The sequence below is a fragment of the Mesorhizobium sp. AR02 genome, from assembly GCF_024746835.1.
Classification (GTDB): Bacteria; Pseudomonadota; Alphaproteobacteria; order Rhizobiales; family Rhizobiaceae; genus Mesorhizobium.
Genome location: NZ_CP080531.1, coordinates 4,581,834 through 5,472,687 on the forward strand (window position 1 = coordinate 4,581,834; position 890,854 = coordinate 5,472,687).

850 protein-coding genes, 2 tRNA genes and 22 pseudogenes (1 of these 874 running past the window's edge) are annotated in these 890,854 nt (G+C 63.3%); 464 read left to right on the plus strand and 410 right to left on the minus strand.

Translation table 11 applies throughout. The features are described from left to right. Positions 1-39 precede the first annotated feature (39 nt). The gene (locus DBIPINDM_RS26290; RefSeq protein ID WP_258581928.1) at positions 40-915 is read left to right on the plus strand and encodes an AraC family transcriptional regulator; all 876 of its coding nucleotides are present in this window, start codon (positions 40-42) and stop codon (positions 913-915) included. A 70-nt stretch (positions 916-985) separates the two neighbouring features. Here the strand turns inward: DBIPINDM_RS26290 and DBIPINDM_RS26295 are convergent, their stop codons facing one another. From DBIPINDM_RS26295 to DBIPINDM_RS26325, 7 genes are all read right to left on the minus strand, one after another. Then, a complete protein-coding gene (locus tag DBIPINDM_RS26295) occupies positions 986-1,921 on the minus strand; it encodes a ribose-phosphate pyrophosphokinase (RefSeq protein WP_019860650.1) in 936 nt (311 codons plus the stop codon). A gap of 168 nt (positions 1,922-2,089) precedes the next feature. Beyond that, entirely contained in the window at positions 2,090-2,713 is a 624-nt protein-coding gene (locus DBIPINDM_RS26300; RefSeq protein ID WP_258581929.1) for a hypothetical protein, read from the minus strand. Between the two features lie 43 nt (positions 2,714-2,756). After that, positions 2,757-3,908, minus strand: coding sequence for a M24 family metallopeptidase (locus DBIPINDM_RS26305; protein WP_258581930.1), 1,152 nt, complete (start codon positions 3,906-3,908; stop codon positions 2,757-2,759). Beyond that, positions 3,908-4,702: a peptidoglycan editing factor PgeF gene (gene pgeF, locus DBIPINDM_RS26310; RefSeq protein ID WP_258581931.1), complete on the minus strand. Its 795-nt coding sequence runs from the start codon at positions 4,700-4,702 to the stop codon at positions 3,908-3,910. Before pgeF ends, DBIPINDM_RS26305 begins: the two co-directional genes overlap by 1 nt. Before the next feature lie 103 nt (positions 4,703-4,805). After that, a complete protein-coding gene (locus tag DBIPINDM_RS26315) occupies positions 4,806-5,894 on the minus strand; it encodes a class I SAM-dependent methyltransferase (RefSeq protein ID WP_258581932.1) in 1,089 nt (362 codons plus the stop codon). Next, positions 5,891-6,751, minus strand: coding sequence for a prolipoprotein diacylglyceryl transferase (lgt, locus tag DBIPINDM_RS26320; protein ID WP_258581933.1), 861 nt, complete (start codon positions 6,749-6,751; stop codon positions 5,891-5,893). Before lgt ends, DBIPINDM_RS26315 begins: the two co-directional genes overlap by 4 nt. Before the next feature lie 134 nt (positions 6,752-6,885). Beyond that, positions 6,886-7,119 carry a BrnA antitoxin family protein gene (locus DBIPINDM_RS26325; RefSeq protein WP_258581934.1) on the minus strand — a complete coding sequence of 78 codons (234 nt, stop codon included), beginning with the start codon at positions 7,117-7,119 and terminating at the stop codon, positions 6,886-6,888. Positions 7,120-7,333: 214 nt separating this feature from the next. Between DBIPINDM_RS26325 and DBIPINDM_RS26330 the strand changes: the two genes are divergently transcribed. From DBIPINDM_RS26330 to DBIPINDM_RS26340, 3 genes are all read left to right on the plus strand, one after another. Further along, positions 7,334-7,636 carry an accessory factor UbiK family protein gene (locus DBIPINDM_RS26330; protein ID WP_027055368.1) on the plus strand — a complete coding sequence of 101 codons (303 nt, stop codon included), beginning with the start codon at positions 7,334-7,336 and terminating at the stop codon, positions 7,634-7,636. Positions 7,637-7,957: 321 nt separating this feature from the next. Beyond that, the gene (locus DBIPINDM_RS26335) at positions 7,958-8,458 is read left to right on the plus strand and encodes a YbjN domain-containing protein (RefSeq protein WP_027030631.1); all 501 of its coding nucleotides are present in this window, start codon (positions 7,958-7,960) and stop codon (positions 8,456-8,458) included. A gap of 11 nt (positions 8,459-8,469) precedes the next feature. Further along, positions 8,470-8,829, plus strand: a complete 360-nt coding sequence (locus tag DBIPINDM_RS26340; protein ID WP_258581935.1) for a tRNA-binding protein — start codon at positions 8,470-8,472, stop codon at positions 8,827-8,829. A 273-nt stretch (positions 8,830-9,102) separates the two neighbouring features. Here the strand turns inward: DBIPINDM_RS26340 and DBIPINDM_RS26345 are convergent, their stop codons facing one another. From DBIPINDM_RS26345 to DBIPINDM_RS26360, 4 genes are all read right to left on the minus strand, one after another. Beyond that, the gene (locus tag DBIPINDM_RS26345; RefSeq protein WP_258581936.1) at positions 9,103-10,125 is read right to left on the minus strand and encodes a glycosyltransferase family 4 protein; all 1,023 of its coding nucleotides are present in this window, start codon (positions 10,123-10,125) and stop codon (positions 9,103-9,105) included. A 234-nt stretch (positions 10,126-10,359) separates the two neighbouring features. Then, positions 10,360-11,775 (minus strand): ATP-binding protein, encoded by a 1,416-nt coding sequence (locus DBIPINDM_RS26350; RefSeq protein ID WP_258581937.1) that lies wholly within the window; start codon positions 11,773-11,775, stop codon positions 10,360-10,362. 47 nt (positions 11,776-11,822) lie between these two features. Next, positions 11,823-12,542, minus strand: coding sequence for a response regulator (locus tag DBIPINDM_RS26355; protein ID WP_183462427.1), 720 nt, complete (start codon positions 12,540-12,542; stop codon positions 11,823-11,825). Continuing rightward, positions 12,529-13,062: a MarR family winged helix-turn-helix transcriptional regulator gene (locus DBIPINDM_RS26360; protein ID WP_202358236.1), complete on the minus strand. Its 534-nt coding sequence runs from the start codon at positions 13,060-13,062 to the stop codon at positions 12,529-12,531. Before DBIPINDM_RS26360 ends, DBIPINDM_RS26355 begins: the two co-directional genes overlap by 14 nt. Positions 13,063-13,322: 260 nt before the next feature. Between DBIPINDM_RS26360 and DBIPINDM_RS26365 the strand changes: the two genes are divergently transcribed. From DBIPINDM_RS26365 to DBIPINDM_RS26375, 3 genes are all read left to right on the plus strand, one after another. Next, the gene (locus DBIPINDM_RS26365; protein WP_258581938.1) at positions 13,323-14,216 is read left to right on the plus strand and encodes a branched-chain amino acid aminotransferase; all 894 of its coding nucleotides are present in this window, start codon (positions 13,323-13,325) and stop codon (positions 14,214-14,216) included. Between the two features lie 145 nt (positions 14,217-14,361). After that, positions 14,362-14,679: a hypothetical protein gene (locus DBIPINDM_RS26370; protein WP_258581939.1), complete on the plus strand. Its 318-nt coding sequence runs from the start codon at positions 14,362-14,364 to the stop codon at positions 14,677-14,679. Between the two features lie 142 nt (positions 14,680-14,821). Further along, complete coding sequence (locus DBIPINDM_RS26375) at positions 14,822-15,460, plus strand: MBL fold metallo-hydrolase (protein WP_258581940.1); 639 nt, start codon at positions 14,822-14,824, stop codon at positions 15,458-15,460. A gap of 184 nt (positions 15,461-15,644) precedes the next feature. On the opposite strand, the gene DBIPINDM_RS26380 is transcribed toward DBIPINDM_RS26375, so the two are convergent. The 3 genes from DBIPINDM_RS26380 to DBIPINDM_RS26390 form a co-directional block, all read right to left on the minus strand. Beyond that, positions 15,645-16,073: a BA14K family protein gene (locus tag DBIPINDM_RS26380; protein ID WP_258581941.1), complete on the minus strand. Its 429-nt coding sequence runs from the start codon at positions 16,071-16,073 to the stop codon at positions 15,645-15,647. Between the two features lie 188 nt (positions 16,074-16,261). Further along, positions 16,262-16,474 carry a cold-shock protein gene (locus DBIPINDM_RS26385; protein WP_008877668.1) on the minus strand — a complete coding sequence of 71 codons (213 nt, stop codon included), beginning with the start codon at positions 16,472-16,474 and terminating at the stop codon, positions 16,262-16,264. 326 nt (positions 16,475-16,800) lie between these two features. Next, positions 16,801-17,013: a cold-shock protein gene (locus DBIPINDM_RS26390; protein ID WP_006202520.1), complete on the minus strand. Its 213-nt coding sequence runs from the start codon at positions 17,011-17,013 to the stop codon at positions 16,801-16,803. Positions 17,014-17,516: 503 nt separating this feature from the next. Here DBIPINDM_RS26390 and DBIPINDM_RS26395 point away from each other — a divergent pair. Continuing rightward, a complete protein-coding gene (locus DBIPINDM_RS26395) occupies positions 17,517-17,945 on the plus strand; it encodes a Kazal-type serine protease inhibitor domain-containing protein (RefSeq protein WP_258581942.1) in 429 nt (142 codons plus the stop codon). A 7-nt stretch (positions 17,946-17,952) separates the two neighbouring features. On the opposite strand, the gene DBIPINDM_RS26400 is transcribed toward DBIPINDM_RS26395, so the two are convergent. From DBIPINDM_RS26400 to DBIPINDM_RS26425, 6 genes are all read right to left on the minus strand, one after another. After that, positions 17,953-18,570 (minus strand): flavodoxin family protein, encoded by a 618-nt coding sequence (locus DBIPINDM_RS26400; RefSeq protein WP_258581943.1) that lies wholly within the window; start codon positions 18,568-18,570, stop codon positions 17,953-17,955. Between the two features lie 86 nt (positions 18,571-18,656). Next, entirely contained in the window at positions 18,657-18,875 is a 219-nt protein-coding gene (locus DBIPINDM_RS26405; protein ID WP_172225382.1) for a hypothetical protein, read from the minus strand. A 101-nt stretch (positions 18,876-18,976) separates the two neighbouring features. Next, complete coding sequence (locus DBIPINDM_RS26410) at positions 18,977-19,114, minus strand: hypothetical protein (protein WP_179298059.1); 138 nt, start codon at positions 19,112-19,114, stop codon at positions 18,977-18,979. A gap of 40 nt (positions 19,115-19,154) precedes the next feature. Beyond that, positions 19,155-19,421, minus strand: coding sequence for a hypothetical protein (locus DBIPINDM_RS26415; protein ID WP_258581944.1), 267 nt, complete (start codon positions 19,419-19,421; stop codon positions 19,155-19,157). Next, entirely contained in the window at positions 19,418-19,687 is a 270-nt protein-coding gene (locus DBIPINDM_RS26420) for a hypothetical protein (RefSeq protein WP_027044083.1), read from the minus strand. Before DBIPINDM_RS26420 ends, DBIPINDM_RS26415 begins: the two co-directional genes overlap by 4 nt. Before the next feature lie 170 nt (positions 19,688-19,857). Next, entirely contained in the window at positions 19,858-20,064 is a 207-nt protein-coding gene (locus DBIPINDM_RS26425) for a cold-shock protein (RefSeq protein ID WP_096449281.1), read from the minus strand. A 327-nt stretch (positions 20,065-20,391) separates the two neighbouring features. Between DBIPINDM_RS26425 and DBIPINDM_RS26430 the strand changes: the two genes are divergently transcribed. The 4 genes from DBIPINDM_RS26430 (at position 20,392) to DBIPINDM_RS26445 (ending at position 23,798) form a co-directional block, all read left to right on the plus strand. Further along, positions 20,392-20,616 carry a hypothetical protein gene (locus DBIPINDM_RS26430; protein WP_258581945.1) on the plus strand — a complete coding sequence of 75 codons (225 nt, stop codon included), beginning with the start codon at positions 20,392-20,394 and terminating at the stop codon, positions 20,614-20,616. 187 nt (positions 20,617-20,803) lie between these two features. Then, a complete protein-coding gene (locus DBIPINDM_RS26435; protein WP_258581946.1) occupies positions 20,804-22,438 on the plus strand; it encodes a tetratricopeptide repeat-containing sulfotransferase family protein in 1,635 nt (544 codons plus the stop codon). Between the two features lie 417 nt (positions 22,439-22,855). Continuing rightward, a complete protein-coding gene (locus DBIPINDM_RS26440; RefSeq protein WP_258581947.1) occupies positions 22,856-23,413 on the plus strand; it encodes an IS110 family transposase in 558 nt (185 codons plus the stop codon). After that, complete coding sequence (locus DBIPINDM_RS26445; protein WP_258581948.1) at positions 23,391-23,798, plus strand: transposase; 408 nt, start codon at positions 23,391-23,393, stop codon at positions 23,796-23,798. Before DBIPINDM_RS26440 ends, DBIPINDM_RS26445 begins: the two co-directional genes overlap by 23 nt. A gap of 26 nt (positions 23,799-23,824) precedes the next feature. On the opposite strand, the gene DBIPINDM_RS26450 is transcribed toward DBIPINDM_RS26445, so the two are convergent. Together DBIPINDM_RS26450 and DBIPINDM_RS26455 are read right to left on the minus strand one after the other, a co-directional pair. Beyond that, positions 23,825-24,178 carry a DUF1428 domain-containing protein gene (locus tag DBIPINDM_RS26450; RefSeq protein WP_258581949.1) on the minus strand — a complete coding sequence of 118 codons (354 nt, stop codon included), beginning with the start codon at positions 24,176-24,178 and terminating at the stop codon, positions 23,825-23,827. A 98-nt stretch (positions 24,179-24,276) separates the two neighbouring features. After that, complete coding sequence (locus tag DBIPINDM_RS26455) at positions 24,277-24,699, minus strand: VOC family protein (protein ID WP_258581950.1); 423 nt, start codon at positions 24,697-24,699, stop codon at positions 24,277-24,279. Between the two features lie 254 nt (positions 24,700-24,953). Here DBIPINDM_RS26455 and DBIPINDM_RS26460 point away from each other — a divergent pair, with 254 nt between their 5' ends. After that, on the plus strand, positions 24,954-25,568 hold the full coding sequence (locus DBIPINDM_RS26460; RefSeq protein ID WP_258581951.1) for a glutathione S-transferase family protein: 615 nt from the start codon (positions 24,954-24,956) through the stop codon (positions 25,566-25,568). Positions 25,569-25,593: 25 nt separating this feature from the next. Here the strand turns inward: DBIPINDM_RS26460 and DBIPINDM_RS26465 are convergent, their stop codons facing one another. The 7 genes from DBIPINDM_RS26465 to DBIPINDM_RS26495 form a co-directional block, all read right to left on the minus strand. After that, on the minus strand, positions 25,594-25,752 hold the full coding sequence (locus tag DBIPINDM_RS26465; protein WP_258581952.1) for a hypothetical protein: 159 nt from the start codon (positions 25,750-25,752) through the stop codon (positions 25,594-25,596). Between the two features lie 128 nt (positions 25,753-25,880). Further along, positions 25,881-26,180 carry a HigA family addiction module antitoxin gene (locus DBIPINDM_RS26470; RefSeq protein WP_258581953.1) on the minus strand — a complete coding sequence of 100 codons (300 nt, stop codon included), beginning with the start codon at positions 26,178-26,180 and terminating at the stop codon, positions 25,881-25,883. 103 nt (positions 26,181-26,283) lie between these two features. Further along, on the minus strand, positions 26,284-27,810 hold the full coding sequence (locus tag DBIPINDM_RS26475; RefSeq protein ID WP_258581954.1) for an ABC-F family ATP-binding cassette domain-containing protein: 1,527 nt from the start codon (positions 27,808-27,810) through the stop codon (positions 26,284-26,286). A 302-nt stretch (positions 27,811-28,112) separates the two neighbouring features. Then, entirely contained in the window at positions 28,113-28,448 is a 336-nt protein-coding gene (locus DBIPINDM_RS26480; protein ID WP_258581955.1) for a hypothetical protein, read from the minus strand. A 111-nt stretch (positions 28,449-28,559) separates the two neighbouring features. Further along, the gene (gene uvrB, locus DBIPINDM_RS26485; protein WP_258581956.1) at positions 28,560-31,730 is read right to left on the minus strand and encodes an excinuclease ABC subunit UvrB; all 3,171 of its coding nucleotides are present in this window, start codon (positions 31,728-31,730) and stop codon (positions 28,560-28,562) included. A 128-nt stretch (positions 31,731-31,858) separates the two neighbouring features. Continuing rightward, positions 31,859-33,490 (minus strand): DUF2778 domain-containing protein, encoded by a 1,632-nt coding sequence (locus DBIPINDM_RS26490; RefSeq protein ID WP_258581957.1) that lies wholly within the window; start codon positions 33,488-33,490, stop codon positions 31,859-31,861. A gap of 212 nt (positions 33,491-33,702) precedes the next feature. Next, on the minus strand, positions 33,703-33,990 hold the full coding sequence (locus DBIPINDM_RS26495) for a hypothetical protein (RefSeq protein ID WP_258581958.1): 288 nt from the start codon (positions 33,988-33,990) through the stop codon (positions 33,703-33,705). A 17-nt stretch (positions 33,991-34,007) separates the two neighbouring features. Here DBIPINDM_RS26495 and DBIPINDM_RS26500 point away from each other — a divergent pair, with 17 nt between their 5' ends. The 3 genes from DBIPINDM_RS26500 to DBIPINDM_RS26510 are packed head-to-tail and all read left to right on the plus strand — an operon-like array spanning position 34,008 to position 38,540. Continuing rightward, complete coding sequence (locus tag DBIPINDM_RS26500; protein ID WP_258581959.1) at positions 34,008-34,877, plus strand: protein-L-isoaspartate O-methyltransferase family protein; 870 nt, start codon at positions 34,008-34,010, stop codon at positions 34,875-34,877. Positions 34,878-34,899: 22 nt separating this feature from the next. Beyond that, positions 34,900-37,605 (plus strand): hypothetical protein, encoded by a 2,706-nt coding sequence (locus DBIPINDM_RS26505; protein ID WP_258581960.1) that lies wholly within the window; start codon positions 34,900-34,902, stop codon positions 37,603-37,605. Further along, positions 37,605-38,540 carry a hypothetical protein gene (locus DBIPINDM_RS26510; RefSeq protein ID WP_258581961.1) on the plus strand — a complete coding sequence of 312 codons (936 nt, stop codon included), beginning with the start codon at positions 37,605-37,607 and terminating at the stop codon, positions 38,538-38,540. The genes DBIPINDM_RS26505 and DBIPINDM_RS26510 overlap by 1 nt, the downstream gene beginning before the upstream one ends. A 14-nt stretch (positions 38,541-38,554) precedes the next feature. Here DBIPINDM_RS26510 and DBIPINDM_RS26515 read toward each other — a convergent pair whose 3' ends face one another. Next, the gene (locus DBIPINDM_RS26515; RefSeq protein ID WP_258581962.1) at positions 38,555-39,484 is read right to left on the minus strand and encodes a LysR substrate-binding domain-containing protein; all 930 of its coding nucleotides are present in this window, start codon (positions 39,482-39,484) and stop codon (positions 38,555-38,557) included. 99 nt (positions 39,485-39,583) lie between these two features. Between DBIPINDM_RS26515 and DBIPINDM_RS26520 the strand changes: the two genes are divergently transcribed. Beyond that, complete coding sequence (locus tag DBIPINDM_RS26520) at positions 39,584-40,798, plus strand: clavaminate synthase family protein (protein WP_258581963.1); 1,215 nt, start codon at positions 39,584-39,586, stop codon at positions 40,796-40,798. Positions 40,799-41,026: 228 nt separating this feature from the next. Here DBIPINDM_RS26520 and DBIPINDM_RS26525 read toward each other — a convergent pair whose 3' ends face one another. Continuing rightward, complete coding sequence (locus DBIPINDM_RS26525; protein ID WP_258581964.1) at positions 41,027-42,283, minus strand: hypothetical protein; 1,257 nt, start codon at positions 42,281-42,283, stop codon at positions 41,027-41,029. Between the two features lie 156 nt (positions 42,284-42,439). On the opposite strand from DBIPINDM_RS26525, the gene DBIPINDM_RS26530 reads away from it, so the two are divergent. After that, positions 42,440-43,465 carry a CapA family protein gene (locus DBIPINDM_RS26530; RefSeq protein ID WP_258581965.1) on the plus strand — a complete coding sequence of 342 codons (1,026 nt, stop codon included), beginning with the start codon at positions 42,440-42,442 and terminating at the stop codon, positions 43,463-43,465. A 368-nt stretch (positions 43,466-43,833) separates the two neighbouring features. Beyond that, positions 43,834-44,787, plus strand: a complete 954-nt coding sequence (locus tag DBIPINDM_RS26535) for a hypothetical protein (RefSeq protein ID WP_258581966.1) — start codon at positions 43,834-43,836, stop codon at positions 44,785-44,787. A gap of 15 nt (positions 44,788-44,802) precedes the next feature. On the opposite strand, the gene DBIPINDM_RS26540 is transcribed toward DBIPINDM_RS26535, so the two are convergent. Further along, entirely contained in the window at positions 44,803-45,297 is a 495-nt protein-coding gene (locus tag DBIPINDM_RS26540) for a YegJ family protein (RefSeq protein ID WP_258581967.1), read from the minus strand. A 432-nt stretch (positions 45,298-45,729) separates the two neighbouring features. On the opposite strand from DBIPINDM_RS26540, the gene DBIPINDM_RS26545 reads away from it, so the two are divergent. The 3 genes from DBIPINDM_RS26545 to DBIPINDM_RS26555 all read left to right on the plus strand — a co-directional run bounded on the left by DBIPINDM_RS26545 (position 45,730) and on the right by DBIPINDM_RS26555 (position 48,434). Beyond that, the gene (locus DBIPINDM_RS26545; protein WP_258581968.1) at positions 45,730-45,972 is read left to right on the plus strand and encodes a DUF1344 domain-containing protein; all 243 of its coding nucleotides are present in this window, start codon (positions 45,730-45,732) and stop codon (positions 45,970-45,972) included. A gap of 197 nt (positions 45,973-46,169) precedes the next feature. Further along, complete coding sequence (locus DBIPINDM_RS26550; RefSeq protein WP_258581969.1) at positions 46,170-47,792, plus strand: FAD-binding oxidoreductase; 1,623 nt, start codon at positions 46,170-46,172, stop codon at positions 47,790-47,792. Between the two features lie 18 nt (positions 47,793-47,810). Next, positions 47,811-48,434: a hypothetical protein gene (locus DBIPINDM_RS26555; RefSeq protein ID WP_258581970.1), complete on the plus strand. Its 624-nt coding sequence runs from the start codon at positions 47,811-47,813 to the stop codon at positions 48,432-48,434. A gap of 62 nt (positions 48,435-48,496) precedes the next feature. On the opposite strand, the gene DBIPINDM_RS26560 is transcribed toward DBIPINDM_RS26555, so the two are convergent. The 4 genes from DBIPINDM_RS26560 to DBIPINDM_RS26575 form a co-directional block, all read right to left on the minus strand. Continuing rightward, the gene (locus DBIPINDM_RS26560) at positions 48,497-49,018 is read right to left on the minus strand and encodes a hypothetical protein (protein ID WP_258581971.1); all 522 of its coding nucleotides are present in this window, start codon (positions 49,016-49,018) and stop codon (positions 48,497-48,499) included. A gap of 135 nt (positions 49,019-49,153) precedes the next feature. Further along, positions 49,154-50,152, minus strand: a complete 999-nt coding sequence (locus tag DBIPINDM_RS26565; protein ID WP_258581972.1) for an alpha/beta fold hydrolase — start codon at positions 50,150-50,152, stop codon at positions 49,154-49,156. A 16-nt stretch (positions 50,153-50,168) separates the two neighbouring features. Continuing rightward, on the minus strand, positions 50,169-51,299 hold the full coding sequence (locus tag DBIPINDM_RS26570; RefSeq protein ID WP_258581973.1) for a hypothetical protein: 1,131 nt from the start codon (positions 51,297-51,299) through the stop codon (positions 50,169-50,171). A 6-nt stretch (positions 51,300-51,305) separates the two neighbouring features. Then, the gene (locus tag DBIPINDM_RS26575) at positions 51,306-51,740 is read right to left on the minus strand and encodes a hypothetical protein (RefSeq protein ID WP_258581974.1); all 435 of its coding nucleotides are present in this window, start codon (positions 51,738-51,740) and stop codon (positions 51,306-51,308) included. A gap of 852 nt (positions 51,741-52,592) precedes the next feature. Here DBIPINDM_RS26575 and DBIPINDM_RS26580 point away from each other — a divergent pair. After that, on the plus strand, positions 52,593-53,531 hold the full coding sequence (locus DBIPINDM_RS26580) for a diacylglycerol/lipid kinase family protein (RefSeq protein WP_258581975.1): 939 nt from the start codon (positions 52,593-52,595) through the stop codon (positions 53,529-53,531). 93 nt (positions 53,532-53,624) lie between these two features. Here the strand turns inward: DBIPINDM_RS26580 and DBIPINDM_RS26585 are convergent, their stop codons facing one another. From DBIPINDM_RS26585 to DBIPINDM_RS26595, 3 genes are read right to left on the minus strand one after another with little or no spacing between them, the layout of a single operon-like run. After that, positions 53,625-54,542: an NAD(P)-dependent oxidoreductase gene (locus DBIPINDM_RS26585; RefSeq protein ID WP_258581976.1), complete on the minus strand. Its 918-nt coding sequence runs from the start codon at positions 54,540-54,542 to the stop codon at positions 53,625-53,627. Further along, the gene (locus tag DBIPINDM_RS26590) at positions 54,539-55,753 is read right to left on the minus strand and encodes a mandelate racemase/muconate lactonizing enzyme family protein (RefSeq protein ID WP_258581977.1); all 1,215 of its coding nucleotides are present in this window, start codon (positions 55,751-55,753) and stop codon (positions 54,539-54,541) included. The genes DBIPINDM_RS26585 and DBIPINDM_RS26590 overlap by 4 nt, the downstream gene beginning before the upstream one ends. Next, positions 55,750-57,366: a GMC family oxidoreductase gene (locus DBIPINDM_RS26595; RefSeq protein WP_258581978.1), complete on the minus strand. Its 1,617-nt coding sequence runs from the start codon at positions 57,364-57,366 to the stop codon at positions 55,750-55,752. Before DBIPINDM_RS26595 ends, DBIPINDM_RS26590 begins: the two co-directional genes overlap by 4 nt. A 259-nt stretch (positions 57,367-57,625) precedes the next feature. On the opposite strand from DBIPINDM_RS26595, the gene DBIPINDM_RS26600 reads away from it, so the two are divergent. From DBIPINDM_RS26600 to DBIPINDM_RS26610, 3 genes are all read left to right on the plus strand, one after another. After that, positions 57,626-58,567 (plus strand): phosphoribosylaminoimidazolesuccinocarboxamide synthase, encoded by a 942-nt coding sequence (locus DBIPINDM_RS26600; RefSeq protein WP_258581979.1) that lies wholly within the window; start codon positions 57,626-57,628, stop codon positions 58,565-58,567. A gap of 99 nt (positions 58,568-58,666) precedes the next feature. After that, positions 58,667-59,062, plus strand: a complete 396-nt coding sequence (locus DBIPINDM_RS26605; RefSeq protein WP_095201826.1) for an acyl-CoA thioesterase — start codon at positions 58,667-58,669, stop codon at positions 59,060-59,062. A gap of 131 nt (positions 59,063-59,193) precedes the next feature. Next, a complete protein-coding gene (locus tag DBIPINDM_RS26610; protein ID WP_258581980.1) occupies positions 59,194-59,397 on the plus strand; it encodes a hypothetical protein in 204 nt (67 codons plus the stop codon). Positions 59,398-59,567: 170 nt separating this feature from the next. On the opposite strand, the gene DBIPINDM_RS26615 is transcribed toward DBIPINDM_RS26610, so the two are convergent. Beyond that, entirely contained in the window at positions 59,568-59,936 is a 369-nt protein-coding gene (locus DBIPINDM_RS26615; protein ID WP_179298057.1) for a winged helix-turn-helix transcriptional regulator, read from the minus strand. A gap of 92 nt (positions 59,937-60,028) precedes the next feature. Here DBIPINDM_RS26615 and DBIPINDM_RS26620 point away from each other — a divergent pair, with 92 nt between their 5' ends. Further along, complete coding sequence (locus DBIPINDM_RS26620) at positions 60,029-60,634, plus strand: NADPH-dependent FMN reductase (protein ID WP_258581981.1); 606 nt, start codon at positions 60,029-60,031, stop codon at positions 60,632-60,634. A 118-nt stretch (positions 60,635-60,752) separates the two neighbouring features. Here DBIPINDM_RS26620 and DBIPINDM_RS26625 read toward each other — a convergent pair whose 3' ends face one another. Together DBIPINDM_RS26625 and DBIPINDM_RS26630 are read right to left on the minus strand one after the other, a co-directional pair. Beyond that, on the minus strand, positions 60,753-61,562 hold the full coding sequence (locus tag DBIPINDM_RS26625) for an MBL fold metallo-hydrolase (RefSeq protein ID WP_318036902.1): 810 nt from the start codon (positions 61,560-61,562) through the stop codon (positions 60,753-60,755). Between the two features lie 68 nt (positions 61,563-61,630). Continuing rightward, the gene (locus tag DBIPINDM_RS26630; RefSeq protein ID WP_258581982.1) at positions 61,631-62,038 is read right to left on the minus strand and encodes a winged helix-turn-helix transcriptional regulator; all 408 of its coding nucleotides are present in this window, start codon (positions 62,036-62,038) and stop codon (positions 61,631-61,633) included. Between the two features lie 97 nt (positions 62,039-62,135). Here DBIPINDM_RS26630 and DBIPINDM_RS26635 point away from each other — a divergent pair, with 97 nt between their 5' ends. From DBIPINDM_RS26635 to DBIPINDM_RS26650, 4 genes are all read left to right on the plus strand, one after another. Then, positions 62,136-63,116, plus strand: a complete 981-nt coding sequence (locus DBIPINDM_RS26635; RefSeq protein WP_258581983.1) for a quinone oxidoreductase family protein — start codon at positions 62,136-62,138, stop codon at positions 63,114-63,116. A 223-nt stretch (positions 63,117-63,339) separates the two neighbouring features. Beyond that, positions 63,340-63,894, plus strand: coding sequence for a winged helix-turn-helix transcriptional regulator (locus DBIPINDM_RS26640; protein ID WP_258581984.1), 555 nt, complete (start codon positions 63,340-63,342; stop codon positions 63,892-63,894). Next, complete coding sequence (locus tag DBIPINDM_RS26645) at positions 63,891-64,994, plus strand: HlyD family secretion protein (RefSeq protein WP_258581985.1); 1,104 nt, start codon at positions 63,891-63,893, stop codon at positions 64,992-64,994. The genes DBIPINDM_RS26640 and DBIPINDM_RS26645 overlap by 4 nt, the downstream gene beginning before the upstream one ends. A gap of 7 nt (positions 64,995-65,001) precedes the next feature. Beyond that, positions 65,002-66,558, plus strand: coding sequence for a DHA2 family efflux MFS transporter permease subunit (locus DBIPINDM_RS26650; protein WP_258581986.1), 1,557 nt, complete (start codon positions 65,002-65,004; stop codon positions 66,556-66,558). A gap of 18 nt (positions 66,559-66,576) precedes the next feature. Here DBIPINDM_RS26650 and DBIPINDM_RS26655 read toward each other — a convergent pair whose 3' ends face one another. From DBIPINDM_RS26655 to DBIPINDM_RS26665, 3 genes are all read right to left on the minus strand, one after another. Beyond that, positions 66,577-67,323, minus strand: coding sequence for a hypothetical protein (locus tag DBIPINDM_RS26655; RefSeq protein WP_258581987.1), 747 nt, complete (start codon positions 67,321-67,323; stop codon positions 66,577-66,579). Between the two features lie 190 nt (positions 67,324-67,513). Then, positions 67,514-68,755, minus strand: a complete 1,242-nt coding sequence (locus DBIPINDM_RS26660; protein WP_258581988.1) for an RNA polymerase sigma factor — start codon at positions 68,753-68,755, stop codon at positions 67,514-67,516. Next, complete coding sequence (locus tag DBIPINDM_RS26665; RefSeq protein WP_258581989.1) at positions 68,752-69,156, minus strand: YciI family protein; 405 nt, start codon at positions 69,154-69,156, stop codon at positions 68,752-68,754. The genes DBIPINDM_RS26660 and DBIPINDM_RS26665 overlap by 4 nt, the downstream gene beginning before the upstream one ends. Positions 69,157-69,355: 199 nt before the next feature. Between DBIPINDM_RS26665 and DBIPINDM_RS26670 the strand changes: the two genes are divergently transcribed. After that, entirely contained in the window at positions 69,356-70,270 is a 915-nt protein-coding gene (locus DBIPINDM_RS26670) for a DMT family transporter (RefSeq protein WP_258581990.1), read from the plus strand. 29 nt (positions 70,271-70,299) lie between these two features. Here the strand turns inward: DBIPINDM_RS26670 and DBIPINDM_RS26675 are convergent, their stop codons facing one another. Beyond that, complete coding sequence (locus tag DBIPINDM_RS26675; RefSeq protein WP_258581991.1) at positions 70,300-71,190, minus strand: LysR family transcriptional regulator; 891 nt, start codon at positions 71,188-71,190, stop codon at positions 70,300-70,302. A gap of 136 nt (positions 71,191-71,326) precedes the next feature. Between DBIPINDM_RS26675 and DBIPINDM_RS26680 the strand changes: the two genes are divergently transcribed. The 7 genes from DBIPINDM_RS26680 to DBIPINDM_RS26710 all read left to right on the plus strand — a co-directional run bounded on the left by DBIPINDM_RS26680 (position 71,327) and on the right by DBIPINDM_RS26710 (position 79,164). Then, on the plus strand, positions 71,327-72,481 hold the full coding sequence (locus tag DBIPINDM_RS26680) for an aldo/keto reductase (protein ID WP_258581992.1): 1,155 nt from the start codon (positions 71,327-71,329) through the stop codon (positions 72,479-72,481). Positions 72,482-72,519: 38 nt separating this feature from the next. Continuing rightward, a complete protein-coding gene (locus DBIPINDM_RS26685) occupies positions 72,520-73,509 on the plus strand; it encodes an aldo/keto reductase (RefSeq protein ID WP_258581993.1) in 990 nt (329 codons plus the stop codon). Between the two features lie 14 nt (positions 73,510-73,523). Next, positions 73,524-74,117: a flavodoxin gene (locus DBIPINDM_RS26690; protein ID WP_318036903.1), complete on the plus strand. Its 594-nt coding sequence runs from the start codon at positions 73,524-73,526 to the stop codon at positions 74,115-74,117. Positions 74,118-74,156: 39 nt separating this feature from the next. Then, on the plus strand, positions 74,157-74,321 hold the full coding sequence (locus DBIPINDM_RS26695; RefSeq protein WP_258581994.1) for a hypothetical protein: 165 nt from the start codon (positions 74,157-74,159) through the stop codon (positions 74,319-74,321). A 251-nt stretch (positions 74,322-74,572) separates the two neighbouring features. Further along, complete coding sequence (locus DBIPINDM_RS26700; protein ID WP_258581995.1) at positions 74,573-76,057, plus strand: family 16 glycosylhydrolase; 1,485 nt, start codon at positions 74,573-74,575, stop codon at positions 76,055-76,057. 35 nt (positions 76,058-76,092) lie between these two features. Beyond that, positions 76,093-77,838, plus strand: a complete 1,746-nt coding sequence (locus DBIPINDM_RS26705) for a type I secretion system permease/ATPase (protein WP_258581996.1) — start codon at positions 76,093-76,095, stop codon at positions 77,836-77,838. 3 nt (positions 77,839-77,841) lie between these two features. Then, positions 77,842-79,164 carry an HlyD family type I secretion periplasmic adaptor subunit gene (locus DBIPINDM_RS26710; protein ID WP_416361793.1) on the plus strand — a complete coding sequence of 441 codons (1,323 nt, stop codon included), beginning with the start codon at positions 77,842-77,844 and terminating at the stop codon, positions 79,162-79,164. A 71-nt stretch (positions 79,165-79,235) separates the two neighbouring features. Here DBIPINDM_RS26710 and DBIPINDM_RS26715 read toward each other — a convergent pair whose 3' ends face one another. Beyond that, positions 79,236-80,546, minus strand: coding sequence for a hemolysin family protein (locus DBIPINDM_RS26715; RefSeq protein ID WP_258581998.1), 1,311 nt, complete (start codon positions 80,544-80,546; stop codon positions 79,236-79,238). 104 nt (positions 80,547-80,650) lie between these two features. Between DBIPINDM_RS26715 and DBIPINDM_RS26720 the strand changes: the two genes are divergently transcribed. Then, on the plus strand, positions 80,651-81,589 hold the full coding sequence (locus DBIPINDM_RS26720; RefSeq protein WP_258581999.1) for a zinc-dependent alcohol dehydrogenase family protein: 939 nt from the start codon (positions 80,651-80,653) through the stop codon (positions 81,587-81,589). A gap of 12 nt (positions 81,590-81,601) precedes the next feature. Here the strand turns inward: DBIPINDM_RS26720 and DBIPINDM_RS26725 are convergent, their stop codons facing one another. Next, entirely contained in the window at positions 81,602-82,309 is a 708-nt protein-coding gene (locus DBIPINDM_RS26725) for an LssY C-terminal domain-containing protein (RefSeq protein ID WP_258582000.1), read from the minus strand. Between the two features lie 110 nt (positions 82,310-82,419). Here DBIPINDM_RS26725 and DBIPINDM_RS26730 point away from each other — a divergent pair, with 110 nt between their 5' ends. Next, the gene (locus DBIPINDM_RS26730) at positions 82,420-83,139 is read left to right on the plus strand and encodes a gamma-glutamylcyclotransferase (protein WP_258582001.1); all 720 of its coding nucleotides are present in this window, start codon (positions 82,420-82,422) and stop codon (positions 83,137-83,139) included. A gap of 7 nt (positions 83,140-83,146) precedes the next feature. Here the strand turns inward: DBIPINDM_RS26730 and DBIPINDM_RS26735 are convergent, their stop codons facing one another. From DBIPINDM_RS26735 to DBIPINDM_RS26745, 3 genes are all read right to left on the minus strand, one after another. Further along, positions 83,147-83,953, minus strand: coding sequence for an extensin family protein (locus tag DBIPINDM_RS26735; protein WP_258582002.1), 807 nt, complete (start codon positions 83,951-83,953; stop codon positions 83,147-83,149). Between the two features lie 127 nt (positions 83,954-84,080). Further along, complete coding sequence (locus DBIPINDM_RS26740) at positions 84,081-85,124, minus strand: extensin family protein (RefSeq protein ID WP_258589349.1); 1,044 nt, start codon at positions 85,122-85,124, stop codon at positions 84,081-84,083. A gap of 199 nt (positions 85,125-85,323) precedes the next feature. Beyond that, entirely contained in the window at positions 85,324-85,749 is a 426-nt protein-coding gene (locus tag DBIPINDM_RS26745) for a DUF3775 domain-containing protein (protein ID WP_258582003.1), read from the minus strand. A gap of 143 nt (positions 85,750-85,892) precedes the next feature. Between DBIPINDM_RS26745 and DBIPINDM_RS26750 the strand changes: the two genes are divergently transcribed. Both DBIPINDM_RS26750 and greA read left to right on the plus strand, forming a co-directional pair. Further along, complete coding sequence (locus DBIPINDM_RS26750; protein WP_258582004.1) at positions 85,893-86,429, plus strand: tetratricopeptide repeat protein; 537 nt, start codon at positions 85,893-85,895, stop codon at positions 86,427-86,429. A 253-nt stretch (positions 86,430-86,682) separates the two neighbouring features. Continuing rightward, complete coding sequence (gene greA, locus DBIPINDM_RS26755) at positions 86,683-87,156, plus strand: transcription elongation factor GreA (protein ID WP_008877613.1); 474 nt, start codon at positions 86,683-86,685, stop codon at positions 87,154-87,156. Between the two features lie 233 nt (positions 87,157-87,389). On the opposite strand, the gene waaC is transcribed toward greA, so the two are convergent. The 3 genes from waaC to rfaD are packed head-to-tail and all read right to left on the minus strand — an operon-like array spanning position 87,390 to position 90,306. Then, positions 87,390-88,379 carry a lipopolysaccharide heptosyltransferase I gene (gene waaC, locus DBIPINDM_RS26760; RefSeq protein WP_258582006.1) on the minus strand — a complete coding sequence of 330 codons (990 nt, stop codon included), beginning with the start codon at positions 88,377-88,379 and terminating at the stop codon, positions 87,390-87,392. After that, on the minus strand, positions 88,376-89,383 hold the full coding sequence (waaF, locus tag DBIPINDM_RS26765; protein ID WP_258582007.1) for a lipopolysaccharide heptosyltransferase II: 1,008 nt from the start codon (positions 89,381-89,383) through the stop codon (positions 88,376-88,378). Before waaF ends, waaC begins: the two co-directional genes overlap by 4 nt. After that, on the minus strand, positions 89,356-90,306 hold the full coding sequence (gene rfaD / locus DBIPINDM_RS26770; protein WP_258582008.1) for an ADP-glyceromanno-heptose 6-epimerase: 951 nt from the start codon (positions 90,304-90,306) through the stop codon (positions 89,356-89,358). The genes waaF and rfaD overlap by 28 nt, the downstream gene beginning before the upstream one ends. Before the next feature lie 414 nt (positions 90,307-90,720). On the opposite strand from rfaD, the gene DBIPINDM_RS26775 reads away from it, so the two are divergent. The 4 genes from DBIPINDM_RS26775 (at position 90,721) to gmhB (ending at position 94,204) form a co-directional block, all read left to right on the plus strand. Next, positions 90,721-91,353 (plus strand): LysE family translocator, encoded by a 633-nt coding sequence (locus DBIPINDM_RS26775; RefSeq protein ID WP_258582009.1) that lies wholly within the window; start codon positions 90,721-90,723, stop codon positions 91,351-91,353. Between the two features lie 140 nt (positions 91,354-91,493). After that, positions 91,494-92,984: a D-glycero-beta-D-manno-heptose-7-phosphate kinase gene (gene rfaE1 / locus DBIPINDM_RS26780; protein ID WP_258582010.1), complete on the plus strand. Its 1,491-nt coding sequence runs from the start codon at positions 91,494-91,496 to the stop codon at positions 92,982-92,984. A 7-nt stretch (positions 92,985-92,991) separates the two neighbouring features. Beyond that, complete coding sequence (locus DBIPINDM_RS26785) at positions 92,992-93,564, plus strand: D-sedoheptulose-7-phosphate isomerase (protein ID WP_258582011.1); 573 nt, start codon at positions 92,992-92,994, stop codon at positions 93,562-93,564. Then, complete coding sequence (gene gmhB / locus DBIPINDM_RS26790) at positions 93,557-94,204, plus strand: D-glycero-beta-D-manno-heptose 1,7-bisphosphate 7-phosphatase (RefSeq protein WP_258582012.1); 648 nt, start codon at positions 93,557-93,559, stop codon at positions 94,202-94,204. Before DBIPINDM_RS26785 ends, gmhB begins: the two co-directional genes overlap by 8 nt. 15 nt (positions 94,205-94,219) lie before the next feature. Here the strand turns inward: gmhB and DBIPINDM_RS26795 are convergent, their stop codons facing one another. Together DBIPINDM_RS26795 and DBIPINDM_RS26800 are read right to left on the minus strand one after the other, a co-directional pair. Further along, positions 94,220-95,014 carry a glycosyltransferase family 2 protein gene (locus DBIPINDM_RS26795; RefSeq protein WP_258582013.1) on the minus strand — a complete coding sequence of 265 codons (795 nt, stop codon included), beginning with the start codon at positions 95,012-95,014 and terminating at the stop codon, positions 94,220-94,222. Between the two features lie 245 nt (positions 95,015-95,259). Beyond that, positions 95,260-95,739: an Lrp/AsnC family transcriptional regulator gene (locus tag DBIPINDM_RS26800; RefSeq protein ID WP_258582014.1), complete on the minus strand. Its 480-nt coding sequence runs from the start codon at positions 95,737-95,739 to the stop codon at positions 95,260-95,262. Between the two features lie 253 nt (positions 95,740-95,992). Between DBIPINDM_RS26800 and trxB the strand changes: the two genes are divergently transcribed. Both trxB and DBIPINDM_RS26810 read left to right on the plus strand, forming a co-directional pair. Further along, positions 95,993-96,967 (plus strand): thioredoxin-disulfide reductase, encoded by a 975-nt coding sequence (gene trxB / locus DBIPINDM_RS26805; RefSeq protein ID WP_258582015.1) that lies wholly within the window; start codon positions 95,993-95,995, stop codon positions 96,965-96,967. A gap of 92 nt (positions 96,968-97,059) precedes the next feature. After that, positions 97,060-97,956 carry a LysR family transcriptional regulator gene (locus DBIPINDM_RS26810; RefSeq protein WP_258582016.1) on the plus strand — a complete coding sequence of 299 codons (897 nt, stop codon included), beginning with the start codon at positions 97,060-97,062 and terminating at the stop codon, positions 97,954-97,956. 160 nt (positions 97,957-98,116) lie between these two features. Here the strand turns inward: DBIPINDM_RS26810 and DBIPINDM_RS26815 are convergent, their stop codons facing one another. The 3 genes from DBIPINDM_RS26815 to DBIPINDM_RS26825 form a co-directional block, all read right to left on the minus strand. Further along, complete coding sequence (locus DBIPINDM_RS26815; RefSeq protein WP_258582017.1) at positions 98,117-98,614, minus strand: methyltransferase family protein; 498 nt, start codon at positions 98,612-98,614, stop codon at positions 98,117-98,119. Positions 98,615-99,485: 871 nt separating this feature from the next. Further along, positions 99,486-101,537 carry an elongation factor G gene (locus DBIPINDM_RS26820; RefSeq protein ID WP_258582018.1) on the minus strand — a complete coding sequence of 684 codons (2,052 nt, stop codon included), beginning with the start codon at positions 101,535-101,537 and terminating at the stop codon, positions 99,486-99,488. Between the two features lie 196 nt (positions 101,538-101,733). Next, positions 101,734-103,263: a putative bifunctional diguanylate cyclase/phosphodiesterase gene (locus DBIPINDM_RS26825; RefSeq protein WP_258582019.1), complete on the minus strand. Its 1,530-nt coding sequence runs from the start codon at positions 103,261-103,263 to the stop codon at positions 101,734-101,736. A gap of 248 nt (positions 103,264-103,511) precedes the next feature. On the opposite strand from DBIPINDM_RS26825, the gene DBIPINDM_RS26830 reads away from it, so the two are divergent. Next, entirely contained in the window at positions 103,512-103,907 is a 396-nt protein-coding gene (locus DBIPINDM_RS26830; protein WP_258582020.1) for a cupin domain-containing protein, read from the plus strand. 3 nt (positions 103,908-103,910) lie between these two features. Here DBIPINDM_RS26830 and DBIPINDM_RS26835 read toward each other — a convergent pair whose 3' ends face one another. Further along, positions 103,911-104,570 carry a TetR/AcrR family transcriptional regulator gene (locus DBIPINDM_RS26835; RefSeq protein WP_258582021.1) on the minus strand — a complete coding sequence of 220 codons (660 nt, stop codon included), beginning with the start codon at positions 104,568-104,570 and terminating at the stop codon, positions 103,911-103,913. 118 nt (positions 104,571-104,688) lie between these two features. Between DBIPINDM_RS26835 and DBIPINDM_RS26840 the strand changes: the two genes are divergently transcribed. Together DBIPINDM_RS26840 and DBIPINDM_RS26845 are read left to right on the plus strand one after the other, a co-directional pair. Then, positions 104,689-106,017 (plus strand): MFS transporter, encoded by a 1,329-nt coding sequence (locus DBIPINDM_RS26840; RefSeq protein WP_258582022.1) that lies wholly within the window; start codon positions 104,689-104,691, stop codon positions 106,015-106,017. Positions 106,018-106,051: 34 nt separating this feature from the next. Continuing rightward, positions 106,052-106,204 (plus strand): hypothetical protein, encoded by a 153-nt coding sequence (locus tag DBIPINDM_RS26845; protein WP_258582023.1) that lies wholly within the window; start codon positions 106,052-106,054, stop codon positions 106,202-106,204. Positions 106,205-106,273: 69 nt separating this feature from the next. Here DBIPINDM_RS26845 and DBIPINDM_RS26850 read toward each other — a convergent pair whose 3' ends face one another. Further along, positions 106,274-107,476: a pyridoxal phosphate-dependent aminotransferase gene (locus DBIPINDM_RS26850; RefSeq protein WP_258589350.1), complete on the minus strand. Its 1,203-nt coding sequence runs from the start codon at positions 107,474-107,476 to the stop codon at positions 106,274-106,276. Positions 107,477-107,693: 217 nt separating this feature from the next. Here DBIPINDM_RS26850 and DBIPINDM_RS26855 point away from each other — a divergent pair, with 217 nt between their 5' ends. The 3 genes from DBIPINDM_RS26855 (at position 107,694) to DBIPINDM_RS26865 (ending at position 110,130) form a co-directional block, all read left to right on the plus strand. After that, on the plus strand, positions 107,694-108,572 hold the full coding sequence (locus DBIPINDM_RS26855) for an EAL domain-containing protein (RefSeq protein ID WP_258582024.1): 879 nt from the start codon (positions 107,694-107,696) through the stop codon (positions 108,570-108,572). Further along, positions 108,569-109,438, plus strand: coding sequence for an EAL domain-containing protein (locus DBIPINDM_RS26860; protein ID WP_258582025.1), 870 nt, complete (start codon positions 108,569-108,571; stop codon positions 109,436-109,438). The genes DBIPINDM_RS26855 and DBIPINDM_RS26860 overlap by 4 nt, the downstream gene beginning before the upstream one ends. Before the next feature lie 83 nt (positions 109,439-109,521). Next, on the plus strand, positions 109,522-110,130 hold the full coding sequence (locus DBIPINDM_RS26865) for a glutathione S-transferase family protein (RefSeq protein ID WP_258582026.1): 609 nt from the start codon (positions 109,522-109,524) through the stop codon (positions 110,128-110,130). 402 nt (positions 110,131-110,532) lie between these two features. On the opposite strand, the gene DBIPINDM_RS26870 is transcribed toward DBIPINDM_RS26865, so the two are convergent. Beyond that, positions 110,533-110,745, minus strand: a complete 213-nt coding sequence (locus DBIPINDM_RS26870) for a cold-shock protein (RefSeq protein WP_010910991.1) — start codon at positions 110,743-110,745, stop codon at positions 110,533-110,535. Positions 110,746-111,021: 276 nt separating this feature from the next. On the opposite strand from DBIPINDM_RS26870, the gene DBIPINDM_RS26875 reads away from it, so the two are divergent. Beyond that, positions 111,022-111,351 carry a hypothetical protein gene (locus DBIPINDM_RS26875; protein ID WP_258582027.1) on the plus strand — a complete coding sequence of 110 codons (330 nt, stop codon included), beginning with the start codon at positions 111,022-111,024 and terminating at the stop codon, positions 111,349-111,351. Between the two features lie 75 nt (positions 111,352-111,426). On the opposite strand, the gene DBIPINDM_RS26880 is transcribed toward DBIPINDM_RS26875, so the two are convergent. Continuing rightward, positions 111,427-112,317: a LysR family transcriptional regulator gene (locus DBIPINDM_RS26880; RefSeq protein WP_258589351.1), complete on the minus strand. Its 891-nt coding sequence runs from the start codon at positions 112,315-112,317 to the stop codon at positions 111,427-111,429. A 195-nt stretch (positions 112,318-112,512) separates the two neighbouring features. Here DBIPINDM_RS26880 and DBIPINDM_RS26885 point away from each other — a divergent pair, with 195 nt between their 5' ends. Then, the gene (locus DBIPINDM_RS26885) at positions 112,513-113,415 is read left to right on the plus strand and encodes an MBL fold metallo-hydrolase (protein ID WP_258582028.1); all 903 of its coding nucleotides are present in this window, start codon (positions 112,513-112,515) and stop codon (positions 113,413-113,415) included. A gap of 376 nt (positions 113,416-113,791) precedes the next feature. Then, the gene (locus DBIPINDM_RS26890) at positions 113,792-114,097 is read left to right on the plus strand and encodes a nuclear transport factor 2 family protein (protein ID WP_258589352.1); all 306 of its coding nucleotides are present in this window, start codon (positions 113,792-113,794) and stop codon (positions 114,095-114,097) included. A gap of 34 nt (positions 114,098-114,131) precedes the next feature. On the opposite strand, the gene DBIPINDM_RS26895 is transcribed toward DBIPINDM_RS26890, so the two are convergent. After that, complete coding sequence (locus tag DBIPINDM_RS26895) at positions 114,132-114,701, minus strand: methylated-DNA--[protein]-cysteine S-methyltransferase (protein WP_258582029.1); 570 nt, start codon at positions 114,699-114,701, stop codon at positions 114,132-114,134. Between the two features lie 180 nt (positions 114,702-114,881). On the opposite strand from DBIPINDM_RS26895, the gene DBIPINDM_RS26900 reads away from it, so the two are divergent. Then, entirely contained in the window at positions 114,882-115,823 is a 942-nt protein-coding gene (locus DBIPINDM_RS26900) for a lytic transglycosylase domain-containing protein (protein WP_258589353.1), read from the plus strand. 5 nt (positions 115,824-115,828) lie between these two features. Beyond that, a complete protein-coding gene (locus tag DBIPINDM_RS26905) occupies positions 115,829-116,317 on the plus strand; it encodes a GNAT family N-acetyltransferase (RefSeq protein ID WP_258582030.1) in 489 nt (162 codons plus the stop codon). Between the two features lie 42 nt (positions 116,318-116,359). On the opposite strand, the gene DBIPINDM_RS26910 is transcribed toward DBIPINDM_RS26905, so the two are convergent. After that, complete coding sequence (locus tag DBIPINDM_RS26910; protein ID WP_258582031.1) at positions 116,360-116,695, minus strand: hypothetical protein; 336 nt, start codon at positions 116,693-116,695, stop codon at positions 116,360-116,362. A 182-nt stretch (positions 116,696-116,877) separates the two neighbouring features. On the opposite strand from DBIPINDM_RS26910, the gene DBIPINDM_RS26915 reads away from it, so the two are divergent. The 5 genes and pseudogenes from DBIPINDM_RS26915 to DBIPINDM_RS26935 all read left to right on the plus strand — a co-directional run bounded on the left by DBIPINDM_RS26915 (position 116,878) and on the right by DBIPINDM_RS26935 (position 120,911). Continuing rightward, on the plus strand, positions 116,878-117,621 hold the full coding sequence (locus tag DBIPINDM_RS26915; RefSeq protein WP_258582032.1) for a DUF899 family protein: 744 nt from the start codon (positions 116,878-116,880) through the stop codon (positions 117,619-117,621). 375 nt (positions 117,622-117,996) lie between these two features. Next, positions 117,997-118,459 (plus strand): annotated as a pseudogene (locus tag DBIPINDM_RS26920) (cupin domain-containing protein). Positions 118,460-118,700: 241 nt separating this feature from the next. After that, positions 118,701-119,093: a Rid family hydrolase gene (locus DBIPINDM_RS26925; protein ID WP_258582033.1), complete on the plus strand. Its 393-nt coding sequence runs from the start codon at positions 118,701-118,703 to the stop codon at positions 119,091-119,093. Between the two features lie 110 nt (positions 119,094-119,203). After that, positions 119,204-120,361, plus strand: a complete 1,158-nt coding sequence (locus DBIPINDM_RS26930; protein ID WP_258582034.1) for a branched-chain amino acid ABC transporter substrate-binding protein — start codon at positions 119,204-119,206, stop codon at positions 120,359-120,361. Between the two features lie 157 nt (positions 120,362-120,518). Continuing rightward, positions 120,519-120,911: a RidA family protein gene (locus DBIPINDM_RS26935; RefSeq protein ID WP_258582035.1), complete on the plus strand. Its 393-nt coding sequence runs from the start codon at positions 120,519-120,521 to the stop codon at positions 120,909-120,911. An 86-nt stretch (positions 120,912-120,997) separates the two neighbouring features. Here DBIPINDM_RS26935 and DBIPINDM_RS26940 read toward each other — a convergent pair whose 3' ends face one another. Beyond that, entirely contained in the window at positions 120,998-122,764 is a 1,767-nt protein-coding gene (locus DBIPINDM_RS26940; protein WP_258582036.1) for a hypothetical protein, read from the minus strand. A gap of 200 nt (positions 122,765-122,964) precedes the next feature. Here DBIPINDM_RS26940 and DBIPINDM_RS26945 point away from each other — a divergent pair, with 200 nt between their 5' ends. After that, entirely contained in the window at positions 122,965-123,891 is a 927-nt protein-coding gene (locus tag DBIPINDM_RS26945; protein ID WP_258582037.1) for a DUF4238 domain-containing protein, read from the plus strand. Positions 123,892-123,955: 64 nt separating this feature from the next. On the opposite strand, the gene carB is transcribed toward DBIPINDM_RS26945, so the two are convergent. The 4 genes from carB to DBIPINDM_RS26965 all read right to left on the minus strand — a co-directional run bounded on the left by carB (position 123,956) and on the right by DBIPINDM_RS26965 (position 130,260). Further along, positions 123,956-127,459, minus strand: coding sequence for a carbamoyl-phosphate synthase large subunit (gene carB, locus DBIPINDM_RS26950; RefSeq protein ID WP_258582038.1), 3,504 nt, complete (start codon positions 127,457-127,459; stop codon positions 123,956-123,958). A 281-nt stretch (positions 127,460-127,740) separates the two neighbouring features. Next, positions 127,741-128,766 (minus strand): SH3 domain-containing protein, encoded by a 1,026-nt coding sequence (locus tag DBIPINDM_RS26955; RefSeq protein ID WP_258582039.1) that lies wholly within the window; start codon positions 128,764-128,766, stop codon positions 127,741-127,743. A 147-nt stretch (positions 128,767-128,913) separates the two neighbouring features. Then, positions 128,914-129,672: a metallophosphoesterase family protein gene (locus DBIPINDM_RS26960; RefSeq protein ID WP_258582040.1), complete on the minus strand. Its 759-nt coding sequence runs from the start codon at positions 129,670-129,672 to the stop codon at positions 128,914-128,916. A gap of 231 nt (positions 129,673-129,903) precedes the next feature. After that, positions 129,904-130,260 (minus strand): ArsR/SmtB family transcription factor, encoded by a 357-nt coding sequence (locus tag DBIPINDM_RS26965; RefSeq protein ID WP_258582041.1) that lies wholly within the window; start codon positions 130,258-130,260, stop codon positions 129,904-129,906. Between the two features lie 207 nt (positions 130,261-130,467). Here DBIPINDM_RS26965 and DBIPINDM_RS26970 point away from each other — a divergent pair, with 207 nt between their 5' ends. Continuing rightward, complete coding sequence (locus DBIPINDM_RS26970; RefSeq protein WP_258582042.1) at positions 130,468-131,646, plus strand: MFS transporter; 1,179 nt, start codon at positions 130,468-130,470, stop codon at positions 131,644-131,646. Between the two features lie 24 nt (positions 131,647-131,670). Here DBIPINDM_RS26970 and DBIPINDM_RS26975 read toward each other — a convergent pair whose 3' ends face one another. Beyond that, the gene (locus tag DBIPINDM_RS26975; protein ID WP_258582043.1) at positions 131,671-132,126 is read right to left on the minus strand and encodes a MarR family winged helix-turn-helix transcriptional regulator; all 456 of its coding nucleotides are present in this window, start codon (positions 132,124-132,126) and stop codon (positions 131,671-131,673) included. Between the two features lie 205 nt (positions 132,127-132,331). On the opposite strand from DBIPINDM_RS26975, the gene DBIPINDM_RS26980 reads away from it, so the two are divergent. Continuing rightward, positions 132,332-133,126 carry an SDR family NAD(P)-dependent oxidoreductase gene (locus DBIPINDM_RS26980; RefSeq protein ID WP_258582044.1) on the plus strand — a complete coding sequence of 265 codons (795 nt, stop codon included), beginning with the start codon at positions 132,332-132,334 and terminating at the stop codon, positions 133,124-133,126. A 231-nt stretch (positions 133,127-133,357) separates the two neighbouring features. On the opposite strand, the gene DBIPINDM_RS26985 is transcribed toward DBIPINDM_RS26980, so the two are convergent. Next, complete coding sequence (locus DBIPINDM_RS26985) at positions 133,358-133,957, minus strand: LysE family translocator (protein WP_258582045.1); 600 nt, start codon at positions 133,955-133,957, stop codon at positions 133,358-133,360. A gap of 95 nt (positions 133,958-134,052) precedes the next feature. On the opposite strand from DBIPINDM_RS26985, the gene DBIPINDM_RS26990 reads away from it, so the two are divergent. Next, the gene (locus tag DBIPINDM_RS26990; protein ID WP_258582046.1) at positions 134,053-134,922 is read left to right on the plus strand and encodes a LysR family transcriptional regulator; all 870 of its coding nucleotides are present in this window, start codon (positions 134,053-134,055) and stop codon (positions 134,920-134,922) included. A 41-nt stretch (positions 134,923-134,963) separates the two neighbouring features. Here DBIPINDM_RS26990 and DBIPINDM_RS26995 read toward each other — a convergent pair whose 3' ends face one another. The 4 genes from DBIPINDM_RS26995 to DBIPINDM_RS27010 form a co-directional block, all read right to left on the minus strand. Continuing rightward, the gene (locus DBIPINDM_RS26995) at positions 134,964-136,271 is read right to left on the minus strand and encodes an IS4 family transposase (protein ID WP_258582047.1); all 1,308 of its coding nucleotides are present in this window, start codon (positions 136,269-136,271) and stop codon (positions 134,964-134,966) included. A 351-nt stretch (positions 136,272-136,622) separates the two neighbouring features. Continuing rightward, the gene (locus tag DBIPINDM_RS27000; RefSeq protein WP_258582048.1) at positions 136,623-137,273 is read right to left on the minus strand and encodes a dihydrofolate reductase family protein; all 651 of its coding nucleotides are present in this window, start codon (positions 137,271-137,273) and stop codon (positions 136,623-136,625) included. Positions 137,274-137,390: 117 nt separating this feature from the next. Continuing rightward, on the minus strand, positions 137,391-138,233 hold the full coding sequence (locus tag DBIPINDM_RS27005; RefSeq protein WP_258582049.1) for a protein-L-isoaspartate O-methyltransferase family protein: 843 nt from the start codon (positions 138,231-138,233) through the stop codon (positions 137,391-137,393). A 54-nt stretch (positions 138,234-138,287) separates the two neighbouring features. Next, positions 138,288-139,652, minus strand: coding sequence for an Nramp family divalent metal transporter (locus DBIPINDM_RS27010; RefSeq protein WP_258582050.1), 1,365 nt, complete (start codon positions 139,650-139,652; stop codon positions 138,288-138,290). A gap of 232 nt (positions 139,653-139,884) precedes the next feature. Between DBIPINDM_RS27010 and mntR the strand changes: the two genes are divergently transcribed. Continuing rightward, complete coding sequence (gene mntR, locus DBIPINDM_RS27015; RefSeq protein WP_258582051.1) at positions 139,885-140,337, plus strand: manganese-binding transcriptional regulator MntR; 453 nt, start codon at positions 139,885-139,887, stop codon at positions 140,335-140,337. A 96-nt stretch (positions 140,338-140,433) separates the two neighbouring features. Here the strand turns inward: mntR and DBIPINDM_RS27020 are convergent, their stop codons facing one another. Continuing rightward, complete coding sequence (locus DBIPINDM_RS27020) at positions 140,434-140,733, minus strand: GlsB/YeaQ/YmgE family stress response membrane protein (RefSeq protein WP_258582052.1); 300 nt, start codon at positions 140,731-140,733, stop codon at positions 140,434-140,436. A gap of 313 nt (positions 140,734-141,046) precedes the next feature. Here DBIPINDM_RS27020 and DBIPINDM_RS27025 point away from each other — a divergent pair, with 313 nt between their 5' ends. From DBIPINDM_RS27025 to DBIPINDM_RS27035, 3 genes are all read left to right on the plus strand, one after another. Beyond that, complete coding sequence (locus DBIPINDM_RS27025; RefSeq protein WP_258582053.1) at positions 141,047-141,433, plus strand: DoxX family protein; 387 nt, start codon at positions 141,047-141,049, stop codon at positions 141,431-141,433. 1,534 nt (positions 141,434-142,967) lie between these two features. Further along, entirely contained in the window at positions 142,968-143,198 is a 231-nt protein-coding gene (locus tag DBIPINDM_RS27030; protein WP_258582054.1) for a hypothetical protein, read from the plus strand. A 188-nt stretch (positions 143,199-143,386) separates the two neighbouring features. Next, positions 143,387-143,575, plus strand: coding sequence for a hypothetical protein (locus tag DBIPINDM_RS27035; RefSeq protein ID WP_019860505.1), 189 nt, complete (start codon positions 143,387-143,389; stop codon positions 143,573-143,575). A 175-nt stretch (positions 143,576-143,750) separates the two neighbouring features. On the opposite strand, the gene DBIPINDM_RS27040 is transcribed toward DBIPINDM_RS27035, so the two are convergent. Then, complete coding sequence (locus tag DBIPINDM_RS27040) at positions 143,751-145,820, minus strand: hypothetical protein (RefSeq protein WP_258582055.1); 2,070 nt, start codon at positions 145,818-145,820, stop codon at positions 143,751-143,753. 203 nt (positions 145,821-146,023) lie between these two features. Here DBIPINDM_RS27040 and DBIPINDM_RS27045 point away from each other — a divergent pair, with 203 nt between their 5' ends. The 3 genes and pseudogenes from DBIPINDM_RS27045 (at position 146,024) to DBIPINDM_RS27055 (ending at position 149,287) form a co-directional block, all read left to right on the plus strand. Further along, complete coding sequence (locus tag DBIPINDM_RS27045) at positions 146,024-146,953, plus strand: neutral zinc metallopeptidase (protein ID WP_258582056.1); 930 nt, start codon at positions 146,024-146,026, stop codon at positions 146,951-146,953. 152 nt (positions 146,954-147,105) lie between these two features. After that, positions 147,106-148,370: pseudogene (locus DBIPINDM_RS27050) on the plus strand (TCR/Tet family MFS transporter). Beyond that, a complete protein-coding gene (locus tag DBIPINDM_RS27055; protein WP_258582057.1) occupies positions 148,367-149,287 on the plus strand; it encodes an aldo/keto reductase in 921 nt (306 codons plus the stop codon). Before DBIPINDM_RS27050 ends, DBIPINDM_RS27055 begins: the two are co-directional and overlap by 4 nt. Positions 149,288-149,289: 2 nt before the next feature. On the opposite strand, the gene carA is transcribed toward DBIPINDM_RS27055, so the two are convergent. Then, positions 149,290-150,507: a glutamine-hydrolyzing carbamoyl-phosphate synthase small subunit gene (gene carA, locus DBIPINDM_RS27060; RefSeq protein ID WP_258582058.1), complete on the minus strand. Its 1,218-nt coding sequence runs from the start codon at positions 150,505-150,507 to the stop codon at positions 149,290-149,292. Positions 150,508-150,785: 278 nt separating this feature from the next. Between carA and DBIPINDM_RS27065 the strand changes: the two genes are divergently transcribed. Next, positions 150,786-151,235, plus strand: coding sequence for a GatB/YqeY domain-containing protein (locus DBIPINDM_RS27065; protein ID WP_258582059.1), 450 nt, complete (start codon positions 150,786-150,788; stop codon positions 151,233-151,235). A 37-nt stretch (positions 151,236-151,272) separates the two neighbouring features. Here the strand turns inward: DBIPINDM_RS27065 and DBIPINDM_RS27070 are convergent. Continuing rightward, positions 151,273-151,836 (minus strand): annotated as a pseudogene (locus DBIPINDM_RS27070) (LysR substrate-binding domain-containing protein); the annotation flags it as partial. A gap of 46 nt (positions 151,837-151,882) precedes the next feature. Between DBIPINDM_RS27070 and DBIPINDM_RS27075 the strand changes: the two are divergent. Beyond that, positions 151,883-152,674 (plus strand): alpha/beta fold hydrolase, encoded by a 792-nt coding sequence (locus DBIPINDM_RS27075; RefSeq protein ID WP_258582060.1) that lies wholly within the window; start codon positions 151,883-151,885, stop codon positions 152,672-152,674. A gap of 58 nt (positions 152,675-152,732) precedes the next feature. Here DBIPINDM_RS27075 and DBIPINDM_RS27080 read toward each other — a convergent pair whose 3' ends face one another. Beyond that, complete coding sequence (locus DBIPINDM_RS27080) at positions 152,733-153,725, minus strand: murein L,D-transpeptidase catalytic domain family protein (protein ID WP_258582061.1); 993 nt, start codon at positions 153,723-153,725, stop codon at positions 152,733-152,735. 371 nt (positions 153,726-154,096) lie between these two features. Between DBIPINDM_RS27080 and DBIPINDM_RS27085 the strand changes: the two genes are divergently transcribed. After that, positions 154,097-154,807 (plus strand): DNA helicase, encoded by a 711-nt coding sequence (locus DBIPINDM_RS27085; protein WP_258582062.1) that lies wholly within the window; start codon positions 154,097-154,099, stop codon positions 154,805-154,807. Between the two features lie 52 nt (positions 154,808-154,859). Further along, positions 154,860-155,418: pseudogene (locus tag DBIPINDM_RS27090) on the plus strand (GNAT family N-acetyltransferase). Between the two features lie 67 nt (positions 155,419-155,485). Here DBIPINDM_RS27090 and DBIPINDM_RS27095 read toward each other — a convergent pair. Further along, positions 155,486-155,902, minus strand: a complete 417-nt coding sequence (locus DBIPINDM_RS27095; protein WP_258582063.1) for a MerR family transcriptional regulator — start codon at positions 155,900-155,902, stop codon at positions 155,486-155,488. Between the two features lie 112 nt (positions 155,903-156,014). Between DBIPINDM_RS27095 and DBIPINDM_RS27100 the strand changes: the two genes are divergently transcribed. Next, positions 156,015-158,264 (plus strand): heavy metal translocating P-type ATPase, encoded by a 2,250-nt coding sequence (locus DBIPINDM_RS27100; RefSeq protein ID WP_258582064.1) that lies wholly within the window; start codon positions 156,015-156,017, stop codon positions 158,262-158,264. A 15-nt stretch (positions 158,265-158,279) separates the two neighbouring features. On the opposite strand, the gene DBIPINDM_RS27105 is transcribed toward DBIPINDM_RS27100, so the two are convergent. The 3 genes from DBIPINDM_RS27105 to DBIPINDM_RS27115 form a co-directional block, all read right to left on the minus strand. After that, positions 158,280-159,464, minus strand: a complete 1,185-nt coding sequence (locus DBIPINDM_RS27105; RefSeq protein WP_258582065.1) for an MFS transporter — start codon at positions 159,462-159,464, stop codon at positions 158,280-158,282. Positions 159,465-159,562: 98 nt separating this feature from the next. Then, positions 159,563-159,799 carry a DUF2061 domain-containing protein gene (locus DBIPINDM_RS27110; RefSeq protein ID WP_258582066.1) on the minus strand — a complete coding sequence of 79 codons (237 nt, stop codon included), beginning with the start codon at positions 159,797-159,799 and terminating at the stop codon, positions 159,563-159,565. A 73-nt stretch (positions 159,800-159,872) separates the two neighbouring features. Then, the gene (locus tag DBIPINDM_RS27115; protein WP_258582067.1) at positions 159,873-161,537 is read right to left on the minus strand and encodes a Na/Pi cotransporter family protein; all 1,665 of its coding nucleotides are present in this window, start codon (positions 161,535-161,537) and stop codon (positions 159,873-159,875) included. Positions 161,538-161,925: 388 nt separating this feature from the next. Here DBIPINDM_RS27115 and DBIPINDM_RS27120 point away from each other — a divergent pair, with 388 nt between their 5' ends. From DBIPINDM_RS27120 to rpoD, 5 genes are all read left to right on the plus strand, one after another. Continuing rightward, positions 161,926-162,294 carry an RcnB family protein gene (locus DBIPINDM_RS27120; RefSeq protein WP_258582068.1) on the plus strand — a complete coding sequence of 123 codons (369 nt, stop codon included), beginning with the start codon at positions 161,926-161,928 and terminating at the stop codon, positions 162,292-162,294. 134 nt (positions 162,295-162,428) lie between these two features. Next, entirely contained in the window at positions 162,429-162,677 is a 249-nt protein-coding gene (locus DBIPINDM_RS27125) for a type II toxin-antitoxin system RelE family toxin (RefSeq protein WP_258582069.1), read from the plus strand. A 12-nt stretch (positions 162,678-162,689) separates the two neighbouring features. Beyond that, the gene (locus tag DBIPINDM_RS27130; protein WP_258582070.1) at positions 162,690-163,055 is read left to right on the plus strand and encodes a helix-turn-helix transcriptional regulator; all 366 of its coding nucleotides are present in this window, start codon (positions 162,690-162,692) and stop codon (positions 163,053-163,055) included. Positions 163,056-163,170: 115 nt separating this feature from the next. Beyond that, positions 163,171-165,123: a DNA primase gene (gene dnaG, locus DBIPINDM_RS27135; protein WP_258582071.1), complete on the plus strand. Its 1,953-nt coding sequence runs from the start codon at positions 163,171-163,173 to the stop codon at positions 165,121-165,123. Between the two features lie 423 nt (positions 165,124-165,546). Continuing rightward, the gene (rpoD, locus tag DBIPINDM_RS27140; RefSeq protein ID WP_258582072.1) at positions 165,547-167,571 is read left to right on the plus strand and encodes an RNA polymerase sigma factor RpoD; all 2,025 of its coding nucleotides are present in this window, start codon (positions 165,547-165,549) and stop codon (positions 167,569-167,571) included. Positions 167,572-167,646: 75 nt separating this feature from the next. On the opposite strand, the gene DBIPINDM_RS27145 is transcribed toward rpoD, so the two are convergent. Beyond that, complete coding sequence (locus tag DBIPINDM_RS27145; protein WP_258582073.1) at positions 167,647-168,702, minus strand: TauD/TfdA family dioxygenase; 1,056 nt, start codon at positions 168,700-168,702, stop codon at positions 167,647-167,649. A 320-nt stretch (positions 168,703-169,022) separates the two neighbouring features. Between DBIPINDM_RS27145 and DBIPINDM_RS27150 the strand changes: the two genes are divergently transcribed. From DBIPINDM_RS27150 to DBIPINDM_RS27175, 6 genes are all read left to right on the plus strand, one after another. Next, entirely contained in the window at positions 169,023-169,316 is a 294-nt protein-coding gene (locus DBIPINDM_RS27150; RefSeq protein ID WP_258582074.1) for a GYD domain-containing protein, read from the plus strand. 141 nt (positions 169,317-169,457) lie between these two features. After that, positions 169,458-169,727 (plus strand): DUF333 domain-containing protein, encoded by a 270-nt coding sequence (locus tag DBIPINDM_RS27155; RefSeq protein WP_258582075.1) that lies wholly within the window; start codon positions 169,458-169,460, stop codon positions 169,725-169,727. A gap of 23 nt (positions 169,728-169,750) precedes the next feature. Further along, positions 169,751-170,809: a DMT family transporter gene (locus DBIPINDM_RS27160; RefSeq protein WP_258582076.1), complete on the plus strand. Its 1,059-nt coding sequence runs from the start codon at positions 169,751-169,753 to the stop codon at positions 170,807-170,809. Between the two features lie 13 nt (positions 170,810-170,822). Continuing rightward, positions 170,823-171,215 (plus strand): thiol-disulfide oxidoreductase DCC family protein, encoded by a 393-nt coding sequence (locus tag DBIPINDM_RS27165; RefSeq protein WP_258582077.1) that lies wholly within the window; start codon positions 170,823-170,825, stop codon positions 171,213-171,215. Positions 171,216-171,365: 150 nt separating this feature from the next. After that, entirely contained in the window at positions 171,366-172,040 is a 675-nt protein-coding gene (locus tag DBIPINDM_RS27170) for a PadR family transcriptional regulator (protein WP_258582078.1), read from the plus strand. A gap of 302 nt (positions 172,041-172,342) precedes the next feature. Further along, complete coding sequence (locus DBIPINDM_RS27175; RefSeq protein ID WP_258581702.1) at positions 172,343-173,710, plus strand: IS1182 family transposase; 1,368 nt, start codon at positions 172,343-172,345, stop codon at positions 173,708-173,710. A 151-nt stretch (positions 173,711-173,861) separates the two neighbouring features. On the opposite strand, the gene DBIPINDM_RS27180 is transcribed toward DBIPINDM_RS27175, so the two are convergent. Together DBIPINDM_RS27180 and DBIPINDM_RS27185 are read right to left on the minus strand one after the other, a co-directional pair. Then, positions 173,862-174,122 (minus strand): YiaA/YiaB family inner membrane protein, encoded by a 261-nt coding sequence (locus DBIPINDM_RS27180; RefSeq protein WP_023779112.1) that lies wholly within the window; start codon positions 174,120-174,122, stop codon positions 173,862-173,864. Positions 174,123-174,186: 64 nt separating this feature from the next. Further along, on the minus strand, positions 174,187-174,864 hold the full coding sequence (locus DBIPINDM_RS27185; RefSeq protein WP_258582079.1) for a PspA/IM30 family protein: 678 nt from the start codon (positions 174,862-174,864) through the stop codon (positions 174,187-174,189). 176 nt (positions 174,865-175,040) lie between these two features. On the opposite strand from DBIPINDM_RS27185, the gene DBIPINDM_RS27190 reads away from it, so the two are divergent. Both DBIPINDM_RS27190 and DBIPINDM_RS27195 read left to right on the plus strand, forming a co-directional pair. Then, positions 175,041-175,682, plus strand: a complete 642-nt coding sequence (locus tag DBIPINDM_RS27190) for a TetR/AcrR family transcriptional regulator (RefSeq protein ID WP_258582080.1) — start codon at positions 175,041-175,043, stop codon at positions 175,680-175,682. Between the two features lie 47 nt (positions 175,683-175,729). After that, complete coding sequence (locus DBIPINDM_RS27195) at positions 175,730-176,023, plus strand: HlyU family transcriptional regulator (RefSeq protein ID WP_258582081.1); 294 nt, start codon at positions 175,730-175,732, stop codon at positions 176,021-176,023. Positions 176,024-176,074: 51 nt separating this feature from the next. On the opposite strand, the gene DBIPINDM_RS27200 is transcribed toward DBIPINDM_RS27195, so the two are convergent. Further along, the gene (locus DBIPINDM_RS27200; protein ID WP_258582082.1) at positions 176,075-176,866 is read right to left on the minus strand and encodes an SDR family NAD(P)-dependent oxidoreductase; all 792 of its coding nucleotides are present in this window, start codon (positions 176,864-176,866) and stop codon (positions 176,075-176,077) included. Positions 176,867-176,948: 82 nt separating this feature from the next. Further along, on the minus strand, positions 176,949-178,133 hold the full coding sequence (locus DBIPINDM_RS27205) for a serine hydrolase domain-containing protein (protein WP_258582083.1): 1,185 nt from the start codon (positions 178,131-178,133) through the stop codon (positions 176,949-176,951). On the opposite strand from DBIPINDM_RS27205, the gene DBIPINDM_RS27210 reads away from it, so the two are divergent. The 4 genes from DBIPINDM_RS27210 to DBIPINDM_RS27225 all read left to right on the plus strand — a co-directional run bounded on the left by DBIPINDM_RS27210 (position 178,118) and on the right by DBIPINDM_RS27225 (position 183,353). After that, positions 178,118-179,161, plus strand: a complete 1,044-nt coding sequence (locus DBIPINDM_RS27210) for a LysR family transcriptional regulator (protein WP_258582084.1) — start codon at positions 178,118-178,120, stop codon at positions 179,159-179,161. The genes DBIPINDM_RS27205 and DBIPINDM_RS27210 overlap by 16 nt on opposite strands. Before the next feature lie 252 nt (positions 179,162-179,413). Then, positions 179,414-181,852, plus strand: coding sequence for a GcvT family protein (locus DBIPINDM_RS27215; RefSeq protein WP_258582085.1), 2,439 nt, complete (start codon positions 179,414-179,416; stop codon positions 181,850-181,852). 123 nt (positions 181,853-181,975) lie between these two features. Next, the gene (locus DBIPINDM_RS27220) at positions 181,976-182,725 is read left to right on the plus strand and encodes a DUF4142 domain-containing protein (protein WP_258582086.1); all 750 of its coding nucleotides are present in this window, start codon (positions 181,976-181,978) and stop codon (positions 182,723-182,725) included. A 25-nt stretch (positions 182,726-182,750) separates the two neighbouring features. Next, positions 182,751-183,353 (plus strand): general stress protein, encoded by a 603-nt coding sequence (locus tag DBIPINDM_RS27225; protein ID WP_258582087.1) that lies wholly within the window; start codon positions 182,751-182,753, stop codon positions 183,351-183,353. A gap of 56 nt (positions 183,354-183,409) precedes the next feature. Here the strand turns inward: DBIPINDM_RS27225 and DBIPINDM_RS27230 are convergent, their stop codons facing one another. From DBIPINDM_RS27230 to DBIPINDM_RS27260, 7 genes are all read right to left on the minus strand, one after another. After that, the gene (locus DBIPINDM_RS27230) at positions 183,410-184,576 is read right to left on the minus strand and encodes an alpha/beta hydrolase family esterase (protein ID WP_258589354.1); all 1,167 of its coding nucleotides are present in this window, start codon (positions 184,574-184,576) and stop codon (positions 183,410-183,412) included. Positions 184,577-184,844: 268 nt separating this feature from the next. Then, positions 184,845-185,075, minus strand: coding sequence for a hypothetical protein (locus DBIPINDM_RS27235; protein ID WP_258582088.1), 231 nt, complete (start codon positions 185,073-185,075; stop codon positions 184,845-184,847). 116 nt (positions 185,076-185,191) lie between these two features. Next, complete coding sequence (locus DBIPINDM_RS27240) at positions 185,192-185,986, minus strand: ATP-binding cassette domain-containing protein (protein WP_258582089.1); 795 nt, start codon at positions 185,984-185,986, stop codon at positions 185,192-185,194. Continuing rightward, entirely contained in the window at positions 185,986-187,083 is a 1,098-nt protein-coding gene (locus DBIPINDM_RS27245) for an ABC transporter permease (protein WP_258582090.1), read from the minus strand. The genes DBIPINDM_RS27240 and DBIPINDM_RS27245 overlap by 1 nt, the downstream gene beginning before the upstream one ends. Positions 187,084-187,234: 151 nt before the next feature. Next, a complete protein-coding gene (locus DBIPINDM_RS27250; RefSeq protein ID WP_258582091.1) occupies positions 187,235-188,191 on the minus strand; it encodes a sugar ABC transporter substrate-binding protein in 957 nt (318 codons plus the stop codon). Between the two features lie 113 nt (positions 188,192-188,304). Next, positions 188,305-189,204: a myo-inosose-2 dehydratase gene (gene iolE, locus DBIPINDM_RS27255; RefSeq protein WP_258582092.1), complete on the minus strand. Its 900-nt coding sequence runs from the start codon at positions 189,202-189,204 to the stop codon at positions 188,305-188,307. Continuing rightward, positions 189,201-190,319 carry a Gfo/Idh/MocA family protein gene (locus tag DBIPINDM_RS27260; protein ID WP_258582093.1) on the minus strand — a complete coding sequence of 373 codons (1,119 nt, stop codon included), beginning with the start codon at positions 190,317-190,319 and terminating at the stop codon, positions 189,201-189,203. The genes iolE and DBIPINDM_RS27260 overlap by 4 nt, the downstream gene beginning before the upstream one ends. 97 nt (positions 190,320-190,416) lie before the next feature. Here DBIPINDM_RS27260 and DBIPINDM_RS27265 point away from each other — a divergent pair, with 97 nt between their 5' ends. Further along, complete coding sequence (locus tag DBIPINDM_RS27265) at positions 190,417-191,871, plus strand: PLP-dependent aminotransferase family protein (RefSeq protein ID WP_258582094.1); 1,455 nt, start codon at positions 190,417-190,419, stop codon at positions 191,869-191,871. A 65-nt stretch (positions 191,872-191,936) separates the two neighbouring features. On the opposite strand, the gene DBIPINDM_RS27270 is transcribed toward DBIPINDM_RS27265, so the two are convergent. Further along, positions 191,937-193,643, minus strand: coding sequence for a BTAD domain-containing putative transcriptional regulator (locus DBIPINDM_RS27270; protein ID WP_258582095.1), 1,707 nt, complete (start codon positions 193,641-193,643; stop codon positions 191,937-191,939). Positions 193,644-193,790: 147 nt separating this feature from the next. Between DBIPINDM_RS27270 and DBIPINDM_RS27275 the strand changes: the two genes are divergently transcribed. After that, positions 193,791-194,459 carry a peroxiredoxin gene (locus tag DBIPINDM_RS27275; RefSeq protein WP_258582096.1) on the plus strand — a complete coding sequence of 223 codons (669 nt, stop codon included), beginning with the start codon at positions 193,791-193,793 and terminating at the stop codon, positions 194,457-194,459. Positions 194,460-194,496: 37 nt separating this feature from the next. Then, positions 194,497-195,630: an NAD(P)/FAD-dependent oxidoreductase gene (locus tag DBIPINDM_RS27280; RefSeq protein WP_258582097.1), complete on the plus strand. Its 1,134-nt coding sequence runs from the start codon at positions 194,497-194,499 to the stop codon at positions 195,628-195,630. A gap of 53 nt (positions 195,631-195,683) precedes the next feature. Here DBIPINDM_RS27280 and DBIPINDM_RS27285 read toward each other — a convergent pair whose 3' ends face one another. Further along, the gene (locus DBIPINDM_RS27285) at positions 195,684-196,886 is read right to left on the minus strand and encodes an MFS transporter (RefSeq protein ID WP_258582098.1); all 1,203 of its coding nucleotides are present in this window, start codon (positions 196,884-196,886) and stop codon (positions 195,684-195,686) included. 236 nt (positions 196,887-197,122) lie between these two features. Here DBIPINDM_RS27285 and DBIPINDM_RS27290 point away from each other — a divergent pair, with 236 nt between their 5' ends. Further along, positions 197,123-197,965, plus strand: coding sequence for a hypothetical protein (locus DBIPINDM_RS27290; RefSeq protein WP_258582099.1), 843 nt, complete (start codon positions 197,123-197,125; stop codon positions 197,963-197,965). A 38-nt stretch (positions 197,966-198,003) separates the two neighbouring features. Here DBIPINDM_RS27290 and DBIPINDM_RS27295 read toward each other — a convergent pair whose 3' ends face one another. After that, complete coding sequence (locus tag DBIPINDM_RS27295; RefSeq protein WP_258589355.1) at positions 198,004-198,462, minus strand: Lrp/AsnC family transcriptional regulator; 459 nt, start codon at positions 198,460-198,462, stop codon at positions 198,004-198,006. 170 nt (positions 198,463-198,632) lie between these two features. Between DBIPINDM_RS27295 and DBIPINDM_RS27300 the strand changes: the two genes are divergently transcribed. Together DBIPINDM_RS27300 and DBIPINDM_RS27305 are read left to right on the plus strand one after the other, a co-directional pair. Continuing rightward, positions 198,633-199,367 carry an AzlC family ABC transporter permease gene (locus DBIPINDM_RS27300; RefSeq protein ID WP_258582100.1) on the plus strand — a complete coding sequence of 245 codons (735 nt, stop codon included), beginning with the start codon at positions 198,633-198,635 and terminating at the stop codon, positions 199,365-199,367. Beyond that, positions 199,364-199,663 (plus strand): AzlD family protein, encoded by a 300-nt coding sequence (locus DBIPINDM_RS27305; RefSeq protein ID WP_258582101.1) that lies wholly within the window; start codon positions 199,364-199,366, stop codon positions 199,661-199,663. Before DBIPINDM_RS27300 ends, DBIPINDM_RS27305 begins: the two co-directional genes overlap by 4 nt. Positions 199,664-199,696: 33 nt before the next feature. Here DBIPINDM_RS27305 and DBIPINDM_RS27310 read toward each other — a convergent pair whose 3' ends face one another. The 5 genes from DBIPINDM_RS27310 to DBIPINDM_RS27330 are packed head-to-tail and all read right to left on the minus strand — an operon-like array spanning position 199,697 to position 204,776. Next, complete coding sequence (locus DBIPINDM_RS27310) at positions 199,697-200,755, minus strand: ABC transporter ATP-binding protein (protein ID WP_258582102.1); 1,059 nt, start codon at positions 200,753-200,755, stop codon at positions 199,697-199,699. A gap of 11 nt (positions 200,756-200,766) precedes the next feature. Further along, positions 200,767-201,699, minus strand: coding sequence for a 3-keto-5-aminohexanoate cleavage protein (locus tag DBIPINDM_RS27315; RefSeq protein ID WP_258582103.1), 933 nt, complete (start codon positions 201,697-201,699; stop codon positions 200,767-200,769). Between the two features lie 44 nt (positions 201,700-201,743). Continuing rightward, a complete protein-coding gene (locus DBIPINDM_RS27320; protein WP_258582104.1) occupies positions 201,744-202,592 on the minus strand; it encodes a carbohydrate ABC transporter permease in 849 nt (282 codons plus the stop codon). Next, positions 202,589-203,524, minus strand: coding sequence for a carbohydrate ABC transporter permease (locus DBIPINDM_RS27325; RefSeq protein WP_258582105.1), 936 nt, complete (start codon positions 203,522-203,524; stop codon positions 202,589-202,591). The genes DBIPINDM_RS27320 and DBIPINDM_RS27325 overlap by 4 nt, the downstream gene beginning before the upstream one ends. Before the next feature lies 1 nt (position 203,525). Continuing rightward, positions 203,526-204,776 (minus strand): extracellular solute-binding protein, encoded by a 1,251-nt coding sequence (locus DBIPINDM_RS27330; protein ID WP_258582106.1) that lies wholly within the window; start codon positions 204,774-204,776, stop codon positions 203,526-203,528. Positions 204,777-204,922: 146 nt separating this feature from the next. Between DBIPINDM_RS27330 and DBIPINDM_RS27335 the strand changes: the two genes are divergently transcribed. The 4 genes and pseudogenes from DBIPINDM_RS27335 to DBIPINDM_RS27350 all read left to right on the plus strand — a co-directional run. Next, positions 204,923-205,852, plus strand: coding sequence for a BadF/BadG/BcrA/BcrD ATPase family protein (locus DBIPINDM_RS27335; RefSeq protein ID WP_258582107.1), 930 nt, complete (start codon positions 204,923-204,925; stop codon positions 205,850-205,852). Beyond that, on the plus strand, positions 205,853-206,875 hold the full coding sequence (locus DBIPINDM_RS27340; RefSeq protein ID WP_258582108.1) for an SIS domain-containing protein: 1,023 nt from the start codon (positions 205,853-205,855) through the stop codon (positions 206,873-206,875). Positions 206,876-207,015: 140 nt separating this feature from the next. After that, complete coding sequence (locus DBIPINDM_RS27345) at positions 207,016-208,224, plus strand: ROK family transcriptional regulator (protein WP_258582109.1); 1,209 nt, start codon at positions 207,016-207,018, stop codon at positions 208,222-208,224. A gap of 3 nt (positions 208,225-208,227) precedes the next feature. After that, a pseudogene (locus DBIPINDM_RS27350) lies at positions 208,228-208,346 on the plus strand (HlyU family transcriptional regulator); the annotation flags it as partial. 4 nt (positions 208,347-208,350) lie between these two features. Here DBIPINDM_RS27350 and DBIPINDM_RS27355 read toward each other — a convergent pair. The 5 genes from DBIPINDM_RS27355 to DBIPINDM_RS27375 all read right to left on the minus strand — a co-directional run bounded on the left by DBIPINDM_RS27355 (position 208,351) and on the right by DBIPINDM_RS27375 (position 214,656). Further along, positions 208,351-210,930 (minus strand): polynucleotide kinase-phosphatase, encoded by a 2,580-nt coding sequence (locus DBIPINDM_RS27355; protein ID WP_258582110.1) that lies wholly within the window; start codon positions 210,928-210,930, stop codon positions 208,351-208,353. Beyond that, positions 210,927-211,238 (minus strand): hypothetical protein, encoded by a 312-nt coding sequence (locus DBIPINDM_RS27360; protein WP_258582111.1) that lies wholly within the window; start codon positions 211,236-211,238, stop codon positions 210,927-210,929. Before DBIPINDM_RS27360 ends, DBIPINDM_RS27355 begins: the two co-directional genes overlap by 4 nt. Before the next feature lie 92 nt (positions 211,239-211,330). Further along, on the minus strand, positions 211,331-212,359 hold the full coding sequence (locus tag DBIPINDM_RS27365) for a 3' terminal RNA ribose 2'-O-methyltransferase Hen1 (protein ID WP_258582112.1): 1,029 nt from the start codon (positions 212,357-212,359) through the stop codon (positions 211,331-211,333). A gap of 187 nt (positions 212,360-212,546) precedes the next feature. Further along, positions 212,547-213,914 (minus strand): IS1182 family transposase, encoded by a 1,368-nt coding sequence (locus DBIPINDM_RS27370; RefSeq protein WP_258581702.1) that lies wholly within the window; start codon positions 213,912-213,914, stop codon positions 212,547-212,549. Positions 213,915-214,023: 109 nt separating this feature from the next. Beyond that, entirely contained in the window at positions 214,024-214,656 is a 633-nt protein-coding gene (locus tag DBIPINDM_RS27375; protein WP_258582113.1) for an FMN-dependent NADH-azoreductase, read from the minus strand. A gap of 110 nt (positions 214,657-214,766) precedes the next feature. Between DBIPINDM_RS27375 and DBIPINDM_RS27380 the strand changes: the two genes are divergently transcribed. Then, positions 214,767-215,726, plus strand: a complete 960-nt coding sequence (locus tag DBIPINDM_RS27380; protein ID WP_258582114.1) for a LysR family transcriptional regulator — start codon at positions 214,767-214,769, stop codon at positions 215,724-215,726. On the opposite strand, the gene DBIPINDM_RS27385 is transcribed toward DBIPINDM_RS27380, so the two are convergent. After that, positions 215,659-216,285 (minus strand): TetR/AcrR family transcriptional regulator, encoded by a 627-nt coding sequence (locus DBIPINDM_RS27385; RefSeq protein ID WP_258582115.1) that lies wholly within the window; start codon positions 216,283-216,285, stop codon positions 215,659-215,661. The genes DBIPINDM_RS27380 and DBIPINDM_RS27385 overlap by 68 nt on opposite strands. A gap of 66 nt (positions 216,286-216,351) precedes the next feature. On the opposite strand from DBIPINDM_RS27385, the gene DBIPINDM_RS27390 reads away from it, so the two are divergent. Continuing rightward, complete coding sequence (locus DBIPINDM_RS27390) at positions 216,352-216,777, plus strand: VOC family protein (RefSeq protein WP_258582116.1); 426 nt, start codon at positions 216,352-216,354, stop codon at positions 216,775-216,777. 389 nt (positions 216,778-217,166) lie between these two features. On the opposite strand, the gene DBIPINDM_RS27395 is transcribed toward DBIPINDM_RS27390, so the two are convergent. Further along, the gene (locus DBIPINDM_RS27395) at positions 217,167-218,114 is read right to left on the minus strand and encodes a S1C family serine protease (RefSeq protein ID WP_258582117.1); all 948 of its coding nucleotides are present in this window, start codon (positions 218,112-218,114) and stop codon (positions 217,167-217,169) included. 226 nt (positions 218,115-218,340) lie between these two features. On the opposite strand from DBIPINDM_RS27395, the gene DBIPINDM_RS27400 reads away from it, so the two are divergent. Together DBIPINDM_RS27400 and DBIPINDM_RS27405 are read left to right on the plus strand one after the other, a co-directional pair. Continuing rightward, positions 218,341-219,213, plus strand: a complete 873-nt coding sequence (locus DBIPINDM_RS27400; protein ID WP_258582118.1) for a S1C family serine protease — start codon at positions 218,341-218,343, stop codon at positions 219,211-219,213. 6 nt (positions 219,214-219,219) lie between these two features. After that, positions 219,220-219,855, plus strand: coding sequence for a helix-turn-helix transcriptional regulator (locus DBIPINDM_RS27405; protein ID WP_258582119.1), 636 nt, complete (start codon positions 219,220-219,222; stop codon positions 219,853-219,855). A 31-nt stretch (positions 219,856-219,886) separates the two neighbouring features. On the opposite strand, the gene DBIPINDM_RS27410 is transcribed toward DBIPINDM_RS27405, so the two are convergent. Then, positions 219,887-221,194 (minus strand): IS4 family transposase, encoded by a 1,308-nt coding sequence (locus tag DBIPINDM_RS27410; protein WP_258582047.1) that lies wholly within the window; start codon positions 221,192-221,194, stop codon positions 219,887-219,889. A 471-nt stretch (positions 221,195-221,665) separates the two neighbouring features. Here DBIPINDM_RS27410 and DBIPINDM_RS27415 point away from each other — a divergent pair, with 471 nt between their 5' ends. Further along, the gene (locus tag DBIPINDM_RS27415; protein ID WP_258582120.1) at positions 221,666-222,532 is read left to right on the plus strand and encodes an SDR family oxidoreductase; all 867 of its coding nucleotides are present in this window, start codon (positions 221,666-221,668) and stop codon (positions 222,530-222,532) included. A gap of 42 nt (positions 222,533-222,574) precedes the next feature. On the opposite strand, the gene DBIPINDM_RS27420 is transcribed toward DBIPINDM_RS27415, so the two are convergent. Both DBIPINDM_RS27420 and DBIPINDM_RS27425 read right to left on the minus strand, forming a co-directional pair. Continuing rightward, a complete protein-coding gene (locus tag DBIPINDM_RS27420; protein WP_258582121.1) occupies positions 222,575-223,036 on the minus strand; it encodes a class I SAM-dependent methyltransferase in 462 nt (153 codons plus the stop codon). 254 nt (positions 223,037-223,290) lie between these two features. Continuing rightward, positions 223,291-225,531 carry an OmpA family protein gene (locus tag DBIPINDM_RS27425; RefSeq protein WP_258582122.1) on the minus strand — a complete coding sequence of 747 codons (2,241 nt, stop codon included), beginning with the start codon at positions 225,529-225,531 and terminating at the stop codon, positions 223,291-223,293. A gap of 197 nt (positions 225,532-225,728) precedes the next feature. Between DBIPINDM_RS27425 and DBIPINDM_RS27430 the strand changes: the two genes are divergently transcribed. Both DBIPINDM_RS27430 and DBIPINDM_RS27435 read left to right on the plus strand, forming a co-directional pair. Beyond that, positions 225,729-226,175 carry a YcgN family cysteine cluster protein gene (locus tag DBIPINDM_RS27430; RefSeq protein WP_258582123.1) on the plus strand — a complete coding sequence of 149 codons (447 nt, stop codon included), beginning with the start codon at positions 225,729-225,731 and terminating at the stop codon, positions 226,173-226,175. A 205-nt stretch (positions 226,176-226,380) separates the two neighbouring features. Then, on the plus strand, positions 226,381-226,761 hold the full coding sequence (locus DBIPINDM_RS27435) for a hypothetical protein (protein ID WP_258582124.1): 381 nt from the start codon (positions 226,381-226,383) through the stop codon (positions 226,759-226,761). Positions 226,762-227,031: 270 nt separating this feature from the next. Here DBIPINDM_RS27435 and DBIPINDM_RS27440 read toward each other — a convergent pair whose 3' ends face one another. Next, the gene (locus DBIPINDM_RS27440; protein WP_258582125.1) at positions 227,032-227,745 is read right to left on the minus strand and encodes an SIMPL domain-containing protein; all 714 of its coding nucleotides are present in this window, start codon (positions 227,743-227,745) and stop codon (positions 227,032-227,034) included. A gap of 134 nt (positions 227,746-227,879) precedes the next feature. Here DBIPINDM_RS27440 and DBIPINDM_RS27445 point away from each other — a divergent pair. The 3 genes from DBIPINDM_RS27445 to DBIPINDM_RS27455 all read left to right on the plus strand — a co-directional run bounded on the left by DBIPINDM_RS27445 (position 227,880) and on the right by DBIPINDM_RS27455 (position 230,205). Continuing rightward, positions 227,880-227,955, plus strand: a tRNA-Ile gene (locus tag DBIPINDM_RS27445). Between the two features lie 101 nt (positions 227,956-228,056). Then, the gene (locus DBIPINDM_RS27450) at positions 228,057-229,727 is read left to right on the plus strand and encodes a DUF6538 domain-containing protein (RefSeq protein ID WP_258582126.1); all 1,671 of its coding nucleotides are present in this window, start codon (positions 228,057-228,059) and stop codon (positions 229,725-229,727) included. A 73-nt stretch (positions 229,728-229,800) separates the two neighbouring features. Next, positions 229,801-230,205 (plus strand): hypothetical protein, encoded by a 405-nt coding sequence (locus tag DBIPINDM_RS27455; RefSeq protein ID WP_258582127.1) that lies wholly within the window; start codon positions 229,801-229,803, stop codon positions 230,203-230,205. Positions 230,206-230,313: 108 nt separating this feature from the next. Here the strand turns inward: DBIPINDM_RS27455 and DBIPINDM_RS27460 are convergent, their stop codons facing one another. Continuing rightward, positions 230,314-230,556 (minus strand): helix-turn-helix domain-containing protein, encoded by a 243-nt coding sequence (locus DBIPINDM_RS27460; protein WP_258582128.1) that lies wholly within the window; start codon positions 230,554-230,556, stop codon positions 230,314-230,316. A gap of 113 nt (positions 230,557-230,669) precedes the next feature. On the opposite strand from DBIPINDM_RS27460, the gene DBIPINDM_RS27465 reads away from it, so the two are divergent. After that, the gene (locus DBIPINDM_RS27465; protein ID WP_258582129.1) at positions 230,670-230,945 is read left to right on the plus strand and encodes a hypothetical protein; all 276 of its coding nucleotides are present in this window, start codon (positions 230,670-230,672) and stop codon (positions 230,943-230,945) included. A gap of 61 nt (positions 230,946-231,006) precedes the next feature. Here the strand turns inward: DBIPINDM_RS27465 and DBIPINDM_RS27470 are convergent, their stop codons facing one another. From DBIPINDM_RS27470 to DBIPINDM_RS27530, 13 genes and pseudogenes are all read right to left on the minus strand, one after another. After that, entirely contained in the window at positions 231,007-231,870 is an 864-nt protein-coding gene (locus tag DBIPINDM_RS27470; RefSeq protein ID WP_258582130.1) for a phospholipase D-like domain-containing protein, read from the minus strand. Next, the gene (locus DBIPINDM_RS27475) at positions 231,851-234,088 is read right to left on the minus strand and encodes a hypothetical protein (protein ID WP_258582131.1); all 2,238 of its coding nucleotides are present in this window, start codon (positions 234,086-234,088) and stop codon (positions 231,851-231,853) included. The genes DBIPINDM_RS27470 and DBIPINDM_RS27475 overlap by 20 nt, the downstream gene beginning before the upstream one ends. 6 nt (positions 234,089-234,094) lie before the next feature. Next, entirely contained in the window at positions 234,095-236,425 is a 2,331-nt protein-coding gene (locus DBIPINDM_RS27480; protein WP_258582132.1) for a helicase-related protein, read from the minus strand. A 20-nt stretch (positions 236,426-236,445) separates the two neighbouring features. Then, positions 236,446-238,533 (minus strand): hypothetical protein, encoded by a 2,088-nt coding sequence (locus tag DBIPINDM_RS27485; protein ID WP_258582133.1) that lies wholly within the window; start codon positions 238,531-238,533, stop codon positions 236,446-236,448. Next, entirely contained in the window at positions 238,530-239,846 is a 1,317-nt protein-coding gene (locus DBIPINDM_RS27490) for a hypothetical protein (RefSeq protein ID WP_258582134.1), read from the minus strand. Before DBIPINDM_RS27490 ends, DBIPINDM_RS27485 begins: the two co-directional genes overlap by 4 nt. Positions 239,847-240,547: 701 nt before the next feature. Next, entirely contained in the window at positions 240,548-241,030 is a 483-nt protein-coding gene (locus DBIPINDM_RS27495) for a shikimate dehydrogenase family protein (protein ID WP_258582135.1), read from the minus strand. Next, positions 241,008-241,097, minus strand: a pseudogene (locus DBIPINDM_RS43670) (patatin-like phospholipase family protein); the annotation flags it as partial. The pseudogene DBIPINDM_RS43670 and the gene DBIPINDM_RS27495, both read right to left, overlap by 23 nt. Positions 241,098-241,189: 92 nt before the next feature. Next, the gene (locus DBIPINDM_RS27505; protein WP_258582136.1) at positions 241,190-241,588 is read right to left on the minus strand and encodes a TOBE domain-containing protein; all 399 of its coding nucleotides are present in this window, start codon (positions 241,586-241,588) and stop codon (positions 241,190-241,192) included. A gap of 201 nt (positions 241,589-241,789) precedes the next feature. After that, positions 241,790-242,860: an adenylate/guanylate cyclase domain-containing protein gene (locus DBIPINDM_RS27510; RefSeq protein WP_258582137.1), complete on the minus strand. Its 1,071-nt coding sequence runs from the start codon at positions 242,858-242,860 to the stop codon at positions 241,790-241,792. A 3-nt stretch (positions 242,861-242,863) separates the two neighbouring features. Further along, positions 242,864-243,358, minus strand: a complete 495-nt coding sequence (locus DBIPINDM_RS27515) for a Rab family GTPase (RefSeq protein ID WP_258582138.1) — start codon at positions 243,356-243,358, stop codon at positions 242,864-242,866. An 11-nt stretch (positions 243,359-243,369) separates the two neighbouring features. Continuing rightward, on the minus strand, positions 243,370-246,435 hold the full coding sequence (locus DBIPINDM_RS27520) for an OmpA family protein (RefSeq protein WP_258582139.1): 3,066 nt from the start codon (positions 246,433-246,435) through the stop codon (positions 243,370-243,372). Between the two features lie 7 nt (positions 246,436-246,442). Continuing rightward, the gene (locus DBIPINDM_RS27525) at positions 246,443-247,108 is read right to left on the minus strand and encodes a hypothetical protein (RefSeq protein ID WP_258582140.1); all 666 of its coding nucleotides are present in this window, start codon (positions 247,106-247,108) and stop codon (positions 246,443-246,445) included. Positions 247,109-247,572: 464 nt separating this feature from the next. Continuing rightward, positions 247,573-248,664 (minus strand): cyclic nucleotide-gated potassium channel, encoded by a 1,092-nt coding sequence (locus tag DBIPINDM_RS27530; RefSeq protein WP_258582141.1) that lies wholly within the window; start codon positions 248,662-248,664, stop codon positions 247,573-247,575. Between the two features lie 280 nt (positions 248,665-248,944). Between DBIPINDM_RS27530 and DBIPINDM_RS27535 the strand changes: the two are divergent. Beyond that, positions 248,945-249,202 (plus strand): annotated as a pseudogene (locus DBIPINDM_RS27535) (porin); the annotation flags it as partial. A gap of 630 nt (positions 249,203-249,832) precedes the next feature. Next, positions 249,833-250,435: a histidine phosphatase family protein gene (locus DBIPINDM_RS27545; protein ID WP_258582142.1), complete on the plus strand. Its 603-nt coding sequence runs from the start codon at positions 249,833-249,835 to the stop codon at positions 250,433-250,435. Here the strand turns inward: DBIPINDM_RS27545 and DBIPINDM_RS27550 are convergent. Further along, positions 250,422-250,586 (minus strand): hypothetical protein, encoded by a 165-nt coding sequence (locus tag DBIPINDM_RS27550; protein ID WP_258582143.1) that lies wholly within the window; start codon positions 250,584-250,586, stop codon positions 250,422-250,424. The two genes, DBIPINDM_RS27545 and DBIPINDM_RS27550, sit on opposite strands and share 14 nt — an antisense overlap. Before the next feature lie 430 nt (positions 250,587-251,016). Here DBIPINDM_RS27550 and DBIPINDM_RS27555 point away from each other — a divergent pair, with 430 nt between their 5' ends. From DBIPINDM_RS27555 to DBIPINDM_RS27565, 3 genes are read left to right on the plus strand one after another with little or no spacing between them, the layout of a single operon-like run. Further along, positions 251,017-252,231 (plus strand): glycosyltransferase family protein, encoded by a 1,215-nt coding sequence (locus DBIPINDM_RS27555; RefSeq protein ID WP_258582144.1) that lies wholly within the window; start codon positions 251,017-251,019, stop codon positions 252,229-252,231. A gap of 1 nt (position 252,232) precedes the next feature. Beyond that, the gene (locus DBIPINDM_RS27560; protein WP_258582145.1) at positions 252,233-253,477 is read left to right on the plus strand and encodes a glycosyltransferase; all 1,245 of its coding nucleotides are present in this window, start codon (positions 252,233-252,235) and stop codon (positions 253,475-253,477) included. Continuing rightward, positions 253,474-254,625, plus strand: a complete 1,152-nt coding sequence (locus DBIPINDM_RS27565) for a glycosyltransferase family protein (protein WP_258582146.1) — start codon at positions 253,474-253,476, stop codon at positions 254,623-254,625. The genes DBIPINDM_RS27560 and DBIPINDM_RS27565 overlap by 4 nt, the downstream gene beginning before the upstream one ends. 37 nt (positions 254,626-254,662) lie before the next feature. Here the strand turns inward: DBIPINDM_RS27565 and DBIPINDM_RS27570 are convergent, their stop codons facing one another. After that, positions 254,663-255,334 carry a class I SAM-dependent methyltransferase gene (locus tag DBIPINDM_RS27570; protein ID WP_258589356.1) on the minus strand — a complete coding sequence of 224 codons (672 nt, stop codon included), beginning with the start codon at positions 255,332-255,334 and terminating at the stop codon, positions 254,663-254,665. 265 nt (positions 255,335-255,599) lie between these two features. On the opposite strand from DBIPINDM_RS27570, the gene DBIPINDM_RS27575 reads away from it, so the two are divergent. From DBIPINDM_RS27575 to DBIPINDM_RS27585, 3 genes are read left to right on the plus strand one after another with little or no spacing between them, the layout of a single operon-like run. Beyond that, a complete protein-coding gene (locus tag DBIPINDM_RS27575; RefSeq protein WP_258582147.1) occupies positions 255,600-258,314 on the plus strand; it encodes an ABC transporter transmembrane domain-containing protein in 2,715 nt (904 codons plus the stop codon). Between the two features lie 34 nt (positions 258,315-258,348). After that, the gene (locus DBIPINDM_RS27580; RefSeq protein ID WP_258582148.1) at positions 258,349-258,798 is read left to right on the plus strand and encodes a cyclic nucleotide-binding domain-containing protein; all 450 of its coding nucleotides are present in this window, start codon (positions 258,349-258,351) and stop codon (positions 258,796-258,798) included. A gap of 23 nt (positions 258,799-258,821) precedes the next feature. Beyond that, positions 258,822-259,676 carry an MBL fold metallo-hydrolase gene (locus tag DBIPINDM_RS27585; protein ID WP_258582149.1) on the plus strand — a complete coding sequence of 285 codons (855 nt, stop codon included), beginning with the start codon at positions 258,822-258,824 and terminating at the stop codon, positions 259,674-259,676. 63 nt (positions 259,677-259,739) lie between these two features. Here the strand turns inward: DBIPINDM_RS27585 and DBIPINDM_RS27590 are convergent, their stop codons facing one another. Both DBIPINDM_RS27590 and DBIPINDM_RS27595 read right to left on the minus strand, forming a co-directional pair. Beyond that, the gene (locus DBIPINDM_RS27590) at positions 259,740-260,501 is read right to left on the minus strand and encodes a polysaccharide deacetylase family protein (RefSeq protein WP_258582150.1); all 762 of its coding nucleotides are present in this window, start codon (positions 260,499-260,501) and stop codon (positions 259,740-259,742) included. Then, complete coding sequence (locus tag DBIPINDM_RS27595; RefSeq protein ID WP_258582151.1) at positions 260,498-261,586, minus strand: glycosyltransferase family 4 protein; 1,089 nt, start codon at positions 261,584-261,586, stop codon at positions 260,498-260,500. The genes DBIPINDM_RS27590 and DBIPINDM_RS27595 overlap by 4 nt, the downstream gene beginning before the upstream one ends. 74 nt (positions 261,587-261,660) lie before the next feature. Here DBIPINDM_RS27595 and DBIPINDM_RS27600 point away from each other — a divergent pair, with 74 nt between their 5' ends. From DBIPINDM_RS27600 to DBIPINDM_RS27635, 8 genes are all read left to right on the plus strand, one after another. Then, positions 261,661-262,842, plus strand: a complete 1,182-nt coding sequence (locus DBIPINDM_RS27600) for a DUF3095 domain-containing protein (protein ID WP_258582152.1) — start codon at positions 261,661-261,663, stop codon at positions 262,840-262,842. Positions 262,843-262,954: 112 nt separating this feature from the next. After that, entirely contained in the window at positions 262,955-264,298 is a 1,344-nt protein-coding gene (locus DBIPINDM_RS27605; RefSeq protein ID WP_258582153.1) for a nucleotide sugar dehydrogenase, read from the plus strand. A 224-nt stretch (positions 264,299-264,522) separates the two neighbouring features. Continuing rightward, positions 264,523-265,863, plus strand: a complete 1,341-nt coding sequence (locus DBIPINDM_RS27610; RefSeq protein ID WP_258589357.1) for an adenylate/guanylate cyclase domain-containing protein — start codon at positions 264,523-264,525, stop codon at positions 265,861-265,863. 144 nt (positions 265,864-266,007) lie between these two features. After that, the gene (locus DBIPINDM_RS27615) at positions 266,008-267,903 is read left to right on the plus strand and encodes an ABC transporter ATP-binding protein (protein WP_258582154.1); all 1,896 of its coding nucleotides are present in this window, start codon (positions 266,008-266,010) and stop codon (positions 267,901-267,903) included. 26 nt (positions 267,904-267,929) lie between these two features. Continuing rightward, a complete protein-coding gene (locus DBIPINDM_RS27620) occupies positions 267,930-269,798 on the plus strand; it encodes an ABC transporter substrate-binding protein (RefSeq protein WP_416361711.1) in 1,869 nt (622 codons plus the stop codon). A gap of 2 nt (positions 269,799-269,800) precedes the next feature. After that, the gene (locus DBIPINDM_RS27625; RefSeq protein ID WP_258582156.1) at positions 269,801-270,799 is read left to right on the plus strand and encodes an ABC transporter permease; all 999 of its coding nucleotides are present in this window, start codon (positions 269,801-269,803) and stop codon (positions 270,797-270,799) included. Beyond that, positions 270,796-271,977: an ABC transporter permease gene (locus DBIPINDM_RS27630; RefSeq protein WP_258582157.1), complete on the plus strand. Its 1,182-nt coding sequence runs from the start codon at positions 270,796-270,798 to the stop codon at positions 271,975-271,977. Before DBIPINDM_RS27625 ends, DBIPINDM_RS27630 begins: the two co-directional genes overlap by 4 nt. 211 nt (positions 271,978-272,188) lie before the next feature. Next, positions 272,189-272,668: a class I SAM-dependent methyltransferase gene (locus DBIPINDM_RS27635; protein ID WP_258582158.1), complete on the plus strand. Its 480-nt coding sequence runs from the start codon at positions 272,189-272,191 to the stop codon at positions 272,666-272,668. Between the two features lie 31 nt (positions 272,669-272,699). Here DBIPINDM_RS27635 and DBIPINDM_RS27640 read toward each other — a convergent pair whose 3' ends face one another. After that, entirely contained in the window at positions 272,700-274,115 is a 1,416-nt protein-coding gene (locus tag DBIPINDM_RS27640) for an adenylate/guanylate cyclase domain-containing protein (RefSeq protein ID WP_258582159.1), read from the minus strand. Positions 274,116-274,306: 191 nt separating this feature from the next. On the opposite strand from DBIPINDM_RS27640, the gene DBIPINDM_RS27645 reads away from it, so the two are divergent. From DBIPINDM_RS27645 to DBIPINDM_RS27655, 3 genes are all read left to right on the plus strand, one after another. Then, positions 274,307-275,128: a hypothetical protein gene (locus tag DBIPINDM_RS27645; protein WP_258582160.1), complete on the plus strand. Its 822-nt coding sequence runs from the start codon at positions 274,307-274,309 to the stop codon at positions 275,126-275,128. Positions 275,129-275,205: 77 nt separating this feature from the next. Further along, positions 275,206-275,724 (plus strand): GNAT family N-acetyltransferase, encoded by a 519-nt coding sequence (locus DBIPINDM_RS27650; protein ID WP_258582161.1) that lies wholly within the window; start codon positions 275,206-275,208, stop codon positions 275,722-275,724. A 275-nt stretch (positions 275,725-275,999) separates the two neighbouring features. Then, positions 276,000-277,160: a hypothetical protein gene (locus tag DBIPINDM_RS27655; RefSeq protein ID WP_258582162.1), complete on the plus strand. Its 1,161-nt coding sequence runs from the start codon at positions 276,000-276,002 to the stop codon at positions 277,158-277,160. 52 nt (positions 277,161-277,212) lie between these two features. Here DBIPINDM_RS27655 and DBIPINDM_RS27660 read toward each other — a convergent pair whose 3' ends face one another. After that, complete coding sequence (locus tag DBIPINDM_RS27660; protein ID WP_258582163.1) at positions 277,213-278,985, minus strand: adenylate/guanylate cyclase domain-containing protein; 1,773 nt, start codon at positions 278,983-278,985, stop codon at positions 277,213-277,215. Positions 278,986-279,198: 213 nt separating this feature from the next. On the opposite strand from DBIPINDM_RS27660, the gene DBIPINDM_RS27665 reads away from it, so the two are divergent. Continuing rightward, complete coding sequence (locus tag DBIPINDM_RS27665; protein WP_258582164.1) at positions 279,199-282,498, plus strand: adenylate/guanylate cyclase domain-containing protein; 3,300 nt, start codon at positions 279,199-279,201, stop codon at positions 282,496-282,498. Between the two features lie 19 nt (positions 282,499-282,517). Further along, positions 282,518-283,198 (plus strand): redoxin domain-containing protein, encoded by a 681-nt coding sequence (locus tag DBIPINDM_RS27670; protein ID WP_258582165.1) that lies wholly within the window; start codon positions 282,518-282,520, stop codon positions 283,196-283,198. Between the two features lie 13 nt (positions 283,199-283,211). Here DBIPINDM_RS27670 and DBIPINDM_RS27675 read toward each other — a convergent pair whose 3' ends face one another. Continuing rightward, complete coding sequence (locus DBIPINDM_RS27675) at positions 283,212-285,437, minus strand: SAM-dependent methyltransferase (protein ID WP_258582166.1); 2,226 nt, start codon at positions 285,435-285,437, stop codon at positions 283,212-283,214. Between the two features lie 478 nt (positions 285,438-285,915). Between DBIPINDM_RS27675 and DBIPINDM_RS27680 the strand changes: the two genes are divergently transcribed. After that, the gene (locus tag DBIPINDM_RS27680; RefSeq protein ID WP_258582167.1) at positions 285,916-288,141 is read left to right on the plus strand and encodes a mechanosensitive ion channel family protein; all 2,226 of its coding nucleotides are present in this window, start codon (positions 285,916-285,918) and stop codon (positions 288,139-288,141) included. A gap of 258 nt (positions 288,142-288,399) precedes the next feature. Here DBIPINDM_RS27680 and DBIPINDM_RS27685 read toward each other — a convergent pair whose 3' ends face one another. Together DBIPINDM_RS27685 and DBIPINDM_RS27690 are read right to left on the minus strand one after the other, a co-directional pair. After that, a complete protein-coding gene (locus DBIPINDM_RS27685) occupies positions 288,400-288,528 on the minus strand; it encodes a hypothetical protein (RefSeq protein ID WP_258582168.1) in 129 nt (42 codons plus the stop codon). Between the two features lie 1,440 nt (positions 288,529-289,968). Next, positions 289,969-290,430: a hypothetical protein gene (locus tag DBIPINDM_RS27690; protein ID WP_258582169.1), complete on the minus strand. Its 462-nt coding sequence runs from the start codon at positions 290,428-290,430 to the stop codon at positions 289,969-289,971. Positions 290,431-290,633: 203 nt separating this feature from the next. On the opposite strand from DBIPINDM_RS27690, the gene DBIPINDM_RS27695 reads away from it, so the two are divergent. The 3 genes from DBIPINDM_RS27695 (at position 290,634) to DBIPINDM_RS27705 (ending at position 292,432) form a co-directional block, all read left to right on the plus strand. Next, complete coding sequence (locus DBIPINDM_RS27695) at positions 290,634-291,188, plus strand: aldo/keto reductase (RefSeq protein WP_258582170.1); 555 nt, start codon at positions 290,634-290,636, stop codon at positions 291,186-291,188. Between the two features lie 7 nt (positions 291,189-291,195). Next, complete coding sequence (locus tag DBIPINDM_RS27700) at positions 291,196-291,585, plus strand: hypothetical protein (protein ID WP_258582171.1); 390 nt, start codon at positions 291,196-291,198, stop codon at positions 291,583-291,585. A 154-nt stretch (positions 291,586-291,739) separates the two neighbouring features. After that, a complete protein-coding gene (locus DBIPINDM_RS27705) occupies positions 291,740-292,432 on the plus strand; it encodes a N5-glutamine methyltransferase family protein (RefSeq protein WP_258582172.1) in 693 nt (230 codons plus the stop codon). A 54-nt stretch (positions 292,433-292,486) separates the two neighbouring features. On the opposite strand, the gene DBIPINDM_RS27710 is transcribed toward DBIPINDM_RS27705, so the two are convergent. From DBIPINDM_RS27710 to DBIPINDM_RS27730, 5 genes are all read right to left on the minus strand, one after another. Next, positions 292,487-292,747: an acyl carrier protein gene (locus DBIPINDM_RS27710; RefSeq protein ID WP_258582173.1), complete on the minus strand. Its 261-nt coding sequence runs from the start codon at positions 292,745-292,747 to the stop codon at positions 292,487-292,489. A 156-nt stretch (positions 292,748-292,903) separates the two neighbouring features. After that, positions 292,904-294,460 carry a class I adenylate-forming enzyme family protein gene (locus DBIPINDM_RS27715; RefSeq protein WP_258582174.1) on the minus strand — a complete coding sequence of 519 codons (1,557 nt, stop codon included), beginning with the start codon at positions 294,458-294,460 and terminating at the stop codon, positions 292,904-292,906. Further along, positions 294,450-296,477: an asparagine synthase (glutamine-hydrolyzing) gene (asnB, locus tag DBIPINDM_RS27720; RefSeq protein ID WP_258582175.1), complete on the minus strand. Its 2,028-nt coding sequence runs from the start codon at positions 296,475-296,477 to the stop codon at positions 294,450-294,452. The genes DBIPINDM_RS27715 and asnB (DBIPINDM_RS27720) overlap by 11 nt, the downstream gene beginning before the upstream one ends. Positions 296,478-296,483: 6 nt before the next feature. Further along, positions 296,484-297,443: an NAD(+) synthase gene (nadE, locus tag DBIPINDM_RS27725; RefSeq protein ID WP_258582176.1), complete on the minus strand. Its 960-nt coding sequence runs from the start codon at positions 297,441-297,443 to the stop codon at positions 296,484-296,486. Positions 297,444-297,463: 20 nt separating this feature from the next. Continuing rightward, entirely contained in the window at positions 297,464-300,220 is a 2,757-nt protein-coding gene (locus tag DBIPINDM_RS27730; RefSeq protein ID WP_258582177.1) for a non-ribosomal peptide synthetase, read from the minus strand. 358 nt (positions 300,221-300,578) lie between these two features. Here DBIPINDM_RS27730 and DBIPINDM_RS27735 point away from each other — a divergent pair, with 358 nt between their 5' ends. Continuing rightward, positions 300,579-301,316: an AAA family ATPase gene (locus DBIPINDM_RS27735; protein ID WP_258582178.1), complete on the plus strand. Its 738-nt coding sequence runs from the start codon at positions 300,579-300,581 to the stop codon at positions 301,314-301,316. Between the two features lie 113 nt (positions 301,317-301,429). Here the strand turns inward: DBIPINDM_RS27735 and DBIPINDM_RS27740 are convergent, their stop codons facing one another. From DBIPINDM_RS27740 to DBIPINDM_RS27750, 3 genes are all read right to left on the minus strand, one after another. Then, a complete protein-coding gene (locus tag DBIPINDM_RS27740; RefSeq protein WP_258582179.1) occupies positions 301,430-301,642 on the minus strand; it encodes a DUF768 domain-containing protein in 213 nt (70 codons plus the stop codon). Positions 301,643-301,737: 95 nt separating this feature from the next. Further along, complete coding sequence (locus DBIPINDM_RS27745) at positions 301,738-303,291, minus strand: calcium-binding protein (protein ID WP_258582180.1); 1,554 nt, start codon at positions 303,289-303,291, stop codon at positions 301,738-301,740. A 224-nt stretch (positions 303,292-303,515) separates the two neighbouring features. After that, the gene (locus DBIPINDM_RS27750; RefSeq protein WP_258582181.1) at positions 303,516-306,284 is read right to left on the minus strand and encodes an AMP-binding protein; all 2,769 of its coding nucleotides are present in this window, start codon (positions 306,282-306,284) and stop codon (positions 303,516-303,518) included. Positions 306,285-306,577: 293 nt separating this feature from the next. Here DBIPINDM_RS27750 and DBIPINDM_RS27755 point away from each other — a divergent pair, with 293 nt between their 5' ends. The 6 genes from DBIPINDM_RS27755 to DBIPINDM_RS27780 all read left to right on the plus strand — a co-directional run bounded on the left by DBIPINDM_RS27755 (position 306,578) and on the right by DBIPINDM_RS27780 (position 317,037). After that, positions 306,578-307,801: a glycosyltransferase gene (locus DBIPINDM_RS27755; protein ID WP_258582182.1), complete on the plus strand. Its 1,224-nt coding sequence runs from the start codon at positions 306,578-306,580 to the stop codon at positions 307,799-307,801. Continuing rightward, positions 307,798-309,057 carry an O-antigen ligase family protein gene (locus tag DBIPINDM_RS27760; protein WP_258582183.1) on the plus strand — a complete coding sequence of 420 codons (1,260 nt, stop codon included), beginning with the start codon at positions 307,798-307,800 and terminating at the stop codon, positions 309,055-309,057. Before DBIPINDM_RS27755 ends, DBIPINDM_RS27760 begins: the two co-directional genes overlap by 4 nt. Position 309,058: 1 nt before the next feature. Then, on the plus strand, positions 309,059-311,056 hold the full coding sequence (asnB, locus tag DBIPINDM_RS27765; RefSeq protein WP_258582184.1) for an asparagine synthase (glutamine-hydrolyzing): 1,998 nt from the start codon (positions 309,059-309,061) through the stop codon (positions 311,054-311,056). A gap of 1 nt (position 311,057) precedes the next feature. After that, positions 311,058-313,256 carry a GumC family protein gene (locus DBIPINDM_RS27770; RefSeq protein ID WP_258582185.1) on the plus strand — a complete coding sequence of 733 codons (2,199 nt, stop codon included), beginning with the start codon at positions 311,058-311,060 and terminating at the stop codon, positions 313,254-313,256. A gap of 75 nt (positions 313,257-313,331) precedes the next feature. Beyond that, entirely contained in the window at positions 313,332-315,500 is a 2,169-nt protein-coding gene (locus DBIPINDM_RS27775; protein WP_258582186.1) for a polysaccharide biosynthesis C-terminal domain-containing protein, read from the plus strand. 277 nt (positions 315,501-315,777) lie between these two features. Next, positions 315,778-317,037 (plus strand): acyltransferase family protein, encoded by a 1,260-nt coding sequence (locus tag DBIPINDM_RS27780; protein ID WP_258582187.1) that lies wholly within the window; start codon positions 315,778-315,780, stop codon positions 317,035-317,037. A 73-nt stretch (positions 317,038-317,110) separates the two neighbouring features. On the opposite strand, the gene DBIPINDM_RS27785 is transcribed toward DBIPINDM_RS27780, so the two are convergent. Together DBIPINDM_RS27785 and DBIPINDM_RS27790 are read right to left on the minus strand one after the other, a co-directional pair. Continuing rightward, complete coding sequence (locus tag DBIPINDM_RS27785) at positions 317,111-318,172, minus strand: NAD-dependent epimerase (protein WP_258589358.1); 1,062 nt, start codon at positions 318,170-318,172, stop codon at positions 317,111-317,113. A 257-nt stretch (positions 318,173-318,429) separates the two neighbouring features. Beyond that, the gene (locus tag DBIPINDM_RS27790) at positions 318,430-319,107 is read right to left on the minus strand and encodes a helix-turn-helix transcriptional regulator (protein WP_258582188.1); all 678 of its coding nucleotides are present in this window, start codon (positions 319,105-319,107) and stop codon (positions 318,430-318,432) included. Positions 319,108-319,396: 289 nt separating this feature from the next. Here DBIPINDM_RS27790 and DBIPINDM_RS27795 point away from each other — a divergent pair, with 289 nt between their 5' ends. Beyond that, a complete protein-coding gene (locus DBIPINDM_RS27795) occupies positions 319,397-321,139 on the plus strand; it encodes a sensor histidine kinase (protein WP_258589359.1) in 1,743 nt (580 codons plus the stop codon). A 157-nt stretch (positions 321,140-321,296) separates the two neighbouring features. Here DBIPINDM_RS27795 and DBIPINDM_RS27800 read toward each other — a convergent pair whose 3' ends face one another. Continuing rightward, on the minus strand, positions 321,297-321,974 hold the full coding sequence (locus DBIPINDM_RS27800; RefSeq protein WP_258582189.1) for a LuxR C-terminal-related transcriptional regulator: 678 nt from the start codon (positions 321,972-321,974) through the stop codon (positions 321,297-321,299). Between the two features lie 630 nt (positions 321,975-322,604). On the opposite strand from DBIPINDM_RS27800, the gene DBIPINDM_RS27805 reads away from it, so the two are divergent. The 9 genes and pseudogenes from DBIPINDM_RS27805 (at position 322,605) to DBIPINDM_RS27845 (ending at position 333,238) form a co-directional block, all read left to right on the plus strand. Beyond that, complete coding sequence (locus DBIPINDM_RS27805) at positions 322,605-323,327, plus strand: nucleotidyltransferase family protein (protein WP_318036904.1); 723 nt, start codon at positions 322,605-322,607, stop codon at positions 323,325-323,327. A gap of 52 nt (positions 323,328-323,379) precedes the next feature. Further along, positions 323,380-324,517, plus strand: a pseudogene (locus DBIPINDM_RS27810) (DegT/DnrJ/EryC1/StrS family aminotransferase). A gap of 119 nt (positions 324,518-324,636) precedes the next feature. Next, a pseudogene (locus tag DBIPINDM_RS27815) lies at positions 324,637-325,188 on the plus strand (sugar transferase); the annotation flags it as partial. 45 nt (positions 325,189-325,233) lie between these two features. Continuing rightward, positions 325,234-326,238, plus strand: a complete 1,005-nt coding sequence (locus DBIPINDM_RS27820; RefSeq protein WP_258582191.1) for an NAD-dependent epimerase/dehydratase family protein — start codon at positions 325,234-325,236, stop codon at positions 326,236-326,238. Further along, positions 326,235-327,512, plus strand: a complete 1,278-nt coding sequence (locus DBIPINDM_RS27825; protein WP_258582192.1) for a hypothetical protein — start codon at positions 326,235-326,237, stop codon at positions 327,510-327,512. The genes DBIPINDM_RS27820 and DBIPINDM_RS27825 overlap by 4 nt, the downstream gene beginning before the upstream one ends. Next, positions 327,499-328,758, plus strand: coding sequence for a polysaccharide biosynthesis/export family protein (locus DBIPINDM_RS27830; protein WP_258582193.1), 1,260 nt, complete (start codon positions 327,499-327,501; stop codon positions 328,756-328,758). Before DBIPINDM_RS27825 ends, DBIPINDM_RS27830 begins: the two co-directional genes overlap by 14 nt. A gap of 84 nt (positions 328,759-328,842) precedes the next feature. Next, positions 328,843-329,760: a class I SAM-dependent methyltransferase gene (locus DBIPINDM_RS27835; protein WP_258582194.1), complete on the plus strand. Its 918-nt coding sequence runs from the start codon at positions 328,843-328,845 to the stop codon at positions 329,758-329,760. Positions 329,761-330,113: 353 nt separating this feature from the next. Continuing rightward, positions 330,114-331,868 (plus strand): type I secretion system permease/ATPase, encoded by a 1,755-nt coding sequence (locus DBIPINDM_RS27840; protein WP_416361712.1) that lies wholly within the window; start codon positions 330,114-330,116, stop codon positions 331,866-331,868. 26 nt (positions 331,869-331,894) lie between these two features. Then, positions 331,895-333,238, plus strand: coding sequence for an HlyD family type I secretion periplasmic adaptor subunit (locus DBIPINDM_RS27845; RefSeq protein WP_318036954.1), 1,344 nt, complete (start codon positions 331,895-331,897; stop codon positions 333,236-333,238). Between the two features lie 48 nt (positions 333,239-333,286). On the opposite strand, the gene DBIPINDM_RS27850 is transcribed toward DBIPINDM_RS27845, so the two are convergent. Next, positions 333,287-334,741 carry a hypothetical protein gene (locus tag DBIPINDM_RS27850; protein WP_258582197.1) on the minus strand — a complete coding sequence of 485 codons (1,455 nt, stop codon included), beginning with the start codon at positions 334,739-334,741 and terminating at the stop codon, positions 333,287-333,289. Positions 334,742-335,410: 669 nt separating this feature from the next. Between DBIPINDM_RS27850 and glmS the strand changes: the two genes are divergently transcribed. After that, entirely contained in the window at positions 335,411-337,234 is a 1,824-nt protein-coding gene (gene glmS / locus DBIPINDM_RS27855) for a glutamine--fructose-6-phosphate transaminase (isomerizing) (RefSeq protein WP_258582198.1), read from the plus strand. Positions 337,235-337,503: 269 nt separating this feature from the next. Here glmS and DBIPINDM_RS27860 read toward each other — a convergent pair whose 3' ends face one another. From DBIPINDM_RS27860 to DBIPINDM_RS27875, 4 genes are all read right to left on the minus strand, one after another. Further along, complete coding sequence (locus DBIPINDM_RS27860) at positions 337,504-338,508, minus strand: LacI family DNA-binding transcriptional regulator (RefSeq protein ID WP_258589361.1); 1,005 nt, start codon at positions 338,506-338,508, stop codon at positions 337,504-337,506. A 148-nt stretch (positions 338,509-338,656) separates the two neighbouring features. Next, a complete protein-coding gene (locus DBIPINDM_RS27865) occupies positions 338,657-339,670 on the minus strand; it encodes a zinc-dependent alcohol dehydrogenase family protein (protein ID WP_258582199.1) in 1,014 nt (337 codons plus the stop codon). 40 nt (positions 339,671-339,710) lie between these two features. Then, positions 339,711-340,481, minus strand: coding sequence for an L-iditol 2-dehydrogenase (locus DBIPINDM_RS27870; protein ID WP_258582200.1), 771 nt, complete (start codon positions 340,479-340,481; stop codon positions 339,711-339,713). Positions 340,482-340,793: 312 nt separating this feature from the next. Then, a complete protein-coding gene (locus DBIPINDM_RS27875) occupies positions 340,794-342,113 on the minus strand; it encodes an ABC transporter substrate-binding protein (protein ID WP_258582201.1) in 1,320 nt (439 codons plus the stop codon). A gap of 308 nt (positions 342,114-342,421) precedes the next feature. On the opposite strand from DBIPINDM_RS27875, the gene DBIPINDM_RS27880 reads away from it, so the two are divergent. The 9 genes from DBIPINDM_RS27880 to DBIPINDM_RS27920 all read left to right on the plus strand — a co-directional run bounded on the left by DBIPINDM_RS27880 (position 342,422) and on the right by DBIPINDM_RS27920 (position 353,062). Then, complete coding sequence (locus DBIPINDM_RS27880) at positions 342,422-343,402, plus strand: sugar kinase (RefSeq protein WP_258582202.1); 981 nt, start codon at positions 342,422-342,424, stop codon at positions 343,400-343,402. Next, positions 343,399-344,676, plus strand: coding sequence for a D-tagatose-bisphosphate aldolase, class II, non-catalytic subunit (locus DBIPINDM_RS27885; protein WP_258582203.1), 1,278 nt, complete (start codon positions 343,399-343,401; stop codon positions 344,674-344,676). Before DBIPINDM_RS27880 ends, DBIPINDM_RS27885 begins: the two co-directional genes overlap by 4 nt. Before the next feature lie 258 nt (positions 344,677-344,934). Beyond that, positions 344,935-346,944 (plus strand): CocE/NonD family hydrolase, encoded by a 2,010-nt coding sequence (locus DBIPINDM_RS27890; RefSeq protein ID WP_258582204.1) that lies wholly within the window; start codon positions 344,935-344,937, stop codon positions 346,942-346,944. A gap of 18 nt (positions 346,945-346,962) precedes the next feature. Beyond that, on the plus strand, positions 346,963-347,913 hold the full coding sequence (locus tag DBIPINDM_RS27895) for an ABC transporter permease (RefSeq protein WP_258582205.1): 951 nt from the start codon (positions 346,963-346,965) through the stop codon (positions 347,911-347,913). Next, positions 347,897-348,784, plus strand: a complete 888-nt coding sequence (locus DBIPINDM_RS27900; protein ID WP_258582206.1) for an ABC transporter permease — start codon at positions 347,897-347,899, stop codon at positions 348,782-348,784. Before DBIPINDM_RS27895 ends, DBIPINDM_RS27900 begins: the two co-directional genes overlap by 17 nt. Then, positions 348,781-349,746 carry an ABC transporter ATP-binding protein gene (locus DBIPINDM_RS27905; RefSeq protein WP_258582207.1) on the plus strand — a complete coding sequence of 322 codons (966 nt, stop codon included), beginning with the start codon at positions 348,781-348,783 and terminating at the stop codon, positions 349,744-349,746. Before DBIPINDM_RS27900 ends, DBIPINDM_RS27905 begins: the two co-directional genes overlap by 4 nt. Continuing rightward, on the plus strand, positions 349,743-350,771 hold the full coding sequence (locus tag DBIPINDM_RS27910; RefSeq protein ID WP_258582208.1) for an oligopeptide/dipeptide ABC transporter ATP-binding protein: 1,029 nt from the start codon (positions 349,743-349,745) through the stop codon (positions 350,769-350,771). Before DBIPINDM_RS27905 ends, DBIPINDM_RS27910 begins: the two co-directional genes overlap by 4 nt. Before the next feature lies 1 nt (position 350,772). Beyond that, entirely contained in the window at positions 350,773-352,335 is a 1,563-nt protein-coding gene (locus DBIPINDM_RS27915) for an ABC transporter substrate-binding protein (protein ID WP_258582209.1), read from the plus strand. Between the two features lie 46 nt (positions 352,336-352,381). Then, positions 352,382-353,062: a TetR/AcrR family transcriptional regulator gene (locus DBIPINDM_RS27920; RefSeq protein ID WP_258582210.1), complete on the plus strand. Its 681-nt coding sequence runs from the start codon at positions 352,382-352,384 to the stop codon at positions 353,060-353,062. Between the two features lie 205 nt (positions 353,063-353,267). Here the strand turns inward: DBIPINDM_RS27920 and DBIPINDM_RS27925 are convergent, their stop codons facing one another. Further along, positions 353,268-354,806: a trimethylamine methyltransferase family protein gene (locus DBIPINDM_RS27925; protein WP_258582211.1), complete on the minus strand. Its 1,539-nt coding sequence runs from the start codon at positions 354,804-354,806 to the stop codon at positions 353,268-353,270. A gap of 9 nt (positions 354,807-354,815) precedes the next feature. Then, on the minus strand, positions 354,816-356,918 hold the full coding sequence (locus DBIPINDM_RS27930) for an FAD-dependent oxidoreductase (protein ID WP_258582212.1): 2,103 nt from the start codon (positions 356,916-356,918) through the stop codon (positions 354,816-354,818). A 329-nt stretch (positions 356,919-357,247) separates the two neighbouring features. Between DBIPINDM_RS27930 and DBIPINDM_RS27935 the strand changes: the two genes are divergently transcribed. The 15 genes and pseudogenes from DBIPINDM_RS27935 to DBIPINDM_RS28005 all read left to right on the plus strand — a co-directional run bounded on the left by DBIPINDM_RS27935 (position 357,248) and on the right by DBIPINDM_RS28005 (position 370,677). After that, positions 357,248-357,538, plus strand: coding sequence for a YciI family protein (locus DBIPINDM_RS27935; protein WP_258582213.1), 291 nt, complete (start codon positions 357,248-357,250; stop codon positions 357,536-357,538). Between the two features lie 117 nt (positions 357,539-357,655). Further along, positions 357,656-358,717 carry a maleylacetate reductase gene (locus DBIPINDM_RS27940; RefSeq protein ID WP_258582214.1) on the plus strand — a complete coding sequence of 354 codons (1,062 nt, stop codon included), beginning with the start codon at positions 357,656-357,658 and terminating at the stop codon, positions 358,715-358,717. 29 nt (positions 358,718-358,746) lie between these two features. After that, positions 358,747-359,664: an intradiol ring-cleavage dioxygenase gene (locus tag DBIPINDM_RS27945; RefSeq protein ID WP_258582215.1), complete on the plus strand. Its 918-nt coding sequence runs from the start codon at positions 358,747-358,749 to the stop codon at positions 359,662-359,664. A gap of 19 nt (positions 359,665-359,683) precedes the next feature. Continuing rightward, entirely contained in the window at positions 359,684-361,180 is a 1,497-nt protein-coding gene (locus DBIPINDM_RS27950) for an aldehyde dehydrogenase family protein (protein ID WP_258582216.1), read from the plus strand. A gap of 119 nt (positions 361,181-361,299) precedes the next feature. Then, positions 361,300-361,575: a hypothetical protein gene (locus tag DBIPINDM_RS27955; RefSeq protein ID WP_258582217.1), complete on the plus strand. Its 276-nt coding sequence runs from the start codon at positions 361,300-361,302 to the stop codon at positions 361,573-361,575. Between the two features lie 142 nt (positions 361,576-361,717). Then, positions 361,718-362,407 (plus strand): GNAT family N-acetyltransferase, encoded by a 690-nt coding sequence (locus DBIPINDM_RS27960; RefSeq protein WP_258582218.1) that lies wholly within the window; start codon positions 361,718-361,720, stop codon positions 362,405-362,407. Beyond that, positions 362,319-362,861 (plus strand): sterol carrier protein domain-containing protein, encoded by a 543-nt coding sequence (locus tag DBIPINDM_RS27965; RefSeq protein ID WP_258589362.1) that lies wholly within the window; start codon positions 362,319-362,321, stop codon positions 362,859-362,861. Before DBIPINDM_RS27960 ends, DBIPINDM_RS27965 begins: the two co-directional genes overlap by 89 nt. A gap of 14 nt (positions 362,862-362,875) precedes the next feature. Next, a complete protein-coding gene (locus DBIPINDM_RS27970; RefSeq protein ID WP_140710033.1) occupies positions 362,876-363,703 on the plus strand; it encodes a MurR/RpiR family transcriptional regulator in 828 nt (275 codons plus the stop codon). Further along, positions 363,687-364,583, plus strand: a complete 897-nt coding sequence (locus tag DBIPINDM_RS27975; protein ID WP_258582219.1) for an N-acetylmannosamine kinase — start codon at positions 363,687-363,689, stop codon at positions 364,581-364,583. The genes DBIPINDM_RS27970 and DBIPINDM_RS27975 overlap by 17 nt, the downstream gene beginning before the upstream one ends. A 64-nt stretch (positions 364,584-364,647) precedes the next feature. Then, positions 364,648-365,355 carry an N-acetylmannosamine-6-phosphate 2-epimerase gene (locus tag DBIPINDM_RS27980; protein ID WP_258582220.1) on the plus strand — a complete coding sequence of 236 codons (708 nt, stop codon included), beginning with the start codon at positions 364,648-364,650 and terminating at the stop codon, positions 365,353-365,355. Then, positions 365,352-366,368: a Gfo/Idh/MocA family protein gene (locus tag DBIPINDM_RS27985; RefSeq protein ID WP_258582221.1), complete on the plus strand. Its 1,017-nt coding sequence runs from the start codon at positions 365,352-365,354 to the stop codon at positions 366,366-366,368. The genes DBIPINDM_RS27980 and DBIPINDM_RS27985 overlap by 4 nt, the downstream gene beginning before the upstream one ends. Positions 366,369-366,437: 69 nt before the next feature. Continuing rightward, a complete protein-coding gene (locus DBIPINDM_RS27990) occupies positions 366,438-367,730 on the plus strand; it encodes an ABC transporter substrate-binding protein (protein WP_258582222.1) in 1,293 nt (430 codons plus the stop codon). A 188-nt stretch (positions 367,731-367,918) separates the two neighbouring features. Further along, positions 367,919-368,794: a carbohydrate ABC transporter permease gene (locus tag DBIPINDM_RS27995; RefSeq protein WP_258582223.1), complete on the plus strand. Its 876-nt coding sequence runs from the start codon at positions 367,919-367,921 to the stop codon at positions 368,792-368,794. After that, complete coding sequence (locus DBIPINDM_RS28000; protein WP_258582224.1) at positions 368,794-369,606, plus strand: carbohydrate ABC transporter permease; 813 nt, start codon at positions 368,794-368,796, stop codon at positions 369,604-369,606. Before DBIPINDM_RS27995 ends, DBIPINDM_RS28000 begins: the two co-directional genes overlap by 1 nt. A 9-nt stretch (positions 369,607-369,615) precedes the next feature. Then, positions 369,616-370,677, plus strand: a pseudogene (locus DBIPINDM_RS28005) (ABC transporter ATP-binding protein). Between the two features lie 13 nt (positions 370,678-370,690). Here DBIPINDM_RS28005 and DBIPINDM_RS28010 read toward each other — a convergent pair. Together DBIPINDM_RS28010 and DBIPINDM_RS28015 are read right to left on the minus strand one after the other, a co-directional pair. After that, complete coding sequence (locus DBIPINDM_RS28010; protein WP_258582225.1) at positions 370,691-371,917, minus strand: NAD(P)/FAD-dependent oxidoreductase; 1,227 nt, start codon at positions 371,915-371,917, stop codon at positions 370,691-370,693. A 198-nt stretch (positions 371,918-372,115) separates the two neighbouring features. Further along, positions 372,116-373,213, minus strand: a complete 1,098-nt coding sequence (locus DBIPINDM_RS28015; protein WP_258582226.1) for a CaiB/BaiF CoA transferase family protein — start codon at positions 373,211-373,213, stop codon at positions 372,116-372,118. Between the two features lie 105 nt (positions 373,214-373,318). Between DBIPINDM_RS28015 and DBIPINDM_RS28020 the strand changes: the two genes are divergently transcribed. From DBIPINDM_RS28020 to DBIPINDM_RS28030, 3 genes are all read left to right on the plus strand, one after another. Continuing rightward, complete coding sequence (locus DBIPINDM_RS28020; protein ID WP_258582227.1) at positions 373,319-374,341, plus strand: LLM class flavin-dependent oxidoreductase; 1,023 nt, start codon at positions 373,319-373,321, stop codon at positions 374,339-374,341. Between the two features lie 53 nt (positions 374,342-374,394). Next, the gene (locus DBIPINDM_RS28025) at positions 374,395-375,042 is read left to right on the plus strand and encodes a ThuA domain-containing protein (RefSeq protein ID WP_258582228.1); all 648 of its coding nucleotides are present in this window, start codon (positions 374,395-374,397) and stop codon (positions 375,040-375,042) included. A gap of 62 nt (positions 375,043-375,104) precedes the next feature. After that, entirely contained in the window at positions 375,105-375,449 is a 345-nt protein-coding gene (locus tag DBIPINDM_RS28030; protein WP_258582229.1) for a hypothetical protein, read from the plus strand. 125 nt (positions 375,450-375,574) lie between these two features. Here the strand turns inward: DBIPINDM_RS28030 and DBIPINDM_RS28035 are convergent, their stop codons facing one another. The 5 genes from DBIPINDM_RS28035 to DBIPINDM_RS28055 all read right to left on the minus strand — a co-directional run bounded on the left by DBIPINDM_RS28035 (position 375,575) and on the right by DBIPINDM_RS28055 (position 381,638). After that, the gene (locus DBIPINDM_RS28035; RefSeq protein ID WP_258582230.1) at positions 375,575-377,599 is read right to left on the minus strand and encodes an amidase; all 2,025 of its coding nucleotides are present in this window, start codon (positions 377,597-377,599) and stop codon (positions 375,575-375,577) included. Between the two features lie 119 nt (positions 377,600-377,718). After that, entirely contained in the window at positions 377,719-378,807 is a 1,089-nt protein-coding gene (locus DBIPINDM_RS28040; protein WP_258582231.1) for a Gfo/Idh/MocA family protein, read from the minus strand. 70 nt (positions 378,808-378,877) lie between these two features. Further along, positions 378,878-379,642, minus strand: a complete 765-nt coding sequence (locus DBIPINDM_RS28045) for an ATP-binding cassette domain-containing protein (RefSeq protein ID WP_258582232.1) — start codon at positions 379,640-379,642, stop codon at positions 378,878-378,880. Continuing rightward, on the minus strand, positions 379,639-380,643 hold the full coding sequence (locus DBIPINDM_RS28050) for an ABC transporter permease (protein ID WP_258582233.1): 1,005 nt from the start codon (positions 380,641-380,643) through the stop codon (positions 379,639-379,641). The genes DBIPINDM_RS28045 and DBIPINDM_RS28050 overlap by 4 nt, the downstream gene beginning before the upstream one ends. Further along, a complete protein-coding gene (locus DBIPINDM_RS28055) occupies positions 380,640-381,638 on the minus strand; it encodes a substrate-binding domain-containing protein (RefSeq protein ID WP_258582234.1) in 999 nt (332 codons plus the stop codon). Before DBIPINDM_RS28055 ends, DBIPINDM_RS28050 begins: the two co-directional genes overlap by 4 nt. A 426-nt stretch (positions 381,639-382,064) precedes the next feature. Here DBIPINDM_RS28055 and DBIPINDM_RS28060 point away from each other — a divergent pair, with 426 nt between their 5' ends. Then, complete coding sequence (locus DBIPINDM_RS28060; RefSeq protein WP_258582235.1) at positions 382,065-382,304, plus strand: hypothetical protein; 240 nt, start codon at positions 382,065-382,067, stop codon at positions 382,302-382,304. Positions 382,305-382,384: 80 nt separating this feature from the next. Next, entirely contained in the window at positions 382,385-382,585 is a 201-nt protein-coding gene (locus DBIPINDM_RS28065; RefSeq protein ID WP_258582236.1) for a hypothetical protein, read from the plus strand. Positions 382,586-382,715: 130 nt separating this feature from the next. Here the strand turns inward: DBIPINDM_RS28065 and DBIPINDM_RS28070 are convergent, their stop codons facing one another. After that, a complete protein-coding gene (locus tag DBIPINDM_RS28070; RefSeq protein WP_258589363.1) occupies positions 382,716-384,719 on the minus strand; it encodes a DNA/RNA non-specific endonuclease in 2,004 nt (667 codons plus the stop codon). Between the two features lie 486 nt (positions 384,720-385,205). Between DBIPINDM_RS28070 and DBIPINDM_RS28075 the strand changes: the two genes are divergently transcribed. Continuing rightward, positions 385,206-385,784, plus strand: a complete 579-nt coding sequence (locus DBIPINDM_RS28075) for a hypothetical protein (RefSeq protein WP_258582237.1) — start codon at positions 385,206-385,208, stop codon at positions 385,782-385,784. An 85-nt stretch (positions 385,785-385,869) separates the two neighbouring features. Next, positions 385,870-386,910: a phospholipase D-like domain-containing protein gene (locus DBIPINDM_RS28080; protein WP_416361794.1), complete on the plus strand. Its 1,041-nt coding sequence runs from the start codon at positions 385,870-385,872 to the stop codon at positions 386,908-386,910. A gap of 14 nt (positions 386,911-386,924) precedes the next feature. Here the strand turns inward: DBIPINDM_RS28080 and DBIPINDM_RS28085 are convergent, their stop codons facing one another. Then, entirely contained in the window at positions 386,925-388,127 is a 1,203-nt protein-coding gene (locus DBIPINDM_RS28085; RefSeq protein ID WP_258582239.1) for an alpha-D-ribose 1-methylphosphonate 5-triphosphate diphosphatase, read from the minus strand. Between the two features lie 32 nt (positions 388,128-388,159). Between DBIPINDM_RS28085 and DBIPINDM_RS28090 the strand changes: the two genes are divergently transcribed. Beyond that, positions 388,160-388,375, plus strand: a complete 216-nt coding sequence (locus DBIPINDM_RS28090) for a hypothetical protein (RefSeq protein WP_258582240.1) — start codon at positions 388,160-388,162, stop codon at positions 388,373-388,375. Here DBIPINDM_RS28090 and DBIPINDM_RS28095 read toward each other — a convergent pair. The 3 genes from DBIPINDM_RS28095 to DBIPINDM_RS28105 form a co-directional block, all read right to left on the minus strand. Further along, a complete protein-coding gene (locus tag DBIPINDM_RS28095; protein ID WP_258582241.1) occupies positions 388,361-389,173 on the minus strand; it encodes a PfkB family carbohydrate kinase in 813 nt (270 codons plus the stop codon). The genes DBIPINDM_RS28090 and DBIPINDM_RS28095 overlap by 15 nt on opposite strands. Positions 389,174-389,386: 213 nt before the next feature. Further along, positions 389,387-390,973 (minus strand): GMC family oxidoreductase, encoded by a 1,587-nt coding sequence (locus DBIPINDM_RS28100; protein ID WP_258582242.1) that lies wholly within the window; start codon positions 390,971-390,973, stop codon positions 389,387-389,389. Position 390,974: 1 nt separating this feature from the next. Further along, on the minus strand, positions 390,975-392,477 hold the full coding sequence (locus DBIPINDM_RS28105) for an aldehyde dehydrogenase family protein (protein WP_258582243.1): 1,503 nt from the start codon (positions 392,475-392,477) through the stop codon (positions 390,975-390,977). Between the two features lie 332 nt (positions 392,478-392,809). Here DBIPINDM_RS28105 and DBIPINDM_RS28110 point away from each other — a divergent pair, with 332 nt between their 5' ends. The 10 genes from DBIPINDM_RS28110 (at position 392,810) to DBIPINDM_RS28155 (ending at position 401,421) form a co-directional block, all read left to right on the plus strand. Beyond that, positions 392,810-393,709: a hypothetical protein gene (locus tag DBIPINDM_RS28110; protein WP_258582244.1), complete on the plus strand. Its 900-nt coding sequence runs from the start codon at positions 392,810-392,812 to the stop codon at positions 393,707-393,709. A 41-nt stretch (positions 393,710-393,750) separates the two neighbouring features. Continuing rightward, on the plus strand, positions 393,751-394,332 hold the full coding sequence (locus DBIPINDM_RS28115) for a YceI family protein (protein ID WP_258589364.1): 582 nt from the start codon (positions 393,751-393,753) through the stop codon (positions 394,330-394,332). A 182-nt stretch (positions 394,333-394,514) separates the two neighbouring features. Beyond that, positions 394,515-395,303 (plus strand): SDR family NAD(P)-dependent oxidoreductase, encoded by a 789-nt coding sequence (locus DBIPINDM_RS28120; RefSeq protein ID WP_258582245.1) that lies wholly within the window; start codon positions 394,515-394,517, stop codon positions 395,301-395,303. A 33-nt stretch (positions 395,304-395,336) separates the two neighbouring features. Further along, entirely contained in the window at positions 395,337-396,131 is a 795-nt protein-coding gene (locus DBIPINDM_RS28125; RefSeq protein ID WP_258582246.1) for a molybdenum cofactor biosynthesis F family protein, read from the plus strand. Positions 396,132-396,148: 17 nt separating this feature from the next. Next, positions 396,149-396,538 (plus strand): nuclear transport factor 2 family protein, encoded by a 390-nt coding sequence (locus tag DBIPINDM_RS28130; RefSeq protein WP_258582247.1) that lies wholly within the window; start codon positions 396,149-396,151, stop codon positions 396,536-396,538. Positions 396,539-396,594: 56 nt separating this feature from the next. After that, positions 396,595-397,803: an amino acid ABC transporter substrate-binding protein gene (locus DBIPINDM_RS28135; protein WP_258582248.1), complete on the plus strand. Its 1,209-nt coding sequence runs from the start codon at positions 396,595-396,597 to the stop codon at positions 397,801-397,803. A 271-nt stretch (positions 397,804-398,074) separates the two neighbouring features. Beyond that, positions 398,075-398,812 carry an ABC transporter ATP-binding protein gene (locus DBIPINDM_RS28140; RefSeq protein WP_258582249.1) on the plus strand — a complete coding sequence of 246 codons (738 nt, stop codon included), beginning with the start codon at positions 398,075-398,077 and terminating at the stop codon, positions 398,810-398,812. Further along, positions 398,805-399,521, plus strand: a complete 717-nt coding sequence (locus tag DBIPINDM_RS28145; protein WP_323806064.1) for an ABC transporter ATP-binding protein — start codon at positions 398,805-398,807, stop codon at positions 399,519-399,521. Before DBIPINDM_RS28140 ends, DBIPINDM_RS28145 begins: the two co-directional genes overlap by 8 nt. After that, the gene (locus DBIPINDM_RS28150; protein ID WP_258582251.1) at positions 399,521-400,414 is read left to right on the plus strand and encodes a branched-chain amino acid ABC transporter permease; all 894 of its coding nucleotides are present in this window, start codon (positions 399,521-399,523) and stop codon (positions 400,412-400,414) included. Before DBIPINDM_RS28145 ends, DBIPINDM_RS28150 begins: the two co-directional genes overlap by 1 nt. Before the next feature lie 5 nt (positions 400,415-400,419). Then, positions 400,420-401,421: a branched-chain amino acid ABC transporter permease gene (locus DBIPINDM_RS28155; RefSeq protein ID WP_258582252.1), complete on the plus strand. Its 1,002-nt coding sequence runs from the start codon at positions 400,420-400,422 to the stop codon at positions 401,419-401,421. 94 nt (positions 401,422-401,515) lie between these two features. On the opposite strand, the gene DBIPINDM_RS28160 is transcribed toward DBIPINDM_RS28155, so the two are convergent. After that, entirely contained in the window at positions 401,516-402,721 is a 1,206-nt protein-coding gene (locus DBIPINDM_RS28160) for a YcaO-like family protein (protein ID WP_258582253.1), read from the minus strand. Between the two features lie 87 nt (positions 402,722-402,808). On the opposite strand from DBIPINDM_RS28160, the gene DBIPINDM_RS28165 reads away from it, so the two are divergent. Continuing rightward, on the plus strand, positions 402,809-403,147 hold the full coding sequence (locus DBIPINDM_RS28165) for a hypothetical protein (protein WP_258582254.1): 339 nt from the start codon (positions 402,809-402,811) through the stop codon (positions 403,145-403,147). On the opposite strand, the gene DBIPINDM_RS28170 is transcribed toward DBIPINDM_RS28165, so the two are convergent. After that, complete coding sequence (locus DBIPINDM_RS28170) at positions 403,094-405,064, minus strand: BTAD domain-containing putative transcriptional regulator (protein ID WP_258582255.1); 1,971 nt, start codon at positions 405,062-405,064, stop codon at positions 403,094-403,096. The two genes, DBIPINDM_RS28165 and DBIPINDM_RS28170, sit on opposite strands and share 54 nt — an antisense overlap. 277 nt (positions 405,065-405,341) lie before the next feature. Here DBIPINDM_RS28170 and DBIPINDM_RS28175 point away from each other — a divergent pair, with 277 nt between their 5' ends. Then, positions 405,342-405,665 (plus strand): hypothetical protein, encoded by a 324-nt coding sequence (locus DBIPINDM_RS28175; RefSeq protein WP_258582256.1) that lies wholly within the window; start codon positions 405,342-405,344, stop codon positions 405,663-405,665. Positions 405,666-406,103: 438 nt separating this feature from the next. Here DBIPINDM_RS28175 and DBIPINDM_RS28180 read toward each other — a convergent pair whose 3' ends face one another. Next, entirely contained in the window at positions 406,104-407,138 is a 1,035-nt protein-coding gene (locus DBIPINDM_RS28180) for a class I SAM-dependent methyltransferase (protein ID WP_258582257.1), read from the minus strand. Between the two features lie 294 nt (positions 407,139-407,432). Between DBIPINDM_RS28180 and DBIPINDM_RS28185 the strand changes: the two genes are divergently transcribed. Continuing rightward, the gene (locus DBIPINDM_RS28185) at positions 407,433-409,421 is read left to right on the plus strand and encodes a putative bifunctional diguanylate cyclase/phosphodiesterase (RefSeq protein WP_258582258.1); all 1,989 of its coding nucleotides are present in this window, start codon (positions 407,433-407,435) and stop codon (positions 409,419-409,421) included. Between the two features lie 58 nt (positions 409,422-409,479). Here DBIPINDM_RS28185 and DBIPINDM_RS28190 read toward each other — a convergent pair whose 3' ends face one another. Further along, positions 409,480-410,628: an amidohydrolase gene (locus DBIPINDM_RS28190; protein WP_258582259.1), complete on the minus strand. Its 1,149-nt coding sequence runs from the start codon at positions 410,626-410,628 to the stop codon at positions 409,480-409,482. Between the two features lie 365 nt (positions 410,629-410,993). Then, the gene (locus DBIPINDM_RS28195; RefSeq protein WP_258582260.1) at positions 410,994-411,437 is read right to left on the minus strand and encodes an SRPBCC family protein; all 444 of its coding nucleotides are present in this window, start codon (positions 411,435-411,437) and stop codon (positions 410,994-410,996) included. A 299-nt stretch (positions 411,438-411,736) separates the two neighbouring features. Here DBIPINDM_RS28195 and DBIPINDM_RS28200 point away from each other — a divergent pair, with 299 nt between their 5' ends. From DBIPINDM_RS28200 to DBIPINDM_RS28215, 4 genes are all read left to right on the plus strand, one after another. Then, positions 411,737-412,597 (plus strand): FAD binding domain-containing protein, encoded by an 861-nt coding sequence (locus DBIPINDM_RS28200; protein WP_258582261.1) that lies wholly within the window; start codon positions 411,737-411,739, stop codon positions 412,595-412,597. Continuing rightward, positions 412,597-413,079 carry a (2Fe-2S)-binding protein gene (locus DBIPINDM_RS28205; RefSeq protein ID WP_258582262.1) on the plus strand — a complete coding sequence of 161 codons (483 nt, stop codon included), beginning with the start codon at positions 412,597-412,599 and terminating at the stop codon, positions 413,077-413,079. Before DBIPINDM_RS28200 ends, DBIPINDM_RS28205 begins: the two co-directional genes overlap by 1 nt. Beyond that, positions 413,076-415,340 carry a xanthine dehydrogenase family protein molybdopterin-binding subunit gene (locus DBIPINDM_RS28210; RefSeq protein WP_258582263.1) on the plus strand — a complete coding sequence of 755 codons (2,265 nt, stop codon included), beginning with the start codon at positions 413,076-413,078 and terminating at the stop codon, positions 415,338-415,340. The genes DBIPINDM_RS28205 and DBIPINDM_RS28210 overlap by 4 nt, the downstream gene beginning before the upstream one ends. A gap of 169 nt (positions 415,341-415,509) precedes the next feature. Beyond that, positions 415,510-415,755 carry a MoaD/ThiS family protein gene (locus DBIPINDM_RS28215; RefSeq protein WP_095200421.1) on the plus strand — a complete coding sequence of 82 codons (246 nt, stop codon included), beginning with the start codon at positions 415,510-415,512 and terminating at the stop codon, positions 415,753-415,755. A gap of 471 nt (positions 415,756-416,226) precedes the next feature. Here DBIPINDM_RS28215 and DBIPINDM_RS28220 read toward each other — a convergent pair whose 3' ends face one another. The 12 genes and pseudogenes from DBIPINDM_RS28220 to DBIPINDM_RS28275 form a co-directional block, all read right to left on the minus strand. Next, positions 416,227-417,447: a glycosyltransferase gene (locus DBIPINDM_RS28220; RefSeq protein WP_258582264.1), complete on the minus strand. Its 1,221-nt coding sequence runs from the start codon at positions 417,445-417,447 to the stop codon at positions 416,227-416,229. Between the two features lie 15 nt (positions 417,448-417,462). Then, positions 417,463-418,197, minus strand: a complete 735-nt coding sequence (locus DBIPINDM_RS28225) for an SDR family NAD(P)-dependent oxidoreductase (RefSeq protein ID WP_258582265.1) — start codon at positions 418,195-418,197, stop codon at positions 417,463-417,465. Then, a complete protein-coding gene (locus DBIPINDM_RS28230; RefSeq protein ID WP_258582266.1) occupies positions 418,194-418,988 on the minus strand; it encodes a 2OG-Fe(II) oxygenase in 795 nt (264 codons plus the stop codon). The genes DBIPINDM_RS28225 and DBIPINDM_RS28230 overlap by 4 nt, the downstream gene beginning before the upstream one ends. A 54-nt stretch (positions 418,989-419,042) precedes the next feature. Beyond that, positions 419,043-419,834: a Stf0 sulfotransferase family protein gene (locus DBIPINDM_RS28235; RefSeq protein ID WP_258582267.1), complete on the minus strand. Its 792-nt coding sequence runs from the start codon at positions 419,832-419,834 to the stop codon at positions 419,043-419,045. A gap of 15 nt (positions 419,835-419,849) precedes the next feature. Next, entirely contained in the window at positions 419,850-420,428 is a 579-nt protein-coding gene (locus DBIPINDM_RS28240) for a class I SAM-dependent methyltransferase (protein ID WP_258582268.1), read from the minus strand. Positions 420,429-420,660: 232 nt separating this feature from the next. Then, a complete protein-coding gene (locus DBIPINDM_RS28245) occupies positions 420,661-421,743 on the minus strand; it encodes a cupin-like domain-containing protein (RefSeq protein ID WP_258582269.1) in 1,083 nt (360 codons plus the stop codon). A gap of 50 nt (positions 421,744-421,793) precedes the next feature. Beyond that, positions 421,794-422,489, minus strand: a complete 696-nt coding sequence (locus DBIPINDM_RS28250; protein ID WP_258582270.1) for a hypothetical protein — start codon at positions 422,487-422,489, stop codon at positions 421,794-421,796. A gap of 200 nt (positions 422,490-422,689) precedes the next feature. Continuing rightward, positions 422,690-424,003 (minus strand): annotated as a pseudogene (locus DBIPINDM_RS43450) (S53 family peptidase); the annotation flags it as partial. A gap of 518 nt (positions 424,004-424,521) precedes the next feature. Beyond that, positions 424,522-425,058, minus strand: coding sequence for a hypothetical protein (locus tag DBIPINDM_RS28260; protein WP_258582272.1), 537 nt, complete (start codon positions 425,056-425,058; stop codon positions 424,522-424,524). Continuing rightward, entirely contained in the window at positions 425,055-425,888 is an 834-nt protein-coding gene (locus DBIPINDM_RS28265) for an SPFH domain-containing protein (RefSeq protein ID WP_027059738.1), read from the minus strand. Before DBIPINDM_RS28265 ends, DBIPINDM_RS28260 begins: the two co-directional genes overlap by 4 nt. A gap of 88 nt (positions 425,889-425,976) precedes the next feature. Beyond that, entirely contained in the window at positions 425,977-426,456 is a 480-nt protein-coding gene (locus tag DBIPINDM_RS28270; RefSeq protein ID WP_258582273.1) for a hypothetical protein, read from the minus strand. Positions 426,457-426,902: 446 nt separating this feature from the next. Then, positions 426,903-427,864, minus strand: a protein-coding gene (locus DBIPINDM_RS28275) for an IS630 family transposase (RefSeq protein ID WP_416361713.1) whose coding sequence is annotated in 2 segments (ribosomal slippage) — positions 426,903-427,523 and positions 427,526-427,864 — 960 coding nt in all. Because the reading frame shifts where the segments join, the coding sequence is not laid out codon by codon here. Positions 427,865-428,119: 255 nt separating this feature from the next. Between DBIPINDM_RS28275 and DBIPINDM_RS28280 the strand changes: the two genes are divergently transcribed. From DBIPINDM_RS28280 to DBIPINDM_RS28290, 3 genes are all read left to right on the plus strand, one after another. After that, positions 428,120-429,427, plus strand: a complete 1,308-nt coding sequence (locus tag DBIPINDM_RS28280; protein WP_258582275.1) for an IS4 family transposase — start codon at positions 428,120-428,122, stop codon at positions 429,425-429,427. A 242-nt stretch (positions 429,428-429,669) separates the two neighbouring features. Beyond that, positions 429,670-430,083: a DOPA 4,5-dioxygenase family protein gene (locus DBIPINDM_RS28285; protein WP_258582276.1), complete on the plus strand. Its 414-nt coding sequence runs from the start codon at positions 429,670-429,672 to the stop codon at positions 430,081-430,083. A gap of 92 nt (positions 430,084-430,175) precedes the next feature. Next, entirely contained in the window at positions 430,176-431,009 is an 834-nt protein-coding gene (locus tag DBIPINDM_RS28290) for a class I SAM-dependent methyltransferase (RefSeq protein ID WP_258582277.1), read from the plus strand. 63 nt (positions 431,010-431,072) lie between these two features. On the opposite strand, the gene DBIPINDM_RS28295 is transcribed toward DBIPINDM_RS28290, so the two are convergent. Further along, positions 431,073-432,026, minus strand: a complete 954-nt coding sequence (locus DBIPINDM_RS28295; protein WP_258582278.1) for a helix-turn-helix domain-containing protein — start codon at positions 432,024-432,026, stop codon at positions 431,073-431,075. Positions 432,027-432,119: 93 nt separating this feature from the next. Then, positions 432,120-432,896 (minus strand): IclR family transcriptional regulator, encoded by a 777-nt coding sequence (locus DBIPINDM_RS28300; protein WP_258582279.1) that lies wholly within the window; start codon positions 432,894-432,896, stop codon positions 432,120-432,122. Positions 432,897-433,134: 238 nt separating this feature from the next. Here DBIPINDM_RS28300 and DBIPINDM_RS28305 point away from each other — a divergent pair, with 238 nt between their 5' ends. The 6 genes from DBIPINDM_RS28305 to DBIPINDM_RS28330 all read left to right on the plus strand — a co-directional run bounded on the left by DBIPINDM_RS28305 (position 433,135) and on the right by DBIPINDM_RS28330 (position 440,462). Next, complete coding sequence (locus tag DBIPINDM_RS28305) at positions 433,135-434,799, plus strand: amidohydrolase (protein WP_258582280.1); 1,665 nt, start codon at positions 433,135-433,137, stop codon at positions 434,797-434,799. Continuing rightward, the gene (locus DBIPINDM_RS28310; RefSeq protein WP_258582281.1) at positions 434,786-435,856 is read left to right on the plus strand and encodes a CobW family GTP-binding protein; all 1,071 of its coding nucleotides are present in this window, start codon (positions 434,786-434,788) and stop codon (positions 435,854-435,856) included. Before DBIPINDM_RS28305 ends, DBIPINDM_RS28310 begins: the two co-directional genes overlap by 14 nt. Positions 435,857-435,895: 39 nt before the next feature. Continuing rightward, complete coding sequence (locus DBIPINDM_RS28315) at positions 435,896-437,080, plus strand: ABC transporter substrate-binding protein (RefSeq protein WP_318036905.1); 1,185 nt, start codon at positions 435,896-435,898, stop codon at positions 437,078-437,080. A gap of 118 nt (positions 437,081-437,198) precedes the next feature. Then, entirely contained in the window at positions 437,199-438,068 is an 870-nt protein-coding gene (locus DBIPINDM_RS28320) for a branched-chain amino acid ABC transporter permease (protein WP_258582282.1), read from the plus strand. After that, on the plus strand, positions 438,055-439,773 hold the full coding sequence (locus tag DBIPINDM_RS28325) for an ABC transporter permease subunit (RefSeq protein WP_258582283.1): 1,719 nt from the start codon (positions 438,055-438,057) through the stop codon (positions 439,771-439,773). Before DBIPINDM_RS28320 ends, DBIPINDM_RS28325 begins: the two co-directional genes overlap by 14 nt. Continuing rightward, a complete protein-coding gene (locus DBIPINDM_RS28330; RefSeq protein ID WP_258582284.1) occupies positions 439,770-440,462 on the plus strand; it encodes an ABC transporter ATP-binding protein in 693 nt (230 codons plus the stop codon). Before DBIPINDM_RS28325 ends, DBIPINDM_RS28330 begins: the two co-directional genes overlap by 4 nt. Positions 440,463-440,468: 6 nt before the next feature. Here DBIPINDM_RS28330 and DBIPINDM_RS28335 read toward each other — a convergent pair whose 3' ends face one another. Continuing rightward, positions 440,469-442,274 (minus strand): ABC transporter ATP-binding protein, encoded by a 1,806-nt coding sequence (locus DBIPINDM_RS28335; protein WP_258582285.1) that lies wholly within the window; start codon positions 442,272-442,274, stop codon positions 440,469-440,471. A gap of 194 nt (positions 442,275-442,468) precedes the next feature. Between DBIPINDM_RS28335 and DBIPINDM_RS28340 the strand changes: the two genes are divergently transcribed. From DBIPINDM_RS28340 to DBIPINDM_RS28370, 7 genes are all read left to right on the plus strand, one after another. Then, entirely contained in the window at positions 442,469-443,821 is a 1,353-nt protein-coding gene (locus DBIPINDM_RS28340) for an LLM class flavin-dependent oxidoreductase (protein WP_258582286.1), read from the plus strand. Between the two features lie 10 nt (positions 443,822-443,831). Then, entirely contained in the window at positions 443,832-444,605 is a 774-nt protein-coding gene (locus DBIPINDM_RS28345; RefSeq protein ID WP_258582287.1) for a DUF427 domain-containing protein, read from the plus strand. Between the two features lie 50 nt (positions 444,606-444,655). After that, a complete protein-coding gene (locus tag DBIPINDM_RS28350; protein WP_258582288.1) occupies positions 444,656-446,320 on the plus strand; it encodes an ABC transporter substrate-binding protein in 1,665 nt (554 codons plus the stop codon). Between the two features lie 14 nt (positions 446,321-446,334). Next, on the plus strand, positions 446,335-447,288 hold the full coding sequence (locus DBIPINDM_RS28355) for an ABC transporter permease (RefSeq protein WP_416361795.1): 954 nt from the start codon (positions 446,335-446,337) through the stop codon (positions 447,286-447,288). Beyond that, entirely contained in the window at positions 447,285-448,166 is an 882-nt protein-coding gene (locus DBIPINDM_RS28360) for an ABC transporter permease (protein WP_258582290.1), read from the plus strand. The genes DBIPINDM_RS28355 and DBIPINDM_RS28360 overlap by 4 nt, the downstream gene beginning before the upstream one ends. Before the next feature lie 90 nt (positions 448,167-448,256). After that, positions 448,257-449,015 (plus strand): SDR family NAD(P)-dependent oxidoreductase, encoded by a 759-nt coding sequence (locus DBIPINDM_RS28365; RefSeq protein WP_258582291.1) that lies wholly within the window; start codon positions 448,257-448,259, stop codon positions 449,013-449,015. After that, positions 449,012-449,947, plus strand: coding sequence for a sigma-70 family RNA polymerase sigma factor (locus DBIPINDM_RS28370; RefSeq protein ID WP_258582292.1), 936 nt, complete (start codon positions 449,012-449,014; stop codon positions 449,945-449,947). Before DBIPINDM_RS28365 ends, DBIPINDM_RS28370 begins: the two co-directional genes overlap by 4 nt. A 66-nt stretch (positions 449,948-450,013) precedes the next feature. Here the strand turns inward: DBIPINDM_RS28370 and DBIPINDM_RS28375 are convergent, their stop codons facing one another. The 4 genes and pseudogenes from DBIPINDM_RS28375 to DBIPINDM_RS28385 all read right to left on the minus strand — a co-directional run. Next, positions 450,014-450,382: a response regulator gene (locus tag DBIPINDM_RS28375; RefSeq protein WP_258582293.1), complete on the minus strand. Its 369-nt coding sequence runs from the start codon at positions 450,380-450,382 to the stop codon at positions 450,014-450,016. 16 nt (positions 450,383-450,398) lie between these two features. After that, on the minus strand, positions 450,399-451,040 hold the full coding sequence (locus DBIPINDM_RS28380) for a sensor histidine kinase (protein WP_258582294.1): 642 nt from the start codon (positions 451,038-451,040) through the stop codon (positions 450,399-450,401). A 24-nt stretch (positions 451,041-451,064) separates the two neighbouring features. Continuing rightward, positions 451,065-451,394: pseudogene (locus DBIPINDM_RS43675) on the minus strand (histidine kinase); the annotation flags it as partial. A 128-nt stretch (positions 451,395-451,522) separates the two neighbouring features. Further along, positions 451,523-452,875: pseudogene (locus tag DBIPINDM_RS28385) on the minus strand (PAS domain-containing protein); the annotation flags it as partial. Positions 452,876-453,078: 203 nt separating this feature from the next. Between DBIPINDM_RS28385 and DBIPINDM_RS28390 the strand changes: the two are divergent. Then, positions 453,079-453,222: a hypothetical protein gene (locus DBIPINDM_RS28390; RefSeq protein WP_258582296.1), complete on the plus strand. Its 144-nt coding sequence runs from the start codon at positions 453,079-453,081 to the stop codon at positions 453,220-453,222. Positions 453,223-453,246: 24 nt separating this feature from the next. On the opposite strand, the gene DBIPINDM_RS28395 is transcribed toward DBIPINDM_RS28390, so the two are convergent. Then, positions 453,247-455,457, minus strand: coding sequence for a cation:proton antiporter (locus DBIPINDM_RS28395; RefSeq protein ID WP_416361796.1), 2,211 nt, complete (start codon positions 455,455-455,457; stop codon positions 453,247-453,249). Between the two features lie 219 nt (positions 455,458-455,676). Next, on the minus strand, positions 455,677-456,369 hold the full coding sequence (locus DBIPINDM_RS28400) for a DUF2270 domain-containing protein (protein WP_258582298.1): 693 nt from the start codon (positions 456,367-456,369) through the stop codon (positions 455,677-455,679). 170 nt (positions 456,370-456,539) lie between these two features. Between DBIPINDM_RS28400 and DBIPINDM_RS28405 the strand changes: the two genes are divergently transcribed. Continuing rightward, positions 456,540-456,725, plus strand: a complete 186-nt coding sequence (locus DBIPINDM_RS28405; RefSeq protein WP_258582299.1) for a hypothetical protein — start codon at positions 456,540-456,542, stop codon at positions 456,723-456,725. Positions 456,726-457,231: 506 nt separating this feature from the next. Beyond that, positions 457,232-459,817 (plus strand): DUF2235 domain-containing protein, encoded by a 2,586-nt coding sequence (locus tag DBIPINDM_RS28410; protein WP_258582300.1) that lies wholly within the window; start codon positions 457,232-457,234, stop codon positions 459,815-459,817. 12 nt (positions 459,818-459,829) lie between these two features. Here the strand turns inward: DBIPINDM_RS28410 and DBIPINDM_RS28415 are convergent, their stop codons facing one another. Next, entirely contained in the window at positions 459,830-461,053 is a 1,224-nt protein-coding gene (locus DBIPINDM_RS28415) for an MFS transporter (protein ID WP_258582301.1), read from the minus strand. Positions 461,054-461,150: 97 nt separating this feature from the next. Here DBIPINDM_RS28415 and DBIPINDM_RS28420 point away from each other — a divergent pair, with 97 nt between their 5' ends. From DBIPINDM_RS28420 to DBIPINDM_RS28450, 7 genes are all read left to right on the plus strand, one after another. After that, a complete protein-coding gene (locus DBIPINDM_RS28420; protein ID WP_258582302.1) occupies positions 461,151-462,059 on the plus strand; it encodes a LysR family transcriptional regulator in 909 nt (302 codons plus the stop codon). Between the two features lie 317 nt (positions 462,060-462,376). Then, positions 462,377-462,529, plus strand: a complete 153-nt coding sequence (locus tag DBIPINDM_RS28425) for a hypothetical protein (protein WP_258582303.1) — start codon at positions 462,377-462,379, stop codon at positions 462,527-462,529. A 116-nt stretch (positions 462,530-462,645) separates the two neighbouring features. Beyond that, complete coding sequence (locus tag DBIPINDM_RS28430) at positions 462,646-463,626, plus strand: hypothetical protein (protein ID WP_258582304.1); 981 nt, start codon at positions 462,646-462,648, stop codon at positions 463,624-463,626. After that, positions 463,626-464,660 (plus strand): hypothetical protein, encoded by a 1,035-nt coding sequence (locus tag DBIPINDM_RS28435; RefSeq protein WP_258582305.1) that lies wholly within the window; start codon positions 463,626-463,628, stop codon positions 464,658-464,660. Before DBIPINDM_RS28430 ends, DBIPINDM_RS28435 begins: the two co-directional genes overlap by 1 nt. 49 nt (positions 464,661-464,709) lie before the next feature. Continuing rightward, positions 464,710-464,844, plus strand: a complete 135-nt coding sequence (locus tag DBIPINDM_RS28440) for a hypothetical protein (RefSeq protein WP_258582306.1) — start codon at positions 464,710-464,712, stop codon at positions 464,842-464,844. 35 nt (positions 464,845-464,879) lie between these two features. Then, positions 464,880-465,026: a helix-turn-helix domain-containing protein gene (locus DBIPINDM_RS28445; protein WP_258582307.1), complete on the plus strand. Its 147-nt coding sequence runs from the start codon at positions 464,880-464,882 to the stop codon at positions 465,024-465,026. A 409-nt stretch (positions 465,027-465,435) separates the two neighbouring features. Continuing rightward, the gene (locus DBIPINDM_RS28450) at positions 465,436-466,155 is read left to right on the plus strand and encodes a gamma-glutamylcyclotransferase (RefSeq protein ID WP_258582308.1); all 720 of its coding nucleotides are present in this window, start codon (positions 465,436-465,438) and stop codon (positions 466,153-466,155) included. Here the strand turns inward: DBIPINDM_RS28450 and DBIPINDM_RS28455 are convergent. After that, positions 466,152-466,505, minus strand: coding sequence for a hypothetical protein (locus DBIPINDM_RS28455; RefSeq protein WP_258582309.1), 354 nt, complete (start codon positions 466,503-466,505; stop codon positions 466,152-466,154). The two genes, DBIPINDM_RS28450 and DBIPINDM_RS28455, sit on opposite strands and share 4 nt — an antisense overlap. Beyond that, positions 466,495-466,998 carry an NAD(P)H-binding protein gene (locus DBIPINDM_RS28460; protein ID WP_258582310.1) on the minus strand — a complete coding sequence of 168 codons (504 nt, stop codon included), beginning with the start codon at positions 466,996-466,998 and terminating at the stop codon, positions 466,495-466,497. Before DBIPINDM_RS28460 ends, DBIPINDM_RS28455 begins: the two co-directional genes overlap by 11 nt. A 100-nt stretch (positions 466,999-467,098) precedes the next feature. Here DBIPINDM_RS28460 and DBIPINDM_RS28465 point away from each other — a divergent pair, with 100 nt between their 5' ends. The 7 genes from DBIPINDM_RS28465 to DBIPINDM_RS28495 all read left to right on the plus strand — a co-directional run bounded on the left by DBIPINDM_RS28465 (position 467,099) and on the right by DBIPINDM_RS28495 (position 471,031). Then, positions 467,099-467,422, plus strand: a complete 324-nt coding sequence (locus DBIPINDM_RS28465; RefSeq protein WP_258582311.1) for an ArsR/SmtB family transcription factor — start codon at positions 467,099-467,101, stop codon at positions 467,420-467,422. Further along, positions 467,419-467,850, plus strand: coding sequence for an SRPBCC family protein (locus DBIPINDM_RS28470; protein ID WP_258582312.1), 432 nt, complete (start codon positions 467,419-467,421; stop codon positions 467,848-467,850). The genes DBIPINDM_RS28465 and DBIPINDM_RS28470 overlap by 4 nt, the downstream gene beginning before the upstream one ends. A gap of 178 nt (positions 467,851-468,028) precedes the next feature. Beyond that, the gene (locus DBIPINDM_RS28475) at positions 468,029-468,421 is read left to right on the plus strand and encodes a VOC family protein (protein ID WP_258582313.1); all 393 of its coding nucleotides are present in this window, start codon (positions 468,029-468,031) and stop codon (positions 468,419-468,421) included. A gap of 38 nt (positions 468,422-468,459) precedes the next feature. Then, on the plus strand, positions 468,460-468,681 hold the full coding sequence (locus DBIPINDM_RS28480) for a hypothetical protein (protein ID WP_258582314.1): 222 nt from the start codon (positions 468,460-468,462) through the stop codon (positions 468,679-468,681). A gap of 11 nt (positions 468,682-468,692) precedes the next feature. Next, positions 468,693-469,121 (plus strand): DUF1801 domain-containing protein, encoded by a 429-nt coding sequence (locus DBIPINDM_RS28485; RefSeq protein ID WP_258582315.1) that lies wholly within the window; start codon positions 468,693-468,695, stop codon positions 469,119-469,121. A gap of 34 nt (positions 469,122-469,155) precedes the next feature. Continuing rightward, positions 469,156-469,548 carry a DUF1801 domain-containing protein gene (locus tag DBIPINDM_RS28490; RefSeq protein WP_258582316.1) on the plus strand — a complete coding sequence of 131 codons (393 nt, stop codon included), beginning with the start codon at positions 469,156-469,158 and terminating at the stop codon, positions 469,546-469,548. Between the two features lie 388 nt (positions 469,549-469,936). After that, positions 469,937-471,031: an acyltransferase family protein gene (locus DBIPINDM_RS28495; RefSeq protein WP_258582317.1), complete on the plus strand. Its 1,095-nt coding sequence runs from the start codon at positions 469,937-469,939 to the stop codon at positions 471,029-471,031. A 93-nt stretch (positions 471,032-471,124) separates the two neighbouring features. Here the strand turns inward: DBIPINDM_RS28495 and DBIPINDM_RS28500 are convergent, their stop codons facing one another. The 5 genes from DBIPINDM_RS28500 to DBIPINDM_RS28520 form a co-directional block, all read right to left on the minus strand. Then, entirely contained in the window at positions 471,125-473,113 is a 1,989-nt protein-coding gene (locus DBIPINDM_RS28500; RefSeq protein WP_258582319.1) for a glycoside hydrolase family 127 protein, read from the minus strand. 52 nt (positions 473,114-473,165) lie between these two features. Then, positions 473,166-474,023, minus strand: a complete 858-nt coding sequence (locus tag DBIPINDM_RS28505) for a carbohydrate ABC transporter permease (RefSeq protein ID WP_258582320.1) — start codon at positions 474,021-474,023, stop codon at positions 473,166-473,168. Continuing rightward, positions 474,023-474,952: a carbohydrate ABC transporter permease gene (locus tag DBIPINDM_RS28510; RefSeq protein ID WP_258582321.1), complete on the minus strand. Its 930-nt coding sequence runs from the start codon at positions 474,950-474,952 to the stop codon at positions 474,023-474,025. Before DBIPINDM_RS28510 ends, DBIPINDM_RS28505 begins: the two co-directional genes overlap by 1 nt. A 195-nt stretch (positions 474,953-475,147) precedes the next feature. Then, positions 475,148-476,395 carry an ABC transporter substrate-binding protein gene (locus DBIPINDM_RS28515; protein ID WP_258582322.1) on the minus strand — a complete coding sequence of 416 codons (1,248 nt, stop codon included), beginning with the start codon at positions 476,393-476,395 and terminating at the stop codon, positions 475,148-475,150. Between the two features lie 63 nt (positions 476,396-476,458). After that, entirely contained in the window at positions 476,459-477,496 is a 1,038-nt protein-coding gene (locus DBIPINDM_RS28520; protein ID WP_258582323.1) for a LacI family DNA-binding transcriptional regulator, read from the minus strand. A gap of 632 nt (positions 477,497-478,128) precedes the next feature. Here DBIPINDM_RS28520 and DBIPINDM_RS28525 point away from each other — a divergent pair. Beyond that, complete coding sequence (locus tag DBIPINDM_RS28525; protein WP_416361714.1) at positions 478,129-479,187, plus strand: diguanylate cyclase domain-containing protein; 1,059 nt, start codon at positions 478,129-478,131, stop codon at positions 479,185-479,187. Positions 479,188-479,190: 3 nt separating this feature from the next. Here DBIPINDM_RS28525 and DBIPINDM_RS28530 read toward each other — a convergent pair whose 3' ends face one another. Beyond that, positions 479,191-480,111 carry a LysR family transcriptional regulator gene (locus DBIPINDM_RS28530; protein ID WP_258582324.1) on the minus strand — a complete coding sequence of 307 codons (921 nt, stop codon included), beginning with the start codon at positions 480,109-480,111 and terminating at the stop codon, positions 479,191-479,193. Between the two features lie 163 nt (positions 480,112-480,274). Here DBIPINDM_RS28530 and DBIPINDM_RS28535 point away from each other — a divergent pair, with 163 nt between their 5' ends. From DBIPINDM_RS28535 to DBIPINDM_RS28565, 7 genes are all read left to right on the plus strand, one after another. Then, complete coding sequence (locus DBIPINDM_RS28535; protein ID WP_416361715.1) at positions 480,275-481,048, plus strand: sulfite exporter TauE/SafE family protein; 774 nt, start codon at positions 480,275-480,277, stop codon at positions 481,046-481,048. A 121-nt stretch (positions 481,049-481,169) separates the two neighbouring features. Continuing rightward, positions 481,170-481,245 (plus strand) — tRNA-Cys (locus DBIPINDM_RS28540). A 158-nt stretch (positions 481,246-481,403) separates the two neighbouring features. Next, complete coding sequence (locus DBIPINDM_RS28545; RefSeq protein WP_258582326.1) at positions 481,404-481,682, plus strand: metal/formaldehyde-sensitive transcriptional repressor; 279 nt, start codon at positions 481,404-481,406, stop codon at positions 481,680-481,682. A 7-nt stretch (positions 481,683-481,689) separates the two neighbouring features. Continuing rightward, positions 481,690-482,928 carry a CDF family Co(II)/Ni(II) efflux transporter DmeF gene (dmeF, locus tag DBIPINDM_RS28550; protein ID WP_258582327.1) on the plus strand — a complete coding sequence of 413 codons (1,239 nt, stop codon included), beginning with the start codon at positions 481,690-481,692 and terminating at the stop codon, positions 482,926-482,928. A 110-nt stretch (positions 482,929-483,038) separates the two neighbouring features. Then, positions 483,039-483,245, plus strand: a complete 207-nt coding sequence (locus tag DBIPINDM_RS28555; protein WP_258582328.1) for a hypothetical protein — start codon at positions 483,039-483,041, stop codon at positions 483,243-483,245. Positions 483,246-483,256: 11 nt separating this feature from the next. Further along, the gene (locus DBIPINDM_RS28560) at positions 483,257-483,448 is read left to right on the plus strand and encodes a hypothetical protein (protein ID WP_258582329.1); all 192 of its coding nucleotides are present in this window, start codon (positions 483,257-483,259) and stop codon (positions 483,446-483,448) included. 64 nt (positions 483,449-483,512) lie between these two features. After that, on the plus strand, positions 483,513-483,737 hold the full coding sequence (locus DBIPINDM_RS28565) for a DUF6500 family protein (protein ID WP_258582330.1): 225 nt from the start codon (positions 483,513-483,515) through the stop codon (positions 483,735-483,737). Here the strand turns inward: DBIPINDM_RS28565 and DBIPINDM_RS28570 are convergent, their stop codons facing one another. Then, on the minus strand, positions 483,738-484,004 hold the full coding sequence (locus tag DBIPINDM_RS28570) for a DUF1488 domain-containing protein (RefSeq protein ID WP_258582331.1): 267 nt from the start codon (positions 484,002-484,004) through the stop codon (positions 483,738-483,740). Then, the gene (locus tag DBIPINDM_RS28575; RefSeq protein ID WP_258582332.1) at positions 484,001-484,255 is read right to left on the minus strand and encodes a hypothetical protein; all 255 of its coding nucleotides are present in this window, start codon (positions 484,253-484,255) and stop codon (positions 484,001-484,003) included. Before DBIPINDM_RS28575 ends, DBIPINDM_RS28570 begins: the two co-directional genes overlap by 4 nt. Positions 484,256-484,502: 247 nt before the next feature. Between DBIPINDM_RS28575 and DBIPINDM_RS28580 the strand changes: the two genes are divergently transcribed. The 3 genes from DBIPINDM_RS28580 to DBIPINDM_RS28590 all read left to right on the plus strand — a co-directional run bounded on the left by DBIPINDM_RS28580 (position 484,503) and on the right by DBIPINDM_RS28590 (position 486,900). After that, complete coding sequence (locus tag DBIPINDM_RS28580; RefSeq protein ID WP_258582333.1) at positions 484,503-484,868, plus strand: co-chaperone GroES; 366 nt, start codon at positions 484,503-484,505, stop codon at positions 484,866-484,868. 91 nt (positions 484,869-484,959) lie between these two features. Beyond that, entirely contained in the window at positions 484,960-486,591 is a 1,632-nt protein-coding gene (gene groL, locus DBIPINDM_RS28585) for a chaperonin GroEL (protein ID WP_258582334.1), read from the plus strand. Between the two features lie 150 nt (positions 486,592-486,741). After that, the gene (locus tag DBIPINDM_RS28590) at positions 486,742-486,900 is read left to right on the plus strand and encodes a hypothetical protein (RefSeq protein ID WP_258582335.1); all 159 of its coding nucleotides are present in this window, start codon (positions 486,742-486,744) and stop codon (positions 486,898-486,900) included. Positions 486,901-486,918: 18 nt separating this feature from the next. On the opposite strand, the gene DBIPINDM_RS28595 is transcribed toward DBIPINDM_RS28590, so the two are convergent. The 3 genes from DBIPINDM_RS28595 to DBIPINDM_RS28605 are packed head-to-tail and all read right to left on the minus strand — an operon-like array spanning position 486,919 to position 488,554. Continuing rightward, positions 486,919-487,488, minus strand: coding sequence for a DNA-3-methyladenine glycosylase I (locus DBIPINDM_RS28595; RefSeq protein WP_258582336.1), 570 nt, complete (start codon positions 487,486-487,488; stop codon positions 486,919-486,921). A 12-nt stretch (positions 487,489-487,500) separates the two neighbouring features. Then, positions 487,501-487,800 (minus strand): hypothetical protein, encoded by a 300-nt coding sequence (locus tag DBIPINDM_RS28600; RefSeq protein ID WP_258582337.1) that lies wholly within the window; start codon positions 487,798-487,800, stop codon positions 487,501-487,503. Positions 487,801-487,819: 19 nt separating this feature from the next. After that, the gene (locus tag DBIPINDM_RS28605) at positions 487,820-488,554 is read right to left on the minus strand and encodes an SDR family oxidoreductase (RefSeq protein ID WP_258582338.1); all 735 of its coding nucleotides are present in this window, start codon (positions 488,552-488,554) and stop codon (positions 487,820-487,822) included. Positions 488,555-488,745: 191 nt separating this feature from the next. On the opposite strand from DBIPINDM_RS28605, the gene DBIPINDM_RS28610 reads away from it, so the two are divergent. Together DBIPINDM_RS28610 and DBIPINDM_RS28615 are read left to right on the plus strand one after the other, a co-directional pair. Beyond that, complete coding sequence (locus tag DBIPINDM_RS28610) at positions 488,746-489,630, plus strand: AraC family transcriptional regulator N-terminal domain-containing protein (RefSeq protein ID WP_416361716.1); 885 nt, start codon at positions 488,746-488,748, stop codon at positions 489,628-489,630. 132 nt (positions 489,631-489,762) lie between these two features. Continuing rightward, positions 489,763-490,647, plus strand: a complete 885-nt coding sequence (locus DBIPINDM_RS28615) for an AraC family transcriptional regulator (RefSeq protein WP_258582339.1) — start codon at positions 489,763-489,765, stop codon at positions 490,645-490,647. On the opposite strand, the gene DBIPINDM_RS28620 is transcribed toward DBIPINDM_RS28615, so the two are convergent. Beyond that, positions 490,606-491,046, minus strand: a complete 441-nt coding sequence (locus DBIPINDM_RS28620; RefSeq protein WP_258582340.1) for an NUDIX hydrolase — start codon at positions 491,044-491,046, stop codon at positions 490,606-490,608. The two genes, DBIPINDM_RS28615 and DBIPINDM_RS28620, sit on opposite strands and share 42 nt — an antisense overlap. A gap of 66 nt (positions 491,047-491,112) precedes the next feature. On the opposite strand from DBIPINDM_RS28620, the gene DBIPINDM_RS28625 reads away from it, so the two are divergent. After that, on the plus strand, positions 491,113-491,610 hold the full coding sequence (locus tag DBIPINDM_RS28625) for a GAF domain-containing protein (protein WP_258582341.1): 498 nt from the start codon (positions 491,113-491,115) through the stop codon (positions 491,608-491,610). Between the two features lie 260 nt (positions 491,611-491,870). Here DBIPINDM_RS28625 and DBIPINDM_RS28630 read toward each other — a convergent pair whose 3' ends face one another. The 5 genes from DBIPINDM_RS28630 to DBIPINDM_RS28650 all read right to left on the minus strand — a co-directional run bounded on the left by DBIPINDM_RS28630 (position 491,871) and on the right by DBIPINDM_RS28650 (position 497,254). Continuing rightward, positions 491,871-492,920, minus strand: a complete 1,050-nt coding sequence (locus tag DBIPINDM_RS28630) for an alpha/beta hydrolase family protein (RefSeq protein ID WP_258582342.1) — start codon at positions 492,918-492,920, stop codon at positions 491,871-491,873. 189 nt (positions 492,921-493,109) lie between these two features. Then, the gene (locus tag DBIPINDM_RS28635; protein ID WP_258582343.1) at positions 493,110-494,174 is read right to left on the minus strand and encodes a YeiH family protein; all 1,065 of its coding nucleotides are present in this window, start codon (positions 494,172-494,174) and stop codon (positions 493,110-493,112) included. A gap of 112 nt (positions 494,175-494,286) precedes the next feature. After that, entirely contained in the window at positions 494,287-494,787 is a 501-nt protein-coding gene (locus DBIPINDM_RS28640) for a helix-turn-helix domain-containing protein (RefSeq protein WP_258582344.1), read from the minus strand. Positions 494,788-495,287: 500 nt separating this feature from the next. Continuing rightward, positions 495,288-495,665 carry an ester cyclase gene (locus tag DBIPINDM_RS28645; protein ID WP_258582345.1) on the minus strand — a complete coding sequence of 126 codons (378 nt, stop codon included), beginning with the start codon at positions 495,663-495,665 and terminating at the stop codon, positions 495,288-495,290. 692 nt (positions 495,666-496,357) lie between these two features. Next, positions 496,358-497,254, minus strand: coding sequence for a LysR family transcriptional regulator (locus DBIPINDM_RS28650; RefSeq protein WP_258582346.1), 897 nt, complete (start codon positions 497,252-497,254; stop codon positions 496,358-496,360). A 153-nt stretch (positions 497,255-497,407) separates the two neighbouring features. On the opposite strand from DBIPINDM_RS28650, the gene DBIPINDM_RS28655 reads away from it, so the two are divergent. From DBIPINDM_RS28655 to DBIPINDM_RS28745, 19 genes are all read left to right on the plus strand, one after another. Next, entirely contained in the window at positions 497,408-497,803 is a 396-nt protein-coding gene (locus tag DBIPINDM_RS28655) for a cupin domain-containing protein (protein ID WP_202327308.1), read from the plus strand. A gap of 16 nt (positions 497,804-497,819) precedes the next feature. After that, entirely contained in the window at positions 497,820-499,238 is a 1,419-nt protein-coding gene (locus tag DBIPINDM_RS28660; RefSeq protein ID WP_258582347.1) for an MFS transporter, read from the plus strand. 52 nt (positions 499,239-499,290) lie between these two features. Continuing rightward, positions 499,291-500,280: an aldo/keto reductase gene (locus DBIPINDM_RS28665; protein ID WP_258582348.1), complete on the plus strand. Its 990-nt coding sequence runs from the start codon at positions 499,291-499,293 to the stop codon at positions 500,278-500,280. A gap of 7 nt (positions 500,281-500,287) precedes the next feature. Continuing rightward, a complete protein-coding gene (locus DBIPINDM_RS28670) occupies positions 500,288-500,872 on the plus strand; it encodes an NAD(P)H-binding protein (protein ID WP_258582349.1) in 585 nt (194 codons plus the stop codon). 34 nt (positions 500,873-500,906) lie between these two features. Then, a complete protein-coding gene (locus DBIPINDM_RS28675; RefSeq protein WP_258582350.1) occupies positions 500,907-501,647 on the plus strand; it encodes an SDR family oxidoreductase in 741 nt (246 codons plus the stop codon). Between the two features lie 486 nt (positions 501,648-502,133). Then, positions 502,134-502,601 (plus strand): GNAT family N-acetyltransferase, encoded by a 468-nt coding sequence (locus DBIPINDM_RS28680; protein WP_258582351.1) that lies wholly within the window; start codon positions 502,134-502,136, stop codon positions 502,599-502,601. 26 nt (positions 502,602-502,627) lie between these two features. Next, positions 502,628-503,011 carry an ACT domain-containing protein gene (locus DBIPINDM_RS28685; protein WP_258582352.1) on the plus strand — a complete coding sequence of 128 codons (384 nt, stop codon included), beginning with the start codon at positions 502,628-502,630 and terminating at the stop codon, positions 503,009-503,011. A gap of 176 nt (positions 503,012-503,187) precedes the next feature. After that, complete coding sequence (locus DBIPINDM_RS28690; protein WP_258582353.1) at positions 503,188-504,621, plus strand: aldehyde dehydrogenase family protein; 1,434 nt, start codon at positions 503,188-503,190, stop codon at positions 504,619-504,621. A gap of 150 nt (positions 504,622-504,771) precedes the next feature. Further along, positions 504,772-505,107, plus strand: coding sequence for a hypothetical protein (locus tag DBIPINDM_RS28695; RefSeq protein WP_258582354.1), 336 nt, complete (start codon positions 504,772-504,774; stop codon positions 505,105-505,107). 66 nt (positions 505,108-505,173) lie between these two features. Then, entirely contained in the window at positions 505,174-505,584 is a 411-nt protein-coding gene (locus DBIPINDM_RS28700; RefSeq protein WP_027030275.1) for an MbcA/ParS/Xre antitoxin family protein, read from the plus strand. Next, entirely contained in the window at positions 505,578-506,276 is a 699-nt protein-coding gene (locus tag DBIPINDM_RS28705) for an RES family NAD+ phosphorylase (RefSeq protein WP_258582355.1), read from the plus strand. The genes DBIPINDM_RS28700 and DBIPINDM_RS28705 overlap by 7 nt, the downstream gene beginning before the upstream one ends. A 168-nt stretch (positions 506,277-506,444) precedes the next feature. Continuing rightward, entirely contained in the window at positions 506,445-506,735 is a 291-nt protein-coding gene (locus DBIPINDM_RS28710; RefSeq protein ID WP_013894257.1) for an ArsR/SmtB family transcription factor, read from the plus strand. Between the two features lie 42 nt (positions 506,736-506,777). Beyond that, positions 506,778-507,893 (plus strand): alkene reductase, encoded by a 1,116-nt coding sequence (locus DBIPINDM_RS28715; RefSeq protein ID WP_258582356.1) that lies wholly within the window; start codon positions 506,778-506,780, stop codon positions 507,891-507,893. Positions 507,894-508,086: 193 nt separating this feature from the next. After that, positions 508,087-508,851, plus strand: coding sequence for a substrate-binding domain-containing protein (locus DBIPINDM_RS28720; RefSeq protein ID WP_258582357.1), 765 nt, complete (start codon positions 508,087-508,089; stop codon positions 508,849-508,851). Positions 508,852-509,110: 259 nt separating this feature from the next. Continuing rightward, complete coding sequence (locus DBIPINDM_RS28725; protein ID WP_258582358.1) at positions 509,111-510,160, plus strand: ABC transporter substrate-binding protein; 1,050 nt, start codon at positions 509,111-509,113, stop codon at positions 510,158-510,160. A 263-nt stretch (positions 510,161-510,423) separates the two neighbouring features. After that, a complete protein-coding gene (locus DBIPINDM_RS28730; RefSeq protein WP_258582359.1) occupies positions 510,424-511,458 on the plus strand; it encodes a FecCD family ABC transporter permease in 1,035 nt (344 codons plus the stop codon). A 10-nt stretch (positions 511,459-511,468) separates the two neighbouring features. After that, positions 511,469-512,248 (plus strand): ABC transporter ATP-binding protein, encoded by a 780-nt coding sequence (locus DBIPINDM_RS28735; RefSeq protein ID WP_258582360.1) that lies wholly within the window; start codon positions 511,469-511,471, stop codon positions 512,246-512,248. A 100-nt stretch (positions 512,249-512,348) separates the two neighbouring features. Next, positions 512,349-514,331 carry a tetratricopeptide repeat protein gene (locus DBIPINDM_RS28740; RefSeq protein WP_258582361.1) on the plus strand — a complete coding sequence of 661 codons (1,983 nt, stop codon included), beginning with the start codon at positions 512,349-512,351 and terminating at the stop codon, positions 514,329-514,331. An 80-nt stretch (positions 514,332-514,411) separates the two neighbouring features. Next, positions 514,412-514,948, plus strand: a complete 537-nt coding sequence (locus DBIPINDM_RS28745; RefSeq protein WP_258582362.1) for a type II toxin-antitoxin system ParD family antitoxin — start codon at positions 514,412-514,414, stop codon at positions 514,946-514,948. A gap of 6 nt (positions 514,949-514,954) precedes the next feature. Here DBIPINDM_RS28745 and DBIPINDM_RS28750 read toward each other — a convergent pair. The 8 genes from DBIPINDM_RS28750 to DBIPINDM_RS28785 all read right to left on the minus strand — a co-directional run bounded on the left by DBIPINDM_RS28750 (position 514,955) and on the right by DBIPINDM_RS28785 (position 522,025). After that, positions 514,955-515,916, minus strand: a protein-coding gene (locus tag DBIPINDM_RS28750; RefSeq protein ID WP_416361717.1) for an IS630 family transposase whose coding sequence is annotated in 2 segments (ribosomal slippage) — positions 514,955-515,575 and positions 515,578-515,916 — 960 coding nt in all. Because the reading frame shifts where the segments join, the coding sequence is not laid out codon by codon here. 240 nt (positions 515,917-516,156) lie between these two features. Continuing rightward, positions 516,157-516,885 (minus strand): amino acid ABC transporter ATP-binding protein, encoded by a 729-nt coding sequence (locus DBIPINDM_RS28755; protein WP_258589367.1) that lies wholly within the window; start codon positions 516,883-516,885, stop codon positions 516,157-516,159. Positions 516,886-516,941: 56 nt separating this feature from the next. Continuing rightward, positions 516,942-517,616: an amino acid ABC transporter permease gene (locus DBIPINDM_RS28760; protein WP_258582364.1), complete on the minus strand. Its 675-nt coding sequence runs from the start codon at positions 517,614-517,616 to the stop codon at positions 516,942-516,944. Beyond that, positions 517,613-518,284, minus strand: coding sequence for an amino acid ABC transporter permease (locus DBIPINDM_RS28765; RefSeq protein ID WP_258582365.1), 672 nt, complete (start codon positions 518,282-518,284; stop codon positions 517,613-517,615). Before DBIPINDM_RS28765 ends, DBIPINDM_RS28760 begins: the two co-directional genes overlap by 4 nt. Before the next feature lie 152 nt (positions 518,285-518,436). Next, entirely contained in the window at positions 518,437-519,225 is a 789-nt protein-coding gene (locus DBIPINDM_RS28770; RefSeq protein WP_258582366.1) for an ABC transporter substrate-binding protein, read from the minus strand. Between the two features lie 102 nt (positions 519,226-519,327). Then, positions 519,328-520,488, minus strand: coding sequence for a saccharopine dehydrogenase family protein (locus tag DBIPINDM_RS28775; RefSeq protein WP_258582367.1), 1,161 nt, complete (start codon positions 520,486-520,488; stop codon positions 519,328-519,330). After that, complete coding sequence (locus DBIPINDM_RS28780) at positions 520,485-520,985, minus strand: Lrp/AsnC family transcriptional regulator (RefSeq protein WP_258582368.1); 501 nt, start codon at positions 520,983-520,985, stop codon at positions 520,485-520,487. Before DBIPINDM_RS28780 ends, DBIPINDM_RS28775 begins: the two co-directional genes overlap by 4 nt. A gap of 167 nt (positions 520,986-521,152) precedes the next feature. Next, a complete protein-coding gene (locus tag DBIPINDM_RS28785; protein WP_258582369.1) occupies positions 521,153-522,025 on the minus strand; it encodes a LysR substrate-binding domain-containing protein in 873 nt (290 codons plus the stop codon). Between the two features lie 122 nt (positions 522,026-522,147). On the opposite strand from DBIPINDM_RS28785, the gene DBIPINDM_RS28790 reads away from it, so the two are divergent. Together DBIPINDM_RS28790 and DBIPINDM_RS28795 are read left to right on the plus strand one after the other, a co-directional pair. Continuing rightward, positions 522,148-522,351, plus strand: a complete 204-nt coding sequence (locus DBIPINDM_RS28790) for a hypothetical protein (protein ID WP_258582370.1) — start codon at positions 522,148-522,150, stop codon at positions 522,349-522,351. Positions 522,352-522,372: 21 nt separating this feature from the next. Further along, on the plus strand, positions 522,373-523,122 hold the full coding sequence (locus DBIPINDM_RS28795; protein ID WP_258582371.1) for a sulfite exporter TauE/SafE family protein: 750 nt from the start codon (positions 522,373-522,375) through the stop codon (positions 523,120-523,122). 7 nt (positions 523,123-523,129) lie between these two features. Here the strand turns inward: DBIPINDM_RS28795 and DBIPINDM_RS28800 are convergent, their stop codons facing one another. From DBIPINDM_RS28800 to DBIPINDM_RS28810, 3 genes are all read right to left on the minus strand, one after another. Beyond that, the gene (locus tag DBIPINDM_RS28800) at positions 523,130-523,687 is read right to left on the minus strand and encodes a sugar O-acetyltransferase (protein WP_258582372.1); all 558 of its coding nucleotides are present in this window, start codon (positions 523,685-523,687) and stop codon (positions 523,130-523,132) included. A 93-nt stretch (positions 523,688-523,780) separates the two neighbouring features. After that, positions 523,781-524,056 (minus strand): DUF1778 domain-containing protein, encoded by a 276-nt coding sequence (locus DBIPINDM_RS28805; RefSeq protein ID WP_258582373.1) that lies wholly within the window; start codon positions 524,054-524,056, stop codon positions 523,781-523,783. Positions 524,057-524,161: 105 nt separating this feature from the next. Next, complete coding sequence (locus DBIPINDM_RS28810) at positions 524,162-524,611, minus strand: universal stress protein (protein ID WP_258582374.1); 450 nt, start codon at positions 524,609-524,611, stop codon at positions 524,162-524,164. Positions 524,612-525,071: 460 nt separating this feature from the next. Here DBIPINDM_RS28810 and DBIPINDM_RS28815 point away from each other — a divergent pair, with 460 nt between their 5' ends. Beyond that, positions 525,072-525,923 carry a VirK/YbjX family protein gene (locus DBIPINDM_RS28815; protein WP_258582375.1) on the plus strand — a complete coding sequence of 284 codons (852 nt, stop codon included), beginning with the start codon at positions 525,072-525,074 and terminating at the stop codon, positions 525,921-525,923. A 211-nt stretch (positions 525,924-526,134) separates the two neighbouring features. On the opposite strand, the gene DBIPINDM_RS28820 is transcribed toward DBIPINDM_RS28815, so the two are convergent. Then, the gene (locus DBIPINDM_RS28820; RefSeq protein ID WP_258582376.1) at positions 526,135-527,667 is read right to left on the minus strand and encodes an alkaline phosphatase family protein; all 1,533 of its coding nucleotides are present in this window, start codon (positions 527,665-527,667) and stop codon (positions 526,135-526,137) included. A gap of 231 nt (positions 527,668-527,898) precedes the next feature. Between DBIPINDM_RS28820 and DBIPINDM_RS28825 the strand changes: the two genes are divergently transcribed. From DBIPINDM_RS28825 to DBIPINDM_RS28840, 4 genes are all read left to right on the plus strand, one after another. Beyond that, a complete protein-coding gene (locus tag DBIPINDM_RS28825) occupies positions 527,899-529,029 on the plus strand; it encodes an efflux RND transporter periplasmic adaptor subunit (protein ID WP_258582377.1) in 1,131 nt (376 codons plus the stop codon). A gap of 4 nt (positions 529,030-529,033) precedes the next feature. Further along, on the plus strand, positions 529,034-532,231 hold the full coding sequence (locus DBIPINDM_RS28830) for an efflux RND transporter permease subunit (RefSeq protein ID WP_318036907.1): 3,198 nt from the start codon (positions 529,034-529,036) through the stop codon (positions 532,229-532,231). A gap of 86 nt (positions 532,232-532,317) precedes the next feature. Continuing rightward, positions 532,318-532,899 carry a histidine phosphatase family protein gene (locus DBIPINDM_RS28835; RefSeq protein ID WP_258582378.1) on the plus strand — a complete coding sequence of 194 codons (582 nt, stop codon included), beginning with the start codon at positions 532,318-532,320 and terminating at the stop codon, positions 532,897-532,899. Positions 532,900-533,004: 105 nt separating this feature from the next. Then, a complete protein-coding gene (locus tag DBIPINDM_RS28840) occupies positions 533,005-533,436 on the plus strand; it encodes a nuclear transport factor 2 family protein (protein WP_258582379.1) in 432 nt (143 codons plus the stop codon). 19 nt (positions 533,437-533,455) lie between these two features. On the opposite strand, the gene DBIPINDM_RS28845 is transcribed toward DBIPINDM_RS28840, so the two are convergent. The 3 genes from DBIPINDM_RS28845 to DBIPINDM_RS28855 form a co-directional block, all read right to left on the minus strand. Next, on the minus strand, positions 533,456-533,857 hold the full coding sequence (locus DBIPINDM_RS28845) for a VOC family protein (protein WP_258582380.1): 402 nt from the start codon (positions 533,855-533,857) through the stop codon (positions 533,456-533,458). A 98-nt stretch (positions 533,858-533,955) separates the two neighbouring features. Continuing rightward, positions 533,956-535,020 carry a sigma-70 family RNA polymerase sigma factor gene (locus DBIPINDM_RS28850; protein WP_258582381.1) on the minus strand — a complete coding sequence of 355 codons (1,065 nt, stop codon included), beginning with the start codon at positions 535,018-535,020 and terminating at the stop codon, positions 533,956-533,958. Positions 535,021-535,062: 42 nt separating this feature from the next. Continuing rightward, positions 535,063-535,809 carry an SDR family oxidoreductase gene (locus DBIPINDM_RS28855; protein WP_258582382.1) on the minus strand — a complete coding sequence of 249 codons (747 nt, stop codon included), beginning with the start codon at positions 535,807-535,809 and terminating at the stop codon, positions 535,063-535,065. A 289-nt stretch (positions 535,810-536,098) separates the two neighbouring features. Here DBIPINDM_RS28855 and DBIPINDM_RS28860 point away from each other — a divergent pair, with 289 nt between their 5' ends. After that, positions 536,099-536,698: a cadmium resistance transporter gene (locus DBIPINDM_RS28860; protein WP_258582383.1), complete on the plus strand. Its 600-nt coding sequence runs from the start codon at positions 536,099-536,101 to the stop codon at positions 536,696-536,698. Between the two features lie 58 nt (positions 536,699-536,756). Here DBIPINDM_RS28860 and DBIPINDM_RS28865 read toward each other — a convergent pair whose 3' ends face one another. The 5 genes from DBIPINDM_RS28865 to DBIPINDM_RS28885 form a co-directional block, all read right to left on the minus strand. Beyond that, positions 536,757-537,506 (minus strand): pseudouridine synthase, encoded by a 750-nt coding sequence (locus DBIPINDM_RS28865; RefSeq protein WP_258582384.1) that lies wholly within the window; start codon positions 537,504-537,506, stop codon positions 536,757-536,759. 88 nt (positions 537,507-537,594) lie between these two features. After that, positions 537,595-538,419, minus strand: a complete 825-nt coding sequence (locus tag DBIPINDM_RS28870) for an alpha/beta fold hydrolase (RefSeq protein ID WP_258582385.1) — start codon at positions 538,417-538,419, stop codon at positions 537,595-537,597. Further along, the gene (locus DBIPINDM_RS28875) at positions 538,409-538,903 is read right to left on the minus strand and encodes an SRPBCC family protein (RefSeq protein WP_258582386.1); all 495 of its coding nucleotides are present in this window, start codon (positions 538,901-538,903) and stop codon (positions 538,409-538,411) included. Before DBIPINDM_RS28875 ends, DBIPINDM_RS28870 begins: the two co-directional genes overlap by 11 nt. Next, complete coding sequence (locus DBIPINDM_RS28880) at positions 538,900-539,235, minus strand: ArsR/SmtB family transcription factor (protein ID WP_258582387.1); 336 nt, start codon at positions 539,233-539,235, stop codon at positions 538,900-538,902. The genes DBIPINDM_RS28875 and DBIPINDM_RS28880 overlap by 4 nt, the downstream gene beginning before the upstream one ends. A gap of 146 nt (positions 539,236-539,381) precedes the next feature. Then, positions 539,382-540,263 carry an aldo/keto reductase family oxidoreductase gene (locus tag DBIPINDM_RS28885; RefSeq protein ID WP_258582388.1) on the minus strand — a complete coding sequence of 294 codons (882 nt, stop codon included), beginning with the start codon at positions 540,261-540,263 and terminating at the stop codon, positions 539,382-539,384. A gap of 93 nt (positions 540,264-540,356) precedes the next feature. On the opposite strand from DBIPINDM_RS28885, the gene DBIPINDM_RS28890 reads away from it, so the two are divergent. Continuing rightward, complete coding sequence (locus DBIPINDM_RS28890) at positions 540,357-541,262, plus strand: LysR family transcriptional regulator (protein WP_258582389.1); 906 nt, start codon at positions 540,357-540,359, stop codon at positions 541,260-541,262. 212 nt (positions 541,263-541,474) lie between these two features. On the opposite strand, the gene DBIPINDM_RS28895 is transcribed toward DBIPINDM_RS28890, so the two are convergent. Next, a complete protein-coding gene (locus DBIPINDM_RS28895; protein WP_258582390.1) occupies positions 541,475-541,630 on the minus strand; it encodes a hypothetical protein in 156 nt (51 codons plus the stop codon). 414 nt (positions 541,631-542,044) lie between these two features. Between DBIPINDM_RS28895 and mprF the strand changes: the two genes are divergently transcribed. The 3 genes and pseudogenes from mprF to DBIPINDM_RS28910 all read left to right on the plus strand — a co-directional run. Further along, positions 542,045-544,633 (plus strand): bifunctional lysylphosphatidylglycerol flippase/synthetase MprF, encoded by a 2,589-nt coding sequence (mprF, locus tag DBIPINDM_RS28900; RefSeq protein WP_258582391.1) that lies wholly within the window; start codon positions 542,045-542,047, stop codon positions 544,631-544,633. 269 nt (positions 544,634-544,902) lie between these two features. Further along, a complete protein-coding gene (locus tag DBIPINDM_RS28905; RefSeq protein ID WP_258589368.1) occupies positions 544,903-546,012 on the plus strand; it encodes a virulence factor family protein in 1,110 nt (369 codons plus the stop codon). Between the two features lie 18 nt (positions 546,013-546,030). After that, positions 546,031-546,353 (plus strand): annotated as a pseudogene (locus tag DBIPINDM_RS28910) (LysR family transcriptional regulator); the annotation flags it as partial. 11 nt (positions 546,354-546,364) lie between these two features. Here the strand turns inward: DBIPINDM_RS28910 and DBIPINDM_RS28915 are convergent. Further along, positions 546,365-547,249: pseudogene (locus DBIPINDM_RS28915) on the minus strand (LysR family transcriptional regulator); the annotation flags it as partial. A gap of 96 nt (positions 547,250-547,345) precedes the next feature. On the opposite strand from DBIPINDM_RS28915, the gene DBIPINDM_RS28920 reads away from it, so the two are divergent. From DBIPINDM_RS28920 to DBIPINDM_RS28960, 9 genes are all read left to right on the plus strand, one after another. Continuing rightward, positions 547,346-548,179 (plus strand): SDR family oxidoreductase, encoded by an 834-nt coding sequence (locus tag DBIPINDM_RS28920; RefSeq protein WP_258582392.1) that lies wholly within the window; start codon positions 547,346-547,348, stop codon positions 548,177-548,179. A 273-nt stretch (positions 548,180-548,452) separates the two neighbouring features. After that, entirely contained in the window at positions 548,453-550,366 is a 1,914-nt protein-coding gene (locus DBIPINDM_RS28925; protein WP_258582393.1) for a diguanylate cyclase, read from the plus strand. A 66-nt stretch (positions 550,367-550,432) separates the two neighbouring features. Further along, positions 550,433-550,765, plus strand: a complete 333-nt coding sequence (locus tag DBIPINDM_RS28930) for an ArsR/SmtB family transcription factor (RefSeq protein WP_258582394.1) — start codon at positions 550,433-550,435, stop codon at positions 550,763-550,765. A gap of 7 nt (positions 550,766-550,772) precedes the next feature. Next, positions 550,773-551,474 (plus strand): MIP/aquaporin family protein, encoded by a 702-nt coding sequence (locus DBIPINDM_RS28935; RefSeq protein WP_318036908.1) that lies wholly within the window; start codon positions 550,773-550,775, stop codon positions 551,472-551,474. Then, positions 551,471-551,893 (plus strand): arsenate reductase (glutaredoxin), encoded by a 423-nt coding sequence (gene arsC / locus DBIPINDM_RS28940; protein WP_258582396.1) that lies wholly within the window; start codon positions 551,471-551,473, stop codon positions 551,891-551,893. The genes DBIPINDM_RS28935 and arsC overlap by 4 nt, the downstream gene beginning before the upstream one ends. Before the next feature lie 65 nt (positions 551,894-551,958). After that, positions 551,959-552,279 carry an ArsR/SmtB family transcription factor gene (locus DBIPINDM_RS28945; RefSeq protein ID WP_258582397.1) on the plus strand — a complete coding sequence of 107 codons (321 nt, stop codon included), beginning with the start codon at positions 551,959-551,961 and terminating at the stop codon, positions 552,277-552,279. A 42-nt stretch (positions 552,280-552,321) separates the two neighbouring features. After that, the gene (locus DBIPINDM_RS28950; RefSeq protein ID WP_258582398.1) at positions 552,322-553,713 is read left to right on the plus strand and encodes a flavoprotein; all 1,392 of its coding nucleotides are present in this window, start codon (positions 552,322-552,324) and stop codon (positions 553,711-553,713) included. Next, positions 553,710-554,951, plus strand: a complete 1,242-nt coding sequence (arsK, locus tag DBIPINDM_RS28955) for an arsenite efflux MFS transporter ArsK (RefSeq protein ID WP_258582399.1) — start codon at positions 553,710-553,712, stop codon at positions 554,949-554,951. Before DBIPINDM_RS28950 ends, arsK begins: the two co-directional genes overlap by 4 nt. A gap of 152 nt (positions 554,952-555,103) precedes the next feature. Beyond that, on the plus strand, positions 555,104-555,673 hold the full coding sequence (locus DBIPINDM_RS28960) for a class I SAM-dependent methyltransferase (protein ID WP_258582400.1): 570 nt from the start codon (positions 555,104-555,106) through the stop codon (positions 555,671-555,673). 59 nt (positions 555,674-555,732) lie between these two features. On the opposite strand, the gene DBIPINDM_RS28965 is transcribed toward DBIPINDM_RS28960, so the two are convergent. From DBIPINDM_RS28965 to DBIPINDM_RS28990, 6 genes are all read right to left on the minus strand, one after another. Next, positions 555,733-556,515 (minus strand): sulfite exporter TauE/SafE family protein, encoded by a 783-nt coding sequence (locus tag DBIPINDM_RS28965; protein ID WP_258582401.1) that lies wholly within the window; start codon positions 556,513-556,515, stop codon positions 555,733-555,735. Beyond that, positions 556,512-556,946 carry a YeeE/YedE family protein gene (locus DBIPINDM_RS28970; protein ID WP_258582402.1) on the minus strand — a complete coding sequence of 145 codons (435 nt, stop codon included), beginning with the start codon at positions 556,944-556,946 and terminating at the stop codon, positions 556,512-556,514. Before DBIPINDM_RS28970 ends, DBIPINDM_RS28965 begins: the two co-directional genes overlap by 4 nt. Beyond that, positions 556,943-557,353, minus strand: a complete 411-nt coding sequence (locus DBIPINDM_RS28975; protein ID WP_258582403.1) for a YeeE/YedE family protein — start codon at positions 557,351-557,353, stop codon at positions 556,943-556,945. The genes DBIPINDM_RS28970 and DBIPINDM_RS28975 overlap by 4 nt, the downstream gene beginning before the upstream one ends. Continuing rightward, positions 557,350-557,655, minus strand: a complete 306-nt coding sequence (bigR, locus tag DBIPINDM_RS28980; RefSeq protein WP_258589369.1) for a sulfite-sensing transcriptional repressor BigR — start codon at positions 557,653-557,655, stop codon at positions 557,350-557,352. Before bigR ends, DBIPINDM_RS28975 begins: the two co-directional genes overlap by 4 nt. A gap of 26 nt (positions 557,656-557,681) precedes the next feature. After that, on the minus strand, positions 557,682-558,977 hold the full coding sequence (gene blh / locus DBIPINDM_RS28985; protein ID WP_258589370.1) for a bifunctional sulfur transferase/dioxygenase Blh: 1,296 nt from the start codon (positions 558,975-558,977) through the stop codon (positions 557,682-557,684). Between the two features lie 158 nt (positions 558,978-559,135). Beyond that, the gene (locus DBIPINDM_RS28990; RefSeq protein WP_416361718.1) at positions 559,136-559,975 is read right to left on the minus strand and encodes a helix-turn-helix transcriptional regulator; all 840 of its coding nucleotides are present in this window, start codon (positions 559,973-559,975) and stop codon (positions 559,136-559,138) included. A gap of 88 nt (positions 559,976-560,063) precedes the next feature. Between DBIPINDM_RS28990 and DBIPINDM_RS28995 the strand changes: the two genes are divergently transcribed. Beyond that, positions 560,064-560,948 (plus strand): SDR family oxidoreductase, encoded by an 885-nt coding sequence (locus tag DBIPINDM_RS28995; protein WP_258582405.1) that lies wholly within the window; start codon positions 560,064-560,066, stop codon positions 560,946-560,948. Positions 560,949-560,966: 18 nt separating this feature from the next. On the opposite strand, the gene DBIPINDM_RS29000 is transcribed toward DBIPINDM_RS28995, so the two are convergent. The 3 genes from DBIPINDM_RS29000 to DBIPINDM_RS29010 are packed head-to-tail and all read right to left on the minus strand — an operon-like array spanning position 560,967 to position 562,297. Beyond that, entirely contained in the window at positions 560,967-561,665 is a 699-nt protein-coding gene (locus DBIPINDM_RS29000; RefSeq protein ID WP_258582406.1) for a RibD family protein, read from the minus strand. 36 nt (positions 561,666-561,701) lie between these two features. Then, complete coding sequence (locus DBIPINDM_RS29005; protein ID WP_258582407.1) at positions 561,702-562,103, minus strand: type II toxin-antitoxin system HicB family antitoxin; 402 nt, start codon at positions 562,101-562,103, stop codon at positions 561,702-561,704. Positions 562,104-562,108: 5 nt separating this feature from the next. Further along, positions 562,109-562,297 (minus strand): type II toxin-antitoxin system HicA family toxin, encoded by a 189-nt coding sequence (locus tag DBIPINDM_RS29010; protein ID WP_183461718.1) that lies wholly within the window; start codon positions 562,295-562,297, stop codon positions 562,109-562,111. Positions 562,298-562,665: 368 nt separating this feature from the next. Here DBIPINDM_RS29010 and DBIPINDM_RS29015 point away from each other — a divergent pair, with 368 nt between their 5' ends. The 4 genes and pseudogenes from DBIPINDM_RS29015 (at position 562,666) to DBIPINDM_RS29025 (ending at position 566,437) form a co-directional block, all read left to right on the plus strand. Next, entirely contained in the window at positions 562,666-563,613 is a 948-nt protein-coding gene (locus tag DBIPINDM_RS29015) for a substrate-binding domain-containing protein (protein WP_096448447.1), read from the plus strand. 326 nt (positions 563,614-563,939) lie between these two features. Next, a pseudogene (locus DBIPINDM_RS43680) lies at positions 563,940-564,320 on the plus strand (ATP-binding cassette domain-containing protein); the annotation flags it as partial. Positions 564,321-564,362: 42 nt separating this feature from the next. Continuing rightward, positions 564,363-565,427 (plus strand): sugar ABC transporter ATP-binding protein, encoded by a 1,065-nt coding sequence (locus tag DBIPINDM_RS29020; protein WP_416361797.1) that lies wholly within the window; start codon positions 564,363-564,365, stop codon positions 565,425-565,427. Beyond that, positions 565,424-566,437 carry an ABC transporter permease gene (locus DBIPINDM_RS29025; protein WP_258582409.1) on the plus strand — a complete coding sequence of 338 codons (1,014 nt, stop codon included), beginning with the start codon at positions 565,424-565,426 and terminating at the stop codon, positions 566,435-566,437. The genes DBIPINDM_RS29020 and DBIPINDM_RS29025 overlap by 4 nt, the downstream gene beginning before the upstream one ends. Positions 566,438-566,636: 199 nt before the next feature. Here the strand turns inward: DBIPINDM_RS29025 and DBIPINDM_RS29030 are convergent, their stop codons facing one another. Further along, on the minus strand, positions 566,637-567,215 hold the full coding sequence (locus DBIPINDM_RS29030; protein ID WP_258582410.1) for a flagellar basal body-associated protein FliL: 579 nt from the start codon (positions 567,213-567,215) through the stop codon (positions 566,637-566,639). A gap of 250 nt (positions 567,216-567,465) precedes the next feature. Between DBIPINDM_RS29030 and DBIPINDM_RS29035 the strand changes: the two genes are divergently transcribed. Next, positions 567,466-568,290, plus strand: a complete 825-nt coding sequence (locus tag DBIPINDM_RS29035) for an IS5 family transposase (protein ID WP_258582411.1) — start codon at positions 567,466-567,468, stop codon at positions 568,288-568,290. Here the strand turns inward: DBIPINDM_RS29035 and DBIPINDM_RS29040 are convergent. Further along, entirely contained in the window at positions 568,281-568,592 is a 312-nt protein-coding gene (locus DBIPINDM_RS29040; protein ID WP_258582412.1) for a hypothetical protein, read from the minus strand. The two genes, DBIPINDM_RS29035 and DBIPINDM_RS29040, sit on opposite strands and share 10 nt — an antisense overlap. A 173-nt stretch (positions 568,593-568,765) precedes the next feature. Here DBIPINDM_RS29040 and DBIPINDM_RS29045 point away from each other — a divergent pair, with 173 nt between their 5' ends. Both DBIPINDM_RS29045 and DBIPINDM_RS29050 read left to right on the plus strand, forming a co-directional pair. Further along, complete coding sequence (locus DBIPINDM_RS29045; protein WP_258582413.1) at positions 568,766-569,068, plus strand: hypothetical protein; 303 nt, start codon at positions 568,766-568,768, stop codon at positions 569,066-569,068. A gap of 308 nt (positions 569,069-569,376) precedes the next feature. Further along, positions 569,377-570,507 (plus strand): IS481 family transposase, encoded by a 1,131-nt coding sequence (locus DBIPINDM_RS29050; protein ID WP_258582414.1) that lies wholly within the window; start codon positions 569,377-569,379, stop codon positions 570,505-570,507. 79 nt (positions 570,508-570,586) lie between these two features. Here DBIPINDM_RS29050 and DBIPINDM_RS29055 read toward each other — a convergent pair whose 3' ends face one another. Next, on the minus strand, positions 570,587-571,291 hold the full coding sequence (locus DBIPINDM_RS29055; RefSeq protein ID WP_258582415.1) for an XRE family transcriptional regulator: 705 nt from the start codon (positions 571,289-571,291) through the stop codon (positions 570,587-570,589). A 587-nt stretch (positions 571,292-571,878) separates the two neighbouring features. On the opposite strand from DBIPINDM_RS29055, the gene DBIPINDM_RS29060 reads away from it, so the two are divergent. Further along, entirely contained in the window at positions 571,879-572,565 is a 687-nt protein-coding gene (locus DBIPINDM_RS29060; protein WP_258582416.1) for a GcrA cell cycle regulator, read from the plus strand. A gap of 236 nt (positions 572,566-572,801) precedes the next feature. On the opposite strand, the gene DBIPINDM_RS29065 is transcribed toward DBIPINDM_RS29060, so the two are convergent. Then, positions 572,802-573,110, minus strand: coding sequence for a DUF982 domain-containing protein (locus DBIPINDM_RS29065; RefSeq protein ID WP_258589371.1), 309 nt, complete (start codon positions 573,108-573,110; stop codon positions 572,802-572,804). A gap of 99 nt (positions 573,111-573,209) precedes the next feature. Continuing rightward, complete coding sequence (locus tag DBIPINDM_RS29070) at positions 573,210-573,491, minus strand: DUF982 domain-containing protein (RefSeq protein ID WP_258582417.1); 282 nt, start codon at positions 573,489-573,491, stop codon at positions 573,210-573,212. Between the two features lie 86 nt (positions 573,492-573,577). On the opposite strand from DBIPINDM_RS29070, the gene DBIPINDM_RS29075 reads away from it, so the two are divergent. The 4 genes from DBIPINDM_RS29075 (at position 573,578) to DBIPINDM_RS29090 (ending at position 576,398) form a co-directional block, all read left to right on the plus strand. Next, on the plus strand, positions 573,578-574,276 hold the full coding sequence (locus tag DBIPINDM_RS29075) for a YdaU family protein (RefSeq protein WP_258582418.1): 699 nt from the start codon (positions 573,578-573,580) through the stop codon (positions 574,274-574,276). Beyond that, positions 574,197-574,562, plus strand: coding sequence for a hypothetical protein (locus DBIPINDM_RS29080; protein WP_258582419.1), 366 nt, complete (start codon positions 574,197-574,199; stop codon positions 574,560-574,562). The genes DBIPINDM_RS29075 and DBIPINDM_RS29080 overlap by 80 nt, the downstream gene beginning before the upstream one ends. Positions 574,563-574,739: 177 nt before the next feature. Next, positions 574,740-575,333 (plus strand): DUF6456 domain-containing protein, encoded by a 594-nt coding sequence (locus DBIPINDM_RS29085; protein ID WP_258582420.1) that lies wholly within the window; start codon positions 574,740-574,742, stop codon positions 575,331-575,333. A 72-nt stretch (positions 575,334-575,405) separates the two neighbouring features. After that, positions 575,406-576,398: an HNH endonuclease gene (locus tag DBIPINDM_RS29090; RefSeq protein WP_258582421.1), complete on the plus strand. Its 993-nt coding sequence runs from the start codon at positions 575,406-575,408 to the stop codon at positions 576,396-576,398. Between the two features lie 19 nt (positions 576,399-576,417). Here the strand turns inward: DBIPINDM_RS29090 and DBIPINDM_RS29095 are convergent, their stop codons facing one another. After that, positions 576,418-578,394, minus strand: a complete 1,977-nt coding sequence (locus DBIPINDM_RS29095) for an acyltransferase family protein (RefSeq protein WP_258582422.1) — start codon at positions 578,392-578,394, stop codon at positions 576,418-576,420. 192 nt (positions 578,395-578,586) lie between these two features. Here DBIPINDM_RS29095 and DBIPINDM_RS29100 point away from each other — a divergent pair, with 192 nt between their 5' ends. Next, a complete protein-coding gene (locus DBIPINDM_RS29100; RefSeq protein WP_258582423.1) occupies positions 578,587-578,736 on the plus strand; it encodes a hypothetical protein in 150 nt (49 codons plus the stop codon). A gap of 279 nt (positions 578,737-579,015) precedes the next feature. Here DBIPINDM_RS29100 and DBIPINDM_RS29105 read toward each other — a convergent pair whose 3' ends face one another. Further along, the gene (locus DBIPINDM_RS29105; RefSeq protein WP_258582424.1) at positions 579,016-579,513 is read right to left on the minus strand and encodes a DUF2306 domain-containing protein; all 498 of its coding nucleotides are present in this window, start codon (positions 579,511-579,513) and stop codon (positions 579,016-579,018) included. Positions 579,514-579,549: 36 nt separating this feature from the next. On the opposite strand from DBIPINDM_RS29105, the gene DBIPINDM_RS29110 reads away from it, so the two are divergent. Further along, positions 579,550-579,735 (plus strand): hypothetical protein, encoded by a 186-nt coding sequence (locus DBIPINDM_RS29110; RefSeq protein ID WP_258582425.1) that lies wholly within the window; start codon positions 579,550-579,552, stop codon positions 579,733-579,735. Between the two features lie 8 nt (positions 579,736-579,743). On the opposite strand, the gene DBIPINDM_RS29115 is transcribed toward DBIPINDM_RS29110, so the two are convergent. The 5 genes from DBIPINDM_RS29115 to DBIPINDM_RS29135 all read right to left on the minus strand — a co-directional run bounded on the left by DBIPINDM_RS29115 (position 579,744) and on the right by DBIPINDM_RS29135 (position 585,531). Continuing rightward, positions 579,744-580,532 (minus strand): glycosyltransferase family 25 protein, encoded by a 789-nt coding sequence (locus tag DBIPINDM_RS29115; RefSeq protein ID WP_258582426.1) that lies wholly within the window; start codon positions 580,530-580,532, stop codon positions 579,744-579,746. 657 nt (positions 580,533-581,189) lie between these two features. Further along, complete coding sequence (locus tag DBIPINDM_RS29120; RefSeq protein ID WP_258582427.1) at positions 581,190-582,017, minus strand: ABC transporter permease; 828 nt, start codon at positions 582,015-582,017, stop codon at positions 581,190-581,192. Between the two features lie 2 nt (positions 582,018-582,019). Next, positions 582,020-583,300 (minus strand): ABC transporter permease, encoded by a 1,281-nt coding sequence (locus DBIPINDM_RS29125; RefSeq protein WP_258582428.1) that lies wholly within the window; start codon positions 583,298-583,300, stop codon positions 582,020-582,022. Between the two features lie 2 nt (positions 583,301-583,302). Next, positions 583,303-584,352 (minus strand): ABC transporter substrate-binding protein, encoded by a 1,050-nt coding sequence (locus tag DBIPINDM_RS29130; RefSeq protein ID WP_258582429.1) that lies wholly within the window; start codon positions 584,350-584,352, stop codon positions 583,303-583,305. A 48-nt stretch (positions 584,353-584,400) separates the two neighbouring features. Continuing rightward, a complete protein-coding gene (locus DBIPINDM_RS29135; protein ID WP_258582430.1) occupies positions 584,401-585,531 on the minus strand; it encodes an ABC transporter ATP-binding protein in 1,131 nt (376 codons plus the stop codon). Positions 585,532-585,832: 301 nt separating this feature from the next. Here DBIPINDM_RS29135 and DBIPINDM_RS29140 point away from each other — a divergent pair, with 301 nt between their 5' ends. Both DBIPINDM_RS29140 and DBIPINDM_RS29145 read left to right on the plus strand, forming a co-directional pair. After that, positions 585,833-587,221 carry a PLP-dependent aminotransferase family protein gene (locus tag DBIPINDM_RS29140; RefSeq protein ID WP_258582431.1) on the plus strand — a complete coding sequence of 463 codons (1,389 nt, stop codon included), beginning with the start codon at positions 585,833-585,835 and terminating at the stop codon, positions 587,219-587,221. A 17-nt stretch (positions 587,222-587,238) separates the two neighbouring features. Beyond that, entirely contained in the window at positions 587,239-588,483 is a 1,245-nt protein-coding gene (locus DBIPINDM_RS29145) for an NAD(P)/FAD-dependent oxidoreductase (RefSeq protein WP_258582432.1), read from the plus strand. Between the two features lie 51 nt (positions 588,484-588,534). On the opposite strand, the gene DBIPINDM_RS29150 is transcribed toward DBIPINDM_RS29145, so the two are convergent. Then, the gene (locus DBIPINDM_RS29150) at positions 588,535-589,122 is read right to left on the minus strand and encodes a TetR/AcrR family transcriptional regulator (protein ID WP_258582433.1); all 588 of its coding nucleotides are present in this window, start codon (positions 589,120-589,122) and stop codon (positions 588,535-588,537) included. A 107-nt stretch (positions 589,123-589,229) separates the two neighbouring features. Here DBIPINDM_RS29150 and DBIPINDM_RS29155 point away from each other — a divergent pair, with 107 nt between their 5' ends. Next, positions 589,230-590,045, plus strand: a complete 816-nt coding sequence (locus DBIPINDM_RS29155; RefSeq protein ID WP_258582434.1) for an oxidoreductase — start codon at positions 589,230-589,232, stop codon at positions 590,043-590,045. 32 nt (positions 590,046-590,077) lie between these two features. Continuing rightward, entirely contained in the window at positions 590,078-591,079 is a 1,002-nt protein-coding gene (locus tag DBIPINDM_RS29160) for an NADP-dependent oxidoreductase (RefSeq protein ID WP_258589372.1), read from the plus strand. A 28-nt stretch (positions 591,080-591,107) separates the two neighbouring features. Here DBIPINDM_RS29160 and DBIPINDM_RS29165 read toward each other — a convergent pair whose 3' ends face one another. Together DBIPINDM_RS29165 and DBIPINDM_RS29170 are read right to left on the minus strand one after the other, a co-directional pair. After that, complete coding sequence (locus DBIPINDM_RS29165) at positions 591,108-591,773, minus strand: GntR family transcriptional regulator (protein WP_258582435.1); 666 nt, start codon at positions 591,771-591,773, stop codon at positions 591,108-591,110. A gap of 64 nt (positions 591,774-591,837) precedes the next feature. Then, complete coding sequence (locus DBIPINDM_RS29170) at positions 591,838-592,581, minus strand: helix-turn-helix domain-containing protein (RefSeq protein ID WP_258582436.1); 744 nt, start codon at positions 592,579-592,581, stop codon at positions 591,838-591,840. Positions 592,582-592,858: 277 nt separating this feature from the next. On the opposite strand from DBIPINDM_RS29170, the gene DBIPINDM_RS43275 reads away from it, so the two are divergent. Beyond that, positions 592,859-593,221 (plus strand): hypothetical protein, encoded by a 363-nt coding sequence (locus tag DBIPINDM_RS43275; RefSeq protein ID WP_263013270.1) that lies wholly within the window; start codon positions 592,859-592,861, stop codon positions 593,219-593,221. A gap of 142 nt (positions 593,222-593,363) precedes the next feature. On the opposite strand, the pseudogene DBIPINDM_RS29180 reads toward DBIPINDM_RS43275, so the two are convergent. The 8 genes and pseudogenes from DBIPINDM_RS29180 to DBIPINDM_RS29215 all read right to left on the minus strand — a co-directional run bounded on the left by DBIPINDM_RS29180 (position 593,364) and on the right by DBIPINDM_RS29215 (position 598,047). Then, positions 593,364-594,095: pseudogene (locus DBIPINDM_RS29180) on the minus strand (Crp/Fnr family transcriptional regulator). A 211-nt stretch (positions 594,096-594,306) separates the two neighbouring features. Next, positions 594,307-594,510: a hypothetical protein gene (locus DBIPINDM_RS29185; RefSeq protein WP_258582437.1), complete on the minus strand. Its 204-nt coding sequence runs from the start codon at positions 594,508-594,510 to the stop codon at positions 594,307-594,309. 393 nt (positions 594,511-594,903) lie between these two features. Beyond that, a complete protein-coding gene (locus DBIPINDM_RS29190; RefSeq protein WP_258582438.1) occupies positions 594,904-595,113 on the minus strand; it encodes a hypothetical protein in 210 nt (69 codons plus the stop codon). Next, positions 595,079-595,327 carry a hypothetical protein gene (locus DBIPINDM_RS29195; RefSeq protein WP_258582439.1) on the minus strand — a complete coding sequence of 83 codons (249 nt, stop codon included), beginning with the start codon at positions 595,325-595,327 and terminating at the stop codon, positions 595,079-595,081. The genes DBIPINDM_RS29190 and DBIPINDM_RS29195 overlap by 35 nt, the downstream gene beginning before the upstream one ends. A 66-nt stretch (positions 595,328-595,393) precedes the next feature. Beyond that, positions 595,394-595,867: a hypothetical protein gene (locus DBIPINDM_RS29200; RefSeq protein ID WP_258582440.1), complete on the minus strand. Its 474-nt coding sequence runs from the start codon at positions 595,865-595,867 to the stop codon at positions 595,394-595,396. Positions 595,868-596,379: 512 nt separating this feature from the next. Next, positions 596,380-596,589 (minus strand): hypothetical protein, encoded by a 210-nt coding sequence (locus tag DBIPINDM_RS29205; RefSeq protein ID WP_258582441.1) that lies wholly within the window; start codon positions 596,587-596,589, stop codon positions 596,380-596,382. A gap of 101 nt (positions 596,590-596,690) precedes the next feature. After that, positions 596,691-597,380 (minus strand): Crp/Fnr family transcriptional regulator, encoded by a 690-nt coding sequence (locus tag DBIPINDM_RS29210; protein WP_258589373.1) that lies wholly within the window; start codon positions 597,378-597,380, stop codon positions 596,691-596,693. A gap of 160 nt (positions 597,381-597,540) precedes the next feature. After that, a complete protein-coding gene (locus DBIPINDM_RS29215) occupies positions 597,541-598,047 on the minus strand; it encodes a hypothetical protein (RefSeq protein WP_258582442.1) in 507 nt (168 codons plus the stop codon). Between the two features lie 361 nt (positions 598,048-598,408). Here DBIPINDM_RS29215 and DBIPINDM_RS29220 point away from each other — a divergent pair, with 361 nt between their 5' ends. Further along, positions 598,409-598,588, plus strand: a complete 180-nt coding sequence (locus tag DBIPINDM_RS29220) for a hypothetical protein (protein WP_258582443.1) — start codon at positions 598,409-598,411, stop codon at positions 598,586-598,588. 235 nt (positions 598,589-598,823) lie between these two features. Here DBIPINDM_RS29220 and DBIPINDM_RS29225 read toward each other — a convergent pair whose 3' ends face one another. From DBIPINDM_RS29225 to DBIPINDM_RS29280, 12 genes are all read right to left on the minus strand, one after another. Further along, the gene (locus DBIPINDM_RS29225) at positions 598,824-599,204 is read right to left on the minus strand and encodes a YkvA family protein (protein ID WP_258582444.1); all 381 of its coding nucleotides are present in this window, start codon (positions 599,202-599,204) and stop codon (positions 598,824-598,826) included. A gap of 96 nt (positions 599,205-599,300) precedes the next feature. Then, positions 599,301-601,409, minus strand: coding sequence for a catalase (locus DBIPINDM_RS29230; protein WP_258582445.1), 2,109 nt, complete (start codon positions 601,407-601,409; stop codon positions 599,301-599,303). 150 nt (positions 601,410-601,559) lie between these two features. Further along, positions 601,560-601,775, minus strand: coding sequence for a CsbD family protein (locus tag DBIPINDM_RS29235; RefSeq protein ID WP_258582446.1), 216 nt, complete (start codon positions 601,773-601,775; stop codon positions 601,560-601,562). 316 nt (positions 601,776-602,091) lie between these two features. Further along, on the minus strand, positions 602,092-602,181 hold the full coding sequence (locus DBIPINDM_RS29240) for a putative RiPP precursor (RefSeq protein ID WP_258582447.1): 90 nt from the start codon (positions 602,179-602,181) through the stop codon (positions 602,092-602,094). A gap of 229 nt (positions 602,182-602,410) precedes the next feature. Further along, entirely contained in the window at positions 602,411-602,506 is a 96-nt protein-coding gene (locus DBIPINDM_RS29245) for a putative RiPP precursor (RefSeq protein WP_258582448.1), read from the minus strand. A gap of 186 nt (positions 602,507-602,692) precedes the next feature. Then, a complete protein-coding gene (locus tag DBIPINDM_RS29250) occupies positions 602,693-603,436 on the minus strand; it encodes an ATP-binding cassette domain-containing protein (protein ID WP_258582449.1) in 744 nt (247 codons plus the stop codon). Between the two features lie 74 nt (positions 603,437-603,510). Next, on the minus strand, positions 603,511-604,710 hold the full coding sequence (locus DBIPINDM_RS29255) for an alanine racemase (protein WP_258582450.1): 1,200 nt from the start codon (positions 604,708-604,710) through the stop codon (positions 603,511-603,513). Positions 604,711-604,722: 12 nt separating this feature from the next. After that, positions 604,723-605,691 carry an ABC transporter permease gene (locus DBIPINDM_RS29260; protein WP_258582451.1) on the minus strand — a complete coding sequence of 323 codons (969 nt, stop codon included), beginning with the start codon at positions 605,689-605,691 and terminating at the stop codon, positions 604,723-604,725. A 197-nt stretch (positions 605,692-605,888) separates the two neighbouring features. Further along, on the minus strand, positions 605,889-606,950 hold the full coding sequence (locus DBIPINDM_RS29265) for a substrate-binding domain-containing protein (RefSeq protein WP_258582452.1): 1,062 nt from the start codon (positions 606,948-606,950) through the stop codon (positions 605,889-605,891). Positions 606,951-607,016: 66 nt separating this feature from the next. Beyond that, positions 607,017-608,078: a substrate-binding domain-containing protein gene (locus tag DBIPINDM_RS29270; protein ID WP_258582453.1), complete on the minus strand. Its 1,062-nt coding sequence runs from the start codon at positions 608,076-608,078 to the stop codon at positions 607,017-607,019. A gap of 32 nt (positions 608,079-608,110) precedes the next feature. Then, positions 608,111-609,364, minus strand: a complete 1,254-nt coding sequence (locus DBIPINDM_RS29275; RefSeq protein ID WP_258582454.1) for a M20 family metallopeptidase — start codon at positions 609,362-609,364, stop codon at positions 608,111-608,113. Continuing rightward, positions 609,361-610,575, minus strand: coding sequence for an ROK family transcriptional regulator (locus DBIPINDM_RS29280; protein ID WP_258582455.1), 1,215 nt, complete (start codon positions 610,573-610,575; stop codon positions 609,361-609,363). The genes DBIPINDM_RS29275 and DBIPINDM_RS29280 overlap by 4 nt, the downstream gene beginning before the upstream one ends. A 256-nt stretch (positions 610,576-610,831) precedes the next feature. Here DBIPINDM_RS29280 and DBIPINDM_RS29285 point away from each other — a divergent pair, with 256 nt between their 5' ends. Both DBIPINDM_RS29285 and DBIPINDM_RS29290 read left to right on the plus strand, forming a co-directional pair. Continuing rightward, the gene (locus DBIPINDM_RS29285) at positions 610,832-611,938 is read left to right on the plus strand and encodes an IS5 family transposase (protein ID WP_258582456.1); all 1,107 of its coding nucleotides are present in this window, start codon (positions 610,832-610,834) and stop codon (positions 611,936-611,938) included. Next, the gene (locus DBIPINDM_RS29290) at positions 611,935-612,261 is read left to right on the plus strand and encodes a hypothetical protein (protein WP_258582457.1); all 327 of its coding nucleotides are present in this window, start codon (positions 611,935-611,937) and stop codon (positions 612,259-612,261) included. Before DBIPINDM_RS29285 ends, DBIPINDM_RS29290 begins: the two co-directional genes overlap by 4 nt. 97 nt (positions 612,262-612,358) lie before the next feature. On the opposite strand, the gene DBIPINDM_RS29295 is transcribed toward DBIPINDM_RS29290, so the two are convergent. Next, a complete protein-coding gene (locus DBIPINDM_RS29295) occupies positions 612,359-613,390 on the minus strand; it encodes a hydroxyacid dehydrogenase (RefSeq protein ID WP_258582458.1) in 1,032 nt (343 codons plus the stop codon). A gap of 204 nt (positions 613,391-613,594) precedes the next feature. Between DBIPINDM_RS29295 and DBIPINDM_RS29300 the strand changes: the two genes are divergently transcribed. The 5 genes from DBIPINDM_RS29300 to DBIPINDM_RS29320 all read left to right on the plus strand — a co-directional run bounded on the left by DBIPINDM_RS29300 (position 613,595) and on the right by DBIPINDM_RS29320 (position 618,500). Then, positions 613,595-614,686, plus strand: coding sequence for a LacI family DNA-binding transcriptional regulator (locus DBIPINDM_RS29300; protein ID WP_258582459.1), 1,092 nt, complete (start codon positions 613,595-613,597; stop codon positions 614,684-614,686). Between the two features lie 74 nt (positions 614,687-614,760). Continuing rightward, on the plus strand, positions 614,761-615,750 hold the full coding sequence (locus tag DBIPINDM_RS29305) for a substrate-binding domain-containing protein (protein WP_258582460.1): 990 nt from the start codon (positions 614,761-614,763) through the stop codon (positions 615,748-615,750). 147 nt (positions 615,751-615,897) lie between these two features. Continuing rightward, positions 615,898-616,869: an ABC transporter permease gene (locus DBIPINDM_RS29310; RefSeq protein WP_258582461.1), complete on the plus strand. Its 972-nt coding sequence runs from the start codon at positions 615,898-615,900 to the stop codon at positions 616,867-616,869. Then, on the plus strand, positions 616,866-617,642 hold the full coding sequence (locus DBIPINDM_RS29315; protein ID WP_258582462.1) for an ATP-binding cassette domain-containing protein: 777 nt from the start codon (positions 616,866-616,868) through the stop codon (positions 617,640-617,642). Before DBIPINDM_RS29310 ends, DBIPINDM_RS29315 begins: the two co-directional genes overlap by 4 nt. A gap of 3 nt (positions 617,643-617,645) precedes the next feature. Then, positions 617,646-618,500 carry a sugar phosphate isomerase/epimerase family protein gene (locus tag DBIPINDM_RS29320; protein WP_258582463.1) on the plus strand — a complete coding sequence of 285 codons (855 nt, stop codon included), beginning with the start codon at positions 617,646-617,648 and terminating at the stop codon, positions 618,498-618,500. Positions 618,501-618,791: 291 nt separating this feature from the next. On the opposite strand, the gene DBIPINDM_RS29325 is transcribed toward DBIPINDM_RS29320, so the two are convergent. The 3 genes from DBIPINDM_RS29325 to DBIPINDM_RS29335 all read right to left on the minus strand — a co-directional run bounded on the left by DBIPINDM_RS29325 (position 618,792) and on the right by DBIPINDM_RS29335 (position 621,891). After that, a complete protein-coding gene (locus tag DBIPINDM_RS29325) occupies positions 618,792-618,980 on the minus strand; it encodes a hypothetical protein (protein WP_258582464.1) in 189 nt (62 codons plus the stop codon). Positions 618,981-619,087: 107 nt separating this feature from the next. Next, positions 619,088-620,272, minus strand: coding sequence for an FAD-dependent oxidoreductase (locus DBIPINDM_RS29330; protein WP_258582465.1), 1,185 nt, complete (start codon positions 620,270-620,272; stop codon positions 619,088-619,090). A 119-nt stretch (positions 620,273-620,391) separates the two neighbouring features. Beyond that, entirely contained in the window at positions 620,392-621,891 is a 1,500-nt protein-coding gene (locus DBIPINDM_RS29335) for a formyl transferase (RefSeq protein ID WP_258582466.1), read from the minus strand. 333 nt (positions 621,892-622,224) lie between these two features. Between DBIPINDM_RS29335 and DBIPINDM_RS29340 the strand changes: the two genes are divergently transcribed. Further along, positions 622,225-624,303, plus strand: coding sequence for a GumC family protein (locus DBIPINDM_RS29340; protein WP_258582467.1), 2,079 nt, complete (start codon positions 622,225-622,227; stop codon positions 624,301-624,303). A 1-nt stretch (position 624,304) separates the two neighbouring features. Beyond that, positions 624,305-625,705 (plus strand): VpsF family polysaccharide biosynthesis protein, encoded by a 1,401-nt coding sequence (locus DBIPINDM_RS29345; RefSeq protein ID WP_258582468.1) that lies wholly within the window; start codon positions 624,305-624,307, stop codon positions 625,703-625,705. A gap of 173 nt (positions 625,706-625,878) precedes the next feature. On the opposite strand, the gene DBIPINDM_RS29350 is transcribed toward DBIPINDM_RS29345, so the two are convergent. From DBIPINDM_RS29350 to DBIPINDM_RS29365, 4 genes are read right to left on the minus strand one after another with little or no spacing between them, the layout of a single operon-like run. Next, on the minus strand, positions 625,879-626,586 hold the full coding sequence (locus tag DBIPINDM_RS29350; RefSeq protein ID WP_258582469.1) for a cytochrome c biogenesis CcdA family protein: 708 nt from the start codon (positions 626,584-626,586) through the stop codon (positions 625,879-625,881). A 1-nt stretch (position 626,587) separates the two neighbouring features. Beyond that, positions 626,588-626,977, minus strand: coding sequence for a thioredoxin family protein (locus tag DBIPINDM_RS29355; RefSeq protein ID WP_258582470.1), 390 nt, complete (start codon positions 626,975-626,977; stop codon positions 626,588-626,590). Between the two features lies 1 nt (position 626,978). Beyond that, positions 626,979-627,578, minus strand: a complete 600-nt coding sequence (locus tag DBIPINDM_RS29360; protein WP_258582471.1) for a hypothetical protein — start codon at positions 627,576-627,578, stop codon at positions 626,979-626,981. Beyond that, positions 627,568-628,134: a hypothetical protein gene (locus DBIPINDM_RS29365; RefSeq protein WP_258582473.1), complete on the minus strand. Its 567-nt coding sequence runs from the start codon at positions 628,132-628,134 to the stop codon at positions 627,568-627,570. Before DBIPINDM_RS29365 ends, DBIPINDM_RS29360 begins: the two co-directional genes overlap by 11 nt. Positions 628,135-628,212: 78 nt before the next feature. Here DBIPINDM_RS29365 and DBIPINDM_RS29370 point away from each other — a divergent pair, with 78 nt between their 5' ends. After that, positions 628,213-628,650, plus strand: a complete 438-nt coding sequence (locus DBIPINDM_RS29370) for a MerR family transcriptional regulator (RefSeq protein ID WP_258582474.1) — start codon at positions 628,213-628,215, stop codon at positions 628,648-628,650. Positions 628,651-628,862: 212 nt separating this feature from the next. Here DBIPINDM_RS29370 and DBIPINDM_RS29375 read toward each other — a convergent pair whose 3' ends face one another. Next, on the minus strand, positions 628,863-630,134 hold the full coding sequence (locus DBIPINDM_RS29375; protein ID WP_258582475.1) for a glycoside hydrolase family 5 protein: 1,272 nt from the start codon (positions 630,132-630,134) through the stop codon (positions 628,863-628,865). Next, the gene (locus DBIPINDM_RS29380) at positions 630,131-631,300 is read right to left on the minus strand and encodes a DUF1972 domain-containing protein (protein ID WP_258582476.1); all 1,170 of its coding nucleotides are present in this window, start codon (positions 631,298-631,300) and stop codon (positions 630,131-630,133) included. Before DBIPINDM_RS29380 ends, DBIPINDM_RS29375 begins: the two co-directional genes overlap by 4 nt. A gap of 433 nt (positions 631,301-631,733) precedes the next feature. Between DBIPINDM_RS29380 and DBIPINDM_RS29385 the strand changes: the two genes are divergently transcribed. From DBIPINDM_RS29385 to DBIPINDM_RS29410, 6 genes are all read left to right on the plus strand, one after another. Continuing rightward, positions 631,734-632,903, plus strand: coding sequence for a glycosyltransferase (locus DBIPINDM_RS29385; RefSeq protein ID WP_258589374.1), 1,170 nt, complete (start codon positions 631,734-631,736; stop codon positions 632,901-632,903). Beyond that, entirely contained in the window at positions 632,900-634,204 is a 1,305-nt protein-coding gene (locus tag DBIPINDM_RS29390) for a hypothetical protein (RefSeq protein ID WP_258582477.1), read from the plus strand. The genes DBIPINDM_RS29385 and DBIPINDM_RS29390 overlap by 4 nt, the downstream gene beginning before the upstream one ends. Positions 634,205-634,213: 9 nt before the next feature. Next, positions 634,214-635,440 carry a GNAT family N-acetyltransferase gene (locus DBIPINDM_RS29395; protein ID WP_258582478.1) on the plus strand — a complete coding sequence of 409 codons (1,227 nt, stop codon included), beginning with the start codon at positions 634,214-634,216 and terminating at the stop codon, positions 635,438-635,440. 28 nt (positions 635,441-635,468) lie between these two features. Beyond that, positions 635,469-636,692: a GNAT family N-acetyltransferase gene (locus DBIPINDM_RS29400; RefSeq protein ID WP_258582479.1), complete on the plus strand. Its 1,224-nt coding sequence runs from the start codon at positions 635,469-635,471 to the stop codon at positions 636,690-636,692. A gap of 7 nt (positions 636,693-636,699) precedes the next feature. Continuing rightward, positions 636,700-637,056: a hypothetical protein gene (locus tag DBIPINDM_RS29405; protein ID WP_258582480.1), complete on the plus strand. Its 357-nt coding sequence runs from the start codon at positions 636,700-636,702 to the stop codon at positions 637,054-637,056. Positions 637,057-637,160: 104 nt separating this feature from the next. Next, positions 637,161-637,469: an EthD family reductase gene (locus tag DBIPINDM_RS29410; protein WP_258582481.1), complete on the plus strand. Its 309-nt coding sequence runs from the start codon at positions 637,161-637,163 to the stop codon at positions 637,467-637,469. Positions 637,470-637,862: 393 nt separating this feature from the next. Here DBIPINDM_RS29410 and DBIPINDM_RS29415 read toward each other — a convergent pair whose 3' ends face one another. Next, positions 637,863-638,174, minus strand: a complete 312-nt coding sequence (locus DBIPINDM_RS29415; protein WP_258582482.1) for an EthD family reductase — start codon at positions 638,172-638,174, stop codon at positions 637,863-637,865. Positions 638,175-638,377: 203 nt separating this feature from the next. Between DBIPINDM_RS29415 and DBIPINDM_RS29420 the strand changes: the two genes are divergently transcribed. From DBIPINDM_RS29420 to DBIPINDM_RS29450, 7 genes are all read left to right on the plus strand, one after another. After that, positions 638,378-638,602, plus strand: a complete 225-nt coding sequence (locus DBIPINDM_RS29420; protein WP_258582483.1) for a hypothetical protein — start codon at positions 638,378-638,380, stop codon at positions 638,600-638,602. Between the two features lie 271 nt (positions 638,603-638,873). Beyond that, complete coding sequence (ligD, locus tag DBIPINDM_RS29425; protein ID WP_258582484.1) at positions 638,874-641,384, plus strand: DNA ligase D; 2,511 nt, start codon at positions 638,874-638,876, stop codon at positions 641,382-641,384. 403 nt (positions 641,385-641,787) lie between these two features. Then, complete coding sequence (locus tag DBIPINDM_RS29430) at positions 641,788-642,693, plus strand: Ku protein (protein ID WP_258582485.1); 906 nt, start codon at positions 641,788-641,790, stop codon at positions 642,691-642,693. Continuing rightward, the gene (locus DBIPINDM_RS29435; protein ID WP_258582486.1) at positions 642,690-643,814 is read left to right on the plus strand and encodes a tetratricopeptide repeat protein; all 1,125 of its coding nucleotides are present in this window, start codon (positions 642,690-642,692) and stop codon (positions 643,812-643,814) included. Before DBIPINDM_RS29430 ends, DBIPINDM_RS29435 begins: the two co-directional genes overlap by 4 nt. After that, entirely contained in the window at positions 643,811-644,506 is a 696-nt protein-coding gene (locus tag DBIPINDM_RS29440; RefSeq protein WP_258582487.1) for a hypothetical protein, read from the plus strand. The genes DBIPINDM_RS29435 and DBIPINDM_RS29440 overlap by 4 nt, the downstream gene beginning before the upstream one ends. A 230-nt stretch (positions 644,507-644,736) precedes the next feature. Then, the gene (locus DBIPINDM_RS29445; protein WP_258582488.1) at positions 644,737-645,375 is read left to right on the plus strand and encodes an alpha/beta fold hydrolase; all 639 of its coding nucleotides are present in this window, start codon (positions 644,737-644,739) and stop codon (positions 645,373-645,375) included. A 358-nt stretch (positions 645,376-645,733) separates the two neighbouring features. Next, entirely contained in the window at positions 645,734-646,504 is a 771-nt protein-coding gene (locus tag DBIPINDM_RS29450; protein WP_258582489.1) for an exodeoxyribonuclease III, read from the plus strand. Between the two features lie 108 nt (positions 646,505-646,612). Here DBIPINDM_RS29450 and DBIPINDM_RS29455 read toward each other — a convergent pair whose 3' ends face one another. The 3 genes from DBIPINDM_RS29455 to DBIPINDM_RS29465 are packed head-to-tail and all read right to left on the minus strand — an operon-like array spanning position 646,613 to position 650,820. After that, on the minus strand, positions 646,613-647,287 hold the full coding sequence (locus DBIPINDM_RS29455; protein ID WP_258582490.1) for a hypothetical protein: 675 nt from the start codon (positions 647,285-647,287) through the stop codon (positions 646,613-646,615). An 8-nt stretch (positions 647,288-647,295) separates the two neighbouring features. Beyond that, entirely contained in the window at positions 647,296-648,066 is a 771-nt protein-coding gene (locus DBIPINDM_RS29460) for a hypothetical protein (RefSeq protein WP_258582491.1), read from the minus strand. 27 nt (positions 648,067-648,093) lie between these two features. Further along, positions 648,094-650,820 (minus strand): patatin-like phospholipase family protein, encoded by a 2,727-nt coding sequence (locus tag DBIPINDM_RS29465; RefSeq protein ID WP_258582492.1) that lies wholly within the window; start codon positions 650,818-650,820, stop codon positions 648,094-648,096. Positions 650,821-651,293: 473 nt separating this feature from the next. Between DBIPINDM_RS29465 and DBIPINDM_RS29470 the strand changes: the two genes are divergently transcribed. Continuing rightward, complete coding sequence (locus DBIPINDM_RS29470) at positions 651,294-652,487, plus strand: hypothetical protein (RefSeq protein ID WP_258582493.1); 1,194 nt, start codon at positions 651,294-651,296, stop codon at positions 652,485-652,487. A gap of 1 nt (position 652,488) precedes the next feature. Here DBIPINDM_RS29470 and DBIPINDM_RS29475 read toward each other — a convergent pair whose 3' ends face one another. After that, complete coding sequence (locus tag DBIPINDM_RS29475) at positions 652,489-652,596, minus strand: putative RiPP precursor (protein ID WP_258582494.1); 108 nt, start codon at positions 652,594-652,596, stop codon at positions 652,489-652,491. A 322-nt stretch (positions 652,597-652,918) separates the two neighbouring features. On the opposite strand from DBIPINDM_RS29475, the gene DBIPINDM_RS29480 reads away from it, so the two are divergent. The 4 genes from DBIPINDM_RS29480 to DBIPINDM_RS29495 all read left to right on the plus strand — a co-directional run bounded on the left by DBIPINDM_RS29480 (position 652,919) and on the right by DBIPINDM_RS29495 (position 657,298). Next, the gene (locus tag DBIPINDM_RS29480) at positions 652,919-654,532 is read left to right on the plus strand and encodes a WD40 repeat domain-containing protein (protein ID WP_258582495.1); all 1,614 of its coding nucleotides are present in this window, start codon (positions 652,919-652,921) and stop codon (positions 654,530-654,532) included. A gap of 112 nt (positions 654,533-654,644) precedes the next feature. Further along, positions 654,645-655,088 carry a hypothetical protein gene (locus tag DBIPINDM_RS29485; protein ID WP_258582496.1) on the plus strand — a complete coding sequence of 148 codons (444 nt, stop codon included), beginning with the start codon at positions 654,645-654,647 and terminating at the stop codon, positions 655,086-655,088. Positions 655,089-655,360: 272 nt separating this feature from the next. After that, positions 655,361-655,714, plus strand: a complete 354-nt coding sequence (locus DBIPINDM_RS29490) for an isochorismatase family protein (protein WP_318036909.1) — start codon at positions 655,361-655,363, stop codon at positions 655,712-655,714. Between the two features lie 339 nt (positions 655,715-656,053). Continuing rightward, on the plus strand, positions 656,054-657,298 hold the full coding sequence (locus DBIPINDM_RS29495) for an amidohydrolase family protein (protein ID WP_258582497.1): 1,245 nt from the start codon (positions 656,054-656,056) through the stop codon (positions 657,296-657,298). Positions 657,299-657,350: 52 nt separating this feature from the next. Here DBIPINDM_RS29495 and DBIPINDM_RS29500 read toward each other — a convergent pair whose 3' ends face one another. Next, the gene (locus tag DBIPINDM_RS29500) at positions 657,351-657,563 is read right to left on the minus strand and encodes a hypothetical protein (protein ID WP_258582498.1); all 213 of its coding nucleotides are present in this window, start codon (positions 657,561-657,563) and stop codon (positions 657,351-657,353) included. Between the two features lie 146 nt (positions 657,564-657,709). Next, positions 657,710-657,937 carry a hypothetical protein gene (locus DBIPINDM_RS29505; protein WP_258582499.1) on the minus strand — a complete coding sequence of 76 codons (228 nt, stop codon included), beginning with the start codon at positions 657,935-657,937 and terminating at the stop codon, positions 657,710-657,712. A 204-nt stretch (positions 657,938-658,141) separates the two neighbouring features. Here DBIPINDM_RS29505 and DBIPINDM_RS43685 point away from each other — a divergent pair, with 204 nt between their 5' ends. After that, entirely contained in the window at positions 658,142-658,288 is a 147-nt protein-coding gene (locus tag DBIPINDM_RS43685; RefSeq protein WP_416361719.1) for a hypothetical protein, read from the plus strand. A gap of 14 nt (positions 658,289-658,302) precedes the next feature. On the opposite strand, the gene DBIPINDM_RS29515 is transcribed toward DBIPINDM_RS43685, so the two are convergent. The 3 genes from DBIPINDM_RS29515 to DBIPINDM_RS29525 form a co-directional block, all read right to left on the minus strand. Further along, positions 658,303-658,509: a hypothetical protein gene (locus DBIPINDM_RS29515; protein WP_258582500.1), complete on the minus strand. Its 207-nt coding sequence runs from the start codon at positions 658,507-658,509 to the stop codon at positions 658,303-658,305. A 300-nt stretch (positions 658,510-658,809) separates the two neighbouring features. Next, the gene (locus tag DBIPINDM_RS29520; protein ID WP_258582501.1) at positions 658,810-659,802 is read right to left on the minus strand and encodes a VirK/YbjX family protein; all 993 of its coding nucleotides are present in this window, start codon (positions 659,800-659,802) and stop codon (positions 658,810-658,812) included. Positions 659,803-659,915: 113 nt separating this feature from the next. Continuing rightward, complete coding sequence (locus DBIPINDM_RS29525) at positions 659,916-660,200, minus strand: hypothetical protein (protein ID WP_258582502.1); 285 nt, start codon at positions 660,198-660,200, stop codon at positions 659,916-659,918. An 890-nt stretch (positions 660,201-661,090) separates the two neighbouring features. Here DBIPINDM_RS29525 and DBIPINDM_RS29530 point away from each other — a divergent pair. Next, on the plus strand, positions 661,091-661,417 hold the full coding sequence (locus DBIPINDM_RS29530) for a DUF1236 domain-containing protein (protein ID WP_258582503.1): 327 nt from the start codon (positions 661,091-661,093) through the stop codon (positions 661,415-661,417). Between the two features lie 86 nt (positions 661,418-661,503). On the opposite strand, the gene yghU is transcribed toward DBIPINDM_RS29530, so the two are convergent. Next, positions 661,504-662,376: a glutathione-dependent disulfide-bond oxidoreductase gene (yghU, locus tag DBIPINDM_RS29535; RefSeq protein WP_258582504.1), complete on the minus strand. Its 873-nt coding sequence runs from the start codon at positions 662,374-662,376 to the stop codon at positions 661,504-661,506. A gap of 286 nt (positions 662,377-662,662) precedes the next feature. Here yghU and DBIPINDM_RS29540 point away from each other — a divergent pair, with 286 nt between their 5' ends. Further along, positions 662,663-663,568, plus strand: coding sequence for a S1C family serine protease (locus tag DBIPINDM_RS29540; protein WP_258582505.1), 906 nt, complete (start codon positions 662,663-662,665; stop codon positions 663,566-663,568). Positions 663,569-663,587: 19 nt separating this feature from the next. After that, positions 663,588-664,541, plus strand: coding sequence for a LysR family transcriptional regulator (locus DBIPINDM_RS29545; RefSeq protein ID WP_258582506.1), 954 nt, complete (start codon positions 663,588-663,590; stop codon positions 664,539-664,541). Positions 664,542-664,566: 25 nt separating this feature from the next. Here DBIPINDM_RS29545 and DBIPINDM_RS29550 read toward each other — a convergent pair whose 3' ends face one another. Both DBIPINDM_RS29550 and DBIPINDM_RS29555 read right to left on the minus strand, forming a co-directional pair. Continuing rightward, positions 664,567-665,295, minus strand: coding sequence for an SDR family oxidoreductase (locus DBIPINDM_RS29550; protein ID WP_258582507.1), 729 nt, complete (start codon positions 665,293-665,295; stop codon positions 664,567-664,569). 125 nt (positions 665,296-665,420) lie between these two features. After that, positions 665,421-665,876: a MarR family winged helix-turn-helix transcriptional regulator gene (locus DBIPINDM_RS29555; protein ID WP_258582508.1), complete on the minus strand. Its 456-nt coding sequence runs from the start codon at positions 665,874-665,876 to the stop codon at positions 665,421-665,423. Positions 665,877-665,940: 64 nt separating this feature from the next. Between DBIPINDM_RS29555 and DBIPINDM_RS29560 the strand changes: the two genes are divergently transcribed. Then, positions 665,941-666,414, plus strand: coding sequence for a cupin domain-containing protein (locus DBIPINDM_RS29560; protein ID WP_258582509.1), 474 nt, complete (start codon positions 665,941-665,943; stop codon positions 666,412-666,414). A gap of 28 nt (positions 666,415-666,442) precedes the next feature. On the opposite strand, the gene DBIPINDM_RS29565 is transcribed toward DBIPINDM_RS29560, so the two are convergent. Both DBIPINDM_RS29565 and DBIPINDM_RS29570 read right to left on the minus strand, forming a co-directional pair. Beyond that, positions 666,443-666,580 carry a hypothetical protein gene (locus DBIPINDM_RS29565; protein ID WP_258582510.1) on the minus strand — a complete coding sequence of 46 codons (138 nt, stop codon included), beginning with the start codon at positions 666,578-666,580 and terminating at the stop codon, positions 666,443-666,445. After that, positions 666,574-667,053: a hypothetical protein gene (locus DBIPINDM_RS29570; RefSeq protein ID WP_258582511.1), complete on the minus strand. Its 480-nt coding sequence runs from the start codon at positions 667,051-667,053 to the stop codon at positions 666,574-666,576. Before DBIPINDM_RS29570 ends, DBIPINDM_RS29565 begins: the two co-directional genes overlap by 7 nt. 249 nt (positions 667,054-667,302) lie before the next feature. On the opposite strand from DBIPINDM_RS29570, the gene DBIPINDM_RS29575 reads away from it, so the two are divergent. Next, the gene (locus DBIPINDM_RS29575) at positions 667,303-667,902 is read left to right on the plus strand and encodes a YdeI/OmpD-associated family protein (RefSeq protein WP_258582512.1); all 600 of its coding nucleotides are present in this window, start codon (positions 667,303-667,305) and stop codon (positions 667,900-667,902) included. Here DBIPINDM_RS29575 and DBIPINDM_RS29580 read toward each other — a convergent pair. Then, the gene (locus DBIPINDM_RS29580; RefSeq protein WP_258582513.1) at positions 667,881-668,855 is read right to left on the minus strand and encodes a LysR family transcriptional regulator; all 975 of its coding nucleotides are present in this window, start codon (positions 668,853-668,855) and stop codon (positions 667,881-667,883) included. The two genes, DBIPINDM_RS29575 and DBIPINDM_RS29580, sit on opposite strands and share 22 nt — an antisense overlap. Positions 668,856-668,982: 127 nt before the next feature. Here DBIPINDM_RS29580 and DBIPINDM_RS29585 point away from each other — a divergent pair, with 127 nt between their 5' ends. The 3 genes from DBIPINDM_RS29585 to DBIPINDM_RS29595 are packed head-to-tail and all read left to right on the plus strand — an operon-like array spanning position 668,983 to position 670,755. Then, on the plus strand, positions 668,983-669,462 hold the full coding sequence (locus DBIPINDM_RS29585; RefSeq protein WP_258582514.1) for a carboxymuconolactone decarboxylase family protein: 480 nt from the start codon (positions 668,983-668,985) through the stop codon (positions 669,460-669,462). 60 nt (positions 669,463-669,522) lie between these two features. After that, positions 669,523-670,275, plus strand: a complete 753-nt coding sequence (locus DBIPINDM_RS29590) for an SDR family oxidoreductase (protein WP_258582515.1) — start codon at positions 669,523-669,525, stop codon at positions 670,273-670,275. A 60-nt stretch (positions 670,276-670,335) separates the two neighbouring features. Continuing rightward, positions 670,336-670,755: a cupin domain-containing protein gene (locus tag DBIPINDM_RS29595; protein WP_258582516.1), complete on the plus strand. Its 420-nt coding sequence runs from the start codon at positions 670,336-670,338 to the stop codon at positions 670,753-670,755. A 102-nt stretch (positions 670,756-670,857) separates the two neighbouring features. Here DBIPINDM_RS29595 and DBIPINDM_RS29600 read toward each other — a convergent pair whose 3' ends face one another. Together DBIPINDM_RS29600 and DBIPINDM_RS29605 are read right to left on the minus strand one after the other, a co-directional pair. After that, positions 670,858-671,346: an RrF2 family transcriptional regulator gene (locus DBIPINDM_RS29600; RefSeq protein ID WP_258582517.1), complete on the minus strand. Its 489-nt coding sequence runs from the start codon at positions 671,344-671,346 to the stop codon at positions 670,858-670,860. A gap of 100 nt (positions 671,347-671,446) precedes the next feature. After that, positions 671,447-672,075 (minus strand): annotated as a pseudogene (locus tag DBIPINDM_RS29605) (glutathione S-transferase family protein). Positions 672,076-672,477: 402 nt separating this feature from the next. Here DBIPINDM_RS29605 and DBIPINDM_RS29610 point away from each other — a divergent pair. Together DBIPINDM_RS29610 and DBIPINDM_RS29615 are read left to right on the plus strand one after the other, a co-directional pair. Further along, entirely contained in the window at positions 672,478-673,170 is a 693-nt protein-coding gene (locus DBIPINDM_RS29610; protein ID WP_258582518.1) for an SDR family NAD(P)-dependent oxidoreductase, read from the plus strand. A gap of 23 nt (positions 673,171-673,193) precedes the next feature. Next, positions 673,194-673,823, plus strand: coding sequence for an NADPH-dependent F420 reductase (locus tag DBIPINDM_RS29615; RefSeq protein ID WP_258582519.1), 630 nt, complete (start codon positions 673,194-673,196; stop codon positions 673,821-673,823). 159 nt (positions 673,824-673,982) lie between these two features. On the opposite strand, the gene DBIPINDM_RS29620 is transcribed toward DBIPINDM_RS29615, so the two are convergent. From DBIPINDM_RS29620 to DBIPINDM_RS29635, 4 genes are all read right to left on the minus strand, one after another. After that, complete coding sequence (locus DBIPINDM_RS29620; RefSeq protein WP_258582520.1) at positions 673,983-674,330, minus strand: hypothetical protein; 348 nt, start codon at positions 674,328-674,330, stop codon at positions 673,983-673,985. Positions 674,331-674,362: 32 nt separating this feature from the next. Then, the gene (locus DBIPINDM_RS29625) at positions 674,363-674,674 is read right to left on the minus strand and encodes a hypothetical protein (protein WP_258582521.1); all 312 of its coding nucleotides are present in this window, start codon (positions 674,672-674,674) and stop codon (positions 674,363-674,365) included. A gap of 237 nt (positions 674,675-674,911) precedes the next feature. Continuing rightward, positions 674,912-675,553, minus strand: a complete 642-nt coding sequence (locus DBIPINDM_RS29630) for a glutathione S-transferase family protein (RefSeq protein ID WP_258582522.1) — start codon at positions 675,551-675,553, stop codon at positions 674,912-674,914. A 34-nt stretch (positions 675,554-675,587) separates the two neighbouring features. After that, entirely contained in the window at positions 675,588-676,334 is a 747-nt protein-coding gene (locus tag DBIPINDM_RS29635) for an SDR family NAD(P)-dependent oxidoreductase (RefSeq protein WP_258582523.1), read from the minus strand. Positions 676,335-676,457: 123 nt separating this feature from the next. Here DBIPINDM_RS29635 and DBIPINDM_RS29640 point away from each other — a divergent pair, with 123 nt between their 5' ends. Together DBIPINDM_RS29640 and DBIPINDM_RS29645 are read left to right on the plus strand one after the other, a co-directional pair. Continuing rightward, a complete protein-coding gene (locus DBIPINDM_RS29640) occupies positions 676,458-677,357 on the plus strand; it encodes a LysR family transcriptional regulator (protein WP_258582524.1) in 900 nt (299 codons plus the stop codon). A gap of 125 nt (positions 677,358-677,482) precedes the next feature. After that, positions 677,483-679,105, plus strand: a complete 1,623-nt coding sequence (locus tag DBIPINDM_RS29645; protein ID WP_258582525.1) for an ABC-F family ATP-binding cassette domain-containing protein — start codon at positions 677,483-677,485, stop codon at positions 679,103-679,105. A gap of 51 nt (positions 679,106-679,156) precedes the next feature. Here the strand turns inward: DBIPINDM_RS29645 and DBIPINDM_RS29650 are convergent, their stop codons facing one another. Next, a complete protein-coding gene (locus DBIPINDM_RS29650; protein WP_258582526.1) occupies positions 679,157-680,656 on the minus strand; it encodes a hypothetical protein in 1,500 nt (499 codons plus the stop codon). 91 nt (positions 680,657-680,747) lie between these two features. Between DBIPINDM_RS29650 and DBIPINDM_RS29655 the strand changes: the two are divergent. After that, positions 680,748-680,936 (plus strand): annotated as a pseudogene (locus tag DBIPINDM_RS29655) (ABC transporter ATP-binding protein); the annotation flags it as partial. 42 nt (positions 680,937-680,978) lie between these two features. Here the strand turns inward: DBIPINDM_RS29655 and DBIPINDM_RS29660 are convergent. Further along, complete coding sequence (locus tag DBIPINDM_RS29660; protein ID WP_258582527.1) at positions 680,979-681,416, minus strand: VOC family protein; 438 nt, start codon at positions 681,414-681,416, stop codon at positions 680,979-680,981. A gap of 206 nt (positions 681,417-681,622) precedes the next feature. Beyond that, complete coding sequence (locus DBIPINDM_RS29665; RefSeq protein WP_258582528.1) at positions 681,623-682,063, minus strand: hypothetical protein; 441 nt, start codon at positions 682,061-682,063, stop codon at positions 681,623-681,625. Between the two features lie 317 nt (positions 682,064-682,380). Here DBIPINDM_RS29665 and DBIPINDM_RS29670 point away from each other — a divergent pair, with 317 nt between their 5' ends. Together DBIPINDM_RS29670 and fusA are read left to right on the plus strand one after the other, a co-directional pair. Then, positions 682,381-682,743: a hypothetical protein gene (locus DBIPINDM_RS29670; RefSeq protein ID WP_258582529.1), complete on the plus strand. Its 363-nt coding sequence runs from the start codon at positions 682,381-682,383 to the stop codon at positions 682,741-682,743. Between the two features lie 118 nt (positions 682,744-682,861). Beyond that, positions 682,862-683,833: pseudogene (fusA, locus tag DBIPINDM_RS29675) on the plus strand (elongation factor G); the annotation flags it as partial. A gap of 58 nt (positions 683,834-683,891) precedes the next feature. Here the strand turns inward: fusA and DBIPINDM_RS29680 are convergent. Next, the gene (locus tag DBIPINDM_RS29680) at positions 683,892-684,533 is read right to left on the minus strand and encodes a glutathione S-transferase family protein (RefSeq protein WP_258582530.1); all 642 of its coding nucleotides are present in this window, start codon (positions 684,531-684,533) and stop codon (positions 683,892-683,894) included. Between the two features lie 296 nt (positions 684,534-684,829). Beyond that, entirely contained in the window at positions 684,830-686,368 is a 1,539-nt protein-coding gene (locus DBIPINDM_RS29685; protein WP_258582531.1) for an FAD-dependent monooxygenase, read from the minus strand. A 251-nt stretch (positions 686,369-686,619) separates the two neighbouring features. Between DBIPINDM_RS29685 and plsY the strand changes: the two genes are divergently transcribed. Then, positions 686,620-687,294, plus strand: coding sequence for a glycerol-3-phosphate 1-O-acyltransferase PlsY (gene plsY / locus DBIPINDM_RS29690; protein WP_258582532.1), 675 nt, complete (start codon positions 686,620-686,622; stop codon positions 687,292-687,294). A 9-nt stretch (positions 687,295-687,303) separates the two neighbouring features. On the opposite strand, the gene DBIPINDM_RS29695 is transcribed toward plsY, so the two are convergent. Continuing rightward, entirely contained in the window at positions 687,304-687,753 is a 450-nt protein-coding gene (locus DBIPINDM_RS29695; protein ID WP_258582533.1) for a hypothetical protein, read from the minus strand. A 71-nt stretch (positions 687,754-687,824) separates the two neighbouring features. Between DBIPINDM_RS29695 and DBIPINDM_RS29700 the strand changes: the two genes are divergently transcribed. Next, the gene (locus DBIPINDM_RS29700; protein WP_258582534.1) at positions 687,825-688,385 is read left to right on the plus strand and encodes a hypothetical protein; all 561 of its coding nucleotides are present in this window, start codon (positions 687,825-687,827) and stop codon (positions 688,383-688,385) included. A gap of 42 nt (positions 688,386-688,427) precedes the next feature. Here the strand turns inward: DBIPINDM_RS29700 and DBIPINDM_RS29705 are convergent, their stop codons facing one another. Next, a complete protein-coding gene (locus DBIPINDM_RS29705) occupies positions 688,428-689,978 on the minus strand; it encodes a winged helix-turn-helix domain-containing tetratricopeptide repeat protein (RefSeq protein ID WP_258582535.1) in 1,551 nt (516 codons plus the stop codon). A gap of 186 nt (positions 689,979-690,164) precedes the next feature. Here DBIPINDM_RS29705 and DBIPINDM_RS29710 point away from each other — a divergent pair, with 186 nt between their 5' ends. Then, positions 690,165-690,866: an alpha/beta hydrolase gene (locus tag DBIPINDM_RS29710; protein WP_258582536.1), complete on the plus strand. Its 702-nt coding sequence runs from the start codon at positions 690,165-690,167 to the stop codon at positions 690,864-690,866. Between the two features lie 225 nt (positions 690,867-691,091). Continuing rightward, a complete protein-coding gene (locus DBIPINDM_RS29715) occupies positions 691,092-692,072 on the plus strand; it encodes a GlxA family transcriptional regulator (protein ID WP_258582537.1) in 981 nt (326 codons plus the stop codon). 78 nt (positions 692,073-692,150) lie between these two features. Here DBIPINDM_RS29715 and DBIPINDM_RS29720 read toward each other — a convergent pair whose 3' ends face one another. The 6 genes from DBIPINDM_RS29720 to DBIPINDM_RS29745 form a co-directional block, all read right to left on the minus strand. Continuing rightward, entirely contained in the window at positions 692,151-693,329 is a 1,179-nt protein-coding gene (locus DBIPINDM_RS29720; protein WP_258582538.1) for an ABC transporter ATP-binding protein, read from the minus strand. After that, positions 693,322-694,464 carry an ABC transporter substrate-binding protein gene (locus DBIPINDM_RS29725; RefSeq protein WP_258582539.1) on the minus strand — a complete coding sequence of 381 codons (1,143 nt, stop codon included), beginning with the start codon at positions 694,462-694,464 and terminating at the stop codon, positions 693,322-693,324. Before DBIPINDM_RS29725 ends, DBIPINDM_RS29720 begins: the two co-directional genes overlap by 8 nt. Beyond that, positions 694,461-695,300: an ABC transporter permease gene (locus DBIPINDM_RS29730; RefSeq protein WP_258582540.1), complete on the minus strand. Its 840-nt coding sequence runs from the start codon at positions 695,298-695,300 to the stop codon at positions 694,461-694,463. The genes DBIPINDM_RS29725 and DBIPINDM_RS29730 overlap by 4 nt, the downstream gene beginning before the upstream one ends. A 13-nt stretch (positions 695,301-695,313) precedes the next feature. Further along, on the minus strand, positions 695,314-696,192 hold the full coding sequence (locus DBIPINDM_RS29735; RefSeq protein ID WP_258582541.1) for an ABC transporter permease: 879 nt from the start codon (positions 696,190-696,192) through the stop codon (positions 695,314-695,316). Between the two features lie 129 nt (positions 696,193-696,321). Continuing rightward, positions 696,322-698,208, minus strand: a complete 1,887-nt coding sequence (gene htpG, locus DBIPINDM_RS29740; RefSeq protein ID WP_258582542.1) for a molecular chaperone HtpG — start codon at positions 698,206-698,208, stop codon at positions 696,322-696,324. 195 nt (positions 698,209-698,403) lie between these two features. Continuing rightward, positions 698,404-699,699 (minus strand): ISAs1 family transposase, encoded by a 1,296-nt coding sequence (locus DBIPINDM_RS29745; protein WP_258582543.1) that lies wholly within the window; start codon positions 699,697-699,699, stop codon positions 698,404-698,406. Positions 699,700-699,917: 218 nt separating this feature from the next. Here DBIPINDM_RS29745 and DBIPINDM_RS29750 point away from each other — a divergent pair, with 218 nt between their 5' ends. Then, positions 699,918-701,189, plus strand: coding sequence for an IS4 family transposase (locus tag DBIPINDM_RS29750; protein ID WP_258582544.1), 1,272 nt, complete (start codon positions 699,918-699,920; stop codon positions 701,187-701,189). Positions 701,190-701,227: 38 nt separating this feature from the next. Here the strand turns inward: DBIPINDM_RS29750 and DBIPINDM_RS29755 are convergent, their stop codons facing one another. After that, positions 701,228-702,091 (minus strand): hypothetical protein, encoded by an 864-nt coding sequence (locus DBIPINDM_RS29755; protein WP_258582545.1) that lies wholly within the window; start codon positions 702,089-702,091, stop codon positions 701,228-701,230. Here DBIPINDM_RS29755 and DBIPINDM_RS29760 point away from each other — a divergent pair. The 5 genes from DBIPINDM_RS29760 to DBIPINDM_RS29780 all read left to right on the plus strand — a co-directional run bounded on the left by DBIPINDM_RS29760 (position 702,090) and on the right by DBIPINDM_RS29780 (position 707,793). Beyond that, positions 702,090-702,251, plus strand: a complete 162-nt coding sequence (locus tag DBIPINDM_RS29760) for a hypothetical protein (RefSeq protein ID WP_258582546.1) — start codon at positions 702,090-702,092, stop codon at positions 702,249-702,251. The genes DBIPINDM_RS29755 and DBIPINDM_RS29760 overlap by 2 nt on opposite strands. Positions 702,252-702,457: 206 nt before the next feature. Further along, on the plus strand, positions 702,458-702,739 hold the full coding sequence (locus DBIPINDM_RS29765; protein ID WP_258582547.1) for a hypothetical protein: 282 nt from the start codon (positions 702,458-702,460) through the stop codon (positions 702,737-702,739). A 1,504-nt stretch (positions 702,740-704,243) separates the two neighbouring features. Continuing rightward, positions 704,244-704,441, plus strand: a complete 198-nt coding sequence (locus DBIPINDM_RS29770; RefSeq protein ID WP_258582548.1) for a hypothetical protein — start codon at positions 704,244-704,246, stop codon at positions 704,439-704,441. 559 nt (positions 704,442-705,000) lie between these two features. After that, positions 705,001-706,764 carry a retron Ec67 family RNA-directed DNA polymerase/endonuclease gene (locus tag DBIPINDM_RS29775; protein ID WP_258582549.1) on the plus strand — a complete coding sequence of 588 codons (1,764 nt, stop codon included), beginning with the start codon at positions 705,001-705,003 and terminating at the stop codon, positions 706,762-706,764. A gap of 83 nt (positions 706,765-706,847) precedes the next feature. After that, positions 706,848-707,793, plus strand: a protein-coding gene (locus DBIPINDM_RS29780) for an IS630 family transposase (RefSeq protein WP_258582550.1) whose coding sequence is annotated in 2 segments (ribosomal slippage) — positions 706,848-707,186 and positions 707,188-707,793 — 945 coding nt in all. Because the reading frame shifts where the segments join, the coding sequence is not laid out codon by codon here. 135 nt (positions 707,794-707,928) lie between these two features. Here the strand turns inward: DBIPINDM_RS29780 and DBIPINDM_RS29785 are convergent. Next, positions 707,929-708,903, minus strand: coding sequence for a nucleoside hydrolase (locus tag DBIPINDM_RS29785; RefSeq protein ID WP_258582551.1), 975 nt, complete (start codon positions 708,901-708,903; stop codon positions 707,929-707,931). 322 nt (positions 708,904-709,225) lie between these two features. On the opposite strand from DBIPINDM_RS29785, the gene DBIPINDM_RS29790 reads away from it, so the two are divergent. The 3 genes from DBIPINDM_RS29790 (at position 709,226) to DBIPINDM_RS29800 (ending at position 712,388) form a co-directional block, all read left to right on the plus strand. Further along, positions 709,226-710,701, plus strand: a complete 1,476-nt coding sequence (locus tag DBIPINDM_RS29790; protein WP_258582552.1) for a hypothetical protein — start codon at positions 709,226-709,228, stop codon at positions 710,699-710,701. Between the two features lie 40 nt (positions 710,702-710,741). Continuing rightward, the gene (locus tag DBIPINDM_RS29795; protein WP_258582553.1) at positions 710,742-711,524 is read left to right on the plus strand and encodes a hypothetical protein; all 783 of its coding nucleotides are present in this window, start codon (positions 710,742-710,744) and stop codon (positions 711,522-711,524) included. 315 nt (positions 711,525-711,839) lie between these two features. After that, the gene (locus DBIPINDM_RS29800; protein WP_258582554.1) at positions 711,840-712,388 is read left to right on the plus strand and encodes a DUF1036 domain-containing protein; all 549 of its coding nucleotides are present in this window, start codon (positions 711,840-711,842) and stop codon (positions 712,386-712,388) included. Between the two features lie 91 nt (positions 712,389-712,479). On the opposite strand, the gene DBIPINDM_RS29805 is transcribed toward DBIPINDM_RS29800, so the two are convergent. Continuing rightward, on the minus strand, positions 712,480-714,138 hold the full coding sequence (locus DBIPINDM_RS29805) for an acyl-CoA synthetase (RefSeq protein ID WP_258582555.1): 1,659 nt from the start codon (positions 714,136-714,138) through the stop codon (positions 712,480-712,482). 172 nt (positions 714,139-714,310) lie between these two features. Here DBIPINDM_RS29805 and DBIPINDM_RS29810 point away from each other — a divergent pair, with 172 nt between their 5' ends. From DBIPINDM_RS29810 to DBIPINDM_RS29830, 5 genes are all read left to right on the plus strand, one after another. Continuing rightward, positions 714,311-715,867 carry a serine hydrolase gene (locus DBIPINDM_RS29810; protein WP_258582556.1) on the plus strand — a complete coding sequence of 519 codons (1,557 nt, stop codon included), beginning with the start codon at positions 714,311-714,313 and terminating at the stop codon, positions 715,865-715,867. A 379-nt stretch (positions 715,868-716,246) separates the two neighbouring features. After that, positions 716,247-717,152, plus strand: a complete 906-nt coding sequence (locus DBIPINDM_RS29815) for a tyrosine-type recombinase/integrase (RefSeq protein WP_258582557.1) — start codon at positions 716,247-716,249, stop codon at positions 717,150-717,152. 3 nt (positions 717,153-717,155) lie between these two features. Further along, positions 717,156-718,349 (plus strand): IS91 family transposase, encoded by a 1,194-nt coding sequence (locus tag DBIPINDM_RS29820; RefSeq protein ID WP_258582558.1) that lies wholly within the window; start codon positions 717,156-717,158, stop codon positions 718,347-718,349. Positions 718,350-718,767: 418 nt separating this feature from the next. Then, positions 718,768-719,673: a tyrosine-type recombinase/integrase gene (locus DBIPINDM_RS29825; protein ID WP_258582557.1), complete on the plus strand. Its 906-nt coding sequence runs from the start codon at positions 718,768-718,770 to the stop codon at positions 719,671-719,673. Between the two features lie 3 nt (positions 719,674-719,676). After that, positions 719,677-720,870 (plus strand): IS91 family transposase, encoded by a 1,194-nt coding sequence (locus tag DBIPINDM_RS29830; protein ID WP_258582559.1) that lies wholly within the window; start codon positions 719,677-719,679, stop codon positions 720,868-720,870. 549 nt (positions 720,871-721,419) lie between these two features. Here the strand turns inward: DBIPINDM_RS29830 and DBIPINDM_RS29835 are convergent. From DBIPINDM_RS29835 to DBIPINDM_RS29850, 4 genes are all read right to left on the minus strand, one after another. After that, positions 721,420-722,865, minus strand: coding sequence for an adenylate/guanylate cyclase domain-containing protein (locus DBIPINDM_RS29835; protein ID WP_258582560.1), 1,446 nt, complete (start codon positions 722,863-722,865; stop codon positions 721,420-721,422). Between the two features lie 168 nt (positions 722,866-723,033). Continuing rightward, positions 723,034-723,414, minus strand: coding sequence for a cupin domain-containing protein (locus DBIPINDM_RS29840; protein ID WP_258582561.1), 381 nt, complete (start codon positions 723,412-723,414; stop codon positions 723,034-723,036). A gap of 112 nt (positions 723,415-723,526) precedes the next feature. Further along, positions 723,527-723,832, minus strand: a complete 306-nt coding sequence (locus DBIPINDM_RS29845; RefSeq protein ID WP_258582562.1) for a putative quinol monooxygenase — start codon at positions 723,830-723,832, stop codon at positions 723,527-723,529. A gap of 44 nt (positions 723,833-723,876) precedes the next feature. Beyond that, a complete protein-coding gene (locus DBIPINDM_RS29850) occupies positions 723,877-724,890 on the minus strand; it encodes a class I SAM-dependent methyltransferase (RefSeq protein ID WP_258589375.1) in 1,014 nt (337 codons plus the stop codon). A gap of 168 nt (positions 724,891-725,058) precedes the next feature. Between DBIPINDM_RS29850 and DBIPINDM_RS29855 the strand changes: the two genes are divergently transcribed. Further along, entirely contained in the window at positions 725,059-725,391 is a 333-nt protein-coding gene (locus DBIPINDM_RS29855; RefSeq protein ID WP_258582563.1) for a hypothetical protein, read from the plus strand. A gap of 185 nt (positions 725,392-725,576) precedes the next feature. Here DBIPINDM_RS29855 and DBIPINDM_RS29860 read toward each other — a convergent pair whose 3' ends face one another. Both DBIPINDM_RS29860 and DBIPINDM_RS29865 read right to left on the minus strand, forming a co-directional pair. Continuing rightward, positions 725,577-726,512 carry a hypothetical protein gene (locus DBIPINDM_RS29860; RefSeq protein ID WP_258582564.1) on the minus strand — a complete coding sequence of 312 codons (936 nt, stop codon included), beginning with the start codon at positions 726,510-726,512 and terminating at the stop codon, positions 725,577-725,579. A 124-nt stretch (positions 726,513-726,636) separates the two neighbouring features. Then, positions 726,637-727,530: a LysR family transcriptional regulator gene (locus tag DBIPINDM_RS29865; RefSeq protein WP_258589376.1), complete on the minus strand. Its 894-nt coding sequence runs from the start codon at positions 727,528-727,530 to the stop codon at positions 726,637-726,639. A gap of 103 nt (positions 727,531-727,633) precedes the next feature. Between DBIPINDM_RS29865 and DBIPINDM_RS29870 the strand changes: the two genes are divergently transcribed. From DBIPINDM_RS29870 to DBIPINDM_RS29880, 3 genes are read left to right on the plus strand one after another with little or no spacing between them, the layout of a single operon-like run. Next, complete coding sequence (locus tag DBIPINDM_RS29870) at positions 727,634-728,371, plus strand: SDR family oxidoreductase (protein ID WP_258582565.1); 738 nt, start codon at positions 727,634-727,636, stop codon at positions 728,369-728,371. 11 nt (positions 728,372-728,382) lie between these two features. Further along, positions 728,383-729,273: an SDR family oxidoreductase gene (locus tag DBIPINDM_RS29875; RefSeq protein ID WP_258582566.1), complete on the plus strand. Its 891-nt coding sequence runs from the start codon at positions 728,383-728,385 to the stop codon at positions 729,271-729,273. Positions 729,274-729,303: 30 nt separating this feature from the next. Then, positions 729,304-729,516: a tautomerase family protein gene (locus DBIPINDM_RS29880; RefSeq protein ID WP_258582567.1), complete on the plus strand. Its 213-nt coding sequence runs from the start codon at positions 729,304-729,306 to the stop codon at positions 729,514-729,516. Positions 729,517-729,725: 209 nt separating this feature from the next. On the opposite strand, the gene DBIPINDM_RS43690 is transcribed toward DBIPINDM_RS29880, so the two are convergent. Both DBIPINDM_RS43690 and DBIPINDM_RS43695 read right to left on the minus strand, forming a co-directional pair. Continuing rightward, positions 729,726-730,190, minus strand: a complete 465-nt coding sequence (locus DBIPINDM_RS43690) for an ISAs1 family transposase (protein WP_416361720.1) — start codon at positions 730,188-730,190, stop codon at positions 729,726-729,728. Between the two features lie 113 nt (positions 730,191-730,303). Next, a pseudogene (locus DBIPINDM_RS43695) lies at positions 730,304-730,810 on the minus strand (ISAs1 family transposase); the annotation flags it as partial. Positions 730,811-731,091: 281 nt separating this feature from the next. Between DBIPINDM_RS43695 and DBIPINDM_RS29890 the strand changes: the two are divergent. Then, positions 731,092-732,216 (plus strand): KamA family radical SAM protein, encoded by a 1,125-nt coding sequence (locus tag DBIPINDM_RS29890; RefSeq protein ID WP_258582568.1) that lies wholly within the window; start codon positions 731,092-731,094, stop codon positions 732,214-732,216. 24 nt (positions 732,217-732,240) lie between these two features. On the opposite strand, the gene DBIPINDM_RS29895 is transcribed toward DBIPINDM_RS29890, so the two are convergent. From DBIPINDM_RS29895 to DBIPINDM_RS29910, 4 genes are all read right to left on the minus strand, one after another. Beyond that, positions 732,241-732,843 (minus strand): 4'-phosphopantetheinyl transferase family protein, encoded by a 603-nt coding sequence (locus tag DBIPINDM_RS29895; RefSeq protein ID WP_258582569.1) that lies wholly within the window; start codon positions 732,841-732,843, stop codon positions 732,241-732,243. Positions 732,844-732,881: 38 nt separating this feature from the next. After that, positions 732,882-733,334 (minus strand): GNAT family N-acetyltransferase, encoded by a 453-nt coding sequence (locus tag DBIPINDM_RS29900; protein WP_258582570.1) that lies wholly within the window; start codon positions 733,332-733,334, stop codon positions 732,882-732,884. A 47-nt stretch (positions 733,335-733,381) separates the two neighbouring features. Continuing rightward, positions 733,382-737,518, minus strand: coding sequence for a Pls/PosA family non-ribosomal peptide synthetase (locus DBIPINDM_RS29905; RefSeq protein WP_258582571.1), 4,137 nt, complete (start codon positions 737,516-737,518; stop codon positions 733,382-733,384). Between the two features lie 477 nt (positions 737,519-737,995). Then, on the minus strand, positions 737,996-739,303 hold the full coding sequence (locus tag DBIPINDM_RS29910) for an IS4 family transposase (protein ID WP_258582047.1): 1,308 nt from the start codon (positions 739,301-739,303) through the stop codon (positions 737,996-737,998). A gap of 358 nt (positions 739,304-739,661) precedes the next feature. Between DBIPINDM_RS29910 and DBIPINDM_RS29915 the strand changes: the two genes are divergently transcribed. The 9 genes from DBIPINDM_RS29915 to DBIPINDM_RS29955 all read left to right on the plus strand — a co-directional run bounded on the left by DBIPINDM_RS29915 (position 739,662) and on the right by DBIPINDM_RS29955 (position 744,513). After that, entirely contained in the window at positions 739,662-739,907 is a 246-nt protein-coding gene (locus DBIPINDM_RS29915; RefSeq protein ID WP_258582572.1) for a DUF680 domain-containing protein, read from the plus strand. A 41-nt stretch (positions 739,908-739,948) separates the two neighbouring features. Beyond that, positions 739,949-740,167, plus strand: coding sequence for a DUF680 domain-containing protein (locus DBIPINDM_RS29920; protein ID WP_258582573.1), 219 nt, complete (start codon positions 739,949-739,951; stop codon positions 740,165-740,167). 114 nt (positions 740,168-740,281) lie between these two features. Next, complete coding sequence (locus DBIPINDM_RS29925; RefSeq protein WP_258582574.1) at positions 740,282-741,253, plus strand: MBL fold metallo-hydrolase; 972 nt, start codon at positions 740,282-740,284, stop codon at positions 741,251-741,253. A 31-nt stretch (positions 741,254-741,284) separates the two neighbouring features. After that, positions 741,285-741,764: a tetratricopeptide repeat protein gene (locus DBIPINDM_RS29930; RefSeq protein ID WP_258582575.1), complete on the plus strand. Its 480-nt coding sequence runs from the start codon at positions 741,285-741,287 to the stop codon at positions 741,762-741,764. Positions 741,765-742,103: 339 nt separating this feature from the next. After that, positions 742,104-742,625, plus strand: coding sequence for a DoxX family protein (locus DBIPINDM_RS29935; protein WP_258582576.1), 522 nt, complete (start codon positions 742,104-742,106; stop codon positions 742,623-742,625). Positions 742,626-742,909: 284 nt separating this feature from the next. Next, complete coding sequence (locus DBIPINDM_RS29940; RefSeq protein ID WP_258582577.1) at positions 742,910-743,173, plus strand: DUF680 domain-containing protein; 264 nt, start codon at positions 742,910-742,912, stop codon at positions 743,171-743,173. A 190-nt stretch (positions 743,174-743,363) separates the two neighbouring features. Then, entirely contained in the window at positions 743,364-743,687 is a 324-nt protein-coding gene (locus DBIPINDM_RS29945; RefSeq protein WP_258582578.1) for a DUF2934 domain-containing protein, read from the plus strand. Positions 743,688-743,718: 31 nt separating this feature from the next. Then, the gene (locus tag DBIPINDM_RS29950; protein WP_013894378.1) at positions 743,719-743,868 is read left to right on the plus strand and encodes a hypothetical protein; all 150 of its coding nucleotides are present in this window, start codon (positions 743,719-743,721) and stop codon (positions 743,866-743,868) included. A gap of 252 nt (positions 743,869-744,120) precedes the next feature. Then, the gene (locus DBIPINDM_RS29955; RefSeq protein WP_258582579.1) at positions 744,121-744,513 is read left to right on the plus strand and encodes a hypothetical protein; all 393 of its coding nucleotides are present in this window, start codon (positions 744,121-744,123) and stop codon (positions 744,511-744,513) included. Positions 744,514-745,044: 531 nt separating this feature from the next. Here the strand turns inward: DBIPINDM_RS29955 and DBIPINDM_RS29960 are convergent. Next, positions 745,045-745,479 carry a hypothetical protein gene (locus tag DBIPINDM_RS29960; RefSeq protein WP_258582580.1) on the minus strand — a complete coding sequence of 145 codons (435 nt, stop codon included), beginning with the start codon at positions 745,477-745,479 and terminating at the stop codon, positions 745,045-745,047. 296 nt (positions 745,480-745,775) lie between these two features. On the opposite strand from DBIPINDM_RS29960, the gene DBIPINDM_RS29965 reads away from it, so the two are divergent. Continuing rightward, on the plus strand, positions 745,776-745,925 hold the full coding sequence (locus tag DBIPINDM_RS29965; RefSeq protein ID WP_013894378.1) for a hypothetical protein: 150 nt from the start codon (positions 745,776-745,778) through the stop codon (positions 745,923-745,925). A gap of 137 nt (positions 745,926-746,062) precedes the next feature. On the opposite strand, the gene DBIPINDM_RS29970 is transcribed toward DBIPINDM_RS29965, so the two are convergent. Next, positions 746,063-746,608 (minus strand): hypothetical protein, encoded by a 546-nt coding sequence (locus tag DBIPINDM_RS29970; RefSeq protein WP_258582581.1) that lies wholly within the window; start codon positions 746,606-746,608, stop codon positions 746,063-746,065. A gap of 691 nt (positions 746,609-747,299) precedes the next feature. On the opposite strand from DBIPINDM_RS29970, the gene DBIPINDM_RS29975 reads away from it, so the two are divergent. Beyond that, positions 747,300-748,142, plus strand: coding sequence for a hypothetical protein (locus DBIPINDM_RS29975; RefSeq protein ID WP_258582582.1), 843 nt, complete (start codon positions 747,300-747,302; stop codon positions 748,140-748,142). Between the two features lie 35 nt (positions 748,143-748,177). Here the strand turns inward: DBIPINDM_RS29975 and DBIPINDM_RS29980 are convergent, their stop codons facing one another. Then, positions 748,178-749,131 (minus strand): hypothetical protein, encoded by a 954-nt coding sequence (locus DBIPINDM_RS29980; protein ID WP_258582583.1) that lies wholly within the window; start codon positions 749,129-749,131, stop codon positions 748,178-748,180. A gap of 187 nt (positions 749,132-749,318) precedes the next feature. On the opposite strand from DBIPINDM_RS29980, the gene minC reads away from it, so the two are divergent. The 3 genes from minC to minE all read left to right on the plus strand — a co-directional run bounded on the left by minC (position 749,319) and on the right by minE (position 751,338). Further along, positions 749,319-750,146, plus strand: a complete 828-nt coding sequence (minC, locus tag DBIPINDM_RS29985) for a septum site-determining protein MinC (RefSeq protein ID WP_258582584.1) — start codon at positions 749,319-749,321, stop codon at positions 750,144-750,146. Between the two features lie 107 nt (positions 750,147-750,253). Beyond that, positions 750,254-751,069 carry a septum site-determining protein MinD gene (gene minD / locus DBIPINDM_RS29990; protein WP_095200673.1) on the plus strand — a complete coding sequence of 272 codons (816 nt, stop codon included), beginning with the start codon at positions 750,254-750,256 and terminating at the stop codon, positions 751,067-751,069. After that, positions 751,066-751,338: a cell division topological specificity factor MinE gene (gene minE, locus DBIPINDM_RS29995; RefSeq protein ID WP_258582585.1), complete on the plus strand. Its 273-nt coding sequence runs from the start codon at positions 751,066-751,068 to the stop codon at positions 751,336-751,338. Before minD ends, minE begins: the two co-directional genes overlap by 4 nt. 294 nt (positions 751,339-751,632) lie before the next feature. Here minE and DBIPINDM_RS30000 read toward each other — a convergent pair whose 3' ends face one another. Continuing rightward, positions 751,633-752,874, minus strand: coding sequence for an ATP-binding protein (locus DBIPINDM_RS30000; protein ID WP_258582586.1), 1,242 nt, complete (start codon positions 752,872-752,874; stop codon positions 751,633-751,635). Then, a complete protein-coding gene (locus tag DBIPINDM_RS30005; protein ID WP_258582587.1) occupies positions 752,871-753,596 on the minus strand; it encodes a response regulator in 726 nt (241 codons plus the stop codon). The genes DBIPINDM_RS30000 and DBIPINDM_RS30005 overlap by 4 nt, the downstream gene beginning before the upstream one ends. 207 nt (positions 753,597-753,803) lie before the next feature. Between DBIPINDM_RS30005 and DBIPINDM_RS30010 the strand changes: the two genes are divergently transcribed. The 9 genes from DBIPINDM_RS30010 to DBIPINDM_RS30050 all read left to right on the plus strand — a co-directional run bounded on the left by DBIPINDM_RS30010 (position 753,804) and on the right by DBIPINDM_RS30050 (position 766,826). Beyond that, the gene (locus DBIPINDM_RS30010) at positions 753,804-754,502 is read left to right on the plus strand and encodes a hypothetical protein (protein WP_258582588.1); all 699 of its coding nucleotides are present in this window, start codon (positions 753,804-753,806) and stop codon (positions 754,500-754,502) included. 126 nt (positions 754,503-754,628) lie between these two features. Further along, positions 754,629-754,841 (plus strand): hypothetical protein, encoded by a 213-nt coding sequence (locus DBIPINDM_RS30015; RefSeq protein ID WP_258582589.1) that lies wholly within the window; start codon positions 754,629-754,631, stop codon positions 754,839-754,841. After that, a complete protein-coding gene (locus DBIPINDM_RS30020; RefSeq protein WP_258582590.1) occupies positions 754,822-755,976 on the plus strand; it encodes an efflux RND transporter periplasmic adaptor subunit in 1,155 nt (384 codons plus the stop codon). Before DBIPINDM_RS30015 ends, DBIPINDM_RS30020 begins: the two co-directional genes overlap by 20 nt. Next, positions 755,973-759,122, plus strand: coding sequence for an efflux RND transporter permease subunit (locus DBIPINDM_RS30025; protein WP_258582591.1), 3,150 nt, complete (start codon positions 755,973-755,975; stop codon positions 759,120-759,122). Before DBIPINDM_RS30020 ends, DBIPINDM_RS30025 begins: the two co-directional genes overlap by 4 nt. Continuing rightward, positions 759,106-760,371: an efflux RND transporter periplasmic adaptor subunit gene (locus tag DBIPINDM_RS30030; protein WP_258582592.1), complete on the plus strand. Its 1,266-nt coding sequence runs from the start codon at positions 759,106-759,108 to the stop codon at positions 760,369-760,371. Before DBIPINDM_RS30025 ends, DBIPINDM_RS30030 begins: the two co-directional genes overlap by 17 nt. A 4-nt stretch (positions 760,372-760,375) precedes the next feature. Beyond that, positions 760,376-763,543, plus strand: coding sequence for an efflux RND transporter permease subunit (locus tag DBIPINDM_RS30035; RefSeq protein WP_258582593.1), 3,168 nt, complete (start codon positions 760,376-760,378; stop codon positions 763,541-763,543). Positions 763,544-763,554: 11 nt separating this feature from the next. Continuing rightward, positions 763,555-765,048, plus strand: coding sequence for an efflux transporter outer membrane subunit (locus DBIPINDM_RS30040; protein ID WP_258582594.1), 1,494 nt, complete (start codon positions 763,555-763,557; stop codon positions 765,046-765,048). A gap of 58 nt (positions 765,049-765,106) precedes the next feature. After that, the gene (locus DBIPINDM_RS30045; RefSeq protein ID WP_258582595.1) at positions 765,107-765,793 is read left to right on the plus strand and encodes an aspartyl/asparaginyl beta-hydroxylase domain-containing protein; all 687 of its coding nucleotides are present in this window, start codon (positions 765,107-765,109) and stop codon (positions 765,791-765,793) included. Positions 765,794-765,944: 151 nt separating this feature from the next. Then, positions 765,945-766,826, plus strand: coding sequence for an EamA family transporter (locus tag DBIPINDM_RS30050; protein WP_258582596.1), 882 nt, complete (start codon positions 765,945-765,947; stop codon positions 766,824-766,826). A 100-nt stretch (positions 766,827-766,926) separates the two neighbouring features. Here DBIPINDM_RS30050 and DBIPINDM_RS30055 read toward each other — a convergent pair whose 3' ends face one another. Next, positions 766,927-767,163 (minus strand): hypothetical protein, encoded by a 237-nt coding sequence (locus DBIPINDM_RS30055; RefSeq protein WP_258582597.1) that lies wholly within the window; start codon positions 767,161-767,163, stop codon positions 766,927-766,929. Between the two features lie 122 nt (positions 767,164-767,285). On the opposite strand from DBIPINDM_RS30055, the gene DBIPINDM_RS30060 reads away from it, so the two are divergent. Beyond that, positions 767,286-767,633, plus strand: coding sequence for a hypothetical protein (locus DBIPINDM_RS30060; RefSeq protein WP_258582598.1), 348 nt, complete (start codon positions 767,286-767,288; stop codon positions 767,631-767,633). Positions 767,634-767,967: 334 nt separating this feature from the next. On the opposite strand, the gene DBIPINDM_RS30065 is transcribed toward DBIPINDM_RS30060, so the two are convergent. The 3 genes from DBIPINDM_RS30065 to DBIPINDM_RS30075 all read right to left on the minus strand — a co-directional run bounded on the left by DBIPINDM_RS30065 (position 767,968) and on the right by DBIPINDM_RS30075 (position 772,811). Continuing rightward, on the minus strand, positions 767,968-769,218 hold the full coding sequence (locus DBIPINDM_RS30065) for an autotransporter outer membrane beta-barrel domain-containing protein (RefSeq protein WP_258582599.1): 1,251 nt from the start codon (positions 769,216-769,218) through the stop codon (positions 767,968-767,970). Positions 769,219-769,516: 298 nt separating this feature from the next. Further along, entirely contained in the window at positions 769,517-771,628 is a 2,112-nt protein-coding gene (locus DBIPINDM_RS30070; RefSeq protein WP_258582600.1) for a hypothetical protein, read from the minus strand. 220 nt (positions 771,629-771,848) lie between these two features. Next, positions 771,849-772,811 carry an AraC family transcriptional regulator gene (locus DBIPINDM_RS30075; protein WP_258582601.1) on the minus strand — a complete coding sequence of 321 codons (963 nt, stop codon included), beginning with the start codon at positions 772,809-772,811 and terminating at the stop codon, positions 771,849-771,851. Between the two features lie 455 nt (positions 772,812-773,266). On the opposite strand from DBIPINDM_RS30075, the gene DBIPINDM_RS30080 reads away from it, so the two are divergent. From DBIPINDM_RS30080 to DBIPINDM_RS30095, 4 genes are all read left to right on the plus strand, one after another. Then, a complete protein-coding gene (locus DBIPINDM_RS30080; RefSeq protein ID WP_258582602.1) occupies positions 773,267-774,325 on the plus strand; it encodes a helix-turn-helix transcriptional regulator in 1,059 nt (352 codons plus the stop codon). A 237-nt stretch (positions 774,326-774,562) separates the two neighbouring features. After that, positions 774,563-775,252 carry an outer membrane protein gene (locus tag DBIPINDM_RS30085; protein WP_258582603.1) on the plus strand — a complete coding sequence of 230 codons (690 nt, stop codon included), beginning with the start codon at positions 774,563-774,565 and terminating at the stop codon, positions 775,250-775,252. A 147-nt stretch (positions 775,253-775,399) separates the two neighbouring features. Continuing rightward, a complete protein-coding gene (locus tag DBIPINDM_RS30090) occupies positions 775,400-776,785 on the plus strand; it encodes an NfeD family protein (protein ID WP_258582604.1) in 1,386 nt (461 codons plus the stop codon). Further along, on the plus strand, positions 776,782-777,540 hold the full coding sequence (locus DBIPINDM_RS30095) for a slipin family protein (protein WP_258582605.1): 759 nt from the start codon (positions 776,782-776,784) through the stop codon (positions 777,538-777,540). Before DBIPINDM_RS30090 ends, DBIPINDM_RS30095 begins: the two co-directional genes overlap by 4 nt. A 51-nt stretch (positions 777,541-777,591) precedes the next feature. Here DBIPINDM_RS30095 and DBIPINDM_RS30100 read toward each other — a convergent pair whose 3' ends face one another. The 6 genes from DBIPINDM_RS30100 to DBIPINDM_RS30125 form a co-directional block, all read right to left on the minus strand. Next, the gene (locus tag DBIPINDM_RS30100) at positions 777,592-779,889 is read right to left on the minus strand and encodes a xanthine dehydrogenase family protein molybdopterin-binding subunit (RefSeq protein WP_258582606.1); all 2,298 of its coding nucleotides are present in this window, start codon (positions 779,887-779,889) and stop codon (positions 777,592-777,594) included. Next, positions 779,886-780,869, minus strand: a complete 984-nt coding sequence (locus tag DBIPINDM_RS30105) for an FAD binding domain-containing protein (protein ID WP_258582607.1) — start codon at positions 780,867-780,869, stop codon at positions 779,886-779,888. The genes DBIPINDM_RS30100 and DBIPINDM_RS30105 overlap by 4 nt, the downstream gene beginning before the upstream one ends. Further along, positions 780,866-781,339, minus strand: a complete 474-nt coding sequence (locus DBIPINDM_RS30110; RefSeq protein ID WP_258582608.1) for a (2Fe-2S)-binding protein — start codon at positions 781,337-781,339, stop codon at positions 780,866-780,868. Before DBIPINDM_RS30110 ends, DBIPINDM_RS30105 begins: the two co-directional genes overlap by 4 nt. Positions 781,340-781,488: 149 nt before the next feature. Continuing rightward, positions 781,489-783,747 carry a xanthine dehydrogenase family protein molybdopterin-binding subunit gene (locus DBIPINDM_RS30115; RefSeq protein WP_258582609.1) on the minus strand — a complete coding sequence of 753 codons (2,259 nt, stop codon included), beginning with the start codon at positions 783,745-783,747 and terminating at the stop codon, positions 781,489-781,491. Then, entirely contained in the window at positions 783,737-784,795 is a 1,059-nt protein-coding gene (locus tag DBIPINDM_RS30120) for an FAD binding domain-containing protein (RefSeq protein ID WP_258582610.1), read from the minus strand. The genes DBIPINDM_RS30115 and DBIPINDM_RS30120 overlap by 11 nt, the downstream gene beginning before the upstream one ends. After that, a complete protein-coding gene (locus DBIPINDM_RS30125) occupies positions 784,792-785,289 on the minus strand; it encodes a (2Fe-2S)-binding protein (RefSeq protein ID WP_258582611.1) in 498 nt (165 codons plus the stop codon). Before DBIPINDM_RS30125 ends, DBIPINDM_RS30120 begins: the two co-directional genes overlap by 4 nt. 279 nt (positions 785,290-785,568) lie before the next feature. Between DBIPINDM_RS30125 and DBIPINDM_RS30130 the strand changes: the two genes are divergently transcribed. The 5 genes from DBIPINDM_RS30130 to DBIPINDM_RS30150 all read left to right on the plus strand — a co-directional run bounded on the left by DBIPINDM_RS30130 (position 785,569) and on the right by DBIPINDM_RS30150 (position 791,006). Further along, complete coding sequence (locus DBIPINDM_RS30130) at positions 785,569-786,195, plus strand: TetR/AcrR family transcriptional regulator (RefSeq protein WP_416361721.1); 627 nt, start codon at positions 785,569-785,571, stop codon at positions 786,193-786,195. Between the two features lie 151 nt (positions 786,196-786,346). Next, on the plus strand, positions 786,347-787,090 hold the full coding sequence (locus DBIPINDM_RS30135) for a DeoR/GlpR family DNA-binding transcription regulator (RefSeq protein WP_258582613.1): 744 nt from the start codon (positions 786,347-786,349) through the stop codon (positions 787,088-787,090). A gap of 117 nt (positions 787,091-787,207) precedes the next feature. Continuing rightward, positions 787,208-788,776: a sugar ABC transporter ATP-binding protein gene (locus tag DBIPINDM_RS30140; protein WP_258582614.1), complete on the plus strand. Its 1,569-nt coding sequence runs from the start codon at positions 787,208-787,210 to the stop codon at positions 788,774-788,776. After that, positions 788,773-789,774 carry an ABC transporter permease gene (locus DBIPINDM_RS30145; protein WP_258582615.1) on the plus strand — a complete coding sequence of 334 codons (1,002 nt, stop codon included), beginning with the start codon at positions 788,773-788,775 and terminating at the stop codon, positions 789,772-789,774. Before DBIPINDM_RS30140 ends, DBIPINDM_RS30145 begins: the two co-directional genes overlap by 4 nt. A gap of 77 nt (positions 789,775-789,851) precedes the next feature. Continuing rightward, complete coding sequence (locus tag DBIPINDM_RS30150) at positions 789,852-791,006, plus strand: substrate-binding domain-containing protein (RefSeq protein WP_258582616.1); 1,155 nt, start codon at positions 789,852-789,854, stop codon at positions 791,004-791,006. A gap of 91 nt (positions 791,007-791,097) precedes the next feature. Here the strand turns inward: DBIPINDM_RS30150 and DBIPINDM_RS30155 are convergent, their stop codons facing one another. Further along, positions 791,098-791,370, minus strand: a complete 273-nt coding sequence (locus tag DBIPINDM_RS30155) for a hypothetical protein (protein ID WP_258582617.1) — start codon at positions 791,368-791,370, stop codon at positions 791,098-791,100. Between the two features lie 420 nt (positions 791,371-791,790). Here DBIPINDM_RS30155 and DBIPINDM_RS30160 point away from each other — a divergent pair, with 420 nt between their 5' ends. The 3 genes from DBIPINDM_RS30160 to DBIPINDM_RS30170 are packed head-to-tail and all read left to right on the plus strand — an operon-like array spanning position 791,791 to position 796,515. Further along, a complete protein-coding gene (locus DBIPINDM_RS30160) occupies positions 791,791-793,449 on the plus strand; it encodes an ATP-grasp domain-containing protein (protein ID WP_258582618.1) in 1,659 nt (552 codons plus the stop codon). Positions 793,450-793,486: 37 nt separating this feature from the next. Then, positions 793,487-795,028, plus strand: a complete 1,542-nt coding sequence (locus tag DBIPINDM_RS30165; protein WP_258582619.1) for a hypothetical protein — start codon at positions 793,487-793,489, stop codon at positions 795,026-795,028. After that, positions 795,028-796,515: a pyridoxal phosphate-dependent decarboxylase family protein gene (locus tag DBIPINDM_RS30170; RefSeq protein ID WP_258582620.1), complete on the plus strand. Its 1,488-nt coding sequence runs from the start codon at positions 795,028-795,030 to the stop codon at positions 796,513-796,515. The genes DBIPINDM_RS30165 and DBIPINDM_RS30170 overlap by 1 nt, the downstream gene beginning before the upstream one ends. Here DBIPINDM_RS30170 and DBIPINDM_RS30175 read toward each other — a convergent pair. The 3 genes from DBIPINDM_RS30175 to DBIPINDM_RS30185 form a co-directional block, all read right to left on the minus strand. Then, positions 796,512-797,516: a zinc-dependent alcohol dehydrogenase family protein gene (locus tag DBIPINDM_RS30175; RefSeq protein WP_258582621.1), complete on the minus strand. Its 1,005-nt coding sequence runs from the start codon at positions 797,514-797,516 to the stop codon at positions 796,512-796,514. The genes DBIPINDM_RS30170 and DBIPINDM_RS30175 overlap by 4 nt on opposite strands. A 53-nt stretch (positions 797,517-797,569) precedes the next feature. Then, positions 797,570-797,857 (minus strand): hypothetical protein, encoded by a 288-nt coding sequence (locus DBIPINDM_RS30180; protein WP_258582622.1) that lies wholly within the window; start codon positions 797,855-797,857, stop codon positions 797,570-797,572. A gap of 211 nt (positions 797,858-798,068) precedes the next feature. Beyond that, positions 798,069-798,818 carry a DUF899 domain-containing protein gene (locus DBIPINDM_RS30185; protein WP_258582623.1) on the minus strand — a complete coding sequence of 250 codons (750 nt, stop codon included), beginning with the start codon at positions 798,816-798,818 and terminating at the stop codon, positions 798,069-798,071. Positions 798,819-799,150: 332 nt separating this feature from the next. Here DBIPINDM_RS30185 and DBIPINDM_RS30190 point away from each other — a divergent pair, with 332 nt between their 5' ends. The 3 genes from DBIPINDM_RS30190 (at position 799,151) to DBIPINDM_RS30200 (ending at position 802,015) form a co-directional block, all read left to right on the plus strand. Continuing rightward, on the plus strand, positions 799,151-800,371 hold the full coding sequence (locus tag DBIPINDM_RS30190; RefSeq protein WP_258582624.1) for a helix-turn-helix domain-containing protein: 1,221 nt from the start codon (positions 799,151-799,153) through the stop codon (positions 800,369-800,371). 37 nt (positions 800,372-800,408) lie between these two features. Further along, positions 800,409-801,041, plus strand: a complete 633-nt coding sequence (locus tag DBIPINDM_RS30195; RefSeq protein ID WP_258582625.1) for a PQQ-binding-like beta-propeller repeat protein — start codon at positions 800,409-800,411, stop codon at positions 801,039-801,041. Between the two features lie 143 nt (positions 801,042-801,184). After that, entirely contained in the window at positions 801,185-802,015 is an 831-nt protein-coding gene (locus DBIPINDM_RS30200; protein ID WP_258582626.1) for an aldo/keto reductase, read from the plus strand. An 80-nt stretch (positions 802,016-802,095) separates the two neighbouring features. On the opposite strand, the gene DBIPINDM_RS30205 is transcribed toward DBIPINDM_RS30200, so the two are convergent. Further along, positions 802,096-802,404, minus strand: coding sequence for a hypothetical protein (locus tag DBIPINDM_RS30205; protein ID WP_258582627.1), 309 nt, complete (start codon positions 802,402-802,404; stop codon positions 802,096-802,098). Between the two features lie 238 nt (positions 802,405-802,642). Here DBIPINDM_RS30205 and DBIPINDM_RS30210 point away from each other — a divergent pair, with 238 nt between their 5' ends. Next, positions 802,643-803,284 (plus strand): glutathione S-transferase family protein, encoded by a 642-nt coding sequence (locus DBIPINDM_RS30210; RefSeq protein ID WP_258589377.1) that lies wholly within the window; start codon positions 802,643-802,645, stop codon positions 803,282-803,284. A 54-nt stretch (positions 803,285-803,338) separates the two neighbouring features. Here DBIPINDM_RS30210 and DBIPINDM_RS30215 read toward each other — a convergent pair whose 3' ends face one another. Both DBIPINDM_RS30215 and DBIPINDM_RS30220 read right to left on the minus strand, forming a co-directional pair. Continuing rightward, positions 803,339-803,713, minus strand: a complete 375-nt coding sequence (locus tag DBIPINDM_RS30215; RefSeq protein WP_258582628.1) for a hypothetical protein — start codon at positions 803,711-803,713, stop codon at positions 803,339-803,341. Then, complete coding sequence (locus DBIPINDM_RS30220) at positions 803,710-805,914, minus strand: caspase family protein (protein WP_258582629.1); 2,205 nt, start codon at positions 805,912-805,914, stop codon at positions 803,710-803,712. Before DBIPINDM_RS30220 ends, DBIPINDM_RS30215 begins: the two co-directional genes overlap by 4 nt. 389 nt (positions 805,915-806,303) lie before the next feature. Here DBIPINDM_RS30220 and DBIPINDM_RS30225 point away from each other — a divergent pair, with 389 nt between their 5' ends. From DBIPINDM_RS30225 to DBIPINDM_RS30235, 3 genes are all read left to right on the plus strand, one after another. Then, a complete protein-coding gene (locus DBIPINDM_RS30225) occupies positions 806,304-807,806 on the plus strand; it encodes an ATP-binding protein (RefSeq protein WP_202358781.1) in 1,503 nt (500 codons plus the stop codon). Positions 807,807-807,900: 94 nt separating this feature from the next. Then, positions 807,901-808,515: a HupE/UreJ family protein gene (locus tag DBIPINDM_RS30230; protein WP_258582630.1), complete on the plus strand. Its 615-nt coding sequence runs from the start codon at positions 807,901-807,903 to the stop codon at positions 808,513-808,515. Between the two features lie 52 nt (positions 808,516-808,567). Beyond that, complete coding sequence (locus DBIPINDM_RS30235) at positions 808,568-809,299, plus strand: hypothetical protein (RefSeq protein ID WP_258582631.1); 732 nt, start codon at positions 808,568-808,570, stop codon at positions 809,297-809,299. Between the two features lie 245 nt (positions 809,300-809,544). Here DBIPINDM_RS30235 and DBIPINDM_RS30240 read toward each other — a convergent pair whose 3' ends face one another. After that, complete coding sequence (locus DBIPINDM_RS30240; protein WP_258589378.1) at positions 809,545-809,934, minus strand: MucR family transcriptional regulator; 390 nt, start codon at positions 809,932-809,934, stop codon at positions 809,545-809,547. A gap of 399 nt (positions 809,935-810,333) precedes the next feature. Between DBIPINDM_RS30240 and DBIPINDM_RS30245 the strand changes: the two genes are divergently transcribed. The 4 genes from DBIPINDM_RS30245 to DBIPINDM_RS30260 all read left to right on the plus strand — a co-directional run bounded on the left by DBIPINDM_RS30245 (position 810,334) and on the right by DBIPINDM_RS30260 (position 815,250). After that, positions 810,334-811,203, plus strand: a complete 870-nt coding sequence (locus DBIPINDM_RS30245; RefSeq protein WP_258582632.1) for a DUF6502 family protein — start codon at positions 810,334-810,336, stop codon at positions 811,201-811,203. Further along, a complete protein-coding gene (locus DBIPINDM_RS30250) occupies positions 811,200-812,261 on the plus strand; it encodes a DUF5666 domain-containing protein (RefSeq protein WP_258582633.1) in 1,062 nt (353 codons plus the stop codon). Before DBIPINDM_RS30245 ends, DBIPINDM_RS30250 begins: the two co-directional genes overlap by 4 nt. 653 nt (positions 812,262-812,914) lie before the next feature. Further along, positions 812,915-814,429 (plus strand): glycosyltransferase, encoded by a 1,515-nt coding sequence (locus DBIPINDM_RS30255; RefSeq protein ID WP_258582634.1) that lies wholly within the window; start codon positions 812,915-812,917, stop codon positions 814,427-814,429. Beyond that, positions 814,429-815,250 (plus strand): sulfotransferase, encoded by an 822-nt coding sequence (locus DBIPINDM_RS30260; RefSeq protein ID WP_258582635.1) that lies wholly within the window; start codon positions 814,429-814,431, stop codon positions 815,248-815,250. Before DBIPINDM_RS30255 ends, DBIPINDM_RS30260 begins: the two co-directional genes overlap by 1 nt. 20 nt (positions 815,251-815,270) lie before the next feature. On the opposite strand, the gene DBIPINDM_RS30265 is transcribed toward DBIPINDM_RS30260, so the two are convergent. Beyond that, positions 815,271-815,906 carry a class I SAM-dependent methyltransferase gene (locus tag DBIPINDM_RS30265; RefSeq protein WP_258582636.1) on the minus strand — a complete coding sequence of 212 codons (636 nt, stop codon included), beginning with the start codon at positions 815,904-815,906 and terminating at the stop codon, positions 815,271-815,273. Between the two features lie 190 nt (positions 815,907-816,096). Between DBIPINDM_RS30265 and DBIPINDM_RS30270 the strand changes: the two genes are divergently transcribed. Beyond that, complete coding sequence (locus tag DBIPINDM_RS30270) at positions 816,097-817,629, plus strand: alpha/beta hydrolase (protein ID WP_258582637.1); 1,533 nt, start codon at positions 816,097-816,099, stop codon at positions 817,627-817,629. Between the two features lie 275 nt (positions 817,630-817,904). On the opposite strand, the gene DBIPINDM_RS30275 is transcribed toward DBIPINDM_RS30270, so the two are convergent. The 4 genes and pseudogenes from DBIPINDM_RS30275 to DBIPINDM_RS30290 all read right to left on the minus strand — a co-directional run bounded on the left by DBIPINDM_RS30275 (position 817,905) and on the right by DBIPINDM_RS30290 (position 821,366). Further along, the gene (locus DBIPINDM_RS30275; protein WP_258582638.1) at positions 817,905-818,795 is read right to left on the minus strand and encodes a hypothetical protein; all 891 of its coding nucleotides are present in this window, start codon (positions 818,793-818,795) and stop codon (positions 817,905-817,907) included. A gap of 308 nt (positions 818,796-819,103) precedes the next feature. Next, complete coding sequence (locus tag DBIPINDM_RS30280) at positions 819,104-820,279, minus strand: calcium-binding protein (protein WP_258582639.1); 1,176 nt, start codon at positions 820,277-820,279, stop codon at positions 819,104-819,106. A 275-nt stretch (positions 820,280-820,554) separates the two neighbouring features. Then, a pseudogene (locus DBIPINDM_RS30285) lies at positions 820,555-820,812 on the minus strand (ABC transporter permease); the annotation flags it as partial. 188 nt (positions 820,813-821,000) lie between these two features. Further along, positions 821,001-821,366 (minus strand): Ig-like domain-containing protein, encoded by a 366-nt coding sequence (locus DBIPINDM_RS30290; protein WP_258582640.1) that lies wholly within the window; start codon positions 821,364-821,366, stop codon positions 821,001-821,003. A gap of 14 nt (positions 821,367-821,380) precedes the next feature. Here DBIPINDM_RS30290 and DBIPINDM_RS30295 point away from each other — a divergent pair, with 14 nt between their 5' ends. Next, positions 821,381-821,620, plus strand: a complete 240-nt coding sequence (locus DBIPINDM_RS30295; RefSeq protein WP_258582641.1) for a hypothetical protein — start codon at positions 821,381-821,383, stop codon at positions 821,618-821,620. 162 nt (positions 821,621-821,782) lie between these two features. Here DBIPINDM_RS30295 and DBIPINDM_RS30300 read toward each other — a convergent pair whose 3' ends face one another. The 9 genes from DBIPINDM_RS30300 to DBIPINDM_RS30340 form a co-directional block, all read right to left on the minus strand. Beyond that, the gene (locus DBIPINDM_RS30300) at positions 821,783-822,763 is read right to left on the minus strand and encodes an ABC transporter permease (RefSeq protein WP_258582642.1); all 981 of its coding nucleotides are present in this window, start codon (positions 822,761-822,763) and stop codon (positions 821,783-821,785) included. Between the two features lie 253 nt (positions 822,764-823,016). Then, positions 823,017-823,988, minus strand: a complete 972-nt coding sequence (locus DBIPINDM_RS30305; RefSeq protein WP_258582643.1) for an ABC transporter permease — start codon at positions 823,986-823,988, stop codon at positions 823,017-823,019. Further along, complete coding sequence (locus tag DBIPINDM_RS30310; protein WP_258582644.1) at positions 823,985-825,535, minus strand: sugar ABC transporter ATP-binding protein; 1,551 nt, start codon at positions 825,533-825,535, stop codon at positions 823,985-823,987. Before DBIPINDM_RS30310 ends, DBIPINDM_RS30305 begins: the two co-directional genes overlap by 4 nt. A gap of 243 nt (positions 825,536-825,778) precedes the next feature. Then, entirely contained in the window at positions 825,779-826,813 is a 1,035-nt protein-coding gene (locus DBIPINDM_RS30315) for an ABC transporter substrate-binding protein (RefSeq protein ID WP_258582645.1), read from the minus strand. 124 nt (positions 826,814-826,937) lie between these two features. Continuing rightward, positions 826,938-827,852: a sugar phosphate isomerase/epimerase family protein gene (locus DBIPINDM_RS30320; RefSeq protein WP_258582646.1), complete on the minus strand. Its 915-nt coding sequence runs from the start codon at positions 827,850-827,852 to the stop codon at positions 826,938-826,940. 35 nt (positions 827,853-827,887) lie between these two features. Continuing rightward, positions 827,888-829,432 (minus strand): mannitol dehydrogenase family protein, encoded by a 1,545-nt coding sequence (locus DBIPINDM_RS30325; protein ID WP_258582647.1) that lies wholly within the window; start codon positions 829,430-829,432, stop codon positions 827,888-827,890. Then, the gene (locus DBIPINDM_RS30330) at positions 829,429-830,211 is read right to left on the minus strand and encodes an SDR family oxidoreductase (protein ID WP_258582649.1); all 783 of its coding nucleotides are present in this window, start codon (positions 830,209-830,211) and stop codon (positions 829,429-829,431) included. Before DBIPINDM_RS30330 ends, DBIPINDM_RS30325 begins: the two co-directional genes overlap by 4 nt. Before the next feature lie 78 nt (positions 830,212-830,289). Beyond that, on the minus strand, positions 830,290-831,183 hold the full coding sequence (locus DBIPINDM_RS30335; RefSeq protein ID WP_258582650.1) for a MurR/RpiR family transcriptional regulator: 894 nt from the start codon (positions 831,181-831,183) through the stop codon (positions 830,290-830,292). Between the two features lie 84 nt (positions 831,184-831,267). Next, the gene (locus DBIPINDM_RS30340; protein WP_258582651.1) at positions 831,268-832,209 is read right to left on the minus strand and encodes an IS110 family transposase; all 942 of its coding nucleotides are present in this window, start codon (positions 832,207-832,209) and stop codon (positions 831,268-831,270) included. Between the two features lie 404 nt (positions 832,210-832,613). Here DBIPINDM_RS30340 and DBIPINDM_RS30345 point away from each other — a divergent pair, with 404 nt between their 5' ends. Continuing rightward, entirely contained in the window at positions 832,614-833,798 is a 1,185-nt protein-coding gene (locus tag DBIPINDM_RS30345) for a Gfo/Idh/MocA family protein (protein ID WP_258582652.1), read from the plus strand. 262 nt (positions 833,799-834,060) lie between these two features. On the opposite strand, the gene DBIPINDM_RS30350 is transcribed toward DBIPINDM_RS30345, so the two are convergent. Next, entirely contained in the window at positions 834,061-835,494 is a 1,434-nt protein-coding gene (locus DBIPINDM_RS30350; RefSeq protein WP_258582653.1) for an amidase, read from the minus strand. Positions 835,495-835,625: 131 nt separating this feature from the next. Between DBIPINDM_RS30350 and DBIPINDM_RS30355 the strand changes: the two genes are divergently transcribed. After that, complete coding sequence (locus DBIPINDM_RS30355; protein WP_258582654.1) at positions 835,626-836,402, plus strand: helix-turn-helix transcriptional regulator; 777 nt, start codon at positions 835,626-835,628, stop codon at positions 836,400-836,402. A gap of 335 nt (positions 836,403-836,737) precedes the next feature. Here the strand turns inward: DBIPINDM_RS30355 and DBIPINDM_RS30360 are convergent, their stop codons facing one another. The 6 genes from DBIPINDM_RS30360 to DBIPINDM_RS30385 form a co-directional block, all read right to left on the minus strand. After that, positions 836,738-838,069 carry an APC family permease gene (locus tag DBIPINDM_RS30360; protein ID WP_258582655.1) on the minus strand — a complete coding sequence of 444 codons (1,332 nt, stop codon included), beginning with the start codon at positions 838,067-838,069 and terminating at the stop codon, positions 836,738-836,740. A gap of 452 nt (positions 838,070-838,521) precedes the next feature. Beyond that, a complete protein-coding gene (locus tag DBIPINDM_RS30365; RefSeq protein WP_258582656.1) occupies positions 838,522-839,436 on the minus strand; it encodes a nucleoside hydrolase in 915 nt (304 codons plus the stop codon). Between the two features lie 82 nt (positions 839,437-839,518). Beyond that, on the minus strand, positions 839,519-840,508 hold the full coding sequence (locus tag DBIPINDM_RS30370) for an ABC transporter substrate-binding protein (protein ID WP_258582657.1): 990 nt from the start codon (positions 840,506-840,508) through the stop codon (positions 839,519-839,521). A 49-nt stretch (positions 840,509-840,557) separates the two neighbouring features. After that, positions 840,558-841,250: an ABC transporter permease gene (locus DBIPINDM_RS30375; RefSeq protein ID WP_258582658.1), complete on the minus strand. Its 693-nt coding sequence runs from the start codon at positions 841,248-841,250 to the stop codon at positions 840,558-840,560. Continuing rightward, a complete protein-coding gene (locus DBIPINDM_RS30380) occupies positions 841,180-841,362 on the minus strand; it encodes a hypothetical protein (protein ID WP_258582659.1) in 183 nt (60 codons plus the stop codon). Before DBIPINDM_RS30380 ends, DBIPINDM_RS30375 begins: the two co-directional genes overlap by 71 nt. 70 nt (positions 841,363-841,432) lie before the next feature. After that, entirely contained in the window at positions 841,433-842,095 is a 663-nt protein-coding gene (locus DBIPINDM_RS30385) for an ABC transporter ATP-binding protein (RefSeq protein ID WP_318036955.1), read from the minus strand. On the opposite strand from DBIPINDM_RS30385, the gene DBIPINDM_RS30390 reads away from it, so the two are divergent. Beyond that, the gene (locus DBIPINDM_RS30390) at positions 842,013-842,747 is read left to right on the plus strand and encodes a substrate-binding domain-containing protein (protein WP_258582660.1); all 735 of its coding nucleotides are present in this window, start codon (positions 842,013-842,015) and stop codon (positions 842,745-842,747) included. The two genes, DBIPINDM_RS30385 and DBIPINDM_RS30390, sit on opposite strands and share 83 nt — an antisense overlap. Before the next feature lie 23 nt (positions 842,748-842,770). Here DBIPINDM_RS30390 and DBIPINDM_RS30395 read toward each other — a convergent pair whose 3' ends face one another. Next, the gene (locus DBIPINDM_RS30395) at positions 842,771-843,241 is read right to left on the minus strand and encodes an NUDIX domain-containing protein (protein ID WP_258582661.1); all 471 of its coding nucleotides are present in this window, start codon (positions 843,239-843,241) and stop codon (positions 842,771-842,773) included. Between the two features lie 187 nt (positions 843,242-843,428). Between DBIPINDM_RS30395 and DBIPINDM_RS30400 the strand changes: the two genes are divergently transcribed. Beyond that, entirely contained in the window at positions 843,429-843,959 is a 531-nt protein-coding gene (locus tag DBIPINDM_RS30400; RefSeq protein ID WP_258582662.1) for a sterol desaturase family protein, read from the plus strand. A gap of 122 nt (positions 843,960-844,081) precedes the next feature. Here DBIPINDM_RS30400 and rsgA read toward each other — a convergent pair whose 3' ends face one another. After that, entirely contained in the window at positions 844,082-845,158 is a 1,077-nt protein-coding gene (gene rsgA / locus DBIPINDM_RS30405) for a ribosome small subunit-dependent GTPase A (protein ID WP_416361798.1), read from the minus strand. 517 nt (positions 845,159-845,675) lie between these two features. On the opposite strand from rsgA, the gene DBIPINDM_RS30410 reads away from it, so the two are divergent. Next, on the plus strand, positions 845,676-846,008 hold the full coding sequence (locus DBIPINDM_RS30410) for an excalibur calcium-binding domain-containing protein (RefSeq protein WP_258582663.1): 333 nt from the start codon (positions 845,676-845,678) through the stop codon (positions 846,006-846,008). A 3-nt stretch (positions 846,009-846,011) separates the two neighbouring features. On the opposite strand, the gene dinB is transcribed toward DBIPINDM_RS30410, so the two are convergent. Continuing rightward, positions 846,012-847,259 (minus strand): DNA polymerase IV, encoded by a 1,248-nt coding sequence (dinB, locus tag DBIPINDM_RS30415; RefSeq protein WP_258582664.1) that lies wholly within the window; start codon positions 847,257-847,259, stop codon positions 846,012-846,014. 360 nt (positions 847,260-847,619) lie between these two features. Here dinB and DBIPINDM_RS30420 point away from each other — a divergent pair, with 360 nt between their 5' ends. After that, complete coding sequence (locus DBIPINDM_RS30420) at positions 847,620-848,927, plus strand: IS4 family transposase (RefSeq protein WP_258582665.1); 1,308 nt, start codon at positions 847,620-847,622, stop codon at positions 848,925-848,927. 194 nt (positions 848,928-849,121) lie between these two features. Here the strand turns inward: DBIPINDM_RS30420 and DBIPINDM_RS30425 are convergent, their stop codons facing one another. Then, complete coding sequence (locus tag DBIPINDM_RS30425; RefSeq protein WP_258582666.1) at positions 849,122-849,538, minus strand: winged helix-turn-helix transcriptional regulator; 417 nt, start codon at positions 849,536-849,538, stop codon at positions 849,122-849,124. Positions 849,539-849,648: 110 nt separating this feature from the next. Here DBIPINDM_RS30425 and DBIPINDM_RS30430 point away from each other — a divergent pair, with 110 nt between their 5' ends. From DBIPINDM_RS30430 to DBIPINDM_RS30445, 4 genes are all read left to right on the plus strand, one after another. Next, on the plus strand, positions 849,649-850,236 hold the full coding sequence (locus DBIPINDM_RS30430; RefSeq protein ID WP_258582667.1) for a dihydrofolate reductase family protein: 588 nt from the start codon (positions 849,649-849,651) through the stop codon (positions 850,234-850,236). 347 nt (positions 850,237-850,583) lie between these two features. Next, complete coding sequence (locus tag DBIPINDM_RS30435; protein ID WP_258582668.1) at positions 850,584-851,543, plus strand: alpha/beta hydrolase; 960 nt, start codon at positions 850,584-850,586, stop codon at positions 851,541-851,543. Between the two features lie 88 nt (positions 851,544-851,631). Then, entirely contained in the window at positions 851,632-852,564 is a 933-nt protein-coding gene (locus DBIPINDM_RS30440; RefSeq protein WP_258582669.1) for a sigma-70 family RNA polymerase sigma factor, read from the plus strand. 3 nt (positions 852,565-852,567) lie between these two features. Beyond that, positions 852,568-853,074 carry a hypothetical protein gene (locus tag DBIPINDM_RS30445; protein ID WP_258582670.1) on the plus strand — a complete coding sequence of 169 codons (507 nt, stop codon included), beginning with the start codon at positions 852,568-852,570 and terminating at the stop codon, positions 853,072-853,074. Positions 853,075-853,212: 138 nt separating this feature from the next. On the opposite strand, the gene DBIPINDM_RS30450 is transcribed toward DBIPINDM_RS30445, so the two are convergent. Then, a complete protein-coding gene (locus DBIPINDM_RS30450; RefSeq protein WP_258582671.1) occupies positions 853,213-854,127 on the minus strand; it encodes an alpha/beta fold hydrolase in 915 nt (304 codons plus the stop codon). A gap of 119 nt (positions 854,128-854,246) precedes the next feature. Here DBIPINDM_RS30450 and DBIPINDM_RS30455 point away from each other — a divergent pair, with 119 nt between their 5' ends. Next, positions 854,247-855,149 carry a LysR family transcriptional regulator gene (locus DBIPINDM_RS30455; RefSeq protein ID WP_258582673.1) on the plus strand — a complete coding sequence of 301 codons (903 nt, stop codon included), beginning with the start codon at positions 854,247-854,249 and terminating at the stop codon, positions 855,147-855,149. A gap of 8 nt (positions 855,150-855,157) precedes the next feature. On the opposite strand, the gene DBIPINDM_RS30460 is transcribed toward DBIPINDM_RS30455, so the two are convergent. From DBIPINDM_RS30460 to DBIPINDM_RS30480, 5 genes are all read right to left on the minus strand, one after another. Next, complete coding sequence (locus DBIPINDM_RS30460; protein ID WP_258582674.1) at positions 855,158-855,901, minus strand: 2OG-Fe(II) oxygenase; 744 nt, start codon at positions 855,899-855,901, stop codon at positions 855,158-855,160. Then, complete coding sequence (locus DBIPINDM_RS30465; RefSeq protein WP_258582675.1) at positions 855,898-856,443, minus strand: methylated-DNA--[protein]-cysteine S-methyltransferase; 546 nt, start codon at positions 856,441-856,443, stop codon at positions 855,898-855,900. Before DBIPINDM_RS30465 ends, DBIPINDM_RS30460 begins: the two co-directional genes overlap by 4 nt. 178 nt (positions 856,444-856,621) lie before the next feature. Continuing rightward, complete coding sequence (locus DBIPINDM_RS30470; RefSeq protein ID WP_258582676.1) at positions 856,622-856,840, minus strand: hypothetical protein; 219 nt, start codon at positions 856,838-856,840, stop codon at positions 856,622-856,624. Between the two features lie 13 nt (positions 856,841-856,853). Further along, positions 856,854-857,981: a bifunctional DNA-binding transcriptional regulator/O6-methylguanine-DNA methyltransferase Ada gene (ada, locus tag DBIPINDM_RS30475; RefSeq protein ID WP_258589381.1), complete on the minus strand. Its 1,128-nt coding sequence runs from the start codon at positions 857,979-857,981 to the stop codon at positions 856,854-856,856. Positions 857,982-858,072: 91 nt separating this feature from the next. Then, positions 858,073-858,765: a winged helix-turn-helix transcriptional regulator gene (locus DBIPINDM_RS30480; RefSeq protein WP_258582677.1), complete on the minus strand. Its 693-nt coding sequence runs from the start codon at positions 858,763-858,765 to the stop codon at positions 858,073-858,075. A gap of 176 nt (positions 858,766-858,941) precedes the next feature. Here DBIPINDM_RS30480 and DBIPINDM_RS30485 point away from each other — a divergent pair, with 176 nt between their 5' ends. Further along, positions 858,942-859,268, plus strand: a complete 327-nt coding sequence (locus DBIPINDM_RS30485; RefSeq protein WP_258582678.1) for a DUF1330 domain-containing protein — start codon at positions 858,942-858,944, stop codon at positions 859,266-859,268. A 151-nt stretch (positions 859,269-859,419) separates the two neighbouring features. Then, positions 859,420-859,920, plus strand: a complete 501-nt coding sequence (locus tag DBIPINDM_RS30490; protein ID WP_416361799.1) for a hypothetical protein — start codon at positions 859,420-859,422, stop codon at positions 859,918-859,920. Between the two features lie 86 nt (positions 859,921-860,006). Here DBIPINDM_RS30490 and DBIPINDM_RS30495 read toward each other — a convergent pair whose 3' ends face one another. Together DBIPINDM_RS30495 and DBIPINDM_RS30500 are read right to left on the minus strand one after the other, a co-directional pair. Beyond that, the gene (locus DBIPINDM_RS30495; protein ID WP_258582680.1) at positions 860,007-861,077 is read right to left on the minus strand and encodes a phosphatase PAP2 family protein; all 1,071 of its coding nucleotides are present in this window, start codon (positions 861,075-861,077) and stop codon (positions 860,007-860,009) included. 265 nt (positions 861,078-861,342) lie between these two features. Next, positions 861,343-861,792 carry an ester cyclase gene (locus DBIPINDM_RS30500; protein WP_258582681.1) on the minus strand — a complete coding sequence of 150 codons (450 nt, stop codon included), beginning with the start codon at positions 861,790-861,792 and terminating at the stop codon, positions 861,343-861,345. A 274-nt stretch (positions 861,793-862,066) separates the two neighbouring features. On the opposite strand from DBIPINDM_RS30500, the gene DBIPINDM_RS30505 reads away from it, so the two are divergent. From DBIPINDM_RS30505 to DBIPINDM_RS30520, 4 genes are all read left to right on the plus strand, one after another. Then, entirely contained in the window at positions 862,067-862,675 is a 609-nt protein-coding gene (locus DBIPINDM_RS30505; protein ID WP_258582682.1) for a TetR/AcrR family transcriptional regulator, read from the plus strand. 64 nt (positions 862,676-862,739) lie between these two features. Continuing rightward, positions 862,740-863,258 carry a hypothetical protein gene (locus DBIPINDM_RS30510; protein WP_258582683.1) on the plus strand — a complete coding sequence of 173 codons (519 nt, stop codon included), beginning with the start codon at positions 862,740-862,742 and terminating at the stop codon, positions 863,256-863,258. Between the two features lie 2 nt (positions 863,259-863,260). Further along, positions 863,261-863,920 (plus strand): DUF3313 domain-containing protein, encoded by a 660-nt coding sequence (locus tag DBIPINDM_RS30515; RefSeq protein WP_258582684.1) that lies wholly within the window; start codon positions 863,261-863,263, stop codon positions 863,918-863,920. 71 nt (positions 863,921-863,991) lie between these two features. Beyond that, positions 863,992-864,201 (plus strand): hypothetical protein, encoded by a 210-nt coding sequence (locus DBIPINDM_RS30520; protein WP_258582685.1) that lies wholly within the window; start codon positions 863,992-863,994, stop codon positions 864,199-864,201. Positions 864,202-864,204: 3 nt separating this feature from the next. On the opposite strand, the gene DBIPINDM_RS30525 is transcribed toward DBIPINDM_RS30520, so the two are convergent. Continuing rightward, positions 864,205-865,098, minus strand: coding sequence for a LysR family transcriptional regulator (locus DBIPINDM_RS30525; RefSeq protein WP_258582686.1), 894 nt, complete (start codon positions 865,096-865,098; stop codon positions 864,205-864,207). Positions 865,099-865,284: 186 nt separating this feature from the next. On the opposite strand from DBIPINDM_RS30525, the gene DBIPINDM_RS30530 reads away from it, so the two are divergent. The 3 genes from DBIPINDM_RS30530 (at position 865,285) to DBIPINDM_RS30540 (ending at position 870,409) form a co-directional block, all read left to right on the plus strand. Further along, entirely contained in the window at positions 865,285-866,517 is a 1,233-nt protein-coding gene (locus DBIPINDM_RS30530; RefSeq protein WP_258582687.1) for a M24 family metallopeptidase, read from the plus strand. Positions 866,518-866,558: 41 nt separating this feature from the next. Continuing rightward, positions 866,559-868,208, plus strand: coding sequence for an ABC transporter substrate-binding protein (locus DBIPINDM_RS30535; RefSeq protein WP_258582688.1), 1,650 nt, complete (start codon positions 866,559-866,561; stop codon positions 868,206-868,208). Positions 868,209-868,309: 101 nt separating this feature from the next. Beyond that, positions 868,310-870,409, plus strand: a complete 2,100-nt coding sequence (locus tag DBIPINDM_RS30540) for an EAL domain-containing protein (protein ID WP_258582689.1) — start codon at positions 868,310-868,312, stop codon at positions 870,407-870,409. Here DBIPINDM_RS30540 and DBIPINDM_RS30545 read toward each other — a convergent pair whose 3' ends face one another. After that, entirely contained in the window at positions 870,410-870,604 is a 195-nt protein-coding gene (locus tag DBIPINDM_RS30545) for a hypothetical protein (RefSeq protein ID WP_258582690.1), read from the minus strand. 189 nt (positions 870,605-870,793) lie between these two features. Between DBIPINDM_RS30545 and DBIPINDM_RS30550 the strand changes: the two genes are divergently transcribed. Next, positions 870,794-871,513 (plus strand): 3-keto-5-aminohexanoate cleavage protein, encoded by a 720-nt coding sequence (locus tag DBIPINDM_RS30550; protein WP_258582691.1) that lies wholly within the window; start codon positions 870,794-870,796, stop codon positions 871,511-871,513. Between the two features lie 5 nt (positions 871,514-871,518). On the opposite strand, the gene DBIPINDM_RS30555 is transcribed toward DBIPINDM_RS30550, so the two are convergent. Both DBIPINDM_RS30555 and DBIPINDM_RS30560 read right to left on the minus strand, forming a co-directional pair. Further along, positions 871,519-873,039 (minus strand): AMP-binding protein, encoded by a 1,521-nt coding sequence (locus DBIPINDM_RS30555; RefSeq protein ID WP_258582692.1) that lies wholly within the window; start codon positions 873,037-873,039, stop codon positions 871,519-871,521. Positions 873,040-873,071: 32 nt separating this feature from the next. Then, positions 873,072-873,887 carry a p-hydroxycinnamoyl CoA hydratase/lyase gene (locus DBIPINDM_RS30560; protein WP_258582693.1) on the minus strand — a complete coding sequence of 272 codons (816 nt, stop codon included), beginning with the start codon at positions 873,885-873,887 and terminating at the stop codon, positions 873,072-873,074. A 168-nt stretch (positions 873,888-874,055) separates the two neighbouring features. Between DBIPINDM_RS30560 and DBIPINDM_RS30565 the strand changes: the two genes are divergently transcribed. Then, positions 874,056-874,484 carry a MarR family winged helix-turn-helix transcriptional regulator gene (locus tag DBIPINDM_RS30565; RefSeq protein WP_258582694.1) on the plus strand — a complete coding sequence of 143 codons (429 nt, stop codon included), beginning with the start codon at positions 874,056-874,058 and terminating at the stop codon, positions 874,482-874,484. A gap of 7 nt (positions 874,485-874,491) precedes the next feature. On the opposite strand, the gene DBIPINDM_RS30570 is transcribed toward DBIPINDM_RS30565, so the two are convergent. From DBIPINDM_RS30570 to DBIPINDM_RS30580, 3 genes are all read right to left on the minus strand, one after another. Further along, positions 874,492-875,175 (minus strand): YoaK family protein, encoded by a 684-nt coding sequence (locus DBIPINDM_RS30570; protein WP_258582695.1) that lies wholly within the window; start codon positions 875,173-875,175, stop codon positions 874,492-874,494. Positions 875,176-875,297: 122 nt separating this feature from the next. Further along, positions 875,298-876,428, minus strand: coding sequence for an NAD(P)/FAD-dependent oxidoreductase (locus DBIPINDM_RS30575; RefSeq protein WP_258582696.1), 1,131 nt, complete (start codon positions 876,426-876,428; stop codon positions 875,298-875,300). A gap of 70 nt (positions 876,429-876,498) precedes the next feature. Then, positions 876,499-877,494: an ornithine cyclodeaminase family protein gene (locus DBIPINDM_RS30580; protein ID WP_258582697.1), complete on the minus strand. Its 996-nt coding sequence runs from the start codon at positions 877,492-877,494 to the stop codon at positions 876,499-876,501. A gap of 131 nt (positions 877,495-877,625) precedes the next feature. On the opposite strand from DBIPINDM_RS30580, the gene DBIPINDM_RS30585 reads away from it, so the two are divergent. Beyond that, entirely contained in the window at positions 877,626-878,087 is a 462-nt protein-coding gene (locus tag DBIPINDM_RS30585) for an Lrp/AsnC ligand binding domain-containing protein (RefSeq protein ID WP_258582698.1), read from the plus strand. Between the two features lie 3 nt (positions 878,088-878,090). On the opposite strand, the gene gcvA is transcribed toward DBIPINDM_RS30585, so the two are convergent. Next, on the minus strand, positions 878,091-878,990 hold the full coding sequence (gene gcvA / locus DBIPINDM_RS30590; protein ID WP_258582699.1) for a transcriptional regulator GcvA: 900 nt from the start codon (positions 878,988-878,990) through the stop codon (positions 878,091-878,093). A 127-nt stretch (positions 878,991-879,117) separates the two neighbouring features. Between gcvA and DBIPINDM_RS30595 the strand changes: the two genes are divergently transcribed. After that, positions 879,118-879,822 (plus strand): SDR family oxidoreductase, encoded by a 705-nt coding sequence (locus tag DBIPINDM_RS30595; protein WP_258582700.1) that lies wholly within the window; start codon positions 879,118-879,120, stop codon positions 879,820-879,822. A 122-nt stretch (positions 879,823-879,944) separates the two neighbouring features. Continuing rightward, positions 879,945-880,937: an adenosine deaminase gene (gene add / locus DBIPINDM_RS30600; RefSeq protein ID WP_258582701.1), complete on the plus strand. Its 993-nt coding sequence runs from the start codon at positions 879,945-879,947 to the stop codon at positions 880,935-880,937. Between the two features lie 82 nt (positions 880,938-881,019). On the opposite strand, the gene DBIPINDM_RS30605 is transcribed toward add, so the two are convergent. Together DBIPINDM_RS30605 and DBIPINDM_RS30610 are read right to left on the minus strand one after the other, a co-directional pair. Then, the gene (locus tag DBIPINDM_RS30605; RefSeq protein WP_258582702.1) at positions 881,020-883,455 is read right to left on the minus strand and encodes a putative bifunctional diguanylate cyclase/phosphodiesterase; all 2,436 of its coding nucleotides are present in this window, start codon (positions 883,453-883,455) and stop codon (positions 881,020-881,022) included. Positions 883,456-883,616: 161 nt separating this feature from the next. After that, positions 883,617-884,834, minus strand: a complete 1,218-nt coding sequence (locus tag DBIPINDM_RS30610; RefSeq protein ID WP_258589382.1) for a cytochrome-c peroxidase — start codon at positions 884,832-884,834, stop codon at positions 883,617-883,619. Between the two features lie 250 nt (positions 884,835-885,084). On the opposite strand from DBIPINDM_RS30610, the gene DBIPINDM_RS30615 reads away from it, so the two are divergent. Next, positions 885,085-886,617, plus strand: a complete 1,533-nt coding sequence (locus tag DBIPINDM_RS30615; protein WP_258582703.1) for an acid phosphatase — start codon at positions 885,085-885,087, stop codon at positions 886,615-886,617. A gap of 10 nt (positions 886,618-886,627) precedes the next feature. Here the strand turns inward: DBIPINDM_RS30615 and DBIPINDM_RS30620 are convergent, their stop codons facing one another. After that, positions 886,628-887,107 carry an Lrp/AsnC family transcriptional regulator gene (locus DBIPINDM_RS30620; RefSeq protein ID WP_258582704.1) on the minus strand — a complete coding sequence of 160 codons (480 nt, stop codon included), beginning with the start codon at positions 887,105-887,107 and terminating at the stop codon, positions 886,628-886,630. Positions 887,108-887,215: 108 nt separating this feature from the next. Between DBIPINDM_RS30620 and DBIPINDM_RS30625 the strand changes: the two genes are divergently transcribed. Further along, on the plus strand, positions 887,216-887,749 hold the full coding sequence (locus DBIPINDM_RS30625) for an RBBP9/YdeN family alpha/beta hydrolase (protein WP_258582705.1): 534 nt from the start codon (positions 887,216-887,218) through the stop codon (positions 887,747-887,749). A gap of 6 nt (positions 887,750-887,755) precedes the next feature. Here DBIPINDM_RS30625 and DBIPINDM_RS30630 read toward each other — a convergent pair whose 3' ends face one another. After that, positions 887,756-888,352, minus strand: coding sequence for a DUF922 domain-containing Zn-dependent protease (locus DBIPINDM_RS30630; RefSeq protein ID WP_258589383.1), 597 nt, complete (start codon positions 888,350-888,352; stop codon positions 887,756-887,758). A 109-nt stretch (positions 888,353-888,461) separates the two neighbouring features. On the opposite strand from DBIPINDM_RS30630, the gene DBIPINDM_RS30635 reads away from it, so the two are divergent. Further along, positions 888,462-888,956 (plus strand): hypothetical protein, encoded by a 495-nt coding sequence (locus tag DBIPINDM_RS30635; protein WP_258582706.1) that lies wholly within the window; start codon positions 888,462-888,464, stop codon positions 888,954-888,956. Between the two features lie 153 nt (positions 888,957-889,109). Here the strand turns inward: DBIPINDM_RS30635 and DBIPINDM_RS30640 are convergent, their stop codons facing one another. Continuing rightward, positions 889,110-889,364 (minus strand): DUF1127 domain-containing protein, encoded by a 255-nt coding sequence (locus tag DBIPINDM_RS30640; RefSeq protein WP_258582707.1) that lies wholly within the window; start codon positions 889,362-889,364, stop codon positions 889,110-889,112. Between the two features lie 166 nt (positions 889,365-889,530). Here DBIPINDM_RS30640 and DBIPINDM_RS30645 point away from each other — a divergent pair, with 166 nt between their 5' ends. Beyond that, positions 889,531-890,854: the 5' portion of a LuxR C-terminal-related transcriptional regulator gene (locus tag DBIPINDM_RS30645; protein ID WP_258582708.1), read on the plus strand. 104 nt of this gene lie beyond the right edge of the window; the window shows 1,324 of its 1,428 coding nt (coding positions 1-1,324); its start codon is at positions 889,531-889,533; its stop codon lies off the right edge, out of view.

Genomic DNA, 890,854 nt, shown 5'->3' on the forward strand with positions numbered 1-890,854 from the left:
GTGGTTTGGTCCAATAGTTTCGCAAGTGGGCCATAGCCGATGCCACATGGCAGGGAAATCTTTCGCGCCGGCAATGCCGATCTCGGCCAATTGCACCAGAGCCGCTGGCAATGGCTGGAGGAGGTCGCCGGGCCGGCGGTGGCGTTGCCGACCGAATATCCCGATGGCTACCATGTGCCGCAGCACCGCCACAGCCGCAGCCAGTTGCTGCACGCGCTGGTCGGCGTCGTGCTGGTGACGACGCGGCACGGGCGCTGGATGGTGCCGCCAGACCACGCGATGTGGATTCCGGCCGGCACGGAGCATTCCGTCGAGATGCTGGGCGATGTCTCGATGCGCTCGGTCTATGTCATGCCGGGCGCGATCCCGGGGCTGCCGGAAGGCTTGCGCGTCGTCGGCGTCACCGAGTTGATGCACAGCCTGATCGTGGAATCGGAGAAACTGCCGCAAGGCGGCGAGTTGGAAGGGCGCGGCGGGTTAATCATGAACCTGTTGCTGCATGAAATCCCGACCTTGCCGGAACGGCCGCTCGGCCTGCCATTCCCATCCGATCCGAGGCTGGCGGCGCTGTGCCGGCGCTTTGTCGCGGCACCTTCGCCGCATGCGACGATCGATGAATGGGCTGATGCCGCCGGCATGAGCCGGCGCTCCTTCACGCGCGCCTTCCAGCGCCAGACCGGCCTGTCGCTGTCGACATGGCGCCAGCAGGCCTGCCTGTTCGCGGCGCTGCCACGGCTCGCCGATGGCGAGCCGATCACCCGGGTGGCGCTCGATCTCGGCTATGACAGCGTGCCGGCCTTCATCACCATGTTCAAGCGCATGCTGGGCTCCTCGCCGCGCGGCTATATGCGCGGCGCGCGAGATGGCGAAGCCATGCGGCGAACCCCGCCTCGACTTGAGGCCCCGGCGCCGTGACGCAATTCCCAAGGGAAAGCGCTGCGCGCTTTTCCCGGGAAAACCGCGTCACACTTTTCCTGGAATTGCTCTAGTCGAACAGGCTCGACACCGATTCCTCGGTCGCCGTGCGCGATATCGCTTCGCCCATCAGGTCGGCGATCGAGATGACGCGGATGTTGGGTGCGTCGAGCACGCCTTGCGTCGGCTGGATGGAATCGGTGATCACCAGCTCCTGCAGCTTCGAGCCGCTGATGCGGGCGACAGCGCCGCCCGACAGCACACCATGGGTGATATAGGCGGTGACACTGGTGGCGCCGTTGGCCAAGAGCGCATCGGCGGCGTTGCACAGCGTGCCGCCGGAATCGACGATGTCGTCGATCAGCAGGCAATCCTTGCCGGCGACCGCGCCGATGATGTTCATGACTTCCGATTCGCCTGGGCGCTCACGGCGCTTGTCGACGATGGCGAGTTGCGCATCGAAGCGCTTGGCCAGCGCACGCGCCCGCACCACGCCGCCAATGTCGGGCGAGACCACCACGACATTGCCGAGCTGCTTGTATTTCGCCTTCACGTCGCGGGCCATCACCGGCACCGAAAACAGATTGTCGGTCGGGATGTCGAAGAAACCCTGGATCTGGCCGGCATGGAGGTCGAGCGTCAGAACCCGGTCGACGCCGGCGCGGGTGATCATGTTGGCGACCAGCTTGGCCGAGATCGGCGTGCGGCCCGACGCCCGGCGATCCTGCCTTGCATAGCCGAAATAGGGAATCACCGCCGTGATGCGCTTGGCCGAGGAGCGCATGAAAGCGTCGATCATGATGAGCAGTTCCATCAGGTGATCGTTGGTCGGGAATGAGGTCGACTGGAGGATGAAGACATCCTCGCCGCGAACGTTTTCCTGGATTTCGACGAAGATTTCCTGGTCGGCGAAGCGCCTGACACTGGCCTTGCCCAGCGGGATGTTGAGATAGCGGGCGACCGCTTCGGCCAGCACCCTGTTGGAATTGCCCGCGAAGAGTTTCATGCACCGTTCCTGGTGGAGGATGGGAAGGCCTGACAGACTCTCCCGCACCTTTTAACCGGGCTTTTAGCGGCCCGCGCCGGTATTGCAAGCGCCGAGATCGGGAATCCGCCGGCTAAACTCAAGAAAGGTTCGTGCCATCGCCGAGAGGCAACACTTCAGCACGCCTTGCTAGCCCGCCTTGCCGCCAAGAAACGCCGCGAACTGGTCGATGGTCTGGTCGGCGATCGCCTGCATGGTGGCCGGCGAGACCGCCTTCCAGCTGTCGGCGCCGGAATTGGTGGAAGCTGCCTTCATCTGGCCGTTGATGCGGTGCAGGCGATTGCCGGCCGGGTCGTAGACATCCCAGACATAGATGACGGTGGTGTCCTTGCCTTCCGAAATCGCCGAGAAATAGCCCTTCAGCACATGGGTCGCGGTCTGGTCGGCGCTGCCGGCAAGCGTAATTCCACGCTGTTTGGCGCGCGTCTGCAATTCCGCCGTCAGCGGTGTGGCGGCCTCCACCGAAGCGCCGACGATCGGCGCGATCTGCAGCCGGGTCTTCGACAGGATGGCAGCAGCCTGGGCTGAAGTGAGCGGCGGGGTGGTGGTTGCGGCCGCGCCGGTGGTCGTTGCAGGAACGCCCGTGGCGGTGGCAGGCGCGGCTGGTGACGTGGCGGCAGCGGTGGCCGCAGTGCTGCCTTGCGCTGCCGGCGGCGTGATGGCGGAAGGTTCGAGAACGTCCTTTGCGTTGGTGCAGGAGGCAAGAGCCAATGCCACAAGCAATGACACGGTCGTCATATGCGATCGTCTCATTTGCCTTCTAACTCCTTGGCGAAGAACGCCTCCCATTATGGATTCACTGTACGATCAAGTCGAGATCATGGCGGGAGAGCGGCTTCGGCTGGGATTCGGTGGTCAGGTAGGTGCGGCCAAGCGTCATTGCCGTCTCGGTCTCGGAATCCATGATGATCATGTGGGCGAACAGCGTCATATGCGGCGCGATCGGCTCGGGGTTGCCCTGGTAGAACATCGGCATATCCATCCAGGACGGCGTGAAGCGGGCGCCGACCGAATAGCCGCAGGCGTTCAGCCGGTGCTTGGTCAGGCCGTGCGCCTCCATGGTGCGGGCATGCGCATCGAAGACATCGCCGAAGCTGTTGCCCGGCGTCATCGCCTTTTCCACCGCGAGAAGGGCGGCACGCGCGGCGTCGAACAGTTCCTGATGGCGCTTCGACACCTTGCCGGTCAGCACGGTGCGCATCATCGGCGCGTGGTAATGATGGAAGACACCGGCCCATTCGAGCGTCAGCTGGTCGTTCTTGGTGAGCTTGCGGCGCCCGGCCTTGTAGCGGCAGAGCAGGGCGTCGACGCCGGAGCCGATGATGAACTCATTGGCCGGATAGTCGCCGCCGCCGGCAAAGACAGCGCCCTGCATGGCGGCCAGGATCAGCGCTTCGTCGCCGCCCTGCTTGATCAGCGGCAGTGCCGCGTCCAGTGCATCGTCGGAGAGGTTCGCGGCCTTCTCGGCTTTGGCGATCTCGGCCGGGCTCTTGAACAGGCGCAGCCGGCCGACGATGCCGGACGCGTCGGCGATCTGGCCGAAGGTCTGCAACTGCTCGTCCAGCCGGCGGCCATTATAGGCGGTCAGGCCGTGCGTGTCGTATTCGACGCCGATGCGGGCGCCGAGCAGGTTGAGATCGTTGAGCAGATTGCGCAGGTCGACCGCCGGGTTGGCGCCGTTGCGATCAGTCCACAGCACGATGTCGTCGATGATCGAGGTGTGACGAGCCTGGCGCAGGTCGGCCGAGCGGGTCAAAAGCACCATCGAGCCGTCGGCCTTCACCACCAGGCACTGGAAGAAGCAGAAGCCGAACGTGTCGTAGCCGGTCAGCCAGTACATGCTTTCCTGCGCGAACAGCAGGATGGCGTCGAGCTTCTTCTCGGCCATCTCGATCATCAGCCGGTCACGCCGCGCGTCAAATTCCGATCGTTCAAAATGCAGCGCCATTATTCATTCTCCAAAACGATGGCCGAAACCTGCCGGCCGTAATCGGATTCCCCACGGTGCGTGGTGCGCCGGTAGGAGTAAAACAGATCTTCCTCGGCATAGGTGCAGCGGCCGAGGCCCTCGGCGGTCACCCCGGCCCTGGCCAGCCGGTCGACCGTGTAGCTGGCGAGGTCGAACATGGCATGACCTGATGTGGCGGAGGGCGCGAAGTAGCCGATATTTTCGGCATCGGCCTCGACGAAGCGGGCGACGAATTCAGGCCCGACCTCGTAATTGTCGGGTCCGATCGAAGGGCCGAGCACGGCAACGATGTTTTCGCGCCGGGCACCCAGGCTTTCCATGGCGGCAATGGTGTTTTCCAGCACGCCCGTAAAAGCGCCTTTCCAGCCGGCGTGCGCCGCGCCGATGATGCGCGCCCCGGCATCCGCGAACAGCACCGGGCCGCAGTCGGCGGTCGAGGCGCCGATGGCGATCCCCGGCCGGTCGGTGACGATGGCATCGGCCTTCGGGCGTTCGCCGGCAAAGGGTTCCCTGGCGACAATGACGTCGGGGGAATGGATCTGCCAGGCGGTCAACAGATGGCTCGCCGGCACGCCCATCCAGGCGGCGACACGGGCGCGGTTCTCGGCCACCAGCGCCTTGTCGTCATCCGATCCGGCGCCGATGTTGAGGCCCTGGTAGATGCCGGTCGAGACGCCGCCGGTGCGGGTGAAATAGCCGTGGCGGATGCCTTGTGCCTGCGCCTTGTCCAGCAGCGGCGACCGAACGGGATCCGGTTTGGTCTGATTCAGCATGCGGGCGTTGTTGTCCGTGTGGGCGGTTTCGTCAAGAAAAAGCGGCCGGCGGCCGGGCCGCTCTTTTACCGGACGGGAGATTGGGAGGGGCAGCGGTGAAAAGTCAATCCGCCGTGGCAAACGGCCGGATGGTCACACCGCGCGGCAGGACGGCAAGCGCCTTGAACAGTTCGCCCATGGCCTGCGGGCCGGCTAGACGCTCGACATCGCCGGTGATCTTGTCGCGGGCCGCCTGGCCGGCATCGGCGCCAAGCCTGCCGGCGCGCTCGAGAATGCCCATGCCGAGCAGGAAATCGCCTTGCGTCGACAGATGGGCGTCGAGACCATGCGCGCGCACGGTTGCGGCAAGGGCGGCGAAATCGACATGCGAGGTGAGGTCAGCTTCGCCGGGATTGGCCAGCACATCTTCGTGATTGTGCCGGCGCAAGGCCTGCAGAGTGTCGCCGACACCCGGTTGCAGATGGCCATAGTCGAGGAACAGGCCGGCGCCGCCATGGCGGGCCATACGCTCGGCAATGGCCGCCATCAGGGCGGTGCGGGCGGGCGCGACCTCGACGATCGCGCCTTGCGGCGCTTCAGCCGCGTTAACGGGCAATAGCGTCGGGTCGACCGAGCCGGCGCCGGCGAAGAAAGACAGGGCGTCCTCGTCGTCGAGGCCGACCATGCGCTCGCGCCAGCCTGTGCCGGCGCGGACGAACTGGCGGATCGGCACGGCGTCGAACAATTCGTTGCCGACGATGAGCAGTGGCTGACCCTGCAGGGTCTCGATGGTCTCGTGCCAGCGAACCGCGAAAGGTGTCGCGCCAAGAGTCTGTTTTTGGACCTCGGTCAGGCGCGGACTGGTCTCGATCATGGCGAAGGCAGCGCCGTTGGTCAGATCAGGATCGAGCCGCGACAGCGTGCGCAGCATGTCCTTCATCAGCGTGCCACGGCCCGGGCCGATCTCGGCGATGGTGACCGGCATCGGTTTGCCCGTCGCCAGCCACGCCTGGTAGAGCCAGACGGCGACGAGTTCGCCGAACATCTGGCTGATCTCCGGCGCGGTGACGAAATCGCCGGCGGCGCCGAACGGCTCGCGCGTCGTGTAGTAGCCGTCCGCGGGGTCGAACAGGCACATCGCCATGTATTCGTTGACGGGAAGGGGGCCGAGCGCCTCGATCAGGTCGACGATGCGGGTCTTCAGCCGCGTCATGTCGCCTGCGGCTGCGCTTGCGTCACCGGCTTGGCGGTCACCATCGCCCAGATGCCGGCCAGCACCATCGGCGTCGACAGGATCATGCCCATGGTCAGCCAGTTGGTGCCGAGGAGGTAGCCGAGTTGCTGGTCGGGCTCGCGGAAGAACTCGACAAAGATGCGCGACAGGCCGTAGCCGCAGATGAAGGCGCCGCCGACGAAGCGCGGCGTCTTCAGCTTGAGACGCGAATGGGTGAGGATGCGCAGCACGATAAACAGCACGATGCCTTCGAGGAATGCTTCGTAAAGTTGGCTGGGATGGCGGGTGAACGGTCCGCCATTGGGGAATTCTATTCCCCACGGCACGTCGGTCGGCCGGCCCCAGAGCTCGGAATTGATGAAGTTGGCGACGCGCACCAGGCCTAGCCCAACCGGCACGCCGGCGGCCACGACATCGAACAGCGACCAGGTGCGGATGCCGCGCTTGATGGAAAACAGCGTCATGGCCAGGATGACGCCGAGCAGGCCGCCATGAAACGACATGCCGCCTTGCCAGACCGCGAAGATGTCGAGCGGATGGGCGATGTAGCGTGCCAAATCGTAGAACAGCACATAGCCGGTGCGGCCGCCGAGCACGACGCCGATCGCCGCCCAGACGATGAAATCGTCGAGGTCCTCCGGTTTCATCGGCAAGATGCCGTCGGGCCACAGTTTCGGGTTGGCGGCGAGACGCTTGGCATACCACCAGGCAAACAGGATACCGACGATATAGCCGACGCCGTACCAGTGCACCGCCAGCGGCCCGATCTGGATGAGGATCGGGTTGATGTTGGGGAAGGGCAACGAGGCCAGCGGCAGCAGGAAATATTCGTTCAACGGGGAGCTCTCGGTTGCGGTCGCGTTCGGGCGCGGACCATGCGGCAGGGTTTTGGCAGGGTCAAGGCAACGTGGTCGCCGTCAAGTGCCGGGACGAATTCTCACTGCGAACCATCGCGTCGTGCGTGTTGAACTCAACCCTTGGCGGCCACCAACTGCCGCAACGCGTCGTTGATCCTGTCCTGCCAGCCGGGGCCATCCTCCTGGAAATGGTCTAGCACGGCCCGGTCGATCCGGATCGAGACAAGCTCGCGGACATTCGGGGCGGTCGAGGCTTCGCGAATGGGCGCTGCAGGCTTCTTGATCGGCTTGAAGGCCGCTTCGGCGGCTGCCATCGGATTTGTCGGTCGGCGCGGGGGCGTTGCCATTGGTTGACCCTGACTGGAGCGTGCTGAAGCACTACGTGGTGACGACACAGTAGGCGATTTGGCGTCCTTAAGTACAGCTTGGGACGATTTGAAGGCTTCGCATAAGCATGGCATCCCCATGCGCCATAGCAACGCAGAGCCCGCACCAGGCCTCAACGTTCTTGCATTCCGCGCTCTGCGCCACTACGTCATTTCAAGCAAGCGAGGATTTGCCATGTCGACCGGACCGAACCGCATTCTCGATGAATTCGCCAAGCTGATGACCGATGCCGCGGGTGCCGCGCAAGGCGTTCGCCGCGAGGTGGAGACTGCCTTCAAGGGGCAGGCGGAGCGCATCCTCAATTCGATGGACGTGGTGCAGCGCGAGGAATTCGAGGCCGCGCGCGAGATGGCCGCCAAGGCCCGGGACGAGAATGCCAGGCTTGCCGCCCGCATCGAAGCGCTCGAGGCGAAGCTCGCCGAACTGGCCGGTGATGCCGCACCAGCGGCGGCGGCGAAGCCCCGCGCAAAAAAATAATCGTTAAACTTTTCCACATAGTCCGATCCTGAAAATCGCTTTGCCGTGAATCGCTTAACGGCATTGCATGAATCTTTGTGACAGCGCCTTTCCACATGCGAATGCCGCAGTGCGAAAAATTGGGCTGTTCACGCGACTCCCGATCAATAGACTGAATTTGTTGCATGATTCGGAGCAGGGTCATGCGGCCGGGCGGTGGGGTCCGGTCTGGGGTCTTTGCGTCGAGAAGTCCTGGCCGTCCGAGTTCTAGATCAGATTGTTCGTTGTGTGCCCTCCCGCGGAGCGTGTGGCGGCGCTCCTCAGAACGACAGGAAGCATTCCATGGAACTTCTCGAACTCGAATACTCCCGCGAAATCCATCCGGTGGATGTTATCGAGCAGGTGGCGCACAACAATGACTGGTCCTTTGAACGGGCCGGCGATGATGAAATTTCGATTTCGGTCGCCGGCAGCTGGACCGACTATCACGTCTCCTTCTCTTGGATGGAGGATTTCGAGGCGCTGCACCTGGCCTGCGCCTTCGACATCAAGGTGCCGGAGACCCGCGCGCTGGAAGTGATGCGGCTGTTGTCGCTGATCAACGAGCAGATGCTGTTCGGCCATTTCGACCTCTGGGAGCAGGAGGGCGCGATCATGTTTCGCCAGTCGCTGCTTTTGGCCGGCGGGGTCGAGCCGTCGAGCCAGCAGGTCGAGGTGCTTCTGTCCTCGGCGCTGGAAGCCTGCGAATGCTATTTCCAGGCGTTCCAGTTCGTCGTCTGGTCGGGAACCTCGGCCAAGGACGCGCTGGCCGGCGTGCTGTTCGAGACCTACGGCAACGCCTGAGCAGTACGTGAATGAGTGCAAGCAAAGAGCGCAAGCCCGAGATCAGTTTTGCCGATTTCGATCGTGTCGACATCCGCGCCGGCACGATTATCGAGGCCGAACCTTTTCCCGAGGCGCGCAAGCCTGCCTTCAAGCTGAAGATCGATTTCGGACCTGACATCGGCATCAAGAAATCGTCGGCGCAGATCACCAAATACTATACGCCCGAAACGCTGGTCGGCCGGCAGGTGTTCGCGGTGGTCAATTTCCCGCCCCGCCAGATCGGGCCGTTCATGTCCGAAGTGCTGACGCTGGGCTTTCCCGACGAGGAGGGCGCCGTGGTGCTCGGCGCGATCGAGCGCAGGGTGCCGGACGGCGGGCGGCTGTTCTGACTTTCGTCATCCACGGGCGGAGCGGGCGCGGAGCGACCGCGCAGACCCGAGGATCCATGCCGCGACAGTGGCCGAAGAGCGGAGCGGTCCAGAAAGTCGTCTTGCCTCTGATCCAGCATAAATGGCTTCGCGGCTATTCATGGTCCGCAGACTCTTCACCGCAGCGGATGCTTCTAGCTCACGGAATGGATCCTCGGGTCTGCGCGCCGGCTTTGCCGACGCTCCGCCCGTGGATGACGAAGGAGGGAGGCTCGCCATCCTGCGCGCCAGGCCTTAGGCCGCCAGCTTGCGCGTCCTGCCGAGCGCTTCCTCGACCGTGTCGAGAAACATTTCTGCACAGGCTTTCCAGCTGTAGCGCATGGCGCGTTCGCGCGCCTCGGCGCGGTCGACCTTGAGGGCGGCGAGGGAGGCCTCGCGTAGGTCGTTCGAGACCGCGCCGCCAAAACCGTCGCCGACAATGTCGATCGGTCCGGTCACCGGATAGGCGGCGACCGGCGTGCCGCTGGCCAGCGCTTCGATGATGACGTTGCCGAAGGTGTCGGTGCGACTGGGGAAAACGAAGACGTCGGCCGAGGCATAGATCTCCGCCAGTTCGTCATTGGGGCGGTGGCCAAGGAAATGCGCCTGCGGATACTTCGCCTTCAATTTGGCAAGCTCGGGTCCTTCGCCGACGATCACCTTGCTGCCGGGCAGGTCGAGGTCGAGGAAGGCGGAGAGGTTCTTTTCGATGGCGACGCGGCCGACGCAGAGGAAGACCGGGCCGGGGAAGCCGAGGTCCTTGCGCTTATCCGGCCGGAAATGGTCGATGTCGACGCCGCGCGTCCATGGCCTCAGCTTGTTGAAGCCGCGCGCCGAAAGGTCATCGGCGAGCGACTGGGTGGCAACCAGCGTGCCCTGGCCGGAATTGTGGAAATCGCGCAGCCAGCGATAGGCCCAGCTTTCCGGCACCGGCAGGCGGGCGCTGAGATATTCGGGAAAGCGCGTGTGATAGCTGGTGGTGAACGGCCGGCCGGCATTGCGGCAATAGCGCCGCGCCATGATGCCGAGCGGTCCCTCGGTGACGATGTGGACGTGGTCCGTCTTGTAGGCATCGATCAGGCGCGCGACATGGCCGGGCGTGGTCAGCGCCAGGCGGATGTCGGGATAGGTCGGCAGGGGCAGTGTGCGAAAGATGTTGGGCGTCAGGAAATCCACCGCCACGTCGAAGGATTTCAGCGTTTCGGTGAGCCGCTCCAGCGTGTGGACGACGCCGTTGACCTGCGGGCGCCAGGCGTCGGTGACCATCAATATGCGCATGGCGGCCCTTTGCTGGAAAGGTCGACGGTTGCCTTGAGACGATGCCGGAACGGCGACCAGCCGGCTGCCCTCGCTTCGCTCCAGCGCACCCGGGTGGGCACGGGGTCGAAATGGTGCGGCAGGGCCGAATCAAGTGATGTCGCGCGTTTCATGCGCGCTCTTCACCATGATTTCATGACGAGCGGATGAAGCTTGATACTTGGCTTGGTATTTGGGCTTGATACTTGGGCTTGCCTAAGCCGGAACCTTGATCACCGCGCGCAGGCCGCCGAGCGGGCTGTCGTCGAGGGTGATGTCGCCGCCATGGCTGCGGGCGATGTCGCGGGCAATCGACAGGCCGAGTCCGGTGCCGCTGGCATCGAGGTTGCGGGCCTCGTCGAGCCGCACGAAGGGCTTGAACACGTCCTCGCGCCTGTCGACCGGGATGCCGGGACCGTTATCGTCGACGGTGACCACAAGCGAGCCACGGCCGTGGTTGGCGCTGACCTCCACCGTCTTGGCATAACGGAAGGCGTTGCCGATGACATTGGACAACAGTCGGGCGAAGGCGTTCGGCCTGACATGCACGGTCGGATCGCCGGAAAGCGTCGTCGACAGCTTGCATTTGCGCAAGGCGGCTTCGTCGCCGAGCTTCTGGAAATAGGCTTCGAGATCGAAGCGTCCCGGGTCCTCCGAGGCTTCGCCACGGGCGAAGGCGAGATAGCCTTCCAGCATCGATTGCATGTCATCGATATCCTGGTTGAGGGCCGCCTTGGTCTCGGCCTTGCCGCCGGCCAGCGCCAGCTGCAGCTTGAAGCGGGTGAGGATGGTCCTGAGGTCATGGCTGACGCCGGTCAGCATGGCGGTACGCTGGTCGATCTGGCGCTCGATGCGCTCGCGCATCTGGATGAAGGCAAAGCCGGCGCGGCGAACCTCCTCGGCGCCGCGCGGGCGAAAATCGCGCGGCATCGGCCGGCCCTTGCCGAAGCTTTCGGCGGCCTCGGCGAGCGTCAGGATCGGCCGGATCTGGTTGCGCAGGAAGGGGATGGCGATCATCAGGAGCACCAGCGAGGTGCCGACCATCCAGATCAGGAAGATGTGGGTGTTCGAGGCATAGGCCTGGCTGCGGCGCACGAAGACGCGCAGCACCTTGTTCTCGAGCTGGACGCGCACCTCGACGATGTTGGAATTGCCGACCGTGTCGATCCAGAACGGCCGGTTGATCTGGCGGGTGATCTCGGCCGAGAGAACGTCGTCGAGGATCGAGAAGAACGGTTTTGGACCGGGCGGCGGCAGGGGATCCGGCGGCAGCAGATCGACCTTCAGCTGCATGCGGTCCTGGGCGATGCGGATGATGTTGGCGTAGTCGGCGTCGTGCGGGTAGGTCTCGATCAGGTCGATGATGGCGGCGATGTCGCGCACGGTGGCCTGCGACAGGCGCTGCGTGACCGTTGCCCAATGGCGCTCCATGAACACGAAGGCGACGACCGATTGCAAAAGGATCATCGGTGCGATGACGATGATTAGCGAGCGCGCATAAAGGCGCTTGGGCATGTAAAGCGAAACGAGGCGCCAGAACCGGTTCCAGATGCGCGGCACCGCCTTGAGCGTTCGCATGGCGCGTGCGCTCAAGCCGTCAGGTCCCGGCCCTTCCAGTTCCGTCGTCGCCATTGGCTCTTTTCATTTCGCCCACGGCCAATCGAGCCGCGGCCGGTATTCTATTCTACACTGAGCCGATACCCAATACCGCGCACGGTCTGCAGCCAGACCGGGTTGGACGGATCGCGCTCGATCTTGCGGCGCAGCCGGTTGATCTGGACGTCGATGGTGCGCTCGCCGACCTCCGAATCGTCGCCGACCAGTTCGTGGCGCGGGATGGTCTCGCCGGCGCGTGCGGCAAAGATCGCCAGGATTTCCTGCTCGCGGTCGGTCAGCTTCAGTGCCTCGCCGCCGCGCTTCAATTCGCGCCTGGCGATCTGGAACGTGTAGGGGCCGAAGACCAGCTGTTCGACCTTTGGCGTCGTCGCCGGGCCGCCACGGCGCAGGATGTTGTTGATGCGCAGGATCAGTTCGCGCGGGTCGAAGGGTTTTGGCAAATAGTCGTCGGCGCCAGCCTCGAGCCCGGAGATGCGGCTGTCGGTTTCCGAAAGTGCTGTCAGCATCAGGATCGGCACGTTCTTTTCGGCCCGCAGTGATTTGGTAAGGTCGACGCCAGTTTCGCCCGGCATCATCACGTCGAGCACAAGCAGGTCGAAATCGAGGCCGGCAAGCTTGCGCCTGGCTTCGCCGGCATTGCCGGCGACGGTGACGCGAAAGCCGTTCTCGGTCAGATACTGCTTGAGAAGATTGCGGATGCGGGTGTCGTCGTCGACCACAAGCAGATGCGGCGCGTCGTCGTCCGGTGCGACCGCCTGATCGACCCTCTCAGTGCTCTCCATGGCTTTTCCCTGACATTTTTGCGGACCCAACGTCGATCTGAGCTCTCAGTTCCGGATTGACCATCGCTTCGAGGAAGCGTTCCACCAAGGTCCGTTCGGTGGCGCCGGAATCTTCCAATGCAGCACGGATGCGGCGCGACTGTGGCCGCGCCAGGGCCAGCGCCAGCGCACGGCCCTTCGCCGTCGGATAGAGTTCGCGCTGGCGGCGGTCACGCGGGCCTTGCAATTGCACGACATGATCGGTGTCGATCAGCTGCTTGAGCACGCGCGCCAGGCTTTGCTTGGTGATCTTCAGCACGTCCAGCAGTTCGGCAACCGTCAGGCCGGGCCGGCGGTTGACGAAATGCAGCACCCGGTGGTGGGCGCGGCCGAAACCGTAGTCGGCCAGGATCTGATCGGGATCGGAGGTGAAGTCGCGATAGGCGAAGAAGAACAGTTCGATGATGGCAAAGTCGATGCCGTCCTCGACTGACATCGCGGTCCTGATCGGTTTTCCGGCAGCTGGGCTTCGATCCGTCATCATTTCTCCATGGGAACGGGAGATTATGTCAGTACTATTGACGTAATTTCCCTGCAATGGTAATTTTTGACAAGCTTTTGGGCGGATTGCGAACGAAAAGGCAAGGCAGGCCGGTTTTTCCGGAACTTCCTGAGTTTGCCAGAGCGCGATTCTCCGCCTACGCTTCGAGACATCGGCCGGCGTCTCCAATCGCATGACGCGGCCAAAAAGAACACGCAACGACACTAAGATATGCGGGCGGCTGCCCGCGGGAGGTTACCATGGCATCCGTTCCCTTCGATCAGCTGGACGGTTTCATCTGGATGAATGGCGAGTTCGTTCCGTGGGGCGACGCCAAGATCCATGTGCTGACCCACGGTCTGCACTACGCCAGCGCGGTCTTCGAGGGCGAGCGCGCCTATGGCGGCGAGATCTTCAAGCTCAACGAGCACACCGAGCGCCTGCATGAATCGGCGCGCCTGCTCGGCTTCAAGATTCCCTATTCGGTCGCCGAGCTCAACGACGCCTCGACCACGCTGTTGAAGAAGCAGGGCTTCCAGGATGCCTATGTCAGGCCGATCGCCTGGCGCGGCAGCGAGCAGATGGGCGTTTCGGCGCAGAACAACCGCATCAACTGCGCCATCGCCATCTGGCAGTGGCCAAGCTATTTCGATCCGGCGCAGAAGCTGAAGGGCATTCGCCTCGACATGGCGGAATGGCGCCGGCCCGACCCGCGCACGGCGCCCTCCAAATCGAAGGCGGCGGGCCTCTACATGATCTGCACCATGTCCAAGCATGCCGCCGAAGCCAAAGGCTATGCCGACGCCATGATGCTCGACTGGCGCGGCCAGGTCGCCGAAGCAACCGGCGCCAACATCTTCTTCGTCAAGGACGGCAAGATCCATACGCCCAAGCCCGACTGCTTCCTCGATGGCATCACCCGCCGCACGGTCATTGGGCTGGCCAGGGATCGCGGCCTGGAAGTCATCGAACGGGCCATCCTGCCGGAAGAACTCGAAGGCTTCGAACAATGCTTCCTGACCGGGACGGCGGCGGAAGTAACGCCGGTTTCGGAGATCGGTCCTTACCGATTCGAGGTCGGCGAAATCGCCAAGAACCTTATGAACGACTATTCTGCCGCGGTTCAGCCGAAGCACGCGATCGCCGCAGAATAACGATAGTCACAGCTTTTCGCGCAAGCAGGGGCGGTTTTCGAGCCGCCCCTTTTATTTCAGCGTTTCTGCATTTGACTTTCCTCCAATTCGGCGTCTCATGATGGTGTCGGCCCGGGAGGCTGGCAGCTATGGAGGGACTAATCATATGGACATGAACACGCTTCTTCCGATCATCATTCAGATCATTACAGGCATCATCGGTGGTCAGGCGGTCGGTGCAGCGATCAAGACGGCGGCACTGGGGCAGCTTCCCAAAATCCTGGGCGGCGCCATTGGCGGCGTCGGCGGCGCGGCGATCCTCGGCAGCCTGCTCGGCCACGGTACGATCGATCCGGCAGCGGCAGCGGCGGCGACGAGCGGTCTCGGCAGCGCGCTCAACCTCAACAACATCGTCGGCGGCGCCGGCGGTGGCGCGATCCTGACCGGCATTATCGGCGCGGTCCTGGGCGCCATGAAGAAGTAGGCTTGACGGTCTCAGGTTTGTTCAAATGGGCGGCTTCGGCCGCCCATTTCCGTTTCTGGGATGACTGACTGTTCGCCTTTCGAGGGGTGGACGCCTTTCTCTGACGCCTCTACATCACCGCGTAAACACCGAAAGGACAATCATGGGTCAGCTCAATGCCGGCATCGTGCCGGTCACACCGTTCCAGCAGAACTGCACCATCCTGTTCGACATGGACGACAAGCACGGCGTCGTCGTCGATCCGGGCGGCGACATCGACAAGGTGCTGGCGGTGCTGAAGGACAATGCGATCACGGCCGAAGCAATCTGGATCACGCATGGCCATATCGACCATGCCGGCGGCGCCATGGAACTGAAGGAGGCGCTGGGCATCGAGATCATCGGCCCGCATGCAGCCGACAAGTCCCTGCTCGACAATCTGGAGAACCAGGGCACGCGCTACGGCATTGCCGGCTCGCGCAATTGCCTGCCCGACCGGTTCCTCACCGAGGGCGAGACGGTGTCGTTCGGCGGCCACGTGTTCGAGGTGCTGCATTGCCCCGGTCACGCGCCGGGCCACGTCGTCTACTACAACCGCGCGGCGAAGTTCGCCCATGTCGGCGACGTGCTGTTCCGCGGCTCGGTCGGCCGCACCGACCTGCCGGGCGGCGACCATGCAACGCTGATCGCTTCGATCAAGGACAAGCTGTTGCCGCTGGGCGACGACATCGGCTTCATCTGCGGCCATGGTCCTGGCGGCCGTTTTGGCGAGGAGCGCAGGACCAATCCGTTTCTGGTCTAAATTCCTGGCTTGGTGTAGCGCGATCCTTCGAAACGGTCGAAGAAGAACAACAAAAAGCGCTGGCCATGCGGTCAGCGCTTTTTTGTCTGGGGCAGGGAAGCCCTAAAGCGCTTTCGCGCTTTGGAATTTTGTTTGGTGCAAGCCGTTATCCCAAAACCGCTGCGCACTTTTGGGCGACATGCACTCAGTTTGCGGTGCAGAAATGCTGTTCGCCGTCATTGCCGGTGAACGTGCCGGTGCGGGAGTTGAAGGTGCGGTAGCGGTCCGAGCAATACTCGTACCAGCCACGCGTCCACGGTTCGGCGTAGCGATCGGCGTAGACCACCTGCGGCTCCGCATAGTAGCGGCGGACCGGGGCCGGGCGGACCCGCACGTCACGATCGTAGTAACCGTCATCGTAGTAGCTGTAAGAGTCAGGCGGTGGCTGGTCATTGGCCAGCGCGCCACCGATCAGGGCGCCAGCGGCAAGGCCAAGCACGCCGGCGGCAATGGCATCGCCGTTGCCGTGGTGGCGGTGATGGCGCCATTCATCGGCGTTGGCCGCGGGCAAGGCCACCAGCATGGTGGCCGCCACGGCGGCGGACAGCACGGCTGTCTTGAAAATTCTGTTCATCTTGGTCTCCTTCGTACCGGGCCGTGCAGTTTTGCAGGGGATGCGGTCCGGCTTTACCCAAGACTAATATGCGACCGTGTCTGAACGGAGGCTGAACGGATTTCGACCTGCCGATCCAAGAGAGGCGACAAAAACCAGGCTCGAAATGAGCTGGGCTGCCCTGCTCGGGCCGGCAGCATGAAGCCGGCTCAGCCGACAGACAGGTTGACGGCCTTGGGTCCCTTGCCGCGCTTGTCCGGCTCGGTGTCGAATGTCACTTTCTGCCCATCTTCGAGACCGGGAAGACCCGACGCCTGCACGGCCGAAATATGGACGAAGACATCCTTCGCGCCATCGTCCGGCGTGATGAAGCCGAAGCCTTTGGCATGGTTGAAGAATTTGACGGTGCCGGTCTGCGGCATGGGAAGCTCCTTTGATCCCATAAACTCCAGTCTCGGGCCGGCAAATGCCCGAGAGGAAATTTGTCCTTTATTTTAGCGCCATCGGCAAGAGAAAGTTTTACGGGCACTTAAAGCACGTCACGCCATAAGCCCTTGTTATGATGCATGTCGTTGACCCAAAACCGGATCCACTTCCGGGCGACATGCATTTCTGCTTTGCAGAGGACATGAAAAAGGCGCGACGAAAATCGCCGCGCCTTTTGAAAAATCTGTCAGCGTGCCCAGAGGCTGGGCAAGCTCCGGACTCTCGTTCGCCTGCCGTCTGGGACGGGCGGCGCGCCGATGGTTCAGGCGGCGCGGAGGTTGACCGCCTTCGGGCCCTTGCCCATGCGGTCCGGCTCGACGTCGAAGGTGACCTTCTGGCCGTCGACGAGCGTGCGCAGGCCCGATGCCTCGATCGCGGAAATATGGACGAACACATCCTTGGCGCCGCCGTCGGGCGTGATGAAACCGAAGCCTTTGGTCGCGTTGAAGAATTTAACGGTGCCGGTCTGGGCCATTGGGGAAACTCCTTCACCCGTTCAGTCTTTGGTGGTCCTGCCCGCCACCTGGCGTCGAGGGCAGTTCCCGGTGGTTGCTTCGGCAGTCATGCATTGGCGCATGGTCAAACCCCCCGCCGAAAACGGGGCCGTCAGAGATTCACAGTATCGGGGAAAGGTCGTCCAAAACGTTCCGCTCTCCGGGTCGCAAATGCCCGAACACGGAATTTATCGCACGGAAACGTGAAGGTTGCAAGATAGCGCCGCGGGCCGCCGCACTGGGCGCATCCCGACGCAAGAATCGACCGATCTGAGCGTCGACCGGCCGCAAATAGGCTCGGTTGTGGATCGGGTCATCGGCCCACAGCCACGGTCACGGATGGGCCAGAGGCGGCTAATGACAGCCGCTGCCGATCGCCCCGGTTCCAGACGCTGCCCCCGGCGTGAGGTTGCAAACAGGGGTTGCATTTGACAGGGGAATGGCGAGGATCGCGATCAGGGATGGGATCGAGGGAAAGATCAGCATGAAATTCCTGGCGTCAATTTTTTCGCGGCAAGGTTTTGGCTTCTCGCGGCAAGGGTTTGCCGTGCTGTGCCTGTCGGCGCTTCTGGCCGCCTGCACTGTCGTCGTCGATGACGGGCCGGGACAGCGCCCGCGTCCGCCGCGTCCCGAATTCTGCACCAAGCAATACGAGCCGGTCTGTGCCCGGCGCGGCGGCGACCGCCAGACCTTCGCCAATGCCTGCCTTGCCGACCGCGCAGGCTACCGCATCGTGCGCGACGGCCCCTGCCGCGGTGACGGCGGTGGTGGCGGTAGCGGCGAAGAGCAGACGTTCTGCACCCGCGAATACGCGCCCGTCTGCGGCCGCCGCCATGGCGAGATGCGCAGCTTCCCCAACGCCTGCGAAGCCCGCGCCGCGGACTACCGCATCGTCGGCGATGGGCCGTGCTGAGAGGGCGCTACTTGGCCACGCCAGTATAGGCCTTGGCCTTCAGCAGGGCGGCCAGATGGGCGGCATTTGACGCGGCCATCTCGATCATGCCGGCGACCTTTTCGGGGGTCTTCGGCAGATCGACATAGTTGACGTCGCCCATCGCCTCGCCGACCCAGTAGACGCCGCCATTGGCCGGAATTGTGAAGCCGACATCGTTGAGCGCTTGAAAGCATTCGGCATGGCAGTGATGCGCGCCATCCTCGTTACCGACGATCGCCACCAGTGCCACTTTGCCGGCGGCCGGCATGCGGCCCCTGTTATCGGTTTCCTCGAGAAAGGCGTCCATGCGTTCCATGACGCGCTTGGCAACGCTGGAGGGCTGCCCCATCCAGATCGGCAGACCGAGGATGAAGATATCGGCGGCGACGATCTTTTCGCGCAGCTTCGGCCAGCCGTCGCCCTTGCCCATGTCGGAGAGCACGCCGGGCTTGATGTCGTGATCAAGCGCGCGCACGACCTCGCCCTTCACGCCATGCGGTTTGAGCGCGGAGAGCAGATCGGTGATGATCTTGTCGGTGGAGGATTTTGCCTTGTCGCCGGAAGCTTTGAGCGAACAGTTGATGGCAAAGGCAGTGAGGGACATCGGGCGGGCTCCTGCGTGCGAGTGTGCAGGGCCAACGTTGCGAGACGCTTGCGGTTGCGCCGGAATGATATCCGACTACGGTTTGCTTAAGCGGGATAAGCCCCATCGGCAGGCCCGGCATAAAGCTCGCTGCCATGCTCATCGGAGATGCGCAGGCGGTCGGGGATTTGCGGCATTGCGAGCGTATGCAAGAGTGCGGTGGCGCCCTGCAGGGCGGCGCGCAGGGTCGGCGCTTCCAGCGACACCTTGTCGAGTGTTGCTTCCTCGGCGTCGCGCGACCGATAGAATTCGATGACGAAATTCAAGCAAGCCTCCGTAGCAGAGCATTGCGTGGACCTGTTGCGTCAGTTCAACGCCTGCTCACAGCGGGGCCGATGGGGCGCATGCGAAGCGCCCCCAAGGGCTGTCAGCCCTTGGACTTTGGCTTCAGGCCGCTTTCCGCCTGCTTGACCGATGAGCCGAACGGAGAGGCGGGCTTGGCCACGACCTTGTCCTTCTTCGGCTTGCGTGCTTCGCGATTGCTTCGCTGTTGACCCTTGGACATGGACTGCTCCTTGTGCGTGTTGGCTGGCTTTTCGGGGATCTCAGACGACCGGCTTGTCGGTGACAACCGGATTGTCGGCCGGTTCGAGATTGTCTTCCGTGGTGACCCGTTCGTAGGTCTCCTGCGCACTGCGGATGCGGTATTGCGGCGAACCGTCCTTGACCGGCAGCCTGCTCTTGATCTCGAACAGTTCCGCCGTCTTCTGGACGAGGCCGGTGCGGCTCTTCATGCGCACCGTCTGGCCAATGGCGAAAAGGTGCGAGGGCGTGTCGGTGCGCGGACGCGCATTCTGTTGGAAACGGATCATGCTGCATTCTCCCGGTCGCGCTTCAGCGCGGTTTCGAGTTCGAGGTGGTCGATGGCGACAAGCTGGCTGGTGGTCGGGTTCTTCACCGCCCTTGCCGGCAGGTGAATGAAGGTGGCGACGCGGCGCCAGGCAATACGCGACATGCCCTCGATCAGCTCTTCGTCATGATCGATGTCGTAGTCGCCGGCCGGCAACGGTCCCTCCAGCCCACCGAGCGCGAAAGCTGCGGTGAAGTGGGCAATGGAATGGGTGGTGCGGTCCGGCATCGTCCTGGCCTTCGATTGGTTCACGCCTTGGGCGTTATGTGAAACAGCGGCCTGAAAGCAAAAAAAGCGGGGACGAGCCCCGCTTTCCTATTTCCGGCTATCGCTGGAAATAAGCCGCCTTCGAGAGCTGCCAGTACATCCGTGGTCAGCGTTCATCGAATTCGGCCGGATCAGATCAGTTGCAGATTGGCGGCCGATTCGCGGCCCTTGCCGTCGCGCTCCAGTTCGAACTGCAGCTTCTGGCCTTCGGCCAAGCCGGGAAAACCGGCGCGCTCCAACGCGCTGACATGGACGAAAACGTCCTTGCCGCCGTCGGCTGGTTGAATGAAGCCAAAACCCTTCTGGCCATTGTAGAACTTCACGGTTCCGGTGGTCATATCAGTCTTTCGCCAATTGAAAAATCGTCGCACGGCGAATGTGCCGCGCGTCCGGTATCGACGATTTGGAATGAGATTGGCGGGTCGAGAACCTCTGACGCCGCGAGATGCCAATTCTGGCCAAAACGATCTTCCTCATGTAGATCGATCGGGCCGCCGATTCAAGATGATTCAGAAAATAAACCCGCTGCGGCTAAAAAATAGATCGCTATAGATATTCAGATCATTCTGCTATGGTTCGGCATATTTCTAAAAAATTCTTGAGAATGCGCTGGGACATTTCCCCGGTTCGATATTTTTTATTTACTCCAGAATAAGGACAGAACCATGGTTTCCACAAGAAGCTCAAGGGCGAAGACCGTCGCGGTCAATCCGGTCATCAAGCCAATCGCCATACATGCCATTGCCGTTGGCCCCACCGGCCAGCCGATGATCGTCAAGTCGGCACGGCTGACCATCAGAAGCGACGAGGCGGCAAGGCGAACGATCTCCGATACCGATGGCACGGTGAGGCGGGCCAGGCAGGTTGCCGAGACCAACCGTCTGATCTGATCGCCTTGGCGGCTACGGAAAAGCCGCAGAACCACGCCGAGACTTGAACCTGACGCGCCAATGGCCTAGATCGCGGCAGGCGGACAAACACGGCAGGTTTCCCATTAACAGAGATCAGAGACGAGCGGCGGGTGCGGGAGCCAGGTCTGGCGCGGGCGGACAGCCGCCACTGGGCCTCGACCAGTATGTGCAGCAGGCCCTGCAACTGCACCAGGCTGGGCGCCGGCAAGAGGCTGAGGCAATCTACCGGCAGGTGCTGGCGCGTCAGCCCAAACATGCGGCGGCGGCGCATTTCCTGGGGCTGCTGCTGCACCAGACCGGGCGCAGCGAAGAAGGGCTGGATCTCATCGAACAGTCGGTGAGCCTGCAGCCGACGAATGCCGATTTCCTCAACAATTTCGGCACGGTGATGCGCGACCTCGGCCGCGTCGCTGCGGCAATCGACTTCTTCCGTGGCGCGGTGGATCTGCGGCCGGAGCAACTCGCCGCGCGCGACAATCTTGGCTCGTCGCTGAAGCAGATCGGCCAGTTCGAGGAGGCCGAAGAGATCTATCGCGGCACGGTCGCACGCAATCCATTTCATGTGCGTGCCCGCATCGGGCTTGCCGAAACCCTGCAGGAAGCCGGACGGCTGGACGAGGCGCTGGCGGCTTTTCGCGAAGCGCTGACCATCCGCCCCAAGGATGCCGATCTTCTGCACGGGCTCGGTGTCGGGCTGATGGAAAAGGGCAAGCTCGACGAGGCGGCCGATCTGTTCCGGCAGGCGCTGGCGGTGAACCCCGGCATGGCCACGGCCTGGCTGATGCTGACGCAGGTCAAGCGCCAGAAGGAGCGCGATGCCGAATTGGCCGGCATGGAAGCCCAGCATGCCAAGGCGCCGCAGGACAGCCTGGCACGCATGCAGCTGTCCTTCGGCCTCGGCAAGGCCAATGACGATTTGAAGGATTATAATAGGGCCTTCGACTATTTCACAGAAGGCAATGCCATTCGCCGCAAGGGGATCAACTATGATCCCGTCAGGACGCGCGCGGAATTCGAGGCGATGAAGACGGTGTTCGATACCAGCTTCTTCGAAAGGCACGGGCCGAGCTCGATCACCGATGACGCGCCGATCTTCGTCGTCGGCATGCCGCGTTCGGGCACGACGCTGGTCGAGCAGATCATCGCCAGCCATCCCAAGGTCTATGGCGCGGGCGAGCTCAGCATCCTGAAGAAAGCGGTCGGCAAGCAGTTTCCGGCGACCATGCCGGGCGGCTTCCCCTGGGGCGTGTCTGATGTAGACGACGCGGATTTTGCCGAGGCAGGCCAGGCCTATCTCGACATGCTGCATGCCCGCTATCCGCATATTGGCCACGTCACCGACAAGATGCCGGGCAACTTCATGCTTGTCGGCTTCATCCACATGATGATGCCGAAGGCCAGGATCATCCACTGCGCCCGCGATGCCGCGGCAACCTGCCTGTCGATCTACAAGGTGCATTTCCGCGGCGACAGCCACCGCTACGGCTATGACCTCGGCGAACTCGCGGACTTCCATAATCTCTACACCGACATCATGGCGCATTGGCACAAGGTGCTGCCCGGCGTCGTGCATGATGTGCGCTACGAGGATTTCGTCGCCGATCAGGAAGGGCAGAGCCGGGCGCTCATCGACTATCTCGGACTGCCGTGGGACGATGCCGTGCTGTCTTTCCACGAGACCGACCGACCGGTGCGCACGGCGTCCGCCGCGCAGGTGCGCCAGCCAATGTATCAAGGCTCGGTCGATCTGTGGAAACGCTATGGGGACAGGCTGAAGCCGCTGCTGGATAGGCTGGATTAGCACGCTGGTCAGCCGATGCCGAAGCCTACCAGCTTCGTCATCCACGGGCGGAGCAGCCGCGAAGCGGCGTCGCGAAGACCCATGCCGCGACATCGATCGAAGGATGCAACGGAGCAGAATTCTGCACCGTTTTCAAAGCGTTAACGTCACGGCATGGATCCTATGGTCTGCGCCGCGTCGCTTCGCTCCTTGCTTCGCCATAGGATTGTTTGAGCAGGATTGGGTAGTGTGGCGGCCGGGACTGCGGCCCATCACAACCGGCAGTCCCGGCGGCAGGCGACCGTCCCTGGGATCGGGCAACACCCGACGTCATCATGGTCCCTGCCGTCTTTGTCCGCCATCGCTTGGAGAGTTGATTGGCCGCTGGCTTGCGCCACGCCCGCAAACAATCCGAAGCCTTAGAAGGATACCACCAGCATGGCCTTCTTGCATCAACAACCGAGCCTGTGCCTCGGCCTCGATATCGCCAAGGACACCATCACCGCCGCCGACGGCACCACCACCCAAGTCATCGACAACCAGCGACGCACGATCCGCGCCTTCCTCAAGAGCCACAAACAGGCCGATCTCGTGGTCTGCGAACCGACCGGTGGCCATGAGAGCCTGCTGCTCGAAGAGTGCCTGCGCGCCGGCATCGCCTGCCATCGCGCCGACACGCTCAAGGTCAAGAGCTTCATCCGCTCCTACGGCACGCACGGTAAGAGCGATGCCATCGATGCCGCCATGTTGAGAGCCTACGGTCGCGAACGCTGGGAAAAGCTGACCCTTTGGCAAGCCCCGGACCCCGACGAGACCCGCTTGCGCGCCCTGGTGCGCCGCCGTCCAGGAACTCATCGCCATCAAGATCGCAGAGAAGAACCGCGCCAAGGCACCTGGTGGCCGCGAGCTCGCTGCCTCCTTCGAGGCCGTGATCAAAGTCGTCGAGCGTCAGATCCAAGCCATCGATGCAGCCATGCGCGAGCTGATCGCCGGTAGCAGCGCCCTCAAGCATCGAGCCGCCATCTGCACGGCCATGGACAGTCTCGGCCCGATCGTGACCGCCAAGCTGCTGGCCATCTTGCCCGAGCTCGGCACCATGACACGCCGAAAGGCTGCAGCCCTTGCAGGGCTCGCGCCTCATCCAAACGACAGCGGACAAAAGCAAGGCTACCGCAAAATCCGCGGCGGACGACCGGAAATCAGGAGCATCCTCTACATGCCCGCATTGCACGCCGCTGCCGGAAGGGGCGAGTTCGCCACCTTCTACAAACGCCTCATCACCAACGGCAAAAAGCCAATGGTGGCCATCGCTGCAGTCATGCGAAAAATCGTCGTCACCCTAAACGCCAGGCTCAGAGACGCCACCATTCCTCAGAGTTGATGACGAAGCGGTGGGGGCTCAGTTGCTCAAAGCTCGATGAACGGCTGGAAACCGCCGAAGATCATGCGCTTCATATCGAAGGGCATGGGGCCCCAGTCGGGTGTCAAACGCGGGTCGGCCATCACCTTGGGCATCACCGCGTCGCGGCTCTGCCTGGATTCATAGACCACCCAGGCGAAGACGACGATCTCGTCGTCAGTTGCCTGAACGGCACGCGGAAACGAGGTCAGCTCGCCATAGGGTACGTCGTCGCCGATGCATTCGACATAGGCGAGCGCGCCGTGTTCCATCCATATGGGGCCTGCGAGGTTGGCGAGCTTCTTGTAGTCGTCGAGTTTGGCCTTTGGCACGGCAAGTACGAAACCATCGACATAGGACATGGTGAACTCCTTTGCTGAAACGAGCGCCGGGTCGGCGGGGATACGACCCGGCGCGGTGAGCGCGCAGCCCTGGCGGGCGACGCCTGCTCGCTAGGAAACTACTTCACCGGCGCGTTCATCGCCCAGGCAACGCCGAACGGATCGTTCAGCTGGCCCCAGCGGTCGCCCCAGAACATCACCTGCAACGGTGTGACCACTTCGCAGCCGGCATCGACAGCGCGCTGCCACCAGGTGTCGATGTCGCCATCGTCGAGATGGAGCTGCAGCGTGTAGCCCTGCGCCGCCTTATGCGGATGGCCGTGCTCGGGATAGGCGTCGCCCAGCATCAGCGTCGAGCCGTTGACATGGAGATGGATGTGCATGGTGCGGCCCTGCTCATCCGCCGGATAGGCAAAAACCTGCTCCGCGCCGAAGGCCTTCTTGTAGAAGTCGGCAGCCTTGAAGGCGCCATCCACCTGCAGGTAGGGGGTCAATCCGCCGAGCACTTCTGCCCTGGGTTGAACGGGGGTCTGGTCAGCCATGTCTTGCTCCTCTTTGCGTCTGGTTGGGCGTTTGGCTTGGCCTTGCGAACCCTAGGACGCACGAGGTGACGGCAATCCTACATGGCGGCGAAATTTTTTGGCGGGCCGGGCGCCGACAGGCCGTGCAAGCGGCGGTTTGAACGGAAGGCGTGAAACGAACTTGCGTCGGCGGCCGCCAATCAGAGCGCAATTCTCGCAGCGCGCAGGCTAGAACGGGTGGATCGCGCGCCGCTTCCTCAATCCCTGGGACGACAATGATCCTCTATTATCAGACCCACTTACCTTTCGCGCGCAAGGCGCTCGTCTTCGCGCATGAGATCGGCATTGCCGATCGGCTCGAGGTCATTCATCACGAGACCAGTCCGACCTTGCGAAACGCTCGTGTCTACGCCGAAAACCCGCTCGGCAAAGTGCCGGTGCTGCTGCGGCCCGGCGCATCGGCGCTCTTCGATTCCGATGTCATCTGCGCCTATCTCGACACGCTGCATGACGGCCGCAAGCTCTTGCCGCAAGACGGCGAGGCGCGCTGGCAGGCATTGCGTCTGCAATCAGTCGCTCAAGGGTTGGCGCAAACGGGCATCGCCCTGCGCTGGGAGACGGAAAGGAGACCCGAACCACTGCGCTATGGCGCTCTTGCTGATGGTTACCGCGACAAGATCGAGGCGAGCTACGACTGGATAGAAAGCACGCTGGACGACGAAGCGCCGCTCCATGTCGGCCATATAGCGCTCGCCACCACGCTGTCCTGGATGGCGTTCCGCAACCTGCCGCCTTTTCGCGCGCGGGCGCGGCTCACGCGCTGGTTCGAGGCTTTCGAAAAGCGCGCGTCGATGCAGGCGACGCCGCTTTCGGGCGATACGCATGATTGACTGGCGATCACCTTGGCGGCCTGCATCACCGGCGACGGCTGTTCTGCTCGTCGAAGATTTCCGGAAAGCCGATATCCTTGCGCAGTGCGGCCGGCAGTGAAAGCAGGATGCGTTCGCTGCGGTGGCGGGCGCGTGCCGCCGCGTACCGGGTTGCGATGCGACCGATGGATGACAGGACCGACATGATAGTTCTCCCTGGGTTGGCGCCGGCATCATCGTGTCGGCATCCCAAGGACGAGGCAGGTTCAGGCGAGCCGACAGGTCGTCGAAATTTTTTGTAGCCGTTTCTGCGGGAGGTTTGACGTACTTACTTCAGGCAGCAGTCTCCAAACGTTCGATCGTATCAAGCTCGGCTTTCTTGGCTTCTCCCTCGACGGCAAGGTCATAGCTCGACTGCATGTTCATCCAGAACTGCGGCGTGGTCCCAAAAAACCTTGCAAGGCGTAGCGCGGTATCAGGCGTCACGGGTGTCGCTTCGCTGGACAGGCGCTCGATGCGCGTTCGCGGCACATGCAGCTTTTTGGCCAGCGTGTAAGGCTTCAGCCCGAGCGGTATGAGATATTCCTCGCGGAGAATTTCTCCGGGATGAATAGGCGGGTTGATGTTCAGCATTGAAACCTGTCCTTCAATGTAACGTCTCACGCAATGATACGAAGTTTCGACCTGTCGCAAACAGGTCGAAACTTCATGTCAGCGCGATATTGGCCTTCTCCGTTCAGCCGGCGCCCTCAGCCACCTCACGGAAAAAACCCTCGGGGTCCTCGACCTCGGTCAGCTTCCGCTTCTCGATCAGCCAGAAGCGGTTGCCGATGGCGCGGATGAAGGAGCGGTCGTGCGAGGCGAGCACGCAGCTTGCCTGATGCTTCAGCAATTCCTCCTCCAGCGCTTCCTGGCCGTCGATGTCGAGATGGTTGGTCGGCTCGTCGAGCAGGTAGAAATTGGGGTTGGCGAGCCTCAGCGCCAGCATCATCAGCCGCGCCTTTTGGCCGCCGGACAGCACGCCGATCTTTTTCTCCTGCATCTCGATGACCACGCCGGCGCCGGCGAGCAGCGAGCGGGCGCGCTGCTCGCCGACATCATAGCGGCGCGATACCATCGCCAGCGGCGTGTCGCCGCCGCTGATGCCAGACAGCGCCTGGTCGCTGTAGCCGAGCACCGTCGACGGCGTCACCTTCACGTTCTGGACCGTGTCGGGTTCGGCGATGGCGTTGCGGATCAGGGTGACGAAGCGCGACTTGCCGACGCCGTTGCGGCCAAGCAGCACGATGCGGTCACCCTGGCAGATGTGGCGCTTTCCGGTCCTGAACAGCAGCGTGCCGTCGGGCGTTTCGACCGCCGCATCGTCGAGCGTGATCAGCACCTTGGCATGCGTGCCGCGATTGGCGAGCTTGATCGCGCCCGCCGATTTCTCGCGATGCGCCGGGTTCGCCGCGTCTTCCAGTTTTTCCGCGCGTTCCCTGAGCTGCTTGGTCTTCACGGTGAGCAGGTCGCTGCCGGAGTTGATGCCGATGTTGTTGAGCTTGGCGGCTTGCTTTCGCAACTGCTGGGCGACCTTCATGTCGCGCTCGAACTTGCGCGCCGTCGAGGCGTCGACCTCATCGAGCGCCTGCCTGGCGCGGGAGTAGGGCAGCGCGAACACCGGCGATTGTTCCGGGCGCAGGAACAGCGTCCGGTTGGTGATGGCGTCGAGGAAGGCGCGGTCGTGGCTGGCGATGATGACGGGCACCTCGCGCGGCAGCGCGTTCAGCCAGCTTTCCAGCTGGCTGATGCGGGCAAGATCGAGATGGTTGGTCGGCTCGTCGAGCAGCAGCACGTCAGGGTCGGTGACCCAGACGCGGGCGATCAGGGCCAGCCTCTGCCAGCCGCCGCTCAGCGCCTGCATTTCTCGCTCGCGCATCGCTTCGGGCACGTCGAGCGAATCCAGCACCACGTCGACGCGCCACATCTCGCTGTCGGCCTGCTCGGGTGGCAAGGCATCGGCCACGACCTGATAAAAGGTGCGGCCGAGCAGGGCAGGGGCAACGGATTGTTCGACATGGCCGACACGCAGGCCGCGCGTGCGGGTGATGTCGCCGGAGGTCGGCTCCATCTCGCCGGTCAGGCATTTGAGCAAGGTCGACTTGCCGCGGCCGTTGGCGGCGACGATGCCGAGCCGGTCGCCGCTGCCGATGGTGAGGTCGAGATTGGAAAAAAGCGGCGCACTCATGGTGACGCCGAGGGATTTGAGGCTGATCAGGGCCATTGGATTTCTCTGGTCTTGCCGGAGACAACTCCGGATGCACTTTGACGGTGCGCGTGCTGGCCATCAGGCTCGGCGTTGCGGCACCACGAAGGGCAGACCAAAAAATCGAAGCGGGAAAAACCCGGACCGTCCCTGGTCAGCCCTGCAAGCTGGCTCGCAGGGCAGAAATCGGGCCACGCTGACGATGGTGACGATGAAACGTGAACACGTGAGCCCTCCTTTCAATACAAGACGTTGAGTGTGGGGAGCGATTACACCAAAGGCGGGGGTGGAAGCAAGAGGCCGACCCAGGCAGACGAGACTCAGACAGGCCTCAAGTGACCGCCTGTCGATCCATACTCTTCGTTCAGGTCGAGCAGGAAATGCCCGAACACCGTTCTTCGGCCAAGGTCAACAACGATTACAAGAAGGGCGTTGAATCTGCCGGTGCCAATCAAAACTTGGTCAAACCGGTTTTGAGCGTCCCGGTAAACATGGTGTACGTCGTTCAGATAGGGCAGCCCGATCTCATCCAGATCCAGCGCGTCGACATACGACCATATGTCCACTGCAGCCTCCGCGGTCGCGGTGACGTTCGTCATAGGCTCTGCAAAGCAAGCCTTGAACTCGTCTTCCTGAAGTCTGCGAGTGACGGTCATCGCGCATTCTAGTGGCTGGCGCCGAAAGTTCGCAACTGTGCGGCACCCCTCAACCGTCTCGGCGCTGCGCGCCGATCCACCTTCTCCCACAAGGGGAGAAGGGAAAAAGCGCTACTTCCCCGGCCGCCCGGTCTTGCCAGGCCGACGCTTTTCGCGGCGGGCATCGCCTGGATCCTCGTAGGAGCCGATGCCGGCGCGCTGGCGAACGACTGGCTTGCCGTCGCGTTCCTTCGCGCCCCCCTCTGTCCTGCCGGACATCTCCCCCACTTGGGGGGAGATCGGCTGTGGCTTCGCCGGAACTTTTCCTTCGACCGGCTTTTCGGTCCGCCGCACCGTCATCTCGTCCAGCGAATTCTTCTTGAACAGCGGTTTGACCGGCTCTCCGGGAATACCAAAGTCGGAACCATGCGCTTCGGACGCCGACTGCTTCTTGAACAGCGAGCGCGACACTGCACCTGCCGGCGTCGGCATGTCGGTGCCGGGGCCCATATCGTCGATCGAGGGTTTGGAAAACAGCGGCTTCTTCACCGGCACCGCGCCGTCGGCGCCCATTTCGTCAAGCGCCGGCTTGCGGAAGAGGTTGGGCCGGGCAGCCTTGGCCGCTTCTTCGGCGGCACGTGCTTCGTCGAGCTTGCGGAAACGCTCCTGTTCCTCTGCCGTACGGTGTTTGGCCACGCCCTTGTTGTGCTTGCCCTTTTCACGGCCCGAGACCGGGCTTTCCATGTCGGCATATTTGGCCAGCGGGTCTTCGGAGATCGACAGTTCCATCTCGCGCAGCCGCTTGATCTCGTCGCGGATGCGGGCTGCCTTCTCGAAGTCGAGATTGGCGGCGGCGTCGCGCATCTGTTTCTCCATCGCGTCGAGATGGGCCTTGAGGTTGTTGCCCATCATGGCGCCGGCGCTGTCGGTGAACTGCGAGATGTCGGCGCGGACGTGGTCCTTCTCGTAGACCGAGTCCAGAATGTCCGAGATGCGCGACTTGACCGATTCCGGCGTGATGCCGTTGGCGGCGTTCCACTCCATCTGCTTTTCGCGGCGGCGGCTGGTCTCGGCCATCGCCCGTTCCATCGAGCCGGTGACCTGGTCGGCGTAAAGGATGACCTTGCCGTCGACGTTGCGGGCGGCGCGGCCGATGGTCTGGATCAGCGAGGTTTCCGAACGCAGGAAACCTTCCTTGTCGGCGTCGAGAATGGCGACGAAGCCGCATTCGGGAATGTCGAGGCCCTCGCGCAACAGGTTGATGCCGACCAGCACGTCGAAGGCGCCGAGACGCAAATCGCGCAGGATCTCGATGCGCTCCAGCGTGTCGATGTCGGAGTGCATGTAGCGCACGCGCACGCCCTGCTCGTGCAGATATTCGGTCAGGTCCTCGGCCATGCGCTTGGTCAGCACGGTGACCAGCGTGCGGTAGCCGGCCTTGGTGGTCTCGCGGATCTCGCCGACGACATCATCGACTTGGCTCTTGGCGGGGCGCACTTCGACCGGCGGATCGATCAGCCCGGTCGGGCGGATGACTTGCTCGGCGAAGACGCCGCCGGCCTGTTCCATCTCCCAGCCGCCCGGGGTCGCCGAAACGGCGACCGAGAGCGGCCGCATGGCGTCCCATTCCTCGAAGCGCAGCGGCCGGTTGTCCATGCAGGAGGGCAGACGGAAGCCATACTCGGCCAGCGTTGCCTTGCGCCGAAAGTCGCCGCGATACATGCCACCGATCTGCGGTACGGTGACATGGCTTTCGTCGATGAAGACCAGCGCATTGTCGGGAATGTACTCGAACAAGGTCGGCGGCGGATCGCCCGGCTGACGGCCGGTCAGATAACGCGAATAGTTCTCGATGCCGGCGCAGGAGCCGGTGGCCTCGAGCATTTCGAGGTCGAAACGGGTGCGCTGCTCCAGCCGCTGCGCCTCCAGCAGGCGGCCGGCGCGCTCCAGCTCCACCAGACGCTGCTTGAGCTCTTCCTTGATCGACTTGATCGCCTGATTGAGTGTCGGGCGCGGCGTCACATAGTGCGAGTTGGCGTAGATCTTGACGCTTTTCAGCTCGCCGGTCTTCTGGCCGGTCAGCGGGTCGAACTCGGTGATCTGCTCGATCTCGTCGCCGAACATCGAGATGCGCCAGGCGCGGTCTTCCAAGTGGGCAGGAAAGATCTCGATCGTGTCGCCGCGCACGCGGAACGAGCCGCGCACGAAATTGATGTCCTGGCGCTTGTACTGCTGGGCAACGAGGTCGGCGAGCAGCGCGCGCTGGTCGAGCCGGTCGCCGATCTGCATCTGGAAGGTCATCGCCGTATAGGTCTCGACCGAGCCGATACCGTAGATGCAGGACACCGAGGCGACGATGATGACGTCGTCGCGCTCGAGCAGCGAGCGCGTCGCCGAATGGCGCATGCGGTCAATCTGCTCGTTGATCGAGGATTCCTTCTCGATGAAGGTGTCGGTGCGCGGAACATAGGCTTCCGGCTGGTAGTAGTCGTAGTAGGAGACGAAATACTCCACCGCATTGTCGGGGAAGAATTTCTTGAACTCGGAATAGAGCTGCGCCGCCAGCGTCTTGTTGGGCGCCAGGATCAGGGCAGGGCGCTGCGTCTCCTCGATCACCTTGGCCATGGTGAAGGTTTTGCCCGAGCCGGTGACGCCGAGCAGCACCTGGGTGCGGTCGCTGTTGTCGACACCTTCGACCAGGTCCTTGATGGCGGTCGGCTGGTCGCCGGCCGGTTCGAAGTCCGACACCATCTTGATGGCGATGCCGCCTTCGGATTTCTCCGGGCGGGCAGGGCGGTGCGGTGTCCACAGCACGCCATCCTTGTGCAGCGGATTGCCGGATTCGATCAGCGCCGACAGCGCTGCGACCGTGGCGGTGACGCTGCTCGAGGCCATTGTCTCGGCGTCTTCCAGCGAGATATCGAGACCTGCGACCGGATTGAGGCCGGCCGCGGTCCGCTCCCTGGCCGTTGCCGCGCCACCCATCGAAGTGCCGCGCGAGCTGCGACCCGGGGCGGCGGAGCGCTCGGGGATCTTCTTCGACGGCTTTGGCGATTTGCCGCCGTCGCCCTTGCCGGTCTGGCGCCCTTCCTTTTCGGCCTCCTGCTCGATCTGCTCGGCCCAGTCGGCGATCGAACCGGCGAGTGGTGTGCCCGACAGTTCGGGTTGCGGCATCTCGGCAAAGCCGCCTCTGTGCAGCGGTTCCGAGGCGTCGAGGAAATCGGTCAGCGGGCTGCGCCGCTTCGGCGCGGCGCGGTCGTCATCCGCCGTCGGCGGCGTTCTCTTGTCGGGGGATTTGGCCATGTCCCGAATATGGGAGGTCTTGGCGAAAATGGAAAGAGCGCGATGAGGCGAGGCGCATGCCTGGATGCGGCTCCTGACAGAAGGCTGTCAGGAGGAGGCAGGTGCCGAGGGATGCCTGCCTGTCGCGGTCAGGCGCCGCGAGCGTTGTCCGTCGCCACGCGGGTCGGCGATCCGTTCAGGCGCGGCACCACGACGAGGCGCGTGACCTTGCCCTTCTTGAAGGCGGCGAGGAAGCGGGAATAGTCCCTGAAGACGACGCAGCCATTGGACTCGGCGCGGCCGCCGCGCAGCATGTAGGTGTGGGCGAGCAGGCCGTTGCGGTTGTATTTGTTGCCGCCGTTCACTGGCGTCAGGCGGATGGCCTCGACGCCATGGAAACGCGATTCGCGCAGCGACAGATTGTAGGTGTTGGGCGGCGTCGGGCCACGATCCTTGACGTCGACATAGCGCGGCTGGTCGACCATGGCGCCGAGACCGGAATGCGCCTCGAGCCGCTGGCCATCCGGCATGTAGACGGTCTTGGCGCTGATGTCGTAGACGGCGACGCCATGACCGGCTCCGCTGCCGCCGCTTGGCCCGTTGAACAGGTTCCTGAACGCCTGGCCAAGGCCGCCCGAGGGCGTGTCCGGCTTGGCATAGGCCAGCACGTCGCCGCTCTCGCCCGACCGGCCGGCCCGGGCCGGCCTTGCCGGCTGGGCTTGCTGGACCGGCTTTGCCTGCGGCGCCGGCTTCTGCTGCGCCATCTTGGGCTGAGCAATCTTGGGCTGCGGCGCGGGCTTGTCCTGCTCCACGGCCTTGGGTTGCGGCGTGTCATATTGCGGGCGTCGGGTCGGCAGCGGCACGTCGTCGGTGAGCGCATCCGGCAGCGCGGCGGCATCGCCGGGCTGTTGCTGCTGGGTCTCGACAGGCGCAACTGCAACATCGGCCGAGGATTCGGTCATCGGCAGCGGCGAGGCGAATGCCTCGTCCTCGACCGGCATCGACTCCACGAGAGCCAGCGCCAGTTGCGCGTTGTCAGGCGTCTCCGACTGGGCAAAGCCCGCCGGCGCCGGTGCGGTCTGCACGACAACGGAGCCGGTGTCGGCACGGGCGAAGCGTTCCGCCGCTGGAGCCGGCATGTCGTTCGACAGGCTGGCCATCACCTGGGCGGACGGCACCAGCGAGGCCTCCGCGATTTGCGGAGCGGTGCCGGAAATCACCGGGCGGGCGTTGGCCGTGGCAAGGGACTTGCCGGCATCAGCAAAGGCGGCAGCGAGCTTGGTCGGCGACAGCGATGCTTCCATGCGTTCGAAGCGCTCCTGCGCCTTCGACTTCAAGATTGGCTGTTCCGGCTTCGCATGCGCCACGAGGCGCGCGGATTTTTCCGCAAGCGGGCTCACACTGGCCAGCTTGAAGCAACTGGCGCCGCATTGCACGGCGTGCTCGTGCAGCGCCTGGGCGCCGCCATGGGCATTGGCCAGCACGAACGGTGCCGAGGATCTGAGGAAATGCTGCTTCAGCGGATCGGCCATCGCCAGCGAGCCCGGCATGGCCAGCGTCTGCGGCAGGCCGCCGCCCGACGTCGCCGACAGCGAGGCGCCAACGGAGCTGAGGCCAGCCATTGTGCCGATCAGCCAGAGGCCGACGGCCGCGCTGACGCCGGGCACCGCGACCCAGCGGACGATCCGTTTCGGGTTGAAGGAAGGGGCGCGCTGCGCATCGACGAACTCGCCGCCATCGCGCTGGTCCCAGATTATTTTGTGTTTACTCGACAACGCCATGCAACCAATCTTGCTCCAATCGGTTTTCCCCGTACGTGGCCTTGTCAGCCGCGACGACCATTCTGTGAGTGATCCCAGGTGGTCCCCGACGCGTTTGCCGCGCCTGTTGTTGGTTGCCGATTGCTTCAAAATATGGACAAAGTTGGTTAATCAATCCCTCTCAAAACCAACCGAGAGACGTGAACTTTGTGCCAAAAAAGGCTCGTCCACGATCATGCACGCGGTATTACAGCCCTTCCGAGGCAGGTTTGCTGCCTGTTTTTGACGGCCGAGTCAAGCAAAACAGCCCTTGCTAATTTAAGACAAAGGCGCTTCAGCGAGCCCTGCGGCAATGCGGCGCGCCATTCCACGGTGCTGAAAAAGCCGATGGCGTCGGCAAAACTGTTGCCCGCTTGCAACAAAATCACCGCCCGGACGGCCGCTTCCTGACGGCCATTGACTCGTTTTGGGAGGCGGTGCAATCGGGTTGAAGTGCTTGGTTTTGGGGTGGCAAAGGCCACTTTTGGAGGCTTTTTCCATGAAGCGTCGAGACTTCTTGGCGCTGTCGGCGGGTGCTGCGGCGTTTTCCATTCTTCCGGCCACCGTCAGGGCTGCCTTGCCGGTGCCCTACGACCGCAACGCCGAAGTGCCGTTCAAGGACAAAAAGTCGTTCATCGACTGGATGGTGGCCAATCGCGGCGAGGATCCGAAGTTGCTGGCCGAGCGATTCGATCGCTTCCAGATCATGGTCTACAACAAGGATGTGCTGGACGACCGCAACAAGCGCGCCTTCCTTTCGACGCCGCGTGAGGAATTCGTGCTGCCGCAGAATCTGGGGCGCGCCTACGACCATGCCTTCCTCGACATCGGCTATGGCGTGACCATCTCCGGCCCGCATCTGGTCGGACGCATGACGACGGCCATTGACGTGCAGTTCGGCGAGGCCGTGCTCGAGGTCGGCACCGGTTCGGGCTACCAGTCGGCGTATCTCGCCAACCTCACCGACAAGGTGCACACGATCGAGATCATCAATCCGCTGGCGCAGCGCACGCGCCGCACCTATGACGCGCTGATCGATCGCGGCTACAGTGTGTTCGGCTCGGTCACCAGCCGCAATGCCGATGGCTATTATGGCTGGGAAAGCGTCGGCCCGTTCGACAAGATCATCGTCACCTGCGGCATCGACCATATCCCGCCCTCGCTGCTGCAGCAGTTGAAGCCCAATGGCGTCATGGTCATTCCGGTCGGCCCACCGGGCGCGCAGCACGTGCTCAAGGTGATCAAGCAGCAGCTTGCCGACGGCACGTTCAACATCGTCCGCTCGGACATCTACAATGGCAAGGTGGTGCCGTTCGTGCCGTTCACCAAGCTGGAAGGTGACCAGATCGTCGGCACGCACAACGGTTGAGTTGCCGCATCAAGGGGCCTGAATGACGGCTGTCGTATCGACCTCTCGACCAAGCATCGCCTCGCTGGAGGCGCCGCGGCTCGCGCACTATCTCGCGGTCGGGCTGATCGCCGGCGCCATTATTGCGCTGCAGATCGCTGTGATGCGAGTGTTCGCCGTCGGCAGCTGGTCGCATTTCGGCTCGCTGGTGGTCAGCCTCGCTATGCTCGGCTTCTCGCTGTCCAGCGTCGTCATATTCGCCGGCAAAAACTGGTTCGACCGCCACTGGCAAGGCGCCGCCACCGCGGCCCTGCTGCTGATCGGGCCGCTTGCCGTCGGCGCCAACCTCGTTGCCCAGACGGTGCCGTTCAACGCCATCTTCCTGGTTTCGGACCCCGCGCAGAAATGGCGGCTGCTCGCCAATTTCCTGCTCTATCTCCTGCCGTTCCTGGCCGGCGCGTTCTTCCTCGGTATCGTCTTCCTGAAAAGCCGCACCGCCTTCGGCCGCGTCTATTTCGCCGATCTCACCGGCTCGGGGCTGGCCGGCCTCGTCGTGCTGGTGTCGCTCTATCTGTTCGCGCCGGAAACCATCATCGTCGTGCCGCTGCTGCTCTGGGCCGCCGGTTCGCTGCTGTGGTTCTTCGCGTTCGGCGCGTGGAAGAGCGTAGTCGCCGGCGTGGCCGTCGCGGCGCTGTCGATCGCCGGCTACCTCATGCTGCCCGGCCTGCTCGGCATCCCCGACATTGCCGTGTCGCAGTACAAGGGCGTCGCCTACGCCCGCAATTTTCCGGACGGCAAGCGCATCTACCGCAGCGTTTCGCCGTTTGGCGATCTGCAGGTCTATGCCAGCTCATACATGCATTTCGCGCCGGGCCTGAGCGACAACGCCGCCTTCGGCATGCCCGAGGTGCCGGCCAACACCTATGTCGGCATGTATCGCGACGGTGATGGGCCGGAAGGCATCATGCGCAACCTGGCGCCGGCCGAGCAGGTCTATTTCCGCTATTTGCCGATGCACTATCCCTATGTCATCAAGGACAAGCCCAAAACCTTCGTCGTGCAGTTTGGCGGCGGCATCTCCACGCAAGCCGCGCTCAATGCCGGTTCGACCTCGGTGACCGTCGCCGAGAGCAACCCGATGACGCTGCGGGCATTTCGCGATCCGATCCTCAGGGATGTCACCGGCGACATCCTGGCCGAGCCGCGGCTCAAGGTGATCGACTATGACGGGCGGCTGTTCCTGGCCAACACGACGGAACGCTACGACGTCATCGACCTCAGCCTCGCCGACAGCGTCGGCCTGTCCAATCCCGGCGGCTTCGCCATTTCGGAAAAATATGCCTACACGCGTGAGGCGATGCTGAGCTACATGCATGCGCTCGCCGATGGCGGCGTGCTGTCGGTCACCCTGTGGAACAAGGAAGAGCCACCGAAATCGGTGCTGAAGCTCTATTCGACCATCGCCGAGGCGGCGAGGACGTTCGACAGCCAAGGTGCCGCCAACGACATCTTCGCCGTCTCGAGCTATCTCTCGACCACGACCGTGCTGTTCAAGCGCGGCGGCTTCACCGAGGCCGAAATCAAGACGTTGCGCGACTACACCAAGTCGATGTCCTGGGAAGAGGTCTATTATCCAGGAATGGTTTATGACGGTTCGGGCGCGCAAAAGGTACTCGATGATTACCGCGCGTCGATCTTCGGCAGCGGACAGGATGCGACGCTGACCCACCCCGCCGCCGATGCGACCGCACCCGCCGATCCGACCGCGCCCGCGAACCCTGATTGCGATCCGACGGCGCCGGCCGATCCGACGCTCGATGCCTGTGCGGGTGCCGGCGGCGATGCCGGCCCGCAGGTGTTGCCGGCGACGGAACTGCAGCGCATGACCTGGCACGCGCTGTTGACCGGCGGCTGGGAAAAACTCGCCGGTGACTATGTCTTCGACGCGCGGGCGCTGAGCAACGACCAGCCCTATTTCGCCGCCTATGTGAAGGTCCCAGACCTGCCGCGCACGCTCGACCGGCTCGATTTGTTCCAGGACGATTGGGGCTATCTCTTGATCTGGGCGACGCTCGGCATTGCCTGCATCACGGCGGCATCGCTGGTGCTGTTGCCGGTCCTCTTCGGCTGGCGCATCGTGTTCTCGCGTTCGCGCGGCAAGCTCGGCACCATCCTCTATTTCGCCTGTCTCGGCCTCGGCTACATCATGGTCGAGGTCGGGCTGATCAGCCGCTTCACCGTCGCGCTCGCCAATCCGACCGTGTCGGCCTCGGTGCTGATTTCGTCGATGCTGGTGTTTTCCGGCCTCGGCAGCCTGTTTGCCGAACGCATCTTCGACCGTGCCAGGACCCTGCTGCCTATAGTGCTGCTGGCGGTCTGCGTGCTGTTGCTCGCCTATGGCTTCTATCTGTCGCCGGTGCTCGACTGGATCGGCGCCTATCCCTATGCGGTCCGCCTGCTGCTCTGCTTCCTGCTGGTGTCGCCGCCGGCCTTCCTGATGGGCATGCCGATGGCCACCGCCATGACCTGGCTGGCGCGGCTCGGCAAGGAGCATCTGTTCGTCTGGGCCTGGGGTATCAATGGCTGCTTTTCGGTGATCGGTTCGGCCGCGGTGCCGATCGTCGCCACCAGCTTTGGCTTGAGCGCCGTGCTGCAATGGTCGGCGATCGCCTATCTCATCGCCATTCCGGCCTTCTTCGCGGTGCTGTTGCCGTCGAAGGCACCGGCCATCCGGCTGGTCGCGGTCTGATGCCGGACCGGCGCGCCATCGTCGCCGGACTGCTGGCCACGGCGGTGTTTCCGGTGGCGAGCCAGGGGGCGCGCTTGCACAAGGCCATCTCGACCATCGTGCCGTTCAAGGCATCGCCCTTTCCCTACCGGGGTAAGCTGCCCGACGGCACCGCGCCGTTTCTCGACGTGACGGGGGCGGATGGAAGGCGCGGCCACACCTCGCCGCGCGGCGGCATCTATTGGGAAGACGAGACCTATTCCGACCGCTCGACGCTGCTGGCGGTGCCGAAAGGGTTCGATCCGGCCAGGCCGGCGGTCATCGTCGTGTTCTTCCACGGCAATGGCGCGACCTTGCAGCGCGATGTGGTTGGCCGCCAGCGGGTCGTCGCCCAGGTCGAGGCGTCGGGCCTCAACGCCGTTGTGGTGGCGCCGCAATTCGCCAGCAATGCGCAGGATTCCAGCGCCGGCAATTTCTGGACGCCGGGCTATTTTGCCAGGTTTATGGCCGAGGCCGCGCAAGGCCTGGCCAGGCTGACCGGTGCCAAGGCGGCAAAATTCGACGCCATGCCGGTGGTGTTGGTCGCCTATAGCGGCGGCTACAATCCGGCCGCCTTCATTCTCAGGAACGGTGACATCATCGGACGCCTGCTCGGCGTCATCCTGCTCGACGCGGTCTTCGACGAAGCCGACATCTTCGCCAGCTGGATCGCGCAGCACCGGAAGAGTTTCTTCGTCAGCGCCTATGGCAAGTCCTCAGCTTCCGGCAATGCCGAGATCAGGCAGTTGCTGACGAGCCAGGGGATAGACGCCAGTTCCGATCCGCCGCGCCGCCTCGAAGCCGGCACCATCGCCTTCCTCGCCTCGGATGCCGCCCACGACACGTTCGTCACCCGCGCCTTCGTCGGCAATCCGCTGCAATGGTTTCTCAGCCGCTTGCACGGCTTCGCGCGCTAGACCTGGGCAGCATTTCAAGCGGGCAGGGCGCCATCGATGCCAGTACCCGCGGCTGCCCTGAGTGCCGCCGCCACCGCTGCGGCGCGGCGCGCTTTCGAGCCGTGTTCGGGCCAGACAATGCGGCGCTTGATGGTCAGTGCCGGTACCTCGCGCGCGATCTCGACGAGATGGCCCGCGTCGAGATGGCGGCGCAACACCAGTTCACTGGCCAGCAACGCACCCATGCCGGCGATCGCTGCTTGCGCGGCGACAATGGTCAATCCGAAGCGTGGACCTTGGTCGATATCTTTCCTTTGCCGCGTTGCCGCAGTGAACCAGTCCCGCCAGGTGGGGTAGACATCGTCACCCATCATCGGGTCGATGTGCAGCAGCGGCATCCTGTCCAGCGCCTCCGCCGCGTCCGGCCCGACATGACCCTCGACCAGCGCCGGCGCGCAGGCCGGGATGACCCGTTCGGTAAAGAGGTCAAGTGCCGCGATGTCCGGTGCCGATCCCTTGCGGTAGCTGATGGCGAGGTCGACGCTTTCCTCCGCCATGGCATCGAGCCCGATGGAAGCGACAATGCGGACCTCGAGCCGTCCCAGGGCCGGCCGCACCATGGCAAGGCGCGGCGCGAGCCACAGCGAGGCGAAGGACGGATCGGCCGAGATGGTGAAGGTCTCGGCCCGCCGTTCGAAGCGCAGCCGGCGCATGCCGGAGGCGAGCGCATCGAAGCCGCGGTCGATGTCGGGCAAGGCGGCCTCGGCGGCGCGGGTCAGCACAATGCCATTGCCTTCGCGCCGGACCAGCTTGACGCCGAGCCGCTCTTCCAACTGCCGGATCTGGTGGCCGATGGCGCCGGGGGTGACGCCCAGTTCCTCGGCGGCGCGTGTCAGGCTGCCGGCCCTGGCGGCGGCCACCAGCGCCCTAAGACCGGAAAGCGGCAAATCCCTCAACGCCGTCATGTTTTGAGTTTATCTCAAAACTTGCAGAAGGGAACTCGTTTGAAGGGGGATTTTCCCTGCCTAGGCTTGTCGAAGAAATTCAACCGCAGGGGATGCCAGATGCTCGACACGCCAAAACATGCAAGCCAGCCAAGACACGCAGCCTTACAAGCGGCGCCGATCCGTGCCATGCGGGCCGAAGGCGCACATGTCACTGTCGAACTGGCGGACGGGCGCTCGGCAAAACTCTCGACGCGCTGGCTGCGGCTGGCCTGCGAATGCGAGCAATGCGGCGATACCGCCTCGGGCAAGAGGTGGCTGACGCCGGCCGATATCGACAAGGCCATCCATGCCGAAAGCTTCGACGTCTCCACGCCCGGGCAGATCACCGCCATCTGGCAGGATGGGCATGTGTCACATTACGACGCGGCTTTCCTCGCCGGTCATGCCGGTGGCTCAGGCCCGGTGCGTTTCCAGCCGCAATTGTGGAACAACGATCTCGCTACACGGCTCGGGCGCTTCGCTTTCGACGCGGTGGTCGCGGATGATGAGGCACTGTTCCAGTCGCTGCGGGCGTTGCGCGACCACGGCATCGCCATGCTGACCGGCGTTCCGGCCGAGACGGAAGCAACAGTGCGGGTTGCCGGCCGCTACGGGCCGATCCGCGAGACCAGCTACGGCAAGGTGTTCGACCTGATCTCGCGGCCGGATGCGCGGGTGGCGGGCGAGACAGCACGGGCGCAGATCCCGCACACCGACGAACCGTTCCGCTATGCGCCGCCGGGCTTCATCTTCTTCCACGCCATCCGTACGGGGGCGGGCACCGGCGGCACCTCGCTGATGGTCGACGGCTTTCATGTCGCCGAACGGATGCGGAGGCACACGCCCGAACTGTTCGACCTGTTGACGCGGCATGGCGTCACCTTCCACCGCGAGCATGAAGGCGAGGTGTTCTTCAGCGCCGAGGCGCATGTCATCGGCCTCGACGCGACAGGCGCGGTCACCGGCATCCGCTACAATGACCGCTGCCTGGCACCGCAATGGGCGCCTCTGGACCGGATCGACAGCCTGATCGAGGCGCTGGCCGAACTGACACGGCTGATCTGCGATCCGCAGAACCAGTTCCAGCACCTGCTGCAGCCGGGCGAAGTGCTGGTCTTCGACAACCAGCGCGTCCTGCATGGCCGCAGCGCCTTCGATCCGACGCTGGCGGTGCGCCATCTCAGAAGCTGCAACATCGACCGCGATGGCGTGCACAGCGCGTTTCGCTCGCTGGCGCGCCGGTTCGCGCCGGGGGAGGCGGAAGCGGTGCTGTACCAGGGTGCGATTTTCTAAGGGCTCACAGCGCGGGTTCCTCGCCCCCACGTCAGTGGGGGAGAGGTGGCTCGGCGAAGCCGAGACGGAGAGGGGGCGGCGCGGCGTTGAATGTTCAGAGCAAACTTGCCAGCGCCGCAGCCCCTCTCCGACCGCTTCGCGGCCACCCAGCCGGGGCGAGCCACGGGTCTCGCCCGTCCTTCGGACCCCCCGCTTTGCGGGGGCGAGGAACCCAAGTTCTGCCGGGCCTCAGTTGAACCACAGCGCAAACGTCAGGAAACCACCGCCGCCGAACTCGCGCTGGATCTGGTCGAAATCCTCGCTGGTCAGAATCTTGCCGCTTTCGAGGTAGGGCGCGATGCCCGGGCCGGTGATCGACAGCACCAGGTCGAAAGGCTTCGGCTCGTCGAAGAAGCGCTTCATGTTGATGCCCTTGCCTGTGATGCGGAAATGCGGCAGCAGGGCGCGGCCTTCGAGGAGGTCCTCGGCCATGGTCAGAGTGGCGAGCCAGGCCTGGACCTGCTCCTCGCCGACTTCGAGGCCGGTGAGCGGGTTCTCGCCCTTCTGCTGCGGGCCGGGCAGCCATTCGCGGTCATTGTCGGTCTCGGCGCGGATCGCTTTCCAGTCCTCGCGCGACAACCGGATCATTTCGAGCAATTCCTGGCGCGCCGCCTTGCGGCGTTCCGGCTCGACCACCGGCCAGTTGATGAGATGCACCATCGAGATGAAATCGGCGATGCGCCATTCCGAGGAGAAGATGTTCGAGCCCATCTCGCTCGGCGGGGGCACAAGAATGTCCTGCAATGGCAGTTTGGCGCGCGGGAACAGCATGTGGAACGAACCGTCGAAAGTGTTTTTGAAATCATGCGCCAGCCAGAAATCCGCCTGCGCCATCAGGAACTCGGCATAGCCCTGCAGCCAGTAACCATCGGCGCGGTCGAAGCGGAAGGTCAGCGCCGGTGCGGTGTCGCCCTGCGAAATGCTGCCGCGCGACAGCGCGGCCATGATCGCCGCCATGCTTTCGTCCGGGGCGATCGTGCCGTCCTCGTTGAGGTCGATGCCGACATGGGTGAGATCGATGACCATGCCGATATCGGCATCGGCGGGCACCGAACCCAGCGTGGCGGCGGATTTTGCCAGCCGGTCGCGGAAGGCGACCAGTATGGCGCGGAACTCTTCGTAGGTCAGCGGCTCGGGGTTGGGATTGGGCGGCACCGGCAGCTGCATCAGCGGCAGCATGAAGGATTGCGGGCTTTCGAAACCATGGCGGTGCAGACCGCTCGCCAGCAATTCCAGCGCCGTGAAGAACTCGCCGGCGCCGGCCGCATAGGCCGACGCTGGATCTTTCGGCGCGGCAGCCTCCAGCGTCGACAGGGCGCTGTCGCGCGCGGCCACGGTTTTTGCCTCGAACAGAGCGGTTGCCGCTTCGGGCATGGCAGCACTGGCGGAAGACCAGGGCAAAAGCACAACGAAGACGGATGCCAGCAGGCTTGCTATTCGTGTCATCTTTCTCTCCCAAGCGGTGTCGGGCGACCATACACAGATTTGCGGCGGCGCGCCTGTCAGCGCAGATGCGCTGTCCAAATCGTTGCATGATTGTCGACGGTTACGCTTCAACCAGCCCGGCGGACGGTCTACAGAAGGCAAACGATTGGGCATCGCGTGTCGAACTATCCGCTTTCCTACAAACTGTCCTGGCTGCCGCGTTTCCTGAAGCCGTCGCTTGGCGGTGACGGCAACGGCTTTGCGCCGATGGCGGGGACGTTGATGGAGCCACCGCCAAGAAAGACGGTGCGGCTTGCCTTCATCGGCGACATCTCGGCGGTGGCCAACCGCAGCGCGCCGGACTGTGATCCAGTGATAAAAGAACTGCTTGGCGCTGCCGATCTGGTGATCGGCAATTGCGAAAGCCCTGTCGTGGACGGGCCGAGCGCCGTGCTCGGCACAAAGCTCGGCACGCACCATGCGATGAGCGAGCGGTTTCTGGCCGAGGCGCTCGCCGCGGTCGGTCTTGCGCGGGAAAGACTGGTGCTTTCGCTGGCCAACAACCATGCGCTCGACCAGGGCGTCACCGGTTTCGACGAGACGGTGGCGGCGCTGAAGCGGCTTGGCATCCGCACCATTGGCCTGGCCGCCGACGGCCCGGTGCAGCCGGTCAAAGTCGGGCCGCTGGATGTCGGCTTGGCGGCCTTCACGCTGTGGCGCAATGCGGATGAAGATCTGTTTGCCGGGCGTGTTTCCATGGCCAGCGATGCAGAGCGCTGGCCGCGCGGTCTCGACCTCCTCTGCGCGGTGCCGCATTGGGACTGGGAGTTCCGGCACTTTCCGCGCGCCGGGACGCGGGCGCTGGCGAGGCGCCTGGCCGGGCAGGGCGTCGGGCTGATCGCCGGCCATCATTCGCATGTGGTGCAGCCGATGGAGCGAATTGGTGAGACCGTCGTCGCCTATGGGCTCGGTGATTTCCTCGGCACCGCCCTTGCCCGCCAGCCTTGGCCGGGGCGCATTGGCGGGATTTTCGTTGTCGATGTCAGCACCGATGCAGGGACGCGTGGTGTGGTTGCGTCTTACCGGCTGTATCCGTTCGTGCGGCTGCGGGACCGGGACCATGAACGGCTGGTGCCGGTGGCAGGGTTGGAGAGGGCGATCAGGGGAAAGGTCGAGGGGCGGTTGAGCGCGATCTTTCCTTAGTGCGGCAAGCGACGAGACTTTGCCTATCCTACAAGCGTCGCGCTGCCCCTCATCCGCCTGCCGGCACCTTCTCCCCGTAAACGGGGAGAAGACCGCTAGTCGCATCGTCGGCGCTTTTCCCCCGGCGTTGATGATTGGCGAAATCACTTGATAAGGCGTCCTTCGCCCCGTTTACGGGGGTGAGGCGTGGTCCGCGCAGCGGATGAAAAGCCAATTGCTTGGCTTTTCAAACAACGAACGCCCGGCAGGGCGATGAGGGGCTGCGCGAACATTTGTCGAAGAGGCACCGCAGTCGATACATCGGACAAAACCAGCTATCATGAACTCGTCGAGGCTTGCGGGGGGCAGCGGTGGAAACAGCGGATTTCATGCCTGATGAGACTGACATCGCAGCCATCCGGAAGGGCATCGAAGCTTACGAAGCGGCGAGGGCTTCGACGCTGCGGCAGGTGCGTTGGCGGACGCCGCTTTTCGTTGGCTTGGTGCTGGTCGCCGTGGCGCTGATCGCCTGGCTGTTCAACAAGGTCGCCGACCCCAACGAGCAATGGTTCTCGACGCCGCATGTGTTTCTCTACATCATCGGTTTCGTGACGGCGATCCTGCTCTATTTCCGGGCGATCCGGCCGGCGACGCGGCTGCAGCAATCGTTTCGCGAGACGCTGATGCCGATCATCTTCGGCTTCATCGGGGATATGCGCTACCAGCACGACGTGACGCCGAATTCCTTCGACCGGTTGCCGCGCGAGACGGTCGGCGGCGCCAGCATGAGCCGCTTCGACGATATCATATCGGGACGCTACGACGGGTTTGCGTTCGAACTCTACGAGGCTGACCTTTGGGATGGGGCGTCGACCAAGACCAAGGCGACAACCTTCAAGGGCGTCATCGTCGCTTTCGAGGCCATCGAGCCGTTCCCGGGAATATTGGTGGCGACGCGGCGCACCAATGCGGTCATGGGCTTCTTCCGCGGCATGTTCGCCAGCAAAATGCAGGACCTGTCGTCCGGCGTGCCCGAACTTGATGCAGCCTATGAATTCCGTACCGACAATGTCGAGGCGGCGCGGCCGCTGGTGATGGGACGGCTGGCCCAGGCGTTGAAATGGCTGGGCGAGACCTGGCCGGACGATCCCGCCCGCGTCGCGCTCAATGGCGGCGATGGTTTCCTGCTGCTGCCGCAGGCGAAGAATTTCTTCGAACTGCCCGAAATATCGGTGCCGCTCGACTACACCAGGCATGTCGCGCCGATGATCTCGGACATGGGCGCCATGCTGGCGACCGCGGCGCTGGTGCGCAAGATCGGCGGGAGGGACGCGGCAGGTTGATCTGCCGACGCGACGTCAGCAGTCGAAGCCGTAATTCTGGCGATAATAGTCGACGTCTTCCTTCGCCATTGTCTTGAACAACACACAGACGGTGAAGCTGCCGACTTGACGGCCGTTTTTGGTATAGCCCCAGTCGGAAATATCGTTGCGGGTGAATTCGAGTTCCTGGCCGGCCACGACGTTGTGCACGGCCTGCGGTTCATTCGCCAATGTTCCGGCAAACCCGGTTGCGGTCTTGTGGAAGGGGATGATCCAGAAATGTTCGGTGGCGTCTCCGTCCCTGACCTCGACCTTCAATTTGAAGTCTGATGTTCCGGCCGGGGGAGCGTCCGACAATGTCAGGAATTCATTGAGGCTGGCGCGCGCTTGCGCAATGGCTGCGGCCATATCCGGGTCGTCCGCGGCGACGCCAACGACCTTGTCGCCGCCCTGACCGGAACTTTGCGCTTCGGCGGATATCGGGGCCAACGCCAGCAGCACGGACAGCGCGGTGCGAACTGCGAGGTTCATGAAATGGGCTTCCCTTTCCACAATCGTCGATACCATCGTGCATCGGTCTCGGGTTTTCAACCGATGGGGATGTTCGTCCGGCGTATCACCGATCCATGAAACAAAATTTGTGCCGATGGAATCTCAGCGGGCTGTTTCGTGATGCCGGACGATACGGATTGCGGCGGTGGCGTGATGGCTGGAGACCACCTGCCGCAATCCAGTTAAAGGACTCATTTCATGGAATGAAGTGCGCTCATCGGGGAAACCGAAACGCCTGGATGTCACACCGGCCGCAAGCAATGTGTCAGAATTAAGCCTATGATTTCGTTGCGAAAATTTATCCAACGTGATTTGCGGCCAGCAGGCTTTCCGGCCCAGTGTCAGCTCGTTCGGTGCTGTCGTTACCCAACGCGACGGCCCGGAAAACCGAAACAGCACGGAGTACATCCGATGAAAAGAACCCTCGTAACCACCGCCGCTCTGCTCGCCTTCCTCGGCACGGCCTATGCCGCGACCGTTCAGGGCACCATCCAGGCGGTCGACCCGACGACCAAGTCGATCACGCTCGACGACGGCAAGATCTACCAGCTGTCACCGGAAGCGGCGGTCGGCAAACTGAAGGTTGGCGCCAAGGTGGCGGTGACCGTCGATGACAAGACCGGCATGGTGACGTCGATCAAGAAGGCTTCGTAGAGGTCGCCAGCGTTGGAGCTTCTCCCTTCTCCCCGTTTACGGGGAGAAGGTGCCGGCAGGCGGATGAGGGGCAGCACTAACATCTGAGATATTCAACTCACATCATTTCGGCCCGGTATGCCGATGTCGAGCCGCATGCCGCCGGCTATGGTTTTTGCCAAATAGCCGCGCTATCCCTTGGCCAACGGGGGATCTGCATGGCTGACGAACAGAAAGGGTTCCGCCTGTCGCGCCGGCTGGTGCTCGGCGCGGCCGTGGTCGGCGGCGCGGTGCTGTGGGGCGGTACCACCATGGCGCGGCTGGCGCGCGGGCCTTCAGGGCCGAAGAACGCCGGGCGCATCGCCGATATTGACGGCATCGCCCTGCCGCTGAGGCCGCTGGAGAACGTCCCCGCCTTCGATCCTTCGCTGCCCTGGTTGGCCAAGGGCGGCGACATCAACGATGCCAGCGGCCTGTCACGGACGCCGGTCTATGGAGTGGTCGAGGTCAGCGAGGAAGACCATATCGCCAGGGCGCTGGCCTTCGCCCGCGCCAACGGGCTCAAAGTGTCGCTGGCCGCCATCCGCCATTCGATGGGCGGCCATGCCTTCGACGACAATGCGCTGGTGCTCGACCTCAAAAAATTCAACAAGGTCAGCGTCGATGCGGCGGCCAAGACCATGACGCTGCAGCCCGGTGCGCGCTGGCACGACATCCAGAACATGCTGCATCCGCGCTTCGCGGTGAAGGCGATGCAATCGACCGACATCTTTTCGGTCGGCGGCTCGCTGTCGGTCAATGCGCATGGCATGGACCATCAGGCGGGTTCTGTGGCCGGCTCGATCCGTTCGATGCGGGTGATGCTGGCCGATGGGTCGGTGACGACCTGCTCGCCTACCGAAAACAGCGACCTTTTCCGCCATGTCGTCGGCGGCTACGGCCTGTTCGGCGTGGTGCTGGAGGCGACGCTCGATATCGTCGACAACGCCGTCTACCGGACCTCGCGCGAAATCATCAAATCCGACGATTTTCCAAAGTTCTTCGCCGAGGTGCTGGAGCCGAACAAGGATATCGGGCTGTTCTACGGCCATCTGTCGACGGCGCCGGGCAATTTCCTTGAGGACATGATCGTCTACCGCTACGACAAGGTGGCCGAGCAGCCGCCGGCAGACCAGCCGGCGATCGGCGAACCGGGCTCGGTCGGGCTGAAGCGGGTGATCATCAATCTGGCGAAATGGGGCAGCCTGTTCCAGGAGCTGAAGTGGTTCACCGAAAAGACGCTGGAGCCGAAATTCGAGAACTGCACGGTGGCACGCACCTCGGCGATGGCGCAAGGCGAGGCGTGTCTCGTCACCCGCAACAACCCGATGCACGATTCAGTGCCATATCTGTTCAACGATTTGACTGAAGAGACCGACATACTGCACGAATATTTTATTCCACGTGCGGCCTATGTCGAATTCATCACGGAAGCGCGCGAGATCCTGCGCAACCAGTCGCTGCCGGTGCTCAATGCCTCGGTGCGCATCGTCCACAAGGAGGACGTGGCGCTGACCTATGCGCCGGAGCCGGCCTATTCGCTGGTGCTCTACATCAACCAGCCCACCGATGCCGACGGCAATGCGAAGATGCGGGCGCTGACGCGGGCGCTGATCGACGTGACGATCAAGCATGGTGGGCGGTTCTTCCTGCCCTACCAGCTGCATTATACGGGCAAGGAGTTGCTGGCCTCCTATCCCGAGCTGCCGGCCTTCCTGGCGACGAAACGGCACTATGACCCGACGGAACTGTTTTCCTCGACCTTCTACCGTGCCATCAAGGCGCTGAGTGGGGTGGCGTAAGAAGCAGGAGAATAGTCAATGCGGATGGTATCAGCGGCAGTCCTCACTCTCGTTGTGCTGTGCGCAGGACCGGCCGGAGCCGAGGACCTCAAGGCGTTCAAGCTGACCATCGATGGCGTGACGGTCGACATCGATCCCGGTGAGAGCACTGATATTACGCTGCCCGGCGGCAAGCAGAGCAAGGTGACGCTCGAGCGCAACGAATTCGCCACCTTTTCCGGCGACAGTTTCTCCTTCGTCCATCCGAGCACCATTTCGGTGACCAAGACCGATCTCGGCGAAAACATCACGCAATATCTGATGGCCTCGGCGCTCGGCACGATCGTCGTGGTGCAGGAATATGGCAAGATGAACCCGGTGTCGCTCAACCAGCTGATGCTGCAGGAGATGACCAGGGAATCGGTGCAGGCCGGTGCCGAACTGACGCAGCAGCCGACGACGCGCAAGCTCGCCGACGGCAAGGAATTGACCGGCATCCGTGCCGAGGTGAAGACGCGCACCGACACTGCGTATTTCGAGATCGTCGGCTACGGCCTTGCCGATCAGGGGCTGTTGTTCATCACGCGCGTCGGCAGCGAGGACCTGGCCACCGAACAGCCGCTGATCGACAAGTTCTGGGAAAACCTGAGGCTGAAGATGTAGGGGCTATTTGTCTTGACGCTATTCCGGACGGAAAACCGTTTCACACTTTTCCTGGAATTGCTCTAAAGCCCCGTCGGCACCAGGCCAGCCAGCCAGTTCACGGAGCGTTTTGCCGCGTCGGCGGTTGCGGAAGCCGCGCGGCCGAGATCGGTCTTGACCACGGCATAGCCGTTCTTCGTGCGATAGAGCACGCCGGTGCCGCCATCGACCACCTGTTCATAGGCGACAGGCCTGGCAGCGTCTGCTTCCACGGCCGTCGTCGGCGTGCCGACCGGGACGCTCGGCCGATGGCTCAGTTCCGGCGGCAGCGGGCTTTCCGTCCGAACGATCCTGCTGGCAGGCTTCAGTTCCGGGCCGGATGCGGTGGCGGCCAGCTGCGAGGAGGACGAGGAACCCTTGGTGCGGCAGATGCCGGAGACGAGCGGATAATTGAAATTGCGCTGGTGCAGGATCTGGCTCTTCATCGCGGCTTCGCACTCGGCGATGGTCGACCACTTGGCCGGCGTCTCGCCGATATATTCGCACAGCTTGGCGTCGCAGTCGCAGCCGACAATGGTCATGGCGACAAGGGCGGTCTTGATCACGGTCTTGTCCCTTCGAGATGCCCCCCGGCAGCCCATTCAGGTGCATGTCGCGCTTTTGGGCAACATGCACACTCCATCGCGCGCGAACAAGGCGGGATTTTGCCGCTATTGTGGAATGAGCGTGGCGGCACACACCTATCGAACGGCCGGCAAGGTCCGTTTGAGGAAATTCGCGATCAGCCGCACCACGTCCTGCGGGCGCTCGACCTGCGGGATGTGGTTGACGCCATCGAGAACGGCCAGTTCGGCATGCGGAAACAGCGAAGCGATCTCTTCACCCTGTGGGAGGGGCGTGGTTGAGTCCTCTCGTCCCCAGATGACAAGAACCGGTGGCGTGAAGGCGCGATAATTCGTCTTGTTGGCGGCAAGCGATTTCCGCTCGTCATTGTAGAGGCCGCTGAACAGCCAGTGGCCGACGGCATTGGTCGTGCCCTTGACGTTCAGCGGGCGCGTGTAGATCGCAATGCGCTCCGCCGTGACGAGATCGTCGTTCTCAATGAATTTGCGCAGACCAGGGCCGGTCATCAACGGATTGGTGAAGGTCGAGGCGGTCAGCAGCTGGCGCGGCCAGTCCCTGTTGAGCAGGGACGTGAATGGCAAGGCTGGCACATCGCTCCGGCCGAGGCCAAGCGCCACGTCGAGCAGGATCAGCGCGTCGATGCGATCCGGGGCCGAAAAGGCGGCCTCGATCACGCCACCGCCACCATAGGAGTGGACACCGACGCTGAAATGGCGAAGGCCGAGCGCGTCGGCAAAACCGAGCACGCGCCTTGCGTGGGCGGCGCGCGAATAGTCCTGATCGGCCGGTCTTTCCGAATATCCGAAGGGCGGCATGTCGACGGCGATGACGCGAAAGCCCTGTTCGCCCAGCGGCGCGGCGATATCGCGGTAGGTTTCGGCCCATGAGGCCGTGCCATGGAACAGAAGCAGCGACGGTCCGTCCGGCGGACCCCAGACCTGATAGTGCATCTTCAGCCCGTTGACCGTCGCGAACAGGGCTCCCGCCGGAACCGCCTCCTGCGGCGACAGCGTCTCGCGCAAAGCCGCCGCGCCGCGGAAGCCGACGAGCACCACCATGATCAGCACGACCAGGGTGAGCGCGAGCCAGCCGACAATCCGGATCAGTCGACGCATGGCTTTGGCTGCCGTCTCAGTAGTCGTAGATGTGTTCGAGCTTTGCCCCTGCCTTCATCAGCGATGGCAGCACCAGATGCAGCTTGCGCACGGCGACGACCATGCCGGTGCGGCGCGTCGAGGGGTCGGCCGGAAGCGGATAGCTGAACAGGATGCGCATGCCTTCGGGAACGGCGATCGCGTCGGTCGACAGCACCGTGACCATGATCTCGTCATTGCCGCCGATCTCGACGAAGGAGACGCCCTTGTCGATCAGCCGCGGGATCATGTCGGTGAACACCTGATAGCGCTTGGTGACGAAGATGGTGCCATCGGCACCGTAATCGCGCTCCAGCAAGGTGTCCGGCTCGTTGCGGGTGGCTTCGCCGACCGGGCCCCTGGCCCAGACATGGATGTCGAGGAAGGCCGGGTCGGAGGTGGCGGCAAGCGCCTTTTTGATCAGGTCGGCATAGCCCTGCTTGATGGTATCGGCGAGACCGAAGGCGAGCTTGCGTTCGCTGGTGCGGACAGAACTGTCACCCGGCGCCGGCTGCACGGCAAACAGGCCGGCGCGCTTCTCGGCATAGGGGAACTGGTACCACGGCACCTGGTCGAGGAAGGCGGCGTAGTCGGCCGCCACCTTGGCCTGGTAGATGTCGGCGGCGGTGCGCTTGGCCGATGTCGCCTCGGTGATGCGGCCGACCGTGTTCTCATAGGCCCATTGCAGGATGTGCTCGATCGAGTGGCTGGTGCCGATGATGACCAGCATCTGGTGGTTGGCATAGTTGAACTTGTAGGGCGAACTGGCGCGGATCACCGTGGCGTAATCCTGCCAGAAGCGGCCGACATAGGACCAGTAGGGAAAGCCGCTCGGCTGGTCCTTGGCGACGAAGCCGGCATATTCGCGCGCGGCATAGACGATCGCCCATTCCGGATAAGTGAGGAAGGTCGATTCCTCCGGGCGCTGGTAGCCGGGGATTTCGGCGCGGACCTTGTCGGCCAGCGCCTTGGGCGGCGCGCCGTCGGCGATGCCGGGCAGCGGCGTCTTGTCAAGCGACGGCGTGGTCAGGAAGCCGTAGCTCAGCCCGACCACCGGGATGAGGATGATGATGACGATCAGCCAGACGATCGTCTTGATGATGCGCTTCAGCCAGCGGAACAGGAACATGGCCGGTCAGGCCGTGGCGAAGTGGTCGTGTACGCGCTTCGACAGCCAGAAACCGACATAGACGGCGAAACCGCCAATGACGATGTGCGGCAGGTTGGCGAAGAAGCGGGCGGGGAATTCGATGTCGTTGAGGGAGCGGAAGCCGTTGATGAAGATGCCGGCATCGAGACAGCCGGAGCCGGTGATCAGCCCGAGCACGCCATCGAACAGATAGATCGAGCCGAACAGCTTGAAATAGAAAACCGCCAGGCGGTGCGAGATGAAGGCAGCGGCCAACGCCCAGACGCCGGAGAAGGCGTGCAGCAGGTCGTCATACCATTGCAATGAGAACAGGCCGAACAGATTGCCGTTGGCATCGTTGAACGCTGGTATGTAGCCGATGGCGACGACGCCGAAGAACAGGAAAGCATAGGCAACGGCAAGCTTCTGGATCAACGTCATGAAGTGTCCCCCTTCAAGAAGTCCATTCGCTAACGCTACTCTGCCGGTCACCTGACGCGGTTTTCTGCGCTTCCGATGCTCACGGACCCAATGTCCGCTGCGCTTCGGTTCTCGAAACCCACGCCATGCACCTCGGCAGAGCGCGTTATCAAACGGACTCCGACGCCGAACGTTAGCCGATTTTGGCTCCGGTTGCAGCCCCAACCGAAAATGCCGTAAAAATTGTGTGGAATAGAAGAAAGACAGTCGGCGCCGGGATTTCTCCCAGCGCCTCCCTGTCAGATCAGGACACGGTCGCGGCAGCAACTTCCGTAAAGTCGTCGCGCCATGCCGGCCTTGATTTTGACGGTCCTGCCAGTCCGCCACCCGAGAGCAGCGTCCGTTCGGGACCTCGCCGGTCTCCACCCTTGCGGGCTTTGCCCTGCGGCCATCGAAGGTTTTTGCCGTCCTTCATGGCAGCATCGGTCCGCCGTCGGCGTTGGCACGCTTTCCGCGGCCCCGTAGGTCTCGGCTACCGTCCCTCGAAACAGGCAAGCCTGCTCTCGCTTCGGGCCGTACGGGCCTCAGGAAATCCGCCTTTCACTTTCGCCTTTCGGCTTGGCGATCAGTGGCCGCCTGAGATGGGTTCAACGTACGCCGGGTAAGGGTCTTGGGGAATGGCCCTGGGCCTGTGGATAGCGGGATTATCGGGGACCGTTTGCCAAGAGCCCGGAATTTCGACGCCGGCTGCCTTAGACAGCCTGCCCCCCGCTTTTTGGCACTCCGACCGACACGCCCCTTGCTCCTCCGGCTGGCAGGGGTTTCAATGCCGGCAAAGGATCGAGCATAGCTCGGCGCCGGGGAGGGTGCGTTTTGAAAGTCGGGGTGGTTCTCAATCCGATAGCCGGTGGCGGCCGGCTGAAACGGCATTGGCCTGAGGTCAGCGCCTCGCTGAAAAAGCACTTCGGCGATTTCGAGCTGCGCGAGACGCAAGCCGAGGGCGATGCCGAACGGCTGGCAATCGACCTTGCGGCCAGCGGTTTCGAACTGGTGATCGCCGCCGGCGGCGACGGCACGGCGAGCGAGGTGGCCGACGGGCTGCTGCAGGCGTCCGAGGAGAGCGGCAAGACGACCGAGCTTGGCCTGCTTCCTTGCGGCACCGGCATCGATTTCGCGCGCGGGCTCGGCCTGCCGAAGGCGGTGGACGCGACCTTGAAGCGGATCGCCGAGGCGAAGGGGCGCAAGGTCGATGCCGGCCGCATCTGCTACATCGACGACCATGGCGCGCTGGCCAGCCGCCACTTCATCAACATCGCCAGCCTTGGCCTATCGGGCGCCACCGACCGCGCCGTCAATGCCGACAAGCGCAAGGGCAAGATGTCGGCCAAGGCGCTGTTCCTGTGGCGCACCGTGGTCGAGTTCATCCGCTACCGCTTTCAGGACGTCCGGATCACCGTCGATGACGGCGCCCCGGTCGAGGCGCGCATGGCGCTGGTGGCGGTCGCCAACGGCAAATTCTTCGGCGGCGGCATGATGATCGCGCCGGATGCCGAGCTCACCGACGGCCAGTTCGACATCGTCATCCTGCGTGCCGCGGGCAAGCTGAAGCTGATCTGGGACATCCGCCTGCTCTATGGCGGCCGGCACCGCAACCATCCGGCGATCACCATCCTGCGCGGCAAGAAAGTGGTTGTCGAACCGCTGGGTGATGTGGAAAGAAACGGCGCGCTGGTCGACATAGACGGCGAGTCGCCCGGGCGCATACCGGCGACCTTCGAGATCCTGCCCGGCGCGCTGACGCTCAGATATTGAATCAAGGCGTTGCCAGATTGATTCAAGTCCTTTTGAGGCTGAATCCGGCTATCGATTCAAGTTCATGAAATTGCTTTGGTTTTGGCCTTCCGGTCAAGGCTCTAGCTTGGCCGGAAAACCGGATGCGCGCAGATCGGTGCCGACGGCATCCTCGAGCAATTTGACGATCTGGGTCGACCAGGCGCCGCCGCCATAGGCTTCTTTGCCTTGCTGAAAGATCGCGTTGACGCGCGTGGCGAGGTCGAGTGGCACGCCGAAATCCTTGCCCATGCCCAGCGCGAAGCCGAGGTCCTTCAGCGCCAGGTCCATGGTGAAGCCGATATCGTAGGAGCCGTTGAGGACGAGCTGGCTTTCGGTCTCGTGCACGAAGCTGTTGCCGGAAGAGGCAACGATGGCGTGGTAGGATTGGGCGAGGTCGAGCCCGCCCTGCTTGGCCAGCATCAATGCCTCGCCGGCGGCGACGAGATGGATGAAGGCCAGCATGTTGGTGATCACCTTGATCACCGCCGCCGAGCCGATCGGGCCCATCAGGAAGGAGCGTGCGCACATCGCTTCGATCGCCGTGCGATGGCGTTCGTAGAGGGCGGCATCGCCGCCGACCAGCGCGGTGATTTTTCCCGCCGCCGCCAGATGCACGCCGCCGGTGACCGGGCATTCCAATGTCTCGACGCCGCTGGCCGAGGCGAGGTTCGCCAGGCGAAGAATCTCGTCGCGGCCGTTGGTCGACATCTCGATCCAGGTGCCGCCGTGGGCCAGGCCTTCGAGCAATCCGCCAGGGCCAGCCAGCACCGCTTCACTGACCTTGGGCGAGGGCAGGCAAGAGATGGCATTGCCGGCGCGAGCAGCGGCCTCGGCGGGGCTGTTCGCAGCGGTGGCGCCGAGCGTCACGAGGCGCGCGACGGCGGTAGGGTCGCGGTCGAAGACCGTGACGGCAAAGCCGTTGCGGACCAGGCTGGCGGCAAGGTTGCCGCCGAGATGGCCGAGGCCGATGAAGGCGTAGCTTTCGCTCACGGCATCAACGGTGTCTGCATCATCTGCAGGTGCAAATCCTTGCCGGTGTAGGGATGCGCATCGCAGACCGCTTCGTTGAGCTCGACGCCCAGCCCCGGCTCCTTCGACGGGATGACATTGCCGTCCTGCCACTCGATCTTCTTCTTCAGCAATGTGGCGTGGAAACCATCCCACTGCTTCAGCGATTCCAGGATGAGGAAGTTGGGCAGCGTCACTGCCAGCTGGATGTTGGCCGCGCCGACGATCGGCCCGCAATAGCAGTGCGGCGCAATCTGGATGTGATAGGCCTCGGCCATCGCGGCGATCTTCTTGGTCTCGAGGATGCCGCCGGAGCGGCCGAGATCCGGCTGCAGGATGGTCGCCGCGCGGTTCTCGATGACGCGGGCGAATTCGAACTTGGTCGTCAGCCGCTCGCCGGTGGCGATCGGGATCGAGGTGCCCCGCGCCACCTGCGCCATCACTTCGGGCATGTCGGGCGGCACCGGCTCCTCGAACCACAGGGGATCATAAGGCTCGATGGCGCGCGCCATGCGCAGCGCACCGGAGGCTGTGAACTGGCCATGCGTGCCGAACAGTATGTCGGCTCGGGTGCCGACCGCCTCGCGGATCGCCCTGACCATGCGGGTAGCGACATCGATGTCGAGCAGGCGCGGCTGGTGGCCGTCAAAGGCGGTGTAGGGACCGGCCGGGTCGAGCTTGACGGCATTGAACCCCTGCTCGACATATTCGAGCGCGCAGGCCGCCGCCATTTCGGGGTCATTGTAGACATTCCTGCCGTCCGGCGCGTCCTCGGAATGGACACTGCCGGTGTGCGGATAGAGGTAGGTGTAGGAGCGCAGCGTCTCGTGCACCTGGCCGCCAAGCAATTTGTAGACCGGCTTATTGGCCTCCTTGCCGATAATGTCCCAGCAGGCCATTTCAAGCGCCGAGAAGCAGCCCATCCCGGTCACGTCAGGCCGCTGGGTGAAGCCGGAGGAATAGGCGCGGCGGAAGAAGTTCTCGATGTCGTGCGGATCGTGGCCGATGAGATAACGCTCGGCCATGTCCTCGACCAGCTTGGCCGTGATGTGGGCGGAGAAGGTGGCGTTGTAGGCTTCGCCATAACCGACCACGCCGCCATCGGTGGTCAGCTTGACGAAGATGAAATACTTGCCGCCGATGCCGGGCGGCGGGTTGCCGACAACCCAGGTCTTGACGTCGGTGATCTTCATTTTTGGTCCTCCAGAACCAGTTCGGCGCCCTTCCACCCGGTCATGATCGAGGCGGCGTTGGTGTTGCCGGTGATGTTGTCGGGAAAGATCGAGGCGTCGATGACGCGCAAACCTTCAAGCCCGTGCACCTTGAGGCGCGGATCGACGACGGAGCGCGCGGGATCCGGCCCCATGCGGCAGGTCGAGACCGGGTGATAGACGGTGCCGGAGCGTTTCCTGAAATCCGTGATCAGGTCGGCGTCCGACTGGATCGATGGGCCGGGCAGGACCTCTTCGGCGATGATCTCGGCCATGGCAGGCATCGAGGCGATCTTGCGCACGAACTTCACCGCCGCCAGCATCTCCTCGACATCGGCATTGGTGGAATAGGCATTGGCGACGATTTTCGGATACTCCAGCGGATTGCTGGAGCGGATCATGATCTCGCCCCGGCTCGACGGGCGGCAGTTGGACAGGCCGATGGAGAAGCCGGGCCAGGGGTCGGGCGTCAGGATCGGCCGCTCGCCGCTCTTCGGAATGACGGTCGAGAAGGCCTGGAAATAAAGCTGCATGTTGGGGCGCGTTGCCGCTGGGTCGGTGCGGAAGAAGCCACCGGCATTGTTCATCGACAGCGAGAGCGGGCCCGAACGGGTCAGGATGTATTGCATGCCGACCAGCAGCTTGCCCCACCAGGGACGCAGGGTCTGGTTGAGCGTCGGCAGCTTGCCCTTGAACGTGTAATTGATGCCGACATGGTCCTGCAGATTGGCGCCGACATTCTCGTTGGCCTGGACGACCGCGATGCCGAGCTCGCCGAGGAGTGCGGATGGGCCGACGCCGGACAGCTGCAGCAATTGCGGCGAGTTGATCGAACCGCTGGAAAGGATGACCTCGCGCCCTGCGCGCGCCGTCTTGGTCTCGCCGTTCTGCAAATATTCGACACCGACGGCGCGTTTGCCTTCGAACACCACCCGGGTTGCCAGCGCATTCGTCTCGACGCGGACGTTGGCGCGTTTCATCGCCGGGCGCAGGAAGGCGCGTGCCGCCGACATGCGGCGGCCGTTTTTGGTCGAAATCTGGTAAATGCCGACGCCTTCCTGGGCAGCACCGTTGAAATCCGGATTGAGCGGCAGGCCCGCCTGCTGGCCGGCCGCGAGATAGCGCTTGGTCAGCGGATGGACGGCGTGCGAACAATCGGTGACATGCAGCGGGCCGCCGACACCGCGCCATTTGTCGGCACCGGCCTGATTGTCCTCGAGCGCCTTGAAGGCGGGCAACAAATCGTCATAGCCCCAGCCGGGATTGCCGGCGGCGCGCCAGTCGTCGAAATCCTCGCGCGCGCCCCTGATCCAGACCATGGCGTTGATCGAGCTCGAACCACCAAGCAGCTTGCCGCGCGGCCAGTGGTCGGCATTGCCGCCGAGGCCGGGATCCGGCTCGGCCTTGTAGTTCCAGTTGACGGCCGGATCGAAGAAGGTCTTGCCGTAGCCGAGCGGCATCTGCACGTAGAAGCGGCGGTCGGTGCCGCCGGCCTCCAGCACCAGCACCGAAAAGCGGCCCGAAGCCGACAGTTTGTCGGCGAGCACCGAGCCGGCCGAGCCGGAGCCGACGATGATGAAGTCATAAGTTTGCATGATTGAAATGAGCGGCTCCGGAAATCTGGCCGCAGCCTAGACGCGACGGGTTCGCCGAGTCGCCGCGCCTTCCGGCATGCGTTGTGAAAAAAGCGACTGGGATGCCAGGTCGAGTTGCGGGGAATACCGACAATCGCGCTTGATATGCATGGGGTCGACAGCTTATGCGAGGATATTATTTGGGCGCATGATTTTTTCCGAAAAGTCTGCAACTTTTCGGAATCATGCTCTGGCCACTCTGCGGAAGGCAGGAAATCATATGCGGACCCTGTCGGATGCCTTCATTCCCGAACTGCCGGGCCACTACAAGGGCAAGGTCCGCGAAAACTACGACCTGGCCGACGGGCGGCGCATCATCATCGCCACCGACCGTCTCAGTGCCTTCGACATCATCCTGACCTCGATCCCGTTCAAGGGCGAGATCCTGACCCAGACGGCCCGGTACTGGTTCGAGGAAACCGCCGATATCTGCCCGAACCATGTGCTCGAATATCCCGATCCCAATGTCGTCGTCGGCACAAGGCTCGACATCCTGCCGGTCGAGATCGTCGTGCGCGGTTATCTGGCGGGGACCACCAGCACCTCGATCCTGACCCGCTATCGTCGCGGCGAACGCGACATGTATGGCATGCGGCTGCCGGACGGGCTGCGCGACAATGAGAAACTGGCCGAGCCTGTCATCACGCCGACGAGCAAGGCAGCGGATGGCGCCCATGACGAGCCGCTGTCCAAGGCAGAGATCCTCGAACAGGGACTGCTCACGTCGGCACAATGGGACACCGTTTCGAGCTACGCCTTGAAGCTGTTTGCCCGCGGCCAGGCGCGCGCCGCCGAGCGGGGCCTGATCCTCGCCGACACGAAATACGAATTCGGCACCGACAAGAACGGGACGATCATCCTGGCCGACGAAATCCATACGCCGGACAGCAGCCGGTACTGGATCGCGGCGAGCTACGAACAGGCCCTCACAAGCGGCACGCGGCCGGAGAGTTTCGACAAGGATTTCATCCGCTCGTGGGTGGCGGCGCGCTGCGATCCCTACAAGGATCCTATTCCGACGATCCCCGACGAGATCGTCGAACAGGCCTCTCGCATCTATGCGCAGGCTTACGAAGCGATCACGGGCAAGGCATTCGTCCCTGACGTTTCCGGAAAGACCGTTTTGGATCGCATCCGCTCGAACCTCGCGCGCTACTTCTAACGGTCACGCGAAGCTTTGCCGCGTTGACGCGTCCGCACGGTGACGCTACGGGATCGAGGGCAATCGATCTCAAGCCATCGACCTCGGGGGATTTCTCGCATGGTGCAATACGCGGACGGACGGCCGATCGGAGACCTGACGCTGCGCACGCTGGCCATGCCTTCGGACGCCAATGCCGCCGGCGACATTTTTGGCGGCTGGGTGATGGCGCAGATGGACCTTGCCTGCGGCATCCGCGCCGCCGAGCGCGCCAGGGGCCGCGTGGTGACGGCGGCGGTCAAGGAGATGTCCTTCGCCAAGCCGATGAAGATCGGCGACACGCTGTGCATCTACACCCATGTCGAACGCGTCGGCCGCACCTCGATGACGCTGAAGGTCGAGGCCTGGGCGCAGCGCTATCTCTCCGACCTGATGGAAAAGGTCACCCACGCCGATTTCGTCATGGTGGCGCTGGACGGCGAGGGCAAGCCGAAAGCCGTTCCGGCCGAGGGTTGACGAAAGCCCGGTTTCCGCAATCCCCGGTGCCCCAACCAGGGCAATTGTAACACCGCTGATGCGAGCGATGCGTTTCGCGACATTCAGTGGTTGCCTTCACGCCCGATTGTGCCGGCGTTGGAGGGGAGACAATGCGTCAACACATGCTGAACAGCTGGCTCGTGGCAGCCCTTGTCGCCCTAGTCTGCCTGCTCGGCGTAACCGCCTATGCCGAAGTCAAGAACGACCTTCCGCACACGACTTGCCTGCAAGGCGGCAAGGGTGACCGCAAGCCGGCCGCGACATGCACACCCTGCAGCCCAGCGCCTTGCGAGGGCCTGTCGCCGAGAGCCTGAAGGGCTGCCTTTGGCCCGCGATTGTCGTCGTCAAAGAAGCCTGTGTGCTGGTCTGCCCCGAGCGCCATGAGACAAAGCTGCCCGGGTCGCGTTCAGAGGATTGCGATTTCGCTTGCCGTCAGGCGGTTTCGCTTGCCGCGAAACGCTGGAGTCCTTGCGACGCAATGGTTTCAGCCATGCATGCCATCGAATTTTTCGCGTGCCGCCTGGACGCGCTGGGTGTTCCTGCGCGCCCATTCGCCAAGCGCGCTGACCGGGATCAACAGTTCGTGACCGAGTTCGGTCAGTTCATAATCGACACGCGGCGGGATGGTCGGAAACACGGTGCGGGTGACGAAACCGTCGCGTTCCAATCCACGCAAGGTGGTGGTCAGCATCTTCTGCGAGATGCCGCCGACAGCGGCGCGCAACTCATTGAAACGCAACGGTCCGCCGCCCAGCTTGCCGACCACCAGCACGGTCCATTTGTCGCCGACGCGCTGCAGGATTTCCGAAATCGCGCGGCAGTCTTCAGTGTTGTGCGGGTGCCTCAGTAACAAAACGGTGCCTCCTTGCGTCGGCAGTTGACAGTATCTCATATAGCGCCGGTATCTAAACGATACCAGCTTTTTACTGGAATGGAGAGCCCCCCATGTCAAAGCCGAAAATCGCCATCATCGTCGGTTCGACGCGCGCCGCGCGCTTCGCCGACGTCCCCACCCAATGGATCGCCAAGATAGCCAAGTCGCATGCCGACATCGAGGTCGAGGTCGTCGACCTGCGTGACTTCCCGCTGCCCTTCTTCGACGAAGTCGCGTCCTCCGCCTGGGTGCCGTCGACCAACGAAGTAGCGCAGCGCTGGCAGAAGAAGGTCGCCGAATATGACGGCTTCATCTTCACCGCCGCCGAATACAATCACGGCCCGACGGCCGTGCTGAAGAACGCCATCGACTACGCCGCCAACGAATGGAACAAGAAGCCGGCCGGTTTCGTCGGCTATGGCAGCGTGGGCGGTGCTCGTGCCGTCGAGCAGCTCCGCCTCCATGCCGTCGAGCTGCAAATGGCGCCGGTCAAGTCGGCCGTCCACATCGCCTGGGGCGACTTCCTCGCTGTCCGCCAGGGTGAGAAGAAGCTTGAGGACCTCGAGCACCTGAACCAGGCGGCCACCGCGCTGGTCAACGACGTCGCCTGGTGGGCAAAGGCGCTGAAGAAGGCCCGCGATGCCGACGTGCTTGCCGAGGAAGTCAAGGCAGCCTGATCGCCTTTTGAGATTATCCTCCCAAGGGATATGGGGCGGCGCTTGCGCCGCCCTAACTCTTTGTTTTGACGCAATTCCAGACGGAAAACCGCTCACACTTTTCCTGGAATTGCTCTAGTTATAGCGGCTCAAATCGAAAGCTGCCGCCGGACCGGACGACACGGCCAATGCCGGGCGAGTCCAGATGCGCGCCGGCAACGAAACAGTGATCGTCCGCCGCAAGCGCCAGCAGCCGCATCCGGCTCTCTCGCGCCTGGTCTTGATCCGCGTCGAATTCCCACGTCACCTCAGGGCGATCGAACTGAAGCGATGGGACGTGAACGGTGTCGCCCCAGATCAAAATGTGTTCGCCGCCGCTCGAAACGCGAAAGCAGCTGTGACCCACTTCATGGCCGTGAGCGTCGATAACGTCCACATGCGTCCCGAGACGGTCTCCGGCTTCGAATGGTTCCGCCATGTCGTGAAATCGTTCGAGCCGCTCTTCGGCGCGGAAGAGGCCGAGTTCTTCCCTGGGAACGAACAGGCGCGCCAGGCGCGGGAAAGCGTCTCGGCCATCAGCAAGCACAAGACCATGGATGTGGTCGAGATGGGTATGGGTGAAGCAGACGGCGCGGACTCGTCCCGCATCGATGCCGGCTTCGTCCAGCGCCTGGGGAAGCCGGCCCATGGTCGGGTGCCAGGCATTCGCGGCGCCGGTATCGATCAAGATGATCTCGTTTCCGTCGTCAATCGCGAAGGCGTTGACGGAGAGCCTGAGTTGACCGCCAAACAATGGGACCTGTTCCGGCAAGTCATCGCCAAATGGCTGGTCGCCGTTTTGCCGAAGCCGCCTGATCGGCATGTCGACATACCCATCCCGCAAGGACGTGATGCGTAGGTCACCGAGAGTGTAGGTCTGATAAAGTTCGCCCGAAGCTATGCGGTGCATTTGCCGATCCGTCCTGTCAACAGTCTGAGACGGGCAGCCGGCGTCGGCAACCCATCATGCCATTCGATTTAGGCCATCTGTGCGTGCTGCGCCTGCCGTGGCCGGATGATGCAGTCGGCGAGGCGATACTTTTCGTCCAGCTCGTCCGCGTGGTGCTGGCCCCACTGGCAAAGGGCCAGCAGGATCGGCTCGAGGCTGAGGCCGAGGCTGGTCGCCGAATATTCGACGCGGGCGGGGACTTCGGCGAAGATCTCGCGGCTGACGAGGCCGTGCTCCTCCATTTCGCGCAGCTGCTGGATCAGCACTTTCTGGGTGATGCCAGGCATCATCGTCTTGAGCGCCGACAGCCGCCGGGGACCATCGAAGAGGTGGTAGAGGATCACCGCCTTCCAGCGCCCGGCGATCACTTTCAGCGCGCGCTCCGCCGGCAGTAGCGGCAGTCTCTTGATCGGCATTTTTTTGACCGGACCGGCCATGGTCACCTCCTGGTCAGCAGCGGACAAATGAGTGTGTAGTCGAGGCCCCGCAGATAGTGGCAAACCACGGCCGATGCCAGTGCGATCGGAGTTTGCCATGAAAGCCGTCCAATTCAGCCGCTTCGGGGGCCCCGAGGTACTGGAACTTGTCGATGTGCCGACGCCTGAGCCACAGGCCGGCGAGGTGCTGATCCGGGTGCAGGCTGCCGGCATCAACTTCTTCGAGGTGCTGATGCGCGCGGACCGTTACGCGGTGACGCCGCAACTGCCTATGTTTCCCGGCGTGGAAGTGGCTGGTGTCGTCGAGGCCGTTGGCCAAGGGGTGGATGCGGCGCTGCTGGGAAGCCGTGTCGCGGCGCCGCTGTTTGCCTCGCAGCGTCCTCATGGTGGTTATGCGGAGCAGGTGACGATATCAGCCGATCTCGCCGTGCCGTTGCCGGATGAAGTCTCGTTCGAAGCGGCGACAGCGCTGATGGTGCAGGGGCTGACGGCGCTGCATCTGCTGCGGCAGAGCCCGCCGGACGGTCGAACGATATTGGTGCCGGCCGCTGCCGGTGGCGTTGGATCGCTGCTTGTCCAGCTTGCCAGACAGAAGGGGGCAAGCCGCGTGATCGCTGCCGCCAGCGACAGGGCCAAACTCGATCTTGCATTGTCGCTCGGTGCCGACGTCGCAATTGACTACGCCAATCCGGATTGGCCCACACATGTCCGCGACGCCACGGACGGACACGGGGTCGACATCATTTACGACACGGTTGGCGGCGCGCTGACGGCTCTGTCGCTGAAGGCTTTGGCGCCTGGCGGCGAGCTGGTCTTTGCGGCACTCGGCCGCTACGGGCTCGCGGCTTCCGACCTGGAAGCCATGATCGGCCGCAACCAGTCGCTCAGGGGTTTCGCGCTGCTGCCGCTGCTGCCACCAGAGGTGCTGCGGATGAGCCTGTCGGAGCTGTTCCAACTGGCCGCGAGCGGCCAGCTGCGGGTTGCGATCGGCGGCCGTTTCCCGCTCGACCAGGCCGGCGAAGCGCACCGGCTGCTGGACGAGCGCCGCTCGACCGGCAAGGTCGTGCTGGTGCCTTAGCGGACTCCGCGACCAGGGCATCCACCGCTTGTGGCCGCATGACGGCACGCCGCAGGGCGTTTTTCCTGCCGACGACGCCATACCTTGGCTGCGCCGCCACTGCCCCTTGGGGCTTATCTCATTTCCCCAAACATGCACTCGCTTCCATGATCACACCTGAGTTACTTGCATAATGCAACTAACTCGGCTATAAGTGACTTTCATTTTGAAAGAGACCCAGATCATGGTTGCCAAAACAAGCTTCGAAACCCGCCCGTGTCCCATCGCGCGCAGCCTCGACGATGTCGGCGAGTGGTGGAGCATCCTGCTGCTGCGGGACGCGCTCCAGGGGCTGACGCGCTTCGATCAGTTTCAAAAGAGCCTGGAGATCGCGCCCAACATCCTGACGCGCCGGCTGAACAGCCTGGTCGAGCGCGGCCTGTTCGAAAAACGCGTCTACTGCGAGCGGCCGCTTCGCCATGAATATGTGCTGACCGCCAAGGCGCGAGATTTCCGCCCGGTGCTGCTTTCCTTGCTCACCTGGGGCAACAGGCATCTGGCGCCCGAAGGTCCGAGCCTGGTGGTGGTGGACAAGGCTGACGGGCGCTGGGCCGAGCCGGTTCTGGTCGACCGCCAGACCGGTAGGGAAATCGACAGCGAGGGCTTCACCATGGCGACGGCACCCAAGGCCACCGATCGCATGCGGCAGCGCTATCGCTTCAGCAGCGAAGGCTCAGGCTTGCCGCTCACCGACAACACGGTGATTGAACACAGATCGGATGAGGCACGCCGCCAATGAACAAGGTTCTCTCCGCTGCCGAGTTGCAGCCCGCGCAGCCATCGACTGTTCAAATTCCTGTTCCCGCCAAAAAGCGGCGCAAGCCGTTTGTCATGGTAGGCGCCGCGATCGCGATCGGCGTTGCCGGCTGGTATGGCTTTCAGTGGTGGCAGGCCGGCCGTTTCCTGATGTCGACCGACGATGCCTATGTCGGCGGCAACGTCACGCCGCTGGCACCGCGTGTCGCCGGGCATATCGATCAGATCCTCGTCGAGGACAACCAGCATGTCGATGCAGGCCAGCTCATCATCCGCATCGACGACCGGCCTTTCAAGGCGGCGGTGGAGCGTGCGCAGGCTTCCGTCCAGCAGCAGCAATCGGCGCTCGACAATCTGCGCGCCCAGGTCTCGCTGCAGAATTCGCTGATCGAACAGGCTGAAGCTGATCTCGAGGCCAAGAGTGCCGCCGCTACTTTCACCGCGCAGGATGCCAAACGCTATGAGGCGCTTGCCAGCACCAAGGCCGGCTCGCAGCAGGATGCGCAGAGAAGTCTTGCGGCCGACGGCCAGGCCAAAGCGTCGGTCGCCGCCTCCCGCGCGGGGCTCGCCGCCGCCAGGCAACAGCTCGATGTGCTCAACACGCAGATCTCGGAAGCCACCGCCGCGGTTTTAGCCGCCAAGGCCGATCTCGACACGGCTGAACTCGATCTCGGCTTCACGCAGATCCGCGCTCCCATCGACGGCCTCGTCGGCAACCGGCTGGCGCAGGTCGGCACCTATGTCTCGCCGGGCAGTTATCTGCTGACGATCGTTCCGGAGACAGGGCTGTGGGTCGACGCCAATTTCAAGGAAGACCAGTTGCGCAGCATGGCCGACGGACAGGCGGCGACGGTCTATACCGACATTGCGCCCGATCAGCCGCTCAAGGGCCATGTCACCAGCCTGGGGCCGGCGACCGGCGCGATCTTCAGCGTCATTCCGGCGCAGAACGCCACCGGCAATTTCACAAAGATCGTCCAGCGCGTTCCCGTCCGCATCACCATCGACCCGGACCAGGCGCGGAAGGTCGCGCTGCGGCCAGGCCTGTCCACCGTAGTCACGGTCGATACCGGCGCGCACTGAGGACGCCATGCCAGAGCGCCCGCAATCCTTCTTCGCCAGCATCCTGCCATTCATGGTGATGTGCGTGGGGATGTTCATCGCGCTGCTCGACATCCAGATCGTCGCCTCCTCGCTGCAGGATATTGGCGGCGGCCTGTCGGCGGCACAGGATCAGATCGGCTGGGTACAGACGTCCTATCTGGTGGCCGAAATCATCGTCATTCCGCTGTCGGGCTGGCTGACGCGGGTGTTCTCGACACGCTGGCTGTTCACCATCTCGGCGGCCGGTTTCACGCTGGCCAGCATGCTGTGCGGCTTCGCCTGGAGCATCGAAAGCATGATCGTGTTCCGTGCGCTGCAGGGGCTGCTCGGGGCGTCGATGATCCCGACGGTCTTCACCTCGTCGTTCCACTATTTCCAGGGGCCGAGGCGGGTCTACGCAGCCGCGGTGGTCGGCAGCATAGCCTCGATCGCGCCGACGCTCGGCCCCGTTATCGGCGGCTGGATCACCGACACGCTGAACTGGCACTGGCTGTTCTATGTCAACGTCATTCCAGGCACCATCATCACCGTCCTCGTCGCGGCTCTGGTCAAGATCGACAAGGCCGATCCGTCGCTGCTGAAGGGGGCAGACTATATCGGCATCGTGCTGATGGCGGTCAGCCTGGGTACCGCGGAATACGTCCTGGAAGAGGGCTCGCGCTGGAACTGGTTCGACGATGCGACGATCCGCAATGGCGCTTTCGTCGCCGGCATCACCATGGTTCTGTTCGTCATCCGTAGCCTGACCTATGCGCAGCCGGTGGTCGACTTCCGCGCCTTCGGCAACCGCAATTTCGCCATTGGCTGCTTCCTGTCCTTCATCACCGGCATCGGCATCTTCGCCACGATCTATCTGACGCCGCTGTTCCTCGGCTATGTCCGGGGCTACGGCGCCTTGCAGACAGGGCTCGCGGTGTTTTCCACCGGTGTCGCCTCGATGGTCGGCGTTCCTGTCTACATCTTCCTTGCCAAGCGCTTCGACACGCGCTGGCTGATGATGTTCGGGCTGGCCTCCTTCGGCGCGTCGATGTGGAGTTTTAGCGCCATCACCAGCCAGTGGGGTGCTGCCGAGCTTCTGATCCCGCAACTGTTCCGTGGCTTCCCGCAGGTCTTCGCCGTCGCGCCGAGCGTCAATCTCGGCCTCGGCAGCCTGCCGCCCGAACGGCTGAAATATGCCAGCGGCCTGTTCAACACGATGCGCAATCTCGGCGGTGCCGTCGGCATCGCCATTTGCGGCGCCATCCTGAACGACCGCACCAACTTCCATTTCCTGACGATCACCTCGCACCTGACGCCGCAGAACGAGGCCGCGATGCGGCTCGTCGACAATGTCGCGCAGCGCTATGGCCAGTTACCTGGCGCTGTCGCCGATGGTCATACCGCGTCGTTGAAGCAGCTGTGGGCGCTCGCCTATCGCGAGGCATCGACCATGGCCTATGCCGATGCGTTCCTGGTGATCATGGCCGCCTTCGTCATCGCCACGGCGCTGGTTCCGTTCCTGCGCAATGTCACACCGAAGGCGCCGCCTCCGGACGCGCACTGAGGCGACCAAGGCGACTGGCTAGCCCGTAGCCGTCTTTTCGCCGAAGGCATGCCAACGGGCCTCGATTTCGGCGCGAAGCCGATCGCGACTGACGGAGAGCACGCTGTGCGGCAGTGTGACGAACCGCTTGCCATCCTGCGTGGGGAAAATGTTGCTCAGTCGCGAGGCCGTGGCGTTCTGGGCGGGCATGAAGGTCGCCATACCGATGCCGAACCGCTTTAACCCCCTGCTGTTTCGGTTGACAGCCCTCCATAGAGGCAAGACCGTTTTATCCGCGAACGGCTCGGAGACCTGCAGCGCGGTGACATCCCGGTACTGGTCTTTCCCCAACGAGTAGCCCGGCCTGTCCCCCGAGAAGTCATACCATCGCTTCTTCAACACCTCGAAGGCAAGGTCGAGTGAGGAAATGCCCTCCACTTCCCGCCAGGGGATGTCGAGAAAGACATAGCCGTCGAGATTGAGACGCAATCCGGCCGGCGATAGCAGCAACAGTGGCTCGGCGGTCAGCAATCCGTTGATGTGCCAGACAATCATGACGGCCGCCACAGCCGCCAGGGGAACACCCAACAGCCAGTTATTCCTGCCGAAGGCGACAACGAGCCCGACAACGAGAACAAGCGCCGAGAAGGCGATGTATTTCAATGCGGTCTTGCCGCTGCCATAGGCAATGATCTGCTTGACGTCTTGTGCCTGGACTGAACTCAAGGTTCGCCTCCCCATGGCCGGCACGACTTTACAGGCGAGAACCGCCGCCAAGACAGTCATGGACGATACAGGCTGGCCATCGGCCCAACAAGCCCAGCGCTAAACCCGCACAGCGTCGATGGTGGCGTCCGCGTCACCGCACCGGCTCGCGGTGGGGGCCGGGGCAAGCGGTGCCTAGAGCAGTGCTCTAACTCTTTGTTTTGACGCAATTCCGGACGGAAAACCGTTTCACACTTTTCCAGGAATTGCTCTAGTCACCCGCGCGCGCCAGCAATAGCGCACGCTCCCTGTCATTGCTGGTCAATTGGGCGGCCTGGCGGAACGCGGCGCGGGCTTCCGCCGGACGTCCGAGTTTCTCCAGGAGATCGCCGCGCACCGTCGGCAAGAGATGCGAGTCCTTCAGGCGCGGTTCGTCCTTCAGCGCTTCGACGATGGCGAGGCCTTGCGCCGGTCCGAACGCCATGCCGACGGCCACCGCCCGGTTGATTTCGACGATGGGCGAGGGGGCCGCCAAGGCCAGGGCTTGATAGTATGCCGATATCGCGATCCAGTCGGTGTCGGCGGCGGTCACCGCGCGGGCATGGCAGGCGGCGATCATCGCCTGCAGGAGATAGGGGCCGGGGGTGGTCGTCAGGGTCATGGCGCGGTTCAGGCCGTCGAGGCCGCGTTGGATGAGCGACCAGTTCCATCGGCTGCGGTCCTGGGCGAGCAGCAGGATCGGTTCGCCGGCTCTGCCGGTACGGGCAGGGAAGCGCGAGGCGTTGAGTTCCATCAGCGACACCAGCCCCTGCACCTCGGGCTCATCAGGCATCAGCGCCGCCAGCGAACGGCCGAGGCGCAGCGCTTCGCCGCAGAGATCGGCGCGCAGCCAGTCCGGCCCCGTCGTCGCCACATAGCCCTCGTTGAAGGTGAGATAGACCACCTCCAGCACGGCGGCGAGGCGTTCGCGACGCTCCTGCCCGCGCGGTGTCTCGAACGGGATGGCGGCGTCACGAAGGGTCCGCTTGGCGCGCACGATGCGCTGGGCGACCGTGGCTTCGGGCACCAGGAAAGCGCGGGCGATCTCCGGCGTCGACAACCCGCCCAGCAGCCGCAAGGCGAGTGCGGCGCGCTGCTCGGCCGGCAATAGGGGATGGCAAGCGGTGAAGATCAGCCGCAAAAGATCGTCGTCAATATCCTCGTCGAGCGCCGCCTCGATGTCGGGCATCTCGCGCTCCAGCTCGGCGAGGTCGATGGCAAGTTCGCGATGCTTGCCGTCGATCATGGTGGTGCGGCGCAGCCGGTCGAGCGCCCGATTCCTGGCGACCTCAGTCAGCCAGGCGGCCGGATTGCGCGGGATGCCGTCCCGGGGCCAGCGCTCCAGCGCCAGCAGGAAGGCATCGCCTGCGATCTCCTCGGCCAGCCCGACATCCCTGAGATAGCGGGCGAGCCTGGCGGTGAGCTTCGGCTGCTCGATCCGCCAGACCGCTTCGATGGTGGCTGTGGCCGTCAACCCTTCAGCTCGCCAAAACCTTCCGCCACCTTCTGGACGTCCTCGGGGAACTCGCTGATCTCAAAGACGCGGCGAACCTCGATCACGTCATTCTCCCCAGCGGGGCAGCGGCGGGCCCATTCGATGGCCTCCTCGCGCGAGCGCACGTCGATCACCCAATAGCCGCCCAGCACTTCCTTGACCTCGGCGAACGGCCCGTCGGTGACAACGGGCTTGCCGCCTTTGAAGCTGACCCGCGCGCCCGATGACGGCGGATGCAGCCCGTCGAGCGCCAGCAACACGCCGGCCTTCTTCAGCTCCTCATTATACTTCATCATCCCCTCTACCGCCTTGGCATCGGGCATGACATCGGGCGCCGCCTCCGCGTAGCCGCCGGGGATCATCAGCATCATGAACCGCATGGTCTTTCTCCTTGGTTAGGGTTGGTTCGATGATACGACGAACGGGCAATGGCGAAATCGACACGATTGGCAAAAAAGTTCAAATTCCCGGTCGCGCCAAAGACCGAGGGTGTTGGACCGCCATATGGGCGAGGCTGCCATCTGGCCCTGCCAGATTGCCCTGATATGTCAGGCTGCAATCCCTCACTCGAGCAAATCCGTGAAATCATCCAGCCTGGCCGGCGCAATCTCCCCCACGATCCCGGTGCTCGTCTGCGTGTTCGGCATCTTCCTGCTCTCCGGCATGGATGCGGCGATGAAGGTGCTGGTCATCGCGGTCGGCGTTTACAACACAGTGCTTTGGCGCAGCATGCTGGCGACCGTGGTCGCGGGCGCGGGCTGGTTGGCAGGGCCGCGCTCGCTTCCTTTACCCTCGGTGCTGAAGCTGCATGCGCTGCGCGCCGCGATTGTCGGCATTGTCCTGCTGTGCTTCTTCTGGGGGCTTGCCAGGCTGCCGCTGGCGGAGGCGATCGGGCTTAGTTTCGTGGCGCCGCTGTTTGCGCTCCTGCTGGCCGCGCTGCTTTTAGGCGAAAGGATACAACGCAAGGCGATCTGGGCCTCGCTGGCCGGCATCACGGGCGTTGTCATCATCGTGGCCGGACAGTTCGGCCACACGAGCTACGCCAGGGATGCCCTGCTCGGCACCGCGGCGGTGCTCGCGTCGACGGTTTTCTACGCCTACAATCTGATCCTCGCCCGGCAACAGGCGCTGTTGGCCAAGCCAATCGAGATCATGCTGTTCCAGAACCTTGGCGTTGCGGTCATGCTTGGTCTTGCGGCACCCTGGCTCGCCATTGCCTTGCCCAGCAATCTCTGGCTTCCGCTCGCAGGCGTAACGGCACTGTCGCTCGCCGGCCAATTCCTGATGAGCTGGGCCTATGCGCGTGCCGAAGCGCAATATCTGATCCCGACGGAATATTCGGCCTTCATCTGGGCGATCGCGCTCGGGTGGTTCTTCTTCGACGAGGCGGTGACCTGGACCACGCTTGCGGGCGCCGGCCTCATCGTGGCCAGCTGCCTGATCGCCGCACGCTCGAACCCCAGACTTGCCGAGCCGATCGAAGCCACGGTTTGAGGGGCCGAACGCATAAGCGCGGCACCCGGTCAAATATTCCGGTGCCGCAGAACGTCCACCAGCAGGGATAGGGCCGGTGACGTGTGCCGTCGGCTTGGATAGTAGAGGTGGTAACCAGGGAAATAGGGGCACCAGTCTTCCAGAACCCGGACGAGCCGCCCGGCGGAGACGTAGGGGAGGACCTGGTCCTCCGGCATGTAAGCAAGCCCCAGGCCATCCAGAGCGGAACTCAGGCGCATGCCCAGATTGTTGAACACAAGCTGACCGTCGCCGCGTACCTTGACCTCCCGGCCGTCCTTCTCCAGCCCCCATGGAAACAATCCACCGTGGGTCGGCAGCCGCATGTTGATGCATTTGTGTGCGGCGAGGTCGTGCGCCGTTTCCGGCACGGGAAACCGCGCGAAGTAGGCCGGTGAACCGACCACCGCCATGCGGATGTCGGGGCCGATGCGGACCGCCACCATGTCCTTCGCCACCTGCTCGCCCATGCGCACGCCGGCGTCGTAGCCCTCGGCGACAATGTCGGTCAGGCCGTAGTCAACGATGATCTCCACCTGGACGTCCGGATAGTCCGGCAAGAACCGCTTGAGCGCCGGCTGCAGCACGGAAATCGCCGGGTGCTCGCCGGCGGTGATGCGCACGGTTCCAGCCGGTTTCTCGCGCAGCTCGTTCAAGGTCGCCAGTTCGGCCTCGATCTCCTCGAAGCGGGGCGCCAGGGTGCGCAACAGGCGCTCACCGGCCTCGGTCGGCGCAACACTGCGCGTGGTCCGCGTCAGCAGCCGCAGCCCGACACGCTCCTCGAGATTGCGGATGGTCTGGCTGAGCGCCGAGGGTGACACACCGAGCTTTGCTGCGGCACGCGTGAAGCTCCGTTCCCGGGCCACGGCTGCAAAAGCGGCAAGGTCGTTGAAGTTCTGCATGGGGTATTTATTAGCTCAGCTAACAATGACATACGGATTATAGCACATTATCGTAAGGTCAGACATCCCCTATCTTATGCGCATGCCGTGGTCTGCAGCAGGGTCCGGACGCAATTTCAGAGAAGGACGAGGAAAGATGGCAAGCGAACATATGAGAATGGCGCGCCGTGGCTTTCTGAGCGCGGCGGGAAGCCTGGCGGCGGCGCCGCTTCTCGCCGCCACCGGTTCGCAGGCTCAAGCGACCGCTCAGGTGACAGGCATCAACGGCACACAATCGCTGAGCGGACGGCGCAAGCTCGGCTCGCTGGAGGTCTCCGCCATCGGCCTCGGTGTCCAGAACATGAGCCGGACCTATCAGACAATCATTCCGCCGCGGCCAGAGATGATAAACATCATCCGCACGGCTTTCGACCGGGGCGTCACCTTCTTCGACGCCGCCGAGGCTTACGGTCCCCACGAGGTGGAGCGCATCCTCGGTGAAGGCGTCGCGCCGTTCCGCGACCGCGTGGTGATCACATCGAAGTTCGGCTGGAACATCGACCTGGAAACGGGCAAGCGGCTCCCGGGCCTCAACAGCCGGCCGGATCACATCAAACCAGCGGTCGAGGGCATGCTGAAGCGACTTCGCACCGACCGCATAGATCTGCTTTATCAGCATCGGGTCGATCCGCAGGTTCCGATCGAGGATGTCGCCGGCGCGGTCAAGGACCTGATGGCGCAGGGCAAGGTCTTGCACTGGGGCCTGTCCGAAATGGGACTGAAGACACTGCGCCGGGCGCATGCCGCGCTGCCGGTCACGGCCGTCCAGAGCGAATATTCGATGCTATGGCGCGGACCGGAACCCGAAGTCCTTCCAATTTGCCAGGAACTCGGCATTGGTTTCGTGCCGTGGAGCCCGCTTGGGGTGGGATTCCTGAGCGGCGCCATCGACGCCAACACGCGGTTCGCCGAAGGTGACATCCGCAGGGTGGAGACCCGCTTCGCGGCGGACAACCTGCCGCACAATCTGGCGCTGGTGGACCTGCTTAAGAGCTGGGCCGAGCGGAAGCAGGCCACGCCCGCGCGGATCGCGCTCGCCTGGCTGATGGCTCAGAAACCGTGGATCGTGCCCATTCCCGGCACGACGCAGATGCCGCACCTTCTCGACAATATCGGCGCCGGCTCGGTCCAGTTCACATCGGACGAACTGGCGGAACTCGATGCCGCGGTCGCGGCAATTCAAATCCAGGGTGCACGCCTTCCCGATAGCGTCCTGGTGTTCTCCGGCGTGGAAGCGCCGGAGAAGGCCTGAGCCGCGCTTGCTCCCGAACAATCACAAGGAAGATCACCATGAAAACCAGAAAAATCGGGGACCTCGAGGTTTCCGCCCTCGGCCTCGGCTGCATGAGCATGAGCTCCGCGTATGGGCCACCTGCCGACAAGGCCGAGATGATCAAATTGATCCGCGCCGCCCATGATCGCGGTGTCACCCTGTTCGATACGGCCGAAGCCTATGGACCCTTTGCCAATGAGGAACTCGTGGGCGAGGCTCTAGTCCCCATTCGCGACCAGGTGGCCATAGCCACCAAGTTCGGCTTCGACATCGATCTCGTGACAGGTGCCCGCAGCGGCGGCACCAACAGCCGGCCTGAGCACATCAGGCAGGTGGCGGAGGCCAGCCTCAAGCGGCTGAAAACCGACCGCATCGACATCTTCTACCAGCATCGTGTCGACCCCGATGTGCCGATCGAGGATGTGGCGGGTGCCCTCAAGGACCTCATCGCCCAAGGCAAGGTCAAGCATTGGGGGCTGTCGGAAGCGGGTACCCAGACCATTCGCCGCGCATATGCGGTGCAGCCGCTCGCGGCCATCCAGAGTGAATATTCCCTGTTCTATCGCGGCGCGGAAGCTGAGATCCTGCCGTTATGCGAGGAACTCGGCATCGGCTTTGTCCCGTTCAGCCCGCTGGGTGCGGGATTCCTGACCGGCAAGATCGACGAGAACACCAAGTTCGACGCTACGGATTTCCGCAACCTTGTGCCTCGCTTCTCGCCGGAGGCGCGCAAGGCCAACATGGCGCTGGTCGAGGTCGTGAAATCCGTCGCCGGGCGCATAGGAGCCACGCCCGCCCAGGTCGCGCTCGCCTGGCTGCTCGCGCAGAAGCCCTGGATCGTTCCGATCCCCGGCACCACCAAACTGCACCGTCTGGAGGAGAACCTCGGCGCGGTCGACGTCACGCTCACGGTGCAGGACCTGCGGGAACTCGCCGACGCTCTGGCGAAGATCGAGGTTCGGGGCGAACGTTTGCCCGAAGCGGGACTGAAGATGACCGGCCTGTGAGTGGGATCTGAACCGTGACCGATACTGACAAGCCGACCCGACGGGACATCCTCATGTCATCGCTGCTACTGCCACTCACGGCCGGGGTCGCGGCATCGACCGAAGAGGCCGAAGCCGCATCGTCGGCCGACGGCAAGTCGCTGGTGGCGTTCTTCACGCGGAGCGGGAATACAAGTGTCATCGCCGGGCAGCTCAGCCGTGCCTTGCCGGCCGAACTGTTCGAGATCGCGCCGGCCACGCCTTACCCGGCCGACTATTTCGAGACCGTCGAGCAAGCGCGGCGGGAGCGCGATCGTGGCTACCGACCGCCGCTCCGGTCGCAGCTTCCGAGCATGGCGGCTTATGCCACCGTGTTTCTGGGGTTCCCGATTTGGGGCGAGACCGCCCCGCCTGTCATACGCTCTTTCCTCGCGTTGCACGACCTGGCGGGAAAAACCATCGTCCCGTTCATCACGCATGGCGGCTTTGGCCCGGGTGACAGCCTGGACGTTGTGGCCAGCCACGCCCCACAATCCCGCCTGGTCAAGGGCTTCACCATGCAAGGGCCGCAGGAACGCCAGACCATCGAGCGCGTCGCCCAGTGGCTGAACACGTTGGATGTTGATTAGTCGGCAGTCGCGATATTGGAGTGTACGCACCGCCTCGCGATGGGTACCGAGCAGGCGGGTGGCCATCAGCTTGTCGATGCGGCCATCGAGGTCGACCACGTCGAAGCGCTATCCCGGCGCGTCGACGCATTGTTGCCAGAGCGGCAATTGCACGACCCCATCAAAAAACAGGGAGAGCTTCTGCGTGACCTGAACCAAACATAGCGGTAAGTAGATCGGTGCCTTCTGTAAAATTTTATTAAATATTTCGTCCGTCGAATTACGGTCTGTAGACCATTCGTCGGGTTGTTGTGCTTCCAGTCCGGAAAACGTCACTGAATGGTCGATGCAATGGGGAACTATGTGCCAAGTTCCTGGAACGGTATCGTGCATGGCAATTTTGGTCCGGATGCGACCGCCTGGAACTCGTATCGAACGATCCAGGCAGGCGAGGCATCAGGAGAAGGATTTATCCGATGAGCTTCTTCGTCAACGCCTTAGGCGTTCCTCTTCCCTACAGCGGCGCTTCCAACCATTGGTTCTCGGCAGCAGGGTCCGGGCCGGACTTGTACGGCAGCTCCGGAAACGACTCGTTCTACGGAGCATCCGGTGTCACCATGCACGGTGGCGCAGGCGATGACATCTATTACCTCTATGCGGCGAGCAACAAAGTGGCCGAGGCCGCCGGGGCAGGCATAGACACGATCAGCACATGGATGAGCTATAAGCTCCCCGACAATGTCGAGAACCTCGTCGTCACAAACGCCAACAACTATGCTTTCGGAAATGGGTTGGACAACATCATCACCGCCAAGGCCGGGCACCAGACGCTGGACGGCGGCGCGGGAAACGATGTGCTGATCGATGGCGGCGGCGGTTACGACACTTTCATCGTCTCGAAAGGCAATGGAAGCGACCTGATAGCGAATTTTGCCGCCACCGACACCGTTCGCCTGAATGGCTATGGGTTCACGTCGTTCGACGCCATCCACTCCAGCATGATCCAGGCGGGATCGAACGTGCTGTTGAACCTCGGGTCCGGCGAGATCCTCGAGTTCAAGGACACGACCATCGACAAGCTGCAACCCAGCCAGTTCGAGTTGCCGATCGACAAGTCCGGAATGAGCCTGTCCTTCAGCGACGATTTCAACACGCTGAATCTTCACAATGGCCAGGGCGGCACGTGGGACACCAACTTCTCGTGGGGAGCGCCGAACGGCAGCACCTTGAGCAGCAATGGCGAACTGCAGTGGTACATCGACGCCAATTTCGCACCGACGAGCTCCGTCCACCCGTTCAGCCTGAACAACGGCGTGCTGACCATCACCGCGGCGCAGGCGCCGGCGGAGATCAAGCCGCTGATCAACAATTACGAATACACCTCCGGCATCCTGACGACCCACGATTCCTTCTCGCAAACCTATGGCTATTTCGAAATCCGGGCCGACCTGCCCGAGAACGCTGGTGCCTGGCCGGCCTTCTGGCTGCTTCCTGAAGACGGTTCGTGGCCGCCGGAACTCGACGTCGTGGAAACGGTCGGCCAAGCCCCGAACTCGTTGATCATGACAGCGCACTCGAATGAGACCGGAACGCACACCAAGGTCACGTCGACAGTGAGTGTCTCGGACCCCGCCGGTTTCCACACCTATGGCCTGCTCTGGACGCCGGACAAGCTTGTCTGGACCTATGACGGTGTGCAGGTCGCAGAAGCGGCGACGCCGTCCGACATGAACAAGCCCATGTACATGCTGGTCGATCTCGCGGTCGGCGGCTTGGCCGGCACCCCTCCGGATCATTTGGCCACGCCAGCCGAGATGAAGATCGACTACATCCGCGCCTATACGCTGGACAGCGCGCCCGCGAACGCCCTGAACATCACCAGCAGCACCACCACGCACAGTATCGCCACGCACAGCAGCAGCACGCTGCACGGCGGTTCCGAGTTTGGGGGCCACGCGTAAGGTTTCGGGATCATGCAGCGTCGGGGAATGCCGAAATGACTGGACCGTCTAGCCTGCGTCCGGTCTTCATGCGCGCCATCGCCGATGTCGGCGTCTTCTCGCTGTTGATCAACCTCCTGCTGTTGGTGATTCCACTCTACCTGCTGCAGGTCTATGACCGCGTGCTGCCGTCCTCCAGCGTCGAGACGCTTGTCTATCTTTCGGTCATCGCGGTTCTCGCGCTCGCTTTCCTCGGGCTGCTGGACGCGATCCGCGCCGTCTACACGCAGCGCGTTGCGGCGACCCTCGACCGGAAGCTTGGTGCCAGCACATTCGCCGTTTCGCTTGGCGCAAAATATGCCGGCGGCCTGTCGCCGCTGCGCGACCTCGCCTCTGTCTGCGCCTTCATCAGGTCGCGCGGCGTGGCGGTGTTGTTCGACCTGCCCTTAGCCCCTGTCTTCCTCGCCCTGCTCTATCTCATCCATCCGGTGCTGTTCTGGGTGACGGTCGCCGGCGCGACGCTTCTGCTGTTCCTGATCGTGGCCAACCAGCTTGCCATCGGCAGGAACGACGCCTTGTCCGCGGAGCGTTCGGCCTTGGCCAGCCAGGCGGAACAGGCTTTTGCCCGCAATGCGGAGACGCTGCGCGCCATGGGCATGGTGGAGAACGCCGCGCGGGTCTGGCGACGGCACGTGGCGGCAGCGCTGACCTTCCATGACCGTTCCTCGAGTGCCAATGCGATCTTCAGCGGTGCCTCGCGGGCGCTGCGCATGATGCTGCAACTGGCGATCCTCGGCGCCGGCGCATGGCTGGTGCTCAACGGGCAGATGACGGCAGGCATGATCTTCGCCTCCTCGCTGGTGTCGTCGCGCGCGCTGCAGCCGCTCGACCAGTTGATCGGCGCCTGGCGGCAAATCGCCGACGCCCAGCGAGCGTGGAAACGGCTGGAGACGGCGCTTGCGGCGCGTCCGGTCGAAGCGCGGAAACTGATCCTGCCCGATCCGGCAGGCGCGATTTCCGTGCAGGACGTTTTCTTCATGGCGCCGAATGCCCAGCCCGGCACCGAACCCATCCTCAAGCGGCTGAACTTCCAAATTGGCGCCGGCGAAGCGTTGGCCATCGTCGGCCCGAGCGGCGCCGGCAAATCGACGCTGGCGCGGTTGCTTGTGGGCGCCGCCCGGCCGACCGGCGGCGCCGTCAGGATCGACGGCGCCGACCTCAGGAGCTGGGACGAAAACCAGCTCGGAAAGCATGTCGGCTACCTCGCGCAGGAGGTGGAGCTCTTTCCAGGATCGATCGCGCAAAACGTCGCCCGCTTCGACCCTGATGTAGATGACGCCTCGATCATCGAGGCAGCAAGGCGGGCTGAGGCGCATGAGCTGATCCTGGCGCAGCGGGACGGCTACCAGACATTGATAGGTCCGTCGGACAGAACGCTGTCGGGCGGCGAACGCCAGAGGATCGGTCTGGCGCGCGCCTTCTACGGCAATCCCAGAATTCTCGTCCTGGATGAACCCAGCACCCATCTCGACGGCACGGGCGAAGTGGCGCTCGAGGCGGTACTCGCCGCCGCGAAGGCGGCCGGCGTCACGATGATCGTGATCACGCATCGCCCTTCGATTGCCGCGTCCTGCGACCGCGTGATGCTTCTGCGCGGCGGCGCGATCGAAGCCTTCGGCCCAAGCAGCGAGGTGCTACGGCATTCGGTCGTTGGCAAGGGCCTTCCCGCGCAGCCGAATACGGTGATGACAGGGTCATTCGCCACGACGATCCGTACGCATAACATGCGTTTTGGATCGTAGATGATGGCGGCGCAGAGCCTCGCCTGGGAGGAGAGCAACCCGCGTACCGACATAAGGCGCGTGGCATTTGCCGGATACGCGGCAACAGCGCTATTGGTGGGTTGCTTTGGCTATTGGGCCGTCAGCGCGCCCTTGTCTGGAGCGGTGATCACGCAAGGCACGATCTCGGCGACCGGCGGAAACATCCTGATCCAGCATCCCGAGGGCGGCATCATCGAGGAATTGCTGGTCCATGACGGCGATCGCGTGCAACAGGCCCAGGATCTGATCGTGCTGGATCCGACAGCCGCGCAGGCCGAGCTCAACCGGCTGACGAGACAGTCGATCGCGCTCAGGGCGAGTGCGGCGCGGCTGGAGGCGGAACGCGACGGGTTGGATAGGCTCGCGCCAATCACCAAAGCGGCGCCAGCACCATTCCAGCCCGATTTCGAAGCCCTGATTCGAGAGCAGCAAAAGGAATTCGATGCCAGACTCGCCCGGTTTCGATCGGAACAATCGATCCTCGCCCAACGCGTCGCCATGCATCGGCAGTCGGTCGTGGGATTGCAGGCCCAGAAAGAGGCCATTCAGCAACAGGCTGAAATCGTGAAGAAGGAGCTCGGCATCAAGATCAGCCTGCTGGACAAGGGCCTCACCAATCGTAGCGAATACTCGCAGCTTTTGCGCAGCGAGGCCGATCTCGTCGGGCAGGCCGGGGCGCTGGAGGCCAATCTGGCAGCGGCCAACACCCAGATCATCGAGGCCCAGGAGCAGACCGAGCACCTCACCACGCAGCGCGTGGAGGAGGCACTGACGAAGTTGGACGAGGTTCGCGCTAACCTGGCCGACATCGAGGAACAAATGAGGGCGGCCGAGGCGGTGCTGCGGCGGACGACGATCAAGGCACCAGCCGCGGGCATCGTGGTGTCTTCGACCTATAATGCCAAGGGCAGCGTGATTGCGCGCGGTGAAAAAATCATGGAGATCCTGCCTACGGCACCGGGTCTGATTGTCGATGCAAGGCTGCGGCCGAAAGACGTCGATCAGGTCCGTGTCGGCCAACCGGCGAAACTGCGATTGTCCGCCTTGAACATGCGGCTCACCCCCGAGGTTTCAGCCACCGTGGCGCAAATTTCTGCGGACCGGCTCATCGACGAGGCTACACATGAGCCCTATTTCCGCGTCAAACTGAAGATTGCCGCCGACCTGCCGCCCGGCGTGAAGCCCGAGCAGCTTTACCCCGGAACGCCGGTCGAGGCGTTCATCAACACCGGCGACCGGACTTTCTTCGAGTATCTGGCACGGCCGATGCTCGATTCCTTCGCTCGCACGTTCACGGAGCGGTAGAGGTCGCCGGCCACGCAATCCACCGGCCTACCGTCGATGACCGCCAAGGCCTAAAGCCGACATTCAAACAATCACCGCACCGCCTCGCGGTGGGTGCCGGGTAGACGGGTGGCGATCAGCTTGTCGATGCGGCGGCCGTCGAGGTCGACCACCTCGAAGCGCCACCCTTGCGCGTCGACGCATTCGCCGGTCGCCGGCAGATGGTGCATGTGTGACAGGACGTAGCCGGCAACCGTCTCGTAGTCGCGGTTTTCGGGCAGGTCGATGCCCAGGATCTCGGCCATCTCGTCGGCCTGCATATAGCCGGCGAGCAGCCATGAGCCGTCCTCGCGCTTGACGGCGTTTTCCTCGTCGCCTGCATCGAGGTCGGCGCGGAACACGCCGGTGATGGCTTCGAGAATATCGGCGGGCGTGACGATGCCTTCGAAATGGCCGTATTCGTCATGCACCAGCGCCATCGGCACGTCGGATTCCTTGAGTTTATGCAGCACGTCGAGCGCGTCGGCCTGGTCGTAGACAATGGGCGCGGCACGCACATGCCTGCGCGGGTCGAGCGTGCGGCCGGCAAGGATCGCGGCCAGCACGTCGCGCGTCTGGACGACGCCGACCATGACGTCGACGCCGCCGTCGCCGGCCGGCAGGCGCGAATGCTGGGTTTCCATGAGGAGCTTGCGGATCGTCGTGTCGTCGGACTGCAGATTGATCCAGTCGACCTCGGTGCGCGGCGTCATCACCGCGCGCACGGCGCGGTCGCCGAGCCGCATGACGCCGGCGATCATGCGCCGCTCGTCGGACTCGATGGTGCCGTGATGCTCGGCCTCGGCGACCAGCATCTTGATCTCCTCGTCGGTGACCTTCTCCTCGCTTTCGCCGCGCTGGCCAAGCAGCCACAGTATGGCGCGGCCGGAAATGTCGAGCAGGAACACAAGGGGCGCCGAGACGGTGGCGAGGATGGTCATCGCCGGAGCCGCGCGGGCAGCGACGCGCTCGGGGTCGCGCAGCGCGATCTGCTTGGGCACCAGTTCGCCGACGATCAGCGAGAAATAGGTGATGATGGCAACGACAATGCCGACGCCGAGCGGGTCGGCGACGCTTTCGCGCATGCCGGTCGTGGCTAGGTACACCGACAGCCGGTCACCCAGCGTCGCGCCGGAGAAGGCGCCGGAAAGCACGCCGACCAGGGTGATGCCGATCTGCACCGAGGACAGGAACTTGCCGGGATTCGAACCAAGATCCAGCGCACGGCCGGCGCCATTGACGCCACGGTCGATCATCGCCTTGAGCCGTGCCGGGCGCGATGAAACGATAGCGAGTTCGGACATCGACAAAAGGCCGTTCACGCAGATGAGGACGACCACGATAGCAATTTCAACGTATAGCATGAGGGCTCAATAGCATTGCGGCGGGCCGCTCGAAAATAGTCCGCCAGCATTTTTAGAAGATGACAGCCAGGTCTTCAGGCGATGTCCCATGCTGGCGCCGAAAAATGTTGGACAAGAGCGTCGACGACAACCCGTACCTTTGGCGTAAGCGCGCGCGTCACCGGCCAGACGGCGTGCACGACAATGTTTTCCACCAGACAGTCCCTTTCGTGCCGACATCGGATGCGGTGGGCGAGGTGGTGGCTGTCGGCGGCGCGGTCAGCCGCTTCAAGGTAGGGCAGCGTGTGCTTGGCCAGGTGATCGCCGATTGGCCGGATGGCGATGCGCCGCCCGTGCTGCACAAGCATACGCTCGGTTCCTCGCTGCCGGGTATGCTTTCAGACCATGTTGTCTTTGGCGAGGATGCTGCCGTGCTGGCGCCGCCATCGCTCAGCGATATCGAGGCGGCAACACTGCCGATCGCGGCGCTGACGGCCTGGTTTGCAATGGCCGAGGCGACAAGGCCGGTGGCGGGCCAGACCATCCTCATCCAGGGCACCGGTGGCGTGTCGCTGTTTGCGCTGCAGTTCGCCAAGGCTTTTGGTTTGCGCGCCATCGTCACCTCGAGCAGCGACGAGAAGCTTGAGCGAGCAAAAGAACTCGGCGCCTGGCAGGTGATCAACTATCGCACCCAGCCGGCATGGGACGAGGCCGCGCGTGAGCTGACCGATGGGCTGGGCGTCAACCACATTCTGGAAATGGTCGGCGGCGACAATGCGCGGCGATCGCTCAATGCGCTTCGTGCCGATGGCCGGCTCTCGATCATTGGCCTCCTGGGTTCGCTGGAACTCAGTTTCCCGATCCTGCCGTTCATGCGCAACCGTATCGTCGTGCAGGGCCTGTCGATCGGCCATCGCCGGTCCTTCGAGCGGATGAACCAGGCGATCGAGACGCTCGGCATCAAGCCGGTCATAGACAAGGTCTTTGGCTTTGACGAGGTGCCGCAGGCCCTACAGCATCTGGAGAAGGGGCCGTTCGGCAAAATCGTGATCACCACGACCTGACCTTGCCGTGGGTCACTGCAACTGCTTCAGCACGCCGATGATCGCCTTGCCGTCGGTGAAATAGGGGTCACCGCCGCCATTGCGGCCGGTTTTGGTGGCGCCGATGCCGGCCAGGTCGCTGGTCGATGCCAGCAGTCCGGCTGCGTTCAGGTCACCGATCTCGAAGTCGCGTTCGGCATCGATGTCGGGACCGATGTGATGCGTGATCGCGCCGGTATCGTGGCTGAGGCCGACGCCGCGATCGAAGCTGGCGGCACCCAGCCAGAGCGGGCGGCCGTCGTCGCCGACCGTATCCGTCTGCCAGAAACGGACGTGGTGGCGCCGGTCGGCACTGTCGCCCACCGGTTTTTCGAAAGCGAGATCCTGGGCGCGGCCCTCGAACAGCAGGCGGCTCATCGGCGCATCGGGATAGGGGCGGGAAAACAGGACGCTTTCGCCGATATCGATGGCGGTTCTCAGGGTGACGGCATCGGCGGTGTCCCAACCGGCGACGGCAAAGGCATGGACCACTTCCTTTTCCGTACCGACAAGGCCGACATTGATCGGGTCGCCCGGAATGCCTTGCGGCGTGTGCGTCACCATTTCGAAGCGCTGGTCGCGAAAGCCGCGCTCCCGGAATGTCCAGAATTCCGGCGCGGCGAGATAGGCAAGCGCCAGCCAGGCGCCCAGCAGGGCCGCCAGCCAGATTGTCACGCGTCGCCGAAGGCTTCGTTGGCTCATGAAGGAGGCTCGATTCGTGCGGTATCTGTTGCCTGACGGTCCCTGGAAATCAATGGCCAGCGATGCGCAGCCGGTTTATCGTCGGCCATCGTTTTTGCGCGGGGGCAGGAATGAAGGGGAAATCGGCAGGCCGCGGACCGATGGCGTTGACCGCCGACCTTGTCGCGAGGGTCGAGCGCATCGAACCGGATCCCGGTCCCGAGTCTGGAACAGCCGAGCATACGGACGCGGAGTTCGACGGCCTTGTCGAGCAACTCTTGTCGCAATACCGGCCTGAAGCGCTGTGGATATTTGCTTACGGCTCGCTGATCTGGAATCCCGAATTCGTTCCTGTCGAGCAGCGCCCGGCCACGGCGCCAGGGTGGCACCGCTCATTCTGCCTGAAACTGACCCGCTGGCGTGGGACCCGCGATTTGCCGGCCCTGATGCTGGCTCTCGACCGCGGCGGCAGTTGCAACGGCATTGTTTACCGGCTGCCAGTGGAAGACCATTTCGGGCAACTCGGCCAGTTGATGCGCCGCGAGATCGATGCCAACCCGCCAACCAATGTGCCGCGCTGGATCAAGGTCCTGACCAGGGACGGTCCGCTGCGCGCCCTGGCCTTCGTCGCCGCGCCAGACGGCCGGGCCTATGCCGGGCGGTTGCCGCCGGAGCAGGTTGCGGACACGCTGGCGCGGGCTGCCGGACATTGGGGCTCGTCGGCGCAGTATCTGTTCCGGACTGTCAGCAAGCTGGAGGAAAGCGGTATCCACGACAGGAACCTCTGGCGCATCCAGGATCTGGTGGCACGACACATCGTCGCTTCCACCGCTGGCACCGGGCCGGCCTGATCATTTGCTAGCGGCAGGCGCGATAACCGTTCTTGCGGTTCTTGATGTCGAAGTGGAAATGGTTGCGGTGGTCGTAGTTATAGCCGGGGCCGAGCACGGTGGTAAAATACTGGCAGCCATCGGCGCGCACATTGTTGAGGAAGCCACGGGTGCGGAAGGCAAACAGGCCGGGCTTGCGCACGTCGATGTCGTCGCCATTGTTGAGTTCGATGCTCATGACGTCGAGCGCGTTGCCCTTGCCGTGCTCGGAAAGCACGCCTTCGCCGGCGATGTTGCGGCAGGAATAGCTCGAGCCTTGGTGGATGGTCTTGACGCCGGAGAAGTAGCGCCAGCGGGCTGAAGGAACGAGTTCGTTCTTCGTCCAGGCGGCGAAGGTGGCGGCCATGTCGCAGGTCAGCGTCGCGGCGGGCTTCATCTCGACACTGCCGATGGCCGTGACCTTGACCGGATAGTCGATGCCGCACTGGCCTTCATGGATCGGCGCCAGGTCGGTGTAGGCGACATCGAGGCGTTTCAGCTGCTGGCGGCAGTCGATTTCGCTGGCCGGTATCTGCTCGACGGGCGACATCGGGGTATCCATGCGCGGATAGGCGGCCTGCGTCATATAGGGATTGGAGGGGACAAGCCTCTGCATGCCCGTATATTGCGGCACGGCCGAGGTTTGCGCGCCGACATCGACGGCCGGCTGCAGCGACAATACGCTGCCGGTGTTGCAGGCCGAAACCGCGGCGAGGGTGAGGCCGGCGGCCAGCAGCGCTGCTGGTTTCGATCGGCGCGCGGTGGCGAAAAACACGGCGCGAAATTTGCCGGCCATTGGCGGAATCCTAATTCTGGATATCCGGCATTTTAACGATCAAGGGTAAAGGAAAACTCAGCGCCCGCGTTCACGCCTGCGGCTGAATTGCGGCACGCTCCCTGTGAGCCTATGGCTGCCTGTGAGCCTATTGGCAAAACGTGCCGCCATGCCTGCGCGGTTCGAGATCAAGATGAAAGTGCAAGGCGTGGTCCGCATCGGCGCCAGGCCCGAGCACGGTCTTGAAGGGCCCGCAGGCGGCCTTGCGGACGGCGTTGAGGAATTTGCCGTCCTTCTCGGGCGGCGTTGGACCGACCTCGACCTTCCTGCCGTCCGACAAGGTGAAGCTGGCGATGTCGAGCGCGTTGCCGAAGGCGTGCTCCGACAGTTTCCGGGTGCCGTGGCGCGGCCGGCAGACAAAGGCCGAGGCCTGGTTGATCGACTTGAGGTCGACGCCGAATTCGGCTTTCGCCGCCGGCTGGATGACGTCGGCGGCAAACCGCGCCGCTGCCTCGGCCATCGGGCAGTTGAGCTCGGTGCCGGGGGCAATCGCGATCGACTTGCCAAGGGACTTCAGAATGATGGGGTAGGGGATTGCGCAGCCGATTTCGGGACTGCTTTCCGCCTTGTGCTCCTCGAATTCGACGCCGAGCGCCTTCAGCCGCGCGCGGCAGGCGACTTCCTCTGCAGGCATCTTTTCGCCGGGCCGGTCGGCCGAGCGCGGGTCAGGAAGCATCTTCTCGTCGCCGGCATCCGCCGGTTTTTCAGGCGGCTGCGGCGCGACAGCCGGTGGCTGGGCCTCAGGTTCGGCGGTGTCGGGCCTTTGTGTCGGGATCGGCACCTCGGCCGGCGGCTCCGGCTCGTTTTCGGTTTCGATTGACGGCTCTCGGGCTGAAGATTCGGGGGCTGACGGCTCGGGGCGCGCCTGCTTTGCTTGACGAGACTTCTCTTCATTGAGCCGGTCGGAGGCGTCCGGGGCCTTTGAGCCTTCCGTCTTTTGCTCTTCAGCCGGTGCGGCGTCGGCCTTTGGCGCGTCCGTGGGACGCGGCTCGGGCACCGGAACATCGGCGGGCGAGGTTTGCTGCTCTTGCGCTTCCTGTGGCGTCTGCTTTGGCGGCTGCTTACCCCGCGCTCTCACGCGCTGTTTGACCCTCACCGGCTGGTCCAGACGTTGCGTCAACGGCTGCTCCATCCGAGGGGACAGCGGCTGGTGATGCCTGTGGCGGTGTCTGGCGTCGGCCGGCGTCGCCAGCAGAACCGCGGCCGCCAGAGGCAGCGCCAAGGTGCAAACTCGGGAAAAGCTCAGCGTTGCCATCGCTCGGAAACGGCGCCAGCACGCCGAAGTTGCCTGGACGGGCGCTTTCCCCCGATCACAATCGGTTACCGCTGCGTTACGCGCCGATCGCTTCGAGGCCTTCCTCCAGCCAATCGGCAAGCAGCGGCATGCCAAGCAGATATTTCGCCGTGCGCTTGTTGGCGCGTTCGCGCGCCGCCGTCACGGCATCGGACCATTCCGAGGCGTCGTAGTCGCCACGCCCGACCCAGGCGAGCGCGATCAGTTCGGCCGCCTCATCGACATTGAGGTCGTTGATCAGTTCGCGCAATTCCTCTTCGGTCAGGTTCTCCGAACTTTCCTCGGCAAGGCCGTCATGATGGTGATTGTCGTGCGTATCGCCATCGAACTCGATCTCGTGTTCGGCGCCGTCGGCATAATCCTCGTTGACGGCGGCACTCAGCGCCTTGGCCTTGAGGATGAACAGGCGCACGGTGTCGGGGCCGATCGTAAGGTCCCAGTCCTTTTCAAGCCGCCGCTGCACGGGCCGTCTCCGTCCGTCGTTTGCCGGATGATAGCGGATTTGCGGCATCCGTCACCTGATGTTCTCCACCCCTGCTTTTTTCCGGGATGAAACGCGGAGCGCTTGGCGTTAGTGTTCTATTCTCACCCCTCAAGGAGGCTTCGATGCATAAAAGAATGCTGATCCAGGCGGCGACTGCTCTTGTCGCGCTGCAGTTCTTCTCCGTCCCGGTGTTCGCGGCGGGCAGTGGCGGTGGCAGCGACCAGACCACCACTCAGTGCAAAAAAGGCGAAGTCTGGGACAAGAAGAAGCAGAAATGCGTGCCGCCCAAGGAAGGCATGCTGGACGACGACAGCATCTATGATGCCGGTCATGCGCTGGCGATGGCCGGGCGCTATGACGAGGCGATCGCCGTGCTCAGCCTGGCCGCCAACAAGCAGGATCCGCGCATCCTCAACTATCTCGGCTATTCGCACCGCCATTCCGGCCGTGTCACCGTGGGCCTCGGCTATTACGAGGAAGCGCTGCGCATCGACCCGAATTACACGCTGGTACGCGAATATCTCGGTGAGGCGCATCTGCAGATCGGCGATCTGGCCGGCGCCCAGCAGCAACTGATGGAAATCGAGAAGCGCACCGGCAAGGGATCGCGCGAATACGGTATGCTGTCCGAGCAGATCGACCATTTCATGCGGAGCTGATCAGGCCGCAGGGCTTATCGAAGCGGCCGCGAGCGATCGCGGCCGCTTTTTGCTGCCCCTGTCTCGGTGAAAGCGGGGATGATTTTTGCAAAACCGATTTTTGGGCGTGAAAAACCCGGGAAGATTGCTATATTGGGGCAAATTGCGGTGAAACGGTTCCGTTAGCCCGAGGCTGCCGGACCGTTTTCTTTTTGTACCCAACGACAAGGCTTCCCCCGAAACGCGGGGGTGGCGGCAGGAAAGGTCAGGCATCATGAACAAGGTCCCGATGACAGGCGAGGGGTTCGCGTCATTGAAGGAAGAACTGCGTTGGCGCCAGCAGGAAGAGCGGCCGCGCATCATCGAGGCGATCTCAGAGGCGCGCTCGCATGGCGATCTGTCAGAAAATGCCGAATATCATGCCGCCAAGGAGGCGCAGAGCCTCAATGAGGGCCGTGTCAACGAGCTCGAGGATCTGATCGCGCGCGCCGAGGTGATCGACGTCACCAAGCTCAGCGGCGACAAGGTCAAGTTCGGCGCCACCGTCGTGCTGGTCGACGAGGACACCGAGGAAAAGAAGACCTACCAGATCGTCGGCGACCAGGAGGCGGACGTGAAGTCCGGCCGCATCTCGATCTCCTCGCCGATTGCACGGGCGCTGATCGGCAAGGAAGTCGGCGACGCCATCGAGGTCAATGCGCCCGGCGGTGCAAGGGGTTATGAGATCGTCCAGGTGCAGTTTATCTAGGCGTCAAAGGCGAGGGGCACTCGGCCTCTTTTTGCTCAATTCCAAACGCCGCGCTGCCCCTCATCTGGCTGCCGCCATCTTCTCCCCGTGAACGGGGAGAAGGACGCCTCATCGATGGTTTCGCCAATCGCCAGCGTTGCGGGCCAGCTTCTTTCGCCCCGTTTACGGGGAGAAATGCCCGCCAGGGCAATGAGGGGCGGCGCTGACCTTTCCAATTGAATTGATTGAGAAAATCAACTCTTGGCAGCGTTGGCCCGACCAAGTGTCTGGCGCTCCAACAGCCTGTCCGCTTCCGCCACCACCTCTGCCGGCGCCAAACGCGCCCCAGGCACGGCCAGCAGCGTCGCCGCATAGGGCCCGCGTGGACCGGTCAAACCCGGCTCGGTGGCCAAAAACACCGCGACCGTCGGCAGGCCGAAGGCGCTGGCGAGGTGGGTCAGGCCGGTGTCGGCTCCGATGATTATCGTCGAGCGGCCGAGGATGGCGGCAATGTCGGCCAGTGGCGACTTTGGCACCACGACAGTGGATGGCACGGCTTTGGCGATCCCTTCAGCAACCGTCTTCTCACGCTCGTTCGACCAGGTGGTGACCGGCGTCATGCCGCGCTCGACCAGCAGACGGGCTGTTACGATCCAGTCTTCGACAGGCCATTTCTTGTCCTCGCGGCTGGTGCCGTGCAGCAGGAAGGCGGTTTTTCCAGTGATGCCGGCGAGACCGCCGGGTGGTGGCACGATGCCGGAGTTGAGCGTCGACAGATCGGGCTTGTAGCCGAGCGCCAGCCCGAACAGCCGGCGCGTCCGTTCGATGGCGTGCAGGTCGCGCGGCACGCCGTAGGTGACGTCATAAAACAGCGTCGCCGAGGGTTCGCGCGCGCTCGACCGGTCGAAGCCGGCAATTGGTGCGCCGGCCTGCCTTGCCACCAGGGCCGACTTCAGCAGGCCCTGCGCATCGATGACCAGGTCGTAGCGGCATTCGCGCAAGGTGCGGCGCAGCGCGGCCGCCTCACGCCAGGTGCCGCCGCTGAACAGCGCCTTGCGCCAGCGCCGGATGGCGACGGTGTGAATCCTGCCGATCGCCGGATGCAAAGCGACGATGCCGGCGAACGCCTCCTCGACGCACCAGTCGAAGGACACGTCCGGCCTGACCAGGCTGGCATCCTCGACGGCCGGAAAGGTGTGGATGACATCGCCCATCGACGATGTCTTGACGATGAGGACCTTCATGCCGCGGCCGGGAGTTCCAGCAGCCGATCCGCCGCCGCCGCGACCTGCCCGACTTGCAATGTCTTCAGGCAGTTGAGATGGCCGAGCGGGCAGACCTTCTGGTGGCAGGGCGAGCAGGACAGGCCGAGCCAAACCAGTTCGCGGCGCTCCGCCAGCGGCGGCGTGTTCTCAGGCGAGGTCGAGCCATAGACGGCGACGATCGGTGTGCCGACGCCCGCCGCCACATGCATCAGCCCGCTGTCGTTGGACACCGCCAGCCTTGCCGCCGCGATCAGGTCGATGGCGTCCTCCAGCCGCGTCTGGCCGGCGAGGTCGACGACGCCGGGGGCAAGGGCTGCGATCTCCGCAGTCACGTCTCGGTCGTTCTTGGAACCGAACAGGGCGACCTTCAGGCCCTTGCCCATGAACTCGCGGGCAAGACCGGCATAGCTTTCGCTCGGCCAGCGCTTGGCCGGGCCGAATTCGGCGCCAGGCATCAGGGCCACGAACTTTCGCGGCGCCAGCCCGAAACGGTCGAGCAGGGTGGCCTGGTTGCCGGCATCCACGGTCAGGTGAGGCGCGCGGAAACTGCCGCCCTTGGCGAGGCTGAAATAGGCCTGCGCGGTGCGCCGTTTCACGGCATCCGGCAGCGGCACGATATCGGTCAGCAGGCCATAGCGCATCTCGCGCAGATGGCCGAAACGGCGCGGAATGCGAGCAAAGAACGGGATCAGCGCCGATTTCCAGCTGCCCGGCAGGATATAGGCCATGTCATAGCGGCCGCGCAGCAGGCGGCCGAAACGGCGACGATGGGTGAATTCGAGCGCACCGGGTTTCAGCGGAAAGTCGATCTGCTGGCGGATCTCGGGCATGCGCTTGACCAGCGGCGCCGCCCAGGCTGGCGCCAGCACATCGATGGCGGCGTTGGGATGCAGCTCCTTCAGCGCCGAAAACAGGCACTGCGCCATCACCATATCGCCCACCCAGCGTGGGCCGATCACGAGGATCGTTGGGCTTTCAGCCATTCGACATAGTCTCTGACACCGGTTTCCACTGTCCGGAACTGGCCGTTATAACCGGCCGCGCGCAAACGGGACATATCAGCTTGCGTAAAGCTCTGGTAGCTGCCCTTGAGGTGATCGGGGAAGGGGATGAATTCGATCTCGCCCTTGCCCAGCGTGTCGATGACCGTTTCGGCGATAGCCCGGAAGGGCTGGGCGCGGCCGGTGCCGCAGTTGAAGATGCCGCTCGAGCCGCGCTTCCACAGCCACAGATTGACGTCGGCGACGTCGCCGACATGAATGAAGTCGCGGCTCTGTTCGCCGGGGCCGAAGCCATCGTAAGCGCCGAACAATTTCGGGTTTTCGCCACGCTCGACCTGGTTGAACAGATGGAAGGCGACCGAGGCCATGGCGCCCTTATGCGCCTCGCGCGGGCCATAGACGTTGAAATAGCGCAGGCCCGCGACCTGCGAATGGTCGGTATCGAAGACGGTGCGCCTGACATAGCCGTCGAACAGTTTCTTCGAATAGGCGTAGACGTTGAGCGGCCGCTCGAGCGCCGGCTCCTCGCGAAACTCCGAACCGCCGCCATAGACGGAGGCAGAAGAGGCGTAGAGGAAGGGTACGCGCAGCGCCTGGCAGGCATGCAGCAGCCGCTTGGAGAAGGCGTAGTTCACCTCCATCATGAACTTGCCGTTCCACTCGGTGGTGGTCGAGCAGGCGCCCTGGTGGAACACCGCCTCGATGCGGCCGAGCGATCCGGCCTCGATGCGCGGCAAAAAATCGTCCTTGTCGAGATAGTCGGCAATGCTGAGATCGGCGAGATTGGCGATCTTGTGGCCGTCGGTGAGATCGTCGACGACCAGGATGTCGTCATGGCCTTCGGCATTGAGCGCGGCGACGATGTTGGAGCCGATCATGCCGGCGCCGCCCGTGACAATGATCATGAAGGCCTCTGGTCGCTTGCGATTCCGGTCCTTATAAGGGAGGCTAGCCGGGCTGTCGACAAAGCAGGTACAGCAGGGCAATCGTTTTGGATGACCATAATTCTACGTGTGACGCTGACCGGCAATGGTCGAAGTGGGCGCCGCCCCTCATTGCCCTGCCGGGCATTTCTCCCCGTATAGTGACGGGGAGAAAGAGGCTGGCCGCGGCGCCGGCGCGCTTTCTTCAATGCATACAATTGGCGCAACCATCGGACAGAGCGTCCCTCTCCCTGTCTCTATACGGGGAGAGGATGCCGGCAGGCAGGTGAGGGGCAGCGCAAACACCTCGAAAGGGTGCTAGGACGAATTCGAAGATACCCATATCTGTGCTATCGCCAACAGCCTGTCAGAAACGCCATTACTGAGGGACAAAAAATGCCGTCGACCGAACTGCTCATCGCGTTTTTCGCCACCACGGCGATCTTCGCCTATATCCCCGGTCCGGCCATGCTTTATGCCGCGGCGCAGACGATGGCGCGCGGGCGCTGGTCGGGACTGACGGCGGCACTTGGCATCCATCTCGGCGGTTATGTGCATGTCTTTGCCGCCGCCGCCGGCCTGTCGGTGCTGTTCCATGCCGTGCCGCCGCTCTACATGGCGGTCAAACTGATTGGTGCGCTGTACCTGATCTGGCTCGGCGTCTCGCTGTTTCGCAAGCGTGTCGATGGCGACGTAGCGTTGCCCGTCATCGAGCGCAAATCGGCCCGCCGCGCTTTTTTCGAGAGCATCACCGTCGAAGTGCTCAATCCCAAGACGGCGATCTTCTTCATGGCCTTCCTGCCGCAGTTCATCGACGCCTCGGCGGCGCTTCCGGTGTGGCTGCAATTCGTCGTGCTGGGAACCATCGTCAACCTGATGTTCTCCTCGGCCGACATCGTCTGCGTCTTCCTCGCCGGAATGGTGATCGGCCGGTTGCGGCGTTCGAGCCGTGCGCAGCGGCTGATGCAGAGGGCCGGCGGCGCGGTGCTGGTCGGGCTTGGCGTCCACGTTGCCTTGCAGAAGAGCTGACGCTTCGGACAGTCGCGGGTCATGTCCTGACGTTGCGCTGCGTGGATTTGCGGTATATCGGCAGGCATGAACGATCCGGCCCGTAAATTGACAATTTTCAGCACGATTGAGATTTGCCTTACCCTCGCGTTGCCAGTGACATGATCAAGCACAATCCGCCTTCTCCCGAACCCCTGCACCGCGCCATTGCGCGCTTTGGCGATGTTGCCGTGCTGGTGGTCGGCGACCTCATCCTCGACCGCTTCGTCAACGGCGTTATCGAGCGGATTTCGCCGGAGGCGCCGATCCCGGTGCTGCATGGGCGCGGCGAAAGCTCGGCCATGGGCGGCGCCGGCAATGTCGTGGCCAACATCGTCTCGCTCGGCGCGCGTGCCATTCCGGTGTCGGTGATCGGTACTGACACAGCCGGCGACAGCCTGGTGCGGATGCTTGGCGAGCTTGGCGCCGAGACAGCGGGCCTTTCGCAGCAGCGCGGCCGCATGACGTCGTCGAAGAGCCGCTTCAGCGCTCTCAACCAGCAGGTGCTGCGTTTCGACGAGGAAGAAATCAAGCCGCTCGGCGAGGCGGAGCGGGCGGGACTGATCTGGCATTTCCGTGCCGCACTCTCGGGGGCCGACATCGTCATCCTGTCCGATTACGGCAAGGGCATCCTGCTCGACGGCGTCGCCGCCGAACTGATCGCCATCTGCCGCGAGGCGGGCAAGCCGGTGCTGGTCGATCCCAAGGGCCGTGACTATGCCCGCTATGCCGGCGCGACCGCCATCACCCCCAACCGCAAGGAGCTTGGCGAGGCCGTCGGCCATGCGGTGTTTACCGATGACGAGATCGTCGAGGCCGCTCGCGAACTGGTTGCGGCGCATGGCTTCGACTTCGTCGTCGCCACCCGCAGCGAAAAGGGCATGAGCGTCGTCGGCCCCGATGAGGCACGCCACATCGCCACCCAGGCGCGCGAAGTGTTCGACGTTTCGGGCGCCGGCGACACGGTGATCGCGACATTCGCGCTGGCGCTGGCGTCGGGTGCCGATCCGGTCGCTGCGGCCTCGATCGCCAATGCCGCCGGCGGCGTCGTGGTGGGCAAGCGCGGCACCGCGCGGCTGACGGTCGAAGAGCTTACCGGCGCGCTGTTTCGCTCGCACGGACCAACCGCTCACAAGGACGCCATCCTCGATGCCGCATCGGCCGCGCGCATGGTGGCGGCCTGGAAGGAAGAAGGTCTCAGCGTCGGCTTCACCAATGGCTGCTTCGATATCCTGCATGCCGGCCATGTCAGCCTGCTGCACGCGGCGCGCAGCCAGTGCGACCGGCTGGTGCTCGGCCTCAACAGCGATGCCTCGGTGCGGCGGCTGAAAGGGCCGGGCCGCCCGGTCAACGACCAGCATGACCGCGCCTGCGTGCTCGCGGCCCTGGCCTCGGTCGACGCCGTCGTCGTCTTCGAGGAGGACACGCCGCTGGCGCTGATAGAGGCGCTTCTGCCCGACATACTGGTCAAGGGCGCGGATTATACGATCGACACCGTGGTCGGCGCCGATGTCGTGCAGAAGGCCGGCGGGCGCGTCGTGCTGGTCGATCTCGTTGCCGGCAAGAGCACCACCGGCACCATCGGCAAATTGCGCGCCGGCTCTACAAACTGAGGGTTTCATGTCTGAACTGAACGACTATCTTGTCCGCTCGGCGGCCGCGATCACGGCGATGGTCGAACGTGACCTGACCGGCGAGATGGAGCGGGCGGTGGGTGCCGTGGTGACGGCGCTTTCGTCGGGCAAGGCCCTCCTGATCGCCGGTAATGGCGGCTCGGCCAGCGACGCCATCCATATCGCCGGCGAACTGGTCGGCCGCTTCCTCAAGGAGCGCAAGGCCTACAATGTCATCGCGCTGCCGGCCAATGCCGCCGTGCTGACCGCATGGGGCAACGACTACGGCTTCGACACGGTGTTCTCGCGCCAGGTCGAGGCGCATGGCTCGGCCGGCGGTGTGCTTCTGGCGATTTCGACCAGCGGCAATTCGCCGAGCATCCTCGCCGCCGCCGAACAGGCGCGGATGATGGACATGACGGTGATCGGCCTGACCGGCGACACCGGCGGCAAGCTGAAGCCCTTGTGCGATATCCTGCTCAACGTGCCCTCGACCTCGACGCCGATCATCCAGCAGGGGCATCTGTGCCTCTATCATCATCTCTGCGAAGTGGTCGAAACGCGCCTCAGCAATGGCTGACAAGGTGGTGACGCCGCTGACCGAGCCGGGTGTGTGGGTCGAGCGGATCGGCGACCGGGTTTTCCCCGAGCGCCTGCCGGCGCTGTTCCTCGACCGCGACGGCACCATCAACGTCGATACCGACTATCCCAGCGACCCGGCCGAGATCGAGCTCAGGCCACAGATGCTGCCGGCGATCGCGGCCGCCAACCACGCCGGAATCCCCGTCGTCGTGGTCACCAACCAGTCCGGCATTGCGCGCGGTTATTTCGACTGGAGCGTCTTTGCGGCGGTGAACGGCCGCGTGTTGGAGCTGTTGAACGATCAGGGCGTGTTCGTCGACATGGTGCTTGCCTGCGCCTACCACGAGGCCGGTGTCGGGCCGCTCGCTGTTGCCGATCATCCGATGCGCAAGCCCAATCCGGGCATGCTGATCGAGGCGGGCAAACGCCTTGCTCTCGATCTCCGGCACTCCCTGATCGTCGGCGACAAGCTCGCCGACATGCATGCGGGACGGCGCGCCGGTCTGGCACAGGGCTGGCTGGTCGACGGCGAGGCGGCGATTCAACGCGGCTTCGCCATCAGGCGCTTGCAAGACGACGATGACCTTGCCGGGCTCATCACAGCCATTGAAGCGCTCGGCCGGGACAACAGGTCCTGATCCAGGCCTGACGGCTCACAAGGGATCGTTGCGTTCCGAGGCTTCGTAGAGTTTGGCCTCGGTGGCGAAGGAATAGATCATCACCGACATCGAGTAGACGAAGCCATGTCGGCCGCACAGGAAGTAGCGCTTGGCCAGGTAGAATTTCAGGAAGTTGCCGAACGGCGACAGCACTAGGCGCACCAGGCCGGGGTTCTTGCCCTTCTCGACCAGCGTGACGGCCTTGAGGCCGGAATAGGCGTTGGCCCGGGCAAGATCCTCCTCGACCGATATTTCGCGGCGATGCAGCAGGACGCCCTCTTCGATCGTGCCGGTCTCGCCCGGCACGTGGAAAGCTTCGTGCACCCGCGCGGTGAGATCCATGGTGGCGCCTTCCCGGCGGAAAAGCCGCATCAGCCTGTTGTGCAGCACCCAGCGGTGCGCATAGCCATAGCCCTTCAGCCAATCGCGGCGGCGGATGTACCAGCCGCTGATCTTGTCGTCGTCCGCCTGCGTGATGGCGACGATCGACTGCCGCAGTTGGTCGTCGACGCGCTCGTCCGGGTCGATCGAAAGACACCAGGGCTGGGTGGCGTGGTCGAGCGAGAATTGCCGCTGACGCGGAAACCCCGGCCAGTCATTGTGCAGCAGCGTTATCGGGTAGCCCTTGGCGATATAGCCTTGCACGCATTCGATGGTGCCGTCGGTCGAGCCTGAATCGACGACGATGATCTCGGCGCAGAAGTCGATGCTTTCCAGGCACGGGCCGATCATATCGGCCTCGTTCACGCAGATGATAAGCGCCGAGACCGGGCTTGCAAATCGAGTCATGGTCCCCTTCCCATGGCGGGCCGCCCCCGGAATTCACGCTGCCTACGCTATCTATTCTCAAGCAATTCCGGGCGGAAAACCGTTACACATTTTTCCTGGAATTGCTTGAGAAACCAATCAAGCGGTCAGTCGAGCGACCAAGTCCGGTAGAGCCGTCCAGCCTTGTACATCAGCGTCTGTCGAATACCAACGCGGCGCCGGTGTGGCGAAGGCCAGGAATTCGCCACGCGTAGGCGTTCGCGGCCTCAGGGGCGCTCGAACGAGACCAGGCCTTCATCCTTGACCCGGCGGATGGTGAGCGCGGTACGCACCGTGTCGACATTCGGCGTCGAGGTCAGTTCCTCGATGACGAAGGTCTGGAAGGCGCCGAGGTCGCTTGTCACGCAGTGCAGCAGGAAATCGGATTCGCCCGAAACCATCCAGGCATCGCGCACGATCGGCCAGCCGCGCGTGCGTTCGGCGAAGGTGCGCAGCTCGGCATCGGCCTGATGATGCAGGCCGACCAGGCAGAAGGCGACGACATCGAGGCCGAGCGCAGGCGCGTTGAGCAGCGCGCGGTAGCCGCGGATGATGCCGGCCTCCTCCAGCCGCTTGACCCGGCGCAGGCAGGGCGGCGCCGAAATGCCGACGCGGTTCGACAGTTCGACATTGGTCATGCGCCCGTCCGCCTGCAGCTCGCGCAGGATCTTCCAGTCGATGGCGTCGAGGTCGGCTTTCAGGGGCATGGCGGTCTCAGCTCGGCGCAAGAATCTTTCGCGATTTTGTAATTAAACGACTTTTGTGTTGGCGCCAGCCCTCATCAACGCGATTTTTGAACGGTAACGAAAGCGGCGATCGTGCGAATAACCGCTTGGGCCGAAGCTTTCCGGGGACGACGGCCCGTTCGTCTTGCTGGCGTGGTTGGCAACCCTTACATTAAGCGCGAATTCCACGTCTTTCTCCAAGACACACTCCTTGTCTGCCCCGCAGAGGCTTTAAATGATCACCAAGCACGCGCCTGTTCTCATCATCGGTTCCGGCCCGGCCGGCTATACAGCGGCGGTCTATGCCGCACGCGCCATGCTGAAGCCGATGCTGGTCGCCGGCCTGCAGCAGGGCGGCCAGCTGATGATCACCACCGATGTCGAAAACTATCCCGGCTTCGCCGACCCTATCCAGGGACCGTGGCTGATGGAACAGATGCTCAAGCAGGCCGAGCATGTCGGCACCGACATCATCAACGACATCATCACCGAGGTCGACCTCAACGTGCGGCCGTTCCGCGCCAAGGGCGATTCCGGCACCACCTACACGGCCGACGCGCTGATCATCGCCACCGGCGCGCAGGCGAAGTGGCTGGGCATTCCGACCGAGCAGGATTTCATGGGCTTCGGTGTCTCGGCCTGCGCCACCTGTGACGGCTTCTTCTATCGCGGCAAGGATGTCGCGGTGGTCGGCGGCGGCAATTCGGCGGTGGAGGAGGCACTCTATCTGTCGAACCTCGCCAAGAGCGTGACGGTCATCCACAGGCGCAGCGACTTTCGTGCCGAGCGTATCCTGCGCGAGCGGCTGTTGAAGAAGGACAATGTCCGCGTCATCTGGGACACGATCGTCGACGAGATCACCGGCCGCCCCGGCAAGGCGCCGCTGCCGCCGTCGGTCGAAGGGCTGAAGCTCAAGCACGCGGTGACCGGCGCCGAAACGCACCTCAAGGTCGACGGCGTGTTCGTAGCGATCGGCCATGCACCGGCGGTCGAGCTGTTCGCCGGCAAGCTGAAGCAGAAGCCGAATGGCTACCTCTGGACGGCGCCGGATTCGACGCGCACCGACGTGCCCGGTGTGTTCGCCGCGGGCGACGTGACCGACGATATCTATCGCCAGGCGGTGACGGCGGCGGGGCTCGGCTGCATGGCAGCACTGGAAGCGGAAAAGTATCTGGCCGGTATCGAGGTGCATCGCGAAGCGGCGGAATAGGGGCCGCTTGCAAAACTGTTAAAAAAACGGCTTAGAAACGCCGTGTAAAAGCCTGATTTTTCATTCAGACGCCAAACAGAACGAGGGGTATCATGGCGTTGGACTGGGACAAGCTACGCGTGTTTCACGCTGCGGCGGAAGCGGGGTCGTTTACACACGCGGCCGAGACATTGCATCTGTCGCAATCGGCGATATCGCGGCAGGTCAGCGCGCTCGAGCACGATGTCGGCGTGCCGCTGTTCAATCGCCATGCGCGCGGCCTGGTGCTGACCGAACAGGGCGAGATGCTGTTCCGCACGGCGCATGACGTGCTGATGAAACTCGAGACCATCAAGTCGCGCCTGACCGAGACCAAGGACCGGCCCTCCGGCGTGCTTCGTGTGACGACGACCGTCGGTCTCGGCGCCGGCTGGCTGACTGAGCGGGTGCAGGAGTTCATCGAGCTCTATCCCGAGATCAGCCTGCAGCTGATCCTCGCCAACGAGGAACTCGACCTCACCATGCGCCAGGCCGACTGCGCCATCCGGCTGCGCCAGCCGCAGCAGCCGGACCTGATCCAGCGCCGCCTGTTCACCGTGCATTTCCATCTCTACGCGGCACCCTCCTATGTCGCCAAGCATGGCAAGCCGGCCTCCGTCGCCGAGCTCAGGAACCATCGCATCGTCACCTTCGGCCTGCCGGTGCCGTCGCATCTGTCGGAGTTGAACTGGCTGGAGACGGTCGGCGATTTCGAGGGTGGCCAGCGCGTGCCGTCGCTGCAGATCAACGACATATTGTCGATCAAGCGCGCCGTGCAGGGCGGCGCCGGCGTCGCCATGCTGCCCGACTATGTGATCAGCAAGGACTCCGGCCTGGTGCAGCTTTTGCCGGAGACCGAGGTGCCGTCCTTCGACACCTATTTCGCCTATCCCGACGCGATGAAGAACCAGGCCAAGCTGCACGTGTTTCGCGACTTCATCATTGCCAAGGCCAGAAGCTGGTCATTTTAAGGGCATGCCGATATTCAGGTGAGGCCGGCCTGCGAATGGCGCCCTCCTGCGCTTCCGGTGCTCACGTACAAAAAGTACGCTCCGCTCCGGTTCTCGGAAGCCACCATTCTCGACTCGGCCTGACCTGAATCTCAACATGCCCTGGGCGGTGCTGCTTGGTTCACTCTCGCCAGGGCGTCAGGCGCGGCACCCAGCCAGGGACGTTGCGGCGGTAGATTTCATATTCGGCGCCGTAGCGGCGGGCGAGCGTCGGCTCTTCGTAGAGCCTGACGAAGGAGCTCATGACAACAGCGCCGATGACGGCATAGACGACAAGCGTCCAGCTCGAGAACAGCAGCGCCTGGCCGATGATGATCGACAGCACGGCGACATACATTGGGTTGCGGACATGACGGTAGATGCCGCCGATCACGAGCTTCTCTGTAGGCGCGACGGGGGCAGGGGTGCCCAATCCCTCCAGCGCGAAGCGGGCGAAGGCATGCAGCAGCATGGCGGCCGCGGCGACGATGAGGACGCCGCCGGCAAAGACGAAGCCCGGCACTGTGGACCACGGCAAGCCCCAGTGATCGCTGAGCAGCCAGGGAACAAGTCCGGCAACCACACCCGGCGCTGCGATCAGGAAAATGCCGCTGCCGGCGATCGCTGAAAAAGGACGCATTGGCTGTTCCTTGCCTGGCTGCCTCAGAATTGAACGGTCACTGCCTGTTTCCAGGTCATCAGGTGTTTCTCGGCATTTTGGAACAAAATCGGCCGGAAATGACGTTTTCATGACGACAATGACCCAGCCGCGCGCTCGATTTCGGCAATTTTTCTGGTCCTATTCGCCCCAGGAATGGGTTAGACCACAGCCTGCATCTTTTTGCATGCGTGTGTTGCAAAATAGATGCTTGTTTCTTGGGCATGATGAGCAGATATATAGATCATCTCCTGGGCGCGTTCTCCTCCCATTAGCGCCCTCGAGTGTTCCCCTCTGGAGGTTAGCCTTAACAGGCACTTCCAATCAAACTCAGCCGGATCTTCGTTGATCCGGCTTTTTTGTTGCCCGGACCCTGCCGGGATGGCTGAGCATTTCACCAGGATTGCCGCGTAACAGTGTCATGTAACCTCTGGTAACATGACAACGATGCCTTCCGCTGCTATGTAGAGCATAGGACGCGGTGTGGTTCGGACGGGGGATGGGGGCATCACTCGTACGGCCCGGGCTCAGGCGGCTACCGCGTCCGAACCTATTTCCGCCGAAAGCGCGGCCACGGAACATGCGGCGGACCTGGCGTTTCCCCTCCCAAGAAAACGGTCCGCAAAAACGACGTCCGGCCCCCGGGCGTCGTTTTTGGTTTTTGTGCACGTTGCCGTCGCAAAGCCGCGGCTCACCTTTGGGCGACTGGCATAGTCCTGCTGCGTCATGGACTTTGACAATCCTCAACGTTGGCGCTGCCCTCGCTGTCCTGCCCGTCCTCCGCAGCAGCTGCGGAGGGTGGACCGGACATCTCTCCCCATAAACGGGGAGAGAGTGGCTGATCGCGACGAAATCAGGCAGCCTTGCCGTTGGTGTTCATCGCTTCGTCGGCGAGGCGGCCGGTGAGTTCGGCCATATGGTCGAAGGCGGCGCGATAGCTGGCGACACCCGCGGTCGCCGAGCGCAGTTCGATGATCAGGTCGCCGATCTCGGCCTGCGGCATCGTCGCCTCGACGACATCCCATCCCGGCCAGTCGGGCCGCGCGTCATAGCCGAGGATCTGGCCGCGCCGCTGCGGGATCAGCGCAATGATCTTCGAGGTCGCGTCGGACGGCGTGACGATCTCGACCTTCATTACCGGCTCCAGCAGCACCGGCGAGCAGGCGGCCATGCCTTCCTTCATCGCCAGCTTCGCCGCCATCTGGAAGGCCATGTCGGAGGAATCGACCGCATGGTAGGAGCCGTCCGACAGGTTGACGGCGACGTCGACGACGGGGAAGCCGAGCGGACCTGTCTTCAGGTAATCGCGCACGCCGGTCTCGACCGACTGGATATAGGTCTTCGGCACGACGCCGCCGGTGATGGTGTCGGTGAACTGGAAGCCGGAGCCGCGCGGCAGCGGCTTGATCTCGATCACCACATCGCCGAACTGGCCATGGCCGCCCGACTGCTTCTTGTGGCGACCGCGCTGCTGCGCCGGTTTGCGGATCGTCTCGCGATAGGGCACCGCCGGCGCGTGGCCTTCGACCGGGATCTGGTTCTTGCCCTCCAGCCGCTCGCGCACGACACGCAGATGCATCTCGCCATGGCCTGACAGCACCGTCTCGGCCGAATCCTGGTTGTGGCGCAGGCTGAGCGAGGGATCTTCCTCGGCCAGCCGCTGGATGGCGGCCGACATCTTGACCTCGTCCTTGCGCTCCTTTGGCCTGAGCGCAAAGGCGAAGACCGGCTGCGGCGGCTCGAACGTGAACAGCTGCTTTGTGCCGCCCTTGGCCGAGGTCAGCGTCTGGCCGGTCTTGACCTCGTCCAGCTTGCCGAGCGCCACGGTGTCGCCGGCCTTGGCGGCGGTGAGCTTGAACTGGTCCTTGCCGAGCATCTTGTAGATGCCGGAAACCTTGGCCGTGTCGCCGCCGGGCAGCCAGAGTTCCGAGCCGTCGGCGACCTGGCCGGACAGGATACGCGACACCGACAGCTTGCCGCCATGCGGCGTGTGGATGGTCTTCATCACCTGGACCACGGTGGCACCGCCGTCCAGAGCGCCAAGCCGCTTGCGGGTCGCCTCGATGTCGGGTGCGTCGTGGCGGATCGCCTTCAAGAGGCGCAGCACGCCATTGCCTCTTTCCGCCGTGCCGATCAGCACCGGCGTTATCGCGCCATCGCGCAGATCGGCGGCGAGGTCGTCGAAGATCGCATCCTTCGGCGGCTCGATCTCCTCGAGCAGCTGTTCCATCAGTTGGTCGTCATGGTCGGCCAGGGTTTCCAGCATGGAGAAGCGCGCCTCCAATTCGCGCGCCTTGTCGTCGCCCGGTATCTGAGCAACCTCGCTTTCGGCATATTCGCGGTAGATGTAGGCGCGCTCCAGCGCCAGATCGATGGAGCCGATGACGACGCCGTCCTTGCGCAGCGGAATCTGGCGCAGCAGGAGCGGCACGGAGCTTGCCGGCTGCAGCATCTTCAGCGTGTCGCGCACGCCTGCTATCGCCTTGTCGACCTTGTTGAGGAACAGGATGCGCGGCACGCCGAGGTCGTCGAGCTTGCGCATGATGAGTTGCAAGGCAGGGATCTTCTTTTCGTCGGCCTCGGCCACGACCACTGCTAGGTCGCAGGCGGCCAGCACCGGCTCGGCCTCGAAGGAGAATTCGATCGAGCCGGGACAATCGACGAAGGTGATCTGCTCGCCCATGAACTCGGTGGTGGCGACCGTCGCCTCGACGCTCATGGCGTGGGCGCGCGCTTCCGGCGAATGATCCGAGACGGTGTTGCCTGATGAAACGGGATTTTGTCGGGGGATGGCGCCCGTACGGGCCAGTATGGCTTCGAGAAGTGTCGTCTTACCGCTTGCAAAGGGACCGACTATGGCAATGCATTTCGGTCCCGTGCGTCGTCCTCCGGCGCGAGTACCCATGGCTGACCTCCACTCAGGCGTTTCCCTAGGGACCGACTGGCATGCATGGTTCAGGCGTGGTCAATCGGTCCTGAGCGGCGGCCGGCCTGTTCGACCGTCGCGGGCGGGGTTCTTTTCATGTCGCCACCTGCCCAAAAGCATCGTCCCACTTGTTTGCCGGCAGGGCAAGGGAAATAGAAATCCGGTCCCTTGCGCCTCAGGCGCTCAGCGCCATGGGTTCGGCATTGATGGCGCGCAAGGGGATCACCTTGTCGCGCGGCGCCGGCTTGCCGAAGAAATAGCCCTGGAAACGGTTGCAGCCGGCGGCCTTGGCCAGCGCGAACTCTTCCTGTGTCTCGACGCCTTCCGCCACGATGGTGACGTCCTGGATGCGCGCGATCTGCGCCAGCGCCGAAACGAAGATCTGCGCCACCTGGTCGTGGGCAAGGCTGCGGATGTAGGAGCGGTCGATCTTGATGCTGTCGATGGGCAAGGTTTTCAGATAGTTGAAGCCGCAATGGCCGGTGCCGAAATCGTCGAGCGCGATGTGGAAGCCGAGGCCGCGCAACGCTTCGAGGCGCCGCAGGATTTCCGGCGTGGCGGCGGTCGCCACCGTCTCGGTGATCTCGATGATGAATTGCGCCGCCGAACGGCCGGTTTCCTTCAGCACGCGGTCGCACATGGTGACGATCTCGTCGCGCTTCAGCTGCTCGCCGGAGACGTTGATCGAGATGCGGCGCCCGGGGAAATGGCCGACATCGGCGCAAGCCCGCTTGAACACCCATTCGCCCAGCATGTCGATCAGCGTCGAGCGTTCGGCGATGGGAATGAACTCGGCCGGCGAAATCAGCCCGCGAACCGGATGGCGCCAGCGGATCAGGCCTTCGAAAGCACAAGTGGACCCGTCCGGATTGACGATCGGCTGATAGTGCAGCTCGAGCTCGCCGAGATAGACCGCGGCGCGCAATTCCCGCTCGACCAGGCGCCGGTAGCGCTTGTCGGACAGCATCTCCTCGTCGAACACGGTGACGCGGCCACGGCCCGCCGCCTTGCTTTCATAGAGCGCCAGGTCGGCAACCAGCATCAGTTCCGCCGTGTTGGAGGCATGGGCCGGCGCCAGCGCCACGCCGACCGAAATGGAGAGTGGAATGGTCTTGCCTTCATGCGATTTGCCGGCCCGCATCGTATCGAGCAATTGCCTGATATCCTTGTTGATGGCGGCGAGGTCGCTATGCGGAATGACGACGCCGAATTCGTCGCCGCCCAGCCGCCCGACCATGCCGCCTGCAAAGATGCGTTCTGAAGTCTTGACCAGGTGCACCAGAGCGAGGTCGCCGAACTGATGTCCGAACGTGTCGTTGAGCTGCTTGAAGTGATCGACGTCGATCAAAAGCAGGGTCGCCTCGCGCCGGTCGCGCATGGTGCCCAGACTGTCGCGCAGCGCTTCGAGGAAATAGCGCCTGGTCATCGCCCCGGTCATGGCGTCCCTGGTCAGGAAATGATGTTTTTCCGCCTCGGCGGCCGCCGCCGAGCGCAGGCGGTGGACGACGCTGCTGCGCATATACATCAGCGCCAGCAAGGCAAGGCTGGTGGCCAGGATCGAAACGGCGAAGGCGCCGTCCGAGGGCAGGTTCCGTGAAATGTCGAAAGCGCCGAGTGCGGCCGCGCCGATGCTGAGCAGAAGCAGGGCCTGGATGCCACGATAGATCCGGCCGCTATGGTCCTTGATCGTCGCCAGTATGCTCATCCGCCAGCCCCCGCAATGCAGGCTCACGGCTAGTGGTGAGCCGTTAAGAAGACATTGAATTCGCCGTCGTTTCGCGCCGTGTCGCCATGCGGAAAAGGTTCATGGTTAAGGAGAGAGAACCCGGTCTTTCTCCAGGCCGCCGAAACAGCCGGTTGCGCCCCGGATGATATCGGTCGAGAATGCTTTCTGTCTCGATAAAGGGCGGCGTTTGCCGCCGGTCGCTTCACCTCCAGTTTCAGGATCAGACCATGAAGATCATTGCTTGCGGCAGCGTGCCGACCGTCATAGCGCCGGAGAAGTATTTCACCGGCCGGGTTCTGCAGACGCCGATCATCGAGAGCGAGGCGCCGGCGCGGCTGAGAGCGACACTGGTCAGCTTCGAGCCGGGCGCGCGCACCCACTGGCACACGCATCCATTCGGCCAGACACTTTATGTCACCTCCGGTGCCGGGCTTGCCCAGACATTGGGTGGCCCGGTCCAGCAGATCAGGGCCGGCGACGTGGTCTCGTTCGCGCCCGGCGAGAAGCACTGGCATGGTGCGGCGCCGAAATCGGCGATGACGCATATCGCCATGCAGGAAGCGCTGGACGGTGTCTATGTCGACTGGCTGGAAGCGGTTTCCGGCGAGCAATACGCCAGCTGAGTCCTATTCGGGCCGCAACATGCTGAGGAACAGCGCCGAGAGGTTTTCGGCGAGTTCGCTGCCCTCGCGCACGCCGCGTTCGATTGCATGATCGACCGCGCCGTGCAGCCCGTTGAACAGGACGATCGCGGCAAGGTCCGGATGGCCGACCGACCAGGCGCCGGCTTTCGCGCCGGCCGCCAGCAGGGCGGAGAGATCGCCCAGTAGCGGATTGTCGCCTTTCATCTGCCGCTGGTCGGGGCGATGGTCGTGGAAGACGACGTCGTGCAACTGATGGTCGTCGAGATAGGCCGCGATGCCGGCGCTGACGAAACTCTTCAGGCGACCGGTCCAGTCATCGGGCGAGCAGGCGTCGATCGCGTTCAACATGCGGGCGCGAAATCCGCTGACGAAGCGTTCGCGCAGGGCGGCGACAACATCCTCCTTGGATGTGAAATAGAGATAGAAGGTGCCCTTGGCCACTTCGGCCCGGCTGGCGATCTCGTCGATCGTCGTGGTGCCAACGCCCTTGGCAACGAACAGGGACGTGGCGGCCCGCAGGATGTCTTCGCGACGCACCTCGGCCGGCTTGGTGCGTGGTTTCAGTGCCTTCCTGGCAATGACAGGCATAGGGTTCGGCTCACCGTTCGGGTCTTTCCGCAGCGCTGGCTTATTGACTTCCATTAACCTGCTTCTAACGGCCGAGACAAGCCTTTTATAATGATTCCAAAGTGACTTATCTATATTGACTGACCGTCGGTCAGTGGCGTAGATGGCTGCAAGTTTCATGTTTGGATAGACCATGCCGAAGAACCGCCTGCCGCTCGTTGCCGCCGTCTATCTCGGCTCGTTCGTCGCTTTGCTCGATGTCAGCATCGTCAATGTCGCGCTGCCGACCATCCAGCAGGCGCTGCACACCGATTTCGGCGGCCTGCAATGGGTGGTCGATGCCTACACGCTCTGCCTGTCGGCCTTCATGCTGTCGTCGGGACTGATCGGCGACCGCTACGGCCGCAAGCGCTCGTGGCTCGCCGGCGTCGGCATCTTCGTCGCCGGTTCGCTGATCTGCGCCGTCGCGCCCAACCTGCCGGCGCTGCTGGCCGGCCGGGTGGTGCAAGGCATTGCCGGATCGCTGCTCATTCCCGGCGCGCTGTCGATCCTGACGCAAGCCTTCCCGGATCCGCGCGAACGGGCGGGCGTCATCGGCGGCTGGGCCTCATTCGCCGCCGTTTCGCTGGTCGTCGGCCCGGTGCTGGGCGGCATACTTGTGCAGACCGTCGGCTGGCAGAGCATTTTTCTGATCAACCTGCCGCTCGGCCTTTTCACCATTGCGCTCGGTGCTGCTTCGATCGAGGAGACGGCGCATCCCGAACATGCCCATCTCGACCTTGTCGGCCTGGCGCTGTCGATCCTGTGGCTCGGCGCGTTGACCTTCGGCCTGATCTCGGCCGGCGAGAGCGGCTGGAGCGATCCCACGACCATCACGGCCATCATTACCGGTGTGGTTGGCCTGGCGGTCTTCCTTGGCTTCGAGGCGCGCACGGCGCGGCCGATGCTGCCGCTCGGCCTGTTCCGCGACGTGCGCTTTGCCGTCGCCAATGTCGCCTCGTTCGCGCTCGGCTTCACCTCCTACACCAGCGTCTTCTTCTTCTCGATGTTCCTGCAGCAGGTGCAGGGCTGGTCGCCAACGCAGACCGGCCTGCGCATGGCGCCGGCCTTCCTTGTCCAGATCGTGGTGTCGCCCTGGATCGGCCGGCTGAGCGCCCGCTATGGACATTCGCTTTTGATGACGGTGGGCTATGTGCTGATCGGCCTTTCGATGCTCGGCATGTGCTGGGCCGGGCCATCGACGCCCTATACGGTGCTGTGCGCTCTGTTCGCCATCAACGGCCTCGGCAACTCGCTGGCGATCCCGACCGGCAGTGCGGCCGCCATGTCCTACGCGCCGCGCGAGCGCTCGGGCATGGTGTCGGCGGTCATCAATGCCACCCGCCAGAGCGGGCTGGCCATCGGCATCGCCCTGCTTGGCGCCCTGATGAGCATGCGGGCGACGAAGCTGCTCGCCGGATATCAGCGATGCGGATGTGCCCAATGCCGAAGCGGTGGCCCGGGCCGCCATATCACGGCATGATTTCGCAACCGACGCGGCGATGGGCGCGGGTGGCGTGCACGAACTGTTCGCGACAGCCTATGCCGGCGGCTTCCACGCCGCCATGCTGACGGCGGCGATTGCCGCGTTTCTCACCGCGGCACTGTTGATCGCTGTGCTCGCGCCGGCCGAGGCGCGCTTGGCTCGGGAAGCAAAGCAGCAGGCGTGAGCTGCTTCGCCTCCAACAAAAAACCCGGCGATGGCGCGCCGGGTTCTCGTTGTCTTCAGATCGATCCGATCAGGTCAGCGATGCCGTAAAACGCTGGATGCGCGTGCAGGCTTCCTCCAGCAGTGTCTCCGAGGTCGCGTAGGAGATGCGGAAGTTGGGGCCAAGGCCGAAGGCCGAGCCGAACACCACCGCCACACCTTCGGCCTCGAGCAGTTCCGCGCAGAAGGCCTCGTCGGTGTCGATCGCCTTGCCGGCCTTGGTCTTCTTGCCGATCAGCTGGGCGCAGGACGGATAGACATAGAAGGCGCCTTCCGGCGACGGGCAAGAGATGCCGCGTGCCTGGTTGAGCATCGAGACGACCAGATCGCGCCGCCCTTGAAAGATCGCCTTGTTCTTGGCGATGAAGTCCTGCGGGCCGTTGAGCGCCTCGACGGAAGCCCATTGCGCGATAGTGCAGGCGCCCGAGGTCTGCTGGCCCTGGATCATGTCCATCGCCTTGATCAGCTGGACGGGACCGGCGGCATAGCCGATGCGCCAGCCGGTCATGGCATAGGCTTTCGAGACGCCGTTCATGGTCAGCGTGCGCTCGTAGAGCTTCGGCTCGACCTCGGCGATGGTCTTGAAGACGAAGTCGCCATAGGTCAGGTGCTCGTACATGTCGTCAGTCAGCGTCCAGACATGCGGATGCTTGAGCAACACATCAGCCAGCGCGCGCAGCTCCGCTTCCGTGTAGGCGGCGCCCGACGGGTTCGACGGCGAGTTCATCAGCAGCCATTTGGTCTTCGGCGTGATCGCCTTTTCCAGCACCGCGGCCGTCAGCTTGAAACCATTCTCGATCGAGGTATCGGCGAACACCGACGTGCCGCCGCAGATCGCCACCATTTCGGGGTAGCTGACCCAGTAGGGGCGGGGGATGATGACCTCGTCGCCGGGGTTCAGCGTCGCCATGAAGGCATTGAACAGGATCTGCTTGCCGCCGGTGCCGACAATGGTCTGCTCTGGCCTGTAGTCGAGATTGTTCTCGCGCTTGAATTTCTTCGCGATTGCTTCGCGCAGCGGCACGATGCCCGAAACCGGCGGGTACTTGGTCTCGCCACGGCGGATCGCCTCGATCGCCGCATTCTTGATGTTGTCGGGCGTGTCGAAATCCGGCTCGCCGGCGCCGAGGCCGATAATGTCACGGCCGGCATTTTTCAGCTCGCGCGCTTTCTGCGTCACCGCGATGGTGGCGGAAGGCTTTACGCGGGAAAGGGTGTCGGCAAGAAAGGCCATGACCAGATATCTCTCCTTGAGAAGATCGGCGCGGCCAGGAGCGGCCGCGGCGCTTCTCATGTCGCATCATTCCCCTCAGTGCAAGCCTTCTCGGCTGGGCCAGGTGGGGCGCCGCGGTCAATGCGGCGTGATCGGCAACACTAAATTCATTAACGGGCGGTAGAGGCTTGCATGGCAGGATCGCAATCCATTCCGCCAATCCGCGGAGCGAGGAACCGTGTCGCGCAGCATCGGGCTTGCCCATATCATCCGTCATGACGACGGCACCTCTACCGGTGTCTGGGGTATCTACACGCTGCAAAGTGCCTTCCAGCCGATCTTCGCCTTCAAGGAGGGTAAGCTGTCGGTTGCCGCCTTCGAAGGGCTGATCCGGCCGTTCCGCGATGGCGAGCCGCAATCGCCGATGACCTTCTTCTCGACCTGTCCGGCCGCCGACCGCCTGCATGTCGAGGCGCTGACCAGGACGCTGCATCTGCTCAATGCCGGCGCCTGCCTGCCGCAGGAGGCGTCGATCTTCGTCAATTTCGACCCGTCGGTGTTCACCGAGCGGTCGATCGCCGACAATGCCTTGCGCGAAATGCGGCTGGTGCTGCACGAGGCCGGCATCGATCCCGGCCGCGTCGTGTGCGAGGTGACCGAGCAGCGGTCGGCATCGCAGGAGGCCCTGCATGGCTTCGTCGCCGCACTCAGGGCCAACGGCTTCCGCATCGCCGTCGATGACTATGGCGCCGACGATTCCGACATCAACCGCATCAAGGAATTGAAGCCCGACATCGTCAAGTTCGACGCCTACTGGATCACGCAGCTGATGGAATCAGGCGCCGGCTTCGCGCTCTTGACCACCATGGTGAAAAGCTTCGAGGAACAGGGCATCCGCACCGTGTTCGAGGGCATCGAGGAGGGATGGCAACTGGAGCTCGCCGAGAAGTCCGGCGCTTCGATGATCCAGGGCTTTGTGCTGGCGCGGCCGGAACTGGCGCCGACGAGTTTCCGTGTTTTCGGCAAAACCACGCCGGAGGCCGTCACCGCGACTGCCGCACCGGCGGCGCCGGCCTCACGGCCGGCAAAAGCCTTCGGACGCCGGGTCGCGCCATGAGGCTCGAGCGGCGGCGCAATGTCGGCGACGCGATCTTCGCCGACGAGATCGGCATCGAATACGGCGTCTGTGGCGACTTCCGCTTGCGCAGCGCCTACCAGCCGATCTTCGCGCCGCTTGGGCGTTCGCTGCACGCGGTGGCAGTCGAGGGCCTGATCGAGCCGCATCGTGCCGGCCGCGCAGGCTCGCCGCGGGCGTTCTTTGAAAGCATCGCCGCGCCGGACCGGCTGTTTGTCGAGACCATGTGCCGGGTGCTGCACTTAAGGAATTTCCACAACATCGGCGTCGACGGGCTCGATCTGTTCTTCAACTACAATCCGATGATCAACGACCATCCCGGGCGGGCGCTGGCCGAAATCCGGCTGATGAGCCGGCATCTCGGCGAGCTCGGCCTCGCCCCCGGCATGCTGGTTTGCGAAATCACCGAACAGGCGGCGGACGACGCGCTTCTCGCCCGGCTGGTGCGCGAAATGCGGCGCGACGGCATCCGCATCGCCATCGATGATTTCGGCACCGGTCATTCGACCGAGGAGCGGGTGAGCCTGCTCAAGCCTGATATCGTCAAGATCGATGGCGGCTGGTTCGCGGAGTTCTGCCGCCACACCGCCGCCGAACGCTTCTTCCGCCCGCTGGTGTCAAGCCTGCACGACCGCGGCGCCAGGGTGCTGGTCGAAGGCATTGAGCAACCCGTCCATCTGCGCGTCGCGCTCGAAGCCGGCGTCGACCTGCTGCAGGGCTTTCTTCTGGCCCGGCCGGCGCTGGCCGGCACCATCTTCAACGAGGAGCCGCTGTCAGTAGATGCGCTGCTGGGCTTCGACAACAAGGTCGTGCCCCTCTTTGCCAGGACTTTGCATCAGCGGCGCTGATGGTCGCGCCAAAACAAATCATTGGTTGAGAGCACGGCCGCTGCGATAATCGCCTTTACGAGGCAGCGCTCCGGGGACCGTCCATGATACTTTACAGCATGATCGACAGCGGCAATTGCTACAAGCCGCGCCTGCTGATGGCCAAGCTTGGCCTCGCCTTCACCACGATCGAGGTGAGTTCGCATACCGGCGACACGCGGAAGGCCGACTTTGTCGCCAAGAATCCGAACGCCATGGTGCCGCTGCTCGAACTCGACGATGGCCGGCGGCTGGCCGAGTCCAACGCCATCCTGCTCTACCTCGCCGAAGGGACGCGCTTCCTGCCGGCGGACAAGTATGAGCGCGGGCTCGCCTATCAGTGGCTGTTCTTCGAGCAGTACAGCCATGAGCCCTATATCGCCGTGCGCAAGGCGCTGCTGACCTTTCCCGAACGCGCAGGCGATGCGACGCCCGAGCGGCTGGCCGTGACGCTGGAGCGCGGCAACAAGGCGCTCGGCGTGATGAACAAGTATTTGGAACACAACGCTTTCTTCGCCGGAGCCGCCTTCAGCGTCGCCGACATCGCGCTCTATGCCTACACGCATACGGCGGAGCAGGGCGGCTTCCAGCTCGATGCCTATCCTGCGGTCGCGGCCTGGCTTGGCCGCGTGGAGGCGGATCCGGGGCATGTGCCGATCGGGTGGGTGGGGTAAGGAACGCCGGCGATTGGCGAAAGCAGCGACATAGCGTCCTTCGCCCCGTTTACGGGGAGAAGATGGCGGCAGCCAGATGAGGGGCGGCGCCAGCCTTTGTCGCAATTGGCTCTACGATCGTTGCTCTTGAGAGGCCAGCGCTGCCCCTCATCGCCCTGCCGGGCACTTCTCCCCGTAAACGGGGAGAAGGACGCTGTGGTCTAGACAAACAAAAAGGCGGGATAAATCCCGCCTTCCCATTCTTGGTAGCCTGATCGGGAGCGTCCGGTCCGGGCTGGCAGCTATCTGCTGATCCAGCGTGTCGGGCCTTTCCGCTCCGGGCGCGCTTCTCGCGCGACCGTCAGTACATCCGTGACTTGCCGCGCGCCCCGGGCTCTCACCCGGCGCGCGCCATTCGCAAAATCAGGCTGCCTTGCTCAGAGATCCAGCGGACGACTTGCCAGTGCGGCGGTCCTGCTCGATCTCGAAGTTGATCTTCTGGCCTTCGACCAGGGTCGACAGTCCAGCGCGCTCGACTGCGGAGATGTGAACGAAAACGTCCGCGCCGCCCGCGTCAGGCTGGATGAAGCCGAAGCCCTTGGTGGCGTTGAACCACTTGACCGTTCCAGTTGCCATTTTAGATAGTCCTTCAACATTTGCTTTAGTTTGACCAGACCAATGTCCAGCCGGTGTGCATCGAGATTTTGGAGATAGACGTCAGCAAACGCGAAGATCGCGAGGCCCGGATCGATCGGCCGAAATATCAATGGGGCTGATATAGGCTGGTTTCGCAGCAAAAACAAGACTGCGTGAGAAAGCCGTGACGGGGAGACCGCCCAACGGCCGCCCCAATCTGGTGAAACCGTTGCGGCAGATCGCTGTCCCTGGGGCGGCGGATCAGGGGAGGAGACCATGAAAACCACAGTGCTTGCCGCCTGCCTGACGCTGGTGGCCGCCGAGGCGCAGGCGATCTCGCGCTACGACCCGACGCATATGAGCTGCGGCAAGGTTCAGTCGACGATCGCGCGCCAGGGCGCGGTCATCCTGCGCTACCAGTCGACGCGCGTGCCGGGGCTGCCGCTCTATGACCGCTATGTGCAGAGCCAGCAATTCTGCACCATGGGCGAGGTGAGGGCGCGCGCCTATGTGCCGAGCGCCGACACCAAATCCTGCCCGGTCTACAACTGCAAGCGGCCGGACAACGACCGGCATTTCCGCCGGCGGTTCTTCCACAACAACTAGCAGAGCAGGGCTCATCAACCGGAGCCGGAAGCCTTCGCTCAGTCGAACAACTGCGCCTGTCGGGAAAAATTGCTTTCAATCTTGGATGTGTTCCATGAGCATGGACACGAACCGCGTCACTTTTTGCGGGCGAAAGCGCGCCGCCGGATAGACGACGTGAATGCCGCCGGAGGGCAGCGTCCAGTTCGGGAGCATATGAACGAGGCGGCCCTGCGATAGATAATCGATGACCAGATAGTCCGGCAGAACTGCGAGACCGCCGCCGGCGAGCGTCGCTTCCAGGACGGCCGGGGTCGAGTTGATGGAGAACGTCTCGCGCATGGTGATGGTGCGCCGCTCGAAATCGCCTCGGCTGAAGCTCCAGGTGAACGGCTTGCGAAGGACGGAATTGGCAATGAGCGGCAAGGAAGAAAGGTCTTCCGGTTCGTCTACCTTGACCCCGGCGGCGAAATCCCGCGATGCGACCAGGATTTGCCGGAAGGTGCCGATGCGTCGCGCCTGCTGGCTGGAGTCTTCCAGCCAGCCGACCCGGATGGACAGATCTATCTTGTTGCCGATCAAGTCAATTATAGCATCGGAAATGAACAGTTCGACGCCGCAGGCCGGAAATTTCTGCCGAAAGCGGGCGGCGATTGGGGCCAGCACGATCGCGCCATAGTCATTGGACGCAGAAACGCGCAGCACGCCGGCCACTTCGGTGTTGCCCTCGCCAACCTCGGCGACGGCCTCTTCAACGTCCCGCAGGATCAGAACGCAACGTGCATGCAAAAGACGGCCTGCTTCGGTCGGCTCGAGCCTCCGCGTCGTGCGCACGAGAAGCGTGGTCTGCAGTTCGGCTTCAAGGCGGGCGACCTGTTGGCTGACGACGGCTTTCGTGATGCCAAGTCGCTCGGCTGCCCGGGTAAACGAGCCTGCGTCGATGACCGTAGCAAAATAGGCGAGGCGGTTGAGGTTGATTGATTCCACGGGACGCCGTCGTTTGATTGTAAGTTTACAGCATACAGTCTGTATTATTATAGGATATTTATCAATTAATCCAGGGGACTTACCTTTCGCGCTGTTCTCTCCATCGGGGGCGCAACCGTGGCTTGCGCTCTTCCCTCTCGGGCAGCTGGCCGCGCCACGCGGCCTGACCCCCATTTCAGTCAAAGGAGCTATTCCATGTTCACGAGGAGACAGATCATGAAGACCTCATTGGCCCTCGGCGCAACCGCCGTATTCGCCCCCGCCGAGCGCGGCCAAGCCGCCGGCACCACGCTTGGCTGGAAACATTTCCCGGCGGGTCCGAACGGCTTCTTCCGCGCGCCTGTGCTGGTGTCCGGGCCAAGCGAGGCCCTGCTGATAGATGGCGGCTTCACCTATCCGGACGGCAAGGCGCTCGCCGAGGCCATCAAGGCCACCGGCAAGAAGCTGACCACCATCTATGTCAGCCAGTCCGATCCCGATTACTACTTCAGCCTGAAGCCGGTGCGGGAAGCCTTCCCGGAGGCAAAAGTGATTGCTGCCTCCGCCACGCTCGAAGCCATCAAAGGCAGTGTGGAGAAAAAGCTCGCGGTCTGGGGCCCGCAATTGAAGGAAAACGGCCCGCAGGCGCTGTCCGACATCGTTGTGCCCGAAGCATTCGACGGCCCAACGCTTAGTGTCGACGGCGAGACGATCGAGATCGTCAATGCGGAAGAAGGACTCGACAACCGCCGATACCTGTTCGTGCCGTCGCTCAATGCCGTTTTCGGTGGTGTGATGATCTTCGCTGGTGTTCATGTCTGGACCGCAGACACGCAGACGAGGGAAAGCCGCGCCGCCTGGGTCAAGACGCTGGAGGCGATTGCCGCCCGCAAGCCCGCCGTGGTGGTGCCTGGCCATATGGCCCCCGATGCCGCAACCGGTCCTTCGGCGGTGGAATTCACCAAGTCCTATCTTCTCACCTTCGAGGAAGAACTGAGCAAGGCGGCCGACAGTGCCGCGCTAAAGGCCGCCATGGAGGCCCGCTTCCCCGGCCTCGGTATGGGCGTCGCCCTCGATATCGGATCCAAGGTCGCCAAGGGCGAGATGAAGTGGGGCTGACATGGCGACGAATCTCGACTTGATCCGCAGGACCTACGAGGGAACCTCCGAGAAGAACGGCCGTAATCTTCTGGCCGTTCTTCCCCAGACGTCGAATGGACCGAGGCGGAAGGATTCCCCTACGCCGGCACCTATGTCGGAATCGAGGTCGCGCGCGCCCTGATCTGAAATCCACACAGCCCGAGGAGCAAAATATGTTGCACCTTAAGTCTTTCGCGGCGGCCATTTTTGCCGTCGCGGCACTCACCGCCGCCGCATATGCTGGAAACGCCAAGCCGGTCAAGGAGGCGGTTCGACAACATCAACTAACCAAAGAAAACAAGGCGCTTGTCCTGAGGCCTATCAGGCTCTGTTCGGCGACCATGACCTCACGGCGCTGGACCGTTATTGGGCCGAGGCGTACATTCAGCATAACCCGACGATGACGGATGGCCGAGACTCGGTCAAAAAGCTTCTCGAAAGCATGGGTGTTGCCAATTGGCCAAAACAAAAGGTCGACTTCAAGCGGGTAATCGCCGAAGGCGACCTCGTCATGACCCAGGTCGTTCAACCGAAGGCAGGCAACATGCCGGAGACCGTCATCGTGGATGTTTTCCGCGTTGAAAATGGTAAGATCGCCGAGCATTGGGACGTGATGCAGCCAGTGCCAGCCAACCCGGCCAACAAGCGACCAATGTACTGATCCAGGCCCCTATGGCAGCGTCGGCGCCGGCGGTTCAGAATCCGAAGGACACCTGCGCCGGCGGCGGTGGGCCGACGCGCACGCCTTCCATGGCCAGCATCTTTTCCTTGGTGACGGAGCCGCCGGGTGCCGAGAAGCCGCCGATCTTGCCGCCGGCGGCGAGGATGCGGTGGCACGGGATGACCAGCGGCACCGGATTGGCGCCAAGGGCAGCGCCGGTTTCGCGCGGCAGGCCGGGTTGGCCGGCGCGCTTGGCCAGTTCGCCATAGGTGGTGGTTTCGCCATAGCCGAGTTTGCGTGCCGCGTCGTAGATGGCGAGGCGGAAATCATCGACACCGTCGAGATCGACCGGTACGCCGGTGAAGTCGACGTCCTCGCCGGCGGCATAAGCCTTGATCGAAGCGATGAGGTCGACCACCCATGGCGGCTGCGCCGTGGACTCGGAAACGCCGGCATGGCGCATCAGCCGCCGCTCGATCGCTTCGCGGCTGCGTTCGGGCAGGCAGAGCCGGATCAGGCCCTTTTCGCTCCAGGCGATGCCCATGAAACCGATCACTGTTTCTAACACTGCGTGGCCGGCTGTGATCGAAGATGTCGTTTCCATGATGCGCTCCTTTCCGCAAAGCGGCGAAATCCGGGATTCCATCCGGTACATATCAGGAACAATATGGCAGTTCGGCCTGAGTCCCGCCACCCGAAAACCGCCTGATGGCCCCGATTGCCCGCCCTGAATCGCTGGTGTAAGGGATTTCTTAACACCCGACGAACCGGACCCGTGCGCGGCTTGCCAGCAAAACATACCCTTATCGCGATCGGCGTGATCATGGCGGCGGCCGGCATCAGCGGCTGTACCTCGACCTCGCAGATGAAAGCCGCGCCGTCCCTGACCGAAACCGCGACCGTTGCCGGCAGCGATGCCGGCTTCACCATACCGCTGCCGGAGACGGTTTCGGTGCTGCCGCAATCCTCGGGCATTGCCCCCGTCCAGACGGCTGAGTTGACACCTGGCCCGACCACCGCGCCAGCGCTTGATCCCGCCGCCCAGCCGGCTGCCGCGACCGCGGCCTTTGCCGGCTCGACGCCGGCGGCCCCGGCCATACCCGCTGTGATGACCGCCAATGCCTGGCAGGCACCGCCGCCGGCCAAGGCAGGTCAGCCCGTCAAGACGGCGCAGACATACACCACCGCAGGGCTCATCGTCCCGGCAGTCGCCGGTAGCGGCCAGAAACTGCCTGGCGTGCAGCAGGTGGCCTATGTCGTGCCGCAGAACCCGGCTGCCCTGGTGCAGTTCCCGTCCGCGCCGCTCAGCCCTGCCGCTCCGGAAGAGCACACAGGCGTGCGCGGTGACGTCGACCGGCTGATTGTCAAATACGCCGCCCTCTACCAGGTGCCGGTCGATCTGGTGCGCCATGTCGTCAACCGCGAAAGTACCTTCAATCCCAAGGCCTACAACAATGGCCATTGGGGGCTGATGCAGATCAAGCACGCGACCGCGCGCGGCATGGGTTATGACGGGCCGGCCAAGGGCCTGTTCGACGCCGAGACCAACCTCAAATACGCGGTCAAATATCTGCGTGGCGCCTGGCTGGTGGCCGACGGCAACGCCAAAAAGGCCGACTGGCTCTACCAGACCGGCTATTATTTCGACGCCAAGCGCAAGGGCTTGCTCGAGGCGACCGGCCTCGGTGTCGACCGTAAGCGGCACCGCCTGCAGCCCGACGCCTGAGCGCGATGCCCGAACCGCGCCCGCCGGCCCTGAACGACATCCGGCTGCGCAAGATCCTCGACGATACGCTGGTTGCACCGCACTGGCCGGATGGCTTCGTCATGCGATCTCTCGCGCCCGGCGATGCGTCGGCGCTGCATGCGTTGCTGAGCGAGGTATACGACGATGGAGCCGAAGGCCCGTTTGAAAAATGGTGGCCGCATGTTGCGGACGACCCCGAATTCGACCCGATGCTGTGCTTCCTGGTGATTGACGCCAAGGGCCGGCTGGCGGCGGCGGCACTTTGCTGGACTTCGGCCTTCGTCAAGGATCTTGTCGTTCATGCGGAGGCGCGCGGCAGGGGCATTGGCGAGGCGTTGATGTGGCACGCCTTCGCCACCTTCCGCGATCGCGGCGCTGCTCATGTCGACCTGAAGACCAACACGGTGGAGAGCGCCGCCGCCGTGCGGCTCTATGACCGGCTCGGCATGTTCGAGGTGGACTGGCTCGGGTGAAGGACTTGAACACCCGAAGCCATAGTGAAGGGCCGGTTGGCGTTAGATATCCGGCGCGTTGCCGATCTTCTGCTTGAGCTCCAGCGCCCAGGCGCGGCCTTCGTCGCCGCCCCACAACAGCCAGGCGATATAGCCGGCCGAGGGGTTGTCCTCATTGCCGTAGTTTTTCCCGCGCTTGTCGACCTCGTGGCGGGCGAAGTAGCTGACCATGCGGCGGATGGTCGACGGTGCGAGCTTCTCGCGGTTCTTCAGTTCCGTTGCCCGCGCCACGCCGATCTCGGTGCCGCCACGGCCGAACTCTCTGCGCAGCCTCAAGCCCTTGGCGGCATTGTCGGCCACCCCTTGCGGGCAGCGCAGGTCGATCTCGTCGTCGCGCATTCCTGTCCCCCCATGGCTCGCTTTACCCTGCGCTGAGAATGCTGGGAAGCCGCGGAGGTTCCCCCCGCAACCAATCGCTGCGCGCCATCCGCAAAAAATGTCGGGGTCGATCTCAGCCAAACGTCCTTGGGTCGCAGAGCAACCGCGCCGGGACGCCGGCGCGCGGACCCAAGGAGCCGATCATGATCACCTTTCCTAACGAATCCGCCAGATACCGCACCGCCCGCGAAAAGCTCTTAAACAAGGAAATCGAGCTGCGCCGCGCCATGGAGGCGGTGGCCGAGGCGCGCCGCGCGCTGCCGCCGGGTGGGCTGATCCGCCAGGATTATGTCTTCGATGCGCTCGATGCCGACGGCAAGCCGGCGAAGACAAAACTGTCGGAGCTGTTCGCGCCGGGCAAGGATTCGCTCATCCTCTACCAGATGATGTTTCCACGCCATCCGCAGGAGACGCGCGACGTGGCGATGAGCGGCGGTACGGCCACGCTCGCCCGGCCGGACCAGCCATGCCCGTCCTGCACGGCGCTGCTCGATCAGCTCGATGGCGCTGTCGGCCATCTCGAAGCGGCCGGCTTCAATTTTGCGGTGATGGCGAAGACCGGGCTGGAAAACCTGCTCACACTCAGCCGCGACCGGGGTTGGCGCAACATGCGGCTGGTGTCGTCGGCCGCCAACAGCTTCAAGCGCGATTACAATGCCGAGGATACCGACGGCGCGCAGATCCCGCTGCTGTCGGTGTTCCACCGCGATGGTGACGCTATCCGCCATTTCTGGTCGTCCGAGCTCGGCTTCGCGCCGACCGATCCCGGCCAGGACCCGCGCGCCATCGGCACCTGCGAGATCCTGTGGAACCTGATGGATTTTACCCCGGAAGGAAGGCCGGACTGGCGCGAGCAGCTGCAGTATGGGGCGGGGTGTTGCCATTAGAGGGCGGTGCGGCAATCGCACCTTACGGGCGCCCGGCGCCGCCCCTCGCTTCGTCATCCACGGGCGGAGCAAGGAGCGAAGCGACGCAGCGCAGAGCCGAGGAGCTGCTCCGCAGCCCAAGGGATCCATGCCGGGACTCTGGAGCGTCGCAACGGTGCAGAATTCTGCGCCGCTGTGCCTCTCGTTGATGTCGCGGCATGGATCCCAGGGTCTCCGCGACGCTGCTTCGCGGCTGCTTCGCCCTAGGATGACGAAGTCGGGGGCGCTTCCGCCACCTCCGACGCATCAGCCCCTGGCAAACCCGCTGCCGCAAGGTGGCTCTGTGCCTGCGCCCGCCGAGCATTAGACTGCCACCATCAAATCGAGGGAGCACCCATGCCCAAGATCGACCTATCCGCCGTGCCCGTCCGCAAAGGCTCCGGCTATCCCGCGCCTTTCGACGCCCCTTGCGCCGCCCGCACGCGCCGCCGCTTGGGTGACGCCGGCGGCCTCACCGATTTCGGCGTCAACCTGATGACCTTGCCGCCCGGCGGCTGGTCGAGCCAGCGCCACTGGCACAGCCATGAGGACGAGCTCGTCTATGTGCTGGAGGGCGAGTTGACGCTGGTCGAGGATGGCGGCGAGACGCTGCTCAGGGCGGGCGACTGCGCCACCTTCGCCAAGAACAGCGGCAATGGCCATCACATGATCAACCGGTCGTCGGTTACAGCGCTACCTGGAAGTCGGCTCGCGCAATCCGGACGATGTCATCACCTGCTCCGACATCGACATGATGAGCCCGAGTTCGGATGGGCGGTTTTTGCATAGGGATGGCACGCCTTATCCGGGGCAGGGGTGAGCGCTGGCCCATGCATCCGCGCTGGCGTTCTGCCAGCGTCGGGATAAGCTCGCGGTAATTACAGGTTGGCGCCAAGGCCCCCTCATCCGACCGCTTCGCGGCCACCTTCTCCCCGAGGGGAGAAGAGGGAAGCGCCGGCGCTCGTAGCCTCCTCTCCCCTCGGGGAGAGGTCAGCCGAGCGAAGCGGAGGCTGGGTGAGGGGGCCTTGGCGCCAACCCTGCCAACCAAAGGGAGGACCACCATGAAGAAAGAAGTCATCGAAGTGCCCGTCATGTCGGACAAGGTGCGCTCACTCGGGCTGCCGTGTTCGACGGCGGTGAAGGCCAATGGCTTCGTGTTCATCTCGGCGACGCCGCCGGTGGACATGGTAACCGGCGAGATGGTGCGCGGCGACATCGAAACGCAGACCGAGGCATCGCTGAAGGCGCTGAAACATTGCCTGGAAGCGGCCGGCACCTCGCTGGAAAACGTGGTGATGGTGCGCATCTACGCCGTCAATTCCGGCTTCTACAACGCCATCAACCGGGTCTATGCGAGGTACTTCAGCGTCAACCCGCCTGCGCGGAGCTTCGTGCCGGTGGCGTCCTGGCCGATGGAGTTCGATATCGAGATCGAATGTGTGGCCGTGGCGTGAGCGCGCATCGCCAAGGGTCTGACCATTCCAGCGGACGCTTTCAATTTACAGAAGGCGCATGCTAGCCTCTTTCCCGGGAGATTACTTTTTAAATACTTTATGGGGCGGGGATGAGCGAATTGCGGACTGCATTGTCGCGGCTTTTCACAATATTGGGCTTTGGACTGCTGGCCGTGATGTCGTCAGCGACTCACCAGTCCGTTGCTGCGGAATGTGCCGATATTCCCGTCGCCGTGGTCGGCCCCATGACAGGAGATTGGGCGGTTTACGGCGACGAAATACGCCGTGGTGCCCAACTCGCAACGGACGACATCAATGCCAAGGGTGGCATAGGAGGATGCAAGCTGGCGCTCACCGTGCTTGATGATCAGGGCAACCCCGATGCCGCCATCGCCATGGCCAAGACATTGGCGAAAGACAGAATTCGTTTCGTTGTCGGCCACTACAATTCAGGGGCGTCGATCCCGGCTGCGCAAATCTATGCCAAGAACAACACGCTGATGGTCAGCCCGGCATCGACAAATCCCACGCTCACCGAATTCAAACTTTGGAACGTTGCCCGGACAGCAGGGCGCGACGATGTTCAGGGGACGTTTGCCGGTGAGTATATGGCGGGTCATTTTCCAGCGCGGAATCTGGCTGTTGTCAGCGACGGCACGCCCTATGGCGACGGTCTGGCGGACAAAGCCAGGAAGGCACTGCGCGCAAAGCGGCACCCTGAAAAGCTGGCCACCAAAATCCCATACGACCAAGCCGACTTTGCCGACCTCATCCGCAAAATGAGGGCCGCGAAGATCGAGATTGTCTTCTTTGCCGGGTTGGCGGGCCAGTTGGGGCCTCTCATTCGGCAAACCGACGAGGCTGGTCTGCACGTGCAGTTCATCTCGGGCGACGGAGCCATGGTCAAGGATCTGACCGTCCTGGCCGGGCCGGCCATCGAAAACACCCTGATCGCGTTTTCACCCGAGGACCGGTCCAATCCTGCGGCTGCGAACGTCGTCGCACGTTTCCGCTCCCAGGGCTTCGAGCCGGAGGCCTATACGCTGAAGTCCTATGCCGCCGTCCAGGTGATCGCCGGGGGTATCGGGATGGCAGGTGTCCAGGCGCCGAGACTTGTCGCCGCCGCCATACGGTCAGGCAAGCCGATTTCGACCGTCCTAGGCGATCTGACGTTCGATGCCAAAGGTGACCGGCGTGAGCCTGATGTAGCGATGTATGTATGGACGAGGCAGGCGAACGGTGGTTTTTCGCTGAAGCCGATGAAATAGAGGCAACCTCGAAGTTGGAGCTGCCTTGGGCGTCGCTGAAGGCCGGCGTGCAGCTTCGTGCCAGTGGCGTCTTGGCCGATGGAGTTCGATATCGAGATCGAGTGTGTGGCGGTGGCGTGAGTTTTCCTTCTCTCGCCGCAACCACAGGGAGATTGTCATGACCAAGGAAATCGTCGAAGTGCCGGTGCTGTCGGCGGCTGTGCGCACGCTGGGCTTGCCGTTGTCGCTGGTGACCAAGGCTGCCGGCCTAGTCTTCGTCTCCGGCACGCCACCGCTCGATCTTACGACCGGCAAGCTGGTCAAGGGCGATATCGAGGTACAGACCGAGGCGTCGCTGAAGGCGCTGAAGCACTGCCTGGAAGCGGCCGGCACCTCTCTGGACAATGTGGTGATGGTGCGCATCTACGCCGTCAATTCCGGCTTCTACAACGCCATCAACCGGGTCTATGCGAAGTACTTCAGCGTCAACCCGCCTGCGCGGAGTTTTGTGCCAGTGGCGTCCTGGCCGATGGAGTTTGATATCGAGATCGAGTGCGTGGCGGTGGCGTGAGGACCGCGACTCCCCCTCCTATATTCTCGGAGAACTGTGTGCCCCTTGTCGCCAATGGATGCACTTCGCCATAGGCGTCCGACCAATCAAGCGGCAGGCGCAGCCTCTTCCGAGGCTTCCGTCGCCTTTGGAATAACAGGGAGCTCTGCATCTGGCAGCCGTCCAAACTTTTTCTGCCATTGTATTAACTGCCAAGTGTGGGCTCTGGCACTGTCCAGTGGGCTTCGTGCTGCTATGATTTGGAGCGCATCGGCTGCACGGGACATGATTTCAATAGCGATATTGGTCGGGTTTGAGACATTGAGATAGTCCGTGAGGCCTTCGCGTATTTTCCTAAGCTCTTCGTTGCGATGGCTCGTGAGCACTCGCACGTATTCCTCTACCGGTAGTTTTGCCAATTGCGCCGCAATATCCGAACCGAATCCGGCCTCTTTCAAACCCAAGAAAAGCGCATCACTGGAGAGATCAGGCTTCACGCCCTCTCTAGCTTTCATCACCCTTGCAAGAATGTCCTTAGGCAGTTCCATGCCAAAGCGGAAAAGACGCTCAACGTCAAAAGCGCTCACATCGCCATCGTGCGCGATTTCATAAAGGTCAAAAACCTTTTTCGCCTCTTCCTGGTGCCCAATCCTGCCAAACAAGTCGATGAGTTGCGATGTTGTGCCCAGGGAATAAAACTGCGCGTTGGCCTCAAAGCACTCCATAAGCTCAGCGACTAATTCCTGTCCATTGTCATCGAACGAGTTGCGATATGAATCCCATGCCTTTTCCAGCTTGGCGTTCGCCTCGGCGGACTGCTCAATTTTGTTGAGTTCGGTCGCGTAAACGGCCACCACGTTTGGATCGAAATACCCATTGATAATACCGTCCATTAGGACAAGGTCGAAATCGTCAGTATGGGTGAAGCCATATTGCCTTAATTTCGGCTCCCATTTTTCCCGCAGCTTGGCAACCTCTTCGTTCGGGGGCTGCGTTGCGAAGGAATACTCCCCAATCGCCTTTAAAAAATTCAGGGTCGGTGCTATCTCAGGCTGGTAGTTACACCATCCAAATAGCACCAGTGATTTCGTCACCGCCCTCAACACGCCAGGCTTATAGTCTTTGAGCATCGGAGCTATGTCGCTTACGATGCTGTAAATCTTCTGAATGACGCGGATATTGTCGATTCCGAGCAGGATGGTTTGCTCGCGAACTTCATCTGTTGGAATTGGAGCAGCTTTCAGGTTATCGAGAGCGGTCGCAGCAGATTCACTTGCGGAGGGTATGAAGCGCAGGTTGAGGTCGACGACCTTTTCAAGGAATCCTTCGAACTGTGGGCGATCATCCAGTCGCTCGTCATTCAACAGAAGGGCTACTTTGCAATGACGCTCCTCCGTCAACTGCGAAATTAACCCAAGAACGTCCCCGCTCCGCAGGTGCTCTCCCTTGCGTTCAAGGTCGTCTATGCAAATGAGGCGATTGCGAATAAGCAGTGTCATTAGCGATGCAGCGGCACCATAGTAGCCATCGCCTAAGAAACCGCCGAACCGGCCAGCTAACTTCTTTACAAGCGTCACACCGTCTTCGTAGGCAGCGGTAAGGTTGGTCGCATCGAAAGGCTGGCCTATCCGTTCTCGCTTGATCGTCTGGGTCGCAATTTGGCGCTGCACTTCCTCGATGCTGTTCAGCCCAAAGAGAGACACATAGGCATATTTTTCTAAACCTATACCGCCCTTGACCTTTGCAGCTTTCTCCAGCTCATCGTTCCAAGTGTAGGTCTTGCCTGTGCCCCAATTTCCTCGGATGCAGAGCACTCCAGGATCGTCTGTTTTCAGGAATTCTGCAACCTTCTGGCGCACCAGTTTCGTTGACATGTGCCCACCCAAAGACTCAAAGCATCACCGTAACTTGAATCTTGGCTGTGTCACTTCCTCGTTTTAATTTAGTGCAGCTGTTCAAACGCTCGTAGACGTCGCGGCAACGTGAGGACATGTTACAGGTTGATCCTTTTTTGATGTATAGATTTCCAGAGTTGACGTGAATGCGAGCGGGCCAACCGATCAAGCACCATTTCTTGCCGATCTTCTACTTGAAACGCTGGGCTCAAACTGATGGTCGGCTGATCGAATTCAGTAAGCCTTTCGGCAATCAGGTGAAGCCTAAGCGAGTTCACCCAGAGGGCACTGGTTACATATCGAGGCTTTACGCCATTCAGGGTCTGCCTGACGAGGTCGCGCATGAGATGGAGCGCGAGTTTCTCTCCCCAATCGATAGCAAGGCTGCCGATGCGCTTAAGACCATGCTTAACGGTGGAGAATTCTCGGTTGCACAACGCCTCGCTTGGTCGGGTTTTATCGCCACGCTTTTGTCGCGAATGCCCTCGGATATTAGAATGCTGCGCGAAAACATCACAGAGCTGTCTTCGACGATCGCTCCGGGTTTTGAGAATATCTTTCAGGCACTAAAACCCGAAAATGAGGCTCGAACTTTCGAGCAAATGACTGACGAATTCCTAGCGAAAGCTGCGCCTCGTACTATCAGGCACGCAAAAAATTTGATGTCGAACGAAAGATTGATATCTGGATTGGCAGCGATGGAGTGGTCAGTGTTGACAGTGGATAGAGCTATCCACGAGCTCCTGACTTCGGATCGACCGGTAATCTATACTAACGTACTCGGGAGTGCAGAATCACACGTCATCGTGCCAATTGGGCCGCGAAAGCTATTCGTTGGGGTCAACGACCGAGCTCTTATTGAAAAGATTAAGCGTATTGGGGAAGACAAGCTGGTTAGCACCACAAACGCTGCTGTTGTCGGTGCCGCCGACAAGTTCGTCTACGGCAGGTCCGATAGCCAAATCCGTTTCGTCCAAAATCGTATGGGAGAGGCTCAAGTTCCTTCACTCATCGAACGGATGAGGGTTTTGCAAAGGTCGCGTTACGATGACGTCTTAAGACTTTTACGCGAATTGCCAATTCCAGTTCAAAATGAGCCTGAGTAACCGCTGCCCCTCATCCGCCTGCCGGCACCTTCTCCCCGTTGAACGGGGAGAAGGAAGCTAATTCTCAGGCAAAATACTCCTGCAGCGGCCTGACCTCCAGGCTCCCTGCCTTCAGCGCCGCAATCGCCTCGGCCACCGCGGCCGCACCCGACAGCGTCGTATAATACGGCACCTTCTGCATCAGCGTCGCGCGGCGCAGCGACTTGGAGTCCGACACCGCCTTCTGGCCGTCCGTGGTGTTGAAGACGATCTGCACCTGGCGGTTGCGGATGGCGTCTTCGATGTGGGGGCGGCCTTCGAGCACCTTGTTGATCTTTTCTGCCACCACGCCGTTTTCGGCGAGGAAGCGCTGCGTGCCTGACGTGGCCAGCACCTTGAAGCCGAGGCCGGCCAGGCGCTTCACCGCCGGCAGGATGCCTTTCTTGTCCTCGTCGCGCACCGAGACGAATAGCGTGCCGGAGCGTGGCAGGTCGACGCCGGCGCCGAGCTGGCTCTTGGCGAAGGCGAGCGCGAAATCGCGGTCGAGGCCCATGACCTCGCCGGTCGAGCGCATTTCCGGGCCGAGCAATATGTCGACGCCGGGGAAGCGGGCGAAGGGGAAGACGGCTTCCTTGACCGCGATGTGGCCAGGATTGCGGGGGTCGGGCATGGCGCCGTAATGGGCGAAGGCATCTTCCAGCGTCTCGCCGGCCATGATGCGGGCGGCGATTTTCGCAATGGGACGGCCGATGGTCTTGGCGACGAAGGGCACGGTGCGGGACGCCCGTGGGTTGACCTCCAGCACATAGACCGTGCCGTCCTTGATCGCATACTGCACGTTCATCAAGCCGCCGACATTGAGCGCGCGGGCAAGGGCCGCCGTCTGGCGCTCCAGCTCGTCGACCAGTTCGGAAGGCAGAGAGTGCACCGGCAGCGAGCAGGCGCTGTCGCCCGAATGGATGCCGGCCTCCTCGATGTGCTCCAGAATGCCGGAGACGAAGGTCGCCTTGCCGTCGCAGAGGCAGTCGACGTCGACCTCGATGGCGCCGGAGAGATAGGTGTCGAACAGCAGCGGGTTCTTGCCCAACAGCGTGTTGATCTGGCCGGTCTTGTCGTTGGGGTATTTCTGCTTGATGTCCTCCGGCACCAGGCCGGGCACGGTGTCGAGCAAATAGGATTGCAGCATGCCCTCGTCATGGATGATCTGCATGGCGCGGCCGCCCAGCACATAGGAGGGGCGCACCACCAGCGGGAAGCCGAGCTCGCCGGCGACGAGGCGGGCCTGCTCGACCGAATAGGCGATGCCGTTCTTCGGCTGGCTGAGGTTGAGCTTGTGCAAGAGCTTCTGGAAGCGGTCGCGGTCTTCGGCGAGATCGATCATGTCGGGCGAGGTGCCGAGGATCGGGATGCCGGCTTTTTCCAGCGCGTCGGCCAGCTTCAGCGGTGTCTGGCCGCCGAACTGGACGATGACGCCGACCAGTTCGCCCGAGGCCTGTTCGGCGCGCAGGATCTCCAGCACGTCCTCCGCCGTCAGCGGCTCGAAATAGAGCCGGTCCGAGGTGTCGTAGTCGGTCGAGACCGTCTCCGGGTTGCAGTTGATCATGATCGCTTCATAGCCGGCGTCGCGCAGCGCGAAGGCGGCATGGCAGCAGCAATAGTCGAACTCGATGCCCTGGCCGATGCGGTTCGGCCCGCCGCCGAGGATGACGACTTTTTTCCGCGACGAGACCTGCGCCTCGTTGGCGAGCGCGCCGGCGAACGGCACCTCATAGGTCGAGTACATATAGGCGGTCGGCGAGGCGAACTCGGCAGCGCAGGTGTCGATGCGCTTGTAAACGGGATGAACGTCGAGTTTTTCGCGGATTTTCGCGATCACTTCGGCGTCGGTCTTGGTCAGCGAGGCGAGGCGGGCATCCGAGAAACCCATAGCCTTCAGCATGCGCAGATTGACGGCGTCCTGCGGAATGCCGTGCTCGCGGATGCGGGCTTCCATGGCCAGGATGCCGGCGATCTGTTCGAGGAACCACGGGTCGATCTTGCACATGGCGTGCACGTCTTCCAGCGAGGTGCCCATGCGGATCGCCTGCGCCACCATGCGCAGCCGGTCTGGGGTCGGCGTGCCGAGTGCGGCGCGGATGGCGTTGCGGTCGTCGGCATGGTTGGCCGCCACGGTGCCGTGGCCGAGGCCGGGGATCTCGATCTCGTCGAGGCCGGTGAGGCCGGTTTCGAGGCCACGCAGCGCCTTCTGCAGCGATTCCTGGAAGGTGCGGCCGATGGCCATGACTTCGCCGACCGATTTCATGGCTGTGGTCAGCACCGGCTCGGCGCCGGGGAATTTCTCGAAAGCAAAGCGCGGGATCTTGGTGACGACGTAATCGATGCTTGGCTCGAAGGAAGCGGGCGTGGCGCCGCCGGTGATGTCATTCTCCAGTTCGTCCAGCGTGTAGCCGACGGCAAGCTTGGCCGCGATCTTGGCGATGGGGAAGCCGGTCGCCTTTGAAGCCAAAGCGGAGGAGCGCGAGACGCGCGGGTTCATCTCGATGACGACGAGGCGGCCATCGGCCGGGTTGACGGCGAACTGTACGTTGGAACCGCCGGTCTCGACGCCGATCTCGCGCAGCACCGCGATCGAGGCGTTGCGCATCATCTGGTATTCTTTGTCGGTGAGGGTCAGGGCAGGGGCGACGGTGATCGAGTCACCGGTGTGGACGCCCATCGGGTCGATGTTTTCGATCGAGCAGACGATGATGCAATTGTCCGCCTTGTCGCGGACGACCTCCATCTCATACTCCTTCCAGCCGAGCACGCTTTCCTCGATCAGCACTTCGGTGGTCGGCGAGGCGTCGAGGCCGGACTGGACGATGTCGTAGAATTCGGCCCTGTTATAGGCGATGCCGCCGCCGGTGCCGCCCATGGTGAAGGACGGGCGGATGATGGCGGGCAGGCCGACATGGTCGAGCGCCTGGGCGGCGATCGCCATGCCATGGCTGATGTAGCGCTGCTTGCGGTCGCCTTCGCCGAGGTTCCAGCGGGTTTCCAGCGCGTCGAGCGCGGCGTCGAGATCGGCCGGCTTCTCGGCCTTGAGTGCCGCGCGCTCCGCCTCATGCGTCTTGCGGTCGGTGTTCTTGACGTCGGTGGCGTTGGCCAGCATCGACTTCGGCGTTTCCAGGCCGATCTTCTTCATCGCCTCGCGGAACAGCGCGCGATCCTCGGCCTTGTCGATGGCGTGTGCATCGGCGCCGATCATCTCGACATTGTAACGCTCGAGCACGCCCATCCGGCGCAGCGACAGTGCGGTGTTGAGCGCGGTCTGGCCGCCCATGGTCGGCAGCAGCGCGTCGGGCCGCTCCTTGGCGATGATCTTGGCGACGACTTCGGGCGTGATCGGCTCGATATAGGTGGCGTCGGCCAGTTCCGGGTCGGTCATGATGGTGGCCGGGTTGGAATTGACCAGGATAACCCGGAAACCCTCTTCCTTCAGCGCCTTGCAGGCCTGGGTGCCGGAATAATCGAACTCACAGGCCTGACCGATGACGATGGGGCCGGCCCCGATGATCAGGATCGACTTGATGTCAGTGCGTCTTGGCATGTCATAGGTCCGTTCGGCGGGCGGCTTGCACAAAAAACCGGGACGGGAAGACCCGGCCGGTTGTGCTCGCGATTCTGGTATCAGGCTAGGTGGGCCTTATAGGGAAGAGTTTTGGCGGATGTAACCCCGAAAATGAGGGATTAGGCAGTAGGGTAGTAGGGCAGTAGGGCAGTAGGGCAGTAGGGCAGTAGGGCAGTAGGGCAGTAGGGCAGTAGGGGGGAGGGCTCGAGCGCCCTTAAAACATATTGCCCTATTGCCGTACTGTCTTACTCCCCTGCCTCCTAGTTCCCAAACGCCACCGTATCGGTGATCTCGAAGCGTTCGGAGACGCCGATGCGGATCATGCTCAGGCTGCCCTCGCGGGTGAAGCGGAAATCGCTCTTGGCGTTCGAGCCGGCCGGCAGGCCGGCATAGAAGGAGATGACGCGGCTGCCGCCATCGGGCCAGGTCACCGTGATGTCGGCCTTGTCGGCGCCCTTGTGCGCGACGGTCGCCGCGCAGAGCTCCATCGGCTGGCCGACATAGCGGGCGCAGGGAATCTGGACCGTACCGCCAGAGGCAAGGGCGGTCGGCTGCGGCGGCAGTTCGGCGACGGTCTGCGTGTCGACGGCGGGCGCGGCACCATCAGGACGCGGCGTGGGAACGGGAACGGATCCCGCCGCCGAGCCACTGTCCGCGGCCGTGCCGGCATCGCTGTCGGGTGCTGCGGCCGCATCCTGCACGGGGGGCTGCGGGATTTCTCCGGTCGACGGGGTTTCATTCGCCGCCAGGGCCAGGCCGTAGGCATCCTGCATGGCGATCTCGGCGGCTGACTTAACCGGGGCTTCTGATGTGACGGGATGGACCACGCCGCCGAGCCGTGCCGTCAAATCGGGCGGTGGTGACACTGGCGGCGACATCGCCGCATCGGGCGCCGCGCCTGCATCCGCCGCCTGGTCGAGGGGAACCGTCGCCGGATTGACGGGGACAAGGTAGCGCGCCGGGGCCCAGCCGGTGGCTTTGGGATTGTCAGACTCAACCTTGCACCAGGGGTGCCCGTCAATCTCGTTGCAGCCGAGGTTCCTGACGCTGGCGCCGGCAGCCAGGCGCGCCTCGGTCTTGCCGATCGCCGATGGTCTGGCGCGGACATTGAGCAGGTCGTCCGGAGCGAGCCCGGTGACGATGGAGATGAAGGGCGTGTCTTCGGCATGGGCCGGGACAACGGCTGCAAGCGCCGTCAGCAGCGACGGAGCGGCCATCAGCGCCAAAAGCGTTGTCCGCAGCGTAATTCGGCGCCTCATCACTTGGCTGTCGGCGATCAATTGCATTATCAAAGGCACCGCCAGAACCCAAAAACGCTGCCGCACGCGAAGCCGGTTTTATAAGCGACCGCGCGCCGCCGTGTCTACAAGCGAGATGTTCACGCCTTTTTCAGCCCGAATGTGAAGTGCTCAGCCTCGAGGCATCAGCTTCGCTCAGCCTGGCATGAATCCAGTTCTCAGTGCATAGGCCCATTCCGGGCGTCCCGCCTGTTCGGCCTGTCGCGCCGCCGCCTCGTGGTCGTAGTCGACGGCGATGGCCTCGAAGCGATCGGGCCGGCCTTCACCACCCAATGTGACGATGCCGTAGCGCGCATGCGGCGAGCCCTGTTCGGAAACATGCGCCGGCGGGGTGGAATCGTCATAGGCAGGGCAGCCGATGCTGCCCGGATTGAAGACGACGGGACCGTCGGGGATGCGGACCAGCTCCGCGCGGTGGCTGTGGCCGCACAGCGCAATGCGGCAGGCCGGGTCGAGCGCTTTCAGCCGCCGCCGGATCGCCGCCAGCGGCGCGCGCACCAATTGCCCATCGACGACCGCGTCGGCAAGATATTTCTCGTCGTGGTCGGGGCGCGCATGGAAGGCGACGACGCCGGGCGCGATCTCCAGCGTCAGCGGCTGGGCGAAGAGGACTTCGCGCTGTGCCTGCGTCAGCCGTTCCTGGGCGTAGACGTCCGAAGCCCACATGGTCTCATCGGCTGGGTCGGCCGCGACGCGGCGGTCGTGGTTGCCGCGCACCGTCGGCAGGTTCAGCGCCTCCAGCCGCTCAAACGTCTCGCGCGGCCACAGCGGCCCGGAAACGCTGTCGCCGAGATTGACGGTGAGGTCGGCACCGCCACGACGCGCCAAGTCCTCCAGCACGGCATCCAGCGCCAGGAGGTTGCCGTGGATATCGGCGAGGACGGCAATACGCATGCGGGGAGCTCCGTGGGTTGGCGAATGGCTGGTCGGAAGAGCGACCCTGGCAGGACTTGGGTTCCTCGCCCCCACGTAAGTGGGGGAGAGGTGGCTCGGCGAAGCCGAGACGGAGAGGGGGCCTTGGCGCTGCCTCTCGGGATTTAGAAGAAGACCGCAGCATCGTGCAGCCCCCCACTCCGGCCGCTACGCGGCCACCTCTCCCCCGCTTCGCGAGGGAGAGGAAAAGGTTCAGGCCGACACCTCAATATCGTGCCCACCGACCGCCGGCAAAGCGGGATCGTCGCCGGCCGCCGCGATAACACTGTCGAGCAGGCCGGGGAAGCGGGCGTCGAGGTCGGCGCGGCGCAGCGTGATCATGCGGTTGGTGCCGACCACTTCGGCGCGGGTGACGCCGGCTTCGCGCAGCTTGGCCAGATGATAGCTCAGATTGGTCTTCGAGCCGAGGTCGAGGAACTGGCTGCAGTTCAGCGGCACGCCTTCCTTGCTGGCAAGATAGCGCACGATGGCGAGCCGCGTCGGGTCACCGAGCACGCCGAGCACGATGGGCAGGCTGATCTGGTCCGTGTTGGGATGAGGTAGCGTCATGGCTGGAACCTAAGCGCAGTTCGGGCCGATTTCAACGCATCCGTCCTCGCCTGCCCGTACACACTGTTTCTCCCGTTTCGATCCGTACCGAACGACCGTGCTGACACAGGGCTGTCAGGAAGGTTCAGCTATTTTGCCCTGGCTTCATTGACATCATGCCTTGTTATGTCCAATTGTTCAATAACTTTTGAACTAAGGACACCTGCCATGGACAAGCGGCTCTTCTGGCTTGCGCTCGGATCGTTCACGATCTCGACCGAAGGCTTCGTCATCTCCAGCCTTCTGCCCGATATCGCCCGGGATGCCGGCATTTCCATTCCGCTCGCCGGCACGCTGATCACCGCCTTTGCGCTCGCCTATGCGGTCGGCACGCCGATCCTGGCGACGCTGACCGGCGAATGGGACCGGCGCCGCGTCATCCTGTGGACGCTGGTGTTCTTCGTCATCGGCAACATCGCCGCCGCCTTGAGTTCTTCCTTCGAAGTGCTTCTGATCGCGCGCATCATCATGGCGCTGTCTTCGGGCCTGTTCGCGGCGACCGCGCAGGGCACGGCGGTGGCGCTGGTCGATGACCATCACCGTGCGCGTGCCATCGCCGTCGTTGTCGGCGGCACCACGGTGGCCGTCGCCGTCGGCGCGCCGCTCGGCGCGCTGGTCGCGGCCTTTGCCGGCTGGCGCGGCACCTTCTATGCCATTGCCGGGCTCGGCGCACTCGCCGGCGCCATCCTGTGGTACCGGCTGCCGCGCGGCATCGTTGGCACCAGGCTGCCGTTGAAGCGGCGGCTCGCGGCCGCCATGCGGCCCGGCGTGATGCCGATCCTGGTGACGACATTGCTGGCGCTGACCGGCGCCTTCACCGTCTTTGCCTATGTCGCGCCGCTGGCCATCGAGGGCGGCGGGCTCAGCCAGATCGCGCTGCCCGGCATGCTGCTCGCCTTCGGCGTCGGTGCGGTCATCGGCAACATTGCCGGCGGCCAGGCGGCCGACCGTTTCGGCGCCACCCGCACCGTCGGCTGGTCGCTGACGCTGAGCGCGGCCATGCTGGTGATGCTGTCCGTCATCCCGACCTTCCTGCCACAGCACATTGCAGGCCCGGCGCTGATGGCGATGATGGTGCCGTGGGGCATCGTTGGCTGGGCGTTCCCGCCGGCGCAGGCCAGCCGCATCATCAAGCTGGCGCCCGATGCCGCGCCGATCGTGCTGTCGCTCAACGGCTCGGCGCTCTATCTCGGCGTGGCGCTGGGCGCGGTGGTCGGCGGCGGCGTGCTGCGCTACGGCGCGCCGGCCGATCTCGGCCTGGTCGCGGCTGCCTTCCCGTTGATCGGGCTGGGCATCGTGCTGGCCGGCCGCTGGGCGGCACGGCCGGTCGCGATGCCGGCTGAATAGTCTCTTCGAAAGCCGTCGGCCGCCTTAGGCGGCCGGCGGCAGATCGAAATCCATCGCGCCGATGTCATCCAGCACCGCGCGCAGGCGTTCCGCCTTCTCCTTGCCCACCACGTCCTCGAAGCGCTGCTGGGCGATTTGCCAGAGCTTCATCGCCTCATCGAGCTTGACCAGGCCTAGCGCGGTTAGCCGCACCCGCTTGATGCGGCGGTCGTCCGGATCGGCGAAGGTCTCGACATAGCCGTCACGGATCAGCGGCTTCAGCGTGTGGCCGAGCGCCGACAGGTCCATGACCAGGGCAGCGGCAATGGCGCCCATCGCCGGTTCGTCGCCGATGTGGATCTGGTAGAGCAAGCCCTGCTGCGTGGCCTTGAGGCCGGACGGCGCCTGCACATCGTCATAGAACTGGCCGAGCTTGCGCGTCGCGCGCCGCAGCATGGCGTAGTTGCAGGCTGTCAGTCCGGGCAGAGCGTCTTTCGACATGATGGTTTCCCTGGGCGACGGCCGCGCGCCCCACAAATAATCTTGGATGCGATCATTGAAAAGATAGTGGCATATGCCCACTTCATCAACAGTGGCATATGCCACTAAATCAATCAGGCGGCTTGCCGGCAAGGTGAGGGCGAATGTCCACGGTGCCGGCGGCCAGGTCGAAGCAAACAATTCGAGAGATAGAAGGAACAGGACAATGAGTGGACAGGCAAACAAGGGCACGGCGGTCGTCACCGGCGCGTCGTCGGGTATCGGCGCGGTCTATGCGGACCGGTTGGCGGGGCAGGGCTATGACCTCGTGCTAGTGGCGCGGCGCGCCGACCGGCTCGAGGAACTGGCCGAGAAGCTGCGTTACGCCTACGATCGCAAGGTCAGCTTCATCGCAGCCGATCTGTCCGACGACGACGATGTGCGCCGTGTCGAGCGGGTGATATCGGCCGATGACAGCGTGACGCTGCTGGTCAACAATGCCGGCCTTGGCGGCCAGCAGGTGGTGGCAACGGCCGACGCCGACGCGGCCGAGCGCATGATCAAGGTCAATGTCATCGCCTTGACGCGCCTGACCCGTGCCGTGCTGCCGGGGCTTTTGGCGCGCAACCGCGGCGCCATCGTCAACATCGCCTCGGTGCTCGCCTATGACACCTCGTTCGGCGGCATCTACAGCGGCACCAAGGCCTATGTCGTCAACTTCACCGAAGCCCTGCACCGCGAGGTCGCGGGCACCGGCGTGAAGGTGCAGGTGGTGCTGCCGGGTGCGACCCGGACCGATTTCTGGGAGCTTGCCGGCAGTGATATCGACCAGCTTCCGAAGGAAATCATCATGACGGCCGACGACATGGTCGATGCGGCCCTTGTCGGCCTGGCCAGGGGCGAAGCCGTCACTGTGCCGGCGCTTGTCGACGCGGCCAAGCTGGACACATTCCTCGGCGCCCGGCAGGCTTTCTACGGCAGCCTGCACGCCGACAAGCCGGCGGCGCGTTACGCGGCTTGAGGGTAGGTGGCGTCGGCCTCGCAGGACTGGGTTCCTCGCCCCCGCCAGAGCGGGGGAGAGGTGGCCGCGAAGCGGTCGGAGAGGGGGCTGGCGCCAGCGGCTGGAAGGGATTTCTTGAAACCCGCTCACGGACAGGATTGCGCCAGTCCCCCTCTCCGTCTCGGCTTCGCCGAGCCACCTCTCCCCCACATTCGTGGGGGCGAGGAACCCAGGTTCTGCAAGGCTGAGCCCCTAAGCGGACCGCCACATCGGAATGATCGACGCGGCCAGCACCAGCGCCAGCACGACGTTGAGCGCGCGCCATTGCCATTCGGTCTTCAGCAGCCGTGCCAGCACCATGCCGGCGACACACCAGATGGACAGCGAGATGGCGGCGGTGAGGCCGAAGGTCGAGCCGAGCAGCAAGGCGAGTTGCCCCGGCCCGTCGGCCAATGCGGCGAACGAAGCCGCCGCGCCCAGCCCCATCGCCCAGCCCTTGGGGTTCATCCATTGGATGCCTGCGCCGCCAAGGAAGCTGTTCGGTCTGGCCATCGTCACGTCGAGATTGGGCGGCCCGGCGCGGCCGATCTTGAGCGCCAGCCACAGGAGATAGAGCGAGCCGATCAGCTTCATCGCCAGTTGCAGCGAAGGCACGGCAAGCAGCAGGCCAGCGAGCCCGGCGGCGGCGGCCGCCGTCACGGTAGCGAGGCCGGCGGCACTGCCGATCATCAGCGGCACCGACCGACGAAAGCCGAATTGCGCGCCCGAGGCGGTCGACAAGGTCGTGGCGATGCCGGGCGTGGCGGTGGCCACGAAGGCAAACAGGATGAGCGGCAGGATGCGCTGGAGCATGGGACGTCCTTTGTCGGAGGCTCCATGGTAGGCTTGAGCTGGCATCAGTAAATGCAATGTTTGTGATATCAGGCATTAGCATCTATAATGCTGACATGATCCGCAATCTCGATACGGCGCTGGTGCGCACCTTCGTCACCGTCGCCGACAAGGCCAGCATGACAGCGGCGGCCAACGCGCTGCATCTGACGCAAGGCGCGGTCAGCCAGCAGGTCAAGCGGCTGGAGGAGACGCTCGGCTGCAGCCTGTTCGAACGCGACCGGCGCGGCTTGCGGCTGACGCGTTCGGGCGAGCGGCTGTTCGACAAGGCAAAACGCCTGCTCAGCCTCAATGACGAGATCTGGGCGGAGATGGCGGGCAGTGCAGTCGCCGGCCAGGTGCGGCTCGGCGTACCTTACGATCTGGTCGGCACCTTGCTGGCGCCGGTGCTGAAGGCCTATGCCGAGACCTATCCGCAGGTCGAGATCTCGCTGGTCTGCGCCTCGTCGCCGGAACTGGTGTCAGCACTTGCGGCCGGAACCATCGACCTTGCGGTGATCGAGGAGCGGGTCGGGCCGACATCAGGCGAATGCCTGGCCATTGACCGGCTGGTCTGGGTCGGTGCCAAAGGCGGGGTTGCCCGTGCCAAGCGGCCGCTGCCGGTATCGATCGTCGCCGACACTTGCGCCTTTCGCCCTGTGGTGCTGTCAGCGCTCAACGAGCATGGGCTGGAATGGCGCACCGTGTTCGAAAACGGCAACATCGACGCGACGACGGCGACGGTGCGCTCCGACCTCGCCGTCACCACCTGGCTCGCCTCCACCGTGCCGGCTGATCTCGACATCTTGCCGTTCGATGTCGGCCTGCCGCCGCTGCCGAATTTTGCCATCAATCTGCATCTGCCGCGGCATGGCGTCGGGCCGGCGGCGCAGGAGTTTGCACGGCATATCCGCGATGGGCTGGCGCGGCGGCCGGTGGCGGCGTGAGGACGTCTCAGAACTTGGGTTCCTCGCCCCCACGAATGTGGCTACGGAATGCACACATCTCTGAGTTCCCAGCCTTTTGCGATGGCACGGAAGTATTCGAGGCCGTGTCGGAAGGTGATGGGACCAGGTGGTTTGGAGGAGGGATAGCCATTCCAGCCGCCAAGGCGGGCAATGATCCAGGCGGCCCATGCGAGACTGTGCCTTGGGTGCGGGTTGTTTTGCAAGGCAGTGCGACCTTGATAGCTGGCATCGAGGCTGTCGAGCACGGCGATGTCGGAAGTGCTGAAGGCATTGGCGGCGTGTTCGCCACCAATGCCTTCGCGGGCCTGGACGAGTTGCAGGATAACCGCCGCAGCCTTGGTGGCGATGGCGGCGAGCTTGACCAACACCTCGGCGCTGGCGAGTTGGCTGTCCTCGAGGCGCAGGCCATGCGTCTTCATCAGACGGAACAACTGCTCGATGGTCCAGCGCCGCCTGTACCAGTCGACGATCTGCCAGGCGGCGGCGACGTCGCTGATCTCATGGGTGGTGAGCAGACGCCAGTGCACTGGCTCGGCCGCGGCTGGAGGACCAAGTTCGACGACTTCGACAAGGTTCAGCGTCACGGTCTTCGGCAAATCCCTGGCGCCGGGATTGTCGGGACGGCACACCTCGACCTTGCTGAAGCGCAGGCTCACCTGGGTGCTGCGTGCCGCCCGCTTGTGCGTGGCCAACAACTCAAGCCTGCGCGCGGCCACGAACGGCAGCGCTGCCGTCACGCTCGACAAAGTACCGCCGCCCGCTACGGCACGATCGTGCATCACACGCGTCAAAAGGTGGACATTGCCGCCGGGCAGTGTCGCCCATTCGGCATAGATGTCGCTCTCGCGGTCGGCCACGATCGTAACAGTGGCGGCTTTGGCCAGCACGCTTCTGGCCTGAAGGGCCGTGTCGATCCAGCGGCGCGATTCCTTGTCCTTGAGCGAGCGCTTGGCGTGCGGTGTCTCGACCCGGCCCTTGCGCGTGTAGACGCTGCCGGCCACCAGCCCCAGACAACCGCCGCTCACCGCATCGATGGCCACCATCGCATGCACCAGCACGCCGCGCCCACCACCTTTGCCGATCTCACCCAGGCCGCGTCGCCGCTCGGGCGTGGTGGCAAAGGTGATCTCGCTGGTGTCCTGGATCGCCAACACATGCCGCTCGGCGGCCGCAGACACCGTCTGTTCGCTCCAGCCTTGGATCAACCGCTCGATCGTCACCTTGTCATTGGCCAGCAGGCGATGGAACCCGACCTCCTGCGCCCGCCGGCCCTCGCCAAGCCGGCGCAGGCAGATATCTTGGCGCGCAACCATGCGGTCGAGCAGCATCGCCCCCTTTTGTCGAGGCGCAAATCCCCGAAACGGCCCAGCGACGGTTGCTCAACAAGCATGCGACACCTCGAATCAAGCAAAGTGCCTGATACAGAATCACGCCGAAAGCCGAGACCGCCAGCCCTCCTCAAGCCGAGAGTCAATCCGCCGCACCCCACTCCTAGATGTGTGCATTCCGTAGACGAATGTGGGGGAGAGGTGGCTCGGCGAAGCCGAGACGGAGAGGGGGATTGGCACCGCGATGCCAAGTTTTCGTAAGGCATTCGCCCTACGAAGCCCCCGCTCCGGCCGCTTCGCGGCCACCTCTCCCCCGCTCTGGCGGGGGCGAGGAACCCAGGTCCTGCAAAGCTACTTCCAGTTCTTCCGCCGCTCGAGTTCCGCATCCGACGGCGTCTCCTGCGCGAACGACCCGGTCTTGATCTCGCCGCCGCGCTCATAGGTCGCCATGATCACGCCGGTGCTGGAGGTCTGCGATTTCACAAGCTTGAAGGCGGCCGGCATCGCGTCATCGCCGAACAGCCGCTTGCCCTTGCCCAGCACCAGCGGGAAGATCATCAGCCGGATCTCGTCGATCAGCCCGTTGGCGAGCAGGGTCTGGATCAGGTTGCCCGATCCCTGGATGAGCAGGTCGGGTCCATCCTCTTGGCTGAGGCGGCGTACCGTCGCGACGATGTCAGGCCCAAGCGATTGCGTGTTCTGCCAGGTGAGGGTGTCAGGCCGATGCGTCGCCACATATTTGGTCGCAGGGTTGAAGGCATCGGCGATCGGATCTTTCTGATACGGCCAGTACGCGGCGAAGATGTCGTAGGTTCTGCGACCGAGCAGCAGGGCGAAGGGTTTGGAGAACAGTTCCTCCATTGCAGCGCCTCCCACCTCGTCAAAGTAATGGAAGGTCCAGCCGCCGAATTTGAAGCCGCCGACCGGATCCTCTTCCGGCCCGCCCGGCGCCTGCATGACGCCATCAAGGCTGACGAAGGTGGCGGCGATGATCTTTCTCACTGTACTCTCCCTGGTTCCATCCACGCCGTCGCGGCCGGACTATGGCCCAAGGACGGCCGGCCCGCATCCGTCCCGACAGGGCCTGCGAAATTTTGGGCAGGCCCGCCCATCGATGCGTCAGTTGCCGGATTTGGCGCGGAGGTTTTTCGATGAGAACCAGACGTCGCCGAAGATGGCGGTGGCGGTGCGATCCGGCGCTTTGTCCTGCGTCAGCCAGATCGAGCGGCTGCGCGCGGCCTGCTCGCGGGTCGGGATCTTCGCCGCAAGATCAGCAACCGAGGCACCGAAGCATGGGATGAACCAGGAGCGCATGAAGGGATCGCAGGCAAAGCCCTTTTCGGTGCGGGTCACCAGCACCGCCAGCGGGACGCGCTCGGCCGGGCGCCAGGGGAAGATCATGCGGCCGCCGGGGCGCAACGCCTTCAGCCATCCGGCCGGAGGGGCGACGACGCCGGCGTTGACATAGATGATGTCCGATGGCGGCAAAGGCCTGGTCACCGCGTCGCCATGGACGACGGTCGCATTGCCGTAAGCCTCGAGATTCTTGCGCGCCAGCTCGGCCAGTCTGCCGTCGAGCTCGAAGGCGGTGACGGTGCCATCAGGCGAAACCAGCCTGGCCAGCAAAGCGGTGTAGTAGCCGGTGCCGGCGCCGATATGCGTGACGGTCTCGCCGGGGCTCAGTGCCAGTTTTCCGATCCACATGGCGTGCAGGAACGGCTCGCCATTGTTGATGCCCTTGTCGGCATCGAGCGCCACCAGCACGTTCTGGTAGATATGGGCCGGGTCTGCGCTCGGCGTCGTGACCTTGCCGTTACCGGCGACGATCGTCCAAGGCCCGGGACCGAGAAAGGCTTCGCGCGGCACGCTGGCGAACACCTCTTCGAGGCGTGGATCGCCCGAGGCGGCCTTGGCCGCCATCAGCCGCGCGTAGAATCTCCTGATATCTTCGATCTTGCTCATGGCGCCAGGAAAGATAGCGCGATTTGACGGTTTGTCTCGGGATTCGCGCCAGGCTCAACCGACCCCGAACAGCGTATCGTAAAGCAGCTTGAAGTTGAGCACGAGGATGATCGCCGCGACCACCCAGGCCAGGGCTGCGACGCCGCGCGGAATGGCGAGGTTGCCCATCTTCTTCTTGTCGGACACGAACTGCACCAGCGGCACCACCGCGAAGGGCAACTGCATCGACAGGATCACCTGGCTGAACACCAGCAGCTGGCCGGTGCCCTTCTCGCCGTAGAGCGCGGTGACGACCACCACCGGGATGATGGCGAGGCCGCGCGTCAGCAGCCGGCGCGCCCAGTTGGGAATGCGCAGGCGCAGGAACCCTTCCATGATGATCTGGCCGGCGAGCGTCGCGGTCACCGTCGAGTTCAGGCCGGAGGCAAGCAGCGCCACGGCGAACAGGATGGAGGCGATGCTAAGGCCCAGCAGCGGCGACAGAAGCTTGAAGGCGTCGTCGATCTCGGCGACGTCCTGGTGGCCAGTGTTGTGGAAGGCGACGGCTGACACGATCAGGATGGCGGCGTTGACGAACAGCGCCAGCATGAGGGCAATGGTGGAGTCGGCCGTTGCCCATTTGATGGCATCGCGCTTGCCCTTTTCGGTGCGCTCATAGGCACGGGTCTGCACGATCGAGGAGTGCAGATAGAGATTGTGCGGCATGACCGTGGCGCCGATGATGCCGATGGCGATGTAGAGCATTGCCGGGTTGGTGACGATTTCGGACGACGGCACGAACATGGCATGCAGGATCGTGCCGGCCGGCGGGGCGGCGACGAAGATCTGGATGGCAAAGCAGCTGAAGATGATGATCAAAAGCGCGATGACGAAGGCCTCGAGATAGCGGAACCCCTTGTTCATCAAGAGCAGCACGAGGAAGGCGTCGAGCGCGGTGAGCACGGCGCCGCCGATCAGCGGAATGCCGAACAGAAGCTGCAATGCGATCGCCGTGCCGATGACTTCGGCGAGGTCACAGGCGATGATGGCGAGTTCGCAAGCGATCCACAGCACGAAATTGACGGGACGGGGGTAATAGGCGCGGCAGGCCTGGGCGAGGTCGCGGCCAGTGGCGATGCCAAGCCTGGCGGCCAGCGCCTGCAAGAGGATCGCCATCAGGTTGGACAGCATGATGATGAACAAAAGCGTGTAGCCGAACTGGGCGCCGCCGGCGAGGTCGGTCGCCCAGTTGCCGGGGTCCATATAGCCGACCGAAACCATGTAGCCCGGCCCCATGAAGGCGAACAGCCGACGGAACCAGACGCCCGAACTCGGCACCGCGATGGTGGAATTGACTTCGCGCAGGCTGGGCTGATCGTCCTCGTCCCGTCTGGCGAACCGCCATGAGGAACGGGGGGCTGTGGCTTCTGCTTCTGACATGGAAAGGCTTTCCGCGACTTCTGGGGGATGGTGCTAAGCTATGCCATGGCTCAACATTATGCAATAGGCTATATTTCATTGTCGGTGCTTTTTGTCGGACACTCAGCCGGGTTTGCGAAGCGGCGATCGGAAACGCCGGTTGCGCCTGTGGGGGAATGCAAATAAACGGCCTGAAGAATCAGAGCCCGTGCTATAAAGCAGCAACGGCTAAACTCCCGAGGAGGAGCGCGCATTGGCGCTGAAGAACAGACCGGTCCCGCGTGAGCCACTGCCCGACGCCGATGTCCATTCGGAAGGATTCCGGCAGCAGCGCCAAGCGCGCCGCAGCGCGCTGGTCGAGGATTATGTCGAGCTGATCGCCGACCTGATCGAGGACGGCAACGAGGCGCGCCAGGTCGACATCGCCGCTCGGCTCGGTGTCGCCCAGCCGACGGTGGCCAAGATGCTGACGCGGCTGTGCGCCGATGGGCTGGTCTTGAGAAAACCCTATCGCGGCGTGTTCCTGACCGAGGCCGGCCGCAAGGTCGCTGAGGAAAGCCGCATCCGCCACCAGACGGTGGAAGCCTTCTTGCGCTCGCTCGGCGTCAGCGCCGAAACGGCGCGCATCGATGCCGAGGGCATCGAGCACCATGTCAGCGCCGAGACGCTGGAAGCGTTCCGCAAGGCGATGACGGCACCGCGCTAAGGTCAGACCCGATCGTTCTGATGACCGAGTTCGACCGAGGTTGTGCGAAAACGCGATTGCGCCCGTCGTTCGAGACGATGGGTTCGCAACCCCGGGCTAGCGCCACCGACGACCACTCCATCCGCCGCCGAAGCGACCGCCACCGGCAACCAACCGGATGATGAGGAGAAGTACGATCGCACCGACAGTGGCGTTGACGATCAAGCTGATCGTTCCGCTCCCAAGATGAATGCCTAAGCGAGGCAGTAGCCAGTCACCGATGAACGCGCCGATGATCCCGATTGCTATGTCCCCAATTAGGCCAAAGCCAGCCCCCCGCACGATCTTCCCGGCCAACCATCCGGCAACAAGGCCGACTACCAATATGACAATGATGCTCTCGTTCGACAGATGCATGGTGATCCTCCCGGGCTCCCTTTCTTTGCTGTGCGATTGGTGCCCGTAAATTAGCGCACTAACTCCATAACCGATCCTCCATCCCCACGAAAGTCAAAGCGCGTCGGCGACGCGACCGTCGGGCAGCGCCCAACTGCGACCATGAAGCCAGCATCTGTGAGCGCAAGCTCCAAATCCATGGCGATCAAAACCTCATCGTCAAGCACGAGTACAAGGGGTTCTCTCATGGTTGGCGAGTTCTCTTGGATGCCACCGGAACCTTCGCGGAGCGTCGCGGTTAAACTCGATAGAAATCAGCACGACGGAGTTTCCGATGCTCCAAGGTCTTTCCAGATATTCGCCTCAGGCGTTGGGAGTGCTCAGGATCGTTGTCGGGCTTCTGTTCCTTGAACACGGCAGCCAAAAGCTTTTCAACTTTCCACCATCGACGATGCCGGCACAGCCCGGCATGGAAACGCTGATGATTGTAACGGGCACTCTTGAATTGCTCGGCGGCTTGCTGATCCTGGTCGGCTTTTTAACCCGGCCCGTCTCGTTCGTTCTCTGCGGAATGATGGCGATCGCCTATTTCATGGTTCACGCCCAAAAGGGCTTTTTCCCCGCGAACAATATGGGCGATGCGGCGATCCTGTTCTGCTTTGCCTTCTTCTACCTGTTTTTCGCGGGGCCTGGAGCCTGGAGTGTCGACAACCGGGGCTGAGCGAGATGACGAGCGCCATGCCTTGCAAAATCATGGGCCTCCGCCACCAAACGTAAATGCATCCCGCCAGGACACTGCTCCACTCGCCAATCTTTCAGCGGATAGCCAACGCGTTCTAGCCATTCGCTTCTGGCGTAGCGCGTCGGGATTCTGGAGAGGTCCCAATTCCTCGAGGGCGTGGGGGTTCCTATCGTGCTGGCGCTTGATCAGCTGGATGGTGTACCCACCGGGGGACGCGCCGGGAGCTGAGAGCGAACGTCGGACGTTCTTGGCGCGAGGAAGGGCTTGGCTTACAGGAGCCTTGATGGTGTGTGGGTCTCGCTCAAACGATCGAGCCGAGGACGTCGTTTTTTGTCTTGTTTGGGACCGCGAGGATTGCCTGACCGATCCGACCTCGTTCACCATGGAGCACGAGCGCCGTCCACGGGTTGATTCAGGCAAGAACGAAGCCCGCCAAAAGGACGGTAATGATAAGCAAAAGGGGTACGGCAAGAAGCCAACGAGCCTCCGAAACGCTATTGCGCCGAGTGTTCAATGGCTCATGCCTCCAGGTATCTATTTCTCGGCACTATGTCGGAAAGCGGGACCAAGAGGCTCCGATTGACTCTATGACGATCCTCACAGTTTAGTACCAGCGCCCGCGGCCGTAGAAACCGCCGCCGCCTAGCAGCAAAACAATAAGAACGATGACCAGAATCGTGGTGATATCCATAATGCGCCTCCAATGAGCGCTCCCGGCCATGTTCGCCGTTCGCCGCTCTTGCCCTGGGCAGGGCCTAATGCCTGTGACTTGATGCAGATAAACGTTCTGCGGAGCATTCCTGTTCCAGCGGACCTATCTGAAATGCGGATATCTTTCGCAGTTGGGGCAAGTGGTTCAAGCGACGACGTTCTGAAAAAATCTCGAGGGATGCTCAACCAGGTGCAGCACATAGCTCACGGCGACCTGCCGGACGTCGAATCGTCCTCGCCCATTGCGATCGGAGGATCTTATTTCTTGGCCCTTGCAGCCACTGCTACGAACGCGACGGCGGCATCACACATCCTCTTGGACGGCCCGTCAACGGTGAAGATGATCTCTCAGCTGCTTTCAGGCTGATCCCGTGTTTCTCAGCGAAATACGCGCTTTCATAAGAAGCGTCGGTGGCTGGACTTCAAGATTTTGTATCACTGTCTTATTCCGGTCGACGATTTGCGCCTCCCGCCCTGAATAGTTGCAGAAAGGCGCCAAGCGCGATGCCGGGAAAAGCCGCCGATCGTGCCTTCCCGGCTGAGCTGCCCTGCAGACCACGGCTTGAATCCTTCGGAGGGCCGGCTTGTATCGTTGCGTTCAAACGCTTGGATGGCGAGCCTTTCGGCCCGCCACAGGTCACCACTGCCAGGGGCGCTTCAAAGAAAGGGAAGCCGGTTCCACCAACAAGAAACAGGCACAGGGAATACGGATGCTAGCGAATGCGTTGAAGCTGTCAGGAGCGACACCGATCAATCCGGTTCAGTGACGCTCAAAACCGACTGCAAAAAAGGAAATGAAACCATGAAGAGGTCCCTTCTCACCGCCCTCGGTCTTGCGTTCGCGCTCGCTGTCTCGATGCCGGTCCTCGGCGCCAGAAACGCCAACGCCGCTATGAGCCAGGCCCCCGCAGCGACGACCGCAACGACCACTTCGTCAGGCTCGGATGCTATGGCGACGAAGCACGTCAAGAAACACGTCAAGAAGCATAAGAAGCACGCCAAAAAGCACACGATGGCCAAGAAGGCCTATTAAGGCGCTCTCAGAACTTCCTGTTTATGAGCGGCCGCTCCGGCTTAGATTTGGTTGGAGCGGCGTTTTTCACACTTTTCCTGGGATCGCTCTAAAGGCGCTCAGCCGTTTCCGGAGAGGCCGCCGGAACCGCCGCACCTTACACACGTTGCTCCTGACATCGCGCGATTATCGCGCCAAGGGAGGAAGCAATGGGCGTCGAACAGGCACCGACCGCAAAGGGCAAGCAGGCGGCCAAGGGATTGAAGCAGGCCGCGGCGAAGGACGAGCGCAAGACCGAGGCCGAGACCGGTCATCCCCTGAAGAAAGGCGCCGCGCGTTTCGAGGAACGCTCGAAAAGCTCCGACGGCAAGAGCGCCGGCGCCAAGCAGAAAAGCTGAGGAGGCGGGCCGACGTCAGCGGTTGTCGGCTAGAGCGTTTCACTGTTTCATGGAAACGGCGAACCGCTCTAACTCTTTGTTTTGACGCAATCCGGACGGAAAACCGTTCACACTGTTTCCGGAATTGCTCTAGTCGTTTGTCGGAATGCGCCTGGACGCAACAATCAAGGCGTGTTCACTCACGGACATCCTGCACCCAGCTTCTGGGGTGGCCGTCGACGCGGAACTGGAAGATGAAATAGGGCGGGATGCAGGTGCCCTTGCCAGGCTTGGCCTGGGGTAAGTCATCGTAGCCGGCAGTACAGATATAGTCTTCGCGGCAGGGATGCGCCTTGTCGCAGGCGCGCAGGCCGGCGGTCTTGGTGAATTCACTGGTGCAGAATTTGTGGTCCTTGCCCGACGCGATACAGTCGTTGAAGCCGGTCTTGGCCAGACGGCCGCACGTCGCTTCGTCGGGAAGCTTGTCGCAGGTCGCCTTGCGCAGCATGCCACCGGGAAAGCCGCCGGTCTTCTGTTCGGGGTTGTCGTAACGCTGACGCGCGGCGCCATAGCCGGCGAGCTTGACCAATGGTTTCTTGTCGCGCGCCGGGTCGATGGCGCAGGCCTTGGCGGTGGCCGGCGACAGGCGGCAATACTGGTCGTTGCCCCATGTCGACATCTTGACCTCGCCGAACTCGACAGGGTCGCCGACCGCGGTGCCCTTCTCGCTGACGCAGGTGCCGAAGCCCGGATGGATGGCGCTTTCGTGGACACCGGCGCAGCGCAGGCCGGCACCACAGGTCCAGTCCTTGAAGCTTGCATCGTCACCGCGATAACAGATCGAGCCCCAGCCATTGTAGAGGTCGGTGTCCTTCAGCGCTTCGGCATATTTCTGGTCCGGACGGGCGGCGAAGCCTCTGGTGAAATCCGGATGGCCGCCGGCGGCGAACTGCTCGACGATGGCGCGGCGGCGCGGCAGGTCGGCGAAGAAGACGGCCGAGCCCGGCACGAAGACGGCATTGCGGCGCGGTTCGCTGGCCGGATCGGCGCCGGTGTAGTGGAAGCCGGCAATGCCGTGGGTCTGGTGGCAGCCGGTGCAGCACATTTCGTTCAGCCGCAAATTGAAGCCGGCGACCGACTTGATGGTGGCGAGCGTATTGCCCCTGGCGACATAATCCTTCAGCGCCTTGTCGATATCGGCGTCGTCGACCAACCCATAGGCGATGTTGTTCTGCGACCGGCTCAGGCCACCGGGTGCGACCGAAACGGCGCTCTTGGTCAGGAATTTTTCGTCGATAACCAGCCGGCCATGGTCGAGGTCGTAGATGTTGCGGTCGGTGAGCAGCCATTTGGCGAAGGACGGCTTATCGGCCAGCACCGTCGCCCGGTCGATCTGGTTCTCCATCTTCGATTCGTAGAAGCTCGAAGTGGCCGGGTTCCATTTGAAGATCTTGAGGAGATATTCGGCATGGCCGCCGAAATCGCGCCGCGTCGAGGCCGACAGGCGCAGCACCTGCATGTTGAGTTCGAGCCGCATGATCTGCGAGGAATTGAGCATGGCGCCCGACAGCGGCCCTTCGTCGGAGCGCAGCCAGGCGGCCAACTGCTCGGGCGGCAGGTCCTTCTGGCCGGCGGCCAGCCAGCGCTGGGCAATGTCGGCGCAGGACACGTCGGTTGCGCTCGGCAGATCCTTCGAAGCGCGCGCCTGCGCCCGCCCGGGCTTGGCGTTGAACACCAGGCTCATGGTCAGCGGCAGGCGCGAGGAGATGCGCTGCGCCACCTTGCCCTTGGCCGGCGTTTCGGCGACCGAATAGTGGAAGCGGTAGATCAGCCTGATCTCACCGCATTCGGTATGGCCGAGATAACCGCGATCCATGCGGTTGACGACGCCGGTCAGGTCCAGCGTCGAGCCGTCGTCGTCAATGTATTTCGGATTGAATTTCTGGCTAGTGTCGCTCGATCTGGCCATGGCCGCGACATAGGGGTCGGGGCTGGTCTTCGGCTCGTCTGATATCTCCTGCTTGACCGTGTCGCGCACCGTGGCCAGCGCCGGCACGGAAAACAGGCCGTGATTGTCGACGTCACGGGTGAGGCCGAGTGCCGGGCCGAGCAGCCGGCTGATCGACAGGCCGCCGCGCTCCAGCGCCTGCAAGGTCGCCGGATCGGTGACGGCGACGCTGGAATCGAGCGTCACCGCGCCGGCCGGCCCGATACCTAGGCAGGTCAATGCCATCAGCAACAGCAGGAATTGGCCGATGATCCGCAAGCGCCCCTCGCTTCCACAGAAAACCGGACACTAGCGGTCTTCCCGATCTTCGGCCATGGGGGCGACAGTCGCGGTAACTGCCAGTTCGCGCGCCCTGAGGTCGCCGAAAAATGCTGTGACTTGGCGCAACCATTGGGATAATTGTTTGTTTGGTTGAGCCGGCCTTGCCGGAGCAACGAGGAAGTTTATCACGGGGAGTTGCCATGCTCTGGAGAGGCCGTCGTCAGAGTGACAATATCGAGGACGACCGCAGCGACAGCGGCGGCGGCGGGATCGGTGGCGGTGGCGGCCAGTTCCAACTCCCCATTGGCGGCCGCACCGGTGGCGGCGGCAGCATCATCCTCGTCATCCTGGTGGTGCTGGCCGGATGGTATTTCGGCTTCGATCCCTCGGCGATCCTGGGTGGTGGCGACGGCGGTCTGCTGCCCGGCGGCGGTGGCCAGATCACCGACAACAGCGGCGGCGGCCAGGACAGCGGCGCGGGTACGCCTGCCAATGACGAGATGAAGCAGTTCGTCGCGACCGTGCTGGCCGAGACGGAAGACACCTGGACCGGCATCTTCAAGTCGCAAGGCCTGACCTATGAGGACCCGAAGCTGGTGCTGTTTTCCGGCCAGGTCCGTTCGGCCTGCGGCTTCGCTTCGGCGGCTGCCGGGCCGTTCTACTGTCCGGGCGACCACAAGGTCTATCTCGACATGACCTTCTTCCAGCAGCTCGACCAGCAGTTCGGTGCGTCGGGTGAATTCGCGCGGGCCTATGTCATCGCGCATGAGGTCGGCCACCACGTGCAGAACCTCACCGGCATCATGGGCAAATTCAACCAGATGCGGCAAGGCATGAGCGAAGCCGATGCCAACCAGCTGTCGGTGCGCATCGAGCTGCAGGCCGACTGCTTCGCCGGCGTGTGGGCGCATTTCACCGCGCAGAAGGGCATATTGGAGCAGGGCGACATCGAAAGCGCGCTGAACGCCGCCAAGCAGATCGGCGACGACACGCTGCAGAAGAAGATGCAGGGCTATGTCGTGCCGGAAAGCTTCAACCACGGCACCTCGCAGCAGCGGCAGACCTGGCTGGCGCGCGGCTACAAGAGCGGCAAGCTGTCGGATTGCAACACGATGAGTGGTCCGCTCTAAGCACTCGTTTCGCTGCATTGCCCTGACGTCGAAGACGCCGTCAGGGAGTGTCAGGATCAAACATTCCTGCTTGTTCTCGCATTGTTCCTTTTTGCGGGTTCGCCTATAAGGTGCGCCCGTGCCCAGGGCGGCCGGAGGAGCTTGGACCCGTCATGATCGACCCCAAAACCGCCAGGCGGGGCCTCGCGCTGGTCTTCACCACGCTGCTGCTCGACATTATCGGCTTCGGCATGATCATGCCGGTGCTGCCGGCCTATTTGCAGGAATTGTCCGGTGTCAGCATCAGCGGAGCGGCGATCGAAGGCGGCTGGCTGTTCTTCGTCTATGCGGCCATGCAGTTCTTTTTCGCGCCCATCATGGGCGGGCTGAGCGACCGTTTCGGGCGGCGGCCGATCCTGCTTGCCTCGGTGCTGACCTTCTCCATCGACAACCTGATCTGCGCGATCGCCTGGTCCTATCCGATGCTGTTCATCGGCCGTGTGCTGGCCGGCATTTCGGGCGCCAGCTATTCGACGACGTCGGCCTTCATCGCCGACATCTCGAATGACGAGAACCGGGCGAAGAATTTCGGCCTGCTCGGCATTGCCTTCGGCGTCGGCTTCGTCATCGGGCCGGTGCTGGGCGGATTGCTCGGCACGTTCGGACCGCGCGTGCCATTCTTTTTCGCCGCCGGGCTCGCCTTCGTGAACTTCCTGATCGCGACGTTCTTGCTGCCGGAAACGCTCGATGAAAAGCATCGCCGCCGCTTCGAGTGGAAACGCGCCAACCCGGTCGGCACGCTGCTGCAGATGCGCCAATATCATGGCATCGGCTGGATCGGCTCGTCTTCTTCCTGATGACGCTCGGCCACATGATGTATCCGGCGGTGTGGTCGTTTGTCTCAAACTACCGCTATGGCTGGAGCCAGCAGCAGATCGGTTTTTCGCTTGGTGCCTTCGGCCTGTGTGGCGCGATCATCATGGGCACGGTGCTGCCGCGTGTGATCCCCAGGCTCGGCGAGTGGAGGACGGCGGTCATCGGCCTGACCTTCACCGCGGCCAGCGCCTTCGGCTACGCCTTCGCTTCGCAGGGATGGATGGTCTATGCGGTGATCGTCGTCGGATGCCTGGAAGCGCTGGCCGATCCGCCGCTGAGAAGCTTAGCCGCCGCCAAGGTGCCGCCTTCGGCACAGGGCGAACTGCAGGGCGCGATGACCTCGATCTTCTCGATCACCTCGATCATCACGCCGCTGCTCTACACCGCGATCTTTTCCTGGTTCACCGGACCAAGCGCGCCCGTGACCTTCGGCGGCGCGCCCTATCTGGTCGGTGCGTGCTTCCTGCTGCTGGCGGTTATCGTCTTCGTCACCAAGGTGGCGAGGCCGGCGACGATCACAAATGTCACGACCGATGTCGCGGAAGATGGAGCGCAGATATGAGCCATGACAGCCGCATCACGCTGACCAAGGACGGGGTGTCGCTGTCGCGGCTGGTCTTCGGTGCCTGGCGCCTGCTCGACGGCGGCGCCCGCCCGGATGCCGATCAGGTCGCGCGGCTGATCGGCAGCGCCGTCGATCTCGGCCTGACCAGTTTCGACCATGCCGACATCTACGGGAATTACGAGGTGGAGGCGGCGTTCGGCGCCGGGCTGTTGCGCTGGAAAGGCAAGCGCGAGGGGATCGAGCTGATCTCGAAATGCGACATCATGCTGGCCTCGGCCAACTGGCCGCAAAACCGGCTGAAGCACTACGACACCAGCGCCGCCCACATCACCGCCTCGGTCGACCGTTCGCTGACCAATCTCCACACCGACTATCTCGACCTGTTGCTGCTGCACCGGCCGGATTCGCTGATGGACGCCGACGAGACGGCGGCGGCGCTGGCTGGACTGGTCAAGGCGGGCAAGGTGAGGGCGGTCGGCGTTTCCAATTTCACGCCGTCGCAATTCGATCTCTTGGCCTCGCGGCTGCCGTTTCCCTTGGCCACCAACCAGATCGAGATGTCGGTGCTCAAGACATCGGCGCTGACCGACGGCAGCCTCGACCACGCGCAGCGTCTGGCCTACGCGCCGATGATCTGGTCGCCGCTCGGCGGCGGTACGCTGTTCACCGGCACGGAAAGCCGGGAAGCACGGGTGCGGGCAGCGCTCGCGGCGGTGGCCGCCGAAGTCGGTGCCGGCGATCTCGCCACTGTTGCCATTGCCTGGCTGCTGCGGCATCCGGCCCGGCTGGTGCCGGTGCTCGGTTCGATGAAGCCGGAACGGCTGGCGGCCATGGTCAAGGCGCTCGACATCGTGCTCGACCGCCAGCAATGGTTCGCCATACTGGAGGCCAGCGAAGGGCGGCCGGTGGCGTGAGGTCAGGCCCGCTCCGCCAGCAACTCCTCGCCGCGCTTTTCGCGGATCAAATTGACGAAGCGGCGGAACAGATAGTGCGAGTCCTGCGGGCCGGGCGAGGCTTCGGGGTGATGCTGGACCGAGAACACCGGGCGGCCGGTGAGCGCAATGCCGCAGTTCGAGCCGTCGAACAGCGAGACATGGGTTTCCTCGACGCCTTCGGGCAGCGAGTCGGCATCGACGGCGAAGCCGTGATTCATCGAGACGATCTCGACCTTGCCGGTGGTATGGTCCTTGACCGGATGGTTGGCGCCGTGATGGCCCTGGTGCATCTTGGCGGTCCTGCCGCCGAGCGCCAGCGCCAGCATCTGGTGGCCGAGGCAGATGCCGAACACCGGGATATCGGTCTTCAGCAAATCGCGGATGACAGGCACAGCATAGTCGCCGGTGGCCTCCGGGTCGCCGGGGCCGTTGGAGAGAAAGATGCCGTCGGGCTGCATGGCGAGGATCTCTTCCGAGCCGGTGCTGGCCGGAACCACGGTCACCTTGGCGCCAAGGCCGGCGAGCAGGCGCAATATGTTGCGCTTGACGCCGTAGTCGATGGCGACGACGTGCATGGACGGCTCGGCCTGTTCGCCAAAGCCTTCGTTCCACACCCAGGGCGTCTCGCGCCAGACCGACGACTGGCCCGAGGTGACTTCCTTGGCAAGGTCGAGCCCGATCAGGCCGGACCAGGCTGCGGCGCGCTGCTTCAAATCGTCGAGGTCGAAGACGCCATCGGGCGCATGGGCGATGACGGCGTTGGGCATGCCCTTTTCGCGGATCAGCGCGGTGAGCGCGCGGGTGTCGATGCCCGACAGGGCAACGATGCCGCGCTTCTTCAGCCACTGGTCGAGACCACCCGCGGCGCGGTAGTTGGACGGGTTGGTGACATCGGCCTTGAACACGGCGCCGACGGCGCCGGCGCGGGCAGCCGGGTTGAGGTCTTCGATGTCCTCGCCATTGGTGCCGATATTGCCGATATGCGGGAAGGTGAAGGTGACGATCTGGCCGGCATAGGAGGGGTCGGTGAGGATTTCCTGGTAGCCGGTGAGTGCCGTGTTGAAGCAGACCTCGGCAACAGCGGAGCCGGTGGCGCCGAGGCCGCGGCCCTCGATGACGGTGCCATCGGCCAGCACCAGAAGGGCAGTCGGCTTTTCGGTGGCCCAAGGTGGGGTCAGCGTGGGCGTCATCTCGGCCATGGCGGCACTCCTATCGGGCCGCGCGCTAGTAACCGGCCCGGCGGGCGATCTGCGCGGCAAACGGCGCGAAGCGGCGAATTCGCGGCTCCCACGCAGTCAAGCTTCAGTTCATGCAAGGCCCAGTACATAGGGGAAGGGGGCAGGTCGGTCAATGATCATGCGAAATGCGGCCGCGATTTATTTCATCCAGCAATATCATGGGCTTGCCCTGGCATATCAGGGTTTGCGTCGGCTCGCCCCCGGCGCTATTGTCCGCGCCGACCGAAGGAGAAAGTACAATGCGCGCGAAAATCGCCGAATCCCTGAAGAGCGCGATGAAGGCGCAGGACAAGCACCGGCTGCCGACATTGCGGCTGATCCAGGCCGCCATTCATGATCGCGACATCGCCAATCGCGGTTCGGCCAAGGACCCCGCCAGCGACGAGGAGATCTTGCAGATCCTGGCCAAGATGGTGAAGCAGCGCGAGGAATCGGCCAAGGCATTCGAAGACGGCAAGCGGCCGGAACTGGCGGCGCAGGAGCGCGGCGAGATGGAGATCATCCGCGGCTTCCTGCCGACCCAGCTTGACGACGCAGCCATTGCGACCGCCGCACGCGAAGCGATCGCGGCGACGGGTGCTGCCAGCCAGAAGGACATGGGCAAGGTGATCGCCGCGCTGAAGCAGAAATATGCCGGCCAGATGGATTTCGGCAAGGCAAGCGGCATCGTCAAGGGCCTGCTGCAGTAGGGGGGTGTTAAGGGCAACCGTCAAGTCTGACCTTGCCCTACGACGCGGTTTTTGGCGGCTCCAATGCGAGGCGCAATGCCGGTGCTTCCTGCCGGACATAGTCCCATAACCGGCTGGCGACCGGTCCGTGCGGCCGGTCGCGGCGGCGCGCCACCACCAGCTCGTCGATGCGGCCAGGCATATGCCGGCCGGCAATGGAGCGCAGGCGGCCGTCGCCGAGCTCCTCCTCGATCAGGAAGCGGGGCAGGTGGCCCCAGCCGAGGCCCTGCAGGATGATCTCCTTCTTCATGCCCTGGTCGGCCACCAGGCATTGCGGCGCGCCTTCGATCAGCGAATAGTCTTGTTGTGGCGAATGGCGGGCGCTGTCGCGCATGACGCATTGGGTCAGCGCCTGCATCTGATCGGGCGTGATCGGCTCTCTGATGCGTTCCGGCAGAAAGCCTGGTGCCACCACGGGAATGAAGGGCACCTTGCACAAATCGACCCATTCCACCCGCGCATCGCCCTTGTCGACCCAGTGCAGGATCAGGTCGGCCTCGTCATCGAAAAGGCGCTCCCACGGACCGCCAACGGCCTCGAAATGCAGATGCAGGCGCGTGCCGCGACTACGCTCTGCCTCATTCAACGTTCCAGAAGGAATTTTCACCATGAGTGAGCTGAATTTCGTGACCATCGGCGACGGCACGCGCATCGCCTATCGCTTCGACGGCGATGCCGGAAAGCCGGTGCTGGTGCTGTCGAACTCCATCGGCACCACGCTGCATATGTGGGACGGGCAGGTCGGCGAACTGTCCAGGCATTTCCGCGTTCTACGCTACGATTTTCGCGGTCATGGCGGGTCAAGCGCGCCAGTCGGCGCCTATTCGCTCGACCGGCTTGGGCGCGACGTGATCGAGCTGCTCGATGCGCTCGGGCTTGGACGTGTGCATTTCCTCGGCCTGTCGCTCGGCGGCTTCGTCGGGCAGTGGCTCGGCATCCACGCGCCCGAGCGGATCGACCGGCTGATCCTGAGCAACACCTCGTCCCATCTCGGGCCGGCAAGCTATTTCGACGAGCGGATTGTCGTTGTCCGGCAGGCGCCGGACATGTCAGAAACCGCCGAAATGTTCCTCAACAACTGGTTCCCCGCGCAGATGGTGGCGGCCAACGTACCGGCCATTGAGGAATTCCGAACCATGCTGCTGGCGATCGACCGGCTGGGCCTGGCCGGGCTGTTCGCGGCGGTGCGCGATGCCGACCTTCGCCGCACGGTGGCGCTGATCAACCGGCCGACGCTGGTGATTGCCGGCGAGCATGACACGGTGACGGCGGCCAGCCATAGCGAACTGATCGCGGCAGCCGTGCCCGGTGCGAAGCTGGTTGTGCTGCCCGCGGTTCACCTGTCGAACGTCGAATATCCGGCCGAATTCATAAAGGCCGTGCTCGATTTTCTGCGATGAACAGAAGCACGAAACTCAACGCGGTGAGTGAGGTTCGCGGCCTGTCCAGAGCGGGACCTCACGGCTCCTTGCACATCGGCGCCGGCTGCGGTGGCGGTGCCGGGTGGTCCTTCTTGTACTGGGCGATGATCGGCTCGAGGGTTTTCTTCGGCCAGAATTTCGGTGCGCCGATTTCCTTCAGGCAGGACGCGTTCCAATAGAGGTCGGTGCCGGCTAGCGAATGGCCTTTTGCCGCCTGCGCGACGGCGGCGATGTCGCGCGATTCCGGGTAGATGTAGAGCGTCGTCGGGTTGTCCTTGACCATTGCGATGATCTGCTGGGCATCGGCCGGCGACCAGCTGGTGCAGCCATTGCTGCGGCCGCCGGCATAGTCCACCAGCTTGCCGAACGGCACCAGACCATCATGATCGGCGTAGGAGCTGTTTGGGCTTTTGCGCATGCACATGCCACGCAGCACCTGCGCCGCATGGCCGCCGATCACGCGCTGCCTGGCGTTGGCGGCTTCGCCTTCGCCGTCGAATTGTATGAAGGTGCGCAGGAAGGCGGCATCCTGTTTCGCGCCGGTGCGATAAAAACCCTTGAAGGAGGTTTTTGCCTCGCGGGTCATGTAGGCGCCGCCGGCGGTCAACTCGGAATCCATGGCATTGCCGAAATTCTTGGAGCACCGCCTGCCGTTTGAGAAATCGACCGTGCCTTTCAGATTCTTGCCGCCGCCGTGACCCGACGAGATGGCGCGAAACGACTGGCTGGCTTCGCAGACGACGTAGTACCGGCGGCCGAGCACGCCATTGCCGAGATCGCCGGGACGCGTTGCATCCATGGCGAAATAGCAGGGGTTCCTGACGGCGCCTTGCGCCACCTTCTTCAGGTAGAGCGCGCGCGCCCGCTCCAGCACCACCTGAGAGATTTGGCCATCGCTGTCGCCGACATGGGCCTGCAGCCAGGCCGGGATGCCGGATGGCGCGGCAAAGGACCGGACCGTCGCCGTCAGGGCAATGACGAGAAGGCTCAGGATGATGACGACACCCAATGGGACAGATCTCAACCGCACCGGTTCAATTCTCCTGCCGAAGGCATGCGAATCCTTGTTGCCACACGCAGCCAATCATAAAATGTCTCGCGGCAATCGGCGAAACACATCTTTGTTTAGCGCGCCCGCAAGTTCAGGCGAACCGGCCCGGCGCGCAAACCGCCCATAGACCGGGATGCTGGTCCAAGGCTTGCGGCTAATGCCTCCGTGGACACGCGAGATTTTCGATCCGTTCTGATTGCGCTATGATCTGATTCTGGCGTGGCCCGCGCCTCCTCCCTCCCGTCGGGAAAGCATCAGTTCATGCGGGGCACTCTCATCATCGGACCGACTGTTCGAGCACAAGGCATAAGGAGGGGTTGCGAAGACTGCTCGCACCAGGAGGTTTTGCGATGAAGCTGTCCCAGCCCATCTATCATCTGAAGCGTCAAGCCAGGCTGTTGTCGCGCGAGGCAAAAATCCCGCTCCACCAGGCGCTTGACCGTATTGCAGTGCAGCAAGGTTTTGCCAGCTGGAGCTTGCTGGCGGCGAAGCTTTCCGAGACGGTGCCCGCCAGCAAATTGTTCGCGCAGCTGGCGCCGGGTGATCTGGTTCTTGTCGGCGCGCGGCCGGGCCACGGCAAGACACTGATGAGCCTCGAACTGGCGATCGAAGCGATGAAATCAGGCCATCGCAGCGTGTTCTTCACGCTGGAATATACGCAACGGGGCGTACTGGAGCGGTTTCATGCCATCGGGGCCGAGCCGGCCCGGTTCGACCAGCTGTTCGAGTTCGACACTTCCGATGCCATCTGCGCCGACTACATCGTCAGAAGGTTGGGATCGGCGCCGCGCGGTACGTTGGCGGTCATCGACTATTTGCAATTGCTCGACCAAAGGCGGGAAAACCCGGGCCTGATGGAACAGGTCCGCACGCTGAAGGCTTTTGCACGCGACAGCGGCGTGATCCTGGTGTTCATCTCGCAGATCGACCGGTCCTACGATCCCAGGACCAAGCCGGTGCCCGATATCAGCGATGTCCGCCTGCCGAACCCCCTGGATTTGTCGCTGTTCAACAAGGCCTGTTTTCTTAACAAGGGCGAGATCCGTTTCCAGGCAGCTTGAGCGTTCTCCCGGCCACGGCTATGCCGGCTTCGCTTTCCAGGGAGCATGGATCATGGTCGAGATCGTCAAACCAGCGCTTGAACATCTGCCGTCCTACAAGGCGGCGCTCGAGCGCGGCTGGTCGCCGGACAATGTGCGGCTGGACGTGGCAAGGCGCGCGGAGCTCGCGGCGATAGAGCAGGATCCGACGGCCTTTCTCGCCAGCCTTGATGATCCAGAAGCCAGGGGTGACCTGATCACCTCGCCCGACGGCACGCAAGTGCCGCGGCTGCCGGGATTCCGCCGCTGGATCTGGGATGGCGAGGCGTCGGGCTCGATCGGCTTCCGCTGGCAGAAGGGCACGGCGGAACTGCCCTCGCCATGTGCTTGGCCATATCGGCTATGCGGTGGTGCCGTGGAAGCGGCGGCGCGGCTACGCCACGCAGGCGCTGCGGCTGATGCTCGACGAGGCGAGGGCGGTCGGCCTGCCCTATGTCGAGATCACCGCCAAGCCGGGCAATCCGGCATCGCATAAGGTGATCCTGAGCAATGGCGGCAGACTGGTCGAGCGCTTCTTCGAGGATGCCGCCTATGGCGGGGTGGAGAGTTTACGGTTCAGGATCGAGCTGTAGGGTTGCAGGTTGGGCAGCCGGCAGCCTGCTCTCATTTCGAGCGTCGGCTTCGCCAATAGGGGACATCTCACCCGTGCTCGTCGGTACACAGCGCGTGGTCGGACAGCGCGCGGATGACATAGCAGTCGCCGACCGTCTTGCCGTCGCAGCAGGAGGCGATGCGCTCCAGTTCGGTTTCCAGCCGCTTCAGCTGGGCGATCTTTTCGCGCACGGCAATCAACTGCTCCTGCGCGATCTTGTCGGCATGGCCGCAGGGCTGCTCGGGATGGCCGCTGAGATCGATCAGGGCGCGGATATCCTCGACGGCGAAGCCGAGGTCGCGGGCGTGGCGGATGAAGGCCAGCCGCTCCAGCTCCTGCCTGGAGTAGCGGCGCTGGTTGCCTTCCGAGCGTTCGGGCACGGCGACCAGGCCCATCTGCTCGTAGTAGCGGATGGTCGGCACCTTGACGCCGGTGCGGCGGGAGAGATCACCGATCGAAAACATGCATTTTGCCCCTTGAAGCTCTAGTGACTAGAGCAATTACAGTGCCTGGCATCAGGGTTCAAGACCCATGCGGCGGCACGCCGCGCGGGTGAAGACGCAGACAGGTGATGTGATGACGGCTCCTCTAAGGCAGACACGGTTCAAGATCGGCGGCATGGATTGCGCTTCCTGCGCGGCCAAGGTCGACACGGCGGTGCGCCGCCTCGACGGCGTCGCCGACGTCTCGGTTTCGGTGACCGGGGCCAGCATGACCGTCAGCCATGGTGGCCCGCTCAATGACGACAAGGTGCTGCGGCAGGTGGCGCGGCTGGGTTATGGCATCGTCAGGGCGGAGGCCAGGACAGATGGGCCGGCGGCCAAGGCGCATGACCATGCCGATCATGACCACGAAGGCCATGATTACGAGGGGCACGACCACGCGGGCCATGATCATGGCGGCGGCCAACAGATCACCAACGGGGCTGCCGGGCCATCGCATCTCCACAGCCACGCCGAGCCGGGGCAGGCGTGGTGGCGCACCCGCCGCGCGGCATTGACGCTGGCTTGTGCTGCAGCGCTTCTGGCCGCCTATGGCATCGGTAATCTGTACCCGGTGGCCGAGCGCTGGGTTTTCCTGGCCGCACTGCTGGTCGGCCTGGTGCCGATCGCGCGGCGCGCGCTGATGGCGGCGCTGGCCGGCACGCCGTTCTCGATCGAGATGCTGATGACCATCGCCGCCGCTGGCGCCGTGATGATCGGCGCCACGGAGGAAGCTGCGGCCGTGGTGGTGCTGTTCCTGATCGGCGAACTTCTGGAAGGTGTCGCCGCCGGCCGTGCGCGAGCCAGCATCCAAGGGCTGGCCGATTTGGTGCCGAAGACAGCGCTGGTCGAGCGGGGAGGCGGCACGGTTGAAGTTCCCGCCGAACAGCTCGGCGTAGGCGACGTCATCGTGGTGCGGCCGGGTGACCGCATCCCGGCCGACGGCGAGATTGTGGAAGGGTCGAGCGATATCGACGAGGCGCCGGTGACCGGCGAAAGCACGCCGAAGCGCAAGGGCGTCGCGGAAGCGGTCTTCGCCGGCACGATCAACAGCGACGGCGTGCTGAAAGTGCGGGTGACGGCGGCCGCTTCCGACAACACCATCGCCCGCGTCGTGCGGCTGGTGGAGGAGGCGCAGGAGGCCAAGGCGCCGACCGAGCGCTTCATCGATCGCTTTTCGCGCTACTATACGCCTGGTGTGCTGGCGGTCGGCGCGCTGGTGGCGCTGCTGCCGCCGCTCTTCGCCGGCGGCGACTGGAGCGAATGGATCTACAAGGGGTTGGCGATCCTGTTGATCGGCTGTCCCTGCGCGCTGGTCATCTCGACGCCCGCCGCGATCGCCGCAGGCCTGGCGACCGGCGCAAGGCGCGGCTTGTTGATGAAGGGTGGCGCGGTGCTGGAAGGCTTTCGCCGGATCACCGCAGTGGCCTTCGACAAGACCGGCACGCTGACCGCGGGCAAACCAGTCGTCACCGACATTGTCGTCTATGGCCGCGATGAACGCAACGTGCTGGCGCTGGCGGCGGCGCTTGAGCAAGGCTCGAGCCATCCGCTGGCGCTGGCGATCCTGGACAGGGCCAAGGCCGACAAGGCGCCCGTCCCGCCCGCGCTCTCGGCAAAGGCGATCTCCGGCAAGGGTGTCGAGGGCTGCGTCGGCGGCGTCGCCGTCTTCCTGGGCTCCGGCCCGGCGGCAGGCGAACGCGCGGACATGACGCAAGCGCAGCGCCTTGCCATCGACAGCCTCAACGGCCAGGGCAAAACTGTGTCCGTGCTGGTGGCCGATGGCGTGGTGGCCGGGCTGATCGCCATGCGCGACGAGCCGCGGCCGGATGCCGCGGCCGGCGTCACGGCACTCAAGGCAGAGGGCATCCGCACGGTGATGCTGACCGGCGACAACCGCCGCACGGCGGAAGCCATTGCCGCTTCGCTCGGCATCGAGGCGCGGGCGGAATTGTTGCCGCAGGACAAGCAGCGGATGATCGGCGAATTGCAGCGCGAGGGGCTGAAGGTGGCCAAGGTCGGCGACGGCATCAACGATGCGCCGGCGCTCGCCGCCGCCGACATCGGTATCGCCATGGGTGGCGGCACCGATGTGGCGCTGGAGACGGCGGATGCGGCGATCCTGCATGGCCGTGTCATGGATGTCGCCCGCATGGTGCGGCTGTCGCGGGCGGTGATGGCCAATATCGGCCAGAACATCATCGTGGCGCTGGGGCTGAAGGCGGTGTTCCTGGTCACCACCATTTTAGGCATCACCGGCCTGTGGCCGGCGATCCTGGCCGACACCGGCGCCACCGTATTGGTCACCGCCAACGCCATGCGTCTCTTGCGCTGGCGCGGGTGAGGGCTTTGTCGTGGGCTACTCGGCGGGTGCCGTCAGCGGCGGCGTGGCGTTGCTGCGCCCTTCCCAGACCTGGGAGACGACTGCGACGACCACGGCGACCAGCATCGCCAAAGCGCCGGCCACCGGCAGGCTGCGGTAGCCGTAGCCGGCATTGAGCATGGCGGCGCCCAGCGACGCCGCCAGCGCGATGCCGACATTGAAGCCGGACGGGATCAGCGAGGAAGCAAGGTTCGACGCGTCGGCCGTCCAGGCCAGGATGCGGGTCTGGATCGGCGTGCCGATGGCGAAGTTGAGGCCGCCCCAGACGACGATCGCGACAACCATCGGCACGGGGTAGGGGCTGACGGCGTAGATGACCGCCAGCGTCACCGCCTGCAAGGCGAGCATGGTGATCAGCGATGGCATCAGCTTCCAGTCCGACAATTTGCCGCCGAGGAAGACGCCAAGGGTGGCGCCGACGCCGTTGAGCAGCAGCACCCAGGGCACCAGGTTCTCGTCGAGCCCGGTGACCTCCAGCAAAGTCGGCGTGATGTAGGTGAACAGGCAGAACTGGCCGAGCATCAACATCAGCATCAGGATCAGCGAGGTCCAGACCTGCTGGCGCGCCAGCACGCGGATTTCGCGCGCAAGGCCGACATGCCTCGCGGATGATCCAGTGGTGCGCGGCAGGAGTGCCGCCATGGCGAGCGTTGCAGCCACGCCCAGCGCGCACATCACCCAGAAGGTGGCGCGCCAGCCCCAGATGTTGCCGATTGCGGTGCCGGCCGGCACGCCGATGACGTTGGACACGGTGAGGCCGGACAGGATGACCGCCACTGCCATGCCGCGTTTGTCCTCGGGAACGAGGCCGACGGCGACCACCATGGCGACGCCGAAATAGGCGCCATGCGCGACCGCAACGGCAATGCGCAAAAGCAGCATCGAGGTGAAGTCGGGCGCCAGCGCACAGGCCGCCTGGCCGATGGTGAAGGCGACGGCCAAGCCGAGCAGCAAGGTCTTGCGCGGCAGCGACTTTGTGGCGAGCGCCAGCAGCGGGCCGCCAATGGCAATGCCGCAGGCATAGCCGGAGACGAGATAGCCGGCGGAGGGAACCGAGACACCAAGCCCTTCCGCCACCTGCGGCAGCACGCCGGCAATGACGAATTCGGTGGTGCCGAAGGCGAATGCAGCGATGAACAGGGCAATGAGCGGAAGCGACATGGGGAAAGCCTTGGCTGGAACGGCCTCAAACCACGGATGGACGGCGGGGGCAATCCAGAAATTTTTGTCGCGACTTTAGGTTTTCTTGACCGGCAGCTTTAGGCTGGAGTCTTGCGGCCATAGGGAATCTTCAACCACGCCCGCTCGTGGAAATAGTAGAGCAGGGACTTGGTGAAGACCTCGGTTATGCCGATGGCTGCGGCGAGCTTGACGCTTCCTGTCACGACCAGGGAAATGATCAGTGTGTCGATGGTGCCGGTCACGCGCCAGGACAGCGCGCCTTGGCGAAACTGCGCGAATGGGTGTCCATCGATTCCTCCGAAAGCCTGGGCCAATCGATCCTTATCCTGACTGGCGGAAGCGGAGCAAAGGTATTTTGCCGTCGAAGTGAGGCGCAGTGAGGCGACTTCAGCTCGCCTTCAGCCTCGACCCCGTCAGCAGGCCGCGCTCTTCCAGCACCGGATAGGCCATCGAGGCCAGCAGCGAGTTGATCTGCTTCAGGTCGCGGATGGTGTCGAGGTGGATCGAGCTGGTTTCGACGCTCTTGGCGGTGCCTTCGCGCAGCCGCAGGAAATGGCTGGCGCTGGTTTCCTTCTCGCGGTCGCGCAACTGGTCCTTCTCCAGCACCAGCTGGCGGGCCGTTTCGGGATCGCGCGAGACCAGGACGTTGAAGGCAAGCCGGGCATTGGCCAGCACCGAGCTGTGGAAGGCGCACAATTCGCTCCAGCCCTCGTCGGTGAATTCCAGCCCGCGGTCGACCTTCTTCTTCACATGCACCAGCATGTTGCGCACGATGATGTCGCCGACTTGCTCGAGCTTGATGCAAGCGCCAATCAGTTCCTGGCAGCGCAGGGCCTCGTCCTCGGTCAGCTGGTTCTTGGTGAGCTTGGCGAGATAAAGTTTGATCGCCGCGTGCTTGCGGTCGACACGGTCGTCGAGGGCCGCCAGCGCCTTGATCTTGTCGGCGTCGGCGCTCTCGTAGAGTTCCATGATGCGCTTCAGCATGATCTCGACGGTTTCACAGACCCGCACCACCTCGCGCGTTGCATTGCCCAGCGCCTGGCTCGGCACATCAAGTGCGCTCTCATTAAGGGCCGAAAGCTCGATGATATCGAGCGAGGCGGCCGGGGCCGGCTTGGTGCCGAGCGCCACGATCTTTTCCGAGGCGCGGTAGACGAAGCCGGCCAGCGGCAGGCCGGCAAGCAGGATGATGACGTTGAACAGGATGTGGGCGTTGACGATCTGGTCCGCCGCCGTCGTGCCGAGGAAGCCGACATGCGGGCGGACGATCATGAACAGGATCAGCATGACCAGCGAGCCCAGCCCGCGCATCAGGAGATTGCCGATCGGCACGACGCGCACGGCGGGTCCGGCCGAGCGGGTCAGCATCGGCGCGATGATCGAGGAGCCGAGATTGACGCCGAGGATGAGGACGACGCCGAGTTCCGGGCTGATCAGGCCGCGGCCGGCCAGCGTCGCCATCAAGAGAACCGCCGCGATGCTCGACTGGAACAGCCAGGTGATCAGCGCCGCCAAGAGATAGGCGGTGATGGAATCGCTGGAGAAGTAATTGATGATGACCGGCATCAGCTGGCTGTTGCGCAGCGGCTCCGACGCCTGGCCGATCATTTCCAGCGACAGGATCAGAAGGCCGATGCCGACCAGGATGCGGCCGGTCTGGCGCCAGTCGCGCCGCTCCGTGGCCATGAACATCACCGTGCCGGTGATCAGGCAGAGCGGCACCAGCAGCGTGAGATCGAAGGTCAGCAGTTTGACCACGAGCGCCGAGCCGATCTCGGCGCCGCGCACCGCCAACTGGCCGGCCGCACCCGAGACGATGCCGGAACCGGCGAAGGAGCCGACCAAAAGCGTCACGGCGGTCGAGCTTTGCAGGGCGATGGCAAGGCCGGTGCCGGCCAGCACCGCCATGATCGGATTGCGCATGGTGGCGCGCAGTCTGTGGCGCAGCACGTCGCCATAGGCGCGCTCGACGCCGGTCTTCACCATGCGGGTGGCAAACAGCATCAGCGCGACCGCGCCGGCCAGATGCAGAAGGACGACGGACCCGCTCATTTCGGCGCCTGCATGCGGACAGGGCGCGCGGTGCGGACGGCACGGCGAACAGGAGGGAAAGCAAGGGTACGAATCATGGTCATGGCAACCGTGGATAATAGCCGGAATATTTTAGCCGGATAATAAAATTTTGTCGATTTCAAGGGGCCGTCGCGGCGCGACAGGGCGTGTCGGAAAAGGGACGGATGCGCAAATGGTTGCATCGCTGGTCCACGGCACCATCGCGGATCGGCAGCGTTTGCCCCGCGGCTCGCTGTCAACTTTGCGATGATGTTCAAATCTCCGGAATAAGCAGAGGATTTCATTACACAATTGTAATGCCGCTGTTCAGTTTCGGTTCATCCCCTGGCCGCTATTCCTCGGGCATCGACAACCAAGGAGACTTCTCATGAAACGCATTGTTCTTTCTGTCCTCGCCGTCGCGATGCTCGCCGCCACGTCGCTCACCGGCCAGGCCGCGCCGATGAACGCGCCGGTCGCGCCGCAGTCGAATTACACCAAGGTCGACTGGCAGAAGCCCGGCCACCACAAGGATGTGAAGAAGCGCGTCTTCAAGAAGAAGGTCGTCGTGAAGCGCAACAACTGGCGCAATGGCCAGAAATATTCGGGCTGGAGGCAGCACCAGCCGATCCGCGACTATGGCCGCTACGGCCTGCATCGTCCCGGCCGCGGCCAGGAATGGATCCGCGTCGGCAACGACTATGTGCTGGTCGGCATCCTGTCGGGCGTCATCTTCGGCGCGCTCGCCGCGCAGTAAGTCTCCGCAGCTGGACTGAGAAGGAAGGGCGGCCCGCAACGGCCGCCTTTCTTTTTGCCGTTTGCGCCCAGGCCTTTGCATGACGAAGGCTGAACTGGCTTGTCTCAAATATCGCAATATGCGATATTCTGAGGGTGAAACGGGTTATCCTTCTCCCCCTGGCTGCCAAGGCACTGCGAAAGCATCGGGCGGATGCGGAGAGAATCCTGTCGAAGATAGAAGCTTACGCCGATGACCCGAGCAGCCTTGCCAACATGGTCAAGGCCTTGCAAGGGTCGACCGCTCTGCGTTTGCGGGTCGGCGACTATCGCGTGGTGTTCGAGGAAACGGATCGGGAGATCATTGTCACCAAGATCGGACCGCGCGGATCGGTCTATGATTGAAGGAATGCCGAGATGAACAACATAGCCTATGTCACGACCCCGGGCGGCGAGGAGCTGGCTATCCTGCCGCGCCGCGAACTGGATGCCTTGCGTGAATCATTGGAGCATGCGCAGGCGCTTGGTGGGTTTCGCGCGGGCCAGCTTCCCGGCCTTACGCCGGATGAGGCACGGGCGCTTGTGGTTGCGACCTCTCCGCTCGCCTTCTGGCGCAGATACCGCAAGCAGACCCAGGCCGTCCTTGCCGCCTCCGTTGGCGTGACCCAGAATTATCTTTCGGAAATCGAGAATGGAAAGCGTGGCGGAGACGTCGCGCTTTGGTTGCGGCTGGCTCGCGCACTCGAACTGCCGGTCGAGAGTCTGGTCGAAGAAGGCGATTGATCGACAGAATATTGACGGCGCCGCCTTTTGCCCTGTGGAAACCGGGTATGGCCCGTATTGGGGGTCGTCGGATTTCGCGCGCATGCTTATATGGTGGGGAAACGAGTTCCCTCAAATGCGCTTTCCGCCCGCCTTTCTCGACGAGATCCGCGACCGCGTGCCGATTTCACAGGTCATCGGCCAGCGCGTCGCGTGGGATCGCAAGAAGACCAATACGTCGCGAGGCGACTATTGGGCCTGTTGCCCGTTCCATGGCGAGAAGAGCCCGTCTTTCCACTGCGAGGACAAGAAGGGACGCTACCACTGTTTCGGCTGCTCGGTCTCGGGCGACCATTTCAAATTCCTCACCGAACTTGAAGGATTGAGTTTTCCCGAGGCGGTCGAGAAGATCGCCGACATGGCCGGCGTGCCGATGCCGGTGCGCGACGAGCGGGAGGAGCGGCGCGAGCAGGAACGCGCCAGCCTGACCGACGTCATGGAAATGGCGACCGCCTTCTTCCAGGAGCGGCTGCAGGGGCCGGAGGGAGCCAAAGCCCGCGCCTATCTGCGCGACCGCGGGCTGACGCCGGCCACCCAGCAGTCATTCCGGCTCGGCTTCGCGCCCGATAGCCGCAATGCCTTGAAAGAGCATCTCGCGGCAAAAGGCGTGCCGAAAGCCGATATCGAAGCGTGCGGGCTGGTGCGGCACGGCGACGACATCCCGGTCTCCTATGACTGGTTCCGCGACCGCATCATGTTCCCGATCCCGGATTCGCGCGGCAAGATCATCGCCTTTGGCGGACGCGCGCTGGCGCCCGATGCGCTGGCCAAATACATGAACTCGCCCGACACCGAGCTCTTCCACAAGGGCAATGTGCTCTACAATTTCGCCCGCGCCCGCAAGGCGCTCGCCAAGGGCGGCACGGTCATTGCCGTCGAAGGCTATATGGACGTGATCGCGCTGGCGCAGGCCGGCTTCGAGAATGCCGTGGCGCCGCTCGGCACCGCGCTCACCGAAAACCAGCTCGAACTGTTGTGGCGCATGGCGCCCGAGCCGATGCTGTGCTTCGATGGCGACAAGGCCGGACTGAAGGCGGCGTGGCGGGCCGCCGACATGGTGCTGCCGTTGGTGCAGGCCAGGAGCTCAGCGCAGGCCGGGCGCTCGGCGCGCTTCGCACTGTTGCCGGAAGGCAAGGATCCCGACGATCTGGTCAAGGCCGAGGGGCCGGACGCGTTCCGCACAGTGCTCGCCGAGGCGCGGCCGCTGGTGGATTTGTTGTGGATGCGCGAGACGTCGGGCGGTGTCTTTGACACGCCGGAGCGGCGGGCGGAACTGCAGACGCGGCTGCGCGAACTGGCCAGCCGCATCCGCGACGAAAGCCTGCGCTATCACTACCAACAGGAGATGCATGAGCGGGTGCTGAGTTTCTTCGGCTCGCAGCGCACTGCGCGGCAAGGCCGTCAGGACTGGAAACCAGGGCAGGGCAAGACGCCCGCACCCGGCGGACAATTCGCCAAGCCTGGTGGCGGCCGCATGGCGATCACCGAAAGCCTCGGCCAATCCGCGCTGGTCAAGCGCGGCAGCGAGGGAATGTCGGTGCGCGAGGCGACGATCATCGTGGCCCTGGTCAACCATCCACCGCTGATCGATGAGAATTTCGCCCATGTCGAATTTCTCGACCTCGCCAATTCCGATCTGCAGCGGCTGCACGCCGCCATCCTCGACGCGATGGCGCATGACATGGCCAATGACCGCCACGCCGTGGTGACGACGATCGAGCGCGCCGGCTGCGCCGAGATCTGGGGGCGCGCCGTCGAACTGATCAAGCGGGCGCGGCAATGGCCAGCGCTGGAGACGGCAGCGCTCGACGATGCCCGCGACGCTCTCAACCAGGCCCTGCACTTGCAGCGCAGCGCGCGCACCTTACATAAGGAGCTGAAACAGGCGGAAGCAGCGCTCGAAGCGGATCCTTCGGACGAAAACTTCCGCCATCTGATCGAAATTCAGGCGCAATTTCAGGATGTACAGGCGACGGAAGCGCTGATCGAAGGATTCGGTGTTTCGTCGGGCAGGGCTGGGCGAGCCTAAGTGCAGCTGAATACAGGAATGAGGGCGTGGCCAGGCTTCCCTACGGGGCAGGGCGCGCTAAGTCGGGTAATTGATTCGCTTTTTTCATGCGAATCATGCCAGAGGCGCTTGACCTTCCGACAGAATGGCGGAATCAGGACGATTCGAAACGTTAACCCGCACCCGCGCCGACGGGAAATGAGCGATGTGAGGTACTGGTCACTGGACAGGCAGGCCGCCTGCCACAGATATCAGGGTTAATCTGGACTTAATGCATGTCGCCCAAAAGTGGAAACCGGTTTTGGGGCAACGACATGCACCAAACGAAGAGATGATGCGGTTACTGGCCCGGTGAAGCGCGTTTCATAAGCGAGCACATCCGGTTTCGACTGGTCCGACAGCTTACGCGGCTTCGATGGCAGCCGCTTGGAGAAGATAAAAATTATGGCGACTAAGGAAAAGGAAGAGGTCGAGACCGAACGCGAAGGCGCCACCGATGGCCCTCTGCTCGACCTTTCCGATGATGCTGTCAAGAAGATGATCAAGGCCGCCAAGAAGCGCGGCTATGTCACGATGGACGAGCTGAATTCGGTGCTGCCGTCGGAGGAAGTGACCTCCGAGCAGATCGAGGACACGATGGCAATGCTGTCCGATATGGGCATCAATGTCGTCGAGGATGACGAGCAAGGCGAAGAGGCCGAGGCCGGCGACACTGCGGCCGACGCCGAGGAAGACGCCAACGAGCTGGCCGAGCAGACCGGCACGGCGGTCGCCGCCACCACCACCAAGAAAGAGCCGACCGATCGCACCGACGATCCGGTGCGCATGTATCTGCGCGAGATGGGCTCGGTGGAGCTTCTGTCGCGCGAAGGCGAAATCGCCATTGCCAAGCGCATCGAAGCCGGCCGCGAGACCATGATCGCGGGCCTGTGCGAAAGCCCGCTGACCTTCCAGGCCATCATCATCTGGCGCGACGAGCTCAACGAATCCAAGATCCTGCTGCGCGAGATCATCGACCTCGAAGCCACCTATGCCGGCCCCGAAGCCAAGCAGGCACCGGTGGTCGAGCGTATCGAGGAGGCGCCCAAGGTCGAGGAAAAGCCGCGCCGCGGCCGCGACGAGGAAGAAGACATCACCAATGTCGGCGCCGACACGCGCGGCATCGGGGACGACGACGAGGAAGACGAGGACGAGGCCAGCCTGTCGCTGGCGGCGATGGAAGCCGAACTGCGTCCGCAGGTGATGGAGACGCTCGACGTCATCGCCGACACCTACAAGAAGCTGCGCAAGCTGCAGGACCAGCAGGTCGAGAACCGTCTGGCCGCCGCCGGCACGCTGTCGCCCAGCCAGGACCGCCGGCTGAAGGAGCTGAAGGACCAGCTGATCAAGGCGGTGAAATCGCTGTCGCTCAACACCGCGCGCATCGAGGCGCTGGTCGAGCAGCTCTACGACATCAACAAGCGCCTGGTGCAGAACGAGGGCAAGCTTTTGCGCCTCGCCGAAAGCTATGGCGTGCGCCGCGAGGAGTTCCTGAAGGAATATCAAGGCTCCGAGCTCGACCCCAACTGGACGCGCGCGATCGGCAATCTGACGTCGCGCGGCTGGAAGGAATTCACCAAGAACGAGAAGGATGCGATCAAGGACCTGCGTGCCGAGATCCAGCATCTGGCCACCGAAACGGCGATCTCGATCCTGGAATTCCGCAAGATCGTCAACCAGGTGCAGAAGGGCGAGCGCGAAGCCGCGATCGCCAAGAAGGAAATGGTCGAGGCCAATCTGCGCCTCGTCATCTCCATCGCCAAGAAATACACCAATCGCGGCCTGCAGTTCCTCGACCTGATCCAGGAAGGCAATATCGGCCTGATGAAGGCGGTCGACAAATTCGAATACCGCCGCGGCTACAAGTTCTCGACCTACGCGACATGGTGGATCCGGCAGGCGATCACGCGTTCGATCGCCGATCAGGCGCGCACCATCCGCATTCCGGTGCACATGATCGAAACGATCAACAAGATCGTGCGCACCTCGCGCCAGATGCTGCACGAGATCGGCCGCGAGCCGACGCCGGAGGAACTGGCCGAAAAGCTCGCCATGCCGCTCGAAAAAGTGCGCAAGGTCTTGAAGATCGCCAAGGAGCCGATCTCGCTCGAAACCCCGGTCGGCGACGAGGAGGATTCGCATCTGGGCGATTTCATCGAGGACAAGATGGCGATCCTGCCGATCGACGCGGCGATCCAGGCCAATCTGCGCGAGACCACCACGCGCGTTCTGGCCTCGCTGACGCCGCGCGAGGAGCGCGTGCTGCGCATGCGCTTCGGCATCGGCATGAACACCGACCACACGCTGGAAGAGGTCGGCCAGCAGTTCTCGGTCACCCGTGAGCGTATCCGCCAGATCGAAGCCAAGGCGCTGCGCAAGCTCAAGCATCCGAGCCGGTCGCGCAAGCTGCGCAGCTTCCTCGACAGCTGACACTTACCGATTGCAAAGAGATCAAGGGCGCCCATTGAGGCGCCCTTTTCATTTCAGGTGGTTCATCGAATTGCTCTACAACGGCACATTGAGCCGTGTCCCCTTGACGATGATGCCGCCCCGGTCGCCGATCTCTATCGAGCCATAACGCTGCCTGAAACACGCAGGCAGCGGACGGTCGCCGGGAACCGACAGCCACAGGCGCAGCATATGGCGCCGCTTGTCGGGGTCTGGCCAATCGCGAAAACCCATGCGGTCGTGAAGCAGCGAATGATTGTAGACGAACTGCATGTCGCCCGACCGAAGCCGCATCGACAGGTTCAGCTGGGGATCATTGGCGAGGCTGTCGAAGAGATCCAGCGCTTCGACATGGGCGGCACTCAGCCGCATGGCATCCGGGAAGCGCTGGGCGCTGTCGATGTACTGGCGCTGGTAGATGCCGGTCAGCAATCCCGCATGCCAGTTGAGGACCAGGATTTCGAAATAGGGCTTTTCACCCTCCGGTATCTCGCCGCGCCGGTCGGTGGCAATCGGATCAAACAGCAGGCGGACCAGATCGGGCCGTCTTTTGCGCATCTCGTTGTAGATCGTCACCGTGCTGACCAGCAGCGACTCGCCGCCTTGCATGGCATCCCTTAGGCAGAGCAGGCCGACGACATCGGCGGAATCGGTGTGAAACGTCTGGCGCTCGGCCGTCTGATAGATGCGTGTCGTGGCGTTCCTGGCGTCGGCGCCGATGTCGCGGACATGGCCGAGAATGTGGCCCTGGGCATTCTGCGACCGCGCGCTTCCCAGATGCGCGCCAACTCCGCAGAAGATCGTTGCCGCCATTTCAGCGGAATATCCCGCGACCGGGAGACCGCGCAGCACCTCGAAGCCTATGCCTTCGATCAGTTTTTGGCGAAGGGCGGCAAGATGGCCGGCGAGCCGGGGCAAGGGGAAATCGGCCTTGGTCAGGCTGCCGATATCCTGTGAGCGGGCGAGAAAGCGGGTTGCCGCCAATTCCAGCTCGGCGACGTCCCGCGGATCCAATTCCACCAGCCAATTCTTGGGATGCTTCGCCATGTCCTCGCCGGTCCATGCGGCAGGAATGTCGATCCGTTCCGGCGGTAGGCCTGTTGTCTCGCGCACGAAGCTCTCCTACTGGCCGGATCGGTCTCGGACATTAGCCGGGGATTTCCCCGCGATGGAGATTGCCGCAATCAGGCGGGGTTTTAAACCGGCTTTCCCTGGTCGGCGCCGACTGTTTTGCTGTCATCGCCATGCTGCCGCCTTCGCGGCGTTTGGCGCGAGGCTCGCCTTCACTCGGCAACAGGGTACAGGCGCAGTAGTCCTTGCGGGACGTTCGCCGCGGGAGGATAATTTCGCGTCGGATGCATTTTCTGGGCGACAACCCGGATGCCCGCCCCGGCGAAGCCGCCGTGCTCCGTGGCTCCGGAAGGAGGCGTACCATGACGACCTACATCATGCTGATGAACTGGACCGAGCAGGGCGCGAAGAACGTGCGCGATTCGCCCAAGCGCCTCGACGCCGCCAGGAAGCAGCTGGGAGACATGGGCGGATCGTTCAAGGCGTTCTACCTGACCATGGGTGAATACGACATGGTGGCGGTGGTCGAAGCGCCCGACGATGCGGTGCTGGCGCGTTTCGCGCTGATGCTGGCCGCGAACGGAAACCTCAAGTCACGGACGCTGAAGGCCTTCCCGGAATTCGCCTACCGCGAGATCATCACTTCGCTGGGATAGTGGGGTTTCGGACAGCGGTGATCAGGTGCCTGCTTGACGGCACCTGATCTGGCGATCTTGTCCACGCGTTCTGACATATTTGACAGTTGCCCCGGGACGGGACGCCTCGCCGTGGTAGACATGTGGCCAGGAGGGATCGTGATGAACAATTTTTCGATACTGGCCATCGCTCTTGCCTTGATATCGCTGATGCCGGTCGCCGCCGGCGCTGCCGCGCAAAAACCGGTCGGCATGGCCAACCCGGCATCCGTCCATTGCAGCGAGATCGGCGGGCGCCTGGTGATCAGGAAGGACAAGGCCGGCAACGAATACGGGTTTTGCCGGCTGCCCAAAGGGCGCCTTTGCGAGGAGTGGGCGCTGTTTCGCGACAACAAATGCGTCGGGCCGAAGGCGGCCATGCGCCGCAAGTGACGTGCGCCTTATAGGGTGAGATCATGTCCGAAACACATTCGCATCTTTGGCCCGGTGTGCCGCTTGCCCTTGGCTCGGCAGTCCTGTTCGGCGCGACGCCGCCACTTTCCAAGCTGCTGCTTGATGCCGTGAACCCCTTCATGCTGGCCGGCCTGCTCTATCTCGGCGCCGGTGTCGGCCTCGCCCTCTATCGCCTGCTTCGCGGCAAGCAGGTGGCGGCCGGCGAGGCGCAATTGGCTGCTAGGGATATTCCATGGCTGGCGCTGGCGATCGGCATGGGCGGCATCGTCGCGCCGGTGCTGTTGATGTTCGGCCTTGCGTTGAACACCGCGTCCAGCTCGGCGCTGCTGCTCAATCTCGAAGGGCTGGCGACAATGGCGATCGCCTGGCTCGTCTACCGCGAGAATGTCGACCGGCGTCTGCTTCTGGGCGCCTTCGCCATCTTTGCCGGCGCCGTTCTGCTGTCGTGGCAAGGCGACGGCGTCGCTTTCAACCTTGGCGCCATGCTGGTCGCCGGGGCTTGCCTGGCCTGGGGGCTGGACAACAATTTCACCCGCAAGATCTCGGCCACCGATCCGGTGGTGATCGCCATGCTCAAGGGGTTGGTGGCGGGTGTCGTCAATGTCGGGCTGGCGCTTGCCGCCGGGGCTTCGTTTCCTTCAGCGTCAATCGTGGCGGCAACGGCCGCCGTCGGCTTCTTCGGCATCGGCGTCAGCCTGGCGATGTTCATCGTGGCGTTGCGCCATCTCGGCACCGCGCGGACCGGCGCCTATTATTCGCTCGCCCCGTTCATCGGTGCGCTGCTGGCCATCGTCATGCTGGGCGATGCCGTCACGCTCAAGCTGGCGATCGCGGGGCTTTTGATGGGCGTCGGCCTGTGGCTGCATTTGTCGGAGCGCCATGAGCATGAGCACGATCATGAAGCGCTGGAACACGAGCACAGCCATGTGCATGACGAACACCACCAGCACCATCATGACGGGCCGGTGAGCGAGCCGCATTCGCACTGGCACCGGCATGCGCCGATGCGCCATCGGCATCCGCACTATCCGGACCTGCATCACCGGCACGGCCACGGCTGAGCATGCCAAGATCATGCTCAAGCAAACACCCAAGCCTGAACTGACCGTTTGGTACAACACGCGTTGCCCTGTCTGCGATGCGGGCATCCGCTGGCAGAAGCGGCGGCTGATCGAAGCGGTCAAGGCCGGGCGGGTCGAGTTTCGCGACATCAATCTGGAGCCGGCGGCACTTGGCCGTTTTGGCGCCTCGCTGGAAGATATACGCCGTTGGCTGCACGCCACCGATGCAAATGGCCGCTTGCTGGTCGGCGCCGATGTTGCCATCGCCATATGGCAGGCGACACCCGGCGAGAGCTGGCTGGCCACGCTTTTCGGCAATCCGGTTGCCTTGCCACTGACGCGTTTTGCCTATGGTCGCTTCGCCGATCTGCTCTACGCCTGGAACCGCCGCAAGGGCCGCTGGTAGCCGAACTCATCCCGTCGAACGGAACGCCGCAAGACCGGGAAGTTGATCCGGCTGGCGCGGCATTCAGATACATCGTAAGATATATCTTGACTCCACGAGAGCGCGGGCCTAATTAAGATATATCGTAAGATAGAACTCAAGGAGCAATCAATGCACAGACATAACCATTTCGGCGAGCGCATGTTCATGCACATGGCCGGCAAATTTGGTGGCAGAGGGGGCGGCGGCTTCGGCCCGTTCGGCCATGGCGGTCGCGGTGGCGGACGTGGTGGGCCGGGCGATATGTTCCGCGCCGGCCGCATGCTGGCCGACGGCGACCTCAAGCTGATCACGCTGTCGCTGCTGGCCGAGGCGCCGCGCCATGGCTACGACATCATCAAGGCGCTGGAAGAGCGCACCAGCGGCATCTACAGCCCGAGCCCGGGCGTGGTCTACCCGACGCTGACCTTCCTGGAAGAGGCCGGCTATGCCGCCTCCGCCGCGGACGGCAACAAGAAGGTATTTTCGATCACCGAGGCCGGGCAGGCGCATCTGGCTGAGAATCGCGAGATGATCGACGGCGTGCTCGAACACCTCGAACGCTTCGGCCGCAAGATGGCCAAGGCGCGCGACTGGTTTGGCTGGAACGATGATGGCGACGACCGTCGCGGTGGCCGCGGTGGCCGTGGCGAGCGTTCGGAAACGCGCGACGAATTCCGTGCCATCCGTCACCGGCTGCGTGCGGCGCTGGGCGAGATCGTCGATGCGCCGGCTGAAAAGCAGGCCGAGGCGATCGCCATCCTCGAAGCCGCGGCGGAAGCGCTGGAAGCGCTGACGCACCGCTGAGACTTAGAGCAGGGTGCTGGCGCCGACCTCGCAAGACCTAGGTTCCTCGCCCCCGCAAAGCGGGGGAGAGGTGGCCGCGAAGCGGTCGGAGAGGGGGCTGCGGCGCTGGCAGGTTTTCTCAGACCTCATTCAAGGTCGAGCCATTCCCCCTCTCCGTCTCGGCTTCGCCGAGCCACCTCTCCCCCATTTCATGGGGGCGAGGAACCCAAGTTCCGAAAGGCACAAAAAAGCCCGGGGAGACCCGGGCCTCAGACTGCTGACAAACCCCTGGCATTTGCCGGGGGTTTTTGATTCACTGGGTCATGTTGAAGCGACCCGCCCCTGAACAGACCGCGCTTGAGATGGTAACGCTGGATCAGCTGGTTCCGGCTGATCACCTGTTGCGCAAGATCGACCGTGTGATCGATTTCTCCTTCATCCACGATCTGACGGCGCCACTCTATTGCCCGGACAATGGCCGGCCGCCGCTCGATCCGACCTTGATGTTCAAGGCGCTGTTCATCGGCTACCTGTTTGGAGTTCGCTCGGAACGGCAGTTGGTGCGCGAGATCGAGGTCAATGTCGCCTATCGTTGGTTTTTGCGGCTGAAACTGACGGACAAGGTGTTCGACGCCTCGACGCTGTCGCAGAACCGGCGTCGACGCTACGACGACACCAGCGTGTCGCAGGCGATCTTCGACCGTATCGTCGAGCAGGCGATCCGAGCGGGCCTTGTCGATGGCACGGTGCTTTACACCGACTCCACCCATCTGAAGGCCAACGCCAACAAGGGCAAATACGATCTTGCCATGATCGCCAAGTCGCGGGCCGACTATTGGGCCGACCTCGATCGTGCGATCGACGCCGAACGAGGGCTGCACGGCCAGAAGCCGCTGAAGGAGAAGCAACGCCAGCCCGCGGTGAAGGAGACGAAGGTATCGCGCACCGATCCCGACAGCGGCTACATGGTGCGCGAGGGCAAACCGAAGGGCTTCTTCTATCTCGACCACCGCACGGTGGATGCGGCCCACGCCATCATCACCGACACGCACACGACAGCGATCGTCCACGATTCTACGGTCTACCTGTCGCGGCTCGACCGCCAGGTGGAGCGCTTCGGCTTTGATGTCGGCGCTGTCGGGCTGGACGCCGGCTATGCCACGGCCGGCATCGCCAAAGGGCTGGAGGATCGCGCAATACGCGGCGTCACCGGCTATCGCCGCCCAACACCGCCCAAGCCTGGCATGATGGGACCGTCATCCTTCACCCATGAGCCCGAGACCGATGGCTATCGCTGCCCACAGGGCCAGTTGTTGGCCTACGCGACCACCGACCGCAATGGCTACCGCCATTACAAGAGCGCCCCCGCTATCTGCCGCGACTGTCCACTGCTCGCTTCCTGCACCACCAATGCCAAGGCCCAGCGCACCATCATCCGCCACGTCTGGGCCGATGCCAAGGAACGCACCGACGCCAACCGGCTGACGGCGTGGGGCAAGGCCGTCTACCGCCGCCGCAAGGAAACTGTCGAGCGCTCCTTCGCCGACGCCAAGCAACTGCACGGCCACCGCTATGCCCGGTTCCGAAGTCTCACCAGGGTAGCCTGCCAGTGTCTGATCGCCGCCGCAGCCCAGAACATGAAGAAGATCGCCCTGGCCCTCAGCCCAAGGCCAAAACCCCGCCTCGCATGAGGCAGGCAACCCTGACAAACGCTGCTGACGGCCGAAAATCCTGACCCACCCAACCCCATAAGAAAAACCCCGCCGAAAATCGACGGGGTTTGTCAGCGGTCTGAAGCCCGGGGAGACCCGGGCCTTTTTTTTGGTGGTGATGCGGATGGCATCATTCCTTGCCTACATACTCGCTGATCAGCTTTTCGTTGCGGGCCTTCTCGATCTTGGCGGTCATCTCGGCCGACAGGCGCTCGTCGGTGCGGTACTTGACCAGGTTCACCAGGCTGCCGGTGAGCAGCAAAATGCCCATGGCCCAGTAACCCTTGGTCGCCAGGTCGACCGGCGCCAGCCACAGCGACAGGCCGAGCATGAAATAGGCGGCACCGACCGAGGCGGTGTTGAACATGATGTAGGTCTGATTGGCGTTCATTGGTGTTCTCCGTTGGTTTGATGATGTTGGATTTGATGGAAGTCAGGTCTGCAAAGACTGGTTTTCAGTTGATGGTCTTCAGGCGCTCGAGCACGTCCTTGGCGCGCACTTTCACCGTCGCGCCGTGACCGGCGTCCGCAAGGCGGTCGCGGATTGCCTCGTGACGCAGCTCGCCGTCGATCTCGTCGAGAATGCCGGCCTCTTCGAACGGGTCGCTGGCTCCCTTGATGCGCGCCAAAAGCTCCTCGGCTTCGTTGAGGCTTCCAGAATTGCCGATCGACCTGACGAGGCGTGACTGTGCCTTGCGCTCGGCATCGATGGCCCGGGCCGAGATCATGCCCTGGTTCAAGTCGATGATGCGGCGATGCGCCCGCTCCACCGAAACGCGCATCCGCAACGTCTTTTCGCTAAGGCTCTGCACGGTGGTGCGGCGGACTTCGCGTTCATTCTCCAGCTCGGCGACGGCTGCGGCACCGCTTTCGGCAAGCCCGTTATTGCCGGCGGCCAGCGCGCTGATGGTGCGGGTTTCCAAATCGGCGTGGCGGCGCTCGAGCTGGTCGAGACCGGCCTGCTCGGCACGCTGACGGACAATCAGCGAGGCAAGCGTCTGCTTGGCGGCTGCAAGACCCGCCTCGGCGTCGCGGATGCGCTGCGCCAGAAGGTCGATGGCGAAGCGATCCTTGAGGCCGTCCTCGGCCCGCGCGCTGGCGCCGTCGAGCAGTGTTCTGATCAGGCTAAGCATGGTTCTTCTCCCTTCGAATTGTTGCGTGAACAATGTTCACGAAGCCAACATAACAGGAAATGAACATTGTTCAAGAGGTTTTTGAACACTGTTCACGAAATCCCTTATATGGTAAACAAGGGGAAATCGCGGTTCGAACTGGCGTGCCGCAAGGCATGCGCACCACAAGGATTGATATGGCACTGGACAAGGAAGAGACGGGCGAGCGGGTGTTGGCGATTGCCGAGGTGCTGCTCAACGAGGGCGGCATGGACAATCTGAAGGCCAGGACCATCGCCGAGCAGGCAGGCATCTCGGTCGGCTCGGTCTACAATCTGTTTTCCGATCTCGACGGGGTGCATCGTGCCGTCAACATGCGGCTGCTCGACCGGCTGGGGGCGGCAGGGGCGGCGGCGATGGTCGATCTCGGCAAACGCGGCATCACCGATGTGCGCCAGCGGCTGCTGGCGCTGGCCGGCGCCTATGTGCGCTTTGTCGAAGCGCATCCGGGCAGCTGGCCGGCGCTGCTCGCCTTCAACAGGCGCCGTCCGACGCTGACGGAGCCGGATGCCTATGAAGCGCGGCTCGACCAGCTGTTCGAGATCATCGCCCAGGTGCTCGCCGGCGGCGATTTCGACCTCGACGACGATACGCGCCGCATCGCCGCGCGCACGCTGTGGTCAAGCGTGCATGGCATCGTCACCAGCGGCTACGCGGCCAGATCCGTGCGCCGGCAGGCCGACGAGATCGACCAGCAGATCGAGCTCCTGGTCGCCGTCTTCATCAGGGGGCTGGAACGCGGCGGCACATTCGCGCATGCTGGGACGAAAACGTCGTGAATCGCGAACGGACCGCGGTCTGCAAGGCGAACAAGGAGATTTGAGCCATGTCTTTTCTGAAGCGTCTTTTCGGCGGTGGCGGCGGTGAAGCGGCCGAGCCCAAAAGTGCGGCACCGGCCAAGCAGGTCGAGCACAAGGGTTTCCTGATCAGCGCCACGCCCTACAAGGCCGATGGCCAGTACCAGACCTGCGGCGTCGTCTCCAAGGAGATCGACGGCGTGATGAAGGAACACAAATTCATCCGCGCCGACCGCTTCGCCGGACTCGACGACGCCGTCGACATCTCGATCAAGAAGGGCATCCAGCTGGTCGATGAACAGGGCGAGCGGATTTTCGGGTAGGGTGGTGTCGGCAGTCGGCCATCCAGGACCGTAAGGTCGATGGGCGCGGCGTCACGCGTCGCGCCTGAAGTTCGATTTGATGACACGACCAGAAAGCTGTCCTCCGTCCAGGGGGAGGACTGCTCCGGTTATGAACCCGGACGATGGCGATGAAAGCCACAGGACGGCGTCGGCGACATCCGTTACGGCTCCCAGCCGGCCCATCGGAACGGCCATTGCGGCCATGCGCTGCGCTTCCTGTCCGGCAGCCTCCAAATGGTGGGTCAGGATGGGGCCGGGCGCGATGACATTCACGCGGATGTTCCTGTCGGCATAATCGAGGGCTGCAACGCGGCTCAATCCAATTATGCCGGCCTTGCCCGCCACATAGGCGGAAAGCCCAGAGACGCCCTTGACCCCGGCCGTCGAAGCCATGTTGACGATGGTGCCGCCGCCGTTTTCCAGCATGGCAGCGATCTGGAACTTCATGCCATGAAACGTGCCGTGAATGTTGGTGCGGATGCCTCTGTCGAACGCTTCCGGATCGATCTCCGCCAGCGGCGCGGGCCTCGGCCCATCGGTCGCGTTGTTGAACGCTGCATCCAGACGACCGAACGCGGCAATCGTTCTTGAGACGAGGGTTTCCATGCTGCCGGGATCGGTGACGTCGGCCCGGACGGCAAGCGCCCGGCCTCCTGCCGCCTGGATTTGCCGCGCCACCTCGTCGATTGCCGACTGGTTCCGCGCCGCAAGCACGACCGCGGCTCCGGCGCGGCCGAACGCCTTGGCCGTCTCGGCGCCAATTCCCTTGCTGGCGCCGACGACGAGCGCGACCCTGTCGGAAAGATCAATGATTGCCGTCATGTCTCACTCCTGAATTTGCACGTATGGGGCAAGTGTAAGCGCCCGGCAGAACAGTTCTCCTGGCTCGAAGGCGCGAGCCGCATCAACTGCCGAGTGCCTTGGCGATCGCCTGGGGCAAGAGCCCGAGCATTCCCTCGTAGGCGGTGTTGGTAAGCAGCAGGCCGACGCGTCCACGCAGATGGTCGATGCACCACCAGTGCCCGTAGACGCCGCCCCACGATACGGTTCCAGGGGAGAGCGTCGAATTCGCCGCGGCGGGATCGACAAGCACTGCCCCCGTCCAGGAAAAACCCCATCCTGGCCCTTGCGCCATGGCTTCGGCACCGACCCTGATGCGGCTGGCGTCCTGCCTGCGTGGCGCGGACAGGAAATCTCCCTCGCGAAAGGCCTCGAGCAGCCGCAACACATCGTGCGCTGTACCCGCCATGCCCGCGCCACCGGACGGGAAAGCACTGCCGCGACCAATCCGCGACGGATCGAACCGCACGGCCGAACCCAGATATTCGGGCAGCGACACCTCTGTTACGTCAGTCATTCGTATCGGCGCCGTCTCGCCGTCATGGTAGGGCGTCGCGAGTTCGCCCGGCCTGGCATGGAAGGACGCGGTCAGGCCGAGCGGAGCCGTGACCAGATCGGCCATCGCCCGTGGCAGTGTTTTGCCGGTGACGGCTTCGACGACACCGCCCAAAACGTCGGTGGCGACCGAGTAGCGCCACGCCGAGCCGGGCCTGCAATTGAGAGGGATCGAGGCGATGCGGACAAGATTCTCGGCCAGCGAGATATCGGCGTCATCGAGCCCGTCGGACACGCCGGCTTGTGCGTAGGCGCCATTGCTGTCCTGCTGGAAGCGGTAGTCGAGCCCTGCGGTGTGCGACATCAGCCGCGCCACATTTATCTGCCCGGGCGTTCCATCCATAGTTTTGGGGGCGAAGTCCGGCAGCCATTTTTCAACCGGATCCTCGGCCGAGAGCGCCCCGGCCTCGATCAGCTTCAACGCCGCCATGGTTGTGATGGGCTTGGTGACTGAGGCATAGCGGAACGGCGTGTCGGTTCTCATCGGCCTGCCCGCTTCACGGTCGGCCAGGCCGGCGGCACGCTCGAATACGATCTGGCCGTGGTCTGAAACCAGCAGAACACATCCGACGATGCGTGCGTCCGACAGTGCGCTGTCGATAGCCTCATCGAGGGCGCCCACCATTGCGCCAGAGGGCCGGACGGGCGCAGCGATCGCCCGTGCTGCGGACGGAAAGGTTGTTTCTCGCGACATGTTCAATCTCCGTTTCGGCACCGAACGGAGAAATAGGCTCGACAACCCTCAATAAAAACGGTCACATCGCTGCAAGCATCATGAAGGCAGACTTAACGATGGAAAGCAGTATCCTGGCCGGGCTGCCCGTCTTCCGCATGGTGGCACGGGCTGGTGGGTTCACCGCGGCTTCCGGCCGGCTCGGCATCTCGGTTTCGGCAGTCTCCCAGTCGATCCGACAGATTGAACTTCGCCTGGGAATACGTCTGTTCGATCGGACAAGTCGCAACGTCAGGCTTACCGAGCGCGGGCGCCAGTTGCTGGAGACGATCGAAGGGCCGATTGGTCTTCTTGCTGGAGCCATTGAAACGGCCAGGGAGGTGGATGGCGAGCCGTCCGGACATTTGAGGATTACACTGTCGAGGCTTGCAGCCGAGATCTGCATCCTGCCCACGCTGGTCGGTTTCGTCAGGCGCTACCCGGCAATCCGGCTGGAGTTGTCGACGGATGACCGCCTGACCGACATCGTCAGTGGCGGCTTCGATGCGGGCATACGCTTCAGAGGCACGCTGGAACTGGACATGATCTCCGTCCCGCTCGGGCCGCCGCTGCGGCGGTCGATGCTCGCCAGCAAGGACTATCTGGCGCGGGCCGGCGAGCCCCAAACGCCCGAAGACCTGTCGCGGCATGCGGTCATCCGCTATCGCTTTCCCGGGAGCGGCCGGCTGGAGCCGCTCACGCTGCGTCGTGGCGAAGAAACCATCCTGCTGGATCCGCCGGCAGTCCTCATCCTGGACGATAACGGACATTTCGCACTGGCTTCGCGCGCCGGACTGGGATTGGCCCAGCGGTTCCGAGTTACCGAGGAGGCGGCCATAGAATCCGGCGAATTGGTCAGCGTGCTGGACGCCTATGAGCCAGAACTGCAACAGCTTCACATCTATTTCCCGTCGCGTGACCTCCAGCCGGCGAAACTGCGGGCATTTATCGACTGGTTCAAAACGGGTCGTGCCGGGACCGACACGACCGTCGGGCAAGATGCTCCCTGAGATCGGAAGGCCTGAGGGAAAAAGGGGACTTGAAGCGATATCGGCTTTCTGGCCAAGCCGCCGGTTCAGTCGCCTCTACGCCACCTGCAACTCCCGGCGCGGCGCCTGATGGCGCGATCGGAACGCGCGGCCAGGTACCGGCTGCATAAATCCAGCTTATCATCATCCCCAGTTTTTGAAGACGTTACACGGCCTTTCGCCGCCTGTAGCTTCGGCGGTACACATTGGAAATGCTTGGGATTTGGTGGGTCGATGCAGACATATGCGCGGGTGGTGATTGTTGGTGGCGGGTGTGTCGGCGCGGGCATCCTTTACGGCCTGGCCAAGCGTGGCTGGACCGATGTTGCACTGCTCGAACGCACGCAACTGACGGCCGGCTCGACCTGGCATGCGGCCGGCCTCGTCCCATCCTATGCCCGCAACATCAATATCGGCCGGATGATCAACAAGACCATCGAGATCTATGAAGGGCTCGAGGCCGAGACCGGGCAGCCTGTCGGATGGCACAAATGCGGCCAGTTGCGAATTGCCAATTCCAGGGACCGGCTCGACGAATACAAGAGCTATATGAGCGTGGCCGACGTTCAGGGCATGCGGGCGCAGTTACTGTCGCCGGCGGAGGCGAGGGCGCTGTGCCCGCTTCTCGACAACAAGCATATGCTGGGCGCCCTCTATCATCCAGATGACGGCCATATCGCGCCGGCCGACGTGACCCATGCCATGGCCAAAGGCGCGCGGGATCTGGGCGCCAAGATCTATCTCAACACGGAGGTCACCGGCTTTCAGCGGACTGCCGGCGGCGAATGGCGGATCCAGACCAACAAGGGCGACATCATTTGCGAGCATGTGGTCTGCGCGACCGGCAATTACGCGCGCCAGACCGGCGCGCTGCTCGGCCTCGACATTCCCGCCATTCCGATCCTGCACCAGTACTGGATCACCGAGCCGGTGCCGGAGGTCGTGGAGCGCAAGAAGCAGGGACGCGCGGAAATGCCGATCCTGCGCGACGAGGGTTTTGAAGGCTATCTGCGCGAGGAGGGCGACGGCTTCATGTTCGGGCCCTACGAGCGCACCGAACACCTCAAACTGTTCGCCGAGGATGGCGTTCCCGCCTGGTTCGGCGCCGATCTCGTCGAAGAAGATTTCGAGGCGGTGTCATGGAACTGGGAGCAGGCAACGCAACTCGTGCCGGCGCTGGGACGCGCCGGGATCAAGGCCAATGTCCGCGGCCCCTTCCAGATGACGGCGGACGAGCTGCCCCTGATGGGACCGGCCTGGGGCCTGCCCAATGTTTGGCTGGCCGAGGGCGTGCCGGGCGGCATCCTGTGGGGCGGCACGATCGGCTACTATCTGTCGGAGCGGATCGTCGAGGGCGGCAACAGTCTCGACACCTCCGATCTCGACCCGCGCCGCTTCGGCGACTACGCCAACAAGGCGTGGACGCGCGAGAAAGTCCGCGAGGCCTGGGGCACGCATGCGGAGCAGAAATATCCCGGGCAGGACATGCCCGCCGCCCGGCCGCAGAAGACCGCGCCGTCCTATGAGCGGCTGACCGAGCTGGGCGCGGTCTGGGGCGTGCTCAACGGCTGGGAAATGCCCAACTGGTTCGCCCCCAAGGGCGTCGAGGCCAAGGATCAGTATAGCTGGCGCTGGACCGCCAAGGGCGTGTTCGTCGGCGAGGAGGTGCAGGTCGTGCGCAACGCCGTCGGCCTGGTCGAGATGACGCCGATGACCAAGTTCGAGGTGTCGGGGCCGAACGCGGCGGCCTGGCTCGACAGGATCCTCGCCAACCGCCTGCCGGCGGTCGGCCGCGCGACGCTGGCGCATCACCTCACGGCGGGAGGCGGCGTGCAGGCGGAATACATGGTGGCGCGCCTTGGCGAAGACAGCTTCTACCTCATTTCGACGCCGCGCGCCGAGCGCTGGAATTTCGACGATCTCTCAAAACTACTTCCCGCCGACGGCAGCGTCAGCCTGAAGAATGTCACCAACGAGCGCGGCTGCTTTACGGTCGTGGGGCCGAAGGCGCGAGACGTGCTGCAGCCGCTGACCGAGATCGATCTGTCGAATGCGGGCTTTCCCTGGTTCGGCGTGAAGACCGGCAGCGTGGCGCTTGCCAGCGACGTGCGGCTGCTACGCGTCAACTATGAAGGCGAGCTCGGATGGGAACTCTACCATCCCATGGCCTACCAGCGGCAATTGCTCGACGCGATCCTGAAAGAGGGCGAGAAGCACGGCATGCGGCTCGTCGGGTTGCATGCGCTGGAATCGCTGCGGCTGGAGAAATCCTATCGCGCCATGTACCGCGACATGAATCCCGAACTCAACGCACTGGAGAGCGGGCTCGAGCGCTTCATCCGCCTCGACAAGGGCGATTTCGTCGGGCGCGATGCGGTCCTGAATTACAAGGACAAGAACGACCAGCGCCGGTCGGTGACGCTCAGAATAGAGACCGACGGCGCCAGCACGCTTGCTTCCGAAGGTCTATACATCGATGGTGAGCTGGTCGGGCGCATCACGTCGGGCGGCTATGGCTACACGCTCGGACATGATCTGGCGCTGGCGCTGCTGCCCGAGCGTCTCAGCAAGCCCGGCACGAAGCTCGACGTCGCCATACTGGGGGAGTGGAAGACCGCTGAAGTCATCGCGGATTCGCCCTATGACCCTACCTCGGCAAGGGCGCGGATGTAGCGCGCCATCCGGCGCGCACCGTGCGCCGCAGGTCACTGCCAGATTATCTCCGACCGTCCGGAACAAAGCCGACTGGCGCAGGTTAGGTCCCCAGCACATGTGTGCATAAAAAGGACCTTCCCCATGAAAACGCGCCTATTCCTGGCCTCACTGGCCACAGCCACAGCCATGGCTTTCGCCATGCCCGCCCTCGCCGCCGACAGCGCTCAGGACTTCGTCAACAAGGCCGCTGCTGGCGGCATGTTCGAGGTCGATTCGAGCAAGGTTGTCGAAGGCAAGGTGCAGGATCAGAGCATCAAGGATTTCGCCCACAAGATGATCGACGATCACGGTGCGGCCAACGCCAAGCTGGAGACGATCGCCGGCGAACAGAAGCTGACGGTTCCCAAGGAATTGGACGCCAAGCATAAGGGTGATGTCGACACTTTGCAGAACGGCAAGGATCCGATCGACGGCCCCTACGTCCAGATGCAGCGCGACGCGCACACCGATGCCGTGAAGCTGTTCGAGAGCTACGCCAAGGACGGCGACAACGCCGAGCTGAAGACGTTCGCCCAGCAGACGGTGCCGACGCTCAAGATGCACCAGGAGATGATCGAAAAGATCGCGGCGACCATGGGCACCCAGTCGTCAAGTTCGCAGACGCCCAAGGTCACTGTCGGTGACAAGCCCGACCAGACACCTCCGCTTTCCGGCGCCAACAGCTTCACCGAAGACCAGGCAAAGGGCCGCATCCAGGATGCCGGCTTCGCCGATGTGTCGAAGCTGACCAAGGACGACCAGGGCATCTGGCGTGGCCAGGCCAACAAGGACGGCAAGAACACCACCGTGGCGCTGGACTACAAGGGCAACGTCGTTGCCGGCACCAACTGAAACTGAAATCCAGGAGATCAAAACCATGAAAACCGTAACCGGCCTATTCGACAATTACGATGATGCCTCCGACGCCGTCGGCGAATTGGAAGCCAGCGGTGTTGCGCGTGACGATATCAGCATCGTTTCCAGCAATTCGGACAATCAGCACGACAACAACGGGTCCAAGGCCGCCGACGACGCTGCCGGCGGCGCCGGACTGGGAGCCGCGATCGGTGGCGCCGGTGGATTGCTCGCCGGACTTGGCCTGATGGCCATTCCGGGCGTTGGTCCGGTGGTGGCTGCCGGGTGGCTGGCTGCCACTGCCGTCGGTGCCGTTGGCGGTGCCGTGGTTGGCGGTGCCGCTGGTGGCATCGTCGGGGCGCTTACCGATTCCGGTGTCCCTGAGAATGATGCCCATGTCTACGCCGAGGGCGTGCGTCGCGGCGGCACGCTGGTCACCGCCAAGGTCGACGACCAGCTGGTGCCGGAGGCCGAAAGGATTCTGGGGCAGGCTACGTCTGTTAACCTGGAAGCACGGCGCGGCGAATACCAGGCCGACGGTTGGACCGGCTTTGACGCCGACGCGGAAAACTACCGCTCGAACGAAATCGGCCGGGACGGCGCTCGCGACGTGAATCGAGTTTGATCGACAGGGCCTCGCTGCCGAAAGGCGGCGGGGCCATTCTGCCGAACAGCCTTTGGCTAGCGCATCAAGCCGGCTGCACGAAGCGCATCTTCAATCACCTTGCCAATGCCCGTAGCAGAATCGGTTGAACCACCCGGACGCGTTTGTTCGGCAGGTTCGACCCGCGCAGGCCTTGGCTTTTCGGGCGCTATATATGGGCGCAAGTCCGTACCTGCAGTGGGGTTCGCTGCGGCCGCCTCAAACTTCGCCTCTCTTCGTGCATCCCGGCTTGCAATATCCCAGAAGGCCGCCATACGTCTCGTCGACGATATTCCAACATCCAGCATGAACGGTGCGGCATGGCCCAAGCCGTCCTCGCCACCCGTCTTCAAGGGGGTGCCATGGTCCATGCCGGCAATGGTGTATTTTTCGATCACCTCATGGCCATCGGCGTCGCACCAAACCTGCCGCGTTTGTCCATCGACCGTCTCTTTTCGAACAGGGCTTGCCTCTACGCGATGAACGCTCTGCCATTGGGCGACAAGGGAGTCAGCGTTGGACGGCGCTACCGTGTGGTCGGCCGTGCCCTGCCAGATCGAAATCTTCGGCCATCTCCCTTTGTGTGGCGAAGCCTGCGCCAGGCGTCGCTGGAGCTCCGCTGGGGTTGGGCCGCCATGGCCACGCATGCGATCGAACGCCTCCGGGATCGTCGATGCGCTGCCATAGGCAAGGCCGGCAATGACTGCGCCGCCGGCGAACACCTCCGGATATGTTGCCAGCATTGCCGCCGCCATGGCGCCGCCGGCGGAAAGACCGGTGACGAAAACGCGCCGGCGGTCCAGGCCATGCTTCGTTACCATGGCTTCGATCATCTGGCGGATGGAGCGCGCTTCACCGCGATCGCGGGTGACATCTTCGGGCACGAACCAGTTGAAGCAGAGATTGGCATTGTTGGCGCGCTGTTGTTCCGGGAACAACACGGCAAACCCTTCCTCGGCTGCCAGGCGCGACCAGCCGGACCCGTGATCGTAGCCGGCCGCCGTCTGCGTGCAGCCGTGCAGGACGACGACCAGTGCGGCTTCGCGCGGTAAGTTCTCAGGAACGTAGAAGCGTGCCCGCAAGGCGCCTGGATTGGACCCGAACGCGGCCAGGTCGGCCAGACTGTCGAGGTCGCTTTGTTGGGAAAATGCCGTCCGGCCTCGCATGGCCGAAAGGCGGGCGATCGTATCTGAGATGTTCCGCAAATCGAGATCCTGGACCGCCGGAATGGCGGAAGCCCGAGCACAATGCACATGCAGCAACATCGTTGCTGCACTGCACAATAGCAAGCTTACGCTGGGGTAGACGAGAGGCGAATGCTCCGTTCCAGGCCGTCCCGGCTCCCGGTCGGCAAACCGCCGGACCGGCCGAGCGCTCCCAACGGCGCGCTCAAAATCGACTGCGCGCGGTTCTAACTCTTTGTTTTGACGCAATTCCGGACGGAAAACCGTTCACACTTTTCCTGGAATTGCTCTAGTCCGAGAACCTCACGCTCACGCCGCGCTGGCGAAAATAAGCCTGCATCAACTTGCGGCCCGAGCGGTTGTTCTGCGCCAGCTTGGTCGGATCGAACACCGCCTGTTTTATCCCCTCCCGTGCCAGGGCTGCCTTAAGCGTCGCAATATGTGCGTCGATGTCGGCATTGTCTGCCCGAAGCGAAGCATAGATGTTCTCGGTCGCCTCGGCCACGGTCAGTTCGCTCACAGCTGTCGTCCTCTGGTTGGTTGCGCGGCGGCTTAGCACAGATTCGCGGCTCCGCCGATACCGATGCGCACCATTCAGGCTGGTCAGCTACAAGGGCTTCCCACCAGCGCCGTACCTCAAGCCGGGCTGCTCTTGGCCGACTTTGCCAGTTCCTGTTCCAGATCCACCAGTTCCTTGCCGCCCGCCATCAGGTTGAGCAGCTGGTCGCGGTCGATTTCGCCCTTGGCGTAGGTGCCGGTGCTTCTGCCGCGCTTCAAGAGCGTGAAGCGGTCGCCGACGACATAGGCGTGGTGAACGTTGTGGGAGATGAAGATGACGCCGATGCCGCGCGCCTTGGATTGCACGATGAGCTTCAGAACCACGGATGCCTGATGGACCCCGAGCGCCGATGTCGGCTCGTCCAGGATCAGCACCTTGGCGCCGAAATAGACGGCACGGGCAATGGCCAGGCATTGCCGTTCGCCACCAGACAGCGTGCCGACCGGCTGTTCGGGATCGCGCAGCTGGATGCCCATCGCCGACATCTCGTCATAGGCGGTGCGGTTGGCGAACTCGGCGTCGAACTGGCTGATCGGCCCGAACTTGCGCATCGGCTCGCGCCCGAGGAAGAAGTTGCGCGCCACGCTCATCAGCGGCACCAGCGCCAGGTCCTGGTAAACGGTCGCGATGCCGCTGTCGCGCGTATCGGCGGGCGAGGCAAACCGTGTCGGTTTGCCCTGGACGCGGATTTCGCCCTCATCGGGCGTGTAGACGCCGGACAGCGTCTTGATCAGTGTCGACTTGCCTGCGCCATTGTCGCCGAGCAGGCAATGCACCTCGCCGGGGCAGACATCGAAAGACACATCCTTCAGCGCGACCACCGAGCCGAAATATTTGCTGACCGATTTCAGTTCGACATAGGGCTCGGCCATCACCGGCTCCTCATGGCGCGGTTGCGTACATAGCTGTTGAACAGCACCGCGATGACCATCATGGCGCCCATGAACAGCTTGAACCAGTCGGTGTCGATGCCGGTGTAGAAGATGCCCATCTGCACGACGCCGAAGATCAGGGCGCCGAACATGGCGCCGACCGCCGATCCGTAGCCGCCGGTGAGCAGCGTGCCGCCGATGACGACGGCAATGATTGCCTCGAATTCCTTCTGCGTGCCGCGCAGCGTGTCGGCCGAGCCGGTGACAAGCACCTGGATCGCCGCGAACAGGGCAGCCGCAAGTGCCGTCATGACGAACAGCGTGATCTTGGTGCGCGCCACCGGCACGCCGAGATTGCGGGCGGCATTGGCTTCGCCGCCGGCGGCGAAGATCCAGTTGCCGAAGCGGCTGCGCGTCAGCAGCCAGGTGCAGGCCAGGGTCAGCGCGATCCACCACACGATCGACACCGGAATGCCCGAAATCGACGGCAGGCCGTCCGCCCGCTTGCCGATCAGGCCGATGTCGGCAAGCCAGGCGATCAGGCCGGAAAACACCTGTCCCGAAAACAGGCTGTTGAGCGGATCGTGCAACGCCAGTTCATGCACGCCCGACACCTGGGTCCGCCCTGATATGCCGCGTGTGAGACCCAGGGTCAGGCCGCGCAGCATGAACAGGCTGCCGAGCGTCACGATGAAGGAGGGCAGTCCGGTCCTGACGACGGCGAGCCCGTTGAGCGCGCCGATGCCGCCGCAGACGGCGAAGGTGAACAGCAGCGAAAGCCAGATCGGCCAACCCCAGAAAACGGCAGGGATGGCGATGAGGATGCCGGCAAAGCCGATCATCGAGCCGACCGACAGATCGAACTCGCCGGCGATCATCAGCAGAGCCACGGGTGCGGCGAGAATGCCAAGCTGGGCCGAGACTTCGAGGAAGTTGACGATGCCCTTGGCACTGAAAAGTCCCGTGCTTCCCGCCGTGATGGCGAAGAACACGAAGACCAGCACGGTGCCGGCGGCCGCGCCAAGCTCCGGCCTGCTCAACAGGCGGCTGAGGCGTGAGACGGACCGGACCCGCTCGTCGCGAATCTCTGAAACCATGACTGCGTTGCCCTTCACATAGAGCCGTTCATCGTTTCACGCTGAACAGCTCTATCTCCTTGCCTTGACGCAATTCCGGACGGAAAACCGCTCACACTTTTCCTGGAATTGCTCTGATGGTGCGGCCGGAGCGAAGCCCCGGCCGCCAGTGTCAGCGCTTGCCGAGTTTCGACAGCTCGATAACCGAGGCGGCGGTGTCCTTGGTGACGAAGCCGGGGCCGGTCGGATAGTCGGCGATCGGCATGATCTTGTACTTCTTCCAGAGATCGAACATCGCGATCGGGATGTAGCCCATGGCATATTGCTGGGCGTCGATGCCCCACTCCATCTTGCCAGCGACGACGGCCTGCAGGATCGTGGGGGAGAGATCGAACGTGCCGGTCTTCACTTTGCCCGACAGGCCCAATTCATCAAGCGCGGCCAGCGTCGGTTCGGCACCGCTGGCGCCGACGGCGAGAATGAACTGTGTATCGGCATGAGCGGTCATGTAGGCGATCACGCGGTTCTTCATCTCGGTCGGGTCGATGACGCCGTTCATCACCGGCACATCGACGCCCAGACCCTTGGCAAAGCCGGCGCAACGGTCGTCAAGGCTCGAATTGCCGACCTCATGGTTGGCGCAGACCGCCTTGGTGAGGCCGAGCGCCTTGATGCGCTCGCCGGCCATGACGCCCGCCTGGAACTCATCCTGCCCCATGAACAGCAGGCCGCCAAGGTCATGGGTGAGTTTCGAGCCGCCGGAATCGATGATGATGACCGGAATGCCGGCGGCGACGGCATTCTTGACCGGAGCCGAAAGGGCCGCCGCATCGGGGATCGAAACAACCATGCCGTCCGGCTTCGAGGCCGTGATGGCGTCGATCATCTGCGCCATCTTGGCCATGTCGAAGGTTTCAGGCGCCAGATATTCGGCCTTGACGCCCAAGGTCTTGGCGGCATCGTCCATGCCGTTCTTGACGACCGACCAGTAGGGGTCGCCGCTCTGGCCGTGGGTGACGAACACCACGCGCGTCTCATCGGCGGCCGCAAAGGTCGTGGCCGCCATCATCATCGTGAAGCCGGCCAGCAGGCCGAGCGCAGGCTTTATTAATTTCGCAAGCGAAAACATAGAACCTCCTGTTTGTTTTCCGCCGCCGCAATTACGGTCGGCAGTCCAGTTGCCCCTTCATTCCAGTTTCATTCCTCAGCACTGGTTCCCTGGAGGCCGCATGGCGGCCTCGATCACTCAATGACGTCAAATCCAGCTTGCCTCGCCATGCGCGACAGGTTCAGGAATCCCATTGTCGCATAGGTCAGCGGATTGGCCTTGTTGGGATCCTGCTCGGCCTCGACGACCAGCCAGCCGCTGTAACCATTGTCGGCCAGCACGCGCAAAATGGCGGGGTAGTCGATGGAGCCGTCGCCGGGGACGGTGAAGATCCCTTCCATGACCGCACCCATGAAACTCATGTCCCCGGCGCGGGCACGCTCAAGCACGGCTTTGCGTGCGTCCTTGCAGTGCACATGCACGACGCGTTTGACGTGCGCCTTGACGAGGGCCAGCGGGTCGCCGCCCGAAAATGTCGAATGGCCGGTGTCGTAGAGCAGGCCGACCGCTTCGCCGGTGTGCCGCATCAGGAGGCCGACCTCGGCGTCGGTTTCGACGATGGTCCCCATATGGTGGTGAAAGGCCATGCGCACACCGAAATCCGCCATCCGTTCGGCGAGTTCGGTCAGCTTGCGGCCATAGGCCGGCCACTCTTCAGGGCTGAGGGCCGGGCGCTGCGAGATCGGCCCCCAGATGGCGTTGTGGCGACCGCGCGAGGTGTCGGCATAGACGACATGGGTCGAGCCCATATCCTTCAAGAGCTGGAGATGCGGCGCGATCGCATCCATTTCCGCACTGAGGTCCTTCTCGTCGCAACGGCCGTCATACCAGCCGGAAATCACGGCAAGGTCATAGCGCTGCATGATCGGCTTCAGTTCAGCCGAGCGGCGCGGAAACTTGCCGCCAAGTTCGGTGCCGGAATAACCGGCCTGCCTGGTTTCGCTGAGACAGACCTCAAGCGGTGTATCGCCGCCGAGTTCCGGCACGTCATCGTTGGTCCAGGTGATCGGATTGATGCCGATGCGAACCTTCACGGGCGAACTCCTGATTGCTTCAACTGGGCAAGGTGATGGCGGGCGAGTCTGGCCAGCAGCGTCATGTCGCGGCGGGCATGCTCGGCGGTGTTGCGCTCCGGCGTGCCTTCGACGATCGCCGACCAGAAGCCTTTCAACTCCTCGACGAACGCTTCTTCGTAGCCGCTGCTTATGTCGCGGCTGGAAAGCGTGTGGCCGTCGCCGGTGCGGATGGTCAGCCGCGTCGGCTGGTGGTTGAGATAGGGCGAGGGGAATTCCAGTTCGAGAGAGGCATCGTCGAAATAGAGCGTGATGCGCTCGCGATAATCGGGCAACCTGGGAATGGCGATATGGACCATGTTCCACATTGCCTGGCCGTCGAGCAGCCGCACGGCGCCCTGACCACCTTCGCCCTTGGCGAAGAGCGAGGCGCCGACGATTTCTCCGTCGGCGATACCCAGCGCGTCAAGCAAGCCATGGACGGCGTTGACGTCGTGCACGATCGACGAACAATAGGCGCCGACAAAGCCGCGAAAGGCGTCGGGATCGTCCAGCCCCGGCACGGCGCGCGCCACCTGCTCGCGCTGCCTGGCTTCGGTCGAGGCAATCAATTCCGCCGCGACGTCGTCACCCCGGCAAGTGGAGGCGTGCCGGATGAAGGGCCAGGCGTCGGGATCGTTGACCTCGACCGAAATATAGCGAAGCGTCCGCGCCGTGCCGGGCAGCATTTTCAATGCCGCCTCGTAGCTCGGGTCGAAACGCTTCATGTAGCCGACCTGGAGCACCTTTCCGGCGCGATCCCTGGCCGCGATCAATTCGTCGATATCCCCCGCACTGTAGCAAAGCGGCTTTTCACAGAAGACATGCAGCCCCCTGGCAAAGGCGGCGAGGCTCTGTTCGCGGTGCAGCGCATCCGGCGAGGCGATGATCACGGCGTCAAGCGGCATCGCGCGCAGCGCGTCGAGATCGGCGAATGTTTCGAGGCCGAATTCCTCGCCGACAAAGGCGCGGACTTTGCGCGAAGGGTCGTAGACACCGACGATCTTGAACTGCCGGTGCAGTTTGAGCAGGTTCGGAATGTGCTCGACCTGGGCGACGCCGCCCGCACCGATCACTCCCACCCTTATGCACTGCATCGGCCAGCCCCATCTGAACCCGAACGCTTTTTGCTTGAGCCTAAGGCTGCTTTGGTTCCATTGTGAGAGCCAGATTCCATTGATTTTTCGGAACCAGATGAAGACCAGCTTTCCCATCGACGGCATCGCCCTCGATCGCGACAGTCCCGCCAATTTGCACCGGCAGCTCTATGTCCAGTTGCGCGGCCTGATCGAACGGCGCGTGCTGCCGAGCGGCCACGCATTGCCCTCGACACGGGTGATGGCGCGGGACCTGAATGTCGGGCGCAACACGGTGATTGCCGCTTGCGACCAGCTGGCGCTGGAGGGGTATCTGGCGATACGGCCGCGCAGGCCCTCGGTGGTGATGGACCTGCCGACCCGTTCGGTGGCGGCGGAACTTGTCTCGGTCGAGGACGCCAACCCGATATCGCGGCGCGGGCAGACCATGCTTGCGCAACCCTACCATCATGGCCGGCCAGGCATGCTTGCCTTTCATCCCGGCATGCCGGACCCGGACAATTTTCCGTTCAACACCTGGTCGAAACTGCTCAGCCGCCGCGCCAAATTCGCGCATATCGATCTTTTCGGCACCTATCACGTCAAAGGCTATCCACCGCTTTGCGAGGCCATAGCGCGCTATCTCACCGCCTCGCGCGGCGTGAAGTGCACCGCCGAGCAGATCGTCGTCACCAACGGTGCGCAGTCGGCGTTCGACCTGCTGGCCCGGCTGCTGATCGATGACGGTGATACGGTGTGGATGGAGGAGCCAGGCTATTACGGCGCCGGTTCGGCCTTTGTCTCGGCCGGCGCGAAACTGGTGCCGCTGCGCGTCGGCAACGCCGGCTGGAACCTTGATCCGCCGCCTGTCATTCCGCGCATGATTTTCGTGACGCCCTCCTGCCATCACCCGCTCGGCATAACCATGCCGATGGAGCAGCGGCTCAATCTCTTGCATATGGCCGAGACCTGGCGCTCCTGGATCATCGAGGACGACTATGACGGCGAATACCGTTTTCAGGGCCAGCCCATTCCGGCATTGCAAGGCATCGGCGCGTCAGACCGCGTGGTCTATGTCGGGACCTTCGCCAAGATCCTTTTCCCGGCCATGCGCCTCGGCTTTATGGTGGCGCCCAAGGCGATAGACCATACGATCGTCTCGGCGCTGAGCGTGAGCGGCCAGTTCGCTCCCTTGCTCACCCAGGCCGCGCTCGCGGACTTCATGAATGAGGGGCATTTCACCCGCCATCTCAGGCGCATGCGGCGTCTCTATGCGGAGAGGCGGCAGTTCTTCCTGGAAAGCGCGCAAAGGCATCTCGGGGAATGGCTGGATTTCCATACGACCGAATCCGGCATCCAGGTCGTTGGCATTTTCCGCGAGAGATGCAGCGACAGGGCGGTTGCCGAGGCGGCGCTCCAGCAGGGCATCAACGTCTCGGCGCTGTCGATCCAGTACCGTCACGGCACGGAGCAGAACGGCCTCGTCATGGGCTTTGCGGCGGCCGATGCACAGACGACCGAAAAGACGATGCAAAAGTTTCGTGCCGTGCTAAGAGCCCATTTTTCGCGATGAACAGTCCCGAGTAAGCACCTGGGATTATTCACTTTTTTTAGCTGGACTCGTGCCGCTGGGCGGTACTAGCCCGGATCTGCCATCCGTTCCCGACAACGCACCTCGTCAATGGGCCTGCCAAGCGCAGCAAAGCGCGTGGCTGCTTCCTCGAACGCCGCCAGGGCCCGGGTTTCGTTACGCTCGGCCCGGCGCTGCACGCCGCGCGCTTCCCACACGGCCGCCACCCAGGGGCCGCCGTTCCACATGCCGGCGACCCGCTCAGCCTCGTCGAGCCGGCGGCTGACCTGCTCGATCTCGCCCGCCTCGGCCTGTGCGACGGCAGCCGCGGTACGGAAGGTCATCGAGCAAGGCTGGCAATTGCAGCCCGATGACAGCATGCGGTCACCTTCGCGAATGGTCTCGGCGATCCTCTCGGGGGTGGCGGCGGCGCGCACCTCGAGCCCTTTCAGGCTGATCAGCAGGTGCGGCGCAAGCCAGGAAGACTGGGCAAGGGTGGTGGCGCGGTGGATCAACCGTCCTGCCTGCCATTTCTGGCGGCGGGCAAGCGCGAGTTCCGTCAGGCGCTGGAGCGCCAGCACACGGCCGGCCACGGCTCCCACCCGCGCGTGGAGTCTTTCGGCTTCCATCAGCATGCGTTCGGCCTCGGCCAACTGGCCCGAGAAGAGCGCTGCTTCGCCCAGCACCAGCGAGGCCAGGCCGCGCCCGGCGACCGAGCCGGCGCCCTCGGCCACCGACAGGAGCTCTCGTGCCGAGGCGGCGATGTCGTGGTGGCCCTTGGCGCTGCAGAGGCAGAATTCGGCCAGGCACAGATGCCCGTCAAAAACGTTGGAGACGAAGGCCGGCTTGGAGCGGACCCATTCGATGAACTCAGCCCTGAATAGTTCGCGCCACTGGCCCTGCATGTGGGCCACCAGGCCGATCAAGGCGCTGGCCTCGCCAACCTCGCGGGCCAACCCCGCGCCCATGGCCAGTTCGCGGGTTTCCCGGCCGACCTGGCCGGCTCTGGCGAAGTCGCCGCTTTGCAGGTGCAGCAGGCCCCAGGCCAGCGAGGCGCGGATGCGGTCGCTCAAGCCGACGGGGTCGATGGAGGGCACGGCCAGCGCCTTTTCGTACAGCTTCACGGTTTCCGCGCCGGGACCGACCCCGAGATCGATCCGCAGGCAGTCGCTCAACTGATTGAACAGCCGGATCGCCTCGGCCCGGTTGCCGGCGTCGAGCGCCGATTGCATCAGGGCACACTGCGCCTGCTCGTCGGCCGGGTCCATCGCAATCAGGCGCTGCCACAGCTTGCCGGCCCGTAGCACGGCGGCATAGCGCTGCCGCAGGGCCTGGCGGGGTGTTTCGAACCAGTCGACATAGGGATCGTCCGGCAGCAGGTCTCCCGTGTAGAGATCGGCGGCCGCTTCAAGGGCGGCGATTTCCTCGCCGCGCAAGGCAAGCCTGGCGGCGGTCTCGAACGTCTCGACGTCGATCTCGAGGTCGGCGGCCGGGGCGAGTGCGATAATTTCAGCCGCTTGTTCGATGAGGTCATGGGCGCCCAGCGCGCGGCGGGCAAAGTGGATGGCCTTGCGCAGGTTGGCGCCGGCGGCCTCCGGATCGAGATCGGGCCAAAAGGCCTCCATCACCTGTTCGCGGTGAATGCGGTGCGAACGAGTGACGGCCAGCAGCTTCACCAGTGCGGCGCCACGATCCCGGCGCCACGCCGCGACCGGGATGACCTGATCGTCCAGACTGACGCTGAAGCCGCCAAGCAATTGAATTCGAACGCGCAACCGGAAGACCCTTTCAGGACGCGAGGCGCCGCGCGTGCCCGAAATCCGGCCGTCACAAGCACCTGCGCGGCGGGGAACGCTGGCGGAACATAGGTTGCCTAGTCTGCACCCGTAGTCAATTCCAACCGTCTCTCACAGGAGGATGAAATGTCTCTTCGTATCGCCGACACCGCGCCTGACTTCACCGCCGAAACCACCCACGGCCCAATCAGCTTCCACGATTGGCTGGGCAATTCATGGGGCATCCTGTTTTCCCATCCCAAGGATTTTACCCCGGTCTGCACCACCGAACTCGGTTACATGGCCAAGCTGAAGCCCGAGTTCGACAAGCGCGGCGTCAAGATCATCGGGCTCTCCGTCGATCCGGTCGAACGTCATGCCGGGTGGGCTGATGACATTGCCGAGACCCAGGGTCATGCACCGAACTTCCCGATGATCGGCGACCCGATGCTGGCCATTGCCAAGTTCTACGATATGCTGCCCGCCACGGCCGGCGACAGCGCCGAGGGGCGCACGGCGGCCGACAACCAGACGGTGCGCCATGTCTACGTCATCGGGCCCGACAAGAAGATCAAGCTGATGATCGCCTATCCGATGACCACCGGGCGAAACTTCGACGAGATCCTGCGCGTGGTGGACTCCATGCAACTGACCGCCAAGCACCGCGTCGCTACTCCAGTGAACTGGCGGCATGGCGACGACGTGATCATTGCGGGTTCGGTTTCGAACGATGAAGCCAAGGTGCTCTATCCCGACGGCTGGAAGCAGCCCAAGCCTTATATTCGTATCGTCCCGCAGCCTCGCAGCAACGCCTGAGCCTTCCCAAAGACACCCGGCAACAGGAGGTGACAGTATGAAAACCCGTATCCTTATTCTTGGCGCCGGTTTCGGCGGGCTCGAGCTCAGCACGTCCTTGTCCGAAGCTTTGGGTGACAGCATTGCTGTCACCCTGATCGACAAGTCGGATTTCTTCGTGTTCGGCTTTGCCAAGCTTGATCTGATGTTCGGCCGCGCAACCGAAACGGCTGTGCGGCTGCCCTACGCCGACTATGCCAAGGCTGGCGTCAAGATGAAGCGCGAGACTGTCACCGTCATCGACCCGGAACGGCGGCGCGTGACGACGGACAAAGGTGTGCACGAGGCGGACATACTGGTGATCGCTCTCGGCGCCGACTATGACGTCTCGACCACACCTGGCATCACGCTCGGCCGCAACGAATTCTACTCGGTTGCGGGCGCGGCCCACATGGCCAAGGTGCTGCCCGGCTTCACCCACGGCCATGCCGTGATCGGCGTCTGCGGCGCGCCCTACAAATGCCCGCCCGCGCCCAGCGAATGTGCCTTGATGCTGCATGACTACCTGACCGAGAGGGGCGTCCGGGGCGATTGCCAGATCACCTATGTGAACTCGATGTCCAGCCCGGTGCCGCCTTCTCCCGAAACATCGAAGGCGCTGCTCGCGGCCTTCGCCGAGTGCGACATCACCTTCATCCCCAGCACCCGCGTGGTTTCCGTGGACGAGGGTCGCAAGGTTGTGACGCTCGACAATGGCGGCGAACTGCCCTGCGATCTGTTCCTGGGCGTGCCCAGGAACCGCGCGCCCGATGTCGTCGTCGAGGCCGGCATTACCGAAGGCGGCTGGGTCACCATCGATCCGCGCACACTGGAAACCCGCTTTTCCGGCGTCTACGCGCTGGGGGATCTGGCCAATACGGGCGCGCCGAAGGCGGGCGTCTTTGCCGAGGGCGCCGCACGCACCGTTGCTGCTAACCTGATCGCCAGGCTCCGCCATGAGGAACCGACGGCCAGGAACCCGGGGGCGGGATCCTGCTACATCGAATTCGGGGCCAACCGGATCGCCAGGGTGGATGTGGATTTCTTCTCTGGTCCAAAACCCACCGGTACTTTCTACGAACCATCGGAGGCCTTGCGAGTCGACAAGGTGAATTTCGGCTCCAGCCGCAAGGCCCGCTGGTTCGGGCATTGACCTTCGACAAAGGCGGGCGCCGATGAATTATCACCACCGCCCGTCCAGTTGCTTTAGGCCATCTGCAATTCCCTTCGCGGCAGCGGCGGGAAGGCGATCGCTATGCCCGCGGCCCCCAGGCCGATCAGGGCCGAGCCGATGAACAGCCAGTGGTAGCTGGCATAGGCGTCGAAGACCATGCCGCCGGCGAGCGGTCCCAACGCCATGCCGAGGCTGGACAGCATGGTGGCGGCGCCGAATACGGTGCCGAGGATGCGCTGGCCGAAATATTCGCGCGCCAGCACCGCGTAGAGCGGCATGACGCCGCCATAGGTGGCGCCGAAGATGACGGCCAGCATATAGAACTGGTCGAGCTGGCTGACCGAGAGATAGGTGGCAATGACGATCGCCTGGATCGCGAGGCCCGCGACCAGCACCGGCTTGACGCCGAGCCGGTCGGCCAGCACGCCGTAGAGAAGCCTGCCGCCCAAGCCGGCGAGACCCTCGACGCTGTAGATCGTGACCGCCGCCATGGGGGCGACGCCACACAGCATGGCGTAGCTGACCATATGGAAGATCGGCCCGGAATGGGCAGCACAGCAGGCGAAAAAGGTCAGCCCGAGCACGATGAACTGCGGCGAGCGCAGCGCCTGGCCGACACTCATGCCGGTACCCTCAGTGACCGGCGCGGAGGCCGCATCCGCCATAGCGGGCTTTGGCGGCTGGCGGACCAAAAGCACCGCCGGCAACAACAGCACCCAGGCCATGATGCCGATGTCGAACATGGCGGCGCGCCATTCATAGGCCGAGATCAGCCAGCGGGCGAACGGCGAGATCGTCATCGGGGCGACGCCCATGCCAGCCGAGACCAGCGACACGGCAAGGCCGCGGTGGGTGTCAAACCAGGCCGTGGTCAGCGCGATCATCGGCGCGAAGAAGGCGCTGGCGGCAAGCCCGACGAGCACGCCATAGCTGATCTGGAAGGTCATGAGCGAGCCGGCGCGGCTCGCCACCACCAGCGCCAGGCCGAGCAGCACGGCACCGATCGCCACGACAATGCGGGCGCCGAAGCGGTCGGAGAGGGCGCCCCAGGCGAAGCCGCCAAGGCCCATGACCAGGAAGTTGAGCGTCATGGCGCTCGAAATGCCGGCCCGCGACCACTGCGTGTCGAGCGCCATCGGTTCAAGGAAAATCGCCAGCGAGAACATCGTGCCGATGGCGACACAGGACATCAGCGCGCCTGCCGCGACGATGACCCAACGATAGGAAAGGTTCATGCAAATCTCCCATGCCAGAGGGCAGCGCTCAGCGCTGCTTGCGTCCGAAGGACGCTGGCATGGAGGCCCGTCCTACAATCCGGTTGCATTTTTTATCCAGTCTGGGCTGGTGCCCTTTTGCCGGTCGCTTTTCGTGGGCGATTGTCGTGATCGGTATGGCATCGGCTGACTTGCTGGGGTATTCGATCGGCTGATCCTTCTTCAAGGCGGCCGGACAAGGCCAAGACATCCGCTTCATGATCCTGGTCTTCAAGCTTTTCAGCACGCCGCTCCTTATCCTCTGTCTCACATTGCTGAGCCGGCGTTTCGGGCCGGCGGTGGGTGGGCTGCTGATGGGGATACCCTTGGTGACCGGCCCCGTTTCGGTCTTCACCGCACTGGAAAATGGCGCGGCGTTCGCCCGGCACGCGGCGGTGGGCAATCTAGTCGGCCAGGTCTCGACCTGCATCTTCTGCTTCGTCTACGCCCGCGCGGCAAGGCGCTTCAACTGCTGGATCAGCATGCTCGCCGGAGTCGGCGCCTTCTTTCTCGCCACCTTTGTCTGGAACCTGGCCAGCTGGACATTCGCGCAGGCCATTGGGCTGCTTCTGGTGACGTTGTTCTTTCTGTCCTTCCTCACCAAAGCGGTGAATATGGAAGCGCTTGCCGGGATAGCGCCGAGATGGGACCTTCCCGCGCGGATGGTCGTCTCGACGGGCTTCGTCTTCCTGATCACCTTGTCGACCAGGTACCTTGGGCCGCAGCTCAGTGGGCTTGTGGCCCCGTTTCCCGTGTTTGTCCTTGTCCTGGCGATGTTCACGCATCATCAGCGAGGAGCGCCGGCAGCCGCCAATCTGTTGCGTGGCGTTATCGTCGGGTCGTTCTCATTTGCGTCCTTCTTCACGGTCGTGGCTTTGGCGCTGTCCGACAGCTGGCTGCCGTTTGCCTATGGGCTCGCTACGCTCGCGAGCGTGGCAACCACGAGTGCGATTTATCTCTGCACACGCGCCACCCCGTTTGTCGGGACCACTCCGTTGATTGGTTCTGTTGCTGTCGCCCCGCTTAAGCCGAACATCTTGCGCGATGGCGGCTCACTCTGACAGCAGACAGGCTGACGCCAAAGCGCCGGTGACAGGCCTCAGATCGGCAGTTCCGACGTGTATTTGATCGTCTGGCTGGGGACGTCGGTCTTGACGTTCTGGACGCCTTTGATGCGGCTGAGATGCTCCGACTGGAAGCGGCGGTAGTCGTCGATGCTGGCCGCCACAATGCGCACCATGGCGTCGCAATCGCCAAGCATCAGGTAGCATTCCATGACCTGGGGCAGCTTGGCTACTTCGGTGGCGAAGTGCCCGATCGTCTCCTCGTCCTGCGTCTTCAGCCAGATGCGGGTGAAGAAGGTGAGGCCCTTGCCGATGCTGGCCGGGTTGAGCACGGCGACATAGCGGTCGATGACGCCGGCTTCCTCCAACAGTTTCACGCGCCGCAGGCAAGGCGAGGGCGACAGGCCGACCTCATTGGCCAGATCGTTGTTGGCCATGCGGCCGTCGCGCTGCAGCGCCCGCAGGATGCGCCTGTCGATGTCGTCAAGTTTCATGGTGTTGAATTCCATTTTCTTGGGCATCTGTGACATTCAGTGCCAAAAATAGGTGAAATGCAACAATCTTTGCAACCAAATTGCGGCGAGCTGTGGGTATGTTTGCCCCCGGTATCACGAGAGTTCAAACGCAGGGAAGCGGCGGCCGCGAGGCCGGCCGATGGCAGAGCATGAGCATTTCACAGGCAGTCGAAGCGGCGGGCGATGGCTCGGGATCCGAGTTCCGCCGGGGCGTGGCATCCTGCGCGCCGGTGCTGTTCGGCACCATCCCGTATGCGCTGGTGCTCGGCGCCCAGGCCACGCAGAAAGGGCTGAGCACGCTCGAACTGTCGATGATGACGGGGCTGAATTTCGCCGGTGGTTCGGAATTCGCGGCGATCCAGTTGTGGACGTCGCCGCCGCATGTCCTGCTCATCGTCGCCATCACCTTCCTGGTCAACAGCCGTCATCTTTTGATGGGAGCGGCGCTCGCGCCATTCCTGCGCGACCTGCCACGGCGCAAGGCGTTTCCGGCGCTGTTCTTCCTATGCGACGAAAGCTGGGCGCTGGGTCTGGCCGATGCCAAACAGCGCGCCGCCGCCGGGATCACGCCGGCCTTCAGCCCGCGCTATTATATGGGCGCGGCACTGGCGATGTATCTGACCTGGGTGGCCTTCACCACGCTCGGCGCCTTGCTCGGCCCGATGCTTGGCCATGTCGAGACCTACGGGTTCGACATGGCGTTTCCGGCCGTCTTCCTGGTGCTGATGCGCGGCATGTGGAAGGGCGTGGCGGCGGCGCGGCCCTGGCTGGTCAGCCTTGTGGTTGCCGCGCTTGTCTATCTCTTCATTCCCGGCGCCTGGTATGTCGCGGCAGGGGCGGTGTCGGGGCTGCTTGCCGCCTGGCTGATGGCAGGTGACGCATGATCGACATGGCAACCCTTCTCACCATCGTGCTGATGGCCGGCGTCACCTATCTCACGCGGATCGGCGGTTATGTCGTGCTGCGCAACCGCACGCTCAGTGCGCGTGCCACGGCGGTGATGGAGGCAGCGCCGGGCTGCGTGCTGATCTCGGTCATCGCGCCAGCCTTCGTGTCGAGGAATCCGGCCGATCTGCTGGCGCTGGCCATTACTTTCGTCGCCGCGACACGGCTTTCCATGCTGCCGACCGTGCTGATCGGCGTTGGCGCCGCGGGCCTGCTTCGACATCTATTGGGCTAGCCCTCCAACAAAAAGCCGGGCGGGCGCCTGCGTTTACCGGACCGCAGACGTGATGCGCTGACCCTTGGCGTTGAACAGATGCAACTGGGTCAGGTCCGGCGCCAGGAAAACGCGCTGACCCGGCATCACGGAAATCCGCTCGCGCAGCAGCGCGCTCAGCGTGTTGTTGCCGGCCTTGGCCATGACAAGGGTTTCCGCGCCCGTCGGCTCCACCACCTGGACCACGGCCGGCACGCCGCTGTCGGAGAGCCTGAGATGTTCGGGCCGGATGCCCCAGGCCAGTGCGCTTTCGCCCTGTTCCAACACCGGCAAAGGAAACACCGTGCCGTCGCTGGCGGCAAAACCGTCCGCCGTGGTGCGGCCCTGCAGGATGTTCATCGACGGCGAGCCGATGAACTGGGCGACGAACAGATTGGCCGGGCGGTCGTAGAGGTCGAGTGGCGCGCCGACCTGTTCGACGATGCCGCCATTCATGACGACGATCTTGTCGGCCATGGTCATGGCTTCAACCTGGTCGTGAGTGACATAGACGATGGTGGTTCCCAGGCGCTGGTGCAGCGCCTTGATCTCGGTGCGCATCTGCACGCGCAATTTGGCGTCGAGGTTGGAGAGCGGCTCGTCGAACAGGAAGACCTTGGGATCGCGCACGATGGCGCGGCCCATGGCGACACGCTGGCGCTGGCCGCCGGACAGCTGGCGCGGGTAGCGCTCGAGCAGGTCTTGCAGTCCGAGGATCGTCGCTGCACGCATGATCTTGGCGTCGATCTCGCTTTTGTCGGTCTTCTTCAGCGTCAGCGCGAAGGCCATGTTCTCACGCACCGTCATATGCGGGTAGAGTGCATAGTTCTGGAACACCATGGCGATGTCGCGCGACTTCGGCGCAACGTCATTGATGACCTTGCCTTCGAGCGCGATCTCGCCGGCGCTGATGTCTTCCAGCCCGGCGATCATCCTCAGCAAAGTCGACTTGCCGCAGCCGGACGGGCCGACGAGGATGACGAATTCACCTGACGCGATGTCGACCGACACGCCGTGGATAACCCGGGCCTTGCCATAGGCTTTCTCGACATCAGATATGGTGACCGCACTCATTCGTGTTTTCCTTAGAAAGAGACCTTGTCGCCGCCCTTGAGCTGCAAGATCTGCCGTGCCTCGTCAGGGGTGGCCACCGAGGCGCCGAGCCCTTCGATGATCTGGCGCACCTTCTTCACCTGCTCGGCGTTGGATTTCGCCAGCTGGCCCTTGCCGATCCACAGCGAGTCCTCCAGCCCGACGCGCACATTGCCGCCGAGTGCAATCGCCTGGGTGGCGATCGGCAGCTGGCTGCGGCCGGCGCCCAGCACCGACCAGTGGTAGTCCTGTCCGAACAGGCGGTCGGCGGTGCGCTTCATATGCGCGACATCTTCCGGATGGGTGCCGATGCCGCCCAGTATGCCGAACACGCTCTGGACGAAGAATGGCGCCTTGACCAGGCCGCGCTCGACGAAATGGGCGAGCGTGTAGAGATGGCCGATGTCGTAGCACTCGATTTCGAAACGCGTGCCGTTTTGCGCGCAGGTGCGCAGGATGTGCTCGATGTCGCCGAAGGTGTTGCGGAAGATGCGGTCGCGCGAGCCTTCGAGATAGGGCCGTTCCCAGTCATGCTCGAAGGTCTTGAAACGCTCCAGCATCGGATAGAGGCCGAAATTCATCGAGCCCATGTTGAGCGAGGCAACTTCCGGCGCAAAGGTCGCCGCCGGCTTGACCCGCTCCTCGACGCTCATCGTCGCGGCACCGCCGGTGGTGATGTTGATGACGCAGTCCGAGCGCTGCTTGATCACCTTCAGGAAGGGCGCAAAGGCCTCGGTCGACTGGTCGGGCCGGCCATCGGCGGGATTGCGCGCATGCAGATGGACGATGGCAGCGCCGGCCTCGGCCGCGCCGATCGCGGCATCGGCGATCTCTTGCGCGCTGACCGGCAGATGCGGCGACATTGACGGCGTGTGGATCGAGCCGGTGACGGCGCAGGTGATGATGATCTTGTTCTGGTTCGCCACTTGAAAGAATCCTTGTCTATTTAACCGTGCTATTTGACCGCGCCTTATTTCACCGCGCCTTGGGTGATGCCCGAGATGAACTGCTTCGACAGCACGATGTAGAGCAGGGTGATCGGCAGTGCCGCCAGCGTCAGCCCGGTGAACAGCACGCCCCAGTCGGTGGTGAATTCACCGACGAAGACGGTGAGGCCCTGCGGCAGCGTCTTGAGATTGTCCGAGGTGATCAGCACCAGCGGAAAGAAAAAGTCGTTCCAGATCGGCACGGCGTTCTGGATGGCGACGATGACCAGCGCCGGGCGCGCCAGCGGCAGCATGATCGAGCGCATGATGCAGAATTCGCTGGCGCCGTCCATGCGCGCCGACTCTTCCAGTTCGCGCGGCAAGGTCCGGAGGAAGCCGGTCATGATGAACACCGCCGAGGGAATGCCCATGGCGACATAGACCAGCACCAGGCCGGCATAGCTGTCGACCAGGCCAAGCGAGTCGAGTTGGATGAACAGCGGAATGATCGCCAGCTTCAGCGGCACGGTCATGCCGCTGAGGAAAAACATCAGCACCAGCGCGCTCAGCCTGAACTGGTAGCGGGCAATGGCATAGGCGGCCATGGTGCTGAACAGCAGGATCAGGGCGAGCGCGGCCATGGTGATGCCGACGGAATTGGCGAGGTAGCGGACGAAATTGGTTTCGTTCCACACCCGTTCGGCATTGGCCAGCGAGAAGTGCGCCGGCAAGGCGAAGGGCGAGCTGAAGATCTCGGCGTTGGTCTTGAAGGACGACATCACCATGACGAACAGCGGATAGATCATGATGACGGCGTTGATCGCCAGCATCAGCTGGATGGCGCCGTTCTTCAGCAACTCGGCGGGTTGTCCGGTGCGGGTTGTCGCGCTCACAGTTCGATCTCACGGCGGCGCAGGTAGCGGAGCGCGATTGCGGTGACGCCGGCAACGATGATGAACATCATCACGGCCAGCGCGCTGCCCTGGCCGAAATCCTGGATGCCCGTCGTCGTCGAGCCGAAGGCGGTGCGGTAGAAATAGAGGCCGAGCACGTCCGTCGCGCCGCCGGGTGAGCCGGTGAGGCCAGCCATTACATAGGGGATTTCGAACCAGTTGAAGCTGCCGATGAAGGTCAGGATGGTGACGATGGTGACGCTCGGCGCAATCAGCGGCCAGATGATCTTCGTCATCAGCACATAGTCGCCGGCGCCGTCGAGACGGGCGGCTTCGATCACTTCCTTGCTGACACGCTGCATGCCGGCCAAAAGCACCAGGGTCGGGAAGCCGAGCCAGTGCCAGACATTGGCGAACAGGATGCTGCCGAGTGCTGTGTGTTCATTGCCGAGCCACGGAATGGCGCCGATGCCGACAAGCGCCAGCGTCTGGTTCACCAGTCCGAACAGCGGATGCAGGAACAGTTTCCACAGGAAGCCGACGATGACCGCCGACAGCACGACGGGTAGAAAGACGATGACCTGGTGGATGCGGTGGCCGGGCAGCGCCTTCAGCAAGGCATAGGCGAGCAGGAAGGCGGTGCCGTTCTCGAACACCATCAGCGCCACGAAGGCGATGATGTTGTGCTTCAGTGCATTGTAAGTCCAGTCGCTATAAGGCTGTTCAAACAGCACCTTGCGGAAGTTTTCGAAGCCGATGAATCCGGTCGGCTGCAAGCCGTTGAACTCATAGAAGGCAAGGCGGAAGGCCGAGAGCAGCGGCCAGAGCACGAACAGCACCATGACTACCAGGGCCGGTGTCAGCAGGGACGCGATCCAGAGTGACCGGCGCCACGGAAAGGCTTTTGTGGTGTGGCGCCGGCCGATGTTCATGTCACTTGCCCTGGAAAGGCTTGTACCATTTGGCGAGGCCGCTGGTCAGGTCGGCCGCCAGCTGGTCCGGGGTGATCGAACCCGACATCATCTTGGTGATGTCGCCCTGCAGCAGCTCCGATCCCGTCGGCTTCTCGAAACGGAAGTAGACGACATTGATATGCGGCATGGCGGTTTCGTTCAACTTGGCGACGTGGGCGAGAAGCTCGTCCTTGATGACGACGCCCTTGATGGGCGAGATGTTGCCGAGCAATGCCGAGAACTTGTCGCCGAACTCCTTGGTGCCCATCCAGTTGACCAGCTTGAGCGCCGCCTCCTTGTTGGCCGACTTGGCGTTGACGGCATAACCGCCGTCGAAGAACTTGGTCACCTGCGGCACATCGCCGGCCTTGGCCATTGGCGGGGCGACGAAGTCCATGTTGATGGCCGGGTTCTGGGTGCGGTAGCTGGCGATATCAAAGCTGCCACCGGCCAGCATCGCCGCCTTGCCGCTGATGAACAGCTGGCCCGCAGTGTCGTAGTCGATGCCTTCGAAACCGGGAGGCATGTAGTCGCGCAGTTCGAGCAGCTTGCCGAGTGCCACGACATAGCGCGGATCCTTGAAGGTGGTCTTGCCCGATGTCAGGTCGCTGACAAAGTCCTGGCCGAGGAACGGGTTGGTGAAGATGGCCACGAACATCTCGTTGAACCAGCTGGTGCCCATGCCGTTGGCGAGGGGATAAATGCCCTTGTCCTTCAGCGCCTTGCTGACGGTGATGAACTCATCCCATGTGGTCGGCGGCGTCAGCCCGGCTTTTGCAAAGACGTCCTTGTTGATGAACAGCCCGAGCGTCTGCGAAGCGAAGGGCAGGGAATAGACCTTCTTGTCGGCGCGGTAGGTGCCGGCCACCAGCGCATCGGCGGGCTGGTTGGCGAGCGAAGGCACCGTGGTCAGATCCTGCGGCTCGAAATAGCCCGCCTTCACGAACTGCTCGAGCCAGCCATAGGCGTGGGTGTGGATGACGTCGCCGCCCTTGCCGGCGGCTAGCGCCGTCGAGACGATGGTCGGATAGTTCTCGTCCGGGAACGACTCGAACTTCACATGGATGTCCGGGTTGGCCTTGGTGAAATCGGCGAAAAGTTCGTTGTAGGCGGCCTTGTCTTCCTGGCGCCAGGTCCAGAACGAGATGTCGGTGGCGTGCGCCACGCTGGCTGCCAATCCCCATGCGAAAGACGCGGCCACGAGGGCCAGCCCAATCCTTCTCCTGCTCATGTTGCAATCTCCCAATCGCGCTTGATGCGCTTTTTACGACGATTATCAAATCATAGTTCTTGCCGTCTGGGAAGATAGTTTGTAAAGTTTCCTAACTAATGTGGATTGGACGCGGCAACCCGGCTTCGTCCTGGCTTGCGCGGTGGATGTCGGTGACCCAGAAAATCATTGCAGGCGTGGATATAGGCGGCACCAAGACGCGTATCGTTGCGTGCCAGGGCGAGCACACGATCGCCGACGAGGTGCTGGTGACGGAGAGCTGGCGCATTCGCCAGATGGAGACCGATGCCGAGACGCTGGCCGGGATCGTCGCCGGATTGTGCGGTGGCGTCGCGCCCGCTGCGCTCGCGGTCGGCGCGCATGGCTGCGACACGGACGAACAGTGCCAGCGGTTCCAGGCGCTGCTCTCCGCCCGGACCGGCGGTGCGGTGCAGGTGGTCAACGATGCCGAACTGATGGTGCCTGCCGCCGGCCATGTCGATGGCATCGGTGTCGTCGCCGGCACCGGCTCCATCGCGGTGGCGCGCACGGCCGATGGCAAGATGCTGGCAGCCGGCGGCTGGGGCTGGATCCTCGGCGACGAGGGCAGCGCGCCGGCATTGGTGCGCGAGGCCGCCAAGGCGATCCGCCACAGCCTCGACCGGGGCCACGATGGCGATCCGCTGATTGCCGCGCTGATGCGCGAACTCGATACCGACGACCAGACCAAGCTTGGCATCCTGCTCAACGAAACGCGTGGTGCCGCGGTCTGGGGCCGCTATGCCAATGCCGTGTTCGACGCGGCGATCGCCGGCTCGGCCCTCGCCATCCGCGTCATCAGGGAAGGCGGGGCAGGGTTGGCCGCGCTGGTCGAACTCCTGATCGAACGCGGCGCCAATCCCGCCCTTGTCGTGGCCGGGGGCGGTGTCATCTCGGAGCAGCCGATGCTGATGACGGCATTTGTCGAGGCCATGGCAAAGGTGTCGCCGTCGAGCCAGGTGCTGCTGCTGCGCGAACCGCCGGTGCTGGGTGCGGTCGCCTTGGCCAGACGGCTGCTGGTCGGTCAAGGGCAGTCGTCAGAAATTGGAGCCATTTGAATGATGAAGCGTATCGGCTATCGCCCGGCGGTGGCGCGCCAGACGGAAAGCCTCGAAATCGGCAGGCGCTCGGTGGCCGCGGCGCTCGACGGTCTGGATCTTAGAGCTTTTGCCGGCAAGACGATCGGGCTTGCCGGCATCGGCGCCAGCTACCAGGTGGCGCTGGCCGGCGCGCTTTATCTACGTGCCTCCGGCATCGGGGCCTTCGCCTATACGCCGACCGATCTCTATGGCCGGACCGATGCCGCCGCCGATGCCTTCATCGCGCTGTCGGCTTCGGGGCAGAGCCGCGAGATTTCCGATGTCATGCGCGAGGCGTCGGGCTCGCCACGCCTGGCGGTCTGCCGTGGCAGTGACAATCCGCTGGCTGATCTGACCGGCGCGGTGCTTGCCACGGATTCGGGCGCCGACAATGGCGCCAGTTCGACCGGCTATACCGGGACCTTGCTGGCGCTTGGCATGCTGATCGACAGGCTTGCCGGCAACAGTTTCGACTGGGCGCGTTTGCCCAGCGCTGTCGCGACCGTTCTCTCTGGTGCGCAACAGGCTGCCGGCCAAGCGGCCCGGCTGCTGCAAGGCAGAACATCCATCGATATTGTCGGCGCCGGTGTCGGTTTCGCCAATGCCGGCGAGGCGGCGATGCTGATCCGCGAGGCCGTTCGGGTGCCGGCATCGGGATGGGACACGCTGAACTATCTGCACGGACCGATGGAATCGCAGGATGCGGCAAACGGATTGATCGCTATCGGTGACGGCCGCGAGGTCAAGATCGCGCAAGATGTTGCCGCCCTCGGCTGTCCCTCGGTGCTGGTGACGCGGCGCGGCGATGTCGCTGCAGCCGACAGGCTGGTGGTGATCTCCATTCCGGCGCTCGGCAACATCATCGCCGATGCCATACTGGAGATCATCGCCATCCAGCTCATTGTCGGCGACATGCAGGACGCGGCCGGCCTCACCGACATCGTGTTCCGCTACCGCCAGACCGATATCAAGCTGAAGCCGTGGTCGCCGACCGAAGTCTGACGTCCTTGTCCGGACATCGTGAAAATTGCCAAACCGGTCAGCAATGGGGCATTGAGGACAGGATGCGGCTTTGAGTCGTGGCGGCGCTTGCGCTTCACCGACCGGAGACAGGATTTCAGGGCAAAGGTCGAACGGCTGAGATGGCGGCTGCGGAAATCCCCAATCTGACCGACAGCGCCCGGGCCGTGCTGCGCGTGCTCGCCGCGCAGGGGCCGGTGACGCGGCCGAAGCTCGGCGCCATGCTTGACCTGTCGAAGCCGACCATGTCGGCGGCGGTGTCGGAGCTGAGCGCGCTCGGCCTCGTCGCTTCGCGTGGGATTGAGCGCGGCGCCATTGGCCGCACGGCGACGATCTACGGCATCGGCCCGGGCGCCGGCTACGCGATCGGCATCGATGTCGGCGCCGCCCAGGTGCGCGCGGTCGCCTATTCGATGGATGCTGAGAAGCTGGCGTCGGCGGAAGAACCGATTGCGGAAACGATAGTCGGCGATGCCGATGAGGTCGGTGCTGTCGTGCTGTCGGTGGCGCGTGCCACCATGGGTCGGGTGGCCAAGAGTTTTCGCGCGCTGCGCGCCATTGCGGTGGCTGTGCCGCGCATCGTCTCCAACGATCGCTTCGACCGGCCCGGTGGGCCGTCCGCCGTGCTTGGCCTGCTGCGCCGCAGTATCGAGGTGCCGATCATCCTGGAAAACAACGTCAACTGCGCGGCTATCGGCGAGATGCACTTTGGCGCCGCGCAAGGCCACCAGACCTTCGCCTTTCTGCAGGTTGGCGTGCGGGTCGGCCTCGGCTTCATCACCGAGGGACGCCTGTTTCGCGGCGCCGGCGGTGCGGCCGGCGAAATCGGCCGTATGCCGTTTCCATGGTCGGCCAGCGAGACGCCCTATCGTGAAGGGCTCGAACATTATCTCGGCTCGCGGGCGCTGATCGAGCGCTGCCGTGTCGACTGGCCGGCGGGGGAAGGCGCGCCGCCCGACTCGGCCAAGGATCTTTTTGCGCGCGCGCTTGAGGGCTCACCGCCGGCGGTAGCGGCCGTCGCGCGGCATGCTGCCGATATCGGCAGGCTGGCGGCCGGCTGCATCGGCATGCTCGACCCCGGCCTGATCGTGCTTGGCGGCGGTGTCGGCAGAAACCCGCTGATGACGGAAAACGTCGAGCACGTCGCGGCGGAACTTGCATGGCCGACACGGATCGCCGTCAGTTCGCTGGAAGACAGCGGCACGGCGCTTGGTGCGATGAAGCTGGCCGTCGACTACAGTCTCGGACTGATGCTGCGCGAAGGCCGCCATCCGGCCGTCGTGCTGCCGCCGCTATCGGAGCTGCAGCGGGACGACGCAAAGGACGCTTGATGTGGCAGCGTGAAGGAGCGCCGCTTCATCCGCGCCGACCGTTTCGCCGGGCTCGACGACGCTGTCGACATCTCAATCAAGAGGGGCATACAAGCGACGAGCAGGTCGAGAAGATTTTCGGATGGATTACAGCCTTGGATCGATTGGCTCGCTCTCCAGCGCGAGGACACCGAAAACACACTCGTGAACATGCCGTAGCGGCTGCCTGGCGACAAACCGCTTAAGCGCCTCGTGACCGAGCGCGAACTCCCTGAGCGCCAGACTGCGCTTGCCACCCAAGCCTCGTTCCCGCAGGCGCACGAGATTGTCCGGTGCGTCATATTCGGGGCCATAGATGATGCGCAGATACTCCCGGCCGCGCACCTTCAGCGCCGGTTGGATGAGCCCCTTCTTGTTCCGGCTGACGAAGTCGCGCGGCTTCACCACCATGCCTTCGCCGCCCGAGCCGGTCAGCGTCTCCCACCAGGCGACAGCCTCCGCACAAGCGCTGGCGTCGGCCAGATCAACCACCCGCCACTGTGTTCGCGTTACCACGCCGTCGCCGGCAGCCAGACGCTCTGCAAGCGTCATGTGCCAGACGTGGTCCTGATCGAACCAGACACGTCCCTCACTGGCGAGCAGGTGGAACGGCGCGACCTTCAGGTCGTCGATGCCCGAGACCGGCCACACATAAGGCGCCCAGGTGGTGGCGTATCTGGCCGCCCGCGCGGCGCGGTCCTCAAGGCGAGCGTCGAGCGCGGCCGCATCGACGCCTCGCGCCGCCGCGCGGGCCAGCGCATCGCGGCTGGCTTGGAAGCCGGCGGTAGCAGACGTCGCCACCGGGGCGTACTGGCTTTCAATCAGGCTGCCGGCCTTGGCCGACCAAGGCATGATCTCGGCGTCCAGCAGCAGCCAGTCGCTGTTCAATTCCTTCCATAGATCCGCAGCGTCGACGCTGGCGCGCAGGCGGGCGAGCAGGCCCTCCGTCATGCCGGTATCGTTGAAAAAGGCGCGTCCGGTCCGGGTCCAGATCGCGCCCGTATCGTCGCCCGGGACCCCGAACCGGTCGCGCGCCGTTTGCGTGTTTCGGCACAGCGCGATGACTGCCCGCGAACCCATGTGCTTCTCCTCGCACACGATCTGGGCGACGCCACGCTCTCGGAAATGGGCGAAGGCTTCCTCGGGGCGCTCCAGCCAGCCGCTTTGGCTGCTGGTCTCGGATGGCGACATCGTCGGCGGCAGATACATCAGCCACTGCGGCGACAACGCGAAGCGGCTCATCACCTCAAGTGCCGCCGACGCGTTCTCCTCGGCCACGACGACCCGGCCCCTCAGTTCGGTCTCGATCCAGCGCCGCCCGGAGACATCCTGATAATCGAGCACGCCGTCGGCGTCGGCCTGTGCCGATTTGCCCAGACCGGAGGACCCACCGAGCGGACGCATCGGTTCGGACCAGGTCTGGATTGCCGGGACGTCGACCAGTTCGCGTTCCGGCCAGCGCAAAGCCGTCAGCTTGCCGCCGAATACGCAGCCTGTGTCGATACACAGGGTGTTGTTGACCCACTCGGCCGACAGAACCGGCGTGTGCCCGTAGATCACCGCCGTCTTGCCGCGATAGGCTGCTGCCCAATCGGCACGGACGGGCAGGCCGAATTCGTCGATTTCGCCCGTGGTTTCGCCATAGAGGGCGAACTCGCGCACAGCGCCGGAGCCGCGTCCGATCATCTCTTCCTTGAGGCCGGCATGCGCGACGGCGAGGCGTCCGCCGTCCAACCAGACGTGGCTGCGCAGGCTGTCAAGGAAGGTCGGCAGCGCCTCTCGCAGGCCGCGGTCCTGAGCGCCCAGCTGATCGATGGTTTGCTGCAGGCCGTGGGCGATCGTCACCTTGCGGCCTTCCAGCCAGCGGCTGAGTTTGCGTTCGTGATTGCCCTGGACACAGTAGGCGGTTCCGGCCGCGACCATGCTCATGGCGATGCGCAAGGCGTCGGGCACGTTGGGACCGCGATCGACAAGGTCGCCGACAAAGACGATCTTGCGGCCTTCCGGCGGCGTCACGGTGACGGCTCGTTCGCCCTGATCTTGGGACCAGGCGACGCTGTAACCGAGTTGAGCGAGCAAGGCCTGAAGTTCGTCGGCGCAGCCGTGGATGTCGCCTATGATGTCGAACGGACCGTGGTCGTCGCGCTTGTCGGTCCACAATGGCTGGCGCGGGACCCTGGCCGCGTCGATACTGGCCTCGCTGGTAAGCTTCCAGACCTGACGGAAACCTTCGCGTTGCAGGCCGCCGAGGCCCTTGCGGATTTCGGTCGTCATGCGCTGGACCACGCCGGCACCGAATGGCCGGTCGGGTCGCAACGCGTTGCGAGCGACGCAAACGTCGACACCGGGATCGATGACCACGGCGACCGGCAAGGCGTGCCACTTGCGCGCCAGTTCGATCCAGGCCTTGCGGTCAGCGGCTCGCACGTTGGTGGCGTCGATGACGGCCAGCTTGCGGTGCTTGAGTCGTTTGCCGGCAATCTCGCGCGCCAGATCGAAGGCGTCGGCGGAGACATCCTGATCAGTCTCGTTGTCGCTGACGAGCGCGCGGCAGCGATCCGAGGAGATGATTTCGGTCGGCAGGAAGTGCCTGGCGGCGAAAGTCGATTTGCCTGATCCGGTCGAGCCGATCAGCATGACGAGGGCGAAGTCAGGGATGGTGAGGTCGGTCTTGTCGGGTTCTCTCATCGCGTGAACACCGCCATTTGCGTGGGCGCACCCAGCGCGGAGTCCTCGGCTCCGATGCCGCTGAAGGTGGCGCCATAGCCATAGGTCTCGCCGATCTCGGTCGCCCAGGCTTCAAAGCGAACACGGCTCCATTCGAAACGGTGATCGGGATGGCGGAAAGCGCCGGGGGCCAGATTGGGGAACAAAGCGTTGTAGTCAGCGTTCGGAGTGGTCACGATTACGAACTTGGGCGCCGTCTCACCGAAGACCACACGTTCGATCAAGGGCAGCCTGTCTTCGTCGAGATGTTCGATGACCTCGACCAACACGGCAACGTCAGCTTCTGCCCAGCGACTGTCGCGATATGTCAGCGATCCATGCAGCAGCGTGACCCGACCCTCGGGCGGTCCGCCGAACTCGTTCAGCTTGAGAGCTTGGCAGCCCATTCCAGTTCACGAACTGCGGGGTCGAGTCCGAACAGCTTGTGAACCCATCGCTCGCGCACGAGCCGATAGAGCAGCTTGCCCTCGCCGCATCCCAAATCTGCAACACTGGTCCCGCCGGTCGTACGAATGGCCTTCACCACAGCGTCCATGCGAAGGTCATTCAGCCGGATGGGCGCCTCCAGCGCTTCCTCGGGCGCAACCCGGGCTTCGGGAGGCAGGGCCTCACCGGCCGTCTCGGGGGCCAGTCGCTCCAGGGCGATGCGGGCCAACGCGCCCCGGTTGCGCAGATAACGGCGCACGATCAGGTCTTTGGCCGGGTGGTTTTCCAGCCAGCCTTCGCCTTTGGACAGCAGCTTGTCGATCTCGGCCTCGCCAACCCAGTAGTGCTTGGCGTCGTCCATCACCGGGATCAGGACATAGAGATGGTTGAGCAGGCTGCTCAGCTGGCCGGTGCCAGTCAGCCTCAGGCGACCGTATCGGGGGGCGCCTGCGCCAGATCCAATAGTTTCGATCGGCGTCAGGTCGACGGTCCATCCCAGGGGTTCGAACAGACCTCGCACCAGAGCCTCGCCGCCGCGCATCGGCAGCGGGGTCACCACGGCTTCGAGCGGCAGGTCGCTGTCGGCCAGTTGCTGGCGCTCCTTTGATATGCCAGTCATCGCGGTCCGCAGTGCCTTGTTCAATGCCACCGACAGGAAGGACGATGCCGCATACGGGCGGTCGTTTACATACTGGTCCAGCAAGCCTTCTGCCTGACCCTTGCCCCGCACGAGCCCTATCGGGTCGACGTCTAGCAGAAGCACAGCCTCGCAACGCTCGTCGGTCGCTTCCGGATAGAACAGCCAAGCCTTGCCGAAGGATAGGTCAGTCTCGTGCAGACGTTCGGGGTGCTTGTGCAGCAAGAAGCCGAGATCTGTGGCCGGACGATGCGTTGTGGCGACGGAAAGGAACATCTGCGACCGATAACGCAGACAAGCAGAATAACCAATGGCGTTGCGCGGCAATCTATCCAACGCAATACACCCATTTTCCATACGCAACCTGTCGCGCCGCTTGCCGAGCAAAAGGCAGGCGCTGACGCGCCTGCCTCAGACCGCTGACAAACCCCGTCGATTTTCGGCGGGGTTTTTCTTATGGGGTTGGTGGGTCAGGATTTTCGGCCGTCAGCAGCGTTTGTCAGGGTTGCCTGCCTCATGCGAGGCGGGGTTTTGGCCTTGGGCTGAGGGCCAGGGCGATCTTCTTCATGTTCTGGGCTGCGGCGGCGATCAGACACTGGCAGGCTACCCTGGTGAGACTTCGGAACCGGGCATAGCGGTGGCCGTGCAGTTGCTTGGCGTCGGCGAAGGAGCGCTCGACAGTTTCCTTGCGGCGGCGGTAGACGGCCTTGCCCCACGCCGTCAGCCGGTTGGCGTCGGTGCGTTCCTTGGCATCGGCCCAGACGTGGCGGATGATGGTGCGCTGGGCCTTGGCATTGGTGGTGCAGGAAGCGAGCAGTGGACAGTCGCGGCAGATAGCGGGGGCGCTCTTGTAATGGCGGTAGCCATTGCGGTCGGTGGTCGCGTAGGCCAACAACTGGCCCTGTGGGCAGCGATAGCCATCGGTCTCGGGCTCATGGGTGAAGGATGACGGTCCCATCATGCCAGGCTTGGGCGGTGTTGGGCGGCGATAGCCGGTGACGCCGCGTATTGCGCGATCCTCCAGCCCTTTGGCGATGCCGGCCGTGGCATAGCCGGCGTCCAGCCCGACAGCGCCGACATCAAAGCCGAAGCGCTCCACCTGGCGGTCGAGCCGCGACAGGTAGACCGTAGAATCGTGGACGATCGCTGTCGTGTGCGTGTCGGTGATGATGGCGTGGGCCGCATCCACCGTGCGGTGGTCGAGATAGAAGAAGCCCTTCGGTTTGCCCTCGCGCACCATGTAGCCGCTGTCGGGATCGGTGCGCGATACCTTCGTCTCCTTCACCGCGGGCTGGCGTTGCTTCTCCTTCAGCGGCTTCTGGCCGTGCAGCCCTCGTTCGGCGTCGATCGCACGATCGAGGTCGGCCCAATAGTCGGCCCGCGACTTGGCGATCATGGCAAGATCGTATTTGCCCTTGTTGGCGTTGGCCTTCAGATGGGTGGAGTCGGTGTAAAGCACCGTGCCATCGACAAGGCCCGCTCGGATCGCCTGCTCGACGATACGGTCGAAGATCGCCTGCGACACGCTGGTGTCGTCGTAGCGTCGACGCCGGTTCTGCGACAGCGTCGAGGCGTCGAACACCTTGTCCGTCAGTTTCAGCCGCAAAAACCAACGATAGGCGACATTGACCTCGATCTCGCGCACCAACTGCCGTTCCGAGCGAACTCCAAACAGGTAGCCGATGAACAGCGCCTTGAACATCAAGGTCGGATCGAGCGGCGGCCGGCCATTGTCCGGGCAATAGAGTGGCGCCGTCAGATCGTGGATGAAGGAGAAATCGATCACACGGTCGATCTTGCGCAACAGGTGATCAGCCGGAACCAGCTGATCCAGCGTTACCATCTCAAGCGCGGTCTGTTCAGGGGCGGGTCGCTTCAACATGACCCAGTGAATCAAAAACCCCCGGCAAATGCCAGGGGTTTGTCAGCAGTCTGAGGCAGGCGCTGACGCGCCTGCCTTTTTCAATTCAGGTGGGGTGAGCGCGGCAGCCTCACGCGGCAGCAGCGACCTGCTGGCTGGCCACCACGGCGTCGACCTTGGCGGTCGCCTTGGCGAGTGCGGCGGTCACCGCGTCAGGGCCCATGCCCACGCCTTCGATGCGGATGACGTCGACATCGGTCATGCCGAGGAAGCCGAGCACGCCGCGCAGATAGGGAATGGCGTGATCGAACTGCACGGCCGCACCTTCGGAATAGATGCCGCCCGAAGCCAGCACGATATAGACCTTCTTGCCGGTAACGAGGCCCTTGGGGCCGCTTTCGCCATAGGCAAAGCTCTTGCCGGAGCGGGCGACGTGATCGACCCACGACTTCAGCGTCGAGGAGATGTTGAAGTTGATGAAGCCGGTGGCGAGGATCACCGTGTCGGCGGCGAAGAGCTCGTCGAGCACGACGTCGGAGACGCCGACGACTTCAGCCTGGCGCGGGGTGCGGGCTTCGGCCGGCGTGTAGATGCCGGTCGAATAGTCGGCATCGATATGCGGCAGCGGGTTGGCGACGAGGTCACGCACGACGAGCGTGTTCGACGGATCGGCGGCGACGAGCTTTTCGGCGAATTCGGTGGCGATGCGGGTCGAGTGCGAGGCAGCGCCGCGCGGGCTCGAAGTTACAAGAAGAATGGACATAGCGGGTCTCTCCAGTGGGATTTGAATTGTCCCGCCAGATATGGGGCTATCGACCCATTCGAAAAACTGGCATATTTTCTATACGATCCATCTATAATCTGGATAAGGTTATGCAGCCCAATCCGACACTCGACCAACTTCAGATATTCGTGACGGTTGCCGAAACCGGCAGCTTCTCGGCCGCCGGCCGCAAGCTCAACCGGGCGCAATCCGTCATCAGCTATGGCATCGCCAATCTCGAGGCGCAGCTTGGCCTAAAACTGTTCGAACGCGAAGGCACGCGCGAGCCGCAGCTGACCGAGATCGGTCGGGCGATGCTGGAGGACGCGCGGCGCATGATCGGCGTGCTGCAGCGCATCCGCTCGCGCGTCGACGGCCACCATCAGGGGCTGGAGGCCGAGGTCGCGCTGTCGGTCGACGCAGCGTTGCCCTCGCCGGTGCTGGTGCGGGTGCTGAAGGCGTTCGAGGCGCAGTTCCCCACCGTGATGCTGCGCCTGCATATCGGCACGCTCGGGCTAATCCCCGATCATGTCGTCAGCGGGCAGGCCGATCTCGGCATTGGCGGCTTGCTGGGCGAGGTCCACGACGTTCACCTTGTGCGCATCGGCTTCATGTCGATCGTGCTGGCCGCCGCGCCCACCCACCCGCTGGCGTTGCTGCCGAAGCCGGTGGCGATCGAGGATGCGCGCGAGCACACCCAGCTTGTCGTCACCGACCAGTCCGAACGCACCAAGGGACGCGACTTCGGTGTCTTCGCCTACCGAACCTGGCGGCTGACGGATGTGCGAACCAAGCATATTTTGATGCGCGAGGGGCTGGGCTGGGGCGGCTTGCCGCGCTGGCTGATCGCCGACGACCTGGCCAGCGGCCGGCTGGTGGAACTCGACCTCGAACCTTTTCGCGAGGTGAAGTCGCCGATGTTTGCCATGTATCGCAACGACAGCAGCCCGAAGCCGGCGGCGGCCTGGCTGATCGAACGGTTCAAGCGCGGGCTCGGCTGCTTCAACGAGTTCGAGCCGGGCGAGGTGCCTGAGGACGACCCGGAGACAATCCGTCAATCAGCGCCATGAGAACGGCACGGTAATCCTCGGCCGGCGCGCCGGCCTCGATGGCGAGTGCGGCGCGGTCGAAGGCGGAGGCAAGCAGCGCGGTCAGTGCCTCCGCCGGCAATCTCGTCATCCTATTGGCCCGCATCGCCGCGACCAAGCCCTCGCGCAGTGACCGGTTGCCGTGGCGGTTGTCGATCGCATCCATGGCGGCGCGGCCAAGCACGGCCGGCCCGTCGAGCAGCAACAGCCGGGTGCGGCCGGGCACGCGCATGGCGGCGAGATAGGCGTCGGAGCCGGCGATGAGCGCATCGCGGGCTTCGAGCGAGGGTGGCGAAGCGCGGTCGATCTCTTGCGCCACCGCCTGGGCCTCCTGCTCGACCACGGCGGCAAACAGCGCCTGCTTGTCGGCAAAATGGTGATAGAGCGCGCCGCGCGTGACGCCGGCCGCAGTGACGATCTCCGGCGTGCCGGTCTCGGCATAGGATTTTTCGGTGAACAGTTTTCGCGCCGCCGCGATCAGGTCGGCGCGCGTCGCCTCGGTGCGGTCGCGGTTGGAGCGGCGCGCGGATTCCTGTTGCATACATGCAGCCTGTATGTTAATTCGATTTACATACAGACTGTATGTTATGTCCAGGGAGAAAGAAAGATGAAGACCACGAGCTATTACCCGGTGCTGATGACCGGCGACGTCGCCGGCACTGCGGCCTTCTACGTCAAGCATTTCGGCTTCCAGCCGCTGTTTGAAAGCGACTGGTACGTGCATCTGCAATCGGTGGACAACAAACGCGTCAACCTCGGCATCGTCCAGGGCGACCACGAGACGATCCCGGAAGAGGGGCGGGGGCGCACGTCAGGCCTGCTGATCAATTTCGAGGTCCGCGATCCCGACGCGGTCTATGAGCGGATACTTGCCGACGGCCTGCCGGTGCTGCGCACGCTGCGCGACGAACCCTTCGGCCAGCGCCATTTCATCACCAGGGATCCGAATGGCGTGCTGATCGATGTCATCAAGCCGATCCCGCCCGGCGAGGCGTTTCTGGCGCAGTATGCCGAGGGGGGTGCGGTGGCTTGAGGTCAATATTCGAAGCTGCGATGGCCGACGCGCCTCCCAAACCTGTCATGTCACCAAACCGTGTATATTAGCAATGTCTTGCTCATGGATAAGGTGATTGTCTGCCTTGTCTAAAGGGAGGGAAAGCCATGTTTAGAACAGTTTCTGTTGCAGGCCTTGCCGCCGTCGTCGGTCTCTTCGCCATCGGACCGGCGGATGCGAAAGGCGGTCACTCGATGCATACCGCGTCGCCTTGCGCATCCGACTATAAACGGCTGTGCTCAACGACACCTGTAGGCAAGGCTGCATCGTGCCTAAAGAAGCACATCAGCGAGTTGAGCCCTGCCTGCAAGGCAAAATACAAGAAGTAACCCGTCAACCAGAAGCAGGGTATTCCGCCGCTTCGAGCCTCAGCTTCGCGCCACCGGCGTCACCGTCACCTGGCTGACGCCGGTGCGCCGCACCACCGTGCAAAGCGTCTCGCGGCCGATGCGTTCGGCGTCGAGCATGCGCACGAGGTCGTCGACGCCGGTGACTGGGCGGCCGTCGATGGCCGCGATGATGTCGCCTTCCCTGAGACCGGCCTTGGCCGCCGGGCCATCCTTCTCGACGCTGCGCAGTCGCACGGCCGTGCTGGTCGATACTTGCGACAGGAGTGCGGCCCGGCGCGGCAGATTGGTGGTGTCGGCCGACACACCGATGAAGGCGCGGCGGACGCGGCCGAAGCGGATGATTTCCGAAATGACGAAATTGGCGGTGTTGGAGGCGACCGCGAAGGCAATGCCTTGCGCGCCATGGATCATGGCGGTGTTGACGCCGATGACCTCGCCGGCCGACGACACCAGCGGACCGCCGGAATTGCCGGGGTTGAGTGCCGCATCGGTCTGGATGACGTCGTCGATCAGCCGGCCGGTCGAGGCGCGCATGGAGCGGCCGAGCGCGGAGACAACACCTGATGTGACCGTCCATTCGAAGCCGAGCGGGTTGCCGATGGCGATGGCGATCTGGCCACGCCGCAGCCGCTTGGAATCGCCCAGCGGCGCGACATCGGCAAAGCTGCCGTCGGCGCGCACCAGCGCGATGTCGGTGTCGGGATCGCGGCCGAGCACGCGGCCCTCGCTGGAAGCACCGTCCGGCATCGAGACGCGCACCGTCCTGGCGTCGCCGACGACATGGAAATTGGTGACGACCAGCCCGTCCGGGGCGATGACGAAGCCGGAACCATGGCCGCCCTGGCCGCCAATGCGCTCGATGCGGCAGACGGCCGGGCCGATGCGGTCGACCGCGTCCGCCACCGTCGTCGAATAGGCATCGAGCAACGTCTCGTCAGATTGGAACTTTTGGGCGGCAAGGGCCATGGTCGGGCTCCGTGTTTTCAGGCGTAACGATGACTTTTCTCTTGTGCGTGTCGTTATCCCAAAACCGCTGAGCACTTTTGGGCAACACGCACTATATGTGCGGAGCGGCTGGAACCGCCGCGACCTGACCAGATGGCCAGTCAAACCAGCAACTAGCCGTCAGGCGAGTACCTCCGGGCACGCTGCCGAGCGATATCTGGGGCATGAGAAAACCCAGGAGATATTCATGAGCGACTTCAATCTGAATGCATTTTCGCAGGCGATCGCCGATCTCGCCGCCAAGGCGGCGCCGGCAACGGCAAGCTTCGCCACGCATCACCATCGCACGGCAAGCGCCTTCCATTGGGGTGACGGCTATTTCGTCACCGCCGAGGAGGCTGTCGAGGCCGGCGAGGAGATCGAACTGACGCTGGCTTCGGGCGAGACGGCAAAGGCCGAACTGGTCGGCCGCGATCCGTCGACGGGTGTTGCGCTGCTGAAGCCCGCGGATGCGGCTACCGTGCCTGTCCTTGCCAAGGCCGATGCCGTTCGGCCGGGCAACATCGCCATTGCCATCGGCAACAGCCAGGGCTCGGCGCTGGCGGTGTCGGGCTCGGTCGGCGAAGTCGGCCCGGCCTGGCGCTCGATGCGCGGTGGCACCATCGACCGGCGAATCAATCTGGCCGTCGGCGCGGGCGGCCGCTTCGAGGGTGGCCCGGTGCTGGACGCCAAGGGCGCGCTGATCGGCATGCTGTTGTTCGGGCCGCGTGGCCGTGCGCTGGTCATGCCTTACGAGACGATCGAGCGGGCGGTGGCGACACTGCGCGAAAAGGGCCATGTCGCGCGCGGCTATCTCGGCGCCGGCCTGCATCCGGTGCGTGACCGCGACGCACGTGGCGCGATGGTGATGAGCCTCGACGACAATGGCCCGGCCAAGGCTGCCGGCCTGTCGCTGGGCGACATCATCGTGGCGTGGAACGGCGAGGCCGTGCACGGCCCGCGCGACCTGATCCGCCGGCTCGGGCCTGACAGCGCCGGGGTTTCTGTAACCCTTGGCGTGGTGCGTGGCGGCGAACAGCGCGACGTGACATTGACCATCGGCGAAAAGCCGCTGAGCTGAGGATTGATGGAAACGCTCGCCGGCGATCGGATCATGAGCAACAGTGCCGCCTCGCGGCGGCTGGTGGTGCTGATTGCGCTTGGCGATGCCGCGCGCGCCGAGCGCCTGGCAGCCACGCTTGCCGCCAGTGATGACCTGTTGCCGGTGGTGGCCGGCGGCGGCAGGGCCGACGTCGCCATTATCGACGACAGGAGCGGCGATGCCGTGCCGGCCTCCGTGCCGCGGGTGCTGCTGTCGGGACGCGCCGGCGGCGAGCGGCCGGTCGGCGAGGTGTTTGCCATAATGCCCGCGAGCGCGGACGATCTGCTGATCGCCGCGGCGGCGAGGCTGGCGGCGGCCGGCTATCGCGTCACGGGCGAGGGCAGAAGCGGGCGCCACGAGGATTTCCATGCCGGCGAAAGCGAGCCGTTCGAGGACGAAGTCTTGGACGAGCATGCCGTGCGCCCAATGCTGTCGCCGCGCGAGGCGGAAGTGCTGGCACTGCTGGCCGAAGGCGCGCCCAACAAGGTGATCGCACGGCGGCTGAACATTTCCGTCCATACGGCGAAGTTCCATGTCGCCGCGATCCTGATCAAGCTGGGCGCCGCCAATCGCACGGACGCCATTGCGATCGCGATGCGGCAGGGGCTGGTGCTGGTTTAGGAAAGCTTGGGTTCTCGCCCCCGCAAAGCGGCTACGGAATGCACACATCTCTGAGTTCCCAGCCTTTTGCGATGGCACGGAAGTATTCGAGGCCGTGTCGGAAGGTGATGGGACCAGGTGGTTTGGAGGAGGGATAGCCATTCCAGCCGCCAAGGCGGGCAATGATCCAGGCGGCCCATGCGAGACTGTGCCTTGGGTGCGGGTTGTTTTGCAAGGCAGTGCGACCTTGATAGCTGGCATCGAGGCTGTCGAGCACGGCGATGTCGGAAGTGCTGAAGGCATTGGCGGCGTGTTCGCCACCAATGCCTTCGCGGGCCTGGACGAGTTGCAGGATAACCGCCGCAGCCTTGGTGGCGATGGCGGCGAGCTTGACCAACACCTCGGCGCTGGCGAGTTGGCTGTCCTCGAGGCGCAGGCCATGCGTCTTCATCAGACGGAACAACTGCTCGATGGTCCAGCGCCGCCTGTACCAGTCGACGATCTGCCAGGCGGCGGCGACGTCGCTGATCTCATGGGTGGTGAGCAGACGCCAGTGCACTGGCTCGGCCGCGGCTGGAGGACCAAGTTCGACGACTTCGACAAGGTTCAGCGTCACGGTCTTCGGCAAATCCCTGGCGCCGGGATTGTCGGGACGGCACACCTCGACCTTGCTGAAGCGCAGGCTCACCTGGGTGCTGCGTGCCGCCCGCTTGTGCGTGGCCAACAACTCAAGCCTGCGCGCGGCCACGAACGGCAGCGCTGCCGTCACGCTCGACAAAGTACCGCCGCCCGCTACGGCACGATCGTGCATCACACGCGTCAAAAGGTGGACATTGCCGCCGGGCAGTGTCGCCCATTCGGCATAGATGTCGCTCTCGCGGTCGGCCACGATCGTAACAGTGGCGGCTTTGGCCAGCACGCTTCTGGCCTGAAGGGCCGTGTCGATCCAGCGGCGCGATTCCTTGTCCTTGAGCGAGCGCTTGGCGTGCGGTGTCTCGACCCGGCCCTTGCGCGTGTAGACGCTGCCGGCCACCAGCCCCAGACAACCGCCGCTCACCGCATCGATGGCCACCATCGCATGCACCAGCACGCCGCGCCCACCACCTTTGCCGATCTCACCCAGGCCGCGTCGCCGCTCGGGCGTGGTGGCAAAGGTGATCTCGCTGGTGTCCTGGATCGCCAACACATGCCGCTCGGCGGCCGCAGACACCGTCTGTTCGCTCCAGCCTTGGATCAACCGCTCGATCGTCACCTTGTCATTGGCCAGCAGGCGATGGAACCCGACCTCCTGCGCCCGCCGGCCCTCGCCAAGCCGGCGCAGGCAGATATCTTGGCGCGCAACCATGCGGTCGAGCAGCATCGCCCCCTTTTGTCGAGGCGCAAATCCCCGAAACGGCCCAGCGACGGTTGCTCAACAAGCATGCGACACCTCGAATCAAGCAAAGTGCCTGATACAGAATCACGCCGAAAGCCGAGACCGCCAGCCCTCCTCAAGCCGAGAGTCAATCCGCCGCACCCCACTCCTAGATGTGTGCATTCCGTAGCGCAAAGCGGGGGAGAGGTGGCCGCGCAGCGGACGGAGAGGGGGCAGCGCCAGCGAGCGAAATTGGCTGCCTTCAGAGTACATTGAAAAAGTAGCGCAGGGTCGCGTGTAATCCCCCTCTCCGTCTCGGCTTCGCCGAGCCACCTCTCCCCCACATCCGTGGGGGCGAGGAACCCAAGTTCTGCCAGACCCTCCCCAACGTCACTATGGTTTCCTGGCGCAAGCTCTTGTATCCGGCAGCGGCGCGGGCAAGGATTGCGTTAAAGAGACAATTTACGCGGAGGAAAAATGTCGCTCAAGGGAAAGACGCTGTTCATCTCCGGCGGGTCGCGCGGCATTGGGCTGGCGATCGCGCTGCGCGCTGCGCGTGACGGCGCCAATGTGACGATCGCCGCCAAGACCGCCGAGCCGCATCCGAAGCTGCCGGGCACGATCTACACCGCCGCTGAAGAGATCGAGCAGGCGGGCGGCAAGGCCTTGCCTGTGCTGTGCGACATCCGTGAGGAGGCGCAGGTCGCCGAGGCGGTCGCTAGAACCGTCGAGAAATTCGGCGGCATCGATATCTGCGTCAACAATGCCAGCGCCATCCAGCTCACGGGCACGCTGGAGACCGACATGAAGCGCTATGACCTGATGCACCAGATCAACACGCGCGGCACCTTCCTGGTGTCCAAAATGTGCATTCCGCACCTGAAGTTAGCCGACAATCCTCACATCCTGAATCTGGCGCCGCCGCTCGACATGAAGGCCAAATGGTTCAAGAACCATGTCGCCTACACCATGGCCAAGTTCGGCATGTCGATGTGCACGCTGGGGATGAGCGCCGAGTTCGCCAAGGATGGTATCGCGGTCAATTCGCTGTGGCCGATCTCGACCATCGACACGGCGGCGGTGCGCAACCTTCTGGGCGGTGCGACGGTGGCGGCGATGAGCCGGTCGCCCGACATCATGGCCGATGCCGCGCATGCCATCTTCATGCGGCCCTCGCGCGAGACATCAGGCAATTTCTACATCGACGAGGAGGTGCTGCGTGCCGAGGGCGTCAGAGACTTTTCGGTCTACTCGCCAGGTGCGACAGGGCCTCTAGCCGGCGACTTCTTTGTGCCGGACGAGGTGTTTGCCAATTCCGATACGAAGATCAGGCAAACGTTCTAGCGTTTCGGGAAGGCCCGCATATTGGCCGCGTTGTCGACTGCATCATTTGCGAAATGCAATCCAGGCGCCCCAGAACAGGCTTGAGAAAAAGCGCTGCGGCCTAGTGGAGCCTGCCGCCGAAAGCAAGTCGAACACGGCGTCTTCCGATTGCGGCGGATCGGCGCCTTGCAGGATCTTGCCGAGTTTTGCCTCGATGTCGGCTGGGGTTGCCCCATTCATGCGCCAGCGCTGAGCCCAGGCCGCCATCATCAGCGGTTGCGACGCATAGGCATAGTGATTGCCGGCAAGGATCAGCGGCGCATTCTTCTTCAAACGCGCGGCAATGTCGCCAAGGATGGCCTGCTTGGCTTCATGACCAGGCAAATGGTGCAGCACACCGATCAGTGTTGCGGCATCGAATGGCTGGTCTGACGCAATTCCTGTGGGAAAACCGCACACACTTTTCCTGGAATTTCTCTGGTCGGTGATCAGGCCGTATTTCAGCCACGCCGACGCTTTTGGCAAGATAGCAAAAAAGCCCCGCCGGAGAGGGCCGGCGGGGCTCAATGCATCCCGCTGGAGTCGGGATGGGGCAGGGAACGCCCAGACCAGAATCTGGGGTGTGTGCGCCCGCGATTCAATGAGCCGGCTCTAATGCCGGTACAAATCTTGTTGACCCGGGGCATGTGGTCCGCACTCCGTCCCATCCCGGTTGACCGGGATGGGCTTTGCTTGCCGACTTGATTCCAGAAGCCACTTCAAGCCTCTGGAAAGCCAAGTCAATTGTTGCTGGCGACGGGCGCCACCAGCGACGTGATGCGGCGGATGGCGACACGCCGGTTCTCGCGGTTGGGTGCCTGCGTGTTGATCTTCAGATACTCTTCGCCATAGCCCTGCGTCGTCAGGTTTTCCGGCGGGATGCCGAAGGCATTGGTCAGCGCTTCGGCAACCGCTTCGGCGCGACGGTCCGACAAAGCCAGATTGGCCTCCGGCTTGCCGACGGCATCGGTATGGCCTTCGATCAGGAAGGTCTCGGCCGGGTTCTTCTTCAGCAGTTTCTCCATGGCATTGGCGACGCCCTCGAGCTTCTGCACCTCGGTGTCGGAGATCGATGATGAGCCGAATTCGAAGTTCAGCGTGTCGAGGTCGACGCGGCGTGCGATGTCGCGTACGCGGGCCGAACGCTTGACCTCGTCGATCGAATAGAGGCGCTGGACCCTCTCCACCGGCGGCTGGTCGAGGAAGGTGTAGTAGTCGTCGGGACTCTGCACATCCTCCGAATTCAGGATGTAGTCGCGGCGTGGGATGGTCAGCCGCATCGGCGGCAGGTCGTCGCCGGGATCGCGCCAGTCGCCCTCATCCTGATAGTTCCGCTCGTCGACATAGCTCAGCACATATTCGCGCCCGTCCGGCGTGATGCGCGAACGCTGGATGACATCGCCGTAGCGGTTGCGGATGGTGACGATCTGCACGCCATTGTCGCGCTCGACCGTCTCGCGTGTACGGCCTTGTGGGAGGTCCTCGTAGTAGACGTCCTTGGCACCGCGATTCATGCGCGAGCCCTCATTGCTCTGGACGATCGTCTGGCCGCCGAGCTGAATGATGACGCGGTCGCCGATCTCCTTGAGGACGTCGACACCCTTGGGGCGACGGCGGTCACGGATGTTCTCGTCGGGCGCACGGTCGAGGCGCTTGCCCTTTTCCTCTGTCACCGGGACGATCTTTTCGGGCTTGATTTGCTGCTGCGCGGCCTTGTCGTCGGTGGGCGGCGGACCCTGGTCGACCGGAGCGACCACCGGCTTCTGGCCCTGGTCGCCGCCTTGCTGGGCGTTCTGGCCACCATTCTGCTGCTCGCCGTTCTGGCCGGCCTTGTCGCCATGCTTGCGGCCGCCAGCCTTGCGCTCGGCGTCCTTCTGGCTGTCAAGGAGAGGGGCAGCGTTCTTATCGGCGGGTGCTTCGCCCTGTACGGGATTTTCGCCTTGGACAGGCGCGGCCTTGCCGCCATTGGCCGGCTGTTCGCCGGTTGCAGGTTTCTCGCCATTGGCCGGTTGCTCGCCCGTCACGGGTTGCTTGCCGGTCTGCGGCTGCTCACCATTGACCGGTTGCTTGCCGGTGGCAGGTTGCTCGCCGTTCGCGGGCTGTTCGGCCACCGGTTTCTTGCCATGCTTCTTTGTCTTGTCCTGGGGCTGCTCGCCCTGGATCGCCGGCTGTTCGCCGGCAGGTGCCGGTTCAACCTTCGGCGTCGTTGCTTCGCCGGCCGGAGCTTCCTTCGGCGTGGGGGCGGCTTCCGGCGTCACCGCCGGGGCAGCAGGCGCCTCCTTCTGCTGGTCCTGCTTGTGTTTCTTGCCCGGCTTGACTGGTTGGTTGTCGTTGGCGGGCTGTGTCTCACCAGCGGGAGCCTGCTCGGTGGGGGTTTCGGTCTGCTGCTGCTGGTCGCGCTTCTTCTTGCGCGGCTGCTGCTGGTCGGCCGCGGGAGCGGCCTCGCCGGCCGGTGCCTGCTCGGTCTGCAGCTGCTGGTCGCGCTTCTTCTTGCGCGGCTGCTGCTGGTCGGTTGCGGGGGCGGCCTCGCCGGCGGGTGCCTGCTCGATCTGCTGCTGCTGATCGCGCTTCTTCTTGCGCGGTTGCTGTTCCGGCTGCGCCTGCTGGTCGGCGGGGGCTTGTTCGGTCTGCTGTTGCTGATCACGCTTCTTGCGTGGCTTCTGCTCGCCCTGCGCAGGTTGCTCGGCTGGCGCCTGTTCGGTCTGCTGCTGCTGGTCACGCTTCTTGCGCGGCTGCTGCTCACCTTGCGCCGGCTGCTCCGCCTGGGCGGGCTGCTCCTGCTTTTTCTTCCCTTGCTTCTGCGCGCAGGCTTCGGCCGATTCGCCCTCGGCGCAAGCGGCTTGCGCCAAAGTGAACGGGGCTGACGTGCGCTGGGCCGGGCCGAATGCGGCATTGCCTTGCAGCGGGTACGCGCCCAACGGCGCGGATGCCATCAACAGGCCAAGTGCGGTGCCTGCCAGAATCCGTGGTTGGCGTTTCATCGAAAACTCTCCTTGTGGGGTCCCATCCTTGCCGAAACCGTTCTTAGCCCGATTGGTTCCAGTTTGGTTGGGATAGATGCCGTACGGGGCGATTGGTCGGCCTTTTGAAGGCAACTTCGTGTCATTCGGCCGGCCTAAGGTCCCATTCAGTCACTGCCGCGCTTGACCTCGGCGGCAGCCAGGGCCACATCCCCAGGATGGAAACGCCATTCTGGAAAACAAAGACGCTGGAAGCAATGAGCCCGGCCGAATGGGAATCGCTTTGCGACGGCTGCGGCAAATGCTGTCTGTCGAAGCTCGAGGACGAGGATACCGGCGAGATCTACTGGACCAGCGTCGGCTGCCGGTTGTTCGACGCACAAACCTGCCGCTGCTCCGACTACGCCAACCGGCTGGCGCGCGTCCCCGATTGCGTCGGGCTGACGCCGCAGAATGTGCGTACCATCAGCTGGCTGCCCAGCACCTGCGCCTACCGGCTGGTGGCCGAGGGCCGCGACCTCTATTGGTGGCATCGGCTGGTGTCGGGCAGCGCCGAGACCGTGCATGAGGCCGGCATCTCGATGCGCGGCCGGGTCAAGGCGAGCGAGACCGAGCTGGCCGAGCCTGAGGACTATTTTGACTATATGCTGGACGACGAGCCGTAAGGCTCGTGCCCGCACAGTTCCGGAACAAGGAACCGGGGCAAGATTTTTGGGGACGCATTGCTCGAAACCTGGCGAAGATTTCCTTTTCCCGCCACATGAACCGCAGATGAACGGCGAGTTCGTAAATAGTTCAGACAGGCTGATGCATTCTCCCATCATCGGTTTCACGAGGACGGGCGCAAGCCCGCAACAAGGAGAGAGAACCATGTACAACACGATCAAGACGGCGACCCTCTCGGCCCTGGTCGGCCTCGGCACGCTGGCGGCCATTCCTGCCCATGCCGACAGCCTCTATCTCGGCTTCGGCAACAACCAGGATCCGCGCTTCGGCGTCTATGCTGGTGATGACGGCTATCGCCACCGCCGCGACGAACGCCGCGACGACTGGCGAGACGGGCGTGGTGATGGTTGGCGCCGCGGCTGCTCGCCGGACCGCGCCCTCGACAAGGCCGAGCGCATGGGGCTGTATCGCGCCCGCATTGTCGACGTTAGCCGCCGCACGGTGAAGGTCATGGGCCGCCAGGACGGCGACCGCGTCGTTATCGTGTTCGCCAACGAGCGCGGTTGCCCGGTCATCTATCGCTGAGGCTGAAGATCAGTAGCGGCATCATCTTCAACGAAGATGAACCTGGAGACATGACCCCTAGGAGGGTCAGTCTGGAGACACGACCTCCTTCGAAGGTCGGCAGCGGCATGATCCTCTGCGAGGATCAGCCGGGACTAGCGGAGCCCCTGTCCCATCGGATGGGTGCGGCTCGAAAAAACCCCGCGGGAGCGATCCCGCGGGGTTTTTCATGCGCGGCATTTGCCGTTGGCGTGGCCGAGCGATGCTCGACCACGCGTCATCCGAGCTTGCTTACTTCAGCTCAAACGTAACGGTGACCTGGACGTTGTAGGCGTTCTCGCCGGCTTGCGTCGGCACGGCCGCACCCGCGGCGGCGTCGAAGGCCTTGGCGTTGATCGCCATCGGCGGCGGGGCGATGTTCTGGTCGGAGATCTCCAGCACCCGGCCGATGCTGACGCCGGCAGCTTCAGCAAGCGTCTTGGCCTTGGCGATCGCATTGGCCACCGCTTTCTTGCGCGCCGCGTCGATGGTTGCCGCTGGGTTGTCATTGGTGAAGGAGATGCCGCCACCCTGGTTGACACCGAGCGACACGGCCTTGTCGAGGATCTCGCCGGTCTTGTCGATGTCGCGCACGCGCACCGCAAGCGTGTTGGTCACCTGGTAGGCGACAAGCTCGGCCTCCTGGCTGCCATCAGGCTTGTTGGTGTAGTTGTAACGCGGGTTGATCTGGATGCCCGCGGTCTGCAGGTCGCGATCCTTGATGCCGGCCGCCTTCATCGCCGCGATCACGGCGGCCATGGCGTCGTTGTTGGCGTCGAGTGCCGCACGCGCCGTCTTGGCTTCGCGCATCACGCTCAGCGACAGCAATGCCAGGTCGGGAGGGGTGGTCGCTTCGCCTTCACCCGAAACAATGATGCGGGCGGGCGTCGGCGAATCGGCGGCTCCAGCCATCGCCGGAAAAGCGATTGCAGCGGCGAGCGCGAGAGGCAAAAGGTATCTGGTCATGAAAATCTCCTTGGTCTGCGATCCAGTCGCAAAGGTCGCGTAGAGCGCGATTATGGGTTGATTTGGGCGATCCGCGAAAGCCTGTCGGGAAAGCCTTGTGCCGCGATGCGAAAAACATTAATCCAGCCCGCGTGGGGCCTGTAGCTCAATGGTTAGAGCCGGCGGCTCATAACCGCTTGGTTGGGGGTTCGAGTCCCTCCGGGCCCACCATCGTCGTCTAGACCCCTTGAAAATCCTACAAACTGCTGTTTCCAAAGCGCTTTCTGCCCTGTATGGTTCCAACATCGGCTCCAACATTTGGGTGGTTTTGGGTGGCAAAAGTCGCTGGTCTGATACGAAAGAAGAGCGCCTATTTTTACGTGCGCAGAATACCCGAAGAGGTCCGTTCGCTCTTGGGCGGCAAGCAACAGATAACCCGCAGCCTGAACACCACGGACTTTCGTGTCGCTTCCGACAGGGCGAGGAGGATGGCAGCGGAAACGGACAAGATTTTCGCGGATGCGCGTCTAGGCAAAGCGCCAAGCGCGGCGGCAAGCCGTGGCGTCACGCGCGAACAGCTTTTCGATGCCGCCCGGCTGCACCTCTACAATCTTGAGCGCCGGACAACGGATTGGGGACACACCAGCCCGGAAGCCGCGAAGGAAATCATCCAAGCGGATTTGGCGAACATCGGTTCGCCGCACGAAGAGGTCTGGGCAAGCGCTGTCCAGCCGGTAACCGCAAAGGTGATCAAAGAGCTTGGCTTAGAGCTTGATCGTGGTGACCGCCTATGGTTCGAGTTCGCGTCCCTCATCCGCCGTGCGGAGCAAGAGCACCTGGAACGGGAGCTAAGCCGCATCAACGGGACCATAGGAGCCACGGCGACGGACGCGCTATTCTCCAACACATTCGCGCACAATCCCCCACCGAAATTGTCCCTGCCATCCGGGCTGTCACTCGGCCAAGTCATCACCCGATTTGAGAAGGACCCGACGCGGGGTCACCTTACCGAAAGCGCGGGCAAGAAATACATTCTGCCGTTTGCTGTCCTTCGTGAGGTCGTTGGCGAAGACAAGTCGATTGGCGAGATTGCTCGCACGGATTGTGCAGCCTGCCATGAACTCTTAGCCTCGCTGCCTCGCAACTATAACAAGCTGACTGAATTTCGGGGGAAGGGGCTTAGGGAACTGGCCGAACTGGCGAAATCGAGTGGTACCACGCTCCTCTCGCAAGGCACGGTGCAGGTCTACGCTCATCATCTGTCGGCGTTTTTCAACTACGCCGTTCAGAAAGGCATCATCGAACATAATCCGGCCTCCCGGTTGATGTCCGGACAGCCGAAAGAGGGATCGTCCCGGCTGACCTTCAACAACAATGAACTGAAAGGCTTACTGGCGGAGTTGCCCGGCTGGGCCGGCAATCGACGTGGTGGGAGGTTCTGGGCACCGTTGGTCGGACTGTTTTCTGGGATGCGCCTTGGCGAAGTCTTGTGGCTTCACACTGACGACTTCCAAACGGTTGATGGCATTGAAGCTATCGTCCTGCGCCGGACGGATGACCGAAGCCTGAAAACCCGTGGTGCGGCTCGTGTCGTTCCTATTCATGCCGAGCTAAAGCGGCTCGGGTTCATGAAGTTGGTTGAAGATCGAAAGCGTACCGGCGGAAGGCTGTTCATCGATCTGCCGGGAGACGATCAACAGCATTGCGTCGATATGTTTCAGAAGCGGTTCAGCTATATGCTGAAACAGAAAGTAGGGGTGCGGGCGGGCGTTTCCTATCACTCCCTCCGGCACAATTTCTGCGACGGACTACGCAACGCGGGTAGTCCAATTGACGTGACGCGAGCACTCGGTGGCTGGGCACGAAGCGGCGGCATCGAAGAGCGCTACGGGCAGGGCTCGCGGCCTGCGGTTCTCAGCCAATGGATGGACAAGGTGACGTATCCAGACCTTGATCTCAGCCACTTTCACGTGGCGAGACCGGATCAGCCGGAAGTATCTTGAAACTTTGCAACCGGGTGCAAACTCTGTGAGCCTCTTTGAACCAACCGGCCTACCAGATTGGAAGTGGCCTTGCATGGCTGTCTACAACGGCTTCACTCACGAAGAGCGAGTTCGCGGCTGGCAACTCATCCACTTCGGCATCGATAACGGCTGGCTGGCAAAGCCCGAGCGATGCTCGATCACGGGTTCCTCGGAAAACCTGCAGATGCACTGCGAGGACTATTACTCCCCATGGTCGCCCTATCCGGTCAGCCGGCCAATCCACATGGCCTTGCATCGCCGGTTCCGTGAACCCGGTCCTTGGAGCCGGATCGTGGAAAGGTGCGCTGTGACAGGTGACGAGTGGTTTTGTACCCTCGCCCTGAAGCAAATTGACTTAGCCGCAACGCTACGCGCCCAGTACGGGGCTCACATCGTCGACGTTTTCAGGAGGGTCCCCTTTCCTCCGAACAATATTGCCGCCGTCCAGCGTGCCTAGCACAGCCCGCCACGACCCTGTCGCCAGCCGTGGGGTCGGTAGGCAAATAGTTTGTGCCTGCTAAAAGTCACAAGGGTCGAGGAAATTTATGTCGTGCCGCTGGCAGCATCAATCCGGGCTGTCTTGGAGATCGCGCACCAGCGCAACCACATCCAAATCAATGATTTTGGCGATGGCCATGAGTTCAACGAGATCAACTCGGCGCTCGCCACTTTCGATATTTGCAACGAACGGCTGATGCCTGCCAAGAACTTTGGCGACCTCGGCCTGCGATAGCCCTTTTGTCCGCCGCTGACTTGCCAGCGCCGCTGCAATCATTCTGTGGCGTTCGGAGTGAACCGACTTCGGCATTGAACAATTGACCAGTGATCAACTCGCCGGTAATCCGATATCTGGATTATCCAAAAATTAGATATTTCTGAGCGGCGCTACCGCTGTCGCGGCAAGCAATTGTAGGGGGAGAAATGAACCGAGCACTCGTCAGCACACTGTCTGCCATCAATGCCATCTTGGCGGTCGCCATCATTCTTATTTTCGGCATCCTCGGGAATGCCTTCCTCGGGCAGGGCGGAGGCGTCGAGCTAGGCCTTATCATCGGCTTTGTGGTAGCCGCGATACTATGCGGCGGTCTGGCTGCGCTCTGTCTGATCGAGAAGCATCTGCGGGTGCTGGCCGACGATCTACGTCAGCAACGCAAGAAAATCACCAGTCCTGTTCGCACGGAGCCATCAATTAGGTAAAATCCGTCAACTGGACCGAACCTAGCCATGAACTTATGAGGGTAGGACGCCACAGAAGAACTCAGTAGCCGCCTACCGGCCTCGCAATTGAGCGAACAGCCTTCAGAATGGACGAGAGTTCCTTCGCTGCTCCGCCCTTCACGATAACACCGCATTCAAACGACCGGTCCAGTGCCGATGCCATGAAGTTGCTCGAGCCGATATAAAATAGCTCCTCGTCGGCGAGAACGACCTTCGCGTGAAATGTCTCCCGCCCGGACGGCAGTGTTGACGGCAGTGCGTACTCGTAAACCAAGACGCCTATCCGTCTGAAGTCGTCTGCGCGCCGGAGAAAGGCCGCGCCACACTGTGGTTCGCTGAGGGGGCGGCACACCAAATGACGGCGAACGCCAGGCCCGCAGATCGAGAATAGCTCCACTAGGAGGTCGGCGCCCTGGTTGTCGATGAAGGGGGCAAGGACGACGAAATCACGCTTCGCTGCACGCGCAAGGCGGAAGAAGGCGTCGCTTGTCTGGAACATGACCGGCGACAGTGCGTGTAAATTATCAATGGCTTTGCGAAGGTGGCTCTTTTCACCGGGCTCGGTAAGAACCAGTTCGACAACGTTGCGATCCTGGTGAGTGCGCAAATACGCCGCGATACCCTTCAGATTAGCGGCCAGATTTCGCAAAGTCTGTGGAGCTGCGGTGAGCTTCGTGGAAAAGTGTACCTGCGTAGCAAGGCCCCCCTCCAAAAGAGAACGACGTGCGATAGCCACATGTTCAGCGGAGACTTCGCCGACGCGTGACGAAAGCGCGACATCGGAACCGCCTAGTCCATCAGGGACCTCAGCCAGATATGCCAGAATCCGCGAGGCTTGGCGGGCCAACGGCGCAAGACCGTAAAGAAGCGCATTGATATCAGCTTCATTGTCTTGATCTGGCATGGTCTAACGCGAGCTGAAGGTAGCCTCTGATCTGCTCTTCCCCGACGATGAAATCCGGCCTGCCGCGTCCGATCAGTGTCGAACGGCTCAGATATTTATTGGCTGTGAGGCAGATAACTTCGGGGATCATAATGCAATCCGGGCAAGCGCCGCCCTTCGTCATACAAAGATTTCCGAGGTTGCATCCCAAGGATGTCGGATAATTCCTGAGGTAGGATAGAAACGCCTCGTGGTGATTGCGCCACAACGCTGACAAGTCGCCAAGGTCGAGCGTCATTCCGTTACGGTAGACCACGAAACCCAGATCGCACGGGAACAGATACTCACCAATCGACCCCAGATCGAGACCTGAAAACTGCTGGATGCCCTGCATGATGTAGTGAGAATAGGAATGCAGCAGTGCGTAAGTCATTGTGTAAATCGTGGCATCCGACTGGCGGTCATGCTCCTCTAGATAGCCACTCATTACCTGAGCTGAGCCCAGCATGGCAGCGGCAAAGTTATCCGGGTGCTCCGTAAGAAGCCCAATATCAACACACCCCAACGAGGCTTGGGAAAGCCATGCTCGAACCAAAGCTTCGTCCAGCTTAAAATAGAAAGCTTCGTTCGATTGCTCCAAAACGTAAACCGGATGCCGCGCTTCCTGTGCTACCCGAACTCTCGGAAACAGGTTCAGGCGCACCGGCATCATTCTGCCGTGCTTATGGATTTTGGGACCGTTTCCGACACGTGAGAATCCATAGCTAAACTTGCAGAGATCGAACTTGCTTATTAGCCCGGCGCGTTCAACGCCCAGAAATCTCTTGGCCTCCTCGGCTGTCGATATCATCGTCGTACGTTGCGGTGAATTGGGTGTCGCAAGCCATTCGTCGGGGTTGGTGAAGTCGACATAGCTTGCACGGCCCCCGATGATCCTGCCGCGCAGTTTGGTTCTGGAGAGCGCCTCGTGCTCGACGAGGAGTCTGAAGGGATCATATTTGCCCGTCCATTCGTGCCTCTCCTGAAGCTTTGCCAGGATGTGCGCCGGCAAAGCGCTATTGCGCTTAAGCCAACCAGCTTTTTGCCAATTGGAAAGCCGCTCGGCTTTCATTTTGGTCATTAAATTGGCGACGACCGTGTTTTGATTGTCGGTGGCGAGTTGCAGCCCCTGCAATATTTCATCAAACTCTCTTGCCTCGACCGCCCGGTCCTTGGACAACAGTTGCGCTACGACCTCCGCATCGCTGAGCGGCGGTCCCTCCAGCCCAACAATTTGTTCGATTACGCCGGCAAGAAGGTGAGCTTGTCCGGGTTCCAGAGCTTCGATCCCAGAATTCTCCGGAAAGGTAATGAAGGTGTCGGATTTGACGAAATAGGCCGATGATGCGGCGTAGTTGATTTTCTCCATCGACGCTTCGCCCACGATATTTCCACCCGGTCCAATCGTGGCTGCGATCCGGCTAAGCGTCTCGTCGCATTTCTCAATCCAGGGGTCAGGGTGCTTCGTTCCACAATTCGCGCAGGAGAAGGACCAATTCGAAAGGGCGACCTGGTCCTTGTTGAGCACGAACTGGCGAGTTCCGCATTTTCCGCAAAGCGCATATCTTTTGATTGGCCGCCGCGAGGCCTGATCATAGACCGTCATGTTCGGGCTGGCGGCCTTCCACGATCCCGACCAGTGAGCAAAAATCACATCGAGCTGACCCCATGAGCAGCGCGTCGGATCGTTCGGCCGCTTGGGGTGTGCGCAAGCCTGACTGAGGTCCGAGAGGCGCTTTCCCATCTGATTGGGATTATCCGTCGCTTCAATCAACCCGCACTCACTGCATATCAATGTCGTTGGGCGCGGCAGATATCCCATCCGGTCCGGACGGAAATAGGCAAACACCTCCGGCCGGAAGCCGTATTGTGTTCGAGATGTATCCAGCAACGACACATCAATGCAGAAATCGGCAAAAGGAGGTGGGATGTTGGTTTCGTTTTGGCGGCACGCGATGGCCTTATCGAACCATGCGCGCGCCGCTTCATCGATACGCATTTCAATCTGAACCCGCGTCGTCGGATCAAGCCGGGCCGGCGTGGCATTGGGCGACGGCATTGCCTGGCACGCGCCCGCAGCGCCTTCGAAGGTGAAGTGCTGCCCTGGTGCGTAGCTCATGGCAATCTGAGCTTGCGAACGAGTCATGGACGGGCCTTTGGCGTCCACCTCGTCGTTCGGCTGGCTAGGTTGTCTTGCCATAAACGCCTACTCCCCGGCTTCTCCGGCCGTCCAACTGTTGTTTCCCCGCATGAGCGCGGACATCACACGGCCAAGATCGCTTAGACGGATGCGGTCTGAACCCGTTCCAAAGCCGCCTTCAATCAAGCCAGCCTCGCTGACATCTCGCAGGCTCGTCATTGGTCGTGATAACGGCGCCCCGGGCTGCCTGAAGAACATATCGAGCGTCTCGGTCTTCCAGTTGGACTGTTCCATTGCCGTCGTGGCCCGATCAAAGAGATCGTGGATACGCTGCTTGTAGAAGTCCTTATTAACGGGAGATGTCGCGTGATAGAGGCCGATGCCATCAACCACAAAATCGCGGAGCTCGTTCAGAAGGTTGATATGATCCGTCCTCGATCGTTCGCCGATTTCTCCCACGTTGTCGGGCTCAGCGAGCGCTGCCTTATCCGCCGCCGACCCCGCATGGTTCATGTTCCGGATATAGTCTACGCCGCACAGCTTGAGCTGTAGGAACGATGCAAGTGTTCGCATGATCGCGTTCTCGGCCCAACGCTCGACCGGGGCTGCGTCGATCATGCGCTCGAGAAAGCGGTGGAATATGTCGTGTATCTCAACGATGTACCGGTCGCGACGTTGCTGCGGCGTCGGTATCAGAATGCTCGTGCCGACATGTGCGCGTCCGACACGCGACGACGCCTGAATATACTCAGCGATGTCTGGCGGCTGTCCGGCAAAAAACATCATGTTGAATTCGTCGACGTCGACACCGTGCGAGATCGCTGACGTCGCAATTACGCCACGGAGAGCGTTCTGCAAGGCACCGACACTGAAAGGCGTTCCAACAGGGGGCTTGTACGCTGCCTCTGTAACGATTGAGCCGATCAAACCCGCATCGATTGCACCGGTAATCAAAGCCGTGCGAACACCTGGGATATCATCGATGCCGGAGAGCCGGTGGTCCCGTCGAATTACGTCCTGGAGCGCAGCCTTGACGTTGTCGCCGCCTTTCTTGTTGGTGACATAAAGCAGAGCGATGCGGTTAAGGTCGACCACATATGCGATGTGAGCGTGATCAATGTTCTTGTCGAGCAGACAGTCGCGATGGCCTTGCCAAAAAATGTCTGAAGGAAGGGCATCTGCCAGTGCGCTACGCACGGCCCAACGTGCGTGCTCATCACCGTCGATGAATGTCTTTAGAAGCTGAGTGATTGTCAGATGAAATGCTGACAGGACCGCAACGGTTGCGGCCGTGTGTGTCCGCCCATTCGTCATTAGCGATACGTAGCGCCGTCGTGTCGGTGTTCGGTGCTCTACATTAGCGCTGCCATCACGTGCTGAATCACCACTTTGCGGGCGCTGCAACCTTGCATAAAAGCTCTCGTACAAATCCGGTCCCGGCTGGGGGAACAGGCGAACCTGCCGCTGATAGATTTGATCGATTTGGCGAGCCGGTTCCGAGACAGTAGCCGAGGCTGCGATGATCCTCGGTGGGCGGGCCGTACCATGTTCGGTGACCACTTGGTCGCCAAGGAGTGGCGCCAACATTCGAAGTGCGTGATGGAACGTCGTTTCAAACAGACCCGAGAATGTGCCCAGGGACTCGTCCAGTAAGTGGGCCTCGTCTTGGATTTCTAAAAGCGGGTAGGGATCAAAGAGGAGCTTCTTGCCGTTCGAATAGAACGGAAAGACCGCCTCACAGCCATGGAGCTCAGGCCCTTTTCGAAATTGTTCGCGAGTGTAGGGAGAAACGAACCGGCCTGACTCAACATGGTGCCACGCAGGATAGCCAAACATGCCAAGAACCCGAACAAGGGTACGAGCACTCTGTCCGATCAATGCAAGCTTATCGACCGTCCCCAGGAGAATGGCAGGTGCATGCGCGTAAATATCCGAATCCATAATGTGGATTGGCAGAGGTGACGGCTTGCCGTCATTGGGGTTTCGGAGGTTCCACTCGCACTCCTTGTTGAAGCAACAATGTGCTAGGCGCTCTTCTTGCGCGGGCCCTTCGTGAAAACGTCGAAGGCCAATCGTCGAGAAACGCTTACCCTCCACGCCGACGAAACTTCCGGTGCAATATGGGCAGGTTGCCAGCCGACGCCATTTCTTTAAATAGACGGCATAGTCCCCGTGGCGGACCGCCATTTCGTCCCAGTCTTTGCTCAGTGACGGTATTTCCGAGACGCCACGGGCATTTCGGTTATTGGGCGTGTTGCCACCTCCGACCCAAAAGCCGATCTCGAAGCCATTGCCCTTGAAATTCAAGCCCTTCTTTTTCCAGGTCCATCTGACCTGATACGCAGCCGCCAATACCTGCGCGAGGCGCTGCGCTTGTTGGCTCGTAAGAAGGCGCAAGGGATATCGAACAAGCGCACTTATCCCGCGCTCCTTCCCCCGCAGCCTGTCAAACGCGAGGCAAAAACCAACAACCCAAAGAAGCTTTCCGATTTTCCGCCGCCAGTCGAGAAATAGAGGAGCGTCGCCTCGCGGTCGTCGGCGGACGTTTGGGCTGGCGAACCCTTCCATGTATCGACGCGCGAAACCACGGCAGCAATTTGGGAAAGGATGAATGCCACCTGGAACAGGCGCCATCCCGTGACACTCTTGCTTTTTCTTCCCCAGAACTCGCCGAAGGTCTGGTTTGTGAAACGCCACGCAGTGAGTGGCATTACCTCGGGATCATCGTAGGCTTTTCCGCTCGATTGCGCCTGAAAGGCTTTCTCAAGGATAGCCAGTCCACGCGCGATGGCTTCGCGTTCCGCTCGCCATCCGCGCAAATCGACTTCTTCGAACTGCTGCTTCTCACGGGCATAGTCTTGGGCATCGGCGACGGGATCGAGGGACTGTGCGTAAGGTCGCGATGCCACGACAGAAGCGAGCCAATCGTCAAAGGCTTTCAGCAGGCTCCTGAGGACATCAAGGCCACCGTCGTCTGAACCGAGAGCGGTAAAGTCGGGCCCCGGCGTGATGTCAAATTGCCGAACAAGGGGCTGGCAGTAGACCGGCAGCGATGTGGTCTCGAGGATACGCGCATTCACCAGTCCCCGCCGACGAACGCCGCAGTTGATCCCAAGGGCATCATAGGAGAGAAACTGGTTGTAACGGTATGACGCTGCAATCCGCTCAAGACGGATGGGACGGTGCAAATCGGGATCGAATTCGGCCGATATTTCGACCTGGAACAGCGTCGCATCAGACTCGCGCGCCGCTGCCTGCTTTGCATCAATGAGATCAGATTCGTTCGCCAGAATGATCCGGACCGTCCGTTCATCCGGATGAAGGGGATCTTCCAGATTTTCATATTCCAGTACGGGTAGAATATGCGGCCTAGCAATTCGACGATTGGTCCGCAGCATGGCCAATGTTTGGTCCCACGCGACAACCTCTGCCGGGACGATGGTTCGGCTGTGCATAGCTCTGCCAGCAGGAAACCCCCAAAGCAGCCCGCCGGTCTCGGCGTTGTCGTCAGCCTCCCACGCATCAATTGCGCTCTCCACGCGCCGCTGCATCTGGGCGTTGAATTCCGCAATGGATCGCTCGACGGCTTCGCGACTTAATGAGAGGTCGATACGGAAGGAACCGAGCTCGAGCGGAAGACGCAGCCACTTTTGTGGAATGTGCTCTCGCTCAATTAGCACATCTGGAGGTGCATCGGTTGCCCCGGGTCCAACCTTGAACTCAAAGGCTTTCAGTGTGTCGCTATCTGCCGTAGCCGGGCCTCGCGCTTCGGCATTGATCGCGTCGATTGCAGCATCAGGCGCGGTATCGGAATGCTCATCGGATGAGTTCGCCCCACCCGACTCAGGATCGTCGTTGACAGCAGGATCGTCTGTGCCGGGTGCCTCATCCTCTTCCGAGAGGATAGAAACGAGCACGTCTTCGCGTCCCGGTGAATCTAGGACCGCAGGCGCAATTCCAAGTTCGAGTAGCGCGGCATTTTCCGCGTCCTTCGTCACGCGATTTTTGATGTCCAGCCATACAGGGCTGTTGCGACCATCAGCGCCTAGTATGGCTTTGTTATCTTCCTCTGCCCGGCGGAGCGCTTCACGCCGATGCCTGAGAATGATAGAGCGGGCATTTTTGGCTAACCTGAAAACCACGTTCGATGAGGTCAGGTCCTGCGACGTCGGCAGCATGCGAAGATAGATACACGCGCGCAAGGCAACTGTTATGGCCTTGTCCTTCCGGTCTGCTATCTGAAACGTCAATCCCGCTGTGCCAATGTGGGCCGGAGACGTCACGTCATCTTTCTCTTCATAGGTTGCGGCAGTCTCCGAAGGACGCCTACGTGGCAACAAATGCTGCGTGTGGATGACTTTTGAGGGTTTGTCGCGATAAATTATGCGGCCGGTAGGGCCTGCGCCTCGCAAGCGATCGTAGACGGTATGCAAGATTGCGGAGGCCACCGCCTCTTTTGTCGTGTGGGATATGTCGTTGCTGTTTGGGTAGAGAAGCTGCGTCATCGGGCGACCGCCTCAAGGCGAATGGCGTTGGCACTGGTGGTGGATGCAGGCTCGAGGTCTTTGAAGAGTACCGGATAGACACTGGCGATAGCCTCACGACGCACGGCCCGTAATTTCTCGAATGAAGTATTGGGGCCTCTCATCAAGCTATCGGCATCGAGAAGGAGCCTATCGAAGAGTCCACGATTGGTATGTCCGTCGCGACGAAGATCACTGCGTACGATGCGGAGAGCATCAGCAAGCGGCCGAGCCAAAATCCCGGCGCCCATAAGGCGTAAAAACGCTTCAATATGGATGGGATCAATCGCCGCGTGTGGCGTGTCGACCTCTGACCGTTCAGCCGCTTGCAACCAGTATTCAACCGCCGCTTTGCTGATGGGAGGCAAGCCGGGGTTTTGCGCAAACAGCATCCCATGAATACGCTGTCCAAGCATTTTGGACCCATACTGCTTGGATAGGTCTTCAATGCCCTTTTTCACGGTTGCTTTGTACTGATCGACCAGCGCTTGTTCGAGCGTCCGGCCTTTCTCGTTCTTTTCGCGCAATGCCGCTTCGATCTCTTCACGGATGATGTCCGACATCACGAACACGGCGTCGTCGATATCAATGGCGCGGGCCTCGCGAGGAGCCAGTTGATGAGTGACCGGATCAAGGACGTAGAACTGCGATCTTGGCCCTGCGGGAATTTTGCCGTAGCCATCGAGAAGCAGGTAGCCTTGGCCGACGAAGGGCAGGGCCGCACGGGACCGATCCGCGTCCAAGCCAAGGGCGGCTGACAGCCGGCCCATATCCTTGGCGACCCAAGGCAATGCCTTCAGAAGCAGCTCGGTTCGGTCGCTGTAAGCTGCGTATTCCGGACCCTGAAGTGCCGCGCTAAGCGTACGGTTCAGGGTCAGCGCGTCATGCCCGGCAACGACAAGCCGGAATTCGGCTGGACAGTAGCTATCGCCAACATACGCGCGGGCGCCGAGGATCGCCGAGGCTGCCCAGACCACTGTTGTCGGCAGTCGACGCTCGAGTTCAGCGGGATAATTACCAGGCGTCGTCACGCGTAATTCAGGGACGCCCGCCTTGAACGTGCCGGGCTCCGTCAGAAAATCCACCAGGAGGTCGTTGGCCAGTTGCGCGTCCTCGGGATGGCGCAGCACGACAAGCACGTCATTGCTCTGGCTAATCTCCGTCAAGGCGCGCTTGAGATAGCGCATCAGCGGGGTGTCAACGCGAAGCGTTGCCGCCAGCGCCAATCCCTCGGCGAGATCCGATTGAATGGCGTCGCGCCGTGGTCCCGCATGTCCCTCACCAATCAGCGCCATAGCCTTATTGTGGTGAGGATCAAAGGAATGACGCTCGCGCTTTATGCGGTGGTAAGCATCGCGCGTGTCAGTGTAGGGAGCCAGAATGGCATCCGCTCCGGAAGCCAGCGAGCCTCAACATTTTTTTGCAACCGGATGCAAAACACAAGGTAGGCGGTTCCAACATCGGCTCCAACATAGCTATTTATGTTGTTGAAATTACTGGATAAAATTAGTGATGGTTCGTTTCCCTCCGGGCCCACCAACTTGTTACAAATCAGCGGCTTACGCTTAGTTCTTTGAGTTTGAATTGAGCGTTATCGGGTAAGTCTCTGCCTTTTGAGTGAACTGGTTTTGGGCCTGTTCGTCAATTTTCTCCGTTTTTTTATGGCACCCGTCACACGTAGCTCAACACTCCTCGCTTCGAAAGACCCTTCAGCGCTGCGTGCGGTAATCGGCGGCAACGACGTGCAATTGGGCGGGTTCTGATCGTCTTCCACTCGCTCCAGTTGCTGATTTGGATCACGAGGGCGTCGGCTGCGGGATAGACATGGACGAACTGCCCGTAGATTTCCGACCGCCGTAAAATCGGTCCTGGGCCGCCAGCGCAACCACCATTGGCATTGATAGTCGAGCGGACAGCCTGGATTGAATGATGGGATCTGCTCTGGTGCTCTCGTCCTCGTTGGGGAAGCGGCTGGGGCACTATTGTCAAGCGTCGGTTACTTCTCCTGGTTCGAGCGAAGGCCGAAAAACTCAGCGGCTAGGCGTGGCTGCGGCTTGAGCATCTCAATACCGGAAACGATGGCACAGTCACGTCCGGCAGCTGCTGCGAGCAGTGGCGTGATTGCCGGATTGACGATCACTTCCGCGACGGTTGCGGTTGGCTCGAGAGCCGCGATGTTGAGGGGCAGAGTCCCGCCTTCCTGCATTCCGAGCGTGGTCGCGTTTACAATCAGGTCCACTCCGGCTGCGACGTCTGGCGCTTCAGCCTCGCAGACTTGCGTTTTGCAGGACAGAATGGAGGCCTGAATGTCTGCGGCGAGAGCCACCGCTCGATCGGCACTTCGGTTCGCAAGGATCAACTCGCCCAATCCAGCATCAGCCAAGAGAAGGCGATGGCCGCGTGCCACGCCGCCGGCGCCGATGACGAGCGATCCGACGCCCTCAACCACCACGCCGTTGCAGCGGCGTGTTCGAGACAAGGCCGCCGTCCCAGTAGAATTCGCCGTCGATCTCGACGGCGGGGAAGCCAGGCGGAAGCGATCCGCTGCGGTCGCCATCATCGCCAGCAAGTCGCAGGGTGTCGACGAACAGCGACATTGGCGAAAGTGTAGAATTTCGGGCGAGCAGGAATCCGAACCTCAATGCCAGCCTCCTATTCCCCCGGGCAGGATGTGGCTCGCTTCAACGCGCCAGGAGACCCAGATTGTGGCGCCGGGAGTCAGGTTCAGCTGCACCAGTTCGTCGTGGCTTTTCTGCGCCTTGAGTTCCAGGCCTTTGTCGCCTTCGAGATGGATGACGGCGGTGGCGCCAACAAATTCCTCGCCAACCACGGAGGCTCGCATCGTGTTGCTGGTGCTCGGCTGGCTATTGCTCAGCTGCACCCGGTCGCCCGAGACAACGAAGGTCGCCTTGTCGCCCTGCGCAAGCACCTTGGCCGGGTTCGGCGCGACGTCAAACTGTCCAGCCGACGTGGCGATCCCGACGGCATTGATGGTGATCTCAGACACCTTGCCGGCGAAGACGTTCGAAGAGCCCAAGAATTCCGCGACGAAGCGCGGCTATCTCCCGAAAGGTCTCAGATGGCAATTACCGCAGTCGAAGCGAATCGCTGATCGCATTCTCCAACTATCATTATCACCGCAACCGTCTGATCACGTTCCCCTCGCTGGCCATCGACGATCACGCGGTACGCCTGCACCGGGTGATGCGCTCCAGGGTCGGCACCGCCAAGCGGCAAATCAAGCCGGGAGGCGCCACATTCGCACTCTACCTGTACCACGCAGTTCCGTTTCCGCGAGTGGGTCACAAGCAAAATTTGGCCCAAGCAGTCTGCGGGTTGCATCCGAAATACGGATCTCATCGGGCTCCGCGGACGTTTGAATACGTGCGGCGAGATTAACGGTCTCGCCCCACAGGTCGTAGGCAAACCGCCTTTTGCCTATGACGCCCGCGACGATTGGTCCTGAGTGAATTCCAATTCTGAGCCTTAGCCGTTCTCCTGCGAAGCGTTCGTGCTGAACCGCCTCCCGCAGTTCAAGTGCATAGCGCGCGAGGGCTTCTGCATGATCGGATCGCGCGGCGGGCAGGCCAGCGACCACCATCACACAGTCGCCGATTGTCTTGATCTTTTCGCAGCCGTATTGGTCCGACAGCCGATCCGCCGCCTTGAAGAAGTAATTTAGAATAGCGAGCGTCGTCACGGCTCCGACGCTCCGCGCTCTTTCCGTAAAACCGACGATGTCGGCAAAAAGCACACTCACCTCTGCGTGGTTGTCGGCAATTTGTTCGTCTGACTTTAACCGCTCCGCGATCGACGCCGGAAGAATGTTGAGGAGCAGGGTTTCGGCGCGCTGGTATTCACGCTGCAATCCCTCTTGGCTCTCCCTCAACGCCTCGTTCATCGATTGTAATTTCTCGTTGAGTTGACGCTCCCTCTCTTGCAGGAGCGTCATTTCATAAGCCTTCTGTTGAAGCCGCTGCTTATTGTCGCGTTCGGCAGTGGCGTCGAGAAAGAGCAGCCACACGCAGGCGTTGTCAGCAAAAAGATGAAGGTCCGCGACACGCCCGCTGGGCAGTTCGACCATGGCCATATGATATGGAAGCTCCGGGGAAGGCAGCAAACCTTCCATGAATTCAAGCTGATCGGCAACAGGCTGACCAATGCGAAGCGATGAGAGCCCGTAATGTTTAACGTTACCGCCCTTCGCAGCTACGCAAAGCTGGGCGTTAATTTTCAGATATGCGATAGAGTGCTCGTTGTAAAAAAAATTATAAATCCAGCTTCCGACTTCTTTTGGCAATCTGTGCATGGTCTATTTGGTAACCATCGAAGCAAGTTGACGAAACGCATCATCAACATGTTCACCCGAAAGCGCACTTGTTAGATAGATTTGCCATCCAAGTTGCCTCAGCTCGTTGATATCACCGTCCGATATTGCCCACCGATCGGCAAGATCGGATTTGTTGAACAGCAATACAAAAGGCATAGTGCCGAATTCGGCCTCGACCCGCTCGCGCAGCGTGAGCGCCGCGGCAAGAGTAGCGGCGCGGGTTCCATCGACAACAAGCACGAGCCCGGTCGCACCTCGCACATGGCTGACGCGGAATGAGCCGATATCGTCTTCGCCGGCCAAATCCCACAAAATCAGATCCACGGTTTTGTCCGGGAATGCGACACTCTTCTTGTCGATTTTCACTCCCACCGTGGTCAAGTAGGTCTCTGAAAAGATGCTTTGCACAAACCTGCGAACCAGACTCGTCTTTCCGACACCGAACCCGCCCAACATGCAGATCTTCTTTTGCAACATCTCGAGCTCCACTAGTCCAGGTTTACCGTAATCGAAACCCGGCGATTGGTGGAGCTCCCGGTTTGACTATTTTCAGGCACCAGCGGCTCAAAGGTGCCCGCGCCCCGGACCTGCAGGAGTTCCGGAGCGACGCCGCGCTTGTTGAGAAGTGCACGAACTGTCTCGGCGCGGGCGGAGCTGATAGACGCGTTGGCTGTCTCACGGCCCGTGGCGTCCGAATGGCCGGTCAACATGAACCGCGCTGTTACGCCTGACTTACGGGCATTTTCGGCGAATTCCTTTATTTGATCCGCCAATCTGTCGAGAACCGGCGTCTGCTCTGGTCCCGGTACAACTTTGCCGGAATAGAAGAAAATATCGGTCGCCTGGATGGCCTCTCGCAAATCATTAAGTTCTGCAAGGTTCAGCTCATGCAGCTGCGAGACATCCAGAACCACTCCGTCCGCCGAAAGTTGTTCGGCAGCGGCCCGCGCCCGATTGATCCAGTTGGCAGGAGCCTCACCCACGACAACGATGCGACCCTGGATGATCGAAAGCAGAACCGATTTCGGCGGGGTCAGCGAAGCCTCCAGCCGCTTCACCACGAACTTCGGATCAAGGCTCTGATAGAATTGCCACTGTGAATGAACGCGGGCAGGATCAACCTCCGTTCCGTGCAGCAGAGCTTGCGGGTCGGCGGCTAGCGGGTCTCTCAGGCCCGAAATGTAGAAATGTCCGCCCCTCTGCGTTTGCTGGGCGACGATGATTCCCGGTTGGGCCTCAAGTCGCGACACATAATACTGCCAATGCTCCGCCGCGCGCGCTTCGGGGCTCACATCGCGAACCTTGGAGATGTCGAATTCCGGCCCGCCTGCCGAAAGCTGTCGGGCCGCCGCGCGCGCCTGATCTATCCAGGTGTCGGGAGCCTCACCCTCGGCAACGATGCGATCATTGACGATCGAAAGTCGCACTGTATCCGGCGGATATAGCGACGCGGTCAGCCGCTTCAACACGAACTGCGGCTCAAGGCTTTGATAGAATTGCCACTGCGAATGAACGCGGGCGGGATCGACCTGCGTTCCAGACAACAGCGACTGCGGGTCGGCGCCAAGCGGGTCTCTCAGGCCGGCAATATAGAATTGGCCGTCGCGTATCTTTTGCTCCGCAACGATGATGCCCGGCTGGGTCCCCAGTCGCGACACATAGGCCTGCCAGCGATCCGCCTCGCGTTCCTCGGAGCTTACATCACGGACCCTGGAGATATCGAATACCGGCCCGCCTGCCGAAAGCTGCTGGGCGGCGGCCTGCGCCCGGTTGATCCACGTGGCAGGAGCCTCGCCTTCGGCAACGATGCGATCATTGACGATCGAAAGTCGTACTGTATCCGGCGGAGCCAGCGACGCCGTCAGCCGCTTCAACACGAACTCCGGCTCAAGGCTCTGATAGAACCGCCACTGCGAATGAACCCGGGCGGGATCGACCTGCGTTCCCGACAGCAGCGACTGCGGGTCGGCGGCAAGCGGGTCTCTCAGGCCGGCAATATAGAATTGGCCGTCGCGTATCTTCTGTTCTGCAACGATGATGCCCGGCTGGGTCCCCAGTCGAGACACATAGGCCTGCCAGCGATCTGCCTCGCGTTCTTCGAGGCTTACATCACGGACCCTGGAGATATCGAATACCGGCCCGCCTGCCGAAAGCTGCTGGGCGGCGGCTTGGGCCCGGCTGATCCAAGCGGCACTCGCCTCACCTTCGGCGACGATGCGATCCTTGACGATCGAAAGTCGCACTGTATCCGGCGGAACCAGCGACGCGGTTAGCCGCTTCAACACGAACTCCGGCTCAAGGCTCTGATAGAATTTCCACTGCGAATGAACGCGGGCAGGATCAACCTCCGTTCCGTGCAGCAGAGCTTGCGGGTCGGCGGCAAGCGGGTCTCTCAGGCCGGCAATATAGAATTGGCCATAGCTTACCTTTTGTTCCGCAACGATGATGCCCGGCTGGGTCTCCAGTTGCGACACATAGGCCTGCCAGCGCTGCCCGGATTGCCAGGAAAGAAGGAACCAGCCGCCCGCCGGAACCAAAAGCAGCAGGGCTGCAACCACTACCAGCCACGGAAACCCCTGGTTTGATTCCTCCTGCTTCAGCTCAACGCACGTCTGCAATTGTGCCTCTACGCCGGCCAACTGCGAACTGTCGCCGTCAAACTCCCCTAAAGCCTGTGAGCATTCCTCATGGATGCGAAGCAATACATCGCGAACTATTTCATGTAATTCCTCTGGTGGATTTCCTCGGATCACCGAAACCAAGGTCGCAAACTGTCCAACTTCTGACCAGAGACGAAGGTCACCAAGACGGATAGTGTCCAGACTGCTCTGTTCTTTTTCGTTAAATGAGTCTTTCACAAAATCTTGAATTGCACTAAGCATCGAAGAAATAAGCTGAGGATCCTCGCTCGTTGCGTTGTCGGCAGCTACATGCGATATCAAAAGTCCAGAAGTTCGGCTAATGAGAAAGACATGTTCTACGCGATATACAAGAGAATGCTTAAGAACAACTTCAGAAAAGCTAGCGCCGGTTCTCCAAGATTCAAATCTCCACTTGAGCCCGTGCCAGGTAAATATATGTCGTAAAGTTTCATTCAGCGACTGAAAGGTCTGGTCGATCTTTTCCCCGATCGACTTGCGAATTGCCGGCAGAAACACCGGGTATAATATATCCGTCAGCGTGCGCGGGCTCTTCTGGATCGACCGTTGCACAGCCCTTTCGACAGCTGGCGCAAGGGCTTCGCCGAGTTGCGCATGAGGCGCTCGTGCGGCCGCACTGGGAAGAACGTCGCCCACGGCTGCCGCGAGCTGCTCCGGTTCGTCCAGCAGATGCGTAACTCGTGAAAGCTCTGAAATTTCGCGGCTGACCAGCAACTGGCGCAGCGTTTCCATGCGAGGATCGGCGCTTGGAACTCCGTCGAAACGCGCACGGTAGTCCGGATCAACATTCCGGGCAACTTCGATCAAAAGACGAGCCAGAGCCTCGCGATCAATCTCTGTATCGTTCGAGGCTGTTCTTTGCGGAAGGCTGATTGGGTCGACGGTCGACGTCAAGGTCCCATCAACTCGCTTTCCAACTACGGTCCGAGTTGCTCTTGCTGCCGACAGGATCCTGATTCAGGCATTTTGCAACCTCGACAAACAGGCCAGCCAAAAGATTTCGGTCGGTCTTGACATTGCTGAGATCGGCAAACATTTTCTCTATCAGCATCTGAACGCCTTCATTCTTCTGCTTGATTTCCTCACGCAGTAAATGATCGTTTCGATTTATCCGGTCCGAAACGTCGCGCTCAAGCGCGCTCAATTGATCCGACAACGCGCGCACCTGCTTTTCAAGTGCCTGGTTTTGCTCGCGCAGATTCCGATCAATCTCCTTGTCGGCGTCGGCTCGTGAATCTTTTTCGTTCCGCAATTGCCCCGCAAGCGAATCGACCTGCTTCTTTGCATTTGACTCGTACATGTCGAGATTGCGCTTGGCCTCGGATTCGACATCCTTGAAGCGCTGTAAGACCCGTTCTTCGAGCTTGGAGAAGCGGCGGTCATAGTCCTGCATCTGGTTGCCGAACAGCAGATCACGTATCTTGTCGACACCTACAGCGTCGCCGGAGCCCCCGTTTTCGCGAGCCTGGACCCCCATGAAGTTCAGACCGTTTCCTTCTGCGTTACCTATCAGATTTCCGTCCGCCTTCTTTTCTGAAGAAACGGAATTCGAAGATTCCTTTGCCATGCTTTTGCCCTTCCGTTTGAACATCCGCCGCAGTGCAAAACCCCATATATAAGAAAGTCAGCATGTCAGCAAAATACCCGGCTCGCAAGCCGGTATCGTCTTGACTTGAGCCGATTCGTGAGGCAGCCGCGCGCTGAGTCGCCGACGCAGCAATGGAAATTGGGAGCGACGCCATTTCAAGAGCGGCAGCCGCGGCTGGTCGGGGGTCAAAGGCGGTAAGCGTGGCCGTCGAGGCAGTGACGCCCCGCAATCTCTGCGCTCACGGCATCCCCGCAAGGCGATCAACCGAACAACGACGGCGGCAGGGCGCAGTTTCGCGTTCAAGGAAGGCGATCCGATCAAGCTCGATAAGAACCGCTTCACCAACTACACGACAACGCCGCGGGTGTTTGCGCGCGCACTCGCGGATGGCGTGAGGAGCCTTCCAGACGTCAAGAAGGGGTCGTAGCGCCGCTGGGGCGGCCTCAGGGCTCCAAGTCGGTAGACGGACTGTTGCGTTGTGCCGCGCCGCGCCGCTCGAGCGCGGTCTTGCGGATGATTTCCGCGATCTCCGGGCTGCTGCCGCACAGCATCTGGAAATCCGCCGAGTGCAGCGACAGGAGTGAGACCACCGTTGCGGCGCTGACGGTCGCCGACCGCGGTTCGCCGTTGATCAGCGCCATCTCGCCGAAGAAGGCGCCAGGGCCAAGCTCCACCGGATTCGGCGTCGCGACGCTGACGCGCCCCTCCACGACGAAGAACATCTGATCACCGGCCTCGCCAATGCGGCAGATCACGGCGCCGGCCGGCACCGTGCGAGCTCTTAACGCGCGCACGATCTCGACCAGCACGGCCGGGCCGAGCTTCTGAAACAACGGCACGGCGGCGACCAATTGCCAATTGCGGACGAAATCCCCGCGACGGACTTCTTGATAGAAGCCCGTGGCAAGAATGCCGGCCCAGAGCCCGAAGATACCGATGCCACTCATCATGACCGCCCCGGCAAGGACGCGGCCGGCGAAGCTTTGCGGGATAGTGTCGCCATAACCGGTCGTGGAAAGCGTGACCACCGCCCACCACATTGCCTGGGGGATGCTGCCGAACTTTTCCGGTTGGATGTCGCGCTCGATGACATAGGCCGCGAGCGCGACAGCGAACAGAACGACGCCGAAAAGCGTGGTGACGCCGATCAGATTGCGCGCTTCATTGGCCAGGACCCTGCCCAGCACCGGGAAGAACGTCGAGTCGCGCAGCGGTTTCAGCAGCCAGACAGCACAGTAGAGGCCCCGGTCGGGCGTGCCGACGAGCAGAAATGCGGCGAGTGGAACCAAGACCGCGAGCACATCGATGGCGATTTTGGGCGTCCTGTCCCGAAGGTCTCCCGTCCGGCGCTTGAGCAGCGTCGCGCCCAGTTGCAGGAGATAGGCGCCCCAGATGACAGCGAGCAGGGCAGCCAGAGCCAGTCTGCTTCGTCCGGACATGTCCGGTATCGTGAGCGCTGCCATCGCCAGAAGCCCAGGCGCAGCCAGCACCGCGTTGAGCGGCGCGTAAATTCTTAAGAAAGGCATTACCGACATTCTATGCCCACGCTACGCCCACGAGCGGCTATACCCTCCAAAATAGGATGCCTTCAAGGCAAGCGTAAAGGTGCTTACTGTCGCTGCGATGTGAATCACCAACGGTGAACTCGGATGTCCGGGATTGCTTCGTGACCGGACGTGAACAGACAGGCCACAACCGACGAGAATGACCCGATCCGGACAATAGCGACGGAAAACTGAAATATCGGAACGTCGCTTCACTCGAGCCCGATCCACACGAAGCCGTCCTGCTTTCGAACAGGTCGGTCGAGCGCTGTCGTGGGCAGTGTGGGGCGGTGGCACCTACAAGTTCAGCGAGAAGACCTCGTTCAACATTCAGATCTCGTATGACGAGCGGAAGAACCTCGGCGTCGCTGCGAACATCGCCTTTGACGTCGTTCCGGGCTTCACGGTCACGGCCGAAGTCGATTACCTCAATGCAGGCAAGTACGACGACGCCGACTTCTCCAACTGGACCGGCGCCGACAAGAAGAGCAGCGTCGGCGGTATCCTCCGCTTCCAGCGCTCGTTCTAAGGGCTGGTTCCTTAGAGCTGAATTCCAGCCCAGGCGCGCAAACGCCCGGGCTGTTTTTGTTTTGTGACTGGGTCAAGGCCAACAGAAGGATGGGGGTATCGGTAGCTGAATAGGGTCCGTGGTTGGTTTCGTGGGATCCGCTGATGGGCGGATGAGATCACAATCGCGTGATTCAAATCTCTTGAAAGGACGCTTCCGAGCGGATAGGGCTGATCTATCCACTCCGGCGGTGTGGCAATTGATGACGAACGAAGCGATTCAAGAGGGTGAACCCTCTGATCATTTTTCGATGTTTTCTTCTCAGACTTCCAAGATACGATACAGTTATAGCAAGATCAGAGAAGTAATGTCGTTCAGGACCTGTCGGCGGAGATAGGATAGTGCGGCCGCTTGGGGTGGATGCCGGTGATCTTGGACCGTTCATTTCCAGTCCCAAACCCCGCCCGAAGCCCTGAGCTTGGTGAACGGGCCTTTGGGCCGCCGGCCTTCCGGATCCCTGACCGCAGAGGCTTCAAATTTACGGCCGAAAACGTCACCATGTTCCTGTTGCAGGCAAAGGGCAAGCCATAATGTTCTCTGATTGTTCCTCAGCTTGGCCAAAATCACAGCTTCGGGCCGATTAGGCCAAATATGGTCAAACGCCTACTCTTCGCAATGCGTCACGGAGAAACCCGGTGGAATACCGAGGGGCGCTTTCAGGGCCGCAGCGACCATTCCTTGGCGGTTCCCGGGCGGCGGCAGGCCACGGAAAATGGCGGCAGGCTGAAGGCTCATTTCGAACGTCTCGGCGTGAAACCTGCCCGGATCGCGGCCTATACGTCGCCGCTCAAGCGGGCGCGGGAGACGATTGCCATGGCGGCTTTGGAAGTGGGGATTGCCGAAAGCCAGGTCAACATCGACGTTCGTCTCGCGGAAGCCTCGTTCGGCCGCTGGGAGGGGATGACCACGCTGGAGGTAAAGGAGCGTTTTCCCGCCGAGCGCCGCCGACGCAAGGCGGACCGCTGGAATTTCGACTCCCATGATGGTGACAGCTACGCCGATCTGGCGCGTTTAATGGAAAGCTTCCTGGCCGATCTCGATCCGGGGCAGCCGGTACTCGTCGTGTCGCATACCGGGAACATAAGGGTAATGGCCTTCATGCTCGCCGGCCTGACACAGGACGAGGCGATGGCGCTTGCCGTCCCCCATGACGCGGTGCTTCAGTTGGACGGGCGCCAATTCACATGGATTTGAATTTGCGAATGCATTTGCCCTGAAGCTCGATCGTCAGGATGGCAAGCGCCTTGCACAGGAAGCGTTTGGCCGCCGGAACTCGATCCCTCCTGGATGTATCGCCGGAAATACCGTCAGATTTTCCCGCTGATCCTTTGTCGCCAGCAGCCAATCAGAACCTATCTTCTGAAAATCAACAGCTTACCGACAACCGAGGTCCAATTGATGATGTGGCGTCGATAGTCAACAAGCCGCAGATAATCCTATGCCTTTCCACGCTAAAATAGCCCTTTCGCCGAATTTCGCAGGTCGTTACCCTACTCCCGGCGCTACTTTCAGCCACGCTGTCACGCGGCGGCTCGAATAGCCTGACCTCGAAGTGATTAATGAGCTTGGACGACATTGTCGAAAGTCGTATAGCGGACGACGATCAGCCTGAAGACACAATCAGGAGAGCGTCATCCTTGGACCCTCCTGGGTAATACAAATTGAAAATTGCGGCCTCATGTTTCAAAAGAGGTTGGTAGACCCTGCGAGGACGGTTTCGAAGCCTGCGGGGTCACCCACGGTCCTCAAGGCGAGAATTCTAAAAGACGTTCAAAATGACCCAGCACGTACACAATGCTCGAATTCTCATGTACAGCCACGACACGTTCGGGCTCGGCCACTTGCAGCGCTGCCGGACGATCGCGCATTCGCTGGTCGAGGATTTCCGCGGACTTCAGGTGCTTATCATCTCGGGTGCGACCATCGCTGGCGCCTTCGACTACCGCGCCCGTGTCGACTTCGTGAAGATCCCCAGCGTCATCAAGCTGCGCAACGGCGAATACACCTCGCTGGAAAAGGATATCGATCTGCATGAGACGCTAAGGATGCGCCAGTCAATCATCCGCCACACAGCCGAGACCTTCAGGCCGGATATCTTCATCGTCGACAAGGAACCACTCGGCCTGCGCGGCGAGATCGAGGACACGCTGTCCTACCTCAAGACGCGGGGCACCACGCTCGTGCTTGGCCTGCGCGAGGTGATGGACGCGCCGCATCTGCTCGAAGCAGAGTGGGCACGTAGGGATGTGATGCGCAAGATAGGCCTGTTCTACGACAAGGTCTGGGCCTATGGCCCGCCGGATTTCTACGATCCGTTGACCGGCCTGGATGTGCCGCCGGCAGTCAGGGCAAAGATGAAGTTCGTCGGTTTCCTGCAACGCAGCCTGCAGAAGAACGAGTTGCCCGGCCACCGGCCCGAGGGCGACTATATCCTCGTTACCACCGGTGGTGGCGGTGACGGCGCCGAACTGATCCACGACGTCATCGATGCCTATCAGCAGGATCCGCAATTGCAGCATAGGGCGCTGATCGTGCTTGGGCCTTACATGCCGGCGCGCAAGCGCAACAAGCTGCTCAGGAAGGGGTCCAAGATCCCCTATATCAAGATCATCGAGTTCGACAACCGCATGGAAGACCTGATTGCCGGCGCCAAGGCGGTGGTGGCGATGGGCGGTTATAACACCTATTGCGAGATACTGTCTTTCGACAAGCCGGCGCTGATCGTGCCGCGCGTCAAGCCCCGCGAGGAACAACTGATCCGCGCGCGGCGCGCAGCTGAACTAGGCCTCATCGAGATGCTTTTGCCGGAGGAAGCCGAGGATTCCCAGCGGTTTGCCGATGCACTGAAGGTTCTGCCGGACCGGCCTCGCCCATCGCAGAGCAATCCGCATCTAACGCTGGAAGGGCTGCCTCATATTTCCGAAATCGTTGCAGAACTGCTCGACCGGCGGGCCGGTCATCACCTTTCGGTCATTGAAGGCATGAACTGAGTTGCAACATCGCAAGATCGTCGTGGTTCTGAAGGGCTATCCGCGGCTGTCGGAAACCTTCATCGCTCAGGAACTGCTCGGTCTGGAGCGTGCGGGGTTCGACCTGATACTCGTCGCGCTCAGGCGGCCGACCGACGCAAGACGCCACCCCGTGCATGACGAGATCAAAGCGCCCGTCCATTATCTGCCGGAATATCTGCATGAAGAGCCGTTGCGCGTGGTTCGCTCGCTGTTTGCTTGTCTGCTGCGGCCGGGCTTCTGGCGCGCTCTCGGATCGCTGGCGGCCGATATCCCCCGCGACTTTACGCGCAATCGCGTGCGCCGCTTCGGGCAAGCGCTCGTGCTGGCCGCCGAATGGCCGGAAGACGCGGGTTGGCTGCATGCACATTTCGCGCACACGCCGGCATCGGTGACGCGCTATGCCAGCCAGCTTCGTGGCCTGCCCTGGAGCTGCTCGGCCCATGCCAAGGACATCTGGACTTCGGCGGACTGGGATCTGGTTGGCAAGCTTGCCTCGGCGCGCTGGACGGTCACTTGCACGAAAGTCGGTTTCGACCGTCTGAAAAAACTCGCTAACGGCAACTCGTCTGTGCATCTGAGCTATCATGGGCTCGACCTTGATCGCTTCGGCAGTTTCGGCGAGACGCGGAAACGGCATGACGGCTCGGCGCAGGACGAACCGGTTGTCGTTCTGAGTGTCGGGCGCGCCGTTGAAAAGAAAGGTTACGATACCTTGCTGGAGGCCCTTGCCCTCTTGCCGGGTGATTTGGCGTGGCGTTTCGAGCATATCGGCGGCGGCGAGGAACTGGAAGGGCTCAAGGCACTGGCGCGAAAGCTCGGACTGGATGGTCGCGTCTCTTGGAAAGGCGCGCTTGCGCAGGAGGAGGTGCTTGAGCACTACCGCTGCGCCGACATCTTCGCCCTAGCCTGCAGGATCACCGCAAATGGCGACCGGGACGGTCTGCCGAATGTTCTGGTGGAGGCGGCCAGCCAGCGGCTTGCCTGCTTGTCGACGGATATTTCCGGCGTGCCGGAGCTTCTATCGCCGGATGAAACCGGGCTGCTGGTTCCCACGGAAAACCCGATTGCCCTGGCACAGGCGCTGGAGCGCCTGATCCGTGATCCCGTGCTGCGCGCCCGCCTCGGCGACGCCGCAGAGCGGCGCGTGCGCGGCAATTTCGATCATGTGGCAAGCATTGGACAGCTCAAGGACCTGTTCGAGCGGGAGTGGCGGGCCGCCGAATGAAGCGGCTGCGCGCTTTCTTCTATGTCCAGCACCTGCTCGGCATCGGCCATCTCGCGCGCGCCAGCCGCATTGCGGCTGCTCTGGCCGATGACGGGTTTGACGTAACCGTCGTGACCGGCGGAGCGCCGATCGCGGGGTTTCCGGGACCGGGTGTAAAATCTGTAACTTTGCCGCCTGTCACCTCCGGAGATGAAGGATTTTCCGGGCTTGTCGACCTGCAGGGCAAACCCATCGACGATGATTTCAAGAAATCGCGCTCCGAGATGTTGCTGCAGGCATTTCGGGATTGCAGGCCTGATATCGTCATTGTCGAGGCGTTTCCCTTTGGGCGCCGGCAGATGCGTTTCGAACTCTTGCCGCTGATCGAGGCCATCGAAGCGACGTCGCCCAGACCGCTTTTGGCGACGTCCGTGCGCGACATCCTTCAGGAGCGCGTCAAGCCGGGCCGAAACGAGGAAACGGTCGATCTCGTCAACAGGCATTTCGACCTTGTCATGGTCCATGGCGATCCGGCTTTCGCAACCATCGACAAGACATTTCCACCGGCCGGGGCGATCAGGGCCGAGGTCGCCTACACAGGGCTCGTTGCCGCACCGCGGGCGCCCGCGGCCTCCGAGCGCTTCGACGTTCTGGTGTCGGTTGGCGGCGGGGCTGCGGGAAAGAGCCTTGTCCGGTCCACCATCGCAGCGGCGCGCAATGCCGACAACGCCTGGAAATGGTGTCTGATCACCGGCCCGAACCTGCCGAAAGACGAGTTTGACGCGATTGCAGGCGATGCCACCCCGGGCCTGTCCATCTTCCGGTTCCGCGAGGATTTCGCCAGCCTGCTGGCTGGCGCCCGGCTGTCGGTCTCGCAGGCGGGCTACAACACGGTCTGCGATATCCTGCGCGCGGGGTGTCGCTCGCTGCTCGTTCCCTTTGCAGCCAGCGGGGAAACCGAACAGACGGTTCGCGCCCTGATGCTCGAAGAGCTCGGTCTTGCAACGGTACTGACGGAAAAGGACCTGACGCCTGAAGGTCTGGCGCAAGCGGTTAAACAGGCGCTTGCGAGGCCGGCGCCAACCTCGCATAGTCTCGATCTGGAAGGCGCGCGTCGCTCGGCGCAGATTCTGCGCGACCGGTATCGAACCTGGTCCCCGAGATCCTGACGTAGGCCGCGTCTGGGTTCGATTCGCGCAACGCGCTTCAAACAGTTCCAATGAGCATGAAGCGCGTGTATTTTTTTGTCGGCAGTTCGCCGGAGAAGCTGATCTCCCGCAGCGCCGCCATGGCTTCGAAGGCTGCAAGTGAAGGCACGCAGTTGATGTGCGTCGGCTCGCTGAAATAATCGTTCGATTGCAGCAGCACATTCGTGCCTCGCGGAAGCAGGGCAAGCCAGGCGCTGAGATCGGCTATGTGTTCGCAGCTCGTATTGACCACCAGGTCGGGCCGCCCGGCCGCATAGTCTAGTGCGTACATATCTTCCGTCAGCGCCCGGAAGCGGTCGCCGGCTTCCCGGTTGAGGGTCCGTGCGACCGGCCCGACTTCGGGATCGATGTCGATGCTGTCGATCGCCGCGATGTCGAAACGGGCGTCGTTGAAAAGCATTGCCGGCAATACGCCGTACCATCCGCCCAGAACCCATATGCGCCCGAACCGGCCGCCGTCGCTTTCGAACAGCTTGTCGAGCGCCCACATCTTGCAGGCGACCTGCTTGTGGTTGAAGGCGTTGGCGATATCGGCCGTCGGATGCTTGGCGATGACGCGCGCCAGCCCGGCCACGAGAGGGTGGTTGACATAGGCAGCAATTCCCCGTGTGAGGTCCAGGGCTTGCTCGTGCCCGTCCATGCCGGCATTGCGTGGTTGCGTGACATCCATCATATTCGTCTTGTAGGGTGGGATTTCGGGCGACACAACGCAATCTTGCCCCTTGCAAGGCTGTTTGATCCGCGGACATGATTATGCTGTTAGCCGCTTCGCCGTTGCCCGGAGAGAGCCGGTTGCATCTGTCCGGACCGTTGGTGTCCTGCATGCATTGCGGCTTCGAGTTTGTCGTTGGCGACGAAGACATTGCCGATACGCCCTTCGCCGGCAGGTGCCTTTGCATCCTGCATCCTGCCAACTGAAGGACCTACAGTCGCATATGGAACCCAGCCTAGCCCGCTATATCTGGAAGCACACCAGGAAGCAGCAGATCTGGATATTGATGATCGTCTTGCTTTCGATGATCCCGTACTTCATGTCCTTCGACCTGCCGAAGCTGATCGTCAACGGCCCGATCCAGGGCAAGGGGTTCGAGCAACCGGGCGCGACACTGCCATTCATGCGGCTGCACTATAATCTGCCGTTCATTGGCGAGGTCCAGTTCTTCTCCGGTTTTCAACTCGACCGGACGGCGACGCTGCTTGCCCTGAGCCTCGTGTTCCTCTTGCTGGTCGTCATCAACGGCCTGTTCAAACTCTACATCAACACCTACAAGGGCCGCCTCGGCGAACGCATGCTGCGGCGTATCCGCTTCGATCTGGTCGATCGTGTGCTGCGGTTTCCGCCGATTTACTTCAAGCGGGTGAAATCGGCCGAAGTGGCGACCATGGTGAAGGACGAGGTGGAGCCGCTGGGCGGCTTCATCGGCGATGCATTCCTGCAGCCGGTGCTGCTCGGCGGCCAGGCGCTGACAGCCATGTTGTTCATCATGGTCCAGAACGTCTGGCTCGGAACGATAGCGCTCGTGATCGTGGCGATCCAGATCGTGCTCATCCCGCGAATGCGGCGGCGGCTGATCGTGCTCGGGCGCCAACGGCAATTGACGGCGCGCGCGCTTTCGGGCCGGGTTGGCGAAATCGTCGACGGCATCGGCGCGGTTCACGTCCACGACACGTCAAACTACGAGCGCGCCGACATAGCTGCCCGGCTCGGGCTCATCTTCAAGATCCGCTTCGATCTTTACCAATGGAAGTTCATGGTAAAGTTCCTCAACAATTTTCTCGCGCAGCTCACGCCCTTTCTGTTCTACATGATCGGCGGGTATCTGGTCATCGGGGGCCGGCTGGACGTCGGCCAGCTCGTGGCCGTGATCGGCGCCTACAAGGACCTGCCCGGACCGATGAAGGAACTGATCGACTGGGATCAGGATCGGCAGGATGTCCAGGTCAAATATCAGCAGGTCGTTGAACAGTTCACCGTCGAGGATATCATAGCGCCGGGAATCGGGGCACTGACGATCGACGATCCTGGTCCGATGACAAACCCGCTGTCGGCGGTCGGTCTGTCCATAGCAGACGATGGCGGTGCAATGCTCCTCAACCGTATCTCCATGCAGGTCACGCCGGGTGAGACGGTGGCGCTGGTCAGCACCTCAACAGGTGGAGCGGAGGCGCTGGCAGAAGCCTTCGCGCGGCTGAACTGGCCGGAAAGCGGAAAGGTCGCTTCGGGCGCCGATGACCTGCTTGAACTCCCCGAAGCAGTGACCGGCCGGCGGATGTCCTACGCCTCGTCGGATGTTTTCCTGTTCCACGCAAGCCTGCGCGATAACCTGCTCTACGGGCTGAAGCATGCGCCGCTGACATCGGTGACTTATGACGGCGCCGCGGCAGACCAGCAGCGCTGGAACATCGACGAGGCGCGCCGGTCGGGCAATCCGGATTTCGATACCCATAGCGACTGGATCGACTATGCTTCCGCCGGTGCTACCGGCCCGCACGACCTCTTTGAAGCGGTGCGCCGGGTGCTCGACGCGGTGCTTCTGTCGCGCGACATTCTGGATCTTGGCTTGCGCTCTTCGGCCGACCTCACGCGTCACACGAAACTTGCCGGGCGGATCGTCGAACTGCGTGCAGCGCTGCGAACCCGGCTGGAACAGGAAGGGCTGCGCGAACTGGTGGTTCCTTTCGAGCCGGGCGCTTACAACACCGAAGCGACGATCGGCCAGAACCTGCTCTTCGGCGCTGCCGCCGGCCCCGAACTGGCCGACAAGGCACTGGCGGCCAATCCCTATTTTGCTTCTGTGCTGAAGCAAGCCGGCCTCGACCGCACGCTCTACGAAATGGGCATGGAGATCGCCGAACAGGCGATCGAGCTGTTTGCAGACCTGCCGCCCGATCACCAGTTCTTCCAGCAGCTCGCCTTCATGAGCGCCGAGGAGATACCCGCCTACGAGACCTTGCTGCAGCGGCTCAAGAACCGTCCCTACGAGGTGGTTTCGGAGGCCGACCGGGCCATGATCATCACCTTGAGCTTTGCCTATATCGAGCCCCGGCACCGCTTCGGTCTGCTGAGCGACGAGTTGATGAGCAAGATCGTCGCCGCACGCAACCAGTTTTATGAAAACCTGCCGTCCGAGCTGCAGGGTGCGATCGAACGGTATGATCCTGCCAAATACATTGCCGCGGCCACCGTCATGGACAATGTCCTGTTCGGGCGTGTGGGCAACAACCATCCCGACGCGCCGGACCGCATACGCTCCATCGTCTATGACATTCTTGACGAGCTGGGACTTTATGCCGAGCTTCTGGATGTCGGCCTGGACTTCAACGTCGGCGCCGGCGGCAGGCGGCTGACCGGTGGACAGCGACAGAAGCTCGATGTTGCCCGGGCCCTGCTCAAGCGTCCCGATTTTCTCATTCTCAACCGACCGCTGTCGGCGCTCGACCAGCGCATTCAGGACAAGGTGCTGCGAAACGTGCTCGAGGAAGCCAGACGCGACGACCATGCGCCGGCAATTGTGTGGGTCGTGACGAGTCCGGCAATGGCGATGATGTTCGATCGCGTTATCGTCTTTGACTCAGGCCAATTGGTGGAGGACGGTACGCACGAGACACTTTTGGCAGGGAACGGTATCTTCAAGGAACTTCTGTCATAGTCTGGCAGACGCGAATTTAGGAAGGTTTGCGACAATGCTGCTCAAGGATGAAGTTGGAATGCTGCAACGCGTTCCCTTGTTCTCTGGCATCGAGCCGGCAAAGCTCAAGCTGCTCGCGTTCACATCCGATCGCGTGAGCTACAGCGCCGGCCAGATCCTCTTCCGGCAGGGCGACGAGGCAGACGCCGCCTATGTCATCCTTTCGGGCAGGGCGGATATTCTGGTCGATTCCGACAGCGGGCCGATAAAAGTTGCCGAACTGCTGCCAAATTCGATCGTCGGCGAGATCGCCATATTGTGCAACAGCTCCCGCACTGCCACCGTCAGAGCGGCAAGTGATCTGGAGGCCTTGAGAATCCGCAAGGATCATTTCCTGAGGCTTATGAAGGAGTTCCCGGAAATGACCATCGAGATATTGCGGGTTCTTGCCGATCGGCTAAGCCATACGACCGCGGATCTGATCGACGCACGAACCACCGCCTAGAGCTACGATGGGCGAAAAGTAGCATGGACGACGATTTTTTCCAGGTCAGATTTTGGGGCGTGCGCGGCAGCATAGCGGTATCCGGGCCAGAATTCGTTCGCTATGGCGGCAACACAAACTGCATCGAGATGCGATGCGGCAAGCATACGCTTCTGTTCGACGCTGGCTCGGGCCTGCGGCCTGCCGGCAGGGCGTTTCAGGCGGCAGATGTGACCGATTTCGACCTGTTTTTCACCCATTGCCATTACGATCACATCATCGGGCTGCCGGCTTTTGCGCCGATCTTTGACCCAAGCGTCAAGCTTACGGTTTGGTCCGGGCATCTTGCAGGACGCATGACGACCCGGCAGATGATCGATGAGTTCATACGGCCGCCGTGGTTTCCGGTGAAAATGGACGTCTGCAAGGCAAAGCTCGACTGCCGCGATTTCGTGTCCGGAGACGTGCTTCGGCCGCGCGAAGGGGTGGTGGTTCGGACCGGCAGTCTAACCCATCCGGGCGGCTGCATAGGCTACCGGGTCGAATGGGGCGGTCGCGTCGTGGCGGTGATCACAGACACCGAGCACGAGCCGGACACACTCGATCAGTCGGTGCTCGGCCTGATTAGAGATGCCGACCTCGTCATCTACGATTGCACCTACACCGAGAAGGAAATGGAACGCCGTCGCGGGAACGGGCACTCGACATGGCAACAGGGCGTCAAACTCTGTGAGGCGGCCGGTGCGCGGGGGCTCGCGCTGTTTCACCACGATCCGACACGCACCGACGAGCAACTGGATGCGATGGAGAAACTGGCCAAGGACAGGTTTGCCGGCGCTTTTGCGGCGCGGGATGGCCAAACGCTCCAACTCCCGGTCTCATTGCACAAAAAGCGCTGAGCTATTTTTCCTCTCCTTGTTTGAGCATGATCTTATCCGAAAATCGGATGCCACTTTTCGGGATCATGCTCCAGCGACGCTGCGCCCAATCAATGTCCGGATCGGAAGCCATGCGCAGGCTTCGGTCCGCGCGGTGACTGCGAACAGCCGTTCGAGGAAAAGCCAGGCCGATTCATCATGGACGAGATGATGGGTGAGCAGGCCGACCGGTTCGCCGCCGTCGAATGCTTGCTGCAATTGCGCGATGATGGCCTGAACCAACAGGCCATGGTCGCGGCAGCCGCGCGTGCCATGCCAATCCATGATGTCGACATTGCTGTTGATGACCGCCAGGGAAGCCGGCTTCGGCGGCCCGAAGACCGACAATGCCGCAAACCCTATCGATCCAAGGTCGGATACCATGCCGGCGTCGATCCTGTTCCAGGGCGGCACCAGCATCGGAACAGCACGTGTGCCGTGCAGTCCGGCTATGTGCGACAGTCCGCGAGCCAGCTCATCGAGCACCGCCTCGCGTGGCCGATGCACGCCGAGCTCCTGCTTTTTCTGGTCCCCGGGTGCATGATTTCGGTGCGCCCAGCCATGGATGGCGACCGTGGCCTGCGGTGCTTCGTCAAGCCGGACGACAAGCTTCTCGTCGGTCTGGGACGGAATGACGGCCAGAGTGACCGGAACCGCGAATTCACCGGTGAGGTCGAGCAACCGATCAAGCGCCGGCGTCGGATCCACGGCGTCGTCGTCGCGTAGCCAGAACTCCGCCTTGCAGCCCGCCCGTTGCCGGCGCGCCAGTTCTTCCACCAAGGGCTGCCAGATCGGATCGGTTGTCATGAGACCGGAATCTTCTTGAAAAGGTCGGCCAGACGCGCCGCCGCGCCACCGAGGGAACGTTCTTCGAGGACGAAACGCCTGGCTTCTGCGGCCATCATGGTTCTTTCGTTGTTACGGGTCAGAAGCCTTTCAATGGCGAAAGCGAACGCCGCGACATCGCCCGGCGGGGTGAGAAACCCGGTCTGGCCATCCCGCACGACCTCCGGCACGCCGGCGATGTCCTGAGCCACCACCGGAAGGCCGGCGGCCTGTGCTTCAAGATAGGCAACGCCATAGGCCTCGCCGTAACCCGGCCAGACGTAGATTCCCCCGCTGTAAAGAACATCCGGCACGGCGGCCGGCTCGATCGCGCCAAGCCATTCGATACGGTCGGCGGGCAAGCCGGCGAATTGCGCTTTGACCTCGTCACGGGCAGGCCCGTCCCCGACGACCGACATGGTCCAGGGCAGGTGGTCGATCGAGCCGAGGGCTTGCGCCAGCATGCGATAGCTTTCGACTTTGTCGCCCGGGCGCATCATGGCGACGGTAACGAGGCGCGTCGGACAACTCCGTGACGGCATGTCGCGGAATGCCGATGTGTCGATGAAGGGCGAAAGCATATCGAAAACGGCCTGGGGAATCGCATCTGTCAGCCCCTGGCGATCCCTTTGGGTGAAGCAGATGTTCAGCGCCGCCTTTTCGATGGCTCGCGCCACCAACGCCTGGCTATCGGCCCACAAGCCGGCGTTGCGTCGCCTCGAATAGGAGGCTTCCGCTGTCACATAGGGAACAGCAAAGGCCGACGCCAGTTCGGGTCCGATCAGGTCGGGCGCCTTGTAATAGGGATGGTAGGTGAACCAGAGATCGGGCTTGCCCTGACGGTGCCAAAGCCTTGTCAGCCGCGCGGCTTCGTCCGCGGCCTCGATCTTGAGCGCATCGAAACTTTTCGGCTCCGGCTGGCGTAGATAGAAGCGCAACTCAGATGCCAGTTCGACGCTATGCCCTCCGTGCTCCAGCGCCTTGACCAGCATCCGTGCCATCTGGCGGTCGCCGGAGACGACGGGATGATTGGGTGACTTCAGCGGCGCGTAGAAGGCAATTCGCATCGCGCGACCCTATCATCGGAAAGCCTGCGCAAGTCAATTTCGAAGCACGATCGACTTCACCTTCAAGCGTTGGAATGTGCTATCTAATGCTCATGGAAACAGCTGTCGCGTCCGACCCGTTTGTCGGTTCCTTGCCAGTCTTCGCAAAGTTCGAAAGCGTTGCCGATATCGACAATTATCGGCCTCTGCCCGATGGCTGGGCGCTGGCCACCGCCGACATTGTCGGCTCGACCAAGGCGATCGAGGCGGGGCGCTATAAAACCGTCAATATGGCCGGCGCCAGCGTCATTTCGGCGCTGCTCAATGCGCTGGGCCGGCAAGATCTTCCCTATGTCTTCGGCGGCGACGGCGCACTCGTGGCGTTTCCCGGCTCGGCGCTTGAGATCGCCCGCAACGCGCTGGCTTCTGTCCAGAGATGGGTGGCGGACGAACTGGACCTGACCTTGCGTGCGGCAATCGTGCCGATAAAGGACATAAGAGCGCAAGGCTTCGATGTTCGCGTGGCGAGGTTCCAGGCCTCCGAAGCGGCCTTCTATGCCATGTTCGCCGGCGGTGGCGGCAGTTGGGCGGAAGCCGAGATGAAAGCCGGGCGCTACCGCATCGACCCTGCGCCGGCCGGCGCGCGGCCGGATCTGACCGGCCTCTCCTGCCGCTGGAACCCGATCGAAGCCCGGCACGGCGAAATCGTCTCGATCATAGCCATACCGGGGGCTTCGCGAGACTTGCGCGGTTTTCAGTTTCTGGCGTCCGACATCATCGCCCTTGCCGGCAGGCAGGAGCGTGATGGCCACCCGGTGCCGGTGGACGGGCCGGCCTACAGTCTGTTGCCCGCCGGCCTCGATGTTGAGGCGCGGGCCACGGCGCCGCCAGGGCGGCGGTGGCGGGTGAAGCTGTGGGTGATGTTCCTGATGACGCTTACGGCTGTCACCGATAGATTTGGCTGGACGATCGGCCGTTTCGATCCGAAGGTCTACAAACGCGAGGTGGCCAGCAATTCGGATTTCCGCAAGTTCGACGACGGCTTGAAGATGACCATCGATGTTGACGCGGATGTCTTACACCGGATCGAGAACCGGCTGAAACAGGCGGAAGAGGCGGGCATTTGCAGCTATGGCCTGCACCGCCAGAAGTCGGCCTTGATGACCTGCCTCGTCATCTCGCCGCTGCAGCCCGATCATGTTCATTTCATCGATGGCGCCGACGGCGGCTATGCGATGGCTGCCGCAAGCCTGAAAGCGAAGGCGCCGGTCCAATGACGGCTTGCGGAAATCGATTTTCGGCAATATGCCTCGGCCATGGTTCTTTGGGACCCGGTGAGCCCCGCCATGGGCGCGGGTAGTCTGTCCGAATTGACGGGAAAGCAGTTTTTTGGACGCCTCACGATCGACATATGACAGTCTTCTGAACCGGATTTCGACGCGCGTCGCACAGGTCGGCGTGATCGGACTGGGCTATGTCGGGTTGCCGCTGGCGGTTGCGATCGCACACGCCGGCTTCCAGGTTTCCGGCTTCGACATCGAAGCCCAGAAGGTCGAGAGCCTGAACAACGGCCAATCCTACATTGAGGCGGTGACGTCGACAGCCCTTGCCAGCCAGGTGGCGAGCGGACGGTTCCGCGCCACCGCGGACTTTGCCGAACTGGCCGTCTGCGATGTCATCATCATCTGCGTTCCGACACCGCTGACGAAACACCGTGAGCCAGACCTCTCCTTTGTCAGGAACACGGCAGGCACCATCGCGAAGCATCTGCGTCTCGGCCAGCTGATCGTGCTGGAATCGACCACCTATCCCGGCACCACTGACGACGTGGTCAAGCCCATACTGGAAGAAACCGGCTTGCAGTCGAAGATAGACTTCTTCCTCGGCTTCTCGCCCGAACGCGAGGATCCCGGCAACCGCAGCTTTGTAGTCGCGACGATCCCCAAGGTTGTGGCAGGCGACGGCATTGAAGCGGCGACGCTCGTGCAGGCTTTCTACCAGAACGTGGTCGAGACCGTCGTTCCGGTTTCCACCACGGCGACCGCCGAGGCGGTCAAGCTGACGGAAAACATCTTCCGCTCGGTCAATATAGCCCTCGTCAACGAGTTGAAGGTCGTGCTCGGTGCGATGGGCATCGACATCTGGGAGGTGATCGAGGCGGCAAAGACCAAGCCCTTCGGCTATATGCCTTTCTATCCTGGCCCGGGACTTGGCGGGCACTGCGTCCCGATCGATCCCTTCTATCTGACGTGGAAGGCGCGCGAATACGAACTGCCGACCCGCTTCATCGAGCTGGCGGCGGAGATCAACACGGCCATGCCGCGTCATGTGGTCGATGAACTGGCGAAGGCACTGGACCGGCGCTGCGGCAAAGCGCTCAGCCGCTCGCGCATTCTCATCATCGGGCTAGCCTATAAGAAGAATGTGCCCGACATCCGCGAAAGCCCCTCACTGCGGCTCATTGAACTCATCGAGGAATGGGGCGGCAAGGCGGAATTCCACGATCCGCATGTTACCGAGATCCCGACCACACGGGAGCATATGGCGATCAAGGGGCGTTGCTCGGTCGAATTGACCGAGGCGGCCTTAAAGGATTTCGATGCTGTCGTCGTTGCAACCGACCACGACGCGATCGACTATCAGACGATCGCTGATCACGCCCTTCTGATCGTCGACACACGCAATGTTTTTGGCCGCCTCGGGCTGGCCCGAGAGACGGTGGTGAAGGCCTGACGGCGTCTGAGCCGGCGAATTTTTTGCCCGATGTCAGGATCGTGATTGCACTTCGCCGGCAGCCTCGCCACATAATGATAAATGCAGTTGCGCTCGCTCCTTGGCTGCAAGGACAGTCATCGCCGCTTTTGCCGCCGAAGCCAGCCTCGTTGACTTCGGGGGCTTATCTTTGGATCGTTGGCGGACTGAGTTATGGCGGATCAATGGACGGGTTTCGAGACAGCATGAACACAGCGCAAGCAGAAATTTCCACCATTCTCATGGATAAGGTTGCCGATTGGCTGACCCAATCGGCGCTGGCGGGCAACGACCTGGAAACATTGATAAAAGGCTTTTGCGAACGGCTGGCTGCCGCCGGCCTGCCACTGAAGCGGGTGCATTTGAGCTTTTCGATGCTGCATCCGCTTTATGACGCGCTTGGCTTCACCTGGTTTCGCGGCCAAGGCCTGGAAGTGGAGGGCTTCCGCAACGAGGGCGGCGTGCAGTCCGACAGGTTCCTGACCAGCCCATACTACCATCTGCTTAGCAACAAGCTCGACCATCTGCGGCGCCGGTTCGAGCCGTCGGTGCCGTTGGAGTTTCCTGTTTTCGAGGAACTCAAGCTTATGGGCGTCACCGATTACATGGCTTTCGTCCATCCCTTCAGCGGCAACACCAGTCAGGGCATGATGGGGTCTTGGTCCACCGACAGTGCTGCAGGCTTCAGCGACAGCATGATTGCGGCGCTGCTGCGAATCCAGAACCATCTCGCTATCGCAACCAAGATGGCGGTGCTCACCAAGCTCGCCGACAACATGATGACCACTTATCTCGGCGGCGACGCCGGCAGGCGCGTGCTGGACGGCCAGATCAAGCGCGGCGAGGGCGACACGATCCGGGCCGCACTGGTCATGGGCGATATGCGCGGGTCGACTAGGCTTGCCGAAACCTCTGGCCGCGAAATCTATATCGATACGCTGAACCAGTTTTTCGATGCCATTGCTGCACCTTTCAATCGCAGAGGCGGGCAGATCATGAGTTTCCTGGGGGATGGCTTCATCGCCGTCTACCCTTGCGAAAGGCACCGCTCGCAGTCCGAGATCGCCTGCCAGGCTGCTCTTGCGGCAGCGCACAAGGCCACCGCGCGCATGATGGATCTCAATCTGCGCAGAAAGGAGCGGGGGCTGGGCGACATACAATTTGGTATCGGCCTGCATGTGGGTAATGTGATGTTCGGCAATGTCGGGCTTACCGACCGGCTCACATTCTCTGTCTTCGGCTCGGCCGTAAACGAGGTCCAGCGCCTACAGACCCTGACCAAGAAATATCCGCACAGCGTTCTCGCCAGCGAAGACTTCGCCAGCTACTGCGGCGCCAGCAGCTGGTTGACGCTCGGCAAGGAGGAACTGCGGGGCATCAAGCACAAGCTGACGGTGCTTGCACCCGATCTGTCGGGTGCTCTCGCACTCGATGAAGACGCTGCGCTGGAGCCGGCCCACGACCGAAGATCGGACGCCGAGCAGGTCATGCTGCTTCATCGCGATACCGCGCGGATATCGGCGGGCGACCCGGCGAAGCTCCAGTAACCGCCACGATCCGGTCCGAACGCCATTGGTAGGCAGTCCGGTTCGTCGGTTCCGCCACTGGCGACCGTTTCGAATCCAAGTTGCTCTAAGCTGGCAATGCGCTAGTCTCGGTTTCTGGACTGCCAGAGTGGGGCTGGTGTGAGAATGAATTCGGGTTTTGATCTGCTGCGGATCGAGGATGTTGGCATCTCTTTTGCCATTATCGGGGGGCCGTTGCATGCCGTCAGGCGCGCAAGTCTTCGCGTGCTGCCCGGCAAGGTTACCGCGCTTGTGGGCGAGTCAGGTTCCGGAAAATCGGTTCTCAGCCAGGCCGTGATGGGCATTTTGCCGAACACAGCCCATGTTCGCGGCCGTATCCTGTTTTCCGATCCTGAAAAGCCCGGCACGACGCAGGATATCCTGCAGATGCCGCGTGATGGACCCGAAATCCGGGCGCTGAGAGGCAGCCGCATTGGCAAGATCTTTCAGGAGCCGATGACATCACTGTCACCGCTGCACACGATCGGCAACCAGGTCAGCGAATCCCTGCAGATTCATACGCCCATGGCTCGGGCGGAGCGCAAGGCACAGACCGAGGAAATGCTCAGCCTTGTCGGCTTTCCCAATCCCAAGCGCGCCTACGACATGTATCCGTTTGAACTTTCGGGAGGATTGCGTCAACGCGCCATGATCGCCATGGCTCTCATCTGCCGGCCCGCTTTGCTGATCGCCGATGAGCCGACGACAGCGTTGGACGTCACCATCCAGGCGCAAATCCTGCAATTGCTGCGCGGGCTTCAGACCAAGCTGAACATGGCGATGCTGCTGATCACGCACGACCTCGGCGTTGTCGCCAATGTCGCCGACGAGGTGGTGGTCATGTACCATGGCGAGATCATGGAAGCGGGACCTGTGGAGGCAATATTCCGCCGGCCGGGCCACCCTTACCTGAAGGGCCTGATGGCAGCCGTCCCGCATTTCGACCTGAAGCCCGGCGAAAGGCTAAAGGCGCTCCGCGAGGTGCCGGTGAATGTCGAGAACCTGCTCGGCAAGCAGACGGCGCCGGCATCGAAGGGGCCGGACGACATCCTGCTGTCGGTCAGGGATCTGAAAAAGGTCTTCACCATCCGCAAGTCCGGATGGTTTGGCGGGGATCATCAAACGTCTGTTCGCGCCGTGGACGGCGTGAGCTTCGATATCAGGCGGGGTGAGTGCCTGGGTCTGGTCGGCGAAAGCGGCTCCGGCAAAACCACCGTCAGCAAGATGCTGATGCGGGCTGTCACCCCTAGCGGCGGCTCCGTGGTCTTCAACGGCCGCGACAGATCAATCGACGTCCTAGAGGCCGAGGGAGACACCCTGCGCATGCTGCGCGCGAAAATCCAGATGGTCTTCCAGGATCCGGTTTCGTCGCTTTCACCTCGCATGACGGTGGAGAACATCTTGAGCGAGCCGCTGGAAATCCATCAACGCGGCAATGCCGCGTCCCGACTCGCCACGGTCAAGAGCCTGATGCAGGCAATCGGGCTCGATCCGCGCTTCATCAAGCGTTATCCGCACAGCTTCTCGGGCGGGCAGCGTCAGCGTATCGGCATCGCGCGCGCGTTGGCGCTAGGGCCTGAACTCCTGATCTGCGACGAGCCGGTTTCGGCGCTCGATGTCTCTGTCCAGGCGCAGATCCTGAACCTTCTGAAGGACCTGCAGAAAGAACTAGGCCTGACCTACCTGTTCATATCCCACAATCTGGCGGTGGTGGACTACATGGCAGACCGCATCGCGGTGATGTGCGGCGGGCGTATCGTCGAGCTTGCGCCGCGCGAAATCCTGCTGAGGAAGCCGATCCACCCCTACACGCGCTCACTGGTCGCCGCGGTACCTTTCCCCGATCTCGACAGGCCGATGGATTTCAAGACGCTGAAGCTCAGCGGCGCTTCCGACACCAGCGCATGGGGACCGCAATTCCGCGATGAGGGCGACGAGGATATGCTGTCGCCGCTCGATCTTGGCGGCGGCCACCTCGTGCTGGCCCGACGTTCGGCCGATGTCAGCGAGCTACGCCATTGATCCGCCGGCGCACCCTCCTTGGCGTCATGGCTTCGGCATTTCTGCCGGGCACGGTGCGCGCCGGCGATCTGGAGCCGGAATTTCTTCAACCGCGGTTGAAGGCCAGGGCTCTGCCGGCACTCGCCGAACGCCTGCCCAAGAGCCCGCGCGCGTTGAATCTCGCTGCGATGGGCCGGCAGCCCGGCCAGTATGGCGGCACGCTGCGCACGATCATCGGCAGCCAGAAAGATATCCGGATGATGACGATCTACGGGTATGCTCGGCTGGTCGGCTATGACGAAAAGCTCAAGATGCAACCCGACATTCTGGAAAGTTTCGATGTAGCGAATGATCGCGTCTTCACTTTCAAGATACGGGAAGGACATAAATGGTCCGACGGTAGCCTGCTGACGCCGGAGGATTTTCGCTATTGTTGGGAAGATGTCTGGCTGAACGATGAGCTTTCGGAAGGCGGGCTCGCCCCGGCCCTCCTGGCGGACGGCAAGCCGCCTCGCTTCGAGATCGTCGATCCGTTGACGGTCCGCTATAGTTGGGATGCGCCCAATCCCGACTTCCTGCCAAAGCTCGCCGCTGCTTCGCCGCTACCGCTTGTTCTGCCGGCCGCCTATCTCAAGCAGTTCCACAAGAAATATCAGGATCCATTCCGGCTCGCCGGCCTGATGAAGGAGTACCGGGCCAAGAAATGGACGCTCTTGCATATCCGCATGTCGCGGCAGTATCGCCCGGAGAACCCGGATCTGCCGACGCTCGATCCCTGGCAGAATCGGACCAAGCCGCCGGCTGAGCAGTTCGTCTTCGAGCGCAACCCGTTCTTTCATCGAATAGACGAGAATGGCCGGCAACTGCCCTATGTTGACCGGATTGTCATGAGTGTCAGCTCGTCGGCGATCATTTCCGCCAAGACCGGCGCGGGCGAGAGCGACCTGCAATGCATGGGAATTGACTTCACCGACTACTCCTTCCTGAAGGACGCGGAGAAGCGCTACCCGGTGAAGATGCATCTCTGGAAACGCACACAGGGCTCGCGGCTGGCGCTGCTGCCCAATCTGAATTGTGCCGACCAGGTGTGGCGTGACCTCTTCCGTGACGTGCGCGTGCGCCGCGCACTTTCGCTCGCTGTGGACAGGCGCGAGATCAACATGGCCGTGTTCTACGGATTGGCGCAGGAAAGTGCCGATACAGTCCTGCCGGAGAGCCCGCTCTACCGGCCGGAATTCGCGAAAGCCTGGGTCGCCCATGATCCCGACCAGGCCAATGCGCTGCTCGACGAGGTCGGGCTTCAGAGGCGTGACGATGACGGCTTGCGGATACTTCCCGACGGACGCCCGGCGCAGGTCATCGTGGAAACGGCCGGCGAAAGTACCCTGGAAACCGACGCGCTCGAACTCATCACCGATCACTGGCGCAAGATCGGCATTGCCCTGTTCATCCGGACTTCGCAGCGAGACATCTTCCGCAGCCGCGCGCTTGGCGGCGAGATCATGATGTCGATGTGGTCGGGCATCGACAACGGCGTGCCGACCGCCGACATGAACCCGTACCAGTTGGCCCCCACCATCGACGACCAACTGCAATGGCCGCTCTGGGGTGCTCACTACTTGTCTCATGGCACGGTCGGTGAAGCGCCCGATCTTCCGCCCGTGGTCGAGCTGATGGCTTTGCTCAAGCGCTGGAACGCATCAACCGAAGCCGCGGAGCGCGCCGAAATCTGGAATTCAATGCTATCGGTCTACACCGATCAGGTGTTTTCGATCGGCACGGTGAACGCAACATATCAGCCGGTTCTGGCGTCCTCTCGGCTGCGCAACCTGCCTGACAAGGCGCTCTACGGCTACGACCCGACTGCCTATTTCGGTGTCTATATGCCGGATACATTCTGGCTTGGAGAGACCTGAGCGTGCTTCGATATATTGTCTGGCGCATCGCCGTGATGGTTCCAACGCTGCTGATCATATCGGCGCTGGTGTTCACGATCATCGAACTTCCGCCAGGCGACTATTTCGACAGCTATGTTGCCGAGCTTCGGGCTCAGGGCGAAGCGGTGGATTCCGATCGCATCCAGATGATGCGCAAGGAATATGGTTTCGACCAGCCGCCGGTCATTCGCTACTTCTACTGGGTCGGCGGGATGCTGCACGGCGATTTCGGCTATTCCTTCGAATATGAGCTGCCGGTTCGCGACGTCGTCGGGGACCGAATGTGGCTGACCGTGCTGGTTTCCTTCGTCACGATCATCGTCACCTGGCTCATCGCCTTTCCGATCGGCATGTACTCCGCCACGCACCAATACAGCTGGGGCGACTACGGCCTGACGTTCTTGGGCCTTCTCGGCCTTGCCATTCCGAACTTCATGCTGGCCCTGATCCTGATGTATTTCGCCAACATCTGGTTCGGCACGTCCATCGGCCATCTTATGGACCAGCAATATCTCGGCGAGCCTATGAGCTGGGACAAGGCGAAGTCGATCCTCGCCCATCTCTGGATTCCGGTCTTGATCATCGGCACCGGGGGCACGGCAAGCATGATCCGGCGGCTGCGCGCCAATCTGCTCGACGAGCTACACAAACAATATGTCGTGACCGCGCGCGCCAAAGGCCTTCATCCCTTCAAGGCGCTGGTCAAATATCCGCTGCGCATGGCGCTCAATTTCTTTATTTCCGACATCGGCTCTATCCTGCCGGCCATCATCTCCGGCGCCGAAATCACCGCGATCGTGCTGTCTTTGGAAACGACCGGGCCGATGCTGATCAGGGCACTGCAAAGCCAGGACATGTATCTGGCAGGGTCGTTCCTGATGTTCCTCGCCTTCCTGACGGTCATCGGTGTGCTGATTTCCGACCTGGCGCTGGCGCTGCTTGATCCACGAATTCGTTTGCAGGGCGGCAGCACCAAATGAACACGCAATCGCCGCTGCCCGCTCCGGGTGCTCCACTGCAACACTACATTTCCGTCGCGCCCTTTGACCTGCAGTCGGTCGAGGCGATGACGCCGGAGCAATCGAAGGTCTATCAGGCGTCGCAGTTGCGGCTGATGTGGTGGAAATTCCGAAAGCACCGGCTTGCCGTCGTATCCGGCATATTCCTGGCAGCGCTTTATTTCGGGATACTGATCTGCGAGTTCCTGGCGCCCTACAATCTGCACACGCGCAACATGGACTACATCTATTCGCCGCCGCAGCGGGTGCACCTGTTCCACAACGGCCAGCTCGTCGGGCCGTTCGTCTATGGCCGCCACATGACGCTGGATATGGACACGCTCAAGCGAAACTACATCGAGAAACAGGATGATGTTCAGCGGATTCGTTTCTTCTGCAAGGGCGACGGTTACCGGTTCTGGGGACTGATCGAAGGTGACAGGCATCTTGTCTGCCCTGCCGAAAACGGCCAGCTCTTTCTGGCCGGCACCGACAGGCTAGGGCGCGATGTGCTCTCGCGCATCATCTATGGCGCACGCATCTCACTGACAATCGGCCTCGTCGGCATCAGTTTCAGCTTTGTGCTCGGCATCGTCATCGGCGGACTGGCGGGCTATCACGGCGGTATCTTCGACCTGATCGTTCAACGGATAATCGAAGTTCTGCAATCGATCCCCAGCATTCCGCTGTGGCTGGCTCTGGCGGCGATCATGCCGATAACCTGGAGCCCGATCCTGATCTATTTCGGCATCACCGTCATTCTCGGGCTAATCCACTGGACCGGACTGGCGCGGGCCGTGCGTTCAAAGCTTCTAGCCTTGCGCGAGGAGGATTACGTTCTGGCCGCGCAATTGATGGGTGCCAGCAGCAGCCGCATCATCGGGCGTCACCTCATTCCTGGCTTCATGTCGCATCTGATCGCGACGGCGACGATCTCCATACCCGGCATGATCCTGGGCGAGACGGCGCTGAGCTTCCTCGGACTCGGCCTGAGGGCACCGACAACCAGCTGGGGCATCCTGCTCACCGAGGCACGCAGCGTCAGCGTGATCGCCTTCTATCCATGGCTGCTTTTGCCGATGCTCCCCGTCATTTTCGTCATCATGGCGTTCAACTTCTTCGGCGACGGGTTGCGGGACGCCGCGGACCCCTATAAGTGAGATCGCCATTCCTCCACGCCGGGGCGCCGGACCCACCCGGTATGATCCTAGTCGGCAGCCTTGTTCGACTGTCGCAGTGTTCATGGTTCGCCTCTATATGGGGCGAGACGCGATCGGGGTTAAACACGTCGCCCTCGGGTTTCACCCGTGAACCGTTCTGGTCGTGGGGCATTGCCGATCTCTTGAGCTGGTTCGGGACACACAAACGCATATGACTCGCCTCGATAATTTCATCAGCAGGATGACCTCACAGCGCGACATTCTCAATCAAATCTGCCCCGAGGTGGCGAAGATGGAGGGGCCTGTCCTCGAGCTCGGCCTCGGCAATGGCCGGACGTTCCACCATCTGCGCGAGCGCCTGCCTGGACGCCGGATCGTGGTGTTCGACCGCGAAGTTGGCGCACACGCCAGCTCAATTCCCGAAGCTGAAAACATCGTGCTCGGCGACATACGCGAGACGGCAATCAGGTTCATCGGCATCGACGCCGCTCTTGTCCATGCCGACATCGGCACCGGCTATGAAGATCGCGATGCAGTGATCTCCACCTGGCTTCCGGATCTGATTGCGCGCCTGCTTCGCATCGGCGGCTTCGCGGTCAGCGGCACGCCGCTCGATCACCCGCTGTTGCAACGCCTCCCGCCGCCGCCTTCGGTGCCCCTCGGTCGTTATTTTATCAGCAGGCGCGTGTGAGGGTGGAGACGGGTCTTCAGGGACCCAGTCTTCAAGGGATCGTATATACTGCTATCTCCCGCTCAATGCCGCGCAGCGAGACCTCGTGGGGCACGGGCGTCAGCGCGTTCCTGCGCAACAGAGCGGCGGTGAGATTGTCTTCGACCACCGCACGGGTGGCGAAGATCGCCTGTGCGTTGGCAAGGTTCTGGACCCGCGAAGCAATGTTGACCGTCTGGCCGAAATAGTCCTGTCGCTCGTTCATGGAAACGGCGATGCAGGGGCCGGCATGGACTCCGATCTTGAGCAGCAGATCCTCGCGCCCGCCCTTGTCGTTGAGTGCACGCATGGCATCGCGCATCCTGAGCGCCGCAGCAATCGCACGATCAGGCGTCGCGAAGGTCGCCATCACCGCATCACCGATCGTCTTCACCACCGCGCCTGCCTCCGCCGCGACGATCTCGTGCAGAACCTGGAAATGCGCGCGCACAAGATCGAAGGCTGAAAGGTCGCCCACCCGCTCGTAAAGCGCGGTCGATCCGCGCAGGTCGGTGAACAGGAAAGTCAGGCTGGTGATCTTCAGGCGCTGGTTGATATCGAGCGTATCCGTGCGATAGAGATCGCGGAACGTCTGGTTGGTGAGCAAGCGCTTGGCGGTGAGGAAGGGCCGGCGTTTGCCGAGGAAATCATGCAATACCTGGCCGGCGATGAAGACCGTCGGCAGCACGCGGGTGTCGGTCCTGTTTTCCAGCGAAATGCGCAACGGGCCGGGTTGCATCTCCAGCGTCTGGTTCTGGACATGGTCGCGGTCGAAGACCAAAGAGAGGCTTCGGCGCTCCTTTGTTGGATCGCCCTTCACGTCGATGAACTGCGCTGAATGGGTGACCGGCTCGAAGATAATGATGAATTCGGACGGAAGCTGTATGGGCAGAACCGCCTTTTCACCGGGCGCAAGCTCGATATCCTCCAGCGAGAACGCTTCGATCGTTTTCGCGAAATCCTCGTCCGGCAGATCGACGCCGGACGCCCAGTAGATCTGGCGGAAATATTCCACCATCGGCAGTTCGTGTGGATTGTGGGCGGCAATCCTGCGCACGCGGGGACTGACGGTGAATGTCACCTCGACCATCTCGTCGAGGGTCGGCGAATAGCCCTCGGCGCACAGCGCGCAGGTGTATTCGTCCTTCTGCAGGGTTTTCAGCGTGGCGTTGGTGTCGAGTACGCCGCCACAGCCGGGGCACAGAACATTCCAGGAAATGTCGAAGATGCCCACCCGCGCCGCATGGAGAAAGGCGCTTATGGCGCTCTCCTCGTCGAGGCCATGCTTGCTGGCGAAGGCTGGCGCATTGATGCGGCAAAGTTCGCGGTCATTGCCCTCCGCGATGGTTCGCTTGATCGCGTCGATTGCCCGTGGATCGACATCGGTCGATTGCCGCAGAAGCGAGAACAGATCCTGAGCTTCGTTCATCGTGCAGGCTCCGGAAAATGCGCCTCCCGAGGCGAGTTGACCGGACCGCTCCTTGGTCCGAGTGATTCATTTTACGTCGAAACGGATCGTACGGCCATTCGAATAGACAAGCCTGGTGACAGCTCGATTTCCATCCGACCGCAAGCGGCACTATGATGGTCCACGGGTATTCACCTTTTGGGGCCCTTTCCATGCAGACGTCCGACAACCCGCCATTTCCAGCAGCCCTGCGCGTTTTCTCCGCTGGGGTCATCATCGTCCTGATCGTGGGCGCCGGCCTGTTTTTCGCGCCGGCGCTGGTCAAGCCGCGCTGGCCCTGGCCCGTCACGCCATTCAGTGCCCGTTTCCTCGGCGGCTTCTACACCGCCGAAATGGCGGTGATGGCGGCGCTCTTGTTCTGGAATCGCTGGTCGCCCGGCAGGCTGGTGCTCGTCATGGCCTTCATCTTCACCGTCATCGTGTCGGCGGTTTCGTTGATCAATCTCGGCTATTTCAACTTCGAACGAAAAGCGGCCTGGCTCTGGTTCCTGGTCTATCTAGCCTCGGCCGCGGTATCTGGGCTGTTCCTGTGGTGGGCCAGGGCCCGTCCTTCGGCAAAAGGCGTGACCCTAAACCCCGCATGGCGCGGCTATATGTTGGCGGAAACGGCGATCCTTGGGCTCTACGGCGTCGGCATGTTGCTGTTTCCCCAGGTGGTTAGCAGCAACTGGCCATGGCCGGTCGATCCCTTCCACGGCCAGGTCTACAGCGCCATCTTCCTCGCCGGCGCCGGCGGCACATACCTCGTCTGGAGAAGTGCGCCGCGCGAGGAACTGCTGGTGCTCGGCCTGGCGCAATTTCTGGTCGGCCTGCTTGCCATCCTTGGCCTGGTCATCACCGACGCAGCGGTGCACCGGATCGACTGGACGGCGACTAAAACATTGTGCTGGCTCGCCCTTTTCGGCTGGATCGCCGTCAGCGGCATCTTCAAACTCTACGCCGCTTCCCGCCATTTCAGCTCGCAAACGGTATAATAAGGTGCAGAGACGGCTGGATTTTCAGGTGACGTCCGGTGCATCGTGCCGAGCCGATTGCCTTCGCCGGGAACGCCATGACCAGCACGACCTCCGCTGAGAAAATCCAGCCGCAGCTCCGCGCCGTAAGGCCGAGCGATGCGGAGGCGCTTTGCGCCATCTTCAACATGCCGGGCTTCCGCTGGGGTACGCTCAGGATGCCTTTCGAGATGGTGGAGCAGGTGGAGCGGCGCATCGCCAAGTCCGGCCAGGAAACCACCTGGATCGTTGCCGAGTTGGACGGCAAGGTCGTCGGCCATGGCAACCTTGTTGTGCAGGGCTCGCCGCGCCGTTCGCATATCGGCGAGATCAATATCGGCCTTGACGATGCCTTTGTCGGCAAGGGCATCGGCTCTGCCATACTTGGCGCGCTGCTTGACGTGGCCGACAACTGGCGCGCCCTGAAGCGGGTCGAATTGACCGTCTATGCCGACAACGAACCGGCGGTCCGTCTCTACACAAGCCACGGCTTCGAGGTCGAAGGCCGGCATGTTAAGGCCGGTTTTACCGACGGGCAGTACCACGACCTCCTGAGCATGGCCCGGCTGCGGTTCTGAGATCCGCTGTCTCCCTTGGCGTTTGCACCGCAAGCGGCTAGACGGGACCAATGACCGCCGTCTTTGACCCAACCCCTACGCCTCCGGCAGAAATTCTGGCTGTGCTGTCGCGGCTCTGCCCGGAAGTCGTGCGTGACATCGAGCAGAACTGGAATGCACCGGTTTCCGATTACGCCCGCCATCTGTGGCGGCCGGTGGCAAGGCCTGCATCGGGCCCGGCGATCGCTGCCCGCTCGGTCCTGCGCGAAGTCCTGCAGCAGCGCCTCGGTATGATCATGCTGCCTGAGGAGATCGGCAAGGCGCTCGACGAGTTCGAGCACAGACCGGTGATTCAGTCCGGCCTGCACTGCCTGCTTCTTATGGACCGGATCACCTTCGATGCCCTCCTGCTTGCCTGGCTCGGCGCGGTCGAAATCGGGCTGTCGGCCTTCTTCTGCTTCATGGGAACGACGATGACCATGGAGACCATCGGCCGGGAGGGGCCGGGATGGCTCGATGTCGGCGACGACAAGGTCAATCTGTTTGGCATGGGCCGCCACAAACTGTGCCGCAAAAGCGCCTGTGCGGCCGGTCCCGTCTCCCTCAACAAGCGCGCACTCGAAGCGGTGGGCGATGAAACGGATGCCAGCCGCTGGCTGGGCACGTTGCTTTCCAGCCAGGACAAGGTGTTTGGAACCGCCGCCGATGCGCTGACAGCCCTCAACGAGGATCTGGTCGCCGATTGGGATCGTTCCGGCATGGCCCTGCCGGTTTTCATCGACGATCGGCTCGCCGCTTCTGCCATGGCGCGGCATCTAGAAGATGATGGCAGCCTTCTTTCCAGGCTGCTCATTGAGCCTGCAAGGCGCCAGCGTCTCGAACGTGCCTTGCAAGAGGCCGCATCGGGCCCATTTGGCAGATTCCTACCCAATACCACCGCCTATTTCTGGGGCATCCGCGAGGAGCGCGTGCGCAAGCTCGTCCTCGAGAACGGACACCTGATCGAGCTTGACAGGCCGCATGGCCTTTCCATCCCGTTCGAGCGGCAGCATCTCAAGCAGGCGCTGCTGGACGGCCTGCTGCTGCCGAACCTGTTCCTGACGTTCCTCGTCCTAGCCATATTGCCGCGGGTGCGGGTTGTGGGCGGCCTGAGACAGATTGGCTATGTTGCGCTTTTCCATCAGACCCTGCTGGCTGCGCTAGACGAAAACGTGCCGGAGGAGCGCGATCTGGCTGCGGAGCTGCAGGTTCGGGAAAATGCCTGGGGCATGCGGGTCATCGATGAAAAGATCTCCGTCCGCGAGCAGCTTGCCGGCCTGCCGGAAGGGGCGCTCTTCCCCGACCTGCTGCGGCAATACCGTTTGCGGACTTTTGCAGAGACGACCGACGACCTGAAGCTGGTTCGCGAAAACGCCCGATGGCGCAAGATCGGCCACGCAGGGACCAAGGCGACCTGAACCTCACTTCAGGCCTAGTTGATTTTCGTGCGCAGCCGCATGGCCTCACCTGTCATTGCACGATAGCGGCCTTGCGGAGGCCGTCGACCATGAGTTCGAAATCGGCAGGGTTCTTGTAAGGCAAGACTTTGCGACGGTATTCCAGCGAATAGTCGGGATTGACGCGAAGCACCTCCTGCCATGCCGTGCGGGCCTCCTCTAAACGGCCCAGATGGCCGTAGCTGGCGGCCAGAAGCGCGCGCGAGACGTCGGTGATAGCATTGCGAGCCAGCCGTTGCAGCAAGAGGTCAACGGCCTCGTCGTACCTTCCCAGTTGAAACAACGCCAAAGCCTGGAAGTGCAGAAGCACATCTGGAAAATATGGGTTCAAGGTCTTTCCCCGGGCGAAACTCTCGAGGGCCTCCTCAGGTCTGCCTGAATAGTACAGCGTTTCGCCGCGGCAGACATGCGCTTCGGCGAAGTTCGGATTGAGGACCAGTGCGCGCTCGACCTCTTCGATGGCCTCATCGTGCCGTCGTGTGTACAGCTTGGCTATCGCCAACGCCCAGTGCGCCCAGGGATCGTTGTCATCGAGCGTTACCGCTCGCGTTGCGGCCTCTTCGGCTTGCGCCATCGATTCCGGCGGTGACGCACCCCACCTATTCAGGTAATCGATGCCGTGCGTGAGGGCAAGGAAAGCGTAGGCAGAGGCAAAGTTCGGGTCCAGTTCGGTGGCACGTTGCAAGAGCTCGCGGGCCGCGACGTTCGTGTCCTTCGTCAGCCGGTGCCACAGCTCCCGGCCCCGCAGGAAACAGTCATACGCCTCCGTGTTGCGCGGGTGCTCCGGCGCCAGCCGCAGACGGGCGCCATCAGTCAGGTTGAGCGCCAGCGCACCAACGATCTGCTGCGTCACGTCGTCCTGCACGGCGAATATGTCGGTCAGGTCGCGATCGAACCGCTCCGCCCAAAGATGGCCGCCCGTGGTTGCATCGATGAGCTGCGCGGTGATCCGCACCCTGTTCCCCGACTTGCGTACGCTGCCCTCGAGTACATGCCGCACGCCGAGCTTCGTGCCCACCTCCTGCACATGGACGTTCTGGCCCTTGAAGGTGAACGACGAATTGCGTGCGATGACGAAGAGCTGCGACAGTTTGGACAGCGCCGTGATGATGTCTTCGGAGATGCCGTCGGCGAAGTAGTCCTGCTCGGCGTCACCGCTCATGTTGGCGAACGGCAGGACGGCGATCGACAGCTTCGGCGGCGCCGCCGCAGCCGGCCGGCTCGTCGCGGTTTCCGAGGTCGCGGCCGGCTTGGTCCCGACGCTGCCGACTTGCAGCGAATAGACCCGGATCGGCTCGGCGATGTTCTTGAGCTGCGTGCTGCCGAGATCGCTGACCGAGAGGTCGAGCCTCGCCTTGACCTGGCGATAGGCATCCTCGGACAGGCAGATGGCGCCGGGCGCCGCTACGCCCTCCAGACGCGAGGCGATATTGACGCCGTCGCCCATCAGGTCGCCGTCGCTTTCTTCGACCACATCCCCCAGATGGATGCCGATCCTGAACTCGATGCGGCGGTCCTGCGGCACGCCGGCATTGCGCTCAACCATACCATTCTGAACCTCAATGGCGCAGCGCACCGCATCCACCACACTGCGGAACTCAACCAGCGCCCCATCCCCGGTGCGCTTGATCACACGCCCGTTGTGCACTGCGATGATTGGATCGATCAGGTCGCTGCGCAGTGCCCGCAACCTCGCCAAAGTACGATCTTCGTCCGCGCTTGCGAGCCGGCTGTATCCAACCACATCTGCAGCCAGGATTGCCGCCAGCTTACGATTCTCGCTCAAGGGTCCGTCTCCTCATCCCCACGATAGCAGGAAGACGGCGGCAAGAGGGAACTTTCGCAAACGACGCCACGCACCGCCGGCATCGGCAGCGCTCCGCCACAGGACCACACCGCGCTTGCCGGTCGACGGCTATCGGTTCATCCTTGCAAATACCCTGGCCGTGAAGTGCGTGGCGAGATCGCGCCGACACGGCCCCTAGTGAGGTCTTGTCCTATGGACTGCTCGGGCTGCGGTTTCGAGGTTGATGGCGGCTTCGCTTTCTGTCCGAGGTGTGGCAGGCGCCAGCCCGTGCCATGCGCCAGTTGCGGCTACCTCTGCGCACCGGATTTCGAGTTCTGTCCAAAGTGTGGGGCAAGCGTCGGTGCGCCCGCAAAAGCCGTCGAACGGCCTGCTCCGACAGCAAGTCGGACCATTGTGCCGCCTTCTCGAACTCCGTCGCTGCTTGCGAACATCGAAAGCGAAGATGGGCTGCATCCCGTCTCTGACGCCGATCGCCGGACGGTAACGGTCCTGTTCGCCGACCTTTGCGGCTTCACGACACTCAGCGAGCAGCTCGACCCCGAGGTCATGCAAGCGCTGCAGAACGAACTGTTCAAGGAATTGACGGCGGCTGTGCGAAACTTTGGTGGTTTCGTCGACAAATTCATCGGCGATGCACTGCTCGCTTTGTTCGGTGCGCCGGTCGCGCATGAGGACGATCCGGAACGTGCGCTTCGCGCCGCTCTCGACATGATCGCCCGGACGGCGCGGCTCGGCGAAAGTGCCCCCCACTCCGGCACGCCTCTGCTGCTCCACATCGGCATAAACACCGGTCCAGTCGTCACTGGCGGATTGGGCATCGGCACCGCCAAATCCTATTCGGTGACCGGCGACACGGTGAATACGGCGCAGCGCCTGCAATCGCTGGCCGCACCGGGTGAGGTGCTGGTAGGCGAGCTCACGCACAGGCTGACCCGGCATGCCTTCTCTTACGAACCGCTGGGCGATGTCGTGCTTCGCGGCAAGGCTGGCAGTGTGCTCGTCCATCGACTGGATGCACCGCTTGCGGCGCCGCGTGCAGCGCGTGGGCTCGAGGCGCTCGGCCTCAGCGCGCCGATAATAGGTCGTGGTGCGGAGCTCCATAGAATGCTGGAGAGCCTTGACCAGGCGTGCGGCGGCTCTGCCCAGCTTGTCCGCCTCGTCGGAGAAGCCGGTATCGGGAAATCGCGGCTTGTGAAGGAGTTCGTCGCCCGCGTCGGCGACGAGGATCGTTTTCGCAACGTCGCCGTGCGGCAGGCCACCTGCTCACCGCTTGGCGAACAATCATTTGGCGCCTTGGGCGCAGTGGTGCGCAGCGCTGCCGGGATGATGCAAAACGACAATGGAGACGAAATGCGGGGGAAGCTCGCAGGCTTGCTTACCGATCTCGGCCTGCAGGGCGAGGAGGCGAAGCGGCTGATGCCTTTGCTCTACCATGTGCTTGGCCTTGGCGACCCCGATGCCACCTTGCAGCATGTCGAGCCCGAGCAGTTGCGGCGGCAAATTCTCTACGCGGTTCGCACAATCATCGAACGGCGGCTTGCGTTGTCGCCGCTGTTGATTGTCGTCGAAGACCTGCACTGGGCCGACGCCGTGTCGCTCGAGGCACTACGTTTCGTGATGGACAGGTTGGAACGCAGGCGGTTGATGTTGCTGGTCACGCATCGTCCGGCGCCGGACAACGACCAACTCGACTCAAGTCGGGTCAGCCACACGGCGCTCAGGCTTTCGCCGCTCAACGGCGATGACGGACGCAGCCTGCTGGCGGCGCTTTTCGGCGAGAACTGGGTAAACACCGCAGGCGGGCTTGTCGACCAGATCCTCGAGCGCGCGGGTGGCAACCCGCTTTTTGTCGAGGAGATCGTTCGCGGCCTTATCGATCGCGGGCTACTGGTGCGCGAGGGCCAGCGATGGCGCACCATGGCAGGCGAAGTCGCAACTGGCATTCCCGCCACCATCCAGGCGATGTTGCTTGCTCGCGTCGACCGACTGCCCCAGGAGGTGCGCCGGTTGGCCCAGGAAGCCGCGGTAATCGGCCCGCGCTTCGATGCCACACTTCTGAAATCCGTGACGGCCGACCCAAGCCGGCTGGAAGCCGGCTGCGAACTGCTTTGCGATGCGGAAATCATCGAGGAAGTTGCCGGATCAGGCTCGGTCTCGTCGCAAAGCTACCGCTTCACGCAAACATTGCTGCAGGACGTGATCTACCAGAATCTGCTCCTGCAACGCCGGACCGACATCCACGGGCGGGTCGGTGCTGCCTTGGAGCAACTATACGGCGACAAGCCGGAACGGCTCGAGGATTTGACCGTGCTCGGTCATCATTTCGCACTGAGTGCCGAGCGGGAGAGAGGCGCACATCACCTCCAGGCGGCGGGCGATCGCGCTCGCATGATATACGCCAATGACGACGCCCTTCGTCTCTACGAGCGAGCGCTGACTGCGTTGGGCGCGATCGGGCAAACACCGCTCAAACTGGCAATTGCAGAGCGCATTGCCGATTTGAGCGGCCCGGCAGGCCGCCGCGAGATCGCGCACCACCACTACGAGACGGTGTTGCTGGCATACCGCGACTCAGCCGATCGTGTCGCTTCGGCGCGGGTTTTGCGTAAGATCGGTCGGCTGCTCTGGGACGTCGGCAAGCGGGACAACGCAGAATCCCGCTACGCCGAAGCGGCAGCGCTCCTCGAGGGAGCGGATGCCCCGGTCGAGCAGGCGCATCTCTGGCAAGAACGTGGCCGGCAGGCGTTCCGCAGCGGAGATCACGCTCTCGCGGCAAAATGGGCAGACGCGGCGCTGGATTGCGTAGCCACTCTGACAAGGGAACACGTCTCGGAGGTAGGGCGTGATGCCACTCTTGTGACAGCCGAGGCACTCAATACCAAGGCTGTCGCGCTGGCTCGCCTCGGGCGAAACCACGAGGCCGTGGGTCAGGTTGAGCGCAGCATCGAATTGGCCGAAGCCGCCGGTCTGCTGGGCGCGGCCTGCCGTGGCTACACCAATCTCGGCGTGCTTTACACGACCATCGATCCGGCACGGGCGATCGAAGTCTGTCGGCGCGGTCTCGACGTGGCGCGCCGTATCGGTGATTTGGGCTTCCAGGCGCGCCTGCTGGCCAATCTGGCGGTCGCTTGCTGTACTTTCACGGATCGCTGTCCGACAGAGGGCGTGCCTGCCGCAGAAAAGGCCATTGAGATCGATCGGGCACTCGACCAGCGCGAGCACCTGCCGGTGCCGTTGATCGTACTTGGGCAGATCCACCAGTGCAACGGCCGCCCGGAACTGGCGGTTGGCTTGTTCCACGAAGCACTGGATGTCGCCTGCGAAACGGGCGAGCCCCAACTGCTGTTTCCGTGCTATAATGGTCTTGCAACGCTTAATCTCGATCTCGACAATCTGGCCGAGGCCGAACGCTACTTTTCCCTGGCGCAGGATATATGCGCCCAGCACGGGCTCGACCCGGAAGCGCTTGTGGTGCTGCCTTTTCTCGACTAGCCGGGCGGGAGGTTGGACAATGTCTGCGCCTAGTGACTTGGTACCGCTTCAACCGGGCGACCGTGCGCCGAACGTGATACTCGACGCCATTACCCAAGAAGGCAAGATCGCGCTTGACGACTTTCGCGGGCAAAAACCGGTGCTGGTCGGCCTGTTTCGAGGCCTGCATTGCGCGTTTTGCCGGCGCCATATCGCCGCCCAGGCGCGGCTTGATCCGGAGCTGCGCGAAAAGGGTGTGGAGAGCCTGACGGTGGTCAACACGCCGATCGAACGGGCGCGCCTCTATTTCCGCTACCACCCGATGCCGAATCTGCTTGCGGCCTCCGACCCCGAACGTGCTTCACATCGTGCTTTTGGACTGCCCAATCTCGAATTTACCGAAAACGAGACGAACTGGCCGTACAAGGTCGCGATGGCAGCGGCAAAGGGCTTGCGGGTCGACATACCAGGCGTGCTGCCCGGCCCAATGGATCCTTTTGCGGCCGGTGAAATTCTCGAGAAGAAGGACCCCTACGAACTGACCGAAGCCGACGAGCAGATGATGGCAACGGGACACGGACAACTGGTCGGTCAGTTCCTGCTGGACCGGCAGGGGATCGTACGCTGGAGCTTCACGGAGGTTCCAGAGGGCGGGCGATACATGTTTGGGGCGCCAAACCCACGGGAGCTGATGTCGGCCGTGTCGCAAGTCGCCCAATAGACAAGTTCACCGTTCATTCGAGCACGGCCTCGACAATGGCAACAAAGTCATCGAGCGAGCGATCCCCGCGAATCTCGATGCGCGGAAGGTCGATGGGATCGCAATCGAGGTCCGCCGGCCCGTGTTTGCGGCCGAAGCCGATTCGATAGCCGCACTCCTTGGCCAGCCGGCCAAGCCGTCGGTCAGTGACGGAGAAGGGTGCCGCGAACGCCGTGGTTGGCCGACCGGTCCACCGTTCGATGAACATACGGGAGCGCAGGAGCTCGGCGGCCAGGTCAGAGCTCGACAGACCATCGATCGCGCGATGTGTCGCCATATGGCTTCCGAAGAAGGCACCTTCGCCGGCGAGGCGTCGCACCATCCCAGCGTCCATAAGCGGCGTCGGCGGACCGCTGTGGGCGTCCCACTGTGCACTTTCACCCACCAAGTCCGTCACCAGGAACACTTCCGCGGTCAGGTCGTTGGCGCGCAAGGTCGGCCAGGCATGGTCGGCAAAGTTCTGGAAGCCGTCATCGAAGGTGATGAGCACAGGGCGGCCAACGAAAGGCTGACGGTTGGCGATGAACTGTTCCAGCTGCTCTGAACTAATCGCGTGAAAGCCATTGGCGCGCAGCCATGCCATCTGGCTGGCGAATGCGGCGGGCGTGAGCCGAAAACGGGCGAGCGCGGCCGCACCTTCATCGGCGACGCCGTGATACATGAGGACGGGGATACGCTGGCGCCGCTCGTTACGCGCGACGTCGCGGCGCAAGGCCCGCGCCCCGCCCCAGATGATATTTCGCGCGACCCCGATTTCGATGGGTGCGCGGATCGGCACATGATCAATCCTCGGTTCCGTCACCACATCGTCCGGTGACAGGCGGCGGAAGCGGTCTATGCGATAGAGCTCGGTCTGGATCGATTGCTCGAGGACGAGGCCTTCGGTCGCTGCCAGCGTCTCCGAGATGGCCTGGGCACCGAATGTGTTCCAGTCGAAGCCCGTCCTTTCAACATTGTCACGTAGGACGAATGCGTGTGCGCTGATGAAACTGCCGCCAGGCGCCAACGCCTCAGCGAATTTTTTGGTGATGCGCCGCAACTCCGCGAGATTATCCAGATAGTAGAGCACTTCCGAACAAAAGATCAGATCCATCTCACCCGGCAGCGTGTCCGCAGCGAAATCCAGCACGCCGAACTCAATGTTAGGCTGATCGCTGCATCGCGCACGAGCCCGCTCGATGGCTATGGCGGAGATGTCGGTTGCGGTCAAATGGCTCACACGCGACGCCAGCTGCCGCGTGAAGTGGCCCTCCGCGCAGGCCAGCTCAAGCGCCCGTCCGATGGGACCGGCAGGCAGGATTTCGAGCTGCCGCTCATATTTTTCCTGCTCATAGAACGAGCCGTAGTTCCACGGATCCTCGGTCGCGAAATAGCTATTCCAGAACGCCGTGCGATCATTCCTGTCCGTGGCCCGTGCTCGGCGCGGCGCGGCAGGAGGCTGTGCTGGTTCGGCGCTCGACCGGACCAGTTCCCGCGCTTCAGCGGCCAATTGGGCGAGCTTGCCGAAGTGACTGTCCGGATCGGACCGGCGTTCGGCTGTGGACAACAATGCCTCGGCTGCAAGCGTGTTTGACGTGTCGGCACCGGCGCCCTCCTGCGGCACAGCAGATCGTCCTGCAAGCCTTGCCGTACTGTCTGCAAGCCGCTCAGCGGGCACGATATTCCGGATCAACTCAATCCAATGATCCCTTGTCACTGTCCCGAGCACGCCAAACTGCAAGGCAGCCTCGATCTGGCCGTCCATCATCAGATAGGCATAAATTCGGTCGATGCCTTCCGGTAGTTCAATCGCGGTCGGATTGCGTGCGTCGACGCGAATTCCAAGTGTCCGCGCCAGCCTGCGCGGCGCGGCAAGATCGTCGGCATCGAGAAGCATTTGCTCAAGCTGATACTGGACGCGGCGACCCGCTGCGGGATTGTCCCAGACCTTGCCGAGTTCGATGATCAACTCGGTGATGGCCCCGCCGAACCTGTCCCACCTGGCAGCCAATTGCGCTGGCGCCGACAGGCTTCCCACCATAAGGCCGTCGAAGACCACCTTGGCGATCTCACGTGTCCACTTACGTCCTGCCGGGAGCGCGCGCAGGGACTGCGGATCGATCGAGCGCGAGCCGCGGCCGCAATCCGACGCGGCGTTCCACAACGCGGTCCACGCGAGGGCTTCGGAAGCGGTACCGCCGTTCGCATTATCCTTGGCCATCGAGCTTTCGTTTTCTTCGGCAAGAGTCGGCGAATGTCAAAAACGGATGACGGCATCGGATGGCAGCACTGCTCTGTCAAGGTCGGGGCGGATTAGAGGCAGGCAAAAAGGCTTGGTGACAGGCTGAATGGCAAGCGCTCATGCCCCTCGTGTATGGCCTGGGATCCTGGTGCCGGCGTTCTGTGCCCAGAATCACCGATGCCCGGTTCATGGAAACGCCCGGAGGCCCGAGCCGACGTCGAAATACCTCCCCTGGCGGCTAGTAGACACCGCCAAGTACCCGGCGCAACGGTCTAGCCCGCACCGATGACGCCTTGCACCACAACATTGGCTTGTTGAAGTTAGTAGCAACGACGGACATAGATGTCGTTGCTTGCCGATTTGACCGGAAGGTTACAGCACGATGCCACGCATGATTCGACGATTGGGAGCCAGGAATCTGGCGCGCCGGGCACGACGTCTCGGATATCTGACTGCGATGTTTGTCCAGATTACCGGGCCGCTCGTCTGTGGTATCGCCCTCTTGCTGGCTGGTCCGGCACAGGCGCAGGCGGCGGCGAGCGTCCCGCCTGAAAGGGTCAAACAGCTGTTCGAGCTTCTTGACGATCCGTCAGTGAAGGCCTGGGTGGCCGAACAGCGAAATCAGGACGCCGGGTCAACGGCAGCGCCTGCCGCGGCAGGAGTTTCGCCGGCCGACGCATCGTCCGACGCCGTGGCCGCACCCGGCCAGATGAATACGATGGCATCCTCGACGCTCGATCGGATCAAGCATCATATCGAAAGAATCGTGCGAACTTTGCCCTTGCTGCCAGGCCAGTTCGCGCGCGTTCGGGCACAGACCATGGAGGATATGTCCAGCAAAGGGCCTGCCGGCGTATCGGTGCTGATTACGATATTCATCGCTGCCGGCCTGGCGCTCACTTGGGCGACATACAAGCTCACCCGCCCATTTCGTCTTTGGATCATCGCGCAATCGAAGAATACGCCCACTGGGCGAGCCAAGAAGATTGGTGGCCGCCTGCTTTATTCCAGCATGCTGATCGTCTCGTTCGCACTGGGCAGCGCCGGCGCGTTCATGCTGTTCGACTGGCCAATGCTCATCCGCGAGATTGTACTGACATTTCTGATGGCTGCAGTCTTCACATGGGGTGTGCGCACTTACGTTTTGGCCATGCTCGTCCCTTCCTTCATGCACGTCGAGAACGCCGTCGAGGTTCGTGCCTTGCCGATCACCGACGAAACGGCTGACCATTGGTTCTATTGGCTATCCCGGATCGTCGGCGTCTTCGCCTTCTTCGCCGCCGCCTTTAACCTCTTGCCCGGTCTCGGCATCGATCGGGACGGAATGATGGTCCTGTCTCTGGGCGCCGATTTCGTGCTGCTGTTTCTGTGGCTGCTTGCCGTTTGGCGACGACCAAGAAGGGCGGCAGACGGCGCGCACGGTAGCGGTCATGCGGGCGTGACCTGGTTGTTGACTGCTTATTTCGTCGTTCTGTTCCTGGAACGCATCGCCGGCTTATATACATGGTTCTGGTTTACCTTCGCTGCATTCGTCCTGCCCTTGGCAATCGTGCTGACGCAGCGCGGGGTCAATTTCGTCCTGCGACCGGGTTCGGAAGATGTTGGCCGGCCGACGATCCCGGCGGTGACGATCGCTGTCATCGATCGCGGTATCCGGATGATTTTGATCCTGGCGGCGGCTTACTTTCTCGCGCGCGTCTGGGGTCTGGACATGCAATCCATGCGCGACAGCGATACGACGACTATGCTCATATTGAGCGGCTTGATCAATGTCGTGGTCATTGCGCTTGCAGCCGATTTCGGCTGGTCGATCATCAAAGCTCTGATCGAACGAAAGCTGGGCATCCACACACCGCATGCGGTGATCGGCGATGAGGACATCCTGACCCTCGATCCGCATCAGGCGCGGCTGCACACGCTGTTGCCGATCATCCAGAACATTCTGCTCGCAGTGATCATCGTGATGGCGGTGCTGATGATGCTCGCCTCAATTGGAATCCAGATCGGCCCGCTGATCGCCGGCGCTGGCGTCGTCGGCGTCGCCGTGGGTTTTGGTGCACAAACCATCGTCAAGGATGTGATCTCAGGCGTGTTCTATCTGCTCGACGATGCTTTTCGTGTCGGCGAATACATTTCATCGGGCAGCTACAGGGGTACGGTGGAGAGCTTTTCGCTGCGCTCGGTGAAGCTGCGCCACCATCGTGGTCCGCTGTTCACAATACCTTTCGGCGAACTCGGGGCGGTGCAGAACCAGAGCCGCGACTGGGTCACCGACAAGTTCAACGTCACCGTTGGCTATGACACCGATATCGAGCTCGCGCGCAAGCTGATCAAGCGGATAGGCCTCGAACTGGCGGAAGATCCAGAATTCAAACATTGGGTGATCGAACCGATCAAGATGCAGGGCGTACAGGAGTTCGGCGAGTACGGCATCGTCTTGAGGGTCAAGGTCACAACCAGACCGGGAGGTGCCTTCAGTATGAAAGGCAGATTCTTTTTACGTCTCCGCCAGGCCTTCAAAGAGCAAGGCATCGAACTCCCATTCCCCACCGTCCACGTCCAGGGGCTGCAGAACCCACATGAGGCGGAGAATGCGCCTTTGGAGATCACGCCCGAGTTAAGAATGGCCGTCGCGCAGTCGCACACCAATCGGCGCAGAAAAAAAGCCAGCACAACGGAGTAGGAAAGCTGTGACACCTGCCGGTCACAACGCGGCTTTTCGCGCATCGGCCGTGACGGGGAACTCTTTTATGTTCAACCGATTGAGACGAAGAAAGTGCCGTCACGAACCTCACTGGCCCTGACGGTACTTTGAAATGTTCGGCCGGGAGTATGCCGGAGGTCCGTTGGACGTGGCGTTGGTGTCAAACTGTATGTGCCGACAGATGCCGAACGCCAGCGAACGGATTTATTCAATGCTTTGTGGCGCACATATTGAAGGTCAGGTTGAGTGGCCTTGATCACGCCCTGCGATGCGGTCGATTTCGTCGCAGCCGCGGTAAGCGCCGTTTGGTTGGTAGTAGAACACGGCGTCTTCGTGGATTGCGGCTAGCTCACGATTCTCGCTCAAGGGTCCATCTCCACCGATAGCAGGAACACGCAGTGTAAGAGGGAACTTCCGCAAGCGACGGCGATGCAGCCGCCCGAACCGGCAGCGCTCTGCCACAGGATCCACATGCACAAGATCGCGCAACGCTGCGCAATCTGAAGGCCAAGTTCCGTGACCCGGAGAACGGCATCCGCCGCTTGCTGAGGTCATTCGGCCTCTGCTTGGGCAAGGTCGGACGCGGGGCTTTCGAGCAGGCGGTGCGCCCGGGCGGCGGGGGACGATCCGCTGCCGGCTGAACTGATAGACGCCATGCTGTCGGCGCACCCGGCATTGGAGGCAGTATTGCAGGCTCACGAGCTAGTCTTGAAGATCGTTGGGCGCAGTGCCTGATGCGCAACGGCCATCGGCGGTCAGGAATATAATAGCCGACGTCCGCGACGCTTCCGTTTGCGCTTCGGCTTTTTCGCTTCAGATGCAGGGAACCAAAAACCCAGCTTCAACACTTCGTCGACGCTTGTGGGACTCGGGGCGGGTGCAAGCGGGCTGAAACCATGGCCAGAATTCGAGAGGACCGTTGATCCTCCCCGATAGTCACCTTTGCCCTGACGCTTCGGCACTCCATTCCCCCAAGCCAATAAGATTGCAAGATTAGCGCAGGCTTGAGGAAGGCACCAGACGCGCCAGGCTCGTTTTCCATGGCGGAGGGCAGCATCGAGGTTGGCGACAAGGTCGCGAACTGGTCGTCGCGAACACGTTGTGCTTGGTGCAAAGCTATGCGGCGCCAAAGCGAAGGAAGTCATTGATTGACAGCCCGGATTGAAGACGCGAAAGAGCCCGCCTTCGGAGCCACTTGTCGGTGGCGGGAGACGGGCTGCGGAAGCCTTGGAGTGTCCGAGCTCGTCTGAAATGCTTCCTGCCGCACGAACTTCAGAAGGGGGAGCTCGGTTCCATCAGCCTTTGCTAGAATTAAGAGCGACTTCCCAAGACACCACCTTTGGGCTCGCCCCACTCGGGGCGATGCGGGTCCGGTTGAGGGTTGCGGACCTCAGCCAGCAGCGACGGGCCGCTGACAGCGTTTGAAACATGCTTCGGAATATCAGGTTCCGCTTATGCAGCAAAAATGCCCGCCAGCTTTCGGCAGCGGCAAGGTCCAACAGAACAAGAAACATTGCACTGAATGGGAATAGTGCAGCGGCGGAAGCGATTGGGCGCGCAAATGTTCCACGGACACCTACATGCCGACACCTTGGTATGAATCCGTAAATTGTCTTGAAGGGGCAGGCTTTAAGGCACATAATTCTTAGCGCCGGTCACCCCTTCCCTGGACTGGTCCGGTGCATGGCCCGGCCTGCGAAATGCTGTCACGTTCATTGCGCGGGCCGAGGTCCTTCACACTTGCCGGTGTGAGGCCCGAGCGTCTCCTGGCGGCTTGCTGTGGCCTCGATGCACCTCTGTTGCGCTCTAGCAGGTGCCGCCAGTGCTCGCCTCTGCAGTTGGATCGTCGTCTGCAGCTTGGCCAGCAAGTTCCGTTGTCCCTAAACTCGACTGTTTGGCTGCCGCGGGAGCATACGGAACGATACGGGGAGATTTCTGATTTTGGCCCACGAAAAAGCCAACAAAATCAACGGTTCTAATACGTCCTCCGGGCCCACCATAATCGTTATTTATCAATGGCTTATTGGCCTGTTCGCCAACAGGTTCGCCAGGCAGTGGTTTGCGCGTTACCAACCGTACGACGCGGTCCATGCACTGCACGGCCAGACCTAGGGCAGGGAACAGCAGCTGTCCGGCCCGGCCGGCATCGAAATCAGGTGGCTGCATCGCGACGGTGTCGCGGCGGGGCACGCCGAATTTAAGCTCGGTGGAATCCAAATGTCTGATACGGACAGTTTTGGAGAACCGATGCGGTCTTACCATGGTCATCGAGCAGAGGACCGATCGCCAGTATCGCATCAGCGTCGATGTTCCAGAGTAACTCGCGCATCGCCGCTCCAAGTTGCAAATATCGCATGAGAGGCTTGCAAGGTTGGTCAGTATAAATCACTGCACAGGCCCCATGCCTTTATTGCTTGTCCCTTGACAGAGGCGCTAAAAGATCATTCGAATGTTGCTGGCTTGATGCCGGCATGAGAACGAGTCTGCGCCATGAAGCTATCGGCAGCACGGTATCAAGTATCGGTTTTGGCTGCGCTTCGCTTGGTTCTCGCATTGGAGTTCGCAAGGGCATCGAGACGCTCGAACGCGCGTACGAAGCAGGGGTAACCTGGTACGACGTAGCGCCTTCGTATGGCGACGGGATGGCTGAATCGATCTGGGGCGAATTTGCATCCCGGAAACGCGGTAGCGTCTGCGTCTGCACCAAGGTTGGCATGCGCCCGCCGAAGACCTCCGTACCCATGCGACTGCTGAAGCCGTTGTCGCGGATCGCTATTGCGGCGGCTCCGGCGCTTAAGCAATATGCTTCAAGAGTGCGCTCCACGCCCTTCAAGGTGCCGCTGTCTGCCGAGTTGATAAGATCAACTGTCGAGGAGAGCCTGGGGCGTCTTCGCACGGATTATGTCGATGTCCTCGCGCTGCACCGTCCGACCGCCGAAGAACTTGTTCGCGAGGGTATCATCCGGGCCGTGGAGCGCGGTTCAGGACGGGAAAGCCCGGGCCATTTCGGTCGCAGGAGACCTTGAGGCTGGAATGACGGCTCTCAATGAATCGCTGCCTTATCGGTTCGTTCAGATTGCCAATACCCCGCTGGAGCCAAACCTCGGGAAGTTGAAGGAGCATGCTCACCGGCACAGAACGTTTGTAACGTACGGGACATTCTCGGGCCTCGACCGAATCGTCGCGAAGTTCAATGCGCAAAAGGAAATACTGGGCGCTCTTGGCGAACTCGGATACCGCGGCAGTCCCACTGAAATTGCTGTCGCGTTTCTCGCCGACTACGCATTCGCAACGAATTCAGCGGGCGTCACCCTGGTCTCTATGTTCAAGAAGGAGCACCTCGATTTCAATCTGCTGCGATTGAAGAACGATCCAACACCCGAGCGGCTAAATGCCCTCGTTGCCGCGCTGGACATGGTGTGAAGGACTGATCGGCTGGCACCTTGCCAGGATTCACCAACGACAGTCTCAGCAATCGCTGCTTTTGGTGGCGCCCCGTGCGAATGGATGATTTCAGAGCAGGTTTGACTGGCGCACGAATGCCGAACACCTATACTGGGAAGATCAGGGGTTCGCCATGAGCAAAGAGTTCAGTGTTGCCGACGCCTATGGCACGGGCCGCGCCATCTTCATGGGACTTGAGCTGCTCGTCGCGCCCGGTGCGCTCGTCCCCCGGCCAGAGACGGAGTTGCTGGGCACGACTGCTCTTGGTGTTTTGCATCAAATGAACCTGCCGGCGCCGCGCATAGTCGACATGTGCTGCGGCACTGGCAATCTGGCGTGTGCCATCGCCCACCACATTCCCACCGCACGTGTCTGGGCGAGCGACCTCACCGATGAATGCGTCGAAGTAGCCCGCCGCAACGCCGCCCATCACGACATGGCTGACCGCGTTTCGGTGCTTCAGGGCGACTTGTTCGACGCGCTCTCCGGCCTGGGGCTTGACGGGACGATCGACGTGATCGTCTGCAATCCGCCCTACATTTCGGAAAAGCGGCTCGAGGGCGACCGCGCGCATCTGGTCGAGCTCGAGCCGCGTGAAGCATTCGCGGCCGGCCCTTACGGCCTGAGCATCCATATGCGGGTGGTGAAAGACGCGCCGCGATACTTGCGGCCTGGCGGCATCCTGCTCTTCGAGGTCGGCCTTGGCCAGGACCGGCAGGTGATGGCTCTGCTGGAGCGCAGCAAGGCATACGAGAACATCCGTGCTGTCTCCAACGAAGCGGGCGAGGGCCGGGTGGTTCTGGGACAAGCCAAGGCGCAGGCATGAGCCGTGCGGAAAACCAGGGCAATTCCAGGAACCGCTCTGGCTTTACGCCGGCAATCAGTTCATTTTGCGGATGATGTATTGCTCGATCCCCCGAATGGAATCGAGGTTTTCAGGCAAGAGTTCGCTATCTTCGACGATGATGCCAAAGGTCTCCTCGATAAAGCCGATAATCTCAAGCACCCCCGTCGAGTCGACGATGCCTTGATCGAGCAAGGACGTGTCGTTCACCAACGCCTTCACGTCGCTCACGTAGAAATTCGAAACCAGGAAATTGCGGATCTGCTCGCTGTAGGTTCGGTCCTTGACAGTCAACATGAATTCGCCCTCCGTAGCGACACCACAAATCTAGCGACCTTGTCCTAAAGCGCGTCGCGTAGAGACGGATTCATGCGACGCGCTTTAGGTCCTTGTTTTATGCCTGTCGTTCTCCCAAAACCGAGGTCACTTTTGGGCGACATGCATTGGCCCGCCTCATGACAGGGCCGTTTTCTTGAGTTTGCCTGTGTCTGTCATCGGCAGGCTGGCCACGACGACGATGGACTTCGGAACCATGAAGTTTTCCAGTCGTTTCTGGCACTCCATCTGCAGCTGTTTTTCGCCGATGGTTCTTCCATGTTCCATGACGACAAACGCCTTCACCGCCTGCCCAAGGAGTTCGTCGGGAACACCGATGACCGCCGCTTCCCGAACGCCGGGAATATTCATAAGGACGTTCTCCACTTCCTTCGGCGCCACCTTCTCGCCTCGCGACTTAATGATCTCGTCACCACGGCCAACGAAGTAGAGGTAACCCTCCGTGTCCATCCGGCAGTAGTCGCCGGTGTACAGGACCTGCTCGCCGGGCAGCGGGCCGGATTTGAGCTTCCTGGCCGTCGCCTCGGGCTTGCCCCAATATCCCTTCATCACCGTTGCGCCGCGAATAACGAGCTGGCCAACGACGCCGGGCCCCACCCGCCTGTCATGTTCGTCTACGATCCACATTTCCGTATTCGGGATCGCGATCCCGACGCTCAATGGCTTTCGCTCGAGATCCGCCGGCGGCAAATAGGTGCAACGCTTGCATTCGGTGAGGCCGTACATCGAATAGATGCGCGCACTCGAAAACAGATCCCGAAGCATGAGAATATGCTTGAGGGGCAGGGCCGCCGCGGTGTTTGTGACGTAGCGAATGCTCGAGAAGTCCTGATCTTTAAGGGACTTGAGTTCGGAGAGTGCCGCAAAGATGGTCGGCACGCCGGGAAAGCCCGTAACCCCCTCTTGCCTGATCACCCCAAGGATCTGCGCCGGGAAAGCGAACGAGCGTTCGAGCACCAGCCGGGCGCCGGTACGAAACGCCATGATCATCTGGTACAGGCCGTAGTCGAAGGCGAGGGGTAGGACATTGAGGATCACCTCGTCCTCGGCAAGCTCGAGGTAGGAAGCGATAGACGCGCACGCGGTCATCATGTTCCTGTGCGTCAGCATCACGCCCTTGGGTTCGCCTGTCGACCCGGACGTGTAGATGATGGCGGCAAGATCGACATCGATGCAACGCCGCGCCGGCGGTGCATCGCCGCCGTTGGCGACCGCGGTGTCCCAGCGCACGGCATGCGGCAATTGGGAGAGGTCGACGTCATCGGTCGATCCGGAAACGATCACCCGCAGAAGTGACGGGCAACCGCGCGCCGGCTCGCGGAAGATGGGGTGCAGATGCGCGTCCGTGATCAGCGCCGCCGGTCGGCAGTCGTTGAGCAGATAATCAAGCTTGTCACTCTTGGTGAGCGGGTTGACGATGCACACCACCGCATTTGCCTTGAGCACCGCCCAGAAGCTCACCACCGTCTCGACGGTGTTGTCGGCGAAGATCATCACGCGATCGCCGCGCACGACGCCTGATCCTGCCAGATCATGGGCGATTGCATTGGCGCGCGCCTCGAGCTCACCATAGGTGACACGTTGCTTGCCGCACACCAGCGCAACCTTGCCGCCAAGCCGGCCGGCGGAGTGGGCGAGGTAGTCATGCAGCAGAGGTACGGCATCATGCAACATGCAAGCGCTCCTCCCGATGTTCGCAGTCGACGTCGACGCTGAGCCCATGCACGCGGGTTCCACTGGGACAGCTCGCGACAAACTGCTGATGAAGGAGTTGGGTAGACAGCACGCCGACGAGCGCCATGTTGTCGGCATTGGAAAGATCACCGTCACCGGTCCTGGCCTGGCACTTGCCGAGCAGGCGTGTGACCGAAGCCGGATCGAAAACATTCGCCTCGCGTATCGCTGTCTCCGAAAGCGCTTCGCGAATGTATTCCGGTGCGGCGTCGGCGGTGAAGCAAAGCGCGTTGGGCGCCCGGAATGGCTGCTTCTTGCGTGTTACGATCTCAGAGGGGATGATCGGCTCTGCCACGCGTTTGAGCACGTGCTTCTCATCGAGGACACGCAGCTTGTAGGAAGGCGGAAGTGAATTCGCGAGCCTCACAAGTTCATCGTCCAGGAACGGGAAGCGCCCCTCGACGGAGTGAGCCATCAGCATCCTGTCGCCTTGCGAAGAAAGCAGATAGCCCGACATCAATGTCTGGATCTCGAGATATTGGTCCTGCGCAAGAGGGCTCCAACGCGAAAACGCCGCGGGCAGGCGGGCGAGCAGTTCCGACACAGCGTCGCGGCGCTGGGACTCGGCGCGCAGGTCCGCGGAAAACAAGCGCTTGATGGCGCTGGTGCTGCGCCAGCGCGTGTCATGGGCAAAGCCGGGGGCGTCATAGCTCTCGATACCGCGCCCGAAGAACTGGCGCGCCATCGCTTGCTGTTGCACCGGCGAGCGAGTGAGATACGGGTAAAGGCGCTCCAGGAGCCGCGAGCGTCGTGTCGATGCCGGCTGGTGTCCCCAGAAGCGGCGAACCTTGCCTTCGCGGAACAGGTCGTAGCCAGCAAACATTTCGTCGGCACCCTCGCCGGTCAGCACGACCTTGATGCCACGCTCGCGCACCAGCCTCGAGAGCAGGAACAGCGGCGCCGGGGCGGTCCTCAGTATCGGGCGCTCGGTGTGGTAGATCACCTCCGGAAAGATTGCGGCGATATCGCTGCGCGAAACCACCACTTCATGGTGCTCACTGCCGGTTGCTTCGGCAACCAGGCGCTGGAAGCGGGTCTCGTCATATTCGGCGTCGGCAAAACGCAAGGAGAAGGTCTGGAAGCGTCGGCCGGCGAAGCGCCGTCCCAATGTCGTCACAAGCGAACTGTCCAGCCCTCCGGAGAGGTAACAGCCGACAGGCACGTCGGCGCGCACCATTCGGAGCGCCGTCGCGGCCTCGAGGGCGCCACGCACGCGGTCCACCGCGTCATCGCACGACCCGGTGAACTCGCCGTGCCGCGATCCGAAATTTTCGGGGTAGGAAGGCTGCCAGAAGGCCTGCTCGCGAACGGTGCCATCCTGGTAGGTGCGGACATGCCCTGGCACGAGTTCATGGATCCCCTGAAATACGCCTTGCGGCGGAACGACTGTCCAGAGCGTGAAGGTCTGATCGAGGCCGGCGGGATCAAAGGCGCGAGGGATGGTTGGATCGGCCGCGAAAATGGCCTTCACTTCGCTGGCGAAATAAAGCCGGCCCGCGTGCTCACAGAAATGCAGGGGGCAAATGCCGAACCGGTCGCGCGACAAGACGAGACGACCCGCTATCGAGTCCCAGATTGCGATTGCCCATTGGCCGTTCATACGCTCGAAGGCCGCTTCTCCCCACGCACGATATGCGTGTAGCGCGACCTCTGTGTCGCTGCGGGTTCGGAAGCGGTGGCCGAGTGCAATCAGCTTTTCACGCAACTCGACGTAATTGAATATCTCGCCGTTGAACACGATCCAGGTCGTGTCGCCTGTGTCCGCAAGCGGCTGCTGGCCACTGGAAAGATCGACGACGGACAGGCGGGCATGCGCCAGCCCCGCGCGTTTGTCCCGGTAAAGGCCGCGCTCGTCCGGGCCGCGATGCGCCAGCGCACCCACCATCCGCATCAGCGCCTCGCGCGAAGGAGACGCCGCCGCGGCGTTCAGCGCCACAATTCCAGCGATGCCGCACATCCCCGGTCAATCCTCGCCAATTTCCACGGAAAGCAAAGGTCGCGCGTGAAGATAGTGGGCGGCCCGCCGTTTCGCGTCGATGTCCTTGAAGACTTTCTGCAGCTGGGGCTCGGTGAGGCCGGCAACCGCCGCGACCTCATCGCTGGCGATCCCGTGGTTCAGGCCGCAAAGGCATAGATCCATCAGGTGATAGGGCAGCGCGAAGTAGAATTCCTCCTGGCTTTGCGCCATGGAGAATGTGTCGGTTGTCGGTGCCCGCCGCCGGATTTCCTCGTCCACGCCGAGATATTCCGCGAGCTGATAAACCTGGGTTTTGTAAAGGTGGACGATCGGCATCAGGTCGGCGGTTCCGTCACCTTGCTTGACGAAAAACCCCTGGTCGTACTCCAAACGGTTTGGTGTCCCCGCAACCGCGTATTTGAGGCGGTCGGCGTGGTAGTATTCCGTCATCTTGCGCAGGCGCTGCTTATAGTTGGTCGCTGCGACGATCTGCAGATAGGCAGCTGGCGACAGACGCACCGTGTCGACCTTACCCTCTGGGTCCTGGACGGTGAGCCGGGTGATGTTGAGGCCGTTGCTCTCGAGAACCGGCTCAAGCACCAGCTTGCATTTCCAGCCGTCCCCATAGTCGGGAACGACGGTTCGGATTGCCTCGAGCTGCCGGCTATAGGCGCCAATGGCCTCCAGTGCCGGGCCTATGTTTTCCAGGACGCTCTCAATGCCAAGCTGGGCCGCGACACGGCGGCCAAGTCTAAGGGAGTCGCCGGAGGAATCCCGCTCCGGCATGAACAGTCCCAAGACCTTGTCCTTCCCGAACGCGCGCGTGCACAAGGTCGCGACGACGGAACTGTCGATGCCGCCGGAAAGGCCGACAACCACGCCTCGACGATGGAGCGTGCCAAGAACCTGCCTGCGCAAGGTGTCAACGATGCGATCGACCTCCGCACGAGCATCGAGCACCAGCACGTCCTTGCTGAAGTGCGAGATTACGTCGATGACAAATCCTCCCTTTTGCGAGACTCGGCCGGGGAGTAGGTCTGCACGACGGCCGTCTCGATGAGCGGACGGTTGGTGGCAAGATTAGGCTCTATGACAAGGTCGATGTGGTTGCCCTTGATTGGAACCACGTCCAGGTGTGCCAAAGCGCTATCCCAGCCCAAAGCCCGAGGCATTCCCTCCCGACGACATCGAAACAAGGTGCCGGAGATGGGCAGAGCCGGTTTCGGCGCCTCGAGCCACTGGAAGAAAGACTGCGCCCGCAAGACCTCCTGCAGTTCCAGTTTGGTTCTGAAGCTCGTCGGGTTGAACTCTCCCTTGGCAAACCGGTCGAGAATCCTGGCGAGATACGCTTCGCAGCCCATGGCAACGGTGATTTTCGCAAGGGCTCGGCAAGCCATTCGGTGGGCGGATATGCGATTCGTGCGAATACGATGGAATGTGCGGGTAAGTGTCTCCCAATGGTTGCTCGGCTCGTCCAGAAGGCTCGTATCGAGGATACCCAAAAACCTCACCGACCGCCCGGCTTCCAGAAGCCGTGCCGCAACCTCGAATGCAACCGCGCCACCAAGCGAATGGCCGAGAAGTCGCACGGGGCCGGCAGGTTGGGCGCGGCTTATCTGCTCGAGTGCGGCGGCAGCCATGGCGGAGAGAGTGTTATGTCCGTCCAGTATCGCGGCGAGGCCAGGATACCGGATGGGGCTCACCCGGGCGACTTTGCCCATGGCGGCTGCGAACGCAGCCAGGCTCGGACCATAGCCGACGGACCCTGGAAACAGGAAAAGAACCGGGGGGTGATGCTTCGTCGCGCGCCGTTCGCCCGCCTGTGCGGACACGACCGCCTCAACCATCTGGTCGAAGCTCATGCCGACGGTGAAGGCCTCGAGGCCCAGCTCTTGCCCGATAGCGCTTTCGATCGCCATGACGCAATGCAGCAGCTGCAGCGAATCTCCTCCCGCGTCATCCCAGTTTCCCGCGGCAACGCCCGTGTTGAGAACGTGCATCCACGCGTGCTGCACCATTTGCCTTGTATTCAGTTCGCCTCTTGCGGGGGGCGGTCGGGGAGTGGACGGCCGGGCGGCTGGCGCCGTCTTTCTCTCCGAACGATCCATTTCGGTCAGCGTTGCCAGGTCGACCTTCCCTCCCAACAGGCGCGGGATCGCGGCGATGGTGTGCAACCGCAAGGGACACAGTGGCGCCGGCAACGTTGTTCTGACGAGCTGGCGAAGCTCATCCGCAAAAGCAGCGCCTGCGAAGTGCTGGGGAACCGCGAATGCGATGAGTTCCTCCGCTGGCGTAACGATTGCCACGGCATCCGCCACCGAAGGCGCGCAACGCAGGACCCGTTCGAGCTCGGCGGGCTCGATGCGTCGACCATTGATCTTGATCTGGCGCCCTTTGCGGCCGACGATCCACAACAGGCCATCATCGTCCAGCCGAACGAGGTCGCCCGTCGCAAAAAGCCGAACATCGGGATCGTCCGGGTCCGGCCGCGCGGGAACGACGACACCGTTCTCCCAATGACCAAGCAGAACATAGGGGCTTCTGATCAGAAGCTCTCCACTCTCGCCTGTCCCAACATTGCGCCCGGCTTCGTCGACAATAGCGAATGCCATCCCGGGAAGCAGCCTGCCAACGGGAACCGACGCGTCTTGCTCCGGCCAGTCCGGCGGCAAGAACCATTGCGAACCGGTGGTTTCCGTTGATGAGTAGCCGATCTGGATCAGGCACTGGTCCGAAACGGCTTTGCGCAGCAACGCGATGTCCGTCCACGACACCTTCTCGCCACCGAGCCGGGCCACTCTGAGTGACTGGAAGGCGTCAGCTGGGGCCTCAGTCAGGAGTGCCCGAAGCAGCGCCGGCACAAGATACACAACCGTTACGCCTTCGGCTTGAACCCGAGCGCGGACGGCGCGCAGGCCGACCGCCTCCACCTCGAGAAGATGCAACGTGGCGCCCGTCAGCAACGCCGTAAAAATCTCCCGGCAACCGGCAATCGTGGCGGGCCCGGTCAGCGGCAGAAAAACGTCATCTGCGTTGATATGGCACGCGTCAACATATTGCCGGACCCGCCACAGCAGGCTGCGTTGGCTGTTGACGATCCCCTTGGGACGTCCTGTGCTACCTGAGGTGTAAAGCACCATTGCCGGCGCATCGACGGAAACCGGAGTGGGCTGCGGTTGCTGTGATGACTTTTGATCGTTCGGCGCGACGGCGGCCGCAATATCGATCCATAGGACGTCCTGCGCCAGATCGACGGGGTGAACATTTCCAGCGCCTATGATGGCGCCGAGCCGTGCGGCGTTCACAATCTCGATGATCCGGGAGCCTGGATCTCTTATATTGAGCGGAACGGAAGGCCGCCCGGCCGCGATGCTCGCCAGTATTGCCACAGCGTACCAGACCGAGTTGGCATGAAGGATGCCGACCGCCTGTCCTTCGGGGACGGCAACGGCGATCCGGTGAGACAGTGTCTCGACAGCCCGGAAAAGCTCCGAGTAAGTCAGGCGATTGGTGCCGTCGCCAATCGCGAGCTTGTCGGGATATTGCCTTGCGACGTTTCCAAGGTGATCGAAGACGGGAATGTCCGCAAATTCGGCGCCCATCTGTTGATAGTGGCGCCAGACAGGGCCTCCCTGGTCAAGAGCATATTCAGGCACATCTGACCATTTGCGGGTCGTCGTTGGTCGACAATCCACCTGTAGATCTTGATTCACCGCTTCCGAGTGCAAATACGCTGAAGACATTCAGGGCCCCGCCAAGCTGAATGCCGAACATCGCTCGCCACTGAACTCTTTTCATCAATCATTCGGATGATGCCTCGATCTTAACCGGGCAGCGCTTTCCCGATCCGCCCTCCGGAAAGATCTCTATTCGTCTCCAGCAACGGCCGGTTCCCCTCGAAGGTCCTTCGACCGCGAGACGCTTGCCCAGGCCAATCCCGCGTGCCACCGGCGGCAGGTATTATGATCCGGAGGCGGGCGCCTCCAAGAATCCACGAATCGGAACAGTCATTCAAATGAACGTTGGTGTGGTTTGTATTCTGGCTAAGCTTTGATCCGCAGGTGAATGAATGCTTGCTCGGAGACGCTTGGGCATTCCTCCATGATCATCGAGTTGTTTGGGCCGCCTGGTGCAGGCAAGACCACACTTCTTCGCGGCCTCTGCCAGGGGATGGCGAAACACGGCATCAACGTGAAGACAGTGAACGGGTATCGCCTGATCGAATATGGGTCGGCCCAGGACGACGGTCCGGAAGTACGCCATGGCATTGGGCGTATTGGCAAGAAGATTGCCACATCCGGTCCTGTCCTGCTGTCGACCTTGCCAAAGGACGGTGTCGCGGCCCGGCTTCTGGCATCAATCCCTCTACGAAGCCGCACATGGTCATGGCGCATGAAGGTCGACATCGCCCTGCTGTGCGAGTCCTGGCGTCAGGCACAGGAATCGGAAGGCTACTTCATTTTCGAAGAGGGCCTAATCCAGGCTTTGTGTGCGCTGGTTGTGCTGGCGCGAACTCCAAGCATTGACGTGGTTCGTGACTGCCTGGCGTTCCTGCCGCGACCGGACCTCCTTATCCAGCTCGATGCGCCGCAGGAAACGTTGCGCAGCCGTCTTATGGATCGGCATGCGCAGCAACCGCTCCTCGAGGTCCTGCTGTTCGAACTCGGCGTGGACAGGGGGTTGAGGCAGGCCGAGATCTCAAGGGAGATCGGCGAATGCCTGCGCCAGGACCGATGGCCCTTGATAAAAGTCAACGGTGGTGAACCTCACGATTTCAACAAGGTCATCGCGCGGGTCTTGGAAGAGCATGAGACTGCCCCGGAGTGGCCAAGGCGATAAAAGCTGAAACCACTGGACCTATGGCGCAGTTTTGCATTTGCTCAACTGGCATGGTGCGATTAAGGCGTTGCGCCAATTTGTGTACGGCACTGCCGATCCAGCCAGACGCGCAATCATTTCGTATCGCGTTGGTCGAGCACCTCAAGCATGGTGGTCAACATGCTTCCGACTTCTTCCGAGATTTCCTCGGGGCGAATTCCCGCCCTGATGGCATCCGCCGTTGCTTGGTCTGCGAGTTTCGCCGCAAGGGCCGGGTCGGGGTTCGAAATGGGTGGAACATTGTCCTCCACCCATTTCTGCAGGAATTCGATGCCCCGAGCGCTCATGACGGACTAATGCGCGTTGGAGCGATTTCGTTCCCCCGAAGTATGTTCAAGAAAACGTCAGACCCTTGTGATCAGGGCCTGACGTTCCCCAAGGCTCACATTACGAGGAACGAAGACGCCGTCAACGCCAGGTGCGGAGCAAGAGTGGCAAACTGGATCTGGTGTGCGCCGCCTGCGCCATCGGCGTCGAAAGAGAGGGCGCCGGTCGAACTGTTGTAGATGATGTGGTCACCGCTGTCATGCGCACCCTTGCCGACGTGGAATGCCGAGGTGGGAAGGGTGCTGCCTTGAAGGCCGGTAAACACAGTGTGGTCGAGAAGGATCTTGTCCTGGGCCACATTGAAGTCGGTGATCTTGTCGACATTGCTGGTATTGAGGGCGGATTTGAAGACAAAGACATCCGCGCCCCCATTTCCCGTGAGAACGTCTTTCCCGCCACCGCCGTTGATGTAGTTGTTGCCGGCATTGCCATCTATGGTTTGGGAGAACTCGTTTCCTTTGAGATTGATGGGGGAGGTGTCGGACTTGCTCGTGGTGGCGAGATGTTCGATCTCCGAGCCGGCCGACAATACATAACTCACCGATGCCAGCACGGTATCGTTGCCGCCGCCCGGCAGTTCCACCACCTTGTCGCCGGCGTTGTTGACATAATAGGTGTCGTTGTAGCCGCGGCCGATCATCGTGTCGGCGCCAGTGGTGCCGTGAAGCACATCCGCGCCGCCCGTGCCGTAGAAAGTGTGATCGCTGGTCGAAGGCACACTGGTGGTCGGGGGCACACTGCTGACCGGAGGCACACTGCTGACCGGAGGCACACTGCTGACCGGAGGCACGGTGCTGGGCGGAGGCACGGTGCTGGTTGGGGGCACAGTGCTGCCAGTCGTATCGCCGGTCGAAGGCGTGCTGGTGGTGCTCTGGTTGTGCTGAAGGAAGAGGGCTTGCAGCGCCGACGAGTTGCCAAGCGCCGTGTCGCCCTGTTGAGAACCCCACGCATAGGCATAGTCGAAGGCGGGCGATGGCGCCACCTTGGCCCAGTGGTCCAGCATGGTCTGTTCCTGGGCGACGGTGGGAAGGACATATTGGCCGCCCGTATCAGTTGTGAAACTGCCGCCCCCAAACGTCTGGTAAACCGGAACGATCTGGCTGACCGGGATGCCCGAGGCGACAGCCGCGGCCACGTTCCTGTCGATCATGTTGTAGTCAACCGTGCTTGTGCCGGTGCGTACCGGGTAGGGATCCACGCCGTAATAGTCGATATGCGTGTTGGCGGGATTGTAAGTGTTTGAAAAATCGGGATTTGCGGAAGACCCCATGTTCATCATGGTGATGAAGGTCTTGGCGCCGGGCAGGTTTGTGTGGATCCAGTCGGATTCCGCCTTCAGATTCGCGGCAGTGGCATAGGTCCCCCATTTGCCGGTCGGGTCCGGCTCATCGACGAGGAAGAAGCCGAATGCCTTCGGATTGCCGATGAAGGGCGTGACTTTCTGGATAAAGGACGAGGTTGCGCCATTGGCTTCATTGAGCCACACCAGACCTTTCGTGCCGGCCGGCAAGGCGTTGAGTTCGTCCACGGATGAAACGTCGACAAGATTGAATCCGGCGGCGGTGACCTCGGAGGCCGATCCACCCGAGGCGTAATGGAGGGTTGTCATGCAAATATCCTTCGTCCGATTCGGTAGGTGCCCCACACCTGCCTACGGGAAAGGATACATTAGAGACAAATCACATACCGGCGCCTGTTGATAGAATCTTTGATCATCGTGAAGAAAACGCTACCGGCTCGGCCGGCTAGCTTGCCTCCGAGGCTTGTAGACTATCCAACGATTTTTGGCACTCCACGCAGGACTGTGGAGTGCGCATGGCGACCGTCTATTTGCTATGCGCCACTCATCAGAAGGGCCCTTTCTATCAACGGACGGTTGTGGCTGAGATGGGGTTCAACGAGCATGTCCAGGTGCCCGCCGACGATCGGGACTATGTTCAGGCCGGTAACGAAAGCACTCCACCCAAGGTCTGTCGGAACGCCTGTGCGCCTGCACCGAAACAAGGTGGCGGTAATCGGCAATGCGGGCTTCGGTTGCGCGAGCCATTGGCCAAATGCCCGCATCCGCAGGATTTCTTCGAGCTCGAGGCGCAAAATGAATCGCGTTCTGGCGAAGGTCTTCCATTTAAGCCAGTCGATGCCTCTCGCGAGCTGGGCCTCGGCACCAAATCGGGCAAACAATTTTGCCAGAGCCCGCAAAGTCATGCGATCCACCGTCACTCTATGCGCGCGGATGCGCTGAGCGGTTCGTGCAAGAGTTTCACGGTAATTGTGCTGCCCAGGCCCGATATTGGTGTCGAGGATTCCCAGGAACGTGACCGACCGACCGGCAGCAACAAGTTTGGCGGCAACTTCGAACGCGACGCCGCCACCAAGCGAATAGCCGATCAGCTTGACATTGCCATCAGGCTGGACCTGGCCGATCTGGTCGACAACCGCATCCACCATCCGCGGTATCGTGCCATGTCCCCTCAGCAGATCGTTCAGATCCCCGTAGCGCACGGCAACAACCCTGGCGACATTGCCCATCTCGGCACCGAAGGCCGCCAGGCTTGGGCCGTAGCCGATCGATCCCGGCACGATGAACAAAATGGGCCTCGGGTCGGAAGCCTCGATAAGCGAGCTACTTGTGTCCTGCCCTGGAGACGCAGCCCGGACGACATCGGCAAAGCTCATCCCGACTGTGAACGCGTCCAGGTTGAGTTCCCGCCCCAGAGCCGTCTCAAGTTCCATGACGAATTGCAGCAGTTTCAATGAATCGCCACCGGCATCGTCCCAGCGGCTGCCAGCAGCCCTTTTGCCCGGGAGAATCCTTTCCCATACGGCCGCAGCGGTGCCTTCGATATCAAGCGGGTTCGCTGCCTGCCGGGCGATGGGCGTATTCTGGGCGTCTTGCGCGTTCAGTGCGCGATCCAGTTCCCGCAGCCTGACACCGTCGACCTTGCCGCCTTTGAGCTGCGGTATCTCGGCAACACTGTGCAGTCGCGTCGGATGAACCGCCGGCGGCAAGGCCGTCCTGATCAAGTCGCGCAATTCAGCAATGAGCTCGCTTTCGCCAGGTCTCGCGGGGACGACAAAGGCCACCAGTTCGTTCGCATCCGTCACCACCGCAACGGCATCATCCACCTGGGGCGCCCGGCGCAAGACGAGTTCCAGCTCGGCAGGTTCGACCCGCCTTCCGTTTATTTTGATCTGGCGTCCCTTTCGTCCGACGATCCACATCATTCCGGTGTCGTCGACCTTGACCAGATCGCCCGTTGCGAAGGTTCGAAGCCGGGGGTTGCCGGAGTTCGCTTGAAGAGGGACGTTTTCCCCATCCGCCCAATAGCCGAGCGTGGTGTAGTTGCCTCTGATCAGCAACTCTCCTTCATCGCCCGGGGCGACTTCGCATGCGTTCTCATCCACGATGGTATATTCGATGCCGGGTAGGACGAAGCCAACCGGGACCGTCGCGCCTCGTTCCTGGTAGCCTCTCGGCAGAAACCATTGGGTGCCAGTCGTTTCCGTGGACGAATAGCTGATCTGGACAAGACAGGAATCGGGAACGCTGTCGCGGAGCCGGTCGATATCGGACCATAGAATCTTTTCTCCGCCGACCCGCACGATCCGCAAGGAAGAGAATGTGTCGGGCGCAGAACCATTCATCAACACACGCAGCAGGGCCGGCACGAGATAGACGACCGTTACCCGCCATTTCTCGAAATTTTCGCGGGCGGCGCGAATGCCGGCGCTCTCGATATCCGAGAGGTACAATGTGGCGCCGCACAGCATCGGGGTCATCATCTCGCGGCATCCCGCGATCGTCGCCGGCCCGGTCAGTGGCATGAACACGTCGTCGGGACCGAAGTGGCAGGCATCCACATACTGCTGAACGCGTTGGAGGATCGCCCGCTGGCTGTTGACGACGCCCTTCGGCGCCCCGGTGCTGCCCGACGTGTACAGAACGATTGCCGGGGCATCGACCGACACTTCGGACGGTAACGCCGATAAGCTGCCATCCGGCGTTGCGGCCATGCAATTTGCCGCGTCGATCCATATGAGGGAGGAGGCATCCGGCCAGCCTGCCGGCTTGCCCGGCCCTGGCTTTATGATTGCAGCCAGCCGCGCGCTGGTGGCAATTGCAGCGAGGCGCTGAAATGGATCCCGGGGGTTCAACGGCACGGCGGGCCTGCCAGCCCGCATGGCGGCGAGCATGGCCACCGGATACCAGAGGGTATTTCCGATAAGAAGCCCGACAGCCTTGCCCGGTGGGACCGAACCAGCAATCGCACCCGCCAGGGTTTGGACTGCGTTGAGCAGTTCCGAAAAGCTGAGGGATGTGGAGCCGTCACTGATCGCGATCTTGTCAGGGTATTTTTCGACAATCCGCTCCAGGTGAAAGAATGCCGATTTTTCGGAGAAGTCGTCGCCCATCCAGGGGAAGGGGAGGCTGGTTGGCCCGTCCATGTCCAGAGGGTGGGTGGAGGCCTGTTTCCATGTGAAGCCGTCTGGAGGGCTGGTGTTGCGATTTGTCACAACACCTTGATCCGTCGGTCCGCCAACGAAAGGCAAGGTGCGTGTAAAATAGCTTTCTAAACGCGGGCGCCCCGACGTTTCCAACACAGCCCCCTTGTTTTGCTGCCTAGCTTTGCAGTGTCGTACGCGACCATGTTGGCCCTTGCATCGTTAGAACGAATGAGTTCCCGGTCGACTCAGCGATCCGACAGCAGTTGTCGTTGCATCGCCGCATCGTCCAACCCCTTGCTTCATTCAAACAGACGAGGACAGCGCGAAGGCCTGCTCCTAGCGTGGACTTGGGTGTTGTGTGTGCAGGGGCGATGAAGCCGGGCCATGAAAACAGATAGGGCCAGCGGTTTTGCGCGATTGGGATACTGCCGGCATCCAGGAGGGACAAGATGAGTCCGCATCTGGTTTGCGTTGGAGGCGAGGATCACCGGCTTAGAATCCCGTTCCTTCTGGCGCTGCGTGAAAGGGGCTTTCGGGTCACTGCCGTCTCGAGCGATGCCGGAGGCGCCTTTTCACCCCATGGCATTCCGCATCGCCGGCTTGCGTTCGACCGCTTTGCCAGTGGCGGTGGAGAATGGGGCGCTGTCAGCGCGGTCCGTAAATTGATGTCCGAACTGCGTCCGGACATCGTTCAAAGTTTCGATACCAAGCCGAACCTCCTGACCCCTTTGGCCGTGCGCGGGCAGGTTCCGGTCATTCGCACCATCAATGGGCTTGGTTGGACATTCTCATCACGGGAACCGCGGGCGTTGGCGCTGCGTCCGGTCTTTTGCGGCCTTCAGGGGCTGGCATCACTTTGGACAGCCATGACGGTCTTCCAGAATCGCGACGATCAGGCCTTCTTCGAGCGCTATCGGCTGGTGGGTCACGGCAAAGGGCGATTGATCCGGAGTTCTGGCATCGACCCGAATGCGTTCTCGACAGCAAGGTATCGTGGCCCTTCGGCCACCACGATGCGCGAGGAGCTTGGGCTTCAGTCGGCCGAAGTCATAATCTTTGTCGGTCGGCTGACTCGCCAGAAGGGGATTCCGACCCTCATCAAGGCGGTTCCCCGCGTCCTCTCCGAGAGGCCCAACGCGCGTTTCGTGCTTGTCGGTCCGCAAGACTCCGAAGGTCCGTTCGCGGTCAGCAGGTCCGATATCGAGCAATATGCTCCTCACGTCATCGCCCTGGGGCCAAGGCGGGACGTTCCGGCCCTCCTTGGCATGGCGGATCTGTTCGCGTTTCCAACGCAGTATCGCGAGGGAATTCCGCGCGTCCTGCTGGAGGCAGGATTGTCCGGATTGCCAATCGTCGCCTCCCGAATGCCCGGCTGCAATGACGTGGTTGAAGATGGTTGGAATGGCTATCTCGTCGCGCCGCGCGATGCGGATGGCCTGGCATCCAGAATAATCGATCTTCTGTCCGACCGCGCCCGCGGAAAGATCATGGGCAGCCGTTCCGTCGGCCTCGTGCGGGAGCGCTTTTCGCTGTCGTGGGTCGTCGACCAATATTGCGACCTATACAAGACTGTCCTCGGTGGCAAATACCGCGGCAGTCTTGCTCGACCCGCACCCGCGATCTTGAGGGAAGAGGGTGCGCGGAGCCCCCGACTGGGCGAGGCACGGCAATGATCCGTGACGCGCTCCTGGCCTTCGGCATCGCGATGTCCTACGCGGTGCAACTCAGCATTCCGGGGCTGCCGTTCGGCTACAGCGAACTGTTCCTCACGCTCTGGATATTGCTGTCGATCACGCGGATCCTTGCTGGCGGCCGACTGGAGGTTACGCCGGCCGTGGCCAAACTTGGACGTTTCTGGCTGATCCTGACGCTTGCCCTGGGCGTGGGTTCCATCATCGGCTTTCTGACGACCACACTGTTCCTCGATCCGTTGCTGCATGACACGATGGCGTATGTGCTGTTGGCCTGCGTTACCTGCCTGGCTGCCGCGGAGCCCAACGCGGCTGTCCGTTTACGCCGTATCGCCTGGTGGATGATCGCTGTCGCGAGTGCGGGCTTTGTCATTCAGGTAGGGCTTGGTTTCGGCTGGATCCATCAGTCTGGCGTCCACCCCTGGTACTGGGACCGCTTCTGCGGTTGGTCTGACAATCCGAACCAGCTTGCGCTCTACTGCGCTCTCCTCGGTCCGCTGGCTCTGCATCTTGCCACAACCACCAGCAATCCGTGGGGACGATGCCTTGGGGTGTGCAGCCTGATCCTCACCTTCTATGTCGGAAGACTGACAAAGAGCGATACCTATCTCTATACGACAGTCCTGGCTTGCCTGATCCTTCTCGGACTGCGGATTCGGGCATGGCTGACAAGCGACGGCGGCAAGGTCAGCCTGCCGCGGCAACTTGCCCTCCTGTTCGCCGTTGGCTTCCTTCCGTTGGCCATATCAATGGCGCCTTACGCCCTCAGCGAGGCCGCCAGCGCCGAAGACTTCGCCAAGAGCCTCACCAAGGACAAGGGCGGGGAGGCGACCGCGGAAACCGCGGCACTTCGCCTCTACCTTTGGGACGCGGCATTGGACAAGGGGGCAAGATCCGGATCTCTGGGTCTCGGCCCAGGCCCGCACCTTGATACTCCCCCCGTCGTCAATCAGCAGTTTCTGCCGCGGCCCTTCGAGGCCCATAGCACGATCCTCGATCTCTACACTCAGGGCGGCCTGATTTCAGTCCTGGCCCTGGTGTGGATCCTCGGTTCGTCCGCCTTGTCCGCCTGGCGTGCGAAGCTGGACGCGCTCGTGGCGCTCGTGGCATCGATCGCTGTCTTCAGTGCTCCGCATCTGATCATCCGCCATCCGATCGTGTGGTTCTGCCTGACCCTCTGCCTTGTCGCAGGAACGCCGCAGGCGATCCCCGCGATCGTTCGCCAGAGGAGATATTAGAATGTGTGGGATCGCCGGAATTCTCTTGGCGCCCGATGCAGCCAATGCCAACGCGCTCAGGGCGATCGGACCGATGATGATGGCCCTTCGTCATCGCGGGCCTGATGGCGAGGCATTCTGGATGAGCCGTGAAGCCGGGATCGCCTTCGGCCACCGGCGTCTGGCCATCGTCGACCTGTCGGAGGCGGGTCGCCAGCCGATGCACTCCGCGAGCGGCCGGTATGTCATGACCTTCAATGGCGAAATATACAATTTTCGTGATCTGCGCCGCGAACTGGAAGGGGCGGGTCACCATTTCCGCGGCACCAGCGACACGGAAGTCATGCTGTGCGCCATCGAGAGCTGGGGCCTCGATACGGCACTCGCGCGCTTCGCCGGCATGTTCGCTTTCGGGCTGTGGGATCTGCAGAAACGGATTCTCCATCTCGCCCGTGACCGAATGGGCAAAAAGCCGCTCTATGTCGCCTCGACACGTGAAGCGCTCGTCTTCGCCTCGGAGCTGAAGGCGGTCACTTGTTTCCCGGGATTCACCCCGGAACTCGATGTCGATGCGGCGGCGACGATGCTTTCGAAAGGGTGGGTGCCGGATGACCGGTGCATCTGGCAGGGCGTGTTCAAGCTGCCGCCCGGTTCAGTCCTGTCGGTGACGGCGGCGGATTTCGCCAATGCACGCGGCGCCGGTTCGCTTGCGCATCGCATTCGCCGCTGGTGGTCGCTGGCCGATGTCGCCTGCAAGGGGCAGCGGGATCCGATCGCCGGCAGCGACGAGGACCTTACGACTGAGCTCGACAGCCTGCTCCGCCTTGCCGTCAGAGAACGAATGATTGCCGATGTACCGCTAGGCGCCTTTCTGTCGGGCGGAATTGACAGCTCGACGGTCGTCGCCCTGATGCAGGCACAGTCCCGGAAGCCTGTTCGCACGTTCACCATAGCGTTCGGCGAGAGCGGGTTCGATGAGGCCCCCCATGCGGCCGCGGTTGCGCGGCATCTGGGCACCGATCATACGGAACTTCATCTCTCACCGGCCGCGGCGCTTGAGGTCATCCCGGAGCTGCCTCGGATTTGGGACGAGCCGTTCGCCGATGAGTCGCAGATACCGACGCTGCTGGTGTCGCGCCTCGCCCGGCAACATGTAACCGTGGCGCTGTCAGGCGATGGTGGCGACGAGTGCTTTGCGGGCTATTCTCGACACTTCCTGGCAACCCGCCTCGAAAGGCAGCATCAGTTGCCATCGTCATTTCGTCGGATGTTGGCGGCGGGGGCTGGATTGCTGGCCCAGGCCTCTCAGAAGAATATGTTCGGCAGCCTGCCGCTTTCGGCAAATATGCGGCACGGATTGCGCAGTGACCGCCTGAATCGCCTCGCGCGCCTGCTCGCGGCGACAGATGAGGACGACCTGCTTCGACAACTGACGGGGTCTTCGACCAACGACCTTGTTCATCGCAAGCCGCCGGCATCGCTTGCCGGCACAACAAAGCTCGACGACCTGCTCTCCCGTCTCCTGTTCGACGACATGACCGGCTATCTGCCGGGCGACATCCTGGTGAAGCTCGATCGCGCCACCATGGCCAACAGCCTCGAGGGACGATGCCCGATCCTGGACCATCGCGTCGTTGAATTCGCCTGGCGTCTGCCGAGCAGTGCCAAGGTCCGAAATGGCAAGGGCAAATGGATACTTCGCCAACTCCTTGATCGTTATGTACCGCGCCGACTGGTCGATCGGCCCAAGCAAGGTTTCGACGTTCCGGTCGGGGCCTGGCTGAAGGGACCCCTGCGCGACTGGGCAGCGGATATCATCGCCACGATACGCCTATCCGGAGACGGGGTCATCGACTGTGCGAAGGTCGACGCATGTTGGCGCGATCATCTGCATGGAAGCCAAGATCATTTCCGCGATCTGTGGCCGGTGCTCATGTTCCAGGCGTGGCGCAACGAAGCCATGCGGCCATCGGCGCCGGCAACGCGCCCTTCTTACGATATCGAACTGACAGGGGATTGAGATGGAAGGTTCCATAGCCAGCCGCGCCAGGCTTCCGCGCGCTACGCAGATGGCAGTCGCTACGCTCAACACCAATCCGCGCATGATACGACCGCCACGCGAGCCCATGCAATCGTCTCCCTTTCATCAGCTCGTCATCACCCTGGCGACGAGAAAATGGTTCTTGCTTGCCGTCGCCCTTCTGGGCGGCATCCTGGCCGGCCTCGCGGGCTTTACTCGCCCGGTGCTGTTCGAGGCGACGACGCAGGTCATCATCGACGCCCCGAGCGGCGGCACTTCGGGCGGCACGGCATCCGCTCAAGACTCGCTGGAATCGAGCATCGATGACCATCTGACGATGCTCTCGTCACAAGGCCATCTGCGTCGAGTTCTGACGGCGCTTCGCCAACCGCAGGCAGCCGACGTTGCCGGAAAAAGCGGCATCAGTGCCGTCCCGCCCGCCACAGGCTCGTTTGTGAGTGATCTCCTGAATCGGGTCTGGGCACGGGGCAAGCCGGCTGCGGGAAGTCCGGAAGCGGACGAGGCCGCGCTGAAGACGCTGCGGAACGGAATGAGGGTCGGACAAGAGCTGCGCTCGCGCGTCATCACCATCGGCTTCACCGATGCCAGTCCGGCGCGTGCTGCGCTTGTCGCGAACACATTCGCCCAGGTCTATATCGAAGATCTCGTACAGAAACGCCGTGCATCGGATCAGTTCGCGCTGGACTCGCTGGTCGCCAGCCTGCCGCAAGTACAAAGGGATCTGGTCGAAGCGACCGATCGGCTGGAGACGTACCGGCTGACACACGGCGCCGTTGATCAAAGTGCGGCCAACAACGCAGCTAATGAGACAGCGGAGCTCGGCCGACAGATTTTCTTGTCGAAAGCCAATCTTTCAGCCTCCGAATCGCGCCTTCGCCATATCGAAGACCTGCGGAAGGCGGGCGCGCCCGTCACGGCCATCGCTGAAGAAATCGGATCGCCTGTGTTGACGGACCTGGTGGCACGCCAGCCGGGTGCCGCTGCGGACGACGATCTGGGCAACGCGATCACTCGCGAAATGGAGCAAAGCATCGCACGCATCGCTGCCGAGGCAAACGTCTACCGCGCCCAGGTTGCGGCTCTCGAGGAACGCAAGAGGGTGCTCGATGCGGCCGTGGCCGACACTGCGAGCCAGCTTTCCGGGTTGCGTGCCCTCGAGCCGCAGGTGGCCATCGTGACACAGCACTACAACGAGCTCCTTGGCCGGCAGCAGGACCTGATACGGCGCATCGCCGCTCCCTCGCCAGGTGTAGCGGTCCTTTCGACGGCATGGCCGCCGTCAAATCCCAAGACCCTGTCGCCAATTTTCCTGATTCCACCCGGCATGATCGTGTTTGGTCTGATGGGGGCGGTCTTCGTCCTGATCCGTAACGGCTTCAATCAGACCTTGCGCAGTGAAGCTGAAGCCGAAGCCGAGCTTGGGATCCCGTGCATAGGGCTGCTTCCCAAGGTTTCGGGACTTCATGCCAGACAGCTGCGGCATCTGGTTCTGGGCCAGCAGAACTCGCCGTTCAGTCGCGCCGCGACATCCCTGCTCATCACCGCAGCGCCAACTCAGGGCAGGGGGCAGCCGCCGCATATCATCCTCGTAACGTCCAGCATCCAGGACGATGGCAAGACAGAGTTGGCATGGAGCCTGGCGCTGGCGGCAACGCGGCTGGGAGGAAGGGTGCTTTTCCTCGACCTCGACCGCAAGGACGTGCGCCTTACGAACGAGTTTCGTGGCGAATTCAGCACCGTCAAGACTCACAACTCCTTTGGAGATTATGTGAGTGAACGCTGCATGCTGCCGGATGCAATCACGAGAATGCCAGAAATCGGCATCGATCTCATGGCCGCTCCAGCACCTTCGGATGATCTGCTGACGCTTCTGTCCACTGTCGACAAATCCCAGTTCACCGATGAACTGCTCTCGGTCTACGACGTCGTCATCATGAACGGACCCTTGGGACTGGGAGGGCCCGAAACCAGGCTTCTGAAGCGCTGGGCCGATGCGGTGCTTTTCGCCGTTCGCTGGGCCAGGACGAGGCGCAGCATTGCCCGTGGTGTTCTGGAGTCACTCCGGGCTGGTGGATCCGTCACCGCTCCCGTGGGGAGTGTGCTCACCCAGGTGAATCTAAAGAGGCACGCCGGCTACCGGCTCGGGGATAGCGCCGACCTCCTGTTGGAGAAGGTTTGATGACACCGTCGTCTCCGCTCTTCAAAAAATACCATCGGGAAACAACTTCGTTCCCGCAATCGGGCCTGCTTCAGAATGATCATTGAATTTTTCGGACCGCCAGGATCCGGCAAAACAACGTTTGCGCATGCGCTCGCCCAGCAGTTGCGCGGGAAAGGCTATCACGCCAAGGTCGCTCTCAGCTATAAGCCCAGCACCAGGGCCGGGAGCTTCGATCTTGGAATCTTTCTGTTCGTCTCAAGGATCGTATCGGCAATACTTTCGACCGCAAGAATATTGCTCTCATCCGTAGGGCGACTGGACGATATTTCCAATTCGTTGTCGATGGTGAGGCTGATACCGCCAAAGAAACGAATCTGGCGCGCCCGAATCTGGCGATATATCTTGCACCTTTCGCGTTGCTGGAATGCCGCGAAGCAATCACCCGAAATTGTAATATTCGATCAAGGATACGTTCAAGCGATTGGATCGCTGGCGATGTTCAATGGGGGCACCGACCTCGGAGCGCTTGAAAAGGCGCTCAGCCTCGCGCCGACGGCCGATCTCACCGTCAGGCTGGTGGTGCCATCTGCGGTTGTGGAGAGTCGCCTGCGACAGCGGATGGAGCTCGAGCCGCCGGCAGAACGAATTTTCGAGGCCGACTTGAACGTGAATATGCGCTCCATTGGCGTTTTTGAAGCTATAAATGATCTTCTGGCGATTTCTGGTCGGGAAATCATTTCCGTCGACAACACTGACCGTCAATCGACCTTCAAAAGTATTTGTCAGGTCGAGAAGCAAATAATTTCCGCATTGTTACGTACGGATAGGCCCGCCGCTGAAAAACAAACGGAATTGCCTAATCAACCCGCAGGCGTTCCTGCTTCAGCAACGACGCCGCCGCGGAACAAGGACATGGGCTCGCGGCTCGCTTGGGCGAGCATCTTCGCCCTGTTGATCTATATCGGAGGCGCTGGGCTGACCAGTCTTGCGCAGTTGGCAATTGCACGCCTCATCGGGCCACGCAACTACGGCATCTATTCCTACGTTCTGGCATGGACCTCCGTGCTCGCTTATCTGGCAACGCTTGGCTTCAATGTATCCTTGTTGCGTTTTGTCCCCGCCTATAGAGCCAATGGCAGGCTTGATCTGGCACGGGGTGTCATAAGATTTGCCCTGCAAAGATCGCTGGTGGCGGCGACGCTGTTCGGGATGATTGGCGCTGCCTCTGTCCTGTTCTTTTCAGATCACACGCAAAGAGGGCTTGAGATAAGCATTATGCTCGGCATGGTGGCCGTGCCCTTGATTACCGCTTATGCTCTCGGAGCCACGCTGGTGCGTGCTTTCGGCGGCGTTGTCTCGGCGCTATTGCCGGAGCGCATCGTGCGAGACGGGCTCCTGCTGGCGCTGGTGGCGCTGCTGGCCAAGTCCGGATTGCGAACAGTGGATGCGCCATCCGTGACGCTTGCGGTGGTGGTAAGTTCCGCTTTCACGGTTGGGCTGGTGTTCATCACCGCCAGGAGGTTTGAACCAGCTGGCTTGCGGCAGGCCCAGCCTAGTTATGCATCGAGGGAATGGTGGTTTGCTGTCCCCCCGCTCATGCTCATCACCGGGCTCGATGTTTTTGTCAGCCGGGCGGGGGTGCTGGTTTTGGGCTGGACAAACCATATTCGTGAAGCCGGTGTTTTCGCCTTGGCGTTGAATGTCGCGATGCTCGTGGGCCTCTCCCGCATCGCGGTCGCCACCATGTTTTCGCCAACAGCTGCCGATCTGTTTGCCAGAGGCGATCGCAAGGGCCTGCAGCAGCTGTTTGCGCGCGCTACCTTGCTTTCTGCTGGCGGCGCCATCGTGGTGGCCATCCCCATGATGGTGATCGTCGAGCCGTTCTTGAGCTATTTCGGTGAAGGCTACATCGCGGGAGCGCCGATCGCACGGGTTCTCATTTTGGGATATGTCTTTGTCGCGCTGTGCGGGCCTCAGCAGAATCTCCTGACCATGACTGGAAACGAATGGGCCGCCGCAACGACCATGATCGCCGGTGCTGTGGCCAACATCATAGCCTGTGCAGCGGGTGTCGCGATATACGGTCCGATTGGCGCTGCCGTGGGTGTCGCGCTTGCCCTGAGCATCTGGAGCGTTGCCATGGCCATCTTTATCGGCAAGCGACTGAAAATCATGCCAGGCTTGGTTTTTGCTCTGCTCTCGATCAAGGCGAGCGCGATCGATGCCCATCAATGGAATTGGTTCCTGAGGGCGAGCAAATGAGAGCACTCCATCCGTCGGTGGTCCCATCGTCGAGGAGGCGGTCACGAAGGCCCGGATACATATTGATCGGCATTGCGGCCAGTGGGCTTAAGCACCTCCTGGATGGCTGAAGGCATAAGGTCATAGGGTCTCACAGAAGCGTCGACGTTCACCCGCCTCCCGACACCTGCGCCCCCTGCCGGCAGGGCCTCCATATTTTACGGGCTGTGTCCGTCATTTGAAGGATGCATGAGTGCCTGACGTGCCTCACGGTGTTGTGGCAAGCTGCGGAGCATCCATGGAACAAGCACCAATGGCGACGGCCTCGACGCCTCCGATGCGCCATCGGTCCGAAAGATCGACGCCTGTCGAGCCCAGCCAACGCGAAACCCTCACTCAGGTCCAGGTTCTGCGCGCCCTCGCGGCCACTTCGGTCGCGCTGCGCCACGCCCAGCATGATGCGGCGACCCTGGAACTGGAAGCCGGCCGCACCTTTCGGGCCTGGGATCCGATACCATGGAGCGCTGGAGTCGATATTTTCTTCGTGATCTCCGGCCTGATCATGGTGCACACGTCGCGACAGCTGTTCGCAAAGACGGGTGGCGCGCGTCTCTTCCTTTCCCGCCGGATCGCCCGGATTGTCCCGCTTTATTGGTCGGTCACCACACTCTACCTTGTAGTGGCGTTGCTCGCTCCCACCTTTCTCAATCAGAGCTACATCAATTTCAGGTTTGTAATCGAATCCTACTTCTTCATCCCCACCGCTCGCCCTGACGGCGTCGTTCAGCCTGTCTACGAGTTAGGTTGGACGCTCAACTATGAGATGCTTTTCTACGTGTTGTTTACCGCGGCGATCGTGCTGCCCATGCGTTGGGCCGTCACGGTCCTGCTCACGACCCTGGCGGGGATGGTGCTCGCAGGCCGTCTCGCGGCGCCTTTGTCAGAGCCATTCGCTTTCTGGACCGATCCGATCATCCTTGAGTTCGCTTTCGGCGCGATAATCGGGATCATGTGCGCCTCGGGCCTGCGGCCCTCCGGTTTAATCAGGGCCTGTGTCGCTGCAACGGGACTGGGTGCCCTGATGCTCGCGGCGGCATTTCCCGATATTTCGATCGGCCTTACCCGCCCCGTTGTCTATGGTATCCCGGCATCTCTTATCGTTTGGAGTGCTGCCTTGGCGCCAGGCGATTTGAGGCACGAAAGCCTGGCCGCGCGATGGGGTGCTGGCGTCGGCGATGCGTCCTATGCTCTCTACCTGCTGCATCCATTCGTGATCCGCGCTATGCGCATCTTCTTTTGGCGAACAGGCTTGATTTTGGTGCTCGGCCCGTGGGCCTTTATCGCGTCGGCGCTGGCGATCACCCTTGGCGTGGCAATCATCACTTACCGCCTGTTCGAGAAGCCGGCGACTCGCCGTGCCCGACGCCTCTTGGGAGTCGGGTCCAGCGCCCGGCAGCAGCTTCGCCCATGTCCGGTGCCGGCCCATCCTAACACAGACCGATCGAGCGCAACGACCCTGCCGGCTGGGGACAGGGCGAACGCCATCCGCATGGATTGAGTCGTGAAATCACATAGGCCTGGGTAAATGAACCGGCGTTGTGCTCGCCGCCCGGCCATCCGTTGTTCTCGCCCTATGCCTGAATGAATGCTGGTCGTGCTCGGCCGACGGGGCTTGCATGGAAATCCCGATACCATTCCACGAAACGTTGCACGCCGTCCTCGAGTGCCGTCGCCGGTGCGAAGCCGACAGCGCGGCGGAGGTCGCTGACGTCGGCGCGGGTTTCCAGGACGTCACCTGGGGGTAAAGGCACGTTGACGCGAAGGGCGCGGCGACCAAGGGCCGTCTCGATGATCGCGATCAGACGGTTGATCTCTTCGGGCCGGTCATTGCCGATATTGTAGATCCGATATGGCGCCGAACTGGTAGCGGGATCGGCCGTCTGGCTGTCCCAACCGGGGTTCGCACGCGGTGGCGCGGCGAGCACGCGAACCACACCCTCTACGATGTCGTCGATATAAGTGAAATCTCGCCATACGCGGCCGGCATTGGCAATTTCGATCGTTCGGCCCTCGGCGATGGCATGGGTGAACGTATAGACTGCCATGTCAGGCCTGCCCCAGGGACCATAGACGGTGAAGAAGCGCAATCCGGTCACGGGCAAGCCGAACAGATGGCTGTAGGAATGCGCCATGCATTCGTTTGCGCTCTTGGTCGCGGCATAGAAGCTGACCGGATGACTGGCGCCATGGTGCTCGGAAAAGGGTATGCGTCGATTGGCGCCATAAACGGAGCTCGACGAGGCATAAACGAGATGGCTGACGCCGGCGTGTCGGCAGCCCTCCAGAACATTGAGAAACGCGACTATGTTCGACTGCACATAGGCATGCGGGTCAACGAGCGAATAACGCACCCCAGCCTGGGCGGCGAGGTGCACGAAGTGCGATGGCTGGAAGTCGGAAAACAGGGCTTTTACCAGCGCCTGGTCCGCCAGGTCCATCCGCATGGGCGTGAATCTCGGCTCGGCGCAGAGCTGTGCAAATCGCGCCTCCTTTAGCTTCAGGTCGTAGTAGGGCGTGAAATTGTCGACGCCGATGACGTCGACGCCGTGCCGCAAAAGCCGCAACGCAACATGAAACCCGATAAACCCGGCGGCACCTGTGACGATGACCGGCCCCGAGCGTGCAAGTTTCAACACAGCACCATCCGACCGCGCATGAGCGGTATCCGCCAGCTTGTGGACCGTCGAATTTGCTTCGACCATGGCAAGTCACTCCCGTTACCAGATTCCGCGCTCTGCCTGAGTTCAGCAGCGCGTCGAAAGGTTGGAGATGGCACCGTCAGTTCCAAGATCTGCGCGACTGCGGCCGCACATGTGCGGCCGCGTTGTAATGGCACCGATCTCGGTCGCCTGAATCCGGGCGGATGCAGACACCCGGCGAAATCGCTATTTCATGGCAGGACCGAAATGCGCCCCAGAAGAGCCACCAGTTCCGCCTGACGCCTCGTCTCGGTCTTGGCGAACAGCGAGGCAAGCTGGGAGCGGATCGTCGTGCGACTGAGATGCCAGCTGCGGGCGATCTCCAGGGGCGCATCGCCTTGCGCCAGGCGCAACGCCAGCTGCGTTTCCGCGCTGGTCAAACCGAACATCCTTTGCAAGGTCTGAGGGTTGGCCGCCGATGTGTTCTCCCGGTCCAGTAATGCGACGATGCTCGTCCCGTCCGGTGTGACGACGCCCGTCTCATTCAGGATCACAGGCCTGTCGCCTCTGCTGCGGATCACCACCCATGAGAGTGAGCCCGGCTGGAGGTGGACCGGAACATTCGCGACCAGCCGCCTTAGCCCGGCGGCAAGCTCGACGGCCGTGCCGGCCGCTTCGCCCTGGCGCTCAAGCGTGTCCTGGGCGGCAGCGTTCCATTCGATTACTTTCCTGTCGCGGTCCAGCACGAGATAGCCGCAACCGATTCGATCAAGCATGCCGGTTATGCATTCCAGACTGCGTCGCTGCGATCCGCCAACCCTGGCGTCCGGTCGATCCGAAAGGTTTATCGGACGTGCGTGACGAGTATCCTTCAGTACAATATATTGGCTGACTGCAACAGTATCGTTGCGTCTTTCAATCAGTGTCATCGCTTCTACCCCAACCCTAGTTGCTACTGACCCAAGTAAATTTTGTGTAATTTACTTGCTTTGAATTCCGCCTGACGGCGAGAGTGCGCTCCTTCGACTTAAATTTCGACACAGCTATAGAAATCTGCGGAAGGATTTTCCGCAGCGTTCGTTGAATATGCCTTCCTGAAGAGCCCTGCCGATCCTGATTCTATTCGCCGGCAAAGCCATGGCAATCCGGCAGTGGTATTAGGGCTGCCCCCTCTCGGCCTAGTCTCGACGAGCTAGACAGAAGGTTGTAGTCTTGCGCATGGGTTCGTACCTGCGCTGGCTCAAATCGAATGTGTCAAGCACCCCGTTGGCTCATGTAGCTTCGCTGTTGGTGCTTGCAGTATCGATAATACTCGAAGCGTTAAATACGATATATGTCGACCAGGGGGTGACGTTTATTGCGTTTATCCCCGTAATTATTGTTATCGTGTATCTTGAGGGGCGTTTTGTTGCCATCGCCGCAACGCTTCTCATGACCGCCGCCGGCTTGTGGATGCGACGCTTCCTGAACGGTCAACTCTCTGCTGAAGATTGGACCAGCGCCATCTTCCTTCTGGTCTCAGGTGGCCTGATCGCATCTGTGTTCCACCGCCTGCGACAAGATTTGCACAGCGCGCTGGAGGTTGCAGAGGCGAGGCTCGCTGCCATCGATGCTGCCGAGAGCCGCTATCGTTGGGCCTTCGAGCGTGCCGCCTTGGGTTTTGCAAATGCCAATCGACGTGGCGAACTGCTGCAATCGAACAGACGTTTTTTTGAGATGACCGGCTACGGAGGAGAGGAACTTGCCCAGCTCACGCTGGAGGGACTCGTTCTTCCCGACGATCGAGATGCCGTGCGGGATCTGTTGAAAGATCTGGATAATGGCGCCGCGTCGTCCGCTGCGGATATTCGCGTATTACGCAAGGACGGCAAGGCATTCTGGGCTCGTCTGGCCCTGTCTTCGTCGCGGCCTGACGAGGCATCCACTGAGAGCGTGTTCGTGGTGGTCGACGATATTTCCGAGCGACGAGCGGCACGCGAGGCTCTTCGGGCTCAGAAGGAATGGCTTGATCTCGCCCTGTCTGCCGGGCGCCTGGGCACGTGGCAAATAGATATCAAAGAGGGGACAGTCGCCGGCTCTGGCAAGTTCTGGGACATTCTCGGTCTGCCCCCGACGCCGGTCCGCCGCTTGGAAGAACTCTCGGCCGTGATCCATCCGGCCGATTGGCCGAAGCTGGCCGCCTCGGCAAAACCCTCGTCGGCAGTAAATTACGACGCTGAGATTCGTGTCAGGCGGATGGATGGTCACATACGCTGGGTTGCTCTGCGCGGACGGCAGGAAGAACATGGCGACCGCAAAATGCGCATCGGGGTGGCGGCCGATCTGACCGAGCGTCGACAAACCACGCTGCTTCGCGCCGCCGTGAAGAAGCGCGAGCGCATCATGCTCGAAGAGCGCCATCGGTTCAGTAACTTGTTTCCGGTGATCACGGCCCTGGTAAAGATGATCAATGTCCCCGAGAACGACGTTGCCAAATACAAGGAGATGCTGATCGATCGGATTCGAACGCTGGAAGCGACCCATCTCATCCTTTCTCGTCACACCAGCCTGTCAGGGATGCTCCACGATCTCGTGGCTCAGGAGTTGCAGCCCTTCAAGGAGACACGGGACATAACGATCAGTGGTCCCTCCCTCACAGTGCCAAGTGGCGCCGCCGAGAGCTTTGCGATGATCCTTCACGAGCTGACGACAAACTCCGTGAAACATGGTGCGCTGGGTGACTCACAAGGTAAGGTCGAAGTTAAGTGGCAATTTGCACCCGACGGCGCAGGTGACGACCTCGTGTTCGATTGGGTGGAATCGGGACGGCGGAAGAATTCAAAAGTCGTGCGCCACGGGTTCGGGTCCCTGATAATCGGCGTGGACAGCACGCCGCTTGTCGGTCATTCCCCGAAACTGGAAATATCGGAATATGGACTGCGATATTCGTTGCGGCTATCGCGGAAGGAAATTGAATTGTAGTGCATGTCGCTCCAAATGCGATCTCGGATTTGGGAAACTGACATGCATGAAAACTGACATGCATGAAAACAGAGACCCAAAGCGCGCTGGTCTCCTATGACGCGCTTAAGTTTCCGTGCATGCCCGCCCGATCCGTTACCGCTTCGGGTGGCATACGTCAGTTCACATGTCTCGACAGCCAGGTTTGTAGCAAAACGGCCGCTTCAGTCCGGTTTCGTACTCCAAGCTCGCGCAGAATGGCTGCGGCATGGATTTTCGTTGTCGCTTCGGCAATATCGAGATTGCGGGCAATCTCCTTGTTAGAGTACCCCTCTGCCATCAGCTTGAGGACGTCCTTCTGCCTTGATGTCAATCTACCGAGATCGCTCGAGCCAACGCGCCGACGGGTTGGATTTTTCGCCGAGGGCAGGGTGGCATACGATCTCTGGTCGGCAGACGTTCGAGACAAAAGTGCTGGTACATAGATCCGGCCCGCGAGGATCTCGTTTACAGCCAGCACGACTTCTTCGTCTTTCTGCGATTTGACGATGTACCCGTGAAGCCCGATCGAAAGAGCGGTAAGGATCTCCGAGCGGGAATCGTCCCCGGAAACGATCGCAAAGCGTGTGTCAGGATACGCAGAGAGAACGTCGCTGAGCACTTCCTGATCAAACAGCCCAGGCATGTTCAGGTCGAGGATCGCAAGATTGATGGATGCCTGCTCCTCTAGAAGATTGACCACAGCATCGAAACACGCAGCCTCGAATATTTCGACGCTTGGAATTCCAGCCATAAGTGCCAACCGGAGGCCGCGCCGATATAAGCCGTGATCGTCGGCAATGACGATCCGATACATGTAACCACCCCAACGCGTTACTCGGTTCCCGACGAGAAAACCCGCTGGAACCTCCCATTTCTGTCTGATGGACGGAACCGTGGTGATCCTAAAGTCGTGTCTAACCACTGGTCATCACATCACAGTGATGTCCGTCGCGTCCCCATCCACGCACATCACATATGGCTAATATAATACTAATTTCCGAAGAAACTCTATTAGTTTTTTTAACGCTGGCGTGCGGTGCCTGCCCGCCGAAAGATGCCCAGTTCCCGTTTCCAGTGTCCAGACCCAGTGTGCTGCACAGCCTTTTGATGCCGGCACCTGCCTTCGCTGGTGGCGCGTAGGCCGGTTCCGGCGTTGGCGGATCGCTGCTTTTTTGATCGCAAGACTCATTCGATTTCATTGGTCTCATGGTCAGGTCCAAATCGCTTCGATCTGTTCTTGATCTCGTGGCCATTTAATACCGGAAACGCCTTGGATCGTTACCATTCGAACGCACGACGACAGCCGCCCCGGCTGTCACATACCCTTCACATATGATGTTCGGATTGCCGCCGAGGGTCGGGCCGGATTTGACGGGATGCCAGGTCCGAATGAACTCGAATACGAAATCCCCGGACACAGCCAACTATAAATCAGGAGGATCGGATGAAAGCGGTGATTCAATGTGGTGGGATGGGTACGCGCCTTCGGCCTTTCACGTCGGTCTTGCCGAAACCATTGATGCCGATAGGGGCCCGGCCCGTTCTCGAGTTGCTTCTGAAGTGGCTACGGCGTAACGGCATCGAAGAGGTCTATATCACGACCGGGTATCTCGGGCACTTGATCCGCAGCGTCTGCGGCGACGGATCGCAATGGAATCTGAAGATCAAATACACCCAGGAAATGGAGCCACTCGGTACCATCGGGCCGCTCTCTCTGATCAGGGATGAACTGAACGACACATTTGTCGTGCTGAACGGCGATGTTCTTACCGATCTGAGCCTCAGCCGGTTCGTGGCCTCGCACCGCCTGCATAAGGATCCGGTTACGATCGCCACGGCCTGCCGCCTCATCAAGATGGATTTCGGCGTCATCGACGAGATCGACAATGCCGTTCAGCTCTTCCGGGAAAAGCCGACGCTTTCCCATCTCGTCAGCATGGGGATTTACTGCATGAACCCGGATGTCCTGCGGTTCATTCCTTCCGGCATCCCATTCGGGTTCGATGACCTGATGCTGCAGATGATGCAGGGCGGCACGACCGTGCACGTCTACAAGCATGACGGTCTCTGGCTCGACATCGGTCGCGTCGACGACTTCCAGAATGCACAGGCAATTGCCTGGGAAGAGCAGTCGACCTCGATCGAGGTCGCGGCCGCGGCCGCATGAAAATCCGGATGTAGAGGCCGAACCCACAAACAAGGATTTTTAGGAGGTCAAGATGCTCTTGGTGAGCGCCCCAATCCTAGGCGTGCCGGAGAAGGCAGCCCTGTCAAAGGTGATTGATAGCGGCTGGCTTACGATGGGGGACAGGGTACGAGCGTTCGAACAGGCCTTTGCCAGCATGCATGGCGCGGAGGATTGCGTGGCGGTCGGTTCCTGCACCGCGGCGCTTCATCTCATCCTGCATGCACTGGGAATCGGCCCTGGCGACGAAGTACTGGTTCCATCACTGACTTTCGTGGCGACCGCAAATGCGGTGCTGTATGTCGGGGCGACTCCGGTCTTCGTCGACATCGAGTCGGTCGACGTGCCGTTGATGTCGCTTGCGGAAGCCGAAGCGCGGTGCACGCCGCGCACAAAGGCGGTCATTCTCGTTCACTTCGCAGGCTATCTCCCCAATCGGGAACAATGGCAGCGGTTCGCCCGGCTTCGCGGGCTGCATATCATCGAGGATGCCGCGCATGCGCCCGGCCTGAGGGAAGTGGGGACATTCGGCACCGCGGCCGCCTTCAGCTTCTATGGCAACAAGAACATGACGACGGCGGAAGGGGGCGCCGTGATTGCCCGTGACCCCGATCTGCTCGACAGGGTTCGCCAGGCCCGCGGGCACGGGATGACCACCGGGACACATCAGCGGCTGAACAGTCGTACCCCGCAATATGATGTCACGATGCTCGGGTTCAACTACCGCATGGACGAGATGCGGGCGGCGATAGGGCTGGTTCAGCTGCAGAACCTGCAAGAGTGGAACGAAATCAGACGTATCCTGGCCGTCCTGTACCGGCGCCTCATCGCAGAACGTTGCCCGGCCGTGACCATTCCATTCAGCGAACCCCGGACGTCGGCTTACCACATCATGCCGGTCCTCCTGCCGCGCTACCGCGAGGCGGCAGGACGTTATCGACGAACTGCGGACGCAGGGGATACAGACCACCATACACTATCCGCCGGTGCACCAGATGACGTTCTATCGCGAGCGTTATCCCGGCATCACTTTGCCCCGTACAGAGGACTTTGCCCAGCGAGAGCTGACAATTCCACTGCACCCCCAGATCACTGCACCTGTCGTCGAAGCGGTTGTGGCTGCACTCGCAACCGCGCTCAAAGGCGACGCCCAAACAGGAACTGCGGCATGAATGCGTTGGACCTTTCTCTGCATCGGCGCTTCGTCTCAAGGCCCGCTCACGGCTTGGCGAGACGCTCGATCGATATCGTGGTCGCAGGCGTCGCGGCCGTCATATTCGCACCATTGATGCTGCTGATCGCCGGAGCGCTTCTGCTCGAAGGCGGTGGCTCGATCTTATTCGAACAGACCCGCATGGGCGCTGGTGGCCGACCCTTCCGCATGTACAAATTTCGCAAGTTCGGTGTGAACTGCGGCTCTCAAGGCCTCGCACTGACCGTCGTGGGCGACAGCCGCATGACGACGGTGGGCCGGTTCCTCGCCGCGACAAAGTTCGACGAACTGCCGCAGTTGTGGAATGTCCTCAAAGGCGAGATGGCGATCGTCGGCCCGCGACCCGAGAGCCTGGCTTTCGCCGATTGTTTCCGGGGCGACCTCGAGGCCGTTCTGCAATACAAGCCCGGCTTGCTGGGTCCAACCCAGGTTCTTTTCCGCCATGAGGCACATTATTTTCCCCGATCCGTGGATCCGATCGTGTTCTACCGGGAGGTCATGTTCCCCGCCAAGGCCAGACTCGACCTCTCCTACTATCCGCGGCGCACCATCGTCTCCGACATCGTGTGGATGGCGCGGGGCTTCCTGGCGGTTGTCGGCTGGGTTCCAGCGCCGCCGATCGACGTGTGAAATCCAAACGTGAAGCGTTCCAATCAGCCAAGGCAATGCGCAGTCATGAATTACAACGGCAAGAAAGTTCTGGTGACGGGCGCGGACGGATTTATCGGTTCGCATCTCACCGAGGCGCTCGTCCGCAATGGAGCGGATGTCACGGCCCTGGCGCTCTACAATTCCTTCGACAGCCATGGATGGCTGGACGATCTGCCGGACAGCATCCGCAGCCAGCTGAAGCTCGTCCGCGGTGACGTCCGCGACAGCGCGTTCCTGAACCGGATCATGCGCGGCCAGGCCGTTGTGTTTCACCTGGCTGCGCTTATCGCGATCCCATATTCCTACGCCGCTGCCCAGTCCTATGTGGAAACCAACATCCTGGGCACGGTGAACGTTCTTGAAGCGGCGCGTCAATGGGAGACGGAGCGGGTGGTGCATACCTCCACGAGCGAGGTCTATGGAACTGCCCAAACCATGCCCATCCGCGAAACGCACCCGCTGCAGGGACAGTCACCCTATTCGGCATCCAAGATCGGCGCCGACATGATGGCGGAGTCCTACGCCAGGTCGTTCGATGTCCCTGTGGTCATTATGCGACCCTTCAACACTTATGGTCCGCGCCAGAGTGAGCGCGCCATCGTGCCGACCATCATCCGGCAGGCCCTCGACCCGAATTGCCCGGCAATCATGGTCGGGGATACAAGCCCGATCCGTGATCTGACCTTTGTCGAAGACACCGCGGCAGCGTTCCTGACCGCAGGCCAGGCCGGGCTCGAATTCGGCCATGCCTACAATGCCGGCAGCCAACGCGCCGTGACCGTCTCCGACGTATTGGATCTTGTCCTCGAATTGAGCGGTTCGAAAAAGCCGGTCCACCGTGACGAAAGCCGTTTGCGTCCGCAAAATTCGGAGGTTCGCGCCTTGCTTGCCGATTCCTCGCGCTTTGAAGGCGAGACCGGATGGCGGGCGCAGACCAGCCTGCGCGATGGGCTGGAGCGAACGATCGCATGGTGGCGCGCGCGCCTTAGTGAAGGCCGGGTACGACGCGAAATGGGTTACATGACATGACCCTGTTCCGCCGGCATGTGTTGGCGCTGCTGCTAATTGCCGGTGCCATGTTCCCCAATATCTACGTGGCCGGTGGTCGCGAAAGCAGCGCATCGCAACCGTCGACCACACCGGTGGTGAAAAACCTGCCGGACTATCTGCGCGAAACAAGGGATCCGGGGTCTGGCACGATTTTCGTACGGATCACCGAACCCGGAATTCTCGGCCTGGCGGGTGTATGCGGGAAGAAATACTGCACCCACCGTTACTCAAGCGCACAGGCTTGGAATGCTGACCAGAGCCTTCTCCTGATCGTCAATGGTTGCGGTGGCATGTGCTTTCTCGACGGGCACACCTACGTGCCATTGTTCCACCGCGACCGCTCGACTGAATGCGAATGGCATCCCAGGGATCCCCGGCTGATGATCTGCGTTGCCGGCCGGCAGATTTCGACCTGGGCGCCACGCACCAATCATGAGGATGTCATGTTCGCCTCGGCAGCCTACAGCAATCTTCGGTTCGGGCCCTACAAAGGCAATCCGAGCCGCGACGGCAACCGCATTGCGGTGCGTGCAACGCGCAAGGACGGCAAAGCGGTGGTCTTTGGCTACGACCTCAAGCTGCGGCAGAAATTCCCGGATATCGAACTTGCCCAGCTTCCAGGAACCACCGGCTCCTGCTCGATCTCCCCGCTCGGCATCAACATCGTGTGCTCACAGCAATTGCCCGACGGCAATGAACCGAGCTTCATCTTTTCCATCGACGGCGTCTTGCGCCAGAAGTGGATGGAGCACCACCGGCCCGGTCACGGCGACATGACGGTCGATGCCGACGGCAGCGAAGTCTATGTCGGGATCAGCAAATCGGATCCCGACAAATATCAGGTGATCAAGCGCCGATTGGCTGACGGCAAGGTCACCTCGCTGATGAAATATGGCGAGGCCATGCATGCGTCACTCAGGTCGCTGGACAGGCCGGGCTGGGTGTTTCTGAGCTATGGCGGCACGCCAGCCGAAATATCGCAGCACCCGGATTGGGCGCCTTACGCGCAGCAGGTCATTGCGCTGCGTATGGACGGCAGCGGAGAGGTCCGCCGTATCGTAGACACGCAAAACGCGCACTTCGACTACTGGAGCGAGACGCATGCCTCGCCGTCTCCAGACGGCTCACAGGTGGTCTGGTCGAGCAATTGGGGCATGCCCGGTGGCCCGGTATACGATTTCGTTACCCGTGTTGAATGGCCTTCGGAGCCGGTGCCGAACCAGAAGGAGATTGTCGCAAATGGCCTTCACTAAACGAACCGTTCTTGCCGCGGTTGCGGTGATGTCCCTGACATCGATGGCAAGCGCTGGCGAAGCCGAGCCCTATCAACTGTCACCTGGCGATACCGTCGAGATAGGAATAGCGCCGATCCCGGATCGGACGCAGCGCGCCGTGGTCCAGATGGACGGCAATATCGCCCTTCCCGCAGTCGGGATGGTCATGGTCGCAGGCTTGACGGCATCTCAACTGCAGACGCGCATGCAAGCGCTTTTGCCGACCAAGATTTTTCACGTGCGTCTGGCCGATGGACGCGAGCAGATGGTTGTCGTCAAGCCAGACGACGTGACCGCCATCATCGCCGACTATCGTCCGATCTATGTGATGGGCGACGTGCTCACCCCGGGACAACAGGCCTACCGTCCGCTCATGACCGTGCGGCAGGCGCTTGCCGTCTCCGGCGGCTTCAGCCTTTTGCGGTCACGGGCCGGCCAGACCGGGCCTGATCCGGTTGATCTCAGGCGCGACTACGAAACACTTTGGGGGGATTACACCAAAGACTATTTTCGCGCCGCCCGTATCCGCGCCGAACTTCAGGACCAGGCGGATTTCGACAAGCAGACGCCACAGGGATCACCTCTGTCACCCAGCGTCGGAGCCGCGATCGCCCAGGCTGAAGCGGACGGGCTGAAGATTGCGCTGAGCGACTTCCAGCAGGAGCAGGCTTTTCTTGAGAAGGGCGAGAAGGACGCGGGCGATCAAATCGAGGTCTTGCAGAAGCGCGAACAGGTCGAGGCCGAGAGCGTGAAGGCGGATCAGGAAGACCTGGCGAAAGTAACCAAGGCGTTTGAGGCAGGCAATCTGACCAACAACCGGCTCGCGGATGTCAGGCGCGCCTTGCTCCTGTCTTCAAGCGGTGCGCTGCAAACCTCGGTCGAGCTCATGAGAGCGCGACGCCAGCAGGAGGACTATGTCAGGCAGCACGAACGCAACGACAATCAAAGGAGGATTGGCTTGCTGACGGATCTGAAGGACACCAACGCGCGACTGGCGGATGTCACCGCCAGACTCCATGCCGCCAGCGAGAAGCTGCAACCGACCGGAGCATCCACCCAGCCATTGCCGATTGCCGGTGAAACAATCCGGGCTCAGGTGACTATCGTGCGCAAGATTGGCGATGAGTGGCGCAAGCTATCGGCTGACGAAGATACGATTGTGATGCCGGGGGATACTGTCGAAGCCAGGTTCAGCAGTGATCTGCAAAGTGTGGCAATCCAATAGGCCGCGTCAGTCGCAGTCCAATAAAAATGAGTGGGAGCTTACTGTTCGATCGGGCAGTCGAGCACAACCGAACGGGAGATACAGGTGAGGGTCAATTCCAAGCAAGGGGTGAAGCTGGCGCCGCTGACGAACGCGGATCAAATGGCACAGTCGGCAAGTTATGCTTTCGATACGCCTTCAGCAGCGCGAATTTCGCGGGCCAGGTCCCAGACCGGTGAGTCCAGAATTTGGCAGGAGCAGACGTCCAACCAGGAGGTCCCCGCGCAGGGCGACCGAGTGTCGGACAACTACAGGACCAGCCATTGCGCGCCGGGCTACGGCGCGCATTACAACAAAACACACGAGTCCGGCTATTATGGCGCGCTTTGGGAGAAAATCGAAAAGCCCCTGATCCTGGACGTTCTTCGCCCCTTGGGCGGAGCCGGCCGAAACTGCCTCGATTTCGCATGCGGAACAGGTCGCATCGCCAACGTCGCGGCCGGGCTCTTCGGCGAGGTGGTGGGCGCCGACATTTCCAGACCCATGCTCGACTGCGCGCAAGTTCCGCCCAATGTGAGACTGCGTCACATCGATATGACGAGGGAGCCTCTCGGCGAGACCTTCGACGTCGTAACGGCATTTCGCTTCTTCCTGAACGCAGAGGATCAACTGAAGTGGGATGCGCTGAAGGCGATAAATGAGCATCTGAAAGACGGCGGGCGGCTTGTGTGCAATGTTCACATGAATGCAACGTCACCCATCGGCCTGGTTTCACGGCTGCTCAATCGGTTATCTGGACGCACAATTCGCCACACGCTAAGCGCAGCGAAGTTCAAGGCGCTCCTGACCGCGTCGGGGTTCCTTGTCGAGGAGATGATACCTTACGGCTATCTGCCCCGGCCGGGAAACCTGTTGCCAGGGGTCTGTGAAGCGTTGATGGAGCCCTTCGAGAAGGCATCCAGAACTCTTCGCGCTCCTGGACAACTGGCACAACATTTCCTGGTTATTGCGAAGAAGCGCTAAAAACGACATCGCACACGCAAATGGCTCCGTGAAAACGGCTGGGGAGCCGTTGGTCTGAGGGGCGAATCACCTCCCGAAAGGAAGGCACGGTGTCGCTCCCATTGCCTGGAACGCGGCCCTCAACAGCCACCAATGCACCCTAAAACGGCAGTTTTCCCCTGATTTAATGCGCCAGTTCGGGCTTTCTCGGGCTGGTGCCACGATTTTGCTACATTTGAAAGAAAGGCCACGTACGTTAGTGGGGCGTAATATTATAAGGCAAAGAGGGATACGCTCCTGAAAACCAAAAATTTGTCCATGGCCGGCAGAGACGACGGGCCGGTCCGTCGATTTCTTGCGAGAGGTCGCAAGCCATGAGCTCCGGCGGGAAACGCTCGCCCGATCTGCGTGGCGCCATGCTTGACGTCGCACACGCGCTGGTAGGCGTTGGTGTGTTCTCGGCGGTCATCAACATTCTCGCCCTGACCGGCTCCGTTTATATGCTGCAAATCTACGATCGCGTTCTGCCTTCACAGAGCGTTCCGACACTTGTCGGATTTACGATCGGAATGCTGGGCCTTTACGCGGTTTATGGGCTGCTGGATTTCGTGCGGCTTCGGCTCCTGGTTCGAATCGGCAATCGTCTCCATAGGAATCTGCAGCAAAAGGTCTTCGGCCTCTCACTGTCCTTGCCGCTCATCGGCGGGCAGGATGCGAACCGGATACAGCCGCTGCGTGATCTCGATCAGTTGCGCGGCTTCCTTTCAGGGTTGGGGCCGACCGTCATCTTCGACGCGCCGTGGATACCGTTTTATCTGCTGATCATTTACTTCCTGCATCCGGCGCTCGGTCTGCTGGCGACAAGCGGTGCGATAATTGTCGTGCTGCTTACGGTGATCGCGGAAGTGCTTGGTCGCTCATCTGCGGCGCGCGCGTCCGAGACAATGGTGTCGCAACGCAATCTTGCAGATTCCGGCCGCCGCAACGCGGAGGTTGTGCGCGCGATGGGCCTTTCCGGGCGGCTTGCCCGCCGCTGGAGTGAGATCAATCAGGCATATCTCGCGCACCAGGAGCGGCTTTCCGACATTGTCGGTGCCACCGGCGCACTGTCGAGGGCGCTGCGGATGGCCTTGCAGTCCTGCGTTCTGGGGCTGGGCGCCTATCTCGTGATCGGAGGCGAAGCGTCGCCAGGTGTAATCATAGCATCCTCCATATTGCTGGGCCGCTCGCTGGCTCCGGTTGATGCCGCGCTTGCAAACTGGCGAGGGTTCGCGGCGTTCCGGCAAAGCTATTCCCAACTGGCGACGGTGCTGGCCGCCTTCGGTGGCCATGAAGAACTCATGGAGTTGCCGCGCCCGCAGGCGATGCTTGCGGTCGAGGAACTGACGATAGCTCCGCCAGGCGAGCAAAAACCGACCGTGGCCAATGTCAGCTTCAGCCTGTCCGGGGGCACGGGAATGGCCATTGTCGGCCCGAGCGGATCCGGGAAAACGACACTTGTGCGCGCACTGGTGGGAGTGTGGCAGCCGCTTCGCGGAACGGTAAGGCTGGACGAAGCCTCGCTCGACCAATGGGGCCAGGAACAGCTTGGCGCTCATATCGGCTACCTGCCGCAGGACGTCGAACTGTTTGATGGAACGGTTGCCGACAACATTTCGCGATTTGGCGGCAAGGGCGACGCCAAAGGCGTGCTGGCAGCCGCCAAGGCAGCGGGCGTCGACAAGATGATCATGCGATTGCCAAATGGTTTTCAAACACGCGTAGGCGAGGGAGGGGCAGCCCTTTCGGCCGGACAGCGGCAACTCGTTGGGCTTGCCAGGGCACTTTATGGCGACCCGTTTCTTGTCGTCCTCGACGAGCCGAATTCAAACCTGGACGTCGATGGCGATACCGCCCTGGCCGGCGCGATCCTGGGGGTGCGCCGACGTGGAGGCATCGTCATCGTTGTTGCGCACCGTCCTTCCGCCCTCACCAATATCGACAAGGTACTCGTAATGTCGAATGGGACGCTTCACTCCTTTGGCTCGCGCGAGGAGGTCCTGGCTAACGTTATCCGGCCCTTCCCTTCGCCTGCTGAACGGCCGGCGGCGGTTGTCCCGATGCAGAAAGGGGTGAGCGGTCATGCATGAGGTGCTGTTTCTTGTCTGACGCGACGATGGTTTCATATGCTCCGATAGACAATGGGAGCCGAAGGGCCGAGGCGAATTCGGCCGATGCGCGGGATGATATCAGGGCCAACCTGATCCTGGGCGCGGCGGTCACGGTTATGTTGATTGCCGGCGGCGGGCTTTGGCTCGGTTTGACCAAGATCGCCGGCGCGGTGATTGCGCCTGCGACCGTGGTGGTCGAAAGCAACATCAAGAAAGTCCAGCATCTGACCGGCGGTACGATCGGGGGCATCTTCGCGCAAGATGGGGATCATGTGCGGGCTGGCGAGGTGGTGGCGAGGCTGGACGACACGCTGACGCGGGCCAACCTGCAAATAATCAGCGAGGATCTTGATCGCACAACCGTTCGTCTTGCGCGGCTGGAGGCCGAGCGGCAAGGTCTGCCGGAAATACAGCTTCCGTCCAGCCTTCAAACGCGGATGGGTGACCCGGAACTGGCTGCGCTGGTGAGTGGGGAGCGCACCCTCTTCGAAAGCCGCGCAACGGCGTTGACGGGGCAGAAGGCACAGTTGCAAAGCCGCTCAAAGCAACTCGAACGCCAGATCGATGGCCTTAAGGCGCAGCAGGCCGCGGAAGACCATTCCGTGGTCCTGCTGGACGCAGATCTTGCCGATATCCAGGCGCTTTTTACCAAAAAATTGGTGTCCAAAGAGAGACTGAGCAACATCAGATTGGACGCCACCCGGGCGCACGGAGAATCAGGACGCCTCGCGGCCGCGGTTGCTGAGGCCCAGGCCCGAGTTAGCGAGACTGAATTGCAAATTCTTCAGCTCGATGAACAAAGGCGCAGTGAAGTAACGAGCGAACTTCGTGAAACGGAAGCCAAGCAGACCGAACTCAGCGAGCGCAAGGTTGTGGCGCAAGACGAATTGACCAAAACCAACATCCGCGCTTCGCAATCGGGAACGGTGCAGGAATCCTCTATCCACACAATCGGCGGCGTGATCGCTCCCGGGGAGGTGATTATGATGATCGTCCCCGACGCCGACAATCTCGTCGTCGACGCGCTGATTCCCCCATCGCGCATAGATGACGTTCGTCCAGGTCAGCGGGTCTCGATCCGGTTCCCGGCTTTCGATGCCGGCACCACGCCTGCTTGCCAGGGATCGGTCAAGCGCATCTCGGCGGATCTGATTAAGGATCAACAAAAACAGCTTTCGTATTTCTCGGCGCGTATCGATGTCGAAAACAAGGCAACCTGCCTGACCGACGCCAAGGTGCTCAAACCGGGTATGCCGGCTGAGGTTCACATAAGCACCGACGAACGCAGCGTCTGGTCTTATCTGCTGAAGCCTCTCACGGATCAGATGTCCAGGGCTTTCCGCCAATGACATGACGAACTGTTGGACGCGAGCCGCAAATACGATCAGCTCTTCCTCCTACGACGCGGTGAGCGCCCTCCGGCGAACGCGGCGAGCGGTACGCACCGTTCGCTCCGCCGTCACTGGAACCTTGGCCACATCGTTCTTATGCGGCGCGGCGTTCGTGGTGCTATGGAGCCTCTCATAGGGCAGTAATTCCCTGATCCGGGCGTTGACCAATGCAATTTCGGCCCGCAGGTCTTCGCATTCCTGCCGTCTGATATCGAGTTGTATCTGATCGGACGCCTGCTGCAGCGAAAGCTGTGAAAAATTGGCGGTTACCTTCGAAAGGTTCAGCTTGTCGGTTTCGGCTTCCTTGGTGAGGGCAGCCAACCTTTCATCCGCCACCTGCTTTTCCGCCACGGCGTCGCTCCATTGAAGCCTGAGCCTGTCGATCTCAGCCGAGGCTTCGTTATTTGTGCTTGATGTGAGCTCAAGTCGCGAGTGGAGGCTCTGAACTTCGGAACGCAATCCCCGAATCTCGGCCCGGCAGCGTTCGAGCTCGGCATCCTTGTCCGCCTGCATGATCCTGGCGGTTTCCGTCACATCCGACAGTTTCGCCTGAGTGACCTCGAGCGAGTGGTGGAGCCGTGTCGCTTCCTTTTCGCTCTTGCCGAGCGCACCCAGTATTTCAGAATTTTTCGCAGCTTCGGTGGCATGGATCGAGGAGAAGGCGTCCAGCCTGTGCCGCGCCTCGTCCTCCCGCTTCAGCGCCTTTTCCAGGTCGATCGACAGGCTGACATTCTTTTCACGCAGCAGTTTGTTCTCGCGCGCGCGTCTGTCGGCCTCGACGGTTGCGGCGGCAAGCGTGTTTGTCAGGTCTCCGAATTCCGCCTCGTTCTTTGCGTTGGTGTTCGCCGCTTCAACCAGTTCCAGCCTTGCCGCGGCCAATGCGCCACGAAGCGCTTCGCTGTCCTGAACCAGGCTTGCCTCGCGCTGCTGCAAAGCCTCAACCATGTTTTCACGCTCATGCTGCCGTCGGTTCAGATCATTGAGCTTGTCCGACAAGCTCCTTTGATCCGCGGTCAGGTTTTGATTCGCCAGCTCCAGTTCGTTGGCGCGGAGAATGTCGGCGTGAAGGATGTGAAAGAATTCGAAGGTCAGTTGATGTGTGCTTTTGATCTCGGACAGTTTCGCGTTGATCTCCTCGAAATGGAGCTTCGCATCGCGAAACAGCCCATCAAAGGAACTCAAGGCAGCCATACGGCTCTGCGTATGAGTGGTCAGCCGTCGCGCGGGTTCCGGAGTGCCAGCATCATCTGTGCCAGCGTCGTCTTCGCCTGGCGCGCTGTCGTCCTGCTCGTTGTCGTCCTCTGGCATGGGCGGCTCGTCCGCGACATCGTCCCTTGCCAGCGCTGACAGGTCATCCAAACCGAGGCACTCGTCGACGGCGTCAGCCAAGTCAGCTTCGAGATTCTCGAATGACTTCTCCACATTATTGTCGGCACGTCTGATCAGATCTCTGAACTTCATGCCCTACATCCCCCTTCCGCATTCCTGAACCCAGCAAGGCGCGGACTGAGCTTCCTTTTTTATCGAGAGGTCGGTTCCGCGTCTTCGTGCAATCAAACGATACCAGGTGCCAGCGATTCAGCGCCTTGACGGCAACGGGCCGTCCAGAATTGTTGGCGACAGCCTTAAGGTTTGGCGGTTGCCGATAACCTACACCCACCTTTTGTAACCTATGCCAGGATGGCTTTTGCGCCGATGGCCCTTCTTGTGTTCGTCCTGACGTCATTTGTGCGTAGACCCCAGCGCCGCTCGCCTGTCGGCACGCGAGGCAGCCCGGAGCGCTTTCGCGTTTGAGCCCCCAGGGTAGATCAAGCGGCCCGACAGCCTCTAGTAGGGGGGCATCAGGCGGCCGGGCCTAACCGGCTGTTGGGTGTGTTTTGGTTTGCCGGCTGACTCAACATGCGCCTTGGCCGACGGACGCGCATCATTCGAACGAACTGTTCGTCGGGCGGGCCTCACTCGGTCAATCACGCAAGCTCCGCCACCCGGACCTGTGCCCTCTTGGATCACTTCGGAAGCACGATGGTTCTGGTCGTGATTAAGGCCGTAGGCTCCTTCGAATGAACGATCAGCCCGTAATCAAGGAGGGATATTGTGGGCCGGAACTCTGCAGATTATGGGGGCAAAGCCATGTGCGGTATCGTGGGAATCGTCGGCCATTCGCAGGTTGCGCCGCTCATTGTCGCCACGTTGAAGCGGCTCGAATATCGCGGCTATGACTCGGCCGGCGTCGCCACCATCGAGAAGGGTCAACTCGCCCGCCGGCGCGCCGAAGGCAAGCTGATCAACCTCGAGCGCCGGCTCAGGGACGAGCCGCTCGACGGCACGATCGGCATCGGCCACACGCGCTGGGCGACGCATGGCGTGCCCAACGAGATCAATGCGCATCCGCATTTTTCCGACGGTGTCGCCATCGTCCACAACGGCATCATCGAGAATTTTTCCGAGCTGCGCGACGAGTTGATCCGTGACGGTTATGCCTTCTCGTCGCAGACCGACACCGAGGTTGTCGCCCATCTGGTGGCGCACGAACTCGCCAAGGGGCTGAAGCCGGTCGAGGCCGCGCACCAGGCGCTGAAGCGGCTGGAAGGTGCCTTTGCGCTGGCCATCATGTTCAAGGGCGACGAGGACCTGATCGTCGGCGCCCGCAACGGCCCGCCACTGGCCGTCGGCCATGGCGATGGCGAGATGTTCTTGGGCTCCGATGCCATCGCGCTCGCGCCGTTCACCAATTCCATCACCTATCTCGAAGATGGCGACTGGGCTGTGGTGCGCCGCGACAGCGTCGCCATCTTCGACATCGACGGCAAAAAGGTCGAGCGCAAGCGGCAGCAGTCGCTATCGACCAGTTTCATGGTCGACAAGGGCAACCGGCGCCATTTCATGGAGAAGGAAATCCATGAGCAGCCCGAAGTGATCTCGCACACGCTGGCGCATTATGTGGATTTCGTCTCCGGCGTCTCGAAGCCGCTCGATCTGCCATTCGATTTCGCCAAGATCGGCCGGCTGGCGATCTCGGCCTGCGGCACTGCCTATCTCGCCGGCCTGATCGGCAAATACTGGTTCGAGCGCTATGCGCGGCTGCCGGTCGACATCGATGTCGCCTCGGAATTCCGCTATCGCGAGATGCCGCTGTCGGCCAACGATGCCGCTTTCTTCATCTCGCAGTCGGGCGAGACCGCCGACACGCTGGCTTCGCTGCGCTACTGCCGCAAGGCCGGCATGAAGATCGGCGCCGTCGTCAATGTGCGGGAATCGACCATGGCGCGCGAATCCGACGTCGTGCTGCCGACGCTGGCCGGGCCGGAGATCGGCGTCGCCTCGACCAAGGCTTTTACCTGCCAGCTGTCCGTCCTTGCGTCTCTCGCCGTGCGCGCCGGCGTGGCACGCGGCACGATCTCGAGAGAGCAGGAAAAGACCCTGGTGCGCGCGCTTTCGGAAGCGCCGCGCTATGCCAACCAGGTGCTCAAGCTCGAAGAGCAGATCGAACGCATCGCGCGCGAACTGTCGCGCTACAAGGACGTGCTCTATCTCGGCCGCGACACCAATTTCCCGCTGGCCATGGAAGGCGCGCTGAAGCTCAAGGAAATCTCCTATATCCACGCCGAAGGCTATGCGGCGGGCGAGTTGAAGCATGGGCCGATCGCGCTGATCGACGAGAACATGCCGGTCATCGTCATCGCCCCGCATGACCGGATTTTCGAGAAAACCGTGTCGAACATGCAAGAAGTGGCGGCGCGTGGCGGCAAGATCATCCTGATCACCGACAGCAAGGGCGCAGCGCACTCAAGCGTGAAGACGATGGAGACGATCATCCTGCCGGACGTGCCGGAAATCATCTCGCCGATCATCTATGCGCTGCCGATCCAGATGCTGGCCTATTTCGCCGCCGTGTTCATGGGCACCGACGTCGACCAGCCGCGCAATCTGGCGAAATCGGTGACGGTGGAGTGACGGCACAAACGGCGAGCCCTCCGCCTCAGAGCGCCAGCGCCCTCTCGAGATCACCATGCGCGAAGGCGCTCGCCATGCGGATGGCCCCATCGGCCAGCCTGTGCTGAACAGCACTGCTCTCCGCTTTCGCTCTGGCGGCAACAGGACAGGCCGCCGAGAAAGAGGTCGTCCTGGCAGCGTTGAGGTGAGCGTCCAGATGCATCGCAAGCAGCAACACCAACCCGGCATTGTCATCGACAGTCGGGCCGTGATGCGCATTCTGCGCAAATTCAGGCTGAGCTTCGCAGCATCAGTTCGGCGTTGAGCAGAATGCGTCCGCTTTCGCGTTTCGCCGCCTTTTCATCCAGCCGCGCCAGCAGCAGCTCGATGGCCAGGCGGCCGATCTCGTTGTAGTTCTGCGCGACCGTCGTGATTGGCGGGCAGGCATAGCGCGACAATGGATGGTCGTCGTGTCCAGCAACCCGCAGGTCGCAATCCGCGCCATGGCCGACCTTCAGGCCGAGCTGGAACGCGGCGCCGATCACGCCGAAGGCGACACGGTCGTTGGCGCAAAGCACCGTCTTCGTCGGGAACCCTTGCGCCTGCAGGATGCGAAGCGCTTCGTCAAAGCCGAATTTTTCGAAATCCCACGATCTGAGGTCGGCGACGGGCACGATTTCAGGCGTCATCTTGAACTGCTGCATGGCCTCGACATAGGCGTCCTGCCGTGCCGAAGCGTTGTTGTTGACGAGCGGCATGGCGAAGTAGCAGGGGGGCTCGCCAGATCTGCAGAGATAGTCGACGATGAGCCTGAAGCTCTGCCTGTTGTCGGTGCCGACGAACGAGGAGGTCTCGTCAAGCGGCGAGTCGACATAGATCAGCGGGATGCTCGATCCGAGTTCGGCCAGGATCCGGTGATGAGACTGCACGCCGAGCGGCGCGATGATGGCGCCGGCGATGTTCATCGATCGGAACGTCTGGATCGCCTGGTCTTCCATTTCGGGGCGCCCGTCGGAGGAGAGCACGAACGCCAGGAAGCCGGCTTCATTGGCGATCGTCTCGATGCGGCGCGTTAGCGCCATGTAGAACGGATCCGTCGAATTCGGGATGATGACGCCCAGTATGTTGCTGCGGCGGCGATTGAGATTGACGGCGAACATGCTCGGTCGGAAGTCGGACTTCTTCAGCGCGGCCTCGATCGCGCTGCGGGTGTTTTGCCTCACCGAACCGGGATCGTTGAAATATTTGGAAACCGTCGTGCGGGACAGACCGACAAAGGCAGAAAAATCCTCCATCGTTCTTATCGTCTTCGCCATCCATGGCCCCCTGTTTGAACTCGCCGTCTCGACCTTCTACTTGAGTCACCTATTTGCGCAAAGCCGGAGGGTTTTTCTCCCGGATGCGCAAACGATCGGCCCGCAAGGGGAAGCCGCATGGCCCGGGTTACGCTTGCGCGGAAAACTGCACCTTCATCGTCGTTGGGTCGCCGCTGCTCTTGGCAAAGAACGGCAGCAATTGCGACAGCGGCAACTGGTGGCTGACAAGCCGCGCCATCGTGCCATCGTCGCGTTTGAGGATCTCGAGCGCCTGCGGGATGTTGCGGTTCAACGAATGCGAACCCGCCAGCCTGATCTGCCGGCGGAAGATTTCGAACGGGGCGACCGAGATCCTGGCATCGGGCGCGCAGACGCCGAAGACCAGTGCCGTGCCGCCATCGGCGGTGAAGCCGATCATGCCTTCGACCACCTTGGCGACGCCGGTAGCGTCGGCGACGAAATCGAAGCCGCGCGCCTGCGACGACAGTGCCTGCGATCCGGACACCAGCGGTTCCAGCCCGAGCGCCTCGGCGAAGGCCAGGCGCTGTTCGCTGATGTCGGCGACCGCCACGCTTGCCACGCCCTTGGCCCTGAGCGACAGCGCCAGAAGCAGGCCGATCGGCCCGGCGCCGAAGACCAGCGCATTGCCGGGTATGCTCCTGCCGGCCTCGACCCCGGCGGCACTGAGACCGTTGAGGACACAGGCGAGCGGCTCGGCAAGGGCCGCCGTATCGAAGGCGAGATCGCCGATGCCATGCAGATGGTCGACGGCAACCATGCTGAATTCGGCGAAGCCGCCATTTTCGGTGACGCCGTAGGCCTTCAGGCTGGCGCACAGATTGGTCAGGCCTTTCCGGCAGGCGGCGCAGTTGCCGCACGGTATGTTGGGATCGACGGCAACCCTGTCGCCGGGCTTGACGGCGGTGACATCGCTGGCGACCACCTCGACCGTGCCAGCATATTCGTGGCCGGGGACCAGGGGAAACGCACCTTCGCCGTAGCGGCCATGCAGCACCTCGATGTCGGTATGGCAAAGGCCTGCGGCGCGGACGCGCACCAGAGCGTGTCCAGGCTTGACCTCTGGCAGCTCCAGATCCGCCATGCCGGCGACGCCTGCAGCGGTAAATCGGATGGCCTTCATTGCAGTCTCCCTTGTCTCGGCAGCGCGGGCTTGGAGCGCGTCAGCTCATCCAGTTGCCGCCATCGACATTATAGGTTTGCGCCAGGATGTAGTCGCTGTCGGACGAGGCGAGGAACACGGCAAGCCCGGCAATATCCTCAGGGTTCGCGAAGCGGCCGATCGGCACGGACTTGGCCACCGCAGCCTTCTTCTCGCCGGGCTTCAGGCCCTCCCAGCGGGCGAAGTGGGCGTCGACGACATCCCAATGCTCGCCGTCGACGACGCCGGGTGCAATGGCGTTGACGTTGATGCCATGCTTGACCAGAGCCAATGCCGCCGACTGCGTCGCCGAGATGATCGCTGCCTTGGAGGCGCAATAAAGCGTCACCAGCGCCTCGCCGCGGCGGCCGGCCTGGCTTGCCATGTTGATGATCTTGCCGCCGCGACCGCGCTTGATCATCAGATTGGCCACCGCCTTCATCATGAACAGCGGCCCCTTGAGATTGATGGCGAAAACCTTGTCGTAGCTCGCTTCGGTGATGTCGGTGATCGGCGCCATGTCGAAGATGGCGGCGTTGTTGACCAGGATATCGATGCCGCCGGACGCGCGGTCGACCTCCGCCGCCACCCTGTCGATCGCATCGAGGTCGGTGACATCGAGCTTGATGGCGCTGGCCGCCGAGCCGATTGCGGCGGCGGCCCGCGTCGCGCGGTCGATATCGATATCGGCAATCACCACGCTGGCACCTTCGCGCGCGAAAGCTTGCGCGAAGCCGAGGCCAATGCCGCGCGCGCCGCCGGTGATCAGGGCCGTCTTGCTCTTCAGTTTCATATCCGGTTCCAGCCTTTCCCGACTGTTCGAAAACGATATTTGGCGCCTGCCGGCGGATGCGTGGAGGCGCCTTCTCAGGCAATTCCGGACGAAAAGGCGTTACACGTTTTTCGCCAAATTGCTGCGAGGAACGCACGGACTGCCGATTGCTCAGGCAATTCCGGAGGGAAAACCGCACCACAGTTTTCCTGGAGTTGCCTCGGCGGATCCGTGCATCCTCCCGGCCCGCTGCAACGGGAGGTATGACAGGCCGGGATCGCCAGGAGGCGGCGCACGTTCCGCCCCCTGGTCTGGTCGTGTGGCTCGAGCCCGCTATTTGATGTAGCCCGCTTCCGTCATCGTCTTCTCCACCGCGGTCTGGGCGCCGTTGAGCGGATCATCGACCGACTGCTGACCGGTCACCGCAGCGGCAATCGCCTGACCGACATCGGTTCCAATGCCCTGGAATTCGGGGATGGCGACGAACTGGATGCCGGTATAGGGAACCGGATCCTTGGTCTGCTTGGTCGGGTCGGCGGATTCGATCGCGGCAAGGACCGTCGCGGCGAAGGGCGCCGCCTTCTGGTAGTCGGCGCTGGCATAGGTCGACTTGCGCGTTCCCGGAGGTGCCGCGACCCAGCCTTCGGTCTCGCCGACGCGCTGGACATAGGCTTTCGAGGTCGCCCACTTGACGAAGGATTTTGCCACATCCGCCTTCTTGGTCGAGGTCGGGATGGCGAGGCTCCATGCCCAGCCCCAGGCCGAACCGTTTGGCGTGACCGCCACCGGTGACTTGGCGAAGGCAACCTTGTCGGCGACCTTGCTTTGCTTTGGATCATAGACGCGACCCGCGGCGGACGTGGCGTCGATCCACATGGCGCAGTGGCCGGAGGCGAACAAGGTCTGGTTCTCGTTGAAGCCGTTGGAGCTTATTCCCGGAGGTCCATCCTTCTTCATCGTGTCGACATACCAGCCGATCGCCTTCTTCCACGCATCCGAATTGAGCTGCGGCTTCCAGTCCATATCGAACCAGCGGCCGCCGAACGTGTTCACCAGCGTGCCGACGAAGGCCATGTTCTCGCCCCAGCCCGGCTTGCCGCGCAGGCACAGGCCGTATTGCTCCTTCGACTTGTCGGTGAGCTTGTCGGCGAATTCCGTGATCTGGTCATAGGTCGGCTGCTCCGGCATCTTCAGGCCGGCGGCGTCGAACAGATCCTTGCGGTAGAGTGTGAACGAGCTCTCGGCGTAGAAGGGCACGGCATAGAGCTTGCCGTCGACCGTCAGGCCGCTGCGCACCGGCGCGATCAGGTCGTCATAGTCATAATCGTCGCCAAGATCGTTGAGCGGCGTCAGCCAGCCGCTCTTGCCCCAGATCGGCGTCTCATAGCCGCCGATCGTCATCACGTCGAACTGGCCGCCCTTGGTGGCGATGTCGGTGGTGACCCGCTCGCGCAGCACGTTTTCCTCGAGCACCACCCAGTTCACCTTGTTTCCTGTCGCCTTCTCCCATTCGGGCGACAGCTTCTGCATGATGATCATGTCGCCATTGTTGACCGTCGCAACCGTGATCTCCTCCGACAGGGCGGCACTTGCCACCAGTGCCGATACGGCGGCCGACAGGCCAAGAATTCCAATACGCTTACCGATAGGCATTTCGTCTCCTCCTTTACGAATGCGCATGTGTAAGTGGACATGCATATATATTTTATTGCGCTATGGGAAAGCCGAGTCAAGGCGGCTATGCTTGATTTTCGACACCATACCGTCACCAAGCCAGTCGATATTCCTGGTTCGGCATGCTCAAGAAGACCGCACTCGCAGCAAAATAAGTGTACATGCGTTCAGTTTCTGTTGACTTCGCGGTTGCCGCGATTTACCTCGGCTGCAGCCAAGCGCTATCGTGGGGCTGGTGCTACTGTGACGGCATCCGGTCCGGCTGGGGGAGAGAAGGAATTGCAGCAATGAGCCGCCGAAGGCAGATCGCCTCCGAAGCCGCGGGGCCGACGATTACCGCCGGCGAAATCCTGGTCGAGATCATGGCGACGGACCCCGGTCTGGGTTTCCTCGAACCACTGACGCTGGTCGGGCCATTCCCCAGCGGCGCGCCGGCCATCTTCATCGACCAGGTGGCAAGACTGGGCGGCGGCGCCGGGCTCATCGGCTGCGTCGGCCGCGACGATTTTGGAACGATCAACCTGGAAAGGCTGAAACGCGACAGCGTCGACGTCTCGGCCGTGTCGGTCAGCGACCGCTATCCCACGGGAAGCGCTTTCGTGCGCTACAGGCCCGACGGCGGCCGGGACTTCGTCTACAACATCGCCGAATCCGCCGCCGGGCAAATCCGTCTCACCGACGCGGCGCGCGCGCTGGCGGAAAGGGCCGGCCATCTGCATGTCATGGGCTCGACCTTGTCGGTAGCCGGGCTGAAGGAGATCGTCGCCTATGCCTTGAAATCGGTGCGAGCCCGTGGTGGCTCGACCTCTTTCGATCCGAATATGCGCAAGGAGTTGATCGACGGCGCCGACGGCGTGCAATTTTCAGCGCTGGTCGACGATGCCGATCTGTTGTTGCCCTCCGGCGACGAGTTGCTTGCCGCCGCCGGGGTCGATGACGAAGGCCAGGCAGTGAAGGCGTTGATCTCCCGAGGCGTCGGCGAGATCGTGTTGAAGCGGGGCGCTGCCGGCTCGTCCTGGTTCGGCGCCGACGGCGCCAGGATCGATTGCGCCGGCTTCCGGGTCGAGGAAGTCGACCCGACCGGCGCCGGCGACTGTTTCGGGGCGACCTATCTCACCTGCCGGCGCAAGGGCATGGAGCCGGCCAAGGCGCTGTTTTATGCCAATGCCGCCGGCGCCCGCAACGTCACGCGGCGCGGGCCCATGGAAGGCACCGCCGGCTTCGATGTGCTGGACGGCTTCATTGCCGGGACCGCGAGGGCGACATGACGACCAACCCGCTCGCAGGCCTTGCCACCGCGCGCAGAAACGGGTCGCCCTACGGCATCACCTCGATCTGCTCGGCGCATCCGCTGGTGATCCAGACGGCCATCCGGCGCGCCGTCAGGGACAAGGAAAGCAGCCTGCTGATCGAGGCGACCTGCAATCAGGTCAACCAGTTCGGCGGCTACACCGGTATGAGCCCGGATTTGTTCATCGCCTTCGTGCTCGAGATCGCCGCTAAGGAAGGCCTCGACCCCTCGCGCATCATCTTCGGCGGCGATCATCTGGGACCGAACCCGTGGCGCACGGAGCCGGCGGCACAGGCGATGAGCAAGGCCGAAGCCATGGTCACCGCCTATGTCTGGGCCGGCTTCAGCAAGATCCATCTTGACGCATCGATGGGTTGTGCCGGCGAGCCGGCGGCCCTCGACGACGAGACCATCGCGACACGGGCCGCGCGGCTGGCCAAGGCAGCCGAAAAGGCGGCACGCGCCACCGGTGGCGCCTTGCCGGTCTACATCATCGGCACCGAGGTTCCCGCTCCGGGCGGCGTCGACCATGCGATCAACGACCTGAAGCCCACCGAGGCGGCGGCGGCGCGGCGCACGATCGAAGTGCATCGCGAGATCTTTGCCAGGGAAGGGCTGACGGAAGCATTTGGCCGCGTCATCGCCGTGGTCGTGCAGCCGGGCGTCGAGTTCGGCAGCCAGAACGTCGTCGCCTACAGGCCCGAGGCATCGAAGCCGCTGACTGGTTTGCTCGACGAGGAACCGTCCCTCGTCTACGAGGCGCATTCCACCGACTACCAGAGCCGCGCGGCGCTGACCGCCCTTGTCGGCAACGGCTTTCCCATCCTCAAGGTCGGTCCGGGCCTGACCTTCGCGCTGCGCGAGGCGCTTTACGGGCTCGACCTGATCGCGTCCGAAATGGTCATGGACTATGGCGAAAGGTCGCTTGCGCGCACGATGGAACGCGTGATGCTGGCCGCTCCCGGCCATTGGCACGGCCACTATCACGGCAATGAAGCCGATCGCTATCTGCAGCGGCACTACAGCTACAGCGACCGTATCCGCTATTATTGGAGCAACCCAACGGCCAGCGTTGCCGTCGGCCGCCTGCGTGAGGCGCTTGCCGGCGTTGCCATTCCAGAAACGCTGATGCGGCAATTCCTGCCGACGCTGCCGTCCGGACTTGGACCGGCTGGCAATCCCGAGGCTATTTTTCACGCAGCGATCGGCCAGGTGCTGGCCGACTACGACGCAGCTTGCCGGACCGCCTGAACCCGTTGCAACGCTGGCTCGCGGGACGCATCCGCTTCGACTATGCCGGAACCGAGATGTGATCGTCGGGCCGGGGACCGCATCCACAGACGAGGCGCCTGCAACTCTACATAGGCCTCCATCCGACCAGAAAGTTCAACGGCGCCTCACGGCCGTCGAAGAACGGTTTGCATTCAGCGTCAAAAAGACGAAGCGGGATTGCGCCGCAAACGCTCTTGTTGTACGAACGTTCAACAAGAGCATTTGCGGGTACCTGCCGTGGTACGAACCGAGTTTCCCTTTGCCGTCGAAACCGTCGATCCGCTCTGGATCACGCTGGCCGACGGCACCCGCATTGCCGCGACGCTGTGGCGTCCGCGCACCGAGGGCAAGGTGCCTGTTATCGTCGAGATGGTGCCTTATCGCCGCCGTGACGGCACCGTTGCCCGCGACATCGATATCCATCCCTGGCTTGCCGGGCACGGCATTGCCTGCGCCCGCATAGACATTCGCGGCAGCGGCGATTCCGACGGCGATCTCGCCGACGAATATCTGCCGCGCGAACAGGAAGACGCCTGCGAGATCATCGCCCATCTGGCAGCCCAGCCTTGGTGCAACGGCGCTGTCGGCATGACCGGCATTTCCTGGGGCGGCTTCAACGCGCTGCAGGTCGCGGCGCGCCGGCCGCCGGCCTTGAAGGCCATCATCGCCAACTGCGCCACCGACGACCGCTACGCCGACGACATCCACTATATGGGCGGCGCGCTGCTCACCGAGCAGGAGATGTGGTCGAACTTCATGCTGGTGAAGAAGGCGATGGCGCCCGACCCGCAGATCGTCGGCGACGCCTGGCACGCCATGTGGATGAGCCGCCTTGCGGCGACGAGTTCACTGTCGGAGGTCTGGCTTGCGCATCAGCGCCGTGACAACTACTGGCGGCAGGGTTCGGTCTGCGAAGACCACGCCGCAATCGAATGCGCCGTCATGGCCGTCTGCGGCTGGGAGGACAGCTATTCGAACTTCGTGCCGCGCCTGCTCGAGCATCTGCCAGGGCCGAAGCTCGGCATTGTCGGGCCGTGGTCGCATGCCTATCCCTGTCGCGGCGCGCCGGGTCCGTTGATCGGCTATCTGCAGGAGGCGCTGCGCTGGTGGCGGCATTGGCTGTGTGGCGAAGACACCGGCATCATGGACGAGCCGCTTTACCGTGTCTGGGTCACCGGCGAAGAACGGCCGCAACCTTTTTATCTTCCCGATCATGCTGGCAGTTGGGCCGCCGAGGATCAGTGGCCGTCGCCGCGCATCGAGCGTCGCACGCTGCATCTGAACGCCACCGGATTGAGTAGCGAGCCCGCACCGGGGGCGACGCTTTCCGTCCGCTCGCCGGCCACCGCAGGCCGCGATTGCGGCCGCTGGGGTGGCTATGGCGGCTCCTGCCCCGACATGCCCATCGACCAGCGCCGCGAGGATGGTCTCGCACTCTGCTTCGACACCGCACCGCTCGACGCTGACCTGACCTTGCTTGGTGCACCGGAACTCGATCTGCTCGTCAGCGTCGACCAGCCGCATGTCAATCTCGCCGCCCGGCTCTGCGACGTCTATCCCGACGGCACCTCGGCGCTGATGACCTATGGCGTGCTCAATCTCAGCCACCGCGACAGCCATGAGCATCCGACGCCGTGTCCAGTCGGAACACCTTTTCGCGTCAAGCTGAAGCTCAATGATTTCGCCCGCATTGTGCCCAAGGGCCATCGCATCCGGCTGGCGCTGGCCAACCAGCATTGGCCGATCCTGTGGCCGCAGCCGAAATTGTCGACGCTGTCGGTCGTAACCGGCGACAGCACGGTGATGCTGCCGGTGCGCCCGCCATCGGAGCGCGACCGCGACGTCCGCTTTGAGCCGGCCGAAACCGCGCCGCCGGTCCCCACCACTGCCTTGGGCGAGGGCTTCGACCGCCGCATCGTCACCGAGGATGTCGGCTCTGGCGTACAGACCATCGCGCTGACTTCCGACCATGGACGCAGGCGCTATGACGATCGCGGCATCACCGTCTCCTCGGCCAACAGCGACACGATGAGCATCCGCGCCGATGATCCACAGTCGGCCAAGCTTGTCACCGAATATCGCTGGGCGATTGCCAGCGGCGATGCCGACACAGAGGCGACGGCGGTGACCGAACTGACAGCGGATGAGACCCATTTCAACTTGAGTTGGCGGCTCGAAGCGCGAGAACGGGGCACGCTCGTCCACAGCGCCTCGGCAACCCGGCGCATCAGGCGCGAATTCGCCTGAGGAGAGGGGAGGCAGACCATGCTTGCATATGCAGTGAAGCGCATCGGTCTCGGCCTCCTGATCCTCGTCCTCGTCATGATCGCCATGTATGCGGCCGTCTTCCTGGTGCCCGGTGATCCGGCAACCGTGGCGCTCGGCCCGCGCGCCACGCCGGAACTGAAGCGGCTGCTGATCGAGCGCATGGGCCTCGACCAGCCGGTCTGGTGGCAGATCATCGAATTCTTCCGCAACGCGCTGACCGGCAATCTCGGCTACGACGTCTGGTCGAACCGGCCCGTCTCGACGCTGGTGCTGGAGGCGCTGCCGAACACGCTGGTCCTCGGGCTGACGGCGCTTGCCGTCGCGCTCCTCATCGGCGTGCCGCTCGGCTGCCTGTCGGTGATGCGGCGCGGCACGGCAGCCGATGCCGTCATCGGCGTGCTCTCGGTCGGCGTCATCGCCGTGCCGTCCTTCGTCGTCGCCATCTATTCGCTTTTGCTTTTCGCCGTGACGCTGCGCTGGCTGCCGGCCATCGGCGCCGGCGAGGCCGGCGATTTTTTGAGCCAGGCCAAGGCGCTGGTCATGCCGGCGGCGGCGATCGCGCTCGGCTGGATCGGCTACATCGCCCGCATGGTGCGTGCCTCGATGATGGAGGTGATGGGCGAACCGCACATCCGCACCGCGCGCTCCTTTGGTTTGCCGGAGTGGAAGATCGTCTCCAAATACGCGCTGCGCATCGCTATCATCCCGACCATATCGCTGGTCGCGGTCGGCCTCGGCAGCATCCTGTCCAGCGCCGTCTTCGTCGAAGCGGTGTTTGCCCGGCCTGGCATCGGCAAGCTGATCACCGACGCCGTCAACACCCGCAACTACCCGGTCGTCATGGGCACGGTGCTGATCATGACCGCCATCTATGTCTCCATCACCATTGCCGCCGATCTTTTGATCGCGCGGCTCGATCCGAGGGTGCGCGATGTCTTCCGTGGCTGACGCCTCGTTGTCCGTTCCGGACCGACAACGGTTTCCGCTGCTGCGCGCACTGCTCGCCGATCCGTTCACCTGCGTGGCGCTGATCCTGGTCACCGGCTTCCTCGTCACCGCCATCTTCGCGCCATGGCTGGCGCCCTATTCGCCAGTCAAGATCGACGTGCTGCACAAGCTGCAGCCGCCATCGGTGGAGCATTGGTTCGGTACCGATCATCTCGGCCGCGATCTGCTGTCGCGGGTCATCTACGGCGCGCGTACGGCGCTGACGATCGCCATGGTGTCGGTGGCCATCGCCGGGGCCATCGGCCTGATGCTCGGCCTGATTGCCGGCTACGGCCCACGCTGGCTCGACGCCATCCTAGTGCTGAGCTTCGACAGCCTGAATTCGCTGCCGATGATCATGTTCGCACTCGCCATCATCACCGTGCTCGGCGCCGGCACCGGCACGCTGATCATCGTCATCGCCGCGACCTCGTTTCCGAGCTACGCCAGACTGATCCGGGCGCAGACGCTGGCGCTGAAGAACAGCGACTATATCCTCGCGGAGCGGCTGATCGATGCCAGTGGCGCGCGCATCATCTTCAGCCATCTTCTGCCCAATGTCGTCGGCTCGCTGATCATCCTTCTGTCGATGGACATTCCGGTCGTCATCATGGTCGAGGCGGGCTTGAGCTTCCTCGGTCTGGGTGTCAGGCCACCAACCCCGTCCTGGGGCTCGATCCTCTATGACGGCTACACCTCGATCCGTGCCGCACCGTTCATGGTCATTTTCGGCGGGCTGCCGCTGGTGCTGGCGACGCTTGGCTTCACCTTCCTCGGCGAGGGCCTGCGCGACTATCTCGATCCGCGCCTGCAACTGCGGAGGCCGGCATGACAGGCTCGCTCGCCGCCAGCGATCTCAGCGTCCGATACGAGACGCCGCATGGCGCGGTGCACGCGCTTCGCCATGTCGACATCGCGGCGCATCCCGGCGAGGTGATCGGTATTGTCGGCGAGAGCGGCTGCGGCAAGTCCACCCTGGTCACCGCTCTGGCCAATCTGCTGCCGGCCAATGCCCGCATCGATGGATCGATCCGCTACAACGGCGTCGACCTGGCGAAGCTCGATGCGCACCGCCAGCGGCTGCTGCGCGGTGATGAAATCGCGTTGGTCAGCCAGGATCCGATGACGGCGTTCAACCCGGTGCTGACCATCGGCGACCAACTCGTCGACTTCCAGCACCACCGCAAGGACCTTGGCCGGGCACAGAAGCGGGCGCGCATCGCCGCCATGCTCGGCCGCGTCGGCATTGCGGACGCCGAACGGCGCATGCAGAGCTATCCGCACGAACTGTCCGGCGGCATGCGCCAGCGCGTCGCCATCGCCGCCGCTCTGCTGACCGATCCCGGCCTGCTCATCGCCGACGAGCCGACGACGGCGCTCGATGTCACCATGGAGGCGCAGATCATCCATCTGCTGCGTGAACTCCGCCGCGAATACAACGGCATCATCATCGTCGTCTCGCACCATCTCGGCGTCATCGCCGAACTCTGCGACCGGGTCTATGTCATGTATGCCGGCGAGGTGGTCGAGGGCGGCGAGGTCGACGCCATCTTCCACGACGCCCAGCATCCCTACACGCAAGCGCTGCTCGCCTGCGATCCTGCCCGCTTCCATAAGCGGCTGAACAGGCTGCCGACCATTCCGGGATCGCTGCCCAACCTGACCCAACCGCCGTCGGGATGCGTCTACGCACCGCGTTGCGACCGCGCCTTCGCGCCGTGCGGTTCCATCGCGCCACCGCTGGTCAAACTCGCCGCGGCCCATGTCGCGCGCTGCCATGCGGTGACGCCATGAGCCCGCTGCTCGCCGTCGAAGACCTCTCCGTGAGCTTCGTTCGGGGCGGCTTGCTCAACCGGCTGATCAATCCGTTCCCGCTGCTAGGCTTCAACGTCATCGACGGTGTGACGCTGTCGCTGATGCCGGGCGAGACGCTCGGGCTGGTCGGCGAATCCGGTTCCGGCAAAACCACGCTGGCCCGCACAATCCTGGGCCTCGTGCGAGCCGCTGCGGGCCGCATTGTCTTCGAGGGCAGGGACGTGCAGACGCCGGCTGATTTTCGCGCCATGCGACGGCGCTCGGCGATGATGTTCCAGGACCCGGTGGCCTCGCTCAGCCCGCGCTTGCGCATCGGCACGCTGCTGACCGAACCGCAGATCATTCAGGGGCTGCCGATGCCGGATCGCCGCGCCGCCGCCAGGGCGCTGCTGGCGCTGGTGGGGCTGCCGGCATCCTTCGTCGACCGCTTCCCGCATGAGCTGTCGGGCGGGCAGGCGCGTCGCGTCGGCGTTGCGCGTGCCCTGGCAATGAAGCCGCATCTGCTGCTTGCTGATGAGCCGACCGCCGGCCTCGATGTCTCTGTACAGGGCGACGTGCTCAACCTGATCGGCGAGCTCAAGCGCGAACTCGGTTTTGCCGCCATGATCGTCACTCACAACCTCGCCATGATCCGTCACGTCAGCGACCGGCTGGCCATCATGTATCTCGGCCGGCTGGTCGAGACCGGACCGACGCAGGACGTGTTCTCCGCGCCGATGCATCCTTACACGGCGACGCTGATCCAGTCGGAACCGATCCCCGACCCGCGCCGGCGCAGCCAGACCCCTGGCGTCACCGGCGAGATCCCGAGCGTGTTCCGGCGGCCCTCGGGGTGCGAGTTCCACACGCGCTGCCCGATCGCGCGCGAGCGCTGCAAGACCGAGGCGCCGGCCTACCGGCCGATGGGCGCCGATCGGATGGTGCGCTGCCATTTCCCGCTGGTTTCAGGCGGGCAAGAACGGGAGGCCTTCTCACGCGCTTCCGCAAACCAAAGGGGAAACTGAGATGACAGAATGGACCATGGACAGACGTGCATTCCTGAAAGCGGCCGGCGTACTCGGCGCCGGTCTGGCGATGAAGCCAGGTTTTGCCTGGTCGGCGGCCGGCGACACGCTGCGCATCCGCATGGAGGGCGACCTGCAGTGCCTCGATCCCGCCTTCATGAATGGCGGCATCGAGGATGTCATGATGCGCGGCATCTATGTCTCGCTGAACCATTTCGGCGATATCCGCAAGGGCTCGCCCTGGTCGTTGTGGGGCGCGGAAAAGCTCGAACAGAAAGACGCCAAGACCATCGCCTTCACCCTGATCGACGGGCTGAAATGGTCTGGTGGCTTCGGCGCGGTCACATCAGACGACGTGAAATTCTCGTTCGAGCGCATCGCTGACAAGGCGCTGGCATCGCCCTGGGCCTACCAGTTCGAAAAACTCGATCGCGTCGAGGTTGTCGATGCCCGCAACGGCATCATCCACCTGAAGGAACCTTACCAGCCGATCTTCGTCACCAGCCTGCCCTATTATGGCGGCCACATCATCAGCCGCGCCGGTACCGAGAAGGCTGGCGGCAAGTTCACCACGCAGCCGCCGGCAACATGCGGGCCCTATCTCTTCTCCGACTGGCAGCAGAAGCAGAAGGTGACGCTATCAGCCAACCCGGACTGGCCGGGTCCAAAGCCGGATTTCGGCAAGGTCGAGATCTATGTCGTGTCGGACGATCAGGCCGCCCAACTCGCCTACGAGGCCGATGCCTTCGACTACACCAAGATCGCCATTTCGGCGACCAAGGCGGTCAAGGCGAGCCCACCCGCCGACACGACGCTGATCGAGGCGCAATCGACCCGTTATGTCTGGCTGACCATCAACATGCTGAGCCCACGGCTCAAGGATTTGAAAGTCCGCCAGGCGGTGCAGTATGGCGTCGATGTCGGGCAGGTACTCACCGGCGTCTATGACGACCTGACCAAACGCTCCACCGGCGTCGTCCAGCCCGGCACCAAATTCGCGAGAGCCTCGAATCTGATCGCGGCGCCCGACTATGAGAAGTCCGCAGCGCTGCTCAAAGAGGCCGGCGTCAGCGATCTGTCGCTGACCCTGACGGTGATGAACGATTCCATCCGCACGGCGACCGCGCAGATTATCCAGGCGAGCCTAGAACAGGCCGGCATCAAGGTCGAGATCCAGCCCTATGACGAAGCCGCTTTCTGGGGCGTCGGCGACAAGACGCAAGGCGACGGCTACAAGAACATCGACCTGGCGTTGATGGATTTCGCCGGCGGCATCGATCCGTCCGAAAACCTGGTGTGGTTCCGACCCGACCAGATCGGCGCCTACAACTGGTCCGGCTTCGACAGCGCGGAGTTCGAGACCAGCTATCAGCAATTGGTGGCGGAAAGCGACGAGGCCAAGCGCATCGTCCTGTCGAACCGCATGGAGGATTTGATGGAACAGTCCGGCGGTTTCGTCTTCATCTGCCACCAGCCGCTGGTCGCCATCCACAAGACCGCTTTCGACCCGGTTATTTATCCGGACGGTCACCCCAATCCGGTGCTGTTCAAGAAGAAGGCATGAACGTGCTTCCGTGGACAGGAAGGGCATAATCGATTAGCTGGGGTTCATGACGGAAGCCCAACCAGATGGTGCAAAAAAGAAGCGCGGCGCAAAGAAATCGCCGCCGCGCTTCAGCCGCGAGCAGGCGGATGTGCGCCGCTCCATGCTGATCGAGGCGGCGACGCGCTGCCTGTCGGTCGGCGGTATCGGCGCCTTCACCATCGATCGTATCTGCAAGGAGGCCGGCGTCTCGCGCGGCCTCATCAACCACCATTTCGAAAGCCTCGATGGATTGCTGGTCGAGGTCTACAAATCCTCGCTCTATGCCAGCGTCAACAACCAGATCGCCGAAGCCAAGCGCCGCCGCGCCGAAACATCGGACTGGTCGCCGCAGGCGGCACTTGCCGCTTTGGTGCATTCCAATTTTTCGCCCGGATATTTCAGCCGCGAGAACCTGCTGATCTGGCTGTCGCTGTGGGGCGAGATCGCTGTCAACCCGCGGCTCAAGGCGGCGCATCGCGAACTCTACGACGCCTACCGGGCGGAGCTTGCCGAGGACATCGCCGCGGTCGCGGTGCCGCGCGGCAGGCAAGTCGACGCGCCCGCGCTGGCACGCAATTTCATCGCGCTGGTCGACGGGCTGTGGCTCGAATGGTGCCTCGACGAAAGCGTGGTGACGCCACAGGCGGCGGAGGCGGCGGGGTTCGAGATGCTTGAAGGGCAGGTGGGGCCGCTGCGGGGCGGATAAGAATTTCAGGTCGGCGCTGTACCCCCCTCTGTCCTGCCGGACATCTCCCCCTCAAGGGGGGAGATCGGATGTCAGTTCGGCCTTCGCCAATCATCAGCGTTGAAAGAAGAGCCCTCCGATGAAGCGGCCAATCTCCCCCCTTGAGGGGGAGATGTCCGGCAGGACAGAGGGGGGTGCTTGGCGCTAACCTCAAATGAGCTCGCCCTCAATTCAGCGGCGAACCGCCCTCGCGCTTGCGCCGCTCCATATAGTCGCGCAGCGCTTCGTTGATGCCGGGATCGATCGGCGGCTGTTCGTATTCGGCGACCATGCGTTTCCACACGACATTGGCGCGCTCGCGTGCCGTGACCTGGCCGCGCTCCATCCAGGTGTCGTAATTGTCCCAGTTGGACACCATCGGCGAATAGAAGGCGCGCTCGTAGCGCTGCATGGTGTGCGCGGCGCCGAAGAAATGTCCGGCCGGGCCGACCTCGCGCACCGCTTCCAGCGCCAGCGTGTCGATGTCGACCACCGGCGGGTCGAAATAGGCCGACATCATCTGCAGCATCTCGGCATCGATGACCAGTTTCTCGAAGGATGCGGTGAGCCCGCCGCCGAGCCAGCCGGCAGCATGCAGCACCAGATTGGCGCCGCCCATCAGGCAACCCCACAGCGACATGGCGCTCTCATAGGCGGCCTGCGCGTCGACCGAATTCGCGGCGGTGACATTGCTGGAGCGGAACGGCACGCCGATCAGCCGGCACAGCTGCCCGGTGATTTGCGCGGCTTGCGTGTATTCGGGCGTGCCAAAGGCCGGCGCGCCGGTCTTCATGTCGACATTCGAAGTGAAGCCGCCATACATCACCGGCACGCCGGGACGCACGATCTGGGTCAGCACGATGCCGGCCAGCGCCTCGGCATGTTGCTGCGACAGCGCACCGGCCAGCGTCACCGGGCTCATCGCGCCGGCCAGCGTGAACGGCGTGATGACATTGACCTGGCCGTGCTCGGCCAGCGCGATCAGGCCCTCGGCCATCGGCTCGTCGAGCTGCAGCGGTGAGTTGGTGTTGATGATGCCGGTGAAGACCGGCATCTCCAGCGCCAGCTTCTCGCGCGTCGTGCCGAGCGAAATCGCCACCATTTCCAGCGCGTCGGTGGCGCGACCGCGGCCGAGCGTCTGTGGCTGCCAGTTCTTGTCGAGCAAAGTGATCTCGGCATAGTAGAGGTCGAGATGGCGGGTGTTCTGATGCAGGTCAAGCGGCTCGAACGGGCCGCCGCCTTCCTGGTGCAGCACGTTGAACGACTGGATCAGCTTCAAATAATCACACATCTCGGCGTAGGTGCCGGGGCGGCGGCCGCGATCATTGTCCATGACATAGGCCGGGCCGCCGACCGACGACAGGATGCAGTGTCGCCCGCCGACCTTGACGTTCTTGGCCGGATTGCGGGCGCGCAGTTCGAAGGATGACGGCGCCATGGCGACGCGTTCCATCACCATGGCGCGGTCGAAGCGCACCCGCATCTCGCCTTCGTCGACATCGCAACCAGCGGCGCGATAGAACTGCCGCGCCTGCGGCTGCAGCACGCGCATGCCGATCTCTTCGAGGATGGTGAGGCCCATTTCGTGGATCGTTTGCACCTGATCATCAGACAGGATCTCGATCGGCGCGTAGGGGCGTGTCAGCTGCTTCCACGGCCGCTGCTCGATGCCGCCGATCTCGCGCTGCGGGCGGCCGGGTCTGCGACGTGCGGCGGTGCGTTCCATGACCTTCTCCTATTCGGCTGCCGTTCGCATATCGAAATCCGCCACCGCATCGACGATCGGCGTGTCGCGGCGATAGGGCTGCCAGCGGGCCTTTGCACCTATCTCTCGAGCCAGCTTGTGGCCGCTGTGCACGGCATGGGCGATGGCGCCGGGAGCCAGCGTGTCGCCGATGCGATCGACGCTGCGGATGCCGGCAGCGGCAAGCGCGTCCGCCCGTTCCGTCAACGCCTCGAACAGCTCGTTGCGCGGCAATCTCAGCCCAACGATCAGCACCGAGCGGCAGGCGACGTGGGTTTCCTCGCCGGTGAACAGATGCGCCAGCGTTGCCGTCTCGCCGTCGAAGGATTTCAGCAGATGCAGCGTCGTCACCGGCACCTTGCGCCGCGCCAGCGCGCGATGCACCAGCGGCAGCTCGTTGGTCATGATCGTCCAGGCGGACGCTTGGCCGGCGGGGGTCACATAACTGACCGGGATGCCATGCGCGGCCAGATGTTCGGTGAGAACACCTCCCATGTAGTAATTGTCGAAATCGAAGACCAAGGTCGGTCCCTGTGGGAGCCGGCCGGCGGCGATGTCGTCGGGTGTGAACACATTGGGATGGTCGAGCCGGCCGACCGGAATCTCCAGCGAGGAATAGAGCATGTTGGTCCAGCGCGCGCCGGTCGCCAGCACCACGCGGTCGGGCGCCAGATCGATGATCTCGTCCGCGCCCAAAACACTCTCGGGATAGAGCGAGACATTGCTCATCTCGCCGAGGCGGCCGAGGCGGTAGTCGACGACGCGGTTCCAGGCCGAGAGGCCGGGCAGCGTCTTCTCGAAGGTCAGCCGCCCGCCGAAGCTGCGGCTGCTGTCGGCGAGCGTCACCTCATGGCCGCGTCGGCCGAGGGTGAGCGCGCATTCGAGCCCGGCGGGGCCGCCACCGACGATCAGGATGCGCTCGGGCTTGTCGGTACGGTCGACACGCTCGGGATGCCAGCCGCGCCGCCATTCCTCGCCAGCGGTCGGGTTCTGGGTGCAGCGCACCGGCACGCCGTCATGCCAGCTTGAGATGCAGATGTTGCAGCCGATGCATTCGCGGATCTCGGCCTCGCGGCCTTCACGGATCTTGGCCGGCAGGAAGGGGTCGGCGATCGAGGGCCGCGCGCCGCCGATGAAGTCGAGCACGCCGCGCTTGATCTGCGACACCATTGTGTCGGGCGAGGTGAAGCGGCCGACACCGACCACCGGCTTTTTGGTCAGCGATTTGACGAAATCGATGACCGGCTCGTGGCTGCCTTCGCCGGTGAAGCGCGATGCCGAACAGTCGGTCGGGCTGGAATCCATCTTGACGTCGAACAGGTCGGGCAGCTCGGCCAGCAGCTCGATCAGCTCGTGCGCTTCGGAAGGCTGGTTGCGGCCCGGCCGGCTGCGCAGTTCCTCGAGGCTGACGCGCAAGGCGACGCCGCAATCCTTGCCGACGGCGTCCTTGGTGACCTCGATCATCTCGCGCACGAAGCGCACGCGGTTCTCGATCGATCCGCCGTACTCGTCGGTGCGATGATTGTATTCCGGCAGCAGGAATTCGTAGCCGAGATAGCCCATGCCGGCATAGACATAGACGACGTCGAAGCCAGCCGTGCGCGCCTTGCGCGCCGCCTCGGCCTGGCACCTCAACACCTCACGGATGTCGGCCTTGTCCATCGTCTTCGGCCGCAAATTGCCCATGAAGCCGACATGCGTGGCCATCCACGGAATTCCCGACGGCGACAGCGGTGGCAGGCGGCTCGCCCTGTTCATGACGGATGCGCCGCCATGCCACAGTTCCACACCGGCAAGCGATCCGTGACGGTGCACGGCTTCCGTCATCAACGCATGGGCGCGGATGTCGTTGTCGTCCCACAGCGTGGCGAAAGGCAGCGGCGTGTCGTCCGAACTGGGGTCGATCGAACAGGCGCCGGTGCAGATCACGCCCCAGCCGCCCTCGGCCTTGGCTTCGCGAAAGGCGGCACGCACGCGCGGCAGCGCGTTGGTCATGCCGCTGGCGTGCGGCACCTGATAGAAGCGGTTCGGCGCGGTGACCGGCCCGATGCGCATCGGTTCGAACAGGATTTCGTAGCGGGGATTGCAGGTCATCAGGGTTTCGCAAACACGCTTGTTGAACGATCGTACAACAAGCATATTCGCTGATATTGCAGAACGCAATGGCCCAAAGCATCGGTGCAGGGATCGGTCCGAAAAGGAGAGCCCGTGCGATGGTGTTTCGGCGGGCTGGTCGTCTGGTGTTCACAACACGATCATATTTGTCCAAATTGGACAGATCTTGGAACCGGTCAGCCATATTTCGGGCTATCTTCTGCTCGCCTGTCGTTCCTCGCCAGCCTCGAAGGCCGCTCGACCCCTTTTGGGAGTCGCCGCGTTCAGATCGCTGGCAACGGTCTGCCGGGCACTTTGGGAGGAATGTCGTGACACTGTTTGCCGTCCACTGCCTGGACCATGCCGACGCCCTGCCCAGGCGCCTGGCCAACTATGAGGCGCACAAGGCGCATCTTGCCCAGGGACCGGTGAAGACCATCATCTCGGGTCCGCTGCTGGCCGGGGACGGCGAGACGATGATCGGCTCGCTCTTTGTGTTTTCCGCCGAAAAGATCGAGGATGTCAGGGCATTCAATGCCGCCGATCCCTTCAACGCGGCCAATGTCTGGCAGTCGGTCAGCATCAACCCGTTCCTGATGCGCGTCGACAACCGGAGCTAGAGCAATTCACCGTTTCACGGAAACGGCGAACTGCTCTAACTATTTGTTTTGACGCAATTCCGGACGGAAAACCGTTTCACACTTTTCCTGGAATTGCTCTAAGCCCGAGGCGAATTCATGGAACCCTTCGTCTATAACGCCCAGCCGGCCCGTGTCATTTTCGGATCCGGCACCATCCGGCAGCTGCCCGCGGAGCTCGATCGGCTGGGTTTGAAGCGCGTCGCCGTGCTGGCAACGCCGCCGCAGGAGCCGGAAGCGCGACGCCTCGTCGAACAGCTCGGCGGCCGCGCCGCCGGCGTCTATGCGCGGGCGACGATGCACACGCCGGTGGAGATCACCGAGGACGCACTGCGCGTCATCCTGGATCTCAAGGCCGACGGGCTCGTTGCCGTGGGCGGCGGCTCGACCACGGGTCTTGCCAAGGCCATTGCGCTGCGCACCGACCTGCCGCAGATCGTGGTGCCGACCACCTATGCCGGCTCGGAAATGACGCCGATCCTCGGCGAGACCAGGGATGGGGTGAAAGTCACCCAATCGAGCCCCAAGGTGCTGCCGGAGGTGGTGATCTACGACATCGACCTCACTCTGTCGCTGCCCGCGGCCATGTCCGGCACCAGCGGCTTGAATGCGATCGCGCATGCGGTCGAAGCGCTTTATGCACACGAGCGCAACCCGGTCATCAGCCTGATGGCGACAGAAGCGATCGGCGCGCTTGCCGCCGCCCTGCCGATCATCGCCGGCGATCCCGGGGACCGGGAAGCGCGCGCACAGGCGCTGTACGGCGCCTGGCTTTGCGGCATCTGCCTCGGCTCGGTGGGCATGGCGCTGCATCACAAGCTTTGCCATACGCTCGGCGGCAGCTTCGACCTGCCGCATGCCGAAACGCATGCGATCGTGCTTCCGCATGCGCTTGCCTACAACGCGCCGGCGGTGCCCGATGTGATGCACAGGCTGCGCGACGTGCTCGGCACGGACGAGCCGGCCATGGCGCTCTACGATCTTGCTGGAAGGGTCGGTGCACGGCGCGCGCTTGCGGACATCGGCATGCCGCAAAGCGGCATCGAGCTTGCGACGGACAGGGCGCTGTCCAACCCTTACTGGAACCCGCGCCCGCTGGAGCGCGAAGCGATCAAGGGCCTGATCGCCCGCGCCTATGCCGGGCAACGGCCGCGCCCCTGAGGCGTGGCGACATCTGGAGGAGGATCATCTTGGGCAAAGTCAAGGCCAGGCGCGCTGAGCCGCCGAAATATCCGTATTTCGAGGAGGAAACCTCGGTCGATGTCGTCAACGCGCGCATGGGGCCCGATGTCGATCCGCGCCTGCGCGAGGTGATGAGCGTGCTGGTCAAGCATCTGCACGCCGCCATCAAGGAAATCGAGCCCACGCATGAGGAATGGCTCAAGGGCATCACCTTCCTGACCGAAGTCGGCCAGATGTGTTCGGACTGGCGGCAGGAATTCATCCTTTTGTCCGACACGCTCGGCGTCTCGATGCTGGTCGACGCCATCAATCACCGGCGGCCGAATGGCGCGACGGAGAATACCATCCTGGGACCATTCTACGTGCCCGAGGCGCCGCGCTACGAGCACGGCACGAATATCTGCCTGGACGGCAAGGGCGAGCCGCTGGTGGTGCGCGGACGCGTGGTGGATACCGAAGGCAAACCGGTGGCCGGCGCGCTGATCGACGTCTGGCAGACCAATGACGACGGCTTCTACGACGTTCAGCAGAAAGGGCTGCAGCCGGACTGGAACCTGCGCGGCGTGTTCACCAGCGGCGAGAACGGCGACTACTGGTACCGGGCCGTCAAGCCGCGCTACTACCCGATCCCGGACGACGGACCCGTGGGCAAGATGCTCGGCGCACTCGGACGCCATCCCAACCGGGCCGCCCATATCCATTTCATCATCAGCGCGCCGGGCTATGACCCCGTCATCACCCATATCTTCACGCCCGATTGCCAGTATCTCGCCGAAGACGCGGTCTTTGGCGTGAAGGATTCGCTGGTCGCGGATTTCAAGGCGGTCACGGACCCGACCGGCGCGGCGGAGCTTGGTTTCACATCGCCCTACTGGGCGGTGAACTGGGATTTCGTGCTGGCGCGCAAATCTGCGGGCTCGGCCTGAGACTTGCGAGGAGAAAGAGATGACGCTGAGCTTCGACCCGAGGGCGAAGGCCACGACGCTTTATCACGGCGAATTCCGGCCGATGTTCATCGGCGGCAAGTGGGTCGCGGCGCAGTCCGGCGAGGAGATGCAGGCGCTCAACCCGGCGACGGGCGAGGTGCTGGCGACGGTGCCGCGCGGCGGGGCCGCTGACGTCGACGCGGCGGTGGCCGCAGCGCGCGCGGCCTTCGAAGGACCATGGTCGAAATTCTCGCCCTATGAACGGCAATGCGTGCTGTTGCGCATAGCCGATCTGTTCGAGACGCATTGGGAAGAGCTCAGCGTTTCCGACACGCTCGACATGGGGCTGCCGATCACGCGCACGCTGGCCAACCGGCGCCGGGTCATCGGCATGCTGCGCTTCTATGCCGGCATGGCGACGGCGCTGCATGGCGAGGCGATCGACAATTCGATCCCCGGCGAGATCGTCTCTTTCACGCGGCGTGAGCCGGTCGGCGTCGTCGGGGCGATCATTCCCTGGAACGCGCCAATCGCCGCCTCGATCTGGAAGATTGCGCCGGCGCTCGCCACCGGCTGCACCGTCGTGCTGAAACCTTCCGAGGATGCATCGCTGACGCCATTGCTGATCGCGCGTCTGATGCAGGAAGCCGGCGTGCCTGATGGCGTCGTCAACATCGTCACCGGCACCGGCACCGAGGCGGGCGCGCGGCTCGCCGAACATCCCGACGTCAACAAGATCGTCTTCACCGGCTCGACTCTCACTGGGCAGGCCATCGCGCGGGCTGGGGTGACAAACCTCAAGCGCGTTTCGCTGGAGCTTGGCGGCAAGTCGCCGATCATCGTCTGCCGCGACGCCGACATCGACAAGGCTGTTCCGATCGCGGCGATGGCGGTGTTCGTGCATTCCGGCCAGATCTGCATTGCCGGCTCGCGGCTGTTCGTGGCGCGCGAAATCCATGACGAGTTCGTGCGCCGGCTCGCCGATTTCGCCGGCAAGCTGCGCATCGGCCATGGCATCGAGGCGGAGACGGAAATCGGGCCGCTCATCAATGCCAGGCAGGCCGGCAAGGTGGAGGGCTATATCAAGGCCGGCAGCGACGAAGGCGCGGAACTGGTCGCCGGCGGATCACGGCTGACGGGCGCGCTCTACGATGGCGGCAACTTCATCGCGCCGACCGTCTTCGGCGCTGTGTCGGACAAGATGACCATCGCACGCGAAGAGATTTTCGGCCCGGTCATTTCCGCCATGCCGTTCGACACGCTCGACGAGGCGGTGACGCGCGCCAACGCGACGCCCTATGGCCTGGCGGCCGGCATCTTCACCACCCATCTCGGCACCGCGCACAAGCTGGCGCGCCGCATCAAGGCCGGTTCGGTCTGGGTCAACATGTACCATGCCATTGACCCCGCCGTGCCTTTCGGTGGCATGAAGATGTCCGGCTACGGCCGCGAGGGCGGCATCGAGCATCTGCACGAATATCTGGAGACGAAATCGGTCTGGATCCAGACCGATTAAAGATGCTCCTGCCTTACGTCTCGCGGAGAGGGCGAGCCGCGCAGGATCCAGGGGGAACTTTTGCCCGACTGGCGATTTTGCCTATATAAGATATTCGTATGGCCAGGAGGGTATCGCCGATGACGACGAAACGATTTGCAATCTGCGCTCTTGCTCTCGCGATCGGCTGCGTGGTGTCCTCATCGGCGTTCGCCGGGACCAAGCATCGCCACCACCAGGCCGAGCCGGAACGCTACGTTCCCGCCCAGGACGATCTCATCGACTTCCTGTTCGGCGGTCCGCGCTATTACGATCAGCAGCTGTTCACCACTGCCGCCGGCGCCTGTTCCTACCACCGGGTGGGGCCGGACGCGAATGCGATAAACAAGATCAACGATCATCATTGCGGGAAATGATCGGCTGATTGCCTTTGGCGTAGGCCGGTCTCCTCACGAGAGCTTGCGGACATAGCGACGGCTCGATGCCGCTGCTGTTTTGCTGCCCATTGCACATTGGTGATTTCAAGCTATGATGAAAATCGCCAATCGTTGGACAAGTATGAAAAAAAACTCCAAATCTGTCGTCATTGAAGCGGCAACAGCCAGGGATGCGCCTGAAATCGCGCGCCTGCTGAGCTGGGCTTTCGGCTTCGGCAAGGCACGAGCGGACGAATACATCGCCCATGTCGGCCTTGGCGCGCTCAGGCTGCTGCGCGGCGAAAGCGGGCATCCGGAGGCATGCGCGGCACTGCTCGAGACGGCGCATGTCTTTCACGGCAGACCGGTGCGGGCGGCCAACATCGCGCATGTGGCGATTGCGCCGGAGCGTCGCGGCCAGGGGCTGGCGGTGCCTTTTGTCGACGCGTTATGCGCGGAGGCGCAGGCCAAGGGCGCGGCCATCGCCACGCTGTTTGCCTCGACACGGCCGGTCTACCGCAAGAGCGGCTTCGAGCTCGCCGGTCATGAGATCATCTATGAAGCCGAGACTGCCAGCCTGCCGGCGGCGAGCAGGCTCGCCTTCGAACGCGTCGAGCTGGACGATCCGCGCCTTGCCGGCGCCTATGCCGTCAAGGCGGGCCGCGAGGCCGGGCTGCTCAGCCGTGGGCCCGGCGCATTGGAACGAGCTGCGGCGAGAGCCGACCGATGCGCTCGCCGCCTATCTGGCCGAAGGCGACGGGGCCCATCTGATCCTCGATATGGGCGACGAGGCCCGTCTCGATGTCCGCGACTGGTACGCCGCTTCGCCTGACGCCGCGCAAGGGCTGCTGTCGTTCCTGGCCAGGTTCCGCTCGGTCTATCCGGCCGTGCGCTGGCATGGCGGCCCGCAGGACGATCTGGTGGCGGCGATGCCGGACAAGGGCTGGCGTCTGGCGCATCAGGAGGAATGGCTGTTGCGGGTGCTCGATCCTGCCGCGGCGCTGCGCCAGCGCGGCTACCACGCCGACGATATCAGGCTGGCACTGCGCATCGGTCCGGCGGAGACTGCGCTGGAGATCGAGATCAGGGGTGGCGCGGTCGAGGTCCGCGAGGCGACCGGCCCGACCGTGGCCGTGCAGGCGCCGGCCTTCGTGCAGATATTCACGGGCTTTCGCAGCGCCTCGAAACTGGCGCAGTATGGCCAGGTGATCGGCGATGCGGCTGCCATGCGTCTGTGTGACCAGCTGTTTGCCGGACCGCCGCCCTGGGTGGCAGAGCACTTTTAGGAACAAGGACATTCATGACACATGCGCTTATTGCCTCGCTGAGGGCGGCGGCTGGAGACATGACGCCGGCGCTGGCGCGCGTCGCCGAGACGGTGCTGGCGCAGCCCGACGCCACCTTGCGCCAGAGCATCACCGAGCTTGCCGAGGCCTCCGCCTCGTCCGAGGCCAGCGTCATGCGCTTCTGCCGCGACCAGGGCTTTACCGGCTTCCAGGATTTCAAGCTAGCGCTGGCCAAGGAACTGGCCACCGACGAGCGGGCGCGGGACATCGGCTTGCCGACCGACGACATCCAGCGGCTGGTGGAAACCGCCATCATCTCGCTGCGTGAAACCGAGCAACTGATCGTCCGGGAAGATATCGCCACCGCCTCGCGGCAGCTGCTGGCGGCGACGGCCATCGACTGCTTCGGCATCGCCGCCTCTGCCATCACGGCGCAATACCTCGCCTACAAGATGACCCGCATCGGCAAGCTCAGCCGCGCGCTGGGTGACGCGCATCTGGCTGTCATGGCGGCGGGAACCACGCAGAAGGGCGCCGTGCAGGTGGTGATTTCGAGTTCGGGCTCGACCATCGACGCGGTGCGCATCGCCGAGCTTGCCCGCTCGCAAGGCGCCTTCGTCATCGGCATTTCCAACCGCTCGAAAAGCCCGTTGGTCGCCGCCTGCGACCTCGCTTTGATTGCGTCCTGGCCGGAAACGCCGCTGACCGGTGGCGCGTTCCCGTCGAAGATCAGCCAGCTTTTGATCGTCGACGCGTTGGCGGCCGAGATGATGCGGCAGGATCCGGCGCGGCTCACGCTGCTCGGCCGCACGGCGGAGGTCGTGAGTGACCGCAGCTTCTGATCGCGCGGTCTTCGCCATCGACATTGGCGGGACCAAGATCGCCGCCGCCGAAGTGCGCGGCGGCCAATTGCACGACAGGCGCCAGACGGCGACGCCGAGAACGGGCACGGGCGACGATCTGGTCGCCGCGATCGCCGGGTTGGCGCCCAAGCATGCGCTCGACGCCGTCGCCGTCGCCACGACCGGCATCGTCCGCGACGGCGCGCTGACCGCGCTCAACCCGCAGACCTTACCGATCGAGAACGGCTATCCGCTGGCCCGGGCGCTCGAAACGGCGCTCGGCGTGCCGCCGCTGGTCGTCAACGATGCCCAAGCGGCGGCCTGGGCCGAATTCACCGTCGGCGCCGGCCGCGGCTATCGCAACTTCGCCTTCTTCACGGTCTCCACCGGCATTGGCTGCGGCCTGGTCATCGACGGCCGCCTGCAGACCGGCGCCGCCGGGCTTGCTGGCCATGCCGGGCATATGATGTCCGACCCCGGCGGCGTGATCTGCGGCTGCGGCCGGCGCGGCTGCCTGGAGACAATCGCCTCGGGCACAGCACTCGCCCGGCGCGGCAGTGAGCGGCTCGGCCGCCCGGTTGGCGCGCCGGACCTGTTCGCAGCCGCCAGGCAAGGCGATGGCATGGCCGCCGAGGTGATCGCCGCCGCCGTCGAGGCGCTGGTCAACGGCTTCGCCGACCTGACGGCTTCCGTCGACATCGATGGCTTCGCGGTCGGCGGCGGCGTCGGGCTGGCGGAGGGGTTCATCGCGGCCCTGCAGGCGCATTCCCGGCAGCTTCCAGCCGTTTTCCAGCGCCCGATCCTTGCCGCGCGGGCCGGCGCCGATGCCGGTCTGTTGGGGGTCGCGTTGCTCTATGACGGAAATTTTCATCTAAAATAGTTTCTTGACAAAAAGTTTCATCCACGCTTGATTGCAGGGGTAACGCTCGAAGGAGAAACCCCAGGTGCAAGGCGATGTGTTCGCTCAGCTCGATGGAACGCTGGTCGTCTCGTGCCAGGCTGAATCCCGCATGCCGCTCGACGCTCCCGAGCATATTGCCGCCATTGCCCGGTCCGTGGTCCTCGGTGGCGCGACCGGTGTGCGTATCGAGGGCGTCGCCAACATAGAAGCCGTCAGACGCAGGACCGGCGTTCCCATCATCGGCCTGATCAAGGCCCGCCGCGCCGACAGCGAAATCTACATCACACCGACGCTCGCCAACGTGGCGGCGGTCATCGAGGCCGGCGCCGACATCGTGGCGCTCGATGCCACCAACAGGCCACGCCCGACCGATCTCAAGACGATGTTCGGTGCGATCGCGCAGAGGGGGCGCCTGTCGATGGGCGACGTCAGCACGCTCGATGAAGGCAAGCGCGCCATCGATGCCGGCGCTTCGCTCATCAGCACCACCATGGCCGGCTACACGGCCTATTCCAACCAGCAGCGCGGGCCGGATTTCCAGCTCATGGAACAGCTTGCCGGCGCCGGCCTGCCGTTTGTCGCCGAAGGCCGCATCTGGACGCCGCAGGAGGCTGTCCGCTGCTTCGAGCTCGGCGCCCGCTTCATCGTCGTCGGCGGCGCCATCACGCGGCCCGACGCCATCACCCGTGGCTTCGTCGACCAGGTCGCGTCGTGGAGCGCCAATCCGCAATTGAAGAGGAACCAGTCATGATCAAGCGCCGCCGCGTCGCCGTTATCGGTGCAGGCTTCATGGGCTCCATGCACGCCGCGATCTTCGCCGACATGGTCGGCTGCGAACTGGCAGCGATCGTCGATCCCAATCTGGAACTGGCCGGCGCCGTCGCCGCCAAGGCGCCGGGTTGCAAGGTCTACGCCAGCCATGAGGCGTTGCTGGCCGGCGAGCACGATCTCGGCCTCGTCTCGATCTGCACGCCCGACAATCTGCACCTGGCGCCGGCGGTTGCCGTGGCCAAAGCCGGCATCAACATCTTCATCGAAAAGCCGATCTCCTCCACGGTCGAGGATGCGCGCGCCATCATCGCGGCCTGCGAGGCGGCCAAGGTCAAGCTCGGCATCGGCTATCTCCTGCGCTTCGATCCGCGCTACGCCGCGGCCAAGGAGCTGATGACTTCAGGCAAGATCGGCGACCCGATCCACATCTATGCCCGGCGCAACAGCGCCCGCACCGAAGGCCCCAAGCGCTATGGCGGCAGACTGCCGCTGGCACTGCATGTCACCGTGCACGACGTCGACATGGTGCTGTGGATGCTCGACGGGCAGCACCCGGTTTCCGTCTATGCCCAGCAGACCGACATTCTGCTCGGCGCGTCGGGCACGCAGGATAGCCTGGCGGCAATCGTGCGCTTCTCCGGCGGCACGGTGGTGAATTTCGAAAGCGCCTGGTCGCTGCCGGCCGGCGCCCGCCACATGATCGATGCCCGCATGGAGCTGATCGGCACCGAAGGTTCGTTCGAGGTGCAGTGCGGCGACAGCGGCCTTTACTACGCCAGCAATGAGACCTCGCGTGAGATCGACACCCAGCATTGGCCTGTCGTCAACGGCCGTCTCGACGGCGACCTGGCGCGTCAGCTCAGCGGCCTGCTGGCCTGGCTGGATGGCGCCGCCATGCCGATCGCCAGCGGTCGTGATGGCCTTCGTTCGCTCGAACTCACACTGGCGATGATGCGGTCGGCTGAGAGCGGCGAAATCGTGCGCCTCAGCTAGAGGTGGTGCTCAGACAAACAGAGAGAATTTGAAACGAGGCCAAAGCGGCCCAACAATGGGAGACGAAAAATGCTTAACAGACGTACTATGTTGATGCTTGGCGTGGCTGCTGCCGCGCTTGCCACGGGCCTGCCGGCCCTTGCGCAGAATAAGCCGTTTGATGGGGTGCAATTGTCGGTGCTGCTCGAAGGCCACCCGACCACCGACGCCATCCAGAGGCTGTTGCCGGAATTCAAGCAGGTGACCGGCATCGACGTGGCGCTCGAGATCGTGCCCGAGGCCGACATCACGGCCAAGGAACTGCTGGAATTCTCCTCCAAATCCGGCCGCTACGACGTCGTCCAGAACAACATCATCTATTTGCCGGGCTTCGTGAAGTCAGGCTATGTCGTGCCGCTCGACGATTTCCTGGCCAAGCACAAGGAGAATTTCGACAAGGCCGATTTCGTGCCCGGCTATTTCAACACCAACGTTGTCGACGGCAAGGTCTACGGGCTGCCGGTCTATGGCGAGAGCACTTTCGTCATGTACCGCAAGGACCTGTTCGAACAGTACGGGCTTGCAGCGCCGAAGACGTTCGACGACATCGCGGCCGCGGCCAAGACGATTTCCGAAAAGACCAACAAGCAGGTCGCCGGCATCACCATGCGCGGCCAGCAAGGCATCCAGGGCGTCTATGTCTGGGCTGCCTATCTCTGGGGTTTCGGCGGCTCGTTCCTCGATGCCAACGGCAAGTCGGCGCTGGCGAAGCCGGAGGGCGTCGCCGCACTCGATGCCTTCACCAAGGTGCTGAAGGATTACGGCCCCGTCGGCGTCGCCAATTTCGGCTGGGAAGAAAACCGGCTGCTGTTCCAGCAGGGCAAGGCGGCGATCACGCTCGATGCCACTGTCAACGGCGCCTACAATGAAGACCCCACCGTCTCCACGGTGGTTGGCAAGGTCGGCTATGTGCCGGTGCCGATGAAGTCCGCCTCACCCAAGGGCGGTTCGTCCTCGCTTGCCGTGCACTCGATGTATGTCTCGGCCGAATCGAAGAACCAGGAAGCGGCCGCATTGTTCGCCGCCTGGGCGACCGCCAAGGAGCAGCAGCTGAAGGCGATCGAGACCGATCCCAACTCCGGCGTAACCTCGCTTTCGGTGCTTAACAGCGAGGCCTTCGGCAAGCGCTATGGCGCCTTCAAGGATGGCATGATCGCCGCCATCAACGCCGGCAATCCGCAATATCTGCCGACGGTCGAACAGGCCAACGAACTCATCAACAACACTGGCATCGCCGTCTCCAAGGCGCTTGCCGGCACGGCCAGCGCCGCTGACGCCTTGAAGGAGGCGGACGAGGCCAACAACGCCGCGCTCGCCCGGTAGAGCATGATGCCGAAAAGTGTGAAGCGGTTTTCGGACGACATCATGCTCTATCTCTTTGACTTAGAGACGGATTCAGATTTCAGGTCGATTCGACCTGAAATCATCCGGCTCTAGGCGGGCAGGCTTGCCCTGCCGCGTGCGCTCCCTGTGCGCGGCAGGGCGAAATCCTCAACTGATGGATTGAGACCGTGGCGACAACAGCGTCGGATCCGACGAAGCATTTCTTCCAGCCGATCATCGTCTGCCTGACCGTGGCATCGGTCGCGCTGACGCTGTTCGTGATCTGGATTTCGCTGCACGATCTGTCGCTGATGCGCGCTGGGCGTGAGAAGTTTGTCGGCCTCGACAATTATTTCCGCTTCTTCGACGATCCGCGCGCCATGGCCGCACTTTGGCGCACGGTGCTGTTCACGACGCTGGCGACGGTGATCGAGATCGCGCTCGGGCTTGCCGTCGTGCTCTTCCTCGACCGCGACTTCGCCATGAAGCGGCTGGTGCGGACGCTGCTTTTGGTGCCCATCATCATGACGCCGGTCGTTGTCGGCCTGACCTGGCGCTTCCTGTTCGATCCCGCCACCGGCATGGCGAACTATCTGCTGTCGCTGGCTGGCCTGTCCCAGGTCGACTGGCTGGGCAGTCCTCAACTCGCATTGTTCTCGGTGCTGATCGCCGACATCTGGCAATGGACGCCCTTCGTCATCCTGCTGGTGATGGCGGCGTTGGAATCGGCACCGACCGATCCGCTCAATGCGGCCCGCGTCGACGGCGCGCGCGAATGGCAGGTGACCTGGTATGTGCTGCTGCCGATGCTGCGCCGGGCGCTGGCCATCGTCGCGCTGATCCGGGCGATCGACAGCATCAAGGCCTTCGACCTGTTCTACATCATGACACGCGGCGGGCCGGCGCTGTCGACCGAGACGCTGAACTATTATGGCTACATCGTCGCCTTCACCAATTTCGACATTTCCTACGCGCTGGCCATCGCCGTCATCCTGACCATTTTCACCAATGTCGCGCTGCTGACTATGTACAGCGTTCTGTTTCCGAAAGCGGGAGAGCGCTGATGGCCCGGCGCGCGGTTTTCTATGTCGGGCTGCTCATGCTTTTGCTGGCGGTGCTGTTCCCGCTCTACTGGGTGCTGGTGACCTCGTTCAAGACGACGCGCGATGCCTTTGCCATCCCGCCGGTCTGGCTGTTCAGCCCGACGCTCGACAATTACCGCACGGTGTTCGCCAATCGCGGCTTCCTCAACGCCTTCGCCAATTCCTTCATCATCTCCATCCTGTCCAGCGCGCTGGCGGTGGCCATCGGCTCGGTCGCCGCCTACGGATTGGCGCAGCAGCCGGGCGACCTGCGCCGTTCCAAGGAAAAGTTCATCCTCAGCCTGCGCATTGCGCCGGCGCTGCTGTTCGTCATTCCGATGTACTATCTGGCGACGCGGATCGGGGCGCTCAACCAGCATTGGCTGCTGATCGCCGCCTATGCCTTCGTCAACGTGCCGTTCGCCATCTCGCTGCTGATCACCTTCTTCGACGACATTCCGAAGGAATTGCGCGATGCCGCCCGCGTCGACGGCGCGCGCGAGTTCAGCGTGTTCTTGCATGTCTACCTGCCGGCGGCGCGCGGCGGCATGGTGGCGACGATGATCCTGTGCGTGCTGTTCACCTGGAACGAGTTCTTCGTCGCCCTGGTGCTGACCGGCCGCGACACGCAGACCTTGCCGGTCTCCATCACCTCGTTCCTGACCTTCCAGGGCATCCAGTGGGGCGCGCTGACGGCCGCCGCCACGCTCATCATGCTGCCGATGATCGTGCTTGGCGTTCTGGTGCAGGGGCAGATCGTGCGCGGCATGACGCTGGGCAGCGTGAAGGGCTGAGGGGATACGATGGCGAATTTGTCTATACGGTCGGTGTCGAAATCCTACGGTGCGGTCAACGTGCTGGACGATGTCTCGGTCGAGGTCGAGGAGGGGTCCTTCGTCGTGCTGCTCGGGCCGTCGGGCTGCGGGAAGTCGACGCTGCTGCACGCGATTGCCGGACTGAACCCGATCGATTCCGGCACCATCGTCATCGGCGACCGCAACGTCACCAATTTGCCGGCGCGGGAGCGCGACGTGGCGATGGTCTTCCAGTCCTAAACGCTCTATCCGACCATGTCGGTGGCCGAGAACATCGCCTTTCCCCTGAAGATGCGCGGGCTCGACCGCAAGACGTCACAGGAAAAGGTCGATGCGGTGGCCAGGCTGCTGCAGATCGAGCCCTTGCTGGGTCGCAAGCCACGTGAATTGTCCGGCGGTCAGCGGCAGCGCGTCGCCATCGGCCGGGCGCTGGTGCGCGACCCCAGGCTGTTCCTGTTCGACGAGCCGCTGTCCAATCTCGACGCGGCGCTGCGCACCGAGTTGCGCGCCGAGATCAAGCGCCTGCACCAGTCGATCCGCCGCACCATGGTCTATGTGACGCACGACCAGACCGAGGCGCTGACGCTCGCCGACAAGATCGTCGTGCTGAAGGCCGGCAAGATCGAGCAGACCGGCACGCCGCTGTCGCTCTACGACGATCCCGACAACGCCTTCGTCGCCGGCTTCATCGGTTCGCCGCGCATGAATTTTCTCAAGGCACGGGTGGCCGAGGATGGGAAAGCCGTGCTCGTCGGCGACGCCAGGGTCGATGTCTCGCACCTTGCCGCGAAGCTAGGCAACGGCCAGGAGATTATGCTGGGCATCAGGCCGGAGCATCTCGACGAAAAGCAGGGCGTCGAGCTCATGCTTGCCGTCGATGTCACCGAGCGCCTGGGATCGACCTCCTATGTGCACGGCGTGCTGCCGAGCGGCGAAACGGTGGTGGCCGAACGGCGCGAGGACCAGCCGCGTTTCGGCGAGACGATCACGCTGCGCTTTCTGCCCCACCGCACGCGCATCTTCGACGCGCAAGGGCTGCGTGTTCGCTGATCCTGGCGCCGCCTCAGACCGCTCCCCATCCCGCAAAGCGGTTGGGGCGCAGCCATTCCTGTGTTGGATTGCCGTCGCCGGAAAGTACGGCGTCGACCAGCCAGCGCGCCGTGGCGGGCGCCGCATGCATGCCGATCGAACCCATGCCGCCATGCAGGAACAACCCCTCGACGGCGGTCCTGCCGGCGACCGGCAGACCGTCGGACAGCATGGGGCGGTTGCCGGGATAGACGTTCTTGACCTGCGGCGAGCCGAGGCCGGGCAGCATGCGCAGCGTGCGGCTGGCGATGCGGCTTGCCATGTCGGTGTTGCGGACGAGATCGCGAAAGGCGGGCTGGACGGAGGCGCCGAGCCTGGCATCGCCGCCGCGCATCGGGTTGAGGCAGATGGCCTCCACCGCCGGCCGGTCGTCGCGCTGGGCGGCGACATCGGCAAGGCCGTCGAGCCGCATGCGCCGGCCGAGCTCCTCCTGATCCGGCCAGGTCAGTTCCTCGATGATCCAGGGCAGGTCGAAGTCGAGTTTTCCTAACTGGATCAGCCAGCCGCGGCCGGCGGTGAAGGGCAGGCCGGGAAGCGGCCCGTCGCCGACGGTGCGCCGTAAAAGCTCCGACATCCACAGTCCGTTGGCGATGAAGACGAGATCGGCGGGAATGATGCCCTGGTCGGTCAGCACACCCTGGACCTTGCCGCCTTTGGCGAAGATCTGGGCGACGCGCAGGCCGGTGCGGATCGCAGCCCCGGCCTCGCGGGCGGCATGGGCGAAGGCGTGTGTCGCGCCCATCGGTTCCAGCGTCCAGGCGCGGCCAACGGAATAGCCGCCCGCCACTTTGAAGCCGATGCGCGGATGGTCGCGCGCCAGCTCCTTGCCCGCGATCTTCTCCATCGACACGCCGGCTGCCCGATAGCGGTCCGCGACGGTGGCAGCCGCCTCGAAACTGGCGTCGTCCTCGGAAATCAGCAGATGCGCGATGGCGGCGAATTCGAAGGGAACGGGTCCGTCGGCGAGCTCCGAATAGACCGCGACGCTGGCGTCCAGCAGTTCGACCACTTCTTTCTGCGGGCCGCTGAGCAAGGTGCCGGTGTTCCGCCCCGAGGATTCCGCAGCGATCATGCTCTGCTCGAGGATGGTCGTTTTGAGACCGCTGCGGGCCAGTTCATGGGCGAGCGTACAGCCGGCAATGCCGCCGCCGATGACCAAGGCATCCCTTGGTGCCTTGCCGGGATTTGAGACGAAGGACATGGCCGTAACCTTCCGATGAATCTTGTATACTCGTATACGAGATTGTGAGGTGACTTTCAAGCGATCCCGCCCGTGGCGCATCGCGCGGGTGCCGCCACGATGCCAGCGGCTCGGTCCGATGCGGGTGCAAGCCGGTATCGGCCGTTCCCGGCAGCCGGAAGTGCGAGGGCGACCTCGGAAGTGGAAAGATGATCGATTTCAACGGCTTTTGGATGGATCCGCCAGCTCGGCGCGAATCTCCGCGCCATGTTCGTTGCGCGCCGGACTTTTCGCCGGCGTCTTTTGCGCCCAGCCGGAAAAACGCGGAGCAGCGGCGGCCTGCAAGATGCCGTCCATCGTCAGCCACGAGCCGCGCGCGGCCATGTGTGGATGCAGTGCCGCCTCCCATGGATTGAGCACGGGGGAGGCGCAAGCGTCCGAGCCCTCGAACAGGCTGGTCCACTCGCCGCGGGTTTTTGCGGCAAAGATCGCCGCCAGCCGGCTGCCGAGCTGCGGCCAGAGATTGCGATCGAACTGGTTGGCGAATTGCGGATCGGCGGCGAGTCCCAACCTTTCGAGGAACAGTGCGTAGAATTTCGGCTCGATGCACTGGACGCTGATGAAGCCGTCATCCGATGTACGGTAGACGCGGCACCAATGCGGCCCGTCGAGAAGGCTGGTGCCCCGCTCGGCGGCAAGCCCGTCGAGTTGGCCAAGCGCCATCAACAGATTCATCATGTGGGCCGAGCCGTCGACAATCGCCGCGTCGACCACGGTGCCTTCACCGCTTGCGCGCGCGTTGATGATGCCGGCGAGCATGCCGATCACCAGATAGAGCGCGCCGCCGCCTATGTCACCGACCAGCGTCGGCGGCGCCATGGGTGGCTCGCCCGGCAAGGAGGCGTACCAGAGCGCGCCCGACACGCCGATATAGTTCATGTCGTGGCCGGCGGTGCGGGCCAGCGGTCCGTCCTGGCCCCAGCCGGTCATGCGGCCATAGACCAGCCGAGGGTTGGCCGCCAGGCAGGCATCCGGGCCGAGGCCGAGTCGCTCCATGACGCCGGGCCGGAATCCCTCGATCAGGCCATCGGCGGTGGCGACGAGGCGCATCAGCAGTGCGACGTCCTCGGCATCGCTGAGGTCGAGCGCGATGGAACGCTTGCCGCGATCGAGCAGCGAGCGTTCGGGCAGGCCCGGCACGGGCGCCTGCTTGCGATGGACGACGATGATTTCGGCGCCGAGATCGGCGAGCAGCATGCCGGCGAAGGGCGCCGGCCCGAGCGCCTCGATCTCGATGATTCGCGTCCCCTTCAGCATTCCACCCTCCACGGCGTTTAGCCCCAGAGTATGGCGCGAGGTGACGGTGTGTAACCCCGCTGTTTTGGCATTGAAGCACGTGCCGCCCGCATATACTTCAGGGCCATGAAAAAAATCGGTTTCCTCTCGTTCGGGCACTGGACGCCCTCGTCGCAATCGCAAGTGCGTTCGGCTTCCGACGCGCTGCTGCAGTCCATCGATCTCGCCGTCGCGGCTGAGCAATTGGGCGCCGACGGCGCCTATTTCCGCGTGCACCATTTTGCCCGCCAGCTCGCCTCGCCATTCCCGCTGCTGGCGGCCGTCGGCGCCAAGACCAGCCGCATCGAGATCGGCACGGCGGTCATCGACATGCGCTATGAGAATCCGCTCTACATGGCCGAGGATGCGGGTGCCGCCGACATCATCGCCGGCGGCCGGCTGCAGCTTGGCATCAGCCGCGGCTCGCCCGAACAGGTGATCGATGGCTGGCGTTATTTCGGCTACCAGCCGCAGGAAGGCAAAAGCGACGCCGATATGGCGCGGCACCACGCCGAGGTTTTTCTCGACACGCTGCGCGGCGAGGGCTTTGCCCAGCCCAATCCGCGGCCGATGTTCCCCAACCCGCCCGGCCTGCTCAGGCTCGAGCCGCATTCGGAAGGCCTGCGGGAGCGCATCTGGTGGGGCGCGGCCACCAACGCCACCTCGGAATGGGCGGCCAAGCTCGGCATGAATTTGCAGAGCTCGACGCTCAAATTCGACGAGAGCGGCAAGCCTTTCCATATCCAGCAGGCCGAACAGATCCGGATCTATCGCGAGGCCTGGAAGGCGGCCGGGCACGAGCGCGAGCCGCGCGTTTCGGTCAGCCGCAGCATCTTCGCGCTGGTCGACGACCGCGACCGCGCCTATTTCGGCCGTGGCAATGAGAGCCGCGACCAGATTGGCTTCATTGAGGAAAATACCAGGGCGATCTTCGGCCGCAGCTACGCCGCCGAGCCGGACGTGCTGATCAAGGAATTGGTGCAGGACGAGGCGATCGCCGAGGCCGACACGCTGCTGCTCACCGTGCCCAACCAGCTCGGCGTCGACTACAACGCCCATGTCATCGAGGCGATCCTAACCCATGTCGCGCCGGCGCTAGGCTGGCGCTGACAGCCGCGCCGTGTAACCATCGATCGCGGCGGGCGATTCAGGAGGTTCACGGCATGGCGAAGAAGGCCCTGATTGCCTGGGGCGGCTGGGAAGGCCATACGCCCGAGCGCAGCGCCGATATCATCCGCGCGCTACTTCAGCGCAACGGGTTTGATGTCACGCTGGGCGAGGGCACGGCGATGCTCGCCGATCCGGAATTGCTGTCCTTCGATCTCATCGTGCCTGTCATCACGATGTCGACGATCGAGAAGGCCGAGCTGCAGAACCTGACGCGTGCAGTTCGCGAGGGAACAGGCCTCGGCGGTTTTCACGGCACGATGGGCGACAGTTTTCGCAACGAGCCCGACTATCAGTTCATGACCGGCGGCCAATGGGTCGCGCACCCCGGCAACATCATCGACTATCGTGTGGTTATCACACAACCGGACGATCCGATTACCAGTGGCATCAGTGATTTCGCCTACCGGTCGGAGCAGTATTACATGCATGTCGATCCGAGCAATGAGGTGCTGGCGACAACGACTTTCAGCGATGCGCATTTCCCCGGGATCGGTGGCGTTGTCATGCCGGTCGTCTGGAAGCGCCGGTATGGTTCGGGGAAGGTTTTTTACAGTTCGCTTGGGCACACAGCGGATGAGTTTGCGGTGCCGGAGATGGCGTTGATTGTGAAGCGCGGGTTGCTTTGGGCGGCGCGGGGGTAGCAGCAAGCGCGTTTTCGTGAAAATCTGGGCCGAATTCGCTGGGACATCTACGGAGATATCCAATGAATAATTTCAGCTGGTCCGCATCCGAGAAGAAGCTCGCGCACCATGCCTTCGATACGGCTCTTGAGGCGGCCCTGGCAAAGACGATTGCCGACTTCAAAAGCAAGGCCAGTGCGGTGACGCAGCCCTCCGACATGTGGGAGCTGGAAGACTATTTGCGTGAACAGCGGCAGGAAATCGATCGGACGTTCGACTATCGCTATTCCCAGCTTCTCTACGTCTTTGCGCAGCTCATTCGAGCAGGTTATCTCGATGAAAAGCTGCTCGCCGGTCTGTCCCAGGACAAATTGGACGTCATTCGGCGGGACCTTGCCTTTGTGGCGAGACGCTCGGCCAGCGGATGACGACAGAGGGAGCGGCGCTGCCAATTGTCGCCAGATCCCAACACCTTCGTCATCCTAGGGTCTGCGCCGCGTCGCTTCGCTCCTTGCTTCGCCCTAGGATGACGAGAAAGGGGAGGCCGCAACCCTCACCCAATCCCACCGGTTACCAGATAGACGCCGGCGCTAGGCCCATCTTGCAGCCGCACAATAGCCGTCACGATCGAGCCATACGAGCCGCGCCAGACGCTGTGGAAGCGATGATGCTCGGCGGCTGGAACGAGCGCTCGGCCGGTGAAGCGCGTGCCGCTTCGCTGCATCGCCACCGCCTCTCCGTTGACATGCACATTGACGCTAGCGTTCTCAGCCTCTGCGTCGCCGGGCAGGTCGAGCGTGATGGTGATTTCCTCCTGATCTCCGGAAGTCCGCGTCTCGGCGGCAAGCACGATTGCCAGCGGTGGCACCGTGCTGCTGCCGCCACGACCGGGCCGCCTCGAAAACACATCATCCTCCAGTTCCGGCGTGCGCGGCGGGCTGGTGCGGCGCTGCGTGGCGCGTTCGTAGTCGCCGGCCATGCGCAGCAGCCTTTCGTCGTCATAGGCCTTGCCGGCGAAGGTGAGGCCGACCGGCATGCCGATGTCGGCCATGGTGCCCATCGGCACGGTCACAGTCGGAATGCCGAAATGGCGCCAGACCAGGTTGCCGTTGGCGACCCAGGTGCCGTTGCGCCAGGCAAGGTCGGCGGAGGCCTCGTTGATGTCGGCATCGGCCGGACCGACATCGGCGGCGGCGGGCAGCACCACGGCGTCGATGCCTTTTGCGTCCAGCCACTCCTCGAAATCGATCCGCCTCGTCGCCTCCAGCCCTCTCAGGCCCCCTTCAAGCGTCGGTATGTCCCTGAAGTGTGTGACGCCGGATTTGGCCCGCTCGACATATTCCGCCAGGTCGAAGCCGCCTTCATAGCGGTCGGGCAGCGTGCCCGGCGGTTGCGGAAAGATTTTCGGACCGTCGACCGAGGCGAGATCGGGCAAGGCAGGATCGGCATTGGCGCGCAGGAAATCGTCCCAGCCCCAGATGCAGAGATCCCAGAGTTCGCGGTCGGCGAAATCCGACGGCACCAGCCCGCGCTCCACCATGCTGCGCGCGCCGGGGCGGTCGCGCTCATAGTTGAAGACGATGGGGAAATCGACCTCCACCACTTCAGCGCCCAGCCGCTTGAGATCGGCCGCCGCCTGTTCCCACAGCGCAAGCACGGAAGCGCGGGTTTCGATCGGCCGGTCGGCCTCGCTGTCGCGGCCGATATACATGCGGGGCACGCCGAGCCGTTTGCCTTTCAACGATCCGGCAAGCGCCAGATCGGTATAGCGTTGCGGCCGCACCTCGGAATTTTTCGGCAGGGCGATCCAGGGCTGCGCGCGCCAGAAATCGCCTCGCGTTTCCGGGTCGTCGGCGACAATCGCGTCGAGCAGTTCAAGCATGTCGGGCACGCTGCGGGTGTGCGGCACCACGACATCCATGGTCGGCACCAGCGGCCAGTTGCCGCGCACGGAAATGACGCCGCGCGACGGCGTGTAGGCGACCAGCGCGTTGTTGCTGGCCGGCGCGCGGCCGGACGACCAGGTTTCCTCGCCAAGGCCGAAGGCGCAGAAGCTGGCCGCTGTCGCCGTGCCGGAGCCGTTGGACGAACCGGATGCAAAGGCTGCGGTCAGATAGTCGGCATTGTAGGGGCTTTCGGCGCGGCCATAGACGCCGCGCTGCATGCCGCCATTGGCCATGGGCGGCATGTTGGTGAGGCCGATCAGAACCGCGCCGCCGGCGCGCAGCCGGGCGATGGTGAAGGCGTCTTCATTGGCGATGAGATGTTCGAAGGCCGGCGACCCGGCGGCGACCGTCAGGCCAGCGACCTTGTAGCTGTCCTTGGCGGTGTAGGGGATGCCGTCGAGCGGGCCGAGCGTGGCACCGGTGCGCCGCCGCTGGTCGGAAGCCGCGGCCTCCTCGAACATATCAGGATTGAGCACGGGGACGGCGTTGAGGCTGATGCCGTGGCGATCGAAATGCGCGATGCGCCGCACATACGCACCGACCAGCTCGACGCTGGTGACGAGGCCGTCGTCCAGCGCTCGGCGCAATTGCTCGATCGTCGCTTCGACGAGATGAAGGCTTGCATCGGTCATCACGGGTTCCTGGCGGTCGTTTCCACGCCATGGATGAGCGAGGCCGCCGGCTTCGGCAAGAGCCAATCAGTAGTCTTTGTCGGAACGTGTTGTGCCTGCCGACACCTTGCCGGCAGGGCTCAGGCGCCTGTGCCGCTCTCCTTCATCTTCTCGATGATCCCGGCCATCAAGTCCAGGTCGCGCCGCGAGTCGGCGAGGTCGGTCAGCGGCTTGGTGCCCTCGGCGATGTGGCGATGGAAAATCTCCAGCTCGTTGGAGAAGGCGTCGCCGTAGAGCGGCCCGAAGCTTTTCGTCACCGGGCCGAGCGGGCCGGCGTCGGTCACCTCCAGCCGGGTCGGCAGGCTGCGGATATAGGGCGTGTCGTAGATGATGCGCACGCGCCTGGTGTTGGAGCGCACCTCGATCATGGCGTCGAACAGGCCGAGATCGTCGACCACCGCGTCGTAGAGGCAGGCGAAATGACCGTAGTCGAAGGTGACCGACGTGTTGGCGCCGCCATTGGTGCGATGCGCGGCCACCACGCCTTTGGGCTCGCCAATGAGCCCGCGCATCGCCGAGATGTGATGTGAGGAGAGTGCTGTCAGCCCACGATAGGCGCGCATCAGGTCGGCGGGGGCGTCGGCACCGACGACCTCGCGGATCAATGCGTCCCGCTCCTTGGCGCCGCGCGCCAGCAAGGCAGGGTCGATGTCCCGGGGATAAAGGACATTCTGGCTCTTCTTGAGGAAATGCCGGCCTTCCGAGATCAGGTCGAAAATGCGGACATGGGTGATATCGGCGTGGTCAGGCAATTCGCTCTTGGCCGCGAGATAGGCCGGGGCGTAGCGGCGCATATAGCCGACGAACAGGGTCTTTTGGTAGGTCGGCATCAGCGCCAGCAGCTCGTCGATCTCGCGCACCGTCAGACAAGCGGGCTTTTCCAGCAGGATGTGCTTGTCGGCAGCAATCGCCGCATGCACGAAGCGGCTGTGGGTGTCGTCGGATGACAGCACGAAGACCACATCGATATCAGGCGAATTGATCAGCGCCTCGGCGGTGTCGAAGGCTTTTGCCGTCGCATGCTGCGAGGTGATGAGCGTCACCAGGCTTGGCGACACGTCATACACGCCCGCGATTTGCCAGCGGTCGCGCTGGTCGGCCAGAACAGGCAAATGGATCGACTGCGCGACTTCTCCAAGACCCACAAGTCCGACACGAAGTGGTGCCACTCGCAAAACTCCCTTGATTTCATTCCCGGGTTGGCCCAGGCGGCCAACGGTTGATTTCACGATTGGGCGGTCACGCCGCGCCGGTGACCAGCGCGACGAGCTCGTTGCCCGTGGTCTCCGAGGCGCGCACGGTCGCTGCCATCTTTCCCGCCCGCATCACCCAGATCTGGTCGGACAGGCGGCGCACCTGATCGAAATTGTGGCTGACCAGGATGACTGAGACCAACTGTTCGCGCAGGCGCCGGATCAACGCCTCGACATTGGCGGTCTCCTGCACGCCGAGTGCGGCGGTTGGCTCGTCCATCACCACCAGCTTGGCGCCGGAGCCGACGGCGCGGCAGATCGAGATCGCCTGCCGCTGGCCGCCCGACAGGCGGCGCACACGCTGGTTGATCGACGGCACGTTGATCGACAGGCGCGACAGCATGGCGCGCGCCTCGCGTTTCATCGCTTTGCGGTCGAGGAAAGCGAAGGGGCCGATGCGGCGCACGAGCTCGCGGTTGAGGAACAGGTTCTGCGCCACCGTCAGCTCGTCGATCAGCGCCAGGTTCTGGTGCACGGTTTCGATGCCGGCCTTGCGCGCGCCGTCCGGGTTGGAGAAGGGGTGCTCGCGGCCGTCGAAAACGATCGAGCCGGCATCCGGCACATGCACGCCGACCAGGCAGCGGATCAGCGTCGATTTGCCGGCGCCATTGTCGCCGATGACGGCTGTGACCTCGCCGCGGCGCGCCTGGAAGGCGACATTGGTGAAGGCGCGCACGCCGCCAAAATGCTTGCTCAGGCCTTCGCAGGCGATGATCGCGTCGGAGGTGGAGGAGGGACTGACGGCGCTCATTTCTGGTACCGCATGATCAGCGCTGCCAGCACCACGATGGCGCCCACGGCGAGCGGTTGGTAGAAGGCCGAGACGTTGAGTAGCGTCAGGCCGTTGACCAGCGCTGTCAGCATCAGCGCGCCGATGGCCGGGCCCAATATGCTGGCGCGGCCGCCGAACAGGCTGACGCCGCCCAGCACCACCGCCGCCACCGAGTTCAAGAGCAGGCTGGTGTTGATCTGCGGCTCGGCCGAACCGATGCGGGCGACCAGAAGAATGGCCGCGATGCCGGCGCAGGAACCCGAAATGGTGTAGGCGGCGATCTTGACGCGGTTGGTGCGGATGCCGAGTGCGCCGGCACTTTCGACCTGGCCGCCGGTCGCCAGCAGATGGACACCAAAGCGCGTGTGGTAGAGCGTGATATGCGCTGCAATGACGGCCGCGATCGCCACCCAGACCGGATAGCCGAACGGACCGAACGAGCCGGAGGCAAGGCGCAGCAGGAAGGTGGAGCCGACCATGGTCGGTTCGCCGCCCGACATGATGAGACCAAGCCCGGTGATGGCCGACAGCGTGCCGAGCGTCACCACGAAGTCCGGGATCTTTCCAACGGTGATGATGAGGCCGTTGAGGAAGCCGATGGCACTGGTGGCGAGCACCGCGAGCACACAGGCGATGAAGATGCCGTAGCCGGCGGCGTTGGCCAAGCCAAGCACGATGGCGCCAAGCATGACGGCCGCCGCCAGCGACAGGTCAATACCTGAGGTCGCCACGACGAAGGTCTGGCCGATCGACAGCACGACCAGGATCGCCGCCGCCAGCAGCAGCGCCTGCAGATTGGCGATGCTGAGGAAGACCGGCTGGGCGATGCCGAAGACGATGACGAGCCCGACCAGGCCGACGACGGATGCCCAGTCGGCCCAGAAGGAAGGATCCAGGAGGAGAGCCGACAGGGAGGTGCGGCTCTCCTCCGCCGCGCCCGCCGAATGGGCGACGGGCGCGTTGTCTGTGGAATTGCTCACTTCAACATCTCGCGGAAGGGATCGGGATAGTCGCCGCCGGGGCGCGGAAAATTCTTCAGCGAGGCATCGGCATTGGCCTTGTTGATCAGGAGCACAGGTGCGGGCACGTTGACGGGCAGTTCCTTGCCCTTGGCGGCCAATGCACAGGCTTCGACGCCCATGGCGCCGACGACATAGGGATACTGGGCGACAGTGGCCGTGAGTTCGCCCGATGCAATCGACTTCAGCGCATCGACAATGCCGTCGAGGCCGATCACCTTGACGTCCTTGCCCGAGGTCTGCACGGCGCGTTCGACCCCGAGCGCCATGATGTCGTTGGCGGCGAAGAAGCCGGCGAGATCCGGATGGGCGGCGAGGATGTCGGTGGCGGCGGTCAGCGCCTTCTCGCGATCCCAGTCGGCGCTCACCATCACCACCACCTCGAGCTTGCCTTCGACGGCCTGCTTGAAGCCCTTGATGCGGGCATTGGAGCCGACATCGCCGACGATACCGGCAATCAGCGCGACCTTGGCGCCCTTCGGCACCAGCTTCAGCATTTCCTCGCCGGCCAGCGCACCGGCGGCGACATTGTCGGTGCCGATATAGGTCGAGACGGCGAAGCCGGCGGCCTTGGCCTGTTCGGCGTCGATGGTCGAGTCGATGTTGACGATCGGCTTCTTCTTCTGGGCCACCGGCACCAGCGCCTGGACGAGGTTGGAGACGCTGATCGGGTTGACCAGATAGCAATCGAAGTCCTGCATGGCCATTGCGGTCAGGCGGTCGGCCTGGCCGGTGGCGTCGCCCATATTGGCGGCTGCCTGGACACTGACATTGACGCCGTTGGCCTTGCCCTGCTCCTCGATGCCTTTCTGCATGGTCTGGAAGAAGGGGTTGTCGAGGCCTTTGACGATGGCCGCGACCTTCGCCGCGTCCTCGGCGTGGGCCGAGACGATGGTTGCCAGCAGGCCCGCGCCGAGCAGGCCTGTGCCGAGCTTTAAGCCATTAAATACGCTCATGGTTTTCCTCCTGCTTATTGTTTGATGTGCCGTCGCATCAGTTTCGGTGTTCGGCGAACGAAATGGCCGACAGGACGCAAGCGACCCCAACGCTTGGTGTCACGAACTGCCGACACGTCGCTGCCAGCCGCTGGATATGCGGCTCGTGGCCCCGGTGCGGGCGCTCCTTCGTGTCAGGCATTGCTCCTCCCAGAGCGCCGGCTGATGCCTTGCCGGCGTTTGCGCATGTTTCAGAAAAAATTGACACGCGTCAAGATTTAAAATGGTGCGAAACGATTTTCACCGCGCCGCCGCACGACATCGCCCGCATGTCGGCCGGTGCCAGTGGCACATCCGTTCCATGGCGATAAAAAAGCATCACCCGTTGCAACTTTCGGTGGGCGGTTTGCGTTAGGGGGTTCCCAAGGGGGGAACACGAGGTTTGCATTGGACCGCTTCGAGATCCTGAACGGGCCGACGGGCACGTATTCCATTTTCGACACGGAATTGCCGGCAATGGTGGGAGGCAGGACATTCATCGGGCTCTACCGGCACGAAGTGCCGCTGGCCCTGCTTGCAGTCATGGAAGCGGACGGCAAGCTCAGGGCGCTGCCGTCGCTGTCGTCGCTGAGCAACTCTCAGACAAATAATAGAGATGAGACATATCAAAACGGCTTGCAAGCGTGAGCTAAAGCTCGCAGAAGTTGCGCAAAAAAAGCATACCGTTGGAGAAAACTTATATCGTCATCCAGCATGAGAGGGGAATCATGCCTGATCAGAATGCTCTTATCCGCGCGGCCATCGGACGGCTGCTGTCCGAGAAAACCGGAGTCGCGGTCATTTCCATGAGAGAGAGTATCACCGAACTTCTGGCCATGACCGGTGCGGCGCTGGCCGTCGAAACCTTGCAGGACCTGCTGCTGGAAATGGCTGAGGTGCGCGGCATGATGGTCGTGGTCGACGTCTAGAGCAGCTCACCGTTTCACGGAAACGGCGAACTGATCTAACTCTTTATTTTGACGCAATTCCCGTGGGAAAACCGTTACATGCTTTTCCTGGAATCGCTTTAGGCTGTTTCGCGCGGCCAAGGGCATTCGTTCAAAACGCAATGTCGTCCGCACTGCGGATCGGGCGGGAGGACTCGATCGCGGTCGTCTCGACGCTGCCCATGCGATCCATCTTGCGCAGTGCGCCAAAATCAAGGTTGGTCAATTCCTCGATAAGCTTGATCGGACGCTGGAATACGCGCGCCTCGTCGACACTGTAGGGATTGTATCTGGTCGCCTCGAAGATCGGCGAGATGGTCGATGATTGCTCGACGACAAAACCGGTCACGGACACGGTCCCGTCCGGCCGTTTGAAAATGCAGATCTTCCAGAACGACCATGGGATTTGCCAGGGCCCGCCTTTCAAGCCTTCCCCATAGAAATTGTCGTCCGGCCGCAGGATCGGGCCGGTCATCACGCTCACCTTCTGTGCGTTTTTGTCCGCACGGGCGAGCACGAAGTCCTCCAGATTGCCCCAGGTTTCGCTGTTGTAGATATGTTCCTGCGGAGCCGCGTTCGTATAGTGGAACGTATCGGCGCCGGCCCGGTCCGCAACAGCCTGCGGTCCCCAGACCGGATCCAGACGACGCACCAGGTGTCCGCGATCGATTTGGATGCCTTTTCCGGGGACCGAGCCGTAGACTTCCGCCAATGTCTGCTGATTGGCCGGAAGCCGGTCATCCCGGCGCCAGCTCGGTGATTTCGCCGATTTGAGACTGTTGCCGTCGATGTTGACAGCCGTCCAGATCGCAAGCCTGCGTTCCACATTCATGGCCAGGCTGAAATGCGTGTAGTCGAAGACGGTTTTGTCGTTGGTGTTGTTCTTTGCCAATGTTCCCTTGAAACCGCTGCCGGTTTTCGGCAACGGGACGACGAGGTCGGCGCCAAGGAATTTCGCATCGTAGCCAAGCGAAGCCGCAAAAGCCGGGTCGGTGAAGCGGGTTGTTTCAAATGCCGCGGCTTCACGGGCATTCGGGATCGTTTGCCATTTCTGCGGCGTGGTGGCTGCCTGGGCGGGGCGCGGCCGGTAGGCCGCATGCGGCTCGTAGGAGAGCATCGCCATGATCTTTGCGGCGTCGGCGCTGAACGGTGCGGCGGCCTGGAGATGCGCCCATATGGCGCTGATGCGGATGCCTTCATTGGCGATCCAGTTCTTGGCACTCTCGCCATCGGCTTCGGTCCAGACCTTGCCGTTCTTGTTCAGGGGCTCGCCTTTCTGGTTCCGGTCAACGATCGCCTGATGGTGAATTGCGACCAGATCCCATTGGTCATTGAAGACCGGCGCTCCCGATGAGCCCGGTTCGGTATCGGCCGTATAATGGATGAAGGCAGGGCTGATCTGCGGAAACTTCTTTTCATCGAGCGCGATGATGCGATTTTCACGCACCACCACCTGCTTGGTGCCGCCGCCGGGATGCTGGATGATCGAGACATGCTCGCCGGTGATGCCTTTGCCGCTCATCGGGATCAGCGGCAGCACGCCGAAATCGGTTATCGGCGTTCCATCATGGCCCATCGGTGAAATGGCAACGATGGTGAAGTCGAGATCGACGCTGGTATAGAAGGCTTCCATCGGCGCGAAGGGAAAGATGCGCCCGCGCCGTTCGACGAAATTCGCGTCGAGTTCGTAGCCGAATTCGGCAAGGCTGCGGCTTGCGGTTTCCCCATCGGGAAGAACATGGTTGTTCGTCACCAAAAGCGCCGGCGTGGCAAGAAAGCCGGTGGCATAATCTGGTGGTCCGCTTGCCATGCCGAGGATCTTGACGCGGCAGACGGATTTCGCCGTTTGCAGGCCGCGCTCGAAGAAATTGACGCTGACGATATCGCGCTTGCCGATCAGCCGCTCGAATGCGCTCGGATCGTTGCGGTTGATCAGATCGAGCCTTACCGCGATGCGCTCCGGCTTGTCGGTGCCAAGGACTTTCGATGGTCCGGCATCGAACGAAGCGCTTTTCCTTTTCTGATCGACAGACTTCTGGCGTTCCACGGCCTCTTTCGCCGCCAGGCTCTTGTCCTGCTCAATCTTTTGCGCCTGCACGGCGTCGTCAATCTGCACCAAGTACGCCCCCTTTTGGTGTAAGTCCCCCGCAGTCCTGCCGGCGGCTCCGCTGCGCAACCTTGCCGGGCGACCAACGAGATTTCCGCGTCGCAGCGTTCTGCTGAACTTGACATTCCAGGGCGCGGCAGGCCGCGACTGGCGCGCCCATGTGACGATAGGAAATAGAATTGCTCAATATTTGGACACTTCTTGCCGCAAACGCCGGTGCGAACAGTCCATAACAACAACTTAACCTCATAGTTCGTTTGGCACAAGCTTTCTAACCGGCTGCAGCGAAGGTTGAAGCACGAATTTCCATAAGCCGGCGAAATTATTTGGAATGGCGTTCTCCCGATTTTCAGTAACAATATGTAACGTAACGCATTTTTCCCCGTGCACCCATGCATCGAATGCCAGATTTGAGGTTTACCTATACTGATTGACGTGCTGCTGATACTGTCAGCATGACACCAAGAAGTCCTGACAGCAGCGAGGGAGGCTGATGTGGCTGACATCATTTTGAAAGTGTTTGCAAATGCCGACGATGTGCATCTCGTCTGGTCGCACAAGAAGGACATTGCGGGATGTCTGGGATTTGCCATCCAGTGCCGCCGCGGCACCGCCGCTCCCAGCTATCTGTCGAATCGCGTCGGGTTCGAAGACGATACGGAGGTCGACAAGGACGGCAACCGGATCACCGCCCGTTCCTCGCAGATCTGGCCATTCCAACGCTATGATTGGACAGACCACGCCGCCGACCTTGGCGACGTCATTGCCTATCGTATCGTCGCGAGGGTCAAGGGTGCCACCGGCGCGCTGGAAGACGGGCCGGCGAGCGAATGGTCTGAAACGCTGACGCTTTCCGCCGATTGTGGCGACGGTGCCAGTGTCCACTTCAACCGGGGCTATGTGCTGTCGCAGTTCATGGCGCGTTACATGAAGCGCAAGGGCATCACGCTCAAGGAGTTAAAGGAAACCGCCGTCATCGTCAGCAAGAATGTCGACCGCGAGGCGAGGGCCTTTCTCGGCGGGACGTTGCGCGAGAGGATGCTGAAGATGATGGGCCGAGGTCGCGGCCGATGAGGGCCTCGAGCTGCATGCCGCGCTCTATGAACTCAGCGACGAGGAGCTCATCGACGGGCTCTGCGCCATCGGCAAACGTGCCAAGATCGTGCTGGCGAATGGAAGCGTCGATGTCAAAGGCGAGGACGAAAACGCCGATGCGCGGACGCGTCTGCGCGGCGCGGAGGTTGTCGTGCACGATCGCTTCCTCGCGCCGAAAGCACTGGCCCACAACAAGTTCGTGGTCATCGGGCGCGTCGCGGGTGACACGTTCGAGCCGGCCAAGGTGTGGACGGGGAGCACGAACTGGACACCAACGGGTCTCTGCACGCAGCTCAACAATGGCATCATGCTCGAGCATCCGGTGCTGGCGAAGCGCTATGAAGCGCAATTCAACCTGCTTGTCGACGCAAAGAGCGCGGTTTCCGACGACTTGCTGCGGTCCAACAATTCGCCCGAGCAAGGCATCGCTTTCGGTGCCGGTACCATCGACAGCTGGTTCTCGAGCCTGAGCGATGAAATCGACATCAAGGAACTCGTCAAACTGGTGGAAGGTGCACAGCAAGGGGTTTTCTTCGTGATGTTCCAGCCGGGCAATGAGCCGGTGCGAACATTGCTCAGGCTGCAGAAGGAGAAGAAGCTCTACGTGCGCGGGGTGGCGACCCGATTTATCGGCGGAGGCCTCGAGGCGTTCAAACTGCTGAAGGCGAAACCCGAGGAGTTTTTCCTCGATTCGGTGCAAGATACCGGGGTTGAGAAATCGGTTGGGCAATGGGCCGTGGAGGGCACGGCGGCCGACTTCGAATCGGCCATCGGTCACGCCATCACGCATTCAAAAGTGCTGGTGATCGACCCGTTCAGTGACGATCCCATAGTCGTCACGGGCTCGCACAATTTTTCGCACTCGGCGAGTGCCGCCAATGACGAGAATTTCATCGTCATCCGGGGTCACAAGACAATCGCCATGCACTACGCCATCAACGCCATGCAGACCTACAGCCACTATCGCTGGCGCGCCTATCTCGCGGAGGCGGCGAAGGAGAAGAAGGACCCCTTCGAATACCTCTCGCGTGACCCCAACTGGCAAAAGCGCCGGACCACCGGCGAGACCAAGCTTATGCTGGCGTTCTGGATGGGCGGCGCCTAGAGCCTGGAATTGCTTTAGGCCAGTTCACGTTCCACAGAAATGGGGAACGGCTCCAATCGGCGATGGCTCAGCGTGCCGTCGCCGTAGATCATGCGGCCGGCGCGGAAGGTGGCGCGGACACGTGGCACGGGATGGCGGTCGGCGACGACGAGATCAGCCAGAAGGCCGGTCTCGATAGCGCCGCGATCGGTGAGCCCCAGGGCGTGGGCCGGGTTGGCGCCCGTCAGCGCCGCCGCCGCCACGAGGCCATCGGCCCGCAGTTTCGCCAGGCCGAGCACGGCCGGCAGGATCGAGGCCGGGTGGTAGTCGCTGGCCAGCATGTCGAGCAGCCCGGCCTCGTAGGCCTGGCGGGCGGAAAGGTTGCCCGAATAGGATTCGCCGCGCAGCGCGTTGGGCGCGCCCATGGCGGTATGCATGCCGAGCCTGCGGGCTTCCTGCGCCGCTTCCAGGGTCACCGGGAATTCCGAGAGCGCGGCACCCAGGCCGTGGACCAGTTCCACCTTTTCCAGCGTGTCGTCGTCATGCGAGGCAAGCACGATGCCGGCGGCCTGCGCACGCGCCGACAGGTCCTGCAGGGCGTTCAACACATCACCCTGGCCGTTACGGCCGGCCATGCGCTTGCCGACGACCTCGGATGCGTCCGCGACGGACATGCCGCGCTCCTTGGCGATGCGGGCGATGTAGAGTTCGACGTCGCGATACTGCCCCTGTCCGGGCGTGTGGTCCATCAGCGAGATCAAATGCAGCCTGCCGGCATCCATCAGCTTCTGCAGCATGGGAAGCGCCGGCGCGAAGGTCACTTCGAAGCGGGCATGGATGCGGTGGTCGACCAGCAAGTCGTCCTTCATCCCGGCAATGGTGTCGATGATCTCGGTCGTATGGTCTTCCGAGCGCAGCACGCCGCTGGTGACGCTGGCGCCGATGAAGGAGAGCGCGGCGTAGGCGGTGGTGATGCCGCAGGAGGCGAGCTTCTTGTCGAGCTCGGCAATGCCGATCTTCATCGGCACATGCACGCCGGTGCGCGGCTCGACTTCCTTCTCCACCATGTCGCCATGCATGTCGATGAAGCCGGGCAGCAGCAGGCGACCGCCGCCTTCGATGTCGGTATGCTCGACAGGCTTCTCGCGGATCTCGGCAATCCGGCCGTTCTCGATCCTGATCGCGCCGTTCGGGATGACGCGGTCGCGCAGGACAATTTCGAATTCACTCAGCCACATGTGGATTCTTTCGAAGGAAATGCGGTTTCAAGATGGATTTCGCGATCGACAAGGCCGGTGACATCGTCGGGGTGATGGAAGACTGGGGTCATGGGCGACGATGCGCCGGCTTGCCGCCGCCTCGGTCGCGATCTGTCCAAGACATTGCGATGTTTTCTAGTTCACTCGAATGTCGGTTTCCATTTGATTTTTATGACATTTCCATGAATGCCGGCCTTGCCGGAGCGCTTGCCTCAGCCGGTACGTGATCGTTCAGACAGCCATTCGGCGGTTTGCTGGCTGGCCTGTTCGGCGGAAAGCTCAAGGCTGAGCCCCTGCAGCAGGCCGTGCAGGAAGACCCCGGTAAAGCAGTCGCCGGCGCCGATCGTGTCGGGCACGGAAACCTGCTTCAGTGGCGTGACATGATTGAGCGCCTTGCCGTCATAGAGCGAGATCGGCCGCGTTCCGTCGGTCAGCACCAGCGTCCTCAGGCGAGGCCCGGCGATCCCCGTTGCTCGCTCCCAGATCGCTCGCGTGTCCTCGCCGGGAAAGTCGGCGCGCGATCCGATGACGATGTCGGCCGGGCGCGGCGAGGCGCTGCGCAGCGGAAATTGCGAAATGACAAGCGGGATCGTCCGCAACGAGGCGACGAGGCCGCCATCGAGCACCAGGGCGTTGAGATAGGCGGCGTCGCCGCTGACAGGCTCCGGTGCGGCGAAGGGCGGGCGCATCTGGCCGCCGGGGTTCAAAATGGTGCGCTCACCATTGGGCTCGAGCAGGATTTCGGTGAACCGGGTTTCGCCGGCCCACATGGTGACGTAGCCGGTATCGATGCCGCTCGCCTGCAATTTGGCGAGCGCTGCCCGGCCATGGTCGTCGTCCATCAGGTTGCTGATCAGCCGGACATGGTTGCCGAGCTTCGCCAGTTGGGTGCCGGTGTGGAAGCCGCCACCGCCGAGCCTGACGCTGCGGTCGGAATAGACGATGCGCGCGCCTGAAGCGAGGGGCGAGGACAGCGGCCAGACCTGGTCGTAGTTGATTTGGCCGATAACGATGACTGTGCTCATGGTCCCTGCTTTTTCGCCTTCTGCTTTTCGCCCAGGCCTGGCGCCAGCCGATGAAGCGCTGCGCGAGCAGGCATAGCACCAGGACCGGCACCAGGGACAGCAGGCTGGCGACCATCAGCGGCCGGCGAACGGGTGCAGGTCTCGATCGACAATGCGAGCCGATTGCTCAGCGTGCTGGCGCAGGCGGCCAACGCCGAGGAGTGGCTGGCCGCATTATCCGCCCAGGATGAAATCGGCGCAGCGGTCGGCGATCATGATCACCGGGGCGTTGGTGTTGCCGCTGATCAGCCTCGGCATGATCGAGGCATCGCAAATGCGCAGGCGCGGGACGCCGCGCACGCGCAGCTGCGGATCGACCACCGCATCGTCATCGCTGCCCATCCGGCAGGTGCCGCAGGGGTGATAGACGGTCTTGGCGTGTTCGAGGATGTGGTCTGATATCGCCTGATCGGAGAGGTCGGCATCCTCGCCCGGCGACAGCTCCTCGGCGACCACCGCCCGCAGCGCCGGCTGGCGCAGGATATTGCGGGCGATCTTCATGCCGGCGAGCAGCAAAGCGAGATCGTCCGGGTCGGACAGGAAGCCGGTGGTGAAGCGGATCGGGTCGGCCGCATCTCCCGAGCGCAGGCTGACCGTGCCGCGCGATTTTGGCCTCAGCACACACGGGTTGAGCTCCATGCCGTGGCGCTCGATCGAGCCATGCTCGGCGCTTTCGATCATCACCGGCAGGACGTGGAACTGGACATCGGGCCTTCCGTCGCCATCGGTGTCGAAGAAGCCGCCGCTCTCGACGACGTTGGAGGTGAGCAGGCCAGTGCGGAACATCAGATATTGCAGGCCGTGGCGCAGCGCCCGCAGGCCGCGGTCTTGCCCGAGCAGCGAGATCGGCTGACGCGTCAGCGCATAGACGGGGGCGGCGACATGATCCTGCAGATCGCGGCCGACCGAAGGCATGTCGCGGATGACGGGAATGCCGAGCGTGGCCAGATGCTCGGCCGGCCCCAGGCCCGACAGCATCATCAGTTTCGGCGTCGCCAGCGCGCCTGAAGTGAGGATCACTTCGGCCCTTGCCGTCGCCGCATGGTTCTGGCCATCCGAGGTGGTGTAGGCAAGGCCGCTCGCCGCGCCGTTCTCCAGCGTCACGCCGGTGACCAGCGCATCGGTGATCACGGTGAGGTTGGCGTTGCCGGCCAGTGGTCGCAGGAACACTTTTGCCGCCGACTGGCGTTCGCCGTTGGCGGTGGTCGTCTGGTAGAAGCCGACGCCCTCCTGCTCGGCGCCGTTGAAGTCGTCATTGTAGCGGTAGCCGGCCTGCTGCGCGGCCTGCACGTAAGCCAATGACAGCGGATGTCGGTGGCGGGGATCGGAGACCGGCAGCGGTCCCTCGGTGCCATGTCGCTCACCCGCCAGGCGCTCGTTGCGCTCCAGCCGCCGGAACACCGGCAGCACCTCGTCCCAGCCCCAGCCGGGGCAGCCGAGGTCGCGCCAGCCATCATAGTCCTGCGGCTGGCCCCTGATGTAGAGCATGGCGTTGATCGACGAGCCGCCGCCCAGCGTGCGGCCCTGCGGCACCGGCAGCCGGCGTCCGCCGACGCTGGGCTCCGGCTCGGACTCATAGATCCAGCTGCGCGCCGTGCCGATCACCTTGGCGAAGGTGGCCGGCATGTCGATAAGGCGTGTATTGTCGGCCGGGCCGGCCTCGACGACCAGCACGCGCTTGCCCGCATTGACCAGCCGGTTGGCCAGTGTGCAGCCGGCCGAGCCGGCGCCGGCGATGATGTAATCGTACGCGGCACTCATGTCAGGCGTAGCGCATGATGACGGTCTTGGTCTCGAGATAGCCGTCGATCGCGGCACGGCCATGCTCGCGGCCGATACCGGACTGCTTGAAGCCGCCGAACGGTGCCGCGGGGTCGAGCGTGTTGTGCGAATTGACCCACACCGTGCCGGCTTTGAGGCCGTGGACGGCGGTCATCGCCTTGCCCATGTCGCGGGTCCAGATCGAGGCCGACAGGCCGTAGCGCGTGTCGTTGGCAATGCGGATCGCCTCGTCGAGATCGGCGACGGGCATTGCCGCCACCACCGGCCCGAACACCTCCTCGCGCACGATCTCCATGTCGGACCGGACATTGTGCAGGATGGTCGGTGCCACATAGTGGCCCTGGCGGGGCACCGGCCGCGCGCCGCTGACCCGTTCGACGCCCGCCGCCAAGCCGCGCTCGACAAAGCCCTCGACGCTTCGTCTGTGCTTGGCCGAGACCAGCGGGTTGATCTCAGCCCCGGCGTCGCGGCCGGCGCCCAGCGTCATGCCGTCGGCGATCTCGGCCAGCCGCGAAAGCGTGCGGTCGTAGATCGACTTTTCGATCAGCAGCCGCGAGGCCGAGGTGCAGACCTGGCCCTGGTTGAAGAACATGCCGAGCCCGGCGATCAGCGGCTCGATGCCTTCCTCCATGTCGGCGAGCAGGATCATCGGCGATTTTGAGCCAAGCTCAAGCGTGAAGCGGGCGACACGGTCGACCGCGGCGTGGCCGACGCGTTTGCCGACCTCCGTCGAGCCGGTGAAGGTCAACTTGTCGATGCCGGGGTGGCGGATCAGTGCTTCACCGGTAACGGAGCCGCTGTCGGTGACGATGTTGACGACGCCGGGCGGGAAGCCTGATGCCTCGATCAGTTCGGCGAGCTTGAGCAGGCCGAGCGGGGTTTCCTGCGGCGGCTTCAGCACCACGGTGCAGCCGCAAGCGAGCGCCGGGGCGATCTTCCACATGCCGATCAGCAGCGGGAAATTCCACGGCACGATGGCGCCGACGACGCCGACCGGTTCCATCACCGTCATCGCCTGGTGTTTGGCGCCCGGCGGCACGGGGATGGACACCTGGAAGGTCGAGCCCTCGATCTTGGTCGCCCAGCCGGCATAATAGCGCAGCCAGTCGACGGTGCCGCCGGCACTCAACATGCGGGCGACGCCGAGCGATTTGCCGTTCTCGATGCTCTCGATCTCGGCCAGAAGGTCGGCATCGGCCTCGATGGCGTCAGCGAGTTTCAGCATCAGGTTCTGGCGATCGACCGGCCGCATCGAGGCCCAGGGGCCTTCGAGCGCCGCCCGCGCGGCGCGCACCGCCTGATCGACCAGTTCGGGGCCGCTTTCGGGGACACGGGCGACGATCTCGCCGGAGGCGGAATCGTCGACGGCAAGGCCTTCGCCAGCAAGACCATCGACGAAGCGGCCATTGATGAACGGCCGGTGCGAACGCGCCAGGAAGGCGGCTGCTGCGGCGCTGATCGGCGGCACAATTCTCTCGTTCATGCCATCCTCCTCGATTGCTGGTGAACAGTTTTGCCGAGGGTTATGGAGCGTATCCGCGAGCTTCAAGCCAAAGGCGGCGCGAGTGCGCGTTCAGTCAAAACAAAGTTCCCGCTCGGACAAGACGGTCGGTCCTTCGCTGGTCAAGATTGAAGAACGGATCATCGCCAACCCGGTCTCGCCGCGCCGCCCCCTCATCCGGCCGCTCCGCGGCCACCTTCTCCCGCTGGGGAGAAGAGGAAGGCGGCGACGCTTCAAGTCTCCTCTCCCCCACGGGGAGAGGTCAGCCGAGCGAAGCGGAGGCTGGGTGAGGGGGCTGGCTCGGAGGAGAGTAATTGAGCGCATTGCTGGGCAATCCGATGGTCACCACGGCGGCGCTGCCGCTTGTGCTCGGCGTGGTCATGGCGCTGCTGGCGCGGTTTGCCCTACCGCCGGTCTCGCCCGTGCTTTCGCTGGTGTCGGCCGCACTGCTGCTGTTCTTCTACTGGGACACGCTTGGCCCGCCGGTGGTGCCGCCCGTCGCCGCCAGCCAGAAGCTGATCTATCTCGCCTTTGCCGGCATCGTCATAGGCCTGTTGCCTGAACGCCTGCTCAGCGCTGCGGTCGCGGGCAAGCTTGGGGCCGCAGCACTCGCGGCCGCGCTGCTGTGGCTCGGCTGGCGCCGTATCGCCGGCGGTGCGCTCGACCTGCAGATGATCGCCGCCCTCATCGCCGGCCTGCTGGCGATCGTCGGCGCCGCGATGCTGCTGTCCCTGAAAGCTTCGCCATCGCCTCCGGCAGAGGAGCCGTTCCTGGTGCCCGCAGCCATGCTCGCTCTATGCCTGGCCGGCGCTATCATCTCGGTGCTCGGCGCCTCGATCGTCACCGGGCAGTTGCTGGGCTCGCTGGCCGCGCTCGCCGGTGGCTGGTGCCTCGTCCAATATATCGCAGTGCTGCGTGGCGGGTCGGCCACTGCCTGGAGCAAGGGCACCGAGCTGATCCTCATCTTTGCCGCCGCCACGGTGTTGATCCAGGTTGCGCTGCTGGCGCCGAAGGCCAATCCGTTGGCGCTCATGCTTTCGCCTCTGCCGCTTGCCGTGGCCACGCTGGTACCCGGCCCGCTGCGGGGTCTTGTTCCCGGCGCCCGGCCGTTGCGGCCGCTGGTTGCCGGTCTGCTGATCGCCATTCCGGCGATATTGGCCATCCTGACGGCGATCCTGTTTGCGCCGCACGGAGCCGCGCTTGGCTTTTCTTGAGCCAAGGAATGACAACCAACAATGGGGAGAGTTACGTGACGATGAGAAAACTGACGGCCGCCTTTGCCTTTGCCTCGATGTGCGCCTTCGCATCGGCGGCTCACGCCGACACTTACGAGATCGACGGCCAGCACGCCTGGGTCACCTTCACCATCAAGCACGGCATCTATGGCACCGCGCATGGACAGTTCGACGCGGTGAAGGGGGCGATCGTGATGGACAAGGCCGATCCGTCGAAAAGCAGCGTCAAGGCCGAGCTCGATGTCGGCTCGGTGCACACCGCCTATGACCAGCGCGACAGCGATCTGAAAGGCCCCGACTTCTTCAACGCCGCCGAGTTCCCGGCGATCTCCTTCGAAAGCACCAAGATCGAGAAGGTCAGCGACAAGACCGGCAAGGTGACGGGCAACCTCACCATCAGCGGCGTGTCCAAGGAGATCACGCTCGACGTGACGCTGGTCAATGAGGCGCCGGCGCCGTGGGATGCGACACTGACCAAGGCGGCGTTCACCGCCACCGGCAAGGTCAGCACCGCGGACTTCCCGATGGCCAAGGCCGCGGCTGGTTTCGGCCTCGGCCCGGATGTCGACATCGTCATCGATCTCGAAGCGGTGAAAAAGTAGCCGGCGGTGGGACCGGCGCCGCGTGGCTCGCAAGGATCGCGCGGCACTTCTACCGAGGGCGCGAAGTGCGCGCTCAGTCAAAACAAAGTTCCCGCTCGGACAAGACGCAGAGTGGCCGATGCCGCACTATCCCCAGCGAAGATCGGCGCATAGCCGGCGCGCTCACCAATCGGGATGGAACCATGCGATTTTCGGGAAAGACGGCTTTCATCACCGGCGGCGGCACCGGCATCGGCGCGGCGGTCGCCAGGCGCATGGCGGCCGACGGCGCGAGGGTGGTGCTGATGGGCCGGCGGCGCGAGCCGCTGGAAGCCGTGACCAGGGATATTGGCGGGCTGGTGGTGCAGGGCGATGCCGCCGACCCCAAGGCGGTGCGCGCCGCGCTGGCCGAAGTGCATGACAAGATCGGACCGGTCGACATCCTCGTCGCCAATGCCGGCGGCCATGGCGTCGGCCCGACCATTTCGATGAGCGACGAGACCTGGAGCCTCGCGACCCGCACCAATCTCGACACCGCCTTCGTCTGCGCCCGCGAATGCTTGCCCGACCTGATCGCGCAAAAGGGCAACATCGTCGTTGTCGCCTCGATCGCCGGCCTGTTCGCCGGGCCGGACGCGGCCGGCTACGTCACCATGAAACATGCCTGCATCGGCTTCGGCAAATCGCTGGCGCGCGACTATGGCCGCAAGGGCGTGCGCACCAACATTATCTGCCCGGGCTGGGTGTCGACCGACATGGCCGACGAGCAGATGGAGGTGATTGTCGAAAAGCACGGGCTTGGCTCGATCGAAGAGGCCTACCGGCTGGTGACGAAGGACGTGCCCCTCGGGCGGCCGGCGACACCCGAAGAGGTGTCCAACGTCATCTGCTTCGTCGCCTCTGATGAAGCGGCGATGATGAACGGTTCGATCCTGACGGTCGATGGCGGCGCCACCGTCGTCGACCTGCCGACGTTGGCTTTTGTGGATTGATTGGGGCCTTTGTCGATTGATGTGGAGAGTGCGATGAACGACCAGAACAGACCGGCGGACTGGAAGCATTTTGACGACTTCGCCGCCGGCATCGCCACCAACCGGCTGGCGACGACGGATGCGCTGCGCGGCCAGACCTTCAAGATCACGCTCGACACCGGCCGCACCATCGATCTTGCCTTCACATCCGTCGACACGGTGGCGTGGAGCGAAGGCAGCGAGGCGGGCGCCGACTGGTACGAGGCGCTGGAAGTCGCCTCCAACGTGTTCTTCATCAACATGATCTTCTCGGCCCGGCCGAGCGAGGACGAGGCCTTCATCGTCAACACCAGCACGCGCCGCGTGCTGTCGGTGCGCGAACGGGTGCGTGATGCCGATCAAGCGCCCGGCGAGCCGCGCGTGGCGCAGACCTGGTCGGCCGGCGTGCTCGGCGACCCCTCGGTTGCACCGACCGGCATCGCGCCGGCGCCGACCCGGGACCTGATCGGGCTCACCGCGCACTACACATACAGCCCCAATCATGTCTATGAGCACATTTATCTCAGCTCCGAGCGCTATGCCTGGCAGAACCTCGTCGGCATCCAGCGCGGCCACGGCGACGTCGATCTGGCGACGACCTGGAAGTTCGCCGAGAACCAGTATGTGTTCGGCTTCCGCGAGTTCATCATCCCGGTCGCCTCGCTGTTCTTCTACAATTGGGACGTCATGCACTCGACGGGGAAATTCCTCGGCGTGACCAGCCAGGGCAAGATCGAGAACAAGCCGGCCGGCGCCCACATCGAGAAGAAATCCAGAACCGCCTACGACAAGGACAAGGCGCCGGTCTGACCGCGCGGGAGAACGCCATGGGCAAGAACTACGAAGCGATCAAGGCGCACTATGCCGGCTCCGACGCCAAGGACCTCTCGGCGATGATGGCGCCGGTCACCGACAAGACCGCCTGGACCGAGATGGCGGGCTTTCCCTATGCCGGCACTTATGTCGGTCCGGACGCCATCATCGAAGGCGTCTTCAAGCGCATCGGCGAGGACTGGGACGGCTACACGCTTAAGCTTGAAAAACTGGTCGACGGCGGCGTCACCATTGTCGGCATCGGCACCTATTCGGGCACCTACAAAAAGACTGGCAAGCCGATGTCGGCGCGCGTCGTCCATGTCTGGGAAATGGAGGACGGCAAGGCGCTCAGTTTCGAGCAGTTCACCGACACCAGGCTGGTCGCGGCAGCGACGGTCTGAGGCATGCCTGCGGACACCGACGGTGTCCGTCCGATCCAAAAACCTGGGAGGATGAAATGGGAAACAGTCTGAAGGCAATGCTGGCGGGCCTGGTCCTGTCGGCCGCGTTCGCGGCCGGCAGCACTGGTATGGCGAATGCCGGCGACACCGAGATCGTCATCGGTGCGCCGATCTCCTTGACCGGGCCGCTGGCCGGCGACGGCAAGGAGCAGAAATGGGCCTATGAACAGGCGGTGGCCGACATCAACAAGGCCGGCGGCATCATGGTGAAGTCGGCCGGCAAGAAGCTGCCGGTGCGCCTCGTCGTTGCCGACGACGAAAGCTCCGAAGGCAAGGTCGCCTCGGCGCTGGAAAACCTGATCAAGGTGCAGAAGGTCGATGCGCTCTTGTCGACCCATTCCGGGCCGATGAACATTGCGGGCGCCATCGTCGCGGAAAAATACAAGAAATTCTACATGATCACGACGGCCTTCCCGTTCGAATGGCAGCCGTTGAAGCTCAAATATTCGGCGCTGTTCTTTTTCCATCCGGGGCCGGGTGCGGAGGTGCCGTTCGAGATCTGGGACAAGCTGCCGGCCAATGAGAAGCCGAAGAACCCGGCGCTGGTGTCCGAGGATTCGCCCGACGGCAAGGGCTTTGGCGGCGCCTTCGAGGCGGCGGCCAAGAAGTACGGCTACACCTTCGCCGTCGACGATCCCTGGGCGATCGGCGCCACCGACTATTCGGCGCTGATCACCAAGCTCAAGGCCGCCAATGTCGACGCCATGCTGGTGTTCGGCTCGCCGGCCGACACGGTGACGCTGCTGCGCCAGATGAAGGAGCTCGGCTTCTCCGTGCCTTACCTGCATGGCTGGAAAGGCACCTGGACGGGCGAGTTCCACGAAGCGCTCGGGGCGGATTCCGACTACATCCTGACCGACGGTTTCTGGTCGTCGAGCTATCCCTATAAGGGCGCCAAGGAACTCGGTGACCGCTACGAGGCCGAGTTCAAGAAGGACTCCGTCACCGTCGGTGCCTTCTACGCCAATGCGCAGGTGCTGGCGCAGGCGATCGAGAAGGCGGGCTCAACCGATGCCGCCGCGATCCACGACGCGATCTTCGGCCAGGAATTCAAGGACACCGTCGTCGGCGATCTCAAATTCGACCAGACCGGCTTTGCCCTCATCCCCAGCGTCGCCACGCAGTGGTGGCAAGGCAAGCACCAGCTGATCTTCCCTGACGGCAACTGGACCTACAAACCAGCCCCGGCCTGGGACAAGCGCTGAGGGGCGTTCGCGTGGTGGAAGCATCCATCAGCGTCGGCGCTGCCCCTCATTGCCCTGCCGGGCATTTCTCCCCGTATAGAGACGGGGAGAAAGAGGCTGGCCGCGACGTCGGCGATTAGCGTCCCTCGCCCCGTTTACGGGGAGAGGATGCCGGTCCACCCTCCGCAGCTGCAGCGGCAGCTCCTGCGGAGGACGGGCAGGCAGGTGAGGGGCAGCGCTGACCTCGACAAATTTCCGCTGATATAGCTTCTACTGGAGAAACGGAAACACGATGCAGCCTGACGAAACCCTGCTTCGCCTCGAGGCGGTCCAGAAGCGGTTCGGCGGGCTTGTCGTGCTCAACAACATCGACATCGCCGTCGGCGCCAATGAGCTGATCGGGCTGATCGGCCCCAACGGCGCCGGCAAGTCGACGCTGTTCAACCTCATCACCGCGCTCTACACGCCGACACAGGGGCGCATCCGCTTCCGTGGTCAGGACATCACCGGTATCGCACCGCACCGCATCTGCCGGCTCGGCATTGCCCGCACCTTCCAGCTGGTGCGGACGTTTCTCACCATGACCGCCTTTGAGAACATCATGGTCGGCGCCGTCTACGGCTCGGGCGGGCGTGTCAGGCATGCGACAGCCGCTGCCGAGGAAGCGCTGGAACTGGTCGGGCTGACCGCCAAGCGCGATGTCCGCACCGCGCATATGACGCTGTCCGACCGACGCCTCTTGGAGATCGCCCGGGCCGTGGCCTCCAGCCCGGCATTGCTCCTGCTCGACGAGCCGATGGCGGGGCTGAACCCGACGGAGATCCAGCGCATGGTCGATGTCATCCGCCGGGTGCGGAGCGAGCGGGGCGTGTCGATCCTGTGGGTGGAGCACAAGGTCGACGCCATCATGAAAGTCTGCAGCCGGGTGATCGTGCTCGACCATGGCGAGAAGATCGCCGACGGCAGCCCGCGCGAAATCGTCGCCAACCGCAAAGTGATCGAGGCCTATCTTGGCGAACCGGCTGCTTGAAGTCACCAATCTCGAAGTCGCCTATGGCGATGTCGGCGCGCTGTGGGGCGTGTCGATCCATGTCGACCCCGGCACGATCGTTGCCATCGTCGGTGCCAATGGCGCCGGCAAGACGACGCTTTTGAAGACGATCTCCGGCCTGCTGAAGCCGAAGCGCGGCGAAATCTTCCTCGCGGGCGTGCCGCTGGCCGGCAAGGCGCCGGAAGAGATCGCCGGCATGGGCATCGCGCATGTGCCGGAAGGGTGCGGCCTGTTTAGGCAAATGACGGTGCTGGAAAACCTCGAGCTCGGCGCTTTCCAGCCCAAGGTGCGAAAGCATTTCAGGCAGTCGCTGGAGAAAGCCTACACGCTGTTTCCGCGGCTGAAGGAGCGGGCAGGGCAGAAGGCCGGCTCGCTCTCCGGCGGCGAGCAGCAGATGCTGGCCATCGCACGCGCCACCATGTCGGATCCGTCGCTGCTCATCCTCGACGAGCCGTCGCTGGGCCTCAGCCCGATCGTGGTGCAGCAGATGTTCGCGCTGATCGAAACCCTGCACAAACAGGGCGTCACCATCCTGCTGGTCGAGCAGAACATCCACCAGGCGCTCAAGGTCGCCGACTACGGCTTCGTGCTGAAGACCGGCGAGCTCGCCATGCAAGGCACGGGCGCCGAGCTCATCGCCGACCCCGAAATCCAGAAGGCCTATATGGGCGTGTTGGAGGTGCAATGATGCCTGACATTCCACCTCCCGAAATCCTGCTGCAGCTGTCGCTCAATGGCGCGCTGGGCGGCGCCATGTATGGCGTCGCCGCCGTGGGCTTGAGCCTCATCTTCGGCACCATGCGGCTGATCTTCCTGGCGCAGGGCGCGATGATCATCCTCGCCGCCTATTTCGTACGGGCGCTGTTCTATGGGCTGGGCATCGACCCGTTCCTGTCGCTGCTGATCGTCGTTCCGGTCGGGCTCGTTGTCGGCTGGCTGGTCTACCAGGGCCTGTTCCGCCGCGCGGCGGCGGCGGAGGATCGCAACATCTCGTTGCTGATCGCCGTCGGCCTGATGTTCCTGATCCAGAATTTGATGACGGTGGTGTGGGGCGGCAACACCGCCGCAATCGTCACCTCCTACACGGCAAGCGGCATCGAGATCCTTGGCGTGCGCACTTCGTTCACGCGCTCGATGGGCTTTCTGATCGCGCTCGCCGGCACCGGGCTGGTGGTGCTGTTCCTGCGCAAGACGATTGTCGGCAAGGCGGTGCGCGCGGCCTCCGAGGACATGGAAGCGGCGACGCTGATGGGCATCAGCCCGCACCGCGTCAATGCGATTGCCTTCGCCATCGGCATCGCGCTTGCCGGTGCGGCCGGCGTGGCGGTGGCGACCACATTCCCGTTCAACCCGTTCGCCGGGTTCATCTTCAGCCTCAAGGCGCTGGTGGCGCTGGCGCTGGGCGGCATCAGCAATGTCGCCGGCGCGCTGGCCGGCGGCATCATCCTCGGCCTGATCGAGGCCTATGTGCAGTATTTCATCTCAGGCGGCTGGACCAATGCCATCGCCTACGGCGTGTTCCTGGCGGTGCTGATGTTCAAGCCGGAAGGCCTGTTCAGCCGGCCCTACAAGAAGGCTTGAGCACCATGGTGAAGCAAGTCGTCTTGGAACGGGTCTGGCCGAAACAAACCTGGATAGGAATAGCCGCCCTCGTCGTCTCGGCGCTCGCCCTGCTGCCGCTGCTGCCCGGCGCGATCGACAGCTACGCCTTTTCGTTCCTGTTCTTCGTCTTCATCTACGCCATCATGGCGCAGGGCTGGAACCTGGTTGCCGGCTTCGGCGGCCAGATCAGCCTCGGCAATCATGCCTTCTTCGGGCTCGGCGCCTACACCACCGCCATCCTGTGGAGCGGCAACTATCTCTGGGGCTCGCTCTATGACGCCTATCCGCGCATCTATTATTTCGACCCGGTGACGATGGTGCTGGGCGGGCTGGTCGCAGCGGTGGCCGCCATCATCATCGGCCTGCCGCTTTTGTCCAAACTGCGCGGCGATTATTTCGCGCTCGGCACACTCGGCTTCGGCGAGATCGTCAAGGTGATGTTCATCAATGGCGGCGACTTCACCGGCGGTGCCTTCGGCGTCGTCGCGCCCGCCGGCACCTTCGACACGCTGTTGCCGCACTATCTGGTTGGGCTCGGCCTGATGGTGGGCACGGCACTCGCCATCCACCTCCTGATGCGCTCGCGCTACGGCCTGGCGCTGATTGCCGTGCGCGACGACGAGATGGCAGCATCGGCCAACGGCATCGACGTGCTCAAGGTCAAGGTCGCCGCCTTCGCCGGCAGCGCCTTCATCGCCGGCATCGCCGGCAGCCTCTACACCTACTACATCTTCCATGTCGGCCCGGACTCGGTCTTCGACCTCGACTGGATGCTTCTGCCGCTGATGATGACCGTGGTCGGCGGCACCGGCACGCTGCTCGGCCCGATCCTGGGGGCTTTCGTCATGTACGCGGTGTTCGATCTGGCGCGCATCGTGGTGCCGGATTATCACCCGGTGATATCGGGCCTGACGATTATCCTGGCGATGCTGTTTTTGCCCAAGGGGCTGATGCGGAGTTTCGGGGGCAGGGTGCGGGTGGTTTGAGGATGGAGGACGGAAGGGCAATCTCAGAGTTACGCGGCAGCCGACCCCTTTGCCGCAACTGGTGGTGCGTTTCTGATATCCCGCTCGAGCGGACTTAAATCAAAATGACATCGTCGCCGAAACAGGTTTCGTCAACTTCCTCCCTCGACCAGCCAAGGGCTAGAGGCACGGCCTGAAGCCGACCTCTTTGAAATCTCGGTCGCCATGGACGGAGGCAGGGTACCAATGCGCGGACGATCTTGAACCCGTCCCCTGGAACATCAAGATCGACAAACACTACGGGTTCTCCCGTTCTTAGTGCGACGATCTCGCACAGGTCCGAAGTGGCTGGAGCGACGGGAGCAACCACGGTTGCTTCGGCACAGGGCAAGAGGTGAGGCAGGCGTGCAACCGATGCGGAGCGCGACCATTCCAAAAACCGCCCGGCCGGACCTTCCGGCCTGCCGGACCGCAACGCACGCTCCTCGGCGAGGGCAAGAGATAGCTCGCTCTGTAACATCTCCAAAACCGCAGACAGACCAGCACGCGCGAAAGACCGATGCGCGGAATAACCATAGGCAATACGGGAACCGTTCTGCTCGGCCGAAATCGCCGCAACGACGGGTATGCCGAGGTCGTTGGTAATGTCCAGGAGCCACGTTCGTCGTTCTCGTCGCTCGAGCCATCGTCGCAAGTCCAACCCACCTCGTTCATCAAGCTTCTCGAGTGATACGGCAGGGCGTCTTATGCGCCCGTACCACCAGACCGCAACTGCATCACGCTCCACCAGTTCAAGCAGCGCTGTGGCACGCGCGTCGGAGCGGTTAACACCGGCGGCAAGACCATTTGTGCCTGTAGGTCCCTCACCAAGCACCACGTTGACGAGTGGCACAAATATATCTGGGCCTGCGCCAATTGGCTTCGCAACGCACCAACGGGAGCAGTTGGATATCTCCCCCTGTGCGGCCAACCATGCGCTGGCGGAGATCGATTCACTTGGGTGGGGCCCGCTTCGGAGTTGCAGTTTGGAGAAGTGCCAAAAACGATTTGGCGCGATATAGATGCCTGGCAGATCGTTTGCGCCTGCATGAATAGTCCGCAGGGTATCTATCCGAGAGGCAGCGGCTCTTTCCGCTGCTTCTCCGAGGCATGATGCCATCGCCGCCTCGCGCGTCAGACCACGTCCCGAACCAAGGATCTCGGCTTTTCCGGCACACTCTCGCATCGCGATGGTGAATTCCGCGGGAGCGTCACCATGGACCAGATGAAGTAAATCAAAATTCCCGTTCATCGGCTTTTGTAGACCCTCTTGTGCCGACATTCTTTCATGTTAGAATATGCTAAAATTCCTCCATGCCAGATTACTGGATTTTAGAGAAGCCTGAGAAGCTTAACTGGGAGGTGAGAGATGCGACTTCGGACCATCGCTACCGTTGAGGGCGGCCCCCCCGACGAGCCCAAATCGCTGACTTTTGAAACCGATACAACTGCTTGCAAAAAGGTAGGAGAACTCATTTATGGAGCCTCCACCAATCCGGCTGTGTTCGATGAATTTGTCGAAGAACCTATAGAGATGTTGAAGAATGCCAATATAGATCCGTCTCAATTGGCTGGCTTGACGATAAAGGTGGTCAGAGACGACGAGCGTGTGTTACATATTGTTATACCGTTGGTGAATAAAGGGAAAAAAGACCTAGATATCTATCTTCAAGAGCTCGGCTTTGTAACGATTATGGGGTGTAGGTAGTGGTGTTGGTATTGAGGAGCCTGTAACTTCCGCGAGTAGTTTGGCAAAACAATCGAGAAATTGATCGCGTCGGTACCGATCAGCCACGAGGGTGACCTGTTCGAGCCACTTCAGCGCAGCGGTCGGGCTAAAGCGCTCCACGCCTCCCCAGTGATTTTCCACCGTCTTGAGGAATGCAACCGTGGATGCGCGAGCTTCGTCGTGACGGGAACTTTTGGCCAAAGCGAACGCATTCCACGCAAGGGGCTCGGCCAATCCAAATGACCACAGGGTTGAGCTATGGTAAAGGGCTCGCTCATAGGCCCCTAGCATGGCAAATGCCTGAAGCCCGAAGAAGTGGAAAAAATCGGGCGTCGCGGGATGAAGTAGAAACGCCCTCTCACCATACGTGACTGCCGCGTTTACGTCCCCGCAGCAGGCGAGGCCTTCTGACGCCGATATCAATACCGCAGGGTCATTGGGATCGAGCTCGACGGCGCGTCTAAATTCCCTCTCACCCTGCGGGTAAAGGCCCATGCGGTAATATGCCCAGCCTAGGATCCCACGATTTCTGGCGTCCCAAGGATCGATTGCGACCGCATTCTTGGCGAGTGCGAGCGCCCCGTCAAACGTACTCAGTGCGCTGCCGGGATTTGCCATTGGCTGACAAAGTTGAATGGAAGCAAGTCCAGCAATAGGGCGTGAAAATCCCGGGTCCAGCGCAGCGGCTCGCTGGAACATGGAGACAGCGCTATCAAGATCGCCCGGACGAAAACTTTCGGTTAGGCGGTCGGCATTCGCCCATAAACTGTATGCGTCCTCCAGTTCCTTGCCTGCTTGGCGATGGTCGGTGGCGATCGCGTATTCAACGTGACTGACAATCCGATCCAGACTGGCCAGCGACGCTGCATCAATGCCGAGATTTTCATTGTCCATCCGTTCCGAAAGCAAATGACCTCGATCGATATTCCTACTTAGCCTGAATGAAGCCTTCAGCCGTCTTTCGTCCACCCACATACTGATCACGAGCGTATAAGCCGCGTCGAGGTAATCTCCGGGGTGCGTCGGAAGCAACAGCGCAAGACTGTGCGATCGTCCCAGGGCACCAATCATTTCTTCAAACAGGAAGCTGGCGAGCCCATTGGTGAACTCCGCCGGTCCAACCGGCGGCCTGGCAATCAACGCGACAGAAGGCAGTCGTCGGCAAGGAAATGACCGGAGTGACGCACGTTCGCCCAACGGTTCGCGTTGGGGGCGTTGCGCTGCCTCGGCAAGCCGCTGCAAAGCGGATGGGGGCTCGGAATCAAGATCGCGCCTGTACGCCTCGCGGCATGCTTCATAGCGTCGAAGTGCTGCGGCTACATTCCCTTGGTTTAGCGCCCAGCCGATCAAAGCCAGATGAGCAGCTTCGTTGGTTGGTTCAATGCGAATAAGAAACTCTGCCAGTTTGTGAAGATCTGGCTCACATCCTGTTCGGACCGCGACGGCCAGGGCTACGTCCGCCGCCCGTACGACGATTTCCCGCAGATGCATCCGCTCGATGCTTAACCAACTGTCAAATTCTGGATCTGGAGGTATCAAACCCTCCAGAAATTCACCCGCCCAATGTTCGACGGCAAAGAGGACCGCCTCATGGTTCCCCTCGGCCAACATGTCTTCGATAAGCCGTACATCGACACGAAGTTCACGCAGTTCGACCCCGATCGTGTCTCTGGTCGTTCGAAGGAGCTTGTTGGCATTGTCGCCCAGTGTGCGTTTCAGGTCGGCCAAAGTCTGGCGAAGAGAGTCGCGGGCCTGATCGTCGCCACGGTTGCTCCACAGCAATCCGCAGATCTTCTCTCGCGTAGCCTGCCCGTCGCGCTGAAGGGCCAGGAACGAAAGCAGGCAGACCGACCTTCGGGATTTTGGCGTAAGGTCGCGCCCGTCGGAGTCATGCAAGGCCATTCTGCCCAGCAGATTCAGGTACGGCCGCGCCTCAGATCCCGCTGCTCCAACCATAGGCTAAATACGCCTCAATGGTGCAATCGACATTATTACCACGCATCGGACTTTGGGTCTCTAGTCCTTTGCCGGCAACCAGTCATCGACGTATCAGGTTTCGAGATTCCCCGCGTTTTTCACGCTACCACCCCGGATTTTTCACGGTCGAAACCGGAGCTGTTCGTAGTCTCTGCGTGGTTTCTCAATCACGAGAGACTAACAACAGGAGGATGATATGTTCCAACTTGCTTCCAACCAGATGACCGGTACCGCCCTCACGGTTTCGCTTGCCATGCTTGGCCTTCTTGCCAACACGATCGTAAGTGAAGCCGCCTACTCGCCCGCTATGCCCTTTGTCGGCGTCCACAGCCTTCGTGCAGACAATGGTGACTTCGACACCTGGGGTGGGCTCGACAGTCAACGCTCGTTCGCCCCGAAAGGAATGGTGGATCCTATCCAGACAGGATCCAGCGATAGCACCGGTGGCGTTTCGACGTCCAAGTGCCTGGGGGTCAGCCCAAGAATATATGATCCGGTCAGCCCCAACTGTCGAAATTGAGGCCTAGCCTGGGGCGATGTTCGGCACCAGCGCTCCAAATTCCCTCAGGTTGCGCAAAACCATTTGCGCAATCTGAGGGACCTTTTGCGTGTCTTCATGTCGAGCCGAGCCGGCAAGCTCCGGCGTGGCGTCTTCGCCCTCGAAGACGCGGTACAGATAACACCTGTATCAGCGGACGTGTCGCGGCTCGGCCCAGGTGACCTCACTCCAGCAAATTACGCGCCGTGCGCATGAAAATGCTCCATACGATTGGATCAGGTCGTTGGGAAATCATAGTCCGGATTGTGGGCACAGGGTGAGTTCGGCGGCGCCGAGGAAGAACATAGCCGGCTTGGCAATATAGCCCGGCAGGCCGAAATCTTCCGAGGCGCATCGATCCCGGGCCAGACCCTCAGGGCGAGAGTGGCCCGACCGATCGGGCCAAACCCCGCCGCCTGCCTACCCCCGCTTCTCAATCGCGGCGTACAGCACATTGCGGTTCTCGCCAAAATACACCTTTGCCTCGACGGTGTTGCGGTCGACGCTGGCGTTGACGATGTTCCACATGTCGACCTCCGAGCGCAGCAGCAGCACCCAGTCCATGAACGTTTCCCGGTAGCCGGCGTCAGGCGTGCCCTCGGCGTAGTTGGCAAACAGGAATGTCCCGTTCGGCTTCAGCATCTGCAGGCAGGTCTTCGTCAGTTTCACGGCGACGTTGTGCTGGAGGTAGTCGTAGAGGCCGGAGGCATAGATGAGGTCGAACTTGCCGAGCTTGTGGCCCTTGGTCAGCACGGTTCGCACCGAGCCGTCGATGGCTTCGACCGCGGTGCCCTGGAAGTCGCGCGCGATCAGGCCAACGCTTTGCGGATCCTGGTCGAGCGCGACCCAGCGCCTGAGGCCGCCCTCGGCCAGCGCTACGGAGCGATTGGCTTCGCGCAAATGGCCGGCCGCGATCGCCAGCACCTCGGTTTCGGGGCCGTTCCTGGCCGCAGTCTCATCGACATAGCGGGTCAGGAGATCGCGCCGTTCGCGTGCCGCGACGCACGACGGAACGTTCTGGGTGTGGCTGTAGAGCGCCTTGCCGATCTCCGAGGCGCTTGCCACGCTCTCGGCCACATGCGGGTCGCAATAGATGAAGTCGAGCAGCTGCGCGTCGCCGGAATAGCCCCTGGGCTTGGTGAAGGACCAGTGCGTCAGCGGATCCTCGAGAAAGTACTTCAGGATCGGGTGGTTCTGCGCCACCGGGATCAAGGCCTGCCAGACGTCGGGATGCACCTTGGCCCGCAGCGCGCTGAGCAGCGACAGCAGGCGGCGAACGATCTCGGCGGGGAATTTCTGCTGCTCGATCTGCTGCTGTGTCGCGTGGAGGATAAGCGCCAGCTCGGCGCGGGCGGTCTCGAACGCTTCGCCATGATGTTCAAGTGTGCCTTTACGCAGACTGCCGGCGATCATCTCGGCAGTAATCAGGCTTTTGCCATCAAAGACAGTTTGCACCACACCACTCCATAGTTAACAGTCGGTTAACTTATTGCTTAGAATGCTCCATTTGCCAACGGCGGCCCGGCCGCATTTTATCGTTATGATTAATTTCCCGCTAACCATCTCAATTTATTAGCGATCTTGCAGATAAGATTCTGGGTTCGAGTTAACGCAAACTTGTCTGGCGCCACTGCATTTTACTGCGTGGCAATCGTGTCGCGTCCCAAGGAGTCGTCCTGCGTGGGGGCAGAAGCTGGAAAAGAGTTCGGAGCGCAAAGTCCCCTTCCGCAGGGGCTTGTGAGCGAACGCGTGTCATCCAGATTGGCCGATACGGTGGATGTGGAGCCGTATGATCCGCGTCAGGAACTGGGGGCGGCGGAACTGCGCATCCTTTACCGCAGGGAAGCCCAGGCGAAGCGACGGAAGGAAGCCAGGCCGGGGCTGTGGATCGCCGTCGTCATCTATGTGCTGTTTTCGGTATCGGATCTGCTGCTGATACCTGATGTGGCGGCCTATACGATCACGGCGCGCTTCGCGGTCGGACTGACCGCGCTGCTGGTCCTGGAAGCACAGCTTCGCCGGGGAGCGGCAACGGATTGGCTTGACGTGACCTGCGCCGCGGCCATCATCTTTGGCTATATCGGCTGGCTGTGCCCGGCATCCATGGGTGCGGACAGGGAAAGCGTCGCCTACTACATGGTTTTCGGCACCATTTTCATGATGAGCGCCAATCTTTTCTTCACATTCAGCTTCAAGGTTTCGATCATAACGTCGACAATCATTTTGTGTATCTTGTACGTGGTGAATTACTTCATACCGGCGTCGCTGACATACAAAATGGTGTTTGGCACGTTCTACGTTTCATGCTTCACCTTCACCTCCTATGTGAACTGGAAGCTGAATGAAGAGCGCTACAACGTCTTCCTGAACGCGCTGGAAGCCAAGATCCAGCACAAGGAGGCCACCGAACGCGGCAAGGCCCTGCTGAGGCTGTCGCGGACGGATCCGCTTACGGGCCTGGAGAACCGGCGCGCCATCGACGAGAAGCTGCGCGATTACTGGAACGACTGGCAGAAGCTTGGCAACAAGTTCGCGGCGATCCTCATCGACGTCGACTTCTTCAAGAAGTTCAACGACTGCTACGGCCACCAGGAAGGCGACCGTTGCCTGATCCATGTCGCCAATGCGCTGAGCGACCTGATCAAGAACTACAATGGCTCGATCGGGCGCTATGGCGGCGAAGAGTTCATCGTGCTCGCCCGCATGGACAAGAAGGACCAGGTCACGGAGCTGGCGGAAGCCATTTGCCGCACGGTGGAGAACCTGGCGATCACCCATGAGCTCAGGCGCGACGGGGTCTCGATCGTGACGGCGAGTGTCGGCGCAGCGTTCACCAGGACGCAGGCCGGCGCCAAGCTGGAGAAGATCATCCACGAGGCCGATCGCGCGCTCTATCTGGCCAAGGCCGGCGGCCGCAATTGTGTCCGGCTGTTCGACCCGACCGATCCGCAGAGCAGCGACGAGAGCGAGAACCTTGCGGCCTTGCTGAAGATCGCGATCGGCCAGGGCCTCGTTTCGCTGGTCTACCAACCCATCCAGGATGTCGTGTCGGGCCGGGTCGAGGCGGTAGAGGCGCTGATGCGTCTCAAGATGCTCGACGGAACCCTGGTTCCGCCGAGCCTGTTCATTCCCGTCGCCGAACGCACTGGCGCGATCCTGGAACTGGGCCGCTGGGCAATAAGGACGGTCTGCGCCGAACTGCTGGCGGACGATCACGTCCGTGTCGTCAGTGTCAACGTCTCGCCGATCCAGCTCAAGACGCCTGGCTTCGCGGGGTCCGTTGCGACCATCCTCGGCGAGACCGGCGTGACCGGCAACAGGCTGGCCTTCGAAATCACCGAAGGCCTCGAGATGGAGATGCACTCGGACATTCTGCGCTGCATCAGCGACCTGAAGCTGCTGGGCATCAAGATCTGGCTTGATGATTTCGGCACCGGCTTTGCCGGCCTTTCGTGGCTGCGCCTGATCGATTTCGATACGGTCAAGATCGACCGCTCGTTCCTGCACGACTGCGGCACGCCGAAGGGCATGGCGATGCTGCAGGACATCATTGCGCTGGTCCGCAATCGCGGCCACAAGATCCTGGTCGAAGGCGTGGAAACCGACGAGCAGATCGCGCTCATGCGCGAGTTCGGCATCGACAAGATCCAGGGCTTTCGCGTCGGCCGTCCCGTTCCCGCCGCGAGTTTCCAGGCCAAGCGGGGCATACAAAAACGCCCATTCCTCAAATCCGCATGACACGCGTAGGCGAACGCGGTTCTTGAGCGCCGAGGCGGGCCTGCGCCGTCGGACAAACTCATCCCAGCAGATTGCGCGCCGTGCGCATGAAGATCTTCGAGCCGATCGGGATCAGGTCGTCTGGAAAATCATAGTCCGGATTGTGCAGGGAAGGGTGCCGTTCGCCGGCGCCGAGGAAGAACATCGCCGATCTGGCGCTGTGGCCGAACAGGCCGAAATCTTCCGAGGCGCGCATCGGCAGGGCTTCTTCACCATACACGACGCCTTCGTCGTCGAGGGCGCGTTGCAGGTGCTCCACCGCGTCCGGCGCGTTGACGCTGGCGACGAAGATCTCGTGGTAATCCCAGCGGGCGGACAAGCGATGCCGGCCGGCGATTTCCTTGACCAGCGCTTCGGCGGCGGCGCACAAATCCGCCATGCGCTCGTCGCGACGGGTGCGCAGCGTCGCCCACACCTCGGCATGCGCGGGCGCAATGCCGAACACGGCTTCGCCCATCTGCGCATGGGTGACGGTGACCATGGAGAAATCGTCGTCGGCGAAGGTGGCGCGGCCGAGCGCGGGCAGCGCCGGCATCAGCTCGCTGATCGCCAGCATGGGCGAGATGCCGGTTTCGGGCATGGAGGAATGCGCGGTCTTGCCCTCGAGCACGATGCGCATGCCGCGCGAGGCGCAGTTGACGACGCCGGCTTTCAGCCGCACCTCGCCGAACGGCACGCCGGGCAGATTGTGCAGCGAGAAGGCGAAATCCGGCGCGATCTCGCCAAAACGTGGATCGGCGACGACGCCGGCCGCGCCATTGCCGGTCTCTTCCGCCGGCTGGAACATCAGCACGACGCGGCCGCTGGCCGGCCGTTCGCGCCCGAGCTGGCGGCCAAGCGCGGCGAGGATCGCGGTGTGCCCGTCATGGCCGCACATATGCGACTTGCCCGGCACTTGCGAGGCATGCGGCACGCCTGACAGCTCCTCGATCGGCAGCGCGTCGAGTTCGGAACGGAACAGCACGGTCGGGCCGACCTTGCCGCTGTCATAGACCGCCGCCACGCCATGCCCGCCCAGGCCGGTCAGCACCCTGTCCGGACTCGTGTCGGCGAGGAAGGAGACGACCTCTTTTGCCGTCTTCTCCTCTTCATTGGAGATTTCCGGCTGCCGGTGCAGCTTGCGCCGCCACTCGGTCAACTCGACAATGTCCCGATTGGTGAGGGTCATGTCTTCTGCCTCCGCTGCGTTCTTGATATGCCGGTCGCAAGGCGAGGACAATCGCGTGGGGCGTTCCCCCTCTCCGTCTCGGCTTCGCCGAGCCACCTCTCCCCCACTTTGTGGGGGCGAGGAACCCAAGCCTCCCGAAGCCGCGACTTTGGAGATTGGCGTTTCCTCGCCCCCATGTAATGGGGGAGAGGTGGCCGCGAAGCGGACGGAGAGGGGGCTGGCGCTGCCATATGCGATTGCACTGCCCTTTGGCCGGAGAGGTTTCACGCGCAGGATGGCGCGGTCAAGGCCCTTGTTTATCGCCGCACGGAGCCGTTGGCGCCGCCGATGAGGATGTCATCGGCGGCAGCGCTGCACTCACCGATCTACTGATTGATCTCGGGTTCGACCAGCTTTGCCAGGTTCCGGAGCGATTCCTGCCAGCCGAGATAGCAGGCCTCGACCGGGATGACGTCGGGGACGCCGGCCTGGGTGATGTCGATTTCGGTGCCGACCGACACTTTTTTCAGGATCACGGTCACCTGGATTTCGCCCGGCAGGTTGGGGTCGTCGAACCTGTCGGTGTAGCGCAGGCGCTCGCCGGGAACGAGTTCGAGATACTCGCCGCCGAAGGCATGGCTGCCGCCGGTGGTGAAATTGCGGAACGACATCTTGAACGTGCCGCCGACCTTGGCCTCGAATTGATGGACGGTGCAGGTGAAGCCGTTCGGCGGCAGCCACTTGGCCAGCGCATCGGCTTCGACGAAGGCGCGATAGACCTTTTCCGGGCTGGTGGTGAGAACGCGGTGCAAACGTACGGTACCGGGCATATCCTGTCCTTTCATGATGCCTGTTCGATGTCCCAAGGACGAACGGGGTCTGGCCAGTCCGACACAAGCGCCTAGATTTTTGTGTACCCGGCCGCAAGCCTGTCACATCTCTATGCATGTCGTTGTCCCAAAACCGCTGCGCACTTTTGGGCGACATGCACTGGCGTAGGCCAATTCGGCTTGATTTGGGACTCGATTTTGCAGCGGCTGGCCCAATCGTCGCAAATGACGAACCGGATAGCCATTATGAGGCGATTGTTTATAACGGTCGCTCAGATTGCCATATCCAAGGGGAGACGATGCGCTACATACGTCCGCTTTCAATCGAAGATGCCGTTGGCCAACTGGCCGGATCGGCTGGCATAGCAGCCATTCTGGCCGGTGGCAGTGACCTCCTGGTGAGGATGAAGGGCGGTTTTGTCGAACCCGACCTGATCATCGACCTCAAGTCGATCGCCTCCTTGAGCGAGATCCGCGAAACGGCCGAGGGCTTCAGCATCGGTGCCACTGTCCCCTGCGCCGTGCTGGGCGAGAACGCTGCTTTGAAGAAGGCATGGCCGGGCGTGGTCGAGGCGGCCAAGCTGATCGGCTCGAAGCAGGTGCAGGGACGCTGCACCATTGTGGGCAATCTGTGCAACGCCTCGCCGGCGGCGGACAGCGTGCCGGCGCTGGTGGCGGCAGGCGCCAGGGCCGTGATCGCCGGACCTTCGGGCAAGCGCACCATCGCCGTGGAGGCCGTGCCGGTCGGGCCGGGCAAGACCTCGCTCGCCAAGGGCGAGATCATCGAGGCGATCCTGCTCGACAGCCAAGCGCCGCGTTCGGGCGATGCCTATCTGCGCTTCATTCCGCGCACCGAGATGGACATCGCCGTGGTCAGCGCCGGCGTGAACCTGACGATCGACGAACACGGCGTCGTCACAGCCGCCCGCGTGGCGCTGGGTGCTGCAGCCCCCACCGTGGTGCTGGTCGAGGAGGCTGCCGAGGCGCTTATCGGCAGGAAGCTCGACGAAGCCGCGCTCGAGCGGCTGGCAAAAGTCTGCGCGGGCGCCTGCCGCCCCATCGACGACAAGCGCGGCACCATTGAGTTCAGACGGAAAGTTGCGGGTGTGCTGGCCAGACGTGCCGCCACGACCGCCTATGCACGTGCAGGAGGCAAATGATGGCTGGTATAGCAGTCTCGACGACAATCAACGGCGACACGATTGAATATCTCTGCCAGCCTGACGAGACGCTGCTCGACGTGCTGCGCGACCGGCTCGGGCTGACCGGCGCCAAGGAAGGCTGCGGCACCGGCGACTGTGGCGCCTGCAGCATCATCCTCGACAACCGGCTGGTGTGCTCGTGCCTGGTGCTCGGCGCCGAGGCCGAAGGCCGGCGCATCGAGACCGTCGAAGGCATGGCGCATGGCGACCAGCTGCACACGCTGCAGCAGAAATTCCTCGAGCATGCTGCGCTGCAATGCGGCATCTGCACGCCGGGTTTCCTGATCGCGGCCAAGGATCTTTTGGCGAAAAACCCCGACCCGACCGAGGAAGAGATCCGCTTCGGGCTGGCCGGGAACCTCTGTCGCTGCACCGGCTATGACAAGATCGTGCGCGCCGTCCAGGACGCCGCACATGTGATGAAGGGAGCGCACGCATGAATTTCGATCCGCGTTTTTCCGGGCGTAAATTCACATCCGTCGGCACACGCCCCATCCGCCCCGACGGCGTCGACAAGGTGACGGGCCGCGCCCGCTATGGCGCCGACTTCAACATGGCCGGCCAGCTGGTCGGCCGCGTTCTGCGCAGCCCGCATGCGCATGCGATCATCAGGAAGATCGACACCTCGAAAGCGGAAAAGCTTTCGGGCGTGAAGGCGGTGATCACGGCCGCCGATCTGCCTGATCTCACCGATGGCGATGCCGCCATGTACGACATCCTCGACAATTGCATGGCGCGCACCAAGGCGCTCTATGATGGCCATGCGGTGGCGGCGGTCGCCGCCGTCGATGCCCGCACGGCGCGGCAAGCGCTGAAGCTGATCGAGGTCGACTACGAGCTGTTGCCGCATGTCACCGATGTCGACGAGGCGATGCAGCACCACGCCCCGCTGATCAACGATGCCATCTTCACCGAAGGCCTCGAGGAAAAGCCGGTAAAACCCTCCAACGTCACCAAGCGCAGCCAGTTCGGCCATGGTGATGTCCATCAGGGCTTTGGGCACGCCGATTTCATCGTCGAGCGCTCCTTCAAGACCGAGCAGACACACCAGGGCTATATCGAGCCGCATGCCTGCGTGGCGAGCGTCAGTTCCGACGGCACCGCGGACCTCTGGGTCTGCACGCAGGGCCATTTCGTCTACCGCCAGCATTGCGCCCAGCTGCTCGGCATGGAGGCCTCGAAGCTGCGCGTCACCTCGTCGGAGATCGGCGGCGGTTTTGGCGGCAAGACCCATGTCTGGGCCGAGCCGGTGGCGCTCGCACTGTCGCGCAAGGCCGGACGGCCGGTCAAGCTTGTCATGACCCGCGACGAGGTGTTCCGCGCCTCGGGCCCGACCAGCGCCACCTCGATCGACGTCAAGATCGGCGCCCGCAAGGACGGCACCATCACCGCCGCCGAAGCGACGCTGCGCTACAGCGCCGGCCCCTATGCCGGCTCCTGGGCCGAGATCGGCGCCATGACGGCGTTTGCCTGCTACAAGCTCGATAACGTCAAGACGGTGGGCTACGAAGTGCTGGTCAACCGGCCGAAGACCGCGGCCTATCGCGCGCCTTCGGCACCGATGGCGGCGTTCGCGGTGGAAAGCGCGGTCGACGAGCTCGCCAAGGAGATCGGCATGGATCCGGTCGACTTCCGCATCAAGAACGCCGCGCAGGAAGGCACACGCTCGTCCTACGGCCCGGTCTATGGGCCGATCGGCATCGGCCCGACGCTGGAAGCGGTGAAGAACCATCCGCACATGAAGGCGCCGCTCGGCAAGAACCAGGGCAGGGGCATGGCCTGCGGCTTCTGGTTCAATTTCGGCGGCCAGACCTGCGTGGACCTCAACATCGGCATGGACGGCTCGGTGTCGCTGGCCGTCGGCACGGTCGATGTCGGCGGTTCCCGCGCCTCGCTGTCTCTGGTGGCGGCGGAGGAGCTCGGCATCGACTATGCCCAGCTCAAGGCGGTCGTCGCCGACACGTCCTCCCTCGGCTACAACGACATGACCGATGGCAGCCGCGGCACCTTCTCGTCCTCTATGGCGACCATCTCGGCCGCCCGCAACGCGATCAAGATCCTGCGCGAGCGCGCTGCGCAGATGTGGGACATCCCGGTCGACGACGTGATTTGGGAAAAGGGCCATGCGCTGGCCAAGGGCGAAAAGTACGGCAACCTCGCCGCCCTCTCGCTGAAGGAGATCGCGCTGCAATCCGGCAAGACCGGCGGGCCGATCGCCGGCCATAGCGAGCTCGTCGCCGACGGCGCCGGCGTCTCCTTCGCCACCCATATCTGCGACATCGAGGTCGATCCCGAAACCGGCTCGACCAGGGTGATCCGCTACACGGTGGTGCAGGATGCCGGCAAGGCGGTGCACCCGACCTATGTCGAGGGCCAGTACCAGGGCGGTGCGGCGCAAGGCATCGGCTGGGCGCTCAACGAGGAGTATATTTACGGCAAGGACGGAAGGCTGCAGAACGCCGGCTTCCTCGACTACCGCATCCCGGTCTGTTCCGACCTGCCGATGATCGACACGCAGATCCTGGAAATCCCCAACCCCAACCACCCCTATGGCGTGCGCGGCGTCGGCGAAACCTCGATCGTGCCGCCACTGGCGGCGATCGCCAATGCGGTGTCGAACGCGGCGGGCGTGCGCATGACCCACATCCCGATGTCGCCGCCACGCATCCTGGCGGCGATCGAGGCGGAACGGGGAGAGTGAGGGGCGAAAGCTAGGGATAAGGTGTGTTGAGATTCAGGTCAGGCCGAGCCGAAAGTGGCGGGTTCCGAGAACCGGAGCGGAGCGTACTTGAAGTACGTGAGCACCGGAAGCGCAGGAACCTGCCATTTGCAGGCCGGCCTCACCTGAATATCAGCACACCGTAGCGCCGATGGTCGAAGTCACCCTTTGGGGCGCGCTTGGCCAGCTCGCCGGCGGCAAGAGCAAGGTCGAGGTCGAGGCCAAGGACATCAGGGAGCTGTTCAGGAAACTGGCTGAACAGTATCCCGGCTTTGAGCCCTGGATTGACCGCGGCATTGCCGTGGCGATCGATGGGGTGATTTATCGGGATACGTGGTCGAAGGAATTGCCGCCGGGGGCGGAGATTTTTTTGCTGCCGCGGCTGGCTGGGGGGTGAGGGGGGCAGAGCTTCGTTGTCAGCGCTTAGCATCTAAGTCTCGAACGTCTTGGCAAGGCCGAATGCCAATCGTCAGCTTGTGGAATGAAATTGCAATAAGCAGCCATCTGCCCGCGACTCCGTTGTCGAGCGCTAGGCTCAGATCATCCGTGTGCGTCATCTCCTCGCCTACGAGGATCATCTGGCGATCCTTCCGCCCCTGATGTTGGCGGGTAGTAGAGCAACTGGCCGATGGCTGCGCACATCGTTGCGAAGGCACCAGGGGAACTCCGCCTCCGGATGTCGCTTGCGAAGAAACACGACGAACTGCTTGTGCAACTTGTCATGCTGGGGAATGGAAGCTCCACAGCTACAGCTTAGGAATCGAGGCCGCAACCGCTAGATGAGGCGCTACATCCGGGCTCCGGCGGAGATTCTTCGGCAAGTTCCATTGCTGCAAAAGAACATTGTAAGTCCTCGCTCAGGCCGACACTATTGATTCGAACCCACAAGTTGCTCATAGCGGTCCGCCAACTGGCGTATATGCTCCACTCCCCACGCCCTAGCGAGGCCAGTACCGGGACGATACAAGAAGGAATTGAGCTGCATTCCATATAAACGATGGATCGCCGCTTCTATCCACGGGTTCTGCGTATTCTGGTCTCGGACAAAGTTCGGCAGCGCTTGGCTGTAGTAGGGAATGCTATCAAGGCAACGATTGACGAAATTGCGCCTGCCGCTCTGCTGGAGATAGCCAAGTCGCGGAGAAAAAGTATCTGCGTTGTGCAGCACAAAGTGCCATGCGTCTGCCAGCGCTTCGGGATCGAAGACGCAGCAGATCCCTGCCCGCTCGGGCATGATTGCGAAACCTTGACGCGCGTACTGATTGAATTCGCGAAAGCAGACGACGGGCAAATTGCAACTCATCGCCTCCCCGATACTGCGGTTTTTCCCCTCGATCAACGACCCGAGCACGAATACCCGAGCACGCGAGTAAAATCGAGGCAACTCGCTCCAGTGGTTCACATATCCTCTCAGGTCAATGAAGTCTTCCACTCGTCCGAGCAGCCGTTGCAGCATCGCAAGCTGCTCTCGTGCGTACGGGGGGAGAGACGCCGCGGTGACACCGCCTCGATGCCCGGTTATCAATGTCATGCGCAGTGGCGAGCGATATTTTGCCCGGTAAACCAGGAGTGCCCTGCCAATCATCTCGATGTTCTTTACGTCTTGAAGACGTGAAACGCAGAGGACGTCAATGTCCCGTTGCGTCCCTCGCACCGGCGCAAAACGAAATTCGTCAAGGAAGTCGGTCTCTGCTAGCGGGATCAGCGGAATGTTTGATTTCTCGGGGTTGCGGTCGCGAAACCATTTTTCCCGAGCTGCATTCCGATAACAGGCAAGATACCCATCTGCCTGTTCCGACCAGGGGTAAGAGGAAAACATGCTGTAAGCCATCGAGTTGAAGAGGGTAGAAAGCTTCGGGGCAGCATGGCCAAGAAAATCTACCCCTCTGCTGAAATATAGACCTTTGACGAAAACACCATCATAGAACATCGGCGGCAGAACTACACATATATCTACCCCTGAAATAGCGTCTGCATCATCTTCCATCAATTCCCATGTAAATGAATCTATATCTGTATATATTTCAGATATTGACTTTTTGATATTTGGATCACTGATATATTCTATCGGGAATCGACCATGAGCCATTACTTGCCCTCCGCATCATGGAGAATACATCATCTCCCCATCGGCGTCGACCACCACTATCTGGCCAGTGATGGTCTCGGAGTCAATTCGATGCAGTAGCCGAGCGACATTCTCTGTCGTGACAATGCCGGGAAATGCGTTTGGAGCGACAGTGTTGACGCGCACGCCGAATGCGCGAAATTCGTTCGCCAAGTGACAACTCATATAATTAAGAGCGGCTTTGGATGCGCTATAGACACTCTGTTTCGGGTTCGGGTAAATGTATACTCCAGACGAACTCGAAACGTTGATTACGTTCCGGTTTATGTCGCGATTTTCCTGATGTCTATCGCGCCAGAACTCGTGTGCGATCTTGACCGATAATCTAAGCGGAACGACAACATTCATCTCAAACTGTTGCATAGCGCAATCGACGAGCGCCCTGTCGTCTACTGCCGATGCCCAGTGCGAGAAGACCGCACCGTTGATCAGCAGGTCGATTCTGCCAAACCGCGCTAAAGTGAGTTCGACGACTCGATCGATTTGCGTCGTATCGAACAAGTCAGCCTTGATGACGAACAACGAGTCGGGGTCAGCGGCACCGGACATCTGCCTACATGGATCAACAATCTCGGTGTGTTGTGAAGGAAACAACGGAATGTTTTCGTGATAGACAGCCGCGATCTTGTATTCTTTCCTGAATATCTCGCAAAACATAGCCCCGAGCCTGCCGCTCGCACCAGTGAGGAGGCACACGCGCGACGAGATCATTGCTCTCGCGTCCATTCAACGATTTTGTCTTCACCCCAGCGCAAGTCAACGTCCTCGACACTACGATGCAGCCACATGATGAGACTGTTCCTCGCACCCCGCGTATTGCTCATGAAGCTGTGGAATGACCAGGGCGTACACTCGAACGCCAGGAGCGAATTGTTGAGAGGTGGAATGATGACGTCGGGACTGGTTACGGGGCTGTCCTTGTATCGATAGAGGCCGGTGCAGCCACCGTCTTCCCACTCCCACCCGTCGTTGCAGAGGTAGAAAATCATGGCCACGCCTCTGACCACCCTGCGTCCCGGCGGTTTGCCTTCGGGCACCACACCTCGCGCATAGCTGCATTGATCGTGCCTCACGATATTGATCCCGTCGTCGCTGGGGTAGTCGACGAAGAAGGCAGGGTTGAGGTCGTTATGCACCCACCCATCAACGCTTCCGGGCGCGTGGTGGTGGATACCGCAATTGACATGTCCGGTACATGGCACCCGGAATAGCCCTGCGACCATGTCGTGAAAATGCCGTGACATGAACAATGCAAATGGCCCATTGTAGTCAAATGGAAATGTCATCCCGTAAGCATCGTACCCTGGCATACTTCTCGCAATGCGTCGGCGGCGGGTCTGCCCGTCAAGTCCATCCTTGAGGATTCGGCGGAACGCCTGGTCAAGTTGGTTGTAATATTCCGAGATAAAGACCGACGTCGCAGTGACATGAAGGAAAGGGACCGAGGTCCTACACCAAGCGCGATTGTAAAGTACCTCCTCGAGGCGGAACTCGCTTAGCATGATCGCTCCTCCTGAGCTCGCCCTGTCACGCGACTAAAGGGCCTAGTCGCTCGTTTAGGATGTCCTGACGCCGGCCAACCGAGGGCCTGGTCCGCTTGCATAATGAACACCTGTTGGTGCTTCTGAAGAGAGACTCTTCGACACGCCTTTCATGCTGAGATACCGTTCGATCCATTCCTCAGTAACCTCGTCTGCCTGCCGCCTTAGGCGCGAGCGGATCTGTCCTAGTTTCGTATCTTCGATTCCGAGATGCTGCAGAACCCGCTCGACCGCTTCGACGTGATTGTTGCAAAACTCTTCATAGACAAGAACAAGCGGGTCAATATCATGCTCGTCGAAATATCGTTGCCAGCATGCCTCATGACGCAGCAGAAGGCGCTCCAGCTGTAAAATGCGTTCGAAATCAAAATCCGGTACTGGAGCGATCGTGGGGGAAATCCCTGGTATATCCCACCAAACGCCCGTTCGAGTAGCGCGGTAGTAGGAGACGGCCTGTCGGACTTTATCTCGCCGGGTCAGCCAGATGTATTTCAATTTCGGAAAACGCCGAGCCATCAACAGCGCAACAGGTAGCTCTCCGGGCTGTCGATGGGATATGATCCGTGGTGCATGCTCGAATTGATACCAATGTAATTTTGCACCAAAGACGCGGTTCTTGGTCATACCCTTGCGTATGATGCGGTTGACAGCTGACTGTAGAGCGTCACTCTTCATAGCTGAAAAGAGTTGCGGCTCGAAGTATTCGCGTGGACGTCCGGCCACACCTGTCTTCTCAAGGGACTCTGCTAGAAGCCAACTGCCCGAACGAGGCAGCGTACAGATGAAATAGCTTGCGTCCGGCGTCACAACTTACTTCCTTATTCAGGCCGTTGAGATCTTTTGTGCATACAGGGACAGAAATGCAGGCGCGAAGGTCTGAACGTGCTCCTCGATCCGCGGCCCGTCGGGTTGACCGTGCGCCTTCCGCTCGGCGAAGTGACGGATACTGAAGCCGGCGTCGCACAATCCGCCGATTAGGGCAGTATGTGTGTGAAGGTAATGGATACACTCCGCGCTTTGTCCATCGACCGTGGACTGGCGGCTGACCCAGCCATAGCCAGACACATATGGGATCACGAGTTCATAGCCGCGACCTGTCCAAGGACGATCGTCGGACAATTGCATATGCGCGGGGCTCCAGTGCTCGGCCATATAGCAGCCTTTCGGCCGCAGAACCTTCGCGACCTCGGTATATAGTCGGTGGACGTCTGGAATATAGCACGAGGAGACCGCCTGATAGACGAGGTCGAAATCCCGTCCGTGGAGCGTGGATAGGTCCAGCATATCCGCTTCCACGCACTCCAGATCATAGCCGAGGGCAGTTGCCACGCTGACATCTAGGCCGATCTGTTCAGGGCAAAGGTCTACGGAAGTGACGCGGCACTCCAGCGAAGCGAACATCGGTGCCTGCTGGCCGCCGCCTGATCCGAGACAAAGCACATGGCGGACTTCAGACCAATCGATCCAAGCGTTAGGATCGAGCCACGCTCTCACCCAGTTGGCGCTCTGTCGTGGATAGGGGCGTGACGAATCAGATCCGTTTCTGGCAAGATAGGACCACGCTAGCCTATTCATCGTCTTGTAGTCGAAAGTCCCGTTCCAGGTTTCCGATTGCACTCCAACCTCTCTATTCTTAAGGGCGAGGTAGGTACCAATTAAACTCGTTTGGATAGTGAAAATTTGTGTAGGATACCATAATGGAAATATCTATAGACTGAACATAATGCCACCATCCAACAGGTATAAAAAGAACGTCTCCAGGAAACAATGTTAAAGTAATTGGTGATGCCTCACTGTACAGCGGATGGATATTGTAGTCAGGACTTGAACAATCCACTCCTCCATAGCATCCAACTTCATTATATACGAATGGGGTGTCTTCTGGTGAAAGTAGTATGAAGCGCTTTTTGCCAAATATTTGAGCAACAAGTACATTCATCAGGTCGTGATGTAGAGGTGTAATCGTTCCGGACGGTCCAAACCAAAAAAAAGTCTTCTTTTTGCCGTCATTGTGATTTATGTATTCATCAATCCGTGGAGCCTGGTCATAGAGTTTGGCGAATTCTTCCCTTTCAAAGAAGTGGTTGTTGGCAACCAGATAATAATCGTTACTCGACCCACCGGCGGTCACCATCGACACGTATTCGGCCATGTTTAGTTCGCGACGGTGTAGATCAGAATTCAGTTCGTAGTGAGGGTCGGAGCCCCGCCCCGCCATGATCTGGACATTGGCGCTTCCGCACATTTCCGCGAGATACTCCGGCGTCCAGTCTCGGCGCGCAGCGCTCCCCGCAAGCATCCCGGTGAGGATAACAGGCCTGTTTGCGGCATAGTAGCGCTCAAGGAACTCGCTGCGTGAGATCTTGCTTCTGCGCTCAATCGTTTGCGCGTTGAAGGCCAGATTTCTCAATGCCTTTCGCACCTGGAGAACCGACTTGAGCTTCAGATATCGCTTCGTCATGAGTTCGGCAACGCGGCAATACGGGTTATCGCGTTCTGAGCGCAACTCCTCTTCGACGATATGACGGAAGTACCCAGCCTTCACAGCAGATTCAACAAGAACATCTGGCGAGGTTCCTAGAATTCTGTTCTCCGCGATCCAAGTCCGCCACTCTATAGGCAGAGATCGTTCGGCCATCACGGGTATGTCGTCGGTACGCTGACGTCTCACGCTGCCAACCGGATCGACAGAACTTCGCTTTGCATTCGGCGGCATAGGGCGCTTTCTCCCAGATGCGGGCCCGGCTTGATGCCGGGCCCGTTCACTTACACGTTCACTGCCCTGTTCTTCCCCGAGGTCCCTGGGTGCCCGGTCGGATACCCGCCGGTTTCGGCGCTGGGCCGGGCCGGCGCGGAGAGCGAGGCAATTTCTCTCCTCCCGGTCCCGGAGGCGGTCCAGGCGGAGGACCTGGAGGCGGTCCGGGTGGAGGACCTGGAGGAGTCGGCGTCGGCGTCGGTGTCGGTGTCGGTGTCGGCGGTGTCGGCGTCGGCGGGGGCGTCGGCGGAGGTGTCGGCGTCGGCGTCGGCGGCGGCGTAGGCGTCGGCGTCGGCGTCGGCGTCGGCGGCGGCGTAGGCGTAGGCGTAGGCGTAGGCGTAGGTGTCGGCGTCGGCGTCGGCGTCGGCGTAGGTGTCGGCGTCGGCGTCGGCGTAGGCGTAGGCGTAGGCGTAGGCGTAGGTGTTGGTGTCGGCGTCGGCGTAGGTGTTGGCGTTGGTGTCGGCGTCGGCGGATGCGGCGTCGGCGGCGTCGGCGGCGTCGGCGGCGTTGGCGGATGTGGCGTCGGCGGATGCGGCGTCGGCGGATGTGGCGTCGGCGGATGTGGCGTCGGCGGATGCGGCGTCGGCGGATGCGGCGTCGGCGGATGTGGCGTCGGCGGATGCGGCGTCGGCGGTGCTCCTGAACCACTTACGACGCTGGCAAGCGCTGTCCCCTTTATGCTGCCAAGGCCAGTGCAGGCATCCCATCCGGCTCCAGCCGCATAAGCTCCGCCGCCCGGAGTGTTGTTGTTGTTGCCCGACACTATATCGCGATAGCCAGCTCCCATCATTTTGGGGCCATAAAGAATCGGATTGACAAATCCGACCTTTGGCTTTCCAGCAACGCTGCGTGCCTGGTTCAAACGGGCAATGAGGCCGGCATAGAGAGGCGCGACTGCGCTGGTACCTCCGAACACGAGATCATTGCCGTCAACGCGGACTTGATAACCAGTGCTGGGGTCGGCATTCGCCGCAACATCGGGAACTCCACGTCCTACATGGCCGTCGTCAGCGGCTGAGGGGATGTGCGCTGAAGCTTGATAGGGAGGAACAGGGAACGCTTTACTGATCCCGCCTCCGGTTGCCCCCCGCCCTACACCATTGTTCCAGGAGACCTCCGACGCTATCGTGCCACCTGGCTGTGTGGCTAGGCTGGTACCTCCGCACGCAATCACATGTGGACTTGAGGCTGGGAAGTCCACATGCAGCGCGCCGTCGTGGACGCGATCGGTCGAACCGTCGTCCCCCGAGGCGACCAAAACCGTAACTCCGAGCGCCGCTGCGTCCCGAAAAGCCTGGTTCATGACGTTTCGGCTGCTTGGCGTCCAGCTGCTTTCAGCCGACCCCCAGCTGATCGATATGACGGAGGGTTTGTTTACCTGATCATGAATCGCCGTCGTGATCGCATCTAGAAAACCGCGGTCAGTGTTCGGAGCGTAATAGACCACAATTCTGGCTGCCGGTGCGATCGCACCAGCAACCTCGATGTCAAGCATTACTTCACCATCAGCGCTATTCGGATCTCCGGTAGGAGAATTCGTCGCGCCGTCGACCGAGATCGCGACAACCTGCGGCGGGGTCAGTCCCAATCCGCTGAAGTAGGTCTGGAGATCTGCCGCTACGTGGCCTCCACCCAATTCGATAACGGCGATGCACTCGCCCGTTCCGTCGCCGCTTGGAAAGTCATAGGCAGTTGCTAGCTGCAGCGGCGTAAAGGTTTGAGCTGCTGGTCCTGCCAAGGGACGAAACCCGACGCTCGCAAGGCGAAAGTGGGGCCTTGCTTGCGGACGTCGATCAAGGCCGAATACCCCTGCCACCACGCCTGCGATGGCACGTGGAACCGAGATCATGCCGGTGCGTCCGATGTAACTTCCCTTCGAGTATTCGAAGTGGCGGAGTTCCACGCCAAAGGCACGGTTCAGGTTTGCAACCGTTCCCGAAAGCCTCACCGACCGACGTGGTATACTGACGTGGCCAATATCGAGCCCGTGATTTGCAGCAAACCGCTGGATTCGCTCGATATCCCTCGTATCCGCGCCATGCGCATTATTGAATTGTTGATGGCTTAGATGTTGGCCCCAAACGCGTGGGGCCAGCGCCTGCTTTCGGTGCAAATAGATCGTAATATCCAGACGGAGATTCGGATCCACAGGCTTGGCGGCAATCGCTCCAACCATCGGCAACCGATTGCTACCCTTAATGTGATCTCTCAAGACAGGCATCTTGGTGGCCTCCCCAGGTAATTCCTTCTCTTGGACTACATTAGCATTTCATCACAAGCACTCTGAGCGTGTCAACTGAAAGTTAATAAATGTGATTTTGGCAAAGAAAACAAACACTTCACTCGTCTTTCCCTATTCTTATCGCTTGGCATGCATTCGAAGTAGTTTTAATTATTTATTAAACAGTATTTTATCTCGCTATCCATGATAAGCAATGGCTTGGGCGGAATTCTTCAGATGCTTGGCTAAGTTCTGAGGCGCGCGCCGGCGACAGTCCTTCCTTGCGCGCTCCAGCTGGCGGTCCCAGACGAAGCGTTCCAGTGTTGCGCCTTAGCTCTCGAGGGCTCGGTGCAGGTGGCGGAAGCGGCTCTTCTTAAGCATCTTGTTCGTGACATGGCGGCCGACTGTAGAGCACCGCGAGATCGCACGCTGACATCCATATCAAGCAGCTGCAGCGCCCGCAGTGCGGTCGCCTGCCCAAGCGGCTCGGTCCCGACCTATGCTTCTCCTTCCCACCCTCACAGCAAAAACGTCTGCCTCTCCCGCAGCGTCGCCGTGATCGCCGCAATCCCCTCCTCGATCTCGCGCTTGCCCGCCAGGATCGCATCCCCCGCCACGCCTTCCAGCATCGAGCGCAGCAGCTCCGCCTGGCCGACGAGCACCGCATCCTTTTCCGCCAAGGCCGCGAGCGTGGCGGCCTCCTGGCGGTAGCGCTGGGCCATGCGGTCGTTTTCCGGCACTGGCTGGTGGCGGATCAGGCCTTCCAGGGCGCCGACCTCGCGGCCCAGGCGCTCGAGCGCCTGGGCGTTGGCGACGATTGTCGCGTCGGGGAAGGGATTGGCCCGGGTCGGCGGCTGGATGTTCTCGCGGCGGTAGCGGGCCTCGGCTTCGTCGACCGCCGCGCGGGCGCGGCCGAGCAGCGAGCAGGCCATCTCGCGCACGCGCTGGTCGTCGGCGCGCAGCTGGTTTTCCCTGCGGTAGAAATTGTAGCCATAGCCGTAGAACAGGTTGATGCCGACTTTTGCGAGCGGCCCGGCCTCGTAGAAGCGGCTCATCTTGTCGCGCCCACCTCATCGCCCAAGGGATAGAAGCCGGTCGGCTGGCCGCCAATGTTGAAGGGCAGGCCGGCGGCGGCGTTGGGCGCGGAAACCAGGCCCTTGTCGGCCATGCGCAGCGCCAGATAATAGCGCACCGCCTCGATGGGGCTGAGGCCAATCGCCTGCAGCGAGATCAGTTCGCGCATGCGCTCGTCGCGCGGCGTGATCAGCACCTTGAGGTCGTTCAGCATGATGCCGTAGACTTTCAGGAAATCGGTGAGATGCAGCTTCACCGCCTCGCGCACATCGCTGATGCGCTCGTTGATGTTCTCCATCTTGGTGACCTGGATGATCTGGTTGATCGCCTGCTCGATGGCCGGTCCGGCATAGTCGGCGATTTCCTTGGTGTCGATCACCGCACCGGCGAACGGCATGTGGGTGATGAGGTCGAGCGCCTCTTCCTTGCTGTCGATGTGGATGTAGTAGTCGACGACATAGGACATCTCGGCCATCTCGGCCGAAGTGGCGATGCCCTCATTGCGCACCAGCAGCTTGGAACGGTTGATGTAGATGACCTCGTAGACCCAGGGCGAAGATCCGCCGAAGAACCCCTGGACGATCGATCCGACCAGCGGCTTGTCCGGCGTCTGCAGCGCATATTGGCCGGTCTCATAGACATTCAGCACCGCGCCACGCGATTTCAGGATGCAGAAATGGTTGCTTTCCACCGTCAGCAGCGAGCCTGAAACGATGCTCTCGTCGACGATCTTCATCGCCACGGTCCTGGTGCCGAGCGCGTCCGTGCCGTCGCGTTGCAGCGACGTGATGACCTGTCTGGTGATTGCCATGTCGAATTCCCCTCCTGATGTACCGGCACGCCCAGCGCGTGCCTGATGCCTGTTGACTTGCGGCTGAGCCTAGCTGGTTGGCTCCGGCTCAGCGATTTGTCTGCCGCGCTTTCGCCGGCCCTGAATGAAGCGGCGAACAGAGGCCCTTGCCGCCGAATTGTTGCTGCAGCCGTGCGGTGCGGTCGGTGCGCTGGCGGTAGCCGCCATCGCCGTCGAGCAGGTATTTTGCGCGTTGCTTGTCGCGCGGCTGCGATGCCGTCGTCTTTGACGAGACTGCCTTCTTGATCGGCTCTATCGCCTCGGTGGACCTGCGGTCGGTCCCGATCCTGGCGTCCTGGATGGCCCGGCCCACGGCCTGCTCGATCAGGTCCTTGCTGTTCTGGCCAAGGAAGCTCGAGACCAGCCCGGCGACATCGGTGGCGATGTCTTCGACCTGATCGTCGTCGGCGAAGGCGGCCAGCGGCGAAGCGGCAGCTTCGGGTTGGACAGCTTTTTCCGGGCGCCGGTTCTTGCCCAGCTGCCGCCAGAGAATGAATGCGAAGATGAGTGCAAAGACAAAGAACGACATTCGACCAGCCCCGCTGCGTGGTCCGCGTTGATTGCAGGATTGAAGATGGTGGACGCCGCCCGTTCAGCGCGCCTCTGGCGCCGCACGCTCTCGTCCTCAGGCACGAATGGTCCGCTTCCCGGCGGATCAATGGCGGTGCCTGTCGACTTCCCTCCCAGTTGACGCGTCAAACACATTTCTTCCCTGACGGGGCTGTCCGGGAACCATGGATGGGCAAAAGCTGCGTCGTTGATAAGGGAAGTCTCAAATGGCAGCCATACACATTATCGAGAGCTATTATGGTCCCGGCCATTGCCGGTCTTCCTGGTGTGGGAGCCAGATCAAAACAGCAAGACGCGTTCTCTCCGGGGCCGGGGCAGGGGGCTGTCACATATGGCAGCGCCAGCCCCCTCTCCGTCCGCTTCGCGGCCACCTCTCCCCCATTTCATGCTACGGAATGCACACATCTAGAGCGGGATGACTTTAGGTTGGGCATACCCGGCCTCGATGAAGTAATTCCTGCATTCGATTGAATTGACGGTGCCGAGGATTTGTCCGATGGCATTGCAGACTGCATCGATGGTTCGCCTGGCCGCCTTGCGCAGCCAATGCTTGAGCTTTGCAAAGAGCTTCTCGATGGGGTTCAGGTCGGGCGAGTATTTCGGCAGGAGAAACAGCTTGGCGCCGGCCGAGCGGATGGCGCGGCGCACGGCCTTGCTCTTGTGCGAGCCGAGATTGTCCATGACGACGATGTCGCCGGGCTTGAGGGTTGGGACGAGAACCTTGTCGACATAGAGCTGGAACCGCTCGCCGTTGATTGGTCCGTCGATGAGCCATGGCGCATCGACACGGTCGTGGCGTAGCGCCGCCAAGAAGGTCATGGTCTTCCAATGGCCGTGCGGTACCTTGGCTTTGATCCTCTCGCCGCGCGGTGCCCATCCCCTGAGCGGCGCCATGTTTGTCTTGGTCCAGGTCTCGTCGATGAACACCAGGCGGGAAGGATCGATGCGGTCCTGATACTTTGCCCACTGTGCCCGCCTGTGCGCCACATCGGGGCGATCCTGCTCAGCCGCGATCAGCGTCTTTTTTTGTGACTGAGCTTCTCGGCGTGGACGAACTCCCATACCGAGCGGTAATCGACCTTCAGGCCGCGCTCGGCCAGTTCGGCCACCAGTCCGCGTAGCGTGAAATCAGCGGCCCGGCAGCGCACCAGAAGCCAGTCCCGATGCTCACCGGCAATCTTCTTCGGCCTGTGCCCACCCATCTTGCCGGGCGCAAGGCTGCTCGTTTCGCGCAAGCGGCTTACCCATCTGATGACGGTACTGATACCAACCCCAAAGCGCACTGCCGCCTGCCGCCGCGACAGCCCCTCCCGCTCAACCGACGCAACAACCCGTTCGCGAAGATCCATCGAATAAGGCTTGCCCATCCATGCTGGCCTCCTTGCCCAGCCAGCATGTTGAATCAGATTTGCCTGCCCAAGGGAATCCGCCGTCGATTCAGGCTCAATTCATCCCGCTCTAGTGGGGTGCGGCGGATTGACTCTCGGCTTGAGGAGGGCTGGCGGTCTCGGCTTTCGGCGTGATTCTGTATCAGGCACTTTGCTTGATTCGAGGTGTCGCATGCTTGTTGAGCAACCGTCGCTGGGCCGTTTCGGGGATTTGCGCCTCGACAAAAGGGGGCGATGCTGCTCGACCGCATGGTTGCGCGCCAAGATATCTGCCTGCGCCGGCTTGGCGAGGGCCGGCGGGCGCAGGAGGTCGGGTTCCATCGCCTGCTGGCCAATGACAAGGTGACGATCGAGCGGTTGATCCAAGGCTGGAGCGAACAGACGGTGTCTGCGGCCGCCGAGCGGCATGTGCTGGCGATCCAGGACACCAGCGAGATCACCTTTGCCACCACGCCCGAGCGGCGACGCGGCCTGGGTGAGATCGGCAAAGGTGGTGGGCGCGGCGTGCTGGTGCATGCGATGGTGGCCATCGATGCGGTGAGCGGCGGTTGTCTGGGGCTGGTGGCCGGCAGCGTCTACACGCGCAAGGGCCGGGTCGAGACACCGCACGCCAAGCGCTCGCTCAAGGACAAGGAATCGCGCCGCTGGATCGACACGGCCCTTCAGGCCAGAAGCGTGCTGGCCAAAGCCGCCACTGTTACGATCGTGGCCGACCGCGAGAGCGACATCTATGCCGAATGGGCGACACTGCCCGGCGGCAATGTCCACCTTTTGACGCGTGTGATGCACGATCGTGCCGTAGCGGGCGGCGGTACTTTGTCGAGCGTGACGGCAGCGCTGCCGTTCGTGGCCGCGCGCAGGCTTGAGTTGTTGGCCACGCACAAGCGGGCGGCACGCAGCACCCAGGTGAGCCTGCGCTTCAGCAAGGTCGAGGTGTGCCGTCCCGACAATCCCGGCGCCAGGGATTTGCCGAAGACCGTGACGCTGAACCTTGTCGAAGTCGTCGAACTTGGTCCTCCAGCCGCGGCCGAGCCAGTGCACTGGCGTCTGCTCACCACCCATGAGATCAGCGACGTCGCCGCCGCCAGGCAGATCGTCGACTGGTACAGGCGGCGCTGGACCATCGAGCAGTTGTTCCGTCTGATGAAGACGCATGGCCTGCGCCTCGAGGACAGCCAACTCGCCAGCGCCGAGGTGTTGGTCAAGCTCGCCGCCATCGCCACCAAGGCTGCGGCGGTTATCCTGCAACTCGTCCAGGCCCGCGAAGGCATTGGTGGCGAACACGCCGCCAATGCCTTCAGCACTTCCGACATCGCCGTGCTCGACAGCCTCGATGCCAGCTATCAAGGTCGCACTGCCTTGCAAAACAACCCGCACCCAAGGCACAGTCTCGCATGGGCCGCCTGGATCATTGCCCGCCTTGGCGGCTGGAATGGCTATCCCTCCTCCAAACCACCTGGTCCCATCACCTTCCGACACGGCCTCGAATACTTCCGTGCCATCGCAAAAGGCTGGGAACTCAGAGATGTGTGCATTCCGTAGCCACATTGTGGGGGCGAGGAAACGCCAACCGCCGAGGTTCGCGGCCTTGGAAAGCTTGGGTTCCTCGCCCCCACAAAGTGGGGGAGAGGTGGCTCGGCGAAGCCGAGACGGAGAGGGGGCGGCGCTGCCATATGTCATTGGCCGCAGACACGACCTTCAAGTGCGGCCTGTGACCTTGCTTAAAACCGCGTTGTTGGGCTCAATGGCCGGATGATCGCCACGCTGCGAGGGAGGGCATCGAGATGAGCGAAGACAGTCCACGGCCACTTGCCGAGATCGCCAGCTACCATGCCCATATCTATTTCAACGGGCAGGCCGAGCGGCAGCATGCCGAATGGCTGCGGCTTCGCATCGGCGAGCGTTTCCGCGTGCGCCTGGGCAATTGGCACGACAGACAAGTCGGCCCGCATGACCAGCCCATGTACCAGGTCTCGTTCGCCAACGAGCTTTTCGGTTCGCTGGTCCCGTGGCTGATGCTGAACCATGGCGGCTTGAGCATCCTCATCCACCCGAATACGGAGAACCCCAAGCGCGACCATCTGGTCGATCCGGTCTGGATCGGCCGGCCGCTGGGTGTGCATGGCGACACACTTCCGGACGATCATGAGGCGGAAGAGGCGCTGGAGGTTAACACCGAGCCGTCGCTGCCGGCGTAGACCGGCGTCGGTTCCACGCAGACCAGCACTGCCATTGCGTGATGCCGTTCGGCACGCTTTTATCTGCAATGCGCCATCACGGGGGGAGTCATTTGTCTGTCAGAAACGAAACGTCCACCGGTCACGAAGCGAGCGATGCCGGCTGGCTCGACCTTCATTTCGAATCGTCGCGCCCCGAATACGAGGCTGCCTTGCTCGATGCCGGTATCCGCCCGGGCTGGCGTGTGCTCGACGCCGGTTGCGGCAGCGGCGGCTTCCTGCCGCTCATCGCCAGGGCCGTCGGCCCATCCGGCTTCATCGCCGCACTCGACCTCGCGCCCGAAAACATCGCCCGGGTCGAGGCGCTCGCGGGCACGCTGTCCGAGCCGCCGGAAATTGCCACGCATGTCGGCAGCATCCTGTCGCTGCCATTCGCCGACGCATCGTTCGATTGCGTCTGGTCCGGCAATGTCATGCAGTATCTGACGCCGGCCGAGTTCGAGCTTGCCGTCGGCGAGGCCAGGCGCGTGCTGAAGCCGGGCGGCATCTTCGCCGTCAAGGATTTCGATTCGACCATCCTGCAGATCCTGCCGATGGATCGGGCCCTGTTCGCGCGCTTCATGGCAGCCAGGCTGCAGGGATTTCGCGACCGGGGCGTGCTCGGCACCGATTGCGGCTCGACGCTTCCGTCGCGTCTGCGGCAGGCGGGCCTGGAGGTCGTCAGCCGCAAGGGCTGGCTGGTCGAGCGCTGGGCGCCCGCGCCTGCCTTCACGCGTGACTATGTTCGCGACCTGCTGGCCTATCTTGCCAGCGTCGCGCCGGGCTACGCCCTGCCTGACGCCGACCAGGCCTATTGGCAGGACCTGAAGCAGCGGCCGGATCGCCTGCTCGACGATCCGGACTTCTGCTACCGCGAGTTCTTCGTCATGGCGGTCTGCCGCGTTTAGCGCTCTGCCGCGACGGCTGACGCTGTCGGCGGTTGCGCGGAACTTTCATCGAAAGTTCGTGCGTCAATGCACCACCGCCCGCAGCCGCTCGCGCAATTCGCGTGGCGCGACGTCATACCGGCTCTTGAAGGCTCGCGAAAAATGCGCGCTCGAGTTGAAGCCGCAGGCGAAGGCGATTTCGGAGATCGAGGCCGAGGCGCGGGCGGGGGACAGCAATTCTTCCTTGCTGCGCTCCAGGCGGCGGTCCCAGACGAAGCGTTCGAGTGTGGCGCCTTCGCCTTCGAAGGCGCGGTGCAGGTAGCGGCGCGAGCAGCCCATGTGACGGGCTATGTCCTCGGCCGACAGGCTGCTGCGCGCCAGGTTGGCGTCGATATAGGCGACGATGCGCTCGCGCAACGCTTCCAGCGGCGAGCGGCGGAATTCGGGCGCCATGGGCTTCGCCTGGATCAGGCCGTTGACGAGCTGGACCAGGCTGTCGCCGACGCGCCGGCTGCCGGCCTCGTCGAGCCTGTGCGCCTCGCCGATCGCCATCTGCATCAGGCCGGAGACGATGTGGGTCAGGCTGTCACCGTTGCCGGGCAGCGGCAGTGGTGCTGAAAGGCGGGCGAGCGTGTCGTCGCCGAAGGTCGAGCGCGGCACCTGTAGGATGAGCTGGTCGACATCTGAGAGGTTCTGCAGGGAGTAGCTGCGCACGGGATCATAGATGATCGCCGATTGCGGGCCGAGGTCGACGGCGACCTGCTGCTGTTCAAAGCGGCTGCGGCCCGAGAGCTGCATCAGGATTTTGAACGCGTCGGGATCGAAGCTGCGCCAGAACAGCCGGTCGTTGACCACCAGATGCGAATTGGCCTTGATCTCGGACAGCCGGCAGGCGCCGAGATTGACCGACACAAGTTGCGGGATCGACGGCACCGTGCCGCGCGGGAAGCGCTGGGTGATCGGGCCGAACAGCAGGCGCGATGTCGACAGGAAAGCCTCGCCGTCGGCGACGCTCACATGGTGGGCGGCAGCGTGCATGTGTTCCTCCTCCAAACAAGCCTTCCCGTCTTGGTGCGGGATTGTGGCGCGGGCTTATGCCCCGATGCAACGATCAAGAACTTAACATGATAATTATCTCTGCCGCAACGGTACGGATGCATGCCATTGTTCGCCGGTCAGCTCGGTGGAGATGCGGCGCCCGGCTTCGCGCGCGGCCTCTCCCTGGCGCTCGGCAATCGCGTCGTCGATGCGCGACAGCGGCGAGGCCACGGCCAGTGTGCCGATGGGGAAGCCGTCCGACCCGAGGATGGGGGCGGCGACCGAGTGCACGCCTTCCTCATAGCCCTGGGCGCTGCGCGAATAGCCGCGTGTCGCCGCCAGCCTCACGGCCCCCATCACCGCCTCGCGGCTGGTCATAGTGTGCTGGGTGAAGGCGGTCAGCGGCTTGCCGAAATGCGCTTCGATGGTTTCGGGGCGCGAGAAGGCGAGGAAGGCGATGCCGGAAGCGGTGCCGTGCAGCGGCAGGATCTGGCCGACATCGACGCTGACGCGGTTGGCCCTTGCCGACAGCTCGACATGCACGGTGAGCAGCGCGCCGGCGCTGAACTCGGAGAGATGCACGGTCTCGCCGGTCTCCAGCGCCAACTCGCGCACGATGGGAGCGGCGACGCGCACGAAGGGCAGATGCGCGTCGCGCATGCGGGCAAGGCGGGAGAGGCCGGCGCCGAGCCGGTAGCGGCGGCTCAGCGGTTCCTGCTCGATCAGCCGGTGCTCGGCCAACGCCATCAGCAGCCGCCGCGCCGTGGCCTTGTCGAGACCCGACTTGCGGGCGATGTCGGAGAGGCCGATCTCCGGCTCCTTCGGCGTGAAAAGCTCCAGCAGCGAAATCGCCTTGCCGACCGTGCTCATGGCAGAATCTCCGAGATACTTAGCGTGTGAATTAACTTGACAGCGGCCTTTGCGGCTTGCAGTCTGGCTATAACATACAAAACGTCGGTTCATATGATGAACCGATATGGGAACGTAAAAAACACGGGCAAGAGCGGTTTCGCGGCAAGGCCAAGGGTGGCGCCGCACGCAATGCCGAGGTTCGCTGGAGTGCTCTGTATGGCGCTCAACTGGCGGCGGAGTGAGGAGAGGGAGAAAAATGCCCGATAGAAGTGCCGACCTGGTTCTGACCAATGGCCGCATCTACACGCTGGATCGCAAGCGGCCATGGGCCTCGTCGGTGGCCGTCAAAAGCGGGCGCATCGTGGCGGTCGGCGAAGCGGATGCTGTTGCCGGCCTGAGCGGGTCCGACACGCGCGTCGTCGATCTCGGTGGCGCCATGCTGATGCCGGGCATTGTCGACGTGCATGCGCATCTGATGATGGGCGGGCAGGCGGAGCTTTTCGAGCTGCGCTTTGCGCCGACCTCGAGCTTCGAGACGCTGATCGCGCGCGTCGGCGAGGCGGCAGCCAAGGCGCCTGAGGGGTCATGGATCATCGGCGGCCAGTGGGGCAGCGACCTTCTGCCGAAGCTCAACACGCTGGAGGCGCTGGCCGCGCTCGACAGAGCCAGCCAGGGCCGGCCGGTGATGCTGCGCGACGACACCTATCACAACAGGTGGATCAACTCTGAGGCTCTGCGCCTTGCCGGTGTATCCGCCGCCACGCCCGACCCGGAAAAGGGCTCGATCGGCCGCGACCCGGCCAGCGGCGCGCCGACCGGCATGATGATCGAATCCGCCGCCGGCATCGTCGAAAGCACCATCGCCAGATCGGGCCATTACACCGAGGCCATGGACCGGGCGGCGATGGCGCAGTCGATCGCCACGCTCAATTCCTATGGCGTCACCGCTTTCCTCGACGCCGCCGCCATGCAGCCGATCCTGGCGGCGCTCAAAGGCCTCGACGATCGCGGCGAGCTGACCGCCTGGTCGGTGTCGGCGATGCCGGCGGTCGAGCCGTCCTTCATGTTCGGCATTGCCGGCGACGAGCTGATCGCACTGCGCGAGAATTATCGCGGCGTTCATGCGAAGCCGGACTTCGTCAAGGTGTTCCTCGACGGTGTGCCGGGCGCCCGCACCGCCGCCTTCCACGAGCCCTATACGGACGACCCGATCCTCGGCTGCTGCTTTCGCGGCTCGACCATCGTCACCGTGCCGGACCTGATCCGCTGGGTCGGCAAATGCGAGAAGCTCGGGCTCGGCGTGAAAATCCACTGCGCCGGTGATGCCGCCGTCAGCCAGGCGCTCGACGCCATCGATGTCGTGCGCTCCTTCAACGGCCCGACGAAGCTGATCCACCACATCGCGCATGCCAGCTACATCGCGCCTGACGACATTGCCCGCTTCGCCGCGCTTGGCGTCGCCGCCGACCTGTCGCCCTTCCTGTGGTATCCGACCAGCTTCCTCGAAGGCCACAAGCAGACGATGGGCGACGCGCGGGCCCAACGCTTCTGGCCGAACAAGGATCTGCTCGAGGCCGGCGCGCTGCTCGCCGGCGGGTCCGACTGGCCCGTCATGCCCAACCCCGATCCGTGGGACGGCATCGAGGGGCTGGTGACGCGCCGCAACCCGAGCGGCGAATTCAAGGGCGCCGCCTTGTGGCCAGAACAGGCGCTCGATGTCGCCACGGCACTCGAAATCTTCACCATCAACTCGGCCCGCGCGATCGGTCTGGCCGACACGGTGGGCTCGATCGAGATCGGCAAGTCGGCCGACTTCATCAAGCTCGACCGCAACGTGCTCGACATACCGGCCGACGAGATCGCCGACACCAAGGTGCTGACCACCTGGTTCGAGGGGAGGGTGGTCTATGAGCGGAACTGACCGCGCCATCCCGGTGACGGTGCTGACCGGCTTCCTCGGCTCGGGCAAGACCACGGTGCTCAACCGCTTGCTGCGCCGGCCGTCGCTGGCAGGTGCCGCCGTCATCATCAACGAGTTCGGCGCCATCGGCCTCGACCATCTGCTGATCGAGGCCAGCGAGGAACAATTTACGCTGCTCGACAATGGCTGTGTCTGCTGCACGGTGCGCGGCGACCTGGTGGCGACGCTGAAGGCGCTCGACCGGCGCAGCCGTACCGGCGAGAGCCTCACCCATGTCGTCATCGAGACGACGGGGCTCGCCGATCCCGCGCCGATCCTGCACACGCTGATGGCCGAGCCGGAACTCGCCGGCCGTTATGTCATCGCCGGCGTCGTCACCACGGTCGATGCGGTCAATGGCTGGTCGACGCTCGACCAGCACGCGGAAGCGGCCAAGCAGGTGGCGGTCGCCGACCAGGTGCTGGTGACCAAGACCGATCTGGTTTCGGCGGAAGCGCTGAGCGAATTGCAGCGCCGGCTGACGGCGCTCGCGCCGACAGCGCGGCAAAGCCTGGCGCATAATGGCGAGGCCGATTTCGACATCCTCGATATCAGGCATATTGGAACGGCAGACGATCCCGACAGGATTGCTGCCTGGCTGGAGATGGCCGACCAGGAATGCGGGCCGGATTGCGCCCACGATCACGCGCACCATCATCACCATGCCCACGCGCATCACGGCATCCAGTCCTACAGCTTCGTCATCGACGAGCCTGTCGAGTGGGCGGCCTTCGCGCGCTGGCTCGATTATGTCGCCGCGCTGAAGGGCGAGGACCTCTTACGGCTGAAGGGCCTGGTGCATGTCACCGAGCAGCCGGAGCGGCCGCTGGTGCTGCACGGCGTGCAGCATGTTTTCCATCCGCCGGTGCGGCTCGATGCCTGGCCATCGGCCGACCGGCGCACGCGGCTGGTGTTCATCGTGCGCGACATTGCGCGGGAGACGATCGCACGCACGCTGACCAAATTCGCGGCCATCGATGCCGCCAGCATCAGGGCGCCAGATCGCGCCGCCGCATGATCAGAAAATGATTCAGGAAAAACAGGGGGAGTGACTGACATGCAATGGAAATCCAGCCTGCTCGCAGCGGCCTTCGCCGGCTTGAGCCTTGCGGCAACAGCCGGCACGGCATCGGCCACCGGCCCGACCTGCAAGGACGGGACGATCAAGGTCGGCGCGGTGTCGACCATCACCGGCCCAGCCGATTTCAGCGAGGTGCCGAAGGCGACCCAGGCGGCCTTCGATGCGGTCAATGCGGCGGGCGGCATCAATGGCTGCAAGATCGATTACACGATCGCCGACGACAAGGCGGACCCGGCGGTTGCCGCCCAGGCCGCGCGCGACCTCATCGACAACAAGGAAGCGGTGGCGCTGGTCGGTTCGGGCAGCCTGCTCGACTGCGCGGTCAATTCCGCCACCTACAGCCGCAAGAAGATACTCTCGGTGCAGGGCCTCGGCGTCGACGCCGCCTGCTTCTCATCGCCCAATGTGGCGCCGGTCAATGTCGGGCCCTACACGCTGTCGACGGCGATGGCCTGGTATGCCACCAACCAGCTGAAGAGCGAGAAGCTGTGCGCCTTCTTCATCATCATCGGCGGCACCCAGGAAGCCTACAAGAAGGCGATCGAGAACTGGGAAAAGATTTCGGGCAAAAAGATCCATCTCATCGACCTGACGCTGCCTTTCCAGGGCGACCTGACGCCCTACGTCATCAAGGCGCGCGACGCCGGCTGCGACGCGGTGCTGACCAATCAGGTCGAGCCGCAAGTGGTGCAGCTGATCAAGACCGTCGACGCGCAGAAGATCACAGGCATCAACTGGCTGTTCCTGGCGCCGGGCTACACCGAGCAGGTCGCCTCGGCGCTGGCCGACACCAAGCAGCCGATCTATGTCGGCACCGAATGGGAGCCCTTCACCGAGAAGAGCTCGGCCGCCAACGCGCAATGGGCGGCCGACATGCAGAAGGCCGGCCGGCCGCTGACCGCCTTCTCGCAAGGCGGCTATCTCGCCGCCCAGCTGTTCCTCAAAGTGGTGGCGTCGATCGACGGCGAGGTGACGCGCGAGAGCGTAAGCAAGGCGCTGCACGAGATGCAGCCGATCACCAATCCGCTTTCCGGCTCACCCTATGTTTTCGGCACGGCGAAGACGCATTCGCCGATGCAGGCGACCAAGGTGATGAAGCTGGAAAAGGGCGCCTGGACGGTCGAGACGCCGGACTGGGTCGTGCTGCCAAAGGCCAAGTGAGTCCTCCCGGGCGTTGGCGCCGCTCCTCACCTGCCTGCCGGCAGGACAATGAGGGGCGGCGCCGGCCTCGACAAGAGTTCGGGCCAATGCCCGTGCACGTCTCCAAATTGGGAATCCGATGAACGCATTGCTTACATCCGCCGTGGCGGGGCTGACAGCCGGAGGCACCTATGCCTTGCTCGGCGTCTGCGCCGTCTTCACCTACCGGCTGGTCGCCGTCGTCAACTTCACCGGTGCCGCGATCGGCACGGCCGGGACCTTCGTGCTGATCGCGCTCTATGAAGCCGGTTTCCCGCTCTGGCCGTCGGTGGTGGCCGGCATTGCCGCCGGCACGGTGGCCGGCGTTGCCATCGGCTTTATCATGACGCGGTGGTTTGGCGAGGCCAGCGCCTCGACCAAGGCGGCGGTGACAGTGGCCTTGCTGGTCGGCATCATCGCCATCGGCCTGCGGCTCACCGGCGGCCAGCATCCGCATAACATGCCAGAACTGTTCCCGGGTTCCGCCTTCCGCCTGGCCGGCGTCGAGGTGACGATCGCCTCGGTGCTGACCATCGGGCTGGCAGCGCTGTTCACCATGCTTGCCGACCTGTTCCTCAACACCACCAAGGTCGGCCTCAATCTGCGCGCGCTGGCCGACCGGCCGATGGCGGCCGAACTGCTCGGCATCCGCGTGCAGCTGCTGTCGCTGCTGGTCTGGGGCATGACCGGCGCTTTCACCACCTTCGCGCTGATGATCATCGCGCCGCAGCGCTCGCCGAATTTCATGACGCTCAGCCTGCTGGTCGTGCCCGCACTTGCGGCGGCCCTTGTCGGCCTGTTCCGCAGTTTTTGGCGCACGCTGGCCGGCGGCATCGGGCTCGGCCTGGTCGAAGGCATGGCAAGCTCGGTCGACAGCATCAGCCAGTATCGCAGCGCCATCCCCTTCCTGGTCGTGCTCGCGGTTCTGCTCTGGTCGCAGCGGGAGGCCCGTTGGGATGAAGCGCGCTAGTCTGAAAGCCTCGCTGATCGTCATTGCCGTCGCGCTCGTCGCCGGCAGTGTGGCCTTGCTCGGCCTGCTGCCGTCCTACTGGGTGTTTTTGGCCACTTCGGTGCTGATCACCGGCGTGGCGCTGCAGAGCCTCGGCCTCGTCGCCGGGCGCACCGGCATGATCGCGCTTTGCCAGATGTCGTTCGCCGGCGTCGGCGCCTGGACCGTCGGCTATCTCAACCTTGCCGAGGCGCCGGGCGGGCTGCCCGTGTGGATCCTCATCGGCGGACTGGCGGCGGTGCCGCTGGGCGTCGCCATCGGCCTGCCGGCGCTGCGGTTGCGCGGCATCAACCTCGCCATCGTCACGCTGTCCTTCGCCACCGCCTTCGACACCATTCTGGCGACCATGACCTATCCCGGCCAGACCGACTTCCTGCAGGTGCCGCGGCCGGAATTGTTCGACAGCGACGAGGGCTATTTTGTCTTCGTGCTGCTGTTCTACGTGGCCGTTGCAGTGGTGCTTGAAGTGGTCAGCCGCTCTCGCCTCGGTGCCTCCTGGCTGGCGGTGCGGCATTCCGAGCGCGCGGCCGCCGCGCACGGCGTCAGCATCGCCACCGCCAAGCTGTCGGCCTTCGCCATCTCGGCCTTTATCGCCGGCATCTCGGGCGGCTTGCTCGCCGGCTATCTCGGCACGCTGGTCTCGGAAAACTTTGGCATGATGCAATCGCTGTCGCTCTATGCGGTGGCGGTCATGACTGGCGCGCATTTCGCCGAGGGCGCCATCATCGGCGGCTTGCTGGTGGTGATGTTCCCGGAAATCCTGCGCCGGCTCGATCTGCCGCAGGATATCGGCAATGTGCTGTTCGCCATCGGCGCCACGCAGGCGCTGTCGACAGGCGAGACGATGAGCGAAACGTTCCGTCGGCAAGTGCGCAAGCTGATGCCGGCGCGCGTCAAGGCGACCGCCTCGGCGCCGGCAAGCGACCTGCCGCGCCCGATCAGCCGCGCCGCCGGCCCGGCGCTCAGCATTGAAAAACTCACGGTGCGCTATGGCAGCGTGGTGGCGCTCGACGGCGTCAGCCTGACGGTCGCCGCCGGCACCGTCGCCGGGCTGATCGGCCCCAATGGCGCCGGCAAGTCGACCTTCATCGACGCCGTTGCCGGCTTCCTGTCGAGTTACGAAGGCAGCATCAAACTTGGCGGCAAGGCGCTGGAAGGCATGCCGGCGCATCTGCGCGCCCGCGAAGGCGTGCGCCGGACCTGGCAGACCAACCGCATCGCGCCGGAACTCACCGTCGGCGGCTATCTGGCGCTCGCCGCCAAGGGCCTGTCGGCAAGCGAGACCAGGGCGATCCTCGGCTGGCTCGATTGCCCCGATCCAGACACGCTGGTGGTGTCGGTCGACGCCGGCACCAGGCGCCTGCTCGACGTTGCCGGCGTGGTCGCGGCGCGCCCGGCGGTGGTGCTGCTCGACGAACCAGCCGCCGGCCAGTCGCATGAGGAGAGCGTGCGGTTGGGACAGCGTATCGCCGAGATCCCAAGACTGTTCGGCTCGGCGGTGCTGCTGGTCGAGCACGACATGGATCTGGTGCGGGCGGTCTGCTCTGAGGTCACCGTGCTCGATTTCGGCCGCGTCATCGCATCCGGCCCGCCGGCCAAGGTGCTCGACCAGGGTTCGGTGAAGAAGGCCTATCTCGGCATCGAGGAAGAGAGCGTGGCGGCATGAGCAAGCTCGTCGTTTCCAACCTGTCGATCAACCGTAGCGAATTGCCTGTGGTGTCGTCGCTCGACATAGCGGTCGAAAGCGGTGCCATCAGCGTCGTGCTCGGCGCCAATGGCGCCGGCAAGACGACGCTGCTCGAAGGCCTGTCGGGCATCATCCCGGTCGCCGGCGGCTCGATCGCCATCGATGGCCGCGAGATCCAGAAGGCGCGGCCTGGCGTACGCTCGCGCGAAGGCCTTGCCCATGTCGAGCAAGGCCGCACCGTGTTCCGGCAACTCACTACCGAGGAGAACCTCAAGGTGAGCTTGCACTCGGGCTCCGATCTCACTGAGGCCTATGCGCTTTTTCCCGAACTGGTACAGCGGCGCGCCGTCAAGGCCAGCCTGCTGTCGGGCGGCGAGCAGCAGATGCTGGTCATCGCGCGCGCCCTGCTGACGCGGCCCAAGGTGCTGCTGATTGACGAGATGTCGGCGGGCCTGGCGCCGGTCATCGTTACACGGCTGATGAGCGCGGTGCGCAAGCTTGCCGACAATGGGCTGGCAGTGCTGCTGGTCGAGCAGTTCGCGGCACTCGCGCTGTCGATCGGCAATCGCGCCTATGTCATGCGGCGCGGCCGCGTCGTCCATGACGGCGACTGCATGAAACTGCTGCAGTCGCCGGACGAACTGCACCGGCTTTATCTCGGGGGGTAGGTTCGATCAGGCAGCGCGTTTCCAGCAAGCGATGAAATGGCCTGTTTCGACTTCCCGAGCGGCTGGTTCGGCGGCATGGCAGCCGGCGTCGGCCAAGGGGCAGCGGCCGGCGAAGGCGCAGCCGCCGGGGCCGGCTTCAGTGGCGGCCTCGGCCATGGTCGTCGCCTGCCCATCGTTGGAGGACGCCGCCAGCAGCATCTGCGTGTAGGGATGGTTGGGGCCGGCAAAGATCTGGTCGGATGAACCGGTCTCGACCAGGCGGCCGCGATAGAGCACGCCGATGCGGTCGGCCATGTAGCGCACGACCCTCAGATCATGGCTGATGAAGAGGTAGGCGGTGTCCTTGCTCTTCTGCAGATCGTTGAGCAGGTTGAGCACCGTCGCCTGCACCGAGACGTCGAGCGCCGAGGTCGGCTCGTCCAGCACGACCAGCCGCGGCAGGCCGGCGAAGGCCCGCGCAATGGCTGTGCGCTGGCGCTGGCCGCCGGAGAGCGTGCCGGGCTTCTGTTCCGCCGTCGCGCGGGCAAGACGCACCGAGGCCAGGAGATCGCCGACGCGCTGCGGCACCGCGCGGCGCGGCAGGCCGGCCAGCCGCCGCAGCGGCCGGCCGAGGATGCGGCTGATGCGCTGGCGCGGGTTGAGCGTGCGGTCGGGCGACTGGAACACCATCTGCACGTCGCGCCGCTCGCTTGCCTGGCGCCGCTCGACCAGCGGCGCCACGGTCTTGCCGAACAGCGCGACCGTGCCCGCCGTCGGCGGCTGCAGGCCCGTGACGATGCGGGCCAGCGTCGACTTGCCGGAACCGGATTCGCCGATCAGCCCAAAAGTCTCGCCGCTGGCGATGTCGAGGTCGATGCCGTGCAGCACCGGCTGGCCGCCGAAGGATTGTTTGATGCCCCGGCACGAGACGGCGATTTCGCGTTGCGGTGCGGGCAGGGCGTTGTCCTCGTTCTCCCCGGCAAGCACGTCCGAAGTGAGGTCGATGGGGCTCGCATCCTCGGCCAGCCTGCCGTCGCGCTTGGTGCGGTTGAGCGTCGGAATGGCCGCGACCAGTGCCCTTGTGTAACCGTGGCGAGGGTTGTCGAACACCTCGCTTGCGGCACCGGTTTCGACAATCGAGCCGGACTGCATCACCGAGACCCGGTCGCAGGAGCGGCGGATCAGATTGATGTCGTGGCTGATCAGAAGAATGCTGGTGCGGTGCTCGCGGCGCAGATCGTCGAGGATGGCGATGATCTCGGACTGGACGCTAGCGTCGAGCGCCGTGGTCGGCTCGTCCATCACCAGCAGCGACGGGTCGAGAGCGATGGCAATGGCGATGTTGGCACGCTGCTGCATGCCGCCCGACAGTTCATGGGGATAAAGCTGTAACACCCGCTCCGGATTGGCGACGCGGACGCGGCCGAGCAGCTGTGCCGCGCGCGCAGACGCATCGTCATGATGCATCGGGCGATGGCGCAGGATGGTCTCGGTGATCTGGCCGCCAATAGTCATGCTGGGGTTCAGCGCCGAGCCCGGATGCTGATAGACGGCGGCGATGCGGTCGCCGCGCAACCCGCGCAGCTCGGCCGCCGAAAGGTCACGAATCTCCCGATTTTCGAACGCCAGTTGCGAGGCTTCGACGCGGGCATGCCTGGGCAGATAGCGCAGCACCGCCAGAGCCACCGAGCTCTTGCCCGAACCGGATTCGCCAACCAGCCCGAGCGCTTCGCCCTGGCCGATGCGGAGCGATATGTCATCGACCGCGCGATGGATGTGCCTGGCTCCGCGATAGGAAACGGAGAGGTGCTCGACGTTCAGAATCGAAGACATGGATAACCGGAAACCACTTTCTGCGCGCACGGCGATCAGGGGCAATCGCTTCCGCTTTCATGGGGAACAATCTCTATAAAATTACTCGAATTAAACCTGGGCGCAATCTAACTTTCGAGGACAGGACAATTTTCGGGGCACGGCCACAGGCCGCTGCGCCGCCGATTTTCCGCATCGAAGGGAAGGGTACCGGCATGTCGCACATGATCCTCAGCGCGTTCTTCTTCAACCCGCAGGGCGACCACCGCATGTCATGGCGCCACCCCCGCGCGCCGGGACGCGAGGTGCTCGATTTCGACTATTATCGCGAGCTGGTGCAGGCGGCCGAGCGGGCCAGGATCGACACCATCTTCGTCGCCGACCACGTGTCGATCTGGGATTCGGTCAAAAGCGGCGTCGCCCATTACGCCAATGCCCGCCTCGAACCACTGACGCTGTTGTCGGCGCTGGCTGGCGTGACCAAGCATATCGGCCTGATCACCACGGCATCGAGCTCCTACAGCGAGCCCTACAATGTTGCGCGCATGTTCGCCTCGCTCGACCATATCAGCAAGGGCAGGGCGTCATGGAATGTCGTCACCTCGGCCATGGACGAGGAGGCGCGCAATTTCGGTCGCGACGGCAATATCGAACACGCCTTCCGCTATGAGCGGGCCGGCGAATTCCTCGATATCGTCAAGGCGCTGTGGGACAGCTGGGAAGACGAGTCGCTCCTGATCAACAAGGAGACGGGCTACTTTGCCGACCCCGACAAGGTCCATCCGATCGAGCACAAGGGCAAGCACTTCAAGGTGCGCGGGCCGCTCAACGTGTCGCGGCCGCCGCAGGGCCATCCGCTGATCGTCCAGGCCGGCTCGTCCGAGGACGGCAAGAATTTCGCCACCGCCCAGGCCGATGCGCATTTCGCCATCTACAGCACCAGGGAAGACGGCATCAAATACCGTCAGGATATCAATGAGCGGCTGGCCCGCCACGGCCGGCGGCCGGAGAGCTTCAAGATCCTGCCCGGCATCCTGCCGATCGTCGCCGCCTCCGAGGCCGAAGGCCGCGACAAGCAGGAGTATCTGCAGAGCCTGCTTCCCGACCAGGTCGGCATCGACCTTTTGTCGAGCTGGAGCGGCATCGATCTTTCCGCCTATCCGCCTGATGGTCCGCTGCCGCCGCTGCCGGATGAGAGCACCTTCAATGGCGGGCGCACCTCGCTCAACCGCGTCAAGCAATGGTCGAAGCAGAATCTCAGCCTGCGCGATATCGCCCGCAAGCTGGCCAACAGCGGCTCGGTGCCGATGGTTGCCGGCACGCCGAAGCAGATCGCCGACCAGCTCGAAGACTGGTTCGTCGCGGGTGCCGCCGACGGCTTCAACCTGATGTTCCCGCTGCTGCCGGAGGACTGGGTGAATTTCGCCGAGCAGGTGGTGCCGGAACTGCAGCGGCGCGGCCTGGTCCCGACCGAATATGCGCCGGGCACCTTGCGCGACCGTTTTGGCCTTGTCCGCCCCGCCAACCGCTTCGCCGAGCAGCGCGCCAATGCGCGCGCCGTGTCCTGAGGGGATAGCCATGACCGCAGCACCAAATCTTCAACCCCGCGAAGCCACCGCTCCGCGACTCGTCAATGTGCTCCACAGCCCCAAGCGTGTGCGTGTCAAATTCGGCGGCCGCACCATCGCCGACAGCCGCAATGTGCTGGTGCTGCGCTCCAACCATTTCCTGCCGATCTATTTCTTCCCGCCGTCCTCGGTCGATCCCTCGGTCCTGAAGCCGTCGCTGCACCGCGAGCCGCATGCCGTCGGCGGCGAGACCGCCTATTGGGATATCGATAGCGGCGACAAGCGCGCCGCCAATGCGGCGTGGTCGTTCACAGCACCCCCGGATGAAAATCTGGCGCCGCTCGCCGGCCGCATCGCCTTCACCTGGAAGGCGGTCGACCAGTGGTTCGAGGAGGAAGAAGAAGTCTTCGTCCATGCCCGCGATCCCTATGCGCGCATCGACGTGCTGCAAAGCTCCAGCCATGTCCAGGTCTGGTTCGACGGCGACATCATCGCCGACAGCAAGCGCCCGGTGCTGCTGTTCGAGACCCATCTGCCGACTCGTTTCTACTTGCCTCCGGAGGATGTCCGGCTGGAGCGGCTGACGGCGTCCAATTCGGCGACACGATGTCCCTACAAGGGCATCGCCTCCTACTGGTCGGGGCTGCTGAAGGACGGTTCGGTTCGTCCCGACATTGCCTGGAGCTACCGCGATCCGATCGACGAAATGCCCAAGATCAAAGGCCTGATCGCCTTCTATCCGCAAGCGGTCGACCGCATCCATCTCGACGGCCAGCCGGCCTGACGGCGGCCCTTCCCATTCATGCCCATCTTCCCATTCAAGAAAGCGAAAAAATGACCAAACGTTCCGACATCGATTTGCTGCGCAACCAGGCCGGGCGCGACCACACTGGGCGCGGCCACAATGGCGACATCTGGAATGTCGCGGTGGACGAATATGCACAGGGCTTCCTCAAGCGCCGCGACCTCTTGAAATACGCAGCACTTCTCGGCCTCACCGGCTTTGCTGCCTCGCAGGGGCTGTTCACATCAGGCGCACGCGCTGCGACCACTGGCGGCACGGTCCGTGTCGGTCTTGGCCAGCCGACCAAGGCGATCGACCCCGTCACCATCACCGATCCGGCCAGCATCGGCGTGATCAGCCAGGTCGGCGAATATCTGATCCTCGACGATCCCAAGGACGGGTTGCAGCCGAAGCTTGCCGTGTCTTGGGAAGCCGACGAGACCGCCAAGCGCTGGACCTTCAAGCTGCGGCCGGGCGTGAAGTTCCACGATGGCCGCACCGTCACGGCCAAGGATGTGGTGGCGAGCTTCGAGCGGCTGGTCGATCCGGCCAGCGGCTCGTCCGCTCTGTCGGCCTACAAGGGCATTCTCTCCAAGGGCGGCGCCAAGGTCGTCGACGACGAGACGGTCGCCTTCGATCTCGACCAGTCGAACAGCAATTTCCCGTTCTACGTTTCCTCCGACGTCTACAATGCCGTCATCGTGCCGGCCGACTATGCCGGCGATTTCGAGAAGGCTTTCAACGGCACCGGCCCGTTCAAGCTGGAATCCTTCCGCCCCAAGCAAGGCGCCAGCTTCGTGCGCAACCCGGACTATTGGGGCGACAAGGCGCTGCCCGACCGCGTCGAGATCAAGTTCTTCGACGACGAACAGGCGCAGGTGCTGGCCTTGCAGGCCGGCCAACTCGACGTCATCCCCAGCACCACGCGGCTGGAACTGGCGATCGAGGGCAATCCCAACTTCAAGCTGCTCAGCGTGCAGGCCAGCTCGCATGATCCGGCGCATCTTAGAACCGACCAGGCGCCGTTCACCGACAAGCGCGTGCGCCGCGCTCTGGCGCTGACCATCGATCGCGAGGCCGTGGTCAAGGGCCTGCTGAAGGGTCGCGCCATCGTCGGTAACGACACGCCGTTCGCGCCGATCTTCCCCTCGGCTGATCCGTCGGTGCCGCAGCGCAAGCAGGACATCGCCGAGGCCAAGCGCCTGCTTGGCGAGGCCGGCGTGCCGAACGGCTTCGAGGTGACGCTGACCACCGAACGCGCCTACGACATTCCCGACTATGCCGTGATCATCCAGAACTTCGCCAAGAAGGCCGGTATCGACATCAAGCTCAACGTGCTGCCGCAGGATGCCTATTACGGCTCGGCGACGTTCGGCAGCTCGCCATGGCTGGATTCCAATCTCGGCATCACCGATTTCGGCCATCGCGGCACGCCCGACATCTTCCTCAACGCGACGCTGAAGAGCTCGGGTGCCTGGAACGCGGCGCACTTCAACAACCCCGCCTATGACGCGCTGCTGCTCGACTATGGCAAGGCGCGCGACCTGCAGGCGCAGCGGCTCGCCGCCGGCAAGATCCAGACCCTGCTGCTCGACGAGACGCCGCTGATCATCAGCTACTTCTCGCAATACAGCCGCATCGTCTCCTCGAAGGTCGAGGGCGTGCGTTTCACCGCGATCTCGCACTTGCTGCTCGACAAGGTGTCGTTCGTGTGACCGCCTCATTGGCGATCGTGCGGCCGCTGGCGGCACGCGCAGGCTCGCTGCTGCTGACGCTGTGGCTGGTCAGCGCACTGGTCTTCCTCGCCGGGCAGGTGCTGCCCGGCGATGTCGGCCGCGTCATGCTCGGCCCGTTCGCCGATGCGCAGGCGGTCGCCGAACTCAACCGCAAGCTCGGCACCGACCAGCCGATCCTCGCCCAGTACTGGCACTGGTTCAGCCGGGCGATCACCGGCGACTTCGGCGACTCGCTGTCGATGCGCGCGCCGGTGGCGCCGTTCGTTCTGTCGAGCATCAAGAATTCCGCGGCACTGGCCGGCGTCGTGCTGCTGTTCCTCGTGCCGATCGGCATCGGTGCCGGCGTCGTTGCGGGCCTGCGCTCGGGGAGCCTTGCCGACAGACTGATCGTGCTGACCGGCGTCTCGCTCTCGATCGTGCCGGACTTCGTCTCCGGCCTGCTGTTGCTGATGGTCTTCGGCCTGTGGCTGGCCTGGTTTCCGATCACGGGTGCGGCGCCGGATGGGTCCGGTCTCTGGACGAGCAGCTACTACCTCATCCTGCCGGCGCAGCCGCTGGTGCTGAACCTGATCGGCTATGTCGCGCGCATGACCAGGGCAGGGGTGATCGAAGCGCGCGGCGCGGACTATACGCGTACCGCGATCCTCAAGGGCCTCAGCCCTGCGCAGGTGCTGTTCAAGCATGTGCTGCGCAACGCGCTGGTGCCGACGGTGGCGGTCATCGCCACCCAGAGCGGCTTCCTGCTCGGCGGGCTGGTGGTGATCGAGGCGCTGTTCGGCATTCAAGGGCTCGGCAATCTCGTGCTGAGCGCGGCCAAGGCACGCGACTTCCCGATGCTCGAGGCCGGCGTGCTGGTGATGGCTGCGATTTTCGTGTCGACGGCGGCGATCGGCGATCTCCTGCAGGCGCTGCTCGATCCGCGCCAGCGCCGGCGGAACGCGTCATGACCGATCTCGCCCAGTCTCCCATGCGCAGCGACATCAGGCTTTCCTGGCTCGGCCGCCTGCGTGGTCTTCTGCCCAATGTGGCGCCGTCGACGGTGATCGGTTCGGCGGTGCTTCTGTTCTGGGTCGCCTGCGCTGTGTTCGGCTCGCAATTCGTGCCGTTCGATCCCTATGCCGAGGATTTCCTGTCCATGATGACGCCGCCCGACGCGGTGCACTGGTTCGGCACCGACCAGCTCGGGCGCGACGTGCTTTCGCGCATCGTCGTCGGCTCGCGCGACATCCTGCTGGTGGCGCCGCTGGCGACATTGGCTGGTGTGACCACAGGCAGCGTCATCGGCCTGGTGCTCGGCACCTTCGGCGGCCTGGTCGATGCTATCGGCGCGCGACTGCTCGATGCCGTCATGTCGCTGCCCTTCATCGTGCTGGTGACGATGGCGCTGGTGGCGATCGGCCCGTCCAACCTCACCGTCATCCTGGTGATCGGCCTTGCCTATGCGCCGCTGGTGGCGCGCACCGTGCGCACCGCCGCGCGCGAACAGCGCGAGCGCGACTATATCAGCGCCGCGCGGCTCGCCGGCGAAGGACGGCTGGCGATCATGTTCGTGGAGATCCTGCCCAATGTCCGGGAAACCATCCTGATCGAGCTCATCACCCGGCTTGGCTACGCCTTCTTCTCGATCGCGACGCTGAGCTTCCTCGGCCTCGGCATCCAACCACCATCTGCCGACTGGGGGCTGGCGATCGCCGACGGCTACGGCTTCCTCACCGGCGGCAAATGGTGGGTGGTCGTGTTCAATTCGGCCGCGATCATCTCGCTGGTGATGGCCACCAACCTCATTGCGCAAGGGATTGGCGCCTTTGAGAACAGCGACAAGTAGGCGGTAATAGAACAGGTTGATCGGCGCGGGGCTGACTCTTTTCCCGAGGCTCAAACGTCTTTGCTACAGTGAAACATTGGAGCAAGGTAAATGAGCCTCAAGGACAAGAAAATCGTGGTTACTGGCGGCAGCCGTGGGCTGGGCCTCGGATTGGTCGAAGCGCTGGTCGAGCAAGGTGCTGAGGTGACCGTCGTTGCGCGCGGCGCCGAGGCGCTGGAGGCGGTTGGTTCGCGGCTCGGGGTCGCTACCATTTCCGCTGATGTCACCGACGAGGACGCGGCCTATCGCATCCTTGGCAAGGTCCGCCCCGACATACTGGTGCTGAATGCCGGTGCGAAACCCCGAATGGGGCGATTGGACCAGCTTAGGTGGGAGGATTTCTCCATCGCCTGGGAGACCGACGTCAAGGCCGGGCTGTACTGGCTGCAGGCGGCACTGAACCTGCCGCTCAAGCCGGGCAGCCGCGTGCTGGTGGGGTCGAGCGGCGCTGCCGTTACCGGATCGCAGATGTCTGGCGGCTATGGCGGTTCCAAGCGTATGCTCTGGTTCATGGCCAAATACGCCAATGGGGTCTCGCAGGAGAAGAAGCTCGGCATCTGCTTCCAGGCAATCCTGCCGCGCCAGATAATTCTCGGAACAGGGATCGGGGACGAGGCGGCTGATGCCTATGCAGGCTCGATGGGCATCACGCCGGAACAATTCGTGACCCGCTTCGGCGCGCCGATGCCGCCCCGCGCGTTCGGCGACAGGGTGGTTTCGGTGCTGGAGGACCCGCAATATGCCGAGGGCGTCGTCTTCGGCCTCAATGGCGATGCCGGCGTCACGATCATGGAGGGTGCTGCGGCTTGAGCGGCGGGAAGCCTGGCGTGGAACGCGACCGACGCGAAGGGCTGCTTGCCCTTGCCGCCGCGTTGCGGCCGGAACTGCACCGCTATTGCGCGCGGCTCATGGGCTCGGTCATCGACGGCGAGGACGTCGTGCAAGACACCTTTGCCCGAGCCTCCGTTGCGCTGGACGAACTGAGCGAGGCGGCGCAGCTTAGGCCCTGGCTGTTCCGCATCGCTCACAACCGGGCGCTGGACCTGCTGCGCAGCCGCGCGATCCGTATAGCTGAGCCCATCGAGGCGGCATTTGAAATTGCCGACGACAGCAAACCCGACCCCGTGGAGATCCTGATGCGCAGGGAGGCGGTAGGGACTGCTGTGTCGCGCTTCGTGGAGCTTCCGGTGGTCCAGCGCAGCGTCATCATCCTCAAGGATGTGCTCGACGAACCGCTGACCGAAATCGCCGCTTTGCTTGGCATTACAGTCGATGCGGTCAAAGCGCATCTGGCACGCGGCCGCGCCCGACTTCGGGAGATCAACGCCCAAGCCAGCCAGCTTCCCGATGCGCGCATCGCGTCGGCCGCCGTGGTGCGTTACGTCACCCTGTTCAATCAGCGCGACTGGGACGGATTGCGCGCGCTGCTTGCCGAGGACGTAAGACTTCAACAGTCCATGCACCCGCCGCGCTCCGGTGCCGCCGACGTCGGTACGTTCTTCACCATCTATGCCAGGAGCGATGAGGTATGGCTCAAGCCGGGCTGGGTCGAGGGCCGCGAGGTGATTGCGGTGTTCCAGCACAGGACCGACACGAAGCCTGTTCATTTCATGTGGCTGGACTGGCGCGACGGGCGGATCAGCTTCATCCGAGACTATCGTTATGTCGGCTATATCACCGACGATGCCGGGCTGGTGCTGGCACGGGAAACCGGATCTTGGGATCGCGGAAGCAGGTTCTGATCCGCTTGGGCGATGCTGACGACACCAAATGCCAGCAAATCGTTCCACCAGTTCGTTGGACGAGCGCTAATCGAGCAGGCCCTGGATGGTGGCCGCGACAGCCGCCGGGGCATAGGGCTTGGGCAGGAAGACACCGCCGCTCGGCATCGCGTCCCGGGCCGGCTGTTGCTTGCCCGAGGTGATGATGATCTTGACCGGCGGCCAGCGGTCGCGCACGGCGGCCGACAGGCGCAGGCCATCCATCGAACCCGGCATGTCGATGTCGGTGAACAGGATGGCGATGTCCTGGCGGGCCTCCAGCAGGCGGATCGCCTGGTCGGCATTGCTGGCTTCCAGCACATCGTATCCCGCCTCGCGCAGTTCGTCGGCGATGGCGAACAGCAGAAAGGCTTCGTCTTCGACGACGAGGACGGTGACGAGGCTCTGAGTGGTCATGGCACGCCCTATGTAGTCAGTAAAGTGCTGTCGGCAATTGGGGTGCCGGTGCGTTCAACACACATTCGACGCCGTCGGGGTGGAAGTCGATCCGGACCGACCCGCCGAAATCGGTGCCGAAGACGCGCTCGATCAGGAAGCGGCCGAAGCCGCGCCGGCTGGGCGGCGTCACCGGCGGGCCGCCGCTCTCGCGCCAGCGCCAGAGCAGCCGCTTTTCGCCCGATGCCTCGGCCGACGGCTGCAGCGACCATTCGATGACCACCTTGCCTTCCGGTGCCGACAGGGCGCCATATTTCAGCGCGTTGGTGGCCAGCTCGTTGACGGCGAGCGCCAGCGTCAGCGCCATCTTCGGGTTGATCGGCAGCGCCGGGCCGGAAATCGAAATCTGTTCGAGCGGGAAGGTGGCGATGGTGTTGTCGACCACCTCGCGGATCGAGGCGCTGGTCCAGCGGGTCTTGTTCAAAACGTCATGGGCGTTGGCGAGCGCGCGCAGGCGCTCGTTGAAGGTGGCGCTCGCGGTGGCGATGTCGGTGTTGCGCAGCGTCTGCGAAGCGATGGCCGCGACCATCGCCAGGATGTTCTTGATGCGATGTTCGAGTTCGTGGGTCAGCAGTTCCTGCCGCGCCTGCGCCTCGCGCCGGTCGGTGACATCCTGCATGACACCGAACATCTTGACCGGCTTGCCGGTCTCGTCATGGACGAAATCGATGTGGCGCGACAGCCAGCGCAATTCGCCGGTGTCGGGCCGCCGGATGCGGTATTCCGCGGCAGGCACGGCGGTGCCATTTTCACGCGTTTCCGGGTTGGAGCGGACGTTCTTGTCGTCGGGAATGACGATGTTTTCCAGCACGCTGATGTGCACGCTGTCGCGCGGCGACAGTCCCCAGAGACCCCAGAAGCCTTCGGAGCCGACCACGGTTCCGCTGGCGATATCGAGTTCGAGTGCCGCAATGCCCGCTGCATTCTGCGACAGCTGCAAGCGGCGCTCGCTCTGCAGCAGGGCCTGTGCCACCTGCTTCTGGTCGTCGATATCAGTGTTGGTGCCGATCCAGCGCAGGATGGCGCCGTCGGCGTCGCGGATCGGGACCGCGCGCGCGCAATGAACCAGCGATAGATGCCATCATGCCGACGCAGCCGGAACTCCGTCTCGTAGAACGTGCTGGCGGCCAGCGCCTGTTGCCACTTTTCCGCGGCCGCGACGATGTCGTCGGGATGCACGATGTCGGCCCAGCCGTGACCATCAAGCTCGCCTGGCTTCGCGCCGGAATAATCGTAGACGCGCGGGTTGAACCAGTCGAGCAGCCCGTCCGGCGTCGCCGTCCAGACGTGGTTGGGCATCGCCTCGGCGAAAGTGCGGAACTGCGTCTCGCTCTGGCGCAGCGCCTGTTCGGCGATCAGCCGGTCGGTGACGTCGACGCCTTGGACGAAGATGCCGAACACCTCGCCGGCCGGATTGCGCACCGGCTGGTAGACGAGGTCGATGAAGCGGTCTTCGATCGCCGCCCCGGGCGTGCGCTGCAACTCGGCCTTCAGCGCGTAGCCGATGAAGGCTTCGCCGGAGGTGAAGACCTGATCAAGCAACTCGAAAAAGCCCTGCCCCTCTATCTCGGGCAAGGCCTGACGGATGGGCAGGCCGATGATGTCGCGGTGGCCGACGAGCTGCATGTAGGCGGCATTGGTCAGTTCGACGACATGCTGCGGGCCGGACAGCATGGCCATGAAGCCGGGCGCCTGTTCGAACATCTGGCGCTGGCGGTCGCGCTCGCTGGTGCGCCAGCGCTCGGCGGCAACCTTGGCGGTCGTCTCGATGACGATGGCGATGACGCCGGCCGGTTCGCCGCTCTCATCGAGCACCGGCGAATAGTCGAGATCGAGCCAGACCTGCTCGGGCTTGCCGGTCCGGTTCAGCGTCAGCACCTGCTCGCGATAGGCAAGCGTGCCGCCGCCCAGGCACACCTTCATGATGTTGTCGTTGAAGTCGGCCACTTCGGGCCAGCCTTCGCGCACTTTCGAGCCGAGCAATTGCGGATGGCGACCGCCGGCAAATTCCGAATAGCCGTCATTGTAGATCATGACGCCGTCGTGCCCCCACAGCATGACGATCGGCACCCTGGAGCGCAGGATCAGCGAGACGGCCGTCTTGAGGCTCTGCGGCCAGATCTCGATCGGTCCGATCGAGGTCGAGACCCAGTCGAACGCGGCGATCAGGCGACCGAGCTCTCCGCCGCCCGACAGAAAAGCAATATGAGGATTGCCTACGGTCATTGTGCGGGCTTGCGGCATGGCATCTCGTGGATCGATCGGCGCTTGGTCGAGAGTCGATTGGTGCAGGCTAACATGTCGGATTCTGTGGATCGTGCGCGATTGTGCGGACCGCCGGACGTCGCGGCGCGGCCATGGCTGTGCGCCATGACAGCTCGCCGTGTTGGATGCTTTTGACGAGACGGTGAATAAGCATTGCTCCCCTGAACGCCTCAACCCGGGGAAAGCCATTCGGTTCCCGGCACCTGCCGATTTTCCTTCGGCAGGGTTGTCGGATTGAGGAGGGAAAGCCGGCTATTCGATCGAATTTCTTTGCAAGCCGTTAATTCGGCCATGCTGTTAATAAGCGTGTTCTAATGCATGTCCACCAAAACTGGGTAGCGGTTTTGGGATAACGACATGCGCGAAACTGATGGTTTGGCGCGGGGTACGCAATGACCAAGAATCTCGGCAATGCACGCTATGTGCCGCCCAAGGACACAAAGGCTTCCTTGTTCAGCAAGGTAGCGCCGGCGCTGTTTCCGCTCGTCGTGGCGGCGTTGGGATATATGATCGGCAGGCAGTTCTTCGGCATATAGGTTCCGAAGGCTCGACCGAAGGCATCAGGCACTGATTTCGGCTGCCGTCTCCTCGGCGCTGGCGTCGACGCGCTTGACGCGTTCGCTGGCCAGAAGCACGACCGGGCAGGCGACCGCGGCGAGCACGGCTGTCGCTGTGTCGCCGAAGAACAGCTCCTCGCCCGGCCTTTGGGTGACACCCATCACCACCATAGCCGCCCCTTTGGCCACTTCCCTGGCGATCGCCTTGTCCGGCGTGGCGCGGGTGCGGATCGCGGTATCGATGGCAACGCCGTAACGGTCGGCGAGATCGGCGACATCTTTGAGCACCGCTTCCTCCCGGCGGTGCGAAACCGAGCCCGGTCGACTGCCCTTCGCCTGCGAGACATAGAGCACCTTGACGCGGGCCTGGTGCGGCCGCGCCAGCGCCAGTGCGAAATCGGCGGCGCGGCGCGCGACCTCGGTGCCGTTGACAGGGACCAGTATCGTCGTTCCGGCACGCAGCACCGGCACCTTTCCATTGGCCTTGTGGCCGTTCAGCACCAGGCAGAGCGGGCCGTCGAAACCGCTGCTGATGTCCTTCAGCACGCCGCTGAACGTGCCTTTGTCGGTCAGCGTGTTCTCCAATCCGACCAGCAGAAGCCCATAGCCCTTGCGGGCTTCCGCGGCGATTGTCTCGGCGCTGGCCTCAAGCTCGGTGCGGGCTGTGAGATGGACCTTGTCGACAAGCGTGTCCTCAGCCTTGCTGACGGCCTTTGCACTCCTAGCGGCACCTTTCTTGACCTCCCTGGACGCTCGCTCCGGACCTTTGTCGCCGACCTGCCCGGCGAGCTTGCCGTCCTGGAGATGAAGCAGCGTGGTCGGCATGCCGCTGCCGCCGCCGACCAGGCCGGCCAGATAGGCGGTGAATTTGCCGACCGGGCTGTCGTCGACCAGCAGCAGCAGGCGCTCCAGCCTGGAGACGAAGCCACGCTCGTCGAGCAGTTCGCGGTCGACGCGCTGCTTCTCGGCATTTCCAACCGGCAGGCGGCCGAGCGCCCAGCGCAGCATGGGCGGCATGGCAAGCGTGGTGATGACGGCCATGGTGACGATCATCGTGAACAGATTGTGGGACAGGATGTTCATCGACAGGCCGATGCTGGCGACGATGACCTCGGTCGAGCCGCGGGCGTTCATGGCGCTGCCGACGGCGGTGGCCTCCTTCAGCGACATGCCGGCCAGCCGCCCGCCGAGGAAGGCGCCGCCGAACTTGCCGACGCTTGCTATTACCACCAGCGCCAGTGTCAGCAACGCCAATGTCGGGTTGGCAAGCACGGTGAGGTCGGCGGACAGGCCGGCCATGCCGAAGAAGACCGGCATGAACAGCGCGGTTATGACGCCGCGCAACTGGCTCTCGATGTGGTCGGACAGGATCGGCGATTCCCCGACCAGTATGCCGGCGACGAAGGCGCCGAGCACAGTGTGGACGCCGATCAGGTTGGTGATCAGGGCCATCACGCCCATGATAATAAGGATCACGGTGATGACGGCATATTCACTGCGGAAAGTGTCGTTGCTCCAGCGGATCAGGGTGAAGACAAGACGGCGGCCGATGGTGAAGGAAAACACCATGAACAACGCCACCTCGGCCACGGTGGTGATGAGCGGCAGTACCTGGAGGCTGCCATTGGTGGCGATGCCGAAGGTGACGGCGATGATCAGCCAGCCGATCGTGTCCTCGATGATGGCCGAGGAGATGATGACCTGGCCGAGATTGCGGCGCATGAAGTTCATCTCGCGCACCACCATGGCGACGATCTTGACCGAGGAGATCGACAGCGCCGTGCCGAGGAACAGCCCGGCGACGACGCGCTGCGTCGGGTCGGGCAGCAGGGAGTCCGGCAGGAACTGCGCCAGCGCGAAGCCGCACATGAAAGGCACGACGACGCCGGTGATCGAGATCGAGAAACAGGCCGCCCCCACACGGCGCACCAGGCGCAAATCCGTCTCCATACCGGTCAACAGCAGGAGCAGCAGTATGCCGAGCTGCGAGATGGCATAGATCATGCTTTTCTGTGCGGGGTCGCTGGAGAAGATCAGGTGCTGGGCGTCGGGCCATACCCAGCCGAAAAGCGAGGGACCGAGCAGGATGCCGCCGATCAGCTGGCCCATGATCGCCGGCTGGCCATAACGCTGGAAGATTTCGCCGAGGCCGCGCCCAACCAGCAGGAGAAGCACGATCTCGGCGACGAACAGGCCCTCGGCCGAGCCACCCATGCCCGAGGCATGTCCGGACGCCTGGGCGGCGAAGGCGCGGCTTGCCGGTACCAGGGCAAGAATTGCCAGCGTGAGAACGACCGTGAGGCGGCCTGACGTCGGTGCCGGTTGCCGATTCATGGGTTCCCTCAAACGTCGCGGCGGACTGAACATGACAACGCGCGGCCGCCCTTTGCGTTGCAGCCGCATCTCGCCAGGGGTCGACGTCAAACGTCGATGTCAGACATGGACGTCGCCGAAGGAGAGTTCGCCGTCGCCGCCGGACGCGAAAAGGACGATGGCGAACAGCCAGGCATAGAATGCAGCCACGCAGACCACGATCGCCACGCCGGGAATGGGGCCAAGGGCGGCACTGTCGACGGCATAGCGGAGCGAGCCGACGAACCCGGTCTCGACACCTCCGACCTGAAGGCTGGGGGTCGTTATCTTGAGCACCCAGGCCAGCAGCAGGATCATGAAGAGATAGATGTAATTACGCCGCAGGCGGCGCGCCAACGCGGCCCGGTGCGACAGCAGGAACTTTGGCGCGCGCAGGCCCTCGCCGACAATGAGCAACCAATCCGAGGCGAAATCGGGCTGCGGGGAGAAGATTTGCGCGAAATAGTGGCGCTCGAACTGGCGCACGCGCGCCCGGTAAAAATCGAAGAACCGGTAGCGGCGTGCCTCGATCCACAGAAGCAGCAGGATCAAGAGCATGGCAAATAGCAGCACGCCGTGATGTGCGCTGGCCGTCGACAGCGACACCGAAAGCATCGCCGCCACCACGGTGATCGCCCAGTTCGTCGTCCTGTCGAGCCGATCGCGCCAACCCGCCATGCGCGCGATCTCGGCGCGGTGGAAATGCGACAGCGTGTTCACGCGCTCAGTCGATGAAAGGGCGGGACTTACGGGTTTTGCCGACGCATCGTTCATGACGTCCTCCGGCAAGGATTATAACGGTTTGCCGGCAACATCGTTCCCTGTCGCAGCTGCCGCGAACAAGAAGATGGCGCGGCGATTCGCCGATTTGGCGCTTCGGGGGAGCAATCCTGTCCCGGCGCCAGCACCGCGGCCGCAATTGCGGGCCGGCGGATGCTCCTCCGATGCCCAGATTTATCCGCGCCTTCACGGTCACCGGCGCGCCGATCGCAAGGGATGCGCTGGCGCTGCAGGCCGGCATCGATCTCGCTATCGGTCAAGGCAGCCGGCTCGGCTTCACCTATGACGGCCAGTTCGCCTCAGGCGCCATGGAAAACGCTTTCAAGGCGAGTTTCTCGACGCGGTTCTGAAGGCGGCAAGACATTGCCTCGGGTGGCGAGAGGCGTCGTTTGCTTGGCGGGAAACCCGACAATTCGCGTCGGAGGGCAGTTCAGCAAGATTCCCATCGGATTCTATTCCAGTGGAATTTTCCACTGCCGAAGTCAAAGCGAGGATTTTACTCTCTCTACTTGCGCGCCGCCTCTGGTTGTTGGATAGTGACACCAACGAACTGGGGGGTTCGAGTGAAAATCAGGCGGATCGTCAGGAGCCTGCTGGCCCTGACAGCTGGGACCATCGTCGCTTGCCTAGCAATGGCGGCGCTGAATTTCACTGTCCATGCGCATTCAATCGGCCGGGCGGCACGCGCGCGCAGGACGTCTATTGCCCTTTCCAGGATCAGGGATGAGTTGTGCCACCGGCGCTGCGCCGATTGGGCACCAATGACGCGGCAAGCAGAAGCGGCACTGAGCAGCGTGCCGTGGTGAATAGGCAGGAGTGACACGCGGCGAAAGGCTATTGAGAGGAGGAGGAGGACATGGGCAGGAACATCGTTGTCTTTGCCGACGGTACCGGCAACAGCGCCGCCAAGGCGTTCAAGACCAATGTCTGGCGCCTCTACCAGGCGCTGGACCTGACCGGCGGCGACCAGGTCGCGGTGTTCAGCGACGGTGTCGGCACCTCGCAATTCAAGCCGTTCCAGATCATCGGCCTGGCGCTCGGCTTCGGCGTCAAGCGCCGTGTGCTGGCGCTCTACAAGTTCCTGTGCCTCAACTATGAGCCGGGCGACAAGATCTTCGCCTTCGGCTTCAGCCGCGGCGCGTTCACCATCCGCGTGCTGGTCGGCATGATCGCCAGGGAAGGGCTGGTCGATTTCAAGTCGGAAGAGGAACTCGACCGCAATGCGCTCGCCGCCTATCGGGCGTATCGGCCGAAGGCCTTCGGTTCAAAGCTGCCCTGGGTGGTGTTTGCCCGCTTCGTGCGCGACAGGGCGGTCGACCTGTGGAATGAAATCACCGGAAGCCGTGCCTACAGCCAGGTGAAGCCGCGTGTGCCCGACCCCCGCTCGGCCAAGGAGATCCGCGTCGCCTTCGTTGGCGTCTGGGACACCGTCTCCGCCTATGGCCTGCCGGTCGATGAATTGACCAAGGCGGTGAACAAATGGGTCTGGCCAATGACCTTCGAGAAGAGGGGCCTTCTCGATGCCGTTGATTGCGCCCGGCAGGCCTTCAGCATCGACGACGAGCGGCGCACATTCTTCCCGATCCCATGGAACGAGCCCGCTCCGACACTGGATGCGGCTGTCCTGGAGGGGGCCGACGTGGCCGATCCACGCCTGCTGCAAGTCTGGTTCGCCGGCTGCCATGCCAATGTCGGCGGCGGCTACCCCGACGACAGGCTTGCCCATATCCCCTTGTGTTGGATGATCGGCGAGGCCGCCGAGCAAGGGCTGCGATTCAAGAAGGATATGGTCGCCGACTACTGGGACTATGCGTCGGAAGCCGGGCGCATCTATGATTCCCGCTCCGGCGTCAGCGTCTTTTATCGCTACCATCCGCGTGACGCCAAGCAGTTGATGGGCCCAGGCGTGACACCGCTGGTCGACGCCAGCGTCATCATGCGCATGGCGAAGGGAAACGACGATTACGCGCCGATAGCGCTGCCGGAGCATATCGAGGTGCTGTCGCCGCTGGGTGCCCGGGTGCCGTTCACGGGCCTGCCTGACGAAGACTGGGTGACGATCCGCAAGGCCGCCGTCACCGATAAATTGCCGCTTCCGGCCGGGCGCAAACGCAATTTGGCCAGCATGGACAAGAAATTCCGTGAAACGCTGGCCATGCTTCAGGACAATAGTGCCGGCAGCCGCACGCAGCATGCCGCCGACCGCCTGGAACTCATGCGGCTGATGCGGGACACGGTGTGGTGGCGCCGGGGACTCTACTATGCCCTGTTGTCGATCGCCGTGCTGTTCCTGGCGTTTCCGCTGCTGGCCGGCTATGTCACGCTCGACGTCACCGGACGGCTCGATCAGTCCGCGGCCGGCCTGGTCGGGCCTGTGATCGGACTGGTCAGCGGCTTCCTGCCCGGCATCGCGGCGCCATGGGTGGACGCCATGGCAAAGCATTCGATCCTGGCGGCAGGACTGGGCCTCGTGCTCGGTGTTCTCCTGTGGGTCAACGGGCTGTTGCGCACGCGCATCAACGACCGGGCGCGATCGGCCTGGAACGTCGCGATCGATCGCACTGCGGCCGTGCTGCAATTGAACCGGTCCGATGCGCACCGGCGCACCTCGCTGATCGGGACGATCGTGCTCGGCTTCGGCGCCCTGGCGCTGGGGCTGGCCAAAAATTACGCGGCCGGCTTGTTTGCCATCGGTTTCATCGGCTGTCTTGCCACCTCTGTCGTGCTCAGCCGGCGCGGGCCGCGCACAGACGCACTGCCGACGCCCATTTCGCTGCGTGTGGCACGGGCCATCCGTACCAACAGCTTCGCCAATTCGGTCTACGAACATTTGCGGGAATATGTGCTGCCGGCGGTGTTCCTGGCCCTGTCGGCGGGTCTGCTGCTGTTTGCGGCCAACAAGGCCACGTTCGAGGTTGCCGATTCGATGGGCGCCTTCTGTGCCGAGCCGGCCTCCGCGAACCCGACCGGCGCCGAGAGGCTGACGGGAGCGCCTTACGTCCTCAACACCGCCGATATGTGCGGCGATACTGGCAACTGGCTGCAGGAAGGCGTTCGCTATGAGGTCGAAATCTCCATCACCGATGCGTGGAAGGACGGGGCCTTGTGCGCCGATACGCGTGGCGTCCAGGAGAGCAGTGTGGCGCACTATCTTGCGACGCTGATGAAGCGCTGGTGGGCGGAACCTTATTTCAAGCCCATCGCGCGTGTCGGCCGGTTCGGCAATGACGAATATGTCCTCAATGCCGTCGAGCCGGTGATTCCCGGCCAATGCGCGAACATAAAGCTCACCGCCGAGATCAAGCCCAAGGCATCCGGCGAGCTCTATATCTATGTCAACGATGCCGTGATCGGCCTGCCTGGCGTCTACGACTTCTTCTACCGTCACAACAACCATGGATCGGCTGAGGTGAGGGTCGGAAAGGTGAACGTCTTCCCTTGAGTCGGCTGGCCATCACTCCGGTCCGCCGGTCCAGTCGACCAGAAGGGCAGCGACGCCAAAGGCGCCGCCGATGGTGCACACGCAAGTCCATCCGCCCCAGGTCCAGGCAACACCGGCCAGCAATGAGCCGATGGCGCCGCCGATGAAGAAGATGCCGACGAACAGGCCGTTGAGGCGGCCGCGGGCCTGAGGTTGAAGCAAGTTGACAGCACGGCGGCCGAGCGTCTGGTCGCCGGTGACGCCGATGTCGAGCAGTACGGCACTGACGCCCATCAGCACCAGCGGTTGCCAAGTCGCTCCGGACAGGAAGGAACCAGCCCAGGCGGCGAGCGCCATCGCGCCGATCAGCCCGAGATGGCAGAAAATGGTGGCGGACCGCGTCCAGCCATGGTCGCCGGCGCGGCCGAACAGCGGCGTGACCATGGCACCCCCGGCGCCGACGAGTGCGAAGAGCGCGATGCCGCGCTGGCCAAGGCCGAAAGGCGGCCCAGCGAGGCGCAAGGCCACCGCCGTCCAGAACAGGCTGAACGCCGCCATCACCAGCGCCGCCGTCAGCGCACGGCACCGCAGCACCGGCTCGTCGCGCAGCAGACCGAACAGCGAGGCGATCAGCGCGCCATAGGACGATTTCGCCTCCGGGCGCCGCGGCGGCAAGGTGAAGGCGAGCACGCAGGCGAGCAGGACGAGGGCTGCCGCGCTGAGGCCATAGAAGGCGCGCCAGCCCCAGGCATCGGCGATGAGGCTGGCCAGCGGCCGCGCCAGCAGGATGCCGATCATCAGCCCGCTCATGACATCGCCAATGACGCGGCCGGCCTCGCCGGGCGGCGCCATCGAGGCGGCGATCGGCACCAGGATCTGGATCGCCGAACAGGCAGCGCCGAGCACGAACAGGACGATCAGCAGCGAGGCGATGCCGGGCGCCAAGGCGGCGACGCCAGCCGCAAGGGCTGCCGTCAGGAGCATGCGCAGGATCAGGTCGCGGTTCTCGGCAAGGTCGGCCATCGGCACCAGGAAGAACAGGCCGGCGGCGTAGCCGAGCAGCGTGGCCATGGCGACGAGGCCGACGCTCGCCGCACTGGCGCCGAGTGACGGGCCGATCAACCCGACCAGGGTCTGCGGCGCGAACAGATTGGTGACGATGATGCCGGTAGAGGCGGCAAAAAGCAGCGTCTGCGGGCCGGTAATGGTGCCGGCGGGCAGCCGCTCGCACAGCTGGCCGTCATTGGTGTCAGGCATGAGGTCCTCAATAGGTCGCATATCGTGTGAGGACTTTATGCCGAAGCCTTATCATGCTACAATTCAATCAATTCGATAATGATTATGCGAGATGCGCATGAATATCCATGACCTCGAAGCCTTCATCGCCGTGGTGGAAACCGGCTCGATCGTCGGTGCCTCGGCCAGGCTCAACCTCACCCAGCCGGGTGTCACGCGCCGCATCCAGAATCTGGAGGACGGGCTGGCGACAGCGCTGCTCGACCGTCAGTCGAAGCCGCTGAAGCCGACGGCTTCCGGGCGCGAGGCCTATGAACATGGAAGGCGGGTGCTGCGCTCGCTGGAGGATCTCAGGGCTGGCGTGTCGCCGCAAGCCGAAGTCAAGGGCGAGTTCCGCCTGGGCATCATGCCCTATCTCTCCGACGCGGCACTTGCGCTGCCGCTCGACAGCCTGCGCGCCGCCTTTCCGCAGCTGACGTTGCGGATCACCTCCGGCTGGTCGCCAAGGCTGGTGGAGCAGGTGGCGCACAGCGAACTCGACGCGGTGGCGGTGTGCCTCGCCGAAGGGCTGGCGCCGCCAGACGAACTGGCCTGCGACGATCTTGGCGCGCAATCGGTGCTGCTGGTCGCATCCCCCGGACTTGGCGTGCCGAAGAAAGCCGACCTTGCCTCACTGTCACGCTTTGCCTGGGTGATGAACGAAAACGGTTGCGGTTTTCGCGCCTTCATCCGCCAGAGCTTCGAGGCGGCAAGGCTGCCGTTCCAGGTCGGCGTGGAGGCGCTCAGCGTCGACCTCAGAATGTCGCTGGTGGCGCGCGGCCATGGCATCGGCATCGTCACGCCCGGCGCCTTCGCCGACAGCCGCTGGCGCGACAGGGTCGAGGTCATCGATTGCCCCGATTTCAAGCCGCAAGTGCGCGCCTGGCTGCTGCACCGCCCGCCGGCCGGAAGGCTCAGCCGCCCCATCGCGTTGTTCCGCGACGCGCTGATCGATGGGCTCAAGGTGCCGATGCCGCTGGTGTCTTGAGCCGGGGGGATTGTCCTGGAAAGGCCGGAATTGGCGCCTGGTTGGCGGCGCCACCGCTGACAGCATCATGTCAGCCACGGCTGGGGAAATGACCCGGAAATGATCGAGATACAAAGCTTTCCTTCAGTTTTGCATCAATAAGATAGCGTAATTTTTACGCAAAGCTTAGGAAAATTATCAAGTTATTCCAAAAATGGCGACGCGTACCACCCAATGATTCTTTATCCGATTCATTTAGCGTGGCGCTGAATCACTTCTTGACATCAGGTCAGGCTAACGAGCTATATTTGAATTTCGATCGCGGAGGGAATCTGTACATGGATTTCATCGAGAGGTGGTTTGGTATCTCACCTGACGGCGGCGACGGATCGACCGAGACCCTCTATCTACTTGCCGTTGTCGCAATATTGGCGCTCGTGTTCCACAAGCGCATCATACAGTTCGCGCGCGGCTTGTTCGCGCGCAAGTAGCCAGACAAACCAGAGTTCCAGACGGCACCAGTTGTCGATCAGTCCAGGCGCTGTTGCCGTGCGAATCCCGTTGTTAATCAGGTCCTTGCCCTGCGTTAGCTTCAGAGAGGGAGTCGATGCGTGGAATAGCGGCAATCCTGCGAGTACTGTTCTCCGCCTGGATTCCGGCGCTGATCGAGATGGCGCACCGCTTCTGCCGCCGGTGGCGGCTGGGGGGTGACCGCCGTGTCGACCAGAAGGGGTCCCGGGCACATTGCGTGCCGATCGACCATCCTGCATTTTACCGGCCCGATCCGCTGATCTACGACCAGTATTACCTGATCGGCCTGGGTCTCGCGGTGACCTGGGACAATCCAGATATCGAGGTGCGCCAGGGCGGTGTTCCCGTGCCCGCCGGCAAGCTGCAGGCGGACACCGACTACGAGGTGCGCGTCCGCGTCTGGAACGCCTCGATGGACGCCGTCGTCGTCAAGATGCCGGTTCACCTGTCCTATCTGTCGTTTGGCATCGGAACCGTATCGCATCCGATAGACACCAGGCCGGTCTCGGTCGGGGTGATCGGATCCGCCAGCCAGCCCGGGTTCGTCTCCTTCGACTGGCATACGCCGCGGCAAGCCGGTCACTATTGCCTGCAGGCTCTGCTCGACCCGGCCGACGACGCCAACTACGCCAACAATCTCGGACAGAAGAACACCGATGTCGGGCTGGCGCAGTCGCCGGCGACATTTCAATTCGAGCTGCGCAATGCGACACGCCGGCCGCACCGGTATCGGTTCACCGTCGATGCCTACACCATCCCGCCGCTCAGCCCCTGCCGCGACGAGCGGCAACCGAACGAAGAGACGGCCAAGGCGGAGCAAGAGCGCCTGCTCGCGGCACATTTGCCGTCGGCGCATCTGCTGCCGCCCGGCTGGACGATCGAGATTTCGCCCGACCAGCCGTCGCTGGCGCCGGGCGAACAGGTGACGATCACGGTGACCGCCACCCCACCGGCCGGCTGGACGGGCCGGCAAGCTCTCAATGTGAATGCGTTTGACGAGGGTGACCATGCCAGCGGCGGCGTCACCTTGACCGTCCTCAGCAGCGTGGAGCCGTGATGGCCACCGACGACAAATCCTGGACCAAATGCACGACCGCGGACAAGGTGATCTCGGTCAACCAGTACATCAGCGCGGCGATTACCAGTGGCATATTCGCGGCCGTGATGGTCGTGGTGGTGGTCGCGATGGGCGAGCCATGGTGCCTGCCGATCGCACTGGTGGTGACCGCAATCGTCTGGATTCTCGCCTATTGCGACTGGTGGCTCAACAACCGGCTGGTCTGCCTCGGTGACCAGAGCCCGGTGAGCATCGTCGGCATGGTCATCAGCATCGAGCCGCCCTCGGAGAAGACCTGGCCCGGAAGCCTGGACTCCGACTACAGCCTTAACCTTTTGCTGCCGAACAACCCGGTGGGCGTCAGCCAGGCCGTTGCCGACGCCAGCGTTCCGTTCGGCTATCTGATGGCGGAAAACGCCATCACCTCCTCGCACGGTCTGCTGTTCACCGGAAATCCGGCGGAGGACAAGGCGACCGGCGTGAAGTCCGAGGCACTGCATGTGGAGTTCGAGGGGGCGTCGATCCACGACCTGCAGACCGTCAACATCCTTGCCCTGATCGCGGCCATGACGGCGCTGGCCGTATGCATGTCGGGCGTCGGCGTGGTCGTCGCCTATATCCTGGCGCTTCTCGCCTTGCTTGCCGCCCTGCTCGGTGCGGCTTTCAGCAGTTCCGACACGGCCAGTCCGAGCGATGCCGGCCTGCCCAGCATCGAGACCAACAAAGGCGATGGAACCGGAGCGATGATCCTGGGCGTGACCGGCCGCTGGGTCTATTACGCCGGCCACATCCACGACAGCTTTCATGAGGGCCACAACGAACTGCATCCGGTCCAGCAGGCGCAGATTGTGGGAAAGCCGTGGGATGGCGACTGGCCCGCCGATATCGACGAGATCATTCGCATCTACCAGGATGGCTACAAGCAATCCCAGGATCCGCTCACCAAGCAACAACAGGCGCGGCCCGGCTCCAAGTGGTCGATCCATCCCTACGTCGACGGCTGCAACGACCGGCCAGATCACCCTCCGCACTAATTTGGATAAGGGCCGCCTCGATGGCGATTGCGGGCCCGCCGATTGGGCGATGCAGGCGCCCAAGGTGTTCAGTCCGGCCGCGCCCCAGCCCCTCGCGAAACGCCTCCAGCTCGGCATCCGCAATGCCAGCGACTTCGGCGTCGGCGGGATAGCTGCCGTTCGCAACCTCCTTGCGGAAGCCTGACAGCGCCTCCACGCGGGCGTCGCGGATCCCTGCTGGTGCAGGGCGAGCAGCCGCTGGCCGAGGTGGCGGAAGCCTGCGGCTTCTGCGACGTCTATCATTTCGGCCGCGAGTTCAAACGCTCGGTCGGCATCTCGCCCGCCGCCTGGCGGCGCAGCGAACTGAGTGCCGCGCCGGGGCGGTAGGAGAGGCATAGAGGGCGGTTGGCTTGCGTTGACCGGCCACACTTTGCCACGTTGGCGGAAACGCCCGTCGTCATCCACGGGCGGAGCAAGGAGCGTAGCGACGCAGCGCAGACCCCTGGAGCTGCTCCGCAGCCCAAGGGATCCATGCCGGGACTCGGATGCGCTGCCACGGTGCAGAATTCTGCTCCGCTGCACACTTCGATAGACGTCACGGAATGGATCCTAGGGTCTCCGCGACGGAGCTTCGCTCCTGCTTCGCTCTAGGATGACGACGCTGGGAAGGGCGGCCAATTCTAGGACTGTGCACCGAGTCTTTTCAAACGCTTGGGCGCGCCAGCTGAGATTCTGAGTCGGCGCTCGAGAAGCTCTGGCTCTTGAGAATCCCTCGGCCTTCAGCAACATGACGAACATGAACAAGCCTATTTCCACCGCACCACCGCGCAAGGTGCCGATGGCGCTGACCGAGGCGCTGGTGGCGCGAACCATGCGGGTGGTGGAGGATGCCGGACCGACGCCGGGCATGGTCTATATGATCGACGCCGACTATGCGCGGTTTCGCGACGAGATCCTGGCCGGCGCGCCGCCCGGGCCGCTAAAACTGTTCGCCTATGGCTCGCTGTTGTGGAAGCCGGCTGGCGAGGTGAGGGGCGGCGAAAGGGCGGTGGCGCGGGGCTGGCACCGCTCGTTCTGCTTCACGGTGCAGCGCTTTCGCGGCACGCTTGAGCAGCCCGGCTTGATGATGGCGCTCGATCGCGGCGGCCAGTGCCAGGGCATGGTGTTCGAGATCGCCGAGCCGGTTGCCGAAAATCTCGAAGCACTGCTGCGCCGCGAGATGACCATCCTGCCCGCCGTCAACGTGCCGCGCTGGCTGCAGGTCAGCACCGAAGGCGGGGCGAGCCGGGCGCTCGGCTTCGTCGTCGATCCGGCCAATCCGCGCTATGCCGGCAAGCTCGACAAGCCTGCGGTGGCGGCGACGCTGGCCAGGGCCGTCGGCCATTGGGGCTCGGGCGCGCAATATCTGTTCGAGACGATCCGCCATCTCGACGCCTGCGGCATACGCGACCGCAATCTGTGGCAGTTGCAGGAACTGGTGGCGCAGGAGATCGTGCGCACCCCTGCGGCCGTCTAGCCGTTCGCAGGCCTTCCGGGGACCGTGCGACCCAGGAAATCTCGAAAGCTTTCCGGCGCCTTACCCGTAAGCGCGGTGAAATCGCTTGAAGTTGAGGCATAGCGGCCCTCGGCGATCGAGGAGCACAGAGTGGCGAAAGCCTTTGGCCAGGGCTCGTCCAGACGTGCGGACGCAGGGGCGTCGCCGAGGCAGCAGGGACGATAGCGCAGAGGCCGTGTCGTTACCTCGCCATAACAGGCGGCGATCTCGTCGAAGCCGAGCGCCCGGTCTCCAGTGATCGTATAGAGGGTGTTGGATGTGTCGGCTCTTGCCGCCGCCGCGGCGATGGCCGCTGCCACGTCATCGCGCAACCAGTCCCTGTCCGGCAGGCAGCACCAGTTCCCCCGAGGCAGGCGTCAGCCAGGTGTTGAGGATGAAGTCGCTGTAGAGGCCGCAGCGCAGGACGGTCGAGGGCACGCCGCAGGTGGCCAGCCGGCGCTCGGCGTCGCGGTAGGCCGGCGCGTAGTAGAGGGGCGATGCCTCGCCGATATCGACGATGCTGGTGAAGGTGATGTGGCGGACACCGGCGGCCGTTGCTGCATTGATGGCGTTGGCGTGATGGCGCATGACCGTATCCGCATGGCCGTCGCTTGAAATCAGCACCAGTTCGTCGATGCCGGTGAAGGCTGTTTTCAGCGCGGCGGCGTCCTCGTAATCACCGACGCGCAGCGCTGTTGCCAGGGGCAGGCGCCCTTGCGCGGCTTTGGGGTCGCGGACCAGTGCGGCCACCTCGTGGCCTGATGACACCAGCCTTGAGACGACGGCGTTCCCGACATGGCCGGTGGCTCCGGTGACGAGGATCATGTCCGCCGTTCCAATCTTCTGTCCCTCCAAATCCCCACTTGACGGACATATATCCCTGTGGTTATACGTCAACCAATAGCCAAGGGGTTATCGATCTGACATGCCTGATACCCATGACATGCTCTTCAGGACGCTCGCCGACCCGACCAGGCGGGCGATCTTCGAACGGCTGTGCCGCCAGGGCGAGCAGACGGTGGGGGCGCTGACGAGCCAGTCCGGCGTCTCGCAGCCGGCGGTGTCGAAGCATCTCGGCTTGCTGAAGCAGGCCGGGCTGGTGCGCGACCGCCATGAGGGCCGCCAGACGCATTACAGCGCGCAGCTAGGCGCGCTGGCGCCGCTGATGGACTGGACACGAAACATGGCCGGGTTCTGGGAGGCCCGGTTCGACGATCTCGAGGATTTGCTCAAAAGGATGGACCAGTGAACGATAGTGCCCAGGAGACCCGCACTGTCGTCGTCGAGCGGCAGATTTCCCATCCGCCGGAAAAACTCTGGCGCGCGCTGACGCAACCGCATCTGATCGAGGAGTGGCTGATGAAGAATGATTTCAAGCCTGACGTCGGCCACCGCTTCAACATCAGCGCCGATTGGGGCGGCGTGCTCGACTGCGAGGTGCTTGCCGTCGAGCCGAACAAGACACTGTCCTACACCTGGAACCTCGCGCACCCGGATCCGGCCTTCAATCTGCAAAGCGTGGTGACCTTCACGCTCACCCCGACCTCAACCGGGACGCATCTGCGCATGGAACAATCCGGCTTCCGGCCCGAGCAGAGGCGCGCCTATGGCGGCGCCAAGATGGGTTGGCCGCAGTTCTTCGAGAAGCTGGAGCAGCTTCTCGACCGGACGGACTAGAGCAGTTCCCCGTTTCCGGGAAACGGCGAACCACTCTATCTCTTTGGTTTGACGCAATTCCGGACGGAAAACCGTTTCACACTTTTCCTGGAATTGCTCCCGGCCGCCGGCCGATCTGAAAAACCACACCTGACTTCACCGGGCGGCCTGCCGCCAGCAAAACCTATGGAGGAAGACGATGAAGATCAAACTGACCAGCATCTATGTCGACGACCAGGAAAAGGCGCTTGCCTTCTACACCGGCGTGCTCGGCCTGACCAAGAAGGCCGATTTCAGCAACGGGCCGTTCCGCTGGCTGACGGTCGCCTCGCCGGACGAGCCCGAGGGCACCGAACTGCAACTGGCGCTCAACGACAATCCGGCGGCCAAGGCCTATCAGCAGGCGATGTTCGAGCAGGGCCAGCCGGCGGTGATGTTCTTCACCGACGATATCAAAGGCGACCATGAGCGCATCATGGCGAATGGCGGCACGTTCAGCATGGCGCCCACCGAGGTGACCGGCTCGACCATCGCCAAGCTGAACGATGGCTGCGGCAATCTCATCCAGATCACCCAGCTGGCGCGCTGGTAGTACGCGCCCTGTTTCACGCGTTTTCACGGGAGGTAATTTTGGACTGGAGCAAATGGATCAGGCAAACGCATCGCTGGCTGTCGATCATCTTCACGGCGACCGTCGTCGCCAACTTCGTCACCATGGCGTTTGGACAGCCGCCCGCCTGGGTGGTTTATTCGCCACTGCCGCCACTCTTCCTTTTGCTGTTCAGCGGCCTCTATATGTTCGTGCTGCCCTATGTCGGGAAAGGACGCAGCGTGCAGCGCGTCAACGGATAGGAGGAAAGGATATGGCCAGGTCGACGGCCGCCAAGGCTGAGCCAAAACTGCTTTCCGGCGGCAACCCGCAGATCGCCAAGGGCCATGGCGACGCTCCCGTGCAGGCCTATATCGCGGCCATGCCGGGCTGGAAGCGCGAGATGGGCGGGCGGCTCGACGCTCTCATCGAGCGCGCCGTGCCCGGGGTGCACAAGGCGGTCAAATGGAACTCGCCGCTCTATGGTGTCGAAGGCGAGGGCTGGTTCCTTGGCCTCCATTGCTTCACCAAATACATCAAGGTGGCTTTCTTTCGCGGCACGTCGCTGCAGCCGGTGCCACCGGGTGAATCCCGGAGCCAGGACACGCGCTACCTCAACATCCATGAGGACGGCGCGTTCGACGAGGCGCAATTCAGCGCCTGGGTGAAGCAGGCCAGCCAATTGCCTGGCGAGCGCATGTGAGCGCTCTATTGTTATTTTTTGAGGAGGAAACAGCATGACCGGATCACAGGAGAGCAAATCTCCCTCGGAGCTGATCGACGGCAGGATCAAGGAACTCGGCGACTGGCGCGGCGAGATGCTAGGCAGCTTGCGTGCGCTCATTCATCAAGCCGATCCCGACGTGGTCGAGACGTGGAAATGGCGCGGCGTGCCGGTGTGGGAGCATGACGGCATGATCTGCACCGGCGAGACCTACAAGAGCGTCGTCAAGCTGACCTTCGCCAAGGGCGCGGCGCTGCCCGATCCCTCGCGCCTGTTCAACTCCAGCCTCGAAGGGAATACACGGCGGGCTATTGATTTTCAGAAGGGTGAGGAGGTCAATGAGGAGGCGCTGAAGGCGCTGGTGCGGGCTGCGGTGGCTTTGAATACATCTAAGTCCCGCAAGTAATTCTGCTGCGTCATAGCCATTGCCCATAACGGTCAACGTGGGCGCTGCCCCTCACTGTCCTGCCGGACATCTCTCCCCGTAAACGGGGCGAGAGGGGCTGGCGGCGCCGTCGGCGCATTGTTTGCAACGCTGGTGATTGGCGAAAGCGGCGACAACAGCGTCCCTCGCCCCGTTTACGGGGAGAGGATGCCGGCAGGCAGGTGAGGGGCAGCGCTGACGGCAGATGGTTGCCAGTGATTTCGACACTGCAAGGCAGCGGTCAAGGATGGCGCGCAGGCACCGCCAGCCTCGCCGCAAAGAGCGCGTGTTTACGATCTGGGAAGCTTGATGGTGCTAGATATCGCCGGATGATGGCCGGCCGGGTTGGCCGGCTCCGGATGGATTCGCCATGAACAGCCCGATGCGCATGCCGTGGGTGGACACGGCCAAAGGCCTCTCGATCATTCTCGTGGTCATGATGTACTCGGCCTACAACACGGGCGAGTACACGGGCGGCGTCGGTTTCCTGCATTATGTCATCGGCTTCGCGACGCCGTTCCGCATGCCGGAATTCTTCCTGATCTCCGGTCTGTTCCTGTCGCAGGTGATCGACCGGCTGTGGCGGCGCTATATAGACCGGCGCGTCGTCCACTATCTCTATTTCTACGTGCTGTGGGCGATCATCTCGATCGGGCTGAAGATCGGCATCTTCAGCCGGGATCCCGGCGGCATGCTGCACGACCTCGCAATGGCTGTTATCCAGCCCTATGGCGTGTTGTGGTTCATCTACATGCTGGCGGTGTTCGGCCTTGTTGCCAAGCTTCTGCGGCAGTTCCGCGTGCCGGCCTGGATCGTCATCCCGTGTGCTGCCGCCCTGCAGATGTGGGCGCCGCATCCCGACAGCTATGCGCTTGAACAATTCGCGGCCTATTTCGTGTTCTTCTACCTCGGCTTCGTGCTGGCGCCGCTCGTGTTCCGGCTCGTCGAATGGACGCAACCCCGCCCGATGCTGGCCGTCGCCGGCCTGGCGTTGTGGGCTGTCGTCAACGGCCTGCTCGTCTATTCACCGGGCTATGCCATGCAGCCGGTCGGCATGCAGATGGGCCTGGCGGCATGGCCGCCGCTGCATCTGACTTTGGCCGTCGCCGGCGCCGTGGCGCTCTGCGTGCTTGGCGGCCTCCTCTGCACATTCGCCGCGATGGAATGGCTGCGCTGGCTCGGCGAACATTCGCTGGTCGTCTATGTCGCCTTCACCATCCCGATGTCGCTGTTCCGCGGCGCCGCACTCGCAAGCGGCCTCCTGACCGACACCGGCATGCTCAGCCTGGCGGTGCTGCTGGTCTCGACCATCAGCCCGGTGGTGCTCTACCTCATCATCCAACGCGTGGGCTTCGGCATGTTCCTGTTCGAGCGGCCGGCCTGGGCGCATATCGACAACAGCGTGCCGCAAGCGGCACCGAAAACGGTGTTGCCCGCTGCCGCCGCCCAATCAAGCCGGACATAGCCGAGCCTGAGCAATTCCAGGAAAAGTGTGAAGCGGTTTTCCCGGGAAAAGCGCATAGCGCTTTCCCTTGGGAATTGCGTCATAACAAGAGTCTCAGCCGTCCCGCAGCCACACCAGCATCTCGCCGGGTTCGCGATTGTCCCAGGCGTAATAGGGGATGGCGGTCAGGCGCGTCTCGACGCTGGCCGGCGGTTCGGATCGATAGAGCCCGTCCTGCCACCCATCCCCGGCATCGGCCCGCGCCGTGGCTGAAAGCGTCACCACGCCGCCCAGCAGTGCAGGCGCTTCATGCGCCTCTATGCCTGCCGTGCGCGGCAGTGTCAGGCGATGCAGCCGGCTTTCATTATCCGTCGCCTCGACGCAGTAGATCAGCGGCCCGCGCGACAGCGCGACGCGGCCGGCATCCTGCCGAACCTCGGGATTGGCGTAGAGCCGCTCGATCGGCATTTCGAGATCGAGCCGGACGCGGTCACCCTTTTTCCAGCTGCGCCGGATCGCGGCATAGCCGTCGCTGGTGACATCGACCAGCTTGACCGCCTCGCCATTGACCTCGAGGCTCGCCCTGGAACTCCAGGCCGGTATGCGCAGGTGAAGCGTGAACTCGACCGGCGCCTGCGGCTCGATCGTGATGTCGACGGCGCCGTCCCAGGGATAGTGGCTCGCTTGGGAAAGGCTGACGGCAATGCCGCCAATGTCGAAGCGGGCGGTCGAGTCGCCGTAGAGATGCACGGCCAGCGCATCGTCGGCCAGGCTGTAGAAATAGCTGCCGATGGAGGCCACCATGCGCCCGACATTGGGCGGGCAGCAGGGGCAGCGGTGCCATTTCCATCTGTTGTGCCGGCCCCGGCTTTCCAGTGGGTTCTCATAGAAGAACAGCGAGCCGTCGAGCGACAGGCCGGAGATCGAGCCATTGTAGAGCGCCCGCTCCATCATGTCGGCATAGCGGGCGTTCGGCCCCATGCCGAGCATGCGGCTGGCCCAGAACACCAGGCCGACCGCCGCGCAAGTCTCGGCATAGGCGCTCTCATTGGGCAGGTCGTAATCGCTGGTAAAGCCTTCATTGTGCGCCGACGGGCCGAGCCCGCCGGTGATGTAGAGGTTTTTGGTGGTGAGATCGTCCCACAGCCGGTCAAGCGCCACGCGCAGCGTGTCGTCACCATATTCGGTGGCGATGTCGGCCATGCCCGAATAGAGGTACATGGCCCGCACTGCATGGCCGACGACCTTGTCCTGCTCGCGCACCGGCCGGTGCGACTGATTGTATTCGTAGGTCTTGAAATGATAGGCCTTGGGGTCGGCGCCACGGGCGCGCGCCTCCTCGTCGAAATAATGCGGTTGTTGGCCGCGCTGGTCGATGAAGTATTTCGCCAGCTCCATGTATTTCGTCTCGCCCGTCACCCGCGCCAGCTTGACCAGCGCCAGCTCGACCTCCTCATGGCCGCAATAGCCCTTCTTCTTGCCGGGCTCTGGCCCCAGCACCGAAGCGATGTGGTCGGCATAGCGGCACATAATGTCGAGCAGCTTGCGCTTGCCCGTCGCCTGGTAGTAGGCGACGGCGCCCTCGATCAGGTGGCCAGCGCAATAGAGCTCGTGGCAGTCGCGCAGGTTTGTCCAGCGCTTGCCGGGCTGGATGCGCTGGTACCAGCTGGAGAGGTAGCCGTCCTCCTGCTGCAGTCTGCCGTACATGTCGATGACGGCATCGATCTTCTTTTCAAGCTCGGGGTTCTTGCGCCGGTAGAGCGAATAGGCCGCGGTCTCGATCGTCTTGCCGAGATCGGAATCCCAGAACATCTGTGTGGTCACCGTCGAGCCGGTGAATTCGGCGCCCTGACGATCGGCTTCATCGGGCGAGGGCGAGTGGAAGGGAATAACAATTCCGGGCGAGGGGCGGTCCGGGTCGATCTGCTCCAGCATACGCGCCTCGACACAGCGGTCGTAGAGGATGTCGGCGGTGCGCGTCGCAACCGCGTCGGCGCGGTCGCCCCAGAAGCCGTGCACGTCGACCTGCGGCACCGGCAGCGGGCGGAAGGCGAGTTTCGGCTTCCCCTTTGTGGCGGGGCGGGGGGATGGCGATGCGGTCATGAACTCACTCCATTATTCTATCGATCAGTTGACGGCCTCGGCCGTCAGGCGATTACTTGACGGCCCCGGCCATCAGGCCGCGGATGTAGAAGCGCTGCAGGGCAAGGAACAGGATCAGGCACGGCACCATCATCACGGTGACGCCCGCCTGCACGGCGCCCCAGTCGATGGCGCCGAAGCGGCCCGACTGCAGCGCGGTCATCATCACCGGCAGCGTGAATTTGGACTGGTCGGTCATCAGCACCAGGGCGGCAAGGAACTCGTTCCAGGCGCCGAGGAAGGCGAACAGCGCGATGGTGACGACGCCCGGCCAAACCAGCGGCAGCATCACCTTGACCAGCATGGTGGCGTTGCCGGCGCCGTCCATGCGGGCGGCCTCCTCGATCTCGCGCGGCACCGCGTCGAAGGCGTTGCGCATCATGAAGATCGAGAACGGCAATTGCAGCGTCACATAGACGCCGACCAGGCCGGTCAGCGTGTTGTGCAGGCCAAGCTTGGTCAGTACCAGGAAGATCGGCGTCAGGATCGACTGGAACGGGATCATGATCGTCGACAGGATGAGGACGAAGAACAGGTCCTTGAACGGAAACCGAAAGCGCGAAAAACCATAGCCGGCGAGCACGCTGACGATGACCGACAGAATGACGGTCATCACCGAGACATAGATGCTGTTCTGCGCCGAGGCCCACAGCCCGTCGCCGAAGGAGTTGAGCGTCGCGTAGTTTTCGAGCGAGAAGCCCGTGGTCGGCCATGGCGGCAGCGGCGGCAGGCGCGCTTCGGCTGCCGGCTTGAAGGCCGACAGCGCCGTCCACACGATCGGCGCCACGAACAGCACCGAGGCGATGATGCCGGTGGCGTGCCTGGCGAAGCGCGCGGCGAGCTTGCCCCTGGCTGATATCGCTTGCGCCATCAGTCGAGCCCCTCGGGCTTGCGCAGCAGCCATAGTTGGATGAGGCTGAGCGCCACCAGGATCACCAGCAGCACCATCGAGAGTGCGGCGCCGTAGCCGAGCTTGAACGAGACGAAGGACTGGTTGAAGATCCAGTAGACCGCCGTCAGCGTCTGGTTGCGCGGGCCGCCGCGCAGGATGATGTAGAACTGGTCGAAGGCGAGGATGGAGCCCGCGACCGACAGGATCAGCGCCAGCGCCAGCGTGCGGCGCATCAGCGGCAAGGTGATCGCCCGGAACCGCGCGAACGGCCCGGCGCCGTCGATGACGGCGGCCTCCTGCAGGTCCTGCGGGATCGATTGCAGGCCGGTCATCAGGATGATCATGGTGAAGCCGGCGACCTTCCACACGACCATGGCGATGATCGACCAGAAGGCCGGCTGGAAGGTGGCCAAGAGGTTGAACTTCTTGTCGATCAGGCCGAGGTCGTAGGCGGCCGGGCTGAACAGGCCGGAATCGACATTGAGCAGCCATGACCAGAGCAGGCTCGCCGAGGCGAAGCCGACCACCGCCGGCATGAAGAAGAAGGTGCGGTAGAGGTTGGTCAGCGGTCGCGGTTTTTCGATGAAGATCGCCAGGGGAAAGGCGACGGCGAAGATCGCGATGGTGACGATCACGGTGTAGTAGCCGGTGAATTTGAGCGCGTTCCAGAACCTGGTGTCGCGCAGGATGGCGACATAATTGTCGAGGCCGATGAAGGAATGTTCGCCCATCAGCGGCCAGTTGTGCAGCGACATCCACGCCGTCATGCCGAGCGGGATCACGAAAAACACCATGACCAGCGCCACCGCTGGCGCGACATAGAGCAAGCCGATCCATTGCCGGCGGCCGGCGCCGACGAGCTTTCGGGCGCGGGGCGGGGCGGTGGTTGTGGCTGTGATAGTGGTCATGGCTTGCCCGTTCTTGCGTCGGATCCAGTTGGCCGCCCTACCTCCCCCTTGTGGGGAGGTCGGACCGCAGGTCCGGGTGGGGGGCTGACGCAGACCCCCACCCCGCTGCTTCGCAGCGACCCTCCCCACAAGGGGGAGGGTAAGGCGCGCCGGCCACCCGCCCAGGGAGACAGGCGGGCGGCCGGCAGGCGGCCGCTACTTCTGCGGCGCCTGGTCGATGATCGACTGCATGGTCTGCTGCGCGTTGGCTATGGCACCGTCAACATCGTCGCCGAAGAAGACTTCGTTGACCATCTGCGTCCATGGGCCGTTGGCCGAGTTGATCAGGTCGTTGAACACCACCGAATAGGGCGTCTTGCCCTTGGCCATGGCCTCGGCGGCGATCTGGTAGCGCGGATCGAGATCCTTGAGCGCATCCTTGGCGATGTCGCCGCGCACCGGCAGGCTGCCATATTTGGCGAGGATGGTCTGGCCTTCGAGCGAATAGGCGAAGTCCAGGAACTCCTTCACCACGGCGAGCTTCTTGGTGCCCTTGGTGACGACGAAATTGTCGCCGCCGGCAAAGGACGACCAGTTGCCATCCTTGCCCGGTAGGAAGGTGACGCCGTAGTCGACATTGGGATACTGGGTGTTGAGCGCGCCGATGGCGAAGGCGCCCGACGGCGAGATACCGATATTGCCGGCGGCAAACGCCGCGAAGAAATTGGCGCCAGTGTCGGTCTGCGCGCCCGCCGGCACCAGGTCCTTCTTGACCATCGAGCGGTAGAGATCGATGGCGCCGCGCAATTGCGGGCTGTCCAGCGTCGCCTTCGAACCGTCTTCGCTCAGGATATCGCCGCCCGAGGCCCAGATCAGCGGCGTGAAGGTGAAGATGTTGCAGCCGCCGCAATTGCCGGAGAAATAAAAGCCCTTGATGTTGCCGCCAAGCGCGTTGACTTTTTCGGCGTCGGCGGCGATTTCGGCCCAGTTGGTGGGGCCTTTTTCAGGGTCGAGGCCGGCCTGCTTGAACAGCTTCTTGTTCCAGATCAGCACCGAGGCATCGGCCGAGAAGGGCAGGCCGTAAATGTGGTCCTTGTAGGTGCCGGTCTTGACATGCGCCGGCGACAGGCTGGCGAAATAGGGCAGGGACTTGGCCCAGTCGGTGATGTCCTCCAGTTGGCCGGCCGCGGCGAAGGACGGCGTGTAGATGAGGTCGAGCGACAGCGCGTCGGGCGCCGTGCCGCCGGCTGCGGCCGCGCCATATTTCGGGATGATCTCGGCATTCGGGATGATGTCGAGCTTGACCTGGTCCTTGTGCGCCTTGTTGTAGGCGTCGACGATCCTCGGCATGAAATTCGAGCCGTCGGCGCGCACCCAGATGTTGGCGGTGTCGGCGGCGGCAGTGCCGAGACCGCTGCCCAGCACGGCAGCGGCCAGGGTCAGTTTGGCAATCAGGTTCCTCATCTTCTCCTCCTCCAGGGTTGGCCGCTGTCCGCGGCTTGGCGCCGATCACGCGGCGCTTTCGTTTCAGCCGTCCGGTGGACGGCCGCAGGAATGCCGCACCACCAGCCGGCACGGCAGTTTTCGAATGCCTGGCGCGGCGGGCTGGCCGCCGACCAGTGAAAGCAGGGTCAGCCCCGCCTCGCGCCCGAGGGCGACCAGGTTCATGTCGACCGAGGTCAGTGGCGGGCGGGTCGCCTCCGCGACGATCTCCCAATTGTCGAAGCCGATGACGCCGACATCGCCGGGAACGCTCAAACCTCGCTCGCGCAACGCATCGATGACGCCGCGCGCGATCTGGTCGTTGCCGCAAAAGACGGCGTCCGGTCTTTCGCTTTTGCCGTCGAACAATTGCGCCACCGCCTCGTGCCCCCAGGCTTCCGACCAGGAGCCGAGCAGCGGTTCGGTCACCGGCAAGCCATTTTCGGCGAGTACATCGCGATAGGCCTGGGCGCGGGCGTGCACCACGGCAAAGCTCGCCGGCCCGCTGACATGGGCGATGCGCCTGCGGCCGAGCCGGCAGAAATGCTCGACCGCCAGCCGCGCGCCACCGGCATCGTCGGAGACGAAGGCGACGGCGTCGGGATCGGGCTGGGTGAAGGCATAGATCACCGGAATGCGTAGATTGGCGAGGTCGACAGGCAGATGGCGGTCGATGCGCTTGCCGGTGGCGATGATGCCGTCGACGCGCTTGTCGAGCATGGCCTCGACATGCAACTGGCCGAGGCGTGGATCCTCCTCGACATTGCACAGGAACACCGAGACGCCATTGTCGACCAGCGCGTCCGAAATGCCCGACATCAGCGGCAGCGAGAAGCGGCCATAGGTATCGTTGGTGAGCAGGCCGACGGTGAAGGAGCGGCGCCGGAGCAGGCTCTGCGCCAGGCTGTTCGGCCGGAAGCCCAGGCTGCGCGCTGTCTCGCGGATGCGCTCGCGCGTCTCGGCGGTCATGCGCCCCTGGTCGTTGAGCGCCTTCGAGGCGGTGGCGACGCTGACGCCGGCCTGCGCCGCCACGTCACGCAAGGTGACGGGCTTGGGAAAGACCGGGACAGGTTCCGATGTCATCGCGCCGAGGAATCCTTAGTTGAGAAAAGGTTTTCTCTTACAGGCCGGAATAAGGCCCGGCCAATGGCCGAGCCCGATCGAAACTGTTTGGAAAAACCTTTTCTCAAGTCAGGCTAGGCCAGATTAGGGGATCGTTCAAGGGGAAAAGTGGCGAAGGTCTGTCGGTGGGAAGAGAAAGGGCTGAGGCTAGCAAGGCCGGGGTTCCTCGCCCCCACGGGAGTGGCTGCGGCATGCACACATTTCCAAGCAGCTGGTCTTTGGCGATAGCGTGCATGGCAGCTTGGCGCATGCATTTTCTTATGCGGCGCTGGTCGACCCCCACTCCGTCTCGGCTTCGCCGAGCCACCTCTCCCCCGATCGACGGGGTAGAGGAAAGGCGCCAAGCTTTTTGCCGTCTACGCTCGTCCAGCAACGCTCCCTTCCTTTCCCTCCGGAGGGGGGAAAGGTGGCGCTGCGAAGCAGCGACGGATTGGGGGAACCACCTGGCAATCAAGCCTCGGGCCGATCAGTCACGCCAGTCACAGAAGATGTGTGCATAGCGTAGCCGTTTACCGGGGCGAGGAACCCACGGATTGTCAGCGAAGTTTTAAGGGCTGTTGCGTCATGGTAGTCGCCCGCCAGGAGTTCCGCCATTGCCCGATCCATCATTCGCTCCGAAAGGCCCGGCGCAGCCCGGCAAGCGGGTAGGGCATGACAGCGCCGACGAGCGCCGTCGCAATGCCGCCGCCATTGCTCGCCTCAAGACGGAACTTGCCGAGCAGGCCGCGCTCATTGCCATGCAGGAGGTTTCGCTGGCGCACAGCCGCAAGATCTTCGACCGCGCCTCGGTCGCCGCGCGCATCGGCGTGTGGGAATGCAGCCTGCCCGGCGAGCAACTGCACTGGACCGATGTGGTCTATGATCTGTTCGATCTGCCGCGCGGCTCGGTCCTCGATCGCTCGCAGATCATCAAGTGCTATCCGGCGGAGTCGCGCAAGGCGCTGGACAGTTTGCGCAGCCGGGCGATCGCCGAGCGCAGCGGCTTCAGCCTCGACGCCGAAATCACCACTTTCGCCGGACACAGCCGCTGGATCCGCATCACCGCGACCGTCGAGTGCGAGGAAGGTGTGCCGGTGCGCATCTTCGGCATGAAGCAGGACATCACCGAGGAAAAGATCCTGTCGGACCGAATGCGCTATCTCGCCGAATTCGATGCCATGACCGGGCTGGCCAACCGCGCCCGGTTCCAGGCGCGGCTGGCGCAGGTGGATGCCAGCCCTCCACTCGGCGCGCTGCTGTTGATCGACCTCGACGGCTTCAAGGCGGTCAACGACACGTTCGGCCATGTCGTCGGCGACGAGTGCCTGAAGGCGGCGGCCGAGCGCCTTGCCGGCGGCTGCGGCGAGGCGGATCTGGTGGCGCGCGTCGGCGGCGACGAGTTCGCGGTGCTGCTCGGAGCGCATCTCGACCGGGGTGCTGTCTCCGGCGTGGCGCGCGAGATCATCGAGAGGATGGGCAAGCCGATCGCGGTTCGCGGCCAGTCGCTGAGGCTGGGCGCCTCGGTCGGCATTGCGTTTGCCGGGGCCGGCGCGCCGTGCGACCTGTTCGCGCAGGCCGACGCCGCGCTCTATGTCGCCAAGGCGGCAGGGCGCAACACGTTCCGCATCTTCAAGGCGGAAGCCGGTGCGAAAGGCCGGAGTGCTGCGGCGTAAAGACTAGTCGCTCCTGCCCTCGAGCCGCTGGATTGTCGCTTCGATCCAGGCGGTGACCGCCGCGATGCGGGCGAGGTGGCGAAGATCGGGATGCGTCAGCAGCCACAATTCGCGCGCGGGGAAGGGATGGCCGTCCTCCGGCAGGCGCGTGAGCCCCGTCATCTGATCGGCGACAATGCAGGGCAGCAGCGAGCGGCCAAGGCCGGCCAGGATCGCGTGCAGCAGCGGTTCGGCATCGTTGACGACGAGTGGCGCATGACCATCCTTGCGGGAAACGCCGGCGATCCAGCGCGCCTGCGGCAGGTACGCCATGCCGTCCTCATAGGTCAGCCAGGGCAGGTCCGTGGCCTGCCCGGGTAAGTCGGTGATCTGCCCGGGCAAACTGGGTGCCGGGACGTGGCTCGCGGCATAGGCGGCATAGGCGAGCGTGCCTATGCGCCTGGCGATGATCCGGCTGCCGGATTCCGTACCGGGCCGTGCGAGCCGCAGCGCAATGTCCGCCTCGCGGCGGGTCAGGCTGACATCGTGGGGGTCGGCGACCAATTCCAGCCGCAATCCCGGATGGCGGGCGACAAGGTCTGCCACAGCGGGGATCAGCACCCGGTTGATCAGGATCGGCACGGCGGTGACCCGCACCGTGCCGCTGATCTCGCTGTCGGCGCCCTTGACCGCGAGTGTCAGCCCGCCGATCTCGGCCTCCACCGCTTCCGCCCGGCTGGCCGCGACCTCGCCGGCCTGCGTCGGCCGCATTTCGCCTTCGGCGCCGCGTTCGAACAGGCGCACACCGAGCGCACGCTCGATCGCCCGCAGGCGCCGCGCCACCGTTGTCGGATCCAGTCCAAGCCGCCGGCCGGCGGCAGCGAAGGAGCCTTCGCGGGTCAGCGCCAGCACGTAGCGCAGGTCGTTCCAGTCGATGTCGTGCATTTTTGCAGCTCTATGCGGTGATCTTTCAGCATGAAGCTGCGAGAATGCTGCGTTAGGGTCGCTGTGTCCATCACCGGAGAGTCGCCGTGATCCGCGAAGACCACACTCATCAATGTCATCGCTGGCACGCGCCGAGGCACCCGGGCCGCAACTCTGATCGGATATGAGCATGGCCGATCTGTCTGTTTCCGGCCATTCCGAAGGCGCAGTGCTGTTCCTGCTAGCCGTCGCTTTCATTGCCGGCCTGGCGCGCGGGTTTTCCGGCTTCGGCGCGGCGCTGATCTTCATGCCGCTGGCGAGCTCGATCATCGGGCCGCAATCGACGGCGCCGCTGCTGCTGATCATCGATGCGGTCGCCGCCCTTGGCCTGCTGCCGCGCGGCTGGCTGCTGGCGGACCGGCCGAGCGTCGGCACGATGACGCTCGGCGCGCTGGTCGGCGTTCCCCTCGGCACCTATGCGCTGACGCGGATGGACCCGCTCACGCTGCGCTGGGGCATCGTGGCTCTGGTGGTGCTGCTGCTTGGCCTTTTGATGTCGGGCTGGCGCTACCATGGCCGCCCGGCGACGCCGCTGATGGTTGGCGTCGGCGGGCTCGCCGGCTTCTTCTCCGGCGCCGCCCAGGTCGGCGGTCCGCCGGTCGTGGCCTATTGGCTTGGCGGGGGTGGCAATGGCGAGGTCGTGCGCGCCAACATCGTCTTGTATTTCGCCCTGTCGAGCGCGCTGACCGCCGCAAGTTACCTGGCCGGTGGGCTGATCACGCTGCCCGTTCTTGGTCTGGCGCTGGTGACAGGCCCGTTCTATGGATTTGGCCTCTATCTCGGCTCGCTTCTGTTCGGACGCACCAGTGAGCGCGGCTTTCGCTGGGCCTGCTACGGCCTCATCGCCATGGCGTCGATCGTCAGCCTTCCGGCGCTGGATTCCATCCTCGGCCGGTGAGCAGCTCCGCGCCGAAAAAGCAGTGGCGTGACGACGCGGAAAGGCATTTCGCAAAGTGCCGACAGAACAGCCTTCGGGCTTAACTTTTCCGCAAACATTTCCCCGTTAGGTCGACCGCAATGGCCTCGTGGCGGAGCGGCTACGCTGGAGACTGCAAATCTCTGAAGCCTCGGTTCGATCCCGAGGCGAGGCCTCCAAAAAACTGGTCAACATCACGTTGAGCGGCTCGCCTCTGAAGGCCAGACAATAGAGCACGACTAGAAGTTGGAGATGCAGCGCCCGATGCGTCGAGCAAGGGTCGGGCTTCCCACCTGCATTCTTGTATAGGATAGGGGGCTATGCTATACTAGTCGGTATGACACATACGATACGGGAAAAACAGAAGCTTTTGGCGCGCGTGCGCCGCATCCGGGGGCAGGTCGAGGCCATCGAGCGGGCGCTCGACAGCGAGGCCGGCTGCGAGGCGGTCATGCATCTCATCGCCGGCGCGCGCGGCGCGATGACCGGGCTGATGGGCGAGGTGATCGAGGATCACGTGCGCACGCATCTCGTCGATTCCGAACGCCATCCTGGCGCGCTCAACAGCGAAGCGGTCGACCAGCTGCTCGATGTCATCCGCACCTACGTGAAGTGAGGTCCGCATGACCACAGCAAACAGCCCGACTGTCCACAGCCATATGTTCCTGGGCGAGGAACACCAGAAGAGCGAACGCAAGACCTGGGCGGTGATCTGGCTCTGCGCGGTCATGATGGTGGCCGAGATCGTCGGCGGCCTTTTGTTCGGCTCGATCGCCCTTGTCGCCGACGGGCTGCATATGAGCACGCATGCCGGCGCGCTGCTGCTGGCGGCGCTTGCCTATACCTATGCGCGCCGTCATGCCGGCGATCAGCGCTTCACTTTCGGCACCGGCAAGCTCGGCGACCTCGCCGGCTTCACCAGCGCCATCATCCTGGCCATGATCGCGCTGTTGATCGGCTACGAATCCGTCACGCGCCTCTATGCGCCCGTGCCGATCCATTTTGCCGAGGCGATTCCCGTCGCCTGCCTTGGCCTTGCCGTCAACATCGCCAGCGCATGGCTGCTCAGCGGCGGCGATCATCATGGCCATAGCCACACTCATGGCCACAGCCATGCGGCGGCGGGGCATGAGCATGACGAAACGCATCGGATCGCCACGGCGGATGGCGAGATCGTGCTGGAGGTGTTCGAAGACGGCGTGCCACCGCGCTTCCGGCTGCGCTCCGGATCGGGCACGGCGCTCGCTTCATCCTCCGTCTCAATAGAAACCGCGCGGCCGGATGGCACACGGCAGATTTTCACATTCCGGGATTTGGGCGACGGTCTGGAATCCATCGAGGAGATTCCCGAGCCGCACGCCTTCGAGGCCCATGTCACCATAAGCGGGCAGACCTATCCGGTCCTGTTCGAGGAACATGAGCATGCGCACGGCAAGGCGACGCATGACAACAACATGCGCGCCGCCGTCGTCCATGTCATTGCGGACGCGGCGGTCTCCGTACTGGTCATTATCGGCTTGCTTCTGGCCCGCGCCTTTGGCTGGCTGTGGATGGATCCGCTTGCCGGCATTGTGGGGGCGGTGGTGATTGCCAGCTGGGCACTCGGCCTGATCCGCGACACAAGTGCTGTCCTGCTCGACATGAATCCCGACCGCGGCATGGCGGAGAACCTGCGCCGGACCATCGAGAGCGAGGGCGACCAGCTTGCCGACCTGCATTTGTGGCGGCTGGGCCCCGGACATCTCGGCGCCATCATCTCGGTGGTGACGCCGACGCGCCGGCAAGAGGACTACTACCGCAGCCGGCTGGCGCGGTTTCGCTCCCTGTCGCACCTGACGATCGAGGTCAGGAAGGCAGCGTAGATCCGCCACTGCCTATTTGCATTTGGCATGCAGGGCGCTCGCGAAAAGAGTGCTATGGAAGGGCGCGAGCATGCTCGCTCCGATTTTCCCCGACAGTCGAGGTCATTTTCGTGCGTGAACCGTCACTGCTGCCGGTCTTTGGAAAACTTGGTGTCAAGGCACGTGTGGCTGTTCTGGCCGCGCCGGTCGCTTCGGCAGGCATCGTGCCGCGCTTGCGGGAGCTTCTGGCCGCGCATGGCGGCATGGCACTGAAGTTGTCGGTGATCGCCTGGACGATGCTGGTCCTGGGAGCGGTGTTTTTCATGATGCAGGGCTGAGGTAAGCCAGCATGGCCAATCGCTACACACTGCGCATGGAGCTTCCCCAGAGCTGGACCATAGTCGATGTCTTCACCGGTCAGCCAGCCGTGGTCAGGCAAAAAGTGATGGTCGGCATGAGCCCGCGCGAGGCCGAGGACATGGTCGTGCAGATGAATATGCGCGACGTCAGGCGCCGGGAGAGGGCGGAGCGCAAGGATTGAACGTTCCGGCTGCCGGCTCAAAGGGTGGGCCAAGACCCCGCCGAACCAAAACCAGAGGATTCCCGTGAAAGCGAGCCTGAGGCAAAAGATACTGGATGTCTGCGACCGCAAGATCTCCGAGAAAGGGCCCGCCGTCGGCGTGTCGTTTTACGCGTTTTTCGCCAACAGGAATGACGACCCCGAACTGCTGATGGAAGCAGCAGAATGGTGGATCAGAACCCACCGCCTCGATCATTTCGAAAAGGCTGCGAAGATACGCACGATGATCGAGGGTATGGACCTAGGCTGATCAGCCGAAGTCAGCGGCCGTCAGCACATACATGCTCTTGCGGGTGCGGTCGTAAGCCCTCGACGCCACGTCACGGATGGCGCTGCTCTGCGTGTCGAATGTGGCGAGGTAACCTGCCTCGTTGGCCGCGGTTGCCGGCTGCATCCTGGTCATCGCATCGGCGGCGACCGAGAAGGAGATCTGGAACATGCCGTCATGGCCGACGAAACGGATGCGCTTGCCGGCTTCGTCATAGCTGCGGCTGCGGTTGGGAAAGGTGAGGCTCATGTCTTGACCTCCGTTGTGGCGGCCTTCTTGGTCGCCCGCTTCTTCTTCGGCGTCGGGTTCAAGGCTTCGGCGACACGGTCGGCCTCTTCCTTGGCCAGCCGCAAGATCCTGAGCTTTGCCGTCTTGATCTCCCTGGCCTTCGCCTCGGACATGTACTCGGCGGTCGCCTTGTTGCGCTCGGCCGTCTTCTTCTGCTTGTCGACAAAGCGGGCTTCAGCTTTTTCCATGATCGTCTGATTGCCTTCGGCCATCGAACAAATCTCCCTTGCGTTTGAAATCGTGAAAATGAACTTGTCCGATAAATAGGCACTCGACCGGCAAAATTCAATTTTTTGAATTATTTATGCCATTTGCGATATCACGAAATCGCCGGTCGAAATAATACTTTTCAATATTTAATCCCCGCCGTGAATAATTTTTGGCACTCCTATCTATCGAGTGCCAAAGCGCCTATATGGGGGAAGCGGCCGCCTAAGCCGGCCCCAGAAAGAAGTTTTCATGAAGTTTCGGCCACTCCACGACCGCGTCGTCATCCGGCGCGCCGAAGGCGATATCAAATCCAAGGGCGGCATCATCATTCCCGACAATGCCAAGGAAAAGCCGCAGCAAGGCGAAGTCATCGCCGTCGGCCCCGGCGCACGCGACGAAAACGGCGCGCTTGTTCCGCTCGACGTCAAGGCCGGCGACCTGATCCTGTTCGGCAAATGGTCGGGCACCGAGGTCAAGATCGACGGCGAGGACCTTCTGATCATGAAGGAAGCCGACATCATGGGTGTCATCGACAAGGGCGAGACTGGCGAGGCAGCCACCGAGAAGACCGTGGCCGCCAAGACCAAGACCGTGGCCGCCAAGAAGGCTGCCTGATCGGCGTGCCGCGTGTCCTTCGGGACGCGCAAGGACGCTCAGAGATTGATCATGGAGGCTCTGCCTTCCTCAACCGAACTGGATAAAAACCATGTCTGCCAAGGAAATCAAATTCTCCACCGATGCACGCGACCGCATGCTGCGCGGCGTCGAGCTCCTCAACAACGCCGTCAAGGTGACGCTCGGCCCCAAGGGCCGCAACGTCATCATCGACAAGGCCTATGGCGCGCCGCGCATCACCAAGGACGGCGTCACCGTCGCCAAGGAAATCGAGCTTAGTGACAAGTTCGAGAACATGGGCGCGCAGATGGTGCGCGAAGTGGCCTCGAAGACCAACGACCTCGCCGGTGACGGCACGACCACCGCCACGGTGCTGGCCGCCTCGATCCTGCGCGAAGGCGCCAAGCTGGTCGCCGCCGGCATGAACCCGATGGACCTCAAGCGCGGCATCGACCAGGCGGTTAGCGCGGTGGTCAAGGAAATCCAGGCGCGCTCCAAGAAGGTCAAGTCGTCGGCCGAGATCGCGCAGGTAGGCACCATCGCCGCCAATGGCGACACCAGCGTCGGCGAGATGATCGCCAAGGCGATGGACAAGGTCGGCAATGACGGCGTCATCACCGTCGAGGAAGCCAAGACCGCCGAAACCGAACTCGACGTCGTCGAGGGCATGCAGTTCGACCGCGGCTATCTCAGCCCGTATTTCGTCACCAATGCCGACAAGATGCGCGTCGAGCTCGAAGAGCCCTACGTCCTCATCCACGAGAAGAAACTCGGCAATCTGCAGGCGATGCTGCCGATCCTCGAAGCGGTGGTGCAGAGCGGCAGGCCGCTCTTGATCATTTCGGAAGACGTCGAAGGCGAGGCTCTCGCCACGCTGGTCGTCAACAAATTGCGCGGCGGCCTGAAGGTCGCGGCCGTCAAGGCGCCGGGCTTCGGTGATCGCCGCAAGGCGATGCTGGAAGACATCGCGGTGCTGACTGCAGGCCAGATGATTTCCGAGGACCTCGGCATCAAGCTCGAAAACGTCACCATCGAGATGCTCGGCCGTGCCAAGCGCGTGCTGATCGAGAAGGACACCACCACGATCATCGACGGCGCCGGCACCAAGGCGACGATCCAGGCGCGCGTCGCCCAGATCAAGGGCCAGATCGAGGAGACCACTTCCGACTACGACAAGGAGAAGCTGCAGGAGCGGCTGGCCAAGCTGTCGGGCGGCGTTGCCGTCATCCGCGTCGGCGGCGTCACCGAGTCGGAAGTGAAGGAAAAGAAGGACCGCATCGACGACGCGCTGAACGCAACGCGCGCGGCGGTTGAAGAAGGCATCGTGCCTGGCGGCGGCGTGGCTCTGCTGCGTGCCAGGTCGGCGCTGTCAGGTCTGACCGGCGCCAATGACGATGTCGCTGCGGGTATCTCGATCGTGCTGCGCGCGCTCGAAGCGCCGATCCGCCAGATCGCCGAGAATTCCGGCGTCGAAGGCTCGATCGTCGTCGGCAAGCTCACCGACAGCAAGGACCACAATCAGGGTTTTGACGCCCAGAACGAGACCTATGTCGACATGATCAAGGCCGGCATCGTCGATCCGGCAAAGGTCGTGCGCACCGCACTGCAGGACGCCGGCTCAATCGCCGCGCTTCTGATCACCGCCGAGGCGATGATCACCGACATTCCGGCCAAGGATGCGGCACCGGCAGGCGGTGGCGGCGGCGGCATGGGCGGCTACTAGAATTCAGCCGGTCTGCGAAGGTGGCTTCTCAGGAGCCATCTTCCGGATCTGACGTGATTCCGACCAAGCCAGCTCGTCACAGGAGTTGAAATGATTACCGCCGGGGGATTCTCTCCCGGCGCGCAGGCCTCTAGCCCAGGAGACGGATCCATGATCACGTTCGTGCAGAAGCCAGAGACGGTCGTCACGACCGAAAAAACCGAGGAAAGCCGCTTCGACCGCATCCGCAGGATTGCCGCCGACAAGCACAAGAAATCCGATTCCGACACGGCAACGCCACCAAAGAGCGAGCCCAAGCGCCCGATGTAGGGCGGCTGACGCCCCCGATCAGAGCGCGACTTGCGCTCGCCGGAAGCAGCCGGCGGCGTGGTCGTTGACGATGCCGATCGCCTGCATCCAGGCGTAGACGATGGTCGGGCCGACGAATTTGAAGCCGCGGCGCTTCATCTCCTTGGAAATCCGTTCGGAGAGTGGCGATGAGGCGATGAAGCCGTGGCCGTCGCTTTTCACCACCTTGCCATCGGTGAACGACCAGCAGAAGTCGGCAAAACTCTCGCCGCGCTCCGCCATCTCGCAGAAGATCTGCGCGCCGCCGATCGTCGCTTCGATCTTGGCGCGGGCGCGGATGATGCCGGGATCGGCCATCAGGCGCTCGATGTCGGCCGCGCCGAAGCGCGCGACTTTCTGTGGGTCGAAACCGGCGAAGCCGGCACGAAAGGCTTCGCGCTTCCTGAGCACGATGATCCAGGCAAGACCGGCCTGAAACCCTTCCAGCATCAGCATTTCCCACAGCATGCGGGCGTCATGCTGCGGAACGCCCCATTCCTCGTCGTGATAGGCGCGCATCAGCGGGTCGCCTTCGGCCCAGCCGCAGCGATGATGTGCGTGATTGTCCATCCTGATCCTCCGTCACCCGATACTGTGGCGAACCGGCGCCACGGTCCAGTCCACAGTGCGCTGGTCGATCATCGCATGCACCGGCGAATGGCCCATCTCGGTCATGATGCCGCCTGCCGCCTTGCGGCCGGCCTCGACTGAACCCCAGATCAGCACGTCGACAATGGTGCCGTCGTCGCGCTCGGCGATGCGGCGCGACAGGAAGCCCGGCTGGCGCTTCAGCCAGGCGTCGATATCGGCATTTGCGGCGATGAACTCGGCGCAGGACTGGCCGTTCAGCCTGAACGTCGTGACTTCGATCGCTTCGGTCATGTCATCTCTCCGCTGGTGCTCAGCCCTGCGCCGTCGGGCGCACGACCAGTTCGTTGACGTCGACGCCATCCGGCTGGCCGATGGCAAAGCCGATCGCTTCGGCAATCGCACCGGGCGGGATGGAGGCCTCATCCAGCATGGCGCGGGCGCCGGCCTCGACCTGCGGGTTGGCGATGCCGTCGAACAGCTCGGTGCGGGTGAGGCCGGGGCTGACCACCGTCACGCGCAGGTCGCGGCTTTCCTGGCGCAGCCCTTCCGACAGCGCCCTGACGGCGAATTTGGTGGCGCTGTAGACGGCGGCCGTGGGGTCGACGCGGTGGCCGGAGACCGAGGCGACGTTGATGATGTGGCCGGATTTCTGTTCGGTCATGACAGGCAGCACGGCGGCGATGCCGTTGAGCACGCCACGCAGATTGACGTCGATCATGCGGTTCCAGTCGTCGATGCGCAATTCGGCCACGAACGACAGCGGCATCACGCCGGCATTGTTGACCAGCACATCGACCCGGCCATGGCGCTCATGAGCGGCGGCGACGAAGGCCTTTACGCTGTCGAGGTCGGTGACATCGAGTTCCCGGAAAAATGCCTGGCCGCCGGCCAGTTCGATGTCTCGCGCGATCGTGGCGATGCGACCGGTGCGCCGGGCGCCGAGCACGATGCTGTGGCCACGCTCCGCGAGGTGGCGGGCCGTGGCTGCGCCGATGCCGCTCGAGGCGCCGGTGATCAGGACGACCTTGCCGGGTGAACTTGTCATGAAGGGCTCCGCCTGTTGGTTGGGAGGCAAGCTCCCGCTGACGGCGTTATGCGACGGAGCGGCCGCCGGGCGTTATCGCGATCCTGCAAGATTCATGCACGATCCTGCAAAGCTCTGCTGTCGCCGCTGGCCCGGATTGCAGGATCGGATATGATCGGCGTCATGATGATTTCGAAGAGTTCAGGTGCCGTTTGACGCTCGCTGGCGACCCTTATGGCGAGATGGCGTCGATCATCAGCCGCTTCACGGGTGAGGACGAGGAGTGCGCGACGGCGATCGACACCTTGTTCTTCAGCCGGCGTTCCTCGACCGACAAAAGCGTTCATACCGCGCAATGGCCCTGCTTCGCGCTGGTTGTGCAAGGCGCGAAAAGCCTGGCGCTCGGGTCGGAACTCCATACCTATGGCGTTGGCGATTATCTGGTCGTGTCGCTCGACCTGCCGGTCGTGTCGCGGGTGACGGAGGCGAGCCCGCAGGTGCCGAACCTTGGGCTTGGTCTCAGGATCGAGCCGGAGCGGCTGAAGGAACTGTTCGGCCGCTCCGGCATGGCGCCGGCCGCCCCGCACGACATGCGGGCGGTGGCGGTCAACAAGGCGCCGCCCGACTTGCTCGATGCTGTCGTACGGCTGCTGCGCCTGCTGGATCGACCACGCGATATTCCCGCCATGGCACCATTGATCGAGCAGGAAATCCTTTATCGCGTGGCAACCGGTCCGTTCGGTCCGGCCTTGCTGCAGATCGCCATGCTGGAAACGCCGACCAACCGGATTGCCCAGGCGATCGCCTGGCTGCGGCTGAATTTCACGCGGCCATTGCGTATCGAGGAACTGGCACAGCATGTCGGCATGAGCCCGTCCTCGCTGCATCATCACTTCAAGGCGGTCACGGCGATGACGCCGATGCAGTACCAGAAGCAGCTGCGCCTGCACGAAGCGCGGCGGCTGATGCTGGCTGAACGGCTGGATGTCGGCTCGGCCGGCTACAGCGTCGGCTATCAGAGCCCGTCGCAGTTCAGCCGCGAATACAGTCGGCTTTATGGCCGCCCACCGCTGCGCGATGTGGTGGGAAGCCGATAGGATCACGGACACATACAGCGCGCCTGCAAGAGGCCGCTGGCGGGCACCGGTTGATCCCACGTCAAACCGCAAGATCGGTCGAGCGTGTCATGTATGGGAGCGCCTATCTGGTGTTGCCACGGAGAAGAGACGTTGAAGGCGGCACTTGAAAACTACCATGCCCGGATGCAGCGGGTGCTGGACTACATAGACCAGCATCTGGATGGCGATCTGGATCTGGAAGCGTTGAGCGGCGTCGCGGCGTTCTCGAAATACCATTTCCACCGGCAGTTCACGTCAACCTTCGGGGTGTCGGTGCATCGCTATGTCCAGCTCGCCCGCTTGAAGCGCGCTTCGTACAGGCTTGCCGGGAACGACGCCGAAAGCGTCACCGACATAGCGATGGATGCCGGTTACGACGCACCGGATGCCTTCGCCCGCGCCTTTCGGCAACGGTTCGGACAATCGCCTTCGTCGTTTCGGAAGTCTCCCGACTGGGGAGCGTGGCTCATGGCCTTCGGGCCTTTCGACAAAGCAAGGAACACGCTCATGCGGATAATCTTTGACCATAACGACGTGATGATCCGCGATGTGCCGCCAACGCCGGTGGCTGTTATGGAGCATCGCGGCGACCGGGCGACGCTCCAGGACACCATCCAGCGGTTTATCGCCTGGCGCAAAGCCCACGGCCTGTCGCCCGAGACAAGCCCGACCTTCAACGTCTTCCGTTCCGAACGGGAGCCCGCGGTCGCGGCCGATTACAGCATGGACATTTGTGTTGGCACCGACCAGCCGATCGAGGCGAATGACGGGCAGATGAAGGCTGGCGTGATCCCCGGCGGACGCTGTGCGGTGCTGCGCTACCCCGGCAACACCAACAATCTCGAACCCGCAGCACTGTACCTTTATCGTGAATGGCTTCCGGCCAGCGGCGAGGAAGTGCGCGACTTTCCGGTCTATTGCCAACGACACCTGTCCCTCGTCGCGGAAGGGCCGCTACACGAAGTGGTCGTTGAACTCTTTCTGCCGCTGAAATAGCCCCAGCACCACATCGCGGGTCAGCGGCGCGAGTTCGATATCGTGGGCTGAGCCGGGGTCGAGCCAGATCATCTCCTCGATCTCGGCGGCCGTTACGGGGTCGGCCTCGATCGAAACCGTGAACAGTTCCGCCTCGACCGTGCTGTCCGGCTCGTTGGCGGCCTTGGCCAAAAACAGGCCGAGCGGGGTGGCCGTGGTGGGGTCGATCACCAGGCCGAGCTCCTCGCGCAATTCGCGCACCAGCGCATCGACGGGCTCTTCATGCGGCTCGATCTTGCCGCCAGGCTGCATGAAGGCGCTGGTGCCGCGCTTGCGCACTAGAAGCAGTCTGCCCGATGCATCGGCGATGATTGCGGCGGCGATGCTGATCTTGCGGCTTTCGCCGGGGATGGAATTCACGCTAATGTCGTCCGGTTTGGTGCTGCTTGCGGAACGGAACCGCGATTCTCAGTTCGGAGACAAGCCATGTTCGCCGCCAAGGCCATCGATACGTCAGACAAGGCCGCGTTCTACCGCGACCTCGCCACCCAGTTGAAGGCGCTGCTTGAGGGCGAAAGCGACTCGATCGCCAATGCCGCCAACACGGCGGCGCTGATCTTCCAGATGGTGCCCGACCTCAACTGGGCCGGCTTCTATTTCCTGGCCTCGGACGAGGAACTGGTGCTCGGACCCTTCCAGGGCAAGCCGGCCTGCGTGCGCATTGCGGTCGGCAAGGGCGTGTGCGGAACGGCGGTGCAGCTTGGCACCTCGATGCTGATCAAGGACGTGCATGATTTCCCCGGCCACATCGCCTGCGACGCCGATTCGCGCTCGGAACTCGTCGTGCTGCTCGAAGACGATGAAGGCGTCTTCGGCGTGCTCGATCTCGACAGCCCGCTGCCCGGCCGCTTCGACAAGGCCGACCAGGCGGGTATCGAAACGCTCGCCGCGATCTATGCCGCGGCGAGTTCCTTCGAGGATTGAGCGAGGCGACATCCGTTCTTTCGTCATCCACGGGCGGAGCAAGGAGCGTAGCGACGCGGCGCAGACCCGAGGATCCATGCCGGGACTTCTCGGCGCCGCCGCGGTGCAGAATTCTGCTCCGTTGCACTCTGTGACCAAGGCCACGGAATGGATCCTAGGGTCTCCGCGACGCCGCTGCGCGGCTGCTTCGCCCTAGGATGACGAAGTTGGGAAGGCCTCGGCCAATCTCAAGGATTTGCGACGCTGAAGCGAATCCCGGCCTACGGCTCTGCCTTCAACGATCTGCCGAACGCCGCAGCCGCCATATCAATCAGCTGCGCGTGGATCGCGCCGCGCGATCGGCCATTCCCATCGTCGCACACCGGGTCACCGATCTCTTCGGACGCAATGATGTCCAATGCACCGGGCTTGCACGCGCCGAACATGCTGTAGTGGCTGGCATCCGCGATGGTCGCGTAGCTGGCCTTTGCAATCGCTTTCGCAATCCCGGAGGCGTCGGCGGTCGCCGGGATCTTTCCCGGCCGGCCAAGATTGACGATGGCGACCGGAATGCTGATGCCGGCGAAGCTTTTGACGTCGAAGACATCGACTGGCGCGGGATCGATTGCCATGGCGAAGCGAATGCGTTCGTCGCTGTTGTCGCGGCCGGCGGGCTGCAGATCCATGGCGTGGAGATCGACACCACTTTGCCTGATCCACTGGCAAAGCGAGGCGTTGAGCCGGTCCGTATCGCAATAGGCCGCCAGCAGTTTCGGGTCGACGCGGGCGCCGGTTATCGCAAGTGCCGTGTTGCCGCCCAAGGAAAGGCCGAGAACACCGACTTTGCCTTGCTCGAGATGATCACCGAAGAAGGCGTCCTTGCCTATCGCGTCCAGCGTCGCCGTGAGGTCGGCGGGGCGCAGCCAGAGTTTCATTGTCTCCGTGGCGGATTTGTTTGGCCCGGTGTTGCCCGGGTGCGTCGGAGCGGCGACGACGAAACCCTGCCTGGCCAGAGGCGTTGCAATCCAGCTCAGCGCCTGCGGGTTTCCCGCCAGGCCGGCGCCATGCGACAGCAGGATCAGTGGAAATTTTCCACCTGATATCGGCGCATCGCGCATGGCTGAGGTGCCGACGAAAAGCTTGCTGTCGCCCAGGTTGACCGGCTCGCCGCCCGGCTGGGCCGGATACCAAACCGTGACGTCGAGATCGATGCCGCGTTCCCTGGAGGGGGCGGGAAAGTGACGAACGCCGACAGTGTCGCCGGCGTCGGCCGGGTGTTGCATCAAAATTGTCGAAACAAGGATGGTGCAAAGCATGGTCCAGAACTTCATTGAGATCTCCGTTGCCGAACGCTTGCGCCAAGGCTGGGGGCTGGCACCCGGGCGGTTCGGTTGCTGTGTTCATGCCGCGATATCGGCGGATACGAACGCAGAGTGAGACCTCGATCATGATCGAGGACGTGCTTAATCGTGATTGAGGACCGCCCGGCGCGAACGGCGTCGCCGTGGAGCGCTGCCTCCTTAGGCGAACTTCACCAGCATCAGGCTGAAGCTGCCGATGAACAGGAAGGCGCAGAAGGCGAGCGCCAGCGGGCGCAGGCCGCGCGAACGCAGCTGTGAAATGTCGGCCTGCAGGCCCATGGCGGCGAGCCCCATGGTCAGCATGATGGTGGTGGCAAGCACTATTGCCGCCTTCACTTCGGCTGGCACGGTGACCAGGCTGTTCAGCGCCACGACGGCGATGAAAGCGGCGACGAACCACGGCATGGGCGGCCGTGCAGCAGACTGGTCGCCGCTCGTCTTGCGGCGCGCCATCAGGCCAAGCGCGATGACCATCGGCGCCAGCATGGCAACGCGCGTCAGCTTGGCGACGGTGGCGATCTCGCCGGACTGGGTGCCGTTCTGGAAGCCGGCGCCGATGACCTGCGCCACCTCATGGATCGAGGCGCCGGCCCACAGGCCGAACGCATGCTGGTCGAGGCCGAGCACCGGCGCCAGCAACGGGAAGCCGAGCATGGCGAGGGTGCCGAACAGCGTGATCGAGGCGACGGCATAGGTGACGTCCTCGTCGCGCGCATCGGTGACGATGTTGGTGGCGACGATGGCCGAGGCGCCGCAGATCGAGGTGCCGGCGGCGATCAGCTGCGCCAGCTTACGGTCGACGCCGATCAGCCGGCCAAGCGTGATGGTGAAGAGGAAGGTGGCGCCAAGCGTCGCCGCCACGATGCCGACGCCGCCGGCGCCGATCGAGACGACCTGGCCGAGCGTCAGCTGGAAGCCGAGCAGCACGATGGCGAAGCGCAGCAGGCGCTTTTGCGAGAAAGCGATGCCGGCCTTGGCATGAGCGGGCGTGCCGAGCACGTTGGAATAGACCATGCCGGCGACGACGGCGAGAATCATCGGGCTGAACAGGGCGAAGCCGGAGACATTGTGGGCCGAGAAGGCGACAGCGGTGATCATCGCCACCAGCACGATGCCGGGGATGACGCCGTTCCACACCGAATCGAGCCTCTTGCGGCCCGCCGCCAGATCGGCCGGTATCAGGCTTTTCGGAATGTCGTTCGCGATGTGAGTGGCGGAAGGCAATGCAATTCTCCAGGCAAGTACCCCTGGAGAATGCCATTCCTGAACCGATCTTTCCAACGAATTGTTCTGGTTGGAATGATCGATTTTTACGAACGGTTGTGCCGGCCCGAGCCTAGCTGGAAGCGCGCTGCATGATTTCGCCGATATGCGAACTGTTGACTAGAAACATTCCGTCATCATGCATAGGCGTTGGCGTCGGCTGAGTGATGTCAATCCTTCTCCAATATCCGGTGATCGCGTTTTCTATTGCCGATGGCCGATGGCCGAGTGACGCTAACTCGTCGTGCAACAGCTGCATCGAAAGACATCCGTTTTTGTCGGGAGTGGCACTAATTAGGTAATTGGCGATCGCGATATCGGCCGCGCGAGCCCAAACTAGGTCGGCGGCACCGACCACAAGATCCGCCAAGCCAGGCGGCAAGATCGAGCTGTCCTCCTTCTGTATGGCCAGTGCGATAAGCGCCATTCGTGCCGCCTGATGATGGATCGGCCGGAATTCGACTTTCCCTGCTTCGATGTCTTGGTAAGTTCTAAACGGAACCTGCATGTGACTTGCCATCTCGGCTTGAGTAACACCTGCTAGTCGTCGATATCCTACGGCGTCAAAAATCATTATCGAATCTCCTTGGGGCCACTCTGCTCAGCATACACGGTTTTCGTGCTTCTACAAGCGCCAACACGGAAACCGTGTACGGATGGTGGATTCCTGAAATCCTGACCGGAACCCGACATCCCTATAGCCAAGCAGAAGCTCAGCCGCGAAAACGCTCTTTGTGCAGAGCCTCTCGCGTTTTCGATATCCCGTCGGTTGTCGTGAAGGCAGTCGGGAGAAAATTCGCCGGTCAATTCAGGGCGCGAGACGATCGACGCTCCGCATACCCATCTATCGGCTGGACGCTGGCCGCAACTTCGGCGCCCTTTTTGCGGCGCTGGTGATTTTCGAAACCGTCAATGAGAGCTGTCCCTCTCCCCGTCACTATACGGGGAGAGGATGCCGGCAGGCAGGTGAGGGGCGGCGCAAACGTTGGCAGAATGGTAGTTCAAAACGTGAGGCGACTGCCCTGATAGCCGGCATGATTCATGGGGACTTTGCGCAGGCGCTGCGATATGCCGTCAGAGCTGCGCTTCGATGGCCGCCTTGTCGATGACCGACCAGACATTCCTGATCCGGTCGTTCAGAAATTCATAAAACACATTCTCGCTGAAGGAGACCTTTTTGCCATTGATGGGCAGGCCGAAGAAGGTTCCCCTTGGCGTGCAGTTGAACTGGATGCGGCTGGCGATGAAGGGTGGTTCGGAGATCAGCAGTTGGACGTCGAAATAGAGATCCGGGATTTCCTGGAAATCCCGCTCCAGCATGGCGCGGTAGCCTGACAGGCCGATCCGCTCACTGTTGTAGTGCACCTCGTCATGGACGAAGCGATGCAGCCTTTGCCAATCCTGGTTGTTGAGGCAGTCGATATAGCCTCGGTAGAGGTCGGTTTCGGTCACGGCGATCGCTCCGGGGTTTCGTCAGATCACGTTCCGGCAGGAAGATAGAACGACTGCGGGCGCAGTCCAGGTGGATCTTGGCTCCGGATGTCTTCAGAGAAAATCGGGTTGCGAGAGCATTCGGCCTACGTGCCAAGTTTCTTATAGTCGCCATACGTCAGGCGGTTTCTTGCGACATTGCTCAGCAACCGCTGGCATTTTGCGCGTGAAACGCTCTCTGCGGGGATGTGCCCCGGGGCGGCCATCGACCGCCGGGCACCGTGGCTCCGAATACACATTGCGAGTGCCTGTCGCCGGTAGGCGGGGTTGTCCCTCAGCCCTGTTTGCATCGCTTTGTACATCTCTGGCGGCATAGTCCAATCCGAACTTGTCGAGGCGCAACCCGCGACACCAGAAGCAACGATGACAAGTAGCGCCAAGCGGGTCATTTTGTTCTTGCCAAACCAGTGTGTGGCCGGATCGCTCCACGACGCGCAAGTGCGACCAGCACTTTTGAAGAGAATGCATCGTGCCATTTTGTCCTCACGCTTTAAAAACAATCGGAAGTAATCACACGTGGGGTCGACCAACAAGCAAGGCCGGATGCTTCTGGTTATTTTGCTTGAAATCATGCGGATTCGGATTGCCCGGGGCAGCGCCGGGACGCGGCCGCCAGCATGATAACGTGGTTTCGCGGTGACCCGACGTGGTGTTTAGCGGCCGCGATACCGCAGCGCATCGACCAGCAGCGAGAAGGCTGGCGTCGCCTGGCGGCGGCTGGGGTAATAGAGGTGGTAGCCGGGGAAGGGCGCGCACCAGTCGGCCAGCACCCGCACCAGCCGGCCGTCGGCCAGCGGCGCGTGCACCTGGTCCTCGGGCAGATAGGCAAGGCCGAGGCCGTCGAGCACCGCATTCATGCGCAGCCCTGCCGTGTTGAAGATCAACTGGCCCTCGACGCGCACCTTCAACTCGCGCCCGGCCTTTTCGAATTCCCAGGCATAGAGCCCGCCATAGGTCGGCAGGCGCAGGTTGATGCAATTGTGGGTGGTCAGGTCCTGCGGCATGCGTGGCTTTGGCCGCCTGGCGAAATAGGCCGGCGCGCCGACCACTGCCATGCGCATGTCGGGGCCGATGCGCACCGCGATCATGTCATGCGCCACCTGTTCGCCAAGCCGCACGCCGGCGTCATAGCGCTCGGCGACGATATCGGTCAGGCCGTAGTCGACGATGATCTCGATCTTGATGTCGGGGTAATCCGGCAGCAGCGGGGCAATCGCCGGCCACAGGATTGCATCGGCGGCGTGCTCGCCGGCGGTGATGCGGATGGTGCCGGCGGGCTTTTCGCGCAAGGCGCTGAGCGCGGCGAGTTCGGCCTCGATCTCGTCGAGCCTTGGCCCGACGGAGCGCACCAGGCGCTCGCCGGCCTCCGTGGGCGAGACGCTGCGCGTGGTGCGGGTGAGCAACCGCACGCCCAGCCGCTCCTCCAGCGCGCGTACCGTGTGGCTGAGCGCGGATTGCGAAACACCGAGCTGTGCCGCCGCCCGGGTAAAACTTTTTTCGCGCGCAACCGCGAGGAAGGCAGTCAGCTCGTTGAGATTGTCTCGCGGCATTGATGAGCTCTTCTCATAAGCCTATGCCGGATATAGCACCTAATCCAGGCCAATCGCAGGGGCTAAATAAGCTCCATCACAATCGGCTGCCCGAAATCGGCGGCCCCGGAAGCCGTTGGCAGTGTCCTGCCCGGCGTCGAGAAGGGAAAAACCATGGATATCAAGAGAAGCGGCTCGCAAGCCTCCGGCAAAGGCCCTGGCGACTGGTTCACCGGCACGGTGCGCATCGACCCGCTGTTCGCGGCCATTGCGCCGGCTCGCGCCGCCGGCAATGCCGTCACTTTCGAGCCCGGCGCACGCACGGCGTGGCACACCCATCCGCTCGGCCAACTGCTGATCGTCACCGCCGGCTGCGGCCGCGTGCAGCGCGAAGGCGGGCCGATAGAAGAAATCCGGCCGGGCGACGTGGTCCGCTTCGAGCCTGGCGAAAAGCACTGGCATGGCGCCGCGCCCACCACCGCCATGACCCACATCGCCATCCAGGAGGCGCTCGACGGCAAGGCGGTCGACTGGATGGAGCATGTCAGCGACGCGCAATACCAGGCCTGATCGCCGGAGCCAGCAGATGTCCACGCCCGCCACCGCACCGCACAAGACGGCCATCCTGGCGATCATCCTCGTCAGCTATGTGATGATCGTGCTCGATACCTCGATCGTGCTCACCGGCCTGCCCAGGATCCATCAAGGCCTCGGCTTTACCGATGCCGGGCTGGCCTGGGTGCAGAGCGCCTATACGTTGACCTTTGGCGGCTTCCTGCTGCTCGGGGCGCGGGCGGGCGACATTCTGGGCCGCAGGCTGATGCTGATCGTCGGTCTTGGCCTGTTCACGCTTGCCTCGCTGGCGATTGGTGCGGCGCAATCGGCGGCCTGGATGATCAGCGCGCGGGCGATCCAGGGTCTTGGCGCAGCCATCCTGGCGCCCTCGACGCTGGCACTGCTGCAGACCACTTTCGCCGAAGGTCCCGAACGGACCCGCGCCGTGTCCTATTACAGCGCGGTGGCCGGTGTGGCGGCCAGCGTCGGCCTGGTGCTGGGCGGCGTGTTGGCCGACTGGATCTCGTGGCGCGTCGGCTTCTTCATCAATCTGCCCATCGGCATCGCCATGATCCTCGCCGCGCGCAAGTACATCGTGGAAACGGAGCGGCGCGGCGGTGAACTCGACATCGTCGGCGCGCTGACCTCGACCGTCGGCATGACGGCGCTTGTCTACGGCTTTATCCGCTCGGCCGACACCGGCTGGACGAATGCCGGCACGATCGCGTCGCTGGCGGGTGCCGTGCTGCTGCTTGGCATCTTTGTCGTCAACGAGTGGAAGGCAAGGCAGCCGATCATGCCGCTCAGGCTGTTCGCCAGCCGCGAGCGTGCCGGCGCCTATGCCGCCCGCATCCTGTTCCTCGGCGCCATGATCGGCTTCTTTTTCTTCACCACGCAATATCTGCAAGGCGTGCTCAACTACCGGGCGTCGCTGACCGGCATGGCCTTCCTGCCGATGACCATGGTGAATTTCGCCGTGGCGATGGTCGTGCCGCAGCTGACGCGCCGGTTCGGCAATGGCCGGCTGCTCGCCGGCGGCCTGACCCTCTGCCTCTTGGGCATGGCCTGGCTAAGCCGCGCCTCGTTCGACACGGCCTACCTGACCGGGGTGGCGCTGCCCATGGTGCTGATCGGCGCCGGCCAAGGCATGGCGCTCAGCCCGTTGACCACATCGGGCATTGCCGGCGTTGCGCCTGGGGATGCCGGTGCTGCCTCGGGCGTCGTCAATGTCGCCCATCAGCTCGGCAATTCGCTCGGCCTCGGCGTGCTTGTCGCGGTGGCCGCCATCGGTGCCGGTGCGCTCGATGGCCGCGAATTGCTCGCCTATCGCGTCGGCACCGCGCTCACCGCCGGCTCGGCCATGCTGGCGCTGGCGCTGCTGTTCGTCTGCGCGCTGATCGTGCGGCCCCGCAAGGCGGTGCAGGCGGTGGCCAGCGGGGCGAACGCCTGAGCGCTGGACGCGGGCCGGCGACCCTCAACAAGAATCGAAAAGGAGCAAGACAATGCAAAAGCGCATACTTGGAAAGAGCGGCCTCGAAGTCTCGGCCATCGGGCTGGGCTGCATGGGAATGAGCCAGTCCTACGGGGCGCCGATGGAAACGGCCGATGCCGTCCGCCTGATCCGCTCGGCGTTCGAGCGCGGCGTCACCTTCTTCGACACGGCGGAGGTCTATGGGCCGTTTAGGAACGAGGAGGTCGTCGGCGAGGCGTTGCAGCCGATCCGCGACCAGGTGGTGATCGCCACCAAATTCGGCATCGACATCGCCGGCACGGCCGGACATGAGGGCATGGACAGCCGGCCGCAGCACATTCGCGACGTCGTCGAGGCCTCGCTCAAGCGGCTGAGGACCGACCACATCGACCTTCTCTATCAGCACCGCGTTGATCCCGTCGTGCCGATCGAAGAGGTGGCGGGGACGGTGAAGGACTTGATCAGCCAAGGCAAGGTGAAGCATTTCGGCCTCTCCGAAGCGGGCGTGCGCACCATAAGGCGCGCCCATGCGGTGCAGCCGGTTGCGGCCCTGCAAAGCGAATACTCGCTGTGGTGGCGTGAACCCGAGGAGGCGATCCTGCCGGTGCTCGAAGAGTTGGGGATCGGCTTTGTGCCCTTCAGCCCGCTGGGCAAGGGTTTTCTGACCGGCGCCATCAACGCCGACACGACGTTCGACAGCAGCGACTTCCGCAACACCGTGCCGCGTTTTGCGGAGGAGGCCCGCAAGGCGAACCAGGCGCTGGTCGATGCGATCGTCGCGATCGCGGCGCAGAAGAAGGTGACCCCGGCGCAGGTCGCGCTCGCCTGGCTGCTGGCGCAAAAACCCTGGATCGTTCCGATCCCCGGCACCACCAAGCTCAATCGCCTCGAGGAGAACATCGGATCGGCCACCGTCGCGCTGACGGCGGACGATCTTGCCAACATCGAGAGCGCGGTCTCGGCGATTGCCGTGCAGGGAGAGCGCTATTCGCCGCAACAGGCGGCACGGATCGATCGCTGAGGCTGCGATGACCAAAATTCTCATCCTCGGCGCCAACGGCCAGCTGGCGCGCAACACGACGCGGGTTTTCCTCGAAGACACCGATGTCGCGCTGACGCTCTATCTCAGGCGGGCCAGCCGGCTCGCCAATCCCAACCCTGACCGGGTGGCGATCGTCGAGGGCGACGTGCTCGATGAAGCCACGCTGCTGGCTGCCATGCAGGGGCAGGATGTGGTCTACGCCAATCTTGCCGGCGACATGGCGCGGCAGGCTGGCGCGATCATCGACGCGATGCATGCCACCGGCGTCAAGCGGCTGATCTTCATCTCCTCGATGGGCATCTATGGCGAGGTGCCCGGCGAGCGGTACCGCGGCATTCTCGACCCCTATAGGGATTCAGCGGCGCTGGTCGAACAATCCGATCTCGACTTCACCATCCTTCGGCCAGGCTGGTTCACACACGACCAAGCGGTCGACTACCAGATCACGCAGAAGGGCGAGGCTTTCAGGGGGCATGATGTCTCGCTGAACAGCCTGTCCGACCTGATCGTCAAGCTGGCGGGATCGCCTGGTCTGCATTCTCGCAGCAGCCTTGGGGTCAGCCGATCATGAGACGTGCCGCGAACCCACAGGAAAGGACATCATCATGACAGATAACATCAAGGGCAAGGTCGTCGTCATCACCGGCGCCAGCAGTGGGCTCGGCGAAGCCGCCGCACGGCTGCTGGCGAAGGAGGGCGCGAAGCTGGTGCTGGGCGCGCGCCGCCTCGACCGGCTCGAGGCACTGGCCGCTGAGCTTTCGCTCGGCAAGGACGCCATCATGCAGACCGACGTCACCGATGTCGGTCAGGTCCGACGCCTCGTCGACCATGCGGTGAAGACGCATGGCCGTGTCGACGTCATCATCAACAATGCCGGGCTGATGCCGCATTCGCCGCTGGAGCGCGGCAAGGTCGAGGACTGGGACCGGATGATCGACGTCAACATCAAGGGCGTGCTTTACGGCATCGCCGCCGCATTGCCGCATATGAAGACGCAGAAGAGCGGCCACATCATCAACGTCTCCTCGGTCGCGGGCCACAAGGTCGGGCCGGGCGGCGCGGTCTATGCCGCGACCAAGCACGCGGTGCGCATCATCTCCGAAGGGCTGCGGCAGGAAGTGAAACCTTACAACATCCGCACCACCATCATCTCGCCGGGCGCCGTGGCGACGGAACTGCCCGACAGCGTCACCGAGCCCGATGTCGCCGAGGGCGTGCGCGCGCTCTATGATCGGGTGGCCATCCCAGCCGATTCCTTCGCCAGGACGGTGGTCTTCGCCATGAGCCAGCCCGACGAGGTCGACATCAACGAGATCCTGTTCCGGCCGACAGCGCAGGAGTACTAGCACCTCGGCGTGCACCTTTGAGGGCGCGCGCGTCTAGCCGTGCCGTATGCCTTTAGCGATTGGCGGAAACGCCCGACACTTCGTCATCCACGGGCGGAGCAGCCGCGTAGCGGCGTCGCGGAGACCCGAGGATCCATGCCGCGACCTTGCTGACAGGTGCAGCGGAGCAGGATTCCGAACCGTGGCAACGCTTTGAGGTCGCGGCATGGATCCTCGGGTCTGCGCCGCGTCGCTTCGCTCCTTGCTCCGCCCGTGGATGACGAAGTCGGGGGCGCCGCAAATCTCCAAATCTTGACAGTTGCACCTTTCCCGCGCCAGCTTGGCGCCATGTTCGTTCCCGCGCTCGCCATCGCCAACCGACGCCGCCGCACAGTGCGGAGCGGCAAGCTGATTGCGCGACGACAAGGGCCGGCACAATAAATCCGGTTCGTTCGTTTCCAGCCCCGCCCGCGACAACGCCGGCGGGGTTTTCATGCCTGGAGCATTGTGATGACAAACAATTCCATCCGGTTTCGGCCGGCCGAACCCGCTGACGCCGCAGCGATCAGGGACATCGTGCACGCGGCCTATGCGAAGTGGGTGCCGGTGATCGGCCGCGAGCCGCTGCCGATGCGCGCCGATTACGACAAGGCCGTTGCCGAGCACCCGTTCGAGCTCGCCGTCGCGGATGGCCGCATTGTCGGGATGATCGAAACCATGCTGGCCGACGATCACCTGTGGATCGAGAATGTCTGCGTGTCGCCAGAGGCGCAGGGCAGGGGCATCGGCCGGCTGCTGCTGGAGCGGGCGGAGCGGAAGGCGTTCGAGGCCGGCCGCCCCGAGCTGCGCCTGCTGACCAATGGCGCGTTCGAGGCCAACGTGTTGTTGTACAAAAGGCATGGCTATACGATCGACCGGGAGGAGCCGTTCATGGGCGGCATGACGGTCTATATGAGCAAGAGATTGACGCGATAGCGGCAATCGGAGGCATGGATACGACGATGGCTGCCAGGGTCAAATTGAAGCAACTTCCCGGGTCGTACGCGATTTCGCGGCTCGGAGCGGGCGACGGCATTCCCGGCTGGGCGGACGGGCCGGGCTTCGTCAGCATCACCAGGACCGACGACGAGCTTTCGATCACGTGCCTGCAGGATCGCGTTCCAGGCACGGTCAAGCACGATGGCGACTGGGTCGTCTTCAAATTGCAGGGGCCCTTTGCTTTCGACGAAACCGGCATCGTGTTGTCGGTCATCCAGCCGCTGTCGGAAAGCGGGCTGGGCATCTTCGTGGTGTCCACCTTCGATGGCGATCACCTGCTGGTGAAAGCGGCGGATCAAGATGCGGCGAGACGGCATCTGGTCGAGGCAGGACACACACTGCTGTAATTCATCCCACGCCATCGAAAACGGCTGGGTTCGCTGGCCCAACGCCTCTGGCTCAATCACTGGCGCGCTGGCTCAACCACTTCGGGGGTTGCGTTTGACAGCGCGGTTTGTGCATCGTTATCTCTAGCTGGATATCACGGCCGGAACGGCCTTGCGGCACCCCCAAGGAGAAAACCATGTCACACAATCTGCAGTTCTATATCGATGGCGCGTGGGTCGATCCTGAAGTGCCCAACACGCTCGATGTCATCGATCCCTCGAACGAGGATGCCTTCGCGCAGATCTCGCTCGGCTCCAAGGCCGATGTCGACAAGGCGGTGGCCGCCGCCAAGCGCGCTTTCAACACATTCGGCTTCACCTCGGTGGAAGAGCGCCTCGATATCCTGAACCGCATCATCGAGGTCTACAAGAAGCGCTCGAAGGATCTGGCGCTTGCCGTGTCGCGCGAGATGGGCGCGCCACGCCAGATGGCGCTCGACAGCCAGGTCGGCGTTGGGCTGGCGCATCTGACCAAAATGGCTGAGGTGCTGAAGAGCTTCCAGTTCCGTCACGTCAAGGGCAGCGCGCTGATCGTCAAGGAGCCGATCGGCGTCGTCGGCCTGATCACGCCGTGGAACTGGCCGCTGAACCAGATCACCTGCAAGGTCGCCCCCGCGCTCGCCGCCGGCTGCACCATGGTGCTGAAGCCATCGGAAATCGCGCCGCTCGACGCCATCATCTTCGCCGAGATCATCGACGAGGCGGGCGTGCCGAAGGGCGTGTTCAACCTCGTCAATGGCGATGGCCCCGTTGTCGGCCAGGCGCTGTCCAGCCATCCCGACATCGACATGATGTCGTTCACCGGTTCTACCCGGGCCGGCATATTGGTGGCCAAGGCCGCCGCCGACACGGTCAAGCGCGTGCATCAGGAACTGGGCGGCAAGTCGGCCAACATCCTGTTCCCGGATGTCGACCTCGCCACCGCCGTCAGCAAGGGCGTCGCCGGCTGCTTCGGCAATAGCGGCCAGTCCTGCAATGCGCCGACCCGCATGTTCGTGCCGCGCGATCGCCATGACGAAGCGGCGGGCTATGCCAAGGCGGCAGCGGAAAAGTTCGTGGTCGGGCCCGCCGACGGCGCCAACACCAAGCTTGGTCCTGTTGTCAGCCAGATCCAGTTCGACAAGATCCAGGACCTGATCCAGAGCGGCATCGACGAGGGTGCGACACTGGTCGCCGGCGGCCCCGGCCGCCCTGCCGAACTCAACCGCGGCTACTATATCAGGCCGACCGTGTTCGCCGACGTCACCCACGACATGCGCATCGCGCGCGAAGAAATCTTCGGGCCGGTGTTGGCGATCCTGCCCTACGACACGGTCGAACAGGCGGTCGAGCAGGCCAACGACACCGTCTACGGCCTTGCCTCCTACATCCAGGCCAAGGACATCCAGAAGGCCCGCGACGTGGCGGCACGCATGCGCTCGGGCAATGTCTACATCAACTACCCGACCTGGGACGCCGGCCTGCCCTTTGGCGGCTACAAGCAGTCGGGCAATGGCCGCGAATACGCCGAATACGGGCTCGAGGATTTCCTCGAGATCAAGGGCATCGCGGGATATGAGGCGGCTGAGTAAATGCCAATGCAGCGCGCCGCTCATGCGGCGCGCTGACCTTCCCGCATGGACGGAGGGATTGAGCTTTGGTTGCAGCCGGCCACCGACCATTTATGATGGTGTTGCGGAAATTCCTGGGTGTTTCCTGCACGAACCGCGGATGAGCCGAAGGTGGAAAAGTCAGAGCCCAACGAGAGTCTCTACCAGGTCTTCGTCGACGATAATTTCCATTATCGTGACGAGAGTCATCGGTATTTGGACGGACAATTCGCAACTTACGAAGAGGCGGTGGAGCATTGCCGCGCCATAGTAGACGGCGAACTGGAAAATGCTTTCAAACCGGGAGCAACCGCCGAACAGCGGTTTGAGACATACAGTTTGTTTGGCTTGGACCCGTTCATCAAGACACCGCCCGGGCGACGGGTCGATCCGCCTTTTTCCGCTTGGGATTATGCAAAGGAGCGGTGCGGAATCTTACCTCGCGCCGCCACCATTCCAGAAGCCTGATTTTCAGCGCTTCTTGCCAATTGGCAAATACGTGCTATATCTCTGCCAATAGCAGAGGTGAGCACAATGCAGCTTCAGTCCATCGTCACCACGCCGGCCACGGTCGGGTCAGCCATTTCGGAGGAAGAGGCGGGCGCCCTGGCGCGCACCACGGTCAATCTGTTCAAGGCGTGGAACCTCACCGATCTGGAGGCTTGCATCCTGCTCGGTGGCATGTCGGCACGGACCTGGGCGCGCTGGAAGGAGGGCGGCATCGGCCGCATCGACCGCGACCTGCGCACCCGCATGGCGCATCTGATGGGCATCCACAAGGGCCTGCGCTATCTCTTCACCGAGCCGGCGCGCGGCTATGCCTGGATCCGCAAGCCCAATGCCACTTTCGGCGGCCAGTCGGCGCTCGACCTGATGCTGCGCGGCGAAATCTCCGACCTTGCCGCGATGCGCGAATGGCTCGATGCGGAGCGTGGTGCATGGTGAGTGGGCTCGCGGTCCGGCGCCGCGTCCACTGGCACCAGACGTTTCGCATCATCCGCTCCATCCATCCGCCGATCGACCTCTTCGAGGACATTGCCGATCCGCGCGACTGGGAGGCACTGGCCTCGGTGGAGGAGAAGACCAACCCGCGCATCCGGCTGGAGATCGGCGACCTCGGCAAGGTTACGGCCGCAAGGCGGGTGTCCGGCCCTGGCGCCAGCTTCGTCATGGCGCCCTTCGTGCATTGTTCGACGCTGCGGCCCCGCCGCTTCTCGGATGGCAGCTACGGCCTCTATTATGCCGGCGACAGCGAGGATGTGGCGCTGGCCGAAACCATCCACCACCACCAGAATTTCATGCGTGCGACCAATGAGGACCCGGGCTGGACGGCGGACTTTCGCGTGCTGATCGGCAGCGTCGACCGCGACCTCGATGACGTCAACGCGGTGCCCGGCGTGCTCGACCCCGACGACTACACCGCCTCGCAGGCCGAAGGGCGGGCGCTGCGGGCGCAAGGCAGCGACGGGCTGGTGTGGAACAGCGTGCGCATGCCTGAGGGCCAAGGCATCGGCATCTTCTGGCCCGACGTCATCCCCGTTCCGGTGCAGGGCCGGCACTACAGCTACCACTGGGACGGCAAGCGCGTGGATTTCGTGCGCCAGCACGACACGGGCAAGGTGCTTTCGGTCACCTGATGGGATAGCGGCGCATTCGTTGGAAAGGCTTGCGCCCGGCGGCGTCATTCCGGTTCGTGCCATGCCCAGAGAGCAATGTTCTCCGATCGCCATCAACAATGGCATGGATTTCCTGCCATATCGTCTCTACCCGATCTATATATCGGTTGAGATCGATGCGAGGTGAAGATGGACCACGACATCATATTGAAGGCACTGGCGCATCCGTTCCGACGCGATGTCCTGGCGTGGCTGAAGGAGCCTGAACAGCACTTCGCCGCGCAGGCGCATCCGCTCGAAATGGGCGTCTGCGCCAGCCAGTTCGACCATCGCGGCCTGGCGCAGTCCAGCGTCTCGGCACATCTGGCGACACTGGCGTCGGCCGACCTCGTGACGACGCGGCGGGTCGGCCAATGGGTGTTCTACAAGCGCAACGAAGAAACCATCGCCGCCTTCCAGGCCGCCTTGTCCGATCTCTGACGATCCTCCCCATCCCCCAAAAATGCATGAAAGGCATTTCTCATGGCTACCCTCTTTGATCCCTTGCGGGCCGGTGATCTCGCGCTGGCGAACCGCATCGTCATGGCGCCGCTGACGCGTAACCGCTCGCCCAATGCGGTGCCCGGCGACCTCTCGGTGACCTATTACAGCCAGCGCGCCACGGCTGGCCTGATCGTGACCGAGGCCACCGCCATCAGCCATCAGGGCCAGGGCTATGCCAACGTGCCCGGCCTCTATGGCGCGGATCAGCTGGCCGGCTGGAAGCGTGTCACCGATGCCGTTCACAAGGCCGGCGGCAAGATCGTCGTGCAGCTCTGGCATGTCGGACGCATCTCGCACACGACGTTGCAGCCCGGTGGCGGCAAGCCGGTGGCGCCGTCGGCGATCAGGGCAAACTCCAAGACGTTCCTGGTCAAGCCGGATGGCAGCGGCGAGTTCGCCGAGACCTCCGAGCCGCGCGCGCTCGATGCCGCCGAACTTCCCGGCATCGTCGAGGATTTCTGCCGCGCCGCCAAGGCGGCGATCGAGGTAGCGGGTTTCGACGGCGTCGAGATCCATGGCGCCAATGGCTATCTCATCGACCAGTTCCTGCGCTCGGGCACCAATCATCGTACCGATGAGTATGGCGGCTCGATCGAGAACCGGACGCGCTTCCTGTTCGAGGTGGTCGACGCTGTCACGGGCGCCGTCGGCGCCGGCAGGACGGGGATCAGGCTGTCCCCGGTGACTCCCGCCAACGACACCTCGGATGCCGATCCGCAGCCGCTGTTCAATCATGTGGTGGCCGGCCTGGGCAGCCGCGGCCTCGCCTATATCCATATCGTCGAGGGCGCGACCGGTGGGGCGCGCGACTTCAGCCAGGGCGACGGGCCGTTTGACTACGAAGAACTGAAGGCCACCTATCGCAAGGCCGGCGGCACTGGCGCCTGGCTGGTGAACAATGGCTACGACAAGGAACTGGCCGAAAAGGCTGTCGGATACGGCTATGCCGACCTTGTCGCGTTCGGCAAGCTGTTCATCGCCAATCCCGACCTCGTCAGCCGGCTGAAGCGCAATGCCGGACTGAACGATCCGGACAAGGCGACGTTCTATGGCGGAGACGCCAGGGGCTATACGGACTACCCGACGGCGGCCTGAGCCGCCTATCCCCGACGATCTGATCTTACGCCTCCTCACAAGGCAGCCGGCTCCCCATGGGAGCCGGTCGGCCATCACGCCCGATCCGCGACCGGATTGAACATTCCGCCGAGACGGCGTACAGACGCGATGCAAGGCAACGCTATTTTTCAACAGATATAACGTCTGCCGGTTCGAGGCAGAGGTTCAAGAAATGGCGCCAGCGAAAAAAGCCGTGGTCATGATCTATGCGGCCGGCAGCCTGCGCCATGTCTTGCCGTCGCTGGTCTCGGCTTTCCAGTCGATTTCAGGCATGACCGCCGAGACACGGCTTGGCCCCGCCGGCCTGCTGCGCGAGCGCATCGAGGCTGGCGAGCGGCCCGACATTTTTCTCTCGGCGAGCTTTGCCCATCCGGCCCGGCTTGCCGAGCTGAAGCTGGCGCGGCCGGCGGTGGTCTTCGCCCGCAACACCATGGCCGCCGCCGTGCGCCGCGACGCCGGCTTCACCACGAGGAATTTCGTCGAGAGGCTGCTTGATCCCACGATCGGTATCGCCACCTCGACGCCGCTGAAAGATCCCTCCGGTGACTATGCCTGGGCGATCTTCCGGCGCATCGACCAGGCGCGGCCCGGCAGCTTCGCGCTGCTCGACGCCAAGGCGCAGAAGCTGGTCGGCGGCTCGGAAACATCAAACATTCCCGGCCGCTACGACCCGATCGCGGCAGCACTTGCCGCCGGCACCGCCCATGTCTTCCTCGGTTCTCGTACAGGCCTGAAAGGGCTGGCGCAGGAGGCCGAGGGTGTCGACATCGTGGACATTCCGGCGACCGTGAATGTCGTGCCGGAATATGGGCTGGCGACGCTGGAAGGGTGTTCGCCGGCAGGACAGGCACTGGCGCTGTTTATTCTCTCGTCGGTCGGGCAGGGGATCTTGCGCGATTTCGGGTTTTTGCCGGTGGCGCTGCCGCAAGGGATGTGAGCTGACGCGGCCGTTCTTCCCTTCTCCCCTTTGTTTGGACCGGAGACATCGCGCTTCTGTCCTCGAATGGCATCCCGAACCCCCTCGCGCAAAAGCGCAAAACTGTTCGCGATGTCCTCGCACACCTGTTCGCGATGTCTCCGGTCCAAACAAAGGGGAGAAGGGAAGGCGCACGCGACGGCCTGCCGGATGAGCTTGCCGCACTCCAACCAACGCTATATGCATGCGAACACATCGAATGCGCCTTGAGAGGCCCCCAATGAATCTGCGTCGCGGCTCTGTGCTCGCCTTTGCCTTGATCTCCTCGCTAATGGCCTTGCCGCCAGCGGTTGCGCGTACCGTCACCGACCAGCTCAACCGCACGGTGACCGTCCCGGACAAGGTCGAGCGCATCGTCGTGCTGCAGCACCAGACGCTCGACATACTGGTCGAGCTCGGCGCCGCCGACAAAATCGTCGGCGTGTTGCGCACCTGGCCAAAGCTCATTCCCGGGCTCGACAAATACGCACCGCGGCTCGCCAGCCTGCCGATGCCGGGCGACCTCTCGACCGCCAATGTCGAGGAGGTGCTGAAGCTGAAGCCCGATGTCGTCTTCGTCACCAATTACGCGCCGCCGGCGATGATCGAGCAGCTGTCGCAGGCCGGGCTGCCGGTGGTGGCGATCTCGCTGTCGAAGGGCGAGGGCGTCGAGGCGCCAAAACTCAACCCGACCTTCGCCGATGACGACGTTGCTTACTCGGAAGGCCTGAAGATCGGCGTGCGGCTGATCGGCGACATCGTCGGCAAGCGCGAGCGGGCCGACCAGCTGATCGACTATGCCTTTGCCCTACGCAAGCAGGTGGAAGAGCGCGTCGCCTCGATCCCCGATGCCGAGCGGGTGAAGCTCTACATGGCCAACCCCGACATGAACACTTACGGCTCGGGCAAATACACCGGCGTCATCATGAGGCGCTCCGGTGGTGTCAATGTCGCGGCGGGCGTGCGCGGCGCCACAAAAGTGTCGATGGAGGATGTGCTGGCCTGGAACCCGCAGGTGGTCTTCGTGCAGGACCGCTACGCGCCGGTGGCCGACGAGATCAAGAAGAGTGCCGCCTGGCAGCATGTCGACGCGGTCGAGAACAAGCGTCTCTACATCACGCCAGAATATGTGAAGCCGTGGGGCTATCCGCTGCCGGAAGCTTTGGCGCTGGGCGAATTGTGGATGGCGAAGAAGCTTTACCCCGAGCGCTTCGCCGACATCGACATGCAGAAGCAGGCCGATGCGTATTATCGGAAGTTTTATGGGCAGAAGTATAGCGGGCCGAATTGAGAGCGGCGTTGCGAGGCCAACTATGAGCGCCGCGCTGCCCCTCATTGCCCTGCCGGGCATTTCTCCCCGTATAGTGACGGGGAGAAAGACGCTCTTGTCCATGGCTTCGCCAATCACCTTCCTTGCAAGAAGGGCGCCGGCAGCGGCACAGCTTCTTTCTCCCCGTTTACGGGGAGAAATGCCCGGCAGGGCAATGAGGGGCAGCGCAAACGATAGAAAAGGAATGCACGCCCGTGCTGCCGGCGGCATGAGGCATTAAATCCGTGCCCGGGCTCGAACCACCAACCAGCAAGTCCCCCCGCAGCCTCGCAACCATCCTGCTCATCGCACTGCCCACCATCCTCTTCCTGCTCTCCTTCCTGCTCGGCCGCTACCCCGTCGAACCCATCACCGTCATCAAGGTCATCGCCGCGCAATTCCTGCCGATCGCGCAGGACTGGCCGCCGGTGGTTGGCTCCGTGGTGCTCGATGTGCGGCTGCCGCGTGTGCTTGCTGCCATGGTCGTTGGCGGCGGGCTGGCGCTTGCCGGCGCTTGCTATCAGGGCGTGTTCCGCAATCCGCTGGTGTCGCCGTTCACGCTCGGCGTTTCGGCCGGCGCCGGCTTTGGCGCGGCGGTGGCGATCCTGCTCTTCGGCGAGCGCTACGCGACGCAGGCCTGCGCCTTTGCCTTCGGGCTGCTGGCGGTGGCGATGTGCTTTGCCATGAACCGCTTCTTCCGGCTGAACTCGACCATCGCGCTGGTGCTGGGCGGCATCATTGTCGGTTCGCTGTTCACGGCGCTTCTGTCGCTGCTGAAATATGTCGCCGACCCCAATTCCAAACTGCCGGTCATCGAGTTCTGGCTGCTCGGCTCGCTCTCTTCTGTCTCGACATCAGACCTCGTGCCGGTGCTGGTCGTCACCATTCCTTGCGTCGCCGGGCTGCTCGCCCTGCGCTGGCGGCTGAACGTGCTGGCGATGGGCGACGAGCAGGCCCGCATCATGGGCGTCGAGGTTGCGCGGCTCAGGCTGGTGATGATCCTGCTGTCGACGCTGATCGCGGCCTCGGCTGTGTCGATCAGCGGCATCATCGGCTGGGTCGGGCTGGTCATCCCGCATTTCGCCCGCATCCTCGTCGGGCCGGATTTCCGCCGCCTGCTGCCGGCGACCTTGTCGCTCGGCGCCTGCTATCTGCTGATCATCGACGACGTTGCCCGCACGGTGACAGCGGCCGAAGTGCCGCTCGGCATCCTCACCGCGCTGATCGGCGCGCCGGTGTTCATGCTGCTGCTCGGGCGCGGCAGGTTGGGCTGGGCATGATGGGTTCATCATGATCCTGGCTGCCGCCGATCTCGGCTTTTCCTATCCCGGCCGCGCGAGTCCGGTGTTTTCCGGCATCAGCCTCGATGTCGCGGCCGGCGAGGTGGTCTGCGTGCTCGGCCCGAATGGCGTTGGCAAATCGACGCTGCTGCGCTGCCTGGCCGGGCTCTCGGCGCCGAGCGCCGGCTCCATGCAACTGGAAGGCCAGCCAATCGCATCGCTGTCGCGCGCGGCGATCGCGCGGCTGCTGGCGCTGGTGCCGCAGAGCTACGAGACGGTCTTCGCCTTCTCGGTGCGCACCGTGGTCGAGATGGGGCGCGCGCCGCATCTTGGCCCGTTCGACGCGCCGGGCGACGAGGCGGCGCGGATGACCCGCGAGGCGCTGGCGACGCTCGGCATTCCCCATCTGATCGATGCCGCCTACAGCGAGATCAGCGGCGGCGAACGCCAACTGGTGCAGATCGCGCGCGTGCTGGTGCAGGCGCCGAAGCTGATGATCCTGGACGAGCCGACCGCGCATCTCGACTTCGCCAACCAGGCCCGCTTCCTGGCGCTGATGCGCCGGCTCGCCGCCGGCGGCCTGGCCGTCATCTTCACCTCTCACGCGCCCGACCACGCCTATGCGCTGGCAGACCGCACGCTGGTCCTGTCGCCTGACCATCCGCCGGTGCTTGGGCCGACGGAAGAGATCCTCACCGAGGCGGTGCTGTCACGCGCCTATGGTGTGCCGATTCGCCCCATCCGCGCGGGCGGCCACGTCGCTTGCGTGGCGGATGTGGGGCCTGGCTGATCGGATTTCTTTGTTACGGTGACTTGCGGCGATCAAGAATTTGCCTGATCAAGTCGGTATAGGGCCAACAATCGCCAGACATGATCCAGATACCGCTGACATGATGCTTCATAGATTTCTGCGATTGGCTGCGGGGGCGCGGCGGACTCTGGCTGGCGCTGCCATACTGCTGGCACTCGGCGCTCCCGTCCTGGCGGCCGACAGCCGCCTGGATGATTGCGCTAACGACAAACTTGACACTGCCAAGCGGATTGCTGCCTGCACCAGCGTGCTGGAGGACAAGGCGACGTCGCCGGCTGACCAGGCCATTGCCTATTTCGATCGCGGCAATGCGTTGGACGCGACCGGCGAATACGACCGCGCCATATCGGATTACGACAAAGCGATCGAGCTCGATCCCAAGGACGCCGATGCCTTCAACAATCGTGGCCTGAGCTGGAGCCACAAGAAGGACTATGACCGGGCGCTCGCCGACTACAGCAGGGCGATAGAGCTCAATCCGCAATTCTCCCTTGCCTATGCCAACCGGGGCCTGATCTGGCACGGCCAGAAGCGCGACGAAGACCGCGCGATCGCCGATTTCAACAAGGCGATCAGTCTCGAACCGCAAACCAGCGATGTCTATAACCTTCTCGGCAATGCGTATCTGCGCAAGGGCGACTATGACAGCGCCATCACCGGCTACAGCCAGGCGGTGTTTCTCGATCCCGAGAATCCCGATCTGTATTTCAATCTCGGGCTGGCCTGGACCTCCAAGGGCAATCCGGAACGCGCCATAGCAGACTACAGCCAGGCGATCAGCCTCGACGCGAAGCATGTCGATGCCTATCGCTGGCGCGCTGATGCCTGGGTCAAGCGGGGCGACACCGATCGCGCCATTTCAGACTACGACGAGGCCATCAGGATCGATCCGAGGGACGCCGAGACCTTCCGCAATCGTGGTGATTTGTGGTTCGGCAAGAAGGACTATGATCGTGCCGTTGCGGATTACGGGCAGGCCATCGATGTCGATCCCAGAGATGCGGTAGCCTATAATGATCGTGGCTGGACGTGGTCGCAGAAGAACGACGCCGATCGCGCCATAGCGGATTTCGACAAGGCGATCAGCCTCGATCCGACCTACGCCAGGGCCTACAACAATCGCGGCCTGGCGTGGTCGGACAAGGGCGATCTCGACCGTGCCATATCGGACTACGACCAGGCGATCGCCATCGATCCCAAATATGCGCAGCCTTACGATAACCGGGGCCTGGCGCTGATGGACAAGGGTGAATACGACCGCGCCCTGGCGGACTTCAATCTGGCGATCCTCGCCGATCCTGCATACGCCAGGGCCTACAAGAACCGCGGGGCGGCCTGGGCCCGGAAAGCTCAGTTCAACTACGCCATCGCCGACTACGATCGAGCGATTGCACTTAATCCGGACTATGCAAGCGCCTATCTCGGGCGGGCTCGCACGCGCATCTACAAAGGCGAATACAACGGCGCGATCGCCGACTGTGATCAGGCGATCCACCTCGACGCCAATTACGCCACCGCCTATGAAATGCGCGGCCTCGCCAACCTCTACAAGACCAGCTACAGCGACGCTTTCGCCGACTACAATGAAGCGGTGCGCCTCAGCCCGAAACATGCGGGTGTCTATCAGAGCCGGGGCATCGCACAGTTCTACCTTGGGCCGCCGGCAAGGGCGCAGGCCGACCTTGAACTGGGCGCCCAGATCCTGCCGAAGGATGCCTATTATGCGATCTGGGCGGATCTGGCGCGGCGCCGCAACGGGCAGCCGAGCATCCTGCGCGACGCCAAGGTCGACATGACGAAATGGCCGGCGCCGCTGGTGCGCATGCTGCTGGGAGAGCAGACGCCCGAGGCGGCGCTCGCCGCGGCCAACGATCCCAATTTGACGAAAAAAAACGAGCAGGTGTGCGAGGCGAATTTCTACACGGCGGAATTCCTGCGGCTGCAGCATCGCGAGGAGGAGTCCCTGCGGCTCTACCGCCTCGCGCTCGGCGGGTGTCCTCGGGACTTCATCGAATATCCGGCTGCGACGACCGCGCTGCGCGTCATGGGCAAGGCGCCGTGAGCGGCGCGTCGCTTCATGGACACGCACATCCATTTGACCGAAGACGTGCGATTGATCCCGATGACAGGGCAGGGAAGGCAATGACAGGCAGCCTTGTCGGCGACTGGAAAGTCCGCCGCACGATGATCGATTTCCTGACCGGCGAGACCTACCGCTTCGCCGGCGACGCCGTGGTCACGGCTGATGCCTTCAGCGAGCATGGCATCATGCGGATCGGTTCCCGCGAAATGCCGGCAAGCAGGCGCTACCAGCTTGAGTCGGGCGAGAGTTCGGTGCACATCCTACACGCGGATGGCCAAGACTTCATCGAGCTGGAGCCGAAGGCGGTGCAGACCGTCCGCCATCCCTGCGGCGCCGATCTCTATGTCGGGCGTTTCTTCTTTCGCGGGCCTGACGAATGGGCCGAGGCGTGGCGGGTCAAAGGCCCGCGCAAGAATTATGCGAGCCTTGGCCGGTTTTATCGACTGCAGGATACATCGTCTCGCTTGCGCTTACTCGAAGGGGACCAAGTCCGCGCGTTGGAGAACGCTCTCATTGCCGGCGAACGCTCTGGGGCACCTGTTGCTTTCGACAGCACTGCATTCCTGAGCAAGATGCGGGCCAAGCATGCCAGGTGAGCACCGCTAGAGCGGGATGACTTTAGGTTGGGCATACCCGGCCTCGATGAAGTAATTCCTGCATTCGATTGAATTGACGGTGCCGAGGATTTGTCCGATGGCATTGCAGACTGCATCGATGGTTCGCCTGGCCGCCTTGCGCAGCCAATGCTTGAGCTTTGCAAAGAGCTTCTCGATGGGGTTCAGGTCGGGCGAGTATTTCGGCAGGAGAAACAGCTTGGCGCCGGCCGAGCGGATGGCGCGGCGCACGGCCTTGCTCTTGTGCGAGCCGAGATTGTCCATGACGACGATGTCGCCGGGCTTGAGGGTTGGGACGAGAACCTTGTCGACATAGAGCTGGAACCGCTCGCCGTTGATTGGTCCGTCGATGAGCCATGGCGCATCGACACGGTCGTGGCGTAGCGCCGCCAAGAAGGTCATGGTCTTCCAATGGCCGTGCGGTACCTTGGCTTTGATCCTCTCGCCGCGCGGTGCCCATCCCCTGAGCGGCGCCATGTTTGTCTTGGTCCAGGTCTCGTCGATGAACACCAGGCGGGAAGGATCGATGCGGTCCTGATACTTTGCCCACTGTGCCCGCCTGTGCGCCACATCGGGGCGATCCTGCTCAGCCGCGATCAGCGTCTTTTTTTGTGACTGAGCTTCTCGGCGTGGACGAACTCCCATACCGAGCGGTAATCGACCTTCAGGCCGCGCTCGGCCAGTTCGGCCACCAGTCCGCGTAGCGTGAAATCAGCGGCCCGGCAGCGCGCCAGAAGCCAGTCCCGATGCTCACCGGCAATCTTCTTCGGCCTGTGCCCACCCATCTTGCCGGGCGCAAGGCTGCTCGTTTCGCGCAAGCGGCTTACCCATCTGATGACGGTACTGATACCAACCCCAAAGCGCACTGCCGCCTGCCGCCGCGACAGCCCCTCCCGCTCAACCGACGCAACAACCCGTTCGCGAAGATCCATCGAATAAGGCTTGCCCATCCATGCTGGCCTCCTTGCCCAGCCAGCATGTTGAATCAGATTTGCCTGCCCAAGGGAATCCGCCGTCGATTCAGGCTCAATTCATCCCGCTCTAGAGCAGTTCACCGTTTCACGGAAACGGCGAACCGCTCTAACTCTTTGTTTTGACGCAATTCCGGACGGAAAACCGTTCACACTTTTCCTGGAATTGCTCTAATATCGATCCGAGGGCGCAGAAGGGAAAACGCTAGGCCGCACGATTCAATGCCGTAAAATCTTGCTCAGAAAAGCGCGGCTGCGGTCTGTCTTGGGGTGCGAGAAGAATTCGTCGGGCGTGCCGCTTTCGACGATGGCGCCGGCGTCCATGAACACCACGCGCTGGGCGACCTTGCGGGCAAAGCCCATCTCATGCGTCACCACCATCATGGTCATGCCTTCCTCGGCGACGGCGACCATGACATCGAGCACTTCGGAAATCATCTCGGGGTCGAGGGCGGAGGTCGGTTCGTCGAACAGCATGATTTTCGGCCGCATGCCGAGGCAGCGCGCGATCGCCACGCGCTGCTGCTGGCCGCCGGAAAGTTGTGCCGGATAGGCGTTGACCTTGTCGGCGAGGCCGACCTTGGCCAGCAAGTCGCGGCCGGCCTTTTCAGCCTCGGCGGGCGGGATCTTGCGGACATGGATCGGGGCGAGCGTGACGTTTTCGAGCGCGGTCTTGTGCGGATAGAGGTTGAAAGACTGGAAGACGAAGCCGATCTCGGTGCGCAGCTGCGTCATGTTGGTGGCGGAGTCGCCAACACGCTGGCCGTCGACGACGAGGTCGCCATCCTTGATCGTCTCCAGGCCGTTGATGCAGCGGATCAGCGTGCTCTTGCCGGAGCCGCTCGGGCCGCAGACGACGACCACTTCGCGCGGCTCGACGCTCAGCGTGATGTCCTTCAGCACATTCAGCGCGCCGAACCATTTGTTGACGCCGCGAAAGTCGATCATGCCGGTCTTGGTCATGCCCGCTTTGGTCATAGTCGTTGGCCCTTTGAGGTTCGATGTCACAGCTGCACCTCGCCATGGGCGGCACCCATGCGGCGCTCGAGCCGGCGGGCCAGCATGATCAACGGATAGCAGACGATGAAATAGCCGACACCGACGAGGAAGAAGACCAGCAGGCCGTTGGGCACGCGCTGCACCACCAGCCAGCCGACGCGGGTGAGGTCGGTCAGCCCGATCGCCGAGACGACCGAGGAATCCTTGATCAGCAGCACATATTGCCCGACCAGCGGCGGCAGCACGATGCGCATTGCCTGCGGCAGCACGACCTGGCGCATGCGCTGCCAGCGCGACAGGCCTGACGCCAGCGCCGCCTCGACCTGGCCTGTCGGCACCGAACGGATGCCGGCGGCGACGATCTCGCAGATGAAGCAGGCGGCGAGATTGGTCAGCGCGATGATGCCGGCGGTGAAGGCGTCGAGCTCGATGCCGAACTCTGGCAGGATGAAGAAGATCAGGAAGATCTGCACCAGGAACGGCGTGCCGCGGATGAGGTCGACCCAGGCGCCGATCACCGTGCTGATCAGCCGGTTGCCGCCGGTGCGCAAGATGCCGAGGCCGAAGCCGAGCAAGGTGCCGAGCACCAGGCTGATCAGCGACAGCACCACCGTCATGCCGAGGCCGCGCAAGGCGAGCGGATAGGAGCCGGCGAGGCTGAGGAACTGTTGCCAGATCATGCGCGCGCCCCCGCTGTGCCAAGCCAGCGGCTGGACAGAACTGCCAGTCCCTTCAGGCAGTAGTAGAGCAGCAGGTAGAAGGCGGCGATGGTGAGAAAGCCTTCCGCCGGCATGAAGCGGTCGGAGGCGAGCAACTGGCCGGCGCGCGTCAGCTCGGCAACCGAGACCAGCGACAGCAGTGCGGAATCCTTGACCAGCACGATCGCCTGTCCGAGCAGCGGCGGGATCGTCACCTTGAAGGCTTGCGGCAGCACGACCAGCCGCATGCGCTGGACATAGGTCATGCCGGAGGCGACGCTGGCCTCGACCTGGCCGCGCGGGATCGACAGGATGCCGGCGCGAATGATTTCAGCGATATAGGCGCCGCTGTTGAGCGACAAAGCGAGGATGCCGACAACCAGTTCGGGCAGGACGAAGCCGAGCCGGGGCAGGCCGAAATAGAGGAAATAGAGCTGCGCCAGCAAGGGCGTGGCGCGCACGGCGTCGATATAGGCCTTGGCCGGGGCGCGAAACAGCCAGCCGCGCTGCAAATTCATGGCGCACAGCACGATGCCGACGATCAGCGCGCCAACGAAGGAGATCGCCGACAGCCAGACGGTCGTGATCAGGCCCTGCCCGAACAGAGGCAGGTATTCGACGATGGTGCGGAAGCTGAAATTTTCGAGCATGGCCGTGCGGCGGTGTGAGTAGTGAGTAGTGAGTAGTGAGTAGGCAGTAGGCAGTAGGCAGTAGGCAGTAGGGGAGCGTGTCGGAATGGCCATTCACCATTCGCAATTCCCTACTTCCTACTCACTACTTCCTACTCACTACCTGCGTCTCCTCAGTGGTCTTTCTTCCAGGCGTCGGAATTGACCCAGTAGTCGAGGTTCTTCTGCAGGCGGCCGTCGATGGTGACCTGGTTGAGGAACAGGTTCATCCAGACCAGCAGGTCCGGCTCGTCATAGCGGGTGGCGAAGGCAAGCGGCTCCTTCGACAGGAGGTCCGGCATGATGGTGAAGCTGCCGGTGGGATAGGCTGTCGACTGGCCCTTGACCGCCGAGACGTCGTTGACGCCGCAATCGGCCTGGCCGTTGTTGACGGCGTCGAGCAGCAGCGGACCGCCGCCCTTGTAGCTCTTGATGTCGGCATCGGGGAAGGCAACCTTGGCTTCCTTCTCGCCGGTGGCGCCGAGCAGCACGGCGATCTTGGTGCCCTTGGCCTTGCAGTCCTCGGTGGTCTTGAACTTGCTGTCGGCCTTGGTGAAGACGGTGCTGCCCGTGTACATGTAAGGCGTGGTGAAGGCGACCTTCATGCCGCGTGCCAGCGTCGGCGTCATGTCGGCGACCAGCAGATCGGCCTTGCCCGACAAGAGCGCCGGGATCAGGCCGTCCCAGTCGAAGTCGAGGAATTTGATTTTCACACCCATTTCCTTGGCCATCAGTTCGGCGAGTTCAACCGAACTGCCGGTGCGTTCGCCATTGGCGCCGACCAGCGAGAAGGGCGGTCCCTGCGTCTGTACCGCGACGCGCAGTTCGCCGCGCTTGGTGATCTCGTCGAGCGTTCCGGCGCTGGCGGCAGTGGTAAGTCCGGCGAGCGCAAGTCCGGCGATGAAAAGTCTGGCAATCTTCATTTGGCATTCCTCCCTGTTGGTTGTTGTTTTGCCCGCGGATTCCCTTGGGCGCTTTTTTGAGCGGCGGCACCGTTGCCAGCGGCAGCCACCGTTCGAAAATTCTCAGTCCCAGGCCACCGTCTCGGTGACCTTGATGCCGCGTTTGGCCAATTCATCGAAGAAGCGGCCACCGGGTACATCGAGCAGCGGGTTGAGCAGGCCGGGCTTGGTGATATCGCCGCGCGCGAGCATCTGCGCCACGATGCTGGCGGGAAAGCCGACGCCAAGGCTCATGCCAAACAGGCCGGAGGCGAGATCACGTTCGATGATCAAATCCGATGTCACCGTCTTGGCGCGGCCGCCTTCGAGGCCGGAAAAGACATTGCGCATCACGCACAGGTCCTTTTCGCCGGGGCCATATTGCAGTTGCGGGCCGAGCAGCCGGCCGAGAAATTCGCGCGGGCTGTTGGAGGTGCCGGGCAGCTTGTCCTCGGAGAGGAAGCCAAGCTCCTTCAGCGGCGCCCAGAAGGCCGACCATCCGGGCCAGCGCAGCGTGTAGCGGCCGGAGCGCTGCAGCCCCTTGGCGGCGGGAAGCATCTCGACATAGTGCAGCGCATCACCATTGGGGAAGGCTTCCAGCCGGCCAAGGCCGGCGACCTCGATCTCATGGATGAAATGACTGTCGTGCTGGCGGGCGGCCGGCACGGCGACGCGCTTGCCGTCCTCGATCATCACGCTGTCGCGGTTCTGGCTGACCAGGACCATGTCGAAGTTCCAGCTCACCTTGTAGCAAAGCGGCTTCGCCATCGCCTTTGGCTCAGGGATGCCGCCGCAATAGGAATCGATTGATGTGATCGTGTCGAACTGCCTGGCGGCGCGGGCGTAGAGCACCAGGTCGATGCCGGGGTCGAGCCCGCATTCGGTCATGATCGAGACACCGGCCTGTTCGGCTTCCGGCGCCAGATCGGCGATGGCCTTGCCGTAATTGGTGGTGACCAGCGGCGTGCGGGCTGCGATCGCGGCTTGCACCGCCTCGCGCATCAATGGCTGCGGCAGCAGGTCGATGACGGCGTCGGCATCGGCCAGCACATTGACGAGTGCCGGACCGATCGCGCCCTCGGGTACGATGAAACGCACACGGGCAAGGTCGGTCAGATCAGCCAACCGGGCCGCGCCATCCGGCGTGGTATCGACGCAGATCACCTCCTCGACACCGCTGGCGACGAGATCGGCGATAGCGGCCCGGCCTTGCAGGCCGAGCCCGCCGAGAACCGCAATCTTCATGCCGGCTCCTTGCGGTCGTCAGACCAGCAGCCCTCGGGAAGGCTGACCCATTTGTTGCAGGACGCCATGACGACGAAGGTCTCGCTGCGCACGACTTCGCCCGGCTCGCCGGCGCCCGGGATCAGCTCGCTGGTGACGCGGTAGAGATCGGCGACGTCACCGGCCACGGTCACGTCGACGATGATGTCGAAGCGCCCGGTGACCACCGAAGCCGAGTTGACGAAGGGCAGTTCGGAAATGCGCTGCGCCAGTTCGCGGGCCCGGCCGCGCCCCTGGGCGTTGATGCCGACAATGGCCGAGATCAGTTCGGGGCGCTCGGTCAGGTTCAACAGCCCGACGATCTTGAGCAGATTGCGATCGAGCAGATTGCGCAGGCGCGAGCGAACCGTCGGCACCGAAATCGCCAATGTCTCAGCGAGCCGGTTGATGCCCGGCTGGGCGTCCTGCGACAGCTGTTTGACCAGCCGCCGATCGGTCAGATCGAGATGTTCCCGCAAAAGCCATGTCTTTCATAAAGAGAAAAAATACCGGCAATCTTTTTGCCTATATGAAAATAAACTATGTCATTAATTTCTAGAAAGCAAGGCGTTGTTTTCAGCCGAGATGGCAATCGGGCGCCGGCCGGCGCACGATCGCGACCACCTTCCTGTCAGGGCTGTCAGGCTCAGGCCAAGGCGGCGGCGAGCAGCTTTGCCTGCGGCGTCAACTCGTCGAAGCTGCGGGCACAGAGGTTGAGCTGGCGCGTCGCCCAGTCGTCGCTGAGCCGCAGGCTGCGGAGCGTACGGGCCGAGCGGCGCGCCGCACTTTCCGGCACGATGGCAATGCCGGCGCCTTGCGCAACCAGCCGGCAGACATTGTCGAGGCCGGGCACGCGGATGCGGATGTGCAGATGGCCACCGAGGCGGGCGGCCTGGCGGGTGATGTGCTCCTGCAGGGCGTGACCGAGGCTCAGGCCAACAAAGGATTCGCTCAGGATGTCGGCGAGGCTGACGGCGTGGCCTTCGAGGCCAGGCCAGTTCCGCGCGGTGATCACCACCAGCCGGTCGACGAAGAACGGTCTTTGTTCGAGATGCGAAAGACCGGCCCAGGTCGCGGCAATGCCGAGATCGGCGGCACCACTGGCCACCGCCTCGGCAATCTCGTGACTGGGGCGCTCGTCCAGATCGATGTCGATGCCGGGATGCGCCACCAGGAAGGCCGGCAGGATGTCGCGCAGCAACTCGGCTGTGGCGGCGGTGTTAGCCATCAGCCGTACACGCGCCCGCAGGCCGCCGGCATAGGCGCCGAGGTCGCCGGCCATCGCCTCGATCTGGTTCTGCACGGCGCGTGCATGGTGCAGCAGCGCGTGGCCGGCGGCCGTCGGCACCACGCCCCGGCGGCGGCGCTCCAGCAGCGGCGCGCCGAGCCGGTCCTCCATGCCCTTGATGCGGGCGCTCGCCGAGGCCAGCGCCAGCCCGGCGAGCTCGGCGCCATGGGTGATGCTGCCGCGCTCGGCCACCAGCAGGAACAGCCGGAGATCGGTGAGATCGAAGCGCATTTTACTCCTGCAAAGCCTGCGGCGTTGGCGTCAGCCTTCGGCCAGAACGAAGGCTGACAGCGCAACTTCCACATTGTGCGCGGGTCGCATCTCCGTCAAATCCTTTGCGATGGAGATGTGCAATGAGCGAAAAAGCGTCAGGCCGGCTCGGTATTCTTGAAAGCATGGCGATCGTGCTGGCGGTCGCCGTCGCTTCGCTTGCCATGGCGCAGGCGCAGCCCGGCTTGCGGGGATGTACGACAATGGCGGCTTCAATCAGTCCCGATGCCGCGCCGGCGAAATCCAACCCGGATGCCGACGCGACGGACATGCTGCTGCATGACTGATCCCGTGGTGAAGGTGCGGTCATGCTGAGTGCCGGCATCCTCGCCTGGATCGGCGCCGTCTTTCTCGCAGCGGGCTTGGTCAAGGGCGTCGTCGGCATGGGGCTGCCGACGGTCGCGATGGGGTTGCTGGCGGTGACGATGCCGCCGGCTGAGGCCGCGGCCTTGCTGTTGATCCCGTCGCTGATCACCAACCTCTGGCAGTTGTTCACCGGCCCGTCCTTCGGCGGCCTGTGCAAGCGGCTGTGGACAATGATGGCCGGCATCATGCTGGGCACCGTCGCCGGGGCAGGGGTGCTCACCGGCGCACATTCGGGCGCGGCCTCGGCAGGGCTGGGTGCGGCGCTGGTGCTTTACGCCGTTCTCGGCCTGCTCAAGCTTGGCTTCACCACGCCGGCGCGCCACGAGGCCTTGATGTCACCGCTGGTCGGGATCGCGACCGGGCTGGTCACCGGCGCCACCGGCGTCTTCGTCATCCCGGCGGTGCCCTATCTGCAATCGCTGCGGCTGAAGAAGGAGGACCTCATCCAGGCGCTTGGCCTGTCCTTCACGGTCTCGACGGCAGCCCTTGCCATTGGCCTGTTCCGGACGGGCGCTCTGGCCTCGCCGACGGCGCAGCTGACAGGGTCGATCCTGGCGCTGCTGCCGGCGCTGGCCGGCATGTTCATCGGCCAGGCGTTGCGCCAGACGATGAGCGTCGAGACGTTTCGCAAGGTGTTTTTCGTGGGGTTGCTGGCGCTTGGGGCGTATCTTGCGCTGGAGGCGCTTTGGTGATTTGCCCTCATTCGGCAATCGACCTGATAACCCTGGCCGGGTTGCCGCCGACAAGGGTGTTGGGGGGCACGTCCCTCGTCACCACCGAGCCCGCCGCGACGACGGCGTTTTCGCCCACCGTCACGCCGCCAATGACTGTTGCGCCGGCGGCGATCCAGACGTTGCGTTCGATGACGATCGGCTTTGCCGTGGTGAAGGCGCGGCGCCGCGACGGCTCGAGCGGATGGCCCGATGTGATGAGGCTCACATTCGGCCCGACCAGCACGTCGTCGTCAATGTCGAGCCCGCCAAGATCATAAAAAGTGCAGTTCTGATTGATGAAGACATTGCGCCCCACGCGGATGTCGGCACCGCCGGTGGCGTAGAAGGGCGGGATCAGCAGGAAGCTGTCGTCGACCTTCTTGCCGATGAGTTCGCTGAACAAAGCGCGGACTTCATCCGCGTCGTTGAATGTCAGACGGTTGAGACGGGCGGTGATCGCCATCGCCCGTTTGACGTCCGCTAGCATCGCTGCCGATTCCGGTGTTCTCCCGGGGATTGTCCTGGTGCGATCCTCATGCGCCATTCGTTGCTTTCCTCCAGGGCACGGTCGAACGAATGGCGAAGTCGGCACGGTTGTGTTGTTTCCCGATCGGCACTTCTTGCCACGTAATGGAGATCACGCGAGGGTCTGACCGGCCTTGGCGGCGCGGATAAGGCGATTGGTCGGGGAGGGCAGGTTTTCAAGCAGGTCGAGGATGCGCAGGCTGTCCCGTTCTGACAGTGCAAGATGTTCGGCGCGCTCGATCGTGGCCTGAGCGTCACGCAATGCGGAGCGCGTGACGAACTCGGTCAGGCCGACATTCGACAAGGCCGCCGCACGAGCGATTACGGCTTTCGCTTCGGGCAGAATCCGAAGATCGATTCGACCGTTGTCAATGACGTTGCGGGGCATAGGTATCTCCTTTGCCCCCAATTATTCAGTACGGATTGAATCCGTACAACATGAATCCCGTCGCATTAACCTCAAGGCATGCGAAGAGCGCGCCGGGTCAATCTACTACCGAACCACCAGCACCGGGATTTCGGTATAGGACAACACTTCCGCTGTCTGGCTGCCCAGAAGCAGCTTGCCCAGTCCGCGGCGGCCATGCGAGGCCATCACGATCAGGTCGCAGCCTTGCGCCTGCGACAGTTCCAGGATCGCCTCGGCGGGCCGTTTGTCCTCGACATGCACAACCTTGGCGGACACGCCGGCGGCATCGGCCGATGCCTTGCACTTGTCGAGAACCTCCTTGCCGTATTTGCGCGATTCTTCCTGGTAGACGGCCAGTTCATCGCCAGCCGCATAGCCGGCCATGGCGCCGCCCCAGGCGAAGATGGGATACGGTTCCGAGACGGTGATAAAGGTGACGGTGGCGCCGATGCCTTTCGCCAAGGTGAGGCCATGGGCAACGCCCTTGTCGGCCAGTTCCGATCCGTCGGTGGCGATGAGCAGATGTTTGTACATGATGATCTGACCTGTTGTGCAAGGGCCGATGCGCCCTTGGGGTGGCGGGAGCCTTGGTGCGGCTCGTCTTGATATAGTTGCGTCATTGGCCCCCTCACAGGGCCAGCGCGATGCGGATCAGGGCCAGGCGAGGGGCGTGCGCCGCCGCAATGTTCCGGTATCCCTGGTCGGCCTTGGCTCGGTTGCGCCGCAACCGGGGCGATTGCAACGAGAGCGGACGTGACGCCGGAGACCATGCGCGAGAAGGTTGTCCAAAATGGCTAACTTACGAATTTGTATGTTCGCGGCGAGGCGGCGGTAAGCCCGATATCCGACATTCAGATCATCAGTTGCCTTTGATCGACGCGTCCGACCGAGAATACAGCAAATGACGACTGCCATGGGCACTCTGCAGCCAACACGGCCAAGAGGCCCACTAAGACGGCCGCCCTCCAAGTTTCGGCGCGAGCTGAACAATTGGGTGCATGCAACCAAATGGGCGGCGCTTCAGTGGGTATTCCGGCGCGATATCGCCGCCATCCGGTCCGCCCTCGGTGTTGAGCCGTTCGCTGCAATCCTTGCCCAATATCCCGACATTGCGCTGAAGCCTGTTCGGCCGTACCTCGCGGCTAACTTGGCGCGTAACCGTCGCTCGATCGCCGTCGTTGGTCACTACACCGAGGCGGCGCGTCTTTTGACCGACACCGCCTTGGTCGAAAGCCACACTCGCGGTCATCGTCTTTTGGCGGTGTCGACCGTTGCTGGTGAAGTCACGGTGGAACTGACGGGTCAGGCAGGTTTGTACCGAGAGGGGGAATGGCGCCTTCTGCTGCGCCTGGAAGGACGTCCGGTTATCGAAATGGGGCTCACGATTGTGGACCGGTCGCTTCTACAACTCGGTGGCGGCGGCAAGATTCTCTATATTGGCGCTCTGAAGTCGACGTCGACCGGTGTGCAAGGTCTCGAGGATTCCCGGATATTGACGAAAGCCATGGAAGGTTTGCGGCCGAAAACTCTGCTGCTCCTGGTCGCCCAGACGTTGGCATCCTCACTCAAACTCCGTGGCCTTGTCGCGGCATCAAACGCAGGCCACGTCTTTTCGAGGGACTATGCTTTGCGCCGCCGCATCACAGCGGACTATGACAGCTTCTGGGCGGAGTCCGGCGGCAGGCCAATACGTCGGACAATGTATGCCTTGCCCCTCGTGAAGGCTCAACGCGACCCGGCCGACTACAAGCCGAACAAACGGGCGCAAATACGCAAGCGTCAGCGCCTTGAGGTCGAAATTTCGCGTTCTGTCAGCGAAGCTGTCAGGCCGCTGCTGCGGAGTTGAACGCCTCGGATGGAAAATGGCTTCCAACCCCGAACCACGATCGGGAAGGCGCGTGATGGTCAAAGAGGGCTAATGGGCTCTCCGGACTGCAGCGGTGTTCGGGACAGCCACTTCTGGGACGCATCCGTCGCGCATCGTGCTTGGGTATCAATTCACAATTGGCCGCCGAGCATGCCCGGCGGCCAATCGTGAAGCGGTATCATCCCTAAGCTTAGAACGGTGCCGCCGGCAGCTCCTGGGTGCCTTCGAGCTTCACAGCCTGGAGTTCGTTCGCGTCATAGCCAAGAGCCCGCAGGATGGTGGGAGCGACCTGTGTCGTCTGCACCAGAGCTGGCACCGATCCCGGCTTGAGCGAAGGATTGCTGATGAGAAGCGCCACGTTGCGATCGTTCGCATTGGCGCCGCCGTGCTCGGCAATCTTCGAGCCGGATGTGTAGACCACACCCGGATTGACCGTGGCTATGAAGTCCGGCGTACGGCTGTCGATGGCCGGATCCTGATAGGCGAGAGCAAGCGCATTCGGCGGCTGGATCTGGGCGATGCCTTCAGCCTTGCTCGATTTCTCGAGATAATCCTGCGCCGCCGCGAGGTTCTTGACCCTGTCTTGCGGTTTGAGCCAGATCAGCGCGGCGTCGTCGGCGATGTGGAAGGCATAGCCCGGTGTCTTCGTATAGGGATCATCGTCCAGTGGCTGGAACGACGCCGGGTCGATGGGCGACTGGCCATGCTTCGAGGCAAGTATGATCAGGGTCGAATTGGCGAGTTTGTTGTCCTTGAGTGCGACCATCAGTTCGCCGAGAGCGCCATCGACATAGGCGAGCTGCCCGGCAAGACCATTGCTGGGCGCGCCGCTGGCATCCAGATAGCCGCCCACCAGACCGGCCTCGTCGCCAGGACCGGCCTTGGGAAGCTTCTGGCCCACGCTCACCGCCTGGAAATTCATGCCGAAAAGCGTGGGAACCGCTGCGGGATGCGAGCCGGTGCTGTCGAGGCCTTTGATTTCGTTGATCACGGCATGGACCCGCGCTTCATCAAAGTCGCGCTCGGCCTTGAAGCTGCCCGTCGTCTTCACCTTCGTGCCGGGAATCAAGCTGTCCTGTTCCAACGCGTAGAGATCGTCGACGCCTTTGCCCGAAGGTCCGTTCAGCCATTCGTAGGCCGGGTGCTTGTCGGACCAGGCCGTGCGGCCGCCATGAGCTTTCACGATTTCGAAGACGTTGTTGACCCGCACGAAATCATGCGGATAGACCACCGAGCATTTGCCGTTGATCAGCGTCATCGGCAGCTTTGCCGGGTCGATCTGGCTGCGGTAATCGCCCGGCTTGCCACCACCATCAAGGCGCGTCGAATCGACGTCGATGTTCTCGGCGAAGGCCACCTCGGCACCCGGCTCCCCCTTGCAATCCGAGGCCGGCGCGAAATAGGTGCGGTCGTAGCTGTCGTCGTAGAACACGCCCGTCGATTTGGGTGTGCCGCCGGTTACCTGTGCCACAAGGCCGGGAAACGAGTCGGACGGGGCGCTGGCAAGCGCATTCGGATAGAAAATCCCGGTATGGGCGAGCGCGGCGAGCGAGCTTGTCGGATTTGCGGCGACATAGTTTGCCAGATCGAGTGCATGAAGCCCGTCGACGCTGATGAGCAGTACGTGCTTGTAGGGTGCGGCGATGGCGCTGGAATTAGACAGCGCGCCAGCCAATGCCGCCGTCAGCGTACCCGCAGCCAGCGCTAGAGATAGCGTTTTCATTGAAGTGTCCCTCGTCTCGCAGCCCCGCGATGGATCAAGGATAGGCGAGTGGACATGACAGGTTCATGAAAACTCGTTGGCAAAGGACCTTACGGATTGGTAAGCCAGCGGTGATGCAGCGGAAAGGTTGCCCCCGCAAGATACCGGTCACGGGACCGTGGTTTGTCAGCAACTCGCGTCACGTCCATTGTTGAGTCCACGACCTAGAACCGGACGGACGAGAGACCGCGCATGATCGCCGACTGGTGCAAGGCCTCCCGAATCCTTCGGGCCGCTGCCTTTGGCTTGCTGTGTCTGGGCGTCGCAAGCGCCTCGGCCATCGATCGCGCCTTGGCGGCCGACACCGCCATTCCGGTGGTTGCCGATGTGGCGCGCCGCGGCGATGTTCCGGTATCCCTCGTCGGCCTTGGCTCGGTCGCGCCGCTGCGCAGTGTGACCGTGACCAGCCGCATCGACGGCCAGCTCATCAAGCTCGACTTCGCCGATGGCCAGGATGTGCATGCCGGCGACCTGCTTGCCGAGATCGATCCGGAACCCTTGCAGGCCGCCCTTGCGCAGACGCAGGCGACCAAGGTGCGGGACGACGTGTCGCTGGCAAATGCCAGGCTCGACCTTGCCCGGGCGCAGACGCTGACCACCAAGGGTGTCGGCTCGACGCAGGCGCTGGACACGGCAAAGGCCGCCGTGGCGCAACTCGAGGCGACCGGCAAGGTCGACCAGGCCGCCATCGACATCGCGCAGATCCAGCTGCGTTTCACGCAGATCCGCTCGCCGCTGGACGGCCGTGCCGGCATCCACATGGTCGACGCCGGCGCCATCGTCCGCGCCAGCGACACCGGCGGCATCGTCCGCATCACCCAGATCCACCCCATTGCCGTCGACTTCTCGCTGCCATCCGACGCGCTGCCTCGCATCCAGACCGTGATGAAGGCAGGCAACGCCCCTGTGGTCGCGCAGGACAATGGCGGCCAGCAACTGGCGACCGGCAGCCTGAGCGTTGTCGACAACCAGATCAACAGCGCCACCGCGACAATCAGGATACGCGCCGTCTTCGACAATGCCGACGACCTGCTGTGGCCGGGACAGTTCGTCAATGTCCGCGTCCAGGTCGAATTGCAGCGGGGCGTGGTCACGGTCCCGGTGACGGCGATTGTGCGCGGCCCGGACGGGACCTATGCTTTCGTGGTCGGCAAGGACAGGCACATCATCAAACGGCCGGTGACGGTGGCCTATTCGAATGCCGAGCTTGCCGTCGTCGGCGAAGGCGTTCAGCCCGGCGACACCATCGTCACCGACGGCCAGTACCGCATCCAGGAGGGAGACCTGGTCGACGTCACCGGGCCGGCCCAGGCGGCGAACTAGCGCCATGAACATTTCCGCGCCCTTCATTATCAGGCCGATCGCCACCACGCTCCTGGCCATCGGTGTGACGCTGGTCGGGCTGGTGGCGTATTTCCTGCTGCCGATCGCCGGCGTGCCGCAGGTCGAAATCCCGACGCTGCAGATCTCGGCCAACCTGCCGGGGTCGAACGCCGAGACGATGGCGACGACGGTTGCCGCACCGCTGGAAAGGCAGCTGGCGCTGATTTCGGGCGTGACGTCGATCAGTTCGAGCAGTTCGCTCGGGCGCACCTCGATCCAGGTCGAGTTCGACCTCGACCGCAGCCTCGACGGCGCAGCACAAGATGTGCAGACCGCGATCAGCGCCGCCAGCGGCGATCTGCCGAAGGACCTTCCCAGTCCGCCGACCTACGAGAAAGCCAATCCGGCCGACGCGCAGCTGATGTCGATCGCGGTCACCTCCACCGACCTGCCGATCGACAAGGTCGACGACTATGTCGAGAACTATTTGGCGCTGCAGCTGTCGCGGATCACCGGCGTCGGGCTCGTCGACTTCCATGGCGAGCAGAAGTCGGCGGTCCGCGTCCAGGTGAACCCGTCAGCGGCGGCAGCCCTCGGCCTCAGCCTGGAAGACATCCGCGCCGCGATAGCGACGGCAAGCGTCAACGCGCCCAAAGGCACGTTGAATGGCCCCAGGCAATCGCTGACGCTCGCCGCCACCGACCAGCTTTCCAACGCGGCCTCGTTCAACTCGGTGATCATCGCCTATCGCAACGGCGCGCCGGTCCGCATCAGCGACATCGGCGCGGCCATAGACGGCGTCGAGGATATAAGGCAGGCGGCATGGCTCGGCAGCCAGCGGGCCGTCATCATCGATGTCCACAAGCAGCCCGGTTTCAACATCAACCAGACGGTGCAGCTGATCAAGAACGCGCTGCCGGAGCTGCAGCGCACGCTACCGCCTTCGGTCAAGATGCAGATCCTGGGCGACCGCACCCAGACGATCCGGGCTTCGGTTTCCGAGGTGCAGTTCACCATGGCGATCAGCATCGGTCTCGTCGTGCTGGTGATCTTCCTGTTCCTGCGGCATGTGCGCGCCACCCTCATCCCCAGCATCACCATTCCGGTGTCGCTGCTGTGCACCTGCGCGGTGATGTACCTGCTCGGCTACACGATCGACAACGTGTCGCTGATGGCGCTGACCATTGCCGTCGGCTTCATCATCGACGACGCCATCGTCATGGTGGAAAACATCATCCGCCATATCGAGAATGGCGATGCGCCGCTGCAGGCGGCACTCAGCGGATCGCGCGAGATCGGCTTCACCATCATCTCGATGACGCTGTCGCTGGTCGCCGTCTTCATTCCACTGCTTTTGATGGGCGGCCTGATCGGCCGGCTGTTCCGCGAATTCGCGGTCGCCGTCAGCATCGCCATCATGATGTCGGGACTGATTTCGCTGACGCTGACGCCGATGATGTGCGGCAGGCTGTTGAAGCCGATCGACCACAATGCCCGCGAGAACATCGCGTCGCGGGCGCTGGAATCCGCCTTTGCCGGCATGCTGCATGTCTACGAGGTGGGGTTGCGCTGGGTGCTCAGGCACAAGCCGGTGATGCTGCTGTTCATGGCGGCGACGCTCGGCGCCACCGTCTATCTCTACCAGGTCATCCCGAAGGGGTTTTTCCCGCAGCAGGATAACGGCACCATTTCGGGCAGTTCGGAGGCGGCGCAGGACATCTCCTACGATGCCATGGTGCAGCGCCAGCACGAACTGGCCAAGGTGGTGACCGCCGACCCGGATGTTCAGACGGTCTACTACTGGGTCGGCGCCAACCCGACCGTCAACAGCGGCCGGCTGATGATCGACCTCAAGCCGCTGCGCGAGCGCCATGCGACGGCGACGCAGGTGATCAACCGCCTGCGCAAGGCGGCGGCCAAGGTCGAGGGCATCGCCTTGTTCGGCCAGGCCCGCCAGGACGTGCAGATCGGCGCGCGGGTCAGCAAGACGCAGTACCAGTACACGCTGCAGGATCCCGACGTGAACGAGCTGTTCAAATGGGCGCCGATCATGCTGGCCAAATTGCAGACCTTGCCCGAACTGCAGGACGTGACCGGAGACCTGCAGGCGAGAGCACCGAGGATGACGCTGAAGATCGACCGCGACCTGATCGGCCAGCTCGGCATCACGCCGCAGGCCGTGGACGATACGCTGTACGACGCCTTCGGCCAGCGCCAGGTGGCGACCATCTTCACCCAGCTCGACCAGCACCATGTCGTGCTGGAGCTGCAGCCGCGCTTCCAGGAGGACGCCTCGGCGCTGGCCCGGCTGTTCGTGCGGTCCAGCACCAGCGGCCAGATGGTGCCGCTGTCGGCGCTGGCGCATTACGAAACGTCGGTGTCGCCGCTGACGATCAACCACCAGGACCAGTTTCCGGCGGTGACGCTGTCGTTCAACCTGGCGGCCGGGCATTCGCTCGGCGACGCGATCACGGCGATCCAGAAGCTCGAACAGTCGATGATCCTGCCGCCGGCGCTGACGACGCGCTACCAGGGTTCGGCCAAGGTGTTCCAGTCATCGCTGGCCAACCAGCCCTATCTGATCCTGGCGGCGATCATCGCCGTCTATATCGTGCTCGGCATCCTCTATGAGAGCTTCGTGCACCCGCTCACCATCCTGTCGACGCTGCCGTCGGCGGGAGTCGGCGCCTTCCTGGCGCTGATGGCGCTCGGCTATGATTTTTCGCTGATCGCGCTGATCGGCGTCATCCTGCTGGTCGGCATCGTCAAGAAGAACGCCATCATGATGATCGACTTTGCGCTGGAGGGCGAGCGACGACGGAACCTGCCGGCGGAAGAGGCGATCTACCAGGCCTGCATCCTGCGCTTCCGGCCGATCATGATGACGACCATGGCGGCGCTCTTGGGCGGCCTGCCGCTGGCGCTGGGCAGCGGCGCCGGCTCCGAGCTTCGCCGGCCGCTGGGTATCGCCATCGTCGGCGGCTTGCTCCTGTCGCAGTTCCTGACGCTCTACACCACGCCCGTCATCTACATCTACCTCAGCCGGTTCAGCCATATCAGGTGGTTCTGGCGCCGCGAGGCCGATCCCGAAATCGTCGTGCCCGCCGCCGAGCCGGCGCTGGCGGCCAGCCCGTGGCCAGAGGTTCTACAAGGACCGCCGCCACCCAAGCGGCGCGAGACGCAGGTGGCGAAACGGCGCTGAAGGGCGGCTGCGACCGCCGCTTGGGTCTTTCGCTGTGTTGTGCCGATCGCTACAGCTTGGCCTGACATCAACGAAAGGCCGAGCGTATGAGCAGCGTGCTACCCCAAATCCATCTGGTCCGGCATGGCGAAACGGCGTGGAGTCTTTCGGGGCAGCATACCGGCCGCACCGACATGCCGCTGACGCCGGCAGGCGAAGCCGCCGCGCGGGGCGTCGCGGAGCGCCTGAAAGGCCTGGCGTTCTCGGCGGTGTGGTCGAGCCCCTCGCAGCGCGCCTACAACACCAGCGTGCTTGCCGGCTTTGGCGCGCAGAGCGTCAGAAACGACGATCTGCAGGAGTGGGATTACGGCGCCTATGAGGGGCGGACAACCAAAGAAATCCTGGCCGAGCGGCCGGGCTGGAACGTGTTTCGCGACGGCTGTCCGCAAGGCGAGATGGCGGCCGATGTCGGCGCGCGCGCCGACAGGATCATCAGACAGCTTCGCGAAGCTGGCGGCTCGACCCTGATCTTTTCCAGCGCGCATTTCCTGCGCGTGCTGACGGCCCGCTGGCTCGGCCTGCCGCCCGAAGGCGGGGCGCTGTTCGTGCTCGATACGGCCAGCATCAGCGTGCTCGGCTACGAGCACGATCTCAGCGAGCCTGTCGTGCGCAAATGGAACCAGAAATAGCGGGCACCGCTCAAGCTCTTCCGTACTCTCACCCTTCAGTCTCCTGACACAAATTCCGCGCTGCCAGTGTATGGTCGGCGGCGTCAGTCAGAGAGGGATTTGTCCATGTCAAAAGAGTTGGTGCGCGACCTGTTCGACAGGTGGGAACGGGTCTGGGTGGACGGCCAATACGATCTGATCCCGGCTTGCGTCGGCTCGCACTATATCCGGCATGACGAGAAGGGCGACCGCACGGTGACGCGCGAGGACTATACGGCGGAACTCGCTTCCGTCCGGGATGGCCGGCCGGGCATCCGTGTCGTCGTTTATGATCACGCCTTCACGGATGACAGCGCATGGTTTCGCTTTTCCTTCGTGTGGCCCGATCCCGAAACCGGCGAACCGCGCAGCCGGGCCGGCATGCAAAGCTACCGGATCGAGGATGGCAAGCTCGCTGAAACCTGGATTTCGATGCTGGCGCCAGACACGAAATGGACGGATGCGACCGCCCAGGACCGCTGGACGAGCACCAGCCGATCTCCGCAGAAATCGACCTGACGCCCGTCCGCGTCCGCCCCTACTTATCGAACTTCCGGATCGCCTCGGCGGTCACCGGCGTGAAGAAATTCACCAGATTGCCGTCGGGGTCACGGAACAGCGGCGAGCGGTTGCCCCAGGGCATGGTGGTCGGCTTCTGCACGGTTGTGTCCCTGATGAAGTCCGACAGCCTGGCGAATTCGGCATCGACGTCGCCGACGCGGAATTCGAGGATGGCGGTGTGGTTGTCGGCGGGGCGGGCGATGTCGCCGCCGAACAGCATCAAGGTGCGCGTGCTGCCGATCGCCAGCGTGCAAGAAGGTGTCGCCAGTTCGGCGAAGTCTTCCGTGTAGACCGTCACCGGCATGCCGGTGATCTCGCCGTAGAAGCGCACGAGGCGCTGAACATCTGAGGTGATGATGCGGACAGAGACGAAATTCATCGCATTGGCTCCTTGATCGCTGAAGCCGCGGCTGGGCTCCCAAGCAATCTATAGGCCAGGCCTCCTGACAGCTTTCTGTCAGGAGAGGGGTGCGACGGCTACGCTTCCGGTTCGGACCACCTCTCCTGCACCATTGGCGGCAGGCCGAAGGCGGCGATCAGTTCTGCCGCGAGCGGGCCGACATAGACCGTGAGCGAGGCGATGCCGCCATCGGCGGGCTCGATGACATGCAGCGACTGGGCGCGCCATTCGGGCTCCTGGTGGCGCTGGGCGTAGATCGCGACCGCCGGCTGGCCGTTGGCCCGTGTCGCCACCGCGCGGTAGCCGGCGAAATTGCCCCACACGGTTTTGAAGAAACCGTGGATCGCAGGGCGGCCCTGGTACCAGTCGCGCCATGGCGGCATGTGATAGGTGGCGTCCTCGCGCAGCAGAGCGATGAAGCCGTCGAGATTGGCGGCCTGCCAGGCCGCGATATAGCGTTCGAGCAGCAGGCCTTCCTGCGGGTTGGGTTGCGATCGCTGCAAGGGACGACCCTGCGGATAGCGCCCGCCGAGTGTCGCACGCGCCCGCTGTAGGGCGCTGTTGACCGAGGCCGTCGAGCCGCCCAGCAACTGCGCGGTCTCCAGCGCCGACCAGCCCAGCACGTCGCACAGCAGAAGGGATGCGCGTTGCCGGGGCGGCAGCAGCTGGAGGGCGGCGACGAAGGCAAGCCGCACGGCCTCGCTTGTCTCGTAGCGTGCGTCCGGCCAAGGTTCGCCGTCGACTAGGTCCGGCAGCTCGGCGTCGGGGTAGGGCTCCAGCCAGGCAAGCTCGGTCGCCGGCCCGGCGGCGGCGCGCCCTTCGCTCGGTGGCCGGGCGGGTTCTTCGAGAATGCGATGCGCCGTGGCCCGCGCCTTGATGGCGTTGAGGCAGGCGTTGGTGGCGATGGTGTAGAGCCAGCCGCGCGGCGAGCCGCGCCCGTCGAATTGCGCGCGGCCGCGCCAGGCCTTCAGCAACGTCTCCTGGACGAGATCGTCGGCCTCGTGCAGCGAGCCCATCATCCGGTAGCAATGCAGCTTCAGTTCGCGGCGGTGGGTCGTTGCCAGGCGCTCGAAGGCAGGCCGATCGAGGATCGGCCGGCCTGTCGGGCTCAGCGGCTCAAGCGGGCCGGGAGCGTCTGTCATGTCGAGCCTGCCGTGTGGAATTTACCTTCCATCCTGCGCGCCTCATGCCGCCGCTGCAAGGCCGCTGCCGCTGACCGTGAAGGCGGTGCCTTGCACCTTGCCGCCGGCGAGCGCGACCACGGCGCGTCCGACATCGGCGGGTGTCTGCACATCGCTCATGCTGGCCAGGAAATCCGCCGGGCTGATGCCGAGATATGCGGAGATACCTGTAATGCCGCGCTGGCCGACGCCGGTGCCGGTCATGATGCGCATCGGCGCCAGCGCCATGAAGCGCAGGCCGAGGCCCAGCCGGTCGGCCTCCTTCTGGCTGTGCGCGGCCAGGAACATCTGCATGCGCTTGGCGCCGGAATAGCCGCCGGAGTTGGGCGGGCCGCCGCTGAGCGCGGCGCCACTGGAGATCAGCACCACGCGGCTGCCCGGCTTAAGCCCACCGCGCAGGGCGGCCTTGCAGAACAGGAACGATGCCTTGACGTCCGTCTCCCAATTCGCCGAGAAATCGTCCCAGCTCTGGTCCTGGATGGAGGCCGACGGAGCGAAGGCACCGGCGCAGATCACCAGCACGTCCGGCTCCAGCGCGGCGAACACTCTATCGGGCGCGGCCTCCTGCGTGGCGTCGGCGGCAAGCGTCTTCACGCCTGACGCCTCCCAGGAGAGCTCCTTCAAAGCTTCCGTGCCGCGGGCGACGGCAAGCACCGTCGCCCCCTCGCTGAGCGCAGCTTCCACGATCGAGCGGCCGACACCCCGGCTGCCTCCGACCACGACGACATTTTGACCCTTCAACGATCCCATGGATCACCTCGCTTTTCCGGCCCGGAGGATTCCGGTGCCTGTAGGTGAAGACAGTGGGGGCGGGTGGAAATCATCGGTGCGGGGCAAAAAGATTTCTCGGGCCGCCTGCCAGGCGCTGTCGCAGACAAGCTTGGGGGATCGCGGACATAGTGCGCTGATCGAGCGAAGGACGCTGGGAAGTCGTTGAAGCGCGGTGCCTATAAGAAGCGCGACAAAGTCGCCTGGGTCTGCCGCATTGACCCCGCTATACCCGCGGGCGACAAGGCTCCTGAACCTTGGGAACCTTCGCATGCTGAGCACGATAGGGGCGGCTATCGCCTTGTTTGTCGCCACGAATATCGATGACATCTTCGTGCTTCTCGGCTTCTTCGCGGATCGGAAATTCCGCGCCAGCCAGGTCATCATCGGGCAATATCTTGGCGTCGCGGCCCTCGTGGCCGTGAGCGTCCTTGCCTCTCTGATCTCGCTCGTTGTCGCGCCGGAATATGTTGGCTTGCTTGGCCTGCTTCCAATCCTGATAGGGCTCAAGAGGCTCTACAATCTATGGAAAGGCGAGGCAGACGACGAGACAGACGTTCCGGCTGCCGCTGGACTGGGCAACATCCTTGCCGTCGCCGCGGTCACGGTGGCGAATGGCGGCGACAATATCGGCATCTATACGCCTGCCTTTGCCACCAGCACGAGCGCCGAGATAACCATCATGGTCGTCGTATTCGCGATCATGGTGGCGATCTGGCTGGCCTTCTCGCATTGGCTGGTCAACCACCCCTCGCTGGGCGCGCCTATCCGGCGCTATGGACACATCGCAGTGCCCTTCGTCCTGATCGCAATCGGTATCCTCGTTCTGCACGAGCAGAATTCACTGTCTCTGCTTCAAAATTTGAACTGACCCACTACCCCTTCGTCCACCCGTTTGCCAAAGATCGGCTTGCGGGCGGGACGCTTGCTCAGCCCGCCAGCAGCGCCAGCTCCTCCGCCGTCAAATGCCGCGCCGTGCCCTTGGCGAGGTCGCCGAGCGGCAGCCGGCCGATGGCGATGCGGATGAGGCGCTTGACCTCGATGCCGTGGGCGGCGAGCAGGCGGCGGATGTGGCGATTGCGGCCCTCGTCGAGCACGATCTCCAGCCAGGCGGTGCGGCCGCCGCTGCGCAAAAGCGCGATCGAGTTTGCCGTCAAGCTCTCGCCGTCGACGGTGACGCCCGCGCGTAGTGCCTCCAGCATCGCTTCGTTGGGCACCGCGCCGACCTGCACATGATAGGTCTTGGGCAGATGTGAGGCCGGGTCCATCAGCCGGTTGGCGAAGCGTGTGTCGTTGGTCATCAGGAGCAGGCCTTCGCTCGCCTTGTCGAGGCGGCCGACCGGCGAGACGAATGGCAAATCGAGCCCTTCGAGGCAAGCATAGACAGTGTCGCGCTGTTGCGGGTCGTCGCGGGTGGTGACCAGCCCGCGCGGCTTGTTGAGCATGACATAGACCTTGCGCTCGGCAACGACATGCTCGCCATCGACGACGATGCGGTCGCGGTTCAGGTCGACGCGAAGTGCTGCATCGCGCACCACCTTGCCGCCGACGCGCACGCGGCCCTCCGCGATCAACACCTCGGCCTGCGTGCGCGAGCACAGGCCGAGTTTTGACAGCGCGCGGTTCAGGCTGACGCCGGTGCTGGCCGGCCTGCCGGTGGGTGGTGGTCTTGATGCCATGCTGATCCGGTCGGTTGCATCAGACAGATGGCACGGGCCGCGATGGCTCCGCAAGCCGTACACGCACTGCGCTGAAGCGGCTGACCGCTCAATCCTGCCCGTTGAAAAACGCCGTCAGCACCGGCGCATGCGCGGCGGGTTTCAGCATATGGTTCTGGCCTGCCAGTGTCTGGTGGCGGGCATTGGGCAGAGCTTTGGCCAACGCCTTGTTGCCATGGCGCATCCAGGGCGGGCTCTTGCCGCCATCGGTCACCAGTGTCGGCACGCTGAGCGCGATCCAGCGGGAAGGGTCCAACGGCTTGCCGAGCTGATCGCCGGCGACGATGGCGCCGTCATAAGGCAGCGTATGTGCCACCGCCTTGAGCTTGCGCCAGATCGGCGTCAGCTTCATGACCGCGATCAGCAGGCCGGGCATGCCGACCGATTTGAGGAAGGCGCTCACAGCGTCGCCGCGCCGGTCGTCCGCGATGGCTTGCCTGATCGTTGCCCAGTCGCCTTGCGTGGTCGCGCGGCTGTCGTCGACGATCAGCGGCGCTTCATAGAGCGCCAGCCTGCTGATGCCGGGCAGGCGGGCTGCCGCCATCAGCGCCAGCATGGCGCCTGAAGACATGCCCCAGACATAGGCTTCACCGCCGGCCGCCTGCAGCACGGCCTCGATGTCATCGACCTCGCGCTCGACGGCGTAAGGCAAGGTGTCGCCGCTGTCGCCACGGCCACGGCGGTCGTAGCGAAACACGGTGAAATCGCCTTCCAGCGCCTTGGCCAGCGGGCCGCTCGGACCCATGGCGCGCGAGCAGAGCGCGCCGTCGACGAGGATGAGCGGATGGCCCTGGCCTCGGCGCTCGCAGGCGATCGGCGTTCCATCCCGCGACAACACGGCTTGCGTGGTCGGCTTGGCGCTTTCAGCCAGCATGGTTTGCTCCTCTGTTGATCAGCTGTTGCAGTCGGTCGAAGCTCTGCATCCAGCCGCCGCGCATGCCGAGCGCCAGCAGGCGTTCGCGGTCGGCGGCACTCGCCAGCGTCACTTCGAAATGGACATGGGTGCGCGCGCCGTCGGGGGTGAAGGTGACCGTATGGCGGCTCTGGCCCGGTGGCTTGCCGGCCCATTCCTGGATTTCAGGGTCCGGTTCGTCGCGGTAGCTCAGCCTGAGGTTTTCGACGACTTCGAGATAGCTGCCCTGGTTGCGGTAAAGCGCGCCACTGGCGGTCAGCATGTCGATGCGCCAGTGACCGCCGACGCGCACGTCGAGCGCGCAATGGGGGATGGTGCAGTCCCTGATACCCCACCATTGCGCCACCAGAAGCGGATCGGTCCACAGCCGGAAGACGCGTTCGACCGGGGCGTTGAAAATCCGCTCGATGGCAAAGCTGCGGTCGGCGGTTGCGGGCGCGCTCATTCCGGCCTGTCCGCGCCGCGCCGCAGGAGGTCTTCCCTGCGATCGAAACGGTCCTCCCAGAGTTTTCGGTAGTCGCTGAGCCAGCGGTCGATGTCGCGCAGCGGTCTGAGTTCGATGCGGCTGAGATGCTTTTGCGCCGCCCGGCTGCGGGTCACGAGGCCGGCCTGTTCCAGCACACCGACATGCTTGGAGACGGCGCGCACGGTGAGCGCGAAGGGTTGCGCCAGTTCGGCAACCGAGGCTTCGCCATCGAGCAGCCGGGCGAGGATCGCCCGGCGCGTGGGATCGGCGAGGGCGGCGAATGTATTGTCGAGGGAGATTTGAGTGGCCATTACGGAACCATCTAGTTCTGGAACTAAACGGTTCTATAAAGGAGTAAGCCCACTACGTCAATGGGTTCTGGTTGGCCTATGGTGTTGCGCGCAAATGCGTCCCTTTGCCGGGAAAACTGTCGCCCGGCAAAGGGGTGTTCAAACGCTCAGGCGGCTTCCTTCTCGCCCGCGATGCCGTTCAGCACCTCGATCGCGTCGGCCGGCAGCTTCAGTTCCGCCGCCGCCAGGTTCTCGCGGAGATGACCGACCGAGGAGGTGCCGGGGATGAGCAGGATGTTGGGCGCGCGGCGCAACAGCCAGGCGAGCGCCACCTGCATGGGGGTCGCGCCAAGTTTGCGGGCGACATTGGCCAGCGTGTCCGACTGCAGCGGGGTGAAGCCGCCAAGCGGGAAGAACGGCACATAGGCGATGCCGGCAGCGCCAAGCGTGTCGATCAGCGCGTCGTCATTGCGGTGGGCGATGTTGTAGAGGTTCTGCACGCAGACGATGGGGACGATGCGGCGTGCCTCCTCGACCTGGGTGAGCGTAACGTTGCTCAGCCCGATATGCTTGACCAGCCCCTGCTGTCGCAGTTCGGCCAGAACGGAAACTTCCCTGGCGATCGAGCCTTCGGACGGTTCATGCAGGCCGTCGGTGCGGCGGAAGTTCACCACGTCGAGCGCATCGAGGCCGAGATTGCGCAAATTGTCGTGTACGGCTTGGCGGAGCTCGTCGGGCGCCATTGCAGGCAGCCATGCGCCGTTGGCGTCGCGGCGGGCGCCGATCTTGGTGACGATGGTGAGATCGGCCGGGTAGGGGTGCAGCGCCTCGCGGATGATCAGGTTGGTGACGTGCGGGCCATAGAAATCCGATGTGTCGATGTGGTCGACGCCGCTGGCGATCGCCTCGTGCAGCACGGCAAGGGCGGCGTCGCGGTCCTTCGGCGGGCCGAAGACGCCCGGTCCGGCCAGCTGCATGGCGCCGTAGCCGAGGCGCTTCACGGTGCGGTCGCCGAGTTTGAAGGTTCCGGCCTTGCTGATGTCGGTCATGGTCTCATCTCCTTTGGATCAGCCCAATGTAGACAAAGCGCGCCTGCACGATAATATGGTGCAATCGGCACAGCCTGTGCGGAAAGGCGAACAATGGCAGCGGATCTTGGCGACCTCCAGGCATTCATGGCGGTGGCGCGCGCCGGCGGCTTTCGCGAAGCGGCACGGGTGGGCAGCGTCAGCGCCTCCAGCCTCTCGGAGACGGTGCGGCGGCTGGAGACCGGGCTCGGCGTGCGGCTCCTCAACCGCACCACGCGCAGTGTAGCTCCCACCGAGGCGGGCGCGCGCCTGCTCGAGCGGCTCGGCCCGGCGCTCGGCGAGGTCGAGGCGGCGCTCGACGTGGTCAACGGCTTTCGCGGCCGCCCGGCCGGCACGCTGCGGCTCAACGTGCCGGTCGTCGCGGCCAAACTGGTGCTGCCGCGGCTGTTGCCGCCCTTCCTCGCCGCCTATCCCGACATCCGCATGGAAGTGACCGCCGAGGACAGCTTCGTCGACATACTGGCGAGTGGCTGCGACGCCGGCATCCGCTATGACGAGCGGCTGGAGCAGGACATGATCGCCGTGCCGATCGGCCCGCGCCGGCAGCGCTTCGCCACCGCCGCCGCACCGGCCTATCTCGACCGGCATGGCCGGCCCGATCATCCGCGCGACCTGCTCGATCACGCCTGCCTGCGCGGCCGCTTCGCCAGCGGCCTGACGCCGGCCTGGGAGTTCGAACGCGACGGCGAGGTGGTAAGCGTCGAGCCGACCGGCCCGCTTTTGGTCAGCACCGGCACGGCAATGGCGCTGGCACTCGAAGTGTCGATTGCCGGCGGCGGCATCGTCTCGCTGTTCGAGGACTGGCTGCGCCCCTATTTCGACGACGGCCGGCTGGAGCCGGTGCTGGAGCCCTGGTGGCAGGAATTTTCAGGCCCGTTCCTCTACTATCCCGGTCGCCGCCTGACGCCGGCGCCGCTGCGCGCCTTCATCGACTTTGTCGGCACGATGCGCTGGGGGTGATTTCGGGCAGACATCGCGCCGCCAGGTGTGCCCGGCCTCTTGCACGATGGTTCGCCGGTCGCACACGACCCCTTCGACCGAGGCAGCCGATGGAGGAAAGCGAGCCTGACACTTTGGGGCCGATGCGTCGAAGGGACCTTACGAATATTTATGGCAGCGGCAATGCGCGGGAAATTTCAATGGTCCATGTTTCCCGGGGGAATGGAGTCGTTTCAATGAAAAGGGTCGCTGAAACCTTTCGAATTGCGTTCGCGCTGGTTCTGGGCGGCGCGCTTGCGATCGTCGTGATACCGATCGTTGCGATCGTTTGTTTTTCGATACTCGCGCTTCTTGTGGCCATGCGGAGGCTTCGTCGGCAACACCGTCATGGCGATGTCACTCGAGAAGTCTCGGCTGCACAGTCCCCGGTTCCTCCCACCATTGAGACGACCTATACCGTCGTTCATCCGTCGTAGTGCTGTCGTCGTAGTGCTGTAAATGCCCCGGCAAACGCCGTCATCGACATTGCAGCCGGCGTCGGGGACACAAAAGCAACAAGAACGTTAGGCGAGGAAGCTAGGAAGCACCCGTTGTGCCATGGGCTCTCGGGATTTCGGGGATGGTCTCGCCGTCGAAGGCGGGCCTTTCAGCAAACCCGTCCGGCCCCCAGCGAGCATCAATCTTGAAAACCCTTATTGGCGTGGGTAGCCGCCAGCTCCGACAAGACCAAGGACTTTTTGAGCAGTATGATTCCGAAGCCTGAATTTCCCAATCCGAGCCACCTGGATCCCATAGCCGATCCGATGGCCACGCGCGATGCGCGGCTGCAGATGTTCGGCTTCTGGGGACGCTACCAGCATTTTGCCATGCCCGTCGCGGGCGTGGCCATCGCGGTAATCACCGTGGTGGTGCTGCAGCGATTTTTGAATGACCTTTCGCTCGACCATGTGTTGGAATCGGCGCGAAACATCCCTGGCAAGCACCTTCTGGTCGCGCTTGCACTTACACTTTTGAGTTTTGCCGCCGTCGCCTTTTACGATGTCGTGGCTGTGGAGACGATCGCGCCGGGCCGCGTCCCCAAGCTGTTGGCGGCATGCGTCGGCGCTGCCGGCTACGCCATATCCAATGCACTGGGCTTTTCGCTGCTGACAGGCGGGATGCTGCGTTACCGCATCTATGCAGGCGAAGGCATTGCCTTGTCCGATATCGGTCGAATCATCGCCACCTCGTGGCTGTCAATCTGGTTCGCCTTCACCGTGATGATCGCTCTTGCCCTGGTCCTCGACCCGGCTCGTACACCGTTTGTCGACCAGCTTGATCCTCGCCTGGGCCTGACGCTCGGCATCGCGATGATTCTTTCGGTTGGCTTGCTGGTCGTATGGCTGTCGCGCGGCGAACGTACGCTGACGGTGGGAAGGTTTTCCATCAAATTGCCCGGTTCGCGCGGCGCGCTGACGCAGATCGTGGCCGGCCTGGTCGACGTCTGCGCCGCCGCCGGAACGCTCTACGTCTTGATGCCCGAGACGGTCACCACCAGTCCGGCGGTCTTTGCGCTTGTCTTTGTCGTGGCGACCATCATCGGCATCGCCAGCCACGCTCCAGGCGGTCTCGGCGCCTTCGAGGCATCGATGATCGCCGGCCTTGGCCTGGGCAACAATCCGGATGCCATCGCAGCCCTGCTCGCCTTCCGGATCATCTTTACGCTTTTGCCCTTCCTGGTTGCCGTCATCGGTGTCCTGACATTCGAGATCTACGCACGGCACGCCGAAGTGTCGCAGCGGGTGCTCTATGCAGGCCGCGTCCTGGAGCCTCTCGTCCCACCAATTGCCGCCGGCGCGACCTTCCTGGGCGGGATAATGTTGTTGTTCTCGAGTTCCATTCCAGGTGCTGCCGAACGCCTCGACGTTCTGTCCGACATGCTGCCGCTGCCATTCATAGAGGTCTCGCACCTGGCGGCCGCCTTCGCGGGCATTGCAATGCTGATCCTTGCGCGGGGGCTGGCGCGGCGGCTTCAGCAGGCATGGGCGGCGTCGCTCATCCTGTTCATCCTGGGGGCTGCCTTCTCGATCGGCAAGGGTCTTGACTGGGAGGATGCGAGCGTCCTCCTGATCCTGTCGACAGTCCTGATAGGCTTCCGCAAGGCGTTCTATCGCCGCCCGATCGAGGGAATCGGAACGCTGTCATGGGGCTGGCTCGCCAGCGTCATCAGCATCGTCGCTATCTCGATCTGGCTTGGATTCTTCAGCTATCGCGACATCGACTATTCCAATCAACTGTTCTGGCAATTTGCCATTGACGGCGACGCGCCACGCTTCCTGCGCGCCAGCATCGTGATCCTGATCGCTACGGCAGCGGCGGCGCTTCACACGGCCATCAATCGAAAGGCCATCGACCGCAAGCAACGCGCCGAAATCCCTCCGGCCGTCAGCGCGATCGTCGCCTCCTCGAACGTGACCCATGCGGCTCTGGCAATGCTCGGCGACAAGCAATTTCTGATGTCGCCGGACGGCCGGGGCTTCATCATGTATGCGCGCTCGGGCGGCAGCCTTATCGCGCTCGGCGGGCCGATCGGACCTGTCGAGGGCGACAGCAAGCTCGCATGGGCCTTTCACGACCTGGCCGACCGCTCCGCGGTCCGTACAGCCTTTTACGGTGTGCAACCTGACCAATTGCCCATGTACCTGGACATGGGCCTCGTCGCGCTGAAGCTCGGCGAGGTCGCGCGCGTCGACTTGACGGCTTTCAACCTCGACGGCCCACGCCGCCAGCCACTGCGCTACGCCGATCGACGCGCCGAAAAGGATGGTCTGGTTTTCGAGATCGTCGAAGCCGCCAATGTGAGACCGTTTCTTGGCGAATTGCGAGAGGTGTCGGATGCCTGGCTCCAGATGAAGGCGAGCTCCGAGAAAGGTTTTTCGTTGGGCTATTTCGACGATGACTATGTCAGCAGATTCGATATGGCCGTGATGCGTTGGCAGGGCCGCATCATCGCTTTCGCCAATTTGTGGGGGAGCGCCGACAAAAGCGAGTTGACCGTCGACCTGATGCGCCATGTGCCTGACGCGCCCAAGATCGTCATGGACGCGCTGCTGACCAAACTGCTTCTTCATGGCAAATCGCAGGGTTATCGCTGGTTCAATCTGGGCGCGGCACCGCTTTCCGGATTGTCCGCGGGCCGGCTGGCTTCCCGGTGGAATCGGTTCGGGTCCTTTCTCTACCGGCGTGGCCAGACCTTTTATCGCTTCGACGGGCTCAAGGCTTTCAAGGACAAGTTCGATCCCGTCTGGACCCCGCATTATTTCATATGCCCGCCCGGACTGGACACCATACGATCCCTGTTCGATGTCACCACTCTGATCGGCGGCGGTCCGCTGGAACTCGTTCGGAAATGATTGCTTATTTTGCGCAGATGACCAAGAGCCGCGCGACTTTGGTTCTGGCGGCTCTGGTCATCGCTGCCGGCCTGGGCCTCGCGCTGCATTTCAACCGGACACGGGCCGTCCAACGCCAGATCCGCGTTTCCGCCGAGCGGCTGGTCGATATTCCTGTTCAGCTGCCGCAACAGGAACCGGCGGGGTTGGTCATCCTGTTCTCGCAAAAAGGCGGCATTGGTCAGCGCGACCTTGATCTGGCGGCGGCCCTGGTAAGCAAGGGCTTGATCGTGCTGCCGGTCGACCTTGAAAAATATCGCAACAAGCTGAATGCAGCCGATGGCGCGTGCATGTATCTCGGGTCCGATCTGGAGGCGCTGTCCAAGGCGGCCATCCGCGCTGCCGGCGGCGGCAGCTATTTTCATCCGGTGGTGGCCGGTATCGGCGAAGGTGGCACGCTGGCTTATGCAGCGTTGGCCGATGCACCGGTGACGACACTGGCCGGCGCAGTCGCGCTCGAACCGACGCACAGCCTGGTCACGCCGCTGCCAACATGCCCGGGCGGCGCAAGGCCGACGGCGGATCCGGCGGGCGGCTTCAACTATGCCCTCGACGCGGAATTGCCTTCCCCTGCAACACTGGTTTCGGCCGCACCGCTTGCGGGTATTTCCACGCAATCGTCCGACAATGTGATGCGGGCAAAGGCGGTTGTTGTCGACAGCGTGTCTGGCCGCCTCGACGCGGCCGTTGATGCCGTGGTGTCAATCGCCGCGAGCGATGCGTCGTCAAATGACCTGCCGACCGTCGATATCCCCGCCAGCTCGACGCCAGATTCCCTTGTGCTGTTCTTTTCGGGCGACGGCGGCTGGCGCGACCTCGACAAGGTGGTTGGCGATGAGATGAGCAAACACGGCGTTCATGTGGTCGGCATCGATTCGCTTCGCTACTTCTGGGCGGAACGCACGCCACGGCAAATCGCCAATGATACGGTATCCATCATCGACCGCGCCGATCCCTCGGGCAAAATGCCCGTCGCGGTCTACGGTTATTCGTTTGGCGCCGATGTCTTTCCGTTTGCCTGGACCTTGCTGCCGAAGCGTATAAAGGATCGCATCCGGTTTGTCGGACTCCTCGCCACCCAGAAAACGATTACCTTCCAGGTGACCGTCGGTACCTGGCTCGGTGGCGGAGGCGACCATTTCGTCGCGCCGGCGATTGCCACCATTCCGCCCGAGCGCGTGCTGTGCGTCTATGGCGAGGAAGAGGATGACACGGCCTGCACCGATCCCTCACTGGCGGGAATCCAGACGCTGAAGATGAAGGGCGGACATCACTTCGACGAAGACTACCCCGCGCTCGCCAAGATTCTTCTCGCCCGCATGAAACCGCGAATGTCGTAGCGCCGCGATCGCGGGAGCGCTCGCCTGCGCGGCCGCTTCGCCGGCGGCGTGATACACGCCTGGGAATTGAACGCGACGGCGAGGTGGTGAGCGTCGAGCCGACCGGCCCGCTGCTGGTCAGCACCGGCACGGCAATGGCGCTGGCGCTCGAAGTGTCGATCGCCGGCGGCGGCATCGTCTCGCTGTTCGAGGACTGGCTGCGCCCCTATTTCGACGATGGCCGGCTGGAGCCCTGGTGGCAGGAATTTTCAGGCCCGTTCCTCTACTATCCCGGCCGCCGCCTGACGCCGGCGCCGCTCAGGGCCTTCATCGATTTTGTCGGAACGATGCGCTGGGGGTGAGGGGTGGAATGGTAGCGAAGCGCCTCTAGAACGAGCGCGAAGGCTGGTGAGGGCTGGCGACGGCTGGGATAGTAAAGATGATAGCCCGGGCGTGGTGCGCACCAGTCATCCAGTACGCGCAGCAGCCGGCCGGTGCTGATGTCCGCCTCGACCACGTCCAATGGCAGGTAGGCAAGTCCCAACCCGTCAAGTGCTGCTTGCCGCATCAAGCTTATGGAATTGAACACGGCACGACCTTGGACACGGGCATTCAGCTCACGGCCATTGTTGCGAAACTCCCAGACATAGAAACCGCCATGCGTCGGCAGACGCAGGTTGATGCAGCGGTGCTCGGTGAGTTCCTGCGGTGTGCCCGGGAGCGTCCGGCCTTCGAAGTAAGCCGGCGCCCCGACCACCGCCTGTTGGAAATCAGGACCGATGCGCATCGCGATCATGTCCTTGTCCACCTGCTCACCAAGTCGCACGCCGGCGTCGTAGCGCTCCGCCACGATGTCGATCAAACCATAGTCCGAAATGATCTCGACGTTCACATCCGGGTATTGCGGCAGCAACCGCGCCATAGCCGGCCAGAGGATGGTTTCAGCGGCGTGCTCGACAGAATTGATCCTGACCGTGCCAGCCGGCTTGTCGCGCATCTCCCCCAGTGCCTGGATGTCGCGTTCGATTTCATCGAACCTTGGCCCGATGCTGCCCAGAAGCCTCTCCCCGGCCTGCGTCAAGGCGACGCTGCGGGTCGTGCGGGTCAGAACCCGAAGGCCAAGCCGCTCCTCCAGGGTGCGGATGGTATAGCTCAATGCAGACTGTGACACGCCAAGCCTGGCGGCGGCCCTGGTGAAGCTCTGCTCACGGGCGACGGCGATAAAGGCCAGAAGGTCGTTCACATTCTGCCTTCGCATTCATCAATCCAATTTCTAAGTTCATGCCGATAATACCATCTAATCCCGTTCGTCAGCAGGGGTTATCTAATCCCGGCAACGAAGGGATTTCGGAACATGAGCAAAGTTTGGTTCATTACGGGCGCCGGGCGAGGCATGGGCCTGCATATTGCCAGGGCTGCCCTGGCCGCCGGCCATCAAGTGGTCGCCACCGGCCGCAATACAGACAAGGTGGCCGGGGCTGTCGGCCAATCCGACAGGCTTCTGGTCGTCAAGCTGGACGTCACCAGCAGCGCCGACGCCGAAACGGCTGTCAAGGCCACCATCGGGCGCTTTGGCCGCATCGACGTCCTGGTCAACAACGCGGCCAGCTTCCAGGCCGGCTATTTCGAGGAACTGTCGCCTCGGCAGATGGACCTGCAACTGGCCACGAGCCTTGTCGGCCCGATGAATGTCACCCGCGCTTTTCTGCCGGCGATGCGCAAGCAGGGATCGGGCAGGATCATCTCGATCTCGTCGACGGCGGGCCTTGTGGGTTACGAATTCTGCACCGCCTATTCGGCGTCCAAGTTCGGTCTCGACGGCTGGATGGAAGCGCTGCAGGTCGAGGTCTCGCCATTCGGGATCGAGACCATGATCGTCAATCCGGGCTTCTTCCGCACCGAACTTCTCACCGAGGAATCGACCCGATATGCCGATCTCGCCATCGCGGATTACAGCGCGCGGCGTGCGCAGCAGGAGGCCTTCTGGACCGGTGCGAACGGCACACAGGGTGGCGACCCCGCAAAACTGGCGCAGGCCCTGATCACGCTGGACAAGGAGGCCGCGCTTCCACGGCGCTTCCTGGCCGGCGCCGATGCCATTGCCACGGCTGAACAGAAGATTGCGACACTGCAGCAACAGATCGAAGCCTATCGCGCGCTTTCAAGCTCGCTGGCGATCGACGGGTAATCCCGGCTGCGAGGGTCAAGCGCACTGGGTCGAAACAGATTCATCAGATGCGTTTAAGTATCTGTTTTTATGCATGAATGAAGGTCATGGCGGAAAGCCGTGGCTCGCTTCTGGTGGCGGGGGCTACCCCTGGAGAACCTCACCGGTCCGCACATCCGAACAATCCAAACCCGGTCCGTAACACTTTGTTTTCTTGCCCGGCGTATCCACGAGGGTGCGTCGCCGATTGCCGACGCACCCTCGACCCATGAAAGAAGGGGGACGCGCAGGAAAATGGGCTCGCCCTGGTCCGAATTGCTGGCCAATCTCGCGGTCGTTGCGATGTTCGTTTCGGTCTGGATCCACACGCATGTGTGGCTGGATCGCAGGCCGGTCGCTGTAAAGGCTGCGGCCTTCGGCCTGCTGATGGGCGCCGGCGCCATCATCCTGATGCTGACGCCCATGCAGTTGCAGCCGGGCGTCATGGTTGATCTCCGGGCGACGATGATTGCCGTTGCCGGCTTCTTCGGCGGCCCTGTCGCCGGCATTGTCGCAGGCGTCATGGCCGGCGCCTTCCGGGTCTTCGAGGGCGGCATCGGCGCCTTCGCCGGCGCGGTGGGGATCGCGGCCACCATGCTGGTCGGCATTGCCGGCAATCTTGCGCTCAGGGGCCGCGCCCCCACCATGCGCGATATCATGATCCTGGGTGCCGCGACCGCGTGCGGATCGCTGCTTGGCCTCAGCGTCCTGCCGCGATCCGTTATCGAGACAGTCCTGCCAAAAGTGGTGTTTCCCTCGACATTGCTCATCTTCGTCTCCGTGGCGATGTCGGGGCTGGCGATCTACCAGGAGCGGCGGCGCCTCGAAGCGCTGCAGTCGCGGCGCATCTTCAAGGCCGTGGTCGAGACGCTGCCCGACTGCCTGAACGTCAAGGATCTCGATGGGCGGTTCATCGCTGCCAATCCGGCAACGGCCGAGCTGATGCAGGCGACCAATGCCAAGGCGCTGATCGGCAAGACGGATTTCGATTTTTACCCCCGGGAAACGGCGCAGGAATTCCGCGAGGACGAGCTGGCCGTGCTGGCGTCCGGCGTCGCCTCCACCATCGAGCAGCGCCTGCATCATGAGGACGGCACCGATGCCTGGCTGGCGACGCTGAAAGCGCCGTTTCGTGACCGGACCGGCACGATCATCGGCCTGATCACCCACAATCGCGACATCACCCAGCGCAAGCGGCTGGAGACCGAACTGGCGGAAAGCCAGGCGAGGCTCGGAGACGCGCTGACGCATATGGCCGACGGCCTGGTGATGTTCGACCCGGACGGCAGGCTGATGCTGTGCAACGCCCAGTACCGCGCCCTGTTTCCGAAGACGGCCGATATCAGGGTGCCCGGCGCCGACCACCGCGACATATTGCGCGCGTCGGCCGCGCGCGGCGAAAGCGTCACGCCGCCCGACGCGGTCGAGGCCTGGATCGCCGACATCATGGCCTTGCAGACGCATGCCAGCCACCGCCAGGTGCGGCTTGCCGACGGGCGCTGGCTGGATGTGCGGACCCGGCCGACCGGCGATGGCGGCAGCCTCAGCGTGTTTTCCGACATCACCGAGGCCAAGCAGATCGAGGCCGCACTGCTGGCCGCCAACGAGAAGCTGAACCTGCTGGCACACCGCGACGGGCTGACCGAACTGTTGACGCGGCGCGCCTTCGACGACGCGCTGGCGCGCGAATTCGCCCGCGGCCGGCGCAACACGACGCCGCTCAGCCTGCTCATCATCGACGTCGACCGGTTCAAGCGCTTCAACGATCACTACGGCCATCCGGCGGGCGACGAATGCCTGCGCGCCGTCAGCCGCTGCATCGAGGCGACGGCGCGGCGGCCGGCCGACGCGGCGGCCCGCTATGGCGGCGAGGAGTTCGCGCTCGTCCTGCCCGAAACCGATGCGCGGGGCGCCTTCGTCATCGCCGAAACGCTGCGGGGCAAGGTGCGCGACCTCGGGCTTGCGCATGCCGGCAGCGAAAAAGGCATCGTCACCGTCAGCATCGGGGTCGGCACTTTCGACGGCAGTGCTGACATCGAGATCGCCGATCTCCTGCGGCGCGCCGACGAGGCGCTCTACGGCGCCAAGGCCGCAGGGCGGGACCGCGTGCATGGCTGGCGCCCACATCTCAGCGAACCACGCCCGACCGCTTCCCAGCGCAAAGCGTGAGCTTTGGCTGTCACGGCATTGTCATGGTCCTCTGCCATTAATCCATAAATCTGGATAGATGGATTGATGGACAAGACAACGGCATTGCTGGCGCTCGCAGCACTCGGCCAGGAAACCAGGCTGGAGGTGTTCCGGCTGTTGGTTCGGGCCGGGGCCGAGGGTGTGCCGGCGGGCGAGATCGCCACGCGGCTGGGCACGGTGCAGAACACCATGTCGGCGCATCTGAAAATCCTCGGCCAGGCCGGGCTGGTGCATGCCGAACGCGACGGGCGCAGCATCCGCTACACGGCCGACATGACCGGGTTTCGCGATCTGCTCGCCTACCTGATGGAGGATTGCTGCAACGGCGCGCCGGAGCTTTGCCAGCCGATCATCCAGGCCGTGACCTGCAAATGTTGAGGTGGACATGATCGACCTTCGACGCCGCCTCGCAGCCGAAGCGCTGGGCACCGCCATGCTGGTGGCCACGGTGGTCGGCTCGGGCATCATGGCCAGCCGGCTGACCGGCGATGTCGCACTTTCGCTGCTTGGGAACACCATTCCAACCGGCGCCATGCTGGTGGTGCTGATCACCACGCTGGGGCCGGTCTCCGGCGCTCATTTCAACCCGGCCGTCACGCTGGTTTTCGGGCTGCGGCGCGACATCGGCTGGCTGGCCGTGCTGGGCTACATCACGGTCCAGATTCTTGGCGGCCTCGCCGGCACGCTGGTCGCGCATGCCATGTTCGAGTTGCCGTTGCTGGAAGTGTCGGCAACGGTGCGAAGCGGGCAGGGACAATGGCTGGCCGAACTGGTCGCGAGTTTCGGCCTGGTCTTCACCATCCTTGCCGGCTTGCGCTTCCGGAGCGATGCCATCCCCTGGCTGGTCGGGCTCTACATCACGTCGGCCTACTGGTTCACGGCTTCGACCTCGTTCGCCAATCCGGCGGTGGCGATCGCCCGTGCCTTCTCGAACACGTTTGCCGGCATCCGGCCATCCGATGTACCGGCCTTCATAGCGGCGGAACTGGCGGGCGCGCTGCTTGCGCTGGCGCTGGCCGGCTGGCTGCTGGCTGAACCCCAGACCCTCACTGACAAGACCGTCACTCAGATGAAAGCCGCGCAATGACCATAACTATCTATCACAACCCGGCCTGCGGCACGTCGCGCAACACGCTGGCGATCATCCGCCAGTCGGGCGAGGAGCCGGAGGTGATCGAATATCTGAAGACGCCGCCGTCGCGCGACAGGCTCGTCGAATTGATCGAGGCGATGGCGATGACGCCGCGCGCGCTGCTGCGCGAGAAGGGGACGCCCTATGCGGAGCTCGGCCTTGGCGATGCCAAATGGAGCGATGACGAGATCCTCGATTTCATGCTGGCGCATCCGATCCTGATCAACCGGCCGATCGTGGTGAGCCCGCTTGGCGTTGTGCTTGCCCGGCCATCCGAAGCGGTGCTCGATGTCCTGCCCAATCCGGATATCGGGCCGTTCACCAAGGAGGACGGCGAGGTCGTCGTCGACGCGAGTGGCAAGCGGGTGGTCTGAGGTCTATTTCGATATTTTTCGAAATAGGGCTTGACGGTTCCTGTCGCTGGCCGCATCCTATTTCCATGAAACTCGAACAAGCAGCGAAGCAGCTGGAAGCGCTCGGCAATCCGACGCGGCTGAACCTCTACCGTATCCTGGTCCGGGCCGGCGAGGCTGGCCGGCCGGTCGGCACTTTGCAGGAGAGTCTCGGCATCGCCGCCTCGACGCTGTCGCACCATCTGCACCGGCTGATCCTGACCGGGCTGGTCAGCCAGGAGCGGCAGGCGACGACGCTGATCTGCCGCGCCAACTATCCCATGATGAACGACCTGCTCGGCTTCCTGGCCGACGAATGCTGCGCCGATGCGGCTTGCAATCCGGCGGCGGGTGACGCAGCCGCCTGATTTTTTGTCTGTTATTTCGATAATACCGGAAGGATAGAAGCTATGGCCAAGCAAAACGATCTGCCCATCGCCGTCATCGGCGCCGGCCCGGTTGGCCTGGCGGCCGCCGCCCATCTCATGGCCTGGGGCCTGCCGGTGAAGCTCTATGAGGCCGGCAGCGATGTCGCGGCCAATTTGCGGGATTGGGGCCATGTCCGGGTGTTCACGCCCTGGCGCTATTGCGTCGACCAGGCAGCCGGCAAGCTGCTCGAAGGCCATGGCTGGCGGATGCCGGACGCGGAAGCGTTTCCGACCGCCGACGAACTCGTCGCGCACTATCTCAAGCCGCTCGCCAACCTGCCGGAACTCTCGCCGGCGATCGAAACCAATGCGCGTGTCGTCGCCATATCGCGCTGGGGCGCCGACAAGGTGCGCGGCAGTGAGCGCGCGACACGGCCGTTCATGCTCGTGGTCGAGACCGCTAATGGCACCAGGCGCGACAGCGCCCGCGCGGTCATCGACGCCTCGGGGACATGGCGCACGCCCAATCCGCTCGGCGCCGGCGGCATCGCCGCGGAGGGCGAGGCGGAATTCGCCGACCGTATCGCCTACGGCATCCCCGATGTTCTCTGTAGCGACCGCGCGCTTTATGCCGGCCGCACGACGCTGGTTGCGGGTTCCGGCCACTCGGCGGCCAACGCCTTGCTCGACCTTGCCAGGCTGGCGGAGGCCGAGCCCGGCACAGCCTTCATCTGGGCGGTGCGCGGAACCGACCTCGTGCGCATCTATGGCGGCGGCGACGCCGACCAGTTGCCGGCGCGCGGCGAACTCGGCGCCGATGTGCGCGACCTCGCCGAAAGCGGCCGCGTCAGGCTGGTGACCGGCTTTGCGACGCTTGCCATACACGAGCGGGACTGCCGGCTGATCGTCGAGGGGCAGGGCCAGCAGGGGTTGCTGCATCTCGGCCCCGTCGACCGCATCATCGCCGCGACCGGGCAGCGCCCGGACCTGTCGCTGACCAGGGAGCTCAGGCTCGATCTCGATCCGTGGCTGGAAAGCGTCAAGGCGCTCGGTCCGCTCATCGATCCCAACGAGCATTCCTGCGGCGACGTGCCGCCGCACGGACACCGCGAGCTCGGCCATCCGGAGCCGGGTTTCTACACGGTCGGCATCAAGAGCTATGGCCGTGCGCCGACCTTCCTGCTGTTGACCGGCTACGAGCAGGTCCGCTCGGTCGCGGCGGCGATCGCCGGCGACATGGCGGCGGCCGACACGGTGCAACTGGTGCTGCCCGAAACCGGTGTCTGCACGGTGCCGGCGGGCCGCGCTTCGCAGGGCTGTTGCGGCGGGCCGGCGCCGGTGGAGATCGATGCCTGTTGCGTGGCGGATGCCGACGCGAAAGCGGCCGGCAAAAGCGGTTGCGGCTGCACCGGCAAGATGGAAGCCGCCGAGTGACTGACGCCAAGATCCCCGCTTCCGCCATCTGGGCGCTGGGTGCCACCCAGATCATCGGCTATGGCACGCTCTATTACAGCTACAGCATCCTGGCGCCGGCGGTGGCGGCGGAGCTCGCCTGGTCGCAGCAATGGGTATTCGCCGTGCTGTCGGTGTCGCTGCTGGCAAGCGCCATTCTGGCGCCGTTTGCAGGCAGCCTCGCGGACCGGGTCGGGGCAGGGCGCCTGATGGTGCCGGGATCGCTGGCGGCGGCAGGCGCGTTGCTGCTGTGCGCGCTGGCGCCGGGGCGCGCCGGCTTTGCCCTTGGCGTGCTGGCCATGGAACTCGCCTCCTGCTTCGTGCTCTACAGCACGGCCTTCGTCGCCATCGTGCAGCTCGGCGGCGCGCGGCGCGGCATCACCCATCTGACTCTGATCGCCGGCTTCGCCTCGACCCTTTTCTGGCCGTTGACGACGCTGCTGCACCAGCATCTCGGCTGGCGCGAGGTGCTGGTTCTCTTTGCCGCGCTCAACGCCTTTGTCTGCCTGCCGATCCACTGGTGGCTGGCCAGGCTTTCGGGCCGTGCCGGCAAGGCGCGGGAGAGGATCATCCCGGTCACATCCGGCCTGCCGGGCGCCGTGCCCGGCCGGCGATGGTCGCCGCTGTTCGTCCTGGTGCTGGCCGGATTTGCCATAGAAGGCTTCATGCTTTCGGCTGTTCTCGTGCAGATGGTGCCGCTGCTCACTTTGGTCGGGCTTGGCGGGGCTTCGGTGCTGGTCGCAAGCCTGTTTGGCCCATCGCAAGTGGCGAGCCGGCTGGTCAACATGCTGTTCGGCCGAGGCCTGACGCAGACATCGCTGGCGCTCGGTGCGACCGCGGCATTGGCAGGCGGCCTTGCGGTGCTGCTCGTGGTGGCGCCCTCCGTTCCCGGCGCCATGCTGTTTGCCGTGCTTTTCGGCTTCGGCTCGGGCCTGATGAGCATTGTCGGCGGCACGCTGCCGCTCGAATTGTTCGGCCAGGAACGCTACGGCTCCTATGTCGGCTGGATCACGGCGGCGCGCCAGTTCAGTTCCGCCTTCGCCCCGTTCGGCCTCACCTTGATGATATCGGGCCTCGGCGTTTTCCCGGCACTGTGGCTCAATGTCGTGGTCGGCCTGTTCGGCATCGCGGCCTTCGCCGCCGTCGCGCTGATCAGCCGGCAATCGCGCAAGGGTGAGGAGAGCGGCACGGCCGCGGTCGCGCCGCACGCGGCTGGATGACCGTCTCCGGTGTCCCCAGATTTCGCGGACGGCCATCAGTTCGATCCGCTGTCGGCAACGGAAGCGTTGCCTTTGGCGGCCTGCCGGTCAAAGCTGCCCCGCAGCGCAATTCTAGAGCGTCCGCCATGACTGGAATGTTTCCCGCCACCTCCATGCCTGACCGCGATTGGTGGGAGGCGCTTTGGCCAGACCCGTCGGGCCTCTTGCTGTCGTTGGGTGTTGAGCCCGGCATGATGGCTCTGGACCTGTGCTGCGGCGACGGCTATTTCACCGCTCCGCTTGCGAAAATCGTCAGTGGCCGCGTCTATGCGCTCGACCTCGACCCGGAAATGATCGTGGCGGCCAAGGCCGAGGTGAAGCAGCTCGGCGTCTCGGTCCTGAAATGGATTGTCGCGGATGCCAGCGAAGTCGCGGAACTGATCCCTGAAAAGATCGATTTCGTGCTGATCGCCAACACCTTTCATGGCGTGCCCGATCAGCCAGCCCTTGTCAAAGCCGTAGCCCGCACGCTCAAGCTGCGCGGTCAGTTTGCGCTCGTCAATTGGCATCAGCTGCCGCGAGAGCACACGACCGTGCTGGGTCAGCCGCGCGGCCCCAGGACGGAGATGCGTATGTCACCCGAAGCGGTGGTGGCGCTTCTGGAGGCTGCTGGTTTCCGGCTTCTGCGAATGATTGATCTACCGCCGTATCACTATGGGGCGGTGTTCGAACTCGAGGGATGATGCGGAATTTCCCGGCCAGTTCAGAGGCGTGCGCCTGTTTCAGGTCTCTGGATTGGCCGCTACCGCAGGACGAACGCGCCGATGCTCCTGTGGAGAACATAGCCCGCAACGACAAAGATCAGCGCGGCAAAGATGCGGTTGAGCACGTTCTTGTAGGATGCCAGGCGAGTCGCCGCCAACATGCCGATCAAGCCGCCGCCAAGACCGCCAATGATGAATTCGCCGGCCAATTGCCAGTCAACCATTCCCGATTGTGCGTAGTTGAAGGCCGTGGCGAGACCGAAGGCCGCGACGGCAAGCAGGGACGTGCCTATCGCGTTGATTGTCGGCATTCCGGTGGCCAGGATCAGCCCGGGAACGATGAGGAAACCGCCACCAATGCCGAAGAAGCCGGAGGCCGCGCCGGCGACGATGGCGACTGCGGCGGTCATCGCGCACATTTTGGCGTCGACGGGCCGCACCGTGGTCGACGTGCTACGCCTGGGTCGGACCATCAAACCGCCGACCACCAGCATGAGCAGCCCGAACAAGAAAAGCAGATGCGCGCCGTCGATTGATTTTCCAAGCGTCGATCCCGCTAGAGCACCCACGGAATCCAGTGCGGCGAAGACAAGCGCGCAGCGCCACCAGACGTGACCCTTCAAGGCATAGCTGCCAAAGTTCGCGAATGCGTTGGCGGCCACCGCAAGCGCGCCGGTGCCGATGGCAATGTGGGGTTGGGCGACGCCGACGACATAGAGCAGGAGCGGCGTGGCAAGGATCGATCCGCCGCCGCCGACAAGGCCAAGGGTGAAACCGACCAGGCCCCCAGAGCCCAGGGCGGCAAACAATGTAGCGCTCATGATGGCCGCTCGACGAAGAAGCGGTCATGGGCAACCACGCCCGCCAGCATGAAGGCCACGAAGACCGGAGTTGGCGTCAGCCCAAGCGACAACGAAGCCATCACCGGGCCGGGGCAAAGCCCGCCCAGGCCCCATCCAAGGCCGAAGATCGCCGAACCGATGATCAGAGGGGCGTCGATCCGCGAGTTCGTTGGCACATGGAAACGATCCGCCAGCAGCGGTCGCGACATCCGCCTGAGCCAGGCCATGCCTCCCATCGCAACCGCGACGGCACCGCCCAGCACGAAGGCCAGGCTCGGATCCCACACGCCAAAGACATCGAGAAAGCCCTGGACGCGGACAGGATCGAGCATGCCCGACAGGGCCAGACCAAGCCCGAAAAGCGTGCCCGCGGCCAAAGCGGCAACAGGCTGTAGTTTGGTGTGTTTCACAAGACGGCTCCGCGAAGAAGCGCGACAGCCACGATGCCGCTCGCAAGGAATGTCAAGACCGCGGCGATCGAACGTGGCGATAGCCGGGCCAGCCCCATCACGCCATGACCGCTGGTGCAACCCGAGCCCATTCGAGATCCAAAACCGACCAGCAATCCCGCAAGCATGACCAAAGGCAGCGACGCCGTCACGGTCACGGTTGGCCAGTGGTGAAAAGCTGCGAAGTACACCACCGGGCCAAGCAGCAATCCGGCGACGAAGGCAGCGTTTGTCCAGACATCGATACCCTGGACCACCCTGCCGACAATCCCGCTTACGCCGGCGATCCTGCCGTTCAGGATCAGCAGGATGGCCGATGAAAGACCGATAAGGGCTCCACCAAGAAGGGATACGAGATAAGAGGTCATGGCCGGCCTTCCGAACAGAAGATCGTGTAAAGTGCTGCAACCAGTTGAGCGGCCTTCTCGGCGGTCAGCCGGTAGAATATCTGTTTCCCGTCCCGCCGCGTTTCCACAATGTTGGCGTCGCGCAACACCGTCAGTTGCTGGGAAAGGTTCGGTTGATGGATGTCGAGCATTTCTTCCAGCTGGCTGACCGAATACTCCCCTTCGACAAGGGTGCAGACGAGCATCAGCCGCATGGGATGTGCCAGGGTCTTCAGCAGAGCCGCCACTTCACCGGCGCGCGATTCCATGGCGGCGGGCGACATCTTCACTGCATCAGGCTGGATCTCGTTCACCACACTGCTCCTTGCAATGCATCGAGGGGAAATTTCAGATAGCGCGTACCGTTTGCTTCCGGCTCCGGCAGACGCCCCGCCTGGATGTTGACCTGCAAGGCATACAAGATGAGTTTCGGCATCGGCAGCGTTCGGTCACGCGCCACACGCAATCCGGCAAAGGCCTCTTCGTCCACGCCGGCCAGGTGTGCATTGGCGCGCTTCTGCTCGCCGACCGTGCTTTCCCACTTCGGCTCGCGTCCGCCCGGCTGGTAATCATGGCCTGTAAACAGGCGGGTTTGGACCGGAAGCTCCAGGATCTTCTGGATCGATTTCCACAGGATGCGCGCGTCACCACCGGGAAAGTCGGCACGAGCCGTGCCGCTGTCAGGCACGAAGATGGTGTCGTGAACAAAGGCCGCATTGCCGATCACGTAGGTGATCGACGCCAGGGTGTGACCGGGCGAAAACATCACGCGCGCCGCTATGGAACCGACCTTGAACGTGTCGCCCTCCGAGAACAGCCTGTCCCACTGCGAACCGTCGACAGGAAGTTCGGGCCAGTTGTAGATGCCCCGCCATAGGCGCTGGACATCGACCACCGGCGCTCCTATCGCGGTCGGGGCGCCCGTCTTCCCCTTCAGATACTGCGCGGCCGACAAATGGTCGGCGTGAGGATGGGTGTCGAGAATCCATTCGACGCTCAACCCGTTCTCAGCAACATAGGAAAGCATTGCGTCGGCGTTGCGCGTCGTGGTCGCTCCGGACTTCTCGTCGAAATCAAGAACCGGATCGACGATGGCGCATTTTCGGGTATCCGGGTCCGAAACCACATATTGCACGCTTCCTGTCCGGGGATCGAAGAACCCCTTCACCTCCGGTCTGAGTTGCCTGTGCGCTTCGAACCATCGCGACGCTGCCGACAGGTCCAAGCCGAGTTTCAAGCCGAGAGCCGCGATATCCAGGGATGACATACGGCCATCGAGTGCCTCGCCCAGTACATAAAGGGTCAGGGCACGCGTGCCGGTCTTGCAATGAGCAAAGACCGGGCCGCCGGCATCGGCCATAGCCGCCTGGAAGGCCCGCACGTCCGCCTCGGTGATGGTCGGCATCGTGACGGGTATGAAGGTGTAGGAAACACCGGCGTGACCGGCAACCTCCCGCTCGGCGGCGTTTCCGGGCTGGGAGGCCTCTTCCCCATTAGGTCGAGCGTTGATCATTCCCGCAAACCCATGGCCGGCAAGCGACCGGACTTCGGAAATCGAGGGCCGGGGACCGACGGTCAACACGTCATTTACACGGATCACAGTCATACCGACCACCTGGGCTTCAATCAATATACAATTTCATGTAATGTATAATGATGGCCCGCACAAGGGGTCTGCCTGGAAATGTTCGGCGGGTTGCGGAAGGCGGTCTGCGAGCGACCTTGAGGGAGGCGGGCGCGATCGCAGCGGCGCTGCTCAGCCTTTTACCCCCTGGGGCGCCGGGCCAGCGCGCGGATGCGGTCGGCGACCTTGCTGTCGATCGGGTTGTAGACCGTCAGGTTCAAATCAGGCCGGCCGTCGACAGCGAAGGACGAGTATTCCAGCTCGATGTCACCCAGTTCCGGGTGCTTCAGGCGCTTTGTGCCGTCACCATGGGCGAGCACGTCGTTCTCCTGCCATAACTTGGCGAATTCGGCGCTGCCGCTGCACAGTTCGTCCACCAGCTGGGTGACTTCGGAGACCGCGCCGGCACGCGCCGCATCGGCGCGGAAAGCGCCGACGACGAAACGGGCGAGGTTCTCCCAATCGTGCTGCTTGGCGCGGATGTGGGGCGTGAGGAACATGAAGCGCAGGACGTTGCGCCGGCCGGCGGGGATGGTGCCATAGTCGGTCAGCACGATCTCGGCGGCGCGGTTCCAGGCAACGACGTCCCAGGTCGCGGTCTTGACCAGAGCGGGGCTGGCATCGAGCGTGTCGATGAGGCGCTGCAGCCGGGGGCTGACGCCCTCGTCGCCCCGGTAGCGGACCTCGGGCGGGCGCCCGAGCCCGAGCATGAAGAGGTGTTCGCGCTCGGCCTCGGTCAGCAGCAGCCCCTTGGCGATGCGGTTCAGCACATCGGCCGAGGGCGCGCCGCCACGGCCCTGTTCCAGCCAGGTGTACCAGGTCGGGCTGATGTTGGCGCGCTGGGCGACCTCTTCGCGGCGCAGTCCCGGCGTGCGCCGGCGCCCGGAAAAGCCGAACGAGGCGGGATCGAGCCGGGTGCGCCGGTCTTTCAGGAAGGCAGCGAGCGTGCCGGGGGAACTGGTGGGCATCCTGTTAGGCATCCTGTTAAAGATTATACCATGATAAGATCACTACTTTAATGGAATAATAGACCGTCGATATTACGCAGGCAACCGCAGGAGATTTTGCATGCGTATCTTTCTCACCGGCGCGACCGGTTTCATCGGCTCGGCCATCGTTCCCGAACTCCTCCAGGCCGGCCATCAGGTGGTCGGCGTCACCCGCTCCGACGCCGGCGCCGAGGCGCTCACCGCCGCGGGCGCCGAGGTGCATCGCGGAACCCTCGAGGATCCCGAGAGCCTGCGCAGTGGCGCGGCCAAGGCGGACGCCGTGATCCACACCGCCTTCGACCATGATTTCTCACGCTTTGCCGAGAACTGCGAAAAGGACAAGCGTGTGATCGCCGCGCTCGGCGCCGCCATTGCCGGATCCGATCGCCCGCTGGTGATCACATCAGGCGTCGGCATGGGCAGCCCCGGACATGGCCAGCCGGCGGTCGAGGACGTCTTCAACGCCAGCCATCCCAATCCGCGCATCGCCTCGGAACTCGCTGGCAATGCCTTGCTGGAGGCCGGCGTCAACGTGTCGGTGGTGCGCCTGCCGCAAGTTCACAATCCGGTCAAGCAAGGGCTGATCTCGCCGCTCATCGAGATCGCGCGCCAGAAAGGCGTCTCGGCCTATGTCGGCGAAGGCCGCAACCGCTTTTCGGCGGGGCATCTCCTGGACGCGGCGCGGCTTTACCGGCTCGCGGTGGAAAAGCGTCAACCGGGCGCGCGTTACAACGCGGTCGGCGAGGAAGGTGTCGCGGTGCGCGCCATCGCCGAGGCGCTCGGCCGGGGCCTCAAATTGCCGGTCGTTTCGATCGCGCCGGAAAAGGCGGTGGAGCATTTCGGATGGATGGGAATGTTTGCTCCCATGGATCTGCCAGCCTCCAGCGCGCTGACCCAGGCAAGGCTCGGCTGGCATCCGACCGGCCCGACGCTGATCGCCGATCTGGACGCCATGCGGTATTGAGGCGCGTATAGAGCGACCTCAGCCGGGGCTGACGGTGTAGCGCAAGTGGATGAGCCCATGTGCAAGGGTTTCGCAGCTTGTCAGCGACAACTGCATCTTGCCCGCCAGGCCGCTTTCGCCGAACTCGACAAAACCCTGGTTTGCCGCCCGCGCATCGAGCGCGGGCGCGACGAGCAGGCTGAGCTCGTCGACAAGCCCTGCCGCGAAGAAGGAGCCGTTGATGCCGGCGCCGCCTTCGAGCAGCAGCCGGCGAATGCCGAGTTCACGTCCAAGCACGTCGAGCACCGCGGCGAGACCGATGTCAGTCGTTTCCGACACGATATAGGACACGCCGTCGGCGGCGAGCTCGGCCAGATGGCTGTCGGAGACGCCGTGTCCGAGCAGCACCACGACATGATCGCCGCCGACATCAGGCTTGGCAAAGTGCAGCTTGCCAGAGGCATCGAGCGCCACGGCAAAGCTGCCCGCATCGAGTTGGGCGAAATGATGCGGCCGCTCGACCTTGCCGATTTGCGCCGGCGGATGCGCGCCGGCCTTGCTCATCTCGGCCATGGTGACGCGACCGACGATCCAGCCGTCGCCTTCGAGATCTCCATGGATCTGTTCATAGAGGCCTGACCACTCGGCCAGGGTCCCGTCCGGGCTCGTGGTGTAGCGGCTCGGGTGCAGGCTGCCATCGAGCGAGGCGAGCATATGGCAGATGATGTGCGGCTTCATGCAATTCTCCGGGGATTATTTTTGGGGCGACATGCATCAGGCCGATTCAAGTTCCATCGCTTTCTCAGCCGCCTTGGCGAGAAACCCGGATCGCGTATAGCCATGAGCTTCGGCAAAGGCATCGATCCGTCGGAGAACGTCGTCCGGCAACGTCACGTTGATACGCACCGCCTTCCTGGCCTCGGTCCTGGCGGCGACCAGGATTGCGACACCGTCACGATTATCGGTGTCTGCCATCACAGCCTCCAGACTGGAAGGCTCTGGAATGGCTTCGCCATCCTCGACCAGCCCTTCGATGTGAAGGGTGAGCGCCTCCTCAGCCATGACTCGGGCGTCATCCAGATCCTTTCCGGCGGTAATCACGCCTGGGAAATCAGGGAAAGACACGCCGAAGTCGCTGCCGGCATCCTTATGGATAAGTCCGATATACTGCTTCATGTCCGTCACCTCAGTTTCAGTCCAGATTGCTTTTCGATGCTGCGTAGAGTGCCTATCGGGATATCGCGCTTGGGATGGGGAACCGTGACCCGCCCTTGCTTATCGCGGTGCTTGAATTGTGCATGGCTGCCCTTTCGGGCAACCTCGAACCAACCATCAGCTTGCAACAGGCGGATAATGTCAGCGCTATTAATGTGTATTTATACACACTGATAAGCAGCCTTTCAACCAAAATATGAAAGTCAGCTGGAGCCAATAAGCCGGGCAGATCGGCGGAGCGCCGCGTTTATCATGCGGGGCAGGAAACCCCGCATCCAAAATACCGATAATTCCGATAATTGGCCGCCCAGCACTGTTATATCGATGTTGCACAAATGGTTGACCCTGGGTTAGCATCCATTTGCTGATGCCGATGGGAGGCAGTTTTTGCAACGGCGGTCAGCTGGAGCGGCATGCGCTGTCCCGCGCAAGGAGGATGCTCCAACACTTTGAACCGACGCATGATCCTTCCTGAAACCGTCCCGGTTTCCGGGGCGTGCGTTCTTGTGGAGGAGGATCAACCATGAACAGACGTGAATTCCTGATGACGTCCGTGGCCGCGGGCGCGATGATGCTGGCCGCGCCTTCGGCATTCGCCGAAGACAAGCTCACCATCCTTGGCTCGGTGCCCAATCTCGGCTTTCCGTTCTTCGTGCACATGCTGAACGAGATCAAGGCGGAAGCCGCCGCCCAGGGCGTCAACCTGACCGAAAGCGACGGCCAGAACTCGGCCACCAAGCAGACCGCCGACATCGAGGCGGCGCTGGTGCAGAAGGTCAACGCCATCGTGATTTCGCCGCTCGACGTCAACGCGCTGGCGCCCGCCATCGAGGAAGCGGTCAAGGCCGGCGTTCCCGTGGTGACGATCGACCGCCGGGTCGACGGTGTCCAGGGCATTCTGGCCCATGTCGGCGCCGACAATGTCAAGGGCGGCGAGGCGGAGGCCAGCGCCATGGTGGCCGCGTTCCCCAACGGCGCCAAGCTGTTCCATCTGCAGGGCCAGCCGGGTGCGGGGCCCGCGATCGACCGCAACAAGGGCGTCCACAATGTGCTCGATCCCTTGAAGGACAAGTACCAGATCATCTTCGAGCAGACCGCCAACTTCGCGCGGGCCGAAGCGCTGTCGGTGACGGAAGCGGGGCTCGCCGCCAACGGCAAGCCGGACGCCATCATCTGCGCCAATGACGACATGGCGCTCGGCGCGCTCGAAGCCTGTGCTGCGCGCAACTTCACCGACGTCAAGATCTATGGTTTCGACGCGCTGCCGGAAGCGCTGGTTGCCGTCCGCGACGGCAAGCTCGCCGGCACGGTCGAACAGTTCCCCGGCCAGCAGTCGCGCACCGCCGTGCAGATCGCGGTCGCCTACGCCAAGAACAAGACCGAGCCGAAGGAGAAACTGGTGCTGTTGACGCCGATCGTCATCGGCAAGGACAATCTCGATAAGGCGGAGAGGTTGAGCGAGACGAAGTGAGGGTGATCAGCCGATTGGCAAGGCAGGCGGGGCATCGCCCCCCTCTGCCCTGCCGGGCATCTCCCCCGCAAGGGGGGAGATCTGCTGTTTGTTCTGCTTTCGCCAATTCTTCAACGCCGCAAGAAAGGGCGCTACAAATGATGCTGCCAATCTCCCCCCTTGCGGGGGAGATGTCCGGCAGGACAGAGGGGGGTGTTCGCGCGCTGACGGGACCGGCATGAATCGTATCCAAGGAGCCACCCTTGCCAGTTGAAGCCGCACCCGTCCTGCTCGCCGTCGAAGGTGTCACCAAGCATTTCTCCGGCGTCACCGCGCTGAGCGATGTCTCGCTCGACATCCGTCCCGGCGAAATCCTCGGCCTGCTCGGCGAAAACGGTGCCGGCAAATCGACGCTCTTGAAAATCCTGTCCGGCGTCATGCCGCCTTCCAGCGGCCGCATCACTTTCGACGGCACCGACTACGCGCCGTCCAGCCCGCAGGATGCCAAGCGGCTCGGCATCGTCACCATCTACCAGGAATTGAGCCTGATCCCGACGCTGACGGTGGCGGAGAACATTTTCATTGGCCGCGCGCCCACTGGCCCGCTTGGTCTGGTCAACTGGCGGCGAATGGAGGCGTCGTCGCGAGAAATCATCGCCCGCGTCGGCCTTTCCATCGATCCGATGACGCCGGTGTCGGCGCTGTCGGTGGCCGAGCAGCAGCTGGTCGAGATTGCCCGCGCCCTGTCGCTGAAGAGCCGGCTGATCATCATGGACGAGCCGACTTCGGCGCTGACCGAGACCGAGGTGCAGCGGCTTTTGTCGATCATGAACCGGCTGCGCCAGGACAAGGTCGCCATCATGTTCGTCACCCACCGGCTGGAGGAGGCGTCCGCCATCTGCGACCGCATGACCGTGCTGCGCGACGGCAGGCTGGCCGGGCATCTCGACCGCGACAAGGGACGACCGATCCAATTGCCGCGGATCATCGAGAAGATGGTCGGCCGCGCGGCCTCCGAACTCTATGCGCGGCCGGCGCAGCGCGCGGTGGCCGGCGATGTCGTGCTGTCGGTGCGCGGCTTGCGCACCGTGCGCGACCCCGAGGCACCGCATGCCATCGTGCTCGACGGCGTCGACATCGACCTCAAGGCCGGCGAAATCCTCGGCGTTGCCGGCCTCGTCGGCTCGGGCCGCACGGAGCTGGCGCGCGCCATTTTCGGTGCCGACCGCATCGCGGCGGGCACCATCACACTCGACGGCAAACAGATTGCGCCGGCCTCGCCGGCCGATGCCATTGCGTTGGGCATCGGCCTTGTGCCGGAAGACCGCAAGCATCAGGCGATCTTTGCCGCGTTGGGCATCCTGCCGAATTTCTCCGTCGCTTCGCTCGGCCGCTTCAGCAACGGTTTTGGCTTCATGGCCGAGCGGCGCGAGCGCGATGCGCTGTCGGGTTTCAGAAAGATGCTGTCGATCCGCATGGCCTCGGCCGAGCAGGCGATCGAGGGCCTGTCGGGCGGCAACCAGCAGAAGGTGATCCTGGCGCGCTGGCTCGCACGCGACCCAAAGGTGCTGATCGTCGACGAGCCGACGCGCGGCGTCGATGTCGGCGCCAAGGCCGAGGTGCACCAGATCCTGGTGCAATTGGCAGCGCGCGGCATAGCGGTGATGATGATCTCGTCCGAGCTGCCCGAAGTGCTGGCGGTGTCGGACCGCATCGTCACCATGCGCCGGGGCCGCATCACTGGTGAGATGCCGGGCGTCGAGGCAAACGAGGAAAAACTGATGGAACTGATGGCGCTCGACAAGAAGCCACAGGACGAGGGGCAGGCGCTATGAGCGTGACGGAACAGAGCGAGCGTGGCGGCATCAATTTCGCGCGGTTGTTGATGAGTTTCGGGCCGCTGCTGTTCCTGGCGGCGCTGGTCGTCGTCTTCACCGTGCTGAAGCCGAGCTTCATCGACCCGATCAATTTGTTCAACATCACGCGGCAGATCTCGATCACCGGGCTGATCGCGCTCGGCATGACCTTCGTCATCCTCACCGCCGGCATCGACCTCTCGGTCGGCTCGCTGCTCGCCTTCTGCGGCATGGTCGCGGCCGTCGTCGCCAAGGGCGGCACCGCCAACACGCTGTCGCTGTCGACGTCAGGCACACAAGGCTATGGCTGGTTCGCGGCACTGCTTGCCGCCGTCATTGTCGGCGCCGCCGCCGGCGGCGTGCAGGGGCTTGCCATCACCAGGCTGAAAGTGCCGCCCTTCGTCGTCACGCTGGGCGGCCTGACGGTGTTTCGCGGGCTGACGCTGACCATCTCCAATGGCGGCCCGATCTCGGGCTTCGATGCCTCGATGCGCTGGTTCGGCACCGGGCTGATCGGCCCGGTGCCGGTGCCGGCGATCATCTTCGCCATTGCCGCCATCCTGTGCCATATCGTGCTGCGCTACACGCGCTATGGCCGCGCCGTCTATGCCGTCGGCGGCAATGCCGAGGCGGCGCGGCTGTCCGGCCTGCGCGTCGATCGCATCCTGGTCTCGGTCTATGTCATTGTCGGCTTCTTCGCCGGGCTGGCCGCCTTCGTGCTGTCGGCCAGGCTGAACTCTTCGGAAGCGGTCGCCGGCATCGGCTACGAGCTGACGGTCATCTCCGCCGTCGTCATCGGCGGCACCTCGCTGTTCGGCGGCATCGGCTCGGTCGGCGGTACGGTGGTGGGCGCGGCGCTGATCGGCGTGCTTCAGAACGGGCTGCAGTTCAACAATGTCTCGTCCTACACGCAGAGCATTGTGATCGGGCTGATCCTGATCCTGGCGGTGGCGTTCGACAGGTGGCTGAAGTCGCGGGTGCGAAGGTGAGGAGAGGTTTACGCCCAGGCACCCCCCTCTGTCCTGCCGGACATCTCCCCCGCAAGGGGGGAGATCGGCAGTTTCGTCTTCATCGCTTTTTCTTCAACGTTGAAAATTAGCGAAGGCAGTCATGACATCCAATCTCCCCCCTTGCGGGGGAGATGTCCGGCAGGACAGAGGGGGGCGCCTCGCATCAACAGACATCATTTCACCCCGGCAGCTTCTCCTCAATCACCCGCGCCGACCCCCGCACCAACTGCCCGGTATGGTCGAAGCTCAGCACCACCACCCAGTTGAAGACATCGTCAGGCCATTTGCCGTTCGGCAGCAGCGCCTGCGGGTCGGCGCCGAAGGCCTTGATGAGCTTTCCCAGCTGGCTGTGATGCCAAGCGATCAGGATCGACTTGCCGTGGCTTTCGGTCGACAGCGCGGCGACGAGGTTCTGGACTTCCCTGTCGGCGAAGCGCTGGTCGATGGGCAGTTTCAGAGCCTCGCTGAGCGGCGTCAGCGTCAGCCGTTCGCGCGCGCTGTTCTTGGAATCGGCACTGGCCACCAGCATATCGGGCCGGAAGGGCGTGCCGTCGAGCATGAAAGGCTGGAAATAGGCGACATAGGCTTGCGCGCGGGCTTCGCCGGCGGGCGACAGGCCGGGACCACTGTCGGGCTTTTCGCCATGGCGAACGATCAGCACCGTGGTGTTGGCAAGTCCGGTCGTGCTGTCGCCGGCGGCATGGGCGGAAAGAGCGAGCGCCATGATCCACAGGGCTGCGAGAATAAAGCGTTTCATGACGGGTCCTTCCGGCGGTTTTCGCAGCACCAATCAGCGCAGCAATCCGACGGAATCAGGGCCGGCGTGATGTCAGGCCAGCCGGATGGGCAAATGCAGGCGTCTCAAGCCGCTTCGAGCGCCCACAAACGATGGCCATAGCGGCGGAAGAAGCGCGCCACAAGCCGTTGCTGCCTGGCCCTGAGAGACCGTTTTGAAAATCGGCTTGCTATGGGTTCCGTCTGAGGCTGGGTTATGATTCAAGCTGTGGATGTGGACAAAACAGAGCCGTGGCCGGATGGCCCAGATTGCCAAGAAGACCAAGCGCTACCCGTCTGATTTGACGGACGAGGAGTGGGAGCAGTTCGCACCGCTGATGCCCAAGCCTGGGCGTCGCGGTCGTCCGCGCGAGGTTGATTTCCGGGAGGTGGTCAACGCCGTGCGCTACCTGGTCCGCTCCGGTTGCGGTTGGCGGATGCTGCCGATCCATTTCGGGTCCTGGCAAACAGTCTATGGCTGGTTCCGGGAACTGGCGCGGCGGTTTCTGTTCCAGACCATCCACGACGTGGCGCTGATGCTGGATCGCGAGCGAGCCGGGCGCGAGGCCAGTCCCACGGCTGGTGTGATCGACAGCCAGTCGGTCAAGGCTCCGCAAGCTGAAACAAGGGGTTACGACGCCGGCAAGAAGATTGTCGGCCGCAAGCGACACATCGCCGTCGATACGGATGGGCGGCTGTTGATGGTCAACCTCACCACCGCCGATATCTCCGACAGTGCCGGCGCTCAGGCGATCCTGGATGGTATCCGCAAGCGCTGGCCCTGGGTGAAGCATCTGTTCGCCGACGGCGCCTATGACCGGCTGAAGCTCATGGACAAAGCCGCCTATCTCGACTTCGTGGTCGAGATCATCCGTCGATCCGATGACCAGAAGGGCTTCCAGATACTGCCTCGCCGCTGGGTCGTCGAGCGGACCTTCGGCTGGATGACAAGATGGCGCCGCCTGGTGCGCGACTACGAGCAGCGCATCGACGTCTCTCACGCCATGATCCTTGTCGCAATGGGAGGCAATCTCATCCGCCGAAACGCTCATCCGTGAATTTCAAAACGGACTCTGACGAGATCGGGCAGGCGCCGCTGCTGGCGCCAGCGCGGCATGTTGCGCCAGCAGGCGATGAAGCGGGTGGTGTCCTCGATGGCCTCGTCCGCCGACAGTGCCGGGCCGATCGCGGCCAGGAACAGCGGCTCCGACTGTTTGAGCTTGTCGATGACGGCCTTGCGTCTGAAATGGTCGTGGCGGGCCTGCGCAATGCCGTTGCGGCGGATCGTCTCGAAGGCTTCGAGCAGAGCAGGGCTGTCGCCGGTGTAACCGCAGACGCGGGCGAAATCGGCGGCATCCATCACTGCTCCCGGGTCTGATGCGGCAGGCGACTCACATTTGTGAGTTTATAAAAGCATAACTCAAAAAATGATAAAAGGGAAACTTTTGGGAAAGTGTTAAAACTGCGACTCGACTCCCGGCTCAAAACACAGGAATATGCGAACAAATCAGGAACAAAATGCGAGGAGGGGCGATGGCTTTACCAGGCGGGGAACCGGTGATCGCGCAGGTCGCCTCGATCTCGGTCGAATGTGCCGATTGCGGTCGTAACAGGTGGTGGCGACCCGATCAGCTGAAGCGGTTCGGGGTGAACGGCAATACGCCGCTGGCGGAGCTTTCGGGCCGCATCGTCTGCTCGGCCTGCCGCGCCGACGGGCTGCCGGGCACGGCGGTGTCGATCCAGGCCGCCTTCATCGACGAGCGCCAGCGGGTGCGCAGCGAGGCGCAGATGCTGAGCGAGCGGGAGGTGCTGGTGGAGGGGGCGAGAAGGGCTTGAGGGGGGCGCCGGCGCAGGTTTTTCCTTCTCCTCTTGTGCGAGAAGGTGGATTGGCGCGCAGCGCCAAGACGGATGAGGGGTGTTCCAGGGAACGCCAGCGTCTCACCGTGGTGCATCTTGAGGTGATTTTAACGAGGCGAGGGGCGACAGATCTCCGGCGCCGCGTTCCGTCACCCACCCCTCATCCGTCTCGGCGGCTGACGCGCCGATCCGCCTTCTCCCACAGGGGTGTTTGGACCGGAGACATCGCGAACAGGTGTGCGAGGACATCGCGAACAGTTTTGCGCTTTTGCGCGAGGGGGTTCGGGATGCCATTCGAGGACAGAAGCGCGATGAAGCAGAAGGAAGAGTTTGTGCGCCTGGCGCTAGCGCCTGGGGCGAATGTGAGCCTTTTGTGCCGGCGCTTCGGTATCGGCCGGACCTGTGGCCACAAGTTGCTTTCGCGCTATCGGATCGAGGGCGAGGCTGGACTGGTTGAGCAGTCTCGTCGGCCGCGGTCGAGCCCGGCACGCAGCGCGCCGGAGGTGGAAGCGGCAGCCGTTTCGGTGCGTGTGGCGCATCCCGCCTGGGGTGGGCGCAAGATCGCGCGCGTGCTCGCCCGCGAAGGTATTGGCACGCCGGCGGCCTCGACGGTGACCGGCATCCTGCGCCGCCACGGTATCGAACTGGGGGCGTTGGGCGGCGGAGCCCAGCCTTTCATTCGCTTCGAGCATGCCGCCCCCAACGACCTGTGGCAGATGGACTTCAAGGGGCACGTTGCCTTGCGTACCGGCCGGCTGCACCCGCTTACCGTGCTCGACGACCATTCGCGCTTCTCGGTCGCGCTGTCGGCTTGCGCCGACCAGACCACCGAGACCGTAAAAGCCCGGCTGATCACCGCCTTCCGTCGCTACGGACTGCCGTGGCGCATCGCCACCGACAATGGTCCGCCTTGGGGCGATGGCGGCCGCAACGACTTCACCTTGCTCACCGTCTGGCTGATCGAAACGGGCATCACCATGAGCCACTCCAGGCCTTGCCATCCGCAGACACTCGGCAAGGACGAGCGCTTCCATCGTTCGCTCAAGGCCGAGGCACTGCAGGGACCGCCCTTCGCCGATCTCGCCGAGGCCCAGGATGCATTCGACCAGTGGCGCCACGTCTACAACGCCCAGCGTCCCCACGACGCGCTGGACGGCGGCGTGCCGCTCGATCGCTACCAAGCCTCGCAGCGCCAGTATCGCGAAACTGTCGAGCCGTTCGAATACGCTAAGGACGATCTCATCCGCCGCGTTCAGCAGCACGGCTTCGTCTCCATTCTTGGCCGCTCAATGCGCTTGTGCAGGGCCTTCGCGGGAAAGTCCGTCGCCTTCAGGCCTACCAACACAGATGGCGTCTTCGACACATGGTTCAGACATCAGAAAATAGAAACCATCGACCTCAACACCTTGGCTCGATAGCATGCAAAACTGTTCGCGATGTCCTCGCACACCTGTTCGCGATGTCTCCGGTCCAAACAACGGGGAGAAGGAAGAGGCGCTAATACCCCAGCAATTCCTTCAACGGAATCACCCGCCAGACATGCTTGATCGCATAGCGGTTGAAGGTCAGGGTTTTCGGCGGATTGTACTGCTCGACCACCAGTTCGCCCGCCGTGCGCTTGACCAGCTTCTTGACGAAGGCCTTGCCGTTCTTTTCGTTTTCTTCCGGAAACGTCTCGATCACCACATGGTCGCCGGGCACGGCGTCGCGGCCGCCGCAATAGATGAGGTCTCCGGGTTCGTAGCGCGGCACCATGGAATCGGACAGCACATGCAGCGCGAAGACTTTCGGCAGGTGGCGCACGCCCGGCGGGCGCTGGACGTAGCCGGCGGGTTCGCCGTTGAAGGTGAAGTCGCCGTCATCGCCGCCGACCGCGGCGCCCAGCACTTCGATATCCATTGATCCGGCGGGCAGCGGGCCGGCATCGGTGACGATCTCGGCATCGGCGACCGGGCCGGCATCGTCGAGGAAGACGACCTGTCCTTGGCCCAGCGCCACGGGGTCGACGCGCAGGAAGGCGGCGGTCTTCAACAGGTTCTCGGTCTTGGGCAGATTGCGGCCGGTTTCCCAATTGCCGACGGCGGCGACATCGGTGTCGTTGTGCTCGGCAATGTGGCGCATGACGAGGCCGCGCTGCTTGCGCGCCTGGCGGATCGCCGCCCCGACCTTGATCGACAGTTCCGTTTTTGCCATGGCGCCCATGTGAGCGATGAAAGCGGCTCTCGTCTATGAAAGAATGGCTTGCATCTATTTTTGAGTTATGCTTATATCTGGCCATGCAGAACCTGTCCAGCTTTCATGGCGCGGTAGCGCCAGCCTCCCGTGAGGCAAACCCGACGACTGATGTCGCCAACCATTCCCTTCCGTCCCGGCCGTCCTCCTCCCCGGCCGGGGCGAAGCCCGAGCGCCTTGATGCCTCGGGTCCGGTCCGCCCGTCACCGGCGGCCGGAACGGCCGGAGCCGCCGCTCCCCTCGGCTCCGGCCCCCCATTCGACCGGCACGCTTTATCTGCCGGTCCATATGCGCGCTCCTGCATCCGCACGCAGGACGGCACCGTCATCCTGTTCGAGCCGATGACGGGCAGGGCGGTTTCCGCCCCCGACAGAAAGACCGCCGAGGCGCGGCTGGCGCGCCTCGGGGCCGGGCTCCGCTCCGGCTGATCCAGCCGCAAGCCGGCTTTCGCACCGAACACCCCTGACCGTGGCCCCGACCGGGCCCGAACCCCGACGCCTGGCCGACGGCGCGCTCTCAAGTGCTGCCGAAGGCGCACCCTTGGATGGAGCCTGGACATGGCAAGCTACAGCGACGCCGAATTGCAAGAGATCGCCCGCTGGCTGAAGGACGGGCTTTCAGCCTCGAGGATCGCGGCGGCGTTCAGCGCGCTGCGCGGCAGTCCGGTCTCGCGCAACGCCATCATCGGCATCGTCCATCGCAACGCCATGCTGGGTGCGATCGGTTTCGCCAATGGCCGGGGGATGCCGCTGGTCGTGAGGCAAGCTGCCGGCGAACGGACAATGCGCAAGCCGGCGGCCGCAAAGCAAGCAAAGGGCAAGGCCAGTGGTGGCAAGGCGGCTGCGGAAAAGCGCGCCGGCGTCCCTGCCGCCGAGGGTGCGCGCAAGAACAAGGCCCGACCCAGGCACGACTCCTCGCCGGCCTGGCTGCCGCCGCGCCTGTTCGTGCGCGAGGTGGGCGTGCTGATCGCCGATGGCGAAGCCTATCGATTCAAAGTGCCGGCGCCGCCGCGCGGGCCGATCGGCCGCCAGCCGCATGGCGTGGCGATGCGCTTCATCGACTGCCTGTTTGACCGCTGCCGCGCGCCGCTCGACCTGACGCTGGAAGAGGATCCGGAGAGCGACGCGCCGGGCAGCCGGCCCGGCGCCGACATGCTGTGCTGCGGCATGGCTACCCGGGCGCTGAAAAGCTACTGCAACTACCACCAGGCGCGGTTTCAGAGGCGGGTTTGCGGGGCGGGGTGAGCATCCCTCTCCCCGTCACTATACGGGGAGAAGGTGCCGGCAGGCGGATGAGGGGCGGCGCTGAGGTGGCAGGATTGAAAGCAGACATGAACTTCAAGCATCCTACCGAAGCGCTGGCGCTGCCTGCCTTGCCGGGCGTTCGTTGTTCGAAAAGCCAAGCAATTGGCTTTTCGTCCGCTGCGCGGACCACGCCTCACCCCCGTGAACGGGGAGAAACAGGCAGCGTCCCCGTCACGCTATTTCGGCATCTGCCGGCCCTGCTTGGGCATGCGACTTTGCACGGAACGTGCCTCCAGCCGCATCGGCGGGCCGCTGGCTTCAACCAATATGCCGCTGACGCGGGCAAAGCCGGTGAACACCTTTATCGCGTCGGATTCGGAAATTTGTGCCGCGATGGCGGCACTGCAGGCGTTGAGCGCGCTGCGGTAGACGTGGCCGCGCCGTTCGATCGGCCAGCGCTGCAGGAAATCGGCTGCGTCGCTGACGCTGTCGATCTCTTCGATATTCCCGTCCAGGGAGACTTTGAGCGGCACTCCGGTTTTCATCGTACCCACGGCGTTCACCTTCAATCTCAGCGCGGCTTTAAAGCCTGCGCTTATAAACGCACAAGGCCGCCACGCGGTTGCATCGCCTTCGCGCCGGTTTCACGGGTTGGCGGCGGCGTCGAGCCAATCATGCGCCCGGCTTCTCGGCTTGGCCACCAATATGCCCTGTTGCCTGGCGGCTTTGCCGAAGGCTTCGAAGGCGGTGCGCGGGCAGCAAGTGCCCTCGACCGCCAGCCTGACCAGCCTTGCGGCATCGAGATAGGCTTGTGCTGCCTTGTCGGGCCATTGCTGGCGCAGCGCGGTCTCGGCATCGGCGACCGAACCGATCAGCATCGTCTTGTTGTCGCAAAAGCGCAGCGTAACCGGCATGAAAGCCGTCATCGGCAAACCTCCCTCTGGCATGGTCGCGACATAACGTGCGGGCCGGCGGCTGGTTCCATTAGCTTGCGTGTAAGCATGGGCCCGGCATGAGCGAGCGGCCCTTCATGCAGCTTTACGTCTCCGATTTCGTCGGCGACACGTTGCAGCTCTCCACCGAACAGATCGGCGCCTACATGCTCATGCTGATGGCGATGTGGAATGCCGGCGGGCGGCTGCCCGACGACGATGCCAAGCTCGCAAGGGTTGCGCGGCTTTCGCTCAAGAAGTGGCGCGCCATCAGCGCCGATCTGTTGACCTTCTTCGAGCGCGAGGCGGGCGAGATCGGCCACAAGAGGCTGACGAAAGAACTGCACAAGGCGCAGGTCAAAAGCGAGGCGAGGGCCGCCGCCGGAGCGCGCGGCGGCGTGGCTACGGCCTTGAAAACAAAGGCGCATGCGAGGCCAAATGCCGGCGCTTTGCCGCGGCATTTTCCAGACTCCAGAAACCAGAGTGAAAAAGCTTCCGCTTTTTCCCCTGAAAATGCGCAGCATTTTTCGGCTCATGGAGAGCAAGAGGCGGCAGGGTTCTCCCCTGAAAATGCGCAGCATTTTTCCCCTGCGGGAAAGACCAGAACAGCTCCCGTTTTCTCGGGGAAGAAACCCGGCTGGCAGCGGCCGAAAACCCATACCGACGCCGCCAACGCCATCATCGAGGAGATCCGCAGCCATGACCGCAGCCGAACTGCAGCAGGCGACGAAGGCGCTGGCCGCGATGTTCTCATGCTTCCCGCAATCCGCCCTGACTGATGTCGAGATGCAGATGCGCGGTTATCTCGGCGCGGTGCGCGACGCCGAGCTTGCCGATCTGCAGGCCGCCATCCAGCGCTTCGTGCGCGGCGAGGTGAGGAGCGGCAACGCCCAGTTTTGCCCGTCGAGCGCGCAGCTCTGCATCGAGGTGCGGGAGCGGCGGGTGATGCGCGAGCTGATGGCGCGGCGAAGCTTGGGTTCCTCGCCCCCGCAGAGCGGGGGAGAGGTGGCCCGGCGAAGCCGGGACGGAGAGGGGGACGCCCTCAACCAAGCCAAAGCCGGCTGAGGATGGAGCACGAGACCACGTGTTGCACCGCGCCGTTTTCTTTCCGACCGCGCGCTGCCCCCGCTCCGTCTCGGGCTTCGCCCGATCCACCTCTCCCCCACTCCGTGGGGGCGAGGAACCCAAGTCCTGCAAAGCCCAGCCACCATCCAAAACCCACCCAAACCCAAGGAGCCACCCATGCCCAAAAAATCCAAAGCCGCCAAACCGCAGGCACCGAAACTGCCGAAGGGCGAGGCCGAGCAGGTGCGCATCCGCCGCGAGGTCGGCCATGATTTCGCGCTCAGCGACGACGCCTTCGGCCGCAAGCGGCTGGCCGCCGGCACGGCTGAAGCGCGGCGCGTCTACGAGGTGTCGAATGACGGCTACACCTCCACCGGCGGCATCGTGCGGGTGCGCACTATCGACCCGCTGGTCGGCATCACCTCGCTGTCGCGCCAGCAGCGCGAGGTCGGCCAGCGCTACCGCGAGGATTTCCAGTGCAGCCACCAGGCCAGCGTCAAGCCGATGCGCTGGACCGAGCGCGTCGACGGCGGCCGCCACGGCGGCGGTATCGCCGACAACGTGCTCGACGCCGGCCGCGCGCATGCCGCCGCCACAAGGGCGCTGGGGCACTGGGAGGTCGCGGCGGTGGTGCAGAAGGTCTGCTGCGCGGGGGAGTCGGTCAAAGCTGTGGCGGAACAGACCGGCGAGGGCAGGGATGTGGTGACGAAGCTGCTGAAGGTCGGGTTGGATCTGCTGGCGGTGCACTATGGGATGATGATGGGGCGGTGAGGGGGGCGCCTTGAACAGGTCGACCGCCTAGCCTAGAACTTGGTCGACAATTGCCTCTAGCACTTCATCACGATGCCGCAGTTTTGGTGGGTCAATCATAATCAAACAGCCCGCCAAGAGATTGATGGGCAGTATCTCTGGTCACCCAAAACTGAAAGCAACGGCGCGCGCAGTGAGTTCTATAAGAACATGCGTCGGGCCACGCCCGGCGATCTAGTCATGTCGTTCTTCGATCAAGCCATACGCTATGTCGGCAGAGTGACGGAGTTCGCTTTTACGGCGCCTAAGCCGGCCGAATTTAAGGAGACTGGATCTTACTGGAACCAGGAAGGCTGGCTTCTCCCTGTATTCTGGACACCGCTTGTGCCGCCCGTACGCCCCAAGGCATTGATAGATGTGTTAGGACCGCATTTGCCGACTAAGTACTCGCCAATCAATCCCAACTCGGGATCAGGCAATCAAAAAGCCTACTTGGCAAGCGTCTCCCCAGAGGTGTTTCAAACGATTGTCGATCGCGCTGCCTTTGACCGCACCGCTCTGGCGCGTGGTGGGGCCAACAGCCTTACCTTTGAAGTGGTCAATGAATTGCTCGAGGATGCAGTCGAGCGCTGGATCAACGAGGATCTAACCCTCGAGGACACCGTCAAGAAGAGCGTGATTCAAGCGCGTCGCGGCCAAGGGAAATTTCGCGCCAACGTTGAGACTATCGAGCGTTCATGCCGACTTACCGGTGTCACCAATCCCTCGCTTCTGATCGCGAGTCATATCACGCCTTGGCGCCTGTGCTCGTCAGCACAGGAACGACTTGATGGCATGAATGGCCTGCTCCTCACGCCGGACGCCGACCACCTGTTTGACCGTGGATTCATCAGTTTTGGCGACGATGGCGAGGTTCTTGTCTCCTCACGTGTCGATAAAACAGATTTGCAACGTCTCGGATTCGAGCAATTAGCAATGCAGCGCTTCGGCTTTGCCGAAGCCCCCTCGGTCTGGCGTACCGGAGCCTTCAGCCCGTCGCAGCAAAGTTACCTTACACATCATCGGGCAGATGTGTTTGTGGCCTGACGGAAGAATCCAGCCACTCTCAAAACAGCGCCCTCTCCAACGGCCCCTCCAGCGTCTCCGCAAACGCGGTCGCCAGATGATGCCTGTCACGAAACGCCAGTTTGCCTGATATGAAGACGTGGCATTCGGTCGGGCCGCAGAAGCGGTCGGTGAGGTCGACGTAGAGCGTGTCGGGTACGCTTTTGACTACGGCGCGCTCTTCCGCCGCGGCGCTGTCATTGGCGGCCTCAGCCCTCGGCGTGTCGCAGCGCGAGGGGGCTTCGCGCCACCATAAAGCGCGGGCCACGCAGGAATCGGCGAAACTGTCGCCGATCGGCGTGTCGCGGATGACGGCGGTCTCGACGCCGGCCTGGCTGAAGGCCTGCAGTGTGGAGCGCAGGCCGGCCTGCCAGCGCGCGGTCTCGGCCTTGCGGCCGGCGGCAGGCATGTCGCGCGTCAGATTGCCGATCGAGAATTCCGAGATCACCACCAGGCGCGGCTTGCGGCGGATGATGTCCGCGATCGCCTGTTCGCGCCAGGCGTCGCATTCGGTGTAGTCGCGCTTCAGCGCCGTGCTGAAGGTCGACAGCCGCGAGGCGCGGCACGAGGATTTGAGATAGGTGACGACCTTGGTGTCGTTGCGCCTGGCCGCCTCGACCAGCGGCGTCGACCAGTGGTCGGCGTGCGAATCGCCAAACAGCACGATGGTGTGGGCGGCGTCGGCCGGGCCGAACGTGCAGGGTTTCGGCGTCACGGTGTGGAAGTCGAGCAGGCAGTTGGCATCCGTGGCACGCGCGGTGGAGGGCTGTTCGGCGGCCTGTTCGATGCCGCGCTGGGCCGGGTCGATATTGCGCGTGGCCAGATGCGCATTGGCAAAGGCCACCGCCACGCCCACACCGGTCAGCGCCAGGGCGGGAATGAGTGCGCGGCCGCCCATCGTCAGCCAGCCGCCGCGCCGTGCCGGGTTCTCGATCAGATGATAGGTCAGGAACGCCAGCGCCAGCGCCAGCGCGCCGCAACCGAGGCGCTGCGGGATGGTGAGATCCGGCGCCAGCATGCCGGCATAGACGATGACAGGCCAGTGCCAGAGATAGAGCGAATAGGAGAGCGCGCCGATCCATTGCAGTGGCGGCAGCGACAGTGCGGCGGCGGGCGTGAGGGCCTGCCAGCCGTTTGGGCTGGCTGTCTCTGCGTCGCTGTCTTCGCCCGCGCCGCTCAGCAGCACCAGCACCGTGCCGGCGACCGGCAGCAGCGCATACCAGCCGGGGAAGGGCAGGTCTTCGCTCAAGCAGAGATAGGCGACGGCGATCAGCGCCAGGCCGAGCCAGCCCTGCACCGCGCGCAGCCATGCGCGGTTCTGCAGCAATGCCGCCGGCGCCAGCGTCGCCAGGCCGCCGGCGGCGAACTCCCAGGCGCGCAGCGGCGAGAAGTAGAAGGCCCAGGCCGGCGAGAGGCTGGTCAGCCACAGGCAGGCGGCGAAGGAGGCGAGGCCGGCGATGCCGATCACGATCACCGCCATGCGCTTGCCCGGCTGCAGCCAGGCGGCGAACAGCAGCAGCGCCGGCCAGACGAGATAGAACTGCTCCTCCACCGACAGCGACCAGAAGTGGATGAACGGATTGCCTAGGGCATCCGCGGCGAAATAGTCGAACGACCAGCGCAGCAGCCACAGATTGATGGCATAGGCCGAGGCGAACATGGCGCCGCGCGAATAGAGCGCCTGCTCCTGCGGCGCCAGGATGAAAGTGCCAGCGGCCAGCGTCGCCAGGATGACGAACAGGGCTGCCGGCAAAAGCCGCCGGGCGCGGCGGGCATAGAAGCGCCAGAGGTCGAGCCGGCCGGTCTCGGTGATCTCGCGCATCAGGTGCGTCGTGATCAGCCAACCGGAGATGACGAAGAAGATGTCGACGCCGGCAAAGCCGCCTGGCAGTGCGGTGAGGCCGAAATGATAGGCAACGACGCCGCCGACGGCCAGCGCACGCAATCCCTGTATGTCTGGCCGGAACGATGCCGCCATGACAGCTCCTTCGTTAAGCCCAGCCCGCCTCGCATGTCGGCCCGGTCAGCCGATATCGCAATGCAACAGGTTTTTGCAGTGCAACATGGCCAGAACAAGGAAGCGGACAAAATCACAGGATGTCTCGACCGGCGACGGTGGCACGGTCGCGAATGCCGGCCGCTGATCACGAAACCTTGTTGAGCCCTTTGCTTGACAAGCAAGGGCTTCCGTAGCGACCTGCACGCGGCAGATCTTGGGGTATTGGGGCATTCCATGAAGAAGACTTACGAAAAACCGGTCCTGGTGAAGCGCGAGAAGCTGTCCAGCGTCGTCGCGTTCGTGGTGTCCGGCCCGTTCTGATCGGGACAAGCCCGAGCATTTTCGCCGTGGTGACAGTGCAACACCGCGGCGTTTCCGGCCGCCTGTACCGGGCCGACATGTCGGCCGCGGCTTGACGCAATCCGTCCATGGTGCAATCTCGTTTTGTCACTTGGGGCAAGGGGACAGCAATGAAGAAGACCCACGAAAAGCCGACGCTGCGCAAGCGCGAGCAGCTCTCCCGCGTCACCGCGATCATCGCCGTGTCAGGAAAGCCCGTCTAATCCGGCAGGGATTCATCGCCCGTAGCTAGCGGCCAGCTTAGCCTGTCGCCCGGGTACCGCGCGCGGCGTAGAGGCCGGCGGCCGCCGCGAAGATGACCAGGGCGGCAAACACCGCCAGCTTCTGTGGCGTCGCGCCCTGCGGGCCGAAGGCAACGACATACATGATGCGGCCGGGAATGAAGGTCAAAAGCCCGGTAATGATCAGGCCGAAAATGTAGGTGCCCTGCATGATGCGGCGGTGCGCGGCAATGTTGCCGCCGCGCGCGGCCCGCACGCCGCGCCACAGCATCACCAGCACCAACAGCGACAGAAGGTGGATCGGGCTGAACGGTCCCCACAGCCGGATCGTCCAGATGAACAGGCCGGAGCCGGCAACCGTCGCCATCAGCGCCACCCAGACACGGCCAAGCGCCCGGTGCAGCCGGTCGCCCTTGGTGCGCCAGAGCTGGATGGCGCCGAGCAGCAGCGCGGCGATGGCGATCAGCGCATGGAGCTGGATGACGGGCGAGGCATGGAGCAAAGGGCTGAGCGACATCGGTGTTCTCCGGGGGCGGCCTCGGGCAGGCCTGCCTTGCGGATTATCGTCGACGCAGCTGTGGCGGGGCAAGACCGCACGAACCGGCATCGGGCGACCGCGCTGGCCTCGGTCAATGTCACAACTGAGGGCGGCTATTCGGTGATCATCAGAAAAAGCGACGGCGGACCGATCAATATCAACACGGCGAACTGGAAATACATCGTCAGAGCATGGGCCTAATTCGGCTGTCAGGCTGGAAACTCAAGACCTGGCTCGCACAGGCACAGAGTCAACTTTCTCTGCCGCTTGGAAAAATGTTTCTCTGCCGCTTGGAAAAATGGTCTGTTACGGAAGTACCAAAAAGCACGCGCAGCCTCTGCATTGACCCTATCGATCATCCGCTTGTTGATGTGGGCTCTCGGGGCGATTTGGACCAAGCTTGGTGGTATCTTGTCCACGACGAAATGCGCTTGGGTGCATAGGGCCGGCACTAACTGGTAGATTGTGTTCCGCGCCGCCGTCATCTGATTTGGGCTGAAGAGAGCAACGTCAACCGCTGCCTTAAGGCGTTTGGTGCTGTTGGACAGCCTCTCTGCGGCATTTCTTGAAACTATGTAGCCGCACGCACCCAGATGTTGTCCCAGAAGCCGCCTGGCTGAGTACCCTTCCGTAACGGCAACGTGCTGGCTACCCAACCTCACTCGATTGAAGAATGTTTCTAGTTTGATGATATCGGCAGTTGGCGGAATCCAACTGCTGTCAGCCAGCACGGACCCGGCGTCATAACTGAAGACAACATCGTCCTCGAACACGGCACCATATTCGTCGGGGCCATCTGCGATTATTTTCCAACAGCGACGATGGCTGAGAAAACAACAAACCTCAGTCGCGGTAAGCGGGGGCGCTGCAAACGGAAGCCCTTCTTCCACGTCAACCCCGGCGACACGTTCAAAGGCAACCCTAATACGAGAAAATTCAGATGCTACGGCGACAAGCCGTTCAACTGACCGATCAAGATTAATTACCAAGCATTTCATTTTTGCCCCCCGCTTAAAACGGCACCAATAGCAGCGGGGTTTTTGGAGTGCTAGTCAAACCCGCTACAATTGCACTACGCCACGCCAACAGGATCGCTTCGTCGGCCCTTTTTGAGGCGGCACATGGCTGAATCCTCTGCCGTTTTCAACCCGATCGGCGGAATGACAGGGCAGTACCTCCAAAAGGCGAGTAATGCCGATTACGGCACGGCATGAGTGACGCTGCCTGTCTACTATATGCCCGGCTGGACGGATGTTGCGGTAGCTGATGGCGGAACAGGAGCAAGCACCCCTGCCAGGGTTCGCACAATCTTGGATATGTCCGTCGGAAGCTTGAAACCGTCCCGGGGTTCCATCGTATGCCGACGCGAGAGCTCTTTTGTTGCCGGATGGAAGCGCAATAACCCGTCACTCACGTGGGTGGTGACCGACGCCGAGCCGGTCGGACGTGCCAGCGTCCGGCCGATTTGAAAACTTGCCGGCTGCGTGATTGTTCCCCGCCGGCGGCCTCAAAAAATGCCCCACCGGCAGGACCGGCGGGGCATTGATCGGAGGTCTGCGATCGCCTGGGAGGCGATCGCGGGAGCAACGAGAACGCCGCGCGAAAAGTTTCACTGTTTTTCTGCGCCGGATTGCCGATGGCTGTTGAAGCGGGCCTCAGCCTCTTGCTGCCCGCCGGCCCTGGCCGCGCCGGGCCAGAAGGTTCGCCACAACCAGCAGCACGATCGACAGCGCCATCATCAGCGTCGCCGCGGCGGTGATGGCGGGCGAGAGTTTTTCGCGCAGGCCGATGAACATTTCGAGCGGCATGGTGCGCTGGCCGGCACTTGCCAGGAACTGCACCACCACCACCTCGTCGAAGGAGGTGACGAAGGCGAAGGCAGCGCCCGAGAGCACGCCGGGCAGGATTAGCGGCAGCATCACGCGGAAGAAGGCGGTCAGCGGTTTCGCGCCGGAGATGGCGGCGGCGCGCATCAGATTGCGGTCGAAGCCGGTGAGGCTGGCGCCGACGGTGACGACGACGAAGGGGCTGGCAAGCGCCGTGTGCGCCAAAATGATGCCGGCATAGGTGCTGGCCAGCCCAACGCGGGCGTAGAACAGATACGAGCCGACGGCGGTGATCACCACCGGCACGATCAGCGGCGAGAGCAGCAGCGGCATGACGATGCGGCGGCCGGGAAATTTCTCGTTCGACAAAGCGATGGCCGTCAGCGTGCCGAGCGTGGTGGCGATCAGCGTCGTGCCGAAGGCGACGATCAGGCTGTTGCCGATCGCCGACTGCCAGCGCTGCGTGCCCAGCACCACCTCGTACCAGCGCGTCGACAGGCCTTCGAGCGGGAAGATGAAGAAGGCGCCGCTGTTGAAGGAGAGCGGCACGGGGATCAGGATCGGCACCAGCAGGAACAGGATGACCAGCCCGCACCACAGCCAGAGCAGCGCGACGCGGATGCGTTCACCAGGGGTGGGGTAAGGCGAGAACAGCATGGCTACACCATCTTCAGGCGGTCGAGGCCGAGGATCCGGGCGAAGATGCCGAACAGGGCCAGGGTGAAGACGAGCAGGATGAAGCTCAGTGCGGCCGCCATCTCCCAGTTCAGTTCGACATTGACGTAGTTGGCGATGAAATTGCTGATCAGCTGGTCGCTGGCGCCGCCGATCAGGGCAGGGGTGATGTAGTAGCCGAGGCACAGGATGAAGGTGAGCAGGCATCCCGCCATGACGCCCGGGAAAACCTGCGGGAGATAGACGCGCCGGAAGGCGGTGAACGGCTTTGCGCCGAGCGAATAGGCGGCCTTCATCTGCGAGGGCGCGATGGTGCGCATGACGGAGTAGATCGGCAGCAGCGTGAAGGGCAGCTGGATATGCGTCATGGCGATGATCAGGCCGATGCGGCTGTACATCAGGTCGAGCCGCTCGGAGGCGATGCCGAGCCACAGAAGCAGGTCGTTGACCAGGCCGAATTTCTGCAGCAGCACCGTCCAGGCGGCGGTGCGCACCAGGATCGAGGTCCAGAACGGCAACAGCACCGCCACGATCAGGATCGCCGCCAGCCCCTTCGGCACGCTCGATATGAGATAGGCGAGGGGAAAGCCGAGCAGCAGAGTGGCAAACGTGACGGCGGCGGCGACGAAGAAGGTGCGCAGGAACACTTGCAGGAAGATCGCCTGTTCGGGCGGCACCCGCTCGATGCCGCCATCGGCGTTCCACCTGAGATCGAGCGCGCTGAGCAGATAGAATGAGGTGATCGCGTGAGTGCCGTTGGCGATCACCGGCCAGGTGCCGGGCGCCGACCAGAACGGCACGGCCTTCATGATCTCGAGCGGCGGCTTGCCGCCGGCGGCTTCGAGCTGGCGCACGGTCTTCAGCACCTGGCTGCGGGCGCCGGGCAGGCGGGCGTTGAGCGCCTTGGCCAGTTCATAGGCGGAGCCCTTGGCCTGGCTGTCGCTGAGGTCCGCGGCGAGCGCGATGAAGGCGGCATCGCCGGGCAGGCCCTGGCCGTTCCAGTCGGCAAGGGCCACGCTGGTGCGCGGCAAGGCGTCGGCGATGGTCGGATCGTAGACGGCGCGCGAGAGCAAAAGCACGATCGGAATGCCGAAGCTCAAGGCCAGAAGCAGGAGCAGGGGTGCAGCCAGCGCCAGCGAACGCAGCCGGTCGCCGAATTCGGCGCGGCGAAGCGCCGCCGACGCGGTTCCGGGATCCGCGCCGGCGGCCGACCGGCCGCGGGCCAGCGCGGGCCGGTCGAGTTCGCTGGGCTGCAAGGCCGACATCCTTACTGGGCCAGCCAGGCGTTGAAGCGCTTGACCAGGTCCTCGCCATAGTCGCCCCAGAACTCGGTGTCGGCGACGAGGTAGGCGCCGGCCAGATGGTCTGGCGCGTTGGGCAGTTTCGGCAAGGCATCGGCCGCGACGAGGGACGCGGCATCGGTGCGCACCGGCCCGTAGGTGATGTAGCTGGCGAGCTTGGCGTTGTTTTCCGGCTTCGAGATATAGGCAAGGTACTTGTAGGCGAGCTCCGGGTTCTTGGCGCCCTTCGGGATGGCGATCATGTCGTATTCGAGGATCTGGTTATTCCAGACGATCTTGAACGGCTTCTTGTCGGTGTCGATGGCGTTCTGGATGCGGCCGTTCCAGGCGGTGGTCATCACCACTTCCTGCGACGCCAGCAATTGCGCCGGCTGCGCGCCGGCATCCCACCAGACGATGTCCTTCTTGATGGTGTCGAGCTTCTTGAAGGCGCGGTCGACGCCGTCCGGCGTCGCCAGCACCTTGTAGACGTCGGCGGGGGCGACGCCATCGGCCATCAGCGCCCATTCCAGATTCTGCGCCGGGAATTTGCGCATGGCGCGTTTTCCGGGGAATTTCTTGGTGTCAAAGAGGTCGAGCACCGAAGTCGGCGCTTCCTTCAGCACGGTGGGGTCATAGGCGAGGATATCGCCGTAAGCATCGAGACCGACACCACAATCGAGCGCTGAACCTTCGATGAATTTGTCGCGAGGACCGATCTTGGAATAGTCGAGGCGTTCGAGTATGCCGGCGTCGCAGCCCTGCAGCACGGTCGCGGTTTCGACCGTCACCAAATCGATCGGCACGTTGCCGGTGTCGACCATGGCTTTGACCTTGCCGAGATCGCCGAGATATTCCTGCTCGAGGATTTTTGCGCCGGTCTCCTTGCTGAACGGTTCGAACCAGGCCTTGCGCTGGGCATCCTGCCAGGCGCCGCCGCTGGCCATGATCGACAATTCGTCGGCGAAGGCATGGCCGATGGTGAAGAGTGCGGTGGCCGCTGTGAATACGAGCAGCCGGGTCTTTGCGATTTTCATTTTTCTTCCCCTGTTTTTGAGATGGACCTGTTTTTGAGATTGGCTGGTTCAGGACGGCCCCGCCTTCGCGGCCGAGGCCTCGGCGGGAAAGGCGCGGCAGTCACCCGGCGCGCAGGAGACCGTGACGGCCTCGCCATTGGCCATTGTCGCTTCGGGGCCGACCTTGACGGTCAGCACCTGGTCGTTGCCGAGCCTGGCGAGAAGACGCAGATGGTCGCCGAGATAGATGCGGCCGTCGACCGTGGCGGGCAGGGCGTTGCCGCCGGCCGGCGTCAGGCTCAGCCGCTCGGGGCGGATGGCGACGTGGCAGGCAGTGCCTTGCGCTACGCCGATGGCGAGCGCGGTGAGCTCGCCGCCGCCATTCAGCCGCACGTGGCATTCCTGGCCGGAGACGCGGTCGACGACGCCTTCCAGCGTGTTGTTCTCGCCGATGAAGCTCGCCACGAAGGAGCTTTGCGGGGCGTTGTAGAGATCGTCGGGCGAGCCGAGCTGGGCAATGGCGCCATTGTTGAACACGGCGACGCGGTCCGACATGGTCAGCGCCTCGCTCTGGTCATGGGTGACGTAGACGATGGTGACGCCGAGCATGGTGTGGATCTGCTTGATCTCGAGCTGCATGTGCTCGCGCAATTTCTTGTCGAGCGCACCCAGCGGCTCGTCCATCAGCACCAGGCTCGGCTCGAAGACCAGCGCGCGGGCCAGCGCCACACGCTGCTGCTGGCCGCCGGAAAGCTGCGCCGGCTTGCGGTCGCCGAACTGCTTCAGCCGCACCATGTCCAGCGCGCGGCCGACGCGGCCGGCAATGTCGGCCTTGCTGACCTGGCGCACCGAAAGCGGGAAGGCGACGTTCTCCTCGACGCTCATATGCGGAAACAGCGCGTAGTTCTGGAACACCATGCCGATGTTGCGCTGGTAGGGCGGCAAGCGGTCGACCGGCCTGCCTTCCAGCGTGATGGTACCGCTGGTCGGCCGTTCGAAACCGGCCAGCATGTTGAGCGTCGTCGTCTTGCCCGAGCCGGAAGGGCCGAGCAGGGTCAGGAATTCGCCTCGCGCGACGCCGAGGTTCAGCCGCGTCACCGCGAAGGCGCGGCCGTCATAGGATTTCTCGACATCGATGAAATCGACGAAAGCCGGGCCGGCGGCAGGCGCCGCTGCCAGGGTGGCGAGACCGGCGCTCATCGGGTGCCGCCCCGAAGCATTCCGCTCATTTGGCAGTCTGAAACACTATGCGGCTTGTGATGCATGGTTCCGTCCCTTTGGATGCTCGCATCTCGGCGGGTCATTCAAACTTGTATGCTCACACAATCTATCTGAAATTGAGCATAGATGCATACAACTTTGACCGTCAAGCCGGTATTTGCCACGATTGTGTGATATTTTTCCGTTGGGGAGGCCGAATTGATGTCACACAAGTGCTATTGTCCGGCGAATTGTCTTATGCTAAGCCCACGACGAAGCCGAAGCCCCGAATCCATCCAGCATGCTCAGTGATCTCCGCCTTACCGACGATGAAAGTCCGGTCTATCGCCGTCTGGCCGACGCGATCGCCGAGCGCATCAGTGCGGGTACGCTGGCGGTCGGCGACCGGTTGCCGCCGCAGCGCGACATTGCGCGCGCGCTCGGCATCAACGTCACCACGGTGACGCGGGCACTGGCGACGCTGCAGCAGCGCGGCCTGCTGGAGGCGCGGCCGGGACGGGGCACCACAGTGGCTGCCAGGCAGGCGGCCGAGCGGCCCGGTTTCGTCTCGGCGCCGAGCGACGAGAGCGGCATCATCGACCTCTCGGTCAACCGGCCCGCCACCTCGGCCTATCTCGACGCGCTGGCGGCGCTGTTGCCGGGCCTGCCCAGGGATCCGCACTATGCTTCGCTGCAGGACTACCATCCGCCGGAAGGGCCGCTGTGGGCACGCGTGGCCGTCGCCGACTGGCTGAAAACCGTTGCCGGCGACGGCGACCCCGGTCGCGTGGTGCTGGCGGCCGGCGCCCAGCACGGGCTCGACTGCCTGCTTGGCGCGGTGACAAGGCAGGGCGAGGTGGTGCTGGCCGACGAGGTGACCTATCAGGGCATCAACGCACTCTGCCGCGTGCATGGGCTCGATCTCAGGGGCGTCGCCATGGATCGCGGCGGCATGCGGCCGGATGCTTTCGACGCCGCCTGCGCGCAGCTCCGCCCCCGCGCGGTATTCCTGGTGCCGACGCTGCACAATCCCACGACGATTACGCTCAGCGAAGCGCGCCGCCACGAGCTTGCCGCTGTCGCCCGCCGCCACAATGTGATGATCATCGAGGATGACGTCTACCGGCCGCTGGCCGACGAGGCCTTGCCCTCCTTCGCCAGCCTGGAGCCGGAGCTGACGGTGCATATCGGCGCGCTGTCGAAATGCCTGGCGCCGGGTCTGCGGCTCGGCTTCGTCATCGCGCCGCGCGCCATTGCCGGCCAGGTGGCGGCGGCGCTGCGCATCAATTGCTGGAGCATCAGCCCGCTGACGGCGCTGATCGGCGCGCGGATGATCGAGGACGGGGCGGCAGCGCGCATCATCGAGGTGCAGAAGCACGAGCTGCGCCAGCGCCAGGCGATCCTCAGCGAAATTCTCGGCGGCTATGACGTCCAGAGCCAGCCGAGCGCCACCCATGCCTGGCTGCGGCTGCCCGAGCCCTGGCGCGGCGCCGGTTTTGCCCGCACCTGCCTGGAGCGCGGCGTTGCTTTGCTGCCGGGCGATGCCTTCGCCGTCGGCCGCGAGCCGGTCCAGCACGGCGTGCGCATCAATGTGGGTGCTGCGCGTTCGCAGGACGATCTGCGCACGGCGCTGACCACCATGGCGGAGCTGCTGTCGGCCGGGCATCTGCAATTGCCGGGTTTTGTCTGAGGTCAGGAAATCACACGGTGACAGAGAAGAACGTCGAGATCGCCATCATCGGCGCTGGCGTGGTCGGGCTGGCGACGGCGCTGCGCCTGGCCAGCGACGGCCGCGAAGTCCTGCTCATCGATCCCAACGAGCCGGGCTCGGGCGCCTCGTTTGGCAATGCCGGCACGCTGGCCGAATATGCCTGCATGCCGGTTGGCAATCCGGCCGTGCTGCGCGCGTTGCCAAAGCTGCTTCTCGACGCCGACAGCCCGTTTTCGCTGCGCTGGACAGCGCTGCTGCACCTGGCGCCGTGGCTGCTGAGGTTCGTCAGGCAATCGCTGCCGGCCGCCACCCATGCCAACGCCGTGGCGATGGCCGGCCTGCTGGCCGATTCCCTGCCGGCCTGGGAGGAGATGGCTGCCGAGGCCAATGCCGGGGATCTGCTGCGCCGCAATGGCTGCCTCTATCTCTATTGCCGCCCGAGCGATCTTGCCGGCGGCGCGTCGAGCCGGGCGTTGCGCGCCGAATTCGGCGTCCATCAAAAAGTGCTGGATGCGCGCGAGGTCGCTGTGCTCGAGCCCAACCTGCCGCCGGTCACCGGTGGCGGCCTGTTTTTTCCGGATTCGATGAACCTGACCGATCCGGCCCTTTTGATGCGCCGGCTGCTCGACGCTGCCATTCAGCGCGGCGTTGCCGTCGAGCGGGCGACGGTTTCCAGCCTGAAGGCCGACAGCGCTGGCGTCGCGCTTGGCGGCGCTGGCCTCAATGTCAGGGCAAAAAAGGTGGTGATCGCGGCCGGTGCCTTCTCGCGGCCGCTGGCGGCACAGGCCGGCGACCGCATCCCGCTCGAAACCGAGCGCGGCTATCACCTCGAATTCGCCACGCCGGCGCCGGTGCTGACGCGGCCGGTGTGTCCGGTCGATCTCGGTTTCTACATGACGCCGATGGCCGGCCGGCTGCGTGTCGCCGGCACGGTGGAACTCGGACGCCAGGCCGCGCCACCCAATCCGCGCCGGCTGGCGCTGCTCGATCGCGGCGTGCGCCAGTTCTTCCCGGCGCTCGGCCAGCCTTCGTCAAAATGGCTCGGCTTTCGGCCGTCGCTGCCGGATTCGAGGCCCGTCATCGGCCCGTCGCCCGGCAATCCTGATATCATCTACGCCTTCGGCCATGGCCATCTCGGCTTGACGCTGGCGGCCGTCACCGCGCGGCTGGTTGGCGACCTTATCGCCGACCGGCGGCCCAACAGCGAAAGACTTGCGCCTTTCGCCGCCGGCCGTTTCTGACCTTGATATCCATCGCCGAGGTTTCGAGGCGATGGCCGTTCGCCAGCAATTCTAGAAGGCTTCGTCCTTGTGCGGTTTCCGGGTCAGCGCGCGCGCCGCATCCGCTCCCGCGGCGAGGATGCGGTCCGACAATTCCGTTCCTTCCACTGCACGGGCCAATTGAAGGGCGCCGATGAGCGCGGCGAAGACGCCCAACGCCACGCCTTCCGGATCGCGGGTGTGCGGCGGCAGGTCCTTGGCCAATTGGTGCACCAGGGTCAGCAGCTTTTCGGTGTAGAGAGCGCGCGTCTCGGCCGGTTGGCGCGCGATTTCCGGCAACAGCGCGGCGGAAGCACAGCCGGTCTGCGGATGATCCCGGTGCTCGGGCGACAGATACATCGCCATGGCCAGTTCCAGGCCGCCTGAGGCCAGTGCCTCCTGCAATTGCTGCGACTGGATCTCCAGTGCCGATGCCATGCTCTCGCGCACGAGGTCGGCCTTGGACTGGAAGTGCGGATAGAAGGCGCCGTTCGTCATCCCGGCGTCGCTCATGATGCTGGCCAGCCCGGACGCGGCGATGCCGTCACCGCGGAAGCGGTTCGAAGCGACCTCCATGATCCGGCTGCGTGATGCGTCCTTCCGGCCCTTGTCATAGCGCATGATGGCTCCTTCTCGTTTTCCTATTGCATTATGAGTGTAATGTGATATTACGATCATAATTCAACCGTCGACCGCAGGCAAGACCTCTTATATTTGGAGCCTTCACAATGAACCAGAATTCAGGAAAGACAGCTGTTGTGACCGGCGCCTCTTCAGGCATTGGCCGTGCCAGCGCCGAGATTTTGGCACGCGCCGGCTTCACGGTCTTCGGCACCAGCCGCAAGGCATCCAACCAGAGCTCGAACGGTGTATCGATGCTGGCTTGCGACGTGACCGACGACGCGTCTGTCGCGTCCCTGGTCTCGACTGTCCTTAGCAAGACCGGCCGGATAGACCTCTTGGTCAACAATGCCGGTATCGGCCTGCTGGGCGGCGCGGAAGAGTCCTCGGTCTCGCAGTCGCAGGCCCTGTTCGACGTCAACCTGTTTGGCGTCATGCGGATGACCCACGCGGTGCTGCCGGTGATGCGGCGGCTGGGCGAGGGGCGTATCGTCAATATCGGCTCGATCCTGGGGGTGGTCCCGGCGCCGTACTCGGCCCATTATTCAGCAGTCAAGCACGCGCTTGAAGGCTATTCGGAATCGCTCGACCATGAGGTTCGCGCTTTCAACATACGCGTTTCGGTCATCGAACCGGCATTCGTGCGCACCGTGTTCGACCAGAACGGATTCGAGCCCGATTCCGTCATGAAGGAATATGATGAGGCGCGGGCCGGCTTCCAGGCACTGCTTCGCGAGGTGATGCCCAAGGCCGATCTGCCTGATGTGGTGGCGAAGGTGGTTCTCAAGGCCGCGACCGACCGGCATCCGCGGCGGCGCTACACCGCCGGCAAGGCAGCGCGGCAGGTAAGCATGCTGCGCCGGTTCGCGCCGGCAGCCATGTTCGACAAAATCTTGCGCAAGCAATTTCGCCTGCCCGTCTGAACGAAGCCGCGGATATTTAGAAAGCGACCATGATGAAAGCCTTTGTTGTCGACAAGTATCAAAAGAAGGGCGCCATGCGGCTCGCCGAGATGCCGGAACCCGAGTTGCGGGACACTGATGTCCTGGTCGAAATTCACGCCGCCGGGGTGAACCTTCTCGATTCCAAGCTTCGGGACGGGGAGTTCAAGCCGATATTGCCCTATCGCCCGCCGTTCATCCTGGGCCATGACGTGGCGGGGATCGTCGTGCGGGCCGGATCGAAAGTCCGCAAATTCAAGCCCGGTGACGAAGTCTATGCGCGGTCGCGCGACGGGCGGATCGGCACGTTCGCCGAATCCATCGCTATCGATGAAGCCGACGTGGCGCTGAAGCCAAAAAACCTCAGCATGGAGGAAGCCGCCTCGATCCCGCTGGTGGGCCTGACCGCCTGGCAGGTGCTGGTCGAGACAGCCGGGCTGAAGACAGGCCAGAAGGTGTTTATCCAGGCCGGCTCGGGCGGAGTGGGGACCTTCGCCATCCAGCTGGCGAAGCATCTCGGCGCGACCGTCGCGACAACGGCGAGCGCGGCGAATGCCGATCTGGTGAAAGGTCTCGGAGCCGATATCGTCATCGACTACAAGAAAGACGATTTCGAGAAGATCCTGCAAGGCTACGACGTCGTCCTGAACAGCCAGGACGCCAAAACGCTCGAAAAATCGCTGCATGTGCTGAAGCCGGGCGGGAAACTCATCTCCATTTCCGGCCCGCCGGATCCCGCATTTGCCAGCAAGCAGGGGCTGAACATGGTGCTGAAGCTGGTCCTGCGCCTGCTGAGCCGCGGCATACGCGGCAAGGCCAGACGCGCCGGTGTCGGATATTCTTTCCTGTTCATGTGGGCGCAGGGCGATCAGCTGGGCAAGATCACCTCGCTCATCGAATCCGGCTTCATACGCCCCGTCATCGATCGGATTTTTCCGTTCGAGAAGACCAACGAGGCATTGGCCTATGTCGAAGCGGGGCGTGCCAAGGGCAAGGTTGTCGTCAAGGTCAGGTAGGGAGAGTGTTCGGCGGAAGACCGTTGCTTTAGCCCGCCGCCACCGTCTCGATCTCCTGGAGATAAAACACCTTGCTCGGCTGCAAATGGTCGACGCAGAGCTGCGCCAGCACCCAATTGTCCCGGCGCTTGAGCGCCTCGATCATCATCGCGTGGTGCTGGCGCGAGACGTCGAGCTTTTCCCGATCTGCCAACGAATTGGCCCGCACCGGCAGGCTGAGCCGCATGTAATGCTCGATCGAGGAGACGAGATAGGCGTTGCCGCAGGCCGAGAACATTGTGAGATGGAAACGGTCATTGGCCTCGTGGATGCCTCTGAGATAGCCATTGTCGACATGGCCGCTGTAGGTGCGGTGGATGTCAGTCAATTGCGCGATCAGTTCGTCGCTGACCGGCAAGGGGATCATCAGTGCAGCCTGGCGCTGCAGCATTTCGCGCACCTCGTAGATCTGGCGCACCTCCTCGGGCGAGAGCCGGCGCACCATGGCGCCCTTGTTGCGCTCGCGCGTGACGATGCCGAGTTTTTCCAGCTGGTAGAGCGCCTGGCGGATGGTGTGGCGTGAAACCGGGAAGCGGGCGAGCAGCACATCCTCGACCAGGCGCGTGCCGGGCGCCAGCCGGCCGAAGATGATGTCCTCCTCGAGTGCGTGCACCGTGTCGGCTTCCTTGCCGCCATAGTCGAAGCTGTTGAGCATCGCGAATCCCTGTTAGCCCGGGCCAACGTCTGTTGGCCCAGGCCAACGTCCGTTGGTCCGCACTCTAGCCTTCGCGCACAAGGCTGGCCACAAGCTGGTCGAGGCGCGGATCGTCGAGGCTGACGATGCCGGACATCTGCAGCGCCTGCCTCTGGCTGATCCTGCCGACCTCCTGGCGCATGATGACCTTTACGCTAACTGGCCCCGTCCCGGTCAGGACGAAGGCGCTGCCGATCAGGACCGGCTCCGAGAACGGTGCCCATTGCACGGCCACGATCGACGGCTCGCCGGTCTGGCGGCGGTTGATGCCGGCGAAATAGATCCAGTTCAGCCGCGAGATCGCCACGCCATAGTGCCAGCCCGGCGCCCGCGCTCCGCCCTGGCGATGGCCTTCGGCCCAACGGGTCACGCGCCTGAAAGTCACCTGCTCGGCCCCGCGCCGCACGAAGGTGACCGACCGCATCAGAAGGTCGGGGCGGCCCGGAACCGCGAAGTAGGTGAAGTAGGTCCCGCCGGCGATGGCGGGAGCCGGGCCGCGCACCATGTTCTCGTAGAGCGTCTGGTGGATCGGCGACAGCAACGGGTGCTCGGGTGCGGCGGCTTCCAGCGCGCGGTACAATTCATCCTCGTCGATGCGGAAATAGGCGCAGATCAGCTTCGCCGTCGCCCGGTTGGGCACGCTCTTGCCTTGCAGATAGCGCTCGAACTGCGTGCGGTTCATGTTCAATCCGCGACATACGGCGCTCACCGACGCATGGCCGGAGACCAGCCGTCGCAGATTCGCGGCAAGATTCTTGCGGATTGGCACGACACGCCCCTCGACAGCCGTTCGGACCGTTGTTCAGCAATTGCTTATATTCAGCAATCTCGCACATAGCGCCGATTCGGCGAATGGGACCTTTGGCCAATGCACATGGGATTCTTGGTCGATCCCGATCGGATACTGTCGCCACCGCAGCCAGCCGTCCCGAGGCGGGGAATTGTACGTTTCTTACATATTGCCTATGCAAGTCATGCGAATGGGCGTAATTTAGCACGAAGAGCGACCTGTATCGGCCTCTCGACATCGAATGATGGAGAGTGCTTTGGACCATGCAGAGCTGATCGATCTTCTCGACTATACTCACGCTCAATTGAGCAAGATCCGCCAGGCGGTCGCAGCAAGCGATCACGCCGGCACCATGTTCGCCATCGATTGCCTGATCGGCGCTGCGGCCGAGCAGACCAGGTGCAAGCTTGCTGGCCTGGAGCATGCCGGCATGCCGGTTGGCAGGGATGGGCCGGTTGGCAGGGATGGGCCGGTTGGCAGGGATGGGCCGGTTGGCAGGGATGGGCCGGTTGGCAGGGATGGGCCCGCCGGCGGAAGCGGCACTGTTGCCCACTTCCCAGCAAGGGCGGCCAAGCCGGACGCGGGCAAGGCAGCGACGCGCGTGCGGCGCCTGCCTTGAACCTTTTCGCCAGACCGCGCGGCTGGTGGTCATGGAGCCAAGCGAGGAGATCCGGCGCGGCGCAAGTGCCGTGGTTTCGGATGCCGGGACGTTCGGCGAGAATGCTGACGCCTGATATCCCAGCCGGAGACGATCTCGCCGATCAGCCTGGCATGATCTCGCCGATCAGCCTGGCATATTCGGCTTCGGGTTCGCCGTAACTGCCATTGGCGAGTTCCAGCAGCCCGTCGCGGTCGCGAATGACGATCTCGCCACGGCGCGAGCGGATCAGCGCGCGGCCTTCCAGCAATTGCAGGGCGACGGTGACGCCAGGCCGCCGCACGCCAAGCATGATGGAAAGGAATTCGTGCGTGATGGCGAGGCTTTCGCCGGGCACCCGGTCGTCGCACATCAGCAGCCAGCGTGCCAGCCGCTCCTCGAGTTTCAGCCTTGCATTGACCAGAGCGGTGCAGCCGGCCTGGGTGTGTAGCGTGTTGACGAAGCGCAGCAGGAACAGGCGCAAGGTCGGGCTTGCCGCGAGGGCCGCGTTGAACGGGGCGGCATCGATGCGGATGGCCTCGCCCTCGAGCTGCACGAAACAGGCATGCGCGGCACGATCGTCGCCCATCACCAGGGCGGACCCGGTCATGCCCTCGAAGCCGATGAAGCCCACCTCCGCCTCTTGGCCGCTTGCCGTGCTGGCAACCACCGAACCAATGCCCTGTTCGAGAAAATAGACCGCCTCGATCGGAACATTGGGCGTGACAAGCATCATGCGCAGCGGCAATTCGCAACGCTACATATGCGGCTCCAGCAATGCGAGATCATCCGCGCTCATGTGCAGCAGCAACTGGTTTCGGTATTGATGGTTTCGGTCGAGATCGGATTTAGCCATGGCGCGGCCCAATACAGGGCAAGAGCCATCCGATCTCCCAGCCGTCCGCGCCCGTATCAACGTGCCGACGATTGTATAGATATGGGGACTCGGGACCAAGAAACCTAGGAATGCGGTCTGGAATTCGATGCACGGCGTCCCCTCTCACCGTCCGCATACGAGAAGATCGACCACAGCGTTGGAGGAACAGCGGCGAAAATACGCCGGCTAACTATGAAGCAAGTCGATTGCGGACCTTTGACGCCCGCTCAAGGACGGCAATCTGCCTGTCTGTCTCTACTTGTGCCACTTGCATCAGCGTATCGATCTCGATCATCGCCTCAACATGGCGCGCATCGATGACCGCCTTTCGCGCGAGGCTCAGGAATCCCCTGACGATCCGCAGGGTGTCGACAACGCTGGGTTGGTCCGGCACGGGCAGCCCTCCTTTGGGCTACAACCCTGAAGCAGTGGCAACGTTCCCCATGGCGAATTGACTCGCCATTTTTGTACGGAAGCGTACACTGGCTTGTCGTCCGCCTTTTAGGGCATACGGACGCTTGGTAGCCAACTCAGGTGCTCCCGCCATCGACGCGGAGGCTGAAATGGCACTAGACCATTCAGAAAAAAGGGTAACGGCCCTGGACTGCGAGATACTTCGCGGCGCCTTCCGGAAATCGGTCGTGGAAAATCGCATCACCGAACGCGAATGGCGCATGCACGCCCAAGTGCTGGCGCGCGAATTGACCGAGCTCGACGAGATCGATCCGGACATTGTGGAGTGGATCGTGCGCAAGTAGGCCTTTGCCGGCTTTCGGTCCGCGCGGCGTCAGTCGGCGTCGATGGTTTTTCGTGGAGCCTTGCGGACAGCGGTCTTGGGCTTGGCGGGTCCGGTTGAGGCCGAGGCGTCGGAAGAGAGCCGCTGCGCTCGCAGCCGGGCTGTCTTGGCTTCACGCGCCTGACGTTCCCCAGCGATGATCGATTGAGCCTCGCGTGTCGCGCGCTCAATCCGGTTTTTGTCTTGCGGCAGTCGAGCCAAGGGATTCTCCTTCGATGGCAGCCAAAATGCGCGCCAAAGGAAAATGTTCCGACAGGGATGGGATCGAGGGCGAAGACTTCATCGGGGAACCGGCGATCGACAGGGAAGTTGTGGCAAGCTCCTCCAACCCTTCGAAAGCAGCTTCATGGAAAAAACGTTCAACCGCATGGCCGGCGCGGTCGCTCATGCCACCGGCAGGCCGACGGACCGTCATGCAAGGGTTCCGTCCCTGCACGAAAAAGCACGAGCGGCGGAGAGATTCGTTCCGACGATCCGGTTTTCAATATCGGGGCCTTTTATCGGAAACGACGACCAATCTCCCTCCAACATTCTGGCACCGCTTGCAGACGAGCTTCGATACCAGCCGCCTTTCGGTGTTGAAATCGTAGTGGGTGCCGTAGATCTCGATGAGGCCATCGAGATCCAGCGAACGCAAATGACCGCAGCGCGCACTGCAGCAATACATGCTGAGGCCCATGCCTTGTTCCCGAAGTTCGCCAAGGTTCTTCGGCTGCGCAATCGGCAGAACAATACCTGCCGGCTCCACCGGATGCGCAACCGCCACCAGGACAGGCTTTCTTATCTCTGCACGGTCAATGTTGCCGATCGCATGAACTGCCTTGTCTTCAGCGACCCCTATGAGGGAATCGATCTCTTCCATGGCGTCGATATGCCCGCGGACAAACAAAGCCCGTCGCAGCACATGCAACGCATCTCTCGTTTCGCAAAGTGTCGTGCGCAGGGTAAGGGGCATTTCGCGCTCACTCCTTCATGTAGCTGTCGGGAAGACAATCGGCTTCGACCGCCGCCGCAATGAAAGCCCGGTGGACATCCCTTTTGCTGCAGCATCCCACCCGTTCCCCCACCAAGGCGGCAAGCGCAGCAAAAACTTGAGGCCATTGGGCGGCCAGTCGTCTGCCAAGGCATCGGCCATTTGGGGACGTGTACAAAGCACCGAAATGGTGCCGTCACTTCGCTCGATGGGAATTCCGGAAAACATGTTTGGCCGGTTGACGGTCACTGCATAGCTCCCGCTTGGGCGGGAGAATGTTAAGCGCTCTCAAGCACCAGCGCCCGTGCAAAAGCTGATGACATCTCGACTAAGCACTTAAACAAGGCGCCGTCTATTAACTATGGCGCATCGGTCGAATAATATTAAATTTTTATAGACTTCGAGGTTTACTTGGTGAAAACCGTACGGTTCCGACATTTCTTTGGTTAGTATTGGTACCAAACCGACAATCTGGGCGGCGCGGGCAATTCGCATTAAATGCGTGAAGCGAGCCGGGTCAGCCCTACGCGCATGCGCTGGCTATCGGCAAAGGACCGGGCGTAGGATTCCACATCAAACGTGCTCAAGTGCGCGTTGCCGTTGATGACGACCCGAACGCGCCATTCGCCCATGGTCTCGGTGACTTCGACGCCATCTGGAATAAGATTTGGCGACATAATGTTTGGTTGTTCTGCTTCAGCCATGACTTTCCTCCCGAAAGGGCGAAAGCACCTGATTTGGCTCCCAAGCGTCCGTGTGCCGTGGACGGCGGACGACTTGAGAATTGTACGCTTCCGACAATCCATTAGCCAGTCAATTCAGACTCCAAACCGACCTCTCCCAAAAGCCTGGCATATTCAGCTTCCGGTACCCCATATCCGCCACGCGCCAGCGCAATCAGCCCAGGCCGGTCCAGGATGACAACCTCACCTCGGCGCGATCGGATCAGAGCGAGACCTTCCAGTTCCTGCAGGGCGATGGTGACGCCTGGCCGTCTGACGCCAAGCATCGTGGCGAGGAATTCGTGGGTAATGGAAAACCGCACGCCCACCACGCGGTCGTCGCACATCAGCAACCACCGAGCCAGGCGACCTGCCAACTTCAGCCGCGCGTTGACAAGTGCGGTATACCCGGTCTGGATCTGCAGGGAATTGACGAAGCGCAACAGGAACAATCGCAATGTAGGGCTGGTCGTCAGAGCCGCGTCGAAGCTGCTTGCGTCGATGCGCATTGCTTCGCCTTCGAGTTGCACGAAGCAGGCTTGCGGCGAGCGGTTGTCGGCCATCACCAGCGAATATCCAGCCATTCCCTCAAAGCCGATGAACCCGATCTCCGCCTCGCGGCCGCCTGACGTGCGCGCGACCACCGACGCAATTCCGTGCTCGATGAAGTAGACGGCTGCAATCGGCACGCCGGGCGTCACAAGAGGCATTCTCAACGGCAGAGCTATCCGGTGCAGACCGGGCTCAAGCAGCGCAAGGTCCTGCTCGCTCATCTTGCGCAACAGTTCATTTCGGAATCTTGGCTGAGCGGAGGTTTCGTCAGTAAGTGCCTGGCCGGTGACCGTCGATTTTGGAATTTCGTAATTCAAAGCGCAGCTCCCGCAGGGGCGGGAGTACGATAGACACTCTCAAGCGCCAGCGCCCGTTCAGTGGCTAGCGACAGGAGAATTGTACGCTTTCGACATTCCGATAGCGAGTCATTCCGTTCCGGGACGGTAGCATAGCCAAGGAAAACCCAAGCGGACCTGCAGCTGGATGCGCTGCTGACTTACAACTCTTCTGTGGAGGTTGTGGCGACGAATTGGCGGAGTGCTCCACCGCATCAGCTTGAGGGAAGCGCAATGCTCCGCCGCCACCTGGATCAACAGTCTCGGCAGAGGATGGTTCCGTGATTGCGGGGTCGATCGCCCACAAGACAGGCTGTTGTGAAGATGAAGACAGGCGATCGACCTCGCCCAGCCATTCGGCGTAGCTGGAGTTCATGGCGGCATGCAATTCCGCGGACTTGTCCATGCCGCCCTGGAACAGCTCCATGACGCGGCGGCCAAGCCGCTCCCGCGCCGCGTGACCGGCACCAATGCCGGCCTGGCGACAATACTCGTCGAGCACTTTGGCCAGGATCGAAAGCTGATTTGAGTCCGCCGAACCGTGTGGCATCATCGCGTTTTTCCCATCGGTGGGGCGAAAGCGCGAACGACTCTTTCAAGCGCCAGCGCCCATTCAACGGCCGGCGACAGAGCAACTGTACGCTTCCGACAATCGGTTAGCGAGTCCCGCGAACTGTTCGGAAACGTACCAAGCGACCTCCTTCATTGTTCGGCCACCGACGGATTTTCCGGACCAGCCCGAACACGACGAGGAGCGACCCTTCGGACGCGTAAGGCGCAGCCCGTCCCATCGATGCGAGACCAGCAAGTACCATTTTGGCAAATGCCGTCCTGTCTTGCCGTGCACACCCGGGCACGCCCGGGCGGAACCGCACGCTTCCAGAAGGGTTTATTTGTGAAGCGAGGATTGCATCATGGTGGTCAGTATCGAACAGGCGATGGCGGACGCGATCCTGGCAATCCGGATGTTGCGGAAATCCATCGCCGACCATGGCCATCTCGAGGCGATGATCGATTTCGACAGGGTGATGGCCAATGCTGTCGAAGAAGCCGAGAAGCAACTGACCAGGCTGCAGGCCTCCGGACCATCCTGACTTTCGCCGGGAGGAGCTGCCGGGTGAAAAGGCCTGCGCATCGCTGTCATAGCGCGCCGCGAGATGTATACCCTTTGGACATGTAGCTGAATGAAGGGCTTCCTTCGCCCGCCCCGAATCGAAGTCGCGCGACCTAGAGCGTTTCACCGTTTCCCGGAAACGGTGAAACGCTCTAACTCTTTGTTTTGACGCAATTCCGAACGGAAAACCGTTTCACACTTTTCCTGGAATTGCTCTAAGCTGGCTTCGGCCAGAACAGCCAGAGCAACACAAGCGCCGCCAGTATCCAGACCGCGACCATGAACGCCAGCCCTGCCTTGCTTACCGGCTTGGCGCGGCGTGTCGCTTCGTCTCGGAACTCTTGCATGAGATCGGCTGGCACCAGCTTGACGGCAAGCATGATGCCGAGCGGCACAATGATGAGATCGTCCAGATAGCCGATGATCGGAATGAAGTCCGGTATCAGGTCGATAGGGCTTAGAGCGTAGGCCGCGACCGCGCCAGCAGCGGCCTTTGCATACCATGGAACGCGCGGATCACGCGCGGCAAGCCAGAGTGCCACGACATCGCGCTTGATATTGCCCGCCCATTGCTTCGCAGAATCGAGAACCGACATGCCGTTATATACGGAAGCCCCGTCGAAAGGGCGAGGCCGCCATGCCTGCTTGCTCGCGGAGCTTTTGCTCACGAGCGGACCGAGCCATGTTCGAAGTTAGCCCAGCTTCACCTTCGGTTCGCGCGCCCAGAAGCGCAGGTCGCCGAGCCTGGTGAGGAAGCCCGCGACATCCCTGGCGGATGCAAGCGGGATCACCGCCTCATCCTCGGTGACGCCGGCCTTGTCCAGCAGGGGTGCCGCCGCCTCGACAAAGCCGATGAATTTGCAATGCGCGAAGGCGTCGGCGACGAAGTCGCGGGCGGTGGATTCCTTCAGCAGGTCGGCCATTGCGGGCTTCGCCGGCAACAGCGCGACCGCGTCGTATAGAACCGACGGTGCGCCTGCGATCATCTGCTGCGCGTCGATCCAGCTGCCGTCGCTCGCCTTGGCCCCGCCGACCTTCGGCGCGATGATCTCGAACTTCGCGCCTGCCTTTGTCAGTCCCTGCTTCAGCGCATTGAGCAAAGCGGCGTCCGTGCCGTCGGTCACCAGGATGCCGAGCCTGCGGCCCTCGAAACGGCCGGGGCCGTTCTTGAGGATGCTGAGCGCATCCGACGCAGGGAGATCCCGGCGCGTCGGCACCGCCGCATCGGCAGGCTTCGGCATCGCCTTCAAGCCGAGCGCATCCGCCACCTTGCGAGCCAATTCATCATCGATGTTGAGAAGGTGGGAAACGATGCGCTCGCGAATAACAGGCGTTTGCACCTTGCTCAGCTCGAAGGTCAGTGCGGCGGCGATATGGCCTTGCTCCACGGGGGCCTGGCTGATGTAGAACTGGCGCGCCTGGCTGTAGTGATCGGCAAAGGTTTCCGACCGCAAACGCGCCTTCGGCCCGGCTTCGACTTCGGCAAAGGAGCGGAACCCCTTGGACGGGGATTCACGCGGGCCTTCATCCCATGAGTTCGGCTGGTAGTTGGCGCGGCCGACAGGGTTGCGCATCGCCATGTGCCCATCCTGCTGGAAATTGTGGAAGGGGCATTTCGGCGCGTTGATCGGCAGATGGGTGAAGTTGGTGCTGCCCAGCCGTTTGATCTGCGTGTCGAGATAGGAGAAATTCCGGCCCTGCAACAGCGGATCGTTGGAGAAGTCGACGCCGGGCGGCACGTTCTGCGTCATGAACGCCACCTGCTCGGTCTCGGCGAAGAAATTGCCGGGCATGCGATCGAGCACCAGGCGGCCGACCGCGATCGGCGGCAGCACCTCCTCGGGAATGAGTTTGGTCGGATCGAGGATGTCGAAGTCGAAACTGTCGGCGAAGGCCTGGTCGAACAGCTGCAGCTGCAGTTCCCATTCCGGGAAATTGCCGGCGTGGATCGCGTCCCACAGGTCGCGGCGATGGAAGTCGGGGTCGGCGCCGTTGATCTTGACCGCCTCGTTCCAGGCGACGGACTGGAGGCCGAGCTTCGGCTTCCAGAGGAATTTGACGAAGGTCGATTCATCCTTGGCGTTGAGCAGCCGGAAGGTGTGGACGCCGAACCCTTCCATGAAGCGCAGCGAGCGCGGGATGGCCCTGTCCGACATCGCCCACATGATCATGTGCATGCTTTCAGGCGTGAGCGAAATGAAATCCCAGAAATTGTCATGCGCGGTCTGCGCCTGCGGGAAGTCGCTGTTGGGCTCGGCCTTGGCGGCATGGATCAGGTCGGGAAACTTGATCGCATCCTGGATGAAGAACACCGGCATGTTGTTGCCGACAATGTCCCAATTGCCTTCCTGCGTGTAGAGTTTTACGGCGAAGCCGCGCACGTCGCGGGCAAGGTCGGCGGAGCCCTTGTTGCCGGCAACGGTGGAGAAGCGCACGAAAGCCGGCGTCTTTTCGCCGGCGCGCTGGAAGATGTCGGCACGCGTGTATTTGGCCAGCGATTCATAGGTTTCGAAATAGCCGTGGGCGCCATAGCCGCGCGCATGGACGACGCGCTCGGGAATGCGCTCATGATCGAAATGGAAGATCTTTTCGCGGAAGTGGAAGTCTTCGAGCACCGTCGGGCCACGGACACCGATCTTCAGCGAGTTCTGGTCGTCGGCGACAGGGCCGCCCTGCGCGGTGGTCAGCACCGGCGTCGAACCGGAGGCGGTCTGGTGCAGTTCGCCGCCTTCGCCGCGCTGCAATTTCTGATCGTGGATGGTCGCGGCCGTCCCCGCCAATTTGGATGCTTGCTTCGCCATGACTGAAAATCCCTGGGGTCAATGCGCGGGCTGCGCTGGTTCCTCAATCTCTGGGATGGCAATGCGTTCCCTGCCGTTTTCAAATCCGCAAATGAAGAAGGCCGCCGGTTCGCACGGCGGCCTCCAATTGTCTTAAAGAGCGAAGAACCCTCAGAGGTTCTTGTTGATCGCGGCGGCGGTCTTGTTGGTCGCGTCCTTGACGGCGGCCTTCGTGTCGCCGACAGCCTTCTGGACCTTGCCCTTGGCTTCCTGTGCCGCGCCTTCGGCGCGCAGGCGGTCATTGCCGACGGCCTTGCCGACGCCTTCCTTGGCCTTGCCGACGGCCTGATTGGCGAGACCCGAGGCTTTGTCGCTGGTGCTTCCCATGGGATTTCCTTTCGCGGATTGTTTGCGGAGATCAACGTCGCTTTGTTTGGAAAGTTCCGCTCCTCGCAGGGAGGGCGCCAAACGAAAAGGCCCGCCACCGACGCGAATCGTGACGGGCCTTCTGGAGTAGGCCGGGCGTCCCACCGCCCGGCCGTTTGCAAAACCTGTCAGCGGGATGATCGTTCCATCACAACAGGAAACCCCGCCACCCAGGGGGCGAGGCTTTCGGGCCTAACGGATCGTTCAAATCTTCCTCACGCGAGGTCGCAAGACCTCGCATATGTCTCAAGCCTCAGATCTTCGACAGGCCTTCGATTCAGACGCAAACCGAGGTGCAGGTATCCGCGGTGACCGCCGAGAGTTTCTCACGCTTCAAAAGCGTCGGCTTGGCGTAGGTTTTCTTCATGGCCTAATCCCCCGTGTAAAAAATCAGCCTGGGCAAGGATTCGAAGGGGTGCAGACAGCGGTTATGGCCGACAGCCTGTCACGTTTCACCAAAAGCGGCTTCTGATAGGTCTTTTTCATGCAATCCCCCATTGCTTGGCAATGACTGAGGAACGCGTGCACCTGGCCATTGTCAAGCCGCTGCTAAAATAAGGCTCTGCGTCTCCAATCGGTCAAAAGGTGTCGCGGACCTAGCCGGCCGGGCCGCCCGAGACCGCTTCCTGTGCCGTCACCGCCGACAGCTTCCGCCGCTTGACGAGTGTCGGCTTGTCATAGGGCTTTCGCATCGAGTCCTCCTCCCGTTCGAATGGTCGAGGGTCTTTGTATGCAGGATCATTGTCAAGCGGGCAGGCAGGACGGCGCAAATGCGCGCGCGGACGCGTCTCTCTGCACTCCCGCTCTGAGATCGCCGAAGCCGACATCGGACAAGAGCCGCGTCGCGGTTGCCGTCGCCGCCGGGGCAGCGGCAGCGGTTACTGCTGCTGCAGGCCGGTGATCATGGCAATGATCTCGTTCTTGTCGGTCTTGTCGGTTTCGCGCACACCGATCTGCTTGCCGCGCCTGAGAACACAGATGCGGTCGGAGAGCTTGAACACCTGGTCGAGACTGTGGCTGATGATCAGGATGCCGACATTGCGCTGCTTCAGCGACTGGACGATCGCTTCCACCCTGGCTGTTTCGGCGACGCCGAGCGCCGCCGTCGGCTCATCCAGCAGGATCAGCTTGCTCGCCCAATGCGTGGCGCGCGCGATCGCGACGCCCTGGCGCTGGCCGCCGGAGAGGTCGCGGATGGTGGCGTGGGCGGAGGGGATGCGCACATCCAGCTCCTTCACCAGCTTTTCGGTCTCGTCGATCATCCGGCGGCGATCGAGCAGACCGAAGCGGTTCAGCGGCTCGCGGCCGAGAAACATGTTCATGTAGACGGTTTGCTGGTCGGCGAGCGCGAGGTCCTGGTAGACGACCTCGATGCCATGCGCGCGACCCATGGTGGCGTTCGACATCGTCACCGGTTTGCCTTCGATGGTGATCGTGCCGGACGACGGCGGGTGCACCCCGGAGACGATCTTGATCAGCGTTGACTTGCCGGCGCCGTTGTCGCCGACAAGGGCGACGATCTCGCCCGGAAAGACCTCGAGCGAGAAGTTCTCGATCGCGGTGATGCCGCCGAAATTCTTGCGGATGTCCTGCAGTTGCAGAATGGGCGCGCTTGCGTTCATCACTCTCTCCTGGATCTGCCTGTTGGAGCATGATCTTTTTCCGAAAACCGGTTCCCACTTTTCGGGATCATGCTTTAAACCGGCCAGGCATAGGGTTCGCCGAAGCCGTTCTCGATCGTTTCCACGGTGGGATTGCCCTTCGAAATGCCAGAGACGCCGACGATATGGGCGCGGGTGACGAAGGCCTGGCCGCGGAAGCCGAACACCGCGCTGTCGCCGGGTTTGGGCGCGCTCGCGCCGCCGGCGTCGATCATGGCGTAGTAGTCGATCGCCGAAGGCGGCGGCACCTCGACGCTGCGCAGCGCGGCGGCTGCCGCGGTCGGCTCCGACGAGACGATCGCCCTCACGTCATAGTCGGGGAAGATCGGGTCGATGTAGAAGCCGCCGCCGAAGCAATAGGCCTTGCCGCCCGACAGATGCGAAACCTCGGTGAGGTAGAGCACCGCCGGCAGTTCCGGCAAGTCCTCCATCACATGCAGGGCGGTGGTCCCGTGCAGCCCGTTGCCCGGCTCGCACTGCGTGGCGCCGGCCTCGGCCAGTGCCGACAGCATGACGCTGGAGGTGGTGCCCGGGGCGTTGATCTCGATCCCCGTGCGGCCCGCCTTGGCCAGCGCCTCGGCCGCCCTGGCCAGCGTCGCCAGGTTGGGCGTCGGCAGCACTTTTCGCGCGGCATGGTCGAAGAGCAGGGCAGGGAAAGTGGTGATGCCGGCGAAACGGCCGCCGGCAAGCGCATCGAGCCTTTCGCCGACATCAACGATGTCGGCTGCATCGAAGCCGCCCTCATGGCCGCGGTAGAAGATGTCGCCCTCGGCGGCGATGCGGGCGAGCAGATCCTGGACATAGGAGGCCGCTTTCGCGCCCGCTGCCGCTTCCTCGGCCTTGGTGTCGTTGAAGACGGTCCAGTAGTCTGGCCTGAAGGTTTTTGCTGCCGCCCCAGCCTCGAATTTGGCGATCTGCTGCAGGTGGCCGAGGTGGCCGAGCTTCATGCCGGCCTTGTGCGTGGCGCGCGCGCAGGCCATGTCGACGGCGACCGCCCGGTCGATGCCGCCGCGCATCACCGCCCTGCAGAACGAGCTCGAGCGCCCGACCTGCTTGGTCATGGCGAAGATCTTCAGGCCGTTGCGGGTTGCCTCGTCCTTGAGGGTTCTCGCATTGGCCTCGACCGTATCGAGATCGAGCACATAGGCATTGGCCGGCAGCTTGCCTTGCTGATGAAGTGCAATGGCGGCTTCGATGAAAGCGGGGTTGCGGCGGCGCAGAACGTCGAGAAACATGGATCAATTCCTTCAGCGGGATTTTTCGCGCAACGACACGGCGACGGCGGTCAGGATGATCAGGCCACGCACGATCATCTGGTCGGAGACCGAGAGGCCCATCAGGATCAAGCCATTGTTCAGCATGCCCATCATCAGCGAGCCGACGAGGGCGCCGACGACCGAGCCCTTGCCGCCATTGAGCAGCGTGCCGCCGACGATGACAGCGGCGATCACGGTCATCAGATCGGTTTCGCCCAGCGTGTATTTCGCTGCCTGCAGGCGGCCTGCGTAGAGCAGGCCGGCAAGTCCGGCGAGCCCGCCACTGATCGTCAGCACGGCCAGCCTGATCCTGGGCACGCTGATGCCCGACACGCTCGCGGCACGGCCGTTGTCGCCGGTCGCCAGAATATGCGCACCGAAGCGGGTCTCGCGGTAGACGACATGGCCGATCGCGACGGCGATGACCGTCCACCAGATCAGCGACGGCACGCCGAGCAGCGAACCGGAGCCGAAAAAGCCGGTGAAGGCCTCGTTGGTGACGGAGATCGAACGCAGGTCGGTCATCGAACGGGAAACGCCGGCGAACAGGCCCATCGTCGCCAGCGTCACCAGAAACGACGGCAGCCTGACATAGGCGACCAGGATGCCGTTGATCAGGCCGATCAGCAGTCCGGCTCCAAGGCCGACGACGATGCCCGCCGCCATGCCGTAGGTGCCGATGGTGACCGCGGCGGCGAGGGCGGCCACCGCCACGATCGAACCGATCGAAAGGTCGATCTCGCCAGACGACATGACGAAGACCAGTCCGATGGCCATGATGGTCACCGGCGCTGTCTGCAGCACAATGTTCGACAGGTTGCGAACGGTGAGAAAGCCGCTGTCCCTCAGCACGATGGCGAAGAAGAGAAAGATCGCCAGAAAGCCGAGATAGACGACATATTGCTGCAGATTGAAGCGGCTGGCGAAGCTGCCACCGGCACTGATGTTGGCGTTGGACATTGTCATCCTCCGATGGCGGGCGCTTCGCCTTTGGGCTCTAGAGCGGTTCACCGTTTCACGGATCGGCGAACCGCTCTAACTCTTTGTTTTGACACAATTCCTGTGGGAAGTCCGTTCACACTTTTCCTGGAATTGCTCTAGGTCGTGCGTGTCGTTTTCCCAAAACCGCTGCGCGTTTTTGGGCGACATGCACCAGGCTACTTCATGGCGTCCGCGATGGCCGCCGGCACATCCCGGTTGAGCGACTTCTTCCAGCCTTCCTTGACCGTGTCCCTGGTGACGGCGATGGAATCGACCGCGTAGAAGGGGTCGGCCTTCTTGCCGACCAGGGATCCGGCCGAGGCGCGGGCCAGCGTCACGCCGATCGAGTAGGCCTCGTCGGCCACCAGTGCGGTGATGTTGCCACCCTTGACCATGTCGAGCGCTGCCGGTTCATTGAGGTCCAGCGTGACGATCTTGGTGTGGCTGTTGCCGGCGGAACGGAGCGCGGAGAGCACGCTGAGCGCCGGTTCGGCCCAGGTCACATAGATGCCGTCGAGGTCGGGGTGCTGGGTGATCATCGCCTGGGCGATGTCCTCGCTGCGCGCCGGGTCGGCCATGCCGGCCTCGGCAGTGATCTTCATATCCGGATAATCCTGCTCGATGGTCTTCTTGAAGGCCCGGTCGCGCTGGTTGGTGACGTAAAAATCGGCGTCGTGGAAGATGTAACCGACCTTGCCCTTCTTGCCGAGCGCCTCGGCCATGGCGATGCCGGCCTTGTTGCCCATCTGGAACAGGTCGTCGGAAACGATGGTGACGTAGTCCGTGCCTTGCTTGTAGCCGGCCGGGCAATTGTCGACGAAGCCGAGCTTCACGCCGGCCTGGCGGGCCGGGTCATAGACGGAAGCCGCGGTCGCCGGGTCGACCGGCAGCGACAGGATGATCGATGGCTTCTTGGCCATCACCGTCTCGACATCCGACTTCTGGCGGGCGGCGTCGAAACCAGCGTCGGTCTGAGCCACCACCTCGATGCCCAGCCGCTTGAACTCGTCGCGCGCGCCGGCGTTGACGGCGTTGGTGTATTCGCTCGTCTCGTGCCAGACGAGCGCCGCGGTGAACTTGCCGTCCTTGATTTGCTGTTCCTCGGCCGGAGTCAGCGTCAGTGTGCTTGCCGGCACCGGCTTTTCGCCATTCGGTCCTGATGTGACGCCTTCGGCGGCGAGGGCGTGGACGCTCAACAGCGTCGCCAGTGCGGTCACAATGCCCAGAGTTTTGCGCATGCCATTTTCCCCTTTTGTTGTGTGGCGGAAAGCTCCAGCGCGGCGAGCCGCGCCGGAGCGAGGGCCTTACTTGGCGGCGTCGAGCACCGCCTGCGGTGCGTCGCGGTTGAGCGAATCCTTCCAGCCCTGGCCGACATTGTCCTTGGTCACGGTCAGCGCCGGAGCGACGACAAAAGCCGGCGTCTGCTGGCCGAGCAGCGACTTCATGCCGGCGGCGGCCATGGCGCGGCCGAGCTCATAGGCCTTGTCGGCAACGAGTGCCGCGACATTGCCGCCCTTGACCATGTCGAGCGCCACCGGCTCGGCGAGGTCGAGCGTGACAATCCTGGTCTTGGTGTTGCCGGCGCCGCGCAGCGCCGAAAGCACGCCGTCGGCGGGTTCGGCCCAGGTCACGTAGATGCCGTCGAGATCGGGATGCTGCAGCAGCATGGCGTTCGCCAGTTCCTCGGCGCGGGCCGGGTCGGAGATGCCCTGTTCGGCGACGATCTTGATGTCGGGATAATCCTTCTCGATGGTGGTCTTGAAGGCCTGGTCGCGCTGGTTGGTCACGTAGTAGGTGGCGTCGTGGAAGATGTAGCCCACCTTGCCCTTGCCGCCGATGGCCTTGGCCATCGCGTCGGCGGCCTGCTTGCCCATCTGGAACAGGTCGTCGGTGACGATGGAGGCGTAGTCGGTGCCTTGCTTGTAGCCCTTGGGCAGGTTGGACAGGAACACCAGCTTGGTGCCGTCCTTGACCGCCTGGCGGAAGGCTTCGGCCGAGGTCACCGGATCGAGCGGCAGCGACAGGATGACGTTCGGCTTGGCGGCCAGTGCCGTCTCGATGTCGCTGCGCTGGCGGGCGGCGTCGAACTGGGCGTCCGTCTTCACGGCGATGGTGATGCCGGCGCGCGCGAACTCATCGGTGGCGCCCGCGGTCACCGCGTTGGTGAAGTCGGACGAGGTGTGCCACAAGAGCGCTGCCTTGTAGCCCTTGTCCTTGAGCGCCGCGATATCGGCATCGGTCAGCGTCACGCTCGAGCTCGGCGTGGCGGTTTCACCCTGCGGGCCGACCGTCTGCGCCCATGCCGCGTTGGCGGCGAACATCAGGCCGCCGGCGAAGGCGGCGGTAAGCATCTTCTTCATCAGCATGTCAGTTCTCCCATTTTTGCTTCGTTGGTGATTCAATCGGCCACGCCGCAATAGCGGGCCATGAAGGCGGCAAAGCCGACGATGCCGGCGAGGTATTCCTCGACATCGACGTGCTCCTCGAAAGTGTGGCAATTCCTGATGTCACCGGGCGCGCAATAGACCGCCGGAATGCCGAGCCGGTTGACGAAGAACGGGGATTCCGACCAGAAGGGCGCGCCCTCGATGACGCCGCGCCCGCTCATTGCGCCGGCCATCGCGTCGGACAGCATGGCGACGTCGGCCCGCGTTTCGTCGATCTCGGCGGCCGTGCCGCCAAGCGGATGGTCGCGACCGGCCGGATAGGCGAATTCGACGGTGATTTCCGGATCGCCGATCGCCCCGCGCACGACCGCTTCGATTTCGGCGGCCGCCGTGTCGAGCGACTCGCCCGGCAACAGCTTGCGGATGAGCGACAGCGAGCAGCGCTCCGGCACGGCGATATAGCCGCCGCCGGCGAGGCCGGTGATGAGCAGGAAGCCGCGCCCGACGAGCTTGTGCTCGGCGCGGGCAGCGACCTCGTCCGAATGCTTCCACAGGGCCGTCATCGCGGCATGACTGGCCCGCAAGGCATCCTTGCCGAGTTCAGGCACGCCGAAATAGGCCGATTTGCCCGTGATGGTGATATCGGCGATGAAGAAGCCGATCTGCGCGGCGTAGACGGCAAGACGGGTCGGCTCGACATAGACGGCAAAATCAGGTGCCGTGACCTCGCCGGCCTCGATGCGGCCGACGAAATGCCTGATGCCGGCCGACACTCCGGTTCCGGGCTGGCCGCTCTCTTCATCGCCGACGAAAGCGAAGGCTACATCGCCCTTGAGGCGGATGCCGGCCCGGTCGAGCAGCGACAATGCCGCAAGCGAGGCGGTGATGCCCGCCTTGAGGTCGCCGGAGCCACGCCCCCAGACGGCGCCGTCGACGATGGGGGCTGCGAACGGGTCCTCGCGTTCGGTGCCTTGCCAATGCTCGCGCCAGCCATCGACATGAACGGTGTCGGTATGGCCGATGAACAGCAGGCGCTTGCCCTGGCCCGCTCCCTTGTGCTCGCCCCATATGTTCGGCCGGCCAGGGAGGAACTCCGTCCTGTTGACGCCGCTCAGGCCAAGCTCGCGCATTTTTTCTTCGAGAAAGGCAACGAAATTCGCTTCGTTGCCAGTGATGCTCTCGCGGCCGATGGCGCCGCGGAAAAGTGTCAGCGCCTGGTCGCGGTCGAGGGCTGCCCGCAGGCGGGTAATGATGTCGTCGATCATAGCGCGGCCTCCTTCAAGGCGGCCGCCTGGCCCGGCGGCAGCGAGATACGGCCATCCGGCGCGTCGACGCCGAACAAGGTGTTGTGCAACTGGCCAAGGCCGATCGCCGCCGCACCGATGAGTGCCGCCCGCGAACCGAGCTCGCTCGCCTCGATCGTGACCGGGTAGGGAAAGCACAGCGGCAGCAGGGCCTGGACCCTCGACAGGATTTCCGGCCGCAGACCGATCGAGCCGCCCAGAATGACCTTTTCCGGATTGGCGATCGCCGCGATGGCGGCGACGCCTTGCGCCAGATGGCGGGCGGTTTCGTCGAGCACGGCAAGGGCGTCCTTGTCGCCCTGGGCAGCGTTTTCGAAGATGGTCGGCACAGTGACATGCCTGCCGGTCAGGGACTGGTAGCGCTCGGTCATCGCGTGCGTGGCCACCGCCCGCTCGAACGCACCAGTGCGCCGTGATTCCTCGGCGAAAGGATCGGCGCCGATCGGCATGAAGCCGATCTCGCCGGCCGCATGCGTGGCGCCCCGCACCAGATGGCCGCCCAGCATCAGCCCGCTACCGACGCCGGTGCCGAGCGCGATATAGGCGAGATTGTCGATGCCCTGGCCCTGGCCGAGCCAGTTCTCGCCAAGCACGGCCAGATTGACGTCGTTTTCGATCATTACGGCGACGCCGAGCGCTTTCTCGAAGGCATCGAGCACATTCATCGTATCGAAGCCGGCGATGTTCGGCGCCAGCAGGATGCGTCCGGTCGCCGGATCCGGGGCACCCGGTGCGCCGATCACGGCGAGGCGTATTTTCTTGCGGGAAACGCGCTGCTTGGCCGCGGCCTGGAAGGCAAGGGCTGCAATCTGGTCGACGACGAACTGGCCGCCACGCGGATCGGTCGGCGTCGCGGCTTCGGCGAAGATCTGGCAGGTCAGGTCGGTCAGCGCGACGCGCACCTTGGTGCCGCCGAGATCGACCGCGATGATGTAGGCGGCGTCGTGGACGAGTTCGTAGGTGACGGCGGTGCGCCCGACATGGCCGCTGGTGCGGCCGGTCTCCTGGACCCAGCCTTCCAGCTCCAAACCGCGCACGATTTCCGAGATCGTCTGCTTCGACAGGCCGGTCAGCTTGGAGATGGAGGCACGCGAGATCGGACCGCCTTGAACGATCGCCTCCATGACGGAGCGCTGCGAGAACTGGCGAGAGATGCGTGGCAGGTCACTCACGTCAAACCTCAATTAATTCGTTCTATGACCGAACTTATTAATCGAAATCGCATCTGTCAATCGAGTTGTTTCGATATCGATGCGGTGTGAGGCGCGATGGTATCGCCAAGCCCGGGCGTGCTCGTTTGCCAGGGCGCGGGGACGGCCGCCGAATGATCGGCCTGTTGAAATCTGGTCTAGCAGGCTGTTGAAGAAGTACTGGCGCGGTTGATTTGAGCGTGATTCACTTCTCCCCGGATGATTTGGGGATTTGTGGATGCGCGGCTTAGACGAACGGACAGGTTCTCTGTTTTCGTATGTCGACCTTGAGGCGCGGGTTCGCCGAGACCATCCGTTGCGGGTGATACGGGAGATCGTTAACGCGGCTCTTGTCGCGATGGATGGCGATTTTGCGGTGCTTTATCCGCCCGGGCTCGGCCGTCCGTCGATCGCACCGGAACGTTTGCTGCGTGCGATGCTGCTGCAGGCCTTCTACGGCATTCGCTCGGAGCGCCAGTTGATGGAGCGGATGGAGTTCGATCTCCTGTTTCGCTGGTTCGTGGGGCTTGGCGTTGACGATCCGGCCTGGGATCATTCGAGCTTCACCAAGAACCGGGATCGGCTGTTGGAAGGTGAGATCGCGGCAAAGTTTCTGCGCGCTGTGCTGGCGCAGCCAAAGGTGAAGCGGCTTTTGTCGTCGGATCACTTCTCGGTGGACGGGACGCTGATCGAGGCCTGGGCTTCGATCAAGAGTTTCCGCCGCAAGGACGGAGACGACAACGGTCCAGATGGAGCGGAGCGCAATGCCGAGCGCGGCTTTCATAAGGAGAAGCGCTCCAACGACACACACCAGAGCACGAGCGACCCGCAGGCGCGGCTCTACAAGAAGGGCGACGGGCAGCCGGCGAAGCTCTGCTACATGGGGCATGCGCTGATGGAGAACCGCCATGGGCTGGCGGTCGATGGCGGCATCACCCAGGCCACGGGCACGAGCGAGCGTGATGCCGCGCTCGCCATGTTGGACCGCAGACCGTCGCGGCGGCGCATCACACTGGGTGCCGACAAGGCCTATGACGTGCGCGCTTTCATCAGGGATCTGCGCGAGCGCAAGATCACGCCGCACATCGCCATCGACGGCCATCTGAGCAAAACCGGCAAGCCTCGCGTGACGGCGATCGATGGTCGCACGCGCTCCCATGCCGGCTATGCGGTCAGCCAGCGCTGCCGCAAGCGGATCGAAGAAGTGTTTGGCTGGATCAAGGCCTCGGCGGGTATGGCCAAGGTCAAGCTGCGAGGATGCGCCCGTGTGGGCGCGGCCTTCACCTTGAACCTGGCGGCCTACAATCTGATCCGCTTGCCCAAGCTGCTGGCAGCGCCGGTATGAGCCTCACCGGCCGCTGGCGGATTGTCGCGATGCCCGACTATGTCGAGGACTATCGCGACATGATGGAGCCCGCCTACATTGAGTTCGCGGCCGATGGCTCCGGGGAATTCGCCTTCGGCTGCGTCACCGGGCAGATCATCGGCGCGGGCGACGGCAACGATGTCGCCTTCTCCTGGCAAGGCAATGACGAAATGGACGAAGCCCAGGGCAATGGCTGGGCTGAAATCCAACCAGACGGCTCCATCAACGGACAAATCTGCTTCCATGGCGGCGACGAAGCTGACTTCGTCGCTCGCAAGTGCACTTCTTCAACAGCCTGCTAGAGCATTTCACCGTTTCATGGAAACGGCGAACCGCTCTAACTCTTTGTTTTGACGCAATTCCGGACGGAAAACCGTTCACACTTTTCCTGGAATTGCTCTAATTCCTGTCCACCGGCTTCGACCGCATGCGCGACACCGTCTCGCGCTCGGCGCGCTTGGAGCGCAGCGGCGGCAGGCCGCGGTCGATCAGGTCCATGTCCTCCAGCACCATGTCGCCCATGCGCTTGAAGGCGATGTCGAGCGCGCCGGCGCGGTGGGCTGAGCGCAGGAAGCCGGGGAGGGCGCGGACCGGGTGATCCTGCGCCAGCGGCTCCTCGGGGAAGACGTCGCTGGCGGCGACGATGTGGCCGCTCTTCACCGCCGCCATCAGCGCGGGGAAGTCGACGACGCCGGCACGGCTGAGCAGGATGAAGGCGGCGCCCTTGCGCATCGAGGCAAAAGCGTCCGCGCCGAGAAAACCCTGGTTCTCGGAGGTCACCGAGGCGACGACGAAGACGAAGTCGCTCTGCGTCAGCACTTCGTCGAGCGAGGCCGGCTCGACGCCATTGTCGATGAGGATCGACGGCGGCAGCCAGGGATCGAAGACTTTGGTGCGGGTGCGGAAGCCCGACAGCAGGCGGTTGAGCGCGCGGCCGAGGTCGCCGAAGCCGATGATGCCGACATCGGCGCCGGACAAGAGCCGCGCCGTCAGATTGCCGTCGCCTCCCCACAGCTCTTCGCCCTGGCGGAAGGCAAGGTCGGCATCGACGATGTTGCGGGCAAGGTTCAACGCCATGGCGAGGCCAAGCTCGGCCACCGGCTCGGCGAAGACGAGGCCGGTGGTGACGACATGGATGCCGCGGGCGAACAACGTCTCGTAAGGCATGTTGTTGAGGAGATTGGTCTCGACATTGAAGACGCAGCGCAGCGCCTTCATCTGCTCTAGCGTCTCGGAGGAGATCGGCGGCTGGCCAACGATGTAGCGGGCCTCAGCCAGCACATCGGCCGGCAGCTTGGCGACGCCGTCGGGCGTCGTCTCGACGATGCGGTATTTTGCCTTGAAGCGCGCCAGCTGCGGCGGCGTGAAGATCAGCTCGAGCGAGCGCGGTTCCGGCGCGCTGATGACCAGCGGCAAATCCTTGTTCGGCATGACGATTCCTCCCGGCGCGATGCTACCCGCGCGTTTTTGCTTTGCACATGTCGTTGTCCCAAAACCGCTGTATACTTTTTGGGCGGCATGTGGCGCGGCGGCTAAAATACCGCCGATGAACCGATTTACAACTGTGAAAAATCGATTTACTCATTTCTCCAGCGGACAGAAAATGCCTCTGTCCGCGCCTCGGGAGGAGGAGCAATGGCGCATAGGCAGGATCAGCAGCGGCGTCCATCGATCCATGACGTGGCCAGCCGCGCCGGCGTGTCCGCCGCCACCGTCTCCAAGGTCATGGCCGGCGTCACCACGGTCAAGCCGGAAAATGCGCAGCGCGTCCTCGATGCCATCGAACAGCTTGGTTACCGCGTCGATCCGCTGGCTTCCGACATGCGCCGGGCCAAGCGCCGTATCATCGGCGCCATCATGCCGGAATTCGAAAGCGAATTCTTCGGCCAGATGGTCACCCAGCTCGAGAGCCTGGCCGAGCAGCGCGGCTATACGCTGGTGGCGGCGTCCAGCCGCGAATCCGAAGCGCGCGAAACGGAAATCCTGGCCCGCATGCATGACTGGCGGGTGGCCGGCGTTGTGCTGGCGCCGGTGCGCAACGAGCATGGCCCGGCGGCCGCGTTCATGAAGGCCAACGGCATGACCGGCGTGCTGATCGACCGCGTGCTGTCCGACGACGCCTTCGACACCGTGTCGGCCGACAGTGCCGCCGCCAGCGCCGAGGTGGCGGGCCACCTGATCGGCAAGGGGCACCGCCACATACTGGTCGTTGGCCTTGGCGAGCAGGCGGCCACCGTGCGCGCCCGCCTCGACGGATTTCGCGCCACAGCACTCAAGCTGGCGCCGGACGTGCGCATCGATGTCGTGCTCGCCGAAACCGATGTAGAGCCGCTCAGGGCGCAACTGCGCGACTATTTTGACAGGGTCGAAGGCAAGGGTGGGGGCGCCAAAGGTGGCCAGCGCCCGACGGCCGTCTATTCGCTGTTCCTCAAGGGCACGCTGGTGGCGCTGTCGGAATTCCGCCGCCGTGGTTGGCATTGCCCCAACGATATCTCGCTGGTCGGCTTCGACCATGCCGAATGGATGCAGGTGACATGGCCGGCCATCGCCGCCGTGGTGCAGCCCGTGCGCCAGATCGCCGGCCACGCCATGGAGGCTTTGTTTGCCAGGATTGAAGGTGGGGAGGGGCCGCCAAGAGCGCGGCTCGAGCCTTGCCAGGTTTTGATGCGGGAATCCGTTGGCTCGCCAGGCAACGGCCCGCATTCCGGGGGAGGAAACCGACAATAGCCCCCATTGTCGACGAAGTAGCGCTGCGCCTGGCCTCGGCTCGCGGCACCAGACATCAACCGGAGGAGAAACAAATGAACTCGTTCATCCCGAAGATAAATCGATTTACTTTTGCTTTTGGCGTCGCCATGGCGCTTTGCGCCGCGACTTCGGCGAAGGCCGACGATGCCGAATACGGCGTGCTGATGAAGACGCTGGCCAACCCGTTCTGGGGTGCGATGAGCCAGGGCGTCGAGGCCGGCGCCAAGGGCGCGGGTGTCAAGATCTTCGAGCAGGCGGCCGAGAGCGACCAGGCGGCCGAGCCGCAGCTGAACCTGTGCAACACCATGCTGGAGCGCAAGCCGGCGGCGATGATCACCGCGGCCATCAACTCCACCAACCTTCTGCCGTGCCTGAAGGTGGCGCAGGAGGCCGGCGTCAAGATCGTCGACCTCGACAACAATCTCGACCAGGCGGTGCTCGACAAGGAAGGCATCAAGGTCACATTCCACATCGGCTCCAACAACAATGCCGCCGGCGCGCAAGGGGCGGAGTATCTGGTCTCCAAGCTCGGCAAGGACGCCAAGGGTCCGGTGCTGGTGATCGAGGGCTTGTCGGGCAACATCACCGGCGAGAAGCGCGCCAAGGGCTTCGCCGACAAGCTGAAGGAGCTGGCGCCCGGCCTGGAGATCGTCGCTTCGCTGCCCGGCGACTGGGATCGCGGCAAGGCGGCCTCGATCGCCACAGACACGCTGACGGCGCATCCCGACCTCGTCGCCATCTTCTGCGCCAATGACGGCATGGCGCTCGGCGCGGTCGAATCCGTCTACGCCGCCGGCAAGGGTCCGCAAGTGACGATCATCGGCGTCGACGGCAATTCCGATGCCGTGAAGTCGATCAAGGAAGGCCGCCTCAATGCGTCCGTCGCGCAGCTGCCCTATCTCGTCGGCAAGCAGGCGGTCGAGAACGTCAAGAAGGCGCTGGCCGGAGAGAAGGTCGAAGACAGCATCGCCGTGCCGACCCTGGTGCTGACCAAAGAGGTCATCGACGCCGGCAAGGAGCCGATGCTGGAATATGTGAAGTAGGAAGGGAATAGGGCAGTAGGGCAGTAAGGCAAGTAGGGGAACCAGACGGTTTGCGCGTCGCGGCTCTCTTCTGTTCACCTACTGCCCTACTGCCCTACTGCCCTACTGCCTTACTGCCCTACTGCCCTCTCTCAAAGGTGCAACCAAATGTCATTCTGGTCCCGGGTGCAGCGTGCATCCGTCGAACGGCTTCATATCAGGCTGGAATCGCTGCTGGTGCTGGTGGCGCTCAGCGCCGTCATGGCGGTGCTGTCGCCGTATTTCCTGTCGCTCAGCAACTTCCTCAACATCCTGCTTGCGACCTCAACGATCGGTGTGCTGGCGATTGCCGCCACCTTCGTCATCGGCTCGGGCGGGCTCGATTTGTCGCTGGGCTCGGTGATGGGACTGTCGGGCGTCGCCGGCGCCTTCGTCGCCGTCAATCTCGGCTGGTGGTCGCCGCTGGCGGTTGCCGCCTGCATCATCGCCGGCGGCATTGCCGGCTATATCAACGGCCAATTGGTCACCCGCGCCTTCGTGCCGGCCTTCATCGTCACGCTCGGCATGCTGGGCCTGGCGCGCGGGCTGGCGCTGGTCATCTCGCAGGGCAGGGCGATCTACGGCCTGCCGCCGGAGATCGTCTATATCGGCCAGGGCCGCCCCTTCGGTGTGCCGATGCCGGTCATCCTTTTGGTGCTGACCGCCATCGTCGCGCATTGCCTGCTTGCCTACACCCGCTTTGGCCGCCACACGCTGGCGCTTGGCGACAGCGAGGGCGCGGCGCGCGCCGCCGGCATCCGCGTCGAGCATCACCGCCGCATCATCTACACGCTGTCGGGCGCGCTCGCCGGCCTGGCCGGCCTGTTGTTCACCGCCCGCGTCAATGCCGGCGACCCGACCGCCGGCATCAATTATGAGCTCACCGCCATCACCGCGGCGATCATCGGCGGCACCAATCTGTTCGGCGGCCGCGCCTCGATCCTCGGCACCATGATCGGCGCGCTGATCATGGGCGTGCTGCAGAACGGGCTGACGCTGCTTGCCGTGCAATCCTACTACCAGCAGATGGCGATCGGCGCGGTGCTGATCCTGGCGGTGTTCATCGACCAGTACCAGGTGCGCAAGGAGTCACGCGTATGACCCTCCTTACCCTGCAAGGCATCCGCAAGAGCTTTGGCGCGGTCGACGTGCTGCATGGCGTCGACCTCAGTGTCGAGGCCGGCGAAGTGATCGGTCTGGTCGGCGACAATGGCGCCGGCAAGTCGACGCTGATGAAGACCATCACCGGCATTTACCGCGCCGATTCCGGCTCCATCCAGCTCGACGGCAGGGACATCCTGCCGCTCGATCCTGGCCAGCGGCGCCAGCTCGGCATCGAGATGATCTACCAGGACCTGTCGCTGGCCAAGCAGCAGGATGTCGCCGCCAACATCTTCCTCGGCCGCGAGCCGGTGAAGAAGCTGTTCGGCCTGATCCCGGGCTTCGTCGACAAGGCCGAGATGGACCGCCAGGCGGCGAAGATGATCGAGCGGCTCGGCGCGCATCTGCCGTCGATCAACCGCTCGGTCGGCTCGTTCTCGGGCGGCCAGCAGCAGACGGTGGCGATTGCGCGCGCGCTCACCTTCAACCCCAAGCTGGTCATCATGGACGAGCCGACGGCGGCGCTCGCCGTGCGTGAGGTGCAGAGCGTGCTCGACCTCATCCGCCGGCTGAAATCGGAAGGCATCGCCGTCATCCTGATCTCGCATCGGCTGAACGACGTGCTGGCGGTCACCGACCGCATCGTCGTGCTGCGCCACGGCCGCGCCGAGGCCAATCTGGTCACGGCCAAAACCAACATGAACGAAGTCGTCGGCCGCATCGTCGGCGGCGGCGACACCAGCGCCGCGGCGGCGCACGAACAGAGAGGCTGAACGATGAATGTTTTTGGACTGCACACTTTCGCCATCGCCCCGGTCTGGGACCTCGACCTGATCGAGCCGCAGATGGAGCGGCTGAAGGGGCTCGGCATCGGCCTGCTCGAAATCCCGCTGCTGCGCCCCGAGGAGATCGACACTCTGCGCACGCGCGCCTTCGCCGAACGCTGGAATGTCGAGCTTATTCCGTCGCTTGGCCTGCCGGCCTCACTTGACGTGGTGGCTAGGCCGGACGAGGCGCTGGCCTTCCTCGAACCGGCCTTTGGCGTCTGCGAAGCGGTGGGCAGTAAAGCCCTGGGCGGGGTCACCTATGGCACGATCGGAAAGACGTCCGGACGCGCGCCAACCGAACAAGAAATCGACGGCATGTGCCGCTTCCTGGTGCGCGCGGCCAAGGCCGCCAAGGCGCATGGGCTGAAGCTCGGCATCGAGCCCTGCAACCGCTACGAGACGCATCTGATCAACCGCGGCATCGATGCGACCAAAATCATCGAGCGCGTCGGCGCCGACAACATCTTCATCCATCTCGACACCTATCACATGCATATCGAAGAGGAGAGTTTCGACGCCGGCTTCAAGGCGGCGGCCCCCTATCTCGGCTATGTCCATGTCTCGGAAGCCAATCGCGGCGTACCGGGGCGCGGCATGCTCAACTGGGCGGCCTGCATGAAGGCGATAGCAGACATCGGCTACACCGGCGCCATCACGCTCGAAAGCATGAACCATGTCGATGTCGACATCGCCGGCGGGCTGGCCGTGTGGCGGCCGGTGGCGGAGAACCCCGACGATGTGATCGGTGTCGGGTTGCCGTTCCTGCGCGAGGAGGCGAGGAAGGCGGGGCTGCAATTGGGGTGAGGGGGCAGGACTTGGGTTCCTCGCCCCCGCAAAGCGGGGGAGAGGTGGCCGCGAAGCGGCCGGAGAGGGGGCTTCGTAGGGCGCCTGCTTAAAAGGTCGGATTGGGTAGCTTCATTGGCAACGTCTGCGCCATTCCCCCTCTCCGTCTCGGCTTCGCCGAGCCACCTCTCCCCCATTCCATGGGGGCGAGGAACCTAAATCCTGCGAGGCCGGCATCCCGAGGCAAGTGCTGGCACAATTGACACTGGGCGGCGAATTGCTTCTTCTGGCGCGGTATCCAACGGGAGGGCATTAACCGGTGAAAAAATACGAGAAGCCAAGCTGGCAGAAGCGTGAACGGCTTTCGGCCGTCACGGCCCAGGCAATCCCTTCGTCAGGTTCGCCGCCGCCGCCCTGAACGGTCTGGCGCATTCGCCTGAAGACATACGAGGCGCGATCGGTTGATCGCGCCTTTTGCTTTTTGGGGATGACACCCCGCATCTGCCGTTGCTCCCCCGAAATCCCAAGGCGGGCGCTTCCCTTCTCCCCGGGGAAAGGAGAAGGGAAGACGCCTCTGCCTTCGATGGCGGGGGAGAGTGGGAGGGCCCTCACGCCATACCGGGCTCCCGCCGCAGTCCCAAATGGCGCACCTTGCGGCCGATGATCATCAGCTGCCGCGCCGTGTTGTTGCGCAGGCGCCGCACGCGCCATTCCAGTCCGGTTTCGGTGGTGATCTGCTTGGCGTAGATGCTCACACGCATGCCTTCCTCATCCGAAGCCACCTTGATCGGGTCGTCGTAGAAGGCGTTGATCTTGTCTGCCGTCATCCCTGGCGTTTCGAGCCATTGCGGGATGTGGACCGTGCAGAGCTGATGGATATCGGTCATCACCCGGCCGATGCCGATGCCCGGTGTCGGGCATGTCGTCCAGAACGCGTCACCGACGAAGACGACGCCGTCGCGGCGATGGCCTTGCGTTTTGGTCAGACTGACCTGCCTGACGTCGACGGGACCTGTCACTTCGAAATTGCCGCACTGCGCCGCGATCTCGGGCATCAGTTCACAAAGCATCTTCTGCGGCGCCTCGCGAAACGCCTTCGTCCAGGATTCGGCCAGGTTGCGATAAAGGAATACGTTCGCCCGCATCTTGTTGCCGATGGGGAAGACGCTGATGTAAGCGATGCGCTCCGCGGCCCGCTTGCCGTAGGAGGTGACGGCCTGATAGGGGCATTCCTTCGGCGATATTGCGAGGTCGAACCCCATTGCCATCGAATGCGCCTTTGACAGCTCGATGCGCTCGACGCCGATGGCGCGCCGCACCGCTTCGCTGTAGCCGGTGGCCACCACCAGCAGGCGCGCGTCGATGACGGCGCCATCGGTGAGCACCAGGCGCTGCCGGTCCGGTCCGGTCGAGACCTCGGCCACCTTGCCGACCGTCAGCGGCACTTGCGGCGGCAAGGCATCGCGCAGGCCGTTGATCAGCGCGCCATAGGAAAATGCGTATTCCCACTTCTTCTCGCGTGCGAACAACTGGCCGAGGCGGAAGACATGAATGTCGGTCATCGGGGTGACGAGACGCTTGAGCGTTGCATCGAGGCCGAGCTTCTCGAACAGCCGCATCTGGTCCATGCCGATCTTCTCGGCTCGGAACTCGTCGTGATGGACGCGGTGCGGATCGATCAGCGCCACCTTGCGGCCGGCGTTTCCCAACACCGTTGCCAGGGTGGTGCCGGCCATTCCGGCGCCAATGATGGCCACGTCTACTTCGGCCGGGCCAGCCGCGGCGGTCGTCATTTATCTACCCTTTCTGCTGGTCATTGTTTCTCTCCACAATCTGTAGTGGAAAATATCTTCCAGCCACTTATCAACCTCAAGCAACCCATGCGCGTACCCGGTAGTAACACTTGTTTACCTTAACGCCGGGCCCGTTGTTTCCAGCGCGGCGCGATCGCCGAGCCATCGATGAATTCCAGGCCGCCCGCCTCGTTGAGCGTGTGCAGCTTGCGCCCATTCCATAGCGCGCCAGGAGTTAAAATGGTCTCGACGGACTGCTCCATGCCGTTCAAATCAAGGTGAGCGACGCGTGCGATGCCAAGGGCGGCGCCATAACTCCTGCGGCAATCCTGCACCGGACGCAGCAGCTCGTTGCCGCGCTTGACCATGCGGCCGGCCGGCCGCGCCGAGGCGATGTCGATCAGCACGGGATTCTTGGGATGCGGCGTCCACGGCCCGCGAAAATCCGGCGCCGACCACAGATGCAGCGCGTCGGAGAAAGCGCCGCCGCCGTCGCGGACAGTGGCGAACAGCCACCAGCGTCCGCCATGCTCGACCAGCGTGGCGTCGCTGGCGACGATGTTAGACAGCAGCGTTGCTTCCTTGACCCAGCCGCCGGGGAAGGCGGTGGCGCGGTAGAGGTCGACCGTGCCGTTGGCGCAGCTCTCCGGCACCATCCAGACCTCGCCATCGCGCTCGAAGACGAAGGGGTAGGAGAGGTGGTAGGGCAGGTCGAGCACCGGCTCGGGACGTCCGATCGGCCCCGATGGGCCGAAAGGCACGGCGGAGATGATGGCGCGGCCCAGACGGTGGATATAGTCCTCGACGAACAGGGTCACTTTCCCCTGGTACAGGATCGGGAACGGATCGGCGTAGAAGCGGCTGCCGTCGTCGGGCAGCACCTGCCAGCCCGTCGCCGGATGGGCGCGCAGGTCGAACAGATCGCGGCCATTGGTCTGGCGCCAGCCGACCTTCCAGTGCGGGGCGTTGTAGCAGAGGTGGTAGATTTTCTGGACGATGCGCCGCGCCAGCGCCTTGCCCGCCCTGACGCCAAGCTTGGCGGGCGAAGGTATCGCCGGCGGGGCACCGGCTTGCGCCGGCTCGGGCAGCACGGGCAGGGCCCGCGCCGCGCCGGTCATTGCGGCGAGGATCAGGCTTGCCGTGCGCGCCAACATGTCCTGGAAGGAGGCAAGCGCGATGCCGCCATATTCGGTGCCCAGGCGTCCTTCGGCGACAGTGGCGCCGTTTTCCTCGATGCGGGCAATCGGCGTGCGGCCGTCGAGGATCAGCGCCAGCAGAGCCGCTTCGCCGGCGGCGCCGTCATAGGTGACGCGCCAGACCCGCGTTCCTTCCAGGCTCACGTCGCCGCAGAGGTCGATCACCAGATCAGGAGAGGCGGGCGGCTGGGTGCGATATGGGGCGAGCGCCGACAGCGGCAGGCGCTTGGCAAGTCCGTCCGCCGGCAGGCCATGGAGGACCGTTTCGAGCTGGAACAAAGCCGCGGCACTGCCTGGAATGCCGCCCCCGGCCGGCCTGGCGTCGACGCAAGGCTCGACATGCGCGAGTGCGCCCAGCCGCTGCAGCAGCAACAGGTGAAAAGCACGGACGCACTCGCTGTCCAGGCGCAGGCTCACTTGCATGTCGCACCCCTAGCGTTTTGATGTTCGGTATCTGGCCGGTGTTCGAAAATTGGGCAGGGGAGATGGTCGCACGGATGGGCCGGAGTGAAGTGCTGCCCCATTTCCATACGTCTCCTGCTCGCCCGCGCCAGTGTTGACACGCTCGTGCCTTTATTAGGCAAACTCCGTGCCAAAAATCAGAAGAGCTCTCAACATAATTAACAGTGTTTTAACAGTTGAAGGAATAGCTAGGCTGAGGCCGCAATTTAATCTTTGCAGGCACATGGAGTGTTGTCGGAGCGACCTTTGCAATCATCCCTGCTCTCGTTGCCGCAACAAAACGCTCCGGAGGCGATGCAATATGCCCCGGAGCCAGTGCCGACGGCGTCCTATGTATCCTCGACCGTCGAGCTGGGTGACCTGAAGCGCATATTGGTGCGCCGCCGTTTCCTTATCCTCGCCACCGCCGCGCTGCTGACCCTTGCGACGCTGGCCTATGGATTGCTCACGCCGGCGCTTTACAGCTCGGTGGCGGAAATCATCATCGATCCGCAAGACCTGCAGGTGGTCACCAACGACGTCAATCCGAGCCGCGTTCCGCCCGATGGCGGCATCACCATGGTGGAAAGCCAGGTCAGTGTCGTCCAGTCGACCGGCGTGCTGCTCAAGGCCATCCAGGCAACCAACCTGACCGAGGATCCGGAATTCAACGGGCAGGGCGGGTTGGTGAGCCGTTTGCTCGGCGGCGTGCTGGGCTCGGGGGCGGCCGAAACCGACAGTACGGGCAAGACGCTCGATGCGCTGCGCCGGCGGCTGGCGGTGAAGCGGGCCGACAAGGTGCTGGTCCTCGACGTGATCGTCACCGCCAAGAGCGCCGACAAGGCGGCGAAGCTGGCCCAGGCCGTCGCAGAGGCCTACCTGGCCGACCAGGCGAGCGCGCGCGCGAAGATGGCCACGGACGCTTCCGATTCCATCACCGCCCGGCTGGACGAGCAGCGCAAGCGCGTGCAGCAGGCCGAGAACGCCGTCGAGGCCTACAAGTCCGCCAACAACATGGTGATGGCGGCGGGCAATCTGGTCAGCGACCAGGAACTGACCGAGATCAACACGCAGCTCTCGGCCGCACAGAGCCGCACTGCGACGCTAAAGGCGCAGGTCGACCAATTGCGCCGGTCCGGCGGCGCGCCGGACGCCACCTCGGAAGCGATGCGTTCGTCGGTGATATCAAGCCTGCGGGCGCAGGAAGCAACGCTTGTCGACCAGGTCTCGCAGCTTGGCACCGAACTCGGGCCGCGCCACCCCTCGATGATCGCGGCGCAGCAGCAGCTGCGCGACACGCGCGCGCTCATCGCGCGCGAACTCGGCCGCATCGGCGCCGCCGCCGAAACTGATTATGAGCGGGCGCTGGCCAACCAGCAGGCACTGGAGGCCAAGGTCGCCGGCATGAAGAGCAAGTCGCTCGACACCGACCAGGCTTCGGTCAAGCTGCGCGAATTGCAGCGCGATCTCGAGGCGGTGCGCTCCGTCTACGCCACCTATCTGCAGCGGGCGCAGGAAACGCGCGAGCAGATCAATGTCGACAGCACCAATGCGCGCATCATCTCCAACGCCATGCCCGCCCTGAAGAAGAGCTGGCCACCTTTGCCGCTGCTGCTTTTTGGCGCCCTCTTCGGTGGGCTGGGGCTGGGCACTGCGCTCGCGCTGATCGCGGAATATTCCTCGCCGACCGTGCTTTCCAGCGCGCAGATGCAATCGGCCATCGACGCGCCGGTGTTTGGCGTGCTGCCGGCAAAATCAGCCCGTCGCCGCTGGTGGCCTTTCGGCGCCGCCACCGTGGCAGGGCAGAAGACCGATGCGGTCGCGGGCCTGGCGCTGAGGCGCCTGTTCGCCTCCAGCCGGCGTCCGCCGAACTGGCCGCTGGTGCCGTCCATACTGCTGACGTCGCCACCCGAGGACGCCGCGCATCGGGGCCGGGTGGCGCGGCTGCTCGCCAATGCCGCGGCTGCCAGGGGCAGCCGTGTCCTGTTCATCGACACCAATGCAGGCAGCGGCAAGAAGGAGCCGCTGCCCGGCCTCCTCGACGTGCTGCGCGGCGAATACGCCTTCGAGGCGCTGAGCCAGTACACGGCCGGCAGCAATGTCGCGGTGCTGGGCAGGGGCCGGCAGACGGCCGTCTTCTCCGAGGCGCAGGGCGTCTATTTCACGCAGCATATGCTGGCCCAGGCGGGCCGCAACTTCGACCTCGTCGTCGTCGACGGCGGCGCGCTGGCCGACAATCTCAACGCCTCGCCGCTGGTCGCCATGGTCGACGAGATCGTCATGGTCGCCACGCTCAACTCGACGCCGATGCGCGATGTCACGGCGGCCTCGCAGGCCATTTCCGTCATGGGGCGGTTGCCGACCGGCGCCTTGCTGGTCGACGAGGCGGCCTGACATGGCTACCAGTTGGCCCGGCACCGGGCCCGCCACCCGGGGGGCCGCCAACCCGGCAGCCGGCTGGGCCGGTTCGGGTCAAGTCGGTTCGGGTCAGGCCACTGCGCGCGCCGGCTCTGTCGACTGGCTGACCAGCTTCGGCCTGGTCGCGGTTGTGGCGCTGCTGTTCGCGGTCTCCGGCGGCATGCTGTGGCTGGTGGGCTATAATTACGACGGCCTGACCGGCAACCCCGCGACCAAGATCCATCCTTCGACCTATCTGCTGGTGCTGGTGTTTGCCTGGCGCGCCTGCACCTTCGGCAATCCGATCGGCTACATGGTTGCCGTCGCCGACCGGCGGCCGGCCAGCGCGCTGCTGGCGGTCATGTCGATCGTGCTGCTGGTCGTCGTCATCGCGCGCCAACGCCCCGGCATGGCCGGCATGATCGACACCTTCGTGGCGCCGGCGCTGCTGGTGATGATGCTGGGCGAGGACGACGAGAAGACATTCGCCCGGATGCAGACCGTCGTTCACGCGGTCATGACCGCGAACGCGCTGCTCGCTTTGTTCGAGTTCGCCACCAAGACGCTGATCTTTCCCTATCGCCTCGACGGCGAAGCGTTCATGACCGACCTGCGTTCGACGGCGCTTCAGGGCCATCCGCTGTCCAATGCCACGGTCACCTCGATCTATGTGCTGGCGCTGCTCTCCGGGTCGAAATCGCTGTCCATGCCGCTGCGGCTCGGGCTGATCGGCCTGCAATGCGCGGCTCTGGTTGCCTTCGGCGGCCGCTCGGCGATGGTGCTGACGATCGCGCTCGGCGGTTGCTACATGCTCATCCAGGGCCTGCGCAGTCTGCGCACCGGGCGCGTCAACCTGCTTGGCGCGGCACTCGGCCTCATCCTTGCCGCGCTGGTGCCGGTGGTCATCGCGGTCGCGGCGTCATACGGCTTCTTCGACGCGCTGCTCGAGCGCTTCGTGTCGGACTCCGGCAGCGCCAATGCCCGCGTCGAGATGTTCGAACTCTTCAACCACCTGGAATGGCGCGACGTGATCGTGGGGCCGGACATCGACCTCATCGAGAGCCTGCGCCGCATCAACGGCCTCGAGCAAGGCATCGAGAATCCGATCATCCGCATGGTCCTCTATCAGGGCGCGTTCTTCACCTTGCTGTTGTTTGTCGGCTTCGCCTTGTTCATGCACGAAGTGGCGCGCCGCTGCCATGCCGGCATCTGGCTGCTGATGCTGGGCTGGCTGATCCTGCTCAACACCTCCGAAAGCCTGGCGTCGAAGACGACGCTGATGACCAAATTCGTGGTGATCGCGCTGGTGCTTTACCGGCCGGGGAAGATGATGGGGCGGCCTGTCGGAGCGGCTCCTCGTTTCGCGGAAACACGGAACCGGCCTATCTCTTCGCTTTGACGAAATCCGGACGGAAAACCGCTACTTCTCCTGGAATTGCTTGTCTTGTGGCGTTCGCTTCCGAGGGGCAGCAGGGAGCCGCTGGAAGTGGGCAACCACCTCGGCCGGGGCGGCCGCCGTCAAGGTTAGGAAGGTGCTGAATGCGAGACAAAGCGCCCCATTGTCGGGGCGCCTCATATTCGGGTCGTGATGGCTATCAGCCAGTCTGGCAAAGCTCGTTCGAGACCGGTCTGCATCGTGCGGTCGAGTCCGGACAGGGTCATGAAACCGGCGATGACCAGCAATGCTCCGAGGGCCATCTTGATGCCGCTGGATGCGCCGAGCATTCGGCCACGCCAGCGGAGCAACGCTTCGCGAGACAAGAGGGCCAGAACCAGCAGCGGCAATGACGTGCCGATGCCGAAAGCCAACATGGTCAACACCACCATGCCGAGATTTTCTCCGCGTGCGGCCATGATGGACGCTGCGCCGAGGGTCGGCCCGACGCAGGGCGTCCATACCGCCCCGAGCAACAGCCCGACGCCGAATTGACCAGAGATGCCGGAGGTCGAGAACCCGAGGAAGCGGCTTTGCGTCCAATTGCCCACCGGGCCGGCGGCTGTCGCAAGCTGAGTCTGGAAACGTGGTACGAGTAGCACCGCGCCAACCAGTATCAACAGCACTGCACCAGCCGAGCGAAACACCGTCATGTCGAGGCCGATTGAAAAGCCTATTGTAGCGACGAAGACGCCTATCGCGGTGAAGGAGACGGCAACGCCAGCCGCCAAGGCCAACGGTGCCAACCGATGTTCAGCCACTGCTCCGGTCAGGACGACCGGGAGGAGCGGCAGCACACAAGGCGAGAGGATCGACAGAACACCGGCAAGCAAGGCAAGCAGCATGTCATAGCGCCTCGCGCAGCAAGGCTTCGATCACGGCAGGATCGGTTTGGCCGGTTTGCCGGTCGATCTCCTTGCCACCCTTGTAGACAATCATCGTGCTTTGCATCTGGACACGGTAGCGAGCCAAAATCTCCTTTTGCGTATCGAAGTCGACGTCGAACTTCTTCATGTTCTTGAAGTCCGGCAATGCCAGTAGCGATGCTACAATGGGCTTTTGCGCCTGACAGGTTTCGCACCACGGCGCAGTGACGTGGACCATGACCGGTCCGCCGGCCTTGAGCGCTTCGTCGAAGCCGGGAATGGTTTCGTCGCCGTTGTGGCCGAACGCTGGCCACGCAGCGGCAACAATACCGGCAGCAGCCGAGAGCATCAGAAAGTGACGACGTTGCATGCTATGCAGTCTCCTTGAGGTTGGATGCCGCGAGTTCGGGGGCAAAGTGGTCGAACAAGAGGTCGGCGGCCTCGGCCGCTTGCTGTGGCGCGGTGATGGTGAGGACAACTCCGCGATAATTGTTCTTCAGGTCAAAAGTCAGAAACGCGCAGCAGGTTTGCTCCTTGCGCATCAAATCGGTGACCTCTTCCAGTGCTTCAGGCCCATAGGTGAGTTCGAGTGACAGCGGCGTGCGCTCCGCGTGATGCAGTGACCGACGGGCCAACGCTCGAATGCCGGCGACACGCTCCTTGAAATCAGACGCGCCAAGGGTGCAGGCGATGGTCAGGGCATCGTTCTCGGCCGCAGAACCGTAAGATGGGCCGCAGCCACACTCGACTTGTGCCTTCAATGATTGAAATGTGGCGTTGGGCGCGGCCTTCCGGCGCGAGAGAAGATAAAGTCCACCTGCGGCGACAACCACCAAAGCCAGACCAAGCTGGCCGATCAAAGCCAAGCCGACACCGCTGGCCGCGATGGCAGCGACAATCGGCGGCGCAATCAGAGGCGCGCAGGCTGCCAGAAGAAGGCCCGCGCCTGTGGTCGTCTTGTCAATGTTCATGCGTATTTCTCCCTGTTGCCGGGCCGGCGCGGGTGGAAACGGCCTGCCAAGCCAACACGGCCAGGATGACGACCGCAGCGTGAGCGAGGGCTGTTAACGCTGCCAGGCTCGCCACGCTTGCGTTGGCGCGAGCGAGTTGCAGGATGACCTCGCGGCCATCGAGAATTGCCGCAGCGCCCGCCAACAGAATGGCCAGCAAGAGGGTCGCTTTGCCAAGCCTCAGAACGGCGGCGGCAAGCATAATCGAAACGCCGACGAACCCCCATACCAGCCAAGGGGTTTCGAGGTTGATGCCAAGGATCGTTTGCTCCGCGTGACTGCCCGTTTCGCCGACCTCGGCGCTGTCACCACCTTGTTTCGCAGTAGAACTCTCGGCCGCTTCATCATGGCCCCCCTGTTCTTGAGCCCCGGCTGCTTCGTCGTGCGCGGCCATGCTGGCTGGCTCCCGATGCCCGCTCCCTTCCATCAAGACGGCGGTGGCGAAGAGAAGCGCCGAGATCGCCAGCATTGCCGACGTCCAACGGACGAGGGCGACACGATTTGCGAAAAAATCCATCAGCAAAATCTTCCTTTCCCATCAATATGAAGGTAGTGTACTCCTTCAAGTAACTTGAGGTTCAAGGAGTATCTTGCGATGAACCTTCACATCCGCGTGTTCACCATCGGGGCGCTCGCCAAGGCTGCGGGCGTCACGACGCCTACAATCCGCTACTATGAGGAGATCGGTTTGCTGCCTCCCGCGCCGCGCACGGCCGGAGGTCAGCGCACCTATGATGACGACGATTTGGGGCGATTGACGTTCATCAAGCAATGCCGAGACTTCGGCTTCGGTATCGATCAGGTGCGCGTGCTGCTGGAGCTATCGATCAGCACCGACCGCGATTGCGCGGAAACGCGCGACATCGCCCAAGTGCATCTCGACGAAGTGCGCCAGAAACTCGCCGAGCTGCGTCAGCTCGAACGACGCCTGGAGGGCTTTGTAACACGCTGCAACGTCGCCTGCGCCGGTGGTCCCGGGCAAGACTGCGTGATTTTCAAGGATATGGCGGCCACGGGCGGCTGCTGCGGATAGTGGGGCTGGACGTGAACCCATAAACTCTGAGTGGCGGCGGACATCCGCTTTGGTGCGCATTTCGGGCCCAAGGCGGCATCACGGCACTTCCAAAAGCCACGAGGCGACGTGAATGTAAGACCGCGCCCGCAAGCGGAAAGGCAGAACCGCTCTATCTCTTTGTTTCACGCAATTCCGGACGGAGAACCGCTCCGCGCTCTTCCTGAAATTGCCTAGTCGGCCGGCATCACCAACCCAAGCGCCTCGACCATCGCCGGATCCAGCGCGCGGGTGGCGCCGTCCATCATGCCCATGCCGTCGAAGAGGTCCCAGAAGGCCCAGGGGAAGCCGAACGACTCGGCGCTCTGCCTGACATCGGCGATGTAGCGGGCGCGGTCGGGGTTGGGCGCGGCGACATAGTGAGCGTCGGTGCGCAGCGCGCCGAATTCGCCCATGATGATGCGCTCCGGCGCAATGCCATGGGCGTCGGCCCAGGCGCGCGCCTGGCTGAGATATTTGTCGATGAGCCAGCGGTCGGGCCGGGCGTCGAAATAGACCTTCAGCACGCGCTCGGTTTCGGCATAGGCGGCCTTCTTGGCCTCTTCGGAGGTCTCGGTGTCCTGCGCCATGCGCGCCCTGACGGAGGCCAGCGTCTGTTCGAGCGAGCCGGCGGCGGCCGGCCACGGCACGTTGTTCAGTGAACGGTAGACCGGCTCGCGCATCCAGGGGGCGCCCTGGTGGCTGAACAGATAGGGCTCGTAGAAGTGGAAGGTGAACAGGATCGGCTCGAAGGATGCCAGCGGCGCCGGATCGAGCGCGGCCAGCCCGCTCACCATCGAGCCGCAGCCGCCGGTGATGACCAGCGGCAAGGCTGCGGACGACGCCCTGGCCGCCGTCAGAAGGGCTGCCTGGACGTTTGACCAGACGTTGGAATCGCAGGACTGAGGTGGTTCGTTGACCGGCTCCAGCGCGACCATGCCCGGCGTGAACCGCGCCAGCCTGCCGGCGAGCTCGCCGACGAGCCCGCGATAGGCGGCGAATTCGGGTGCGGCGGTGCTCGAGACCATGCGGTCGGGGTTCCAGTAGTGAGTGGCGCCATTGGCCTGGACGTTGACGATGATGCCGAGACCGGCGTCGAGCGTGGCGGTGACGGCGGCGTCCAACATGTCCAGCAACTTGCCGCGGGTGGTGGCGTCGGCGGCCAGGAACGGGCCGGGATCGACGGGCAGGCGGATGAAATCGAGCCCGGTCTTGCGCAGCCGAGCAAGGTCGTCTGGGGTCGGCACCGGCCGCTGCGACTGGAAGGGCGGCCAGTCATAGTCGGTGCGCGGTGCGGGAAACTCACGCGTCAGCGCAAACCAGGGCCAGGCGTTGACGCCGCGGCGGAAACGCCACGCGCCGCTGGCCGTGGCGGCTTGTGATGGAGCGGCGAGCGGTGCGGCCAACGGCGCGGCAGCGGCGGCGAGCGCCGCCTTGAGGATCCGCCGGCGCGACCAGTCCGTCATACGGCGCCGGGCGAGGGGCGGTCGATCGCGGTCTGCGCCGGGGCTTTGGCGCCGAGCAGATGCAGTGCCTCGTTCTCATAGGCCAGCAGGACATCGTCCCAGCGGAAGGCTTCGCGGGCGCGCGTCCTGGCGGCTTCGCCGCAGGCCTTGACCAGCGCGTCGTCTTCCATCGCCCGTTGCATTTGTTCGGCGCAGCTTTGCGTGTCGGTGAAGTGGATGGCGGCGGCGCCGGCGACCCACCTGTTGTAGGGATTGTCGTGCGCGATCACCATGTTGCCGGCGGCCAGCGCCTCGACCAGTGACGGGTTGGTGCCGCCGACCGTGTGGCCATGCATATAGGCGCGGGCGTGGTAGCGGAGCGCCTTGACCGCCGCCTGGTCGTAGATGGCGCCCGGCAGGACCACCGAAGCGTTCGCCGCCTTGCGGACCGCGACATGATAAGGGATCTGGTCGGACAGCGTGCCCAGCACCACCAGCTTCATGTCGCGCTTCTGGCTGCAGAAGGCTTCGACGATGGGCAGGATGTTGTTGTCGGGCTCGATGCGCGCGATCGAGATCAGGTATTTTCCAGGCTCGAGGCCGAGCGCGCGCACCGGCGCCTCAGGTGCCGATGTCACCGGGTCGGCGCCATAGGCGATGGTGGTGATGGCGCTGCGCGGCCGGCGCGTCGCCAGGTGATCGGCAATGACGGGATGGTCGGCGACCAGGCGGTGCGAGGCCCAGGCGCCGATCCACTCATTGAGCCAGAACCATGTGCGCGCCGCACGCCCCCATTTGGGCCGGCGCCACTCGATGCCGTCCATATTGGTGATGATCTTGCGCCGCATCAGCCTGAGCCAGGTCAGGAAGACCGCGCCATTGTAGCCGAGCACCAGGCAGACGCCGGGCCGCCGGGCAGCATCGAGCACGCATTGCCAGTCGAATTCAAGCGTCGCGCGCGGGCCTTTCGAGGCAACCTGGACGTGGATGAGGTCGATGCCGCGCCAGCTGTCGACGCGCACCCTCTGGTCGACCCGCTCGACCTCCTCCTGGCAGTAGACGCCGACCTTCCAGCCGCGGCCGACCAGAAAAAGCGCCAGCTTCTCGGCGAAGGTCTCGAAGCCGCCATGGGCAGCGGGAATGCCGCGCGTTCCCAGGATCAGGATGGAAGGCTGTTCCGCTTTCATGGTGCTTTCAGGTCCGCTCGGTCCGCTATGCGAGGCTGTCTCATTTCAAAACCGCTGCCTTGCATTATGCCTGCCAGGCCCGATTCCAGCCATTGTCGCATCTGGGTTGTAAAATATTTGTTCCAATCGCCGGGGTTGTTTCACTATCGGTCAACTTTCCGCACGTATGTGTATCGAAACGAGGCGATGCCGGGGCTTGTTGACCCGCAAATGGATATATTAGCCCGGCATAATCCTTGCAAATGGACTTCTGCGCGCCAGAATCGGCGGAGGGCGTGCAGCATTGGTGTGGTGATCCGGGTCTACATCCGTTTCATGACCATACTGGCAACCAGTGAAGTCCAAAGGGCTGTTGGACTTGAAGTTTCCGGCCGCTGATAGCGTCAGGCGGCGGAATCGTCAAACCACTCCTGACAGAAAGATGCATGTGAATATGCGGATTGCCTGCATCCATCAGGGCTACGAACTCTACGGTTCCGACCGCAGCTTCGCGGAGAGCGTGGCGGCGTTGCGCGCCGCGTTTCCGTTGGCCGACATCGAAGTGGTCTTGCCGCGCAGCGGACCGATCGTCGAAATCCTGGAGCCTCATGCCAGCCGGATCGTCTTCGAGCCGCTCTGGGTGCTGCGACGCCAGGCGATGCTGAGGCTGGCGACCATCGAGATGGCGCGGCTGCCGGTCGCGCTGTGGCGGGCATGGCGGCGCCTCAGCGATTGCGACCTCGTCTATGTCAACACCTCGATCGTTGCCGACTATGCGCTGGCCTCGCGCCTGCTGCCCAGCAAGGCGCTGCTGCACATCCACGAAATTCCCGAAGGCGTGCTGCGCCGGATCCTCGTCGGCCTGATGCACTGGAGCCATGCCGATCTGATCTTCAACTCGAAAGCGACGCGCGCCACGTTCGGCGAGCCCAGATCCGCGCGCTCCTACGTTGTCTATAACGGCGTTGCCGGTCCGGCGGCGGCGCAAGCGATGACCTATGACGGCAAGCGCCCGCTGCGGGTGCTGCTGCTTGGCCGCGTCAACCGGATCAAGGGCCAGGAAGTGCTTTTGGAGGCGATCGCCTCGCTGCCGGCCGAACTGAAGTCGAGGATCGAGGTGCGGCTGGTCGGCGGCGCCTTCGAAAGCGTCGAGCGCGAGCGTGCGCTGGCCGAACTGGTCGAGACCATGGGGCTGGCCGGACAGGTCAGCGCCTTGCCCTTCATCCCAGATCCTTCGGAGCATTATCGCTGGGCCGACATCGTCACCGTGCCGTCGCGGCGTCCGGAATCGCTGGGTCGTGTCGCCATCGAGGCGATGGCCTATGGCCGTCCGCCGCTGGTGTCGGCGATCGGCGGGCTGGTCGAGGTGGTCGCCGACGGCGAGACCGGATGGCATGTTCCGCCTGGCGATGCGGCAGCGTTGGCCGCGAAATTGCAGGAGATCATCGTCGCCCCTGAGGCCTGGCGCGGCTTTGTCGCCGCCGGACGCAAACGCTATGAGACGATGTTCAGCGAGCCGGTCGCCGCGGCCGCGATCGCGGCGATCGCCGCCGACAAGCTGAAGGCCGCGATCGCGCGGCCGGGCAGGGCGGCAAGCACCCGCCAGGCGGAGACACGGCCGTGAAGTTCCCGATCCATCTGGTGCGACGCCTCGTGCTGATGATCGGCGGCGAGGCGATGCAGAGCGGCTTTCATTTTGCCCTCAACATCGCGCTGCTGCACATGCTGTCGGCGCAAGGCTACGGCCTCTTCGCCATCGCCATGGTGATGGGCGGCGTCGGCCTGTCCTACATCAGATCGCTCACCGCGGTTCCGGCCTCGATATGGATGGGCAAGAGCACCAACAGCGCCGGCGTCGACGCCCATGACGTGGCCTTTGGAACAGCGGCGCTGGTCGTGGCGCTGCTGATGGCGGTCGGCACGGCTGTCCTGATGCATCTCCTGGGCGATCCGAGCGGCATTGCCGCCGGCTGCTTCGTCGGCGCATGGTCGCTGCGCAGCCATATGCGCACGGCCTTCTTCGCGCGCCGCCAGCAGGTGATCGTCTCCATCAGCGACGCGGCTTTCACGATCGCCGGCACCGTGTTCGCCGGGCTGGCGATCTGGTTCGCCGGGGCCGCGCTGCAGACCGTGTTCTATGCCCTTGCCGCGGCCAATCTGATTGGCATCTTCGTCCTGGTCCGGCTGGCACGCCGCACAATCCGCATCTCCTTCCGCATGCCGACGCGCCGGCGTTATACCAAGCTCTGGCGCCAGCTGTGCTGGTCGGCGTTCAGCGCGACCACCACCAACATCCAGGGTCAATGCCTGGCGCTGCTGGTTGCCGGCATTGCCGGGCCTGCCGCCTACGCACCGCTGGCGGCGGTCCTTGTGTTCTTTGCCCCGCTGCGCATCATCAGCCTTGCTTTCGTGAACATGACGCAGCCCGAGCTCGCGAAGCTGATGCGGCTGGGCGAAACACGCCGTGTCTGGGCGCAGGCGAAGATCTGGTCGGTCGTCATGGGGCTCGGCGGCCTGACCTATGGATGCGCCATCCTGTTCGTCCTGCCGATGATAAAATCCCAGGCTCTCCAGGATGCCTCGGTCGGGTTCATCGGACTTTTCGTGATCGCGAATTTTGTCCCGATCATGCTCTACATCATGCCGCGCATCATCCTCGAGATCCTCGGCGATTTCCGGATCGTCGCCTTCGTCACGATGGGCGGCGCGATCGTCGGGCTGGCGCTGATCGCGGTGCTGCTGGCAGTGGCGTCTCCGCCGTGGGCGCTGCTGGGTTCGGCGGTCTCCGAGACCTTCGTGCTCGTGGCATCATGGTACTTCGCGCATCATCGCATGTGGAACATCGAGCATCCGGACCAGAAGCGCGACAGCCTGCTGGGTTCGTGGCGGCGGCGGGCGTTTACGTTCGCCGCGGTAAAACGATAGGAGAGGGATGTGGCAGGCCAGGCAGTACAAATTGCTGGGGTGACCGGCTTGCCCGACGGGCAGGTCTCTCATCCAGTTACCATCGCCGCGAACGACGCCTACACGGCGCGCTTGCACACCAGCCTCGAAACGGTCAGGCCGCTCTGGATGCGCTTCCAGGAAAACGGTGTGTGCACCGGTCACCAGAATTATGCGTGGGCGGAGGGGATCGTCGCGCGGCTGATGCCGGAAGGTGCCGAACTTCTCGTCGTGGAGGTGAGGGACACTGCCAAGGGCGAACCCAGGATGCTGGTGCCGCTGATGCGGCGGCCAGCCTTCCGCCATCGGGTGATCGAGTGGCTGAGCTGTGGCGTCTGCGACTATTCGGCACCGCTGCTGGCCGATGCGAGCCCGTGGACGAGGCAATCCGCACAGGCCGCCTGGGCCGCGGTGCGCTCCGTGCTGCCGCCGGCGGACCGCTTCCATATTACGGGAATACCGCAGCGGATCGGCGGCGTCGCCAATCCGCTGGCCTTGCTCGCGGCCGCGCGCGATTCGATCCAAACCACTTTTGGTCTTGCCATCGACGGCGACCCGGAAACCGTCCTCAAGCGCCTTTGCAGGCCATCCTTCGTCAAGGAATTCGGCAAGGACTGGCGTCGCCTTGAACGGCTCGGTGGCGTGGAACTGGTCGAGGCCGGTACGCCGGCCGAGGTGGAGCATATCTTCGACGAACTGGTCCGGATGCGGCTCAGCCGGTTTCGCGAGCTTGGCCGCTTCGATCTGCTGACGCAGGAGGCCGTTGTCGATTTCTACCGCAACGCGGCTCTGCAGGGCATGACGGACGGTTCGGTACGGCTGTTCGGGCTGCGCGTCGGCGAGGCGCTGATCGCGGTTCAATATCTGCTGGTCCATCAAGGGACTGTTCATGCTCTGCTGATAGCTATGGACCAGAGCGTCGTGCCCAATGTCTCACCGGGCCTCTTGATCATGGGCAGGTTGATGAGCTGGGCACGCGAGCAGGACTTTGGCTATTTCGACCTGTCGGTCGGCAACCAGAGCTACAAGGGAAATATGGGCGCCAAGGGTTCGGTTCTGGTGGAACTCCGCCACGGCTACACGATGCGGGGCAGGGCGGCGAGCACCGCAATCGATGTCCGCAACCGGACCGAGGCCTTCGTGCGATCCAAACCACGGCTGCTCAATGTGGCCCAGGGACTGATGCGAGGTTTGCGGCGTTCGCGTGGAGGACGTTGAGATCGGGCCTGAACGAGGGGAGAAGTACGTGGCAGGCCAGGCAATGCGAATAGTCGCGGTAGAAGATGCACCGGGCCAACCACTATCCCCTGATGTCGCCGGTTCGGCCGCCGTCGCGCGCTTTGCCGCACGGCTGCACACCAGCTTCGATTCCGTAAGGCCGCTGTGGCTGCGCCTCGAGGCGACCGGCTTGTGCACGGGCCATCAGGGCCTTGCCTGGGTGGAAGGGATCGCAAACCGGCTGATGCCCGAAAGCGCGGAGCTTCTGGTCGTCGAGGTCAACGACGCCACAACGGGCGCGCCGGTCATGCTGCTGCCACTGATGCGCCGCCGGGCTCGGGGCCACTATGTGATCGAATGGCTGAGCGGCGGCGTGTGCGACTACGCGGCGCCACTGTTGGCCGATGCGAGACCGTGGACCAGGCAGAGTGCGGACGCCGCCTGGGCGGCGGTGTGCGCCGTGCTGCCGCCGACGGACCGCTTCCACATCGCGGGGATTCCGCAACAGATCCATGGCGTCGCCAATCCGCTGGCGCTGCTTTCAGTGGCGCGCGACTCCATCCAGATCGCCTCGGGCCTGGCCCTGGATGGCGAGCCGGAGACGCTGATCAAGCGCATCTGCAAATCGTCCTTTGCCAAGAATTTCCACAAGCACTGCCGCCGCTTCGAACAGATGGGCAAGCTCGATCTGGTCGAAGCCGAGACGCCTGACGTGGTTGAGGAGCAGTTCGCGACGCTGCTGGAGCTCAGGCTCAACCGCTTCCGCGAGCTCGGGCGTTTCGACCTGCTGACGCAGGCGCCGGTCGTCGAGTTCTACCGCGATGCCGCCCTGCAGGGCCTGTCCGACGGCTCGGTGCGGCTGTTCGGGCTGCGTGTCGGTGAAGCCTATCTCGCCGTCATCTACGTGCTGATCATGAAGGGCACCTTGCACGCCCTTCTGCTCGGGATCGACCAGGACGCGGTTCCCAACGTCTCGCCAGGCCTGACAACGATCGGCAAGCTGATGGTGTGGGCGCGCGAGCAGGGGCTCGGTTATTTCGACCTGTCGGTCGGCAGCCAGGGCTACAAGCAGCATATCGGCGCATCGAGCGCGGTGCTGGCCGAGTTGTGCGAGGCGGTGACACTGAAGGGCAGGGGCTCGACCGCCTATATCAAGCTGCGCGGCAAAACCGAGCTTTTCGTGCGCTCCAAGCCGGCGCTGTACAAGGCCGTGCAGGGCGTGATGCGGCGATTCCGGCGATTGAAGAACTGAGGCTGCCGTGCGTTCGTGGGTCTTGTCGAAAGAAACTGAATTGAGAACGTTCAGCGACAGCCAAATCAAAGAGTTTCTGCGGCTGCATCTGACAAAATACCCAGATGCCATTGAACGTATGCATTTCGTCATGAAACATCCGTTCCGGGATAATGACGAGCAAATGTCCAGAACTACGCGAGAAATTCTGGACACAGCGCAACAGCTAGCGTTTTTCCATGCCCATGCGCAGGAAATGCCCAGAGATCGCCTCGTGAAAGTCGCAGACCCATATTATCACGCGCGCTACGAGATCAAATCCGACGTGATCGCTTATGTCGCCGCCATGCTCGGCCCTATAGGTTCTTATGAGGTCGAGGAATAATGCTGGCAATTTCAAACTGACCCACTACCTGCCGTCCAGACGGATTGACAAGCTCCCGGCAACGTCATCACGCTCCTGCAGCGCAACGATTTCGGGAGGCAATGATGGCAAGCCTGGTGGTGATGTACGGCACGCCTGGGGATCCGGCGGCGTTCGATGCCTATTATCGCGAAAAGCACATTCCGCTGGCCAAGACCATCCCGGGATTGCGGCGCTATGAAATCAACCGCGGCCCGGTGATGACGCCGGCGGGACCAGCGAAAATCCACCTGATCGCCATCTTGCGGTTCGACGATGTGGTCGCCATCCAGAATGCATTTGCCAGTGCCGAAGGGCAGGCGACCGCCGCCGATCTCCAGGTCTTCGCAACCGGCGGCGCCGACATGCTGATCTTCGACAGCGAGGACGTGTGAGGCGAGGGCCGCTCGGCGATGGCGTTCCCGCCGGGGTATTTCAGCAGCGGCTTGACAAAGGGATGGCGCGAGCGTCACTTCCCAATGGCCATTGGGCCCTCGGGGGATATCGATGAAAAAGATTTATGAAAAGCCGACGCTCAACAAACGCCAGCAGCTGACCCGCGTCACGGCACAGGTGGTCTCGTCGGCGCGCTGACACGCAAACAGCCTTCGACGTGACCATCAAACCCCCGCTGCAAGATGGCGGGTTTTGTCTGCCCTGTGGCCTTGCCCGGCGACTTAAAACGCGTCGCGTTGAAACGGATTCATGCGACACGCTTTAGGTCTTTGTTTTATTGCATGTCGTCTTCCCAAAGCCGAGGTCGCTTTTGGGCGACATGCACTAACGATTCACATCGCCTCGGAATCGAAAAGCAGCATCGTCACATGGTCGTCAGGCGCGTATTTGCGACGGTCGACGGCGCAGGCCTTGCCGATCTCGCTGGCAAAGGCCGCACGCATGGCGTCCAGGCTGTCGAAATAGAGGGTCGCGACGATGTAGGGCGTCTCGTCCTGCAACATGTTCACGATCGGCCGTTTGCTGACATCGTAGCGCCGCAGCCCGGGAAGCTGTTTTGCCAGCGGCAGGTGGATGTCGAAATAGTGCCGGTCGAAGGCTGCCGGATCGGCGGGGGTTTTGTAGATGACAAGCATCTTGGCCATGATGGTGCTCCCTGTCGTTTGACGTGATCGCGCCTCGTCGGCGCCGCACCAATGTCGTTCGCCGGGAGCGGATTTCGACAGGCGTAAGGGGTTTTTCGCAAGGCCGACGGCAGAGCCCCGGCGCCGCCAAATTGACAGGACAGCGCGTCTCCGTCATCCTTGAGCCAGTCGCCTGATGTGTCAGGGCGACCGAGGGCAGCGTCATGTTCAGTCCCGTCACCGGTCAGAATGCCAAGCGCGCCGCGGTGCGCAAGGCGCTCGACGCCCACAAGGTCTACATCACCGCGCAGAGCTTTTCGAACGGCGCCTACCAGGCACGCGTGCTGGTCGATGGCGAGGCCTACTGGGTGGATGAGTTCCGGCTAAGCCAGCTGCAGCAGGGCCTGTCGCCGGCCGAGCTCGAGCTGACGCCGGCTGCTGACGATTGAGAGCGTGACCGCCGTTTCTTCGCACCACGCTGGGAAATCTGAAATGCTGGCGGGACAGCACCCCCCTCTGTCCTACCGGACATCTCCCCCGCATGGGGGGAGATTGGCAGCTTCATCGGCGGTGCGTCACTTCCAGCGTAGGCGACTGGCGAAAACCGAGACGACATCCGATCTCCCCCCTTGCGGGGGAGATGTCCGGCAGGACAGAGGGGGGTGTGCAAGAACGCGGTGTTGGGAAGGCGCATCTGCCACCGCCGCTGTCGGCTAACCCATGCCGCCCCCTCCCAAACTCAAAACCTACCGCGCCAAGCGTGAGTTCTCGAAAACGCCGGAGCCGGCGGGCGGGCTCCTCTCAAGCGACGGCAACCGCTTCGTCGTCCACAAGCATCATGCCACCGCGGACCACTACGATCTGCGCCTGCAGGTCGGCGACGTGCTGAAGAGCTGGGCGGTGCCGCGCGGGCCTTCGCTCAATCCGGCCGACAAGAGGCTGGCGGTCGAGACCGAGGACCATCCGCTCGAATATATCGACTTCGAGGGCGTCATTCCCGAGGGCGAGTATGGCGGCGGGCCGATGATCGTCTGGGATACCGGCACCTGGGCGCCGATGGACGATGTCGAGAAGAGCCTCAGGACCGGCGCTTTCAAGTTCCGGCTGGCCGGCGAAAAGCTCAATGGCGGCTGGATGCTGACCCGGCTGAAGCCCAAGCCGGGCGAGGACGCAGAGAAAAAGAACTGGCTGTTGTTCAAGGAGCGCGATCTAGCCGCCGACACGGCGCTGAACATTCTGGAAGCGCGGCCGGAAAGCGTGAAGTCCGGATTGCGCATCGAAGAACTGGCGGCCGCCGCGAAACCGGTCGCGAAGTCCGCGCCAAAGCCGGGTTCACTGAAGCCCGGCGAACTGCCGGGCGCGGTGAAGGCGCCGGCGCTGAGCCGCATCGAGCCGCAGCTGGCGACACAGGTGCCGAAGCCACCGGGTGGGGAGAGCGTTGCGGAAAACACAAACGAGCTCTGGCTGCACGAGATCAAATTCGACGGCTACCGCACCATGGCGCACCTGTCCGACGGGCAGGTGCGGCTGATCACCCGTGGCGGCATCGACTGGACGAAGCGCTATGGCGACCTGCCGCATGCCTTCGCCAAACTGCCGTGCCGCGAGGCGATCATCGACGGCGAGATCGTCGTGCTCGATGGCCGGGGTATCAGCCGCTTTGCGCTGCTGCAGGACGCGCTGGCCGAGGGCGCCGGCAGCAAGCTGCATTTCTATGCCTTCGATCTCCTGCATCTCGACGGCTGGGATTTGCTGAAGGTGCCGCTCATCCGGCGCAAGGCGCTGCTGGATGAGCTGCTTGGCGGCCTCGGCGCCAACTCCGCCATCCAGTTCTCCGACCATGTCGAGGGCTCGGGGCAGGGGCTTTACGACCAGGCGACGGAGCTCGGGCTCGAAGGCGTCGTCTCCAAGCGCGCCACTGCGATCTACCAGAGCGGCCGCACCAAGAGCTGGACCAAGTGCAAGGCGCTGCAGAAGGACGATTTTGTCATCGCCGGTTACACGATCTCGCAAGCGGCGGAAGGACTGGCTGCCCTTGGCATGGCCGAGTGGGAGGACGGCGAACTGCATTACCGCGGCAAGGTCGGCACCGGCTTCGATGCCGAGACGGCGGCCGACCTGCTCGCCCGGCTGGAGCCGCTGACATCCGGCGCGACGCCACCCGAAGGCGTGCCGCGCGAAATCATGCGCGAGATGCACTGGGTGAAGCCGCTGTTTTCGGCCCGCATCCATTACGCCAACCGCACCGCGGACAATTCGTTGCGCCATGGCGTGTTTCGCGGTCTCAGGGATGTCGGCCTGTCGACGCCGGTCTCGGCAAAGCGCAAGCGGCTGATCTCGGAGGCCGACCTTGCCACCATCTGGGTGACCAATCCGGAGCGGCGGCTGTTCGGCAAGACCGGCCCAACCAAGCTCGACATCGCCGTCTACTACGCGCTGGTCGGTGACTTCATGCTGCCGCACATTCTTGGCCGCCCGGTGTCGCTGGTGCGCTGCCCGACCGGCCTGCCAAAGGACTGCTTCTTCCAGCGGCATGCCTTCACCGGCATGCCGCCCTCCGTGGTGACCTTCGAGACGATGAATTCCGAGGGCGAGACCAAGTCCTTCCTGTCGGTCGAAGGCGCCAAGGGTTTTCTGGCGCTGGCGCAATTCGGCGTCGTGGAATTCCACACCTGGGGTACGCACCGCACCAGCCTCGACAGACCCGACCAGATCGTCTTCGACCTCGATCCGGGCGAGGGGATTTCCTGGCGCGAGGTGGTCGAGGCGGCGGTCCACATCAAGGGCGAGCTGGAGGGGCTGGGTCTGGTGCCGTTCGCCAAGACCTCCGGCGGCAACGGCATCCACATCACCGTGCCGGTTACGCCCAAGCAGAACTGGAAGAAGCTGCATCAGGCGACCAGCGCCATCTCCACGCATCTGGCGGCGACAGCGCCCGACACCTTCACCACCACCATGGGCAAGGACAACCGCAAGAAGCGCATCTTCATCGACTATCACCGCAACGCGCGCGGCCACACCTCCGCCGCCCCCTACTCGCTGAGGGCACGGACCAATCTGCCGGCCTCGACGCCGGTGAGCTGGAGCGATCTGGAGGCGATCGATGCGCCGCAGGACCTGAATTATGCGTCGCTGCCGGGACTGCTGGAGACATCGGGCGATCCGTGGGCGGAGATCGAGGAGTTTGCGCGGGATTTGCCCTTCCAGAACTTGGGTTCCTCGCCCCCGTGAAACGGGGGAGAGGTGGCCGCGAAGCGGTCGGAGAGGGGGCCTGCGCCGACGGTTGGAAGATGGCTCCCTAAGCCCGCCCAAGGATAGGTTCGCGCCATTCCCCCTCTCCGTCTCGGCTTCGCCGAGCCACCTCTCCCCCGCCTTCGCGGGGGCGAGGAACCCAAGTCCATCGACGCTTCCGACAATTTGAATTATTCTCTCCCCACGACCTCAAAGACGCAGCGGAAGATTTCGTCAGGGATTTGCCGGTATTGTGCGGGGTCGGTGTAGGATTTGCGCGGCCTTGATCGTCCTTCGGACGAAAAGCGCTGCAGAGAGCATGATCCCAAAAAGTGGGAACCGGTTTTTGGATAAGATCATGCTCAGTCAAAAATGTCAGTGCATGGCCGCGTAGGAGTTTATCATGGCGCCCAGGGCAAGTTGGAAGGGTTATCTCAAGCTCAGCCTCGTCAGCTGTCCGGTCCGGCTTTATCCGGCGACGACGACCAGCGAGCGCATCTCGTTCAATCAGCTGCACAAGAAGACCCACAACCGCATCAACATGAAGCCGGTCGATCCGGAATTGGGGCTGGTCGAGCGCTCGGATCTGGTCAAGGGTTACGAGTACGAGGACAAGCAGTACATCATCATCGATGATGCCGATCTCGACGCGGTGCGCATCGAATCCAACCACACGATGAACATCGAGGCCTTCGTCGACGAGGGCGAGGTCGATGTCATCTACCAGGACGCGCCGTACTATCTGGCGCCGGACGGGGCGATGGCGGAGGAGACTTTTGCCGTGCTGCGCGAGGCCATGCGCAAATCCGGCAAGCTGGCGATCGCGCGGCTGGTGCTGTCCAGCCGCGAGCGCGTGGTGACGATCGGCGCGCGCGAGAACGGCATGTTCGTGTGCACGTTGAGGAACCCGAACGAAGTGCGCGGAACGGCTGAATATTTTGGCAACATCCCGGCCGGCAAGCCGGATCAGGAAATGCTTGAGCTGGCCGAAGCGCTGATCAAGCAGAAGGAAACCACCTTCGATGCGAAGAATTACGAGGATCGCTACGAGATAGCGCTGATGGCGATGATCCGCGAGAAGCTGAAGGGCCACAAGCCGATCATCGCGGCCGCACCGGAGCGCGGCAATGTCATCAATCTGATGGATGCGCTGAAGGCGAGCCTGTCGCAGTCGAAGCCACCGGCGAAGTCGAAGAGCAAGGCCGACGAGGTGGCAAAACCCGCCGCCAAGAAGGCGGCAGCGGGTGGTGCCGCTGAGAATCCGCTGAAGGCCAGTCTGCTGAAGGCGGTCGGCAAGAGCAAGAAATGACGGCACCGGCGGTCTCGGTCGCGGGGGCCGTCTTCGGCACGATCGGTGCGCTGGCGGCGTTTCCCTTGCGGCTCGCCGCGCGCGAGGTCGAGCGCCAGCACGGCCAGCTCCGGCGCGGCATCACCCGGCGCACCACGCATGTCGTGTTCGGCCGGGCGCTGTTGGCCAAGGCTGGATTGACGAAAAACGGCGATGCCGAGATCGAGCGCCGCGTTGCCGCCGAGCGCGCCGCCGGGCGCACACTGCTCAGCGAGAATGGCTTCCTGCGCCTGCTCGGGCTGATGAAGGCGCCGGAGGCATCGTCCTTGTCGCGGCAATCGCTGATCGAGCAATCGCGGCTGTCGGGCGCCGATCTCGACATGCTCTCGCTGTTCGATGCCTTCGAACATGATTGCGAACCCTATTCGTTCCGCGACCTGATCCTGGCGCGCAAATATGCCGGGCTGATCGCCGGCGGCGCGACCTGGGGCGCGATTGCGCGCTCCGTACACCGCTCCGGCCCGGTGGCCTCGCTCACCGCCAAATCGCTCAATGTCGGCTCGCAGCATGGCCGGCCCGACGCGATCTATCTCGAAGGCGGCCAGAGCGAACTCGACGGGCAGTTGCTGTTCGATCTGGGTAGCGCCGCCCATGGCGACGACACGCTGGAAGAGCTGTTTACTGAAGCCGAAGCGGCGGAGGAGGGCGGCGACCATGATGGGGCTGCCGCACTCTACCAGCGCTGCCTCGCCATCGACCCCAGCGATGCCATCGCCGCCTTCAACCGCGCCAACTGCCTGCGCACCGGCGGCCACGCGGCGGACGCCGCGCACGACTATATCAGCGCGATAAAACTCGACCCGGCCTTCGTCGAGGCCTGGTTCAACCTCGCCGGGCTGATGAGTGAGCAAGGCCGCGACGCCTCCGCGCGAAGGCACCTGCAGAAGGCGATCGCGCTCGACAAGACTTATGCCGATCCGGTGTTCAACCTGGCCCGGCTGGAGTTCGACGCCGGCAATCTGCCGGAGGCGCGGCGGCTGTGGGTGCGGTATCTGGAGCTCGACGCGGAGTCCGAATGGGCTGGGGTGGCGGCCAAGGGGGTGCAGTTCGTGGACATGCAGCTGGCACGGACGGCGGGGTGAAGCAGGACATGGTGCTCAACGCAAAAACCATTCGAGCAAGAGTCGCGGAAGCGCTCCATGCTCGCCTTGGCGAGAGATGGTTCAAGCCGAGCAGCGCCAAGTTGATAATCGCGTCGGCGGACAACCTGACTGATTTCAGTATCGAGCTGGGTTGCTTCACGGACTATCGCTACGGCGCGTATGACTGCGAGCTTGCCGCTGTCTTCAAGTGGAGGAAATTCGCCAAGCTGTGGAGGGACTTCGATGCCTGGTATGAAGTCAAGGATCCGAGTTCGGCTCAGTTCAAAACCCGCAGCTCTAGACAGCGGAACCAGCAATTCCTCCTAAAAGGCTTCAATGCCATCGACGGAGGCTTTCAGCCCTCCAGCCGGGGTTTCTTCTGGGTCGCCAGCGAACAAGACCTGGATGCCTTCATGACACAGTGCATTGCCGATCTCGACGGCAATGTCGGCGCATGGATCAGGCGATGGTTCACCTGGGAGTCGGCGCTCGATGTGATGGACGGCAATTCGCAATTGTGCGGGTCATGGCGAGACACCGCCTATTTCTGCTTGCTTGAGCAAGTTCATGGGCGTGAAGCGGCTTGCACATGGATAGGCGGTATCGATGCGACCGGCTGGCCTGGATTGCTGGCGGCTCAGGTGGAGTATCTGCAGTCGCAGGTTTGTCGTGGGCTGGCGCCGCAGCCATAGCTCGCCGCTTAAAAGAGAAACGCAATGGTCGCGCTTGAACACCCCCCTCTGTCCTGCCGGACATCTCCCCCGCAAGGGGGGAGATTGGATGTTAGCACCGCTTTCGCCAACCGTAACCATTGGAAGGTGAGCGAGACGGCAAAGCTGCCGATCTCCCCCCGTGCGGGGGAGATGTCCGGCAGGACAGAGGAGGGTGTGACGGAACGCGACCTCCCTAGCGAGACCGCCCCATGACCAGCTTCCTCTTCGACGGCGACGACACCGCCCCCTTTACCATCCTGCTCGCCCATGGCGCCGGCGCGTCGATGGATTCCCCTTCGATGACCGCAACCGCCAAGGCTCTGGCCGCCGCCGGCTTCCAGGTCGCCCGCTTCGAATTCCACTATATGGCCGCCCGCCGCTATGGCCACCGCAAGCCGCCACCGCGCGCCGAGACGGTGAACCCGGAGTACATCAAGGCTATCGCCGATCTCAGGGCGAAGGGCGTGACTGGCAAGCTCATCATCGGCGGCAAGTCGATGGGCGGACGCGTCGCCTCGATGGTGGCGGACGAGATGTTCGCCAAGGGCGAGATTTCAGGGCTGGTCTGCCTCGGCTATCCCTTCCATCCGCCCGGCAAGCCCGAGCAATTGCGGACCAAGCATCTGGCCGGGCTGAAGACGCCGGCGCTGATCTTCCAAGGCACGCGTGACGAGTTCGGCACGAAGGACGAGGTGGCAACCTACGGCCTTTCCGATGCGATCGAGGTGATCTGGCTGGAGGATGGCGACCATGATCTCAAGCCGCGCAAGAGTGTGTCGGGATTTTCGACTGGCGATCATCTGAAGACTGTGGCCGAGACGGTGAAGAGTTGGGTGGAGAGAGTTTAGGGGCGCACGTTAGCTCGATCGTCTCCTTTCGGCGTTGGCGCTGCCCCTCATTGCCCTGCCGGAGCGTTCGTCGTTCGAAAAGCCAAGCAGTTGGCTTTTCGTCCGCGGCGCGGACCACTCCTCAACCCCCCGTATAGTGACGGGGAGAAAGACGCGGTCATCACCCCTTTCGCCAATCGCCAACGCTGCAATCAGGTCGCGGCGTTGCCGCCAACTCCCTTCTCCCCGTCACTATACGGGGAGAAGGTGCCGGCAGGCGGATGAGGGGCAGCACTGACCTTGGCCATTGGCCAATATCCGGGCGCGACATTCAACCAACCCTTGCGACCCGCTTCGGCTTCCTGCTTCATGTTTCCCCATGAAGATCGCCTCCTTCAACATCAACAACATCAACAGCCGGCTGGAAAACCTGCTGGCCTGGCTGGCGGTGGCCAAACCTGATGTCGTCTGCCTGCAGGAACTGAAGGCACGCGACATGCAGTTCCCGCGCACCGCGCTCGCCGATGCCGGCTATGGCGCGGTGTGGAAGGGCGAGCCGACCTGGAACGGCGTTGCCATCCTCGCGCGCGGCGCGGAGCCGGTGCTGACCCGCGATGCCTTACCCGGTGACGATGCCGACCGGCAGAGCCGCTACATCGAGGCGGCGGTCAACGGCATCGTCATCGCCTGCCTCTATGCGCCCAACGGCAATCCGCAGCCGGGGCCGAAATTCCAATACAAGCTCGCCTGGCACGCGCGGCTGGAGGCGCATGCCGAGCAGTTGCTCGACACCGGGCTGCCGGTGGTGCTGGCCGGCGACTACAACATCGTGCCCGAGCCGCGCGACATCTATGCCACGCGCTCCTATGACGACAACGCGCTGGTGCAGCCGGAAAGCCGCGCTGCCTTCGCGGCCCTGCTGCAGCAGGGCTGGACGGATGCGCTGCGCAAGGTCCATCCGAAGGAGACGCTCTATACGTTCTGGGATTATCGTCGCAACCGCTGGCCGCGCGACGCCGGCTTGCGGCTCGACCACATATTGCTGTCGAAGACGCTCGCCAGGCGGCTGAAAGGGGCTGATATCGACCGCGACGTGCGCGGTGAGGACGGCGCCAGCGACCACGCGCCGGTTTGGGTGGAGTTGAGGTGAGTTGAGCGTATACCATGGCCACTTTGCCGGAGCAGACCACCGGCGCAACAGCAAGTGTGCTGGCGGTTTCGGTTACCCATGCGGTTGACAGGAAAAGCGGCGCGCCCGTCAACCCTGCCATAACATCAAAGCGGCATGCGCGGTCGAGATCAAGGAGAAGACGACCCATACTGCAGGCCAGCAGACTCTTGACGGTTTCAGTTTTCGTCGAGGCTTTCCGCTCGTTCGAAGCCACAGGGCAATCCCCAGAAACAGAAGAACTGCCATAAGTGAATAGGTCGTATTGATGGCGAAAGTATCGTAGACGGTTACGTCATCAATATAACCTTTGAGCCATGTCAGTCTGACAAAATCCAATGCAGTGGCATAGAGAAAATTGAGAGGATCGGGCGAGTCGCTATCTGTAAATATGATATTGTTGAAGACTATAGAAATTACTACGAGTATGTCTGTCAATATCCATGTCACTATCAAGGCTGATGTGCTGGCTGTCACCGAGAATCTGTGGGGATTCTTAAAGATTACCTTGCATGCAAGATTTGTTAACCTTACAGCAACCTGTATTCCGAGGAACAGTAAGATGGTCTCGATCGCTGTCCATATCGCGGGGAAAAAAAGACTGTTGAAGGTCGACGGCTTGTAGAGCAGCTGCCTGCAGGTCTCGATCAGATACAAGGCCCAGTAGAAGCGAAGAACTCCGTCCGTGACGATTGGATCGCCGAGATTCAGACCGCGCCACTTCCTGAAGAAAGCCTTGGCGGACAGGATGGTCTCGGTAGCCATGACGCGGGTCAATTCCATTCGATGACGGAAGGCCTTGCCTGCAGCTTTGGCCGCGCCAGATCGGAGATTTCGATGCGGGACGCCTTCAATGTCTTCCCTTGCGCCGTGCCCCGAACGAGGTTGAATGCGTAACAGGCTCTTTGAGTCCGCTGCTGATGAATTAGAACCGAACTGACGCCAGCGTATGCTTCGATGGGGCGCTCCTGGGCGCGTGCAACGGCGGTGCTGAGTTCTGTCTCCACGTAACTTGCAGTGACGCCACCATGAATGGCTTCGATAGGCTTGAGACTGTCTCTCGTATCGCGGCATTCGCCGCGTCCGTTCTGCGACTGCCACCAACTGAAATTCCAGTTCGACAAATCCCTGTTACTTCTGTCCTTCCTGTTGTTGATGTGATTGTCGTAGTCGGCGATGGACACGTCATAGGCCGTTTTTCCGTCGTCGTCGCCAATGTAGTCTCTGTTGTAATTCTGCTTGCAGATCGACTTGATCTTGTTGCGGCTCAGACTCACCTTCCGCTTCGGATAGAGCTCCACGGTCGTGGATGTCACCCTGATGTTGAGCGCGGATTCAGAAATGCCGGAGGGGTTGCTTCCGACATACAACAGTCTGGCGGACGGATCGAAGACGAGTTTCTGGGTATCCGCCAGCGGACGGACGTCACCGTTCGAGAGGAGAACATAGAGCCCGGGAGTTTTCCCGTTGCAGTCCGTTTCAGCGCTATCGGCCACGCCAACGGCATAGGAGCTGGCCAGCAGAAATGCGATCAATGCTTTCATCACGATTCTCCTTTTCTGAGCTCTTTGCTAGGTAGTTCCCTGAATTTTTCGATGAACCGGGAAGAACTTGCGGATGCTGACTCTGTTGGCGAGCAGATCTTGCACGGCGGCCTCACCCAGGCTCAAATAAGCCGACATCTGCGCTTCCGTGAACCATTGATCGGCTGTGCTTTCATTCGGGAAGTCTGTGTGTTCCAGGCCGTAGGAGATCAGGGCGGTGGAATCCGTATTGCCGAGTCTGGGCTTGACCAGCACGACCGTGCCGGAATGCGTTTGTTGCCCCGAATTGTTGAAATACTGAACCGTGCCGATGGCCGAGCCCCTTAGCTTCTTCGTCACGGCGGTGAGTTGAGTGGCATCAAACCGAACGCGTGCGTTGAGGTCCATGGCGGCAATCCGGTCGGCGACGCCGAGGTCCTCAAGTGTTCCGCCGCCATCGGCGCTTGCATCGACAACCAGGATGAACTTAGCCTGCCTGGCAAGGGCTTCGAACAAGCCCAGATTGTCGAAATGACCGCCGTCCGAGAGATGAATGAACGGTCGGTCCGACCGGGCTCTGCCGGTGACCTCGTCCAAGAGAGGTAACAGCGAAAGGCGCGGGCTTGCCTGCCGGTAGGTCTTTTCTCCCTGTGGGCCGGGATTGCCGAGCCATGCGCCGAGACGAAGGTTGAATAGTGCCAGCAGAAAGCTACGCGCGGCTGTGGTGTAGTGCCCCATCTGCGAGTCGAACGCGGCGCCGGATAGCGCGACCGCGGTGCCGAGGGTAAGCGAGACCGGTTTCGAGCCGAGGGCCGAGGCTTCGTTGACATTTTGCGCGTAGATGTCCGCCGCCCGGTAGTAACCGGTGCGTGGTGAAGCCCATGGCTCTTCGACCTCGGGCAGGCTTTTGCTGCCCACGGCGATCTGACTGGCGCTGAACGGCAGCGCCTTGCGCTGCTGGACGGCGAGATCGGAGCTGCCTGGGACGTTGAGGGCCATGTTGACGATATGCAGCCAGGGATCGACTTTGCCAGGCGCCGATTTCCGGCGCGTCCGAAGCGATGCGAGCTCAAGATTGTCGTTCGGGTCGAAATCGGTGAGAGGATCGGGTTTGCGGTTGAAGTTCGAAGCCCCAAGGAACGTCCGGACGATTCTGTTGCGATAGATGTCGTGCAACGAGAAACGGTTCGAGTTCGAGAACAGGTCGACCAGCAAGGCTACAGCCAGGAACGCCAGTGCCAGCATGGCCAAGGTCGGAAACGCCTGATCGCATTCGACGACAAAGCCGACGCTTGCGAGTGGCAGCGCACATTTGTCTTCAACTCCAACACTTGAGGATGGCCAGTGCATGAAGCCGGCCAGAAGGTTGAATGCATAAAGCGTGAGCTTGGTCAGCAGGCCAACGGCCAGAAAGGCCACGAGCGCCGCGAACGGCGTAAGGATGATCGCTTCACCCCTTGCCTTGATGATGCCACGCGTCGCGTCGATGGCGCGCTTTCCGGTGCCGATATAGCCGGCCAGCGCTGCGATGATGCCCGAAATGCCAAGCGTGGCCGTTTTGCCGATCACCTCCAGCCCCATCAAATAGTCGATAAATCGCGGCGCCTGGAATATGGCCAAGCAGAAACACAGCCAAGCCAGCGGTAGGGACAGCAGCAATCCGGTGCTTTTTGCCAACCATTCGCGCTCCAGGTCCCCGCTCGGAGGATTGCCGCGCAGAGCGAAATACGCGACGTTCGAAACAAAGAGACTGCCAACCAACGCCAGCGGCGCTATGGCGACGGATGTCATCGGTTCCAGGACGAGAAACAGTTTTTCGCGCGCGAGCGCGATCAGTGCGACAAGCAGAACAGCCTGGGCGGCAAACGGGATCATCCATCTGCGCAGCCATCGCAGGAAATCGCGCCTGAGGGTGCGCAGCCGGCTGGTGCGAACGCCACGCACTTCACTCCAATTATCTTGAATTACGAAAAAGAATAACAGCACGAGCAGGCAGGCAACCAGCAGACCCAGCGCGGTCCAGTCGCCCGCTGGAAGACCGCCGAAGGTTGAATGCGCCGCGCTGGCGAAAATCAGCGAGCTGATGAGTATCAGAACCGAAAAGAGCAAGAACCGATCGCTGCCTCGGGCGGCGGCAATGGCTGGCCGCCATCCGGGGCGGCCGTACATCAATTCGCTATAGGTCAGCAGGAAGGCAGAGATGCCTGCACAAAAGATATACAGGCTCAGGGCTCCTGCGAGGCGAGTTGTCTGGGAATAGAGCGACGCCACAATCAGCACCAGAGTGATCGCCAAGGCGGTATAGGGGATGACAAGCATCCAGTTGAGCATCAGGTTGCTGAGGTACCGTCCGCCGAGCGCCAAGCTGTCGGACGAGGAAAGGCCCATGCGCGGCGTCAGATAGGAGAGGTATCGGCGCATATGGCTAAGCGGCGATTTCGGATCGAGAAATTCGTTGTCGTCGCCGAGCTTGGCCTGGACTTTGTCCATTCCAACTTCATGCGCCCATTTGGTGACGAAGGCAGCGGCGAAACCTCCGCCCGAAACGCTGCTGACGATGTCGAATTTCGCCAGAAGATTGTTCTTTGCCAGCCCGCGCATGACGCCCAGGCTGAAGATCGCGCTCCTTATTCCTCCGCCCGAAAGGCAAAGTACGGTCAAGTTCTTGCTGGTTGCGCCTTGCAAGTTGAGTTGAACGCGCCGAGCTCGTATGAGTTCGAGTTCTGCGCGCCTGACATCCTCGAAAGTCAGCAACGACTTGCTGCCTGCGACCATAGCGTCCCCCCGAACGCATTTATCGACGCGCCGAAGGTATTTTAGTGTCAACTAAAAAGCCAGTAAAATGTTTACGGGAAAAGCTTATCGGGAGGTAGTGCATGAAATTGTTATTCGATCCGACAAGATTCCGAGCAGGCGATATTCAATACCCATCTCGGTGCGCGGCAAACAGCGTGTGGACGTCGTTACTTTTCGTGAGCAAGACGGAGCACGATGTCGAACGGTCACACCCGCACGGGAGAGAAAGTGCGGACACCACAGTCGTCGGTTCAGGCTCTTCTGCGAGGCTACGGTTCTTAGCCGCAATGGGGAGATCAGACGTTCCCATCGCTTTCGCCAACCTTAAGGCCGCAAGCGGCCCTTTTCCGCAGGTCATGTCTCGCGTTAGGCTGGTGACGACCATCAAATGGGGGCGGTTCTGATGCAGCGTATTTCCAGCGAGGATGGATCGTTATCGAAGCTCGCCCGCCATGCATGATGTCCACCTCGTCGAAATCCTGCTTGCGGCCGCTGCCATCCTTGTGGTCGCGGCATGCGTCGGCTGGCTGTTGCGCAAGGCGCGTGTCCGGCGTCGCACCCAACGCCGGGCGGATCCGGCCAACGACTATGCCGCGCGCGGCGATTGGGAGCGCAGCACCGGCACCGTCAACTACTCGTCCTTCGTCTATTTCGATGTCGACCGCGACGGGACATACGGCATGGGCGACCGGCCTATGGCCGGCATCATGGTGCGGCTGTTCGACGGAGAGGGCGGCTTCGTCGCTTCAACCAGGACAAACAATGGCGGCTTTGCCAACTTCGCCATGTCGACCTCTTCGGCCAGTGCCGTGATCCGCTCGCCGGGCAGCTACCGGTTTGCGGTTTCGGTGCCGCCGGGCTGGCGCTCGCCCAGCGCCAACGAGACGCAATCGCAGGATTTCCGGACGGCCTCCGGTTCGCCCGCCGGGCTGGTGTCGCAGGACCTGCCGCAGCCGGTCGGCCTGGCGCCTATGCGCAGCCTGGCCGGCCGGATGGCGGCAGGCGGCACGGCGACACTGTCGGTGAAGGCAAATGGGCAGATGCTGGAGAGCATGATGCTGGCGCCGGGTTTATCCTTCCGGCTCGACCTCGCCGGCGGGGCCGACACCGTGGTGATCGCCGGCGGCGGCCTCGACCGGCAGTTGGCGCTTTCGCCCTATCCGACCGATCTCGGGCTGCTTTCGCCGCAAACGCTGCCGGGCGGAGCCCCGCTGCGGACGATCGGCTTCGACGACGTCACCGGGCGCGGCTTCCGCAAGATCCCGTGCGGCCATGCCGGGCTGCAATGGCGCAACCTCAACGCCATGGCGCAGGATCACACCAAGGGTAGCGAAGGCTATGTCAACGGCAATGTTTCGGGCGACCACGTCGCCTATACCAGCAGCGGCTACCCGGCCGAGTTCAGCCGCGAGACCCCGTTCGGTTTCCACTCGGTGCTGCTGAGCGCCGCGTGGCTGAAATCTGAAGGGGAGATCGCGCTGATCGAGTGTTGGCTGGGCGAGCAACTGATCGCTAGCGACCAGCTTGGGCTGTCGGCGCTGACACCGCTGCACTACGCGCCGATGCTCAAGGCAGTAACCCGTGTCCGTCTTTCGACGAAACACTATTGGCAAATGGTGCTGGACGACTTGACGCTGACGGGCTGACTTATATCAGTACTGGATTCGAGGTCACGACCGGGCCGTTGGTCGCGGCCGTGATCGCCTTCAAATTGCCCTTCTTGACCAGGATGGGCCGTTCATAAGTCTTCTTCATGATGCAAGCTCTCCACTATATCCCGTCACGAGTGTGACACATCGTGGTCTTCTGTCAATGTTGCGCTGGGGACAGTCGAGATTATCCCAGCCAAAACATCGAAGACTTTGGCCCCGCACTGCCAATTGCTGCGCTGCGGCCAGGAATAAAGCAGGATTATCAAGAGTGGGGCGATGTGCTTAAGCCATTGTTTCTGCGCATATCCCTGGCCCCGTATCGGAGATATTTCCAATGACATATGTTGGACAAGAGGTGAGGGTGGCGCTTTGCGGTCAACAACTGGCGCTGCTAACCTCGTCCAAATCCGCGGGCGGAGAGCGCGATGAACAGATTGGTCGACAAGGTGCTGGCGGTTGTCCTGGCCGCGGCTGCCGTGGCCTGCCTAGCGCGGGTCTATCCGCTCGCCAAAACCTTTGCCTGGCATGGGGCTTCCGGGCTGCTGGCAGATGCGGCCTCCTTGCGGCTTCTGGTTTTTGCCGTGGCGGCATTTGCCTGCGTAGCCGGCGCCTTGCTGTTTTGGGCGGGACTGTTGCCGGGGCGGCGGGCGCATGCCGCCGGGGCGCCGCTGTTCGGTCGCGCGGCCGAAGTGCAGGAGACCAGCAGGCCCGGCCTGCGCAAGGTCTTTCTCGCCTTGCCGTTGATTGTGTTGGCGGCACTGGCAGTCGACCGGTTCGGCCCGTGGCATGAGGGCTGCGGCGAGATTGCCAGCCAGCCCAGGGAGCCCAAGGCGGCCGAACCCAAGGCGGCCGAACCCAAGCCCGATGAACCGAAACTTGCCGAACCCAAACCCGCTGAACCGAAGAACCAGGATGTCGCCAGCGCGCCGCCGGCTCCGGAGCCGGCGGCGCCACCAGCTTCGCCGGCACAACCCGCGCCGCCACCGGTGGCCTCCAACCCGCCGCCGGCACCGGTACAGCCACCGCCGCCCGTGGCCGCGCCAACGCCCGTCGCCCCGTCGCCGCCGGAAGTCGCGGTCATTCCGCCGCCCACGGTGGCGCCGTTGCCGCCACCGCCGCCGGCGGCGCCAACGCAGCCCGATGGCCATCGCGACGCGGTCGTCTGGCTTTCGGTGGCGCCCGACGGGCGCTCGATCCTCAGCGCCAGCACCGACCATATGATCAAGCTGTGGGACATTGGCGGCAAGCACCTGATCCGCAATCTCGGCGTCCACAAGGACATGGCGCGCACGGCGCTCTATATGCCCGACGGTGTCAGCGCGCTGACGGCCGGCGACGATGGCGAGATCGTGCTGCGCAAACTTGCCGATGGTGCTGTGCTGCATGTCTTCCAGTCCGACCAGAATGGCGGCGTCAGACAGCTGGCGATCAGCCCGGACGGCAAGCGCGCCGTCAGCGGACATGACACCGGCAATGTCATTGTCTGGGACCTCGTCAACAATTCCGTGCTGCATGTGCTGACCGGGCACGACTGGTCGATCAGCGCGGTCGCCGTCTCGCCCGACGGCAAGCAGGCGCTCAGCGGCAGCATCGACGGCACGCTGAAACTCTGGGACATCGAGAGCGGCAAGCAATTGCGCAGCTGGCACGGCCACGAGCAAGGCACCTACGGCGCCGTCTTCACCGCCGACGGGCATCATCTGATCACCGGCAGCGGCGACCTGACGATCAAGCTCTGGGATCTCGACAGTGGCCGCGAGGTGAAGCGTTTTGAGGGCCACGAAGGCACGGTCTATACGCTGGCGCTGTCAGCCGACGGCAAGCGCCTGCTGTCGGGCTCGCTCGATGGCACGGCACGGCTGTGGGACATGGAAACCGGCAACCAGATCGCCCTGTTCGACAGCCAGACCGGCCCGATCTACGCCGTGGCCTTCGCTCCCGACGGCACGGTGCTGACCGGCGGCTACGACCGCACCATCAGGGATTGGTCGCCGAGCGGCGGCGATGGTGTGGTGCTGTTTGCGGGGGCGCCGGGGTGACCATGCTCTATGAAATGCCGTCCGATTTCTGGCAGGACAAATGACGATTTGTCACTGTGTATACAACGACGGCTTAATTCCGAGATAACGATTGGTCCGATAAGACGCTTGGATGAATTGGTGGATCGGCTTTTGCTGGATTTCCGGCAGCATCTGCTCTGCAATGCTGGACCATCGCGCACGAAAACTGGCCGGCAAGCGTTGGCTCTCAGAATGGCCATGGCGCCTGGTCACTTATCTTGCGCTTGGCGGCGTCTGCGCTGCCATAGGATACGCACCATTTTTCCTTTACCAATTCGGCGAGGCGATTGTCGGTGTCTATAACCATCCGCCAAATTTGGTGGTGCTTCTTGTTTTGGCGGTAACCGCCACCGTTGCCACTGGAATTCTCGAACTGGCCCGCCGAACACTGCGTGGGATCACCAGTTTGCAGCACGGCATGAGATCGATGGCAGCTGTTCGCCGCATTGCTGCAGCGTTGGTGTTGTTTGCCGTCGCCGCAGGCGTTCTTGGTGCGGGGCTCTTTGCCGGTCTCTATGTTTTGCAGAACCAATGATCGGGGCCGATAAGATGACAATGAAGACACTCCGAAATCCTTGATCGCCTTGCCCTCCGTGCTATGTAAAAAACCATGTCAACACCCAGCCTCACTACCAACGCGCCTCTCATCGTCATCGATCTGCAGACCGGCATGTTCGACGGCGTGCACGAGCCGCCGATCCATGATGCGCCCACCATTGCAGAGCGCGCTCGCGCGGTGATCGACTGGGCAAGGCGGGGTGGGCGCAAGGTCGCCTTTGTCAGGCATGTGGACCCGAAGGCGATCCATTGGCGCCGGGTGAACCGGGTTGGCCGGTGTGGCCCGCCCTTGGCCAGGCCGATGATGAACCGACCTTCGCCAAATCCGTGCGCGATGCCTTCAGCAATCCGGCCTTTGGCGACTGGGTCGCCAGGCAGGGCGCGGGTGCCGTGGTGATCCTCGGCGCGCAGACCGATTTTTGCGTCGCGGCAACCGTCAGGGGCGCGATCGCCAGAGGGCTCGGCGTCACCGTGGTTTCCGATGCCCACAGCACGCTGGACAACGCCAGCGAGAGCGCTGATCAGATCATCGCCCGGCACAATGGTGAATTCACCGAGGCCGGCGCGACTGTGGTGACGACGAAGGCGCTGGTCGGCGGCTGAAGCTGCAAAAGAATGACGCTGCGGGCTGATCGTCGCTTCGCGCGGCGGCTGCATCGTCCGGCCCAAGGCGCCTGCCGTGGTCGACGCGGGCGGGGGGGCGCATTGTTGGGGTGTGCTCGGCGCCCGCGTCAACCAGGGCGGCTCGTACCGCCGCAATAACACCATTGCATATTGCCGGGCGCTCGAAACTTCCGCGAAAGCGGAATAGGCATGGACTGCGGTGCGGATCCGATATGCCGGTTTGCCAGGGCAATTGCGCGAAACAGTTTTTCTCCGCTGCCGCATTGACCCGCGGCGGGCGGGCGGCGAGGACTGGCGCCTTCAACAGGGATGGCGCCCATGGGCGAGCAGACAATTTTGAGCGAACAGACGATTTTCCGCAACGCGAAACTGGCCGATGGGTCGCTGGCGGATTTCTTCGTCACCGGCGGCCGCTTCAGCGCCATCGCGCCGGCCGGCAGTGCGCCGCCGGCTGATTTCGCCGCCGTCGCCCCTATCACTATCGACCTCGGCGGCCAGCTTGTGGTGCCGGCCTTCGTCGAGGGGCATATCCATCTCGACACCTCGTTCCATGGCGACGCTTGGCGCCCGCATATTCCCTGCACCAACGGCTTCGACGTGCGCGAGCGCGTTGCCTTCCAGGCGCAAAACCTTGCCGCCGCGGCGCCGATGGCCGAACGGGCGAAGAACCAGCTCGAGCTTTGCGTTGGCCATGGCAGCCTGGCCATGCGCAGCCATGTCATGGTCGATGGTTCGGTCGGGCTCAGCCATGTCGAAACCATCCTGGCCGTGCGCGAAAAATACCGCGACCTCATCGACATCCAGCTCGTCGCCTTCCCGCAAAGCGGTATTCTGTCGTCCCCCGGCACGGCGGAGCTGCTCGACGAGGCGCTGAAGCTCGGCTGCGACCTGATTGGCGGGCTCGACCCGGCCAGCTTCGACCGCGATGTGAAGGGCCATCTCGACGTCGTGTTCGGGCTCGCGCAAAAGCATGGCGCGGGCGTCGACATCCACCTGCATGATGGCGGCACGCTCGGCCTGTTCCAGGTCGAGGAGATCGCGGCGCGGACAAAGGCGCTCGGCATGGAAGGCCATGTCGCCGTCAGCCACGCCTATGGCCTTGGCGACATCCCGGCCGACGCCCTGGCGAAGGCCGGCGCGATGCTGGCGGCGGCTGGCGTGGCGATCATGACCAACGCGCCCGGCAACCATGCCTTCCCGCCGGTGGCGGCTCTGCGGCAGGCAGGCGTCACCGTGTTCAGCGGCTCCGACAACATCCGCGATTCCTGGTGGCCCTATGGCGATGGCGACATGCTGAACCGGGCCAACATGATCGGCTACCGCTCCGGCTTCTATGAGGACCACGAGCTGGCCGCCGCCTTCGATGTGGTGACCCACGCCGGCGCCAAGGCGTTGGGGCTGGAGGACTACGGCATCGTGGTTGGCGCCAGCGCCGACTTCGTCGCCATGCGGGCGCAGCACGTGCCCGAGGCGGTGGTAGCGGTGCCGAAGGACCGGACGGTCTATCGGCGGGGCAAGGCGGTGGCGAGCGATGGCCGAATGCTGGCTATCATCCTAGCCTGACCCATCCCGATGGACTCGGGATGGGGTCTTCGCAGGCGATGACCGCCCGATATCAGTAGGCCTTGGCTGCCGTCTTGTGCTTCTTGGAATGCTTCTTGTGTTTCTTGTGCTTCTTGGCGGCGACCTTTTGAACCGCGGCGGGGGCAGCCGTGTTGGCGGCAGCGGTCACGGCTGCGGTGGTGGCAGCCGCGCTGGCTTCGAGAACCGGCATCGAGACGACCAGCGCGAACGCAAGGCCGAGAGCCGCGAGGATGGATTTGTTCATGGGTTCATTTCCTTTTGGATTACGCCGAATCGGAACGGCGCGTGTCTACGCATGATCCCGAAAAGTAGAAACCGTTTCGGAAAAGATCATGTTCGAACAAGAGGCTTCGATGGCGCGCGCGGCGCCATCGGGTATTTTTCGGGGTCCTACTTCTTCTTGCAGTCGGCGGCTGCTTTCATCGCTGCCGTCGCTTCGGCCTCGGTTTTGTAGGACGTCTTGCCGACCATCATCACGGTCTTGCCGTCAGGCTTTGTCGTGGCGACGGAACACGTCTTGTCGCTCGCTTTCTGGGCGACGAAATATTCCGTCGCCGCAAGCGCGGGAGCGGTTGCGAGCGTTACCAGAATCGCTGCGGAAAGAAGTTTCCTGTACATTTCATTTTCCTCCACTTGGCCCATATCGCCCATGGACACTGTGACGAGACGATCTGTCTGACGTCTTGCGGCAACATTACAGTTTGGTAATGTTGCGGTCGGTCGACATGGAGGGGCGGCAACGCCGGTGCTTTCGCGCACCTACATGATCGGCTACCGCTTCGGCTCTGCGAGGACCACGAACTCGCCGCCGCCTTCGATGTTGTGACCCATGCCGGCGCCAAGGCGCTGGAGGACTACGGCATCGTGGTTGGCGCCAGCGCCGACTTCGTCGCCATGCGGCGCAGAACGTGCCCGAGGCTGGGCGACGGCGCGTCTGGGGCGCTCGCCGCCGCAATCTCCGATGTTTGATGCATGCTGGCCCATCAATCCGACGCCCTCTGGTCGGCCGCCTGGGCTGATCGGGCAGGCACGGAAGACAGAGTGTGTTGATTGGACGGCTGCTCGCCGAAATAGAACGCGCCACCCAGGACGAGGAACACAATCCCCACTGCCACCAGTCCGACCATCAACACGGCGATCGCCGTACCCGGGCCGTGGCCTGTTCTGGTGATGATGGACCGATGGTGCATCGCTCTTCCTCCGAAATCCAGTCCGGTCCGGAGACCTTGCGGCAAACGAGGGCAGAAGCGGGATATTCCCGATGAACAGCCGCATCGGCCCTTTGCGTTTCCTTTTGGGACCAAAGTCTTAGGTGGCTGAAGCAAAGGTCCGATGGGTCTCGTTCGGTTCCGGCAATGTCCATTGGACGTTCCACTATTTTAGCCAATTGATATATAATGCCTTTACCCTCTTGGGGGATAAAAGCGGGCGTCGGGAAGGGCAAAGTGGCGCCGTCCGACGTCCTGACAGCGATGTGCCAGCCTCCACATTCATTGGGCGAAAGGCCCTCCGCGAGTGAGATCAAGTGGAACCTCGTTCAGTCTGAACGGCGAGGCAAACAGGCTCTTGCCAAACTCCAGGAATTCGAACTTGTAGACGTCTCGCCGGCTGAGCGGCGCTGCCATGTCGCGGCTCCGCACCGGCATGGCAAAGCCGAATTCGCCGCCTTGCTGTCCGCCGCGATCGATCCAGTACTGGTCCATGTCGGCACGCTTGCCGGCGCGTTTTTCGGGCGAGCGGAAGTTGATGGTGTGCCTGGCATCGCAGACGCCGAGGACATGATCGGCGCCGCCACCGATCGCGATGCCTTCCATGACCAGCAGTGCCGCATCCTTGGGCCTGAGCCCGCACAGGTCGCGCGTGGCCTCGATGACGGCGCGCTTGGCCTCTGGCTCCTTGCTGCCCTGGAGCCCGCCAATGGCGACGGTGTAGCGGCTGGCGCCCATGGGGCCGGCGCCCAAGGGGCTGGCGCCCAGGGGATAGAGGATGAAGCTCAACCTGACCAGGTCGAGCCGGTCGCTCTGCCGCGTCAGCCTGATCGAGAAGGCGCCTTCGTGGCTGGTGCCGGAATGAACGGACAGGCGCATGGTCAGCGCATAGGCATCGCGCCGTCCGGTCACCTGGCCGATGTCCATCGCCCGCCCGCGCCAGACCGCCTCCAGCACATGCCGCGGCAGGCCCGCCGCCGCCAGATTGAAATGGTCGACCAGAAGGTCGAAGCCGCGATGGCCAGGCAGCCCAAGGGCGAAGAATTTGTAGGGCTTCTTGCGCAGCAAATCGTCATGTGGGCAGCCCAGTCCGTGCTTTTGCCGGAAACCTCTGAGGAAGTGGAACCATTTGAAGAAGCTCACCGGCTTGCAGGCGAAGCGGGTGAGGAAAATCCTGGATTGCCGCAGCCCCAGCCGCCCGCAAAGGCCAAGGATCTGGCTGAAGACGCCGGCGGCTTCCCGCAGCCAGGCGCGCTCGCTCGTTTCGAAAATCAAGATGCATCCCACACGGCTGTTGTGGGAGAGGGGGTAGCCCGGAGGGATTACGCCGACATTGCGGGGGGATAAAGCGCTGGTAGTTCTGAAAAGGGGCCGGTAATTTCCAGCCCTCACGTCTCGTCGAACCGACCCTCGCGCGTCGGGTGTCGCTTGATCGCGGCTTCTTCCTCATCGTCGGGCAAGGCGTCGTCGCTGTCCTGGAGTGCGTTGTCGTCGTCTTCCTCGGGCAGGTCGCCCTCTTTTTCGACGCCGTAGTGCATGTCGCCGTTTTCGGGCACGGAGTCGGGCAGGATCTGGCCGCCCTTGACCGCGTCCCAGTCCAGCTGCTCGATGGTCGGGCCCTCGACCTCGGGGCTGTCGTCATCGTCGGTGTGTGGTTTGCTGCGCGGTGCCATGCTGGCCTCCAATCCGTGAAAAGACTGAAGGCGAAACTCGGGGTACAGCGGTTAGTTCCTTAGTCTCGGCGGCAAAGGTTCGGGCGCGCTTCGGTTGGGGGTGCGGCCGCGGCTACCACCACAGCGCGGCAACCACCACCACCACAGCGGCGACCGCCAGCCCCACCTGTCCCGGGGGGCTAAGGAGCCAGGGCCGCGATCATGTGGCCGCGACTTCCAGGCCTACCAGCCCATCCATTCGCGGCTGCGCCAGGCAAGGCCGGCAAAAGGCGCCATCAGCGCGATCACGACAAACATCAGCGTGAAGGGATGCCTGGTCACGGAGGGTCGGGGAGCCATGTCGCAATCATCCTTGCTGGAGATTTCATGCCGGGAAACGCCGGAAACAACGTCGTCATGGCGACATGGTTGCATCTGATTCAGGCCCGCCATTCGGTGGCTGGAACCGGACGCCGACACTGGCGTTTTCCTGATGTGACCGGTGAGGCTGCCACCTCCGCCGGAACCGTTTGAGGCTCGCTCTGCTCCCGGCAGGGTGGGCCTTTTTCGTGCGCTGGACGAAGCATCCGGGAACGACACGGCGCGCTACGTTGGCTGTTGCTCAGGGATGACGGATCGACTTCACCTTTCGGAAAGAGGCATCCAGATGCACCTCTCCGAAGCAAGTGAGTTTTGCGGACATTCCTAGGCGATTTTTGTATTCCAGAAAATTAATTACAAAATTTTCAAAGAACTATCTGGCTGATCTAACTTTTTTCATAAAAAACCAGAATCAGATTTATCGATCAGGCTGCATATTTATTGCGTCAATTGAAATGGAACCTCGCGGCTGTGGCCGAGTTTTCCCTGCAGGCGGAATACGGAATCAAGACCGCCAAATGGAGGTTACTATGAAATATTATCTTTCGAGTGCGGCAGCCGTACTCATCCTGATGGGCGGCATTGGTGCGGCGATGGCCGAAGACGTCATCGTCGTCCAGCCGGCGCAGCGGGTCGTGGTTCAACCGGAGCAGGAGACGGTCGTTCGCCAATACGTCAAGAAGCAGCCGCTGGCATCGGTCAATCTTCTGGGCGTCGAACTCAAGCTCGGCTCGCCGGTGCCGGATACCGTCGAACTGCGTGAGGTGCCTGATGTCAAATACCGCGTCGCGGTGATCAACGACCAGACCGTGCTCGTCGACCCCGAGACCCGTCAGGTCGTCGAGGTTCTGCACTGAACCAGTGCGGCAAACCCGTCATGAAAAACCCGCCACCGATTTCGCATCGGTGACGGGTTTTTCATTGGAGCCGGCTTTGGCTTTGCCTATTCGGCTGCGGTCGCCAGCTTGTCCTGCGTCCTGGTGTCGAAATCGCTGGCGTCGTGGCGCTCGTGCAGCTGCAGCGCCGGCTCGCCGAAGGCGCGATTGACCATGCGGCCGCGCTTGACCGCCGGCCGCTCGTCGATCGCTTTCGCCCAGCGCTGAACGTGGCTGTACTCCTGCACCGACAGGAAGTCGGCGGAATCATTGTACATGCGGCCGAGCGCCAGCCCGCCATACCAGGGCCAGACCGCCATATCGGCGATCGAGTAATCCTTGCCGCCGAGATATTCTGATACCGCCAGCCGGCGGTCGAGCACGTCCATCTGCCGCTTGGTTTCCATGGCGAAGCGGTCGATGGCATATTCGAATTTCTGCGGCGCATAGGCGTAGAAATGGCCGAAGCCGCCGCCCAGATACGGCGCCGAGCCCATCTGCCAGAACAGCCAGGACAGCACTTCGGCGCGCGCCGGCTGTTCGGTGGGCAGGAACTCGCCGAACTTCTCGGCGAGATAGACCAGGATCGAGCCGGACTCGAAGATACGCACCGGCGTGGCGCCGCTGCGATCCATCAAAGCCGGGATCTTGGAGTTGGGGTTGACCTCGACAAAGCCGCTCCCGAACTGGTCGCCATCATTGATGCGGATGATCCAGGCATCGTATTCGGCGCCCTTGTAGCCGCGCGCCAGAAGCTCCTCCAGCATGACCGTCACCTTGACGCCGTTCGGCGTCGCCAGCGAATAGAGCTGCAGCGGATGCTTGCCGACGGGCAATTCCTTGTCATGCGTCGGCCCGGCGATCGGCCGGTTGATGCTGGCAAAGGCGCCGCCATTTGCCTTGTTCCAGGTCCATACTTTCGGCGGGGTGTAGTCTGTCATATCTGGCCTCGAATGGTGGGGAAGGAAGAAACGGGATTGAGCGGATCCATCTACAGCTAGGGCTGCGGAGGGGGAAGTTCAACTTGCGTTGAACTATTGTCAATGTTGGTGCGTCGGTGCGGGCATTTAAGCCGGCCCTTCGCAGGCTCAGGGCGTTCGAAACTCGAAAAGCCAAGCAATTGGCTTCTCGTGGCCTGCGGCCACCGTTTCTCACCCCTTGCACCAAGTTCCCCAAGGCATACCTATAGAAGAAGCCGCCAGGGCAATTGCATCGCAGGACAAAATCATGGCCATCAATCCCAATCCGCGCTCCGTCGTTGCCGTGCGGGCGACCGTCCCAGAGGATGCTTTTACGGCCGGCGCGCTGGGCACGCTCAGGGAGGGCAGCGGCGTCGTCATCCGCGACGACGGGCTGGTGCTGACCATCGGCTATCTCATCACCGAGGCCGAGGAGGTCTGGCTGACCGCGCATGACGGCCGCGTCATCCCGGCGCACGCGCTGGCCTATGACCAGGAATCGGGCTTCGGCCTGGTCCAGGCGCTGGCGCCGACCGGGCTGCCGGCCGTGGCGCTGGGTGATGCCGGCAAGGCTCGTATCGGCGACGCGGTGGTGCTTGCCGACGGCATCGGCCGGGCGGTCGAGGCCAAGATCGTCACCAAGCAGGAATTCGCCGGCTATTGGGAGTATCTGCTCGACGAGGCGATCTTCATCGCGCCCGCGCATCCATCCTGGGGCGGAGCGCCGCTGTTCAGCGCCGATGGCGCGCTGCTCGGCATCGGCTCGCTGCGCCTGCAGATGAGCCGCGCCGGCGAGGTCGCCGATATCAACATGGTGGTGCCGATTGATCTGTTGCCGCCCATCCTCGACGATCTCCTGACACGCGGCCAGGTGGCCAGGCCGCCGCGTCCGTGGCTCGGCGCCCTGTCGGCCGAAAGCGACGGCAAGGTGGTGGTGATGAGCGTGACCGAGGGCGGTCCGGCCGCCAAGGCCGGCCTGCGCCAGGGCGATGTCATCTCCGAGGTCCGCGACGGCGCGGTCGACGGGCTCGCCGATTTCTATCGCAAGCTGTGGGACAGCGGCTCGGCCGGTGCCGAGATCCCGATGCGTGTGGTGCGCGACGGCCGCGAGACCTGGCTGCGCGTCAAGTCCGCCGACCGCGGCAGCTTTTTGAAGAAGCCGCAGTTGCAATAGGCCTGATGTCGGCCAGGCGATGCATCCAAGACTGCTCAGGACCTTTCTCGCGGTGGCACGCTGCCGCAACATCACCCGCGCCGCCGAGGCGGTCCATCTCGCACAGTCGAGTGTCAGCGACCAGATCCAGACCCTCGAGGCGGAGTTGGGTGCCGCTTTGTTCACACGCACGAAGGCCGGCCTGGAGCTGACGCCGGCGGGGCTGGCGCTGAAGCCGATCGCCGAAGATTTGTTGCGGCTCGACGGCGAGGCGCGCGCGGCGGTGCTGCTGGCTGCCGGGCAGACAAGCGGGGCGCTGACCATCGGCGCGCTGGAAACGATCGCCTCGGCCCGGCTGGCGCCCTGGCTGCCGGGATTTCAAGCCAGCCATCCCGACATCATTGTGCGGATGAAGGTGGCCGACAGCGGCACGCTGCTGCGCCTGCTCAGGGATGGCGACATCGACGTCGCCTTCTGCTTCGAGCGTCGTGACGGTGCGAAGGACGCCGATGAACGCCTGGCCAGGCGCACCATAGGCGCCGAACCGCTGGTGCTGGTCGCGGCTCCGGCACAAGGCATCGCGCCGCGCGACCTGGCAGGACTTGCCGCGCAGCGCTTCGTGGCGACGGAGCCTGGATGCATCTACCGGCATATGTTCGACACCGCTTTTGCCGAGGCGGGCATGGCAGCGCCAAAACTTGCCGCTGAAGTCGGTAGCATCGGCGCCATTGCCCGGCTGGTGGCGGCGGGTGCTGGGCTGGGCCTCGTTCCACGCCTTGCGGTCAGTGACGCGCTAGAGCGTGGCGATCTTGTCGAACTGCCATGGCCCGGCCGAGCACAGGCGGCACCGCTGACGATGATCTGGCGACGCCGGCGCGTCCAGCCGCTGGCGCTGCGGCAATTGCTCGCCGCCGCGCGCGACACGCTGGCGCAGGAGCCCTCTCAAACCAGTTCAGAACCTGAATCGACAAGCCGCCCCAAGGTCCTGCTTTGAAAGCAGTTTCCGATGCCGGTCCAGTTCAGACAAGCCGGTGTCCACCCTCGACATGGAGCGTCGTTCCGGTGGTAAAACCATTGCCGATCAGGAAGAAAATGGCGTCGGCGATATCTGCGGGCTGGCCGACCCTGCCGACCGGCAGCCGCTCGGCCATCGCGGCAAGCATTTCGGCCTTGCGGTCGCCGGCGACCTGCGCCCAGATCTCGGTGTCGACCCAGCCGGGCGAAACGGCGTTGACGCGGATCGGCGCGAGTTCGACGGCCAGCGCCCGAACCAGCCCTTCGAGCGCGGCATTGACGGCGGCGACGACCGAGCCGCGGGCGGCCGGCCGGTAGGCGGCGATGCCGGAGACGAAGGTCATCGAACCGCTCACTGCCAGCTGTCGGGCGCCGTGCTTGGCAAGCAGCAGCGGGCCGAAGAGCTTGCTGTCGACCGCGCGTTGCGCAGCCTTGAGGTCAAGCTCCGGCAGCAGCCTGTAGGCGCCTTCGATGTCGGCCGCCGTGCTGACGATATGGTCGAGGGCGCCGATGCGCGCGAACAACGCCGCAACCTGGTCTTCCCGGGCGATGTCGACGACGGCCATGTCCAAGCCGGCGGGATTGCCCAGCGCCTCGCGGGCCTCTCTCAGCCTCTGCTCACCGCGCCCGGCGATGATGATTTCAGCACCGGCCTCGACACAACGCCTGGCCAGCGCCAGGCCCATGCCGGAGCCGCCGCCGACGATCAGGATTTTCTGGTTTGAAATGCTCATTTCGCTCTGCCTTTGCTGGATTGGACAAGGGCAGGGATTGGCAGGTCGGTGTGCCGAGGGGAAACGGAAGAAACCGATAGCGCCATCGGAAATGCCGATGATGCCGCGCACGAACGCGGTTTCGGTCAGCGCACCAGCGGGCTGTCCCAGACGACGAACAGCAGCGCTTTCAATTGGTCGAAGCGCTCCGGCCCGAGCTCGCTGCGCCACTCCTCCTCGATGTCGCGCAATATGTCGACCATCTTCCAGAAAGCGGCGTGGCCGCGTTCGGTGGCGTGCACCACGCGTGCGCTGCCTTCGCCGTCGGAGCGGACGATATAGCCATACCCTTCGAGGCTGCTGAGCAGCTGGTTGATCGCTTGTTTGCTCATGCCGGCACGTTCGGCGATGGTACCAGGGCGTGCGCCGTCCGGGCCGGGAAACTGCAGCACCGCCATATGCGGCAGGCGCAATTCGCCGAAACCGGCGGCGTTGAGCTCCTTGATCAGCCGGCGCTGGATGGCCTGCGCCGGCACGCGCAGCAGGGCGCCGATCAAAAGGTCCTCGGTCTTGGTCTGCAGAACTTCGCTGGAGGTGGCCATTGACGATCCGGTAAATTGAGTTTACTGACTGCTAGTAAATGTAATTTACCAGAGGGGTTGCGCAATGTCAGCCATGGATCTTCAGGTCAACCCATCCAATGAAACCATCGGCACCAAGGGGCTGTCGGTCCGTTTCCTGGTATCGGGCGAAAATTCGAACGGCAGTGTCGCCGCTTTCGAGCTGATGGTGCCGGGCGCACAGCGCTTGCCAGCGCCGGCGCACAGCCACGATCACTACGAGGAAACCATCTACGGCATTGATGGGGTGTTGACCTGGACCGTGGACGGCAAGCCGATCGAGGTTGGGCCGGGGGAGGCGCTGTGCATTCCACGCGGCGCCGTCCACCGCTTCGACAACAATGGCACCAAGGATGCCAAGGCACTCTGCGTCATCACGCCGGCGGCGATTGGTCCGGACTATTTCCGGGAGGCATTCGGCTTGCTCAACGCAGCTGCCGGTGGGCCGCCGGACAAAGCCAAGATGATGGAGATCATGCGCCGCCACGGGCTGACGCCGGCAGCCCCGCCACCGGTCTGACGCCGGCCGCAGGGGCAGGGCGCGTCCCTTATTCCTGGCAAGCGGTGAAGGCGTCGCCCGAGTTCCAGTCCCGGAATGCGATGGTCTGGCCTTCAGCCGACATGGTCTTGTGCTTGGTACTGCCGTCCGGCTGCTGCTTCGAGCTGGTGCCCTTGCCGGTCAGCACATTGTAGTCACAGGCGCTGGCGGCATTCTCCTGCAGATAATCATCGGAATCGAGGCGAAGCCGGCAACGATGAAGGCGCCGTTGCGGTAGGCGATGGTCAGTGTCTGGTTGGTGCGCTCGCTGCCGATCTCCGGCGCCGGCAGATAGAATTTGATCGAGCCGTTGGGCAGCATCGTCAGCTCCGGCTCGGTGTCGGAGTTCTCATAGCCCGGCCGGTCGTAACCGTTCCACTCGCCACCGATCTGTTCGTGTACGATTTCGACGGGCTTGAGGTAATTGTGCTCGATATCCCTGAGGAAGAAATGGATGTCCATCGGGTCGGTCGGCCCGGTCTCGACCACCATGGCAAGGTCGGGAGCGCCGTCGCCGTTGAAATCGCCGGTCAGCGCGGTGATGATCTTGCGGGTTTCGATCGGTTCGGCCAGCGCCACGCCCGGCAGCAGCAAGGCAAGGCCGAAGAGCAGAAATCTCATGGTGACGTATCCCCCAGCGTGGCAGTTGTGGTCCTATAGCACGGTGGGGAAATGTCGCGCTCCTCCATCGGGCGGTTACACTCTTGCGGCAACGCGGCGATGGTGGTGTGTTCCCCACTTCACTGCAGCGTGCCCCACTGCTGACGAAAACTGACGGTGGACCATGCCACGATGGCGGGAATCGAATGATGCAGGAGGCAAGATGACCGCGACGCCAGCGACAACAATTCTGAACCGGCAGGCCCACTGATGGCGCCGGTCAAGGTCGATCCCGACAAGGTTCGGGAATTCCCCGACGCGGCGAGTTTTTATGCCTGGCTCGGCCAGCACCACGCCACGGAAACCGAAGTGTGGATCAAGGTGCACAAGGTCGGGTCGGGGCTGAAGTCGATCACGCCGAAGGAGGCCATCGACGTCGTGCTGTGCTTCGGCTGGATCGACGCGGTGCGCAAGGGGCTGGACGAGAACAGTTTTCTCCAGCGCTACACGCCGCGCGGCAAGAAGAGCATCTGGAGCAAGATCAACATCGACAATGTCGCGCGGCTGGTGGAGGAGGGCCGCATGACCGGGCATGGGCTGAGCCAGGTCGAGGCCGCCAAGGCCGACGGACGCTGGGCGCGCGCCTATGGTAGCGGCAAGGAAATGAAAATCCCTGACGATCTGCAGGCAGCCATCGATGCCGAACCAGCGGCGAAGGCGATGCTGGAAAAGCTCAGCGCGCAGAACCGCTTCTCGCTCGCCTTCCGCACCCACAACATGAAGACCGAGGCCGGCCGCAAGAAGAAGATCGAGACCTTCGTGGCGATGCTGAAACGCGGCGAGACGATCTATCCGCAGGGCAAGAAGTAGGGCGCGTCCGGCGCCGGAGCTTGGGTCGATGCCATAGGGATGGTCGGCGAGGGCGCCGCCGACGACATCAGGATGTCGTCGCGCACGGCCTGGACAAGAAAGTCGAGGACCGTCGTCACACGCAGCGGTATATTCCGGCGGGATGGGTAGACGACATTGATCGGCAGGCGTGTCGGTGGAAAATCCGGCATCAGCTTGACCAGCCTGCCTGCTTCGATGTCCGGTCTGGCCAGAATGTGGGAGAGCACCGCAAGCCCGGCTCCTGCCAATGCCGCGCGATGGACGGCCATTGAATTGTTGGCGACAAGGCGGGGCTCGATCCGCAGAACAACTTCATCCGCTCCACTGGAGAACGACCATGACCGGCCGTCGCCGCCACGGCTGTAGCAAATGCAGGAATGATCCCTGATGTCTTGCGGCGCTCGCGGTGTGTCGCGTCCCTTGAGATAGGCTGGCGAGGCCACGAGAAAGGCTGTTGTCCAGCCGATCCGGCGGCACATCAGGCTGCTGTCACCGACCGGCCCGAGACGTACCTCGAGATCGATTGCGCTCGCGACCAGGTCCGACGGCTCGTCGCGAAGGAGCAGATCGACTTGAAGTGCCGGATGGCGCTCCAGCAGCCTTGCCAGGCGGTCGCTGATGAAGAAGCCGAGCGGCGTTGGCAGGCTGAGCCGCACCTTCCCCGATACGGCCGCTTCGGCACAGCCGGCCTGGCCGAGCGCTTCGACCGCTTCGATGACGCGCAGCGCCATCGGCAGCATCTGTTCACCCTCCGCCGTCAAGGCGAGCGCGCTCGTCGTACGGTGCAGAAGGCGCGTCTTGAGATGCGATTCCAGCGCGGAGACCTGCCGGGATACAGCCGGCTGCGTCAGATCAAGGTCGATGGCAGCCGCAGAGAAGGATTTTGTCTGCGCCACGCGCAGGAACGTTCGCAACGCCGATACGACGTCCATCCTCGCCCTCATACTTTTCGACATAAGCCTTATGTCCGCATTCTAGGCGGGTGGCGCTTTACTGTCCAGCTATTATGGATATTAATTGTCCTTAAGGACATAAGATATCCGCAAACAGGGAAAAGCCATGACACAGCGCCTCAACGCCGCGCAGCAATCGCCTGAATTGTTCAAGAAGCTCATCGATCTCAGCATGGCCGAGACACATGGCGCCATCGAAGAGAAGATCCGCGATCTGGTCCACATCAGGGCATCCCAGATCAATGGCTGCGCCTTCTGCCTCGACATGCATGTCAAGGAAGCCAAGATCCACGGCGAGAGCGAGCTGCGGCTCCATCATGTCGCCGTCTGGCGGGAATCGACCCTTTTCATTCCCCGTGAACGTGCCGCCCTTGCCTGGACCGAAGCCGTCACCAAACTCCCCGAAGGCGGTATCCCGGACGAACTCTACGAGCGCGTGCGCGGGCAGCTTTCGGAAAAGGAAATCTCCGACCTCACCTTCTCGATCATGGCCATCAATGCCTGGAACCGCGTCAACGTCGCCTTCAAGACCGTGCCCGGCTCTGCGGACAAGCTCTACGGCCTCGACAAGGCCGGCCTGAACTAAACCTTTCCTCGGCCCATCAATCGATGCGGCGCAACAGTGCGGCCGCAAACGGAGACTGTTATGAAAATCGTCATCATCGGGGGCACCGGGCTCATCGGTTCCAAGACCACCGAACGCCTGCGCAGGCAGGGTAACGAGGTGATCGCAGCCGCGCCGAATACCGGCGTCAACACCATAACCGGCGAAGGCCTGCAGGAAGCGCTCGAAGGCGCGGAAGTCGTGATCGACCTCGCCAACTCACCCTCTTTCGAGGACAAGGCAGCGATGGACTTCTTCGAGACGTCGGGCCGCAACCTGCTCGCTGCGGACAAGGCCGCCGGCGTCAGGCACCATATCGCGCTCTCGGTAGTCGGCACCGAACGCCTGCAGGATTGCGGCTATTTCCGCGCCAAGCTCGCCCAGGAGAATCTGATCAAGGCTTCCGGCATTCCCTACACCATCGTTCATTCCACGCAGTTCATGGAATTCCTGGCCGGGATCGCCAAATCGGGCACTGTTGGCGAGGCGGTGCATCTGTCGCCGGCCTATGTGCAGCCCATCGCATCCGACGACGTCGCCGACGTCATGGCCGGGGTCGCGCTCGCCGCGCCGATCAACGGCATGATCGAGATTTCGGGTCCGCAGCGTGTGCGCATGAGCGAACTCGTCGCCCGCTACCTCAAGGCTGTCGGCGATCCCCGCGAGGTGGTGGCCGATCCGGAGGCGCTCTACTTCGGCGCGCGGCTGAACGACACTTCGCTCGTCTCCGACAACAATCCCCGCCTCGGCCACATCACCTTCGAGCAGTGGTTTCCCACCTCGGCGCGGAAGTGACCGCCAGGATGCGCCGTGGCTCAGGCGCGGCACATCGCTCAACACAAAAGGAGTTTCGAAATGATCAAGTCAATCGCCGCCGCCCTCGTCGTGACGGCAGCCCTGGTGGGTACGGCCGGAGCCCATGACGCCGGCGAAAGGGCCGCCAAAGTCACCCTCGTCTATGAGCATGAACTGCCGAATGTTCCGGGCAAGAGCATCAAGGGCATCCTCGTCGAATATGGCCCGGGCGGCACCTCGCCGGCGCACACCCATCCGACCTCTGCCTTCATCTATGCGACGGTTCTGGAAGGCTCCATCCGCAGTCAGGTCAACGACGACCCGGTCAAGGTCTACAAGGCCGGCGAGAGCTTTTCGGAGATGCCGGGCGATCGCCACAGTGTGAGCGAAAACGGCAGCGAGACGGAGCCCGCGAAGCTGCTGGCGGTGTTCGTGGTCGATACCGCTCAGAAAGAACTGACCTATCCGGCCAAGAAGTAGGCCGAAAGGGCCGGGCACCTTTCCTGGTGTCCGGCCGTGCCTGTGAACTCGGATCATGCCGGGTTCTATCCGCGACGAGAGGCCCGTCGCGACCCGTCAGGGTCATCCGGCACGCTCCAGCACCCATTCGAAGCTGCTTTTCCAAAGGTCCGCCGGAATGTCGAGGGCCAGTGCCTCGGTGAGGTCGGAAAGCCTGACGGCGCGCAATTTTTCACGCCAGGCCTCATCGGCTTCCCACATGATGCGCGCCACCGGGCAAGGGCCGCTTTCGCAATAACCCTGAGGACGACACGGATTGTTCTCGCGGATGTTGTTGCAGACAAACGTCCGCGCCTTGCCCTCAACCGCCTCCACAATGTCGAGGAAGGTCAGCTCGGCCGGTGGCCGCGCCAATCGGTATCCACCTGACGGACCCAATGTCGTATGGACCAGACCCGCCTGCGACAGACTTTGCAGTGCCTTGGAAAGATATTCCTTGGGAAGGCCGTGGAATTCGGCGAGCGCTTTTGTGGAGAGATACCGCCCCTCAGGCAGGCCGGCGAGAATGGCGCAGCAGTGCAGCGCCCATTCGACTTGGCTTTTCAGGATCATCCACGGATTCCGGCCGACCGAACTCTATTAAGGATATGAAATATCCCTATTCTGCCGCAGTGTAAACAGACTGGTTCTGGCGAGTGGGATGAGCCAGTTCTCAGGCGCCCGAGTGCGGGTCGATGCTGTAGGGATGGACCGGATAACCCTGGCCGATGGCGTCGTGCACGCGGCCGGTCCATGCGAGGAATGCCGGGCGGTCCGCAAGAGAGAATCCGCAATCCTCGGCGCGGTGGCTGTAGGCATAGATGGCGATGTCGGCGATGGTGAGGTCGGTTCCGGTGAGGAACGGCGTCTCGCCAAGGCTGCGGTTCAGGGCGGCGAGTGTGCGGGCGCCGGCCTCGCGCTTGCCGGCAACCATGGCCTGGTTGCGCTCCAGCCGCCCGGTCAAGGTCCAGAAGCGCAGCGAGCCGATGACGGGCTCGACATTGTACTGTTCGAAGAACAGCCATTGCATGATCTTGGCGCGCCGGTAGCGGTCCGCCGGCAGCAACGGCGTGCCTTCGGCGAGGTAGGTGAGGATCGCATTGGATTCGGCGATGGCGCTGCCGTCCTCGAGCTGAAGACGGGAACGGCACCGGCCGGGTTCAGTTTGTGGAACGCATCGGTATGGCTTTCGCCCTCGAAAATCGAGACGATGCGGGTCTCGTAAGGGATTTTCAGCAGGCCGAGCAGGACCCGGACTTTCCAGCCATTTTGCGATGGCAGATAATCGTGAAGCGTGAGCATGGCGGGTCCTCGTGATCGGTGAACGATCGCATGGTGCGACGTCTGCCGACACCCGATTCCTGCGGGCATGAGGTTTGGGGCAGGGCAAATTGCGGAAACCTCGGCGCTTGAACACCCCCTCTGGCCTGCCGGCCATCTCCCCCGCAAGGGGGGAGATCGGCAGTTTCGTTACCATCGCTTTTCATTGCGGCGTTGATGATTGGCGAAGACGGTGGTGACACCCAATCTCCCCCCTTGCGGGGGAGATGTCCGGCAGGACAGAGGGGGTGTGACGGAACGCGACGTCAGACCCGCTCGATTCAACTCATGCATCAAGTTGAATAATGATTGCGACCTCCGCTGCCTAATAAATCAATTGCGCCTGTGCCATCTTTCCGAGACGACACACAGAGGTATCCCCACATGACCACCAACAAAGTCGCCCTCATCACCGGCGCCAATCGCGGCATCGGGCTGGAGACCGGCCGCCAGTTGGCGAAACTCGGCTTCACCGTGCTGCTCGGCGTGCGCGACCTCGCCAAGGGGGCGGCGGCGGCGAAAGGGCTTGATGGCCATGTCGAGGCCATTGCGCTCGATGTTGCAGCACCTGACGCCGCAGCCCACGCGGCCGCTGAGGTCGAGCGCCGGTTCGGCCGGCTCGATGTGCTGATCAACAATGCCGCCATCCACTACGATACCGGCTCGCGCGCCTTGCGGCCGGACTGGACCGTGATCCGCGAGGCGTTCGAGACCAATGTCTTCGGCGCCTGGCGCGCGGCGGCGGCTTTTGCGCCGCTGTTGAAGGCCGGTGGCCATGGCCGGCTGGTCAACGTCTCCTCCGAAGGCGGTTCGCTGGCCTCGATGGGGGCGGGGGCGCCGGCCTATTCGACCTCGAAGGCGACGCTCAATGCGTTGACCTGCGTGCTGGCGGCGGAACTGCGCGGCTCCGGCGTGCTGGTCAACGCCATCTGTCCGGGCTGGGTCGCCACCGATATGGGCGGCCCGGGCGGACGCCCGGTGACGCAAGGGGCGGCCGGCATCGTCTGGGCCGCGACCTTGCCGGATGACGGCCCGACCGGCGGCTTTTTCCGCGATGGCAAAAGACTGCCGTGGTGAGCGTTGTTGAACAGGAGGCGAGGATGAGAATAGGCATTCTGGGCGCCGGCATGATCGGCGGCACGGTCGGGCGGCTGTGGGCGCAGGCCGGGCATGAGGTGACCTTCGGTGTCCGGCATCCCGAACGGTTGCGCTCGATGCTTTCCGGACTTGGCGGCAAGGCCACGGCCGGCCCGGTCCTCGATGCCGTTGCCGGGGCGGATGTCGTGCTGGCCGCCATCCCGTTTCGGGCCTGGCCCGATGTCGCGGCCGAGATCGGGGCAGCACTCGGCGACAAGGTGCTGCTCGACGCCACGGTGCCCGACCCGCCGCGCGACGGCGCCTTTGGCGACGCAGCGCTTGCCCGCAAGGACGGCGTGGTCTTTTCCGTCACACCGCTCCTGCCGCGCGCGAAACTCGTTCGCGCCTTCAGCACGGTGATGTGGACGACGCTGCAGTCGCAGGCGCATCGCGCCGGCGACGGGATCGGCATTCCGCTTGCCGGCGATGACGAACAGGCTGTTGCCCTGGCGGTGCGGCTGGTGGCGGATGCCGGCTTCGATCCGGTCGTGGTCGGACCGCTGTCGCAGGCCCGCCGCTTCGATCCCGGCACGGCCGTGTTCGACAGCGGTATGAGCGGACGGCAGGTTCGGGCCGCGCTCGGGGTGGCTTGAGGCGGTTCACGATCTGAATCGCGGAATTGCCGTAAGTGCCTGTTTTTGCAGACGTCCAGCCAGGCTGCCTTGCCTCGATCGCACACAAGAAAAAGCCGCCCTCGCATTTTAGCGAGTGGCGGCCTTTTCCCGGGAGGAAATCAGAAGGGAGAAACGATATCAAGCGGCCTTGGCGTGCTTGTGGCCGTGCTTCTTGTGGATACGCTTGTGGGTGTGCTTCTTGGCGACGTGCCGGTGGCCATGCTTCTTGCCCACGTGCCTGTGGCCGTGCTTGCGCACATGCTTGCGATGCTTCTTGTGGTGCTTGTGCGCGGCCGCCTTGACCGGCGTCTTCGCCGCGTCCACGGCAGCGGGAGCCGCCGGAGCGGTCGCGGGGGCGGTCGTCGTCGCCGGAGCGGTCGTCGTCGTGGTGGTGGTCGTGGCCGCCGCATTAGCGGTGCCGACAACCGGCATTGCCAGACCGAGAGCGATGGCCAGGCCGAGGGCGGAGAGGAGGGGCTTGTTCATGATAGGCTTCCTTCAGAGGTTGATGGTTGCTGTCACTGGTCGAGGTCGACCGGTGTCACGCCAAGAAGTTTCAGGGCGTTGGCGTAGGTCCGGATGCCTTGCGCCTGCTTGCGTTCGGCACAGAACCGGTTCGCCTTGTCCTGCAGTGCCGTTGCCTGCGCGATCTGGCTCGCACTGGCACCGGGTTCGGCTTTGGTCCGGATGGCTCCGTCGAGTTGAAGACCGAGCCGGCTGCAATATTCGCTCCGGGTAACCGCCGCCTCCGCGCCCGACTGGGCGACCGCAAGCATGGCGAGCGAAATGCCGGTCAGGGCAGCCATCCATCCGGTCGAACGTCGTTGCATTGTCGGGACCATCCTTTTGCGTTGTGTGGCGACCGCTGTTTGGTTGCTACGAGGATGGTTATCGCAGACGATCTTTTCGCCAGTTTTTCCCGGATGTTGAATCTTGTTTCTGGAGTGTTTCTGGGGGTGGCCCGTTGCCAATCGCAGCGGTCGCGGGGGGCAAAGGCCGGCACGGCCTCGGACAAGGCCGTGCTTCGGCGAGGCGGTGAGGCAAGCAGGTTTCGCTCTTGCAGAGCCTCAGGCGGCGGCGCCCGGCCGTGCCGAGACGGCGCCGTGCCACAGCCGCAATGCGTCCAATCCCTCGGGGATCGGCATCTTCATCGCGGCTGCGGCGAAATCCAGGGCGACCAGGGCGGTGATATCGGCGGCCGAAAAATAGTCGCCGGCTATGAAGGCCACGCTTTGCAGCCGCTCGTCGAGGTCGGCATGGAAATGGCCGATGCGCGCCATGGCGCGGTCGACCAGCGCCGGGATTTGCTCATAGTCGTAGGGGCCGGACAGAGCCCGGCCTTTCAGCCCTTCGGCCTTGTTGCGGATGCCTTCCAGTGCCGGGGCAAGACCGTCCAGTTCGGCGCGTCGCTCCCACATGGCGACCAGCCCCTTGTCGATCGAGCCGGAGCCGAGGAGTGGCACGGCCGGGAATTCCTCCTCCAGATAGCGGAAGATCGCGGGCACTTCGGCGATGGTGGTGCCGTCCACCGCCAATGCCGGCACCTGCTGGCGCGGGTTGATGGCCGTGAACCAGTCCGAGAACTGCTCGCGCTTGCCGAGATCGACCGCGACCGACGGGATGGAAATGCCCTTCTCGGCGATGAAGATGCGCACCCGCCTGGCATTGGGCGAGCCGGTGGAATGATAGAGCTTGATGTCGTGCGACATGGTCTTTGCTTTCCATGAATTGGGTTATGGGCGTTCAGGCCGCCCCTTTGCCGCCGTCGACGCCGAGAACCTGGCCGGTGATGAAGGAGGCCTTGCCCGAGGCGAGGAAGAGGATGGCGTTGGCGATCTCCTCCGGCCTGCCGCCGCGCTTCATCGGCACGCCGGCGAGCAGGCCGGCCTTGTTTTGCGCATTGCCGGTGAAACGGTTGAGCATCTCGGTCTCGATCGGGCCGGGGGCAACGGCGTTGACGCGTACGCCGGACGCGGCTGCTTCCAGCGCGGCCGATCTGGTCAGCCCTTCCACCGCGTGCTTGCTCGCCGCATAGATGGACGCGCTGGCGCCGCCACGATGGCCGTATGTCGAGGAGATGTTGACGATGGCGCCGTGGCCCTGCGGGATCATCACGCGCAGTTCGTGCTTGAGGCCAAGCACCGTGCCCAGCACGTTGGTGTCGAAAGTGGCGGCAAGGCTTGCCGCCGTCTGCGCGGTCAGCGGGCCTGGCTGGCCCTCGGTACCGGCATTGTTGACGGCGACGTCGAGGCGGCCGAAGCGAGCGACGGTCCGGTCGACGAGGGCCGCGACCTGATCGTCTTCGCGGACATCGGCCTTGATGAACTCGGCCTCGGCGCCAAGGCTCCGCAACTCCTCGACAAGGGCCGCACCCGCTTCCTCGCGGCGGCCGGAAACGACAAGCCGCGCACCGTCCTTGGCAAAGGCCAGCGCGGTGGCGCGGCCAATGCCTGTCAGCGCGCCGGTGATCAAGACAATTTTGGTATCCATCTTCGTTCTCCTTGAAAGGCTGTGCGAACTGCACCGCCGATGGATGTGAAGATGGGGAGGGGATGACTTGGCGACCAAGACTTTGTATGCTTCAGCCATACTTTCAAAGCATGGCTGAAGATCATGGAACTGCGCCATCTCCGCTACTTCATCGCCGTCGCGGAAGAGGGCAGTCTGACGCTCGCGGCGGAAAAGCGGCTGCACACCGCGCAGCCTTCGCTGAGCCGGCAGATGCGCGACCTGGAGCTGGAGGTCGGCGCCAGGCTTCTTGTGCGCGGCGCGCGCGGCATCGAACTGACGGCGGCTGGCCGGACATTTCTCGACCATGCCAGGCTGGTGCTGATGCAGGTGGAGGCGGCAGGCATTGCCGCGCGCCGCGCCGCGCAGCCTGCCAAGGCCGCCTTCGCGCTGGGCTTCCTGACCGGGCAAGAGGTGACGTGGTTGCCCCAGGCGTTGCGCATCCTGGGCAGCGAGTTGCCCAATCTCGAGGTGACGGTGTCCAGCCAGTCCTCTCCGGAACTGGCTGGCGGGCTGTTGCGCGGCGCGATCGACGTTGCGTTCCTTCGCCGCGAGGACTGGGTATCGGGCCTCGCGTTCAAGCTTTTGGCGCGCGAGCCGCTGGTCGCGATCCTGCCGACGAGCCATCCGCTGGCAGCGCTCGATGCCGTGCGCATCGAGGATCTGGCTGCCGAGACCTTCATCATGCCGACCAGGGCAGCACCGGCGCTGAAGATCGTCATCGACGATTATGCGCGACGGGTCGGCGTCACGCTGCGGCCTGCATATGAAGCCGAGAACCTGTCGATGGCGATCTCGCTGGTAACGTCGACAGGCGGCGTCAGCCTGCTGCCGGTCTATGCCGAACATCTTTTGCCGCGCTCGGTGGTGAGCCGGCCGCTGGCCGGACCGGTGCCGACCATCGACCTCGTGCTCGGCTACGCCAAGTCCAACACCTCGCCACTGCTGAAACTGTTTCTGGCGCGGCTGGACGGCCTTGCCGCCGACACCGGCCAGGCATCCTGAGCCGCCTCGCGTCGAGTTCAGGGCGGGCTTTGGTGCGCCGGACAATTTGCGCGCTTCCACCGGAGCGGCCGATCGCGTAAAGGCCCGGGAAATTCCTTCAATTTCCAGGCGTCCCTCGGAACATCATGATCAGACTTGAAAGCATCAGCAAGCAGAACGGCCGTCAGCTTGTCTTCATCGAGGCGTCGGCCTCTCTGCAGAAGGGCGAGAAGGTCGGCCTTGTCGGACCCAATGGCGCCGGTAAGACAACGTTGTTTCGCATGATCACCAGCCAGGAGCAGCCCGATGAGGGGCAGGTGCAGGTCGATCGCGGCGTCACCATTGGTTATTTCAGCCAGGATGTCGGCGACATGGCGGGCCATAGTGCCGTCGCCGAAGTGATGAACGGCGCCGGGCCGGTCAGCGACGTCGCGGCCGAGATGGCGGAACTGGAAGCGGCGATGGCCGATCCCGACCAGGCCGACCGGATGGACGAGATCATCGAGAAATATGGCGAGGCGCAGCACCGCTTCGAGGAACTCGACGGCTATGCGCTCGACGGCCGCGCGCGCGAAGTGCTCGATGGTCTGGGCTTCAGCCAGGAGATGATGGACGGCGATGTCGGCAAGCTGTCGGGCGGCTGGAAGATGCGTGTGGCGCTGGCCCGCATCCTTTTGATGCGGCCCGACGTGATGCTGCTCGACGAACCGTCCAACCATCTCGATCTCGAAAGCCTGATCTGGCTGGAGCAGTTCCTGAAAGGCTATGACGGCGCGCTCTTGATGACCTCGCACGACCGCGAGTTCATGAACCGCATCGTCAACAAGATCGTCGAGATCGAGGCTGGTTCGCTCACCGCTTACTCTGGCAATTACGAGTTCTACCAGCAGCAGCGGGCGATCGCCGACAAGCAGCAGCAGGCGCAGTTCGAGCGCCAGCAGGCGATGCTGGCCAAGGAGATCGCCTTCATCGAGCGCTTCAAGGCACGCGCTTCGCATGCCGCGCAGGTGCAGAGCCGGGTGAAAAAGCTCGACAAGATCGACCGTGTCGAGCCGCCGAAGCGCCGCCAGATCGTGAATTTCGAGTTCCAGCCGGCGCCGCGTTGCGGCGAGGATGTCGTCACCTTGAAGAATGTACACAAGGCCTATGGCAGCCGCAGCATCTATGAGGGGCTCGACTTCCAGGTCCGCCGCCGCGAGCGCTGGTGCATCATGGGCGTCAACGGCGCCGGCAAGTCGACGCTGCTCAAGCTGGTGGCCGGCGCCTCCGACCCCGACACCGGCACGGTGGCGCGGGGGCCGAGCGTGAAAATGGGCTATTTCGCCCAGCACGCCATGGAGCTGCTCGAAGGTGAGCGCACCGTGTTCCAGACGCTGGAAGACAATTTCCCGCAGGCCGGCCAGGCGCCGCTTCGGGCGCTCGCCGGCTGCTTCGGCTTTTCCGGCGACGAGATCGAGAAGAAATGCCGGGTGCTGTCAGGCGGCGAGAAGGCGCGGCTGGTGATGGCGCTGATGCTGTTCGACCCGCCCAATCTCCTGGTGCTGGACGAGCCGACCAACCACCTCGACATCGCCACCAAGCAGATGCTGATCGAGGCGCTGTCGCAGTATGAGGGCACCATGCTGTTCGTCTCGCACGACCGGCATTTTCTCGCCGCGCTGTCGAACCGCGTGCTGGAGCTGACGCCGGAAGGCATCCACACCTATGGCGGCGGCTATACGGAATATGTCGAGAGGACGGGCCAGGAGGCGCCGGGACTCAGAGGTTAGCAGATCCTCGGCGAACTTTTGTCCCGCCTGTGCTAGGCTTTGGCCACACCTTTATGTCTCGCGCCAAATGGCGTGTTGTGCCTGCCACTTAATAAATTGCTGAGGATCAGGTCCTTGGCTACGAGTTCTGAGACGCGCCGCCAGTTGCTGGTACTTGTCTCCAGCCTGAGCTTTGATCAAGTCAAACTGGCCTTCGTGAGCGATGGCGTTCCTGATGGCGTAAACAGCGCGGACCATATCCCATAGAGAGATAACCTCGGTCGCCAAGCCTGCTGATATATTGCTGGAGTCTCCGACGTGTACTGTCTTTTGTATTCCATATTCAACATAGTGGCCGGTAGATTCGTAGACTCCGCTGGCCAGAATATATGCATATACTTTCCCATGTTTGCTACTTGTTGTTTCTGGTTTTCCTTTCGGATTTAGGATTGCAGACCCATCCGGATGAAGTACTGGTATACCAGCCGAGATTTTGTGCTCTGAAACCAGTTCGAGCACCGACCAAAAGCGTAGCAATGCGAATCCATACTCCGGCTCGGCGGTCGCGTCGCTGTAGGTACTCACGATTAGCCGTGAAAATGGATTCGCTTCCAGACGCGGTAGTAACCGTTCGATACTATTAGCGGTCTCAACCGGATTAAAATCAGACAACAGATTGCCTCGGTAGCCTGGAAAATCGAACCGATGCCACCACTGTGTAGTGTTGTGCTGTGTTGCGACGTAAGCAAATGCGCGGGGCTTCTGTCCCCGGTCGATGCCAAGAACGCTAAAGACGCGATCGGCATGCTGACGGCAATATTCTAGGGCGGCTTCATGACCAGTCGCGACAACCATAGGGTACTCAATGGCGAAGACCGGGGTCGATTCGACGAACGCCCGCTCTGTTGCATCGATAAAAGGCAAAGGTTCAAACCCCGCTCTGTTTAGGAACTGGCTTACAATCTCCGACATGTTGCGGTGAGAAAGGCCTCGACCGAGCGGAAGGATGACGAAACCCTCAAGCTGTTGTGGTTGATGGAGAAGGCAGCCGACGCCAAACACAAAACCAAGGAAACGCGATCCTTGGTGCATCGCCGTTAGAGGACTGACGATATGTGGCTTGCTTGCCAAAAGTGCACGATTTGTAGAAATAGCTGCGACTTGCTTTTCGATCTCTTTGGGTGAAGCTGGCAGGCCAATAGCAGTTCGCACCTGAAAAATGACAGGCAAAAAGTCCACGCGGACGTCGTCGGTGGGAGCTTGTGGAGATTTTCCGACTTCGCCGAAGGGCTCAATTGTGAGGATGGCTGTTCCTATTCCATAGAGACCAGGTTCCATGCTGGCTGGAAGGTCTTGTTCTACTTCGAGCATCCCAGAGACGATATGAGGAGTTGTACCAAAACCAAACGCGAATTCGTTGCGTATCCGATCAATTCGAAAGAAGTCTAAGCTTACATTCCTTACGCGATCCATCTGGACATCAGAGGAAATCGTCATCTGGCAGATAATGCGTTCACCGGCGATATAGGAATGCATGTTTAATTTCAGAGAATTAATGAGAACCGGTGCCATTGAATTACCCCACATCATCCGTGACCCAGCAACCATCAAGTCACATATTGTAGCGATTGCGCAATAGTCAGGTCCTCAGATCTGGTTCGGTAAAATGCTGATATCAGAGCTGTCGCAGTATGAGGGCACCATGCTGTTCGTCTCGCACGACCGGCATTTTCTCGCCGCGCTGTCGAACCGCGTGCTGGAGCTGACGCCGGAAGGCATCCACACCTATGGCGGCGGCTATACGGAATATGTCGAGAGGACGGGCCAGGAGGCGCCGGGACTGAGGAGCTAGGCCGTAAGAGACGCGCCCTCCGTCATCGTCGTCGTGTTGCGCTCAGCGGAGTTCCTGGGCAAGTCCGATGAGAAGGCCTCCAGGCCCGCGGATATAGCAGAGCCGATAAACGTCCTTGTACTGGACGACTTCGCCTGCGAGCCGTGCGCCGCGATTGCGGAGCCTTTCCAGCGTGTCGTCGATGTCGTCCACGGTGAACATGACGCGGAGGTAGCCCAGAGCGTTAACCGGGGCGTTGCGGTGATCCGCGACGACAGGCGGCGTGAGGAAGCGGGATAACTCGAGCCGGCTGTGGCCGTCCGGCGTGCGCATCATGGCAATCTCGACGCGCTGATCGCCCAGTCCGGTGACACGTCCGGCCCATTCTCCTTCGATCGTCGCCCGCCCTTCGAGCTCAAGGCCGAGCTCGCGAAAGAAATCAATCGTCTCTTCGAGGTCATCGACGACGATTCCTATATTGTCCATCCGTTTGAGCGTCATGTGCCAACCTACAAAGTGTCACCCAGACCGTAAACGCATGAACTGCTTGCCAGCGCCGACAATTTCCTCGCCGCTATCAAGCTCTTCGCTGCTGGATCAAAAGCCTATGAGTCTGCAGCCTGGGAAAAAGGCGGCTGTCGAGCCGACGCCGCCTCTGGACTTTTCCGTCCGACCGCTTGCCCGTCGAAGGAACGGGGTGCGGGCCCTTACTTCAGCGAGATCGCCATGCCGCTGAGATCGGCGTTGACCTGCAGGCCGACCTGCTTGCCGGTGAGTTCGAGCTGGGCACCCTTGTCGTTGGTCATGAGGATAACCTGGGCGCCTTTGCCAATCGTGCCACCGCCGCCCGCCGCGCCGTAGACACCCGTCACGTCCCGGGCGCGCCTGATGTGGCGCACGGTGCCGTGGAAATAGGTCTTCGATACGCCGAAGGCGAGGCCGCCGGACACGGCGCCGACCGAGATCGGATAGCTCTTGCCATGGAAGGTGAACGTGCCTTCGCCGCCGGAGCCGCCGATGAAGAAGGCTGCCTTGTAGACGGCGAAGCGGATCGTGCCGCTGTCGGCATGCGCGGCGCTGGCAAAGCCAATGCCCGCAGTGGCGATGGCGGCAACCGCGACTGAACGAAAACTGGACGAAATCTTCATATGAGAACTCCTCAAGGTCGCCGCTTGCCCAACCGGCTGGGCGTGTCAGCGCTGTGTCAAAGTTACAACTGAACAGTCTCGCCTGTCATTTGGTTCCAGGCACGCAGCCCGAATCTGACCGCGGGAAGATCGACATGAAGCGAGGCCTATGGCAAGCGCAAGGGCCAGACATCGCGTATACGTGCCAGACATCGCGTATACGTGATTGGCGCGGCCGGCACGTCGGCCGAGCCTGCAGAGAGAGGGACGGCATCAGCGGGGAAGCCTACGCGCGTGCGGAATTCAAGATGATGCGATTCACGGGAAGGGGCCTGGGGATGAGAATTGCAATGGGAATTGCAATGTCCGCATTGGCCGCGACGGTGGCTGGATGCGCGACCTCTCCGGTCGACTATGGGACGTCGCTTTCGCCGCAGGACCCGAAATGGGTGTCGCCGGAATGCCAGCAGGCCCGAGCGGCGGCTTCGGACTACGAGGCCCGCGAAAAACAGCATCCGGGTTGGGAATTCGCGGCACTTGGCCCATATGGGCTGGGGATCATCGCGGCCACCAAGGAGGCCGAGCAGAAGCAGCGGAAGCTTTACGCCCGCAACGTGCACCTGCAATGCTCGAGCCTGCCTTTGCCGAAAGAACTGCAGGGCGATCTGGGCCCGGCGGTCGCAAAGGCGAAATATCCGTAGCCACAAAGAGCCCAGAGCCTGCCTGACCCACGCATACCTGGCTCTTGCAGCGCGTGCCGACGCCGACATCGATCAGCATACTCGTCGCGTCTGACCCGTTGCCGACATCCGGTCAACCTGCGATCCTATCGTCATGGAAAAACCTGCCGCGCCATGGCCTTTGCTGCAACTCGCGATCGAGGCGAAGTCGAGAGCCGATGAGGGGAAGCTGCGTATCGTCCTGTCGAGGCTGGCGGACGAGGATCCCTGCTTCCACGTCAAATGGGACGAGGAATCCGGTCAGACGATCATCGCCGCCATGGGCGAACTTGAACTCGACATCATCATCGACCGCGTGCGCCGCGAGTTCAATCTTGCGGTGAATGTCGGCGCCCCGCAGGTTGCCTATCGCGAGACGATCACCCGCAGCCATCAGCAGGACCACACCCACAAGAAGCTGCAGGTGGCCTATCGCGAGACGAGCACCGGCAGCCATCAGCAGGACTACACCCACAAGAGGCTGTTCGCCGGCACGGGTCAGTTCGCCCGCGTCAAGATCATGTTCGAGCCGAACGCGCACAATCCGGACTTGGTGTTTGCGTCGAGGATCGTCGGCGGTGCGATCCCGAACGAATATGTGGCGGGGGTCGAAAATGGGCTGCGCAGCGCCCTGTCGGCTGGGCCGTTCGCCGGTTTTCCGATGATCGGTGTCAGGGCGACGCTGGTGGACGCGGCCTGGCACGAGACCGACTCCTCGGCCCTGGCTTTCGAAATTGCGGGCCGCGCCTGCTTTCGCGAAGCCGCGCCGCATCTCGGCGTGCAACTGCTCGAGCCGATCATGAAGGTCGAGGTGGTGACGCCGGCAGACTATGCCGGCGGCATCGTCAGCGAGTTGAAGGGCCGCCGTGGCCGGGTCCGAGACCAGGAAAGCCGCGAAAGCGCAGTCGTCATCAACGCGATGGTGCCGCTCGCCACAATGTTCAAACTGGAGTCGACACTCTGGTCGCGTTCGAACGGGCAGGCGCGCTTGAGCGCCAGCTACGCCGCATACGCTCCCGTTCCGACTGCTGTCGACCCCGACCCACCGCCCGCTGCGGCCGCCTTCGCCTGACGTCCGCTCGCGGCCGCTGTGATCGCGCCGAAGCGCTCAAGTTGCTGTCGGCTCAGCCTTATGATGGGGCGTTGATGGCGAATTGCGCGGCGAAAGCCCTGGCATAAGCGGGCCGTGCTTCCCCGCGCGCCACATAGGCAGCCAGGTTTTGATATTCGTCCAGAATGCCTGACATTCTCAGGCGCAGCAGCACCGATACCATCAACAGATCGCCCGCGCTGAATGCACCATCGAGCCATTCTGCGGCGCCCAGATAGGCCGAGAGCTTGTCCAGCACTGCCCGAACACGGTCTTTCACCAGCGGCAGGCGCTCCTCGGCCCAGGACCTGTCGGCTTCGAATATCCTGGCCGTCGTCAAATCGAGGACCGGCGGCTCGACGGTGTTGAGCGCGGCAAACATCCAGGTGATCGCGCGGGCGCGGGCATGGCGTTCCCGGGGCAGCAGGCCCGCATGCTGCTCGGCAAGATGAAAGATGATCGAGCCGGTCTCGAACAGGCATAGAGATCCTTCTTCATAGGTGGGGATCTGGCCGAAGGGTTGGATGGCCAGATGGCCAGGCGCCTTCATCCCGGCGAAGGAAACGAGACGAACCTCATAGGGCTGCCCCACTTCTTCGAGCGCCCAGCGAACGCGCGTATCGCGCGCCAGTCCCTTGCCGCCATCGGGCGACCGTTCAAAGGCTGTGATGGTGGGGATCATGGGAGGCTCCGGGTGGTTGGTTCGGCGTCCGGTTCTTGGTTGCACCCAAAGGACGAACGGCCGAGGTACTTCCCGACACCCTACCTCGTTTTTCAGCCATGGAAGGGTAGGGGCGGCACCGAAGCTGCCGATCTCCCCCCTCGTGGGCAGGGCAATCGCATATGGCGGCGCCAGCCCCCACTCCGGCCGCTTCGAGGCCACCTCTCCCCCATGTATCCGGTTCAAACTGTTACCCATCTATCCGGTTCGGACAGGCGTCTTTCCTCTCCCTCCGGAGGGACCCACGAGGGAGGAGATCACAGCGTCGCCGCCTCGCCAAACCACCGTGACGCGGCCTTTGCAGCCTCCTCAACGTCAGGCTCAGCATCAGCAGCCCAGGCGACAAAGCCATCCGGGCGCACGAGCATGGCGCTGAGGCCCAGCCGCCCCCTGGCGTCCGCAGCAACATAGGTGATCCGCCCATTCCAGCGGCTGGCCAGCGCCCGAAGGGCAGGGCTGATGTCGAAGTCCAGAAGCAGGCCTTGCCCGGTCCTTAAGCGTTCGCCGAGTCTCGTCCCGTCGGCCAGTTCGAAATCGGGCGCGCTGCGGCCCACCAGTGGGTGGCTGCCGCCAAGGTCGTAGCGCAGCGAAACGCCCCAGACGCGCTCGGCGAAATAGGTCGCGCCGTCGCGCGTGTCGATGAGATCGCGGATGATGGCTTCGAGCGCGCGCGAACTGCGGCTTGGCCGCATCAGCGCGACCTGGGCGCGCGACCAGTCGAGAACCTGTGCGCCCACCGGATGCCGTTCATCGAAATAGCTGTCGAGCAGGCCGGCCGGCGGGTCGCCGCGTATGGTGGCGGCAAGCTTCCAGCCAAGGTTCATCGCATCGCCGAGCCCGAGGTTGAGCCCCTGGCCGCCCAGCGGCGAATGGATGTGCGCGGCGTCGCCGGCAAGCAGCACCCGGCCGTTGCGGTAGGCGGCCGCCTGGTAGGCGCGATCGGTCCAGGTCGTGGCGAGGCGCAACGCCGTCAGGGTGACGTCCGTGCCGGACACGCGGCGCAACACCGCCTGCACATGTTCTGGTGTGATCGGGTCTGTCCGGTGGAAAGCGGCTCCGTCGAACTCGACCATCGCGATGGTGCCGGGCCGGGAGTAGGTATACATGCCCGTCGGCGTATAGTGGCGGCCGAGGCTGAGTATGTCGGGATCGGCCAGCTCGACTTCAACGGAATAGCCGGTGAACTCGGCATCGGTGCCGGTGAACGCAAAGCCGCCGAGCTTGCGAACCGTGCTGCGGCCGCCATCGCAACCGACGAGCCAGCTTGCGTGAAAAGTCTCGCCACCGGCGCGGATGGCCACGCCTTCGTCCGACTGGGTGAAGCCGTCGACGCCGAGGCCACGCCTGATCTCGACGCCCATCGCGCCTGCGCGCGCGGCAAGCACGATTTCGAGATGCTCCATCTCGACCGCCATGCTGGTGCCGGCCGGGTCCGGCAGGCGATACGGCCATTTCGAGCTGTCGACGGCATCGAGGTGGAACTGGATGCCGGCGAAATGGCCACCGGGGCGGCGCGGCTGCTGCATCCAGTGCGCGGCAGCCAATTTGCCGCCGCCCGGGCCATCGTTCGCCGGCGGCGCAATGTCGTCCAGCAGGCCGCGACGGTGGAAGGCCTCGATGGTGGGCACGTTAAGGCCGCGCATGCCGAAGGGGAGCCGCTTCAACGGCGAGCTGGGGCTCTCGGCCTGCTCCAGCACCAGCACGGAGAGGCCTGCCAGACGCAGCTCGCAGGCGAGAAACAGGCCGACAGGACCGGCACCGGCAATTACGACATCATAGGGAATCGGGTTGTGCATGAACTACTCCTTGGTCGATGTGTTCGACCGGAGCGTTCCTCGAGTTTGAGAGCCACACGGACGAACGATTGGGCGCTCAAACAGCGTCCGATGTTCGTCGTGGGGATCTCGTGCACGAAGCCAAAGACCAGAGCTTTCCCTGGCGAAAGGATTTCGCCTGCGGAAGGAGTTGGGCTTACCAAACCAACTCTGCCTTTTCCGACAGCGGCTATATAAGGTTATGACGGCTGATCCGCAACAGGGTGAACGTCATGGTTTTCTGGACAGCGAGCGTGGCTGGACTGGCGATCGCTTATCTCTTTGGCTCCGTCCCCACGGGCTATCTGGCGGGGAGACTGCTGAGGGGTATCGATATCCGGCAGCATGGCTCCAGATCCACCGGCGCAACCAACGTCTTGCGGACCCTAGGCAAAGGGCCTGCCTTGGCGGTGCTGCTGGTCGATGTGTTGAAAGGCGTGGCGGCGATCGTCTTTGCCCGCTGGCTCTATGCGTTGCCGTTCCTCACGCCGCCGGCAGGGCTTGACCCGCAAAGCTTTGTGCCGTGGGCCGTCTGCATGGCCGGACTTGCCGTGTTGCTGGGGCATGGCCGTTCGGTCTGGTTGAATTTCACCGGTGGCAAATCCGCCGCGCCAGGGCTCGGCGTGCTCCTGGCGCTGTCCTGGCCGATCGGTCTGGGTGCCGCGGCGGTTTTCTGCGCCGTGCTGGCACTTTCCAGGATTGTTTCCCTGAGCTCGATGCTGGCGGCGTTGACGGCGATTGCTCTCGTCTGCGGCCTGGATCAGCCTTTGCCCTACCGGCTGCTGGTGATTGCCGGCGGCCTCTATGTGCTCGCGCGCCACCGCGCCAACATCCGGCGGCTGCTGGCCGGCACGGAGCCGCGCCTGGGGCAAGGTAGCCCGGAATCGAAAACGGAACCGCAGATCTAGAGTGTCGGCTCACACAAACACGATAGGGTTTGTCTCGCGCCGTGCGATGCCGATCAATTCCGCTAGTCCATCCGCAAATTCCCGAACCCATGCGTCGGTGCTGGATTCGATGAGCCCCAAGTCGCGTTCGAGCTCGCCGAAGCTCGGCTCCTCGATCGTGTCTCCCATATGGCCACCGGAATAGAGCACAAGCCGTTCCAGAGCCGACCCTTCGCCGATATGGCCGGCGATCCACTCCCGAAGGTGGCCGACAAGCGAGATGTTTCCGATTCGCCACGCAATAGCCACGACCGCGTCGGGCGCAAGATTCACGCCCTCGGGATGAATCACCTCGCATTCGCCCGTTACTGGTTCCCGCTGAAAGCGATAGTCGGGGAATTCCTGCTCCATAGTTGAAGCACTTTTGAAAACTGCTGCATCAAGACCCATGCCGATCCCCCACGCCGCGCCGGAAGCCATCCATATATTCGACACCGTCAGGTGGTCAAATCTGGCAGAAGCCGACCCTGAAATCGTGGGAGAGGATGGGGATGCGTGTCTTCTGGTTTGCAGCACTAAACTTCGTGACGATGTTGTTGGCGATGCCTTCCGTTGCCTGCGTCATGCAAGCCGAGCGGGATCTGCATGACATCAAATATGCCGACGTTGTCGTCGTTGGCCGGATTGTCAATTATCAGATTGTTCGCGACCCGATCGCCCGGCAACGATATCGCGACATGCTCGCCCGTTCCCCCAAGTTGCGAGAGGTCATGCCGAAGGAGCCTCGCGGCTTCATGACGGACTATGCGCGCTTTGACATAGTGGTCGACGAGGTTCTGCGCGGCAAGGCGCCGGACAGGCTGGCTGCAACCTGGGACAATTCCACATTCGGCGAGGTCGAGGATATGGGGCCGGATATGTTTCTGATTGCGCTGCGTGACCCGAAATCTCCGATACCACCGCTGCGCGGTCCAAGCGCCACGGTTGCGTCCAACCCGGCTCCTGCGACGCTGACGGTGCTTCAGGCGCCTTGCGCAAGTCCGTTCATATTCGAGAGTTCGAGCAAGGAAGCGGCCGAGCTACGCCGGATTCTCGGCCAGAGAGCCGAATAACCAACTGCGGCACGTTTCAACTCGGTTCCCTAAGGTCGGGGTCTACTCCGGCAGGCCCGCCATCCGCATGGCGTCGGTGACGTCGCCGATAATCTCCGGCGCCAGCCCCACCGCCGCCGACCACCTGCCGATGGAAAAATGCGGGTCGAGCGCCATCAGCCGCGCTCCCGCCGCCTTTGCTTCCTCGATCCGACCGAGCCTGGCTAGCGGTGCGGCCAGCCATCCGTGCAGGATGCTGAAGCCGGGGTTCATCTCCACCGCCCGCCGGCCGGCCACTATGGCCTGCTCATGCCGGCCGTTGAGGAAGTTGCCGAAGCCGATCATGCCTTGCGGCACGCAGTTCATGGCGTCCAGCGGGTTCAGCCGCAACGCTTGTTCGCCCCAGTCGATGGCGCGTGTCGCGTCACCGCCATAGGCCACCGGCACGCAGCCGAAGGCATAGACGAAGGCACAGGAGGCGCTGAGCGAGAGCGCCTGCGAAAACGCCTCGTCGGCGAGCTTGCGGTCATGCTCGACCAGGCCGATGGTGAAGCCGGCCAGAGCCAGAGCCATAGCATCGCCCGAGCCATGCTCGATCGCCGCATGGGCATGGCGGGATGCCTTCTCGCTGTGCTCCGCCAGCATGCCGCCGCGGATGAAAAGCGTTTGATGCGCCCAGGCGGCAAAGCCATGGACGAGCGCATAGCTCGGCTCGATGGCCAGCGCCTGCTCGAGCAGCGGCAGGCCCTTGGCGGCGCCCTGCGGCATGAAGGTGTAGACGTCGGGCAGCGCGCGCAGAAAGAGATCGTAGGCGTCGAGACTGTCGGGCCGCTTGCGCTTGACGCGCTCGATCTCGGCCCGGCGCAGATTGGGCTCGATTGCGGCGACCACGCTGATGGTGATCTCGTCCTGCAGCGCGAACACGTCGGTCAGCTCGCGGTCGTAGCGTTCGGCCCACAGATGGCTGCCGTCCTCGGCGTCGATGAGCTGGCCGGTGATGCGCACGCGGCTCCCCACCTTGCGCACGCTGCCTTCCAGCACATAGCGCACGCCGAGTTCGCGCCCGACCTGCTTCATATCCACCGCGCGGCCTTTGTAGGTGAAGCTTGAATTCCGCGCGATCACGAACAGCCAGCGGATGCGCGACAGGCCGGTGATGATGTCCTCGACCATGCCGTCGGCGAAGTAGTCCTGATCCGCATCGCCGCTCAGGTTGACGAAGGGCAGCACGGCGATCGAGGGGCGGGCGGGAATGCCCAGGCCAGGCTTCGCCTGTTCCATAGGCGTTGTCGCCTCGGCGCCGGCCTCCTCGCGCACGGTGCCGACGAAGCGAAAGCCCCGGCGCAGGATGGTGCGGACAAGGCGCTGCTGCTCGCCATTGTCCTGCAGGGCATTGCGGGCTGCGTTGACGCGGCTCGCCAGCGTCGCGTCGGAGACGATGCGCCCCTGCCAGACCGCGTCGACCAGATCGTCCTTGCTGACCACCCGCTCGCGGTTGCGGATCAGATATTGCAGCAAGTCGAACACCTGCGGCTCGACGGCGATCAGGTCGTTGCCGCGACGCAGTTCGCGCCGGTCGCCGTCCAGGGCGAAATCCTCGAAAAGATACGGCAAATTGCTGGCTCCAGGCGCGTGGAAGATTGCGACTCGAGCACCTTAGCCGTGTGGTGGCCCCAAAATCAAAGCCATCTCAAGGGAAAATCAAGAGGTCCTGAAGGTGGCCTCAAAGCAAGCGCGGCGACTGCGGCGCATAGTCCTCCTGCAACCAACGCAAACAACACTTTGAAAAGGAGAACTCAAATGTCGAACAATGCAGCAAATTCCGTCGTCCTCGTGCATGGCGGCTTTGTCGATGGCTCCGGCTGGGAAGGCGTCTACCACCAGCTCAAGAAAGACGGCTACGACGTCACCATCGTCCAGAACCCGACCACCTCGCTCGCCGACGATGTCGCGGTGACCAAGCGCGCCATCGCAGAGGCGAAGGGCGATGTCATCCTGGTCGGCCATTCCTATGGCGGCGTCGTGGTGTCGGAAGCCGGCACGGATCCCAAGGTGGCTGCTGTCGTCTATATCGCGGCCTTCGCGGCGGATGCCGGCGAGTCGGTCTCGACCCTGATCGCCAACCCGCCTCCCGGCGCTTCCGTGCCGCCGATCCTGCCGCCCGTCGACGGCTTCCTGATGCTCGACAAGGCTAAGTTCGCCGCTTCCTTCGCCGCCGATGTCCGTCCCTCGCTCGCTGCCTTCATGGCGGACTCGCAGGTTCCGTGGGGCATTCCGGCGCTCGAAGGCAAGGTCACCAAGCCGGCCTGGAGGGTGAAGCCGAGCTGGTATCTCGTCGCCACCGACGATCATATGATCCCGCCGCCGGCACAGCGCCAGATGGCGACCCGGGCCGGGGCAACGACGGTGGAAGTGCCCGGCAGCCACGCGGTCTACGTTTCCGATCCCTCGGCTGTCGCCAAGATCATCGAACAGGCGGCTGCCGGCGTCGGCAAGAAGTGAGCCTGCATGATCGAAATAAACAGCCCGGGCACTTGGCGCCCGGGCTTTTCTTGTTTCACCCGTGCCCGGACGACGGCGTGGCGATCCTGATATCCGAGGTCTTCGATCTTATCTCCGACATCCAGTGGCCGCTCCTGAAGAGCGTAGGGCCTGGTGGCTGTGCCAAACCATACGCATCGGTGATAACAGGCTCCAGCGCAGGCGAGGGACGGTTCCGGACACACAATGGCAAGGCGGTTTGCGTTTCTCCTGGTTCGCGATTTCACCCTGTCGCCGCTGTCGCTGTTCATCGACACGCTACGTCTGGCGGGCGATGAGGGCGACCGCAGCCGCAGGATCGAGTTCGACTGGGAGATCGTCGGCGAACGCGGCCTGCCGATCCGGGCAAGCTGCGGCGTCGAATTGCTCCCTACGAAGGAGATCGGCAATCCCGAAGATTTCGACAATGTGGTGGTGGTCGGCGGCCTGCTCGACACCAACCGTAGCCTGAGTTCCGACAAGGAAGCGTTCCTGTTGCGCGCCGCCGAGAAGGGGGTGCCGCTGACGGCGCTGTGCACGGGAAGCTTCGTGCTCGCGCGCTACGGCCTGCTCGACGGCTACGCTGCTGCCGTCAGCTGGTTCCACATCAAGGATTTCCGCGGCCAGTTCCCCGATGTCAACGCCCATGCCGACAGCCTATTTTCCGTCGACCGTGGCCGCTCGACCTGCGCCGGCGGCACGGGTGCCGCAGACCTCGCCGGCTATTTCGTGTCGCAGTTCATCGGCCAGAAGGCGGCGGAAAAGGCCGCCAAGATCCTGGTGCTCGACCGGATCAGAAGCAGCCGGGACGTGCAACCCGTCGGCGACCTGTTTCCAGCGGCGTCGAGCCGCGCGGTGAAGCGCGCCTTGCTGTTGATGGAGAGCAATCTCCAGGAGACGCTGTCGGTCAGCGAGATCGCAAGCCGCCTGAACTGCTCGCGGCGCCAACTCGAGCGTCTCTTCGGCACCGAGCTCGGCATCGGCCCGATGGCGGCATACCTGGCGCTACGGGTGCATCATGCAAAGTCGCTGCTCGAAGGCAGCGACCTGCAGATCGGCGACATCGCCTATCGCTGCGGCTTCACCAATGCCGGCCATTTCAGCCGCGTGTTCCGCCAGCAGACCGGCATCACGCCAACCCATCTCAGGCATCCCAACCGCATGCCCGCCGGCGCGGCGGGACAATGAAGCCGGCCACCAAGCGCCGCCTCGGCGGCGCCCGAGCCGTGCTGGCTCCTGGGCGACATGGATCACAGGCGACATGGATCACAAAATCCGCTGACCGTCTTCGTCGAGCAGAACGCAGCCCTCAGGGTCGAATCCGAGGTCGATCGTCTCGCCTTCGCGAAGGACGCGGCCGGTGATCGGCGCGTTGGCGCGGATGCTGGTCTTGCCGCCGATGTCAATCTCGTAGATGGCGCTGCCGCCCAGATACGAGGCCGAGACGACGCGGCCGGACAGAAGGTTGGCGCTCGCCGCCGCGCCGACCGACAGTTTCTGCGGCCGCACCACGACAGTGACCTTGCTGCCCTGCGCAAGCGGCCTTGGACATGCCACCTCGATCGTCTGACCGGTGGCAAGCACCACCGCCGTTCCCTGGCCGGACCTGCTCACAGTCCCGGCAAGCATGTTGGCCTTGCCGAGGAAGTCGGCGACGAAGGCCGTGGCCGGCGTCTCGTAGACCTCCTGCGGGGTTCCGATCTGCTCCACCGCGCCTGCGTTCATCACCACGATGCGATCCGACATGGAGAGCGCCTCTTCCTGATCGTGGGTGACGAAGATAGCGGTGATGCCGGTTTCCTTCTGGATCTTCTTGATCTCGACGCGCATCTCCTCGCGCATGTTCGCGTCCAGCGCCGATAGCGGCTCGTCGAGCAGCAGCACCTGTGGCTCGAAGACGATGGCACGGGCGAGCGCGATACGCTGCTGCTGCCCGCCCGACAGCTGCGACGGCAGCTTCTTCTCGCTGCCGGGTAGCCGCACCATGTCCAGCGCCTGGCCGACCTTGCGCGCAATCTCGGGCTTCGGCACGTTGCGGTACTTCAGGCCGAAGGCGACATTGTCGAAGACGTTCTTGTGCGGGAACAGCGCGTAGCTCTGGAAGACCAGCCCGATGTTGCGCTTGTAGATCGGCACGTCGTCGACCCGGCGCCCGTCAATCATGATCTGGCCGCCCGAAATGTCGACGAGGCCGGCGATGGAGCGCAGGATCGTGGTCTTGCCGCAGCCCGAAGGCCCGAGCAAGGTGATGAAGCTGCCCTTGGCGATGGAGAGCGAGAAATCGCGCACGGCGACGAACTTGCCATAGGCAATGTCGATGTCGCGGAACTCGACCGCCGGCTGGCTCGTCCCGGCGCCGCCCGGCGCGGACACGCCCACACCGGCCCTTGCCGCCCCGGCCGCTTCCGGCCGGGGCACCTGTGAAAGGTCTTGGCTGTCAGGCACCTTTCGAGATCCTGTTCCACTGCTTGGTCCAGGCGTCCTCGTTGGTCGCCCAGTAGACCGGGTCGGCGAAGGTCAATGCCTTCATCGTGCCGGTCTTGTCGAAGGCCGGCAGCTTCTCGATCTTCTCGGTCAGCTTGACCTTTGTCGGGTCGAGCGACGGCGGATAGCTCTGGCCCTCGGCCACCGCGATGGAGGTCGCCGGGTCGAGCATGAAGTTGATCAACTCCTCGCACTCGGCCATCGGCGAGCCTTTCAGGATCAGCATGTCCTCCATCCAGGCATAGGAGCCAGCCGGATCGAGATAGCCGATCGGATGGCCCTGGTCCTGCAATGCGGCAACGCGGCCCGACCATGCGTCTGTCACCACGATCTCGCCCTTGGAAAGCAGGTCCATCAGCTCGGCGCCGGAGCTCCAGAACTTCTTGGCGAGATCGCGCGTCTCGCGCACCTTGGCCCAGATCGTGTCCATGTCCTTGAGGTTGTTGGGGTCCTGTCCGGTGGCGAGCGCCGCGTACCAGACGCGCGTGGTCATGTCGTCATAGCCGCCGACCTTGCCGGCATATTTCTTGTCGAGTAGCAGGGCCGCGCCCTTTTCCTTGGCTTCCTCGGGCGAGATCATCTTGGTGTTGTAGGCGATGCCTGTCGTGCCGTAGTCGTAAGGCACGGCCGAGAGTTTCGGCGTCAGCTTGCGGAACGGATCGATCATCGGCTGCAGCACATTCGCCATGTTGGGAATGTTGGCCTCGTTGATCTCCGAGGTCAGGCCGGCATTTACATATTTGATGTAGTAGTTGACGCCGGAGGAATGGATGACCTGGTAGTCACCGGGCTTCGAGGTCTTGATCTTGGTGATGATCTCGTCCTCGTCGCCGAACGTGCCCTGGACCACCTTGATCTTGGTCTTGGTCGTGTAGGGCTGGAAGGCATATTTGTCGATCGCGTCCTGCACCGTGCCGCCCCAGCCGTCGAAGCGAACCTCTTCGACCGCGGCGAGCGCCTGCCTCATCCAGGGCATGTCGAGACCCGCCGCGGCCGCCGCGGCGGCCGTCAGCGTCAGGAAAGTGCGGCGGCTCAGATCGCCGTTGCGATACCTATCGTGCAGCCGTTCAAGCCGCTTGCCGTTGGACAGTTTCATCGTGCTTCCTCCTTTGGTTGGCCGCGTCGTTTCAATCTGGTCAGGCTCTGCAGGATCAGGCCGCCGAGCAGCGGGATGCCGACGGTCACCAGGATCATCACGGTGCCGAGCGCGTTGATCTCCGGGCTGATCGAGATCTTGAGCATCGAAAGGATCTGGGTGGGCATGGTCTCGACGCCTGCCGGCCGCCAGAACAGGCTGGCCGACGTGTTGTCGAACGAGATGGTGAAGGCGAGCAGCGCGCCGCCGACGACGGCAGGGATGAGCAGCGGCAGCGTGATCTCGCGGAAGGACGAAAAGCGCGAGGCGCCGAGCGAGAGTGCCGCCTCCTCATAGACGCGCCGGATGCCGACCATGCGCGCCTGGGTAATCAGCACAACGTAAGGCACCGCGAGCAGGATATGGCCGAGCACCAGCAAAAGCATGGTCCTCGGCTGGTCGATCGCCTTGATCAGCACCAGAAGGCCGACGCCGAGGATGGTCTCCGGCACCAGCGCCGGCAGGATCACCAGCGTGCTCAGCGCCTGCTTGCCGCGAAATTCGAAGCGCACCAGCGCAAACGCCGTGACGACACCTATTGCCGTGGTGACAGCGGCGGTGACCAGCGCGATCCACAGCGACGTGCGGAAGGCGGCCAGCACCTGCTCATTGGCCATCAGCTTGCCGTACCATTGCAGGCTGAAGCCGGTCATCGGGAAGCCGCCGAACATCGAGGCGTTGAACGACAGGATCACTGTCGCCACGATCGGCGCGAACATGAAGATGTAGACGCAGACCGTGACAAAGCCGGTCAGCCGCCAGGCCCATCTGCCTTCCTCTTTTCGCCGCGCCTTCATCCGCCCAATCCCGTCATCCACCCAGTCCTTTGACGATCTGCGACATGCCCATGTAGCGTGTGTAGATGGCGGCGAAGAAGCCGAGCACGACGAACAGCACGATGGAAAGCGTGGCGCCCATCGGCCAGTTCAGCTCGCCCATGATGGTGTCGTAGATCAAATTGCCGAACAGCGCGTCGCGGCCGGAGCCGAGCAGCTGCGGCGTGACATAGCTGCCGGCGGCCAGCACGAAGCAGAGCAGCAGGCCCGCCGCCAGGCCGGGCAGCGAAAGCGGAAGCGTGACCTCGCGGAACGCTTGCGCGCTCGTGCAGCCCATCGAGCGAGCGGCCGAAATCAGCGTGCGGTCGATGCCCTCGAGGCTGACATAGACATTGAGGATCATGTAGGGCAGCAGGAAGTGCAGCATGCCCAGGATGACCGCGCCCTCATTGTAGAGCATCGGCAACGGCTCGTTGATGATGCCCAGTTTCAGCAGCGCAACGTTGATGACGCCCTGTTCGCCCAGGATGTTGATCCACGAGAAGGTGCGGATGGTGAAGCTGATCCAGAACGGCACGATGAGCAAAAGCAAGAGCAGCCACTTGTGCTTGAAGGTCGTCGCCCAGATGAAATAGGCGGGAAAATAGCCCAGCACGCCGCAGAGCACCGCCGTCATCGCGCCGACCCTCAGCGTCTTCAAAAGGAAGCCGGAATAATAGCTGTCGGTGAGGAATTCGTGCCAGTTCGCCGTCGTCAGCGCGCTGGTTTCCACACCGGCGGTGACGAAGGTGAAGAAGGTGTAGGCCGCCATCACGGCGATCGGCAGCACCAGGAAGAAGATCAGCAGCAAGAGCACCGGCGCGACCAGCATCCAGGCCAGCCGCGGATCATACAATGTCCATCGTCGTTTCATGAGCACCCGGACGTCCGCGCCTTCTTTGAAGCGCTTATTGTGTTCCCGGGGCCAAGATTGGGTGATTGGAGGCGCGATGTCTACAGTCGGCGATTGAGCCAGTGTCGAGGACGGTTGGCGGGCGCTGCCTCAGCCCTTCGAGATACCGCGCGCGATCAGCCGGGCCAGACGCTGCGAAAACGCCCTGGCGTCCGCCGGCTTGTCGCCGTCGAGCACGCGCGCCTCGTCGTAGAGGAGGTGGGCGGCGTCATCCTTGAAGGCTTGGTCCTCTTCGCCAAGGCCGGCCAGCGCCAGCACGCGTTCGTGGCGCGGGTTGATTTCGAGGATCGGCTTCGCTGCCTTGTCGAGGCGGCCGGCGGCATTCATCAGCCGCTCGAACTGCCGGTCGGGACCATGCTCGGGTGCGACCAGGCAGACGGCACTTTCGGTCAGGCGGTCGGAGGCCTTCACGTCCGAGACGGCGTCCCCGAGTGCGGCCTTGACGAAAGCCAGGAAACCGTCGACCTCAGGCGTCGCCACCGTCTCCGGCTTCTTGGCGTCGTCGAGCAGCGGGATGTCAGACAGTTCGGCCACGCCTTGCGTGACCGATTTGAACGGCTTGCCGTCGAAGTCCGGCGCCATTGTCACCCAGAAACTGTCGACCGGGTCGGTCAAGAGCAGTACCTCGATGCCGCGCGCCTTGAAACCTTCGAGCTGCGGCGAGGCTTCGAGCCGGGCGCGGTCGTCGCCGGCCATGAAGAAGATCGCCTTCTGGCCCTCCTTCATCGCGGCGACATAGTCGGCGAGGCCGCGCCAGCCTTCACCTGATGTGGTCGAGTGGAAGCGGGCGAGCTTCAGCAATTGCTCGCGCCGCTCATGGTCCTCGTAGAGCCCTTCCTTGAGGACGACGCCGAAATTGCCCCAGATATTCGCATAGGCCTCGGCATCGCTTTCCGCCAGCTTGACGAGGTCGCCAAGCACGCGGTTGGTCAGGCCCTTGCGGATCGAGGCCAGCAGCGGGCTTTCCTGGATCATTTCGCGCGAGACGTTGAGCGGCAGGTCGGCGGAATCGACCAGCCCGCGCACGAAGCGCAAATAGCGCGGCAGAAGGTCGGCCTCGTCGGTGATGAAGACTCGGCGCACATAGAGCTTCATGCGGCCCTTGCGGTCCTGGTCGAACAGATCGAACGGACGTGAGCCGGGCACGAAGGCAAGCACGGAGTATTCCTGCCGGCCCTCGGCGCGGAAATGGATGGTGGCGGCGGGTTCATCATACTGGCCGGCGACGCTACGGTAGAAGTCGGTGTATTCCTCGGGCTTGATCTCGCTCTTCGGCCGGACCCAAAGTGCCGTGCCGTCGGCAATGTCGCGCGCCTCGGCGCCGGGTTTTTCGATGAGCGTGATCGGCACCGGCACATGGCCCGACTGCGACTTGGCCAGTTGCTCGAGCCGGTAGGATCCGGTGTAGGAGACGGCGTCGTCCATGAGATGCAGCACGACGCGGGTGCCGCGCCGCGGTGCGGCTTCGAGCGGGGCGGGCGCGATCTCGTAGGAACCCTTGCCGTCGGAGGACCAGCGCCAGGCCTCTTCGCTTCCGGCCAGGCGGCTGATGACGTCAACCCTGTCGGCGACCATGAAGGCGGAGTAGAAGCCGACGCCGAACTGGCCGATGAGCTGCGTGTCTTCTGTGCCTGCACCGGCGCGCTCGATGAAGGCGCGCGTGCCCGAACGGGCGATCGTGCCCAGCGCCTCGGCCATGTCGTCGCGGCTCATGCCGATGCCGTTGTCCTCGACGATGATCTCTTTGTTGTCCGCATCAGCCGAAATCGAGATGCGCGGCTTGGGGTCGTCGCCCAGCAATTCGGGATGGCTGACGGCCTCGAAGCGCAGCTTTTCGCAAGCATCGGCGGCGTTGGAAATCAGCTCGCGCAGGAAGACGTCCTTGTCGGAATAGACCGAATGCACCATCATGTGCAGCAGCCGCGAAACATCCGCCTCGAACGCCCTGGTTTCCGTCGCTTTCGTATCCGTCGTCATTCAGATTTTCCCACGCTGTTCATCCGCCCGCCGCGCCAAGGCGCGTTCAGGACTTCCTTTCAACCATTTTTGGCGGCGCTGGCAACTGTGTTCGACAGGGGTCGGCGCGACCGATGATATTGGGATGGGATGCGAAGGCGACAAGGGGCGGGAATGCCGGCGATGAAACTGCCGATCTCCCCCCTCGTGGCAGGGCTATCGCATATGAGTAAAGAGGTCATAGAAGAAGTCTTTGCTCCAGTTTGCCCTGCGCATCTTGCTGGCGATTGGCTTGTCGAGTGGATGGGCAGCCAAGATGTTTTGAGCGAGCCTTCGGATGACAGCCAGGTTTTGTGGAGCGTTATCCTTTCGGGTGCGAGCGTCGTCTTCGCGGAAGACGACATCAAGGCTCCAGTGCAACTGGTTCTCGATCGTCCAGTGGGCGCGAACCGTCTCAGCCAGATGCTTGGGCGTCAGCACCTTGGAAAGCGCGACGTATCGGACCGAGGCAGCCGTCTTGCCGTCGGTGGTGCGCAGAGCCTCGATACGGCCGATGGCCTTGAGGCCGGGGAACACGGGCAGGTCCTTGAGTTTGGCAAGCGGCAGCACGCTGGCTCGTCGCACTTCCGTGCGACCATGAGCCGTATCGCGCGTTTCGAAACTGGCGATCTCGCCCGCCACGGCGAAGCTTTTCTCAGCTGCGGCAAACAGACGGCCCCGGTTGGCCTTCAGCCCAAGGGCATAATGCGCCTTCTGCGCAATCAGCGCCTCGGCCGTGTCGGGGCGGCAATGCAGGGCGTCGGCGGTGACCGTGCAGCCCTTGAGGTCCAAGCTCTTCAGCAACGCCAGCGTCGCCCCAACCTCGTCGGAGGCCAGCGCCCGCGTTGCTGCAATCGCCAGCCTGGTCTCGGCATCCCAGGCATTGACCATCAGCGGTGGCATGAAGGCACGGCCCTTCTCATAACCGCGCCTGAGCGCCTTGCCGTCGATGGCCACCACGCCACGCGGCGAGCCAAGTCCAAGCTCACGCCGCAATGCCACCATGAAGGCGCTCAGTGCATCCGACAGCGCCTGCGGATCAAGAAGCCGAAACACCCGGCTGAAGGTGTCGTGGCTCGGACACCCATGCTTCAGCTCGACGATCGCTTTCAGTTCGTCTTCCCGGCCCTCCACGAATTCAGCAATGTCCACACAGCTTTTGGCCCCACACAGCGTCGCTGCAAGTGCCACAAACAGAAGTTCAGCAAGATTATGCCGCGCGTTGATGTCGCGCGGATCGCGAACTTCTTGCAGGATCGACAAAACCAGCCGCACTCGGACCTCCTCTGCAACGAGAAAGCCTCTCAAGAATCCCTCTTGTCCTGCTTGGCAAGAGCCAATCAACTTATCTGCGATTCCCCTGCCCCTCGTGGGGGTTGAGGAGCGGTCCGCGCAGCGGACGGGAAGCCAATTGCTTGGCTTTCCGGGCGACGAAGGCCGGCAGGGCAGAGGGGGGCGCTGTCCCGCCGGCATCTCAAGACTTGGGTTCCTCGCCCCCGCAAAGCGGCTACGGAATGCACACATCTAGGAGTGGGGTGCGGCGGATTGACTCTCGGCTTGAGGAGGGCTGGCGGTCTCGGCTTTCGGCGTGATTCTGTGTCAGGCACTTTGCTTGATTCGAGGTGTCGCATGCTTGTTGAGCAACCGTCGCTGGGCCGTTTCGGGGATTTGCGCCTCGACAAAAGGGGGCGATGCTGCTCGACCGCATGGTTGCGCGCCAAGATATCTGCCTGCGCCGGCTTGGCGAGGGCCGGCGGGCGCAGGAGGTCGGGTTCCATCGCCTGCTGGCCAATGACAAGGTGACGATCGAGCGGTTGATCCAAGGCTGGAGCGAACAGACGGTGTCTGCAGCCGCCGAGCGGCATGTGCTGGCGATCCAGGACACCAGCGAGATCACCTTTGCCACCACGCCCGAGCGGCGACGCGGCCTGGTGCATGCGATGGTGGCCATCGATGCGGTGAGCGGCGGTTGTCTGGGGCTGGTGGCCGGCAGCGTCTACACGCGCAAGGGCCGGGTCGAGACACCGCACGCCAAGCGCTCGCTCAAGGACAAGGAATCGCGCCGCTGGATCGACACGGCCCTTCAGGCCAGAAGCGTGCTGGCCAAAGCCGCCACTGTTACGATCGTGGCCGACCGCGAGAGCGACATCTATGCCGAATGGGCGACACTGCCCGGCGGCAATGTCCACCTTTTGACGCGTGTGATGCACGATCGTGCCGTAGCGGGCGGCGGTACTTTGTCGAGCGTGACGGCAGCGCTGCCGTTCGTGGCCGCGCGCAGGCTTGAGTTGTTGGCCACGCACAAGCGGGCGGCACGCAGCACCCAGGTGAGCCTGCGCTTCAGCAAGGTCGAGGTGTGCCGTCCCGACAATCCCGGCGCCAGGGATTTGCCGAAGACCGTGACGCTGAACCTTGTCGAAGTCGTCGAACTTGGTCCTCCAGCCGCGGCCGAGCCAGTGCACTGGCGTCTGCTCACCACCCATGAGATCAGCGACGTCGCCGCCGCCTGGCAGATCGTCGACTGGTACAGGCGGCGCTGGACCATCGAGCAGTTGTTCCGTCTGATGAAGACGCATGGCCTGCGCCTCGAGGACAGCCAACTCGCCAGCGCCGAGGTGTTGGTCAAGCTCGCCGCCATCGCCACCAAGGCTGCGGCGGTTATCCTGCAACTCGTCCAGGCCCGCGAAGGCATTGGTGGCGAACACGCCGCCAATGCCTTCAGCACTTCCGACATCGCCGTGCTCGACAGCCTCGATGCCAGCTATCAAGGTCGCACTGCCTTGCAAAACAACCCGCACCCAAGGCACAGTCTCGCATGGGCCGCCTGGATCATTGCCCGCCTTGGCGGCTGGAATGGCTATCCCTCCTCCAAACCACCTGGTCCCATCACCTTCCGACACGGCCTCGAATACTTCCGTGCCATCGCAAAAGGCTGGGAACTCAGAGATGTGTGCATTCCGTAGCCACTTTCGTGGGGGCGAGGAACCCAAGCTGGATTGCCCTACTTCCCCGCCATGTGATCCGCCAGCGTCTGCGCTTGAGCCAGCAGCGCGGGGAAGGCCGCATCCGCCGGCAGGCTCTTGCCCAGGCAGGCGCGGAAGTCGTTGTCGCCTTTCGTCCAGGCGGCGTTGGCGGCATCGGATGTGTTTTCGTCGCTGTCGTCGGTGGCCTGCTTGGCCAGTTTCTGGGCGGCGGCGTCGGCGGCGGTCCACACGGCGTCGCAGGCGGCGATCTTCGGGATGGCCGGTGCCGCGGGCGCTTCGGCGATCAGGACGCTGATGCCCTTGACGACCGTGACGACGACCTTCTGGTCGTAGTTCGGCCCGACATCCTGCGCCCAGCCGCCGAGCCGGGCGATCGCCATGTCGGCGCCGTCAGGCTTCTTCAGCGCAAAATCGAGCGTACTGGTGAAGGCGGCGTCGCTGCCGATGGCCTGGGTGTAGAAGGCATCGAGCTTCAGCGCCGCGTCGACGCTGGTGGGCAGTTTGAGATCGGCGTCCGTCTCGGCGGCGCGCGACTTGAGCCAGCGCTCGACCAGACCGCGCGTCGATGCCACGATGCTGGGGCCATCCTCGGTGCCGTGGCGCAGTCCGTCCAGCATGCCGAAGCCGACATCGGAGGAACTGAGGCTTTCGATATTGATCGTGCCGGCCGCCGGAAAATCCTTGACGGTGAAGGGGCCAAGTAGGGTGGTGAGACGCTTTTCGAGATCGGCGCGCGCCTTTTCATTGGCCGCATCGAGCGTTTCCACCGGAGTGTTCGCACTCTCCATCGCCGCGATGGCCGCAATCGCCTTGTCGCGCGCGGCGATGTAATCGTCCTCGGGTGTGGCGGCAAAAGCCGCACTGCTCGCGAGTGCAAACATGACCGTCCAGACCAACCGCATGACAGAACCTTTCTTCGTGGCGGATCAACAGGTCAGGCAGCCATCGGGCAGCTTTGCGGCTATTGCGCGGCAGGAAACGTCGAGGCGAAACATCCTGATCGGGGAGGGACAGCAAGCGCCGCCATTAACCATCAGTTAACTATCCGATCGCCTTTGACTCAAATTTGATGGATACTGTTTCTGGGCCAAACGAGGCTGCTCGAGCGGCTGGAGAAGACAGCAATTATAAGCCTGGCGCGCAGCATTCGTTGGTGTGCTGCAGTCCGGATTAAAGAAAGAAGCGACGGACCACCGTCGCCTTGCGGGAGGCGTCAGCATCACTCTTTGATGAGGATCGCCAGAATAATGAAGATCGAAGATGCGGTTACTGCTGTAACAGCCGAGGCCAGCGCTCTGTTGTCGTGTCTCGGCCAGCCCGTCGTCGCCTATCACGTCACGGCAATCATGCGAGAGGCCGACCTGGAACACGCCCGGCAGATGCAGCTCGCCCTGATGCGGCGAAGCATCGAGGCGCTCGTCGATGACGGCCTGGAGGACGTGGCCGCTGAGCGGTTTGCGTCGCAGTTCGATGGGCGAGTTGGATCGACGTGGAGACTGCTGCACGCTTCGGATGGCGTGGCGCACTGACCTCGGCCAGACGGGCCTCGATCGAGCTCTGATTGTCCGTGTTGCCAATGGCGGATCAATCAAGTCGGCTCCCGCCGGCTGCGTGCGAGAAGCCGTTTCAGGAAATATGAAAATCCCAAGGCAAGTCGCGGACGCCTGGCGCCCCCTATCAGCGCCCTGAGGAGGGCGTGTCTTGCCAAAGTCCGAAAGGGAGGCCTGCTCAACGTTCCATAGCGAGCGCATGAAATCCAAGGAGCAGAAGGGCGGAAAGTGCGTCGCTGGCTAGGTCGGTCACGGTTTTGATAGATTGAGCTGGGAACCGTCCCGATTTGACATCCTCTTTCAGCAACCCGTGGCCATCTGTCCCTCCCATGAAATCGCTGAATCGTATTGCTCTCGGCCGCCTTTGAAACCCTGTCGGCGATATCGTCGGCGATTATAGGATCGTCGCAAAAATGATGTCTCGTGACACCCGACGCCAAAAATAGAGCATGGTCTGTGCGGCCTCTGGCCTTTGGGAGGTTCATCACCATCTCTCGCGATACGGTTTCTGTCGTTCGGATGAGTGCAATTTTCGGTGGGCCGTTACGGTGTCGATCTCGACGATGACTCGAGCGCTAATCTTGACAGTTATCTTACCGGCCTCATCATCGATGCGCGTTACGTGCCCCGTTATCGCCACCTTGTCGCCAGGCTTCGCTTTCCGCGGAGGCTCAATGGCAAATGGGAGGCTGTGGCTTGGAATGCTCACGCACGCTCGGCCACTCCGACGAACCATCAGGATAGTCGCCGTCAGTGCCACCTCATCGCCGATATCTATGCTCCGTCCCATGCTTAGATTCCGGCGCTGATGATGAGTTAATCAATCACTGAACCCCGTTCTGCGTCAGGCGGGCGGGCGTCGAGAGGCGTCGGAGACCAAATACATTCCGATGGCAGACCGCTATATCCATCTGCTTATACGAGTGCCCGCCTGCTGGAGGAACCGACCGAGCTCCCTGGCTCTTAATGCATCTGCTATTTGGCTGATCTTTCTGATCGCCTTATGGTCGTTAGATGCTGTCCGCGCCAACGGCGGACAGCGCAGCCCTAGGCGCATGCGTTGTGTGTTCGCGAAGGCAATCGCATCGCGCTCACGCCTAAATTGGTGGAAAGTTTCCTGGTCGTTCTCGCATACGCGGACAAACCAACCACCAAAACCCTCCGACAGCTCCACGGAGGTTTCGGGGCAATCGCTATCATACTGAGGGTGAACAGGCATGGCGCTTCCTGCATCGCAGCCGAAACGACGTCCCATCAAAAATAACCGTCAACAATGAATATGCTGTGACAGGCACAACGGATAATGCGCGAACGGGCTCTGGATCCACGTCCAGGCCCACGCTTGGACGGCACTGAGGGCGAAGCGACCGGCTACGCGAAGGGTCAACGGGGGATTTTCACCCAGGCGAAATTTCAACCTAAGCCAGCTTGTATGTGTCGAAAAGTTGCACGATTGTCGGTTGTTCGATGATGTGGGTATCCGATGAAGCGTAAGGACAGGGCACGGCCTTTCGTGCCAACTGAGATCCACGTTAGCACCGTCGAGGATGACAGGGGTACGCTCGGTATCCTCTCGATCCAGACGACCGAGGGCATGGTTGAGATCGCGATTGATCGCCAAGCCGCCGACGCGATCGTGAATGCCATCGGCGCAATCCGGACGAAGCTGGACCAGAGCTAAGAAAGCAGGCGGGGCCAAGAGGTAGCGGGAACATATCGAAAGAAATCGCACCGTCCTGTGTTCTGCCAACCCGCGGCAGATGCAACTCGCCCTGATGCGGCGAAGCATCGAGGCGCTTGTCGATGACGGGCTGGAGGATGTGGCCGCGGAGCATTTCGCCTCGCAGTTCCATGGTCGTCTCGGCTCGGCCTGGAGGCTACTGCACGCATCCGACGGAGTGGCGCACTGATCTCGGCCAAACCGTCGTCGATCGAGTTGTCCGTGTTGCCAATGGCATGCCGTCTTGCGGACAACATGTTCACCGCAATTGAATACATTCTGGCTAGTCGATTCGTCGACTGGTAGCAAACGCCTGTTGATAAGCAGGGATCTACCCTTGCATCAGAAATCCCGGTTTGCTCAATCAGTATTGGCTTGCGGATAGATTTTTCTGTGGGGGTTCTTCACAGGTGAAACCAACACGGCCTTAGTGCTGCCCGAAGAGCGACGACGAGAAGCAGCATTATAACGGTATAATGGCAATACGCGAAATCGCGTAGGAGTATCCGCAAGCCACCCAATGAACATCGTATCGCTGAAGCTTGAGCAATACCGAAAGGCAACCAGCCTAATTGATATCGCTAATATTCTGGCGTTGGAGCCGGCGCATATCTCTTTCGCGCTGTACAAGCTCGACAAGCCCGGCTTTGCGGCGAAATATACCGAGTTCAATGTCGCCAAGAAGGCTGGTGGGGTACGCACTATTAAGGCGCCCCACAAAGCCCTGAAGGCAGTCCAGAAACGGCTGGCTCAAGATCTATTGATGATAGAGGAACAGCTCGAAACGACGCGGGTCAAAAAATCCGACTGCATCCTCGCGCACGGCTTCAAGAAAAAGCTTTCCATCATGACCAATGGTGAGAACCATCGCCATCGCCGGTACGTCTTCAATATCGATCTGAAGGACTTCTTCCCAACGATTAATTTTGGCCGAGTACGCGGCTTCTTCATGAAGCATGAGGCTTTCGAATTGCATAAATCTGTCGCAACCCTCCTCGCGCAGATTGCTTGCCACAACAACCAACTGCCTCAGGGTAGTCCCTGCTCGCCGGTAATCTCCAATCTCATTGCAAGCGTTCTCGATATCAGGCTCAACGAATTGGCCCATCGATACAATTGCACTTACACGCGGTACGCCGACGACATCACGTTCTCGACCAGCGAACGGAATTTCCCCACCGTGATAGGTCGGCGCGATGTCGAGAGCATCAACCTGTGGGAGGCAGGACCGAGGCTGCTGAAGGCCATTCAGCGTGCGGGATTCGAACTGAACCCGACTAAGACACGTATGCAGCACAGCTATTCCCGACAGGAAGTGACCGGGGTAGTCGTCAACCAGAAGGTGAATATCGCTGCGGACTACTACGCCGAAGTCGCCGCCATGTGTCATCACCTCTTCATGGATGGCGAGTGCTTTACCAAGATATCAGGCGTGAAGCAGCCTTTTCCCATCAAGAAGCTGCGGGGGCGGCTGGCCTACATCTATCAAGTCCGCGGTAAGGGCCCAAAAATCGCACAAAATGGCGAGGACGGCGAGGCGAAAGGTGCCCAGAGATTTTGGGCCAGCTTCAATCTGTTCGAGCGTTTCCTGAACTACGCCGATCTGTACGCGGTCGACCGTCCTCTCATCCTGTGCGAGGGCGTTACGGACAATATCTACATCAAGTCAGCGATTCAGGCTCTCGCCACTGCTTATCCTACCCTCACCAACCCGGCCGGGGATCTTAAGGTCAAGCTATTCAAGTACACCAAAACCTCGACGGCGGTGCAGCAGTTGGGCGGAGGTAGCGGGGAACTCCTCAAGCTCATCACGAAATACCATCTGCGCACGAAGAAATTTAAAGCGGGCGGCAAGCATCCCCTTGTCGTAATCGTGGATTTCGACGAAGGGTCGAAAACCATCTTCAAGGAGGTCGAGAAAAAGACCGGCAAGAAGATTGGCACCCAGCCGTGGTTTCACTGGGACAAAAATCTCTACATCGTCCCGATTCCGAAAGTAGGCGGGGTCGATACGCCGATTGAACGCCTATTCCCCCAAGCACTTCTCGACGAGCCTTTCGACGGAAAGACCTTCGATATAACAAACTCCGAAAAGGATGGGTCTAAGTTCTTTGGGAAGAAGGTTTTTGCAACAAAAGTTGTCGCTGCCAACAAAGGTACGATCAACTTCAATGGTTTCGACCCTCTCCTGGCCGCCGTTGTTGAAGTGATTGAACATCACAAGACGAAAATGGGATTGCCCCCCAGAGCAGCCGTTGGGCCAGTGGCTGCTGCTGCCCCTTAGAGCGGTTCGCGTTTTATCTGAATCGGGATTCCCAAGATTGAGCAAATCAGATTCGATGTTCTGACCGTTGGAGGTCGGGACAGATGGCGAAGCCTTATTCGATGGATCTGCGAGAGCGGGCACTGGCTCGCCTTGAGGAAGGCGAGACGAGTCGCGAGGTGGCTGCGGCGCTGAAGGTGGCAGTGTCGAGCGTGATCAAGTGGGCGGCGCGCAAGCGTCGGTTGGGCAGTGCGGCCCCTGGCAAGATGGGCGGTCATCGGCCCTATCTGATCGATGGGGAGCACCGTGCTTTCGTCCTGAGCGAGGTCGAGCGAGATGCCAACATAACGCTTCATCAATTGACGGCGGCATTGGCGGAACGGGGTCTCATCATCCACCCTGCGAGCGTCGGTCGCTTCCTGCATCGTGAGGGCAAGAGTTTTAAAAAAAACCATTCTGCCGGCCGAGCAGCTCAAGCCAAAGCTGATGCGCCGGCGGGCGCAATGGATGCGCTACCAGACCCGCATTGACCCTACTCGCCTGGTCTTCCTGGATGAAACATGGGTCAAGACCAACATGGCGCCATTGCGCGGCTGGGGTGTGCGCGGCAAGCGGCTGATGGCCCACGCGCCATATGGTCATTGGAAGACGATGACCTTCATCGCCGCGCTGCGGCATGATCGGGTGGAGGCGCCTTGGGTCATTGACGGACCCATCAATGCGCAGGCCTTCCGCGCCTATGTCGAAACCGAACTCATCAAAACACTGAAGCCGGGTGACATCGTCATTCTCGACAATCTCGGTTCTCACAAGGGCCAAGCCGTCCGCGATATCGTCAGGGCCGCTGGCGCAAGGCTCTTCTTCCTGCCGCCCTATAGCCCAGACCTCAATCCAATCGAGAAGCTGTTCGCCAAGCTCAAGCACTGCATGCGGCGTGCCGCCAAACGAAGCATCCAGGCCGTACACAACGCCATCGCCAACACCCTTGACGACGTTACCCCAAACGAATGTAACAACTACATCGAAAGCGCAGGCTATAAGTCAACCTAAATGCGAACCGCTCTAATATGTGGAATTGGCAGCGAGAGATTTGATGTCTCGAATAAGAGGTACGACGGAGTAGCTGGCAATCTCGACGTTGAAGGACTTCTCCGGCGACTCCTGGCCATGACAAGCCGCCGCCAATCACCCCTTCTGCCTGGTCAACCGCTCCAGCGCATCCACGATCAGGTCACAGAACTTGCGATGGTCGAGCTTCATCGCCACGGTGTGGCGGAAGTCGGTCTGCTCGCTCGCGGTGCCGCCGAAATGGTGCATGCCGCCCATCTCTGCGAAATTGCAGACCGTCATGCCCTTGGTCCAGCGGCCGGCAATTTCGACGCGGATATCGGCCTTCTCGGTGGTGAAGACGCTTCCGTCGATCATGGCCGCGACGCAGCAGGCGTCATGGATGGCAGGATACTCGATCTGCAGCAGGCCGCCATGCGTGGTCGCTATGAACTCCCAGATATCGAGGATGAACTTGGCCATCGGGCCGCCGACGGCGCGCACCCTGTCCTGTAGCTCCGGGGTGGCCAGCGCCTGGTGGGTGAGGTCGAGACCCACCATGGTGACGTCCCAATTCGCCCGGAACACCACGTCGGCGGCCTCCGGGTCGGCATAGACGTTGAACTCCGCCGCGGGCGTGATGTTGCCCCGCGTAAAACTTCCGCCCATGGCGACGACCCGCTTCACCCGCTCGACGATGCATGGCTCCTTGCGCATGGCGAGGGCGATGTTGGTGTAGGGACCGACCGGAACCAGCGTGATCGTCTTCGGCTCATGCGCCATGACGGTGTCGATGATGAAATCGACGGCATGCCGCTTGTCGAGCTCGAACGAGGCGGGCGGCAGCACGGGGCCGTCGAGCCCGGTATCGCCGTGGATCTCGACGGCCAGCACCTGATCGATGATGAGCGGGCCGGGAGAGCCCTTCGCCACTGGCACCTTGATGCCATAGGCAGTGCATACGGAAAGCGCATTGCGCGTGGTGTTCTCGACATTGTGGTTGCCCGAAACCGTGGTGATGCCGAGGAGGTCGATCTTCGGGTTGCCTGCCGCCAGCAGGATGGCGATCGCGTCGTCGTGTCCTGGGTCGCAGTCCAGGATGATCTTTTCCATGGTGGGCACCTCCCTTGTCGGCCGAACCTGTGGGCACAAGAGGCTGGCGCGCCCGAGCCGTCAAGGTTTTGGTGCTCGGCCGATCCAGGCCGCACCGCTGCCGGCGTAAGTCTGGTCGCGCGCCCGCCGGAGCATGCTCAGCGCCGCTGATTGGAACAGAGCCGTCTTACGGGCACTGGGCAGCGGAAAAGTTTCGTTCGTTCGAATGACAACAAGCAGGGAAATAGAAGATAGCGTCTGGGTGACGCGGCATCCGGCGCCGTGGCTCAAATAAAGTGGAGAATACGATCGCGGTGAGGGTCGCGCCAGGTGAGGTCAAGTGATGAATCATTTGCAAGGTACCACGTCAAAATATCCACGCTGTGACTTCACCTTTACTAAACGACGGCCTTTGATTTTACTTCACGGGATACGTGGCATGGGGTGGAACGCCGTGCTATCCCTCATTTCTTCAATCCTCATGTTGCTGTTGGCGTCTCCGGCAAACAGTCAGCTGGCACCCGATGCGTCCGCGACTGCCGCAGTCAACGGCCGTTCGCCGGTCGCGGTTTCGGACCCCACGGATATCGCGAAAGAAGCGGGCAAGGTGCAACCCGGCGCGGTCGGAACCGACATATTCAATCTGACGCTCAGTGAAGCACAGGCCCTCAAGGGCGCGCAAACGTTGCCCGGCGAGGATGAGCAGGCCTTGCGCCGCGAATTGGCCGCGGCACGGGCTGAACTGGCCAGGCAAGCGCAGGCCCTGAAAGAGCAGCAGCAAACAGACGAAACGCTCACGCTCAATCTGGAGACGGCGCAGCGTGCCATCGAAAATTTCAGGGCGGAAGCCAGTCTCTGGGACAGCAAGAAAGGCGCGATGCCTGAAGCGCACCCCTCCACGGATGCCTCTCAGGCTGCTGCGAACCAGGCGCTTGATGAGGAGCGCCATAAGGGTGAGCTCCTGGGACAAGAACTCGCCACGGCTCGTCAAACGATCGATGCTCTCAAGACAGGCGCAAATCTGGCCGTAGCGGAGCAGGCCAAGGGCGTGAAGGACCGGCAAGTGGCCGACGCCGCTGCGAACCAGGCGCTTGATGAGGAGCGCCATAAGGGTGAGCTCCTGGAACAAGAACTCGCCACCGCTCGTCAAACGATCGATGCTCTCAAGACAGGCGCAAGTATGGCCGCGATGGAGCAGGCCAAGGCCGTGAAGGACCGGCAAGCGGCCGACGCCGCTGCAACGCAGGCGCTTGATGACGAACGCCATAAGGTTGAGCTCCTGGAACAAGAACTCGCCACGGCTCGTCAGACGATCGATGCTCTCAAGGCAAGCGCAAATCTGGCCGTAGCGGAGCAGGCCAAGGCCGCGAAGGACCGGCAAGTGGCCGATGCCGCTTCAAACCAAACTAGAGAAGCACTCGAATTGGAACGTCAACGAGCAGATTCAGCCATGCGTGACCTCGACAGTGCTCGCAAGGAACGCGATGCCTTGAAGCAGAGCTCGATAGACTTGAGTGCGGCGCTGGACCAGGAGCGTGAAAGGGCTAACGGCTTGGCCCGCAGCCTCAGTGCCGCGCGTGAGGAAATCGACAGCATCAAGGACAAGCGTCGGACCGCGGCCGTGGTGCGCGCGCCCAAAGCAGGTACCCCCAAGACTGCGTTGGCAAGTTCGTTGCCGCGTGCGGTCGCCCTACCGGCCCGTAAGCCGGGCTTGCCGAAAAAACGCAAGGTGAAGGGTCCAAAGTCGCCGCAACCTGTCCTGCTGGCAACCATCGCTCTTCCCGCCGCATTGCTGCCAACCCGACCACTTTCGCCGTGAAAGACAGGGGAGCGAAATGTATGGCGCAGGGAGGGTGACAATGAAAAAATACGTCGCAGCCGCGTTGACGATCGGTATCGCAATCGGGCCTGCCTCGGCTCTCGATGCAGGTTTGGGCGGTAACATCGGCGGTCTCGGGGTCGGTGCTGGAGTGAGCGCCGGTTCGCAAGGCGCATCCGTAGGGGTGGGCGCAAGCGTCGGCGGTGTTGGCGGAGCAAACGTCGGAGCTTCGGTCGGCGCAGGCAACGCAGGCGTCAGCGCCAGCGGCAACGTTGGCAACACGGGCGTCAGTGCCAGCGGCAATGTTGGCACCACAGGCGGAGGCGTTTCGACGGGTGTCGGTCCGGGCGCCAATCCGTCTGCCGAAAGCGGATCGGCGGCCGCGCCCGGTGGTCAGGCCGCTGCCACGACAGCCACTGGCTCTTCCACAACAGCCACCGCCTCTGCCACGACAGCCACTGCCTTTACCAAGACCGCCAGGCAATCGATCGCTCTGCCATCCATCCTCAGGCCTTCGAAAGCCGGTCAGGGCGACCTCACCAGAGGATATCCCTTTGCACCCCTGGAAGCACTGAAAGCGAAACCCGGAACGCCAGCCGCGGTCGTGCTGGCCTGCCGCACGGCGATCATGTCCGCTGCCAAGCCGCTTGGCGCCGTCCGTGTCCGCGCAGTCAGCGCAGGTGCCTTGCGTCAACGTGGGGGTGCACTCCTGGCGCCGATCAAAGTGCGAATAGACTATGCAGGACGAGGTGGCATCGAAGTCCGGCAAGCGCAAGTCGGTTGTCGCCTCGATACTGCGGGCAGGGTCACAGCGGTAATATAGCACCAAACCTGGGCACATGGAGCTCCGCCAACAGCGCCGATGCCCATAGCCTTCGACGGCGGCAAGCAGGACATGGAAGCGAACCCATGCTCGCCAAGGATCACGAAACGATTTTTCGCCGCATGTCCCGTTCCCGGGCATCGGGCATATCGAGAAAGGCGATGATGCCTTCAAATGGGCGCCAAGTGACAAGCCACTGTCCACCTGATATCTCTATGGTCCGACCTGCGCCGGCCGTCATCGCAAGTTTGGTGAGCGATAGCGTAACCCACGAGACCTCCGCGAACTCACTTGTCTTGACTGGCGGGAAGAGAATTGGATCGTTCGGACCGCTCCGTCGCGATGGGGGTTAGCATGTCTGCCTCAAGACGTGTCATTTCGGTTCTATCGCTCGCGCTTCCCTTGGCGATATACGCAGAGCGCGCTTCGGCTGAAATAAAAATATGCAATAATTTTTCGCAGACGGTTTATTTTTCTATAGGTTACGCCCAGCCGGGCTACGATTCCTTTATGTCTCGCGGATGGCTTATATTGAATCCGAACGGCGGTTGCGACCAGTTCGACAGTGCGCTTCATCTTTCTGTATTTTGGTATTATGCGGAAACAAACTCATACTACGTACGAAAACACGTAAGAAACATGAATACGTGGGGGGCCGTGCACCCGGACAAACAGTTATGGGTCGCGCAGCACTCGTTTAATATCATTGATAATCCAGGTATGGGTCGGCCATCCGATCCGGGAGCGAAACTGGTCGGCTTTACCAAGTCGATTGAAGCCAGCGGGTCCGAACTGAATGAGACGCTGACGATCGAAGCGGACGGGATCAACGTCACGCAGAGCATCAAGAACGATAGCCAATAGTTTTGTTCGGCCGAGCCTCGAGCCTTCATGGCAGGTGGGTTTTGACAGGCCGCTTTTGGTGCAAGGCGAAGCTTCGACCTTTGAGGCCGCTTCACCCCTTCCGCTTCTCCACCTCCGCCTTCCTCAGCAGGAACCGCTGGATCTTGCCGCTCGGCGTCTTCGGCAATTCGCTGACGAAATCGATCTCGCGCGGATAGGCGTGGGCAGAAAGCCGCTTGCGGACATGCTGCGTCAGTTCCTCGGCCAACTCCGGGCTGCCCTGGTAGGCCGGTGCCAGGATGACGAAGGCCTTGACGATCTCGGTGCGCTGCGGGTCGGGCACGCCGACCACGGCCGCCTCGTTGACGGCGGGATGTTCGATGAGCGCGCTTTCGACGTCGAAGGGGCCGATGCGGTAACCGGACGAGGTGATGACATCGTCGGCGCGGCCGATGAAGGAGACCGAGCCGTCCGGCTCGTATTCCACCGTGTCGCCGGTGCGGTAATAGCCGCCTACAATCGCCGGCGTCTGCTCCTGGTGATAGCCGTCGAACCAGCGCAGCGGCGAGTTGGCGATATCGACGGCGAGGATGCCGGGCTGGTTCGGGCCGAGTTCCCGGCCTTCGTCGTCGAGCACCACCATGCGGTAGCCCGGCATGGCGAAGCCGGCGGACCCCGCCCGCACGGTATGCGCGAGGCCGTGATGGTTGTTGACCATCATGCCGTTCTCGGTCTGGCCGTAATGGTCGTGAATGGGGGCGGCGAAGTGGGCGTCGAACCAGCGGATCACTTCCGGGTTGAGCGGCTCGCCGGCGCTGCTCACCACGCGCAGCCGGCCCTTGATGCGGGCGGCGGCCTCAGGTCCTTCGGCGAGCAGCAGGCGGAAGGCGGTGGGCGAGCCGGCGAGGCTGGTGACGCCGAGCCGCTCGATGACGTCGTAGGTGCTTTTGGCCGCGAAGGCGCCTTCGTTGAAGGTGGTGGCGATGCCGAGCAGCAGCGGACCCGTGATGGCGTAGTAGAGGCCATAGGCCCAACCGGGATCGGCAATGTTCCAGAAGATGTCGTCGGGGCGAAGCCCGATGGCGTCGCGCATATAGGCGCCGAAGGCGAGCAGGGCGCTGAGCGGCACCGGCACGCCCTTGGGCAGGCCCGTCGTTCCTGATGTCGACATCATCATGAACAGGTCATCGCCCTTGCGCATGACGGGTTCGCAGTTCGGGGAGGCGGCGGCGAGGGCGGCGCGGAAGTCGATGTCGCCTTGGGGCAAGGTATCGCCGGGGCCGAGAATGGTTGCCACGCGCGGGCAGGTCTCCATCTCGTCGAGCTTGCCGCGATTGGCCGGATTGGTCACCACCAGCTTTGCGCCGCTATAGTCGAGCCGATGCTCCATCGCCTTCGGTCCGAAGGCGGTGAACAGCGGCTGGTAGACCGCGCCGATGCGCCAGGTGCCGAGGATCAGCGCCACCAGTTCGGGAATGCGCGGCAGCATGCCGGCCACGACATCGCTGGGGCTGACGCTCAGTTCCTTGAGCAGATTGGCGACGCGGCCCGACATATCAGCGAGTTGGTCGAAGCTGAACTCGCGCAACTCGCCACTGGCGGAGATTGCGCGCAGCGCCAGCCGGTTCTCACCGGTGTGGCGGCCGCAGCATTCGACATAGGCGTTGATGCCGGTTGCCGGGTCGCCATGAAGCCGCGCGATCTCATCCTCGATGCGAAAGGCCGCAACGGCATCCTCGTAGCGCGGCAAGCCGGCTTCTTTGCTGGTCATGTCAGTCCTCCCTGGCGGCGCTCCATCTCCCCATGGCGCACCATCATCGGTCAGATTGCCTGAAATCGTGGTCATGGTCGATTGCGACGAAGGTGGACCGCCGGGCAGGCATTGGCCTCGTTTGCACCGGCCTGTATTATAGCCAGGTGAATGCAGGAGAGGAGGCTCGAGCGTGCGACTGGATCGGAACCTCTGCCATTGGCGAATCTGGGCCTGCATCGCCGTACTGGCGCTTTGGTCGCGTGCTGCGTCGGCCGACACCATTACGCCAGAGCGCATCGCTGTTGCCCTTTCGAAGCTCGAAGCGCTCGCCCAAGGTGCCGTCGCGGACGGTGCCGTGCCCGGTCTCGCCATCGGGGTGGTGCACGGCGATGAAGTGATCTTCCTGAAAGGTTTCGGGCATCGCGAGGCAGGCAAGCCTGAGGCCGTCGACCCGGACACGGTGTTCCAGATCGCGTCGCTTTCCAAGCCGGTCTCCGCCACTGTCGTGGCGGCGCTGGTCAGCGACGGGATCGTGTCCTGGGACTCGAAGATCGCCGACCTCGATCCGGCCTTCCGGCTGGCTGATCCCTATCCAACCAGCCAACTCACCGTCCGCGACCTGCTTTCGCACCGCAGCGGACTGCCCGGCACCGCCGGAGACGACCTCGAGGACATAGGCTATGACCGCGCCGAGATCCTGCATCGCTTGCGGTTCGTGCCGCCATCGTCGAGCTTTCGCGCCGGCTACTCCTACAGCAATTTCGGACTGACAGAGGGCGCCATCGCGGCCGCCATGCCGACAGGCAAGCCCTGGGAGGAGGTCGCCGAGGAGAAGCTCTACCGTCCGCTTGGCATGGTCTCGACCAGTTCCCGTCATTCGGACTTCGTCAAGCACACGGACCGTGCCGCGCTGCACATCAAGGTCGATGGCGCCTGGGTCGCCAAGATAGAGCGCAATCCGGATGCGCAGGCGCCTGCGGGCGGCGTCAGTTCCACCGCGCGCGATCTCTCGCAATGGATGCGCCTCATCCTCGGCAACGGGGTCTATGCCGGCAAGATGCTGATTGCCGCCGATGCGCTGGACCAGACGCATGTGCCGCTGATGACGCGGGGCAAGAACCCTGTCTCCGGCAGCGAGTCCTTCTACGGCCTCGGCTGGAATGTCGAATTCGGCCGGCATGGCCTGAGCTGGGGCCATGCCGGTGCCTTCAGCGTCGGCGCACGCACGCTGGTGACGATCTTTCCGCAGGAGAAGCTTGGCATCGTCATCATCGCCAACGCCTTCCCGACAGGTGTGCCGGAAGGGCTGTCCGACAGTTTTGCGGACCTCGTCTTCGAGGGTTCGGTCGAGAAGGACTGGGTCAAGGCATGGGACGGCGTCTACAACGGCATGTTCGGTCCGGTGGTCGAGGCGGCCAAGGCCACCTATGCCGCGCCGCCATCTCCGGCAAGGCCGGCCGCACCGGCCAGTGCCTATGCTGGCCGCTACACCAACGATTTCATCGGCGATGCTGTCGTGGCGAGCGCGGGAGACAGCCTTGTGCTCAAGGTCGGCCCGGCCGGCGCCCGGTCCTACTCACTGACACATTTCGACGGCGATCTTTTCCTGACTTTCCCCGATGCCGAGACACCGGACAGGCCAACCGGCGTGAGCTTCGTCGTCGGCCCCGACGGCAAGGCGTCGGCGATGACCATAGGCTTCCTCGACGACAACCATCTCGGCACGCTGCGGCGCGTGGGTGATTAAGGGCTGACAGGGGCAACAAGTGGCGTCGGGTCGCAGCTCTTGTGCCGCAGCTCATCGTTCCAGATATATTTGCCCGATGTCGGATCGTCGCAAAGATCGATGCGATGGTTCACTGCGCCGCACTGCCACAACACGATCGCGATGGGCGATAGTGCCAGCGCTGGAAGGAGCCCCCATCTGACAAGCGATCGGATTTTTCTCACGGCGCATCCTATTTCTACAGAGATGACTTTACGAAAACGACGTCCGCTTTGCGCCGCATGCACGAACCCGCTTCGCGGGAGGGTCGCCTCGACCTGAGATGGCGCGACAGGCATTTGACTTGAGCGGGTAGAGGCGTCGATCTGACCATGGAGTTCCCTTCAACGAGGAACTCGCCATGGCTACCCTGTCGACCGATGCACCAATCTCTCCGCTTCGCCAGCGCATGCAGCACGACATGCTCATGCGTGGCCTGGGCTCCCATACCCAGCAGGACTACGTTCGTCACGTCCGGCGCTTCGCTGTGTTCCTTGGCCGCTCGCCGGACACTGCGACGGCTGAGGACATCCGCCGATTCCAGCTGCATCAGCATGAGAGCGGCGTCGGCCCTGCGACGATCAATGGCGCGGTCTCGGCATTGCGGTTCCTGTTCCTCGTGACGCTGAAGCGGCGGGATCTGGCGCGCGCGCTGGTGATTATGAGGTATCAGCGCAAGCTGCCCGACGTGCTGAGCGTGGAGGAAGCGGCGCGGCTGCTCGAAGCGGCGCCAGGCATCAAGTACAAGGCCGCGCTCGGTGTCGCCTATGGCGCTGGTCTGCGCGTGTCCGAGGTCGCGCACCTCAAGGTCGACGACATCGATAGCACACGCATGCTGATCCGCGTTGAACAGGGCAAGGGACGCAGGGACCGCAACGCCATGCTCTCGCCGCAACTTCTGGAACTGCTGCGGCTGTGGTGGCGCGAAGGCAGGCGGCGCGGGGTGATGCTCCCGCATGGCTGGCTGTTCCCAGGGCGCAGCTGCACGGCGCCGATCTCGTCGCGGCAACTGCATCGCGCGGTCCAGGAAGCAGCCGAAGTCGCCGGCATCCGCAAGCGCGTCAGCCCGCACACGCTGCGCCACAGCTTCGCCACTCATCTGCTCGAACAGGATGTCGACATCCGCGTCATCCAGGTGCTGCTTGGCCACAGCAAGCTCGATACCACCGCGCTCTACACCAAGGTCTCGACGCGGACGATCCATGCGGTCGCAGGGCCGCTCGACCGGCTGATGGCGCTGATGGAACACAAGACGCCGCCCGGCTGAGCCGTGCGCACCTCTGTCGAGGTCGCCGACATCTTCCGTGCTGCCGGCCCCGCCTATCGGGCCGCCCATGCAGGTCACCTGAGCCTCATCCAGCTCAAGGTGATGTCGGCGATCGAGCATTGCCGCACCGCGGCGCTCGGCGGTCACGTCGAGGCCTGCGAGGACTGCGGCCAATGGCGGATCGCCTATAACAGCTGCCGCAACCGGCACTGTCCCAGGTGCCAGGGCGCGGCCGCGCGTACATGGCTCGCCGAGCGCGAAGCCGACCTGCTGCCAGTCGGCTACTTCCACGTCGTGTTCACGCTGCCCGCCGAGGTCGCCGTCATCGCGTTCCACAACAAGGCGCTGGTCTATGACCTGCTGTTCAAGGCGGCATCGGAGACGATGCTGGCGATCGCGGCGGATCCCAAGCACCTCGGCGCGCGCATCGGCATCACCGCCGTGCTCCACACATGGGGCTCGGCAATGACGCACCATCCTCATGTCCACATGATCGTGCCGGGCGGCGGCATCACGCCGGACGCGTCACGCTGGATATCGTCGCGGCCGGCCTTCCTTCTCCCAGTCAGAGTGCTGGGCAAGCTGTTCCGCCGTCTGTTCCTGACCCGACTGGTCGCGCTGCACGACGCCGGTCGGCTCGCCTTCTTCGGATCGGCGGCGCACCTCGCCGATCGTCGGGCCTTCCTACGCCACCTGGCTCCCGTCAAGAAGAAGCGCTGGGTGGTCTACGCCAAGCCGCCCTTCGCCGGTCCCGGGGCGGTGCTCGCCTATCTGTCGCGCTATACCCACCGGGTTGCGATCTCGAACCGCCGCCTGATCGCCTTCGAAGAGGCTGGGGTCACCTTCCGCTACAAGGATTATCGCCGCGACGGCACCGACCGGCAGCAGGTCATGACGCTCGCCACAGATGAGTTCATCCGCCGCTTCCTGCTCCACGTCCTGCCGCGCGGCTTCCATCGCATCCGACATTATGGCCTGCTCGCCGGCTCCGCCCACAAGGCCAGCCTCGCACGCGCCCGCGAACTGCTGGGCGTCGCTGCCCCGTCCGATGACCACACACCCGAACCAGAGGACTTCCGGCCGCCATGCTCCTGCTGTGGCGGACGCATGATCGTCATCGAGGTGTTCGAACGGTGGAGGAGGCAGCCGCGCGGACCTCCGAACGCATCGGCACCGATCCGGGAGACCGCTCCATGACCCGGCATGGTCTGATTCAGCCTCCAGCCACAGGCGCTCAACCTGCGGCGACGGACCCACGCGCGCCCATGGTGCTCAGCGAGGCCCGCAGGGCCCCGTCCGCCTGCGCGCAGAGGCTACAAGGCTGTGCGGAGGCTTCACTGAGCGGTCCGTCCGTGTCCACCGCGTCGCCTAACGGGGGCGGTCACGCCGTCGCCGACATCAGCCGCAAACTAAAATCCCCATAGCCATCAACTGTGGCCCGCGGGTTCCTGCATGAGAGGCTTTCGTACGCCTCTCGGCACCCGAAACCCTTCAGCATGCACGAACCCGCTTCGCGGGAGGGTCGCCTCGACCTGAGATGGCGCGACAGGCATTTGACTTGAGCGGGTAGAGGCGTCGATCTGACCATGGAGTTCCCTTCAACGAGGAACTCGCCATGGCTACCCTGTCGACCGATGCACCAATCTCTCCGCTTCGCCAGCGCATGCAGCACGACATGCTCATGCGTGGCCTGGGCTCCCATACCCAGCAGGACTACGTTCGTCACGTCCGGCGCTTCGCTGTGTTCCTTGGCCGCTCGCCGGACACTGCGACGGCTGAGGACATCCGCCGATTCCAGCTGCATCAGCATGAGAGCGGCGTCGGCCCTGCGACGATCAATGGCGCGGTCTCGGCATTGCGGTTCCTGTTCCTCGTGACGCTGAAGCGGCGGGATCTGGCGCGCGCGCTGGTGATTATGAGGTATCAGCGCAAGCTGCCCGACGTGCTGAGCGTGGAGGAAGCGGCGCGGCTGCTCGAAGCGGCGCCAGGCATCAAGTACAAGGCCGCGCTCGGTGTCGCCTATGGCGCTGGTCTGCGCGTGTCCGAGGTCGCGCACCTCAAGGTCGACGACATCGATAGCACACGCATGCTGATCCGCGTTGAACAGGGCAAGGGACGCAGGGACCGCAACGCCATGCTCTCGCCGCAACTTCTGGAACTGCTGCGGCTGTGGTGGCGCGAAGGCAGGCGGCGCGGGGTGATGCTCCCGCATGGCTGGCTGTTCCCAGGGCGCAGCTGCACGGCGCCGATCTCGTCGCGGCAACTGCATCGCGCGGTCCAGGAAGCAGCCGAAGTCGCCGGCATCCGCAAGCGCGTCAGCCCGCACACGCTGCGCCACAGCTTCGCCACTCATCTGCTCGAACAGGATGTCGACATCCGCGTCATCCAGGTGCTGCTTGGCCACAGCAAGCTCGATACCACCGCGCTCTACACCAAGGTCTCGACGCGGACGATCCATGCGGTCGCAGGGCCGCTCGACCGGCTGATGGCGCTGATGGAACACAAGACGCCGCCCGGCTGAGCCGTGCGCACCTCTGTCGAGGTCGCCGACATCTTCCGTGCTGCCGGCCCCGCCTATCGGGCCGCCCATGCAGGTCACCTGAGCCTCATCCAGCTCAAGGTGATGTCGGCGATCGAGCATTGCCGAACCGCGGCGCTCGGCGGTCACGTCGAGGCCTGCGAGGACTGCGGCCAATGGCGGATCGCCTATAACTCCTGCCGCAACCGGCACTGCCCGAAGTGCCAGGGCGCGGCCGCGCGGACATGGCTCGCCGAGCGTGAAGCCGACCTGCTGCCAGTCGGCTACTTCCACGTCGTGTTCACGCTGCCCGCCGAGGTCGCCGTCATCGCGTTCCACAACAAGGCGCTGGTCTATGACCTGCTGTTCAAGGCGGCATCGGAGACGATGCTGGCGATCGCGGCGGATCCCAAGCACCTCGGCGCGCGCATCGGCATCACCGCCGTGCTCCACACATGGGGCTCGGCAATGACGCACCATCCTCATGTCCACATGATCGTGCCGGGCGGCGGCATCACGCCGGACGCGTCACGCTGGATATCGTCGCGGCCGGCCTTCCTTCTCCCAGTCAGAGTGCTGGGCAAGCTGTTCCGCCGTCTGTTCCTGACCCGACTGGTCGCGCTGCACGACGCCGGTCGGCTCGCCTTCTTCGGATCGGCGGCGCACCTCGCCGATCGTCGGGCCTTCCTACGCCACCTGGCTCCCGTCAAGAAGAAGCGCTGGGTGGTCTACGCCAAGCCGCCCTTCGCCGGTCCCGGGGCGGTGCTCGCCTATCTGTCGCGCTATACCCACCGGGTTGCGATCTCGAACCGCCGCCTGATCGCCTTCGAAGAGGCTGGGGTCACCTTCCGCTACAAGGATTATCGCCGCGACGGCACCGACCGGCAGCAGGTCATGACGCTCGCCACAGATGAGTTCATCCGCCGCTTCCTGCTCCACGTCCTGCCGCGCGGCTTCCATCGCATCCGACATTATGGCCTGCTCGCCGGCTCCGCCCACAAGGCCAGCCTCGCACGCGCCCGCGAACTGCTGGGCGTCGCTGCCCCGTCCGATGACCACACACCCGAACCAGAGGACTTCCGGCCGCCATGCTCCTGCTGTGGCGGACGCATGATCGTCATCGAGGTGTTCGAACGGTGGAGGAGGCAGCCGCGCGGACCTCCGAACGCATCGGCACCGATCCGGGAGACCGCTCCATGACCCGGCATGGTCTGATTCAGCCTCCAGCCACAGGCGCTCAACCTGCGGCGACGGACCCACGCGCGCCCATGGTGCTCAGCGAGGCCCGCAGGGCCCCGTCCGCCTGCGCGCAGAGGCTACAAGGCTGTGCGGAGGCTTCACTGAGCGGTCCGTCCGTGTCCACCGCGTCGCCTAACGGGGGCGGTCACGCCGTCGCCGACATCAGCCGCAAACTAAAATCCCCATAGCCATCAACTGTGGCCCGCGGGTTCCTGCATGAGAGGCTTTCGTACGCCTCTCGGCACCCGAAACCCTTCAGCATAGCAGACATTCCTACGGTCCCGTCCCTGCACCCAAAAGCCGACATCGCTAATACAGGCCACAGCCAGCTTTGCGCCAATCATCGGACATTTGCCGACGCCGCGGGGCCTCTCGATGCAAGGCGGTCGCTCGCAGAGCAGCGCGAAATGAGGCGAACTGATGCTTGCTTGATACGAAGGTTGGGGCAGGCGATTTGAATCTATTCAAAGTTGGTCGAGCAGTTCCTTGGGAGTTGGCACGCAATCGTGTCTATCCCCGCATAATGCGATAGACAGTTGCATTACCCTCCACACCTCGAAGAGGCGCGTCAAAGGCCACGACACGATGGCCGGCAAGCATGTCGCGAATCCCGGGCGCGGAATAGAGCGCCTCGGAAATGCAGACCTGTCCGGCTTCTGCCAAGGACTGCACGCGCGCGGCGACATTCACGGTCTGGCCGAAATAGTCGAGGTTGTCGTTGAGCGTCACGGCGATCGACGGTCCACAGTGGGCCCCGATCTTGAGGATGATCCCAGGCCCGTCGTGGTCGCCGTTGAAGCGATCGATTTCTTCAAAGATGTGGAGTGCAGCCGAAATCGCATCCGAAGGCTGCGAGAATACAGCCATCACCGCATCCCCAATCGTCTTGACCACCGCTCCGGAATGTTGCTGAACCGCCGCGTTGACCAGAGCGAAATGCTCGCGGACCAAAGCATAGGCGTTGAGGTCACCCAGGCGCTCATACATGGCGGTCGAACCCTTGAGGTCCGTGAACAGGAAGGTGATCTGCCTGATGCCGAGCCCCTCCTTCTCGTCGACACGTTCGGACCGGAAGAGCTGGCGGAAGGTTTGCCGTGCAAGCAGCGCTCCACCGGAAACATAAGGGTCGAAATCGAGCGCCGGCTTGGTAGTCAGCGCGACGAGCTCGGGCGGCCAGTTGATGACAAGCAACGAACCTCGCACTGGCCCCCTATTCGCTACCTCAATGACAATCGGACCAGGTGGCACAGCGGACAACGCCGGCAAGAAGCGTTTGCCGTCATAATCGATCTTCAGAAGTGTCGGCGCCAACATCGGATCGCCTGATATTGGCACGGCGAATGCGGCCTGCGTCTGCACGTTGACGCCCGAAAGGGCGCCCGGTCCAAGGTCGGCGCGGAGAACCGTGGTGGTGCCGGGCGGCAGAAACGTCATGCCCCGAACGAAGCCGCGCAGAACGTCAAGAAAGCGAACGTCTTGCCCCGGTAGCCGCCCATCATGTCCGAAGTGGAGCTTCCAGTGAAAATCCTCGACGGGGAGCGTCTCTGGATCGTGGTACGGCAGGCGCCGTAACTTCGGCGATACCGAGAAGGTGACCTCGATGAAGTCGTCGAGGTCGGTGTCGCCCGATACGTCGCACAGGCCACAGACGTAGTGGGTCTTCAGCGTGCGCAGGGCGCCGAAACTATCGAGCACCATCCCGGACTGGGGACAGAGCACATCCCAGCTCATGTCGAATAAGCCACAGCGGGCGGCATGAAGGAAGAGGTCGATTGCTTCAGGCTCGGCGATTGCGCGGTCGCGAGCAAAGCTCAGCGGATTGACGCGATAGAGTGAGTGGTCGTCGGCGCTCCTGATCAGCGTCTCGAATTTCGAGATGACGCGTGGGCTCCAGGCTCGCGCCTGCTCCACCTTGGTCATCTTGCTTTCGAGAAGACGATCGTCGACTACCGTCACGCCGGATCCTCAATTTTACCTCGAGACAGCCCACTAGAACAACAGCTCGGTGCGAACGGATTGAATTCCTTTATTGTAGCACAGTCCTGTCTAAGAGGCTCAAAATGGCACGCGGCGCACTGGAGCAGCTGCGCCTAAACGTCATCGTTGATGCGCAGTTCTGCAGACTCAAGCCGGCTTGGCGTATTGCTCCGCGCTCAGCACCTCGATGCACTGGAACGGCGCGTTGCCTTCAACCCAGGCGTCGTGGCCGGGCGGGATCGTGTAGGATGTGCCCTTGGTGAATGTCTTTTGCGTGCCGTCATTCAACTTGACGGTGATCGATCCGGACACGACATAGCCGACATGCGAGACTTGGCAGCTATCGGTCTTGACCACCGGCTTCACGCATTCGGACCATCTCCAGCCCGGCTCCATGTTCATCCGCGCAAGCGAGTAGCCAGGCAGCCTTACGATTTCGACACGTGTCTTGGCGGGCGAGCGCACCTTGTCCGGCTTGTCATGCGACTTGGCTTCGAATTTCGTGACGTTCATTGCAGCTTCGGCCATGGCATCCTCCCATATCTAAGCGGTGCCCGACGCTGCGATCGTCGGCGACCGCTGCCGGATTCATACGCTCAACTATGAGTATTTGCTAATATAATTGGGAGCGTGCGGCTCCTTAGCCTTTGGTATCTATTTCGGCGACGACTGTGCCCGAGACAGGATCGGTCACGCCGAGGTCGCCGCCGAGATTCTCCAGCATGTCTCGCATGGTGTCCAAAAGGCCGATCATCTGCGGCCGTGCCGATGCGAGGCTGTCCATGTCTTTCCATTCACCGACGACGCAGAAGGTCCGGTCGCCGGTCTTGATCAGAGCGGCCTTGCGGAAGCCCTTGACGTCGAGGCTTGCCTTCTTGTGTGCATCGATGAATGCCTGTTCCTTGCCCGGCTTGGTGCGGAACCGAACGACATTGTAGGCAGTCATACCTTCCTCCAATCGATTGCGAAGACTCTCTTGCCTCGCCAGCCTTACGGGCGTGCCTCGAGCACCATGTTGAACGGCGTCTCCGTGGCGCGGCGGAACCGCTTGAACCCGCCGCCCGAAACGACCTTGCGCCGCCTCGCCTCGCCGGCCTGGGCGCCGAGGCCGAGCCCGACCTCCTGGGAGAGCGACGCAGGCGTGCAGATGAAGGTCGAAGCGGCGTAGTAGATGCGACCGACCGGGTTGAGGTTCGCTGACAGCTGGTCGTGGGCGAAGGGCTCGACGATCATCCAGGTGCCGTCTGCCTTGAGCGCGTTGTGCACATGCCTGGCAGCACCCTCCGGATCGCCCATGTCGTGCAGGCAGTCGAAGAATGCGACGAGATCGTAGGTGCCTGGGAAATCCTTGGCCGCCGCAACCTCGAAGTGGGTGTTGCCGGCAACGCCGGCCTCTTTCGCGGCGGCGCGGGCGCGCTCGATCGACGGGGCGTGATAGTCGAAGCAGGTGAAGCGCGAGTTCGGGAAGGCCTTGGCCATTAGCACGGTAGAGGCGCCATGGCCGCAGCCGACATCGGCAACGTCTATGCCGCGCTCCAGCCTTTCGACAACACCATCAAGCGCCGGCAGCCAGGAGTCGATCAGATTGGCGTTGTAGCCTGGCCGGAAGAAGCGTTCGGTGCCACGAAACAGGCAGGCGCTGTGGTCGTGCCAGCCGAGGCCCTTGCCGGAGCGAAACGCCTGTCTGACCTTCTCCTCGTCGAGCCACAGCGTCGAGACGACCTCGAAAGCGCCGGCCATGAAGGCGGGGCTGTCCTCATTGACGAAGACTTGTTCCTGCTCCGGGCTGAGGTAGAAGCTGTCGCCCGCCTCGTCATATTCGACATAGCCGGCCGCCGCCTGCGCCGAGAGCCACTCGCGGACCAGCCGCTCCTGGGTGCCGGTCTTATTGGCGAGCTGTGCGGCGGTCATCTTGCCGCTCGCGCTCATTGCCGCGAAAAGGCCGAGCCTGTCGCCCAGCAGCACTGCAGCTCCTGTGGTGATGGCGCCCAGATCGCCGACCATCTTTCCAAGCAGCGCCTCAAGCTTTTCCTGGTCGGGTTGCGTCTTCTTATTGCTCGATCCCAAACACTCGCCATCGGCGACAAGCCAGATCCCGTCACCAGGGAAGGCCTCGCCATAACAATCCATTGTTCGCCCCGCAGCGACTGACTGTTACAGCTTCACAGCAACGTGACCGACGCCCTGGAATTCTCGGCGAGCGCAGCCTCCTTGCTGGCGTTCTTCGTCGTGGCATCGGGCGGGATCGGCTCGATTGCCGGTGGCATTGTGGCGGATCGAATCGGCCGCGCCGCAACGGCAGCTGCTATGATGGCGGTCTCCCGCCTTTGCGCACTGACCATAGGCGCGCTCACCTTCGTTTCCATCCACCTGACCGGAACAGTGGCGCAAGCTATCGGCTGGCGCTGGAGCTTCCTGGTGCCCGGCCCGGTGCTTGGCGTCGTGGCGATGCTGGTGTTGCGATGCATGCTTGCTGCAACGCGAGTTGCGCAAGGGCTGAAGTAAGGTCCACTACGGGACGATCCGCATAAGCAGGTTAGGCTGTTGAGCCAACGATAGGAACCACACCGAACGGCAACTTTCTGGCTAGTTCGTCTCGAAACCGGACCGTCTTCTTGCGGCCCCAACCCGGTCTTTGAAAGTGTTTGGGTTTGTCACCAGAGCGGCGGGTCTGGCTAATCGCTCCCACCTCACGACCCCTGGCCGTACCGGAGCAGTTTGAAGCAATCGCCGCTGCCCGATTTCGCCTGCGTTAGCAGCGGTTTCGACCGCTCGATCCATTCCTGGTGCGACCTGGCATCGGCCTCGATCGCATCGATCGGCCGGAGGCTGACGAAGCCGCGCCCGTTGCTGAAGAGCCAGCACGCACGGCCGAGAAATCGCCTGCTGCGCTGGCGCAGCAGGTCGGCATCGTAAAGGACGTCGAGCACCTCGTGCTTGATCTTGCGCTGCTTTTCAGGATCGGCGACCGCAGCCTCGACCGGCTCGCCGCCGATCGCGTCCTGCAGGTCCTTGTAATCGAGGGCGAGCTGGGTGGTGGCATATTTGATCTCGCTCTCGTCACGCACGATGTTGAACCACAGCGTCGGATCCAACTCGTTGACGACGAACGAGGATTCGAAATCGCGCGACAGGTTCAGCATGTCGAAGTCCCGGATATCGACGTCGCGCTCGACCAGGAGGATTTCGGCGACCTGCTTGCCGAGATCGGATCCCTGAGCGCTGACCGCGGCGTTCGTTCCCCCAAGCTCAGGACTGACATAGGGCCCGCCTTTATCCAGCAGCGCGTCGAATTCGCCAAGCGATCCGACGACGGGGGCGCCGCGGGCGATGCGCGCGGCGAGTTTGGCGAGAACCTGCTGCAGTTCCGTCTCGCGTCTGCGCTGGTCCTGATAGTTCTGCTGGAAGAAGAAGATGAACAGCGACACACCGATGCCGATCAGGATCACGCCCAGCTGTGAAAAGATGTTGCGGTAATATTCGAGCAGCTTTTCGCGATGGCGCACGTCGTTGCGCACGCTGTGGGCGACGCGAAGATTGACGATCAGCGACAGGATCAGCAGCCCGGCACCGACCAGGATGAGGCCGCCGATGAGGAGGTAGCCATGGCCTGTGCTGAAATCCATCCCTTTGCCCCAAGACCCCAGACCGCGCAGGATAATGCCATTTTGCTTCAACACCTACGGTTTCGTCGGCGATGGGGTCGATGGCGGCGAGATACCCATGATGGGCAACGGAATGGCTGCATCCCTACAAATTCGCCTCGGCGAAGATGCGCGCCGCCCAGTCGAGGAAGACGCGCAGGCGTGGCGAGAGCTGCCGGTTCTGCGGGTAAAGTGCCGACAGCGGCGTCGGCGAGGGTGGGTAGTCGGCCAGCACCTCGACCAGCGTGCCGTCGGCAAGGTCCTTCTCGAAGCGGTAGCGCGGCGCCTGGATGAGGCCGAGGCCAAGCCGCGCGAGGTCGGCGGCGGTGTCGGAATTGTTGGCGGCGACACGGCCCGGCAGCCGGACCTCGCGCGTCTTGCCGCCGACGGTGAATTCGAAGGGCAGCACCTCGCCGGTGCGCGATGAGACGAAGCCCACCGCCTGGTGGCCGTCGAGCGCGTCGGGGGAGGCGGGTATGCCGTGCCGTTCGAGATAGGCGGGACTGGCGCAGGTCATCTCGCGGATCATGGCCAGGCGGCGCATGATCATGCCGCTGTCGGGCGGCTCACCGACGCGGATGACGCAGTCGACGCCCTCGCGCACGAGGTCGACCAGCCGGTCGCTTTGGCCGATCTGCAAATCGATGCGGGGGTAGCGCGCTAGAAACTCCGGCAGGCGCGGCAGCAGGAAGGTGCGGGTGAGTAGCGTGCTGGCGTCGATGCGCAGCAGGCCGAACGGCTCGGCCTTGCGGAAGGCGGCTTCGGCATCCTCGATCTCGGCCAGGATCGACAGGCAGCGCTGGTAATAGGCCTCGCCGTCCTGCGTGGCGTTCACCTGCCGCGTCGTCCGTTCCAGCAGGCGGGCGCCGAGATGCTCTTCGAGCCGGCGGACGGCTTCCGTCGCGGTTGAGCGTGGCAAGCCGAGATCGGCCGCGGCAGCGGTGAAACTGCGCCGCTCCAGCACGCGAACGAAGAGCCGCATCGTATCCAGGCGATCCATGGCCATTGTTCGCAGTTTCCGAATAGTGATGTCAAGAGGCGGCTGATTATCCGGAACTTGGCTTGGCCTATATCCGCGTCATCAACAACACGGAGAGACTTCCATGACAAACCCAACCAGAACCGCGATCGTGACCGGCGCCTCCAAGGGCATTGGTGCGGCAATCGCACAGCGGCTCGCTCGCGACGGCGTCGCCGTCGTCGTCAACTATGCACGGGGCCGTGCGGAGGCCGAAGCGGTCGTCAATGCGATCGAAGCCGAAGGCGGCAAGGCGATCGCCGTGCAGGCCGATATCGCTGATCCCACAGGCATTGCAGCACTGTTCGACGCCGGCGAGAAGGCGTTCGGCGGTGTCGACATCCTCGTCAACAATGCCGGCATCATGAAGCTTTCGCCCGTCGCCGCGACCGACGACGCCGCGTTCGACACGCAGATCGCGATCAATCTCGGCGGTGTGTTCCGTGGCATGCGCGAAGGTGCAAAACGCCTGCGCGATGGTGGCCGCATCGTCAATTTCTCCAGCAGCGTCGTCGGCCTCTACCAGCCGGGCTACGGCGTCTATGCCGCCACCAAGGCGGCCGTCGAGGCGATGACGCACATCCTGGCCAAGGAGCTTGGCGCGCGCCGCGTCACCGTCAATGCGGTGGCGCCGGGACCGGTCGAGACCGCCCTGTTCACGGACGGCAAGAGCGCGGCGCAGATCGAGGCGATCGGCAAGATGATCCCGCTCGGCCGGCTCGGCCAGCCCGGCGACATTGCCGGCGTCGTCTCGTTCCTGGCCGGGCCGGACAGCGGCTGGGTCAATGGGCAAATCATCCGCGCCAATGGCGGCGTGATCTGAAGGAGACTGATATGCAACAGACAATTTTGATCACCGGTGCTTCCTCGGGCTTCGGCGCGATGACGGCGCGGGCGCTCGCGAGAGCCGGTCACACGGTCTATGCCTCGATGCGGGACCCCTCGGCGCGTGGCGCGGCGGTAGCCGAGATGGAAACGTTCGCCCGCGACGAGGGTGTGGCGCTGAAAACCATTGCGCTCGACGTCACCTCGGACGCATCGGCGCAGGCGGCGATCCGGCAGATCGTCGCCGAGGCCGGCCAACTCGACGTGCTGATCCACAATGCCGGGCATATGGGGTTCGGGCCGGCCGAGGCGTTCTCGCCCGAACAGCTGGCGCAGCTCTATGACGTCAACGTCGTCGGCACGCAGCGCGTCAACCGCGCCGCCCTGCCGCATATGCGGTCTCTCGGCCGGGCGCAGATGATCTGGGTCGGTTCGAGCAGCACGCGCGGCGGCACGCCGCCGTTCCTCGCGCCCTATTTCGCGGCCAAGGCCGGCATGGACGCGCTGGCGCAGAGCTATGCGCTGGAACTCGCCCGCTTCGGCATCGAAACGACGATCGTGGTGCCGGGCGCCTTCACCAAGGGCACGGAGCATTTCCACCACGCGGCGGCACCGACCGATGCGGAGCGCGCCGACGCCTATTGGTCCGGCCCCTATGCCGGTGCCGATCAGCAGGCGCTGAAGGGGCTGGCGGCCTTGGAGCCGGCGGATGCCGATCCGGCTGATGTCGCTGCGGCCATCGTCGACCTCGTCGCCATGCCGCACGGGAGCCGTCCGCTGCGCGTCCATATCGATCCCTCCGACGACGGTGCGGCAATCGTCAACGGCGTTGCCGACCGCGTGCGTGCACAACTGCTGGAACGGATCGGCCTTGCCGACCTGCTCCATCCCAAAGCCTGAAATCCAACTTCAACGGAAAAGGAAACGATCATGCCATTCGCCAACATCAAGATGCCGCAGGCGGCGCTCTCCAAGGCACAGAAGGAAGACCTCATCCATCGGACCACGGCCATGTTCGTCGACTTTTTCGGCGAAGGCGCGCGGCCCTACACGATGGTATTGGTCGAGGAGGTCGCCGACGGCGGCTATGGCCGGGCCGACGAGGTGTTCGTCGTCCCGGAAGCCTATCGCGCCAAGGAGTAGTGCCGGCCCCGAGCTGTGCACCTGTTTCGGGCGGCTTGTTTCGCCCTCGCGGCATGACATCGCCATGTCACGGCTGAAGTCCCCCTCTCCGTCTCGGCTTCGCCGAGTCACCTCTCCCCACTTTCGTGGGGCGAGGAACCCAGGTCTTGACAGGTTTGCGCCAGCACCCCCACCCGGACCTGCGGTCCGACCTCCCCGCAAGGGCAGGGCTATCGCATATGAGTAAAGAGGTCATAGAAGAAGTCTTTGCTCCAGTTTGCCCTGCGCATCTTGCTGGCGATTGGCTTGTCGAGTGGATGGGCAGCCAAGATGTTTTGAGCGAGCCTTCGGATGACAGCCAGGTTTTGTGGAGCGTTATCCTTTCGGGTGCGAGCGTCGTCTTCGCGGAAGACGACATCAAGGCTCCAGTGCAACTGGTTCTCGATCGTCCAGTGGGCGCGAACCGTCTCAGCCAGATGCTTGGGCGTCAGCACCTTGGAAAGCGCGACGTATCGGACCGAGGCAGCCGTCTTGCCGTCGGTGGTGCGCAGAGCCTCGATACGGCCGATGGCCTTGAGGCCGGGGAACACGGGCAGGTCCTTGAGTTTGGCAAGCGGCAGCACGCTGGCTCGTCGCACTTCCGTGCGACCATGAGCCGTATCGCGCGTTTCGAAACTGGCGATCTCGCCCGCCACGGCGAAGCTTTTCTCAGCTGCGGCAAACAGACGGCCCCGGAGGCCAGCGCCCGCGTTGCTGCAATCGCCAGCCTGGTCTCGGCATCCCAGGCATTGACCATCAGCGGTGGCATGAAGGCACGGCCCTTCTCATAACCGCGCCTGAGCGCCTTGCCGTCGATGGCCACCACGCCACGCGGCGAGCCAAGTCCAAGCTCACGCCGCAATGCCACCATGAAGGCGCTCAGTGCATCCGACAGCGCCTGCGGATCAAGAAGCCGAAACACCCGGCTGAAGGTGTCGTGGCTCGGACACCCATGCTTCAGCTCGACGATCGCTTTCAGTTCGTCTTCCCGGCCCTCCACGAATTCAGCAATGTCCACACAGCTTTTGGCCCCACACAGCGTCGCTGCAAGTGCCACAAACAGAAGTTCAGCAAGATTATGCCGCGCGTTGATGTCGCGCGGATCGCGAACTTCTTGCAGGATCGACAAAACCAGCCGCACTCGGACCTCCTCTGCAACGAGAAAGCCTCTCAAGAATCCCTCTTGTCCTGCTTGGCAAGAGCCAATCAACTTATCTGCGATTCCCCTGCCCACAAGGGGGAGGTAGGGAGCCCGCCCTTTTTGCCGCATCTCCATTTCGCACTTACAGAAGAGCACTGTCCGCTGGAGGGCAGGGCGCTTCCTCACCCTCCCCCTTGTGGGGAGGGTCGCTGCGTAGCAGCGGGGTGGGGGGCAGCGCGGCGGTGCAAGGCTTGGGTTCCCCACAGCGCGGGAAGAGGTGGCTCGGGCGAAGCCCGAGACGGAGAGGGGGCCTTGTCCAGATGTCGCAGCAGGACAATGTGCAGCAAGCGCGGCTGTTGACGGAAACTTGCTGGCGCCCGATAGGTCCGCACCAGGCACGCCACCCGAGAATACCGATGACTTCAGACACCAAACTTCGCGACCCCTTCGACGAGGCCCCCGACACCGCCTGGCAGGACGATGTCCGCCAGGGCGTGCGCCATGTGCGCGACCTCGACCGCCTGCCGCTGTCGCCAGCCGAGCGCGCCGCCGCGCAGGAGGCCGCCGTGCTCCACAAGGTGCGCGCGCCAAAAGCCTATCTCGACCTGATCGACTGGAACGACCCCGCCGATCCGATCCGGGCGCAGGTCATCCCGTCACTGGGCGAATTGGTGGAGACGGAGGGCGAGCTTGGCGATCCGATCGCCGACCACGACTTCAGCCCAGTGCCGCGATTGACGCATCGCCATGCCGACCGGGTGCTGTTGTTTCCGACCTATCAATGCGCGGTCTATTGCCGGTTCTGCTTCCGCAAGGAGTCGCTGACCTCGATCGGTCGCGGCTATACGCGCGAGGCGCTGGAGCCGGCGCTGGCCTATATCGCGGATCATCCCGAAATCCGCGAGGTGATCCTGACTGGCGGCGATCCGCTGTCGCTGCCCGACAAGGCACTGGCCGAAATCCGCGCCCGCGTCGAAGCCATCCCGCATGTGCGGCTGCTGCGCATCCACACGCGCGTGCCGGTGGCGCTGCCGTCGCGCATCACGTCAGGGCTGGTCGCGGCGCTGCAGGGCCGGCTGATGGTCACCGTCGTCACCCATTTCAACCACGCGCGCGAGATCACCGATGCCGCCGAGACAGCCTGCAGGACGATGCGCCAGGCGGGCTTCGTGCTGCTTAACCAAAGCGTTCTCCTGAAGGGCGTCAATGACAGCGTCGAGGTGCTGGAGGAGCTCTGCCGCGAGCTGATGTATCGGCTGGGGGTAAAACCCTATTACCTCCACCATGGCGACCTCGCGCGCGGCATGGCGCACCGGCGCACCACGATTGCGCAGGGGCAGGCGCTGGTGGAAGCGTTGAGGGCGCGGCTGTCGGGTGTATGCAATCCGGTCTATGTGCTCGACCTGCCGGAAGGCGGCGGCAAGGTGCCGCTCGGGCCGTGTCCTATCGAGGGACGCGACGGGGAGACCTGGCGGATACGCGGTCAGGATGGCGCGGTGAGGACCTATCGGGAGATCGTCGGTGCGCGGGAAGAACAGTGATCAGGGCGCCTGCACCGAGGCCCTCTAATCCGCATCGTCCACAAACGCCAGGACGACCACGCGCGGGGCAACGCAGTATGCGAGCCTGACCTTGCGGCCGGTCTTCGTCGTCGCGCGGCCCGCGTCGAGATCGACGGCGATATCTTCGTAGCCCAGGATCTCGCGATCGAGCGGATAGGCCGCCTTGTAGACCGCTTCCTTGGCGCAAAACAGGATGCGGCCGGCAAGCCGCCGGTCCGCCGCGCCTGTCCGATCCGCGCCGGTTGCAACGATCGCGAAAATGTCGTCCGGCAGGGGTTGGGCGGGCTCGACATCGATGCCGAGGGAGACGATGCGGCCGACAGGCGCAACCGCCGCCACGGCCATGTCGTCGTCATGGGCGAGCGAACCAATTATCCCGTCCGGCCAGACCGGAGCACCGGACGGCGCGCGCGGGATGGCGACGTCGCTGATGCCGATATCGGCCAGCAGCCGGTGCGCGATCCAGCGGGCGGCACCGCTGGATCGCCGCATGGCCGGCTGGCGCGCGGGGATGGAACGCGCTTCCTCGGGCAGCAGATGGGCCTCGTCCGCGTCGCCTATCACCCGGCATCCGGTGCGGACATTTCGGGGCGCGATTGCCGCCATAGCTTCGGCCAACGCGGCTTCAGGGGAGGGCGGCCGCGTCAACGGCCATCCCTTGGCAGGACGAGGTCGGCGATCATTTCGCCATCCTCGTCGAGCCCTTCTTCGACGAAACCGGCGGTGCGATAGAGCTGGCGTGCCGCTTCATTCTCCGGTTCGTAGCAGATCGAGACGTGCCTGATGTGACCGAGCCCGCCGATTTCGCGCAGCACCTCGCGCAACGCGGCTTTGCCGTAGCCCTTGCCCTGGCTGGCGCGGTCGATCATGAAGCGGTAGATCCGCGCCTCGTCATCATCCTGCGGTGCGTCGTACATCAGGAAACCGACGATACGATCCCCGGCCATGATGACGCGGGGCCGCGCGTCCCTGTCGGATTTGGCTTCGCGCAGCGAGGCTGCGTTGCTTGCGACGAAATCCATCTGTTCCGGGGCCAGCCGCAGTGCGGTGACCAAGGCGCTGTTGGCCGGGGTCACCGGGGCGATCCGGATGTCCATTGTGCTTCCGGATCGCTCTGCCACGTGGCCTCCGACGGGATCGAGCGTCAGGATGACGCCCTGGAGCCGTCCTCCATGATCGGCTCGACGAACCGATGCAGCTTGGCCGGGTTGCCGCGCCAGATCGAGTTGGGCTCCAGCTCTTCGCCCTTCATCACGAAGGAGTCCGTATCGACGACCGATCCCTTACCCATGACGACGCCGTAATGGACAAAGGCGGAAGGTCCGAGCGTGCAACCATCACCGATGCGGATGAAGTCCGACTTGAACGCACCTTCTTCCAGCGAGTGGGCCTGGATGACGCAGCCCTCGTTGAGCGTGACGTCGTCGCCGATCTCGACCAGCGAGCGTTCGGTGAGGTTGCTGCCGCCGTCATAGACCCGCTTGCCGACCTTGACGCCCAGCATGCGCAGGATCATCGGCCGGAACGGCGTGCCGGCGAACAGGCGCACGATCGGCGAATCCGCCAGCTTCCAATGGCGTTCGTGGCGCCAGAAGGCGACGTCGTAGATCGTCGTCATCTGCGGCTTCAGCCGGCCAAAACCAAGGCTTGCCCGCTCGACAAAGATGTAGAACGGAATGGTGATCGCCGAGGTCAGGAGCACGGCGACGAAGAGAGCGACCTCCGCCCATTCGGTGTAGTAGTTCAGCGCCCGGTCCCAGATCGCCAGCGTGGCGAACAGCATGACCCATTGCGTTGCCATGAACAGAAGGATCGTCACCAGATTGTGGCGGTTCTTGAACGGGATGCGCTGGCGCCGATCTGCTTCGTCGACGCCGGCAATGAGTTCCTTGTCGCGGTTGACCATGCGCGGGATTTCAAAGGCAGGCGAACCAAGCAGGCCGACATTCTCGCGCAGCGGGCCGTCGATGGGGATCATCACCTTGGTGCCGAGCAGGACGTTGTCGCCCGTGCGGCCATCCGGCGGATAGTAGATGTTGTTGCCGAGATAGTTGCGCTCGCCAATGCGTGTCGGCTCCAGCCGGAACGCCGAGGCGGATTTGTGCACATTGATCATGAACAGGCCGTCCGACACCATGGTTTCGGTGCCGATCTCGCACAGAAGCGGGTTGTCGTGCTGCTGGTTGGAGCCGAAGTTGGAGCCGGTCTGCACCACCTTGTTGAGGTTCCAGCCGATGGCGCGCATGTAGTGGACGATCGCCGAGCTGTCGCCGAACAACAGCCCCAGCACACGCGAATTGCTGGAGAATTCGGACACGGTCTGCAGCCAGTAACGGAAGCCGTAGAGCGTATAGGTGCGGCCAGGCTTCAGGATCAGGCTGAAAACGCGCGGCAGGACGGTGGCGGCGAAAAAGGCGACGGCGATATAGCCGAAAAGCGTGACCGTGGTGCCGATGGCGACAAGACCGATCGTCTCCTGATAGTCGTCGCCGACATATTCCCAATAGCTATGGAACAGGAACGGCAGCGGGGTGATGACAGCGAACAGCAGGAACAGCTGAACGGCCTCGTAAAGGAAGCGTCGGACCTCGTAAGGGTTCGCGGTGCGCACCTTGCAATAATCCGCCGTGGTCGGCACGGCCGGCGATCCATGCCAGTGCTCGCCATCGGGAATGCTTTGCCCGCGCTGCAGTGAGGACGAATGGCCGAGCTGGCCGCCGTCGCCGATGGAGGTGTCGATGTCGAGCGTCGAGCCGACGCCGACGAAGGCATCGCGACCAATGCTCAGCGGTCCGGTGTGGATATAGCCGGCCTGGGCCCGATAGCCGAGGATCATCGATTCCTTGCGCAGGATGGTGTTGGCGCCGATCGAAATGAGATCCGTGCAGACGGGCACGGATTTGGATTCGATGACGGCGTTGTGCCCGAGCTTGGTGCCCAGCAGTTGCAGATAGATGCTGTAGAGCGGGCTGCCGCGGAACAGGACGACGGGCGCCGAGCGGATCAAGGTCTTGACGACCCAGAAGCGATAGTAGCGCCATCCCCAGATGGGGAACGCCTCGGCCTTCCAGCGGCCGATGAGCAGCCATTTCGCGGCAACGGCAAAGCCGGACATGCCGAAGAACACGCCGGCCGACAGCGCCACGCACCTGACGTAGAGCTCCAGCGGTTCGTCGAGTGCGTCATAGACCCAGTCGAGGCCGTGGTCGAGGACCCACAGCGCGGCATAGCTGTAGAGCAGGTAGAACGAAAGCTGGCCCGCTCCGCAGGTCCAATAGGCAAGGTTCGATGCCTGGCGGGTGAGGACAGGCTCGTTGGTGGCCGTCGTCATCTCTTCCGCCACGCTCAGATGCTTGGCCAGGCGCGCAACGGTCGGATAGAGATAGATGTCGCGCATGGACGTCGTCGCCCATTCCTTGCGGGTGCGCACGCGGGCGCAGAAATGCGCCATCAGCAGCGAGTTGGCGCCGAGATCGTCGAAGAAATTGTCCTCGACCGACACCGCGTCGAATTTCAGCACCGCGGCCAGCGCCTCGGCCAGGAAGCGCTCGTCGTCATTGCCGGGCGCCACCATCTCGCGGTCGGCGGAAAGCCGCACACTTGTCGGCTTCGGCAGCTGGCGAAGGTCGACCTTGTTGGAGACCGTCATCGGGATGACAGGCAGTTCCTCCAGATAGGAGGGCACCATGTAATCCGGCAGGCGCCGCTTCATAGTCTGGGCAATGTCGGCGCGCGAGAGTGCCGGCTGGCCGGCCTTGCGCGCGTAATAGGCGACGAGCTCGACGCGGCCGGGCTCGATCTCCCAGGTGGTGACTGCAGCCTGTGCGATCTCCGGCTGGTCGAGCAGCACCGCCTCGATTTCGCCGAGTTCGATGCGATAGCCGCGGATCTTCACCTGGGTGTCGATGCGCCCGGCATACTCGATCTCGCCTTCGCCGTTGATCCGGCCAAGGTCGCCCGTGCGGTAGATGCGCTGCGACGGGTTGTTCGGCAGGCCGAGGAAATCGGCGATGAATTTCTGCTCCGTCAGGTCTTGCCTGTTGAGATAGCCGACGGCGAGGCCGATGCCGGCGATGCCGATCTCGCCCAGTTCGCCAGGCTCGGCCAGCTCCGGCAGCGAAGGGTCGAGAATGACGATGGAATAGGTGGGCAGCGGCGCGCCGATGGTGACGGGCTTGTCCGGCGTCAGCGCGCCCATCGTTGCCGTGACGGTCGCCTCTGTCGGGCCATAGGTGTTGAGGATCTGCCGCCCCGGCTTCGACCAGCGCACCACCAGATTGTGCGGGCAGGCCTCGCCGCCGACCAGGAGCGTGCGCAGGCTGGGTACATCCGATGTCATCGACGACAGAAGCGTCGGGCTGCAGGCCATGCAGGTGATGTCATGAAGACGCAGGAAATCGGCGAGTTCCTCGCCCACCAGAGGCATCTGGCCGGGTGCGGGCACCACCGTCGCGCCGGCGACGAACGGCACCCAGATCTCTTCGGAAGAAAAGTCGAAGGCGATGGTCATGCCCTGGTAGACGCGGTCGCCCGGCCGGTAGCCGTAGGATGCGGCGGCGACGCGGATGAAGTTGACGAAGCTCTGGTGCCTGATGGCCACGCCCTTCGGCCTGCCGGTCGTGCCCGACGTGTACAGGATGTAGCAGATGTCTTCGACTGCAGTGGGGGCCGACCCCTTGTGCGGCTTCAGCGGCGCGCCGGACTGTTTGGAGATCTCGGCGGCGGCACTGTCGATCAGCACATTGGGAACCGGCAGCTGGTCGGCGCGCGACGCATAGGTGGCGATGGTGACGATCAGGCTGACGCTGGCGTCTTCGATGATGAGCGCCATGCGCTCTTGCGGAAAGGCGGTGGCCAGCGGCACGAAGGCGGCGCCTGCCTTCACAACTGCGAGCAAGGCGACATAGGTTTCCGCCGACCGGTCGAGAATGAGCCCGACCCGGTGGCCCGGCCGCACGCCGCGCTTGATCAGCACACGGGCGAACTGGTTGGCACGGCTGTCCAGCTCCTGATACGTCCAGGCACGTCCGTCGGAGATCACCGCCGGCAAGGCGGCAAATGTCTCGGCGAGCTGCTCGAAGACCGCGTCGAGCCGCTCATCCGGCTGACCTTGCCGGGCGAAATCGGCGCCCACCAGGATCTGGTTGCGAGCAGTTGCTGCCGAGGCGTGAGCGATCCTTGCGAGTGCATCGACGCTTGCCAGGCCGGTTTCGGCTGGGCTGCCCTGGCTTGCCGCGTCCCTGTCCAGGCCGGCGATGTCGACACCGTAATCCATTTCCATACTTTCTCGTCCTGGTCGTGCATCGCCCGGCTGTTCATGCCGCCGTTCGAGCAGGCATTTTCGGCTGTGCCGCCGCTGCAATTTGACCCTTGTTGATGGAGGACCGAAGCTTCCAAAAAGGAAGAATCCACAGTCCCCCGCAGGATGATTATGCCATCCGATCTTTTCGCCAGTTTTTCCGAACTGTTGAATATTGTTTCTGAATTGTGTCTGAGCGAGCCAGTCTGGCGCATCCTTGAAGGCGCCGGCGCGCTGCGCCGGCGCCTTTTATGTGTCTAAGCGATGCTCCTCACGGAAAGCGGAGGCGCTCCCAAGCCTGGGTTCCTCGCCCCCGCCAGAGGCGGGGGAGAGGTGGCCGCGAAGCGGACGGAGAGGGGGCCTTCGTAGGGCGCGACCTTTCCAGCAAATTCTGGCATAGGTCTGCGCCATCCCCCGCTCCGTCTCGGCTTCGCCGAGCCACCTCTCCCCCACTTTTGTCTACGGAATGCACACATCTCTGAGTTCCCAGCCTTTTGCGATGGCACGGAAGTATTCGAGGCCGTGTCGGAAGGTGATGGGACCAGGTGGTTTGGAGGAGGGATAGCCATTCCAGCCGCCAAGGCGGGCAATGATCCAGGCGGCCCATGCGAGACTGTGCCTTGGGTGCGGGTTGTTTTGCAAGGCAGTGCGACCTTGATAGCTGGCATCGAGGCTGTCGAGCACGGCGATGTCGGAAGTGCTGAAGGCATTGGCGGCGTGTTCGCCACCAATGCCTTCGCGGGCCTGGACGAGTTGCAGGATAACCGCCGCAGCCTTGGTGGCGATGGCGGCGAGCTTGACCAACACCTCGGCGCTGGCGAGTTGGCTGTCCTCGAGGCGCAGGCCATGCGTCTTCATCAGACGGAACAACTGCTCGATGGTCCAGCGCCGCCTGTACCAGTCGACGATCTGCCAGGCGGCGGCGACGTCGCTGATCTCATGGGTGGTGAGCAGACGCCAGTGCACTGGCTCGGCCGCGGCTGGAGGACCAAGTTCGACGACTTCGACAAGGTTCAGCGTCACGGTCTTCGGCAAATCCCTGGCGCCGGGATTGTCGGGACGGCACACCTCGACCTTGCTGAAGCGCAGGCTCACCTGGGTGCTGCGTGCCGCCCGCTTGTGCGTGGCCAACAACTCAAGCCTGCGCGCGGCCACGAACGGCAGCGCTGCCGTCACGCTCGACAAAGTACCGCCGCCCGCTACGGCACGATCGTGCATCACACGCGTCAAAAGGTGGACATTGCCGCCGGGCAGTGTCGCCCATTCGGCATAGATGTCGCTCTCGCGGTCGGCCACGATCGTAACAGTGGCGGCTTTGGCCAGCACGCTTCTGGCCTGAAGGGCCGTGTCGATCCAGCGGCGCGATTCCTTGTCCTTGAGCGAGCGCTTGGCGTGCGGTGTCTCGACCCGGCCCTTGCGCGTGTAGACGCTGCCGGCCACCAGCCCCAGACAACCGCCGCTCACCGCATCGATGGCCACCATCGCATGCACCAGCACGCCGCGCCCACCACCTTTGCCGATCTCACCCAGGCCGCGTCGCCGCTCGGGCGTGGTGGCAAAGGTGATCTCGCTGGTGTCCTGGATCGCCAACACATGCCGCTCGGCGGCCGCAGACACCGTCTGTTCGCTCCAGCCTTGGATCAACCGCTCGATCGTCACCTTGTCATTGGCCAGCAGGCGATGGAACCCGACCTCCTGCGCCCGCCGGCCCTCGCCAAGCCGGCGCAGGCAGATATCTTGGCGCGCAACCATGCGGTCGAGCAGCATCGCCCCCTTTTGTCGAGGCGCAAATCCCCGAAACGGCCCAGCGACGGTTGCTCAACAAGCATGCGACACCTCGAATCAAGCAAAGTGCCTGATACAGAATCACGCCGAAAGCCGAGACCGCCAGCCCTCCTCAAGCCGAGAGTCAATCCGCCGCACCCCACTCCTAGATGTGTGCATTCCGTAGCCACTTTTGTGGGGGCGAGGAACCCAAGTTCTGTACGCCCCCAGCCCCCCAATCCCCCCTTCTAAAAAAATCTCACACCCCCCGGGAATAAAGCACCGCCCTGCCGGGTCTTCACTACAGCGAGGCCAATCTGCCGGCCCGCGACCCGAAGAAACGAAACAAGGATTTACGGAGATGACCAAGCTCGCTCTCAGCGTGGCCGCGATGTTGCTTGCCTCGAGCTCTGCCTTTGCCGGCAGCGACCATTTCGGCGCCGACAATGCCAACCAGCCTGTCGCTACTGTCGACACCAATGCCACCGCGTCCATCCCCTACACGCAGCAGAACGGCGTCGACACCAAGGTGACGACCGCGCCGAGCCAGGGCTCGGTGCAGGACATCATCAACCGGCACAACGACGAAGGCCTCTGGGGCCGCTGAGCGCGCCTTCAAGCAATCTCTCAACAATAGGAACCATCGACATGAAAAACATCGCTCTCACCGCCGCCGCGATCCTCGTTGCCACCGGCGCCTTTGCCGGCAGCGATCATTTTGGCGACCGCACCGTCAATCCGACGGCCGCCACCGTCGACAACAGCTACACCGCCTCGATCCGCAAGCCGGACATGGTTCGGCACGGCATGCAGGCAACGACCAAAACTGATGCGGATGAACCCGGCCAGGGCATCTGGGGAAACTGAGTTCAGGGGTTGGGACAGCCTCGAGGTCCCGGCCCGGTCCGCAATCAGGACGGGGGGCCATGTGGCGTGGCCCTCCGTCACCTCTGCCGCCACGCAACCCACAGGAGATTACCCATGTTCAGCATGACACGCCGCACACTGCTTGGAACCGCCACTGCTGCCGCTGCCTTCGGCCTTGCCGGCAAGCTCGAATTCACCCGCCCCGCTTTCGCTGAGACCCCCGTGGAGCCGACCGTCGGCTTCTACAAATACACGGTCGGCGACATCGAGGTCACCGCCATCTATGACGGCATCTGGAAGAAGCCGCATGACCCGGCCTTCATCAAGGATGTTTCCGTCGACGAGACCAAGGCAGCGCTCGCCAAGGCAGGGCTGACCACCGACTTCATGCCCATCCCGCTCACCGTCGTCGTGCTCAAGATGGGCGGCAAGCTGATCATGATGGATGCCGGCTCGGGCGTCGGCCAGTGGCAGGCCAACGCCACGCACCTGCCGGCCAACATGGCCGCTGCCGGCATCGACTACAAGGCGATCGACACCATCATGATCTCGCATTTCCACCCCGACCATGTCTGGGGCCTGATGGAGAAGGGCACCAACACGCCGGTGTTCCCCAATGCCGAGCTGATCGTCAACGCCACCGAATACAATTGGTGGACCGACCCCAGCCGGCTGGCCAAGCTGCCCGAAGGCCGCAAGCCGGCGGGCAAGCGCATCGCCGAGAATTTTCCGAAATGGAAGAACTGGAAGCTGGTCGAGGATGGTGCGGAAGTCGCGCCCGGCATCCAGATCATCGCCGCCCCCGGCCACACACCAGGTCATTCGGTCTACCTCGCCAATTCCGGCAAGGAGCAGCTGATGATCTCGGCCGACACCATGTATGTGCCGGCGCTTCTGGCGCCGCATCCGGAGTGGCAGGGCAGCTACGACCAGGATGGGCCGACGGCCATCACCACGCGCCACAAGATCATCGACCGGGTGATTGCCGACGGCATCCGCATTTCCGGTTCGCACTTCCCGTTCCCGGGCACCGGCGTCTTCGTCAAGGACGGCAATGCCTACGGCTTCACTCCTGTCCAAATTTGAGCGTGAGCTCCCAAACCAAGCGAGAAAGACAATGAAACAATCCTTCCTGGGCAAGCACGCCCTCTACGGCCTGCTCGGCGCCATTGCCGTGCTGACCGTGGTTCCCGTCGCGACAATCATGCCGGCCTATGCGGTCGACGACATCGAGGGCACTGACGCGCCCGACCTCACCGCCGTCCAGGCCAAGATCGCCGCCAAGGATTACAAGGGCGCGCTGGCCGATCTGCGTGATCTGGCGCAGGACAACCAGCAGGCCGATGTCTACAATCTGCTCGGCTTCACGCTGCGCAAGACCGGCGACTTCACCACCGCGCTGACCTACTACAACAAGGCGCTGGAGCTGAAGCCCGACCACAAGGCCGCCCGCGAATATCTGGGCGAGCTCTATGTCGAGACCGGCGACATGGACAAGGCCAAGGCGCAACTGGCCTCGCTGCAAAAACTCTGCCCCGCCGGCTGCGACGAGCTTTCCGACCTGCAAAAGGCCATCGACACCAAGGTGACGCAGTAAGTTCCCCCTCACCCGGATTGCCAAGACCGAATTGCAAAGAGCAATTCGGGGCAATCCGACCTCTCCCCGAGGGGAGAGGAGGGCGCCGGCGTTGACACAAGTCTCTTCTCCCCAGCGGGGAGAAGGTGGACGCGAAGCGGCCGGATGAGGGGGCCTTGGCGCTGACTCGTGCGGCCGCCATGAATCACAGTTTGGGCGCTCGTGGCTGGCGCCCATTGCCGGAGCCGGCGCCTCTCCCTCGAGCCGGCTCCGGCCTTTTCGAAGATCCCATCCGGCAAACGCCGCGCGCCCCACGGCGCGCACCGCGCTTGCCTGCGACCAAAAATTGGAGGCTGACCCATGACACCGAACGAAATCGCTGCGAAGCTCACCGGCCTCGCCACGAAATACCACATCAGGGACGTGACCCTGCTTGCCGGCCGCCTGCTTATGTCCTTCATCTTCCTGCATGAGGGCGTGACGCTGGCCACCCATTTCGACGGCGCCGCCAAGGCGATGGCCGCGCAAGGCGTCGGGCTGCCGCTGTTCGTCGCCACCATCGCGCTGCAACTGGGAGCAGGGCTCTCGGTGGCTTCAGGCCTGCTGACGCGGCTGGGCGGCATCGGGCTCGGCCTGTTCTGCCTGGCAACGGCCACGCTGTTCCACACCAACTTCGCCAGTCAGACCGAGCTGTTGAATTTCGAAAAGGATCTGGCGATATCAGGCGGCATGTTCGTGCTGGCCGCTGTCGGCGCAGGCAGGATTTCGCTGGACTGGCTGCTGGCCCGCTACCTGCAAAAGCGCCAGCGCGACAAGGAAATGGTCAGGGCATTGCTGGCCGTGGAGAACGAATTCACGCTGGATGTACGGCTGCCGGTTTGAACGGCGCGCAGCGCTTTCCGGCCGCATTCCACGCAAAATTCCACTCTTTCAGCGGTTCTTACCACGCTGGCGACCACGCTCGCACAAACACCACGCCCTTATTGAAGTGGCCAACAGCGCAACAACGAACCGAGACGGTCGTGCGCTGACAGCCTGCCACCGCAAAGATCCAGCGAGGGTCGCGGTTGGCCGGTTTCGCCCGAGGGCATGAACAGACAGCCTCACGAACGCGATGCGGGCGGCGCGTCGAGGCCGATGTCAACTTCTAGAGATGGAGACTTGAAATGAAGAAGATCATTCTCAGCATCGCTGCGCTCCTGTTCGCCTCCGGCATGGCTTTTGCCGGCAGCGACCATTTCGGCTCGGACTTCGTCCCCGCCGCCAGCAGCTACCCGACCACCCATTCGATGGGGTCGGGCGGCGCCAAGGCGGTCGACCAGAGCGTCACTAAGAGCGTCACCAAGAGCATCACCGACAGCGCGGCCGAGGGAAGTGCGACCTCCGGCATGCCTGCACCGGGTTATGGCCAGGGCATCTGGGGCCACTGACACCAAGGCCGGCCAGTACGGCCGACATCCAGGCGGCGGGCTTGCCCGCCGCCTGGATCATTTTGGGCTCTGGCCGGCGCCTCGCCTCTTCCCACCCATCCAGCAATTCCACCCGGACCAGCGATCACGCAAATTTTTTGGATCAATCCCACCAACTCGGCGTTCATCCCTCACACAAGGGAGAACGACAATGATCGACGACCGCAACGACAAGATCCGTGACCGCGCCTACGCAATCTGGCAGCGTGAAGGCGGCGCCCATGGCGACCACGAGCGGCACTGGCACCAGGCCGCGATGGAGATCGACAGGGAAGCCGCTTTGCCGCTGACAGCCGACGACGCGCTGCCGCAAACCCGTGAGATCGCCAGCACCGACGTGCTGGAGGTCGAGCAACTGGCCGTGCGCACCGGCATATCGGGCGACGAGGCGCAGGACCTGATCGACCGCCTGGGCGCCGACCGCGCCGCGACAGAGCAAGCCGCCCGCAGCCTCAAGGCCAAGCGGAAATCCTGAGCGGGGCCAAATCCTAACTGGGGAGAGCGAGATGATCCGCAAACTCAAGGACGGAAAATACCGGCTTTATTCACGCAAGAAGGACGAGAAGACCGGGAAGAGGCGGAACCTGGGGACGTTCGAGACGCGCGAGGCGGCAGAGAAGCATGAGCGGGAGGTGCAGTATTTCAAGCGGCATTGACCTCGGGGGCGATAGTGAAGTGCCGGTGTCGAAGCGGCAAGCGGGGCTCCTTTCAAGCGCCCCCGCTGACGAAGCGCTGCCGCAGCCGGAGGCCTGTGACATCCCGGCTCGCAGACCACCGCCGGAAGCGACAATGTTTCCCGTTTGCGCCCATTCGGCTAAGCTGCGACGGACGCAAAACCCGATCTGGAGTGAGGCCGCCGGGGGGAATTCGATATGCGGACCAGGTGCGCAATCCTGATGGGGCTTCTATTGATCGCTCCCGCAGCCGCGGAGGACGCGCAGTGCCCGAAAGGTATTCAATTGGAGGCGGACATTAAGGCCACGCCCGATTGCCTGGCCGCTCACAAATTGCACCAGGCCTGCGCCTGGGGATCAAGCGGCGACGAATTTATGTCGGAGGCCGTGATCGACAAATGCGAGGCTGGATTTCTCGATCAGCTGACCCGCAAGCAAAAGCGCCTGTATCAAAAGCGCATCGGGGCATGCGGCGAACGCTATCCCGCCACCGAGGAGGGCGGGTCTATCCAGATATACCTGTCATGGATGTGTGACGAGGATCTCGCGGCGACCTATTTCAAAGCCGCAAAGGGCGGGCAAATTGCGGGAACGCCACGCTGGCGGGTGCCCAATCTATCTCAGTGAACCGATTGTCCGTTTCGGGAAGCTGGACTATCCGAAATCTGAGACGTCAGCGGACTTCTCGACCCGCGATCATCGCGCCGATTGGACCGGTCCACGGATGCCCGAAGCATCGAGAGCGCAACCCCAAATCCTTGGCTTATCTCAGCCCTGGCCTGACTGCTGCTCGCCCTTGTCGACAGGCAAGCTCAATGGCGCGGCCGCCTCCGGGCAACCGTTCTGAATTTTTTTCCATGACGAAATGTTGAGATTCATGTCGCATTGCACGAGTTCTGGACCCGACGGCAATTGCAGGCACGTAAATTCGCCATGATGGAAAATGTGGCCGTTGGCGAGACATTGACAATCCGCTCGCGCGGACGCCGCGGCGAGCACTGCGCAAACCAGCACGCAAGAGGCCAAAGTCATCCTCATGCAACATCGTAGCACAATCCGGAGCGATCGGTAATGGCCGCGTGGAACTCGACGCTCCCGCCTGCCGCAAGGCGCGGCCACCTGTGCACGTCGATGGACCGAAGGAGCCAGGCGTGCAACTCATCCCTCGACCGGCTCTTCGTAGATGCCGATGATGAGGAGCCATGCGCCTGAAATCAGGAAGGCGAACAGGACGATGGTTCCAAGGGCCGCGATGTAGAGGCCCACGCCGCGCCCGAGAATAAGCAAAATCGCGCCTGCAACCTCGGCCAGGTAGCACATCGTGCCGCCAGCCAGCCGGGGCCCGGTCAACCCGACGGAACTCATCCCCGCCATGATGGCTGCAACATACCCCCTGACGAATATGAATGTTGCTATGCCCCAGAGGAAAAGCCATTCGAAGCCAAGTGCCGGAAGATATTGACCTCCCAGAAGCGCAAGGCTGCATGCCATGAAAATCGCGCTGAAGCCCGACAGCATGTTGATTGCCCGGTTCTTGTGCGTCGTGTTGCGGACAATGCGTTCGGGATTGATCGAGATGGCGACGAAGATCAACCCGGCAAGCCCTGCCGCGCCGCCACCCACCATGACGAAGAAATTAGTCCATTGATCCAACATGACTTGCCCCTCAGGTCCGAGCTTCAGGCGGCTCGATGGAGGCTAGCATAGCTGCGTTCTCGAACTCCACGGGGCGAGACAGCCGATCGTGGGGTTTCGTCGTTCTACGTTCGCACCGGCACGGCGTTCATCCCTCACCCAACGAAGGAATCACGATGGCCGACGACCGCGACGACAAGATCAGCCTCAAGGCCAAGCGGAAATCCTGATCGGGCCAAACCAGGGAGAGCGAGATGATCCGCAAACTCAAGGACGGCAAATACCGGCTTTATTCGCGCAAGAAGGATGAGAAGACCGGGAAAAGGCGGAATTTGGGGACGTTTGAGACGCGGGAGGCTGCGGAGAAGCATGAGCGCGAGGTGCAGTATTTTAAGCGGCATTGAGGGGGAAGGGCCGACACGTCTCCGTGCAGATCACAGCAGGCATCGGCCCTATCATGAGGCAGCAACCCTTGCGGCAGCCTTCTTTAGTGCCTCCCTACCACAAATGCGGTCCCGTGGCGTAGCTAGTCTAGCGCTAACTAATTTTGGGAAGGCGCTTTTTTCCGAAGGCGGGACCATTTCCTGAACACCATCACCTGCCATTCGATTGGCTTATTGTAATCTGGGTTAGTCGTGTGGGTCAGTTTATTTAGGAAGCTTTCAGGAATCAAAGTGCCTTCTGCCGATCCAACAAGCGCTACCAAATCCGTAATGGCCTGTTTGAGGCAACTTCCGCAGATGTCGCCCCAGTTATAGTTCAAAGTCATTGATTGCAGTTTTACGGGAAAAAGGCGAGCGACATACCTCCAGTTCCCATACCGTCCTTCACCGAGTACATCAGATATAGCGTCGTAGACAGCCTTGTATTTTTCTGACGCCTCCCTCGCACCTACCACCAACAGGATACCGCGGTTGCGAAGGTAACGTCCGCAGCGCTGAAGGTCCACTTTTAGGTCTATTACTTGCTCAGCAGTTGTCAGAAAATTGCTCAGCACAATGAAGTCATACCGATGCCTGACAGTTATTTTGTGAAACTCAGGCTCCCCATCATCATTCCAATCTTGAAACGCCCTTGTTTCGTCCAACGGAAGGTCCCTAAATTCCAAGAAGGATCCGTGATGGTATGGAACGTGCCAACGCATCCCACTCGTGTTCGATACATTTGCGTACTCCGTAAAATGATGAAGCCATGATCGAAAGCGTTGACTGCGCTCTACATAGTCAATTCGGAATCGAGGGTGTTGATTTCCGGTAGAATCGTCGCCGGCCACGCCAAGTAGATTAACGTAAAAATCCGAGATGGCGAACATGGACGGCCCAGGTCCTGTCCCAACATCCAGTATGTCAATAGCACGGTTTCTGATCGGTATCACTCTTTGGGCGTGTAGATTTTCCAAGGTTATCTGGAATCGATGATATCGATCTAGGAAGTGGAGCAGAGCATAAGCCTCAGCCGTTCCCTCTTCATCGTATGTGATAGTGTCGCAGTATTGAAGGACGTTTAGAAGCTGCTTGCCCACTGACTGGGCAAGCTGTGCGTCGTCGCTAAGCCTCCATGAGAGGAACCCCCGGATCAGGACATCGAGTTCCACGAATCGCTTGTGTGGCGTAAACCCATGATGTTTATCCGTCATGATTTGGTCTGAACTCCTGATTGGAGAGCGTTTCTGCAAAAAGGGCATATCAAGTCTATCAATTCAGAAGCTTCATACCTTTGTGCCTACCCTGTGATGTTCCATGCAACGACTACATTATCTCGATCCGCTAGGTAACCGAGTGCCGGCGCTTGAACGCAACATCTTGCGCCTGCGCTCGATGCAAATCGTGCTGGTTCTGTTCTACGCTGAGCAGCTCAAACAAAAGGTGCTAAACCTGATCCAGAATACGGACAAGTTTCACTCTCGCATGGTTAGCGGCACAACGGAGCGGGCGCCGAAGGGCGCGAAGGGTCAAGTGAAGAAATGCCTCAATGCTCTGATGGCAGATGGGGCGATTTCAACGGCTGAGAAAGATGAGATCAAGCGACTGATCGATTACCGCAACGTTGTTGGCCATGACATCCACGAATTGGTCGCCGATCTTAGCACCGAGCGCTATATCCGTGCGAGCCTCGATTTGGCACCCGATCGCTCTGCTGCCTACGACTATGAAGCTGCTGATCGACTCCGCCACTATCTCCACTTGCTTAGCGAGCGGCAGATCAAGCATCACTACATTGGCACGATTAGCATGGACAGCCTGACGTTCATCTCGGCCGAGCGCACGTTACGCGCCGACATTAAGAAACTGAAGGGGAAGATCCAGAGGTTGGCAGATGAACGAAACAAGAAAATTCACGAACTGAACGAACAGCTAAAACTGGAAGACACGGTAGGAAACGAAGGTTATCCCGATCACCCACTGAACCAGTATGATGATAAACGTTTGACCAGGCGCGGGCAGGAGATTTGCTACCGGCTGTTCGATAAGGGCAAGCAGCCGATGGCTATCGCGCACCTGATGGGGATTTCGCTCACGGCCGCACGCAAGCGCAAGGGCATGTGGGACCAAGCCACCCGGCCTACTGTTGACCTTGACAGCCTACCACGCCGGAAATTCTATCGACGCGATCGTGATTGATGTCAGTGGATTGCAGGTGAATAGCTCGCCGCAGTCTAGCCCGCTTGATGCTGCTTCTCGATCATTTTCCGGGATACTACTTTCGTGTGATCGCGTTCGCGATACCGCCTCGCGAATTCTTCGTCGCTGAGTTCCTCATGGCCATAGTCCGCATAGTCTAAGTGTCGCCAACCTGCATCTGGCGACAGCTCCATGCCATAGAGGAGGCCAACGAATCCGCTGTGTGGGATAATGTAAGCACGTACAAATGGGTCATTCTCGTAAGATCGCTTCACGAACTGCGCTCCTGGAGTGCCCTCGATAAACCAAGGTTGGCGGCCGAAATATCCGAACTGGTTGGAGATGATGTGATCTAGTCGCTGCAGGGCGTCAAGGGCATCATCGCGCAACAAATGATAAGTGTCTGGGTTGAAATGGATTGAGCGATTGCGAAGCTCGCCCAGAAGGAGAAATTCGGCCCCGACTCCGTCAGCTAAGACTTTCCAGTCAGTCAAAGCGGAGATCACAATTGGCCAGTTATCGAAAGACTTTTTGCGATAGAGATTCCTGTAATGCGGGGAGGACTTGAAGCTATGTCGAAGGTCCAGCACAAGATGGTTGAGTATGCGCTCGCCGAGTGCGCAGGCGGCAACCAATGCGGGATAGTACGCCCCTGTGACAAAGGCTCGGCGAGCCTGCTCATGCAGCGTGTTATGATATGCTAGCACGGACATTGACTTTGGACCCAAGTCTGCCGCGTTTTTGACGATATTCTCTATATGGCGTGTGCCGTGCTCATGCTTTAGTCGCTCTATGAGTTGGGTGCGGTTCTCGTTGTGAACGCGTTTGACTTCATCCTCCCAGTGCTCCTCCGGATCCTTGAGGATCAGCGACGTCGAGTCGAAATCAAACGAAAAGGGATGATAGCGGCGGGCGCCCCGGTCTGAGAGATCGGCGTGGCCGTCGTAATGATAGAGACCGTTCGTTAGATCGGCGATTGTTTTGCGCATTTCCCGCAGCTTTCCGATTGATGCAACCCGACTTCCAGACCCTGCCCGGTCGGTCTCAAGATACTCGAAGTCGGTCGCTATTTTCCACGGGATCGATTGACTGTGCCACCTCTTATTGGCCCCCCCATTAACCATTCGTTAACCATTCCCTCGCTAGCGTTTACCTCTCAGTAAGGATTCGCCAGCCGTGACCTTTGCCGCTCCCCTCGAGGCCAAATCCATTCGCTTTCGTGCACGCTCTTTCGTCGCTTTCACATTGACCCCGGAAGCGCCCATGGTGGAGTGGCTGCAGGGGCTGGACCACTGGATCGGCAACTCGCCGGGCTATTTTGCCGGGCGGCCGGTGCTGCTGGATTTGAATGTGCTCAAGCCCGCGGTTAGCGAGATCGCAGCACTTGTGGCTGAGCTTTTCACGCGCGGCATCCGCATCTATGCCATCGAGCTTGAGGGGGCGGCACTCGGCCCCGACCTGCCGCCTTTGCTGGTCGGCGCCAAGGAGGCGACGACGGATGGGCTGCTGCCTGGCCGCAAGGGTGGGCAAGAGGTTTCCGGCAGGGAAGGCAAGGCCGAGGGCAGGGCGCCGGACCACCGCATGGATGCGCGCGCCGATGCTGGCAGCGTTGCGAAGGGCAAGGCTGGCGCAAGCAAGGCTGATGAAAGCGAGCCGCAGGTTTCGCACTACGATTCGGGCACGCTGATGATCAAGGCGCCGATCCGCTCCGGCCAGGCGATCATGCATGCGCATGGCGATGTCATCGTGCTGGGCTCGGTCGCGTCCGGTTCGGAGATCGTCGCCGCGGGCTCCATTCACGTCTACGGCACGCTGCGCGGGCGCGCTTCGGCGGGGGCGCTCGGCAACACCGGCGCGCGCATCTTCTGCCGCCGCAACGAGGCCGAGCTTCTGTCGGTCGACGGCTGGTACATCACCGCCGAGGAGATGGAAGGGGTGTCGCGCGGAAAACCGGTGCAGGCCTTCCTCGACGGCGAGGGCCTGCGCGTCGAGACACTGAGCTGAGAAAGGCCGTCAGGGCGGCCGACTGAGAAACAGGCCGGTGCGGCCGACTAAAGGCCGGCAAGCCGGCCCGGGACAACAAACGAACAACAACGACGGAGGCTTTTTTCATGGGCAAGGTAGTGGTGGTCACTTCGGGCAAGGGGGGCGTCGGCAAGACCACCTCGACGGCGGCGCTCGGTGCGGCCGTGGCCAAGACCGGCAAGAAGGTGGCGCTGGTCGATTTCGACGTCGGCCTCAGGAATCTCGACCTGATCATGGGTGCGGAACGCCGCGTGGTGTTCGACCTCGTCAACGTCATCCAGGGCACCGCAAAACTGTCGCAGGCGCTGATCCGCGACAAGCGGGTCGACACGCTGTTCCTGCTGCCGGCCTCGCAGACGCGCGACAAGGACGCGCTGACCGAGGAAGGCGTCGGCGAAGTCATCGACAAGCTGCGCTCGGTGTTCGACTATGTGTTCTGCGACAGCCCGGCCGGCATCGAGCGCGGCGCGCAGCTCGCCATGCGCTTTGCCGACGAGGCGGTCATCGTCACCAATCCGGAAGTGTCATCGGTGCGCGATTCCGACCGCATCATCGGCCTGCTCGACGCCCGCACCATGCGCGCCGAACAGGGCGAGCAGATCGCCAAGCACGTGCTGGTCACCCGCTATGACGCGGGGCGGGCCGCGCGGGGTGAAATGCTGTCCATCGACGATGTCCTGGAGATCCTGTCGGTGCCGCTGCTCGGCATCATCCCCGAGAGCCAGGATGTGCTGCGCGCCTCCAACCTCGGTTCGCCCGTCACGCTGTCGGAGCCGCTCAACACCGCCGCCAAGGCCTATATCGACGCCGCAAGGCGGCTGGAAGGCGAGGACCTGCCTGTTGTCGTTCCCTTCGAGCGCAAGGGCTTTTTGGACCGTCTGTTGGGAAGGAGGGCGGCATGAACGTCTTCGACCTCTTCAAGCGGCGCTCCAGCGCGCCGGTGGCGCGCGAGCGGCTGCAAGTGCTGCTCGCCTATGAGCGCCGCAACCGCAGCCAGCCCGACCTCGTCTCCATCCTGCGCGAGGAGATCATGGCGGTGATCGCCAAGCATGTGCAGATCGACCAGGATTACCTCCAGGTCTCGATGGAACGCGGCGAGACCATGTCGACGCTGGAGATCGATATCCAGATCCCCAACAAGAGCGCCGTGCCGATGGCGATCGCGGGGTGATCTTTACCTTCCCCCTTTGTGGGGAGGGTTGGCTCGCAGTCGGAGCGAAGCGGAGATTGCGAGCCGGGGTGGGGTCTGCGCGACGCTGCAAGACTTGGGTTCCGTGAGGCCAGCGCCAGTACCCCCACCCGGACCTGCGGTCCGACCTCCCCACAAGGGGGAGGTGGGGAGCCCAGTTTTTACACGCCTCGATAAGAACGCTGTTCCGCAGGCGGGCAGGGAGCCTCTTCACCCTCCCCCTTGTGGGGAGGGTCAATCCGCAAAGCGGATCGGGGTGGGGGGCTGCGCGGCCCCTCACACCGCCTTGAACACCACCGTCTGCGCCAGCCCACCCCCCTTGCGGTTCTCCAGCGTCACGGTCCCGCCATAGCGCTCGATGATCTCCTTGGCGATGGCCAAGCCCAGGCCGGCGCCGGGGATGAATTGCTGGCGGCCGGGGTCGACGCGGAAGAAGGGCTCGAAGGCCTTGTTGATGAGGTCGGGCGGGATGCCCGGGCCGTTGTCGGAAATGGTCAGCACGGCGCGCCTGTCGGTGGCCGCAAGGGCAATGGTGCAGGCCTTGCCATGGGTGGCGGCGTTGACGATCAGATTGCGCAGCGCCCGGCGCAGGCCGAGTGCGCCGGCGCGCACCGATACCTTGTCCAGATGGCCGATCGAGACGGCATGGCCGAGCGAGACCATCTCGGCTTCGATGTCGCGCACCATCTTTTCCAGGTCCATCGGCTCGACGGCATCCTGGTTCACCTCCTCGCGCACCAGGCGGATGGCGCTGTCGGCGATACGGTCGAGCTCGTCGAGATCGTGAAGCCATTTGTCGCGCTCCTCGTCTAGGAATTCGGCGCGCAGGCGCATGCGCGTCATCGGCGTGCGCAGGTCATGGCCGGCGGCGGCGACGAGGCGCATGCGGCTCTCCATGGCAGTGCGCAGCCGCGACGAGAGCTGGTTCAGCGCATGCGCCGTCGCCTTGACCTCGGCCGAGCCCACTTCCGGCACCGTAGCCAGCACACCATCGCTGCCGATCTTGGATACGGCGGCCTCCAGCATTTCCAGCGGCCGGATCAGCACCGAGGTGAAATAGACCGAGACGGCGGTGGCGCCGGCGACGATCAGCGAGATCCAGCCGGCCAGAACCAGCCATTCGCGCCCGGGCGGCTTGAGGTGCGGCACCTCCATGATCGCCCAGCGATTGTCGGGCAGTTGCACCGAGGCCAGCTGGCCGGGTTCGTCCGGCTTCTCGCTGACGATGGCCAAAAGGTTGAGGCCGCGGCGGTGCAGGATGTCGTTGAGCATCGTCGTTTCCGCACGGGCGACCTTGCCGTCGGCCGGGCGGTCGCTGAATTGCACGCGCAGCACATCCGGGATCGGCCCCGGCAGCAGGCGCACCACGAGTTCCATCTGCTGCGCGATCCAGGGCACCGTCAGCTCCGGCGGCGGCCCGCCGCCGCGCACGCTGATGACGGCGGCGGTCGCTAGGCCGACGACACCGACGATCGAAAGGATCAGCAGCAGGATGAGGCGGCGGCGCAGCGAGTTCACGCTTGCGCCTCCACCGCCTCGACGCGGGCTGTGAGCTGGTAGCCGCCATTGCGCACGGTCTTGAACAGCGGCCCGTCGCCAGTGTCGGAGAATTTGCGGCGCAGCCGGCTCATCAGCACGTCGACCGAGCGTTCGAGCGGGTCGCGCTCGCGGCCTTGCGTGAGATCAAGCAGCTGGTCGCGCGACAGAAGCCGGCCGGGGCGGTCGAGGAACACCTGCAACAGGTCGAACTCGGCGCCGGTGAGGTCGATGAGCTCGCCCCGCGCGTCCGTCACCTTGCGGGTGTCGGGTTCCAGCCGGTAGCTGGCAAAGCGGTAGATGCGCGCGCGGGGGGCGGGCGCCTCCTCGGGTGCGGCGCGCCGCAGCACGGCGCGGATGCGGGCGGTGAGTTCGCGCGGGTTGAAGGGCTTGCCGAGATAATCGTCGGCGCCGAGCTCCAGGCCAATGATGCGGTCGACATCTTCCTTCAGCGCCGTCAGCAGGATGACAGGGATGTGCGGTTTGCGGTCGCGCAAGGTGCGGCAGATGTCGAGCCCCGACCCGTCCGGCAGCATGACGTCGAGCACGACGAGATCGAACTGGCCCGCGCCGAGTTTCTGCTCGCATTCGCGCCGGTCGGCCGCCACCGAGACGCGAAAACCCTGGCCGTCGAGGTAGCGGCCGAGCAGCGTGCGGATTTCGCGGTCGTCGTCCACGACGAGGATATGGGGTTGTGATTGCATGATCGGCCCTTGCTTAGCCGTGATTATAGGGAGAGCGCGCGCCAGCGGCATGGAAAATTGCAACGCAATGTTTCCGACGGGCCGCCAGAAACGTTCGGAAACAAATTGCCCCTTTGCGGAAACCTTCGGCAACACGCCGACGCGAAGCAGACAAACACGCTTCCTATCCTCATGGCTGTCCGATGCATGAGAGAAAGGAACACCGTCATGCGAAGCAGACTTCTTGCGCTCGGCCTGTTTTCCGTCGCCGCAATCCACCCCGTGCTGGCGGCACAGCCCGATGCCGGCGCCGCGCCCGGCGAGCCCCCGGTCATCGCTCAGGATGGACCGGACCATGGCCCCATGCCCTGGTTCGGCCAGAATGGGCCGCATGGGCCGATGCGGCACGGTCCGCAGGGCTTTGGCCCCGAAGGCTTCGGCCCGCACCGTATGGGACCACCGCCGGAATTCATGCTGGCCGCCCGGCTGGCGGCGCTGGAGACGCGCGTTGGCATCCGCAGCGAACAGCTCGATGCCTGGCGCGACTATACCAGCGCGCTGCAGGCGGTGCTTGCGCCGCCACGGCATGATCGCGGACCCGGCGGTACCGGTGGCCCCGGCCCGGGTGAGCCCGAGGCCAAGGGCCCCGATGCGGGGCCGGGCGGCAAACCCGATCCCTTCGCCTTCCAGGAAAGGCTGGCCGACGAGGTTACGGCGCGCGCGGCTTCGGCGGCCAAGCTGAAAGACGCGATCGCCGAGCTGCGCACCAAGCTCACGCCCGAACAGCTCGAAATCCTCGCTTCGGCGGAACGCCCCCACGGACCACCCCCCGGTCCCTGGGGCGGCCCGCCGGAAGATGCAGCCGGACCTGGAGGTCCGCCCGACCAGGGCGGACAGCTTCCGCCACCCCAGCCCGGGAATGGCTGACAACTCCGTCCGGCTGCGCCGGCCGGCCCGGTGTCCAACCCGTTCTCGGGCCGGCCGGTATTTTCAGGGATGGCGGGCCATGTCCGCCATCCCACCGTTCAAATCATCCAAAATGGAAGCACGGCAATGTGGGAAGCCATGATGATGCTGCGGCTGATCGCATCGATGAGCCCGAGGCTTTCGCTCGGCCAGCGCGCCAGCCATGCCGCCACGCCGGCGGCGCTGCCGGCCGATACGCTGAAGGGCGCGGTGCGCTTGCACTTTGCCGCCTGGCGCCTGTCGCTGCCGGTTTCGCAGCAGCCCAACGGCCACGGACATCATGACCGCAAGATCGCGTAAGACCTATCTTGTCCTGGCGGGCGTGCTGATCGTCCTGGTCGCCATGGCGGCGCTGAGGGCCTATGGGCGTGGCGCGATTGAGCCCGCGGCACAGGCGGTCGCGACGCCGCGGGCCAGCCTAACGGTTGCGGTCGAAAAGGTGCGCTCCGAGGCAATCGCCTCGTCGATCAGCGCCACGGGCACCGTCGCCGCCTGGCAGGAAGCAGCCATCGGCGCCGAGACATCGGGCCTCAAATTGACGGAAGTGCTGGTTGGCGAAGGCGACCATGTGCGGGCCGGCGACGTCGTCGCCCGGCTCGATGCCTCGGTGCTGAAGGCACAGCTGGCGGAGCAGAAGGCCGCGGTCGACCAGGCGCAGGCGACGCTGGACACCGCCGTTTCGGCCGCCGGCCGCGCCGACAGGCTGCTGGCCAGCAAGGCAATCAGCGCCGAGACGGCGGAGGACAAGGCGACCGCCGTCAAGACCGGCCGGGCCGCGCTCGAGCAGGCCAAGGCCGCCACTGAGCGGCTGCAGGCCGAACTCGACCAGGCAACCATCCGCGCGCCCTTCGACGGTGTCGTCTCCAGCCGGCCGGCGGTTGCCGGTTCGATCGTCCAGGCCGGCACCGAGCTGATGAAGATCATCCGCGACGGCAGGCTGGAGGTCGGCGTGCTCGTTCCTGAAAAGGACCTTCCTTCGGTCTCGGTAGGGCAGGCGGCCAATGTCGTCGACGCTTCGGGCCGGACCTTTGCCGGCAGCGTCTCTTCGATCGCCGAGACGGTCAGTTCGACGACGCGGCTCGCCACCGTCTATGTCGCGCTCGGCGCGGGCTCGGGCCTGAAGCCCGGCATGTTCGCCCGCGTCTCGATCGCTGGCGCCGCCTCGCAAAGGCTCAGCGTCGCCGAGGCCGCCCTGGTCTGGCAGGACGGCAAGCCCAGGGTTTTCGTGGTCGACGCCACCGGCAAGGCCGCCGCACGCATGGTCACCACCGGCGCGCACCAGAACGGCCGCGTCGCCATAGAAAGCGGGCTGTCGGAGGGTGACAGCGTCGTCGTCGCCGGCGCCGGTTTCCTCAGTGATGGCAATCTGGTGCGTATCGCCGATGCGCAAGCGGGCACTGATGCCGCCGGCAAGGTGACGGAGGCGGCGCGATGAACGCCATTTCCTCCTGGTCGATCCGCAACCCGGTGCCGACTATCGTGCTGTTCCTGTCGCTGACCATTGCCGGCCTCTACGGCTTCATGCAGCTGCGCACCAACAACATGCCCGATATCGACCTGCCGACGGTCACCGTCACCGTCTCGCAGCCGGGCGCGGCACCGAGCGAAATGGAAGTGCAGGTGGCGCGGGTGGTCGAGAACGCCGTGGCGACGCTGGAAGGCGTCGACGACGTTTCGACCTCGATCAGCGAGGGCTCGTCCGTCACCACGGTCGAGTTCACGCTAGGCATCGATCCGGAGACCGCCACCAACGATGTCCGCAACGCCGTGTCCGAGGTGCAGTCGAGCCTGCCGGCGGCCGCGCAGACGCCTGTCGTGGCCAAGATGAACGCGACCGGCAATTCGGTGCTGACCTATGTCGTCAAGGCGCCGTCGCTGTCCCCGGACGCGCTGAGCTGGTACATCGACAATGATGTCGCGAAGGCGCTGCTCGGCGTCGACGGCGTCTCCAAGATCACCCGTTCGGGCGGCGTCGACCGCGTCATCCGCGTCGAGCTCGATCCGGACCGTCTCGCCGCGCTCGGCATCAGTGCCGGCGATGTCAGCCAGACGCTCGCCTCCAACAACGTCAACCAGCCGGGCGGCCGCACCAGTGTCGGTGGCCAGGAGCAGTCGGTGCGCACGCTGGCCAGCGCCGGCACCGTCGAGGCGCTGGCCGACACCCGCATCGCGCTGTCGGGCGCCGGCGGCGTCAAGCTCTCGGATCTCGGCCGCGTGGTCGACAGCTGGGAAAAGCCGCGCCAGGCCGCCTATCTCGACGGCAGGCAGGTTGTCGCTTTCAACGTCTACCGCTCGGTCGGCTCGAGCGAGATCGACGTGGTCAAGGCCGCGCGCGCCGCGATCGCCGGGATCGGCGAGAAGACCGACACCGCCAAATTCACCGAAGTCACTTCGTCCTCCGGCTTCGTCCAGGAAAGCTATGATGCCGCATTCGAGGCGCTGTGGCTCGGCGCGTTGCTCGCCATCGGCGTCGTCTGGCTGTTCCTGCGCGACATCAGGGCGACGCTGGTTTCGGCAGTGGCCATGCCGCTGTCGCTGATCCCGACCTTCGCTGTCATGGCAGCGTTCGACATCTCGCTCAACAACATCACCTTGCTGGCGCTGTCGCTGGTGGTCGGCATCCTCGTCGACGACGCCATCGTCGAGATCGAGAACATCGTGCGCCATATGCGCCAGACCGGCGCCAGCGCGTACCAGGCGGCGATCGAGGCCGCCGACGAGATCGGGCTTGCCGTGGTGGCGACCACGGCGACGATCGTGGCGGTGTTCCTGCCGGTCGCCTTCATGCCCGGTATTCCCGGAAAATTCTTCTTCTCCTTCGCCGTTGCCGTCTGCGTGTCGGTGCTGTTCTCGCTGCTGGTGGCGCGCATGCTGACGCCGCTGATGGGCGCCTATCTGGTGCGCGCCGGCGGCCATAGCGAGGACGATCTGCCAGCCTGGGTGCCGACCTATCTCTGGCTTCTGCGCAAGGCGCTCGACCATCGCTGGATCACGCTTGTCGCCGGCATCGCCTTCTTCGCCGGTTCGATCGGGCTGGCGACCAAACTGCCGACCGAATTCATGGCAGCGACCGATCGCGGCCGCTCGATGATCTCGGTCGAGCTGCAGCCGGGCTCGACGATCGAACAGACGACCGCCGTCGTCCAGGACATCACGCGGCGCCTGAAGGACGAGCCGGCCGTCGACAGCATCTTCGCCACCATCGGCACCGCGGCCGCCTCGGGCGGCGGGCCGAACCGGGGTTCGACATCGGCCGAGGTGCGCAGCGCCAACGTCACCGTCGATCTGAAGCCGCGCGGCGAGCGCAGCGTCAGCCAGCAGCAGTTCGAGGCCGAGGCCTCACCGAAGCTCAACGATATTCCTGGCGCCCGTATCCAGTTCGGCGCCGACGGCTTTGCCGGCGCCAAGGTGGCGATCACGCTGGTCGGCGACGATGGCGAGGCGCTGCAGAGAGCGAGCGATGCGCTGATCGATGGAATGAAGTCGGTGCCCGGCCTCATCAACCCGACCTCGACGGCGGCGACGACCAAGCCCGAACTGATCGTGCGCCCCGACAGCGCCAGGGCCGCCGAACTCGGCGTCACGCCGACCGAGATCGCGGCGACGGTCAAGATCGCCACCATCGGCGACACCGACACCAGCCTGGCCAAGTTCAACCTCGGCGACCGCCAGGTGTCTGTTGTCGTCACCTTGCCCGACGGTGCCATCGACGATCCGGCGAAACTGGCCGTCCTGCCGCTGATCGGCAGCAAAGGCACGGTGCCACTGGGCGCGGTCGCCGATATCGGCTTCAATGCCGGGCCAAACAGCATCACAAGGGTGGGGCGCAGCCGCAGCGCCACTGTCGAGGCGGATCTTTCCGGCCTGACGCTCGGCCAGGCGACCGCGACCATCCATGCCTTGCCTGCGATGCGCAACCTGCCCGCCGGCGTGCATGAACTGGCGCGCGGCGACGCCCAGCGCATGCAGGAGCTGTTTTCCGGCTTCGCCACAGCGATCGCCGCCGGCATTTTGCTGATGTACCTGACGCTGGTGCTGCTGTTTCGCGGTTTCGTGCAGCCGGTGACCATCCTGGTCGCGCTGCCGCTGTCGATCGGTGGTGCGCTCGGCTTCATGCTGATGACCGGCAAGGCGCTTGGCATATCGCCGCTGATCGGGATATTGATGCTGATGGGCATCGCGGCCAAGAACTCGATCCTGCTTGTCGAGTACGCCCTGGTCGCCGAGAAGGAGCGTGGCATGAGCCGCTTCGACGCACTGCTCGACGCGGCCCGCAAGCGGGCACGGCCCATCGTCATGACATCGATCGCCATGGGCGCCGGCATGCTGCCGATCGCGCTCGGCATCGGCGCCGACGCCGAGACGCGGGCGCCGATGGCGATCGCCGTAATCGGCGGGCTCATCTCCTCTACGGTGCTCAGCCTCGTCTATGTTCCTGTCGTCTACACCTTCATGGACGACATCCAGCGCTTCCTCGGCCGGCATCTCGCCCGGCTCCTGGTGGAACGATCCGATCCCGACAGCCAGACGGCGACCGCAACTCCAGCGAAAGATCATCCAGGCCATGTCTATCCAGTCTAGCCCGTCTTCCCTGCCGGTCCGCCGGCTCGCGCCCTGGGCCGCAGCGCTTGCCGTCACGGTTCTTCTGGCGGCCTGTTCGCAGGAGGGGAGCAAAGCTCCCGCCGGCATGGGCGGCGTCGGCAAGCCGGAGGTCGGCGTCGTCACGCTGCATCCGCAATCGGTGGCGATCACGGCCGAACTGCCGGGACGCACGTCAGCCTCGCTCACCGCCGATGTGCGCCCGCAGGTCAACGGCATCATCCAGGCACGGCTGTTCAAGGAGGGCAGCGAGGTGGTGGTCGGGCAGCCGCTCTACCTCATCGATCCGGCGAGCTACCAGGCAGCCTATGACAGCGCGCAGGCAGCCCAGCAGAAGGCCGAAGCGGCGGTGCCGACGGCGCAGGCCAAGTTCGACCGCTATGCCGGCTTGTTGAAGCAGAACGTTGTTTCCAAACAGGATTATGACGATGCCGCGGCAACATTGGCCCAGGCCAATGCGGATGTGGCATCCGCCAAGGCCAGTGTCGAAACCGCGCGCATCAATCTCGACTACACCAAGATCACCGCGCCGATCGCCGGCCGCATCGACAAATCATCGCTGACGCCGGGCGCCCTGGTCACCGCCAATCAGGACACCTTGCTCACCACCATCCGTTCGCTCGATCCGATCAATGTCGACGTCACGCAGTCGAGCACCAATTTGCTCAATCTGCGCCAGGCCATCAATGAGGGCCGGCTGAAGTTCAGCGGCCCCAATGTCAGCGTCAAGCTGAAGCTCGAGAACGGCACCATCTACACGCAGACCGGCAAGTTGGAATTCGCCGGCGCCAATGTCGACCAGACGACAGGCACCTTTGCGCTGCGGGCCGAATTCCCCAATCCCGACCGCCTGCTTCTGCCGGGCATGTATGTGCGGGCGCTGGTCGAGGAGGGCGTCGCCCAGAACAGTTTCCTGGTGCCGCAACGCGCCGTCACCCGCAACACCAAGGGCGAGGCAACCGCCATGGTCATCAACGCGCAAGGGAAAGTCGAGACGCGTGTGCTGGCCGTCCGCAACAGCGTCGGCAACAACTGGCTGGTGGATTCAGGCGTCGGCGATGGCGACCGCGTCATCGTCGAGGGCCTGCAACTGGTGCGCCCCGGCGGCGACGCGACGGGTGTCGAAGTGACGATCGACGAGACGACCGGCGAGGTGAAGGACCGGGCGCAGACCTCTTCGGCCGCACCTTCCACCTCCAAGATGGCCAGCAATCAGTCGACCGGGAACTGAGGCGATGTCAGCATTCTTCATCAACCGGCCGATCTTCGCCTGGGTGATCGCCATCGTGATCATGCTGGGCGGCCTGCTCGCGCTGACCACGCTGCCGATCTCGCAATATCCGCAGATCGCGCCGACCACGGTCAACATCAGCGCCAACTATCCGGGTGCTGATGCGTCGACCGTCGAGAACTCGGTGACCAAGGTCATCGAGCAAGGCATGACCGGAATCGACAATCTCGACTACATGACGGCGACCTCGACTTCGACCGGGGCGGCCACGATTACGCTGACCTTCACCAGTGCGGCCGATCCCGACACCGCCCAGGTGCAGACACAGAACAAGCTGCAGCTGGTGCAGTCGCAGCTGCCGCAGGTGGTGCAGAGCAACGGCATCACCGTCTCCAAATCCTCGACCGGCTTCCTGATGGTCATCGGCTTCGTCTCCAGCGACGGCAAGATGAACTCGACCGATCTCGCCGACTATGTCAACGCCACCATCAACGACACGCTGAAGCGCGTTGCGGGTGTCGGCTCGACGCAACTGTTCGGCTCCAGCTATGCCATGCGCATCTGGCTGGATCCCGACAAGCTCGCCAAATATACGCTGATGCCGAGCGACGTGGCTTCGGCGATCCAGGCGCAGAACACGCAGGTCTCGGCCGGCCAGCTCGGCGGCATGCCGCAACGCAAGGGCCAGCAGCTCAACGCCACGGTGACGGCCAAGAGCCGGCTGCAGACCGCCGAACAGTTCCGCAACATCATCCTGAAGAGCCAGACCGACGGCTCGCTGGTCCGTCTCAACGACGTCGCCACCGTCGAGCTCGGCGCCCAGAGCTATACGACGGCCGCCAGATACAATGGCCAGCCGGCGGCCGGCGTCGCCGTCAACCTGGCGACCGGCGCCAACGCCATCAGCACGGCGGAAGCGGTGCGCACGACGATCAACCGGCTGAGCCCGACCTTCCCGCAAGGCGTCGAGGTCGTCTACCCCTACGACACCTCGCCCTTCGTGCGGCTGTCGATCGAAGAGGTGGTCAAGACGCTGGCCGAAGCGATCGTGCTGGTGTTCCTGGTGATGTTCATCTTCCTGCAGAATCTGCGGGCGACGATCATCCCCACGATCGCCGTGCCGGTGGTGCTGCTCGGCACGTTCGGCGTGCTGTCGCTGTTCGGTTATTCGGTCAACACGCTGACCATGTTTGCCATGGTGCTGGCCATCGGCCTTCTGGTCGACGACGCCATCGTCGTCGTCGAGAATGTCGAGCGCGTCATGCAGGAGGAAGATCTGTCGCCTAAGGAGGCGACGCGAAAATCGATGAACGAGATCACCGGCGCGCTGGTCGGCATCGCCACCGTGCTGTCGGCGGTGTTCGTGCCGATGGCCTTCTTCGGCGGCTCGACCGGCATCATCTACCGGCAGTTTTCGGTGACCATCGTCTCGGCGATGGTGCTGTCCGTTCTGGTGGCGCTTGTGCTGACGCCCGCCCTTTGCGCCACCATCCTGCGGCGGCCCAAGGACCATGCCACGCAGACCGGTCCGTTCGGCTGGTTCAACCGCGTCTTCGACCGCGGCACATCAGCCTATCGCGACGGCTCGCACGGCATCATCAACCGGTCCTGGCGCTTCCTCGCTGTCTTCCTCGCCATCGTCATCGCCATGGGCTGGATGTTTGCCCGGCTGCCGAGTTCGTTCTTGCCGGAAGAGGACCAGGGCATCCTGATCACCAGCGTGTCGCTGCCGGTCGGCGCGACGCAGGACCGCACCGAGCGCGTGCTGGCTGAGGTGACCGACCACTATCTCAAGGAGGAAAAGGACGCTGTCCAGGGCGTCTTCACCGCTTCCGGCTTCGGCTTCGGCGGCGCCGGGCAGAATGTCGGTATCGCTTTCGTGCCGATGAAGGATTTCAGCCAGCGCAAATCGCCGGCTTTGGCGGCGCAAGCGGTTGCCGGCCGCGCCATGGGCGCCTTCCGTAAGATCAGGGATGCGCAGGTCTTCGCGCTTGCGCCGCCCGCCATCCAGGGTTTTGGCAACACCAATGGCTTCGACTTCTACCTGCAGGACGTCAACGGCGCCGGCCATGATGCGCTGATCCAGACGCGCAACCAGCTTCTGGGTCTTGCCGCGCAGAGCAAGGTGCTCGCCAACACCCGCCCCAACGGCCAGGAGGACCAGCCGCAATTCTCGATCGACATCGACCAGGAGAAAGCCAGCGCGCTCGGCGTCAGCCTCGCCGACATCAACAACACGCTGTCGAGCGCCTGGGGCAGCGACTACGTCAACGATTTCATCGATCGCGGGCGGGTGAAGCCGGTCTATATGCAGTCGGACGCGAACTTCCGCATGCAGCCGGAGGATCTGGACAAATGGCAGGTGCGCAATGCCAGCGGCGCCATGGTGCCGTTCTCGGCCTTCGCCTCCAGCCACTGGACATTCGGTTCGCCGCGTCTCGAACGCTACAATGGTTCGGCGGCGGTCGAGATCCAGGGCGCGGCGGCCGCGGGGGTGAGCTCGGGTGCCGCCATGGACGAGATCGACAGGCTGGTGGCGCAGCTGCCCGCCGGATATTCGCATGAATGGACCGGGCTGTCGCACCAGGAACGGCTTTCCGGCAACCAGGCGCTGTCGCTCTATGCGATTTCGGCGCTGGTCGTGTTCCTGTGCCTGGCGGCACTTTATGAGAGCTGGTCGATCCCGTTCGCGGTCATGCTGTCGGTGCCGATCGGCATTTTCGGCGCGCTCGCCGCGGCGACGCTCTTCGGCCAGACCAACGACGTCTATTTCAAGGTCGGCCTGCTGACGACGATCGGCCTCGCCGCCAAGAACGCCATCCTCATCGTCGAGTTCGCCATCGAGCGGCAGGCCGCCGGCATGGGGCTGGTCGAGGCGACGCTGGAAGCGGCGCGACAACGATTGCGGCCAATCCTGATGACGTCGCTGGCCTTCATCCTCGGCGTCACGCCGCTGGCGATCGCCAGCGGCGCCGGTTCAGGCGCGCAGAACTCGGTCGGCATCGGCGTGATGGGCGGTATGATCGCGGCGACGGTGATCGGTGTTTTCCTGGTGCCGCTATTGTTCGTAACGGTGCGGCGCATCTTCAAGGGCAGGGCGGCCAAACAGGATTCTGGGCCAGATCTCGGGCAAGACACGGACGAAAAGCCGGCGACAGCCAACCAGCAATAAGGAAACTTCCCATGACAGGTTTGGAACGTGGCCCAGTGGCCGCGGGGCGGCTCATTGTGCCCATGATTACGGCTGTTTTGCTCAGCGGATGCGTTGTCGGCCCGGACTATCGGACACCCATCCTGCCGATGCCGGCAAACTGGAGCGGTGAGAAGCCGACGAAATCCGTCCAGCCGGCGCAACTGTCGCAATGGTGGCAGCGCCTGCGCGATCCGCAGCTCAACACGCTTGTCGAGGAGGCGGTCGCCGGCAATCTCGACGTCGCCACCGCAAAAGCCAAGATCCGCGAGGCACGCGCCAGCTATCGCCAGAGCGCAGGCACGTTGCTGCCATCCGTGGACGGCTCCGGCTCGGTGACGCGCAACAAGTCGGCCGAGACCACATCTGGCACCAATTCCATCTACGCAGAATACCAGTCCGGCTTCGACGCCAGCTGGGAGCTCGACCTGTTCGGCTCCAACCGCAGGGGCGTCGAGGCGGCACGCTACGGCGTGGATGCGGCGCAAGAGGAATTGCGCTCGACGCTGCTGACCCTGGTCGGCGATGTCGCGTCCTATTACACCCAGGCGCGCGGCTATCAGGCCCGCATCGCGCTTGCCCGGCGTTCGGCCGTGTCGCAGCGGCAGACCGCCGAACTCACCCGCACCATGGCGCTGGCAGGATCGGCGACGGCCGCCGACGTCGCCAAGGCGATGGGACAGGCGGCCAGCACCGAGGCCGCGGTGCCGACGCTGGAGGCGAGCTATGCCGAGGCGGTGCATCGTCTGTCGGTGCTCACCGGCCGGCCGCCGGCAGCACTCAGCGAACAGATGAAGCGCAGCAAGCCGATCCCGTCACCGCGCCTGCCGATGCCGACCGGGATACCCGCCGACATCCTTTTGTCGCGCCCAGATGTGCGCATGGCCGAGCGGCAGTATGCGCAATACACCGCCAAGGTCGGCCAGGCCGAGGCGGCGCGCTATCCCTCGGTCAGCCTGACGGGAAACATCAGCACGGCAGCGCTCAATCTCGGCGATCTCGGCAAGAATTCGTCGATCGGCTGGTCTTTCGGGCCGTCGCTCAGCGTGCCGCTGTTCAATGCGGGCCAGTTGCAGGCGGCCGCCGATGTCGCCCGGGCGCAGCGCGACCAGTATTTCATCGCCTACCGCGCCTCGGTGCTGACCGCGCTCGAGGATGTCGAGAATGCGCTGGTGCTGATGGCGCAGGAACGCATCCGGATCAGCAAGCTTGCCGCATCGGCGAAATCCTATGGCGAGGCGGCAAATCTCGAAGGCACGCTCTACAAGGCCGGCGAAACCAGCCTGCTCGATGTGCTCGACGCCCAGCGCTCGCTCTATTCGGCCGAGGATTCACTGCTGCAGAGCCGCGTCCTTTTGGCGACCAACTACATCGCCCTCAACAAGGCGCTCGGTGGCGGCTGGGACGGCGCGGTCGACAGCTCAAAGCCCGAGATCGTCGACGTCAAGACCGGACCACGGCTGGCGGCGACGATGACGGCACAGTGAACAAGATGTGTAAGCAAAACCGGTGGCCGTCCGTTTATAATCTCGTGGAGGCAATGCGATGTCCCGTACCTACGATCTTGCATCCGATGTGATCCGGCGTGTCTATGAAAAGCGCATAGACGCGCCGGCGATCCTCGATACCGCCGCCGAATTTCCCAACGCGGCGAAATTCACCAATGCCTGGCGCGACATCCGCGACGAAGCGCTTGGCGTCCATCTGGGCAAGATTCCCCGCTTCCACGACATCATGCCGGAGCAGGCCGATATCTCGGCCAATGACGGGCTTGACTGGCGCATGTTCGTGCTCAAGGCCTATGACATGGCGGTGCCGGAGAACCTCGCGCGGATGCCGGTTCTCAGCCGATTGCTCGCCGAATGCCCGGAAGTCAAATCGGCGGCGGTTTCGTTCCTCGCGCCGCGCAAGCACATCCCCAGCCATCGCGGACCGTTCCGCGGCATCATGCGGTTTCACCTTGGCCTGGTCATCCCGCGACAGGCCGATGGCCGCCCGGCAACCATCATGATGATCAACCATCAGGAGAAACGGATCACCGACGGCGAAGGCATGCTGTGGGACGATACCTACCCGCACGAGGTGATGAACAACGCCGATGAAGCCCGGATCGCCTTGCTGCTGGATGTCTGGCGGCCGGGAATGCCCTGGGACATGGAAATGCTCTCCCGGCTGATCGTGCGCGGCGTGCAGGCGGGGATGCGCCGCAGGGGCGTGTCGTTCGGCGGCTGACCCGGCGGCGGGCGGCGGCGCGCCCGCACTGTCTTGACCCTATCAAGCCGTCTCCGCTGCCTCACGACAGGCGGGCCGGTTCGGCCTATCCCCATGCCGCCGCGTTTGCACATTCCGCAAGGGAGTGGCGGCAGGGAAGGGTGAAACAGAAGTGACATCGATGCCGGTTGCCAGTCGCGAAGCGGCGCCTTTGCCCGTCGCGGCGCTGATGGGGGCCATGGTGTCGATCCAGGTCGGCGCCACCTTCGCCAAGACCCTGTTCCCGCAGATCGGCGCGCAAGGCACGACGACGCTGCGGCTGGTCGTCGGCGCATTGATGCTGATCGCGGTGCTGCGGCCCTGGCAGATGCGGCCGACGCGCGCCACCTTGCCATGGCTAGTCGCCTATGGCGTGACGCTCGCCGCGCTCAACCTTTTGTTCTACGCAGCCCTTGTCAGGATCCCGCTCGGCGTCGCCGTGGCGCTGGAGTTTTCCGGGCCGCTGCTGGTGGCGACGCTGGCCTCGCGACGCGCCAGCGACTTTGCTTGGATCGCGCTGGCGGTGGCCGGCATCATCCTGCTGTCGCCCTTCATCCATTCGCTGCGGCCGCTCGATCCGATCGGGGTGATGCTGGCGCTGGCGGCCGGCGGCTTCTGGGCGCTTTACATCGTGCTCGCGCAGAAGGCGGGCGCGGAGCTCGGCACCCGCACCACCGCCTACGGCATGGCGATCGCCGCCGTGCTGGCGCTGCCCTTCGGCGTGGCGCAGGCGGGAACGGGGCTGCTCGCACCGTCGATCCTGGTCAGCGCGCTGCTCGTCGGCCTGTTTTCGAGCGCGCTGCCGTTCTTCCTGGAGATGGTGGCGCTGACCCGCATGCCGGCCCGCATCTACGGCACGCTGACCTGCCTGGAGCCGGGGCTCGGCGCGCTGGCCGGCTTCCTGTTCCTGCACGAGAGCTTGACCCCGCCGCAACTGGCCGGCATCGCCGCCGTCATTGTCGCGGCCGCCGGCACCGCGCTGACCTCGAAGCCGCCGGTGCCGTCGCCGGAGTAGGGTGGCGGATCTGCCGGCGCGCCGTGGCGTGAGCCGAAACAAGCGCTCAATCGGTGGCGAAGCGATTGAGCGTCGATCGATCCGGCGGACCCAGGTTCAGCTAATTGGTGCAGGCCTTGGTTGGGTCAGGCTTCCATTCGGCGGCTTCGAGCGGCTTTCCCTCCATGCACATGGTCATTTTGCCGCTGATGGTGCCAGTCACGGTTCCATATGTATCGATGGCCGGCTTCGGGCTGGCAGAGGTAATGTCGTACGTCTTGTTGCCGTCCTGCAGAATGATGCAACCGGCTTCGGTGCCTGCTCTTGCGCAACCACGCACGCGCCAGTGCGTATGCAAGGTCGGCGCTTCACGCCGCTACCCCGCATACCGGCCTCTCCTAATCGGCAGTTCGCTGACTCTCTTGCGGAGGGCGAGCGTTCATTAAATTCTTTGGCTGCCGTTTAACGCATCCACGATCAATGTTTGCTATCAGTCGCGACGTTATGAAGGCCCCGGTTGGCGTGCGAAAATCTCTTTTCGTGTTGGTGGCGCTCTGCGGTGCCTGCTTTCCCGCGTTCGGCGACCAATCAAAAGCCGATAGCAAATGGCCGTCTTTTGTCTTTTACGGAACCGGTCAAAATCAGAGAATTGATTCTTCTCTTTATTTTAGAGAGCAAGAGGGCAAAATCCCTTCTGAACCGATGAGCGGCAATAGTTCAGGCAACGGTGCAATTGGTTCAGGAGTTGCACGGCCTAGTCCTGTAAGCGGCGATACCCACGCAACCGCCAAATTTGTGAAACCATATTTCTCGAACGGTCGGCGCTGATCGGCTCCAATTTTTAAGTCAATTGGTCGGGACGTTGCTCTTGCATCGAGGATCTCGGCATCGTTTTCGCTGCGGCTTTCATCGTCGCGCCGGTAGAGGCGCCGCGGCGCGCTAGCACGCCTTCATTGGCGAGATCGGCGAGGTCGGGCGCCACCGCCCCTTACGGATATTTCCGAGTATTTTCGGAATTCTCCCTCTCCGAACGGCAATGAAATTGTCGCCGAGCGCACAAGAACCGCGCTGACCTCGAAGCCGCCGGTGCCGTCGCCGGAGTAGGGCGGACGCCAGGACCGCACGGCGACGTCAATTTGGCAGTGATCGGCAGCGTCTGTCGTCAGAACTTGACGCTGAGGTTTGCCCTGGCGCCGTTATCGACACTGCCGTCGCCGAACTGACCGGAATAGGACAGGCCGAGCGTGGCATTGGGCGACATCTTCATGTCGATGCCGGCTTCGATGACGGCGGCATCCCTGGCGATCGGCACGCCGGCGATGGTGAAGGCGTCGCCGCCGGCGAAGGCAAAGGTCGAAGTCGGCGTGACATCGCCGAATGCATGGCGCCAGCCGAGTATGCCGCGCGCAGTGGCATTGACGCCGCCAAGCGCAAAATCGGTCGAGCCGCGTAAGCCGAGCGTGGTGAAGGTGGCGTTGGTGCTTGTGCCGGTGCTGGTCAAGGCCGCAGCACCGCCGGTTTCGCTGAAGCCATCAGTATGCACGCTGACATAGGCGAGGTTGGCGAAGGGTTCGAAGTGGAACTGCCCGGCATCGGCCTTGTAGGCGAGCTCGCCGAACACCTGCGCCGTGCCGGCATCGTAGTCGGCTGACAGCCCATCTGCGAAGCCATTGAAGGCAACCGAGCGCTTTGTCGACAAACTGCTCCAGCTGTAGGCGGCGCCGGTGCGGAAGGCGATGGCGCCCCAATTGGTGCCGCCATAGAGGCCGAGATGATAATTGTCGCTCTTGCCGGAAGAATTGCGGTCAGCGGCATCGAAGCTCGAATGGCTGTAGCCGCCGAGAACACCGACGCGCCAACCGCCGAGCAGCGTATCGGCGCCGGCCAGCAGGCCGCCGGTCGAACGATCGAACGCAGCGGCGTTGCCGTCACCATCCGTGTTGCCCCATGAACCAAAAGCCTGACCCCAGACGGCGAAGCGATCGGTGTCGGCGGCGACCATTTCGGGGCCGCCCTCGCCATAGGCCATGACCGGCAGGGCCGCCCCGCTGCCATCGCCGAAGGCCGCAGCGATGCGGTTGCTGGCGGCGTCACGGATGAAGCTGGAGTCTTCGAGCAGCATGCCCTTGGCCGAGGCATGGATTTCACCCGACAGCTGGTCGAAGGCGGCTTGCGCAACCGCTTCGCTCGGCAGGCCCATAATGGCGTCAAAGAGCGGATTGCCGCTGCCCAGGCTCTCAGTGCCGCCGCCGGTGGCGATCTGGTTGGGTGTCAGGCCGACGGCGGCGAAGGACTTTGCCTGCACCACATCGAGATAGACATGCGTCGCGTCGTAATTGGCGACAAGGCCGATGAACGGGCCGGCCCCGTTGAGGGTGTAGGTGCCGACGACGCCCGTATCGGCTTGCAGCACCGTGTAATGCGTGCCCGGCACATAAGGCGCTGCATCCGTCTTGACCACGTCGAGGACAGCGCCGGCGGCGATCGTCGCCGTGCCGTCGCCAGGATGAGGTCGGACTGGCCGGCCGTGGTGAGCTCGACCTGGTAGATCGAGCCCGCTGCCTGGCCGATGTCGCCCGCGACATTGAGGGTGCCGATCGAATTGCCCGGTGCGATGATGCCGCCGGACTGTGCGACGATGCCGCCCACCGTGCCGTTGCCGCCCAGCGTGCCGCCCGAGATCGTCACCAGCGAGCCGGCCAGCGAACCGTTCACGCCAGCCGTCCGCCGCTCACATTGGTGGCGCCGGTGAAGCCGCTCGAATCGGCGGTCAGATTGGTGTTGCCGGCGATCTGGTTGATCGTGCCCGCGCCGCTCATCGCCGCAGCGAAGATGTAGTTGGCGTCGGTGTGGTTGAAGTTGATCGTACCCGCGCCCGGTCCGAACTGGATACTCGCGGCATTGAGCGAGCCGGCGGCCGTCGCCGGCGATCCGCCCGCAGCACCGATGTTCAGCGTGCCGATGGAGCCCGCCAGGCCGGCGATGTTGACCACACCGCCGGCCGACACAGTGCCGCCATTCGCAATCGTCAGCGTGCCTGGGCCAAAACCACCGACATTGAGATTTCCGCTATTGGCCCACGTCGAGTTGGTGCCGCTGATGCTGGCCATGCCGATGGACCCGGCACTGCCGCCCACAAAGCCATCCGTGTTGGCGACCTTGCCGCCATTCGAGACGATCAATGAGCCCGTACCACGCTGGCCGACAAAAAGGAGGCTGCTGTTGGTCCAGGTCGATCCCGCGCCGCTGACTGTTGCCGTGCCCACGGAACCGGCGTCAAAGCTCAGATAGCCAGCAGTGCTGGTGACCTTACCGCCGTTTGAGATCGCGAGCGTTCCAGTGCCGTCTGCGCCGACAGTGAGGGAAGAATTGTTGGTCCAAACCGAGCCGATACCGTCGACCGTGACCGAGCCGCTGGCACCCACGTCGACGCCGACAACGCCTCCCTGGCTGACGACGCTGCCGCCGTTGCTGATTGCCAGCGTGCCCGTACCAAGATTGCCGACGGTGAGATTGCCGCTGTTGGTCCAGGTCGAGCCGGCGCCGTCGACAAAGACCGTGCCGGTCGAGGCGGCACCATAGCCAACATAGGTCGAACCGCTGCTGACCGCGCCGCCGTTCGAGATCGACAGCGTGCCCGTGCTGAGGCCGCCGACATACATGTCCGCGCTGGTCCAGGTCGAGCCGGCATTGGCGACCGACACCATGCCGCTCGAGCCAATCGAATTGCCGATATAGGCCGTGTCGTTGCTGACCGCGCCGCCATTGGTGATCGCCAAGGTGCCGGCGCCGAAATCGCCAATGGCCAGGTTGGAACTGTTGGTCCAGGTCGAACCGGCACCGTCGACGAACACCATGCCGGTCGAGCCTGCGATCGCACCGACAACTCCCCCGCCATTGCTGACGGCGCCGCCATGGCTGATCGCCAGCGTGCCGGTGCCGAGATCGCCGACAGACAGCGATCCGCTGCTGGTCCAGGTCGAGCCGGCGCCATCGACGAACACCATGCCGGTCGAGCCCGCCAAGTGGCCGATATGGGCCGAGGCGTTGCTGACGGCGCCGCCGTTCGAGACCGTCAACGTTCCCGCGCCTTGATCGCCGACGAACAGATTGGAACTGTTTGTCCAGCTCGAGCCCGCACCGTCGACCGTCACCATGCCGTTGGAACCTACATGCCAACCGATGGTGCCCGTGGCATTGCTGACCGCGCCGCCCTTGGTGACAACAAGCGTGCCCGTGCCATGTTCGGCGATGTAAAGGTCGCCGCTGTTGGTCCAGGTTGAGCCGCTCCCGTCGACGGTCGCTGTGCCGGTGCCACCGTAACCGACATGACCCACGGTGTCGCTGACAGCGCCGCCGTTCGAGATCGTCAAGGTGCCGGTGCTGTTCGTACTCGACGCAAGGAAAAGGTCCGAACTGTTGTTCCAGGCCGAGCCTGCTCCCGTAACGGTCACGACCCCGCTGGCGTTCGAAAGATAGCCGACATAGCCGGCGGTGCTGGCGAGCGTGCCGCCGTTTTTGATCGTCAGCGAGCCTGTGTAGCTCGCAATGGTGCCAAGAAACAGATAATGCGCGGTCGCGTTTGTCCCGCTTATCACGGTCGGATTCGGGAACGTCGGATTGAGCAAGACGTCGTCACCCGACGTGGGAACAGTGCTGTTTTTCCAGTTTCCGGCGGTGAACCAGTCCGTGGAGGTGGCGCCGGTCCATATCTCGTCAGCCGAGGCAGTGATTGGCTGGCCAAGACAGGCCAGCGCGGTCGACGTCAGCGCCAGATACTTCAACGCCTTCGCCTTGCGGCTTCCAAATTCGTGCTGCGGCATTCAATCCCCTGACGTGGCAGTCGTTTCACCCTGAGCTGACATGTCACCGGCGTCAGGCTGTTGTCTTGGGCAGGGCCGCACTGGAATTGGACTGGAGCGAAGTGCGGTGGCTTTTCCGCGCACTGTGATGGTTTGGCACTATCGCCGCCTCGGGCGCGGCTGGAGGAGCGGCCTCCGTCTCGGAAGGAAGGGAAATCGCGCCGCCCGTCCGGCAGCGGAACTATCTCACACTCGTTGGCGTGTAGCCGAAGCGGCGGCGGAAACAGCGGTTGAAGTAGGACACATCGCTGAATCCGCTTATCAGCGCAATTTCGCTGACGCGCAGGGCGTCATTGTGCCTTTGCGAGAGCATCTTGCGTGCTCCCTGCAAGCGCTGTTCGAGAACACGTTCAGAAAAGCTGATGCCTGTCTCCTGGAGCAGATCCTGGACATAGCGCGCCGATAGCCCGAGTTCTTTCGCGACGCCTTGCGCGGAGATGCCGGGGTTGGCGAAATTGTCGGTGATCTTGGCCAGAATTGCCTGCAGTCTCGCCGCCCGCAGGCCGCGCAGGCCGGCGAGTTCGGCGGCCTCGCCCTTCGCGCCGGTCACCAGTCCGATCAGATCGACGATCGTTTCCGTGGCATGGGTTACGAGATCGGGCGAGGCGAGAGGGGGGCCGGTCTCGAGCAATTGGCAATAGCGTTTGAGGAAATCGAGCGCTTCGTTTTCGGCGCCGATCTTCAACGCCAGCCTGGCATCGATCTGCGGGAAGGCCTGGGTGAGGATTGCGCGTGGCACGACCACGTTCGTCCACACATTCCAGTCGGCGCCGGTCATTTTCAGCGCTTCCGCCGCGGTGACCAGGACGGCTTCCCCCTGACCGACGCCGTATTCGCGGCCGGCCTGCGCCCCGCTCAACACGGTGTCGGCCTTGTTAATCAGCAACAGATAGCCGTCATTGCCGTCATCGGCGATGTTGCTCGCCTTCCGCGTCGCTTGCCGGATTGTCCCGGCCATCTGGCCAAGCACCAGCGACCCGACGGCCGTGGCTTCGATCGCGGCCTGGAAAGGCAGTTTTTCCGATATGCCGTATTCGACCGACCAGATCTCGGCGACATGGATATCCTGCCAGAGGGAAAAGCGATCGCGTTCGCCAAGGTGCTCGGGCAATTGAGCCGATGAAAATACTGTTTTTCGTGACAAGGAAGCGCCCCCGCTAAACCCCAAACTTCAAAATCGTCGAACGTGACGCTTTCCATTCCTGGAATGGCGAGCAACATTGACGGCCAGAGCCGGACTGACCTGAAATCTGAATCCATCTCCAAGTCGAAGAGAGCGAGCATGATGTCGCCAGAAGACCGCTTCACACTTTTCGGCACCGTACTCTGGTGTTCAACCGATTGAACTCTTAATCGAGCTCAACTGCGCCTGGCGTCACCCGAAAGTATGACGCCAGCGAAATCCGCCAGCGGGACCGGCTTCTTTGCACCGGGCCGCTGTCAATGTTGCTGGTTCATTTTGCCCGCCATTCGTCATGCGAGGCTGGTCATATCGGGAGCTTAGGAGAAGCGGTGGAGAGGCTGGGCAGCGAACTTCTTTGTTCGATTATCGGTGATATCTACGACTGCGCTTTGAATCCGGAAGGCTGGGAAGGGGTCATGACCCGGATCACCGAAGCCGTCGATGCGGCCTATTCCACCATCGCGCTTGCCAGCACCGGTGACAATTACGGCCGTTTCGCGGCTCAATCGCCCTGGGATCCCGTGCGGATGCGCACGCTCCAGGAGGATTACGACTTTGACGGTATCCCCGGTCTGAAGGCGGCGGTCGTCGGCGACGTCGACACGCCTGTCGCGACGCTGTCGCTGATGAGCGAAGCCGAACTCCAGCAGACGGCCTTTTTTCAGGATTGGGCCAGGCCACAGGGACTGCGCGAAGGTTGCATTGTCAAATTCGTCCACACGCCGGACCGGATCGGCCTGATGGGCTGCACCACGCGGGCCAACCGGGGCATCATAACTCTCGAAGAGCAGCGTTTCCTGGCATTACTGTCGCCGCATCTGCGCCGTGCGTCGCTGATCGGCGATCTGCTCGATCAGGCCCGCGTGGCCGCCAATCTTTATCGCGCGGCACTCGACCATCTCGCCGTACCTGTCGTTCTGACCGGCGCCAACGGCGTGATCCTCCATGCCAATGAAGCCGCCGATCTGATGCTCTCAGGCCATGGTCCCATTCTTTCCAGGAACGGCGTGCTGCAGACGGAGAACCCGGCGGGTGCCCGTGCCCTGCTGGACGCGATCGCCGGCGCCGCGGGCGCCGATGGCTCGCTTGGTTCGCGCGGCATAGGCCTGCCCATTTCGGCCCCGGGTCAGCCGCCCGCCGTCGCCTATGTGCTGCCGTTGACCGAAGGCACCGCGCGCGCGGCGTTCCGGCCAGCTTGTGCCGCTGTCTTCGTCTCGACCACGACGTCCTCCTCGCCACTGCCGGAGGCCGTTCTGACCACGCTGTTCGACCTCACGCCGGCGGAGGCGCGGGTTCTGCTGCGCATCGGCAGCGGATTGTCCGCGTCCAGAAGCGCCTTGTCGCTTGGCATCGGCGAAAACACGCTGAAGACCCATCTCAACCGTATCTTCGCCAAGACCGGCACGCGCCGCCAGGCCGATCTGGTCAAACTAATTTCGGATATCGGCACGCCCGTCGCGGCTCCCGGATCATAGTGGTGGGCCGGCTGAGGCTGCCGATCGCCCCTTGCCGGGGAAGCAGCAGCTTCCTGACGCGCCGATCGGCTGCGGCTGATCGGCCACAGTGATCGGGAAAGTGCAGCGGCGCGTTCCAGGACAATTGCGGTGCGGCCCAGCCCAAGACGTGACCGGCTGACAATGCGACACCGGGTGATCGATCGCCGCGGAGCATTTTCGCGGCGGGGACCACAAATTTGGGGCGGCAGACAAACAATGAAAACGATTCTTCTCGCTACGGCCTTCATCCTCGCGCCGATCGGCATGGCGTGCGCGGCTGACATCACTGAGGCTTCGCCCGTTTCCGGCTACGACTGGTCTGGCCTCTATGCCGGCGTCGACGTCGGCTACGTGGCTGGAAAGTCGAATCTTTTTATCGCCGCCGGCGGTATCGGTGGGGCAACCGACCTTAACAGCACCCTCGATCCGGATGGATTTATCGGCGGCGTCCATATCGGCTTCAATCAGCAAATGGCGAACCGCTTCGTGCTCGGTGCCGAGGCCGACATTGCTTACAATAATGTCGATGGACTGACGAACTTCGGTGGCAGCGCTTTGATAAAGAGCGAAATCAAGTGGTCGGGTTCGGCGCGGCTGCGGGCCGGCTATGCGTTCGATCGGACCTTGCCTTTCATCACCGCAGGCGTGGCCGCTGCCAAGTATGAAGCGACTCTGATCACCGCCACCCCCACCGGCGACATAGTAATCCACGACGAAGGCTATGTTGGCTGGACGGTGGGGGCCGGCGTCGAGCAGGCCTTCACCGACAGGTGGATCGCCCGGGTCGAATATCGCTACACCGACTTCGGCAGCAAGGGTCTCTCGTTGGCAGAGGGTCTTGCCACGGTGACGAACGTCGACCTCAAGACGCACGATGTCCGGGTCGGGCTCAGCTACAAGTTCTGATCCGCCAGGCCGAACAATACCCCGCGCTGGCCTTTGCCGCGCGGGGAACCGCAATCCGTCGTCACTTCGGCCTTCGCCGATCGCCGACGTCGGCTCCTCTTGGACTCGCCAAAATACAACCCATATTGAGTCCATGGAGCTTTGAGCGTGTCCTTCGCGCGGGTGGCCCTTCTTGCCGCGGCTTTTGTCGTCGTGGCTGCATTTTCTCCCTGCTCTTCGGCCGGGAGCGAGAAGGTTGCGCTGAGCGTCGCCATTGACGGCGCCATCGGGCCGGCAAGCACCAGGCAGCTCGAAGAAGCGCTTGATGTCGCCGCCAAGCGGGACGCCGAAGTCCTCATCCTGCAACTCGATACGCCTGGCGGGCTGGTCACCTCGATGCGCGAGATGATCGCCGATATCCTGGCGTCGCCGGTGCCAGTCATCGGCTATGTCGCGCCGGCCGGCGGCCACGCGGCGAGTGCCGGCACCTACATCCTTTACGCCACCCATGTCGCGGCGATGGCGCCGGGCACCAATCTCGGCGCCGCGACGCCGGTCGAGATCGGCGGGCTGCCGTCGCTTCCCGGCGGCGACAAGGGTGACCAGAAGGACCAGGGCGATCAGAAGGGCCAGGGCGGGCGGCCGGCAGGCGACGCGATGATGGCCAAGGTGACCAATGACGCGGTCGCGCTGATCCGTTCGCTCGCCGAACTGCGCGGACGCAACGGCGACTGGGGCGAGAAGGCGGTGCGCGAGGCGGCAAGCCTGTCGGCCAATGCGGCGCTGCAGGAGCATGTCATCGACTTCGTCGCTCACGACACCACCGAGCTGCTGCAACTGGCCGATGGGCGCACCGTCGATGTGGCAGGCAAAAAGGTGGTTCTGGCGACCAAGGGGCTGCCGGTCGAGACGCTGGAACCCGGCTGGTTCATCCGGCTGCTTGCCGTCATCACCGACCCGAACACCGCCGTCATCCTGATGCTGGTCGGCGTCTATGGCATCGTCTTCGAGTTCACCAGTCCCGGCGCGGTCGCGCCCGGCGTCATCGGCACCATCTGCCTCGTGCTCGGCCTCTATGCGCTCAACCTCTTGCCGATCAACTACACCGGCCTTGCGCTGATGCTGCTCGGCATCGCCTTCCTCGTCGTCGAGGCCTTCAATCCCACCGTCGTGCTTGGGCTAAGCGGCGTGGTTGCCTTTCTGTTTGGCGCCGCCATGCTTCTCCGAGTCGAGGGGCCGGGCTTTGCCATGTCATGGGCCGTCATCGGTCCCGCCGCCGCGCTGACGCTTGGGCTGGCGCTGCTGACCGCCACCTATGTCTGGGCGGTGCGCAAGAACCCGCCGCGCGTCGGCGGCGAGGCGATGCGCGGCCTGCCCGTCGAGATCCTCGACTGGCAGGGCGGCGAGGGCCATGTGCTGGCCTTGGGCGAGCGCTGGCGGGCAAAGGCCGACGAACCGATCGCGGCCGGCGACAGCGTCGAGGTCACCGACATAAGCGACCTCGTGCTCACCGTGCGGCGGCGCGATGCTGGAAGGAATGGAGCAAGACAATGATGATTGGTTATGTGGCCTATCTGGTCGTTGCGCTGGTCGTGATCATGTTCTTGTCCGCGGCCATCCGTATCCTCAGGGAATATCAGCGCGGCGTGGTTTTCACACTCGGCCGCTTCACCGGGGTCAAGGGTCCCGGCCTCATCATCCTCGTCCCCTTCGTCCAGCAGATGGTGAAGGTCGATCTGCGGGTGGTGGTGCAGGATGTACCGCCGCAGGACGTCATTTCACGCGACAACGTCTCGGTGAAGGTCAACGCGGTGCTCTATTTCCGCATCGTCGACGCCGAGCGGGCGGTTATCCAAGTCGAGGACTTCATGGCCGCCACCAACCAGCTGGCGCAGACCACGCTGCGCTCGGTGCTTGGCAAGCATGAGTTGGACGAGATGCTGGCCGAGCGCGACAAGCTCAACAGCGACATCCAAGAGATCCTCGACCAGCGCACCGATGCCTGGGGCATCAAGGTCTCCAATGTCGAGATCAAGCATGTCGACTTGAACGAGAACATGGTCCGCGCCATCGCCAAGCAGGCCGAAGCCGAGCGGCTGCGGCGCGCCAAGGTGATCAACGCCGAAGGCGAGCAGCAGGCGGCGGCGAAACTGGTCGAGGCGGGCCGGATGCTGGCGGCCGAGCCGCAGGCCATGCAATTGCGCTATTTCGAGGCCTTGCACGACATCGCCGGCGAGCGCTCGTCCACGGTGGTGTTCCCGCTGCCGGTGGATCTGCTCAGCCAGTTCATGAAGGGGCAGGGGAAGTGAGGGCGGAGCGCGTAATCTCCCCCTCGAGGGGGGAGATCGGCAACTTCACCCTCAGATCAGCTTTTCCAAGGTAATCGGCAGGTCCCTGATCCTTTTGCCTGTCGCGTGGAAGACCGCATTGGCGATCGCGGGTGCCACGCCGACAATGGCCAGTTCGCCGACACCCTTGCCGCCGAGCACCGAAGAGTGCAGGTCGGGAATGCCGACCGAGATCACCTCGATGTCGGGAATGTCGGCATTGGTCGGCACGAGATAGTCGGCGAGGTTGTTGTTGACGATGCGGCCGTGGCGGCGGTCCATGATGCCTTCCTCCAGCAGCGCCTGGCCGATGCCCATGATGATGCCGCCCTTCCACTGGCTTTCGGCGAGTTTCGGATTGTAGAGCCGGCCGGAATCCAGCGCCGACACGACGCGCGAGACGCGCACCGTGCCGAAATCCTCGTCGACCCGCACCTCGATGAAATGCGCACACCAGGAGTGACGGGAATAGTCGCCCTCGGTGTGCGGCACCGACATGGCGATGGTGGTGTAGTTCTTGTAGCGATCCTCGGCGGTTGAATTGGCCGGCATGGTGTCGCCGGTCGCCTCGATCTGGTCGCGGCCGACGCTCTTGAGCAGTTCGGCGATCGAGACATCGGGGCCGTCGCCGCGTGGCGAGCCGATGCGGCCGTTGGCGACCACCAAAGTGTTCGCCTGCAGCGTGTGGAAAGGCGAGCGCGGATCGCTGATGGCGAGCCCCACCAACTGGTCGAGCGCCGAGGTCGCCGCCTTGTAGACCGCGCCCGTCATGACGCCAGCCAACCGCGATCCGCCGGTGACGCCGGCGCGGGGAAAGCGGGAATCGCCAAGCTTCACCACCACGTCGTCGGCCGGCACGCCGACCGTCTCGGCGGCGGTCTGCGCCAGGATGGTGTAGGTGCCTTGGCCCATGTCGATCGAGGAGCTTTCGACCTCGACCGAGCCGTTGGCCAGGATGCGCACGATCGCCTCGCCATAGGCGCGCCGCACGGGATAGGTGCCGGCGGCGACACCCCAGCCGATCAGCTGGTTGCCGTCGCGCATCGAGCGCGGCTCAGGCGTGCGCCTGGCCCAGCCAAAGCGCTCGGCGCCCGCGGCAAAAGCTTCGCGCAACTGCCTGGTCGACCAGGCTTTTTTGGCGTGGGGGTCCTGCTCGGCATAGTTCCGCAGCCGGATCTCCAGCGGATCGATGCCGACCTCGTAGGCGAGCTCGTCGATGGCGCTTTCGATGCCGAAGGCCGAGGGGTTTTCGCCCGGCGCGCGCATGGCGCCCGGCACCACCGAGTTCACCCGCACGACATTCTGCTTGGAGGAGAAATTCGGCGTCGCGTACATGATCGAGGTGACCGAGCCCAGCGGCTCGACCCACATGCCGTCGATGGATGTTTCATTGACGCCGCGATGCACGATCGACTGGATCACGCCGTCACGGTCGGCGCCGATCGTCACTGTCTGCCGCGTTGCGGCGCGGCCGCCATAGCCAGTGAAGGTCTGCGGCCGCGTCATCACCAGTTTCACCGGCCGCCCCAGCATTTTGGCGGCACTGGCGGCCACCGCGCCGTGGCTGAGCGCCAGCGCCTTGGAGCCGAAGCCGCCGCCAATATAGGGCGAGACCAGCCGCACATTCTCGAACGGCACTTCGAACCATTCGGCATAGGTGCGGGCCATGCCGTCGAGCCACTGGCTCGGCTCCCAGACGGTGAGCTGATCGCCTTCCCAGCGGGCGATCAGGCCGTGCGGCTCCATCGGCGCCTGGTACTCGCGCGGCGTGTTGTAGGCGGCACAGATCCGCACCGGCGCCGAGGCGAAGGCGGCGGGCGCATCGCCCCATTCCTTGGTCATGGCGTCGATCGGAATGCCGTCGCCGGCCTTGCCGTCGCTGAGGTCGACGATGGCCGGCGTCTCGTCATAGCTGACCTTGACGAGCGCGGCTGCAGCGACGGCCTGCTCGAAGGTTTCGGCCACGACTGCGGCGACATGCTGGCCCGAGAAGGTGATGTCGCGCGCCAGCGGGCAGTAGGGCTTGTCGGGCGGCGGCGTGCCGAACCAGTCCGCTGCGGTCCTCAGGCTGATGATGGTGTCTGGGGTGAGCACTTGCAGCACGCCCGGTGCTGCCTGAGCCTCTGTGGTGTCGATCGCGCGCACCTTACCTGACGCAATCGTGCTTTCGACCAGCACGGCATAGGCGAGGCCTTCGAGCTGCTGCTCGACGGCATATTTGGCGGCACCCGTGATCTTGGCCGGGCCGTCGACGCGCGACAGACGTCCGCCGACGGCTTCCGCCAGCGCGCCATCGGAAGCGTCACCATGTCTGATGTTGTGAACGGTCATGCCGTCTCTCCCAATTTGAGGATGGCCCTGGCGACGACGCGCGGCGCGAGCTCGATCTTGTAGCGGTTGGCGCCATGGTCAACCGCGCCTTCGACGGCGAGCCGGCTGGCGGCACGGACGGTTTCCGGCTCCAGCACCTTGCCTTTCAGCGCGTCTTCCACGGCGCATGCCCGCCACGGTTTTGTCGCCACGCCGCCAAGCGCCACGCGCAGGTCGCGGATGGTGCGGCCATCAGCTTCGAATTCGATGCCGACCGCCGCGCTTGCCGCCGCAAATTCATAGGATTGCCGGTCGCGGATCTTCAGATAGGTCGAGCGGCGGGCAGCGGCGGAGCTGGGGATTTCGATGGCGGTGATCATCTCGCCCGGCTCGATCGCGTGTTCCCTGTCGGGCGTGGCGCCGGGCAGCAGGAAAAAGTCGTCGACCAAAAGTTGGCGATCGCCGAGATGGACTGTCGCGTCGAAGGCGACCAGCGCGGTGGCGAGGTCGCCGGGATACATGGCGATGCAGGCCTCGCTGGTGCCAAGCACGGCATGTCCCCTGGTGACGCCGCCGATGGCCGAACAGCCGCTGCCGGGGTTACGCTTGTTGCAGGCGGAAAAATTCGCGGGATCGCGGAAATAGGGGCAGCGCGTGCGCTGCATCAGATTGCCGCCGATGGTCGCCATATTGCGGATCTGCGCCGAGGCCGCCTGCCAGAGCGCTTCGGAGATTGCGGGGAAGCGGCTTTTGATGTCGGCGTGGTCGGCGACGTGACCCATTCTGGCGAGCGCGCCGATTGTGGCGCCGCGCTCATTCACCTCGATCCGGTCGAGCCCCTTGAGATGGGTGATGTCGACCAGGCTGTCGGGCTCGGCGACGCCGCATTTGGCGAGATCGATCAGCGTGGTGCCGCCAGCCAGCAGCATGGCGCCGGGCAGGGCGGCCGCCTGGCGTGCCGCATCGACCGAGCCGGCGCGTAGGTATGAAAAGTCCCTCATGATGCGACCTCCAGGGCTGCCTGGCGGACAGCGGCGACAATGTGCGGATAGGCGCCGCAGCGGCAGAGATTGCCGGCCATGTATTCGCGGATTTCCTCATCCGAACCGGCATGGCCTTCGCGGATGCAGGCCACCGCCGACATGATCTGGCCCGGCGTGCAATAGCCGCACTGGAAGGCGTCCTGCTCGAGGAAGGCCGCCTGCACGGGATGCAGTTCGCCCTCCCGTGCAAGCCCCTCTATGGTGGTGATGCTACGGCCCTCGGCTTGCGCCGCCAGTGTCAGACACGCCAGCACACGCTCGCCGTCGATGTGCACGGTGCAGGCACCGCATTGGCCATGGTCGCAGCCCTTCTTGGTGCCGGTCAGGCCGAGCCGCTCGCGCAAGGCATCGAGCAGCGTGACGCGCGGCTCGAGCTCCAGGTGATGATGGGTGCCGTTAATGTCGAGATGTACGGGGATTTTCGTCATGGGCGTCGGGCTCCAGTTGCTTGAAGCTGGTGGGATTATTTCATGTTGGACAGGTGGAGGCCCACCTGTCCGTCCGGCGCTTTCGCTCCGGGCGTTCGTCATTTGGGAAGCCACGTAATCGGCCTCCCGTCCGCTACGCGGACCACTCCTCACCCCAGCAGATCCTCGATGCGGATCGGAAAGCGGCGGGGCCGCACACCGGTCGCATGCCAGACCGCGTTGGCAACCGCGCCGGCCGTGCCGGTGATGCCGATTTCGCCGACGCCCTTGATGCCGAGCGCGTTGACGTAGGGGTCGTCCTCGTGGACCAGCAGCGCCTCGACCGACGGCACGTCGGCATTCACCGGGACATGGTATTCGGCGAGGTTGGCATTCTGGATCCGGCCCGAGCGCCGGTCGGCGACGGCTTCCTCATGCAGCGCGAAGGAGACGCCCCAGATCATGCCGCCATAATACTGGCTGCGCACAAGCCTGGGATTGATGACCCGCCCGGCGGCGAAGGCGCCGACCAGCCTTGTGACGCGGATCTGCCCGAAATCGGGATCGACCTTGACCTCGGCGAAGACGGCGCCATGCGCGTGCTTGGCATAGGTCTCCTGGGACGCCGGGTCTGGAGCGCCCTTGCCATGGCCTTCGATCTCCGTCAGGCCGGCGCGAGAAAGGATCTCGCCATAGCTTTCGCTGCGATTTTCGTCGTCGCGGCGATACAGCCGGCCGCCGCGCGCCAGCACGCCTTCATTGCCGGCGCCGAACAGCGGCGAGGCCTCGTTGCCGGTGGCGAGATCGGCGAGCCTGGCGATCACGGCGGCACCGGCATTGTGGATCGCCATGCCGGCCGTCGCCGTATGGCCGGAGCCGCCGGCAATGCCCGCATTGGGCAGGTCGGAGCTGCCGGCCCTGAAATCGACCTGGTCGATGTCGAGCCCCAACCCATCGGCTGCGATCTGGGCGAAGGCGGTCCAGGCGCCTTGCCCCATGTCCTGCGCGCCGGTCTCCATAAGGCCGCTGCCATCGGCCTTCAGCACCGCTCGCGCTTCGGCCTGGAACATGATGGCCGGGAAGGTCGCGGTGCCCACGCCCCAACCGGTAAGGAAACCGTCGGCGTCGCGCATCAGCCGCGGCTGCAGTGGGCGGCTCGCCCAGCCAAACGCCTCGGCCGCTTGTCTGTAGCATTCGCGCAGCGCCTTGGAGGAAAACGGCTTGCCGGTCATCGGCTCGACCTCGGCATAATTCCGCAGCCGGAATTCCAGCGGGTCCATGCCACAGGCGTGAGCCGCCTCATCGATGGCGCTTTCGAGCGCGATCGAGCCGGTGGCTTCGCCGGGCGCGCGCATGAACAGCGGCGTGCCGGTGTCGAGCCGCACCGCCTCGTGCGAGGTTGTGATGGCAGGGCTGGCATAGAGCGTGTGCGAGGCGTCCGCCGCCGGTTCGAAGAAATCGTCGAAGGTGCTCGACGTGGTCTTGGCGTGATGGCCGATGGCCATCAGCCGCCCCTCGCCATCCATGCCCATGCGCAAGGTCTGGCGCGTTGGCGCGCGGTGACCGACCGGCCCATACATCTGCTCGCGCCGCAACACCAGCTTGACGGGACGGCCGACGAGACGCGCCGCCAGGATGCCCAGCACCTGCGGCCCGGAAATCATGCCTTTCGACCCGAAGCCGCCGCCGAGGAAAGGGCTGCGGATGTGGATGTTTTGCGGCGCGATGCCGAACAGGCCGGCGATGCGGCCCTGCGCCATGGCCAGGCCCTGGCTCGGCGTGTCGATCGACAGCCGGTCGCCATCCCAGGCGGCGACGATCGCGTGCGGCTCCATGGCGTTGTGGTACTGGGCCGGCGTCTCGTAGGTGGCCTCGATCCGCGTCCTTGCCGATTTGAGGCCGGCCTCGACGTCGCCCTTGTGCTGAACGGCCGGATTGCCGACGCCGACCCCGCGCGGCACGAAGCTTTCGACATCGTCGAGACCGACGCGCGCCGGCAGCACTTCATAGCGCGGCGAGAGCAGCGCCGCCCCCTCGGTCGCCGCCTCCAGCGTTTCGGCGATCACCACGGCGATGCTCTGGTTGGGGTAGCGGACCTGATCGTTCTGCAGCAGGTCGAGCCGGAACATGAAGGGATGGTCCTTGGCATCCGGGTCGGCGGCGAGCGTCGGCCGGTTCTTGGGCGTCATCACCTCGACCACGCCCTTGTGCGCCTTGGCTGCCTCGACATCCAGCGAGGCAACGCGGCCGCGCGCGATGCTGGAGACAGCGAGCACGGCGTAGAGCATGCCGGGCGGATGGTTGTCGGCCGCGTAGCGGGCTGCACCGGTGACTTTCAGAAAACCGTCGCGGCGGGTCAGTGGCTGGCCGATGCTGGAGCCCTGCCGGGCATGGGCGGGTTGCTGGTTGAGGCTGAGTTCAAGCGTCATGGCGCGCTCCGGGACTGTTTGAGAACGGGGAGGCAGGAAGGGCCGGCAGCCGCTCGGGCGTTCCCGCCAAGGCAGACGTCAGCGCCCTGACCACGATGCGGCGGGCGAGTTCGATCTTGAACGCATTGCCGCCGGAGGGGCTGGCATCGGCCAAGGCGGCGTCCGCCGCACTGGCGAAGGTCGCCGCGTTGGCATCGGCGCCAAGCAGGACGGCTTCCGCCGAGCGCGCCCGCCACGGCTTGGCCGCGACGCCGCCGAGCGCCAGCCTCGCGGCGCGGATCTTGCCGCCATCGACGACAAGTGCCGCGGCGGCCGAGACGACGGCGAAAGCATAGGAGGTGCGCTCGCGGACTTTCAGGTAACGGGCATTGGCGGCGAAGGAGGCGGCCTCCGCCGGCAGGCGCACCGCCACGATCAGGTCGCCGGGCTCCAGCGCATTCTCCCGCTGCGGCGTTTCGCCGGGAAGCCGGTGGAATTCCGCCAGCGTGACGTGGCGCCGGCCCTCCTTGCCCTCGATCTCGACGACGGCGTCGAGTGCCACCAGCGGCACACAGAAGTCCGACGGATGGGTGGCGATGCAGGCCTCGCTCCAGCCGAGTACCGCGTGCAGGCGGTTCTCGCCACCCAGTGCATCGCAGCCGGCGCCGGGCTCGCGCTTGTTGCAGGCGCTGGCGGTGTCGTAGAAATAGCTGCAGCGCGTGCGCTGCAGGAGATTGCCGCCGACAGTGGCGGCGTTGCGAAGCTGCGCCGAGGCACCCGACAGCAGCGCTTCGGCCACCGCCGGATAGGTCCTGGCGAACGCCGCGTCGTGGGCGAGATCGGCATTGCGGACCAGCGCGCCGATGCGCAGGCCGCCATCGTCCAGCCGTTCGATGCGGTTGAGTTCCGGCAGCCGCGAGATGTCGACGATGCGCTCGGGGCTGGTGATGCCGCCCTTCATCAGGTCGAGCAGATTGGTGCCGCCGGCCAGGTAGGCCGAAGCCGGCTCGGCCGCCGCCGCGATGGCGTCGGGAATGGTGGCGGGTCTGATATAGTCGAAGTCTCTCATGCCGCGGCCCTCCGGTCGGCTGTGGCAAGTTTTTCCTGGGCTTCCAGGACGGCCTCGACGATGCCGCCATAGGCCGCGCAGCGGCATATGTTGCCGCTCAGCCCCTCGCGTATGCGTTCGGGATCGTCGCCGGCCTGTCCCTCGGCGATCAGGCCGAGCGTGCTCATGATCTGGCCGGGCGTGCAGAAACCGCACTGGAAGCCGTCATGGGCGATGAAGGCGGCCTGAACCGGATGCAGCTCTTCACCGTGGGCCACGCCTTCGATGGTCAAGACGTTGGCGCCGTCATGGCTGACCGCCAGCGCCAGGCAGGAGTTGATGCGCTTGCCGTCGACCAGCACCGTGCAGGCGCCGCACTGACCGCGGTCGCAGCCCTTCTTGGTGCCGGTAAGGTCAAGCCGCTCGCGCAAGAGGTCGAGCAGGGTTACGCGCGGATCGACCTCCAGTTCGTGTCGGTGTCCGTTGATGGTGAGGGTGAGGGGAAGGCTGGTCATGGGCGTCTGGCTCCAGTTTGCTTGACGCGGATCGGAAGTGAACTGGTGCCTTGCCGGAGAAGGGCAAGGTAACCTTATGGTCAGGTGCTGGCGGAAGTGGAGATGACAGCGGATCTCCCGGGAGACAGGCGGGCAGGGGAGATGTCGGCTTGCAGGTTCGAAAGACGTGACATACCCGTTCCCCTTCTTATATGATAAAGGCACTCCACTAAAGCGGAGGCGCCTCCGTTTATTACGTGGGGGTTGGCCCGACCGGGTTCAAGCCCCCATATTTCGTTCGTGGAGAAAAAATTGGCCGCAGCCGACATCGCCGCAGAGAAGGCCGCAGTGGAAAAACCGCTGCGCGCCGACGCGCAACGCAACCGCGACCGGCTGGTCGAGGTGGCGGCATCGGTCTTTGCCGAGCGCGGCATCGACGCCTCGCTGGAGGAGATCGCGCGGCGCGCCGGCGTCGGCATCGGCACGCTCTACCGGCATTTCCCGACGCGCGAGCATCTGGTCGAGGTGGTCTACCGCCGCGAGGTGGAGGCGCTGTGCACGGCCGCCGGCGAGCTTGCGGCAAAACATCCCTCCGATGTCGCGCTGGAAGAATGGATGCGGCGCTTCGTCGACTACATCGCCACCAAGCGCGGTCTGGCGACCAGCCTGCGCATTCTGCTCACCACCAATTCGACGCTGTTTTCCGACACGTCGGGCAGGGTGTCGCAGGCCTTGCGGCAACTGGTCGAGGCGGCAGTGGCCGACGGCACCATCCGTGACGACGTCGACGCCTCCGATGTGCTGCACGCGCTGTCCGGCATCTACTCCGCGCCCGACACGCCGGAGTGGCGCGACCGCTCGCGGCGCTTGGTCAAGCTCTTGATGGATGGGCTGCGGTTCGGGGCGGGGAAACCCGCCAAGGCCTGACGGTCTCGGCGGCCGGTCCCAGCTAAGCCAAAACCTCCTAAACAGGCGCGTCCGTTAGCCATGGCAGGGCGAACCCCGCACACCGGCCTTGCATCTGAATGAGAGCGGTTGTTAAAATCCTCACATTTCAAGGGATGCACAGGCCCAACGCATGACTGCTCGCAAAGCGCAACGGACGGCACGGCTGATCGATCTGCTGTCGCAGCGGCGGGTCATCCATCTCAGCGAGGCGGCAACGCTTCTCGGCGTTTCCGAAATGACGGTGCGGCGCGACATCGCCACCAACCAGGGACAGATCGCCTATCTCGGCGGACACATACTGGCGGCGGCCGAGATCGAGGCCGATATTCCCTACGAGCTGGCGACCGCGGCCGACAGCCATGCGGCGGCGAAGCGCGAAGCCTGCGCGCATGCGGTGCGCAAGATACGGCCCGACGAGACGATCTTCATCGACTGCGGCACGACGCTGATCCATCTGATCGATCTCATTCCCGATAATTATCAAATAACGGCAATATGTTACGCCATGAATGTCGCGGAGCGCCTGAGCCGCAAGGCCAATGTCACGATCATCATGCTGGGCGGCGTCTACCATCCGGCGTCGGCGTCTTTCTCGGGCACTCATGATTTCGAGATCTTGAACAGCGTCGGCATCAACGCTGCCTTCCTGTCGGCCGCCGGCGTCGATGCCAAGCGCGGCGCCACCTGCGAACATTTTCACGAGGCGGTGGTGAAGCAGAAGGTGATGAGCCTGGCGCGCGAAAATTACCTGGTCATCGACTCAAGCAAGATCGGCAAGCTCAAGCGCGCCTTTTTCTCGGTTATGGACGGCTTCGACGCCATCATCACCGAGCATGGCGAGGTCGGGCCGGATTCATTCCGGCCGCCGGCCTGACTCCGTTTGACATTTCCTCAACGTGATGGAAAAGTCACAAAAAAAGTAAGAGAAGTCTCAAAAGGGACTCTCGACAGTCTGGAGTAGGGGACGTCAAAGGGAGGAAGTGCGGGCGTCATGATCGAACAGGGTTCGATTGCGTTGATTTCCGAGGCCCCCTTGCTGCGCGTCGAGGGCGTCAGGAAGCGGTTCGGCGGTGTCAATGCGCTGCGCGGCGTCAGCCTCGAAATCCAGTCCGGTGAAGTGCATGCCCTGCTTGGTGAAAACGGCGCCGGCAAGTCGACGCTGATCAAGATCCTGAGCGGTGTGCATGTGCATGATGGCGGCTCGATCGAAATTGACGGCAAGCCTGTCTCGTTTTCTTCGCCAGCCCAGTCGCGCGATGCCGGCGTGGCCGTCGTCTACCAGGATCTGAGCCTGGTCGAGTCGCTCTCGGTCGCCGACAATCTGCTCTTGGGGCGAGAGCCGAAGACGCGGCTTGGCTTCCTCTGGAAGAGCCAGCTGGTGGCGCAGGCCGAGGCGTTCCTCAAATCGCAGAACATCCCGCTCGATGCCCGCGCCATGGTCGGGTCGCTGCCCTTCGCCTATCGCCAGATGACCGAGATCGCCAAGGCGCTGATGGGCGACGTCCGCCTGCTCATCCTCGACGAGCCGACCTCGGCGCTGACCGATGACGAGGAAAAAATCCTGTTCGAGGCGATCCGGGCGGTGGCGGCGCGGGGCGTTGGGGTGATCTACGTCACGCATCGCCTCAACGAAGTGTTCCGGATTTCGAACCGGGTGACCGTGTTCCGCGACGGCCAGAACGCCGGGACCTTTGTCACGGCGCAGAGCAATATGCGGCAACTGGTGGGGGCGATCGTCGGGCCGGACCACGCGGTTCTGAAGGCTGATGGTGCGGTATCCGGGCCGTCATCGGTCCCCGCTGGCTCCTCCCAAAAACCTGTGCTCGAACTGACTGATGTCAGCAACGACAGGCTCGATCGCGTCAACCTCGAATTGCGCGGCGGCGAGATCCACGGCCTTGCCGGGCTGATCGGCAGCGGGCGTACCGAAATCCTGCAGACCATTTTTGGGCTGCGGTCCATTCAGTCGGGCGAGGCCAGCCTCGGCGGCGTCTCGTTGAAAGACATCGATCCTGCGGCGGCAATAGGGCTGGGCATCGCGCTGGTGCCGGAGGACCGGCACGTCCAGGGCCTGGTTCTCGAACATTCGATCGAGCGCAATCTGACCTTGCCCCGCTTGCCGTATTTTTCCCGCCTTGGCTGGCTGCAGCGCGGTCCGGCGAGCGAACATGCCGATGCCGCGATGCGCCGGCTGTCCGTGAAGGCGCCAGGCGCGTCGACCCTCGTGAAGAACCTGTCCGGCGGCAACCAGCAGAAGGTGGTGTTCGGCAAATGGAACGAGCCGCGGCCGCGCGTGCTGTTGCTCGACGAGCCGACGGTCGGTGTCGATGTCGGCGCGCGCGAGGAGATTTACGGCGTCATTCGTGCCGCGGCGGTGGCCGGCAGCGGGGTGCTGCTGGTGTCTTCGGATCTCTCCGAACTGCTGCAGCTCTGCGACCGCATCTCGATCGTCGTCGATGGCCGCATCACCAGGACGATTGCGCGGTCGGAATTCGGCAGCGCCGAGGACCTTCATCACCTCATTCAACTTTCGCAGCCATCGGAAGAGCACGCGGCATGACCGACACTGAAAGCCCGGCAAAGGCAGCAATGGCAAAGGGCGCCGCGAACCAGCCGGGCGGTCGCTCGGCGTTGCGGCATCTGCTGCAGGGTGAGCGTCCCTACATGCTCTATGTCGCCTTCGCCATCATGCTGATCGTCTTCAGCCTGGCGTCGCCCTGGTTCCTGTCGATCGACAATTTTCTCAACATCGGCCGCCAGACGACGCTGGTCTCGATCATTGCGGTGGGCATGACGTTCGTCATCATCTCCAGGCAGATCGACCTGTCGGTCGCCTCGACGCTGGCGCTTTCGGGGATGAGCGCGTCGCTGGCCATGGCGTTCGTCGCCAACAACTGGGTCGTCGGCGCGGTGGCGGGGCTGGGCACAGGCGCGCTGATCGGGCTGATCAACGGTGTCTTGACCACCCGCCTCGAAATCCCGTCCTTCCTGGTGACATTGGGCACGTTGAGCGGCGCGCGCGGGCTGGCGCTGATGGTCACCAACACCAAGCCGGTCATCATCATCAACGAATATTATTTCGCGATTTTCGGTGAGGGCTCGGTGCTCGGCATCCCGGCGCCGATCCTGTGGACGCTCGGCGTCACCATCGCCGGTATCTTGCTGCTGCATTACAGCGTCTATGGGCGGCGGGTCTATGCGGCCGGCGGCAATCCGACGGCGGCGCTCTATTCCGGGGTCCATATCAAGCAGGTCACGACGCTCGCCTTCGTCTTGACCGGGACGCTCGCCGGGCTGGCATCGCTGATCCTGTCGGCGCGTTCGCATGCGGCGCGGCCCGACGTGGTGCAAGGCATGGAGCTCGACGTCATCGCCTCGGTCATCCTCGGCGGCTGCAGCCTGTTCGGCGGCCGCGGCTTCGTGCTCGGCACGCTGCTCGGCAGCCTGATCATCGGCACGCTCAACAACGGACTGGTGCTGCTCGGCGTCAGCTCGTCGCTGCAACTCGTCATCAAGGGAGCAATCATCGTCGCCGCGGTCGCGTTCACGAGGAGGTAAGGCGCGCACGCGGAAATCAGCAGAAAACCGCCGGCTCCAAACGGCAAAACAAACGATAGAGATCAACGGAGGAAGTCATGAAATTGGTAGGAATTCACTCGCTTTTCTGCATATTGAGCCTCGCCGCCAGCGCCTTCGCGCTGTCGACATCCCTGAGTTTCGCGCAGACGCCGGACACCTGCGTTACCGGCGTCGACATGGCGACGCTCGGCCCCAAGGGCATTGTCGGGCAAGGCCCGCATGGCGAAAAGGCAGCCTCGCCTGACGAACTGAAATTGACCGACGACGAGGCCGCCAAGGTCAAGGCCGGCAAGTTCAAGGTCGGCATTTCCATGCAGACGGTGAACCTCGACTGGTCGCAGCTGCAGGTGCAAGGCATCAGCGAAACGCTGGCCAAATATGGTGTCACCGTCACCGGCGTCGCCTCGGCTGAATATCAGGTCGACAAGCAGATCGCCGATATCGAGAACACCATCCAGCAGCATCCCGACGGCATCATCTCCATCCCCGTCGATTTCACCGCGACGGCGCCGACCTACAAGAAGGTGGGCGAAGCCGGCATCAAGCTGGTGTTCATGGACAGCATTCCGGTTGGCCTCTCATCGCCAAAGGATTTTGCCTCGATGATCTCGGCCGACAGCCAGGGCAATGGCCAGATCGCGGCGACGATCCTGGCGTCCTGCATGCCCAAGGGCGGCACGATCGGCCTGGTCAATTTCGGCGTCGACTATTTCAGCACCAATGAGCGCACCAAGGGCGTCGGCGAGTGGATGAGGAAGAACCGGCCCGACATCGTCATGAAGCAGGTCGACTTCACCGATCCCTCGAAAGTGTCGCAGATCGCCGGCGACTTCCTCACTGGCAACCCCGATGTGAAGGGCCTGTACGCGGTGTGGGACCAGCCGGCGCTCGACACGCTATCCTCGATGCGGGCGCAAGGCATCGACATTCCGATCACCACGGTCGATCTCGGCCTGCAGTCGGCGATCGAGATCGCCAAGGGCGGCCCACTCAAGGCAACCGGCTCGCAGCGCCCCTATGACCAGGGCGTCGCCGAGGCGCTGGCCATGATGAAGGCGCTGATCGGGCAACCCACGCCCGCCTGGGTCGGCGTGCAGTCGCTGCCGGTGGTGCAGTCCAACGTTCTGGAATCCTTCAAGACCGTCTTCCACAAGGATCCGCCGGCCGAACTGGTCGACGCCTGCAACAGCGCCAAGCCGAAGTGCAATTGAGGTAAGGAGACAGTCATGGGCACGGGGGACCCTGTGCCCATGGTTGGTCATGCCTCTGAACAATCGTGCCAACCCAGGACTGGCGAAGCGACTACGCCTTCGCTTCGACCAGGATCACCAGCGATTCCGGCACCACGCCATCATGCGCCATCGCGTCGGCGGCCGCCTTGCTCTGCATCAGCGCGGCCATCTTGTCCATGTCCGGAACGTCCATCATGACGGCCACCCGTTTTGGGTTCTGCGGATCGACGAAGGTGCGGATGTTGGTGATCCCCAGCGAGCCGAAAAGCTCCTTGCGCTTGGGTGAACCGAGCCAGTGCTTGCTGTCTTTCGTGATGTTGTGATGGCCAATGATTGTTGGCATGGCATCCTCCCCAGGGGGGACGCCGGCGGCCGAAAATCGCCCGTCTGTTTGCTGCGATCCACCTGTAGGGGCCAGTGAGCGCCGTTTCCGCCGGACTGTCAATTAGCTGTTGCTGATGGATCGTCGGTGCATTGGGCTGCGGTGAAGGCCGTGCCGCCGTCACCGTCCCAGCGAAACCACTGAAATCGCGCAAAAGCCCGATCCTCAGTGCCTGTGATCCGCCGGCCGCGGATATTCCGACCCATCCACCAGGGCACCACAAGGCTCGCACAAGCGCCGCGGGCCAGAGTAGAGCCGCACATCGTGCTGAGGTAGCGGCGTGGAGGCTGAACCGGCCGTAACCACCGCGTGACATAAGGGCTTGAGGGCTTGAATAGCGCGGCAGTTCAAATCGATACGTTTGAAGATCCCAACCTCATCATGGGCAAAGCGCCCATCGTTCGAGCCGTCTTCGAGGGGCGGGATATTTCCCCCTTGTGGGATGCGCTCTTCGGGCGCGTTAGCGCCGATGTCACCGATGCCGCGGCGTTTCTGGATGTGTCGATCCTGCTTCATGCGATCGGCGAGGAAGACAAGGCGGTGCTCAGCCAGAAGGCCGCACTCGAGATCGGTCGCAAATACCGGATCCGCAACGGACGCGGCACAGGACCGAACGTCCTTGTTTTCGTGACCGCCGGCGACTTCATGGCCAACACGCCGATCGAATTCCTGCTCGAGGCATCCGACGCCAACATTCTGCTCCATTATGTCGACGCCGACACTGCGGACCTCGGGGATGTTCCCGAGCATGATGTAGCCTTTGTGGCTGTTGGCGAGTCCGCGGCAAATCTCGCCGTGCTGGAGAACCTGGACAGGCTGCTTCGCGATTGGGCAGGCCCGATCATGAACAACGCGCCGCGTCGCATCATGGCCCTGTCCAGGGACGGCGTCGCGGAAGCCCTCAAGGACGAGCCTTCCATACTAGCCCCGGCCGCTGCCCGCGTTTCGCGAGGCGTGGTCGAGCAACTGGCTTCCGGCGAGATTGAAGTTGCGTCAATCCTTGAGGCCAACACCTATCCTGTGATCGTCCGTCCGGTCGGCACGCATGCCGGCAAGGGAATGGAGAAGATCTCGACACGATCGGAGCTATCGGCCTATCTGGAGGCTCAAGCCGAAGGCGAATTCTTTGTCACGCCGTTCATCGACTACAGCGGGACAGACGCCAAATTCCGCAAGCAACGCGTCGCGTTCATCAACGGGCGACCCTATGCCAGCCATCTCGCTGTATCCGAACATTGGATGGTTCATTACCTGAACGCCGGCATGACCCAGCACGAAGACAGGCGTGCCGAAGAAGCCTTGTGGATGGCCAACTTCGACAATGACTTCGCGGTGCGTCACGCGCGTTCATTCGACGCCCTTCATCGACGTCTGGGCCTGGACTACTTCGCCATCGATTGCGCCGAACTCTCCGATGGCCGCCTGCTGGTGTTCGAGGCGGATGTCGCGATGATCGTTCATTCCATGGATTGGGAGAGCATCTTTCCCTACAAGAAGAGCGCCATGCGCAAACTTTTTGCGGCGTTCGAAAACGCGCTGGCAAGGCGCGTGGCACGGATGATGCCAACGCCGGCGATCACATGCGCCCATACGGGTAAACCTGTCGTCTACCAGCGGACCGAGGACGACTGCCTGGTTTGTGTCCTGGCGATGTTCACGGGCCGAACCTACGAGGACATCGAGGCCATCGCACGCAGCTGCGATCCGGCATATCCGCTCGGCGGTCCGATGAGCCATTCCATCATGCGCGGCGTTGCCAACAAATGCGGTTTCGCTCTCCTGAGCAGCATTTACATGCTGTGGGCCAGGCCCGCGATCATCGGCCTGGTTTCGCCGACCATTCCCAACACCGGCCACGCGGTTCTTTGGGATGGCGAGAAAATCATCGATCCGGGTTCCAGCGAACGTGTCGATCGCCCCTATGTCGACAGATGCGGGCTGGAATTCACACAGCGGGCAAGCGACCTGCAGCCGCTGATCAGCCATGACATCGAGATCTCCTACCTGGCCGGTGCCGTGGCGGCCAATGAACCGCTTTGACCACCTCGCCAGCGCCGCCCTGACCACGGAGACCATCATGCCTGCAATTCAGCGCGGGATCCTGCAGATGCCGAATCCGGTCGCGGAAACGAGCGGCGACGATCAGCCTTCCCATTCGCCGGCCTCCGTTTCATTCCTGCTCGGGACAGGTGGCGACAGACGCATCTGGCCGGACGCGATCACCCGGCGCAACCGGTATGGAACGCGCTTGACCCCGGTGGACGATGAGATCTCGTTCTCGTCGACGACGGCGAGCAACATTTCTCGGGAGGGTTTCCTGGCCGCCGGGGTCGAGCTTGGACGTCTTATCGACATGGCATCGCCTTCCCCGGTCGCATCCGATCACTGGTTCGCCGACATCCGGGAGCGGATTGCCTGCAGCCTTGGCTGCGCGGGCGCACACGTCATCCTGGCCGCTTCCGGCACGGATGCGGAGCTTCTTGCCCTCTGCATGATCGCCGGCCTCTCGAGGCGCCCGTTGACCAATGTGCTTGTGGCCCCGGACGAAACGGGAAATGGCGTGCCACGGGCGGCGGCGGGGCGTCATTACTCGGATCTGACAGCACTTGGCGGCGCTGTCGAGGCCGGATCACCTCTTGAAGGCCTGGCGGCGGACCGCATCGAGGTGCGCACCATTGCCATCCGCAATGAGACGGGCGAGCCTCGACATCAGCACGAAATCGATGCCGACGTCATCGCGGCCGTCGAGATGGACCTTCGGCGAGATCGGGATGTCCTTGTTCACGTGCTCGACACCTCGAAAACAGGTTTGCCGGCTGTCACACGAGAGGCAGCGCGCCACGTTGCCGCCCTTGCCCCCGGACGGGTGCGGGTTGTCGTCGATGCCTGTCAATTCCGCGGCTCGATTTCCCAGCTGAAGCAGGATCTTGCCGATGGCTTCGTGGTGGCCTTGACCGGGTCCAAATTCATCGCCGGGCCACCTTTTTCCGGCGCCCTTCTCATCCCTTCGGCCCTGGCGGACGATTTCTCGGCAAGGGCCGATATTCCGGCGGGCCTGGCGGACTATAGCGCGGCCCAGGATTGGCCGGCGGCGCTTCGCCAACGGATGGGCTTCGCGTTCAAGTCGGACCTGAATCTGGGCCTGGGTTTGCGCTGGGCGGCGGCCTTGGCCAATCTCGAGGGCTATGCCGGGATCGATGCGCCGCGGCATAGCCTCGTCAAGGAACAGTTTGTCCGCCTGGCGCGGTCTCGAATTGACGCCGTGACAGGCATCTCTCTTCATCAGGATGATGACGGCGACCATCTCGGCTCGCGTGCAATGGTTCCATTGACGGTCACGAACGGCGCCGGTTCTTTCGCTTCGTTCGAGGAATGCCAGAACATCCAGGTGCTGATGCGCGGTCCCGGCGGCGGGCCGATCTGCCATGTCGGGCAAGCCGTGCGCCTGGGCTCGCGCACGGTTCTGCGCGTTGCCGCTTCCGCGGCCGAAGTGGTCGACGTCTCGGCGAGAATGGCAACCGGCCAGTCGCTGCATCAGGCGTTCAGGCCGATAGAAGCCGGGCTCGACATTTTCTTCCACAAATTGTCGGCGGTCCTTCATCAGTTCCGAGGTGCCTGATGGCGCCGGACGTCAAGCAGGGGCGCGCGGCGGCGAGCGATGCGGCCGACACGTCCGCCAGTCTCGATCCGGTGAACTGGGATCAGTTTCGCGAGATCGCCCACGGCCTGCTGGACGACATGATCGCCCACATCGAGACGATCAGGCAGAGGCCGGTATGGCAGCGACCGACCGATGAAGCGCGTGAACGGTTTACCCGGCCGTTGCCGAACGAACCGCGTGACCTCGACGATGTCCTGGATGATGTGCGCACGCACATCATGCCTTTCGCAACCGGCAATTTGCATCCGTCGTTCATGGGGTGGGTTCATGGTGCGGGCACGCCGATCGGAATGGTGGCGGAAATCGTTGCCGGCGGCCTGAACATGAACTGTGGCGGCCGCGACCACGCCGGCCTGGCGGTCGAACAGCAAATCGTCCGCTGGATGAGCGAGGCGCTCGGCTACCCCGATGGCGCGAGCGGTCTGTTCCTCACCGGCTCTTCAATGGCAAACTTCGCCGCGCTGACGATCGCCAAGACCGAGGCGCTGGGCCAGTCCGTCCGCGAGACCGGCCTCAGGAACTGCGACCGCGAGCTTGTCGCCTATACTTCCGCCGAGGCCCATTCCTGCATCGCGCAGGCCATGCAGCTGTCCGGTATCGGATCGGCAAATCTCAGGACCATCGCGGTCGACGATGCCGGGAGGATGCTGCCTGACACATTGCGTGCGGCCATCGAACAGGACCGCGCCGAGGGATTTTTGCCGTTCCTGGTCGTGGGCACGGCGGGCACGGTAAACACCGGGGCAATCGACCCGCTTGCGGAAATCGCTGAAATCGCATCTAGGGAAAGTCTCTGGTTTCATGTCGATGGCGCGATCGGAGCCCTCGCGGTGTTGTCCGGCTCCTTGCGTGAATTGTTCAAAGGCATTGAACGGTCGGCGTCGGTGGCGCTCGATTTTCACAAATGGGGCCAGGTTCCCTACGATGCCGGGTTCCTGCTGGTGCGGGATGGCGATGCCCACAAGCGCGCATTCGCGCAGCCGGCCGCCTATCTGCAGCGAGCGGATCGCGGACTTGCCGCCGGCGAAACCTGGCCTTGCGATCTCGGCCCGGACCTGTCGCGCGGCTTCCGCGCCTTGAAGACATGGATGACGATCGAGGCGCTCGGAACGGATCGCATCGGCGGCTCGATCGCCCATACATGCATGCTGGCCCGTCATCTCGCCGAACGACTGGAACGCCATCCGGAATTTCAGCTGAAAGCGCCTGTCGCCCTCAACATCGTCTGTTTCGGCATTCGGGGGGCGAACTCGGAATTTGTGCGGACCCTGGTGTCGGACCTCCAGGAATCCGGTTTGGCGGCGCCCTCCTGGACGACCCTCAACGGAGAGCTGGTCGTTCGCTGTGCTATCGTCAACCATCGCACGACAGTGGCCGACATCGACAGCTTCGTGGGCACTCTCGACCGGTATCTGGACGACAGGGCGGCAGAGGGAAACGCCTAAAGCTCCAGGCAAACCTTGCCGAAATGCTTCCGGGCTGCGTAGTGCGTGAAGGCGGCGGCTATGTCGCGAAGCGGGAAGCGTCGGTCGATAACGGGTTTCAGGCCGATAACCTCGATCGCGCGGATCATGTCCTCCTGATCCGCCCGGCTGCCGATCGAAATGCCGCTGATGCGGATCTGGTTCGAAAACACAGCCGGTATGGACACTTCCGCCGCAAAGCCTGTCAGCACGCCGACCAGGGCGATGTGGCCGCCTGTCCGGCAGGCGGCTATGGATTGCGCCAGCGTGGCGGGGCCGCCGACCTCGATCACGTGATCGACGCCGCGTCCGTCCGTCAACTCCCTGACCTTGCGGCCCCACTCCGGCACGGCCTTGTAGTTGATGACGGCGTCGGCGCCGAGGCTTTTGAGCCTTTCCAGCTTTTCCTCGTCGGACGAGGTGGCGATGACCCGGGCGCCGGCGGCCTTGGCGAATTGCAGCGCGAACAGCGACACACTGCCGGTGCCGAGGACCAGCACCGTGTCGCCGGGCTTCACCTTGCCGCACACAACCAGACCTCGCCAGGCGGTGACACCGGTGCAGGTCAGCGTTGCGGCTTCCACATGGGTGTAGCCCCGAGGGGCCTTGGTGAAGGCATGCGCCGGCATGCACACATACTCGCTGGCCACGCCATCGAAACTTTCCCCCGGGATGTCGCGCCTGGTGGCGGGCGTCATGTCGCCGTCCAGCCACCAGGGATAGAAGGTGCTGACGACGCTGTCGCCGGGCTTGAGCGCATCGACACCGCTGCCGACGGCAATCACTTCGCCCGCGCCGTCGGACAGCGGCACGCGGCCATCGGCGAGCGGTGTCTTGCCCTGCACCGCGAAATCGTCGCGCATGTTCAACGAGCAGGCACGGATCCTGACCATCACGTGGTCAGGCCCTGGCTGGGGTGGATCTTCCTCGACCAGGTCGAGTCTGTCCAAGCCACCCGGCGCTCTCAGCCTGACGAGCTTCATTGTCTGTCTCCGACGTGTGGGATGTTTCGATACGGGCCGGCGGCGGGCTGGCTCTATCGGATCTGGCGGCCGGAAATCACCCGCAGCCAGGGTGCCAGGTGGAAGGCGCTCATCAAGAGATACATGGCCGGCATCCCGGTCAAAGACGGGCCGGTTAAAGACGGGCCGGTCAGCGGCGAGGCGCCCATGCACAGCATGGCCGCTTCGCCGCCCTGCATGCAGGAGAGCAGGGCCATCAGGGCGAAGGTGGGTGCCGCGGCGAGGCAGAGCCAGTCGGCAATGCCAAGGGTGGTGGTGTCTTCGGGAGTCGCGCGGCCGATGTCAGAATGGATATCGCTCATGATCTTAATCCCTTGATGGTTGCGGCCCGCCAGAACTTGGGTTCCTCGCCCCCGCCAAAGGCGGGGGAGAGGTGTCCGCGAAGCGGACGGAGAGGGGGCCTTCGTAGGGCGCAGCCCCCTCTCCGTCTCGGCTTCGCCGAGCCACCTCTCCCCCACTTCGTGGGGGCGAGGAACCCGGGCTGGACAGGGGCTTGGCTCTCGCCAGTCCCAGCTACTCGCCCTTGTCGCGAAACGCGGCTTCGCCTGCAGCCGACACTTCGGCCCATTTCTTGTCGGCCCCGGCTTCGTAATTGTCGTGCCAGTTCCACCAGCTGTAGAGCGGCGTCTGGGGATAGCCTTCGGGCGAGTCCTCCCAGATCTCCTGGCGGCCGAGTGGGGTGGCGTCGAGATAGCTCCAGACCGTGCCCATCGCTTCGTCGCCGCGGCTGTTGATGAAATAGGTGCGGAAGATGCGGTCGCCGTCATGGATGAAGACGTTGTGGCCGTGCCATTCGTCGACGCCGAAATCCTTGTCGAAGCTGTCGGTGATCGTATACCACGGTATCTCCCAGCCCATCCGCGTCTTCAGCCGCGCAATGTCGGCCTGTGGCGCACGCGAGGCGTAGGCAAGCGTGGTGTTGCGGGCGTTGAGATGGGCGAGGTGGCCGACCTGGTCGGCGCCGAGCGAGCAGCCGCGGCAGGCATGATCAGGCCAGCCATAGACGCCCGGCTCGAAGAAGGCGCGGTAGACGATCAGCTGGCGGCGGCCTTCGAACAGGTCGAGCAGGCTCGCCTTGCCGTTGGGGCCCTCGAACACATAGGCCTTGTCCACTTCCATCCACGGCATGCGCCGGCGTTCGGCGGCGAGCGCGTCCTTGGCGCGCAGCGTCGCCTTCTCCTTCACCAGCATCTTTTCGCGCGCGGCGTCCCAATCCTGCCTGGAAACGATCGGCGGGGTCTGCATCGTCATGTGCTTGGTCATTGGTCTTCTCCTTTGCCAGTGGTGCGGCCTGTTGTTGCCTGGGGATCCAGGCTAGGGCGATAAGGCGGGGCGGGGTGAGTTACATCTGCGACGGGATTTGAATCATCCGGCCCGGCGCAGCATGAGTGGCGGGGCCGTGCGGTGTGTTCGAGATCTTCGGTTGCAGGCATTTTCAACTACCTCTAATGAGATGCTTAATATGAATACCTGAGATGCTCAGGCTAACCAGTGCCGGAATTGGCGTCAATCGTGCGGCTTGCTGACCGGCGGTGGTGATTTAAGTTAGGGCGGTGTGCCGCTGGGGTGGGAGTTACAAGTGTGACGGGATTTGAATGGACTCGCTGATCACCGCGGCAGCGCTCGCGCTGGCGGCGGGCGATCCGCTCGGCGCGCTCGACCGCGTCGCCCTGCGCGAGGATGCGCCGGCGCTGGCGCTGCGCGGCATCGCCATGGCGCAGCTCGGCGATTTCGATCGCGCCAAGCTTTTGTTGCGGCGGGCCGCGCGCGCCTTCAGCCCGAAAGAGGCCGTCGCGCGCGCCAGATGCGTCGTTGCCGAGGCCGAGATCGCGCTGGTCTCGCGTGATCTGGGCTGGCCGGCCAAGGCGCTCGACGCGGCGCGCACGACGCTGGAAAAGCATGGTGACCGGCTGAACGCGGCGCATGCCGGCCACCTCAAGGTGCGGCGCCTGCTGCTGATCGGCCGGCTCGACGAGGCCGAGCATGTGCTGGCCGGGCTCGACCCGACGCCGTTGCCGCCGGCCGCGCGGGCCGCGCATGAGCTTGCCGTCGCCGGCATCGCCATGCGGCGGCTGCGGACCCGACCGGCGCGTGCGGCGCTGGAATGGGCACGCCATGCCGCCCGCCAGGCCGGCATTCCCGGCCTGATGGCGGAGGTCGACAGCGCATCGCTGGCATTGGAAACACCCGCGGCGCGGCTGATCACGCAAGGCACGGAGCGGCCGCTGCTGCTCGAAGAGGTCGAGGCGCTGCAGGCATCGCCGGCGCTGGTCGTCGATGCGTTTCGCTATGCCGTACGCGCCGGGGACAAAACGGTCTCGCTGGCGAGCCGGCCGGTGCTGTTTTCGCTGGCGCGTGCGCTTGCCGAAGCGTGGCCCGGCGATGTGTCGCGCGAGGAGCTGGTGGCGCGGGCCTTTGGCGGCAAGCATGCCGATGAATCGCATCGCGCGCGGCTGCGCGTCGAGATCGGCCGGCTGCGGGCCGAGCTTGGCGCGCTGGCCGATATCAGCGCCACCAAGCGCGGTTTCACGCTGGCGCCGCGCCAGGCGCGCGCGGTGATGGTGCTGGCGCGGCCGATCGAGGAGCGGCACGCAGCCGTACTGGCCTTGCTGGCCGACGGCGAGGCCTGGTCGAGCTCGGCCCTGGCGCTGGCGCTCGCAACCGGCCAGCGCAGCGTGCAGCGGGCGCTCGAGCCGCTTGCCGAGGCCGGCAAGGTGCAGTCTTTCGGCCACGGCCGGGCGCGCCGCTGGATGACGCCGCCGGTGGCCGGATTCACGACCACCTTGTTACTCCCGGCACCGCTCCCGAATGGTTAGGAATAGATCATTCGATCATCTTGGCGAGGACAAACACATGAAACATTCACCGGCCGAAATCCTGCGCGAATACGGACCCTTTCCGGGTGTGGAGCGGATCCATGGGGTGAGCTTCGACGGCGAGAACGTCTGGTTTGCCTCGGGCGACAGACTGAATGCTTTCGATCCTCAGAGCGGGCAGAAGCTGCGTTCGATCGATGTCGCTGCGCATGCCGGTACCGCCTTTGATGGCCGGCATTTCTTCCAGCTCGCCAATGATCGCATCCAGAAGATCGATCCCGATACCGGCGCGGTGCTCTCCACCATCCCGGCGCCCGGCGGCGGCCGCGACTCCGGGCTGACCTGGGCCGAAGGCACGCTCTGGGTGGGGCAGTACCGAGAGCGCAAGATCCACCAGATCGATCCCGAGACCGGAAAAATCCTGCGCACCATCGAATCCAGCCGCTTCGTCACCGGGGTGACCTGGGTGGATGGCGAGCTGTGGCACGCCACCTGGGAAGGCGACGAGAGCGATCTGCGCCGCGTCGACCCGAAAACCGGCAAGCTCTTGGAGCGGCTCGACATGCCGGCCGGCATGAGCATCTCGGGACTGGAATCCGATGGCGGCGACCGCCTCTATTGCGGCAGCACATCCACCGCGGTGGTGAGGGCGGTGCGCCGGCCAAAATGAGCCGGTTCCTCTGACGAAGACATCAGGGGCTGCAGGTCGAGCCTTGCGAATTTGTCCGCCGGCGACTGGTCGTCGCCGCAGTGCATGCCTAGATAGGCTGCGTTGGGCGACCGCCCGGACATCTCTTCGCAAAGGACCCGACCATGCCCGAACAGATCACGCTGAACGATGGCGCCACCATTCCCCAGCTTGGCCTTGGCGTGTGGCAGGTCGATCATGGCATCACGGCTGATGTGGTGGGCTGGGCGATCAAGGCCGGCTACCGGCTGATCGACACCGCCGAAGGCTACCAGAACGAGGAGGGCGTCGGCGAAGCGATCCGCGCTTCCGATGTGGCGAGAAGCGAGCTGTTCATCACCTCGAAGCTGCGCAATGGCGCGCACCAGCGTGACGCGGCTCTGCGCGCTTTCGACGAGACGATGGAAAAACTCGGCGTCGAGCAGATCGACCTGTTCCTGATCCACTGGCCGGTGCCCAGCCGGGACAAATATGTCGAGGCCTGGAAGACCCTTGTCGAACTGAAGCAGGCTGGCCGCATCAAGTCGATCGGCGTTTCGAATTTCAACCAGGACCATCTGGAGCGGATCATCGGCGAGACCGGCGCGGTCCCCGTGGTCAACCAGATCGAGCTGCATCCCCGCTTCCAGCAGCGCGACCTCAGGCATTTCCATGCCCGGTACGGCATCCACGCCGAAAGCTGGAGCCCGCTGGGCAGCGGCAGACTGCTGAGCGACCCGACCATAGCTGGCATCGCTGGGAAGCACGGCAAGTCCGCCGCACAAACTATCATCCGCTGGCATCTTCAGGAGGGCTTGATCGTCATCCCGAAGTCGGTCCGCCAGGACCGCATCGCCGCCAATTTCGACGTCTTCGACTTCGAACTGGACGCGCAGGACCTGGAGACGATCGCGGGCATGGATTCGGCCGATGGCCGCGACGGACCGAACCCGGCTACGGCGTCGTTTTTGTTTTAAAGGAGCCGGCGGCGAAGCTGCCGATCTCCCCTCGTGGGGTTGAGGAGTGGGGAGATTGGCAGCTTCGCCCTTGGCGCCTGCTAAATCCCCGACCCATCGAGCTGCTGCGCGTCGTCGCCGTCCCAAGGCGCCGGCATCGAGCCGCCGCGGCTGAGGTTGGCCGAGGGCAGGGGCATCCAGCACTTCAGTTCTGGGTCGGCGTATTCGACGACGCGCCCCGGCGAGGAGTCCGACGCGCGCCAGCCTTCGCCAGCGAACTGGTCGGCGCGCGACCAGTAGGCAAGGTCGACTTCCGCCGGCCCTTGTTCGGAGGGACGGACCGTGACCAGGATCCGGCTGCCGTCCTTGGGCGCCGTCGACATGTGGCGCCACCGTTCGGGCTCGTCCATCGCAATTTCCTCCTGCCTGGGTGCGGGGTGAAGTGTCGCCTCGCCATCAGGGGCGGTCAACCCAAACTTTGCGCAATCCGTCCTGTTTCGACTGGCAGCCAAACGCCTCAGCCGGCCTTGGAATGATTGAAATGTCGGATACCATCGGTTGCTTTCGTCCTTGCTCTGGCGATGTTCGCCAGGACAAGGAGAGCCATTCATGAGTGACAAGGTCGAGCCGATGCCGGCTGCGGGCGAAATGAAACTGTTCTTCAGCCGCAATCCCAATCCGCGCCTGGCGGTCGCGGTGGCGCGTCATCTCAAGGCCGAGTTGACTTTCGAATTCGCGTCACCGTTCGCGCCGGGGCAAGCGGAGCGATTCCGGCCGCTCAATCCCAACCTTTCCCTCCCCATACTGGCGTGGCCGGGCGGCAGTCTTTGGGAAGCGGACGCCATAGCCTGCCGGCTGTCGCGCGACGTCGGATCGGATTTCTGGCGCGCCGGTGATGATGAGCCCGAGATGATCCGCTGGCTGAGCTGGGGCAAGGAGAATTTTGCGCGGGCCTGCGACATGGTGCATTTCGAGCGTGGCACCAAGCAACGCTATCACTTGGGCCCAATCGATCATCTTCTGGTCGAGGAGGGGCTGAGGCTCTTTCACACGACGGCGGCGATCCTGGAGGCAGCGCTTGGCACCCGGCAATGGCTGCTGGGAGATCGGGTCTCCTATGCCGATTTCCGCATGGCGACCTTCCTGCCCTTCAACGAAGTCGCCGGCCTGCCGCTCGGCGACTATCCCGTGCTCATCAGCTGGTATCGCCGGCTCGAAGCCATCGATGCCTGGCGCGACCCTTTCGAGGGGCTGGATGCGCCGCATTTGCCGCCGGTGAAATCCACCTGAGGCGCGGCGCGAAGAAGCGTGCTCCGCCAGTGACACAACGCGGTCGATTTGGGCCTATTTCGCCTGCGCCAACTGCTGTTCCACCAGGCCGAGTTCCTTCGCGTAGAAACCCTCGAAGCCTGAGGAATAATGCTGCTCACGAAAGATGTCGCGGGCGGCGATGAAGGCGTCGCGGGCGGCCAGCAGGCTGGCCTTGTCGCGGGTTCTGGTGCCGATGGCGAGCAGGATCTCGCCACGCACCGAATGGGTCTTGCCCCAGATGACCGGCGATTTTTCGCGCGTCAGTTCGGTGAGCGCCAGGTCCATCTGCGCCAGCGCCTTGCGGTAGAGCGGCACGCTGTTTTCGGCGTCACCCATGAAGCGGTAGGCGCGCCCGATATTGTAGGTGATGGTCGCCCAGGTGAAGGGATCCTGCTTGCGGGTGATCACCTCATGCGCCTGATCGAAAGCTGCGAGTGCTCCTGTGAAACAGTCGGGGCACTTACCACGCTGACCGAGCGCCAGCAGCACTGCGCCGAGATTGCTCTGCGTGTTGGCCCAGTCGACCGGCTGGGTTTGGCGGGTGCGCACCTCCAGTACATCCTGGAAGGCGGCCCGCGATGCCTCCAGTTTCTCCGTGCCGTCCTCGATCTCGCCAAGCTTCTGCAAGGCGACCGCGAGGTTGGCCAGCGCCATCGCCCATTGTACCATTGTACCGGCACCTTGTCTCGGGTCCAGACAGTCAGCGCGCCATGAAAGGCATCGATCGCGGCGGCGTAGTTCTTCCTCGCATCGCCCGCATCGCCAAGCGCCGTGAACTCGTTGCCGATGTTGTTTTGCAGCCCTGCCCATTCGTCGGGGCTGGTCTTCTTCGTGTAGACCTTTGTTGCCTGGCGGAAGGCGTCCATCGCCTTGGCGTAATAGGCCGTGCCGCCGGCGCGCTGGCCCATCAGATCGTAGGCGTTGCCGAGATTGATCAGCACGGTTGCCCATTGTTGCGGCGCACGCTTGCGGGTGAACACTTTCAGTGCGTCCTCATAGACGCCGATCGCCTGCTCGATGCGCGCCGTGCCGTTCTCGCGTTCGGCCAGCGCTGTCAGCGTTATGCCTTCGTTGATGGCGACGCCGGCCGGACCACCGAAAACGGTGACGCCGGGGAGAAGCTTTGCCGCTTCGTAGACGTCGACCGCCTGCGAAAGGGCCGCGTTCTCGCCCTTGATCATCCCCTGGTCGGTCAGCGCGTCGGCCTCGAAGATCTTGTAGAGGAAGGCTGCCTTCGGGTCCCAGCGCTCGGCTTGCCGGAAGGCGTCTTCATAACGCTGTGCGGCTGTGCGGTAGTCGAAGTTCAGGATTGCCGTCCTGGCATGGTCGGCAAAGGTGTCGGCCAGCTCCAGCCGCCTTTGCTTGATGTTCGCTTCGGCCTCGTCGAGCTCCTTGCTGATCTCCTCGGCACGGGCGCTGGCCTTGGCGCGGAAGGTGAGCGCCAGATTGATCGCGCCCTCGGATTGCGCACGGTCGGCAAGGCCGGAAAGACGAATCAATTCCGGGTCCTGCCGGGTTTCGGTGTCGTGCTGGGCGAGGATTTCGCGCAGCTTCTGCGCTCCCGCCGCGAGCTGCACCCGCAACTCGCCGGGTCCGCGCGATGTGTCGACCTGCAGGGCGCCAAGCATGCCGTAGAGCTGGTCCAGCGGCACCTCGTTCTGCGCCGCCACGGTCTCGACCATCGAGCGCTGCTCGGCGGGCGTGGCGGCGATGGTCAGCAAGAGCTTGCGCCGCGCCGAACGGATAGAGGCCTCATCGCTGCCGGTCTCTTCCGGTGCCTGGCCGAAATAGAGCAGGCGCCGCAGGCTGGCATTGGTCCATGGCAGCTGCCGGCCCGCGGTGTTCACATAGACCTCCTCGGCAACCATGGTCATGACATCGCCAAAGGCGAAGCCGCCGGCCGCGAAATGTTTCAAAAGGGCCGCGGCATAGGGACTGTTGCCACCGGGCTCGCCGTCCAGCGCCGCGCGTCCAGGCTCGGCGGCAAAGCCGATGACCTCGCCCAGGCTTTGCGGCGCATCGGCGGCATCGGCCAGGGGTGCGGCACCTCGGGCAAGATCGAGCCCGGCGGCGGCGACCGGTACCGGGCCGGATCGGGCGGTCAGCGTCGCGTCAGGCGGAAACGGATTCGACCGGCAGGCATCGAGCAGCACGATCGCCACCGGCACGCTGGCCTTGAGCTCAGCCAGCAGAGCGGAGACCGGCACCAGCCGGTTCGCCGGATCGGCAAGCGAGGAAGCGTCGGCGTCGACCGGCACCAGATAATCCTCGCCGCCGGCCTCGATGCCGTGACCGGAATAATAGAGCAGGGCGACGTCGGCGCCGGCCGCGTCCTCGACGAAATGCTTGAGGCCGCGCGCCAGGCGAGGCCCGTCGCCATCGGGAATGGAGCTGACCTCGAAGCCGAGGCTGGTCAAAAGCTGGGCGACGGCGCGCGCGTCATTGGCCGGGTTGGGAAGCGCGGGCAGGGAACGGTATTGGGATTCACCGATGACCAATGCTACGCCGCGCAACGGCCTGGCGGCGTCGGCCCGCGCCGGCCATGCCAGCACCGCCTGCAGTGCCAGCAGCAATGCAGCACAAAGAGCAAAGCGACACCAACCCGCCATGCACAACCCCGATAGGCCCAACCCATGCTAACCGGCATAAAGTGGCGGCTCAATGACGAATGGAGGTTTGCCGACTGGCGGAGAAACTGACGACCGGCGCATACACAAAAGAAACTTGAAGACGCCGGTCGCCGTTGGGGCGTTGGGGTGCATCTCGTTGGGGCGCGATGCAAGGTCAGGCTAAGCGGATGGCCGGCATCTGCAATCGCAACGCCGGCCTATGGTGAACAGGTGGTTACTATCCACAGGCGTCGGCTGGCGGAGGTCGCTCTTGCCGGCCCGTCCCTCACAACTGTGCGCAACAGCTGCCGGCCGGCCATCGGTGCTCGACGGGCAGCACCTGGGTTGCTAAGCCCCATGCCGCGCAGGAGACCTTTTTGAGTCGAGACATGACCGTTGCGATCGAGATGGGACACACCACGGCGGGCGCCCCAGCGAACCTCGATCTCGAGGAGCTGCTGGCGACCCGCCTTCTGGTGCAGGGCAATTCGGGCTCCGGCAAGTCGCATCTGTTGCGCCGGCTGCTCGAACAGAGCGCGCCCTGGGTGCAGCAGACCATCATCGATCCCGAAGGCGACTTCGTCTCGCTCGGCGAGCGTTACGGTCATCTGGTGATCGATGCCGAGGAGCACACCGAGCGCGGCCTGCAGGCGGCCGGCGAGCGGGCGCGCATCCACCGGGTGTCCACGGTGCTCAACCTCGAAGGGCTCGACGCCGAGAACCAGATGCGGCGCGCCGCCGCCTTCCTCGGCGGGCTGTTCGAGGTCGCCCGCGACCACTGGTATCCGATGCTGGTGGTGGTGGACGAGGCGCAGCTGTTCGCACCGGCGGTGGCCGGCGAGGTTTCCGACGAAGCGCGCAAACTCTCGCTCGGCGCCATGACCAATCTGATGTGCCGTGGCCGCAAGCGCGGGCTGGCCGGCATCATCGCCACGCAGCGGCTGGCCAAGCTCGCCAAGAATGTCGCGGCGGAAGCCTCCAATTTCCTCATGGGCCGCACCTTCCTCGACATCGACATGGCGCGCGCGGCCGATCTGCTCGGCATGGAACGGCGCCAGGCGGAAGCTTTTCGCGACCTGGAGCGCGGGCAGTTCATGGCGCTGGGCCCCGCGCTGTCGCGCCGGCCACTGGGCCTGCGCATCGGCCCGACCGATACGAGCCCGCGCAACGGCACGCCGCGGCTGATGGCGATGCCGGAAGCAGCCCTTGAGGATGCCCGCGCGATCATCCTGGCCGCGCCGCCGCCCGAGACGGTGCGCACGCCGCGCCGGGTAGCGTCACCGGACCTGCTCGACCAGCTGATGGCGGCGAAGTCGGCGGCGCTGGAAATCCGCCCCGAACCGGCGGAGCCGCAAATCAGCGCCGAGGATCTGGCCGAGCGGCGCGAGCGGGTCGACCGCGTGCTGCGCGCCATCCTGGCGCAGCCCGACGCGGGTTTTCGCGTCATCGGCGTTCTCTACCAGGAATTCGTGGTGCGCTGCCGCATCGAGGGCCTGGCCTCGGTGGTGCCGGACCTCGCCGAATTCCGCCGCATGCTGACGCGTGCCCGCGCCGGCCTCGGCTCCGAGACGACGCAGGATGACGCCTGGCGGGACGTTTCCGTCCGCGCCTCGCTGCTGCCCGACGACATGCAGGGCGTGTTCATGATGATCGCGCGGGCGGCGAAGGAGGGCTGGCCGTGCCCGAGCGACGCCGCGATCGCGCGCGCCTATGGCTCGCACTCGCTGCGCCGTGCCCGCCGTCTCCTGACCTATATCGAGGAGCAAGGCCTGATTGTCTGCCAGCTCGACGGCACGGGAAAGCGCACCGTGACGCTGGTCGAACTCGCCTGGGCCACGGCGCCCGGCGACCCCAATGCCGAGGAGGCGGAGCAGGGCAGCCTGGCACTGTGAGGGAGGGGCATGGTACGACACATGCTCTTCTTGTCGCTACAAGACCTCAACGCAGGGTTCGATGCATAGTGCAACGGTGAAGGGGATGCGACGCATGTTGCGCGAAGCCAGCTCTGCGGAAATCTGGAAATCTCTCTGTCGTTGCCTGACAGCGATACTGGCGTTTGCGGTTGTGACCACAACGGCCCAGGCCCATATCATCCAATCAGGCTCAGCGGGTTTTGGCAGCGGATTCGAGCATCCGTTGACCGGTCTCGATCACTTTCTGGCGATGTTCGCCGTCGGTTTGTGGGGCGCACAGATGGGCGGCCGATCAATCTGGACGCTGCCAGTCGCATTCCCGCTGATCATGGTTCTTGGCGGCGTCGCCGGTATCGCCGGAATCCCGCTGCCCGGCGTGGAAATCGGAATCGCGCTTTCGATGATCGCACTGGGGCTGGCTGTCGCATGTGCCTGGCACCCTGCGGAATGGATCGCGTTGCTGCTGATCGCGGTCTTTGCGATCTGCCATGGACATGCGCATGGTGCAGAGCTGCCGAACGCAGCTGACCCAGCCGACTACGCGATCGGTTTTGTCATCGCCACCGGCCTGATCCATCTTTTCGGCATTGGGGTCGGGCTCGTTCTGGGCAAGCCGTTTGGCGGGCGGTTGTCGCAAGTTCTGGGCGGGCTGATCGCGGTTGGAGGCGTCTATTTCCTTGTCGCCTGAGATAAGCACGGAACGAACAGCCGCCAGCGCCTTGCTGCGCTGGTCCGGTCCCATGTTGGCAATCGTGGGCGCCGCTGCGATCTGCGCTCTCGCATTGGAGACGCGGTCCGAACGTACGGTGACGTCATGGTGGATCCTCAACAGCGGCCTTTCCCCGGAACGCATCATTCCGCTTGCCGGACTGGGTGTGGCGATCGCCCTGGCGCGCGGACGCCATGTCGTTGTCGCACTGGTGACATTTTTCCTGGGCGTCGCGCTTGGGATGCTCTTTCGAGATCGATATCTCGCGCTCATGGCCGGCGTCCCCGGGGCAACAACGCATCTTTTCCTGACCGGGCCACTTTCGGCGCTCGCGGCCGGTCTGCTGTTGATCGTGCCAGCCCGCCTCAGACCGTGGGTTCTTCCCTTTGCCGCCGTGCTGATCGGCGCCATGCTTGGTGTCGCTACAACGCTCACCGACCCTACCTTGAATGATCCGGCAATCTCGCTGATCGCCATGCTTATCGCACTGTGGATCCTGGCCGTCATTGGCCTTAGCGGGCAGGCCTTCTGGCGGGCCTGGTTTGCGATCGCCGCGCGGATCCTTGGGAGCTGGCTTATTGCGATCGGCCTCCTTCTTGGAGGAGCAGTGATCGCCGCCAGACACCCTGCGCTTGCGCCGCTGCCCCCGCAGGCACCGTTAACCGACGGCGGAGCGAACGCTCGCCGCTTCGAAACACCGTTTCCCGAAGTCAATCGGCCGCGCGACCTTTCACGGTCCGGTGCACGGCCCACGCTCCCGTGAGCAAGCGCTGTCAAGGTGGCCAGGAATTCGGCCTACCGCTCGTGCGGGTCAACTCGCCTGGGTGACGGCTCCGGCGACCCGGCGCCGAGGAAGTGGCGCAAGGCAGCTTGGCGCTGTGATGAGGCGGCACGCTCGATCTTAGCGACCGCTGACGAAGTGGCGGCAGTTGCCATAGGCCAGCCGTCGCGGCGGCTGGCGTTGCCTGTGATGGATTTGCTCCGATGAAGATCCCGTCCTCGAAACAACTACTTCTGTTTTCGGCCCAGCCCCATGGATTTGGCGAGTTTCGAGCGCGTCTCGGAATAGTTTGGTGCCACCATCGGGTAGTTGGAAGGCAGGTTCCACTTCTTTCGATACTGGTCCGGCGTCAGGCCATAGTTGGTCTCGATATGCCGCTTCAGCGATTTGAAACGCTTGCCGTCCTCCAGGCAGATGATGAAATCGGGCGTCACGGATTTTTTCACGGGGACGGCATATCTGATCTCGTCGGGTCCGCCATCGGCAACGCCATCCGAAATATTTCGGATCGAGGCGTATATCTTTCCGATGAAGTCAGGAAGCTCGGCGGCGGGAATGGGGTTGTTCGAGACATAGGATGAGACAATGTCGGCGGCTATCAAAATAACGGGATCGATATGCTTTCCATTTCCGGCGTACGTGCTGGCGCCGTCCGTAACTTCAATAGGCGTTTCTTCGAAAATCCCTCCGGCCCGAACGATGGTTGGTCTGACATAAGGCTTCTTCAAAAGGCTTCTCCTTGACGAGCATGGGCTGGCGGTTGCATCTGCCGGATCATAGTTGTGGGAAAATTTCACACGTGTCAACTGGCGTGTAACTCGTCGCACGATGATTTCGGCCAAGTCGAAGCGTTGTTCCCCGTCAGAGTGCGGGGAACTCGACTGACGCGACAGAAGCACCGCCGATGTCGCTTCTTTGGCCAGCGCCCTTGTGGAAGCATTTCCCACAAGCTATTTTCGGCAGGAATTTCCGAGGGATGGATGATCGATCTCGCGATTGGCAAGTGAAGGACGACGATGAGCAAATCGGCGGGACAATATCTGGATGCCGCAGGGGTCCAGAACGCGTTGAACCGGGTTCTTCGCCCGCTGGTGCGGTTGGCCATCAAGTGCGGGGTGACCTTTCCGGCCTTCGTCGATCTGCTGCGCCAGCTCTACGTCAATGTGGCCGAGCATGAATTCGCATTGCCCGACAAGCAGCAGACCGACTCCAGGGTCAGCCTGCTGACTGGCGTCCACAGGAAGGAAGTCAGCCGGCTGAGAGGGGCGGGCGCTCCGGTGCGGGCGGTGCCCGATTCCGTTTCCAGGACGAGCGCCATCGTCGCGCGCTGGCTTGCTGATCCGTTGTTCGTCGACGCCAAGGGCGTGCCATTGCCGCTGGCGCGGACGAGCGAGGCGGGAGAGCCGTCCTTTGCCGGTCTGGTGGAATCGGTGACCCGTGATCTCAGGCCGCGCGCCGTTCTCGACGACTGGCTCGACCGCAAGCTGGTCGAAATCGACGGCAAGGACCGGATCGTCCTGATGGAAGGGGCAATGGTGCCGCGCGGCGACGGCGAGGTCCGGCTCTACTACTTTGCCCGCAATCTCGGGGATCATGCGGCCGCCTCGGTCGAGAACGTTCTGGCCGACGCGCCGCCCTTCCTCGAGCGCGCCGTCCATTATGACGGGCTGTCGGAAGAGCTTGCCAGGTCGCTCGAGGCCTACAGCCGCGAGATCGCGGTCGAAACGCTGCTGCGCCTGAACAAATACGCAAACCAGGCCATTCAAAGCGATCCGGGCGGGACCAGCCGGTGGAACTGGGGCGTCTATATCCTCACCTCCGACGGCACGTCGCTCGTTGCCGAGGAATCGCCTGAAACTGGGGATGCCGGCGGAGAGACGGCATGAGCGGGAGGCCGACGAGACGGGATTTCCTGACGCTTGCCGCCGTGCCGACGGTGTTTTTCAGTCTGCTTGCGCGGGCGACCGAACCGTCGAAAGACCAGGGCATTGGCGGCACCGGCTGGACGGCGGGGACCGACGGTGACCAGGGCATCGGCGGCACCGGCATCGTCGGAACGATCCAGCGCTTCGGCAGTATTTTCGTCAATGGCGTGCGGGTTCAGTATCAGCCCGATGTGCCGGTCTGGATCGACGGCGTCCGGGTCGCCCCGAACAGGCTGAAGGTCGGGCATGTCGTCCGCGTCGCGGTGGTCCAAAAAGCCGATCGCGTGATGGCCTCCGCCATCCATGTCACCAGCGAGGTGGTTGGGCCGGTCGAGCGCAAGACCGCCGGCTCGATGCGGGTGCTGGGGCAGCAGGTCGACATCAGCCAGCTTGCGGAGGAATTGAAGGTCGGGGTGGGCGACATCGTGGCCGTCCACGGCATTCGCCGGCCCGACGGGAAAATCGTCGCCAGCCTGGTGGAGGCCAGGCCGGATGAAACGCACTATCTGGTGCGCGGCCTGGCGGTCGCAAGGTCGGGCGCGTTGCTGGTCGGGCGGCTCAAGATCGGACAGGGATCGTCGCCGCTTGCAAACCGGCGCGTTCAGCTGACCCTCACCAAGGCCGTGGGCGGATACAAGATCGTGCATCTGGAGGCGGAAGCGCCGGTGCCGCAGGCCCATGTCGCCGATGTTCTCTACGAGACGTTTCTGCAGCGCCGCGGACATCGGCTGGAATCGGGTCTGGGCATCGCCGTCGACGATCAGAACGGCGATGTGAAATCGACGGCTGCTGTCCGGGCGTTTATCGAGGTCGGGTTCGATCGCGAGGGCAATGTCGTGTCGGCGTCGCGCGGGCAAGGTGCTGGCGGGCCGTCGCCCAACCAGCCTGGTATGCCGCCGGGTTCGCCTCCCGGCGGACCGACCGGGCCGGGAGGGCCGGGCGCGCCCGGAGGTGGTCCGGGCGGACCCGGCGGTCCGGGAGGGCCGGGCGGTGGCCCTGGTGGGCCGGGTGGGCCTTAAAGCCGTTCATTATTTCCCGGAAGCCGCCCATAACGTCGTCATCCCTGGGCGAAGCAGGAGCGAAGCTCCGTCGCGGAGACCCTGGGATCCATTCCGTGACCTTAACCGTGGAGTGCAGCGGTGCAGAATTCTGCACCGTAGCAGCGCTTCCGAGTCCCGGCATGGATCCTGGGGTCTGCGCCGCGTCGCTTCGCTCCTTGCTCCGCCCCAGGATGACGAAGCGATGGATGTACCAGCGTTCTGGCGGGCGCGACGATCCGGCCGGCCCGTCCTTTGCGATAGACGGAACCGGCCGGCACAGCCGTACGGGGCTCGTTGGGGTAGGGGCGTGAGCTTTTTTGGTACGGCTGCTTTCCGCGGACCATACGGGGGGCGGACGGTCCGCTGAATCCTATGGAATGTCCTGGCTTCCTTTCCTCTCACAGTCGCTGACGGGCTCAACATGTGGGAAAATTACCCACAACTCAATCGCGCACTCTTGACGTGGGTAAATTTCCCACGTAGATGAGATCGACACCTGAGGACGATCATTTCCAAACCCTCGGGCCTCGGAACAAGGCAAATCAATCCGAAATAATGCGGCTTTGACCGCCACGGATTCTGTTGCCTCCGGACTGATTTGATTTCGGTGCAGCAACGTCGAAGGTAAACCATTGAAGACCCTGTATATTGATGCCTCCCTGCCGTTTCGCTGGGGGCCGCATCCGCCAGTGGGCATCCCGCGCGTCGAAACGGCGCTCATTCGTCAGGCGCTGCGATGGAAGGGCTCGCCGGTCGGCTTCTTCATCGTCGATGCCTGGGGGCACGGTCAAAGGCTCGATGAAACGGAACTTCGCTATCTGCGTCGGCTGGTCGATGGCGATCTGCCGCAACCGATTGGCGGTGAGGGAAGCTCGTATCTGGCGCGGCTGTGGAAAGTGCTGTCGATCATGCGGGAGGCGCCCTTTACCTGTGGGCGCGAGTTCGATCGCGTGGCGGCGATCTTCCTCTCGGGATCCGAGAGGAGGCGCGGCATCAAGTTTCAGCTGTCCAAGACGGCCATCCGGCTGTTCAAGATCGTGAAGTCGGCGCTGCGCCCAAGCAGGCTCGACACCGGGGATCCGCTGAAAGACGAAAACGCCATATGCTTTCTGTCCAGCGCAAGCGTGCATGAACTGGCCGCGAAGAAGCTCACGGGAAAAGCCAAAAGTGGCATCTTCACCCTGATGCACGACCTCATTCCGATCGACTTCCCGCAATTCGTCGGTCCGCATCACGCGCGCGGATTCGTGCGCAACACGGCATGGCAGCTGGACAATGCGCAGCTGCTCGTCTGCGTGTCGAAATACACCGCCGACAGGGTGAAATGCCATGCCAAGACCTCCGGCGTTGGCCGGGTTCCGCAGGTCGCGGTGGCATCGCCCGGCGCTTTTCTCAGGGAAGGCGTCACCGACCGGGAGATGTCCGTCGAAAGGCAAAACCGGGACCGCAAGTTCGTCCTCTACTGCTCGACGATCGAGATCCGGAAAAACCACATCCTTCTGCTCAAGGTCTGGCACCGGCTTTTGCCGCTGCTGGGTGAGCGGCTGCCGACGCTCGTGCTGTGCGGCCGCTGGGGCTGGATGTATGAGGAGCTCACCGCCTTCATGGCGCAGCATCCGGAACTTGCCGAGCATGTCCAGTTCCGCTCCAACCTCAGCGACCGGGAACTGGCGGAACTCTACCGGGACGCCGAATTCAGCGTCTATCCTTCCGCGGTCGAAGGCTGGGGCCTGGGTGCCGCCGAGTGCCTCGATTTCGGGCTGCCGGTGCTGATTTCGGACGCGCCGTCGCTGACGGAGGCGACGCAAGGGCTGATGCCGACCATTCCCGCGCGCGACGTCGAAGCCTGGTGCGCCGCGGTCGCCAAGGCCTGCACCGATCCGGTCTGGCTGGCGGAATTGCGCCACATGATTGCGTCGCGCTACCGCCCGATCCGCGAGCGAGAATTCTTCGCGACCATTGTCGACCACGTCGCGGCAATCGACCGTGTCGTGGAAGCCGACCCTATCGCAGAAGCCGACCCTGTCGCAGGGATCAGCTCAGACGATCTCGCGCCGAGGATTTACGGGCCGAATCCGGTGCTGGCCGGGCCGGCCAGGCAGCCCAGCGCATTGGCAGCCGATCAACCGGTTTTTCGCGGGGCGTGATGGGAACCATTGTCGATATGTCGACGCTCGGCGGGGCGCGGGAGCGCTCCGGCAATATTGCCGTCCGGGTGATGGGGACGCCGCGATCCGGCACCAATCTGGCGAAATATCTGCTCGAACGCTATCTCGGGGTACAAATCGTCTTCGATAATGGCTTCTGGAAACACGGGGTCTTTCCGGCGCTCATGAACGGGCGCGACATACAGTATGGCGACCTGCCCATTGTCGTCCTGAGCAAGGATCCCGTCAGCCAGATCCTGTCGTGGTTCCGTCTTGCCAGGAACGACACGATTTTCAAGCCGAACGGGAATCTCGGTTCGTTTCTCACGCAGCCCTTCGAAGTCAGGCAGGATTTCACCGAGCCGAAGCGCATGGAATACAGGTTCCACTCGCCGGCCGATTACTGGAACCAGTTCTATTTCGCCATGGATGCGCTTCGCCGCTCCGGCGCGCCGGTGCATTTCGTGCGCTATGAGCAGCTGGTTTCAGACCCGGCCGACTGTCTGGGTTCGATCTCGCGTTTTCTCGATCTTGCCTCGTTCTTCGATGCCCGCCGCGTGGTGGCTCTCCCCAGGCACACACTTGGTGCCAGCAATGACTTTGATGCCGCGGAAAGCCCGGCGGATGAAAGGGCCTTCGATCCGGCGCGCGCCGAGCTTACATCGGCGCTTGTCAGGATGGGATGGCGCAATGCCCGCACCATCCTGCGCGCCATCGACGACGACGTGCTCGATGCCACGGGCCGGGCCGGGTTTCGCCAGACCTGCCGCGAGGCGGTTGGCCCGGCCGCCATGCTGAGGTCGCTCGTCGGCTTCTGGTGAGGGTGGCCGGCGAAGACCGGTCAGCCTGTCACCGCGATGCCGGCGTGATGGCTGCCCAACTGCCAGAGGGGCAGGGGAAACCGCCCGTGCTGCACTTCGAGCAGGCGAAAACCCGCCCCGCCGATCAGGCGCAGCGGATCGCGGTTGAGGTGGCAGCCGCCGGCGATCGATCCCCACAGCCGGTTCAGGCGCTCCTGCCACCGGCGGCAGCGCGGCCCCTCGGCCTGGCCGTGCTCGATGAAGATCAGCCGGCCCGTCTGCTTCAGGATGCGCCGGATTTCGCTGAGCGCGGCTTGAGGGTCGGGAATGGTGCAGAAGGCATAGGTGACGACGACCGTGTCGGCGATGCCATCGGCCAAGGGCAGGCTTTCGCCGCTGGCCCGGATGCATTCGACCGCGAAGGGCGAGGCGCGGCTCTTCGGTGCGGCGAGGCCGAGCATGGTGCCGTCGGGATCGACGCCGATCAGCCGCTCCACCCTGGCGGCGTCGTAATAGGGCAGGTTGAGGCCCGAGCCGAAGCCGATTTCGACGACGACACCTTCCGCCCGCGGGATGATGCGCCCGCGCATCCGCGAAAAGGCGCCGGCCGAGCAGCCGGCGTGGACGAAATAGGGGGCGACGCAGCGCGCGTACCAGGAGAGGCAGGTCTGGCACATGGCTCAGCCTCCATGCCCGGCGGCAGGGACGCCGGCAAGCAGTTCTGATGTGCGGTGGCTTGATGTATTGACCGGTGACATTTCTCGCTCCAAGGGAGTTGATCGGGCCGGATCGGCTCGAAACCGGGGATAGATGGCCGGCGTCCCCTCAACGTCCTCTGACCATCCCCGGGCGGCCGCGTGCGGATCGATGGAGCCGATACAACTCAGACTTCTGGGTTTTCCGGAGTTCCGGCTGAACGGGCGGCCAGTGGAGCTTGCCTTGCGCAAGGCGGCGGCGCTCGTCATTTACCTGGCCGAGGCCGGCGGGCCGGTGGCGCGCGACGTTGCCGCCACGCTGCTCTGGCCCGAGGCCGACGCGGAAGCCGCCCGCGCCCGCCTGCGGCGCACGCTCTACAAGATCCACATCGCCTTCGGCGAGGAGGTCATATCAGCCAGCGCGGCATCGCTCAGCCTGCGCCCGGCGCTCTTGGTCGAGGCCGACGCAAGCGCCTTCGAGCACGCCTGCGATGCCGGTCTTCTCGACGCCGCCGCCGGCCTCTACACCGGCGACTATCTCGCCGGCTTCTCGCTACCGGATTGTCCCGAATTCGAGGAATGGGTGTTCTTCCGCCGCGAGGCCTTGCGCAGCCGGCTGATGCAGGCGCTGGAGCGGCTGGTGGAAGCCAAGATCGCCGGGGGCGAACCGCGCGACGCTGTAATGCACGCCACCCGGCTTGCCTCCCTCGACCCGTTGAGCGAAAGCGCGCACCGCCATTTGATCCGCGCCCATCTGGCGGCCGGCGACCGGGCGGCGGCCGAGCGCCAGGGCGAGGCCTGCGTGCGGCTGCTGCGCGACGAACTCGGCGTGGCGCCGGACCCCGCCACGCTCGCTCTGCTGCGCGCGCCGGATGCCGAGGTGCCGAGAACCCGCTATGTCGCGGTGGACGGCATCCATATCGCCTACCAGACCGTCGGCAGCGGCCCGGCCGATATCGTGCTTGTTCCCGGCTTCATCTCGCATGTCGAGCGCATCTGGGAAGACCGGAGCTGCCGCGCCTGGCTCAATGCTGTGTCGCGGCTCGGCCGGCTGATCCTGTTCGACCGGCGCGGCATGGGCCTGTCCGACCGCGTTGGCGCCCGCCCGACAGTCGAAGCCACCGCGCGCGACATTCTGGCTGTCATGGATGCGGCCGGCAGCCGCCGCGCCGTGCTGGTCGGCGCCTCGGAGGGCGGGCCGGGCTGCATCCGCTTTGCCGTCGACCATCCCGACCGCCTGACTGGCCTCGTTCTCTGGGGCTCGCTGGCCAAGGGCAGCCACGCGCCCGACTATCCCTTCGCGCTCACATCGGCGCAATACGACCTCTGGCAGCAGCGCCTGCTCGCCGGCTGGGGCGGCCCGGCGGAAATCGAAACTTTTGCGCCCAGCGTCGCCGCCGACCGCCAGGCGCGCGCCTGGTGGGCCGGCCTGCTCAGGGCCGCCTCCAGCCCCGGCGCGGTCGCCGGCCTGCTGCAGGCGCTGCGCGATGCAGACGTCCGCCCCCTGCTGTCAAAAGTCTCGGCCAAGACGCTGGTCCTGCACCGCACCGGCGACCGCGCCGTGCGGGTCGAGGCCGGGCGCTATCTGGCGGCGAGGATACCGGGGGCGAGGTTTGTCGAGGTGGAGGGGGAGGATCACTGGTTTTGGGTGGGGGAGCAGCGGGCGTTGCTGGAGGGGATTGGGGGGATGGTGAGGGGTGGGTGAGGGCGTGAGCTGAGCTTGCAGAGACGAACCTTGGCTATGGGTGGTTTCCAGGTCCTGATTCCCGACGTAGTTCAACAATTCGAATCCAACTTGGCAGCCAAAGTACTGGCTGCTCCCCTCGATTGATCCATATGCAGCGCGCCTGAACCTGACTTCCAGAGCTGACGGGAAAGGTCGAGCATGTCAAACACTGCACGGCAACGCGAAGCCGATGTGGGCACACGTCGCGTCATGGCGCTGCCAGTTCGCCAGCCAGGCTGACGCGCTTGCGGCGTTCAGGCCGTGAATGCCTTGAATGTATCCCTGGACGTCAACATCACCTGGCCGTTGAATGAGATCGAGAAATCACCGAGCTGGTACTGGCCCTGGCCGTTCTTGACCAGAATGGCACCATCGACCTTGTTTGGGCCGCTCTCGATGCTTCTGACGATCCTGTCGACGTAGCGAAGGCTGCTCTTGGCGAAAAGCATATCGTTCTTGGCCACCTGTTGCGCGAGACGTTGTAGCTTCGGGTCGCCGCCGACACTTTGCAAGCGCTCTTCAACTGCCGTGGGGGTCATGCGCGCGAGCGTGTCATTGAGAGCTGGCAATGCCTTCTGTAGGCTGAACAAGGCATCGGATGCCATCCTGGTGGCGTCGCCGTAGCTTAGGCCCTGGTTGCCAATCGCCTTGTTCGCCTGCGCCTGCGGGCTGTGGTCGGCGGCGGCCTCCATCTCGTCCTGAATGGCCCACATATAGTCATGTTCGTCCATGGCCTTCACAGTCTCCTGCGTCTCGCCGGCAGGGATGAAGTAGCGCGCAACAGTGGGGTCCTTATGCTGGCGATCCGCCTCGACCATCGAGCTGATGAAGCGCGTATACTCAGCATAGAGTTCGCCATAATTGGCCTTGCCGGCATGCATATAGGGGTCGTCCGCCGTCGTGGTGGAGGGTGCATCGGCGGACGAAGTCGCCGGCACATCGGTCTTGGAGGTCTGGGCGAAGCCGCCGAACAGGTCGTATTCGGTACCGTCTTCGTTGCCGGTCGCGCCCGGACGAATGACCGGAGCCTCGGTCCGCAGCGCTGTGCCCGCTTTGACGAAGGTCGGCTGGCTGGCGCTGGCAAAACCGCTCCTGGCCGATATCAGCTTCTGTATCGTAACGGTGAGGTCCGAGGTGATCTGCATCGGGCGGTCCTTGAATTTCACATGCCTTGCATGCGATTCACAGAATGAAGTACGGCAGTTAAGCAATGGTTGAAGGTGAGTGCCGGGAAAAAATATTTATCCTGGCACCAATAGCGTTTGTCCAATATAATTCAACAATAACTAATATAGTTGGTAAGGTCGCGAAGGCGACGAACCTTTAAAATCCGATTCCTTGGCCACTCCATGTTCAGTCATTGGACTGTCGATAGTCCAAGTGATCTGAACACAGAGCGAAGCCTCAGGCCCGCGACGGCGCTTCGCCAGTCGCTGTTGAGCGCATTCCCTAATTAGAAGAAGTCGAACTGCGCGGCAGTCAGGTCGGTCGCGGTGATTCCGGTCAGCGTAAGTGTGTCGCCGCCCCCGAAATCGATGACCGTATCGGCACCGACTTGCGACAGCAGGCCGGCGAGATCGGAGAAATCGTCGACGCCCGCGAAAGCGCCGATGCTGACATGCTCGCCCGCCGTGGCCAGCGACAGATCGGTGATCGTGTCGGAGCCATCGCCAAACTGGAAGATAAACGTATCGGCGCCGGCGCCGCCGGTGAGCTGATCGCCATTTCCCACGCCGCCGGCAAGCGTATCGTTGCCGTTTTCACCGTTGAGCGTGTCGTTGAGAAAACCGCCATAGACAATGTCGTCGCCGTCTCCGGCATTGACGAGATCGGCCCGGCCAAGGCCGGGCGCGTCGCCCGTGTTCTTGCCGGCGAGGTAGATGATGTTGTTGTCACTGCCGTAGCCCCGGATTTCGTCGATGCCGTCCAGGGCGGTCTGTGTGAAATCGAGAGGCGCCGATCCCGCATAGGCTGAAATCTTCACGCCGGTGAAGGTGCCGAACTCCAGGCTGGTGTTGGTGATCTGCTCAATGCCGGTAATGGATTTGATACCGATCAGGATATTGCTCTGGACCGCGACGATCCTGTCGGTTTCGGTTCCGCCGTCATATTTCGTGCCGCCAAAGCAGGGCTGCCCGACGAAGAAGTCGTCATAGCCCTGTCCGCCATTGGCGGTCAGATTGCCGCTGTAGCTCAAGTACATATCGTCGTCATCGTAGCCGCCATCGATGACCGATGCGGCGATCGAACTTCCAATTCCCATCCTGATGACGTCGTTTCCCGTGCCGCCATAGAGGCTGTCAGCGCCACCACCGCCGTCGATAATGTCGTTCCCGCTTCCACCGTCGATGACGTCGTTGGCGCCGAGCCCCGTGATTTGATCGTTGCCTTGCTCGCCATAAGCATAGTTGGTGATGTTCGAATTCTGCAGATAAATCTTGTCGTCGCCATCGCCGCCCCAGATGCGGGCGTTGCCGAGATAAAACGATGTGTAGCCGACGCTGTAGGCGTAGATGACGTCATTGCCGCCATTGCCGTAGATGATGTCGTTTCCGCCCTTGCCCGAAATGACGTCGGCTACCGACGTGCCGTTCAGCGTTTCACCAGCTGTCGTGCCATTGATTACCATGCCTATTCTCCTCCACTATTCGACGAATTTGCCATGACGTGCGTGTTTCGAGGCATTTTTAGCCCCGCCGCTGCCGAAAATAGGAGAAGTCTAGCAGGGTTTTATTTGACCGCCAGTAGCCAAGCCCGGATTTTACGACGGAGACGACGTTTTTCCGGGAGATATAGTGTATTTCTAAATTTAGAGGCTGCTTGTATTGCGATACGATCCGGAGGCAGGGTCGAAGGCTGGACGTGCAGGCAAGAATGTCATGGGCCCGCCGCTCGACGCCCTTGTCACCGCTTTTCCACAATCCGCAAATAAGCCGCCGTCACGAACAGCACGATCAGGCCGACCAGGATGCGTCTTGCGCCTTCCGGCATCTGCAAAATGGTCAGCAACGTCGTCAGCACGGTCAGGATCAGCGCGCCGATGATGGTGCCGGTGTAGCCGCCGCGACCGCCGAAGATGGAGGTGCCGCCGACCACGGCGGCGGCCACCGAGGGCAGTACCAGGGGTTCGGCGGACAGGGAAGGGGCCTTGATCAGGCCGATAACGGCAGGCTGCCGGCCAGCATGCCCAAGGTGTATCGAGGGCTGCTATCGCTTGCTATCAGCGTACGCTGGTCGGGCGCGCTGCACGACCAGCCAATGTCGAGACCATCACCCAGCTATCCTGTTCGGCATGAGGGCGATGAGCATCATGCAGCACTTGGGGAAGCCCGGCTCGCGAAGCCTATGGTTCAGTCAACCTTCATAGTCATGGTGATTGTCGACTGGCCGTGGTTGACTTGGCTTTTTCCGGTGGCGGCGAAAACAAAGGTGTCAGTGCCCTTGTAGCCACTTTGCGCCTGATAGGTGACGACCGAGCGGCTGGGGACGGTGACAACACCATGCCGGGGGCGGGAAATGATTTTAAGACTGAGGGTACCACTGGCGTGCATGGGAAATACACATTTTTGGCCGCTATGGACCATGGCGCTGCCAGTGGTGTCTACGCCAAGCCAAAAACGCAATTGCCACGGACAGTCGTCCGCATGCGCCGATGTTGCAAGGCCCATGCCGAGAAGGCTGGCGAGAGCAAGGGCTGAAAGTCTGGTGGAGATCATGGAATCGTGCTTTCTTGCCAGATGAGATTTTGAATGAAGCATCGGATTGGCAGGGGCAACTACGTTTTCTGGAGACGAGCAGCCTGTATATGGCCAAGGCCAATCGTTTCGGTCTTGGGCGGAATCAGCAGCTTTTTGAAATTGCCAGTCTAAACAAAACGATAGCATATGACCAATGCCGCGGGACTGCGGAATTGTCTGAGCCGTGGAAAAAGAGCGCCAGATTTTTTCTTTGGATTTCTCGACATTCCTGATCAGTCCCCGCCTTCAGGCCGGGATTTCTGCATATTGGCGGTATGTCTCGCAATGGATTTATTTGTTATTTGAAATTGGTGTCATGAATTTGGCCGCGCTTCAGGCTGTCTTGAGCGCCTTGTTTGTGATCTCGATCCGCCGCCATCGTTGGCTCTTCGGATCTACCTTTCCTCCACAATCCGCAAATACGCCGCCGTCACGAACAGCACGATCAGCCCAAACAAAATCCGCCGTGCCCCCTCCGGCATCTGCAAAATCGTCAGCAGCGTCGTCAGCACGGTCAGGATCAGGGCGCCGATGATGGTGCCGGTGTAGCCGCCGCGTCCGCCGAAGATGGAGGTGCCGCCGATGACGGCGGCGGCGACCGAGGGCAGGACAAGGGGTTCGGCTAGCGAGAGCGAAGGGGCCTTGATCAGGCCGATATAGAGCAGGCCGGTGATGCCGGCGAGCAGGCTCGATGTGACGTAGAGCGCTGATATGACCTGCCAGTATTGCACGCCCGACAGGCGCGTTGCGTGTTCATTGTCGCCGACGGCGTAGAGCAGGCGGCCGAAGCCGGTGCGGGCCAGCGTGAAGACGATGAGGGTGGCCAGCGGCACGAACAGCAGCAGGGCGTTGGGAAAGCCATAGGTCACTCCGGTGCCGAGCCAGGCGAGGAAGTCGGGGATTTTCGCGCCGGATGCGATCACCGTGCGCTGGTAGACCTGCAGGCAGCCGGTGCCGATCAGGCTGGTGCCCAGCGTCATGATCAGCGGGTGGACGCGGAAGACGCCGACGCCGATGCCGTTGACGAGGCCGATCAGCACCGCCGGCATCATCGCCAGGAGGAAGGCCACCGCCGGGTCCTGGCTGACGATCTGCGTCGCCATGATGAAGGCGCTCATCGTCGCCACTGTGCCGACCGAGAGGTCGATGCCGCCGGTCAGCATGGTCATGGTCTGGCAGCCGGCAAGGATCGCCAGCGGAATGGCGAATTTGATGGTGTTGGCGATCCAGCGCTCGTTGACGATGCCGGGGCGCAGGATCTGCAGGATCACCACCAGGATGATGAGCAGGATGACGAGCGGGACAAGCGGCCGGTCGGCCATGAAGCGTTTTAGGCGGCGGCCGAAGGGGACGGGGGTGATCGCGGTGGTGCTCATGGCGTGGGTCCGGTTCGCGATGGGGCGGGGGCAGAGAGATCGCATCGGCGCAAAGTCCCCCTCACCCGGATTGCCAACCGAATTGCGAAGGGCAATTCGGGGCAATCCGACCTCTCCCCGAGGGGAGAGGAGGACGCCGGCGTCGATGCCAGCCTCTTCTCCCCCACGGGGAGAAGGTGGACGCGAAGCGGCCGGATGAGGGAGCCTCTCACACGCGATTGCTTTGCCGCAAAGGGCACCATCACCGCCCTCATCATTGCCGCCCCCGCATCGTAATGAACGCGCCGAACATCACCACGGCGACCATAATGGCGCCTTCGATGATGGCGGTGACGTTGGGGTCGATGGCGAGCAGCGTCAGGTCGGTGCGCACCAGGCGCAGCACGAAGACGGCGACGATGGGGCCGAGCAGGCCGCCCTTGCCGCCGCCGAGCGCGACGCCGCCCAGCACCACGGCGGCGACGCTGGCGAGCAGATAGGGGCCGGGGATGGGGGCGCCGATGCCGGTGCTCATGGTCAGCGCCAAGCCGCCAAAGGCGGCGAACAGGCCCGACAGCGCATAGGCGATGATGCGGGTGCGCTTGACCGGCACGCCTGAGCGGAACGCCGCCAGTTCGCTCGAGCCGATGGCGTAGGTGGAAAGGCCAAGGCGCGAGCGCCTGAGCGGTATCCAGATCACGCAGAGACAGACGATCAGCACCAGCAGGGCCTTGGGCAGCCAGGCGTCGATGGCGTCGGGCAGGCCAGGGATCGGCACGGTGCCGGAGATCAACGCCTTCAGCCATTCGGCGGCAGCGCCGCCCGGCGCGTCGAGCACCAGAAGGGCGGCACCCTGCAGCACGAACAGCATGGCCAGCGTGACGACGATGTCGGGCACGCGGGTGACGACGATGAGCAAGCCGTTGAGCGCGCCAAGGACAAAGCCCATGGCGAGCACGAAGGGCACGACGAACAGGGCGTATTCCTCGGAAGCACCCGCCATCATCGAGGCGGCGGTGACGCTGGTCAGCGCCATCATGGCGGCAACCGACAGGTCGATGCCGCCGGCGATGACCACGACCGTCTGTGCGGCGACGGCGAAGGCATAGGGCAGCACGGCGCGTGCGAGCGAGCCGAAATCGCCGCTGCCATAGGCCGGCTGGATGATCTTGGTGGCGATGAAGAGCACGACAAGAAGCGCGAGCAGGCCGATGACCCAGCCCTGGCGGCGCAGGAAATGGCTCATGGCGTCGGCTCCGGTGCATCGGAAGCATTGGCCGTGGGGCCGGCCAATATGCCGATATCGGCCTTGGCGCCGCGCGGCAGGCCGTAGGCGGCGCGCATCAGCGCCGGCTCGTCGGCTTCCTCGACCGGGAAGATGTCGACGAGGCGGCCGCCGAAGATGACGATGACGCGGTCGCAGACGCGCTGCACCTCTTCGAGTTCCGAGGTGTAGAACAGCACCGACTTGCCGTGGCCGGCGAGCTCGCGCAGCAGACGATAGATCTCCTGCTTGGTGCCGACATCGATGCCGCGCGTCGGGTCGAAGCACAGGATGGTGCGCGCGTCCGCCGCGATCCAGCGGGCGATGGTCACCTTCTGCTGGTTGCCGCCGGACAGGCGCTGAACCTCGCCTTGCGCGCGGGTGTCGATCTGCAAGCGCTGAATGGCGCTGAGCACCGTGTCGCGCTCCTTGCGCATGTTGATCGGGCCCCAGTTGCGCAGCGCGGCACTGAAGGGCAAGGCGATGTTCTCGCGCACCGAGCGCTGCATGGCGAGCGCCTCGGAACGGTCGCCCGGCACATAGGCGATGCCGGCGCGGATGGCGTCGATCGGGTGCGAGAATTTCACCTGAGAGCCATCGACCTCAATGGTACCGCCCGAGGGCCGGATCGAACCGGCCAGCGCCGCGAACAGCTCGTCCTGGCCCTGGCCTTCGAGCGCGACGACGCCGGCGACCTCGCCATCCCTGAGATCGAAGGAGACGTCGCTGAGCTTGCTGCCGACGCGCAGGTTGCGCACGGCCAGACGCGGCCGGGCAGGGGCGGGCGCCGCCTTCTCGGCGGCGCTGCGGGCGGCGACATGGGTCTTGACGATGCGGGTGCCGAGCATCAGCTCGACGATCTTTTCTTCCACGCCCGGCACGATGTCGACGACGCCGACGGTCTCGCCATCGCGCAGCACGGTGGCGCGGTCGCAGAGCGCCGAGATTTCGACGAAGCGGTGCGAGATGAAGATCACCGCGCGGCCGGCGTCGCCCTGGCGGCGCACCACTTCCAGCACCTTTTCGGCGAGATTGGCGGGCAGCGCCGCCGTCATCTCGTCGAGCAGCAGCACGTCGGGCTCGACGGCGAGCGCGCGCGCCAGGTCCAGCACGCGCAGCACGGCCAGCGGGATGTCGCGCGCGGTGTCGCGGATGTCGAGATCGGCAATGCCGAGTTCGCGCACCCAGGCGCGGAACGGCTCGACCGGCGTGCCGGTGAGCCTGAGATTGGACAGCACGTCGAGATCGGGGATCAGCGACGGTTCCTGGTAAACGGGTAGCAGGCCTGCGCGGCGCGCGGCGGCGGGCGAGCGTATGTCGCGCGCCTCGCCCCGGATCAGGATGTGCCCGGCATTGGCCGAGATCGCCCCGGTCAGGATCTTCACCAGCGTCGACTTGCCGGCACCATTGGCGCCCATCAGCGCATGCACCTCGCCCGGCAGGACGGACAGCGACGCGTTGCGGAGCGCTGCGACCGCGCCGTAGTTCTTGGCAACGCCTGATGCGTCGAGGAGGGGGCTGGTGGTCAAATGGTTTGGGTCTCGATTCAGATGGCAGGCTATCGCGTGTGGAGAGGCCCCCTCATCCGGCCGCTTCGCGTCCACCTTCTCCCCGTGGGGGAGAAGAGGCTGGCGCTCGTGCCGGCTCCTCTCCCCTCGGGGAGAGGTCGGATTGCCCCGAATTGCCCTTCGCAATTCGGTTGGCAATCCGGGTGAGGGGGCCTTTGCCCATATGTGACTTCCCTGCCCTTGTGAGGCAGGGATATCGGAGCCTTACTCGCCCGGCCCCTTGCAGGCCACGATCTGCTCCTTCGTATACGTCGTCCAATCCGGGATCGAGATCGAGACCGGCCATTCGGGGCTGAGCGACGGGTCGGCGGCGGCTTTCAGCTTGGCCTTGCCTTCGTCGGTGGCGTTGTCCCACAGCTGCGGGTTGACCAGCACGGTCTGCTGTGCCGGCTTCTTGCCGTCGAGGATCTGCAGCGCCAGCGTGACGCCCGCACCGCCGATCGAGCCGGGGTTGGTGACGGCCGCACCGACGAGGCCCTTGACCGAGCTCAGCTGGCCGACGAAGCCGGCATTGTCGGCGCCGACCACCGGCACCAGCGGCGCCTGCGATTCCACCAGCGCGTCGACGATGACGTTGTCGATGCCTGAGGTCCAGATGCCGTTGAACGGCGTTCCCGTCGACAGGAAGGAGAGGATCTGCTGCTTGGCCTGGTCCTGCTGCCAGCCGGTGAAGACTTCCTGCGCCACCTTCACATTGGGGAATTCGGCCAGCGCCTTCTTGAAGCCTTTGTCGCGATCGGAGTCGGCCGAAGCGCCGGCCGCACCACGCATGTAGAACACCTCGCCCTTGCCGCCCATCTGGCCGAACAGCCATTTGGCGCCGAGATAGGCATATTGCTCCTGGTTGTTGGAGATGATGTAGGCCGACGGTTCGGTGACCGCCTGGTCGACGGCGACGACCACGATGCCGGCCTTGGTGGCCTCTTCCAGGCCCGCCTTGATGCCGGCCGGATCGGCGGGGTTGACGACGATGGCGTCGACCTTGGCGCTGATCAGGTTGCGGATGTCTTCGAGCTGGCCAGCGGCATCGGTGTTGCGGTGGGCGATGTTGAGTTTTGCGACCTCGCCGGAGGCCAACGCCTGCGCCTTCATGGCGCACACCATCTCCTCGCGCCAGCCATTGCCCTGGACGGTGTTAGAGATGCCGATCGTGTATTTGCCGGCAGCGGACGAGACGCCCACCGAAGCCAGCAAGGCAGCGCCCGCCAGCAGCGGGACCATGGTCAGTATTTTCTTCATTTCAGTACTCCTCCACATTGTTTTTCAGTTTCAGTTCCAAGTCGTTGAGGCATGCAGTTCAGAAAGAGATTCAGGCGACTCAACTCGTTGTTCTCTCCGCATGTCGTTGCCGACATGCTTCTCCTCACTTGACGAAGGGACGCAGCACGTCGCGGGCGAGCAGGAAACCGCGCTTCACCTGATCGTCGCTGCCCTCAAATCGCCTGTCCTCGTGTTCGATGATGATGGATCCGTCATAGCCGGCGCGGTAGAGGCCGGAGAAAAAGGCGCTCCAGTCGACATCGCCCAGCCCCGGCATGCGCGGCACCTGCCAGCCTATGCCGGCCGAGAGGATTCCGCGCTCGTACAAACCATCATGATCAATCATCAGGTCCTTGGCGTGGACATGCAGCATATAGGGGCCGAATTCCTTGATGAAGCGCGCCTGGTCGATCATCTGCCAGACCAGGTGCGAGGGGTCGAAATTCATGCCGACCTCGCCGCCCCAGGTCTCCAGGATGCGGCGCCAGACCAGGGGCGAGTAGGCAATGTTGTGCCCGCCTGGCCATTCGTCATAGCTGAAGATCATCGGGCAGTTCTCGAAGGCAAGCTTGATGCCGTGGTCGCGTGCAAAAACGACGATTTCGGGCCAGACTTTCAGCGCATCCTGCCAGTTGACGTCGACGGTCTTGGAGGCATCGCCGCCGCAGAAGGTGTTGACGACGGGTACGCCCATATTGGCGGCCAGCACGATCACCTTCTTCAGATGGCCGATGACCGCCTCGCGGTGCGCGGCATCGGGATGCAGCGGGTTGGGGTAGTAGCCGAGGCCGGAGACCGTGAGGTTCTTTTCCGCCAGCGAGGCGACGATTTCTTTCGCCTGCGTGGGCGAGGTGGAAGCAGCGTCAATATGGCTTGTGCCGGCATAGCGGCGGGTCGCACCAGAGGTTTTCGGCCAGCAGGCGATTTCCAGCGCCTCGAAACCGGCCGCGCTGGCCCAGCCGGCGACATCGGCAAGCGGCGTCTCCGCGAATGGTGCGGTGAGCAGTCCAAGTTTCATAGTGCCTCCCCTGGTCGTGTCTTCACGGCCAGCTCCTATAATGCCGATAGTTTGGATCGCTTCAACCTCGCGACCTCATCTTGTTCGAGACTGTGCCGGATCGCCGCCATCGGATCGTCCGAGAGCAGCTCATCAAGCGCCGATATGACGGCCGCGCGGAACGTCTCGTTCGCGGCAAGGCCGGGGTCGAAAATCGTGTCGATGGCCAGGATACCTGAAGCCAACACCGTCGCATCGCGGCCGGTCGCGTCGGCGATCCCGGCAACCTTCCCGGCATAGGGGTCCGACACTGGCCAGCGTTTGCCGAAGTGAGCCGAGGCCTGGATGAGGTAGGCCATCCAGCCGGCAACCGGCACTGTCAGCAGGCCGATGCCGGCGCCGTGGCTCAAACGATCGCGGATCGGGTTGAGCAGGCGCTGGACGATCTTCTGCGAGCCATCGGTGGCGATCTGGTGGTTGCGGTGGTGGATCGCCGTGTTCTTCAAGCGGCCGAGACTCTGCTCGACATAGGCTGATGGATCCATGCCCGGCACCGGCATCAGCGTCGGCAGCGTTTCCTCGATCAGCATGCGCCTGATAAAGGCCGACAGCAGCGGGTCGGCGATGGCATCGAAAGTGTGTTCCAGTCCGGCCAGCACGCCAAGCGTGGCGAGCGTCGTCTGGGCGCCGTTCAGCACCCGCATCTTGAGATGCTCGAAGGGCGTGACATCGTCGACGAAGGTGGCCCCGACCAGATCCCAGCGCGGCATGCGGCCGGCGAATTTCTGCTCGATCACCCACTGCCGGAACGGTTCGCAGACGGCGACGGCGGCATCGCGGTAGCCGAACCATTGCTCGACGCTGTCGAGGTCATCCTGCGTCACCGCCGGCGCGATGCGGTCGACCATGGCGGAAGGGAAGGCGGCGTTGGCAGTGATCCAATCGGCAAGGCCATTGCCGCGCCGTTCGGCAAAGGTGCGAACGACAGTTTCCAGGATGATGCCATTGGTCGGGATGTTGTCGCAGGAGAGCAGCGTCAGTGGCCGGCCGTGCGTGGCGCGGCGCAGCTCCAGCGTCCGCGTGAGGATACCGGGCACGCTGCGCGGTGCCTCGGGATTGGCGAGATCATGGACGATGTCTGGATGGCCGAGATCGAGCGCGCCGCTCGACGGGATGTGGCAATAGCCCTTTTCGGTGACCGTCATCGTCACCAGTTCGATGTCGGGCGAGGACAGCACGCCGAGCGCCGGCGCGGCACTGTCCTGGCTATCGACCACCCGCACGATGCTGCCGATGACGCGTGCCTCGATGTGGCTGTTTTCGCGGATCAGCCTTGTGTAGAGCCCGCTCTGCCGGCCGAGCGTGTCGGCGAGGCTGGGCGGGCGGATGTTGATGCCGACAATACCCCATCGGTCGAACTGGAGCGCGAGCAAATCGTCGGTGTATTCGGCCTGGTGGCAGCGGTGGAACGCGCCGACGCCGAGATGCGCCATGCCGGGTTGAAGCGCGGCGCGATCATAGGCCGGTGTCTGGACGGCGGCCGGGAGCCGATCAAGCAAGGCTGGCCCGAGTGTTTCCGGCGAAGCTGGAGCGGCGTTCACCGGTTCGCTCCGATCACCGACTGCTCCTGGTCGATCACGGCGCCGGTCATCGGGCCGGCCGCGTCGGAAAGCAGGAAGACGGCGAGGTTGGCGATGTCGTTCGGCGTCAGCAGCCTGCCGAAGGGCTGCGCGGCGTTGGCGGCGTCGAGCCAGCCGGGACCGTGGCCGAGCGTCTCGGACTGCATCACGCGTTCGGCCGGGGTGTCGGTCCAGCCGACATTGATGCCGTTGACGCGGATGCGGTCGAAGCGGTGGGCGTTGGCGGCGTTCTTGGTCAGCGTCGCCAGCGCGCCCTTGGTGGCGGAATAGACGGCGAGTTCCGGCGAACCGCAATGGGCGTTGATCGACAGGATGTTGACGATGGCGCCGCCCTGGCCGCGCTTCTTCATGTCGGCAATCGCCGCCTGCATGAGGAAGAACGGCGCACGCGCATTGACCGCGAACAGCGAGGCCCAGTCGTCTAGGTCGGCATCGAGGAAGGAGGCGCGGTCGGTCAGGCCTGCGGCGTTGACCAGGCCATCGATACGGCCGAAGCGCTCGATGCAGGCTTGCGCCAGAAGGGCAGGGGTTTGCGGGTCTCCAAGGTCGGCGGCGACGAAGATGGTCGGCGTGCCGATGGCCGACAGTTGCGCCGCCACGGCGTCGCCGCGTTTGCCATCGCGCCCGGTGATCAGCAGCCCGCCGGCGCCGGCACGCGCCAGCGTCTCGGCGATGGCGCGGCCGATGCCTTGCGTCGCGCCGGTGACCAGCACGACCTTGCCTTGAAGACGAAGCTCCATTCCTCCTCCCGGAACAAAGTTTCCATTTTTCAAAATATGGAACGGCAATTCCCGATAGTCAATTGTGCCAGCAAAACCTCATGTGCCACGCTTTGCTGCGACGCCTTGGACCAGTGCCATGCCGACGGCGAGTGAGGCGGCCAGTGAGCGGAAACCGGCAAAGTCGGATTCCACCACCTCCAGCCAGCTGTCCGACAACGGGATCAGCGGGCTGAAGGTGCTGTCGGTGATGGTGACGATGCGGGCCTTGCGCTCGTGTGCCACGGCGACGAGGTCGGGCGTAATCGAATTGTAGGGGCTGAAGGAGACGGCCAGCACGGCATCCTGCCTGCCGATGCAGCCGACCTGGTCGAGCGCCGACGAGCCGACATTGTCGACCAGCACGTTGCGCACGCCCTGCTGCGACAGCGTCAGCGACAGATAGGTGGTGACGGGGAAGGCGCGCTTGGAGCCGATGACATAGATCAGGTCGGCAGCGGCGAGCAGCGTCACCATCTTCTCGAAACTCTCGACGTCGAAGCCGGCCTCGATGCGGCCAAGCGAGGCCTGCGAGGCGCCGACCATGCCGTGCAGGAAATGCATGGCGGCGTTGGGCTCGGTCTCGGTGCGCGGCTCGCCACGCGCTTCGGGCCACGAGCCCTTGACGTGGTCCTTGAACAGGCCCTGGAAATCGGAAAAGCCGGAATAGCCGAAGATCTGGGCAAAGCGCACCAGCGTCGAAGGCTGCACGCCCGCCTGTGCCGCCACCTGGGCGATGGTGCCGAGCGCGACGTCGCTCGGATGCTGCCACAGGAAGATCGCCACCTGGCGCAGCCGTTTGGGGAAATGCACCGTGCCGGACGACAGCACCGCGCGCAGTTCCTCATAGGTCTGCGGCTGGATATAGCCCAACGCGGCAAGAGAGCGCCCGCGCTTGCGTGTCGCCGCCTCGTCGGCAAGAGATCGTCCCGAAGATTTGCCCGCCCCACTCATGGTTTCAGGCTAGCGCGGTACGATCGTATTACAATATGGAAATTGGAAATTGTGTTCGAAAGTGGTAGGCCCTCACCGTCGTCATCAACTCTGAGGAATGGTGGCGTCTCTGAGCCTGGCGTTTAGGGTGACGACGATTTTTCGCATGACTGCAGCGATGGCCACCATTGGCTTTTTGCCGTTGGCGATGAGGCGTTTGTAGAAGGTGGCGAACTCGCCCCTTCCGGCAGCGGCATGCAGTGCGGGCATGTAGAGCATGCTCCTGATCTCCGGTCGTCCGCCGCGGATTTTGCGGTAGCCTTGCTTTTGTCCGCTGTCGTTTGGATGAGGCGCGAGCCCTGCAAGGGCTGCAGCCTTTCGGCGTGTCATGGTGCCGAGCTCGGGCAAGATGGCCAGCAGCTTGGCGGTCACGATCGGGCCGAGACTGTCCATGGCCGTGCAGATGGCGGCTCGATGCTTGAGGGCGCTGCTACCGGCGATCAGCTCGCGCATGGCTGCATCGATGGCTTGGATCTGACGCTCGACGACTTTGATCACGGCCTCGAAGGAGGCAGCGAGCTCGCGGCCACCAGGTGCCTTGGCGCGGTTCTTCTCTGCGATCTTGATGGCGATGAGTTCCTGGCGGCGGCGCACCAGGGCGCGCAAGCGGGTCTCGTCGGGGTCCGGGGCTTGCCAAAGGGTCAGCTTTTCCCAGCGTTCGCGACCGTAGGCTCTCAACATGGCGGCATCGATGGCATCGCTCTTACCGTGCGTGCCGTAGGAGCGGATGAAGCTCTTGACCTTGAGCGTGTCGGCGCGATGGCAGGCGATGCCGGCGCGCAGGCACTCTTCGAGCAGCAGGCTCTCATGGCCACCGGTCGGTTCGCAGACCACGAGATCGGCCTGTTTGTGGCTCTTGAGGAAGGCGCGGATCGTGCGTCGCTGGTTGTCGATGACTTGGGTGGTGGTGCCGTCGGCGGCGGTGATGGTGTCCTTGGCGATATCGAGGCCGAGGCACAGGCTCGGTTGTTGATGCAAGAAGGCCATGCTGGTGGTATCCTTCTAAGGCTTCGGATTGTTTGCGGGCGTGGCGCAAGCCAGCGGCCAATCAACTCTCCAAGCGATGGCGGACAAAGACGGCAGGGACCATGATGACGTCGGGTGTTGCCCGATCCCAGGGACGGTCGCCTGCCGCCGGGACTGCCGGTTGTGATGGGCCGCAGTCCCGGCCGCCACACTACCCAATCCTGCTCAAACAATCCTAGGGCGAAGCAGGAGCGAAGCTCCGTCGCGGAGACCCTGGGATCCATGCCGTGACGGTTGCCGAGGAACGCGGCGGAAGGGAAGATTCTGCACCGAAGTCGCGGCATGGATCCTGGGGTCTGCGCCGAGTCGCTGCGCTCCTTGCTCCGCCCCAGGATAACGAAGTGATAGGTGGAGGAATCTCAGACATGGTCTACGCAACATCGGATGGATCGGCAGGCAAGCGCCTGCGGGTCGGCATGGTCGGCGGCGGCCGCAACGCCTTCATCGGCGCCGTGCATCGCCTCGCCATGCGCCTTGACGACCAGATCGTGCTGGTGGCCGGCGCGCTGTCGTCGGACCCGGAGAATGCCGCCGCTTCCGCCGCCGAGATCGGCATCGCGCCGGAGCGCAGCTATGCCGATTATCACGCCATGGCGTTGGCGGAAGCGGCGCGGCCTGATGGCATCGAGGCGGTCGTCATCGTCACGCCCAACCATCTGCACGCGCCGATCGCGACCGCCTTCCTCGAAGCCGGCATCGATGTGATCTGCGACAAGCCGCTGTCGACGACGCTTGATGACGCCGAAGCGCTGGTGGCGCTGGCGCGCGCCAAAAAACGCCGCTTCGTCGTCACGCTCAACAACACCGGCTACGCCATGGTGCGGCAGGCGCGCGAGATGGTGATGGCGGGCGAGCTTGGGCGGATCGTGTCCGTGCACGGCGCCTACATCCAGGACTGGCTGGCCAAGCCGATCGACGCCGAGGGCCAGAAGCAGGCGGAGTGGCGCACCGATCCGGCGCGGGCAGGGCAGTCGGCGGTGCTGGCCGATATCGGCGTGCATGCCTTCAACTTGGCGAGCTACATCTCCGGCTGCGAGGCCGAGGCGGTCTCGGCCGATCTGTTCACCGCCGTGCCTGGGCGCCGGCTCGACGACAATGCGCATGTGATGATGCGCTGGACCGGCGGGGCGCGCGGCACCATCCTGGCCAGCCAGACCTCGCCCGGCCACTACAATGATCTGTCCGTCCGCATCTATGGCGACAAGGCTGGCCTCGAATGGTCGGGCGGGCGGCCGGAGGAACTGCGCTTTTCGCCATATGGCGAGGAAACCCGGACGCTGGTGCGCGGCGGCCATGGCTCGACCGCCGAAAGCCAGCGCGTATCGCGCATGCCGGCGGCGCATCCGGAAGGCTATATCGAGGCCTTCGCCAATTTCTACCGCGACGCCGCGGATATCATTCGGGCGCATCGCTCTGGTGGGGTGGTGGATGCGGCGCGCGCGGCGCAGGTGCCGGATGTCGTGGATGGCGCGCGGGGTGTGAAGTTCGTCGCGGCGGCAGTGGAGTCGAATGCGGCTGGTGGGGCTTGGACGGCGGCACGGTTTGGGTGAGGGTGGGGCGATGACCTGTTGCGGGTTGTCGTGAGTAGAGCCAATCGCATATGGCGCTCCCCCTCTCCATCTCGGCTTCGCCGAGCCACCTTGCCGGGGCGAGCCACGGGTCTCGCCCGTCCTTCGGACCCCCCGCTCCTGCGGGGGCGAGGAACCCAAGCTTTTCAAGGCCGCAACCTTGGAGATTAGCATTTCCTCGCCCCCATGAAATGGGGGAGAGGTGGCTCGGCGAAGCCGAGACGGAGAGGGGGCTGGCGCTGTCCTACGCGATTGCCCTGGGTGCAGCAGCGAACCGATCCGCATTGAAGCCGGCCACCCCCAGCCGCGCCTCAATCGCCGCCGCCATCGACAGCACCTGCTCATCCGCAAAACGCCGCCCGATGATCTGCAGGCCGACCGGCAGGCCGTCGGCGGCAAATCCGGCGGGCAGCGACAGCGCCGGCAGTTGCGGCAGCATGTTGAAGGGACAGGTCAGGTCCAGGCCCTTGAAGCGGCCGTCGGGTAGCGTCGCGACATAGTCGTCGTCGGTTTCGGACACCGGCGGCGCTGTAATGGCGCAGGTCGGGCATAGCAAGGCATCGTAGCGTTCGAAAAGCCGCGCCATGTCCTTCCACATCGCGGTGCGCAGCAACTCGACCCGCTTGTAGGCGGTGGCGTTCATCGCCAGCCCGCGTTCGATCATCGAGACCACCGACGGGTCCATGTGATGGCGATGGCCGGCGAGCTCGTCGCCGAAGAAGGCCGACATGAAAACACACCAGAGGTCGAACCATTCGTCGTTGACGGCGCGCGTCCAGGCCATCGGCACCTCGTCGACGATGGCGCCGGCGCTGCGCATCTCGGCGACAGCCTGCCGGATGACGGCTTCGACCCGCGGCTGGATCTGGTAGTAGCCGAGGTCGACCGACAGCGCGAAGCGCTTGCCTTCCAACTCACCCGTCCTCGTGGCCAAGGCATCAAAACCGATCGGCAGCGAGGCGATGTCCTCGTCACTGCCGCCCGCTGTCGCTTGCACGAAGGCGACGGCATCGGCGACGCTGCGCGCCAGCGGCCCGAAATGCGAGATGTTGTCGAACACGCTGGGCAGGATGGTCATCGGGATGCGGCCGAGGCTGGGTTTCAGCCCGACGACACCGCAGAAGGCGGCGGGAATGCGCACCGAACCGCCCATGTCGGTGCCCTCGGCGAAGGGCACGACGCCGGTCGCCACCGCGACCCCCGCGCCGCCGGAGGAGCCGCCGCTGGTACGCTCCGGGTTCCACGGATTGCGGGTCACGCCCCAGCGCGGGCTGTTGGTGAAACTGGAAAAGGCGAATTCCGGCGTCGTCGTCTTGCCGACCAGGATCGCGCCGGCCGCTTGCAGGCGGCGGATGCAGAGCGCCGTCTCGGCCGGCACCCAATCCCCCTTCGCCCATGAGCCCAGCGTCGTCAGGTCGCCTGATGTCGGCGTCAGGTCCTTGGCCGCGAACGGCACGCCGTGCAGCGGCCCGGTCGCTTCGCCGCGCGCCACGGCACGGTCGGCAAGGCGAGCCGCTTCCAGCGCCTGCTCCTCGCGGATGACGGCAAAGGCGTTTAGCCTCTCGCTGACCGCCCTGGCGCGGCGGATGGACTCTTCAACCACAGTCTCGGCACTGAAGGCGCCCGAGCGGATGCCATCGGCGATCGCGTTGGCGGTCAGGTCCAGCGGATGGGTCATGGCTCGGGTCTCCGGAAGTGAATTCATGCCGGTCGGCTTTGGTTTTCGGAAGGAAACAGAAAGCGTGCTTGCCTGGGGGTGTCGGACCTGCACAATCTCGCCAACGCTGGAACAGAGGCCCCGCCGTTTCGATGAAATCCGCCGACAAAGGCCCGCATCCGTCCTTCGATGCCTGGAATGCCGGCCTGGGTGCTGCGGCATCCGCCATCGGCTCGCGCGGATTTCCCGATGCGCTGGCGGCGGCGCTGCGCCTGCTCACAGCCTTCCAGATGATGAACGGCTTTCTCTATTCGCCCGCCGGTCGCGCCTTCGACCTCTACAATGAGAAGATCGTTGCCGAGCGCTCGATCATCGTCGACCGCTACCTTGCCGGCGCCTATGTGCTGGACCCGTTCTACGACGCAGTTCGCGGCGACAGCACAGAGCGCATGATCGTGATGCGGGAGCTGGCGCCCGATGATTTCCTGCACACCGAATATTATCGGCGGCACTATGCCACCACCGAGATCGGCGACGAGATCGGTTTCGTGCTGAAGCTGGAGAACGGCTTTGCCGGCGTGCTGTCGCTGTCGCGGACCGGGGCGGCACCGGTCTTCGCCGAGGATGAGCTGGAGCGCCTGAGGTCCGCCGCTCCCATCGTCTGCGCGCTCGCGGCGCGGCACTGGTTTCATGCTCCGGGCCTCTCGCTCGACATCAAGAACGCGGCCCCCGCGGCGCGGATCGAGCATCCGCTGCTGACCCGGCGCGAGCTCGAGATCGTCACGCTGATCCTCAAGGGACATTCCAACCTCTCGCTCGCCGCCGTGCTGTCACTGTCGCCCAACACGGTGAAGGTCCATCGCCGGCAGATCTATTCGAAGCTTTCCATTTCAAGCCAGGCCGAACTGTTCCGGCTGTTTCTTGCCTAGGCTCAAATGAACCGCACTTTCGAGGTAAGAGTGACCGATGCGTAGCTCTCAAATGGAACGATATGTCTGGGCCTCTGTCCTGTATTACGCCGTGGCGGTGGTTGCCTCTGTGTTTCTCGTGGGCGCTGTCATGAGCGATCTCGGCGTTCTGTGGAGCGTGCTTGCCCTGTTGGGCTACGTTTCGTTGATCGTATCTCTTCAGATATGGCGACGCAGACGACATCCGCGAAGTGTCTATCAAGTGGAATTGGCCAAACGGGATGCCTAGTTTTTCGTTTATTGGCAACGAGATAGAGCGGCAGCCTGCATCAAGGTAAGAGGCCGCCGCCAGCGCCTTACTCGGCGAAATCCATCTCGGGTGGCGCGACCTGGAAGAAGCTCGTGAGGTAGGCGAGATAGACGATGCCGACCGCCAGCCAGACCAGGCCCAGCACCTTGGCGTTCTCGTCGAGGTTCCACAGCAGGAAGAGGTCGCAGACCGCAGCGAGCGCCGGGACAATCAGGCCGATCAACACGCCGAGCGGACGCACCTGCTGGTCGCGCTTCAAATAGAGCGCGATCACCGAGACGTTGACGGCGGTGAAGGCGAGGAAGGCGCCGAAATTGATGAACGAGGTCGAGGTGGTGACGTCCATGGTCAGCGCCGCCAGGCCGACCACGCCGACAAGGATCAGGTTGAGGATCGGCGTGTGCCATTTCGGATGCAGGTTGCCGAAGAACGAGACCGGCAGCACCGTGTCGCGGCCCATGGCGTAGAGCAGCCGGCCAACGCTGGCTTGTGCTGCAAGGCCGGAGGTGAATTGCGCCACGACCAGCGTCGCCAGGAAGATGGTGACGAACAGGTCACCGCCGATCGCCTTGGCGATTTCGGTGGCGGCGGCGTCGACCGAGACGAAATCCATGCCGGGATGGGCAAGCTGGGTGATGTAGGCCGAGGCGATGAAGATCACGCCGCCGGCAAGCGCGATGATCAGGATCGCTTTCGGCATGGTGCGGCGCGCATCCCTGGTCTCCTCGGTCAGCGTCGACACCGCGTCGAAGCCGAGGAAGGAGTAGGCGGCTATCGCAGCACCTGCCACCGAGGCCGAGAACGGCACGCCTTCCTTGAAGAAGGGCGTGACCGAGACCAAGCCGCCGGGGCCGTTCAGCGCCACCACATAGCGGGCGGCCAGCACCAGGAAGGCGACGAGCACGCCGAGCTGCACCAGCATCAGGATGAAATTGACGCGGTTGGCAAAGGCGATGCCGACGACATTGACCACGGTGGTCAGTGCGATGAAGCTGACAATCCAAACCCAGGTCGGAATCGCCGGGAAGGCCGAAGCGAGATAGGCCGCACCGATCAGCCAGATCACCATCGGCAGGAAGAAATAATCGAGCAGCACCGCCCAGCCGACAAGGAAGCCGATGCTGGGGCTGATCGAGCGGCGGGCATAGGTGTAGGCCGAGCCGGCAACGGGATAGACGCGGGCCATGACGCCGTAGCTGATGGCGGTGAGCAGGATGGCCGCCGCCGCCACGAGATAGGCCATGGCGGTGGTGCCCTGGCTTGCCGCGGCCAGCGCGCCAAAAGTGCCGAAGACGATCATCGGCGTCATGTAGGCCAGGCCGAAGAGCACGACGGACCAGAGTCCGAGCGCGCGGTCGAGTTTGACAGTGTCTTGCATTGTTCCGCCTCCGGAAAGGATTGTTTCCGATGCTTTTTCCGGAGGCCGGCTGGCGCCTGGAGATCAGGCGTTGGCGAAGGGCTTGCGGTCGCATTTCTCGAAGTTGAGGCGGAGCATGACTTAGCCGGCGCAACGCGGCCATAACCCCAAGGGATTATGCGGGGAGTCGTGTGCGTGATGCGGCGCGGGTGGATGGTTATGGATCGGCTGAGGAATGGCGGCGCATTTGCGGGCGGCGGTCCTGAAACGCATATGGCGCTCCCCCTCTCCGTCTCGGCTTCGCCGAGCCACCTCTCCCCCGCTCTCGCGGGGGCGAGGAACCCAAGTTTTTCAAGGCCGCGACCTTGGAGATTAGCGTTTCCTCGCCCCCATGAAATGGGGGAGAGGTGGCTCGGCGAAGCCGAGACGGAGAGGGGGCAGGCGCTGTCCGATGGGATTGGCCTGCCGGGGCGCTAAAGCAACTGCAGCCGCTGGTCGATCAACTGAAACAGCCGCTCATCATCGACCTCGGTGATGACATGGACCGGCAGGCCCTTGCCGGCGCCGTTTTCGACCGCCCGCGTGCGGCCATAGGATCCGGCTTGATCGCATTCGACCTCGATCACCGCGTCGACGCCCTTGAACAGGGTCGGGTCGATCAGGAACGCCGTCACACAGGGGTCGTGCAGGCTGGCGTCGCCGCTGCCATAGTAGCGCATCATGGCGATGGCGGTTTGCATGATCGGGCTGGCGTCGCGCTCGAGCTGGTCGAAGCGCGCCTGGGTCAGCGTCGCGTGGCGGGTCACGTCGAGGCCGAACATGGTCATCGGGATGCCGGACGACAGCACCACTTGCGCGGCATGCGGATCGATCCAGATGTTGAACTCGGCATCGGTCGCGGTGTTGCCCGGGCTGAAGGCAGCGCCGCCCATGAAGACGATGGCCTTGATCTTGGTCGTTATGGACGGCTCCTTGATCAGAGCCAGCGCGATGTTGGTCATCGGCCCGATCGGGCAGAGCGTGATCTGGCCGGGCTCGCGCAGGATGGTGTCGATGATGAAATCGACGGCATGTTGGCTCTGCACCTGATGCGTGGCGTCGGGCACGCCGAGGTCGCCAAGGCCGTCGGTGCCGTGCACCGAAGCGCCGCGCTGCACGCGCGGCAGGATGATCGGCCTGCTGCAGCCGGCGTAGACCGGAATGTCCTGGCGGCCGGCCATGGCGGTGATGCGCAAGGCGTTGCGGGTCGTCAACGGCAGCGAGACATTGCCGATGACCGTCGTGATGCCGACGATCTCGATCTCGTCGGGCGAGGCAAACGCCAGAAGGAGCGCGATGGCGTCATCGACGCCGGGGTCGCAATCGATGATAATCCTGCTCTTGGCCATGCCTGAAAGTCCATTTCCTGTGTAGCTGTAGAAGAGGGCCACCCCGGTTGGGGTAGCCCTCGCTGCTCGAGCGACTTCGCGCCTATTTCAGCAGTTCGTTGGTGTAGTATTTTGAGGCGGGGAGGACTTCCTTGATCTGGTCGGTGTCCTTCAGTGCCTGGGCGATCGGCAGCCAGTTCTTGTCTTCCTGCATCATGTAGCCGGTGTCGCCCTTCATAAGTGCTGCGGTCAGCTTCCAGCCGGAGAGGTTGTAGGCAAGGCTGCCGCCTTCCGGATAAGCCTTAGTGAACATCTCGGCGGCTTCGTCGGGATGGTCGGCGGCCCATTGCGTCGCCTTGATGGTGGCGCGCATCCACTTCTTGGCGATGTCGCCATGGTCGGCGAGGTAGGCGGTGGAAGCGGTATAGGTCCAGACCGGCACGTCGGGCGCGCCGGCGGCGGCGCCAACGAGGCTGGTCGGGTCCTTCTTCAAGGTCTCCTGGACCTGCGGCACCAGATAGTTTTCGGTGTTGGTGGCGATGTCGATCTTGCCGGCGAGCAAGAGATTGGTGTCGGAATCCTGCGCGATGATCAGCTTGACGTCGTCCTCGGTCAGCTTGGCGGCCTTGAGCACGAACGGCATCATCGCCTTGGTCCAGGAGTCGGTGTAGATGGCGATCGACTTGCCCTTGAGGTTGTCGAGCGAGAGCGGCTCGCCGGGGCGGCCGAACAGGCCCCAATTGTTGCTCTTGGTGTAGAGGCCGATCGAGGTGATCGGGATGCCCTGGGCAGCGCCGAAGACGACATCGGTGGTGGCCTCGAAGCCGATCTCGGCCTGGCCGACGGCAAGCAGCCGTGCCGTGGTCTGCGAGTCCGGCGGGAAGATGACATCGACCTTGATGCCTTCGGCCTCGTAGAAGCCTTTCTGCTGGCCGACCAGCGTCGGGATCAGTTCGAAGTCGGCGCTTGCCCAGTCATAGACGAAGCGGACGGTGGTGAGGTCGGCGGCGTTGGCCGGAGTCGCCGCTAGGGCGGTTCCGAGGGCGAGCAGGCCCGCGGTGGCTGAGAGCATCCTGGTGTAAGCACTGTGCATTGCATTCCCCTTTTTGGTTGTTGTCGGCTGGTTGAAAATTGGTGGTATTTCAGGCAGCGGCGCTGGCCTGAGCCGGCTTCCACTGCGCCCAGGCGGGCGCGGTAGAGCGCGAGCGCCAGGGCGTCATCAGCACTTCGAGCCCGAAGACGAGCAGGAACGAGCCGACGCCGATGACGGTGAGAAGCAGCATCGCTGCATAGACCCCAGCGGTGTTCATCTGCGCGTTGGCGGTGAGCAAATAGGTGCCGAGGCCCTGCTTGGACGACGCCGTCCATTCGCCGATGACGGCGCCGGTCACCGCATAGGTGGCACCGATCTTGAGACCCGAAAACAGCGGGCCGATGCAGGCCGGCAATTTGACGATAGCAAAGGTGCGCAGGCCGCCGCCGCCCATCAGGCGGGCGAGGTTGAGCATATCGCGGTCGACCGAAGCCAGACCGTCCAACACGTTGACGACGACCGGGAAGAACACAATCCAGGCGACGATGATCAGCTTGGGCATCAGGCCGAAACCGAAGATGATGACCAGGGGTGCGGCGATGGCGACGATCGGCACCGCCTGCGAAATGATCAAAGCCGGCATGACCAGCCGCTGCACGACACGGATCTGCCCCATGGCGAGCGCAAGCACGAAGCCGATGGCGGCGCCGATGACATAGCCGATCGCTGTTTCATAGTACCGAAAGCCGCGGCCAGTTGTCGAACAGCGTCGAGAACGCCTGGGCCGGCGGCGGAATGACATAGGCGGGAAGGCCGGTGACCCAGACCAGTAGCTGCCAGGCGACCAGGATGAGCACCATGGCCACGACCCAGATCAGGAATGGTCCCGCCGCTGCTCCAAACCGTGTGTTCATTGCCGTGCTCCCGATTGGCCGGTGGTCAGTGCCCGATTGGTCGATGACCAATCGGTCAGTGCCCGATTGGTCAGTGGTAGAGATGCTGCATGATCTGCCGCTTCAGGCCGACGAAGGTGTCGGTCGTCAGCACTTCCAGCGGCCGGGGCCGGGGCAGGTCGACGGTTAGGATTTCGGCGATGCGGCCGGGGCGGGGCGTCATCACCACGATGCGGTCGGCGAGATAGATCGCCTCGTCGACATCATGGGTGACGAACAGGATGGTGCGCTTGAGGTCGCGCCAGAGCTGCAGCAGCCATTGCTGCATGCCAAGCCGCGTCTGCGCGTCGAGCGCGCCGAACGGCTCGTCGAGCAGCATCACCTGCCGGCCGGCGGCGATGGTGCGCATCATGGCGACGCGCTGGCGCATGCCGCCGGACAGCGCATGCGGATAGTGGTTGAGGAAATCGCCGAGGCCGTAGCGGCTGGCGAGCTCGGCTGCCTCTTCGCGGTCCCTTGCGGTGGCGCCGCGTGTCAGCGACGCGGCCAGCGTGATGTTGCCGAGCACGGTGCGCCAGGGCAGCATCAAATCCTTCTGCAGCATGTAGCCGACCTGGCCCGGCCGGTTGGAGACATCCTGGCCGTCGAGCACGATCTTGCCGGACGTTGCCTTGAGCAGGCCCGATACGACGTTGAACAGCGTGCTCTTGCCGCATCCTGAGAAAGAGGCAGCGCATCTGACCTTCCTCGCCAGTCATGGCGTCGATGGCATCGTGCTCGCCGCGAGCGACCTTATTCCGGACGCTGACCTCCTGGAGCGGCTCAGGATCCCGGTGATCTCGATGGACCGGGAAATTCCCGATCTCGACTGTCTCGCCGCGCGCATCGATACGGATTACGAGCAGGGCGCCTTCCTGTCGGCGCGCCATCTGATCGAGGCGGGACACACACGCATCGCCTTTGTCAGCGGCAATCCCGCCGCCTCGAACACCAAAATCAGGCGGGCGGGATTCGAGCGGGCGCATCGCGAGGCCGGGCTGCCGGTCGATCCCGATCTGATCGAATGCGGCGCGTTCAATCATCGGTTTGGACTGGTGGCCACCCGCACGCTGCTCGACCGCGCACACTTCTCGGCCATGTGCTGCATGAGCGACATGCTGGCGATGGGGGCGACCGTCGCGCTGCGCGAACGCGGCCTGAGCGTTCCCGAAGACTGCGCGGTGATGGGCTTCGACAACATCTACATCGCGCCGCTGCTGGTGCGGCCGCTGTCGACGATCGAACGGCGCATTTCCGAAGCCGGTTCCCTGGCGATCGGTGCGCTGATCGATTTCCTCGACGACCCAACGCAGCCGCGCCGGATGGTGTTGATGGAACCGACAGTGATCCTGCGCGAGACGACGTGACGGGGCAGGGACATGGCTGGCGGCTATCCAGCCCCCAATTGCTCTACCAAGTCAGCCAGAATAGGCCGCTGCCCGACAAGGATCTTGACCTCGGCCTCGGCCAAGCTGAACCAGCCGGCCCTGTCGATCTCCGGAAACTCCTTCATCGATCCCGACCGCGGCGGCCATTCCATGGTGAAGCTGTTGCTCTTGACGGCGGCGGCGTCGATCTCGGTCCGTGCCTCGACGGACCATGCGATAACGATCTTGCCGCCCGGCTGCTTGTAATCACCGAGGCGCGCGAAGGGACCATCGACCGTGACGCCGAGCTCTTCCCCGGTCTCGCGCCGTGCGGCCGCCAGTTCGTCCTCGCCCTCGTCGACGAGGCCTTTCGTGATCGACCAGGCGCCATCGTCCTTCTTCGCCCAGAACGGGCCGCCGGGATGAACCAGAAGCACTCTGAGTTCGTCGTCGCTTCGACGATAAATCAGCAGGCCCGCACTGCGTTTTGCCATTTTTGCATGTCCGTTTGCGGCGCTGGTGCGAGGTCGGCCGATTCTGTGTCGATCATGGATGCCGATCTTGCACCGGGAAATTGCGACGCTATGTCAGATGCATCTGCATTGCACCTCACCCGCGAGTTCGGCAATCTGATAGTATCGTTTCTGGGGCGGCGTCGAAAAATCAGGTGGGGCGTCCGGAATGCAACTGGGTCTGATCGGCTACTACAGCGATTTCGTGGTCTATCCGCTGGTGATCGCCCTCTTGGGGGTGGCCGGGCTGATCGAGGCCGGGGAAGAGAGTGCGCCGGAATGGATCGGCACGGTGCTGATCTGTCTCGGCCTGTGGACGTTGATCGAATACGTCCTGCACCGCTTCGTCCTTCATCACGTTCCCTACATCAGGGACCTGCACGACCGTCATCATGTCGAGGAGCGCAGCCCGGTGGGCACGCCGACCTGGCTCAGTCTCGGCGTGCATGCGCTGATCGCACTGCCCGTTTGGCTGATTTCGGATTTCGCGACCGCCAGCGCGGTCAGTTGCGGGCTGATGCTGGGCTATCTCTGGTATGTCAGTGTCCACCACATGATCCACCACTGGCATCCCGCCCATCCCAGCTACCTCTACACGCTGAAGCGCCGCCATGCGGTGCACCACCATATCGACGACAACGCCAATTTCGGCGTGACGTCGCTATTGTGGGACCGGGTTTTCGGCACGGCGCGGCTTTGAGGGCAGTAGGGCAGTAGGGCAGTAGGGCAGTAGGGCAGTAGGGCAGTAGGGCAGTAGGGCAGTAGGGCAGTAGGGCAGTAGGGCAGTAGGGCAGTAGGGCAGTAGGGCAGTAGGGCAGTCATTCAGCGCCGCTTGCCGCGACCGGCAGGTGACTTGGAGCCGCGAGGCCCGCTCTGCACCGGCGTGTTGTGCTGGTTTTCGTCGGTCAGTTTGCGCCAGCGGGCCAGGCGTTCCGGATCAAGCGTGCCGGCCTTGATGGCAGCCTGCACCGCGCAGCCCGGTTCGTGCACATGCGTGCAGTCGCGGAACTTGCACAGCGGTGCCAGCTCGGTGATCTCGGCAAACAGCGTGTCGATGCCGTAGCCGACGTCGCTGACCTGCAGCGTGCGCATGCCCGGCGTGTCGATCACCCAGCCACCACCGGCAATGGCATGCAGCGACCGCGCCGTGGTGGTGTGGCGTCCCTTGGCGTCGTGTTCGCGAATGGCTCCGGTCTGCTGCGGCGATTGCCGCGCCGATCCGGCCAGCGTGTTGACCAGTGTCGATTTGCCGACACCGGAGGAACCGATCAGCGCCACCGTCTGCCCCGTGCCGCACCAGGCGGCGAGTGCTGCCGCGGCATCCGCTGTGCGCGGGTTCAGCGTCACCACGGCCAATCCGCGCTGCAGTGCGGCGGCTTGGTTTTGGTACGCTTCGGCGTCTTCAGCCGTGTCGGCCTTGGTCAGCAGGATCACGGGTGTCGTTCCGGCCTCGTTGGCCAGCGCCAGATAGCGCTCGAGCCGCGCGATGTTGAAATCGGCATTGCAGGAGGTGACGATGAACAGCGTGTCGACATTGGCCGCGGCCAGCTGTGGCACCCGGCCGCCCTGGGTGCGGCGTTCCAGAACCGTCTTGCGGGTCAGGCGACGGCGCAAGAGGTGACTATGCGGCTCGACCAGCACCCAGTCGCCGACGGCGTAGTCGCCAGTGTTGGCTTGCGGCGCCAGCGTCAGGTCGATTTGTCCCGTCTGGGACAGGCCGCTCAGGCGGTCACGATGCACCATGGCAATGCGGGTCGGGATCAGGCCTGCCTCAGCCTGTTCAAGCTGATCGCCGAAAAAATCCGACCATCCGAGGCTGGCGAGCGATGGTGACGGAACGGGGGAGGAGGCCGTCACGGCTTCGACCAAGGGTGCGGCGTCGCTGACATCGGACAGTATCTCTGGCAAGAAGAGGTGTGGCGCGGACAACGCCCCTTTGGGGGGCGGTCCGCCCACGCTGTTGTATGGGCGGCATGGCGGGATTTGGCAAGCATTTCACGGCGAGAGGGCCGGGCTCACCCGTCAGCGACGTCGATTGTCTCGATAGTCACCGGGCGAGCCTCAAGACAAGAAGCCGCTCGCCAGGCCGGAGTCCGCATTTTCTTGACAAGCCGCGCTTGCCGGATGTTACTGCCGCCAGCCGCTTGGGCTGGGGGACTTTGCCGTGAAGAAGACATATCTGAAGCCGGTGCTGGTGAAGCGCGAGCTGCTGTCCGCCGTGACCGCCGCGCCTGCCACGTCCGGGCGTTGATCCGGAAGCCGTAGGGCGAGGGGGCTGACGCCTCCCACGCTCACAGCTCCTTTTCCGCCAATTTCCTGAATCCGTCGGGAAACTGGTGCAAGCCCGATCTCATTGCCACGACAGCCGGCTCAAGATAGATTCCGCTGGGGTAATGGAACCGGGGGCGTACCGGGAATGCTTCTGCCATTTTTGCATTGGCATACGCCTCGTCGCCATGGCGGGCTGAAATGGATGGCTCTTTTTGCGCCGTTCATCTTGTTGTCTGGCTACATTGCTTATGGCTTTGTCGGCATCCAGATCGACTCGCCACTCTCCGCCCTCAGGCATTTTGCTGCATTCCCGAACTGTGCGGCCGCCCGCGCCGTCGGGCTTGCCCCCGCGCGCAAGGGGCAACCCGGCTATTGGCCGACGCATGATGCGGACAAGGACGGTATCGCCTGCGAGCCTTGGCATGGGGAAAGCGCCAGCGGCGTCAAAGTGCATCGTTACTGGCGCACTGGCAGGTAGTTCTTACAATTCCTTTTCCGCCAGCTCCCTGAATTCGTCAGGCACCGAGCGGGCGGCCTCCAGTGCCACGGTGCCGTACCCTACGGCCTGCTTGCCGAAGCGCTCGCGGATCTTGTCGATGGCGCGGTCGGCGCCGAAGCGGGCGAGGCCTTGGCTGGAGCCGGGGCGGCGCTTCTCGTCGGCGAGGCCGAGCGGCAGGTCGAGCTGCAGCTCGGCACTTTCCCAGAGATGCGAGACCGAGATCGCCAGCAGCGAGATGGTTTTCTCCCCGGGATGGTCGGCAAGCACGCCGCGCACCAGGTCGCCGGCGATTTCGGCCAGCATGGTGGTCGCCGAGATCGGCTGGTCCAGCGTGATCGAGCGCGTGACGGCGCTGAGATCGGCAAAGCGCACGCGCACCGTCACGGTGCGGCCTGGCCGCGCCTTGGCGCGCAGCCGGCTGGCGACCCGGTCGGCCAGATGCAGCAGCGTCGGCACGATCACTTGCGCCACGGCGGGCTTCTGGCCAAGTGCTGATTGCGCACCGGCCGAGTGCGCGCGGCGCTTGGTCTCCAGTTTCCTCGGGTCGCGGTTCCAGGACAGGGCGGCGAGTTTTTCGCCGGCGGCGGGGCCGAGCAGCCTGGTCAGCGCGCCGCTATGGGTCCTCGCCAGTTGGCCGATGGTCTCGACGCCGATCTCGGCCAGCCTTGCCCTGGTCGCCGGGCCGACGCCCCACATCAGCCCGACCGGCAGATCGTGCAGGAAGGCAAGCTCGGTGCCGGGATCGACCACCACCAGCCCGTCGGGCTTGGCGACCTGCGAGGCGATCTTGGCCAGGTGCTTGGTGCGGGCGACGCCGATCGAGATCGGCAGGCCGAGTTCGGCTCGCACGCGGCGGCGGATCGCCGTGGCGATCTCTTGCGGCTGCCCGAACAGATGCGTGCAGCCGGCGACATCGGCGAAGGCCTCGTCGATGGAAATGCGCTCGACCACCGGCGTGAAATCGTCGAGCACTTTTATCGCCGCATCGCCCAGCCGCTGGTAGTGGCTGAAATTGCCGCCGACGAAGATCAGCTGCGGGCAAAGCTCACGCGCTTTGCGCCCCGGCATGCCGCCGCGCACGCCGAAGGCGCGCGCTTCATAGGAGGCGGCCAACACCACGCCGCCGCCCACCGCGATCGGCTTGCCGCGCAGCGACGGGTCGAGCAGCTGCTCGACCGAGGCGTAGAACGCGTCGAGATCGGCATGCAGGATGGTGGCTGTCGTTTCCATCCCGACCGCTCATCCGCAGTTGCTGATAGACAAGAACGAATAGAGAACAAAAGGTGATTATTGTCAAGCGGGGCCGCGGATGCACCCGGTGGGCAACTGTCTTCCGTGACGTGCTGTATCCTGTGACGGTAGCGCTGCCCCTCATCTGGCTGCCGCCATCTTCTCCCCGTAAACGGCTACGGAATGCACACATCTAGGAGTGGGGTGCGGCGGATTGACTCTCGGCTTGAGGAGGGCTGGCGGTCTCGGCTTTCGGCGTGATTCTGTGTCAGGCACTTTGCTTGATTCGAGGTGTCGCATGCTTGTTGAGCAACCGTCGCTGGGCCGTTTCGGGGATTTGCGCCTCGACAAAAGGGGGCGATGCTGCTCGACCGCATGGTTGCGCGCCAAGATATCTGCCTGCGCCGGCTTGGCGAGGGCCGGCGGGCGCAGGAGGTCGGGTTCCATCGCCTGCTGGCCAATGACAAGGTGACGATCGAGCGGTTGATCCAAGGCTGGAGCGAACAGACGGTGTCTGCGGCCGCCGAGCGGCATGTGTTGGCGATCCAGGACACCAGCGAGATCACCTTTGCCACCACGCCCGAGCGGCGACGCGGCCTGGGTGAGATCGGCAAAGGTGGTGGGCGCGGCGTGCTGGTGCATGCGATGGTGGCCATCGATGCGGTGAGCGGCGGTTGTCTGGGGCTGGTGGCCGGCAGCGTCTACACGCGCAAGGGCCGGGTCGAGACACCGCACGCCAAGCGCTCGCTCAAGGACAAGGAATCGCGCCGCTGGATCGACACGGCCCTTCAGGCCAGAAGCGTGCTGGCCAAAGCCGCCACTGTTACGATCGTGGCCGACCGCGAGAGCGACATCTATGCCGAATGGGCGACACTGCCCGGCGGCAATGTCCACCTTTTGACGCGTGTGATGCACGATCGTGCCGTAGCGGGCGGCGGTACTTTGTCGAGCGTGACGGCAGCGCTGCCGTTCGTGGCCGCGCGCAGGCTTGAGTTGTTGGCCACGCACAAGCGGGCGGCACGCAGCACCCAGGTGAGCCTGCGCTTCAGCAAGGTCGAGGTGTGCTGTCCCGACAATCCCGGCGCCAGGGATTTGCCGAAGACCGTGACGCTGAACCTTGTCGAAGTCGTCGAACTTGGTCCTCCAGCCGCGGCCGAGCCAGTGCACTGGCGTCTGCTCACCACCCATGAGATCAGCGACGTCGCCGCCGCCTGGCAGATCGTCGACTGGTACAGGCGGCGCTGGACCATCGAGCAGTTGTTCCGTCTGATGAAGACGCACGGCCTGCGCCTCGAGGACAGCCAACTCGCCAGCGCCGAGGTCTTGATCAAGCTCGCCGCCATCGCCACCAAGGCTGCGGCGGTTATCCTGCAACTCGTCCAGGCCCGCGAAGGCATTGGTGGCGAACACGCCGCCAATGCCTTCAGCACTTCCGACATCGCCGTGCTCGACAGCCTCGATGCCAGCTATCAAGGTCGCACCGCCTTGCAAAACAACCCGCACCCAAGGCACAGTCTCGCATGGGCCGCCTGGATCATTGCCCGCCTTGGCGGCTGGAATGGCTATCCCTCCTCCAAACCACCTGGTCCCATCACCTTCCGACACGGCCTCGAATACTTCCGTGCCATCGCAAAAGGCTGGGAACTCAGAGATGTGTGCATTCCGTAGCCGTAAACGGGGAGAAGGACGCTCGCGTCGCTGGTTTCGCCAATCGCCAACGTTGCAAGTGAAGCGGCGGCGCTGAGATCAGCCTCTTTCGCCCCGTTTACGGGGAGAAATGCCCGGCAGGGCAATGAGGGGCGGCGCTAACGTTGCGGGACGGGCGGTGCCCCTTCGGTCGAACCTCAACAACCGCCGTCCTCTTAAACAACGTGCTCGGCCCGCAGCGCCGCTTTCATCCGCTCCAGCGCCGGCGCGCCGCCGGCCGCCAGTTCGTCGGCGATGCGGGCCAGATGATCATCGGCCTTGCGGTGTTTGCTGCCCCAGGCGCCGAGCGTGGTCAGCACCGGCAAAAGGTCGATGCCGGCCTCGGTCAGCCGGTAGATCGCCTTCAGCCCATGGCTCGGGTCGTCGCTGCGGGTGAGGATGCCTTCGTCCTGCAGTGTCTGCAGCCGCTCGGCCAGCGTGCGCGACGAGATGCCTTCGTCGGACTGCAGGAATTCGCGAAAATGCTTTTTCCCGGCGAAGACCAAGTCGCGGATGATGAGCAGCGTCCAGCGGTCACCGAGCAGTTCCAGCGCCAGGTTGATGGGGCAGCCGGATTTTTCACGCGTCGACATCTATGGTTCCATTTTTAAATCACTTTACTATTGACATCATTTTTGCCTTGCGTCAATGGTTCCAAAAGTAAACCAATAACCTTTTGAGCCTGACAGACAGGGAGACGACGATGAAAAAGCTCATCCTGCAGATGCAGATGTCGGTCGACGGTTTCGTCGGCGCCTATGAAGACCATCGCTGGCAGCTGTGGGAATGGGGCGACGACATCATCTGGGACGACGAGTTGAAACAGGATTTCAACACTGTCTTCGCCGGCATCGATACCATCCTGCTCAGCCGCAAGATGGCGGAGGAGGGCTATCTCACCCATTGGGGCAATGCGGCGAAGAAATATCCGGCCGATCCATTCTACGCCTTCGCCCAGCGCATCGTGGAGGCCCAGAAGATGGTGCTGAGCGACAGGCTGAAAACCTCGCGCTGGGAGCGCACGACCGTTGTGAGCGGCGACCTGCCGCGCGAAGTCAACGCGCTGAAGGCGGGCAAGGGCAGCGACATGGCCGTCTTCGGCGGCGCCGGCTTCGCCTCGTCGCTGATCGCGGCCGGTCTGGTTGACGAATTCCAGTTGTTCATCAACCCGGCGGTGCTGGGGGCGGGGCGCCGCATCTTCGACCAGGGCGGTTTTCATAACCTTCGGCTGCTCGGCGCCAAGGCCTATGCCTGCGGCATGGTGGTCAACCGCTACGCCCCGGCGGGGTGAGGGCTGTCCGCTGCCTTGCGCCTGTCAGCCAATAGCGAAGGCTGGTGATCCTTTACACCCCCCTCTGGCCTGCCGGCCATCTCCCCCGCAAGGGGGGAGATCGGCAGCTTCGACGCTCCGCTTGCTCCTGAAACGGTGGTGATTTGCGAAAACGGTTGAGCGCGTAATCTCCCCCCTTGCGGGGGAGATGTCCGGCAGGACAGAGGGGGGTGCTGTCCCGCCGGCCTTGGCCTTTGGACGGGCAAGACGCGTAAAAAACCGGGCAGCCACGTATCCTTTTTGCGCGCCCGTTCGTCTCTGGTTCCTAGAGGTCGCGTGTCCGCGATCCGCAACCCTGGGAGACCATCATGGCGAGCATCGAGAGCGAGGCAAACAGGAACCACTATGCGGCGATCGTCGCCAATGCCGGCAAGTTCAACAGTCCGCAGGCGATGATCGATTTCAATGACACCAGCTGGACGGCGCTGACCGGCGAACCCGGCGGCGTCGACTTCATCGAGGTCGATGCCGGCGGCGTGCCGGCGCTATGGGTCGTGCCGAAGGGCGCCGACGAGGAGCGGGCGCTGTTTTACGCGCATGGCGGCGGCTTCCTCGGCGGCTCGATCTACACCCACCGCAAGCTGGTCGGCCATCTGGCCAAGGCCGTCGGCTGCCGGGCCTTGCTCTATCACTATCCGCTGGCGCATCAGGCCAAGCATCCGGCCCAGCTCGAGGCGGCGATATCAGCCTGGAACTGGCTCGTCGACCAGGACTTCGACACCGGGCGGATCGCGATTGCCGGCGATTCCTGCGGCGCGGTGCTGACCTATGGCGTGCTGCAGCGGCTGCGTGCCCAGGGCCGGCCGCTGCCGGCCGCCACGCTGATCATCTCCGGCTGGTTCGACATGGCGCTGACCGGCGCCAGCTACGAGACCAACCGCGAGAAGGATCCAGCCTTCGCCAGGCAGTCCGTCGACTGGCTGGTGACCAATTTCATCGGCGACCGCGACCGGCTCGATCCGGAGGTCAGCGCGCTCTACGCCGACCTCTCCGGCTTTCCGCCCGTCTTCCTGCAGGCCGGCGGCGACGAGACGCTGGTCGACGAAAGCCGCATGTTCGCCGAGCGCGCGCGGCAGGCTGGTGTCGAGACGCGCCTCGATGTCTTCGACGGCATGCTGCACTCGTTCCAGATGATGGCCGGCCGGGCGCCGGAAGCCGACGACGCGATCGGCCGCTTCGCCACCTGGGTGCGGCCGAAGCTTGGCCTGCCGGATGCCGTCAGCGAGAAGGTTTCAAGTGGTAATGTCATTGGCGGCAAGGCGGCGTGACCATGCGCCGGCTGATCGGATCGCGCTTCGTGCTTGTGGATGTGTCGCGCTTGCGCGATGCTGCGGTGACGCCGAGCGATGTGCCGCGATGAACCAGCAGATCCGCAAATCCCCCGAAGCGAGGCAAGGCTTGCAGCCGCGCGTCGACCCCGAAGGCTTGTTCGACCTGCGCTACCGGGCGTTCCTGGAGACGGTCTCGCATCTGCGCGTCCGTCTGCACCGCTATTGCGCGCGCATGACCGGCTCGGCTCTCGACGGCGAGGACATCATGCAGGAGGCGCTGTTCGAGGCCTATCGCAAGATCGGGCTGCTCGACGATGCACAGGCGCTGCGGCCATGGCTGTTCCGCATCGCCCATAACAGGTGCATCGACTTCATCCGCACCCGCCGCACGCGGCTCAAGGCCGAAGCCGGCTATGCCAGCGATGAGATCGTGCTGCCCGTCGAGCCCGCCGGCCCTGGCGCCGGCCGCGCCATCGAGCGGCTGGTGGTGCACCTGCCGCCGAAGGAGCGTGCCTGTGTGCTGCTCAAGGATGTCTTCGACCATTCGCTCGACGAGATCGCCGACCTGGTCGGTTCGACATCGGGCGGTGTCAAATCGGCGCTCAATCGCGGCCGCGCCAAACTCGCCGCCCTGCCGGCGCAGGCGGTCGCGGCACCCGTACACGACCCTGACCTGGAGCGGCTGCTCGGCCGCTATGTCGAACTCTTCAATGCCAGGGATTGGGACGGGGTGCGGGCGCTGACCAGCGCCGATGCGCGGCTGCGGGTTTCGGACTGCTACAACGGCCTGCTCTCCGGCTCGCCCTATTTCGTCGAGTATGAGCGCGGCGAGCCCTGGCGCATGCGACCAGGTGTGGTCGAAGGGGAGGCCGTGCTGGTCGTCGACAGGCGGAGAGACGAGGTCTGGCGGCCGGCCTATCTGGTACGCATCCATGCCGAGCGCGGCGTCATCGACCGCATCGCCGATTATTATGCGTGTCCGTGGATCCTGGACATGGTTTCCGATGACGCGGAATGAACCTTGGCGTCGAAGATCTTCGGAAACATCTACGGGGGGTTTGACAACAACGGCGCAAACTGGCCGTATCCGGAGATCATCTGCAGGTATAGATGCGAACTGGATTGGGGGGTGCGCATGGCCATCAAGGCATTGCCGTATTGGCTGGGCGCTGCTTCAGCGGCATTGTTTCTTCTGACGTCGGCTTTCCCGTCCAACGCTGAATCTTACTCCAATCTGCAAAGCAAGGGCTACAAGACCGGAAAACTGGCGCGTGGCGCCTCGGGTAATCTGGGCTGGTTCGTTTCCGATGGCCAGACGAAGTTCTTCTGCAAAATGCACGTGGGGCTGGCCTATGTGGGTAGCACCAAGATGATCGGGTTTACCTCCGCAGGTGCGCAAGTCTCACTGGACCGCAAGGTCTACGAAAGTCATACCGGGGGACATGACGACTCCATACCCCAGCTTGCGGATTTGAAGGCCGGCAAGCTCAATGCGCGGGATGTCGGCAATTGCGCTCCGGCGAAATGACCCGCCGAGGACGGCGGGTATTTCTGTTCGCACCTCACTTCGCATCGTGAAAAATGATGCCGACGGTGTGGCGCATGCTTGAGCGCAGATTCACAAGATCGGTTTCAGCAAGCCCGACGTGGCCGCGTCGGGCGGTTGTTACCTGGAGAGGAAATCGGTGATGAGCTTGACCGTGGCATCCGGGTTTTCTTCCATGATCCAGTGGCCGGATGAGGGCACGATGGCGCCGGTCACGTCTGCCGCGACGAAGCGCAGGATGTCGGCCTGTGTCGTGCCTGCCGATTTCTCCGCGCCGGCTGCCAGCACCGGCATGGCCAGTTTGCCGCCGGCGGAAAGCATCGACTGGTTGTCGATGGCGTCCTGGTCGAATGCCTTGAACTGTTCGAAGGCGTCATGCATGGCGTGCGGGCGCGCATAGAGTTTTGCGTAGTGGACGCGCGTCGCCTCGTCGATCTTCTTCGGGTCGGCCGACAGTTCGTTGTAGAAGCGGTCGAGGTAGATGCGCTCGCGGCCCGCGACCAGCCGCTCCATGTCGGGGCCGCGGAAGTTGAAGTGCCAGAGCAGCGGGCTTTGCTTGATCTTGTCCCAGTCACCTATGCCCGGCAGCGGTGCGTCGATGACGACCCACTTCGTGATGCGCTTGGGATATTGCGCGGCCAGCGCATAGCCGACCATGTTGCCGATGTCGTGCGTCACCAGGTCGGCCTTGTCGATCTTCAGCGCGTCCATCACGCCGGCGATGTCGACCGCCTGGTTCTTCTTGGTGTAGCCGCTGTCCGGATGCGCCGAAAGGCCCATGCCGCGCAGGTCCGGCACGATCACCGTGTGATCCTTCATCAGCTTTATCGCGGCCGGCGCCCACATGTCGCCGGTGTCGCCGAAACCGTGCAGCAGCACGACCGCGGGCCCTTGTCCACCGACGCGCACATAAAGCCTGGTGCCGTTGGTCTCGATCGATTGCGTCTTGAAGCCGGTCGGAAACGGGATCACGCGCGCGGAGGCCGGAGCGACGAGTGACAGCAGACCAAGCACGATGACCAAAGGACGAAACATGAAGCATTACCCCGCTTTTATTCTGTCGCCGCGGTATCGCGGTCCTTTCAACTATGGCACCATGTCCTTGATTTCGTTAGGCGTCGGTTGCCTGATTGTGAATTCGGGAAAGCCGAACAATGCTAAAGCTTGAATCCGCCGCCGCGTTTGTCGCCGTCGCGGAATCCGGTTCGATCACCGAAGCGGCCAGGCGCATGAGCCTGTCCAAGTCCGTCATCAGCGAGCGGCTGTCGGAGCTTGAGCGCAGCCTCGGCACAAGGCTGCTGGACCGCACCACCCGCAAACTCTCCATCACCGAAGCGGGGCGGGGTTTTTACGAGCGCGCCAAGCGCATCATGCAGGAAGTGGCCGATGCCAGCGCCGAAATCGCCGAACATCGCGGCGAACTCGCTGGACCGCTCAGAATATCGGCGCCGACCAGTTTCGGCATCCTCCATCTCGGTCCGGCGCTGTATGGCTTCCTGGCCAGGCACCCTGGGATCGAACTGACGCTTGATCTCGACGATCGTTTCGTCAGCTTGGTGGCCGATGGCTACGATGCCATTGTGCGTCACGGGCCGGTCGTCGATGACGGACCTGTCATCGTCAAGAAGCTGGCTTCCAGTCGTCGCTTCCTGGTGGCCTCACCGGACTATATCGAGCGATTCGGATGGCCCGCGACCACCGACGACCTGAAACGCCATAAGGGCATCATCTATTCCATCCGGGGCGCCGCCGACTGGCGGTTCAAGATTTCGCGGCGGCTGGTGACGATCCGCCCGGAAACCGCGCTGCGCGTCAACAATGGGATTTTGATGCGCGACGCAGCACTTGCCGGCCTCGGCCTGGCGCTGCTCCCCGCCTATTTCATCCGGACCGAGATCGCCGACAAGCGATTGACGGTCGTCGATGTCGGGGCCGAGCCTGAAGGGGCAACCCTCTATATCGCCTGTCCCGAGGACAGGCGCGGATCCGCCAAACTGCGCGCGCTCACCGCATGGTTACGCGATGCCTTTGGCGATCCGCCCTATTGGGAGGCGTGAGCCGGCGCTCACTTGGCATCGTGAAAAATGATGCCGACGGTGTGGCGCATGCCTGAGCGCAGGCGGCTGACGCCGTGGCGCAGGTTGACGCGGTAGTTGCCCTTGGTTCCCTGCACCGGCCGGTTGTGGACGGCGAAGGCCACCGCATCTCCCTGGCGCAGCGGCACCACTTCGACCCGGCTCTGCATGCGCGGCCGCTGCTCGGTCAGCGCGAACTCGCCGCCGCTGAAATCCTCGCCCGGTTCGGAGAGCAGGACCGCCACCTGCAGCGGAAAGGCGAGGTCGCCATAAAGGTCCTGGTGCAGGCAGTTGAAGTCGCCGGGGACATATTGCAGCAGCAGCGGCGTCGGCCTGACCTGGCCGGCGGCGTGGCACTGGTCGAGAAACGCGGCATGCGTGCCGGGGTAGCGCAAGGCGATCCCCATGCGCTCGTTCCACCGGTTGGCGACCTCGGCCAGCCTGGGATAGAGCGCGCTGCGCAGGCCGCCGAGCAGATCCGGCAAGGGATAGCGGAAATAGCGGTATTCGCCCTTGCCGAAACCATGTCTGGCCATGTGGATGTGACTGCGGAAATGCTGCTCCTGGGGGTAGAGGCCGGCGATCTGCCGGCACTCCTCTGGCGAGAGCAGCTTTTGCATCACCGCACAGCCGAAACCGTCGAGTTCGGTGGTCAGCGCCGGCCAATCGTAGGCGGAGATGCGTGTCTCGGCGGCTTCCACCACCGATGCGGCAACCCTGGCATGGGCGTTCATATCGCCGCCTCCTTGTTCAGCAAGGCGCGCTTGCGTTCGATGCCCCAGCGGTAGCCCGACAGCGTGCCGTCGGCGCGGACCACGCGGTGGCAGGGAATGCCGAGCGCGATCGCGTTGGCCGCACAGGCGGTTGCTACGGCGCGGGCGCCGTTCGGTTGGCCAAGCCGCCGGGCAAGCGCGGTGTAGGTGATGGTGGCGCCACAGGGGATGGCGCGCAGCACCTCCCACACCCTTTGCTGGAACGGCGTGCCGTGGCGCATGTCGAGCGGCAGGTCGAGGCCGGCGCCGGGCGTTTCAATGAAGCGCGCGATTGCGGCGAGATCGCCGCGCAAGGCGGCTCCATCTTCGACCAGCATCCTGCCGGGGAAGCGGTTGGCGAGGTCCCGCTCCAACGCATCGGTGTCGGCGCCGATCAGGATGGCGCAGACGCCGACGGGGCTGCGTGCCGCCAGGATGGTGCCGATCGCGGATTGGCCAGTGGCGTAGGTGATGGTGGCGTCGTGCGCCGTCGACGCGGTCATTTGAGTTTGCATGAGGTTCATTGCCTTCACTCCTTGTTGTGACTGAACCCTAGCCATGTGTCTTCCGTCCCTCACTCCGATGCTTGCTTTCAAATTCAAATCGTCGCGTACGAGGGTGAACGACGCCAAGGTAAGCACCCTACGGCGCCCCCCTCTGTCCTGCCGGACAGAGGGGGGCGCCGTAGAGCGCTGAGTTTATTCATGCGACACGCGTGACGGACACCTCGCCCAGCAGGAAAACCTCGCCTGACAACAGCCGCAGCTCAACCTCGCCACTCGCAGTGCGGCTCCACTCGGCCTTGCCATCATCGACCAGTTCGCCGATGGCGGCCAGGACCTGCGACTTCGCGTCAATGGCTGCACCGTTGGCGGCCTGGCTGTTCGCACCGGCGGTGGAAGACCTTGCCATCGTGCGCATCGCCGGTCCCTCGTCAGGCCCGCGAAGACTGGTAGGCCCTGTCGGCGGCCTTCGTCGACCCGCCAGCCTCACGGTCGAGCAGCGCGCGTTTGCGCTCGGCGCCCCAGGCATAGCCGGACAGGGCGCCGTCCTTCCTGATCACGCGGTGGCAGGGAATGGCCACCGCATGGGCGTTGGCGGCGCAGGCGCCAGCGATGGCGCGGGTTGCCTTCGGCGCGCCGATGCGCTCGGCGATCCCGGCGTAGGAAACCGTGCTGCCGACCGGGATGTCCCGCAGAGCCTGCCAGACGCGCTGCTGGAACGCGGTGCCGCGCACGTCGAGCGGCAGGTCGAGACCGAGCTGTGGCGCCTCGACAAAGCCGACGACGCGGGCGACCAGCGCTTCGTAGTCGTGGTCGCCGCCGATCAGTCGTGCCTTGGGGAAACGGTCCTGCAGGTCGCGCACCAGTGCATCCGGATCGTCGCCGAGCAGGATCGAGGCGACGCCCTTCCGGCTCGACGCGACCAGTATGGTGCCGAGCGAGGATTCACCGACGGCGAAGCGTATGTCTTCGTTGGCGCCTCCGGCGCGGTAGCGCGTCGGCGTCATGCCGAGCATGCCGGTGGATTTCTCGTAGAAACGCCCGCTCGAATTGAAGCCGGCATCATAGATCGCCGTGGTCACGCTGGCGCCGTCTTCGAGACCCTGGCGGACCCGGGCGGCGCGGTGTGCGGCGGCATAGTCCTTCGGCGTCAGCCCGGTGATCGCCTTGAAGACGCGGTGGAAATAGCCGGTGCTGCGGCCGGCGGCGTGCGCCAGCTCGGCGAGCGACGGCTCTTCCTCGCTCTGCTCGATCCTGCGGCAGGCATCGGCGACCATCGCCGCGTTGCCAGCCTCCAGCGAGGGGCCATCGGGGTTGCAGCGCCGGCAGGCGCGGAAGCCGGTCGCCTTCGCCTGAGCCAGCGTGTTGTGCAGTTGCACATTCCCGGGGTTGGCGCGCCGCGACGGGCAGGAAGGGCGGCAATAGACGCCGGTCGTCGCCACCGAATACCAGAATTGCCCGTCCGCCGATTTGTCGCGCGCGATGATGCGTGCCCAGCGCGGATCGTCGGTGACCGGCAGCGGCGTGGATTTCAGGTCCTTGGCCAGGGTGATGAACATGGGCGCATTGAAGCCGCCGAAAGCCGGCCGCGCCACCCGTTTCCTGCCAACGTCAGGATGGCGCAAGTCAATGCGAGAGGCGGCGGTTCTCCTACGCCGCCCGCTTGGGCTCCACCGCAAACGGGCTGAGCCCAAGCCAGGTCTGCATCTTCTTGCCGATCGCCTGGTCGCCGGTCAGGGAAACCTTCGCGCCGGCCTTCTCCACCGTGAGCAATCCCATCCAGATCGCCGTCATCGTGTGCAGGTCGGTCGAGACGTAAAGGTCTACATCGAAGCCCGGATCGTACCAGCACAAATCGACCTCGCCGTGCTTTTCGACGATCAGCCACCACGAGCGTTTGGACGCCGGCAGATCCTGATACAGAAATTGTATCACCGTGCGGCCCTCGGGGAGCGGCGAGGGGTTCAGATTGCGCCGCATGTCCCACATCAGCAGCGACGGATCGAGGTTCTTGAGCGACAGCCGGGACTCGACCCATTTCTGTCCCCAGAACCCCATCGCCTCGACGACCGGGCGCAAGTCGCGGCCGGCCTCGGTCAGCCGATAGTCGAAAATCCCCTTCTCGCCCTGGACCTCCTTGCGCTCGACAATCCCCGCCAGCTCGAGCTCCTTCAGCCGTTGCGACAGAAGGGTTGGCGACATCTTTGGCACGCCGCGGCGCAGGTCGTTGAAGCGGGTCGAGCCCGCTACCAATTCGCGCATCAGCACCATCGTCCAACGAGTGCACAGCACCTCGGCGGCCATCGATAGCGGGCAGAACTGCTTGTATCCGTGCTGGGTCATGATTGGTGTTCCTCCCTCGAAGCTGGCCGAATATTAGGCCTTCATGAATGAAGCAGCCAGTACGGAAACTGTACCACCCCAGTACAGATCGCGGACTGGTTGGCGAGGGTCCTGCCATGTGAGCCTTTTGACCGGTTGCACGGGATACCCCTGTGCGCCGCAACCAGGAGACGACCATGACTGTTTACGTAATCGCGGACATCAAGGTGAACGACCCGAAATGGGTGCCGACCTACGCCGCCTCTGTGCACGACATCGTCCATAAGCATGGCGGCAAATATCTGTCGCGCAGCGGCAATGTGAAGACGCTTGAAGGCAAGCCGCTCGATACCACGCTGATCGCCCTGATGGCGTTCCCGTCGGAAGCGGCGGCGCGCGCCTTCACCAATGATCCGGCCTATGCGCCTTTCGTTTCGGCGCGTCAGGGCGGCAGCGACAGCCGCTTCCAGCTGATCGACGACACCGATCTGGCCGGAACGATCCCGTATCTGCCGAAGGGATGATCCTCCCCGGCAGTCGTCACATCGATTTCGGGATCTCCAAGCAACCACAGCGCTTGCCTGCCGGGCCTCCGTATTTTCGGCGGCCGGCCAGCCGTGCCTTTTCAAGAAGAATGGAATGGATATGAAATCAAACCTTCGCAACAGGCTCGTCATGGCGGGGGCCATGCTGGCCGTCTGCGCCTCCTTCGCGCAGGCGCATCAGGAAGCAGCTGAAGCTGCGTCCGGTCCCAATCCACTGGCCGACAAGGTACGGGCCGCCAACAGCCGGTTTCTCGACGTCAAGGCGGCGACAGCCGAGGGCTATGCGCCCATTCCCTGCGCCAGCGGCATCACCGGTGGCGCCATGGGCATCCACTACGTCAACGGCCAGTATCTGAAGGACGACAAGATCGACATCGCCCGTCCCGAGGCCGTGATGTACGAGCCGATGGCCGACGGCCGGCTTAAGCTGGTGGCGGTCGAATACATCACCTCGAAGGGCCCGGCGTCGCTGGACGGACAGCTGTTCAACTTCAACAGCGCGCCTAACCGCTATGGCCTGGGTGAATTCTACGAGCTGCATGTCTGGGCCTGGAAGGGCAACCCGACCGGCACTTTCGCCGATATGAACCCGAAAGTGTCATGCGAACACGCGATGGCGCCGAGCCAGTAGCCGGCAAGGCCAAGCGGCGCCAATGCCGCCTGGCCTCTCCCAAAAAGCAATGGGGGCTCGGTTGGCCCGGCCTCAGCCAGGTCCAGTCATTGCGACGCCGGTTCGGGCAGCGGCAGTCCGATCCCGGCGGTGTCCTGGCTCTCCTGCGGCAGAACGAAACGCCCGGTCAGGTACCAGAGCACGGACACGACAAGGATCGAAAGGTAGCCGTCCACGGCATAGTGCCAGCCGGTGTAGACCGAGCCGAACAGGATGAGTGCTGCAAAGGACCAGCTGGCGACGGCCCAGCGGCGCCCGAACCCGCTCAGGAAGAACGCGTTGAGCGTAACGAAGGCGACATGCATGCTTGGCATGGCGGAGATGCCGCCGCCCAGTTCGGGGCGGCCGCTTGCGTGGGCTGTGAGCAGATAGTTGGCATAGGTATGGACCGGCGCGGCGTAGCCGTTCTGCGCCAGGGCGGTCTGCAATGCGGCAAACCGGTCGCCGCCGTAGAACTGGTCGTGGAATATCGGGCCGGTGGACGACAGCGCCAAGGCCAGAACGGTGCCGCACAGGATCGTGGTCAGCGCGAGCGCCCAGAGATAACGCAAACGCCCTGCCGGGTTGTTCCAGAAGGCGACGAACAGCAAAGTGCCGAACCATTGCACGTGCCAGCCATATCCGTAGCCGATGAAAATGACCGCCGAGATGGGTTCGGGAGTGACGCTGTGCGCCCATGTCCAGGGATCGGCGCCATGCAGCCTAAAATCAAGCTCTGCCAGCATGCCGTCGGCATAGAATGGCACGATGTCGGGGATGGCGATCTTGAAGGCGGTGAAGGCGGTGATGCCGAGAAAGAACAGGAGGATCACCGGTGCGGCGACCAGCCAGCGCTGCCTGAGCATATCGAGCATGAACCGCGTCGGGCTATGCCTGGCAAATGTCAGCGCCACCAGGCTGAGGCCGGCGGCAAGATGCACGGGCAGGAAGAAGACGAACGGGTGGGCGTAGGATTGCGCCAGGTGCAGATAGCGGCCCGGCTGCAGGCAAAGCGCGGCCAGGGCATAGGCCAGGCACAAGGCGGTCAGCAGCCAGCCGCTCCTGGTCGCAGCGATGTCCAGATCAAAAACGGCAAGCGCGCGACGTTTGCCGTCCCGCTGCCCGGTGTGCGCACTCATCGAGGAAATCCCGCCAGCTGCCCAAAGCCTTATTAAGGGTATTTCGCTTATTAAGTATTACTATTCAGTTACACTTTGAAAAGGAGAAAGGTTTTAAATATTAGACGTTTATAATTCTTCCTTTTCCATCAAGGATTCGTTGACGACGATGTCAAATGCATAAGTATCGATGACAGCGGAGTCGCTTCCGAACCTCCCGAAAAGGTTGCCGAGCTTCGGCCGCAGTCGAAGCGGGCCATCGCCTGGTCGGCGATGGCCCTGTAAATCAGGCGGTCTTTATCAGGCCGAGCTGGGTCAGCGCGGCGACGCCATCGTCGAGGCCGATCTCCTCGACGATCCTGCCGTCGATCACCTTCAGCACGGTAGTGCCGGTGAAGCGCATGGCGCGGCCGGTGGCGGCGGGCAGCGAGCCGACGAGGAAATCGCCGAAGGCCGGGCCGGTATGCGTGCCGCCGCCCTCCCATTGGCCGACGACATAGTCGCCCTCGGCGATGAGATCGGCGGTGGCCCAGAAGTTGAGATCCCGGAAGGCGGCGCGGAAATCGGTCATGAAGGCCTTGATGTCGTCGCGGCCCCGGCGTGGTTCGTGCAAGGAATATCTGAGCAGCATGTCGGGTGCTGCGATGTCGTCGACCACCGACAGATCGCAGGTTTCACCCCAGAAGTCGGTGAACCATCTGACGACGACGGCCTTGTTGTCTTCTTGCTTGGTCATTGGGAGCATCCTTTTGTGTTTGGCAGGGGTCATCGGCGCCGCCGATGACCTGGGATCACCAGCGTCGCCGATGACCTGGGCCAGCACTAGGACGATTGGCGGCGCGCAAAACTCCGGTTCTTGCCGGCCAATTCAAGACGGGGAAGGTGCCGGTGCTCCAGCCCAACCGCGATAAACAGACCGGGCGGATTGTTTTTGCCCCAGTTCAGGTCTATCTCGTGGGGCGCGGAGGCCATGTCGCTGCCCACCGCCGCAATTGCAGCAGGACATCATCATGGACAATGTCTCCCGTTCCGAACGCTCCCGAAACGCCATTATCCAGGCGGCGCTCGCCATCATCGCGCGCGATGGGCCGGGCCGGTTGACGCTGGACGCCATCGCCCGCGAGGGCGGCCTCTCGAAGGGGGGCGTGATGCACCAGTTCCGCACCAAGGAAGCGGTGCTGAAGACGCTGCTGGAGAACCAGGTCGAGTTCTTCGAGAATTTTTCCAGGGACTATCTGGCCTCGGCCGGCGCTGACGGCAACGAGCCGCAACTCGCGGCGCAGATCGCGGTGCAGCGCAAGGCCGTCTCCGAACCGCATTCGGTGGCCTTCGGCCTGCTCGGCGCCCTGGCGGAAAACCCGGCACTGCTTTCCGGCCTGCGCGAGACGGACGCCGGGAAGGTCGAGGCCATTCGAGCCGAGGCGGCGGACCCCGATCTGGCGACGCTTCGCCTGTTCGCGGCCAAGGGCCTTGCCCTGTCGACAATGATGGGCATCTGCTCGCTGTCGGAAGAGGATCTGGAGCGCCTGTTCGACCGCCTCCTCGACAACGCCCGGTGGCCTGCCGCCGCAAAGGGGCCTTCCGCTTCAAGTCAGGTGGTAAATAAAAAAACCGACTAGACGGTTTGCAAATCCATTTTTGGCTGCTATACGGACACCCAACGCAAGAGCGAGGGGTGCAGGCATGTTTGAGCCGGGGACGAAGAGCGGTGCGGGATGGCCCGCAAACAGCGGCCAACTGGCCAGGCTGAAGGCTTCCGGCGGACCGTTTGCAACACACAGACCTGTCACGGCCCTGCCGACATCTGTCGATCGCGAGATCCGGCACCGGCTTGGGGATCCTCGACCGCTGACCGCACGGTGGCGCTTGGCATTCCGTTTTTCGCCGTTGGTGGCCACCGGCCTTGCCCTATGCCTCGTCGACCTGATGACGGCCCTGCTGGCCATGCGACTGTTCGACCGCGTCCACGCAGCGGTCCCTGGCTCCGCGCTGTCGGACTATCGGCCACAGGCGCTGCTGGTGCTGGCGGCGATCCTCGCCTTGCTGCCGCTGCTGCACCTCATCTCGAAGCTCTTCATCCATGCGGCGCACAGGTCGTCGCGCCGGCATGCGTGGTTCGGCACCGCCCGCGTGATGCTGTGCGTACCGGCGAGCCTTTGCCCCGTCACCGTCATCACGCTTTTGCTCGCAACAGGACATTGAAAATGCACAAGACTATCAGGAATTTCCTGGCCATCGCCGGGCTTAGCATGGCTGTCCAGGGCTGCGTCAGCGCCGACCCGATCGCCTATTCGGGATTGTCGTCGTCGGCTGAACTTGCTCCCAATCCGCGCGACGCAACCGGACGGGTCCCTTACAGCTATTCGACCGCGGTCGACTGGAAACAGTACAGCAGCGTCATCGTCGATCCCGTCGTGATCTATCGCGGCGCCGACGGGCAGTTCGGCAAGATGCCGGCCGGCGACCGGGCCGCGATCGCCAGCTATATGCAGGACCGCTTCACCGAAAGGCTGAAGAGCCGCTTCACGCTCACCGGCAAGCCGGGGCCGAACACGTTGCGCGTGCGGCTGACGCTGACCGGCGCCAAGGCCAACACGCCGGTCCTCGGCACGCTTTCACGCTTCGACATCGCCGGCGGTGTCTACAACACCGTGCAGACCGCGCGCGACCGCGAAGGGTCGCTGACCGGCTCCGTCCTCTACGCCGTCGAGATCTTCGACGCCGGGACCAATCGCCTGCTGAAGGCCTTCGTCACCAAGCAATATCCGAGCCCGGTCAACATCAAGGCCAGCATGCAACCGCTGGCTGCCGCGCAGGCCGGTGTCGACAAGGGAGCGGATGCGCTTGTCGCGCAGCTGAAGTAACGGCCTCCAGGGCTGAAAGCCCTTTTCAACGGCGATTTGCCGAGGATCCAAATCAACAGGAGAGCCTAGCCATGGAGGCCATTTCAATTGCCTGGTTCTTCATCTGGCAGCTCTGGCTGACGGCCTTGAGCCTCATCGAAGGACATCCAATGCATCGTGTGATTTTCCGTACCCTCATCCTAGTGGCCGCACTGGCGCTGCTCGGCTGCGAACGAAGCAGCCCCTTCGCCAAGCCAGAGCAGCCGGCCAAATCCTCGGCGGGGGCGATGTGGTCGCAGTGACCGTCAGTTCGCGGCGGAGCTGATGGCCGCGGCGAATGTGTTCAGGATGCTCACATTGCCTTCCATGAGTTTCGACCTGCCGAAGACATGCCAGGTGACATGCACGGGTTGCGGCGCAAGATCGCAAAGCGTTATGCCGCGCGACGCCGCATCTCGCGGGACGCACCAGGCGGGCAGGATGCTCGCCCCAAACCCTGCGGCAACAAGTTCGATGATCGCGCTCGTCGACTCGATGCGAACGATCTCCTTCGGCCAGACGCCGGCCGGGCTGAAGTATCGTTCGTATTCGAAGCCGTGCGCCGGATGGTATGAGAAGGCCAGGTAGCTTTGCTTCCTGAAGAACTCGGCTGCCAAGGGTGCGCTTGTCTGGGTGGAACTCGGCACGACGCCGACCAGCCTGTCCTGGAACAACGGCATCGATGGCAGGCTCTCAAGTTCCGGGCCGCCCGGCGATAGGAAAAGGTCGGCACTTCCGGCGATGATTGCGGATTGCAGGTCATGGTTTGCCAGCCTGACGAATTCGAGCTTGAGCGTGCCGTGCTCCTTGCTCAGCGCGGCGGCGACTGCCGGAAGCCAATGGACATGGTCGTAATGGCCGACGGCTATGCGCAATACTGGTGACGTGCCGCGATGCAGCTGGATGGCGTCGGCCTCCGCGGTCTTCAGCGTGTCCTCGGCATAGACGGCGGCTTCGAGCAATCGCTCGGCTGCTTCCGTCAACCTGATACCCCGACCCACCCGATCGAACAGGCGAATGCCGAGCCGGCGCTCGGCTTCCCGGATTTGATGGCTGGCCGCCGGCTGCGTCAGGCCAAGCGAAGTGGCGGCAGCGCCGAGCTGGCCGTGCCGGCGCACGGCGATCAGCAACTGGTAATGCCGGCGGTCGAGATAGGTCATATGAGAATTTAGAATGATTTGGCGAGGAATAATCAATTGGAATTCGCACTGAGCCGAGCGCAATTTGCTTGGGCAACAACGCCTCGCGTTTGAGCCCGAACAGTCAGGGACGGCATTCCGGGGCCACATCATATGATCAGAATTCATTGCGGTGGGTTGCTGTCTGCATCCGCCGGGAGGGTTGCCATGCCGAGCCTGGTTCACGCCGCTGCCGAGAAGTTCGCCACGCTGTCGCTCGAGACGGTGCGCAGCGTCGAGATGCTTCGGCTCGACCGCGTGCGCCAGCAGGCTGCAGCCCACAATCTCTCGGCTGTGCTGCTCTTCGATCCGGTGAACATCCGCTATGCCACCGGTGTGCGCAACATGCAGGTCTATTCGGCGCGCAATCCGGCTCGTTATGTGTTCATCCCGGTGGTCGGACCGGTGGTGCTGTTCGAATACCGCGCCTGCGAGCATTTGGCGCAGAATCGCCCGACCGTCGACGAGATCCGGCCGGCGCGGCCGATCATGCCGCTGCATTCCGGCCACAAGCATGTCGGCCATCTCAGGGAATTCGTCGCCGACATCGAGGAGCTGGTGGCCAGGCATGGCGTCAACGGCCGCCGCATCGGCGTCGAGGCGACGACGACCGGCGCGATGCTGGCGCTTGCGGCGGCCGGCTTCGACATCATCGATGCCCAGATCCCGGTGGAGAAGGCACGCGGCCTCAAGGTATCAGGCGAAGTCGACATGATCCGCGCCTCCTTGCGCCTCACCGAGGCCGCCGTGCGCGAGATGGAGGCGGCGCTGGTTCCCGGCGTCACCGAGAACGAGCTCTGGTCGGTGCTGCACCGCAAGCTGATCGCGGGCGGCGGCGACTATATCGAGACGCGGCTCCTGACCTCCGGCGCGCACACCAATCCCTGGTTCCAGGAAACCTCGGACAAGGCCATCCAGGCCGGCGATCTCGTCGCCTTCGATACCGACGCGGTCGGCTGCTATGGCTATTACAGCGACTTCTCGCGCACCTTCCTGACCGGCGACAACAGGGCCTCGGCGGCGCAGCGGACGCTTTACGGGCTTGCTCAGGAGCAGATCGAGAGGAACGTCAATCTGCTGCGACCGGGGCTCGGGTTTCGCGAGTTTGCCGAGAGCGCGTGGCTGATCCCCGGCGCCTATCAGAAGCACCGCTACCTCTCCGTGCTGCATGGCTGCGGCATGACCGGCGAATATCCGATCATCGCGCACGCTTCGGATTGGGACGATGTCGGCAATGACGACAATGAAGTGTTCGTGCCGGGAATGACGGTCTGCGTCGAGAGCTTCATCGGTCATGAAGACGGTGGCGAGGGGGTGAAGCTCGAGGAGCAGGTGCTGATCACGGAAACTGGCGTCGAGAGGCTGTCGGTCTACGGATATTGCGACCGGCTCTCGGCCTGAGGGGCGAGCCATAGGCTGCGGTCAAGGGAGGAGGACATCAGATGTCGACGAGCGAAGGAAATAATTGGCAGGCGAGGGCGAAGGTGACGGCCTTCGCGGACGAGGCGCGAGCCGGGCGACTTGACCGTCGCGAGTTCCTGGCGATCGCCAGCGCCTTGGGCCTGTCCACGGCCGCTGCCTATGCAATGATAGGCCTGTCCGCGCCGACGGCGGCACGCGCCGGGGAGCCGGTGAAGGGCGGCGTCCTGAAAGTCGCCACCGCGGTCAAGGGGATGAAGGATCCGCGTACATTCGACGAGGCGGAACTCGGCAATGCCGGGCGCCAGTTTCTGGAAACGCTGGTTAAATACACGACCGACTTCACCTTCGAGCCGATGCTCTTGGAGCGCTGGGAGGTCAATGCGGACGCGACCGACTATGTCCTTCACCTGCGCAAGGGTGTGACGTGGAACAATGGTGACGGTTTCAACGCCGACGACGTGATGTTCAACATAGCGCGCTGGTGCGAGAAGAATGCTGCCGGCAACTCCATGGCCGGGCGCATGGGCGCGCTGATCGACGACAAGACCGGCAAGCTGCGTGATGGCGTCGTCACCAAGGTGGACGACCATACGGTGCGCCTGCAACTGGCGACTTCCGACATCTCGATCATTCCCAGCCTTTCGGACTACCCCGCTCTGATCGTCCACCGCGACTACGACAAGTCGGGCGGAAATCTCATCACCAATCCCGTCGGCACCGGGCCGTTCGAGCTCGTGTCGTACGAGGTCGGCCAGAAAGCTGTCTTCAAGCGTCGCGAGAAGGGCTCCTGGTGGGGCGGTGAGGTCTATCTCGATGGCATCGAGTTCATCGACTACGGATCGGATCCGTCGGCATTGGTCAGTGCCTTCGAGTCGGGCGAGATCCACACCAATTACGAGACGACGGGCGACATGGTCGCGGTGATGGACGGGCTCGGCTTGCAGAAATCCGAAATCCTGACGGCGGGCACGATCGTGGCGCGCACCTCGGTGTTGGCCAAGCCTTACGATGACGTGCGGGTGCGCCGGGCGCTGCAACTGGCGGTCGACAATTCCGCCGTGCTTCTTCTCGGCTATGCCGGGCTCGGTTCAGCGGCCGAGAACCATCATGTCTGTCCCATTCAACCCGACTACGCCAAATTGCCGCCGGTCGCCCGCGACCTGAAGCAGGCCAAGGCATTGATGGCGCAGGCCGGCCAGGCGGATTTCGAGCATGAGCTGATCTCGCTCGACGAGGAGTGGCACAAGAACACCGGCGACGCGATCGCCGCGCAACTGCGCGAAGCCGGATTCAAGGTCAAACGCACCGTGCTGCCGGGATCGACGTTCTGGAACGACTGGACCAAATATCCGTTCTCGCTGACGGTCTGGTCGATGCGCCCGCTCGGCGTGCAGACGCTGGCCATCGCCTACCGGACGGGCGAGGCATGGAACGAGAGTTCGTTCTCCGACAAGACGTTCGACGACATCGTCACCAAGGCATTGTCGGTCGCCGATCCGGCTACGCGGCGCGATCTCATCGGCAAGGCCGAAAAGATACTCCAGGATTCGGGTGTCATCATCCAACCTTTCTGGCGCAAGCTGTTTTGCCACTCGGCCACAATCCTGCAGGGCCGCCGGATGCACCCGACGGGAGAGACCTATTTCGACAAGGCCTGGCTTCAGGCCTGAGTGCTGGCAGGCCGGGACGCTGCCCATGCCGCGTTCCGGTAACTGTTTCTTCTCTGGTTTTGCTGCAGATTGCCCGTGGGTGGAGCAGGCGAAAACAGACGATGGCGCGTCAGGGCAAGAAAAGTCGCAACGGAGCGTTCTGGGGCAAGGCCCTGGAGCGTGCCCATCTTGGCGTCTGGGACTGGGATCTTAGCACCGGCGACTGCTTCTATTCGGCGACCTGGGCGCGAATGCTGGGCTACGCGGACAATGAACTCGCCAACACCAGCGACCTATGGCTGCAACTCACCCATCCCGACGACCGCGAACGGGCGCTGGCCAGTGGCGACCGTCACATTGCCGGGCTGACGGATGCCATCGAGACCGAACTACGGCTAAAGCACAAGCAGGGCCACTGGGTGTGGGTGCTCGACCGCGGCGGTATTGTCGAGCGCGGCGCGGACGGGCAGCCGCTGCGGCTGATGGGCGTGCAGACCGACATTTCGAAGCAAAAGGCGGCCGAAGCCGCGCTCGAACAGGTCAATGTCCGCTTCCGCCTGGCGCTCGCCGCCAGCGGCACCGGCATCTGGCATTACGACATCGCCACCCACAAGAGCTATTGGGACGCCCGCACCAGGGAGATGTTCGGTGTCGCCGCCGATGCCGACGAGGTGCCGCCAGACCTCTGGCACAGCTTCCTGCACCCCGACGACAAGGAAGCCACCGAACGCGCCCACCAGCCGCCCCCCGGCTCGAACGGCGTCACCGCCTCGCAATACCGCATCATCAAGCGCGACGGCGAGGTCCGCCATATCGAATCGCTGGTGCGTTACATTGCCGTCGCGGGCGCGGCCGGCCAGATCCTCGGCACGGTGCGCGACATCACCGAGGACAAGCTGCGCGAACAGGAGCTTGCCTTCGCCGCCCGCCACGACGCGCTGACCGGCCTGTGGAACCGCGCCGCCTTCGACAGGCTGCTTGCCGACCACATCGCCACGGGCGTGCCGCTGGCGGTGTTCTATGTCGATCTCGACTACTTCAAGGCGCTCAACGACTTCGCCGGCCACGCCGCCGGCGATCTGGCGCTGAAGAGCGTGGCGGCCGGCATTGGCCGCTGCCTGCCGCCATCGGCGCATGCGGCACGCCTCGGCGGCGACGAGTTCGCCTTGCTGGTGCCCCATTGCGACGCCGCGCAGGCCGAGCGGCTGGCCGGCGCCATACTGGCGGCCGTGCGCGGTGCCGATCTCGGCCTTGCCGCGACCGCGCGGCGGCTCGCGGCAAGCATCGGCATCGCCATCGTCAACGACCGGGCCACCACGGTTGCCGACGCGCTGGCCTGCGCCGATGACGCCTGCTACGCGGCCAAGGCCGCCGGGCGTGACCGGTTCGCGGTGTTTTCGGCCGAGGCCAATTCCGGCGGCCTCAACGCGGCGCGGCTCGCCGCCGACACGGTCGACGCCATGGAGGACGGCCGGCTGAAACTGTTCGGCCAGGAGATCCACCGGCTGGGAAGACCCTGGCAGGAAAGCCGCCATGTCGAGGTGCTGGCGCGGCTTGCCGGGCGTAGTGGCAAGCTGATCCCGCCCAGCGAATTCATACCGGCGGCGGAGCGCTTCGGCATTGCCGCCAGGCTCGATCGCTGGATCATCCGCACCGCGCTGTCGCGGCATGGCGCGGCGATGAAGTCCGGCGCGATCACGCTCGGCTTCAACCTGTCGGCGCAGACGTTGAGCGATCCCGGGCTGTGGGACTTCGTCGACAGCATCATCGAGCAAACCGGGGCGCCGCATTCCGGCATCGGCTTCGAGATCACCGAAACCGCCGCCGTCACCAATTTCGACGCCGCAGAGACATTCGTGCGCAAGGCGCGCGAGCGGCGCTGCAAAGTCAGCCTCGACGATTTCGGCGCCGGCATGAGCTCGTTCGAATATCTCAGGCGCTTTCCCGTCGATGCCATCAAGATCGACGGCTCCTTCATCGAGCACATCGCCGAGAGCCGTTTCGACCGCGAAATTGTGCTGGCCATCACCAGCATCGCCCGCAGCCTCGGCTGCCACGTGGTGGGCGAGAAGATCGAACGGCAGGACACGCTGGCCATGCTCAGCGATATGGGAGTCGATTTCGGCCAGGGTTTTCTACTGCACCGGCCCGAACCGCTGGAGCAGATCGTGGCGCGTGCGACCGGGCCGGCAGACGGAGCTCGGGCCCGCAGAGCATCATAATCAGACAGGGTGCCGCGCCGTCGCTTGCGGAAAGTCCAGCACCCCGGTCTCGGGCCGCCTGTATTGTGCCTCCGCCACCATTTCGATCAGCAGGTCGAGGGCCTCGCATGCCGCGCGGCTCGTCTCGTCACTGCCGCGCAGATAGTGATAGGCACGTTCGAGATGGATGCGGGCGGCTGAAAAATCGCTGGTCAATGATCCCTCCATGATCTCGCCCTAATATATCTTGGGCCGGCCGGCGGAACGCGGGGTAAATATCCACAGGCGGTTTTTATTCAAATGCCGTTGGATCGCGGCCGCGCTGTCAGGAGAGACGTCTCCCAGCCTTTGCCATGCCTTGCCGCGCGGCTAGAGTGACGGCCTCCCTTGTCCGAGGTGACATTCATGATCGTCCAGGCTTGCATCAACGGCGCGCGTCCGCGTGATTTCCACCCGAAGCTGCCGCTCGACGCGCAGGCCATGGCCCGCGATGCCGCCGCGTGCGTCGCCGCTGGGGCCGCCGAACTGCACATCCATCCGCGCGCTGCCGACGGGCGCGAAAGCCTGGCTGCGGTCGACGAGACAGTGCTGGCGGTGCGCCAGGCCTGCCCGGGCACGCTCGTCGGTGTCTCGACCGGCGCCTGGATCGAGAACGATGTCGCGCGGACCCGCAAGGCGATCGCCGGCTGGCGCGAGCTGCCCGACTATGCCTCGGTCAACCTGGCGGAAGCCGACGCGCCCGCCGTGATGGAGCTGTTGCGCCAGCGCGGCGTCGGCATCGAGGCTGGGCTCGCCACGACAGGAGATGCCGAGCGCTTCGTCAGCCTTGCCGATCACAGCCAAGTGCTGCGCATCCTGATCGAGATCGACATCCAGGATTTGTCCAAAGCGCTCGACGAGGCGCACGGCATCGCCGCCGTGCTGGAGCGTGCCGAAGCGCGGCGGCCGATCCTGCTGCACGGCGTCGACGCCACGGTCTGGCCGTTCGTGGAACTGGCGCATCAAAAGCACTGGTCGACGCGCGTCGGGCTGGAAGATGGCAAGACGCTGGCCGATGGAACCGTGGCGAAGGACAATGCGGAAATCGTTGCCGCGGCTGTCGCTATCTTCCGGTCGGCCGGCTGAATGGCTCAGTCCTGCGCGCCGGCTGGTGTTGTCCATGTGCGAAGGATGTGTTTCTGGATCTTGCCGGATGCGGTGCGCGGCAGCGCCTCGGTGAGCCGGAACTCTTTCGGCACCTTGTAGCGGGCGATCCGGGCGCCGCAATGGCTTGCCAGATCGGCCGGATCGACAACGCAACCGGGTTTCACCACGACGAAGGCGCGTCCGACTTCGCCCCAGCGCGCGTCGGCGATGCCGATCACGGCGGCTTCGGCGATGCCGGGATGGTCGAGCAACACGGTTTCGATTTCGACGGGATAGACGTTCTCGCCGCCGGAGATGAACATGTCCTTGCTGCGGTCGACGATGGTGACGAAGCCCTCGTCGTCCTGCCGCCCGATGTCGCCGGTGCGGAACCAGCCATCGGCGGTGAAGGCGCGGGCCGTCTCTTCCGGCCGGTTCCAGTAGCCTGGCGTGATTGAGGGGCCGGACAGCCATATCTCGCCTGGCACACCGGCAGCGACGTCGCGGCCATGGGCGTCGACAATGCGCAGGCCGATCGTCGGCGCCGGCAGGCCGGACGAGCCCGCCTTGGCTGCGATCCGGTCCGCGTCGACCGGCATGCAAAGCACGGTGCCGGCTTCGGTCATGCCGAAGCCGTCGGCCAGGCGGATGCCTTGTGCCAGCCACCAGTTGATATCGGCGGCCGGGTTGGGCGCGCCGCCGGTGAAGATTGCGGTGAGGGTGGTCCAGGTCGAAGGCGCGAAATCCGGGTGGTCGCGCAGCATTTTGGCCATCTGTGGCACGCAGAAATAGTGGGTGACACCAAGGGCTGGATCGGCGAGGCGACGGTTGGTGGCGGCGGCATCGAAGCCGGGCGAGATCAGCACCGTGCCGCCCTGCAGCAGCGGCGGACGCAGGCTGGTGATGAGGCCGATGACATGGAACATCGGCGCGTCGCAGAGGAAGATGCTGGCATTGCCGACCCGGCCCAGCACGCCGAAGTTGACCGCGGTGGCCAAGGCATTGCGCTCGGTGACGATGACGCCCTTTGGCAGGCCTGACGTGCCCGATGTGTAGAGGATGATCGACGGCATATCGTCGGCGGACAGGGGACGGCGCTGCGCTGGCTGCGCGGCTTCCACGGCGGCTGCGAAGGCCGTGACCTCGATGGTGATACAGCCCTTGGGCAGCGTTGCGGCCAGCGGCGCGTCATGCAACAGCAGCGCCGGATCGCAATCGGCAAGGATCGCCTGCTGTTCGGCACCGGCAAGCCGCCAGTTGACCGGCACGAAGATGGCGCCAAGCCGCATTGCGGCCTGTTGCAGGATCAGCAGATCGGCGCTGTTGCGGGCCAGCGTGGCGATCCGTTGCCCCTGCTTGACGCCGTAGCCAGTCTCGAGGACGCCGATGGCGCGCTGGATGGCTTCGTCAAGCGCGGCATAAGTCCAGCGCCGGCCGGATGCCAGGTCGACGCAGGCGAGACGATCCGGTTGTGCCCTGGCATGCAGGGCCACGGGATCGGGCGTTGTCCAGGCCGGCATTCGCATCTCCTCCCAGATTGCGTCGGTGGTTTATGGCATCATCTGGCCTTGTCGTAAGCGCCGAGACCCGGCTTGTAGCTCTTTTCGTCGATAAACTGGCGGATGCCTTCCTTGCGGCCCGAATTGTCGTGGAAGTTCGCCGCCTCCTGGGCGCGGACGAGATAGTCCTCGGCATTGTCATAGGTCATCTCGGCAACACGGCGGATGGCGTCCTTGGTTGCCTTCAGCGCAATCGGGTTCTTCTTCAGCAAGGTGTTGGCGACCTCGGTGACCCGCGTCTTCAGATCCGCCAGCGGCAGGCTTTCATTGACCAGCTTCCAGGCGGCGGCCTTTTTGCCGTCGATGAGTTCGCCGGTCAGTGCGTGGTACATGGCATCGCGCATCGACAGGAGGTCGACCACCACTTTGGTGGCGCCGCCGCCGGGCAGGATGCCCCAGTTGATCTCGGACAAGGCGAACTGCGCCTCGTCGGCGGCAAAGGCGAGGTCGCAAGCGAAGAGCGGACCATAGCCGCCGCCAAAGCACCAGCCATTGACCATGGCGATGGTCGGCTTGCCGTACCAGCGCAGACGCCGCCACCAGCCATAGGCTTCCGCTTGCGCCTTGCGGATGGCACCAAGGCCCTTGGCCTCGGTCTCGCGGAAATACTCCTTGAGGTCCATGCCGGCCGACCAGGCGCTGCCTTCGCCCGACAGCACCAGCACGCCGACATCGTCGCGGAACTCGAGTTCGTCGAGGACCTCCATCATGCGCCGGTTGAGCGCCGGGTTCATGCAGTTGCGCTTGTCCGGCCGGTTGAAGCGCACCCAGGCGATGTCGTTCTCGATGTCGAAGGCAACGGTCTCATCGGTCATGTCGGTATCCTCCCGCCCCACCTCAGCCATGGAAAATTGCTATGGAGCATAGCTATCTCGATTGCTATGTCGCATAGTCTTTTTCGCTTGACAAGGGCAGGGATCGCGGCGATCGGTTGCGGCATGGACGAAACCCAGCTTCACACCGGCCGAGCCGGACCAGACGCGATGTCCGACGACGCGCTCGACGCGCAGATCGGCTACAATCTCAAGCGTGCCTCGGCTTTCGCGCTCAATGATTTCGCGATCGAACTGACCGATGCGGGCCTGCGTCCGGTCACCTATGGCATGCTGGCACTGATCGATGAGCGGCCTGGCATGCGCGCCGCCGAGCTCTGCCGCCTGCTCGGCATGAAGAGCGCCAACATGGCACCGCTGCTGGCCGAGCTGGAAGAGCGCGGACTGGTCGAACGCGACGACCATGCCGAGGACAAGCGCGTGCGGATGCTGACGCTGACGAAGGCCGCACGAGAAGCCATGCCGGGCTGGCGGCGACAGGTTCGCCGGCACGAGGACCGGTTCCTGCAACGGCTGACGAAGAAGGAGCGGGCGACGCTGCTGCGCCTGCTGCGCCTGATCTGGACGGACGAAGATTGAGGGCCGCCTAGCTGGTCTCCGCCTCCGGCGCCGAAAGCCGCAGCAGCAGCGCGAGCAGCGCGATCACCGGCGGGACGAGGAAGCACCAGACATTGGCGAAGGCAAAGCCGAGTGCGGCGGCCGCGCAGCCGGCGGCGAACACGGCGACCGCGGCCGCCATGCGCCGCAGGCGGGCGATCAGGGCAGGGCGGGCCTCCGGTGCAGTGCCGCCGATGAGATCGGCGAGGTCGATCATGATCTGGGTGGTGGTGCCGGTCATCAGCGTTGAGGGTGGTGCTGCCGCCAGATGAACCCGGTGCACCGCGTTCTGGATCGCCATCGCGGCGACCAGTACCATGCCGGTGACGATCGCGGCCGCGCTGTCGCCGCTGGCGAAGGGGCCAAAGCGGATTGCCAGCGCGGCGCCGATGACGAGTAGCGCCAGCTTGGTTCCTAACAGGACCCCGAGCGCCTGATGTCCCCGCCGGCGCAAGCGCTCGCCGGCCAGCCGGGTCAGGATGACGACGATGCAGAACACCGGCAGCGCCAGCAGCTTTGCCAGCACGCCCGAAATGCCGAGCACCAGCGAGGCGCCGAGCGTGACGAAATTCCCCGTCACATGCGCGGTGAACAGGCCCTGCAGCGCCAGGAAACCAGCCGTATCGACATAGCCGCCATTGAGGCTCAACAGCAGCGGCAGTGTGGGCTTCATGGCGGCATCTCGCGTCAGGGGGCCAGACAGCGTCTCATATCCCGGCGCGGCGATCTACTTCCGCGCGGGATCTTGCCGTCACGAGTGCTGCATAGGCGGCGCCGAAGGAAGGGGCCCGAACGTCATGGCGTCACTGGGGCCAGGAAACGGTCGGGCGCCAGCGCCGCGGCGGTGACACCGAGGGCTGTGACATCCTCGGCCAAGGGCAGGCCCCGCATCAGCGCCGAACTCAGCCTGGCCAAGCTCAGCGAGACCTGGAAACCGTAGCCGCCCTGGCCGCCAAGCCAGAAGAAACCGGGCAGGCGGGGGTCGAAGCCGGCGACCGGCGTGCGGTCGGGCGCGAAGGTGCGCAGGCCCGCCCACGGCGTCGAAGGACGGCCGATGCGCATGGAGGTTGCCTGTTCGATGCGGTCGACGGCGATGGCGACGTCGATGTCTTCCGGATACGCGTCGCAAGGCTCGGAATCGGTCTCGTCGGCGAGCGAGCCGATCAGCCTGCCGGCATCGGGTTTGAAGTAGAACTGTTCGTGCAGGTCGACCACCAGCGGCCAGCTGGCGATGTCGGTGCCTAAAGGCGGATCGAACAGGAAAGCGGTACGGCGCTTGGGCTGGAAGCCGAGGCCGGAGAGCCCCGCCAGGCCAGCGACGACATCGACCCAGGCGCCGGCGGCGTTGACGACGATGTCGGCTGCGTAGGCACCGGCGCTCGTTTCCACCCGCAAGCGGCCGCCGTCTTGCGATATGGTGTGGACCTCCTCGCCGGTGCGGATGGTGCCGCCGCTCGCCTTCAGCGCCGAGGCGCAGGCTGCCAGCATCTTGCCGGTATCAACATCCACCGCGTCCGGCTCATAGACGCCGCCGCAAGTGACTTCAGTGGCAATGACCGGGACCAGCGCGTGCAGTTCGGCCGCCGACAGACGCCGCACGCTGGGCACCAGCGCCTGCAACTCGCCGGCCAGCCGGTCTATTGCCGCGCCGTCGTCGCCCCAGCCGACATGCAGCGCGCCGCGCCGATGGGCGACGAAGCCGCCTTCGATGATCGCCTGCCGGCTGGCCAGCGTCAGCCCGCGCACCAGCCGGTTGCCATAGGTCTCGGTGAACAAAGCGGCGGAGCGGCCGCTGGCGTGGTAGCCGAGATGCGGCTCGCGCTCGATGACGGTGACGGCGGCCCAGTCCCGGACGGCGGCAGCCAGCGACAGGCCGGCAATGCCACCACCGATGACGACGATTTTTTTGGAAGGATTCGACTGCATCCGTCAGTCGTAAAAATGATTTCGTATCCAGTCAAACTGCGCGACCTTCCCTCGGTCGTTTGCGCATCCTCTACAAGGCCACAATCCGCCCCAATCCTCGCCGAACTGCCTCGCGATAGGCAAGATCCGCCGCCACCAGGTCCTCCATGGCAACACCCATGGCCTTGTAGACGGTGATCTGGTCGGCGCTGATTCTTCCCGGCCGCTGCCCAAGCAGCATTTCGCCAAGCTCGGTTCCGGTTTGCGGATCGAAGCCATTGAGTTCGCAAGAGCCGACCGGGGTCGGGGCGAAGGCGTCCCTGGTCTCGACGAACAGGCTCGCCCGGCCGACAAGCTCGACCGGCAGCTCGCCGCCGGGCGGCGCGACGCCCACTGACGAGACATGCGTGCCGGGCCGCACCCATTCGGCTGAAATCACCGGCTGGTAGGAATGCGTTGCCAGGCCGACGACATCCGATGAGCGCACCGCGGCCTCGAGATCACTGACGGCGACAACGCCCGGATGCCGCGCTGCAAGTGCCTGCGCGTCCGCGAATTCTTTCGAGACGACGCGGATGTCGGTGAAGTCTCGCACCAGCGGCAGAAGGTGCACGTGCTGGCCAGCCTGCACGCCGGCGCCGACCACCGTCGCGACCCTGGCGTCGCGGCGGGCCAGTTCCCGCACCGAGAGCACGGCCGAGCCGGAGGTGCGCACGGCGGTGATATAGGTACCGTCCATGACGCAGACCGGCATGCCCGTTTCCGGGTCGAACAGATGGATGGTGGCGAGGTGGCTGGGGACGGACCGGGCGATGTTGCCTTCGAACACGTTGACGATCTTCACCGTCAGATGCATGCCCGCCATCCAGGCCGGCATCGCCAGCGAATAGCCAGCCTGCGGAATGTCGAGCTGTGGCCGCGCCGGATTGACGATCTCGCCGCTGGACAATGCCTTGAAGCCCTCTGCCAACACATCGAGAAGCTGGCGCAGGTCGATGCACGTTTTCACCTCGGCTTCGCTCAGGATGAGCACAGGTGTGTCGCCCTTGGTCTGGGCACTGCGGGAGGTCGGTGTGGTTGATGTCATGGGATCTTGCCTTGGTCGGGTTGCGTTGCCCGCCAACGGTATTGCCAGTCGATAGCGTGATGAAATATGCTATTTTCACGATTTTGGCGTGATAATCGCGCTGTTTCACGCCAAGAAGTGTGAATTCTGAAATGAACGATCTCGACCGTATCGACCGCTCGCTGCTGCGCTTGTTGCAGGAGGATGGCCGTCGCACGACGCTTGATCTGGCCCGCCGCGTCGGCCTGTCGCCGACCGGGGCGGCGCAACGCATCAAGCGGCTGTTCGCCGAAGGCTTCATCCGGGCGGTACGGGCCGTTCTCGACCCGGCCCGGATCGGGCAGGCGCAACTCGTCTTCATCGAGGTGCGGCTCGATCATACGGCGCCGCATGTCTTCGACCGCTTCGCCGAGGCGGTGCTGCGGGCGCCCGAGATCATCGAATGCCACATGGTGGTTGGCGGCTTCGATTATCTGGTCAAGGCGCGCATCGCCGACATGGCGATGTTCCAGGATTTCCTGCAGCGGGTGATCCTGCCGCTGCCGGGTGTCAGGGAGACGCATACCTACGCCTCGATCGCCAATGTGAAGCCGGACGCGTTGCTGCCGATCTAGGGCTCAGGACAAAGGCCCTTCCCCTGCATCGAGCAGCCATTGCCGTACCGCCTGCGTTGGCTCGGGATGGCGCTGTTTTCTCGGCATCACGACATAGAAATCCTGCGTGCCGCGCATTTCGCCGCTGACCGGCTGGACCAGCCGGCCGGCAGCGAGATCGGCGGCGACGAGGAAACGGCTGGCCAGCGCTATGCCCTGGCCGGCGATGGCGGCGTCGATGGCGAGGCTGGTCTGGTTGAAGCGCATGCGTTTCAGTTCGGCCGTCATCCGCAGGCCGACGACCTTTTCCATGAACTCCGGCCACAGATTGTGCGCATCGTGCAGCAGGACATGGTGCTGGATTTCGGCCGCGGCGATTTCGGTTGTGTCGGCCGGCAGCAGGGTCGGGCTGCAGATTGCGATGACCTGCTGGGGAAACAACAGGTCGACGATCAGGCCGGCGCCGAAAGGCGGGCGGCCTTGCCTGACAGCAATGTCGACGCCGTCAGCCTGAAAACTCGACAGGCTTTCGCTGGCCAGCACGCGCAGGTCGACCAGCGGGTTGCCAGCCATGAAATCCTGCAGCCGGGGGATCAGCCATTTGGTGGCAAAACTCGGTGTCACGCTGATCGTCAGCCGCGCCGGCTCGGGGCGCAACAGCAGCGTCGCCTCCGAGATCAGGTCGAAGGCGCGGCGGATGTTGGGCACATAGGCGCGGCCCTCGTCGGTCAGCGCCAGGCCGCGCGGCAGCCGCTCGAACAGTTTTGTGCCGAGATCGGCCTCCAGGCCGCGAATGTGCTGGGCGACCGCCCCTTGCGTGACGTTCAGCTCCTCGGCGGCGATGCGGAAGTTGAGATGGCGTGCCGAGGCCTCGAAGGCGCGCAGCGCATTCAGTGGCGGCAGGCTCAGGAAGGCTTCGGGCATGCAGGAGTTTTTCTACTGGTTGATTTCAGGCATTCTGGTTCGAACCGGGTGGAAAAACCAGCTATATCAGCGCCCACAACCCAAAAACACCGCTAGCGGTGCCCGCCAACCCGAAAAGGAAAACTCAATGAGTGTAGAAAAAGTGGCTGTTGTCGTGGCCGGTGGCAGCGGCATGGGCGCGGCGGCCGCCAAGCGCCTGGCGGCGGACGGCTTCAAGGTCGCCATCCTGTCGTCGTCGGGCAAGGGCGAGGCGCTGGCCAAGGAGTTGGGTGGGCTCGGCGTCACCGGCTCCAACCAGTCGAATGACGACCTGCTGCGCCTGGTCGACCTGACGCTGGAGCGTTTTGGCCGCATCGACGTGCTGGTCAACAGCGGCGGCCACGGCCCGCGCGCGCCGATCCTCGAGATCACGGACGAGCAATGGCACACCGGCATGGATGTCTATCTGCTCAACGTCGTCAGGCCGGTGCGCATCGTGGCGCCGCAGATGGTCAAGCAGAAGGGCGGCGCCATCATCAATATCTCGACGGCCTGGGTCGCCGAGCCGAGCCCGATGTTCCCGACATCGGCCGTGTTCCGCGCCGGCCTTGCCGCCTACACCAAGATCTTCGCCAACACTTACGCCGCCGACAATGTGCGCATGAACAATGTGCTGCCCGGCTGGATCGACAGCCTGCCGGCCACCGAAGAGCGCCGCGACAACGTGCCGATGCAGCGTTACGGGACGAGCGAGGAGATCGCGGCGACGATCGCTTTCCTGGCATCGGAAGGCGCCGGCTACATCACTGGCCAGAACATCCGCGTCGATGGCGGTGTTATCCGGGCGCTGTGAGGCGTCGGCCGGCACGGAGCTCCGCCACTCTTGTGGCCCATGCGCAATTCTTTCAATCATTTCTTGAAATCGGTACCGGCCGTTTCATGGTTTGATGGCGCCTGCCAAGAGGGGAGGCATCATTGACCGACTTCATCGGATTGCCGAAGGCCGAAGTGCACATCCATATCGAGGGCTGCTTCGAGGCCGACGATGTGATCAGGAACTGCGAGCAAGCCGGCATTCCGTTGCGCGCGCCGCGCGACAGGCTTTTCGAAGCCCATGACCTCAAGAGCTTCCTCGAGATGCTCGACTGGTTGTGCGGGACGTTCCGCACGCGCGAGCAGCTCGCCACGACGGCCTACAAGTTTGCGCAGCGCATGGGCCGAAGCGGCGTGCGTTATGCCGACGTCATCGTCAACCCGACGCACTGGCCGTACTGGTACAACAACATTCCGGGGATGATCGACGCGTTCGATGCGGGTTTCGCGGCCGCCGAGCAAGATGGGCACCCGCCGGTCGGGCTTTGCGTCAGCCTGCTGCGCACCCAGTCGGCGGCGGAAGCGATCGAACTGGTGGAGTTGCTGAGCGCGATCGGGCACAGGCGTGTCGTCGCCTTGTCGATCGACGGCAACGAAGCGGCTGCCGGCCGCACCGGCCCGCGCTTCGCCGAGGCGTTTCGCCGTGCCGGCGCGGCGGGTTTGCGGCGCACCGTTCATGCCGGCGAGTCGAGCGGCCCGGAAGGGGTTCGCGACGCCATCGAACTGCTGGGCGCCGACCGCATCGACCACGGGGTGCGGGCGATCGAGGACCCGGAACTCGTCGACTTGCTGGCGCAAAGGCAGATTCCCCTGGGCGTCTGTCCGGTCTCCAATCTGGCGCTCGGCGTCTATCCCTCGCTTGCCGAACATCCGCTCGACGTCCTGCGCAAGGCCGGTGTCCCGGTCTCGATCAACACCGACGATCCGTCGCTGCTCGACACCACGCTCGAAGCCTCCTACGCCGCCTGCGCCGAGGCCTTCGCCTGGGATGACGAAACCATCCGCCAGCTCGCCGCGACATCGGTGCAGGCGAGCTACGCCGATCCGGCGCTGAAGGCGCGGATCCAGGCCGATCTGGCGGCCTGGCGGAGCTAACGGCCGCTGCAGATTTTGCCAAGAAATATCTTGCGCGGCCACCAGCGCAGCGTCGTCCGTCGCCATCGTGCTGTCTGGCAGATTACGCGGTCAGGGCTTCCGGCTGTTCGAAAAGCGCATGAAGCTCGGAGACCGGCATTGGACGGCCAAACAACCAGCCCTGGACATCCGTGCAGCCATTCTCCCTGACCAGCCTGTACTGGTCCTCGGTCTCGACGCCTTCGGCGGTCGTCGTCATGCCGAGCGTGGTGCCGAGTTCGGCGACGGCCTTGACGATCGCCCGGCTTTCGCTGCTCTCGCACATCAGGCTGACGAAGCTGCGGTCGATCTTGATGCGGTTGAACGGGAACGACCTGAGATAACTCAGCGAGGAATAGCCGGTGCCGAAATCGTCCATGGCTATGGAGATGCCGAGGTCGCGCAGGCTGTGCAGCGTGTTTAGCGTGTTTTCGTTGTTCGCCAGCAGCACCGACTCGGTGATCTCCAGCTCAAGCCGTGACGGCAGCAGGCCTGAAGCCGCGAGCGCGGCGGCAACCTGAAGCGGCAGCCCCTGTTGTTTGAACTGGGCGGGCGAGAGATTGACCGCGACCTTGACGGGCAGGGGCCATTTCACGGCATCGGCGCAGGCACGCCGCATGATCCACTCGCCAAGCGGGTCGATGACGCCCGTCTCCTCGGCCAATTGGATGAACTCCGACGGCGGCAGCAGGCCGAGGCGCGGATGGTTCCATCGCACCAGCGCTTCGAAGCCGGTGAGTTGCGAGGTCTTTGCGTCGTGCAGCGGTTGATAGTGCAGGACGAACTGTTCCTTTTTCACGCCGAGCGCCAGTTCGGATTCGAGTTGGCGCCGCTCCTGCAGTCTCGCGTCCATTCCTGGCTCGAACGACCTGCAGGTCCCGCGGCCTTCCATCTTAGCCTTGTACAAGGCAAGGTCGGCGTTGCGGATAAGGGTTTCCGAATTTTGCCCGTCGTCGGGGAAGACGGCGATGCCGATGCTGCCGCCGATGTTGATCTTGTGGCCCTGGATGGAGAATTCGTCGGACAGGGCATGAATGACGCGGCTTGCCAGCACGCCGGCCTCGTCGTTGCCGTCGAGCAGGAGCTGGAGGATGACGAACTCGTCCCCGCCAATTCTCGCGACCATGGCGGTTTCGCCGGCATGTTGTTTCAACCGCTTCGCCACCGCACCGAGCAACTCGTCGCCGACCGGATGGCCGAGCGTGTCGTTGACCGGTTTGAAACGATCGAGATCGACGCAATGGACGGCCAGCTTCTCGCCGTCCCTGAGGCTTCTCAATGCCTCGTCCATCGTTTCGGCGAGGAGGCCTCGGTTGGGCAGGCCGGTGAGAATGTCATGCGTGGCCAGGTGCTGGATCTCGGCGGTGCGTTCCTCGACCCGCCGCTCCAGGGTCTCGGCAGCCTCGACCTGCATCGTCATCGTCCGCCCGATCGCGTACCAGCAGGCCAGCGCCAGCAGCGTGACCACCGCGACCGCCGCATAACCGGCCAATTCGAATTCACGCACGGACTGGACGTCCAGGTTACTGTCGAACCGGCTGTTGGGGAAACCGGCCCAGAGACGCCATGCGCTCCTGGGATCGTTGAGTGAGAGCGGGATGACTTCGGAATAGATCAGATTGGGGTCCGCCGCCGTGAAGGCACGGGAATCCGCCGCCAGGGCTGTCGACATCTTGTGCTGGTCGGATTCAAACCCGTAGCCTGAATTGACAATGATGTAGTCGTTGCTCGGCAACAGTTTCCGCAGCGCCGAGGTGAGCATGATCGCCGACACGGAGCCCCGCAGGCTACCATCCTGGCCGAAGACCGGGACCGAAAGGATGAAGCCTGAGCGATCGGCGTCATTGCCGGTGTGGATGAAATCGGTGTTGTCGCAGGTGATGAGTTCCTTCGTGCCGATAATCGGCACATTCAACCCGTCAATGGCGCTCGAATTCGGATAGTTCGTCTTCAGCCAGGCGAGTTGTTTGGCCAGCTCATGGTATTCATAGGTCTCGACCTCTTCCGGAGGGCGGGTCAGCGCATTCTCGTCCAGCTTCGCGTGTTTGGCGCTGCCAGCCGCATCGGATCTCGCCTTGGCATTCACGATCAACTGGTCGAATTGGAGGATCGGCTCCTCGAGCTTGCCGGTCACCGCATCGAAGCGGTCCGGGTTGAAATCCAGCGGCAGGAAGTAAACCTCGGAAATGGAGACGTTGTTGGCGAGGTTGTTGTAGATCTGCTGGATTGTCGCGCGGCCTTCGTCGCCCAGATTTGTGCCGTGCCGGTCGAGGTTTCGGACGCTGGGCAGATAGGTCAAGGTCCGCACATTTTCATAGACGGCTCGCAAGGCGTCTTCGACGGTCTTGGCCGTCGCTCTGGAAGCTGCCTGGGAATTCTCGAGATAGCGCTCCTTGGCCAGCGCGAAGTTTCGCTGGGCATCGATATGCAACGCCGCCAGCGTCGCCGCGCCGGTCAACAGGATCACAACAAATCCGGCCGCTCGCCTGAATGCGTTCATCAGCGCCCCACCATCGAGTGACGAGGATTACCGGAGAGCGGTTTAGGAAGCGCTAATGGGATATGTCTTTCTTTACCGGTCCCAAGCGCTGCGGCGCATCAAATCCGGCAAATCCGGACCCTTTCTTTCGCGGGCGGGCAGGCCAAGCTGGGCAAGGCGGTTCAGTTCGCTGGCACCGCCTGCTGGTCGGCGTCGGTAAGCGTGCCCAGGAAGGCGACGATATCGTCGATCTCGGCACCGGTTAGCGCTGGCTTGTCGCCGGGTTTTTTGCCGTTGAAGGGCGGATCCTGATTTAAGTTCGGCCAGTAAGCCTTTGGCAGATCGTCGTATTTCCTGACCGTGCCGTCGGCATTCTTGGGATACCAGTGGCCGGGATCGGTGTCGCGGCTGGCGTAGAAGGCGACGGCGTCGCGCAGCGTGTGGAAAGTGCCGTTGTGGAAGAAGCTCCTGCGCAGCGCGACGTTGCGCAGGGTCGGCGTCTTGAACAGGCCGCAATATTCAGTGCGGCCACGAAAATCGGTGCGCAGCGGGCCGCACAGGCCGAGATCGACATAGGCGGGATCGGCATTGGCGGGAATCGCCGCATTGCGCGGCACGGCGATGGCGATCAGGCCGAAATCGGTGAATTGCGGCGGCTCGCCGTCATTGGCGGGTTCGCTGAGATGACAGCTGGCGCAATTGCCCTTTGTCTCGTCTTCGAACAGCGCGCGGCCGCGCATTTCCTGCGCCGTGAGCTCAGCCTTGCCGGCGAGGAAAGCATCGTAGCGGCTGGAGTAGGGATAGAAGTCGGGCGCGCTCTGCTCGAACGTGCCGAGTGCTTCGGCGGCGGCGTCGAAGGCATCACCCGGATGGTCGAACACGTCGGCGCCGAAGGTTGCCTTGAACTCGCCGGCGTAGGCGGCCTTGCGCAAGGCGACGTTGACGGCGCCTTCATCCTTGTTGGCCATCTCGAAGGGCGAGAGCAGGGGGATCTTCGCCTGGTCCTTGCCGTGGTCGGCGCGACCGTCCCAGGTCAGGCCACCGGTCGGGCCATTGTCGACGCTCTCGTCGCCTTCGTCCTCGGAATCGTAGAAATGCTCGGTGAAGGCGGGCGCGGCCTGCAGATAGCGCAGCGACGGCACGGCGCGCACGCCCGGCCGGTCGAGGTTTGGCCCGCCCATCTCGACCGGCGCGGCCGAGGCCGGGCCGAAGGCGTGGCGCGGATCGTGGCAGGACGAACAGGCCTGCTTGCCCGAGGCGGAAAGCGCCGGGTCGAAGAACATTTTTTTGCCAAGTGCGGTCAGCGCCTGCGCCCGCGCGAAGGCCTGCGCGCGCGACATCGGGCCGGGGTGGACGCCATCTGGTGCCGCCGTGTTTGCGGGCGCGGCGAAGCTTACCATCGATGCCGCGGCGATCACTGCCGCCCGGCTTTTCCATCGTCCCATTGCCATAGCTGCAGTCCGTTTTCGATCCCGCAACTAAGTATCCTGTGCAACGGATTCATGACCCAGCCTTGCGTTCACGAAACCGTGTTCGAGGGGTCGGCAAATGTCACAAAGGTGACAAGGCATGGAAGTAGCTCCATTCGTGCGTTTTCGTTGCCCATGCGTGTCGTCCTCCAGCCATTCCCCAGCCACGAGGCATCTTCCCATGACCAGGTCCTTTCTCTCCCTTTGCCTCGCCTCGACGGCGCTGGCATCGTTCGCCGGTGCTGCCCACGCCGCTCCTCCCGGCTACGACAAGATCGACACTGTCGTCGTCATCTATGCCGAGAACCGCAGCTTCGATAATCTCTATGGCGGTTTCCCCGGCGCCAACGGCCTGGCCAATGTCTCGGCCGATCAGGCGCGCCAGCTTGACCGTGACGGCAAGCCGCTTTCAGAATTGCCGCCGGCCTGGGGCGGGTTGACCGCCAAGGGGGTGACGCCTGTTGTAACCGAGGCGCAGTCGGCGCATCTCGCCAATGCCAGCTTCGCCATCGACGATGCCAGCGGCTTCAACGAGAAAACCTCCGTCGTCACGCGCGACCTCTGGCACCGCTTCTATCAGGAGCAGATGCAGATCGATGGCGGCAAGAACGACAAATTCGCCGCCTGGGCCGATTCCGGCGGTCTGGTCATGGGCCATTATGACGGCTCCGGCCTGCCGATGTGGGCGGTGGCCAAGAAATACGTTCTGGCCGACAATTTCTTCCAGGGCGCCTTCGGTGGCTCCTTCCTCAACCATATCATGCTCGCCTGCGCCTGCGCGCCGGTCTATCCGCATGCCGACACCAGCCCGGTGAAAGGGCAGATCGCGGTCGTCGAGGCCGATGGCAAGACGCTGAAGGTGGCCGACAATTCGCCGGCCTCAGCACTTGGCGGCGCGCCGAAATTCGTCAATGACGGCGCCATCACGCCCGATTTCTACGCCGTCAACACCATGCAGCCGCCCTACCAGCCGAGCGCCAACAAGCCGGCCGAGGGCGGCGACAAGACCCTGGCCGATCCGGCGCAGCCGACGACGCTGCCGCCGCAGCACGACATCACCATCGGCGACCTGCTGTCGCTGAAGAGGATCGACTGGGCCTGGTATGCCGGCGCCTGGCAGGCGACGCTCGACGGCAAGAATGCGACGCCGGTGCCGAACTTCCAGTTCCATCACCAGCCGTTCAACTATTTCGCCGCCTATGCGCCCGGCACCGCGGCGCGGACCGAGCACCTCAGGGATGGCGGCCTGGACGGCACCGAGTTCATCAAGGCGATCGACGACGGCAAGCTGCCTTCGGTGAGTTTCTACAAGCCGCAAGGCAATCTCAACGAGCACAGCGGCTATGCCGACGTGACATCGGGCGACCAGCATCTGGCCGACCTCGTCGCGCATCTGGAGAAGAGTCCGCAATGGAGCCATATGCTGGTGGTCGTCACCTATGACGAGAATGGCGGCTTCTGGGACCACGTCGCGCCGCCCAAGGCCGACCGCTGGGGTCCGGGCAACCGCATCCCGGCCTTCATCATCTCGCCCTATGCCAGGATGGGCACGGTCGACCACACGCAATATGACACGACGTCGATCCTGCGCTTCATCACCGCGCGCTACGATTTGCCGGCGCTCTCCGGCATCGTCGCCCGCGACAAGGCGCTTGCCGCCAATGGCGAGCCACCGATGGGAGATCTGAGTGCGGCGCTTGATCTCAGCCGGTAGGCTTGGGCCGCTAACCGCCTGATCTCCGGATCAGGTCGCGGCCGATCGGCTTCGGCGTCTCGCTGCGCAGCACCAGCGCCGTGGTGACCGCACCATGGCGCGCCACGGCGTCGACGATGGTTTCAAGGTGGGCGGGCGAGGGCACGACCACTTTCAGGATGAAGCAGTCCTCGCCGGTCAGCCGGTGCACCTCGGTAATCTCGGGCATTTCGGCGAACTGCTTCAGGCACGGGCGGATGTGCTCATGCGTGGTGCGCACGCGGATGATCGCCATCATGCCGAGGCCAAGGGCCGCCGGATCGATCACCGCGGTGTAGCCGGCAATGACGCCGCGCTCCTCCAGCCGCTTGACCCGCTCGGAAGTCGCCGGCTGCGACAGGCCGACCCGCCGGCCAAGCTCCGATATGCCTATGCGGCCGTTTTCCTGCATGGCCTCGATGATGGCGATGTCGGTCGGGTCGAGCGGCGCGCGGTCATCGCTGTTCTTCATGGTCACCTTGAATCCATCGGCAACAAAGGGATTTTTCCGATGGTTTCCCATTCTCGATGCCAGCGCAAGACGCCACCATGCACCATCGATCGATAAGAGCGAGGCGACATGACGCATTTCATCATCCTGCCGGGTAGTGGCGGTTCGGGTCCGGCGCATTGGCAATCGCGCTGGGAAAGCGCCAATCCGGCGATGCGGCGCTTCCAACCCTCAAGCTGGGACCTGCCCGATTTCACCGACTGGCTGGCGGCGCTGGAAGGCGCGGTGATCGCGGCGCCGGAGCCGCCTGTGCTGGTCGCGCACAGCCTGTCCTGCCTGCTGATCGCGCACTGGCAGAAGATTTCGCGAAGGCCTGTCAAGGCGGCCTTGCTGGTCGGCGTTCCCGATCCGGCGTCAGCGGTCTTTCCTGGATATGGCATGGCCTTTGCCAGAATTCCCGAGGGCCGGTTGCGCTTCGCCTCGCTGGTGGTGACCAGCACCGACGATCCCTATGGCTCGCAGGAGTATGCCGAGGCGCGGGCGAGGCAATGGGGCAGCCGTTTGACCGTGATTGGATCGTTCGGCCACATCAATGCCGATAGCGGCCTTGGCGACTGGCCGGAAGGTTTTGCGCTTCTCGAGGGTCTGGTGTCCGAGGCCTGAAGGCGCTCAGCCGCCATTCACCAGGGCAAGGATCAGCTTCTGCAGATTGCCGCCCTGGCCGAGTTCGACACGGTCGAAATCGCGGCTTGCCTGGCGCTGCGCCTGCGAGAGCGCGGACAGGCGCTTGGTCATCTCGGTCCGGATCTTGCTGCATTTGGGGTCGTCGGCAACCGTGAGGCCGACGGTCGCCGCCTCGATCTTGCGCACCATGTCGACAATGGTCGCGCCATGCACCCTTTCATGGGCGCTGACGCCGGCAAGGAAAACCTCCCAGTTCTTCTGGATGGCTGGCGGCAGCGGCGCGGAAGGGCTGGGCAAGGTGTAGGTGATGATCAGCTTTGGCTCCGCCGAGACGAGCACGCAGGCTCCGGCCCGCGCCTGATAGTCCCTGGTCCAGGTCAGCTTGAAATTGGTGTGGGCGATGGCGCGGGCAACACCGACATTCGGCCCGTTCTCGCCGATCGAGCGATAGAGTTCGGCTCCGGACTGGCCTGAAATGGCGTAGGTCTCGACCTTCTCGACCGGCTTCCACTGCGCATGGGCGGTCACAGGCAAGGCCACCAGGGCGGCCAGCAAAAGACACAGACGAACACAGGCTCCCAACACCGCTCTCTCCAAACCCGAACCACATGACTTTGCCGAACAGGCAATGCCAGGGGATCGCTTTTCCTATATGCTGCCGGCGGGTGCTGCAATTGTCAGGGGGGAAATCATGAGGGCTGGATATCTCATCGTCGCCGGTGCCGTGGCTACGCTGCAGGCCGCGCAGCCGGCTTTTGCCGCGTCCTGCGGCTGGGCTGCCAAGATGGAGGAAGATGAGGGCGGCAGCGTGCTGACGGCCTCGGTCTGCGGCGGACCGAAGGGCGATGCGCATCTGATGCTGACCTGTTTCGACACGCCGGTGCTGAGCTACGACCTCGGTGCGAGCGGCCAGCAACTGGAGCCTGGCATCAGCGGCGCGTTCGACTTCAAGGCCGACGGCAAGACGGTGACCAAGACACTGCAGCTGGAGGCCATGTACAATTACCTCGTGGTCAATCTCGCTAAGGCTGATCCGCTTTTGGACCTGCTGCGTTCGAAGGGCGATGTGTCAGTCAGCGCGGCCAAATATGGCGATATGAGCTTCCCGCTGAAGGGTTCAAGCGGGGCAATCGGCAAGGTGCTGGCGCAGTGCGGCAAGGCGAAGCCCGCCGGTGATGCGGATTGATTGGCAGGGCGCTGTTGTAACGTTGAGCCTGATGTATCCAAGCTTGCGCTGCCCCTCATTGCCCTGCACGTCCTCCGCAGCAGCTGCGGAGGGTGGACCGGGCAGCGATTTCGCCAATCGCCGGCGCAGGAAAGCCCGAGCCAGGATGTAAGTTCAGCGACGCCAAAACGGCTTCGCGATCTCCGCCTCGACTTCAGCCATGGTCAGCCCGATGTCGTCGACCAGTTCGGGCGTATCCGTCGCCATGCGCGCAAGCTGCCAGCGAAAATAGGCACGCTCGTCCCAGGCCGCGATCAAGCTCCTCAAGCCGGGCCGGCCCGACGCGCCGGTTGCCTTGGCCGGCGGATCGCGAAATTCCAGCTGCAGCGCGCCGTAAAACTCGGCTACATTGGTCAGCATGTTTTTCATCGCTCGCTCCTTGGCATGAACAGCCCTGTTCGGAGGGCATGCGAGGAGCTTCGCCCTCGGCCAGCAATCGCACCATCGGGCAGATGCGGTGTTTGGGGTCCCGCATTTGTAGTATTCTGCGTCCATCACAGTTGAAGCCATGTCCGTCCAATGGCAGAAAATTGCCATGAATCGTACCGCGACGTCTTCACCGGCTCTGTCCGACCGCGAGCGCGCGGTGGCGGAAAAATTTGCCTCGGGCCTTACCTATCGCGAGATCGGCGAGGCGCTGTTCATCGCCCCCTCGACCGTCCGCACTCATCTCGCCGCGATTTACGACAAGCTTGGCGTTCGCAACAAGGTCGCTCTTGCATCGCACTTTAACGGCACCTCCGGCGCGCGGCAGGACGGGCCGTCGCCCTTGCCCGACGCCCCGCCGGTGCTTGCCATATTCCCGATCGAAAGCCTGAATTCCGAGGAGCGCTGGCGCCGCTTTGCCGATGGCCTGTCGTCGGACATCACCATCGACCTTACACGCTACGCCGATTTACCGGTCATCGCCTTCCACACCATGAAATCGCTGGGCAGCAAGCCCGCCGACTTCGCCGCGGACGGCAAGGCTCTGGGCGCCGCCTATATCGTGTCGGGCCAGTTGCGCGCCGACGACCGGCGGGTTCGGTTGACGATCCAGCTTGCCGATGCACGCAACGGCGTCAGCCTGTGGAGCGAGCGCTACGACCGCCCGCTCGAGGACATTTTCACGCTGCAGGACACCCTGACTGAAAGCGTCATCAATGTTCTGGCCGGCAGTTTTGGCACGCTGGCCACGGTCGGCCGCAATGCAGTTCGCCGCAAGCCGCCCGCCAGCTTGCGGGCCTATGACCTTTATCTGCTGGGTGTCGAACAGCAGAACATATTCAGCCGCCCCGGCAATGTCGCCGCGATCAGTCTGTTTTCACGGGCGCTGGAGCTTGACCCCACTCTGGTCATGGCCTGGGTCGAGCTTGCTTATGCCTATGCGATCGAGGCCTGCAACGGTTTCGACGACGATATGCAGCGTTCGATCGAGAACTGGCGCACGGCCATTGAAAACGCAATCCGGCTCGACCCGACGTACAGCCGCGCCTGCACTTGTCTTGGCGATCTCAGGGGATGCCTCGGCGATCTCGAAGGAGCAGAGCGCGCGCATCGTCGCGCCTTCGAATATGGCTCCAACCATGCCGATACGCTGACGCTGCTGGCCGGCAGCAAGGCGCTTGTCGTCGGCGATCCGTCCGAGGCAATTCCGCTTATCGAGCGGGCCATGCGTCTCAATCCGCTGGCCCCACCCTGGTATTTCGGCATACAGGCCCGCATCCTTTTCGTCGCCGGCAAGCATCGCGAAGCCATTGCGGCGCTTCGCAGAGGTTCACCGGACTCGCCCAACACGCTGATGTTCCTGGCGCTGGCGCATGCTGCCTTGGGTGAAGCCGGCGAGGCTGCGGCCGCCGAGGCCAGATTGAGAGCCGAAT

Excerpts from the sequence above, each read along its gene's own strand:
- DBIPINDM_RS27220 (WP_258582086.1), top strand. The coding sequence starts at position 181,976 with ATGAAAACGCGCCTATTCCTGGCCTCACTGGCCACAGCCACAGCCATG.
- DBIPINDM_RS28960 (WP_258582400.1), top strand. The coding sequence starts at position 555,104 with ATGCCTGACCGCGATTGGTGGGAGGCGCTTTGGCCAGACCCGTCGGGC.
- DBIPINDM_RS29745 (WP_258582543.1), bottom strand. The coding sequence starts at position 699,699 with ATGCCGGCGGGACAGCGCCCCCCTCTGCCCTGCCGGCCTTCGTCGCCC.
- DBIPINDM_RS28495 (WP_258582317.1), top strand. The coding sequence starts at position 469,937 with ATGAACAGCCCGATGCGCATGCCGTGGGTGGACACGGCCAAAGGCCTC.
- DBIPINDM_RS30025 (WP_258582591.1), top strand. The coding sequence starts at position 755,973 with ATGAACGCCATTTCCTCCTGGTCGATCCGCAACCCGGTGCCGACTATC.
- DBIPINDM_RS27620 (WP_416361711.1), top strand. The coding sequence starts at position 267,930 with ATGGCTTCGGCATTTCTGCCGGGCACGGTGCGCGCCGGCGATCTGGAG.
- DBIPINDM_RS26715 (WP_258581998.1), bottom strand. The coding sequence starts at position 80,546 with ATGCTATACGTTGAAATTGCTATCGTGGTCGTCCTCATCTGCGTGAAC.
- DBIPINDM_RS30505 (WP_258582682.1), top strand. The coding sequence starts at position 862,067 with ATGGACAATGTCTCCCGTTCCGAACGCTCCCGAAACGCCATTATCCAG.
- DBIPINDM_RS26480 (WP_258581955.1), bottom strand. The coding sequence starts at position 28,448 with ATGACCGTCACTCGCAGACTTCAGGAAGACGAGTTCAAGGCTTGCTTT.
- DBIPINDM_RS26330 (WP_027055368.1), top strand. The coding sequence starts at position 7,334 with ATGTCGACCGGACCGAACCGCATTCTCGATGAATTCGCCAAGCTGATG.
- DBIPINDM_RS28345 (WP_258582287.1), top strand. The coding sequence starts at position 443,832 with ATGACCGCAGCACCAAATCTTCAACCCCGCGAAGCCACCGCTCCGCGA.
- DBIPINDM_RS29710 (WP_258582536.1), top strand. The coding sequence starts at position 690,165 with ATGTCGAACAATGCAGCAAATTCCGTCGTCCTCGTGCATGGCGGCTTT.
- DBIPINDM_RS28360 (WP_258582290.1), top strand. The coding sequence starts at position 447,285 with ATGACCGATCTCGCCCAGTCTCCCATGCGCAGCGACATCAGGCTTTCC.
- DBIPINDM_RS29865 (WP_258589376.1), bottom strand. The coding sequence starts at position 727,530 with ATGGATCGCCTGGATACGATGCGGCTCTTCGTTCGCGTGCTGGAGCGG.
- DBIPINDM_RS27845 (WP_318036954.1), top strand. The coding sequence starts at position 331,895 with ATGGTTTCATATGCTCCGATAGACAATGGGAGCCGAAGGGCCGAGGCG.
- DBIPINDM_RS27715 (WP_258582174.1), bottom strand. The coding sequence starts at position 294,460 with ATGTTGCATGATGCCGTACCTCTGCTGCATGACTACCTCGCCCACTCC.
- DBIPINDM_RS30330 (WP_258582649.1), bottom strand. The coding sequence starts at position 830,211 with ATGGAGCTTCGTCTTCAAGGCAAGGTCGTGCTGGTCACCGGCGCGACG.
- DBIPINDM_RS26825 (WP_258582019.1), bottom strand. The coding sequence starts at position 103,263 with ATGAGCATACTGGCGACGATCAAGGACCATAGCGGCCGGATCTATCGT.
- DBIPINDM_RS30280 (WP_258582639.1), bottom strand. The coding sequence starts at position 820,279 with ATGGTAATCAATGGCACGACAGCTGGTGAAACGCTGAACGGCACGTCG.
- DBIPINDM_RS27215 (WP_258582085.1), top strand. The coding sequence starts at position 179,414 with ATGCAGACATATGCGCGGGTGGTGATTGTTGGTGGCGGGTGTGTCGGC.
- DBIPINDM_RS26960 (WP_258582040.1), bottom strand. The coding sequence starts at position 129,672 with ATGCGTATTGCCGTCCTCGCCGATATCCACGGCAACCTCCTGGCGCTG.
- DBIPINDM_RS27455 (WP_258582127.1), top strand. The coding sequence starts at position 229,801 with ATGGCTGTCTACAACGGCTTCACTCACGAAGAGCGAGTTCGCGGCTGG.
- DBIPINDM_RS29015 (WP_096448447.1), top strand. The coding sequence starts at position 562,666 with ATGAACAGACGTGAATTCCTGATGACGTCCGTGGCCGCGGGCGCGATG.
- DBIPINDM_RS29650 (WP_258582526.1), bottom strand. The coding sequence starts at position 680,656 with ATGGCACCGGTTCTCATTAATTCTCTGAAATTAAACATGCATTCCTAT.
- DBIPINDM_RS28670 (WP_258582349.1), top strand. The coding sequence starts at position 500,288 with ATGACCAAAATTCTCATCCTCGGCGCCAACGGCCAGCTGGCGCGCAAC.
- DBIPINDM_RS27385 (WP_258582115.1), bottom strand. The coding sequence starts at position 216,285 with ATGCAACAGGAATCCGCGCGCCGCTCCAACCGCGACCGCACCGAGGCG.
- DBIPINDM_RS30380 (WP_258582659.1), bottom strand. The coding sequence starts at position 841,362 with ATGAACACACGGTTTGGAGCAGCGGCGGGACCATTCCTGATCTGGGTC.
- DBIPINDM_RS26335 (WP_027030631.1), top strand. The coding sequence starts at position 7,958 with ATGGAACTTCTCGAACTCGAATACTCCCGCGAAATCCATCCGGTGGAT.
- DBIPINDM_RS28425 (WP_258582303.1), top strand. The coding sequence starts at position 462,377 with ATGGATTTCATCGAGAGGTGGTTTGGTATCTCACCTGACGGCGGCGAC.
- DBIPINDM_RS28220 (WP_258582264.1), bottom strand. The coding sequence starts at position 417,447 with ATGGCTCATGGTCGATTCCCGATAGAATATATCAGTGATCCAAATATC.
- DBIPINDM_RS30490 (WP_416361799.1), top strand. The coding sequence starts at position 859,420 with ATGGCGGGGGCCATGCTGGCCGTCTGCGCCTCCTTCGCGCAGGCGCAT.
- DBIPINDM_RS29805 (WP_258582555.1), bottom strand. The coding sequence starts at position 714,138 with ATGACCAGCAAAGAAGCCGGCTTGCCGCGCTACGAGGATGCCGTTGCG.
- DBIPINDM_RS29860 (WP_258582564.1), bottom strand. The coding sequence starts at position 726,512 with ATGGATTTCAGCACAGGCCATGGCTACCTCCTCATCGGCGGCCTCATC.
- DBIPINDM_RS28330 (WP_258582284.1), top strand. The coding sequence starts at position 439,770 with ATGAGCAAGCTCGTCGTTTCCAACCTGTCGATCAACCGTAGCGAATTG.
- DBIPINDM_RS26840 (WP_258582022.1), top strand. The coding sequence starts at position 104,689 with ATGCCGAAGAACCGCCTGCCGCTCGTTGCCGCCGTCTATCTCGGCTCG.
- DBIPINDM_RS29090 (WP_258582421.1), top strand. The coding sequence starts at position 575,406 with ATGCCGCAGTTTTGGTGGGTCAATCATAATCAAACAGCCCGCCAAGAG.
- DBIPINDM_RS28775 (WP_258582367.1), bottom strand. The coding sequence starts at position 520,488 with ATGAAGATTGCGGTTCTCGGCGGGCTCGGCCTGCAAGGCCGGGCCGCT.
- DBIPINDM_RS28335 (WP_258582285.1), bottom strand. The coding sequence starts at position 442,274 with ATGTCTTCGATTCTGAACGTCGAGCACCTCTCCGTTTCCTATCGCGGA.
- DBIPINDM_RS29825 (WP_258582557.1), top strand. The coding sequence starts at position 718,768 with ATGGCTACCCTGTCGACCGATGCACCAATCTCTCCGCTTCGCCAGCGC.
- DBIPINDM_RS28880 (WP_258582387.1), bottom strand. The coding sequence starts at position 539,235 with ATGGCCACTCAAATCTCCCTCGACAATACATTCGCCGCCCTCGCCGAT.
- DBIPINDM_RS29790 (WP_258582552.1), top strand. The coding sequence starts at position 709,226 with ATGAATCATTTGCAAGGTACCACGTCAAAATATCCACGCTGTGACTTC.
- DBIPINDM_RS28515 (WP_258582322.1), bottom strand. The coding sequence starts at position 476,395 with ATGAGGAACCTGATTGCCAAACTGACCCTGGCCGCTGCCGTGCTGGGC.
- DBIPINDM_RS30175 (WP_258582621.1), bottom strand. The coding sequence starts at position 797,516 with ATGAAGCTCGTCAGGCTGAGAGCGCCGGGTGGCTTGGACAGACTCGAC.
- DBIPINDM_RS27755 (WP_258582182.1), top strand. The coding sequence starts at position 306,578 with ATGAGTCCGCATCTGGTTTGCGTTGGAGGCGAGGATCACCGGCTTAGA.
- mprF (WP_258582391.1), top strand. The coding sequence starts at position 542,045 with ATGGCCACGCGCGATGCGCGGCTGCAGATGTTCGGCTTCTGGGGACGC.
- DBIPINDM_RS29785 (WP_258582551.1), bottom strand. The coding sequence starts at position 708,903 with ATGGAAAAGATCATCCTGGACTGCGACCCAGGACACGACGACGCGATC.
- DBIPINDM_RS29910 (WP_258582047.1), bottom strand. The coding sequence starts at position 739,303 with ATGCTGCTCGACCGCATGGTTGCGCGCCAAGATATCTGCCTGCGCCGG.
- DBIPINDM_RS27850 (WP_258582197.1), bottom strand. The coding sequence starts at position 334,741 with ATGAAGTTCAGAGATCTGATCAGACGTGCCGACAATAATGTGGAGAAG.
- DBIPINDM_RS26995 (WP_258582047.1), bottom strand. The coding sequence starts at position 136,271 with ATGCTGCTCGACCGCATGGTTGCGCGCCAAGATATCTGCCTGCGCCGG.
- DBIPINDM_RS29570 (WP_258582511.1), bottom strand. The coding sequence starts at position 667,053 with ATGAGATTTCTGCTCTTCGGCCTTGCCTTGCTGCTGCCGGGCGTGGCG.
- DBIPINDM_RS28825 (WP_258582377.1), top strand. The coding sequence starts at position 527,899 with ATGATCGCCGACTGGTGCAAGGCCTCCCGAATCCTTCGGGCCGCTGCC.
- DBIPINDM_RS30060 (WP_258582598.1), top strand. The coding sequence starts at position 767,286 with ATGTTTGCTATCAGTCGCGACGTTATGAAGGCCCCGGTTGGCGTGCGA.
- DBIPINDM_RS27225 (WP_258582087.1), top strand. The coding sequence starts at position 182,751 with ATGAAAACCGTAACCGGCCTATTCGACAATTACGATGATGCCTCCGAC.
- DBIPINDM_RS29880 (WP_258582567.1), top strand. The coding sequence starts at position 729,304 with ATGCCATTCGCCAACATCAAGATGCCGCAGGCGGCGCTCTCCAAGGCA.
- DBIPINDM_RS28925 (WP_258582393.1), top strand. The coding sequence starts at position 548,453 with ATGGGCTCGCCCTGGTCCGAATTGCTGGCCAATCTCGCGGTCGTTGCG.
- DBIPINDM_RS30045 (WP_258582595.1), top strand. The coding sequence starts at position 765,107 with ATGTCCCGTACCTACGATCTTGCATCCGATGTGATCCGGCGTGTCTAT.
- DBIPINDM_RS28850 (WP_258582381.1), bottom strand. The coding sequence starts at position 535,020 with ATGACAGACGCTCCCGGCCCGCTTGAGCCGCTGAGCCCGACAGGCCGG.
- glmS (WP_258582198.1), top strand. The coding sequence starts at position 335,411 with ATGTGCGGTATCGTGGGAATCGTCGGCCATTCGCAGGTTGCGCCGCTC.
- DBIPINDM_RS29070 (WP_258582417.1), bottom strand. The coding sequence starts at position 573,491 with ATGACGGCTTTCATGCCGGTTACGCTGCGCTTTTGCGACAACAAGACG.
- DBIPINDM_RS27155 (WP_258582075.1), top strand. The coding sequence starts at position 169,458 with ATGAACAATTTTTCGATACTGGCCATCGCTCTTGCCTTGATATCGCTG.
- DBIPINDM_RS27795 (WP_258589359.1), top strand. The coding sequence starts at position 319,397 with ATGGGTTCGTACCTGCGCTGGCTCAAATCGAATGTGTCAAGCACCCCG.
- DBIPINDM_RS29560 (WP_258582509.1), top strand. The coding sequence starts at position 665,941 with ATGTCAGCCATGGATCTTCAGGTCAACCCATCCAATGAAACCATCGGC.
- DBIPINDM_RS27335 (WP_258582107.1), top strand. The coding sequence starts at position 204,923 with ATGTCGGTGACCCAGAAAATCATTGCAGGCGTGGATATAGGCGGCACC.
- DBIPINDM_RS26470 (WP_258581953.1), bottom strand. The coding sequence starts at position 26,180 with ATGCTGAACATCAACCCGCCTATTCATCCCGGAGAAATTCTCCGCGAG.
- DBIPINDM_RS26830 (WP_258582020.1), top strand. The coding sequence starts at position 103,512 with ATGAAGATCATTGCTTGCGGCAGCGTGCCGACCGTCATAGCGCCGGAG.
- DBIPINDM_RS28350 (WP_258582288.1), top strand. The coding sequence starts at position 444,656 with ATGACCAAACGTTCCGACATCGATTTGCTGCGCAACCAGGCCGGGCGC.
- DBIPINDM_RS30420 (WP_258582665.1), top strand. The coding sequence starts at position 847,620 with ATGCTGCTCGACCGCATGGTTGCGCGCCAAGATATCTGCCTGCGCCGG.
- DBIPINDM_RS27555 (WP_258582144.1), top strand. The coding sequence starts at position 251,017 with ATGACCCAGCACGTACACAATGCTCGAATTCTCATGTACAGCCACGAC.
- DBIPINDM_RS26380 (WP_258581941.1), bottom strand. The coding sequence starts at position 16,073 with ATGAACAGAATTTTCAAGACAGCCGTGCTGTCCGCCGCCGTGGCGGCC.
- DBIPINDM_RS26620 (WP_258581981.1), top strand. The coding sequence starts at position 60,029 with ATGTCAAAGCCGAAAATCGCCATCATCGTCGGTTCGACGCGCGCCGCG.
- DBIPINDM_RS26490 (WP_258581957.1), bottom strand. The coding sequence starts at position 33,490 with ATGGCGTTGTCGAGTAAACACAAAATAATCTGGGACCAGCGCGATGGC.
- DBIPINDM_RS26515 (WP_258581962.1), bottom strand. The coding sequence starts at position 39,484 with ATGACGGCGTTGAGGGATTTGCCGCTTTCCGGTCTTAGGGCGCTGGTG.
- DBIPINDM_RS26570 (WP_258581973.1), bottom strand. The coding sequence starts at position 51,299 with ATGTTCCTGTTCCGCTGGCTGAAGCGCATCATCAAGACGATCGTCTGG.
- DBIPINDM_RS28285 (WP_258582276.1), top strand. The coding sequence starts at position 429,670 with ATGAGCGAAGACAGTCCACGGCCACTTGCCGAGATCGCCAGCTACCAT.
- DBIPINDM_RS29965 (WP_013894378.1), top strand. The coding sequence starts at position 745,776 with ATGATCCGCAAACTCAAGGACGGCAAATACCGGCTTTATTCGCGCAAG.
- DBIPINDM_RS28000 (WP_258582224.1), top strand. The coding sequence starts at position 368,794 with ATGGCCCGGCGCGCGGTTTTCTATGTCGGGCTGCTCATGCTTTTGCTG.
- DBIPINDM_RS27580 (WP_258582148.1), top strand. The coding sequence starts at position 258,349 with ATGCTGCTCAAGGATGAAGTTGGAATGCTGCAACGCGTTCCCTTGTTC.
- DBIPINDM_RS29770 (WP_258582548.1), top strand. The coding sequence starts at position 704,244 with ATGAAGCGTAAGGACAGGGCACGGCCTTTCGTGCCAACTGAGATCCAC.
- DBIPINDM_RS30535 (WP_258582688.1), top strand. The coding sequence starts at position 866,559 with ATGTCGACGAGCGAAGGAAATAATTGGCAGGCGAGGGCGAAGGTGACG.
- DBIPINDM_RS28840 (WP_258582379.1), top strand. The coding sequence starts at position 533,005 with ATGTCAAAAGAGTTGGTGCGCGACCTGTTCGACAGGTGGGAACGGGTC.
- DBIPINDM_RS26355 (WP_183462427.1), bottom strand. The coding sequence starts at position 12,542 with ATGGAGAGCACTGAGAGGGTCGATCAGGCGGTCGCACCGGACGACGAC.
- DBIPINDM_RS26455 (WP_258581950.1), bottom strand. The coding sequence starts at position 24,699 with ATGGCTGACCAGACCCCCGTTCAACCCAGGGCAGAAGTGCTCGGCGGA.
- DBIPINDM_RS27440 (WP_258582125.1), bottom strand. The coding sequence starts at position 227,745 with ATGACCAGATACCTTTTGCCTCTCGCGCTCGCCGCTGCAATCGCTTTT.
- DBIPINDM_RS30555 (WP_258582692.1), bottom strand. The coding sequence starts at position 873,039 with ATGCGAATGCCGGCCTGGACAACGCCCGATCCCGTGGCCCTGCATGCC.
- DBIPINDM_RS26975 (WP_258582043.1), bottom strand. The coding sequence starts at position 132,126 with ATGTCGAAAGACGCTCTGCCCGGACTGACAGCCTGCAACTACGCCATG.
- DBIPINDM_RS28365 (WP_258582291.1), top strand. The coding sequence starts at position 448,257 with ATGAGCCTCAAGGACAAGAAAATCGTGGTTACTGGCGGCAGCCGTGGG.
- DBIPINDM_RS28265 (WP_027059738.1), bottom strand. The coding sequence starts at position 425,888 with ATGGCAATCACCAGACAGGTCATCACGTCGCTGCAACGCGACGGCACG.
- DBIPINDM_RS29900 (WP_258582570.1), bottom strand. The coding sequence starts at position 733,334 with ATGGACATCCGGATCGCCCCGGTGACCCCGGCCAACAGCGCCTTGGTC.
- DBIPINDM_RS26740 (WP_258589349.1), bottom strand. The coding sequence starts at position 85,124 with ATGGAGCAGCCGTTGACGCAACGTCTGGACCAGCCGGTGAGGGTCAAA.
- DBIPINDM_RS26635 (WP_258581983.1), top strand. The coding sequence starts at position 62,136 with ATGAAAGCCGTCCAATTCAGCCGCTTCGGGGGCCCCGAGGTACTGGAA.
- DBIPINDM_RS29450 (WP_258582489.1), top strand. The coding sequence starts at position 645,734 with ATGAAGATCGCCTCCTTCAACATCAACAACATCAACAGCCGGCTGGAA.
- DBIPINDM_RS27170 (WP_258582078.1), top strand. The coding sequence starts at position 171,366 with ATGCACAGACATAACCATTTCGGCGAGCGCATGTTCATGCACATGGCC.
- DBIPINDM_RS28965 (WP_258582401.1), bottom strand. The coding sequence starts at position 556,515 with ATGAGCGCTACATTGTTTGCCGCCCTGGGCTCTGGGGGCCTGGTCGGT.
- DBIPINDM_RS27200 (WP_258582082.1), bottom strand. The coding sequence starts at position 176,866 with ATGACGGCAATCATTGATCTTTCCGACAGGGTCGCGCTCGTCGTCGGC.
- DBIPINDM_RS29045 (WP_258582413.1), top strand. The coding sequence starts at position 568,766 with ATGGCTTTACCAGGCGGGGAACCGGTGATCGCGCAGGTCGCCTCGATC.
- DBIPINDM_RS27425 (WP_258582122.1), bottom strand. The coding sequence starts at position 225,531 with ATGAAACGCCAACCACGGATTCTGGCAGGCACCGCACTTGGCCTGTTG.
- DBIPINDM_RS27275 (WP_258582096.1), top strand. The coding sequence starts at position 193,791 with ATGTCTCTTCGTATCGCCGACACCGCGCCTGACTTCACCGCCGAAACC.
- DBIPINDM_RS27950 (WP_258582216.1), top strand. The coding sequence starts at position 359,684 with ATGACGCTGAGCTTCGACCCGAGGGCGAAGGCCACGACGCTTTATCAC.
- greA (WP_008877613.1), top strand. The coding sequence starts at position 86,683 with ATGAACAAGGTCCCGATGACAGGCGAGGGGTTCGCGTCATTGAAGGAA.
- DBIPINDM_RS29020 (WP_416361797.1), top strand. The coding sequence starts at position 564,363 with ATGGACGAGCCGACTTCGGCGCTGACCGAGACCGAGGTGCAGCGGCTT.
- DBIPINDM_RS28045 (WP_258582232.1), bottom strand. The coding sequence starts at position 379,642 with ATGAGCGCCGTCAGTCCCTCCTCCACCTCCGACGCGATCATCGCCTGC.
- DBIPINDM_RS29635 (WP_258582523.1), bottom strand. The coding sequence starts at position 676,334 with ATGGATACCAAAATTGTCTTGATCACCGGCGCGCTGACAGGCATTGGC.
- DBIPINDM_RS26810 (WP_258582016.1), top strand. The coding sequence starts at position 97,060 with ATGGCGTTGGACTGGGACAAGCTACGCGTGTTTCACGCTGCGGCGGAA.
- DBIPINDM_RS27820 (WP_258582191.1), top strand. The coding sequence starts at position 325,234 with ATGAATTACAACGGCAAGAAAGTTCTGGTGACGGGCGCGGACGGATTT.
- DBIPINDM_RS26645 (WP_258581985.1), top strand. The coding sequence starts at position 63,891 with ATGAACAAGGTTCTCTCCGCTGCCGAGTTGCAGCCCGCGCAGCCATCG.
- DBIPINDM_RS28530 (WP_258582324.1), bottom strand. The coding sequence starts at position 480,111 with ATGCACGACATCGACTGGAACGACCTGCGCTACGTGCTGGCGCTGACC.
- DBIPINDM_RS28500 (WP_258582319.1), bottom strand. The coding sequence starts at position 473,113 with ATGACCGCATCGCCATCCCCCCGCCCCGCCACAAAGGGGAAGCCGAAA.
- DBIPINDM_RS30290 (WP_258582640.1), bottom strand. The coding sequence starts at position 821,366 with ATGATCTCCACCAGACTTTCAGCCCTTGCTCTCGCCAGCCTTCTCGGC.
- DBIPINDM_RS28810 (WP_258582374.1), bottom strand. The coding sequence starts at position 524,611 with ATGTACAAACATCTGCTCATCGCCACCGACGGATCGGAACTGGCCGAC.
- DBIPINDM_RS26395 (WP_258581942.1), top strand. The coding sequence starts at position 17,517 with ATGAAATTCCTGGCGTCAATTTTTTCGCGGCAAGGTTTTGGCTTCTCG.
- DBIPINDM_RS29435 (WP_258582486.1), top strand. The coding sequence starts at position 642,690 with ATGACGGCACCGGCGGTCTCGGTCGCGGGGGCCGTCTTCGGCACGATC.
- DBIPINDM_RS30150 (WP_258582616.1), top strand. The coding sequence starts at position 789,852 with ATGAAATTGGTAGGAATTCACTCGCTTTTCTGCATATTGAGCCTCGCC.
- DBIPINDM_RS29715 (WP_258582537.1), top strand. The coding sequence starts at position 691,092 with ATGGCAAGGCGGTTTGCGTTTCTCCTGGTTCGCGATTTCACCCTGTCG.
- DBIPINDM_RS29115 (WP_258582426.1), bottom strand. The coding sequence starts at position 580,532 with ATGAAATGCTTGGTAATTAATCTTGATCGGTCAGTTGAACGGCTTGTC.
- DBIPINDM_RS26305 (WP_258581930.1), bottom strand. The coding sequence starts at position 3,908 with ATGGCGCTGCATTTTGAACGATCGGAATTTGACGCGCGGCGTGACCGG.
- DBIPINDM_RS30525 (WP_258582686.1), bottom strand. The coding sequence starts at position 865,098 with ATGACCTATCTCGACCGCCGGCATTACCAGTTGCTGATCGCCGTGCGC.
- DBIPINDM_RS28280 (WP_258582275.1), top strand. The coding sequence starts at position 428,120 with ATGCTGCTCGACCGCATGGTTGCGCGCCAAGATATCTGCCTGCGCCGG.
- DBIPINDM_RS28700 (WP_027030275.1), top strand. The coding sequence starts at position 505,174 with ATGCAGCTTCAGTCCATCGTCACCACGCCGGCCACGGTCGGGTCAGCC.
- DBIPINDM_RS26600 (WP_258581979.1), top strand. The coding sequence starts at position 57,626 with ATGCGGACCCTGTCGGATGCCTTCATTCCCGAACTGCCGGGCCACTAC.
- DBIPINDM_RS30365 (WP_258582656.1), bottom strand. The coding sequence starts at position 839,436 with ATGGCCAAGAGCAGGATTATCATCGATTGCGACCCCGGCGTCGATGAC.
- DBIPINDM_RS29360 (WP_258582471.1), bottom strand. The coding sequence starts at position 627,578 with ATGAACATTGACAAGACGACCACAGGCGCGGGCCTTCTTCTGGCAGCC.
- DBIPINDM_RS29120 (WP_258582427.1), bottom strand. The coding sequence starts at position 582,017 with ATGCTGTTCTCGCCTTACCCCACCCCTGGTGAACGCATCCGCGTCGCG.
- DBIPINDM_RS29055 (WP_258582415.1), bottom strand. The coding sequence starts at position 571,291 with ATGGGCGCCATGGCAAAAACGGAACTGTCGATCAAGGTCGGGGCGGCG.
- DBIPINDM_RS28990 (WP_416361718.1), bottom strand. The coding sequence starts at position 559,975 with ATGCCTAACAGGATGCCCACCAGTTCCCCCGGCACGCTCGCTGCCTTC.
- DBIPINDM_RS27710 (WP_258582173.1), bottom strand. The coding sequence starts at position 292,747 with ATGTTGACTGTCAAGGACCGAACCTACAGCGAGCAGATCCGCAATTTC.
- DBIPINDM_RS28435 (WP_258582305.1), top strand. The coding sequence starts at position 463,626 with ATGGCCACCGACGACAAATCCTGGACCAAATGCACGACCGCGGACAAG.
- DBIPINDM_RS26410 (WP_179298059.1), bottom strand. The coding sequence starts at position 19,114 with ATGTCCAAGGGTCAACAGCGAAGCAATCGCGAAGCACGCAAGCCGAAG.
- DBIPINDM_RS29165 (WP_258582435.1), bottom strand. The coding sequence starts at position 591,773 with ATGCTCAACAGCTTCGACTATGGCGGCAAGGAAGCCGACACGGTGCAC.
- DBIPINDM_RS27955 (WP_258582217.1), top strand. The coding sequence starts at position 361,300 with ATGACGACGAAACGATTTGCAATCTGCGCTCTTGCTCTCGCGATCGGC.
- DBIPINDM_RS28010 (WP_258582225.1), bottom strand. The coding sequence starts at position 371,917 with ATGTCCTTCGTCTCAAATCCCGGCAAGGCACCAAGGGATGCCTTGGTC.
- DBIPINDM_RS29455 (WP_258582490.1), bottom strand. The coding sequence starts at position 647,287 with ATGGCTACCGAGACCATCCTGTCCGCCAAGGCTTTCTTCAGGAAGTGG.
- DBIPINDM_RS28790 (WP_258582370.1), top strand. The coding sequence starts at position 522,148 with ATGAGCGAAAAAGCGTCAGGCCGGCTCGGTATTCTTGAAAGCATGGCG.
- DBIPINDM_RS27525 (WP_258582140.1), bottom strand. The coding sequence starts at position 247,108 with ATGGCAAAGGAATCTTCGAATTCCGTTTCTTCAGAAAAGAAGGCGGAC.
- DBIPINDM_RS27075 (WP_258582060.1), top strand. The coding sequence starts at position 151,883 with ATGAGTGAGCTGAATTTCGTGACCATCGGCGACGGCACGCGCATCGCC.
- bigR (WP_258589369.1), bottom strand. The coding sequence starts at position 557,655 with ATGTCGCCCGCCGCCATGGAATCGCGCGCCGGTGAAGTGGCGGCTCTG.
- DBIPINDM_RS27010 (WP_258582050.1), bottom strand. The coding sequence starts at position 139,652 with ATGTCAGAAGCAGAAGCCACAGCCCCCCGTTCCTCATGGCGGTTCGCC.
- DBIPINDM_RS28200 (WP_258582261.1), top strand. The coding sequence starts at position 411,737 with ATGCGCTACATACGTCCGCTTTCAATCGAAGATGCCGTTGGCCAACTG.
- DBIPINDM_RS26315 (WP_258581932.1), bottom strand. The coding sequence starts at position 5,894 with ATGACGCGGCTGAAGACCCGCATCGTCGACCTGATCGAGGCGCTCGGC.
- DBIPINDM_RS26550 (WP_258581969.1), top strand. The coding sequence starts at position 46,170 with ATGGCTGACGAACAGAAAGGGTTCCGCCTGTCGCGCCGGCTGGTGCTC.
- DBIPINDM_RS30595 (WP_258582700.1), top strand. The coding sequence starts at position 879,118 with ATGAGTGTAGAAAAAGTGGCTGTTGTCGTGGCCGGTGGCAGCGGCATG.
- DBIPINDM_RS28320 (WP_258582282.1), top strand. The coding sequence starts at position 437,199 with ATGAACGCATTGCTTACATCCGCCGTGGCGGGGCTGACAGCCGGAGGC.
- DBIPINDM_RS29095 (WP_258582422.1), bottom strand. The coding sequence starts at position 578,394 with ATGGCGGCATCGTTCCGGCCAGACATACAGGGATTGCGTGCGCTGGCC.
- DBIPINDM_RS28975 (WP_258582403.1), bottom strand. The coding sequence starts at position 557,353 with ATGACCTCTTATCTCGTATCCCTTCTTGGTGGAGCCCTTATCGGTCTT.
- DBIPINDM_RS27790 (WP_258582188.1), bottom strand. The coding sequence starts at position 319,107 with ATGACACTGATTGAAAGACGCAACGATACTGTTGCAGTCAGCCAATAT.
- DBIPINDM_RS26450 (WP_258581949.1), bottom strand. The coding sequence starts at position 24,178 with ATGTCCTATGTCGATGGTTTCGTACTTGCCGTGCCAAAGGCCAAACTC.
- DBIPINDM_RS29080 (WP_258582419.1), top strand. The coding sequence starts at position 574,197 with ATGACCGCAGCCGAACTGCAGCAGGCGACGAAGGCGCTGGCCGCGATG.
- DBIPINDM_RS27065 (WP_258582059.1), top strand. The coding sequence starts at position 150,786 with ATGCGCGCGAAAATCGCCGAATCCCTGAAGAGCGCGATGAAGGCGCAG.
- DBIPINDM_RS29640 (WP_258582524.1), top strand. The coding sequence starts at position 676,458 with ATGGAACTGCGCCATCTCCGCTACTTCATCGCCGTCGCGGAAGAGGGC.
- DBIPINDM_RS30305 (WP_258582643.1), bottom strand. The coding sequence starts at position 823,988 with ATGAGCCATTTCCTGCGCCGCCAGGGCTGGGTCATCGGCCTGCTCGCG.
- DBIPINDM_RS29295 (WP_258582458.1), bottom strand. The coding sequence starts at position 613,390 with ATGCCGAACAAGGATTTGCCGCTGGTCATCAGCGCGCCGGAACCGCGC.
- carA (WP_258582058.1), bottom strand. The coding sequence starts at position 150,507 with ATGGCCGAGATGACGCCCACGCTGACCCCACCTTGGGCCACCGAAAAG.
- DBIPINDM_RS26385 (WP_008877668.1), bottom strand. The coding sequence starts at position 16,474 with ATGCCGCAGACCGGCACCGTCAAATTCTTCAACCATGCCAAAGGCTTC.
- DBIPINDM_RS27265 (WP_258582094.1), top strand. The coding sequence starts at position 190,417 with ATGAAGACCAGCTTTCCCATCGACGGCATCGCCCTCGATCGCGACAGT.
- DBIPINDM_RS29575 (WP_258582512.1), top strand. The coding sequence starts at position 667,303 with ATGGCGCCGGTCAAGGTCGATCCCGACAAGGTTCGGGAATTCCCCGAC.
- DBIPINDM_RS27630 (WP_258582157.1), top strand. The coding sequence starts at position 270,796 with ATGAACACGCAATCGCCGCTGCCCGCTCCGGGTGCTCCACTGCAACAC.
- DBIPINDM_RS27405 (WP_258582119.1), top strand. The coding sequence starts at position 219,220 with ATGGAAACGCTCGCCGGCGATCGGATCATGAGCAACAGTGCCGCCTCG.
- DBIPINDM_RS28720 (WP_258582357.1), top strand. The coding sequence starts at position 508,087 with ATGGCGCCAGCGAAAAAAGCCGTGGTCATGATCTATGCGGCCGGCAGC.
- DBIPINDM_RS28570 (WP_258582331.1), bottom strand. The coding sequence starts at position 484,004 with ATGAGCCTCACCTTTCCCAACCGCAGCCGCAGCTATGACGAAGCCGGC.
- DBIPINDM_RS28155 (WP_258582252.1), top strand. The coding sequence starts at position 400,420 with ATGGTGAAGCAAGTCGTCTTGGAACGGGTCTGGCCGAAACAAACCTGG.
- DBIPINDM_RS30005 (WP_258582587.1), bottom strand. The coding sequence starts at position 753,596 with ATGCAATCACAACCCCATATCCTCGTCGTGGACGACGACCGCGAAATC.
- DBIPINDM_RS26375 (WP_258581940.1), top strand. The coding sequence starts at position 14,822 with ATGGGTCAGCTCAATGCCGGCATCGTGCCGGTCACACCGTTCCAGCAG.
- DBIPINDM_RS28535 (WP_416361715.1), top strand. The coding sequence starts at position 480,275 with ATGAGCATGGCCGATCTGTCTGTTTCCGGCCATTCCGAAGGCGCAGTG.
- DBIPINDM_RS29495 (WP_258582497.1), top strand. The coding sequence starts at position 656,054 with ATGGGCGAGCAGACAATTTTGAGCGAACAGACGATTTTCCGCAACGCG.
- DBIPINDM_RS30580 (WP_258582697.1), bottom strand. The coding sequence starts at position 877,494 with ATGACATCAACCACACCGACCTCCCGCAGTGCCCAGACCAAGGGCGAC.
- DBIPINDM_RS29765 (WP_258582547.1), top strand. The coding sequence starts at position 702,458 with ATGAAGATCGAAGATGCGGTTACTGCTGTAACAGCCGAGGCCAGCGCT.
- DBIPINDM_RS27545 (WP_258582142.1), top strand. The coding sequence starts at position 249,833 with ATGGTCAAACGCCTACTCTTCGCAATGCGTCACGGAGAAACCCGGTGG.
- DBIPINDM_RS28665 (WP_258582348.1), top strand. The coding sequence starts at position 499,291 with ATGCAAAAGCGCATACTTGGAAAGAGCGGCCTCGAAGTCTCGGCCATC.
- DBIPINDM_RS30530 (WP_258582687.1), top strand. The coding sequence starts at position 865,285 with ATGCCGAGCCTGGTTCACGCCGCTGCCGAGAAGTTCGCCACGCTGTCG.
- DBIPINDM_RS26390 (WP_006202520.1), bottom strand. The coding sequence starts at position 17,013 with ATGGCCCAGACCGGCACCGTTAAATTCTTCAACGCGACCAAAGGCTTC.
- DBIPINDM_RS29875 (WP_258582566.1), top strand. The coding sequence starts at position 728,383 with ATGCAACAGACAATTTTGATCACCGGTGCTTCCTCGGGCTTCGGCGCG.
- DBIPINDM_RS28415 (WP_258582301.1), bottom strand. The coding sequence starts at position 461,053 with ATGCCTGACACCAATGACGGCCAGCTGTGCGAGCGGCTGCCCGCCGGC.
- DBIPINDM_RS26800 (WP_258582014.1), bottom strand. The coding sequence starts at position 95,739 with ATGCCCCTGAAAGCCGACCTCGACGCCATCGACTGGAAGATCCTGCGC.
- DBIPINDM_RS29065 (WP_258589371.1), bottom strand. The coding sequence starts at position 573,110 with ATGAAAACCGGAGTGCCGCTCAAAGTCTCCCTGGACGGGAATATCGAA.
- DBIPINDM_RS28805 (WP_258582373.1), bottom strand. The coding sequence starts at position 524,056 with ATGCCCCGCAACGTCATTGACAACGGTCGAATCGATCTTCGGATTCTG.
- DBIPINDM_RS29025 (WP_258582409.1), top strand. The coding sequence starts at position 565,424 with ATGAGCGTGACGGAACAGAGCGAGCGTGGCGGCATCAATTTCGCGCGG.
- DBIPINDM_RS27665 (WP_258582164.1), top strand. The coding sequence starts at position 279,199 with ATGGACTGCTCGGGCTGCGGTTTCGAGGTTGATGGCGGCTTCGCTTTC.
- DBIPINDM_RS28085 (WP_258582239.1), bottom strand. The coding sequence starts at position 388,127 with ATGTGGCTGAGTGAATTCGAAATTGTCCTGCGCGACCGCGTCATCCCG.
- DBIPINDM_RS27780 (WP_258582187.1), top strand. The coding sequence starts at position 315,778 with ATGGAACAAGCACCAATGGCGACGGCCTCGACGCCTCCGATGCGCCAT.
- DBIPINDM_RS27095 (WP_258582063.1), bottom strand. The coding sequence starts at position 155,902 with ATGTTTTCGATCGGTGATCTCTCCCGCCGCACCGGCGTCAAGGTGCCG.
- DBIPINDM_RS29660 (WP_258582527.1), bottom strand. The coding sequence starts at position 681,416 with ATGACGCTCAAACGGATGGACAATATAGGAATCGTCGTCGATGACCTC.
- DBIPINDM_RS30615 (WP_258582703.1), top strand. The coding sequence starts at position 885,085 with ATGACCAGGTCCTTTCTCTCCCTTTGCCTCGCCTCGACGGCGCTGGCA.
- DBIPINDM_RS30145 (WP_258582615.1), top strand. The coding sequence starts at position 788,773 with ATGACCGACACTGAAAGCCCGGCAAAGGCAGCAATGGCAAAGGGCGCC.
- DBIPINDM_RS30440 (WP_258582669.1), top strand. The coding sequence starts at position 851,632 with ATGAACCAGCAGATCCGCAAATCCCCCGAAGCGAGGCAAGGCTTGCAG.
- DBIPINDM_RS26345 (WP_258581936.1), bottom strand. The coding sequence starts at position 10,125 with ATGCGCATATTGATGGTCACCGACGCCTGGCGCCCGCAGGTCAACGGC.
- DBIPINDM_RS28520 (WP_258582323.1), bottom strand. The coding sequence starts at position 477,496 with ATGACATCGGAACCTGTCCCGGTCTTTCCCAAGCCCGTCACCTTGCGT.
- minD (WP_095200673.1), top strand. The coding sequence starts at position 750,254 with ATGGGCAAGGTAGTGGTGGTCACTTCGGGCAAGGGGGGCGTCGGCAAG.
- DBIPINDM_RS28770 (WP_258582366.1), bottom strand. The coding sequence starts at position 519,225 with ATGAAGATTGCCAGACTTTTCATCGCCGGACTTGCGCTCGCCGGACTT.
- DBIPINDM_RS27650 (WP_258582161.1), top strand. The coding sequence starts at position 275,206 with ATGACCAGCACGACCTCCGCTGAGAAAATCCAGCCGCAGCTCCGCGCC.
- DBIPINDM_RS27295 (WP_258589355.1), bottom strand. The coding sequence starts at position 198,462 with ATGAAACTTGACGACATCGACAGGCGCATCCTGCGGGCGCTGCAGCGC.
- DBIPINDM_RS30225 (WP_202358781.1), top strand. The coding sequence starts at position 806,304 with ATGACCGTTGCGATCGAGATGGGACACACCACGGCGGGCGCCCCAGCG.
- DBIPINDM_RS29610 (WP_258582518.1), top strand. The coding sequence starts at position 672,478 with ATGACCACCAACAAAGTCGCCCTCATCACCGGCGCCAATCGCGGCATC.
- DBIPINDM_RS26340 (WP_258581935.1), top strand. The coding sequence starts at position 8,470 with ATGAGTGCAAGCAAAGAGCGCAAGCCCGAGATCAGTTTTGCCGATTTC.
- DBIPINDM_RS27245 (WP_258582090.1), bottom strand. The coding sequence starts at position 187,083 with ATGGTTTCAGAGATTCGCGACGAGCGGGTCCGGTCCGTCTCACGCCTC.
- DBIPINDM_RS27925 (WP_258582211.1), bottom strand. The coding sequence starts at position 354,806 with ATGGAACGCACCGCCGCACGTCGCAGACCCGGCCGCCCGCAGCGCGAG.
- DBIPINDM_RS26465 (WP_258581952.1), bottom strand. The coding sequence starts at position 25,752 with ATGTCGGTCCTGTCATCCATCGGTCGCATCGCAACCCGGTACGCGGCG.
- DBIPINDM_RS27635 (WP_258582158.1), top strand. The coding sequence starts at position 272,189 with ATGACTCGCCTCGATAATTTCATCAGCAGGATGACCTCACAGCGCGAC.
- DBIPINDM_RS29795 (WP_258582553.1), top strand. The coding sequence starts at position 710,742 with ATGAAAAAATACGTCGCAGCCGCGTTGACGATCGGTATCGCAATCGGG.
- DBIPINDM_RS28575 (WP_258582332.1), bottom strand. The coding sequence starts at position 484,255 with ATGGCCGAAGGCAATCAGACGATCATGGAAAAAGCTGAAGCCCGCTTT.
- DBIPINDM_RS26610 (WP_258581980.1), top strand. The coding sequence starts at position 59,194 with ATGCGTCAACACATGCTGAACAGCTGGCTCGTGGCAGCCCTTGTCGCC.
- DBIPINDM_RS29590 (WP_258582515.1), top strand. The coding sequence starts at position 669,523 with ATGAAAATCGTCATCATCGGGGGCACCGGGCTCATCGGTTCCAAGACC.
- DBIPINDM_RS27370 (WP_258581702.1), bottom strand. The coding sequence starts at position 213,914 with ATGTTGAAGCGACCCGCCCCTGAACAGACCGCGCTTGAGATGGTAACG.
- DBIPINDM_RS27930 (WP_258582212.1), bottom strand. The coding sequence starts at position 356,918 with ATGACCTGCAATCCCCGCTACGAAATCCTGTTCGAACCGATGCGCATC.
- DBIPINDM_RS28605 (WP_258582338.1), bottom strand. The coding sequence starts at position 488,554 with ATGACAAGTTCACCCGGCAAGGTCGTCCTGATCACCGGCGCCTCGAGC.
- DBIPINDM_RS29525 (WP_258582502.1), bottom strand. The coding sequence starts at position 660,200 with ATGGCACCGCGCAGCAAACCACACACCGACGATGACGACAGCCCCGAG.
- DBIPINDM_RS28245 (WP_258582269.1), bottom strand. The coding sequence starts at position 421,743 with ATGCCGCCGAATGCAAAGCGAAGTTCTGTCGATCCGGTTGGCAGCGTG.
- DBIPINDM_RS29335 (WP_258582466.1), bottom strand. The coding sequence starts at position 621,891 with ATGCAAGTGAGCCTGCGCCTGGACAGCGAGTGCGTCCGTGCTTTTCAC.
- DBIPINDM_RS28830 (WP_318036907.1), top strand. The coding sequence starts at position 529,034 with ATGAACATTTCCGCGCCCTTCATTATCAGGCCGATCGCCACCACGCTC.
- DBIPINDM_RS29585 (WP_258582514.1), top strand. The coding sequence starts at position 668,983 with ATGACACAGCGCCTCAACGCCGCGCAGCAATCGCCTGAATTGTTCAAG.
- DBIPINDM_RS26990 (WP_258582046.1), top strand. The coding sequence starts at position 134,053 with ATGATCCGCAATCTCGATACGGCGCTGGTGCGCACCTTCGTCACCGTC.
- DBIPINDM_RS27800 (WP_258582189.1), bottom strand. The coding sequence starts at position 321,974 with ATGTATCGGATCGTCATTGCCGACGATCACGGCTTATATCGGCGCGGC.
- DBIPINDM_RS28860 (WP_258582383.1), top strand. The coding sequence starts at position 536,099 with ATGCTGAGCACGATAGGGGCGGCTATCGCCTTGTTTGTCGCCACGAAT.
- DBIPINDM_RS29540 (WP_258582505.1), top strand. The coding sequence starts at position 662,663 with ATGGCCATCAATCCCAATCCGCGCTCCGTCGTTGCCGTGCGGGCGACC.
- DBIPINDM_RS26820 (WP_258582018.1), bottom strand. The coding sequence starts at position 101,537 with ATGGGTACTCGCGCCGGAGGACGACGCACGGGACCGAAATGCATTGCC.
- DBIPINDM_RS28890 (WP_258582389.1), top strand. The coding sequence starts at position 540,357 with ATGGCAGCGGATCTTGGCGACCTCCAGGCATTCATGGCGGTGGCGCGC.
- DBIPINDM_RS27130 (WP_258582070.1), top strand. The coding sequence starts at position 162,690 with ATGAACAACATAGCCTATGTCACGACCCCGGGCGGCGAGGAGCTGGCT.
- DBIPINDM_RS29980 (WP_258582583.1), bottom strand. The coding sequence starts at position 749,131 with ATGCGCAAAACAATCGCCGATCTAACGAACGGTCTCTATCATTACGAC.
- DBIPINDM_RS30035 (WP_258582593.1), top strand. The coding sequence starts at position 760,376 with ATGTCAGCATTCTTCATCAACCGGCCGATCTTCGCCTGGGTGATCGCC.
- DBIPINDM_RS28870 (WP_258582385.1), bottom strand. The coding sequence starts at position 538,419 with ATGCTGGCTGAAAGCGCCAAGCCGACCACGCAAGCCGTGTTGTCGCGG.
- DBIPINDM_RS29460 (WP_258582491.1), bottom strand. The coding sequence starts at position 648,066 with ATGAAAGCATTGATCGCATTTCTGCTGGCCAGCTCCTATGCCGTTGGC.
- DBIPINDM_RS30570 (WP_258582695.1), bottom strand. The coding sequence starts at position 875,175 with ATGAAGCCCACACTGCCGCTGCTGTTGAGCCTCAATGGCGGCTATGTC.
- DBIPINDM_RS30455 (WP_258582673.1), top strand. The coding sequence starts at position 854,247 with ATGCTAAAGCTTGAATCCGCCGCCGCGTTTGTCGCCGTCGCGGAATCC.
- DBIPINDM_RS29030 (WP_258582410.1), bottom strand. The coding sequence starts at position 567,215 with ATGAAACGCTTTATTCTCGCAGCCCTGTGGATCATGGCGCTCGCTCTT.
- DBIPINDM_RS26955 (WP_258582039.1), bottom strand. The coding sequence starts at position 128,766 with ATGCAATTGATCGCCGACAGCCAAGTGATGAGGCGCCGAATTACGCTG.
- DBIPINDM_RS29000 (WP_258582406.1), bottom strand. The coding sequence starts at position 561,665 with ATGAAGCCGCACATCATCTGCCATATGCTCGCCTCGCTCGATGGCAGC.
- DBIPINDM_RS29750 (WP_258582544.1), top strand. The coding sequence starts at position 699,918 with ATGCTGCTCGACCGCATGGTTGCGCGCCAAGATATCTGCCTGCGCCGG.
- DBIPINDM_RS28270 (WP_258582273.1), bottom strand. The coding sequence starts at position 426,456 with ATGTCGTTCTTTGTCTTTGCACTCATCTTCGCATTCATTCTCTGGCGG.
- DBIPINDM_RS27990 (WP_258582222.1), top strand. The coding sequence starts at position 366,438 with ATGCTTAACAGACGTACTATGTTGATGCTTGGCGTGGCTGCTGCCGCG.
- DBIPINDM_RS27900 (WP_258582206.1), top strand. The coding sequence starts at position 347,897 with ATGTCTTCCGTGGCTGACGCCTCGTTGTCCGTTCCGGACCGACAACGG.
- DBIPINDM_RS30040 (WP_258582594.1), top strand. The coding sequence starts at position 763,555 with ATGACAGGTTTGGAACGTGGCCCAGTGGCCGCGGGGCGGCTCATTGTG.
- DBIPINDM_RS27185 (WP_258582079.1), bottom strand. The coding sequence starts at position 174,864 with ATGCTTAGCCTGATCAGAACACTGCTCGACGGCGCCAGCGCGCGGGCC.
- DBIPINDM_RS28710 (WP_013894257.1), top strand. The coding sequence starts at position 506,445 with ATGGACCACGACATCATATTGAAGGCACTGGCGCATCCGTTCCGACGC.
- DBIPINDM_RS28115 (WP_258589364.1), top strand. The coding sequence starts at position 393,751 with ATGAGAAAACTGACGGCCGCCTTTGCCTTTGCCTCGATGTGCGCCTTC.
- DBIPINDM_RS30015 (WP_258582589.1), top strand. The coding sequence starts at position 754,629 with ATGTGGGAAGCCATGATGATGCTGCGGCTGATCGCATCGATGAGCCCG.
- DBIPINDM_RS29310 (WP_258582461.1), top strand. The coding sequence starts at position 615,898 with ATGTCATTCTGGTCCCGGGTGCAGCGTGCATCCGTCGAACGGCTTCAT.
- DBIPINDM_RS28760 (WP_258582364.1), bottom strand. The coding sequence starts at position 517,616 with ATGATCTGGCAACAGTTCCTCAGCCTCGCCGGCTCCTATCCGCTCGCC.
- DBIPINDM_RS27485 (WP_258582133.1), bottom strand. The coding sequence starts at position 238,533 with ATGACGCAGCTTCTCTACCCAAACAGCAACGACATATCCCACACGACA.
- DBIPINDM_RS28475 (WP_258582313.1), top strand. The coding sequence starts at position 468,029 with ATGAAGATCAAACTGACCAGCATCTATGTCGACGACCAGGAAAAGGCG.
- DBIPINDM_RS26750 (WP_258582004.1), top strand. The coding sequence starts at position 85,893 with ATGCATAAAAGAATGCTGATCCAGGCGGCGACTGCTCTTGTCGCGCTG.
- DBIPINDM_RS27415 (WP_258582120.1), top strand. The coding sequence starts at position 221,666 with ATGTCGCTCAAGGGAAAGACGCTGTTCATCTCCGGCGGGTCGCGCGGC.
- DBIPINDM_RS30460 (WP_258582674.1), bottom strand. The coding sequence starts at position 855,901 with ATGAACGCCCATGCCAGGGTTGCCGCATCGGTGGTGGAAGCCGCCGAG.
- DBIPINDM_RS26835 (WP_258582021.1), bottom strand. The coding sequence starts at position 104,570 with ATGGAAGTCAATAAGCCAGCGCTGCGGAAAGACCCGAACGGTGAGCCG.
- DBIPINDM_RS30345 (WP_258582652.1), top strand. The coding sequence starts at position 832,614 with ATGGTCTACGCAACATCGGATGGATCGGCAGGCAAGCGCCTGCGGGTC.
- DBIPINDM_RS29630 (WP_258582522.1), bottom strand. The coding sequence starts at position 675,553 with ATGTCGCACGACATCAAGCTCTATCATTCCACCGGCTCGCCCAATGCC.
- DBIPINDM_RS30540 (WP_258582689.1), top strand. The coding sequence starts at position 868,310 with ATGGCGCGTCAGGGCAAGAAAAGTCGCAACGGAGCGTTCTGGGGCAAG.
- DBIPINDM_RS30165 (WP_258582619.1), top strand. The coding sequence starts at position 793,487 with ATGCCTGCAATTCAGCGCGGGATCCTGCAGATGCCGAATCCGGTCGCG.
- DBIPINDM_RS28090 (WP_258582240.1), top strand. The coding sequence starts at position 388,160 with ATGGATTTCGCGATCGACAAGGCCGGTGACATCGTCGGGGTGATGGAA.
- DBIPINDM_RS28430 (WP_258582304.1), top strand. The coding sequence starts at position 462,646 with ATGCGTGGAATAGCGGCAATCCTGCGAGTACTGTTCTCCGCCTGGATT.
- DBIPINDM_RS30300 (WP_258582642.1), bottom strand. The coding sequence starts at position 822,763 with ATGAGCACCACCGCGATCACCCCCGTCCCCTTCGGCCGCCGCCTAAAA.
- DBIPINDM_RS29135 (WP_258582430.1), bottom strand. The coding sequence starts at position 585,531 with ATGAGCGCCGGTCTCGCCACCCTGGCAGCGGCGCCTGCCGCCGGCCCG.
- DBIPINDM_RS26700 (WP_258581995.1), top strand. The coding sequence starts at position 74,573 with ATGAGCTTCTTCGTCAACGCCTTAGGCGTTCCTCTTCCCTACAGCGGC.
- DBIPINDM_RS27290 (WP_258582099.1), top strand. The coding sequence starts at position 197,123 with ATGATCCTGGTCTTCAAGCTTTTCAGCACGCCGCTCCTTATCCTCTGT.
- DBIPINDM_RS30230 (WP_258582630.1), top strand. The coding sequence starts at position 807,901 with ATGTTGCGCGAAGCCAGCTCTGCGGAAATCTGGAAATCTCTCTGTCGT.
- DBIPINDM_RS29345 (WP_258582468.1), top strand. The coding sequence starts at position 624,305 with ATGGCTACCAGTTGGCCCGGCACCGGGCCCGCCACCCGGGGGGCCGCC.
- asnB (WP_258582175.1), bottom strand. The coding sequence starts at position 296,477 with ATGTGCGGCATCGCTGGAATTGTGGCGCTGAACGCCGCGGCGGCGTCT.
- DBIPINDM_RS26680 (WP_258581992.1), top strand. The coding sequence starts at position 71,327 with ATGGCAAGCGAACATATGAGAATGGCGCGCCGTGGCTTTCTGAGCGCG.
- DBIPINDM_RS27645 (WP_258582160.1), top strand. The coding sequence starts at position 274,307 with ATGCAGACGTCCGACAACCCGCCATTTCCAGCAGCCCTGCGCGTTTTC.
- DBIPINDM_RS27340 (WP_258582108.1), top strand. The coding sequence starts at position 205,853 with ATGATGAAGCGTATCGGCTATCGCCCGGCGGTGGCGCGCCAGACGGAA.
- DBIPINDM_RS30260 (WP_258582635.1), top strand. The coding sequence starts at position 814,429 with ATGGGAACCATTGTCGATATGTCGACGCTCGGCGGGGCGCGGGAGCGC.
- DBIPINDM_RS29245 (WP_258582448.1), bottom strand. The coding sequence starts at position 602,506 with ATGCGAAAGCCCTATGACAAGCCGACACTCGTCAAGCGGCGGAAGCTG.
- DBIPINDM_RS29695 (WP_258582533.1), bottom strand. The coding sequence starts at position 687,753 with ATGGCTTCCGGCGCGGCGTGGGGGATCGGCATGGGTCTTGATGCAGCA.
- DBIPINDM_RS26325 (WP_258581934.1), bottom strand. The coding sequence starts at position 7,119 with ATGGCAACGCCCCCGCGCCGACCGACAAATCCGATGGCAGCCGCCGAA.
- DBIPINDM_RS30250 (WP_258582633.1), top strand. The coding sequence starts at position 811,200 with ATGAGCGGGAGGCCGACGAGACGGGATTTCCTGACGCTTGCCGCCGTG.
- DBIPINDM_RS28930 (WP_258582394.1), top strand. The coding sequence starts at position 550,433 with ATGGACAAGACAACGGCATTGCTGGCGCTCGCAGCACTCGGCCAGGAA.
- DBIPINDM_RS26540 (WP_258581967.1), bottom strand. The coding sequence starts at position 45,297 with ATGAACCTCGCAGTTCGCACCGCGCTGTCCGTGCTGCTGGCGTTGGCC.
- DBIPINDM_RS28675 (WP_258582350.1), top strand. The coding sequence starts at position 500,907 with ATGACAGATAACATCAAGGGCAAGGTCGTCGTCATCACCGGCGCCAGC.
- DBIPINDM_RS27260 (WP_258582093.1), bottom strand. The coding sequence starts at position 190,319 with ATGCAGTGCATAAGGGTGGGAGTGATCGGTGCGGGCGGCGTCGCCCAG.
- DBIPINDM_RS30470 (WP_258582676.1), bottom strand. The coding sequence starts at position 856,840 with ATGCGCACGATGGCAAGGTCTTCCACCGCCGGTGCGAACAGCCAGGCC.
- DBIPINDM_RS29730 (WP_258582540.1), bottom strand. The coding sequence starts at position 695,300 with ATGAAGGCGCGGCGAAAAGAGGAAGGCAGATGGGCCTGGCGGCTGACC.
- DBIPINDM_RS29155 (WP_258582434.1), top strand. The coding sequence starts at position 589,230 with ATGAACCAGAATTCAGGAAAGACAGCTGTTGTGACCGGCGCCTCTTCA.
- plsY (WP_258582532.1), top strand. The coding sequence starts at position 686,620 with ATGGTTTTCTGGACAGCGAGCGTGGCTGGACTGGCGATCGCTTATCTC.
- DBIPINDM_RS27435 (WP_258582124.1), top strand. The coding sequence starts at position 226,381 with ATGTACAACACGATCAAGACGGCGACCCTCTCGGCCCTGGTCGGCCTC.
- DBIPINDM_RS29850 (WP_258589375.1), bottom strand. The coding sequence starts at position 724,890 with ATGGTCGGCGATCTGGGCGCCATCACCACAGGAGCTGCAGTGCTGCTG.
- DBIPINDM_RS26590 (WP_258581977.1), bottom strand. The coding sequence starts at position 55,753 with ATGAAGATCACCGACGTCAAGACCTGGGTTGTCGGCAACCCGCCGCCC.
- DBIPINDM_RS30350 (WP_258582653.1), bottom strand. The coding sequence starts at position 835,494 with ATGACCCATCCGCTGGACCTGACCGCCAACGCGATCGCCGATGGCATC.
- DBIPINDM_RS27280 (WP_258582097.1), top strand. The coding sequence starts at position 194,497 with ATGAAAACCCGTATCCTTATTCTTGGCGCCGGTTTCGGCGGGCTCGAG.
- DBIPINDM_RS30515 (WP_258582684.1), top strand. The coding sequence starts at position 863,261 with ATGCACAAGACTATCAGGAATTTCCTGGCCATCGCCGGGCTTAGCATG.
- DBIPINDM_RS26650 (WP_258581986.1), top strand. The coding sequence starts at position 65,002 with ATGCCAGAGCGCCCGCAATCCTTCTTCGCCAGCATCCTGCCATTCATG.
- DBIPINDM_RS28440 (WP_258582306.1), top strand. The coding sequence starts at position 464,710 with ATGCAGGCGCCCAAGGTGTTCAGTCCGGCCGCGCCCCAGCCCCTCGCG.
- DBIPINDM_RS29760 (WP_258582546.1), top strand. The coding sequence starts at position 702,090 with ATGACCGTCCAGACCAACCGCATGACAGAACCTTTCTTCGTGGCGGAT.
- DBIPINDM_RS27910 (WP_258582208.1), top strand. The coding sequence starts at position 349,743 with ATGAGCCCGCTGCTCGCCGTCGAAGACCTCTCCGTGAGCTTCGTTCGG.
- DBIPINDM_RS28100 (WP_258582242.1), bottom strand. The coding sequence starts at position 390,973 with ATGAGTGCCGCGTACGATTACATCATCGCCGGCGCCGGCTCGGCCGGC.
- DBIPINDM_RS27880 (WP_258582202.1), top strand. The coding sequence starts at position 342,422 with ATGAGCCGCCGAAGGCAGATCGCCTCCGAAGCCGCGGGGCCGACGATT.
- DBIPINDM_RS28095 (WP_258582241.1), bottom strand. The coding sequence starts at position 389,173 with ATGAGCACAGTCATCGTTATCGGCCAAATCAACTACGACCAGGTCTGG.
- DBIPINDM_RS26655 (WP_258581987.1), bottom strand. The coding sequence starts at position 67,323 with ATGACTGTCTTGGCGGCGGTTCTCGCCTGTAAAGTCGTGCCGGCCATG.
- DBIPINDM_RS29595 (WP_258582516.1), top strand. The coding sequence starts at position 670,336 with ATGATCAAGTCAATCGCCGCCGCCCTCGTCGTGACGGCAGCCCTGGTG.
- DBIPINDM_RS29550 (WP_258582507.1), bottom strand. The coding sequence starts at position 665,295 with ATGAGCATTTCAAACCAGAAAATCCTGATCGTCGGCGGCGGCTCCGGC.
- DBIPINDM_RS28640 (WP_258582344.1), bottom strand. The coding sequence starts at position 494,787 with ATGATTTTTGACGCCGTAGGATATCGACGACTAGCAGGTGTTACTCAA.
- DBIPINDM_RS26295 (WP_019860650.1), bottom strand. The coding sequence starts at position 1,921 with ATGAAACTCTTCGCGGGCAATTCCAACAGGGTGCTGGCCGAAGCGGTC.
- DBIPINDM_RS28140 (WP_258582249.1), top strand. The coding sequence starts at position 398,075 with ATGCAGCCTGACGAAACCCTGCTTCGCCTCGAGGCGGTCCAGAAGCGG.
- DBIPINDM_RS26685 (WP_258581993.1), top strand. The coding sequence starts at position 72,520 with ATGAAAACCAGAAAAATCGGGGACCTCGAGGTTTCCGCCCTCGGCCTC.
- DBIPINDM_RS29700 (WP_258582534.1), top strand. The coding sequence starts at position 687,825 with ATGCGTGTCTTCTGGTTTGCAGCACTAAACTTCGTGACGATGTTGTTG.
- DBIPINDM_RS30520 (WP_258582685.1), top strand. The coding sequence starts at position 863,992 with ATGGAGGCCATTTCAATTGCCTGGTTCTTCATCTGGCAGCTCTGGCTG.
- DBIPINDM_RS30625 (WP_258582705.1), top strand. The coding sequence starts at position 887,216 with ATGACGCATTTCATCATCCTGCCGGGTAGTGGCGGTTCGGGTCCGGCG.
- DBIPINDM_RS29140 (WP_258582431.1), top strand. The coding sequence starts at position 585,833 with ATGCTCAGTGATCTCCGCCTTACCGACGATGAAAGTCCGGTCTATCGC.
- DBIPINDM_RS28505 (WP_258582320.1), bottom strand. The coding sequence starts at position 474,023 with ATGGCGCAAGCGATATCAGCCAGGGGCAAGCTCGCCGCGCGCTTCGCC.
- DBIPINDM_RS27390 (WP_258582116.1), top strand. The coding sequence starts at position 216,352 with ATGAAGACCACGAGCTATTACCCGGTGCTGATGACCGGCGACGTCGCC.
- DBIPINDM_RS28025 (WP_258582228.1), top strand. The coding sequence starts at position 374,395 with ATGGCGAAGAAGGCCCTGATTGCCTGGGGCGGCTGGGAAGGCCATACG.
- DBIPINDM_RS29250 (WP_258582449.1), bottom strand. The coding sequence starts at position 603,436 with ATGAACGCAAGCGCGCCCATTCTGCAACTGCAGGACATCCGCAAGAAT.
- DBIPINDM_RS30140 (WP_258582614.1), top strand. The coding sequence starts at position 787,208 with ATGATCGAACAGGGTTCGATTGCGTTGATTTCCGAGGCCCCCTTGCTG.
- DBIPINDM_RS28375 (WP_258582293.1), bottom strand. The coding sequence starts at position 450,382 with ATGACCACTCAGAGCCTCGTCACCGTCCTCGTCGTCGAAGACGAAGCC.
- DBIPINDM_RS26505 (WP_258581960.1), top strand. The coding sequence starts at position 34,900 with ATGACGGCTGTCGTATCGACCTCTCGACCAAGCATCGCCTCGCTGGAG.
- DBIPINDM_RS27330 (WP_258582106.1), bottom strand. The coding sequence starts at position 204,776 with ATGAGCAGGAGAAGGATTGGGCTGGCCCTCGTGGCCGCGTCTTTCGCA.
- DBIPINDM_RS30135 (WP_258582613.1), top strand. The coding sequence starts at position 786,347 with ATGACTGCTCGCAAAGCGCAACGGACGGCACGGCTGATCGATCTGCTG.
- DBIPINDM_RS30200 (WP_258582626.1), top strand. The coding sequence starts at position 801,185 with ATGCCCGAACAGATCACGCTGAACGATGGCGCCACCATTCCCCAGCTT.
- DBIPINDM_RS29195 (WP_258582439.1), bottom strand. The coding sequence starts at position 595,327 with ATGACGGTCCGTCGGCCTGCCGGTGGCATGAGCGACCGCGCCGGCCAT.
- DBIPINDM_RS28195 (WP_258582260.1), bottom strand. The coding sequence starts at position 411,437 with ATGCCCGGTACCGTACGTTTGCACCGCGTTCTCACCACCAGCCCGGAA.
- DBIPINDM_RS30315 (WP_258582645.1), bottom strand. The coding sequence starts at position 826,813 with ATGAAGAAAATACTGACCATGGTCCCGCTGCTGGCGGGCGCTGCCTTG.
- DBIPINDM_RS29305 (WP_258582460.1), top strand. The coding sequence starts at position 614,761 with ATGAACTCGTTCATCCCGAAGATAAATCGATTTACTTTTGCTTTTGGC.
- DBIPINDM_RS28740 (WP_258582361.1), top strand. The coding sequence starts at position 512,349 with ATGATGCTTCATAGATTTCTGCGATTGGCTGCGGGGGCGCGGCGGACT.
- DBIPINDM_RS27410 (WP_258582047.1), bottom strand. The coding sequence starts at position 221,194 with ATGCTGCTCGACCGCATGGTTGCGCGCCAAGATATCTGCCTGCGCCGG.
- DBIPINDM_RS27325 (WP_258582105.1), bottom strand. The coding sequence starts at position 203,524 with ATGAACATCGGCCGGCGCCACACCACAAAAGCCTTTCCGTGGCGCCGG.
- dinB (WP_258582664.1), bottom strand. The coding sequence starts at position 847,259 with ATGGAAACGACAGCCACCATCCTGCATGCCGATCTCGACGCGTTCTAC.
- DBIPINDM_RS27870 (WP_258582200.1), bottom strand. The coding sequence starts at position 340,481 with ATGAAACTGAAGAGCAAGACGGCCCTGATCACCGGCGGCGCGCGCGGC.
- DBIPINDM_RS27475 (WP_258582131.1), bottom strand. The coding sequence starts at position 234,088 with ATGGCAAGACAACCTAGCCAGCCGAACGACGAGGTGGACGCCAAAGGC.
- DBIPINDM_RS30160 (WP_258582618.1), top strand. The coding sequence starts at position 791,791 with ATGGGCAAAGCGCCCATCGTTCGAGCCGTCTTCGAGGGGCGGGATATT.
- DBIPINDM_RS28755 (WP_258589367.1), bottom strand. The coding sequence starts at position 516,885 with ATGATCGACTTTCGCGGCGTCAACAAATGGTTCGGCGCGCTGAATGTG.
- DBIPINDM_RS28405 (WP_258582299.1), top strand. The coding sequence starts at position 456,540 with ATGCCCAGATTTATCCGCGCCTTCACGGTCACCGGCGCGCCGATCGCA.
- DBIPINDM_RS28240 (WP_258582268.1), bottom strand. The coding sequence starts at position 420,428 with ATGTTCGCTTCGCTGGAGTGCCGCGTCACTTCCGTAGACCTTTGCCCT.
- DBIPINDM_RS28020 (WP_258582227.1), top strand. The coding sequence starts at position 373,319 with ATGAAAAAAATCGGTTTCCTCTCGTTCGGGCACTGGACGCCCTCGTCG.
- DBIPINDM_RS28835 (WP_258582378.1), top strand. The coding sequence starts at position 532,318 with ATGAGCAGCGTGCTACCCCAAATCCATCTGGTCCGGCATGGCGAAACG.
- DBIPINDM_RS29035 (WP_258582411.1), top strand. The coding sequence starts at position 567,466 with ATGTGGACAAAACAGAGCCGTGGCCGGATGGCCCAGATTGCCAAGAAG.
- DBIPINDM_RS29665 (WP_258582528.1), bottom strand. The coding sequence starts at position 682,063 with ATGAAGATTTCGTCCAGTTTTCGTTCAGTCGCGGTTGCCGCCATCGCC.
- DBIPINDM_RS29725 (WP_258582539.1), bottom strand. The coding sequence starts at position 694,464 with ATGAAACTGTCCAACGGCAAGCGGCTTGAACGGCTGCACGATAGGTAT.
- DBIPINDM_RS26935 (WP_258582035.1), top strand. The coding sequence starts at position 120,519 with ATGACCAAGGAAATCGTCGAAGTGCCGGTGCTGTCGGCGGCTGTGCGC.
- dmeF (WP_258582327.1), top strand. The coding sequence starts at position 481,690 with ATGACCACAGCAAACAGCCCGACTGTCCACAGCCATATGTTCCTGGGC.
- DBIPINDM_RS29950 (WP_013894378.1), top strand. The coding sequence starts at position 743,719 with ATGATCCGCAAACTCAAGGACGGAAAATACCGGCTTTATTCACGCAAG.
- DBIPINDM_RS27305 (WP_258582101.1), top strand. The coding sequence starts at position 199,364 with ATGATCGACATGGCAACCCTTCTCACCATCGTGCTGATGGCCGGCGTC.
- DBIPINDM_RS28600 (WP_258582337.1), bottom strand. The coding sequence starts at position 487,800 with ATGACCGAAGCGATCGAAGTCACGACGTTCAGGCTGAACGGCCAGTCC.
- DBIPINDM_RS28400 (WP_258582298.1), bottom strand. The coding sequence starts at position 456,369 with ATGAACGATGCGTCGGCAAAACCCGTAAGTCCCGCCCTTTCATCGACT.
- DBIPINDM_RS28230 (WP_258582266.1), bottom strand. The coding sequence starts at position 418,988 with ATGCTAAGCGAGTTCCGCCTCGAGGAGGTACTTTACAATCGCGCTTGG.
- DBIPINDM_RS28655 (WP_202327308.1), top strand. The coding sequence starts at position 497,408 with ATGGATATCAAGAGAAGCGGCTCGCAAGCCTCCGGCAAAGGCCCTGGC.
- DBIPINDM_RS28845 (WP_258582380.1), bottom strand. The coding sequence starts at position 533,857 with ATGAATTTCGTCTCTGTCCGCATCATCACCTCAGATGTTCAGCGCCTC.
- DBIPINDM_RS29840 (WP_258582561.1), bottom strand. The coding sequence starts at position 723,414 with ATGGCCGAAGCTGCAATGAACGTCACGAAATTCGAAGCCAAGTCGCAT.
- DBIPINDM_RS26965 (WP_258582041.1), bottom strand. The coding sequence starts at position 130,260 with ATGACGCTACCTCATCCCAACACGGACCAGATCAGCCTGCCCATCGTG.
- DBIPINDM_RS30265 (WP_258582636.1), bottom strand. The coding sequence starts at position 815,906 with ATGTGCCAGACCTGCCTCTCCTGGTACGCGCGCTGCGTCGCCCCCTAT.
- waaC (WP_258582006.1), bottom strand. The coding sequence starts at position 88,379 with ATGAAGGTCCTCATCGTCAAGACATCGTCGATGGGCGATGTCATCCAC.
- DBIPINDM_RS29230 (WP_258582445.1), bottom strand. The coding sequence starts at position 601,409 with ATGGCGAAGCAAGCATCCAAATTGGCGGGGACGGCCGCGACCATCCAC.
- DBIPINDM_RS30340 (WP_258582651.1), bottom strand. The coding sequence starts at position 832,209 with ATGGCCTTCTTGCATCAACAACCGAGCCTGTGCCTCGGCCTCGATATC.
- carB (WP_258582038.1), bottom strand. The coding sequence starts at position 127,459 with ATGCCAAGACGCACTGACATCAAGTCGATCCTGATCATCGGGGCCGGC.
- groL (WP_258582334.1), top strand. The coding sequence starts at position 484,960 with ATGTCTGCCAAGGAAATCAAATTCTCCACCGATGCACGCGACCGCATG.
- DBIPINDM_RS27160 (WP_258582076.1), top strand. The coding sequence starts at position 169,751 with ATGTCCGAAACACATTCGCATCTTTGGCCCGGTGTGCCGCTTGCCCTT.
- ada (WP_258589381.1), bottom strand. The coding sequence starts at position 857,981 with ATGTTCATCACCCTGGCCAAGGACCTGAAATCCACGCCGCTGCCGGTC.
- DBIPINDM_RS29235 (WP_258582446.1), bottom strand. The coding sequence starts at position 601,775 with ATGGGAAGCACCAGCGACAAAGCCTCGGGTCTCGCCAATCAGGCCGTC.
- DBIPINDM_RS28325 (WP_258582283.1), top strand. The coding sequence starts at position 438,055 with ATGAAGCGCGCTAGTCTGAAAGCCTCGCTGATCGTCATTGCCGTCGCG.
- DBIPINDM_RS28105 (WP_258582243.1), bottom strand. The coding sequence starts at position 392,477 with ATGAACGAGAGAATTGTGCCGCCGATCAGCGCCGCAGCAGCCGCCTTC.
- DBIPINDM_RS26565 (WP_258581972.1), bottom strand. The coding sequence starts at position 50,152 with ATGCGTCGACTGATCCGGATTGTCGGCTGGCTCGCGCTCACCCTGGTC.
- DBIPINDM_RS26625 (WP_318036902.1), bottom strand. The coding sequence starts at position 61,562 with ATGCACCGCATAGCTTCGGGCGAACTTTATCAGACCTACACTCTCGGT.
- DBIPINDM_RS27680 (WP_258582167.1), top strand. The coding sequence starts at position 285,916 with ATGTTTGTCCAGATTACCGGGCCGCTCGTCTGTGGTATCGCCCTCTTG.
- DBIPINDM_RS27085 (WP_258582062.1), top strand. The coding sequence starts at position 154,097 with ATGAAGCTGTCCCAGCCCATCTATCATCTGAAGCGTCAAGCCAGGCTG.
- DBIPINDM_RS26710 (WP_416361793.1), top strand. The coding sequence starts at position 77,842 with ATGGCGGCGCAGAGCCTCGCCTGGGAGGAGAGCAACCCGCGTACCGAC.
- DBIPINDM_RS26980 (WP_258582044.1), top strand. The coding sequence starts at position 132,332 with ATGAGTGGACAGGCAAACAAGGGCACGGCGGTCGTCACCGGCGCGTCG.
- DBIPINDM_RS29340 (WP_258582467.1), top strand. The coding sequence starts at position 622,225 with ATGCAATATGCCCCGGAGCCAGTGCCGACGGCGTCCTATGTATCCTCG.
- DBIPINDM_RS28725 (WP_258582358.1), top strand. The coding sequence starts at position 509,111 with ATGAATCTGCGTCGCGGCTCTGTGCTCGCCTTTGCCTTGATCTCCTCG.
- DBIPINDM_RS29105 (WP_258582424.1), bottom strand. The coding sequence starts at position 579,513 with ATGTCGCTCAGCCCTTTGCTCCATGCCTCGCCCGTCATCCAGCTCCAT.
- DBIPINDM_RS28120 (WP_258582245.1), top strand. The coding sequence starts at position 394,515 with ATGCGATTTTCGGGAAAGACGGCTTTCATCACCGGCGGCGGCACCGGC.
- DBIPINDM_RS30220 (WP_258582629.1), bottom strand. The coding sequence starts at position 805,914 with ATGGCGGGTTGGTGTCGCTTTGCTCTTTGTGCTGCATTGCTGCTGGCA.
- DBIPINDM_RS30030 (WP_258582592.1), top strand. The coding sequence starts at position 759,106 with ATGTCTATCCAGTCTAGCCCGTCTTCCCTGCCGGTCCGCCGGCTCGCG.
- DBIPINDM_RS27020 (WP_258582052.1), bottom strand. The coding sequence starts at position 140,733 with ATGCATCTGTCGAACGAGAGCATCATTGTCATATTGGTAGTCGGCCTT.
- DBIPINDM_RS27615 (WP_258582154.1), top strand. The coding sequence starts at position 266,008 with ATGAATTCGGGTTTTGATCTGCTGCGGATCGAGGATGTTGGCATCTCT.
- DBIPINDM_RS29300 (WP_258582459.1), top strand. The coding sequence starts at position 613,595 with ATGGCGCATAGGCAGGATCAGCAGCGGCGTCCATCGATCCATGACGTG.
- DBIPINDM_RS29315 (WP_258582462.1), top strand. The coding sequence starts at position 616,866 with ATGACCCTCCTTACCCTGCAAGGCATCCGCAAGAGCTTTGGCGCGGTC.
- DBIPINDM_RS29290 (WP_258582457.1), top strand. The coding sequence starts at position 611,935 with ATGAGCCTCACCGGCCGCTGGCGGATTGTCGCGATGCCCGACTATGTC.
- DBIPINDM_RS30550 (WP_258582691.1), top strand. The coding sequence starts at position 870,794 with ATGATCGTCCAGGCTTGCATCAACGGCGCGCGTCCGCGTGATTTCCAC.
- DBIPINDM_RS30425 (WP_258582666.1), bottom strand. The coding sequence starts at position 849,538 with ATGTCGACGCGTGAAAAATCCGGCTGCCCCATCAACCTGGCGCTGGAA.
- DBIPINDM_RS30270 (WP_258582637.1), top strand. The coding sequence starts at position 816,097 with ATGGAGCCGATACAACTCAGACTTCTGGGTTTTCCGGAGTTCCGGCTG.
- DBIPINDM_RS27670 (WP_258582165.1), top strand. The coding sequence starts at position 282,518 with ATGTCTGCGCCTAGTGACTTGGTACCGCTTCAACCGGGCGACCGTGCG.
- DBIPINDM_RS29085 (WP_258582420.1), top strand. The coding sequence starts at position 574,740 with ATGCCCAAAAAATCCAAAGCCGCCAAACCGCAGGCACCGAAACTGCCG.
- DBIPINDM_RS27760 (WP_258582183.1), top strand. The coding sequence starts at position 307,798 with ATGATCCGTGACGCGCTCCTGGCCTTCGGCATCGCGATGTCCTACGCG.
- DBIPINDM_RS29940 (WP_258582577.1), top strand. The coding sequence starts at position 742,910 with ATGAAGAAGATCATTCTCAGCATCGCTGCGCTCCTGTTCGCCTCCGGC.
- DBIPINDM_RS26940 (WP_258582036.1), bottom strand. The coding sequence starts at position 122,764 with ATGTCAACGAAACTGGTGCGCCAGAAGGTTGCAGAATTCCTGAAAACA.
- DBIPINDM_RS27165 (WP_258582077.1), top strand. The coding sequence starts at position 170,823 with ATGCTCAAGCAAACACCCAAGCCTGAACTGACCGTTTGGTACAACACG.
- DBIPINDM_RS29270 (WP_258582453.1), bottom strand. The coding sequence starts at position 608,078 with ATGCTGATGAAGAAGATGCTTACCGCCGCCTTCGCCGGCGGCCTGATG.
- DBIPINDM_RS27960 (WP_258582218.1), top strand. The coding sequence starts at position 361,718 with ATGAAAAAAAACTCCAAATCTGTCGTCATTGAAGCGGCAACAGCCAGG.
- DBIPINDM_RS30450 (WP_258582671.1), bottom strand. The coding sequence starts at position 854,127 with ATGTTTCGTCCTTTGGTCATCGTGCTTGGTCTGCTGTCACTCGTCGCT.
- DBIPINDM_RS27355 (WP_258582110.1), bottom strand. The coding sequence starts at position 210,930 with ATGAGAGAACCCGACAAGACCGACCTCACCATCCCTGACTTCGCCCTC.
- DBIPINDM_RS30585 (WP_258582698.1), top strand. The coding sequence starts at position 877,626 with ATGAACGATCTCGACCGTATCGACCGCTCGCTGCTGCGCTTGTTGCAG.
- DBIPINDM_RS26930 (WP_258582034.1), top strand. The coding sequence starts at position 119,204 with ATGAGCGAATTGCGGACTGCATTGTCGCGGCTTTTCACAATATTGGGC.
- DBIPINDM_RS28765 (WP_258582365.1), bottom strand. The coding sequence starts at position 518,284 with ATGCTCGAAAATTTCAGCTTCCGCACCATCGTCGAATACCTGCCTCTG.
- DBIPINDM_RS28315 (WP_318036905.1), top strand. The coding sequence starts at position 435,896 with ATGCAATGGAAATCCAGCCTGCTCGCAGCGGCCTTCGCCGGCTTGAGC.
- DBIPINDM_RS30395 (WP_258582661.1), bottom strand. The coding sequence starts at position 843,241 with ATGGCAAAACGCAGTGCGGGCCTGCTGATTTATCGTCGAAGCGACGAC.
- DBIPINDM_RS26420 (WP_027044083.1), bottom strand. The coding sequence starts at position 19,687 with ATGCCGGACCGCACCACCCATTCCATTGCCCACTTCACCGCAGCTTTC.
- DBIPINDM_RS29755 (WP_258582545.1), bottom strand. The coding sequence starts at position 702,091 with ATGTTTGCACTCGCGAGCAGTGCGGCTTTTGCCGCCACACCCGAGGAC.
- DBIPINDM_RS30400 (WP_258582662.1), top strand. The coding sequence starts at position 843,429 with ATGCAACTGGGTCTGATCGGCTACTACAGCGATTTCGTGGTCTATCCG.
- DBIPINDM_RS27180 (WP_023779112.1), bottom strand. The coding sequence starts at position 174,122 with ATGAACGCCAATCAGACCTACATCATGTTCAACACCGCCTCGGTCGGT.
- DBIPINDM_RS26675 (WP_258581991.1), bottom strand. The coding sequence starts at position 71,190 with ATGCAGAACTTCAACGACCTTGCCGCTTTTGCAGCCGTGGCCCGGGAA.
- pgeF (WP_258581931.1), bottom strand. The coding sequence starts at position 4,702 with ATGCTGAATCAGACCAAACCGGATCCCGTTCGGTCGCCGCTGCTGGAC.
- DBIPINDM_RS26850 (WP_258589350.1), bottom strand. The coding sequence starts at position 107,476 with ATGGCCTTTCTTGCCGACACCCTTTCCCGCGTAAAGCCTTCCGCCACC.
- DBIPINDM_RS27310 (WP_258582102.1), bottom strand. The coding sequence starts at position 200,755 with ATGAGTGCGGTCACCATATCTGATGTCGAGAAAGCCTATGGCAAGGCC.
- DBIPINDM_RS27860 (WP_258589361.1), bottom strand. The coding sequence starts at position 338,508 with ATGGAGGATTTTTCTGCCTTTGTCGGTCTGTCCCGCACGACGGTTTCC.
- DBIPINDM_RS27490 (WP_258582134.1), bottom strand. The coding sequence starts at position 239,846 with ATGGCGCTGATTGGTGAGGGACATGCGGGACCACGGCGCGACGCCATT.
- DBIPINDM_RS29600 (WP_258582517.1), bottom strand. The coding sequence starts at position 671,346 with ATGATCCTGAAAAGCCAAGTCGAATGGGCGCTGCACTGCTGCGCCATT.
- DBIPINDM_RS28250 (WP_258582270.1), bottom strand. The coding sequence starts at position 422,489 with ATGGGATGCCTGCACTGGCCTTGGCAGCATAAAGGGGACAGCGCTTGC.
- DBIPINDM_RS29415 (WP_258582482.1), bottom strand. The coding sequence starts at position 638,174 with ATGGCCAAGATGCTTGTCATCTACAAAACCCCCGCCGATCCGGCAGCC.
- DBIPINDM_RS27150 (WP_258582074.1), top strand. The coding sequence starts at position 169,023 with ATGACGACCTACATCATGCTGATGAACTGGACCGAGCAGGGCGCGAAG.
- DBIPINDM_RS28935 (WP_318036908.1), top strand. The coding sequence starts at position 550,773 with ATGATCGACCTTCGACGCCGCCTCGCAGCCGAAGCGCTGGGCACCGCC.
- DBIPINDM_RS28785 (WP_258582369.1), bottom strand. The coding sequence starts at position 522,025 with ATGCGCTTCGATCTCACCGATCTCCGGCTGTTCCTGCTGGTGGCCGAG.
- DBIPINDM_RS30360 (WP_258582655.1), bottom strand. The coding sequence starts at position 838,069 with ATGCAAGACACTGTCAAACTCGACCGCGCGCTCGGACTCTGGTCCGTC.
- DBIPINDM_RS29285 (WP_258582456.1), top strand. The coding sequence starts at position 610,832 with ATGCGCGGCTTAGACGAACGGACAGGTTCTCTGTTTTCGTATGTCGAC.
- DBIPINDM_RS26910 (WP_258582031.1), bottom strand. The coding sequence starts at position 116,695 with ATGCGCGACGACGAGATCGACCTGCGCTGCCCGCAAGGGGTGGCCGAC.
- DBIPINDM_RS29350 (WP_258582469.1), bottom strand. The coding sequence starts at position 626,586 with ATGCTGCTTGCCTTGCTTGCCGGTGTTCTGTCGATCCTCTCGCCTTGT.
- DBIPINDM_RS28875 (WP_258582386.1), bottom strand. The coding sequence starts at position 538,903 with ATGAGCGCGCCCGCAACCGCCGACCGCAGCTTTGCCATCGAGCGGATT.
- DBIPINDM_RS26510 (WP_258581961.1), top strand. The coding sequence starts at position 37,605 with ATGCCGGACCGGCGCGCCATCGTCGCCGGACTGCTGGCCACGGCGGTG.
- DBIPINDM_RS26350 (WP_258581937.1), bottom strand. The coding sequence starts at position 11,775 with ATGGCGACGACGGAACTGGAAGGGCCGGGACCTGACGGCTTGAGCGCA.
- DBIPINDM_RS27690 (WP_258582169.1), bottom strand. The coding sequence starts at position 290,430 with ATGACCATGGTAAGACCGCATCGGTTCTCCAAAACTGTCCGTATCAGA.
- DBIPINDM_RS27005 (WP_258582049.1), bottom strand. The coding sequence starts at position 138,233 with ATGAGCAAGATCGAAGATATCAGGAGATTCTACGCGCGGCTGATGGCG.
- DBIPINDM_RS26430 (WP_258581945.1), top strand. The coding sequence starts at position 20,392 with ATGGTTTCCACAAGAAGCTCAAGGGCGAAGACCGTCGCGGTCAATCCG.
- DBIPINDM_RS29375 (WP_258582475.1), bottom strand. The coding sequence starts at position 630,134 with ATGACGGACTGGTCGCGCCGGCGGATCCTCAAGGCGGCGCTCGCCGCC.
- DBIPINDM_RS29385 (WP_258589374.1), top strand. The coding sequence starts at position 631,734 with ATGCGGATTGCCTGCATCCATCAGGGCTACGAACTCTACGGTTCCGAC.
- DBIPINDM_RS27905 (WP_258582207.1), top strand. The coding sequence starts at position 348,781 with ATGACAGGCTCGCTCGCCGCCAGCGATCTCAGCGTCCGATACGAGACG.
- DBIPINDM_RS29915 (WP_258582572.1), top strand. The coding sequence starts at position 739,662 with ATGACCAAGCTCGCTCTCAGCGTGGCCGCGATGTTGCTTGCCTCGAGC.
- DBIPINDM_RS30105 (WP_258582607.1), bottom strand. The coding sequence starts at position 780,869 with ATGAGGGACTTTTCATACCTACGCGCCGGCTCGGTCGATGCGGCACGC.
- DBIPINDM_RS29465 (WP_258582492.1), bottom strand. The coding sequence starts at position 650,820 with ATGGTCGCAGGCAGCAAGTCGTTGCTGACTTTCGAGGATGTCAGGCGC.
- DBIPINDM_RS26440 (WP_258581947.1), top strand. The coding sequence starts at position 22,856 with ATGGCCTTCTTGCATCAACAACCGAGCCTGTGCCTCGGCCTCGATATC.
- DBIPINDM_RS27205 (WP_258582083.1), bottom strand. The coding sequence starts at position 178,133 with ATGTCGCGAGAAACAACCTTTCCGTCCGCAGCACGGGCGATCGCTGCG.
- DBIPINDM_RS26370 (WP_258581939.1), top strand. The coding sequence starts at position 14,362 with ATGGACATGAACACGCTTCTTCCGATCATCATTCAGATCATTACAGGC.
- DBIPINDM_RS27595 (WP_258582151.1), bottom strand. The coding sequence starts at position 261,586 with ATGCGAATTGCCTTCTACGCGCCGCTGAAGTCACCCAATCATCCCGTC.
- DBIPINDM_RS28465 (WP_258582311.1), top strand. The coding sequence starts at position 467,099 with ATGCCTGATACCCATGACATGCTCTTCAGGACGCTCGCCGACCCGACC.
- DBIPINDM_RS28460 (WP_258582310.1), bottom strand. The coding sequence starts at position 466,998 with ATGATCCTCGTCACCGGAGCCACCGGCCATGTCGGGAACGCCGTCGTC.
- DBIPINDM_RS28580 (WP_258582333.1), top strand. The coding sequence starts at position 484,503 with ATGAAGTTTCGGCCACTCCACGACCGCGTCGTCATCCGGCGCGCCGAA.
- DBIPINDM_RS29815 (WP_258582557.1), top strand. The coding sequence starts at position 716,247 with ATGGCTACCCTGTCGACCGATGCACCAATCTCTCCGCTTCGCCAGCGC.
- DBIPINDM_RS27120 (WP_258582068.1), top strand. The coding sequence starts at position 161,926 with ATGAAACGCATTGTTCTTTCTGTCCTCGCCGTCGCGATGCTCGCCGCC.
- DBIPINDM_RS28855 (WP_258582382.1), bottom strand. The coding sequence starts at position 535,809 with ATGGGATCGTTGAAGGGTCAAAATGTCGTCGTGGTCGGAGGCAGCCGG.
- DBIPINDM_RS27195 (WP_258582081.1), top strand. The coding sequence starts at position 175,730 with ATGTCTTTTCTGAAGCGTCTTTTCGGCGGTGGCGGCGGTGAAGCGGCC.
- DBIPINDM_RS29890 (WP_258582568.1), top strand. The coding sequence starts at position 731,092 with ATGACTTCAGACACCAAACTTCGCGACCCCTTCGACGAGGCCCCCGAC.
- DBIPINDM_RS30115 (WP_258582609.1), bottom strand. The coding sequence starts at position 783,747 with ATGACGCTTGAACTCAGCCTCAACCAGCAACCCGCCCATGCCCGGCAG.
- DBIPINDM_RS28340 (WP_258582286.1), top strand. The coding sequence starts at position 442,469 with ATGTCGCACATGATCCTCAGCGCGTTCTTCTTCAACCCGCAGGGCGAC.
- DBIPINDM_RS30480 (WP_258582677.1), bottom strand. The coding sequence starts at position 858,765 with ATGACCCAGCACGGATACAAGCAGTTCTGCCCGCTATCGATGGCCGCC.
- gcvA (WP_258582699.1), bottom strand. The coding sequence starts at position 878,990 with ATGCCCGAAGCCTTCCTGAGCCTGCCGCCACTGAATGCGCTGCGCGCC.
- DBIPINDM_RS30575 (WP_258582696.1), bottom strand. The coding sequence starts at position 876,428 with ATGCAGTCGAATCCTTCCAAAAAAATCGTCGTCATCGGTGGTGGCATT.
- DBIPINDM_RS30085 (WP_258582603.1), top strand. The coding sequence starts at position 774,563 with ATGAAAACGATTCTTCTCGCTACGGCCTTCATCCTCGCGCCGATCGGC.
- DBIPINDM_RS26665 (WP_258581989.1), bottom strand. The coding sequence starts at position 69,156 with ATGCGGTTCATGATGCTGATGATCCCCGGCGGCTACGCGGAGGCGGCG.
- DBIPINDM_RS26640 (WP_258581984.1), top strand. The coding sequence starts at position 63,340 with ATGGTTGCCAAAACAAGCTTCGAAACCCGCCCGTGTCCCATCGCGCGC.
- DBIPINDM_RS26425 (WP_096449281.1), bottom strand. The coding sequence starts at position 20,064 with ATGACCACCGGAACCGTGAAGTTCTACAATGGCCAGAAGGGTTTTGGC.
- DBIPINDM_RS29160 (WP_258589372.1), top strand. The coding sequence starts at position 590,078 with ATGAAAGCCTTTGTTGTCGACAAGTATCAAAAGAAGGGCGCCATGCGG.
- DBIPINDM_RS27830 (WP_258582193.1), top strand. The coding sequence starts at position 327,499 with ATGGCCTTCACTAAACGAACCGTTCTTGCCGCGGTTGCGGTGATGTCC.
- DBIPINDM_RS27700 (WP_258582171.1), top strand. The coding sequence starts at position 291,196 with ATGACGGCTCTCAATGAATCGCTGCCTTATCGGTTCGTTCAGATTGCC.
- DBIPINDM_RS30245 (WP_258582632.1), top strand. The coding sequence starts at position 810,334 with ATGAGCAAATCGGCGGGACAATATCTGGATGCCGCAGGGGTCCAGAAC.
- DBIPINDM_RS30605 (WP_258582702.1), bottom strand. The coding sequence starts at position 883,455 with ATGAACGCATTCAGGCGAGCGGCCGGATTTGTTGTGATCCTGTTGACC.
- yghU (WP_258582504.1), bottom strand. The coding sequence starts at position 662,376 with ATGACAGACTACACCCCGCCGAAAGTATGGACCTGGAACAAGGCAAAT.
- DBIPINDM_RS26605 (WP_095201826.1), top strand. The coding sequence starts at position 58,667 with ATGGTGCAATACGCGGACGGACGGCCGATCGGAGACCTGACGCTGCGC.
- DBIPINDM_RS27915 (WP_258582209.1), top strand. The coding sequence starts at position 350,773 with ATGACAGAATGGACCATGGACAGACGTGCATTCCTGAAAGCGGCCGGC.
- DBIPINDM_RS27240 (WP_258582089.1), bottom strand. The coding sequence starts at position 185,986 with ATGGCCGAGCCCTATGTCGAACTGAAATCGGTCAGCAAATATTTCGGC.
- DBIPINDM_RS27575 (WP_258582147.1), top strand. The coding sequence starts at position 255,600 with ATGGAACCCAGCCTAGCCCGCTATATCTGGAAGCACACCAGGAAGCAG.
- DBIPINDM_RS30010 (WP_258582588.1), top strand. The coding sequence starts at position 753,804 with ATGCGAAGCAGACTTCTTGCGCTCGGCCTGTTTTCCGTCGCCGCAATC.
- DBIPINDM_RS28715 (WP_258582356.1), top strand. The coding sequence starts at position 506,778 with ATGGCTACCCTCTTTGATCCCTTGCGGGCCGGTGATCTCGCGCTGGCG.
- DBIPINDM_RS27695 (WP_258582170.1), top strand. The coding sequence starts at position 290,634 with ATGAGAACGAGTCTGCGCCATGAAGCTATCGGCAGCACGGTATCAAGT.
- DBIPINDM_RS29060 (WP_258582416.1), top strand. The coding sequence starts at position 571,879 with ATGGCAAGCTACAGCGACGCCGAATTGCAAGAGATCGCCCGCTGGCTG.
- DBIPINDM_RS26895 (WP_258582029.1), bottom strand. The coding sequence starts at position 114,701 with ATGGAAACGACATCTTCGATCACAGCCGGCCACGCAGTGTTAGAAACA.
- DBIPINDM_RS26785 (WP_258582011.1), top strand. The coding sequence starts at position 92,992 with ATGTCTGAACTGAACGACTATCTTGTCCGCTCGGCGGCCGCGATCACG.
- minE (WP_258582585.1), top strand. The coding sequence starts at position 751,066 with ATGAACGTCTTCGACCTCTTCAAGCGGCGCTCCAGCGCGCCGGTGGCG.
- DBIPINDM_RS26925 (WP_258582033.1), top strand. The coding sequence starts at position 118,701 with ATGAAGAAAGAAGTCATCGAAGTGCCCGTCATGTCGGACAAGGTGCGC.
- DBIPINDM_RS28895 (WP_258582390.1), bottom strand. The coding sequence starts at position 541,630 with ATGACGGTGTTGCCGACGAAGCCTCCGCATGGCCACAAGAAGCGCGAG.
- DBIPINDM_RS26865 (WP_258582026.1), top strand. The coding sequence starts at position 109,522 with ATGATACTTTACAGCATGATCGACAGCGGCAATTGCTACAAGCCGCGC.
- DBIPINDM_RS28545 (WP_258582326.1), top strand. The coding sequence starts at position 481,404 with ATGACACATACGATACGGGAAAAACAGAAGCTTTTGGCGCGCGTGCGC.
- DBIPINDM_RS27115 (WP_258582067.1), bottom strand. The coding sequence starts at position 161,537 with ATGAGCGGGTCCGTCGTCCTTCTGCATCTGGCCGGCGCGGTCGCGCTG.
- DBIPINDM_RS30335 (WP_258582650.1), bottom strand. The coding sequence starts at position 831,183 with ATGAGTGGGGCGGGCAAATCTTCGGGACGATCTCTTGCCGACGAGGCG.
- DBIPINDM_RS29555 (WP_258582508.1), bottom strand. The coding sequence starts at position 665,876 with ATGGCCACCTCCAGCGAAGTTCTGCAGACCAAGACCGAGGACCTTTTG.
- DBIPINDM_RS29845 (WP_258582562.1), bottom strand. The coding sequence starts at position 723,832 with ATGACTGCCTACAATGTCGTTCGGTTCCGCACCAAGCCGGGCAAGGAA.
- htpG (WP_258582542.1), bottom strand. The coding sequence starts at position 698,208 with ATGACGACGGATACGAAAGCGACGGAAACCAGGGCGTTCGAGGCGGAT.
- DBIPINDM_RS28390 (WP_258582296.1), top strand. The coding sequence starts at position 453,079 with ATGACCAAGAATCTCGGCAATGCACGCTATGTGCCGCCCAAGGACACA.
- DBIPINDM_RS26905 (WP_258582030.1), top strand. The coding sequence starts at position 115,829 with ATGCCCGAACCGCGCCCGCCGGCCCTGAACGACATCCGGCTGCGCAAG.
- DBIPINDM_RS29220 (WP_258582443.1), top strand. The coding sequence starts at position 598,409 with ATGGTGGTCAGTATCGAACAGGCGATGGCGGACGCGATCCTGGCAATC.
- DBIPINDM_RS30560 (WP_258582693.1), bottom strand. The coding sequence starts at position 873,887 with ATGACCGATGAGACCGTTGCCTTCGACATCGAGAACGACATCGCCTGG.
- DBIPINDM_RS29320 (WP_258582463.1), top strand. The coding sequence starts at position 617,646 with ATGAATGTTTTTGGACTGCACACTTTCGCCATCGCCCCGGTCTGGGAC.
- DBIPINDM_RS28395 (WP_416361796.1), bottom strand. The coding sequence starts at position 455,457 with ATGGGTGGCTCGGCCGAGGGCCTGTTCGTCGCCGAGATCGTGCTTCTC.
- DBIPINDM_RS28660 (WP_258582347.1), top strand. The coding sequence starts at position 497,820 with ATGTCCACGCCCGCCACCGCACCGCACAAGACGGCCATCCTGGCGATC.
- DBIPINDM_RS26545 (WP_258581968.1), top strand. The coding sequence starts at position 45,730 with ATGAAAAGAACCCTCGTAACCACCGCCGCTCTGCTCGCCTTCCTCGGC.
- DBIPINDM_RS27400 (WP_258582118.1), top strand. The coding sequence starts at position 218,341 with ATGAGCGACTTCAATCTGAATGCATTTTCGCAGGCGATCGCCGATCTC.
- DBIPINDM_RS30435 (WP_258582668.1), top strand. The coding sequence starts at position 850,584 with ATGGCGAGCATCGAGAGCGAGGCAAACAGGAACCACTATGCGGCGATC.
- DBIPINDM_RS27875 (WP_258582201.1), bottom strand. The coding sequence starts at position 342,113 with ATGCCTATCGGTAAGCGTATTGGAATTCTTGGCCTGTCGGCCGCCGTA.
- DBIPINDM_RS27640 (WP_258582159.1), bottom strand. The coding sequence starts at position 274,115 with ATGAACGAAGCTCAGGATCTGTTCTCGCTTCTGCGGCAATCGACCGAT.
- DBIPINDM_RS29410 (WP_258582481.1), top strand. The coding sequence starts at position 637,161 with ATGGCAAGCCTGGTGGTGATGTACGGCACGCCTGGGGATCCGGCGGCG.
- DBIPINDM_RS29500 (WP_258582498.1), bottom strand. The coding sequence starts at position 657,563 with ATGAACAAATCCATCCTCGCGGCTCTCGGCCTTGCGTTCGCGCTGGTC.
- DBIPINDM_RS28590 (WP_258582335.1), top strand. The coding sequence starts at position 486,742 with ATGATCACGTTCGTGCAGAAGCCAGAGACGGTCGTCACGACCGAAAAA.
- DBIPINDM_RS27610 (WP_258589357.1), top strand. The coding sequence starts at position 264,523 with ATGAACACAGCGCAAGCAGAAATTTCCACCATTCTCATGGATAAGGTT.
- DBIPINDM_RS28820 (WP_258582376.1), bottom strand. The coding sequence starts at position 527,667 with ATGAAAACGCTATCTCTAGCGCTGGCTGCGGGTACGCTGACGGCGGCA.
- DBIPINDM_RS27100 (WP_258582064.1), top strand. The coding sequence starts at position 156,015 with ATGACGGCTCCTCTAAGGCAGACACGGTTCAAGATCGGCGGCATGGAT.
- DBIPINDM_RS28160 (WP_258582253.1), bottom strand. The coding sequence starts at position 402,721 with ATGTCGGCACAAGAGGGTCTACAAAAGCCGATGAACGGGAATTTTGAT.
- DBIPINDM_RS26795 (WP_258582013.1), bottom strand. The coding sequence starts at position 95,014 with ATGACTCGATTTGCAAGCCCGGTCTCGGCGCTTATCATCTGCGTGAAC.
- DBIPINDM_RS29530 (WP_258582503.1), top strand. The coding sequence starts at position 661,091 with ATGAAATATTATCTTTCGAGTGCGGCAGCCGTACTCATCCTGATGGGC.
- DBIPINDM_RS26695 (WP_258581994.1), top strand. The coding sequence starts at position 74,157 with ATGGGTACCGAGCAGGCGGGTGGCCATCAGCTTGTCGATGCGGCCATC.
- DBIPINDM_RS28135 (WP_258582248.1), top strand. The coding sequence starts at position 396,595 with ATGGGAAACAGTCTGAAGGCAATGCTGGCGGGCCTGGTCCTGTCGGCC.
- DBIPINDM_RS29005 (WP_258582407.1), bottom strand. The coding sequence starts at position 562,103 with ATGAAGCAGTATATCGGACTTATCCATAAGGATGCCGGCAGCGACTTC.
- DBIPINDM_RS27825 (WP_258582192.1), top strand. The coding sequence starts at position 326,235 with ATGACCCTGTTCCGCCGGCATGTGTTGGCGCTGCTGCTAATTGCCGGT.
- DBIPINDM_RS28065 (WP_258582236.1), top strand. The coding sequence starts at position 382,385 with ATGCCTGATCAGAATGCTCTTATCCGCGCGGCCATCGGACGGCTGCTG.
- DBIPINDM_RS26555 (WP_258581970.1), top strand. The coding sequence starts at position 47,811 with ATGCGGATGGTATCAGCGGCAGTCCTCACTCTCGTTGTGCTGTGCGCA.
- DBIPINDM_RS30510 (WP_258582683.1), top strand. The coding sequence starts at position 862,740 with ATGTTTGAGCCGGGGACGAAGAGCGGTGCGGGATGGCCCGCAAACAGC.
- DBIPINDM_RS28260 (WP_258582272.1), bottom strand. The coding sequence starts at position 425,058 with ATGAGCCGCTTCTACGAGGCCGGGCCGCTCGCAAAAGTCGGCATCAAC.
- DBIPINDM_RS26520 (WP_258581963.1), top strand. The coding sequence starts at position 39,584 with ATGCTCGACACGCCAAAACATGCAAGCCAGCCAAGACACGCAGCCTTA.
- DBIPINDM_RS26915 (WP_258582032.1), top strand. The coding sequence starts at position 116,878 with ATGATCACCTTTCCTAACGAATCCGCCAGATACCGCACCGCCCGCGAA.
- DBIPINDM_RS30210 (WP_258589377.1), top strand. The coding sequence starts at position 802,643 with ATGAAACTGTTCTTCAGCCGCAATCCCAATCCGCGCCTGGCGGTCGCG.
- DBIPINDM_RS29200 (WP_258582440.1), bottom strand. The coding sequence starts at position 595,867 with ATGCCCCTTACCCTGCGCACGACACTTTGCGAAACGAGAGATGCGTTG.
- DBIPINDM_RS30095 (WP_258582605.1), top strand. The coding sequence starts at position 776,782 with ATGATGATTGGTTATGTGGCCTATCTGGTCGTTGCGCTGGTCGTGATC.
- DBIPINDM_RS28560 (WP_258582329.1), top strand. The coding sequence starts at position 483,257 with ATGGCCAATCGCTACACACTGCGCATGGAGCTTCCCCAGAGCTGGACC.
- dnaG (WP_258582071.1), top strand. The coding sequence starts at position 163,171 with ATGCGCTTTCCGCCCGCCTTTCTCGACGAGATCCGCGACCGCGTGCCG.
- DBIPINDM_RS27940 (WP_258582214.1), top strand. The coding sequence starts at position 357,656 with ATGGAACCCTTCGTCTATAACGCCCAGCCGGCCCGTGTCATTTTCGGA.
- DBIPINDM_RS29515 (WP_258582500.1), bottom strand. The coding sequence starts at position 658,509 with ATGCACCATCGGTCCATCATCACCAGAACAGGCCACGGCCCGGGTACG.
- DBIPINDM_RS29685 (WP_258582531.1), bottom strand. The coding sequence starts at position 686,368 with ATGCACAACCCGATTCCCTATGATGTCGTAATTGCCGGTGCCGGTCCT.
- DBIPINDM_RS29670 (WP_258582529.1), top strand. The coding sequence starts at position 682,381 with ATGAGAATTGCAATGGGAATTGCAATGTCCGCATTGGCCGCGACGGTG.
- DBIPINDM_RS30565 (WP_258582694.1), top strand. The coding sequence starts at position 874,056 with ATGTCCGACGACGCGCTCGACGCGCAGATCGGCTACAATCTCAAGCGT.
- DBIPINDM_RS28305 (WP_258582280.1), top strand. The coding sequence starts at position 433,135 with ATGCCCGATAGAAGTGCCGACCTGGTTCTGACCAATGGCCGCATCTAC.
- DBIPINDM_RS28685 (WP_258582352.1), top strand. The coding sequence starts at position 502,628 with ATGGCTGCCAGGGTCAAATTGAAGCAACTTCCCGGGTCGTACGCGATT.
- DBIPINDM_RS28865 (WP_258582384.1), bottom strand. The coding sequence starts at position 537,506 with ATGGCATCAAGACCACCACCCACCGGCAGGCCGGCCAGCACCGGCGTC.
- DBIPINDM_RS30465 (WP_258582675.1), bottom strand. The coding sequence starts at position 856,443 with ATGAACCTCATGCAAACTCAAATGACCGCGTCGACGGCGCACGACGCC.
- DBIPINDM_RS28995 (WP_258582405.1), top strand. The coding sequence starts at position 560,064 with ATGCGTATCTTTCTCACCGGCGCGACCGGTTTCATCGGCTCGGCCATC.
- DBIPINDM_RS26720 (WP_258581999.1), top strand. The coding sequence starts at position 80,651 with ATGTTGGACAAGAGCGTCGACGACAACCCGTACCTTTGGCGTAAGCGC.
- trxB (WP_258582015.1), top strand. The coding sequence starts at position 95,993 with ATGATCACCAAGCACGCGCCTGTTCTCATCATCGGTTCCGGCCCGGCC.
- DBIPINDM_RS29225 (WP_258582444.1), bottom strand. The coding sequence starts at position 599,204 with ATGTCGGTTCTCGATTCTGCGAAGCAATGGGCGGGCAATATCAAGCGC.
- DBIPINDM_RS28490 (WP_258582316.1), top strand. The coding sequence starts at position 469,156 with ATGACCGGATCACAGGAGAGCAAATCTCCCTCGGAGCTGATCGACGGC.
- DBIPINDM_RS26525 (WP_258581964.1), bottom strand. The coding sequence starts at position 42,283 with ATGACACGAATAGCAAGCCTGCTGGCATCCGTCTTCGTTGTGCTTTTG.
- DBIPINDM_RS29365 (WP_258582473.1), bottom strand. The coding sequence starts at position 628,134 with ATGGATTTTTTCGCAAATCGTGTCGCCCTCGTCCGTTGGACGTCGGCA.
- DBIPINDM_RS27705 (WP_258582172.1), top strand. The coding sequence starts at position 291,740 with ATGAGCAAAGAGTTCAGTGTTGCCGACGCCTATGGCACGGGCCGCGCC.
- DBIPINDM_RS27175 (WP_258581702.1), top strand. The coding sequence starts at position 172,343 with ATGTTGAAGCGACCCGCCCCTGAACAGACCGCGCTTGAGATGGTAACG.
- DBIPINDM_RS27885 (WP_258582203.1), top strand. The coding sequence starts at position 343,399 with ATGACGACCAACCCGCTCGCAGGCCTTGCCACCGCGCGCAGAAACGGG.
- DBIPINDM_RS29380 (WP_258582476.1), bottom strand. The coding sequence starts at position 631,300 with ATGAAAGCGGAACAGCCTTCCATCCTGATCCTGGGAACGCGCGGCATT.
- arsC (WP_258582396.1), top strand. The coding sequence starts at position 551,471 with ATGACCATAACTATCTATCACAACCCGGCCTGCGGCACGTCGCGCAAC.
- DBIPINDM_RS28630 (WP_258582342.1), bottom strand. The coding sequence starts at position 492,920 with ATGAAGTTCTGGACCATGCTTTGCACCATCCTTGTTTCGACAATTTTG.
- blh (WP_258589370.1), bottom strand. The coding sequence starts at position 558,977 with ATGACTGTGATCCGTGTAAATGACGTGTTGACCGTCGGTCCCCGGCCC.
- DBIPINDM_RS29255 (WP_258582450.1), bottom strand. The coding sequence starts at position 604,710 with ATGTTTCTCGACGTTCTGCGCCGCCGCAACCCCGCTTTCATCGAAGCC.
- DBIPINDM_RS26875 (WP_258582027.1), top strand. The coding sequence starts at position 111,022 with ATGAAAACCACAGTGCTTGCCGCCTGCCTGACGCTGGTGGCCGCCGAG.
- DBIPINDM_RS30185 (WP_258582623.1), bottom strand. The coding sequence starts at position 798,818 with ATGACCAAGCACATGACGATGCAGACCCCGCCGATCGTTTCCAGGCAG.
- DBIPINDM_RS29330 (WP_258582465.1), bottom strand. The coding sequence starts at position 620,272 with ATGACGACCGCCGCGGCTGGCCCGGCCGAAGTAGACGTGGCCATCATT.
- DBIPINDM_RS30275 (WP_258582638.1), bottom strand. The coding sequence starts at position 818,795 with ATGCAGATCACCTCGGACCTCACCGTTACGATACAGAAGCTGATATCG.
- DBIPINDM_RS30485 (WP_258582678.1), top strand. The coding sequence starts at position 858,942 with ATGACTGTTTACGTAATCGCGGACATCAAGGTGAACGACCCGAAATGG.
- DBIPINDM_RS27730 (WP_258582177.1), bottom strand. The coding sequence starts at position 300,220 with ATGTCTTCAGCGTATTTGCACTCGGAAGCGGTGAATCAAGATCTACAG.
- DBIPINDM_RS30110 (WP_258582608.1), bottom strand. The coding sequence starts at position 781,339 with ATGACGAAAATCCCCGTACATCTCGACATTAACGGCACCCATCATCAC.
- DBIPINDM_RS26630 (WP_258581982.1), bottom strand. The coding sequence starts at position 62,038 with ATGGCCGGTCCGGTCAAAAAAATGCCGATCAAGAGACTGCCGCTACTG.
- DBIPINDM_RS28745 (WP_258582362.1), top strand. The coding sequence starts at position 514,412 with ATGACAGGCAGCCTTGTCGGCGACTGGAAAGTCCGCCGCACGATGATC.
- DBIPINDM_RS27985 (WP_258582221.1), top strand. The coding sequence starts at position 365,352 with ATGATCAAGCGCCGCCGCGTCGCCGTTATCGGTGCAGGCTTCATGGGC.
- DBIPINDM_RS28215 (WP_095200421.1), top strand. The coding sequence starts at position 415,510 with ATGGTCGAAGTCACCCTTTGGGGCGCGCTTGGCCAGCTCGCCGGCGGC.
- DBIPINDM_RS29260 (WP_258582451.1), bottom strand. The coding sequence starts at position 605,691 with ATGTCCAACGCCAACATCAGTGCCGGTGGCAGCTTCGCCAGCCGCTTC.
- DBIPINDM_RS29475 (WP_258582494.1), bottom strand. The coding sequence starts at position 652,596 with ATGAAGAAGACTTATGAACGGCCCATCCTGGTCAAGAAGGGCAATTTG.
- ligD (WP_258582484.1), top strand. The coding sequence starts at position 638,874 with ATGCCGCCCCCTCCCAAACTCAAAACCTACCGCGCCAAGCGTGAGTTC.
- DBIPINDM_RS27190 (WP_258582080.1), top strand. The coding sequence starts at position 175,041 with ATGGCACTGGACAAGGAAGAGACGGGCGAGCGGGTGTTGGCGATTGCC.
- waaF (WP_258582007.1), bottom strand. The coding sequence starts at position 89,383 with ATGGCTGAAAGCCCAACGATCCTCGTGATCGGCCCACGCTGGGTGGGC.
- DBIPINDM_RS27375 (WP_258582113.1), bottom strand. The coding sequence starts at position 214,656 with ATGTCCATTCTTCTTGTAACTTCGAGCCCGCGCGGCGCTGCCTCGCAC.
- rfaE1 (WP_258582010.1), top strand. The coding sequence starts at position 91,494 with ATGATCAAGCACAATCCGCCTTCTCCCGAACCCCTGCACCGCGCCATT.
- DBIPINDM_RS27590 (WP_258582150.1), bottom strand. The coding sequence starts at position 260,501 with ATGACAACCGATCCGATCTGGCAGCCCTTGGTGGAAGAACTGGCGCGC.
- DBIPINDM_RS26300 (WP_258581929.1), bottom strand. The coding sequence starts at position 2,713 with ATGAGACGATCGCATATGACGACCGTGTCATTGCTTGTGGCATTGGCT.
- DBIPINDM_RS28295 (WP_258582278.1), bottom strand. The coding sequence starts at position 432,026 with ATGCACGCTGCCGCCCACCATGTGAGCGTCGCCGACGGCGAGGCTTTC.
- DBIPINDM_RS28420 (WP_258582302.1), top strand. The coding sequence starts at position 461,151 with ATGAATATCCATGACCTCGAAGCCTTCATCGCCGTGGTGGAAACCGGC.
- DBIPINDM_RS28125 (WP_258582246.1), top strand. The coding sequence starts at position 395,337 with ATGAACGACCAGAACAGACCGGCGGACTGGAAGCATTTTGACGACTTC.
- DBIPINDM_RS26415 (WP_258581944.1), bottom strand. The coding sequence starts at position 19,421 with ATGATCCGTTTCCAACAGAATGCGCGTCCGCGCACCGACACGCCCTCG.
- DBIPINDM_RS26595 (WP_258581978.1), bottom strand. The coding sequence starts at position 57,366 with ATGCAAACTTATGACTTCATCATCGTCGGCTCCGGCTCGGCCGGCTCG.
- DBIPINDM_RS27250 (WP_258582091.1), bottom strand. The coding sequence starts at position 188,191 with ATGTTTTCGCTTGCGAAATTAATAAAGCCTGCGCTCGGCCTGCTGGCC.
- DBIPINDM_RS30495 (WP_258582680.1), bottom strand. The coding sequence starts at position 861,077 with ATGAGTGCGCACACCGGGCAGCGGGACGGCAAACGTCGCGCGCTTGCC.
- DBIPINDM_RS26535 (WP_258581966.1), top strand. The coding sequence starts at position 43,834 with ATGCCTGATGAGACTGACATCGCAGCCATCCGGAAGGGCATCGAAGCT.
- DBIPINDM_RS30500 (WP_258582681.1), bottom strand. The coding sequence starts at position 861,792 with ATGACCAAGCAAGAAGACAACAAGGCCGTCGTCGTCAGATGGTTCACC.
- DBIPINDM_RS29905 (WP_258582571.1), bottom strand. The coding sequence starts at position 737,518 with ATGGAAATGGATTACGGTGTCGACATCGCCGGCCTGGACAGGGACGCG.
- DBIPINDM_RS27395 (WP_258582117.1), bottom strand. The coding sequence starts at position 218,114 with ATGGCCCTTGCCGCCCAAAAGTTCCAATCTGACGAGACGTTGCTCGAT.
- DBIPINDM_RS27045 (WP_258582056.1), top strand. The coding sequence starts at position 146,024 with ATGCTCTGGAGAGGCCGTCGTCAGAGTGACAATATCGAGGACGACCGC.
- DBIPINDM_RS27745 (WP_258582180.1), bottom strand. The coding sequence starts at position 303,291 with ATGACAACCCTCCATTACGCCTCGGGTGGATCGGCCTCCGAGGTCACC.
- DBIPINDM_RS30235 (WP_258582631.1), top strand. The coding sequence starts at position 808,568 with ATGTTGGCAATCGTGGGCGCCGCTGCGATCTGCGCTCTCGCATTGGAG.
- DBIPINDM_RS28310 (WP_258582281.1), top strand. The coding sequence starts at position 434,786 with ATGAGCGGAACTGACCGCGCCATCCCGGTGACGGTGCTGACCGGCTTC.
- DBIPINDM_RS29265 (WP_258582452.1), bottom strand. The coding sequence starts at position 606,950 with ATGCGCAAAACTCTGGGCATTGTGACCGCACTGGCGACGCTGTTGAGC.
- DBIPINDM_RS27465 (WP_258582129.1), top strand. The coding sequence starts at position 230,670 with ATGAACCGAGCACTCGTCAGCACACTGTCTGCCATCAATGCCATCTTG.
- DBIPINDM_RS26725 (WP_258582000.1), bottom strand. The coding sequence starts at position 82,309 with ATGAGCCAACGAAGCCTTCGGCGACGCGTGACAATCTGGCTGGCGGCC.
- DBIPINDM_RS27285 (WP_258582098.1), bottom strand. The coding sequence starts at position 196,886 with ATGAACCTTTCCTATCGTTGGGTCATCGTCGCGGCAGGCGCGCTGATG.
- DBIPINDM_RS29370 (WP_258582474.1), top strand. The coding sequence starts at position 628,213 with ATGAACCTTCACATCCGCGTGTTCACCATCGGGGCGCTCGCCAAGGCT.
- DBIPINDM_RS27570 (WP_258589356.1), bottom strand. The coding sequence starts at position 255,334 with ATGGATGTCACGCAACCACGCAATGCCGGCATGGACGGGCACGAGCAA.
- DBIPINDM_RS29775 (WP_258582549.1), top strand. The coding sequence starts at position 705,001 with ATGAACATCGTATCGCTGAAGCTTGAGCAATACCGAAAGGCAACCAGC.
- DBIPINDM_RS26735 (WP_258582002.1), bottom strand. The coding sequence starts at position 83,953 with ATGGCCGGCAAATTTCGCGCCGTGTTTTTCGCCACCGCGCGCCGATCG.
- DBIPINDM_RS30620 (WP_258582704.1), bottom strand. The coding sequence starts at position 887,107 with ATGAAGAACAGCGATGACCGCGCGCCGCTCGACCCGACCGACATCGCC.
- DBIPINDM_RS28055 (WP_258582234.1), bottom strand. The coding sequence starts at position 381,638 with ATGAGCGTATTTAATGGCTTAAAGCTCGGCACAGGCCTGCTCGGCGCG.
- DBIPINDM_RS27470 (WP_258582130.1), bottom strand. The coding sequence starts at position 231,870 with ATGCCAGATCAAGACAATGAAGCTGATATCAATGCGCTTCTTTACGGT.
- DBIPINDM_RS30370 (WP_258582657.1), bottom strand. The coding sequence starts at position 840,508 with ATGCACAGTGCTTACACCAGGATGCTCTCAGCCACCGCGGGCCTGCTC.
- DBIPINDM_RS29645 (WP_258582525.1), top strand. The coding sequence starts at position 677,483 with ATGATCAGACTTGAAAGCATCAGCAAGCAGAACGGCCGTCAGCTTGTC.
- DBIPINDM_RS30410 (WP_258582663.1), top strand. The coding sequence starts at position 845,676 with ATGCTTCTGCCATTTTTGCATTGGCATACGCCTCGTCGCCATGGCGGG.
- DBIPINDM_RS28380 (WP_258582294.1), bottom strand. The coding sequence starts at position 451,040 with ATGCAGGATGTCACCGACCGGCGCGAGGCGCAGGCGCGGCAGGAACTG.
- DBIPINDM_RS29075 (WP_258582418.1), top strand. The coding sequence starts at position 573,578 with ATGAGCGAGCGGCCCTTCATGCAGCTTTACGTCTCCGATTTCGTCGGC.
- DBIPINDM_RS26460 (WP_258581951.1), top strand. The coding sequence starts at position 24,954 with ATGATCCTCTATTATCAGACCCACTTACCTTTCGCGCGCAAGGCGCTC.
- DBIPINDM_RS30100 (WP_258582606.1), bottom strand. The coding sequence starts at position 779,889 with ATGACCGTTCACAACATCAGACATGGTGACGCTTCCGATGGCGCGCTG.
- DBIPINDM_RS28300 (WP_258582279.1), bottom strand. The coding sequence starts at position 432,896 with ATGAGCACGGTCGGCAAGGCGATTTCGCTGCTGGAGCTTTTCACGCCG.
- rfaD (WP_258582008.1), bottom strand. The coding sequence starts at position 90,306 with ATGATCATTGTCACGGGCGGCGCCGGCATGATCGGCTCCAACATCGTC.
- DBIPINDM_RS27735 (WP_258582178.1), top strand. The coding sequence starts at position 300,579 with ATGATCATCGAGTTGTTTGGGCCGCCTGGTGCAGGCAAGACCACACTT.
- DBIPINDM_RS29920 (WP_258582573.1), top strand. The coding sequence starts at position 739,949 with ATGAAAAACATCGCTCTCACCGCCGCCGCGATCCTCGTTGCCACCGGC.
- DBIPINDM_RS30170 (WP_258582620.1), top strand. The coding sequence starts at position 795,028 with ATGGCGCCGGACGTCAAGCAGGGGCGCGCGGCGGCGAGCGATGCGGCC.
- DBIPINDM_RS30125 (WP_258582611.1), bottom strand. The coding sequence starts at position 785,289 with ATGACCAGCCTTCCCCTCACCCTCACCATCAACGGACACCGACACGAA.
- DBIPINDM_RS29210 (WP_258589373.1), bottom strand. The coding sequence starts at position 597,380 with ATGAGCGAGCAGGACCTTGCGCTGCTTGAGCCCGGTCTGCACCGGATA.
- DBIPINDM_RS28595 (WP_258582336.1), bottom strand. The coding sequence starts at position 487,488 with ATGGACAATCACGCACATCATCGCTGCGGCTGGGCCGAAGGCGACCCG.
- DBIPINDM_RS26885 (WP_258582028.1), top strand. The coding sequence starts at position 112,513 with ATGTTCACGAGGAGACAGATCATGAAGACCTCATTGGCCCTCGGCGCA.
- DBIPINDM_RS27055 (WP_258582057.1), top strand. The coding sequence starts at position 148,367 with ATGAGCCATGACAGCCGCATCACGCTGACCAAGGACGGGGTGTCGCTG.
- DBIPINDM_RS26730 (WP_258582001.1), top strand. The coding sequence starts at position 82,420 with ATGAAGGGGAAATCGGCAGGCCGCGGACCGATGGCGTTGACCGCCGAC.
- DBIPINDM_RS28165 (WP_258582254.1), top strand. The coding sequence starts at position 402,809 with ATGCGACTTCGGACCATCGCTACCGTTGAGGGCGGCCCCCCCGACGAG.
- DBIPINDM_RS29325 (WP_258582464.1), bottom strand. The coding sequence starts at position 618,980 with ATGCGGGGTGTCATCCCCAAAAAGCAAAAGGCGCGATCAACCGATCGC.
- DBIPINDM_RS27675 (WP_258582166.1), bottom strand. The coding sequence starts at position 285,437 with ATGGCCAAGGATAATGCGAACGGCGGTACCGCTTCCGAAGCCCTCGCG.
- DBIPINDM_RS26360 (WP_202358236.1), bottom strand. The coding sequence starts at position 13,062 with ATGACGGATCGAAGCCCAGCTGCCGGAAAACCGATCAGGACCGCGATG.
- DBIPINDM_RS29130 (WP_258582429.1), bottom strand. The coding sequence starts at position 584,352 with ATGAAAATCGCAAAGACCCGGCTGCTCGTATTCACAGCGGCCACCGCA.
- DBIPINDM_RS27655 (WP_258582162.1), top strand. The coding sequence starts at position 276,000 with ATGCTGCCTGAGGAGATCGGCAAGGCGCTCGACGAGTTCGAGCACAGA.
- DBIPINDM_RS27805 (WP_318036904.1), top strand. The coding sequence starts at position 322,605 with ATGAAAGCGGTGATTCAATGTGGTGGGATGGGTACGCGCCTTCGGCCT.
- DBIPINDM_RS30120 (WP_258582610.1), bottom strand. The coding sequence starts at position 784,795 with ATGAGAGACTTCGACTATATCAGACCCGCCACCATTCCCGACGCCATC.
- DBIPINDM_RS29205 (WP_258582441.1), bottom strand. The coding sequence starts at position 596,589 with ATGGCTGAAGCAGAACAACCAAACATTATGTCGCCAAATCTTATTCCA.
- DBIPINDM_RS28150 (WP_258582251.1), top strand. The coding sequence starts at position 399,521 with ATGCCTGACATTCCACCTCCCGAAATCCTGCTGCAGCTGTCGCTCAAT.
- DBIPINDM_RS30430 (WP_258582667.1), top strand. The coding sequence starts at position 849,649 with ATGAAAAAGCTCATCCTGCAGATGCAGATGTCGGTCGACGGTTTCGTC.
- DBIPINDM_RS30180 (WP_258582622.1), bottom strand. The coding sequence starts at position 797,857 with ATGAGCGATATCCATTCTGACATCGGCCGCGCGACTCCCGAAGACACC.
- DBIPINDM_RS30020 (WP_258582590.1), top strand. The coding sequence starts at position 754,822 with ATGACCGCAAGATCGCGTAAGACCTATCTTGTCCTGGCGGGCGTGCTG.
- DBIPINDM_RS27105 (WP_258582065.1), bottom strand. The coding sequence starts at position 159,464 with ATGTCGCTTCCGCTCATTGCCCTGTTCATCGCTGCATTCGCCTTCGGC.
- DBIPINDM_RS28485 (WP_258582315.1), top strand. The coding sequence starts at position 468,693 with ATGGCCAGGTCGACGGCCGCCAAGGCTGAGCCAAAACTGCTTTCCGGC.
- DBIPINDM_RS28950 (WP_258582398.1), top strand. The coding sequence starts at position 552,322 with ATGGCCAAGCAAAACGATCTGCCCATCGCCGTCATCGGCGCCGGCCCG.
- DBIPINDM_RS27840 (WP_416361712.1), top strand. The coding sequence starts at position 330,114 with ATGAGCTCCGGCGGGAAACGCTCGCCCGATCTGCGTGGCGCCATGCTT.
- DBIPINDM_RS29625 (WP_258582521.1), bottom strand. The coding sequence starts at position 674,674 with ATGCAACGACGTTCGACCGGATGGATGGCTGCCCTGACCGGCATTTCG.
- DBIPINDM_RS29215 (WP_258582442.1), bottom strand. The coding sequence starts at position 598,047 with ATGATGCCACACGGTTCGGCGGACTCAAATCAGCTTTCGATCCTGGCC.
- DBIPINDM_RS29545 (WP_258582506.1), top strand. The coding sequence starts at position 663,588 with ATGCATCCAAGACTGCTCAGGACCTTTCTCGCGGTGGCACGCTGCCGC.
- DBIPINDM_RS29945 (WP_258582578.1), top strand. The coding sequence starts at position 743,364 with ATGATCGACGACCGCAACGACAAGATCCGTGACCGCGCCTACGCAATC.
- DBIPINDM_RS26775 (WP_258582009.1), top strand. The coding sequence starts at position 90,721 with ATGCCGTCGACCGAACTGCTCATCGCGTTTTTCGCCACCACGGCGATC.
- DBIPINDM_RS29445 (WP_258582488.1), top strand. The coding sequence starts at position 644,737 with ATGACCAGCTTCCTCTTCGACGGCGACGACACCGCCCCCTTTACCATC.
- DBIPINDM_RS27895 (WP_258582205.1), top strand. The coding sequence starts at position 346,963 with ATGCTTGCATATGCAGTGAAGCGCATCGGTCTCGGCCTCCTGATCCTC.
- DBIPINDM_RS29050 (WP_258582414.1), top strand. The coding sequence starts at position 569,377 with ATGCCATTCGAGGACAGAAGCGCGATGAAGCAGAAGGAAGAGTTTGTG.
- DBIPINDM_RS28450 (WP_258582308.1), top strand. The coding sequence starts at position 465,436 with ATGAACAAGCCTATTTCCACCGCACCACCGCGCAAGGTGCCGATGGCG.
- DBIPINDM_RS28800 (WP_258582372.1), bottom strand. The coding sequence starts at position 523,687 with ATGGCGCATGAGGATCGCACCAGGACAATCCCCGGGAGAACACCGGAA.
- DBIPINDM_RS28690 (WP_258582353.1), top strand. The coding sequence starts at position 503,188 with ATGTCACACAATCTGCAGTTCTATATCGATGGCGCGTGGGTCGATCCT.
- DBIPINDM_RS30205 (WP_258582627.1), bottom strand. The coding sequence starts at position 802,404 with ATGGACGAGCCCGAACGGTGGCGCCACATGTCGACGGCGCCCAAGGAC.
- DBIPINDM_RS29735 (WP_258582541.1), bottom strand. The coding sequence starts at position 696,192 with ATGAAACGACGATGGACATTGTATGATCCGCGGCTGGCCTGGATGCTG.
- DBIPINDM_RS28210 (WP_258582263.1), top strand. The coding sequence starts at position 413,076 with ATGAATTTCGATCCGCGTTTTTCCGGGCGTAAATTCACATCCGTCGGC.
- DBIPINDM_RS30070 (WP_258582600.1), bottom strand. The coding sequence starts at position 771,628 with ATGCCGCAGCACGAATTTGGAAGCCGCAAGGCGAAGGCGTTGAAGTAT.
- DBIPINDM_RS27300 (WP_258582100.1), top strand. The coding sequence starts at position 198,633 with ATGAGCATTTCACAGGCAGTCGAAGCGGCGGGCGATGGCTCGGGATCC.
- DBIPINDM_RS29240 (WP_258582447.1), bottom strand. The coding sequence starts at position 602,181 with ATGAAGAAAACCTACGCCAAGCCGACGCTTTTGAAGCGTGAGAAACTC.
- DBIPINDM_RS29870 (WP_258582565.1), top strand. The coding sequence starts at position 727,634 with ATGACAAACCCAACCAGAACCGCGATCGTGACCGGCGCCTCCAAGGGC.
- DBIPINDM_RS29420 (WP_258582483.1), top strand. The coding sequence starts at position 638,378 with ATGTTCAGTCCCGTCACCGGTCAGAATGCCAAGCGCGCCGCGGTGCGC.
- DBIPINDM_RS26860 (WP_258582025.1), top strand. The coding sequence starts at position 108,569 with ATGAGGCTCGAGCGGCGGCGCAATGTCGGCGACGCGATCTTCGCCGAC.
- DBIPINDM_RS27025 (WP_258582053.1), top strand. The coding sequence starts at position 141,047 with ATGCTCCAAGGTCTTTCCAGATATTCGCCTCAGGCGTTGGGAGTGCTC.
- DBIPINDM_RS27565 (WP_258582146.1), top strand. The coding sequence starts at position 253,474 with ATGAAGCGGCTGCGCGCTTTCTTCTATGTCCAGCACCTGCTCGGCATC.
- DBIPINDM_RS28190 (WP_258582259.1), bottom strand. The coding sequence starts at position 410,628 with ATGACCCTCACCAATCGGGACATTGTCGAGTTGACCGAGTGGCGGCGC.
- DBIPINDM_RS30155 (WP_258582617.1), bottom strand. The coding sequence starts at position 791,370 with ATGCCAACAATCATTGGCCATCACAACATCACGAAAGACAGCAAGCAC.
- DBIPINDM_RS30375 (WP_258582658.1), bottom strand. The coding sequence starts at position 841,250 with ATGTCATTCCGCCGCCGGCCCAGGCGTTCTCGACGCTGTTCGACAACT.
- DBIPINDM_RS29485 (WP_258582496.1), top strand. The coding sequence starts at position 654,645 with ATGAATTGGTGGATCGGCTTTTGCTGGATTTCCGGCAGCATCTGCTCT.
- DBIPINDM_RS26575 (WP_258581974.1), bottom strand. The coding sequence starts at position 51,740 with ATGACGTTGATCCAGAAGCTTGCCGTTGCCTATGCTTTCCTGTTCTTC.
- DBIPINDM_RS29935 (WP_258582576.1), top strand. The coding sequence starts at position 742,104 with ATGACACCGAACGAAATCGCTGCGAAGCTCACCGGCCTCGCCACGAAA.
- DBIPINDM_RS29040 (WP_258582412.1), bottom strand. The coding sequence starts at position 568,592 with ATGGATGCCGCCGATTTCGCCCGCGTCTGCGGTTACACCGGCGACAGC.
- DBIPINDM_RS26445 (WP_258581948.1), top strand. The coding sequence starts at position 23,391 with ATGCGCGAGCTGATCGCCGGTAGCAGCGCCCTCAAGCATCGAGCCGCC.
- DBIPINDM_RS29620 (WP_258582520.1), bottom strand. The coding sequence starts at position 674,330 with ATGAACAAGCCCCTCCTCTCCGCCCTCGGCCTGGCCATCGCTCTCGGT.
- DBIPINDM_RS29355 (WP_258582470.1), bottom strand. The coding sequence starts at position 626,977 with ATGCAACGTCGTCACTTTCTGATGCTCTCGGCTGCTGCCGGTATTGTT.
- DBIPINDM_RS27775 (WP_258582186.1), top strand. The coding sequence starts at position 313,332 with ATGATCATTGAATTTTTCGGACCGCCAGGATCCGGCAAAACAACGTTT.
- DBIPINDM_RS30355 (WP_258582654.1), top strand. The coding sequence starts at position 835,626 with ATGAAATCCGCCGACAAAGGCCCGCATCCGTCCTTCGATGCCTGGAAT.
- DBIPINDM_RS29925 (WP_258582574.1), top strand. The coding sequence starts at position 740,282 with ATGTTCAGCATGACACGCCGCACACTGCTTGGAACCGCCACTGCTGCC.
- DBIPINDM_RS28920 (WP_258582392.1), top strand. The coding sequence starts at position 547,346 with ATGAGCAAAGTTTGGTTCATTACGGGCGCCGGGCGAGGCATGGGCCTG.
- uvrB (WP_258581956.1), bottom strand. The coding sequence starts at position 31,730 with ATGGCCAAATCCCCCGACAAGAGAACGCCGCCGACGGCGGATGACGAC.
- DBIPINDM_RS27530 (WP_258582141.1), bottom strand. The coding sequence starts at position 248,664 with ATGTCGGTAATGCCTTTCTTAAGAATTTACGCGCCGCTCAACGCGGTG.
- DBIPINDM_RS30195 (WP_258582625.1), top strand. The coding sequence starts at position 800,409 with ATGAAACATTCACCGGCCGAAATCCTGCGCGAATACGGACCCTTTCCG.
- DBIPINDM_RS27510 (WP_258582137.1), bottom strand. The coding sequence starts at position 242,860 with ATGCACAGATTGCCAAAAGAAGTCGGAAGCTGGATTTATAATTTTTTT.
- DBIPINDM_RS26365 (WP_258581938.1), top strand. The coding sequence starts at position 13,323 with ATGGCATCCGTTCCCTTCGATCAGCTGGACGGTTTCATCTGGATGAAT.
- DBIPINDM_RS29470 (WP_258582493.1), top strand. The coding sequence starts at position 651,294 with ATGCATGATGTCCACCTCGTCGAAATCCTGCTTGCGGCCGCTGCCATC.
- DBIPINDM_RS28625 (WP_258582341.1), top strand. The coding sequence starts at position 491,113 with ATGTTCGCCGCCAAGGCCATCGATACGTCAGACAAGGCCGCGTTCTAC.
- DBIPINDM_RS27345 (WP_258582109.1), top strand. The coding sequence starts at position 207,016 with ATGGCGGCTGCGGAAATCCCCAATCTGACCGACAGCGCCCGGGCCGTG.
- DBIPINDM_RS30635 (WP_258582706.1), top strand. The coding sequence starts at position 888,462 with ATGAGGGCTGGATATCTCATCGTCGCCGGTGCCGTGGCTACGCTGCAG.
- DBIPINDM_RS27460 (WP_258582128.1), bottom strand. The coding sequence starts at position 230,556 with ATGCCGAAGTCGGTTCACTCCGAACGCCACAGAATGATTGCAGCGGCG.
- DBIPINDM_RS26815 (WP_258582017.1), bottom strand. The coding sequence starts at position 98,614 with ATGCGTCCTTTTTCAGCGATCGCCGGCAGCGGCATTTTCCTGATCGCA.
- DBIPINDM_RS29680 (WP_258582530.1), bottom strand. The coding sequence starts at position 684,533 with ATGATCCCCACCATCACAGCCTTTGAACGGTCGCCCGATGGCGGCAAG.
- DBIPINDM_RS26705 (WP_258581996.1), top strand. The coding sequence starts at position 76,093 with ATGACTGGACCGTCTAGCCTGCGTCCGGTCTTCATGCGCGCCATCGCC.
- DBIPINDM_RS29895 (WP_258582569.1), bottom strand. The coding sequence starts at position 732,843 with ATGGCGGCAATCGCGCCCCGAAATGTCCGCACCGGATGCCGGGTGATA.
- DBIPINDM_RS29150 (WP_258582433.1), bottom strand. The coding sequence starts at position 589,122 with ATGCGCTATGACAAGGGCCGGAAGGACGCATCACGCAGCCGGATCATG.
- DBIPINDM_RS30080 (WP_258582602.1), top strand. The coding sequence starts at position 773,267 with ATGACCCGGATCACCGAAGCCGTCGATGCGGCCTATTCCACCATCGCG.
- DBIPINDM_RS28510 (WP_258582321.1), bottom strand. The coding sequence starts at position 474,952 with ATGACCACTATCACAGCCACAACCACCGCCCCGCCCCGCGCCCGAAAG.
- DBIPINDM_RS29580 (WP_258582513.1), bottom strand. The coding sequence starts at position 668,855 with ATGGACGTCGTATCGGCGTTGCGAACGTTCCTGCGCGTGGCGCAGACA.
- DBIPINDM_RS28885 (WP_258582388.1), bottom strand. The coding sequence starts at position 540,263 with ATGACCGACATCAGCAAGGCCGGAACCTTCAAACTCGGCGACCGCACC.
- DBIPINDM_RS27035 (WP_019860505.1), top strand. The coding sequence starts at position 143,387 with ATGGGCGTCGAACAGGCACCGACCGCAAAGGGCAAGCAGGCGGCCAAG.
- DBIPINDM_RS28650 (WP_258582346.1), bottom strand. The coding sequence starts at position 497,254 with ATGCCGCGAGACAATCTCAACGAGCTGACTGCCTTCCTCGCGGTTGCG.
- DBIPINDM_RS27515 (WP_258582138.1), bottom strand. The coding sequence starts at position 243,358 with ATGTTGCAAAAGAAGATCTGCATGTTGGGCGGGTTCGGTGTCGGAAAG.
- DBIPINDM_RS27740 (WP_258582179.1), bottom strand. The coding sequence starts at position 301,642 with ATGAGCGCTCGGGGCATCGAATTCCTGCAGAAATGGGTGGAGGACAAT.
- gmhB (WP_258582012.1), top strand. The coding sequence starts at position 93,557 with ATGGCTGACAAGGTGGTGACGCCGCTGACCGAGCCGGGTGTGTGGGTC.
- DBIPINDM_RS27865 (WP_258582199.1), bottom strand. The coding sequence starts at position 339,670 with ATGAAGGCCATCCGATTTACCGCTGCAGGCGTCGCCGGCATGGCGGAT.
- DBIPINDM_RS27920 (WP_258582210.1), top strand. The coding sequence starts at position 352,382 with ATGACGGAAGCCCAACCAGATGGTGCAAAAAAGAAGCGCGGCGCAAAG.
- DBIPINDM_RS29275 (WP_258582454.1), bottom strand. The coding sequence starts at position 609,364 with ATGATCGACGACATCATTACCCGCCTGCGGGCAGCCCTCGACCGCGAC.
- DBIPINDM_RS27030 (WP_258582054.1), top strand. The coding sequence starts at position 142,968 with ATGAAGAGGTCCCTTCTCACCGCCCTCGGTCTTGCGTTCGCGCTCGCT.
- DBIPINDM_RS26400 (WP_258581943.1), bottom strand. The coding sequence starts at position 18,570 with ATGTCCCTCACTGCCTTTGCCATCAACTGTTCGCTCAAAGCTTCCGGC.
- DBIPINDM_RS29505 (WP_258582499.1), bottom strand. The coding sequence starts at position 657,937 with ATGTACAGGAAACTTCTTTCCGCAGCGATTCTGGTAACGCTCGCAACC.
- DBIPINDM_RS27770 (WP_258582185.1), top strand. The coding sequence starts at position 311,058 with ATGGAAGGTTCCATAGCCAGCCGCGCCAGGCTTCCGCGCGCTACGCAG.
- DBIPINDM_RS28945 (WP_258582397.1), top strand. The coding sequence starts at position 551,959 with ATGAAACTCGAACAAGCAGCGAAGCAGCTGGAAGCGCTCGGCAATCCG.
- DBIPINDM_RS29430 (WP_258582485.1), top strand. The coding sequence starts at position 641,788 with ATGGCGCCCAGGGCAAGTTGGAAGGGTTATCTCAAGCTCAGCCTCGTC.
- DBIPINDM_RS28735 (WP_258582360.1), top strand. The coding sequence starts at position 511,469 with ATGATCCTGGCTGCCGCCGATCTCGGCTTTTCCTATCCCGGCCGCGCG.
- DBIPINDM_RS26500 (WP_258581959.1), top strand. The coding sequence starts at position 34,008 with ATGAAGCGTCGAGACTTCTTGGCGCTGTCGGCGGGTGCTGCGGCGTTT.
- DBIPINDM_RS26985 (WP_258582045.1), bottom strand. The coding sequence starts at position 133,957 with ATGCTCCAGCGCATCCTGCCGCTCATCCTGTTTGCCTTCGTGGCCACC.
- asnB (WP_258582184.1), top strand. The coding sequence starts at position 309,059 with ATGTGTGGGATCGCCGGAATTCTCTTGGCGCCCGATGCAGCCAATGCC.
- DBIPINDM_RS29615 (WP_258582519.1), top strand. The coding sequence starts at position 673,194 with ATGAGAATAGGCATTCTGGGCGCCGGCATGATCGGCGGCACGGTCGGG.
- DBIPINDM_RS27585 (WP_258582149.1), top strand. The coding sequence starts at position 258,822 with ATGGACGACGATTTTTTCCAGGTCAGATTTTGGGGCGTGCGCGGCAGC.
- DBIPINDM_RS26970 (WP_258582042.1), top strand. The coding sequence starts at position 130,468 with ATGGACAAGCGGCTCTTCTGGCTTGCGCTCGGATCGTTCACGATCTCG.
- DBIPINDM_RS30610 (WP_258589382.1), bottom strand. The coding sequence starts at position 884,834 with ATGGTAAGCTTCGCCGCGCCCGCAAACACGGCGGCACCAGATGGCGTC.
- DBIPINDM_RS28030 (WP_258582229.1), top strand. The coding sequence starts at position 375,105 with ATGAATAATTTCAGCTGGTCCGCATCCGAGAAGAAGCTCGCGCACCAT.
- DBIPINDM_RS27600 (WP_258582152.1), top strand. The coding sequence starts at position 261,661 with ATGTGCTATCTAATGCTCATGGAAACAGCTGTCGCGTCCGACCCGTTT.
- DBIPINDM_RS26290 (WP_258581928.1), top strand. The coding sequence starts at position 40 with ATGCCACATGGCAGGGAAATCTTTCGCGCCGGCAATGCCGATCTCGGC.
- DBIPINDM_RS28130 (WP_258582247.1), top strand. The coding sequence starts at position 396,149 with ATGGGCAAGAACTACGAAGCGATCAAGGCGCACTATGCCGGCTCCGAC.
- DBIPINDM_RS29125 (WP_258582428.1), bottom strand. The coding sequence starts at position 583,300 with ATGTCGGCCTTGCAGCCCAGCGAACTCGACCGGCCCGCGCTGGCCCGC.
- DBIPINDM_RS29480 (WP_258582495.1), top strand. The coding sequence starts at position 652,919 with ATGAACAGATTGGTCGACAAGGTGCTGGCGGTTGTCCTGGCCGCGGCT.
- DBIPINDM_RS27380 (WP_258582114.1), top strand. The coding sequence starts at position 214,767 with ATGCAGCCCAATCCGACACTCGACCAACTTCAGATATTCGTGACGGTT.
- rpoD (WP_258582072.1), top strand. The coding sequence starts at position 165,547 with ATGGCGACTAAGGAAAAGGAAGAGGTCGAGACCGAACGCGAAGGCGCC.
- DBIPINDM_RS28175 (WP_258582256.1), top strand. The coding sequence starts at position 405,342 with ATGTTCCAACTTGCTTCCAACCAGATGACCGGTACCGCCCTCACGGTT.
- DBIPINDM_RS28035 (WP_258582230.1), bottom strand. The coding sequence starts at position 377,599 with ATGACCGATGCAAGCCTTCATCTCGTCGAAGCGACGATCGAGCAATTG.
- DBIPINDM_RS29930 (WP_258582575.1), top strand. The coding sequence starts at position 741,285 with ATGAAACAATCCTTCCTGGGCAAGCACGCCCTCTACGGCCTGCTCGGC.
- DBIPINDM_RS27430 (WP_258582123.1), top strand. The coding sequence starts at position 225,729 with ATGGAAACGCCATTCTGGAAAACAAAGACGCTGGAAGCAATGAGCCCG.
- DBIPINDM_RS26870 (WP_010910991.1), bottom strand. The coding sequence starts at position 110,745 with ATGGCAACTGGAACGGTCAAGTGGTTCAACGCCACCAAGGGCTTCGGC.
- DBIPINDM_RS26475 (WP_258581954.1), bottom strand. The coding sequence starts at position 27,810 with ATGGCCCTGATCAGCCTCAAATCCCTCGGCGTCACCATGAGTGCGCCG.
- DBIPINDM_RS28225 (WP_258582265.1), bottom strand. The coding sequence starts at position 418,197 with ATGATCTCGTCGCGCGTGTGCCTCCTCACTGGTGCGAGCGGCAGGCTC.
- DBIPINDM_RS28015 (WP_258582226.1), bottom strand. The coding sequence starts at position 373,213 with ATGCTGAAGGGGACGCGAATCATCGAGATCGAGGCGCTCGGGCCGGCG.
- DBIPINDM_RS30320 (WP_258582646.1), bottom strand. The coding sequence starts at position 827,852 with ATGAAACTTGGACTGCTCACCGCACCATTCGCGGAGACGCCGCTTGCC.
- DBIPINDM_RS28410 (WP_258582300.1), top strand. The coding sequence starts at position 457,232 with ATGGGCAGGAACATCGTTGTCTTTGCCGACGGTACCGGCAACAGCGCC.
- DBIPINDM_RS28795 (WP_258582371.1), top strand. The coding sequence starts at position 522,373 with ATGCTGAGTGCCGGCATCCTCGCCTGGATCGGCGCCGTCTTTCTCGCA.
- DBIPINDM_RS30190 (WP_258582624.1), top strand. The coding sequence starts at position 799,151 with ATGGACTCGCTGATCACCGCGGCAGCGCTCGCGCTGGCGGCGGGCGAT.
- DBIPINDM_RS28205 (WP_258582262.1), top strand. The coding sequence starts at position 412,597 with ATGGCTGGTATAGCAGTCTCGACGACAATCAACGGCGACACGATTGAA.
- DBIPINDM_RS28705 (WP_258582355.1), top strand. The coding sequence starts at position 505,578 with ATGGTGAGTGGGCTCGCGGTCCGGCGCCGCGTCCACTGGCACCAGACG.
- DBIPINDM_RS30640 (WP_258582707.1), bottom strand. The coding sequence starts at position 889,364 with ATGAAAAACATGCTGACCAATGTAGCCGAGTTTTACGGCGCGCTGCAG.
- DBIPINDM_RS27970 (WP_140710033.1), top strand. The coding sequence starts at position 362,876 with ATGACACATGCGCTTATTGCCTCGCTGAGGGCGGCGGCTGGAGACATG.